Consider the following 913,233-nt stretch of genomic DNA (forward strand, 5'->3'; position numbering starts at 1 on the left):
GTCGCTGGAAGGCCAGCTGGGCAAATGGCCCCGGATGGACCGCGAGCTGATCGCCGAGCACTCGGCGGGCCTGATGGCGACCACCGGGTGCCCGTCCGGCGACGTGCAGACCAGGCTCCGGCTCGGCCAGTTCGACGAGGCTGTGGCCGCCGCCGGCGCCTGGAAAGAGATCTATGGCGAGGGCAACTTCTTCGTCGAGTTGATGGACCACGGCATCGAGATCGAGCGCCGGGTCCGCGACGGGCTGATCGCCGTCGCGAAGAAGGTCGACCTTCCGTTCGTGGTCACCAACGACTCGCACTACACGTATGCAGACGACCGCGACGCGCACGACGCGCTGCTGTGCGTGCAGACGGCCAGCACGCTGCAAGACCCGACGCGGTTCCGGTTCGACGGCACCGGCTACTACCTCAAGTCGCCCGACGAGATGCGCGCGATCGACTCCTCGGACCCGTGGCAGGAGGGGTGCCGCAACACGCTGGTGATCGCGGAGAAGGTCGACATCAGCGGGATGTTCGAGTTCCGCAACCTGATGCCGAAGTTCCCGATCCCCGAGGGCATGACCGAGGACGAGTTCTTCCGCCAGCAGGTGTGGGAGGGCATGCACAAGCGGTTCCCCGGCGGCGTCGACGAGGAACACCGCAGGCAGGTCGAGTTCGAGATCAACGTCATCACCCAGATGGGGTTCCCGGCGTACTTCCTCGTGGTCGCCGACCTCATCCAGTGGGCGAAGAACAACGGCATCCGGGTCGGCCCCGGCCGAGGGTCCGCCGCGGGCGCGCTGATCGCCTACGCGATGGGCATCACCGACCTCGACCCGCTGGCCCACGGGCTGATCTTCGAGCGGTTCCTCAACCCCGACCGGGTCAGCCCGCCCGATATCGACATCGACTTCGACGAACGTCGGCGCGGTGACGTCATCCGCTACACCACCGAGAAGTGGGGTGCGGACAAGGTCGCGCAGGTGATCACCTTCGGCACGATCAAGGCGAAGGCCGCGATCAAGGACTCCGCGCGGGTGCTGTTCGGCCAGCCCGGCTACGCCGTCGCGGACAAGATCTCCAAGGTCTACCCGCCCGCGGTCATGGCCAAGGACATCCCGCTCAACAACCTGTTCGACCCGCAGCACAAGCGCTACGCCGAGGCCACCGAGATCCGCGAGCTGTACAACAGCGACCCGCAGGTCAAGGAGATCATCGACACCGGGCGCGGCCTGGAAGGCCTGATCCGCAACGCCGGTGTGCACGCCTGCGCGGTCATCCTGAGCGCCGAGCCGCTGATGGAGACGATCCCGCTGTGGAAGCGCCCGCAGGACGGGTCGATCATCACGCAGTTCGACTACCCGACGTGCGAGTCGCTCGGCCTGCTGAAGATGGACTTCCTCGGCCTGCGCAACCTCACCGTCATCGACGACGCGCTGCGCAACATCGAGCGCAACGGCAAACCGGTGCCGGACCTGGAAACCCTTGGCCTGGACGACAAGCCGACCTATGAGCTGCTCTCGCGCGGGGACACGCTCGGCGTGTTCCAGCTCGACGGCGGGCCCATGCGCGACCTGCTGCGCCTCATGCGTCCCGACAACTTCGAGGACATCTCCGCGGTCGGCGCGCTCTACCGGCCGGGTCCGATGGGCGCGAAGTCGCACACGAACTACGCGCTGCGCAAGAACAAGCAGCAGGAGATCACCCCGATCCACCCCGCCCTGGCGGAGGCGCTGGAAGACATCCTCGGCACGACCTACGGCCTGATCGTGTATCAGGAGCAGGTCATGGCGATCGCGCAGAAACTCGCGGGATACACGCTCGGACAAGCGGATTTGCTCCGCCGGGCCATGGGTAAGAAGAAGAAAGAGGTCCTGGACGCGGAGTTCGTCAACTTCTCCGGCGGTATGGAGAAGAACGGCTACCCGAAGGACGCGATCAAGACCCTGTGGGACATCCTCGTCCCGTTCGCCGACTACGCGTTCAACAAGGCGCACTCCGCCGCGTACGGCCTGGTCTCCTACTGGACGGCCTACCTCAAGGCGAACTACCCGGCCGAGTACATGGCCGGGCTGCTGACCAGTGTGCGCGACGACAAGGACAAGGCGGCCGTCTACCTGGCCGAATGCCGCAAGATGGGCATCACCGTCCTGCCGCCCGACGTCAACGAGTCGGAGAAGGAGTTCGCCCCGGTCGGCAACGACATCCGGTTCGGCCTCGGCGCGATCCGCAACGTCGGCGCCAACGTCGTCGACTCGATCATCAAGTCGCGTACCGAGAAGGGGGAGTTCACCGACTTCTCCGACTACCTGCGCAAGGTCGAAGCGGTGGCCTGCAACAAGAAGGTCGTCGAATCGCTGATCAAGGCGGGTGCGTTCGACTCGCTCAAGCACCCGCGCAAGGGCCTGTTCCTGATCCACACCGACGCCATCGACGCGGTCATGGACACCAAGAAGGCCGAAGCGGTCGGGCAGTTCGACCTGTTCGGCGCGGCCGGTGGCGGGGACGAGGAAGTGGCCAGCGTCTTCGACGTGCGGGTGCCCGACGAGGTCTGGGAGTCCAAGCACCAGCTCGCGCTGGAGCGGGAGATGCTCGGCCTCTACGTCTCGGGCCACCCGCTCAACGGGGTGGAGCACGTGCTCACCTCACAGTCCGACACGTCCATCGCGGCGATCCTCGAAGGCGGCATCCCAGACGGGACGCAGGTGGTGATCGGCGGGATTCTCGCCTCGGTCAACCGGCGGGTGAACCGCAACGGCGAACCATGGGCGTCGGCGATGCTCGAGGACCTCGCAGGCGGCATCGAGGTGCTGTTCTTCCCGAAGACGTACGCGGTGATCGGCATGGGGGTGCTCGAGGACGCGATCGTCCTGGTGAAGGCCCGGGTCGCCAAGCGCGACGACCGGACCTCGCTGATCGCGAACGACCTGGCGGTCCCCGACCTGTCCAACGCGGCGGGCGCGCCGTTCCGGCTGATCATGGCGGCGACCAAGTGCACACCCCCGCTGGTCGCGCAGCTCAAGGACGTCCTCGGTTCCTACCCGGGAACCACCGAAGTCCATTTGAAACTGATCAACGGACCTCGCCAGACCCTGCTCAAACTCGACGACGCGCTGCGGGTCAGCCCGTCGCCGTCGCTGATGGGGGACCTGAAGGCGCTGCTGGGTCCCGGCTGCCTCTCCTAGGCCTGCGGATGGCTTGATCGCGGGAAACCTGCATGCTGCTGATGCGACAGGTCACGGTCCTTGGAAGTTGTGGCGCCTATCCGGAACCGGGCCGGGCCTGCAGCGGTTTCCTGGTGGAATGGGATGGCTTCCGCGTGGTGCTCGACCTCGGGTACGCCACACTGCCGCGGCTGCTGGCGCACTGCCCGGACGGCGCCGTGGACGCCGTTGTCATCACCCACGAACATCCCGACCATTGCATCGACTTGCACGGGCTGTTTCGGATGTACCTCTACGGCGAAAATCGTGGCCGCAAGCTGCCGCTGTACTGCACGCCGGGTGTGCTGGACCGGCTCGGCGCACTGGAACCCGAGGTCGACCTGCGTACCGTGTTCACCGTCCGCGAGTTGCCAGGGACGTATCGAGTCGGCCCGTTCGAGCTTGGCGCCCTCCTGCTGCCTCACTACGTGCCCAACGCCGGCATCCGACTGCAGACGGACGAGTTCGCGCTCGCCTACACCGGGGACACCGGCCCAGACCCGCTCCTCGCCGAACTCGGTCGAAACACCGACCTGTACATCGTCGAAGCCACCGACAGGGCAGGCGAGCGACAGCAGCAGCACCGCAACCTGCTCACCGCCGAGGAAGCGGGATACTGGGCCGCCCAGGCAGGCGCTCGCAGACTGATGCTCACGCACTTCTGGCCGGGCAACAACCGGGAAGCGGCCGCGGCCGCGGCGCGATCCACCTTCGACGGCGAGGTGCTCACCGCCGATGAAGACCTCGTTGTCCGGCTCGGCCCGAGCTGATCATCGGCTCAGCCCGCCGACATAGCCACGACAGGTAAGCGCGGTCAGCGGTACGGTGGAAACCAAGGGGCTTCAACCACACACCACTGGGGGGATGGTTTCCGTGCTGGACAACGACATCAAGCTCGGCACCCGATTCATCGAGGACCCGTACGGGGTCTACGCCGAACTGCGCTCGACCGGCCCGGTCCGCAAGGTCGAGCTGCCGACCGGGGTGCGCGTCTGGCTGGTCACCGACTACGCCGAGGCGCGTGCGGCGCTGGCGGACCCGACGCTGAGCAAGAACGTGCGCAAGTCGGCCGACATCATCGACCGCCACCTGGCGCCCGGCGCGAAGCGCGTCGACTTCAGCACCAGCCTGTCGTCGCACATGCTCAACACGGACCCGCCCAACCACACCAGGCTGCGCAAGCTCGTCAACAAGGCGTTCACCGCGGGCGGCGTCGACCATCTGCGGCCACGCATCGAGGCGATCACCGAAGAGCTGCTCGCCGGGATGGACGGCGCCCACGAGATCGACCTGTTGGAGGCCTTCGCCTTCCCGCTGCCGATCACCGTGATCTGCGAGATGCTCGGCGTCCCGATCGACGACCGAGACGACTTCCGGTCGTGGTCGAACCAGCTGCTGTCGAACGACCGCTCCGAGAAACTGCACAACGCGGCGGCGTCGATGCAGACCTACCTGATCGGCCTCATCGAGGCGAAGCGCGCCGAGCCTAGCGCCGACCTGCTCAGCGCCCTCATCGAGGCCAGCGAAGACGGCGACCGGCTCTCCGGCGAGGAACTGGTCTCCATGGCCTTCCTCCTGCTTGTCGCGGGTCACGAGACCACGGTCAACCTCATCGGCAACGCCATGCTCGGCCTGCTGACCCGCCCGGACCAGCTCGCGGCGCTCAAGGCCGACCCCACGTTGCTCTCGGGTGCCATCGAGGAGTTCCTCCGCTACGACGGCCCCGTGAATCTGGCGACCTTCCGGCTCACCACCCAGCCGCTCGTCCTGGGCGGCACCGAGATCCCCGCCGACGAATTCGTCGTCGTCGCCGTCACCGCCGCCAACCGTGACGAGGCCCGCTTCCCCGACGCCGACCAACTCGACGTCACCCGCAACGCGGGCGGCCACCTCGCCTTCGGCCACGGCATCCACTACTGCGTCGGCGCCCCGTTGGCACGGATGGAAGCGGAGATCGCCCTCGGCGGCCTGCTGTCCCGCTTCCCCAACATGACCCTGGCCCAGGACAAGGACGACCTGCGCTGGCGCAACAGCATGATTCGCGGCCTGGAGGAACTCCGCGTCCGCCCCCAAGGCTGACGCAAGGCCAGCGAGATCTTTGGCCGCCCTTGATGCCACCACCCGAGACTTAAACAATTGAGGCCGAGGGAGACCCCACGTAACGACGGGATGGAACGAGGGAGAGAGCACGCCACGCCTCAGTAATCCCAGGTTCCGGCCGCCGCATTGGGTACCGTGACCTGGTGCGGGGGCAACATGATCAGGACAGTGGTGGCGTGGTGGCCACCCGGCTGCGCCGGGTGCGACCGCAACTCGCCGCTGTGATCGCGCTTGGGCCGCTCCTGGGTGTCGCCGCCGTTCTGATGTTCGGTGGGTGGCTGCCGGGGTTGGCCGTGCCCGCCCTGATCCTCGCCGCCGGTGCGGGTTACTTCGCCCTCCACCGGTTCCGCCCGCGCCGCTGGCCGCATGCCGCCGCTGTGCTCGGTGCGGTGTCCGGGGCGTACCTCGGGCTCAGTGTCCCCGCCGTCGCTTGGATGACCGCCCCACTTGGCGCGGTCTTGTTGGGATTGCTGGGTTTCACCGTCGCCGATCGGGCGCGCAGGCGGGTTCTCCTGCCGTACACGGCCGAATTCGCCGATTCACCCGTCGAGGTCCCGTGGCCCGCCCGCGGCGCTCGCGGCCTGGAACTGCTGGTCGGCGCCGATCGGATCACCCTCATCGGCAGCCGGAGCAGGCTGCGCTCCGCTCGCCCCACCGTCGACTTCGGTGACGTCGGCACGATCGAACAGGTCATGGTCGCCCGCCGCGCCACGCTGCATGTCCCGGGTGTGGGGGAGCTGAACGTGACGGTCACCCCGGGCCCCGCGGTGCGCATCGCCGTGCCACCGGGTGAGTGGATCCTCCCGACCGACCAGGGCCGCGACATCGCCCGGCTCGTCGCCCGCCGCAAGGAACTCGCGGGCGAAGCGCTCCCCGCCCACCGCTGACGGCGCCGGCCACGCCCGCAGGCACGCGCATTCACGGCCGCCGCCCACGCGTGTCGACCTGTTGCCCGCGCTGACCCTTCGCGGCCCACGTGGACAGTGACGTTGCCCAGGTCCTTACCGGAGCACCGGATTCGGCGGTTAGCCTGCGACGGTGAGCCCTGACGACCTCATCGCCCTCGACCGCGCGCACGTGTGGCATCCCTACGGGCCCATGCCCGGCACCCACGACCCCCTGGTCGTCGAGTCGGCGCGGGGTGTGCGGCTTCGGTTGGCCGATGGGCGCGAACTCGTCGACGGGATGTCGTCGTGGTGGGCGGCCATCCATGGGTACGGCCACCCCGTCCTCGACGCCGCCCTGGCCGAGCAGGCCGGGAAGATGAGCCACGTCATGTTCGGCGGCCTCACCCACGAACCCGCCGTCCGGCTCGCCGCGAAGCTCGTCGAGATCACCCCGGCTCCGCTGCAACACGTCTTCCTCTGCGACTCCGGCTCGGTCGGCGTCGAGGTGGCCATCAAGATGTGTCTGCAGTACTGGCGGTCCCTGGGGCAGACCCGCAAGACCAAGCTGCTCACCTGGCGTGGCGGGTACCACGGCGACACGTTCAACCCGATGAGCGTCTGCGACCCCGACGGCGGCATGCACAGCCTCTGGCGCGGTGTCCTGCCCGTCCAGCTCTTCGCCGAGGCGCCGCCCGCCGAGTTCGAGCACGACTATGTCGCCCACCTGGCCGCGGTCATCGAGGAGCACGCCGACGACCTCGCCGCCGTCATCGTCGAGCCGGTGGTCCAGGGCGCGGGCGGGATGCGCTTCCACGACGCCCGCTACCTGCATGTCCTGCGGGAGCTGTGCCTCACGCACGACGTTCTGCTCGTCTTCGACGAGATCGCCACCGGCTTCGGCCGCACGGGCGAACTCTTCGCCGCCGACCACGCGGGCATCAGCCCGGACGTGATGTGCGTCGGCAAGGCCATGAGCGGTGGCTACCTGAGCATGGCCGCCACCCTCTGCACGTCCCGGGTCGCCGACGGCATCTCCCAAGGTGAGGTGCCGATCCTCGCCCATGGCCCCACCTTCATGGGCAACCCGCTGGCCTCGGCGGTCTCGCTGGCGTCCATCGACCTGCTCCTGAGCCAGGACTGGCGCAGCGCCGTCAAGCGGATCGAGTCCGAGCTGACCGCGGGCCTGGCCCCAGCCCGAGACCTGCCCCACGTCCGCGACGTTCGGGTCCTGGGCGCTATCGGTGTCGTGCAGCTCGACCACCCGGTCGACATGGCTGCCGCGACCAAGGCCGCCACCGACGCGGGTGTCTGGCTGCGACCGTTCCGGGACCTGATCTACACGATGCCGCCGTTCGTCAGCACGACCGACGACGTCGCGACCATCACCGAGGGCATCCTGGCGGCGGCGCTAGTCGCCTGAGTGACCCCAGATCCCGATCTCGGCCGCCTTGCCGTCGGCGAACAGCGTGACGTAGACGCCGCTCCAGCGCGGCGCGAGCTGGGGAAGCTCGCCTGCCTTTTCGAGACGCTCGAAGTCCGCGGCCGTCGGCTTGTCGGTGCCGAACGCCGCCGTCGCCTCCTGCGCCGTCAGCGGCCGAAGGCTGCCGAAGCTGTCGGGCTCGCCCGCGTCGATCAGGTGGGTGAGGTCCAGGATCGAATGGGTGCCCGACTCCTGGATGGCCTCGTAGGTCCAGAGCTTCCGGCGGCGCGTCGGGCGGGGAAGCGGCTCGCCGCCGAAGTGGCCGTCATAGGGCCAGTAGTAGTCGCCTTCGGCGAAGACCTTCTCCTTCAGCTTCCTGACCACGGTCCGCACCCGGCCCTTGAGAGGCGTGCGGTAGCTCCAGCCCGATGCGCCCATGGCTAGGCGACCGAAAGTCCCAGTGCGTTCGCCAGCTCCGCGTTCGTGGGTTCCACCAGGACATCCCCGCCCGGAAGCACCACGACCGGGATGTTCTTGCGCCCGCCCGCCAGCTCCACGGCGCGGTCACGTTCGGCGTCGTCGTGTTCGACGTCGATCTCGGTGAAGGGCACACCGTTGGCACGCATCCAGGACTTCGCTCGGCGGCAGTCGCCGCACCAGTCCGCGCTGTAGATGAGGACTTGATGATTCACCCGTCCGACATTAACCGAGGTTGACGGGTGACTTCGGCACTACCAATTGCCAGGTCTAACCTGTCACCCCGTGAGTGTCCTCGTGATCACCGGGACCGGCACGGGCGTCGGCAAGACCGTCGTCACGGCCGGGATCGCCGCGCTCGCACTGCGGTCGGGGCGTCGTGTCGCTGTTCTCAAGCCCGCGCAGACGGGTGTCTCCGCCGCCGAGCCGGGCGATCTTGACGACGTGCGCAGGCTCGCGGGCAGGCTGACCACCCGGGAGCTGCGCCGCTTCCCCGACCCACTCGCCCCCGACACGGCCGCGCGTCGGGTCGGGATGCCCGCGGTGCGCCCCTCGGAGATCGCGCAGGTCGCGGGGGAGTTGGCCGACACGCACGACCTCGTGCTGATCGAGGGCGCGGGCGGCCTGCTGGTCCGCTTCGACGACGCGGGCGGCACCCTGGCCGACGTCGCCTGGTCGCTGGGCGCCCCCGTGGTGATCGTCGCCGAGGCCGGGCTCGGCACCCTCAACCACACCGCGCTGACCGCCGAGGCACTGCGCGGCCGCGGCATCATCTGCGACGGCGTCGTCGTCGGCTCCTGGCCCGCCGAACCCGACCTGGCCTGTCTGCTCAACCTCGAAGACCTGCCCGTCGCCTCGGGCGCCCCGCTCATCGGGGTCATGCCCGCGGGCGCCGGAGCGCTCGACGCCGCCGACTTCGCCATGGTGGCCCGCGCGTCCCTCGCGCCCCGGCTGGGCGGGGACTTCGACGCGGACGAGTTCGCCAAAGAGCTCGCCGCCGACACCCCGCCCGAGGCGTGAGGAACATCGCTGACGAGTGCGTCCGTCATGAGGCAGACTGCTGCGGACCGGACTCACTAGGAGGAACAACGTGACGGCTACCGCCGAGCACACCAAGGACAGCCCGATCACGGGCGACATCCTGACTGTCGCGCGTGAACAGGTTCTCGACCGCGGCGTCGGTCTGTCCGAGGACCAGGTGCTGCAGGTCCTCCGGCTCGGTGACGACCGGCTCGACGACCTGCTCGCGCTCGCGCACGACGTGCGGATGAAGTGGTGCGGTCCCGAGGTCGAGGTCGAGGGCATCGTCAGCGTCAAGACCGGCGGCTGCCCCGAGGACTGCCACTTCTGCTCGCAGTCGGGCCGGTTCCCGACCCCGGTTCGCTCGGCGTGGCTCGACATCCCCGGCCTGGTCAAGGCCGCCCGGGAGACCGCGGACTCCGGCGCGACGGAGTTCTGCATCGTCGCCGCGGTGCGCGGCCCCGACGCCCGCCTCCTCGCCCAGGTCCGCGACGGCATCAAGGCCATCCGCGAGTCCGGCAACGACATCCAGATCGCCTGCTCGCTGGGCATGCTCACACAGGAGCAGGTCGACGAGCTCGTCGCGATGGGCGTGCACCGCTACAACCACAACCTCGAGACCGCGAAGTCGCACTTCCCGCAGGTGGTGACCACGCACTCCTGGGAGGAGCGCTGGGACACCCTGCGCATGGTGCGCGAGGCGGGCATGGAGGTCTGCTCCGGCGGCATCATCGGCATGGGCGAGACCGACGAGCAGCGCGCGGAGTTCGCCGTGCAGCTCGCGGACCTGGACCCGCACGAGGTCCCGATGAACTTCCTCATCCCGCAGCCCGGCACCCCGTACGAGAAGTACGAGCCGATCGAGGGCAAGGACGCCCTGCGCGTCGTCGCCGCGTTCCGGCTCGCGCTGCCCCGCACGATGCTGCGCTTCGCCGGCGGCCGTGAGCTCACCCTGGGCGACCTGGGCGCGGAGAAGGGCATGCTCGGCGGCGTCAACGCGATCATCGTCGGCAACTACCTGACGAACCTCGGCCGCCCGGCCCAGCAGGACATCGACATGCTGGCCGACCTGAAGATGCCGATCAAGGCGCTGAGCGACTCGCTATGACGTTCTGCGTGCACTGCGGCCGACCGCCCGCGGACGGGGACCACACCCCGTGCCGCGGCGGGCGCGCCGCCCTGGAACCGCCGCGTTTCTGCGGCGAGTGCGCCCGCCGGATGATCGTCCAGATCACCCCCGCGGGGTGGTCGGCGCGCTGCAGCCGACACGGCGAGTCGACCAGCGCGGGCACGCTTGCCCTGACCGACTAGGCTCGCGCGCAGCGTCAGACGTCGTGAGCGGAGGTTCGGGAGTGACGGAACAGCCCGTCGAAACAGGGCAGCACGTCGACTCCGACGGCTCTACCGTGCGCACCGAACCTTCGGTGCCCGGCCCAGAGTTCCCCATGTGGCACCGCCCCGCGCCCCGGGTGGTGGTCAAGGCCGACCTGCTCCCGGCGATCAGCATCCTGTCGTTCGTGTCGCTGTTCGGCATGGCGGTGGGCTGGCTGTGGTCGCGCCTGGCCCCGGCGCAGCTCGTCATCGTCGGCGAGGCGGGCAAGCTGTTCAACGTGCGTGGCGAGAGCCTGCACCGATTCCACGACCTGGTGTTGTTCGTACTCCTTGGGCTCGGCGCGGGCATCGTGACCGGCGCGGGCGTGTGGATGCTGCGCGAGCGGCGCGGTCCCGTGGTCATGCTGGCCGCCGTCATCGGCTCCGCCGTGGCCGCCTGGCTGGCCGCGCAGGTCGGCGTCTCGTGGGCCGAGGCCCGCTACGTGGTGACCGGCGCGCCGAAGATCGGCGACGTCGTCGCGGTGGCCCCGCGCCTGGAGTCCCTGTGGACCGTCATCGCGTGGCCGCTGGGCACGGCGATGGCCTACGGCCTGGCCGCCGCCTGGAACGGCCACGACGACCTGGGCCGCCGGCTCGGCTAGTTGAGGCTCGTCGGTGCGCTGAATTCTGTTGGGGGAGCGGGGACCGCGCGTAGGGCCGTGAGCAAGCCGGTCTCTCGGTTGAGAAGCCGGACCACCATGCGCAGCCGGTGCAGCGGCCTGGTTTCCTCCAGCAGCTTCTGCCGGTCTTCCAGGGTCAGCAGGCAGTCCGCGGCGAGGGCGTGCGCCAGTTCGCAGGTGTCGGTGTCGTCGGCGGGCTCGTCCCAGTCCTCGCTCTGCCACGCGGCGTCGCAGTAGCGCCGGTGGGCGGACCGGGCCGCCTCGGCGAGCAGCTTCACCGACTCGGCCGGAGCCGTCGGAGCGGGGATATCCGGGATCCACTCCACCTGCCCGATCAGGTACGGCGCGCTCGTCGCGTCCAGCTCCAGCAGCCGGAACCGCCGGTCGCCGGTGGAGACGATGTCGAACCTGCCGTCGGGCAGCCGCTTGGCCTGCCGCAGCGCCGCCGAGCACCCGATCTCCTGCAGCTGCGCGACGTCGGTGATCTCGTGGTGCGAGGATGGCCGCATCGCGATCACCCCGAACCGCCGGTCCGGCACGGTGCCGGTGACCAGGTCGACCGTCAGCTGCCGGTAGCGCGGCTCGAAAATGTGCAGCGGCATGTTCGCACCCGGCAGGAGAACGGCCTGCAGGGGAAACAGGGGAAGCGAATCAGCCACGCGGACCACGCTACGACGAAGCGCGCCGCTCCGCTGTCCGATGGGTCACGGTTAGTTCGTCCGGCCTAGCGCTCCGTCACCGGCTGGTGGTCGGAGCACCGCGAACGGGTCCGTCACCGCCATTCGGGTGTCGGCGAAGCGGAACTGTGCCGCGGGCCTGCCACCCGCGCGGCCCGGCTTGGCTGTCTCACCGGTCGGGACAAGGAGCCCGCGGCGGGCCAGGACCCGCTGCAGATTGGTCGCCGACACGCGGTAGCCCAGCGCGGCGGAGTACAGCTCGCGCAGCTCCGAGATCGTGAACGCGGGCGGCGCCAGGGCGAAGCCGATGTTCGTGTACGACAGCTTCGACCGCAGCCTGCTCTGCGCGCGTGAGGCGATCGTCTCGTGGTCGAAAGCGGTGGGGGGCAAGGCGTCGAGCGAATGCCACGCGGTGTCGGGCGGCAGCTCGGGGTCGAGGTGCGACGGCACGAGACAGAGGAACGCGGTGGCTACGACCCGCGGCCCCGGAACCCGGTCGGGGGCGCTGAAAACCGCCAGCTGTTCGACGTGGGAGACCTTTCGCACATCGACTTTCTCGGCCAGTTGCCGTCGAATCGAGGCCTCGACGTCCTCGTCCGCGCGCAGCCTGCCACCGGGCAGTGACCACCTGTGCGCGTGCGGCTCCATCGCGCGCTCCCACAGCACCACCTGCAGTGATCCCGCTCTCACCCGGAGCACCGCGGCCAGGACTTCGTGCGCGAGAGCCGCCGTGCCGGTGGTAGCATCTGTCATGTTTTCGATTCTAAGGCGAAAACCTCTGGATCGGAAATCTGACCAACGAGGAGGCCCGATGACCGCGGAACTGATCGACCTGACCCCTTATGGCGGGGTGGAGCCGAACAGCGCGTGGCGGGACGAAGTGCGCAGGCTGGCCAAGCAGCGCGACGCCGTGCTGCTGGCGCACAACTACCAGCTCCCGGAGATCCAGGACATCGCCGACCACACCGGCGACTCCCTGGCCCTGAGCCGGATCGCCGCGCAGAGCACCGCGTCCACGATCATCTTCTGCGGCGTGCACTTCATGGCCGAGACGGCCAAGATCCTGGCGCCCCAGAAGACCGTGCTCATCCCGGACGAGCGCGCGGGCTGCTCGCTGGCCGACTCGATCAACGCCGACGAGCTGCGGGCCTGGAAGGCCGAGCACCCGGGCGCTGTCGTCGTGTCGTACGTGAACACCACGGCCGAGGTGAAGGCCGAGACCGACATCTGCTGCACCTCCTCGAACGCCGTCGACGTCGTGCGCTCGATCCCGGAGGACCGCGAGGTCCTGTTCCTGCCCGACCAGTTCCTCGGCGCGCACGTCAAGCGCGAGACCGGCCGGGAGAACCTGCACATCTGGGCGGGGGAGTGCCACGTCCACGCGGGCATCAACGGCCCCGAGCTGGCCGAGCGCGCGGCGGCGAACCCCGAGGCCGACCTGTTCATCCACCCGGAGTGCGGCTGCGCCACCTCGGCGCTCTACCTCGCCGGTGAGGGCATCGTGCCGAGCGAGAAGGTCAAGATCCTCTCGACCGGCGACATGGTCACCCAGGCGCGCTCGACCAAGGCTAAGTCGGTCCTGGTCGCCACCGAGATCGGCATGCTGCACCAGCTGCGCAAGGCCGCCCCGGACATCGAGTTCAACGCGGTCAACGACCGCGCGTCCTGCCGCTACATGAAGATGATCACCCCGGCGGCGCTGCTGCGCTCGCTGCGGGAGAACCGCGACGAGGTCCACGTCGACCTCGAGATCGCGCTGCGGGCCAAGGGCGCGGTGCAGCGGATGATCGAGATCGGCCAACCCGGTGGTGGCGAGTGACCAGCCCGCGCTGGGAGGCGTCGGCCGACCTGGTCGTCGTCGGGACCGGTGTCGCGGGCCTCACCGCCGCGCTCCGGGCGCACTCGCTCGGCCTGCGGGTGCTGGTCGTGACCAAGGGCGCGGCCGACGAGGGCAACACGCGCTGGGCGCAGGGCGGCGTCGCCGTCGTCCTGCCCGGTGAGCACGAGGCGGGCGACTCGGTCGACAAGCATGTCGCCGACACCCTGGTCGCGGGCGCCGGCCTGTGCGACGACGACGCGGTCCGGGCGATCATCGCCGACGGGCCCGCCGCCGTCACCCGGCTGCGTGAGCTGGGCGCGGTCTTCGACCCGGGCGCGGACGGCAACCTCGCCCGCACCCGCGAAGGCGGCCACAGCGCGTTCCGCGTGGTCCACGCGGGCGGCGACGCGACCGGCGCGGAGATCGAGCGGGCCCTGCTCGCCGCGACCCGCGACGGCAGGCTGCCCATCCTGGAGCACCACGTCGCCGTGCAGGCGCTGCGCACGCCCGCGGGCGCCGTGACCGGGCTGACCGTCCTTGACGACTCCGGCGTGCCGGGTGTCATCACGGCCGCCGCGGTCCTGCTGGCCTCCGGCGGTCTCGGGCAGCTCTACCAGGCGACGTCGAACCCCGAGGTCGCCACCGGTGACGGCATCGCGCTCGCGCTGCGGGCCGGGGCGCCGGTCGCCGACATCGAGTTCGTCCAGTTCCACCCGACCGTGCTCTACACCGGCCAGGGCGCTCGTGGGCGCTGCCCGCTGGTCACCGAGGCGGTGCGTGGTGAGGGTGCGGTCTTGATCGACGCCACCGGCGCGTCGGTGATGCAGGGCGTGCACCCGCTGGCCGACCTGGCCCCGCGCGACGTCGTCGCCGCCGCGATCACCCGGCGGATGGCCGAGGGGCGCGGCGGGGTCGACGACCACGTCTTCCTCGACGCCACCCGGCTCGCCGACGTGGACTTCGCGACCCGCTTCCCCACGGTCTACGCGGCCTGCCTGGCGGCGGGCATCGACCCAGCCGTCAGCCCGATCCCGGTCGCGCCCGCCGCGCACTTCTCGTGCGGCGGCGTGATCGCCACGGTCGACGGTCGCACGGCGGTGCCCGGCCTGTACGCGGCGGGCGAGGTGGCCAGCACCGGCCTGCACGGCGCGAACCGGTTGGCGTCCAACAGCTTGTTGGAGGGCCTGGTCGTCGGCGCGCGGGCCGCGGAGACCATCGCCGCGGACCTCGCGGGCGGGCGGCTGGGCGATCCCCGGCTCGCCGTCGTCTCCGACATCCCGGTCGCGCCCGTGGCCGACCGCGACTCGCTGCAGCGGGTGATGAGCCGCTACGCCGCCATCGGCCGCGAGGCCGAGGGGCTGGCCGTCGTCGGTTCGGTGCTCGACGTGTCCGCCGTGGTCCGCCCGCTCGACACCCGAGAGGCGGTGGAGGACGCGGCGCTGACCCTGGTCGCGCGATCGCTCATCGCCTCCGCCGCGGCCCGCACGGAGTCGCGGGGCTGCCACGTGCGCACCGACTTCCCGGTCCGCGACGACGCGAACTGGCGGCGCAGCCTCGTCGTCCGGCTCAACCCGTCCGGCCAGCCGGTCCTGGCCGCCCCGACCGCTCTGCGAGGTGCCGCGTGATCGACCGCGACGACCTGGCCCGGGTCATCCGGACCGCGCTGGAGGAAGACCTCCGGTACGGCCCGGACGCGACCACCGAGGCCACCGTGCCCGCCGACGCCGTGGCCACCGCGGAGATCACTCCGCGTCAACCCGGCGTGCTGGCCGGCGTCCCGGCCGCGCTGGCCGTGTTCGAGCAGGTCGTGCCGGACCTGGTCGTGGAGTCGGTGGCGGAGGACGGCGGCCCGGCCGTCGCCGGTCAGCCCGCGTTGGTCCTGCGGGGCAACACCCGCGCGCTGTTGACCGCCGAGCGGACCGCGTTGAACCTGGTCTGCCACCTGTCCGGCATCGCCACCGCGACCGCCGAGTGGGTTCGGGAGATCGCGGGCACCAAGGCCGCCGTGCGGGACTCGCGCAAGACGCTGCCGGGTCTGCGGCTGCTGGAGAAGTACGCGGTCCGCTGCGGCGGCGGCGTCAACCACCGCCTCGGCCTCGGCGACGCGATCCTCATCAAGGACAACCACGTCGTGGCCGCGGGCTCGGTCAGCAAGGCCATCGCGGCCGCCCGCGCGCATGCACCGGACCTGTTCCTGGAGGTCGAGGTCGACGGCCTGGCGCAGTTGGACGAAGCGCTGTCCGAGGGCGTGGAACTGGTGCTGCTGGACAACTTCACCGCCAGCGACTGCGCGAAGGCCGTCCAGCGGGCGCAGGGGACGGGCACGCGCCTGGAGGCCTCCGGCGGCCTGACCTTGGCGGTCGCGCGGGAGTACGCCCAGACCGGGGTCGACTACCTCGCGGTCGGGGCGTTGACCCACTCGTCGCCGGTGCTGGACCTGGGCATGGATCTTCGGGGCTAACCTCGGCTGGCTGGGGCCCATCCGTGGCCCCAGCCGCCCTGGACCATGGTCTGGAACGCCCAGCCCTGCGTGGTCCGCACGAGCACATCGGCGTAGGTCAGCTCCTGCCGCTCACCCTCGACCGTGACAGCGGCCTCGGTGATGACGACGACGAGGTTCTCGCTCAGGAAGTGCGGCGTCCGCACGGACTCCATAGCCGCGCCGTCGCCGACCACCTCAGTCATGGTCCGGACGTACTCCTCGCGCGACCACTGCGCCACGGCCGCGTGTCCGCCTGGGACATCGGTGGCGAGGTTCAGCGGGAAGACCGCGAGATCCGCCATCTCCTCGACGGCTCCGCGCTCGGCCAGGGCGTCGTAGTCGACGAACCACTGGCGGACGCTTTCCAGTGCTTCATCAGTCGGCTGATACATCAGCACCTCACTCTCTCGTACGCTGTACCGTACAGTGTACTACATGAGTGTCGCGACCCATTCCCGCTGTTCCGGCGTGTCCGGCACCGGCCTCCCACGGGCGGCTTCGATGCGCCGCCAGGCGTCTTCGGGCTCGACGCCGGCCAAGACCAGCACAGACGCCGCGAGCAGCGACGCGCGCCCGATGCCGAATCGGCAGTGCGTGACGATGCTGGCTCCGGCCCGGAACTTCCCGGCGAGTTCATCAAGCGCCGGTCGGATCGAGTGGTGATCCGGGACCGTCAGATCCGGAATCGGGATCGCCATGAAGGTCAGCCCCGCTCCCCGGGCGGCCGCGGGCTCGCCGCGCAGCCCGACCTCGGCGCGTTCGGCAGCGGGCATCGCGCACACGAGGACATCAACACCCGCCTCGGCGAGCGCGGCCATCTCGTCGTCGAGCCAGTCGTCGCCTCGGGGCTTGGCCATGGTGGCGAGCAAGCCGGGCCCGGGCGTGTCGATGCGATACAGGGTCGAGCGCAAAGGATTCTCGCTCCTTGATCAAGAAGGGCTTCGGGTCAATCACCGCGGGTCGAGCAGGGTGATCCAGTTCCGTTGTTCGGCCGTCTCCGGGACGGGCCTGCCACGCGCCGACTCGACGCGGGCCCAGGCGTTCTCGGCGGTCACTCCCGTCAGGACCAGGATCGCGGCGGCGAGCAGTGAGGAGCGGCCGATTCCGCCCCAACAATGCACAGCGATGTTCGCCCCGGCACTCAGCCGGTCCGCGAGACCGACCAGCGCTGGGCGGACCTCGGCATGGTCGGGCACCGAGAAGTCCGTGATGGGGATGGCCACGAAGGTAAGCCCAGCCCCGACCGCCAATTCGGCTTCCCGGTCCAGTCCGGCCAACTCGCGCTCGTCCTCAGGCATCGCGCAAACGAGGATCTCGATTCCCGCGTCGACCAGGGAGTTGAGCTCGTCGGCCAGGCGGCCGCTGGGCTTGGCCATCGTGGAGAGGTGACCCGGACCGTCCACGGCGATCCGGTAGAGGGTCGGCATCCTCAGTCCTTCGAGCGTTCGATCATCTCCGCCAGTCCCGCCAGCAGGTCTTCCGCCTTCGGGGTGCGGCTCGGCGCGAGCATCCACTGCAAGGCGAACCCATCGCACACCGCGAGGACGAAGCTGGCCACCGCCAGGCAGCGGGGGTCGGCCGAGGTGACGTCATCCCCGTAGGAGGTGGCGACGATTTCGGCGATCCTGACCCGGGTTCGGTGCTGCAAAGCGGCCAGTTGTTCGCGCAGTGCCGGGTCGCGCTCAGCCTGGGCCAAAGCCTCGACGAAGCTGAGTAGCAGCGCCCGGTGGTCGGTGAGGTGGGTCAGGACCGTGGCCCACGTCAGGTGGGCTCGGGCGATGGGCGAGGCGTCCGGGTCGGCCAGTGCCACCTGGGTGAGGCGTTCGCTCCACTCCTCGAACATCGCGCCGAGGGCCTCGTTGAGCAGCCCGGCCTTCGAGCCGAAGTGGTAGCCGATCGAAGCCAGGTTGGTGCCCGACTCGGCGACCAGGTCGCGCGTGGTGATGTGCGCGTATCCCTTGTCCTGCAACAGTCTTCCGGCTGCCGCGAGGAGTTGTTCTCGATGTCCCACCGGCCAAGCCTAGTTGACCGGCGGATCTATACGGGTGTATGAATCGTGCAGCGGGTCACAATGCCGGAGGGTGCGCCATGAGTTCTGCCGAGGTCGCCATGCGTGAGTCGCTCCCGCCCGGATCCCGCCTGCCCCGGCCCATCCAGACGATCCTGTTCCTGCGTTCCCGCCACCGCTTCGCTCCGATCTGGCGCCGCAAGCACGGGGACACCTTCACCGTCCGACTCGCGGCCGACCGGACCGTCGTCGTGGTGAGCAGGCCCGAAGACATCCGTGAGATCTTCGCCGGACCGTCGTCGGTGTTCCACGCGGGCGAGGGCAACGCGATCCTCGAACCGGTGATGGGCAGCCAGTCCGTGCTGATCCTCGACGAGGACGCCCACCTGCGCTCCCGCAAGCGCCTGATGCCCGCGTTCAACGGCGCCGCCCTGCGCGGCTACGCCGGGATGATGACCGAACTGGCCGAGAAGTCCGCCGACCGCTGGCCGGTCGGCAAGCCGTTCGCCGTGCACCCGGTGATGAACGCGCTGACCCTGGAGATCATCCTGCGGGTCGTGTTCGGCATGGCCGAGGGCGACCGGCTGGCCCGGCTGCGGCCGCTGATCAACAAAGTCGTCGACATCGGCCCCATCGCGATCCTCGGCTGGACCTACCCCGCGCTGAGCCGGTTCTGGCCGTGGACGCGCAACGCCCGGAACCTCGCCGACGCCGACGCCCTGCTCCACGAGGAGATCGCCGAGCGCCGCACCCAGGACCTGGCCGACCGCGATGACGTCCTGTCCCGCCTGCTCGCCGCCGACCCCGACGCGCCCGCCGCCGAGTTGCGCGACCACATGATGACCCTGCTCCTCGCAGGCCACGAGACCACCGCGACCGCGCTCGCCTGGTCCCTGCACGAACTCGCGCGCAACCCGGAAACCCTGCGCGCCGCACAGGAAGCGGCCGACAACGGCGACGACGACTACCTCCAGGCCGTCACCAAGGAGGCCATGCGGCTGCGCCCGGTCATCTACAGCGTCGCCCGCAGGCTGACCGAGCCGACCGCCGTGCGGGGACACCTGCTGCCGAAGGGCACGATCGTCACACCCAGCATCGGTCTCGTGCAGCACGACCCCGACAACTTCGCCGAGCCCGAGGAGTTCCGCCCGGAGCGCTTCATCGGCGCCCAGCCAGAAGCGGGCACCTGGATCCCGTTCGGCGGCGGCGTCCGCCGCTGCCTCGGCGCCGGGTTCTCCTTGCAGGAGGCCGCCGCCGTCCTGCGCGCGGTGCTTGTCCGGTACGACATCGAGCCGGTGGGTCCGCCGGAGGCCACGATCACCCGCAACATCACCCTGGTCCCCGCGAAGGGCGCCCGGATCGTGGCCCGCCGCCGCTGATGGCGCCGGTCACAGCCGGGTCAGCATCGCGTCAACGAGCGCTCTGAGCCCGTAAAGATCGCGTAGCCGAAACCACAACCGGGTCGCTTCTCGGCGTTGTGTTGTCCATGGATGACACCCGAGTTACGCGGAGGACACGGTGACACTCGTCGACCACATACCCACGCTGCGGGGCTCGCTGAACCGGCGGCTCGAACCCGGCATCTGGCCCCGCGGCGCCCACCTGCGTACCGACAACGAACTGGAGATCGCCCGCGTCGAGACGACCCAGCTCGCCGCCCGCTTCGCCACCCCCGCCTACGTGCTCGACGAGGACGACATCCGGGCCCGCTGCCGGGCCTACCGCGCCGCGCTGCCGGACGTGGAGATCGCCTACGCGGGCAAGTCGCTGATGTGCCGCGGCGTGCTGCGGATCATCGCCGAGGAAGGCCTTTCGCTCGACGTCTGCTCGGCGGGCGAGCTGGCGGTGGCCCGCTCGATCGGCTTTCCGGCGGAGCGGATCCTGTTGCACGGCAACGTGAAGACCGCCGAAGACCTCAAGGCCGCCCTCGGCTACGGCGTGGGTCGCGTCGTGATCGACTCGCTCGACGAGATCCACCAGCTCGGCGCGCTGACCACCACCGCCCAGCCGGTCCTGATCCGCGTGACGCCGGGCGTCGACGGAAGCACCCACCACGCCATCACCACCGGCGTCGACGGCCAGAAGTTCGGGTTCTCCCTGGCCGACGGCGCCGCCGAACGCGCTGTCGCGCGGGTACTGGCCGAACCGGGACTCCGGCTGGTCGGCCTGCACTGCCACATCGGCTCGCAGATCACCCGGGTCGCCGCCTTCGAGGAAGCGGCCCGCCGGATGGTCGGACTGCTGGCGCTCATCCGAGACCTGCACGGCGTGGTGCTGCGCCAACTCGACGTCGGCGGCGGTCACGGGATCCCTTATCTCCCAGGGGAAACCGAGTTCGACCTGACCGGATTCGCCAACCGCCTGCGCTGCGCGGTGAACTACGAGTCCGGCAGGCGGCGGTTCCCCGTGCCCGCGCTCACCATCGAGCCCGGCCGGTCGATCGTCGGGCCCGCGGGCGTGACCCTCTACCGGGTCGCGGTCGTCAAGCGCGGCGCCACGACGTTCGTCGCCGTGGACGGCGGCATGAGCGACAACCCCCGGCCCGCCCTGTACGGCGCCCGGTACACGGTGCGGATGGTGGGCAGGCCATCCTCGGCCCCGCTGGTCCCCGTGACCGTCGTCGGCAGGCATTGCGAGGCGGGCGACGTCCTGGCCGAGGTCGACCTCCCGGCCGACATCGCCGCGGGCGACCTCCTGGCCGTGGCGGCCACCGGCGCCTACCACTACAGCCTGTCGTCCAACTACAACGCCGTGGGCAGACCGCCGCTGGTCGCCGTCCGCGACGGGGTGGCCAGGCTGCTGGTCCGCCGCGAGACCGAGGACGACCTGCTCGCCCGCGACCAGGGCTGACTCAGGCGGGCAGGGGCTTGCCGCGGTCGGTGGCGACGGTGATGGCGAAGAACGCCAGCAGCGCGCCGGTCACGTACCGCTGCACGCGCAGCCAGTCCGGCCGCCGGGCGAAGAACGTGCCGACCGCGCCCGCGGCCAGGACGAACGTGCCGTTGAACGTCAGCGCCACCGCGATCTGAGTCAGGCCGAGCAGCAGGCTCTGCATGGCCACCGAGCCGAGCGACGGATCGATGAACTGCGGCAGCAGCGACACATACAGGATGGCGATCTTCGGGTTGAGCAGGGCGGTCAGCAACCCCATGCCGAAGAGCTTGCGCGGCCGGTCGATCGAGAGCCCCTGCGGCGCGAACGGCGACGTGCCACCAGGCCGGACCGTCTGCCACGCCAGCCAGAGCAGATACGCCGCCCCGGCAAGTTTGAGCGCCAGATAGAGCTGCGGAACGTAAGTGAAGAGCGTGACCACCCCGGCGGTGGCGGCGATCAGGTACACGAACAGCCCTGTCCCCGCCCCGGCCAGCGAGACCAGCCCCGCGCGGCGACCCTGGGTCACCGACCGCGAGACCAGATAGATCATGTTCGGCCCGGGCGTCAACACCATGCCCAGGGAAACGAGTGCGACACCGACGAACGCGCTGAGTTCAACCCCCATGCGTCCATTGTCCCATTCAGAGCCGACGGTTCTCCAATACTGGGATCGCCGCCCGCGTGGTGTCCACAACATCGGTGTCGATGTCGACAACCAGCACGTCCGGCTTGCCCTCCAGCGCCGCCACGACCCGCCCGCGCGGATCGGCGACCAGGCTGTGCCCGATCCCCAGCGGCGCCGTGCCGGTGACCGGGCCCGGGTCGGCCTGCCCGCAGGCGAGCACCCAGGACGTGCAGTCGAGCGCCCGCGCGCGCACGAGCAACTCCCACTGCTCGAGCTTGCCCTCGCCCGCGCCCCACGACGCGCCCAGCAGGATCGCCTTGGCGCCGCGGTCGGCCAGCGCCCGGAACAGCTCGGGGAAGCGGACGTCGTAACAGGTGGCCACGCCGAGGGTGATCCCGTCGACCTCGATCGTCACCGGGGCATCGCCCGGCGCGACCGTGCGCGACTCGGCGAAACCGAAGGCGTCGAACAGGTGGATCTTGTCGTAGCCGAGGTGCTGCCCGCGGCCGGTGACCAGCAGCGTGTTGCGCACCCGCCCGTCCGGGTCGGGGGTGAACATCCCGGCGACGATGACCACGCCGTGCTCGTCGGCGATCTCCCGGACAGCGGTCGCCCACGGCCCGTCGAGCGGCTGCGCCACCGGCCCCAGGGGGACACCGAAGCGCGACATCGTCGCCTCCGGGAACAGCACCACCGACGCGCCGTCGGCCTGGCACACGCCGTCGCGGACCAGCGCGAGGTTCGCCTCCGGATCGGCGGTGGCGGAGATCTGGCAGAGGGCAACTCGCACAGTCGCTCCTTCGGATTCGTTCGACCACTACTGTTGGTGTCGTGCCGGTTCTGCGCGCGGTAGCCGCTGTCGTCCTGATGATTTCCCTGGCCGCCTGCACGGCCGAACCTACCCCGCCTGCCTCCGGTGACCCCGACGGTCGGTCCATGGTGATCGCCGCGGCGGTCGCGCCCGCGTCACTCGACCCGGCCGCGGGCTACGCCCCGCTCGGCGCGGCGAAGATTTACGACGGGCTCGTCGAGTACCAGCCGGGGGGCACGCTGCGGCCCGCGCTGGCCGCGGGGCTGCCCGTGCCCGCCGCCGACGGGCGCTCCTGGACGGTCACCCTGCGCGGCGACGTGAAGTTCCACGACGGCAGCGCGTTCGACGCCGACGACGTGGTGGCCACCTATCGCCGCGTCCTCGACGGACCGCTGCGCTCGAAGTTCTGGATGCTCTCCGACGTCCGCGCGCTCGACGCGGCGACCGTCCGCTTCGAGCTGTCCCAGCCCTACCCGGCGTTCACCGGTCTGCTGGTGCTGGGCGTCAAACCGGTCGCGGAGGGGACCAACGGCACCGGCCCGTACCAGGTCACCGCCTGGGAGCCCGGCCGCAAGCTCGTCCTCAAAGCCCACTCCGCCTACTACCTCGGCGCGCCGAAGCTGAGTGAGGTCACCGTCGAGTTCGTCCCCGACGACGAGACCCGCGCCCAACTCCTGCGCGACGGCAAACTCGATGGCGCCGCGCTGCCCGCGACCCTGGCTTCGGGATTCGCCACCACCTCCGGGCTCACCGTCGTCGACCACGCCGCCGGGGACGTGCGGATGGTCTCCCTGCCCGACGGCCCCGTCACCGGCGACCCCGCGATGCGGCGGGCGCTGAACCTCGTTGTCGACCGGCGCGAACTCGTCAAGGAGGCACTGGCGGGCAAGGGCGTGGCGACCTCGGTCCCGCTGCCCGCCGCGCTCGCCGAGTTCGCCGAACCGGGCGCGCGTTTCGACCTTGACGTGTCCCGCGCGAAGGCACTCCTCGAAGCCGCCGGGTGGTCGGCGGCCGCCGACGGGCAGCGCGCCAAAGCCGGTGTGCCCGCGGTCATTCCGGTCGGCTACCCCGTCGGTGATCTCGCCGCGCGTGACCTCATCGCCGGTTTCGCCCGCGCCGCCGCCACGGTCGGCGTGAAGGTCACCGCCGAGCCGGTCGCGCGCGACGCCCTCACCGGCGCCACCGCCGAACTGCGCTCGGTGGGCGACCCATTTGACCCCAGCCGGGCGCTGTCGTGGCTGGGCGACACGGAGGCGCGCGCCGTCACCGACCCGGCCCAGCGCGCCGTCGCGTACCGGGCGCTCACTCGCGCCTACCTCGCCGCGCCGTCCGCGGTGGTGCTCGCGGAGACCGGCCACAGCTACGTGATTCGCCAGAACTGGACCGGATACCGGCCCGTCGTCGACGGTCCGGGGACAGACCACACGTGGGGGGCATGGTGGAACTTGCAGACGTGGGCACCTCGATGATCGATCTGGACGCGGTGCGCGCGCTGACGCCCGGCGCGGCGAACGGCGTGTTCCTCGACAGCGCCGGAGCGTCCCTGAACCCGCGGCCGATCGTCGACGAGGTCGTCGCGCACCTGCGCCGTGAGGAGGAAGTCGGCGGCTACCGCGCGGCCGCCGAGCGGCTCGACGACCTCGAAGCGGGCTACGGCGTCTTCGCCGACCTGCTGGGCTGCGACCCCGACGAGATCGCCTTCACCGACAGCGCCACCCGCTCCTATCTCGCCGCCTTCGACGCGCTGCCGCTCGGGCCGGGTGACCGCCTGCTCGCCACCGAGGCCGAATACGGCGGCAACGCGATCCCGCTGCTGCGCCGGGCCCAACTCGCCGGGGCCACCGTCGAGCCGATCCCGTCCACGGCGGACGGCGAGGTCGACGTCGCCGCGCTGCGGGGGATGCTCGACGAGCGGGTCAAGTTCGTCTCGCTGGTGCATGTGCCGACCAACAACGGGCTGGTCAACCCGGTCGAGACGGTCGCGGCGGCGGCGCACGAGGTGGGTGCCCTGGTGGCCCTCGACGCCTGCCAGTCGATCGGCCAACTCCCACTGTCGCTGCGCGACATGGGCGTCGACTTCATCAGCGGCGCGGGCCGCAAGTGGCTGCGCGGCCCGCGCGGCACCGGGGTGCTGGCCGTGAGCCGGGCCGCCCGCGAGCGGCTGCGCCCCCGGCTGGTCGACCTGCACAGCGGCGAGTGGACGGGCACCGACGAGTTCGAGCTGCGCGACGACGCCAGGGTGTTCGAGCTGTGGGAATGCGGCGTCGCGGAGCGCCTGGGGTTTATCTCCGCCGCTCGCTACGCCCTCGACCTGGGCATCGACGCCATCGCCGCCGCGGTCGCCGACCGGGCGGGCAGGCTGCGCGCCGGACTGGCCGAAATCCCCGGTGTCCAGCTCCGTGACCAGGGCAAACACCAGTGTGGCTTGGTCACCTTCACGGTCGACGGGGTGGCCGCGGCCGAGGTTCGCGACAAGCTGCGCGGCCAAGACATCACCGTCACGGTCAGTGGGCTGCCGTCCACGCGCTACGACATGACCCGGCGCGGTCTCAGCGAGGTCGTCCGGGCCTCGCCGCACTACTTCATCTCCCCGGACCAGATCGATACAGCTGTCGAGGCGGTCGCCACCCTGCGGTGACGGACGCGACGGTCACGCCGGGAGGTCGACGCCTTACTCTTGAGGGGTCCCCGCACTGATGGAAGGACCCCATGCTCACCCGTACTGACCTGCGCTCCGCCGTCCCGTCGCCCGTCGAGCTGCGCCACGCGCTGCCCCGGGCCGAGGTCGACGTGGACGCGGTCATCCATCAGGTGCGGCCGATCGTCGACGGGGTCCGTGAGCGCGGGGTCGAGGCCGCCCTGGAGTTCACCGAGCGGTTCGACCGGGTGCGTCCCGAGTCGGTCCGGGTGCCCGCCGCGGAGTTGACGCGCGCGCTCGACGAGCTGGACCCGGCGGTGCGCGCGGCCCTCGAGGAGTCGATCGCGCGCGCCCGCGTGGTGCACGCCGAACAGCGCCGCACCGACGTGACCACCCAGGTCGTCCCCGGTGGCACGGTCACCGAGCGCTGGGTGCCGGTCGCCCGGGTCGGGCTCTACGCGCCGGGCGGGCTCGCGGTGTACCCGTCGAGCGTGGTCATGAACGTCGTCCCCGCGCAGGCCGCCGGGGTGGAGTCGCTGGTCGTCTGCTCGCCGCCGCAGGCCGAGTTCGGCGGCCGTCCGCACCCGACGATCCTGGCCGCCGCCGAGCTGCTCGGCGTCGAGGAGGTCTGGGCCGTGGGCGGCGCGCAGGCCGTGGCGCTGCTGGCCTACGGCGGCGTCGACACCGACGGCGCCGAGCTGGCCCCGGTCGACATGGTCACCGGGCCGGGCAACATCTACCTGACCGCCGCGAAGCGCCTGCTGCGCGGTCTCATCGGCATCGACTCCGAGGCCGGGCCGACCGAGATCGCCATCCTGGCCGACGCCACCGCCGACCCGGCGCACGTCGCCGCCGACCTGATCAGCCAGGCCGAGCACGACCCGCTCGCGGCGAGCGTGCTGGTCACCGACTCCGTCGAGCTGGCCGACGCCGTCGACGCCGAGCTGGAGATCCGGGCCAAGGCGACCAAGCACTCCGACCGGGTCACCACCGCGTTGCGCGGCAAGCAGTCCGGCTGCGTCCTGGTGTCCTCAGTGGACGACGGGCTGCGGGTGGTCGACGCCTACGCGGCCGAGCACCTGGAGATCCAGACCGCTGACGCGCGGGCCGTGGCGGCCCGTGTCCGCAGCGCGGGCGCGATCTTTGTCGGCGCGTACGCCCCGGTCTCGCTCGGTGACTACTGCGCCGGGTCCAACCACGTGCTGCCCACCGGCGGCTGCGCGCGGCACTCGTCGGGCCTGTCGGTGCAGACGTTCCTGCGCGGCATCCACGTCATCGACTACTCCGAGGACGCGCTGCGCGAGGTGGCGGGCCACGTCGTCGCGCTGGCCAACGCCGAGGACCTGCCCGCGCACGGCGAAGCCGTCACCGCGAGGTTCGAGTCATGAGCGCGCCCGGGCAGCGGGCGGCCCTGGCCGACCTGCCGCTGCGCGACGACCTGCGCGGCCGCTCGCCCTATGGCGCGCCGCAGCTCGACGTGCCGTTCCCGTTGAACACCAACGAGAACCCGTACCCGCCGCCGCCCGAGCTGGTCGCCGACATCACCGCGGCGGTCCAGGAGATCGCGGGCACGCTGCACCGCTACCCGGACCGCGACGCCATCGCGCTGCGCGACGACCTGGCGCGCTACCTCGCCGAGTCGACCGGCGTGCCGCTGACGGTGGCGAACCTGTGGGCGGCCAACGGGTCCAACGAGATCCTGCAGCAGATCCTGCAGGCCTTCGGCGGTCCCGGCCGGGTCGCGCTCGGGTTCGAGCCGTCGTATTCGATGCACCCGATCATCGCGGGCGGCACCCGCACCGAGTGGTCGCCGACGCCGCGCCGCGCCGACTTCTCCCTCGACGTCGAACAAGCGGTGAAGGTGCTGGCCGAGCGGTCGCCGGACGTGGTCTTCGTGACCAGCCCGAACAACCCGACCGGCCAGTCGATCCCGCTCGACGACCTGCGCGCGCTGGTCGAGGCCGCGCCGGGGATCGTGGTGGTCGACGAGGCGTACGCGGAGTTCTCCCCGCAGGAGAGCGCCGTCCACCTCATCGACGAGTTCCCCACGCAGGTCATCGTCAGCCGCACCATGAGCAAGGCGTTCGCCTTCGCAGGCGGGCGGCTCGGCTACCTGGCCGCCGCACCAGCGGTCGTCGACGCGCTTCTGTTGGTGCGCCTGCCGTATCACCTCTCCGCGCTCACCCAGGCCGCCGCCCGCGCGGCCCTGCGCCACGCCGACCAGACCCTGGCCTCGGTGCACGCGCTGGCCGCCGAACGCGACCGCGTGGCCGCCGCCCTGGCCGGGCTCGGCGCCGACGTGGTGCCCAGCGATGCCAATTTCGTCCTTTTCGGACAGTTCGACGACGCGCCCGCCGCCTGGAAGTCCTATTTGGACGAAGGCGTGCTCATCCGGGATGTCGGCATCCCCGGGTTCCTCCGGGTGACCGTGGGTACCCCAGTGGAGAACGACGCTTTCCTGGCCGCCAGTAAGGAGATCATCAAGTGAACCGTGTCGGCCGCGTGGAGCGGATCACCAAGGAGTCGTCCGTGTTGGTCGAGGTCGACCTCGACGGCTCGGGCAAGGTCGAGGTCTCGACCGGTGTGCCGTTCTTCGACCACATGCTCACCGCCTTCGGCGCGCACGCCTCGTTCGACCTGACCGTGCGCGCCACCGGCGACATCGAGATCGACGCCCACCACACGGTCGAGGACGTCTCCATCGTCCTGGGTCAAGCGCTGCGCGAGGCCCTGGGCGACAAGTCCGGCATCCGCCGCTTCGGCGACGCGTGGATCCCGATGGACGAGACCCTCGCGCACGCGGCGGTGGACGTGTCCGGGCGGCCGTACTGCGTGCACACCGGCGAGCCCGAGGTGATGACCGGTTTCGTCGTCGGCAACAACTACCCGACGGTCCTCAACCGCCACGTCTTCGAGTCGATCGCCTTCCACGCCCAGATCGCCCTGCACCTGCGCGTCATCCACGGCCGCGACCCGCACCACATCACCGAGGCCGAGTACAAGGCCTTCGCCCGGGCCCTGCGCGCGGCGACCGAATCGGACCCGAGGGTCGGCGGCGTCCCGTCGACCAAGGGCGTTCTCTGAGCAGTCGGGAGACTGAGTTGGTGTCGAAGGACCTCGTCGTCATCGGCCTGATCGCGTTGGCGGGAATCCTCATCGGAGGCGTCTACACGACCTGGAAGACGGCCAAGGGAATGGCGATCCTGCTGGCTTTGTTCGCCCTGATGGCGGGCGGCGGCGCCTTGGCCTGGCACCTGTCCTCATGAGACGCGCGGCCGTCTGGGTCCGCGACGACTTGTCAGACGTCCAGACTCGCCTGCTCGACCGATCGGGCAGGCGACGACTGCTCGTGCCCACGCTGAACGGGACGTTTGTCGTCGGGCCGAACCCGGTGACCGAGCGGACGATCAAGGACACCCGGGCGGTTCTGGGCGGCGGGATCGGTCTGGTGTGGACTGACACCGGGATCGTGGTCGAGCACGCGGACTACTTCGACGCGGACCCGGCACTGCCTGCCATCGAACTGTTCCAGCAGGAGGGCCTGCCCGCCGAGGCCGAACTCATCCGCTGGCTCGACCAAGGTGGGGCCGACGCCGCGGTGCCGACCCATCCCCGGCCGTGGTGGGAGAAGCTGTTCGGCGAGCGCTCCACCGACCGGCGCAGCTACAAGCGCTCCCGTGGCCTCGCGGGAGAGATGGTGCTACGTGTGGGCACGTCGGTCCTCTGCTTGTCCGCGTTGTGGCTGGCCTTTGATTTCGAGTCCTTGCCGCCGTTCCTCCAGTGGTGGTTCATCATATTGGTGCCGGTGGGAGTGATCGATGTTGTGGGCGCCCTGTTGGCTGCATCCAGGTGGCGACAGCAGTTCCCGGTGCTCGATCCTCTTGGGCTGCGAACGGACGTTCAGGTCCCTCGGTAGCGCACCGGCGTGTACGCGAGTTCGCCCGGCCCTGCCCAGCGGTACTCCTGGTGCGTGGCGTAGCTGACCGAGAGCCCCCAAGTCATCGAGACGAAGCCCGAGCAGTCGGTGCGGTAGTAGGGCTGGTGGCAGCTGTGACATGGCGCCGGCTCCGCCGGCGCGACCGAGCGGGCGGTCAGCGGCAGGGGGTGGTCACCTCAGATCCCGCCCTCGGTCGCCGCCTTCAACCGGGGCGCGCCGGGGCCGAACTTCGCCAACCCGTCGTCACTGTTGATCAGCCCACAGCTCTTGAGCGACAGGCAGCCGCAGCCGATGCAGGACGTCAGGTTGTCCCGCAGCCGCTGCAAGGCGTCGATGCGTGCCTCGATCTCGCCGTGCCAGGACTTGGACAGCTTGCACCAGTCCAGCTTCGTCGGCGTCCGCCGCTCCGGCAGCAGGTCGAGCGCGTCGTGGATTTCCTCCAGGGACAGCCCCACCCGCTGGGCGGTGCGGATGAAGGCCAACCGACGCAAGACCGCCCGCGCGTACCGCCGCTGGTTGCCCGCGGTGCGTTCGGAGGTGATCAACCCGCGCTCCTCGTAGAAGCGCAGGGCCGTGTGGGGAACACCGCTGCGATCGGCTACCTCGCCGATGGTCAGCATCTCAGGGAGCTTGGACACCCGAAGAGCCTACCGGGGACCTCCAGGTAGGTCGAAGTACGCGGGCCCGACGTGGTCGGTCAGCCAGACACCGTTGGCGCTGACGTGGAAGACGTGGCCGTCGGCCGCCATCCGGGCCGCGTCGATCACCAGGATCACCGGCTTCCCTCGCCGGGCCCCGACCGTCACGGCGGTCTCGCGGGTGGCCGACAGGTGCACGTGGTGCCGGTTCATCGGCCGCAGCCCGTCCGCCTCGATCGACGGCAGCGCCGCCGCGACCGTCCCGTGGTAGAGCACGTCCGGCGGTGTGGCGGGCAGCAGACCGAGGTCGACGGGGACGCTGTGCCCCTGGCTGGCCCGGATCCGCGTCCCGGTCTCGTCGTAGGCGAAGCGCTGCTTGTTGTTCTCGGCCACGACGGCGTCGAGGGTTTCGCGGTCGACGCGCAGGGCGGCGAGGACGGCGGAGACGTCGGTCCAGCCCGCGGCGTCGAGGGTGAGGCCCAGGTGGGCCGGGTCGTGCCGCAGCGCCTTCGACAGGCGCTTGGAGAGTTTGATGTCCATAACGCCGTGTAGTGGATCACAGCGCCCGCGCCGATCGCCAGGAAGTTCTTGACCTCCAGTGAACTGGAAGTTGCACGGTAGGGCCATGACATCCGACACCACGCACCTGGCGCCGCTGTTCGCCAGGATGACCGGCGACGAGAAGCACGAGTGGGCCGCGGCCTCGACGCTCGACGTGCTGTGGGTCCTCTACGACCGGGTGCTCGACGTCGCGCCCGACCGCGTCGACGACCCCGACCGTGACCGCTTCCTGCTCTCCAAAGGCCACGGCCCCATGGCTTTCTACGCCGTCCTCGCGGACAAGGGCTTCATCGACGCGTCGATCTTGGACACCTGGACCGACTTCGGCTCCATCCTCGGCCAGCACCCCGACCGCACGCTCGTCCCCGGTGTCGAGATCGGCTCCGGCTCGCTGGGCCACGGCCTGCCGATCGCCGTCGGGCAGGCGTTCGGGCTGCGGGCTCAAGGTCGCTCGGCGCGCGTGTTCGTCCTTATCGGCGACGGTGAACTGGACGAGGGAAGCAACCACGAGGCCATCGCCGTCGCGGGCCGCCACGGTCTCGACCACCTCACCGTGATCGTGATCGACAACGACAACGCCGACCACGGCTGGCCGGGCGGCATCGCGGCGCGCTTCGCCGTGGAGAACTGGGCGACCGCCACGGTCGACGGCCGCGACCACGACGCCATCCACGCCGCACTCACCGCCGACCACCCCGGCAGGCCACTCGTCGTGGTCGCCGACGTCCGGAAGGGCTGACCATGACCTCCGTCGACCTGCGCACCATGCGCGAGGCGTTCGCCGAGCACCTGACCGAGGCGCTCGACCAGGACCCGCGGGTGGCGCTGGTGCTCGCCGCGATCTCCCGAGGCCTGTTCGAGCGCCCGTCGCGCGACTACCCGGACCGGGTGGTCAACGTCGGCATCCGCGAACAGGCGATGATCGGCGTGGCGGGCGGCCTCGCCCTCACCGGGTTTCGCCCGGTCGTGCACACCTACGGCCCGTTCCTGGTCGAGCGCCCGTACGAGCAGCTCAAGCTCGACCTGGGCCACCAGGGCGTCGGCGCCGTGCTGGTCAGCGTCGGCGCGTCCTACGACAACCCGGCCATGGGCCGCACCCACCAGGCGCCCGCCGACGTCGCCCTGTTCGACACGCTGCCCGGCTGGACCGTGCACGTCCCCGGCCACCCGGACGAGGTCGGTCCGCTGCTCGCAGGCGCCATCGCCGGCGACGACCGGGTCTACCTGCGGCTATCGGCCCGATCCAACGCCCGGCCGCTGCCGGTGACCGGCGAGTTCGTCCCGCTCAAGCACGGCAGCCTCGGCACTGTCGTCGCGGTCGGTCCGACCCTGGACAACGTGCTGGCCGCGACCGAGGGCGTGGACGTCTCGGTGCTCTACACCCCGACGATCCGCCCGTTCGACAGCGCGGGGCTGCGGGCGGCGGTCGACTCGACCGCGCCGAATGTGCTGGTCGTGGAGCCGTACCTGCGGGGGACCTCCGCCGCGCAGGTCGCCGACGCGCTCGCCGACGTGCCGCACCGGCAGCGGTCGATCGGCGTGCGGCGGGACCTGGAAGTGCACGCCTATGGGACACCGGAGCAGCACGACGAGATCCACGGGCTGGACGCCGCCGGGATCGCCAAGACCCTGAGGGAACTCCTCGGGTACTGAGCGCTCAGACGTGCGCGGCGCGCGCGGGCACCGGCACGGGGTGCGGACTGGGAGCGTCGACGACCGGGGACGCGGGTCGCGCCGAGATGAGCGCACCCGCGATGCCGATCCAGAGGACGGCGAGTATGGCTGGCCACACCACCGACTCCGACATCGCCAGATAGGCGTCGACGATCGCGGCCAAGAACAGAATGACGGCCAAACCCCAGCGCACCCGGGTGTTGGTGGTCATTGTCGCCCTCCTCGGACTCCGGCCCCGACCTGGCCGTGACCTGCTAACTACCCACTTTCGAGTGAATTCACACGCCAGTTTGGTCACGGTTAGGTCACGCCCGTTCAGCGACTAGGCTGAACGGCGTGGCACGAGTCGTCGTACTTGATTACGGATCCGGAAACCTGCGCTCCGCTGAGCGAGCCCTGCGCCGCGTCGGCGCCGAGGTCGAGGTGACCGGTGACTTCCAGGCCGCCGTCGAGTGCGACGCGCTGGTCGTCCCCGGTGTCGGCGCCTACGCCGCCTGCATGGAGGGCCTGCGCGCCATCCGCGGCGAGCGGATCATCGGCCGCAGGCTCGCCGGTGGCAGGCCGGTGCTGGGGATCTGCGTCGGCATGCAGATCCTGTTCGACCGCGGCATCGAGCACGGCGTGGAGACCGAGGGCTGCGCCGAGTGGCCCGGGGTCGTCGACCGCCTCGACGCCCCGATCGTGCCGCACATGGGCTGGAACACCGTGCGCGCGCCGGAGAAGTCGGTCCTGTTCGGCGGGATGGACCCGGCGACCCGGTTCTATTTCGTGCACTCCTACGCGGCGCGCACCTGGGACCTGCACCCCGAGCCGCCGATGATCCCGCCGCTGGTCACCTGGGCGAACCACGGCGGCGACTTCGTCGCGGCGGCCGAGAACGGCCCGCTGTCGGCCACCCAGTTCCACCCGGAGAAGTCCGGCGACGCGGGCGCGCAGCTGCTGGAGAACTGGCTCAAGGACGTCACCTGATGACCGCCCCGCGCAAGCGGCGCACCACGCCCGCCAGCAGACGCCGATCGACCACGGCGCGCAGGCGCAGGCGGTCGACCGCCACGACCCTCGGCGGAGCGGTCGGCGCCGCCCTCGCCGGGGTGTTGACCGCGCTGGTCGGCACCCTGCCGCTGTGGGTGTGGGCACTGCTCCTGGTGGTCGGCCTCGGCGTGGGCTACCTCATGCACCGCCGTGCGCACCCGGCCACATAGGCTGCTCCGGTGAGCTTCTACTTGCTACCCGCCGTCGACGTGGCCTACGGCCAGGCCGTCCGACTCGTCCAGGGTGCCGCGGGCACCGAGACCGACTACGGCTCCCCGCTGGACGCCGCCCTCGCGTGGCAGACCGACGGCGCCGAGTGGGTCCATCTGGTCGACCTCGACGCCGCCTTCGGGCGGGGCAGCAACCGCGACCTCATCGCCGAGGTCGTCGGCACTCTCGACGTGAAGGTCGAGCTGTCGGGCGGCATCCGCGACGACGACTCCCTGGCCGCCGCCCTGGCGACCGGCTGCGCCCGGGTGAACCTGGGCACCGCGGCGCTGGAAGACCCCACCTGGTGCGCCAAGGCGATCGCCGAGCACGGCGAGAAGGTCGCGGTCGGCCTGGACGTGCGCATCACCGACGGCGTCCACCGGGTCGCGGCCCGCGGCTGGACCACCGACGGCGGCGAGCTGTGGGACGTCCTGGAGCGTCTGGACAAGGACGGCTGCTCGCGTTACGTGGTGACCGATGTGAGCAAGGACGGCACCCTCGAGGGCCCGAACCTGAAGCTGCTCAGCGACGTCTGCGCCCGCACCGACGCCCCGGTGATCGCCTCCGGCGGAGTGTCCAGTGTGGACGACCTGATCGCGCTCGCGGGCCTGGCGGGAATCGGCGTCGAAGGCGCCATCGTCGGAAAAGCCTTGTACAACGGCAACTTCACCCTGCCTGAGGCGATTTCCGCTCTTCGTTGACGAAGGCGAAATAGCCTCAGGCAGGCGCGTCCACGGTGATCTCGACGCCGATGGTGCCCTCGGAGCCGCGGCGCAGCCTGCTGCCGAGCATGGTGATCCGGCCGACCAGCCCGTACTTGCTCTGGATCAGCGACCGGGCCCGGTCGGACCCGTCGGCGTCGAGGATGCGGGCTTGGCCCTCGAAGGTGTCGCCGAGGGGTTTGCCGCCGAAGTCGCACTCGGCGAGTTGGACGCGGCCGTTGTTGCGGATGCGCTTGACCTTGCCCGAGTCGGTGACGGTCCAGAAGTAGAGGGCCTCACCGTCGCGCGCGATCCAGACCGGGGTGGGGACCGCGGTGCCGTCGCGCTTGAAGGTGGTGACGAGGAGGTATTTGCCGTCGCCGAGTCGGGTCAGCCCGTCCGATGCCATGGGGGGACAGTACTCGGATATCCGTGGTGACAACCCATTCGGGCACGGCGGCGGATGGGGCACGAACTTTCTCGCGGGCCATTCGTCGGCGTAAGTTACCGGCAAGTTCATCCGAATAGTGGGTGTGACACTTCATGTCGAGGTGTACCACTTGTAGGCGTGACTCCCACCACGTCCTTCGACCGTCGCGCCTTCCTCCGCACCTCCGCGGTGGCCGGTGGCGCCCTGCTCATCCCGGCCGCGTTGGCTTCCCCGGCCGACGCGGCGGCCGTGCCGCAGTTCGCGCACGGCGTCGCCTCCGGTGATCCCTTACCCGACGGTGTCCTGCTGTGGACCCGTGTCACGCCCACTCCCGACGCGACTCCGGGCTCCGGCTCCGGCCCGGACGTCGAGGTGCGCTGGGACGTGGCCACCGACCCGGCGTTCACCAACATCGTCCAGTCCGGCGCCGCCGCCACCGGACCCGCGCGCGATCACACGGTCAAGATCGAGGCCGGGGGACTGGCTTCGGCGACCGTGTACTACTACCGGTTCACCCTCGACGGCGTCGCCTCGGCCACCGGTCGCACTCGCACGGCCCCGGCTGTGGACGCCGACGTGAGCAAGCTCCGCCTCGGCCAGGTGTCCTGTTCGAACTGGCAGGCGGGCTACTTCTCCGCCTACCGCCACCTCGCGGCGCGCACCGACCTCGACGGCGTCCTGCACGTCGGTGACTACCTCTACGAGTACCAGGTGGGCGGTTTCGGGGCCGGTGGCGTGACCGTGCGCCCGCACGTGCCCGCCCACGAGATGCTCTCCCTCGCCGACTACCGCCGCCGCCACGCCCAGTACAAGACCGACCCCGATCTCCAGGCGCTGCATGCCGCCCAGCCCTGGTTCATCACCTGGGACGACCACGAGTACGCCAACGACACCTGGTCCGGCGGCGCGGGCAATCACCAGCCGAACGAAGGCGACTGGAACGCGCGCAAGGCCGCCGCGCGGCAGGCGTACTTCGAGTGGATGCCGGTGCGCCAGGGGCCGGGCGGCCAGATCTACCGCCGGTTCCGGTGGGGGCGGCTCGCCGAGCTGTCCCTGCTCGACCTGCGCAGCTACCGCTCGCTGCAGACCACGCCGTCCTCCGGCGACCCGCACGACCCGGCCCGCACGATCACCGGCGACCCGCAGATGGCGTGGCTCAAGTCCGGACTGTCGGGCACCGACGCGACGTGGAAGCTCGTCGGAAACTCGGTGATGATCACGCCTATCGCGGTGGGCAACGTCGAGGCGCGGTTCCTCGAAGCGCTCGGCAGCCTGCTCGGGCTGCCGATCGGCGGCGTCGCGGCCAACGCCGACGCCTGGGACGGCTACACCGCCGACCGCCAGGAACTGTTGGGGCACCTCAAGGACAACCGGGTCAAGAACACCGTCTTCCTCACCGGCGACATCCACTCGTCGTGGGGCGCGGACGTGCCGATCGACCGCTCCAGCTACTGGTGGAACGGCAACAGCGTGGCCACCGAGTTCGTCACGACCTCGGTGACCAGCGACAACATCGACGACATCCTCAAGATCCCCGCGCGAACCGGGTCCGTGGTCGCGGAAACCGCGCTGTACGCGGGGAACTGGCACCTCAAGTACATCGAGCTGGACTCGCACGGCTACTCGGTGGTCGACGTGAACCCACAGCGGGTCCAGATGGACTGGTACTACATCACCGACCGGCTCAGCCCGACCTCCGGCGCGCGGCACGCCAAGTCGCTGGCCACGCCGGTCGGCACGCAGAAGGTCAGGGCCGCGGGTTCGCCCGTCGCCTAGCGCTCACGGGGTGCGGCGGCGCAGGGTCGCCGCACCCAGGACCACGGCGAGCACCACGCAGGCCCCGACGACCACCAGGTTGCGCAGCAGCGTCAGATCCACTTCGGCGGACCTGGTGACCTGGGTCAGGGCGTCGACGGCGTAGGACAGCGGCATCACGTCGGACAGCGCGTTGAGCACCCAGCCCATGCTGTCGCGCGGCTGCAGCAGCCCGCACAGCAGGAACTGCGGCAGCACGAACAGCGGCATGAACTGGATCGCCTGGAACTCGCTCGTGGCGAACGCGCTGACCAGCAGTCCCAGCGCCATGCCCAGCAGCGCGTCGAGCACCGCGATCAGCAGCAATGTCCACACCGAACCGGCGACGTCGAGTCCCAGCCACAGCACGGAGACGCCGGTGGCGATGCCCACTTGGCACACCGCGATGCCGCCGAAAGCGATGGCGTAGCCCAGGATCAGGTCGAGTTTGGCCATCGGCATCGTCATCAGCCGCTCGAGCGTGGCCGTGGTGCGCTCGCGCAGGGTCGTGACCGAGGCGATCAGGAACATGATCACGAACGGGAACACGCCGAGCAGCGCGGGCGCGATCCGGCTGAACACCAGCTCGTCGTTGAACACGAACCGCAGCAGCGTCATCAGCAGGGTGGGAACAAGCAGCAGCATCGCGATGGTGCGCGGGTCGTGCCGCAACTGGGTCAGGATGCGTCGCGCTGTGGCCAGGGTGATCGTCGCGTTCACGCCGCCTCCCTCGATCGCACCAGGTGCAGGAACGCCTGCTCCAGGTCGTGTTTGCCGGTGTCGACGCGCAAACCTTCCGGGGTGTCGTCGGCGAGGATGATTCCCTCGCGCATCAGCAGCAGCCGCTCGCAGCGGGCGGCCTCGTCCATCACGTGGCTCGACACCAGCAGCGTGGTGCCCGCCAGGGCGAGCCTGCCGAACAGTGACCACAGGTCGTCGCGCAGGACCGGGTCCAGGCCGACGGTGGGCTCGTCGAGCACCAGCAGCTCCGGCTCGCCGAGCAGCGCGACCGCCAGGCTGGCCCGGCTGCGCTGGCCGCCGGAGAGCTTGCCGACGAGCTGGTTCTTCTGACCGCCGAGGTCGACGTCGGCGATCACCCGGTCCACATCGGACGCGGGCGCTTTCAGCACGGAAGCGAAGTAGCGCAAGCATTCCGCCACCGTCAGGTCGGCGTACACGGCCGGGTTCTGGGTCGCGTAGCCGACCCGGTCGCGCAGCTTGGGGTCGCCCGCGGGCAAGCCGAGCACGGTCACCTCGCCCGCCTCGACGATCTGCGCGCCGACGATCGCGCGCATCAACGTCGTCTTGCCACACCCGCTGGGGCCGAGCAGACCGGTGACCGATCCGCGGGGCACCTCGAACCCGACCTCGCGCAGCACCTCCAGACCGCCGCGGCGGACCCGCAAGCCGCGTACCAGCACCGCAGAATTAGTCATGCGTTTAATTCTGCGCCCGTGGAGTTCGCCCGTCAAGAGGTACGCACGGGACTGTTCGAGTCGTACGGTGATCACGCCAACGCACCACCCGGAGGTCCGATGCCCGCCGCCCAAGCCATGTCCGCGCTGTTGCTGGCCATGTCCGCCGACCGTCCCAGGTTGCGTGTGGACGTGATGCCGGAGCGGTTCCTCTCCACGGTGCGCGGAGGGATCGAGGCGTGGGAGGCGGCGGTGGCGTCCTTCGACGCCGGCGGCGAGGCGACGGCCGCGCTGCCCACCGTCGAGGCACTGTTCGAACCGGACACCGCGATCGCGCGAGCCGCGGCCGCCGCCGAGGACTCCGTGCGGTTCGGTGTCGGCAAGCCGATCGACAAACTGGTCGTCGGGCTGGTCAAGGTCCACCGCGAACTGGTCAAGGCCAACCGCAGGCCGGTCGCGATGGTCCGCAAGGCCGCCGTCATGGAACGCCGCGCGACGAGCCGCTGGCGCGGCGCCGAGGGGCGCAAGGGAGTCCTGGTCGACCGGGATCTGCAACTGGAGGAAACCCGGGTCGAGGTCCGCTCCCTGCTCGACGACGCGCGCGCCGTGGCCGACCTCATGCACCGCTGGCGCGCGCAGCCGGTGGCATAACTGACACCCTGGTCTCGATGGCACCACACCGCGAGGCCGCCGACGAGCGGGTCGAACAGGTCCGCGACGACGCCGCGGGCCGCTTCCGGCTCGCCCGGGAGTTCTACCGGACCCCGGGCCGCCGCGGTTTCGCGCGCGGCGAACTGAGCTTCCTGCGCTGGGAGTTCGAGCGCGGCGTGCTGTCGCCGGTGCGGGGGAGCCCGTGGTGGCGGGCGGTCAACGAGCGCCTGCTGCGCGACAAGATCGAAGCCGACCTGGCGCGCGGTGGCCAGGTGTCCTCGCGCGCGGTCGAACTCTGGACCGACTTCGTCCGCGGGCCGACGCCGGTCACCTGGTACCGGGCGCACAACGCCAGCGTCGTCGCCGGCTACCTCGAACACGAGGAACTCGCCCACGACGAGACCCCGCTCGAACGTTTCATGATCAACGTAACCTTGGTCCGCGCGCTCTACGCGCACGCGCTGGTCGCCGAGCCCCGGCTGGCCGCGGGCCGACTCGGCCGCGCGGCCAGACACCTCGGCGACCCTCGCTATGGGACGGTCGGCCTGTTCCTCAGCCTGCGCCGGGTCTTCCCGCAGCACTACCCGGTGGTGGGCGGCTCGCTGGCCCGGCTCCTCGCCGAGGAGGGAAGCCTGCCGCGGCTGCTCGACTTCGGCGTGATCCTCCCGCGGCTGGAGCAGCTCTACGGCTTCGCGGCGAAGTCGCTGGATGAGCCGCGGATCACGGAGCTGATCACCGACGGCATCCCGTCCTACGGCCAGGCGCCTGTGGAGCCCTCAGCGTGGACGGTCAACCGCCCCAGCCTCACCATGCGACTCGTGCGGCAGGCCACGAAACCGGTGGCGGACAGCCGTTGAGGTCGCGCTCATCCCCGCGCTGTCGCGGAACGGTCGCGGAGAACGGCCACGCCGTCGCCCTCGAGTTCCTCGCAATATCGGACGCGCCCGGTCATGGCCATGATCAAGGCCAGCGTGGGGCCGGACACCAACGGCCCGGAAACGGTGGTGAAGGGGCCGTCGGTGGCGACGAGTCGGAGGCCGCCGATGCGCCCTTTGGCGAGGACGACGAGGTCGGAACCGCCGTAGTACTCGGCCAGTGGAGTCAGCGTCGAGATCGGGTAGTCGCGTCGCAGACCCAGCGGCCTGCGGATGTCCTCGCCGTGCACGACCGCTTCGCCGAGCATCGCGACGACCGGTAGCGGTGGTTTGGTGGTGCTGGTGACCACCTGGCGAAAGCGTGCGAGCGTGTCGGCCGGAGTCGCGCCCAGGTGCTGGGCCAGCCGCATGGCGACCTGTTTGTCGAAGTCGAACCGGCAGCGGATCACCCCCGCCAGCCATCGCACGGGCGTGAGACTCGCCGCCGCGGTCAGGTGCGCGAGCACCTCGCGCACCGTGAGACCGGTGCTCAACGACGGTGTCGCCCACTGCCGGTCGGTCAGGTCGGCGAGGTCGGTCGCCAGCGCGGCGCGCTCGGCGTGCACCAGCGGCCAGAGGCCGGTCGTGCGCCGGAGGTCTGTCGGTGGTTCTGGTGTGGTCATCGCGACGGGGGCTCCTGGGGTCAGGCGAGTCGGTCGCTCGCTTCACAAGTGAGACCGTGTCGACGGCGTGGAATCGTCGCCTGTCCGATCACCGATCCGGAAGCTCGGTCAGCCGTCCAGGTAGTGCTGGATCACCGGGGCCACCACGGCGACGACCTCGTCATCGGTGGCCGAGGCCATCGGCTCGACCCGCACCACGTACCGGACCATCGCCAGTCCCACCAGTTGCGCGGCCATCGCCGTCATCCGCAGCCGGGGGACCCCCAGCGCCGTCGCGACCTTCGTCAGCACCGCGCGCTCCAGGAATTCGCGGAGCATCTTGGCGGCCTGTTCGTTGGTCGACACCGAGCGCAGCAGGGCCAGGAACGACTTGCCGGGTTCCGGGGCCGACCACAAGCCGAGCATCAGCCGCACCAGCCGCTCGCCCGCGTGGTCGCGGGGGCCGTTCAGCACGACCTCGGCCATGACCGTCGGGTTGACCGGCAGGCTCAGCGCCTCGACGAAGACCTGCTCCTTCGTGCCGAAGAAGTGGTGGATGAGCGCCGGGTTGACCTCCGCCTCCGCCGCGATCCCGCGGATCGTCGCCCCGCCGTAGCCGAGCGCGCCGAACTGGGTGCGCGCGGCGGACAGGATGTGCTCGCGTGTCTGGGTCTGTCCCGGTCTGCGGCCTGCCATCGCCTCCCCTTCATGGTCCTTCGGACCCCAGTATCGTCGCCACGTAGGCTCGGAGGCATGTCTGTAGCGGTGCGCGTGATCCCTTGTCTCGATGTCGACGCGGGCCGGGTGGTGAAGGGTGTCAACTTCGCCGACCTGGTCGACGCGGGCGACCCGGTGGCACTGGCCGCCGCCTACGACGCCGAAGGCGCCGACGAACTGACCTTCCTGGACGTCACCGCGTCCTCTTCGGACCGCGAGACCACGTTCGATGTCGTCCGCCGCACCGCCGAGCAGGTCTTCATCCCGCTGACGGTCGGCGGCGGCGTCCGCGAAGTCGGCGACGTCGACAAACTGCTCCGCGCAGGCGCGGACAAGGTCAGCATCAACACCGCCGCCATCGCCCGCCCAGAGTTCCTCCGCGAGGCGTCGCACCGCTACGGCGCCCAGTGCATCGTCCTGTCGGTCGACGCCCGCCGCGTCCCCGAGGGCTCCGCGCCGACGCCGTCCGGCTTCGAGGTCACCACCCACGGCGGCAGGCGCGGCACCGGCATCGACGCCGTCGAGTGGGCCGCGCGCGGCCAGGAGCTGGGTGTGGGCGAGATCCTGCTCAACTCGATGGACGCCGACGGCACCAAGGCGGGCTTCGACCTGGACCTGATCGACCTGGTCCGCGCCGTCGTGGACGTGCCGCTGATCGCCAGCGGGGGAGCGGGCGCACTGGAACACTTCCCACCCGCCGTCGCCCACGGCGCCGACGCGGTCCTCGCGGCCAGCGTGTTCCACTTCGGACAGCTACGCATCGGCGAGGTCAAGGACACCCTGCGGGCGGCCGGGGTCGAGGTGCGGTGAGACCGCTCGAGGTCCGACTGTCGGCAGCGATCGTCGGTGCCGCCGCAGTGGTCTTCCTCGGGCTGGCACTGCTGCGCGAAGAGCCTGGCGTGCTGCGGTTTCCAGTGGTGCTGGCGGTGATCGCGGCCGTGGCGATCGCGGCGATGTGGACCAGAATCCGCTTGGCCGCTCTCGTCGCCGTCGGCCTGCTTGCCTTGGCACACACGGTGATCGCGCTAGGCGCCCTCCCGTGGTGGGCCCGGGTGTCGTCGGGCCTCCTGGCCGCCGCACATGTGTACGTGGTGATCTTGTTGCTGACCGGCCCCGCACGGGCCCACTTCACGGGAGTGCCGAATGACTGAGCTGGACCCGGAAATCGCCGGCCTCCTCAAGCGCAACGCCGAAGGCCTGGTGTGTGCTGTCGCCCAACAGCGCGGCACCGGCGAGGTCCTCATGGTCGCCTGGATGAACGACGAAGCACTCCACCTGACCCTGACCACCAGGCGAGCCACCTACTTCTCCAGGAGCAGGGGCAAACTGTGGATCAAGGGCGAAACCTCAGGCCACACCCAGGAAGTCCACGACGTACGACTCGACTGCGACGGCGACACAATCCTGCTGACCGTCGACCAGCAAGGCGCGGCTTGCCACACCGGCGACCGCACCTGCTTCGACGCACGACAACTAATGAAGTCTTAACGCTGGAACGTGAGAGGCCAATCCTCACTGCCTGTTTGGGTGGTTCGCCTTGATTTGGGGTGAAATGGGCCTAAACTTTCGCGGCGCGGGGCAGTTTCCCTATCCTGCCCGCTTTACCCGCGCAGGCCCATTTCCGGGGTCCCCAAATCAAGGCGAACCACCCAAACAGGCCCCCTGCAAAGCCCGCAGCCCACGCGCAAAGCCCGCAGAGAGCCTCAGTCCAGGGCCCCAGTCAGATAACGCTGAACATTCGGCCCAATAGCCCGAACCAACGTCTCCACATCAGATTCAGCCAACGGATCGAACTTGGCCACATACCGAACAACCCCAAGCCCGATCATCTGCGAGGCAACAAGATTCGCCCGCAACTCCGGCCGATCGTCAGCAACAGTCCCAGCCAACTGAGCGAACACGTTCTTGAGAAAGAAGTCCCGCAAGGCGTGCGCCACCTGCTCATGCGCCGCCACACTCCGGATCAGCGCCGCGAACACCCCACCCCCCTGGACGTCCCAGTTCGTCAGGAACGTCCGGATGATCCGCGACCCCAAGTCGTCGACGCCACCTTCGAGCAGGTGGGCGATGATCTCCTTCGGGTTGAACGGCAGTTGCAGCACCGCCTCCCCGAACAGCGCGTCCTTCCCGCCGAACCAGTGGTTGACCATCGCCGCGTCCACCCCGGCGCGGGCCGCGATCGCCCGGACGGTGGCCCCGTCGTACCCCTGTTCGCTGAACACCTCGCGGGCCGCGGCGAGCAGCGCCGCGCGCGTGTCGGTGCCGCCGGGGCGACGCCCGCGCTTGGGGGTCTGCTGAACTTCGTCCGCCATAGCATCATCATGGAGCAGACGTGATAATAGTTCAACATATGTTGAATTACCCCACTCCCCACGGGCGTGCGTGCCACCCGGCAGAATGTGGCCATGGTCAGCGCCATCGGCATCGCGTCCCGGGTCCCATCGACCACCGGGATGGGTGAGATCAGCCCCACCCGCGAGGAGTTCCACACCCTCGCGGCGGACCGGCGCGTCATCCCGGTCGTGCGGCGGGTCCTCGCCGACGCCGAGACGCCCGTCGGGGTCTACCGCAAGCTCGCGGGCGACCGCTCGGGCACCTTCCTCTTCGAGTCCGCCGAGAACGGCCGCTCCTGGTCGCGCTGGTCGTTCGTCGGAGTGAACAGCCCCGCCGCGCTCACCGCGAACGGCGGCGAGGCGCACTGGCTCGGCACCCCGCCCGTCGGCCTGCCGACCGGCGGCGACCCGCTCGAGGCGCTCAACGAGACGGTCAAGGCGCTGCACACCGATCCGCTGCCGGGGCTGCCGCCGCTGACCGGTGGGATGGTCGGCTACGTCGGCTACGACGCGGTCCGCAGGCTGGAGCGGCTCCCCGAGCTGGCCGAGGATGACCTGAAGCTGCCCGAGCTGGTGATGCTGCTGGCCACCGACCTGGCCGCGCTTGACCACCACGAGGGCACGATCACCCTCATCGCCAACGCCGTGAACTGGGACAACTCGCCCGAACGGGTCGACGCGGCCTACGACGACGCCGTCGCCCGGCTCAACGCGATGACCCACGACCTGCAGACGCCCGCCGCGCCCACGGCCGCGGTGTTCGACCGGCCCAAGCCGGACTACACGCGCAGGCGCGAGCCGGCCGACTATCAGGCCGCCGTCGAGACCGCCAAGGAAGCGATCCGCGCCGGCGAGGCGTTCCAGGTCGTGGTGTCGCAGCGGTTCGAGATGCGCACCCAGGCCGACCCGCTCGACGTCTACCGGGTGCTGCGCACCACCAACCCGAGCCCGTACATGTACCTGCTGAAGCTCGACGGGTTCAGCATCGTCGGGTCCAGCCCCGAGGCCCTGGTTACCGTCCGGGACGGCCGCGCCACCACGCACCCCATCGCCGGGACGCGCTGGCGCGGGGTCGACCCCGAGGAAGACCAGATCCTGGAGAAGGACCTGCTCGCCGACGAGAAGGAGCGCGCCGAGCACGTCATGCTCGTCGACCTCGGCCGCAACGACCTCGGCCGGGTCTGCAAGCCCGGCACCGTGCACGTCGTCGACTTCTTCCGGGTCGAGCGCTACAGCCACGTCATGCACATCGTGTCCACGGTCACCGGCGAGCTGGCGGAGGGCAAGACCGCGTTCGACGCCGTCGCGGCCTGCTTCCCGGCGGGCACCCTCTCCGGCGCGCCCAAGCCGCGGGCGATGGAGCTGATCGAGGAGCTCGAGCCCACCCGGCGCGGCCTCTACGGCGGCGTCGTGGGCTACCTCGACTTCGCGGGCGACGGCGACACCGCCATCGCCATCCGCACCGCGCTCATCCGCGACGGGGTCGCGTACGTGCAGGCGGGCGCGGGCATCGTCGCCGACTCCAACCCCGCGGCCGAGGACACCGAGTGCGTCAACAAGGCGGGTGCGGTCCTGGCCGCCATCGCCACCGCGGAGACCATGCGTGAGGCCACCGGTGGCTGAGCTTTCCCTTGTGCGCGGCCATGAACGCTAAGCGTCCACTGTGGATTGTGTGTCTGCTGCTGGCGCTGTCGGCTCTGGCGCTGTGGGGCTCGTCGCGGCTGAGCTGGGGCACGGACTTCCGGTCGCAGTCGCCGGTGTTCGACATCGACGCCTACGAGCGGGTCCCGGTCGTGGGCGCCGACATGCTGCCCGCCCTGGTGCCACTGGCGCTGTTCTCGCTCGCCGCCATCGCCGCGGCCGTCGCGCTGGGCGGCTGGGTCCGGTTGGCTGTCGGCGGCCTGGTGGCGCTCCTGGGGCTGGTGCCGCTGATACTGCCGCTGGGCGACGATCCGCTGCTCTGGGGACGGGCACTCGCGGTGACCGGCGGTGCGCTGATGGTGGCCGCCGGAACGCTGCTGGTGGTCCGCGGGCGCGGCATGCCCCGGCTCGGTTCCAAATACCGGACTCCGAAGGCGGCCAACGAGTCTACCGCCTCCGAACCCGATCTCTGGCGGGCGCTGTCCGAGGGGGACGATCCCACCGCGCGGGAGAGCTGAAGCGCGGACCCGGTGCCAGACCGTCGGAAGGCTCGGAGTTAGCATCATTTAGGCGGAAGGGGCAATGCTTGTGAGGCACTACACGAGCCGAACATCGATCGAGGGTGGCCAGTGAGCATCCTCGAATCGATCGTCGACGGTGTCCGGGAGGACCTTGCCGTTCGCGAGGCGGCGATTCCGTTCGACGCCATCAAGGAGTTGGCAGCGAAGGCACCCGCGCCCAGGGACGCGATGAGCGCGTTGCGCGGTTCGGATGTGGGCGTGATCGCCGAAGTCAAGCGGCGCAGCCCCTCCAAGGGTGACCTGGCGGCCATCGCCGACCCCGCGGCACTGGCCAAGGACTACGCCGAGGCGGGCGCCCGGGTCATCAGCGTGCTCACCGAGCAGCGGCGCTTCGGCGGCTCGCTCGCCGACCTCGACGCCGTCCGCGCCGTCGTGGACATTCCCGTGCTGCGCAAGGACTTCATCGTCAGCCCGTACCAGGTGCACGAGGCCCGCGCGCACGGCGCCGACCTGGTGCTGCTGATCGTCGCGGCGCTCGAGCAGAACGCGCTGGCGTCGCTGCTCGACCGGGTCGAGTCGCTCGGCATGACCGCGCTGGTCGAGGTGCACACCGCCGAAGAGGCCGACCGCGCCCTGGAAGCGGGCGCCAAGGTGATCGGCGTCAACGCCCGTGACCTGCACACACTCGAAGTCGACCGCGATGTCTTCGGCAGGCTCGCGCCGGGGCTGCCCTCGGGCATCGTCAAGATCGCCGAGTCCGGCGTCCGCGGCCCGAGCGACCTGATGACCTACGCCGGTGCCGGTGCCGACGCGGTGCTGGTAGGCGAGGGCCTGGTCGCGTCCGACGACCCGCGTGCCGCGCTGATCCAGCTGGTCACCGCCGGATCGCACCCCGCTTGCCCGAGGCCGAGTCGATGAGTCCGACTGAGGCGCCCAGCAAGCACGATCCGGACGAGCGGGGCCACTTCGGTCCGTACGGTGGCCGGTTCATGCCGGAGGCGCTGATCGGGGCGCTCGACGAGCTGACCGCGGAGTACGACAAGGCGCGGCTCGACCCGGAGTTCACCGACGAGTTCGCCCGGCTGCTGCGGGACTACGCGGGCAGGCCGTCGCTGCTGACCGAGGCTCCCCGCTTCGCCGAGCACGCGGGCGGCGCCCGGGTGTTCCTCAAGCGCGAAGACCTGAACCACACCGGCTCGCACAAGATCAATAACGTGCTGGGCCAGGCGTTGCTGACCAAGCGCATGGGCAAGAAGCGGGTCATCGCCGAGACCGGCGCCGGCCAGCACGGCGTGGCCACGGCCACCGCGTGCGCGCTGATGGGCCTCGACTGCGTCGTCTACATGGGCGAGGTCGACACCGAGCGCCAGGCGCTCAACGTCGCCCGGATGAAGCTGCTCGGCGCCGAGGTCATCCCGGTCAAGTCCGGCTCACGCACCCTCAAGGACGCCATCAACGAGGCGCTGCGCGACTGGGTGACCAATGTGGACACCACGCACTACCTGCTGGGCACGGCGGCCGGTGGCCACCCGTTCCCGCTGATGGTGCGCAACTTCCACAAGGTCATCGGCATCGAGGCGCGCGCCCAGATCCTCGACCTCGCGGGCAGGCTGCCCGACGTGGTCACCGCGTGCGTCGGCGGCGGCTCCAACGCGATCGGCATCTTCCACGGCTTCATCGACGACGCCGACGTGCGGCTGGTCGGGATCGAGCCCGGCGGCCACGGCATCGAGTCCGGCGAGCACGGTGCGACGTTGTCCGAGGGCAGCCCCGGCATGCTCCACGGCGCGCTGTCGTACCTGCTGCAGGACGAGGACGGCCAGACGGTCGAGGCGTACTCGATCTCGGCGGGCCTGGACTACCCGGGCGTCGGCCCCGAGCACGCGTGGCTCAAGGACACCGCCCGCGCCGAGTACCGCTCGGTCACCGACGACGAGGCCATGGCCGCGTTCAAGCTGCTCTCGCGCACCGAGGGCATCATCCCGGCGATCGAGTCGGCGCACGCGCTGGCCGGGGCGCTGAAGCTTGGTCAGGAGCTTGGCCCGGAGGGTCTGATCCTGGTCAACCTGTCCGGTCGGGGCGACAAGGACATGGACACGGCCGCGAAGTACTTCGGCTTCTACGAGGAGTCCTGATGGGCCTGGCCACGCTGTTCGAGGGCACCCGGGCCGAGGGGCGCGCCGCCCTGGTGGGCTACCTGCCCGCGGGTTACCCGACCGTCGACGCCTCGATCGAGCTGCTCAAGGGCATGATCGACGCGGGCTGCGACCTGGTCGAGGTCGGCGTCCCGTACTCCGACCCGGTGATGGACGGCCCGGTCATCCAGGCCGCCGCCGTCGAGGCCCTCAGCAACGGCTTCCGCCTGCGCGACGTGTTCCGCGTGGTCGAGGCGGTGTCGTCGCACGGCGGCAAGGCCGTCGTGATGACGTACTGGAACCCCGTGCACAAGTACGGCGTCGACGCTTTCACCCGTGACCTCGCCGCGGCCGGTGGCCTGGGAATCATCACCCCGGACCTGATCCCGGACGAGGCCGCCGAGTGGATGGCCGCGTCCACCGAGCACGGCCTGGACCGGATCTTCCTAGTCGCGCCGTCGTCGTCGGACGAGCGGATCGCGAGCACGGTGAAGGCGTCGTCCGGTTTCGTCTACGCCACCGCGGTCATGGGCGTCACCGGCGCCCGCGACGCGGTCGGCTCGGCCGCGGAGGGCCTTGTCGCCCGCACCCGCGCGCACACCACGCTGCCGGTCGCCGTCGGCCTGGGTGTCCGCTCGGGGGCGCAGGCCGCTGAGGTAGCCGCGTTCGCGGACGCGGTGATCGTCGGCTCCGCCTTCGTCACCCGCGCCGCCTCGGGCGTCGACTCGGTCCGTGAGCTGGCCGCGGAACTGGCCGCGGGTGTGCGGAAGGCACCGACCCCCATCGGATGATGGTCTGAGTCAGTGCCCTCCGTGGCGCGGTTGGATCACACCTCCCGGTAAGCCCGGGTGATCTCGCGGATCTCCGTCGCCTGGCGTTTCTGGACGTGGGTGAAGAAGTCGCTGTTCTCGATCACCCGCGGCTTGCGGCGCAGCAGGCCGGGGGACTCGCGGCGGAACACCGAGAAGCAGTCGGTGTAGTCGACGCCGCCCCAGGGGATCAGTTCCTGGACCAGGCACCGCAGGCCCGCTTCGCGGCAGAACTGGCGGAACTTCTCGGCCGACATGCTGGTCGCGCGCCAGTGCTTGTTCTCGATGGTGAGTTCGCCGTCGGCGCCGCGGTAGGCGGCCATGTTCGAGTGGTGCAGGAAGCCCGTGCCGCCGGGGACCAGCTTCTTGGCGAGTTGGGCCAGGTAGCCGCGGATGACGTCTTCCTCGACGTGGATCAGCGAGTCCCAGCTGAACACGAAGTCGACCGAGTCGTCTTGGACCATGTCCAGCGACAGGCCGTCGTTGACGTGGTACTCGATGTGGTCGAGGTCGGCGAAGCGCTTCTTGCACGCGTCGATGCACCGCTGGGTCAGGTCCACGGCGGTCAGGCGGTTGCACGACGGCGCCAGGTACTGGGTGGCGCGCCCGAAGCCCGGGGCGATCTCAAGGATGTGGTCGGCGGGCAGGAACGGGCCGATGCGGGGGCGGATCGTCCACGTCCACATCGCCTCGGTGCCGCCATAGCCGACCGACCACTCGTCACCGCCCGAGGACCACTCGTGGTTCGACCACTGGTTGAGGTTCTCTTCGACGCTGGGCATCGTTTGCCTCCTGGCACTGCTGGGGTGCGCGCATTGTTGCGCGCCCGCGGCCTGGGTGCCACCTCTTCACGCCGAGAAGACGGCGAGCCGTTACCGTGTCCCCCGTGACAAGCGCTTCCAGCCTGATCCTGGCGAACATTCCCAGCCCCGACCGCGGTGTGTGGAAACTCGACCTCGGGTTCATCACGCTCCCGCTGCGGGCGTATGCCCTGTGCATCATCTTGGGCATCGTCATCGCGATCTGGTGGGGGGAGCGGCGGCTGATCGCCCGCGGCGGCGCCCCCGGCACGGTCATCGACGTGGCGGTGTGGGCCGTCCCGTTCGGCCTGGTCGGCGGCAGGCTCTACCACGTCGCGACCGACTACTACCGGTACTTCGGTGAGGGCAAGAACCCGCTCGACGCACTGCGCATCTGGGACGGTGGTCTCGGAATCTGGGGCGCCATCGCCCTCGGCGGTGTCGGTGCGTGGATCGGCTGCAGGCGCAAGGGCGTCCCACTGCCCGTCTTCGCCGACTCCGTCGCGCCCGGCATCGTGACCGCGCAGGCCATCGGCCGGATCGGCAACTACTTCAACCAGGAGCTCTACGGTGGTCCGACGGACCTGCCGTGGGGCCTGGAGATCTACAAGCGCATCAACGAGTTCGGCGTCGAGGACCCGCTCAACGGTGTCGCGGAGGCCAGCCACACGCTGGTCGACGGCAGCCCGGTGCACCCGACGTTCCTCTACGAACTGATCTGGAACCTCCTCGTCGCGCTGCTCGTCGTGTGGGCCGACCGCAAGTTCCGCCTTGGCCACGGCCGCGCGTTCGCCGTCTACGTCGCCGGCTACACCGTGGGCCGCGGGGTCATCGAGATGATGCGGACCGACCCGGCCACCCAGGTGCTGGGCCTGCGGATCAACGTCTTCACCTCAGCCGTGTTGTTTGTCGGCGCCATCGTCTACATCATCATCGCCCGCCGCCGCGGCCCCCGCGAGGAGCTGTCCACAGTGGACGCCATCGACGGCGAGCCGGTCACCGTCATCGACGAGGACACTGACCTGGACGCGGTGGAACCCATCGACTCCGAGCGCGCCGACGAGGCCACGGACACCACGGATGCCGACACCACGGACTCTGTCACGGAAGCGGACAAGGTCAGCCCGGACGAGAATGCGGAGACCGCCGAGCCCGCGACGTCCGGCAACGACGCCAAGCCGACCAGCTGACCGACCTGGACTCGACGCACCTGGAGTGCCGCCCTCACCCGCGCAGTCGGGTGGGGGCGGTCCTCGTTGTAAGTGCCGACCTCGACGTTGCTAGTGGGTTTGGGGTGTGCGGCATCCCCAATCGGGGATCAGGCCGTCCACCTCTACCCGCGTCTGGGACGGCAGCACCGAACCTTTGACGCAGCCCCCCGACGTCGAGATGCCGAAGACGACCGCCCGCTGGTCCGACGCCGCCGCCACGTCTTCGGCGAAGACCGAGTCGGCGGGGTAGCCGAGGGCGACCAGGGCCTCCTCGACCGCCGCCGCGCGTGGTAACTCGGGGGCGCGCAGGCGGTCGAGCGCTGTGTGGACCTCGACGGCCTTCGTCTCCAGCAGAGTGCGGGTTTCCGGCGTCAGTTCCCGTGGCTGCAGGTGACCGCGGTTGTCTTTCCAGTTCGGTGGGCCATCGCCCTGGTACGCCGTGCCGCCGACCGCCCGGCTCGCCACTGGATCAGTGGTGGTCGTCGGCACCGGCGCGGTCGATGAGAGTGGGCCGTCCGAGCCCGCTTGGGTCGGTGTCCCGCCCGCCCACGCCCACAGCCCCATGGCGGCCACCAAGACACCGATGATCACTGCGAGCGCGGCCCCCAGCCGCTTATTCCCCATGCGCCGAGTGTGTCACGGGACGTGCGGGCACGACTACGGGATGACCTTGGCCTGTGGATAACACTTCGACCGTGGCGTCGTAGTGCTGGGCGATCAGGTCCGCGCGCAAGACCTCGTGCGGTGTCCCCGCCGCGACCGGCGTGCCCGCGTCCAGCAGCAGGAGCCGGTCGGCGTACTGGGCGGCGAGGGTCAGGTCGTGCAGGGTGCTGACCACCGTGGTCCCGTCCTCCGCGCGCAGGCGGTCGACGAGTTCCAGCAGGGCCTGGGCGTGCCCGATGTCCAACCCGGTGGTCGGCTCGTCGAGCAGGAGCAGGCCCGCCTGCTGGGCCAGGACCCTGGCCAGCACCGCCCGCTGCCGCTCGCCGCCGGACAGGGTGCGCAGCCGCCGCCCGGCCAGCGAGGCCAGGTCGAGCCGGGCCAGCACCTGGGTGACCACGGCCAGGTCGCGCGGCCCCTCACGGGCCAGGGTCGCCAGATGCGGTGTCCGCCCCAGCAGGACGTAGTCGGTGACCGACAGGCCCTCCGGGATCAACGGCGTCTGCGGCGCGTACCCGATGGCGCGAGCCCGGTCGCGCGCGGCCATCGACGACGTGGTGAGCCCGTTCAGGGTGATCGCGCCCTGGCTGGGCACCAGCCCCGCGATGGACTTGAGCAGCGTCGACTTGCCCGCCCCGTTCGGTCCGATCACGGCCAGCCAGCTGCCCGCGGGCACCTCGACCGACACCCCCGACACCGCAGGCCGCCCGCCGTACCCGGCGGTGACGTCGCGAAGCTCCAGCGTCATCGCACGCGCTCCCGGTTCATCCGCAGCACCAGCAGGAAGAACGGCGCACCGGTGAACGCGGTGATCACCCCGATCGGCAGCTCGGCAGGCGCGACGATGGTCCGCGCCACCTGGTCGGCGACGATCAGGAACACCGCCCCGCCGACCAGTGACAGCGGCACCACCACCCGGTAGCTGGACCCGGCCAGCAGCCGCACGACATGCGGGACCACGATCCCCACGAACCCGATCAGCCCGCTCACCGCGACCGCCGCCGCGGTGGCCAGCGACGCCGCGAGCAGCACGATCACCCGCACCCGGCCGGGCCGGATGCCCAGGGAGGCCGCTTCCTCGTCCCCGACCGCGAGGACGTCGAGCAGCCGCCCGCACAGGCACAGCACGATGGCCGACACCGTGATGTAGGGCAGCGTCAGCAGCACCTCGTGCCATCCGCTGGTGTTCAGCCCGCCCAGCATCCACGTGTAGACCTGCTTGATCGTGTCCGTGTTGAGCTGCTGCGCGAACGTCTGGATCGAGGTCAGGAACGCCGCCACCGCGATCCCGGACAGCAACAGGATCGCCGTGCCGCCGCCCGCGGAGCGGCCCAGCACCCAGGTCAGCCCGACCCCGCCGAGCGCCCCCGCGAACGCCGCGAGCGGCAGCGGTCCGATGATCCAGCCCGCCGCCGACGGTGCCGTGACGACGACCAGCGTGGCCGCCATCCCCGCCCCCGCGGCCGCGCCCAGCAGATACGGATCGGCCAGCGGATTGCGGAAGACCCCCTGGTAGGCGGCGCCGGACACGGCCAGCGCCGCCCCCACCAGCCCGGCCAGCAGCACGCGCGGGAACCGGACCTGCCACACGATCGCCGCCTCCCGCTCGCTGAGCGGCGAGACACCCCCGGTGAGCTGGGCGACGATCTCGCGGATCACCCGCGTCCACCCCAGCCCGGCCGCGCCGAGCAGGGTGGACACGACGATCGAGGCCACCAGCACCAGCAGCGCCGTGGCCAGGACCGCCGGGGTGAGCCGCGCGCGGGTCACTTGAGCGCGTCGGCCACGGCGCGGACCAGGTCGACGATCCGCGGGCCCCAGCGCGACGCCAGGTCGTCGTCGAGCGCGACCACGCGGTTCTTCGTCACCGCGTCGATCGTGTTCCAGCCGGGCCGCAGCGCCACCGTCTCCGCGGTCTGGCCGCAGCACTTCGTGTCGCCGAGGAAGATCAGCGTGGGGTTGGCCTTGATCACGTACTCCGCCGACAGCTTCGGGTACCCGCTCGCGTCGGTGTCGGCCGCGTCGGCGATGTTGGTCATCCCGAAGAGGCCGTAGACCTTGCCGATGAACGTCTTGGACGTCACGGAGTACAGGTCGGTGTCGAGTTCGTGGTAGTAGCTGCGCGGCGTATCGGTCTTGGGCGTGTCGTGGACGATCTTCGCGATGTCCTCCTTGGTCCGCCGCGCCAGGTCCGCGCCCTGCGCCGCGTTGCCGGTGGCCTTTCCGACCAGTTCGAACTGCGCGTAGACGTCGTCGAGGTTCTTCGCCGCGGGCAGGATCAGCACGGGGATGCCCAGCTTGCCCAGGCCCGCGACCATGTCGCCCGCGTCGCCGGAGGCGATCACCAGGTTCGGCGTGTGGCCCGCGATGGCCTCGACGTTCGGCGTCAGGCCCGACAGCGTGGTCTTGGGCGCCTCGGGCGGGTAGTTCGACTGCTCGTCGACCGCGACGACCTGCTTGCCCGCGCCGATGGCGAACAGCGTCTCGGTGGCACTCGCCGAGAGCGACACGATCCGCTCGGGCTTGCGCTCCAGCGTCAGCGGCTTGCCGTCGGGCGCGGTCACCGTCACCGGGAAGGTGTCGGCGGCCGGGGCGGGCGCGGGCTCCGGGGCGCGGGTGGCGCAGCCTGCGATGGCGAGCGCGCCGACCAGGGCGAGTGCCAGACGTCGCGCGCGTCTGGGGGTCTGCGGGGTCATCTGAACCTCGAGTCGTGGGCCGGGCCGGGCACGGGCCGCCGCCGCTCGACGCGGTCGCGACGCCGCACCCCTGCGCCGGGGGCGGAAGGCGTCGGCGTGCGTCGGCAGGCGACCTGGCTCGGCTCCCGGAGGGGCCATCACAGTTGCGGGACAGCGCCGGATTCGCACCGGACTTCGCTTTCCGCGCACGCCGCCGAACGGCGTAACCGCCCGGCCCGCTGACGCTAGCAGCCGTTGGGCCGACCTACCCCGTGTGCCCAGGCTGACTCGTTTCAGGACTGTTAAACTCGGGTGACCCGCGGGCCGCTGCCGTCCCGCGCCAGAGTGGCTTCGTTCAGTCACCATCAACGAAGCTCCTGAGCGCGAATGAAGACAGTGGAAGGCCGGCGCAGCATGATCTTTTCCGCACTCCCGTCGCCTATGGGCCTCTATGACCCGGCAGCGGAGCGCGACGCCTGTGGCGTGGCGATGGTGGCCGACATCCACGGCCGCCGGTCCCACGCCATCGTCACCGACGCCCTCACCGCCCTGGCCAACCTCGAACACCGGGGCGCCGCGGGCGCGGAGCCGACGAGCGGTGACGGCGCGGGCATCCTCGTGCAACTGCCGGATGAGTTGCTGCGCGCCGAAGCGGGGTTCGAGCTGCCCGAGCCCGACGAACTCGGCAGGAACCGCTACGCCACGGGCCTGGCCTTCCTGCCCGCCGACGCCGACGACCGCGCGAAGGCCGTCGAGCTGGTCGAGCGCATCGCCGAGGAAGAGGGGCTGCGCGTGCTGGGCTGGCGCGACGTCCCGGTCGACCCGGTGGGTGCGGGCCTGGGGCCGACCGCGCTGTCGGTGATGCCCCACTTCGCCATGCCGTTCCTCGAGGCCGCCGAGTCCGATCTCGCCGGCATCGAGCTGGATCGCCACGTGTACTGCCTGCGCAAGCGGGTCGAGCACGCGGGCAGCGAGATCTACTTCCCGTCGCTGTCCTCACGCACCCTGGTCTATAAGGGAATGCTGACGACCGCGCAGGTCCCCGCGTTCTTCGCCGACCTGCGCGACGAGCGGCTCACCAGCGCCATCGCCCTGGTCCACAGCCGGTTCTCGACCAACACCTTCCCGTCGTGGCCGCTGGCGCACCCGTTCCGCTACGTCGCGCACAACGGTGAGATCAACACCGTCCGCGGCAACCGCAACCGCATGCGTGCCCGTGAGGCGCTGCTGGCGTCGGACCGCATCCCCGGCGACCTGACCAGGCTCTACCCGATCGTCGACCCCAACGGCTCGGACTCGGCGTCCTTCGACGAGGTGCTGGAGCTGCTGCACCTGGGCGGGCGCTCGCTGCCGCACGCGGTGCTGATGATGATCCCGGAGGCGTGGGAGAACCACGCCACCATGGATCCGAAGCGCCGTGCGTTCTACCGGTTCCACAACAGCCTGATGGAGCCGTGGGACGGCCCGGCCTGCGTCACGTTCACCGACGGCACGCTCGTGGGCGCGGTGCTCGACCGCAACGGCCTGCGGCCCGCGCGCTGGTGGCGCACCAAGGACGACCGGATCGTGCTGGCCAGCGAGACCGGCGTGCTCGACGTCCCGCCCAGCGAGGTCGTCGCCAAGGGACGGCTCAAGCCGGGCCGGATGTTCCTGGTCGACACCGAGGCGGGTCTGATCGTCGACGACGACCAGGTCAAGTCCGAGCTGGCCGACCAGCTCCCGTACGAGGAGTGGCTGCACGCGGGCCTGCTCAAGATCGCCGACCTGGCCGACCGCGAGCACGTCGTGCAGACGCACGAGTCGGTGCAGCGCCGTCAGGTCACCTTCGGCTACACCGAGGAGGAAGTGAAGATCCTCCTCACGCCCATGGCGATCACCGGCGCCGAGCCGATCGGCTCCATGGGCACCGACACCCCACCCGCCGCGCTGTCGCAGCGGTCGCGGCTGCTTTACGACTACTTCAAGCAGAACTTCGCCCAGGTGACCAACCCGCCGCTGGACGCGATCCGCGAGGAGATCGTCACCTCGGTGCGCCGCATCATGGGCCCGGAGCAGAACCTGCTGGAGCCCGGACCGGCCTCCTGCAGGCACATCCAGCTGCCGTACCCGGTCATCGACAACGACGAGCTGGCGAAGCTCATCCACGTCAACGACGACGGCGACCTCCCTGGCTACGCCAGCACTGTCCTGAGTGGACTGTACGAGGTGGACGGCGGCGGCGCGGCGCTCGCCTCGGCCATCGAACGCGTCCGCCGCGAGGCGTCGGCCGCGATCGAGGCGGGCGCGCGCATCCTGGTCCTGTCCGACCGCGACTCCGACCACCGGATGGCGCCGATCCCGTCGCTGCTGCTGGTCTCCGCGGTCCACCACCACCTCGTGCGCACCAAGGAGCGGCTGCGCGTCGCGCTGGTCGTGGAGAGCGGCGACGCCCGCGAGGTGCACCACATCGCGCTGCTGCTCGGCTATGGCGCGGCGGCGGTCAACCCGTACCTGGCGTTCGAGACGATCGAGGACCTGATCACCCACGGCGCCATCACCGGCGTCGAGCCGCGCACCGCGATCCGCCGGTACGTGCAGGCCCTCGTCAAGGGCGTCCTCAAGATCATGTCCAAGATGGGCATCTCGACCGTCGGCGCCTACACCGCCGCGCAGGTCTTCGAGTCGTTCGGCCTGGCCCAGGACGTGCTCGACGAGTATTTCACCGGCACCCTGTCCAAGCTCGGCGGCGTCGGCCTCGACGTGATCGCCCGCGAGTCCCAGAGCAGGCACCGCCGGGCGCACCCGGAGAACCCGACCGACCGGGTGTACCGGCGGCTGGAGGTGGGCGGGGAGTACGCCTACCGCCGCGAGGGCGAGCTGCACCTGTTCACCCCGGAGACGGTCTTCCTGTTGCAGCACGCGACGAAGACCGGCCGCGAGGACGTCTACCGCGAGTACTCCGCCGAGGTCGACCGCCTCAACCGCGAGGGCGGCGCGCTGCGCGGGATGTTCGCGATGAAGACCGAGGGCCGCACGCCGATCCCGATCGACGAGGTCGAGCCGGTCGAGTCGATCCTGCGCCGCTTCAACACCGGCGCCATGTCCTACGGGTCGATCTCCGCCGAGGCGCACGAGACGCTGGCCATCGCGATGAACAGCATCGGCGGCCGGTCCAACACCGGCGAGGGCGGCGAAGACCCGGACCGCCTGCACGACCCGCGCAGGCGCTCGGCGATCAAGCAGGTCGCGAGTGGACGGTTCGGCGTCACCAGCGAGTACCTCGTGCACGCCGACGACATCCAGATCAAGATGGCCCAAGGCGCGAAACCCGGCGAGGGCGGCCAGCTCCCGCCCAACAAGGTCTACCCGTGGATCGCGCGCACCCGGCACTCCACCGCGGGCGTCGGCCTGATCTCGCCGCCGCCGCACCACGACATCTACTCCATCGAAGACCTCGCCCAGCTGATCCACGACCTGAAGAACGCCAACGAGAACGCCCGCGTCCACGTGAAGCTGGTCAGCGAAGCAGGCGTCGGCACGGTCGCGGCCGGGGTCTCGAAGGCGCACGCCGACGTCGTGCTGATCTCGGGACACGACGGCGGCACCGGCGCCTCGCCGCTCAACTCGCTCAAGCACGCGGGCACACCGTGGGAGATCGGCCTCGCCGAGACCCAGCAGACGCTGATGCTCAACGGCCTGCGCGACCGGATCACCGTGCAGGTCGACGGCGCGCTCAAGAACGGCCGGGACGTGATCGTGGCCGCGCTGCTGGGCGCCGAGGAGTTCGGCTTCGCCACCGCGCCGCTGGTCGTGGCGGGCTGCGTGATGATGCGGGTCTGCCACCTCGACACCTGCCCGGTCGGCGTCGCCACGCAGAACCCCGTGCTGCGCAAGCGCTACACAGGCCAGGCCGAGCACGTCGTCAACTACTTCCGGTTCGTCGCCCAGGAAGTCCGCGAACACCTTGCCGCGTTGGGCTTCCGCACGATCGACGACGCAGTCGGCCACGCCGAACTGCTCGACGTCGACAAGGCCGTGTCGCACTGGAAGACCGAGGGCATGAACCTCGCCCCGGTCTTCGAGGTGGCGCCGGTCAGCGGCGCCCGCAGGCGGGTGCGGGCCCAGGACCACGGCCTGGCCGAGGCGCTGGACCGGACGATGATGCGGCTGGCCGAACCCGCCCTGGAGGACGCCCTCCCGGTGCGCCTGGAACTGCCGGTGCGCAACGTGAACCGCACGGTCGGAACCCTGCTCGGCGCGGAGGTCACCCGCCGCTACGGCGACACCCTGCCCGAGGACACCGTCCACGTGACACTGACCGGGTCGGCAGGCCAGTCGCTGGGCGCCTTCCTGCCCAAGGGAATCACCCTGGACCTGGTCGGTGACGCCAACGACTACGTCGGCAAGGGGCTGTCCGGTGGCCGGATCATCGTCCGCCCGCACCCGGAGGCGCCGTTCGCCGCCGAGCGCCAGGTGATCGCGGGCAACGTCATCGCCTACGGCGCCACGAGCGGTGAGGTCTTCCTGCGCGGATGCGTGGGCGAGCGGTTCGGGGTGCGCAACTCCGGCGCCGTGATCGTCGCCGAAGGTGTGGGCGACCACGCCTTCGAATACATGACCGGCGGACGTGCGGTGGTGCTCGGCAAGACCGGGCGCAACCTCGCCGCGGGAATGTCCGGCGGCATCGGCTACGTGCTCGCCCTGGACCCGGCGAAGGTCAACCCGGCGATGGTCGAGATCCAGCGACCCGGCTTCGACGACCTGCGCTGGCTGCGCGAGATCGTCGCCAAACACCACAAGGCCACCGGCTCCGCGGTCGCCGCCTCGCTGCTGGGCGACTGGACCCGCCGCGCCGCCGCGTTCGCCAAGGTCATGCCCCGCGACTACCAGCGCGTGCTGGAGGCGATGCGGATCGCCCGGGTCGAGGGCCGCGATGTCGACGAAGCCGTGATGGAGGCGTCCCGTGGCTGATCCGACCGGTTTCCTCAAGCAGCCACGCAAGGACGCGCCGAAGCGGCCGGTCGCCGACCGGCTCGGCGACTGGCGCGAGGTCTACGCCGACCTGGACCCGGCCGAGCGCGACAAGCAGGTCCGCGGGCAGGCGACCCGCTGCATGGACTGCGGCATCCCGTTCTGCCACTCGGTGAGCGCCGGCTGTCCACTCGGGAACCTCATCCCCGAGTGGAACGACCTGGTCCGCCAAGGGGACTGGGCACTCGCGGGCGAACGGCTGCACGCCACCAACAACTTCCCGGAGTTCACCGGCCGCCTGTGCCCCGCGCCGTGCGAGTCGGCGTGCGTCCTGGCGATCACCCCGGACGCCGGGGGAGCGGTGACGATCAAGCGGGTGGAGAACACCATCGCCGACGTCGCCTGGGAACGCGGCGACGTCAAGCCCCAGGTGTCCACTGTGTCCTCCGGCCGCTCGGTCGCGGTTGTGGGCTCAGGCCCGGCCGGTCTTGCCGCCGCCCAGCAGCTCACGCGGGCAGGCCACGACGTCACCGTGTACGAACGCGACGACCGCCTCGGCGGCCTGCTGCGCTACGGCATCCCCGAGTTCAAGATGGAGAAGCGCGTCCTCGACCGCAGGCTCGCCCAGCTGCGCGCCGAGGGCACGAGGTTCGTGACCGGCTGCGAGGTGGGCGTCGACCTGACCGTCGAGCAGCTGCGGGAGCGGCACGCGGCGGTCGTGCTGGCCGTCGGCGCGCTGCGCGGCCGCGACGCCCCCGAGGTCCCCGGCCGCGAGCTGCGCGGCGTGCACCTGGCCATGGACCACTTGGTGCCTGCCAACAAGGAGGTCGAGGGCGACGGCCCGACGCCGATCGACGCGCGCGGCAAGCACGTGGTCATCATCGGCGGCGGCGACACCGGCGCCGACTGCTACGGCACCGCCACCCGCCAGGGCGCGGCGTCGGTCACCCAGTTGGACCAGTACCCGCGCCCGCCCGAGACGCGCGACGACGAGGTCTCGCCGTGGCCGGTGTGGCCGTGGATCCTGCGGACCTACCCGGCGCACGAGGAGAGCGGCACCCGCCGGTTCGCCGTCGCCGTCGAGCGGTTCGTCGGCGACTCCGACGGCAACCTGACCTCCGTGCAGCTGCGCGAGGTCGAGGTCCGCCGCATCGACGGCATCCGGCAGGTCGTGCCGGTCACCGACGACGTGCACGTGCTGCCCGCCGACATGGTTCTGCTGGCCATCGGCTTCGAAGGGGTGGAGCACATGCCCCTGCTCGGCGGCCTCGGCCTGTCGCTGACCCCGCGCGGAACGCTGTCGTGCGGACAGGACTGGCAGGCCGCCCCGGGCGTGTTCGTCTGCGGCGACGCCCACCGCGGCGCGTCGCTCGTGGTGTGGGCGATCGCGGAGGGCCGGTCGGTGGCCCACTCAGTCGATACCTATCTCACCGGCGCGTCCGATTTGCCCTCTCCGGTCCACCCGACAGCGCTTCCACTCACCGTTCGATGAACGCTGAGTGACCGCATTTGTCATAAGATCGTGGTATTGCCAAGCAGGCACAGCGGTGCGTTATGGTCTTGAAACCAAATTGGCCATCGCGTACTCGGGGGACCATGTCCACGGTGATACCGCCCGTCCAGGACGGCGGCATGCCTGAGCCCGACGGATCGCCCCGCGCCCGCCACCGCAAGCCGGAGAAGCGGGACGGGGTGCTGATCAGTCTCAAGATCGGCGCGTTCGTCGTCGCCGTGGGAATCGTCGCCGGGATTGTTTCGGTGCTGTCGGACAGTCCGCGGCCGCAGCCCGCCGGTGCCGACACGCGCAGGCCGGTCGCCACGACCACTCCCACGACGACAGTCGAACCAGGCGACCCGCCCGCGCAGCCGTCGGTCTCCTCGCCGCCACCGCCGGTCGCCTCGACCGTCCTCGCGGGTCCGCCCGCGACTGTGGTTCCGACGACGACCACGACCACGACGCGTCCGACCAGGACGAAGAAGCCCGCACCTGGCTCGGTCACCGTCGGCGAAGAGTGCGACCCCCCAGGGGCGCTCGCGTTCGTGGGTTTCCGCGCGGTGGTCTGCCGCAGCGACAGTCCGGGTGAACCGCCACGCTGGCAACTGGTCTACTGACCGCGCGCGACGCTGAACATCGGGCGAACGTCGGGTGAAGCCGATCTTCGCGGCCCGCCGTGCTTTCTACGGTGTGCCAAGGAGGTGGCGCCTGCGATGTCCTGGGTGTCGAACAATCTGGAAGCGACGGTCGGGCTCGCGGGTCTCGCGGCCTCGGTGGTCGGCTATCTGGCCGCGTTGTGGCTCAAGCGAAAGCGCATCAGCTACCGGGTCCATTTGGACACTCCGGTCGGGGTGACGCCCGCGCACGGCGGCGAGATCGAGGTCGAGTGGCGCTACCAGGGCGAGGTCGTCAAGGACCCGAGCTTCGCGCTGGTGCGCATCATGAACACCGGCAGCCAGGAGATCCGCGAGGATGACTTCCGTGAGCCGCTGACGCTGGAGTTCGGCGGCAGGCGGGTGGTCGACGCGAAGGTGATCGAGGCCGACGACACGCTCATGCGGATCGTCGCCAGGGACAAGGCGTGGCCGCCGGTGGGGGACACCGAACTGGTGCTGCCCAAGGTTCCGCTCAACCGCAAGAACCGGATCAAGGTGCTGGTCCTGCTGACCGGCAAGGCGGAGAAGAAGTCGTCCGTCGCGTGTGTCGGGTTCCTCAGCGGCGGGAAGATCGTCCGGGACACGACGACCGGAAACGGCCCCAGCAAACGGAGTCTGGTACTCGGCGGCACCGCGATGCTGCTGGTGGGGGCGTCGCTGGCGCTGCTGATCAGCAGCCCGTGGAGCTCGCGCCCGACCAGTTGCGCGGCGGGCGAGGTCAAGATCACCGGCTCCAGCGCGTTCGACCCGGTGGCCAAGGACATTGTGGACACCTATCTCAAGCAGTGCGAGCCTGCGTCCGTCACCATGCAGGGCCGCGGCAGCCTCGACGGGCTGCGCGAACTCGACAACCTCGCCCGCAACGACCCGGCGCAGCGCGAGGCCCGCATCGTGATGTCCGACGGGCCCGCGTCGCGCAACTACCACAACCTGACCCCGCACCCGGTGGGCGTGGTGGCGTTCTCGATCGTGGTCAACAAGGCCACCGGGCGGCACGCATTGACCGCCGACCAGGTAAAGGCGATCTTCAGCGGCGGCGTGACGAACTGGAACCAGGTCGGCGGCCCGGACCTGCCGATCAGCGTCGTGAGCCGCGGCGGGGGATCGGGCACCCGGCTGGCGTTCGAGGAGAAAGTGTTGGGCAGGCCCGAACCCGGCTTGTCGTCCAACGACTGCGTCCGCCGCGACCGCGACCCGGCCGCGAAGGTCACCCGCTGCGAGTACGACTCGACCGCCGCGCAGCTCGACGAGGTCGACCGGCTGCCCGGCGCCATCGGCTACGCCGAGGTCAGCGCGACGACGAAGTACACCAACCTCAACCGGATCAAGCTCGACGACCGTGACCCGGACCTCGACTCGGTGATCAAGCGCGGCTACCCGTTCTGGGCGGTCGAGTACCTCTACACCTACGGCCCGCCGCAGAACGGCAGGCTCGTGGACTCGCTGCTGGAGTACATGAACTCCGACGCGGCGAAGAACATCCTCCGCCGCGCCGGATACGTCCCTTGTGTGGACGGCCCACAGGACCTCATGGGCACGCTCTGCCGTTAGAGGAAGGGCACCGCCCAGCAGTTCGACAGCGCGGGCAGTCCGGCGAAACGCGCCTCCAGCCAGGCGAACGCGCCCGGGTAGCTCGCGACCGCGCCGCCCACGTGGGTCGGGCCCAGGTTCGGGGCGAGCCGGACGTTGGCGTCCTTGTCGCACCAGTTCGACGCCAGGGTCTTGCCGACGCTGTACGGGATCACGTCGTCGAGTGCGCTGTGTGAGATCAGCACCGGGACGGTCGGCTTGATCCGGCCGATTCGCTGCTCATCGATCACGGTCTTGAACAGCGGGTTGGTTGCCAGCAGCTCGGTGATCGGCTTGCCGTCGGCGGTCAGCGTCGCGGACTTCTTGAACGCGGCCGCGGGCAGCGCCTCCAGCGTGCACTTGCCCGCCACGTCGGCGAAGACCTGCTTACCCGTGGCGTTGAGGTACGGGTCTATGTCGATGCCGTAACCGGCGGCCAAGCCGGAGGTCGCGTAGCCGAGGAATGCCATGTACAGGCTGCCGTCGAGGGTGCGGGCGACCGGGGACAGGTCGGCGGGCACCGCGCCCATCGACACGCCCTTGAGCTTCAGCTCCGGCGCGTAGGTCGGCGCCAACTCGGCCGCCGAGGCCGCCGCCCCACCGCCCTGGGAGTACCCGTGCACCGCGACCGGCCCGTTCGCCGGAAGACCTGCCGCGGGCAGCCGCTGGGCGGCGCGGATCGAGTCGAGGACGGCGTGGCCCTGTACGACCCGGTTCATGTAGGTGTGCATGCCCTCGGTGCCGAGGCCCTGGTAGTCGGTGAGGACCACGCCGTAGCCGCGGGTGATCAGGCCGAGCACGAACGGGCCCTCGTACTCGGTGCCCACCGTCAGCTGCCGCGACGGCGCGCAGTGGTCGGCGAGGCCCTGGGTGCCTGCCGCGTACCCGACGATCGGCCGCTCGCCGACACCGAACCACGCGGACTTAGGCGTGATCACCGTGCCGCTGATCGCGATCGCCTTGCCGGTGCGGTCCGTGGAGCGGTAGAGAATCCGCTGCACGTTGGCGTCGATCTTGATCAGGTTGATCGGGTCCAGGTAGAAGATCGAGGGCTCGCTGCGGATGACGTCGCCGTTGTTCGCGGGCAGGGTCGTCGGGGTCTCGTAGAACGGCTGGGCGCTCGCGCTCGGGATGGCCAACAGCCCGGCGGCGGCCACGCCCGCGGCGACGGCCAAGACCCCTAAGCGGCGGGAGAGTCGAAACGTCACAGTGATCTCCTGGAAACGGCAGGGACGGTTACCAGCGAGTAACCCGTGTGCCTGACTGTGAGCTGGGTCCCAGGAGGTGTCAACGTTCTTTGTTCGCGCGGACTGTCCGCGCTGTTCGCCGCGCTAAGGAAGTGGCCCGCGGGTGCCTCGAGATCGTTTACGGCAGGGGAACGTTCCGGCAATTCGACAGTGCCGGAACGCCGGCGAAGCGGGATTCGAGCCAGAGGTAGATCTTCGGCTGAGCCGCGACCGCGCCGCCGACGTGGGTCGGGCCGAGGTTGGCGGAGAACCGGACGTTCGCTCCCAGACCGCACCAGTCGGTGGAGAGCTTCTTGCCGACCTTGAAGGGGATCACGTCGTCGAGCCAACTGTGGTTGACCAGCACGGGCACGCTCGGCTTGAGCGTGCCGAGGGTCTGCTCGTCGGCGATCCGCTGCAGGTCCGGACGTTCGGACAGGTGGTCGGTGAACGGCCTGCCGTCCACGGTCAGGTCCGCCGAGCGGGTCAGGGCGAACCGGGCGACCGCCTCGATCGTGCAGTACTGCTCCACCTCGCTCAGCACCTGCTTGCCGCGATCGTTGAGCAGCGGCGACAGGTCGATGTCGTAGCCCGCCGCGAGCCCGGCCAGCGCGTAGCCGAGGAAGGCGACGTAGAGGCCGCCGTCGATGTTGACCCCGACCTTGACCAGGTCGGCGGGCACCGCGCCCGCCACGGCGCCCTTCACGTCGAGTTCCGGGGCGTACGCCGGGTGCAGCTCGGCCGCCGAAGCGGAGGCGCCGCCGCCTTGGGAGTAGCCGCTGATCGCGACCGGGCCGTCGTCGGGCAGGCCCGCCTCGGGCAGCCGCTGCGCCGCGCGGATCGAGTCCAGAACGGCGGTGCCCTGCACGACCCGGTTCATGTACGTGTGCACGCCCGCGGTGCCAAGACCTTGGTAATCGGTCATCGCGATGCCGTAGCCGCGCAGCACCAGCCCGGCGAGGAACAGGCCCTCGTACTCGGTGCCCATCGCCGCCTGACGGGTCGGCGCGCAGTGGTCGCCAAGGCCCTGGGTGCCGGGGGCGTAGCCGATGATCGGGCGCTCGCCCGCGCCGAGCCACGGGGTCCGCGGGGTGATGACCGTGCCGGTCACCGCGATCGGCGTGCCGTCGCGGTCGGAACTGCGGTACATGACCCGGTGGACGTCGGCCTCGATCCGCGTGACCTTGAGCGGGTCGAGGTAGAACGTCATCGCCTCGGCGCGGACGATGTCGCCGTTGTTCGGCGGGAGGGACGCCGGGGTGTCGTAGAACGACGGCGGGTCCTGCTGCGCCTGGGTTGCCGGTGCGACGAGCACGCCGCCTGTCACGAGGGCACCGAACGCGAGCGCGAGAGCGCCCCATCGGCGGGTCGGTCGGAGGGCCACGGGAGGATCGTGGCGTGAAATCAACGCTCACGCTCCTCGGAACGGCGATGTTCCTCCTGTCGGGTTGTGCCACTCCCGCCCCGGTCCCGTCGACGACCGCGCCACCCGCGACCACGACCACGACGACCACTTCCGCTGTCGCCCGGGACATCTCCGCTGTGGACCCGTGCGCGCTGCTCTCGGTCGAGGACGTCCGCCCGATCCTGGCCAACACGCCTCCCGCTCCCCGGCGCGAGGGCGCCGCGTGCGCATGGGGCGACGGGGAGTTCCGCGGTGTCTGGCTGTCGCTGACGAAAGCCGAGCCGGTCGAAGGCAAGCGGGCCATCGATATCGGTGGCCGTCAGGGCGTGGTCGTGGATGAGCTGGAGTACACCTGCGACGTCCGGGTCGACCTCGACGGCGTCGCGATCGACCTGCGCGCGGTCGCGTCGGACAAGACCGAGTGGTGTCCGGAAGCCGCGACCGCGCTGGCGGCCGCTGTGCGCAAGCTCGGCTGGTAGATCGAAGTTCACCCGGAAGCCAGATCTGTCGCGGCGGGAATCTGAGTAACTTTCAACTCGGTGACCCTGTTGATGATTCACGCCACGTGAGGGGCTGTTCATGAACCGACATCTGGTCCGGGCTGCTGTAGCCGCCGCCGCGCTCGTCTCTTCTGTCCTGTTCGCTCCCAGCGCGACCGCCGCTCCCGCGGTCAACCTCGCCGCCGACACCGCCGCGGAGGCGCGCGCGGTCGCCGCCCACTGGACGGCGAAGGCGATGCGCGAGGCCACGCCGCTCGACGCGCTCACCGTGGACGCCTCCCGACTGGTGTCCACAGTCGCCAAAGGTCTGCCGCGGGTGATCTCGCCGACCGCCTACCCCAACGGCGGCAGCGCGTGGACCGGGTCGGGGTCGGTGGTCAAGACCGTGGGCCGGGTGTTCTTCACCTACCAGGGCCGCAACGCCTCGTGCAGCGGCAATGCGGTGACCAGCGCCAACAAGAGCACGGTGATGACCGCCGGGCACTGCGTGAAGCTCGACGGCGCCTACCACGCGAACTTCGTGTTCGTTCCCGGCTACAACAACGGAAACGCGCCGTACGGCACGTGGACGGCGAAGGCGACGATGGCCACGCCGCAGTGGCACGCCAGTGAGGACATCAACTACGACGTCGGCGCCGCCGTCGTCAACCCGCTCAACGGCCAGAGCCTGACCGATGTCGTTGGGGCGCAGGGGATCGCGTTCAACCAGCCCAAGTCGCAGAACATGTACGCCTTCGGCTACCCGGCGGCGTCGCCGTATGACGGCAGCAAGCTGATCTACTGTTCGGGTGGGACGTTCTCGGCGTTCCTCAGCAACGGGATCGGCATGACCTGCAACATGACCGGCGGGTCCAGTGGCGGCCCGTGGTTCAAGTCGTTCGTCGAGGGAACCGGCGTCGGCGTGCAGAACTCGGTCAACAGCTACAAGATCAATTTCTTCCCGACCTGGATGTTCGGCCCGTACTTCGGGGCCGACGCGCAGAACCTCTACAACACCGCGCAGGCGCGCTGACGCGACACGGTCCCGCGGGGGTGGTCCGCGGGACCGTGTTCCTTGTCGGGCATGCGAGACTGCAGGCGATGAGCGCGCAAGATGATCTTCAGTCGATGGCCCTGGTGAACTACGGACACTTCACCTCGATGCGGGTCGACCGCGGCCGGGTCCGCGGCCTGGCCCGGCACCTCGAAAGACTCGACCGCGACGCCCGCGTGGTGTTCGGGCTCGGGATCGCCGAGGACCTGGTCCGCGCCGAGATCCGGCGGGCGATCGAGGGCAGCACGCAGCCGGTTTACGCGCGTGCCAACGTCTTCGGGCCCAAGTTCGACCCGCGGGTGCCGGAGGCCGAGGTGGAGCCGGACGTCGTGGTGACCATCGGCGACCTGCCGCCCGACGACGCCCCGCCGCTGCGCGTGCGCACCGCCGGCTACCAGCGCGACCTGCCGCAGGTCAAGCACGTCGGCACGTTCGGCCTGTTCTACCAGCGCCGCATCGCCCGCAAGGCGGGCTTTGACGACGCGCTGTTCGTCAATCCGGACGGCCAGGTGTGCGAGGGCTCCACCTGGAACATCTGCTTCCTCGACGGCGACAAGGTCGTCTGGCCCAGCGCGCCGGTGCTGCCGGGCATCGCGATGGGCCTGATTCAGAGCGGGATGAACCGCAGTGGGCTCGACTACGAGGTGCGGCCGGTCGCGATGTCGGAGCTGTCCGGCTTCCGCGCGGCGTTCGCCACCAACGCGCTGAGCCCGGTCCGGCCGATCTCGGTCATCGACGAGGTCGAGTACGAGGTCGACGAGAAGGCCGCGGCCCGGCTGCGTCGCAGCCACGACCTGACCCCCGAGGAACGGGTGTGAGGTTCGACGGGTTCGGCGAGTACGCGATCGACTTCTTCGACGGCCTGGTCGCCGACAACTCCAAGACGTACTGGGACGCCAACAAGTCGACCTACGAGGCCGACGTCCGCGCGCCGATGCAGGCGCTGCTGGGGGAGTTGGAGAAGGAGTTCGGCGGCGAGTTCGGGGCGCCCAAGGTGTTCCGGCCGTTCCGCGACGTGCGCTTCGCGAAGGACAAGACGCCGTACAAGACCAACTGCGGTGGCGTGATCGAGGCCGGTCGCGGCGGCGGCGCCTACTACGTCGAGGTCAGCCCGGCGGGTCTGCGCACTGGCGGCGGCTGCTTCCACCTGGAGTCCGACCAGCTCGCCCGGTACCGCGCCGCGGTCGCCGAGGAGATCCACGGCGAGCGGTTGCGGTCGATCCTGGCCACGCTGAAGCGGGCGGGCTGGGAGATCAAGGGCGACCAGCTGAAGTCCGCTCCGCGCGGGTACGACAAGGATCATGAGCGCATCGACCTGCTGCGCTACCGGTCGGTCTACGCCGTGCGTGTGTGGGAGCCGGACGACGTCCTGCATGAGCGCGCGTGCTTCGACCGCGTGCGCAAGGCGTGGCGTCAGCTGCGGCCATTCAACGAATGGGCCAGGGACCATGTTGGCGTCGCGGTGTCCAGTTGATCTCCGCAGGCTGAACAATCTGAATCGAAACTTAACTTACTGGTCGGTACATCATGATCGGTCAAGCTCGGCGGACTAAGCTGCTCCCGTGAGCCGACGCGCGAAGATCGTTTGTACGATGGGACCTGCCACCGCCACTCCGGAGAAGCTCCGTGAGCTCGTGGCGGCGGGCATGGACGTGGCCAGGATGAACTTCAGCCACGGCAGCCACAGCGACCACAAAGAGGTCTACGACCTCGTGCGCGCCGCATCCGACGAGGCCGGCCGCGCGGTGGGTGTGCTGGCCGACCTGCAGGGCCCGAAGATCCGACTCGGCACCTTCGCGGGCGGTCCCGTCCAGTGGAACACCGGCGACGTCGTGCGGATCACCGTCGAGGACGTCGCGGGCACCCACGACCGCGTCTCGACCACCTACAAGGGCCTCGCCAACGACGCGAAGCCCGGCGACCGCCTGCTCGTCGACGACGGCAAGGTCGGCCTGACCGTGCTCGAGGTCGACGGCCAGGACGTGGTCTGCGAGGTCACCGAGGGCGGCCCGGTCAGCAACAACAAGGGCCTGTCCCTGCCCGGCATGGATGTCTCGGTCCCGGCCATGTCCGAGAAGGACATCGAGGACCTCGAGTTCGCCCTGCACCTGGGCGTCGACTTCATCGCACTGTCCTTTGTGCGCTCGCCCGCGGACATCGACCTGGTGCACCAGGTGATGGACCGGGTCGGCAAGCGCAGGCTGCCGGTGATCGCCAAGCTGGAGAAGCCGGAGGCGGTCGACAACCTCGAGGCCGTGGTCCTGGCGTTCGACGGCATCATGGTCGCCCGCGGCGACCTGGGCGTCGAGCTGCCGCTGGAGTACGTGCCGATCGTGCAGAAGCGCGCGGTCCAGATCGCCCGCGAGAACGCCAAGCCGGTCATCGTCGCCACCCAGATGCTCGACTCGATGATCAACAACTCCCGCCCCACCCGCGCGGAGGCCTCGGACGTCGCCAACGCGGTCCTGGACGGCGCCGACGCCCTGATGCTGTCCGGCGAGACCAGCGTCGGCCGCTACGCCGTCGAGTCGGTGCAGACGATGGTCCGGATCATCGAGGCCGTCGAGACCGAGACCACCCCGGACGCCGTGCCGCCGCTGACCCACGTCCCCCGCACCAAGCGCGGCGTGATCTCGTACGCGGCCCGCGACATCGGCGAACGCCTCAACGCCAAGGCCCTGGTCGCCTTCACCCAGTCCGGCGACACCGTCAAGCGGCTCGCGCGACTCCACACGAAGCTGCCGCTGCTGGCCTTCACCCCGGAACCCCACGTCCGCAGCCAGCTGGCGCTGACCTGGGGCACGGAAACGTTCTTGGTGCCCCAGGTGGACTCCACCGACCAGATGGTCCGGCAGGTGGACCTCTCGATGCTCGCCATGGGCCGCTACCAGCCCGGCGACCTGGTCGTCATCGTCGCGGGCTCCCCGCCCGGCACCGTCGGCTCCACCAACCTCATCCGCGTCCACCGCCTGGGCGAGGAAGACCACGCCTAACCCGCTACCCGCGAGTTCAACGTTCAGAACAACGAGTTCAACGTTCAGAACATCATGCGCGGGTTCGCGGTCTCGGGAACGTTGGTCTCGATGTTCTGAACGTTGAACTCGTTGTTCTGAACGTTGAACTCGCGGGTAGGGTCGAGCGATGACTGAGGTTGCGCGGGCGGCGGCTGAGGCGTTGGACCAGGAGCCGCTGACGGCTGACGGTGTCCCTCGGGGGCAGGCCGTTCTCGACCGGCTTGTGGCCCTCCTGGATCTGGAGAAGATCGAGGAGAACATCTTCCGCGGGGTCAGCCCGAGCCATTCGCCGGTGCGGGTGTTCGGCGGGCAGGTCGCCGGTCAAGCCCTGGTCGCCGCCGGGCGGACGGTGCCGCCCGAGCGCGGGGTGCATTCGCTGCACGCCTACTTCATCCGCGGCGGCGACCCGAGTGTGCCGATCGTCTACGAGGTCGACCGGATCCGCGACGGGCGCTCCTTCACGACTCGGCGCGTTGTCGCTGTGCAGCACGGCAAGGCGATCTTCGCCCTCTCCGCGTCGTTCCAGAAGGCGGAACAGGGGGTCGAGCACGCCGAAAAGATGCCGGACGTGCCCGCTCCCGACGGCTTGCCGACCCACGGTGAGCTGATGACCCCGGAGCTGAAGGCCAAGTTCGGCCGCATCGCCGACCGGCCGCGGCCGATCGACATCCGCTACGTCTCCGAACCGCCGTGGCTTTCGCGCGACACCGGGCCGCGGGAGGCGAGCAATCAGGTGTGGATGCGGGCCGACGGCACGCTCCCCGACGACCCGCTGCTGCAGGTCTGCGTGCTCGCCTACGCCTCAGACATGACCCTGCTCGACGCGATTCTCGCCCGGCACGGCGTCTACTGGGGCACCGACAACGTCATGGGCGCCAGCCTCGATCACGCCATGTGGTTCCACCGGCCGTTCCGGGCCGACGAATGGGTCCTCTACGACTGCGTTTCCCCAAGCGCGTCGGGTGGACGTGGTCTCGCGACGGGCCGGTTCTTCACCCAGTCCGGCGAGCTCATCGCGACCGTCGTCCAAGAAGGACTGATCCGGATCGGCTGACCAAGCGCCTCGAGCGGCACTGCTCAAGCGCTGGTCTCTAACGGTAGAGCGGGGTTTCGCTCTCTTCGGTCATCAGCAGGCACAGGTGCGCCGTGAGGTAGGCGCGGCACGGTGACGGCGCCTTGGTGAACAGCCGGGTGCGGCAGGTCGGGCAGCGGCCCTGCGCGTCCGGGTGGTGCTCGTCCAACAGCGCCTGCAGCGCGGAGACGATGCGGGGGAGTTCGCCGCGGGCCAGTTCGGCGGCGGCGTGCTCACCGCTTTCCGTCGCCCGGGTGCTGAGCGTGGACAGATAATCCTGTAACGATGATTCCATGTGCCCGAAGATCGACTCGTTCACCCGGGTCCTTCCGGTCGGCGGCGCGGCGGGCCGCAAGAGAGTTCTTTCCTGAAGAGACTGCGTGGTCGCGGCGGCATTCTGCAAGTTGCAATACACGATCGGGTGACGTCACGGGCGCGTCCGGTGAGCCGCTCACAGACTGACCGCAAAACGCGGAGGAGAGTCCCTTGTGCCCGACAAGATCAGCATTGAGACTTGCCGTGCGCGGACCCAGTCGCACCCATCAGTGGGCGGGGTCGTTATGCCCGCAGTTGAAACGAGGTGAAACCAGGTGGCGCGAGACCTCAGCCCGACAGTGCGTCGCAGGCGGCTCGCGGGTGAACTGAGGAGATTCCGGGAGGCCGCGAACCTCACGATCGACGAGGTCGGCGACAAACTCGAATGCTCGGCGTCGAAGATCAGCCGCATCGAGACCGGCCATGTCGGCGTCACCCCGCGCGATGTGCGCGACATGCTCGAGCTCTACGGCATCGAGGAGGACCGGCGCGAAGCCCTGGTCCAGCTCGCCAGGGAGGCCCGGCAGAAGGGCTGGTGGCACGCCTACACCGAGGTCTTCACCGGCTCCTTCGTCGGGCTGGAGTCCGAGGCCGCGTTCCTGCACACCCACCAGGCCCTCCTCGTCCCCGGCCTGCTGCAGACCGAGGACTACACCCGCGCCGTCATCCGGGCCATCCGCCCCGACGTGGAGGACGACGAGATCGACAAGCGGGTCAAGGGCAGGCTGGCCAGGCAGCGGCTGCTCACCGACCCGCACCCGCCCGAGTACTGGGCGGTGATCGACGAAGCCGTGCTGCACCGCGTCGTCGGCGGACCCGAGGTGATGCGCGCCCAGCTCCACCGGCTCGCCGAGGCCGCCGCGATGCCGCACGTGACCCTGCAGGTCGTCCCGTTCGCCACCGGCGCGCATGCCGGAATGGAAACCCCGTTTCTTATCCTGGGATTCCCCGAACAGGCCGATCCTGATGTCGTCTACGTCGAGAACACCACTTCGGGTGTCTACTTGGAACAGCCGTCGGATGTCCGCCGGTATACGTTGATGTTCGACCATTTGCGCGCGGCGGCGTTGAAACCCGATGACACCGTCGACCTGGTCCAGCGGACAGCCGATCGGCTGGGTCGCGAATCCGGAAAGAATGAGAGGAGCGGGGCGTGACCGTTTCTGGGCTTGCCCGCGCGGAATGGCGCAAGAGCAGCCGCAGCGGCGCGGGCAACGACTGTGTCGAGCTCGCGGTCGGCACCAGCGCGACAGCGGTTCGTGACTCCAAGAACGCGGAGCACGGGCACCTGGCTTTCGCCGACATGGAATGGCGCGTGTTCGTCGGCGCCCTGAAGGGCGACGAGTTCGACGCTCGCTGAGTCACGACGGACCCCTTACCTGCCGCCGTGCGCCCCTGACCGGCGGCGGGTAAGGGGTCCGCGGCTCAGGACTGCGTGATCACCCGATGCCGGGCCCTCCGCCTCAGCGGCAATCTCCTCATCACTGGAGTTCGAAGCGATGAGGAGACAGACAATGTGGACCACCGAGGCCATCAACGCAGAGGTCAACTACCGGCGCAACGGCACGCGGGACCTCACCAGCCGGCTGCACCTGCACGAGGTCAAGCGCACCGGACCGTCCTGGCTGACCCGGGTGCTGCACCTAGGCGGCCCCCGAACAAGCGAGCGTTCGGCCAACTGATCCAGCGCGCCGGGGTTGTGCGACCATGCCAGCCATGCCGCGTCTGGGTTCTGGAATTCCGCTGGTGGCGCGCGGCCGCGAACTCCGCGGTCTGCGCGCCGCCTTCGACGCGGCCGCCTCCGGCCGGGCCGGTGCCGTCCTGCTCGCCGGGGACGCCGGAGTCGGCAAGACGAGAATGACCGAAGAAGTGACCGCCTTCGCCGTCGAGCAGGGCGCGCTGGTGCTGACCGGCCGCTGTCTCGACATCGGCGAGGCGGGCCTGCCTTATCTCCCGATCGCCGAGGCCCTGTCCGGGGTCCGAGACCGGGTGCGTGACTGGACCGCCCTGAGCAGGCTTTTCCCCGGTGCGGGCGCGCCCGCCGGACCCGACCCCGGCCAGTTCGCCGCGGGCATGGGCATGCCGTCGAGCGGCTCGCGCTCCGAGCAGGACATCGGCCAGCTGCAGCTCTTCGACGCCGTGCACGGCGTGCTCGACGACCTGGCCCGCGAGACGCCGGTCGTGGTCATCCTGGAGGACCTGCACTGGGCCGACGCGTCGACCCGCAGCCTGCTGTCCTTCCTCCTCTCCCGCTTGCGCGGGCAGAAGCTGTTCATCCTGTGCACTTACCGAAGCGACGACCTGCACCGACGCCACCCGCTGCGCCCCCTGCTCGCCGAACTTGTCCGGCTCCCGCAGGTCGAGCGCATCCAGCTCACCCCGTTCGGCAACGCCGACTCCCGCCTGTTCGTCGCCGCGCTCGCCGAGGAGCGGCTGAGCGAGCCGGTGCTGCGTGAGGTCGCGGGCCGGTCTGAGGGCAACGCCTTCTTCGCCGAGGAACTCCTCGCCGCGACTGCCGAGGGGGGCGGGGGCATCCCGACCACGCTGGTCGACGTCCTCATGTCCCGCGTCGAACGCCTCAGTCCCGCCGCCCAGAGCGCGGTAAGGGCCGCGTCCGTCGGCGGTCGCCGGGTGCCGGACGCCCGGCTGCGCGCGGTCAGCGACCTGGGGGACACCGAACTCGAGGAAGCGCTGCGCGAGGCCGTGCAGCACCACGTGCTCGTGCCCGGTGAAGGCGACGTCTACGCCTTCCGGCACGCGCTGATGCGCGAGACCGTCTACGGCGACCTCCTCCCGGGCGAGCGGGTCCGGCTGCACGCCGCGTACGCGCGTGAGCTGTCGAAGGAGTGCGGCACCTGCGGGACCGCCGCCGCCCTCGCCCACCACAGCATGGAGAGCCACGCCCTTGGCCCGGCCCTGATCGCGTCCGTGCAGGCCGCGGAGGAAGCCGAGGGGCAGGGCGCGCCCGCCGAGGCACTCGAACACCTGGAGCGGGCCCTGAAGCTGTGGGAGGCGGTCCCGGCCGCCGACCGGCCCGAGATCAGCGAACTGACGCTGCTGCGGCGGGCGTCGTGGGTGGCGGGCACGTCCGGCGACCCGGAGCGGGCCATCGCGTTCGCTCGGTCCGCCGTCAAGGCCGCCGACCGCGGCGAGGACCCGGAGCACCAGGCCACCCTGCGTCGCAGGCTGGCGCAGGCGCTCTATGTGCTCGACGGTCGTGAGCAGGAGGCGCTGGAGAACATCGAGAAGGCGTGGGCACTGGTCGCGGACCGGCCGCCCAGCCCGGACCAGGCGTGGGTCCTCGCGGCGTACGCGACCATCCTGCGCGCCCTGCGCCGCCGCGACGAGGCCGAGGGGCACGCGCGCCGGGCCATCGAAGTGGCGGAGGCGGTCGACGCGGGCGGTCCCGCGGCCGAGGGGTTGATCACCCTGGCCATCCTCGCCGAGTCCCGCGGTCTCGCCGAGGAGTCCCGCGACATGCTCGTGGAGGCCATGCGGCGCGCGGCGGCCGTCGAGGCGATCACCGTGGAACTGCGTGCCCGGTTCTACCTGGCGATCAACTTCTACGAGCACGGCCTGCTGACCGACGCGATCGCCGCCGTCGACGGCGGTGTCGACCGCGCTCGCGAAACCGGCCTCACGTGGAGCGCCTTCGGCTTGGAACTGCGCGTCGTGCAGGTCGTCATGCGGTACGCGGCGGGGGACTGGGACGGCAGCGAGGCGGCGGCGGAACCGCCCGGCCACCGCGTGTCCAGCACCGTCTCGGCGCGACTGGCCGCCGTCGGCGCGCACGTCGCCGTGGGCCGAGGCCGCTTCGCCGAGGCTGAGCGACTGGTCAACGAACTGCGGTCGGACTGGCACCGCGACATCCAGATCCCGCTGGTGGCGGGCGGTGTCGGCGCCGAACTGGCGACCTGGCGCGGCAGGCCCGACCGGGCTGTCGAGTGGGTCCGCGACGCCCTCGAATGGGTCGCGCAGGCGGGCGGGCCGACCCTGCTCGCCGCGATCCGAATGTCCGCGCTGGGCATCGCCGCCCACGCCGACCTCGCCGCCGCGGCCACCACCCGGCGCGACCCCGAGGCGGCTCAACTCGCGACCGTCGAAGCCCGGCGCCTGGCCGACCTCGCCCGCGACACCGCGCGGGATGGTCGTCCCCTCACCGGCACCCTGGGCCCTGAAGGCCGAGCGTGGTTGGCCCGCGCCGAGGCCGAACTGAGCCGGGTCGGCGGCCCAGGCGACCCCGAACTCTGGCGAGCCGCGGTCGACACCTTCGACTACGGCGCGGTGTACGAGCAGGCGGTATGCCGAAGGCGGTTGGCCGAGGCCCTACTCGCCGCCGACCGCCGCGACGAAGCAGCGGTTGAACTTCGTTTGGCCGACGCCGTGGCGGCCGACCTCGGCGCCCGACCGCTGCGTGAGGCCGTCCGCAAGGCAGCCCGGCGGGGGAGGGTGTCCCTCGACGAGAACGTCGAGACCCGCGACGAGGTGGACCTGTTCACCCCCCGCGAGCGGTCGGTGCTGGCGTTGGTGGCGTTGGGAAGGACAAACCGTCAGGTAGGCGACGAGTTGTTCATCAGCGAGAAGACGGTGAGCGTCCACTTGAGCCGGATCATGGCGAAGCTGGGCGCGAGCAGGCGCGCGGAAGCAGTGGCGGTCGCATACGAACGCGGCTTGCTCACCGAACAGTCACCCACAGCAGGCTGAGCCCGCCAGCAGATGCCTGTTAGGGCAGCCAGAGCGGCCATCAACATCCACCCGCAAACGCAAGGGGCCCAACAGAACGGCCTGTTTGGGTGGTTCGCCTTGATTCGGGGGGAGAAGGACCTAAACTTTCGCGGCGCGGGGCAGTTTCCCTATCCTGCCCGCTTTACCCGCGCAGGTCCTTCTCCGGGGTCCCCGAATCAAGGCGAACCACCCAAACAGGCACCCCGAGACCAAGACCGCCACGAACCACCCAACAGGCACCCGAACGCCACCCGCCGCGGCGAACCGGACGGGCTCAGAACTCCCAGACCCACCCGGTCCCATCGGCGGCGCCGTTCTTCAGCGCCGCGTTCCCCGATTTGTACTTGGTGTCGAACACAATCTTGCCGGTGGTCTTCTCGCCCGGCTTGTAATGGCGGGTGAGCTGCTCGGACTCCGGGAAGCACGCATTCGCGGCCGGCGTCGACACGAGGGTGTCGGCCCCGTCATCCCCAAGAATCTCGAACGACCCCGCATGCAGGTGCTTGAGCTCGTCCGAGTACTTCTCCATCGGCTCCACAGTCATCGTGAAGACCACGAAGTGGCCCTTCTCCGGCTCTTTGGCCTCGGGCGCGGTGCACTCGGGATCGACCTCGACCTTGTCCAGCCGAAACGTGACCAGCCGTGAGCCGTCCTCGGCCACCACGCCCGCATCCTCACCGACCCGCTTCGGGAGGACCGGCGCGCCGGTCGCGTTGATCTTCGTCCCGCCCGACGAGGTCTCGCCGGGCTCCTTCTTCGTGTCGGTCAGCTCAATGCCAGGCGGCCCTGACTGCGGTTTGCCGCCGATGGAATCCGAGCATCCCGCCACCAGCAGCGCACCAGCCAACAACACCGTGAGCTTTGACCGCACTGACTCCCCCTTGTCCGCCGATCAGCGTGGCAGGCGCTTGAGTGCCTTCAGGCCGATCGTCAGTGCCTTCGTCCACGCCTTCGACGGGACCCTCTTCCACCCACGCAACGGAACCACGCGCTGCGCGGCGATCGTTTGCGCCTCAGTGTATTTGGTGATGCCTTCCTCGCCGTTGCGCCTGCCCACCCCCGACTCGCCCATGCCGCCCATCGGCGCGTCCAGGCTGCCGAACGCGGCGCCGAAGCCGTCGTTGATGTTGACCGTGCCCGCGTGGATGCGCTTGGCCACCCGCTCGCCCGCGCGCCTGCTGCGGGTCCACACACTGGCGTTGAGGCCGTAGCGGGTGGCGTTGGCCTGGTCGATGGCCTCCTGCTCGTCGCTGTAGCCGTAGATCGACACGACCGGGCCGAAGGTCTCCTCGGCGAACAGGAGCATGCCTTCGCGGACGTCGGTCAGGATCGTCGGCTCGTAGAACAGCGGGCCGAGTTCCGGGCGCGGCTTGCCGCCCGCCAGCACGGTGGCGCCCTTGCCCCGGGCGTCCTCGACGTGGTGGTCGATCGTCTTGAGCTGCTCGGCGGAGGTCAGCGAGCCCAGATCCGGGCCGTAGGACAGCTCGGCGCCGATCTTGACGGACTTGGTCTTCGCCACGAACGCGCGGGTGAAGGAGTCGCGGATGCTTTCGTGGACGTAGATGCGTTCCACCGACACACACAGCTGGCCCGCGGAGGAGAAGCACGCGGTGACCGCGCCCGCGGCGGTCTTGTCGACGTCGGCGTCGGGCAGCACGACCATCGGGTTCTTGCCGCCGAGTTCCATCGAGTAGCTGGTCAGCAGCGCCGCCGCCTTCGCGGCCAGACCCTTGCCGGTCTCGGTGGAGCCGGTGAAGCCGAGGTAGTCGGCCTCCTCGATCAGGGCGGTGCCGATCTTCGAGCCGCGGCCGAGGACGATCTGCCAGACGTCCTTGGGCAGCCCGGCCTCTTCGGCGAGTTCCTGCAGCCACAGCGCGGAGAGCGCGGTCTGGTTGTCGGGCTTCTGCACGAGGGTGTTTCCCGCGATCAGCGCCGGGATGGCGTCCATGCCGGTGAGGGCGAGCGGGTAGTTCCACGGGGAGATCATCGACACGACACCCTTGGGGTGGCGCACCTGCGTGGTCCGGGTGAACACCGGCAGCGCGCCCGCGCGCCTGCGCGGGGCGAGAAACTTGGCGGCCTTGCGGCCGTAGTAGGACGCGGTCATCGCGGTGACCGCGACCTCGTCGTAGGCGTCGACGCGGGACTTGCCGGTCTCGACCTGCATGATGTCGAGGACCTCGTTCTGCCGCTCGAGCAACAGGTCGTGCAGGCGCAGGAAGATCCGCGACCGGTCGGCCACCGACGTGGCCGCCCAACTCGCCTGGGCCACCCGGGCCCGGGCGAACGCGCGGCGCACGTCGGCGTCGTCGATCTGCGGGAGCGTGATGATGGGCTCACCGGTGAAGGGCGCGGCCATCTGCACAGTGGACGGGTCGGTGCCGGTGACGGCGCGATCGACCAGTTCGGTCGCACGGACCACCGTGGGCGCGCCGGTTACTCCACCGATGGTCGCTGAGGTCGTGGCCGTGCTCATGGGGGCTCCTTCGCTCGACACTGAGCGCCCATGTTACTTCCGGGTAGCACCTTCCGTCGCAGTGGTGGCGGTCACGTCATCCGGCTGGAGGGATGGGTCCACCGTGATGGCTACGCGGAGCATGCTGTCCTCGTAGCGCACCGTCACCGGATGCACGGAGGACCGGGCGGCCCGTTCGAACCCGGTTTCCTGCGACAGGCACCAGGCGATCATCCGCCGGTGGCCCTCGGCGCGGGCGATGGCGCCGAGCCGGTCGATCATCGCGGTGCCCACGCCCTGGCGCTGCCAGCCGTCCTCGACCAGCAGCGAGATCTCCGCCTCGGCCGGGTCGTTGGTGCGGATGAGCTGGGCCATCCCGATGACCTCGGTGCCGCACAGCGCCAGCAGCGTCTTGCCCCGCGGCGGCTGCAGCAGGCGGTGCAGCCAGCGGCGGGGGAGGGTGCGCAGGCCCGAGTGGTACCGGGCGAAGAGGGTCTGGGCTGAGCAGCGGGCGTGCAGGTCGGCGACCGCGTCGCCGTCGGCGGGCGTGCCGGGGCGCAGGACGATGCCCGCGCCGTTGTTCGCGATGACCGCGCTCGGAGCGCCCGCGGCGATCACACCGGCGGTCAGGACCTCACCGAACGCGGCGACCCTGGCCAGCTCCACCTCGGTGAACGGCGCCCACCCGCGGCGGGCGACCAGGGTGGTGTCCGTGCCCAGGTGCAGGACCGCGAGGTGTCCGCTCTGGTCGGACTCGACGTCACCGGCTTCGGCGACGCGCACCGAGTCGGCGCCGAGCATCGTCCGCACAGCCTCGGCGGTCGCGGCCTGGTCGCGCAGGGCGGCCCCCGCGGCGCGCAGGGCGGCGGTGGTCCGGTCGACCATCTGCCGAACCTGGGCGCGCGTGATGCCGACGCAGCGGCCACCTTCGGCGCGGATGTCGTCGATCAGGGACGCGGGCTCGGTGCCTGCGGGGGTGCTCACGACGATCTCGTCGATGACGCCGCCGGGCACCGGGAGCACCGAGAGCCCCAGAACGTTGCAGTCCCGCGCGGCGAGGCGGGTGGTGACCCGGGCGAGCGTGCCTGGACGATCGTCCAGGCGGATTCGCAGCCGCCAGGTCGTGGGCTGGGTCGCGGTGGTCGTGTCCATGCTTCGAGGATGCATGGCGAAGATTGCCGGCTGGGGGCCTCGATGTTTCGGGCATGTGATGGGTTGCCGCCCCAACCGCTGCCCCTTCGGCCCTCGTAGCCGCGGGCGGACGGGGCCTACGGTCGGTTCCGGACCACACGCGGCGAGGCGGCGACATGGTGGGTACATCGGAATTCTCCCAGGCCCAGGCGTTTCGCTATACCCTGCCGGACACCCCGATAGCCGCCGCCGCAGTCGACATCGGACACGTCGCCGTCGCCGTCTCCCTCACCCTGCGCGGCGATTTGGACGTGACCACCACCACGCTCCCTGACGCTTCGGTTTCCCAGGTGCGCACCAGAAGCTTGGCCGTCGTGCGAGACGTGGCCACTGGTGTGATGGTCGGCGGCATCGGCTCCACGACGGCACGGGTGACCTCAGGTGCGGGACATGTGTTCACCCAGGCGGGCCGCACTTTCCGCCCACCGAACAGAATGGCGTTCACCGGCAAGTGTGCGGTGGGTTACATGCGGGGAGAGGTTCGGGTATCGGGGGAAGTCGGTTACGCGCTGGAGGTGTCGGCCCTGCCCCACCACGAGGACACACCACCTTGGGACGGCTCACCGGACGCCCGCACCTGGTTCGCCCGACACGACCACGAACTCTCGGCGGTCGGCATGATGGTGCTGGTGGCAGTCCCTTTCGCCCCCGGCCCACTGGTGAGCCGCTGACACGAGGGATAGCTCCCTACCCTGCCACTGGACGACCAGATCCTCCTAGCGATCGCTCCTCGTCCTGCACCTAGAACGTGGTCGGCCCCGGGATGATGCTCTTCGTCCTACAGTTCCGGACGTGGTCACCTTCAGGGACAGCTCTTGGCCCTTGACCTCCGAACGTGGTCACCTTCGGGGACGGCTCTTCGCCCCTGCATTTCCCCCTTGCCCCTCGTCCTGGCCGCTTTTAATTCTCGATCATCGCTGTCAAGGGTCGGCTTGCCGATCGCGCAGCGACGGCGCTTGCGCCGCCCTTGACAGCGATGATCGAGAATTAAACAATCGAGCCAGAGGGGCCCACCACGTTGATCCCCGAGTTCTTGTTTGCTCCCAAGGGAAATTCCCCCTCGGCTACAATTGTTTAACTCTCGATCATCGGCGTCAAGGGCGGCGCAAGCGCCGTCGCTGCGCGATCGCTGCGCGACCCTTGACACCGATGATCGAGAGTTAAAGATGGCCAGGACGAGGGGGCAGGGGGTAGAGCAGGGATTAAAAGCCAAAGACCGCAAGGGCAACCCCGTTGTAGTTGGGGGTGTGGAGTCGTGTTTGTGCCGCTTGTTTCGAGGCGGGGGAGGCGGGGACAGATGGGGTGGAGTGACTAGGGATTGTGGTGGGTGCAGCAGTCCGGCGGTGGGGGTCGTCAGCCGCCGATGATGACGGTGCCCGCCGCGATGATGGTGCCCTTTGGTAGCGGTGCCGGGTCGTTGCATGTGTTGACCTTGTCGCCGTTGCGGGCGGCCGGTTTGTTGTTGATCAGGACGCTGGAGCTTCCTTTGAGGACAGTGCCCTGGTTGGTCGGCGGCACCTGAAACGTCGACGGTGGCGGCACAATATGCGGTGGGGAGTTCGTCACCGTGCTCCCCGTGACCGCCGCCGGCGCTCCGCCGATCATCACGTTCGTACTGCAACCGCCGGTGATGGTGCCGGTGAACGGCAGTGGCGTGATCGTCGGTACCGGCCCGCCAGGGGACGGGACCATCACGATGTGATTATCCGTCCCCACGACCTTGTCGCCCTGTTTGGCCGCGAAGCTCATGTCGGGTCACCGACCGGTGTGCGCACCCATCGCTTGTTGCCCGCCGGCGCCAGGGGGGCGGGAACCTCTTGGTTGGAGCGCAACGTGATCCGCTCGGCGGGTGCCGCCAGGTCGGTCTCGACGGGCGGCAGGTAAGGCGCGCTCACCGAGATGATGAAAGCCGCCCGGGCGGGCATGCCGAGGCTGCTCCACAGTTCGCCAGGGTCATCCCTTGACACCGAAAGGAACACCGGGTCGCCGGTTTCTGCCAGGGTGCCGCTGAGGCAGTCGGCGGGGATTGAGTCGGCGAAGATCATGGTGCGCAAGGCCAAATCCAGCAGCCGGTGTTCGTCCCCTACGCCGGGGGCGCGGGCCGTGACCAAATAGGACAGTGCGCATCTGCGTGCGGGCTGCTGTCGGGACAGCACCGCTCCGCGTTCGTCTCGGGTTTCGCCCCAGCCGGACTCGCGGCCGCGGGGGTCGTCGTGCAGGCCGAAGAGGAACAGGTCGAGGACCTTCGACGGGCGCTCGGTCTGCCAGGTCGGCTTCGGCGGGTCGAGCCGCACCGCCGTCCCCTCCGGCAGGCAGCGGCCGAGCATCAGGCACAGGGCGTCGTCCACCTCGGTGATCACCCGAACAGTGTGGGCGCGGCCACCACCCGCCGCAGCGGTCCGCCGCCCGTCCCTTCGGTGCGCGGAGTCCGCCCGAAGGGGCGGTCCTGGCCGCCCCAGGCCCCGCCCCCGGACGACTGCGTTCGACCCGGCCCGCCCAGCAAGCTCGGGACACGAGTCCCGCGGTCTGGGACCCGGCCCACCCGACGGTGTAGGGAGATCCTTCGATGGCCAGCAGCTATCTAGCGCCAGGCGTGTACATGGAGGAGGTGTCCTCCGGCTCGCGGCCCATCGAGGCGGTCGGCACCGCTGTCGCCGCGTTCGTGGGGTTCGCCGAGCGCGGCCCCCTGCACGAGCCCGTCCTGGTGACCAACTGGACGCAGTTCAAGACCAACTTCGGCGACTTCGTCGACGGCTACTACCTCGCGCACGCCGTGTACGGGTACTTCCAGAACGGCGGCGGCGTGGCCTACGTGGTGCGCGTCGGCGGCGCGGGCGCGGAGGGCAACGGCCACACGAACGGCCAGATCACGTCCGTGCCGATGGCCGAGCTGCCCGGCACGAGCGGCGCGGGCCTCACCATCACCGCGCGCTCGGTCGACCCCGAGCTCACCGTGGAGGTGGCGCCCGCCTCGGAAGAGGGCGACGACACCTTCAAGCTGGTGGTCAAGCGCTCCGGCGAGCCGGTCGAGACCTTTGACAACGTCAGCACCAAACGCGGGCCGAACAACGTGGCCACGGTGGTGAAACAGCAGTCGAAGCTGATCAACGTCGAGGAGACGAAGGGCAAGGCGCTCGCCGTGCCCAAGGCGGGTGAGACCGCGCTGACCGCGCCGCCGCCCGTGCCGGAGAAGGTCGACGCCACCGAGTACGTCGGCAACTCCTCGGACCGCACCGGCTTCGGCGGCCTGGAGGCGATCGACGAGATCACCATGCTGTCCGTGCCAGACCTGATGGCGGCCTTCCAGCGCGGCGCGCTGACCATGGACGACGTCAAGGCCGTGCAGCTGGCCATGATCGCCCACTGCGAGCTGATGGCCGACCGCGTGGCGATCCTGGACACCCCGCCCGGGCTCAAGGCGCAGGAGGTCAAGGACTGGCGGATGGACTTCGCGGGTTACGACTCCAAGTACGCCGCCCTGTACTGGCCGTGGATCAAGGTCGCCGACCCGGTGGCGGGCAAGCAGGTCTTCGTCCCGCCGAGCGGTCACATGGCGGGCATCTGGGCCCGCAACGACTCCAGCCGCGGTGTCCACAAAGCACCCGCGAACGAGGTCATCCGCGGCGCGGTGACGTTGGAACTCAACATCACCAAGGGCGAGCACGACCTGCTCAACCCGATCGCGGTCAACTGCATCCGCTCCTTCCGCGGCCAGGGCATCCGGGTCTGGGGGGCGCGCACCCTGTCGAGCGACCCGGAATGGCGCTACCTCAACGTTCGCAGGCTGTTCAACTACGTCGAGAAGTCCATCCTGCAAGGCACCAACTGGGTCGTGTTCGAGCCGAACGACCCGAAGCTGTGGGACTCGGTGAAGCGCACGGTGACGATGTTCCTGCGCCGGGTCTGGCGCGACGGGGCGCTGTTCGGCCGCACCCCGGCGGAGGCGTTCTTCGTCAAGTGCGACGAGGAGAACAACCCGCCGGAGAACCGCGACGCGGGCATCCTCACCGTCGAGATCGGGATCGCGCCGGTCAAGCCCGCGGAGTTCGTCGTCTTCCGCATCTCGCAGTTCTCCGAAGGCGCCGGCCTCGAGGAATAGACCTCCACAGCTAGGAAGGACGCACCATGGCCGCAGGCCTCAACTCCAGCCAGCCGAACGACGCGCTGACCGCCGCCAGGTTCTCCATCACCATCGACGGCTACGAGATCGCCTCGTTCTCCGAACTGCAGGGCATCACCACCGAGGTCGAACCCGTCGAGCTGATGGAGTCGACCGACAAGGAGGTCGTGCTCAAGAAGCTGCCCGGCAAGACCAAGCCCGCCACGCTGGTCCTCAAGCGCGGCAAGAACGCCAGCATGGAACTGTGGGCGTGGCACGAGGCCGTGCTGATGGGCGACATCGTCGCGGCGCGCAAGAGCTGCTCGCTCATCATGTACGGCACCGACGGCAAGCCGGTCGCCCGCTACCACCTCGAGCACGCCTGGCCGTCCAAGCTGGAGATCGGCGCGCTCAAGGCCGGGTCCAGCGAGGTGCTCATGGAGACGGTCACGATCGTGTCCGAGCGCATCCAGCGCGTGTCCGTATGACCCTGACCCAGGAAGCGGGGCTGCGCACCGAGTATCCGTTCACGCTGCCCCGCGGGTTCGTCGACGAGCACGGCCGGGTGCACCGCGACGGCGTGATGCGGCTGGCGACCGCGCGCGACGAGATCACCACGCAGGCCGACCAGCGGTCCAAGCAGAACCCGGCGTACCTGACCGTGCTCCTGTTGGAGCGGACCATCACCACGCTCGGCGATCTAGCCTCTGTGGACACGTTCGTCGTGGAGAACCTGTTCGCCTCCGACATGGCCTTCCTGCAGGACCTCTACCGGCGCATCAACGCCGACGGGCACACCGAGGTCGCGGTGCACTGCCCGCAGTGCGGAACCGGGTTCGCGGTCGACGTGGCAGGTGATGCCCCGGGGGGATCGTGACGTACGCGCCCGACCGCCTGTGGGAGGAGGTCGCGTACGTCGCCTACTACCTGCACTGGACGTTCGACTCGATCCTCGACCTCGAGCACCCGGTGCGCGACCGGCTGATCACCGAGATCGGCCGCATCCACAGCAGACTCGACGAATGAGCAGGGGAGGGACCGGATGCGCTGGCCATTCCGACGGGCGTCACACACCACCGCACCGGCCCCGGCCCCCGCGCCGGAGCGGGCTCGCGGCGAGTGGGTCCTGGTGCCGCCCATGCCCACGACGTTCGCCGCGGACGCGCCCCTGGTGACCGGACCGGCGCCGGTGCAGCCGCCGCTGCCCGGCCGCACGGCCGTCGTCCGATCGCAGGTCCCGCCCGCGATCGGGCGGGTCGAGGGAATTGCGCGGGCACTGCCATTGCCCGCCGCCCGGCCCGCCGCCGAGCCGCTGCCGCAGCGGCCAAAGGTCCACAAAGGACGAGCGGTCGGACAGCTCACCGAGGCCACCGAAGCGTATGTCGGCGAGGCGCGGGAACCGGCGGAGCCGTACCGGGCCCCAGGCTGGATGCGCTACGTCCCGGAGTGGATGCAGCAGAGCACACCCGAGCCCGACCCGGCCCCGCCGACGCCGTCCTTCCCGTCCGTCGTGCCCGACCGGCCGCTGTCGATCCCGTCGAACATCCCAGCCAACCCGCGAATCCCCACCCCCGAGCCGGTGCTCCCGCCGCGGGTGGCGGAGGTCGTCCGGTCGGCCGAACCGCCGCCGCCCACCAGGCGTAGGCCGAGCCTCGGGCAGACCCGCAGGCTCGGCCTGGGCAGCCCGGTCTCGCGCCCGGCCGACGAACCGTTCGTCCCACCCGCCGAGCCACCGATGGTGGTCGAAGCGGCCCAGGAGGAACTTCCGCCACCCGCCCCAGTACCGCCACCCGCCCCGGCTCCACCACCGCCGGAGCCGCCTCCCGCCCCGCCACCCTTGGTGTACCGGGCGGGCGGTGAGCCGTTGCCGCGGGTGACCGGACAGATCGTGCGCGACGAGGTGCCTCCCGACCTGGCAGGCACCTTGAAGCGTGACCGGGGCGCGGACGTCTCCGCGGTGCCGGTGTTTCGCGGACCCACTGTGGATGCCGAAGCCCGGTCGCGGGGAGCGCGCGCGTTCGCCAAGGACGGCGCGGTGTTCCTGCCCGAGTCCGCCGGGCCGACCAGCGGGACCAAGGCGAAAGCCCTGCTGGCGCACGAACTCGTCCACGTCGTGCAGCAGCGCACCCTGGGCTCGCTGCCCGCACTGTCCACACCGGAAGGTCGCGGCCTCGAAGCCGAGGCTGTGGCCGCCGAACGCCAGTACGGCGGTCTCGCCGACACCCCGCTCATCCACCCGCCGCAGCCGCAGGCCGCCGAGCCCAGCATGTCCGGGCCAGCGCAGCTCGCGCCCACCGTCGTCACCCCGCCCGACCCAGTGCATTCGCACTTCGAGCGCGAGGCCCGCGAGGAGATCGATCAGATCGCCGAGAGCACCGCGCACCGCGTGCTGGAGGAGTGGACCCCTCCCACCCCCTCAGGCGGCCGCACACCCAGCGGTCCACGCCTGACCTCGGGCCTGCCCACCACCGTCGGCGGCGCGGTCGGCGACACGGTCGGCTTCACCGAGCGCCGTGGGGCCGACGCCACCTCGCCCACCACCTCCACCCGCTTCGCTGGAGGCGGTGGGTCCGGCACGTTCGACCGGGCCGCCCGCCGCCAGGAGATGGAAACCGAGCTGCTCGACGCGCTCAACGCCGAGCAGGCCGAGCAGGGCGGGTCCCTGATCAGCCACCTCGGCGACGCCGACCTGGAACGCATCGAGCGCGCCCTCGACCGCGAGGAGCAAGGCGGCGGCCGGGGCTCGACCACCACACCGCGCCCGATCAACCCGCAGGAGGGCGGCGCATTCGGCGACACGGTCAGCTTCACCACGCGCAGCGGCGCCGACCTGGTCGACCCGCGCGCCCGCCAGACCGCCCAGGGCGCGGCGAGCAGACTCAGCCTGGCCGCCGCCCTGTCCGCGTCGACCGACTCCACGAGCGCCACACGAAGCCGGACGGCTCCCGGCGCCACCGAGCGGCTCAGCGACGCGGGCGGGACCTTCGGCGACACGGTCAGCTTCAGCGAGCCCACGGGTGACGACACGTTCCGCGGCGGGCGCCGCCCCGACTCCGCCACGTCGAGCACGAGCCGCGCGGGCACCGGGGCCGCGGACATGCACGGCAGTGAGGAAGAACCCGTGGACCTCGACCGGGTGGACCTGGAGGACCTCACCGCCCGCCTCTACGACCGGGTGCGCAGCAGGCTGCGCCTGGAACTGCTGGTCGACCGGGAACGGTCCGGCTGGCTCACCGACTTCAGGTAGGAGGAAACCGTGGCTCTCAGCGACGCGAGCAAGATCGGCCTGTCCAACAGGTTCGTCGTCACGATGACCGGCATGAAGGACTACGACCTCGGCAGCTGGTTCAAGGCCGAGGGTCTCGACGTGAGCTGGGATGTGGCCGAGTACCGCACCGGAGACGGCGGCAACGACCGGTTCTACTTTCCTGGCAACACCAAGTACAGCAACATCAAACTCACCCGCGCCGTCTCCGAGGAGACAAAGAAGGTGCGCACGTGGCTGAGCAAGAACTCGTTCACCAGTGACGTCTTCGTTGGCAAGATCGAACTCTTTGGGTCCAAAAAGGACGATGGGGTGATCACCGAGTGGGAGCTGCGCGACGTCATGCCGGTGAAGTGGTCCATCAACGGTTTCGACGCGGGCGCGAGCCAGGTCTCCCTGGAGAGCTTGGAACTGGCGCATAAGGGATTCCTCGACGACGAGTTCAAACTCCGCCAGTAAGGGAGATGATCCGCCGTGGCGCTCAGCATGTCGGCGATGCTCGCACTCACCGTCCGATTCCACGTGTCCGTCGACGGCGTGGACCTCGGCGGGTGGGCGCGGTGCAAGGGCCTGGCCGTGAAGTTCAACCCCTACAAGGTGAAAGAAGGTGCGAACTACCTCTACGAGCCGATCCTGCCCGGGCACCTGGAGTACCCGGAGGTGACGCTGGAGCGCGCGATGGACAAGGCGGGCGCGGACAGCGTGCAGAAGTGGCTGCGGGACCGGGCGAACGGGTGGGTGCAGTCGATGATCGGCGCCCCCGGCGGCACCGCGCAGATCACGCTTTATGACGCGCACGCGAAGGAAGTGTCGTCGTGGCAGCTCCGCAACGTCTACCCGAGCAGCTGGAAGGGGCCCGACCTGGACGCGATGACCCTGGGTATCGCGATCGAGAGTTTGACGCTGGTGCACGAGGGTTTCCTGTAGGGAGCGCGAGATGACGATGAGCGTGGGCGTGGGGGCGAGCGTGGCGACCGCCGCCGGTGGGGGAGCGGTGGTCGGCGCGGCGAGCGCGGCCGTGGGCGCCGGGGTGAGCGCGGCCATGATCGCGGGCGCCCGGGTTCCGGCGATGCTCTACTGCGTCAACCCGCTGACGCCCGGTGTCGTGCCGTTCGACTTCAACCCGGAGAAGATCTCCATCAAGCGCAGCGCCAGCTATACCGCGAAGCCGAACATGCACGCCCTGCACGTGCCCGGCGGCGCGTCCGGCACGATCACGAAATCCGTGCAGGCGCCGATGATCTCGATCAGCAAGATCGTGTTCGAGGGTGTGACGGCGAAGCTGCGCTGCGACCAGCTGCTGCGGTGGATGAGCCCGTTCAGCGGCATCGGCAGCATGGGCATCGCGGGGGCGACCCTGGAGACCACGCTGCCGGAGATCACCTTCCAGTGGGGGCCGCCGATGGTGGCGTTCATGTACCAGGTCCGGCTGGTCAGCGTCGGGATCTCCTACGTGCGCTTCGACTTCACCGGCATCCCGATCCGCGCGGAGATCGACCTGTCGATGCGTGAGCAGCCCAGCGCGCTCGCGAGCCTGCCCACGAACCCGACGTCCGGCGGCCTTCCTGGGCGGCGCACGCACACCGTGTCCTCTGGCGACACCCTGCAATCCATTGCCATGGCGCATTACGGCAGGCCCGGCCTGTGGCGCCGGATCGCGGAGGTGAACCGGATCGGGAATCCGAGCAGGCTGCGACCCGGCCAGACCGTCTACTTGCCAAACCCGGATGAGCTGACCACCGGGAGCAGCCGATGATGCCGGGTGGGAGCAGCACGGGCATCGTGATGCCCGCGATCCTGGTCGGCCACCCGGTCGGGATCCCGATGATGCCCAACCACTCGCAGCTGTTGATCCGCGCGGTCGTCGACACCCACCTGCACCTGCCGGACATGTTCGAACTGACGTTCCTGGACAACGCGGGCACGTTCCTCGACGATTCCGGGCTGCGCATCGGCTCGGTCGTCGAGATCAAGGCGAACCGCGCCGGGTCGACGGACACGAAGTCGCTGATCACCGGCGAGGTCACCGCCGTCGAGGCGCTGTGCCAGGACTCGATGATCCTGACCGTCGTGCGCGGATACGAGAAGGCGCACCGGTTGCAGCGGGCCAGGCGGACCCGGACGTTCGTCAACATGAAGGACTCCGACATCGCGAGCCAGGTCGCCCGGGACGCGGGTCTGCGCATCGGCACGGTCGACGCGACGACCACCGCGCACGACCACATCGCGCAGGTGTCGCAGACGGACTGGGACTTCCTCACCGACCGGGCCCGCGAGATCGGCTACGAGACCGGCGTGGCGGGCGGGAAGTTCTTCTTCCGCAAGGCTTCCGGCAGCTCTGGTGGCGGTGGGCTGATGGACGCGGCGGCTTCGATGGTCGGGTTGGGCTCGACGCTGACGTTCAAGGACAACCTGCACACGTTCCTGCCGCGGCTGTCGGCGGCGAACCTGACCCCGGATGTCGAGGTCCGGGTCTGGGACTCGAAAGCGGCCCGGGTCGCGGTGGGCAAGGCCAACTCGGAGACCGGGTCGGTGAAGATCGACGGCCAGCTTCCGGCCACGCTGGCGAACTCGTTCACCGATGGGCTGTCGCTGCCGATCACCATGCCCGCGCCGCCCGCCCTGCCGGGTATGCCCGCGCTGGACATGGGGACCGCGCCGAGCAACACCGCTTATGTCGTGGTCAACCGGCCGATGGGGCGCGGTACGAGCGCGGAGAGCGTCGCGCAGGTGGCGGCGAAGAGTTTGGCGGAGCACGTGTCCAGCACGTTCGCCGAGGCGGAGGGTGACGCCTATGGCGATCCGTCGATCCAGGCGGGCGGCAGCGTGACGATCGCGGGGGTGCCGAAGCAGTTCGCGGGCAAATGGGTTGTGACCAACGCCCGGCACATCTTCGACCCGCTGGAAGGCGGGTACCACACCAAGTTCTTCGTCAGCGGCCGACAGGACCGGTCGCTGCTGCGCCTGGCGTCCTCGGGTGCGAGCCAGCGGGGTCCGTTCGACGGGCTGGTGTGCGCGGTGGTGACCAACGCGAAGGACCCCGACAAAGCCGGCCGGGTGAAGGTCGCGATGCCGTGGCTGTCGCCGAACTACGAGTCGGACTGGGCCCGGGTGGCCCAGGTCGGGGCGGGCAGGCGCAGCGGAGTGCTGTTCCTGCCGGAGGTCGGTGACGAGGTGTTGGTGGGCTTCGAGTTCGGCGACGCGCGGCGCCCGTATGTCCTGGGTGGACTGATCAACGACAACTCCGATTTCGGCCACCTCAAGTCCGCGGTCGACGGTTCCGGGGCGGTGGTCGAGCGTGGCCTCGCCTCGCCCGCGGGCAACCGGCTGCTGTTCACCGACGACCTTCCCCCTGGCCCGCCGGGGAAGGCGCCGCCGAACAAGTCCGAGATCGTGGTGGGCACCAAGGACGACAAGCTCTCGCTGCACATCGACCAGGCGGCCGGGACGGTGAAGCTCGTCTGCGACCCGGCCAAGCCGATCAGCAAGGGCAAGGGCGAGCTGGTCATCGAATGCGGCGCCATGGGTGCGATCACCATCAAGGCAGGCATGGGCGGGATCAACGTGGAGACGACCGGTGCGCTGTCGCTGAAGGGGAAGACGGTCAAGGTCGAGGCAGAAGGGATCACCGAGATCAAGGGCAAGACGGTGAAACTGAACTGATCAAGCTCAACTGTGACTTTAGGACAGGAGTGTGTGATGTCGCAGGACTTCGTCGGTGCCGGGTGGGCGTTCCCGCTCGGCGTCGGATCGCAGGGCGGGATCGCCCTGGTCCGGCGGGAGGTGGAGCTGGAGCAGGCGATGCGGCTGATCCTGGCCACCTACCCCGGCGAGCGGCCGATGCGGCCGGAGTTCGGCAGCCGCATCCGCGACTTCGTGTTCCGCCCGGCCAACATGGAGACCATCGCCGAGCTGTCCCACGAGGTCCGCCAAGCGCTGCTGCGCTGGGAACCCCGGGTCGACGTCGAGAAGGTCGACGTCACCCCGGACCCGTACGCGGCGGGCACGCTCTACATCGACATTCGCTACAAGATCAAGGACACCAACGACCGGCGCAACCTGGTCTTCCCGTTCTACTCCATCCCCGAGGACGGGAGTGACTACTGATGGCGCTGCCGACCCCCAACCTCGACGACCGCCGTTTCCAGGACCTGGTCGACGACGCGAAGCGCATGGTGATGCGCCGCTGTCCTGAGTGGACCGACCACAACGTCTCCGACCCCGGGGTGACCCTGATCGAGACGTTCGCGTTCATGACCGATCAGCTGCTGTTCCGGCTCAACCAGGTGCCCGACCGGCTCTACGTCAAGTTCCTCGACATGATCGGCCTGCGGCTGATCCCGGCCACCCCGGCCCAGGTTCCGGTGACGTTCTGGCTGTCCGCGCCCGCGATCACCACGGTGGGGATCCCGCTGGGCACCTCGGTCGCGACGATTCGCACCGAGGTCGACGAGTCAATCGTCTTCTCGACCACACGCGACTTGTCGATCATCCCGTGCTCGCTGCACGCCGTAGGGACCTGGCGCCACGGCGAGGACGAGCCGACGCTGCGCACCGAGGAACTCCGGATGGGGGAGCGGTTCCCGGCGTTCACCGATGTGCCCGTGCCCGGCGATGTGCTGCTCGTCGGCCTGACCGCGGCCGTCCCGAACTGCGTGGTGCGGCTGGATGTCGACGCGACCGTCGAGGGCTACGGCGTGCACCCCGACCACCCGCCGCTGGTGTGGGAGGCGTTCAACGGCACCGAGTGGGTCGAGTGCCTGGTCAGCCGCGACGCGACCGGCGCGCTCAACGTCGACGGCGAAGTGCTGGTGCACGTGCCGTCCGACCACGAGACCGCCGTGTTCGGCGACGAGCCAGGGGGCTGGCTGCGCGCCCGGGTGATCGAGGTCGACGAGGAGTACCCGAAGTACCGGACCGCGCCGATCATCGCCGGTCTCGCGGCGAGCACCGTCGGTGGAACCGTCGTGTCCGGGCACTGCGACGTCATCGAGGACGAGGTCCTCGGGCTGTCGGAAGGCGTGCCGGGACAGGAGTTCCTGGTCGAACACGGGCCGGTCGTCGGTGAGGCCATCCTGGAGGTGACTTCGGAGGACGGGTGGCAGCCCTGGACCCAGGTCCAGCACTTCGCGGCGAGCACCCCGGAGGACAGCCACTACCTGCTCGACGCCGTCACCGGAACCATCCACTTCGGACCCGCGATCCGCGAGCCGGACGGCGGGCTGCGGCAGTACGGGGCCGTTCCGCCGCATGGCGGCACGATCCGGCTGCGCCGCTACGCGGTCGGCGGTGGACGGGTCGGCAACGTCGGCGCGGGCGCGATCCGGACCCTCAAATCGTCCATCCCGTTCGTGTCGGGCGTGGAGAACCTGGAGAGCGCGTCCGGCGGTGTCGACGGGGAGACCGTCGAGCAGGCCAAGGCGCGCGGGCCGATCCTGCTGCGCACCCGAAGTCGTGCGGTCACCGCGGAGGACTACGAGGCGATCACCCAGGAAGCCGCGCCGGACATCGCCCGCGTCCGCTGCGTGACCGCGGGCGACGACGACGTCGACGCCGGATCCGTTCGGGTGCTGGTCGTCCCCGCGGCCGCCCAGGTGGACAACCGGATCACCTTCGCGGATCTGGTTCCCGGCGAGGACACGCTGACGCGCATCACCGACCGGCTCGACGAGGTGCGGCTCATCGGCACCAGAGTCCTGGTCTCGCCGCCGAAGTACCGCGGTGTCACCGTCGTGGCCAGGGTCATCGCCCGCCCGCGCGTCGACCGCGCCCGGGTCCGCGCGGATGCTTTGGCCGCGTTGTACGGGCACCTCAACCCGATCACCGGCGGACCGGACGGACGCGGCTGGCAGTTCGGCAGGCCCGTGCAGGCCGGAGACGTCTACGCGCTGCTGCAACGGGTTCGCGGCGTCGACATGGTCGAGGACGTGCGGCTCTTCGGCGCGAACCCGGTGACCGGCGAGCGCGGCGAGGAAACCCAGCGGCTCGACGTCGACCGGTACAGCCTGGTGTTCAGCTACGAGCACCACGTGAAGGTGGAGGAACACTGATGCGCGGGCTCGTGCCTGGCCTGGTGACCGCGGCGCCCATGCTGGAGATGCTGCCCGCGGTGTACCAGGAGGACCCGTTCACCGAGCGGTTCATGGCGGGCTTCGACGACGTCGTCGCGCCCGTGCTGGCCACCCTGGACTGCCTGGTGGAGTACTTCGACCCGCTGCTGGCGCCCGAGGACTTCCTGGAGTGGCTGTCAGGCTGGGTCGGCATCGAACTCGACGAGGGCTGGCCCATCGAACGGCGCCGGGCGGTCGTCGGGACCGCGGTGGAGATGTACCGCATGCGCGGCACGGTGGCGGGCCTGCGGGCGAACCTTGAGGTCCTGACCGGCGGAAACGTCGAGATCGCGGACAGCGGCGGCGTCGCCTGGTCGCGTGACCCGGCGGCGGGCCTGCCGGGGGAGGCGAGCCCCAGGCTGGCCGTCCGAGTGCGGGTGGAAGACCCGGAGGCGGCGCCGCTGGACCTGGTCGAGGCCGCCGTCGCGGCGGCCAAACCCGCCCACGTGGTGCACCGAGTGGAGGTGGGCTCCCGATGATCTCCTGCAAGAGCTGCGGCTACCACAACGCCGACGCGGACGCCTTCTGCGGAAAGTGCGGCGGCTTCCTGGAATGGACCGGCGTGAAGGTCGCGCCGCCGCCCGCGCCGGTGGTGGAGGAGGAAGAGGAGGAGCCACAGAAGCGCGGGTTCCTCGCGCGCCTTCAGTCGGCGTTGTATTTGGACGTGGGGGACCGGCCGCCGGTGCCGCCGACCACGCGCCCGGGGATGGCCGCCCCTCCGGGTGGGCCGCCCCGGCCAGGCGCCCCGGGAGCACCTGCCGCCCCGGCTCGCCCCGGCGCACCCGCACCGCCCGCCCGACCAGGTGCCCCAGCCGCACCTGGCGCACGGCCCGCCCCACCGGCGCCACCGGGAGCTCCCAAGCCCCCCGCCCCTCCGGGTGCTGCGAAGCCGCCCGCCCCTCCGGGCGCGGCCAAGCCGCCCGCTCCGCCTGGGGCTCCTAAGCCTCCGGCCCCTCCGGGCGCCGCGAAGCCACCGACTCCTCCGGGAGCGTTGGCACCGCCCGCGCCCCCGGGAGTCCCCAAGCCTCCGGCCCCTCCTGACGCCGCGAAGCCACCAACTCCTCCGGGAGCGTTGACACCGCCCCCGCCACCGGGCGCCCCCAAACCTCCGTCGGCATCCGGTGCTTCAGCTCCGCCCGCGTCCCCGGGTGCTCCGACACCGCCCGCTCCACCGAGCGCGCCCGCGCCACCTGCTCCTCCCGCTGCGCCGAAGGCGCAGGCACCGCTCGCACCTCCTGGCGCCCCGACGGCGCCCGCTTCGTCGGGTGCCGCCGCACCGACTGCGACCAGGCCGCCGGTTCACTCCGGTGCCTCCGCGCCTGTAGGCGCCGCGACACCGCCCACCTCGGCAGAGGCGGCGGAAGCGGGCCCGCCGGGGCTGTCGAAGCCGCAGACTCCTTCCGCTTCCGCGACTCCGCCAACCTCGCCCGCACCTGACCTTCCGGCCGCCCCAGGCGCCGCGGCACCCCCGGCGGCCACCGGTGGGGCCGCTCCGCCATCGGCGCCGAAGCTTCCGGCCGCAGCAGGGGCGGCGGTGCCTTCCCTGGCTGCCGGTGCGGCTAGCCCGCCCGCGTTGCCTGATGCGGCCAAGTCATCGGCGATGGCCCCATCCGGGCCGAAGCTCCCGGCCGCCCCAGGCGCCGCGACACCTTCCGCGGCCACGCCGCCCGCGCTGCCGACGGCAGCCAAACCGTCGGCGATCGCCCTGCCCGCGCCAAAAGCGCCAGCCGTCGCCACCGCCGCGCCGACTCTTCCGACAGCGGTCAAGGCCGCGCCCCCGGACCCCGTCAGCCTCGAACTGCCCAAACCCTCCACCAACGGCGACAGCGAGGCCGCGGGCAACCTCGTCGTCCCCGTCACCCCCGGCGGCCCCCAGCCCGACGCCGTCCTCCCGCAGGAAATCAAGAAAGCGCCGCCACCCAAGAAGCGGCCGCCCACCCGCAAGCTCAAGCCCGGCGACCTCATCTGCGGCGACTGCGGCGAGGGCAACGCCGAGACGCGCAAGTTCTGCAGCCGCTGCGGCACCTCCCTGGCCGAGGCTGAGGTCGTCAAGCGGCCGTGGTGGAAGCGGCTGATTCCCCGCACCGGCGCCAAGGTGCGCAAGTCCGGCGACCGTCCTAAAGGGAGCAGACGCGGGAAGTCCAAGGTTGGCGAGGCCTTCCTGGCGACCTTCCGGGCGGTGCGGCGGGTCGCGGCCGTTCTTCTGCTTGTCGCCGGGATCGTCTACGGGGTTTCCGGGCAGTTCAGGGGGTGGGTGAACGAGCGGGCGTTCGCGCTCAAACACCAGGCCGAGAAGATCATCTTCCAGCAGTACGTGCCGGTCTCGCCGGTCGAGGTCACGGCCAACTCGCAACTGCCCGACTACCCCGGCTTCGCGGCCACGGACGGCCTCAAGAACACCTACTGGGCTGCCCCCGGCACCGGCCCCGAGCCCACGCTGGTCCTCCGGTTCGACCGTGAGGTCTCCGTCTCGCGCGCCCTCGTCCGCAACGGATCCGCGGAGGGCTTCCAGAGCAGGCATCGGGCCGAGCGGCTGCACTTCGTCTTCAACACCGGGCGCACCGCGGACGTGACGCTCAAGGACCACCCCGACCCGCAGGAGATCGACATCGCCAACGGAGACGGCGCCACCAGCGTGGAGATCCACGTGGTCTCGCTGTTCCGCTCGGTCAAGGGGACAGACCTGGCGGTGAGCGAGATCGAACTCTTCCAGAAAGATTAGTCAAGCTACTTGACTACTTCGCGAGGAACGCCTACCTTGATCCGTATCCCCACGGAGAAGAGGTCTCTTGACGTTCGTCAGTCACACGATCGACACCGCGCCCGACAAGGCGCGGCCCATCATCGAAGCCACCACCCGCAAGTTCGGCTACGTGCCCGAGCCGGTCGCACGCATGGCCGAGTCACCCGAGTTGCTGAGCACGTTCCTCGCGGGCGTGGCGGTGTTCGACCGCTCGACGCTGACCGAGGTCGAGCGGGAGGTCGTCGTCATGACGATGGCCACCCGGGTCGAGTGCCACTACTGCGTCGCCATGCACACCCCGAAGCTGCCCGGTGACGTCGCCGAGCCGCTGCGCTCAGGCAAGCCGCTCGACGACGCCCGCCTGGAAGTGTTGCGGCAGTTCACCACCGCGGTCTTGGCGACCAGCGGTGGAGTGTCCGAAGAGGACTTGGCGGCTTTCCTGGCCTCCGGCTTCACCCACCGCAACGCGCTGGACGTCGTGCTCGGCGTCGGCACCTACACCTTGTCCACCTTCGCGAACCGCCTCACCGACGCGCCGCTCGACGCGGAGTTCGAGCCATACCGGTGGGATCCTCACCACACGGGGCGCAGCGCCACCGGCTGACCGGACTCCGCGACGATCGCCCGAAGATCCGCGCGCAGACGGTGGACCTGGTCGGCTCCGATCAGGTCCACCCAGCGCCGCTCGATCTCCGTCCACACCGCCACGACCCGCTCGACGCACGCCCATCCGCGCGGCGCGAGCACGACCATCCGGCTGCGCCCATCGGTCGGATGCGGTCTGCGCTCGACGTATCCGCGCTGCTCTAGCTCGTCCACGAGCTGCACCGCCGCCTGCTTCGTCACCCCGAGGTGCTGCCCCAGTTCGACGGCCGTCGCGCCCTCGCGGTGCGACAGGTACTGGAAGACGAACCCGTGCGCGGGCCGCACATCCCCGAATCCCTCGGCGGCCAGGTGCTCGTGCACCTCGTCCATGACCGATCGGAACGCCATCGCCAGCAGTGCGGGGATCTCGGCGGCCATGGACCCTCCTCTGGTCAACTCGCTTTACTTTAGGCGCACCCCACAGATACTGGGCGCATGGGCAAAACATACGAGCGGATCGACGGCAGGCTGCGGGACTTCATCGAGCGGCAGCCGCTCTTCTTCATCGCCACCGCACCGCTCAGCGAGGACGGCCACGTCAACCTCTCGCCCAAAGGCCGCGCTGGTACCTCCGCGCTCCTCGACGACCGCACGTTCGCCTACGTCGACTTCGGCGGCAGCGGCGCCGAGACCATCGCGCACCTGCGGGAGAACGGGCGCGTCACGGTGATGTGGTGCGCCTTCGAGGGCCCGCCCAACATCGTGCGCATCCACGGCCGCGGCGAGCCCGTCTTCCGCGACGACCCGCGCTGGCCGGAGCTCATCGCCAAGATCCCCGAGGGGAAGAAGCCCTCGGCGCGCGCGATCATCGTGGTCACCGCCGACCGGATCAGTGACACGTGCGGCTACGCCGTTCCCCTCATGGATTACCAGGGCGACCGCACGCTGCACGAGGAGTTCTTCGGCCGCAAGACCGATGCCGAGTTCGCCGCCTACTGCGAGTCCAAGGACTACGTCGGCACCAGCCTCGACGGGCTGCCCGCTCTCCCGCTGCCGCTGCCTCAGGCTCCGTAGGCGAACACGGGGTAGTGGTCGGAGTAGTCGTTGTAGCTGTAGGTCGTGAACCACGACGTCACCTTCCACGTCGGACTCTTGACCGCCCGCGTGTCGTTGATCAAGTCGCCGCCGGGGTGGCCGTTGATCGACAGCACGTAGTCGAGATGCTCGGGCGCCGCGTTGCCGTACTGGCCCTTGCAGACGCTGTTGGTCACGCAGTCCCACGAGTACCGGTGGCCGGTCAGCCGTGGCGCCCGGGCGTTCAGTGACGTGAGCATCTGGCCGTACTCGGCGCTTTCCCCGATGACGTTCAGGTCGCCCGCGACGTACACCGGTTCGGTCGCCGGGATGGCCTGCCGGTCGAGGAAGGCGCGGATCTCGGCGCGCTGCGAGGTGCGAACGGACCCCGGTGAGACCGAGCAGCTGCCGTCCTCGGCCTGTGCGTGCACGCCGACCACGTGGATCGGACCCGAAGGCGAGCTGAGCCGGACGTAGGCGAAGCCCTTGTTCGACATCGGCTCCGCGCCGCAGCGCTGGGTGAAGACGTGCTGCACCTTGCGGGTGATCGGCCACCGGCTGATCACCGCGGTCCCGCCGTCCTCCGGCGTGTAGTCCGAGTAGCCGCCGAGCGTGGCGTCCCAGCCGGACCGGGACCGGCCGACGACCGGCGTCTGGTGCGGGTAGGTGTCGGACAAGTTGCGCAGGAGCCGGTCGCCCGCCTCGTTGTCGAACACCTCGTTCAGCACGACGATGTCCTGCCCGGCCAGCACGTTCTGCTGGTCGATCAGGTCGGCCCTGGTCACCTGGCCCCAGTTCGGGTACAGGTTCCGCGAGAGCATGAAGACGTTGTAGCTCGCGATCTTCGGTGCCGTGGGCGCGGCCTGTGCGGGCGCGGCGGTGAGGCCGAGCCCAGCGACGAGCAGTGACGTGAATAACATTTGCGTTCGCATGGGAGGGATTGTGCGGCCTCTGCGTGCCCCGGGCAAGGAAAAACATTCACCTTTGTTCGGCGTTCACCCGGGCAGCACCGAGTTGTCGCCACCTGACCACCACACCGATCATGACGATGAGCGTCAGCCCGCCGATGAGGTACGGGTCCTTGGTCGCGCCGCCGAGATGCAGGTCCATCGCGTGGTTCAGCGTGTGGACGAGGTTGGCCGCGGCGAAGCCCGTCAGGACGACCAGGATCGAATCGCGCCAGATCAGCGCCGCCACCAGCCCGACCGCGATGCCGAAGTGGAACGCGCCGAGGTCGTGGAGGAAGTGCTCGTGGTTCGGGAAGCCCACGTAGTCGGCGAACGCCTGCGGCCACACCCACATCCACACCGCGAACCCCGCCGCGTAGAGGGCGCTCAGCGCCACGATCGCCTTGGTCACCACTGTGCTGGTGTTGCCGCTCATGAGTCCCACCCTGGTTCGTTCCGGCTTGTCTCGCCATCGGACGAGACAGCGCCTCAGGATGTGACATCACCCCCGGCCGACGAACTCCGCCGGACTCACCGTGTTGATCACCACGAGCAGCGGGCGCTCGGCCGAGATCGGGGTGCCGTCGACACTGGCGACGACCTGCCGCTGCCCGATGGCCGCCTTCGGGAACACCAGCAGCTGCACCGTGAACCGCCCGTTCACGTCCGGGGTGGCTTTCGCCTCGCCGACCGCGTTGGAGAAGCGCACTGTGACCGGTTTGCCTGGTGGGAACCCGATTCCCGTGGCCATCGCGACCCGACCCGGTGCCAGCACGGCCGGGTTCACGTCCAGGGCGGGCTGGATCGCGCTGCCGCGCACCGCGACCAGGTGCGGGCCGCCGGGGGCGGTCGAGGTGAACCGGAGCACCGCCGTGCGGACCTCCGGCGCGCCGGGCACGGCCGGGCCCCGCGGTGAGAACCGGACTTGGGCGACACAGGTGGCCGCAGGTGCCAGGGTGGCCCCGACGCAGCCGTCCACTGTGTAGTCACCGCTGACGGTCGGGGCGTCGATGGTCGCCGCTGTCACCGTCATGGGAGACCCACCGCCGTTGCGGATGGTCAGGGGGATCGGTGCGCCTTCGGAGAGCATCAGGCGGGCGCCGAAGTCGACCGGGTCGGGGGTGGCGGCGAACACCGCGTCCGAGGGGATCACGATTTCCGGTGTTCCGGTGCCGCGCAGGTCGACTGTGTATGTGCGGCCGCCGCGCACCTGGAGGACCAGTTTCGCCGTGTACGTACGGGCCTCGGTGGGGGAGAAGCGTACGGACACCAGGCAAGTCCCGGTCGTGTGCAGGACCTCGCAGGTGTTGGCGCCGATGGTGAAGGCGTCATCGCCGGTGATCGACGCCTCCTCCACCACAAGTGGGCCGAAGCCGACGTGGCGCAGTTCGGCGCTGCGGCTCAGGGTGGTGCCGATGGTGACCGTGCCGAAGGAGACCGGTTCGCCCGCCAAGGCTGGTTCGAAGGTGTGGACGTAGGAATCGATGTAGTCATCCGAGTCGTCGTCGGCGAGGTCGCTCGCGTAGGAGTCGAACGCGACCCGGCCGACGTCGGACACCGAGGGCGGGGCGGAGAAGTACGACGGGGTGCTGTCGCCAGGGCAGCGGGGGCCGCCGTCCGGGCAGTCGGTGTCGCGGGGCACCGACGCCAGCGCCGCGGGCAGCATGGGCAGGCCCGCGGCGGCGCGGTCACCGTCGACGACCAGGTCGCGAACGACCACGTGGCACCGGGTCCGGTCTTCGCGGTCGCCGTCGTCGATCGGGGGAGGAGCCATGGTGCCGACGTCGCCGGGGACGAGGCAGCTGTAGTCGGTGGGCTCGCCGATGTCGAGGTCGTCGTGCACCAGGAACGCGTCGGTCACGAACGCCAGGTACCGCCCGCTCGCCGACAACGCGGGCAGGGCGCCGTTCACCGGGTCGCCGAAGATGTTGCGGGAGACGATGCCGGACTGGTTGGTGCCAGGGCGAACCACGTACACGTTGGGCTGCCCGGTGGTGCGGGATGCGACGAACGCGACCACGGAGCCGTCCCCCGAGATCGAGGGCGCGCGCATCCGGATCCCGTCGTCGGGGTTGACCGGGGTGCCGTCGGCTTCGAAGTCGACCCGCTGGTTCGTGTCCTTCCCGACTTCGGTGCGGATCACCACGTAGGGGTCGGTTTCGTCGTTGTCGATCCGGGCGACAGAGACGATGAACCGGCCGTCGGCGGACACGCGGGCCTCGTCGAAGCTGCGCAGCGTCGCCTCGCCGAGGTCGTCGGACACCGTCTCGCGGGTGGCCGGGCTGCCGATGGTGCCCACGGCGTTGCGCAGCAGGGCCGTGGTGAGGCGCCAGGTCGACCCGGACGTGCCGGGGAACTCGCCCCACACGATCCGGCTCGCGTCGCCCGAGAGGTGTGGGTCGCGGTAGTTCTCCAGCCTGGTCGGCGGGGAGGGAGCGGTGATCAGGTGGTAGCGGTAGTTCATCGAGCCGTCGGGCCTGCGCTCGTCGAAGACCCCGTTCGGGGCCCGGTCGCACAGCACGATGTCCTTGTGGTCGTACAGGTCCTCCTTGACCAGGTTCGTCGCGTCGGTCATGAATGCGACGAAGCGGCCGTCCGCCGAGATCGTCGGTTCGTAGCTGTCGCCGTCGGTGGGGAACTCGACGGCCTGCTGGTTGAGGTTCAGCAGGCGAGCTCCGGTCAGCCCCGGCGGCGGGTCGGTCGTCGGCGGTGACGGCGGGCTGGACTGGCCTCGACTGATCAGCACGGTCCGGCCGCGGGCAAGGTCGCGGACGTAGACGTTCTCCGTCTGCGCCGTCGCGACTCCGTCGAGCACGGACCGGCTGACGAACGCGACCGCGGTCCCGTCCTGCGACATCTCCTGGTCGTATCCGCCGGTCGGCGAGACCGTTCCGTCGTTCTTGACCGACACCAGGGTCGTCGAGCCCGGCGCGACGTCGGCGGTCGCTGAGGGCAGCGGACCGCTGTGCACGAGCAGGGCGCCGAGGCTCGCGACCAGCACGATCGCCACGGCGCGTCGGGCGGCGGAGACGGGCACGGGTGGACCTCCGCTCAGGCGGACTTGTGCTGCTCAGCCTAGGAAAACGCGCCCCGCGCCCGGCCCCGGCGCACGGGTGGCCATCGGGTCGCCATGATCCGCCCGATGGGGCGGATCTCGCTGCCCGGGCAGGCTCCCGTTCGCAAGCTGCGACCCCGGTCCGCCGCCGGCCACACTTCGGGCCATGGGAGCTACGACCTCGCTTGCCGGGAAGGAACTGTCCGTGACCCCGGGGGCCACGGTCACCTCCACGGTGCAGATCCGCAACTCGGGAACACTCGTCGATCAGTTCACTGTGGACGTCGTCGGCGACGCCGTCGAGTGGACGACAGTGGAGCCGAGCATCATCAACCTGATGCCCGGCACCGAGGGGCAGGTCACCGTGACCTTCGCCCCGCCAAGGGATTCGACCGTGCTCGCGGGCATCGTCCCCTTCGGCATCCGGGTGCTCTCGCGCGAGGAACCCGCCGCCTCGATGGTCGAGGAAGGCGCGATCCAGGTCGAGCCGTTCACCGACCTGCAGATCGAGCTGATCCCCAAGACGTCCAAGGGCCGGCGCAAGGCCAAGCACGAGCTGATCGTCGACAACGCGGGCAACTGCCCGATGGCCGTCGAGCTGACCGCCATGGACCCCGACGACGAACTCAAGCTCGACATCGACCACCCGATCCTGACGATCCAGCCCGGAACCTCGGCGTTCCTGCGGCTGCGGGCCCGCCCACACGACACGTTCCTGCGCGGCGCGGAGAAGCGGCACCCGTTCCAGGTGACCGCGCTGACGGGCGAGGCCGCGCCGGTCACCGCCAACGGAACCGTGGTGCAGCAGCAGATCCTGCCCAAGTGGCTGCTGCCCGCGCTGCTGGCTCTGCTGGCGCTGGCGATCATCGCGGTGACGCTCTGGTTCACCGTGCTGAAGCCGACGCTGCAGTCGGCGGCCCGCGACACCGCCGAGCAGGTGGTGAAGGCCGAGCAGCAGAAGCTCACCGACAAGGCCGACAAGGCCGAGGAGAAGGCCGCGGCCGCGGAACAGAAAGCGGCCGCCGCGGAGAAGAAGGTCGCCGACGGCGTGCTCGCGGGCGCGGGCGGCGGACCACCGGCGGTCACCGCGCCGGGCGGGGCGGACGTGTCCAAGGGGCAGGCGTTCGACTTCCGCGTCGTCACCGACCCGGTGGCGACCGCGGACGGCACCGACTTCGCCACCTTCACCGCGCCCGCGCCGGTCCCCGACGGCAAGACCCTGGTCATCACCGACCTGGTGCTGCAGAACCCGCGCGGCGACTCGGGCACCCTGCGGATCCTGCGCGGCGACGAGGTCCTGCTCGAATTCGGCCTCAACAACTTCCGCGACGTCGACTACCACTACCTGGAACCCTTGACTTTCCCCCCAGGCAAGGAACTCCGCGTCGCGGTCAACTGCCAGCTCCCCGGCGCCCCCGAACCCCCCACCGGCCGCTGCCGCCCCTCCGTCTCCTTCTCCGGCCGCCTAGCCGGCTAACCCCCCACGCGAGTCGCCCCTTCCAGCAAATGAGTCGCCCCGTCCGGCGAATGAGTTCAACATTCAGGCAGCGTGTGCCGCACTTTGCGACTCACATGACTTTGGTTCGCTTGCCTGAATGTTGAACTCATTCGCCGGACGGGGCGACTCATTTGCTGGAAGGGGCGACTCGCGGGGTTAGATCAGGCCTTCGCGGAGGGCGTAGGCGACGGCGTGGGAGCGGTTGCGGAGTTGGAAGCGGTTGGTCACGTCGTGGAGGATGGACTTGACCGTGCGCTGCGAGTAGCACAGCTTGTCGGCGATTTCCTTTGTGGACATTCCCGAGGCGACCAGCCGCAGCACCTCGGTCTCCCGGTTGGTGATGCCTGCCAGGTGTAGGCCGCGAGGCTCCAACACGTGACGCTGCAAGCGGGACACGCGGTTCAGCAGCCGCCCCAGCAGATCCGGCGGCAGCGCGCCCTCACCCGCGGACGCCGCCTTCACCAGGCGCACCAGCACGTCCGGGGTGGTGTCGACTCTTCGCGCGACGGCGCACACCCCGCCCTCCACCGCGGTGAGGATCTCGCTGTCCTCCAGTTCCCCCGCGACCAGCACGACCCGGGCGAAACCCCGGACCTGCAACGTCTTGAGCAGGTGGTTGGCCCGGTCGTCGAACCGGTCGGTGACCACCAGGGCGACCGTCTCGGGCGAGGCGTCGTCCTCGTCGACGAGCCACACCTCGGGGCGGGTCCGCAACGCCATGTGGACACCGTTCTGCAGTATCGGATCCGTGGCCCGCACGATGACCTGCGTCCGACTTTGGTCCAACATGGCAACCCCACCTTCGCCTCAGAGCACTCCCGGACTGTCCACGGTGCCCGAACGGGCGTCCCGAGCGCATGGGACCGGTGTCCCGAAGTTGCCCGACAGGGCGCCTATCCACCGTCCCCCAGGCCGGCTTTGCGGGCCCGGACGATGGCCTGCGCCCGGTCGGCCACGTGCAGCTTGGTGAAGATGCTCGACACGTGGTTGCGCACGGTCTTCGGGCTCAGCGACAGCTTGCTCGCGATCCCCGGGTTGCTGACCCCGTTGGCGATCAGCGCCAACACCTCCCGCTCCCGCGCGGTCAGCTCCGGGAACACCGGGCCCGCCAGTTCGGGACCCGCGTTGAAGAAGCCGAGAACGCGGGTCGCGATGTCCGGCCCGAAGATCGCCTCACCCCGGCCGACGGCGTGCACCGCGCGCACGATCTCGTCCTGCCCGGACCCTTTGAGCAGGTAGCCGCGGGCACCCGCGCGCATCGCGGCGAACACGGATTCGCTGTCGTTGAACATGGTCAGCACCAACACGCCGGTGTCGATCCGTTCGCCGACGATGGCGCGCGCCGCGTCGATGCCGGTCATGTCGGGCAGGTGGACGTCCATGACGACGACGTCCGGGGTCAGCTCACGGGCCGTGGCGATGGCCTCGGCGCCGGTGGCGGCCTCACCCACCAGTTCGACGCTCGGTTCCGCCGCCAGCACCGTGCACAGCCCGAAGCGGAACAGCGGATGATCGTCGACGACCAGCACCCTCGGGCGCGCGTCACTCATGCGGTGGCGACCTCCTTCGGCAGCGGCAGCGTCGCCAGCACGCGTGTCCCGCCCTCGGCTTCGGCGGCGACGAGGCAGTCGCCGCCCAGTTCGGCCGCCCGTTCGCGCATCGACGCCAGCCCCACACCGCCGAAGGTGTGCCCGGGCAGGCCGATCCCGTCGTCGACGACCTCGATGTGAAGATCATCGTCGATCCACAGCCGCACCGCGCACGATCGGGCGTACGCGTGTCGGGTGACGTTCGTCAGCGCCTCACAGACGATTCGGTACGCCGCGACGTCGATCGACGAAGGCAGCCTTGGCATGACTGTCGGCACTTCGAGCATGATCGTGACGCCCTCGTCGGTCCCGTCGAGTTTCGCCGTGCGGCTGGCGAGGGTGCCCGCGTACTCGCGCAGCGCCGGGACCAGCCCGATCTGGTCGAGCACCGGCGGCCGCAGCCCGGCCGCGAGCCTGCGGATCTCGGTGATCGCGTCTTGCAGCTCGTCGCGCATCCGCCCGAGCAGCACACCCGAGGCCGAGGCCGGGTCGACGCCGCGGCGGCTCGCGTCGAGCCCGAGGGCGATCGCCGCGAGCGTGGGCCCGACCCCGTCGTGCAACTCGTGCAGGATGCGCCGCCGTTCCTCCTCGCGGGCCTGGACCAGGCGATCACGGCTGCGCCGCAGATCCTGGGTCAGCCGGGCGGTGTACACGGCGGTGCCCGCGTGCCGGGCCACGTCGGCCAGCGCGAGCCGGTCGCGCGAGCGCAGCACCGAGCGGCCGCCGACGACCAGCGTGCCCACGCGTTCGCCTTGGTGGGTAAGGGCCAGTTCGTGCCGGTCGGCCGACGGCGTGCCGGTGACCGCGGCGACCTCGGTGCGCCCGTTGTCCCGGATCTCGATCGCCACGTACGGCAGCCGCAGCGCCATCGCGAGGGACTCGACGATCCGCGGCAGCGCGGCGCCCGGGGTGTGCGTGTCGGCCAGCCGGGAGGCCAGCCGCGACACCACCCGGTACGGGTCGTCGGTGTAACCGAAGAGCCGTTTGTTGACCAGTCCCTGCAACCCGGTGCGCAACGGCTGGATGAGCACCGCCACCGTCGCGGCCGCCAGGCCCTGCTGCCACGCCTGGGTCAGCGGCGGGAAGAGCAGCGACAGCCCGGCGACCACCGCGACGTAGATGCCGATCACCCCGGCGCTGAGCGCGCCGTAGACCAGCGACCGGCTCAGCACGACCTCGATGTCGAGCGCCCGGTGCCGCAGCACGGCCAGCGCCACCGCGATCGGCACCGGGAGGAACGCGAGCGTGTGGAACCGTTCGGGAAGCAGCGGGGTGCCGGTGACCAGCGTCGGCAGCGCCCACACCGCGAGGTAGCAGACCGCGCCGAAGCCCAGTGCCGCCGCGAGCCACCGCAGCCTGCGCCGCGAGGTCTGGTCCGCCGACCGCACGTACTGCCGGGCCAACACCGCGAAGATCAGCAGCGGGAAGACGAAAAGCGCGGGCAGGGCGGGGGAGGCGAGGATGACCAGCCGGGCGAGACCGGAGTCGGTCGTGGCCGCCGCGACCGCGCACGCGACGCCGTAAAGAAGCGGACCACCCGCGTAGCCCAGCGTCACCCACAGCCGGAACCGCTTCGTGGTGACCGCGGGGAACGCCAGCGCGAAGTGCAGCATCGCCGACCACAGCAGGACGAATGACGCCTCGCCGATGAACCAGCGCCAGAACTGGTCGCCCGCCACGAGATCCAAGGCCTGCAACGGAAAGAACGTCGCGCCCGCCGTGGTCACCGCGGCCAGGCCCGCCGCCACGAGAGCCGCGCGCGCCGCGGCCTCCCCGGGACGCACCAGGTAGATGGTCAGCGAGATGACGGAGAGAAGTGCCACCACCAGCACGGTCGGCCAGCCGTCGAGCAGGCTCTGGAACAGCGGGAACGGCCCGGTGTCGACCTCGACCTCGATGACCTCGCCACCGCGCACGACCTGGTATGTCAGCGAATCGCCTGGCCGGACCGCGCCACCGCCGGGGACCTGGCCGGTGAGCAGGACGTGGTCGATGGCGAGGAGCTGATCGCCCACCCGCAGCGCGGAGCCCGGCTCGGCGCCGGTGACCAGCACCGCGCCGGAGCTGACGACCACGGCGGAGTCGCCCGCGTTGACGGTTGTCCCGTCGCTGGGCGCGAGCGCGCGCGACAGCAGGCACCACCCGGCTACCCCGAGGAGTGCGAGCGTGAGCAAGAGGTACGCGGCTGAGACCCGCCGCGCTCCCGCCGAGCCACCGGACACCTTCGGATCATCTCGCAGCGCTGGTGCCAAACACAGGCATGTCGCCTGGTCGCCCGCAGGGCAGTCACCTGGATGGTCTAGCTGGGGGCGAATTGACTCCGGAACGTGTCAGACCAGCCCTTTCGGGCAGGACATCGCGCCCGGGGGACTACCTGGGCACCGCTCGACCTCGCCGCGTCACCGGCGTCCACTGGTCGGATGGAGGCCGTCGTGGTGGGCGTGGCGATCGTGCGTGACTTCCGGTTGTTCGTCGCCCGCCGCTCCCAGCCAGGGTCGGTCGCGGGGTACTGGGAGTTGCCCGGCGCCGAGGTCGCGCCGGGGGAGGACGAGTCGAGCGCGCTGCAGCGGCGGTTCACCACCGAGTTCAGCATCTCCCTGCGCTGCGTCGACCGGATCCTCAGCGACCGGGCGCTGACGGCGTGGCCCACCGAAGACCTCGACTACGACGCCGCGCTGCTGCGGGTCTGGCGGTGTCAATTGCCCAGCGAGTCGACCCTCGACCTGGACCTGGGCGACCCGCGCCCCAACTTCTCCGTCTACGACGAGACGCGCTGGGTGCCCATCGACGACCTCGACGCCGTCGGCCCGTGGCGGGAGGCGGACCGCATCTGCGCGGGCGAGATCGCGGACCACTACAACGCCGATGACCTGTGGCAACGCGCTGATTGAGCAGGTTCCGAGAAAGTGTTCGCAAAAGCGAACGTCACTATTTCACTCGGCGGCCCTCTTCCTTATGTGAGCAGCGGCCGACCCGAGCGAGGGCCGGGTCGGCCGTTGCTACCAAGATCGTGAGGCCCCTGGGGGCACACGCGGAGACCGTTCCGACCCGAGCGAGGGCCGGGTCGGAACGGCTCTTCAATCGATCGGGATCGGTCCCGTCGCCACGAATGTCTTGCACACACCGTCGTCCAGGTCGGTGGTCAGTTCCAGCACGGTACGGCCGTCGCGGCTCGGCAGCAGACTCGGGCTGAAGTTGCGGCAGCCTTCGTTGTTCACGCCGGTGACCGGGATCGGTGCCGGGAACTCCTCCCACGGGTCGTCCGCCTCCGGGTCGTTGACCAGGATCGTCGCTCCGTTGCCCGCGGACAGGCTGCCGTCGGCCTCGACGAGCATCTCGCTGATCAGCAGGATCGCGCCGTCGGAGCCGGTGTTGGGACTCCACGCGATGGTCGGGGTGTGCCGGGGGTACCGGCCGGCTTCGGTGATGACCTGGGTGCCGAGGTCGATCGGGTCGCCCCAGTCCCAGCCGTCCTTCGAGGTGCGGAAGTAGATGCCGCAGTTGCGCTGGAAGTCGATGTTGCAGACCTCGTAGACCATGAAGTATGTGCCGTCCGGCAGTGCCCGTACCCCGACCATTCCCGGCCGCACCCCGTGCCGCTGGTGCTTCACGGTGTCGACGGGCGCGCTCCACGTCTTGCCGTCGGCCGACCGGACCCGCACGAGCTTCTGGTCGTGCCGGGTGGTGTCCGACTCGTCGGAGTAGAAGGCGACCAGCGAACCATCGGCGGCGACGGACAGTTCGGGCTCCCACCCCGGCTGCGCGTTCGGCGCGATGGCGATGTCCGAGAGGAACGTCCAGGTGCGGCCGATATCGGCACTGCGCCACACCCGCTGGCGCACCCGACGGTCGTTCCCGGTGTCGAGGCCCGCGGTGGTCGCCCACAACAGGGTGCCGGCGGGCATGTCACCGACCTTGCGCGGAAGCTCGAAGAGCGTGGCGCAACACATGCCGCGGGAAATCGTCAGGTCGGGATCGGAGATCACCGCCACCCGCTGGAAACTCCGGCCGCGGTCGACGCTTTCGTGGATCAAACCGACACTCTTGCCGTCGATCATGCTGCCGATACTGGTGATGATCCGCCCCGCGCCCGGACCATGTTCAAGCCGGATCACCCGCGGGTAGCTGCTGCCGACGTCTTCAAGCAACTGGCGCGGGGGAGCGGCCTCGGCGGGCACGGCGAAGGCAAGAAGGATCACCGCGATGAACGTGCCGAGCGTCCGGATCAGCATGATCACTCCCGCCCTGGTCAACGGCATTTCGACCGAGCGTCCAGGGAGATCGACTCACGCGCAAACGTTGGAACACCTTCGAGTGGACAACCGAGGCGGGGGACGCATGATCTTGCACGCACTGGTTGGCGGCGATACGCCGCTAGGATCCCGCTGGATCTGGAGGGTGTTTGTGGAGCGTGGGTCGCGGCCGATCGATTCGGCAGCTGACGTAATAGGCAGCATTCTTCGCGCGCGAACTCGGTCGACGGTGCCTGCCATCGTCGACCTGATCGAGGCCATCCGGACGTGGGAGACAATTCGGTTCGATGTCTCGATGGAGGGCGACTCGGATGGCTTCCTGTTCCAGTTCGGCAGCATCAACTGGACTTCAGTGCAGGTCTTCGCCGTTTCGTTTGTGCGCCAGTTCGAACTGCGGGACGCGGACGGGGAGCGCGAGGCGCTCTCCCAGGTTTCGCTGGAGTACCACTATCCCCTGGATGGGGAGCTCGATTCCATCACCTCCCACCACTCGTGGTGGTTTCGGAGTGATGCGAGCCCATTTTCCGCGTGGCTGACCTCAGTGGAACAGAATTCGCTGTGGAAGGTCCTTCGGTCCAAGCAGGCGGTCGGGTTCGAGGTGTCACAGGAGTGGGTGTGACCCTGCTCCTCGACTATTCGCCCAGATAGCGCTGAAGTGCGGCGGCTTTCCACTCCTCCAACAACCGAGCACGCCGCTTCGGATCCCCACCGATCATCGCGTCCAAAGCCAGTCCACGAACCAGGTTGATGGTCAGCAGCAACATCGTCTCCGCCTGCCCAGTCGACTCCGGAGACTCACCCTCGGCAGCCGCACGCAGCGCCTCGAGAGTGGCGTGCCCCAAAGCCCGGTCCACCGGCAGAAGAGCTTCACGCAATTCAGGGTCCGTCCGAGCGGCCACCCACAGCTCCACGGCGGCGGTCGACAGCGTGCCCGAATAGGCCGCCCACAGCATGTCGATGCCCTTGATCAACCGCTCCCGCCCCGGCGCCAACACAGCCGCCCCCGACACGACCTCGGCGATCAACCGGTCGAACAGGTGCTCCAAGGCCGCTGTCATCAGCTCGGTCTTGGTCGTGAAGTGGTGTTGCTGCGCACCTCGGGACACCCCGGCCCGCGCGCAGATCTCCTGCACCGTGGTCCGGGCATAACCCAGCTCCACCAGGCAGGTGATCGTCGCGTCCAGCAGGGCCTCGCGGGTCTGCTCGCGGCGTTCCTGCTGCGTGCGGTGGGTGCGTGTGGTCGACACCACATCTCCTCCTCGGACGGTCGGAGGCACTTTACGGGCAGTCCAACGTGCATGTACCTTCTGATCGTAACTTACATGCAAGCCGGATTGTTTCTCTTACCCTGGAGGTCGGAGCCATGGCTCCCACGCAGCGCTCGCCGTGGATGGACGAAGACCTGGACGCCTTCCGCGACATGGCTCGCTCGTTCTGCGAGAAGGAACTGACGCCCAACGTCGAACGCTGGATGGAGAACAAGCAGGTCGACCGCGAACTCTGGACCAAGGCGGGCGAGGTGGGCCTGCTGTGTCTGTCCATCCCGGAGGAGTACGGCGGCGGTGGCGGCACGTTCGCCCATGAGACCGTGCTCGTCGAGGAGCAGGCGCGCGCGGGGGACAGCGGCTGGGGTGTGCTGCTGCACAACGGCATCGTGGCGCACTACATCCTCGCCTACGGCACCGAGGAGCAGAAGCACGCCTGGCTGCCGAAGATGGCTTCCGGCGAATGGGTCAGCGCGATCGCCATGACCGAGCCGGGCACCGGTTCGGACCTGCAGAACATCAAGACCAAGGCGGTCCGCGACGGTGACGAGTACGTCATCAACGGCGCGAAGACCTTCATCACCAACGGCGGCCAGGCCGACGTCATCATCGTGGTCGCGAAGACCGACCCGGCCAAGGGCGCCGAGGGCACCTCGCTGATCATCGTCGAGGCCGACCGCCCCGGCTTCCGCCGCGGCCGCGTGCTCGACAAGATCGGCCTCAAGGCCCAGGACACCGCCGAGCTGTTCTTCGACGACGTCCGCGTCCCGGCCACCAACCTCCTGGGCAGCGCCGAGGGACAGGGCTTCGTCCAGCTCATGCAGCAGCTGCCGCAGGAGCGGCTGATCATCGGCGTGACGTCGGTGGTCGCGATGGAGCTGGCGCTGGAGACCACGCTGACCTACACCAAGGACCGCTCCGCGTTCGGCAGGCCGGTCTTCGGCTTCCAGAACACCAAGTTCAAGCTCGCCGAGATCGCCACCGAGGCGCGCATCGCCCGGGTGTTCCTCGACGACTGCATCGCCAAGCACCTCAAGGGTGAACTCGACATCCCGACCGTGGCGATGCTCAAGTGGTGGACCAGCGACCGCGCGATGGCGGCCATCGACGAGTGCCTGCAACTGCACGGCGGCTACGGCTACATGAGCGAGTACGCCATCGCTCGCATGTGGACCGACCAGCGCGTGCAGAAGATCTACGGCGGCACGAACGAGATCATGAAGGAAATCATCGCCCGCACGATCTGACCGATCCCGCCGCCCCGATCAGTCTGGAAAGGACAGTCAATGGGAACCGGACCCCTCGCTGGTCTGAAGGTCGTCGAACTCGCGGGCCTCGCGCCCGCGCCGTTCGCCTGCACCGTGCTCGCCGACCTGGGCGCCGACGTGATCCGGGTCGACCGGGCCAAGCCGGGCTTCGACGTGCTTTCGTTCCCGAACGACCCCCTCACCCGGGGGCGGCGCTGGATCGGCGTCGACGTCAAGTCCCCGGAGGGCCTCGATCTGGTGCTGAAGCTGGTCGACGAGGCCGACGTGCTGGTCGAGGGCTTCCGCCCGGGCGTCGCCGAGCGGATGGGCCTGGGCCCGGACGCGCTGCTCGCGCGCAACCCCGGCCTGGTCTATGGCCGGATCACCGGGTGGGGCCAGGACGGTCCGCTGGCCGAGGCGGCCGGACACGACATCAACTACATCGCCATCGCGGGCGCCCTGGAGCCGATCGGCCAGGCGGGCCACAAGCCCACCATGCCGCTCAACCTCGTCGCCGACTTCGGCGGTGGCGGCCTGATGCTGGCCATGGGTGTGCTCGCCGCGCTGGTCGAGCGGCAGTCGTCGGGCCGCGGCCAGGTGGTGGACGCGTCCATGGTGGACGGTGCGGCGCTGCTGACCACCAGCCTGCACGGCCTCCAGAACCTGGGCCTGTGGAGCAAGCCGCGCGGGGAGAACCTGCTCGACGGCGGCGCGCCGTTCTACGACACCTATGAGACCGCGGACGGCAAGTTCGTCGCCGTCGGCGCGATCGAGGGCCGGTTCTTCGCCGAACTGGTCAAGGTGCTGGGCCTGGAGGACGTGCCCGACCACATGAACCCCGAGAACTGGCCCGCGCTGCGCACTCTCCTGGAGGAGACGCTGCGCACCAGGACCCGGGACGAGTGGGCCAAGCTCGCCGAGGGCACCGACGCCTGCCTTTCGCCGGTGCTGACGCCGCAGGAGGCGCCGACGCACCCGCACAACATCGCCCGCGGCACGTTCGTCGAGATCGGCGGGACCACGCAGCCCGCGCCCGCCCCCAAGTTCAGCCGCACGGTCCCCGCGATCCCCACCCAGCCAAGCGATGCGCGGGCGGACACGGGAGCGGTGCTGGCCGAGTTGGGGGTCCCGGCCGAGGAGATCGAGCGGCTCCGGGCGGCGGGAACCATCGCCTGACCCTGTTCACTCCTCTATCGAGTTACAGCTTTCACCCGAAGGCACGGCGCGGCGGGCTGGCGGGACCTGGGCGAACAGGTTCCGTCAGCCCGTTCGCGGGTTTGGGCCGCGTTCGTGTCCGCGCGACTTGGGGTGTCTCGCGTTGGAGTGTCGTACTAGACCTCTAGAGTGATCGCCGGACAGCGATAGTGTCGGGTGAGGAGAATTTCTCACCCACCGTGCCGCCAAACGACGGAAAGTTGCCCGTCAACCCCCCAACTTGGGGGATCATGGGCAGATGGGGCCGCGTTGGGGCCCCGGCATGGACAGAGCGGATGGAGTGAACCGATGGATGCGAAGAAAGCCGCGATCCTCGTGGTGGTCGCCCTGAGCCTGTTCTACGTCATCACGCAGCCGACAGCCGCAGCCGAAGCCGTGCAGAACCTGTTCGGCTGGCTCCGTGACGGCGCCGAGGCGATCATCACCTTCCTGAAGAACTTGTTCGCCTAGCAACGAACGGGCTTCCCCGTGAACTCTGGGAGAAGTCTGTCCGCGGCGCGATCACCCTCTGTGATGATCTTGGTTTGGATAAGATCCAAATTGGACCGTAAGGGTGGATCTCACCGTTTCAGGGCCAGGTTGGGGAAGTTCTCCTGGTTTGGGTCTGGCGATCTGTCGGTGTAGCCCCCTACGGTTTGGGCCATCGAGTGATCATGAGACCTCCAGGAGGCAGAATGCTCGACGACCCCGGGGTCGACGCCTTGGTCCGCCAGTGGACCGCAGAGCGCTCGCATGACGCCGACGCGGTGGAAGCCCACCGCATCGCGTCGGAATGGATGGCGGACGCGCCCGTAGCCGCGCCGGGTATTCCCGGTCAGCGCGCTCGGGCGGGAGCGTCCCGCTGGTCCCAAGTGGAAAGCACCGACCCCCGCTACCTCGTCGCGATGCGCAAGCGTCTGCCCGGGGTCCCGGAGGAGCTGCTCTCCGCCGCGGCGGGCTGGTGGCAGATGGTCGGTGGCGTGGCGGAGGCCGAGGAGTGGTGGGACGCGGGCATGAGCCCGTTGGACCAGCGCGCCCTCGACTACCGTGCCGCGGGCCTGGCGCCCTCGGACCTGCGCAGGCGGCTCGGTCCCCTGACCGTGTTGGAACACCTGCGTCGCGGGAGCGCCCCCGCGTGGTGTGTGGCTAGGCTGCAGCGACAGCGTCGCGACGGCGCGGCCTGAGCTGTTCTTCGCGGGTGGCTCACGCCACTTCGCGTAACGCCGAAGTGCTCTGGTCGTTGATGCTGTCAGTGGCGGCATTGGCGACCCAGGCTGGAGCACGGTGGCGGACACGAATACCCCGGTGACCCGGCGCGGTGCGGGCATCCTGGTCAGGCTGCTCGTCGTGGTCCTGGTCATGGTGGTCGGCGTCGGTGTCGTCTGGTTGGTCCGCGTCGCGGCGACGCCGCAGGCCATGCCGGTCGAGATTCCCGCGCTGGAAGTCCAGGCGGCCCCGGTCGAGCCGGGGTCGGTGGTCCCGGCGGGCACGGACGCGGGTGTGGCTCAGCAGCCGCCACCGCGGCCACAGGCGGGCGCGAGCGGGGCTGACGTGCTGCGGACGTGGGCGGAGAAGCTGGCGGGTCCTACGGGCGTCCCCGCGCGGGCGCTGATGGCCTACGGCAATGCCGAGCTGGTCGTGCGGTCGACCACCCCGAAGTGTCGCCTGTCGTGGGCCACGCTCGCGGGGATTGGCCGCATCGAGTCCAACCATGGTCGCTACGGCGGTGCCACTCTCGGCGAGGACGGCCGTCCGTCCAAGCCGATCATCGGGGTGCCCCTCGACGGGTCCCCCGGTGTGAAGGCCATCTCCGACACCGACGGCGGCATGTTCGACGGCGACAACCAGGTCGACCGCGCGGTCGGCCCGATGCAGTTCATCCCGTCGACCTGGAAGCGCTGGGCCTCCGACGCGAACCTCGACGGCCGCGGCGACCCCCAGCAGATCGACGACGCCGCGCTGGCCGCGGGCCGCTACCTGTGCGCCAACGGCCGTGACATGGGCAGCGCCGCGGGCTGGTGGGCGGGCGTGTTCTCGTACAACAACTCGGTGCCGTACGGGCAGAAGGTCTTCGGCTTGGCCGATGGCTACGCCCGTACCGCCGCCTGATCATTCAGTCAGCGTGCTATTGGTAGTGCAGTCGGCGTGCTATTGGTAGCGTAACGACTGTGCTAATGGTAGTTTAGCCTGGTGAGAGACTATGTCTCCCGTGTCGTCGACACAGAGTTGGATGAGCTCTTCCCGGGCTTGCCCGCGATCACCCTGGAAGGCCCGAAGGGCGTCGGCAAAACCGCGACCGCGCAACGGCGGGCGGGCACCACCTTCGCCCTCGACGACCCCGCCGCCCGAGAGCTGTTGGCCGCCGATCCGGCAAGGCTCGACCGGGCCGACCATCCGGTGCTGCTCGACGAGTGGCAGCGGTATCCCGCCGTGTGGGACCTGGTGCGGCGGAGCGTCGACCGAGATCCGACTCCCGGCCGCTTCCTGCTCACCGGCAGCGCGACACCCGTGACCGCCCCGACCCACTCGGGCGCGGGCCGCATCGTGCGGGTCCGGATGCGCCCGATGACGCTCGTCGAACGTGGTGTCCAAGCGCCGTCCGTGGGACTGGGCGACCTGCTGTCGGGCAGGCGCGCACCCGTCGACGGTGACACCGCGGTCGGTTTGCCCCAGTACACCGACGAGATCCTGCGCTCCGGCTTCCCGGCGATCCGCGACGCGCCCGCACGGGCACGACGGGCCCAACTCGACGGCTATCTCGCGCGGATCGTCGAGCACGACTTCCCCGAGCAGGGGCATCTCGTGCGGCGCCCGGCGACACTGCTGGCGTGGTTGACGGCCTACGCGGCGGCCTCGTCCACCACCGCTTCCTACAACACGATCCTGGACGCGGCGACCCCCGGTGACAGCGAGAAGCCCGCCAAGACCACGACGATCGGCTACCGCGATGTCCTGACCCAGCTGTGGCTGCTCGACCCGGTGCCCGCGTGGCTGCCCAGCCGCAACCCGTTCAGCAGGCTCGCTCAGGGCCCCAAGCACCAACTGGCCGATCCCGCCTTGGCCGCTCGTCTCCTCGGCGCCACCGAGGACTCACTGCTCTCCGGTGCCGCCACCGGACCGCGGATCCCGCGCGACGGCACGCTGCTGGGCGCGCTGTTCGAATCCCTTGTCGCGCTGAACCTCCGCGTCCACGCCCAAGCCAATGAGGCGACACTGCACCACTTCCGCACCAGGGATGGCCGACACGAAGTCGATTTCGTCATCCAGCGCGGCGACCACAAAGTCGTCGCGGTGGAGGTGAAGCTCAGCGCCACTGTGGACGATCGAGATCTCGTCCACCTCCACTGGCTGCGTGACCACCTCGGCGAGGACCTGCTCGACGCGGCCGTCATCACGACCGGCCCCCATGCCTACCGCCGGGCCGATGGGATCGCCGTGATCCCGGCGGCCCTGCTCGGGCCGTGAGCGGACCGCCTTCCCCCAGGTGACGGCCCTCACTCAGGTACCGAGGTTTACCATCGGCACCGTGGGCGACACCTCCAACACCTCACGCCGACTCCTCGTCATCGGGGTCAGCGTGCTCTCACTCGTCGCCTGCCTGAGCCTGGCCTGGTGGCAGTGGCAGCGCTTCGAATCGGCCAACGGGACGTTCCAGAACCTCGGCTACGTCCTCCAGTGGCCGCTCTTCGGCCTCGCCCCCGCCTACATGTTCTGGCGGATGCGCAAGCTCCGGGACCGCGAAGCCGCCGAACCCGCGCCGACGCCCACCCCCCGGCCCAAGCTCATCCCCGATGACGACGGCGACGACGAACTCGTCGCCTACAACCGCTATCTCGCCGCACTGAACGACCAGGAGAACCGATGAGCATGACCGACGAGGAAAACCCGGCCCAGGCAGTCGCGGCCAAGGGGATCCGCGGGGCACTCGCCCGGTTCCGGGTGCTCGCCTACATCGTCGGTGTCGGGCTGCTCGCGCTGGTCGTGGCCATGCTGGTCAAGTACGTCGGCGACAACGCCGGGCCGATGGCGGTCGTCGGCCCCGCCCACGGTTTCCTCTACGCCGTCTACCTGCTCTTCGCCTTCGACCTCGCGCTCAAGGCCCGCTGGTCGGTCAAGGGCACCCTGATGGTCCTGGTCGCCGGGATGATCCCGTTCCTGTCCTTCGTCATCGAGCGCAAGGTGACGCACAAGGTCCGGGCGGGCGAGAAGCTCTGATTCACCCGAACGGCCGCTGTATCTGACGGCCGTTCGGCGCCTCCTATGGGTGTCACATTGAGCTAGTCACCAGGGAGGTGACGCTCATGTTCGCCATCGAAGAGGAACCGGCCGTGGCATGGGGACCCTGGGTTCTCGCGCTGGGCATCCTGGCCGTCGCCGGTTGGGTCTGGTGGCGGGCCGCCAGGAAGTCGCCCGCCGCCGCGACCCCGCAGTCTCTGCCGAAGTTCCGGGTGGTGACGCTGGGCCTGCAGGGCTCCGGCAAGACCCTCCTGCTCACCAGCATGTACCGCCGCCTGCAGGTCCCGGGCGGCCGCGGCTTCCACCTGCACGCGCCCTACGACCAGCTCATCGAGCTCAACCGCTGGTACCAGCAGGTCGCCAGCACCGCCGACGACTGGCCCGCGGGGACCCGGCGCGGCGAGATGCGCGAGTTCGAGTTCAGCGTGATGGCGCCGACCCACGAGGGCGTCGAGCCCGTGTTCACCCTGGGCTACCTCGAGTATCCGGGCGAACTCCTCACCGACCCCGATGCCCCCGGCTCGACCGCGCAGGCCCGGCTGCTCGAGTCCATCGCGAACGCCGACGCTCTCATCGGGATCATCGACGGCCTGCGGATTCTCCAGGCATACCAAGGGGATCAACGTGGCTCGCTGATCCTCCAAGCCTCCTTGGACGCGATGATCAACGCGATGCTGGGCGCCCGCACGCCCATCGCGTTCGTCATCACCAAGTGGGACCTGCTCGACGAGATCCACCCCGACGAGAACGTCCGCCTCGAGACCGTCCGCAACCTGCTCATGGGAATCCACGGCTTCCGGGACCTCGTCATGATGCACAGCGCGCGGCGGGTCGTGCGGCTGCTGCCGGTCAGTGCGGTCGGGCACGATTTCGCTGTGCTGCAAGGCAACGAGGTCCACAAGCGCCCACACGGACACTTCCAGCCGGACCGGGTGGAGCTGCCGCTGTGCGCGGTGGTCCCGGACGTCCTGCGCCAGGTCGAGCTGACCATCGACCGCACCACCCGCGAACAACTCCTCGGCCTGGCGGCGAAACAGTCCGCGGTGAGCCCGGCGGTGGCGCTGGAGGTTCTCGCGAAGTTCGTCGCGCAGCGGGCCGGGCGGGCGCTGATCTCCGCGGCCGGTGGTGGGCTGCTCGCCGAACTCGCCGTCTTCCCGCAACCCCGGGCGCGCGACGCGCACGTCCTCAGTGCCGCCGACCGGCGGGCCGAGGAGCTGGTGCAGGCCCGGCGGATGGTGGTGTCCCAGCTCCAGCACGAGGTCGCCGTGTTGGAGGCGCGGTTGCCCAGATGCAGGCTCGGAGGCGACTGACATGGGTGGCTGGCCGTTCCTGATCGCCCGCGGCAGGCGCCGGGGCTACCGGGTGCTGCTCGCCCCGGACGTCCTGCCCACGTACGGCTTCCTCGACGACGACGTCCTGTCGGTGCGGCCCGACGCCCGCTACCAGGCCGGGCGGGTCGGCGGGTACTTCCTGGTGTGGAACGAGTACCCGCTCGCCGAGGGCGAGGTCGAAGGTCCGGTGCGCGACGAGCACAGCAGGCCGCTGGTCCTGACCGTCGGTGTGCTCTACCCGGGCGACACGATCGCCGACGACACCGAGCTGCCGCGCGCGCACCGGGTCGCGCTGGACACCTACCGCAGGTTCCTGGCCGACGAGGAGGGCTTCCGGGTGGAGCGCTCCGCCCAGTTCGACCCACCGACACGAGCCGCCCCGCCCGCCGCGGAGCGGCCGACCGCCCACCCGGAGGAACTCGCCTACGCGGCGTCCCGGCCGCTGCCCCCGCCGCCGTCGCGCTCAGGCAACCGCACGCTGATCGCAGGCGCGGTCGGCGTCGCCGTGGTGGCGGCCATCGCCGTCGTGCTCGCGGTCACCGGCTCGACCCCGGACCCTCCACCGCTCCCACGATGCCCGGCCACCACGACCGCCACCCCGGGCACCACCACACCCTCGCCCCAACCACCCACGCCGCGATCCACGCCGCCGCCCACACCCACACCCACACCCACCCCGACGGTCACCCCGACGTGCGTCCCCTAACGCCGCGAGTCCCCACCTCCCGACGGTGAGTTCTCACTTCAACTGAGAACTCGTGGTCGGGAGGTGGGGACTCGCGGGGTGGGTCAGAGGGCCTTGCGGACCCGGTAGGGCGGGATCGTGCAGCCGCGCAGGGCGTCCGCGTCGATCGACTCCGGGCGGTACGGCAGGGTCTGCAGCCGCTCGATCATCCGCTCGGTGGTGTTCGCGTCGGTGTCGGTGATGCCGAACAGGAACGCCCACTCGTGCTCGTCGGACCCGTAGTACACCGTGGTGCCGAAGATGTCGCCGAAGCGCTTCATCGACCGGATCAGGGTCTCGTTGCGCCACATCGTCGGGCAGCCCGCCTGGCACACCACGACCCCGCCGTCGGCCAGCACGGCCCGGCAGCGGGTGAGGAACTCCTCCTCGTAGAGGCGGTTGTGCTGGGCGAACTCGGGGCGCTCATCGGGCAGGTCGACCAGCACGATGTCGTACTTCGCGCCCTCGGCCTCGGCCTGGGCCAGGAACTCCCAGCCATCGGCGTAGTGCACCCGCACCGGGCCCTCGCCCTTGACCGCCGCCGAGAGCTCCTCGGTGGTGTAGCCGTAGGGCAGGTGCTCGGCGCACAGTTCGACGGCCTGCCGGTCGATGTCGACGTGGTCGACGACCGACGCGCCCGCCGCCACCGAGATCTGGCTGACGACGCCCTCGCTGGACCCGACGACGAGCACGCGCTCGATCTTGCGGGCCAGCAGCAGCGCGGGCACCAGCAGCGCCTCGTGGTAGGTCAGCTGGCTGAACTCGGTGCTCTGCCGGTCGTTGTCGCAGAACAGGCTGACGCCCTGGTGGGTCTTGCCGATCACCAGGTGCTGGAAGTCGGTGTCGGTCTCGACCAGGACCTCGGGCATCTCCCAGACGCGGGTCATGCCTTCGGCGAGGGGTTCAATGATGGTGTTCATCGGGCGGGCTCCGCGGGAATCGGGTTTCCCCGGTGGATGGTGTTGATCCGGGCTTCGAGCGCGCCCAGGCGGTCGCGCAGCAGAGCCACGGCGAGCTCGGGGTCGGCGGTCTCCCCGCAGGTGAAGATGTCGACGAACATCGACCCGATCTCCGGGTAGGTGTGGATCGACGCGTGGGACTCCGACAGCAGCGCCAGGACGGTCACGCCCTGGGGCTCGAACTGCTTGGACACGACGTCGCAGATCGTCGCGCCCGCCTTGCTCAGCGAATCCTCGAGTGCCTGTTGCAGGAAGCTCAGATCGTCGAGCAACAACGGATCGACGCCATCGAACTCGGCGAGCACGTGTCGGCCTGCGAAATAGCCGACGCCCAGTTCGGGCGCAGGGTCGTACGACATCTGTCTAACCTCCTGCGGGGGTGATCAGCCGACGAACAGTGTCGGCAGAGGCGGAAATCCGTTGAATGACACCGACGAGTAGCTCGCCGTATAGGCACCCGCGTCGAGGATGTCGACGTGGTCTCCCGCTCGTAATGCCAGCGGGAGACTGTAACTGGTGTGCTGATAGATGACGTCATCGCCGTCACAGGTCGGCCCGGCGATGATCACCGGCCCGTCCGGTGTCGCCGGATGGGCTGTGAGCAGCCGATATGCGATGTACTCGTTCTCGGTTTCGGCCAGTCCGGAGTACCGCCCGATGTCGAGGTACACCCATCGATGGGTGTCTGTGTCGCACTTTCGTGAGACCAACACCACTTCGCTTCTGATCACACCGGCCGTCGCGACCACCGCGCGGCCCGGTTCGATCAGCAGTTCCGGGGCGGTGTCGAAGTGCTCGGCGACGGCGGCGCGGATCGCGGCGGCGTGCACCTCGAGCGGGGGAGCGGGCGTCGCGTAGCCGGTGGGGAAGCCGCCGCCGAGGTTGAGCGAGCGGGTCGGCACGCCGCACTCGCCGAGCGCGCGGGCGATCCGGGCGGCCTCGGCGATGCCGGAGACCCAGGCCGCCGGGTCGGTGTGCTGCGAGCCGACGTGGAAGCAGGCGCCGTCCGCCGAGAGCCCCAGATCCGCGGCCCTGGCCAGCAGCCGGATCGCCATATCCGGGTCACAGCCGAACTTTCGGCCGAACGGAGTACCCGACTGCGGGGCGTCGACGATGAACCGGCACGACACCCGGGAACCGGGGGCGAGCACGGCCAGGTTCTCCAGGTCGCCCTCGGAGTCGAAGGTGAACCGCCGCACGCCCAGGCCGTAGGCGTAGGCGATGTCGGCGGCCTTCTTGATCGGGTTGCCGTAGGACAGCGACTCCGGCGTCGCCCCCTGCGCCAGGCACAGGTCGATCTCACCGGTGCTCGCGACGTCGAAACTCGACCCCTCGACGACCAGCGCCCGGACCACTTCCGGGGCCGGATTCGCCTTCACCGCGTAGAAGACGGCCGCCTCGGGCAGCGCGGCGCGGATCGCCCGGTAGTTGGCGCGGACCACGTCCAGATCGATCAACAGGCACGGCGTCGTCGGCGCGTGATCATCGAGATACGCGCGTAGCCGGGTGGGGACGTCCGGCGCCGACAGGGGAACGTCAAGCACGGCGTGCACTGTAATACCCGGGCTACCTGCGAATCGATGACGTGGCCATCGCCGCGCCCGGCATGGTGGCCGTACCATCCGGGCGCGGCGGAGCCGCCGTGGAACGCGGGGTGACCGGGTGTTTACCGCCCGATGCCGGTCAGCGACCGGACCTCCATCTCCTTCTGCTTGGGCACGTTCGCCTGTTCCTTGCTGAGCACGGTGCCGAAGAAGCCGCAGAGGAACGACACGGGGATCGAGACGATGCCCGGGTTGGTGAGCGGGAACAGGTGGAAGTCGACGCCGGAGATGATCGACGTCGGCGCCCCGGAGACCACGGGGGAGAAGAACACCAGCACCAGGCACGAGCCCAGGCCGCCGTACATCGCCCACAGCGTCCCGTTGGTGTTGAACCGCTTCCAGAACAGCGAGTACAGCAGCGTCGAGAGGTTCGCCGACGCGGCGAACGCGAACGCGAGCGCGACCAGGAACGCGACGTTCTGCCCGTTGGCGAGGATGCCGCCGACGATGGCCAGCACGCCGATCACCACCGCGGTCAGCCGCGCGACCTTGACCTCTTCGACCGGGTCGGCCTTGCCCCTGCGGAAGATGTTGTTGAACACGTCATGGGCGAACGAGGCCGACGCCGTGATCGTGAGCCCGGCGACAACAGCGAGGATCGTCGCGAACGCCACCGCCGCGACGATGCCGAGCAGCACCGTGCCGCCGATCTCGAAGGCCAGCAGCGGCGCCGCCGCGTTCTCCCGGCCGGTGGCCGAGAGGATGCGCTCGGAGCCGACCAGCGCCGAGGCGCCGTAGCCGATGATCAGCGTGGCGCCGTAGAACACCGTCATCGCGCCGACCGCCCACACCACCGAGCGGCGGGCCTCCGTCGCGTTGGGCACGGTGTAGAACCGCATCAGCACGTGCGGCAGGCCCGCGGCGCCCAGGACCAGGGCCAGGGCCAGGGAGATGAAGTCGAGCGTGGCGGTCGACGTGCGGCCGTACTGGGCGCCGGGGTCGATCACCCGGGTGCCGTTGGCGTTGTTGGCGGCGGCCTGGTCGAGCAGCGCGGTGAGGCTGAAACCGAACTTGCCCAACAGGAACACCGTCATCAGCACGACGGTGAGGATCAGCAGCGTCGCCTTGATGATCTGCACCCAGGTGGTGCCCTTCATCCCGCCGACGAGCACGTAGAAGATCATGATCAGGCCGACCACCGCGATGACGATCGCCTGCCCGCCCTTGCCCTGCACGTTGAGCAGCAGCGCGACGACCGCGCCCGCGCCCGCCATCTGGGCGAGCATGTAGAACAGCGAGATCACCAGCGTCGACGTCGCGGCGGCGGCGCGCACCGGGCGCTGGCGCATCCGGAAGGCGAGCACGTCGCCCATGGTGAACCGGCCGGTGTTGCGGACCAGCTCGGCGATCAGCAGCAAGTTGACCAGCCACGCCACCAGGAAGCCGATGGAGTAGAGGAAGCCGTCGTAGCCGTTGATGGCGATGGCGCCCGCGATGCCCAGGAACGACGCGGCGGACAGGAAGTCGCCGGACAGGGCGATGCCGTTCTGCGGGCCGGTGAAGCGCCCGCCCGCGGCGTAGTAGTCCGCCGTGGAGCTGTTTCGGGTGCTGACTTTGTAGACGACGTAGAGGGTGATCAGGACGAAGGCGGCGAAGACGATCGTGTTGAGGACCGGGTCGCCGACCTGGCTCGCGGCGAGGTTCGTCATCGGGCGTCCACTCCCGCCTTCACGCGGATCCGCTCGACCTCGGGGTCGATCCGGGTGCGGGCCCACCGCACGTAGAAGGCGGTGATGGCGATCGTGGAGACGAACTGGAGCAGGCCGAACACCAGGGCGATGTTGACCGACCCGAACACGCGGATGCTCATGAAGTCCTTGGCGTAGGCGGCAAGCAGGACGTAGGCGAGGTACCAGACGAAGAACAGCGCGGCCATCGGGAAGACGAACCGGCGGAACCGGGAGCGCAGCGCGGTGAACTCCGGGCTCGCGTGGATCGCGGCGTAGTCGGGACCGGCGGGCGGTCGGGGCTGACCGGCCGGGGTGGTGATACCGCCGAATGTCGCGGCGCGCTGACCGCGTGCGCGCACAGGGGGCGGGACGACCTCGGTCATTGCATTCCTCCGTCACTGCTGTGCGGGCGAGTGGCAGGCGAGTGGCAAGCGTCGGGTGACTCGCGTGAGATGACTCGCGTGGGTGAATGGGTCGGGTCCTTCGGCGGCGCGGGAGATATCGCGCCGAATGGTCCCGCGCCCGTCGCCGCATTGCGGGACCGGGCCGCGCCATACTACCCACGACTAGCGGGATCGCCTAATGATCGGTGCTATTTCTCGGCGCGGATCACGGAACGATAGCGGCGGCAATTGGATACGGGCCGATCCAGGACTTCACACGACCCGGTGAACCAGATGATCACGCCCCGTGTTCATGGTGGCTCACGGCAGGGTGATGGTCACCGATCGTGGAGTGATCACGGCCCGCAGTGGAGGTCAGGACGCTCGTTGCGGGGGAGTAGTTGCAGGTAGAAGCAAAGAGAGGTGTGGCCGCGAAGATCGCTGGGCCGCCAGAGTGTCAATGTAACCCGATCGAGCGATTAAGCTTCCAAATGCCACTCGATGTGTGACTAAATGCTGTCGTGAGTGCCGCGCGTACCCGCCGCTAAACCCCTGTTTCGGTCGTTTATGCAGGTCAGTCCGGTCGCGCCGGAAAAGGTTGATGATCGCCTGAACGACGGTACGCTGTGCTCTCAAGTTCTCGCCGAAGTCGCCGATGTCCGGGGAGGGACGACGCGACGCCATTCGGCTGACGCAGACGTTGACGAAGCAGTTGACCCGGTAGTCGATGCGGTTTGGTGAGTTGTCCCCAGTGGATGTGGTGACCTGCATGTGGTTCCCCGTTGTGCCCTGTGCTGTCCGGGATTCGTGGTGGAAGGAGAACGGCGCGGTGAGGCTGTTATTCCCACGGCGACCAGAGTCCGTCGCGGAGGAGTGCGAGTGACCGAGATCGTGTCCAATCCCGACTCCCCACCCGGGGTGAGGCGGTCGCGCTCCGCCCCCGGCAGGTCGGTGCTCCGCCAGTGGCGTGACTGGAGAATCCCGGTCAAGCTCGCCGCGGTCACCCTGGTCCCCGCCCTGTTCGCGGTCGTGCTCGGCGCCCTGCAGATCGGTTCGCAGATCGACCGCGCCGACACCTACAAGCAGATCGACCGGCTCGTCACGGTCAACGACACCCTCCACAAGACCGTCACCTGGCTGCAGCGCGAGCGCACCAAGGCCTCGGTCCTGCTGACCTCGGAATCGCGGGAGATCGCCTTCGAGGTGCTCAGCGAGCAGCGGCAGGCCGACAGCGCCCGCGACGCGCTGATCAAGGCGGCCGCCGGCCTGACCTACGCCAACCAGACCACCGGCGCGCGCTACGCCGACGTCCTGACCCGCTTCGGCGAACTCGACGTCCTGCGCGGCCGGGTCGGCGCCCGCGAGATCGACGGCCCCACCGCGCTCGACGGCTACACCCTGGTGATCCGCTCGCTGATCGCCTTCGACCGCGCCGCCGCCGAGGAGGTCGCCGACCCGGCCCTGTCCGGCACGGCGGGCGCCCTGCACGACCTCGAGGCGGCGAAGGAAGAGGTTTACTACCAACAGGGTCTGGTCGGCATCGGCCTCGCCCGCGGCGGCCTCACCAGCCAGGAACTCGACGCCGTGCGCGCCTCCGAGGCCCGCCTCGGCGACCGCACCGCGGACTTCCGCGCCCTGGCCGACCCGGCGCAGCAGGCCGAGTACGACCGGACGCTGACCGAGGCCGACCTCACCTCCCGCGCCAACCTGGTCCAGCTCGTCCTGGGCGGCCCCCAGAACGCGGCGCCGCCGATCGGCGCGCAGGACTGGAACACCGCGAGCGAGCTGGTCTCCGGCAGGCTCAGCGACGTCAGCGCCACCCTCGGCGCGCAGATCAAGAACGGGTCCGCGGCGCTGCAGGACTCGGCGAGCGACGGCGCGGGCATCGCGTCGGTCGTCCTGATCCTGGCCCTGGTGCTCGCCGCCGCGATCATGTTCGTCATCGGCAGGCAGCTGCTGGGCTCGCTCAGCGCCCTGCGGCGCGGTGCCCTCGACATCGCCGAACGCGGCCTTCCCGCCGCGGTGGCCCGGATCCGCGACGGCAAGGACCTGGTTGTCCCGACCGTCGAGCCGGTGGCCGTGGCCACCGCGGACGAGGTCGGCCAGGTCGCCCGGGCGTTCGACGCCGTGCACCAGGAGGCGCTGCGGCTCGCGACCGAGCAGGCGGGCATGCGCGCCAACTACGCGGGCGTGTTCGTCAACCTCTCGCGCCGCAGCCAGGGGCTCGTGCAGCGCCAGCTCCAGCTCCTCGAACGGCTCGAACGCGACGAGGAGGACGCCGACCAGCTCGCGACGCTGTTCCAGCTCGACCACCTCGCCACCCGGATGCGGCGCAACAACGAGAACCTGATGGTCCTCTCCGGCAGTGTCGCCGGTGAGCACCAGGCGCGCCGGGCCCAGCAGCCGGTGAGCCTGTCCGACCTGCTGCGCGCGGCGGTCTCGGAAGTCGAGCAGTACCAGCGGGTCGTCATCACCGCGCCGCCGACCGTGCTGGTCGTGGGCTACGCCGTGGGCGACCTGGTCCGGCTCACCGCCGAGCTGCTCGACAACGCCGCCGCGTTCTCCGCGCCCGCCACCCAGGTCGTGATCTCCAGCCACCACACCGAAGGCGGCACCGTCCGCATCGAGGTGAGCGACCGCGGCATCGGCATGAAGCCCGACGAACTGGCCGAGGCCAACGGAAGGCTCGCCGAGGACGGCGTCGTCGACGCCACCACCTCCCGCCGGATGGGCCTGTTCGTGGTGGGGCGGCTCGCCGCCCGCCACGGCGTCAAGGTGCGGCTGCGGCCGGGCACGCCGACCGGCCTGCGGGCCACGGTGATCGTGCCCGCCGACCTGGTCACGTCCAATGTGGTCGAACTGCCGGGCAAGCCCGCCACCGAACTTCCTCCGGCCCTGGACAAGGGCCCCGACGGCGGAGCGCCCACGGGGAATCCGCCGCGGACCAACGGGTCCCACGTCAACGGGTCCACAGTCAATGGTTCGGCTGTCAACGGCACTGCTGGTTCCAAGGTCAACGGGACCAACGGCTCGAAGGTCAACGGCACCAACGGATCGAGCGGCGCGACCCCGAACGGGCTGCCGCGGCGGTCGATCCGCAGCGGGGTCGAGGCGCTCAGCGCGCTGACCCGCGGCGACGGCGCGCAGCTGCCCGAGCAGTTCCCCACACCGCGCGACGCGGTCGACACTCTTGCTGCTCCGCAGAATCCGCTGCCCGAGCCGCCCGCGGCCGACGCGACGTCCTGGCCAAGCCACCCGGTCCCCACCGGCCTGGCCGACGACGCCCCGGCGGAAGCCCTGTTCGACCCGGTGGTGCCGGTCGAGACCTCGGAAACGCCCGAGACTTCGGAGACTTCGGCGACTGCAGAGGCTTCGGGGGCTTCGGGGGCCCCGGCGGTGCCCACCCCGGTGGCACCGAGCCTGGCCGAACCCGCCGAGGACACCACCGGGTGGTGGGACACGACCATCATCTACGAGCGCGCCCCCGGCGCTCCGGTCGACCGCGGCATCCAGGAGACCACGCCGATCTTCGACGAGATGGTCTCGGCCTGGTTCCGCGCGGTCACCGACGACCCGAACTCCACCGCCGCCGACGTCGCCATGCCGCAGGCCTGGGACTTCGCCGCCGACCAGGGTTTCCAGGCGGCGCAAGCGGTTTCGCGGGCACAGCCCGAGGACTTCACCCGGTCCGGGCTGCCCCGCCGGACCCCTCGGCGCAACCTGGTGCCCGGCAGCGCCGAGCCCACGGCGACCCCCGCCCCGGCGGCCACCGACCGCGACGCCGAGGACCTGCGGACCCGGCTGTCGAACTACCAGCGCGGCGTCCACCGGGCCCGCGGCGCCCACCACACCGGGCCCGCGCACGGCCAGCCGGAGATCCAGCCGGGCCTGGACCTGCGCGGCGCGCAGTGGCGCTTCGCCGCGGACTCCGGCTGGGCCGCCGCCGAAAACCTCACGACGTCCACTTCGGACACCGCTGCCGACGGCAGCCTGCCGCGGCGCACGCCGCGCGAACGGCTGCTGCCCGGCAGTCTCGACCCGGCGCCCGGCCCGCGGGTGCGGGTCGAGCGCGACGCCGACGCGCTGCGCGACCGGCTTGGCAGCCTGCAGCGCGGTGTCGGCCGCGGTCGCGAAAGTCTTGCCCGCCAAGCAGGAGACCAGGATCACGGGTCCGATGTCTGACCCGGACCTTCCCATGAATGGAGCACGATGACGTCCACGCAGTCCAAGCCAAGCCAATTCGGCTGGTTGGTCAACGACTTCGCGGAACGAGTCACCGGGGTGGCGCACGCCGTGGTGGTCTCGGCCGACGGGTTGCTGCTGACCTCCTCCGCCCGGCTGCCGGTCGACCGCGCCGACCAGTTGGCCGCCGTGGCGTCCGGGCTGATCAGCCTCACCTCCGGTGCCGCACGGTGTTTCGACGCCGGTGAGGTCAAGGAAACCGTGGTCGAGATGGAGCGCGGCATCATGCTCCTGATGGCCATCGGCGACGGCTCTTGCCTGGCCGTGCTCGCCGCACCGACCTGCGATATCGGGCAGGTCGCCTACGAGATGACCCTTCTGGTCGACCGCGTCGGCCAGATCCTGACCCCGGAATTGCGTGCGGCGCTGCAAGGCGCCACCGGGAGGATGGTGGGGCAGCCCGCATGACAGACACATGAGCAGCCTGTGGGGCGAACCCGCCCCGGAAATGACCATCGCCGACCTGATGAACGGCCTCTCGCTCGGCGGGGGCCGCAAGAAGCACCGCAAGCCCGAACTGGAAGAACCGCCTCCACCCGCGGAATCGGTGGCGGACAACGGAGACGTGGAACCGGACTGGCCCGAGGGCGAATCCGGTGTGGCCGATCATGCCCCGGTCGAGCCGCTCCCCGTCGAAGACGCCGCCATGGTGCGCCCGTACGCCTGGACGCGCGGGCGCACCCGGTCCACGTTCGAACTGCGCGTGGAGACCATGGTGTCCACCAGCGACCGGGCCGCGGACGCCGACGCGTTCGCGGAATCCGAACACCGCGCCATCGGCGTGCTGTGCAAGGAACCGCGGTCGGTCGCCGAGGTGGCAACCCTGTTCGGCGCGCCGCTCGGCGTCGCGAAAGTCCTGTTGGGCGACATGGCCCAGCTCGGTTTGGTCACGGTGCACAAGACCGCAACCGGTGGTGCCAACAAGGCCCACCTGGTGTTGATGGAAAGGGTACTGAGTGGACTCCGTCGGCTATGAGGACACGGAGGCCCCCACGCTGACCTCGGTCAAGATCGTGGTGGCTGGTGGTTTCGGCGCGGGCAAGACGACGTTCGTCGGCTCCGTCTCGGAGATCATGCCCCTCACCACCGAAGCGGTGATGACCAGCGCGAGCGTGGGCATCGACGACCTCGCCGCGACCCCCAACAAGTCCACGACCACGGTCGCGATGGACTTCGGCCGCGTCTCCCTGGACTCGGACCTGATCCTGTACCTGTTCGGCACGCCCGGGCAGCAGCGGTTCTGGTTCATGTGGGACGACCTGGTCCGCGGCGCGATCGGTGCGGTCGTGCTGGCCGACACCCGTCGGCTGGCGGACTGCTTCTCGCCGATCGACTTCTTCGAGGAGCGCAACCTCCCGTACGTCATCGGCCTGAACTGCTTCGACGGCGTCCTCGGCCACGACCTGGAGGAGGTCCGCGACGCCCTGGCCATCGGCCCGGAAGTCCCGATCGTGACCTGCGACGCCCGCGACCGGCAGTCGACGAAGCAGACCTTGATCACGATGGTCGAATACTCGATGCGCCGATGGGTGGCATTGCATGGCGCCGGCGTCGGCTGAGGTCAGAAGTTCAGCCGGTAGACCTGACTGGCCTTGGTCGCGGTCATGAAGTCCATCGGCACGACCCCGACCAGCTGCCGGTTCAGCGCGCCCAGGTACCCGCTCACCCTGGGTGCGATCGCGTTGGCCGCGTCCCGGGGCCACAGACCCCAGCCCCAGGACGAGGTGAACGTGATGAACAGGTTGCCGTTCGAGACCCGCGCCGCGTCGAGGTGTCGCTGCACGCCGGGCCACTTGCGGGAGTAGAGGTCGAAGATGGTGGGGATGTCGTAGTCGTCGGCGATGTCGAGCCCACCCCAGCCGATGCCGGGCACTCCGCCGTTGTCGGAGATGACGACGACCTTGCCACGGCTCTGGCCGAGGGCGGGGATGTGCGCGTCGGTCTTCATCAGGGTGGGCCAGCGGCGCTGGTAGTCGGCGAACACGGCCCCGAACGCGGCGTTGGAGTCGTTTGAGTACTCCTGCTTGACGCGCATGAGGATGGTCTCGCTCGGGTGCGAGGAGAGGAAGGCGGCGCACTGGTTGAGGACGTCGCCGAACATCAGGTTTTGGTAGTACGCGCCGTGGTGCATGGCGAAGGACCCGTTGATCAGCCGACAGCGGGCGTCGAGGAACCGCACCCCGACGTTGAGCTGCTCGGCGACGGTGAGGTCTTGGTTCGCGACCGCGGGTCCGCCGACCCGGGTCGCCGAGCCGTGGGTGCCGGGCATGCTGATGCGGGAGAGAAGGGTGCTGTCGGGCAGCCCGCCCATCCAGTTGGATGAGGCGGCGGAGGCGGTGGCGGTGCTGAGACCGACGCCTGCGGCGACCAGCCCCGCCCCGGCGAGCGCCTGACCGAACGACCTGCGAGAGACCATGGTGCCCATACGCCACTCCATCCCAGTCGCGAATGGAGTTCACATTAGCGGTGGGTCTTGCGTTTCGGACCCCGTCAGGTGTCGTAGTCCGCTCGGCTTCGTGCTTGCGCCAACTCCTTCGTGAGTCGGTCCACCGCGATCCTGCATACGGTCGGGCCTGCCCAGTAGTGCTTGACCACGTTCTCGTGCGTGATTTCCGGGTCGTCCGGGTATCGGACGGGTGTCGGCACGGTCGACCCGTCTCGGAGCACGATGAGCACTTCCTCGCTGAAGTGAATCGGGTCGGTGCGATGGACCTTGAACCTGTGGATCGACTCCCAGGGGAAGGTTTGAGAAGTGGTGAGCTCCTGCGATCTCACCCCGAGTTCGCTGACATAGATACCGCGTTTGAACATCTGATAGCTGAACGTGGTCAACGACGCCAGGAATGCGATGACGCCGAGCAGGGCCAGAAGAGACGAACCGCCTTTGATCGCATCGCGAACCGCTATGTAGATCATTACGCCCGTGAAACCCGCGCCGAGCAGCGTGAACACGCCGGCCATCTCGTCGTTCGCCGATCGGGGCGAGACTCTCCGCCACTGAGGCATGTGTTCCCCCTTGTGTCCCACGCCGACGTCGGTCCGCCCTGATCAAATTATGGGAGCGATCACTTCGAAGTGGAAGCAACTGGGCAGGCTGAATTGCTCACCATCGTCGAGCAGTGATGGTCAGCGGTCGGTCAGTTGGGTCCGCATTGCGCTGAGGCCGTCGAGGAAAGCGTTCAAGGCCATCTCGAAGCTGTCCGCGTCGATCTCGTCCGCGTGGTCCCGCAACCGGTGCGCCTGGTCAAGATGCGGATACCGGTCGACATAGACCTGGACGTCGTCCTCGAACCCGCGGGAGAACGAGCTCATCGCCGCTCCCAATACCAGGTACTTCGTCGAAGCCCCGATCATCGTGGCGTAGCGAGGTGGCCAGCCTGCCCGGACAAGGCCGCCGTGAACCGCGTCCGCTCGGGCAAGGGAGGTTTCGCGGCGGGCGGGCCCGGTGGCCAACACTGGGACCATGTTCGGGTGGGCCGCCAGTGCCGCCCGGTAGGAACGCGCCCAGGTGCGTACGCCTGCCGCCCAATCGGTTCCGGCGAAGTCGCTGACGTCCACTGTGGACATGATGTCGTCGGCGATGTCGTGGAGGAGTTCGTCTTTCGTGCGGTAGTGGCTGTACAAGGACGGTGCCTGCACGCCGAGGTCGCCCGCCAGCTTGCGCATCGACAGGCCGGTCAGTCCCTCGGCGTCGACCATCGCCAAAGCGCGCTCGCGGATGCGGGCGCGGCTCAGGAGCGGGGTGCTCGGCCGTGGCACGTGTGTCTCCCAGGTCACTGCCGGCAGTGGTTGCCGGGACGGTTCAACGATCCTATCCTGACTAAACCTAACACCGTACGGTTTACCGTCCGAAACCTGGATTGGGAGTGTCATGGACCTCGCTCTCACCGACGAGCAGCAGGCCCTCTGGGACCTGGCGCGCGACTTCATCGATCGGGAGGTCGTGCCCAACGCGGCCGAGTGGGACCGCCGGGAGCAGGTCGACCGGGCGATCGTGGCCAAACTGGGCGCCATCGGGTTCCTGGGTATGACCATCCCCGAGGAGTACGGCGGCTCCGGCGGCGACCACCTGTCGTACTGCCTGATGATGGAGGAACTCGGCCGCGGCGACTCGGCGATCCGGGGGATCGTCTCCGTCTCGCTCGGCCTGGTCGGCAAGTCGATCGCGAGCTACGGCTCCGAGGAGCAGAAGCGGCACTGGCTGCCCCGGCTCAGCTCCGGGGAATCCCTGGCCTGCTTCGGCCTCACCGAGCCCGACACCGGATCGGACGCGGGCAGCCTCGCCACCAAAGCGGTCCGCGACGGCGACGACTACGTCATCACCGGCTCGAAGATGTTCATCACCAACGGAACCTGGGCCGACGTCTCCCTGATCTTCGCCCGCACCGGCGGACCCGGTCCCAAGGGCATCAGCGCGTTCCTGGTGCCGACCGACTCGGCGGGTTTCACCCACCGCGAGATCAAGGGCAAGCTCGGCCTGCGTGGTCAGTCCACAGGGGAACTGGTCCTCGACGCCGTGCGCGTGCCCGAGTCCGCGCGGCTCGGCGATGAGGGCGTCGGGTTCAAGATCGCCATGTCCGCGCTGGACAAGGGCCGCATGTCGGTCGCCGCGGGCTGCGTCGGCCTTGCCAAGGGGGCACTGGACGCGAGCGTCAAGTACTCGCTGGAGCGCACCCAGTTCGGCAAGCCGATCGCCGGATACCAACTGGTGCAAGAGATGCTGGCCGACATGGCGGTCGCCACCGACGCCGCCCGGCTGCTGGTCTGGCGGGTCGCCGACCTCATCGAGCGCGGCAAGCCGTTCGGCACCGAGGCGTCCATGGCGAAGCTGTTCGCCAGCGAGAACGCGGTGTCCGCGGCGAACCTCGCCATCCAGGTGTTCGGCGGTTACGGCTACCTCGACGAGTACCCGGTCGCCAAGTTCCTGCGCGACGCCCGCGTGATGACGCTTTACGAGGGCACCAGCCAGATCCAGAAGCTGCTGATCGGTCGTGCCTTGACCGGCGTCAACGCATTCGTCTGAGGAGAACCCTCATGGATTTCTCGCTGAGCGACGAGGAACGCGAAGTCCGCGAGTGGGTGCGCACGTTCGTCCGCAAGGAGATCATGCCCCTGGAGCCCGAGGTGCTGCGCCGCGAGCGGGCCAACCAGCCCGGGCTGCCCGCGGACGAGCTGAAAGCTTTGCAGCTCAAGGCGAAGGAGTCCGGCTTCTGGGGTGTGCAGACGCCCCAGGAGTACGGCGGAATGGGCTTGAGCGCGGTCATGATGGCGCTGATCGAGGCCGAGCTGGGCCGCTCGTTCGTCCAGTTCCGCTTCGGTGGCTACGCCGACAACATCCTGTTCCACGCCAACGACGAGCAGAAGCAGCGCTACCTGCTGCCGACGATCGCGGGCGACCGCAAGTCGTGCTTCGCGATCACCGAGCCGGGCGCGGGGTCCGACGCCAAGGCGATCCGCACGTCGGCCCGGCAGGACGGCACCGACTGGGTCATCAACGGCGAGAAGACCTTCATCACCGGCGGCAACGAAGCCGACTTCACCATGGTGTTCGCGGTGACAGACAAGGAAAAAGGCGCCAACGGCGGGGTCACCTGCTTCCTGGTGGACCGCGACGCCGGGTGGCGTTCCGAGCCGATCGACACGATGGGGGAGTGGGGTCCGGCCGCGCTCGTCTTCGAGGACGTTCGGGTGCCGCAGGAGAACATCCTCGGCGAGGTCGGCAAGGGCTTCGAGCTGGCCATGCAGTGGATCGGCCGCGGCCGCTACGCCCTCCCGGCCCGCGCGCTCGGCGCGTGTGAGCGACTCGTCGGGATGGCGATCGAGCAGGCGAACACCCGCGTCACCTTCGGTCAGCCGATCGCCGAGTACCAGGCCATCCAGTGGATGATCGCGGACTCGGCGATGGAGATCGAGGCGCTGCGCTGGCTGGTGCTGCACGCCGCGTGGGTCGTCGACCAGGGCCGCGATTCCCGTCAGGCGCAGTCGATCGCGAAGCTGTACGGCGGCGTCAAGGCCAACGAGATCGTCGACCGGGTCCTGCAGATCCACGGCGGCATGGGCTACACCCGGGAACTGCCGATCGAGCGGTGGTACCGGGAGCTGCGGCTGCTGCGCATCTACGAGGGCACAGACGAGATTCAGCGCCGCACCATCGCCCGTAACCTGCTCAAAGGACACGCCACCGTGTCCGGCACACTCGGTTAGATCCGATCCACCAACCTAGGAGCGTCATGGTCAGGGCTGCTGTTCTCACCGAACAGGGCAAGCCGATGCAGGTCACCGACATCACGCTGCCCGCCCCCGGTCCGGGGCGGGTCAAGGTGAAGGTCGTGGCCGCCGGTGTGTGCCACTCCGACCTGTCGCTGTCCAACGGCACGCTGCGTCAGCCGATCCCGGCGGTGCTGGGGCACGAGGGCGCCGGGATCGTGCTGGAAGTCGGCGAAGGCGTCACGAACGTCGCCCCCGGCGACCACGTGCTGCTGAACTGGGCGCCCCCGTGTCGCGAGTGCTGGTTCTGCGGGGAGGGCGAGCCGTGGCTGTGTGAGCGGGCCGCCGACGCCGCCGAGATCCCGCACGCCGAGTTGGCCGACGGCACCGCGCTGTACCCGGGGCTGGGGTGTGGCGCGTTCGCCGAGGAGACCATCGTCCCCGCGCGCGGCGCGGTGAAGATCCCCGACGACATCCCGCTGGAGCAGGCCGCCGTCCTCGGCTGCGCGGTCCTGACCGGCGCGGGCGCGGTGTTCAACACCGCAGCCGTGCGACCCGGGCAGTCCGTGGTTGTCGTCGGCGTCGGCGGCGTGGGGCTTTCGGTGCTGCAGGCCGCCAAGATCGCCGGCGCCGGGCCGATCATCGCGGTCGACACCTCCGAGGCCAAGCGCGACCTGGCGCTCGCGCAGGGAGCCACCGACTTCATCGTCTCCGACGACACCACGGCGAAAGCGGTCCGCAAGCTGACCGAGGGCCGCGGCGCCGACATCGCGTTCGAGTGCGTCGGCCACCCGGCGGCGATCCGCACGGCGTGGTCGTCGAGCAGGCGCGGCGGGCACCTGGTCGTCGTGGGTGTCGGCTCGGCCAAGGCGAAGGTCGAGTTCAGCGCGCTGGAGCTGTACTACTTCGGCCGCAAGGTCAGCGGCTGCGTCTTCGGCTCGATCGACCCGGACGTCGACGTCCCCCGCCTGCTGGACCTCGTCCGGTCCGGTCAGCTCGACGTGTCGAGTCTGGTCACCTCGACCACCGGCCTCGACGGCATCGAGGGCGCCTTCGAGGACATGCGCTCCGGCCGCGGCGCCCGGACCTTGGTGCGCCTGTAAATCCGTGGCGGGTCGGATGGTCGCGCGCTAGCTTCGGCTGATGCCCTTCACCATTCGGCCCGCCCATTCCGACGACGCCGAACCGGCCGCCGCGCTGCGGCGCACCGTCTTCCCGTACCAGCTGATGAGCGCCGCCGAGGTGCGCAGGAAGATCGCCGAGCCGACCCCCGCGCAGCGCGGCGCCATCTGGGTCGCGTGCTCGGACGGCACGGTCGTCGGGTGGGCCGCCTGCGGCCTGAACTCATGGACCAGTGAAGAGGGCGTCGGGTTCCTGACCCTGCACGTCCACCCCGATCACCGGCGGGCAGGCATCGGCACCGAGCTGGTTTCGCGCACCGACAGCCACTTGGCGGACATCGGGGCGCGTCGGGTGCAGGTGTTCGCCGCTGCCGAGTCCGTGGACTTCGCGGTGGCACAGGGATTCGCGCCCACCCGCGAGATGCACTTCGCGAGCCTGGATCCGCGTGTCCTGCCGCCGTGCCCGCCCACGCCCGCGGGCGTGGACCTGGTCCCGATCGCCGCGGTCGACCCAAGGCTGGTCTACGACGCGGACACCGCCGCCTCCCTGGACGAACCGAGCGCCGCACCCATCGACTCCTTCGACTACGACGAGTGGCTGACCGAGGTCTGGTCAGCGCCGATGCTCGACCACGACCTGAGCACCGCGGCCATGGTCGACGGCAAGGTCGCGTGCTTCACCGCGGTGCAGACCGACGGCGACCGCGCCTGGTCCGGGATGACCGGCACCGTGCGCGGCCACCGCGGCCGGGGCCTGGCCAAGCTGGTGAAGTCCACCGCGCTGGCCAGGGCCGCGTCCGCGGGCATCGTGCGGGCCTCAACCTCGATGGACGCCCGAAACGCGCCCATGCTCGCCATCAATGGTTGGCTCGGCTACCGCCGCGTCGCCACCCAAATCGGCCTGACGCGCTAGTCCGGTCACGCGATAGGCGGCGATCACGGCGGCCAGCACCGCGGCGGTCACCTGCGCGGCCAACACCAGGACGTAGACGACGACCTGCGACACGTCGTCGGCGCCGAAGCGGGTGCCGAGGGTGACCAGCGACCAACAGGCCCAGCCGAACATCGCGCCCGCGCCGACCCACGTCATCCCCAGCGGCACCATCACCGGACGATCCCGCGGCAGGCGGCGCACCAGCCAGGTCAGGCCGGCCGCGGTGAGCAGGGCGGCCAGGCCGTGGATGCCGATGGAAACGCTGTCGCCCGCGCCGGGCGCGGAGGTCAGACCGGGCGGCATCCCCAGTGTCGAGCCGACGGCCCACGACAGGTACGCCGCCGCGACACCGAGCGCCAGCACGGACGCGACCACCGCCAGACCCAACGCGAGGGGGTCACCTGCCCCGGTGTTTCGAGCCGCCCAGACCTGTGGCCACCGGGCCCGGGTGTAGAGGACGAACGCGGCCATCAGCAGCACGCCCTGCAACGCGAAACCGCCGTAGACCACGGCGTAAACCCAGGACCGCAGGAACGCGGCGTCACCGGCGGGCGCGTCGCCGAGCAGGGTGGGCAGCAGCGGGGCGAGGAGCACGATCGGCGCGAGCATGCCGGAGGCCAGCCACATCGGCACGATGACCACCGGCGCGGGCAGGCGCAGCCCCCACGGCCTGGTCAGCGCCAGGGCGGTGACCAGCACGATCAGGTCCATGAACACGGTGGCGATGTTCGCCACCAGCAGCTCGTCCATGTCGGCGCCGACGACGCCGACGGTGCCGCCGAAGATCCAGTTCAGCTTGAGCGCGAGATAGGGGAAGGTGGCGGCGACGGCGCCGAGACCCACCAGCTGTCGTGTGGTCGTCATAACCGTCAGCCTGGCGTTCGGGCCGCCGCCGCACCTGAGCCCCAGGAGGGAATCAGATCCCTCGCGAGAGGGAGATCAGATGTCGTCGACGCACCAGTCGCCGTCCTTCTTGCGAAGCTTGAAGGTGTTGGTGTCCTTCTCGCCGGCGACGGTGGCCTCGACCTTCACCTTCGCGGTGTCGCCGTCCTCCTGGACATCGACGATCTTGATGTCCGTCGGGATGAACTGCGACGACTCCTTGAAGGCCTCAGCCGGGAGATGGTCCTTGGCGTCGCACATGAGGGCGTTCGCGGCGGCGACGTCCTTGTCGATGAACGCGTCGATGAGCGCCTCGGTGGTGGCCTGGGGACCGCTGCCACCGGTGAGCACCAGGATCAGGGTCACGACGACGCCGACGACCACGAGGCCGATCGCGCCGAAGATCAACGGCTTGTTGTTCTTCTTCGGGGCGCCGTAGGGCTGGCCGTACTGCTGCGGGTATGCGCCCGGCTGGCCGTAGGGCTGCTGCTGCGGGTAGCCCTGCTGCTGGAACTCGCCGGACTGCGGGTATCCACCCGGCTGCGGCTGACCCGGCTGCGGCTGGCCCGGGTGGGGCTGGCCCTGCTGGGGGAATCCGCCTTGCTGGGGGAATCCGCCCTGCTGGGGGAACCCGCCCTGCTGGGGGAACCCGCCAGGCTGCTGCGGGTCACCGCCTGGCTGCGGAGGGAACGGGTAGCCGCCGGGCTGGGGCGGTTGCGACATGGGAGTACTCCTGGGATTGGGCTGGATCACACCCGCGCCTTTCTACACCCCGACGCCGGCTCGATCACTGTATTCGCGTCAAGTTCCGACGGTGAGAGCGGACACTTGGTTCCCTCCGTAATTGCCAACTACTGGCGGTTGCTCGCTATGGGCAACTAACGTGTGGACCGAGCACGGGAGGAACCAATGTCCACCTCGGTCGCCATGCACATGAGCGACGGCCTGTTGAACGCGACGACATCGATGTTGTTCATCGGTGTCGCGGTCCTCGGCCTGGCGGTCGCGGCCGCTCGGGCGCGCGCGACGCTCGACGACCGCACCGCGCCCATGGCCGGTCTGGTCGCGGCGTTCCTGTTCGCCACCCAGATGATCAACTTCCCGGTCCTGCCCGGCGTCAGCGGCCACCTGCTCGGCGGCGCGCTCGCGGCGATCCTGGTGGGGCCGTGGGTCGGCGCGCTCTGCGTGTCGATCGTGCTGGTCGTGCAGGCGCTCGTCTTCGCCGACGGTGGCATCACCGCGCTGGGCGCGAACATCACCAACATGGCCCTCATCGGCACCGCCGCGGGATTCCTCGTTGCGCTGGCGCTGCGGCGGCTCGCCCAGCACGGCCGGGCCGGGCTCGTCGCGGTCGCGTTCATCGCCGCGGTTTTCAACACCGTGCTGGCGTCGGTCGGGTTCGTCGTGGAGTTCGCGATGGGCGGTGAGACCTCGTTCCCGCTGGGCACGGTCGCCGCGACCGTGATCGGGGTGCACTGCCTGATCGGCATCGGTGAGGGCGTCATCACCGCGCTCACCGTCGGCGCCGTCGCCGCGGTCCGGCCCGACTTGGTCTACCTGCTGCGCGGCACCGAGCGGCCGCTGGAACTGCGCACCGCCGCGGGGGTGGCGGCATGAGGAAGCGCGGGTTCTTCATCGGCTTCCTGCTGGTCGCCCTGGTGATCGCGGGCGCCGTGTCCTACCTCGCCGACTCCGACCCGGACGGGCTCGACCACGCGACCATGGTGGGCTGCGAGGTCGTCGAGGTCGACGGCGCCGAGCGGCTCAAGGGCGACTGCATCGCGCAGCGGGCGCGGGAGCACCAGCTCTCGTCGAGCCCCCTGGCCGACTACGCGGTCGGCGGGGACGAGCGGTCGACCGGGATGGCGGGCGTCCTCGGCGTGCTGCTGACCCTGGGCCTGGCAGGCGGCCTCTTCTGGTTGCTGCGCAAGCGATCCACGACCTGAGTGCAGCCCTTCCACCGTCCCGGCGACACCCCGGTCCACCGCCTGCCCGCCCAGGTGAAGATCGTCACAGCACTCGTCTTCGTGCTGTGCGTGGTGGCGACCAGGCGCACCGAGTTCCTGGCCTTCGGGCTCTACTTCGCCGTCCTGGCAGGCGTTTGGGCCGTCGCGCGGATCCCGCCGGGGTGGCTGGCGAAGCGGGCGCTGATCGAGACGCCGTTCGTCATCCTGGCGTTCGCGCTGCCGTTCGTCGCGGGCGGGCCCACCGTGGACCTGTTGGGTGTCACCGTGTCCGAACAGGGCGCGCTCGCGGGCTGGAACATCCTGGCGAAAGGCACCCTCGGCGTCCTGGTGTCGCTCACCCTGGCGGCCACGACCTCGCCGCGTGACCTGATCGTCGGCCTGCAGCGGCTGCGGGTGCCCGCGATGGTGATCACCATCGCCACGCTCATGCTGCGGTACCTGGAGGTCATCGCGGCCGAGGCGCGGCGGATGCGCACCGCCCGGATCTGCCGGGGCCACGACCCCCGGTTCCTGTGGCAGGTCGGCGCGACCGCGCGGGGGATCGGCACACTGTTCGTCCGCAGCTATGAGAGAGGGGAACGGGTGCACCTCGCGATGGTGTCGCGCGGCTGGGCGGGCGCGATGCCCGACGACCCGCGCCCGGTGGGCCGCGGGGCCTGGCTGCTCGGGCTGGTCCCCGCCGTGATCGCCGCCGCCGTCCTGGGAGCCTCGTTATGACCGCGCTGCTCGTCGAGAGCCTCGCCTACGCCTACCCCGACGGCCACCAGGCGCTCTTCGGCGTCGACCTGCGGGTCGAGGAGGGGGAGCGGGTCGCGGTGCTCGGGCCGAACGGCGCGGGCAAGACCACGCTGGTCCTGCACCTCAACGGCGTGCTGACCGCGGGCGCGGGCCGCATCGAGGTCGCGGGCCTGCCGGTGGCCAAGGCCAACCTCAAGGAGATCCGCCGCCGGGTCGGCGTCGTGTTCCAGGACCCCGACGACCAGCTGTTCATGCCGACCGTGCGCGACGACGTGGCGTTCGGCCCGGCCAACTTCGGCCTGCGCGGCGCCGACCTCGACGCCCGGGTCAAGCAGGCCCTCGACGCGGTCGGGATGGCCGAGCACGCCGACCGCTCGCCGATGCACCTGTCCGGCGGGCAGCGCCGCCGGGTCGCCCTCGCCACCGTCCTCGCCTGCGAGCCGGAGATCCTCGTCCTGGACGAGCCGTCGGCGAACCTGGAGCCGGTGGCCCGCCGTGAGCTGGCCGAGGTCCTGCTCGGACTGGACCGCACGATGCTGATGGTCACCCACGACCTGCCCTACGCGCTGCAGGTGTGCCCGCGCAGCGTGCTGATCGACGGCGGTGTGATCGTGGCCGACGGACCCACCCGCGACCTGCTGGCCGACACCGCGCTGCTCGCCGCGCACCGGCTGGAACTTCCGTTCGGGTTCCGCCTCGACTAGGGTTCGCGCCATAACCGAATACCGGGCCGCATGAGTCGGAACGGGAGAGCCTCCACCCTCAGCCACAGGTCGGCACAGGTGGGGCACCGAAGGAGCAAACTCCCCGGAATCTCTCAGGTAAAGCTACCGTTCCAGGCCAGGCCACTCTGGAAAGCAGACGCGACATCCGGCGTCTCACCCACGGTGCAAGCCGCTCTCCGCGGTGAAGCTCTCAGGTGCCATGACAGAGGGGGAGTTCCCACAACGGGACAGGTGTGCCCTGTCGCGTCGTACCCAAGGAGCTCCATGACCCTCGTCCGCACCGTCCACGCCGCCCAACCGGCTGCGAACCCATCTTCGACACAATCACCTGCGCACTCCGCCGCGTCGCATCCGCACGCCGGTCGTGCCACGCTGCGGCGAGCACTGTCCACCCGCGCGCAAAAGGAGACCGAACTTCCATGAGCAACCCCTCCCCGCTGCACGCGGTGCACGAGGCCCTCGGCGCCTCGTTCACCGACTTCGCAGGCTGGGCGATGCCGCTGCGCTACGGCAGTGAACTGGCCGAGCACAAGGCGGTCCGCGAGGCGTCCGGCCTGTTCGACCTCAGCCACATGGGTGAGATCGAGCTGACCGGTCCCGAGGCGGCCCGTGCGCTCGACTACGCCCTGGTCGGGTACCTGTCCAAGGTCAAGCCGGGCCGCGCGCGGTACACGATGATCTGCGACGCCGACGGCGGCGTGCTCGACGACCTGGTCGTCTACCGGCTCGCCACCGACCACTACATGGTCGTGGCCAACGCCTCCAACGCCGCTGTCGTCGCCGAGGCGCTGCGCGAGCGGTCCACCGGCTTCGCCGTCGAGGTCAACGACCGCTCCGCCACCTGCGCGCTCATCGCGGTGCAGGGGCCGACTTCGGCGGAGATCGTGCGCAAGGTGACCGGCTCGGACCTGGACAAGCTGTCGTACTACGCGAGCGTCCCGGCCACCGCCGCGGGCCACGACGTGCTGCTCGCGCGCACCGGCTACACCGGCGAGGACGGCTTCGAGCTGTACTCCGAGGCCGAGCACGCCCAGGACATCTGGAACGCGATCACCGAGATCGGCCAGGACCACGGGCTGGTCCCGGCGGGTCTGGCCTGCCGCGACACCCTGCGCCTGGAGGCCGGGATGCCGCTGTACGGCAATGAGCTCGGCCCCGAGTTCACCCCGTTCGACGCCGGCCTCGGCCGGGTCGTGAAGTTCGAGAAGCCCGGTGACTTCGTCGGCCGCGAGGCCCTCGAGCGCCGCAAGGACAATATCGTGGGAACCGTGCGAGTCGGGCTCACCAGCACCGGCCGTCGCGCCCCCCGACACGGGTACCCCGTTCTCGACGGAGACGGAAACCCGGTAGGTACCGTGACCAGCGGCGCCCTCTCACCGACGCTCGGCCACCCGATCGCCATGGCGTACGTGCCGACCGCTCTCAGCGAGCCCGGCACGGCCCTGGCCGTCGACATCCGTGGCACGTCGACGCCGGTCGAGGTCGTCGAGCTGCCCTTCTACCAGCGTCCCGCCTGATCAGGAGAACAAGACAGAGATGAGCAATCCGGAGAACCTCGGCTACACCGAGGAACACGAGTGGGTCGACCTCGGCGACGCGGGCACCGCAACCGTCGGCATCACCGTTTACGCAGCTGAGGCGCTCGGCGACGTCGTCTTCGTCCAACTCCCCGAGGTCGGCGACAAGCTCGTCGCGGGCGACACCTGCGGCGAGATCGAGTCGACCAAGTCGGTCAGCGACCTCTACGCCCCCGTCAACGGCGAGGTCGTGGCGGTCAACGAGGCCGTCGTGGACGACCCCGGTGTGGTCAACACCGACCCGTTCGGCGAGGGCTGGCTCTTCAAGGTCGCCGTCGAGGGCGACACCGACCTGCTCGACGTCGCCGCGTACAACGCGCTGACCAAGGAAGACTGAGCCGGATGAGCACCTTCGGACAGTCCCTCGCCGAGGTCGACCCCGACGTCGCCGCGGCTGTCGACGCCGAGCTGCACCGCCAGCAGTCGACCCTGGAGATGATCGCCTCGGAGAACTTCGCCCCGGTGGGCGTGCTCGAGGCGCAGGGCTCGGTGCTGACGAACAAGTACGCCGAGGGCTACCCCGGCCGCCGCTACTACGGCGGCTGCGAGCACGTCGACGTCATCGAGCAGCTCGCGATCGACCGGGTCAAGGCCCTCTTCGGCGCCGAGCACGCCAACGTGCAGCCGCACTCGGGCGCGCAGGCCAACGCCGCGGCGATGGTCTCCGTGCTCAACCCCGGCGACACGATCCTCGGCCTCGATCTCGCGCACGGCGGTCACCTGACGCACGGCATGAAGATCAATTTCTCGGGCAAGCTCTACAACGTCGTGGCCTACCACGTCGACCAGGAGACCGGGATCGTCGACATGGCCGAGGTCGAGCGCCTCGCCGTGGAGGCGCAGCCGAAGCTGATCGTGGCGGGCTGGTCGGCCTACCCGCGCCAGCTCGACTTCGCCGAGTTCCGCCGCATCGCCGACTCGGTCGGCGCGCTGCTGATGGTCGACATGGCGCACTTCGCCGGTCTCGTCGCCGCGGGTCTGCACCCCAGCCCCGTGCCGCACGCCGACCTGGTGACCACCACGACCCACAAGACCCTCGGCGGCCCCCGCGGCGGAGTGATCCTCTGCCGCAAGGGACTGGCCAAGAAGGTCAACTCCGCGGTGTTCCCCGGCCAGCAGGGTGGCCCGCTGGAGCACGTCATCGCGGCCAAGGCCGTGGCGTTCAAGATCGCCGCCTCGGAGGAGTTCGCCGAGCGGCAGCGCCGCGTGCTCGAGGGCGCGAAGATCCTGGCCGACCGGCTCTCCCGGTCGGACTGCGCCGAGGCAGGCGTGAAGGTCCTCACCGGCGGCACCGACGTCCACCTGGTCCTGGTCGACCTGGTGAACTCGGCACTCGACGGCCAGCAGGCCGAGGACCGGCTGCACTCGGTCGGCATCACGGTCAACCGCAACGCCGTCCCGTTCGACCCGCGGCCGCCGATGATCACCTCCGGGCTGCGGATCGGCACCCCGGCGCTGGCCACCCGCGGCTTCGACGCCGAGGACTTCGCCGAGGTCTCCGACATCATCGCCGTCGCGCTGGGCCCGGACTTCGACGACACCACCCGGCAGGAGCTGCGCGACCGCGTGGACCTGCTGGTCAAGCGACGCCCGCTTTACCCCGACTTGGGCTGAACAACGCGGCGCTCGGGCCACACCACGACCTGGTGTGGCCCGAGTACGCTGAATTTTGGAAGTGGAAGGTTCGTCGTGGCTATCAGTGTGTTCGACTTGTTCAGCATCGGTATCGGCCCGTCCAGTTCGCACACGGTGGGCCCGATGCGCGCGGCGCTGATGTTCGTCGACGGCCTTTCCGAACGCGGCGACCTCGACCGGGTGGCCCGCGTGCGCGTGGAGCTGTTCGGCTCCCTCGGCGCGACCGGCCACGGCCACGGCAGCGACAAGGCCGTGCTGCTGGGCCTGGAGGGCGAACGCCCGGAAGACATCGATACGGCCTCCGTCGGCCCGCGGGTCGCCAAGATCCGCGAGGAGGGGCAGCTGCGGCTGCTCGGCAGGCACACGGTCAGGTTCACCGAGGACGACGATCTCGTCATGCACCGGCGCAAGTCGCTGCCGCTGCACCCCAACGGCATGACCTTCGCCGCCTGGGACGCCGCGGGCGGCCTGTTCGCCGAACGCACGTACTACTCGGTCGGCGGCGGCTTCGTGCTCGACGAGACCGCGGCCGACGGCCCGGTCATCTCCGCCGACACCACACCAGTCCCGTTCCCGTTCCGCACGGGCGCGGAGCTGATGGAGCACTGCGCGGCCAACGACCTGACCATCGCGCAGGTGATGCTGCGCAACGAACTGGTGTGGCGCACCGAGGCCGAGGTCCGCGAAGGGCTGCTGGCGATCTGGCAGGTCATGCAGGACTGTGTGACGCGCGGCTGCGAGCAGGACGGTGTCCTCCCCGGCGGCCTGAAGGTCCCCCGCCGCGCGAAGGCGCTGCACGACAAGCTGCTGTCCGAGGACGGCGCGGGCGACCCGCTCTACGTCATGGACTGGGTCACGCTGTTCGCGCTGGCCGTCAACGAGGAGAACGCCTCCGGCGGCCGGATCGTCACCGCCCCGACGAACGGCGCCGCGGGCATCATCCCCGCGGTCCTGCACTACTACACGCGGTTCCTGTCGGTGGCCACAGAGGACGGTGTGATCGACTTCCTGCTCACCGCCGCCGCGATCGGCGTGGTGCTCAAGGAAACCGGCTCGATCTCGGGCGCCGAGGTCGGCTGCCAGGGCGAGGTCGGCTCGGCGTGCGCGATGGCGGCGGCCGGCCTGACGGCGGTGCTGGGCGGCTCGGTCGCGCAGGTCGAGAACGCGGCGGAGATCGGCCTGGAACACCATTTGGGACTGACGTGCGACCCGGTGGGCGGCCTGGTGCAGATCCCGTGCATCGAACGCAACGCGGTCGGGTCCACAAAGGCCATCAACGCCTCCCGGATGGCCCTGCGCGGCGACGGCACCCACATCGTGCACCTGGACAAGGTCATCAAGACCATGCGTCAGACCGGCGCCGACATGCACACCAAGTACAAGGAAACCTCGCGCGGCGGCTTGGCCCTCAACGTCATCGAGTGCTGACGGGCACGCGCCCCCGCGCGACCACCAACGCGTGGCGCGCGGGGTCGAGGTCGACGCAGTCGGCGTCGGTGCATTCCACAGCCACCAGGTCGACGATCAGCGTGCCGTGGCAATGCGAGACGTGAGCGAGGCACTCGGAGCAGGTCATGAAGCCCTCCTCTTCTTCGCGCCCGTGCCCTTCGCCGATTTCACCGCCTCTTCCAGCTCATCGCGGGTCATCTTCGAACGTCCCTTGACGTCGAGGTCACGGGCCAGCTTGTCGAGCTCTGCCTTCGTCAGGCTAGACAGATCCTCAGCCGGTTCCGGGGATTCCTCGCGGCGTTTCTTGCGGCTTTCGACGCTCTTGCTCAACGCGTCGAACAGGTCCACGACCTTCGTCGGCTCGCTCGGCGCCTCCTCGGAGACGATCTCGCGGCCTTCCTTCTTGTCCTCGATGAGCTGCTCGACGCGCTGGGTGTACGTGTCGTGGAACTCCTCGGGCTTCCATTCCTCGCTCATCGAGTCGATGAGCGAGATGGCCATGTCGAGTTCCTTGCCCCGCGCCGGGGTGATCTCCGGCATGGACTTCAGTTCCTTGGCCGGGTCGCGCAGGTCCTCGGCGAACAGCATCGTGGTGAGAATCAGCAGGTCCTCGCCGGCGCGCACGACCGTCAGGTATTCCTTGCCGCGCATGACGAACGTGGCGACCCCGGCCTTGTTCGACTTGCGCATCGCCTGCAGCAGCAAGCTGTAGGCGCGGCCGTACTCCTCTTTGGCCGGCGCCAGCCAGTACGTCTTCTGGTAGTGGATCGGGTCGATCGAGTCGATGTCGACGAACGCGGAGATGTCGATCGTGCGGGAGCGGCCGGGCGCGATGGCGTCCAACTCGTCCGGCTCGATGATCACGTAGTCGCCGCCGCCGATCTCCGCGCCCTTGACGATGTCGGAGTAGGCGACCTCCTTGCCGGTGCGCTCGTTGACGCGCTTGTACCGGATGCGGTCGGAAGTGCCGCGCTCGAACTGCCGGAAGCTGATCGTGTGGTCCTCGGTGGCCCCGTAGAGCTCGACCGGGACCGTCACGAGCCCGAAGTTGATCGCGCCGTTCCAAATCGGCCGTGCCACGCTGCCTCCCCGGCAGTAGTTGTCCGTGCTACCCCAGTGTGGACCACATCGGGCCCATCGGTCCTGTTCAACGGTACTGACACCGCACGTTGAGAGAAGGCGTTTCGCCGATCCGACCCCTGGGTAACACCCCTGACAACAGCGGCGAGGGGAGCAGGGTCATGACGGAGATGTCGCGGCTGCCGGGTCCGGTCTCGGAAAGCTGGGACTGGCAGCGCCACGGGTCTTGCCGGGGACTCGACAGCGCGTGGTTCTTCCACCCCGACGCCGAGCGCGGCCAGGCGCGGGCGGAGCGGGTGCGCCACGCGAAGGAGATCTGCAAATCCTGCCCCGTCATCGTCGAGTGCAGGCACCACGCGCTGACCGTGATCGAGCCCTACGGCATCTGGGGCGGACTCGACGAGGGTGAACGCAGGCAGGCCTACGCCCGCCGCCGCATGACCGCCCAGCACGCGGGCGCCCGCCACTAGGTCGGGTCGGCGAGACCTTCCCGGAGCTTGCGCAATGTCCGCGTGAGCAGCCGGGACACATGCATCTGCGAAAGTCCGAGGTGTTCGGCGATCTGGGTCTGGGTGTCGTCGCGGAAGTAGCGCAGCGCGAGGATTCGCCGTTCACGCTCGGTGAGCCGCGCGATGAGCGGCCGGAGCGACTCCACGAAGTCGACGCCGTCGAGGGCGGTGTCGGGCACGCTGAGTGTCTGGTCGGTCTCGGTGGGTGCCTCGTCGAGTGGGACGGAGTGGTAGCTCTGGCCCGCCGCGAGGCCCTCGTAGACGGCGTCGACCGGCAGGTCCAGGTGGTTCGCCAACTCGCTGGGCGTCGGCGCGCGTCCCAGCCGCTGCGACAGCTCGTTGCCCGCGTCGCTCAGCGCGAGGTGCCGTTCCTGCAGTTTGCGCGGGACCCGCAGGGACCAGGCCGTGTCGCGGAAGTAGCGGCGGACCTCGCCCATGATGGTGGGCACCGCGAAGGTCAGGAAGTCGTAACCCCGGCTGGGGTCGAACCGGTCCACCGCGTGGATCAGGCCGACCAGCGCCACCTGCGTGAGGTCCTCGTGCGGAACCCCCCGATGGGTGAATCGCAGGGCGATGTGCTCGGCCAGTCCGGCGTGCCCGGTCACCAGCGCGGCCCGTAGTTCGGCGTGCCGGGGATCCTCCGGATCCAGCAGCGCCTTCTCCGCGAACAGGGGGGCGAAATGCTCGTATTCGTGCCCCGGCCTGGTCTCGGCGGGTCGGGTGGTGACGGTCAAGGCCACACCTCGGATGGCTCAGCGTCCAGGCGGGGTGGTCCGCCCGTCACCAACGGTAGGTATGCGCCCCACCTCCGACAACTCGAGAAGTCACAGGTCGGCTACCGCGTCGAGCAGTTCCCGACCGTCCAGCAGGACGCGGTCGTTGTGCCGTGCGCCCTCGACGATCACCGTCCGGGCATTCGCGGCGACGGCGACCTCGGCGCTTTGCTCTGGCGGCACGATCTCGTCCTCGGCGCCGTAGACGACGGTCGTCGGCACACCCAGCCCACGCGCGGTCTCGGCGACCGGGAAACGGTCGCGCAGCAGGGCGCGGACGGGCAGGAACGGGTAGTGCACGGCGGCGACCGAGGGCAGGTCCACGAAGGGGGAGCGGAGCAGGAGGCCACGCGGTGGATGCGCCCGGGCCAGGCGGGCCGCCACCGCCGCACCCAGACTCTCGCCGAAGTACACCAGCCGATCCTGGGTGACGCCTTGCCTGAGCAGGAAGTTGTGAGCCGCTTTCGCGTCCGCCGCCAGGCCGTCCTCGGTGGGATCGCCTGGGTTGCCGCCATAGCCGCGGTAGTCGACAAGCAGCACGCCGTGTCCCCGCGCGCGCAACGCCACCGCGAGCGGGATCCGCGCCGAGCGGTCGCCCGCGTTGCCCGGCAGCACCAGCACCGTGGTCCCCGGGCCGGGCGCGTACCAGCCGGTGAGGGTCAGGTTGTCCTCGGTTCGGTAGGTGACCTGGTGCCCGCCGGGTATGACGTTGGCAACATCAGGCACCTGGCCGGTCGACGGCAGGTAGATCAATCGGCGCTGAAACAGGTACGCCAAGCCCACGACCAGCACAACCACGACGACGACGCTGGTCAGCCCGAGCAAGAGTGGACGCGGCACTTCGCCAGTGTGCCGCCGGGGGTCATATCGTGGACATATGAGCACACATTTCGACGTGGTGGTCCTCGGGGCCGGCCCGGGTGGGTATGTCGCGGCGATCCGGGCCACGCAGCTCGGGTTGAAGACGGCGATCATCGAGGAGCGCTACTGGGGCGGCGTCTGTCTCAACGTCGGCTGCATCCCCTCGAAGGCGCTGCTGCGCAACGCCGAGCTGGCGCACCTGGTGCAGCACGAGGCGAAGACGTTCGGCATCCAGGTCGACGGCACCGTGAGCTTCGACTACGGCGCCGCCTACCAGCGCAGCCGCACGGTCGCCGAGGGGCGCGTCAAGGGCGTGCACTACCTGATGAAGAAGAACGGCATCACGCAGTTCCAGGGCAAGGGCACGTTCACCGACGCCAACACCATCGAGGTCGCGCTGAACGACGGCGGCACGGAGACGGTCACGTTCTCCAACGCCATCATCGCCGCGGGCGCCACGACCCGGCTGCTGCCCGGCACCTCGCTGTCCGAGCGCGTGGTGACCTACGAGGAGCAGATCCTCGCCTCGGAGCTGCCCGAGAGCATCATCATCGCGGGCGCGGGCGCGATCGGCGTCGAGTTCGCCTACGTGCTGCACAACTACGGCGTGAAGGTCACCATCGTCGAGTTCCTCGACCGGATGGTGCCGCTGGAGGACGAGGAGGTGTCCAAGGAACTCGCCCGCCGCTACAAGCGGCTCGGGGTCGAGGTCCTGACGGGCACCCGCGTCGAGTCGATCGACGACACCGGCGCCCGGGTGAAGGTCACGGTGTCCAAGGGCGGCAAGGAGCAGGTCCTGGAGGCCGACAAGGTCCTGCAGGCCATCGGCTTCCAGCCCCGGGTCGAGGGCTACGGCCTCGACCGCACCGGGGTGAAGCTGACCGAGCGCGGCGCCATCGACATCGACGGCCGCTGCCGCACCTCGGTCCCGCACATCTACGCGATCGGCGACGTCACCGCGAAGCTCATGCTCGCCCACGCCGCCGAGTCCATGGGTGTCATCGCCGCGGAGACCATCGCGAACGCGGAGACCATGGAACTCGACTACGTCATGATCCCGCGCGCGACGTACTGCCAGCCGCAGATCGCCAGCTTCGGCTACACCGAGGCCCAGGCCCGCGAGAAGGGCTACGACGTCGAGGTGGCGAAGTTCCCCTTCACCGCCAACGGCAAGGCCCACGGCCTCGCGGACCCGGTGGGCTTCGTGAAGCTCATCAGCGACAAGACGCACGGCGAGCTGCTCGGCGGGCACCTGATCGGGCCCGAGGTGACCGAACTGCTGCCGGAGCTGACCCTGGCCCAGCAGTGGGACCTGACGGTGCACGAGATGGCCCGCAACGTCCACGCCCACCCGACGCTGGGTGAAGCGGTCAAGGAGGCCATCCACGGCCTCGCGGGACACATGATCAATATGTGAGTGCCGCCCGCCGCGGCCCGGGCAACCGGGTCGCGGCGGGGTTCGGCTCGGCGTCGAGCCGTCAGTGTTTCGCCCGTCCCATTCGGACTGAGTTGTCATCGCACCCAGTCGGGGTAGGCCATTCGGCCGTCAGGGCCGCCGGATCCGGCATGTTGATCTCTGTCCGGTGTGGACAGCCCACTTCTGTTTTGTATCAACGACAATCGCCGTGTTACTGATCAAGTCCGGTGATGGTCGTCACCCGTTCAGACGCTTGCCGTGACCGCGTTTCGCGATGCAGGATTCCGCGCGTCTGGCTGTGCGAGCTGTCGCACTGAACTGGGGAGCTTTCCGAATGAGACGTCGCTTCTGGCTGCATGCTGCCCTTTTGCGCCCGGCCGCGCCGGAGTGCACGGCGGGACGGTTCCATCGGTGGCTCTCCGCGTTCCTCATCGCGGTGCTTGTCATCAGCCTCGAGGTCGGCGCTGTCTCGTCCGCCTCCGCTGAGCAGCCGAAGCCCGCCTCCGCACCGGCGCAGGTCGACGAAGCCGCCGACATCCCCTCGGCGCGCGCGACGGCCCGGTTGCGCGGTAAGCGCATAGAGGCGCTGTCGGAGCGCACGGAGTCGACCTCCACTTGGGTCAACCCGGACGGCACCCGGACCACCGAGCTCAACGCGGGCCCCGTGCGCGTGCGCAAGGGCGACACCTGGGTTCCGGTCGACCTCACCCTGGTCAAGAACGCCGACGGCACCATCCGCCCGACGGCCCACCCCCGTGACCTCGCGATCGCGGGCGGGGGCGCCGCCACCCAGCCGCGCGACCTCGCCTCGGTGACCGCCGCCGACGGCCAGGTCGCCCTGCAGTGGTCCGGCCCGCTGCCCGAGCCGGTCCTGGCAGGCGACACCGCCACCTACCCCGAGATCCAGCCCGGCATCGACCTGCAGGTCAAGGCCACTCGCACCGGCTTCCAGCAGTTCCTGATCCTCAAGCGCAAGCCCGGCAAGCCCGTCTCCTTCACCCTGCCGCTGCGCGCCGACGGCGTCTCTCTGCGCACCGACGCCGACGGCAACACCGACGTCGTCGACAAGGCGGGCACCACGGTCGGCTCCGTGCCCGCCGCGCAGATGTGGGACGCGCGGATCGACGGTCAGAGCGGCCTGCTCACCAAGCCCGCCAAGGTCAAGCAGCGCAAGAACGCCAAGCCCAAGGTCAAGACCGCCCAGGGCAAGGACCGCGAGACCGTCGACATCACCGTCGAGCCCGCCGACGGCTACCTCGACGACCCGAACGTGAAGTACCCGGTGACGATCGACCCGGGTGCGACGATCTGGGCCAACTTCGACACCTTCACCCAGTCGAACATCACCAGCTCCGACCAGTCGGGCATGGGCGAACTGCGCCTGGGCACCTACGACGGCGGCGGCACGAAGGCGCGGTCGTACCTGCACTTCGACATGAGCCAGTTCCGCGGCACCAAGATCATCGAGAGCAAGCTCTGGCTCTACGCCACGCACTCCTGGTCGTGCAGCCCGAACAACTGGGAGGTCTGGAGCACCCCGCTGGTCGGCACCGGCACCCGCTGGTCGAACCAGCCCGCGCCCTGGGCGCACTGGGCCACGCCGAACGTGACGACGGGCTACAGCGCGTCGTGCAACGACGCCTGGGTGAACGTCGGCATCACCAACCTGCAGCAGGCCTGGTCGGACCAGGGATTCACCAACGCGGGCGTGATGCTCAAGGCAGGCGACGAAGGCAACTCCTACGGCTGGAAGAAGTTCTCCTCCGCCGAAGGCGGCGCGGTGCCGCACATCGACGTCACCTACAACACCCAGCCCAGCTCGGCGACCGGTCTCAACGTCAGCGACCGCGGCGACCACGGTGGTGTCGTCTACACCCGGTCCCTCACTCCGACGCTGAGCTACCCGGTCCACGACCCGGACGGCGACGTCCTGCACCCGACGTTCTACGTCTACGAGGGCGACTCCCTCATCGCCACCCACTCGGTCGGCGCGGTCAACTCCGGCGGCGTGGCGACCTGGAAGCTGCCGGAAGGCTTGCTGCAGAACGGAAAGACGTACAAATACCGCGCGTCGGCGCACGACAACCGCATCTGGGCGGGCGACGGCTACGTCTCCATCCGCAACAAGCTGGGCGGCCGGGCGATCGACGTCCCCGGCTGCGGCACCGCCCCGGGGACTGTGCTGCACATCTGGGACTACTGGGGCGGCGGCTGCCAGCGCTGGAACATGACCCACCTGGGCGGCAACACCTTCGCCTTCGGCGGCCGCGACTCCGGTCACGCCATCGACGTGGCGAACTGCTCGGTGGACAACGGCGCGAGTGTGCAAATCTGGAACTACTCCTACGGAAACGTGTGCCAGCAGTTCATCTTGGAGAACGTCGGCAACGGCGAGTACAAGATCCGCGGCAAGCACTCGAACAAGCCGCTCGACCCGATCGGCTGCAACGGCAACAACGGCTCCCGCCTGGTGATCTGGGACGCCTACGCGGCGGACTGCCAGATCTGGCGGCTCGACGTTGCCCCCGACTCGGGCACTACCGTGCAGTGGCGTGACTTCACCGTCGACACCAACGCGCCAGGCGCGCCGTTCGTGTCCTCTTCGGACTACCCGAGCGACAACAACTGGCACAAGGCGGCCAACCAGGCGGGCACCTTCACCTTCACCCCGCCGACCGGCCTGACCGATGTGGCGGGCTACGTCTACGGCCTCGACGTCACCCCGGCCACCGAGGTCGCGGCGGGCGCCGACGGCAAGGCAACGCCGTCGATCACGCCGACGACCGACGGGCAGCACCTGCTCAACGTCCGCACGAAGGACAAGGCGGGCAACCTCTCCGCGATCGTCACCTACAAGTTCAACGTGGGCCGCGCGGGCCTGGTGCGACCTTCGGACGGCTCGCGGGTCGTGTCCCGTGTTCCCCTGCAGGTGCAAGGGGAATCCGTCTTCACCCACGTCAAGTTCGCGTGGCGCCGCGGCCCCGGTGCGGCCGTCGAGGCCGACATCCCGGCCGCGAACCTGACCAAGGCCGACGGATCGCCGCTGGGCACGGGCTTCGTGCCGCTGTCGAGCCTGGGCGGTTCGGCCACGTGGAACGCGGCCGACACCCTGGGCCTGGCCGCGGGTGTGGTGCAGGTCAAGGCGATCATGGCCACCGACGCCGCGGGAACCGGCGCCTACGCCACGGTGTGGCGCACGGTGACCGTCGACCCGAGTGCCGAGGGCGCGGAGTCCGAGGGCATCGCCGACGGCTCGCTGAACCTGCAGACCGGTGACTTCTCACTGTCCACAACGGACGCCCAGGAGTTCGGCCTCTCGGTCTCGCGAACGTCCTCCTCGCGTGACCCGCGGGCCGGTTTCCAGCTGCAGCACCAGCGGCTGAGCACCAACCAGCAGAAGGTGTCGACCGACACCAGCGGGTTCAACAGCTACACCGCGCTCGTGGCCAGGGCCACCGACCGGGGCCATGACAGCACCGACTCGGTCGTGCTGACCCCGCAGGCGAGCGGTCCGTGGGGCGGCGACACGTATGCCGCCGTCGGCGACGACATGAACGGCGGCTTCCGCCTCGGCATGCGCGCCGGGCGCACCTATCGGCTCTCCGGCTGGATCTACGTCCCCGCCGCCACGGGCCTGACCCCGGCCGACCCGCGCGGGCTGCGGATCGTCGGCTACGTCAAGAAGAGCGACGGCAACTACGTCCCGACGATGAGCGAGCAGCCGAAGCTGACCGACGGCTGGGTGCAGCTCAGCGTCGACATGGCGGTCCCGGCGGGCGCCACCGAGGCGTTCGTCCGGCTGTACAACGGAATGGCGATCGGCAGCGGCAAGCAGGTCTTCTTCGACGACCTGTCGGTCCGCGAGATCACCGCGCCGTTCGGCCCGCAGTGGGAGACCGGCACGTCCGCCGACTCCGCCGCCATCGACTACACGCGGCTGGACTTCCCCGAGGAGAACACCGTCCAGGTCGAGCTGGTCAGCGGCTCGAAGGTGTGGTTCACCAAGGCCGCGAGCGGCGCCTACTTCCCCGAGCCCGGCGCCGAGGACCTCACGCTGACGATGGAGGGCGCGAACTACCGGCTCACCGAGACCGACGGCACCGTCACCATCTTCAGCCAGGCCACCGCGGGCGGACCGTTCCTGGTCTCGAGCACCACCCCGCCCGCCCAGGCGGCGACGACCCGGTACGCCTACGAGTCGGTCGAGGACCAGGTGCGGATCAAGCGGGCGATCGCCCCGCTCGAACCCGGGGTGGGCGACTGCACGACGCCGACCCCGGCGCGGGGCTGCGAGGTCCTGGAATACGACTACGCGGCGACCACGACCGCGACGTCCACCGCGGTCGGCGACTTCACCGGCCAGGTGCGCGCCGTGTCGGCCTGGACGACGAACCCGGCCACCGGGGCGTCGGAGAAGGTCGAGGTCGTCCGCTACGCCTACGACGACGCGGGCAGGCTGCGCGAGGTCTGGGACCCCAGGCTCTCGCCACCGCTGAAGACGCTCTACAACTACGACGCCGCGGGCCGGGTGGTCCGGGTCGACGCGACCGGTGACCTGCCCTGGTTCTACGACTTCGGCAAGGTCGGCGCCGACACCAACGAGGGCAGGCTCCTCAAGGTCCGGCGACAGACCCTGCAGCAGGGCAGCGCCGACGTCGTCGACGGCGAGATCGCGACGACCGTCGTCTACAACGTGCCGCTGACCCGCGGCGCGGGCGGCCCGTACGACCTCGACGGCGCGGCGGTCGCGGCCTGGTCGCAGACCGACGTCGCCACCGACGCCACCGCGATCTTCGGCCCGGAGGACCCGGTGTCGACGCACAACGCGTCGGCCACCGCCCCCGGCCCGGACGGCTACCGCGCGGCGACGGTCCACTACCTCAACGCCTCCGGCAAGGAGGTCAACACCGCCACCCCCGGCGGCGACATCGACACCAACGAGTTCGACCGCTTCGGCAACACCGTGCGCGTGCTCGAAGCGTCGAACCGGGCCCTCGCCCTCGGCCTCACCCCGGGCGCGGACGCGAAGCTGGCGGAGCTGGGCCTGGCCCAGTACGACACCAGGACCCGCGCCGTCTGGCTCGACGGGCAGACGACCTACAGTGCCGACGGCCTCGACGAGCTCACCTCGCTGAGCCCGATCCAGCGCATCGCGCTCGACAACGACCCGAACCAGATCGTCAACGCACGGGCACGGGAAACCAACACCTACGACGAGGGCAAGCCCGACGGCACCGCCTACCACCTGGTGACCACCGAGCGGACCAGCGCGCAGGTCGTCGGCATGACCGAAGACCAGGACGTCAAGGTCACGAAATCCTTGTACGACGCCCAAATCGGCGGGGTGTCCGGGTGGAGCATCCGACACGCCACCCGCGTCATCCTCGACGCCGAGGCGCCTGCGAACTCCCTGGGCTCGGCCACCACCGCGGTCCGGTACGACGCCCAAGGCCGGGCCAGGGAATCGCGCAAGCTTGACTCGAACGGCACAGACGCGGGCACGACGCTGTCGGTGTTCTACACAGCGGGTGCGAACCCGGATGACGCGTCGTGCGGCAATCGGCCCGAATGGGCGGGGCAACCGTGCGTGACCCGGCTGGCAGGTGCGGTGACCGGGCACGACCCGTCCCGGATGGCCGGTGAGCTGTCGGTCAAGCGGGTGGAGTCCTACAACCGCTTCGGCGAACCCGACCGCATCGTCGAGACCGCCGCGGGGAAGACCCGTACGACGGTGACCACCTACGACGCCGCTGACCGGGTTCTGACCATGCAGATCACCGGCGACGTCGGCACGCCGGTGCAAACGATCAGCACGACGTACGACCCGAACACTGGTGACGCGCTGACCACGTCGTTCGCCGACGGCACCACGATCCGCCGGGCCTTCGACAAGCTGGGCCGCGTCACGAGGTACACCGATGCCGACGGCGGATGGACCGCGTCGGAGTTCGACCGCTTCGGCAAGCCGGTCAAGGTGAGTGACTCACTGGGCACCACTCAGACGTTCGTCTACGACCGCGCCGCCGAGCCGCGAGGCCTGTTGACCTCGATGACGGACAGCGTGGCGGGCACCATCTCGGAGAAGTACGGCCCCGACGGTCAGATCGTCGAACAGGGCCTGCCGGGCGGTGTGCGCCTGACGGTCACCTCCGACCCGACTGGAGCGCCGCGGGAGCGGACCTACACCCGGGCATCGGACTCCACGCTGATCGCCAACAGCACGGTAGTGGCCAACATCCGCGGCCAGGTCATCCAGCAGAACGGTCCGGCCTCGGCGAAGACGTTCAACTATGACCGCTGGGGCCGGTTGACCACGGCCAAGCAGGTGTCCTCGGCGACCGGAAACTGCACGGTCCGCTCGTACACCTATGACCGCCGAGCCAACCGCACCGGCAAGTCGACCCGCGGGGGTACCTCCACCACCTGCCCAGGTGACTCCGACCCCGCTCAAACGGAGTCACACACGTATGACTCCGCGGACCGCATCACTGACGCGGGCTACGTCTACGACGCTTTCGGCCGGATCACCTCGACGCCGTCCGGAGTGGTTAACAGCTACTACACGAACGACCTCGTGTCCGCGCAGGAGACGGCGGACTCCAGGATGTCCTGGACCCTCGACCCGGCCTTGCGCTTCCGCCAATTCACCGCCGAGAAGAAGGTCAACGGCACTTGGGCGAACGCTGTCACCAAGGTCAATCACTATGGCGCCGACGGTGATGACCCGCGGTGGATCGTCGAGGACGCCACCCAGGCGAACAACGTTACTCGCAACGTGGAAGGCCCGGACGGAGATCTCGCCGTCACCACCGCGTTGACCGGCGGAGCCGTCCTGCAGATGACGTCGCTGCATGGCGATGTCATGGCAACGGTCCCGGTGGACCCGGCAGCGGGCACGATGACCGGCGCGGTGACAGTCCTCGACACCGACGAATTCGGCATGCCGTCCGCGGAGACGCCTGCGGCGGCCACCGCCCGCTACGGCTGGCTCGGTGCCAAGCAGCGCTCGGCCGAGGCATTGGGCGACGTCATCTTGATGGGCGCCCGGCTCTACGACCCGGCTACCGGACGTTTCTGGCAGCAGGACCCCGAACCCGGTGGCAACGCCACTCCGTATGACTACTGCGGTGGCGATCCGGTCAACTGCACGGACCTGGATGGACGGTGGGGCTGGTTCAAGAAGGCGTTCACCGCGGTCGCGAACGTGGTGGCGAAGGTCGCCGAGGTCGCGTCGTACATTCCTGGACCGATCGGTTCGATCGCCGCGGGTGTCTCGGCGGTGGCGTACGCCTCAGTGGGCAACTGGTCCAAGGCCGGGGAGATGGCCCTCACGGCGGCGGCGAACCTGGTCGGTGCCGGGGCGATCGTCAAGGTCGGGGCCAGGGTCGTCAAGGCCGCCGCCAAGACAGCGCCCAAGGCGTCCGCACGCACGGCCAAGGCCAATCGGACGGCGGGTGCGAGCTGTCAGATCAACTCGTTCACCCCCGAGACGTTCGTCGTCATGGCCGATGGCTCGTCGCGAGCGATCGGTGAGATCGTCGAGGGCGATCTCGTCCTCGCGACCGATCCGATCACCGGGGCGAAGTCGGCGCAGCCGGTCCTCGAGCAGATCGTCGCCTACGGCGCCAAGCATCTGATCCGAATCGGCCTCGGTGACTCAGGCAGTGTCGTCGCGACCACGGGTCACCCGATCTGGGTGGTCGGCAGCGGATGGACCGACGCGAAGGATCTGCGGGCGGGCAGCACGCTGCTGAGTGTCGATGGCTCGCACATCCGCGTGCGGTCGGTCGACGACCTGGGCATGGTCGAGGACACCCTCGTCTTCAACCTCAACGTCGCCAATACCCACACCTTCTCGGTCGCCGATGGAGATGCGACCGCCCTCACGCACAACTGCAGACACGGAAAGCAGTACGGCGCGGGCAAGAAGTTCACCAAGGCCAGCAAGGCCAAGATGACCGCGGCGAACAAGAAGAAGAACGGCGGCGTCGAACGCTGCGACTACTGCGGCGTGGCCGTCACCCCGGCCAAGCGTTCCAGCCGCGGCAAGACCCCGCCGAGGAATGAGCGCCAGTACGACCACCGCAAAGCGAAGTCCAAGGGCGGGATCAACTGTCCGTCCTGCAACGGGGCCGTGGCCTGTCGGGTCTGCAACCGTGACAAGTCGGACAAGCCCCGTAGGCGTCGGGGATAGCATGGGAGCCATGAAATCCAAGCCGAAGCCATCCCGGAAGGTCTACACCACCAAGCCGGTGGTGGAGGGCGAGCGGGTGGTCTGGGTGTGTCACGACGAGGACGGTGACTGGCAGTTCTTCGGCGAGACGTACGTGTGCGAGGACGACGGGCGAATCATCCACCTCGGACACCTGCTCGACCAGGACGAGTCACTTCGCCAGGTGCTGCACATGCCGATCGGCTTCGCCGCGACCAGGAACGATGAGACTTCCGGCTGGGATATCGCTCCGTACGAGGAGGATGACGACGACGAGGAGGACTGACCTCGGTCGTCCACGGGACCCAGGGTCACGGCGGGTGGCATGTGTCCGAATTGCGATCATGCCCGCCTGACGATGGAGGAGAAATGTCATTCCTGGGTTCACACTCGGTCGCTGAGACAGCCGAGCCGTACTCTGCCGACACCGGCATGGTCAGTGGCATTTACCGGCCCGCCGGTGAGATCGAGGCTCTGGTACGCCCAACGACGACGTCCCGGTTCGTGGCGACCGGCTCGACGACCGACGGCAAGTTCGGAATGTTCCGCTGGGAGATGGCGCCACACGCCGGGGGTCCGGCCGCGCACTTCCACCGGACGTTCTCGGAGTCGTTCTACGTCCTGGATGGGACTGTTCGCCTGTTCAACGGGGAGACCTGGGTCGACGCCACCGCCGGTGACTTCCTCTTCGTTCCCGAGGGTGGCATCCACGCCTTCCGCAACGACTCCGACGAGCCCGCCGACATGCTGATCCTCTTCGCGCCCGGCCCGCCCCGGGAGCGGTACTTCCAGGAACTCGCCGAGGTCGCCGACAAGGGACTGCAACTCAGCCAGGAAGAGTGGGTCGACCTGTTCGCCCGGCACGACCAGTACATGGTGTGAGGGACCGCGGCGCCTTCGCCCGCGGTTCCCTACGCTGCAACCCATGAAGCACGTCGTGACGATCGAACTGCGGGAGATCAAGCCGAAGCAGCTCCGCAAGGCGCTGGCCGAGCACCTTCGGCGTCAGGGTGTCGACGCGCGGGACATCGACGCCATGGGAACGCGCGACCTGCTGGGTGAGGTCATGCACGAGCTGACCTCCCAGCTGGCCGCCATCGTCGAGGACACCGCCGAGCTCACCGTCCGCGGCTGAACAGTCCTATGTGGACGCGACCGGAGCGGGCGCCGGAACCGTCCACCCGATCTGGTTCGCCATCTTGGTCAGGGTCTGCACCATGTTGTCCCGCAACATCTGCGCCCGCGCCTCGACGATCGCGTCGGCGTGGTCCGGGTTCTGCGCCGCCAGGGTCACCAGGTGGCTGCCGCCGTGGCCGTGGACGAAGGTGTGCGTGATCAGGGTTCCGCCGTCGGGCAGGGGCGAAAGCTCGTAGCTCCAGGTGGACGAGGGCTGGTCGGTGTCCTGGTCGAGGCCCTTCACCATCCAGGTCACCATGTTCGGCTTGGCCACGGCGACGATCTTCCCGGTGACGTCCCAGGTCCAGTCGCCCATCTGGTTGGTGGCCGCGAATTCGGAACCGGGGCCCACCGGCGCATCGCCCAGCCAACCGGCCTGGACGCATTCCGGGCTCCAGGAAGCCATGCGGGGAATGTCCGAGAGGACTTCCCACACCTCGCTCGCCTCGGCCTGGACGGGAAACTCGACCGCGATCTTCATCTCGGTGATCTTCACAATCCGAGTATGCCTATGGGTGGCACGGCTGACTACGAATCATGTGAAGGTCGTGTGTCTTTCATAGCCGCCGGATAGAACCGGCCCTGCCCTGACACGCGGATCCGAACGTTGTCACCTTCGGCGATGCGCAGGGGAGCGGGGACACGGGACACAAGTTCGGTGTCGCCCGCGCGCAACGTCACCGTCGCGTCGTGGCCGTGGAAGCTGGTGCGCAGGACCTTGGCGGTGATTCCCTCGCCGTCGAGGTTCGGGCTCACCTGTTCCGGCCGCAGCAGGACGGTACCCGACCCGGTCGCCTCGGCGGTCAGGTCGATCACGCCCAGCGCGGACGTGGCCGAGCCGCCCGAGGCGACCGCGGGCAGCAGGACCGCCTCGCCGACGAAGGTGGCCACTCCCAGGTCCACGGGACGCGAGTACACGTCCTCCGGTGACCCCGCCTGCACCACGCCCCCGTCGCGCATCACCGCGACGACGTCGGCCATCGACAGGGCCTCGTCCTGGTCGTGGGTGACCAGCAGGGCGGTCGTCCCGGCCGCCCGCAGGACCCGGCGGACGTCGGCGCGCAGGTCGGCCCGCAGTCCCGCGTCCAAGGCGGAGAAGGGCTCGTCGAGCAGGACGAGGTCCGGGGCGGGAGCCAGGGCGCGGGCCAGGGCGACCCGCTGTTGCTGGCCGCCGGAGAGCTCGGCCGGTTTGCGCTTCTCGAAGCCCGCCAACCCGATCAGCTGGAGCATCTCCGCCACCCGCTCGGCCCGGCCCGGCCGCGGCAGGCCGTAGCCGACGTTCGCGCCGACGGTCAGGTGCGGGAACAGCGCGCCCTCCTGGGGCACCACCGTGGCCCGTCGGCGCTCGGGGGCCAGCGACGTCACGACCCGGCCGCCCAGCCGCACCTCACCCGCAGCCGGCCGCAGGAACCCCGCCACCACCCGCAGCAGCGTCGTCTTGCCACAGCCGGACGGGCCCAGGACCGCCGCGAGCGAACCGGAGGGCACCGTGAGGTCGACACCGCGCAGGACCCGCGTGGCGCCGTAGCCCGCGGTCAGACCGGTGATCGTCAGCTCGGTCAAGACTGTGCTCCTCGGGTAGCCGAATCCAGCACGGCGTCCTCCGGGCGACCCGAGCGGAACACCGACACCTCCAACAGGATCGCCGGCACCGCCGACACCGCGACCAGCAGCGCCGCGTACGGCGCGGCCTCGGCGAACGCGGACACCCCGGTCTTCGTCCACAGCGCCGTGGCGAGCGTGTCCGCGCCGGTCGGACGCAGCAGCAGGGTCGCGGGCAACTCCTTGGCGCAGGTGATGAACACCAGCGCCGCGCCCGCCGCGACACCCGGCGCGGCCAGCGGCAGCGTCACCGTGCCGAACACCCGTGCCCGGCCCCGGCCCAGCGACCGCGCCACATCCTCGACGCCGACCGGCGCCGACGCGACCGCGGTGCGCACCGAGCTGATCGCGATCGGCAGGAACAGCGCCGCGTAGCCCAGGACGAGCAGCGGGGTCTGCTGGTACCAGGGCTGCGCGAACCGCACCCCGAAGAAGACCAGCGCGAGCGCCACCGTGATCCCCGGCAGCGCGTGCCCCGCGTAGGCGGCCAACTCGACCGCCCGCACCGGCCGCGACGAGTGCCGCGCGGCGAGGAAACCCACCGGCACCGCGAGCACGATCGTGGCCAGCGCGCCGAAAGCGGCGAACTGCACGGTCGTCGCCGTGGTCGACACCAACGCGGTCACATCGATGCTCGTGCGCCCGACCCCGAGCCACTTGACCAGCGCCCCGAACGGCGCGCCCAGCGACACCACCACGATGGCGCCCAGTCCCAGCAGCACGGGCACGCTCGCCGCGCGCAGCCGAACGGGTTCGGCCTGCCGGGCCACGCCGGGGCCGAGCCGGGCGGACGTCGTGCCGCGCATCCGCGCCTCGGCCAGGGCGAGCAGGATCGCTAGAACGACCAGCACCACGCCGATCACCGCGGCGGGCGTGCGGTCGAAGCTGCCCGCGTACGCCGTCTGGATGCCCAGGGTGAAGGTCTCATAGCGCAGCAGCGACACCGCGCCGAAGTCGTGCAGGACGTAGAGCGCGACGAGCAGCCCGCCCGCCACCGCCGACGGCCAGATCCGGGGCAGCGTCACCTTGCGGAAGGTCCGCCACGGCCCGTGCCCGAGCGAGCGCGACACCTCTTCGAGTGCCGGGTCGGCCGAGCGCAGCGCCGCCGCGACCGGCAGCAGCACCAGCGGCACGTTCGTGGTCGTCAGCGCCAGCCAGGCGCCCGGGAAGCCGACGACGTCCATCGACAGCCAGGCGAACCCGGCCACATAAGACGGAACGGCCAGCGGGAGTACCAACAGGACTGTCCACAGACGACGCAAGGGGAGCGCGGTCCGGGTGACCGCCCAGGCCGCCGCGGTCCCCAGGGCGACCGCGCTGACCGCGACGGCGACGAGCAGGGTCACCGTGTTCACCGTCAGCTCGGCGGTGCGCGAGCGGACGGCGATGGACCAGAAGACGTCCCAGCCCTGGTCGGTGGCCCGCAGGACCAGGTAGACCAGCGGCAGGACCGCGACGACGACAGCGGGCAGCGCCGCGAGCAACCAGCCGGTCGCCCGCGGCCGCGCCGCCGACCGCTGTGTCACTGTGAACTCGCGACGATGGTCGGGAGTTCACAGTGGGAAGGAACCGGGAGCGGGAGGTCCGCCGAGGCCGGAGCGCGTCGTGGCTTGCCGGGCCTCAATGATGTCTCCGGGTTTTGTCGGTGGTGGTCGTTAGATTGATCGGCATGTCCCGGTTTCGTCTTCAGTCGACACCCGCTCAGGAGCGGGTGTTGTTGGAGCATTGTGGGCATGCCCGGTTCGTGTGGAATCTCGCCGTGGCGCAACACGCGCACTGGCAGCCGGGTCGTAAGGCCGCGCCGGGGTACACCGAGCAATGCCGTCAGTTGACCGAGGCGCGGGCGGCGAACTCGTGGCTGGCTGCCGGATCGGTGATCGTGCAGCAGCAGGCGTTGAAGGATCACGCCCAGGCGAACGCGAACTTCTTCCGCCGGACCCACCGACGCCCGACCTGGCGGCGACGCGGCCAACGCGAGGGTTTCCGGATCGTGGCGGTCGAACCGGGCGATGTGCGCCGGGTGTCCCGCAAGGTCGGTCAGGTGCGGGTGCCCAAGGTGGGGTGGGTGCGGTTCCGCTGGTCGCGTGCGGTTTCGGAGGGTGTGAAGTCGTACCGGGTTACCCGTGACCGGGCGGGGCGTTGGCATGTGGCGTTCCCGGTCGTGCCCGAGCCCATCGCCGCACCGCGCACGGATGCGGTGGTGGGTGTGGATCGCGGTGTCGTGGTGTCGGCGGCGTTGTCGACCGGGGAACTGTTGTCCGTGCCCGCTCTGCGCGACAGTGAGAAGGCGCGGCTGCTGCGGCTGCAGCGAAAGCTCGCCCGAGCCCAGCGTGGCTCCATCCGGCGCGGCAAGGTCAAGACCGCGATCGCGAAGCTCAAGGCCCGTGAAACCGACCGGCGCAAGGATTGGGTGGAGAAGACCAGCACTCGCCTGGCCCGGGAGTTCGACGTGGTCGCGGTCGAGGATCTCAAGATCACCAACATGACCCGATCGGCGAAAGGTACGCGGAACACCCCCGGGCGGGGTGTGCGGCAGAAGGCTGGCCTGAACCGGGGAATCCTGGCCAACGGGTGGGGCCGGCTCGTGACCCGCCTGGAGCACAAGGCCCCAGGCCGGGTGGTGAAGGTCGACCCGCGTTATACGAGTCAGCGTTGTTCGGCGTGCGGGGTCGTGGATCGGGGGGCGCGCGAGAGCCAAGCCGTCCTCCGGTGCCGGTCCTGCGGTTTCGCTTGCAACGCGGATGTGAACGCGGCCTTGAATATTCGATTCGCGGCAGGGCATGCCGTGACTGCACGGGGAGGCCCGCCGTTGGGCAGGCCCGCGAACCGTGAACCTCAACACGCCGACCACCTCCTCGTGCGGTAGTCGCTCTTGGAATCCCCGGCGTTCAGGCGGGGAGGATGTCAATTAGAGGAGCCCGACCTGGCGCAGCAGTTCCGCGGTCTTGGGCAGCGACTGCAGGTCGGCCAGCTTCAGGTCCGGCGGCTGCAGCTCGCTCAGCGGCACCAGCTTGTGCTCGGTCGAGGTGATGCCCGCGCGCACCGGGTACTCGGCGGTCTTGTCGGCGAAGTACTTCTGCGACTCGGGGGACATCAGGAACTCGGCGAACTTGTTGGCCAGCTCCTGGTTCTTGCTCGACTTGAGCACCCCCACACCCGCGGAGTTGATCAGCGCGCCCGGGTCGTTGCCCTTGATGAAGTGCAGCTTGGCGCTCATCTTGTCCACGCCGATCTGGTGGGCCTTCTCGTACCAGTAGTAGTGGTTCGTCAGGCCCAGGGCGAGCTTGCCGTCGTCGGCGGCGTCGCGGATCTTGATGTTGTTGTCGTACTTCTGCGGGTCGTTGGCCTTGAAGCCCTCGAGCCACTTCTTGGCGCCGTCCTCGCCGCGCAGCACGCGGATCGAGGTCACGAAGGCCTGCCAGGAGGCGTTGGAGGGCGCGAAGCCGATCTTGCCCTTCCACTTCGGGTCGAGCAGGTCGTCGATGCCCTTGGGCAGGTCGGCCTCGGCCACCTGCTTGGGGTCGTAGATCACCACGCGGGTCCGCAGCGACGTCGAGACCCAGGTGCCGTCGGCCCCGCGCCACTGCTCGGGGCTGGCGTCCAGCACGGGCTGCGGGAGCTTGTTCAGCCTGCCCGCGCTCGCCAGCGCGCCGAGCGCGCCCGCGTCCTGGGAGAAGAACACGTCGGCGGGGGAGCGCTCGCCCTCCTCGGCGAGCTGGCCCGCGAGCGCGGCGGTGTCGCCGTAGCGGACCTCCAACTTCGCGCCGATGGCCTTCTCCGCCTTGTCCAGCAGTGGTTTGACCAGGTTCTCGTTGCGCCCGGAGTAGACCGTCAGGACGGGACCGTCGCTGCCCGGCTCGGCGCCGCAGCCCGCGAGGGTCGCGCCGAGAAGGGTGGCCAGGATCGTCGCCGCCAACCGGGTGGATCGGAGTCCCATAGCTGCTCCCGTACCGAGTGAGGTGATGGTGAGGCGAGGCTAACCTTCCGCCGCTTCTTTTACCGCATCGGGTGATGGGTGCCGCACACCACATTTAGTTGTGCACAACTGAATTGCTCGCTACGTTTGTGTCATCGAACTTCACGAGGAGGCAACTGTGCAGGCTCTCTACGAAGCCAAGGCGACCGCGACCGGGTCCGGCCGAGGCGGCCGCGTGCTCTCGTCCGACGGTGCCCTGACCGCCGACCTGGCTGTCCCGACGAGCCTCGGCGGACCGGGTGGGGGCACCAACCCGGAGCAGCTCTTCGCCGCGGGCTACGCCGCCTGCTTCCACAGCGCGCTGCAGCTCGTCGCCCGCAAGGCGAAGGTGCGGGTGCAGGACTCGCAGGTCAGCGCGGTGGTGGGCCTGGGTGCCGTCGAGGGCGGCTACGGCCTGTCGGTCACCCTGGAGATCTCTGTCCCCGAGGTCGAGCGGTCCACGGTGGACGAACTGGTCGCCGCCGCACACCAGGTGTGCCCGTACTCCAACGCGACGCGTGGCAACATCGACGTCGACCTGGTTGTCGTCTAGGGAGCCTGATGGCGGAACGTGACCCACTGGCGTTGGAGCAGCAGCTCTGCTTCGCCCTCTACACCGCGTCGCGCGCGCTCACCGCGCGCTACCGGCCGCTGCTCGATGACTTGGGGCTCACGTACCCGCAGTACCTGGTCATGCTGGCCCTGTTCGACCGCGGGCCGCTGACCGTGAAGGACTTGGGGCAGGCGCTGCAGCTCGACTCCGGCACCCTCTCACCGCTGCTGAAGCGAATGGAAGCCGCCGAGCTGCTGCGCCGCACCCGGAACGCCGCCGACGAACGCAGCGTGGTCGTCGAACTGACGGACGCGGGGGAGGCGCTGCGTCCGCGCGTGCGGGAGATCCCGCGGACGGTATTCCGGGAACTCGACACTCCGCTTTCGGACCTGATCGACCTGCACTCGCGGTTGACGACGTTCCTCGGCAAGCTGGACTAGGACCGAGTAAGCGCACGGGCCCGCCCCTTCACGGCTCGGTGGCTGATGAACCCGCCACCCCGCCGCCCATCGGCCGTGAATCCCGCTACCCCGCAAACGTCAGGGGCGTGGTCCCAAGGGCGGTGAACTTGCTACCCGGCAAATGTCGGGGGCCTGGTTCCAGGGCGGGTGAGCTCGCTACCCGGCAAATGTCGGGGCTCGGTCACAACGGCGGTGAACCCGGCGAACCACCCAAACAGGCACCCGCCCAATCACGCCGGCGAACCACCCAGAGCCGCATCAGGCGAACTAGCGCAGGCCCCGGCGAATCCGCTCGATGCGAGCCTGCTCAACCGCCGGATCGCTCATGCCACGCCGCACCCGCCGAAGCAGGCGATTCTCCACGTGGTCGGCCAAGGCCTGGTCCGGCCACTTCTTCCACAGCGTCGAGACGCCTTTCGGCTGCGTCGCCTGCAGACGGCTCTCAGCTGCCTCGGCCGCCGCCTCGACCGCAGGCCCCAGAGCCGTCCCCAAGACCTGGCTTTCCCGCCGCCGATCAGCCCGGTTCGGCTGCCGTTTGCGCCGGCGGATGCCCTTGCGCGAAGCCTTGTTGTTCGCCCCATATGCGTCGCGGCGGTCCTTGGCGTAACTCAACGCCTTCTTCTCCTGCGGAGACTTCGCCATGATCACCTCGGCTCGGAACGGCGGCGGCCAGATTAGCCGCAGGCCTGCTGGGCTGGAAGCGATTTGCGCCCCTCAGCCCTCCGCCCGCTCCTTGGCGTCGTAGGCGAGGTCGCTGTAGTCGGGAGCGGGTTCGGTCTCGTTCAGTGCGACGAGTTCCTCCAGCTTCACCCGCTCCGGCAGCGAGCCGAACCTGGCGTATCGCAGGAAGGCGAATTCCTCGTCGGTGAACTTCTCGGCCATGGGGTCTCCCTCGGGTCCTCTCCAGTGTGCCCGCGTTCGGCCCGAATGCGCACGAAGCCCGCAGGGGGCAGGCTGGTCAGCGGAGATTGTCGGTGGGCGGGGCTAGCTTGGCGGCCTCGACTTTCTGGAGGACAACCATGAGCCATCTCAGTGCGAACCAGCCGCTCGGCACCCCGACCTGGATCGACCTCGGTATCCCCGACCTCGACCGGGCGATGGCGTTCTACCACGCGTTGTTCGGGTGGGAGTTCGACATCGGTCCCGCCGAGACCGGGCACTACACCACCTGTCTGCTCGACGGTAAGCGCGCCGCCGCGATCATGCCCAATCCGGATCCCGCCGCCACCGACTTCTGGTGGAACGTCTACCTCGCCACCGACGACTGCGACGCCACCGTCGAGCGGGTGCGTGCGGCCGGTGGCACGGTGCTCAGCGAGCCGATGGACGTCATGGAGCAGGGGCGGATGGCGATCATCAAGGACCCGGTGGGCGCCCAGTTCGGCCTGTGGCAGGGCAACAAGCACATCGGCGCCGAGGTGGTGAACGAGCCGAATTCCTTGCTGCGCAACGATTTGGTGACCCCGGACGCGGCATTGGCCCGGCCGTTCTACGCCGCCGTCTTCGACTTCACCCTCGACGCCAACCCCGACCTGCCCGACCTCGACTTCACCTTCCTGCGCAGGCCGGACGGCCATGAGATCGGTGGCATCGTGGGCGACCCGACCGCGACCAAGTCGAGTTGGGGCACGCTGTTCCAGGTCGACGACTGCCACGCCGCCGTCGAGCGGGTCGTCGCCGCCGGGGGAACGGCCGAGGCCGTGCAGGAGATGGTGTACGGCAACACCGCCGCCATCACCGACCCGTTCGGCGTTACCTTCGACATCGGATCGCCTCCGTCTGCGTAATTCGGTGTGGGCTGCTAAAACCGACTCCGCCCGCTATTCGAAATGAGGCACGTTCAGTAGCGAGATTTCGCAATGACCGATCAAGCGTTGTCTTAAGTCACTGCCTTCGCCAGTCTCAGGTTCCGAGCCCCATTCGGATACCTGAGCGCAACGGAGTGTCAACGTGCACGTCTCAGTCAAACGCGGACTCGCTGCGACGTCAGTGGTCGCCGCTGTCCTCGCGGTGGTCACCGTGGCGTCGTCGCCCGCTGTCGCCGCCGATTTCTATACCCCGCCGTCGCCATTGCCCGCGGGGCAAAATGGTGACGTCATCAAATCCCAGGCGTCCACTTATAACGGCGCGACGGCGACCCGGGTCATGTATTTGTCGCGGGACGCCAAGAACAAGGCGATCGCGGTGACGGGGACGGTTCTGGTCCCGACCAAGCCCTGGTCGGGACCAGGCCCGCGCCCGATCGTCGCCTATTCGCCGTTCACCTCCGGCATGGCCGATCACTGCGCCCCGTCGAAGACCCTGGCCGGTGAGGGCGGTGGTGACATCGCGTCGCAGACACACAGCCTGTTCATCAATCCGTTGCTGGAGCGGGGAATCGCGGTCGCCCAGACCGACTACCAAGGCCTCGGCACCCCCGGTGAGCACACCTACGTCGTGCGCGCGTCGGAAGCACACACGGTCCTCGACGTGATCCGGGCCGCGCAGCGGCTGCCCGGCACGGGCCTGGCACCCAACGGGCCGGTCGGCATCACCGGCTACTCCCAAGGTGGCGGCGGGTCGGCCGCCGCGGTCGAACTGGCCCCCGAGTACGCCCCGGAACTCGACGTGAAGGGCGCCTACGTCGGCGCGCCACCGGCGGACAAGGCGGTACTCGCCAAGAGCCTCGACGGCGCGTACGCGTTCGGGTTCCTCGGCTTCGCCCTGGTCGGCATCAACACCGCCTACCCCGAGACCCGGCTGGTCGCCCTGGCCAACGAAGCGGGCGCGGACCTGTTCGTGCAGGCCACGCAGGTGTGCACGATGGACGCGATCTTCAAGTTCGCGTTCAAGCAGTCGAGCAGCCTGACCAAGGACGGCAAACCCGTCTCCGCGTACCTGACCCAGGAACCATTCACCACCGTCATCAAGGACATGCGGATCGGCCTTCGCAAGCCCACCGCGCCCACGTTGGTCGAGCACGCCCCGCTCGACGACATCGTCCCCTACGGCCAGGGCAAGCAACTCGCCAAGGACTGGTGCGGCCTCGGCGCCAACGTCCAGTTCCGCGACCTCCTCGCCCTGCCCCTGCTTCCGCACGTGTTCGCCGCCCAACCCGCCGCCGGCAACTCCGCGGCATGGCTCGGAGACCGGTTCGCGGGCAAGACCGCGACACCGAACTGCGGAAAGTTCTAACTCCCACCGGGTAAAGGGAACGGCCCGCGAGTCCCGACGCTCGCGGGCCGTTCCCGCCGTCTCCCCTTCGCCCGATCGGGCGATCCGGTTGATCTATGGGCGAACGAGGTCGGCCGTGGCCACGACGTGGGACGCCCCGCCCTCGGAGTACTCCCACCGCAGCCCGTCGCCGTCGGGCCGCAGCGTGATCGAGCCGTCGACGACGCAGCGCGTCGTGCCCTGCTCCACGATGTGCTCGGTGACGACCAGGGTCGACGGGTCGGACCGGGAGAACCGCAGCACGCCCCGGCACCCTAGGCCGGGGTAGCGGGTCTCGCCGACGACGTCGCCGTCGGGCTCGGTGATGGTCATCTCGACGTGATAGGTCTTTTCGGACGTGGGCTGCACGACCGGCGCGGGCGACCGCCAACTGCCCCGGAACACCTCGGGCGCGGCCTTGTCCGGCCGGGCGCAGCCCTCGCCGCCGAGGGTCGATGTGTCGCGGCCGGGGTAGGGGCCGTGCGGGCCGTCCGAGCCGGGGGCGCCCGCCTGGTACCCCCAGCGGCCGCGGTAGCCCCACCAGGGTTCGTCCACAACCGAGCGGGGCCGCCCGGCCCAGCGGGTTCCCTTCGTGGCGACGTCGTTGATTTTGTCCGCGACAAACGCGTCGTAGGTCCCCATCCAGGGGTAGGACCCGTGGGAGCCGGACGCGGAATAGACGACCGGCCGGTCGCCGTCGACCTCGAGCTCGCCCCACCACGCGAAGCACTCGGGTTCGTTGTGCTTCCAGAACGTCACGCCCACCGGCTCGGGCCGCCCGTCGCGGAACTGCACGGCGACCCGCTCCCAGTCCCCTTCGTGGTCGTTGACGAAGTCGTTGTACGGGTAGAACAGCCAGTAGACGATCGCCGTGCGGTTCCCGTCGACGACGGCCTGCCAGTACAGCGGAGCGGTCCCCGGGTCCCCGGCGCGGGAGGAGTCGTCGAAGTCGAGGTAGAACCCGCGCCCGTCGCCTGCCGCCGTGTGCTTGTCGGACTGCAACCCGCCCACCACGGCGGAGCAGCTGGCCGCTGAGTACGCCTCTTCGCGGCCACCCAGCCGGGGCAGCTCGACCCGGTCGGCGATCTGGGTGTTGCTGGGCACCCCGTCGCACAGGTCATGCAGCCACAGAGAGGCCCCCTCGGCGGCGCGGGAGGCGTCTCCGGGGCCGTTCTTGTCGCCTTTGGCCAGCCAGACGACAGGGGCGTAGCGCTCCGCCAGGACCCGCAGGGCCGTCCCGGGCTCTGGCTCTCCCGCGTGCTCGGGCAGGACGTTGTCGTCGCAGGACAGCAGAGCGGACATCAGTGTCACGGCCATCAGGATCATGACCACCGGGTTCCTCATAGTTCCGGAACGTTACCCACCGGGGACGGTTCAGCCGGTCGAGTCGGTCGAAGTCCGGCGCGACGGCTTCATGAGGCTCTATTGTTCGCCACCTCAGTCCGGACGAAAGGGGAGATTGTTGAGGTCCGCGAAGTTGGTTGTGGGTGTGGTGTCGGCCGCGCTGCTCACGGCGTGTTCCAGCGACGGGGGTGGTCCCCAGGGGGACAACACACCGGGGAGCACCGATGAGGCGCCGGTGAGCGCGCCCTCGGCCAAGCCGCCCGCGTTCGAGGACTTCCCAGGTGAAGGTGTCGTGTTCACCGAGGCGGGTATGAAAGTCGGCGTGAAGACCAAGGCGATCGACGCCACCTGGAAGCCGGAGGTGCTGGACACCCCGGCGAAGCCGGGTCACCACTACCTGGTGGTGTGGGTCGCGGTCACCCCGGCACTGGCGGACCGAGGGGCCGACAAGGTCAGCATCAACCGGGAGTTCTACGTCCGCCACAAGGCGACCTCGGGCCCGTGCGGCGCGGAGTCCCCCATCTCCGGCTACTGCTACTTCTGGGGATGGCCGGGCAGCGAACTCGATGCCCTGGAAAACGACAAATGGCGTGAGCACCGGTGGGAATCGGGTGAGTACGCCCGCAACGACATCAAGCGCGGCGAGACCCTCATCGGCCAGGTCGGCTTCGAGGTCGCCGACACCGTTGAGCTCGGTGAACTCGAGCTGTGCGTGCCGACCAGGGAAGCGCTCTCCGACAAGTCGGAGTTTCCCTGCACCCCGGTAAAGGCCCCGGACGGTTCACGCTGAGGTTCCCCGGTCGGACGTTTGCGTAGGCTGCCAGGTCATGGGGTGGATCATGCGTTTGCTTGTCCTCACGCTGTCATTGGTGCTGGTGGCAGGCTGCGAGCCGGATCCACCGCCGCCGCCGAGATCCGTGGACACCAAGCCCGCGGAGACCGGCGCCCCTTTGTTCGCCTACGCCGAGAAGGGCAAGCTCCGGCTGATGCGGGCCGGTGCCGTGGTCGCCGAACTCGACGCCGACACCGGTGAACAAGCGGAATGGGCTCCGGACGGTTCGCGGTTCGTGGCGATCACGGGCGAGCAGCTGGTCTCGATCGATGCGCGGACCGGCGCGATCGCGAAGGCCGCTTGCACCTGCCACGACATCGCGATCGCGGCCGGGAAGGTGTACGCCTCGGCGGAATACGGCGCGACCGAGCTGACAGCGTTCGACCTCGCCACCCTCAAGCCCCAGGGGCCGCTGAAACTGGACAACGGCGCCTCGTCGATCGCCGGCGCCGGTGATCGGCTGGTGACGTTCCAGATCTCGCAAACCGGTGCCCGCGACGCGAGCGAACTGATCATCGTCGACCCGGCCACCGGCAAGACGACGAACGCGGGCAAGGTCGGCCAGGTGGCGGACACCGCGTTCACCCCGCGCGGCTGGTCGGGTGGGCCGCTGTTCGCCTACGCCACCACGGGATCCACAGGCGCGGCGACAGCGGTGGCCGAGGTGTTCTGGCTCGACCCCACCAGCTCGGCCGAGCAGACGAAGACGAGCGACCAGGAGTTGCGGCAGACGACACCGAACATCGCCGCCGACGACTGGAACAGCAGCCGCGACCACCTCTGGTGGGCGGCGGACGGAACCCTGCGCACAGCCGCGTGGACGTGGTCATGCACCTACGGCGGACTGAACGGACCGCAGTGCGGTGAGAAGTCCGCGCACAACCAATGGCGTTACGACGGCGCCCAATGGGCGCGGACCGACGAACGCGACCTCGACAGCGTGCTCGACATCGGCGCCGGGAGCGGTCTCGAACTCGGCAGGGGAGAGGAAGACAAGCCACTCACCTTGGTGGAAGGCCAAACCCGGACCGTGCTCAGCACCCACGCCCGTCAGGTGTGGATTCCCCCGCAGCACGGTCGCCCGACCGGCGACTCCTCGCCGGCTGCGCTGGCCAAGCAGTGGGCTCCTCTGGTTCGCCTGTCGCAGTTCGATCTCGCGGGCCCGGCTGACCCGAGCGACTTCATCGCCCGCTCCACGCTGAGGTGGAGTCACGACAACAACTGCCACGACCACCACATCGCGGGCGACCTCGACGAACGCGTCCTCGGTCAGGGCGGCTACCACCACCAAGCGGGAGGGAAGCCGCATTACCCGTTGAACCGCGAGTGCCCCCATGAAGGCGACCCGCTCCCGTCGAACCACACCGAGGACGTCGGCTCGGGGGAATTCCTTGGGCCCGAGGGCTTCTTCCTCGATGCCGACAATCTCGCGATCGCCGAAATCGACGATCCTCACCGCTCCGACGGAGTGAACACCGCCCCCGTCTACTGGCAGCACGCCGATCAGGACGGCAAGCCGGGCGGCCGAGTCGCGGTCATCTACTGGCTGTTCTACCCCATCAACCCGAACGCCAACCCGCACGAGGGCGACTGGGAACGGGTAGCGGTCGTGTTAGACGACGAAACGCCGGTCACGATGACCTTCTGGGGACACGGGCACGCCTGCGCCATGCCATGGACCGACGTCGAGAAGGCTGACGGCCATCCCGTCGCCTACTCGGCTGTCCTCTCGCATGCGTCATACCCGCGACCGGGACGAAACAAGCAGGACATCGCCAACCCCGGCGACCGCTGGACCACCTGGCAGAAGCTCGAACCTGTCACCGAGCAGCCTTGGTGGGGCTACACCGGAGCATGGGGTGAGGGCGGACCCAAGCACCTTCGTGGCCCATCAGGCCCCTCACCGGGGCGAGGCGTTGGCGAAACGTTCACCACCGACAAGTGCTAGCCCGACGGCTCGGCACCCGGAACCGGGAATGAAAAACGGCCCGCGAGCGCCATTGCTCGCGGGCCGTCGTCAGCACCCCATCAGACCAGCGGACGGTCCGTGGGCTCGATCGGCCGCGGCAGCACTGCCCGGCCGGTCAGGTAGGCGTCGACGCCTGCCGCGGCGCTGCGGCCCTCGGCGATCGCCCACACGATCAGGGACTGGCCGCGGCCCATGTCGCCCGCGGTGAAGACACCTTCGACGGAGGTCTGGAAGTCGGCGCCCCGGGCCACGTTGCCGCGCGGGTCGAGGTCGACGCCCAGGTCGGTCAGCAGGCCGTCCTTCTCCGGGCCGACGAAGCCCATCGCCAGGGTGACCAGGTCGGCCGGGAGCTCGCGCTCCGAGCCGGGGACCGGGACGAACTTGCCGCCCTCGTTGACCACCTCGGTGATCCGCAGCGCGCGCACGTTGCCGTCCGCGTCACCGACGAACTCCGTGGTGGACACCGAGTACACGCGCTCGCCGCCCTCCTCGTGGGCCGAGGTGACCCGGTAGAGCATCGGGTACGTCGGCCACGGGTTGACGTCGGCCCGCGACTCCGGCGGCTTGGGCATGATCTCCAGCTGGGTAACGGAAGCCGCCCCCTGCCGGTGCGCCGTGCCGACGCAGTCCGCGCCGGTGTCGCCGCCGCCGATGACGACGACGTGCTTGCCCTCGGCGTGGATCGGGGAGCGGTCCAGCGTCCCGGCCGCGACGCGGTTGGCCGGGGGCAGGTACTCCATCGCCTGGTACACGCCGGTCAGCGAGCGGCCCGGGATGGGCAGGTCGCGCCACGCGGTGGCGCCGCCCGCCAGGACCACGGCGTCGTAGTCGGAGCGCAGCTGCTCGACTGTGACGTCCACGCCGACGTTGACGTTGGTCCGGAACTCGGTGCCCTCCGCCGTCATCTGCTCAAGACGCTTGTTCAGCCGGGACTTCTCCATCTTGAACTCGGGAATCCCGTACCGCAGCAGACCACCGATCGCGTCCGCCCGCTCCAGCACCACGACGTCGTGGCCCGCGCGGGTCAGCTGCTGGGCGGCGGCCAGGCCCGCGGGGCCGGAGCCGACCACGGCGACCTTCTTGCCGGTGCGCACGGTCGGCACCTGAGGCTTGATCCAGCCCTCGTCCCACGCGCGGTCGACGATCGAGATCTCGACCCGCTTGATGGACACCGCGTCGTCGTTGATGCCGAGGACGCACGCGGACTCACACGGGGCCGGGCACAGCGTTCCCGTGAACTCCGGGAAGTTGTTCGTCGCGTGCAGCCGCTCGGCGGCGGTCTTCCAGTCGTCGCGCCAGACCAGGGTGTTCCACTCCGGCACCAGGTTGCCCAGCGGGCAGCCCTGGTGGCAGAACGGGATGCCGCAGTCCATGCAGCGACCGGCCTGCTTCTGCACGCGCTCGTTGCCGAACTCGTCGTAGACCTCGCGCCAGTCCTTCAGGCGCAGGAAAACCGGCCGGTGGGACGCGTTCTCCCGCGGCGTGGTCAGAAAGCCCTTGGGGTCAGCCATGTGCGGCCTCCATGATCGCCTTGTCGATGTCGCGGCCGTCGCGCTCGGCGGCGGCACGCGCGGCCAGCACGCGCTTGTAGTCCTTCGGCATCACCTTGGTGAAGCGCCGGACCTCGTTGTCCCAGTCGGCCAGCAATGCGCGGGCGACGGCGGATTCGGTCTCCGCCAAGTGCTTCGAGACGACCTCGCGAAGGAAGTCGTTGTCCTCCACGGAGATCGGGTCAAGGTCGACCATCTCCGGGTTGACTCGCTGCGCGGCCAGGTCGAGCACGTAGGCGATGCCGCCGGACATGCCCGCCGCGAAGTTGCGCCCGGTGGGCCCGAGCACAACCACGCGACCGCCCGTCATGTACTCGCAGCCGTGGTCGCCCACGCCCTCAACGACGGCCAGCGCGCCGGAGTTGCGGACGCAGAAGCGTTCGCCCACCTTGCCGCGCAGGAAGATCTCGCCGCCGGTGGCGCCGTAGGCGATGACGTTGCCCGCGATCACGTGGTGCTCGGCGGTGTACTGCGAACCCGGGTGCGGGCGCACGGTGATGCGGCCGCCGGACAGGCCCTTGCCGACGTAGTCGTTGCCGTCGCCGACGAGCCGCAGCGTGATCCCGCGCGGGATGAACGCGCCGAACGACTGGCCCGCCGTGCCGGTGAAGGTCACGTCGATCGTGTCGTCGGGCAGGCCCTCGCCGCCCCAGCGCTTGGTCAGCTCCGAGCCGAGCATGGTGCCCACGGTCCGGTTGACGTTGCGCACGGGCAGTTCCAGCCGCACGTGGTCGCCGGAGTTCAGCGCGCCCTCGGCGAGCTGGATCAGCGTGTTGTCGAGCGCCTTCTCCAAGCCGTGGTCCTGCTTGGTGACGCAGTGCCGCGCCGCGCGCGGCGCCAGCTCGGGCACGTGGAAGATCGGCGACAGGTCCAGACCCGAGGCCTTCCAGTGGTCGACCGCGTCGCGCATGTCGAGCAGCTCGGCGTGGCCCACGGCCTCCTCGATCGAGCGGAAGCCCAGCGCGGCAAGGTATTCGCGCACTTCCTGGGCGATGAACTCGAAGAAGTTGACGACGTACTCGGCCTTGCCGCTGAACTTGGCGCGCAGCACCGGGTTCTGGGTCGCGACACCCACCGGGCAGGTGTCCAGGTGGCACACCCGCATCATGACGCAGCCGGACACGACCAGGGGAGCGGTGGCGAAACCGAACTCCTCGGCGCCCAGCAGTGCCGCGATGATGACGTCGCGGCCGGTCTTGAGCTGCCCGTCGGTCTGCACGACGATCCGGTCGCGCAGCCGGTTGGCCAGCAGCGTCTGCTGCGTCTCGGCCAGGCCCAGCTCCCACGGACCGCCCGCGTGCTTGATCGACGACAGGGGAGAGGCACCCGTTCCGCCGTCGTGGCCGGAGATGAGCACCACGTCGGCGTGCGCCTTGGACACACCCGCCGCGACCGTGCCGACGCCGACCTCGGAGACCAGCTTCACGTGGATGCGGGCCGCCGGGTTGGCGTTCTTCAGGTCGTGGATGAGCTGCGCCAGGTCCTCGATGGAGTAGATGTCGTGGTGCGGCGGCGGGGAGATCAGGCCCACGCCCGGCGTCGAGTGCCGGGTCTTGGCGATCCACGGGTACACCTTCGTGCCCGGGAGCTGCCCGCCCTCGCCGGGCTTCGCGCCCTGCGCCATCTTGATCTGGATGTCGTCGGCGTTGACCAGGTACTCGCTGGTCACGCCGAACCGACCACTGGCGACCTGCTTGATCGCCGAACGGCGCTTCGGGTCGTAGAGCCGGTCGGAGTCCTCGCCGCCCTCACCGGTGTTGGACTTCGCGCCCAACTGGTTCATCGCGATGGCCAGCGTCTCGTGCATCTCCTGCGAGATCGACCCGTAGGAGATCGCGCCCGTGCCGAACCGCTTGACGATGGACGAGACCGGCTCGACCTCCTCGACCGGCACCGGCGGGCGCACGCCCTCCTTGAAGGCGAACAGGCCGCGCAGCGTCTTCAGCGACGCCGACTGGTCGTCGACCGCGCGGGTGTACTCCTTGAAGATCTCGTACTTGCCCGACCGGGTGGAGTGCTGCAGCTTGAACACCGTGGTCGGGTTGAACAGGTGCGGCTCACCCTCGCGGCGCCACTGGTAGTCGCCACCGGTGATCAGGTCGCGGTGGCTGGCCCGAACACCGTCGCGGGGGAAGGCCTGCGCGTGCCGCTGCGCCACTTCCTCGGCCAGCACGTCGAAGCCGACGCCGCCGAGCCGCGAGGTGGTGCCGGCGAAGCAGGCGTCGATGACCTCGGCGCCGAGGCCGAGGGCCTCGAAGATCTGCGCGCCGGTGTAGGAGGCCACAGTGGACACGCCCATCTTGGACATGGTCTTGCGGACACCCTTGCCCAGCGCCTTGATCAGGTTGCGGGTCGCCTTCTTGGCGTCCACACCGGCGATCAGGCCCTGCTCGGCCAGTTCCTCGACCGTGGCCATCGCCAGGTACGGGTTGACCGCCGCGGCGCCGTAGCCGATGAGCAGCGCGATGTGGTGCACCTCGCGGGCGTCACCGGACTCCACGACCAGGCTGACCTGGGTCCGGGTCTTCTCCCGCACCAGGTGCTGGTGCACCGCGCCGACCAGCAGCAGCGACGGGATCGGGGCCAGGTTCTCGTCGACACCGCGGTCGGACAGCACGATCACCCGGGCGCCGTGCTTGATCGCCCACGACACCTCGGCGCGGATCTCGTCGAGCTGCTCGCGCAGCGCGTCACCGCCGCCGCGCACGTCGTAGAGGCCGTGGATGGTGACGGCCTGGTACTCCGGGCGGTCGCCGTCGTCGTTGGCGTGCACGATCTTGGCGAGCTCGTCGTTGTCCAGCACCGGGAACGGCAGGGTGATCCGGCGGCAGGAGTTCTCGTCGACCTCGAGCAGGTTCGGCTCGGCGCCCAGCGCGGCGCCCAGCGAGGTCACCAGCTCCTCGCGGATCGCGTCCAGCGGCGGGTTGGTGACCTGGGCGAAGAGTTGGCTGAAGTAGTCGAACAGCGGCCGCTGGTTCGTCGACAGCGACGCCAGGGGAGCGTCGTTGCCCATCGAGCCGATCGGCTCCGCGCCGGTGCGGGCCATCGGCTGCAGCAGGATGGCGAGCTCTTCCTCGGTGTAGCCGAACGCCTGCTGCCTGCGCACCAGCGACGCGTGCGTGGGCACCTCGCGCTCGCGCTCCGGCAGCGACTCCAGCGTGGTGAGTCCATTCGCGACCCACTCGGCGTACGGGTGCTCGGCGGCGAGTGCGCCCTTGATCTCCTCGTCGTCGATGATGCGGCCGGCGGCCGTGTCGACCAGGAACATCTTGCCCGGCTCCAACCGTCCCTTGCGGACGATCGTGGTCGGGTCGATGTCGAGCACGCCGACCTCGGAGGCCAGCACGACCAGGCCGTCCTCGGTGACCCAGTAGCGGGCCGGGCGCAGGCCGTTGCGGTCGAGCACGGCGCCGATCTGGGTGCCGTCGGTGAACGAGACCAGCGCGGGACCGTCCCACGGCTCCATCAGCGTCGAGTGGAACTCGTAGAACGCCCGGCGGGCCGGGTCCATCTCGGTGTGGTTCTCCCACGCCTCGGGGATCATCATGAGCACCGCGTGCGGCAGTGAGCGACCACCGAGGTGCAGCAGTTCCAGCACCTCGTCGAAGGACGCGGAGTCGCTGGCGCCGCGGGTGATGACCGGGAAGATCCGCTTGAGGTCGCCCGGGATCAGGTCGCTGGCGAGCATGGACTCGCGCGCGTCCATCCACGCGCGGTTGCCGCGCAGCGTGTTGATCTCACCGTTGTGGGCGACGTACCGGTACGGGTGCGCCAGCGGCCACGACGGGAACGTGTTGGTGGAGAAGCGGGAGTGCACCAGGCCGATCGAGCTGGTGACCCGCTCGTCGCTCAGGTCGGGGAAGAACAGGCCCACCTGGGGCTCGGTGAGCATTCCCTTGTAGACGATCGTCCGCGAGGACAGCGAAGCGAAGTAGACGTCCGTGTCGTGCTCGGCGCGCTTGCGCACACAGAAGGCCAGGCGCTCCAGCGGAAGGCCGGACACACCGTCGGCGGCGGCGATGAACAGCTGGGAGAAGTACGGCATGACCGACGCGGCGGTCGCGCCCGCGTGCTCACGGTTGACCGGCAGCTCGCGCCAGCCCAGCACCACGGCGCCCTCTTCGGCGGCAACGCGCTCGATGACTGCCACGGCGGCGGCGCGCTCGGTCTCGTCGACGGGCAGGAAAGCCGTGCCCACGGCGTAGGCGTCGGGCAGGGGGAAGTCGACGACCTCGCGGTAGAACCCGTCCGGAACCTGGATCAGCAGGCCCGCGCCGTCGCCGGTGTCCGGCTCGGCACCGCGGGCGCCGCGGTGTTCCAGGTTGCGCAGGGCGACGAGCGCTTTGGCGACGATGCCGTGGTCTCTGCGACCGGCGAGGTCGGCCACGAACGCGACACCACAGTTGTCGTGTTCGTACTGCTCGTCATAAAGGCCCCCGTGCCGGGGGTCCTGGCGGGTCGTCATGTGAAGCGGCCCTCCCTCTGCTCTGACGCGCACACGGGCGCGCCGAGTAGTCAGGGGAAAGCCGCAATGGGCACTTTCACCGTCGACTCGGCCCGGTGTGCGTCGCGTGCTGTGCGGCGACGTGCGGAAATAGCCCGGGCTTGGGCGGTTGAGCGCACCTCATCGTGCGGAGTGGCAGCGCACCTCGTCGTGCGGCCTGCGTGCGGCGGTCGGGTCCGGTGTGGACGCCGTCGTCACGCGATATCGCCCCAGGATCGTCTGGGACTTTCCATGACAATAGTGTGAACTCGGCGTTATCGGGATACGCCGAACGGAGCTCGTGGCGAACACCACGTGCCCTTGACGCCGGGCCTTCGTCGCCATGATAGCTCTGACCAGGCGATTCTTTGTTTCGGGAGCGTTTCGGGCTCTTCGAACGTTGGGCAGATATCCGGCCGAATTCTTCCAGGGAAGGGACTCGCGGTGCCGATTCTGTTGGTGCTGTTCCTCGCCGTCGTAGCGGAAATCACCGTGATGGTCACTGTCGGCAACCTTGTCGGCATCCTGCCGACCATCTTGCTGCTTATCGCCGCGACCTTCGTGGGTGTTGCACTGCTGCGCCGAGAGGGCACCAAGACACTCGGGGCGCTGCAGGCCGCGATCACCGCCCGCCGCCCGCCCGAGCGCGAACTCGTCGACGGCGTGCTCGTCGCGGCCGCGGGCGTGCTGGTGGTCCTGCCCGGCTTCATCAGCGACGTCCTGGCGATCCTGCTGCTCCTCCCGCCGACCCGCGCCATCGTGCGCCGCAGGCTCATCCGCCGGGCCGAGGTCGCGGTCGCCAACCGGGAGCGTCGGACGATCATCGTGGACTCAATGGTCGTAGGCCCGGACACCGACGATCCCCACCCTTCCAGTGCAGATGCCAAGCCGACTATCTTCCTCCCGGAGAGCAGGCGCGAGACCGACTGAGCGGCCTTCTCCACCTGGTGAGCAGGCCGATGTCCCGCGTGCCTGTCGCCGCTTGTCCCGGAAGGATTGGCCGCATGCGTCGTTCCCTTGTCGCGATCCCCGCGGCGGCAGCACTGCTGCTCGCCGTGACGATCCCCGCGTCCGCCGCGGGCCCCACGTCGGGCACGTTCCAGACCTACAGCCCGGGTGCCACCGCGATCACGTACGCGCCCGACAAGGTGCCCGTCGGCGCCAAGGCCACGGTCGTCCCGATCTCCGAGGGCGAGAAGACGGTGGTTCTGTTGATCGTCAAGGATCTCCTGCCGCACCGCCAGTACGGCGCCCACGTGCACGTCAAGCCCTGCGGCGCGCTGCCCGCCGACGCGGGCCCGCACTTCCAGAACGTCAAGGACCCGGTGGTCCCGTCGGTCGACCCGGCCTACGCCAACCCGGACAACGAGATCTGGCTCGACTTCCACACCGACGCCCGCGGCCACGGGCAGGCCGTGGCGAAGGTCGGCTGGGAGTTCGGCGACCGCCCGGCCGACTCGGTCGTCATCCACGCCGAGCACACCCACACCGAGCCGGGCAACGCGGGCACGGCAGGCCCGCGCCTGGCCTGCCTCACCCTCGACGACTGAGCGACTCGTAGACCGAACTCGGCCACCCCGACGATCTCCTTCGTCCGGGTGGCCGAGTTTCGAGGTTTGTGAATCAAGTTCGCGCAAAGCGCGACGGGATGGCTGAACGCCCGACCGCCACGCCGCCCGGATGCGGCGGCGGCCGACGGCGGGGTCCTGTGCGCGGGCGAGGGCTCGCATGGTTCGGAGGGGTTCTTCGCCCGGCCCGTGAACTGGTGTGGGTGTGCTACCTCGCGGAGTCGAACCCGTTCTCCGAGATCGCAGTCGAGGGAGACCGGGTGACGGTGACGTCGACCTCGGGGGTGTCGATCACGGTGTCGGTCGAGACGCCCGAGCGGGCTGACCACTTGAGTGGAAGTACTCAGGGCAAGCCGCACAGAGGCGGCTAGCATGGTCCATGATCCTCTTCCGGGGCGATCCCAGTGGCGCTCGCGGTCATGGCCGTGGCGTCCTGCGCGTGGTCGGCGCGCCGTGATGGCCGAGGCGTTCGGCGCGGGTGAGCGCGTGGCTCTCGGTTTCGACGCGGGCGGGTCCGTCTCGCTCAGGCGAGCAGCGACAGCAACGTCCGCGGCCCGCTGACCTGCGCGCCCACCTTCTCGCAGCGGCGGAGCAGCTCCCGGTCGGCGGTGATCACCAGGCACGGCGCGTCGAGCCTGCCCCTGGCCATGTCGACGATGGTGTCGTCGCCGCTGCCGGGGGCGTCGACGACGGTGATGCCGTCCACCGAGCCGATCCCGCGGGCCGCGCCCTCGACGACGAAGAGGATCTCCGGGAACGCGACGTCGAACGGGGTGATCCCGGGGAAGGCCGCGACCTTCGCCAACTCGTCGCGCAGTCTGGCCGCGGCACCCGCCCGGTCCTTCCACCAGCCGTCGGCGCGGGCGCCCATGACGTTGGCGGCGTCGACGATCAGCACCGGCCGGACGAGGGCTGTGCGCAGGGTGGTCCAGGCCTTCGCGAACGGCGGGTAGAGGTTGAGCCGGTCGACCTCGTCCACCGGGATCCACGCGGCCGCACGGGTTTCCCGGGAGGCGCGCTCCACGGTCGGCATGCTGTCGATGGAGCCGATCACGGTCTCGTAGGACCAGTTCCCGTGGTCGACGCCGATCACGCCGAACGGCGTCACCAGCGAGGTGTCGAGGGTGCACTCCTCGCCGGTCTCACGCAGCGCGGCCTCGACGGCGCTCTCGTGGCTGTCACGCGCGCCGCCGAACAGGGCCCAGGTGCCGCCGCCGTGCGTCCAGCGGGAGCGGTGTTGCAGCAGGACGTGCCCGTCGTGCACCGGCAGCAGGCCCGCCGCGCCGAAACGTCCCCAGTGGACGTGTCCGCGCTCGCACCGGACCACCCAGTCACCGTCACCCCGTGCCATGCGCCTCCTCGAGTACGGCGGGAACGCCCTTCGCGAAACCCGTTCGCTCCAGTATCGGCGTGACCCCGAACGTCGCGCCGCCGAAGTGCGCGCCGTCGGCGAACCGGGCGTCCTCCAGGTGGAACGGCCCGGTGAACGTCGCGGGGTTGAACCGGGCGAGCGCACTGAAGCTCGCCTTGCGGAACCAGGCGGGCCCGCCGAACTTCGCGCGCTGGAACTCGGCGTCCCCGGCGAAGGCCACTTCGTCGAACGTGGTCCCGCGGGCGAAATTCACGCCGTAGAACGTGACCGCACCGTCGAAGGTCGCCCGGCTGAACCGGCACGCCGCGCTGAACTCGGCCAGGTGGAACCGTGCGGTCCCCTCGAAGCGCGCTTGCTCGAAGGAAGCCACGCTGTCGAAGGTCACCCGCTCGAACCCGCAATGCCGCCCGAAGCGCACCCCGTCGAATCCGGCGAAGTCGCCGAAGGTCGTGCCGATGAACTCGGCCTGCCCGGTGAAGCTCGCCTGGCGGAACTCGGTGTTCCCGCCGAAGCTCGCCAGCTCGAATCCGGCGTCCGCGGTGAAGACCGCCTCCCTGAATCGTGCCGATCCGGAGACCCGCAGGTCGCGGAACTGGGCGGGACCGTCGAACGTCGCCCGGCTGAAGCGCGCGGACCGGACGCGGCAGCCGACGAGGTCCACTTCGACGAGGATCGCGCCCGTCAGGTCGAGATCGATGTCCGGCCAGAACGCGGACTCGGCGTCCGGCCGCAGGTGGTGGAACAGGATGCGCTGCGTCGCCATCCTGACCTCGCGCTCCTGGTGGGCGACGTCGGCCTCGCCCAGCGGTGGGAAGGGCATCCGCAGGTAGGCGCACAGCAGGTTCACGATCGTCTGCCGCTGCTCCGGGTTGCCCTGGGCCAGCCGTTCCAACGCGTACAGACCCGCGAGGCGCACGGGTGCCTTGTCGGAGCCGAGTTGGTCGGCGGCCTTGGTGTACAACTCGGTGATCCGCCGCTCGGCCGCGTCCTTCTCCGACGCGTCCGCGGTCCGCTGCTGGTGGGCCACCGTGTCGGCGGCGACCTGTCGCTGCAGGGCCAGGGCGCGCTCGCGGTTGTCGAGGTCGTCCTCGGTGGACCGCTGCCGCCGCCACGCCAGGTACAGCGCGAACACCCCGCCGCCGCCGATCCCGATGCTCAGGCCGATCCGCAGCGCCTCGAAGCGCGCGGTCACCAGCTTGTCGTCGGTCAGGCCGCGCGTGCCCGCCCACCACAGCACGGTCACCACCACGGCGGTGAACATCGTCAGCCCGATGACGACCGCCGCCAGCGTGCCCTTGGACAACGGTTTGAGGGCAGCGCGCTCTTTGGATACGACCACGCCGCGATCATCGCGCATCCCGCCCACCGCGTGCGGGGGAATAGCTTCTCAGCCGTTGTTCGTGGGCTGTTCGTGTGACGTTCTTGCCCGGTGCTCCTGGCTGGTCCACCGTGCGCACGGTGAGAATCGCACTGAGCACGATCATCGCCGCCCTGCTGCTGGCCATCGGCTTACCCGCCGAGGCCGCCGCGGCCACCTTCACCCTCGACAAGGCCGAGTACACGGTCGGAACGCCGGTCACGGCCACCTACACGACCGACCGGCCCGACGACCAGAACTGGGTCGGCATCTACTCCGACCCGGGCAACGCGCCGGTAAACGGCACCTACGTCGGACCCAGCACCGCGTGGACCTACGCACCGGGCGCCTCGGGCACCGTCACCCTGCCGACGACCTCGCTGAGCCCCGGCGCCTATGTCGCCTACTTCCTCTACAACGACGGCTACACCTCCCTCGCCGCCCCGGTGCGCTTCACCGTGGTCGGCGCCGGGTCCCAGCCGCCCGCCTTCCTCGCCGACCCCACGCCGCTGCGCAACGCGCGGGTGGACGCGGCGTACCAGGCGAAGATCGTCGCGGTCGACCCGGACGGCACGAAACCGACCTACCACAAGGTTTCCGGCCCGTCGTGGGCGACTGTCGCCGCTGACGGCACAGTCTCCGGCACGCCTCGGGTCGCCGATGTCGGCGTCAGCCAGGTCGTCGTGTCGGCCACCGACGGCGAGGGCCTGACCGCGCGCGCCACCGCCACGATCACCGTTCGGCCGGTCGGCCAAAAGCTCGTCCCGGAGCCGGTGGTGACCGCGTTCAACGTGTGGCACTCGGGCTCGCAGGTGACCGACGGCGTCACCAAGCAGCTGCGCTTCCTGGTGTCGTCGGGCAGCGACGTCGTCGGCCTGTCGGAGAGCCGCGGCACGCACGCGAAGACGATGGCCGACGCCCTGGGCTGGTACTCCGTGCACAACGGCGGCGACCTGGCGATCATCAGCAAGTACCCGCTCGGCGCGACCTTCACCGCCGAGGCCGGGTTCGGCGCGCGGGTGGAGTTCGCCGCCGGTGAGCGCGCGGTGATCTGGGACGTGCACCTGAACTACACGCCCTACGGCCCGTACGACGCCTGCTTCGACAAGATGAGCGTCAACAAGATCATCGCCAGGGAGAGCCAGTCCGGGCGGGTCCGGGAGATCGAGTCCGTCCTGAACGCGCTGGCGCCGCACAAGGCCGAGGGCATCCCCGTGTTCCTCGTCGGCGACTTCAACGCCCCGTCGCACCGCGACTGGACGCCCGCCGCGGCGAGCCTGCACTGCGGGTACACGGTGAACTGGCCGGTCAGCCAGGCCGTCGAACGCGCGGGCCTGGTCGACTCCTACCGGGTGGTGAACCCGGACCCGGTCAAGATGCCGGGCAACACGTGGTCGCCGGTGTATCCCAAGCACAACGGGAGCACCGGTGTCGCCGAGCCGCAGGACCGGATCGACTTCGTCTACTCGGTCGGGCCGGCGCAGCCGCTGACCAGCAGCGCTGTCGTCCGGGGAACGCCTGCCGCAGTCCCGAACCACGCGGGCAACGAGTGGGCCTCCGACCACGCCGCCGTGGTCACCCGCTTCCGGCTCTGAGCTACGCGGCCCCCACTCCCTCTCCGGGGGTGGGGGCCGTCTCCTCGATGGCGGGCACCGGAGTCGCCGCCTCCCACATCCGCTCGGCCTCCGCGACGAAGTGGTGGAACCACGGCCCGTCCTGCGCGGTGAAGGTCATGATCGGGCCCGCTTCGCGGCGGGGCTGGAACTCGTAGTGCTGCACACAGATCAGCCCGCGCGGGCTGGTGACGTCGAGGCAGTTGAACCCGGCGGACGGGATGGTCGACAGCACCCTCACTTCGAGCCTGCCCTCGTTGCGGGCCTGGATCGTGGCCAGGTCCTCAAGGGTGGTGAGGATGCGCTGCTTCACCCGACCCGCGCCCATGCTGTGCGCCATCCGCCGGTCCGCGGTCTCCATGAGCGCTTCGTCGTGCGGGTCGGGCACCAGGACGCGGATGCGGCCCCCGGCGGCCAGGATGGCGGGGAAGTCGGTCGTGAGCCCCTGCACGGTCCTGGTCATGGTCAAGCCGATGACCAGCATGTCGAACGAGGCCGCGCGCCGGGAGATCAGATCGGCGGGAAACTCCGACTTGAGCAGCGTGGTCGGGTTGCCCCGCTGGGCTTTCCCGAGCTCATCGAGCTGGCGGCGCGACTTGATCTGCGACAGCGCCAGCCAGGCGAGCAGCGCGAGGACCACCGAGGAAAGGGTCTTCACGTCCGACAGGCCCGAGGCGCCCAACGCGGTGAACGCCACAGCCACCATGGCCAGGATGTAGAGATCCACGTTCTCGTCGTTGATCACACGCACCAATAACCGGCGCAGCCTGCCTGGCCTCTGAGACATATCCCGATCTTCTCAGAGTTCGCCGACCGCGGTCACGTAAACGACAGCGGTGCCCGCCTCATCGGAGGCGGCCAGGTCGATCTCGGCGGTGAAGCCCCAGTCGTGGTCGCCCGCCGGGTCCTCGAAGATCTGCCGGACCAGCCAGCGCTCGGCCTCGGCCTCGATGATCAGCAGCGCCGGGCCGCGGGCGTTGGGTCCGGTGCCGATCTGGCTGTGCAGCTCGAAGTACGGGTTGAGCGCGTCGGCCCAGGCCTCGGCGTCCCAGCCGCTGTCGCCGTCGAGTTCCCCGAGCGCCCAGTAGTCGCGGCGGGCCGCGAGCTGGACGCGGTGGAACAGGGCGTTGCGGACCAGGACGCGGAAGGCGCGGGTGTTCTTGGTGACCGCGGGCGGGGTGTCGTCGACCCGGTCCTCCAGCTCGCCGGTCTCCGGGTTGGTGAGCTTCTCCCACTCGTCGAGGAGGCTGGAGTCGACCTGGCGGACCAGCTCGCCGAGCCACTCGATCAGGTCGGTGAGGTCCTCGGTCTTGGCGTCATCCGGGACGGTCTGGCGGACCGCGCGGAACGCGTCGGCGAGGTAGCGCAGGACAAGGCCCTCGGAGCGGGTCAGGGCGTAGAAGGAGACGTACTCGGTGAAGGTCATCGCGCGCTCGTACATGTCGCGCACGACGGACTTGGGGGAGAGCTGGTAGTCGCCCACCCACGGGTGCCCGCGCCGGTAGGTGTCGAAGGCCGGGAGGAGCATCTCGGCCATCGGCTTCGGGTGCGTGACCTGCTCCAGCAGTTCCATCCGCTGGTCGTACTCGATGCCCTCGGCCTTCATCGCCTGCACGGCCTCACCGCGCGCTTTGTGTTGCTGCGCGGAGAGAACCTGACGCGGATCGTCCAAAGTGGACTCGACCACGGAGAGCACGTCGAGCGCGTAGCTCGGGGACTCGCGGTCCAGCAGTTCGATCGCGGCCAGCGCGAAGGGGGAGAGCGGCTGGTTGAGGGCGAAGTCAAACTGAAGGTCGACGGTGAGCCGGACGGAGCGGCCCTGGTCGTCGGGCTCGTCGAGCTTCTCCACCACGCCGGCGGCCAGCAGCGCCCGGTAGATCGCGATGGCCCGCAGGATGTGCCGGCGCTGGGCGGGGCGGTCCTCGTGGTTGTCGGTCAGCAGCTTGCGCATCGCGGTGAACGCGTCGCCGGGGCGGCCGATGACGTTGAGCAGCATGGAATGGCTGACGTGGAAGCTGGACGTCAGCGGCTCGGGCTCGGCCGCGACCAGGCGCTCGAAGGTGGGAAGGCCCCAGGACACCATGCCCTCGGGCGGCTTCTTGCGGACGAACTTGCGGCGCTTCTTCGGGTCGTCACCGATCTTGGTGAGCGACTTTTCGTTGTCGATCACATGCTCGGGCGCTTGGACCAGGACGGTGCCGAGCGTGTCGTAGCCCGCCCGGCCCGCGCGGCCGGCGATCTGGTGGAACTCGCGGGCCTTGAGGATGCGGGTCTTCACGCCGTCGTACTTGGAAAGGGAGGTGAACACGACCGTCCGGATGGGCACGTTGATGCCCACGCCGAGGGTGTCGGTGCCGCACACGATCTTCATCAATCCCGCCTGCGCCAACCGTTCCACCAGCCGCCGGTACTTCGGCAGCATCCCGGCGTGGTGCACCCCGATACCGTGGCGGACCAGGCGGGACAGGGTCTTGCCAAAGCCGGAGGAGAACCGGAAGTTCCCGATCAGCGCGGCGATCTTCTCCTTCTCCTCCTTCGTGCAGACGTTGATGCTCATCAGCGCCTGCGCACGTTCCAGGGCGGCGGCCTGGGTGAAGTGGACGACGTAGATCGGGGCCTGGTTGGTGCTGAGCAACTCGTCCAGCGCCTCGGTCAGCGGCGTCATCCCGAAGGAGTAGAAGAGCGGCACGGGTCGTTCGGCGGAGGTGACGACAGCGGTGTCGCGCCCGGTCCGGCGGGTGAGGTCGTCCTTGAACCGGGTGACGTCGCCCAGGGTCGCGGACATGAGGACGAACTGCACCTTCGGCAGTTCGAGGAGCGGAATCTGCCACGCCCACCCCCGGTCGGGCTCGGCGTAGAAGTGGAACTCGTCCATGACGACCTGCCCCACGTCGGCCTCGGCCCCGTCGCGCAGGGCGATGTTGGCCAGGATCTCCGCGGTACAGCAGATGATGGGCGCACTGCCGTTGACGCTCGAGTCGCCGGTCATCATGCCCACGTTCTCGGCCCCGAACATCTCGCACAACGCGAAGAACTTCTCCGACACCAACGCCTTGATGGGCGCGGTGTAGAAGCTTCGGGTTCCTTGCGCGAGGGCCGTGAAGTGCGCCCCGGCCGCGACCAGGCTCTTGCCGGAGCCGGTGGGGGTGTTGAGGATGACGTTGGCCCCGGAGACGATCTCCATCAGCGCCTCCTCCTGGGCGGGATACAGGGAAAGACCCTGATCGGAGGCCCAGGTGGCGAAGGCGTCGAAGAGCTCGTCGGGTTCGGGGGTAGCGGGCAGCCGCGAAGTGAGCGTCATGGTGTCCCGATCGTGCCTGGTCCACCTATGGGGACGCCAGGCGGGGCCACAGTAACCTGCACCGTCCGGGGCCTCGCGAGTAACGAGGTTCGTTCTTCGGGAGACAACCGATTATGTGGATATCGGTAGTTCTCGCTGGGATCACCTCACTCGCGGCGTTGGCCGGCGTGGCTTTAGGCGCATTCGTGGAGCCGATCAAGCAGCGGGCGGCGCAGCGAGTTCGAATTCATCAAGAACGCTTCGAGCGATGTGCTCAGCTGGTCGAAGCCGCAAATGAGGCCCGTGGTCTCGCCATCGCCGTCAACCGGGCACATCGTGGCGAGCGGCCGGCATTCGGACCTGATGGTGTGACCGACTGGTCGGTGCTGGACGAACGTTTCCATGCGGCGCGTGCCCGGGTCCGCACGTTGGCGGGTGTTCTGCGCATTTACGGACCAGACGAATTGGCCGAGAAGGCTGAAGCTGTCCGCAAAGCTGAGGGTGCACTCGCCTACGCGCGGTTCGCCCAAGACGGTGAGGCCGCCGGTGGTCGGCCTGTGTCAATCCCGATCGACATGCGCCGCGCCGCCGATGGTCTCGACCGTGCGGTTCTTGAATTCACCGATGCTGCTCGGCAATAGTCGAAAGTTGGAGATCCCAGGCTGGCCGTGGCGGGACAGTGCACCAGCCTGGGATGGTCTGTGTGGTTAGAACCGGTGCCCGTAAAGCACGCTGCGAACAGCACCAACGACGGAGCTGAACAGCGGCAGGGACGGGTGGACCGGGTCCGGGGCCGTGGCCCAGAAGGCGACCGTGCGGTCCGTGTGCCCAGTGGGCAGCAGGACTCGCGCGTTCACCGGCTCCACGCCAGGGGGCAGCGGCCTGCGGCGCTGTTCGTCGGTCATCGGCTGGGTGAGGAAGGTCCACTCGGTGCGCTTGCCGGGGGTGGCGAGCACGGGGCCCGCCAGCATCCGCAGCCGCAGCCACCATTGGACTTCCGCGCCCAGGCCCGCGCGCATCCGCAGGCCGCCTACGTGTTCGCCGAGGTCGAGGTACGCGCCGAGTGCGTCGCCGTCGACCGGCCAGCCCAGGGTGGTCCGGTAATCAGGCACTTCGAAGGTGTGCGCGAGCGGTTGTGCGCCACCTTCCAGTGCGTGCAAGTCGGAGAGTTCCGCCGCCGTCATGGCGAGCCACCTTTCGGCGTCGACGGGTCGGGTGCGCCTCCTGTGGCGTGGTTGGTCCGATCGTCGACTTCTGTTCATCAGGATGAGTGATGGTGGCCCCGGTCACCCATCTCAGTAAGGCATAACCTTTGCCTGATGACCTATAAATCCGCAGGTCACACGCGAACCGACGCAGGCAGGATGCGCCGAAGGATCCCGTGTGGGTGACCGTGCCGGCGCCACTCTCTGGGGTAGCCCAGTGACACTTCCTGGAACAGGACGCCGTCGTGGTGGGTGATGCGCGGGATGTGCAGGTGCCCGTAGACCATCGCCGCGGTGGGGTAGCGGGTGTGCCAGTCGGCGGTCAGTTCCGTTCCGCACCACTGGGCGAACTCGGGGTAGTGCAGGATCCGCGTGGGTTCGCGCACGAGCGGGTAGTGGTTCACCAGCACCAAAGGCAGGTCGCACGCGGCGAGGCGGGGCTCGGTCAGCGCCACCCGCGCTCGGCACCATTCGTCTCGGGTCGGGTACGGGTCGGGGTGCAGGTAGACCTCGTCGGTGCAGACGACGCCGGTCTCGTGGGCGTAGGCGAGCGACTCCTCCTTGGTCGAGCACCCCGGCGCGTGGAAGGTGTAGTCGTAGCCGATGAACAGCGGGGCCACCAGGACCGGACCGCCCTCGCCGTCCCACCGTTCGTACGGGTCTTCCGGGGTCACCACCCCAAGCCCCCTGCACATCTCGACCAGCGCCTCATACCGCTCGACGCCGCGGGCCTGAACGGGATCGGCGCCGACGGTCCACAGCTCGTGGTTGCCGGGCGCCCAGATCACCTTGGCGAACCGCTCGGCCAGCGTGCCGAGCGCCCACTCGATGTCGGGCACCTGGTCGGCGACGTCGCCCGCGACGATCAGCCAGTCGTCCGCGGACTCGGGCCGCAGCCCTTCCACGATCGCGCGGTTCTCCGCGTAGGTGATGTGCAGATCGCTGATAGCCAGGAGGGAACCCACACCCCGATACTCGCACGGGCGCCCGACACCGGTGATCTCACCCGCCCATCAGCTCCGCCGCCCGCTTGATCGCCTTGCGCACCCGGAAGTACGACCCGCACCGGCACACGTTCTCGATGGCGTCGATGTCGGCGTCGGTGGGCTTCTTGGTCCGCTTGAGCAGCGCCACCGCCGCCATGATCTGACCGGGCTGGCAGTAGCCGCACTGGGCGACGTCCTGCTCCAGCCACGCCTGCTGCACCGGGTGCAGCACGTCGCCGTCGGCCAGGCCCTCGATGGTCGTGACCTCCTTGCCCGCCGCGTCGGCCACCGGCACGACACACGGGTTCACGGCCTTGCCGTTGAGGTGGCTGGTGCACGCCTTGCAGACGTCGATGCCACAGCCGTACTTCGGCCCCTTGACGCCCAGCTTGTCGCGCAGCGCCCACAGCAGCGGCAGGTCGGCGGGCGCGTCGACGGTGACCGTCTTGCCGTTCACGGAGAAGGTGTAGTTCGGCAACGGGTTCTCCTTAACGCGGGAACGGTTCGAAGTCGACCGGGAAGTTGATCGGGAAGCTGCGCGGCGCGATGCCGGTCGCGCGCGCGTACGCGTTCGCGATAGCGCCGACCGCCGCGGGGACACCGAGTTCGCCCGCGCCACCCGGCTCGCCGTTCGGCGGCATGATGAAGATCTTGACGTCGGTCGGAGAGTCCTTCTGCCGGGCGTAGTGGAACTGCGAGTAGCTGCCCTCCAGCGGCAGCCCCCGGTCCAGGTGCAGACCGGCGCGCAGCGTCGTGGAGATCGCGTCGGTGAGCCCGCCTAGCAACTGCGACTCCAAGCCGCGCGGGTTGATCGGCCTGCCGTAGTCGCCCGCGATCACGGCCTTCACCACGCGCGGGTTCTTCTTGTCCCGGGCGTCGATCGTGACCAGGCACGCGGTGCACGACTTGTACTCCTCGTGGAACCCGACGCCCTGGGCGAACCCGGCGGGCAGGCTCATGCCCCACTTGCCTTCCGTGGCGACCTTGTTCAGCACGGCCCGCTGCTTGTCGGTCTTGAGGAACTCGCGGCGGAACGCGACCGGGTCCTTCCCGAGTTTGCGGGCCAGCTCGTCGACCATGATCTCCTCGGCGCCGCGGGTGTTGGCCGAGTAGACCGACCGCCAGCTGCCCGTGTGCATCCTCAGCGGGACCTCGTTGAGCAGCTGCGTGGTGACACCGAAGTTGTACGGCGACTTGATGGTCATGAGGAAGACCGTCTGCGCGAAGCTGAGGTTTCCGCCGACCGGCAGGTCCGCCGCCCGCGCGGTGAGGATCTCGCCGAGGCCGTGCCGGAAGTCGGTCTCCACGCTCGCGACGCGGTGCTCGAAGGTGAGCACGTTGCCCAACGCGTAGGTCGCGCGGATCTTGTGGTGGCTGGCGGCGCGGGCGCGGCCGTGGCGCATGTCGTCGACCCGGCTCCACATGAGCTTCACCGGACGCCCCATGGCCTTCGAGATGTGCGCGGCCTCCAAGGCGGAGTCGAAGAACAGCCTGCGGCCGAACGACCCGCCGCCCTGCACCACGTGGACTTTGACGCTGTCCTGCGGCAGTCCCAGCTCCTGGGCGATGGTCTGCTGGGCGACGATCGGGGACTTGAGACCGGCCCAGATCTCGGCGCGGTCGGCCCGCACGTCGGCGATCGCGGAGTTCGTCTCCAGCGGCGCGTGGCTGGTGAAGGCGAAGTCGAACTCGGCTTCGACGTACTGGGTCAGCAGCGGCGGCACCACGAGCGGCAGCGCGGCGGCCCGCAGCTTCTTCTTGATCGTCGCGTCGGACTCGGCGTCGACCGTGCCCGCGTTCCACGTGACCTTGAGCGCGCGGGTCGCGTCCTGCGCCTGCCCGAAGGTCTCGGCGGCGACGGCGACACCGGTCCGCACGACCGCGAGGTCGACGACACCGGGCATCGCGCGCACCGCGGCGGCGTTGTCCACGGACCTGACCGTGCCGTTGATCGACGGCGGCCTGCGCACCATCGTCGGCAGCGCGCCCGGCACGTCGAGGTCGAGGGTGTACTGCTGTTTGCCGGTGACCATCGCCCGCGCGTCGATGCGCGAGGTCGCCTTGCCGATGAGCGTGAACTCCGACTCCGGCTTGAGCGCGGGAGACCCGACCGACAGCGCCGTGTTGGCCGCTTCCACGGCCAGTTCACCGAAGCTGACATGCAGCCCGTCGAGCGAGACCACTTCACCCGCCTTCGTCCGCAGGCTCGACGCCTCCGTGCCCCACCGGGCCGCGGCGGCGGCGACCAGCCTGGTTCGCGCGGCCGCGGCGGCCCGCCGGACCGGCTCGTAGACCGCTCGGATGGTGTTGGAACCGCCCGTGAGCTGGTTGAACAGCAGCTCGGGCCGCGCGTCGTCGAGGCGGACCCGCACCTGCGACAGCGGCACGTCCATCTCCTCGGCGACCAGCATGGCGGTGGCCGTGGTGATGCCCTGCCCGACTTCCGCGCGCGGCAGTTGCAGCGTCACCATGCCGTCGGACTCGACGGTCAGGATCAGCATGTTCGAGGTGGGGGCCGCGGCGAGGATGAGGAGCTCGCCCAGGTCCATCAGGTCGGCGGGAGCGGGCGGCGTCGGCACGGCGGCGTCGGCCGTCGGCTCGTCACCGGTGAGATTCACCGCGATCGTCAGCGTGGGAGCGGCGACGAGGAACGCCAGCACCTGGCGCCTGGTTGGTGTGCCCATCGGAACCTTCCGTCTGGACCAATTGGGGGATTGATCTAGGCCGAACGGGGGTGTGACCTAAGGCACCTTAAGCAGAAGATGTGTGCACATTCAACAACCGACGGCGGCGACTTGTTGCCTGAGTGATAAGCGGTCGGGTGGGCGGGACGAACGGCACCAATCCGCGCGGACATGGTCACCGAACCAGCGTCTGACGTGGCGCCCGGTCAGTGCGCGACCCCCGAGAGGAAGACCGAGGTGTAGGCGACGGCGAGCCCGGCGGCCGCGCCGAGCATGAGCGAGAGAGCCTGGGCGCCAGTCAGCCGGGATTCGCGTAGTTCGCGCTGGTACTCCCGCTCTCGGTCGTCCATCACCCGCTGCGCGAGGCCCAGGTGGTTCGGGTTGAGCGGTGCGTTGACGGGCCGAGGTCGTTCGGGGGCCGGGGGAGTGGTGAGGAGTTCGCGCAGGCACTTGAGGAAGGCGGCGACCCCGAGCACGACGGCCGGGGCGAACGCGGCCGGAGCCACCCAGGAGGGGCCGGAGTCGAAGCTGCGGGCGACCAGCCACCCGCCGAGTTCCAGCACCAGGGCGGCGAGCCCGTAACGAACGCCGGTGCTGACGCCGGGTCCGATCGCGGTGGACCCCCGGCGGCCTTGGTTGACTTGGATGATCGCGGCGGTGGTCTGGATGAGCGCGGCGGCGAACGAGATCCACGCGGGCCAGAAATCCGTGGGCATGGCATCCCTCCACGGATGATCTTAGGTCCGGAGGAGAGGTGTCGGGACGAAGTTCCGTCGTTCGAGTGATCGTCCTGGCTGGAGGATCTTGACGTCGGGACAATCGGGCAGATGAGGAAACGCGGCGAATTGGTGGCCAGCCAGACCTACCAGACCGCGCCGGTGTGCGTGGGGTGCGGGAACACGCCGCTGCTGGCGAAGATGGCGGCCGAGCGGATGGCGCACGGGTTCAGGAATGTGGGTGGAGTCTTCGAGAAGTGCCGCTATCACAAGGGATGGCACGTTCTGATCGACCAGGCGGCCGACGAGCAGAGGATTGGCCGCACGGTCAAAGTGCCGATGCCGCCGTATCGGCCGTGATGGTGGCCAGCCGCTTCGGGTGCCATGAGGAGGAGGGGAGAGTCAGTGTGCCCGCCTCGGGGTTCTTGGAGTCACGCACCCGAGCCACCGCCGAGTAGGCGACCTCGACACAGTCGTATTGGTGCGTGCTGAAGCTGGATTTGCGCCACTCTGCGTGCATGGTGTTTCAGCCCCGTTCGTGATCAGCGGCCATTTTGGTCAGGAAGTTCACCGAATCGGCGCAGCCAAGGGATGCCTGGATCAGCGAAGCGGTGTGGGTGCGAAACGCTTGCGTGTCTTCGGGCTCGTGCAGGAAGCCCGATACCCGGCTGTGCTCCACGTAGACGATCGGCGGTGTCTTGGGGAACTCCAGCAGGGAGAAGTAGCCGGGGTTGTGGTAGCCGCCGTGGCGGAAGGGGATCACGTGGAGTGCGATGTTGGGCCGTTTCGCCATGTCGATGAGCCAGTTGATCTGCTCGACCATCGCCGCTGATCCACCGTGCGGCCGGCGCAAGGCCGCCTCATCCAAGATCGCCACGTACTGCGGCGCGACGATCCGGGCGAGGACCTTCTGTCGGTCCAGGCGCGCGGCGATCATGGCGTCGTGCAGATCCGTTGTGTGGCCCAATGAGGTGATCGCGCGTGCGTATGCGGGCGTTTGCAGCAGTCCCGGCACCGTGCACGGTGCGAAGTTGACGATGGCGACCGCTTCCGACTCGAAAATCGGCAACGTGGGACGGTCGGGATTGGCATCGATGCCGAGCCAGCGCGACGTGTTCAGCTCTTCGACCAAGGCCATGATCCGCTTGCGTTCGGAACCGACCACTCCGTAGATCGCGAGCATGGCGGACACCTCCGCCACCGTCGCGATCCGTTTGGCGTTCTCCGTGCGGTTCAACGTCGCGATCGATTGGTCCAGACGGATCGCGGCTTGGCGGGTGGTGAGTCCTGCCGCTTCGCGGAGCTTCGTCAGCTCCGTTGCGAGGACACGCATTCTGGCCGGTAGGCGTTCGCTCATGTGTTCATGAGATCAGAAGTTTCCCGCCCCGCGAATGCCACTAATGGCTGAGCGTTCTCGGGGTATGAAACGCCACCACCGCGGGCCACAGCGACTGCGCCGCCGCCAGCACCCGCTCCGATAAACCCACCCACCTCTCCGACCGCAGCGAAACACCGAACACCGCGAGCAAGGCCAACAAGATCAAGCCCGCTATCCGGGACCGCCGCGTGCCCGCCAGCAACAGCCACACCGACATCAATCCGAACGCGGCCGTCGCGACGGGGGCGTGGGTCTCAGATGGCTGCGGGAAGACCGCGACCAACGCTGTGGCCACTCCGCCCGCGGCGAGGGTGAACCGGGCGCTGGGTTGGACTGACGTCAGGCCGGTTGCCGTCACGACGTGGCAGGCGCCGGTGATGGCCAGGCCCGTCGTCATGATCCAGCGGTCCTGGGCGTTGATGGCCGCCAAGGCGCTGATGGTGTCGCGGACCGAGTCGAAATCCGACGTTCGGGCGGCGGCGATGGTCCAGCCGCCGATCAGCGCCACCGGGGCCAGCGCCGATGACACGCGGGCCCAGGGTGCCGTCACGCTTCGGCCAAGGTGTCGAGGATGCCTTGGCCGTACTTGGCGAGCTTGTTCTCACCGACACCGCTGATGGTGCCCAGTTGCTCAAGGGTGGACGGCGTTTGGGTGGCGATCTGGCGCAATGTGGCGTCGTGGAAGATCACGTAGGCGGGGACGCCCTGTTCCTTCGCGGTGGCTCCCCGCCAGGCGCGGAGGCGTTCGAAGATGGGGGTGGCCTCGGCGGGCATGTCGACGGCCGCTGCCGCGGGCTTGCGGGTTCGCGGTTGGCGGGTGCGCTCCGGCTCGCGGCGCAGCATGACCTCGCGGGTGCGGCCGAGGACTTCGGCGCTGGCCTCGGTCAACGCGAGAGTTCCGTAGTCGCCCTCGACGGCCAGCAGGCCCTGGGCCAGGAGTTGGCGGACTACGCCGCGCCATTCGCTGTCGTTGAGTTCCGTGCCGATGCCGAAGGTTTTGAGCTGGTCGTGGCGGAACTGGGTGATCTTCTCGGTTTGCTTGCCCAGCAGGATGTCGATCACCTGTCCGGCGCCGAACTTCTGGTTGCGTTCGCGGTCGAGCCGGAAGACCGTCGACAACAGCTTCTGCGCGGGCACCGTGCCGTCCCAGGACTCCGGGGGAGTCAGGCACGTGTCGCAGTTGCCGCAGGCCTGGCCCTCCTGGCTGAAGTAGTTGAGCAGCTGTACCCGCCTGCACTCGACGGTCTCGCACAGCGCCAGCATGGCGTCGAGGTGGGCGCTGAGCCTGCGGCGGTGCGCCAGGTCGCCTTCGGAGGTGTCGATCATCTTGCGTTGCTGCACGACGTCGGCGAGGCCGTACGCCAGCCACGCTGTCGACGGCAGGCCGTCGCGGCCCGCGCGGCCGGTCTCCTGGTAGTAGCCCTCGACCGACTTCGGCAGGTCCAGGTGCGCGACGAACCGCACGTCCGGCTTGTCGATGCCCATGCCGAACGCGATCGTCGCCACCACGATCAGACCGTCCTCGCGCAGAAAGCGGCTCTGGTTGCGCGCACGCACCCTCGAATCGAGACCGGCGTGGTACGGAACCGCCGGAATCCCGTTCTGCACAAGGAATTCCGCCGTCTTCTCCACCGACGCGCGGGACAGGCAGTAGACGATGCCGGCGTCGCCCGCGTGCTCGGTGCGCAGCAGGTCTAGCAGCTGCTTCTGCGCGCTGTTCTTCGGGACGATCCGGTACTGGATGTTCGGCCGGTCGAAGCTGGCCACGAAATGCTTGGCCTCGCCCAGGTTCAGCCGTTGCGCGATCTCCGCGTGGGTCGCCTTCGTCGCTGTGGCGGTCAGGGCGATGCGCGGGATGTCCGGCCAGCGTTCGTGCAGGTCCGACAGCGCCAGGTAGTCGGGGCGGAAGTCGTGGCCCCACTGCGACACACAGTGCGCCTCGTCGATCGCGAACAGCGAGACCTTGCCCCGGTCGAGGAGCCGGGTTGTCGACTCCAACCGCAGTCGCTCGGGCGCTAGGTAGAGCAAGTCGAGTTCGCCGTTGACGAAGGCGTCCTCGGTCTCGCGCCGCTCCTGCGAGTCCTGCGTCGAGTTGAGGAATCCCGCGCGCACACCGAGGTTTCGCAGCGCGTCGACCTGATCTTGCATGAGGGCGATGAGCGGCGAGATCACCACGCCCACACCCTCGCGGACCAGCGCGGGGATCTGGTAGCAAAGCGACTTGCCGCCGCCGGTCGGCATCAGGACCAGCGCGTCGCCGCCACCGACGACATGACTGATGATCGCTTCCTGGTCGCCGCGGAAGGCGTCGTAGCCGAAGATCCGGCGCAGGACGTCGAGCTCGGGAGTCAGGGTGTCGGCGGAAGTCACATGGGCGATCGTACGAGGTTTCCCCGGTCGCCGGTGCGATCGGCACGGCCCTGTGGACAACTGGACCGGCCGACGCCCGTTCTGTGGATGATTGGCTCAGCCCAGGTCGCGCGCCAAGGCCCGGCCCGCCGCGCGGCCGGAGAAAATGCAACCGCCGAGGAACGTCCCTTCGAGCGCGTTGTAGCCGTGGACGCCGCCACCACCGAAGCCCGCGACCTCGCCCGCCGCGTAAAGACCGTCGAACACCGTGTCGTCCGGTCGGATGACCTGAGAGTCCAGATTGGTCTCCAGGCCGCCCAAAGTCTTGCGGGTCAACAGGTTCAGCCGGACCGCGATCATCGGGCCGTGCGCCGGGTCCTGCAGCTTGTGCGGCTTCGCGATCCGCATGACCTTGTCCGACAGGTACGTGCGGCCGTTGCGGATCGCCATGATCTGCATGTCCTTGGAGAACGTGTTGTCGAGCTCGCGGTCGCGCGCGGCCACCTCACGCTCCACCTGGTCGAACTCCAGCGCCGGTCCCGCGCCGAGCGCGTTCATCCCGTCGACCAGGTCGCGCAGGTTGTCCCGGACGACGAAGTCCGCGCCCTTGTTCTTGAACGCCTCGACCGGCCCGGGGGCGCCCTTCTTGATCCGGCTCAGCAGCAGCCGCACGTCCTTGCCCGTGATGTCCGGATTCTGCTCCGAGCCGGAGAGCGCGAACTCCTTCTCGATGATCGACTGCGTGAGGATGAACCACGTGTGGTCGTAGCCGGTGCCGACGATGTGCTTGAGCGTGCCGAGGCTGTCGAACCCGGGGAACAGCGGCACCGGCAGTCGCTTGCCGGTCGCGTCGAGCCACAGCGACGACGGGCCGGGCAGGATGCGGATGCCGTGTGCGGGCCAGATCGGGTCCCAGTTCTGGATTCCCTCGGTGTAGTGCCACATCCGGTCGCGGTTGACGATGTTGCCGCCCGCCGCCTCGGTGATCTCCAGCATCCGGCCGTCGACGTGCGCGGGCACCCCGGAGATCATCTTTTCCGGCGCGCGGCCGAACCGCTCGACCGGCCAGTTCTTGCGCACCAGCTCGGGGTTGCCGCCGATGCCGCCGGAGGTCACCACGACCGCCTGCGCGCGCAGCTCGAAGTCGCCCACGCGCGTGCGGGACGACTTCACGCCGCGCGCGAGGTCGCTTTGCTCAAGGACCGTGCCGCGCACGCCGACCGCGGCGCCGCCCTCGATGATCAGGTCGTCGACCTGGTGGCGGTGCTTGAAGGTGACCAGTCCGCGTTCGGCGGCGGCGAGCACCGGCTCGGCGAACACCCGCACGACCTCGGGCCCGGTGCCCCAGGTCAGGTGGAAGCGGGGGACCGAGTTGCCGTGGCCCCAGGCGACACCGGAGCCGCGCTCGGCCCAGCCGACCGTCGCCATCACGCGCAGGCCGAGATCGCGCAGGTAGGAGCGCTTCTCCCCGGCGGCGAAGCCGACGTAGGCCTCCGCCCACTGGCGCGGCCAGTGGTCCTCGCGCTCGCGGTCGAAGCCCGCGCTGCCGAGCCAGTCCTGCATGGCCAGCTCGTAGGAGTCCTTGATCCGCAGCCTGCGCTGCTCCGGGCTGTCCACCAGGAACAGGCCGCCCAGCGACCAGAACGCCTGGCCACCGAGGTTCGCGGCGCTCTCCTGGTCGACCACGACCACCCGCCGACCCGCCTGGGCGAGTTCGTAGGTCGCCACCAGGCCCGCGAGACCCGCTCCGACGACGATGACATCCGCGTCCGTCATGTTGACCCTTCGCTGTATGCGCGTACGACATTGATGAACAACTGCTGACGCGCGGCCCACACGGCTTTGTCGTCGGGTTCCATCAGGCACTGCACGGTGGTCCCGTCGTGCACGGCGACGAGCGCCATCCCCAGGGCCCGCCGGTCGGTGATCCGCAGCCCGGCGGCGCTCAGCGCGGACTCGAGGATCGGCATGATCGTCGCCATGATCGCCTCCTCGCGGGCCGCCACCACCCGGCGCAGCGCGGGGTTGCGCAGGGCGTGCGCGGTGAACTCGGCGGTGACCCGGAACCAGGTGTCGTCCACGGGGATCACGGCCAACACCCGCTCGATCGCCGCGTCCAGCGACGACGACTCGGGGGCGTCGGTCAGCTCGTCGCGCAGGTCCGCCAGCATCCGCTCGGAACGCTGCTCCCACATGGCGAGGAACAGCTCGTCGAGCGAGACGAAGTTCGAGTAGAACGCGCCGCGGGTGTACCCGGCGCGGTCGCAGACCTGCTCCACGGTGGACGCGCCGAAACCCTGCTCGGCGAAGACCTCCAGGGCGGCGTCGAGCAGCCGCTGACGGGTCTCACCCCGGCGTTTGGTGACGCGCTTGGCATCGGGCACGGCGGCAGCGTACCCGAAATGGATACATTTCTGTATCCGATGCGAACTTGTATCTTCAGTGGAGCAGGTCGCGCACCTCGGCCAGGCGGGCGTCGTTGGCGGCGTACCAGACCCAGTTGCCGCGCCGCTCCCGGTCGAGGAGCCCGGCGTCGGTGAGGATCCGCAGGTGGTGGGACACGGTGGGCTGGCTCAAGTCCAACGCCTCGACAAGATCGCCCACGCATACCTCGCCCGCGGGCGCGGCGCGGATCAGCGAGAGCAGCCGCAGTCGGCCCGGGTCGGCCAGGGCCTTGAGCACGTTGGACAGCCGTTCGGCGTCGGTCTGGCCGAGGATCGCGTCACCGATCGGGGCGCAGCACAACGGATCGGTGGCGCACTCCGGGTCACTCGGCGCTTTGAGGCGGCGCACTCTGGGGGCGGATGTCACACGCTCGACACTACCCAGTCGATTGACACCGGTCGATCCTGCTGGTGGACTGCATCGACACTGATGAATCTGGTTTGGAGCGGCATGTGGTGACGGCGGTACGGGAGTCAGTGGCGATTCCACTCGCACGGCGGGTCGCGGCCGAGGCCGTCGGGACCGGTGTCCTGGTCGCGACGGTGGTCGGGTCCGGGATCATGGGCCAGGTGCTCGCACCCGACCAGGTGCTGCTGCAGCTGCTCTGCAACGCGGTCGCGACGGTCGCGGTCCTGGGTGTGCTGATCGCGCTGATGGGGTCGATCTCCGGGGCGCACTTCAACCCGGCGGTCACCCTCGCCGACGCGTTCGCGGGTCGGATCACCTGGTCGGCGGCCTCGGCCTACCTCGGGTCGCAGCTGGTCGGCGGGTGCCTCGGCACGATCCTGGCGCACGCGATGTTCGAGCAGCCGCTGGTCCAGTGGACCGGCAAGACGCGCGGGGGAGTCGGCCAGCTCATCGGCGAGGCGGTCGCCACGGCGGGCCTGCTGCTGGTGATCGCGATGCTGGTCCGCACCGGTCGCGGCGCGCTCGCGCCGGTCATGGTCCCGGCCTGGATCCTCGGCGCCTACTTCTTCACCTCGTCCACGTCCTTCGCGAACCCGGCGGTCACCGTGGGCCGCGCGCTGACCGGGTCGTTCGCCGGGATCGACCCGGCGTCGGTGCCCGCGTTCGTCGCCGCGCAGCTGGTCGGCGCCGCGGTCGGGGTCGGCCTGGCGGCGCTGTTGCTCGGCCGGGAATCCCGATGAACGGGCTGCCCGAGCCGTCCGCGGAGGAGGTCCGGCACGAACTCGGCCGGATCACCGACGAGCTGACCGAGCGCTACACCGGGACCTTCGACCGCGACACCGTGTCGCGGTTCGTGTGGGAGTCCTACGACCTGCTCGCCGCGCGCGCGACCGTGCGCAACCACCTCGTCGCCCTCACCTCGCACTTCGCCAAGGACCGGCTCGCCGCACACGCCGAGAGCATCGGGTCCGGTTCGGTGCCGCAGGTGCTGTTCCTGTGCGTGCACAACGCGGGCCGTTCGCAGATGGCCGCCGCGCTGCTGCGCAGGCACGCGCTCGGTCGGGTGTCGGTCCGCTCGGCCGGGTCGGCGCCGACCGGGGCCCTCGACCCGACCTGCGTCGCCGCGCTGGGTGAGATCGGCATCGAACTCCACGAGGCGTTCCCGAAGCCGCTGACCGACGAAGTCGTGAACTCCGCCGACGTCGTGGTGTCCATGGGCTGTGGCGACACCTGCCCGGTGTATCCAGGGAAGAGCTACCTGGAATGGGACGTGCCCGACCCGGCCGGGCAGCCCATCGCCGTCGTGCGCCAGATCCGCGACGACCTCGACAACCGTGTCCGACAACTCCTCGACGACCTCACCGGAGGCACTGACTCATGACCGCCATCCCCGAAGTGCTGTTCGTCTGCGTGCACAACGCGGGCCGCTCCCAGATGGCCTCCGCGCTGCTCACGCACTACGCGATGGGCCGCGTCGCGGTGCGCTCGGCGGGGTCCGAACCCGCCGAGAAGGTCAACCCGGCGGCGGCGGCCGCGGTGGCCGAGTGGGGCCTCGACATCACCGCCGAGATCCCGTCCAAGCTGTCCACTGAGGACGTCGAGGCGTCCGACGTGGTGATCACCATGGGCTGCGGCGACACGTGCCCGGTGTTCCCCGGAAAGCGTTACCTGGACTGGCAGTTGGACGACCCGGCGGGCCAGGGCATCGACGCCGTGCGCCCCATCCGCGACGACATCGACCGCCGCGTCCGCGCACTGCTCGCCGAACTGCTGGATCAGCCCAGCGCGTGACCTGTGGTGGCGTCGACATGGTCGGGGACCTCGTCATGGCGGTCCCCGACGGTCGACGTCCCGGTGGGCTCGAACATCAGGATCGACGCGCCGCCCGCGGACGACGGGCGGTGCTCGGTCCCGCGTGGCACGACGTACACCGATCCCTTCGGCAGGACGACTGACCGCTCGGCCGCGTCCTCCCGCAGGCTGATGGTCAGTTCGCCGTCGAGGACGAGGAAGAACTCGTCGGTGTCGTCGTGGGCGTGCCAGACGTGGTCGCCGCGCACCTTGGCGACGCGGACGTCGTAGTCGTTGACCTGGGTGACGATGCGTGGGCTCCACAGCGCGTCGAAGCGGGCCAGAGCGGCGTCGAGATCGATGGGTTGACTCACTTCACCAGCTCTACCAGATCCGGCCACCCTTTCGAGCGAACCTGGCTGCCCTTGTGGGCTGTGCCCGTCACGATCATCGGCGCGAATCCGACGGCGTGGTCAGGAGTGCCGAACGAAAGGGCGGAGCCATGGCCACCGAATTCAAGTTCGTCGTCGACGGGATCGACCTGAGCGAGGAGCAGCGCGGCGCCATCGCGCAGGCGGTCGCGGCGGCGGGGACGGTCGCGCTGACCGAGAGCATCGGCCGGAAGGTGCCGTACTTCGAGGTGGGCGGCGTCAACCTGCGCAAGTGGGAGCTTATCGGCAAGTACCTGCTGGCGGGCGACCTCGCGGAGAAGCTCGGCGGGCAGGTCCAGGGTCTGATCGACGGCCGCTGAGATGGCCTTCGAAGCGTCGGAAGACAAACCGACGTGCCCGAGTTCGCACGCCGGGCCGGGCTCGGTGCTGCTCGGGGTGTTCGGGCCGGACGGGCGAGCGGTCTTCACCCCGCACGGGCCGAAGCTCACCCCCGAGCTGCGCGACCAGCTCGCCGCGTCGACCGAGGGGCCGCTGGAGTCGCGGTTCCGGTTCGCCGCGCCCTGCGCGCAGTCGGCCTGCGTGTTCTGGGACGGCTCGTGCCGGGCGGTCGACGCGGCGCATGAGGACTACGACTCCGTGGCCGTTGAGACGCTTCCGGAATGCGGGATCCGCGACACATGCCGCTGGTGGAGCCAAGAGGGGCCGCGCGCCTGCGCGGTGTGTCCGCTGGTCCGCACGGCGGTCGCGTCCTGATCCCTGAACAGCGCGTCGGGTCCGGTCCACAGTGGACCGAACCCGACGCGGACGTCGCTGAGGTCAGCGCTTGGGCTTGCCACCCGGCTGGCGATCGTCGACGACGTCGAACTTCTCCTTGTGGATCTCGTCGGTGATCGTCCGTTCCTCGGTGACCTGTTCCTTGCTGATGCGCAGCTTCTCGACCGCGACCCGCTCCTTGCTGACCACCGGACGCTCCTCGTAGAGCGTCATCTCGATCTCGGAGTCCGCGAGGTCGCCGGTCTCGCCGGTGAGCCTGGCCGCGTCGGCCTCAGTGATCGGCTCGCGCTCGATCCGCACTTCCTCATGGCTCAGCGGCACGGTGACCTGCTGCTTCTCGGTCTCGACGTGCTTGCGCAGCCGCACATGCCCCGCCTCGACGTTCTCCTTGCCGACCTTGAGCCGCTCCTCCGAGCGGATCACGGTCTGCGTGTCGTCCCGGCCGGTCCTGGCGGTGTCCGCCCGGCCCTGCCGGTCGCCCGCGGTCCGGTCGGCCAGGCGCGGGTCGCTGCCCGCCAGGCGCGGGTCGGTCGCGGTCGGGTTCGACATGCTCCCCGGCGGCGCGGTTCCTGTCATGCCCATCGCGGACCTGTCAGTGCCGTGCTTGCCGGTGGGCCGTCCGGCCATACCGCCCTGGGCCATGGTCGGGTCGGTCATGCCGGTGCCGGTCACGGTCTGGCCGGGCTGCTGCCCGCCGGGCCGCGAGACCGGGCCTGTCGAGCCGCGCTGCATGGGCAGGCCGTAGTGGCGGCGCAGGTCCATGCCTTCCTGCTCGGTGAGGGTGCGCCCGGAATCGATGTGCGGGGCGTCCTTCACCAGGCTCTTCGTGACCCCGACGCGTAGGCCGTCGGTCTCTTCGTGGGCCCCACTCAGCGGAACGAAAGACTCACGCGTGCCGAATAGTCCGGTCCGCACGGTCACCCATTCCGGTTCGTGCGACTGCTCGCCGATATAAACGGATTCCACTTGTCCGATGCGTTCGCCTTCCGGGTCGAATACATCGTGTCCGATCAGATCCTGCGGTTTCATGGAGATTGTCATCAGGTACCACCTCCTGTGATTCACAGTTACCCGGTGACGGTGGTCCTGCAACCTCGCGGCGTGGCGCTGAAGTGCTTGAATAATGCACTACGACACAGAGGGTGGAATGATCTAGGAAAATGTTCGGTAGATCTGATGGAGTAAACTTTGGGTCTATCAGAACGGCCGCGAACGGACACTCGCAGTAGAATTCAGCCTCCCCCGATCGGGTAGCCCCCGCTGTGGCGCGGATATTCCCCAGACGGGTCGTGCGGATTCGTGCGGGTCAGCTGGAGCGGAATTCGGCGGCGAGTCGCTTGGGTGCCTGGGTCAGCCAGGCCTCGACGGTCAGCTCCTCGAGTTCCGCGACGGTGATCTTGTCGAGCCGGACGAGGACGGCGGCGTAGCCGTCGAAGTGGGGAGTGGTGAAGTAGACCTCGGGATCGTCCGCGATCAGGGCGGCCTTCACTCCGATGTCGGGAACGGACGCGCCCAACACCGGCCCGTCCGGCGCGGAATCCCCGAGCGCCGCCAGGTCGGCGCGGCGCAGGGGCCGCTCCCAGACGAAGCCCTTCCCCTTGACCCGCCACTGTGCCGTGTCTCGCGACACCTGCTCGGTGGTCTCGGGCAGTGCGAGCGCTATGCGGCGGACGTCCTCCCAGGTGGCCATCCGCCGACTCTAGCGATCGGACTGTGGATTCGGCAGCCGGTTGGGGGACGTGTCAGAGCAGTGCTCACGGCAGAGAACGCTGCGCCGAGTGGAGAGCGGTGCGCCGAGCCGAGAGCACTGCTCTCTGTTGTGAGCGGTGCTCTGGATGGGGGAGTGCTGGGCTGGGTGGGGAGCGGTGTGCCGAGTGGAGAGCGGTGCTCCGGGTGGAGAGCGGTGCGCCGAGTGGAGAGCGGTGCGCCGAGTGGAGAGCGGTGCGCCGAACCGGGAGCACTGCTCTCTGTTGTGAGCGGTGTTCTGGATGGGGGAATGCTGGGCTGGGTGGGGGGTGGTGCGCTGGGTCGGGAGCGGTGCGCCGAGCCGAGAGCACTGCTCTCTGTTGTGAGCGGTGCTCTGGATCGGGAGTGGTGCGCTGGGTCGGGAGCGGTGTGCCGAGTGGAGAGCGGTGCGCTGAACCGAGAGCACTGCTCTCTGTTGTGAGCGGTGCTCTGGATCGGGAGTGCTGGGCTGGGTAGGGGCGGTGCGCTGGGCCGAGAGCAGTGCGCCGAGTGGAGAGCAGTGCTCTCCTTTGTGGGCGGTGCGCTGAACCGGAGTGCTGCGCCAAGCCGAGAGCAGTGTGTCGAACCGAGAGCACTGCTCTCTGTTGTGAGCGGTGCGTCGAGACGGGAGTGGGGTGCTGGAGGGGGAGTGGTGTGCCGAGCCGAGAGCACTGCTCTCTGTTGTGAGCAGTGCTCTCGGGTGGCTGCGGCTACCGGCTGTTCCCGGCCTGGGCGGGCGCCCCGAGGTCGACGAGTCCGGTCAGGGACTGCGGCAACGGGCCCTGGTGCAGCACACCAAGGCGCTGGGTGGCGCGGGTCAACGCGACGTAGAGTTCCGCCGCGCCGCGGGGGCCGGTGGTGAGGATCTGTTCCGGGTCCACCACCAGCACCGCGTCGAACTCCAGGCCCTTGGTCTCCGATGCCGTCACCGTGCCCGGCACACCCGGAGGGCCGATCACCACGCTGGTGCCTTCCCTGCCCGCCTCCTCGCGGACGAAGTCCTCGATGGCCGCCGACAGTTCGCCCGAAGTGACCCGCCTGGACCACGGCTGGACGCCGCACGCGCGGACTGACTCCGGGGGCTGCACGCCGGGTGCGAACTCGGCGAGCACCGCCGCGGCGACCGTCATGATCTCCGCCGGGGTGCGGTAGTTCACCGTCAGCGACCGGTACACCCAGCGCCCCGGCACGTACGGCTCCAGCATCGCGCCCCACGACGTCGCCCCGGCGACCGACCGGCGTTGCGCCAGATCGCCGACCACCGTGAACGACCGCCCCGGGCAGCGCCGCATCAGCACCCGCCAGTCCATTTCGGACAGTTCCTGCGCCTCGTCGACCACTACGTGCCGGTACGTCCAGTCCCGGTCCGCGGCTGCACGTTCGACGAGGTCGCGGGTGTCGCGTTCGACGAAGCGGTCGGCCAGGTCCTCGCCGTAGAGCAGGTCCGTGGCGTACAGGTGGTCCTCGTCGTCCATCGAGTCCTGGCGGTCGACGAGGATGTCCATCACCCCGGCGGCGTACTCGGCTTCAGCCTTGCGCTCCCGTTCGGCGGCCAGCGCGACGGCCTTGTCCGCTGCCTTGTCGCGGCCCAGCAGGTCGACCAACTCGTCGAGCAGCGGGACGTCCGACACCGTCCAGGCCTCACCATCCGCTCTCAGCAGCGCCTGGTCGGCGCCGGCCGCGCGCAGCCGTTCCGGGGACGTGTACAGCGGCGCCAGCACGGTCTCCGGTGTCAGGATCGGCCAGAGCTCGTCGAGCGCCGCGGCGAACTGCTCGTCCTCCGCCAACTCCTTGAGCAGGTCCGCCCGCAACTCCTCCCACGCCTCGCGGTCCGACCGGGTCAGCCAGCCCCGGCCGATCCGCGCGATCGCCCGTTCCGTGAGCACATACGTGACGATCTCGGTGAACACCGCGCGCGCCTCGTTGTGCGGCAGCCCGCTCGCCCGTGCCTCATCCCTGGCCCACTCCGCGGTCGCGGCGTCGATCCGCACCGGGACGTCTTTGAGCTGGATCGGCAGCGGCTCCTCCGGCAGTCGCTGCCGGTCGGCGACCGCCGCCGCCAGCACGTCGAGGATCTTCAGGGAACCCTTGAGCCGCGCGGCTTCCGGGGTGTCCTCGGCGGTGACCCGCAGACCGGGCACGAGGTCGCCGGGCGTCATGAACACCACGTCGGACTCGCCCAGCGACGGCAGGACGCGGCCGATGTGGTTCAGGAACGCCGGGTTGGGCCCGACCACGAGCACACCGTGGCGTTCCATCCGCTCCCGCTGTGTGTAGAGCAGGTACGCGACGCGGTGCAGCGCCACCACGGTCTTTCCGGTGCCCGGGCCACCCTCGATCACCAGCACCCCCGGGTGGTCGAGCCGGATGATCTGGTCCTGCTCGGCCTGGATCGTGGCCACGATGTCGCGCAGGCCCTCGCCACGCGGCGCGTTGACCGCCGCGAGCAGCGCCGCGTCCCCCTGTGCCGCGCCATTGGGGCGGCCGAGCACCTCGTCGGTGAAATCGACCACGTGCCGCCCGCGGGTGTGGAACTGACGGCGCCGACGCATGTTCTCCGGGTTCGCGCCGGTGGCGACATAGAACGCCCGCGACGCCGGGGCCCGCCAATCCAGCAATACCGGCTCGTACTCGTTCTCCTCGTCGAAAAGGCCGATCCGGCCGATGTACGAACGTTCGCCGGAAAGGCTGTCCAACCGGCCGAAACACAGCCCGTTGTCGGCCACGTCCAGCCGCTTCCCCTCCTTGGCCAGCGCGCGCACCTCGGCGTCGCGTTCCATGGGTGTGCCGCCGGTTCCCTTCAACGCCGCGGTGTACGCACCCCTCACCCGTGCGCGCTCGGCGTCGAGCCGCGTGTAGAGCCCGGCCAGGTAGCCGCGCTCGGACCGCAATTCGTCTTCATACCCCTGAGTTGACACATGCCCCTCACTGCGGCTAATCTGGAAATTAGATATGGCGGGTTCTCCATTAGTTATGGAGGGCACGCCGATTTTTAATTGTCCACCTTTTGTCAAGTCCCCCCGTGAAACACAAGCATTCACGCGGGCACGGGCGGCCGTTCCCGGCTGATCACGTCAAGCAGCAACGTCGCCGCCACCGTCGCCCCATCGGTGCCGATCCAGCCGGCCACCGCGGCCGCCTGCGTGCGGGTCTCGGGGGCCAGCGCCGTCCTGAGCGCGGCCGACAGGGACTCGGCGGTGAAGGTCGGACCGTCGTGCGCCGCGCCGATGCCCAGGTCGGCCACCCGACTCGCCCAGTACGGCTGGTCGCCCATCTGCGGCACCACGACCTGCGGCGCCCCCGCCCGAGTGGCCGTCGTCGTCGTGCCCGCGCCGCCGTGGTGCACGACCGCGGCCACCCGGCTGAACAGCGCCTGGTGGTTGACCTCGCCGACGGCGAAGCAGTCGTCCTGGTCGTCGATCAGGCCCAGGTCGGCCCAGCCGCGCGAGACGAGCACCCGGCGGCCCTGCGCGCGGACAGCCTCGATGGCCGACAGGGCGACGTCGGAGCCGCGCATGGGCATGCTGCCGAAGCCCACGTACACCGGCGGCTCCCCGGCCTCCAGGAACGCCTCCAGGTCGGCCGGGAGTGGCCGCACGTCCGGCAGGATCCACGCCCCGGTCTGCACGACGTCGAGATCCGCGGGCGTCAGCCACGGGTCCAGGGCCGCGTCCGTCGCCAGCCACGGGCGGTCGCCGATGACGTAGTCGCGGACGTTGTCCACCGGCGCCAGGCCGTGCGCCGCCCGGTGGGTGTTGAGCGCCCCGCCGAACAGCGCTTGGATGCTCCGCGCGTCGTGGTCCCACAGCACCCGGTTGTCCGTCTCCCCCTCGGGGAACGGGTGGCCCGGGTACGCCAGCGGCGGGTGGTGCGGCGACGGCAGGGTGAGCTGCTGGAAGCTCGCGTACACGTAGTGGATGCCCAACTTCTCGGCCACCGACCGCGCCGCCGCCACCGCGGGCATCACCCCGGTCGCCACCAGCACGTCACATCCCCGCGCCGCCTCGGTGACCTTGTCGAACTGCGCGGCGACCACCGCCGCCGCACGGTCGGGCAGGCCGCCCGCCGTCGGCGGCGTCGGCGCGTTCACCATCGCGCGCAATGACTGGCCGACCGGCACCAGTGGCACGTCGACCGCGGCGAACCGGTCCGCGAAGTCCGGCGGCGCGCACACCCGCACCTCCGCGCCGAGTTCCCGCACCCGCACCGCGAGAGCCACCAGCGGCTCGATGCCCCCGCGCGAGTCGTACCCCGACAACAAAACACGCATTCAGTCCACACCCATTTCCTCAGGTCCCAGCTACGGCTGGGAATTCTGCGGCACGACCGGGGTCTTGCCGCAAGCCCCCCGATGCGTTATAAGTTGAGGTGGAAGGAAGTGGGTGCGCCTTCTTTCCGCTCTCAGCCCTTGGTGAGGACGGCCTCCAGCGCGGCGGCGAATTCGAGGGGCTTCTCCAGGTGGGGGCTGTGGCCGCAGTCCGCGATCACGACTTCCTCGTAGGTCCCGCCCTCGGCCGAGTACCGGTCCAACACCGCCCGGGTCTGGGCGACCATCGGCTGGGGCGGGTGCGTCTCCTCGCCCGGCCACCCCGGGATCGCCCCCAGCGCGCCCAGGTAGGCGAGATCGAACATCGACGTGTCCGACACGATCTGGTCGTCCGCGCCACGTACCCACAGCACCGGGGGTTTCGGGCTGACGCTGTGCAGGTCGTCGATCCGGAAGTGGTGCGGGGCCATCGCGTTCAGGACGCCGCGGGTACCCGGGCCCGCGCCCGGCCAGGACTCGCACGCGGTCGCGTCGCCGGGGTAGTGGTCGTCGCCGGTCCGGGTGGACAGCATCGACGCCACATAGATCTCGGTGTGCTCGGGTTCGAACATCGGCTTCACGTAGAAGTTGCGCAGGATCTGCCGCGGCGAGAAGGGGGAGTCCGCCGACGTGTCGCCCTCGGCCAGGCGTCGGACGAACTCCGGGTTCGCCCCGCCCGCGCCGGAGCCGACACCGCCCGCGTCCGTCAGTTCGCCGTCGACTCCCTTGGTCGCGCCGAAACCGAAGGGCGACACCGGGTTGACGAGCGTGAGCGTGCGCACCGCGGTCGGCCGGTCGCGCAGCACGCGCATCGCCACGCCGCCGCCCATGCTCCAGCCCACCAGGTGCGCCGCGTCGATGCCCAGGGCCGAGAACAGGGCCAGCACGTCGTCGGCGTAGTCGCTCAGGCCGCGGGTGGCGTCGACCGGCTCCGGGTCCGTGTCGCCGAAGCCGCGCAGGTCGACGGCGATCGGCCGAAGGTGTAGCGGCAGGTTCAGCATCGTGGTCTGCCAGAACAGACTCGATGAGACGTTGCCGTGCAGGAACACCACCGGGTCGCCGTCGCGGTCGGGCAGTTCGAGCACGTTCACGGTCAGCCGGTCGGTCGGCACCCGGCGCGCGGTGATTCCGTCGAGCAGCATGTCAGTCCTCTCAGGACAGCCAGGTCGCGACCTGGGACATCGTCGCCGACGCCCAGCCGAGCTGGAGGTGGTTGGCCGAACTCACAGTCGTTGTGGCGCCCACGGTCGTGACCCCCGTAGTGTCCAAGGCGCTGGCGATGAAGACCACGCCGTCGCTCGGGCCGCGCGTCTCGTTCCAGATGCCCGCGATGTTCGCCGCGCCGCCCGCCAGCAGGTACACCGGGACCGCGCTCGGGGTGGGCGACCCCTGGATGGCCGCGATCAGCGACCCCGCGTCGACCGCGGCCTGGATGCCCGGGCCCGCCGTGTAGACGCCCTGTCCGCCGTAGTACGTCGTGTACCAGTCCTGTGTGGACGTGTTCACCCCGTAGACCCCGTCCCACCGCTTGAGCATCTGCCGCTGCCCGGGGTAGGCGTCCCAGCCCGCGGTCGGCGTGATCGACAGCTCCGGGTGGTAGGTGTACTGCCCGTAGCAGGTCATCCGGGTGTGCGGGCTCGGCGCGTTGACCTTGCCGCCGCACTCGGGCCAGATGGAGAAGTCGTGTGCCCAGCCGTGGGCGAAGGGGTAGTCGTAGCCGCCGTTCGGGCCGCCGAGGGTGACCAGCCTGCGTACGTCCCCGGCGTAGACCCGGCCCCACGCCGGACGCACCGACGAGACGTACATGCGGGCCGACATCATGCCCTTGCTCCAGCCGACCACGTCGACCTTGGCCACCCCGAGCCGCGACTTGATCACCGCGATCGCGTCGCCGACCTGCTGCGCGTGCTGGCGGTTGTCGCCCTGCTTGTGCGCGAAGCCGATCGCGAACACCCGGTGTCCCTGCGCGCGCAGGTGCTGCATCATCCCGGTCGACGGGCACGTCATCGAGCCGCAGCCGAAGCCGCCGGACTCGTTGGGGTTGGCCCACGCCCGGTCCGGGTTGTCGTTGGCGCCGTGGACAAGCAGCACCGGAGTGGTCTTCGCCCCGGTCGACCAGCCCGGCGCGGAGTAGAGCAGGAACCGGCTCGACGAGGGCCGGGCGACGCCGCCGAAGAACGTCTTGCGCTGCCCGTCCTGGTCGCCGCGCCCGTCCGGCGGGTACTGCTCGTCGACGAAACCGGCGGTGCTGTCGCGGTAGCGGTCGACCTTCTCCCAGCCGTTGGCGACCGTGGTGAAGGTGGCTTCTTTGGTCAGGTACAAGGGATCGGCGGTCGCGGTGCTCACGGGGGTGAGCACCGCGACTAACGCCGCGACAGCGAGGATCGCGCGCATCGATGGTCTCCGGGGGTCAGGGGACGAGTTCGGCGGCGACGGCGTGGGCGCCGTCCGCGCCGAACAGGATCGTGTAGTGGTTGGTCCCGGCGATCGTCCGAACGCGCACGCGGTCGGCGAACTCCTCGGGGTTCGGGTAGAGCGGGACGGGCTCGTCGAGCAGGCCGCGCTCGGCCCGCAGGAACACGGTGCCCGCCGGGACGGCGTCGAACGCGGGGGATTTCGTGTGCAGGTCCCGGAAGTCGGCCCGCACGGCGTCGGCGTTCACCCGGCTGCGCAGGTTCGGGGGAGTGCCGGTCAGGTCGTAGTCCACATAGGACTCGATGGCGGGCGACCAGTCGGCGAAGGCCGGGTGCCCGCGCCAGAAGTCGCGGTACTCCTCCACCGACGCGAACCGCATGGACAGCCTGCGGATCGCCGGACCCAGCTGCGCCTCGATATCCATACCGATCTCAGGTAGGGGAGCGCCACCGTCGACAAGGATCAAGTCGTGCACCCGCGACGGGTGCCGGTGGGCGAGGGTGGCCGCGACGAACCCGCCCATCGAGTGACCGACAACCGTGGCTTGCTCGATGCCCAGCGCGTCCAGGACGGCGACGCAGTCCTCGGCGTGGGCGGCCATCCCGAACGGGCCGGGCAACCCGGAGCTGCCGCCCCGGCCGCGCAGGTCCGGCGCGATGATCCGCCCCTGGTGCAGCCGGGCGACCTCGGCCCACGCCAGGTGCGAGGCGGTGATGCCGTGGATCGCGAGCACCGGACGGCCGCCGTCGCCCCAGGTCGCGACGGTCAGGTCGCCGCCCGGCACGGGCACTCGGGACAGCTTCGGCATGCGACCTCCCGAGTTGGCGGGCCACCACTGCGTGGCCCGGTAGGCGAACACTGCCTCCGGTCGGCTCCGCGGTCAATGTGGCGGGTCGACATGATGATCACGTCGGTATGGCGGACTCTCACATGCCGTTGATGACCTTGGCCAAATCGCGGACCTCGGCGACCGTCCAGCTGCCGGAGATGACCATCGTGTCGGTGTTCATGGCCTCGTGGACGATCGGCGCGGTGAGGACCCGCCCACCGGCCAGGATCGCCAGCTGCTTGCCGACGTGGCGGCCCGTGAGGTCCGCCCAGCGCTGGGTGCCCGCTTCGGTGAACTTCACGGTGAGTTCCCCGCCGCCGGTCTCCGTGACGCCTGGTTCGACGGAGACGACGTCGTCGGAGGTCAGCTCGACCGGGCCCAGCGCGTACTTCTCCTTGCCGTCGACCGAGCAGGCGGTCAGCGGGAGCTTCGGGTCCGCAGGCCCGGGTTCGCTGGTGGGGCAGGCGAAGTCCGCCGCGTCCTGGCCTGCGTCGACCGCACGGATCTCGATTTTGGCCGGCTTCGGCGCGGACCACTGGGTGACGAGCACCATCGCGACGACGGTGGCGATCACCGCCGCCGCTGCGATCAGCCGCGTGGTCAGGGTGGATCGGCGGGTGAGCACCCGCGGCGCGGCCAGGGAACCCGCGACGACGGCTGCGGCGGCGACGGCCCACGGGGTGACCGTGAAACCGACGGCGAGCGTGCTGAACAGCCAGCCGCCCACGAACGCGACGCACAGTCCCGCGCCGTAGAGGAACCGGTCGAGGCGGGCGGCACCGGGATCTCGGCGGGCGCGTGCCATGCCGAGCACGTGCAGCCACAGGCACAGCACGGTCGCGCCCACCGCGTACGCCGCGAGAACCGTGGGGGACAAGGGGATCGCGGGCGTGGAGCCGAGCGGAGCCAATCGGCTGCCGATCACCAATCCGGTGAACAGGGCGGCGGCGAACGCGAGCGGGTTGGTCCGGTCGCCGGTGGAGACGGTGTGCCAGGCCGAGCGCCACACCACGAGCGCGCAGAACCAGGCGAGCGGGATGCCGACCGTCAGCCCGGCCAGTGCGGGATCGTCGACGGCGCGGTGCAGCGCCGCCAGCAGGACACCGGCGGTCGCGGCGCCCAGGAACAGCTGGCCGGGGCCACTCGCGAAGACGACCCCGGACTTCTCCAGGATCGCGACTCGCGCGCGCCCACCGGGGTGCCTGCGCAGCCATTGGCGCGCGGCGGGAACGTCGGAACCACCCGCGACGGCCGCGATCAGGACCGCGGTCCCGCTTTCGGCGGCGCGCAGGTCGGCGTGGTGTTCACGGACGCGCAGGAAGGTGCGTCCGATGAGTTCGGCGAGCAGGACCAGGCCGATCAACCGCATCAGCGAGTCGGCGACCTGGCCGCCGGTCGCCTGGTCGTACGCCAGGCTCAGGGTGACGGCGAAGACGGCCCACAGCGCGGAGAAGGCGTTGGTGAATCGCAGCGCGGTGGCGATGGTGTACCAGCGCAGGTCGCCCGCGCGTAGGTGGGCGAGTTCGTGCCGGATGACCGCCTCGAACACGGCGCGGCGCTGACCGCCCATGCCGCACAGCGACAGCAGCTCGGGGCCGAGGATGAGGTACGGGTTGTTCACGACGCCGAGGACGAATCCCCGCGCGCCCGCCTTGCGGTCGAGCCGAACCTGCGGCGGGTGGGTGAGGGCGGCTTGGTCGACGAGGTCGCCGATCACCTTGGCCGCGTCACGGAACGGGGTCTCCGCCAGCGGAACGGACCGGCGGGCCCGGGCCCGGCCGATCATCACGTGCAGGGCGAGACCCGGGCCCAGGAGCATGACCAGGTTGTTGAGCGGGCTGGTGCCCGGCCCGCCGTCGCCGCCCGGGTCGGCCAGGAAGGCGGCCATGGTCCAGGCGTTGACCAGGACGGTCGCGGCCAGCAGGGCCAGCAGCCAGCCGGTTTCCGAGGGCAGGACCCGTGGGTCCACCCGTCTCGGCGCGGTCACTTGTCGCGGCGGCGTAAGAGGGCGCCCACCAGGGCATCGGCCAGGGTCTCGGCTTTGGCCTTCTTCATCCCCAGGTCGAGCGCCCTGGCCAGGGCGACTTCGCGGATCTCGTCGAGCTGCTCAGGCGTCCACTCCTGGGCCGGGGGCAGTTCCTTCTTGCGGGTGAGCTTGCGGACCAGCTTGCCGCCGGCGTCGCGCACCGACGCGGCCACGCTGTCCGACAGGGCGGTGACCACGCTGCCGGACACCAGGGCGATCACCGGGGTGGCCATCGCGAGGGCGTCGCCGAGGCCGAAGCCCATCGGGTCGTCGTGGTCGCGCAGCTGCTTCTCGGCCCGCCGCGGGTCGGTGAGGTAGGGCTCCGCGACCAGGGCGAAGCTCGGAAGTTCCTCGGGGGCAAGGGTTTCGACCAGGTCGTGGGCGAGTTCGCGCGCGGAGGGGACCATCGGCTCTCCAGTCGGACACGGTGGACGTGGAGATCGAAGTTACCGCAGGCGACCGACTGAATACGGCGTTATCCGGCGACGTGCCTGATCACGGAGTCGACGAGCATGAACACCGCGACACCGAACAGCAGGACGGCGAACAGCCTGCGCAGGGTCGTCTCGGACACCTTGGCGGACAAGCGTTTGCCATCCCACGCGCCGAGGAGCGCGGCGCCGGCGAACGGGCCGAGGACGGCCCAGTCGAGGTCGGGGGCGGTGGTGCTCAGCCGGGTGGTCAGGGCGGCGGCGGAGTTGACGGCGATGACGAACAGGCTGGTGGCGACGGCCGCGCGCATCCGCAGCCGCATGACGGTGACCAGGGTGGGAACGGCGAGGAAGCCGCCGCCGACGCCGAGCAGGCCGGTGATCGCGCCGAGCCCACCGCCGGACACCATGGCCCGACCGGTTCCCGGCCGCTGTTCGACAACGGTGGCTGTGGTGGCGACCAGGTCGGCGGTGCCGCCTTCGGCCAGGTGGACCAATCGCGGGCCGGCCTTGCCCGCGCCGCCTGTGTCGGCGAGTTCGCTGCCGGCGATGTGCTGGGTGAGCTTCGGTTTGCCACTGCCCGCGCGGGTGTCGGCATCGCTACCCCCGAGGGTCGCCGTTCGGCTCATTCCGCCGAGCAGGGCGGGATTCTCGTCGTCGGGGACGGCGCGGACCAGGGCGAAGGCCGCGGCGGCGGCGATCATGGCGAAGATGCCGGTCAGGACCGACCGGGGGAGGTGCTCGGCCAGCGTCGCCGCCCCGACCGCCGGAAGCAGGCCCGCGGCGGCGAACACGGCCCCCGTCCGCCAGTGCACGTTGTGCGCGTGCCGAACCAGGGCCGTCACCGACGTGACGGAGACGACCAGCAGGCTCGCGGTGGCCGCACTGGCCGGGTCGAGGCCGAGCAGGTAGATCAGCACGGGCACGCCCAGCACCCCGCCGCCACTGCCCAGCGCGCCGAGTGCGATCCCGATGACCGCGCCCGCGGTCAACGCGAGCAGCACCGTGTTCACACCGTCTCCACCCGGGCGTCCCGCCAGGCGTTGTAGCCGCCCGCCAGGTCCGCCACGTCGGTGAAGCCGTTGGCCCGCAACACCGACGCGGCGACCGACGAGCGGAAACCGCCCGCGCAGTACACGACGGTGGGCTCGGCGGGGTCCAGTTCGTCCAGCCGCTTGAGCAGTTCGGTGAGCGGGACGTGCAGCGCGCCCGGGATGGTCCCGGCCGACTCGACCTCACCCGCCGCGCGCACGTCGACCAGGCGCGCGGTGGTGCTTTCGAGGTCCGACGGGCTCAGCCGGCGGGTGGTGACGTCGCCGGGCTTGTCCCATCGGCCCAGGACCCGGTCGAACCCGATGCGGGCCAGCCGGTTGCGGGCCTCCTCGGCGCGTCCCGGCTCGCAGACCAGCACGATCGGCGCGTCGAACCGCAGGACCTGGCCGGTCAAGTCGGCGAACCGGCCGTCGAGGCCGACGTTGATCGCGCCTGCGACGTGGCCGCGGGCGAAGTCGTCCGGGTCTCGGGTGTCGAGCACGGTGACGCCGTCGAGGCTGTCGACGATCGGCACCGGAAGGTCCTCGTGGAACGTGGGCCGGTTCTCGCGGTTGCGGTGCGACGCGAAGGCGAAGTACATCGGCGCGATGCTCTGCCCGTCGCACACGGCGTGGACGAACTCGTCCTCGCTCATCGGCGCCAGCGCGTAGTTCGCCGTGCGCTGCTCGCCGATGGTGCTGCTCGTCTCGGTGGACAGGCTCTTGCCGCACGCCGAGCCCGCGCCGTGCGCGGGGAACACCCTGGTCGCGTCGGGCAGCGTCAGCAGGCGCTCTCGGGTCGAGCGGTAGAGGGCGCGGGCCAGGTCCTCGGCCGACCAGCCGTTGGCGCCGAGCAGGTCGGGGCGGCCGACGTCGCCGATGAACAGCGTGTCGCCGGTGAGCACGCCATAAGGGGCCGCGTCGGGATGCTCGCGGACGACCACGCAGATCGACTCCGGCGTGTGGCCGGGGGTGTGCATGATCTCGAGGTCGACCCCGCCGAGCGAGACCCGCGTGCCGTCGTCGAGCGGGTCGATGGGGAAGTCGACCTGGGCGGCCGAGCCGTAGGAGATCCGCGCGCCCGTGGCCTCGGCGAGTTCCAGGTGCCCCGACAGGAAGTCGGCGTGCACGTGGGTCTCGATCACCCGCTCGATCAGCAGGCCCGCGTCCCGCGCCGCGTCGAGGTAGCCCCCGATGTCGCGTTGCGGGTCGACCACGACGGCCCGACCGGTGTGCCGGTCGCCCACGAGGTAGGACGCGTGGGAGAGGCAGTCGAGGTAGAACTGCTGGAAGACGAGTCTGGTCAACTCGCGCCCCCTTAAATGTCGGTACAAATGACACTAAGGGCTGGCTGGCGGCCGGGACAAGTCGCCCCGGCCGGGCGCGCAGGCTGGAAGAGCCGGTCAGGCGAGTTTGGTGAGCTTGCCCAGCTTGGTGAGGAGGTCGTTCGGAAGGGAGAGGCGGATGACCTTGGCCCAGGCCGAGGCGACCTGCTTGGGCAGGGAGCCGCTGACATAGGTCAGGCCGTAGCGCTCGAAGAGTTCCTGGACCTTCGGGGCGATCTCCTGGTACCGGTTGCTCGGCAGGTCCGGGAACAGGTGGTGCTCGATCTGGTACGACAGGTTGCCGGTCATCAGGTGCAGCAGCGGGCCGCCGGAGATGTTGGCCGAGCCGAGCATCTGGCGCAGGTACCACTCGCCGCGGGACTCGCCGTCGATGGACTTCTTCGAGAAGGTCTGGACGCCCTCGGGGAAGTGGCCGCACATGATCACCGAGTGGGTCCACAGGTTGCGGATCAGGTTCGCGGTGAGGTTCGCGGTCAGCGTGGTGACCGCCGACGGACCCGACAGCAGCGGGTGGATGACGTAGTCCTTGGTCATCTGGCCGCGGATCTTCTTCAGCGCCTGCTTCAGCCGGGCCTGGAACTCCGGGTTCTTGCGGCGCCGCTTGTGCAGGTTCTTGCCCAGCTCGAGGTCATAGGCCGCGATGCCGTACTCGAAGATGCACGCGTTGACGAAGTTCCACAGCGGCTGGCCCAGGTAGATCGGGTGCCACTTCTGGTCCTCGTCGACCCGCATGATGCCGTAGCCGAGGTCGTTGTCCTTGCCGATGACGTTGGTGTACGTGTGGTGCAGCTCGTTGTGCGAGTGCTTCCACTGCGCCGACGGGGAGGCGTTGTCCCACTCCCAGGTGGTCGAGTGGATCTTCGGGTCACGCATCCAGTCCCACTGGCCGTGCATGACGTTGTGGCCGATCTCCATGTTCTCCAGGATCTTCGCCAGCCCCAGACCGGCCGTGCCGACCAGCCACGCGGGCGGGAACAGGGAGAACAGCAGGATGCCGCGGCTGGTGAGCTCCAGCTTGCGCTGCGCGTCGATCACCTTGCGGATGTAGGCCGCGTCCCGCTCGCCGCGCGAGTCGAGGATCTGCTGGCGGATGGCGTCGAGTTCCTTGCCGAGCAGCTCGATGTCCTCGGCGCTCAGGTGGTCGATGGGGCCGCGGCTGGTGGCCGTGAGTGCGGTCATGACGTGTTCCTCTACAGCTCGATTGTGCAGTCGCCCGCGGCGGCCGTGACGCAGGTCTGGATGCGGACGCCGTCCCCGGGGGCGGCGGTGGTCAGCGCGCCGTTGCGCAGGTCGCGCACCGCGCCTTCGCGCAGCGGCACGACGCAGCCGAAACAGATGCCCATGCGGCAGCCGGACGGCATCAGGACGCCGGCGGCCTCGCCCGCGTCGAGCAGCGGGCCGGTGCCGTCTGTATCAACGACGGTGTTGGAGTTGGCGAAGGTGACCGTGCCGCCGTCGCCGGTGACGAGGACGGTCGGGCGGAAACGCTCGGTGCGCAGCGTCAGGTCCCGCTCGGTGTAGTGCTCCTGCAGTGCGTCCAGCAGGCCGGTGGGGCCGCACGCCCAGGTCTCGCGCTCGGCGAAGTCCGGGACGAGCTTGCCCAGGTCGGCGACGTCGAGCATGCCGTCGGTGTCGGTGTGCAGTTCGATCAGCGTGATCCGGCCGCGCAGTGCGCGCAGCTCGCTGGCGAAGATCACGTCTTCCGCCGTCGGCGCCGAGTGCAGCAGCACGACGTCGCGCAGGTCGTCCAGGGCGGAGCGGAGCATGCCCATCACCGGGGTGATGCCGCTGCCCGCGGTGACGAACAGGACCTTCTCGGGCCGCACGGTCGGCAGCACGAAGTCGCCGGTGGCCTGGTCGAGCTGGATGACCGTGCCGGGGCGCGCGCGGCGGACGAGGTGGTTGCTGACCACGCCGTCCGGGATGGCCTTCACCGTGACGGTGATGCGGCCGTCCGCGCGGTCGGCCGGGGAGGTCAGCGAGTAGGCCCGCCACTGGCGCACGCCGTCGACGTCGACGCCGATGCGCACGTACTGGCCGGGGGTGTGCGGCCGCCAGCCGCGGCCGGGGCGGATGACCAGGGTGACCGCGTCGCGCGTCTCGGGACGCAGCTCTTCGATGCGTCCGCGCAGGTCAGCACCCGCGCGCAGCGGGTTGAGGATGTCGAGGTAGTCGCTGGGCACCAGTGGGGTCGTCGCCAGTTCGGCGAGTCGCAGCAGCCGGTCGCGCAGTCGCGGCACGGTCGAGGTCATACTTCAATATTGCTGGTCCGTACGGCGTAAAGTCCTGACCAGTAGGTGTGAATCGGGCGCGGGAAACTATGCCCTGCGAACAAAGAGGTGCGCATGCCGCAAGGGCCACGTGAGGTGTCCGACCTCGAACTGTCCGCCGGGGCCGAAGCCGTCCTGCGCGCCCGGCTGCCGTCGATCGCCGAGCTGACCGTGGCGGCGATCATCGTCGAGGTGCCCAGCTACACCGGGGCGCTCAGCGGGAAGATGGGCGCGAACATCGAACGCGCCGTCCAGCTCGCGCTCGGCCGCTTCCTCGACCTGGCCTCCCGGACCAAAGGGGCCGACCCGAGCACCCCGATGGGTCCCGCGGTCGACGCGGCCCGCGACCTCGGACGCGGCGAGGCGCGCAGCGGCCGGTCCATGGAAGCCCTGCTCGCCGCGTACCGGGTCGGGGCTCGGGTGTCCTGGCGTGAGCTGGCCGCCGCCGCGCTGGAGGGCGGCCTCGACGCGGCGGCGCTGGCCCAGTTCGCCGAGCTGGTGTTCGCCTACATCGACGAGCTGTCCGCCGCCAGCGTCGCCGGGCACGCCGACGAACTGGCCACCACCGGCCGGGTCCGGCAGCGGCACCTGGAACGGCTCAGCCACGCCCTGCTGACCGGGGCGCCCGCCGACGCCGTCCTGGCCGCCGCCGAACGCGCCCACTGGCCGCCGCCGCGGACGTTGACCGCGGTGCTGGTGCCGGTCGATCAGCTGCGCAAGGCCCTGACCCCGCTCGACGCGCGGACGCTGCAGCCCGCCGAGGACGTCCCCGGGTTGGAGGACGAGGTCGGCGCCCTGCTGGTCCCCGACGCGCCGCGGGCCACGCTGCTGCGCGCGCTTCGGCGGACGGACGCTTTCGTCGGGCCGACCCGCGAGTGGCTTCAAGTGCGCACGTCGTACGACCGCGCTCTGCGCGCCTGGCGGCTCGGGTTGGCAGGCGACACCGACGCGCACCTGGCGGAGCTGGTGGTGCGGGCCGACGAAGGCGCGCTGGAGGACCTGCGGGCCCGCGTCCTCGCCCCGATCCGCGCGCTTCGGCCGACCACCGCGGAGAAGCTGACCGACACCCTGCGGTCGTGGCTGCTGCACCACGGCAGGCGTGAGGACATCGCGGCGGACCTGTTCGTCCACGCGCAGACCGTGCGCTACCGCATGGGCCAACTCCGCGAGCTGTATGGCGAGAAACTCGACGACCCGCGCACGGTGCTGGAACTGACCTTGGCCCTAGCCGCGCGGTGACTGGGTCCCATCCACGTACACCCAGTGCCCGTTTTCGCGAGTGAAAGTGCTGTTCTCGTGGAGGACGCCTGCGGTGCGGCCTTCGCGGTAGTGGGCGCGGAACTCGACGGTGCCCTCTTTGTCGAATGGGCCGCCGCGGCTCTTGCCGATGATCTCCAGGGCGGTCCAGCGCTGCCCGGGGTCGAGATCAAGTTCGGCCGGGCGGGTCGAGGAATGCCAGGAGGACAACAGGTATGCCTCGTCGCCCACGGCGAACGCGCTGAAGCGGGAGCGCATCAGTTGTTCGGCGGTCGCGGCTTTCGCCTCGCCGGAGTGCAGCCTGCCGCAGCACTCGTCGAGGGTTTCACCGGTTCCGCAAGGGCAGCGGTTCAAGGGGGTCACCGCGGCCGCCAGCGCTTCCACAGTGCGGTCGCGGCGGCACGGGTCTTGCCGTCCCAGTTCAGTTCGACCTCCACGGTCATCGCCGCCTCCGCCGCCTCGATCACCGTGGCGCGCAGCTCCACCGTGTCGTGCAGGGGAGCGGGACGCAGGTAGCGCACTGCCAGCCCGGCGGTCACATAGGACAGCGCGGCCCCCGGCAGCGGCGGCCAGCCCCGCCGATCCGCCTCCAACATCACCGCCGCCGCCGAGTGGCAGTCCAGCACGGTGCCGATGATGCCGCCGTTGAGGTAGCCGAGCCCGTTGTCGTGCTCGGGCCACGGCGTGAACTCGGCGGTCACGAACCCGTCCGCGGGGTAGCTGCGCAGCTTGAGGCCCTTGTCGTTGCCGTGCCCACAGCCGAAGCACGGCAGGTCGGGATACAGCCGCTCCTGAATGCTGATCCCTAAGTCGTCACGCTGCGTCATGGCCTTCTCCACTCGTCCCGGTGCGGCCCATTGTTTCTCACGGGCTCGGGACCGGTGCCGTCGACCGCTCCACTTCGGATCGGGTGAGGCGGTGTACGTAGGCGGCGCAGCCGATTCCGATCACGGTCAGGGCCAGCCAGGGCAGGGCGGGCAGCCCGGCGGAGCGGGCCAGGTCCAGTGCCGTGCCGGTGAACAGGTTGCCGAGCAGGATGCCGACACCGACGAAAGTGTTGTACAGGCCGTAATGGGTCGCGACGAGGTGGTCGCCGGACAGACGGACGATCGTGTCCATCTCGAACGGGAACACCACCGCCGTCCCCAGCGCCAGCAGGATCGCGCTCGCCAGCAGCGCGGCCACCGTGGGCGCGGCGCCCGCACCCGAGGTCAGGGCGGGCGGGAGGAAGGCGGTGCTCATCAGGGCCAGACCCGCGACGAGGCTGCCGTCTGGGCCGAACCTGCGCTTGAACACCGCCGTCACCCGAAGCTGACCCGCCACCGCCAGGCCCGCGGACACGGCGAACAACGCGGTCACCACGGCGGTTCCGGCCGGGCCGGGGCCCAGCACCCGTCGGGCTTCCAGCGGCAGCGCCAGATACACCTGGAACGACAGGACGTACGAGCCGACCATCGCCAGGGAGAACAGCAGGAACGGGCGGTTGGCCAGGATCGACCGCCACACCCGGGTCACCCGGACCTCCGAGCGCGCGGGCGCGTCCTGGCCGGGCAGCGACCGGAGCTGCAGGACGGTCAGCACCGCGAAGACCCCGGCCGCCACCAGGCACGTCAGCCGGAAATCCAACGCGGTGAGGCCGAGGCCGACGACCGGGCCGAGCAGGATTCCCGCCTGGTAGAAGACGTTGAACAACGCGAACGCCTCGACCCGGCGCGGCCCGGCGTCCTGGGCGACATAGGCGCGGACGGCCGGGTTGAACAGCGCCCCGGCGAAACCGGTGGCGGCGGAGGCGATGATCAGCGCCGGAACCGAGTCGACCACGCCCAGGAGGGCGAAACCCGCTGTGCGCAAGGCGCATCCGGCGACGATGAGCGGTTTGCAGCCGAACCGGTCGGCGAGCGTGCCGCCGATCAGGAACATCCCCTGCTGGGCGAAGTTGCGCACCCCGAGGATCAGGCCGACCAGCCACCCGGCGAGCGCGAGTTCGCCCGACAGGTGCATCGCCAGATACGGCATCAGCATGTAGAAGCCCAGATTGATGGTGAACTGGTTGAGCACCATCAGCCGGACCGGCCTGCCGAACGACCGGTATTCCCGCAGCACGCCGGTCATGCGCCCGCCGCCTCGGGGGCGTGCACGGTCGTGCAGCGGGTCCAGCGGGTGACGACCCGGTCGGACGGACTGGCGATCACGTCCGGTTCGTCGGGTGTGGGGGAGCCGAGTAGGCCGTGTGCGGCGCAGTAATCGTCGTTGTAGACGGTGTCGAAGTAGCGGTGCGGGCCGTCGGGGAACACCGCGACGATCCGCGTGTGCGGGTCCTGCGTGCGGGCCGCCCAGCCCGCCACCAGCGCGACCGCGCCGACGCTCCAACCCCCGCCCGCGTGGTGCGTCGACGCCAGGGCGCGGCACGACTTGACCGCCTCCGCGGGGGCGACCCAGTGCACCTCGTCGAACGCCGCGTAGTCGACGTTGCGTGGGTGGATGCTCGACCCCAGCCCACGCATGAGCCGGGTGCCCGCGGGCTGGCCGAAGATCGTCGACCCGACCGTGTCGACGCCGATCAGCCGCAGGTGCGGGAAGTACTCGCGCAGCACCTTCGCGATCCCTGCCGAGTGCCCGCCCGTCCCCACCGAGCACACCAGCACGTCGATGCGGCCGAGTTGGGCGAGCAGCTCCAAGGCGAGCGGCGCGTAGGCGGCGACGTTGTCGGGGTTGTTGTATTGGTCCGGGCAATAGCTGCCGGGGGCCGCGTCGAGGATCGCGCGCACCCGCTGCCTGCGCGCCTGCTGCCACCCGCCCTTCGGATGCGGCTCGGTCACCGTCTCCACCCGCGCGCCATACGCGCTGAGCAGCCGGTGCATCATCGGCTCCATCCCCGGATCGGACACGAGGGTGACCGGGTGCCCGTGCACGATCCCGGCCAGCGCCAAGCCGAGTCCGAGGGTGCCGCTGGTGGACTCGACGATCCTCGCGCCGGGCGCGAGATCGCCGCGCGCCCGCGCCTGAGTGACCATGTGCAGGGCGGGGCGATCTTTGATCCCACCGGGGTTGCAGCCTTCGAGCTTCGCCCAGAAACCCCGTCCCGCGGGGCAGAGCGGGCGGTCGATCCAGAGCACGGGCGTGTTGCCGACCGCGTTGGCCGCGGTGAGGCAGGTGGCGGCGGCGGGGTTGACGAGATGGGCGGTGTTCGCGCGGGTACGCAGGATGTCGGTCATCGGAGCTCGATTCGAGAGTGTCCACAAGGGACAAGACGTCAGGGCCGGAGCCGCGCTGCCGCGCGGCTGGCGACGTCAGGACCTGGCGACCGAGATCTCGACCAGTAACGCGCGTCCCGAGGGGCGGGGTAACGACGCGCGGGGGGTCTCGACGGGTGGCGCCGGGTCGGCGGGCAGTGCCGTGACCGGCCGCTCGCAGTGGTCGGACTCCGCCGTCGCGGTGGAGGTGGAGGTGGAGGTGGAGTCCGGCACGTGCGCCTGGTGCGCGCCCACGCCGCAGCCGTCGAGGTGGTGCTCGACGGCTGCCGGAGCCGCGCCCACACTGTCCTGGTGCGGCGGACACAATGCCGCCGCGAGCACCAACAGCGAGGAGATGAGCAGGGCGAGGCCCGACCACGCACCGCGCCGCCGCGCGGGAGTCGGCTGCTTCCCCATGATCTCGAAGCTAGCAGTGTCGGCCGCACGGGGTTCGGCGTGTGGCCCACATCTCGCGCGGCGGCGGGGTTGTGAATTTCCCAATCGGTCAGAAGTCCTCGTCGAAGCTCACCGAGCCGGTGACGGCGACCTGGTACGCCGACACCTTCCGCTCGAAGAAGTTCGACAGCTCCTGCACGTCCTGCAGCTCCATGAACGTGAACGGGTTGCCCGACCCGTACTCCGGTGCCAGCCCCAACGCCGCGAGCCTGCGGTCGGCGACGTGTTCCAGGTAGGCGCGCATGTCGCTCAGCGGCAGGCCCGCGACGCCCTGGCCGAGGAGGTCCTCGGCGAACCGGGTCTCGGCGTCGACCGCTTCGCGCAGCATCTGGCGGACCTGGTCGTGCAGCGCGTCGTCGAACAGGTCCGGTTCCTCGCGGCGGACGGTTTCCACCACGTCGAAGGCGAACGCCATGTGCATGGACTCGTCCCGGAAGACCCAGTTCGTGCCTGACGCCAAGCCGTTGAGCAGGCCCCTGGACCGCAGGAAGTACACGTAGGCGAAGGCGCCGTAGAAGAACAGGCCCTCGATGCACGCGGCGAAGCAGATCAGGTTCAGCAGGAACCCGCGTCGGTCCTCTTTGGACTCCAGACGGTGCAGGCCGTTGATCGAGTCGATCCAGCGGTAGCAGAACTCCGCCTTGTCCCGGATCGACGGGATGTTCTCCACCGCGGCGAACGCGGCGGCCCGCTCCTGCTCGTCGGGCAGGTAGGTGTCGAGCAGGGTCAGGTAGAACTGGACGTGCACGGCCTCCTCGAACAGCTGCCGCGACAGGTAGAGCCTGGCCTCGGGGGCGTTGATGTGCTGGTAGAGGTTCAGCACCAGGTTGTTGGCGACGATGGTGTCGCCGGTGGCGAAGAAGGCGACCAGCCGGTTGATCAGGTGCCGTTCGGCGCCGGTCAGCTTCTTCAGGTCGGCGAGGTCGGAGTGCAGGTCGACCTCCTCGACGCTCCACGTGTTCTTGATGGCGTCGCGGAAGCTCTCGTAGAACCGGGGGTACCGCATCGGCCGCAGGGTCAGGTCCATGCCAGGGTCGAGCAGGGACTTGGCCCGCCGGGTGTTGTCCAAAGTGGTCACTCGCACGCCTCGCAGGTCTCGGGGTTCTCCAAGGAGCAAGCGATTGCGTCAGGTGAAACCGTCGCCTGCTGGATGCGCGTCGCCGGGCGGGAGCGCAGGTAGTACGTGGTCTTGAGGCCGGTCTGCCAGGCGTAGCGGTACATCGACGACAGCTTCCCGATCGTCGGCGAGGCGACGAACAGGTTCAGCGACTGGCTCTGGTCGATGTACGGGCCGCGCGCGGCGGCGAGGTCGATCAAAGCGCGCTGCGGGAGTTCCCACGCGGTGCGGAACAGCGCCCGGCTCTCCTCGGGCAGGGACTCGATGCCCTGCACGGAACCCTCGTCGCGCTTGAGGGTCGAGCGCACCGACGGTGTCCACAGGCCGTGCTTCTTCAACTCCGCCACCAGGTACGAGTTCACCTGGAGGAACTCACCCGAGAGCGTCTCGCGCTTGAACAGGTTCGACACCTGCGGCTCGACGCACTCGAAGCAGCCCGCGATGGACGCGATCGTCGCCGTCGGCGCCACCGCGATCAGCAGCGAGTTGCGCAGGCCGTGCTCGGCGATCCGCTCCCGCACCGCCGCCCACCGCTCGGTCTGCGTCGGCGTCACTCCCCACAGGTCCGGCTGCAGGTCCCCGCGGGCCGCGCGGGTCTGCTGGTAGGCCGGGTGCGCGCCCGCGCTCGCCGCCTGCGCCGCCGAGGTCTCCAGCGCGGTCAGGTAGATCTCCTCGGCGATCCGGGTCGACAGCTCCTTCGCCTCCGCGCTGTCGAACGGCAGGCGCAGCGCGAAGAACACGTCCTGCAGGCCCATCACCCCGAGCCCGACCGGGCGCCAGCGCGGGTTGCTCCGGCCGGCCTGCTCGGTGGGGTAGTAGTTGATGTCGATCACCCGGTCGAGGAACGTGACGGCCGTGCGGACGGTCTCGCGCAGCCGCTCCCAGTCCATGCCCCCGGCGTGGTCGAGGTGCGCGCCGAGGTTGACCGAGCCGAGGTTGCACACCGCGGTCTCGTCGTCGCTGGTCACCTCCAGGATCTCGGTGCAGAGATTGGACAGGTGCACGACGTTGCCGGGCTCGGCGGTCTGGTTGCAGGTGCGGTTCGCGGTGTCCTTGAACGTCATCCACCCGTTGCCGGTCTGGGCGAGCGTGCGCATCATGCGGCCGTAGAGGTCCCGCGCCTTGACTGTGCGCACAGCCCGTCCGGCCTCCTCGGCGGCGCGGTAGGCGCGGTCGAACGCCTCGCCCCACAGGTCAGGCAGCTCGGGGATCTCGGCGGGGTCGAACAGCGACCAGTCGGCGTCGGCCTCGACCCGGCGCATGAACTCATCGGGGATCCAGTTGGCGATGTTCAGGTTGTGCGTCCGCCGCGCGTCCTCACCCGTGTTGTCGCGCAGTTCGAGGAATTCCTCGATGTCGGGGTGCCAGGTCTCCAGGTACACGCAGGCCGCGCCCTTGCGCCTGCCGCCCTGGTTGACCGCCGCCACCGACGCGTCCAGTGTCCGCAGCCACGGCACGATCCCGTTGGAGTGCCCGTTGGTGCCCCGGATCAGCGCGCCGCGCGAACGCACCCGCGACCACTGCACACCGATGCCGCCCGCGAACTTCGAGAGCCGCGCGATCTGGGAATACCGCTCGTAGATGGACTCCAGCTCGTCGCGCGGCGAGTCGAGCAGGTAGCACGACGACATCTGGGTGTGCCGGGTGCCGGAGTTGAACAGGGTCGGTGAACTGGGCAGGTAGGCCAGCGACGACATCAGCCGGTAGAACGCGATGGCCTCACTCGGCGTGTGCGACAGTCCACACGCGACTCGGAGCAGCCAGTGCTGCGGCCGCTCGACGACGGCCCGGTTGTCGGGGTGGCGCAGCAGGTAGCGGTCGTAGACCGTGCGCAGGCCGAAGTACTCGAACCGCAGGTCGGCGTCGTGGTCGACGGCGTCGTCGAGCTTGCGGGCGTGCGTGGCCACGAACGCCGCCGTGCCGTCGCCGATGAGGCCGTGGGCGTGGCCGAGCGCGACGCTCTGGCTGAACGAGTGCACGCCCTGCCCGCGGGTCTCCTTGTCGAGGTAGCCGGCGAGCAGGCGGGCGGCGAGCTTGGAGTACTGCGGCTCCTCGGACACCAGCTCGGCGGCGGTCTGGATGGACAGCCGGTCGAGTTCCTCGGTGCTCGCGCCGTCGTAGAGCCCGCTGATCGTCTTCGTGGCCACCCGGCGCGGGTCGACCTCGGCCAGGCCGTCGGCGCAGCGGGCGACGGCACGGATGATCTTGGCTGGGTCGACCGGCTCGGTGTCGCCGCTGCGCTTGCGGACGCGCATCGTTTGGGCGGCGGTCTGGGTGGTGGCTGTCACGGGCTCTCTCCTCGCGAGCTCGGGCTGACGTCCTGCCCCCGGAGCGCACGCGGAACCGACGGCGCCCACCGGCGCCGCGCAGCCCACGGCCCTCCCTCGGGACCAGGAACTCCCGCCCGCGACGCGGACGGGTGAGCGGGCAGGTCTTCGGACTCACGGGCAGGCCGACCGGCGCCGTCGCGCCTGTCGGCAGGTCTACTGGCCGTCGCTTCCCGGACTTCGTCCAGTGCTTGTTGACGGCGGTCGTTCCCGTTCACCGCTGCGGGGCAGTCCCGGACTCACACCGGGTTCCCTCTTGCGACGGCCGCCCTGGTTGGACGGCCGAACCAGCTCTCGGCACACAATACATGGGTGATCACCGGGCTCGTGCACCTACATGTTGTGTCGGAGTGTCGCGGCTGCCCGGGGATACGTACGTGCGAGTTAGGTACCGAAATACGTAACTTCACCAATTCACTGTCCGGGTGGGACAGTCGATGCTGGGACCTATGAACACCACTATCTCCGCTGGGTTGGCCGCGACGCTCGACGTGGAGGACCGCGCTGAGGGGCGCGGCACGTTGTCGCCGCACGACCGGATCACTTGTGGGCTGCACCGGCGGTGGGTTCACGAGTGTGTGGCGTCGCCGCAGCATGTCATCGCGGTGACTGGTCACCGCTGGTGTTGCGGGCGGGCGGTTTCGGTCGCGGTGGATGAGCTCGCTGGGACTGTGGCGCTGTTGTGTGGGACTTGTGGGGTGCCGGATTCTTTCGCGAATCGGCAGGTTGTTCGGGCTTGTCGGGGGAGTTTGCGGGCTTCTCGGCGTGCTGTGTTTCGGACTCGTTCGGTGGCTTGATGCGTTTCGGGCGTCTTTGGCGTGCTGGTGCCTATTTGGGTGGTTCGCCTTGATTTGGGGACCCCCAGAAATGGGCCTGCGCGGGCAAAGAGGGTGGGGAGGTGAAACCCACCCGCGCCGGAAGTTTAGGCCCATTTCACCCCAAATCAAGGCGAACCACCCAAATAGGCCGTTGGGTTCGGCCCCTTGCGTTCATTGGGTTCTGGGGCAGGGCTGACCTGCTCAAGTGGTGCAGGTTTAGTTGAGTGCCGTTCGGATTGCGGTGGTGAAGCGCTCCGGGCGGTAGCGTTCGGGATCTGTCAGGACTAGTCGGGCGGCCATCTCGAATAGGGTTACGACGGTGTGGGCGACGATCTCTGGGTCGAGGTCGGCCTTATGTTTCGGAAGTAGTTCGCTTGCCAGTTTCTCGGTGCGCTTGAGGACTCTTCCCCTGGCCTCTTCGCGAACGGCGTGGAATTGGGCCGGCATATCTGCCATGGGCATCACGATGCAGGTCCATCGGTCCGGGGCCTCGCGGACCGCTTTCAGGAATTCCGCCAGGATGTGGGCGAGTTGGTCGCCCGGGTCCGTTTTCGCCGGGTCGGGGTGGATCGCCGCCAGTTGGGCCAAGCCCTGTTCCTGTTCGCGGCGCAGGAGGGTGTCCAGTAGTTCCGCGCGGTTGCCGAAGACGCCGTAGACGACTGGTTTGGTGACCCCGGCCTGCTCCGCCACCGCGTCCATCGTGACGGCCGTGTGTCCTGCCGTCACCACCAGATGCAGGGCGGCGTCGAGGAGTTCGGAGCGGCGTTGTTCGACGGGGACGCGAGCCGCGTAGACGCGGCGCTTGCGCTTGGTCGGGGCTTCGCCTGGGGTCACCAGGCCAATGTTACGCGTTGGTAGTAATGGCGCGGCCCCAGGCGGCGAGGGTGAACTGGGGGATGTCGATGAACGTCGGGTCCGTGAGCAGCGTGTGGAACTCGTCCAGGTCGGCCTGGGTGACCTTGCCGCTCGCCAGCAGGCCGGGGGCGGCCTGGTCGATCAGCGGGCGCCAGCGGTCGCGCTCCAGGTTGCCCATGCAGGCGAGCCTGCCGGTGAAGTCGATCGACTCCAGGCCCGCACCCGCCAGCAGCGACGGCAGTCCGCGCGCCCAGGTGAGGTCGGCTCCATGACCCGCCATGACCTCGCGGTAGGCGTCCATGATCCGGGTCATCACCGGGAACGGGGACGTTTCCCCGGGCAGTTGGTAGGGGTCGGTGACGACCAGCCAGCCGCCGGGCTTGAGCCACGATGCCGCCCGCCGGACGACGTCGTCGCGTTCGGGCAGGTGGCACAGGGTGAATCGGGCGTGCACCAGGTCGAAGCGGCCGGGGGAGAAGTCCGCGTCGGTGATGTCCGCCTTGACCACCTCGTAGCGGTCCGGGGCGAGGTAGCGGGTGTCGATGTCGACCGCGACGACCCGGCCCTCGGGGCAGCGCTCCGCCAGCCAGTCGGCGATGGATCCCGCGCCCGCCCCCAGTTCGAGGCAGTCCCAGTCCTTGTCGACGCCCAGACTGTCGAGGATGCCGGTCGTGAATCCGTCCACAGAGGACTGGATGGAGCCGAGTCTGCCGCGTTCGCCGGGGGAGTCCTTGCTCAGCACACTGTCGCGGTAGCCGCCGCTCACGCGGATTCCTCCGCCGCCGACTTGGCCCCGGCGAACTCCAGCGCACCGGGCGAGCGCCAGGCCTGCGACAGCAGTTCGAGGAAGGCCAGCTCACCGGTCCACTGGTCGTCGCTGCTCTGCCGCTGTGACGCGGTGGCGTCGGCGTCCGGTCGGGGCTCGACGCCCCGCGCCTTGGCCTGCTGGGCCGCCGCCAGCCAGCGCGCGGTGGCCCGTGCCTCGATGGTGTCGGGGTTCGGGTCGGCGGCGAGCGCGTGGGCCTTCGCCGCGTCGACGGTGTCCTGGTCGACGTAGTCGCGCAGGATCAGCAGGGCGTCGCGGATCTCGATGACCCGGCGGTAGAGCCGCATGTCGATGGAGGCGAAGCGGGCCTTCGGGTCGGGCATCCGCACGTGCGGGACGGCTTCGACCAGGTCCTGCCACAGCGGTTCGAGCGCGCGCAGGACCCGCAGGTCGCGTGCGAGGCGCCAGACGTGGGCGACGACCGGCACGGTCACGCCGGCCACCATCAGCCAGGCGGTGATGCCGATGTTCAGCGAGAACGAGGAGCCCAGCCACGGGTTGTGCGTCAGCAGGTAGCCCAGGACCACGAACGACCAGAAGATCGTCGACGAGGCGAAACCCGCCGCGAGGAGCAGCAGGCCCGCGCGCAGGGCGCGGGTGCTCGCCTGGCGGGCGTAGCGGGCGCACAGCACGGCACAGGGCAGCACGGCGACGACGTGCGCGACGCACAGCAGCCACCAGAACGGGCTGTACCAGGGGACCGCGATGGAGGTGACGCAGCCCGCGGCGGGCACCGGGCCGGTGTTGAGCCAGATCAGCGCGACGCACACGGCCGCCGCCGACCCGTAGACGAGCAGGGGCCTGCGGCGCGAGATCGCCGCCAGCACGAAGTCGAGGATGAACGCGGAGCTGATGACGCCCCAGATGTTCATCGCGATGCCACAGCTTGTTCCGAGCACGTAGGTCTCGTTGAGCACCTTGGTGATCGGGTCGAGGTACACCGTGATCGAACCGGCGAGACCGGCGATGGCGATCAGCAGCCGCCGCTGCGGCCGGGAGCGCATGGCCCCGGCGAAACGCAGCGCGAGCGCGATCCACAGCGCGATGGCGCCGTACATGACCAGGGCGGTGCCGAACTGCTTGAGCAGGGCCGGTGTCATCTCAGCGGCTCCACAGGCCGAGCGCGGCCTCGAGTTCGCTCAGTGCCCCGGTGGACCCACCGGGTGCCTGTGCCTGCGCGGTGATCCGGATCAAGCTCGCCACCAGTTCCGCCTCCTGCTCCTCGTCGGTGCTGTAACTGGTGCGGGCCAGCAGGCGGCGCACCAGCGCGGGCGACAGGTCAGGGAGAAACCGCCCGAGGTCGGCGACGATATCGTCTGCCTTGCTCCGATGGTCACACAGCATGTGTCCGATTTCGTGCAGCACGATGTGGTCGCGGTGGTACGGGCTGGTCTTGGCCTCGACGAAGATCACATCCCGGTCGGCCAAGTGCAGCCACGCGCCGCAGGCGTTGACCGTGAGGCCCGCGGGCAGGGTGCCGATGTCGATGGGGCGCTGCCGCTGCTCGGCGAGCATCTCCACGAGCGCGGAGACGGAGAACGGCCTGGGCAGCGCGAGGCCGTCCACCAGGGTGCGGCACTTCTTGTAGCCGCGTCGTGTGATCATGTCGTCGCCGACACCTCCGCTCGGGCACCTCCGAAACCGCGGCCATGGTCCGGGAGTGCAGAGCATCACTCGTCCCGCTCGGACCGGGTCTCGCCCGAGTCCGTCGTGGGCTCCAGCCGCTCGATCCGCCGCGCTTCGGTGACCATGGCCAGCAGCGCGTCCAGCGTATCGTCAGACAATCCCTCGGCTCGCAGCGCGATCGAGCGAACCTTCTGGTTGCGCAGCGCGAGCGCCAGGTCGAGCTGCGCGTCGACCCGGGAGGCGACCACGTCGTCGAGGAAGTACTCGGCGGGGACGCCGAAGAACTCGGCCAGCGTGACCAGCGTGTCCTGGGTCAGGTTGCGCTTGCGGCCGCTGGCCAGCTCCCACAGGTAGGTCGCCGACATGGCCTTGCCGGTCTGCTCCCGGATCTGGCCCGCCAGCTTGGCGTAGCCGGGCCGGGACTCCTTTTCGGGGTACAGCCGCGACAGCAGGTGGTTGATCTTCTCGGCGAGAACACCCTCGGCAACCTCGCTTTTGCGCTGCTGGGAGTCCATCGCGCTGTCCTCACCCTCGACCTTCACGTCCGCTGCAGCGGACGCTTTCGTTCAGAGCCTAGTGTGGATCACCCTGGTGTGGTTGACAAACGGAGGCACTCCTAGCCTATGCTCACCACAGGGCATCCGCTAAAGCGGACGGTTGGTGAGAGGACCAGGGGGCTTCTCAGCACGGGGAACCGCTCACCGGGTGTCCAGGCCGAAGAAATTCGGCCACTAACGTCAGGGCGGGGCAGGCCCGCGCGGTGCTGAGGGCACGCGCGGGCCTAAGTCCCGTTCGCCTCCCGCGGTGTCTCGAAGCGGTAGCCCATGCCCGGCTCGGTGAGCAGGTAGCGCGGGTCGCTCGGCCGCGGTTCGAGCTTGCGGCGCAACTGGGCCATGTAGACGCGCAGATAGTGCTTCTCGTCGCCGTAGTTCGGGCCCCACACCTCGCGCAGCAGCTGCTTCTGGGCGATCAGCTTGCCCTTGTTGCGCACCAGGATCTCCAGCATCCCCCATTCGGTCGGGGTCAGGTGTACCTCCACGCCGTCGCGGTGGACCTTCTTCGCGGCGATGTCGATGGTGAACGCCTCGGTCTCCACCACCGGGTCGTCGTCGGCGGGCGCGGTCGCGGCCCGGCGGACGGCGGCGCGCAGGCGGGCCAGGAGCTCGTCCATGCCGAAGGGCTTGGTGACGTAGTCGTCGGCGCCCGCGTCGAGCGCGACGACCTTGTCGGTGGAGTCGACCCGGGCGGACAGCACGATGATCGGGACCGTGCTCCAGCCGCGCAGGCCGTGGATCACCTCGGTGCCGTCGATATCGGGCAGCCCAAGGTCGAGCACGACGGCGTCGGGTTTGGTCTCGGCGGCCGCGCGCAGGGCCGCGGCCCCGTCGGCGGCGGTGACGACCTCGTAGCCGCGCGCGGTCAGGTTGATCCGCAGCGCGCGCACGATCTGCGGCTCGTCGTCGACGACCAGGATCTTGGTCACTTTTCTCCGTTCCCGGCCGCGCGCAGCGCGATCACGATGGTCAGGCCGCCGCCCGGAGTGTCCTCCGCGCTGATCGTGCCACCCATGGCCTCGGTAAACCCCTTGGCGACCGCCAGCCCCAGGCCGACACCGGTGGTGGGATCCCGGTCGCCCAGCCGCTGGAACGGCTCGAACGCGGTGTCGGCGGCGCCCTTGGGCAGTCCCGGTCCGCGGTCGACGACCCGCAGCTCGACCTGGGCGGCGTGGCTGCTGGCCCGCACGGCCACCCCCGAACCGCCGTGCCGCAGGGCGTTGTCGACGACGTTGGCGATGACCCGTTCGAGCAGGCCCGCGTCGGCGAGCACGGCGGGCAGCCGTTCGTCGATGTCGACCGCCACCGCGTCCCGTCCGTCCATTCCGGACAGCGCGCGGTTCGCCACCTCGTCGTAGCCGACCTCGTCGAGGTGCGGCCGGACCGCCCCGGTGGCCAGCCGGGACGCGTCGAGCAGGTTGTCGACGAGACCGGCGAGGCGGTCGGCGGACTCCTCGACGGTGGCGAGCAGTTCGCCGGTGTCGTGCGGTGACAGCTCGATGGAGGTGTCGCGCAGGCTGCCGATGGCGGCCTTGATGGACGTGAGCGGGGTGCGCAGGTCGTGTCCGACCGCGGAGAGCAGGGCAGTGCGCAGTTTGGCGGTGTCGGCCATGGCCCGGCCGTGCGCGGCCTCCTCGGCCATCCGCTGCTGGCGCAGGGCGAGCAGCGCCTGGCCCGCTGCCGTCTCCAGGACCCGCCGGTCCGCCGCGGGCAGCGGCTTGCCGCGCAGGGCGAGCACGATGTCGTCGGTGACCGGGACTTCGGTGCCCGGCTCGCCGGACGGAGTTCCCGCGACCGCCGCCTCCCGCCACTCGCCGTCGCGTTTCTCCAGCAGCGCCACCGAGTCCTGGCCGAAGTTCTCCCGGATCTTGGCCAGCAGCCGGGGCAGCGGCTCCTTGTGCGTCAGCACCGTCCGCGCGTAGGAGCCCAGCAGCGCCGCCTCCGTACCCGCCCGCGCGGCCTCCGCGGCGCGTCTGCTCGCCCGGTCGACGACCAGCGCGACCAGCACACCGACAGCGACCATCCCGGCCAGGGTGACGACGTTCGAGCCGTCGGCGACCAGCAGCGTGTGGTACGGCTCGGTGAAGAAGTAGTTCAGCAGCGCGCCGCTGAGCAGCGCCGCCACCAGCGCCGGGCCGATCCCGCCGAGCATCGCGACTCCGACGAGCACCAGCATGTGCGCCACGACCAGCGAGGAGATGTCCAGGGTCGCCCGCAGCGGCAACCCGAGGGCGGTGACCAGGGCCGGTCCCAGGATCGCCGCGGTCAGGCCGAGGAGTCGATGCCGCCGGGTGAGCGCGCCGCGCGCGGCCGGGTTCGCCCGCCGGACGCCGGATTCCTTGTGGGTCACCATGTGCACGTCGATCGCGCCGGAGCCCTGAAGGACCGCCGAGCCGATCCCCGCGTCGAGCAGCCGGGCCAGCCGGGACCGCCGCGAGGTGCCCAGGACGAGCTGGGTCGCGTCGACACCGCGGGCGAAGTCGAGCAGCGCGGTCGGCACGTCGTCGCCGACCACGGTGTGGAAAGTGGCGCCGACGTCGTCGGCGAGGGTGCGCAGCCGGGCGAGGGCATGCGGGTCGGCGCCCGTGAGGCCGTCCCCGCGAAGGACGTGCACCACAAGGAAGTCCGCGCCCGCGCGGGAGGCGATGCGGCGGGCGCGGCGGACCATCGTCTCGCTCTCGGGGCCCCCGGTGACGGCTACGACCACGCGCTCGCGGGTCTCCCAGGTGTCGGTGATCGACTCGTCGGCGCGGTGGCGGCGCAGCGCGACGTCGACCTGGTCGGCGACCCAGAGCAGGGCCAGCTCGCGCAGTGCGATCAGGTTGCCGGGGCGGAAGTAGCTGCCGAGCGCGGCGTCGACCCGGTGCTCGGGGTACACGTTCCCGTGCGCCAGGCGGCGGCGCAGGGCCTCCGGGGTCAGGTCGACCAGCTCGACCTGCTCGGCTCGGCGCACCACCTCGTCGGGCACGGTCTCCTGCTGGCGCACACCGGTGATCCGCTCGACGACGTCGTTGAGCCCCTCCAGGTGCTGGATGTTCACCGTGGACAGCACGTCGATCCCGGCGTCGAGGAGTTCCTCGATGTCCTGCCACCGCTTGGCGTTGCGGCTGCCGGGGACATTCGTGTGGGCGAGTTCGTCGACCAGGGCCAGCCGCGGCTCGCGGGCCAGCACGGCGTCGACGTCCAGTTCGGTCAGCTCGACCCCGCGGTGCTCGGACCGGCGCCGGGGTATCACCTCCAGGCCGTCGAGCAGCGCGGCGGTCTTGGCCCGCCCGTGCGTCTCGACCAGCCCGACCACGACGTCGGTGCCGCGCTCGCGCCTGCGCCTGCCCTCGTCCAGCATGGCGAAGGTCTTGCCCACGCCAGGGGCGGCGCCGAGGTAGATGCGCAGCTCGCCCCGGCGTGGGCGGTGTCCTTCGGTCTCGCTCACGTGATCAGTTTGCTCCGCTCACGGCCGCGCGCACGGCGAGATTGAGCCGGAGCACGTCGACGGCGGAGAACCATCCGGTCGTGTGCTCCCGGATCAGCCCGCGGACCGTCTCGATCGGCACCCCGCTCTCCCGCGCCACCCGCGGGGCCTGCAGCTCGGCGTAGGCCGGGCTGATGTGCGGGTCGAGCCCGGACGCCGACGCGGTCACCGCGTCGGCGGGCACCTCGGCCGGGTCCACGCCCTCACGCCGGGCCACCGCGTCCCGGCGTTCGGCGACCGCGGCGAGCAGGCCCGCGTCGCCCGCGCCCTTGTTGGACGCCCCCGAGGTCGTGGTGTCGGCGATGGCCGTGGGCCGGGTGTGGAACCACGGGTCGTGCGCGGGGTCGCCCGCGACGAGGTCCACCCCGATCAGGTCGGAGCCGACCGCCCGGCCGTCGACGGACACCACCGAGCCCTCCGCGTGGTGGTGCAGGCCGGGCAGTCTGCTCACCAGCCACACGGACAGCGGATACAGCACCCCGGTGAGCACGGTCAGCACGAGCAGGACCCGCAGGCCCGCCGTGGTCTGGCGGAGAAACGAGGTCATCGGGTCATCCAATCCCGGGGAGGTGACGGACAAGCAGGTCGATCAGCCAGATGCCGAGGAACGGCGTCGCCACCCCGCCGAGCCCGTAGACCAGCAGGTTGCGCCGCAGCAGCGCCGACGCTCCGCCGGGCCGGTAGCGGACTCCCTTGAGTGCCAATGGGATCAGCGCGACGATGACCAGCGCGTTGAAGATCACCGCGGACAGGATCGCCGATTTCGGCGTGGCCAGGCCCATGACGTTCAGCTTGTCGAGCGCCGGATAGATCGCCGCGAACATCGCGGGCAGGATCGCGAAGTACTTGGCCAGGTCGTTGGCCAGGCTGAACGTCGTCAGCGCGCCGCGGGTGATCAGCAGCTGCTTGCCGATCGCCACGATCTCGATGAGCTTGGTCGGGTCGGAGTCCAGGTCGACCATGTTCCCGGCCTCTTTGGCCGCCGCCGTCCCGGTGTTCATCGCGACCCCGACGTCGGCCTGGGCGAGCGCGGGCGCGTCGTTGGTGCCGTCGCCGGTCATCGCGACGAGCCTGCCGCCCTCCTGCTCGGCCCGGATCAGCGCGAGCTTGTCCTCCGGCTTGGCCTCGGCGAGGTAGTCGTCGACCCCGGCGTCCATCGCGATCGCCTTGGCCGTCAAGGGATTGTCGCCGGTGATCATCACCGTCTTGATCCCCATGGCGCGCAGTTCGGCGAACCGTTCCCGCATCCCCGGCTTGACCACATCGGACAGTCGAATGACCCCGCGCACCACCGCGACACCGTTCGACAGCTCCGCGCAGACCAGGGGAGTGGCGCCCTCGGCCGCGATCCGGTCGGTGATCGCGCCGACCTCGTCGGGCACTTCGCCGCCGTGGGCGCGCACCCAGTCGGTGACCGCGCTCGCCGCGCCCTTGCGGATCGACACACCGTCGAAGTCGACGCCGCTCATCCGGGTCTGCGCGCTGAACGGGATGAACTCCGCGTTCGCGATGGCTGTGCCACCAGGGCACAGGTCGACGATGCTGCGGCCTTCGGGCGTCTCGTCGGCCACGCTGGACAGCCGGGCGGCCGCGGCCAGCTCGTCCACTGTGGACCCGCCGACCGCGATGAGTTCGGTCGCCCGGCGATTGCCGAAGGTGACGGTGCCGGTCTTGTCCAGCAGCAGCGTGCTCACATCGCCCGCCGCCTCGACCGCCCGGCCGGACGTGGCGAGCACGTTGCGCTGCACGAGCCGGTCCATCCCGGCGATGCCGATCGCCGAGAGCAGCGCGCCGATCGTCGTCGGGATCAGGCAGACAAGCAGCGCGACCAGCACCGCGACGGACTGCGGTGCCCCGGAGTGGATCGACATCGGCTGCAGCGCGGTGACCGCGAGCAGGAAGATGATCGTGAGCGTGGACAGCAGGATGGTCAGCGCGATCTCGTTGGGGGTCTTCTGCCGCTGGGCGCCTTCCACCAACGCGATCATACGATCCACAAAGGACTCGCCGGGCTTGGTGGTGATCCGCACGACGATGCGGTCCGAGAGCACGGTCGTGCCGCCGGTGACCGCCGTCAGGTCACCGCCCGATTCCCGGATGACCGGCGCGGACTCCCCGGTGATGGCCGACTCGTCGACGGTCGCGATGCCCTCGACGACGTCGCCGTCGCCCGGGATCACCTCGCCCGCCTCGACCACGACCAGGTCGCCGACCACGAGTTCGGCCCCGGGAACGGATTCCTCACGGCCGTCACGGAGTCGACGGGCCACGGTCTCCCGCTTGGCCCGGCGCAGCGTCTCCGCCTGCGCCCGGCCCCGCCCCTCGGCCACCGCCTCCGCGAGGTTGGCGAACAGCACGGTGAACCACAGCCAGCAGGCCAGGGCCACGGTGAACACGCTGGGCTCGGTGACCGCGAAGACCGTGACCAGCACCGATCCGACCCAGACGACGAACATGACCGGGTTGCGCGCCTGGTGCCTCGGGTCGAGCTTGCGCAGCGCGTCCGGGACCGACGTGAGGAGTTGCCGCGGACTGAACACACCCGCGGCGGTCCTGCGCGCGTGGTGGTGTTGCACCTCTACCGATTCTTCGATGAGGGTGCTCATGCCAGTGCCTCCGCGATGGGGCCCAGCGCCAGCGCCGGGACGAAAGAGAGCGCCGCGACCAGCACGACCGTGCCGCTGAGCAGGCCGACGAACAGCGGTCCCGTGGTGGGCAGTGTGCCCGCTGTCGACGGGGTCTTGCGTTGCGCGGCAAGGGAACCGGCGAGGCAGAGCACGGCGATGATCGGGATGAACCGGCCGAACAGCATGCACAGGCCCAAAGTCGACTGGAACCAGTCGCTGGTCACGGTGATCCCGGCGAACGCGCTGCCGTTGTTGTTCGACGCCGACGCGTAGGCGTAGAGGATCTCCGAGAGCCCGTGCGCGCCGGAGTTGTTCAGCGCGGCGGCCGTTCCCGGGTGCACGGCGGCGATCCCGGCCCCGACCAGCAGCACGGTCGGCATGGCCAGCAACACGATCGCGGCGGCCGTCACCTCGCGACGGCCGAGTTTCTTGCCCAGATACTCCGGCGTGCGGCCGACCATCAGCCCGGCGAGGAACACGGCGATGATCGCCATCACCAGGATGCTGTACATCCCGGTCCCCACACCGCCCGGCGTCACCTCGCCGAACAGCATGTTCACCATCGCCGCGCCGCCGCCCAGGCCGCTGAGGCTGTCGTGCGCCGCGTTCACCGCGCCGGTCGACGTCCCGGTGGTGCTGTTGGCGAACAGCGCCGACCCGGCGATGCCGAAGCGGACCTCCTTGCCCTCGGTGGACGCGCCCGCGAGCAGGGCGGCCGGGCCGTTCGGGTGTGTCTCGGCCCACCAGAGGACCGCGAGCATGCCCGACCAGATCGTCCCCATCACCGCGAGCAGCGCGGTGCCCTGGCGGCGGTCGCCGACGAGGGTGCCGAAGGTGCGGGTCAGCGACACGGGAATGACCAGCAGCAGGAAGATCTCCAGGAGGTTGGACCAGGCGTTGGGGTTCTCGAACGGGTGCGCGGAGTTCGCGTTGAAGATGCCGCCGCCGTTGGTGCCCAGCTCTTTGATCGCCTCCTGGCTCGCGGCCGGGGCGAGCGCGCTGGTGTGCGCGGTGCCGTCCAGGGCGGTGTAGTCCACACCGGACCGCAGGCTCATCACCACGCCCAGCGCGACCAGCACGATCGCGAACACGAACGACAGTGGCAGCAGGCCGCGGACGACGCCGCGAACCAGGTCGACCCAGAAGTTGCCCAGCCGGTCGGTGCGCGAGCGGGTGAACCCGCGGATCAGCGCGATCGCCACCGCCAGGCCGACCGCGGCGGAGACGAAGTTCTGCACGGTCAGTCCGACCAACTGCACGGAGTGGCCGAGGACGGTCTCCGGGACGTAGGACTGCCAGTTCGTGTTGGTCACGAAGCTGACCGCGGTGTTGAACGCCATCGACGGCTCCACCGCGCCGCGTCCGAAGTCGAACGGGAGCACCGGCTGGAGGCGTTGCAGCACATACACAAACACGATCGAGACGAAGGAGAATCCGAGGACGGCCCGGGCGTAGCCGCCCCAGTTCTGCTCGGAACCGGGATCGATCCGGGCGGCGGCGTAGATCCCGCGTTCCACCCGGAGGTGACGGTCGCTGGTGAACACGCGCGCCAGGTGGTCGCCGAGCGGTTTGTAGGCGGCGGCGAGTGCCAGGACCAGCACACCGATCTGCAAGAGGCCCGCGGTGGTGTCGGTCATCAGAACCGGTCCGGGTGGATCAGCGCGACGAACAGGTAGCCGATCAGCAGGAGGGCGAGCACGCCGCCGACGGCGTTCGCGAGGACGTCGCTCACCCGCGCTCCAGCCCGCGGAGAATGACCGTGAGGACCGCGAAACCGGCGATCAGCAGTAAGAGGTAGGCCGTATCGGCCATCGACGACTCTCTCCAGGCGGGGCCACCGCCTGTGGCGGCCCGGGCATCGCCATCCTGCGGCGGTGCTCCGCCTGCTTGAGTGCCGCTGACGACGTCCTGACGGGTCGCCCGCCAATCCTTACGCGTCCTTGATGGCCGAAGGCGCTGTCGCCAGCGCGAGCAGGGCACCCGCCAGGGTGATCGCGCCGAGGATCAGGAACGCCGTGGAGTAGCCGCCGACCGCCTCGGCGAGTGCCGCGCCCGCGAACGGGGCCAGGGCGGTGCTGACCGTCAGCGGCGCCGACAGCACCCCGCTGAGCCTGCCGTAGTGCGCCGAGCCCCACCGGTCGCTGACCGCGGTGGCCTTGATCAGGGTGAACACGCCGCGGGCGACACCGGCGAGCACCGCGGCGACGATCAGCGCGGTCACCGTGGTCAGGACACCGAGCACGGCTGTGGTGACCGCCATCGCCGCGAGGATCACCGCGGTGCGCGACCGCGGTGTGGTGTGCCGGGCGAGCACGCCGTAGCCGAGCCTGCCCGCCACCTGCCCGGCGCCGCCGAGCCCGAGGGCCATCGCCGCGGTGGCCGTGTCGATGCCGCGTTCGGCCAGCAGCGGGATCAGGTTGATCACGACCGCGGACGTCGCGAACGCGGCGACGCTGAACGCGATGGTCAGGACGACGAACTCGCGGCTGCGGCTGATCCGGCCGGGGTCGGAGTGCTGCGGTCGGGCCCGCGGTCGCGGGGGCCACGGCAGGCTCAGGCCGAACCAGTGACCGGGAATGGTGATCGCGCCGAGGATCGCGGCCAGCACCAGGTACGTCGCGCGCCAATCCAGGGACTCGGCCAGCAGGGCGGTCAGGGGCGCGAAGACCGTGCTGGCCAGGCCGCCGACCAGGGTCAGGATGGTGAGCGCCCGCACGCGGCCCGGCCCGTGCCAGCGGGTCACGGCGGAGAAGGCGGGCGCGTAGAGCGTCGCGCCCATCGCCACGCCCGCCACCGACCACGCCGCGATGAACCACCCGAGACCCGGCGCCGCCGACACCGCCACCAGCGAGACGACCGCGAGTACGGAACCCGCGGTCATCACCCCCCGTGGGCCGTGGTGGTCGAGCCAACGGCCGATCGGCACCCCCGCGCCCGCGGCCACCAGCTGGCTCGCCGAGAGCGCCGCGATGATCCCCGTGGTCGACCAGCCGGTGTCGGCGGCGATGTCGCCCGCCAGCACCGGCAGGGCGTAGAAGAGCACGCCCCAGCTGGTGATCACGGTGGCGCACAAGGTGACCAGCACCCGGCGGAGACCCGCTGGGGCCTCCGCCGGGGTGACCGCTGTCTTCACCTCAGCGCGCGGCGGGCGCGGCGAGGGTCAGCGACTCGACCGCGGGCGGGGCGCAACAGCCGCCACCCGAGGCCTCCGCCGGCGCGTCGTCGAACAGGCCCGCGCCACCGCACACCCCGGTCTCGGGCAGCACCAGCTCCACCCGCTCGGCCGCCTCGCGGTCGCCCGCGAGTTCGGCGGCGATCGAGCGGACCTGCTCGAAACCGGTCAGCGCGAGGAACGTCGGCGCCCGGCCGTAGGCCTTCATGCCCGCGAGGAACACGTTCGGCTCCGGGTGCGACAGCTCCTTGGCGCCGTGCGGGTACACGGTTCCGCAGGAGTGCGCGTTCGGGTCGATCAGCGGGGCCAGCGCGACCGGCGCCTGCAGCGTCGGGTCGAGGTCGAGGCGGACCTCCGAGAGCCAGGTCAGGTCCGGGCGGAATCCGGCCAGCACCACGACCTCGTCGACAGCCTCGACGGTCTCGCCTGCGGCGGACACGAGGGTCAGCTTGCCGTCCTCGGCCCGGTCGACCCGCTCGACGCGGAACCCGGTGACGACCGAGATGTGCCCGGACTCCACCGCCGCCTTCGCCCGCAGGCCCAGCGCGCCGCGGGCGGGGAGCTGGTCGGAGTCGCCGCCGCCGAACACCGTGCCCGTCGCGCCTCGGCGCAGCACCCAGGTGATCTTCGTCGACGGCTCCCGCTCGGCGAGACCGGCGAGGACGACCAGCGCGGTGAGCGCGGAGTGCCCGCTGCCCGCGACGGCGATGTGCTTGCCCGCCAGACGTTCGCTCTCCTCGGTCAGGTTCGGCACCCGGTAGCTGATGCGGTCGGCCGCGGCCGGCTCACCGATCGCGGGGAGGCCGTCGCCGCCCAGCGGGTTCGGCGTGCCCCAGGTGCCGGAGGCGTCGATCAGCGCCTGAGCGGTGACCCGCTCCTCGCGGCCCTCGGCCGTGCGGACGTGCACGGTCAGCGGCTCGCTGTCCCGCCCGGCGTCGACGACCCGGTCGCGTCCCCGGCGGGCCGCGCCGACGACCTCGGCGTTGAACCGGACACGGTCGCCCAGGGCCTCGGCCAGCGGGGCGAGGTACAGCGCGGCCCACTCGGCGCCGGTCGGGTACGCCTCGACGTCCGGGTGCGTCCAGCCGCGCGGCTCCAGGAGTCTGCGGGCGGCGGGGGCGACCAGTTCGGCCCAGCGGGAGAACAGGCGCACGTGGTTCCACTCGGCCACCGCGGCCCCGGCCCGGTCGCCGCGCTCGAGCACCAGCGGGGTCAGGCCGCGCTCCAGGAGTTCGGCTGCCGCCGCCAGGCCCACGGGTCCGGCCCCCACCACCACGACTGGAAGGTCAGTCATCGTCCAAACCTCTTTCATCGACGCTGTTCGATGTAACGAGGACGAATGTATCGACTCCTGTCGATTAACGCAACCATCGATATCCGTCGATACTATTTCGCGCCCGCGAGTCGCCCCGCCAGGCAACTGAGTCGCCCCGCCAGGCGAACGAGTTCGACATTCGCGACTCGCGAATGTCGAACTCACTTGCCGGAAGGGGCGACTCGTTTGCCTGGCGGGGCGACTCGCGGGTCAGCAGCAGTGGTTGCCGCGCCAGGCTTCGCGGCCTTCCTTGGCCGCGACGGCGGCGATGATCAGTGCGGCGAGCGGGTCCGCCCACCACCAGCCCAGCGTGCTGTTGAGGACCAGCCCCACGAGCAGGACCGCCGACAGGTACGTGCACAGCAAGGTCTGCTTGGAGTCGGCCACCGCCGTGGCGGAGCCGAGTTCGCGCCCGGCGCGGCGCTGGGCGTAGGACAGGCCGGGCATGATCACCAGCGACGCGGCGGCGAGGGCGATGCCGACGGGGGAGTGGTCGGCGGCCTCCGCGCCCAGCAGCGCCCGGATGGACTCGACGGTCACATAGGCGGCCAGGACGAAGAACGACACCGCGATGATCCGCAGCGTCGCGCGTTCGCGGGTCTTGTGGTCCTTCGCGGAGAACTGCCAGGCCAGCGCGGTCGCGGAGGCGACCTCGATGACCGAGTCCAGGCCGAACCCGATCAGCGCGGTCGAGGAGGCGATGGTGCCCGCGGTGATCGCGATGATCGCCTCGACGACGTTGTAGCTGATGGTCGCGGCGACCAGAAGTCGGACCCGGCGGGTCAAGACCTGTTGGCGCTGCACGGTTGTCGCCGGCGCGGCGCAGCAGGCGCACTCGCTCATGACTCGTCCGCGCAGGCCGCGGGGTCGATGGCGAGCACGACGTCGACCAACTCGCGCAGGGCTCGCGCCAGGTGGGCGTCGGCGAGTTCGTAGCGGACCTGCCTGCCCTCGTAGGCGGCGACCACCAGCCCGCAGCCGCGCAGGCACGACAGGTGGTTGGACACGTTGGACCGGGTGAGTGCGAGTTCCTCGGCCAGTCGTGCCGGGTAGCCCGGTCCGTCGAGCAGGGACAGCAGGATCCGGCAGCGGGTCGGGTCGGCCAGCGCCCGGCCCAGTCGGGCGAGCGCGGACTCCCGGGTCTCACAGGTCAGCATTCGCGAAACTATACAGCTACGGCTGAACCGTTCTGGTCTCGTACATCCGGACCGCCACCACCAGCCCGGACACGGCGGTGATCGCGGCGACGACCCAGATGGCCGTGCGCAGGCCCCACAGGTCGGCCACCACGCCCGCGAGGACGGCGCCGACCGCGAAGCCGCCGTCGCGCCAGAGCCGGTAGACGCCGACCGCCCGTGCCCGCCAGGCCGGGTGGGCCACGTCGCCGACGGTGGCGAGCAGCGTCGGATAGACCATCGCGGTGCCCGCGCCGAGCAGCGCCGCGGCCGCGACCCACAGGCCGAACGTGTCGACCAGCGCGACCATGGCCAGGGCGAGTGCCTGCAGCAGCATCCCGGCGGTGATGAGGTGTTTGCGCCCCCAGCGGTCCGACAGCGGGCCGGTGATCAACTGCCCCAGGCCCCAGACGGCGGGGTAGACGGCGGCGAGGATGCCGATGCGGGACACGGAGAGCCCGGCGGTGGCGAACAGGATCGGGAACAGGCCCCAGGCGAGGCCGTCGTTGAGGTTGTTGACCATCCCGGCCTGGCTGGCGGCGGAGAGCGCGGGCTCGCGGAAGCTGGTGTGGGCGAAGATCTCTTTGCTGGTCAGATCCGCGTGCAGGTGGTCGTGGCGGCCGTCCGCGCGGGCGGTGTGGTTGGCCCCTTCGAGTCGCGCGTGCCCGCGGGTCTCCTTCACGGCGAGGACGGTCAGCCCGAGCCCGAGCGCGGCGTAGGACAGGCCGAGCAGGAACGGCGCTGGCCGCAGTCCGTAGCGCGCGGCGAGGTAGCCGGTGGCCAGGGCGGTCGCGGCGACCGCCATATAGCCGGCGGCCTCGTTGAGTCCCATGGCCAGGCCGCGTCTGCTGGGGCCGGCCAGGTCGATCTTCATGATCACCGTGGTGGACCAGGTGAGGCCCTGGTTGACGCCGAGCAGCACGTTCGCGGCCACGACCCAGCCCCAGTTCGGGGCCCAGATCAGCATCAGGGGCACGGGAATCGCGATCAGCCAGCCCGCGACGAGCACCGGCTTGCGGCCGAACCGGTCCGACCAGGTGCCCGCGAAGTAGTTGGTGGCGGCCTTGGTCAAACCGAAGGCGAGCACGTAGGTCAGCAGGAAGGTGTAGCCGGTCAGGTGGAAGGTCTGCTCGGCGAGCAGCGGCAGGACCGTGCGTTCCTGGCCCAGCACGCCGCCGACCAGCGCGTTGACGGCGACGAGCAGGCTGAACTGGGCGAGATTGGCGCGTAGGCCGAGGCGAAGACCTGTTTCCGGTGTGTCCTTTGTGGAGGGTCGGTCGGCGGTCACGTGCCGCTGTCCAGCCTGCCGCCGGTGGCGCGGACCCAGTCGTCGGCGCCGCCGATCAACACCGCCACCTCGCGGTGTCCCGCCCGTTCCAGCAGGCTTGCCCCGCTCATCGCGCGTTCGCCGTGGCCGCACATCACCACCGTCGGCCCCGCGGGCACCTCGTCGACGCGGCCCGCCAGGTCGCCGAGTTCGAGGTGGAGCGCGCCCGGCAGGTGGCCACCGGTGAACTCGGCGGTCTGTCGGACGTCGAGCACGGTCCCGGACACTTCGTCGGCGCTGACCAGCTTTGTGCCGGTGGTCGGCAGGCGCGCGGCGGTCCAAGCGTCGAACGCGCACTCGCCCGCCAGGTTGGTGTACCCGATTTTGGCGGCCTGCCAAGCGGTTTCGGTGGGGTCCTGGTCGGGGCCGCGCATGATGACCAGCGGTCGGTCGTCGGGTGCCAGCCAGCCCAGCCAGGAGGCGAAGGCCGGTCGCGCGGGGTTGGACAGCGCGCCCGGCGCGTGGGCGGCCGCGAATTCCCGCACTGGCCGCACATCCACGATCAGCGCGCCGTCGTCGAGCAGGGCGCGGACTGCGTCGGCGTCCAGTTCGGGGAGCACCGGAGGGGCGGCCATGATCGGTGGGCCGAGTCGGTTGATCTCGCCCAGCCGCGCGAAGTACGGCGGATAGCTGCCCAGTGAGCCAAGCAGTCGGTCGACGAACTCGTCCTCGTCGGTCAGCCGCAGCAAGGGGTTCGTCGCCTTCTCGCGGCCGATCGTGCTGGTGCGTTCGGCGCCCGGGGGAGCGGAGCAGAACGACCCGGCGCCGTGGGTGGGCCACACCGCGACGTCGTCGGGCAGGTCGGCGAGGCGACGCAGCGAGCTGAACTGCTTGCGCGCCAACTCTTCCGTGCGCTCTGGCGCGACCAGGTCGGTACGCGCCGCCGCCCCGACGATCAGCGAGCCGCCGGTGAACACGCCGACCGGCCGGTCCCCGTCGAGCAGGAGGAACGACAGGTGTTCGTGGGTGTGGCCGGGGGTGCCCAGGGCGCGCAGCCGCAGGCCGCCGAGGGGGACCTCGTCGCCGTCGTGCATTCCGGTGTGGGTGAACTCCCGGTGCCCGGCGGCCGAGGCGAGCACCCGCGCGTCCTCGGTGGCGGAGAGCTGCCGCGCGCCCGAGAGGAAGTCGGCGTGCAGGTGGGTGTCGGCGGCGAAGGCGACCCGGAGGCCGCGCCTGCTTGCTTCCCGGTCGGGCGGGCGGAGGTCGAGGCTGACGTCGACCGCCAGCGCCCGGCCGTCGCCGAGGTCCACCAGGTAAGCGGAATTGCCCAGTCCCTCGTCCACGAGCGGCACAACATCGACTGCGGTCACAGTGTCCTACACTATTCCACAGAAGATTGGAGAACAATGGGTGACCGTGCCGCGAAGACTGCGCTGTTCGACCAGTTCGCCCGCGTGGGCAAGGCTCTGGCCAGCGGAAAGCGCCTTGAGCTGCTGGACCTGCTCGCCCAGGGCGAGCGGACCGTGGACGCCCTCGCGCGCGCGGCCGATCTGGGCCTGACCACGGCGTCCGCGCACTTGCAGACCCTGAAGCAGGCCAACCTCGTCGAGACCCGCCGAGCGGGCACCAAGATCTACTACCGGCTCGCGGACGGCGACGTCGCCGCCCTCTTCGCACTCGTCCGGACCGTCGCCCACGACCGACTCCCCGACGTAGACGCGGCCGCAGTCGCCTACCTGGGCCCGAAAACCGAGTCCGTCACCCGAGACGAACTGCTGCGCCGCGTCCAGTCCGGTCGAGCAACGGTGATCGACGTGCGGCCCGCGGAGGAGTTCGCCGCCGGCCACATCCCCGGCGCCCGGTCCGTCCCACTGGACGATTTGGCGGACCTGCTCGCCGACTTGCCCGCCGACCAGGAGATCGTCGCGTACTGCCGAGGCGCCTATTGCGTCCTGGCCCATGAAGCGGTCCGCCTTCTGCGCGCGCGGGGTCATCGGGCCGTCCGCCTCGCTGATGGCATGCTCGAATGGCGACTGGCCGCGCTCCCGGTCGAGGCCGCCGGCTAGCTCGGAGGTAGCGGTCGCCGCCGTACACTCGGCGCATGCCTGGCCTGCAGCACACCGCGATCATCACGGCTCCGCCCGAGCGGGTCTGGGCGGTGCTCGTCGACGTTGAGCGCTGGCCCGAGCGGATCCCTACGGTCGACGCCGTGGAGCGACTCGACGGTGGACCGTTGGCGGTCGGCTCCCGGACCCGGGTGCGGCAGCCCCGGCTGCCCGAGGGGGTGTGGACGGTCACCGAGATGGCCGACGGGTCTTCCTACACCTGGGAGTCGAAGTCGCCCGGCGTCACCGTCAACGCCGCGCACGTCGTCGAGCCGCACCCCGAGGGGAGTCGGCTCACCCTCACGGTGACCGTGTCCGGTCCGATGTCGGGGATCGGCTGGCTGTTCACGCGCTCCCTGACCAAGCGCTACGTCGAGACGGAGGCCGCTTCCATCAAGAAGGCAGCCGAAGAAACGAGCGGCACTAGCGGGTGAAGTCCCAGCGGGTGGCGCCATTCGGCTCCGCGCCCGCCACGCCGACGGCGGTGTGCAGGGTGAGGCGGTAGAGGTACCAAGGTGGTGGGCCCGCACTCGGCGCGCTGAACGGGGCGGTGAGTGCGTCGTCCTCCACTGTGGCGGGCCAGCCGCCCGTGCGGTAGACGGCCGCCACCCGCTCCAAAGTGTCGGTGTCGGTGACCCGGTGGGCCTCGCCCTCCAGCACCAAATCCATACCGCGCAAGCGCACCGCCACACTGCAGGCCGGGTTCGCCGCGAGGTTGCGGGACTTGCGCGTGCCCGGTCCGCTGGTGAAGTACAGCGCGTCTTCCACCCAGATGGCGCCGACGCCCGCCGAGTGCGGCCTGCCGTCGGGGCGGACGGTCGCCACGAAGAACGTCAGGTCTTCCCCGGGCGTGTCCTCGGCGAGGATGTCACGCGGACGGCTCCACGGCAGTTCCGCGGATCCGTACCGGTCGAGGTTCCTGGTCGAGCTCGGCTCGGTCATCGTGTCCCCTTGATTGCCGCGACCCGTTCCACCGTGCCCGCCTTGAGTCGCTCGCGCCGCTCGATGACGAATCCGGCCTGTGCCACCAGCGGCAGCGGCCGCCGGGTCTGGTAGTCGCCGATCATCCGCACGGTCACCAGTTCCAGCAACCGCTGGACCAGCCGGATCGGCTTGTGATGGCTGCCCACGTGGTCGAGCAGCAGCAGTCGCCCGCCCGGGCGCAGGACGCGGTGCATCTCGGCGATGGCGCCGCGTTCATCCGGGACACCGCAGAGGCCGAGGGTGCAGACCACGGTGTCGAACGACGAGTCGTCGAAGGGCAGGCGCTGGGCGTCGCCCTGGATCAACGCGACCTTGTGTGGGGTCTCCAGGACGCGGGCGCGGGCGATGTCCAGCATCGCGGCGCTGAAGTCGAGCCCGGTCAGCCGCACGCCCTCGGGGTAGAACGGCAGGTTGCGCCCGGTGCCCACGGCCACTTCCAGGACATCGCCCGAGGCCTGCGCGCACACCCACTCCCGACCGCCCTTGAACTGCACGCGCTCGAAGAAGCCGATGTCGCGGTCGTAGCGGTCGGCGTAGCGGTCCCACTGGCGATGGTGGTCGGTCACGGTGTCACCACGCTACTGGGAGTTCGACCACTCCGCCGGGTCGTCCACGGCGTATTGCAGGCCGCCAGGGCCCGTTAGTGGTGGTGGGCGAGTGTCTCGTGAGCCACTTGCGCGCAGGCGGCGGGTTCGGTGTGGACTGTCGCGGCGCTGAGCCGGGGAACAGCGTGCACCAGGCGGTGTTCGACGTCGTGGGCGATGCGGTGGGCCGCCTCGACGGTCAGTGAGGCGTCGACCGTGACCGACAGTTCCGCGCGGAGAGTGTGGCCGATCCAGCGCATCCTGACTTGGTCGACGGCCACCACGCCCGAGGTGCCCGTGACGGTGCGTTCGGCCAGGTCGACCACCGCCGGGTCGACCGCGTCCATCAGCCGGGCGAAGACCTCCTTCGCCGCGTCACGCAGGACGAACAGGATCGCCGCGGTGATCGCGAGGCCGATGATCGGGTCGGCCAACGGGAAACCGAGGCCGACGCCGAGCGCGCCGAGGACGACGGCCAGTGACGTGAAGCCGTCCGTGCGCGCGTGCAGGCCGTCGGCGACGAGAGCGGCCGAGCCGATCTCCCGGCCGACTCTGATGCGGTAGCGCGCGACGATCTCGTTGCCCGCGAACCCGATGACGCCCGCGCCCGCCACCACCCACAGGTGCCGCACTGGCTGCGGGTCGAGCAGCCGGTCGATCGCCTGCCAGCCCGCGAAAGCCGCCGACGCGGCGATGACCAGCACGACGACGACCCCGGCGAGATCCTCGGCCCGACCGAGCCCGTAGGTGTGCCGCCGCGTCGCCGCGCGGCGGCCGAGGAGGAACGCGACGCCGATCGGCACCGCGGTCAGGGCGTCGGCGAAGTTGTGCACGGTGTCGCCGAGCAGCGCGACGGAACCGCTCACCATCACCACCGCCGACTGCGCGAGCGCGGTGACCAGGAGCGCCGCGAACGACCAGGCCAGGGTGCGCATGCCCCGCTTGCTCGCCTCGAGTGCGCTGTCGACGCGGTCCGCGCTGTCGTGGCTGTGCGGCTTCAGCACGTGCCGAAGGCGGTGTCGACGTCCGTGTCCGTGACCGTGGCTCATGTGCCCTCCTGGTTGCAGGATGCCCTGATCAGAGGCAACATGCAACCATGCGCGCGCACAATGACATGGCAACTGCCAGGGTCTCGCAGGAAGAGCGGTTCCGGGTGGCGGCCGAGGTGCTCGGGATGCTGGCCGACCCGACCCGGCTCGCCCTGTTGCGGCTGCTCGCGGCGGGTGAGCAGGACGTCAACACCCTGGCCGGGCAGGTGAGCGCGTCGCGGTCGTCGGTGTCGCAGCATCTCGGCAGGCTCCGGCTGGCGGGCCTGGTCCACGTTCGCCGCGAAGGTCGGCGGATGGTTTACCGCGTGGTGAGCGGCCATCTGTCGGGGCTGGTCGACGAGGCGTTGGAGTTCGCCGACCACGCCGTGCGCGGCATCCCGCACCACGAGTGACGGTGTAGAGCGGCGCTTCCTTGGGTATGTCGTGGATTCCGGACGACGCAAGGAAGGAGTGATCTCGTTGAGCACGATCACCGAGAGCGTTGAGGTCGGAGTTCCGGTGACCGACGCCTACAACCAGTGGACTCAGTTCGAGACCTTCCCCCGCTTCATGGAAGGCGTCGAGCAGGTGCGCCAGCTTGACGACACGCACATGCACTGGGTGACCAAGGTCGGCGGGGTGACCCGCGAGTTCGACGCGACGATCGTCGAGCAGATCCCGGACCAGTGCGTCTCGTGGCGCTCCGACGCGGGACCCGACCACTCCGGGAAGGTCACCTTCGACAAGGTCGACGCCCGGACCACTCGGGTCACCGCGAAGATGAACATCGACCCCGAGGGTTTCGTCGAGAACGTCGCCGACAAGCTCGGTGTGCTGGACCGTCGGGTCAAGGGCGACCTGAAGCGGTTCAAGGAGTTCATCGAGGAGCGCGGCGGCCGGGAGACCGGGGCGTGGCGCGGCTCGGTGGAGAGCACGACCGAGCAGTCCACCGCCCAGGGCCCCAGCACGCGGGCGGGCAAGCCGGGCGCGGGCATCCGGCCCGGTGAGCCGGGCGTGAGCGGCCTGGTCCCGGACGACCCGGACAGTGGCGGTCTTTCGCCGAAGACCGATCCGCGGCCGCCGCTGTAACCGGCTACCGATAGACACCGTCCCCCATGGGTTCCCATGGGGGACGGCTGTGTCGGATCCCTTGCACCGCAAGTGATTTCGCCCCCGTGGGCCGGCCCGATGTGTAAGCACGCCCGCTCAGGGGAACCCGACAGATTCGTGTGCGACCCCGACCGACGACGAACCAGGAGAACCATGTCCCGCAAGAACATCATCGTCCTCGGTCTCGACGAAGTGAATCACGCCCTGCTGCACCAGGTTCCGGACGCGGACCGCTACCGGTTCCACGGCCTGCTCACGCTTGAGGAACTGCAGAAGGGTGAAATCCAGATAGTCGACTTACTGGACAAGGCCCGCAAGGCGCTGACCTCCTTCGACGGGACGATCGACGCGATCGTGGGCTACTGGGATTTCCCGGTGAGCACCATGCTTCCGTTGCTGTGCCGCGAGTTCGGTGTGCGTGGGGCGAGCCTTGAGTCGGTGCTGAAGTGCGAACACAAGTACTGGAGCAGGCTCGAACAGCAGAAGGTGATCTCCGAGCACCCCGCGTTCGCGCTCGTCGAACTCGACGATGACAAGGCACCGCTGCCCTTTCCCTTCTGGCTCAAGCCGGTCAAGTCGTTCTCCTCGGACCTGGCGTTCGAGGTGACCGGCGAAGCCGAGTTCCGATCGGCCGTGGCCGAGATCGCCGACGGGATCGGCCGGGTGGGCGAGCCGTTCGACTACCTGCTCGACCAAGCCGACCTGCCGCCCGAGATCGCGGACGCGGGCGGGCAGGTGGCACTCGCCGAACGCGCCCTGAGCGGCGCCCGGGCCGCGGTCGAGGGGTACAGCCGCGACGGCGAGGTGGAGATCTACGCCGTGCTCGATTCCCTGGTGTACCCGGAGGTGTCGAGCTTCCTGCGGCACCAGTATCCGTCGCAGCTGCCCGAGGAGATGCGGCGCAAGCTCGTCGACGTCTCCCAGCGGGTGATCAAGGGAATCGGGTTCGACCCCGGAACGTTCAGCATCGAGTACTTCTGCGACCCGGACACCGGCGAGATCAACCTGCTGGAGATCAACGCCCGGCACTCGCAGTCCCATGCCGAGATGTTCGCACTGGTCAACGGGTTCCCGAACCACCACTACATGCTCAAGGTGGCGCTCGGGGAGGACCCGCGGCACCCGCTCGGCGGCGGCCCGTACGCGCTGGCCGCGCGCTGGTACCTGCGTCGCTTCGACGACGGGCTGCTGACCAGCGGGCCGACCGACGAGGAGATCAAGTCCATTGAGGACGAGATCGGCGGGGTCAGCGTGTACCGCCGCGCTCCCGACGGCTCCCGGCTGTCCGAACTGCCCGGACAGGACAGTTACAGCTACGAGCTCGCCGAGATCGTGGTGGGCGCGGACGGACCCGAGCAGCTGCGCGACAAGTACGAGCGGTGCGTCGCCGCGCTGCGCTTCGACTTCGACGGGGAGTAGCACCTGATGCGAGCCGTGACCGACCTTCCGCACGCCGTCAAGGAGGACGAGCACTTCTGGATCCCGGTGCGCGACGGCACCCGGCTGGCCGCGCGGATGTGGCGGCCGCTGTCGTCCGACGACGAGCCCGTGCCCGCGATCCTGGAGTACATCCCGTACCGCAAACGGGATCTGACCTCGGTGCGCGACTCGATCGCGCACCCGTACCTGGCCGGGCACGGCTACGCGTGCGTGCGGGTCGACATCCGGGGGACGGGTGAGTCCGACGGGGTGCTGACCGACGAATACCTGGAGCAGGAACAGGCCGACGCCGAGGACGTGTTGGCGTGGCTGGCCGAACAGCCCTGGTGTGACGGGCGGACGGGGATGCTCGGCATCTCCTGGGGCGGGTTCGCCGCGCTGCAGGTGGCCGCGCGCAAGCCGCCGAGTCTGGGGGCGATCTGCATCGCGTCGTTCACCGACGACCGCTACGCCGACGACATGCACTACATGGGCGGCTGTCTGCTGTCGGACAGCCTGGCCGAGTCCGGCACCATGTTCGCCTACAGCACCTGCCCACCCGACCCCGCGCTGGTGGGGGAGCGGTGGCGGGAGATGTGGCTGCGGCGGTTGGAGTCCGCCGGGCCCTGGATCATCGAGTGGCTGCGCCACCAGCGCCGCGACGACTACTGGCGGCACGCGTCGGTGTGCCAGGACTACTCGGCCGTCGCCGTGCCCGTGTTCGCCGCGTGCGGCTGGGCCGACGGGTACTCCAACGCGGTGCTGCGGCTGATGGCGGAGCTGGACGTGCCGCGAATGGGGCTCATCGGGCCGTGGTCGCACAAGTACCCGCACCTAGGGGTGCCCGGCCCGGCGATCGGCTACCTGCAGGAGGTGGTCCGCTGGTTCGACCGCTGGCTGCGCGACGGGGACGACGAGTTCGACGAACCCGTGCTGCGCACCTGGATGCAGGAGAGCGTGCCGCCGTCGACCGCGTACGAGGAGCGGCCCGGCCGGTGGGTCGGTGAGCCGTCGTGGCCGTCCCCGCACGTGCGCCGCGAGTGTCGTCCCCTTGGGCCGCACCGGATCGGGGCCGAGGGGGAGGAGGTCGAGCCGACCGGCCTGACCATCGAGTCGCCGCTGAGCGTGGGGCAGTTCGCCGGGAAGTGGTGTTCCTACAACGCGCCGCCGGACCTGCCGTACGACCAGCGCGAGGAGGACGGCGGGTCGCTGGTGTTCGACTCGGACTTCCTCACCGAGCGGTGCGAGATCCTCGGCGCGCCGGTCGTCCGGCTCGACGTCTCGGCCACGGCGCCGGTCGCCATGGTGGCGGCCCGCCTCTCCGACGTCGCACCGGACGGCCGGGCGACCCGGGTGTCGTACGGGTTGCTCAATCTGACGCACCGGGAATCGCACGATGATCCCTCGCCGGTTGTCCCGGGCGAGCGCTACACCGTCGAGGTCCAGCTCAACGGTGTGGCGCAAGCGTTTCCGGCCGGGCACCGGATCCGGCTGTCACTGTCCACATCGTACTGGCCGCTCGCCTGGCCACCCCCGGAACCGGTGCGGCTGACCGTCCACACCGCGACCAGCACGCTCGAACTGCCGGTCCGCCCGGTCGGCGAGTCCGACGAGGTGTCGCTGCGCCCGTTCGACGAGCCCGAGGGCGCCCCGGCCAACACGGTCAGCGCGTTGCTGCCGGGGGAGCACCGGTGGATCGTCTCCCGTGACCTGGTGGATTACCGCAGCGCGCTGGAGGTGGTGAAGGACAACGGGGTCGTGCGGTTCGACGACACGGGGATGGAGGTCGGCAAGCGGGTCTTGGAGCACTACGGCTGGACGGCCGACGACTACACCTCGGTCGAAGGGCGCACCGACTGGACGATGACGTTCCGCCGCGGCGACTGGTCGGCGAGCACCCGGACCCAGCAGACCCTCACCTGCACGCCGACCGAGTTCCGGCTGCACGCGCGGATCGACGGCTTCGAGGGGGACCGGCGGGTGTTCTCCGAGAACTGGGACCGCACGTTCCCCCGTGACCAGGTGTGAGCTCAGAGCACCTTCGCGATACCGGTGAGCTGGGCGATCACCAGGCCGACGACGGCGATGGTCACCAGCACCACCAGGATGAAGGTGATCACCGCGGGCACGCGCGACGGGTAGCGCTCGCGCCGCGAGAGGCCCTCGGTCGTGCTGCCGGACTCCGGCGGGGTGTCACCGGGTCGGACGCCGCCACCCGGTTCCAGGCCGGGTGTGCGATCCGGGTCGGGGTCAGGGGGCAGGGCGGTCACCGGGATCTCCTCCTCCGAGGATTAGGTCCTGTCCTGTAAGTCCAGGACCTAGTCAGGTGGTTCCTGGACGTTCTTGTCCGGCTTCGGCGCTTCGTCCAGGTCGTCGGTCGCGCGGGCGGTGCGCCCCTCGATCCGCACGTCGCGGGTGCCGGATTCGGTGAAGTCGTCGAGCGGGTCGGCGGCCTCGGGCAGCGGATCCTCGGACTCATCCCTGGGCTGGCGGTCTTCGTTCATGGACAGCCGGGTACCCCGACGGAGTGGACTTCACACCCGCCGTTTCACCCACCGCCTGCTCGGGCATTCCCCCTGGTGAGAGGGGGTGATCGGCGATGCGGTTGCGACGCAGCGATCCCGACGGCCCGGGCGCGCGGCGGGTGCGCCACGGCCGTGGCTTCCGGTATGTCGACCACACCGGGGCGCCGGTCACCGACCCCGAGTACCTCGACCGCATCCGGGCGCTGGTGATCCCGCCGGCGTGGCGGGAAGTGTGGATCTGCCCGCACCCCAACGGCCACCTCCAGGCCGTCGGCCTCGACGACGCGGGCCGCAAGCAGTACCTCTACCACGAGCAGTGGCGCCGCGACCGCGACGACGAGAAGCACGAACGCGTCCTGCGACTGGCCGCGCGGCTGCCGAGAATTCGCAAACAGGTGCACGCGGATCTGGTGACCTCCGGCCTCGGTCGCGACCGGGTCCTGGCAGGCGCCCTACGTATCCTGGACCGCGGCGTATTCCGCACCGGAGGCGAGGAATACGCCGAGGAGAACGACTCCCACGGCGTGGCCACCCTGCTCCGCGAGCATGTCGAGGTGCGCCGGGGTGAGGTGCGATTCTGCTTTCCGGCCAAGAGCGGCGTCGAACGGGTGGCGGTGATCCGCGACCCGGACCTGGGCAAACTGGTGACCGCCCTACGCCGGGGCCGAGCCGATGACGACCGGCTTTTCGCCTATCGCAACGGCGGCGAACGCCACGAGGTCCGGGCCGCGGAGGTCAACGACCGCTTCCGGGAACTGGCCGGAGACGGCTTCACCGTCAAAGACATGCGCACCTGGACGGCGACGGTACTGGCCGCCGCCGAGTTCGCCGCCCAAGACCCGCCGAAGTCGAAGACCGCCACCAAGCGGACAGAAGCCCAAGTGATGCGCGCGGTGTCGGAACAGTTGGGCAACACCCCAGCGGTGGCCAGAAGGTCCTATGTGGACCCCAGGGTGCCCGAACTGTTCCAGGAGGGCAGGACCATTGAGGCGACCCTCCGCAAACTGGCAAGCCAAGACCTGGAAAACCCGGAAGTCCGGGAACGCCTCGAACATGCCGTACTGCGCCTGCTGCGATCAGCCTGACGAACGCGACAGGCCCTTATACGCCGGCGCCGCGCTTGTTCGCCCGCTTACCCAGCCCAGGCAACGAAGCGAACCCGACCACAACCACCAAAGCAAGCAACGCGAACGCCCATCCCGGCCGCTCGAGCAACTGCTCCACACCCACCGCGATCACCAACCCACCGGCATTCCCCAGCAGATAGATGAACGCCGCCCCCGTACTCCCGCCTGCGGCGCCCACCACCCGCTCAGTCGTGTCGAGCACGATCGGCAATGCCGCCAGCAGCGGAAACCCGACCACGATCACCACCACGGTCGCCACAACGACCCCAGGCGCCACGGCCAACGCCGCGCACCCCACCGCCGTGATCAGCAGGGTCGCACCGAGAACCGGCCGTTCCAACCCCCGGTGCACCACGGGAGCGGGAAGCACGACCGAGCCGACGATGCCGGAAAGCACCAGGACGGCCAGCAGCGTCCCAGCGGCCGCGGTCGACACCCCAGCGGGCTTCAGCAACGGCTCAAGCCACGTGGTCAGCGCGATGAACACCCCGAACCCGACGAACACCAGCCCCCCAAGCGAACGGGTCCTCCGGTCGGCGAACAGCGCTCGCAGGGCGCCCGCCGAGACCCGGGCCGGGGTGTCGATCTCCCGAGGTGCCCGCCCACGCAGCCCGAGCCACAGCGCGCCGCCCGCCACCAGGGCCGCGCCGAAGTCGATCAGGAGCAGCGAACGCAGGCCGTCCGCGCCCATCGCGGCGCCGAGGGTCAAGGCGGCCAGCATGCCGACCAGGTTGGCCGCGGCGGCGGCGGCGATTCCGGCGGGGCGCTGTCGCTCGGGGAGGTAGCCGTCGGCGAGTTTGCTGATCGCGTTGAGCACCAGCGGCTGGGCGACCGCGACCACGAGGTGCCCGGCCAGGACGAACGCGTAGTCGTCGAACAGGCGCAGGCCCGCGCCCACGGCCACGAGCGCCGCGCCAACGCCGAGCGTCGGCCGGAACCAGCGGTCGAGCACGATGCCCGCGGGCAGCGCGAGCACGACGTAGAGCAGCGGGAACACGTTCGCCAGCCACCCGATCGCGCCCTCGGACACGCCGTAGTGGCTCGCGGCCGCCGTGGTGATCGGCGCGTACGTCAGCCACACGAGTTGCAGCACCGCGCTGACCAGCCCGTAGGCGGACATGACGAGCCACCCGGAGGTCTGCCGACGACTATCTGACCGCACTGACATGGCTACCTCCGGCGCCACGACCGAACGTGACTCGGATTCATATTCGGTCATCGATGCCGCGAAGGCAAGGCTTCGGTCCACAGTGGTGCCGCGGTCGACCGTCCTCGGTGGACCGCTTGACGTGCTCGAATCAGTCCGCCGCGAACGCGGGCTCCACGAGCACGGTCCGCAGAACCGCCTCGAGCTGGTCGGCGGTGGGCGGCCGGTCGTGCAGGAGGCCCTGCAGCAGCAGGCCGTCCACGACGCCGACGAGAATCTGGATCCGCACGCTGTCATCGGTGTAGCGGCGGGCGAACTCGGCCACGGCGTCCATCCAGCGGTGCGTCGCCGGGCGCAGCTTCGGCTCGCGGGCGGCGAGCAGGTAGAGCTCGTACTCGGCGAGCAGGTGGTCGGGTTCGGCGACGACCTCGGCCATCCGCTCGGCCAGCTCGCGCAGCCCGTCGGCGCCGCCGCCGGTGTCGGCGGCGAAACGGCGCATTCGCGCCGCGTCGTCGTCCATCGAGCGGGTGAGCGCCGCGGCCAACAGGTCGTCGATCCCGTGGAAGTGGTAGGCCGCGGCGGTCGCGGGCAGGTCAGCCTCCCGCGCCACGGTGCGGTGGCTGACCCCGGCGACCCCCTCGCGGGCGACCACGCGCAGCGTCGCCTCGATCAGCTCCTGCTTGCGGCGCTCGCCTTTGACCCGGCGGCCGTCGGTGATCGGTTCCTCCACGCTGCACCTCCGGGCGCCGGTTGTCACTGCGCACAGTACCCACGGTCGATCATCCGACCCGGCAGGCCGTGAGGTCGTTTTCCCGCACCCGCGAGCCGAGCACCCGGTGGCCGCAGGCGGCGGCCAGCACGGCGAACGCGCCCGCGATGACCGCGACGGCGAACCCGCCGTCCGGCCCGAACCGGTCCACGGCCTCGCCCGAGACCGCCGCGCCCATCGCGACGCCGATGCTCAGTCCGGTGATCGCCCAGGTCATGCCCTCGGTGAGCTTCGCAGCCGGGACGATCTTCTCGACCAGACCCATGACGACGATCATCGTCGGCGCGAAGAACACCCCGGCGACGAACACCGCCACCGACAGGGTGGCGATGCTGTCGACGATCAGCAGCGGCAGTGTCGTCAGCGCGGTTCCGGCGGTGCCCATCAGCAGTAGTCGCGGCAGCGGGATCGCCTGCCTGAGCATCCCGAACAGCAGGCCGGCGGCGCCGGATCCCAAGGCGTAGGCGGAAACCACGATCCCCGCGGCGGCCGTGCCGCCCTGTACCTCGGCGAAGGCGACGCTCACCACATCGACGGTGCCGACGATGACGCCACCGGCCATCAGGGTGAGGACCAGCCCGATGATCGCGCCGTCGCTGATCACCGAGCGCCCGCCCGCCTCGCTCGGCGGGCGCACGGCCGGTTCGGTGTCGCGCTGGGCGACGAAAAGCGCCACCCCCGATGCCAGGAAGATCACCGCCAGCAGCGGGCCCGCCTCGGGAAAGACCGCGGTGCACAGGGCGACCGACAGTGCGGGGCCGACAACGAAGGTCAGCTCGTCGATGACCGATTCCAGCGAGAACGCCGTGTGCAGCCTGGGGGAGTCGCGGTAGAGCTCGGACCACCTCGCGCGCACCATCGCGGCCATGCTGGGCATGAACCCGGCGAGCACGGCGAAGACGAACAGCGTCCACGCCGGAGCGGAGTAGTGGGCGCACAGGAGCAGCGCGCCGAGCGCAGCCACGCTGATGCCGGTCGCGGGCAGCAGCACCTTGCCCTGGCCGCGGCGGTCGACCACTCGCGAGACCCGCGGTCCGATCAGGGCCATCGACAGGGTGAACGCCGCCGAGACCGCACCCGCCAGGCCGTAGTCGCCGCGCAGCTGCGACAGCATGGCGATGATGCCGATGCCGGTCATCGAGACCGGCATCCGGGCGATGAAGCCGGTGATGGAGAACGCGAGGGAGCCGGGTGCGGAGAACAGTTCGCGGTACGGGTTGGTCACGGTACCTCCGAAAATAAGTTGAACGCTCGCTTCAATTGAAACACTCGTTATAGTTTCTCCGTAAGGTGGGCCACTGACGACCTCCCGACCGGGTGACGCTCCGTCCCGCACGGGTGAGTTCCTGGCGTGGTGCCGGAGCAGGCCGAAGGGCCGTGCTTAGCCTGCGCGCCATGACGAGGATCGGATGGTGTGCCGCGGCGGTCGTGGCGTTGGCTCTGGTGACGGGATGCTCGGGCCCCGACGGCGGCACTCCGCCCGCCCCTGCCCCCGGCCGGTTCGTCGTCACCTACGAGCCCGTCACGAACGACGCCAACCGGGCCGAGGAGAAGCTGCTGCGGGACAACCGCGTCCTGGAGGACTTCGCCGAGTCGATGACCGAGTACGTGCGCATCCCCCGCGACGTGCGGGTGGTGGCGAAGGAATGCGGCGAGGCCAACGCCTTCTATCTCCCCGACGAGCACGCGATCCACTACTGCTACGAGCTTTCCGCCGCCGAGCGGCTGCTGTTCGCCAAGGACGGCACGACCGGGGACGCGCTGGACGGTGAGGTCTACAACAGCGCGGTCGGCACGCTCTACCACGAAGCGGGGCACGCACTGATCGGCGAGCTGGACCTCAAGATCACCGGGCGGGAGGAGGACGTCGCCGACCAACTCGCCGCCTATGTGCTCACCAGCGCGGACGAGTTCAAGGACATCCTGCTCACGGTCGCGAAGTCCTACCAGCTCAGCGCCGAGGAGGTCACCGACCTCGACGAGTTGCCGTTCTACGACACGCACTCACTGGACCCGCAGCGGTCGGTCAACTTCCTCTGCTACCTCTACGGCTCCGACGAGAAGCGGTTCGAGCAGTTGGTCACCGACGGCTCGCTGCCCGCCGCGCGGGCTGAGTCCTGCGGCGAGGAGTACACCCAGCTCGTCGGCGGCTGGGAATCCCTGCTCGCACCGCACGTCAGGTAGTCCATCCACTGTGGATGTCCCAATAGGACGGAGGCGGACGGTGGACCTTCAGCGACACCTGGCTGAGGAGTGGTTCCGGCGCCGCGGACTGCCCGCGGTGGTGCGCGGCAGGCCGACCCAGCTGCTCGTGCGGATTCTCCCGGTCCTGGCGTACTTCGGCTCGACCGAGCTGCTCACCGACGTGCTCTTCATGATCGACGGGGCCACCCAGGAGGAATGGGAAGTCCTCATGGAGAACCCCGCTTACGAGTTGGGGTACTACTCTCTGCTGCTCGGATTGCTTGTCCTGCCGCCATTGAGCGCCTGGCTGGCGATGACCTGGGTGCGCCGGGCCACGGCCGCGGGCACGTCGCGCGGGCGGGTGACCGCGATCGTCGCCATCGCCCTCTACGTGGTGGCGCTTCCGGTTTTCGGCTACCTGATCGACGCCACGTACTTCCTGCCCGGCGTGATCTGGGGTGGTCTCATCGTGCTGGCGGCGATCGGACTCGTGGCCATCGGCGCCGGTTCCGTGTTCGCTTGGGCGGTCCGCATGGCTGTCCGCCAGCTGCGCAAACTCGGCACGCTGACCAGTCGCGCGCTGCCGCTGTTGTTGCTGTTCACCACGTTCGGCTTCCTCACCGCCGAGGTCTGGCAGAGCATCACCGCGTTGCGCGGAAGCCGGATCTGGTGGGTCGTCGGCTTCTTCGCGGTGCTGGCGATGCTGTTCATGCTCGCGGTGCTGTCCGACGAACTGCGCGACATGGTCCGCTCGCGACCGCGCGGCGCGGACCCGGACACCCTGCGCGGCAGCCCGTTCGAGACCTACCTGGACGAGCACCCCGCCGACGCCCACCCACTTCGGCGGGTGGAGCGGCTGAACATGGTGCTCGTGCTGCTGCTGGCCCAGCTGATCCAGGCGGTGGCGTTCGGCCTGCTGATGTTCGCGATCTTCGTGACCTTCGGATCGCTCGCCGTGCGCCCGGAGGTGATGAAGGCGTGGAGCACGCACGACCTGACCAGCGGCACGATCTACGACATCTACCTGCCGTTCCCCAACGAGCTGCTCCAGGTGTCGATCTTCCTGGCCGCGTTCTCCGGCCTCTACTTCGCCACGTCCACGGCCACCGACGCCCGGATCCGGCAGAGCTTCTTCGACCCGCTGATCGAGCACATGGCGGTGAACCTGTCCGCCCGCCACCTCTACCTCGGCCGGTGGGTGGGTCAGCCCTCGGGCAGCACCACCCAGAGCACGATGTAGATCAGGAACTGCGGTCCGGGAAGGATGCAGGACAGCACGAACAGCCACCGGATGGTGCTCGGCTTACGTCCGACTCGCTCCGCGATCCCGCCACACACCCCGGCGATCATCCGATTCCTGCGGGACCTGACCAACTCGACCGCCATGACGCTCCTTTCGGATGGACTCACAGTGTCGCCCAGTGTGGGTCGGCCCGCATGTCCCGCCTGGACCCGTCAGGGTCATGGGTGGTAGTACTCCGCGATCTCGCTGATCTTCCCGTCACCGTCGACCGTGAGCCGCACGCGTACAGGCGCTCATGGGTGGTGGCGAGGAATTCGGCTCTGGTGCACGGATTGGCGCCCACACCGTCCTTCAGCTGCAGGCCCGCGGTGGCGGCACACCAGTCGCCGACCGCGGTGTAGATCGCCACCTGGTCGCCGAGCACGGCCGTGTGGTGGGTGCCGGGAATCGGCTCCGCGATCGAGGTGTTCTCCTCGGCCCTCACGAACCGGGCCTCGTCGTACTCCACCGTCCCATCGGGCCGGATCGCGGTGATGATGGCGGCCCCGCTCCACCCCGACTTCGGCCACACCAGGACCCCGACCACCGCGACCGCGACGACCACCGCCGCGACCGCCCCCCAGATCCACTTCGTCCGCACGCCACTCCTTCAGGCAGTTGTCCTCGACCACCAGGACGCACCACCGGAGCGCGGGTTGCCTGCCGCTACTTGTCGACCAGGATCACCTCGTACTGCGAAGCCGTCGGGGGCAGACCGGTGTCGAACTTGGCGTTCACCACCGCGAGCGTGTTGCCGTGCAGGGCCGCCGTCGTCGGGATCTGGAACAGCGGGCTGGTGATCGTCTTCACCAGGGTCCCGCTGCTCAGGTCCGGGCTCAGCCGCCACCGGGTGACCTTGTTGTCGAAGTTCTGCACCACCCACAGGTTCCGGCCGCTGAGCACGATCCCGTCGGCGTTCGGCACGTCGACTCCCGCCACGACCGCGCTGGCCCCGGTCTCCGGGTCCACGGTGTAGATCGCCGCGTTGGCGGAGTGGGCGACCAGGAGGGTGTCGCCGTTGGGCGTGGCCTCGATGCCGTTGAGGTTGAAGTCGCCGGTGATCTCGCCCGCCGGGCCGGACAGCACCAGGGTCTGGGCCGGGCCGGGCTCACCGGTCGGGCTGACCGGGATGAAGTAGAGGTGCGGCTGGAACGAATCGGTGAACCATGCCCCGCCTCGGACGACGACGACGTCGTTGACCGCGCCGCCGAGCTGGTAGGTGGCGACGTCGTCGCCCGTGGTGCCGTCGTAGAGGTGGGCCTGGCCGCTGAACCCGCCCGCCACGAACAGCAGGTCGGTGCGCTCGTCGTACTTCAATCCCAGCGCCATCCGGCCGTCGGGCACGTCCCTGAACAGGTCGGCGGTCCCGCGCTGGAGGTCGCCGCGATAGAGGTCGCCCGCGAAGAGGTCGCCCGCGAAGAACGTCGACCCGCGGCCCGTGGCCACGCCCTCCGCCGACGTCGCGCCGGTCAGCACGATGACCTCACTGGCGGGCGCCGCCGTCGCCGGGACGACCGCTGCCAGGATCAGCACCGCCGCCATGGGCAAGCTACGTCTGAGCACCTTCATGACGCCTCCTCACCGTGGGTGAACCGCCACCCATCATGGGCCGGGTTCCCGGCGAAAACGACGGGTCATCCGGCCCCAATCAGGCGGGCAGCGCGGCGGCCAACGCCCTGGTGACCGCGTCGACCCGTTCCTTGGCGCTCGCCATGGGCCTGCCGCGGTGGACGGAGAGCAGCGCGACCACGTACCGGTCGTGCAGGACGCCTGCGCTGTGCAGGTACGCCGAACTGGGCCGGTAGGTCATCCAGCCCTGCTTCGAATACGCGTCGACGCCCGGCGCGTGCAGCCCGAAGGCCTGGTCGAACCCGTCCGCGGCGCGCGCGGGGGCCGCGGAGAGCGCGGCGACGATGACGTCGCGGGCTGGGCAGCCCTGGATGTAGGCGTGCAATCGCGCGATGTCGTCGGCGGTCACCATCGTCTCGCCCCATTCCGCCGGGTCACGCGGCGGCGACGTGTTGGTCATCCCCGCGCGCTGAGCCACCCGCCGCACCGCGCCGACCCCGTCGTGCAGGCCCCAGAGCGCGTTCATCGCGTTGTCGTCGCTGGTCGACAGGGCCCGCCGCACCCGCTCGCTGTCGGCCGCCGAGACGTCGCGCGACAGCACGTCGACGGCCACGATCAGCTTGGCGATCGACGCCGAGTAGAACGGCCGGTCGCCCCCGCTGCTCGCCATCCGGCCGGTCGTCAGGTCGATGACCGCCATGCCGAGGGTCATCCGCTCGTCGGCCGCCGCGACCCCGGCGGCCACCGCTCCCGCGAGGTCCACCTCGAGCACCGGCTTGGCGGCGGGCGGCGACCGCACCTCGGCCACCACGGAGCTCGCCACCCCCGGTCGGACCAGGCACCCGGTCGCGGGCGGTATCGCCGTGGTGACCGCGAAGGCCACCGTCATCAGCGCCACGGCGAGGCCGGGGCGAACGAGCGAGCGCACCGGCCCAGACTTCCCCTTCGGGGCGCCGCGATCCAGCGATTCCCCGCGTTGTGACTCGGCTGTTGCGTGGCCGCCACGTCACGGCCGCGGATGGTCACCAGCCGCACGCGGGCGGTGATCAGGCGCCGTGCGCGTACTTCGGCAGCAGCCGGGCGACCTCAGCCGGGGCGGGCAGCCGGGCGATCTCCTCGGCGATCACCCGAGCCGCTTCGCGGTGGGTGTTGTCCCGCACCAGCTTTCGGGTTTGCTCCGCGATGGCGTCCGCGCTCAGTTCGCCCGCGTCCAGCCGCGACCCGGCGCCTGCGGCCGTGACCGCGTCGGCGTTGGCGAACTGGTCGGCGCCCTGGGGGAGGAACAGCTGCGGGACACCGGCCGCGAGCGCGCCGAGGGTCGTTCCGCTGCCGCCGTGGTGCACCACGACATCGGCGTGCGGCACCAGGTCCGCCTGCGCGACCCAGCTTTCCACGGTGACGTTGTCCGGGATCTCGCCGAGTTCCGCGACCCGCACGCGACCGGCGGCGACGACCACGCGCCCGCCTAGCGTCGCCAACCCCTTGATGGCGGTGGTGAGCAGTTCGGCGGTGCCGAACGCGGTGCCGAGCGTCAGATAGATCAGCGGGCGCGAAACCTGCCCCCAGTCCGAAGGCGCGGCAGGCGCGGAGTAGGGGACGGGCCGCAGCTCGATCCGGTCCGCGGTGGCGAGGAAGTCCTTGTCCTGCAACGAAGGCGGGCAGATGTCGAGGTGCGGCCTGCCCGGTGCCTCGGTGTTCCTGGTCGGCAGCTCGAGTCCGATGCCGTCGGGGTACATCCGGCCGAAACCGTGCCAGAGCCCCGGAATCCCCGCCCGGTACGTCGCCTCGGCGGCGCCGGGCACACCCCATTCATGGATGACCAGGTCGGGCCGTAGCCGCGCCAGTTCGGGCGCGAGGTCCTCGGCGTACATCTCGTAGAACGAGTCCGCGGGCCGAAACGGCCGCAACCCATGGGCGGCCAGCGGCGCGTGCACCTCCTCGCCCGCGGCGAAGTGCACCTCGTGCCCGGCCTCACGCGCGGCGATCGCGAGGGGGATCAGGGGATAGGTGTGACCAACCGACGCCAGACTGGCGAACAACACCCGCATCCCCCGAACCTACACCCGCCTTCGCCCACCCCTATCCGGTCGCGAGTCGCCCCTCCCAGCAACCGAGTCGCCCCTTCCGGCAAGTGAGTCGCCCCTCCAGGCCGATGAGTTCGACATTCGGGTGCACTCGAATGTCGAACTCACTTGCCGGAAGGGGCGACTCACTTGCCGGAAGGGGCGACTCGCGGGTTTAGGTTGGGTCGGGGGTGCGTAGGCGGTCGAGGACTCGGCGTTCGCGTTTGGTGGGGCGGCCGGTGCCGCGGTCGCGGCGGGCGACGGGGATGGCGGCTTCGGGGGTCGGCGCGGGGGTTCGGTCGATCAGGCAGGTGGCGGCGTCGGTCGCGCCGACTCGCTTCTGGATCACGCGCACCACCTCGACCACCCGGGTCACGCCGCCGACCCGGACCCGCACCTCATCGCCCGCCGACACCGTCGTCGCGGGCTTGGCGGGCCGGGCGTTGATCCGCACGTGCCCGCCCCGACAGGCCGCGGCGGCGTCCGTCCGGGTCTTGGTCAGCCGGACCGCCCACAGCCAGCGGTCCACGCGAGTGCTCTCCACAGCCGTCCATGATGGCCTATCGGGCCACGCTCCGGGGCTCCCACAGTCGGTCAGCGAGTCGCGAGGTTCGCCATCGCCCGAGTTCCGCCCTCGGTCGTACAGTGGGCGAAGTCGGTTTCGCTGGATCGGCAGGCCGTTGGGGACGGTGGTGGACGAGGCGGACATGCTGAGCCGGGCGCGGCAGGCACACGGCGCACAGGACTGGGCCACTGCCGCGGCGCACTTCGATGCCGTCACGACCGTCCGACTCACCGCCGACGACCTTGCCGCGTACGCCGACGCCGTGTGGTGGGTCGGCCGCACCGACGACACCCTGCGGCTCGAGGCCGCCGCGTGCGAGGCCTTCGTGGCGGAGTCCCGACCCGCCGAGGCCGCGTGGGCCGCCATCCTCATGGGCATCTTCCTGCTGGGCCGGGGCGACGAGCCGCAGGGCATGGGCTGGATCGGCAAAGCCGGGCGGCTGCTCGACGGTGTCCCCGAGTGCCGCGCGCACGGGTTCCTGCTGCACCTGACCGAACTGGAGCCGAGGCTGCGGGCGGGGCGGCCCGATGAGGCGGTCGGCGTCGCCCGCCGGATCCAGGACCTCGGCCGTCGGTTGGGGCAGCCCGAGATGGTGGCCATGGGAGTCAACGGCGAGGGCCGCGCCCTGATCGGATCCGGCCACGTGGTCGACGGGCTGAGACTGCTCGACGAGGCGATGGTCACCGTGCTGGATGGCGGGCTCTCCCCGTTCATGTCGGGCAGCCTCTACTGCCACACCATCGCCACCTGCCACGAGATCGCCGACCTCCGCCGGATGACCCGGTGGGTCGACCTGACCGAGCGGTGGCTGGCCACCTTCCCCGTGGCGGTGCTGTTCGGGGGCCTGTGCGCGGTGCACCGCGCGCAGCTGCACCTGGTCCGCGGCGAATGGCACGAGGCCGAACGGACGGCGCTTGGGGTGGTGGCCGCCCTTGACGCCAATCGGGTCGATTACGCCGCGGAGGCCTGGTACGTCGTCGCCGAAGCGCGCCGGTTGCGCGGCGACCCGGGCGCGACCGACGCCTACGACGAGGCGCACGCCCGCGGTCGTGACCCGCAGCCGGGACGGGCGCTGCTGCGGCTGCGGGCGGGTGACCCGGCGGGTGCAGCGGCGTCGGTGCGGGCGGCCGTGGCGGCGGCGGGCACCGACCCGCTGCGCCGGGCTCCGCTGTGCGCCGCCGCGGTGGAGATCTCGATCGCCGCGGGGCGCCTCGGTGACGCCGCTGTCGCCGCCGCCGAACTGGAGGCGACGGCGTCGACGTTCGCCACCTCGGGCCTGCAGGCGCTGGCAGCGGCCGCGCGTGGCGCGCTGCTGCTGGCCGAGAACCGCGCCGAGGAGGCCCTCCCGGTGCTCCGCGACGCCTGCGGGCGCTGGCGGGACTTCGGTGCGGAGTACGACGCCGCCCACGTCTGTGTCCTCCTCGCCGAGGCATACCGGGCACTGGGCGACGAGGCATCCGCGAGCGCGGAGACAGCCCAAGCGGAGGCGGCATACCGCAGGCTGGGCGCACACCGGCCGAGTTCGCCCGACGGCCTGACCCGGCGCGAGTGCGAGGTGTTGGCCCTGGTGGCCGACGGCTGCTCCAACCGGGAGATCGGCGAGACGCTCTTCATCAGCGACCGCACGGTGGCCCGGCACCTCACGAACATCTTCCACAAGATCGGGGTCACCTCCCGGACCCAGGCCGTGCGCTACGCCATCGACCGCGGGCTGACGGGAGGCGGGTGAGCGGGCTACGCACAACCGCGTAGTCAGGCCGCCGCGGAGTGGTCAATCGCGCCGATGCTCGAGTGGCGCACCGCTGCCTAGCGTCCCCGGTAGGCGCGCCGACCAGCGGCGCGGTGACCGGTCAGGAGAGATCACCATGACTGAGGAACGCATCCACCGAGCGGTGTCCGAGGACGGCACCGAGATCGTCGGACGAGTACGGGGACAGGGACCGCCACTGGTTCTGGTGCACGGCGGGATCGGGGACGGCGAGGTCGCCTGGGAGGCGTTGCTGCCCGAGCTCACCGACCGGTTCACCTGCTACCTGCCCAGCACCCGGGGCCGCGGGTTGTCGGCCGACAACCCGGACCACTCGCCGCCGCGGCTGGTGGCGGACGTGACGGCGTTCGTCGACAGCATCGGCGAGCCGGTCCACCTGGTCGGCTGGTCGGGCAGCGGTGCGTGGGTGCTCGGCGCGGCCGCGCGCAGTGACTCCGTCGCAGCGGTCGCCGTCTACGAGCCCGCGTTGATCCCGGTCATGGGAGAGGACGACCTCGCCCAGACCTTCGGCACCATGGAGCGCGTGGGTGCGGCGGCCGCCGCAGGCAGGCTCGTCGACGCGATGCGCGCGTTCACCCCGTGGATCTGCACCGACGAGGAGATCACCGCCCTGGAGCGGACGGACTTCGTCGAGCGGTGGGCGGGCGGAATACCGGCCATGCTCCGGTTCATCCAGCACGACGCCGAATACCAGGGCCCGCGATCCACGGATCCGGAGCAGTTGGCGCTGATTACCGCGCCGGTGGTGCTCCTGCGGGGTCGGCGGACCCGACTCGACACCTTCTTCACCGCTTCGGTGCAGTTCATCGCCCAGCACGTCGCCGACTCGCAGGTCTGGGAGCTGCCCGGCCTTGGACACTTCGCGCCGGTGCTCGCGCCGCGGTCCGTCGCCGAGGAGTTGATCACTTTCTTCGAATCGGCCCGGCAACCGGCCTGACCTCAGGTCCGGTTGTACGAGTAGCCGCTGGAGAAAGTGTCCACTTGGGGCAGGTCGTGGCCGAGCCGGTCGCGTTTCGCGGTCAGGTATCCGACGTTGTGGTCGGTCGCGGGCGCGAGGAGTGGCACCCGTTCCACGACCGCGATGCCGTTCGCCTCCAGGGCGCGGATCTTGTCGGGGTTGTTGGACATCAACCGGACCGACCGCACCCGCAGGTGCTTGAGGATCTTCGCGGCCGGGCGGTAGTCCCTGGTGTCGATCGGAAACCCGAGCGTCGTGGCCGAATCCAGGGTGTCGAGCCCCTGTTCGTCCTGCAAGACATGGGTTCGCACCTTCGCGAGCAGCCCGATCCCGCGCCCCTCGTGTCCGCGCAGGTACACGAACACGCCGCTGCCCTCGCTGACGATGCGGTCGAGGGCGGCATCGAGCTGATCGCCGCATTCGCAGCGCATCGCGCCGAAGATGTCGCCGGTCATGCATTCGGAGTGGACGCGGACGAGCACGTTGTCGTGCGCGGTCGGCGTCCCGTAGACGAGGGCCATGTGCTCGTGGCCGTCGCGGAACGCGACGGCCCGGAACTTCCCGCGCCGAGTCATGAGATCGGACTCCGCGACGTCCTCGCGACTGATTGCCTCGTCCACAGCGTCCCCTTCAGCAGGCTCCGGCCGGACGGTCATTACGCTCGGTCGAAGGTCGTACGGTATCCGGTGCACTTGTGGAGGTCACCCTGTTCAGCATCACTGTTCGTGATCACGTGATGATCGCCCACAGCTTCCGCGGCGAGGTTTTCGGCCCGGCGCAGCGCCTGCATGGGGCTACGTTCGTGGTGGACGCGAGGTTCACCCGCGCGGAGCTCGATTCGGACAACATCGTGGTCGACATCGGGCTCGCGACCGAGGAACTCGGCAAGGTGCTCGCCGACTTCAACTACCGCAACCTCGACGACGAACCCGCGTTCGCCGGTATCAACACGTCGACGGAGTTCCTGGCGAAGGTCATCGCCGACCGGCTCGCCGAACGGGTGCACGCGGGCGCGCTCGGCGAGGGCGCGCGCGGGCTCACCGGGATCGCGGTCACGCTCCACGAGTCGCACGTCGCCTGGGCGAGCTACGAACGGTCCCTGTGAACGCTGTCCATGTCGTCCTGCCCGGTGGCGTCGACGACCCGGCCACGCCCAGCGGGGGCAACGTCTACGACCGCCGCGTGTGCCGTGGCCTGGTGGCGCTGGGGGTGGCGGTCCACGAGGTCGCCGTCCCCGGTGCGTGGCCGAGCCCTGACACCGCTGCCCGCGCGGAGCTGGCCGGTGCGCTGGCCGCGATCGCCGACGGGTCGGTCGTGCTGCTCGACGGACTGGTGGCGTGCGGCGTCCCCGAGGTCGTCGTCCCGCACGCGGGCCGGTTGCGCCTGGTGGTCCTTGTGCACCTGCCGCTGGCGGACGAGACCGGGCTGTCTCCTGAGCTCGCGTCGGCGCTCGACGCCGCCGAGCGGCAGACCCTGCGCGCGGCCCGCGCCGTCGTGACCACCAGCCCCTGGGCGACGCGCAGGCTGGTCGAGCACCACGGACTGACCGCCGTGCACACCGTGACCCCGGGAACGGACCCGGCGCCGACCGCGCCCGGCACCGAAGCCGGAACCCGGCTGCTCTGCGTCGCGTCGGTGACCCCGCGCAAGGGCCACGACCTGCTCGTCGAAGCCCTCGCCGCGGTGGCTGACCTGCCGTGGACCTGCGTGTGCGTCGGTCCACTCGGCGATCCCGGGTACGTCGAGGACCTGCGTCTGCTGATCGAGCGACACCACCTCGCCGACCGTGTGACCCTCGACGGCCCGCGCAGCGGCGGGTCCCTGGACCGCGCCTACGCGTCGGCCGACCTGCTGGTGCTGGCGTCGCGGGCCGAGACGTACGGCATGGTCGTGGCCGAGGCCTTGGCCCGCGGCATCCCGGTGCTGGCGACCGCGGTGAGCGGTGTCCCGGACACCCTCGGGCAGGCTCCGGCCGGCGGCACACCCGGGCTGCTGGTGCCCCCAGGGGATACCGACGCGCTGGCGGCGGCTCTGCGGCGCTGGCTGGCCGACCCCGACCTGCGCCGCGACCTGCGGCGATCGGCGCGTGCGCGCGGGGAAGCACTGCGGAGCTGGGACGACTGCGCTCAGGACTTGGCCGGAGTGCTGGCTAGGCTCGGCGGATGAGCTTCGCCCCGGAGTGGCTGGCGTTGCGGGAAAAGGCTGACGCCGACGCCCGGGCCGAGGACCTGCTCGTCCCGTTGCGGGAAAGTCTTGTGAACCGAAACCCCCTCCTCGTGCGTGATATCGGGTGTGGCACAGGATCGATGGGCCGATGGCTCTCCAGGCGGTTGGACGGCGGGCAGCACTGGGTGCTGCACGACCGTGACCCGCGGCTGCTCGCCGTGGCCGGTGCGACGGTGACCGGCCCGGGCGTGACGGTCGAGACCCGCGAGGGCGACCTCACCGCACTGCGCGCCGAGGACCTCGAGGGCACGTCGCTGCTGACCGCGTCGGCGTTGCTGGACCTGCTGACCGCCGACGAGGTCGACACCCTGGCCGCCGCCTGCGTCGACGCGGGCTGTCCCGCGCTGCTGACCCTGTCGGTGGCGGGCCGGGTGGAACTGGACCCGCCGGAGCCACTGGACGCCGAGTTCGCCGAGGCCTTCAACGACCACCAGCGCCGCGAAGTCGACGGCCGCCGTCTCCTCGGCCCGGACGCGGTGGCCGCCACCGTCGAGTCGTTCGAACGCCGTGGCGCGGTGGTGTGGACCCGACCGAGCCCGTGGCGGTTGGGCCCGGATCAGGCCGCGCTGGCGGGGGAGTGGCTCCGCGGCTGGGTGGACGCCGCCTGCGAGCAGCGCCCGGCTCTGGCCGAGGAGGCGCCCGCGTACTTACGTCGGCGTCTCGCGGGTGGGGTGCGGGTTGTGGTTGGGCATGTCGACCTGTTGGCGTTGCCGAGGTCGGCATGAATCGAGGGTTCCCGCGGGGCACGTGTTTCTCTGGATCGGCAACGCGTGGGTGGGTTGGTCGTGCGCGCTGGTCTCTCGGCAGCGCCGAGGTCCGGGGCGGCACGGTGTGCGGGTTTTCGGGCGGAGAGGTGGTGGGGCAGCGGCGGTCCATCCTTGCCGGTGTCGGCGTGATCCGTCGGTTCTGGCCCTGGCTGCGGCTCCTCCTGGCCCTCGCCATCCTGACCGCGCTTCTTGTGCGGCTTGGGGCGGGTGCGTTCGTGGACGGGTTGCGCGCCATCGACTTCGGGTCGCTGGTCGCCGCCGTGGGGATTGGGGTGGTCACCACCGTGTGCGCCGCCGCCCGGTGGTGCGTCGTGGCTCGTCGGCTTGGGCTTCCGCTGTCCCTGGGCACGGCCGTGTCCGACTACTACCGGGCTTTGCTGCTCAACGCCGTGCTTCCCGCCGGGGTCCTGGGCGACGTGCACCGGGCGGTGAGCCACGGGCAGCGGGCGGGCGACCTCGGTCGAGGTGTCCGCGCCGTGGTCTTCGAGCGGTTCGCCGGGCAAGCGGTCCTGGTCGCCATAGCCATCGCCGTTCTCGTCGACCAGCCCATGAACCTGTCCCTCGACCGCGCGGCCGTGATCACCCTCCTGGCCGTCCTCATCGCGGTCGCCGGGGTCGTCGTGTTCTGGCGTAAGCGAGCCGCCACTGTCTGGGCTGACGCGCGCGCAGGGCTGCTCTCCCGACGCGCCTTTCCACCGGTGGTGGTCCTTTCGGCGACGGCCGTGGCCGGACACCTCGCCCTGCTGCTCGTCGCGGCCAGAGCCGCCGGGACCGACGCGCCGGTCGCCCGACTCCTGCCGCTGTTCGTGGTGGCCCTGCTGGTGATGGCATTGCCGATCAACGTCGGCGGCTGGGGCCCGAGGGAGGCATTCCTGGCCGCCGCGTTCGGCGCCGCCGGGCTGGGCGCCGCCCAGGGACTCACGACGGCCGTGGTCTACGGCGTGCTCGCGCTGGTGGCGAGCCTGCCCGGCGCCCTGTTCCTATTCCTGAAGAACCGTGAGGTAGTCCGCGAACGCGGCCACCAGCCCGGCGAGCAGGTCCTCGCCCTTGCGGGCTGAGGCCAGCGACGGCCGCCCGACCACACCGGACTCCGTGTACGCCGCCATGCCGAGGGTCAGCAGGTGCCGCCGGTCGTCGGCGAGCCAGTCGCTCGTGTCGTAGCCCGGTTTGACCATTGCCGGGTGGGCGTGGAGCAGGACCGAGGTCTCCAGTTCACCCGCGTGCATGTCGCTGCCCGCCGAGGTCTCGATCCCGGCCGCGGTCCGCGCGGCGGCCCAGTCCTGGGTGCCGGGGAACAAAGCCATGCCGCCCAAGGCTTCCTGCACGATGTTCGCCAGCACGTAGTTCCCGCCATGACCGTTGACGATCACCAGATGTGGCACCCCGGAGCGACGCAGCGAGTCGGCTATGTCGGTCACCACCGCGTGCAGGGTCCGCGCCGAGATGCTCACGGTGCCCGGCCAGGCGGCGTGCTCGTGCGAACAGGAGATCGTCACCGGTGGAAGCAGTTGAACCGGGTACGCCGCGGCGAGTTCCCGAGCGATGGTGCACGCGATGACCGTGTCGGTCACCAGTGGCAGGTACGGGCCGTGCTGCTCGAGGCTCCCCACCGGGAGCACGGCCACGGTCGCGGCGCGGTCCCGCACGTCGGCGGTGGTGGTCAGCGGAAGCAGGTCACTCATGTGCGCGACCGTAGTCAATCCGGTGGCACAGGGCCGCGAGCTCGCCGGACGCCAGCTTCGGCAGCACCTCGGGCAGCTCGTCGAAGTCGCTTTCGCCGGTGATGAGCGTGTCGAACACCGGGTCGGCGAGCAGGTCGAGTGCCAACGCCATCCGGTCGGCGTAGGTCCGATCGGCCCGGGCCACCGTCCCGACCTGGCTGCCGCGCACGGTGAGCCTGCGGGAGTGGAAGAACTCGCCCAGCGGCACGGAAACCCGCTTGTCGCCGTACCAGCTCAGCTCGATGAGCCTGCCCTCCGGCGCGAGCAGCTCCAGCGACCGCGCGAGACCGCCTTCGGTCGCACTGGCGTGCACCACGAGGTCCAAGCCCTCGTCGGCCGCCGAAGGCGACGCGAACCCGACCCCCAGCGCGGCCGCGACCGCCGCCCGACTCGGGTCGGTGTCGACCAGCTGGACCCGGACCCCGGGGAACCGGGCGAGCACCGCGGCGACCGCGCAGCCGACCATCCCGCCGCCGACGACCGCGATCCGGTCACCGATCAGCGGGGCCGCGTCCCACACCGCGTTCACCGCCGTCTCCACCGTCCCGGCCAGCACCGCCCGGGCCGCGGGCACGGCGTCCGGAACCGGGGTCACGGCGTCGGCCGGGACGACGTAGTGGGTCTGGTGGGGATACAGGCAGAACACCGTGCGGCCAAGCAGGGGCCCGTGTTCGACGATCCCGACGTTGAGATACCCGTACTTGACCGGCCACGGGAAGTCACCCTCCTGGAAAGGAGCCCGCATCACCCCGTGCTGGTTCTCGGGCACCGCTCCGGCCAGGACAAGCGACTCGGTTCCCCGGCTGACGCCCGAGAAAAGCGTGCGGACCAGGACATCCCCGGCCCCCGGTTCGGGAAGAGCGACCGGGCGGATCTCACACTTGCCGGATGAGGTGAACCAAAGGGCCCTTGCCGTGCGTGTCATCCCATATCCTCCGAAATCGGGGCCCAACTGCCGCAAGGGGCGCGATGGTCACACTCCAGCACACCACGGCCTGGCGCGAGCCCGCCGTGTGGGCGGGCGGTCAGCTCCTCCTGCTGGGCGTGCTCTGGGCGACCGTGGGACTCGGTCCGCTCGGCGCCGTCGCCGGGCTCGTGCACGCCTGCGCCACCGGGGTGCTGCTGACTCGGGCGATGCGCCGCTCCGCCACGGCGGCGCTCGGGCCCGCCGACCGCGTCACCCTGGCCCGGCAGCTGCTGATCGGCGGTGTCACCGCCCTGGTGGCCGACCGCGCCGACGGAACCGTCCCGGTCGTCGTGGCCCTCGCCGCCGTCGCGCTCGCCCTGGACTGCGTCGACGGCCTCGTCGCGCGGCGCACGGGCACGGAGTCGCCGCTGGGCGCCCGCTTCGACATGGAGGTCGACGCCTTCCTGATCCTGGTCCTGAGCGTCCACGTCGCGTGGTCGCTCGGCCCGTGGGTGCTCGCGATCGGCGCCGCCCGGTACCTGTTCGTCGCGGCGTCCTGGCGGCTGACCTGGCTGCGCGGGGACCTGCCGCCCAGCTTCGCCCGCAAAGCCGTCGCCGCCGCGCAGGGCATCACCCTCGTCGTGGCCGCGAGCGGGGTCGTCCCGTACTCGGCTGTCCTGGTCGGACTCGCGTTGGTCACGCTTGGGTGGTCGTTCGGCCGCGACATCGTCGGGCTCTGGCGTCGCGCCCGGTCGTGAGTGCGAGGATGCCGCCATGTCTGATCAAGCCAGTGCCACCCGAGTCGCGGGCAACGTCGCGCTGTGGGTCCTGCAGGTGGCTCTCGCCGCCTACTTCGTCTACAGCGCGACCACGCTGTTCGGTGACGGACTCGTGGCGAAGTTCGACGACATCGGCTTCGGCCAGTGGCTGCGCTACCTCACCGGCGCGCTGGAGATCGCCGGTGCGATCGGCCTGCTGATCCCGCGCCTGTGCGGTCTCGCCGCGCTCGGGCTGGCCGGGGTCATGGTCGGGGCCGTCGGCACGGAACTGTTCCTGGTGGACAAGCCAGGGCCGGTCCTGCCCGCGATCCTGCTGGTGCTGAGCCTGGTCGTGGCGTGGTTCCGCCGCGACACCATTCTCGCGCTGGTCGCCACACTTCGGAGCTGATCAGGCTTTGGGGAAGTAGCGCAGCACGGCGACGTCGCCGACCCGGGAGACGTCTTCGAGGTGCATGCGGCGCGCGGGTCCGCCTGGGTACTCGGCGGGGTTGAGGAAGCGCGGCGCGCCCGCATGGCCGATCAGCAGCGGGGCCACCGCCAGCTGGATCTCGTCGGCCAGGCCTGCCGACAGGAACGCGGTGTGGATCCGGCCGCCGCCCTCCACCATCAGCCTGCCCACGCCGCGGCCGCCGAGGTCGTCGAGGAGCCGGGCGAAGTCGAGCTCGGCGCCCAGCGACACGACCTCCGCCAGCTCCCCCAGGTTTGCCGAGGTCGCGCCGGAATCCGTTGTGTAGACCAGCTTTCGGCCACCGCAATGCCAGAACCGCAGGTCCGGGTCGAGGTCGCCCGAGCCGGTCACGGTGATCTTCAGCGGGTGCTCCGGGAGGCCGTCGGCCACTCGCGCCGCCCGCCGCTCGGCGCTGTTGACGAGCAGGCGGGGGTTGTCGCGGCGCACGGTCTCGGCGCCGATCAGAATGGCGTCGGACTCCGCCCGCACCTGGTCGACGCGGTCGAAGTCGAGCTCGTTGGACAGCGGGAACCCTTGGCCGTCGCGGTCGTCGATGTAGCCGTCCACGCTGACCGCGACGCTGAGGAGGACGTAGGGGCGGGTCACGGGTGCGTCCGTTCTGTTCCGCGAGTTGAACCGGAAGTGGTCCGTCGACCGTAGTACCGGTTGGCGGCACCACACTTTACGAGAGGACAGTCGATGGAGTTGTTCGCGCCGCTTCGGAGGTTCGGGCGCGGGCGGGTTCGTCGGATCGCGGCCGGCGGCGCCACCGCGCTCGCCTGCGTGTTCGTGCTGTTCGCCCTGCTCGCGCCGAGCGACCTCGATCGCCTGAGCCCCTTGGCTTTTCTCCGTGTCCCGGCGGAAGGGCTGCTCGGCGTCGTCCTCTTCCTGGTCCTGCCGACGCGGGCGCGTCGGGGTGTGGCCGTGCTCGTGGGCGTGGGTCTCGGTGTGCTGACTGTCGTGAAGATCATGGACATGGGTTTCGACGCGGTGCTGCACCGGCCGTTCGACCTGGTTCTCGACTGGCCGCTGCTCGGCCCCGCCGTGGGTTACCTCGACGCGACAGCCGGTCCCGGTGGCGCGATCGCCGCTGTGGTCGGCGCGGTCGTGCTCGCGCTCGCCCTGCTGGTCCTGACCACGCTGTCCGCGTTGCGCCTGACCAGGCTGGTCGCCCAGCACCGGCTCGGGTCGGCCCGGGCGGTCGCGGTCCTCTCGGTCGTCTGGATCACCGCCGCCATCCCCGGCGCGCGGATCGACCCCGACGCGCCCATCGCGTCGGGCAGCGCCGCCGCCTTCGCCCTGGACCACGCGCGCCAGGTGCGGGCGGGCCTGCTCGACCAGGACAAGTTCGCCGCGGAGGCCGTGGTCGACCGCTTCCGGGACACCCCGGGCGCGGAACTGCTCACCGCCTTGCGCGGCAAGGACGTCATCGTCGCCTTCGTCGAGAGCTACGGCCGCGACGCCGTCGAGGACCCGGAGCTGGCGCCCCAGGTCGGAGCGGTGCTCGACGAGGGCACCCGCAGGCTCGGCGTCGCCGGGTACGGCGCACGCAGCGCCTTCCTCACCTCGCCGACCACGGGCGGCGGCAGCTGGCTGGCGCAGGCCACGCTCCTGTCCGGCCTGTGGATCGACAACCAGCAGCGCTACCGCACCCTGGTCTCCGGCGACCGCCTGACCCTCGGCGCCGCCTTCGAGCGCGCGCGGTGGCGGTCGGTCGGCGTCGTCCCCGGTATCACCTACGCGTGGCCCGAGGGGGCGTTCTTCGGCTACCGGAGCATCCAGACCGCCGGGGATCTCGGGTACCACGGGCCGCGCTTCAGCTACTCCACCATGCCCGACCAGTTCACCCTCGAGGCGTTCGAGCGGTCGGAGCGCGCGAAAGCCGACCACGAGCCGGTGATGGCCGTGATCCCGCTGGTCTCCAGCCACGCCCCCTGGACACCGACCCCGTCGCTGATCGACTGGGCCGACGTCGGCGACGGTTCGATCTTCAAGACCATGCACACCGGCGACCGCCCCGCGGAGGCCATCTTCACCGGCGACCCCACCCGGACCCGCGCCGACTACCGGCGTTCCATCGAGTACTCGCTCAACACCCTGGTCTCCTACGTGGAGACCTACGGCGACGACGACCTGGTGCTCGTCTTCCTCGGCGACCACCAACCCGCCAAGATCGTCACCGGCGACAACGCCACCTGGGACGTCCCGATCACCATCGTCACCCGCGACCCGGCCGTGCTGGACCGTGTGTCGCCGTGGAAGTGGGACGCGGGCCTGAAACCCGGCCCGCGCGCCCCGGTCTGGCCGATGAACACCTTCCGCGATCGGTTCCTGACGGCGTTCGGGCCCTGATCAAGCGTCAGCTACGCGTCGCTCGGCGAGCCGTCGGCGCCTCGCCCACTGCGGGCGGGCCACGTCGACGTGCTCGACATCGTCACCGACGTCTACCGCGCGCCCATGCTCGCCCTGCTCGCGGTGTCGGGCATCGCGGAGGTGTTGCACAACGAGTGATGCCGCCGCTGTGGACGGTAGGGGCCCGCCGGACCGACTGGGGCGACTAGGGCGACCGGCGCCACCGGACCCGCAAGGCCCGCAGGGGCACCACTTACGGTGGCGACGGCCGCACGACCTTCGCGCTTCCGACCTGCGGGCCGCCGCACCCGACAACCTGACATACAGCGCAGGACTTCCCTCGGTCGCCTCAAGAGTTCGCGTAGGGTGGCGGGCGACCCTGGGGGCGTGATGGAGCGAGCGAGCGTGGCGAGCCGGACGCGGCACTGCCTGCTGTTGCTGCTCGCCCTCTTCGCGACCGTGCTCGTCTCCGTCGCGGCCCCTGGCGTGAGTGCGGCGCCGGTCGCGTTGGATCCCGCGGAGGCCGGTGCCACGGTCGGCGGGCCGCACGTCGACGCGATGGCGCCGTCCCGCTCGGCGGGGCGAGTCGCCAAAGAGGCCAAAGAGACAGGGCCCGCACAGGTCCAGCCCGCCGTGCCGCCCGCTGCGGCATCCTGGCCGCGTCCGGCCGGTTTCGTCCGCCTCGACGACTTCCTCCCCTCCGCGCCTCGGTGGGCGCACCGCGGCGCGATCGGCGATCGGGCACCGCCTTCCCGGCGAGTGGATCTGTAGGTCTCTCGCGCGCGGGTGTCGTCCCGCGTGTTCCGCCGGGTTGTTCCCTGAAGAAGGAAGTCGCCGTGCCGCGCTCACTCGCGTCGCGGGGCATGATCGGTCGGGCCGTGCTGTCCGCGATCGTCCTCGCCATTTCCGCGTACCTGCTGTTGACCACCACGCCCCGCCTGGGTCTCGACCTGCGGGGCGGCACTCAGATCGTCCTCGAAACCCACGACTCGCCCACCGCCGTCGCCGACGCCAAGGCCACCGACCGAACCCTGGAGGTGCTGCGCCGCCGGGTGGACGCGCTCGGCGTGGCCGAGCCGATGCTGGCCCGCTCCGGCGACAACCGGATCATCATCGAACTTCCGGGGTTGCAGGACCCGAAGGAGGCGGTCGAGGTGATCGGCCGGACCGCCCAGCTCACCTTCCACCCGGTGCTCGGTGACCAGGCGGCCGACGGCAGCCGGGCCCTGCCCGATGAGTCGGGGCAGACGCTTCGGTTGGGGCAGGCCGCGTTCAGCGGCGACGGCGTCGAGAAGGCGCAGAGCGGGAGCGACCCGCAGGCCGGGCCGGGCTGGTTCGTCGGCATCGAGTTCCGCGGCACCGCCGCCCAGGCATGGGAGCGTCTGACCGCGCAAGCGGCGTGCGCGTCGCCGGGGGACCCGGCGCGCCGGGTGGCCATCGTGCTCGACGACAAGGTCATCTCCTCCCCGCAGGTCGACCCCTCGGTGAAGTGCCAGGTCGGGATGATCGGCGATTCCACCCGGATCACCGGGCAGTTCTCCCAGGCCGAGGCCGCCGATCTGGCGTTGTTGATCAGCGCAGGCGCGCTGCCGGTCCCGGTCGAGATCATCGAGCAGCGCACCGTCGGCGCCACCCTCGGCGCCGAGGCGATCGACGCGAGCGCCCGCGCGGCGCTGATCGGTCTGGCGTTGACCGCGCTGTTCCTGCTCGCGGTGTACTGGCTGGCGGGGGCGGTCGCGGTCATCGCCTTGTGTTGCTACGCGGCGGTTTCCTACGCCGCGCTGCTCGCCGTCGGCGCCACGCTCACGCTGCCCGGCCTGGCGGGTTTCGTGCTGGCCATCGGCATGGCGGTCGACGCCACCGTGCTGGTCTTCGAACGCGCCCGGGAGGAGCCTGGCGGCGGGCTTCCGCACTCGATCGACCGGGGGTTCCGCGGCGCCCTCTCGGCGATCGTCGACTCCAACGTCACCACCCTGCTCGCCGCGGGGTTGCTGTTCTGGTTGGCTTCCGGGCCGGTCCGCGGGTTCGGCGTCACGCTCAGCATCGGTGTGCTGGCCTCGATGTTCACCTCCCTGGTGCTGACCAGGGTGCTGCTGCACCTCGCGGCCAAAGCGGGACTGGCCAAGGTTCCCCGGCTGAGCGGCCTGACGCATCAGGGCCGGGTCCGGCGCTGGGTCAACCAGCGCGACCCGGGATTCCTGGCCCGACCTCAGCGTTGGCTGACGGGGGCCGTGGTCGCCGTCGTCCTGGCCCTGGCCGGGCTTGTCGTGCTGGGCCCGAACCTGGGCGTGGAGTTCACCGGTGGCCGGGTGCTCGAGTACTCGGTGCCCACCGGCGTCGACGTCGACAAGGTGCGCGCCGCCGTCACCGACGCCGGCTACCCGCGCGCGGTCGTGCAGACCTCGGGCGAGGACACCATGTCGGTCCGCACCGAACCCGTGGAGCAAGCCGACACCGACCGCATCCGCGCCGCTGTCGCCGCCGTCGCCGGGGACGCCACCCAGGTGCGCGACGAGAAGATCGGCCCCAGCCTGGGCGCCGAACTGCGCACCAACGCGTTGATCGCCCTGGGTCTCGCCGTCCTCGCCCAACTCGCGTACCTCGCCATCCGCTTCGACTGGCGCCTCGGGGTGGCCACGGTGGTCGCGCTGGCGCAGGACGTGTTGCTGGTGCTTGGGATCTTCGCCTGGCTGGGCAAGACCTACGACGGCGTGTTCCTGGCGGCGCTGCTCACCGTCATCGGCTACTCGGTCAACGACTCCGTCGTCGTCTTCGACCGCGTCCGCGAACTGCGACAACGAGACCAGCGCGCCCCGTTCGCCCGCGTCATGGGCTCGGCCGTCCTGCAAACGTTGCCTCGCACGGTCAACACCGGCATCGGAGTCCTGTTCGTCCTCGGCGCCTTGCTGGTTCTCGGTGACGGCTCACTGGCCGACTTCGCCCTCGCGTTGCTGCTGGGCCTGATCACCGGCACCATTTCCACGGTGGCCACAGCGGGCCCGGTGGCCATCCTGCTCGACCGCCGCAGCCCCGGCGCCGGACGCACCCGCCCACCCGCACGAACCCGGACCCGGGAGAACGACGGAGCGGTCGTATGACGCCGGACCTGATCGCCACCGTCCGCGACGCTTTCGGCTGGCAAGTGGACATCGAGGTGTCGCCGGGCCCGAGAGGCGCCCTGGGCCAGATCTGGCGCCTCGACGTCGGGTCGGAGCGGTACGCGCTCAAGGAGATCTTTGCCGAACCGCCATCGGAGGCGTTGATCGAGGCGGAGTTGGCGTTCACGCACCGGGCGGCGGAAGCGGGTGTCCGCTTCCCCATGAGCCACCCCGACCGCACGGGCCACCACCTGCTGACGGCCCCCGGCGGTGGCTGGTTCCGTCTCTACGACTGGGTCGACCTGCGACCGCTCGACCTCACCGCGCAAGCCACCCCGCGAGACGTCGGGACCCTGCTCGCCCGCCTCCACAGCTGCGCTCCCGGCGCGGTGGCCGAACCCGGCGGGGGAGCGCCAGACCGTTGGTATGACACGGTTCCCGCCGCCCACCGCTGGACGGAAGCGGCCGAACCGGAGGCGTCCTGGGCCGCACGACTCGCGGATCGTCTCTCCACCCTGCCCGAACTCTGCGCGGCGGTCACGCCCGCCGACGAACTGATCGTCTGCCACCGCGACCTACACCCGGAGAACGTCCTGGCTGACCCGGCGGGCGCACTGGTGGTCGTCGACTGGGACAACCTAGGCCCCGCCAACCCAAGCCGAGAGCTGGCCCGCGCCCTGTTCGACTGGTTCAGCGACCCAACCCCCGACCTGCCCGCCATGCGTGCGATGTATGAGGCGTATGTGGAGGAGGGCGGCCCGGGTCGGGTCACCGAGCAGGCGGACTTCTCGATGCTGGTCGCTTCCAGGCTGAACTTCCTGCTGGCACAGGCAACAATCGCGCGAGACCCGGAAGCCCAACCCCGACACCGCGAGTGGGCAGAGCGGGAGTTAGAGGAGGCGTTGCGCATTCTGCCGACGCCAGGACAGCTGGCTGAGGTCCTGGCCGTGACCAGGACCGTCCGCTAGCCCAAGGCAGCGCCACCACTCACTCCACCCCATCAACACCCGCCCGCCTCCAAACAAGCGGCACAGACACGACTCCACCCCCAACAGCCCCACCTCGGATGAGGAAACCCGAAGGGATAGGGGGGTGCACTGGACGAGTGGGCATTGGGAATGCTTTTAATCCCTGCTCTACCCCCTGCCCCCTCGTCCTGGCCATCTTTAACTCTCGATCATCGGTGTCAAGGGTCGGCTTGCCGATCGCGCAGCGACGGCGCTTGCGCCGCCCTTGACGCCGATGATCGAGAGTTAAACAATTGTGGCCGAGGGGGACTGTTCTTGTTGGTACCAAAGAGAAGTGGGGTGGGCCCCTCTGGCTCGATTGTTTAATTCTCGATCATCGCTGTCAAGGGCGGCGCAAGCGCCGTCGCTGCGCGATCGGCAAGCCGACCCTTGACACCGATGATCGAGAATTAAAAGCGGCCAGGACGAGGGGCAAGGGGGAAGTGCAGGGGTGAGGAGCCGTCCCCGAAAGTGACCACGTCCGGAGATCAAGGACCAAGAGCTGTCCCTGAAGGTGACCCGCGTTCGGAGCTTAAGGACCAAGAGCTGTCCCTGAAGGTGACCGCGTTCGGAGGTGCAAGGGCGAGGGCATTCCCGAAGGTGACCCACATTCGGAGCTTAAGGACCAAAGCCGTCCCTGAAGGTTTGCACGTCCGGAGGTCAGGGAGAAGGGCTGTCCCTGGTGGTGGCCTGTTCGGGGTGTGGGGGTGAAGCGCTGTCCCTGAAGGCGGCCTCGGTTGGAGGTGTAGGGATGCAGCGCCGGCCGAGCCTCGTGCGTCTTCTGGCTCGCCCATGTGAAGCGCTTGATGGATAGGACGTCGACCGCGAAGGGACCGGGGTGGGCAAACCGTGTCCACCCCGGTCCCTCGCCAAATCAGCCGCGCCCGCCGGTGATCACTCGGCGCAGGTCTGCGCGGGACTGGTCGTCGCCCAGTGTTCGGGCGGTCTGGCCCGGGGTGGGCTGGGGGAGTGCGTCGCACTTGGTGTCGGGCTGGCGGCCGTCCTTGCGTGCGGGAAGCTTGCCCGTGGCCAGGTAGTCGGCGATCTGGTCATCGACACACGCGTTGCCGTTGAGCGTTCCGCTGTGGGTGGTGCCGCCGACGATCTCGATCAGCGCCGACTTCGGGAACCGGCTGCGCACCTCAAGGCTGCCCTCGAACGGTGTGGGAGCGTCCAAGGTCTCGCTGGTCAGCAGGATCGGCGGCGCCTTCGAGCCGTCGACCTTGACTGGCTTGCCCGCTTTCGCACCCCAGTACACACAGGGTGCGTTGTACCAGGCGTTGCCCCAGGTGGTGAACGGCGCCTTGAAGTGGGTGATCCAGTTGTCCAGCCGCCACCGGTTCCAGTCCGTCGGCCACTGGACGTCGGTGCACTGCACGCCCAGGTACACAGCGAAACCGTTGTCCGAACCCGGTTCCTGGCTGTTGATGTCGTCATAGCGCGCCTTGAGGCCCGCGAAGTCCCCGCCGTTGACCCAGGCCGCGTACGCGGCGGCGATGTCCGCCCAGCCGTAGGTCGAATAGGTCGCGCCGAGGAACACGTCGACCAGTTCGTCCGGGCCGATCACGCCGCCCGCCGGGGTCTTGCGCAGCTTCTGCTGCTGCGCGTAGAAGTTCCGTTCGATGGTGCGGCCGTCGGTGCCCAGGTGGTACACCGCGTCGTGCTTGGCGATCCAGTCGAAGTAGATCTTGATGTTTCGGTCGAACGCGAGGTCCTGGTTCAGATTGGCCTTATACCAGACATTGCGCGGGTCGACGTTGCCGTCGAGCACCATCCGGCGCACCCGTTCCGGGTAGAGCGTGCTGTAGACCTGACCGAGGTACGTGCCGTAGGAGAAGCCGTAGAAGTTGATTTTCTCCTGGCCCAGCGCCTTGCGCAGCACGTCCATGTCGGCGGTCGTGTCGGTCGTCTTCAAGTGGGACAACAGGTCCCCGCCCTTGGCCGCGCACGCCTGGGCGTAGGCCTTCGACCGGTCGAGCCAGGTCTGTTCCAACTGCCTGGTCACCGGAACGTAGTACGGCCGGTTGTACCCCATGACGCCGCTGTCGCACGACAGCGACGGCTCGCTGGAGCCGACGCCGCGCGGGTCGAAGCCGATCCAGTCGTAGGTCAGTCCCGCGCCCTTCGGCACGTACTCGCCGAGCACCGACAGGCCCAGTCCGGACCCGCCCGGCCCGCCCGGATTGACCAGCATGACGCCCTGGTACCGCTCGGCGGACGCCTTGGCCTTGATCCGGGAGACCGCCAGCTTGATCTTCGTGCCGGTCGGTTTCGTGTAGTCCAGCGGCACTTCGAGTAAGCCGCACTCGGCGCCGCGGGAGGCCAGTCCCGGCCGTTCGCACTTGCCCCACGCGATCGGCGCGGGCTCGTAGGCCACCTGCGCGGGAGCGGCCTGCGCCATGGGTGTCACGGACACCCCGGCCGCGACCGCGCCCGCCGCGGCGGCGATCGCCACGATCTTCTTCACTGATACCCCTTGTGTTCCGTAATCATCCGATGATGGGTTACCGCGGAATCGCCTGATACTGCACGGTTCGGCACCCCAGGAGAACCGTCCAGATGACTGTTTCGGTGCCACAGCGTGAAATTCGACCTGCTGTCGTGGACCGTTCGGACGCGCGAGGGAGGCGGACAGTGCGCTCCACTGTGGAGGCTTATACCCCGGGTGGGCGGCGGGCGCCGCCCACCCGGGGCCCGCCTCAGGACGTGGTGATCCCCACCGTGTCGATCAGGAAGTCGGTCCGCAGCGAGTAGTCCTCGACGCTGACGAACTTCAGCGTGACCGTCTTCCCCTGCCACTGGGAGAGACTGGCCGTGCGGTGCACATAGGAGCTGCCCGCGTTGGTGTTGGACCACGTGCCCAGGGTCGTGGTGGTCGAGCCGTCGACGACCTGGACCTTGAGCGTGTCGTAGACGGTCGAACCGGTCTCGGCGGTCACGACCCGCAGGTGGTAGCCGAGCGTGGACGTCCCGGCCGGGATGGTGACCTGCTGGGACAGCGTGTCGGTGTTGGCCTGGCCGTTGCCGCCCATCCACGCGTACCAGGAACCCTGCTGGGCCGGGTAGGTCGCCCAGTTGCCCACGACCCCGCCGGTGATCGTCCAGTTCGCGGTGCCACTCTCGAAGCCGCCGTTCGCCACGCCGCCGGTGGGCGGCGGGGTGGTGCCGCGGTAGTCGATCGTGTGCGTGTACACCACGTTCCGGGCGGTCGCGGAGACGTCCAGTCCGGTCAGCGGCCGGTCGTCGTTGAACCACTCGCGAAACGTGGTGGAGCCGTAGCGGCGCATGTTGTCGAACGTGCCCGCCGGGCCGCCGTCCACCTTGCGCCACAGGTCGATCAGCGCGCCCGCCACCCGCAGCTCGACCTGGTCGCCGTCCTCGGGGTTGGTCCGGCTCGCGGGCCTGCTCGGGTCGAACGGGGTGGTGTTCATCAGGTCGACGGACTCGCCCTCGGGGAAGACGAACAGGCCGTCGCCCTTGGCGTGCCCGGCGATCGCGTTGGCGAAGCCCTCGGTCCAGCCGCAGCTCGGTCCGCTGCGCTTGTGCAGGTAGTGCGGGTCCGGGCAGTCGAACACCGGCCACCAGCCGCCGTAGAGCAGGTCCATGAACGCGTGGCCCGCCTCGTGCAGCACCAGGTGCTCGGAGTTCGGGTCGCCGTCCATCAGCGCGACATACCGCTGCCCGTAAGGCTTGTCGTTATCGAAGTAGGTGCCGTCGGTGCTGCCCGGCTGCCAGTGCAGCGTGAGCTTGGTGCAGTTGGCGGTCTCCCGCGCGGTCCAGCAGCCGGTGCCGGACGACCGGATCGCCCACAGCAGGTTCAGCGTGTCGAAGGCGTGCCAGCCCCGCATGTGGGTGCTCGTCGGCGAGGTGGTGCCGAACGCCGGGTTGGTCCCCGACGGCACGTTGGTCTTCGCGGCGGTGGTGACTGTGTAGGTGCTCACGCCCCGGTTGTCGGTGACCTGCCAGACGCTGGACGCGGAGCTGAACCGGACCGACACCGAGTACATCGTGGTGACCGGCGAGGTGAAGCACACGGAATACCGGCCATCGGTGGCGCTGGTCAGACCGGTCGCGTAGGTCTGGGTGCTCGCCGACGACGTGGCCTTGCCGAGCACCGCCACCGGGACGTTGCGGCCGACGCGCCAAGTGCCGGTGTTGTCGGCGTAGGTGAACTGGCCGGTGGCGCAGATCTGCCCCGCCGCGGACACCGAGCCGGTCTGCGCCGGGGCGACCGCTGTGGCCGTCCCGTTGGCGGTCGGCTGCACAGCGGCGGCCTCGACGGCCGGGCTGTCGGTTCCCCCGACCCCGGCCCGGGAGCCGCCGGGGCGCTCGCCGACGGTGAACTCCGTCGAACCGTGCGCGGAGCGCGCCCGGCTGGGGTCGGCGGTGTCGACCACATCGGCCTGGATCTGCGCGGGGCCCGCGCCCAGTGCGGTGACCTTGAGGGTGATGGTGCGGCCCTCGGTGGTGAGGGCGAACCTCTCTTCGGCGACCTGGTCCAGCCCGACCGGACGCGGCGCGGAGATCGAGGTGCCCGCGGTGTCGAGCCGCAGGTGGCGCGGCAGCCGCACCTGCAGCCGGGCCGCGTCGATCGCCAACTGGCTCCGCAGGGTGATCGTCAGGGTCGCCGACTCGCCTTTCGCGGGCAGTCGGTCGAGGCGCACGGACGCGGTGACACAACCGGGCGCCCGCTTGCTGTCGGGATGGGCGTGGCCACCGTCCTCACAGGACGCGGGGAATTGGGCGGATGCGGGGGAGAAGGGACTGACTACGGCGACGAAAGCCGCGGCCGCTAAAGCCGCCACGGTATAACGCAGGGATTTGGCAGACATGGGGAACCTTCCCGTGGCATTTCGCCACCGGATGCAGGGGGGACCACCTGGTTGAGACGAACACCGATCCGGCCGCGGTGCAGGACGCGGTCGGACGGTCGAAGCCGAGGTGATCGGGCCCGCGGGCGACGTGATCGACATGCTGGGGGAATACGAGCTGAAATCGCGCGGGCGCATGCCGAATACCGGCCGCCTATGGCCGGATCAAACGACTATTCGATCGAGCGTGCACCTTTCTTTGGTGTGAGCAGTGCCATTGGGCGGGTATTCAAACACCCGGAATGCCGATTTGGTGGCCCATCGCGGCCAATGGCTCAGTCATGCCAAACCGGCCTGCCCTCCTGGTGGGAGGGCAGGCCGGTGGTGTCGCGAAAGGTCAGCCCGCGACGTACGCCGCGAGGTGCTCGCCGGTGATGGTGGACTTGGCGGCGACGAGATCGGCGGGCGGGCCCTGGAAGACGATCTTGCCGCCGTCGTGGCCCGCGCCGGGGCCCAGGTCGATGATCCAGTCGGCGTGCGCCATGACCGCCTGGTGGTGCTCGATGACGATGACGGACTTGCCGGAGTCGACCAGCCGGTCGAGCAGGCCGAGCAGGTTCTCGACGTCGGCGAGGTGCAGGCCGGTGGTCGGCTCGTCGAGGACGTAGACGCCGCCCTTCTCCGCCATCCGGGTGGCCAGCTTGATCCGCTGCCGCTCGCCGCCGGACAGCGTGGTGAGCGGCTGGCCGAGGCTGAGGTAGCCGAGCCCGACGTCGGCGAGCCGGTCGAGGATGGCGTGCGCGGCAGGGGTGCGCGCCTCACCTGCGCCGAAGAACTCCTCGGCCTCGGTCACCGACATCGCGAGCACCTCGGCGATGTTGCGCCCGCCCAGGTGGTACTCCAGCACGGAGGCCTGGAACCGCTTGCCCTCGCAGTCCTCACAGGTGGTGGCGACGCCCGCCATCATCGCCAGGTCGGTGTAGATGACACCGGCGCCGTTGCAGGTGGGGCAGGCGCCCTCGGAGTTGGCGCTGAACAGCGCCGGCTTCACCCCGTTGGCCTTGGCGAACGCCTTGCGGATCGGTTCGAGCAGGCCGGTGTACGTCGCCGGGTTGCTCCGCCGCGAGCCGCGGATCGCGCCTTGGTCGACCGACACCACGCCCTCTTGCCCCACGACGGAGCCCTGGATCAGCGAACTCTTGCCCGACCCGGCCACACCGGTCACCACGACCAGCACGCCCAGCGGGATGTCGACGTCGACGTCCTGGAGGTTGTTGGTGTCGGCACCACGGATCTCCAAGGCGCCCGACGGTGTCCGCACCGAGGACTTCAGGGCCGCCCGGTCGTCGAGGTGGCGCCCGGTGATGGTGTCGCTGGCCCGCAGCCCGTCGACCGTCCCCTCGAAACAGACGGCGCCGCCCGCCGTGCCCGCGCCGGGACCGAGGTCGACCACGTGGTCGGCGATCGCGATCGCCTCCGGCTTGTGCTCCACCATCAGCACCGTGTTGCCCTTGTCCCGCAGCTGAAGCAGCAGGTCGTTCATCCGCGCGATGTCATGCGGGTGCAGGCCGATGGTCGGCTCGTCGAAGACGTAGGTGACGTCGGTGAGCGAGGAGCCGAGGTGGCGGATCATCTTGGTCCGCTGCGCCTCGCCGCCCGACAGGGTGCCCGAGGGCCGGTTGAGCGACAGGTAGCCCAACCCGATCTCCGCGAACGAGTCCAGGGAGTGCTGCAGCGCCGCCAGCAGCGGCGCCACCGTCGGTTCCTTCAGGCCGCGGACCCAGTCGGCGAGGTCGCTGATCTGCATCGAGCAGGCGTCGGCGATGTTGATGCCGTCGATCTTCGACGACCGGGCCTCCGCGCTGAGCCGGGTGCCCTCGCACTCGGGGCAGACGGTGAAGGTGACGGCCCGGTCCACGAAGGCGCGGATGTGCGACTGCAGCGCGTCGACGTCCTTGGACAGGAACGACTTCTGGATCTTCGGGATCAGCCCCTCATACGTCAGGTTGATTCCCTCGACCTTGATCTTGGTCGGTTCCTTGTAGAGAAGGTCGTGCAGTTCGCGCTTGTTGTACTTGCGGATCGGCTTGTCCGGGTCGAAGAACCCGCAGCCGCGGAAGATGCGGCCGAACCAGCCGTCCATGCTGTAGCCCGGGATCGTCAGCGCGCCCTCGTTGAGCGACTTGCTGTCGTCATAGAGCTGCGACAGGTCGAAGTCGGTCACGTTGCCCATGCCCTCGCAGCGCGGGCACATGCCGCCGAGCCGGTTGAACGTCGCCTTCTCGGCCTTGGTCTTGCCACCGCGCTCGACGGTGATGGCGCCGCTCGCCCGCACCGAGGGGACGTTGAACGCGAACGCGCCGGGCGGGCCGATGTAGGGCTTCCCGAGCCTGCTGAACAGGATGCGCAGCATCGCGTTGGCGTCGGTGACCGTGCCGACCGTGGAGCGGGCGTTGGCGCCCATCCGCTCCTGGTCGATGATGATCGCGGTGGTCAGTCCTTCGAGGACGTCGACCTCCGGCCGGTTCAGCGTCGGCATGAAGCCCTGCACGAAGGCGCTGTAGGTCTCGTTGATCATCCGCTGCGACTCCGCGGCGATCGTGGCGAACACCAGCGAGCTCTTGCCGGAGCCGGAGACGCCGGTGAACACCGTCAGCCTGCGCTTCGGCAGTTCGACGCTGACGTCCTTGAGGTTGTTGACCCGCGCGCCCTGCACGCGGATCAGGTCGTGGCTGTCGGCGGCGTGCGGCGCGGGCGACTTGGTGTCCGACCTCGGGGCCATTGTTCTCGTGTCTCCATCTGTGAAGCGGGGTCGCCCGCCGCCGGTTTCAGCGCAGTTCTTGGATGCGGACCAGGTTGCCCGCGGGGTCGCGGAAGGCGCAGTCACGAACACCGTACGGCTGTTCGGTCGGCTCCTGCACGACTTCGGCGTCACCGGACTGCAGCTGCTCGAAGGTGCCGTCGAGGTCCTTGGTGGCCAGCAGGATCCACCCGTAGGTGCCCTTGGCCATCATCTCGGCGATGGTGCGGCGCTCGTCGTCGGTGATGCCCGGGTCGGCGGCGGGCGGCGCCAGCAGGATGGAGGTGCCGGGCTGGTCGGCGGGCCCGACCGTGATCCAGCGCATCTTGCCCTGGCCGACGTCGGTGCGGACCTCGAAGCCGAGCGTGTCGCGGTAGAAGGCCACGGAGGCCTCCGGGTCGTCGTGGGGGAGAACGGTGGTGTGAATGGTGATGTCCATGGCGGTAACGCTAGGTGAGGCTCGAAGCGGGCGCTTCTCGATTCCTGATCGGTCGGGTCACCTGTTTCGCCACGCATGACGGCAGCCCGGCCGTCGCCCGCGCCGCCTCGCGCTTGTACACGCTGGGCGGCATCCCGACCAGCTCGGCGAACCGGGTGCTGAAGGTGCCCAGCGACGAGCAGCCGACCGCGAAGCAGACCTCGGTGACGCTGAGTTCGCCCACCCGCAGCAAAGCCATCGCCCGCTCGATCCGCCGCGTCATGAGGTAGCCGTACGGCGACTCGCCGTAGGCCCGCCGGAACTCCCGGCTGAGGTGCCCGGCGGACATGTGCGCACCCCGGGCGAGCGCCTCGACGTCCAGCGGCCGCGCGTACTCCCGATCGATCCGGTCACGGACGCGCCGCAGCCGCACGAGATCACTGAGCCGCTGCGCCTCGTCGGGTCTGCTGGTCACCTTCGGATCGTGCCACAGAGGACGGCTCGCCTGCTGCCTGATCGGCTTGAACAGGGTTCGCACCCGTGGTCGCACCCAATGACCATGGCCCCGGCGTGAGTGCCGGGGCCATAGTCAGTCCACTATGGAGCGTTACAGGGTGAGGGTCCAGGTATCGATGGTGCCGACGTCCTGGCTGGCGGTGTCCTGCACGCGCAGGGTCCAGGTGCCGTTGCGGGTCTCGCTGGAGAGGTTGACGGTGTAGGTCTGGTCGATGTTGTCGGTGCCGCTGCCGGTCTTGTTGTGCAGGACGTAGGCGGTGCCGTCGGGCGCGACCAGGGAGACCACGAGGTCGCTGATGTAGGTGTGCTTGATGTGGACCTCCGCCTTGGACGTGGCCGAGGCGGTGCCGGTGCAGCCCGAGATCGCGATGGTCGAGTTCACCGTGGTGTTGTCGGGGATCGCGATGTCGTTGCCGTTGGTTCCGGCGCAGCCGGGAGGCGGCGTGGTGCCACCGAGGTTCAGCGTCCACGTGTCGATGGTGCCGATGTCGTTGGACGCCACGTCCTGGACCCGGAGCGTCCAGGTGCCGTTCGCGGTCTCGCTGGAGACGTTGACGGTGTAGGTCTTGTCGAGGTTGTCGGTGCCGCTGCCGGTCTTGTTGTGCAGGACGTAGGCGGTCCCGTCCGGCGCGACCAGGGAGACCACCAGGTCGCCGATGTAGGTGTGCCTGATGTGGACTTCCACCGTGGACGTCGCCGACGCGGTGCCGGTGCAGCCCGCGATGGTGATGGTGGAGTTCACGGTGGTGTTGTCGGGGATCGCGACGTCCGTGCCGTTGGTGCCGGAGCATCCGGGCGGGGGCGCGGTGCTGATCGTCCAGGTGAAGGTGGCGCTGCCGGTCTTGCCCGCCGAGTCGGTCGCCGTCGCGGTCACGTTGTAGGTGCCCACCGCGCTCGGCGTGCCCGAGATCAGCCCGGACGTGCTGACCGACAGTCCGGTGGGCAGGCCGGTCGCCGACCAGGTGTACGGCGCCGTGCCGCCGGAGGCCGACAGCTGCAGGCTCGCCGCGGTGCCGACGGTTCCGGTCTTGCTGCCGGGGTTGGCCACCGTCGGCGATCCCGGGACACCGGTTCCGACGGCCGTCCACACCGCGTGCGCGATGCCGTCGGCGCTGCGGTTCAGGTGGGTGGCGCTGATGTTGTTCGTGTTGTCGCACGAGGCGTGGTAGCAGGGGTCGTAGTCGGCGCCCGCGGTACCGCCCCACTTGGTGGCCTGCGCGGAGGTCTTGTTCGCGCTGGCACCGGTCGCGTAGCCCGAGGTCGGGATGCCGCCCTGCTGGAACGAGTAGTCGTCGGAGCGGCCCTGGCCCTCGACGTTCTCCTCCGGCGCCAGGTTCAGCGAATCCCAGTACGCCTTGAGCGGGGCCGCCGTGGTGGAGGTGATCCGGTTGATGAAGTAGCCGCCGTTGGTCGACGCGACCATGTCGAAGTTGTAGTACCCCTTGATCGCGGACTTCTGGGTCGCGGTCAGGTTGTTGACGTAGAACTCCGAGCCGTTGAGGCCCTGCTCCTCGTCGGTCCACCAGCCGAACCGGACGTGCTTGACCATCGTCGGGTTGGCCGCCGCCAGCGCCAGCGCGTTCTCCAGCAGCGCCGCCGAACCGGAGGCGTTGTCGTTGATGCCCGGTCCGGCCGAGACGCCGTCGAGGTGGGCGCCGAACATGATCACGTCGTCTGCGGGCCCACCCGGCCAGTCCGCGATCAGGTTGTTCGACCGGTAGGTGCAGGTCGTGCAGTCCTGCAGGGTGACGGTGTACCCGGCGGCCTCCAGCTTGCCCTTCACATAGTTGACCGACGCGGTGTAACCCGCGCTGCCCGCGCGCCGGTGTCCGCCGTTCTGCGTGGCGATCGTGTTGAACTGGGTCAGGTGCGCCTGCACGTTCGCCACGTTGATGTCGGGCGCGGCGGCCTGTGCGGCGACCGCGCTCGGCGCCGCGATGACGACGGCGACCGCGCCCGCGGCCAGGGCCAAGACGGCCCCGATCGAGAAGAGTCTGCGTTTCATGAGTCCTCCGGAGAGCAGCAGGGGAGAGGAATCGTTCGCGCGTACGGCAACCCGGGGCCGCCTCGGGACTGAAGCGGGCGGATCCGGGCAGGTCGGATCACGCCGGACGCGTGAGCACATTCGCATCCGACTATGTGTCGGTCAAGGATTGCGGGACCTGACGTTTTCCCAGTTCAGCGGCACTGGGCCGTTCGGCTCAGTGGGTTGTACGGTCAGGTGCCCAATGCCCGCGTCAGCAAGGTCCGGCGGTTGCGGGTCGACGTCTTCGTGAAGATCGACTTCAGGTGGTCCTGCACGGTGTGCTCGGAGAGGAACATCCGGCGCGCGAGTTCGCGGGTGTCGGTTCCGGTGGTCAGGTGGCCGAGCAACTCCCGCTCGCGCGCGCTGAGGCCGAACGCCCGGCCGAACAGCGTCACCCGCTCGGCGGCTGACGTCTCCTCGATGCTGACGGCGATGTCCCGCTTGTCGGCGGCTTCGGCACCGCCGAGCCGGGCCGCCCGCAACGTCACCCACAGCCCGTCCGCGAGGTGCACCCGCGCGGTCGGTGGGTTCTGATCGACACCGGCCTCGACGGCCAGCAGCTGCGCGCCCACGTTGTACGCGCTCGCCGGGATGGGTGCCCGTCCGTGCTCGGGCGGGATGAGCGTCCGCAGGTATCCCTCGGTTTCCGGTGTCTGGCCGAGCACCGCCAAATCGGGGGAGAGCAACAGCACCACCGGACCGAGCGGGTGCGCGGCGCGGGCGGGACGCTCGACGAAGGTGTCGGCCTGGCAGCGGCGCAGCGCCGCCGTCACCGGATCCACGATCGCGGCCAGGAACCTGGCCTCGGCCCGGCTGAACCGCGCGTCGGCGCCCATGCGCCACAGGTCGAGGAAACCCCAGCAGCCGTATCGGTCGACGAACACCAGCGACGCCACGTCGCTGACGTCGTAGTCGGCGAGCAGTTCCCGCCACAGCAGGCTCCGCGACAGGTCGCCGCCGGTCGCTTCGCGCAGCAGGGCGACCTCGCCGATCGTGGTCCAGCGATTCACGTCGGTGAGGTACTTGAGCCGGATCAGCCTGGGCAGCTCCGGCAGACACGGGACCTGGGCGACCGGCGCCGATCCCACCGACGTCTCGGGGTCGGTCAGCAGCCAGGCGTGGGCGTCGAACGGGACCACTCGGCGAAGCTCCTCGAGCAGCCGCGTCCGCAGCGCCTGCGCGTCGCCGACGGCGTCGCAGATCCGCCCGACGCGCGCCCGGGCCCGGTCCTGGGCCGGTGAGCTGCTCACCCGCGGAGTCTATGCCGCAAGACCCCAGGGATCTGGGATGGGCGCTGTTCGCCAGCGCTCCTAGCGTCAGGGCAAAGGCAAACCTGACAAGGAGTTCTCATGCCCACACTGCACATCGAACACGCCATCGCCGACTTCGCCCAGTGGACCGCCGCGTTCGACCGGTTCGCCGAGTTCCGCGCGCGGGCCGGAGTGCGCGCGCACCGCGTCCAGCGGCCGGTCGACGATCCCGCGTACGTCGTCATCGACCTCGACTTCGACACGACCGGTGAGGCCCAGAAGTTCCTCCGGTTCCTGCAGGAACAGGTCTGGCCCTCCCGCGAGAACGCCCCGGCGCTGATCGGGACACCGCAGACCAAGATCCTCGAACCCGCCGACCGGAGGACATCGTGATGAACCGCCGCCCACGCGCTCCCTCGAAGATCCTGGCGACCTGCGCCTGCTTCGCGCTGATCTTTGTCGGCGCCGGAGCGGCGAGCGCCGACACCTCCACCGAGAGTCGTCAGATCGTCTTCGCCTGCACCACCTTCGCCGCCGACGACACCGTCGACATCGCGGGCACCCTGCATCTGGTCGCTCGCCTCACTGGCTCCGACCAAACGGGCTGGACCCTGACCTGGCGCACCAACGTCGACCACACGACCGGCACCGGCCAGAGCGGCACCCACTACGTGGTCACCGGCGCGGACACCGGCACCGCGACGCTCCCACCGGGCCCGCCCACCCGCCCGGCGCCGTTGCCCGCGACGTTCAGCCTGCTGCCGCCCGGCCCGCCGACCCACCCGCCGTCCCCGATCCGGCTCGCCGTCCACCTGGCCTACGACGAGACCGGCTCACTGGTCGACGTCCAAGTCCACATCGAACAGACCTACGGCACCGTGGACTGACCGATGACCGCCACTCGCACGGCGAGGTCAGGTGCCGGAGTGGCTCGCGGTGCGGAAGTGCTCGATCAGGGCAACCGACCCCGGCACGGTGTGTCCCACGGACTCGGTGAACGCGAAGACGATTTCGTTCACCAGGTACGGATCCGTGGCGGCGAAGGTGAACGGCCCGGCGGCGGGGGTGCCGTCGGAGCACTTGGTTCGCACGGTTTCCGGGTAGTCGAATCCGTGGTGCGTGCTGTACGCGCTCAGCGTGAGAGCGGTCGGATCCACGCTGCTGTCGCTCTGGCAGAACGTGGTCGCGGTCGGCGTCACCTTCGCCATCACCCCCTGCCACCGTCCGTCGCCGCCGATGACGCCGCCCATCAGCTGCGCGGATCCGTCGGGGTGGTGCGAGATGCCCCATTCCCACCCGGTGTACCGCTGGTCGCCGAGGTCGAATGAGCCCCAGTCGTGGTCGTGGTAGCCGCGCCAGCCGTCGACCGAGATCGGCGCGGGCGCTCCTACCGGCCACGCCCAGCCCGACACCGTGCTGGTGGCGACGGGCACGGTCCAGAACATCTCCTGGTCGTCGTAGGCCAGCGGCTTCTTGGTGGTGATACCGGGTCGGATGGTGTCGAGCCAGAGGTCGGCGGTGACACCGTTGGCGGCGTAGACGAGATGGTAGGCACGCCGCATGGCGTCGTATGACAGGCACATCGCGTTGCTGCAGACCGAGGGCGCGCTGGTCGTGACCGGCTGCGTCGTGGACGAGGTCATATGCGCCTTGGCGCCCGACTCGGCGTAGAAGAAGCTGTTGGTCACCGGCAACGGGGCGGTGAACTGCTGCGCGATGAACGTCGCACCCGTCGCCGGGTCGATCACGCTCACGTACCACCACTCGGTCGCCGACCCCGGATGTGCGACGTTGTCCGACGCGGTGGCGACCGTGATCGCCGGGGGTTGCGGAGCGGCCGTCGCGGGTCGTACGCCGCTGAGGGCGCAACTGGCGACAACGCAGGACATCAACAGGTATCGACGCATGAGCCACCCCGATCATGGGTTAGTTGACACATGTCAAGTTTCACGGTCATAGTTGGCACGTGTCAACTATGTGAGGGAGCAGTAGTGATCAGCGCGCAGGACGAGGAACTCCACGTTCCAGGCTCAGCGGCCCATTGGCAGGAGAGTTACTACTTCAACTGGGCCGATCTCGACGGCGGTTCGTTCGGCTTGGCCCGCATCGGGTTCCACGACCGCGGCACCCGCGCCGACGGCGTGTTGATCACCATGCGCGACGGAAAGGTCGAGTACGTGTACCCGGCGATCGGCGTCAAGGCCGCCCCGGGCCAGAGCGCGCGGACCGGCCTGCGCGCGGGCGGACTCGCCTTCACCATGCGGGAGCCGCAACGCCGGTGGGACATCACCCTCGACGCCGGAGCCAAGGTCGACCTCGCCTGGGAGGCGACCACACCGGTCCATGACTTCCATCAGGGCGGGCAGCTCGGCGACGTCGCCGCGGAGCACTTCGAGCAGGCGGGCAAGGTCTCCGGCACGTTCTCCCACAACGGAGTGGACCGCGAGATCTCCGGGTTCGGCCACCGGGACAAGTCCTGGGGCGTGCGGAACTGGGCCGGAATCCGCGGCTGGGAATGGATTTCCGCCCAGTTCGGCGCCGGATTCGCCTTCAACGTCACCATCGGGGTCGTCGACGGCAAGCCCGTCCACAACGGCTTCGTCCACCGCGACGGCGTCAACCGCGCGCTCGTGCGCGCCACGGTCGACTACCAGTGGAGCCGCAGGAAACACGTGCCGGTGGGGGCTCGCATCGACTTCACCGACACCGAAGGGGAGACCTACCGGGTGACCGCCGCGGCCCTCGCGCAGGTGCCGCTGGTCAAGAAGGGCCTGTTCATCCAGGAAACGCACGCGTCGTTCGGCGTCGTCGTCGACGGGGCGCCGCTGCGCGGCATCGGCGTCATGGAACACGCCTGGCACGCGGGACTGGTCAGGTCGGTGGCGCGGCTTGGGCAGCTCGCCCCGGTCCTGGCCCTGGCCGTGCGCGGGAGGCGCGCGTGATCGAGAGACTCTCCGCATCGACCCCGATCGACCCCGCTCGGATCGGCGGCAAGGGCGCCGGACTCGTCCGGCTGCTGTGTGCGCGCCTCGACGTGCCCGAGGCGTGGGTCATCCCCGCGTCGGTCTCCCGCAACCCCGAGGCCCGCGCGGCGCTGTTCGACGGCCTGCTCGTCGACTGGTGGGAGGAGGCGAGCGAGGCGCACCCAGGATCGCGCTGGGCGGTGCGCAGCTCCGCTGTCGCCGAGGACTTGGCGGAGGCATCGTTCGCGGGCGTCTATCAGACCGTCCTCGGAGTCGACTCCTACGACGCGCTGAGCGCCGCGATCCGCGAGTGCTGGCAGGCGCTCGACGACGACCGGGCCAAGGTGTACCGCGACGGCAAGGGCATCGACGGCGGTGGCGGAATCGCTTTGGTCCTGCAGCGGCTGCTCGCGCCGACGACCGCGGGCGTGCTGCTGACCACCGACCCGCGCAAGCCGTTCGCGCCCGACATCGTGATCGACGCGTCGTGGGGTCTCGGCGAGTCGGTGGTGTCCGGCAAGGCCGACCCGGACCAGTTCGTGCTCGACCGCGCCACCGGCGCGATCCGCACCGTCCACATCGGAGCCAAGCAGGTGGAGCTCACCTGGGACGGCGAGCGGGAGGTCGACGCCGACCGACAGACAGCGCGTTGTCTCAGCGATGACGACGTGGCGGGGCTGTACGCCATGGCGACCCAGGTCGAGTCGGCCATCGGTTCGCGCCGCGACCTGGAGTGGGCCATCGAGGACGGCCGGGTCTACGCGCTGCAGGACCGGCCCATCACCGGCCTGCCGAGTGCGACCCCGGACAACGTCTGGAGCAGGCGCTTCGGCGACGAGTACCTCTCGGAGTACGCGCTGCCGCTGTCGATCGACCTGCTGGTGAAGTGGATCGAGGACGGTTTCGTCATCGAGATGGCGCGACTGCAGAAGCGACCCGATTTGCTGCGACGCAAAGCATTGCGCACCCACAACGGCTATGCGTACTTCAGTGGTGACTACCTGATGCGGATGCTGGCGGCGTTCCCTGTCTCGCTGCGCGCCAACGCCGCCAGCGAGTGGTACACCCCGTTGTGGCGGCAGAAGATCGACGCCCAGCCGTTCAAGCCGATGATGTTGGCCAACGCCATGCTCGCGCCTTACCGCGACCGGGGCCGCGGCTCGATGGGGAAGAATCCGGAGGCGTTGCGCACGCACTGCGAGACCATCGACACCACCATCGTCCCGTTGCTCGGCCAGGACTACACCGCGCTCACCGCGCGGGAGTGGCGGCGCCAGTACGACGAGGTCAACGAGTTGGGGCTCAACCACTTCCGGGTGGTGCGCTGGGGAATGGGCCAGTACAACCCGATGCTGCACGGCGTGCTGGAGACGCTGCTCCGCAAGTGGGCCGGCGACGAGCACGGAGAGCTTTACCAGGCGATCATCGGCGGCCTCTCGGACACCAGGACCGCGGAGCTCAACCGCGAGATCTGGGACCTGGCAAGACTTGCCTCCGGCGACGGACACCTCACCGAGGTCCTGCGCGGCGACACCACCTACCCCGCCTCCCGGGAGAAAACCGTTGGCGCGACCGAGTTCTGGTCCGCATTCGACGCCTTCCTCACCAGGCACGGGCACCGGTCGTCGAGCCGCGAGATCTCCGCGCTCCGATGGAACGAGTCGCCGGACCTGGTGCTCGGGTTCGTCCAGGCCCAGTTGCGCTGCGACCCGTTCCCGGAGGACCCGCGCCGGACCTCGGCGCGGGCCAAGCAGCGACAGGAGCAGGCGCTCGCCACGGCACAGCAGCGAGCCGGGCGTGCCTTGCGCAAGTCGTTGCTGCGCAAGGTGAGCGCGCGGACGCAGCTGTTCACCAGTTACCGGGAGAACCAGCGCTACCACCTCGACTACCTGACGTCGCACATCCGGCTGTTGGTGTTGGAACAGGGCCGCAGGCTCACCGAACGGGGCATCCTGACCGAGCCGTTCGACGTCTTCTACCTCACCGGTGAGGAGTTCTTCCGCCTCATTGACGAGACAGTGGACGAGATCGTCGAGGCCGCGGACGTCTCGGCGCTGCTCGCCGAGCGGCGGCGCCACCACCAGGTGCACAAGGACCGCCGCCCGGCGACGTTCCTGTTCGACGACGTCGAGACCGAGGGCGAGGTCGACCAGCCGACCGACGCCGGCGGCGACGGCCTGCGCGGGCTCGGCGCGTCACGCGGGGTCGCGAAGGGACCGGCCAGGGCGGTCACCAGCCTGGCCGACCTGGCCACCGTCAAGCCGGGCGACATCCTGGTCGCGAACAACATCGACCCCGGGTGGACCAGCGTGTTCCCGCTGATCGCCGGGCTCGTCACCGAGACCGGCGGGGTGCTCAGCCACGGCGCGATCCTCGCCAGGGAGTACGGCATCCCGACGGTGACCGGCGTCAAGGACGCGGTGGACAAGCTCGAATCCGGCAGCATCGTCGAAGTCGACGGCTCGGCAGGGGCAGTCCGAGTGCTGCCGTAGGGCGGTGGCGGCGCGGGGCACCCCGCGCCGCCCACCCGCGGCATCCCCAAGCCCCGAACAGTGTTGGATAACATCACCTCGATGCGACCACGCCTGGTAAGCGACGAAGTCCTCCTCGACGCCGCGCTGCTCGCCTTCGCCGAGCTCGGCTATGAAGGCGCGTCGGTGCGCGCCCTGTGCAGGCGCCTCGACATCAGCCACAACACGCTCAACCAGCGGTTCGGGTCCAAGGACCAGCTCTGGCACGCCGCGGTCGACCACGGCTTCAAACACTTGGTGGGCGAGCTGCTCAGCGCCGTCACCGAAGCGGGCACTGACCCGTTCGACCAATTGCGCGCCTCCGCGCTGCGCTTCCTGGCGACCACGCGGGCCAACCCCGGGCTGATCCAGATCATCAACCAGGAATCCGCCCGACCCGGCGGCTCGCGCTATGAGTACCTGTTCCACCGCTACATCGCGCCGATCAACGAACTCGGCCTGCGCCCCCTGCGCCAGTTGCAGGCCGAGGGGGTGGTCCGACCGGGCCCGGTGTCGACCATCTTCTTCTACCTCACCACCTACGGCCTCGGCCTGATGGGCAGCCACCCGGAGTCGTTCGCTTCCCTCGGTGACAAGGATGTCGACCAGGAACAGGCCGCGGCGCAGGCTGTCGAGATGGTGCTCGACAGCCTGCGCGCGCGTTGACGGATCAGAAACCGCCCGGTTCGTACTGCACCGGGTTGATCTCGGTGTAGCCCTTGCCGGTGACGGCCGAGCCGTTGATCGTGCCCGTCACGGTCGAGGCGCCCTCCCAGTAGTCGACGTCGGGAATCGACGAGCGCACTTCCTGGTCCTTGCGCTTGGGCAGGATCGTCAGCGCCCCACCGGGGACCGTGACAGTCCAGCCGCTGGAGTAGGTGCGGCCGCTGTGCGGGCTCGTCCAGAAGCCCAGTGGCGTCATCGTCAGTGCCGCGGGGTCGAGTTGGACGGTCTGGCCGTTGGGCTTGATCAGGGTGCCGACCTTCTGCACGTAGGCGCCGGACGCGCCCTTGATCAGGTAGATCATGTACTCGTTGCCGTTGTCGAGTTGCACGCTGTACCAGTCCCAGCCGCCGTAGGCCGAGTCGCCGCCGAACCACTGGTGGTCCGACCACGCCTTGCCGCCGGTGATGGTGACCGGCACGCCGTGGTCGTACAGGGTGCCGCCGACGTTGAGGTTGGTCCACGAGTAGTACGCCGAGTCCGCCCACGGGCCGTACTCGATGACGCCGTCGCCGCCGTGCCAGGCGACCGGCTTGTTCGTGGTGGTGGTCAGGTCGAAGACGTACTCGCCGTCCTCGAGGTTGCCCTTGATCGTGTGGTTGCCGTCCTTGCCGGTCAGCCGCCAGCTGTCGATCCCGACGTCGAACCCGCCGCCTGAGGGGTTGCTCGGGTAGCCGATCGTGTTCTTCGTCGAGAAGGTGAAGGTGTCCCTGGTCAGGTCGGTGACCGCCAGGTGGTGGGCGTAGCCGTCCGGCCAGCAGCACCACGAGCCGACGCCGTTCTTGAAGAACGTGGACTCGAAGCCGTACTCGTGGACACCGCCCGACGGGTCGACGCCGGTCAGGTGACCGGTCACGTACCACCACTCGTAGCGGATGTCGTGGGCGCCTTCGTTGGCGGGCATCGCGAAGCCGACCTGCGCCGCGGCGGCCGTGGGCGGCACGGCTGCCATGCCCGCGACCAGGGCCAGCGATGCGCACGCGGCGAACAACCGCCTGCGTGTGACTTGAATGACCTTCATCGGTCGTCCTTCCGTACCGGGAGATGGTGACACGAGGCCCCTTAATTGACAGTTGTCAAGCTAAGGTGAGCGAACGCTCGACTTCAAGTCGCGTTCTTAACCTCCAGGAGGTCTGATCGTCATGGACCCGCACCGTCGGCCCCACCAGCGCAAGCAGCCCCAGCAGCAACGATCACAAGCGATGGTGCGCCGCATCCTCGACGGAGGTGCTCGCGTTCTGGAGCGGCACGGGTACGCCGGGGCCTCCACGAACAAGATCGCCGCCGAGGCGGGGGTCAGCCCGGGGTCGCTCTACTACTACTTCCCGGACAAGGACGCTGTCGTCCGGTTGGTCCTCGAACGGTTCCTTGTCGAACTGACGACCATGCTCAACCGCCCGCTGGGTGCGCTGCGGCATGACAGCAGGTCGATGTTCGAGGACTACGCCAACGCCGCGATCGATGTGCTCGAGCAGAACCGGCGGCTGCTCGACGTGCTGGTCAACGAGGTGCCGCGGCTCGGTCCCGCGCATTCTCGGGAGGTGCTCGACCAGAAACTGCTCGATCGGCTCCGGCTCGCCTTCACCATGATCGGCAGCCCGTTTGACGGCGACGAGTTCGAGGCGCGCTGCTGGGCCGCGGCGCAGCTGTGCCTGACCCTTCCGGTCCGCTACGTCCTGGCCGGGCCGTCGTTCTCGCGCGGACGATTCGTCGCCACGCTCGGCGATCTGCTCGGCGCCCTGGCCGGAGTCGGGGACCTGTCGCCGAATGAGGGCGTTCCGCTGGGAACCATGTGACAGTGACGAACCGGCCGTGCGACCGACCGTCACCTAAGGGGACCGTGACGGCGGCCGACCACGGTAACCCGCAGCCCGCACCGTCACGCGCCAGGTGACCAGAACCTAGAAATTCCGGGGTGGCGGGCTAGTAGCATTGCAACATATCGCATTGCATTGTTACAGTCGTGGGGCCATCACGCGGAGGTAGGAACCATGGCCGACAGGCAACAGCAGGCGTACCAGGACGAAGCACTGGCCATTCGTGCCCGCGACGTGTCCTTCGACTGGACCGGCGTGCCGACCGAGTACATCCCCGGTCACCCGTACGCCACGCACTTCTGGAACGTCATGCACCTCGTCCTGCCCGAGGGCGAGCGCGCCATGGCCGACGTCCTGGGCCGGGCGCTGCCGCGGATCGAGGACCCGCGACTGCGGGAGGAGTTGCTCGGCTTCATCGGCCAGGAGGAGACCCACGCCAGTTCGCATGAGTCCTTCCGGGTCCACCTGGCCGACAACGGCGTCGACATCCCGAAGATCATGCGGCTGATGGAGTTCGTCATGGACAAGGTCTTCGGCGACCACGGCCTGACCGGTCGCGCCGGGGAGGCCTGGTTCCGCGAGCGGCTGGGCCTCTACGCCGCGGCCGAGCATTTCACCGCGACGGTCGGCGAGTGGCTGCTCGACAACCGCCGGTTCGACGAGCTCGGCGTGGACCCGACCATGCTCGACCTGCTCCGCTGGCACGGCGCGGAGGAGATGGAGCACCGCAATGTGGCCTACGACGTCTTCCAGTACGTCGACGGCAGCTATGCCCGCCGGGTGCGCACCGCGATCCTCGCCTCGGCGGGACTGCTGGTCCTCTGGCTCTACACGTCCGCCTGGATGTACGCCAACGACCCGACGGTGACCAAGCACCGGTGGACCTGGCCGCTGGCGTTCGTCAAGGACGTCCGTCGTGGCCTGATCCCGGGGCTCCGGTTCGTCTTCAAGGAGATCCCGCAGTACCTCCGCCCCAGTTTCCACCCCTCCCAGATGGGCCCGATCGACAAGGGCCTGCGCTACCTCGCGCAGTCTCCAGCGGCCCACGGCGCCAGGGCATGAGCGAGGCGAGCACAGGCGCGACCCATGCGCCGTCGCGAACGCTGCGGGCGCTGGCCCGGGGTGCGCGGGCGTACTCCAGGGTGTTCGCCGCGAGTGCCGCGGCGCCGTACCTCTCCAGGTCGAAACCCGTGCGCCGCAACGGATTCGACCTGGACCTGGTCGTCTCCTCGATCGCCGCCGAGGCCGAGGACGTCGTCAGCTTTACGCTGCGCCGCCCGGATGGCGGCGCCCTCCCGGCCTGGATTCCCGGCGCCCATCTCGACGTCTTCCTGCCCTCGGGGATTCAGCGGCAGTACTCCCTGTGCGGCGACCCCGCGGACCGCGGCTGCTATCGCATCGCGGTGCGCCGCATCGACGGTGGCGGCGGCGGGTCGGTGGCGATGCACAGCGAGGTCGGCGAGGGCGACGTCCTCACCGTCCGCGGTCCCCGCAACGCCTTCACCTTCATCGACGTGGAGTCCTACCTGTTCATCGCGGGCGGAATCGGGATCACGCCGATCCTGCCGATGGTGCGCGAGGCCGCCCGCCGAGGCGCGGACTGGACCCTGGTCTACGTCGGCCGCTCCCTGGCCACGATGCCCTTCGTCGCCGAGCTTGAGGCGATCGGCGGGGGACGGCTGGAGTTGCGCCCGGACGACGAGTGCGGCGTGCCCGACGCGGCCGACCTGGTTCGGCCCGCCAAGCCGGGCGCGGCGGTCTACGTCTGCGGTCCGCCGCCGCTCATCGAGGCCGCACGCGCCGTCCAGCCGTCGCTCAACCCGACCGGATCGCTGCACAGCGAACGATTCTCGGCCCCGCCGGTCGTCGGCGGCAGACCGTTCGACGTGCACCTCGCGCGCTCCGGCGTGACCCTCGCCGTCGGCGCGGACGAATCCGCGCTGGCCGCCATCCGCCGGGCGGTGCCCGCGGTCCGCTACTCCTGTCAGCAGGGTTTCTGCGGCAGTTGCAAGCACCGGGTGCTCGACGGGGGAGTGGAGCACCGCGACACCAAGCTGCGGCCCGCCGAGCGGGAGACCGACATGCTCATCTGCGTCTCCCGGGCCGCGGGCGACCGCCTCACCCTCGACCTGTGAGCCGGAGGACTTCCATGACCCAGCATGTCCGCGTGGCCATTGTCGGCGCCGGATTCGGCGGCCTGGGTGCGGCCATCCGCCTCAAACAGGAGGGTATCGACGACTTCGTCGTGCTCGAACGCGCGCAGGAGGTCGGCGGCACCTGGCAGATCAACAACTACCCGGGTGCGCAGTGCGACGTGCCGTCGCTGATCTACTCCTACTCCTTCGCGCCCAACCCGGACTGGAGTCGGCTCTACCCGCTGCAGGCGGAGCTCAAGGAGTACCTGCACCGCTGTGCCACCGACTTCGCTGTGCTGCCCCACGTTCGGTTCTCGACCGAGGTCACCGATGCCTCCTGGGACGACGACGCCTGCCGGTGGCGGATCTCGACCAGCACCGGGGACCTGACCGCCCAGGTGCTGATCGGCGCCATCGGACCCTTCAGCGCGCCATCGATCCCGGACCTGCCGGGGCTCGAACGGTTCCGCGGCAAGGTGTTCCACTCGCAGGCATGGGACCACGACCACGACCTCACCGGCGAACGAGTCGGTGTGATCGGCACCGGCGCGTCGGCCGTGCAGTTCATTCCGCGAGTGCAGCCGCTGGCAGGGCGGTTGAGTGTCTTCCAGCGCACGCCCATCTGGGTGCTGCCGCACCCCGACCGCCCGGTGGGTGCGTTGACCCGTCGCCTCTACCGGCACCTGCCGCGCGCCCAGGCCGCCGCCCGCAAAGCCTGGGCGCTCACCTTCGAGGCGCTCGTTCCGGGCTTCATCCACGAGCCGCGACTGCAGAAACCCCTGGAGTGGCTGGCCAGGGCGCTGCTCACCCGGCAGGTCAAGGACCCGGACCTGCGAGCCAGGCTCACGCCGTCCTACGCCGTCGGATGCAAGCGGCCCACGTTCTCCAACGCGTACTACCCGGCGCTCACCGCGCCGAACACTACGGTGGTCACCGACGGGATCGTCGAGGTGACCGAGCAGGGCATCGTCACCGCGGACGGCACCGAGCACCAGCTCGACACGATCATCTTTGGCACCGGGTTCCGGATGACCGACCACCCTGGCTTCGACCTGATCCACGGCCGCGACGGCACCAGCGTCGCCGACCAGTGGCGGGCAGGCGAGATGGCCGCTTACCTGGGCACCACCATCCACAACTTCCCGAACCTGTTCCTGCTCCTGGGCCCCAACTCCGGCGTCTACACCTCGGCGGTGATCACCATCGAAGACCAGGTGCGGTACATCGTCGACGCTCTGCGGGAGATGCGACGGTGCGACCTGGCCGGGATCGAGGTCACGGCCGAGGCGGAGCAGTCCTTTGTGGAGTGGGCGGACCGGGGTCTGAGGCGCTCGGTCTTCCTCACCGGTGGCTGCCACAGCTACTACCTGAGTCGGAGCGGGCGCAACTTCACCCACTACCCGGGTTTCTCGGCAGGCTTTCGGGCCCGCACCGCCAAGATCGACCTCGACGACTACACCGTACGCCGAGCGGAACCCTCCATTGAGGAGGTTCGGGCATGAGGCGGCCGACTTACGACGTGCGCGACAAGGTCGTGCTGATCACCGGCGCCGGGCAGGGCATCGGTCTGGCCCTGGCCAAGCGGCTGCACGCCCAGGGTGCGCGGGTGGCGCTCGTCGATGTCAACGAGGCGGCCCTCGCGCGGGCGTCCCTGGGTGAGGATCGGGTCTTCATCGCCACCGCGGATGTGACCGACCGGGCCGCGATGGCCGACGCGGTGAGCAGGGTGATCGACCATCACGGTCGCCTCGACGTGGTCGTCGCCAACGCGGGCGTGACCCCGTCGCCCGCGACGATCAGGACCATGGACCTCGCCGACTACGACCGGGTCGTCGCGATCAACCAGACCGGTGTCCTCAACACGGTGCGGCCCGCGCTGGAGGCGGTCATCGCCTCGGGCGGGCACGTCGTCGTCGTGGCCTCGTGCGCCGCGTTCTCGCCGGGCGTGGGCGGTGTCGCCTACATGTCCACCAAGGCGGCGGCCGAGCAGATCGGCCGCGCGCTGAAGCTGGAGTTGGCTCCCCACGGCGCCACCGCCGGTGTGGCGTACTTCGGTTTCGTGGACACGCCGCTGGCGACCGCGACCCTGGACGACGACCCGATCGGCCGCAGGCTCGACGAACTGCTCGGCTGGCCGCTGAACCATCGGATCACCGCCGACGCCGCGGCCGCCTCGATCGCCGAGGGTATCGCCGACCGGGCGGGCACGACGATCGCCCCGGCCCGGTGGCTGCCCTATTCGCTGTTTCGTGGCGTCATCAACGCCGCCGTGGACCGGGTCCTGGCCAAGGACCGACGCGTGCACCAGCTGATCCGCGACCTTGAGGCACGTCAGAAGTCCGCGCGGTGACGCGCCACCAAAGGCCGAGCCTGACCAGCGGGCTCGTGGCGGTGTGTGGCAGGCGCATCGTCCGACCGCGGATCGACACCGTCCGGCTCGAAGGCACCCAACTGCGCTATCTGCGCGCGGCCATCACCATCGCCGGGGTACTCGCCGGGTGGCCCGGCACCGCAAAGATCCAGCCACTGCGGACAGCGCGGTTCGCAGGCGAGTGGGTGCGGGCCCGCAACGCGCGGCCGATCGCCGCCGGAGTGGTCCTCTACCTCCACGGCGGCGGCTACGTCGCCTCGTCGCCACGCGCCTACCGGTGTGTCACCGGGCCGCTCTCCCGGCTGACCGCACTGCCGGTGCTCGCGGTCGCCTACCGCCGCGCGCCCGAACACCCGTATCCGGCGGCACTCGACGACGCCCTCGCGGCCTACGAATGGTTGCTGGGCCAAGGACATCGGCCGGAGCGCATCGCGGTCGCGGGCGATTCCGCCGGTGGCCACCTGGCGGTCGGGCTGCTGACGACCTTGGCCCAGCGGCGAAGCGCGCTGCCCGCCGCGGTGACGCTGTTCTCCCCGCTGCTCGACCCCACGCTCACCGACGCGATCCGCCGCGACGCGGTCCGACCCGACCCGGTGATGACCCCGACCTTCGCCGCCCGGTGCTCCGCGGCGTTTCACCCCGGTGGGGACTTCGCCGACCCGCGGCTATCGCCGTTGACCGCGACTCTCGCCGTGCTGCGCCGATTCCCGCCGATCCTGACCCAGGTCGGCGGCACCGAGTGTTTCGCCGGGGACTCCGAGCGCCTGCACGAGCGACTGGACCGGGCAGGCGTCGCCAACCGGCTGTTCGTGGTGCGCGGCCAGGTGCACTCCTACGTCACGCTCCAGCGGCTGGTGCCCGAGGCGCGCCTGGCACTGCTTCGAGCGGCGATCTTCGTCCGCTCCCACTTGGGCGACGCAAACGCCCGAACCTGCTGTCATCCGGCCGGGGAGTGCGCTCCGGTGACGATCGGCACGAGGTAGGTGCGGGCGAACTGCACCAAGTCGGCCTCGTTGTCGAGGGGGATGTGGCCTCGCGGGGTGACGATGAACGAGTGCGCGAGCCGCACCATGACTTCGGCCCGGGCGGGATAGTCGTCCGCGGGGGGCAGCAGCTTCTCCCGGACGGCCTGTTCGAGCATCTCCACGGTCCCCGCGACGGCGATCTGGATGAGCGCGGTCCCCTCGGTGGTCATTTTGGGCAGCGACGTCTCCGGTTCCAGTCGCCGCAGGCGGTTGATCAGGGTGTGGGTCCACAGGCGGTGCACCACGGTGGCGAAGGCGACCGCGATGCGATCGGCGGCGGTGGCCGACTTGCTCGCCGTGTCGAACACGGCCGCGAAGATCCGTCGCGCCTCCCGGGCGTTCACCGCTTCGACGACGTCGCTCTTGGAGCCGAGCCGCCGGTAGACGGTGACCCGGTCGACACCCGCGCGGCGGGCGATGTCCTCCAGCGTCGTACGCCGGATGCCCACGTCCTCGAACAGCGCGAGGGCGGCGTCGAGGATGCGTTCCGTGGAGTCAGTGGCACTGGTCGTCACCCGCACCACTCTACGGACCGGGCGCAACAATCCGCCAATTATGTTGCAATTCTGGATGCAACATTGCAACACATAAAGTTGCATCGTACTGTTCCGGATGTGGCAGTGCCGACTTCCGAGGAGCCTTCGATGACCGACCGGCCGAGCACCCTGTGTGAAGCTTTTCAGCGCACGGCTGCCGTCGCCCCCGACGCTGTCGCCCTGCGCACCCCCGGCGATGTCGAGACGCTGACCTGGCGCGAGTACGCCGAACAGGTGCGCCAGGTCGCCGCGGGCCTGGCCGCACTGGGAATCGGGCGAGGTGACGCCGTCGCGCTGATGATGTCCAACCGGGTCGAGTTCTACCCCCTGGAAGTCGGGGCGCAGCACGTCGGCGCGACGTCGTTCTCGGTCTACAACACCCTTGCCGCGGACCAGTTGAAGTACGTCTTCGGCAACGCGGGCAACCGGTTGGTGTTCTGCGAGGCCCAGTACGTCGAGCGGATCCGTTCCAGTGGCGCGGAAATCGACCACATCGTTGTTGTTGACGGAGCCGCCGAAGGCGCGATGACTGTCGCGGAACTGGTCGCGCGCGGCGCGGCCGACTACGACTTCGACGCGGGCTGGCAGGCCGTGCGGCCCGACGACATCGCCACCCTGATCTACACCTCGGGCACCACCGGCAACCCCAAGGGCGTGGAGTCCACCCACGCGAACCTGATGTACGAGGCGTACGCGTTCGCGGAGGTCCTCGACGTCGAGTTCGGCGACCGGATCACCTCCTTCATGCCGACCGCGCACATCGCCGACCGGTTCACCGCCCTGTACCTGCAGGAGGTGTTCGGCACCCAGGTCACCACCGTCGCCGACCCGCGCCAGATCGCCGCCGCGCTGCCCGACACGCGCCCGACGTTCTGGGGCGCGGTCCCGCGTGTGTGGGAGAAGCTGAAGCTGGCCATCGAGTTCGGTGTGGCCGCCGAGCAGGACGAAACCCGCAAGCAGGGCTTGCTGTGGGCGCTCTCGGTCGCGGCCAAGAAGGGCGCGGCCGACCTCGCGGGCGAGCAGCTGTCCGACGAGGTCGCCGCCGAGTGGGCCAAGGCCGACCAGCTGGTGCTTTCGCTGCTGCGCAAGAAGATCGGCCTGGACGAGGTGCGCTGGGCGATGTCCGGCGCCGCGCCGATCCCGCCGGAGACCCTCGGCTTCTTCGCCGGTCTCGGCATCCCGATCGCCGAGATCTGGGGCATGTCGGAGCTGACCTGTGTGGCCAGCGCCGCGCACCCACGCGACGCCAAGCTCGGCGCGGTCGGCAGGCTGCTGCCCGGCATGGAGGGCAAGATCGCCGAAGACGGCGAGTTCCTCATCCGCGGACCGCTGCTGATGAAGGGCTACCGCAAGGAGCCGGAGAAGACCGCCGAGGCGATCGACGCCGAGGGCTGGCTGCACACCGGCGACATCATCACGATGGACGACGCGGGCTTCCTGCGGGTGGTCGACCGCAAGAAGGAACTGATCATCAGCTCGTCGGGCAAGAACCTGTCGCCCGCGAACATCGAGAACACGATCAAGGCGGCGGCGCCGCTGGTGGGCGCGCTCACCGCGATCGGCGACAACCGGCCCTACATCACCGCGCTGATCGTGCTCGACCTCGACGGCGCCGCCGCCTACGCCGCGCAGCGCGGGCTCACCGACGCCACCGCCGAGGCCCTGGCCGTCGACGCCGACGTCATCGCCCGGATCAGCGCCGGTGTCGCGGCGGGCAACGAGAAGCTGTCGCGGGTCGAGCAGATCAAGCGATTCATGATCCTGCCGACGTTCTGGGAGCCGGGCGGCGACGAGCTGACCCTGACCATGAAGCTGCGCCGCAAGCCGATCTCCGCCAAGTACGGCCCGCAGATCGATGCCCTCTACGCCGACGAGCCAGGTGACGGCGTACACGAGGCCGTGGCCGCGGAGAGTCGGTAGCGGCGATGACCCGTTGGTACCCGCTGAAAGCTGCCGCCGGTGACGCCGTGGGGACCGCGGCGACTCGACACCTGCACGTCGTCGAGCTCGCCGCGCCGCCCGCCGCGGTCTGGTCGGCACTGACCGCGCCCGACACGCTCGTGTCGTGGTCGCCGCTGATCACCGGCGTCGAATGGCGCACCCCCCGCCCATTCGGCGTCGGCACCACCCGTGTGGTGACACTCGGGCCGGGTCTCGTCTCGTTGCGGGAACGGTTCTACCGCTGGGAAGAAGGCAAGCGGATGACGTTCTCCGTCGAGGCCGCGACCCGGCCCCTGTTCACCACGTTCGGCGAGGATCTGCGTCTTGACGAGACCCTCGCCGGAACCCGGCTCACGTGGACCTTCGCCTACTCCGGTGTCCCGGCGTTGCACCAGGCCTTGAAGCTGGGCGCTCCGCTGACCGGACGTCTTTTGGGCGGCATCGCGCAGGGCATCCGCAAAGTGGTCGAACCGAGTATGCGGAAGGGTGTTGCCCGATGACCAAAGCCCAGGTCCGCCTCCCCAAGGTCGCGACGCCGCCGATGTTCGAGGTGTGCGACCCGGCGACCGGCGAAGTCATCGCGAGCTACCCCGAGCACGGTGTCGCCGACGTCACGGCCGCTGTGGCCGCGGCGAGGGCGGCGGCGCCCGCGTGGGTCGCGCTGGGTTTCGCCGACCGCGGCAGGCTGCTCGACCGCTGGCGGGGCGAGATCGCCCGTGGCGCCGACACCCTCGCCCGACTGATGAACGCCGAGGTCGGCAAGCCGGTGTCGGACGCCAGGCTTGAGATCGTGATGGCGCTGCAGCACTTGGCATGGGCCAGCAAGAACGCGGGAGCCGTCCTCGGCCGCAGGCGGATGCCGAGTGACCTGATGACCATCAACCAGGCGGCGACGCTGGAGTACCCGCCGCTGGGCGTGGTCGGGGTCATCGGTCCGTGGAACTACCCGGTGTTCACGCCGCTCGGCTCGCTGTCGTTCGCGCTCGCCGCGGGCAACGCGGTCGTGTTCAAGCCCAGCGAGTTCTCCCCGGGGGTGGGGGAGTGGCTGGTCCGGGCGTTCGAGCGCGCCGTGCCGGAACACCCGGTGCTGCGCCTGGTCACCGGGTCGGGCGCGACCGGGGCGGCGCTGTGCGAGTCCGGTGTGGACAAGATCGGCTTCACCGGCTCGACCGCGACCGGCAAGAAAGTCATGGCGGCCTGCGCGCGATCCCTGACACCCGTGCTGATGGAGTGCGGCGGCAAGGACGCGCTCGTCGTCGATGTCGACGCCGACCTCGACGCCGCGGCGGACGCGGCGGTGTGGGGCGCGCTGTCGAACGCGGGCCAGACTTGCCTTGGCGTGGAACGGGTCTACGTGCACGAGTTGGTCTACGACCAGTTTCTCGACCGGGTCCTGGCGGCGGCCAAGGACGTGCGCGCGGGCTCGGATGCGGGCGCGAAGATCGGCCCGATCACCATGCCCAGCCAGGTCGCGGTCATCCGCGCGCACATCGAGGACGCCCTTGAGCGCGGTGGCCGCGCGGTGCTCGGCGGTCTCGACACCTTCGACAGCCAGTTCGTCCAGCCGACGATCCTGGTCGACGTGCCGGAGGACGCGCTCGCTGTCACCGAGGAGACCTTTGGGCCGACGATGACCATCGCCAAGGTCGACGACATGGACCAGGCCGTCGAGTTGGTCAACGCCAGCCGCTACCACCTCGGCGTCACGATCTTCGCGCGCAGGCGCGGCAGTGAGATCGCCGGCCGGATCCGTGCAGGCGGCGTCGCGGTCAACGCGTTCGTCGCGTACGCCACGATCCCGACCCTGCCGCTGGGCGGTGTCGGCGAGTCCGGCTTCGGCCGGGTGCACGGTCCGGACGGGCTGCGCGAGTTCACCTACCCGAAAGCCGTGACCAGGCAGCGGTTCCCGTCCCCGCTCGCGCTGACCACGTTCGCCCGCACCGAGTTCACCGATCGCATCGTCAGGGTGCTGACAACCCTGTTGCACGGGAGAATCCGGTGACGGCACCAGATCCATCGACTGGAAAGGCAGGCCCCGGCGTGTCACTGCGAAGTGTGCGGTCGCCCTGGATGGACGACGAGCTGACCGCCGTGCGCGAACTCGCACGCACCTACTTCACCAAGGAGGTGGCGCCGCACCAGGACCGATTCATCGAGCAGGGCCACCCGGACCGCGAGTTGTATGCGCGCGCGGGTGAGCTGGGCCTGAACTGCATGTCCATCCCCGAGGAGTACGGGGGCGGCGGCGGGACGTTCGCCAGCGAGATCGTGCTGATCGAGGAGCAGGTCCGCGCGGGCGATCAGGCGATGGGCTTCGTCGTGCACGCGGGCATCGTGGCGCACTACCTCAACGCCTACGCCTCGCATGAGCAGAAGCTGCGGTGGCTGCCGAAGCTCGCGAGTGGACAGTGGGTCGGGTCCATCGCGATGACCGAGCCCGGCACCGGGTCGGACCTGCAGGCCATCGCCACCCGCGCGGCCAAGGACGGCGACGACTACGTCATCAGCGGCGCCAAGACGTTCATCACCAACGGTGCCCTGTGCGACCTGGTGATCATCGCCTGCAAGACCGGCGACGCGGCGGGTGCGGCCGGGTTGAGTCTGATCGTAGCCGAGGTCGGCGACGACACCCCCGGTTTCCAGCGCGGCCGGATCCTGCACAAGATCGGCAACCAGGGCCAGGACACCGCCGAGCTGTTCTTCGACGGACTCCGCGTGCCCCAGGCGAACCTGCTCGGCCCGGCCGAGGGCAAGGGCTTCATCCAGCTCATGGAGCAGCTTCCGCAGGAGCGGCTGCTGACCGGCACGCTGGCCGTGGCGTCCATGGAGGTCGCCGTCGACCTGACCGTCGAGTACGCCAAGTCGCGCGAGATATTCGGCAAGCCGCTGTTCGTCATGCAGAACACCAGGTTCGAGCTCGCCGAGTGCGCCACCATCACCACGATCGGCCGCACCTTCCTCGACGACTGCATCGGCAAACACCTGCGCGGCGAACTCGACGTCACCACCGCCGCGATGGTCAAGTACTGGCTCACCGACCGGCAGGGCGAGGTCGCCGACCGCTGCCTGCAACTGTTCGGCGGCTACGGGTACATGGACGAGTACCCGATCGCCCGCATCTACACCGGCGCCCGCGTCATGCGCATCCTCGCCGGGGCCAACGAGGTCATGAAAGACCTGATCGCCCGCTCGCTGTGAGTCCAAGGAGTGCCATGACTTTCGAGGCCATCACGTACGCGGTGGAGGACGGGATCGCCACGATCACCCTCAACCGGCCCGCCGCCCGCAACGGATACACGATCCGGATGGCGAACGAACTCCCCGAGGCGTTCGCCGCCGCGGACGCCGATGACGACGTTCGCGTCGTGGTGATCAACGCCAACGGCAAGGACTTCTGCGTCGGCATGGACCTCACCGAGGGCGGCGACGACTTCACCGCCGCCGACTGGGTGGAACCCGCCTCCCGCGCGACCCGGCCGTTGTCGCGGATGAACAAGCCGGTAATCGCCGCCATCCACGGTGCCGCGGTCGGGGTCGGCTCCACCCTGACCTTGCCCGCCGACATCCGGATCGCGGCGTCCGACGCCCGCTTCGGTTTCGTCTTCGCCCGCCGGGGCTTGTTTCCCGAGGGTGGCTCGACCTGGTTCCTGCCAAGGATTGTCGGGCTCGCGCGGGCGCAGGAGTGGATGCTCACCGGTCGGCTGATCCCGGCGACCGAAGCGCTCGCGGCCGGGCTGGTGTCCCAGGTGGTCGAGCCGGAAGCGCTGCTGGACAAAGCCTATGAGATCGCACGCGACCTCATCGCCAACACCGCCCCAGTGGCCACGGCGGTCATTCGCCGGACGCTGCTGCACATGCAGGGCGAGGACTCCCCGGAAGCGGCCTTCCAGCTCGACTCGAAGCTGATCGCGCACGCGTTCGCGAGCCCGGACTCGCTGGAGGGCATCACGGCGTTCCTGCAGAAGCGGGCACCGAAGTTTCCCGGCACGGTGCCCGCCGACCTGCCTGCGTTCCTCCCGTGGCGGGCCCCAGTGTCCCAAGCAGACTGACCGCTAGGCGGGGCGGTAGTCGGTGGTTGTGGTGCCGGTCCACCGTTTGAACGCGCGGTAGAAGGCGCTGACCTCCGAGAAGCCGAGCAGGGCGGCGATGTCGCTCACCGGTTCGTCGCACGCGAGTCGGGTGATCGCGGCGTCGCGCAGGATCTGCTCGCGGATGCGTCCGGTGGAGGTGCCCAATTCTTGCAGTCGCCTGCGCAGCGTCGCCTGGCTGATGCCGAGGCGGTCGGCCAGTTCCCCCGGGGTGGGCAGGTCCGTCCCGACCCGCTGTTCGATCATGCGCCGCACCTGGTCGGCGGCGGTCAACGTCACCGACCGCCGGGTCAGCAGGTCGACAGCGGGTTCGCTCAGCAAGCCGTAAAGGCTTCGCTCGTCCCGGATGACCGGCCTGGCGAGTTCCTTCTCGTCGAACCACAGCACCGACTCCGCGGCGCCGAATGACGAAGCGCACCCGAAGGCGTGGTGGTAGAGGGCGGCGTACGCGGGCCTCGGATAGGTGAATGACGCCGAGGTCAGGTAGATCCGAGCCCCGACAAGCCATTCGGCGAAGCGGTGGATGGAGCACATGACCACCTCCGCGAGGAAGTGGTCTTCGTCGTCGGTGCCGCGCAGGTCGAACTCCAGGCCCGCGTGCCCGTCGGCCCGCACGAGGCGGACGTAGGGCCCGGTCGGGAACATCCGCAGGAAGCGCCGCATCCGTCGCAGCGCGTCGCCGAGGTCCTGCGCGGCAACCAGCGTCAGGCCCATGGTGGCGAAGGACCCGACCGGCCGGGGCAACGCGGCCCGGCCGAGCGACTCGTCGTCGAGCGTGCGCACGACCTCGCTGAACAGGCTCTGCCCCTGCTCTCTGGTCATGCGGGCGTGCGGCGAGGAGAGCAACGGCTGGGGAATCCCGGCCCGCTTGACCGCCAACGCCACATCGAGGTCGGCGCGACGCAACCCGTACAGCATGGAGTGCGCGTAGCGGATCGGGATCGTCGTGGCCATGGCGCGCTCCAATCGTCCTATGAGGTCGCTGTGTGTTCAACGAGCGGGCCGGTCCCAGGACGCGGTTGAGCGTGCTGGTCATAGAAAGCGCGCACGCGTGTCATGTCGTCACGGCGATCGGTCTCCTACTGTTCGACTGCACGCCACGGTGAACTCGATGACCTTGCCGTTGCCGGGATTCGGGAGGTACTGACGTGTTTCTCCGGAGTTCGCCATGAGCACCCACCAGAAGTCGTGGGTCGACTTCCCCGGGATCGGCGCCCTGCGCCAGACCGGCCGCTTGGCCCTGCTCGCCGTGGAAGTGCTCCGGCTGGTGCCGCGCCGGCCGTTCCAGACGCGCGAGTTCATCCAGCAGTGCTGGTTCTTCGCCAGTGTGACCGTGCTGCCGACCGCGCTGGTCGCCATCCCGTTCGGCGCGGTCATCTCCCTGCAACTGGGCGCGCTGACCTCGCAGATCGGCGCCCAGTCCTTCACCGGCGCCGCCGCCGGCCTGGCCATCGTCCAGCAGGCGGCTCCCTTGGTGACGGCGCTGCTCGTGGCGGGGGCGGGCGGGTCCGCGGTGACGGCCGACCTAGGCGCCCGGACCATCCGCGAGGAGATCGACGCGATGCAGGTGTTGGGGGTCAACCCGATCCAGCGTCTGGTCGTGCCGCGGGTGTTGGCCGCGGTCGTGATCGCCGTGCTGCTCAACGGGTTGGTCAGCGTGGTCGGCGTCGCGGGTGGCTACTTCTTCAACGTCGTCATGCAGGGCGGCACCCCGGGCGCCTATCTCGCCAGCTTCAACATGCTCACGCAGTTGCCGGACCTGTGGATCAGTGAGTTCAAAGCGGTGCTGTACGGGTTCGCCGCCGGGGTGGTCGCGGCCTACCGCGGCCTGAATCCGTCCGCGGGCCCGAAAGGCGTCGGTGACGCGGTCAACCAGGCCGTGGTGATCACCTTCCTGCTGCTGTTCCTGGTCAACGTCGTCATCACCGGGATCTACCTGCAGGTCGTCCCACCGAAGGGGATGTGAGTCGATGACCCAGCCGACCGTGTCCAAGGCCCGTGAATCGGTGGCCGCGGCGGTGGCCAAGCCGGCGAACCTGATGGAGGACTTCGGCCACCGGCTGTGGTTCTACCTCGGCGCACTCGCCTGGACGCCGAGAGTGCTTCGCCGCTACCGCAAGGAAACCGTGCGCCTGCTGACCGAGGTCAGCTTCGGCTCCGGCGCGCTGGCGATCATCGGCGGCACCCTCGGGGTGATGATCGGGATGACCCTGTTCACCGGGACGATCGTCGGCCTGCAGGGCTATTCGGCGCTGAACCAGCTGGGGACGGCGGCGCTCACCGGGTTCATCTCCGCGTACTTCAACACCCGCGAGGTCGCCCCGCTGGCCGCCGGGCTGGCGCTCTCGGCGACCGTCGGCTGCGGCTTCACCGCGCAGCTGGGCGCGATGCGCATCTCCGAGGAGGTCGACGCCCTGGAGGTCATGGGCATCCCCAGCGTGCCGTACCTGGTGACCACCCGGATCCTCGCCGGGCTCGCTGCGGTGATTCCACTGTACGTGGTCGGCCTGCTGTCGTCCTACCTGGCGTCGAGGACCATCACAGTCGTTGTGTACGGCCAGTCCGCGGGCACCTATGACCACTACTTCACGCTCTTCTTGCCCCCGGAGGACGTGCTGTGGTCCTTCCTCAAGGTCGTGGTCTTCAGTGTCCTGATCATCCTGGTGCACTGCTACTACGGCTACCACGCCTCAGGTGGGCCCGCCGGTGTCGGCGTCGCGGTCGGTCGCGCCGTGCGCACCGCGATCGTGACCCTCACCGTCACGGACTTCTTCCTCAGCCTGGCCATCTGGGGATCCACCACCACGGTCCGGATCGCCGGATGAGCAACCACCGCGGCCTCAGCGCCGCCCGCTACCGAGTGCTCGGCGTCCTGTTCGTCGCGGTCGTCGTCGCCCTCATCGGGCTGTCCGTGGCGGTCTACCGCAAGACTTTCACCCCGGCGATCCACGTGAACCTGGAAACCGACCGCGTCGGCAACCAACTGCGACCAGGGTCCGACGTCAAGGTGCGGGGAGTGGTGGTGGGCGAAGTCCGGTCCGTGCGGTCCACCGGCGACAAGGCCGTGCTCGACCTGGCGCTCGACCCCGACCGGGTGCACGCCATCCCCGACAACGTCGAGGCCCGGCTGCTGCCCAAGACGCTGTTCGGCGAACGCTATGTGTCGCTTCGGCTGTCCGAGCAGACCTCCTCTCGGAGCCTGGGCGATGGCGACGTCATCGGACAGGACCGCAGCAGTTCGGCCATCGAGATCGAGCGGGTGCTCAACGACCTCGTGCCCGTGCTGCAAGCCGTCCAGCCGCAGAAGCTGTCGACCACCCTGACCGCCATCGCCACGGCGCTGGAGGGTCGGGGGAGGAAACTGGGGGAGACCCTGGTGGCACTCGATGCCTACCTCGGTGAGTTCGAGCCTGCGCTGCCCGACCTGAAAGCCAACATCACGAGTCTGGCGGCGGTCGCCGACACCTACGCCGAAGCCGCCCCGGAGCTGCTCGACGCGCTGGCCGACCTGACCACCACGAGCCGGACGTTCGTCGAGCAGCGGGCAGGCCTGGACTCGCTGTACGGCAGCGTGACCACGTCCTCGGTCGACTTGCGACGGTTCATCGAGGCCAATCGCGCGAACATGATCGCCCTGGCCGCGGCGAGCAGGCCCACGCTCGAGGTGCTGGCGAAGTACGCGCCCGAGTACCCCTGCTTCATCAAGCAGTTCGCCGACGCCATCAAGGTCGGCAGTACCGCGCTGGGCAAGGGCACCGAGCACCCGAAGATCGCCAAGTTCACCGTCGAGGTCGCCGTGTCCAGAGGCAAGTACCTGCCGGGTGTCGACACCCCGCGCAATCTCGACACCCGCGGCCCCCGGTGCTACGACTCAGTGCCCGCGGGCAACTTCCCCCAGTACCCGGACGGCCCGGTCAAGGACGGCTCGACCAAACCGCCGCCACCACGCTCGGACGGTGGCCCGCAAGGCGTCACCGTCCCGCAATCGGCCGTACCCGACCAGATCGCCAACTCTCCCCAGGAGCGAGACCTGATCGCCGTGCTGCTCGCACCAGGTATGGAAGTCATGCCCGAGGACGTGCCGGATTGGGCCGCATTGCTTCTCGGACCGGCGTTCCGCGGCGCGGAGGTGACTGTCCGATGAGGAGTGTCACCGTCCCGCTGGTGAAGCTGGCCGTCTTCATCGGCGTCACCGTGACCCTGACCGCGGTGCTCGGCGTGACGATCGCCAACACGAGATTCGGGCCGTCGAGGGAGTACTCGGCGGATTTCGCCGATGTCACCGGGCTCAACGTCGGCGACGACATCCGGATGTCCGGGGTGCGGATCGGGCAGGTCAGCGGCATCGACGTGGTGGACCGGCGGGTGGCGCGGGTGCGCTTCGAGATCGACGCCGACCGGGCGCTGCCCGCGGGCGGCACCGCGTCGATCAAGTACCGGAACCTCATCGGGCAGCGGTACATCGCGCTCGGCCACGGTGTCGGGGGCGACCCGAACGCGGTGCTCGCGGTGGGCGGGACCATCCCACTCGACCGCACCAGGCCCGCGCTGAACCTCACCGCCCTGTTCAACGGGTTCAAACCGCTGTTCCAGGCGCTGTCCCCGGAAGACGTGAACAAGCTGTCCTACGAGATCATCCAGGTGATGCAGGGCGAGGGCGGCACGATCACCTCGCTGCTGGCGCACACCGAGTCGCTGACGACGGCGATCGCCGACAAGGACGCGGTCATCGGCAAGGTGATCGACAACCTGAACCTGGTGCTCGGCACCGTCAACGAACGCACCGACGAGGTGTCGCGGCTGATCACCCAGACGCAGGAGCTGGTGACCGGTCTCGCCGAGCAGCGCGAACCCATCGGCCAGGCGATCGAGGCGCTCGGCACCCTGACCGACGCCACGACCGGGCTGCTCACCGCGGCCCGCCCACCGCTCAAGGACAGCATCGCGGGCCTCGACGCGCTGGCGACGAACCTGGACCGCAACAGCGGCCTGGTCGAGCAGTTCGTCTCCGGCCTGCCCCACAAGCTGGAGACGATCACGAGAACCGCGTCCTACGGCAGCTGGTTCAACTTCTACCTGTGCAGGCTCAGCGGCAAGGTCACCGTGGCCGGCCTGAACCTCAGCGTGCCGATCACCCCGCTGCCCGCGACCGACATGCCCGAGAGGTGTGGACCGTGACCCGGATGCGCGACCGTGACCCCGCTGCGGCGGGGGTGGTCTCGATTGTCCTCATCGGACTTGTCGCCGCGGCAGCCCTGTTCTCCGAGGACCTGCCCCTCATCGGCGGCGGCACGGACTACCGTGCCGAGTTCACCGAGTCCGCGGGACTCAAGGACGGCAACGAGGTCCGGGTCGCGGGGGTCAAGGTCGGCCGGGTCGAGGACGTCTCGCTCGACGGTGACCACGTGCGCGTCGACTTCCGGGTCGACGACGTGTGGGTGGGCGACCGGTCGACGGCGTCGATCGAGATCAAGACGCTGCTGGGGGAGAAGTACCTCGCCCTCGACCCGCTCGGCGAGGCCGAGCAGAACCCGGATGAGGCCATCCCGCGCGCGCGGACCCGGGCGCCGTTCGACCTCAACACCGCGTTCAACCAGCTCGCCGAGACCGTGGACGAACTCGATGTCGACGCCCTGGCCAAGAGCATGGACACGATGTCGCAGGCGTTCGCCGACACCCCGCGGCACCTGCGGGGTGCGATGGACGGACTCTCCGCGCTGGCCAAGACGATCTCGTCGCGCGATCAGCAGCTGACCACCCTGCTGTCCAACACCAGGCAGGTCAGCGCCACCCTGGCCGAGCGGGACTCCGACATCGCCACCCTGATCGCCGACGGCAACCTGTTGCTCGCCGAACTCCAGGCGCGCAAGGACGTCATCCACAACCTCCTCGTCGGTGTCCGCGAACTCTCGACCCAGCTGAGCGGCCTGGTCGCCGACAACCGGGAGCACCTCAAGCCCGCGCTGACCAAACTGGACCGGATCGCGGGCATCCTGGCGCGCAACCAGGACAACCTCGCGCGCGGGGTCGCGGCGATGGCGCCGTTCGTGCGGGTCTTCAACAACACCGTCGGCAGTGGACGGTGGTTCGACAGCTACATGTGTGGTCTGGCACCGGCTTCAGTCGACGCGGGTCTGCTCGCGGTGAACCCGCACGGCTGCCTCCCGCCGAAGTCGGACACTACGACCCTGGGTGGCAGGTGATGACGGTGGCAAGCCGATTGGGCGCGCGGACGTTTCGGTACGCGGCAGTCTCCTGTGTGCTGGCGCTGGTGGTGGCGGCCGGTGTGTGGCCGGTGATCGCCGGATCGACCGGTGTGCGGCTGACGGCCTACTTCTCCCAGGCCGTCGGTGTCTACCCCGGGTCGGCGGTGCGCGTCCTCGGGATCGACGTCGGCACCATCGAGTCGGTGACACCCGAGGGCACCTTGGTCAAGGTCGAACTGGTCGTCGACGCCGACGTCCGCGTGCCCGAGCAGGTCCGTGCGATCGTGGTGGCGCCGAGCCTGGTCAGCGACCGCTATGTCCAACTCGCCCCCGTCTACACCGGCGGACCCGAGATCGCCGACGGTGCGAAGATCCCGCGGGAGCGGACGGCGACGCCGGTCGAGATCGACGACCTGTCCAAGACCCTCGACGAGCTCAACGTCGCGCTCGGTCCCGAGGGCGCGAACCGCGACGGTGCGCTGACCCGCTTGCTGGACACCTCCGCGGCGAACCTCGACGGAACCGGCAAGTCGCTCAACGAGACCCTGCGCGAACTCAACGCCGCCGCGGGCACGCTGGCGAACAGCAAGGGCGACCTGTTCGAGACCGTGGACAACCTCCAGCGGTTCACCAGCACCCTTGCCGCGAGCGACAGCCAGATCCACGAGTTCAACGGCAGGATGGCCGAGGTGACCGGCTTCCTCGCCGCCGACAGCGACGAGATCGGCGCCGCGCTCGGCTCGCTGGCCGACGCGCTGGAGGAGGTGCGGGCCTTCATCGAGGACAACCGCACGGCCTTGCAGTCCAATGTGGACAAACTGGCGGTGGTTACCAAGGTGCTCGTCGACCAGCGGGCCGCGCTGGCCGAGGTGCTCGACGTGTCCCCGGTCGCCGTGGCGAACCTGATCAACACCTACGACGCCGCGTCGGGAACCCAGCATTCCCGCAACAACCTCAACGAACTGACTTACCCGCCGGTGATGATGCTGTGCATGCTGATTCGGCAGTCCGCACCCGCCGAGATCCCGGCGGATGTGCGTGACGCCTGCCTTCAGCTGGCCCCCGTCATCGATGGCGCGGTCCCCCTGCCGTCGGTGGCCGAGGTCCTCGGGGGCGCGGCACAGGGCAAGCAGCCCGCGCTGCCGCTGCCCATGGTCGGTGTCGACGTGCCAGGACAAGGAGGCCGATGATGAACCGCTGGACCAGGGCTGCGGCCGTGGGTGCGGCGCTGACGCTCGTCGCCTCCTGCGGCGGCGAATTCCGTGGCGTCCACCAGGTTCCGCTGCCCGGCGGCGCGGACCTCGGGGAGCACCCGTATCGCGTCACGGCCCACTTCGCCGACGTGCTGGACCTCGTGCCGCAGGCGGGGGTGAAGGTCAGCGACGTCGCGGTGGGCCGGGTCGAGGACATCGCCCTCGCCGCCGACGGCCGCACGGCCGAGGTGACACTGCTGATCGCGGGCGAGGTCGTCCTGCCCGCCGACGCCTTCGCCGACCTGCGCCAGTCCAGCCTGCTCGGGGAGAAGTTCGTGCAGCTGCGCGCCCCGGCGGACTCGACCGGCGGCGCGGGACGCCTTTCGGCCGGCGGGGTGATTCCCGTGACCAGAACCAACCGAAACCCGGAGATCGAGGAGGCGCTCGGCGCGCTGTCGATGCTGCTCAACGGCGGCGGGATCGAGCAGGTGCGGACCATCGTCACCGAGTTCAACGCCGCGCTCGGCGGCAACGAGCCGCAGGTGCGGTCGCTGCTGGAGACCATGAACCGGATCGCGGGCGACCTCGACGGCCAGAAGGCGGACATCGCCAAGGCGATCGACGCGCTCGACCGGTTCGCCGCGGCGATTGCCGCCCGCCGCGGCGAGATCGCCACCGCCGTGCGGGACCTGCCCGCGGGCATGAAGGTCGTCACCGACCAGCGCGACCAACTGGTGACAATGCTCCGCGCGCTCGACGGGCTCTCCGAGGCCGCGGTCGACACGATCAACGCCTCACGCGAGGACTTCGTCGCCGACCTCAAGGCGCTGGCCCCGACGGTGACCAAGCTCGCCGAGGCGGGGGACAACTTCCCCAAGGCGCTGGAGGTGCTGGGGACGTTCCCGTTCGGCGACTACGCGCTCAACAACATCCACGGCGACTACTTCAACGCGGACATGACCTTCGACTTCGACCTGAGCGGCGTCCTCGACAACCTGAGTGCTTCACAACAGCCGGTCGCGCCCTCGCCCGGCACCGGCGCACCGGCGCCCCGTGCGCAGGCGCCGCAGCTGCCGTTGCCGTCGATCAGCACGGTGGGCACCGCCGCCGACGGATCCCCCTTGTCGCCCTTGCTGTCGATCATCGGCGGTGGCTGATGCTGACCCGCAAAACGAAGATCCAGTTCGTGCTGTTCCTGGTGATCGCCGTCGTCGGGGTGACCTACGCGGGTGCGCGGTACGCGGGCCTGGACCGGCTGTTCGGCTCGCGCGGCTATGTCGTCACGGTCCGGCTGGCCGACTCCGGCGGCATCTTCACCAACGCGGAAGTCGCCTACCGCGGCGTCACGATCGGCCGGGTCGGCGAGCTGCGCCTGAGCCGTGACGGGCTCGACGTCGACCTCGACATCGACCCGGCCGCCCCGCCGATCCCCGCCGACGTCACCGCCGTCGTGGCGAACCGTTCGGCGATCGGCGAGCAGTTCGTCGACCTGCGTCCCGACAGCGACGGCGGGCCACAGCTGGCCCAGGGATCGGTGATTCCGCGCGAGCGCACCCGCATCCCGCGCGCGCCCGAGGTGTTGCTGGAGAACCTGGACCGACTGGTCACCAGTGTGCCGATCGACTCGCTGCGGACCGTCGTCGACGAACTCGACCAGGCCTTCACCGGCGCGGGACCGCAACTGCAGGGGTTGCTGGACCACACGGCGTCGCTGACGGCGGCGTCCACCGAGCACCTTCCCCAGACCAAGGCGCTGCTCGCCGACGGACGCACCGTCCTGGCGACCCAGCAGCGCGACTCGGCGCAGATCTTGGCGCTCGCGCAGGGGTTCAACCAACTCGCCGCGCGCCTCAAGTCCTCCGACCCGGACCTGCGCAGGCTGATCACCGTCTCACCGCAGGTCGCCGACCTGGTCGACGGCATCCTGCGCGAGTCGGGCAGCGGCTTCGGCGTGGTGTTCGCCAACCTGCTCACCATCAGCGACATCACCACCAGCCGCAAGGCCGGCATCGAGCAGATCCTGGTGGCGTATCCGATCATCGGCGGCCAGATCAACACCCTGCTGCCCGGCGACGGGACGGCGCACATGGGCTTGGTGCTCAACACCGCCGACCCGGTGGTCTGCACGCGCGGCTACGAGGGCACTGTCCAGCGGGCCGGGTCGGACAACAGTCCCGCCGCGGTCAACAAGGACGCGTACTGCGCGGAGCCCCCGGGCAGCCCCATCAACGTCCGCGGTTCGAGCAACGCGCCGTTCCCCGGAATGCCGCCCGCACCCGCGCGGAGCCCACAACCCGACGCGGCGGGCGGACCAGGCTCGACGGCGGGCCTGCCCGGGATGCCCGGTCTCGCCGGACCGGCGGGAGCACCGACGATCACGCGCCTGTTCGGCCTGGCCACCTGATGAAGGAGGACGCGATGGTGACCGGCGACGGCTGGGCGCACCGTGCCGTGCTGCTGACGGCGGTCCTGGCCGTGGTGGCGGCGGCGTGGTGCGGGGTGTCCTGGTGGCGTGCGGCCCACGACGACGGGCGCGAACTCGGCGCGCTCCGCGACGAGGCCCGCGCGGCGGGCGCGCAGGCACTGGTGGATGTCAACACACTCGATCACCGCGAAGTCGAGGCCGCACTCGACCGCTGGCGGGACGCGGCGACCGGCGAACTGCGGGAACGGTTCGAGACCAACCGTGAGAGCGACGCCCGCGCGGCCACCGCGGCGAAGACCGCGACCACCGCGACCGTGGTCGACTCCGTCGTGACCAAAGTGGACGAACGCGCGGGCACCGCGGAACTCATGGCCGTGCTCGACCTTGCGCTGCGGACCGACAACGGCGAGCCACAGGCCAGACGCAGCCGCGTCATCGCCGAACTGACCCGCACCGCCGACGGCTGGAAGCTCAGTGCCGTCCAGGTTCTGGCGAAAGCGGGTTAGGCATGCTCCCGCGTGGTTCTGGCCGAGCCGCACCCGCGAGCCGGGTGGTGCAAGCGGTCGCCGCGGTCGCGCTGATCCTGGCGTCGTGGTTCGCGATCGAGGACATTCGGCTGCGTGAGAACGCGAATGCGGGCAACCGGGCCCTGGTCGACAGCGCAAGCACCGGCGAGGTCACCGCCCAGGTCTCGCAGGCCGTCCGGTCGGTCTTCAGCTATGACTACAACCGGCTGGAGCAGTCGCGTGCGGTGGCCCTGCAGGTGCTCTCCGGGCGCGCTGTCGAGCAGTACGAGCAGGTGATGGGTCGCGTGGCGGAGCAGGCGGCCACCTCGAAACTCGTGGTGTCCACGTCCGTCCGCTCGATCGGGCTGACCGACCTGCGGCCCGACTCGGCGCGAGCGTTGCTGTTCATCGACGCGCAGTCCATTCGGACCACGGACAATCACCGCACCTCGACCTCGGCGGGGCTGTTCGTCACGGCGCGGCGGGTGGATGGGCGCTGGAAGATCATCGACCTCACCCCGGCGTGACGGGCGCTCAGCCGAGTTCGGCTCGGCGGCGCCGCAGTTCGTCGATGGTCCCGTCGACCGTGTCCCGGTGCTCCTGGAGCCGCTCGAGAACCCGGTCGAGCTCGGCGCGAACGTCATCGGCGATGCCGCGCTCGATCTCCAGGTGATCGGGGTGGACCTCGTTGCGCTCGCCGAGCACCAGCGGCCGGTCCACGCGCGGCACCTGGGAGATCCTGTTGTTGATGAAGTCGTTCAGCCCGTCCATGCTGTCGTTGAGCCGCTCGGTCCAGGACAGGAGCCTGCGGGCTTCCTTCTCCGGATCCCGCTCGTTCCAGGACGCGTCGGCCATGGTCCGGGTCAGCGCCTCATCGGTGGCGCGGAAGTTCAGCAACAGCCCCGTGATGGCGCGCCGAACAGACTCCACATCGGACGGATCGGGTTCCTGCCGCCGCGAAGCGGGCCAGGACCGCTGTCCGCCGCGACGTTTGTAGTGCTGCTGCATCGCCTGCTTGGACCGTTCGCCGTAGAACGCGCCCAACTGCTCCCATGTCCACCCGCTGTCCATGACCGATTCGATCAGCACCCGTTCGGCCTGATCCACCGCTTCTCTGGCCCAGGGCATCATCCGCAGCGCACTCAAGGATTCAGTCACTCCGTCAACGTATCGGTTGACGCGGGGATCGTCAACCGATACGTTGACGTTGGCCGGGCGGGGGCTTACTCGGGTCGTTGCGGACCATAGCCGCGAGTTGAGTCCGGTTGTCGATGCCGAGTTTGGCGTACACGTGAGAGAGATGCGTTTTCACGGTCGCCCTGCTCATGAACAGGCGCACGCCGATCTCGGGGTTGGTGAGCCCGGCCGCCGCGTGTTCGACGACGTCCCGTTCGGTCGGGGTCAGGCTGGCCAGACCGCTGGGCGGCCGTGACCGGGCGCCTCGGGACCGGCGGGCGTAGGCGATCGCCTCGTCCAGGCTCATCGCGCGGCCACCGGGGTCGCCCTCGGGGAGTGGGCGGCGGCGCGGATAGCCGAGGTGCTCACGGGCCGAGTCGCAGGCTCCGATGATCCTGGCGGCCTCGACCGTCGCGCCGGACCGGTGGGCCACTGCGGCGATCGCCTCCAGACTGTCCACACACGACAGACGGAGGCCGTGGTCGGCCCGCAGCGTCAGCGCCTCGTGGTGCAGGTTCGCCGCCTCCCGCAGGTCGGTCTCGGCGGCGATTTCGGCGAGGACTGCCAAGGCGCCCGCGACAATCCGGGGCATTCCGAGTTCGCGGCTGAACGTCAACGCCGTCGTCGCGTGTGCGCGCGCCGCGTCCGCGTCGCCGATCTGGTGCTTGGCCTCGGCCAACGGGAGATGGCACAGCGGGGCCAGAGGCTGGTTGGAGTCCCCGAACACGGCCAGTTCCCGTTCGAACCAGGGCAGCGCGCGGTCTGGCTCGCCACTCCAGAGGTGCAGGTATCCGATGCAGTGGACGAAGTCGGGCACGAACGGTGGCGATTCGGTGCCCGCCACCAGCCGCAGCACCGGGTCCATGGCCCGCCACGCCTGGTCCATCCGGCCCGCGAGTCCTTCCACGTTGGCCAGCGCGGAGCATGCCGAGCCGAGCCGGATGTCATCGACGAGCGGCGTGGTGACGCTGATCGCCTCCTCGGCCAGTTCACGCGCCTTTGGCAGGTCGCCCGCGTAGGCGGCGCTGGTGGCCAGAAACGCCAGCGCCAGCGACGCGACACTGCGGTCGTTGCGCAGAACCAACCCGTCGGCGCCCAACCGCAGCAGCCGCATGGCCTGCTCGTGGTCGTCCCGCAGGTGACAGACGAGCCCTTTGAGCACGTAGGCGGCGTCGCGGGCGAACGGCGAGCCCGACATACGCGCGAGTTCGGCCGTCTCTTCGGCCAGGTCCCAGGTCGCCTGGGAGTCGTGGAACAGTGTGCGCGCACCGCACAGCGACGCCGCGAGGGATTCGGTTCGCCGGTCGCCGACCTCCGCGGCGATCGCCCGACCCGCGCCCGCGGCGTCGAAGTCCAGTTCGACTGGGGCGACCGTGTCGGCGACCAAGGCCAGGCCGGTCAACAGTCGTGCCTGAACCGCGTCGCGCCGGTCCACCCCGAGCGCGATGGCACGGCGCAGCAGGTCCATGCCTTCCCGTCCGCGGCGACCGTAGTGCCAGAGCCAGGCCAACTCGGCGGTCAGCGCGCGGGCGGGCCCGGGATCCTCGCGCGCCAAGCCCCAGGTGATCGCGGCTCGGTAGTTCTCGTAGTCGGCCGTGATCGCGGCCCGCCACGCGTCCATGTCGGTGTCCTGCAGGTGCCGGACCGATTCCGCGCGCGCCAGGTACACCGCCAGATGGCGGTCGCGGATGGCCGCCACGTCGTCGGCGTCGGCGAGCCGGGCGACCGCGTACTCCCGCACGGTCTCCAGCATCCGGTACCTGGTGACGCTGTCATGGGTGTCCGCGACCAGCAGCGACTTGTCGATCAACTTGCGCAGACCCACGACGACGGTCAGTTCGTCGAGGTGTGCGCAGGACGCGGCCACCGCGTCGGCGGTGAAGCCGCCGTGGAACACCCCGAGCCGGTCGAACAGGGCGCGGTCGGCGTCACCGAGCAGAGCGTGGCTCCAGTCCATCGACGCGGCGAGAGTCTGGTGTCGTTCCGCCACCCCGTGCGGCCCCCGGACCAGCAGCCGGAACCGGTCGTCCAACCCGCGCACGATGTCCTGGGGCGACAGGGCACCCGACCACGCCGCGGCCAGTTCGATCGCCAGCGGCATGCCCTCCAGCCGCACGCAGGCCGTTCGCACCGCGTCCGCGGCGTCCCCCTCCACCACGCCGATGCCCGCCCGCGTGCGGAACAGCGCCACCGAGTCCGCGGGGTTCAGCGGCGGGATCCGCCACACCGTTTCTCCGGGGACCCGCAGCGGCTCCCGGCTCGTGGTCAGCACGGTCACCTCCGGGCAGCGCCGCAGCAGCGCGCCGACGACATCGGCCGCGGACTCCACCACGTGTTCGCAGTTGTCGACACAGAGCAGGAACCGCCGGTCGCGGACCAGCGCGGTCAGCGCGTCGAGGTTGTTCGCCGCCGTACACAGGGTGCTCAGCGCCCGGGCGACGATCTCGAACACGGCGTCAGGATCAGCGGTCCTGGTCAGGTCGGCCCAATAGACCCCGTCGGGCCAGGTCGTGGCGGCCGCGGCGACGCGGGCGGCCAGCCGGGTCTTGCCGCTGCCGCCGGGGCCGGCGAGGGTTAGCAACCGAGCCGAGGTCAGCAGCTCGGTCACGGTCCGAGCCTCGGTCTCGCGACCGACGAAACTGGTCAGCTCCGCCGGCAGGTCACCATCCATCACAGCTGACCAGTCTGCCGGCAGGTCGGCCAGGGGGCAGTGTCGCCATCGGCCACCTGGCCGATGTTCCCACAGCCGTTCCGCCGCAGGATGTGACTCGTCTCGGCCTCACCTCGAGTGGCGGCCGTGCGGATCCCGGCGCCCCAGCATGGCGTGGACCGACTGGGGGTCGGTCCACGCCATGCCCGAGTGGTGTCCAGTGGCGGCAGGCGCACTCCAGCGAGCCCGGCGCCCGGGCGGGCAGCACCCTCAACCGATTTGTCGACCTCGGACACCGCATCGAGACCGTGCACGCCGACAACACCGGTTTCCGGGTGCGACTCGCCGACGGCGAACCCGAGCAGCGCCGAGGTCTGTCCACCACCCATCCCGGTCTCGGCTTCGTCGGGTCGGAATGGCAACGCAGATCTCCTCGGCCACCCTGCGAGGAGTGGGCCCCGACGCCCGCCAGGTCGTCCGACGCCTGCACCTGCACCAAGGCGCCTAGTAGCCGAGCAACGCCGACTGGTCGACCCCCCGCGCGGTGGCCGGCCCCGCGTCGCCGGGCCGGGTGACGATCATGATGCGCGCGGCCGCCTCCTCGCAGGTCCGCGCCGCCGCGGCGGCCGTCTCGCCGACCGCGATGACGTATCCCGGCCGGTCGTCGGACCACTCCGGCGGGTTCACCCGCCCACCCGCGGACACGGAGACCTGGACGGACTCGACCCCGGGCAGCGGCGGGTTCTCGGCCCCGCGCACCTCCACCACCTCGCCGGGTTCGGCGGACAGGAACCGGATCGCGGCACCCTGGATCGGCGTGGGCGACTCGGTGAGCGGCTCGACCAGGCCGAGCGCCCAGCCCACGGTCAGCGTCTCCATATCGATGCCGTACGCGGCCTCGACCAGCTCGTTGATCCGGTCGCCGCCGCGCCGGTTGTGCCCCTCGACCACCCGAGGCCCGGCCGGCGTCAGCTTGACCTCCACATGGGACGGTCCGTCGGCCAGTCCCACGGCGTCGAGGAAACGGTGCACCAGGTCCACCACCTGGTCGTGGACGACGGGATCGACAGCGGCGGGCACCTGGTGTCCCGCCTCGATGAAGTGTCCGCCGACCAGCTTGTCGGTGAGGGACAGCACGACGTGCTCGCCGCCGAAGCTGAAGCTCTCCACGCTGATCTCCGGCCCGACGAGGAATTCCTCCATCAGGAACCGGGTCGCGCCGCCCAGCCGTTCGTAGGCGCGCTCCACATCGCCCACACCCTCTACTTTGGACACACCGAAGCTGCCCGCGCCCGCGATGGGCTTGGCGATGAACGGATAGCCCGCGCTCTCACCGAAGGCGCGCAGGTCGTCGACGCCGGATCCGATGGCGGCCGCCACCGGGCTCACCCCGGCCTCGGCCAGCCTGCGCCGCATCGACCACTTGTCGGTCAGCAGCCGCACCGTGGCCGCCGACGGCCCGCGCAGGCCGAGCCGGTCGACCACCGCGGCCGCCGACAGCAGCGCGTCCTCGGCGATGGCGACGACGGCGTCGAACGGGCGGACTCGGTGCAGGTCGGCGACCAGGTCGACGAAGGTGTCCTGGTCGGTGTAGTCGCACAGCACAATCATGTCGCACACGTCGGCCACGTTCGGCTGATACAGGCACGCCCGCTGCGCGTACCAGACCTCCACGCCGAGCGCCTTCGCCTTGGCCGGCAGGGGCCGCTTCCAGCCCACGATCAGGACCCGCTTGCGTTGCATCAGCATTCCCCTCACGACGTCACGATCTTGACCAGGGCGATCGCCCGCTCGGCCGCCCGTGCCGCCGCCTCGGCGTCGGCCCCCGCGGCGATCACCACGCCCGCCTTCTTGTCGTTGCCCGACCGAAGCGGCGGGATGACGTCGCCGACCGCGCAGTCGAGTGCCGCGAAGACCTGGGCGGGGAGGTCGGGGACATCGATGTCGGTGATGACCCCCGGCGGCGGCAGCACCGCCCGGCTGGCCGCGCCCCCGATCGGCGCGGGCAGCGCCGTCGGCGGGTCGACCAGGCCCAGCGGCACGCCGACGGTCAGCCGGGGCAGGTCCACCCCGTAGGCCAGGCCGACCAGGTCGGCGATGCCTGCCCCGCCCACTCGGGTGTGCGACTCGATGATCCGGGGACCGGCCGGGGTCAGCATCAGCTCGGTATGGGTCGGCCCCTGCGTGACGCCGAGCGCGTCGAGGAAGTCGGTCACCGCCGCGACGACCTGATCGGGGTCGTCGACCGCCGCGGGCATGGTGTGGCCGGTCTCGATGAAACTGCCGTCGGCCAGGAAGGTCTTGTCGGTGAACCCGATCGGGTAGTGCCTGCCGTCCGCCGAGAACGCCTCGACGCTGATCTCCCGACCGGTCAACAGTTCTTCGGCGATCATCGGCCGCGTCACCGCGGCCATCGCCGCGCGCGCCGACTCGGCGTCCTCGATCCGGAAGACGTCCTGGCTGCCCGTGCCGCCCGCCGGTTTGAGGATCAGCGGGCCGACCTCGGCGTGGAAGTCCAGCAGGTCCGCGAGACCGGTGACCAGCCGGTGCCGCACCACGGGCAGGCCGCGGTCGGCCATGGCCTGACGCATCAGGTCCTTGTCCAGCAGGGCGCGGACCGTCGCGGGGCTGTTGGTGGGCAGCACGAGTTCGGTGTTGAGCCGGGCGGTGGCGAGCAGGCCCGCCTCGGTCAGGGAGAACACCCCCGCCACCCGGTCGGCGCCGAGCACGATCGACCGCAGTGCCGGGTAGTCGGCCAGGTCGCATTCGCGCACCTCGACGGCATCGGGCAACACCTGGGCGGTCGCGCCGGGCGGCCTGATCCACAGCGCCCGCACGCCGAGGTCCACCGCCGCACGGACGATGTTGAGCCTGCTGCCGAGAATGACGACGGTGGTCATGACGCGTCGTCGATTCCGGTCACGCCGAGCCCCGGCGCCGCGGGCAGGACGACCTGCCCGCGTTCGTAGGTCATGCCTCCACGCACGCCTTGGCGGCCGGTGAACACCGCGGCGTCGAGGTCGACGTAGGTGATCACGTCCGGCGCGCTCGCGGCGAGGTTGGCCGCCGCGGTGACGCCGAGGTGCGACTCCAGGACCGTGCTGACCATGCACCGCTTCCCGGCGCTGCCCGCGAGCGCCACCGCCCGCCGTGCCGCCCGCAGGCCGCCGAGCTTGCTGGGCTTGAGCATGAAGCCGTCGACCGCGTCGCGGCGGATCAGGTCGAGCACGTCGCCGACCGACGCCACCGACTCGTCGGCGATCACGGCCGCGTTCACCCGCTCGGTGACGAACCGCAGCCCCGCGACGTCGGCGGCGGGCACCGGCTGTTCGAGCACCTCGATGTCCACGCCCGCCCGGTCCAGCTCGGCCATGCACCGCACCGCGTGCTTGGCCGACCAGCCCTGGTTGGCGTCGAGCCGGATCACCGTGTCGGCGGGCAGCGCGGCGGCGATCTCGGTGACCACCTCGACGTCGGTCCGCCCCGGCTGACCCACCTTGATCTTGACCGCCCGGAACCCCTCGGCGCGGAACGCCACGGCCTGGGCGACCATCGCCTCCAGCGGCCCGAACGGGATGGACACATCGGTGTCCAGCCGATCGACCGTGCCGCCGAACAGCTGCCGCAGCGGGATGCCCAGTTGCCGGGCCCGCAGGTCGTGCACCGCGACGTCCACCGCGGAGCGCGCGCCCTGGTTGCCCGCGACGACGGCCTCCAGGTCGCGGCACACCTTGTCGAACGCCGCGGGGTCCGCGCCGATCACACGGTCGCGCAGCGGCCCGAGGATGACCGGTTCGAGCCCTTCCCAGGACTCCCCGGTGTCGCGCAGGTTGGGCACGACCTCGCCCCAGCCCGACCGGCCCTCGTCGTCGATCACCTCGACGAACACCGAGCGCAGCGTGGTCACCGTGCGCTTGGCGGTGACGAACGGCGTGGGTAGCGCCATGGTCCGGCGGTGGGTGCGCAGCTCGACGATCTTCATCGCGCGGTCACCGGGTAGCCCTCGCGGTACTTGGCGAACCCGTCGGGGAACACGCGCTGCTCGCGCGGGTTGATCGCCAGCCGCATCAGGTGCCTGCGCTGTTCGGCGCTGTCGGTGAACTCCGTGCGCGAGTGCAGCGCGACGTTGTTGTCGATCAGCATCAGGTCGCCCGCGCGCAGGTCGACGTCGAGCCGCAGCTCGGGACTGGCGGCGAACTCCTCGAACGCGTCCAGTGCGGCGCGCTCGGCGTCGCTGAGCCGGATCCCCGACACCTCCTGGGCCGATTCGACCCGGCCCCGGTTGTAGTAGCGGCAGGCCAGCTTCCCGTCGAAGTAGCCGAAGATCTGGTTGGCGTAGAACGGACTCTCGCCCTCGGCCTGCGCGCCGCGCTTGTCGTAGAGGTACTCCTTGTAGAGCAGGCCGAGCAGTTCCGGCCGCTCGCGCAGGACCCGGTTGTGCACGCTCACCGCGCTGGACACGCTGCTCCGCCCGCCCTCGACGGCCGGGGTCACGCACAGCAGCGCCAGCAGGTCGGTGCCGTCGGTGTGGAACGGCAGCCCGTACTTGCTGGTGTAGCCGCGTGCGGTGCTGTCGGCGCCGACATCGCGGACATGGTTGAGGATCTCGCCGCTCCTGGTCTGCGCGGTGATCTGTCCCAAGTGGACGCCCAGGCCGACGAACAGCCGCTCCAGTGCCGGTTCGGCCAGTCCCGCCACAGGTATCCCGCGCACGACCGCGAAGCCGCGGCCGAACTCCAGTTCCCGCACCAGGTCCGCCAGCAGCGAGCCGGTCAGCGGTAGTGGGAAGTCCGCGCGGTCGAGGTCGGTCAGCTCGCGGTCGGCGACAGCGGCGGTGGCCGCGTGCAGCTCGGCGGCCTGCTCCGCGGTCAGCTCGATCAGCCAGTCCCGCTCGCGAAGGCTCGCCGCGGTCCACGCGCTGGCGTCCTCGATGATCTCTCGGCAGATGGGCATCGGTGTTCCCCCGGTCATGCGTCGGTCCCGTCGAAAGGGACGGTCTCCAGCTCGAACTCGGCGGCGACCTTGGTGATCGACGCCTCCACCCCGGCCGTCGTGGCGCCCCGGAACCGGAACCGACCGCCGACGTGCTCGTAGTACGCCTCCGACCGGGGGATGACCCCGCCCGGGGTGAGCACCTTCTCCGCGTACGGCCCGCCCGGACCGAGCATCGACTTGGCCGCCACGACCCGGCACGGCCGCCGCGACGGCGCGGGCATCAGCAGATAACCCGCCACGTCCTCAGTGGACAGTTCCGGCGTCGGGAGGTCCGCGGGCTCGATGCCCAGCTGCAACTGGCATTCCACCGCCATGAGGTCGAAGCCGTGCACCTCCCGCCACAGGAAGGGGGTCTCCGCGCCGCCGACCCGCGAGCCGATCTCCAGGAACACGAAGCTCGGCACCTCGCCCGGCACCATGAACGCCTCAAGGTGGTAGACGTAGGGCTCCGCGCACAGGCCGGGAAGCAGCTTGTCGAGGAACTCGCCCATGGCCGCGTTGACCGCCGCGTCGTCGATCTCGACGAAACCCAGTGGCGTGCCGTGCCGGAAGGACAGGCAGTTCTCCAGGTACCGCGACATCCGCCACGGCCCGTGCCGATCGCCCAGCCACACACCGTCGACCACGATGATCGGGTGCGGCACGAACGCCTGCACCAGCATCGGCCGGTCGAAGACGACCGACTCGACGTCGGCGGGGGAGTGCAGCAGCCGCACGCCCTCGCTCGCGCTGCCCCGGGTCGGTTTGATCACCACCGGCCAGCCGTGCTCGGCGGCGAACGCGGTCAGGTCGCCGTGGTTCGCGACGTCGGCGGTCTCCGGGATCGGCACGCCGATCTCGCGCGCCTTGGCGATCATGGTGTCCTTGTAGAGGAAGTGGTGCAGATCCTCCGCGCGCCTGCCCGCCGCGCCGAACTCCGCCCGCAGGGCCGTCACCACCGGCAGGACGTTCTCCTTGAGCGCGACGATCCCGCGTGGCCTGCCGAACCGGTCGGCCAGGTCGGCGACGGTCTCGCGCATCACCGCGAGGTCGCTGGTCTTCTCCACGGTCACGACCCTGGCCGCGGTGCTCGGTACCGACCCGGAACCGACCGGGGTGACGATGTAGCTCACCGGACCGGCGCTGTGGTCGAAGTAGGACTCGTAGTCGGCGTAGTGGTCTTCCCACTGATGGACCACGATCACGTGTCGGTCGTCGTGCTCTGCTTGTGCGATACCCACGGGCGGACTCCTTTCTCAGTGCCCCACGGCGGCGGAGAACCGCTCGATGTCGGCTTTGACCGCGGCGACGAACCCCTCGTCACCGCGCGGCCCGGCGTCGCGGAGCAGCCGCTCGTTCCTGGCCTTGGTTTCGGTGGACAGCGCCAGCGACCCCGGCCGCGCTATCCGGATCGCGCCGGTGGGATCGCGCCGCGGCATCACCGCGGAGTGCGCGTGGATGCTGGCGCTGAACGGCACGTCGAGCCGTCCCGACCGGAACGCGGCGGCGATCGCGGTGGTCAGGTCACCCGACTGCAGGACCGGATCGACCAGGTCGGCGACCTCGCGTTCGATCCACTCCTGCTCCTCCCGGACGGCCGCCTGGTCGACGCCGAACCCGTCGAGCAGGTGCGAGAGCGCGACCCGGGTGGTGCGGATCCCGCGGATGTTGGCCGCGGCGTCGGGGATGCCGTACGCCTCCTGGTTGGTCTTGACCACGACCTTGGTCGCCGCGCCCCACTTGGCGACGAGCCCGCCGTAGAGGATCAGCGCGTCGGCCAGGGCCGGGTCGCCGGGGAAAGCGCCCATGAACTGGTGCAGCACCGGGTAGACCGTGACCGTGTCCGGCAGGTAGCGGGCGGCGAGCGTGCGGATGCTGGCCAGCGCCGCGACGTCCTGCACCGCGTTGCCGCCCTGCGGATAGGCCACCGAGATGCAGCGAACCCCTTGCGCGGCGGCGGCGACCGCCTCCAGCACGCATACCGCCAGGCACAGCGACGGCGGCATCAGGACGGCGGTCAGCGTGCCGAACAGCTCACGCTCGACGATGACGCCGTGCTCGGCGAGCACCCCGCAGGCCCGGTCGACCTCGGCCCACGCCCCCAAGGAGACCTCCAGTGGCACATCCTTGACGTAGGGCAGGTTGTAGCCGATCCCGCCGCCCTCGAACGACGTGATGCCCGAGGCGATGGCGGTGACGAAAAGGTCGCGCGGGTCCGGCGAGCCGTGTCGGACCTCCAGCGGCACGTCCACCGATTCGGCGAGCTCCCGTCCCCGCCGCCAGCCGTGGGTGACCAGCGGATACCCGTTGAGCCGGTAGGGATCCTCGCGCAGCGCGCGCTCCGCCTCGGCGAACCGCAGCAGCCGGGTGTGCGCGTCCACGGTCACCGAGAGGATGTCCGGGGCGGCGCCGTCGCGCAGGTCGCGCAGCAGGTCCAGCATCCGGCCGTGGTCGCCGACGCCACAGCGCGGCTGGATGAGCACCCGGCCATCGGCCTGGGCGGCGGCGAGCAGGTCGGCGGTGGTCGGGCGGTTCGCCGACCTGATGTAGTCCACACAGGACCGAAGGTCCGGCGGGTCCGTGCCCGGTCTGATCGGGATGCCCGCGAAGGTCATGCGAACACCGGCTGCGCCAGCCCGGCCAGCAGCGGCACCAGGTGGGCGACGTCGTCGAGCACGTGGTCGACCCCGAGCTGTTCGAGGCGCGCGCGGTCACGGTCGGACTTCGTGCTGCCCACGGAGATGTTGCCGCCCACCACGACCGGGCAGCCGAGCAAGCCTCGCGCCCGCAGCGCCGGGAGGTCGCGCAGGTCGTCGTAGGCGTGGCCGTTGAGGCTGCCGACCACGACCGCCACGGCCGTCGGATTGGCCTGGTACGCCTCGGCGAACTCGGGCAGCGGCGTGCACACCCCAAGGTTGACCACGAGGAATCCGGCCTCGCGCAGCGATTCGGCGATGAGGATGTTGGCGACGGCGTGGGCGTCGCTGGCCGCGACGCCGAGGATCACCGTGGCGCGGTTGAACTGGTTCATGGGATCTCCAGAACTGGTGGGGGACGGCGGTCAGTCGTCGAACGCGGCGAAGACCTGCCTGCGGTTGACGCCGTCGACGCGCTCGGGCCGGAAGACCGCCGGGTCGGCGGCCCGCAGTGAGTCGAAGACCCGGTCGATGGCCGCGCGCAACCCCCAGGCCGCGGTGTAGGGCGGCCAGCCGGGGTGGCCGCGCTCAAGGTCGCGCTGCCGGGCGAAGACGTAGTCGGGCCATTCCTTGGTCATCGGATAGCGGTGGTGGAAGTCGTGGCACACCGTGTCACCGGTCAGGACCAGGTACCGGCTGGGGAAGTGCACCGTCAGCGTCGTTGCCCACCAACGGATCCAGCCCGCCAGGCGCCGTGGCCCCGGTTCGTCGGCCGCGGGTGGGGGTGAGCTGAGGAAGATCGCGTTGGTGAGGCCGGCGAAGTACTCGCGGCCGGTTGTTGTGGTGCCCGGAGCGGGGAAGGTGTGCTTGACGCACAGCCGCAGGGTGTTGCTGATCTGGAACAGCACCGTGAGCGGGACGACCCAGGCGACCAGCAGCACCGGCAGCGTCCCGGTGAGCGCGGCGAGCGTGATCACGGCCGCGTAGGCGGCGGTCAGCGTGATCCGCTCGGCCCGCGAGACCCCGATCCAATAGGACCGCACGCGCGCGGTCAGGAACCGCGCGTGGAAGACCGGCGAGACGAGCTTGCCCAGCAGCGTGCCCCACATCGCGCGCCGCGACATTCCGGGCCGCAGGCCGAGTCCGAGCAGGATCGCCTGCACCGTGGGGTCGCGCAGGGTCATGTGGTGCGCGGCGTGGTGGTCGGTGACGTGCTCGGCGGCGTAGGCGTCGAAGTTCTGCACGACCAGCACCGCGGCGAGGATCCGGCCCAGGGTTCGGTCGGGCCGCCTGCGCCGCCACATGTTCCGGTGGGCGCTCTGGTGGAAGACCATCATCCGCAGGTTGCGCAGCCCGTGCAGGGCCATCGCCCAACCGACGAGCAGACCCACCGGCCACGCCACGAGCCCGAAGAGCATCGTGGTGGCGGTGATCGCGACGCCGACCACGGTGGATCCGACACCGGTGATCAAGTGCGCACTCGGTGTGAGCGGAAGACCTCGTTGTCCCACGAGGGGTTTGCCGATCAGGTAGGTGAGCGGCAATTGAAGCGGCCTGGGCAAGACGCCCAGGCGTTCACGTAAAGCAGTCTCGCCCAGGCATGGCTGAGCCACGTCGTGCATGGTTGAACGTTCCCCCCGTGCTGCAAACTTATGCGTGCAACCACCAAGTAACGTACACATTGGAGCATGGCTGCGCAACGAACGGAGTGGGAATGGAAAAGTACGTCCTGGTTGGTTTCAACAAGGCGGCCCTGGAGTTCCTCGCCGACCGGTTCCCCGCGGGGTCGGTCGTCGTCGTGGAAGAACCCGACGTGATCGCCGCGCGTCGGGTGGATGAACTGATCGCGGACAATCCGTGCGTCGGCGACCTTGTCGGTGCCCCGGTACAGGATGAGCACGATCCCGCCGCGGTCGTCGCCGCCGTCCCGCGCCCGGAGGGTGTGTGCGCGGTCGTCCCGGCCAACGAGTACGGAGTGGTCGCGGCCGCCGCGTTGGCGCAGGCGTGGGGTCTGCCCGGTGCGACCGTCGGCGCTGCCACCGTCCTGCGCGACAAGGTGCGCCTGCGCGAGTGCGCGCTGGCCGCCGGGATCCCGCAGCCCGCGTTCCGGGAGGTCGCCGACGACGCGGGGGTCAAGGAATTCCTTGCCACGCAAGCGGGTGAGGGCGTGCTCAAGCCCGCGAACCGGCAGGGCAGCCTGGGCGTACGGCTGCTCAGCCCTGGGGACGACGTGGCCGAAGCCTGGCGCCGCTGCGTCAGCGAGGACGCGCCGAACCGGCGGCCCAGCCGGGAACTGCCCACGCGCTACCTCGTCGAGCAGCGGCTGCGTGGTGCCGAGGTGAGCGTGGAAGCCCTGGTGTGCAACGGTTCGATGGTCTTCGTCAACGTCACCGCCAAGGACGTGCTGCCCGGCACCCGCCCGGTCGAGATGGGCCACACCGTCCCGGCGGCGCTGCCCCAGGACGTCGTGGTCGAGCTGCACGAGCTGATGCGGCGGCTGGTTACCGCGACCGGCTTCGCCACCGGGGTCCTGCACGCGGAATGGATGCTCGCGGCAGGGGAGTCGCCGAAGCTGATCGAGTGCGCGGGCCGGATGCCCGGCGACAGCATCGATCACCTGATCGACCTGGCCTACGGCGGCTCGCTGCTGCTGGACCTGATCACGGCACTGTCCGGCCGGTCGCCTGCCCGCCCCGCGCAACCGCTGATGGCGTCAGCCATCCGCTTTCTGGAGTGCGGGACGGGGGAGGTCGTCGCCATCGGCGACACGGGTTCGGTGTCGGCGATGGACGGGGTGCTGGAGGTCGAGGTGTCGGTGGGCGTGGGCGACGAGGTCGGCGCCGTCAACCACTCGTGGGACCGGCCGGGCTGGATCGTGGCCACCGGACCCGACTCGGCCACCGCCGCGGCTACCGCACTGGCCGCCGCGTCGAGCGTCAGGATCGAACTCCGCTGAGCTCGCCCGCAGCGACCGGCAGGTCACGGCGGGTCCGGATGGGGCCGAGGAACAGGATCAACACCGCTCCCGCCGTCCCCGCCGCGGAGATCCAGAGTGTCGCGGGCAAACCCAGCGACGTCCCCAGAACGCCGCCGAGCACCGCGCCGACGGGCAGCGTGCCGTAGTTGACGAAGCGGGTGCTCGCCACGATCCGACCCAGCAGGTGCCGGGGCACGTACGCGGCCCGGAAGGCACCGAAGATCACGTTGAACGCGATCACCCCCGCCGTGGTCATCACCCCGCCCGCGACCAGGAAAGCCAACCCCGCCCCAGGCCCCGTCAGCGGAATCAACAACGCGAACGGCGCCGTACACAGCTCACAGATGATCAACCCCCGCGCCGACCCGAACCTGCGCGACACCCAGGTCGCGGCCATGGCGCCGGCGATCCCGCCCAGGCTGACCAGTGACAGGAACGTGCCGACCGTCCACTCACTGATCCCGACCGACCGCACCAGGAACACGACGAGCACCGCCTGCAGCATGCCCCCCGCCAAGTTGGTCGCCGCGGAGAAGGCGGCGATAACCCGGAGGTAGGGATCGTGGACCAGGTAGCGCAGCCCTTCGCCGATCTCGCGCACGATCGACCGCTTGGCCACGGGTTCCGGGCGTGGCTGCACAGACCGAATCCGCAGCAGACACACACTGGACACCACGAACGTCACGGCGTCGGCCAACAACCCGGTCGCCGCCCCGAACGCGCCCGCGAGCAACCCGCCCAGGCTGGGCCCGGCCACCTGAGCGGCCGACTCACTGCCTTGCATCCGCGCGTTGGCGGCGGGCAGATCCGGTGTGTCCACCACGGCGGGCAAAAACCGTTGGTACGCGGTGGAAAAGAACACCGTGGCCACCGCTGCGAAAAACGCCACCCCAGTCAACTGCGTCATCGTCAGCGCGTCGAACAACACCGCCACCGGAACGCTGATCAACAAGGTCGCGGACACCGCGTTGCACAGCAACATCAGCGGCTTGCTCGGCCACCGGTCGACCAGTGCCCCGGCCGGCAGCCCCACCACGAGCCACGGCAGCCAGACCGCCGCCTCCAGCAGCGCCACCTGCAACGTCGTCGCGTTCAGATGGGTCACCGCGACCAAGGGCAGCGCCACGGTCGTGACCGCGCTGCCCAGCTTGCTCGACGTCTCCCCGACCCACAGCAACCGAAAGTCCCACCGCGCGAGACCGCCGCGTCCCCCCACCGTGCCCCCCTGCGCTTAACTGAGCGAAACCACCCTCATTCGAGCACAATACGGCAAGCGAATCCAGTGGCGGCGCCGCCGCCGAGCGGACCTCCGCGGGCACGGTCACCTCGCGCGGTGGCCACGGCTCGGGTCAGTTCGCCGGGGGAGGGGTGTGCCGAGTCAACGGGAACTTCTCAATACCGGTGATCTTCCAGGAGCCGTCCACCTTGGCGAGGCTGATGGATCGTCGTTGCAAATACGGTGTGTTCAAGGCGAGTTGTTGTCCTGTCAGGTAAGCGGGTTGCGCGGCGGTGAACTCGATGGTGGACTCCATTTGGACTTTCGCCGCGGTGCGTTCACGCAGGAGCGTGGACTCATACCAGGCGATGGCCACCTGACGCGTGCGCAGACCGTTGGACTCGAACATGCCGGTCACGCTGGAGGTGTAGCCATTGCCTTGCAGTTGGTCGACGAACCCCTTGTCGTAGAAGGAGAACTCGTCGCGAACGCTGGCGGCTACCGAACCCGGGTCGCGGTTGTCGACGACACCGGAATGCAGCACGACGGTTTTGCGAACGGCCGTCACGTCGGGGTCGTCGTCGGGCACCGTGGAGACGACCGCACCCGCGGCGTCCACCAGTTTCCACAGGCTCTGTCCCGGCGGAGGCGGCCCGCCTGCCGGTGCGGCGGCCGGGGCAGGTGTGGGGGAGCAGCCGGAGACCAGGCAGCACAGGGCGGCCACGGCGACGGTGATCGTGATTCGCATGGTGGTTCCGATCCGCGTGGTGCGGGCGGTGGGCCCGCCCGCACCACGCTGCTGGTCAGGACGCGGGTTCAGCGGTCCACTGGCTGGTCCAGTACGTGCTGGGCACGGTCCCGTGCTGGACGTTTCCGGTCAGCCCCTCGGTGTGCATGTATTTGCCGCGCCATCGGTCCTTGAACCGGAGGTACCCGCCGACGGTCTCCGCCGTCCACTGGCTGCTCCACGCGGTGGCGGCGAGATTTCCGTGGTGCACCACACCGTTGTCCGCTTCGACGTTGAGGTACTCGCCGGTCCACCGGTTGCGGAAGCGTTGGTAGCCCTCGCCGTTCGTTTCCCGCGTCCACTGCGAGCTCCACGCGGTGCTGGGCACGGATCCGTACTGCAGGTTCCCGGTCTTGTTCTCGATGTGCATGTACTGCCCGGTCTGGTGGTTCTTCATCCGCTCGTAGGACGTCGGGTACCCACCGTCCTTTTTGAACACCCGGATGTAGTCGACGCTCCAGCTCTTGGGCCACACCTCGTTGTGCTGGCCGGATCCCGCGTCGGTGTAGATGCCGAGGATCATGCCCATCGGCATGTTCGGCGCGTCGTTGATCGTCTTGTAGAGCTGGTTGTCGTAGTAGAAGTTGAGTCCGGTCGGAGTCCAGTCCATCCCGTAGACGTGGTACTCCTGCGTCGGCTGCCCGCTCGGAACCGGGTCCTCGTGTTTCACCCACGACGACAGGAAGTTCGGGTCGCCCCAGCCGTAGGCGGCGATGCGCCAGGTGTCCGGCTTGCTGAAGAAGGTCTCGATGAAGTCGATCTCGGCGTTGCGCGAGGCGCTGCTGGTGTCCTGCGTCCCGACCAGCCAGAACGCCTGGTGACCGCCGCCGCCCACGGCCGACTTCTTCGCCCGGATCTCGAAGTAGCCGTACATCGTGGTGTATCCGTTGAAGTCCGGCTCGTGCCGGTTGACCGCCGTCGAGTTGAACCGGTGCCAGTAGTCCTTGTTGTAGCTCTGGATGCTCGAGACCCGCACTGTCCCGTCATGCTCCGGGCTCCACGCGGGTGTGTCCGGGTCGATTCGCTCGGTGAGCACGCCGTTCGCCACGGTGTACCTGGCCTTGGCCTTCTCCCGGTCGGCCGTCCAATGTGGAAGGTAGTAGGGAAGCCAGCGGTTGGTGTCGAGCGAGGTTCCCGAGAACTCCTCCTGGAAGTCGAGTGTGTAGCCCGACTTCGTCGTGGGGTTGGGTGGGAAGTCCGCCGCCTGGGCGGTGGAACCGACCCCGGGGAGCGCGCAGCCGACCATCGCCACGATGACGGCCGCGCGGAGACGTAAACGCATGCTGCCTGCCTCTCTGCCGACGAGACGCGTCGCGTCACGTCGTGTGGGAAGGACCCGACGGGACTGCCCTCCCAAGAGGCGCGTCCGGTCAGTTACGTAAGAAACATTCGTTTGAAATGTGACCCACGGCATGCGGCGTTGTCAAGAGGCGGCGGAGTCGGCTTTCGCGACGAGCAGGTGTCGCACCTGGTCGCGCGCCGCTTCGAGCGCGCCGATCGCGACCGCGTCCTCACCGAGCGCCGACAACGCCAGTGGCGGCACGTCGTAGAGGATGGCCGTCAGGTGTCGGCGGATCGGGTCGACGATCACCGCGCCCGCTCGTGCCAGACCGCCGCCGACCACGATCAGCCGCGGGTCCATGGCCAGCACCATCGCGCCGATGCCGCCCGCCAGCGTCTTGGCGAAGGCGTCGACCGCGGCCACGGGCAGCGGGTCTCCCTGTCGCGCCTTGGAGAACACCCACTCGCTCGCGGCCTCGCTGCCCGGGTCGGCGAGCCCGGCGTCGGCGGCGAGCCTGCTCGGCGCTTCCTCCCAGCCGAACGCGGGATGCTTGCCCACCTCGCCCGCCGAACCCGATCGGCCGGTGAACGGCACGCCGTCGACCAGCAATCCGACCCCGAGCCGGTGTCCGACGTGGACGTACAGCGCGTCGGGCACGTTCTGCGCCGCGCCGACGCGGTGTTCGGCGAGTACGGCGAGGTTGGTGTCCTTCATCGCCGTGGTCGGGCAGCCGAGGCGGGATCCGATCTCCTCGGCCAGAGCGACACCGGTCCATTCGGGAATCGCGACGCACAGCCGGACGACGCCATGCTCATCGACGATGCCCGGCGTGCCTACCGTTGCCGCCCACAGTGGACCGCTTCCGGGGGGAACGGCGCTGGTCAGCACGTCGATCGCCAGGTCGACCCGGCTCGTGTGGCCCGCGTCGGTCGGGACCGCCCGGCGCACCGCCGCGACGAGCGTGCCGCCCAGGGTGGCGATGCGGACGGCGATGGTGTGCGCGCCGATGTCGATGCCCGCGACCAGTCCGGCGTCGCTGTTGAACCGGTACCGCTGGGCAGGCCTGCCGCCCCGCTTCGCCGCGTCGTGTCCGTCGAGGCGCAGCAGCTCGGAGTCGACGAGTGAGGTGAGGATCGCCTGCACGGTGGGCCGAGACAGCTCGGTCGCGTTCGCCACTGCGGTCACGGTCATCGCGGGTCCGCTGTAGAGCAGCTGAAGCACCCGTCGGGTGTTGAGATGGCGCAGCGCACTCTGGTCTCCACCGGGTAGTTCGTTCACCATTGTCAGTTCCCCCTTGACGCCTGCGCACTGGAGTCGCATCATATCAAACAAAACTTCCTTTCATAACTCGTGCGGGTGCTCCGTCGGCCCACGTCGGATCTGCGCCGCACACCGCTCAGGAGAGTCGTATGAAGCTCAACGTGACCATCGCGACCGGCATCGGCGCGTGCCTACTCGTGGCGGCCTGCGCCCCGCCCGGCGCCTCGAACGCGCAAGGTCCCGCCCAGCAGGGCCCGGTCGGGACCACCGCTCCCACGAGTGCGGTGACTCTGTCGCTGGTGTCCACTCCGGAATCCGGAGCGGCGATCAGGTCGATCATCACCCAGTTCGAGGGCAAGTACCCCACGGTGAAGATCAAGTACCAGGACACGAACTTCGACGACTACAACAAGAGCCTCAACCTGTCACTGGCCTCCGCGCAGTCGCCCGACATCGTGCTGCTCAACTCGGTCGGCACCACCGTGAAGGACAACCTGGTCCGCAGCCTTGCCGCGTACGAGAAGGCCTACTCGTGGGACCGGGTGTACCCGAGCACGCAGCTCGCGCAGTGGCGGGTCGGCGGCGACGGAAAGACCCTGGGATTCGGCGACCTCTACGCCGCGCCCGCCGGGTTCTCGATCGTCGGCGTCTACTACAACAAAGCCAAGGCCGCCAAGGCCGGGATCACCAGCCCGCCGACGACCCTCGCGGAATTCGACGTCGCACTGGCCAAAGCCAAGGCCGCCGGTGAACTGCCGGTGCAGCTGGGCAACGCCGAAGGGCACGCCTCGTTCGCGGTCCAGTTGATCGGCCAGTCCCATGACGGTGCCGAGAAGGCGGCCAACTGGGCTTTCGGCCACAAGGGGTCCACTTTCGACAGTCCGGGGAACAGGCAGGGCGCGGACAAGGTGCGCGAGTGGGCGGGCAAGGGCTACCTGCCCGCCGACGCCAACGGTGTCGACCTGCAGGGCGCGGTGGACAAGTTCACCAAGGGTGAGGGTGTGTTCTTCATCGACGGCAACTGGGACGCGGCCAAGATCGGCGAGCGGATGAACGGCGATGTCGGGTTCTTCGCCTTCCCCGGTGCGAAGGCGACCGCGATCGGCACCTCGGTCGCCTACGGCATCTCGACCAAGTGTGCCAACCCCGACGCCGCCGCGCTGTTCCTTGACTACCTGCACTCCGAGGCCGCGTCGGCCGCGGAATTCAAGGCGGGATTCATGCCCGCCGACGTCGCCGCGGCCAAGCCCGAGCCGGGCACGGTCATGTCCGACATCGTCGCGGCCTGGACGAAGGTCAACGCGGACAACGGGTTGGTCGGCTTCAACAACAACGCGACGGCGACGATGGGCGACACCCTGACCGCCGCGACGCAGGAGCTGATCGCGGGCAAGACCGACGGCGCGGGTTTCATCGGCGCGATCCAGACCGACTGGGCCAAGACCCATGGCTGAGACGGCCTACGCGCCGCGTCGCGTGGCGGTGCCCCGGGCGGGCACCGCCACCCGGCGGCGCGGGCGGCGGGCCCACCGGCTGGTGCCACTGCTCTACATCGCTCCCGGCTTCCTGTTCTACCTGACGTTCGTGATCGCGCCGTGGTTGCAGAGTGTGTGGATCTCGCTGTGGGAGTGGAACGGCGTCGGCGTGGCCACCTGGGTCGGGCTGGACAACTACGCCGAGATCCTCGCGGAGCCCGCCCTCCGCGCGGCGCTGCTCAACTCATTCGGCTTCATCATCTTCTACACGGTCATCCCGATCGCGCTGGGACTGGTGCTCGCGGCCGTGGTCGCGGCCACCCCCTGGCGGGCCATGCCGGTGATCCGCACAGTGCTGTTCCTGCCACAGATCCTGCCGCTGGTGGCGGTCGGCGTGGTGTGGAAATGGATCTACAGCGAGGATGGGCCGTTCAACCAGCTGCTGGTGGCGGTCGGCCTCGGGGACTTCGCCAGGGCCTGGCTCGGTGACTTCACCTGGGCGTTCCCCGCGGTCGGCCTGATCGGGTCGTGGGTTAGCACGGGCCTGTGCTTCCTGTTGTTGCTCTCGGGCATCGGCCGGATCGACCCGTCGCTCTACGAAGCGGCCAAAATGGACGGTTGCGGCCCGGTGCGCGAGTTCTGGCACGTCACGGTTCCCAGCCTGCGCCGCGAGATCGGCGTCGCCGCGACCGTGACGATCATCGCCGCGCTGGCGGGCTTCGACGTCGTGTATGTGATGACCGGCGGCGGCCCCGGCCACGCCACCACCGTGCCCGGCGTACAGGTCTACGAACTCGTCTTCACCGCGGGCCGGGTCGGCACCGCGTGTGCGCTGGCCACCGTGCTCAGCGTGCTCACCTGCGCCGTGATGTACGGCATCAACCGCCTGACCAAGGAGCGCTGATGACCCGGTTCCTCACGAGAGGCGCGCTGGTTCTCGCGGCCGCGACCGTGCTGTTCCCTTTCCTGGCAATACTCTCGGCCGCGCTGCAGCCGCCGTCGACGCTATCGCCGGGACTGGCCTGGCCGTCGTCGCCGCACTGGGAGAACTTCGCGACCGCGTGGACCACCGCCGGATTCGGGTCGCTGCTCAGTTCGAGCGCGATCGTCGCGTTCGGCGTCGTGCCCATCGCACTGGTGATGGCCACCCTCGCGGGCTACGGGCTGGCGATGTGCACGCTGCGGATCAAGGGGCCGCTGTTCGCGCTGCTCATGCTGGGGCTGGCGCTGCCGTTCGAGGCGATCGTCATCCCGCTGTACTACGACATGCGCTCCGCGGACCTGCTCAACAGCCACTGGGCGATGATCCTCCCGCTGATCGGCGCGTTCATGCCGTTCGGGGTGTTCTGGATGCGCGCGCACTTCGAGTCCCTGCCTCGGGAACTGGTTGAGGCAGCGGAGATGGACGGCGCCTCGCACTGGCGCACGCTCGTGTCGGTGCTGCTGCCGACAGCGCGACCGGCGCTGACCACGTTGGGGCTGCTGAACTTCATGTGGGCGTGGAACCACTTCCTGCTCGCCCTGATCCTCATCCAGGACCCGGCGAAGCGCACCGCGCCCGCGGGTCTCGGGAAGTTCGTTCAGCAGTTCGGCAAGAACATCCCCTTGCTGTCAGCCGGAACCATCATCGTGATCACCCCGATCGTGCTGCTCTACCTGTTCTTCCAACGCCACTTCATCAAGGGCATCCTCCAGGGTGCCGTGAAATAGGAGCATCACCCGTGACTGTCACGCTGGCCATCGTCGGCGCGGGCGCACGCGGCGCCGCATACGCCCGCATCGCCGTCGGCCTGGGGGCCGCGTCCGTCGTCGCCGTCGCCGATCCCGACACCACCCGCGCGACCGCGCTGGCCGCCGAGTTCGGCATCCCCGATTCGCACGTCTTCGCGGACTGGTCGGACCTCGTCGCCGTGCCGAGGCTCGCCGACGCCGCGATCGTCGCCACCCCCGACCGGCTGCACGCCGACCCGGCCTGCGCCCTGGCCGACCGCGGCTACGGCCTGCTGTTGGAGAAGCCGATGGCACCCACCCAGGCCGACGCGGAGCGGATCGTCCGCGCGGCCCAACGCAACGGTGTTCTCCTCGCCGTGTGCCATGTGCTGCGGTACACCGAATACTCGCGGCGCCTCAAGGAACTGGTGGACGCGGGCCGAGTCGGCGACATCGTGACCGTCGACCACCTGGAGCCCGTCGGCTGGTGGCACCACGCCCATTCCTACGTCCGCGGGCAATGGGCGGTGGAGGAGGCGTCGTCCTCGATGCTGCTTGCGAAGTCCTCACACGACATCGACTGGCTCATCCACATCATCGGCCGCCGGGTCGAGCGGGTCTCCTCCTTCGGCGGGCTGTTCCAGTTCCGCCCGGAGAACAAGCCCGCCGGGGCCGGTGACCGCTGCCTGAGCTGCCCGGTCGAACGCTCGTGCGCCTACTCGGCGGTGCGCATCTACGAACGCTTCCTCGGCGACCCGGTGTTCGAACGCTGGCCGCTGGGCGTGCTCACCGACGACGTGTCGCCCGAAGGCGTACGCAAGGCACTGGAGGAAGGCCCCTACGGCGCGTGTGTCTACTCCGGACGCAACGACGTGGTCGACCACCAGGTGGTGAACCTGGAATTCGCGGGCGGTGTCACCGCGTCGTTCACCATGACCGCCTTCAGCGCCCTGGACTTCCGCAAGACCCGCATATTCGGCACCCAGGGCAGCATCGAGGGCGACGGCCGCCGCATCGTCGTCCACGACTTCCTCACCGACACCCAGGAAACCATCACGTTCGACACGACGACCGGCAGCGCCTCCGCGGCCGACGGACATGGGGGAGCGGACACGGAACTGGTCAAGGCCTTCCTCACCGCACTGTCCACAGGCGAGCACCGGTACGTGACCAGCGGGCCGCGCGAAAGCCTCGAATCACACAAGATCGTGTGGGCCGCCGAGCGAGCCCGGCACACCGGAACCGTCGTGACTGTCCAGCCGCCCTTCCACCCCTCGGCGGCAGCGTCGTAAAACGCTCCGACCGCGCCGTCTCGCGAACTGGGTGTCAGCTGACGGCGAGCCGATCCACCAGCAGTTCCACCCGCTTCTGGGCGTCCCCGCGCGGCAGCCGTCCGGTCCGGGTCAGGGTGGCCAGCCCGTGCAGGGCCGCCCAGAACACCTCGGTGAACAGTCCGGGGTGGACGCCGTCCCCGGCGACCTCGCGGAGGCTTTCCAACAGGGCCTCGAAGGCGTCCTTCAGCGGCTCCGGGGTGTCCTCGCTCGCGAAGGTCAGGCCGCCGTCGAGCTGGAACATGGCGTCATAGACCGCCGGGTGGCGTTCGGCGAAGTCAAGGTAGGCGCGGGCAAGGGCGGTGACCCGGGTGCGTGGGTCGTCCATGGCCGACGTCGTTCGCAGCGCCGCGGCCATCTCGGCGGCACCGTCGAGGGCGACGGCGCCGATGATCTCGCGCTTGCCGCGGAAATGGCTGTAGAGGACGGGCTGGCTGTATTCGATGCGCTCGGCGAGCCTGCGGGTGGTGACCGCGTCCCAGCCCTGCTGCTCGGCGAGTTCGCGGGCCGTGGCCACGATGAGGCGCTCGCGTTCGGCCTGTTCGCGCTGCTTGCGTTCCTGTACCGACATGGGCCGAGTCTAGCACTGCTAGACAATCGAGCGACAGCAGTGCTAGCGTTGCTTCATCAGCTAGCAACACTAGATTTTGGAAGGTCGCCATGCTCAACGCACTTCAGGTCGGCACCATCGTGGTCGTCGGTCTGATGGTGGGGGTGGAGTTCTCCGTCGCCTTCGTCATCAACCGGATCCTCAACGCACTCCCCGACGACAGCGCCCAACTCGGCCGCGCCCACGGCGGACGGATGCTCGGCGCCTTGATGCCGTTCTGGTACATCGGCTCCCTCATCCTGAGCGCGGTGTGGGCCATCGCCGGCTGGCACCAGCCCGGCGCGGTCCTGGTCGTCATCGCCGCCGCGCTGCTGGTCGTGAGCGTGGTCATGTCGCTCCTGCTGCTCGTTCCGATCAACAACCGGGGCAAGACGTGGACTGTCGAGAACCGGCCCGAGGACTGGAAGGAGCAGATGAATCGCTGGGACCGCTACCACTACGTGCGCGTGGCCGTCATCATCGCTGCCTTCACCCTGCTGGCCGCCGCGCTCGCCTGACGAGTCACTGGATCGTCTGGACGGCGCCGCCTGCCAGGGTGTTGTGCCCGAGTGGTGTCAGCGTGTGCCGGACCGCGCGGCCCTCTCGCGAGGTGGTGATCAGGCGGGCCCGGCGCAGCACCGACGCGTGCTCCGACGCCGAGGCCAGGCTGATGGCGAGCCGTTCGGACAGTTCGCTGGTCGTGGCACCGCCGTTGATCGCGCGCAACGCCGCCGCCCGGGTTCGGCCGAGCAGGTCGGCCAGCGGGTCACCGCCCTGCGGTTCGGTCGAGCCGAGGCGGAGCGCGCCGCGCGCCGGGTAGGTGATGAAGCACGGCCCGTCCGGCTCGATCAGCACGTACGGCCGCCGCCACATGAACACCGAGGGGACCAGCCGGACCTGGCGGCCGCCAGGTGAGGCCTCGCGGTCCGGTCCGCCGTCGATCTCCAGGACCGGGCTGCGCCAGCGCATCGCCGGGTGCAGCGACTCCAGCAGGCCGCCGATGCCCTGCGTGGCCAGCACCGACGCGCGGTAGGCCAGATCGTCTGAGATCACCGCGTTCACCGACGGCAACTCGTCGGCGAACGCGTGGTGGTAGCGCCGCAGCGCGTCGCCGACCGTGGCCCGCGCCTCGCGGTCGCCGGAGGCCAGCAGCCGGGTGAACCGGGTCGGGCGGATGCCCGCCGCGACCAGGTCGGCGGCGATCTCGGTGGCGGGCAGCGCGGCGAGGCGCTCGATCACGTCGGCCGGGTCGTCGGTGCGGATGGTCAGGAAGTCGGGCGGCGTGGAGACGGGAGGCACCAGGTCGAGCAACGGCCGCATCCGGCCGTCCACCCGCGTCCGGAACCGGCGGCGCCACCCGTCGAACGCGGGCAGCGGGCCGGTGGTCAGCAGCGCGCCGCTGCAGACGGCCTCGATCGTGGCCGCGACACCCGACGTCGAGAGCGTGGTGCGGGCCAGTTCGTCGAGGTCGAACCGCAGCCGGAGCATTGCGCGAGATCCTCGCAGGTTTCGCCGGTGCCCGAAAGGATGGCGGCGGTGCCGGGGAGCGCCCCAGACTCGCCGCCATGCGCCGACTCTTCCTGCTGTTCGCCACCCTTCTCCTCGCCGTGGCCGGGCTGGCCGGTCCCGCCTCCGCCGCCTCCTCCCGCAGGATCGAGGGCACGATCGGGACCACGCCGTTCGTGATCGAGGTGCCGTCGAGGTGGAACGGCACGGTGCTGCTCTGGAGCCACGGCTACTTCGCCACGCCCGGCGCCCCGAAACCCGCGCCGGAGGTCGACAGCGACCACCCGGCTTTACGCGCGTGGCTCCTCGACAGGGGGTACGCGATGGCAGGCACGCAGTTCGCCATGACGCCGTACACCAGCTCCACGATCGTGCGCGAGCAGCTCGCGGTCCTGGACAGGTTCACAGCGGAAGTGGCGCGCCCGCGCCGCGTCATCGCGTGGGGCAAGTCGCTCGGCGGGCAGGTCACCACCGTGCTCGCCGAGCGGCACCCTTCCCGCATCTCCGGCGCTCTGCCGATGTGCGCGCCGATCGCCGGGTCGGTCTCGCACCACAATGGACTGTTCGACGTGGCGTTCGCGTTGAAGACCTTGCTCTGGGCCGAGCACCCGGTGAAGATCACCGGCATCACCGACCCGGTGGCCAACCAGGACCTGGCGAACCCCCTGATCCGGGCCGCCCTGAACAGCCCGGCGAGCCAGGCCCGGCTCGCGCTGGCCGCGTCGTTCGGCGACATCCCGGCGTGGGTCGACTCGCTCGCGCCGCGGCCCACCGACGACGCCGAATCCGCGACCCACCTCTACCTGCTCATGCGCTACCAGATCGGCAGCTCGATGTTCGGCCACGGCCGTGCGCACCTGGAGCGCGAACTCGGCGGCAACCCGAGCTGGAACACCGGCGTCGACTACCGCGCCCAACTCGCGAAGTCCAGCCAGCGCGCGCTGGTGGAGAGGCTGTACGCCGCCGCCGGGCTGGACCTGGCCACCGACCTGGCGACGCTGAACGCCGCGCCGAAGATCGCCGCCGACCCACGCGCCGTGGCGAAGCTGACCGCCGAGTCGGCGACCAGCGGACTGGTGTCCGTCCCGACGCTGACCCTGCACTCCACCGGCGACGGCACCGACGTCGTCGAGGCGCAGCGCTGGTACGCCGACAACGCGGCCCAGTTCGGCCGGTCCGCGAACCTACGCCAGGCCTACGTCGAGCGCGCAAACCACTGCTTCTTCACCGCCGCAGAGGAAATCGCCGCCCTCCTCGCCCTGGAACACCGCCTCGACACCGGCGCGTGGGCCGACACCACCGCCGCCGCCCTGACCACCACAGCAAACAACTACGGCGACGAATACCGCACCATGTGGAGCTACTACGCCGACGGCACCGCCACCGTACCCGCCGCGTTCGTCGACGTCCGGCCGGCGAAACTGCCGCGCCCATTCCCCTGGTGAAGTCGGTAGGGCGTCGACTACGAGGCTGCAATCGGCCCGTGAAGACAAGATCAGTAAACGGGCGTCGTTGACTCCCAACGCCACAAAGCACCGCGAACGGTCTTCCCGGATCTTGTTGTATCTGACTGCCGGGTAACCATCGATTTCGAACGGCTCCCACAGCTCCCACGCATCCGGATTCTTCGAGTTGCGGTAGTGCTCTTCGAGACTTCTACCAGCAGGAGACTTAATGCCGACATCAGCCTGCGCGTGATCCCCGTCGACAAGGTGACTGCACCCGATTGGGCGATCTGTCTCAAACGGTTCGCCTGGCTCTAACCGGAGTTTCGTGCGCTGCTGGGAAGTGAGGCTCGCACACGGATCGGAGGTGCCCCAAGCCCAGGTCGGCGAGCCGGGACAGCCCGGCCAGCAGATCCGCCGGCCGCAATGTCATCCGATGAGCGTAATCACCGGCCTACCATCGACGCCGTGATTGTTTTTCGCGGCTACGCCTTCGTGAGCGATCTGTCCTTCGCGGACATCGCCGCCGTGGTCGGACGCGGCCCGTGGACCTGGACGGAGCGCGACAGCGAGTCCCTGGGGGACTACCTGTGGACCCGCGTGAACGAGACGAATATTCGGGTCTTCGAGGACGAGGGCCACTACTGCCTCGATTTCAAGTTCACGGGCAACGACCCGGCACAGTTCGACGTCCTTGTTGACACCCTGCTGACGCGGGTACTGCCGACGATCGGGGCGCGCGATGTGCGGCCGGACAGGGACTACTACTCGTGAGCAACCCCACGACATCTACAGCGACCTGATCGACATCGGCAAGCAGGGCCGCCGGGATCTGGCCGACCAGGTCGTGCCCTACCTGACGTCCGACACCGACTTCCTGCGCGAAGCCGCCGTGCGCACCCTCGTGTTCCATCTCCGCCTTCCCGAGCACAAGCCCACGGCCATCCGGCTGCTCACCGAAGACCCCGACGAAGGCGTGCGGTCGGCCGCGGCCATGGGTCTTGGGCACTTCGCGGCGCAGGACCGTGACCTGCTCCAGCGCCTGCTCGGGGTCGCGCTTAACGTCGGGGAGGACGAAAGGGTGCGCGACGCCGCGTTCATCGCCGCGTTGGTGGCGACCGGTGTGGTGGCGCGCGGGGAGGTGCCGATGGGGAGCACGACCCCCGGGTTCGACGCGCGCGCGGACTGGGCGCTGCTCGACGGCAAGCTGCGGGAGGCCGGGATACCCGTGCCGCCGAGAATCGCGGCGCGGGCGGCACGCCCGCTGTCACGGTGGGCGCGGGGGCGGGAGTTCCCGTTCGGGGAGTCGATCGGGCAGTTCGTGATCATCGACCAGCTCGGCGGCACCCCGGACCGGGGCCGGTATCGCGCCGAGTCGCCCGAGCACCCGGTGCTGATCTCGCTCGGCACCAAACAGACCGAGACCACCCCGACGCTGCTCGACCGGCTCGCGTTCGACATCGAGGGGGTGGCGCCGTTGCTGCACATCGGCGACCTCGACGCGGGCAACGGCATGGTGTGCACCGGGCTGGTCGAACTCGAGCCCGAGGGCGCACCGGTCGGGGAACTCGACGTGGGGTCGGCGGCCCGGGTGGGGCTGCAGGTCGCCGCGATCCTGCGGCGCGCGCACGCCGAGGGCATCACCCTGGGAGGACTGCGGCCCGAGCTGATCTACGTCGACGGCGACCGGGTCACCGGGATCGTGCCGCGGTGCGAGCCGTTCCTCGCCACGGCGAGTTGGCCCTGCTACGGCGTTCCACCCGCTTTCGAACACTTCTTTGTCGCGCCGGAACAGCTCAACGGCGATCCCGCGGGCGCGGCTGCGGACGTGTTCGCGCTGACCGCCGTCCTCGCCGACCGGGTCGGCGGCCATCCCTTCACCGGCGCGGGCACGACCAACGCGATCGCGATCATGGTCGGCGAACGCATGCCGTGGACCGGGGAACCTGACCTGGGTGCGCTCATCGACGCCGGACTCGAACCCGACCCCAGCCGGCGGATCGGTCTTGACGAGTTGGTCGCCCGCCTCGAACCGCTGGCCGACCGGAACCCCGAGTCCGCGGTGATCGAGTGGAAGCGAACCGGCGACGGCGAGTTCCCGTACCGCGCCACGTGGCGCGGCAAGGACTTCGTCATCCGGGTCAACGACTTCCCGGCCGAACCGCTCTACACGCTCCTTGTCGGCGACGAGGAACTCATCGACCTTGAGGACTGGCCGCGGCGTTGGGTCAGGCCGGGTACCCAGTGATGACGCTGTGGCCGGATCGTGGCGCCGACGTTGACCGCTTCCAGGTGGAGGCGCAGTGAGTCGATCAGGCGGAGCGGGCTTCCTCTTCCACGGTGGAACGCTGGAGCCTGCCTTCCGCAGGGCAGGCACTGGCTGACCCTTGGGCTTCACGACGGCCGGGCGGATTCGACGGTGAGCGCCGATACTTCGTTGTTGTGGAATTGCTGGAGCGTGGAGCGGTCCTCGACGCGCTGGCCGAGCACCTGGTGGAGGTCGCGCGAGGCTCTGGCCGGCTGGTGCTGCTGCGTGGCGAGGCAGGCATTGGCAAAACCGCGGTGATCGCCGCGTTCGCCCGTGAGAGTGCGGACACCGCCTGTGTCCTGGTGGGTCGCTGCGATCCGTTGAGCACTCCTCGGCCGCTGGGTCCGCTGGCGGATGTCGCTGGTGATCTCGGTCCGGAGGTGGAGGTCGCGCTCAGGGATGGGGCGGGTTCGGCCGGGGTGTTCCGGTCGGTCCTGGGTGAGCTGCGTTCCAGCGCGCGACCGGTCGTGCTGGTGTTCGAGGACGTCCATTGGGCTGACGGCGCCACCTTGGACTTCATCCGCTATCTCGCCCGTCGGATCGATACCGCGCGAGTGCTGATGCTCGTCACATATCGGGACGACGAGGTCGGGCCGACGCATCCGCTGACGGTGGTGCTGGGCGACTTGGCGGGCTGCGCGGCGGTGCACCGGCACGACCTGGAACCACTCAGCAAGGTCGGCGTCGGGCGGCTGGCGGCAGGCGGACGGCACGACCCTGAAGTGCTGTACCAGGCGACCGGGGGCAACCCGTTCTTCGTCACCGAGGTGTTGTCCGCGGGCGCGTCCGGGGTTCCGGCCACTGTTCGCGAGGCGGTGCTTGGCAGGCTCGCGAGGTTGCCCGCCGCCGTGAAACAGGTGGTGGAGGCGGTCGCGGTGATCGGGTCGCCCGCGCCGCTTGACCTGCTCGCGCAGGTGATCTCCCAGCCCGACGGCCCGGTCGAGACGGCGCTCTCGGCCGGGATGCTGCAGCAGGAGGGCCGGTCGCCCGCCTTTCGCCATGAGCTGGCGCGGATGGTGGTGTTGGCGACGATCCCGGAGTTTCGGCGCGTCAGGTTGCACGCCGACGTGTTGGCGGCGCTGCGTTCCGGCCCGGTCGGCGCCGACGAGTTGCCGCGGCTGGCGTTTCACGCGGAGGAGGCGGGCGACCGCGGGGCGGTCCTCGACTACGCGCCCAGGGCTGCCCGGCACGCGTCCAGCCTTGGCGCGCACCGGGAAGCGGCGGCTCAGTACGCACGGGCGCTGCGGCACGCGGCGACATCGCCGGTCGTGCGGCGCGCGGAACTGTTGGAGGGGCGCGCGTTCTCCTGTTACATGACCGGGCTCATCCCCGAGGCGGTCGACGCCTGGGGCCAGGCCCGGGAGCTGCGGCACCAGATCGGTGACCGGTTGCGTGAGGGCGACGCGCTGCGATGGACCTCTTACATGCTCTGGCTGCTCAGTCGCAATCGCGAGGCGCGTGAGTGCGGGCTGCGGGCGGTGCGGCTGCTGCGGGAGGGCGAACCGAGCCTGGAACTGGCGAGGGCGTATGTGAACGTCGCCGAGCAGGCCAGCTTCGACTGCGACCTCGCGGCGACCGAGGCGAATGCCCGACGGGCGGTCGAAGTCGGTCGGCGCATCGGCGACGCGGGCGTCGTCGTGCGGGCTCAGTTCCACGCGGCGATCGCGCAAGTCCTGTGCCACGACCGTGGCTGGGATGAACTCGAACGGGTGTGGTGTGCCGCGCGGGAGCAGAATCTGGTCGAACACGCGGGCATGTTCGGCCCGGTGATCTCGGCTGTGGCGATGGTGCACCGCGACTTCGAGCGGGCCCAGGTCTACGACGACCGGGCCGTCGCCCACTGCCGTGACTTCGATCTGGACATGTTCCTCGACTACCTGCGCGGTGCCCGGTCCTTCGGCCGCGTGCACCGCGGGCAATGGGACCAAGCCGCTGAGGAAGCCGCGGCTGTGCTGCGGCTGCGTTCGCTGCCACCGGTGAGCCGGATCTTCCCGCTGCTCGCGCTGGCCCTCGTGCGGGCCCGCCGAGGCGACCCGGAGGTCTGGCCGCTGCTCGATGAGGCGGCAGGCCTGGGTGAGCCGAGCGACCTGGTCCGGATGGGCCCGGTCTGGGAGGTTCGCGCGGAGGCGGCCTGGTTGTGCGGAGACGACGTCGCCGCCGTCGCCGAATCGCGCCGTGGACTGGCCGCGGTCACGGCGGACAGTGATCCGTGGGCCGTGGGGGGCGTCGCCCGATGGGTTCGACTCGCCGGCGACGTCGTGCCGGGTGCGAGGGCGACCGGCCCGTTCGCCCTCGAACTGGCGGGGGAGTGGCTGGCCGCGGCCCAATCGTGGGAGGCACTGGGCTGCCACTATGACGCGGCACTCGCCCGGCTCGCGGGCGACGCCGACGCGGTGATCGGCGCGGTGGCCACCTTCGAGTCGCTCGGGGCCCGGCCCGCCGCGGCGCGGGGGCGAGCGCGGCTGCGGGAACTCGGAGTCCGGTACGGCACCCGCGGCCCGCGGCCCGCCACCAGGGCCGACCGCCATGGGCTGACCAGCCGCGAGCGCGAAGTCCTCGACCTGCTGCGACAAGGGCTCTCCGGCGCCGAGATCGCCACGCGGCTGTTCATCTCACCGAAAACCACAAGCCACCACATCGCCGCGATTTTGGCCAAGCTCGGCGTGCACAGCCAGGCCGAAGCCATCCGCAAGTTCGAACGATGACCATCCGGGCGCACTCGGCATCTGGCCAAACGCATCTGGCCAAACGGGGTGCCGAGCCCGATCCGTCGACTTGGCGGTCGCGCCTGGCGTGACTCACCTGGTGCCTGCCCCAGCCTCGACCGCACCCGGTCGTGGTCTGACACCCTGCGCGGCCGTGTCTCCGCGTTGGTTCGATCGGGTGAAAACGGTGTTGGCGCGTATTCGCGGATGATCAAGATCCTCTACAAGGAGGACGCGAACAGAGAGGAACGCTGTGAAAATTCGACGGCTCCTTCCCGTGCTCACAGCGATGGCCTCGGTGGCTGGGTGCGGTAGTGGCGCGTTCGGACCAGAGCAGGTCCCGTCCACCGCGACCACCACCACGGCGGCATCGAATTCCACGGTGTCAACGACGGTCGTGACCACCACCGGGCGCCAGTTCGGCTGGAACCTGCCGACTGGGCCGAAAACGACCTCGACGAATGAGGACATCCTGTATCGCACTTTGTTGCGCGGGCAGTGCGCGCAGGCAAAGGCCGACCTTGACCGGCTCTGGTGGACGTTGTTGAGTCCGCGCAACGTCCTGCTATACCAGGCCGCAGTCGATCTCTGCGCGGGCCGCCAGAGCGCTGCTCGCGTGATGTACGACAAGGCCGCCCGGATCGGGTTCATGGTCTCGGACCCGGACTTCAAGACGGTCGACTGTTTGACCTACAAGGCAGTTCGCAGTGTCGTGAAGCAGGAGCCGCAGGACCGGATCGACTGCGTCGTGGGCCAAGTTCCCGGTTGGCCCCCGGGTCTCTACAACCGCGAAGGCAAGGACGATCCGCGCACACCGCGCAACGAAGCCACCGATAGCCCGACGGAAACCACAACACCTTCGACGACGGCCACCACCACGGTCGAACCGAGCACCACGACCAGCACGACATGAGGCCTGCGCCGAAGAAGAACACCGACGACGAGCCTGCCAGTGAGGCCTTGCGCAGGGTGGGCGAGATCCTGGCGAACGTCGCCGTGCTCACCGGCCTGCTGGTGGCGTTCGGTTGGCGGCGAAGCGACGTGCAGGCCCGCGAGTTGGGCCTGCCCAGCAGCGCACTGGGCATGACGGTCACCGACTACCTCCTGCGCAGTATCGGCCCGGTGTTCCAACTGCTGGCTGTTGTCGTGCTGGGTTGGCTCGCCTTCCTCCTGTTGGACCCGTTGCTTCAGACCGCCCGGCGCGGACGGGCCTGGCGCGTCAGCACCTGGGTGCTGGCGTTCGCCTGGCTGCTGTTGCCTGCCTTGGTCGTGGTGTCGGGCTACGTGTGGCCCGCATCGAGCTTCGCCCTGTTTCCGCTCTCGATCGGTGCCGGGCTGCTGCTCACGCTGTACGCCCTGAAGCTGCGCGCACGCACCCGGCGATGGAATTGGCCCAGGCTTCGGCTCGCCGGTCTCGCCGTCACGGTGTTGAGCCTGTTCTGGGGCGCGATGAACGCCGCCGAACTGGAAGGTCTGGAATTGGCCGACCGGTTCGCCGCCGACGTGCGGACGGCGCAGGCGGTCGCCATCTACAGCGGGGAACGATTGCATCTGACAGCGCCAGGCGTGACCGAGCAACAGTTGCCGGACGGGAAGTACCGATTCAAATACACCGGCCTGCGCTTCGTCGAGAACAGCGGCGGCAAGTTCTTCTTCGCCTCCGACGGATGGACGCGCACATCGGGGGTCGTGCTTGTTCTTCGCGATGAAGCGCACCTGCGGTTCGAGTTCATCCGCGGGGGGTGAATGTGCGCAACCCGCTCTTCGTTCAGGTCTGCGGAACCCGGATGACGTCGCCGGGATGGATGAGGTCGGGATTGGTGATCGTGCCCGGGTTGGCCGCCACGAGCCGGTGGTGGAGGTTGCCCGCCCCGTAATGGTGCGTCGCGATGCCCCACAGCGTCTCACCGGGCTGCACGACGTGTTCGAGGTAGACGCGGTAGCCGGGGACGATCCTCGGCCCGTGCACCACGGGCACGATCACCTTGTCGAGTTCGGCGCCGTCATTGGGCGAGGTGTGGAACACCTCGACGAAGAGCCGGTCGAGCTGGAACGACGCCCCCGACACGTCGACGGTGATCTGGAACTGCCCATGCCCGCCCGTGCCGTCGCCTGCCATGAAGGACCCGACGACCTCGTCGTGGCCCTCGTGGACGCGGTAGTTGAAGTTCGCTTCGAAGGCCCCGCCCGCGACCCCGGCGATCTGGATGCTGTTGCTCACGATGTCGTGCTGCCTGGGCTGCTGGAGGTCGATCGACATGGCAGTGCCTCCTGTCATCGGTCCAGCAGCGTAACCGCCGAGCGGCCCCCGGCTGCCTTGAACGCGGGGGCGTCACCCGCACGGATTACGGCCGAACGGTGAGGTTGGAGCGAGATCCGGGACTGGCGACCGTGGCCGATCTGCCCGGAGTTCCGGCACCCCGCGAGATGCAGCTGTAACCGATCCATCACCGGCGGTATCTGGATGACCGCCCGCCCAATCTGGGGTGCGCCGACCGATTCGCCCCGTCCTCTCCGCACCTAGCGTCACCTCGCGAGCGGAAGAGGTGTGTGCGGATGCCGAGGTACCTGGTTGAGCGTTCCCTGATCGACGGCCTGGACGAGTTCCTCGCGGGGAAGAACGAGGAAGCCACTGTGGAGGCCGACGGCGATGTCGGTGCGGTGTGGCTGCACAGCTACGTCACCGATGACGGTCGGCGGGCCTTCTGCGTGTACGCGGCGGCCAGCCCGGAGGCGGTGCGCAAGTCCGCCCGGCGGGCAGGCGTGCCCGCCGAGGTGATCCACCGGATCACGGTGCTCGATCCGCACGCCTTTCCCCGGCAGCGACAGCCGAACGTGTCCGACAGCGCGACCACGCGGAGGCCATCATGACCAAGACAATCACCGCGGCGATCATCATCGTCGGTGGAGCGGTGGCGGCGATGGTGGTGGGCCCGAACGGCCCCTTGGGCGGATTCTGGCGGCCCATCGAGCTGGATCCGGAGCCGGCGGGAGCCCAACTGGCGGGCCTCATCGGGGCAGGCGTCGTCGAAGCCATCGGGTTCGGTGCGGCCATCGCGGTCCTGGTCCTCGGCCGCCCCGTGTTCGCCAGGCTCACCACCACGCCCGGCAGAGCCCTCGCCGCGCAGGTGACGTCGGCCTGGCTGCTCGGCTCGTGGTGGCCGCACACCGCGCTGCACATGCACCACGGCACCGACCCCGCCGCGCTCGTCGCCCTCGAGGTCGGATTCCACGCGGGCTCGATCGTCGCGTTCGCGATCCTGCTGTGGGCGCTGATCCCGCGCGCCACGAGCACCCAGCGCGGGGCCTCGCCCGCGGATGCCCGCAATTCCCAGCTCTCCGGGTGAACGTCATGAGACCACGACTCGCGAACCGCGTGCTCACCATCGGCGCACTCGTCGCAGGAATGACCGTGCCGGTCGCGGCCATAGGCGCCGCGGCCACTTACGACACGACCATCGTCAGCCGGGCGAGCGGAGCGGCCGGGGCCGCGGCCACCGGGGACGCCGGCGCCCCGTCCATCTCCGCCGACGGGCGGTTCGTCGCGTTCAGCTCCACCGCCGACAACCTCAGCGATCAGGACAGCGACGCCCACTCCAACGTCTATGTGCGCGACCTCCAGGCGGGCACGACGACCTTGGTGAGCAGAGCTGCCGAGGTCGCGGCCGACGGCGACTCCTCCGATCCCTCGATCTCAGCCGACGGGCGCTACGTCGCGTTCGTCTCGGTGGCCACCAACCTCGACGCGCAGGCCCAGGACATCTGTCCGGAGTACTGGTACGGGGAACCCGTGCCGTGCGCGAACATCTTCGTGCGCGACCTCCAGGCAGGTACGACGACCTTGGTGAGCCGGGCGGACGGCGCGACCGGGGTTGGTGCCAACGGCGGCTCCTACACCCCCGCGATCTCGCCGGACGGCGGGCGGGTGCTGTTCCAGTCGGTCGCCGAGAACCTGAGTGGGCAGGACGTGAACGACTGCGTCGGCTACACCGAAACCGGCGAGTTCCCGGTGCCGTGCCTCAACATCTTCATCCGGGACGTGCGAACGGGCGCCACGACCTACCTGGCGCCGGGCGACCACGAGACCCGATCGGTCTACTGTGGACCCGCGGTCTCCCCCGACGGGCGTTACGCGGCCATCGAAACGGAACGGGTCGTCCGGATGGTCGACCTGGGCACGGGCGCGATGACCCTGGTCAGCAGGGCGAATGGCCGGGACGGTGTCGCGGCGGGCGGGACCTGCCCGTCGATCTCCGCTGACGGCCGCAGGGTCGCTTTCGAGGCGAGTTCGAGCCTCGACGAGAACGGCTGTTGCGGCGGGTGGGGTTGGCCGGAGGTATACGTCCGCGATCTGAGCGCGGGCACGACGACCCTGGTCAGCCGCACGTACTTTCACGCGCCCACGCTGGGCAAACCCTCCGGGCACCCGTCCATCTCCGCCGACGGTCGCCATGTCGCCTTCGCCTCGTCCAACCCTGACCTGAGTCCGAACGGGGTCGGCGTCTACCTGCGTGACTTGCAAACCGGCGAGCTGACCTATGTGAGCAGGCGCAGCGGTGCGGGCGGCGCCCCCATGGGCGGTGGCGACCCGTCGCTGGCGGCCGATGGTCGAGTCGTCGCGTTCGCGGCGCGGGCCGAGGGGCTCGATCCTGCCGCGGACCAGTACAACCACGTCTTCGCACGTGAACTGGCGACCACGCCCACGCCGCCGCGGGCTGATCTGGCGCTGTCCATGACCGCCTCGACAACCGTCCCCGCTGTCGGGTCGGACGTGACGTTCACCGTGACGGTGACCAACGCGGGCCCCGACAGCGCGAGTGGGATCGTGGTGGCCGCCGGGCTGCCGCCGAGCCTGACCTTTGTCTCGGCGACTCCGTCGCAGGGCGCCTACACGGCAGCATCGGGCGCGTGGACGGTCGGAAGTCTCGTTTCCGGCGCGGGTGCGACCCTGCGAATCGTCGCCAACGCGGGCACGGCCACCACCTCGGTCACCAAGGCAGAGGTGACAGCCGTCGACCAGACCGACCCGGACTCGGCGCCGGGCAACGGCAATCCCGCCGAGGACGACCAGTCGTCGGTGACGGTGACGCCCACGCAGCAGCCAAGTTGCGCGCCGGCCACCGCCATCGCCGCGGCGGACAGCTGGATCGGCCAGAACGGCCCGAGCGTCAACCACGGCATGGAGGCCACGCTCAAGGTTCGCAGCAAGCGGTACGCAAACGCGCGGGCACTGGCGCGCTTCACGTTGCCCGCGATCCCTGCCGGGTGCCAGGTCTCCAGTGCGAAACTGCGCCTCTTCGCGACGTCGGCCACGCCCGGCCGCACGCTGCGCGTGCAGGCCCTCACCGCGCCGTGGAACGAAACCACGGTCACCTGGCGCGACCAACCCGGAACCACCGCGTACGCGGCGACGGCGACCTCCGGGCCCGGCTGGGTGGAGTGGACTGTCACCACCCAGGTGAACGCCATGTACTCCGGCGCCAACAACGGCTTGCGCGTCCGCGACGCAGCCGAGGACTCGACCGGCGCGGAGCAGAACTTCGCCGGCCGCGACAGCGGCACCAATAAACCCCAACTCACGGTGACCTTCGCGCCGCGCTAAGAGCACCGACTGCGACTCACCACAGGAGAAACGATGAAGCGCCGAAACGTTGTGACGACGGCTGCCGCCATCGGGATTCTCGTCATCGGCGGAGGGATCGCGGTGGCGGAAATCCCCGGCCCCGACGGGGTGATCAAGTCGTGCTACACCAAGTCCACCGGCACCATCAAGGTCATCGATTCCGCGGCGTCGTGCAGATCCGGGGAGACAACCCTTACCTGGAACCAGAAGGGCGCCAAGGGAGACATTGGTCCGGCGGGCCCGAAGGGCGATCCAGGCGAGCCAGGTCCCGCGGGCCCGCAAGGGCCTTCCGGACCCGCGGGACCTGCTGGTGCCCCCGGCCCCACCGGACCTGCAGGCGGGCTCTCCGGGTACGAAATCGTGTACTCCGACGGCCTTGATGCCAACGGCAGCGTCGGGACGGCCCAATGCCCTGAGGGAAAGAAGGTTCTCGGCGGCGGGGTTCTCAGCGCGGGCACCGGACCTATCACCTACTCGTACCCCGATCGCTTCTCCGAATCAGCCTGGCATGGACGAACGCAGGGCCCGGACACCGGTTTCAGAACCTATGCGATCTGTGCTGAGGCCTCATGACGGGACCGCGGCTCGGGAATGGCCCTGCATACCTGTCCAAGGGAAACCGAGACGAAGTCCCAGCGCGGTGATCACCGGACCGGAGCACCTGCCGCACGTGGTGCTGTTTCCGCTGAGCGGGCGGGACTCGCGGCCCGCGAGAGAAGCGATCATCTCCGCGGTGGGGCCGCTCCCGGCCTCGGTCAAGCGGTCCTGGCCTAGGAACAGGCTGGTGCGCTCGACCAGAGTCGGTACGGCGGTCTTGCCGAGGATCGCAACCCGCTTGGGTCGTGGTGGCGTAGATCTTCTGCGGCATGCCGATGTGTGCGCCGAGGCAGCCACCTTGGCGCCACCGTACGCGGCGACACCGGTGAAGCGGTCCTCGGATACCGAGGACCGCTTCACCTGACGTCGGTTCAGACCTTGGTCATGACAAGTACACCGGTCTTAGCGTCGAAATTCCGGGGAGGCGGAACAGTTTCCGGGGTGGCCCATGTCTGCGGCAGTGCGTTTGACTTCGAAGATTCGTCGTCCTTCGCGGTTGATCCAGGTCGCGGTCAGGGTTGCGGGGGAGACCGTGGTGTCGGCTTCGAGTTTGAGGAACACGTGTGGTTCGACCGCGCTGTGCACCAGGTGGGGGCTGGGCACGTTCAGGCTCGGGATCGTTCGGTCGTGCAGTGGGCTGACGATGAACTGCCAGAGGTCGTAGCCGACCCGCGGTCCGTAGTTCAGGGCGCGGGAGACGTGGATGTCGCCGCCGATCAGGAACACGCCGGGGATGCGTTCGGCCTTGACGTAGTCGAAGATCGCGTCGCGTTCGTGGGCGTAGAAGCCCCAGTCGTCGCTTTCGGGGTTCTGCTTGTCGTCCCAGATCATTCCGGTGGCGAGCGCTTTGAAGGTGGCGGTGCTGCGGGTGAGCCGGTCTTTGAGCCATTCCCATTGGGCGGCGCCGACGCAGGTGGGTTTGGCCGGGTCGGCCCAGCTGGGTTCGGTGGTGCTGAACCAGCGGGGGTCGATGAGGAAGACTTCGAGGGGGCCGCGGCGGAACGAGGTGTAGATGCCTTCGCCGTCGACTCGGGTGGTCAGCTGCTCACCCGCCGGGTTGTGGCCGAAGGTGGCGTTGGCGCGGTAGTCGACGAACGCGGTGCGGGTGTTGCGCTTGGCGGGGAAGTCGCCGTGGTTGCCGTTGAGGCCGAAGTCGTGGTCGTCCCAGGTGCCCCAGACCGGCATGCGGCGGATCAGTTGGGCCAGTTCGGGCACCGCGAGGAACTGCCGGTGCTTGGTCCGGGCGACGCGCAGGTCGCCGGAGTCGATGTACGGGGTGTCGCCGAGCATGACGAAGCCGTCGCAGCCCTCGTCGACGATCCGGGTCCACACTGTGTTCGGTGTGGACGGTGCGCAGGACCCCAGGCCCATGACGACCTTGGTCGGGAGGCCGGGGGCGGGCGCGGTGGTGAACGACCCGGTCAGCGGTGCGAATCCGGGGGCCGCGGTGTCGGGGGTGAGCTCGAAGTCGTACCGGGTGCCGGGGCGCAACTGGTTCGCGTCGACGACCAGGGTGTTGTCGTTGGCCGCGGACACGGTGGTGCGCACGGTTTTCGCCTCGCCTTGCGGTGGACGCAGGGTGCAGGTCCACGTCGCGTGTGTGGTGGGGTCGAGACCGGGGCGGGCCCAGATGCGGGCACTGCCCGCGTCGACGTGGCCGACCATGGGGCCGACGGGGGCCTGCGGCGGCATCGGGGTGGGGACCACGGCCGGGGCGGTGCCCGCGCGGACCGTGTCGGTGTAGGCGGCGACGGCGGCGAAGAACGCGGCGCTGTCCTCGAGGGCGACGGCGGGCTGCAGGGCGACGCCCGCGGCGTCGAAGCACTTGTCGACCGAGAGGCTGCTGATCAGGAAGCGGCCGCGGCCGTAGGCGCCTTCGACCAGGCACGGCGGGTACCCGGTGCCCGCGCACGCCATCAGCACGCGCATCGCCCGCCACGATTCGAGGGTCTCCCAGCTGACCCGCATGGCGGTGTTGCGTCCGGTGAACAGCAGGCCCTGGTTCAGGCGCAGGCCCTTGACCAGGGGGTGCTCGGGGTCCGCCGGGTAGATCGTGTCGTGGTCCGGGTCGGCCCGCACGGCGCTGAGCTCCGCGGGCAGGTAGGCGGTCTCGGCCCCGAACTGGTCGGACTGGGCGAGGTCGAGCACCACGCCGCCCGCCGCGACGAACTCGCGCAGGGACTCCTTGTGGACGGCGGTGTAGTCGAGGTAGCGGGCCTCGTTGTTGGTGAAGCTGCCGAACGCGATCAGGTCGACCTGCTGCGCGGTGGGGGCCGCGGACACGTCGAGCGGAACCACGGTGACACCCGCACGGCCGAGCAGTTCGGCCAGCCCGGTCGCCCGCGTCCATGGGTCGCGGAACTCCAGCACGGCCGCGCGCAGGGCCGTCGCGCCGCCGGTCTGGGCGGCCGCGGGCCGCGCCACCGTGAGCGCGGTGGCGGTGGCGGCGCCGCCGACGAGGAATGTCCTCCGTGTGGTCATTGCATACTCCCGTGACGAGGTGAGGTGCGTGCGAGCACCGCGGTCCTGAGTGGTCGGAGCGGTGCCGTTCGGTGGCGGGTTGGTCGCAGTGACTTTCGCCAAACGCTCCGCGTGCGGTAACCCTCGATCCGGCTATCGGAGCTATTCAGTCGTGGCGTCGAGGGCGGGCCGACCCCCTGGCCGGCGTCGTCCGTGCCGGTCAGGGGGTCGGAAGGTGGGCGGTGGTTACCTGGTGATCAGTTCGACCGTGTCGAGCAGGAAGTCGGTCTGGGCGCCCGCGTCCTCGGTGCTCACGAACTTCAGCTCGACCTGGCTTCCCGCGTAAGTGGTCAGGTCGACGGTCCGCATCGTGTAGTTCGGGGTCGTCTCGGCGCTGGTCCACGTGGCCAGGGTCGAGGTCTGCCCGTTCGCGGTCACCTGCACGGTGAACTTGTCGTCCGGCGTGCCTGGCGCTTCCCGGCTGACCACGCGGAGGTAGAACGTCAGGCTCGCCGACCGCACACCAGCCGGGATGGTCACCTGCTGCGTGGTCGTGTCGGTGTTGACCACGCCGTTGCCGCCCATCCAGGAGAACCAGGTGCCTTCGTGCGGCCGGTAGGAGGTCCAGGTGCCGACCGAGCCGCCGGTGACCGCCCAAGCGGCGGTGCCTTTCTCGAAGTCGCCGTTGGCCATCAGCGACGGCTTGGCGTACGAGCCGTACTCGATGGTGTTGAAGTGCAGGCAGCTCAGCATGTTCGGGCCGACGTCGTAGCCGTCCTGCGCGCGGTGCTGCCAGAACTCGGCGAACGTGTTCGACCTGTGGTTGAGGAACGTCGTCCACAGTGGACCGCGCGGGTCCTCGTAGCAGGTGTCGGCCTTCTCGTTGGTGGCGTTGTCGCTGAGGTCGAGCAGCGCCCCGGCGACTCGTCCCTCGACCCGGTCCCCGTCCTGCCAGACCCGTCCCGGCATTACGGTTCCCCAGCTGTGGTTCTCGATGTCGAGCCTGCGGCCGTCGGGCCAACGGTAGAACTGGTCGCCGGAGACCATGATGCCCCAGTAGGTCGGCCAGGCCTCGGTCCAGGCACAGGTGAGCGAGCTGCCCGCGGCCAAGCTGTGCGGGTTGCAGTTGGTCACCGGCGGGAACGCGTCGTCGTAGATGTCGTCCATCAGCCCGTGGCCGTGCTCGTGCAGCACCATGATGGGGGTGTCCGGACCGGAGCCGTCGATGTAGGCGGCGTCTTCCTGCAGGTTGTAGAAGCAGCACGTCTTGGAGTCGGGCGCCCAGTTGATCTTGCCTTGGCGGCACTGGGTGTCGTTGTCGTCCCAGCAGTCGCCGGGGGTGAAGTTCCAGCCGGAGTTGAGCGTGTCGAAGGCCTCGACACCGCGCATCATCTCGATCGCGCCGGGCTGGAGCGCGCCGAAGTCGGCGGTGGTGCCGTTCTTGACGTTGGCCTTGGTGGCGGTGACGAAGTCGAAGGGCTTCTTGGTCTTCTCGTGCTGGATGATCCAGTGCTGGTTCACGGTGCTGAGCCGCACGGACACGTCCTGGCCGCCGTTGCCGGTGTCGCCGGTGTCCTTGTTGTCGAAGCAGAGCCGGAAGCGGCCGTCGCCGTCGGTCAGGCCGGTGGCCAGGACCGTCGTGGTGCCGCCCGCGTCGGTGTCGAGCGCGGTGACCGAGGCGTTGGGGGTCACCCGGGTGTAGCCGGTGTGCTCGACATAGTTCCAGGTGCCGGTGACGCAGGCGGTCTTCGGCGTCGGTGTCGTCGATCCCGCGGCGGGCCCGGCGGACTTGTGCGGCCAGAGCAGGTTCGAGCGGGTCGCGGGCGCGGTGATCGGTGCGACGGTGTTGGCCGAACTCACCGTGATGCCCGAGGTGGACTGGGTCGCGTCGACCGTGAGGAAGGTGCTGCCCTGGGCCTGGTCGGAGGCCGACGCCGCGACCGCCTTGATCTCGGCCGGTCCGGCGAGCATGGCCTTGACGGTGCCGGTGAGGCGCCACGGCACGTCCTGGCTCACGGACTTGGCACCCCGAGCCTGGTGGCGCTTGCCGCGGTCCATCGGCACCGTGGACGGCGCGGTCGTCACCGACAGGTCACCGGGGGCGTCGGTCCATTCCAGGCCCGCGGGGAGTTCGACCTGAAGGTCGACGTCCTGGTTGTGCGAGCGGGTCACGACGTCGATGGTCACCGCCGACTCGGCGCCCAGCGCGGGCGGCTGGGCCAAGGTGACCGTCACCGTGAGGCAGTTCGCGTCGTCGACGTTGCCGTCGGCGAGGCCCGCCGAGTCGCACGGGTCGGTCGCGGCGGCCGGTTGCGGTTCCTCGGCGAACACCAGGCCAGGCAGCGGTGTCGCGAGTACGGCCGCGACGGCTAAGCCGCACGCGATCTGGGCTCGGGATAACCGGAGTTTCACGGGTGGTCCTCTCGGGGACACGCCGGTGGGGACGGCGCGAGGGAGTGGTGTGGGGGAGTGTGGCCAACCATGTCAATTGATGTCAATGGTTGGATTAATTAGGCGCAAGCCGTGCCGTCCCGATCGGCACGATCCGCGGAGGGGACCCGGGCCCTTCGTCGGCTCAGGCCAGGGCGGGTTCGTAGCGCGCCGGGTGGCGCAGATAGTCATCGAGCACAAGGGAAACCGACGCGCGGTCCCACACGTCCGCACCTGCCTCCCGGTGCAGGACCGAGGTCGGTCGGGCGCCCAGCGTGGTCGAACACCGCGAGCGCGCCACGGCGAACATGTGGTCGATGTCGTCCTGGGTGCCGAGGTGGCCCGCGATCACGGTGGTGTCCGGGTTGAGCAGCTCGATGAGCGTGCCCGCGGCCTCGCCGAGCCACCCGGCGCGGCGGCGGCGCAGCGCGGCCATGACGGGGTTGTCCTGGTACTTGTAGACCGGCGTGTGCCATTGCGTGTCCGGCGGGGCGGCGCCCACCGCCAATGCCTGGTCGTAGAGCGCCGGATTGCTCACCACCGCGGACAGACAGTTCCGGCGTCCGCAGGAGCAGACGGTTCCGGGGCCGTCGTGGACCGGGAAATGCAGGATGTTGCCCGCGGAGGCGCCCGGGCCGCGCCGCAACCTGCGGTCGACGATGATCGCGGCGCCCACGATCTCGCTGACGAACAGGGTCAGCGACGTGTCACCGACTTGGCTGCCGCGCCGCCAGAGCTGGTCGAGTGCCAGGCAGCGCACCGAGCTGTCGACGTGGACCGCGAGCCCCAGCGGGTCGAACGCCGCGCCGAGGTCGACCTCGCGCCAGCCCAGCATCGGGCTCTCCACCGACACACGGCGATCGTGGTCGACCAGGCCGCCGATGCTCACCCCGATACCGAGCGTCCTGCTGATGTCCACAGTGGACAGGACGTCGGCGGTCATGGCCACACCCGCGGCAAGGAGCTCACCCGGGCTCGCGCCCGCGGGGTGGACGTACTCGGCGTGGCTCAGTTCGGCGGCGGTGAGGTCGAACACCGTGCAGGTGGTCGACCACGGCCGGATGTGTACTCCGACCAGCAGCCTGCCGCCCGCCGCGAAGTCGAGCGGGATCTCCGGGCGGCCGGCCCGCCCGGGGCCGGTCCTCTCCGACGGTCGTGGTTCGAGTTCGGCGAGCACGCCGATCTCGATGAGGGACGCGCACATCCGGGTCACCGTGGTGAAGCTCAGCCCCGTGGTCCGGCACAACTGCTTGCGCGCCAGCGGTCCGAGGCGCTGCAGGTCCGTGAGCAGTGCCGCCGCGCTGTTCGCGCCCGCGGATGCCGTCGAGCGCGCCGTGACGGAGTCGGTTGGGGAGGCCACACCGGGAACGGTAGCGGTCATCCGGAGAGCTGCCGACTTCAGTGCGTGCCTGCCAGGTGCGGCACCAGGCTCTGCTTGGACCACGGTGGGCCGGGTACGGGCATGGTTGCGACTCCGTATCGAATGGGTGGCGGGGATTGAAGTCCGGACTCTGACGGTAATTAGTATCACCGCTATGACTAATAGAGGGGTCAACCTCAACTCCATGTCCGTCCGCCGCCGCGCCTTGGCGTCGTTGTGCGGGATGTCGCTGGTTCTGGCCGTGTCGGCGTGTTCTTCGGGCAAGGAGACCGCCTCGGCGCCCGCCGGGCAGCAGCAGAACACCGGCAAGATCACGATCGTCTACGCGCAGAAGCAGGGCGACCAGGAGTACTTCATCGGCGAGGCCGAGGGAGCCAAGGCCAAGGCCGCCGAACTGGGCGTCGACCTGAAGGTCGTGAACCTGGGCAACGACGCCAACAAGGCCGTCACCGAGGTGCAGAACGCGATCAACCAGAAGGTCTCCGGCGTCATCGTCGTCGTGCCGGACCCGTCGGTCGGGCCGCAGCTGGTGCAGCTGGCCAAGACCGCGGGCGTCAAGCTGCTGACCTCCGACGACCAGGTCTGCGCCACCGGCCCCGACCCGACCGCGTGCCCGAAGGAGCAACTCGTCCCGCGGATCGGCTTCAGCGGACAGCAGATGGGCGAGCAGGTCGGCAAGCGCGCCGGTGAGGACTTCAAGAAGGCGGGCTGGAAGCCGGAGGAGACCGCGATCATCGAGGCCTGGAAGCAGGACGTGACGGTCTGCACCGACCGGGTCAAGGCCAACCAGGAGGCGTTCAAGGCCGCCGCCGGAGCCGACGTGAAGATCATCGAGGTCGGCACCGACAACACCCCGTCCGACGCCCAGAGCAAGATCTCGGCGACGGTGTCGGGCAACCGCTCGGTGAAGAACTGGATCGTCATGGGCTGCAACGACGAGAACGTCGCAGGCGGTGTCACCGCGATCCAGAACTCGGGCTACGCGGCCGACAACATCATCGGCGTCGGCCTGGGCGCGTACCTGGCGTGCAAGGAATGGCGCGGCGGCAAGGCGACCGGCTTCAAGGCGGCGCTGTTCATCAACGGCAGTGACGTCGGCGCGCTGGCCGTGCAGACGCTGCACGACCACATCAAGAACGGCACGCCGATGCCCGCCGAGGCGTTCGCGCCCACGACGATGGTGGACGCGGCCAACTGGGAAGCAGCGGGCGTCAAGTGCGCGTAGTGGGCGTCTCGAAGAACTTCGCCGGCGTGCCCGCGCTGCGGGAGGTGAGTGTGGACTTCCCGGCGGGCCAGGTGACCGCCCTGATGGGCGAGAATGGCGCCGGGAAGTCCACCCTCATCAAGATCCTCGGCGGCGACCACCAACCAGACGGCGGCGGGCTTGAGCTCGACGGCCAGTCGTTCAAGCCCGCCACTCCAGCCGACGCCCGGGCCGCGGGGATCCGGGTCATCGCCCAGGAGCCGGAGATCGTGCCGCACGTCTCCGTCGCGGAGAACGTCTACCTCGGCTCCCTGCCGCGCACCGCCGGGCGTCGGCTCGACCGCCCCGCGCTGCGCGAGCGCATGCGGTCGGATCTGGCGCGGCTGGGTTTCGCGGCCGATCTCGACCCCGACACCCTGGGGTCGAAGCTGACCGCCGCCCAGCGCCAGCTGGTGGAGATCATGCGGGCGCTGACCACCGAGGCGAAGGTGATCGCCTTCGACGAACCGACGTCGTCGCTGTCCGAGCACGAGGCCGAGGCGCTGTTCGCGCTGATCGGGCGGCTGCGCGAGCAAGGCCTGTCGGTGATCTACGTGTCCCACCGGATGCGGGAGATCTTCCGGCTGGCCGACCGGATCGCGGTCCTGCGCGACGGCGCGTTCGTCGGCGTGCGCGCGGTGGGCGAGACCACCGAGGAGGAGATCGTCCACCTGATGGTGGGCCGCGATCTGTCCACGATGTTCACCCGCGAGCACGGCACGCCCGGCGAAGTCGTGCTGGACGTGCGCAAGGTGACCACCGACGACGTGCTGGACGTGTCCCTGCAGGTCCGTTCGGGCGAGGTCGTCGCACTGGCCGGGCTGGTCGGGGCCGGTCGCTCCGAACTGGCCGCCGCCCTCATCGGCGACGTGCCGATCCACTCGGGTGAAGTCCGGGTGGACGGCGTGACGCTGCGGCTGCGCCAGCCGCGCGACGCCGTACGCGCCGGGTTCGGCTACGCGCCGGAGGAGCGCAAAGCCCAAGCCCTGCTGCTGCAACGCGGCGTGCGGGACAACATCACGCTGGCCATGCTCGACCGGCTGAGCCGGTTCCGCGTCGTGCGGCGCGGCGAGGAGAACCGGCTGGCCCGCGAGTACGTCGCGGCGCTGCGGGTGCGCACCCCCTCCATCGAGCAGGAGGTGCGCAAGCTCTCCGGCGGCAACCAGCAGAAGGTCGTCCTGGCCCGCTGGCTGGCCCGCAAACCCAAGGTGCTCGTCCTCGACGAGCCCACCCGCGGCGTCGACGTCGGCGCCAAGGCCGAGATCTACCGGATCATCGACGAACTCGCCGCCTCCGGCGTCGCGGTGCTGGTGATCTCCTCCGAGCTGCCCGAGGTGCTCGGACTGGCCGACCGGATCGTCGTCATGCAGAGCGGCCGCGTCACCGGCGAACTCGGCCGCGGCGCCACCGAGGCGCAGATCCTTTCCCTCGCGATGGCCGAGGACCTGACCAACGAGGAAGTTCGATGACCAAGACGGACATCCACCCCCCGGCCGCCGCGAAGCCCGTCGAGCGGACCCGTCGCCCGCTGCTGACGGTCATCGGCCCGGGCAACCTGAGCCTGATCGGCGCCCTGGTGATCGTTGTCGCGGTGTTCGGCGCGCTCAACCCCGGCTTCCTCGATCCGGCCAACCTCGCGGGCATCGGTGAGGCGGTGACCGTCTTCGGGCTGCTCGCGGTCGTCCAGACGGTCGTCATCATCTGCGGCGGCCTGGACATCTCGGTCGGTTCCCAGGCCGGGATCGCGTCCGTCGTCAGCGCGATGGCGTTCACCGCCACCGGCGGCAACGCACTGCTCGGCTTCCTCGCCGCCCTCGCGGTGGGTGTGGCCGCGGGCGCGGTCAACGGGCTGATCATCGTCTACGGGCGGGTCAACCCCGTGATCGCCACGCTGGCCACGCTCGCGGCGTACAAGGGTGTCGCGCAGCTGATCTCCGGCGGCAAAGCCCAGGGTTTCGTGCTGGACAACGACTTCTTCATCTTCCTGGCCCGCGGCAAGGTCCTCGGGCTGCCCGTCCCCATGGTGATCCTGATCCTTGTGTCGCTGGGCCTGCACTTCCTGCTCAAGTACACCGACATCGGCCGCAACATCTATGCGATCGGCGGCAACGACACCGCCGCCCGGCTGGCCGGCATCAACATCAACAAGTACCTGGTCGCCGTGTTCGTGCTCGCCGGTGTGGTGGCCGCGATCGCGGGCATCATCCTCACCGCGCGCACCGGGTCCGGGCAGCCGGTCTCCGGCAGTGAGGGCCTCGAACTCAAGGCGATCACCGCCGCCGCGTTGGGCGGGTGCGCGCTCAAGGGCGGCAAGGGAACCATCGGCGGCACCCTGCTCGCCGTGGTTCTCCTTGGCGCGCTGGACAACGGGCTGAACGTGGTCGGTGTCAACACGTTCTGGCAGAACGTCGCCCAGGGCTTCCTGCTCGCGGCTGCCGTGGTCATCCAGCAGCGCCGCAGTGGCGAACGCGCCGTCGGCTTGCCGACCTAGTCCTTCCCATTGGTCCCTCCAAGAAAGGAACACCCAAAGATGCGTGTCCGAGCGAAAATCGCGGGCGCCCTGTCGCTCGCGGTGGCGGCCTCCGGCCTGCTGGTGTTGACCGACACCAGCGTGCCGATGGCGTCAGCCACCGCGAACGTGCCCGCGAACACCCTGGCCAAGAAGCCGCAAATGGGGTGGAACAGCTGGAACGTCTTCAAGTGCAACATCGATGAGAACAAGATCAAGGCCGCCGCGGACGCCATGGTGTCCTCCGGCATGAAGGCCGCGGGGTACGAGTACGTCAACATCGACGACTGCTGGGCCGAGCAGTTCCGCGACGCCAACGGCAACCTGGTGCCGCACAAGGGAAGGTTCCCCGGCGGCATCAAGGCCATCGCCGACTACGTCCATGCCAAGGGCCTCAAGCTCGGGATCTACTCCAGCGCGGGTCGGCACACCTGCACCGCGTCGCCGGAGGGCTTCTGGCAGCCGGGTTCCATCGGTTTCGAGCAGCAGGACGCCAACCTGTGGGCGTCCTGGGGTGTTGACTACGTCAAGTACGACAACTGCGGCGACCGGCTCGGGCAGAGCAACGAGCAGCGCTACACCGCTATGGGCAAGGCGATCCGCAACACCGGCCGCGACATGCTCTACGCGGTGTGCAACTGGGGCGAGGATGAGCCGTGGGAGTTCGTCCCGCGGGTCGGCGGCAACTCGTGGCGCAACACCCTCGACATCTCCGACAACTGGGGTGTCGTCATGGCCCTGCTGGACCTGCAGAAAGGCCTTGAGCCCTTCGCCAAGCCGGGCGCGTGGAACGACCCGGACATGCTGGAGGTCGGCAACGGGCGGCAGACCGCCACCGAGTACCGGTCCCACTTCAGCCTCTGGGCCATGCTCAACGCGCCGCTGATCACCGGCAACAACCTCGCCACGATGACCCCGGAGATCCGCGGCATCCTGACCAACCCGGACATCATCGCGGTCAACCAGGACTGGGGCGGCTCGCAGGGCCGCCTGCTGCGCGACCTCGGCAACGGCCTCGAGGTGTGGGGCAAGCCGAACTCCGACGGCTCGGTCGCGGTCGCGCTGTTCAACCGCGGCACCGCGACCGCCACGATCACCACCTCGGCCGCGGAGATCGGCCTGGGCGGGTCGAGCTCGTACCGGCTGCGGGATCTGTGGTCCAAGGCGGAGTCGACGACAGCGGGAACCATCAGCGCCTCGGTTCCCAGCCATGGCACCGTGGTGTACCGCGTGTGGCGGCAGGGCACCCTGGCCGCGGCCCCGGCCGCGGGCACGCACCAGGTCAGCGCCATGAGCTGGCTGGCATCGTCCAACGGCTGGGGACCGGTCGAGCGCGACAAGAGCAACGGCCAGTCCGCCGCGGGTGACGGCGGTTCGCTCCGCATCGGCACCACCACCTACGCCACCGGCCTCGGCGCCCACGCGGACTCGGCGGTGCACGTGTACCTCGGCAAGGCGTGCGCACGCTTCGAGGCCAAGGTCGGCGTCGACGCCGTCGGCGGCGGGACGGCAGGCACCGTTCGCTTCCAGGTCTACGGTGACGGTCAGCTGCTCGCCTACACCGACGTTCTTCGCGCCGGTGCCCCGGCGGTGCCGCTTTCGGTTCCCACCAAGGGTTTCCACACCTTGGAGCTGCGGGCCACCGACGCCAGGGACGGCAAGAACTACGACCACGCCGACTGGGCGGACGCGCGCGTCACCTGCTTCGGTGGATCGAACGGCTCCAACGTCAGCGACCGCCAGTGGACCTCGTCGACCAACGCCTGGGGTCCGGTCGAGCGCGACATGAGCAACGGCGAGAACCCGCTGCGCGACGGGACGGTGCTGACGCTGGCAGGCGCCCGGTACACCAAGGGCCTGGGTGTCCACGCCGCGAGCTCGGTCGTCGTCCCGCTGGCGGGCAGGTGCCACGGCTTCGACGCCACTGTCGGCCTCGACGCCGAAGTGGGCACGAACGGCTCGGTGACCTTCGAGGTGCTGGCCGACGGCGTGAGCGTGCACACCAGCCCGGTGCTGCGCGGGGGCCAGACGGCGAACGTCGCCATCGGCCTCAACCGTCCCGCGGCGCTGACCCTCAAGGTCAACGCCACGGCCGACGGCAACGCCTACGACCACGCCGACTGGGCGGGGGCACGCCTGTCGTGTGACTGATAGGCACGAGGCCCGGCCCCATTCCGGGGCCGGGCCTCTTCGCGCTTGCGGTAAGCAGCACCCGATTACGAACGGTGCCGGTCCGCGCGGACCGGCGCCAAAGACCGGGCAACCACTGTCCATCTGAGCCGTCGCCGACTTCTCCGCCGCGCTCCGCGCCGCGTTGAGGCATCGCGGTTCTCGCGTCTCGCTGCACGGCATCTCGTGGGAGTGGCCGGACTAGGCCGCGGGATTTTCGACACCCGCGTCTGATCGGGCCTCGGGTTTCCGCTGGTCAGAGTCCTTTGTGGTCCCGACTGGCGGTGTGGGGTCAGGGGTTCGAGCGCCGCCGAACGAGCCGCGATGACCTCGGTCCTCACAGGACGATCAGGTGCCGGTGACGGTCACCTGGGCCGCGGACGTCCACGGGCCGCGCCCACCGGCTTCGGTGATCGCGCGCAGGCGTACGTACCGCCCGTTGACGGCGGCGAAGGTGACGGTCTTCAGGGCGGCCGAGTCGGCGAATGTCCCGGTCGCGACGGGGGAGCCCCAGGACGTGGCGGAGGCGCTGACGTAGACCTCGTACCGGCCGATCCGCCCGTTCGCGGCGCCGTCCTGCCGGGGCAGGTACTGCAACCCGGTGACGGAGCGGGTGGTGCCGAGGTCCAGGTCGATTCGGTGGGGGAGCGGGTCGGAGTACCGGGTGTGCCACCTGGTGCTGTTGTCGCCGTCGACGGCGTTGACGGCGTGTCCGCGTTCGGCGGACAGTTCCTGGCTGTCGGTTCCGATCACGACGGCGGGCAGGGGACCGGTAGTGGTCCGGCGGCCGATGGTGGGGTCGCTCGTGCTGGCCGCCCCGGTTTCCATGTGCCCGGCGAAGCGGCGCAGGAAGCCGTCGCCCGTGTTGGCGGTGGCGGTCAGGTCGTACCAGTGGTTGGAGCTGGTGACGGTGAAGTAGTCCTCGACCGTGGCTCCCGGCGCGACGGTGTGGGGCCAGGGGCCGTCGGTGCGGTAGCGGTTGGCGTCGATGGTCACCACGCAGGACGCGGTGCCCGAGTTGACCATCTTCAGGTACACCCGGTTCTCCGTCGGCGCGTACCGCAAGGTGACCTCGGGATTCGCCCGGCCCGCCGACGTGGCGGTGACGCGGTTGCCCGCGAACTGGCGCAGGAAGCCGTTGGGTCCGTAGATCGTGTAGTCGTAGGCGCCGGTCGGGGTGCCTGCGCTGAAGTAGTCCGAGACAGTCGAGTTCGGCGCCACGGTGTAGCGCCAGGCCTGCGGGGAGCGGAAGCGGTTGGCGACGGTGTAGAAGTGCGCGCCGACGCCGCTGCCGCTGGTGAAGTCGAACCAGACCTGGCTCGCGGTGACCCGGGCGGAGACGGTCAGGCGGTACGGCAGCGGCCGAGCCGGGCGGATGCCCGGCTCCTGCTGCGGCAGGGCCTGGGTGGCGGGGACGACCGGGCGGGGGAACGCGCCGGTCTGGTACTGCGCCGTCTCCACGAAGCGCGAGGTGTCCGGCAGCGCGGGCCACGCGGTGGTGCCGGTCCCGGCGAAGTCGAACATCGAGGTCAGGTCGCCGCACACGGCGCGCCGCCACGGGCTGATGTTCGGTTCGGCCACCCGGAAGCGCTTCTCCAGGAACCGGATCACCGACGTGTGGTCGAACACCTCCGAGCACACGAACCCGCCCCGGCTCCACGGCGACACCACGATGATCGGCACCCGCAGGCCCAGGCCGATCGGCTTGCCGTCGGTGTGCAACTCCTTGTCCCACGGCACGTTGCTCGCCCCGTCGCTGCCGTCGCCCACGACCGGCGGGACCGGCGGCGGGACGTGGTCGAAGAAGCCGCCGCCCTCGTCGTAGTTGAGGATGAACACGGTCTTGGCCCAGACCGCGGGGTGGGCCGCGAGCTTGGCCAGCAGTCGGGCGGTCAGGTCCTCGCCCGCCGGTGGGTGCGCGTCGGCGTGCTCCGACAGCGCCTGGGGTGCGACGATCCACGACACCTGGGGCAGCCTGCCCGCCGCGATGTCGTCGCCGAACGCGGTGGCCAGGTCCGGCACCGTCGCCTTGCCCCGGTCGTGCAGCGGGTTTCCGGGTCGGGCGTCGATGAAGGTCTGGAAGTACTCCAGCAGGTTGTCGTCGAAGTCGTCCTCCTCCTGGTACACCTTCCAGCTCACCCCCGCCGCCTGCAGGCGCTCGGCGTAGGTGGTCCAGGTGAACCCGGTCCCGCTGTTGCCCACCTGCGACGGCCCGTTCACCGACCGGCCCTGCGATCCGGACACCAGCACCAGCCGGTTCGGGTTGGTGGAGGTGAACGTCGACTGGAAGTAGTGGTCGCCGATGGTGAACGAGTCGGCCATGGCGTGGTAGAACGCCAGGTCCGGCCGGGTGAAATGGCCCATGCCGAGATCGGGGTTGCGGGCCGAGCAGTACTTGTCGTGCAGGCCGTTGTTCCACATCGTCTGGTCGCCACCCCAGCCCCACCCGCCCGGGGCCGAGATGTCCACCGCGTAGGTGCTGGTGGTGTCCAGCCGGAACGGCAGCATGTGGCCGTCAGGGTGCAGCGTGGTCGGCTGGTGGAACACCGAGCGACCGCTCTGCCAGCGCAACGCGGTCGGGTCCGCGAAGCCCCGGACCCCGCGCAGTGTGCCGAAGTAGTGGTCGAACGTCCGGTTCTCCTGCGTGAAGATCACGACGTGCTCGACATCGTCGATCGTCGCCCCCGGTGCCACCTTGACCGACAGCAGATCCTGCAACACCTTGGGCAACGTCCCGGTCGCCGCGACCGCCGCCGCCGTACCCGTCAGCCGCAGCATCCCGCGCCTGCTGATTCCGCCGCGACCATCCGAGTCGACCATCGTGAACTCCGTTCAACAAGCCCAACCACGTGGCCGACAAGGGATCGACCGATTGGTCTGGCGGGGTGGCCCCAGGGTTCGAGTGACACACAGTACAAAGACCCGGCCGCCAGTTGTCAATACATGTCTGGGCTCAGCCGTGAGGTGTGTTCGACGGGAGAGTCGCCTGATCAAGGTGCCGTGCGGTCGATGAGAGGGACTGCTTGTCATAACAAGTTTGACGGTTTTACTATCGAATCGATCGTTGCGCCGGATGTCCGGCGTCCCGCTGACCTTGCGCAGTCAGGCGACCGGGCGGTGATGCGATCCTCCCAAACCTGTTGACGGAGATCGCGACCACCAGCTTCTCGCCCAAGCCGTGCAGTGCGAACTGGGACGCCGGCCGTGGCGCCAAGCTTCTACCAAAAGTGTCTTACTTGCTGTCCGTAAGTGCCCCAAGATGTGCTGCGTGGGAAGAACTTTTGATTGACTTTCGGTAAAAGCCCTCCTACGGTCGGCTCTGTTCGGAGCCCCGCGGTCCCTGCCGGCACAGATCGGCCGCACCCCCGTCTGCTTATGAGGGAGAAGTTATGCGCGGACTGCTGCGCGCACTCTCGGCCATAGGGGCCGCGTTGTTGATCTCAGGGCTCGCCGTGGCACCGGCGGCGTCGGCCCATCCGGAAGGCCTGCATGTGTTGCTGTTCAGCAAGACGGCGGCGGGTGCCTACCGGCACGACTCGATCCCCGCGGGGATCACGATGTTCGAGCAACTCGCCGCGGAGAAGTCGTGGGAGTTGACCAAGAGCGAGGACTCCGCCGTCTTCAACGACGCCGGCCTTGCCAACTACGACGTGATCGTCATGCTGCAGACCTCCGGGATGGTGTGGGACACCGCCGCCCAGCGCACCGCGCTGCAGACCTACGTCCGCAACGGCGGCGGCGTGGTGGCGATCCACAACGCGACCGACATGAACATCGAGTCGCAGTTCCCGTGGTGGGACCAATTCCTCGGCATGACCATGACCGCCCACTCGGCGATCGTCACCGGCACCGCGAAGGTCGCCGACCGCTTGCACCCGTCCGGCGCCCCGCTGCCGGACCGGTGGGTCAAGAGTGAGGAGTGGTACAACTTCAACCGCTCCGGCCGAGGTGATGTGCACGTCCTCGTCACCGCCGACGAGACCACCTACAACGCGGGCAGCGCCGCGATGGGTCACGACCACCCGATCTCGTGGTGCCGCAACTACGAGGGCGGCAGGCTGTGGGCCACCGGCATGGGTCACCAGAGCGCCGACTACTCCAACGCGCTGTTCAAGGGGCACGTCTCCGGCGGTGTCGAGTCCGCGGGCGGCAAGGTCGCCGCCGACTGCGGGCCGACCGTGTGGGGCAGCTACGAGAAAGTCTCGCTCGACGAGACGACCATCGCGCCCGGCGCCCTGGACATTGCGCCTGACGGCCGGGTGTTCTTCACCGAGTACGGCGGCAAGCTGCGGATTTTCAAGCCGGACACCCGCACCACGGTCACCGCGGCCACGCTGAACGTCTACGGCGGCGGCGAGATCTCCGAGGACGGCCTGACCGGCGTCGCGCTGGACCCGGACTTCGCCACGAACAAGTGGATCTACCTGATGTACTCCCCGGGAGGCACGACCGCCGAGGTCGCCCGGGTCTCCCGGTTCACCATGAACGGCGACGTGCTCGACACCGCCACCGAGAAGGTCCTGCTGACTGTGCCCATGTGGCGGACGAACGAGCCTGGGCACACCGGCGGCTATCTGACCTTCGGCCCGAACAAGAACCTGTACATCGGTGTCGGCGACGACGTGAACCCGTTCGCCTCCGACGGTTACACCCCGATCGATGAGCGCGCGGGCAGGCAGTGGTGGGACGCGCAGGGCACGTCGGCCAACACCAACGACCTGCGCGGCAAGATCCTGCGCATCCACCCCGAGATCGACGGCACCTACACCGTCCCGTCGGGCAACATGTTCGCGCCGGGGACGGCGAAGACGAAGCCCGAGATCTACGCCATGGGCTTCCGCAACCCGTTCCGCTTCAGCGTGCACCCGACCACCGGCGCGATCTACGTCGCCGACTACGGGCCGGACGCGGGCGCCGACAACGCCGGCCGCGGCCCGGGCGGCCTGGTCGAATGGAACATCGTGAAGTCGCCGGGCAACTACGGCTGGCCGTACTGCATCGGCAACAACACCCCCTTCAACGACTACAACTTCGCCACCGGCACCTCGGGCGCCAAGTTCAACTGCGCGTCACCGACGAACACCTCGCCCAACAACACCGGCCTGACCACGCTGCCCGCGGCGAAGGCCGCGGACATCTGGTACGGCAACAGCGCGACCGAGGGCAACAAGTTCCCCGAGTTCGGCAGCGGCGGCGAGGCGCCGATGGCGTTCCCGATCTACAAGTACGACCCCGCCAACACCTCGCCGACGAAGTTCCCCGCGTACTTCGACGGCACACCGTTCTTCGGTGAGTGGGCGCGCAACAGCATGTTCGAGCTCCGGCCGGACTCGAATGGGAACCTGTTGAAGGCCAACAGGTTCCTGTCGAACATGACCTTCGACTCGCCGATGGACATGAAGTTCGGCCGCGACGGCTCGATGTATCTGCTGACGTGGGGCCAGGGTTGGGACGACAACGTCCACCTGCCCGGTTCGGGCCTGTTCCGCATCGACTACAACGGCGGTGAACGCAGCCCGGTCGCCGTCGCGGCGGCGACCCCGACCTCGGGTGGTGTCCCGCTGACGGTGCAGTTCTCCAGTGCGGGATCCAAGGACCCCGAGGGCGGTGCGCTGACCTACAAGTGGACGTTCGGCGATGGCACGTCCTCGACCGCGGCGAACCCGTCGAAGGTCTACAACACCCGCGGCGTCTTCGCGGTGCAGCTGACCGTCACCGACCCGACCGGCAAGACCGGCACGGCGAACCTGACTGTCACCGCGGGCAACACCGCGCCCACCGTCCGGTTCACCGGGCCCGCCGACGGCGGCATGTTCGAGTGGGGTGACACCGTGCCGTACACGGTGTCGGTCACCGATCCCGAGGACGGCACCGTCAACTGCTCGCGTGTGGTCACCCAGGCCAACATCGGGCACGACTCGCACAAGCACCCACTGGGCAGCCCGATGAACGGCTGCTCCGGTTCGATGGTGGCCACGGCCGACGTCGAGCACCAGAACGGCAACGCGCACATCATCGGCTCGACGGAGTACACCGACAACGGCGCCACCGGGGTGCCCGCACTGACCGGCAGCGCGTCGGTTGTGCTGCAGCCCAAGCGCAAGCAGGCGGAGTTCTTCAACGGCTCCTCGGGCGTGCGCGTGGTGTCGCAGTCCGGTGCCGAGTCCGGCGCCCGGATCGGCGACATCAGCAACAACGACTGGATCTCGTTCAAGCCGGTCAACTTCACCGGGATCAACCAGGTGTCGCTGCGGGTGTCGTCGCCGTCGGGCGGCGGTTCGGTCGAGCTCCGCGCGGGATCGGTGACCGGTCCGCTGGTCGCCTCGGTGCCGGTGCCGAGCACGGGTGGGTGGGACAACTACGTCAGCCTCCCCGCGGTGAACATCACCAGACCTGCGGGCTCGACCGAGCTGTTCGTGGTGTTCAAGACACCGTCGAACCACAACTACGACCTCGACTCGATCAGGTACATCGGGCCGGGCGTGGGGACGGCCGGTCCGCCACCGGCGAAGCAGATCATCGGTGTGGGCGGCAAGTGCGTCGACGTCAACAACAACGGCTCGGTCGACGGCAGCAAGATCCAGCTGTGGACGTGCAACGGCGGCAACAACCAGAAGTGGACCCAGACCGGCACGACGCTGCAATCGCTGGGCAAGTGCATGACGGCGGTCGGCAACAGCCAGACCGACGGCACGCTCATCCAACTGTTCGGTTGCAATGGCGCCACCGGCCAGAACTGGTCGGTGCAGTCCGACGGCACCATCCGCAACGGCACCAAGTGCCTTGACGCCACCGGCGGCGCGAGCGCGGACGGGACGCAACTGATCATCTGGACCTGCAACGGCGGGACCAACCAGAAGTGGTCGTTGTCCTAGTGGTGTGAGCTGTGGTGGTCCCGGTGTGCCGGGACCACCACAGCTCCGCGTTCGTCGAGGGAGCATCATGGCCAAGCCACGGCCCACCAGGCCCGTCTCGCGGCCCGCCGCGTCGATGCCGCGCCGTGTCGGCCTGGCCGCCGCGTTCCTGCTCGGTTTCGTCCTGGCCTTCCTGATCGGCTCGTGGTCGACCGGGCCCGACACGACGGAGCGCAGGGTCGAGGAACTGCGCCAGGAGGAGGTCCGCCGCGACGCCGAGCAGATCGCCGCGCTCAACGACCTCACCAGCGGCACCAGGGACCACCTGGTGCCGGTGCTGGAGGCGATGACCGCGGCCGCGCCGACGGCGGAGGTTGTCCAGCTGTGGCGGGAGGTCATCACCGCCGAGATGGAGCGTTATCAGAGCTCGCCGTCGGTCGGCAACGGCGTCAACGTCGCCCGCACGGGCTTCCGTGACTCGGTGGGACAGCTCGCTTTGGCGGTGCGCACGCACGAGATCGCGCTGACCGCGGCCGAGCCGCTGAAGGCGGACCTGCTCGCCCTGGCCGCCGAGCAGCGGACCGCGGCGGTGAGCACGTGGTCGGTCGCGGCGCTGCAACTCGACGTCGTCAACGTCGCCGCGGGCAACGGCCACCGGCACGTGCAGTTCTCCGGGGCACCGGACAACGAGCCCGAGGGAAGCGGCACCCGGTGAACGGGGCGCTTCCGCAGGCCCCTGCATGACGTCGTCCAGAGCCCCGAGGGGCCGCCGACCTGATATGGCTCTGCCGCGGCAACGACGCGCCGTAGTTCGGCGCGTCGCCGGGTGTGGTTCGGTCAGCCGGTGAGCTGGTGGTCGATGACCGCCGGTGAGAGCGCGTGCTGCACGACCATCGTCGCGGCGCCCAGGACGCCGGCGTCGATGCCTGCTTGGGACGGGACGATGGCGAGGTTCTCCGTGGCCAAGGGCAGCGAGCGGCGGTAGATCGCCTCGCGGACGCCGGCCAAGAGCATCTCGCCTGCCAGGGCGACCGATCCTCCGACGACGATCAGCGATGGGTTGAACATGCTGACGCAGGCCGCGAGCACGTCCCCGATGTCGCGTCCCGCCTGGCGAACGGCTTGTCCTGCTTCGAGGTTGCCCGCGCGGACCAAGGCGACGACGTCGGCGCTGGTCTGGGCGTCCAGACCGCTTGCGTGGAGTTTCGCCGCGATGGCGGGGCCGCTGGCGACCGCCTCGAGGCAGCCGGTGTTGCCGCAGCGGCAGTGGGCGTCGCCGCCGTTGGGGGCGAGGATGTGGCCGAGGTCGCCCGCCGCGCCGACCGCGCCGCGGTGTAGGGCGCCGTTGCTGATGAAGCCCGAGCCGATGCCGGTGGCGACTTTGACGACGATCATGTCCTGGGCGTGTGGGAAGCACGTCGCGTGCTCGCCCAAGGCCATCAGGTTGACCTCGTTGTCCACCAGCACCGGAACACCGAGGTCGGCCGCGACGCGGGCTGGGACGTCGTAGCCGTCCCAGCCGGGCATGATCGGTGGATTGTTCGGCTTGCCGGTGGAGTGCTCGACCGGGCCGGGCAGGCCGATGCCGACGCCCGCGAGCGGGAGCTGGTCCAGACCGGAGGCGCGGAGCAGCTCGCGCCACGCGGTGATCAGCAGCGGCAGGACGGACTCGGGGCCCTCGGCGATGTCGAGGTCGAGTTTGTCGGTGGCCAGCAGCGCGCCGGTCAGGTCCGCCGCGGCGATGGTGGCGTGGGTGGCGCCGACTTCCGCGGCGAGGGCGATCTTGGCGCGCGCGTTGAAGACCAGGCGGCTCGCGGGGCGACCGCCGGTGGACGCGCCGTTGCCGCCGTCGGTGATGAGTCCCGCGTCGAGCAGCGAGTCCAGGCGGGCGCGCACGGTCGACCGGGCGAGGCCGGTCTCGACGACGAGTTCGGCGCGGGTGCGCGGCCTGCCGTCTCTGAGCAGGCGCAGCAGCTCGCCTGGCGAGCCCGTGTTGGTGGTGATGACGTCGGCTTCCACCCCTCCAGTGAACCAGAAACGACCGAAGTCGGGCACAAGAGGTGTGTGGAGTGTCGTAACTCAGAGGAAGATCGGGCCGACTTTTGATTGACTTTCGCCAATAGTCCCCCTACGGTTCGCCACATGACTGTGACCCACCTAACTTTGCCAGCCGGGGACGGCGTGGCCGAGGCCAAGATTCTGCGCTCCGCGGTGGTGGGTGCGGGGTTCATGGGCCGCGTCCACGCCGAGGCCGCGCGGCGGGCAGGCGTCCGGGTCGTGGCGGCGCTGGCAGGCACCCCGGGGGGTGCCGCCCAGGCCGCGGAGACGCTCGGCGCCGAACGCGGATACCCGACGCTCGAGGCGCTGCTCTCCGACGCCGACGTCGACGTCGTGCACGTCTGCACCCCGAACTTCCGCCACGCCGAGGTCGCCGAGGCCGCGCTCGCCGCGGGTCTGCACGTGATCTGTGAGAAGCCGCTGGCGACCAGCGTCGACGACGCCACCCGGCTCGTCGACTCGGCCAAGGGGCGGGTGGCCACGGTGCCGTTCGTCTACCGGTTCCACCCGATGGTCCGCGAACTGCGTTCGCGGCTCACGGGCGGTGAGGCGGGAGTCGTCTCCACGGTCATCGGCGGGTACCTGCAGGACTGGCTGTCGCGCTCGACCGACGACGACTGGCGCGTGGACTCCGCGATCGGCGGCCCGTCGCGGGCGTTCGCCGACATCGGCTCGCACTGGTGCGACCTGTTCGAGTTCGTCACCGGCGACCGCATCACCCGGCTCTGTGCGCAGACCGCGGTCGTCCAGGACCGCCCGGGAGCGTCGAACGCCTCGACCGAGGACACGGCGGCCGTCCAGTTCCAGACCGCGTCGGGTGTCCTCGGCACCCTGGTCGTCTCCCAGGTCGCCGCGGGCCGAAAGAACCGGCTGCACCTGGAGATCTCCGGCACCGAGGCCAGCTTCGGCTTCGACCAGGAGGACCCGGAGCGGCTGTGGGTCGGCAGGCGCGAGGGCAGCCAGGTGCTGCTGCGCGACCCGGACACGCTCTCGGCGGCCGCCGCCCGGTACTCCCTGCTGCCCGCGGGGCACGCCCAGGGCTACCAGGACTGCTTCGACGCGTTCGTCGCCGACACCTACCGCGCCGTGCGCGGCGAGGTCCGCGACGGGCTGCCGAGTTTCGCCGACGGCCTGCGGGCCGTGCGGATCACCGATGCCGTGCTGGCCTCGGCGGCCACGGGCGGCGCCTGGATCGAGGTGGCGTCATGACCGCGCCCGCTGTCCGATTGACGGGCATCACCAAGGGATTCCTCGGCGTCCCCGTGCTGCGCGGGGTCGACTTGGAGCTGCGCGCGGGCGAGGTGCACGCGTTGATGGGGGAGAACGGCGCCGGGAAGTCGACGCTGCTCAAGGTCCTCGCCGGCGTGCACCGCCCGGACTCCGGCCGCATCGAGGTCGGCGGGCAGGTCAGGTCCTTCTCCGCGCCGCACGAGGCGCAGGCCGCGGGGATCGCGATCATCCACCAGGAATTCACCCTGCTGGAGCACCGGACCGTGGCCGAGAACGTCTACTTGGGACGCGAGCCGGTGCGCCGGGGGCAGGTCGACCGCCGCAGGATGGTCGCCGACACCCGCGACCTGCTGGAGTGGCTCGGTGAGGACGGCATCGACCCGACCACACTGGTCACCCGGCTCTCGGTCGCCCAGCGCCAGGTCGTGGAGATCGTCAAGGCGCTCTCGACCGACGCGACCGTGCTGGCCATGGACGAGCCGACCGCCGCGCTGGCCGACCACGAGGTCGAACTGCTCTACGACCTCATTGCCCGGCTGCGCGAGCGCGGCATCGCCATTCTCTATGTGTCCCACCGGATGCGTGAGGTGTTCGACCTCAGCCAGCGGATCACCGTCCTCAAGGACGGCGCGTTCGTGCACTGCGCGCCGACCGCCGAACTGACCTCCGACCAGCTCGTGCGGCACATGGTGGGCCGCGCGCTCGACGGGCTGTACCCGGCCCGCGCCGACCGGGACGCTCTCGGAGACGTCCGACTCGCCTTGCGCGGCGCGGGGAACGAGCGGGTTCGCGACGTCACGCTCGACGTGCGCGCGGGGGAGATCGTCGGCATCGCGGGATTGCAGGGGTCCGGCCGGTCCGCCATCGCGCGGGCGATCTGGGGAGTCGAGCCGTTCACCACCGGGGTGGTCGAACTCGACGGTGTGCCGCAGCGGATCCGCGGTCCCCGGTCGGCGGTGCGCAAGGGGATCGCGTTCGTCACCGAGGACCGCAAGAGCGAAGGGCTCGCCCTGCGCCAGTCCGTTCGGGACAACGCGCTGCTGGTGCGCCGGGCCGCGCTGCGCGGGGCCAGGGCGCGCAAGCACACCGACCTGACGGACCTGCTCAAGTCGGTCACCGTCGTCGCCCGCGGCGAGCACCAGGAGGTGCGCTACCTGTCCGGCGGCAACCAGCAGAAGGTCGTCCTGGCCAAGTGGCTCGCGGTGGCGCCCAAGGTGCTGATCGTCGACGAGCCGACGCGCGGCGTGGACGTCGGCGCGAAGCAGACCGTGCACAAGCTGTTGCGCGACTTGGCCGACAGCGGCGTCGCCATCCTGATGATCTCCTCGGAGCTGCCCGAGCTGATCGGCATGAGCGACCGAATCCTGGTCATGCACGAGGGCGCGATCGCGGGCGAGCTGCCCGCGGGCGCCAGTGAGGAAGCCGTCATGGGACTGGCCACCGGTCACGAGGTGTTCGCATGACAATCGCCCAGGCCAAGGCGCCGCTCAAGCGCAAACTGCCCGCCCCGCGGAAGGTGAGCTTCACGCCCACCGTCACCGTCTACCTCGCCCTGCTGGCACTGCTGGTCGTCGGCAGCATCCTCGTCGGCCTCAAGGGCGGGGTGCTGCTCGACCAGGGCGGCATCCTGAACATCCTGACCCGCAGCACCGTCCTGGGGCTGGTCGCGATCGGCCAGACGATGGTGATCGTCACCGGATCGCTGGACCTGTCGGTGGCCTACCTGATCGGGCTGTGCTCGCTCGTCGCCGCGGAGACCATGGCGGGCAGCGAATCGATGATGATCCCGGGCGTCCTGCTCGCCCTCGGCGTGGCCGCCGCGGTCGGGTTGGTCAACGGCCTGGTCATCACAGTGCTGAAAGCCAACGCCTTCATCGCCACCCTCGGCGTCGCGCTGATCCTGCGCGGCTACCTGGAGGACAACTACACCGGACCCGCGGGCAGTGTGCCGCGCGTGTTCCAGCACCTTGGGTTCGACCGGGTCGGCCCGGTGCCGATCGCGTCCATGCTCATGGTGCTGATCGCCGCGGCGGCCTGGTGGTATCTGCGGCGGACCCGCACGGGCTACCACATGTACGCCGTCGGCGGCGACATCGACGTGGCCCGCCTGTCCGGCGTGCGGACCGGTAAGACCATCGTGCTCGCCCACGTGCTCTGCGCTGTCGCCGCCGGTCTGGCCGGGGTGTTCCTGGCCAGCCGACTGGGATCGGGCGCGCCGTACGTCGGCACGGACGCGGGCTACGACCTGGAGTCGATCGCGGCCGTCGTGCTCGGCGGCGCGGCGCTCGCGGGCGGCCGGGGCGGGGTCGTGGGCACCCTCGGTGGCGTGCTGATCCTGTCCACATTGGACACAGTGTTCGACGACCTCGCGGTCGACCCGTTCTTCAAGGACGTCGTGCGCGGCATCGTCCTCATCCTCGCGGTGGCGCTCTACGCCCGCCGCCGGCTCTCCGGGAGGTCGGCGTGAGCGCGCTGACGACATGGCGGCCGCGGCTGGCCGAGGGCACCGCCCCGGTGCTGGTCGTGCTCGTGGCCCTGCTGATCGGCCTGGCGCTGGCCGGACCGGCCTACGCCGACCCCAGCGGCTACCTCGCGCTGCTCAAGCGGGCCGCGCCGCTCATGATCCTCGCCATCGGCCAGTACTTCGTCATCGTGTCCGGCGGGTTCGACCTCTCGGTGGGCTCGCTCGTCACCGCTGAGGTGGTCATCGCCGCCCGACTGATCGACGGACAGGACTCGGCCACCGGCTGGGTCATCCCGCTGCTGCTCGGCGTCGGCGTCCTCATCGGACTGGTCAACGGCCTCATCACCACCAGGCTCCTCGTGCCGTCGTTCATCGTCACGCTGGGCATGCTGCTGGTGCTCGACGGCGCGGTGTTCCTGTGGACCGGCGGCGCCCCGCGCGGCGCGCTGTCGCCGTCGTTCCGGGTGTTCGGCCGGGGCGGGGTGGACGTCCCGGTGCTCGGCCTGGTGCCGTGGTCGGTGGTGATCCTGCTGGTCGTGCTCGTGACCGCCGTGCTGTTCATGCGCGGCGGGATCGGCCGCACCCTGGTCGCCGTGGGCGACAACGAGGACGCGGTCCGGCTCGCGGGCGGCAAGGTCGAGCACCTCAAGATCCTGGCGTTCGTGCTGTCGGGCCTGCTCGCCGCGCTGGCCGCGATCCTGCTCGGCGGGTTCGCGGGCGTCTCGGCTCAAGTCGGGCAGGGCCTGGAGTTCCGCGCCATCACCGCGGTCGTCCTCGGCGGGGTGCTGCTCGGCGGCGGGCGCGGCTCGGTCGTCGCGGCCGCGGCGGGCGCGCTCTCGCTCGAAGCGCTCTTCTCCCTGTTGAACCTGCTCGGTGTCTCCGGTGCGCTGGAGTCCGCGGTGCAGGGCGTGATCATCATCGCCGCGGTCGCCTACGCCTCGCTCGGCTCGGGACTTCGGCACCGGCTCTTCCCACGCAAGCCGAATCTCGAACCAGCTCCCCGCTAATCCCAGTAGTACCAAGGAGAACAGATGAACCGGAAATTGTCTGTCGTGGCCGTCGCGGGCGCGCTCACGCTGGCGGGTTGCTCAAGCGACCTGCCCGCGCAGGGCGGGGGGAGCAGCGCGGCCGACAAGCCGACCCAGGCCGCGGCGAAGTCGAAGTTCTTCGACCAGGCCGAGTACGACCGCCAGCTGAAGTTCCGCTCGGTGAGCCCCGAAGGCCCGGACGGCAAGCCATGGGAGCAGATGCTCTCCCCTGAGCTGGTCGACACCGCGAAGTTCGCCAAGCCTGGTGGGAACTACCACCTGTGCTTCTCCAACGCCTCCGTCGACAACCCGTGGCGCCAGGTCGGGTTCAAGACGATGAAGGAGGAGGTGAAGCTGCACAAGGAGATCACCAAGTTCACCGTGCTCGACGCGGAAGCCAAGGACGACAAGCAGATCAGCGACATCCAGTCCTTCGCCTCCCAGGGCTGCAGCGCGCTCATCGTCTCCCCCAACACGACCGCGACGCTGACCCCGGCCGTCGAGGCCGCCTGCAAGACGAACGTGCCGGTGATCGTGTTCGACCGCGGGGTCACCACGAACTGCCCGGTCACCTTCATCCACCCGATCGGCGGGTTCGCCTTCGGCGCGGACGGCGCCGAGTTCCTCAAGGAGAAGGTCAAGCCGGGCGGCAAGATCCTGGCGCTGCGCATCCTGCCGGGTGTCGACGTGCTGGAGCAGCGCTGGGCCGCGGCGAACGAGATCTTCGCGGGCAGCGAGCTGAAGGTCGTCGGCGTCGAGTTCACCGACGGCGACGCCGCCAAGACCAAGAGCATCGTCAGCGACTACATCCAGCGTGAGGGCACGATCGACGGCCTGTGGATGGACGCGGGCGCGACGTCGGTCGCCGCGATCGAGGCCTTCCAGGACGCGGGCGTGCCGATCCCGGCCGTCGTGGGCGAGGACCAGCAGGACTTCCTCCGCATGTGGAAGACGGAGAAGCTGACCGCCATCGCGCCGACCTACCCGACCTACCAGTGGCGCACCCCGGTCATCGCCGCGCTGAACATCCTCGGCGGCAAGCAGGTGCCCAAGGAGTGGGTGCTGCCGCAGCCTCGGATCACCCAGGACAACGTCGAGGGCTTCGTCAAGCAGGACATGCCGCCGCTGCACTACGCGATGTGCGGCTGCGAGTCGATGTCGGGCTACCCGGCACCCTGGAAGTAGCGGCCACATGCGCGCGATCGGCGTGAACACCTGGGTGTGGACGTCCCCGCTGACCGACGAGTCGATCACCCAGCTCGCGGCGAAGGTCGCGGGCTGGGGGTTCGACGTGCTCGAACTCCCGGTCGAGAACCTCGGCGACTGGAGTCCCGCGCACGCGGCGAAAGTGTTGGGCGAGCACGGTCTCGGGGCGAGCGTGTGCCTGGTGATGCCACCGGGCCGCGAGCTGGTCTCGGCCGACGCGGCCACCGTGGCGTCCACACAGGACTACCTGCGGTCGGTGGTGGACATCGCCGCCGAGGTCGGGTCGCCGGTCATCGCCGGGCCCGCGTACACCTCGGTCGGCCGCACCTGGCGGCTGTCCCCGGCGGAGCGCGCCATCGCCTACGCCGAACTGCGCGACCACCTCGCCCCCGTCGTCGAGCACGCGCGCTCGGCGGCGGTGCGGGTGGCCGTGGAACCGCTCAACCGCTACGAGACCAGCCTGCTCAACACCGTCGGCCAGACCCTGGAAGCGCTCGACGGCCTGCCGGTCGACGGCTGTGGGGTGGCGCTGGACATCTACCACCAGAACATCGAGGAACAGGACATCGCCGCCGCGGTCCGGGCCGCGCGCGGGCGGATCGCCCACGTGCAGGTGTGCGCCAACGACCGCGGCGCCCCCGGCGCCGACCACCTCGACTGGCCCGGCTTCCTGGCCGCGCTGGCCGAGGCGGACTACTCGGGGCCGCTGTGCGTCGAGTCGTTCACCGCCGAAAACGCGAGCATCGCCACCGCCGCGTCGATCTGGCGGCCGTTGGCGGCGAGCCAGGACGCGCTCGCCGTCGACGGGCTCCGCTTCCTCCGGGAGGTAGTCGGGAAGTCAGCCTGAGCAGACAGGTCTCACCGCCACCGGCAGCCGGTGGCCGAGGGGCGCTGCGCGGGAGCCAGCTGTCGCGGGGCGTGGTTGCCGGACCGCGCCCCGGACGACAGGCGTCGGGCGGGTCATCCGCCCGGCGCCTGTCCGGGGTCAGGACATCGTCAGGAAGGAGCCGACATGACACGCACGGGCCTGTGGCTGATCGGGGCACGGGGATCGGTGGCGACGACGGCGATCAGCGGTCTGCTCGCGCTCAGAGCCGGGCTCGCGCCGCCGACCGGGTGTGTCACCTTTCGGCCCGAGTTCGCCGACGTCGCGCTGCCGGGCTGGGAGGACTTCGTCGTCGGCGGGCACGACGTGGTGTCGACACCGTTGGCGAAGACCGCCGAGCACCTCGCCCAGGCCGGGGTGCTCCCGCCGCACCTGCTCGGCCTCATCGCTTCGGGCCTGTGCGAGATCGACGCCGAGATCCGCGACGGCTATCACCCCGTGACCCATCAGGGCGACCAGGCCGAGGCCGCGCGACGGATCGCCGCCGACATCACGGCTTTCCGGGACCGGCACAACCTAGCGCGGGTGGTGGTGGTCAACGTGGCCTCGACCGAACCGCCCGCGCCGTTCGACCCTTCGCACGGCGAACTCACGGCACTGGAGGCGGTGCTGACCGAACCAGGCCGGGCGGTGCTGCCGCCGAGTTCGCTGGCGGCCTACGCGGCTTTGCGGGCGGGGTGCCCGTTCGTCGACTTCACCCCGTCGACCGGGATCGCGCTGCCTGCACTGGACCAACTCGCCCGTGAACTGGGGCTGCCCTACGCGGGCCGGGACGGCAAGACCGGGGAGACGCTGCTGCGCACGGTGCTCGCACCCATGTTCACCGCGCGGGCGCTGCGGGTGCGGTCCTGGGCGGGCACCAACCTGCTCGGCGGCGGCGACGGCGCGACTCTGCGGGATCCCCAGCACGCGGAAAGCAAACTCGAGTCCAAGGCCCGGGGCCTCGCCGCGCTGCTCGACCACGACGTCGTCGCGCCCCTGCACATCGACAACGTGCCCGACCTCGGCGAGCAGAAGACCGCCTGGGACCACGTCTCGTTCGAGGGATTCCTCGGGGCGCGGATGACGCTGCAGTTCACCTGGACCGGCCTGGATTCCTCGCTGGCCGCTCCGCTGGTGCTGGACCTGGCCCGCCTGGTCGCCGCGGCGCACGCCGACGGGCAGGCGGGGCCGCTCGGGTCGCTCGCGGTGTTCTTCAAGGACCCGCTCGGCTCCGACGAGCACCGCTTCGCCGAGCAGACCCGTGAGCTGTACCGCTGGGCGGGGGAGCTGCGCGGATGAACCCGTTTCTCGAATTGGTCCGGGCGCCCGCCGCGCTGACCGTTCTCGGCGACACCGTCGCGGGGGCCGCCGCGAGTGGCCGCCCGCTGTCGGGGAAGCGGCTGCTGCTGCCGTTGTCATCGGTGGCGCTGTACTGGTCTGGGATGGCCCTCAACGACTGGTCCGACCGCCGGTTGGACGCGGTCGAGCGCCCCGAGCGGCCCATCCCGTCCGGTCGGATCAGCCCCGGCGCGGCGCTGGCCACGGCCACGGCGTTGAGCGCGGCCGGGCTCGGCATCGCCGCGTGGGCGGGCGGCCGCGACGCGTTCCGTGTCGCCGGTGTCCTGGCGGCGGCGGTGTGGTCCTACGACACCGTCCTCAAGTCCACGCCCGCGGGGCCTGCCGCGATGGCCGCCTGCCGCGGGCTCGACGTGCTGCTGGGCGGTTCCGGCGCCGCGTCCGCGCTGCCCGCCGCCGCGGCCGTGTCGTGCCACACCTACGCCGTGACCGCGCTGTCGCGGGGAGAGGTCCACGGCGGTTCGGCCTCGACGGCGAAGGCGGCCCTCGGCGGAACCGTCCTGTCGACGCTGGCCGCCGTGGTCGGCCCGGCCCGCTCGTGGCGACACCGCCTCGGCGCCGCTGTCGCAGCCGCCGGCTACGCCGCGACGGTCGGCCAGGCCCAGTTCGCCGCCGCGCGCGACCCCCGCGCGGACACCGTGCGGCGGGCGACGAAGGCGGGGATCCACGGGATGGTCCCGCTGCAGTCGGCCCTGACCGCCCGGGCCGGGTCCGCGGCGGGCGCCGTCGCGATCGCGCTGGCGTTGCCGGTGGCGCGGCGGCTGAGCCGGAAGGTGAGTCCGACATGACCTTCGACCTTGGCTACGGCACCAACGGGTTCGCCAACCACCGGCTGGACGACGCCCTGGCCGTCATCGCCGACCTCGGCTACACGGGGGTCGCGTTGACGCTCGACCACCACCATCTCGACCCGTTCGCCGGCAACATCGGCGGCCAGATCGACCGGCTGGCCGCGCGGCTGGACCAGCTCGGGCTGCGGGTGGTCGTGGAAACCGGGGCACGGTACCTGCTCGACCCGCGGCACAAGCATCATCCGACCCTGGTGAGCGACGCGCAGGAGGTCCGGGTCGACTTCCTGCTGAGGGCGGTGCGGATCGCCGCGGCGCTCGGGGCGGACTGTGTGTCGTTCTGGTCCGGGATTCGACCGTCCACTGTGGAACCCGAGGACGCGTGGGCACGCCTGCGATCCGGTGTGGACGCGGTGCTTCACGGCGCGGCCGAGCATGGCGTGCGGCTGGGCCTCGAACCGGAGCCCGGCATGCTGGTCGAACGACTCGCCGACGCGTTGCGGCTGCGGGACGAACTCGGGTCGCCCGAGCTCCTCGGGATCACCCTGGACGTCGGGCACTGCGTCGCGGTCGAGCCGGTGGACGCCGCCGCGTGCGTGCGGGAGGCCGGGGACCTGCTCGTCAACGTCCAGCTCGACGACATGCTGCCGGGGGTGCACGAGCACCTGGAGTTCGGCGACGGCGAACTCGACCTGACCGCGACCCTCGCCGCGCTCGCCGAGGTCGGCTACCGCGGGCTCGCCGCCGTCGAGCTGCCCCGGCACAGCCACGCCGCCCCCGAGGTGGCGCGCCGGGCGATCGACGCGCTCCGGGCGGCGCTTCCCGCGCCGGACCACCCCTGGCTGGTCGCGGCCGAGCGGTCGGTGCGCTCGGCCCCGGACTCGATCCGGGTCCTGTTCCCGGCGGCGGGAAGGCACGTCGGGCGCGCGGTCGACGACGTGGCGCGCACCCGGTTGCTGGTCGCCTACGCGGCGGCGGTCGAAGCCGAGGAACTCGGCCGGGAGCTGACGGCGCTGTACCGGCACGGCGACGACGCCGAACGCCGTGGGGTGCTGCACGCGCTGTCCGAGGTCGGCGGGCTGGCGCCGGTCGCGGGCGTGGAGATCGTCAAGGACGCCTTGCGCGCCAACGACACCAGTCTGGTCGCCGCCGCGCTGGGCCCGTTCGCCGCCGACCACCTCGACCAGCACTCGTGGCGCCACGGCGTCCTCAAATGCCTGTTCACCTCGATCCCGCTGGCCGCCGTCGCCGGGCTCGACCGGCGCGTGGACGGCGAGCTGCTGCGCATGGTCGACGCGTTCGCCGAGGAGCGCCGTGCCGCGGGCCGTGCCGTGCCGGACGACGCCGTCGACCTGTTGAGGAGCCAGAGCTGATGCGCATCTTCGATCCCCACATCCACATGACCTCCCGCACGACCGACGACTACGAGGCGATGTACGCCGCCGGGGTTCGCGCCTTGGTCGAACCGGCGTTCTGGCTGGGGCAGCCCCGCACCTCCGTCGGCTCGTTCACCGACTACTTCGACGCGCTCATCGGCTGGGAGCGGTTCCGCGCCGCCCAGTTCGGCATCCGGCACCACTGCGCGATCGCGCTGAACCCCAAGGAGGCCAACGATCCGCGCTGTGTGGAAGTGCTCGACGTGCTGCCGCGCTACCTGGCGAAGGATGGTGTGGTCGCGGTCGGGGAGATCGGCTACGACTCGATGACCCCGGAGGAGGACCACGCGTTCGCCCGGCAGCTGGAACTCGCCGTCGAACACGGCCTGACCGCGCTGGTGCACACCCCGCACCGGGACAAGGCTGCGGGGACCAGCCGCACGCTCGATGTCGTGCGCGAGTCGGGCATCCCCGCCGAACACGTCGTCGTCGACCACCTCAACGAGGTGACCGTCCGGGAGGGGCCGACTCCGGCTGCTGGATGGGGTTCTCCGTCTACCCGGACACCAAGATGGACGAGCACCGGATGGTCGCGATCCTCCAGGAGTACGGCACGGAACGGGTCCTGGTGAACTCCGCCGCGGACTGGGGCCGGTCCGACCCGCTCAAGACCCACAAGACCGGCTTGGCGATGCTGGCGGCCGGATTCACCGAGTCCGATGTGGACACGGTGCTCTGGCACAACCCGGTCGAGTTCTACGGCCAGAGCGGGCGGCTGGTCCTCGATGACGTGGCCGAGGCGGGGGAGACCTTCGCAGGCAACTCGGTGCTGCGCGGTGAGCGGGCGTGATCCCCGCCTACTGCACCAATGTCCACCCGGCCGAGGACCTGCCCGGGATCGTCGCCCAACTCGACCGCCACGCCGTGCCCGTGCGCGAGGAGCTCGGCGCCGACACCCTCGCCCTCGGCTTGTGGCTCTCCGCGCCCGTCGCCCGCGCCCTGGCCTCGGACGCCATCGCCCGGCGAGGGTTCCGCGCCGAACTCGACGCGCGCGGGCTCACGGTCAGCACCCTCAACGCCTTCCCCTACGGCGGGTTCCACGACGACGTCGTCAAGCACGCCGTCTACCTGCCGACCTGGACCGACCCGGCCCGGCTGTCCTACACCGCCGACTGCGCGACCGTGCTCGCCGACCTGCTCCCGGACTCCGCGGACTACGGCAGCATCTCGACGCTGCCCCTGGCCTGGCGCGAACCGTGGACCACCGCGGACGACGCCGACGCCCGCGCCGCGTTCGCCGAGATCACCGATGTCCTGCGGATGGCGTCGGCCCGGCCGATCCGGCTGGCCGTCGAACCCGAGCCCGGCTGCGTGCTCGACACCGTCGCGGACGCCATCGGCTGGCTTGCCGGGCACGTCGACCCGGACCACGTCGGGATCTGCCTGGACACCTGCCACCTCGCGGTGTCCTTCGCCGACCCGGCGGAGACCGTCGCGTCGATCCACCGGGCCGGGCTGTCGGTGGTCAAAGTGCAGGCCTCGGCCGCACTGCACGTCGGCGAACCAGGCACCGACGAGGCCAGGACAGCCCTCGCGGCATTCGCCGAACCCCGCTACCTGCACCAGGTCCGTGAGAACACGCCCGCCGGCGTGCTCGCCGCCGACGACCTGCCCGACGCACTCGACACCCTGCCCGCCGCGCACCCGTGGCGGGTCCACTTCCACCTGCCGCTGCACGCGGCCCCGCCTGAACCGCTGACCGCCACCACCGGCGTCCTCCTTGCCGCCATGGCCGCCCTGCGGTCCACTGTGGAGGTGATGCCGCACGTCGAGGTCGAGACGTACACCTGGTCGGTCCTGCCCGGATTCGACCAGACGTCACTGTCCTCCGGCATCGCCGCGGAACTGCGCTGGGCGGCATCGAACCTCGGAGTCGCCGTATGAAGCCACTCGTCGTGATCGACGTCGTCGGGATGACGCCCCGGCTGCTGGCGCACATGCCAAACCTGGCCCGGGTCGGTTCCCGCGGCTGGCAGGCGGAACTGGGCACGGTGCTGCCCGCCGTCACCTGCAGCGTGCAGTCGACGCTGCTCACCGGGCGCACCCCCGCCGAAACCGGGATCGTCGGCAACGGCTGGTACTTCCGCGACCTCGGCGAGATCCACCTCTGGCGCCAGCACAACGCCTTGGTGGCGGGGGAGAAGGTGTGGGAGACCGCCCGACGCGCCCACCCGGGCTACACCGCCGCGAACGTCTGCTGGTGGTACGCCATGGGCGCCACCACCGACCTCACCGTCACCCCACGCCCGATCTACCACGCCGACGGCCGCAAATCGCCTGACTGCTACACCCGCCCACCCGAGCTGCACGACCGGCTCACCGGGTCGCTCGGCGCCTTCCCGCTGTTCCAGTACTGGGGACCGACCGCGTCGATCGGGTCGAGCCGCTGGATCGTCGGCGCGGCCCGGACGATCCTCGCCGAGGACCGGCCCGACCTGCTGCTCGTCTACGTCCCGCACCTCGACTACGACCTGCAGCGGTTCGGCCCGGACTCCCCACAGGCGATCACGGCCGCGCGCGACGTCGACGCGGCGATCGCCCCGCTGCTCGCCGACGCCGAAGCCGCGGGTGCCACGGTCGTCGCCCTGTCCGAGTACGGGATCACCGCCGCCCGCAAGCCGGTGGACATCAACCGTGCGCTGCGGGCCCAGGGTCTGCTGGAGGTGTACACGCAGGCGGGCATGGAGTACCTCGACCCGTGGACGTCACGGGCGTTCGCGGTCGCCGACCACCAGCTCGCGCACGTGTACGTGGCCGACCCGGCCGACGTCCCCCGGGTGCGGGCGATCCTGGGCGAACTGCCCGGCGTCGACACCCTGCTCGACCGCGCGGCCCAGGCGACTGTCGGGCTCGACCACCCGCGCTCCGGCGAACTCGTCGCCATCGCCGAGCCGGACGCCTGGTTCACCTACTACTACTGGAACGACGACAGCCGGGCACCGGACTTCGCCCGCGGCGTCGACATCCACCGCAAACCCGGCTACGACCCGGCCGAACTGTTCTTCGACCCCGCCGATCCCCTCGTCAAGGCCAAAGCCGGGCTGACGCTGGCGCGCAAGAAGGTCGGTTTGCGGTACACGATGAAGGCCGTGCCACTGGACCCGTCGTGCGTGCGCGGCACCCACGGCAGGCTTCCCGACCGGGCGGCGGACGGCCCGGTGCTGCTGTGCTCCGACCCGGCCGCGCCCGCCGCCGTCGAACGCGACGGCCGCATCGCCGCCACCGACGTCCGAGACCTGCTGCTGACCCTGCAGGGGCTACCCGTGAAGGAGTTCGTCCGATGAGCCGCCCGATCACCCTGTTCACCGGCCAGTGGGCCGACCTGCCCTTCGACGAGGTGTGCGCGCTCGCGGCGAAGTGGGGGTACGACGGCGTCGAGATCGCCTGCTCCGGCGATCACTTCGAGGTCGACCGCGCGGTCGGCGAGGACGGCTACGTCGAGGCGAAACTCGCCCAACTCGACCGCCACGGGCTCAAGGTGTTCGCCATCTCAAACCACCTCGTCGGCCAGGCGATCTGCGACGACCCGATCGACTTCCGCCACCAGGCCATCCTCCCCACCCGCATCTGGGGCGACGGCGAACCCGAGGGCGTCCGACAGCGCGCCGCCGCCGACATGGCCGACGCCGCGCGGGCCGCCGCGAAGCTCGGCGTGGACACCGTCGTCGGGTTCACCGGGTCGAAGATCTGGAAGTACGTCGCCATGTTCCCGCCGGTGCCCGAATCCGTGATCGAGGACGGCTACGCCGACTTCGCCCGCCGCTGGAACCCGATCCTGGACGTGTTCGACGAGGTGGGCGTCCGCTTCGCCCACGAGGTCCACCCCTCGGAGATCGCCTACGACTACTGGACCACCAAGCGCGCCATGGCCGCGGTCGGCAACCGCCCGGCGTTCGGCCTCAACTGGGACCCGTCGCACTTCGTCTGGCAGGACCTGGACCCGGTCGGCTTCATCCTCGACTTCGCCGACCGCATCTACCACGTCGACTGCAAGGACACCCGCAAGCGTTTCGACGGCCGCAACGGCAGGCTGGGCTCCCACCTGCCGTGGGGAAACCCCCGCCGAGGCTGGGACTTCGTCTCGACCGGGCACGGGGATGTGCCCTGGGAGGACTGCTTCCGGGCGCTCAACGCCATCGGCTACCGCGGCCCGATCTCGGTGGAGTGGGAGGACGCGGGCATGGACCGACTGCGGGGCGCCCAAGAGGCGGTCACGTTCGTGCGGAACCTGGTCTTCGACCCACCGACCGCGTCGTTTGACGCGGCGTTCAGCACCCAGACCGACGATTCGGACCGCTGAGCCACAGCCAGGCAACGGTGGCGCGGATGGCTTCAATGGTGTCGGAGCTGGTGGAGGCGTGCGGGGAGAGTCGTGGAGTTGTTCGCGCGAGTCGAACTGACACTGGACGCATTTTGAGTCGGCAACGCAGTCGAGCAGTGGGCGACGACGTGTGACAACGCACGACCAGAGACACCAAAATGGCCGTTTGGAGGCGGTGGCCAACAGCACTTCGCACCCAGATGCGCACCCGGCGGTGTCCAAGATGGACGGTTGGCCGTGCGCGCGAAGCAGCGCCAGAGTGACGCGATCAGCTAGATTCCTGACCCTTTGAAAGCTCCGAAAGTGACACAAAATATCGAGAATGAGTCTGCATCAAGTCTTCACGAGAGCGTGCGCCGAGTACCACAATTTCTATATTGCCGGTGCTGTCGCTATTCGCCTGTTCAGCTTCGAAACGCGCGGCCATGGCATCGCTTCGACGGGCGAAAGTGCTTTCTTTAACGAGTCGCCCCTCGGCTCGATTGTAGACGACAAGAGTATATTCCATGCGCACTAGTGTACCCCCGGCAGTTCGTTCTCGTTATGCAACTTTTCGACTATTTCGTCAATCTTACCATCGACGTAGTTGTTGATGTATTGCTGCACCTCTTCTGGCATTGGCAAACCATGCTGCGCTTCCAATTGGGCGGTTAATAGCCTCGCGACTTCAAGGACACGCTCACTGCGAACCGTTTCCCATACTTTTGTAAATAGCGGTTCATACTTGGCGCGGAGATCGGTAAGTGTGGTCACTGATCTGTTGATCTCAGCAATCGATCGCTCGATCATTTGCACATTTTCATCAATTTGTATCTCGGTTGGAAGACTCTCGTAAATCATCGGCAGTGTCTCGGCAAAACTAGGATTCTTGGCTAACGTCGATGCAAACTCGTGCGCAGCGATCTCGTCGGCCTGTCGCTGCACCACGTTGATGATGCTGGGAATCAGCTCAAGTGATGCCTCCGAGTCGCTCGTGACGTCCTGACCACCCCGCGTCTTTGCCAAAGTATCGATGATTGTCGTCCATCTCTCAGGTCGTTCGCCATATCTGATGCCGCGACCAACGATATCTGCAAGTTTTTCATAGAGATTTGCCCATTGATGCTGCAGCTTCGTCCTGATTTGTATTTCTACGGGAAGGTTGTTGTGGAATACGACCAGGTGAACGGCGCGATACCCTTGTAATGGCGTCACCCTGCGGTCGTATTCTTTGGGCTTCTTGTTTTCAGATGTAGTAAAGAGTTCGCGTAGATCGGCAACGATTCTGTCTTGTTCTATCCAGTCGATATCGAGTACGATCCGCATTCCTGCGAGGTCTTGGATGTTTGGTAGCGAGCCGCCGCCGGATCGTTTTAATTTCTCGAGAATCGTGCCGGTATTCTTCACGCGTGGCGTTGCATTGATTGATAGTGTACTTTGTACTAGCTCTACTGCTTCGCTCAAGGATTCGTCATAAATACTTAGCAAATCATGAAGTTGCTCGATATGCTGCGGATCGGACGGATTCGACTTGGTCAGATTCTTTCCGAGCCTTGCGATTTGTGACTTCGTCCATTTCGCTTCGGAGGGCATGCGTCATTCTTGCATAGTTGGAGCTGTGCCGCTCCCGCTGACTGCGCAGGCTCGTCGACAGTTGCTGCTCGGTCGCGCCTCACTTCTCCGTCGAAGGTCATCAATGCCGTCAACACGATTGCTACTATGCTAATCGCGTGACGGAGTACCCGGAGGCACTTAAGTGGAATCCCAGGGGCACCGCCGACGGTGTAGCCCGTTGCTTGTCGACGCGGACGACAAGCTCATTGAGCGTCTTCCGCGCTTTCGTCCACGCGGCCTCGTCAGTGCCTTTGATGGTCTCTCGGAGATAGACCCTTTTCCCTGTGACGGGGTCCTGTCCCGCGTACACCTTGACCCGGAGCGTGCCCGCTCGCTCCTCGATCTGGCCCCGCTGCCGACCTCATCTGCGCGTGAACGACCCATAGTCCCAGGTTGCTCGCACCCCGGCCGCGCTCAATGATCAACATGTTCGATTGTTCGTGCTGGTCAAGAGTGGTGCCCCCGGTCAGAGTCGAACTGACACTGGACGGATTTTGAGTCCGCTGCCTCTGCCGGTTGGGCTACGGGGGCGTCGGGGGAGGACTCTACGCGATCACCTCGAACACGCGCGCGAGGGTTGCCGCTACCGGGTGATGTCAGCGCCGTCACGTCCGGCCTGGGGTTCACGGGGGATACGCGACGGTAGGCTTCAGGCTTCCCGTTTCCGGTAGCAAGGAGGACCCCGGTGACCGATGTGGCTACCGAGGCCCAAGGTCCCGCTCCCCGTCGGGTGCTGGTGGCCGAGGATGAGGCGTTGATCCGGCTCGACCTGGTCGAGATGCTCCGGGAAGAGGGGTACGAGGTCGCCGGTGAGGCCGGTGACGGTGAAGAGGCTGTGCGGCTGGCCGGTGAGCTCAAGCCCGACTTGGTGATCCTCGACGTCAAGATGCCCAAGATGGACGGTATCGAGGCCGCCACCATGATCGCCGGTGAGCGGATCGCTCCCGTGGTCATGTTGACCGCGTTCAGCCAGCGCGACCTGGTCGAGCGGGCCCGCGACGCCGGTGCCATGGCTTATCTCGTCAAGCCCTTCGCCAAGCACGACCTGGTGCCCGCGATCGAGCTGGCAGTCAGCCGCTTCTCCGAGCTGCAGGCCCTCGAGACCGAGGTCGCCGGGCTGACCGAACGCCTGGAGACCCGCAAGGTCATCGAGCGCGCCAAGGGGCTGCTGATGAGCAAGCAGGGCCTCTCCGAGCCGGAGGCGTTCCGCTGGATCCAGCGCACCGCGATGGACCGCCGCACCACCATGAAGGCGGTCGCCGAGGCCGTAGTGGAGAACATCAACTAGACGACGGTGAAGCTCTCCAGCACCGACGTCCGGTCCCCATCCACCCCGATCACCCGCGCCTCCAGCACGTGTCTGCCCGACGTGAACCCGTTGAGCGACAACGGGATCGAGTAGGTCCCACCCGGTGACGGCCCGCCGATCGACGTCGGCAGGCTCGCGACCATCCGCCCGTCGGCCCACAGCTGGAACCCCTGCACGCCCGCCACCGCCCCGGTGTCCCATTGGGACCGTTCCCCGGCGAGCCGCACCGTGACCACGAGCCTTCCCTGCGGGGTCACCGTCGGCGCCGGCATCGGGACTCCGCCCGAGTCGCCCAGTTCGATCGACAACGTGGGCAGGGCGTCGCGGGAAGCGCGGTCCGCTCCCCTCGACGAGTCAGGCGGTGGGGGAGTGGCCACCGACAGCTCCAGGTAACTTTCCTGGACCACCACCCCAGGTTCCGCCCCCGGCGCGCGCACCACGAACGGGCTCAACGCCTCCCCATCAGCTCCGAGCAACGCCTGCGGGACCTCGGCGATCACCGTCACCGTCGACCCCGCCGACCGCGGCGGACCCGGCACCGCGGGCGGTGCGGGCAGCACATCGGTGCCCAACTGGATCGTCGCCGCGGACGTGTCCACCGCGCCGGACACCGTCATCGTCACCACGATCCGCGCCGACAGCGCGTCCGCCAGCAGCCGCCGCGAGATCCCCAGGGCGGGGGCGGGCGCGTCCGGCGCCAGCACCTGCCGGGTGGCCAGGTTGACCGACCTCTCCACCACCGACGGCGCGACTGCGGGCGGCCCGCTGAACCCGGCCGCCGCGACATGCACGCGCGACCGCCTGCCCTGCGGCCCGCGCATCCCGATCAGCGCCGACGCCTCCGACCAGCGCGGCACCGCCCCGGACACCCCGACCGTGCGCCCGTCCTGCAGCACGAACACCCCGGACGTCGTCACCCGAACCTCGAACAGATGCAGCACGCCGCCCCCACGCGCGGGCACCGCGGGCGGTACCTGCGCGGTCACGGTCCGCTGGTCCAGCCCCGCACCCGTGTTGACCCGCACGCCCCCGTCGTCCACCAGCACCCGGATGGCCCCCGCGGGCAGCGTCGGGTCCTCGCCCGCGTGCGGCGTGCTGCGGACCGCGCCGATCCGGTCGGCCGGACCCGGCACCAGGTCGAGCGTCAGCCGACCACCCGGGCCCGCCGCGTCGGTGAGGACCACGAAACGCCCGAGCAGGCCGCCGTCGGACTCGGTCAGCCGCAGCGGCTGCCGGGCCCGCAGCACCGCCTCGTCGGCGCCGCACCCGAGGTCGATCGGCAGCCCCACCTCGCCGGGCGCCCGCGCCCCCAGGTCCACGCAGCCCCGGTAGCCGGACAGGTGCCACAGCGACCCAGGCACGTCGGACCGCACGGACGCGTCGTCGCGGAACTCGTCGAGCAGCCCGGTCAGCCCTTCACGCCACCCGGCGTCGCCGCGGCCGGGCCTGCCGCCCACGACAGTGGGCTCGGACCGCTGCCCGAAGCTGTCGACGGCCCGCACCTCGATCTTGTAGTCGGCGTCGTCGACGAGCCCGTCGAGCTGGGTGTCCGGCGTCGCGACGAGCTTCGTCCGGGCCGGTGCGCCGCCGCCTTCCCAGCGGACCTCGTACCCCGCGGCGTCGCTGCCGGCCCACCACACTCGCAGCCTTCCGGGAGCGGGGTCCGAGGCCACGTCACGTGGCGCCGCGGGTGGCTTCCCGGGCTCTGGGAGCAGCACCCGGTCGTCGGCGAATCGGCTCACCCGTTCAGGGGTTGCGGTGATGGTCGAAGGTCGCTCCGGGGGCGGTGATTCGTCACTCGGCGTACGCAACGTCAGGACGGCCCCCACGAGCACGGCGACCGCTCCCACCCAGATGAGCACTCGTTTTCCGCTGACCACGACCGCAGCGTATTGGCACGTCTCGCTAATGCGTAGCCCATCAGCGCCCAGTGTCCGACCCTCGAACACCAGCGCTCACTTTCGTTGCAGTCTGGTCACGAGCAGCCTAGGCACGTGACTACTCCTCGTCAGGTCACTACTTTCCGCCCCAACCCTCAAATAGGTATGAGGGCGAGGTTCGGCATGCTGTACGGCATTGTCGGACGAAGCGGAGAAGGGACGTCACGTGCGTAACCAGACGGTGAAGGCCGCGGTGCTGGTCGCTGGCGCGTTGTTGCTCGCAGCCTGTGGCACCAACAAGGAAGAGACCGGTGCGGGCGGGGGCAACCAGGCCTGTGACCAGAGCAAGGGCACCCTGGTCATCGGCGTCATCGCGCCGCAGTCCGGTGGTCTGTCCGCGCTTGGCCTCGGCATCAAGAACTCCGCACAGCTCGCGGCCGACCAGGCCAACGAGAAGTGCGCTGTCAAGGGCTACAAGCTCGCTGTGCAGACCGAAGACGACCAGGCGACCGCCCAGGTCGGCGCGCAGGCAGCCACCAGGCTTTCCTCTAACGCGAATGTTGTCGGCGTCGTCGGCACGCTGAACTCCTCGGTCGCGCAGAGCGTGCAGCCGATCCTCAAGGGCAAGAACATCGTGATGGTGTCGCCCGCCAACACGAACCCGTCGCTGACGCGTGGCGCCGAGTACGGCACCGCCCCCAAGCGCGGCTTCGAGAACTACTTCCGCGTCTGCGCCACCGACGACCTGCAGGGCCCGTTCGCGGCCAAGTACCTGGTCGGCAAGGCGGGCAAGAAGAACATCGCCATCATCACCGACGGCAAGACCTACGGTAAGGGTCTCGCGGCGGAGTTCCAGAAGCAGGCCGAGAAGGACGGCGCCAAGATCGCCGCCCAGGGCACGGTCGGCGAGAAGGACACCGACTTCGCCGGCGTCATCGGCACCATCAAGGGCTCCAACCCGGACGCGGTCTACTACGGCGGCGAGTACCCGCAGGCGGGTCCGCTCTCGAAGCAGATGAAGGACGCCGGTCTGAACATCCCGGTCATGGGTGGCGACGGCATCTACGACGACAAGTTCATCGACCTCGGCGGCAAGGAAGGTGACCTGGCCACCTCGGTCGGCGCGCCGACCGACACCCTGCCGAGCGCGAAGGCGTTCGTCGACGCGTACAACGCGAAGAACTACAAGGACAAGTTCAGCGCCTACGGTGCGTTCTCCTACGACGCCACCAACGCCATCATCGCCTCGCTCGGCAAGACCCTTGGCGACGCGGGCACGTGGGGCGACGACAAGCGCGCTGACCTGATCAAGAACGTCGGCGAGTACTCCGCCCAGGGTGCCACCGGCGAGATCAAGTTCGACCAGTACGGCGACAGCACCAACAAGCTGCTGACCGTCTACAAGGTGACCGCGGGCAAGTGGGCGGCTGACGAGACCGGCACGTTCGGCGGCTGATCCAGCTAGCTCTTTGTCCAAATAGACGGTTGTGGCGGGGGCAGGCAATGACGCCTGCCCCCGCCACTCTTGGAGGTAGACGTGGCCACGCTGCTACAGCAGCTTGTTAACGGCCTCGTGTTGGGCGGCTTGATCGCGCTCATCGCGTTGGGCTACACGATGGTGTACGGCATCATCCAGTTGATCAACTTCGCCCACGGCGAGGTCTTCATGGTGGGCGGGTTCGCCTCGCTCGCGACTTACTCTTATGTCCTGCCCGATAGCTGGAAGAGCGACTGGTGGGTCGCGCTTCCGCTGATGGCTATCGGTGGTGCGCTTGTCGCCGTCATCCTCTCGGTGATCGTCGAACGGTTCGCCTACCGTCCGCTGCGCAACGCGCCGCGACTGGCGCCGTTGATCACCGCATTGGGTGTCTCGGTTGTTCTCAAGGAAGCTGTCCGCCTGTGGTACCCGGGCGCGACCGCTCCGGTCCCCTTCCCGCGTGTCTTCGTCGACAAGCAGTTCACCCTCGAGGTTTTCGGCGGCACTGTGACGATCGGCTCCACCGCGCTCCTGATGATCGCGGTCTCGATCATCGGCGCGATCGCCCTGCAGACCTACATCACCAAGTCACGGATGGGTCGCGCGATGCGCGCCACCGCGCAGGACCCGGACACCGCCCGGCTCATGGGCGTGAACCCGAACCGCACCATCGTGCTGACGTTCGTCATCGGTGCCGCCCTTGCGGGCATCGCCGGCGTGCTCTACGGAATCCAGATCACCAACGTCGACACCGAGGTCGGCTTCCTCTACGGCATCTTCGCGTTCACCGCGGCGGTCCTCGGCGGAGTCGGCAGCATCAAGGGTGCGGTGATCGGCGGTTTCGCGATCGGCATCGTCAAGACCCTGTCGGGTCAGTACATGTGGGGCGGAACCCAGTACGACCTGGTGTGGATCTTCGTCATCCTGATCGCGGTGTTGGTCTTCCGGCCGCAGGGTCTGTTCGGTGAGCCGGAAAGGGTGCGCGCATGAGTGTCAAGGAAGTTCTGTCGCCTGCCCAGGCGCGCATCCTGGTCATCGCCGGTGGTGTGCTGGCGATCATCGCGGCACTGATGCCGTGGGCCACTTTCACCCTCAATGAGGGTCCGTACCCGGACAAGTCGACGCTGCAGTTCTTCGACGCGCCGTTCCTGGTCAGCGGGTTCCGCATGCACACCCTGCTCATCGGTGTAGCGGTGCTGGTCGTGGTGTTCTCACCGTTCAACGTCCGCAACCGGGTGCACCGCGCGCTCGGCTGGGGCCTGACCGGTATCGCTGTTGTGAACACCGGCTTCATCCTGGCCAACGGCGGCGGACTCGGCGCCATCACGGCCGCCGACGGCAACTTCGCCTTCGGTGGCATCATCGGCATCGCGGCGGGCGTGCTGATCATCGTCGCGTCCAAGGCGGGCGAGCTTGAGCCCATCCCGCACTGGAACACCAAGGTTCCGCGCCTGGTCGCCTATGCGGCGCTGATCATCGCCTACGTCGCGCTGCTGCTCGCCGTCGCGATGATGCTCAACGCCGGTGGCCAGGGTGGTGTCGGCAACCCGTACGCGGGCCCGATCTTCCTGTCGCTGCTGGCATTCCTGGCCGGTGTGCTGGGCGCCCTGCACGGGATCGGCCTCACCGGCTGGATTTCCCGGCTGTCGGACGAACACAAGTGGTTCAGCGTCATCGTGCTGCTCGTGGTCGCCCTGGCGCTGCCGTTCACCGAGGCGGGCACCGACTACTGGATGACCACCGCGGCCAACATCGGCGTCTACGCCGCGACCGCGATCGGTCTGAACATCGTCGTCGGCCTCGCGGGCCTGCTCGACCTCGGATATGTCGCGTTCCTCGGTATCGGCGCGTTCGTCGCGGCGAACTTCTCCGGCGCGGTCACGTCGAAGCTCGGCATCGAGGGTGAGCTGCCGTTCCTGGTGGCGGCCATCATCGCCGCGATCGTCGCGGGCATCTTCGGCGGAATCGTCGGCTCGCCGACGCTGCGGGTGCGCGGTGACTACCTCGCGATCGTGACGCTGGCCTTCGGTGAGATCTTCAAGAAGTCCGCGCAGAACGACATCGGTGGACTCACCGGCGGCGCGAACGCGATCCCGGGCGTGCCCGCGATCAACTGGTTCGGCAAGCCGTTCGACGAGTCGCTCACCATCGGGTCGATCAAGCTGCCCTCCGGCGTCCTGTACTACGTCCTGATCATCGTGCTCGTCGCGCTGGTGATGGTGGTGTTCGCGAACCTCAAGAACTCGCGCATCGGCCGTTCCTGGATCGCGATCCGCGAGGACGAGGACGCGGCGCGCGCCATGGGCATCAAGACCGGCAAGGCGAAGATCCTCGCCTTCGTCATCGGCGCCACGCTGGCCGGTTTGGCCGGTGCGGTGTTCGCGCACAAGACCTCGACGGTCGCCTACGACAGCTTCCAGTTCATCGAGTCGGTGACCCTGCTCGCGGCGGTCATTCTCGGCGGCATGGGGTCCATCCCGGGCGCCGTGCTCGGTGCGGCACTGCTGTTGGTGCTGCCGGAGAAGCTGCGTGAGTTCTCCGACTACCGGCTCCTGCTGTTCGGCCTCGCGCTGGTGCTGATCATGCGCTTCCGGCCGCAGGGCCTCGTGCCGGACAAGCACCGACGTGCCGAGTTGGCCAATGAAGGCGCCGAAGGGGTGCCGATCGAGGAGCTCAACTTGCCTGACGACACCCCCGGCGGCGCGAAGGCGCAGGTGGCCCGATGACCGCGACCAGCAATGCGCCGGTGTTGTCGGCCTCCAATGTCACCATGGTCTTCGGCGGTCTGACCGCGCTCAAGGACGTCAACATCGAACTGCACGAGGGCCAGATCCTCGGGCTGATCGGTCCCAACGGCGCGGGCAAGACCACGTTCTTCAACTGCCTCACGGGTCTCTACACCCCGACCCGCGGCTCGGTCCGGCTCAAGGGGCGCACGCTGCCCAGCGACCCGGCCAAGGTCACGGTCGCCGGTGTGGCGCGCACGTTCCAGAACATCCGGTTGTTCCCCAGCATGACCGCGCTGGAGAACGTCCTGGTGGGACGGCACTCGCGGATGAAGCAGGGCCCGATCGCGTCGCTGTTCCACGGCCCGGCCTTCAAGAAGGGCGAGGCTGACGCGAAGACTCGGTGCCTGGAGCTGCTCGACTTCGTCGGACTGTCCGGTTTGGACGACGAACTCGCGCGGAACCTGCCCTACGGTGACCAGCGCCGCCTGGAGATCGCCCGAGCACTGGCCACCGATCCGGCGGTCCTGCTGCTCGACGAGCCCACGGCGGGCATGAACCCGCAGGAGACCGAGGCGGCCCGGCAGCTGATCTTCGCGATCCGCGAGCTGGGTATCGCCGTGGTGGTCATCGAGCACGACACGAAGTTCATCTTCTCGCTGTGCGACCACGTCTCGGTGCTCGTGCAGGGCGAAATGCTGGTGGAGGGCTCGCCCGAGGTCGTCCGAGGTGACCCGCGGGTCATCGAGGCCTACCTGGGCAAGCCCCCGGAGGAGGTCCAGGCGGAGGTGGACGCGTACGCGGCGGAGTCGTCGGCGGAGCGCACTTCCATCATGGAGCCCATCCGCGATCCACGCCCCAACGAGGGAGGCCAGCAGTGACCGCACTGCTCGAGGTTGAGAACCTCAGCGTCGCCTACGGCGCGATCGAAGCCGTCCGGGACGTCTCGTTCTCCGTCGAAGAGGGCCAGATCGTCAGCCTCATCGGCAGCAACGGCGCGGGCAAGACCACCACGCTGCGCACCATTTCCGGGTTGCTGCGGCCGAAGTCGGGCGACATCCGGTTCGATGGGAAGTCGATCGCCAACGCCGACGCGCACGAGATCCTGGAGAAGGGTGTCGCGCACTGTCCCGAGGGCCGCAGGCTTTTCGGCCGGATGACGGTCGAGGAGAACCTGCAGCTGGGCGCCTATGTCCGCAAGGACGCGGGTGTCGCGAAGGACATGGAGCGGGTCTACGAGCTGTTCCCCGTGCTCGGTCAGCGCCGCCAGCAGAAGGCGGGCTTGTTCTCCGGTGGTGAGCAGCAGATGCTCGCCATCGGCCGGGCGATGATGGCGAAGCCGCGGTTGCTGATGCTCGACGAGCCCTCGATGGGTCTGTCGCCGATCATGACGCAGCGCATCTTCGACACCATCAAGGAACTGCAGTCGCAGGGCACCACGATCCTGCTGGTCGAGCAGAACGCTCTGGCCGCCCTCGCCCAGTCCGACCGCGGTTACGTGGTCGACCTGGGACGCACGACGCTGGAAGGCCCGGGTCACGACCTGCTGGCTGATTCCCGTGTTCGCGCGGCCTACCTCGGCGAGGACTGACAGTTCGAAAGCTCTGAGTCGTGAGGGGGGCCGCTCCCGGGTTCGGGTGCGGCCCCTCACCCTTTCCCGCCTCGGCGCACGGCGGTGCCGAGGATCTCGGTGATCGGCTGCGCGACTCGGTCGAGCAGGTCGGCTCCGTACACGCACAGGGTGCTTTCCCACGGGTGGCCGAAGGTGCCATGACGCAGGTCGTCGGACGTGTAGAGGAAGTAGTCGCCGTCGGGGAAGCAACCGCCTGGCCACGAGGGTTGTCCGACTCCGCCGACCCGGTGCGGGTCGAAGCGGAAGCCCTCGTGCTGCCAGTCGAGCCAGTACAGGTCCTCGCCGGGCGGGGTGCAGGTGCGCAATCCGGATTCCACGAGCGCCTGGAGCCGGTCGATGCCGGATTCGGTGTCGGGCAGGCGCCAGGTGATGGAGTCGGAGGGTTCGGCGATGCCCGGGAAGGCGGCGGTGTGGGGCCGGAAGTGGAAGTCGCGGTGGATGCGGTTCCAGAGTTCGCGGTGGTCGGGTTCATCCGATAACCGGGTCACCGATGTTTCCATGACGTGGACCGTAGTGGCATCGGTGTTTCGGGCAGCGAGATCACTCAGCCGAACGGTCGCGTTGCGGAGCGTGAGAAGTACCGGTCTGATTGCCGCATGATCACCAATCGGCAGCCCGCCCGGATGCGGGCGTTGGGAATGGAACTGGCGGCGGCCCGGGCCCGGATGGGCTTGAACACCCGCGACGCCGCACAGGGGATCGGCTCATCACCCGCGACTGTAAATCGCAGCGAGAAGGCCAAGCGGGTATCTCCGATCACGGATGTGGCCGGCCTATTGGCGCTATACGGCGTGACTGGTTCCGATCGGGGACGGATCCTCGAATTGGCCCAAAACCTGGATGCCCTGGAATGGTTCGAAACTGGTGACCGGCTCCCTTGGCTGCTGCCCTTCCTTGCCGCATTCGAAGCCGAGGCGCGATCGCTGATGGAGTTCGCGCCCGCTGTCGTGCCTGGCCTTCTGCAAACGCCTGCTTACGTGCGAGCGCAGCACGTCGCTGTGGGCGTGACAGGGGCGGATCTAGACGGGATGGTCGAGGCGCGCCTCAATCGGCAGAAGGTTCTGGCCAAGCTGGTGAGCCCGCAATACACCGCAGTCATCGATGAGGCCGTCCTGCGGCGGCCGTGCGGTGGATCAGAGGTGATGGTGCAGCAGATCAATTGGCTGATCGGCCGGGCGAAGATCCCGCACATCAACATCCATGTGATCCCCAACCGGCACGGCGCTTATCCGAATCCCGGCATGTACATCATGATGGGATTCGCCGATGCCCCGCCGATCGCCTATGTCGAACATTTTGGCGTGGCCGGGTTCATCGACGCCCCCGCTGGCGTCAGCCGGTTTCAAGATCGCACTGATACGCTGATGAAGTTCGCGCTGGGGTCCGCCGATACGGTGAACTTCCTGACCAGGATGGCGGCCGACTACGAACGGAGCTGAAACACGGTGCACGCGGAGTGGCGGAAGTCGACGTTCAGCAACCCCACCGAAGCCGCGTGTGTCGAGGTTTCCTACGCCACCGATCTCCGTGTCCGTGATTCCAAGAATCCTGATGGCGGCACGCTGAGGTTCCCGGAGTCCTCCTGGTCGCCTCAGCGCCTCGCCGACCTCTAGCCCTTATCGCCCGGCGCGCGGTCCAGGGCCACGCACGTCAGTCGCGCCGTGCACGTCCGCTTGCCGCTGTCCTCGGTCATCACGATCTCGAACGTCGACGTCGACCGCCCCACGTGCAGCGGCGTGCACACCGCCGTCACCAAACCCTCGCGGGCCGCACGGTGATGGGTGCACGACAGCTCCAGCCCGACGACCAGCTTCCCCTCGGGCGCGTTCAACGCCGCCGCGATCGAGCCCAGCGTCTCCGCCAGCACCGCGCTCGCGCCACCGTGCAGCAAGCCGTACGGCTGCAGGTTCCCCTTGACCGGCATGGTCGCCACCAGCCGGCTCTTGTCCCACTCCGTCACCTCGATGCCGAGCTTGTCGGCGAGCAGCTGGTCGGCCACTTCCGGGCGCAGACCAGGGATCTTCGACGGGTCGATGGTGCTCATGGGGACCTCCGATGGGTGACGCTGGGTCGATCGACCCCGACTCTCGGCAAAGCTGTCAGTGCCCCAGCCTAGACTCGCGGCGTGCCAGCGCAGACCGAAACCCGACCGCTCCCCGTCACCACCACCGAAGGCCGGCGATTGCTCTTGATCGACGGACACTCGATGGCCTACCGGGCGTTCTTCGCGCTGCCCAAGGAGAACTTCTCCACGGGCACGGGCCAGCACACCAACGCCGTCTACGGCTTCACCTCCATGCTGATCAACCTCCTGCGTGACGAAGCCCCCACCCACCTCGCGGTGTGCTTCGACGTCTCCCGCAAGACGTTCCGCAGTGAGTCGTACCCCGAGTACAAAGCCAACCGCAGCGCCAGCCCGGACGAGTTCAAGGGCCAGGTCAGCCTCATCGAGGAAGTTCTCAACGCCCTCTGCATCCCGAAGCTGGCCAAGGAGAACTTCGAGGCCGACGACCTCATCGCAACCCTGACCACCCAGGCCGTGGCCGACGGGTTCGACGTCTCCATCTGTACCGGCGACCGAGACGCGTTGCAGCTGGTCAACGAGCACGTCACCGTCCTCTACCCGGTCAAGGGCGTCTCCGAGCTGGCCCGCTACACGCCCGATGCCGTGCTGGCGAAGTACGGCGTCACGCCCGCCCAGTACCCGGATTTCGCGGCCCTGCGTGGCGACCCGAGCGACAACCTGCCCAAGGTCCCCGGGGTCGGCGAGAAGACGATCACCAAGTGGATCCAGCAGTTCGGCTCGCTCAACGACCTGATCGACCGGGTCGACGAGGTCAAGGGCAAGGTCGGCGACTCGCTGCGGGAGAACCTCTCCAGCGTGATGATGAACCGCCAGCTCACCGAGCTGGTCCGCGACGTCCCCCTGGAGCTCACCCCGGGTGAGCTCGCGGTGCGCGCGTGGGACCGCGACGCCGTGCACCGGCTGTTCGACGAGCTGGAGTTCCGCGTCCTGCGCGACCGGCTCTTCGCCACCCTCACCAGCGCCGAGCCCGAGGCCGACGAGGGCTTCGAGGTCAGCGGCGGCGCCCTGGAGGCAGGCGAGCTGCCCGGCTGGCTGGCGAAGCACGCGCCGAAGGGCACGCGCATCGGCCTGTCGTTCAAGGACGACCAGGTCGGCGTGTCCGGTCAGGCCGTCGAACTGCGAGCGGTCGCGCTGTCCACCGCGGGCGGTGAGGGCGTGTACGTCGACGTCACCGCGCTGACCGAGGACGACGAGCGCGCCTTCCGCGACTGGCTGGCCGACCCGGACATCCCCAAGCTCGCCCACGACGTCAAGCGCTCGCTGCACGCTCTGCGCAACCGCGGCTGGTCCCTCGAAGGCCTCGCCACCGACACCGCGCTGGCCGCGTACCTGGTCCGCCCGGGTCAGCGCACCTTCACCCTCGACGACCTGGTCCTGCGCTACCTCAAGCGCGAACTGCGGGTCGAGGACACGGCGGGGGAGCAGCAGCTATCCCTGCTCGACGAGGAAGGCGACGACGACCGCAAGATCGCCGCAGGCGAGATCCTGCGCGCCCGCGCGATCGCCGAGTTGGCCGACGCTCTGGACACCGCTCTGCGCGACGCGGGCCAGTACACCCTGCTCGGCGACATGGAGCTGCCACTGCTGCGTGTCCTCGCCGAGCTGGAGGCGGCGGGCATCGCCGTCGACACCGAGAAGCTCAGCGAACTGGAATCCCACTTCGCCGCCCGCGTGCGCGACGCCGAGCAGAAGGCGTTCGCGGTCATCGGCAAGGAGATCAACCTCGGCTCGCCGAAGCAGCTGCAGGTCGTCATCTTCGACGAACTCGAAATGCCGAAGACGAAGAAGACCAAGACCGGCTACACCACCGACGCCGAAGCGCTCACCACGCTCTACGCGCAGACCGGGCACGAGTTCCTGGAACATCTCCTCGAACACCGCGACGCGATGCGGCTCAAGGTCACCGTCGAGGGCCTGCTGAAGTCGGTCGCCGACGACGGCCGCATCCACACCACGTTCAACCAGACCATCGCGGCCACCGGTCGGCTGTCCTCCACCGAGCCGAACCTGCAGAACATCCCGATCCGCACCGAAGCCGGCCGCACCATCCGCGACGCCTTCATCGTCGGCGACGGCTACGCCGAACTGCTCACCGCCGACTACAGCCAGATCGAGATGCGGATCATGGCGCACCTGTCCGGCGATGAGGCGCTGATCGAGGCGTTCAACTCCGGCTTCGACTTCCACGCCGCCACCGCCGCCAAGGTCTTCTCCGTCTCGCCGACGGAGGTCACCGGCGAACAGCGCGCCAAGATCAAGGCGATGAACTATGGGCTGGCGTATGGCCTTTCGGCGTACGGACTCTCGCAGCAGCTGCGCATCTCCACCGAGGAGGCGCGCGGGCTGATGGACGACTACTTCGCAGGCTTCGGCGGCGTGCGTGACTACCTGCAGGAACTTGTCGGCCTGGCCCGCAAGGACGGCTACACCGAAACCATCTTCGGCCGCCGCCGCTACCTGCCGGACCTCACCAGCGACAACCGCCAGCGCCGCGAGATGGCCGAGCGGATGGCGCTCAACGCCCCCATCCAGGGCAGCGCCGCCGACATCATCAAGGTCGCCATGCTCCACGTCCAACGCGAACTGGTGGCGACGGGCCTGCGCAGCCGAATGCTGCTCCAGGTCCACGACGAACTGGTGCTCGACGTCGCCCCCGGCGAACACGAAGCCGTGGAAGCCCTGGTACGCAAGGAAATGGGCGGCGCCTACGAACTCCGCGTCCCGCTCGACGTCTCCGTCGGCTTCGGACGCTCCTGGAACGAGGCCGCGCACTAGCGTCGCATGTCACAGCATGGCCAGGCCCGGGCAGTCACCTAACTAGGCTGCCCGGGTGGATGTCTACGAGGTCATTGGCAAGCGGCGCGACGTGCGCGCTGAGTTCACCGGCGCGCCCATCGACGACGAGGTCCTGCGCCGAGTCCTGGGTGCCGCACACGCCGCGCCGAGCGTGGGCATGAGCCAGCCGTGGGACTTCGTCCTCGTCCGCGACCCGGACACGCGCGCCCAGTTCCACCAGCACGTCCACGGCGAGCGAGCCGAGTACGCGGCGACCTTGACGGGGGAGCGGGCCGCCACCTTCGAGCGCATCAAGATCGACGGCATCCTGGAATCCACTCTTTCGGTTGTGGTCACCTACGACCCGCACCGAGGTTCCCCGTCGGTCCTCGGCAGGCACGCCATCGCCGACGCCGGCCTGTACTCGGTGTGCCTCGCCATCCAGAACCTGTGGCTCGCCGCCACAGCCGAGGGCCTGGGCGTCGGCTGGGTCAGCTTCTACCGCGAGGAGTACCTGCAGGGGTTGCTGGGTATCCCGGCCACGGTGCGGCCGGTGGCCTGGCTGTGCCTCGGTCCCGTGGACCGGTTGCAGGAGGTGCCCGACCTGGAACGGCACGGCTGGCGCAGCCGGATGCCACTCGACCAGGTGGTCCATCACGAGCGTTACAGCACACACACGGGTTGACGCCCCGGTAACCTCGGGGATTCCCCGGAGGGAGACAGCGATGGCGGTACGGCGAGCGTTGGTCTTGGGCGGCACCGGAATGCTCACACGAGTAACCACGGGCCTCATCGCGGACGGCTGGCACGTCGTCCTCCCCAGCCGCCGCTACGCCCCACTGGCCGCCGAGGGCACCGGCCGAGCCCTGTGGGTGGAAGCCGACTGGTCCTACCCCGAGCGCCTGGCCGACCGAGCCGCCCGCGCCCTGGGCGGCCCGGCAAACCTCCTGGTCGCCTGGATCGAGAGCCGATCACGCGTGCCGGTCCTCAAGGCAGTGGCCCGCCTGCTCGCCCCCGACGCCCCGGTCGTGGAGGTCCACGGCAGCTCGTCGGCCGACCCGATCGCAGGCTGCCCGGACCCGGTGATCACCGACCACCCGACACAGCAGGTCGTGCTGCGCCCGGTCACGGACCGAGGTACCTCCCGCTGGCTCACCCACGCGGAAATCGCCGCCAGTGTCACCGACGCCATCCACCGAGGCCTGGATGGACGCCCCTCCGGCATCCACCAGGTCGGCGGCGTCCACGTCAGCTGACGCAAGGGATGGGCACCGCGTGGGACCGCAGCCGCGAGTTGGCGGCACCGCGGCCCGATCCGACTCCCGCCACTTTGGACGACGGCGGGCACACCTATCACCTGGTCCCGGACACCGGGTATTCAATGCTGATCGCCTGGCACGCGGGTGCCGAGAACCTGCTTCGCGTGCCTGACCACGCTCACCACACCGTGCTGGTCACAACCATCGACGCCACCGGCACCCGCTCCGAGTGCGTGCCCCGCACCGCCGCGGACCAAGACGTGATCGACGAAGGCATCGAGACGTACCTCGCCGACGCGAACGTTCCAGCACCACCGCGCGGCTACCGCTGGTACCAACGGCTCCCCGACGGGCGCGCCGACCGCACCGATTTCGACCGCGCCATCCACACCGCGCTCATCGAACGCGTCCCCGACGGCGTAGCCGTCCATCCCCGCGACCTGGCGCCGCTGATCGGGCAGATCGTCACCACCCTCTATCGCTGAAGCCGCGTGTCCGGCAGCCACCAGGCCGGCAGTCTCCGCGCCCGCTGACCCCCGCGAGTCCAACGCTCACGACAACGAGTTCAACGCTCACGACAACGAGTCCAACCCTCGCAACGTCGAGTCCGACGCCCAGCACGAGCGCACCGTCAACCCGCGGTGCCCCGCAGCCCTCGGACCAGCATCAACACCGAGTCCCGCACCTCTTCCCGGCTCCGCTCCGGCGCGAACACCTGCCAGTCCAACGCCACCACCAGCACCGTCCCGAACAACGCCGCCGAAGCCGTAGGTACCGCCACCCCCGCAGGCAGCTCCCCACCATCCGCCAACCGCTGCAACTGCGCCCGAATGATCGAAGTCACCTGCTCCCGCAACAACGACAACGTCTGCTGCCACTGCCCAGGCGTCCGCCACAGCTCGCTCACCAACAGCTGCGCGAACGTCGGATACTCCGCGAAGAACGCCAGCATCCCGTCGATCAACCGCGACAACGTGTCCGAGGCATCCCCGTCCACCGAGCTCAACCGGGCCGCCAGCAGGTCAACCCCATACCGCAGCAGGGCGTCGATCAGCCCGTCCTTGCTGCCGAAGTTGTAGTACACCGTGCCCTTCGCGACCCCGGCCCCGGCGGCGATCTCGTCCACCGTCAGCCCGACCATCCCGCGCGTCCCCGCCAGCCGCAGGGTCGCGTCGAACAGCTTCCGTTTGGTGACGTCGGTCCGTCCCGGCCGGGGGCTCACAGCACTAGCTCCGGCCGCAACCGCTTGGCCGTCCACACCCGCTGCTTGCGGGCGGCAAGAGTCGACACCGCCAGCCCTCCGATCAGGTACGCCCCCAACACCGCCACGTCGACGACCACCCCGCTCAACGGACCGCCGTACATCAGGTGCCGCAGCCCGTCGACCACGTACCCCATCGGCAGCGCCTTGTGCAGCGGGTAGAGCGCCTCGGGCAGAGTCTGCCAGGGGAAGGTCCCACCGGCGCTGATCAGCTGCAGGATCAGCACGACCAGCGCGACGAACTTGCCCGAGGGGCCGAAGAACGCGTTGAGCGCGTGCACGATCGCGATGAACGCCAGCGACGTCAACGCCAGGAACCCGAGCGTCGCCAGCGGTCGCGCCGGGTGGATGCCGATGAGCGTGGTGACCGCGGTGAACATCAGCACCACCTGGGCGAGCCCGAGCAGCGCCGCGGGCAGCCAGCCCGCCAGAGCAGTGCGCACAGCCGGATACCCGGCGGCGAGCGCCCGAGATGACAGCGGTCGCAGGACCAGGAACAGCACGAACGCCCCGATCCACGTCGCCAGCCCGAGGAAGAACGGCGCCAGACCCGCGCCATACGACCCCGCCGAGTTCTCACCGACAGTCCGCACCGCCACCGGGTCGCCGATGGTGCGCGCGGTGGCGTCGCGGGTCGCGTCGTCGGGGTGCGGGATCGTGCCCAGCCCCGCCGTGAGACCGTCCCGCAGCTGCGTCGAGCCATCGGCCAGTGCCCTAGCGCCCGCGGCCAGCCGATCCGTGCCGTCGACCGCGGTCTGCTCGCCATCGCGCAGCGCGGCGGCGCCGTCGCGGAGCTGGGACGTGCCGTCGGCCAGCCGCTTGCCGCCGTCCGCCGCCTTCGAGATCCCCTCGGTCAGCGCGGGAGTCGCCGCGGCCAGGGTGTCCGCACCATCGGCCACCTGGTCGGCGCCATTGGCCAACGTCCGCAGCTGTGTCGCCGCCGTCTGCACCTTCCCGTTCGCCTGGTCGACCGGCGCGCGCAAACCCCGAACACGCGCCACCACCTCGGAGATCCGGTCTTCAGGCACACCTATCGCCCGCAATTGCCCGGCGATGTCGCTCTCCACACCGTCGAGCTTGTCCACGACACCCTGCGCGGCACCCGCGACCTCCTCGCCCGCGACCGCGACCCGCTCATTGCCGTCCGCGACCTGACGCGCACCCGAAGCAAGCCGAGCGGTCTGCGCGGGCAAGTCCTTTGTCTTGTCCCGCAACATGTTCAGCCCAGTCGACAGCTCACCCGCGCCGGACGCCGCAGTCGCGGTCCCGTCCGCCAGCTTCCGCGAACCGTCGAGCAGCGCCCGCTGGCCGTCGGCGAGTTTCGTGGCGCCCGCACTGGCCTGCCCGGCGCCGTCAGTCAGCTTCGACGCACCCGCCGCCGCTTCCTGGGTGCGCTGGTAGACCGTGCCGAACCCGACGAGGAACTTCTCCGCCGCCTCCTGGCCGACCTCCGAGGCCACCGACCGCCGCACCTCGCTCACCACCCGGTCGGCGATCGTGCCGACCAGGTAGTTGTTGGCGTCGTTGGTGGTGACCGAGATCAGCCCCTGCCGCGGCGCGAAGTCCGCGGTCGACGTCAGCGCCGAGGAGAAGTCCGCGGGCAGCGTCAGCGAGAAGGTGAACCGACCGTCGCGCACCCCCGCCTCGGCATCGGCGGCCGACACCTCGTGCCACTCGAACGCACCCGACTCCTTCAGCTTGTCGGCGACCTTGCGGCCCGCGTCGAACCGGGTGCCATCCGCCTTGGTCACGCCCTCGTCGGCCACGACCAGCGCCGCCGGGATGTGGTCGAGCCGGTCATACGGGTCCGCATTCGCGTAGAGGTACAGCGATCCGTAGAGCAACGGCACGAGAATCAGCGCCAGGATCGCCAGCCGGGGGAGTCGGCCGGTGGTGACGCGGCGCAGTTCGCTGCGGGCCAGGCGGAGGGTGTTCACGAGAGGGTCTCCAGGGGTGCGGGCTGGAAGTGTTCGCCCAGCCGGGCGGGAGTCAGCGGGAGCCGGTCGGCGGCGGCGGTGCCGCACAGGACGACGACCGCGCGGCCCGACTGGGCCTGCGCCAGCGCGGTGGGCCACCAGTCGCCCACATCGGCCGTGTGCCGGTCCGGGGTGTCGAGGACGAGCAAATCCACGCCGGGCCGCGCCAGGTCGGTGAGCAGCGCGATCCGGGCCGCCGCGGGCACCGCCTCGAACCGGGTCCGCGCGGTGAGCCCGTGCTTGTCCAACAGTTCGGTACGTGACCGGCGGACGCGAGTAAGCGCCAGTTCCTCGGCGATGACGTCGACGACCTTCAGACCGGGTTCAGGCTCGGTCACCCCGGGCGCGTCGACCAGCACCGCGCGCTCGCGCAGTTCGGCCGCGCCCGGCTCGACCGACCCGGCTGACGGGGTGATCCGGCCGGTCAGCGCCAGGCCGAACGCCGTGTGCCCCTGGCCGGGGTCGCCCGCGACCACCGCGAGCTCACCGGGCCGCACGCGCAAGGAGGTGGCCCGCAGCAGCGGCCCGTGGGCTCCGGTGACCGCGACGCGATCCGCTCGGACGTCCATACGGTGTCCCTCCAGTTGAACTGACCAGTCAGTACAAATAGTGTCCCATGACGGTTGGCTAGCGCAACTTGTTTGGGGGGAGACCTAGGTCGTAGTGCGGTGTCGGAGACTCAGCGCAGGGCGGTCGCGGGGCGGACTTCCCACACCGTCCACAGAGGACGGTACCCCTGTCGGGCCCAGAACACCGGGGACAGCGGGTTCGGCGGGTTGTAATACAGGAACGAGCCGACCGTGCGCGGGCTCAGTTCGGCGTGCGCGACAGCCATCAGCGCCCGCCCGACGCCCGCGTGCCGCGCGTCCGGCAGCACGGACAGGCAGTTCACATATCCCCAGCGGCCGTGCCGCACCCGCGTCTCGGCCCAGGAGCCCGGCACGGAGTCGGTGTGCCAGCCTTCGGCGTGCCCGACCGCGACCCCGTCGCGCTCGGCCAGCCAGATGGGGTCGCCCTGGGTCAGGTGCGCCCGCAGTGCGGCCCGCTTGACCGCGCTCGCGTCCGGCCGCGGTATCGCGCCGCCTACCTGCGCCGAGTAGGCCACCTCCGCCAAGGCGGACTCGACCAGCACGTCCAAATCCGCGCGGGTCGCCCGGCGGACCGTCACACCCGGTGTCGAATCGCTCGCCGGTGTCGTCGCCGTCCGCACGGCCAAGACCGAGAGCGGGACGAACCCGTGCGCCAACAGCGCATTCGCCGCCGCCGCGTCCCGGCTCGGCCAGGTCACCACGCACGCGGTGTCCGCGCTGGTCACCGTCAGTGCGCTCGGCAGGGCGCGCAGCAGCGGGTCGAGCGCGTCGCCCTCGGCGGCGCCGAGCAGCGGGTGCAGTTCGAAGACCTCCGAGGCCGACCACAGCGACTGCGGCGTGCCCGGCTGGATGAGGGTGCGGGTCAGCACCGCCGAGACACGCTCGCCGTCAGGGAGGGCCGCGGTGAGCAGGTCGCCAGGCGGCGGTTGCACCGCGGCTGGGAGCAGGGGGTCCAGACCGGCGAACCGGGTGGACTGGGCGCGCAGGAGCGCCGCCGTCACCGGCGGCACCTGAAGATCGCCGTGCCGGGGAACAGCTCGCCGCGCAGCGGGCTCCACTGGCCCCACTCCTGGGTGTGGCCCTCGGGCCACTCCGGCTCGACCAGGTCGAAGATCGTCAGCCCGGCGCCGGTCAGCGCGCGGACGTAGTCACCGAGCGTGCGGTGGTGCTCGACGTAGGTGGGCGTGCCCTGCTCGTCGACCTCGACGTACGGCGTCCGGTCGAAGTACGAGCCGGTGACCCGCAGGCCGTCCGGGCCCGGGTCGTCCGGGAAGATCCAGCGCATCGGGTGGGTGACCGCGAACGTCCACGTGCCACCCGGGCGCAGGACGCGCGCGACCTCGCTGAACACCGCGCCCACGTCGGCGACGAACGGCACCGCGCCGAACGCCGAGCACGCGATATCGAACGTCCCGTCGGCGAACGGCAGCTTCTCGGCGTTTCCCCTGATCAGCGGCACGTCGATCCCCGTGGCCAGGTTGGCGGCCGAGGCGTAGCGCAGCATCCCGGCCGACAGGTCCAGCCCGACCACCCGCGCGCCCCGCGCGGAGAGCCACCGCGCGCACGGCGCCGACCCGCAGCCCACTTCCAGCACGTCACGGCCGGAGACGTCACCCAACAGGTTGGCGTCCTCTTCGCGAAGCGATTCCGGGCACCAGACGAAGTCGGCGACACCGAGAAATTCACCGTGCTCGGCGTGATAATCGTCGGCGTCGGCGTCCCACCAGGCGATGTTGGCGGCGACGGACTCGGCCGAGCCCACATTCACCCTGGCGACGGCGGTCGTGCCGAGGGCCTTCTCGGCGCTTGGGTTGGACACCGTGACATCCTGTCACCAGCGGCCGGACCAGCAATCTCGGAGGTACCCCGGGTTTGCCCGGTCATCACGCAGCCGCGTAGGATACCGCCGCGCAGTGGTTTCGCGCTGACTTGGGTTTCTGACCGCTGGGAATCATTCACGGGTCGCGCGGCGTTGTCGGTGTGGTCCTGTTCGTTCGGGTGTGCCGTCGGCGAAAAATTCCGCCGCGCCCCGGATATCGAATGCCTTGAAAACCGTAAGCCCGACCCAAACCAATCCGTACCGGAGCCACCTACCCTATGTCCACCGACACCACCATTGTCCCGGCTGTCACCGCGCCGAAGCAGCAGGTCGCCGTCAACGACTTCGCATCCGAAGAGGAGTTCCTCGCTGCCATCGACGCGACGATCAAGTACTTCAACGATGGCGACATCGTTGAGGGCACGATCGTCAAGGTCGACCGGGACGAGGTCCTGCTCGACATCGGCTACAAGACCGAGGGCGTCATCCCCTCGCGCGAGTTGTCGATCAAGCACGATGTCGATCCCGCCGACGTGGTCAAGGTCGGCGACGAGGTCGAGGCCCTCGTTCTCCAGAAGGAGGACAAGGAGGGCCGTCTGATCCTGTCCAAGAAGCGCGCTCAGTACGAGCGTGCGTGGGGCACGATCGAGGCTCTCAAGGAGTCGGACGAGCCGGTCAAGGGCACGGTCATCGAGGTCGTCAAGGGTGGCCTCATCCTGGACATCGGTCTGCGTGGCTTCCTCCCGGCGTCGCTGGTCGAGATGCGCCGCGTGCGCGACCTGCAGCCGTACGTCGGCCGCGAGCTCGAAGCCAAGATCATCGAGCTCGACAAGAACCGCAACAACGTGGTCCTGTCGCGTCGCGCGTGGCTCGAGCAGACCCAGTCCGAGGTCCGCAGCGAGTTCCTCAACCAGCTGCAGAAGGGCCAGGTCCGCAAGGGCGTCGTGTCCTCGATCGTCAACTTCGGTGCCTTCGTGGACCTTGGTGGCGTCGACGGCCTGGTGCACGTCTCGGAGCTGTCCTGGAAGCACATCGACCACCCGTCCGAGGTTGTCGAGGTCGGCCAGGAAGTCACCGTCGAGGTCCTCGACGTCGACATGGAGCGCGAGCGCGTGTCGCTTTCGCTCAAGGCGACGCAGGAAGACCCGTGGCGTCAGTTCGCCCGCACCCACGCGATCGGCCAGATCGTGCCGGGCAAGGTCACCAAGCTGGTTCCGTTCGGTGCGTTCGTCCGCGTGGACGAGGGCATCGAGGGCCTGGTCCACATCTCCGAGCTGGCCGAGCGCCACGTGGAGATCCCGGAGCAGGTCGTGCAGGTCGGCAACGACGTCATGGTCAAGGTCATCGACATCGACCTCGAGCGTCGCCGCATCTCGCTGTCGCTGAAGCAGGCCAACGAGGGCTTCACCGCCGACACCGAGTTCGACCCCACGCAGTACGGCATGGCTGCCGAGTACGACGCCGAGGGCAACTACATCTACCCCGAAGGCTTCGACCCGGACACCCAGGAGTGGCAGGAAGGCTTCGACAAGCAGCGCGAGGAGTGGGAGCGTCAGTACGCTGAGGCTCACGTTCGCTACGAGCAGCACATGAAGCAGATCGTCAAGGCCGCCGAGGCCGACGCCGAGGCTGAGGCCGCTGGCGAAGGCGCGGCTCCGGCTGGCGGCGGTTCCGGTGGCGAGCAGAACTACTCGTCCGGCGCCGGTACCGAGAAGGCGGCCCAGTCGGGCGGCACTCTTGCCAGCGACGAGCAGCTCGCCGCTCTGCGCGAGAAGCTGTCGGGCGGCGTCTGATCTAGCCGCTTGATCTAGATCCACCGAGAGCCCCGCACCCACCCGGTGCGGGGCTCTCGTTTACCCGCGGCTCGCGGATCGTCAACCAATGGTTGACGATTGGGGTGGCGTCAACCTAAGGTTGACGGCATGACCACTCCACGTCTCGATGACCTCATCGGCGCCATCCGCGCCACCTACTCCGACGAGAACCCCCTGGGTCAGCTGTCCGCGGCCGTCATCGCCGCGGAGTACCTCGGCGAGATCTCCGACCACCTCATCGGCCACTTCGTCGACCAGGCCCGCCGCTCCGGCGCGTCCTGGACGGACATCGGCAAGAGCATGGGCGTCACCAAGCAGGCCGCGCAGAAGCGCTTCGTCAGCAAGGACGACCCGAACATGTTCGCCCGCTTCACCGAGAAGGCCCGCCAGGCCGTCGTCGCCTCGCAGACGGAGGCGCAGCAGTCGAAGCGGTCCAGGATCTACCCGGAGCACCTGCTGCTCGGCCTGCTGTCCGCACCGGACAGTTTGGCCATGAAAGCGTTGGGGGAGCAGGGAATCGACGCGGACAAGATTCGCGCCGGGGTCGTGCTGCCCGAGGCTGGTGACGCCGAGCCGGGCCCGCTGGTCGAGTTCTCACCCGCGTGCAAGAAGGCCCTCGAGCTGTCCGTGCGGGAGTCGCTGCGGCTCAGCCACAACTACGTCGGCACCGAGCACCTGCTGCTGGCGCTGTTCGAGATCGACGAGTCGCCGCTGCCCGCGCTCGGCGCGGACCGGGCGAAGGCGGAGGAGTTCATCACCAAGGCACTGGCGAAGCTGCTCGAAGCCCGGGGGTGATCAGCCGATGGCGGGTGCCCAGGCGCGTTCCATGGCCGCGGCCACAGCGCGCCTGCGCAACCCGGCGAGGCTGTGCCGGGCGGGGAGGAGGACTGTCGTGAGCCACGAACGGCGGTACTCGTCCAAGGCTTCGGCCACGGACGCGTGGGCGACACAGTGGACCAAACCAGGGGTCCCGAGCCGGTGCCGTCCAGACCGCCGCGCGCTCCGCATCGAAGTTCCTCCGTGTGGGTGACGGTGTTGCGCGCAACCGTACGACCCACCGTGGGTAAACGGTGGAATTTCGCCGGTGTGTCGTCCTAATCGGGTACCGGCCGCCGCTCCCGGCGTCTGCGGAAGGCCCGGACCTTGCGGAAGGTCCACACGGCCATGAACCCGAGCGCGATCAGGAACGCGATCACCAGGACCGGCAGGAAGATCGCCACGAAGCTCAGGCCGATCGACCCGGCGTCCTCGATCGTGCTCACCACCGGCGCGCCCACCCCGGCGGTGCTCGCGTTGATCACCGGCCGGGCGGCGGCCTTGGTGAGGTGCACGATCAGGGCGGTGACGATGCCCAGCAGCCATCCCACCCACGGGTGATCGCTCATCCAGGTCGAGTTGTCGAAGTCCGACGCGGCCTGGGTCGCGCTGAACACGATGCCGCCGGACGCGGGTCGGATGGCGGTCTGGATGGTGTCGTTGATGCTGTCCACAACCGGGACTTTGTCCAGGACGAACTCGGCGGCCAGCAGCACGGCCACGATGCCCAGCACCCAGCCGTTGCCGAGCCAGGTGAACTCCTTGGGCAGGGTCACCGAGTCGGTGAAGTTCGCCAGGAGCCCGACCACGAGGATCGGGATGTAGGCGTTGAGTCCCGCCGCAGCGGAGAGGCCCATACCGGTCAGTGCCGCGAGCATGGGAGTGATGTTAGGACCGGGCCGTGATCGCCGCGCGCCGGCTGGGAGACTGGCCCGCATGTTGTATGTCGGCCTCAGCGGCGGAATCGGGTCCGGGAAGTCCACTGTGGCCGGCAGGCTGGCCGAGCACGGGGCCTACGTCGTCGACTCGGACAAGGTCGCCCGTGAGGTCGTCGAGCCGGGCACCGAGGGGCTCGCCGAGTTGGTCGCCGCGTTCGGTGACGGCATCCTCGCCGAGGACGGTTCACTGGATCGGGCGGCTCTGGCGTCGATCGCGTTCACCGATGACGAGTCCCGGCAGCGGCTCAACGCGATCATGCATCCCCGGGTGGGCGCGCGGACGGCTGAGCTGATCGCGGAGGCGCCCGCGGACGCGGTTGTCGTGCAGGACATCCCGTTGCTCGTCGAGATCGGCGTGGCTCCGGTGTACCACCTGGTGGTGATCGTGGACGCTCCCGTGGAGGTCCGCGTGCACCGGCTCGTGCACTCGCGGGGACTCCAGGAGGCCGACGCGCGCGCCAGGATCGCCGCGCAGGCCACGGAGGAGGCCCGGCGCGCGGTCGCCGACGTCTGGCTCGACAACAGCGGACCCGCCGACCAGGTGCTCGCGGCCGTCGACGAACTGTGGGCCGACCGGCTGGTCCGCTATGAGGCCAACGTCCGCCTGCACCGCCACACCCCGCGCGGCGCGCCGCGATTGGTCGAGCCCGACCCGACCTGGCCCGCGCAGGCTCAGCGCGTGATCTCGCGGCTGCGGTTGGCGGCGGGGGAGAAGGCCCTGCGCATCGACCACATCGGGTCGACTTCGGTGCCCGGTCTGGCGGCGAAGGACGTCCTGGACGTCCAGCTCGCCGTGGCCGCACTCGACGACTCGCTCGACGAACCCCTCGCTCGGGCCGGGTTTCCGCTGCTGCCCGGCTTCGACCAGGACACCCCGCACGACGGTTCGACCCCCTGGCCCAAGCGCACCCACGTCGGCGCCGACCCGCTGCGCTGGGTCAACGTCCACCTCCGCGAGCAGGGCTCGCCCGGCTGGCGCTTCGCCCTGCTGATCCCCGCCTGGCTCCGCGCCGACGACGCGGCCCGTCAGGAATACGAGCAGCTCAAGCGCGACCTCGCCGACAAGTTCGACTCCATCCCGGAGTACGGCGAAGCCAAGGACGCCTGGTTCGTCCAGGCCCACGTCCGCGCCGAGAAGTGGGCCGCCGAGACCGGCTGGACACCCTGAAATGGGACTTTCGCGGTAGTCGGCTCTCGCCAGGCTTGACGTATGCCCATATGGGTATACGATTGCGGCATGGCACGAGCAGCGACGACAGTGGACGCGTTCAACGCGGTGGCCGAGCCCCGGCGGCGGGACATCCTCGATGTCCTGGCCCACGGGGAGCTGCCGGTGAACGACCTCGTCGCCCGGCTCGGGCTGGCGCAGCCGCTGGTGTCCAAGCATCTGCGGGTGCTCAGGGAGGTGGGCCTCGTGGAGGTGCGCGACGAGGGGCGGCAGCGGATCTACCGGCTCAACGGCCACCCGCTCAAACCCATTCACGACTGGGTGCGCGCCTACGAACGCACCTGGACCGAACGCTTCGACCGCCTCGACGCGGTGCTGGAAGAACTCAAGGACATGGAGGAAGACAATGGCAGCGACGACTAGCGGGACGGCGGTAGTGACCCTCCCGTCGGACACGCAGATCCTGATCACCCGGGAGTTCGCGGCGCCCAAGCACCTGGTCTACAAGGCGTGGACCACCCCCGACCTGATCAAGCGCTGGTGGGCGGGCGACCGCGGCGAGGTCACCAGCATCGACGTCGACCTCCGCGTCGGCGGCACCTGGCGCTACGTGATGGTCGCGCACGGCGGGTTCGAGGTGGCCTTCCACGGCGAATACCTGGAGATCGAACCGAACGAGCGCCTGGTGAGCACGGAGATCTACGAAGGTATGCCCGACGGTCAGGCCGTGAACACGCTTACCCTCACCGAACACGACGGCCGCACCACGCTGACGGTCTTGGTGCAGCACCAAACCAAGGAACACCGCGACGCCCACGTCGACTCGGGCATGGAGGGCGGCCTGCAGGAGGCGCTCGACCACCTGGAGCAGGTAGCCGTCTCCCTAACCTGACCCCAATTCGCCGCCGCAGCAGCCCCGAGCTAAACCCCCGCCCACCCAGGGACTGCCCTTGGCCAGTCTATCGGCTGGTCAGGGCGGGTGGGAGGGGGTGCGCTTGGGCTGTGGACAACCTGGCGCGGGTGTGGAGAAGTCTGGTCAGTACGGCGGCCACACCTCGAAGATGTGCTTGTATGCCAGCCACGACGAAAGGTCGTGGCGGAAGCGGCTCAGTTCTTCGAGGGTCTTGTGCACCGTGCACAACGCCAAATCCGCGTCGCCGACTCGGAGGACCAGGCCCGCGACCGCGGCCGCGAACTCTTCCGAGCGCACGATCCGCGCTGTCGAGCCGCTGCCGGGGGCGGCGAGCCCCAGGAGCAGGTCCGTGGTCCGCCAATAGCGCCCATCCCGCAGCACCCGGACGGCGGTCAGGACGCTTGGTCCGCCGCGTGCGTGGCGCGAGCGGGGCTTCTGCTGGGTCAGCCGGAGATTGAGATCGGGGAGCAGCCAGGTGACTTCGGTGTCCGAGAACGGGTCCTCGGGGGTCGGGCACTCCATGCGGAGACCCCAGCGCTCGATCTGGCACGTCCGGAGGTTGCGTGACATCCCGGACGAGTAGCTGCGTGTTGCGCTCACCGTGTCGACTATGTCGACCAGTTGCGGCGTGATGGCCGTGCCCACGCGGCCTGAGGGTAGTCGGCAGTATCCGTTCTGTGATCATCGGGACCGATTCGTTATGTCACGACTCGTGTTCACACGGATATCTATCGAGCGAAATATTCACCCGATCCGCTAATGGTCTATTGACCGCTTCCGGGGCCGCGCGCTAGCGCTTTTGCCACTTTGTCGCGATACCCAGACCGTTGAGCCAGCCGTCGACGTCGTAGCCGTGCCGGGAGATCCCGTCGACGCTGCGGTGGGTGCGTTCCAGCGCCCGCTGCGCCGCCGACTGGTCGATCAGTTTGATCCGCAGCGCCGCGAGCAGTTCGTCGGTGTCCTCCACGCGGAGGTCGTGGCCGGTGCGGACGAGGATGTCCAAGTACAGGTCCTTGGTCCGCCAGATCGGCCCGTCGGTGATGTCGACGATGTCGATGTAGAAGTCGTGACCGAGGTCGAAACCCGGGTTGGCCTGCCATTTCGACACCCGCAGCCCGAGTTCGGGCAGCAGCAGCGACTCGAAGTAGGCGATGCGTCGGTGGCCGTCGACCGGGCGCGCCATGTAGAGCCCGTGCTCGGTGTGGCGGTATTCGTCGACCGTCCGGACGAAGCCCTTGGGGTCGATATTGGTCATCGCCTCGACATCGAAGAGCTCCACCTTGGGTGGGTGCACCTCGTGGTGGCGGTCGTCGCGGCGGGCGATCGGGACAGGCACCGGGAAGTTCGCGGCCATGCGCCCATCGTGCCTACTCCACCCGGCCCTGGCACAGCCTTTTCTGTGGGTTTCCGACGTCCGATCGGGTGAATCCCGCTAGGCTCCCGCGAACTCGCCGTGGTGATCTCGAAAGGACACTCGCGCTCATATGTTCGGAATCCTGCGGCCCTGTCGCCACCGCCTGCCCGGCGATCTCGCCAAGACGTGGCTGGCCCATCTCTGCGGCCTCTGCTTGGCCCTTCGTGACGACCACGGCCAGCTCGCGCGCACCGTCACCAACTACGACGGCCTGGTGATCTCCGCTCTGGTCGAGGCGCAGACAGCCACCGCCCGGCGCCGGATGGCCGGACCGTGCGCGCTGCGGGCGATGAAGCCCGCGTCCGTCGCCGAGGGCTCCGGCGCCCGGCTCGCGGCCGCGGTCTCGCTGGTGCTCGCCTCGGCGAAGATCAACGACCACGTCGAGGACCGCGACGGCGTCTTCGGCCGCCGCCCGGTCGCGGGCGCCGCGCGCCGGGTGGCGACCCGCTGGGCCCGTCAGGGCGACAAGACAGGGGCCGATATCGGCTTCTCCACCGCGGTCCTGCTCGACGCCGTCGGGCGCCAAGGCGAGGTGGAATCCGCGCTGGGCCTCGGTTCCTCCGTGCTGACGGCGACCGAGCCGACCGAGGCCGCGACCTCCAAGGCCTTCGCCCACACCGCGCTGCTCGCCGAGCGGCCGGAGAACCTCGAGCCGCTGTCGGAGGCGGGCAGGCTCTTCGGCCGCGTCGCCCACCTCATCGACGCCGTGGAAGACCTCGAAGCCGACAAGGCATCGGGCGCGTGGAACCCGCTGACCGCGACCGGCACCAGCATCGAAGAGGCGCGGCGGCTGTGCGACGACGCCGTCATGGGTGTCCGGCTGGCCCTGTCCGAGGCGACCTTCAGCGACTCGAAGCTGGTGCACGCCCTGCTGGTGCACGAACTCGGCGCCGCGGTCGGCCGCACCTTCCGCGCCCACTACCCGCAAGGTCCGCAGGGGCCCTACGGACCGCCGGGGCCCAACGGTCCGTACGGCCCGCCCCAGCAGCCGTACGGCGCGCCTGGCCCGCACCAGGGGCATGGGCACCAGCCCTACGGGCAGCAGGGATGGCAGCGTCCCGGTCCGCCGCTGCCCCCGATGAGCGCCGGGCCGCCGCCTCCCGGGGCGACCGGCCCGGAGGGTCCGCCGCCTCCGCCCAAGAAGGGCCGCAAGGGGCGCGACATCTACGAGCCGTCTCGCTGCCTGTGCTGGAAGTGGCCCAAGCTCAAGCCCGTGCCGCAGAGCCGCGGGATGATCCTTGGCTGCGCGGCCTGCCTCTACGAGTGCGGGACCTGCCAGCAGTGCTGCCGCGACCCGTTCCCCGGGCCGTGGAGCGGCAAGCCGCACGACGCGTGCGGCGACTGCGACTGCGGCAGTTGTGACAACTGCTGCTGCGACTGTTGTGACTGCAGCTGCTGAACCGCCCTTGACCGTTGCCTACTCGTCAGTAATTATGACAGCTGTCATAGTCGCGGCGTGGAGGTGTGCTCGTGGACGAGTCCAGGTGGCAGAAGAGCGCATGCATCCTCTGTGAGTGCAACTGCGGTATCGAGGTCCAGGTACAAGACCGAAGCCTGGCCAAGATCCGCGGCGACAAGACGCACCCCGGCTCGGAGGGCTACACCTGCGAGAAGGCGCTGCGGCTCGACCATTACCAAAGCCGGACCGTGCGCCTGACCAGCCCGCTGCGCAGGCGCGCGGACGGCACGTACGAGGAGATCGACTGGGACACCGCGATCACCGAGATCGCGGCCCGGCTCAAGGCGGTCCGTGACACCCACGGCGGCGACAAGATCTTCTTCTATGGCGGCGGCGGCCAGGGCAACCACCTCGGCGCGACCTACAACAAGGCGCTGCAGGGCGCGGTGGGGGCCAAGTACCAGTCGAACGCGCTCGCCCAGGAGAAGACCGGCGAGATGTACGTCGACGGCAGGCTCTACGGCGGTCACACCAAGGGCGACTTCGAGCACGCCGAGGTCGTCGTCTTCGTCGGCAAGAACCCGTGGCAGTCACACAGCTTCCCCCGTGCGCGGCCGGTCTTGAAGCAACTCGCCGCCGACCCCGAGCGCACGATGGTGGTCATCGACCCGCGGCGCAGTGAGTCCGCCGCCATGGCCGACATCCACCTGCAGGTCCGCCCCGGCACCGACGCGTGGTGCCTGGCCGCGCTCGGCGCGATCCTCGTCCAGGAGGACCTGGTCGACCACGCGTTCATCGACGACCACACCAGCGGCGCCGAGTCGCTCCTCGCCGCCTACCGCGAGATCGACGTGACCGACTACGCGGACCGCTGCGGCGTCCCCGAGGACTTGCTTCGCGAGACCGCGCGCCGCATCGGTACCGCGAAGAGCGTCTGCACTTATGAGGACCTCGGCATCCAGCAGGCCCCGCACAGCACGTTGTCGTCCTACCTCAACAAGATGCTGTGGATCCTGACCGGCAACTTCGCCAAGCCGGGTGCGATGTTCCTGCACTCGTCGTTCGCGCCGATCGCGGGCGCGGCGCCGGGCGGAGGCGGGTCGCGGCGCCCTAAGAGCGCGATGCAGCGGGCTCTGGGCACCGCGACGGACCTCGCCGCCGCGGCCGCCGTGCGGCTGCCCGCGGTGCTGCCGGACTTCCTCGCCACCCGCCTGGGCGCACTGCTCCAGCCGCCGGTCGCGAAGGTCGCAGGCGGCGGCTCCGGCGCCAAACCCACTGGTGGCGGCAGGCGCACGCCGGTGACGAACGCGCGCATCATCGCCGGGCTCGTCCCGTGCAACTCGATCGCCGAGGAGATCCTCACCGACCACCCGGACCGGTTCCGGGCGATGTGGATCGACAGCGTCAACCCGGCGCACTCGCTCGCCGACTCCGAGAGCTTCCGCGAGGCGATGCGGGCGCTCGACCTGACCGTGGTCATCGACATCGCGATGACCGAGACCGCGCGGCTGGCCGACTACGTGCTGCCCGCGTCGACCCAGTTCGAGAAGTGGGAGTGCACGTTCTTCAACGTGGACTTCCCGCGCAACGTCTTCCACCTCCGCGCGCCGGTCATGTCGCCGCTGCCCGGCACGCTCGCGGAACCGGAGATCTACACGCGACTGATTCGCGAACTCGACGTCGTCGGCGACAGCGTCCTAGAGCCGTTGCGTCGCGCCGCTCGCCGTGGCCGCAAGCAGTTCGCGCTGGCGTTCTTCACCGCCGTGGGCTCCAACCCGAAGCTGATGCCGCTGGCTCCGTACCTGCTGCGCGAGACGATCGGTGAGACGCTGCCCGAGGGTGCGGCGGGCACGGCGTCGCTGTGGGGTGCCGCGCAGCTCTGCGCGATGGCCAACCCCAAGTCGGTGCGCCGCGCGGGCTTCGACGGCACCGGGTTCGAACCGGGCGACAAGCTGTTCGACACCGTGCTCCGCGGCGAGGGCGTCGTGTTCACCCTCGACGACTACGAGCACGCCTGGGACTACGTCCGCAGGCCCGACCGCCGGTTCACCCTGGAGATCCCCGAACTGCTCGACCGGGTGCGCGCGCTGGCCGATGAACCGAGTTCCTGGGTCACCGAAGAGTTCCCGTACGTGCTATCGGCGGGGGAGCGGCGGTCATTCACCGCGAACACGATCATCCGCGACCCGTCCTGGCGCCGCCGCGACCACGACGGCGCGTTGCGGATCAACGCCGCCGACGCGGCCGGGCTCGGTGTCGGAACCGGCGACCGGCTCCGGGTGGTCACCGAACGAGGTCAAGCCGACGCCGTTGTCGAGGTCTCGGACATGATGCAGGCGGGCCACATCTCGCTGCCCAACGGCATGGGGCTCGACAACGGAAGCGCGAAGGTCACCGGTGTCGCGCCCAACGAGCTGACCTCGCTGCACCACCGCGATTTCCTGGCGGGCACGCCGTGGCACAAGTACGTCCCCGCCCGCCTGGAGCGCATCGATGCCTAGGTCGCCCCGCGACTCGATGATCGATAGCGCTGTCGTGCTGTTCCGACAGCGCGGGGTCGCCGACACCTCGCTGCGCGACGTCGTCGAACACAGCGGGGTCTCGCGGGGGTCGATCTACCACCACTTCCCAGGCGGCAAGGAGGAACTCGCCCTCGCGGCCACCGAGCGTGGCGGCGACTTCATCGGGAACCTGCTGGAGCGGCTGCTGGCCGACGTCGACGGCGATCGCGCGATCGCCGCGTTCGTCGACTACTGGACCTCGGCCCTGACCAAGGCCGACTTCGTCGACGGCTGCCCGATCGGCGCGGCCGCTCTCTCCTCCGACGAGACGGCGTCGGCCCGCGACGCGGCGGGTCGCGCGTTCGCGCGATGGGAGACGCTCCTGGCCGACGCGATAGCCCGCCGCGGCGTCCCGACCGCCCGCGCGGCGTCGCTGGCCACGTTGGCGATCGCGAGCATCGAGGGGGCGCTGCTGATGTGCCGGGCGCGACGCGACACGGAGCCCCTGACCAGGGTGGGCACCGAGCTGAGGGCCCTGCTCAGTCCGTCCGACTGAGATTGTCGGTGGGGCCGCGTACTGTCGGGTTGTGGCTTTTCCGACCGAGCACCCAGTCCTCGCGCACTCCGAACACCGACCCGTCGGCGACATCCCCCGTGCCGACGGGAAGTTCCGCATGGTCGCGGATTACCAGCCCGCGGGCGACCAGCCCGCCGCCATCGAGGAGCTGGAGAAGCGGATCAAGGCGGGCGAGCAGGACATCGTGCTGCTCGGCGCCACCGGCACCGGCAAGTCGGCGACGGCCGCCTGGCTCATCGAGCGGGTGCAGCGGCCGACGCTGGTGATGGCGCCGAACAAGACACTCGCCGCCCAGTTGGCCAACGAGCTGCGCGAGTTCTTCCCGGACAACGCGGTCGAGTACTTCGTCAGCTACTACGACTACTACCAGCCCGAGGCGTACATCCCGCAGACGGACACCTACATCGAGAAGGACTCGTCGGTCAACGACGACGTCGAGCGGCTGCGCCACTCCGCGACGATGAGCCTGCTCTCGCGGCGCGACGTCATCGTGGTCGCCTCGGTGTCCTGCATCTACGGCCTCGGCACTCCGCAGTCCTACCTCGACCGCTCGGTCGGGCTCAACGTCGGCGGCGAGGTCGAGCGCGATGTGCTGCTCCGCGCGCTGGTCGACATCCAGTACGCCCGCAACGACATCGCCTTCGCCCGCGGCACGTTCCGCGTGCGCGGCGACACGGTGGAGATCATCCCGGCGTACGAGGAGCTGGCGATCCGCGTCGAGTTCTTCGGCGACGAGATCGACAAGCTCTACTATCTGCACCCGCTGACCGGCGACATCGTCCGCGAGGTCGACGAACTGCGGATCTTCCCCGCCACCCACTACGTCGCGGGCCCCGAGCGCATGGAACGCGCGATCGGCGCCATCGAGGCGGAGCTGGAGGAGCGCCTCGCGACCCTGGAGCGCCAGGGCAAGCTGCTGGAGGCGCAGCGGCTGCGGATGCGCACGGCGTACGACGTCGAGATGATGCGCCAGGTCGGGTTCTGCTCCGGCATCGAGAACTACTCCCGGCACATCGACGGCCGCGGCGCGGGCACCGCCCCCGCGACCCTGATCGACTACTTCCCCGACGACTTCCTGCTGGTCATCGACGAGTCCCATGTGACCGTGCCGCAGATCGGCGGCATGTACGAGGGCGACATGTCCCGCAAGCGCAACCTGGTCGAGCACGGCTTCCGGCTGCCCAGCGCCGTCGACAACCGGCCGCTGACCTGGGAGGAGTTCGCCGAGCGGATCGGGCAGACGGTGTATCTCTCGGCCACCCCCGGCCCGTACGAGATGGGCCAGGCGGGCGGCGAGTTCGTCGAGCAGGTCATCCGCCCGACCGGCCTGATCGACCCCGAGGTCATCATCAAGCCGACCGAGGGGCAGATCGACGACCTGGTCCACGAGATCCGCGAACGCGCCGAGCGCGACGAGCGGGTGCTGGTGACCACGCTGACCAAGAAGATGTCCGAGGACCTCACGGACTACCTGCTGGAACTGGGCATCCGGGTGCGCTACCTGCACTCCGAGGTCGACACCCTGCGCCGCATCGAGCTGCTCCGGCAGCTCAGGCTCGGCGACTACGACGTCCTGGTCGGCATCAACCTGCTGCGTGAGGGCCTCGACCTCCCGGAGGTCTCGCTGGTCGCGATCCTCGACGCGGACAAGGAAGGCTTCCTCCGCAGCGGAACCTCGCTGATCCAGACCATCGGCCGCGCCGCCCGAAACGTCTCCGGCCAGGTCCACATGTATGCCGACCGGATCACCGACTCGATGCAGCACGCCATCGACGAGACGAACCGCAGGCGCGCCAAGCAGATCGCGTACAACACCGAGCGCGGCCTCGACCCGCAGCCGCTCCGCAAGAAGATCAACGACATCCTCGACCGCGTCCTCAACGAGGCCACCGACGACGACTCGGTTCCCGTGGGCGGCTCGGGCCGCAACACCTCTCGCGGCAAGCGGGCGGCGGGGGAGCCCGGCAACGCCCGAAGCGCCGGGATCGTCGGCGGTAAGGACGTCAAGTCCATGCCGCGCGCGGAACTGGCGGACTTGGTGCAGCAGCTGACAGACCAGATGATGAACGCGGCCCGCGACCTCCAGTTCGAACTGGCGGCCCGCCTGCGCGACGAGATCCACGACCTGAAGCGCGAACTGCGGGGGATGGACGCGGCCGGGATCAAGTAGCCAACGGTCCGCCCGGCGAGATGGCGTCGGGATCGCGGTGACCTGGCCGCCGGCATCAGTGCGGGAATAGGTCTGCCCCACCTCTTGTTTGAGAGTTCAACTACTAACAGGGGAGTGGGGCAATGGGTCACGAGATCCTGGGCACGCGGCAGGAGCCGACGTTCGGGCTGGACACCTTCGGCGACCTGGAGATCGGCGCCGACGGTGAGCTGGTGAGCCAGGCGGAGGCGATCCGACAGGTGGTGGCCGAGGGAGTGCTGGCCGACCAGGTCGGTGTGAACTATTTCGGCGTCGGCGAGCACCACCGGGCCGAGATGGCGGTGTCCTCACCCGACGTCGTGCTGGCCGCGATCGCGGGCCAGACCGAACGCATCCGGCTCGGCACCGGCGTGACCGTGCTGAGCTCGGACGACCCGGTCCGGGTCTACGAGCGGTTCGCCACGCTGGACGCCGTGTCCCGTGGCCGCGCGGAGGTCACGTTGGGCCGCGGGTCGTTCACCGAGTCGTTCCCGCTGTTCGGGCACTCGCTGGCCGACTACGACGTCCTGTTCGCCGAGAAGCTCGACCTGTTCACCCACCTGCAGGACGAGAAGCCGGTCACCTGGAGCGGGACGGTACGGCCGCCGCTGGAGCAGGCGCAGGCCTACCCGGTCACCGAGTCGGGCAGGCTGCCCGCGTGGGTCGGTGTCGGCGGCACGCCGCAGTCGGTGGTCCGGGCCGCCGCGTACGGGCTGCCGCTGGTGATGGCGGTGATCGGCGGGTCGCCGCAGCAGTTCGTCCCGCTGGCCGAGCTCTACCGGCGGGCACTGGCCGAGGCGGGCCACCCGGAGTTGCCGGTCGCCATGCACAGTCCGGGGCACGTCGCCGAGACCGACGAACTCGCGCGGGCCCAACACTTCCCGCACCACCACGCGGCGTTCGCCAAGATCGGCGCCGAGCGGGGGTGGGCCCCGATGACCCGCGCCGACTACGACGCGATGGCAGGCCCGCGCGGCGCGCTGTTCGTCGGGTCGCCGGAGACCGTCGCGCAGAAGATCGCCTGGGCCGTGCGCACCCTCGGCCTGTCCCGTTTCCAGCTCAAGTACGGCGTCGGCGCACTGCCGCATGAGCAGCGGCTCGAGTCGATTCGGCTCTACGGCGAGCAGGTCGTGCCCCGGGTGAGGGAGCTTCTCGGCACCCAGGATCTCGCCACCTGGGCGTCCTGACCACACTTCGGCCGCCACCGAACCGTCCACAGGGCATCCTGGAGCCATGTCCGCCCACGACCTGGCCAAGCTCGCCGCCCTCCTCGCCGACGAGACGAGGGCGGGCTTCTGCCTGGCCCTCCTGGACGGCCGAGCGTGGACGGCGACCGAGCTTGGCAACGCAGCCGGTGTCGCCAAGTCCACCGCGTCGGAGCACCTGAGCAAACTCGTCGAAGGCGGTTTGCTCGCCGAGGAACGCCAGGGCAGACACCGCTACGTCCGCCTGGCCGACCCCGGCACCGCCGAGCTCATCGAGCTGATGATGACCAGGTTCTCGCCCGCCCCCACGAAGACGCTCAAAGCCGCCACCACGAACAAGGCAATGGCCGCCGCCCGCACCTGCTACGACCACCTCGCGGGCACGCTCGGCGTCGGCATCGCCGATGCCATGCGGGCCAACGGATTGCTGGACAACAACCTCAGCGTCACCGAGAAGGGCGCGGCGTGGTTCGGCGACCTGGAGGTCGACCTGAGGTCAGGCACCCGGCCCGTCGCCCGGGCCTGTCTCGACTGGACTGTGCGCAGGCCGCACCTCGCCGGTGCCGCCGGGGCGGCCCTGTGCGCCACGCTGATGGCCCGGCGGTGGGTAGTCCGCGTCGGTACTTCGCGGGCTGTCCGACTGACCGACGCGGGCGGTGACGCGCTCTTTGGCCTGCTCGGCGTCCGGCTTGCGCCGCAGTGAGCCGACGGCGGGCACGAAGCACACCGCCAGGACGGCGGCCGCGACCAGGATCGCGGCGCCGGTGAGCGTGGCGGACACGCCGAAGTGCTTCGCCAGTGGACCCACGGCGATCTCGCCCAACGGGATGGCGATGAACGAGCCGAGGGCATCGTAGGAGTACACCCGGGCAAGGCGGTCCTGCGGGACGTTCTCCTGCAGCGCCAAGTCCCACGCGATGCCGAACTGCTCGACCGCGATGCCGCCCACGAACATCACCATCAGCAACGGGATCATCATCGGCGCGTGCGCCAACACCACCAGCACCACCGACTGCGACCCGAGCAGCGCGGTGCCGAACAGCAGCGCCCGCGACGGCAGCCACCGGCTGGCCACGATGCCGCCGAGCAGCGACCCCACGGTCTGCGCGCCGAGGACCAGGCCCCAGGCGAACCGGCCGATGGTCGAGTCCGCGATGGACGGGCCGAGCACGAACACACCGGCCACCACGGCCGCGTTGATCACCATCAGCCCCGCCACGACCGACCACACCCAGGAGCGCGCGGTGAACTCGCGCCACCCCGCGCGGATGTCGGCGAGCGGGCGGGTCGGGGCGGTCTCGTCGATCTCGGGGGCGTCGACCCGGGCGTAGCAGACCGCCGCGACCGCGAAGACGAGCGCGGTCGCCGAGATCGCCCAGCCGGGCCCGGCGAACGCGGCGACCATCCCGCCCAGCGACGCCCCGGCGATCATGGCGGTGTTGACGCCCATCCGGACCACGGCGTTGGCCTGCCGCAGCAGGTGTGTCGGGACGGTCTGCGGGGTCAGCGCCGAGGCCGCGGGCAGCGACACCGCGGAGACCGCACCGTTGACCACGCTCAGCACGACAAGCAGCGGCACGGTCGCGAATCCCATGAGGACCGCGGCGCCGGTCAGCGCCTGTGACACCGCGGCGGCGATGCTGGCGCCCTGCAGGATCACCCCGCGCGGCAGCCGGTCGGCCAGCACGCCGCCCATGAGCAGCAGCGTCACGTTGGCGATCGAGCGGGCGCCGACGACCAGGCCCAGCGCGATGACCGAGCCGGTCAGGTCCAGCACGGCGAACGCGAGCGCGATGGGCGCGATGGAGTTGGCCAGGTACGTCGCCACCCGGCCGGTCGCGAGCCTGCGGAACATGCTGTGCCGCAAGGGTTCGAACATGCCGGTCGTCGAGGTCATGGGCGTCCGTCGCGGGTCGGGGATTCGGCCGCTTGGAGTATGCCGCTCCCGCGTTCCACGTGCGGGTGGTTCAGCGGAATTCGATCAGGAGATGGTCTCCAGGAAGCCGGTGATGTGGCCGGTCAGCCGCTCGGGCCGGAAACGCAGTTCGAAGGGACTCTCCGCCTCGACGAACAGGGAGTTGGGCAGTTCGTTGGCGAGCATGTCCGCGTCGCCGAAGGGGTGGATCGGGTCGCGGCGGTGTCCGATCACCAAGGCGGGGGCGGTGATCGCCATGCGCAGCGCCTTTGGCGGGGCGATGCGGCCGAAGAAGATCCCGTGCACGGCCGCGGCCATGGCGGCGGGCTCCTGGCGCAGGGTGTCGGTGACGACGTCGACCCACTGGTCGCCGCTGGGCACCTTGTCCGCCAGCCACGCCACGCCCCGGACCACCGCGGGCAGGAAGCGGGCGGTGAACAGCAGCGGGGCGAACGCCATCAGGCCCGCGACGATGGCGTTGTCCAGGACCGGCATCTCGATGACCAGGCCGAGGACACGCTCCGGGGCCGCGACGGCGACCTCCAGGGAGACGTTGGCGCCTAGCGACGTGCCGCCGATGACGGCCTGGTCGACGCCGAGGTGGTCGAGCAGGGCCACGACCTGGGTGGCCCAGATGGACATCGAGTACTCCCAGGACCGCGTCGGCCGGTCTGACTCGCCGTGGCCGAGCAGGTCGAGGGTGATCACCCGGTAGCCCGCGTCGGCCAGCGACCTGGCCAGCGGCGCGTGCATGCGCCGGGTCATCAGCTGGCCGTGGGTGAGCACGACGAGCGTGTCGCCCGTGCCGAACTCGGTGTAGCGCAGGGTGTGGCCGCCGGTGGTGAAGGACCGCGCGAGTTCCATGCCGAGAGGTTACTCGGCGGTACGGCTTATTCGGGCCGCCTGCGCCTGCCCGCGCTCGCGCCTGCCTTGGCCTCCGCCTGTTCGGCCGCGTCCTGCTTCGGCTGTTCCGGCTTGGCCGAGTTCGCCGCCATCTCCCGCAGCAGTTCGTCGAAGATCGGCGTCGACATAGCGGTCTGGCCTGCCATGCGGGTCTCCCATCGCTCCCGTTCCGGACTCGGAATTTACCCCGCGCCCGGGTACAGCCTGGCAAACCAGGCCTTGCACGATCGGGGGAACCCGGCAGCGTGGCTTGACATACCCCGAGTAGAACCCCCGTCCCAGACGCAGGCAGACAACTGGTTACTCGTGGGTAATAATAGCCGCATGACAGAAAACCTGGTGTCCCTCAAAGTCGACGTCGCCGATCATGTGGCCGAGGTGACCCTGCTCGGCCCGGGCAAGGGCAACGCGATGGGACCGGACTTCTGGCGCGAGCTGCCGGTGGTCTTCAACGCCCTCGACGCCGACCCCGAGGTCCGCGCGGTCGTCATCACCGGCAGCGGCGCGCACTTCTCCTACGGGCTCGACCTGCCCGCGATGATGGGCTCCTGGGCCGACATGCTCGGCCCCGACAGCCTGGCGGGCGCGCGCACCCGGTTCTTGGACACGATCCGCGACCTGCAGAACGCGGTCACCTCGGTCGCCGCGTGCCGCAAGCCGGTCATCGCCGCGGTCAGCGGCTGGTGCATCGGCGGCGGTGTGGACGTCATCGCGGCCGCCGACATCCGCCTGGCCAGCGCCGACGCGAAGTTCAGCGTCCGCGAGGTGAAGGTCGCGATCGTCGCCGACCTGGGCAGCCTGCAGCGCCTCTCCGGCATCATCGGCGAGGGCCACCTGCGCGAACTCGCCTTCACCGGCAAGGACATCGACGCCGAGCGCGCCCGCGCGATCAACCTCGTCAACGACGTCCACCCTGACCAGGCCACCCTGCTCGACGCCGCCCGCGCGCTGGCCGCCGAGATCGCGCAGAACCCGCCGCTGGTCGTGCAGGGCACCAAGGACGTGCTCGGCCAGGACCGCGACCGCCGCGTCGCCGACGGCCTGCGCTACGTCGCCGCCTGGAACTCCGCCTTCCTCCCCAGCAAGGACCTAGGCGAAGCCGTCCAATCCTTCCTGGAACGCCGCCCCCCCAACTTCACCGGCGAATAACCGCGAGTCGCCCCTCCCGGCAAACGAGTCGCCCCTTCCGGCGAATGAGTTCGACCTTCGCGACTCCCGAATGTCGAACTCACTTGCCTGGCGGGGCGACTCGCTTGCCTGGCGGGGCGACTCGCGGGGTTAGGACGCCGGGGTTGAGGAGGCTGGTGGGGTCGAAGGCGTGCTTGATGGCGGTGTAGAGGGCGCGTTCGGCGGGGGAGCGGGTTAGGTGCAGCCAGGGGGATTTGGCCACGCCTATGCCGTGTTCGGCTGAGATGGTGCCGCCGTGGGCGGCGGCGGCGCGCAGGACGGCCTCGGTGATCCGGTCCTCGTCGGTGCCCGCGCCGACCACGTTGACATGGAAGTTGCCCTCGGCCAAGTGTCCAAAGAGGACCAACGTGCCGGTGGTGACGATCGAGCGCACCTCGCGCTCGAACTCCGCGGCGGCCGCCGGTGGCACGCCGACGTCGAGTTTCAACGGCGTGCCAAGGGAATTGACCGCGTCGGCGTGCCCCTCCCGCAGCGTCCACAGCGCCCGGCGGGAGGGCTCGTCGACCGCCAGGGCCGAGTCGAGCACCCCGGACAGGCCCTCGACGGCGGCACCGAGCGCCTCCGTGGGATCGGTGTCGTCGGCGCACTCCACGAGCAGGTACACCGGGTGCGCCACCGCGAACGGCGGTGGCACCTTCCGATGGGCGCACACCAGCCGCGCGCCGTCGTCGTAGAACACCTCCGCCGAGGTCAACGACGGCAGCGCCCGCAACGCCGCCACCGCGGCGACCGCGTCGGACGTGCTCGCGAACGCCAGCGTCGCCGTCGCCCTGCAAGCGAATGCCGGGATCAGCCGCAGCCGGACCGCGGTGATCACCGCGAGGGTGCCCTCGCTGCCGGTGAGCAGGCCCGCGAGGTCGTAGCCGGTGCTGTCCTTGTCCAGCCCCGAAAGCGTCCCCACGACCCGCCCGTCGGCCAGGACCGCCTCCACTCCGGCGACCTGCTCGCGCATCGACCCCCACCGCAGCACCCGCAGCCCGCCCGCGTTGGTCGCCACCATCCCGCCGACAGTCGCGCTGTCGCGCGAGGCGATGTCGACCGCGAAGTCCAGCCCGGAACCCGCCGCGTGCGCCCGAAGCGCGGCCAACGTGACGCCCGCGCCCGCTGTCACCTGCCTGCTTGCTCCATCAACCTCGCCGAGAGCGTCGAGCCGGGTCAGGCTGAGCAGAACCTCGCCGTGGTGGGCGATCCCGCCACCGACCAGACCGGTGTTTCCGCCCTGCGGGACCACGCCGACGCCTTCGTCGCGGCACAGCCGCAGCACCTCGGCGACCTGCTCGCGGTCGGCGGGCCGGACGACGAATCGGGCGTGGCCGCGGTATCTGCCGGTCCAATCCGTCGTGAAACCCATGCACAGGGCCGCATCCGTGAGGACATGGTCGTCACCCACCGTCGAGACGAGCCGCCGGACGAGGCTCACAGGACCCCTTTCAGGGTGCGCAATGTCGCTCTGTGTGGGCCAGGAAGTGGAACAACTCCACCAGTCAGGCGTCCACTAGGTGAACAGGCTAACGAAGCCGATCCCGTGATCGACACTTCTGACGGAGGTGGGCGAGATGAGCGAGGCGATCTCGGAGTTCGAACCCGAGTCGGGTCAGCCCGCGCTGACCCAGACGCACCCGCGTAGACTGCCCACCTTGCCCTGCAGCGTCGTGTGGAGCCGCGGGCGCGCCTACGTCCTGGAAGCTGTGGACGGTAACGCGTTCTGGGTCGGTTTCGACCGCTATGGCCGATTGCGTTCGCTGAGCAGATCCGCGCTCGAGCGGCAGGGTTGGACCCACCATCGTGCTGAACGGAAGACAGCGTGAACGACATCGCGGCCAGACCCGTGATCCGCAAGCCCCGCCCCCTCCCGACCGTTCCCTGCAGCGTCGTCTGGAGCAAAGGCCACCCTTTCGTCCTTGAGCGGTTCGCGGGCACGGCCCGCTGGGTCGGCATGGACACCTATGGCAGGCCCTGCGCCCTGACCCCGACCGCGCTCGACACCCAAGGCTGGTCGCACCGCCGAGCCTGAAACGGGCCGATTACGCTCCCGCTCATGGCCGCACGCGACGGGGAACCGTCTGACCGGGGATCCGACCGGGTCCTCACCATCCCCAACGCGCTCAGCGCGCTGCGCCTGGCCGGTGTGCCGGTGTTCCTGTACCTGCTGCTGGTGCCGCACGCCGACGGGTGGGCGATCGCCATCCTGATGTTCAGCGGGTTCACCGACTGGCTCGACGGCAAGATCGCCCGCTGGCTCGACCAGGCCAGCAGGCTCGGCGCGCTGCTCGACCCGCTGGCGGACCGGCTCTACACCCTCGCCACGATCGTCGCGTTCGTCCTGCGCGACATCGTGCCGTGGTGGGTGGCGGCCGTCCTGATCGCGCGCGACGTGGTCGTGGCGGGGTGCATCGCGCTGCTGAGGCGTCGCGGTTTCGGCCCGCCGGAGGTCACCTACATCGGCAAGGCGGCGACGTTCAACCTGATGTACGCCTTCCCGCTGCTGCTCCTCGCCGAGGGCACCTCGACGCTGGCAACCGTCGTCCGGCCGGTCTCGTACGCCCTGGCCATCTGGGGCGGCGCGCTGTTCCTGTGGTCGGGTGCGCTCTACCTCGTGCAGACGCGGGCCGCGCTGCGGTCGAAGACCCCGGTCGCGTAGCGGACCGAACCCGCCGCGTGAGACGATCTTCGTTCGATCGTTCGGGCTGGAGGGGAGCCACCGGCCCGGCTGCTGATCGCGCACGGTACGTTGGCAGTGTTCAACGTAATAGGACAGCAGGAGGAGCTCAGGTGAGCACGAACGACGGGCCCGGCGTCCCGCCGGAGCAGTCTCCGGAGCGGACTTCCGTATTCCGGGCCGACTTCCTCTCCGATGTCGAGGGCACCCAGGCCCCGGCTCCAGAACCCGCGGTCGCGGGTGTCGACGCCCTGCCTGCCGGGTCGGCCCTGCTCGTGGTCAAGCGTGGCCCCAACGCGGGCTCCCGATTCCTGCTCGACCGCGACACCACCAGTGCGGGACGGCACCCGGACAGCGACATCTTCCTCGACGACGTCACCGTGTCCCGTCGCCACGCGGAGTTCCGCCGCGAGGGCGGGGAGTTCGTGGTGATCGACGTCGGCAGCCTCAACGGCACCTACGTCAACCGCGAGCCGGTCGACCAGGCCGTGCTCGCCGGTGGCGACGAGGTCCAGATCGGCAAGTTCCGCCTGGTGTTCCTCACCGGACCCGGCGCGGGCGCCTAGTGGTTTGACTTATGGGCATTCGACCGTGACGGCGGCGCGGCCCGCCAGTGACGGGTGGAACATCGGGGCGGTGCTGCAACGGCTCCGCCCCGAGTTCCCGGACGTGACGATCTCCAAGATCCGGTTCCTGGAAGCGGAAGGCCTCATCCGGCCGGACCGCTCGCCCGCCGGATACCGGCGCTTCACCGGCGACGACGTGGAGCGGCTGCGCTTCGTGCTGGCCGCGCAGCGTGATCACTACCTGCCGCTGCGCGTGATCAAAGACCAGTTGGAGCAGGCCGACCGCGGCGGTGCCGCCCGGCCGCTCACGGTCGCCGTGGAACGGATCGATCCCGACGAGTTCGCCGCGGGTTCGGACTCGCGGCTGACCAGGGACGATGTGTTGCGCCAGGCAGGCGTGGCGGGGGTGCTGCTCGACGATCTCGAGCAGTACGGACTCGTCGCGGCGGGCTCGGACGGTTTCTACGACGGCGACGCGGTCCAGATCGCCCGGCTCGCGTCGGGCCTGGCCGACTACGGGATCGAGCCCCGGCACCTGCGCGCGTTCCGCGCGGCGGCCGACCGGGAGGTCGGTCTCATGGAGCAGGTGGTCGCCCCGATGTACCGGCAGCGCGACCCCGCGGCGCGCGACCGCGCCGACAGCATCGCCCGCGAACTCGGGGCGTTGTCGGTCGGATTGCACTCATTGCTGGTCAAAGCAGGTCTGCGACGTATCACGGGCCGGTAAATGTGGCCTTGTGCAGGTAATCATTGTGATCTGATCACGATGAGATAGTCAGGCGTCCGAGCCGGATGGCGGGTAGCGTCGAAGTAGGCGATAAGCGATCCTCAGATGACGGGACGCCGGACGCCCCAGCGAGCGGAGGGAGGCGAGCCCGATGAGCGAGATGCGCGTCGTGGGAGTGCGGGTGGAGTTGCCCGCGAACCAGCCGATCTTGTTGCTGCGCGAGACCGAAGGTGAGAGGTATCTCCCCATCTGGATCGGCTCCGTGGAGGCGACCGCGATCGCCCTTGAGCAGCAGGGGGTGCGGCCCGCGCGGCCGTTGACCCACGACTTGCTCAAGGACGTCATCGGGGCGCTGGGCCGGGAGCTGGAACAGGTCCGGATCACCGATCTGCGCGAGGGCACGTTCTTCGCCGAACTCGTCTTCGACGGCGACGTCCGGGTCTCGGCCCGGCCGAGCGACTCCGTCGCACTGGCGTTGCGGGTCGGTGTCCCGATCCACGCCGAGGACTCCGTGCTGCAGGAAGCCGGGCTCATCATTCCGGACGAGCAGGAGGACGAGGTCGAGAAGTTCCGAGAGTTCCTCGACTCCGTCTCGCCGGAAGATTTCCGCGGCGCCGACACCTGAGCAACCGGCGCGTCGCGTTCCCGCGCGTCGCGTTGACCAGTCCCCACGCCAGTCTTACCGTCAGGGATGAGCGAATCGCCGATGCGGCCGTGACCCACAGCCCGCACCGGCCGATACGCATGGCCGGCGGTTCCCAAGAGCGGAACGGGCGGTCTCGTTCGCCGGCCACATCGGTGGTCGGACGAGGGGAGGCAGGCGTGTTCGAGGAAGGTCCCGTCGGGGCTGATACCGGAGAGCAGGGCGAACTGTTCCCGGATGCCTCACTGCCCGACGATCTCGTCGGCTACCGGGGTCCTGCCGCGTGCCAGATCGCAGGCATCACGTACCGGCAGCTCGACTACTGGGCACGCACTGACCTGGTGGTTCCCACGGTGCGCGGCGCGCACGGCTCCGGCTCGCAGCGGCTGTACTCGTTCAAGGACGTCCTGGTCCTCAAGGTCGTCAAGCGCCTGCTCGACACCGGCGTCTCCCTGCAGAACATCCGCGTCGCGGTCGACCACCTGCGGCGGCATGGCGTGCGCGACCTCGCCCGCATCACGCTGTTCAGCGACGGGACCACCGTCTACGAGTGCACGTCCCCCGAAGAGGTGGTCGACCTCCTGCAGGGCGGACAGGGCGTCTTCGGCATCGCGGTCAGCGGCGCCATCCGAGAGATCACCGGTACGATTCACGAGTTCCCCGCCGAGCGCGCGGACGGCATCGAGATGCCGCACCAGTCGCAGGACGAGCTCACCCAGCGCCGGAAGGCGCGCAACGCCGGTTAGGTAACCGACAGACCATGGGCTATCCCAACCCACCGTTTCAGCAGCCGTTCCCGGCTGGCCCGCCGATGGGGCCGCAGGGCTGGGGTGGTGGTCCGGTCGGGCCGCCCAGCCGGGTCATGGCCTACGTGTCCGCCAGCCTCTTCGTGCTGTGTTCGGCTCTGTGCATCGTCATCGGGACCCTGACCGGCCAGGCCGCGTCCCGGGGCGGTTTCGACTACCCGGAGATCGCGGTGTCGTCCATCGGCATCGCGTTCGGCAACGGAGACGCGTCCGCGGATTCCCGACAGGCTCTCCTGTGGATCACCGCTGGGATCGGCGCGGCCGTGTTGCTGCTGGCGATCGCGATGTTCTTCCGGCTCGGCTTCGCGCGGTGGACGCTGGCCGGGCTGGGTGTGGTCGTGTCGCTGTACTACGTGTACGCGGTGATCAGGGTCGTCAGCCTCGGCGGTGCGAGCCGGATGGCGTTCCTGGTGATCGTGCTGCTGGTGTGGCTGGCCGCCACCGTCATCGTCATGCTGCCTCCGGTCGGCCAGGGAATGCGTGGCTACAAGCCGCCCGCGTTCGCCCAGCAGGCGCCGGGCTACGGCTACCCCCAGCAGCCCGGCTACCCGCAACCTGGCTACCCACCGCAACCCGGCTACCTGCCACAGCAGCCTGGCTATCCGCCGCAGCAGCCCGGCTACCCACCCACCCGCACCTAAGGGGACCGTGACGGCGCTCGACCACGGTTACCCACCATCCGCACCATGACCCGGCCGGTGACCAACACTATGAATTCCGGGGAGGCGGCGCAGTGAAGGGCCTGGTTGAGGTCAGGCGGGTGAAGCCGATGCGGCTCAGGATCGGCTCGCTGGTCGGAAGCGCGTCCACCTGCAGATAACGCACTCCCCGGGCCTGGGCTCGGCGGGCGCGGTGACTGACCAGGGCCTTGTAGATGCCCTTGCCGCGCCACGCCTCCAACGTCCCGCCACCCCAGAGTCCGGCGAACTCGGTGCCCGGGTAGTAGTCGGTTCGCGCGGCGCTCACCGGTGTGTCGCCGGCGACCGCGAGCACCACGTCCAGGGTCTCCGGGGCCTCGGCCAGGACGGCCAAGAGCCGCTCACGCAATACGTGGTGGTCCTGCCCGAAGACGACGTCGTGCACGTCGGTGGCCGCGATGATGCCTTCCTCGTCTGTCACGTCGACCAGTTCGACGCCAGCGGGCGGGGCGAAATCGGGGACCTCGGCTGCCTCGGCGACCATCACCGCCTCCAGTTCCCCCTGGTGCAGGCCCGCCGCCCGCAGCCGGTGGGGCAGGTCCACGGGGAGGTCATGGGTGTAGTACTTCCACTCGTATCCGCCGCGGAAGAACGGGGCCTCGGCGGCGATCGCGGCGTCGGCGGTGTCGTCGTCCAGGTCGGTCCACACGACCCCGGTCCAGCTGTGCGCCTGGTCGCTGACGTGCCGGACGAGTCGGGCGGTCCGCTCCACTCTGGTGGCCGAATCACCCGGCGGAACGTCACGCCTGAGTTGCCGGTCGAACGCGGAGAGTGCCGATGAGGTGTCCATTGCGACAGTGGACCCCGCATTGAGCATCTGGGCAAACGACTTTGGATACCCACCGTCTAGACTTCACGGTGTCGTCGCTGATCCCACGCGGGAGAGCTCGAGCGGTCAACCGGCCGTGTCGACGCCGAAGGAGCAAATCCTCCCCGGAACCTCTCAGGCACAAGGACCGCGTGGGCGAGACGCCTCTGGAAAGCGGGCGACCCAGGTACCCCTGGGAAGCCCCGCCGAAGGTGCAAGTCCGGCAGTTCGGACGAAGCTCTCAGGCGCTCGGGTTCTCGGGCACGGACAGAGGGGGAGGGCCAAGCGGGCAACCAACCCGCTCAGGCCCGACCCCTTGTATCGCCGGAGGAGCTGCACCATGACACGGATCCCCCTCGCCGCGCTCGAGCACGGCACCCTGTTCGCCGACCGGCACGTCGGTCCACGCCCCGCTGAGCTGGCGAAGATCCTCGACGTCATCGGGGTCGGGTCGCTTGAGGAACTCGCCCAGCGCGCCGTGCCGGAGTCGATCCGCGAGAGCGACATGGGCCTTCAGCTCCCGCCGCCCGCGACCGAGTTCGGCTCGCTCGCCGAACTGCGTGAGCTGGCCTCCCGCAACCGCACCCTCACCCAGATGATCGGTCTGGGCTACTACGGCACCGTGACGCCGCCGGTGATCCGCCGCAACGTGCTGGAAAGCCCTGCCTGGTACACCGCGTACACGCCGTACCAGCCGGAGATCTCCCAGGGCAGGCTCGAAGCCCTCCTCAACTTCCAGACCATGGTCGCCGACCTGTCCGGCCTGCCCACGGCGAACGCGTCGATGCTCGACGAGTCCACCGCGGCCGCTGAGGCGATGACCCTGGTGCGCCGCGCGGGCCGGTCGAAGTCGGCCCGGTTCGTCGTCGACGCCGACACCTTCCCGCAGACCATCGCCGTCATCGAGACCCGCGCGGAGCCCCTCGGCATCGAGGTCGTCGTCGCCGACCTGGCCGACGGTCTCCCCGAGGGCGACTTCTTCGGTGTCCTGCTGTCCTACCCGGGTGCCAGCGGCGCGGTTCGTGACCACGAGGCCCTGATCGCCGATGCCCACGAGCGCGGCGCGAAGGTCGCGGTCACCGCCGACCTGCTCTCGCTGACCGTGCTCCGCGCGCCCGGCGAGATCGGCGCCGACGTCGTCGTCGGCACCACCCAGCGCTTTGGTGTCCCCATGGGCTTCGGCGGACCGCACGCCGGTTACATGGCCGTCCACGCCGGACTGGAGCGCCAGCTGCCGGGTCGGCTCGTCGGCGTGTCCACCGACGCCGATGGCAACCTCGCCTACCGGCTCGCGCTGCAGACCCGTGAGCAGCACATCCGCCGCGAGAAGGCCACGTCGAACATCTGCACCGCGCAGGTGCTGCTCGCCGTCGTCGCCTCGATGTACGCCGTCTACCACGGCCCCGACGGCCTCAAGGCCATCGCGACCCGCGCGCACCGCATGGCCGCCGTGCTGGCCGCGGGCCTGCGCGCCGGTGGCGTGGACGTCGTGACCGACTCGTTCTTCGACACCGTGCAGGTCCGAGTGCCCGGCAAGGCCGCGGACGTCGTCTCGGCGGCCCGCGACCTGGGCGTCAACCTGCGCCTGGTCGACGCCGACCACGTGGGCGTCGCGTGCGACGAGACCACCTCCCGCGACACGCTCGCCCTGGTGTGGCAGGCGTTCGGCGTGAGCGCCGACGCCGACGCGCTCGACCTCGACACCGACGACGCCATCCCGGCCGAGCTGGTGCGGACCTCGGCGTACCTGACGCACCCGGTGTTCAGCACCCACCGCTCCGAGACCGCGCTGCTGCGCTACCTGCGCTCGCTTTCGGACAAGGACGTCGCGCTGGACCGCAGCATGATCCCGCTGGGCTCCTGCACGATGAAGCTCAACGCGACCGCGGAGATGGAGCCGATCACCTGGCCCGCCTTCGCCGACCTGCACCCGTTCGCCCCGGCCGAGGACGCCGCGGGCATCCTCCAGGTGATCAAGGACCTGGAGACCTGGCTCGCCCAGCTCACCGGGTACGACGCGGTCAGCCTCCAGCCCAACGCGGGCAGCCAGGGCGAGTTCGCCGGCCTGCTGGCGATCCGCGCGTACCACCGCTCCCAGGGCCACGGTGAGCGCGACGTCTGCCTGATCCCGTCGAGCGCGCACGGCACCAACGCGGCCAGCGCGGTCATGGCGGGCATGCGCGTCGCCGTCGTCAAGTGCGACGACTCGGGCAACATCGACATGGACCACCTGCGGGCCAGCGTCGCCGAGCACGCCGACGACCTCGCCGCGATCATGATCACCTACCCGTCCACCCACGGGGTCTACGAGGACACCGTGCGCGAGGTCTGCGCCCTGGTGCACGACGCCGGTGGTCAGGTCTATGTGGACGGTGCGAACCTCAACGCGCTGATCGGTCTCGCGCGGTACGGCAAGTTCGGCTCGGACGTGTCGCACCTGAACCTGCACAAGACCTTCTGCATCCCGCACGGCGGCGGCGGCCCCGGCGTCGGCCCGATCGGCGTGCGCTCGCACCTCGCGCCGTTCCTGCCGAACCACCCGCTGCAGCCGCTGGCGGGCCCGGCCACCGGCGTCGGCCCGATCAGCGCGGCCCCGTGGGGCAGCGCGTCGATCCTGCCGATCTCGTGGGCCTACGTCCGGATGATGGGCGCCGACGGCCTGCGCCGCGCCACCCTGACCGCGGTCGCGGCGGCCAACTACGTCGCGCGTCGGCTCGACGAGCACTTCCCGGTCCTCTACACCGGTGAGGGCGGCTTCGTGGCCCACGAGTGCATCCTCGACCTGCGCCCGATGACCAAGGCCACCGGCATCACCGTCGACGACGTGGCCAAGCGGCTCGCCGACTACGGCCTGCACGCCCCGACCATGTCGTTCCCGGTCGCGGGCACGTTGATGGTGGAGCCGACGGAGTCCGAGGACCTGGCCGAGATCGACCGCTTCTGCGACGCCATGATCGCCATCAAGGGCGAGGTCGACCGGGTCGCGGCGGGGGACTGGCCGCTGGAGGACAACCCGCTGCGCAACGCCCCGCACACGGCCGCGTCGATCGCGGGCAAGTGGGACCACCCGTACACGCGGGAGGAAGCGGTCTACCCGGCGGGCGTCAGCGCCACCAAGATCTGGCCCCCGGTGCGCCGCATCGATGGCGCCAAGGGCGACCGCAACCTGGTCTGCTCCTGCCCGCCGCTGGACGCCTACCAGAGCTGATCGCCTGCTGACGGGCCCCGCCGATAACCTTCGGCGGGGCCCGTTTCAGCTCGGGTGAGAAATTTCGAAAATTGTCCGCGTGGGATGTCGAGAACCCGGGCGCGGCTCCGTCTCCCGAGTGAAACGGCCACAATGGCTGTACCGCGAAGGAGAACATCATGGCCAAGTACCTGCTTCTCAAGCACTACCGTGGCGCGCCCGCACCGGTCAACAACGTGCCGATGGACCAGTGGACGCCGGACGAGGTTTCCGCACACATGCAGTACATGCATGACTTCGCCGCCAAGCTCAAGGGCACCGGTGAGTACGTCGACGGTCAGGCGCTTGCCCCGGAGGGCACGTTCGTCCGTTACGACGGCGAGGGTCGCCCGCCGGTGACCGATGGCCCGTTCGCGGAGACGAAGGACTTGATCGCCGGGTGGATGGTGATCGACGTCGAGACCTACGAGCGGGCGATCGAGCTGGCGGGTGAGCTGTCCGCGGCTCCGGGTGCCGGTGGCAAGCCGATCCATGAGTGGTTGGAGCTGCGCCCGTTCTACGGCGTGTCCCCGACCATCACCGAGTGACCGCGGTGGGCAGGGTGGACGAGGTCCTGCTGCGGACCCTCACCCCGAGCGTGATCGGCATCCTCGTCCGCCGCGGTGCGGACTTCGCGGCGGCCGAGGATGCCGTGCAAGACGCGCTGGTCGAGGCGTTGCGAGTGTGGCCGGACGACCCGCCGCGCGATCCCAAGGGGTGGCTGGTCACCGTCGCCTGGCGCAAGTTCCTCGACGCCGTCCGCGCCGACACCTCCCGGCGGATCCGCGAGGTGCGCGTCGAGGAAGAGCCCGAGCCCGGTGCGGTCGAGGCGGTGGACGACACGCTGCAGCTGTACTTCCTGTGCGCGCACCCGTCGTTGACCCCGGCGTCGGCTGTCGCGCTCACGCTGCGCGCGGTCGGCGGCCTCACGACGCGGCAGATCGCGCAGGCCTACCTGGTGCCGGAGGCGACCATGGCCCAGCGGATCAGCCGGGCCAAGCGGACCGTCTCGGATGTGCGGTTCACCCAGCCCGGTGATGTCGCCACGGTGCTGCGCGTGCTCTACCTGGTCTTCAACGAGGGCTACTCCGGCGACGTCGACCTGTCCGCCGAGGCGATCCGGCTCACCCGCCTGCTGGCGGCGAAGATCCACCATGAGGAGATCGCGGGCCTGCTCGCGCTCATGCTGCTCCACCACGCCCGGCGCCCGGCCCGCACCGGACCGGACGGCGCGCTCGTGCCGCTCGCCGAGCAGGACCGCGGGCTCTGGGACACCCGCTTGATCACCGAGGGCGTGGAGGTGCTCCAGGCCGCGCTCGCCCGTGACCGCCTGGGCGAGTTCCAGGCCCAGGCCGCCATCGCCGCGCTGCACGCCGACGCCCGCACGGCCGAGGAGACCGACTGGGTGCAGATCGTCGAGTGGTACGACGAACTGGTGCGCCTCACCGACAGCCCGGTGGCCCGGCTCAACCGGGCGGTCGCGGTCGGCGAGGCCGACGGGCCGCGGACAGGGCTGGCCGCCCTGGCCGAGCTCGACCCCGGCCTGCCCCGCCACACCGCCGTCGCGGCGTACCTGCACGAGCGTGACGGTGACCCGGTCACCGCTGCGCGGCTTTACGCCGAGGCCGCCCGGTCGGCGTCCAGCCTGCCCGAACGCGACCACCTCACCCGCCAGGCCGCACGGCTCAACGATCGGCTGCGCGGCTGACCGTGGGCGGGTTCTCAGCCGCGCTTGCGGCTGACGGGGAGTTCCAGTCCCGCTTCCAGCAAGGCGTCGTGCAGGCCCGCCAACGCCAGGCGGTCGGCGCGTTCGTTGTCGGGGTGGCCTGCGTGGCCCTTGACCCAGTGCCACTCGATGTCGTGGCGGGCGGCGGCCAGGTCGAGGCGGCGCCAGAGGTCTTCGTTGGCCACGGGCTTCTTGGCGCTCGTCATCCAGCCGTTGGACTTCCAGGTGGTGACCCACTTGGTGATGCCGTTGCGGACGTAGGTGCTGTCGGTGAACAGGTCCACCTTGGCCGGCCTGGTCAGCGTCTCCAAAGCCTGGATGGGCGCCATCAGCTCCATCCGGTTGTTGGTCGTCTCACCCGCGTCGCCGCCGCGCAGTTCGCGTTCGTGGCCGCCGTAGCGCAGGACCGCGCCCCAGCCGCCCGGGCCGGGATTGGGGATGCAGGCGCCATCGGTGTAGATCTCGACCACGGTCATTGGCGCGATCCTAGCGGCGGGAATATGTCGGCCCGCCGGGAGTTGGCACCTGGTGGAGAACATCCACACAGGAGGAAACCGCCGCATGTCGCCCAACCCTGACATCTCGCTGAACGACGGCACCACCATCCCGCAGCTCGGCTTCGGGGTGTTCCAGGTGCCCGACGACGAGGTCCGCGCGGTCGTGGCCACCGCCATCGATGCCGGGTACCGCAGCTTCGACACCGCCGCGTACTACCGCAACGAGGTGGGCACCGGCCAGGCCCTTGCCGAATCCGGGGTGCCGCGTGAGGACCTCTACGTCACGACCAAGGTCTGGAACGACCGGCAGGGCTACGACGAGGCGCTGCGGGCGTTTGACGAGAGTCTGACGAAGCTCGGCCTCGACTACCTCGACCTGTTCCTGATCCACTGGCCCGCACCCGGCGCCGACAAGTACGTCGACACCTGGCGGGCGCTGGAGAAGCTCAAGGAAGATGGCCGCGTCCGCTCGATCGGCGTGTCCAACTTCCATGTCCCGCACCTGGAGCGCCTCTTCGCCGAGACCGGCACGGTGCCCGCGGTCAACCAGATCGAGCTGCACCCGAACCTGCCCCAGGCCGAACTGCGCGCCTTCCACGCCAAGCACGGCATCGCCACCGAGGCCTGGAGCCCCCTGGGCCAGGGCGTGGTGCTGGAGGACCCGACCGTGGTCGGGATCGCCGACCGCCTCGGCCGCACCGCCGCGCAGGTGGTGCTGCGCTGGCACCTCGACCTGGGCGTCGTCGTCATCCCCAAGTCGGTCACGCCCGAGCGCATCCGGGCCAACATCGACGTGTTCGACTTCGAGCTGACCGCCGAGGACCACAAAGCCCTTGCCACGCTGGACAACGGCGAGCGCACCGGGCCCGACCCGGAGCAGTTCTGGGCGTGATCACTTCCCGGTGATGGCGCGCTCCAGTTCCCGGATCTCCTTCTGCGTGAACGAGCCGGCGATCTGGAGCGCGCCACCGGTGATCGCCGACGCGATCTCCGGCGCCGAGACCAGTTCACCGTCCACCACGATGGCGAGCTGCTTGCCCACGTTCTCAGCCGTCCACGTCGCGAAGATCGCGGCGGTGTCGTCGGGCAGCTCGATGTTGAGCACCCATCGCCCGTCCACCTGCTCGACCCCGACGTTCTCGAACCGGCCGAAGTCGCCGATGGAGGGACCGACGCGGTAGGTCGAACCGTCCTTGCCGGTCAGCACGTCAGGCGCGGCCGGGGCAGGCGTCTGGGCGGGCGGGTCGACCGAGAGCACCGGCCGCATCTCGACCGGGACGTTGACGTCGACCGGACCGCTGCCCGCTTGGGTGGTCTGGGAGGCGGGCGGCGGTGTCGGTGTGGATTCCTTGCCGCACGCGGTAAGGGCCAGCAGCAGCCCGGCGACGACGATCAGCTTCGGCATGATCGGATCCTATGGTGACCTTGCCCGCTTCGCGGTGCTTTCCGTTGGGACACACCACCACCAGCTACGCCGGCTCAGTCTCGCCTGGCAGCGAGCTGCCCCAAAGCCGCCTGGAGGCCGCGAGCGCTGGAAAGCGTCGACACTGTCCCACCAGTGAGTCTGGCTATGTCGCGCAGCGCGGTGCGGTTCTGGTCGGGGCCGAAAGTGATCACGCTGATCACCACCGGCTTCTTCGTGCTGCGCGCCGCTTTGATCGCGGTGGTGAGTTCGGCCAGGGTCATGTCGCCGTCGCTGCCGCCATCGGTGATCACGACGATCTCATTGCGCTTGCCCGCCACATATCCGTTGATCGCCGCCCGGTAAGCCGCCGCGATGCTCTCGTGCAGGTGGGTCGCCCCAGTCGGAGCCAGCTTGTCGACAGCCTGGTGCAGAGGGGCCCGGGTGTCGCCGATCGGGCCGGTCGCCACGAGTTGCTGGTACGGCTTCGCGCGGTCAAGTCCTTGGGAGAACTGCCAAAGCCCCAACGAACCCGACACCGTGTAGTTCGCGTACCCGTGCAACGCCTCCTGCACCCACTGCATCCGCGTGCGCCCGTCTCCGTTGTCGCCGCCCATCGACTTCGACACGTCGACCAGCATGGTCACGATGCGACCGCCCTCAGCGGCCGCCGCCCACGTGGCGGCGAGTTGCTGGGTGGTCCGGGGGTTCGCCGGGGCGGTGGCGGGCGGCAGGTCCGGCCAGCCGATGCCCAGCGTGCGCGGTGGGCGCTCGTTCGACGCCGTGCGCAGGCCCGCGCGGCCCAGTGAGCGCTGTTGGTCCGGCTCGAGGAGGAACTGGCGGAACCGGTCGGCGGCGTTGGCCAAGGCGGCGTCGATGCCCGCGAGCCGGACGAACGGGAAGTCGGCGGTCGGGATAGGGCCGTCGGGCATGACCTCGAACAAGGGGTGCTTCGCCGCGGGCCTGCCGTCGATGGCGAGGTTGCGCCGGTGCAGGTCGACCTCCAGCACCGGCACCGCGCTGAACGGCGCGGTCGTCATCGTCTCCGCCTCGCCGAGGCTGATCAGGGCCTCGCGGGTGGTTTCCGGGACGCCGGTCGGCTGGCCCGCCGTGAGCTTGCTGATCGCGTCGGCGACCTCCGGGCGGTCGAGGACCTCGTGCGTCAGCGGGCTTTGCTTGCCGATACCGGACAGCACCGCCTGCACCGCCAGCCCCGTGGCGGGATTCGCCGCGGGCTGCGGCAGCGCGACGATCAGCCTGCCCCAGCCGGACTGGCCGAACCGCGACCAGCCACTCGGGTCGGGGATGAGGGTGGCGACGTCGGACCAGGTGAACGTCACCGTGTCGGTGAGCGCTTTGGCCGCCGGTTCCGGTGTCGCCAGCACGATCGGGCTGCTCGCCACCGTGTCGGGCGCCGAGCCGAGCAGGGCGTCGTCCACGGCGCTGAGCCGGTCGGTCCAGAACGACGACTCCGGCAGCCAGGCGTGCGGCCGGTCGCCGAGTTCGCGGACGTTCCACTCGCCGGTGAGGCCCGCGAGCATCGCACCGGACTCCGTCGCCGCGACCGTGACCTTGACGCAGGAGTCGTCGACCACCGCGCCGGAGGCGTTCCACCGGCCCGCGATCTCACGCAGCGGCTCCTCGACGGTGGGCGCCACGGTGACTTTGAGCGTCACCGGGCCGCGCGAGCACTCGCGGCCTCGCTCGGCGGCGCGCTCGTCGGCGACATAGCGCAGCCAGTTCGCGCCCAGCCACAAGGCGATCATGAGCACGACGAGGCCCAGGACGAGAACCGACCGCCGCAGCGCACCGCGACGGCCGCCCGCACGTTGTCGAGGCATTGCCAACCCTTTCGTGCGCTCGCGGACAGAGATGCTGTCCGTAGTGGGCGCCCGGCAGAGGCACTCTATTAGGTGAAGTGCGTGCGTCAAGGGTCTAACTGTGAGTAGAACTCTCCAGTAGGAGGTCGCACAGCGCGATCAGCTTGAACCGCAAGGGCTCGGCGCGCCGGACGAACTCCGCCTGCCTGCGCGCGTACTCGGCGCGGCCACGCTCGGTTTCGATCCGCACCGGCTCGTAGCCCAGCGGGGACAGGTCGTACGGGCTCGCCCGCATGTCCAGCTCACGCACGTCCGAAGCCAGGTCGAAACAGTCGGCCAGCAGGTCCGACGGGGTGTACGGATCGAGCTTGTACGCCCACTTGAACAAATCCATCGTCGCGTGTAGACAGCCCGGCTGCTCCATCGCGATCTGCCGGTCCCGGCTCGGCTCCAGGGTGTTGAGCGGCCGCGCGGGCTCGGTGAAGAACCGGAACGCGTCGAAGTGGCTGCACTTGATCGTCTGCGTCTCGACGACCTCGTCGGTGCCCGCCGCCCCGAGCCGCAGCGGCCAGTCGACGTGCCGGATCTCCGACTCCGGCTGCCGGTAGACCATCGCCCACTCGTGCAGCCCGAAGCAGCCCAGCCGAGGCGGCCGCGACACCGTGGCCGCGAGCAGGTCCCGGATGAACCGGGCACTGCGCCGCCGGGACTCCGGCAGCGCGGCGAGGTTGACCGTCACGCCCGAGTCGGTGGCGGTGTAGGCGGGCCAGCGCAGGTACGCCCGCGCCGACTCGCCCGCCAGCACCACACCAGCACCCGGGTGCCACCGCTCCAGGTGCGCGGGCCGGTGCGAGTAGTAGGTGAACAGGAAGTCCAGCACCGGGTGCTTCTCGCCGCGCGCCCGCCGCGCCTGGTGCGGCTCGGTCCACGCGCGCATCCGCTCGACATGCGCGTCGCGTCGCGCGTGCCATTCCGTCTCGTCGAGCACGATCATCTCAGCCACCGTTGGCGATGTGCGTCCCGTCGCGCACGGTGCCCACGTACTCCTCGACAAGGTCCTCCAGCGCGACCACGCCGAGCACCGTGCGGTCCGCGGCCACCGCCGTGGCCAGGTGGCTGTGCGCCCGCCGCAGCGCGCTGAGCGCCTCGTCGACCCGCGAGTCCGCGGGCACCTGCGGCAGCCCGCGCACCCGCGACGCGGGCAGCCGGGTGGCCGGGTCGGCGTCGACCTGGTCGAGCACATCCTTGACGTGCACGTAACCGGAGATGGAGCCATCGGACATGCGCACGGGGAACCGCGAGTAGCCGGTCTCGGCGACCGCGCGCTCGATGTCGCCGAGGGTCGGCGGCGACGGCACGGTCTTGAGCTGGTCCAACGGCACCATCACGTCGGCGACGGTCCGCTCGGCTGAGGACAGCGTCTGGGTGAGCCGCCGGTGTTCGGAGTCGTCGAGCAGACCCTCGCGCCGCGACTCCGAGATCAGGTTCGCCAGCTCGTCGCGGGTGTAGGCGGTCTCCATCTCGTCGCGCGGCTCCACCTTGAACAGCTTGAGCACGAAGGTCGACGCCCGCGTGAACAGCGCCAGCACCGGCCGCACCAGCTTGCAGAACGCGTAGTGCACCGGGACCAACGCCATCGCCACACCCTCCGGGCCCGCGATGGCCAGGTTCTTCGGCACCATCTCGCCGATCACCGTGTGCAGCGTGACCACGATGCCCAGGGCGATCGCGAACGCGACGCCGTGCAGCACCGCGGGCGGGATGTCGAGGGAATGGAACGGGCTCTCCAACAGGCCGGCGATCACCGGCTCGGACAGGGCGCCCAGCCCCAGCGAGCACACCGTGATCCCCAATTGCGCGCCCGCGATGAGCAGCGGCAGCTGCTGGCCCGCCTCGATCGCCACGGCCGCGCGGTGCTTGCCCTCGTGGGCCAGCGCCTCGAGCCGGTCGCGCCGGGCGGTGATGATCGCGAACTCGGCGCCGACGAAGAAACCGTTGCCCAGCAACAGAAGGATGGTCGCGAACAACGCGAGGACGTCGGTCATGCGGTCACCTCGCGCACCTTGGCGACCCGCAGCTCGGCGATGCGGTGGCGGTCCATCCGCATCACCGTGATGAGCCAGTCGTCATAGCGCAGCTCGTCGTTCACCGACGGGATCCTTCCAAGGCGGTTGAGGATGAACCCCGCCACCGTTTCGTAGTCGCCCGTGGGCATCCGGAAACCGGTCGCCTCGGCCAGTTCGTCGTCGCGCAGCAGGCCGGACACCATCCAGCTGTCCTTGCCCAGCGGGCGAACCGGGTTGACCTCGCCGCGGTCGTGCTCGTCGCGCACATCGCCGACGATCTCCTCGATCAGGTCTTCCAAGGTGACCAGCCCGGCGGTGCCGCCGTACTCGTCGACCACGACCGCGACCTGCAGACCGGAACCGCGCAGCCGGTCGAGCAGGACGTCGCCGTCGAGCGTCTCCGGCACCGTGGGCACCGGGCGGGCCAGCGACGCGGCCTTCGTCGTCGCGCGCATCGCGTGCGGGACACCGAAGACCTGCTTGACGTGCACCACGCCGCGGATCTCGTCGAGGTCGCCGCCGTGCACCGGGAACCGCGAGAACCCGGTCGCGCGCGCGAGCGCAATCAAATCGAGCACCGTCGCGTCCGCGCGCAGCGCCTGCACCTGCACGCGCGGGGTCATCAGCTCGTCGGCCGTGCGGTCGCCGAAGCGCAGCGATCGGCTCAGCAGCGCCGCGGTGCCGGTGTCGAGCGTCCCCTTGGCCTCGCTGGAGCGGACCAGGCCGCCCAGCTCATCGGGGGAGCGGGCCGACCGCAGCTCCTCCTGGGGCTCGACGCCGAGCCTGCGCACCACCCAGTTCGCCGAGCCGTTGAGGGCGTTGATCAGCCACCGCAGTCCCGAGGAGAACACGGCCTGCGGACCGGCGACGGCGCGCGCGGTCGGCAGCGGGCGGGCGATGGCGAGGTTCTTCGGGACCAGCTCGCCGAACACCATCGACAGCGACGTCGCCACGATCAGGGCAATGGTGATCGCCACCACGTCGGCCGCGCCCTTGGGCAGGCCGATCAGCGCGAGCAGCGGCTCGATGAGCTGCGCGAGCGCGGGCTCGGCGATGTAACCGGTGATCAGCGTGGTGATCGTGATGCCCAACTGCGCGCCGGAAAGCTGGAACGACAGGGTCCGGTGGGCCTTCTGAATGGCCAGCGCGCGCCGGTCGCCGACTTCCTCGGCGTGGTGGTCGACCTGGCTGCGTTCCAGGGTCGTGAGGGAGAACTCGGCGGCGACGAAGAGCGCCGTCCCGAGAGTGAGCGCGAAAACGGCCAGCAGGCCGAGGACGCTGATCAGGGGACCGGTCACCGGGCATCACACCCGGATACCGGGCCGGTATGGTCGCCGGGACTCTCTCCCGGCCCGCTACTGCGGCCCGGTGATTGTGCTTTACGCACGGGAAACGGTCACTCCTTGAGACATAGAAGCTGCTGGTAGCCCATTCTAGGGAATCCAGACGGGTTTGCGCTCGACAGGCGTCAGGTGGTCCGGCGGTGTCGGCGGACGGTCTCCTCGACGAGGTCGAGGACCGGGTCGAGGTCGTCGGCGGGCAGGCCCATCGCCAGGTGCGAGACTAGACCCTCGAGGACGAGTTCGAGGAACGCGGTCAGCACGCCGATGTCGATGTCGTCGCGCAGATTGCCCGCCTCACGCTTGCGCAGCAGGCGCTCGCGGGTGGCGATGGTCAGCGGCTCGGAGCGCTCGGCCCAGCGGGCGCGGAACTCCGGATCGGTCCGCAGCCTGCGCGAGACCTCCAGTCGGGTGGCCAGCCAGTCGGCCGGGCTGTCGCCGCTGCCCGCGGGGGTCGACAGCAGGTCACGCATCACCTGGACGAGACCCTGCTCGGCGACCACCTCGGTCATCCGCAGCACGTCGTCCTCGGCCAGCGCGAGGAAAAGCGACTCCTTGTCGCGGAAGTGGTGGAAGATCGCGCCGCGCGACAAACCGGTAGCCTCTTCTAGGCGGCGCACGGTCGCGCCCTCGTATCCGTGGCGCGCGAAGCAGGACCGCGCCCCGTCGAGGATCTGACGGCGGCGCGCGTCGAGGTGGTCTTGGCTCACGCGGGGCACGCGACGATCGTGTCAGCCGAGCCCCCAGGAAGCAATCCGTACGTACGTATTGGGTATCACGTCCACCGCATTCTCGGATCATGCGGCTGTCGGTGCCCGCGTGTAGCGTCGATTTCACGGCACGGACGAAGGGGTGAGTCCTCTGACCGCTGTATGCGATCCGGAGACCACCGGGCCCGATGGACGACGCTTACGGGCCCGCGTGGAAGCCGAGGCGTACGTCGCCTCGGTGTGTTTCAAACATGGCCCACCGAACCTGGTGGGAGTCGAGCTGGAGTGGACGGTCCATCACCGTGACGATCCCCGGCGGCGTCTCGACTCCGACCATCTCGCCGCCGCTCTCGGCCCACATACCCCGACGACGTTAAGACCCGACAGTCCCCACCTCGCACTTCCGGCGGGTTCGCCGCTCTCCTTGGAGCCTGGCGGCCAAGTCGAGATCTCCTCCCTTCCGGCCTCCGATTTCGGGCAGTTGCTCGACGCGGTCATCGCCGACCACCACTATCTCGCCGACCGGCTCGATCAAGCGGGCCTGGTCCTGGGTGCCTGGGGCGCCGATCCCTTCCGGACTCCACGTCGAGTCCTCGACACTCCCCGCTACGCGGCCATGGAGCGCGCGTTCGCGCCCATCGGGCCCGACGGGATCGCCATGATGTGCGCGACCGCGGGCCTGCAGGTCTGCGTCGACGTGGGCGAGGCCGCCGACACCCCGGCCCGCTGGGCGGCGATCACGTCGCTGGGGCCGGTGATGCTCGCGCTGTTCGCGAACTCGCCGCACCTCGCGGGCGAGCTCACCGGCTGGGCCTCGACCAGGGCCCGCAGCGTGTTCGGCACCGACCCGTCGCGCAGCCGCCCGCTCCCGCTGACCGACGACCCGGTGGGCACGTGGGTCCAGCATGTCCTCGACACCCCGCTGCTCTGCGTGCGAAGACCAGGCCAGAGCTGGGACGCACCCCCGGGAGTCACCTTCGCCGACTGGATCGCCGGGGCCCTGCCCGAACCGCCCACCACCGCCGATCTCGACTACCACATCTCGACGCTGTTCCCGCCGGTCCGCCCGCAGGGCTACTTCGAGGTGCGCTACCTCGACGCCCAGGACGGCGCGGGCTGGATCACCCCGGCGGCCCTGGTGGCCGCGCTGACCGCCGACCCGGCCACGGTCGACGCGGTCGCGGCGGCCTGCGCGCCGGTCGCCGACCGCTGGGTCGTCGCGGCCCGGCACGGACTGGCCGACCGGCGGCTCGCCGCCGCCGCCCGGGCGGTAATCGACATCGGGCTGCGCGCGGTGGCGGACCTGGGCTTGGTGCCCGAGTACGCCCGGCTGGTCACCGGGGAACTGGAACGGCTGACCGACACGACCACTGGGAGGACCTCGTGACCAGCACGGAGGACCTGCGCGGCAAGGTCGCCGACGCGCTGCGGCGATCACGTGAGCGCAGCACCACGCTGACAGAGTCCGTCGACGACGACGAGTTGGTCCGCCAGCACTCGAAGCTGATGTCGCCGCTGGTCTGGGACCTCGCGCACATAGGCAACCAGGAGGAGCTCTGGCTGGTGCGCGACGTAGGCGGCCGCGAACCGGTGCGCGAGGACATCGACCACCTCTACGACGCCTTCCAGCACGCCAGGGCCGACCGGCCCGCGCTGCCGCTGCTCTCGCCCGCCGAGACCCGCGGGTATGTGCGCGAGGTGCGCGAGAAGGTGCTCGACGTGCTCGAGCGCGTTCCTTTGGAAGGCGCGCGGCTCGTCGACCAGGGCTTCGCCTTCGGGATGATCGTTCAGCACGAGCAGCAGCACGACGAGACCATGCTGGCCACCCACCAACTCCGCGTCGGCGCGCCGGTCCTGCACGCGCCGGACCCGGCCCCCGCGACCAGGCCCGCGCGCCGGGAGGTGCTGGTGCCGGCGGGCGAGTTCACCATGGGCACCTCGACGGAGCCGTGGGCGCTGGACAACGAGCGGCCCGCGTTCCGCCGCCAGGTCGACGCGTTCTTCATCGACACGGTCCCGGTCAGCAACGGCGACTACCTGGCGTTCATCGACGCGGGCGGCTACGACGACGAGCGCTGGTGGAGTGCCGAGGGCTGGACGTTCCGCAAGCAGGCCAACCTGGTCGCGCCCCGGTTCTGGAAGCGCGACGGCGACGGCTGGGTGCGCACGCGGTTCGGTGTGGTGGAACGGATTCCGGTCGACGAGCCGGTGGTGCACGTCAGCTTCCACGAGGCCGCCGCGTACGCGAAGTGGGCGGGCAGGCGGCTGCCGACCGAGGCGGAGTGGGAGAAGGCCGCCCGGTTCGACCCGGCCACCGGCCGGTCGCGCCGGTACCCGTGGGGCGACGAGGATCCAGGCCCGGAGCACGCGAACCTGGGTCAGCGGCACCTGCGGCCCGCGCCGGTCGGGTCGTACCCGGCGGGTGAGTCGGCGCTGGGTGTGCGTCAGCTCATCGGCGACGTCTGGGAGTGGTGCGACTCCGGTTTCGAGGCCTATCCGGGGTTCGCGGCGTTCCCGTATCGGGAGTACTCCGAGGTGTTCTTCGGCGGCGACTACAAGATGCTGCGCGGCGGGTCGTTCGGCACGGACAAGGCGGCCGTGCGCGGGACGTTCCGCAACTGGGACCACCCGATCCGTCGGCAGATCTTCGCCGGCTTCAGATGCGCCCGCGACGTGCTCCCGGATGAGGCGCGGTAGTCGCGGTGTGCCGCCATCTGGGTTACCTGGGCCCCGCCGTGTCCTTGTCCTCCCTGCTGTTCGACCCGCCGCAGGGGTTGTTGAGGCAGACGTTCGCGCCGAAGGACATGCGGCAGGGCGGCACGGTCAACGTCGACGGGTTCGGCGTCGGCTGGCGCACCGACGGCGAGACCGTTCGCTACCGCCGCGCCGTTCCGATGTGGATCGACCACGGCTTCGCCGCCGTCGCCGCGAGCACCCGCAGCGACGTGGTGCTGGCGGCTGTCCGATCGGCCACGATCGGCATGCCGATCTGCGACGACGCTTGTGCCCCGTTCACTGAAGGCCCCTGGCTGTTCAGCCACAACGGGCGGGTCGGCGGGTGGCCGGAGAGCGTGGCCGGGCTCGCCGCCGAACTGCCCACAGTGGACCTGATGACGCTCGACGCGCCCACCGACAGCGCCCTGATCTGGGCGCTGGTGCGGCACAGGCTGCGGGCGGGCGTCGACCCGGCCGACGCGGTGGCTGAGGTGGCGCGCGCGATCGGCGCGGTGGCGCCGGACTCGCGGCTGAACTTCCTGCTTACCGACGGCCGGATGCTCGTCGCCACCACCTGGTGGCACTCGCTTTCCGTGCTGAAGACCGAAGACAGCGTCGTCCTGGCCTCCGAGCCGTGGGACGACGATCCACAGTGGACGACTTTGGGTGACCACCTGCTGGTCACCGCCACGCTTGACCCGGCCCCGGATGTGCGCGTCACCGAACTGGGGCCGATCGCCGAATCACCGGAGGGGAACGCAGTGACCACGACCGACATCGTCGTCGAAGTACACCTGCCAGAAGACCACGCCGCCCGCGCACTCGCCGCCGACGTCCGCGCGGGATTGACCGCCACGCCGAAATCCTTGCCTCCCAAGTGGTTTTACGACACCCGGGGCAGCGAACTGTTCGAACAGATCACCACGCTGCCGGAGTACTACCCGACCCGCGCGGAACGCGAGATCCTCGCCGCCCGCGCGGGCGAGATCGCCTCGGTGACCGGCGCGCACACGTTGGTGGAGCTGGGCTCGGGCTCCTCGGAGAAGACCCGACTGCTCCTCGACGCCCTGCGTGACGGAGGGAGTTTGTCGCAGATCGTCGTCCTGGACGTCTCGGAGTCGGCGCTGCGCGAGGCTTCGGCGGCCCTGGGGGAGGAGTACCCGGAGGTTGGGGTGAACGGGGTGGTCGGCGACTTCACCGAACACCTGGGTCTGCTTCCCGGCGAGCCCGCGCGGCTGGTCGTGTTCCTCGGCGGCACGATCGGCAACCTGCTGCCCGAGGAACGCAAGGTGTTCCTGGCGTCGATCCGCGAGGTCCTCAAGCCGGGGGAGTGGCTGCTGCTGGGCACCGACCTGGTCAAGGACGAAGCCACCGTGGTCGCCGCCTACGACGACGCGGCGGGTGTCACGGCGGAGTTCAACAAGAACGTCCTGCACGTCCTCAACCGCGAACTGACCGCCGACTTCGACGTCGAGGCGTTCGAACACGTGGCGCTCTGGGACGCGAAGAACGAGTGGATCGAGATGCGCCTGCGCTCGACCAAGGCACAGCGCGCCCGCATCGCCGCTTTGGACATGGACGTCGACTTCGCCGAGGGCGAGGAACTCCGCACGGAGATCTCCGCCAAGTTCCGCCGCGAAGGCGTGGCGAAGGAACTCGCGGCCGCCGGCTTCGCCCTGACCCAGTGGTGGACCGACGAACAAGGCCGCTTCGCCCTGTCGTTGGCCAGGGCGGACTAGCCACGGGTGCGTCGCGCCCGGGGAATTGGGCGCGACGCACCCGCTACCGAAATGTCTGAATCGCCGTGAGGATGAAGCCGCCAAGCGCGGCGGCGCCGAGTAGCTTGGGATTGACGAGGAACGCCGTGCGATCCCGCTTCGGCGGCACCGGCACAGTTTCCGCACGCGACTTCTGGTCGGTAGGCGCCGGTGTCGGCCCGGACCGTTCGGCGGACGCCTCGATTGCAATTGTCGCGATGAACACCAACACGCCCGCGGTGAACAAGACGATCAGGAGGACCCATGGCACCTGCGGGACGGTTGGGCAAACGCGAGTGACGTTGCCGAGAAATGGGGGCCCATCAGGGTCACGCTCGACGACGAGCCGACAAGGATTGAAGCGCTCGTACAGGAATCGGCCCCACAAAAGGTTCCACGTGGCGCCGAACATGGCCGCGCCGATCGCGACAGACGCGACAGATCTCAGCATCTCCGCCGGATCTCCGCGTTGATCAGGCATTGTCGAACGGTACGACCGGCCGGTTCATGGCCACCAGGGTCCTTTGCCCCTCGGCTGGACTAGGCGAACTAAAAGACGCTCTTCCCGATCAGCAGCAGCGCGCTCAGCGCCGCGACCACGAGGACGCCGACTCGCAGTCGAGGTCCCTCGACGTGCTTGCGGAGCGGGTTGGAGATCAGGGCGCCGCAGGCCAGGAACGGGATCAGGAAAGCGGCGGCCACCAGGTGTCGCTGTTCGACATGGCCCGCCACCGCGAGCATCGCCAGGGAAGAGATCGAGGCGACCAGGAAGAAGGCGCTCAGGGTCGAGCGGATCGTCGGGCCTGACTGGTTCTGGTACACCAGCGCGATCGGTGGGCCGCCGATCGACGCCATGGTGCCGAAAGCGCCCGACGCGGTGCCCGCGACGAGCAGGGTGGGGACGGTCGGCCGCGGTTTCCACGTGATCACCGACAGGCCCACGCACACCAGCACGCTCACCCCGATCAGCGCGGTGAAGCCCGCCACCGGCAGCGTCGCCAAGGCGATCAGGCCGAGCCCGTTGCCGGGCAGCCGCCCCACCATCGCCCAGCCGACGTTCTTCCACTCGACCGAACCGTGCTCACGGAAGATCAGCATCGCCGACAGCGCGGTCCCGGCGAACAGCACCGGCACCGGGACGAGCATCGGGTCGATCAGCGCCAGGATCGGTCCGGCGATCAGGTTCAGGCCGAAGCCGATCGTGCCCTGCACGGCCGCGCCGACCAACAAGACCAGGCCCGCGATCAGCAGTCCGAGTGTCAAGGTGGATCCCCCCAAAATGCGAGCGGGGGACGTCCAGGGTTGCCGGACGTCCCCCGCTCGCTCGCGTTCCTAGCTGTTGACCATCTTGCGCAGCACGTACTGCATGATGCCGCCGTTGCGGTAGTAGTCCGCCTCACCGGGGGTGTCGATGCGCACGAGGCCGTCGAACTCCACAGTGGAGCCATCCGCCTTCGTGGCCGAAACCTTGACGGTGCGCGGGGTCTCGCCGTCGTTGAGCGCGGTGACGCCCGTGATCGCGAACGTCTCGGTGCCGTCGAGGCCCAGTGACGCGGCGGTCTCGCCCTGCGGGAACTGCAGCGGCAGCACGCCCATGCCGATCAGGTTCGACCGGTGGATGCGCTCGAAGGACTCCGCGATGACCGCGCGGACACCGAGCAGCGAGGTGCCCTTGGCCGCCCAGTCGCGCGACGAACCCGAGCCGTACTCCTTGCCCGCCAGGATGACCAGGCCGATCCCCGCCGCCGCGTAGTTCTCCGCCGCGTCGTAGATGAAGGCCTGCTCGCCGTTCTTGGTGAAGTCGCGGGTGTAGCCACCCTGGACATCATCGAGCAGCATGTTGCGCAGGCGGATGTTCGCGAAGGTGCCGCGGATCATCACCTCGTGGTTGCCGCGCCGCGAACCGTAGGAGTTGAAGTCCCTGCGCTCCACGCCGTGCTCGGTGAGGTACTTGCCCGCGGGTGTGTCCGCCTTGATGGCACCGGCCGGAGAGATGTGGTCGGTGGTGACCGAGTCGCCCAGCACCGCGAGGACGCGCGCGCCCTCGATGTCGGTGACGGGGGTGGTCTCCATCGTCATGCCCTCGAAGTAAGGGGGCTTGCGGACGTAGGTGGACTGCGGGTCCCACTCGAAGGTCTTGCCGGTCGGCGTCGGCAGCGACTGCCAGCGCTCGTCGCCTGCGAAGACATCCTTGTAGCTGCTGGCGAAGCTCTCCGCCGACATCGCCGAGGCGATGGTGTCGGAGATCTCCTGCGGCGTCGGCCAGATGTCGGCGAGGTGCACCGGCTGACCGTCGGACCCGATGCCGAGCGGCTCGGTGGTGATGTCGATGTCCATCGACCCGGCCAGCGCGTACGCCACCACCAGCGGCGGGGACGCGAGGTAGTTCATCTTGATGTCCGGGTTGATCCGGCCCTCGAAGTTGCGGTTGCCCGAGAGCACCGACACGACGGCGAGATCGGATTCCTGCACACCCGCGGAGATCTCGTCCTGCAGCGGGCCGGAGTTGCCGATGCAGGTGGTGCAGCCGTAGCCGACCAGGTTGAAGCCGAGCTTGTCCAGGTACGGGGTGAGGCCCGCGCGGTCGTAGTAGTCCATGACGACCTTGGACCCCGGCGCCAGCGTGGTCTTGACCCACGGCTTGCGGTTGAGGCCACGCTCGACGGCCTTCTTCGCCAGCAGCGCCGCGCCGATCATGACCGACGGGTTCGAAGTGTTGGTGCACGAGGTGATCGCGGCGATCGCGACGGCGCCGTGGTCGAGCTCGAAGGTCTGGCCGTCGAGGGTGACCGTGGTCGGCTTGGAGACCCGGCCCTCGGCGGTCGCGGCGGCCGAGTGCGAGTCGAACGGCTTGCCCGACGACCCGTTGCCGCTCGCGGCGAACGCGGGGGAGTCGCTGGCCGGGAAGGACTCCTCCGACGCCTCGTCCACAGTGGACGTGGTGTCCGTGGCCGGGGCGTAGGTGCCCAGCGCGGCGCGGAAGGCGGCCTTCGCGTCGGTGAGCTGGATGCGGTCCTGCGGGCGCTTCGGGCCTGCGATCGAGGGGACGATCGTGGCCAGGTCCAGTTCGAGGGTCTCGGAGAAGACCGGCTCGATGGACGGGTCATGCCAGAGGCCCTGCTCCTTGGCGTACGCCTCGACCAGTGCGACCTGGTCGGCGGAGCGGCCGGTGAAGCGCAGGTACTCGATGGTCTCCGCGTCGATCGGGAACATCGCCGCGGTGGAGCCGAACTCCGGGCTCATGTTGCCGATGGTGGCGCGGTTGGCCAGCGGGACGGCCGAGACGCCGGAGCCGTAGAACTCGACGAACTTGCCGACGACGCCCTGCTTGCGCAGCATCTCGGTGATCGTGAGGACCAGGTCGGTGGCGGTGGCGCCCGCGGGCAGCTCGCCGTGGAGCTTGAAGCCGACCACGCGCGGGATCAGCATGGAGACCGGCTGGCCGAGCATCGCGGCCTCGGCCTCGATGCCGCCGACGCCCCAGCCCAGCACGCCCAGGCCGTTGACCATGGTGGTGTGCGAGTCGGTGCCGACGAGGGTGTCGGGGTAGGCCTGACCGTTGCGGGTCATCACGACGCGCGCGAGGTGCTCGATGTTGACCTGGTGGACGATGCCGGTGCCCGGGGGGACGACCTTGAACTCGTCGAACGCGGTCTGGCCCCAGCGCAGGAACTGGTAGCGCTCCTTGTTGCGCTGGTACTCCAGGTCGACGTTGGTCTCGAAGGCGTCCGGGCGGCCGAAGATGTCGGCGATCACCGAGTGGTCGATGACCAGCTCGGCCGGGGCCAGCGGGTTGACCTTGCTCGGGTCGCCGCCCAGCGTGGTGACGGCCTCGCGCATGGTGGCGAGGTCGACGACGCAGGGGACGCCGGTGAAGTCCTGCATGACCACGCGGCCCGGCGTGAACTGGATCTCCGTCGACGGCTCGGCCGCCGGGTCCCAGTTCGCCAGGGCGCGCACGTGGTCGGCGGTGATGTTCGCGCCGTCCTCGGTGCGGAGCAGGTTCTCCAGCAGGATCTTGAGGCTGTAGGGCAGGCGCTCGGAACCCTCCACCGCGTCCAGCCGGAATACCTCATATGAGGCATCACCGACGTTCAGCGTGGCACGGGCGCCGAAGCTGTCCTTGCTAGCAGTAGTCACGTCCAACTCCAGTGGCGGCGCAAGTCAGTTCAGGTAGTCGAGCCCTGAGTCTCGCGCACCTGGTTGAGGCGCGCATCGACAGGCTCACCCTGCAAACAGTACGCTTGTCCTGTAAGCGACTTCAAGGGGGGTTGGATGTGATCCATCACGTGCAGATCGCGTGCCCGGCCGGCGCGGAGGATCGGATGCGGGCGTTCTACACCGGCGTCCTTGGATGGTCTGAGCTGCCGAAACCACCGCTGCTGGCCGCCCGCGGCGGGTGCTGGTTCGCCGTGCCAGGGGGCGGGGAATTGCATGTCGGGGTGGAGGCCGATTTTCGGCCGGCGCGCAAGGCGCATCCGGCGTTCGTGGTGGATGTCGACGCGGTAGCCGCCGCGGTCGCGGGATCGGGCGCCGTTGTTCGCTGGGCGGACCCCTCGGAGATTCCCGGCAGGCGGCGTTTTCATACCGACGATCCGGTGGGCAACCGCATCGAGTTCCTGGAGTCATGACTTGTGCGGAGTAGGGCAGGGCGGACGGTTTGCGGGCCGCCGCCCTGTCCTTATGTCACCGACTACCGACTCAGACGAGCCAGCCCGCGAGGTGGGCCAGGTTTGCGAGCAAATTCGTAAGCATGTGGCTTCTCCTTTGAATCACAGCGGAATAAAGAAATGCTTCGCATTTGGCTCACGAAGTGCCGACAGCCTCTCGGTGGGAATTCCTGTTGTCAACGATGGATTTTATTTCAGTAGTTTTTCGCTAATGTGTCATCCGGAAAATCTCCTGGGGCGCGAGCTGGGGTTCATGTTTGTTGCTGGATGAGCCTGACCTGCGAGAATCGGCCGGAGCGCAAATTTGTCTCGGGTGGACATAGTGGGGCGAAACTATTTGTCGGTCGGGCCCACGTTCGCGCGGGTGGGCGAAGTCGGTGACCTTGTAGGAGGGTGTCCATATGGACGCTGTGGTGGTAGGGGCGGGGCCCAACGGGCTCGCGGCTGCGCTGGTGTTGGCCAAAGCCGGGTTGGCCGTCGAGGTGCACGAGGCGGCCCCCACGATCGGCGGTGGCTCCAGGACGGCCGAGTCGACCCTGCCCGGTTTGCGGCACGACGTGTGCGCCCACGCCCATCCGATGGGCCTGGCCTCGCCGTTCTTCCGCGCTTTCGGTCTCGCCGAGCACGGCGTCGACCTGCTCGTCCCCGAGGTGTCTTATGCCCACCCGCTCGACGGTGGCCGCGCCGGTGTGGCCTGGCGTGATCTGGACCGGACGGCTGAGGGTCTGGGCCGCGACGGCCAGGCCTGGCGGCGTTTGCTGGGTCCGCTGGTGCGGGACTGGCCGGGCCTGGTCGACCTCGCCATGTCCGACTTCCGGTCGGTGCCCCGAGCCCTCCGGTTCCCGCTGCGTGTCCTGGAACAGGCTTCCCCGCTGTGGGGCGCGCGATTTCGGGAGGCGGTCGCCCCGGCTCTCCTGACCGGAGTGAGCGCGCACGCCGTGACACCCCCGCGAGCCCTCGCGCCCGCCGGAGCGGGACTGCTGCTCGCCACCCTCGCTCACGCTGTCGGCTGGCCCATCGCCCGCGGCGGCAGTCAGTCCATTGTGGACGCCCTGGCGGCGGAGTTGGTCAGGCTGGGTGGGAAGATCGTGACCGACAGCCGGATCGACTCGCTTTCACAGGTCCACGCGCACGCTGTTCTGCTGGACGTCACCCCGGCCGCGCTGGCGGGAATGGCTGAGCTGCCCGACCGATACGTGCGACGGCTGCGCGCGTTCCGCTATGGCGGGGGAGTGTGCAAGGTCGACTTCGCACTCTCGGGACCAGTGCCCTGGACAGCCCCGGACCTCGCCCGTGCCGGAACGCTGCACGTCATCGGCGACCGGGCGGAGGCCGTCGCGGCGGAGGAGGAGGTCGCCGCCGGTCGGCACCCGTCGCGGCCGTATGTGCTGGTGGGGCAGCCTGAGGTGGTGGACCCCGGTCGGGCGCCCGAGGGATTCCACACGCTGTGGTCATACGCCCATGTGCCGAACGGGTCCACTGTGGACGTCGCTGAACGGGTGACGGCGCAGATCGAACGGTTCGCACCTGGCTTTCGGGACCTGGTGGTGGAGCGGTCCGTGGTGACGGCCGTGGAGATGGGCCGGTACAACGCGAACTACGTCGGCGGGGACATCGGCGCTGGTGCGCTTTCGGTGCGGCAGACGGTATTCCGGCCCGTGCCGCAATGGGACCCCTACCGGACGCCTATACCTGGCGTGTATCTGTGCTCGGCTTCGACGCCGCCAGGGCCTGGGGTGCATGGGATGTGCGGCGTACACGCGGCTGGACGCGTTTTGCGGCAGCGGTTTGGCATCAAGACAGACCCACTGGACTTGATCCGAAGCTGACCACCCACCCCCTGTGTGAGCGGCCAAAGAGCATGCTCCAATCCCGACAGCCCCCAATGGCCGCACCGCCCACAGTCCCACGACAACGGGGTTGCCTTTGCGGTCTTTGGCTTTTAATCCCTGCTCTACCCCCTGCCCCCTCGTCCTGGCCATCTTTAACTCTCGATCATCGGTGTCAAGGGTCGCGCAGCGATCGCGCAGCGACGGCCGTTTACGGCCGCCCTTGACGCCGATGATCGAGAGTTAAACAATTGTGGCCGAGGGGGACTTTCCCTTGGGAGCCAACAAGAACTCGGGGATCAATGTGGTGGGCCCCTCTGGCTCGATTGTTTAATTCTCGATCATCGCTGTCAAGGGCGGCGCAAGCGCCGTCGCTGCGCGATCGGCAAGCCGACCCTTGACAGCGATGATCGAGAATTAAAAGCGGCCAGGACGAGGGGCAAGGGGGAAGTGCAGGGGCGAAGAGCCGTCCCTGAAAGGTGACCACGTCCGGAGCTTAAGGACCAAAGGGCCGTCCCTGAAGGTGACCACGTCCGGAGGTGCAAGGGCAAGGGCCGTCCCTGAAGGTGACCACGTCCGGAGGTGCAAGGGCAAGGGCCGTCCCTGAAGGTGACCACGTTCGGAGCTTCGGGATCAAGGGCCGTCCCTGAAGGTGACCGCGTTCGGAGGTTAAGGACCAAGACCTGTCCCCGAAGGTGGCCTTGGTCGGGGTGCGGGGATGAGGAGGGGTGCGGGTGGGGGTGCGGGGAAGGGGAACTGTCCCCGGAGGGCTGCGTCTTCAGGGTGGCGGGGGTGAAGCGTTGTTTCTTGTCCCGATGCTGGGCGTGTGGGGTGGTCGGGTGGCGGAAATGGAAGAGGCCCCGCCGGGTGGCGGGGCCTCTTCACGTTCTCGCTCTTAGTCCTACTGCTGTCTTACTTGAGCATCTTGATGAGGGCCTTGACGTCCGCAGGCTCAAGGCTCTTCAGGGCGGTGACCTGGATGTCGGTCAGCGACCGGATGGGGCTGACGTACCACTTGCCGTCCACCTGGGTGGTGACGACGCCGGTGTTGGCGATCATGCCCTTGACCAGGTTGGTCAGCGCCTTCTTGGCGTCCGGCTTCATTCGCTTGCCGCCGATCTCGGCTGCCGCGTCGTCGGCGCAGAACTTCTGCTTTTCGCCCTGGGCCTCGGCCGAGTAGCACTCGCCGTCCTTGGTGACGCTGACCTTCTCGCCTTCCATCTCCGCCTCGAACTCCTTGAGGAGGACCTTGGTGGCGCCCTCGACCTCGGTGGTCTCGGTCTCCAGCTTGGTGATCTTGACCCCGGTCGCCTCAGCGCCGTCCTTCTTGGCCATCTCGACCAGCATCGGGCCCAGGTCGTGGATCACGGCCATCTCGTCCGGCGGGAGGAGTTCGATGACTCGCTCCAGGTTCGCGTCCAGGCCCGCTTCGGCCATCTCGCGGACGGCCTGGTTGGGGGAGTCCGCGCCCTTGGCGGCGATGGGGGTCTTCGGCCAGGAGTTGTCGGACTCCTGCAGGGCGTAGTCCGCGATCGTGTAGAAGAGGCTCGGGTACCACTCGCCGTCGACGTTCACGGTGGCGATGCGGATGGCCTTGCCGTCGTTCTCCTTGACGATGTCGGCGATGTCGACCGTCTCGGTCTGCGGCTTCGCGTCCAGGCCGCGCGGGAAGGCGGCCTCGATGAACTCCTCGGTCAGCGGGAGCTTGCTCGCGTCCGAGCTGATGGTGACCTTGCCCGCGACCAGCTTGGTGATGGTCAGGCGGTCGTTGACCTTCTCCGCGCCCTGCTCGTCGAACTGCAGGCCCTCGGTCTTGAGTTCGAAGCCCTGCAGCTTGTTCGGGTCGGCGTCGGCCTTGTAGACCTCGAGCCGCTGCAGTTCCTTGGTGGTCTCGGAGTTCAGCGTGGTCATCAGGTCGCGCTCGGCGGGCGCCAGGCCCGTGAGCAGACCCGCGACGTCACCCTGACCCAGCGCGTTGACCAGGCTGGTCGCCGCCGCCGTGGGGCTCTGCGCACCCGCGGGGGCGCTGCCCCGGTTGAGGGCCCACACCGTGACACCGGCACCGGCCGCGACCGCGATGACCGCGGCCACGACACCGATGACCAGGCCCTTGCGCTTCTTGGGCTGCTCCGGCGCCGGGTAGCCGTACGCGCCGAACTGCTGCTGGCCGTACGGGTCGCCCTGCGGCTGGCCGTACTGCTGCGTCGGCTGCGGCCCGGTCTGCGGGTAGCCCTGGGCCTGCTGCGGCCCGGTCTGCGGGTAGCCCTGCTGCGGGTAGCCCCCCGGCTGCGGGTATCCGGGCTGGCCGCCCTGCTGGGGGTAACCGCCCTGCTGCGGGTACCCAGGCTGGCCGCCCGGCTGCTGATATGGGTCGTTCGGCTGCCCCTGGCCGCCTGAACCTGGATAGGTCACGGTTCCCCTCCTGCGATCCTGCTTGCGCTCTTGCGCCGGCTTACGAAGATGCCCACGGCCCCGATGAGAGCCACCAACGAGCCGATCAACGTGACTGTCGGTCCGGTGCTCGCAATGCCGAGCGAGCTTTCCTCGCCACCGCTTTCGACGGTGGCGACACCCGAAATGGTTCCAGTGAATATCGTCAGAATCACGCAGATCGTTGCGCTCGTCCGGTACAAGCCGAACGTGTAAGCGACAACGCTGAGCGTCACCACTGGGACCAGGCCGAACCAGATGTAAAGCAGCAGCTCCAGCACGTCGCCGCGCAGGAAGCCGAGGGTCTGGATCACGCCGATGAGCTGGAAGCTGTCACGCAGCACCGCGCCGGACCGGAACCAGGGAAGGAACATGCCCGCGACGACCGCCACGAGTCCCGCGGCGGCGATCACGGCGGTCGCCGCCCCCCGAGCGCGAGTTGATCCCTGAGTCACGGCGATATCGTCGCAGCACCGGGCACAGGCAGTCACATCGGGCTCGGCTCCGGTTCACTCGCTGTGGCTAGTGTCGATCACCCAGGTGGACCAGCGGGGACGCACCCTGCGTGTCACAAGAGGCCCAAGGTGTCCAGGGTGATGAAGTTTCCCCTGTTACGACTGGTGCAATTGTGGTCCTAATGGCACAGTCGTCTTGGGTCGGTCCGTTTTCCGCTGAGGTTGGCGGTCACGGCAGCCGATCCGTCCGAAGTGGACGGGGGGAGCCGTCCGCACTGGGAGGTGGGAAACCATGGGGAAACGACGCGGTAGCAGAGCGTTCATGATCGCGACGTCTCTCTCGTTGGTGATCAGTATGGCGGTCCCGGCGACAGCGGTCGCGGTGCCCCCACCTCCACCGAATCCGAGCGATTCGGAGCTCTCCGCGGGCCGCACCGAGGCCAAGGCCAAAGCGGGCAAGGTCGGCGAGCTGACGAACCAGCTCGCCAAGGCCGAGGCCCGGCTGATGGAGCTGCAGGCCGAGGTCGAGGCCAAGATGGAGGACGCCAACAAGGCCCTCGTCGACCTCGAGACCGCCGAAGAGCTCGCCGCCAAGGCCAAGGCCGACGCCGAGGCCGCCAAGCGCGAGTCCGACAGCGCGGGTCAGTCGATCGAGAACGCCCGTAAGCAGCTAGACGAGTTCGCCGCGGGCAGCTACAAGCAGGGCACGACCGTCGGCTCGATGTCGGCGTACATGGGGGCCAAGAGCCCGGAAGACCTGCTCGCCCGCGCGCAGCTGCTCAACGCCGTCAGCGGCAGCGAGCTGGACGCGCTGGAATCGATGGAGCGGGCCCGCACGGTCAAGGCCAACAAGGACTCACTGGCCCGCGCCGCCCTCGACGAGGCCACCAAGCGCCAGGCCGAGGCCGAGCAGGCCAAGCGCAACGCTGACGCCGCCACCGCCACGGCCCAGCAGGCCCAGCGTGACCAGGCAGGCAAGTCCCAGGAGCTCGAAGCCGCCCGCGCGGACTACGAACGCCAGCTCAACGAGGCCCAGGCCAAGGTCGGCGGCCTGGAGAACCAGCGCAAGCGCTACCAGGACTGGCTCGCCGCCAAGCAGCGCGAGGACGCCGCCAACGCGGCCGCCGCGCAGGCGTCGGCCCCGGCGGGGCCGCGTCCCGCCGTCAACCGCCCGCCGACGGGCAACGCCGTGCGGATCGTGATCGACCGGGCCCTGTCGCAGCTCGGCGTGCAGTACGCCTGGGGCGGCGGCAACGGCAAGGGCCCCACCCGCGGCATCCGCGACGGCGGCGTCGCCGACTCCTTCGGCGACTACAACAAGGTCGGGTTCGACTGCTCCGGCCTGATGATCTACGCCTTCGCCGGCGTCGGCATCCGGCTGCCGCACTACAGCGGCTACCAGGCCGCCGCGGGCCGCCGCGTCCCGCTGAACCAGATGGCCCCCGGCGACATGCTCTTCTGGGCCACCCGCGGCCGCATCCACCACGTGGCGATGTACATCGGCAACGGCCAGATGGTCGAGGCGCCGTACTCGGGCTCCAGGGTCCGCATCGCCCCGGTCCGCTACGGCGGCATCGTCCCCTACGCGACCCGGCTTCTCTGACTCTCCACTGTGGTGAGATGAGCGGGTGCGTGTCCTGTCGTGTCCCGAAGTGGAGACGCCGCCCGAGTTTCGTGACCAGGTCCTGCGGATGCAGCACCAGGCATGGCCGGGCGGGCGGACTTCGCTGACGCACGACCCGGTGCTGCGTCCGGTGTCGATGCTGCTGGTGGACGCCGACGTGGTGGTCGCCGCGTTGGACGTCCTGGCCAAGGAAATCGTCCACGCGGGACAGGTCTACTCCGCCGCCGGACTGAGCACTGTCGTCACCCGGCAGGACATTCGCGGTCGCGGGCACGGTCGCGTGCTCGTGTCGGCGGCGCGCGACGCCATCGCGGAGCGCGGCTTCGATATCGGGCTCTTCACGTGCGACAGACCACTTCAGGGTTTCTACGAGAGCGCCGGATGGCGACCGCTGCCAGGCACAGTGCTCGTCGGCGGAACGGTCGAGGCGCCGTTCGCCAGTGACCAGCCCGGGTTCGACAAGGTGACGATGGCGGACTTCTTCTCCGAAGCGGCCAAGCGGAACCAGTCGGCATTCCACGGTGCGCGCGTGGGCCTGTACTCCGGGGAGATCGACAAACTGTGGTGACGGCCCCTGGCGTCCAGTGTGGACACCAGGGGCCGATACCGGCTAGAACACCGAGACGCCGTACCTGCTCAGGGCTTCGGTGACCGGCTGGTAGAACGTGGTCCCGCCGGTGCGGCAGTTGCCGCTGCCACCGGAGGTGAGACCCAGCGCGATCGAGCGGTCGTAGAGCGGGCCGCCGCTGTCGCCCGGTTCGGCGCACACGTTGGTCTGGATCATGCCCTTGACCGTGCCTCCGCCCGAGTAGTGCACGGTGGCGTTCAGACCGGTCACCGTGCCGCTCCTGGTGCCCGTGGTGCTGCCGCGGCGGCTGACCGACTCGCCGATGTAGGCGTTGCCCGCCGAGGCGATGTCTTGTCCACCAACGGAACCGGAGATCGTGACGGACGTGTTGGTGTACTTCACGATGCCGTAGTCGTTGCCCGGGAAGCTGGAACCGGTGCGGTCACCCAGTTTGGTCGTCTGGCTGGAGTTCGAGTACCACGCCGACGCCGAGTTCGTGCAGTGCCCGGCGGTGAGGAAGTAGTACGTGCTGCCGCTGCGGACGTTGAACCCGAGCGAGCAGCGGTACCCGCCGCCGTAGATGGCGTCGCCGCCGGTGGTGAGCGGGGCGAACGTGCCCGCCGTCCGCTCGACCCTGGCCGCGCCGCCGGACCCGGCCGCCATGGCCACTAATCGGCCGAAGTCCGCCGCGCGCACGGAACTGTCGGCGGTGATCACGACCTGGTTGGTCGCCGGGTCCACCGCCCACGCCGTGCCGGGCGTGCCGTTGTCGAGCCGGGTCTTGAGTTCTTCGAGCTGCTGCACACTGCGCGACGCGGCCAGGTCGGTGGCCGCGGCCGTGCCGGGGACGACGCCCGCGACCGCGAGCGCCGCCGCCGTGACGACGAGGGTGTGTCGGATGGTGGTTCTCATTGTTCCGCCCTTCAGCAGGGGACCGGGAGCGCGGTTCAGGCACGCTCCCGGGCGGTTTTAGAGAGGTATTTCCCACCTAACGAGACAGTCCGGGTCGTCACAAGCGAGCGTTGGAGTGATCTTCACGCGGGTAGGGGCTCGGCGAAACCCGTCCGCCGAGCCCCACGCACTACCGCTTCATCAAGGCGAACAGACCCCAGCCGAGGTATTCGCGCAGGTAACGGGTGTAGCGGATTTGCGACTCGCTCAGATCCGCGCGCAGCTCCGGCGCCAACTCGTCATAGGGGTTGTCGTCGAGCCAGCGGCGGACATTGAGCCACTGGGCGGCGACGTAGCGGTCCCAGCTGTCGCCGTCGGCGAGGACCATCTCGACGACGTCCCAGCCGAGGCCGTTGAAGTGCGCGACCAGTTCGGCCAGCGACCGCCACTCGTCGTCCTGGGTGGCGTAGCAGGCTTCGACGGTCGCCTGGTCCGGTGGGGCCAGCCGCCAGTACGGCTCACCGACCAGCATCAGGCCGCCCGGCCGCAGGCTGCGGTCGAGCAACTCGATCGTGCCGGTCACGCCGCCGCCGATCCAGGTCGCGCCGACGCAGGCCACCAGATCGACCGGTTCGTCGGACACGAAACCCGCCGCGTCGTCATGCCTGAAGGCGACCCGGTCGGCCACCCCCAGTTCGACGGCGCGCTCGCGGGCGGCGTCGAGGAACACGGTGCTGATGTCGACGCCGACACCGCTGACGCCGTGGTCGCGGGCCCAGGTGCAGAGCAGTTCGCCCTTGCCGCAGCACAGGTCGAGCGCGGTCGTCCCTGCGGGCAGGCGCAGCGCCCGGCCCATGGTGGCGAGCTTCTCGCCGGTGATCGGGTTGATGACCCGGTGGCTGCTCTCGCGGATGGTGAAACTACGTGGAAGATCCACTTCGGTCGGTCCTTACGGGTGAGGTGTGCGTGACAGGGAAGCGTCGAATCGTCCGAACAGTCACCAAAACACCTCATCGCGTCGCAAGGATTGACCCGCCCACGCTAGGACACGGCCGCGGGCGCCGTCCAAGCGTTTTCCGGCTCAGAACGGGACTTCCACTGCCAGCAGCCCTTCCCCGGGCGCTCTGCCGGACAGGAACCGGCAGAACTCCACCGCGTCGAGCCGCAGTTCCGGTCCGCCGTGTGACCACTCGCCGCCCGCCGGGCCGGAGAGCACCAGGGTGAACGGCTGCCCGTGTCGGCCCGCCCACTCCTCGACGACGTCGGCCACGAGCGCGCCGTCGTGCTCGGCGGTGAGCACCGGTGTGCTGCCCACCGCGCGGTGGATGTCCATCCGGTGCATCCACGGGTCACGGGTCAGGATCACGTCCATCATGTAGGCCACCGTCCACTTCTCGGCGTGCTCGGTGCCGCTGGACACGGCCGCGCGGCGGAGCAGGCCGGGGACGCGACGCCGAGCGCGCGCCGCTTTCGGTGCCACAGCGGCGAACCGTGCGACGACCTCGGCCGTGCTCAGGTGAGCGTGCTCCTCGACTTGGAGGGCCGTCAGCGCGTCGATGAGGACGCCGTCGCGCTTGCGGGCCGCGCGCTGCTGGCGGGCGCTCTCGAGCGGGGAGGCCGCCATCTCGGCCATCCCCAAGGCGTGTCCGGCCATCGCGCGCACGTCCCACCCGGGACATTCGGTCGGTGTCGCCCACTCGTCGGGGGTGAGGGTTCGCAGCACATCGACGAAGCGCTGGTACTCGGTCTCGGCGAGCCGTGCGGCCGTCCGGCGTTCCAGGCCCGGTCTGCGGGGCGCGGTATTGGTCATGGTGGTCATCAAGTGCTCCTCTGTGTGCTCCTCAGTGGCGGGCCGGGCAGGCCCAGGTGGTCGGCGAACATGTCCATCGCGCGGGGGAGCAACCGTCGCCACCGGTCGCCCCCGGGATCGTTGGCCAGCTGGGAATCGACCAGGCCGCCGACCAGCGACACATACAGATCCACGGCCTCGGGTTGGTCCACGCCGAGCCGGTCGAGCACCTCGCGCAGTCGCTCCAGGGTGGCGACCGACGGCGCGTAGGACTCCGGGCTGGGCTGGAAGTCCGGGATCACCCGCTGGTTCATCAGCTGGAACCGGGCGAGGTCGGCCACGGCGAAGTCGAAGAAGGTCTCGGACATGGCCAGCAGTGCCACCCTCGGCGCTTTCGGCAGGCTCGCCGTCCGCTCCAGGGTGACCTGCAGGAACTCCGACCAGGCCTCGCCGAACATCGCGTCGTAGATCGCGTTCTTGGACGCGAAATGGGTGTAGAGCGACGGTGAGCGCATCCCGACTCGCGCGGCGACCTCGCGCAAGGTCACCGACGACAGGCCTTCCGCGCGCGCGATCTCCCACGCGGCCTCGACGATCTCCCGCCGAGTCGCCTCACGCCGTTCGGCTTGCCTATCGCGATTAGGTAGAACGCTCATAGTTAGGCAGGGTCCGCCTGAAGGCTGGCATTGTCAAGGGCGGTTCAGGCGCTCGGTGAGCTCGTCGAGCGTCGGCACGAACCACAGGTGCGTCCCGCGGTTCGACTCGCGGACGAAGGACGCCATGGCCTCGCTGCGGGCGAGGTGCTCGGCCATGTCGCCCAGGACGGTCACCCGCATCCGGTAGTTGACGAATTTCTGGATGATCTCGCCCGCGACCCGGGTGCTCAGGACGAAGAAGTCGTCGGCGAGCCGGGTCGTCGGGATGACGATCATGTCGACGTCCTGGCCCCAGAGCTCCCCGAGGAGGTCCGTGGCGTCGCTGTCGCGGGCCAGCGCGGGGCCGTCGCTCGCGCACACGGCCAGGGAGACGTCGTTGACGGTCATCATGGTGATCACCCTCGGACGGTAGCCACGGCGGATTAGGGTGGTCGAATGGATTCCTGGGCCGCGGTCATCCTCGCGGGCGGTCGCGCGTCGCGGATGGACGGCCGGGACAAGGTCGCCATCGAGGTCGACGGTGTCACCCTGCTCGCGCGGGCCGTGGACGCCGCGGCGGGCGCCGACCCGATCGTCGTGGTCGGCAAGCGCAGGCCGGTTCCGCGCCCGGTCGTCTGGACCGTCGAGGACGAGCCCGGCTCCGGACCGGTCGCCGCCATCGCCGCGGGCATCGCGCCGCTGCCCGACGACCCGGACCTGCCCGTCGTCCTGCTCGCCGCCGACCTGCCCCGACTCACCCCGGCCACCCTGGCGCGGCTGACCGGCTCCCTGGGAAGCACCGGCGTCCTGCTAGTCGACGCCGACGGGCGCGACCAGTGGCTGCTCAGCGCGTGGCGGCTCGGGGTGCTGCGGGCGGCCCTGCCCGAGCGGCCGGAGGGGATGGCGCTGCGCAAGGTGCTCGGTGGACTCGACCCGCTGCGGGTTCCGGCCGTCGCCGACGAAGCCGCCGATGTGGACACTCCGGAAGACCTTTCCCGCTTCACCAGTTGAGTTCACAGCGCTCACACCGCTCATGCGGTTGGCTGTAACCCGCTGGAATGACCGTGCGCTGAGGAGGACAGCTGGTGACCGAGCCTGGGCAGGTCGAGCAAGAGGGCAGCACGCCCGCGCGTGACGCGCAACTGCTCGAACGGACCGTGTTCGAGGTCAAGCGGGTGATCGTCGGGCAGGACCGGCTGGTCGAGCGGATGCTCGTCGGCCTGCTCGCCAAGGGCCACCTGTTGATCGAGGGCGTGCCCGGTGTCGCCAAGACGCTCGCCGTGGAGACCTTCGCGCGCGTCGTCGGAGGATCGTTCTCCCGGGTGCAGTTCACCCCGGACCTGGTGCCCGCCGACATCCTCGGCACCCGCATCTACCGGCAGTCCAGCGAGCGCTTCGACGTCGAGCTCGGCCCGGTCGTGGCCAACTTCGTCCTCGCCGACGAGATCAACCGCGCGCCCGCCAAGGTGCAGTCGGCGATGCTGGAGATCATGGCCGAGCGGCACGTGTCCATCGGCGGTCAGACCTTCCCGATGCCCGACCCGTTCCTGGTGTTGGCCACGCAGAACCCGATCGAGAACGAGGGCGTCTACCCGCTGCCCGAGGCGCAGCGCGACCGGTTCCTCTTCAAGATCATCGTCGAGTACCCGACGGCCGAGGAAGAGCGCGAGATCGTCTACCGGATGGGCGTCACGCCGCCGGAGGCCAACCAGGTCCTCAGCCCCGAGGAGCTGCGCCGCCTGCAGGACGTCGCCTCCAGGGTCTTCGTCCACCACGCGCTCGTCGACTACACCGTCCGGCTCGTGCTGGCCACCCGCACACCCGCCGAGCACGGCCTGGCCGACGTCGCGGGCTGGATCGCCTACGGCGCGTCCCCGCGCGCCAGCCTCGGCATCGTCGCCGCCGCCCGCGCCCTGGCGCTGGTCCGCGGCCGCGACTACGTGCTGCCCCAGGACGTCGTCGACGTCGTGCCCGACGTGCTGCGCCACCGGCTCGTGCTGTCCTACGACGCGCTCGCCGACGGCGTCCCGATCGACCACATGATCTCCCGGGTCATGCAGACCGTCCCGCTGCCGCAGGTCTCGGCGCGGCCGCAGGCGCCCAGCGGGCACCCGGCGCCGGCCGGGGTGGCCGGCAGGCCGTGAGCAGGCACAAGGCCGCCGAGGGCGAGCGTCCCAACTGGGCCCCGCCCGTGCTGCAGGGCGACAGGATGGAAGCTGGCCTGCGACTGCTGGAGATCGACGTCCGGCGCAGGCTCGACGGGCTGCTGCAGGGCAACCACCTCGGTCTCGTGCCCGGTCCCGGGTCCGAGCCGGGGGAGGCCCGGCCGTACCAGCCGGGCGACGACGTGCGCCGGATGGACTGGGCGGTCACCGCTCGGACGACCGTCCCGCACATCCGGGAGACGGTCGCCGACCGTGAGCTGGAGACCTGGCTGGTCGTCGACCTGTCCGCGAGCCTCGACTTCGGCACGGCCGCGTGCGAGAAGCGCGACCTCGCCGTCGCCGCCGTCGCCGCGATCGCCCACCTGACCCGCGGCGGCGGGAACCGGGTCGGCGCGCTGATCTCCACCGGCGAGAAGATGATCCGCATCCCCGCGCGCGGGGGTCTCGCCCACGCGCGGAGCCTGGTCCGCAAGGTCGCCGAGACCCCGCGCGCGAGCGACGGCGTCCGCGGCGACCTGGCCAACGCCATCGAGCAGCTCCGCAGGCCACCGCGCAGGCGCGGGCTCGCCGTGGTCATCTCCGACTTCCTCGGCTCGACCGACTGGCAGCGCCCACTGCGCGCGCTGTCGCTGCGCCACGAGCTGATCGGCGTCGAGGTCGTCGACCCGCGCGACATCGAACTGCCCGACGTCGGCACCGTCGTGCTGGCCGACCCGGAGACCGGGCGCCAGCGCGAGATCACCGCGTCGCCGTTGCTGCGCAAGGAGTTCGGCGCCGCCGCGGCCGAGCACCGCGAGGCGGTCGCCAAGGGGATCCGGCAGGCCGGTGGCGGACATCTGGTGCTGCGCACGGACTCCGACTGGATCGCCGACACCGTCCGCTTCGTCGTGGCCCGCAAGCGCCGCTGGTCGGGAGGCGTCGCATGAGTTTCCGCAACTTCGCCACCCCGTGGTGGTTCCTCCTGCTGATCGCGGTCGCCGCTCTCGTCGTCGGCTACCTGTATGTGCAACGCCTGCTGCGCAAGCGGACGTTGCGCTTCGCGAACCTGGAGCTGCTGGAACGGGTCGCGCCGAACCAGCAGGGCTGGATCCGGCACGTGCCCGCGATCGTGCTGATCATCGGCCTGGTGCTGCTGACCACGGCGATGGCGGGTCCGACCGCGCAGCAGAAGGTGCCGCGCAACCGGGCCACGGTGATGCTGGTGATCGATGTGTCGCTGTCGATGGAGGCCACGGATGTGGCGCCCACCAGGCTCAAAGCGGCCCAGGTCGCGGCCAAGTCCTTCGCCGAGGGGCTCACGCCCGGGGTCAACCTGGGGCTGATCACCTTCGCGGGCACCGCGACGGTCCTGGTGGCGCCGACGACCGACCGGGTCGGCGTGGCCAAGGCGATCGACAATCTGAAGCTGGCCCAGTCCACCGCCACCGGTGAGGCGATTTTCGCGGCGCTGCAGGCGATCGAGGGCTTCTCCCAGGTCGTCGGCGGCCCCGAGGGCCCGCCGCCCGCGCGCATCGTGCTGATGTCGGACGGCAAGCAGACGATCCCGACGGAGAACGAGGAAGACCCGCGCGGGTCGTACACCGCGGCCAAGGCGGCGGCCGACAAGAAGATCCCGATCACCACGATCTCCTTCGGCACCAAGGAAGGCACCGTCGACATCGAGGGTCGCGTGCAGTCCGTGGCGGTCGACGACACGGCCATGAAGGAGATCGCCGACCTCTCCGGCGGCGACTTCTACCGGGCGGCGACGGCCGAGCAGCTGCGCAAGGTCTACGACACCCTGGGTGAGCAGATCGGCTACGAGATCAAGGAAGCCGACGCCAGCAAACCGTGGCTGGTGTTGGGCACCCTCGCGGCCCTGATCGCCGCGGGCAGCGCACTGCTGATCGGTCAGCGGCTACCCTGATTCAGCGTTTCCCGATATTTCCGGAATCGTTGTTTGTCTTTATTCACAAGGATTTCGACTGACCATTCCCGGCGAACGGCCGGATCAATACGCTGCGGCGAATGCCCACTCTTTCGAGAAAACTCGCCGTGGCGGCCGCCGCCGCGGCCCTGGTGTTCGTCGCCGTCGAGGCCTCGGCGGCAGGCAATCCCCACCAGCGCGGCCCGAATCCGACGGTCGCGGCGCTCGAAGCCGCGGCGGGCCCGTTCGCCGTGGCCAAGGTGTCCGTCCCCGGCGGCAACGGTTTCGGTGGCGGCACGATCACCTACCCGACCGACACCAGCCAGGGGACCTTCGGCGCGGTGGCCGTGTCACCAGGCTTCGTCGAGAGCGAAGGCGCGATCGCCTGGTTCGGCCCACGATTGGCGTCGCACGGGTTCGTGGTGATCACCATCTCGACGAACGGCCTGTTCGACCAGCCCGACGCGCGTGGCGCGCAGCTCCTGGCCGCCCTCGACTACGTGGCCAAGTCCAGCACCGTCCGCGACCGCGTCGACCCCGCGCGGCTGGCGGTCATGGGCCACTCGATGGGCGGCGGCGGAGCCCTTTACGCAACGGCCCAGCGACCCGCGCTGAAGGCGTCGATCCCGCTGCTGGCGTGGAGCAACACGAAGTCCTGGGGCTCGGTCCGCGTCCCGACGATGGTGATCGGCGCGGAAAACGACTTCATCGCCTCGGTCGGCTCGCATTCGGAGCCCTTCTATCAGTCCCTGGGTGGCGAGAAGGCCTACCTGGAAATGAATGACGCGGACCATTTCGTCACCAATTCGCCCACCCCGACGGTCGGAAAGCTGACCGTGTCATGGCTGAAGCGGTTCGTGGACAACGACACCCGGTACGACCAGTTCCTGTGCCCGGCGCCGCCGGTGGGTGGCCCGATCTCGGAGTACCGCGACACCTGCCCGTACATCTGACCCCGGTGGGCGGCCGGGAGTTTCCCGGCCGCCCGCTTTCCGGTCACCTTGCGCTGCCAATCTGGCCGCATGCCCCCCGCTTTGACCGCACATGGTTTCCATGCCGCCATGGAGTCGGTGACCCGCCGCCTGCCGTTCGGCCTCGCCGACGTCGTCCCGCCCAGTCTGCTGGGATTCGGGGTCATCAACGGGTTCACGTTCCTGGTGGATTTGGCCCTGCTGACGGCCCTCCACAGTGGCCTCGGGCAGCCGCTCTGGCTCAGCATCACCCTGGCGTACGCGGCGGCGTTCGGCTTGAGCTTCGTCCTCAACCGGGCGCTCAACTTCCGCTCCCACGCCCCGGTCGGCCCACAGGCTGTGACTTACGTGGTCGTCGTGGTCGTCAACTACCTACTGTGGATCCTCGGCGTCGGTAGTGGACTGGCCGCCCTGGGCGTGGAATACCACCTGGCCCGCCTGATCGCCGGCGCCTGCGAAGCGGTGTACATGTACTGTGCCATGCGCTGGATAGTCTTTCGGGACGTCTAGCCACTGGGGCGTCTGTCCGTGATGGTTGAGGAAGTCGCACGCGCTCGAATTCAAGTCCGGCTGGCGTTGGGTCGTCCTCGCGGCCGGACTCCTCTTCGTCCTCATCGGGTTGTCGTTCGTCGCCGAACCCTTCAGCGCCTCCGGACTCGTCGTGGCGCTGGCCTGCGGCATCTTCGGTGCGGCGGGCTGTGTGGCCTCGGTGCTGTCGGGAGTTCGCGCGACTCACGGCGGCATCCTGGAGCGAGGCCTCATGGGCAAGCGCCTTGCGGTGAAGTGGTCGGACATCGTCGGGTTCACGATCGGGCAGGGCGGGTCGAAGTGGCCGTCCTCTGCGCCCGTTCTGCTGTTGGCCGACGGCCGTGCTGGAAACCCTCGTCAAGCACATGATCGAGAAGCGCGGCGATGAACCACCGGCCGACAGACAGTGACCTTCAATTCCTCAAGACACGTCGTTGTCGACGCGGTAGAGGTTCCCGTCGACTACTGCGACGATTGCCGGGTTGGCTGAGTCGGGACGGGCCACCGCGCGCCAGCCCGCCTCCCAGGGAACGCCCGGGTGCGCGAGTCCGGCGATCCCGCCGCCGACAAGAGCTCCCGCGTCGTCGACTACCAGGACGCACTCCGCCGCATGACCCTCGACCGCGGTCCAGCCCGACTGCACCCGGTCCTCGCCCATCTTCGTGTCCACGACTCCGGCCCCGGCAGGCAGTTCCCGGATCGACCTGAGGTCCACCCGGTCCCCGAGCGTGAAGCCGCAGCCGAGTGCGAAGTCGCCGGTGAAGGGCTCCATGCCCAGCGCTTTCGCGGCCGGGATGACTCCCGAGTTGATCCGCAGCTCCGCGAGCGCCCCAGGGGCCTCGACTCGCAGGGCAGTGTCGGCGACCTCGAGGGGAGCATAGGCGCGACGCACGTCCGCGGCCTTCGGTGCGCCGATGGCGTGGGTGATGAGCCCGATGGCGAGCACTCCCGCCGCCAAGTGCCGGACCCGCACCGTTTCCCGCATCGCCACCAACCCGATCACCGCGCACGTGGCGAGCGCCGCGACGATCGAATACCGGCTGACCAGCCCGATGTTCTCGCCCGCCGTGGTACGGCCAAGCCCGATCAGGCACGCGACCGCGACCGCGTACCCGGCGAGCCCGACCCACCCGGCCTCTCGCGGTCGTAGCCTGCCCAGAGTCAGCAAGGCGACGGCCACGAGCAACCCGCCGCCCGCGATCACCGCGAGGTCGGGTCCCTTGGACGTCCACAGGCTGCCCAAGGCCGCCGACACGACCGCCAGTCGCCCACTCGGGTCGAATGCCGAGGTCGCGAGGGAGTTCTGCCCAGTCGGCTTCGAAGCCAGCCACAGCACGATGACAACGACCCCGACTGCAGCGGGAACGGCGACCCTACGCCTGGACTCACCCCGAATCCACGCGACAAGGGCGAGCGCGAACCACACCGGCAACGCCGTCCCGAACGACAGCGTCCCCAGACCCGCGGCTACATAGGACGGCCAGATTCGCCCGTGGTGCGCACAGGCGATGGCCAGAACACTGAGGAAGACCGCGGGCGCCCAACTGATCCCGTTGGTCGCCTGTGCCCACAACTCGATCGCGTGCGGCGTGAACACCAACAGACTGAACCCGGCGACCAGCAGCGGCCGTGGCAAGGACCTTGGCAGCATCGACCCCAGCGCGGCGACGACGCCGACCAGCAGAAGCAGCGTGAGCACCCCGAGCACCCGGTTGTCCCCACCGAGAACCCGCGCATCGAGCCAGAAGATCAACGAGGGCAGCACGAATGGCTGCTCCAGGTGATAGGTCGCCGCCATCGCGGGCTGCAGAGAGCCGTCGTCGGCGGTGACTTTGGCGAGCACATGCCAGTAGTCGAGCAACACATGCTGTCGCGTTCCCCGGATCACCTGCCACAACGCGAGCATTGGCGGAACCGCGGCCGATAGGTAGAGCATCCAGCCGAGCCGTGGGCGCGAGTCGGCTGGCTCCCGCTGGTCGACGACAGCCTCGGTCGAGGTGACGATCATGGTCACTCCCCAGTTCGCGTTGCAGCGCGCAGCCTACTTCCATGCCGGGCGAACGCCTGGTGTGCCCGTCGGCGGCCGACTCGGCGCGGCCTTCAAATCTGAAGCGGTTGAGTTCGTGGTGTCCTTGCACACAACTGCCGAGTACATCGGTGCTGACCTGGAGATAAGGTCTGCAGCGAAGGTCTCTTCGCCCATTCGGCCGCTTGTACAAGTCGTCCGCGTCAACCACTGTTCTCGCGTCATGTCGCGCGGATGTCGGGGTCCGCACCTGCACTGGGGGTTAGGTGTCTGGTCGCCATTTCGGCGCGCCTTCTGGCGTGCGCAGAGTATCTGTCAGGTCCACGGTCGTCGGGCTCGCGCTAGCGTTGATGGGGTCGACGATCACTGCGGTGATCCCGGTGCCGGCGGCTGCTGATCCGGCGCCGTCGTCGCGAGTCGATCCGCGGACGCTTCCGCTGTTGCGGAGTGAGAATGCCAAGCCTGAGCCGATCGCGGGCGCGGACCCGAAAGCGGACTTCACGCCGTTATCAGGCAACTCCGCCAGCCATTTCGACCCGAAGCGGTCGAAGGCCGTGTCGCGGTCGATGTTCGCCGAGGAATACGAGAACCCGGACGGAACGCGGTCGCACCGGCAATCGTCGGAGCCGCTCAACGTCAAGGACGCCAATGGGCATTGGGTGCCGGTCGACCTGACCATGGAGTCGGACGGGTCGCGGCGCACCAAGCCGAAGCACCACCCGCTGCGCCCGACGATGGCCGAGAGCGCCGAGGACGCCAACCTCGTCAGTGTCGAGATCGACGGCAAGCGCGCGTCGTTGGCCCTGGAGAACGGGCCGAAGAACACGAAGGCCAAGGTCAACGGCCGCAAGGTCGAATACGCCGATATCGAGGCTGAGACCAACCTCGAGTACGAGGTGACCGCTGGCGCGGTCAAGGAAACGATCAAGCTCAAGCGGATGCCCGCCCCAGGCAAAGCGTCGTGGCGATTCCGCCTTGACACCGCGGATCTCACGCCTCGGTTGAGCGCGGACGGCGGTGTCGAACTCGTCGACTCGACAGGCGCGGTGCGGCTGATCATGCCGCCGATCGAGACCTGGGACTCGTCCGGCTCGAAGGACGCGCCACCGGCGTTGACCGGGGGCACGTATGCGCTGGACAAGGTCGCGAACGGCAAGGGCTGGGTCTTGACCGTCTCAGTCGACGAGGCGTGGCTGCGCGACCCGAAGCGGGTCTACCCAGTCAGTGTCGACCCCACGGTCGCGCTGCCCGTCGTGGACTGGCAGTCGTACAAGTCCGACGGCACCGTGCTCTACAAGGACGGCGGCCTGCGGATCGGCAGCCCGATGAACAACAACACGGTCTGGCGCACGGCGTACAAGGTCGACTACACGTCGCTGTTCGGGAAAAACGTCGTCGGCGCGAAGTTCGATGTGGCGAACATCCGGGACGGGACATCGGTCGACAAGACCTGGGTCTCGAACATGTACCACGCGAAGTCCCTGGACTTTAATGGTCTTGGTGGCCACCTCGCCCAGACGATGGTCGGACAGGTTGGAACGTTCAACGACCCGAGACTGACGGGCTTCCTGCAGCACGTGGTCGGCAACCGTGATCCTTACGCCTGGTTCATGCTCACCGGGCACGAGGACCCGGCGATCTGGACGTACAAGAAGCTCAGCGCCACGCTGACGGTGGACACCGGCACCGCGCCGTCCGCCCCCACCTTGGCCGAAGCGAGTCAGGACCACGACAGTGTCAGCGTGTCCACGACTCCGCTTCTTGCGGTGAACCCCGTATCCGACACCGATGGTGACCCGGTTTCGTACTGTTTCCGGGTGGCCACGGGTGCTGACGCGAACTCTGGTGTCGTGGTGGACTCCGGCTGCCAGGCCAGTCCTCAGTGGACGGTGCCGTCCGGTGTGTTGCATGACGGTGTCACCTACAGCTGGCAGGTGATGGCCTCCAGCGGGGTCACACTCAGCCCGAGTTCGGTGTGGAAGTTCAAGGTCGACCAGCGCATCGGTGACCGAGGACCGGCACCGGTGGACACCGTCGGTCCGCTTTCGGTCAACCTTGCGAACGGCAACGTGACTACCTCGGTCTCGAGCCCCACGTTCACCACGGTGGGCGGGACCGCGGGCATCACGATGACCTACAACTCCCAGCAGCAGCAGGAAAAGGGACTCCGCGCTTCCTACTTCAACGACCTGTCGCAGAACGGGAACATCAACGCCGGTCAGGAACCGGTGCTGGTGCGAAACGAACCTCAGGTCAACGCGGACTGGGGGACGGGGTCACCATTCGCCCCTGCCCTGCCCGCCGACTACTTCGTGGCTCGCTGGGAGGGCTACTTCCAGGCGCCGGTCGCGGGTAGCTACCAGTTCGCGGGCGTACACGACGACACGCTCAAGATCTGGGTCGACAACGCGATCGTCTACGACCAGCCCTGCTGCAGCGGTGCGAACTACGGAATGTCGACGGCGAAGACGCTGACGGCAGGCCAGCGCGTGCCGATCAAGGTCGAACTGGCCGAGCGTCAGGGCCTGGCCTACATGAAGCTGTTCGTCAAGACGGCTGATGACAGCGTGCCGTCGCAGATCGTGCCCGCCGACTGGCTGCACACGGTTGACTCCCCGGCTCTGCCGAAGGGGTGGACGCTTTCCGCTGACCTGGACGGCAGCGGGTCGACCTACACCCAGGCCAAGGTCACTGACCAGAACATCGTCCTGACGGACGCGACTGGTGCGAAGCACAGCTATACGAAGCTGAGCGCAGGCGGCTACAAGGCGCCCGAGGGGGAGGACGGCGTCCTCGCTCTCGACTCGAGTGGTCGTGTGACCCTCACCGAGGGCGGCGATGTCTATGTGTTCCGTGCCGATGGCAAGCTTGAGACGCAGTCCAATGTGCAGGACAGCCGCAAGCCGGCGGCACTGCAGAACATCTACGACGGGTGGCCTTCACGTCTGAAGGAGATCAAGGACCCGATCTCGCAGCGATCGCACCGCCTGTTCTACAACCGTCCGGGCGACGACTGCTATGGCGGGGTTGCGCCGCCTCCGGGTGCCGACGCTCTGCCGCCCGCCCAGATGCTGTGCCGCATTCAGTACTGGGACGACACTCAGCTGCCCGGTGAACCGCGGTCGGTGACGCACCTTTGGTACTACCAGGGCAGGCTGTTCCGGGTCGAAGATCCGGGTTCCGAAATCACGGACTTCAGCTACGCGCCAGGCGGTCCGATCGACGGTATGCGTGACGGTTTGGCGTCGGACTGGGTCTCTGTGGACCCGGTGAACCGGAACCGGCCGGAATCGAACTATGTGGTTCTCTACTACGACCACACTGCTGTCAAGCCGGTCGTGAGCCAGATCCAATCGCCGATCCCCACCCAGGGGGCGAGCAGGCCAACCCGCACCTACCGGCCTGACCCGCCGAACAGTCGAACTTTCGTCGACATCGGTGGTATCAGCCCGCCCATCGGGTTCTCCACGTTGGTGACCTACGACGATGCTTATCGTCTGCTGTCCACAACGGACGCAACGGGCAAGGTCACGTCACAGACGTGGAGCGGCAAGGACCAGCTCCTCACCTCTACTGACTCGGCGGGACGAGTTTCGACCAAGACCTACGACGCTCAGGACCGACCGGTGGACGACTACGGCCCCGCGCCCGCGTCATGTTTCACCGGCCAGGTGCCGACTGCGGCCTGCGCCGCTACGGTCCCGCATTCACGGACGAACTACGACGAAGGCATCAACGGTTTGGCCGTCGCCTGGTACGCCAACGGAACTCTGTCCGGCGCGCCCAAGGTCTACACGACCGGCATGGGTCTCGCCGACGGTCGGATGGAAGGCACGTGGGCCTCGGGAGTCTCGCCGACGCCGGGCATTCCCGGTGGGGCGTACTCCTTCAGGCTCACAGGTGAGATCACGTTCCCGAACACGGGCACCTACACGCTGGAGGTCCACGCCGACGACGGTGCACGTCTGTGGATCGACGACAACTTGGTTGCCGATGACTGGGCATTGGGTGCCAGCCGTCCGATTCGGGGCACCTATAACAACACCGTCGCCGGGTCGGCGCACAGGATCCGCGTCGATTACCACAATGCTGGTGCGGGCATGGGCGAGATGCACCTCAACTGGGTGCCCGTGGGCGGCGTCTATCAGCGGATTCCCGGCCAGTACCTCAAGCCGCGCCATGGGCTCACAACCTCGACGGTGACCTCGGAGTCCAACGGCTTGGCCGACAAGGTCTCGTCGAGCAAGTACGGCGAGAACGGTCTTGACCCCACCTATGGCTTGGCCACCAGCACCACTTCGGCGGGGCTGACCGCACGGTCGGGCTACGAGGCGCCTGGCACGGGCTACCTGCGCAAGACATCGAAGACGATGCCGACCGGCGCGCAGACCAGCTACGTGTACTACGCAGACAACGACACCCGGATCAACCCGTGCACCCCCGGCGCACCGGCGGTTCACCAGGGCGGCATGGCCAAACTCACTACTATGACCACCCCGGCCACCGGCGCCGCCCGGACTGACGAGCAGGTCTACGACATGTCTGGCCGGGTCGTGGCTCGTGCCACCTCGGGAAAGTGGACCTGCACGACCTACGACGCGCGGAATCGCGTGATTACCCAGAAGCTGCCGGATAGCGTCTCAGCCGGTGAGCGAGAGATTACGACCAACTACGCCGTCAACGGTGATCCGCTGACGACGTCAGTCACCGACTACAACGGCACGGTCACCACGCGGGTCGACCTCCTCGGCCGCGTCGTCGCCTACACGGACGCCAACGGGCTTCGGACCGAAACCAGCTACGACCAGGCCGGTCGGGTGACCCTGGAGAAGGTCATTCCGCCGAACGTGTCCGACGCGCCCCAGGAGATGACCAACACCTACGACGACGCTGGTCGCGTACTGACCACGAAGCTTGGGTCCACGGTGTTGTCCACCTCCACCTACGACGCGGCTGGTGAACTTGCGACGGTCACTTACTCCAACGGGAGTTCGCTCGCGGCGATTGGTAAGAACACGGCCGGTGAGGTGACGTCGCAAACGTGGAAGACCAGCGACAATGTGTCGGTGGTGTCCACTGTGATGCGGACCAGGGCAGGCACGGTCATCGACGAATCCCTCGGAGGCGTCGACGCCCGCCCGAGCGCGCCGAACTACGTCTACGACGCGGCAGGCAGGCTGACTGAGGCATGGGTGCCCGATCACCATTTCACCTATGACTTCACGTCATCGGCTCCGGCTGCGTGCCCGACCGGTACGCAGGCGAACGCGGGACTGAACACCAACCGCGTCCGTGTGATCGATGCGGCAACGTCCGGAACGGCGGAAACAGGGTACTGCTACGACGCCGCGGATCGGATCCTCGCGACCACTGGGGCTGCGCCGATCACGGGGATCAAGTACGACGATCGCGGCAACACCACCGAATACACCCAGGGAGCGGCGACTACGTTCTTCTCCTGGGATGGGGCGGACCGCAACATCGCCATCCGCACCACTGGGACCGACCCGGCCGACGTCGCTTACACACGCGACGCCACCGACCGGATCGTCCGCCGGCAAGCCACCCAGGGCGACACGGTCGCTGACCTCCGTTACGGCTACACCGGTGGCGGCGACTCGGCCGAGTACGCGATGAACGGCGCCGACAAGAAGGTGCTCACCCGCAGCATCGGACTCGCAGGTGGGGTGAACTACACCTGGAAGCCGGTTGCCGCCGAGCAGACCTGGGACCACGCGTCGGTGCGTGGTGACCTGTGTCTGACGACGCTGCCGGATGGCAAGCAGGCCGGCCCGCTACGCGTCTACGGACCATACGGCGAAGCCGTCACCGGGCAGAGCAGCACCGAAGGCATGCCCGACAACCAGCCCGGCAATATGGACTTCGGCTGGCTCGGTCAACATCAACGGCCCCACGAGCACGCAGGCGCCTTGTCGATCATTCAAATGGGTGCGCGCCCATACAGCCCAGCTCTCGGTCGCTTCCTTTCCGTAGATCCCGTGGAAGGAGGCAGCGCCAATGACTACGATTATGTGGCCGCTGATCCGATCAACTCAACAGATCTTGACGGAAAAGCGCGACAGAAGGCTAAGAAACAAAGCATCTTCGGATACTGCAAGAGGAAGATGTGTGGAACCTGGCACATGGTTCGGTTCTATGGTCGGAATGTCATGGTTGTAACGTCGGTGTGGGGCCGAGGGTATTCTGTTCGTACGTACATTCGACACCCCGTGTTCAGGAAATTCGTGTACGCGCGCGGTCACGGCTGTAGCACTAATCCGAAGCGATGCTGGACAAAGGGTAAGACAAGCATGCATCCTACTGGCAAGAAAGCCTTAGGCAAATGCGGGTTCAATGCCGTCGTTGGGGGCCTGGCAACCATGGCCGGCGGTCCTTGGGCGGTCGCGTGGGGCGCTTCGGTTGGATGTCTAGGAGGGGCGCTGGACACGTTCATATGGCCGAACTAGCCGACTTGACAGACTAATGTGAGCAGATACGCCAAAGGTAGGCACAACGTGTCATTCTGGTCGATTGATCGGCGCTCGGTAAGAGTTTCTCTCCCGATCTGTATGGTCTTGTTGGTTATTGGTGGACGCTTGGTTGATTCCGTCCTCGGCTACGTGATTCTCGGTTTAGTGTCTGTGGTCGTGTCCAATCTGGCTGGTCTTTCCTATGCGTGGCATCTTCGCCGAAGGGAGCGTCGAAGCTCTCAGGTCTGATACCTACGAGTTCGCGAAGTAGGACTCTCCTGTTGGCTCTGTGATTCGGTATTGATAAGAAAATTACGCAGTCTCGGCCTCCGGGTTATGGCGGCCGGGACTGCGTTTTTAGCAGATGAGATGAACTCAGACAGGCGTTGGAAGTCCGAATGAATTCAAGAACTCGAGAATTGTTTTAGTTTGAAAGAAGCCGTTGCCGTTGGCGAGCTGTGACGAACGGCGCGTCGGCCCGACAGAGGTTACGTTCCAGTAGCCCGATAGCCTCCCCACCGGACGTGTTCGCGGGCCTGGATGGGGAGCGGAATGGGACGGTCGGTACTGGTCACCGGCGGGAACCGAGGCATCGGTCTCGCGATCGCGCAGGCGTTTCTGGCGCAGGGCGACAAGGTGGCGATCACGCACCGGGGGTCCGGGGCCCCTGAAGGGATGCTCGGCGTCCAGTGCGACGTGACCGATGCCGAGGCCATCGACAAGGCGTTCGCCGAGGTCGAGGCCGCCAACGGGCCGGTGGAGATCCTCATCGCCAACGCCGGCATCACCGATGACACCCTCCTCATGCGCATGGACGAGGAGCAGTTCACCCGGGTCATCGACGCCAACCTCACCGGAGCGTGGCGGGTGACCAAGCGGGCCACCCGGGCCATGCTCAAGGCGCGGTTCGGGCGGGTCGTCTACATCTCCTCCGTCGTCGGCATGCTCGGCGCGCCGGGGCAGGTCAACTACGCGGCCAGCAAGGCGGGCCTCATCGGCATGGCGCGGTCCATCGCCCGTGAGCTGGGGTCGCGCAACATCACCGCCAACGTCGTGGCGCCCGGGTTCATCGAGACCGACATGACCGCCGCGATGACCGAGGACCGCAAGAAGCAGATCCTCGGCAACGTCCCCGCGGGCCGCTACGGGCAGGTCGAGGAGATCGCCGCCGCGGTCACGTTCCTCGCGTCCGACCAGGCGGGCTACATCAACGGCGCCGTGCTGCCGGTCGACGGTGGCGTCGGCATGGGCCACTGACCACACTTTCCCAGGAGGACACCCAGCGATGACCGGACTGCTCGAAGGCAAGCGACTGCTGATCACCGGCGTGATCACCGACTCGTCCATCGCGTTCCACGTGGCCAAGGCCGCCCAGGAGCAAGGCGCGACCGTGATCCTCACCGGGTTCGGTCGGATGAGCCTGGTCGAGCGGATCGCCAAGCGGCTGCCGCAGCCCGCCCCGGTGATCGAGCTGGACGTGCAGAACGACGAGCAGCTCGCGTCGCTGGCCGACCGGGTGCGTGAGCACGTCGACGGGCTCGACGGCATCGTGCACGCCATCGGGTTCGCCCCGCAGAGCTGCCTCGGCGCGCCCTTCATGGACGCTCCCTGGGAGGACGTGAGCGTCGCCCTGCAGGTGTCGGCGTACTCGCTCAAGTCGCTGACCCAGGCGGCGCTGCCGCTGCTGGGCCGCGGTTCCTCGGTCGTCGGCCTGGACTTCGACGCGCGCGTCGCGTGGCCCGCCTACAACTGGATGGGCGTCGCCAAGGCCGCGTTCGAGTCGATCAACCGGTACATGGCCCGCGAGCTGGGCCCGGAGGGCATCCGGGTCAACCTGGTCGCCGCCGGTCCGGTTCGGACGATGGCCGCCAAGTCCATCCCCGGCTTCGCCGAGCTCGAGGCGGGCTGGGCCGACCGCGCGCCGCTGGGCTGGGACGTCGACGACGCCACCCCGGTCGCCAAGTCGGTCTGCGCGCTGCTGTCGGACTGGCTGCCCGCGACCACCGGCTCGATGGTGTGGGTGGACGGCGGCGTCCACGCCCTCGGCATGTGATGGCCGACGCGCTGCTCTGGTTGTCCTTCGGCGGCCCCGAGTCCCCGGCCGACGTTCGTCCGTTCTTGGAGAACGTCACCCGGGGCCGGGGCGTGCCGCCGGAGCGGCTCGACGAGGTCGAGGCGCACTACCAGCACTTCGGCGGCGTCTCGCCGATCAACCGGCTCAACCGCGAGGCGATCGAGGCCGTCCGCGAGGAGCTGGAACGCCAGGGCGTCGACCTGCCGATCTACTTCGGCAACCGCAACTGGCACCCGATGGTCGAGGACACCGTCGCCCAGATGCAGGCCGACGGTGTCCGCTCCGCGCTGGTGTTCCCGACCAGCGCGTACGGCGGCTATTCCGCCTGCCGCCAGTACGACGAGGACATCCTCCGGGCTCGGGCCGCCGTGCCCGACGCGCCGGACTTCCTCAAGCTGCGCCACTACTTCGACCACCCGCTGTTCGTCGCCGCGGCCGCCGACGCGGTGCGCGAGGCGGCGATCCCCGGCAGCCGCCTGGTCTTCACCGCGCACTCCGTGCCCGACTCGGCGGACTTCGCCGCCGGCCCGCCAGAAGAGGGCGGCCGCCGGTACTCCCGCCAGGTCGCCGAGGCGGCTCGGCTGGTCGCCGCCGAGGTGGGCGCGGCGGAGTACGACGTGGTGTGGCAGTCGCGGTCGGGTCCGCCGCGAATCCCGTGGCTGGAACCGGACATTGTGGACCACCTGGAAGCGTTGCACGACAACGGAGTCCGCGCGGTCGTCGTCTGTCCTATCGGGTTCGTCAGCGATCACCTCGAAGTGGTGTGGGATCTCGACACCGAGGCGGCGGACAAGGCGAAGGAACTGGGCATGGACTTCGCCCGCGCCGCCACGCCGGGCACCGATCCGCGCTTCGCTGAACTGGTAGTGGAACTGGTCCGTGAGCACCTCGCGGACGCGCCTGCGCGCAAGCTGTCGGAATTCACTTTGGCCGGCTGCACGCGCAACGGAGATCCCTGCGCTGTCGGTTGTTGTGAACCTGCGAAACGACCGGGTGCCTGAACGTCGCGAACTGCGAACTCACTGACCTGAACGGCGAACTCGTTGTCCTGAAGTGAGAACTCACTGTCGGGAGCGTTGGACTCGCGAGGAAATAGGGTGGCGGGACGGTGCAGGGATCCGTCCCGCCACCCTCTGGCGGCTAGGCGCGCAGTCGGACCCTGTGCCGAAGGTCTGACGCTGCAGCCTGTGCGGGGAAAACAGCCGCGACGTACGCGATCGCGCACTCCGGGCACATCAGAGGTTCGCCTGGACGCTCCGAGAAGCGTGCGTCCACCGGCATGCCGCACAGGCCCACCGTGCGGCTTACCGGAACCAGATGTGCCCGTCCACGATACGTCGCGCTGGTTCCCCAGCACACATCGCCGCGCGGGTCGGGGATGCGATTCATGATCATCACCCGTTCGCTTGGGACATGTCGAGCTTGGTGTGGAGCATCCGGCCGGTCTCGCTGAGCGTGACCAGTCGGCAGTCTCGGAGGCGGGCCGAGCCGATCACCACATGGCCCGCGTTGATCAGTTCGCGCAGCCGGGCGGTGAGCCGTCCGCCGATGGGCTCACCTCGGTCGGTGATCTCATTCGTCTCGGTCATGCCGAGTTCGCCGCGCTGCGCGCACCGCAGCAGGACGTACCAGTCGCGCGAGCGGGCGGCGTCGGACGGGGAGCGGCGGCCGCGGCGCAGCCAGATGTCGAGGAGGCGTTCGCCCGCCGAGGTCAACTCGGCGACGACCCAGCCGTCACGCGGGTCGGCCGCGTCGGCGAAACCGATGAAACCGTCGCGGCGCAAGGTGAACAGCGCGCTGACCATGAGGGCGCTCAAGTCGTCGCAGCGGTGGCGCAGGGCCGACGTCGTGCCGTACGCGCCCACTTCGCCGCGCGCGACCATCTGCAGCGCGTGGAGGTGGGTTGTATCGAGCGCGAGCGGACGGGTTCCCGGCTTCCGTTCGACGAGATGTGCGGTCATGGTGTGACTCCGGTAACAGCGGTTGGTTCAATGTGCTCATATTGGGCGAGTCGAACCACGATCGCTCATCTCAACATCCCATAGCATCGTCTTATGGACGGCCCGTTTGCTCTGCCACGACAGCATTTCGCGAGGTCGGAGGCGCTATGGGGTGGAAGATCTGTTAATTCGAACGGGAATGTCCCGTCGGCGATCATGGGTTTCGCGGCGATCATGGCGACGAAACCCGCCATCACATGACCCACCGTAGGTGCATGATCCACGGTGCGTGCGCGGTCAGGTTGCCTTAAGGGCGTTGTCGACCGCGTTTTCCGCGTTCTCCAGGTTCCGTTTGAGCAGCCCGAGTTCCTCGACCAGCCCGGAGATCCGGGCGGGCGAGGTGCCGTCGACCCGCTTGGCGAGGACAGCCATTCGGGTCGCGCAGTGGTTCAGCGTCGCCAGGGCGGCTGACGACCTCGTCTGCGCGAGCCGCACGTCGTTGCGCGCCACGAGCGCCGCGAGCCGGTACGCGGCGTCGACCACCCGGGCCGTCGGTGCCATCACCGGGTCGGCGTCATGCACGGTCGTGGCCCGCAGCCGCACGTCGACCGCGGTCAGGCAGATCCGCCGGAGCAGGTCGCGCGCCCGCGCGGGCACCGTCGCGGTGTCCTTGGTCAGGGCCGCCTTGACGAGGAGCACCAGCCCGGCGACACCGACGCCCACCGGCAGGGCCAGCCACCCCGAGTTCGCGCGCGCGGCGGTCACGGCCGCGGCGAGCGCACCGAGGAGGACGGCGGCGGCGAGCCCGGTGGGTTCGCGCAGGTTCTGTCGTAAGCCCATCGGTGGAGCAGCCTCTCAGAAGTTGTGAAAGACGCTGACGAACACCTCGTCGATGTTCTTCGGGTCCTTGACGGCGTCGTAGGACAGCGCCTTGCTCGTCGCCGCGATCATCCCCATGGTCTCCAGGTCCGACTTCTGCCCGTAGGAGATCGTGAAGATCGGCATCTTGGTCTCGGTGAGCTCCGGATTGATCTTCGCCAGGAGCGCCTCCCGGGCGCCCGCGACCTTCGTGCTGTCCGCGCCGTCGGAGAGCACGACGATGGCGTTGATCCGCTCCGGGTCGGGCTGCGCGGCCATCTTGGTGTAGGCCGCGCCGACCGTGGCGTAGAGATCGGTGGCACCCGTCGCCGTGAGTCCGTCGATCGCGGCCCCCAGCGCGGCCTTGTTGTCGCCGAGCCGCCCCACCGGAACGTGCTCGGTGTACCCGGGGGAGGAGAACGTCCACAGCCCGACTTCGTCATCGGCGGACAACAGGTCGAGCGCCCGTTTCGCCGCCGGTTTGACCAGGTCGAGTTTGCTGCCACGCACCTGGGGGTCGTTCTCCGCGGCGGGTTCGTTCATCGAGCCGGAGACGTCGAGCACCAGCAGCACCCGGGCGTCGCGCCGGGTTCCGTTCCACGCCTTGACGATCGCCTCGACCAGGTCCGGCGCGGGCGCGGGAATGGCCGAGACGAGCTGACCGTTCGGGATGGACAGTGTGGTGCGGAGCTGCTCGGTGGGCGCGCTGGGATTGGCCCAGTCGCGGAAACCCGCCTCACGGAACCCCAGCTGCCGGTCGCCTTCGCTGAGGTAGGCGTAGAAGTCGTCCGCCGCGGCCCGCTGGTCGGGGGTGGCCGAGGCCAGCACGACAAACGGGTGGTCGAACTGCAGGGTGCCGTCCGTCGGCGTGATCGTCTTGAACTTGCGGTTCGGTCCACCCCGGTTGTAGGTGTACGCGAGCTGCTCCTGCATGACGATCGCGCTGACGAACGGGACCGGCAGGTTCTTCTTGTCCTCGGCCAGCAGTGTGTCGACGAACTCGGCGGCGTCCTTGCTGTACCGCTCGACCGACGATTCGACGCCGTGGACGAACTTCACCACCTCGCCGTCGGCAAGGCTTTTCGGCGTGATCCCCGGATAGTTGTTCGCGATCGAGCCCGCGTGGAACGTCGCGATCGACGCCCCCAGGCCGGAAGACGACAGCTCCGGGTGGTCACGGCCCAGCGAGAACTTGCCCCACTCCGGCTTGCCGAGCGACGCCCAGCCGCCCGGCGCGGTCGCCAGGGCCAACAGGTCGTCCCAGCCCGGATCGGGGTGCTTGGCCAGGAACACCGCGGCCATCTCCTCGGGCATGGCCACCACGAGCGGGCTGGACATGATCGACCGGTGGGTCCCGGTGGCCACGACTTCGAGCCTGCGCGTCGCGGGGATCCGGCTCAGCCATAAGGACGTGCTCGGGCTCCACACCTGCGGTTCCGGCAGCCCGGTCTCGGCGCCCGCCCAGCCGGTGCGCAGCGCCGCCATGGCCGTGCCCGACGTCAGGCCGTGCACCGTGACCCTGGCGCACTTTCCGCCGCCGAACTCGCGACCCGCCGCGTTGTAGCGCTCCGCCATCCGGCCGATCAGCTCGTCCTTCTCGGTGGACGTGCTCATCTCCAGCGGCACGCAGTCCTTTCGCGCCGCCGCGGGTTTGTCGTCCCCGGTGAGCAGGTAGATCCCGCCGATGGCCAGCAACCCGGCGACGACCGCGATGATCAGCGGTGTGTTGACGCGTGTGCGCGGGTTCGACACGTGCGGTCCTCCCAGAGATCGTTAAGGCGGCGGAGCTGCCAGTGTGACAGAGAGATCACTCTCCGATGATGTGATCGTCGGAGTCGACCATGTCGTAAGTCTCGAAGCTGAACCGGGTCACGGTCCCCGCCCACGCGCGATAGGTGCCCGTGTCGCCATGGACCGGGGCAGCCGCCCGCATGGCGTCGAGAACGGCATTGGTCTGCCGCCAGCCCGCGTCCTTGGCCTCCAGTTCCGCCAGGACCGCCCACACGTCCGCCTCCTGGGTCGTGCGCAGCGCGGTCACCAGGTCGCGGGCCCGATCCGGTGCGGTCAGGACGATCGCCAGCAGGATCAACACCGCCTGGTACGGCCCGCCGTCCTGCCCGACGAACCGGTCGAGATTCGCCCCGGACACCCCGATGCGGACCAGCCGGTACAGGTTGATCAGCTTCTTGACCGTGCGCGGCGTGTCGAGCAGCGGGCGGAGCCGCTTGATGAAGTCGCGCTCCGTCTCCCGCAGCAGGAGGCGGTCCGGGCGCAGCGTCGGGTCGGCCACCGGCGAGCGCCGCGGCGCGGGCATGGTCTTCTCGCCGGTGACGCGCGTCGGCGCCGCGGCGGTTGTCGGCTGGGCGGGCCGTGGCGTGCTCTCCGGGCGCCGGGGCAATTCGGGTTCGGCCTGGGGGAGGAGTGTGTCGATCAGCCGGTCGGCGCCCGATCCCATGGGGCGCAACGCGAAGGTGATCTGGAAGATCTTGTCCAGGTAGTCCAGCGGACGGGCGGCGACGCCGTTGTCCGGGCCGAACAGCTCGCTGTGGTGCTGTTCCAGCGACCGGCGCAGCCACCGCGGGTCCACCGCCACCACGACCACGAACAGCGGCAGCGCCAGCAGCAGGTGCACCGCGGCGAGCACGTCGACGACCTTGCGCGGCGGGCAGCGGTCGAGGTCGTCCACGTAGAGCACGATCCGCTCGAGCGGCGGTGGCCCCTGCGGCACGGCCCGCCATTGGTCCAGGGAGGCGCGGACGTTGTCGCTGAGGGTCCGCAGGTGTTCGTAGGCGCGGCCGAGGACCCCGCGGTACTGCTCGTAGTGGCCCGCCCGCACCTCTGCGATCAGCGCGGACAGGCGCGCGGTCGGGTCGGTGCGGGCCAGTTCCGCGTCCTTGGCGGCGATTTGGGCGTCGAGGAGTTTCTTGCGCGCCCGCACTTTCTCCCGCAGCGACCCGGAGTATCCGGCGAACTTGTTCCAGCCGGTGACCAAGCCCTCGACGACCGGGATCACCGCCGCGCCGATCGCGATCACGGTGGCGCCCACCACCGCCAGCGTGGAGCCCCACAGGGCCCAGCTGACGCCCGCGGCGGCGAGCGCGACGGGGATCAGGGCGAGCGCCCACCGCGAGCGCAGCACTGTCCGCTCGCGCCACAGCAGCCGCAGCAGCGCGGGCGCGCGCAGGTCCGCCGCGGCACCACCGGTCCGCTCGGCCCGCTCGAGCTCGGCGCCGAGATCACGGCTGCGTGCCCGCAGTTCGTCCAGCTCGGCCTCGGTGGACTGGCTTGCGCCGTCCTGTTGTTCGCGCGGGGTCAGGCTGTCGAAGAGGTGTTCGATCAAGCCGACCCAGAGGTGGTCGTCGCTGTACTGCCAGGCGTTGAACCGGATCTGACGCACGTTCGCGGCGAACGCACTCTGCTCCGGGTTGCCGTGCGACCGCCTGGCGAGTTCCTCGACCCGGTGTTCCAACTGACGCAGGAAACTCGACTTGCCCGCGCCCCAGGCCCCGAGCAGCGCCACCGACAGCGGGGGCCCGATCGACCGGTCGGCGATGAGGGCGGCGAGGGTGGACACGTCGCGGGAGAACCCGAGGAAGTCGGCTTCGCTCTCGGCGTCGTTGCTGACATCGGAGCGTTCCTGGCCGGGCTGCCCCGGGGTCAGGTCGGTGCCCGCGAGCTGGAAGCCGGTGATCGGGTCCCATACCCGGATCGTGCCGTCCTCGCCGCCGCTGATCAGCCTGCCGTCGTCGTCGACGACCAGGGACTGCACCCGGCCGACGTGCCCGTCGAGCACCATCGGGTTGTCAGGTCGGCTGAGCTGCCAGACGAGGATCGTGCCGTCGTCGGCGCCCGCGACGAGCCTGCCCCGGGCGAAGGCCAGGCAGCGCACGGCGGAGGTGTGGCCGGTATAGAAGGTCTGCTGGTCGGACACGTGCAGCCGGACGGAGCCACTGGCCATGCCGACCGCGATCGACTTGTCCGGCAGGAACGCGAGAGCGTGCACCGCGGTGCCGGTGGGTGCCTGGGCCTCGCCGGGTTCGTCGCCCCAGGTGCGGACGGCACCGTCGTCGCCACCGGAGGCGATACCCGCGTCGGGGGAGAAGGCGACGGCACGCACCCAGTCGTGGTGCTGGCCGATGACCGTGCTGGACCCGCTGGGAGACCACAGGCGGACGGTGCCGTCGAGGCTGCCGGTGAGGACATCCTCGGTGGTGAAGGTCGCGGCGTGCACGGTGGACCCACTGCCCGGTTCGGCGAGTCGGGTGCCGACGCCGGTCGTCAGATCCCACTGCCAGGCTTCACCGCTCTCGCAGAACGCCACCACATCCTTGAAGGAGGTGCGTACAGCCCGGATGCCGGAGGTCGGCCCGGTCATCGTTCTGTAGTGGACTCCGGTGGTCCTGTTCCACGCCCGAACGGCGAGATCGTCGCCGCCGGTCACCAGGATGTCGCGTGCCACGGCCATCGCCCGGATGCCTCCGCCATGCCCCGCGAGGGTGACCGGGGACGACCCGGTGATCCGGACGGTCCGGTCGCCGCAGGCGGCGGCGACCCGGCCGTCGTGAGTGGCCAGCGCGTGGATCGCGTGTCCGTGATCGGCGTGTTCGGTGACCGCGTCGGTGCGCCGGTCCCACTGCCACACCCGCCCACCCGCTCCGCCGAAGGTGACCACCTGACCGTCGGCGGAGATGGCCACCGCGTGCAGCGGCGCGCCGTCGCCGGTGAAGGTGTGGGTGATCCCGTCCCTGCCTGCTTGCCACACCTTGACCAGTCCGTCGCGTCCCGCGGAAACGACCGTGCGGGAACCTCTGGCGGAGGCGATGGCGGTGACCCCGCCCTCGTGCTGGGCGATCGTTCGGGTGGCCCCGGCGGACGGGGTGAAGGCCTCAACGTGGCCTGCCGGGCCGCCGTAATACAGGTGACCATTCCCGGACGCCACCGCGTGCACGGCACCGGAGTAGGTGGCGACGGCTTGCTTCGCGGCCGGGATGGTGATCGAACCGTTGAGTCCACCCAACCAGACAGTGGTCTCCCCCATGGTCATCGCGCCGACAGGGACGGTCCCCAGGGGGAGCGGGACCGGCGAGTCGAGGGTGAAGGATTTCGAGCCCGCCGGTCCGCCGCAGTACACCTTGGAGCCGTCTAGGGCGACGGAGCGCACGCCGCCGGGCAGTGCATGGACCGCGGTCTGCTCTTCCCCGTCGATCGCGTCCCAGAGCCGGACGGTGCCGTCATCGCCGCCGGTGATGACTTGTGAGCCATCGGCGGTGAACGCGATGGCGCGGACGAGGCCTGGGTGGCCGGCGAGGGGAGCGGTGATCACCCGTGGCAGTCTGCCCGGTCACGGGCACCGACGGCTACGAAACGAGTGCGTTGGGTCAGTGCTTTTCGGCGTGGTCGGAGAACACCCGGACCGCTTCCTCGACCGCCGCCAGCCGCGCGACGCGGACCGCGTCGAACAGTGGGCGCAGGGCCTCGGCGCGCCTGCGGGCGGCCGAGGACGACACGGCGTTGCCGGGAGCGTCCTCGGAGGCCAGCTCCAGGATCGCGGACACCTCGTTCGCGCGCTGCAACACCCGCAGCGCGCGCGGGGGAGTGCCCTCCGGCCACGGCGCGGCCGAGCGGTGGGCGACGCGGGCGGTGATCTCCTCGCGGACACCCGCGCGGTGCTTGGCCACGCCGAGCTCGGTCAGCACGCCCGCCGCGACGCGCATGGCGCCGGTCAGCTCGTGCTCGGCCTCGCCGAGGGGCAGGTGTTCGGCGGGCGGGGCGTCGCCGATGTCGAAGACGGTCCACCGCAGGACGCCGTCGGCGACCGGTTCGGGGACCAAGCCCAGCGGGGCGCCATGGAGGACGACGGCCTCACCGGCGTGCAGGGCGGTGCCTGCGAACTCGCTGCGACCACCCAGGCCGCGCACATCGCCCGCGACCGGCAGGGCGAGCCTGCCGCCGGTGACGTCGGCGCGGCGCACGGCCGCGAGCAGGGCGGCGACCTGGCCGCCCGCCTGACCCCGGACCGGGACGTCGAGCGCGGCCCCCGTGCTCTCGTCCACGGCCACCACGTCGTGCAGTTCGGCCCAGTGGAGCAGGGCGTCCAGGACGTCGTCGGCGGCGGCGGATCCGTTGAGCCAGGCGGAAACCCACACCGCGAAGGTCGCACTCGGAGTTGACACGAGAGGCAAGGTTACGCCACGTGTGCGACGGCCACTGTGCCAGCTCCCCGGCTCAGGTCCGGTCCGCCGGGCCCACCGTCTGAACCAGCAGGTCACGGAACCGGTCGAGATCCTCGACACTGTCGAACGCGCGCCCCGGCAGCGGGTGGAAACCGCCGGATCCGGTGTGCAGGACGAAGTTCCGCTCCGTCTCGGCCCAGCCCTCGAGGTCGGCCAGCACGATGTCGCTGTAGGCGGTGCCGTCGAGGGTCATCATGCGGATCGCGTGGCCGTCCACATCGGCGGTGACGGTCCGTCCCGCGATCGGGTTCCGGCGAAACGCGAGCCGGGTTCCGATCGTCGGCATCGCGGCGATGACGAGGGCGCAGACCAGCCCGAACACGCCCGGGATCGGTTGCCCGAGCACCAGCAGCACGATCGAGAACACCCCGAACGCGGCGGCGAACCAGACACTCCGGCGGACGAACGGCACCGTCGCCTTGATCCCGTCGGACCAATCCCCGGGCGAAGGCTCCCAACGCAGTCGTATCAACACGCCGAACAACCTACTGTCACCGTCGTGAGCAAGAGCAAGCCCGCGGGCGCCAGGATGCGCCGGATGGCCGAGAGTTCGACGGCCACCACCCTCGAACTGTTCTTCGACCTGGTCTTCGTCTTCGCGTTGACCCAGGTCACCGCCCTGATGGCGGACAAAGCGACCTGGCACGACCTGGGCCGGGGCGCGCTGATCCTGGCCGTCGTGTGGTGGTGCTGGGTCGGCTATTCGTGGCTGTCCAACCTGGTCCAGGCCGACGAGGGGCTGGCCCGCACGGCGATGCTGGTCGCGATGGCCGCCATGTTCGGCGTCGCCATCGCCATCCCCGAGGCGTTCGACGACCTGCCGGGCGGTGTGCACGGGCCGACCGTGTTCGCCCTGTGCTACCTGCTGGTGCGCTCGGTGCACCTGTGGCTGTTCTGGATAGTCGCGCGCGGGGACGCGGCGCTGCGGGCGCAGCTCCTCCGCTTCGGCCTGACCATGGCGGGCGGCACGACCCTGCTGCTCGCCGCCGCACAGACCTCGGGCACGGCGCAGACGCTGCTCTGGGTCGCCGCGGTCGTCGCCGACTACGGCGGCACGGCGGTGATCGGCGTGCGTGGCTGGCGGATCGAGTCGGCCAAGCACTTCGCCGAGCGGCACGGCCTGATCCTGCTGATCGCGCTCGGCGAGTCGATCGTGGCCATCGGCGTGGGCATCAACGAGCTGGCGATCTCGCTGCCGATCCTCATCGCCGCGGCGCTCGGGCTGACCATCGCCGCGTGCCTGTGGTGGGGCTACTTCGACACGCACGCCCTGATGGCCGAACACGCACTGGCGAAGGTCCGCGGCGACCACCGCGCCAGCATGGCGCGGACCGCGTTCACCTACCTGCACCTGCCGATGGTCATCGGGATCGTGATGCTCGCCCTCGGCTTGAAGAAGGTCCTCAACTACGTCGCGGGCGCCGACGGGCACACGCTCACCGACCCTCTCTACGGCCCGCCGCTGTGGGCGATGTTCGGCGGCACCGCGCTGTACCTGCTGGCCCAGGCGGCGATCTCGTGGCGGTGCAACCGGGCCTTCAAGACGCAGCGGATCGCCCTCGGTCTGCTGCTGATCGCGGTGGTGCCGCTGATGGCCCTGCTGCCCGCCCTGGCGTCGCTGGGTGTGCTCGCCGCGATGATGATCGCGCTGATCGCCTACGAGTGGGTCCACTACGCCGCGTACCGCGACGGAATCCGCCACGCCGAAGCGCACTAGCTGGAGTGCGCTCCACGTCGACCAAGGCGCCGAACCTGCGTAACGTCGAAGCGTGACCGCCAAGAACACCGCACCCGACTCGCTGCCGCGCACCGCCGGGGACCTCCGCGCCCAGGGACACCTGCCCAAGGGCGTCAAGACCGAGATCCGCGACAACCTGCTCGCCGCGCTGCGGGCGGGCCGCGACCCGTGGCCGGGGATCGTCGGGTTCGAGCAGACCGTGCTGCCGCACCTGGAGCGGGCGCTGCTGGCCGGGCACGACATCGTCCTGCTCGGCGAGCGCGGGCAGGGCAAGACGCGGCTGCTGCGCACCCTGGCAGGCCTGCTCGACGAGTGGACGCCCGTGATCGAGGGCTCCGAGCTGGGCGAGCACCCGCTGGTGCCGATCACCCCGGCGTCGATCCGCCGGGCCGCCGAACTCGGCGACGACCTCCCCGTCGCCTGGCGCCACCGCGATGAGCGCTACACCGAGAAGCTCGCCACCCCCGACACCTCCGTCGGCGACCTGATCGGCGACGTCGACCCGGTGAAGGTCGCCCAAGGCCGCACCCTGGGCGACCCGGAGACCATCCACTTCGGACTCGTCCCGCGCGCCCACCGCGGCATCGTCGCGGTCAACGAGCTGCCCGACCTGGCCGAGCGGATCCAGGTCGCGCTGCTCAACGTCATGGAGGAACGCGACATCCAGGTTCGCGGCTACACCCTGCGGCTGCCGCTCGACGTGCTGGTCGTGGCCACCGCGAACCCCGAGGACTACACCAACCGCGGCCGGATCATCACCCCGCTCAAAGACCGGTTCGGCGCGGAGATCCGCACCCACTACCCGACCACGGTCGCCGCCGAGGTGGCGATGGTGCGCCAGGAGGCCCACCTGGTCGCCGAGGTCGGCGACCCGCTGCTGGAGGTCTTGGCCCGCTTCGTCCGCAACCTGCGCGAGTCCAGCGCGATCGACCAGCGCTCCGGGGTGTCGGCGCGGTTCGCGGTGGCCGCGGCCGAGACGGTGGCCGCCGCCGCGCTGCGCCGGTCCGCGCTGATCGGCGAGGAGCCCGCGGTGGCCCGCCCGATCGACCTCGAATCGGTGCCCGAAGTGTTGCGCGGCAAGCTGGAGTTCGAGTCCGGTGAGGACGGCCGGGAGACCGAGCACCTGACCCACCTGCTGCGTCGGGCCGTCGCGGAGACCGCGCGCGACCGGTTCGCGGGGCTCGACCTGCGGCCGCTCATCGACGTGATCGCCGACGGGAACCTGGTGGCCACCGGGGAACGCGTGCCCGGCCGGGAAGTGCTCGCCGCGCTGCCGGAACTGCCGGTGCTGCACGAGGTCGCCGCCCGCGTCGGGGTGAACGCCGATGCCGACCCGGGCCGGATCGCCGCCGCGGTGGAACTGGCCCTGGAGTACCTGTTCCTGACCCGCAAGGTCGCCAAGGACGCCACCACGGGCGCGGCGGTGTACGGGCCATGACCGGCCGGTTCGCCTATGGGCCGTTCCACGAGGGGCCGGACCCGCTGGCCCCGCCGGTGGACCTGCGGGCGGCCCTGGAGCAACTCGGCCGCGACATCATGGACGGCTCCTCGCCGCGCTCGGCCCTGGAGGAACTCCTGCGGCGCGGCACCACCGGGACCACAGGTCTCGACGAGCTGACCAGGCGGCTGTGGGAGCGCCGGGCCCGCATCCAGCGCAGGCACAACCTAGAGGGCACGCTCAACGAAGTCCGTGCCCTGCTTGACGAAGCACTCGAGGCCGAGCGGTCCGCGCTGTTCCCGGACCCGTCCGACGACGCCCGCTTCCGCGAGGCCCAGCTCGACGCGCTGCCGCCGAGCACGGCCGCCGCGGTCCGCGATCTCGCCGAGTACGATTGGCGGTCCGAGCAGGCCCGCCAGGCCTACCAGCGCATCCGCGACAAGCTCGGCCAGGAGCTGATGGAGTCCCGGTTCCAGGGCATGAAACAGGCCCTGAGCGAGGTCAGCCCCGAGGACGCCGAACGCATCCGGGCGATGATGGCCGACCTGAACGCCCTGCTGCTGGCCCACCTGCGCGGCGACGACACCGCCGAGCAGTTCCAGCGGTTCATGGCCCAGCACGGCGACTTCTTCCCCGAGAACCCGCGCACCGTCGAGGAACTCATCGACGCGCTCGCCGCCCGCGCCGCCGCCGCGCAGCGCATGATGAACTCGATGAGCGAGCAGCAGCGCGAAGAGCTGTCCAACCTCATGGCCGCCGCCTTCGGCGATCCCCGCCTGGCCGAGCAGATCTCCACCCTGGACGCGAACCTGCGGGCGCTGCGGCCGGGGGAGGACTGGACCTCGGCCACCAGGTTCCGCGGCCAGGACCCGCTGGGCATGGGCGAGGGCGCGCAGGCGATGGCCGACCTGGCCGAGCTGGACGCCCTCGCCGAGCAGCTGGCCCAGTCCTACCCCGGCGCCCGGCTGGAGGACATCGACCTCGAAGCCCTGTCACGCCAACTGGGCGACGACGCGGGCGTGGACGCCCGCCGACTGTCCGAACTGGAGCGTGAACTGCGCGAGCAGGGCCTGCTGGAGCGCTCATCCGACGGCACGCTGCACCTCTCACCGAAAGCCTTGCGCCGCTTGGGCGAGACCGCCCTCGCCGACGTCGCGACCACGATGCGCCACGGCGAGCGAGACACCGCCCGCGCAGGCGCCGCAGGCGAACCCACTGGAGCGTCCCGACCCTGGCGGTTCGGCGACTCCGAACCCTGGGAAGTCTCCCGCACGGTCCGCAACGCGGTGCTGCGGACGGCATCGACGAACGAGGGCGAAGTCCGGATCGATGTGGCGGACGTCGAGGTCATCGAGACCGAACAGCGCGCCCGCGCCGCCATCGCGCTGTGCGTGGACACATCGTGGTCCATGGTCCAGGACGGCCGCTGGGTTCCGATGAAGCGGACGGCGCTGGCCCTGCACCACTTGGTGAGCACCAGGTACCGCTCCGACGAGCTGCAGCTCATCACCTTCGGCAGGCATGCGTCCACAGTGGACATCGGACAGCTAACCGCGCTGGAAGGCGTGTGGGAACAGGGAACGAACCTGCACCACGCCCTGCTCCTGGCGGGCAGGCACCTGCGCCGCAACCCGGACGCCCACCCGGTGGTCCTGGTCGTGACCGACGGCGAACCCACGGCGCACCTGGAGCCGGACGGCAACGCCGAGTTCAACTACCCCACGACGCCTCGCACGATCTCCAAGACCCTCGCGGAAGTGGATGCCCTGGCCAAACTGGGCGCCTCGGTCTCGGTGTTCATGCTCGGCGAGGACGAACGCCTGGCCGCTTTCGTCGACACCATCGCCAAACGCAGCGGTGGACGGGTGGTCAACCCGGACCTGGACGGCCTGGGCGCGGCCGTGGTGAGCGACTACCTGCGGACCAGGCGGACCTAGATCCGTGCCGCCCGCCTGCGCAGGTACCGCTGCTCCGGCACGTTGAGCGTCCGGGCGGCCGCTGACTCGAACTCCCGCCGGGCGCCGTCGAAGTCCCCGGTCAGCTCCAACAGGTGTGCCCGAACGACGCCGACCCGGTAGTGCCCACCCAGCGAGTCCTCAGCTGTCGCGAGTTCCGCCAGACCTTCGCGCGGCCCGTGCGCCATCGCCAGGGCCACGATCCGGTTCAGCGTGACCATCGGCCCAGGCGCGCAAGCGTTCAACAACTCATACAGGCCAAGGATCTGCGTCCAGTCCGTGTCCTCAGCCGACGCGGCTTCGTCGTGCACCGCCGCGATCGCCGCCTGCAGCTGGTACGGGCCGATGGGCGCCCTCGCCAGCGTCGCGCTGATCAACTCCGTGCCCTCGGCGATCGCCTCCTTGTCCCACAGCGACCGGTCCTGCTCCGCCAGCGGGACCAGTTCGCCATCGCCGGTGCGGGCCGCCCGGCGGGCGTCGGTCAGCAGCATCAGCGCCAGCAGCCCGGCGACCTCGCCGTCGTCGGGCAGGCGTTCGCGCACCTGGCGAGTCAGGCGGATCGCCTCCGAGCTGAGCTCCACCCGTTGCAGCAACGCGCCCGAACTGGCCGTGTAGCCCTCGTTGAAGACCAGGTAGAGGACCTCCAACACCGGCTCCATGCGCTCCGCCAGCTCGGATTCGGGCGGTAGCCGGAACTCCGCGCCCGCCGCCTTGATCCGCGCCTTGGCCCGGCTGATCCGCTGCCCGACCGTCGACTCCGGCACGAGCAGCGCCCGCGCGATCTCCGCGGTCGTGAGCCCGGCGACCGCGCGCAGCGTCAACGCCACCTGCGACACCCGGGTCAGCGCCGGATGGCAGCACAGCAGCAGCAACGTCAGCGTGTCGTCCACACCGGACACCTCGGTCGGGACGTCCAGCGTGGCGACGGTGTCCTCGCGCCGCCGCCGGGCCGAGTCCGCGCGCAGCGACTCGATGCGCCGCCGGGCCGCCGCGGTGATCAGCCACGCCTTCGGGTTGTCCGGCACCCCGTCGCGTGGCCACTGCACGGCGGCGGCCAGCAGCGCCTCCTGCACCGCGTCCTCGCAGGAGTCGAACCCGCCGTAGCGCCGCACCACGGCGCCGAGGACCTGCGGCGCCAGCTCGCGCAGCAGGCCCTCGACCCCGGTGGTCACCAGGACATCCCGAGGACGCTCCTGCGTTCATGCCGGGGACAGATCGGGGGCAGGAGACCCGGCAGGTCTTGAGCGCGCTCTGGCTTACTCGGAATCAACGGCTTTCCCGATTTTTTTCGGTGGTGGTCGCTAGCTTGATCAGCATGTCCCGATTTCGTCTCCAGCCGACGCCTGAGCAGGAGCGGGTGTTGTTGGAGCATTGTCGTCATGCCCGGTTCGTGTGGAATCTCGCTGTGGAGCAGCACGCCCATTGGAAACCGGGTCGCAAGGCGGCGGGGTACACCGAGCAGTGTCGGCAGTTGACCGAGGCGCGGGCGGACAACCCGTGGTTGGCTGCCGGTTCGGTGATCGTGCAGCAACAGGCGTTGAAGGATCACGCTCAGGCGATGGCGAACTTCTTCGGCCGAACCCACCGACGGCCGACCTGGCGCAGCCGCGGGCGGGGCGAGGGGTTCCGGATCGTGGCGGTCAAACCGGGTGACGTGCGCCGAGTCTCGCGCAAGGTTGGTGAGGTGCGGGTGCCGAAGGTCGGCTGGGTGCGATTCCGGTGGTCGCGTGCGGTTGCCGAGGGTGTGAAGTCGTTTCGGGTCACGCGTGATCGTGCTGGGCGTTGGCATGTGGCGTTCGCCGTGGTGCCCGAGCCCATTGCCGCGCCCGGCACGGGTGCGACGGTAGGCGTGGATCGAGGTGTCGTGGTGTCGGCGGCTCTGTCCACTGGGGAACTGTTGTCCGTACCAACTCTGAAGGGAACAGAGAAGGCCCGCCTGCTGCGGCTGCAGCGCAAGCTCGCCCGGGCACAACGCGGCTCCACCCGGCGCGGCAAGCTCAAGGCGGCGATCGCGAGGCTCAAGGCCCGCGAAACCGATCGTCGTAAGGATTGGGTCGAGAAAACCAGCACCCGCCTGGCCCTGGAGTTCGACGTGATCGTGGTCGAAGATCTCAAGATCACCAACATGACACGGTCGGCGAAGGGTACCCGTGAAGCGCCTGGTCGGGGTGTGCGGCAGAAGGCGGGTCTGAATCGGGGCATCCTTGCCAGCGGGTGGGGTCAGTTGGTGACCCGCCTGGAGCACAAGGCTCCGGGCGGGGTAGTCAAGGTCGATCCGCGGTTCACCAGTCAGCGTTGTTCGGCGTGTGGGGTCGTGGATCGGGAGGCGCGCGAGAGCCAAGCCGCCTTCCGGTGCCGGTCTTGCGGTTTCGCCTGCAACGCCGATGTGAACGCGGCACGCAATATTCGAACCGCGGCAGGGCATGTCGTGTCTGCACGGGGAGGCCCGCCGTTGGGCGGGCCCGCGAACCGTGACCCTCAACGTGACCTCCTCCTTATGAGGTAGTCGCTGTTTGGAATCCCCAGCCTCTGGCGGGGAGGATGTCAATGCTCGAGCCAGCTCAGGTCCAGCACCGGCCGCACCTCGACCTCGGTCAGCGCGGCGTCGGGCACCCGCGCGGCGATCTCGGTGGCTTTCTCCATGGACTCGCACTCGACGAGCAGGAAGCCCGCCAGGTGTTCCTTGACCTCGGCGAACGGGCCGTCGGTGACCAGGGTCCGCCCGTCGCGGACCGAGACCCGCTTGCCCATGGCGGGCTCACCGAGTCCCTCGGAGACGATCAGCTCACCGGACTCCGCCAGCTCGTTCGACAGCGTCATGTGGCCGCGGCCGAACTCCATGCGCTGCTCATCGGTGAGCGTCTCCCACACCGCCAGCGAGCGCGGGTTGCTGTGGATCAGGATCAGGTACTTCACGGCAAGTCCTCCCAAAGTTTTCTCGACTCAGTCTCACCCGGATGTCGAAGCCGCCGCCACGGCTTCGACGTCCCAGACGAAACACAGTCCGACGACTTTCGAGGAGCACACCGTGAACGAGCAGATCCGGCACCTGATGGCCGAGCAGGAAACCGCCATGCGCAAGGGTGACGTCGACGCGATCGCCGCCGCCTACGCCCCCGACGCGGTCCGGTACGACCTCGCGCCGCCGCTGCGGAGCACCGGTTTCGACCCCGAGGGGCTGCGCGCCTGGTTCGCCACGTTCGACGGTCCCGTCGACTTCGAGATCCGCGACCTGGTGGTGACCGCGAACGCGGACATCGCCTTCTGTCACAGCCTCAACCGGCTCTCAGCGGTCCCGCGCGGCACGGACCACAAGTTCGACCTCTGGTACCGCTCGACGGTCTGCCTGCGCGAGATCGACGGGAAGTGGCTGGTGGTCCACGAGCACACATCCACGCCATTCCACATGGACGGCTCGTTCAGGGCCGCGGTCGAGCTGCGGCCGTGACCGTCATTGGGCGCAGACGCGCCACTCGCCGGACTCTTTGACCAGCGGGTACGTCCGGCGGTCGACGCCGCCGGAGCCCAGGTCGGTGGCCAGCACGGTGAAGTTCGGCGGGTCGGCGTCCGGGTCGACGCTCTCCAGCGTCAGCCGGAAGCCGCCCGCCAGGAACAGCTGGTCGCTGCGGTCGTGGTCGCGTTCGCACGTGACCCCGGCCAGGGCGTTGTTGTCCTGGACGTTGATCGCGTCGACGAACACCCGGGCGGTGGTGATCGGCGGGTTCGTGGGTTCCGGGTCGATCAGGAAGTAGGCGGCCGCCGCGACGCCCGCCACGGCCACACCGCCCGCGGCGATCAGGCGCAGCCGCCGGTCGCGGCGCGGCGCCGCGCTCGGGGCGGCCGCCGCCTTGTCCGACCACGTCGCCTCCGGGGGCGGCACCCGGCGCTCGTTGAACTCCCGGCCGTCGTGGCGCACCAGCGTGGTCCAGGCCTGACCGTCCCAGTAGCGCCGTTCGACCCGGCCCTCCGGGTCCGGCCGCCAGCCCGGCGCGAGCAGCTTCTCCAGTTCCTCCGCGACCCCGGGGGCCACGTCGGGGCGCGCCCGCAGCCGCACCAGCAGGCTCCACACGGCGGTGCGGTCGACTTCGTCGCGCAGGCGCCTGCGGAGTTCGCCGAGCATCTCGTGCTGCGCGGTGCGGTCGAGCTTGGGCTGCTCGAGCTGGGCCCGGTAGCCGTCGAAGTAGGGGATCAGCGGGCGCGGGGCCAGTGACAGCGGCGGCGGCGCGGCCGCGGGCAGGGTGAGCATCGCGGCCCGCAGCAGGCGCACCCGGTCGGCGCCCGCGATGGCCGGGTCGTAGAGGCCGGTGCCCGCGAGGTCGGCGGGCACCGGCATCGACTGGGTCCGCACGGTGAGGATCGGCCTGCGCAGCTGCTTGGCGTAGCGCAGCTCCGCCATGCAGCCCGGCGAGCGCAGCGACGTGGGGGACAGGACGAACAGGAATGCCTCGCACCGCTCGATCCGCGCCAGCACGCCGTCCCACCAGCGTGGTCCGTTGGGTTCGCCGCCGTCGATGGTGACCTGCCTGCCCATGGCGGCCAGATCGGCGCGCAACCTGGTGGCGACGGCACGATCCGGGGCCGCATGGCTGATGAACACCTGCATGTCCACTCCGCCCGAAGCTCCGTCAGCGCCCGGAGAGCGCCTTGTCGATGTCACATACCCGCCATTCACCGTTCTGGTCGGCCAGCGGGATGCTCAATGTTACCGACGAGTTGCCAACGGTACGAGCAGCGAGAATAGTGAATCTGGGCTCATCTCCGTGGGCGTCGACACTCTCCAGGGTGACATTGGCGGTGTCGAAGAATGCGCCATACAGGTGACGGTTCTTCTCCAGGTCTGCCGTGCACACGTACTGCTGCATGGCTTGATCATCGCGTGTGTTGACCGCGTCGACGAATTTGCGCGCCACGTGCACCGCCGAACCGGGGTCCGGCCCGGTGCCGCCGAGCAGCAGCAGTCCACCCGCGATTCCGCCGGCCACCAGGACGACACCGGCGCCGACCAGCCACGGGAACGTCTTCTTGCGCCTGGGACTGCCCGTCGGCGTGTCCGGACCGCGTGCGATGACCGCGCGGGGAATGAGCTCGGTGACGTCGGCGGGCCTGCGCGGCTCCACGTCCACCCGGGGCGGCCTGCCGCGGTCGTCGAACTCCTGGCCGTTCTGCACGACCAGCGTCGTCCACGCCTGGCCGTCCCAGTAGCGGGCTTCGAAGCGGCCCTGCGGGTCGGGCTGCCAGCCGGGTGAGAGCAGGTCCTCGATCGCGTCGGCGACCGGCCGGGTCAGGCCCGGCCTGCCGCGCAGCCGCACCAGCAGGTTCCACACCTCCGGCCGCTCATCGGTCTCGGTGAGCCGCGTCCGCAGCTGGTCGAGCAGCTCGACCTGGTCCTCCTCGCCCAGCTCGTCGGCGTCGATGCGATCGAGGTAGGCGTGCAGGTACGTCGCGGGGATCTCGGGCTCCAGGGGCAGGCGGGAGGACAGGGGTTTGGCCATGGGCAGCGCGTTGAACGCTTTGAGCAGGGAGATCGCGGTCTCCGCGGACCGCTCGGTGTAGTCGACGGCGCCCGCGCCGAGTCCCTCGGGGATGTCGGAGCGCGGCACCCGGCTCACGATCACCGGCAGGATCGGCCTGCGCAGCGCCGCGGCGTAGCGCAGCTCGGCGAGGCAGGCCGTGGAGCGGATGGAGTCGGGGGACAGAGCGAAGACGAACACGACACAGCTGCGGACGTGGTGCAGGACCTCGTCCCACCACTGCTGTCCGCCGTGGCTCTCCCGGTCGAACCACACCTGGTGGCCGAGTCGTTCGAAATCCGCTCGCAGTTGGGTGATCGAAGCCTGGTCTCGTCTTGAGTAGCTGATGAATACGTGCATCGCGGGCGTCTCACGTTCACTGGCTGTGATGCGGAAGTGTCCGCACGGTATGTGCCGGATGAACTCCAGGACAGGGACCTATGGCCCTACTGCAAACGCCTCTGTGTCTCTCTGTCATGGGCGGGTAGCAGGTTGGAGGCGGTTGTGACAACTGTCCGTGAGTTTCCGCGAGCACGTGACACAAAAGCCGTCCGAAACTGTGATGTAGCTCTAAGTAACGTCGGAGCGGTGCCACCGCGGGCGACGGGCGATGACTTAACGTGGAGCCGGATGGACGGGAGGTTTCGCGTGACGGAACAGGGTGACGGGGTGGTGGCGGAGCTGCGCGCGCAGTTCCGCTCGGAGCTGCCCGCCAGGGTCGAGGCGCTCGACGCGGAGGCGTTGGGCGATCTCACCGCCGCCCTGCGCGACGCGCGCAGGCGCCAGCGCGAGAGCCTGGCCAAGGCGGCCGACGAGTCGCTCAAGCAGGTGCCCCGGCTGGTTCGGCCCCTGGTGCGCAAGGTGATCGGCCTGTGAGCGCCAAGATCCGCGCGGAGATCGTCAAGCTGGCCAGGCTCCTCGGTGACGAACCCGAGCGGTTCTCCTACCTGGCCGACCTCCCACTCGAAGACCTGCGCGTCATCCGTGAACGCGCCACCGACGTCCTCTTCAGCGCCAACCGCGGCATGTTCGAACGCATCGCCGCGGCCAGCAAACTCGTGCCGGTGGCGGTGACCACCACCGTCGCGCAGAAGTCGTTCGGCCCACTGCTGTGCGCGCGGATCGCCGGTGTACTGGAACCTGAGCGAGCCGTGGAGATGGCGGGCAGGCTCCCGGTCGAGTTCCTCGCCGACGTGGCCGCCGAACTCGACCCGCGCCGGGCGGCGGGCGTGCTCGCGGCGCTGCCCGCGGCGAAGGTCGTCGAGGTCGGCACGGAACTGACCGATCGCGGCGACTACGTCAGCATGGGCCGGTTCATCGGCGAACTGCCGGACGCGACCCTCCGCGTGGTCGTCCAGGAACTCGACGCCGACGCGATCCTCCGCACGGCGGTGTACAGCGAGAACGACGACCGGTTCGCGGCGATCTTCGCGATGGTCCCGGACTCACGAATCCCGGACGTGCTGGACGTGGTGATCAACGCGGACGCGTCGACGGTGGACGACCTCGCCGATGACGTCCTGCCGGTGCTGGCGGCGTTGGACGAAGCCGGCCTGACCCGGCTCGCGACCGCGGTGGACGCGTTGACACCGGACCAGCGCGCCCGGCTGGTTGACCTGGCGGCGAAGGCGGGCGTGACCGATCAGCTGGGGCCGCTGGGCCTCGCGCTAAGCGCTTAAGCGGCCGGTGATCTGGAGGCTGCTGTCCAGCTTGGCCTCCAGTTCGCCTGCCGTGTCGGGGGAAAGCGCCTGCGCCCACCGGCCCACCGCGCTGAGGAAGCCGAACAGGTTTAGGTGCGCCCGGTCGAGCGCGGTGCTGAGGGCATCGAGCGGTACGGCGATCTGCTCACGGGGTTGAGCGTCGTCGTCGTCGCCCAATCCGCCGCCGGACCAGATCCGCACACCATCGTCGACGTGCTCGACCCACGGTGCGGGTGAGTGTCCGAGCCACGGCTGCCCGCCATCCAGCACGGAAACCCAGTCGCGCCAGGTCTCCAGTCCGCAGCAGCAACTCGGCGCGATGCTCACCCCGGTGCCTGCATCGCGTGCCCGCAGGCCGCCGGGGGCGATCAGATCTTGCGCGCCGATGATTCCGCGGAGCAGCTTGACGGGGTCTTGAGGAAGATCATCGGCGACCTCGTGCGGCACCAACGCGGCCACTGCGACACCGATTTCCGCGGCGGTCATCTCCGCCGAGAGACGTACAAAGCCGTCCGAGGGATCAGCCACCGGCCAGCAGCTGAAATGCCGCGTGCCGAACGTTTCGATGACCGGTTCCAGGATGAGCACGGCTCAGTGTCCCGGGAGGACACCCGCCACACAACGCCATTACTAAGCCGAGGCGGACGCCGCATCCGGTTCCCGCACCACGCGGGCGCGGACCTTGCGCAGGATTCGCTGGTCCACCAAAGCGCAGTCGACCGACAGCCAGTCGCCGATGTCCTGGACGAACTGGTCCGGAACCATGGCCGACACACCCAGCCCCGGTGCGTCGTCGGCCGTCAGGGCGCCGCGGCGGTTGGGGTACAGCAGCAGGACGCCGCGGACGTCGACGTCCGGCAGGTGGTCCTGGAAGGCCGCCACCGCGTCGAACAGGTTGGTGGTGCCGCCGCGGAAGGCGTGGCCGTTGCGCCACAGGGAGCCGTCGTCGTCGATCTCGTAGTGGCCGGGCAGCCACAGTTTCGACTCGACCAGCACCAGTCGGTGTCCACAGAGGACGGCGTGCTCGATGTCGGCGAACACCGACCCCGGCCGAGACAATCCGTGGAACACGCGGGCTCCGGGCAGCCTGGCCAGGTAGTTGACCAGCATCTCACTGGTCAGCCGCTCACCGACCGGCTCGTCGTCGGCCACCCCGAACACCGTGCGCTCGCCGAACTCCGCCAGCGCCGACCGGTTGGCCCTGGCCGCGGACAGGTAGGACCGGAGCAGCCGGATCATCGCCCCCAGCGCGGTCACGATCAGCGCGAGCCAGCACACCAGCACGACGGTGGGCAGGTCGCCCGGCAGCAGCAGCGGAACCGTCAGCAGCGCCGTGCCGATCAGCGCGGCGGCGGCGGGGGCGTGCCCGGGTGTGCGCACGTAGCCGATGCGCGGCTGGTGCTTGGTCAGGTGCCACCACGACAGCGACGCGGGCGGAAGGTCGCAGCCCCGCGGCGTGTACACCGGCTCGTCCCGGTACATCCGCCTCCGCGCCCGAGGCTTGGGCACCTCCGGTGTCGGCCGCTCCCGGTCGCCCCGGTCGTACTCCGCGCGCTTGCGGGAGTCGGCCAGCGTCTCGTACGCGGTCTTCAGCAGACGAAACGTCCCAGCCGTCCCACCGGCGTCGGGGTGCATGACCTTCGCCAGCGCCCGATACGCCGACTTGATCTCACCTGCCGACGCGTCCCTGCGAACGCCGAGTAGCTCGTAGTAGTCGACTTCCGCCACAGCGCGATCATTTCAGACTCTCCCCGCGCCGTCGCCCGCACACCCCACCGCGAGTCGCCCCGCCACGCGAACGAGTCGCCCCGCCAGGCAAGTGAGTTCGACATTCGCGGGTGGTGGAGCTGAACCACCGGGGTGCGAATGTCGAACTCACTTGCCGGACGGGGCGACTCGTTCGCTGGACGGGGCGACTCGCGGGTCAGCTGGTGATGTCCTTGGTGCGGAAGCGGCGGGAGGCCAGGAAGAAGAACACCGCCGCGTAGGTGATCGCGGAGAAGGCGCCCTTCGTCATGTTCGACCAGTCGATGTCGGTGGCGATCAGATCGGACCAGGCGAACGACCAGTGGGTCGGCAGGTAGTCCCGCAGATCCCCGAGCGCGGTGATCTGGTCGAGGATCTGCGACAGGATGGACACCAGCACCGTGCCGCCGACCGCGCCCAGGGGTGCGTCCGTGGTGACCGACAGGAACAGGGCCAGCGCCGCCACCCACAGCAGGTTGACCGAGATGTACGCGATCGAGAACACCAGCGCCAGCATCGAGTCCTCGAACGACACCGCGTCGCCGGTCGGGCTGACCGCCTCGCCGGTGCCGTAGAAGACGATCCCTACCGCCAGCGCCACCGCGGGCAGCAGCACCAGGCACAGCAGCGACAGCAGGCCCGACGAGATCGCCTTCTGCCGCAGCAGCCGCTGCCGGGGGACCGGCATCGACAGCAGGTACTTCAGGCTCGACCACGACGCCTCCGAGGCGATGGTGTCGCCGAAGAACAGGGCGACGATCATCGGCAGCAGGAAGCTCCCCGTGGCGAACAGGATGAACACCACGAAGTTCGGCGCGCTGGCCGTGGCCAGGTCGACGAAACCACCGGAGCGCCGGGCGTTGTCCGATGAGCCGAACTCGAACGCCGCCCACAGCAGGAACGGCAGCACCACCAGGAACGACAGGAGGAACTGCGTGCGCCGCCGCCGCAGCTGGCGGACCAGCTCCACCCGCAGCGGCAGCGTGCGGCTCTGCCGGAACCCCTCGACCGACCCGTCCGGACCGAACCCGGTGGACTCCTTGCCCGCCGCGACCGCCATCTCGTCGATCGCGGCCGGGTCGGTGTGCACAGTCGACACGTTCGTGTGAACCACCACCGGAACGTCCTTGTGGCCGTTGTCGCTCATGATCCCTCTCCGACCAGCTCGAGGAAGACGTCCTCAAGGCGCCTGCGCGGCCCCGCCTGCTCGACCGCCACCCCCGCCTTGACCAGCACGCTGAGCGCCGCGGAGCGCGGCAGCCCGTCGAGGTCCGCGTGCACCAGGGACCCTTCCACCGTCACCGCGTTGATCCCGGTGACCCCGCGCAGCGCCTCGGCCGCCGACTCCGGGTCGTCGACCCGGAACGTCGCCTCGCCGCCACCGGCCACGATCTCGTCGACCGAGCCCGCCGCGACCAGCTTGCCGCGGTGCATCACCACGACGTGGTCGCAGGTCTGCTCCACCTCGGCGAGCAGGTGGCTCGACACCAGCACCGTGCGGCCGGTGGCCGCGTAGCGCCGCAGCACGTCGCGCATCTGGTGGATCTGCGGCGGGTCGAGCCCGTTGGTCGGCTCGTCCAGCACCATCAGGTCCGGGAACCCGAGCATCGCCTGGGCGATCGCCAGTCGCTGCCGCATGCCCTGGCTGTACGTGCGGACCTTGCGCTCGACCGCGTTGCCCAGCCCCGCGATCTCCAGCGCCTCCGCGAAGTGCGCCCGCTCGACGGGACGCCCGGTGGCCGCCCAGTACAGCTCCAGGTTCGCCCGGCCGGACAGGTGCGGCAGGAAGCCCGCTCCCTCGACGAACGAACCGATCCGCGACAGCACCGGCGCACCGGAGTGGATCTTGTGGCCGAACACCCGGATCTGCCCGTCGCTGGGCGAGATCAGGCCCATGAGCATCCGCAGCGTCGTCGTCTTGCCCGCCCCGTTGGGCCCCAGCAGGCCGAGGACCTGCCCGCGGTCGACCCGGAACGACAGCGAGTCGACCGCCCGGAGCCCGCCCGGGTAGGACTTCGACAGGTTCTCGATCACCAGCGGCACCTCGGTCAGCGCCGGATCGACGTCGTCCTCGCGGCGCCTGCGGATCATCCCGACGATCCCGGCGATCAGCCCCAGGCCGAGGACGACCCCGATGCCGATCAGCGGACCCGCCGGGGGAGCCGAGCTGGACCGCGCGCCCGCGACCACCGGCACCTGCAGCGCGCTGTCCGGCGCCAGCTCGACCTTGTACGCCGCGGCCCGGGCGGGCGTCGCGTACGCCTGGTCGGTCGTGGTCACGACCAGCTCGACCCGGTGGTCGGTCTCGATCGGCCGCACGATCCCCGGCAGCGCCACCGTCACCTCGACCGGCGTGCCATCGGTGGGCAGCCCCGGAACGCGGAAGGCGGACACGGCCGAGCCGGGCAGCGTCCGCACGCCGTCCGGACCGACGTCGTAGAGCTTGGCGAACAGCACCGCCCCATCCGGCGCGGGCAGGTTCGGCACCGTCGAGACCCGCAGCCGGACCGTCGACGCCCCCGCGATCAGGAGCTGCTGCTCGAGCGGCAGGCCCGTGAACCGCGCGGACTGGCCGGGCAGGTCGATCGCCACCCGGCCGGCGAGCCGGGCCGAGCCGCTGATGACCGAGCCGAGCCCGGGCATGCTGCTGATCGACGCCGGATTGCCGCCGGGCGGGTTCACGATCGTCTGCGCCACCCCGTCGACCCGCACGGACCTGCGCTCGGTGGCCGCGCCCCCGGTCAGACCGGGGTAGCCGCTCGCGGTGACCGTGCGCACCGACGGCGCGCCCTGCGCCCGCAGCGCGCCCTGCACCGCGTACTCGAAGGGGGTGCCGGGGTCGTCGCCGAGGCCGCGCAGGTGGAAGTCGAACCAGTCCGCGATCTCGCCGCGCAGGCCGGGGCCGGGCTTGCCGCCGTCGTGGCCGCCGGTGTACCAGACGACCTTGACCTTGCCGCCCGCCGCGCTGATCTGCCGCGCGGTGGCGTCGGCCTGGTCGAGGCCGAACAGGGTGTCCTGCTCGCCCTGCACCAGCATCGTCGGCTGGGTGATGTTCTTGGTGACCGAACTCGGCGAGACCGACCGCATCAGATCGATCGTGGCCTGGTCGGCCCGCCCGGTGGTGGCGACCTGCGCGTACGCGCGGCACACCGACTCCACGAACCGGCCGCACGGGTTGCCGTCGTCGGGCGTCGGCATCCGCTCCGGCCTGCCGGTGTCGATCGGGGCCGCCGCCCCGCCCGAGTCCCGGGCCTCCTCGTCGCCCGCCTCGGTCGCTTCCGAGGAGGGGTTCGCCAGGCCCGCGGCGCCCATGCCGGAGGCGAAGAAGATGCCCGCCCATGACCGCTTGAACACGCCGTCGTCGGCGAAGGCGTTGGCCGACGGCGACCCGGCGACCTCGCCGAGGGTGGCCGAGTTGGGCACCAGCGCCTGGCTCAGGTCGTTGTAGGTGATCACCGGGGCGAGCGCGTCGACCCGCTTGTCGGTCCCGGCGAGCAGCAGCGACAGCGCGCCGCCGTACGACCCGCCGGTGACTCCCACTTTCGGGTCATTTTCGCCGTCGCGGACCACCTCGGGCTGCTTGGCCAGCCAGTCGACGAGTCCGCGGGCGTCGGCGACCTCGTGGTCGGGGGAGTTCAGCGCGATCCGGCCGCCGCTGCGGCCGAAGCCACGGGCCGACCAGGTCAGCACGACGAAGCCGCGCTGGGCGAGTTCGCGCGCGTCGGCGTCGACGCTCAGCTTGCTCCCGCCGAACCCGTGGGCGACCAGCACAGCGGGCGCCGGTGTGCGTTCGGGCAGGTAGAGGGTGGTGTCGAGGGACACCGGCGCGGTCTCCCCGGGCCCGCCGGGCAGCGGCAGGAGGGCTTCGCGGGTCTGCACCGGGGGCGGCTCGTCACCCCGGTTCAGCCAGACGATGCCTGCGGCGGCGACGGCGGCCACGAGCAGGGCGGTGGCCACCTGTCTCGGGCGGATTCGGGGAAAGCGGGGCACGCTGACGAAGGTATTCCAGACTTGCTGAGAGCGTTCCCAGCAGGGGCGCTGTGACCAATCCCAACGTGCGGAACAGCCACCCCGGCTGGTGTGTTCGGATCTGACAGGGAACAATCGACAGCAGTTATGTGCTCGGAGGGGAGTATTCCTTCGCGCCGGTGTCGTCAACACGGACCCTTCGGGGACCCGGCGCCGGCGGTCGGACGAGTTGTCCGGCGGAAGAGACCTCCGGTGCTCGGCGCTTGCCCGTACACCGGAGGTTAAATCAATGGCAGTTCCTGCCTGGGCCTGGTTCGCCACGATCGGCGGCCTGCTCGTCCTGTTCGCGATCGACCTGCTGATCGTCGACCGCAAACCCCACGAGGTCACCATCGGCGAGGCGGGCCGATGGGTCGCCTTCTACATCGGCTGCGCGGTCGCCTTCGGCGGCGCGATCTGGGCCTTCTCGGGCGCGACGTACGCGGGCGAGTTCTTCGCCGGCTACATCACCGAGTACTCGCTCTCGGTCGACAACCTGTTCATCTTCCTGATCATCATGTCGGCCTTCGCCGTGCCGAAGATCCACCAGCACAAGGTGCTGCTCGTCGGCATCGTGATCGCCCTGGTCATGCGCGGCATCTTCATCGCCGTCGGCGCGGTGGCGATCGCCAAGTTCAGCTGGGTGTTCTACCTGTTCGGCCTGTTCCTCATCTACACCGCCTGGAAGCTGTCGCGGCAGGGTCTCGGCGAGGACGAGGAATACGAAGAGAACGCGATGACGAGGTTCGTCCGCAGGCTCTTCCCCGTCACCGACCAGTACCACGGCGCCAAGTCGTTCACGCGGATCGACGGCAAGCGGTTCGTGACCCCGATGTTCATCGTCATGATCGCCATCGGCACCGCCGACCTGCTGTTCGCGGTCGACTCGATCCCGGCCATCTTCGGTCTCACCAAGGAACCGTTCCTGGTCTTCACCGCCAACGCCTTCGCGCTGATGGGGTTGCGCCAGCTGTACTTCCTGCTGGGCGGCCTGCTGCGCAAGCTGGTCTACCTGTCAGTCGGTCTCGCGGTCATCCTCGGCTTCATCGGCGTCAAGCTGGTGCTCGAGGCGCTGCACACCAACACGCTGCCGTTCATCAACGGCGGCGAGCCGCTGAATGTCCCGACCATCGGCATTCAGGTCTCGCTGTCGGTCATCGTGGGTGTCCTGGTCATCACGACCGTCGCGAGCCTCATCAAATCGCGCAAGACCGAGGCGAATGAATCCGAGGACGATTCGGACCTGACTGAGCCCGCCGCACAGAAGCACTGAGAACGGGCTCAATAGCTGCTCCCATATTTCTGTGGCGGGTATGGGAATAATCCATCGTCCGTCCGCCAGGTGACTGTCCGGTACGGTCGGCTGGTGCGTCCAGAAGACATTGACCTGCTCGCGGCGCCAGGTGCGCCCGCGATGCGTGGCGACTTGCTGCTGGTAGGAGTCTCGACCCCGGATCTCGAGGTGAACTCCTACCTCGGCGGGCTGCGCCGGATTCCGATCGACGGCGGGGAATCCCGGGAATTCACCCAGGGCTTCCGCGATGTCGCCCCGGCGATCTCGCCGGACGGCAGTCAGGTCGCGTTTCTGCGCACCACGGGGCTGGGTGTCAAGCCACAGGTCTATGTGATTCCGGTCGACGGCGGCGAGGCGCGGCAGATCACCGATCTGCCGCTGGGCGCGGGCACCCCGGTGTGGGCGCCCGACTCCCGGCGGATCGCGTTCACCGCGCGCATCCCCGCCCCCAGCCGCTACGGGGCCGAGGGGCCGGACGGCACGCCGGAGCCGGCGTCCGAGGCGCCCCGGTGGATCGACCGGTTGGACTACCGGTTCGACGACAGCGGCTACCTGGCCGACCGTCCGGTCCAGCTGTTCGTCGTGGACAGTGCCGACCCGGACGCCAAGCCGGTCGTGCTGACCGAGGGGACCGCCGAGCCTGCGGAGCCCGCGTGGACGCCGTCCGGTGAGCACCTCGTCGTCGGCGCCAAGCGGGACTGGGGCGTCGAGGACACCATCAACGTCGACCTGTGGGCGGTGCCCGCCGAGGGTGGCGGCCCGATCCTGATCGCCCGCAGCGCGGGTTCGGCGAACCACCCGGTGGTCACCGACGACGGCATGGTCGTCTACCTCGGCGAGGCGTTCGCCGGGACGGCGGCGGTCGCCAACAACACCGGCCTGTGGGCGGTGCCGCTGCGCCTGGACGGAGTGCCGGGGGAGCCGCGCAGGCTCACCGACCCGGAGACCGTGGACTGCGAGGTCGCCGCGGGCAAGCCGCTGGTGACCGCGGACGGCGTGCTGGTCGGCGTGCGCAACCAGGGCGCGGTGGAACTGCGCCGGGTCGCCACCGGTGCGGCCGAGGCGACGCTCTCGGAACTGACCCTGGTCGCCGGGCACGAAGCGATCGTCAAGGGATTCACCGCGGACGGCGACCGGGTCGTCGTCTCACTGTCCACTTGGGACTCCGCAGGCGAGGTCGTGCTGGTGACCGGCGACGAGACCTGCGCCCTCACCGACTTCTCCGGCCCGCTCCGCGCTGCGGGCGTGCGCCCGCTCATCGAGGTCAAGGGATCGGCGCCCGACGGGTACGCCACCCACGGCTGGCTGGTGCTGCCGGAGGGCGAAGGCCCCCACCCGGTTCTCCTCGCGGTGCACGGCGGCCCGTTCATGTACCACGGCTGGGGTTTGTACGACGAGGCCCAGGTTTACGCCGCCGCGGGATACGCGGTGGTCCTGCCCAACCCGCGCGGCTCGGCCGGTTATGGCCAGGCCCACGGCCGCGCCATCGTCGGCGCGATGGGAACAGTCGACGTCGACGACGTCCTGTCAATCCTCGACGCAGTCCTGGAACGCCCGGACCTCGACGCCGGTCGCGTCGGCGTGATGGGCGGCTCCTACGGCGGCTGGATGACCAGCTGGCTCGCCGCGCACCACGGGTCGCGCTTCAAGGCGGCGTGGAGTGAGCGGGCGCTGAACTCGTGGGAGTCCTTCGAGGGCACGTCGGACATCGGCTGGTGGTTCGCCGAGGCCTACTGCGGCACGGATCCGGACGCACTCAAGGCGATGAGCCCGCTCACGCACGCGGCCAAGATCGACCTGCCGATCGTCCTGGTCCACTCCGAACACGACTACCGGTGCCCGCTGGAGCAGGCGCAGCGGATGTTCGTCCGGTTGCGCCGCAACGGAGTCCCGGCGGAGATGCTGATTTTCCCGGGAGAGGGCCACGAACTGACCCGCTCGGGACAACCACGCCACCGCAAGCAACGCTTCGACGCAGTGTTGGAATGGTTCGGCAGGCACTTGTGACATCGCGCCGGCTCCGCCGGCGCGACCGAGCGACACCAGCACCCCTCCCGAATCGAAACGGGCCCAACGCAACGGCCTGTTTGGGTGGAGTGGTTTCTTTGGGGGAGAAGAAAGACCCCTAAACTCGCCGTGGTCGTGGGGCCGAAGGCTTCCCACCCGCTTTCCCACGACAGGGGTCTTTCTTCGTAGGGGCCCCAAAGAAACCACTCCACCCAAACAGGCGCCCCACACTTACGCGCGGCCCGGAGCACCATACAACCCAGGCCCAGACACCGTCAGCCCATGCAAGAAAGCACTACTGACCACATAGGACTCACCGATCAACTCCGGCGTGTGAGTGAAGTCCAACGGCGTCACCCGAATCAACGGCGGCCCCGGCAAATACACAACCGGCACCTCAGCAGCCGCCAAAGGCGCTTCGAGCACGGCCTGCTGCCGCATCGACACCATCGCCATATACAACACGATCTCCGCCATCCCCCGCGGCACCTCAGGCAGCCGCCCGGGAAACGCGCAATCCAGCACCACCAACGACTTCGCCCCCATAGCGATGGCCTGGCGCATCGGCACGTTGGCCACCACCCCGCCGTCGTAGAGCACCCGCCCCTCGTGTTCCACCGGCGGGAAGATGCCCGGGATCGCCGCACTGGCCAGCACCGCGGGCGCGACCGGCCCTGAACGGATCAGCACCGGTGCGGCGGTCGCGACATCCATCGCCACGACGCCCAATGGCAGCCGCAGGTCCGAGAACGTGACGCCGCCGCCCAGGTGTTCGTCGACCACCGCCGCCAACCCGTCGCTGGGGAACAGGTGGGTCTTCGTCCGCTGGAACGTCCGCACCTGCCCGATCAGGCTTCCGGGGAACACCGACTGCCGGGTCATCCGGGACCAGATATCAGTCAGCCGCTCGATAGGCGGCTCACCCGCCTGCGCGATCAGCGCGCCGTTGAGTGAGCCGACCGACGTGCCGGTGACCAGGTCCGGGGTGATGTCACGCTCGGCGAGGGCGCGCAGCATGCCCACCTGGATCGCGCCCAGGCTGCCTCCGCCGCCGAGGACGAAACCGATCGGGCGCGGCAGGTCCATGACGTTCCCTTCCTTACAAAAGCGTGTAGTTCAGCTCCTCGCAGATGCGGGCCAGCGGCAGGTCCAAGCCTGGGTAGTCCAACGGCAGCAGCAGGTCCGGTGACGTCGGCAGGCTGCCGCGCGCCGGTGGATCCCACAGGCAGATCGCGGGTTCGCCACTGTCCATGGACGATCTGTACCAGACCCCGTCCAGTTCCGGGTGCGCCGAGCGGATCGCGCGCGCCCACGCCTGGGTGACGGTTTTGTTGCCGCTGCTGATCTCCTGGGACGCGCCCGCCCGGGTCGGCCACAGCCCGCACAGGTCGAGCAGCCGCAGCGTGCGCTGCGGCCGGAAGACCACCAGGTGCGGGCGGCGGGTCGAGCGGTCGACGACCGAGGTCTGCTGGAACACCTCCGCGACGCTGGTGCGCACGGTCAGTCCGAAGTAGAGCGCGCCGTGGCCGGACTCGGTGGTGGGGCCGCCGTCCCGGTTGACCGGGTGCGGGTCGAACCGGGCGTGCGGCAGGGGTCCGGTGTAGCGGAAGGAGTTCCAGCGCTGCCGGTGTGCGCCGCCCGCCGCGAAGACGCGGACCAGGTGCGTTCCACTGTGGACGGCGACGACGTCCTCATCGATACGCAGCAAGGTTTTGAGGGCAGCAGGAACCGGCGGCTGGGGGAGCCGTGACATCGTGCGTTGGTCCAGTCTTCGCAGGGTCAGGCCGGTGTGCCGAGCATCGAGGCCAGCGCCGCGACCGGGGTGGGGTCGCCGCCGGCGAGCAGCCACTGTCTGGGCGTCGCGGGCTCGTCGTTGATCCGCAGGTCGGCCTGCGGGGTGGTCATGAACGCGGCCACCACCAGCGGTGGCTGGTCGGACGGGACCGCGCGCAGCACCACGTCGAGGCCCGGCAGCACGCCGGACGCCGCGAACTGCCACGCGGGCAGCCGCCAGCCGCCCCGGTCCTTCCAGCCGGCGAGCCTGCCAGCCGAGAGCCGGTGGCGGATGCGGCTGGTGTCGACGCCCACGGCCTGGGCGGCGTCGCCGACGGTCAGCGCGGAATCGCGCAGCACCGTCTGCGCGGCCACCGCGCGTGCCCGCGAGTCGACCTCGTCGGGGCGGCGTGGGGTCAGGTCGAGCCCGACCTCGGTCAGCGTGTCCCGCTGCTCGGCGGAGAAGTAGTCGGCTGGGTCCGGTGTGGCCGGGGAGAGCCGGCGGGTGGCTTCCTCGATCATCTCGGCGAACTGCACCGGGCTGATCCGCAGGCCTGCCTTGGCGAGTACGGTCTCCAACGCGACAGTCATGCGCCTAGAGTATCCCGAATGTGCGGGTTCGTGCGCATTTGTGGGGGAGTTCACCGGATTCCGGGAAAAAGTAACGTAGATCGCCACTTTCCGCTCAGGGTCAAACACTGACAGTTGTCCGGCTTCCGTGCAACCTCGTGGCCCCGCACCTTCGTCCTTGGCACATGAGCAGCGACTTACGGAGACTTCCCCGGATCGGCGTGGCCACGGTCGCCATCGCCGTGGCGGGCGCGGGCGTCATCGGTGCCGCGTACTGGGTGGGCGGCGACAAGGCCGCCAAGAACGTCGAACGGCCGGGCGTCGTCGAGGCCTCGGCCGTGCGCCTGGTCGCGTTCGACTCGTGCGACAAGGCACTGGCCGAGCTGAAGGCCGCCGCGGTGAAGAAGGTCGGGCCCTACGGCTTCGAGTCGCCGATGCTGATGGAGCGCGGCGCCGCGCCAGCGGAAGGGTCGACACAGAAGGATTCGGCGGCGCCGGGGGAGTACTCGGGCACCAACAACCACGAGTCCGCCGCCGACGAGCCGGACCTGGTCAAGACCGACGGCAAGCGGATCGTCAGCATCGTCGACGGCACGCTGCGCGTGGTCGACGTGGCCACGAAAGCCGTGACTGCGACGCTGAAGATCCCCGAGGGGCAGCCGTCGTCGATGCTCCTCGACGGTGACCGGGCGCTGATCACGGCCTACCCCAACGACAGCATCGCCTACGACAGCCCGCACCCGCACATGTACGCCGGGCGGGTCACCTTCGTGCAGGTCGACCTCGTGGGCGGCGCGCGGGTCTCCGGATCGCTGACCGTGGACGGCTCCTACATCGACGCGCGCCAGGTCGGCTCGGTCGCTCGCGTCGTCGTGCGGTCCCAGCCCCGGCTGCCGTTCGTCATGCCCACGCAGGGAATCGACGAGCAGGAAGCGACCCGGCGCAACAAGGAGGTCATCGAGAAGTCCAAGATCGGTGACTGGATCCCGCGCCACAGCCCCGGAACTCCCGCCGAAGGTCAACTCTATGACTGCACCGCGCTGAGCAGGCCCGCCGACTACACCGGCACGTCGACGCTCTCGGTGCTCAGCTTCGACCTGCGAAACGCCCTCGGCACCGGCGACGGCGTGGGCCTCGCCGCCGACGGCGACACCGTCTACGGCACCGCGAACAGCCTCTACGTCGCCGACGACCGCCAGTCGCACGTCGGCATCCTGCCCGCCGACGGCCGCGGCAAGCCCATGCCGGGGCTCCCGCAGGCGTCCACGACCACCGTGCACCAATTCGACATCGCGAAGCCCGGCAAGCCGCTCTACCAGGCGTCCGGCATGGTTCGCGGAACCCTGCTGAACCAGTACTCGCTCTCCGAGCACCGCGGCAACCTGCGGATCGCCACGACCATGGACGACCCCGGCTGCTGCGACCCGGGCAACGAGTCCTCCAGCTCCGTCGCCGTGCTGACCAGGCGCGGCGCCGAACTCGCCGAGATCGGTAGGCTCGACGGGCTGGGCAAGACCGAGCGCATCCACTCGGTGCGGTTCATCGGTGACACCGGCTACGTGGTGACCTTCCGCCGCACGGACCCGCTCTACACCGTCGACCTGTCGGACCCGGCCAAGCCGAAGGTCACCGGCGAGCTGAAGATCACCGGATACTCGGCGTACCTCCATCCGGTCGGCGACGGTCGGCTGCTCGGTGTAGGCCAAGAGGCCACCGAACAGGGCCGTGCCACCGGAACCCAGGTCTCATTGTTCGACACGAAGTCCGTCCAGGCGCGCAAAGTCACCGGCTTCCACGTCGCCGGGGCGTCGTCCGAGGTCGAGTTCGAGCCGCACGCCTTCCTCTATTGGGCGGCTAAAGGACTCGTCGTGCTGCCGCTGAACGAAGCCGGACCCACCAACCGGTCGACGGCCGTCGTCCTGCGCCTGCAAGGAGACTCGCTGACCGAGGCGGCGCGGCTGACTCACCCGCTCGGGAACCAGTACGGCGACGTGCAGATCCGCAGGTCGCTGGTGGTCGGCGACACGCTGTGGACCGTGTCCGGCGGCGGGATGCTCGCCAGCGACCTCGACACCCTCGCTCAGAGCGCCTGGGTGCCGTTCACCTGATGTTCGCGCCGCGGGAGCGGGGTGTGCGGGTAAGACCACCGGATCGGCCCATCGGTCGGCTCGGGGAACACCGGCGGCACCCCGCTCAACGCGGTCCGCGTGGCTGACTCGTCGGCCACGAACTCCGGTCGCAGCGCCTCGGTGTCGTAGTAGCGGTGGAAGACCGGGGTGATGCCGCCGGACATCGGCGGCACGATCCAGCTCCAGTCGGCCGGGCAGGTGCGCCCGGCCTTCTCCTCACGCTCCACGTGGGTGAGGAACCGCGCGGACTCCGTGTGGTGGTCGGTGATCGCCACGCCTGCCTCGGCGAACGAGTGCAGCACCGCGACGTTGACCTCGACGAGCGCGCGGTCGCGCCACAGGGAGGTCTCCCGGCCGGTGTCCAGCCCGAGCCGCTGGGCGACCGTGGGCAGCAGGTCGAAGCGGTCGTGGTCGGCGAGGTTGCGCGCGCCGATCTCGGTGCTCATGTACCAGCCGTTGAACGGGGCCGCCGGGTAGTCGATGCCGCCGATCGATAGCCGCATCGAGCTGATCGCGGGCACCGCGTGCCAGCGCAGGCCCAGCTCGGCGAACCACGGGTGATCCGGGTGCCGCAGCTCGACCTCGTGGACCGCGTCGCGCGGCAGTGGGTGCACGACCGTGCCGTCGTCGCGTCCGGAGACGACCAGCGGCAGGACGTCGAACGCCCCCGGCGCTCCGTCCGGCGCCCAGCCCAGGTCGCGCACGGCGTCGGTGAACTCGACGTAGCGCGGGTCGCCCAGGACGGTTCCGTCCGGCAGGCGGTGACCGGCGTAGCGGATCAGCTGCTCGTTCCAGATCCTCGGCGCGGCCGCGTCCGGGGCGTCCGGGGCGAAGATCGTGATGAGCGGCCGGACCTTGCCGCCGTTGGTGGCGATCCGCAGATGCTCGACGCACTGCTCGGCGACCTCCGCGGGTGCGCGCACCGCTCTGAGATCGCGCACGCGCATGCTTCGCCAGTAGAGCCTGCCGATGCAGCGGGCGCTGTTGCGCCACGCGACCCGGGCGCCGAACTCCAGCTCCGCGCTCGTGTGCCGGTAGGTGCCGGTCAGTTCGAACTCCGCCCGCACCCAGCGGACCCGTTCGGACAGCGGGCCGGCGGCGGGGTTCTCCGCGTGGAAGAGCTCCAGGAACTCCTCGGCCTGGTCGAGATCGGCGACGCCGCCACGTGGCTCAGGTGGCTCAGCGCTGTTGTTCCCGCGAGGTAACGCCCAGATCTCACCAGTCACCCGCGAGAAACTACCCCGTGCCCGGCGCCCTGACTTCACCTCTCACTCGTTTGGAGGTCACCCGTAGGTGGCACGGCCAGTCGGGTGAAATCTCTGCCGTTTGTTCGGTTGAACAACGTTCGTCGTCGCTCGCATGCGGATATATGCACCCGGATTCCCTGTCGGTGTCACCCAGACGCAAGTTGATCCGTCAACCAGTGGTCGAAATACGGGCTCGGACGTGGCGTTGATCACGTCAGTTTTTAGGCCACAATCAGTAACGCGATTCTCTGCATTCGTTCGATCCGGTGGTACCAATGCGGTGAATGGGTGACTGCGTGTCAACGGAGTAACGATGTTGCCCACCCCTGAACGCAAACAGACCGGCGGGCGTAGCCCACCGGTCTGTCACCATCCGATCGGGCACGGCACAGCCCGGTCGGAACGATCTCCGCGAGTCAGACCGCGAACACCGGCCCGGTCATCACGGCGAACTGGCACGGGTTGCCGTAGCTCGTGGCGAAGTCGACCTTCTTGCCCTTCCAGTGCCCGGTGGCCGTGACGTAGACCGGGTCGTACTGCAGCGTGCAGGCCCGATCCCGGTCGATGTTGAGCTTGTCGAAGTCGCCGTCCACCAGCGACAACTCGTGGCACGCCGCCGCTGGCTTGCGGTGCTTGCCACCCGCCGGGCGGCACTGCAGCGTGCCGGTCATGGTCGGCGATTCCGACCCCGTCACGGTCAGGACGAGTGCGGCGGACTCGGGGATCATGTGGTGCGCGCTCGCCGCGGGTGCGCAGACCACCGCGACGGAGATGCCGAATGCGCCGATGAGCGTCTTACGGAACATGAATGAACACTCCTTCTCCGACGGAGCGGTTTCCGCTCGAATGGGTGCGCCGGAAACCGTGTCCGGACCGTGCTCGACGACCGGACGAATCCGAGCTTAGGCCGATCCGAATTTGCTTTTCCAGCCGGGGGGTATCGCGCCGGCGGGTCGATCAGTGCTATTCATGGCGCCGCAATCTCCGACACATGAGGTCGGATAGGGTACTTCCTTAGACGTACATCGGGTGAAAGGTCCTATAAGTGGGTGGGATAACACGCGCGTCCAAAGCCTCGCGCGACCGTTTGTCCGACCGCATCGCCATCGGGATGCTGATCAAGGCGTTTCCCCCGGACGAGGTCGACGCCGCGATCGATGCGGCCGGGGTACGCGAGCAACGCTCCAGAGCCCTGCCCGCGCGCACCATGGTCTATTTCAGCCTCGCCATGTGGCTCTTCGGCGGCTCCGGGTACGACGCCGTCCTCACCCGGCTCACCACGGGCATGCGGTGGGCCGGGGTCACGACGGGCAAGCGCGCGGAGCCGAGCACCGGGTCGATCACCAAGGCGCGCAAGCGATTGGGTTCGGAAGTGATGCGCAGGCTGTTCCTGCGCCGGGCCGTGGCCGACCTCGACACACCGGCCGTGTGGCGCGGTCTGCGGGTCTGCACGCTCGACGGCGGCACGATCGACGTGCCGGACACGGCGGCCAACCTCGCCGCGTTCGACACCGCCGAGGTGCGGATGGCGGCGCTCGCCGCACACGGCGACGGCGCGCTGCTCGACGTCGCCGTCGGCAGTTCGGACGCCGACCTCGACGCCCGGCTCATCAGCACGATCTCGCCGGACACGCTCGTCGTCGCGCACCGCGCGGAGCCCGAGTACGACGTGTGGCGGGTGGCGGGGGAGCAGGGCGCGCACCTGCTGTGGCGGGCGGGCGAGTCGGTCGACCTGCCCCGGTTACGGGTGCTGTCGGACCACTCGTACCTCTCGCGGCTGCTGCCGGAGCGTGACCCCATGGCGCGCTCGATCGCGGTGCGGGTGGTCCAGTCGAGCGACGCGGAGCTGGTCACCACGCTGCTCGACCCGGAGCGCGCGCCCGCGGCGGAACTGACCGCGCTGCACCGGGACCGCTGGCGGTTCGCGGAGGTGTTCGACGCGCTGCAGACCGAGTCGGTGGCGTTGCGGTCGCAGGACCCGCACGGCGTCGCGCAGGAGCTCTGGGCGATGTTATGCGTCTACCAGGCGGTCCAGTCGTGGCGGTGGGACGGTAAGGAAGCGATGGCTGAAAGAATGTGAGCGTGGACGACCTCCGAGTAGCGATCATCGGGTACGGCCTCGCGGGCCGCGCCTTCCATGCCCCTTTCGTCGAGGCGGCCGACGGCCTTCGGGTCGGTGCCGTGGTGACCGGTTCGGCTGAGCGGGCCGCCGAAGTGGGTCAGCGACCGTGCTGTCCACTGTGGACGAGCTGTGGCGGCGGTCGGACATCGATGTCGTGGTGGTGGCCTCGCCCAACCGGTTCCACGTCGAGCAGGCGGGCGCCGCGCTGGACGCGGGGATGGCGGTGGTCGTCGACAAGCCGGTGGCCGCGACCGGTGCGGAGATCCGCGACCTGGTGCAGCGTTCCGAGCGGGCGGGCCGGATGCTCACGGTGTTCCAGAACCGGCGCTGGGACGGCGATTTCCGCACCGTCCGGCGGTTGGTCGCCGACGGAGACCTCGGCGAGATCGGCCGCTTCGAGTCCCGCTTCGAGCGCGCGTCCCGCAAGACGCGCACGTCGTGGAAGGTCAGCGCCGACCCGGCCGACCTCGCCGACATCCTCTACGACCTGGGCAGCCACCTGGTCGACCAGGCGATCGTGCTGTTCGGCAGGCCGGTGTCGGTGTTCGCCGAGACCCGGTCGCCGAACCCGGCGGTCCCCGTCTCCCAGGACGCCACGGTCCTGCTGACCCACGCGAACGGCGTGCGCTCGTACCTGCGAATGAGCAGCGTGACCATGCCGGTCGCGCCGCGGTTCGTCGTCGTGGGCGCGGACGCGGGATACCGGAGCTGGGGTCTCGACCCGCAGGAGAAGGCGTCGGTCGAGGGCAGGCTGCCCACCGATGAGGGGTTCGGCGAGTACCCGGAGTCGCAGTGGGGTGAAGTCCTTACCGACGACGGCCTGCGGAAGGTGCCCACGGAGAGGGGCGACTACCTGGCGTTCTACCAGGCGGTCGCCGCGTGCGTCCGGGGCGACGGCCCGCCGCCGGTGCCCCCGGCGGAGTCGGTGATGGTGGTGGACACCCTTGAGGCGGCGCTGCGGTCGGCGGCCACCGGGGTCCCGGTTGAGCTCTGAGGGTCTGGTCGACGACACGACGCTCGCGCGGTCGTCGGTGGTGGCCAACAACGCGATGAACCGCGGGCGTGGCCTGGAGTCGTACCGACGTGAACTCGGCGTGGACCCGGTGCGGGCGGGTGGCCTCGTTCCGACTGGAACACCGACGGCCGGTTCGACCTGATCACCCGCGTCCACGGATTGCATTACGTCGGCGACCGGCTCGGCCTGCCGGCACCGGCGTAAGGCTCGGTTGGTGTCGGATCGGCCCGGCCGTGCGCAACCGGCACCTAAGGGGACCGTGACGGTAGCCGACCACGGTCACCTCCAATCCGCATGTTTCAGACGCAGGTGACCAACCCTAAAAATTTCGGGGAGGCGGTCCAGTACCCCTGACTTCTGACGAACGGTCGGGAAACATCCGTTCGTCCTAGCCTCGGCCGCGGCTCGCCCGGTTACGCTCGGTCTCGCTAGCCGCGCCACCGGACGTTCCCCTGTCGTCCCCACCGCGTCCGTTGGGGCACAAGCGTTCCCGCCGCTGCCGCACACCCTCCGACACCCGGAGCGCCCCGGGTCGGTGAGGGCTGCCCACCGAAAGGACACTCCCATGCGCACCACCCCGATCAAGGCCGCGATCGTCGCCGCGGTCGCCATCGTCGGTTCCTTATTCGCCACCGGGCAGGCTTCGGCCGCCGTGGAGGAACGGGACCGGGTGTTCACCCCGTCGGCGGCCACGCCGATGAGCGTGCTGGTCACCAAGCTCTCCCACAGCGAGGCCGCCGCCCGGTTCCGCGCCGCCGGGATCACCTGGTCGTCCAGCGGCAACTGCAGCAACCGCTACAACTCGACCTGCACGTCCTTCGAGCAGATCAACCTGGCCACGGTCCAAGGCGCGGAGACCCTCAAGCGGGCCTCCGGGTGCGCGCTCAACATCACCGGCGGCACCGAGACCGGCCACGCCAGCGGCACCTACAGCCACTGGAACGGCTACAAGCTCGACTACTCGCTCTACACCTGCGTGGGCAACTACATCCGCAACAACTTCAGCTACATCGGCGGCAACAAGTGGCGCTCCGGCTCGGGCAACATCTACTACCTCGAGAGCAACCACTGGGACGTCACGTACTACAACTGCGGCGGCTGCTGACCTGACCCGGTGGCCACGGCCGTCACCACGCGGTCGTGGCCACCGGCAGGCTCTTGATCCCGTTCTGGAAGTTCGACCGCAGCCGCACCGGCTCGCCCGCGAGGGTAAGGCGGCAAGACAAATCCAGGACCGCGCGGAACATGGCCCGCATCTGCACCCGCGCGAGGTGCGCGCCGAGGCAGAAGTGCGGGCCGTGGCCGAAGCTGAGGTGCTCGCCCGCGGGCCGGGTGAGGTCGAACCGGTCGGGGTCGGCGAATACCCGCTCATCCCGGTTCGCCGAGGAGAACCACACGACGACTTTCGTGCCCGCGGCGATCGGTGTCCCGGCGAGTTCGGTGTCCACTGTGGCCGTCCGGCGGAAATGCATCACCGGGGTCCACCACCGCAGCATTTCCTCGACGGCGTTCGGGAGAAGATCGGGTTCGGCTTTGAGTCGGCGATAAGAGTCCACATGGGACAACAACGCGATCATCCCGCCTGGAATGCCGTTGCGGAGTGTCTCATTGCCCGCCACCGAGAACAGCCAGAACAGATTCTCGAATTCCTCGATCGAGACCCGGCCGCCCTCGTCGTCCACATGGGACATCAGGGTGCTCATGACGTCCTCGCCCGGATGCAAGCGCTTGATCTCGCCGAGACCGTTCGCGTAGGCGTAGAGATCGGGCATTCCCTCCCGGGTTCGCGGGTCGGGCATGCGCCCGTCGGCTCCCGGCTCGGGCCGCAGCCGCAGCGCCTGCCGGGCCAGGTCGGTCGACCCCGCGCCCTCGGTGTCGCTCACCGCGTACTCGGGGTCCTGGAAGCCGATCACCCGGTTGCTCCAGTCGAACATCAGCCACCGGTCCTCGGCGGGCACGCCGAACACCTCGGCCAGGGTGAGCAGCGGCAGGTCGGCGGCGACGTCCTTGGCGAAGTCGAACTCGCCGCGCTCCACCGCCCTGGCGACGAGGTCACGCGCCCAGCCGTCGATCCGGTCGGCCAGCCGGGCCAGCGCCCGCGGGGTGAACGCCCTGGTCAGCAGGCCGCGCAGGCGCGAGTGGTCCGGCGGGTCCTGGTTGAGCATCATCCGGCGCACGTAGGCCAGCGCTTCCGGCGCCGGGTCGCGGATCTGGGTCGCCCCGAGCCGCGACGAGTAGACCTCCGGCGTGCGCAGGACGTGGCGCACCTCGGCGTGCCGCAGGACCGCCCAGAACCCGGGGCCGTCGGACTCGTCGACCCAGCGGACGGCGCCTTCCTCGCGTAGGCCCGCCAGGAGGGCGTGCGGCACGGCGGTCACATAGGTGTCCGGGTCGAGAATCGGCGCGGCGTCCATGCCCGCATTCTGTACCGCCCGGCGCCGCGTGCGGCAAGATCAGCGCGTGGACAACTTGTACGTCACGCGAGGCGGCACCGACGGGCCGACCTTGCTGCTGCTGCACGGGCTGGGCGCGACCGCCGAGGTATGGGAGGGCGTGACACCGCTGTGGCCCGGACGCTGGGTGGCCCCCGACCTGCCGGGCCATGGCCACTCGCCTGCGCTTGCCGGCTACTCCTTCGGCGGGCTCGCCGCGGAGGTGGCCGGGTCGGTCGACGGGCCGGTCGCCGTGCTCGGCCACTCGCTCGGCGGCGTGGTCGGATTGGCGCTGGCCAGCGGGTGGTTCGGGGTTCCGGTGGCGGCGGTGTGCGGGATCGGCATCAAGGTCAGCTGGACGTCGGAGGACCTCGCGAAGGCCGCGCAGCTCGCGGCCAAGCCGTCGCGGCTGTTCGCCTCACCCGAGGAAGCCCTCGACCGCGCGGCCAAGGTGGCCGGACTGCCGTCGGCGTCGATCGACAGCAGGCTCGTGGTGGAGGAGGAAGACGGCTGGCGGCTGAGCCTCGATCCCCGCGCCTTCGCTGTCGGCCGCCCGGACCTGCCGGGCCTGCTCGGCGCGGCCCGGGCGCGAGTGCGGCTGGCGGCGGGGGAGACCGACCCGATGAGCCCGGCGGACCACCTGCGGACGCTGGTGCCGGACCCGGTGATCCTGCCCGGCCTCGGCCACAGCGCCCACGTCGAAGACCCGGAAGCGTTGCGGCCGCTGATCGAGGAACTCCTCAGCGCGGTCACATGATCTTCCTGGCCCGACACGGGGAGACTCGGTGGAATCGTCTCGGCCGCAAACAAGGACAGCTCGACTCGCCGCTGACCGAGTCCGGGCTCGCGCAGGCCCGGAACCTGGCCGCCGCGGTCGGACGACTGCGGGTAGACGGGGTCTTCAGCAGTCCACTGGGCCGGGCGGCGACCACAGCCGCGCTCTGCGGGGTTGCATTCGGGATGCCCGTGGTCGTGGCAGCGGTTCCCCGGTGAGCTCGCCCGCTGCGTGGCGGACAAATCGAGTGCACGGCGCTCAACGGCCGTTGATCATCTCGCACGAGATGATCGGCAGGATGCTCCTGCGCACCTTGCTCGCGGCGGACCCTATGACCGTGTTGGGGACGAGCCAGCCCCACGACCTGGTTTATCAGGTCGACCCGCGGCTGGGGGAGTGGACCAGGCTCGTGGTCGCGCCTGCCGACGACGAGTCCGTGTCGGCGGCTTGTCCGGTGACCCCCACCGATATGGGCCGCGGTGATGCCGACCCGATGTGACGCTTTGCCTGGAGCGGTGACCGGTCCGCTCCCCAAGGGCAGAGGCCGCCGTCCCTGGGCTCCCGGCGGACCGGGAGCCCAGGGGTCGTGCGAACTAGTTCACGCCGACCAGGTCGACCACGAAGATCAGGGTCTCGCCCGGCTTGATGGCGCCACCGGCGCCCCGGTCGCCGTAGCCCAGGTGCGGCGGGATGACCAGCTTGCGCCTGCCGCCGACCTTCATGCCCGCCACGCCGCGGTCCCAGCCCGCGATGACGCGGCCGCCGCCCAGCGGGAAGCTGAACGTGTCGTTGCGGTTCCAGGAGGCGTCGAACTCCTCGCCGGTCGAGTGGGCGACGCCGACGTAGTGCACCGTGACGAGCTGGCCGGGCTTGGCCTCCTCGCCGTCGCCGACGGTGATGTCCTCCACCACCAGGTCCGCGGGCGGGGCGCCCTCGATCGGGTCGACCTCGGGCTTCTGCAAAGCCATGCTCACTCCTTGCGATTTTCGGATCAGTCCCGGCCATCTTCCCCCGACCCGGACCGTCCACGCTCGACGACCCACCCGGGCGTAACACCTCAGGCCCCGCCGGCGACTTCACCATCGCGGCCCTGTCACCCCCCGACGGCAGGGTCGCGCCCCCTTTCCGGGCGCTTCCCGCCCCTTGTAGTCGTTGATACGACTCGGTTCGAGCGGGTCCGCGGACAACGCGAAGCCAAGACCTCCCTTGACATCCTCGCGTCGGCGTGAATACTTAAGCATGTGCTTAACCAACGCGGCGATCTCGACAAGGTCTTCCACGCCCTGGCCGACCCGAGCAGGCGGACCATGGTCGAGCGGTTGGGCAGGGGACCGGCCTCGGTGAGCGAACTGGCGAAACCGCTGGCGATGTCCCTGCCCGCGGTGGTGCAGCACCTGGCGGTCCTCGAAGCGAGTGGGCTGGTGAAGTCCGAAAAGGTCGGACGGGTCCGCACCTGCCGCATCGAGCCGAAGGTGCTCAACATGGCCGAACAGTGGATCACCGAGCGCAAGGCGACCTGGGAGAGCAGGCTCGACCGGCTCGGGGACTTCCTCGCCGAAACCGAATCAGCGGAGAAAAGGACAGACACATGAGCGTCACCCACGCGACCTTCGTCGTCGAGCGCGTCTACCCGGCCACCCCCGAGCGCGTCTTCAACGCCTGGGCCGACCCGGAGTTCAAGGCCCGCTGGTTCGCCGGCCCGGACGACTGGGAGAACAGCCCGCTGAGCCTCGACTTCCGCGTCGGCGGCGAGGAGTCCAGCAGCGGCGGCCCCAAGGGCGGCCCGGTCCACACCATGCGCGGCCGGTACCAGGACATCGTGCCCAACGAGCGCATCGTGTCGTCCTACGAGATGTACATGGACGACCAGCGCATCTCGGTGTCGCTGGCGACCGTCGAACTCACCCCCAAGGGCGACGGCACCCTGCTCACCTACACCGAACAGGGCGCCTTCCTCGACGGCCTCGACCAGCCCAAGTACCGCGAAGAGGGCACCGCCGAACTCCTCGACGCCTTGGGCGCCGCGCTCAGCAGCGAGAACGCCACCGCATGACTCCGGGGGCTGGGCCGCGTTCGCGCGGCCCAGCCCGGTCGCTAGGCCATCGACACCAGCCGCGGGTGGCGCTGCGCCAGGTAGGCGCCCTTGACGATGGCTTCCTTGTAGAACGCGGCCAATCGTCCAGTGAGGACTTTCTCGATCGGGCTGTCGTCGGCCCGCACGAACTGGATCAGGCCGTCGCGGCGGCCGAGGCTCACGCACTGGTTGAAGTAGCGAAACTTCAGTGGGCGGGCCTGCTTCCCGGCCATCCGGTCACCGATCGCCCGCACCGCGTACACCGCGCACGGAATGCCGGTGGCGCAAGCCATCCGCAACTCCTGCCCGGTCGACATGTGGGCCGCCGCGGCGTCGCCGATGCCGTAGACGTCCGGGTGCGACACCGAGCGCAGGGTGTCGTCCACGACCATCCGGCCGTGCCCGTCCACCTCGAACCCGGCCTCGCGGGCCAGCGGCGACACCCGGAAACCGGTCGTCCACACCACGGTGTCGGCGCTGAGGTGCTCGCCGTCGGCCAACACCACGCCGTCGGCGCGGACCTCCGCGACCCGCACCTCGTCCCGGACGTCGATGCGCAGCCGGTCGAACACCCGCCGCACGTGCTTGCGGCCGCGTTCCGAGAACGCTCCACCCAGGACACCGCCGGTGACGAGGCGGACCTTGAGGTCCGGGCAGGTCTCGGCCAGCTCGGTGGCGGCCTCGATCCCGGTCAGCCCACCGCCGACCACCGCCACCGTGCCGTATGCCCGAACCGCGGAAGCCTGCTCGAACCCGGCCACCGTCATCGCGTGCTCGCGAACTCCGGGGACGGAGTCCACGTCGGCCTGGCTGCCCAAGGCGTAGATCAGCGTGTCGTAGGACAGCGGCTCGGCGCGGTTCGCGAGCCGGACTGCCTTGGCGTCGGCGTCGATCCCGGTGACCAAGTCGACGATGAGGCTGACGCCCGTGCCGTCGAGGAGGTCGGCCAGCCGCCGGTCCCGCAACTCCTGCCCGGCGGCGAGCTGGTGCATCCGCACCCGCTCGACGAACCGGTCACGGGCGTTGACCAGGGTGACCGCCGTGTCGGCGTGCCCGGCCGCCAACTTGGCGGCGATGAGGCCGGAGTACCCGGCACCGAGGACCACGATGTGCTTCGTCATGTGCATCTCCGTTCGTCACCACATGGACACCGTGGCCCGCCGAGATGTGACAGCGAATCGTGGGAGGTGGGTCACATCAGCCCGAGGAATAGGTGAACCAATACACGCCGTGTCCACCGCTGACCACGAGACGCCTGTTCGTCAGCCAGACACAATCCGCGAGCTCGCCGTCGAGACGCAACTCTGTGAGGCGGGTCCAGTCGTGGCCGTCGTGGATTCGCAGGGTCCGGTTGTCAGACACGGTCGCCAGCAGTGAGGTGTCCGGTGACCAAGCCACCGCGGTAGCGGAGTCCGCGTCACTGATCGCGGTCAGTTCAGTGGAGAGGGTCCACGAATCCGTAGTCCAGTATCGAACGGTTTGGCCGACCTTGACGACGAGCCAGCGCCCATCAGGTGTCCACGTAGCGCCGTCCGCCTCCTCGTCGAACGACAGGACCTTGATCGGCTCCCAGGTGCCCGCGCTCAGGATGTGAACAGCCTTGCCTGCCACAACTGCCAACATCCGGCCGTCGGGCGCGACATCGGTGCTGACGTACCTGGCGAATTCAGTGCGCCGCTTGAACCGCCGCAACAGGCGGTCGATGACGGAATCCGACTTGACCAACGGTTCTTTACGTACGCGGACGCCAGTCTCATCCGCCTCGAGGACGACGGGAGGACCCCAGGTCGTGGTATCCCAGAGCAGGATCCGGCCCTCGCCGTCGACCGCGCACACCAGGTGTCCACCGGAGCACAACTCGGTCGCGCGTTCCCTGGTGGGATGCCGCAGGGTTCGAGTCGACTTCCAGTTGCCCGCTTCGGAAATCGAGATCTCATCGTAGAGGTCGACAGCCAGGTGCTCGTCGCCGATCGCGAGCAACTTGACCACATAGCCGGGTTTCGGGAACTCGTCGATGACCTCCCCGCTGACCGGGTCGTAAATGACGATCGATTCCGCCTTCGCGACCGCGACCCAGGAGCCGGATGGAGCGATCGCGTATCCGGTGCCGCTCGTCGCCTCGCGGGGCATCTGGATGCGGGCTTTGCCGGGGTCCCACAGCCGCACGGTTCCGTCGTCACCCGCCGACGCCAGTACCGAGCCGTCGAGTGTGAACGCCAGTTCTTCGATCCTGGACCCGTGGGCGGCGATCTGACCGATCGGACGCCACTTTTCCGTGCACCACAGCACAAGCAATCCGTCGTCGCTTCCGGTGGCGAGCGTGCGACCGTCCGATGAGAAAGCTGCTGCGGTCAGGTCGGTGTGGTGGCGCAATGTACGCGGGGACTGACCGATCTTCGTCAGATTATGGACCGTGACACCCAGGGTGCCGGGTAACGCGACCCAGTTCCGGTCATGGCTGACCGCGAACGCCCGATTGACAGCGTATTTCTCCGCGGGCAGATCGCGATGGCTGCCGGTGGTGAGATCCCACTGCTTCAAACCCGAATCATCGAGACTCACCAGTGTTTGGCCTGGGCCGTAAGCGCAGGCGTCGAACGGCTGCCGGATCTTGAACGAGCGAACCTGTTTGCCGGTCTCGACATCCCACATCCGGATCGTGCGGTCATCGCCTGTGCTTACGATGGTCCGGCCGTCTGCGGAGAAACAGAAACGGTCGACCGTGTCCTGGTGTCCCCGAAGAACCGTGTCGTGCTGCCAGGTGGCGGTATTCCAAAGCTGGATCGTGTTGTCGGCACCCTCCGAGGCCAGGAGGCGACCGTCGGGCGACAGAGCGATGTACCTGGTGTAGACACCGTCGTCTGGGTTCTCCAGCAGCCGGATGAGCTGGCCGCTCTCAGGATCCCAGATCCGGATGCTGTCGCGGGCCGACGTCATTAACCAGCTGTTGTCCGGTGCGAAAACGCAGCTCCTGACCCGGCCCTCGTGGCCCTCAAGGACACGGACGAGAGCCGGATCCGGAAGATCCGGCATCAGTCGCTGACAAACGAGTCGAGGCATGCCCATCACCGCCGACTCCGCGGTTCGGCGGATGCGGCGTAGATACGGAGAGTATGGGAGGCGCTGGACGAGGGCGTTCACCACGGCATGGTCTGGCGTGCTGGGGACCAGCAAGTGACCCGACTGGTCGAGGAACCGGCGCAATTCCCGGGATTCGCCGGTGTCGACAAGCGCGAGGTCCTCGGCGACGGCGACAGGGCCGAACCGCCGCAGCTTTCCGATGACCCAATACGGCGCCGTCACCAGCTCGACGAGTTCCGTGGAACGCCCGGCGCCGTCGAGGTGGTAAGCCAAGGTGCGCCACAGGTACTCGGCGGAAACGGGCAAAGTCCACCACTGGACCGCGGGCCCAGGCAACGTCGAGGCCACCGCTTCGAGGAGGTCGCTGTGCAACTCGGCCAGCCGCGCCTGGCCGCACTCGTGCCGGAGGTATGTGCGGATGACGTCGTGCAGTCGCAGAGAGGACCGATTGCCGCGCCAGGTGATCAGCGACAGCTCGGCCAGTTCGTGGCACAGCCTGCCCGCGTCCTCCGCGGACAGGCCGGCGGTCTTCTTCCAGAACAGGATGACGAGGTCAACCGGAACCTCGGTGTCTTCGGGGAATATGGCCAGTTCCACGAAGCGATCCCGATGATCGCCCAGGATTCCCAACGACGACTCGAGCGTCGCTGCCACCGCGCGGTCGCGTCGAGCCGCGTCGGTGACATCCAAGGCCGCGGGTCCAAGGTCCCTCAGCCGCCGCAGCAGGCGGTCAGCCGTCTCGGCCACGTCGGCTCCGTCGCGGGCGGCGCGGCGCAGTGTCGCATTCGCTAAGCCGAGAGCGAGCGGCCACCTTCCGGTGATGTCAAGGAGCTGTTCGCCCACCGTCTCCGGGAGACCTGTGAGGCCGCCCGTGACGAGCAGACGGGCTTGCGGGTGACTCATCTGGTCGACCTCGACGGTCTCCGCGTCGTCGGGCAGCAGATCGGGGATCCGGGTGGTGACGAGGAGCGTGCAGCCGCGCCCCGCGCTGAGGAACGGGCGCAGTTGCTCCACCGACCAGACGTCGTCGACGACGAGGAGCGACCGGCCTTTCCCCTGCAGTGCCTCACCGAGCCGGATGCCCGCTTGCTCGGGGCTGGTCAGCCCCGGTCGCTGTCCGTCGATTCGCTCGGTGATGTCGTTGATCGTGTCCGCGAGCGCCGCGCCGCGGACCTCCTGGCCGACCGTGACCCAGTCGATCCAGCTGAACTCCTCCCGAATCTCCTGTCGTGCGCAGACTTCAGCGGCCAACGTGGTCTTGCCGAAGCCACCCGCTCCGGCCAGACCCGTTGTGATGCCGACCTTGCGTGTCTTGCTTCCGAGCAGCGAGCGCACGATTTGATTGGTGAGTTCCGGCCGAGGCACGAAGGCGCCGGGGGTGGCGGGTAGTGGTGGGGCGGAGGAGATGGCACTTGCCCGTCTCGGCGTGGCCCGGCGGGCCTCGAGCGCGACCCAGGTCGACGAAAGGACGGCCAGGATCACGAAGATCAGCCAGCTCCAGCTCGACGTCAACAAGTTCACCGAGATCGCGACCGCGATGTTCACCAACGTGATGGCCGCGGCAGTCGCGGCTTGCTTGCGCGTCGACGTCAAGCTGACTCCCCAGAGGTGATCTTCCGGGGAGCCTAGCGTGCCGTCACATCAACCCGGACAGCTTGTAGAGAGCCAAAGAACCCGCGACCGCGACGTTGAGACTGGCGCCGATGCCGATCATCGGGATCTCCACGCACGAGTCGAGCAGGTCCAAAGCCTCCGGCGGGATGCCGTGCTGTTCGTGTCCCAGCACCAGCACGGTCTTGCCGCGGACCGCACCGACGTCGGCCAACCGCACGGCCTCGTCGGCGAGTTCGACGCCGACGATCCGCGCGCCGCGCTCGCGTTGGCGGGCGAGCCAGCCGAGCGGGTCGCCGGTCCAGTGCACACACAGCGGTTTGCGCAGCGTGTTGCCGCGGGCGAGCGCCTCGGGAACCCACGGAAAGCGCGGCAGCGCCAGGCATGCGCCGACCGCGTCGCAGGTGCGGGCGAGCGTGCCCAGGTTGGCGCCGTGCAGCGGCCACAGCGGGGCGGCGTAGAGGTGGTCCCAGCAGGAGTGCTTGCGGGACCGGCGGGAGTTGCGGATCTCGGACGGGGTGCGCACCCGGATGGCGGGCCCGTTCATCGCCTGGCGGAGGAACGCCTCCAACTCGGTACAGCGACCATATGCAGGGCGATTCGCGGCTCGCCGGGGCCATCGTCGACTCACGCCGCGATCAGCGGCGACCGGATCGTACCCGCGAAGAGTGCAGGACAGGTCCCCATCAAGCCGGTTGCTCCACACGGCCCAAACGTGTGAGCGAAGATGCATGTTCCCGTTGACTCATGAGCTAGAGCAATCAAGGATGTGCATGTTCAATCACCGCCGCGCGGCGATTGAACACCTCAGCGAGCAGTACACCGATTGCCGACCGAGTCGGTGTCTTGGCGCACGGCACCTGCGAGCGCATACGCGCGACCGAGCGACTTCGACACCTCCGTCGATGGTCATGGCCTGCCGCGAGGTACCCCTGCCGCCCTGCGTTTTCGAAGGAGCCTTGATGGCTGAAATCTCGCGTCGGTCCCTGTTCGGTGGCGCGCTCGCCACCGGTGCTTTGGCTGTGGGGGTGGGTTCCACGGCCGCCTCCGCCGCGGTGCCGCCGCCGCCGCGGCAGACCGGCCAGACCTCGATGATCGACGTCGCCTTCCCCGCCCACTCCACCGTCCGGATCGGCCTGATCGGCGTGGGCAACCGCGGCGGGAGCATGTCCGGCGAATGGGCCAGGGTGCCCGGATGCGTGGTCACCGCCGTGTGCGACATCCGCCGCGACCGTGCCCAGGGGATCGCCGATCAGCTGGTCGCCGCGGGCAGGCCCCGCCCGGCGGTCCACGGCGGTTCGGCGGTGTCGTACCAGGCGCTGCTTGCGCAGGCCGATGTCGATCTCGTCTACATCGCCACGCCGTGGGAGTTCCACTACGCGCAGGCCCGCGACGCGATGCTGGCGGGCAAGCACGTGTCGGTGGAGCTGCCGATCGCCACCTCCATGACCGAGCTGTGGAGCCTGGTCGACACCTCGGAGCGCACCCGCAAGCACCTGATGCTGGCCGAGAACGTCTGCTACGGCAGCCACGAGCTGGCCATGGTGAAGATGGCCCAGGCAGGCGTCTTCGGCGAGATCACCAACGGCCACGGCGGCTACCTGCACGACTTGCGGGCGCTGCTGTTCAACGACGGCTACTACACCGACGACTGGCGGCGGCTCTGGCACACCCGCAGCACGGCGAGCTTCTACCACATGCACGGACTCGCCCCGGTCGCCGCGGCGATGGACATCAACCGCGGTGACCGCTTCACCACCGTCAACGCCACCGCCACCGCCGCGCGTGGCCTGGCCGACTACCGGCAGCGCTTCGTGCCCGCCGGACACCGGTCGTGGAACGAGACCTACGTCAACGGCGACCTGGTCACCTGCCACCTCAAGACGGCCAAGGGCTACGACATCCGCACCGCGCACGACGTCAGCACGCCCCGCCCGTACAGCCGGATCAACAGCGTCGCGGGCACCCGCGGCCTGTTCGAGGGCTACGCGGGCACCGCGTCGGGCTCCCGGGTCTACTTCGAGCCGTCCCACACCGACCACGGGTGGCGGGACTTCGGCACCTACGGCGAGCAGTACAAGCACTGGCTGGTGGCCAAGCTCGCCGGTTCCGGCGGTGGCCACGGGGGCATGGACTTCATCATGACCTGGCGCACGGTCCAGCTCATGCGCTCGGGTCTCGTCCCGGACATCGACGTCTACGACTCCGCGGCCTGGTGCGCCCCGATCCCGCTCAGCGTCGACTCCCTGGCACTGGGCGGCGCCGCGGTCGAGGTCCCCGACTTCACCCGCGGCGACTGGAGCCGGTCGCGTCCCGGCCTGGACTCGCCGGTGTCCGACATGCCCACCGGCGGCGGCACGCTCGCGCCGCTGCCGAACCTGGCCGCCGCGTTCGACTGCGTCGGTTCCACCAGCGAGACAAACACCGTCCCCGGTGACTTCGACGGCTTCGGCAACAGCTTCTCGGCCGAGAAGCTCACCGCCGCGGGTCTCGCGCCCGGCGCCACCTTCACCGCGCTCGGCGCGAGCATCCAGTGGCCCACCGGCGTCGGCAAGATCAACAACGCTCGGGGTCGCGGCCAGGTGGTCAAGCAGACCGGCCGGGGTAGCAAGCTGGTGCTGGTCGGATCCGGCATCGGCACCCTCCCCAGCGGCGCGGTCACCGTCAAATACACCGACGGCACCACCACCCAAGGCACGATCGCCTTCCCGAACTGGGTGACCCCGGCCGCGGGCGGAGCGACCGCGATCGCGACGACCACCGGCCGCAACCGCCCCACCGGCTACGGCGACACCGCGTACAAGTACACGGTCTTCGCCCACTCGGTCGCGCTCGACCCGGCCAAGACCGTCGACACGGTCACGCTTCCCGTCAACAGCAACCTGCACTTCTTCGGCATGGGCGTGGCCCCGTAACCCACACGCGAAAGACGCCGCCGGGGGCACTCCCCGGCGGCGTCTTGCTGTGTATCAGTCGAAACGTCCCCGGTTCACCAGCCGCGTTCGCGCCATTCGGCGAGCTTCGGGCGCTCGGCGCCGAGGGTGGAGTCGTCGCCGTGGCCTGGGTAGAACCAGGTGTCGTCGGGGAGGACGTCGAAGACGCGGGAGGAGACGTCGTCGATCAGGGACTCGAAGTCCTTGGGCTTCGTCGTCTTCCCGACTCCACCCGGGAACAGGGAATCGCCCGTGAACAGGTGGGGGTGGCCGTCCGGGTCGCGGTAGAGCAGGGCGATGGAGCCCGGCGTGTGGCCGCGCAGGTGGATGACCTCCAGTTCCACCTGTCCGACCGCCACCGTGTCGCCCTGGGTCACGAAGCGGTCCGGGGGGACCGGCAGCGGGCCCGCGTCCAGCGCGTGGGCGATCGTGTTGGCGCCGTTGGCTCCGGCGACCGCGCCCAGGGCCTGCCAGTGGTCGCCATGCTGGTGCGTGGTGACGATGGTCTTCAGGCTGGGGCGGTCCTGGTCGTAGCCGATGACGTCCGACAGGCGGGCCGGGTCGGCCGCGGCGTCGATCAGGAGCGCCTCATGGGTGGCGCGGCAGGTGAGCAGGTAGGCGTTGTTGTCGTACGGGCCGACGGACACCTTGGTGATCGTCAGCGCGTTCAGTGTGCGGCGGGCAGCGGGGCCACCGGGCTCGACATGGCCGGTGTAGTCATCGACGAGGTCCACGGTCGCCGACGGTAGTCTGTCTGCCACCGTTGGTTCCACCCGCGAAGGCAGCGCACCGGGTCAGGCAGTACCCTGTTACCTGAGCGTGACCTGAAACTGAGCTGCAACTGACCACTGTCGCCGATCACCTGCGAGCCCGTGAACTCAGAGACAGAGATCCGAACACGGTCCCCACGCAAGCTGAGCTGGGACGTCATCAGGGTGCTGGCCGTCTACTCGGTCGTCGTCCAGCACGTCACCCACCAGTCGCCGATCAACCACGCCGAACTGGGGCCGTACCCGTTCGTGCTGCCCTTGCAGTTCGGCGCGAGCACGCTGCTGGTGATCTCCGCGTTCTTCATCTGCGTGACCATCCGACGTGGTGAGACGGGCAAGTGGCTGCGCAACCGGCTCGCCCGGCTGCTGCCCGCGTACCTGCTCGCGGTGGTGATCACCTACGGCGTCTCCCGGGCCGTCGCGCCCGCGTTCGGGTGGTATGTGCCCAATGTCACGGACCTGGCCGCGAACCTGTTGCTCGTGCAGGCGTGGTCGCCGACCTTCCACTGGATCGACGCCTCCTACTGGACGCTGCCCGTGCAGGTGATGGCCTTCTTCGCCGCCGCCCTGCTGTGGCCGCGCCGGTGGACGCGGGGCGGTGCGCTGCCCTGGCTGCTGTGGTCGCTGGTGGTGGTGCCGCTGGTGATCCGCTTCGTCTGGCGCGACGACGTCGACGCGGCGCAGTGGATCCGGTCGGTCTTCGACGGGCTGGCGCTGCACCGGGTGGCGCTGTTCGGCGTGGGCATCGCGATCTGGCTGTGGACCCGCGACCGGTTCTCCGGCAAGCACCTCGCCGCCTACCTCGTCGCCGTCCTTGTCGCGCAGGACGCCCACTCCCGCTTCGCCGACACGTGGTCGACCGTGGCGTTCGGGGTCATCCTCGCGGGCATCGTCGCGGCCGCGGGCGGCCCGGACTGGGACATCCCGGGCCTGCGGCAGCTCGCCACGCCCATCCGCTGGCTCGGCGGGATCTCGTTCGGCGTCTACCTGGTCCACCAGGAACTCGGCTTCGTGCTCGCGCGCTTCCTGCTCGACGTGGGCGTCGGAGCGTGGGGCCGCCTGGTCGCCTGCGTGGCGATGGCCGTCGTGCTGGGCTGGGCGATGACCCGACTCGTCGAGCAGCCGTGTCACCGCTGGCTCACCGGCGACATGTTGCTTCGCGCGCGCGTCGCGGGCAACGCCGTGGTGGAGGCGATCCGCGACCTGCCGCAGGTGCCTGCCACGCCCGACGACCTGCCGAGGCAGACCCGCCGGGTCAACCCAGCCGCCGCCGACCCGCTCACCCCGCTCCCGCAGTGGGCCATGGCCACCTCCCAACTGCGCTGACCTTCGCGAGTCGCCCCTCCCGGCAAACGAGTCGCCCCTCCAGGCAAGTGAGTTCGACGCTCAGATAGCGCGAATGTCGAACTCGGTTGCCGGAAGGGGCGACTCACTTGCTGGGAGGGGCGACTCGCGGGGTCAGCCCCAGGCACCTAGGTCGGGGAGGGGGCCGGACAGGCTCGCGGGCCTGCCGCGGCCGGTCAGCCAGGTCAGTGCTGCCGCCGCGGATCCGCTCACCTCGCTGTCGGCGTCCTGGGCGATCGCCAACTCCCAGCTGCGCTGGCTTCCGTCGGGCAGCGAGACGGTCAGCCGCAGCGGGTGGCCGTCCGTGCGGCTGCGGTGGGGGAGCAGCGCGCGGTCGAGGAGCAGGTCGAGGTGGCCGGTCGGGACCGCGTCGAAGCCCACCTCGAAATCGAGGTCGACCAGGTGCGTCCACACCTCGAACAGCCGCATCTGCGGAATCTGCGCGGCGGCGACCGGGGTGCCCGAGGAGTTCTGCACCCGCGCCGCCCAGTCCTCGTGACCGAGTCGCGTAGCCTCGACCATGAAGCGGCCGCAGGCGGCGACCAGGTCCTCGCGCTGGATCTGGCCGAGCCTGCTCGCGCCGTCGGCGATGTCGGCGTTGCGGTCCGCCCAGCTCGGGTAGGCCGCGTGCTCGATGCCGGTGCGCGCCCAGGTCAGCAGGTTGACCAGGGCGTCGGCGTTGCGGGCGAGGTGGGTGACCACGTGCCCGCGGGTCCACCCCGGCAGCAGGCTGGGCCGGGTGAAGTCGGTCTCGGCGAATCTCTCGACCACCCCGGTCAGGACGGCCGTGGCCTCGCGCACGGCGGCCAGCGTGGCCGCGGTGGTCGTGCCGTTCATGGTGCTCGCGGACGTGTTCGACCCAGTCATGAGGACCCCGACATGCTTGGCGTGAACGGAGCGAAAGGTGCTCCCGTGGACCAGCCTAGGCGAGTGACGTTACCCGTGGGTACCGCTCCGCGGGTGCATCGCCGCGACCGGTCCGCGAGAATTGTCGGTGCCCGGCTTTAGCATGGGTGCCGGCCACCAGTGGCCACTCAACCCGCAGCGTGCGATCCCATCCCCGGATGCCGCGCTGCCCGAGTTCTGCCCAGTTCAGAGCACTACCGAAGGGATCTCAGTGGCCGACCGCCTCGTCGTTCGCGGCGCCCGGGAGCACAACCTGCGCGGCGTCGACATCGACCTGCCCAGGGACAGCCTGATCGTGTTCACCGGACTGTCGGGCTCCGGCAAGTCCAGCCTCGCGTTCGACACGATCTTCGCCGAGGGGCAGCGCCGGTACGTCGAGTCGCTGTCGGCCTACGCGCGGCAGTTCCTCGGGCAGATGGACAAGCCGGACGTCGACTTCATCGAGGGACTCTCGCCCGCGGTCTCGATCGACCAGAAGTCGACCAGCCGCAACCCGCGTTCCACGGTCGGCACGATCACCGAGGTCTACGACTACCTGCGTCTGCTCTACGCGCGCGCGGGCAAGCCGCACTGCCCCACCTGCGGCGAGGCGATCAGCAGGCAGACCCCGCAGCAGATCGTCGACCAGGTCCTGGCGATGGAGTCCGGCCTGAAGTTCCAGGTGCTCGCGCCCGTCATCCGCGGCCGCAAGGGCGAGTACATAGACCTGTTCTCCCAGCTGCAGACGCAGGGCTACTCGCGCGCGCTGGTCGACGGCAAGGTCTACCCGCTCACCGAGCCGCCGAAGCTCAAGAAGCAGGAGAAGCACGACATCGCGGTGATCGTCGACCGCCTCTCGGTGAAAGCCTCGTCCAAGCAGCGCCTCACCGACTCGGTGGAGACCGCGCTGCGGCTGGCCGACGGGCTCGTCGAGCTGGAGTTCGTCGATCTTCCCGAGCATGACCCGGGCCGCATCCGGGGTTTCTCCGAGCACTTGGCCTGCCCGAACGGCCACCCGCTCGGCGTCGAGGACCTGGAACCGCGCTCGTTCTCCTTCAACTCGCCGTACGGCGCGTGCCCGGTGTGCACGGGCATCGGCATCAAGAAGGAGGTCGACCCGGAGCTGGTCGTCCCCGACGACGAGCTCTCCCTCGGCGACGGCGCGATCGCGCCCTGGGCGGGCGGTCAGACCGCGGAGTACTTCATCCGGCTGCTCACCGCTCTGGGTGACTCGATCGGGTTCCGAATGGACACCCCGTGGCGGCGGCTGCCGGCGAAGGCGCAGAAGGCGGTCCTGCACGGCACCGACGACCAGGTGCACGTCCGCTACAAGAACCGGTACGGACGCGAGCGGTCGTACTACGCCGCGTACGAGGGCGTGATCCCGTTCCTCGAGCGGCGCCAGGAGCAGACCGACTCGGAGTACATGCGGGAGAAGTACGAGGGCTACATGCGGGAGGTGCCCTGCCCGTCGTGTCAGGGTTCCCGGCTCAAGCCCGAGATCCTCGCGGTGACGCTGCACCACGGCGAGTACGGCGACCGTTCGATCGCCGACATCTCGGCGATGTCGATCAATGAATGCTCGGCGTTCCTCGACGGCCTCAAGCTCGGCAAGCGCGAGACGATGATCGCGGGCGCGGTGCTCAAGGAAATCCAGGCGCGCCTGCGGTTCCTGCTCGACGTCGGCCTCGACTACCTCTCCCTTGACCGCGCGTCCGGCACCTTGTCCGGCGGCGAGGCGCAGCGCATCCGCCTGGCCACGCAGATCGGGTCCGGGCTCGTCGGTGTGCTCTACGTGCTCGACGAGCCGTCGATCGGCCTGCACCAGCGCGACAACCACCGGCTCATGACAACCCTGATCCGCCTTCGCGACCTGGGCAACACGCTGATCGTCGTCGAGCACGACGAGGACACCATCCGCCAGTCCGACTGGATCGTCGACATCGGCCCGGGCGCGGGGGAGCACGGCGGCCGCGTCGTGCACAGCGGCACGTTCAAGGACCTGTTGAAGAACAAGGAATCCCTCACCGGCGCCTACCTCGCAGGCCGCAGCGCCATCCCGATGCCGTTGGTGCGCCGGACCGTCGACAAGAAGCGCCAGCTGACGGTCGTCGGCGCGCGCGAGCACAACCTCCGTGGCATCGACGTGTCGTTCCCGCTGGGCTGCCTGGTCTCGGTCACGGGCGTGTCCGGTTCGGGCAAGTCCACTTTGGTCAACGACATCCTCGCGACCGTGCTGGCCAACAAGCTCAACGGCGCGCGCCAGGTCCCCGGGCGGCACACGCGGGTGCGCGGGCTCGACCAGGTCGACAAGCTCGTGCAGGTCGACCAGTCGCCGATCGGCCGCACCCCGCGGTCCAACGCCGCGACCTACACCGGCGTGTTCGACCACGTCCGCAAGCTGTTCGCCTCCACCACGGAGGCGAAGGTCCGCGGCTACCAGCCGGGACGATTCTCGTTCAACGTCAAGGGCGGCCGCTGCGAGGCGTGCGCGGGCGACGGCACGATCAAGATCGAGATGAACTTCCTGCCGGACGTCTACGTGCCGTGCGAGGTCTGCAAGGGCGCGCGCTACAACCGCGAGACCCTTGAAGTCCACTACAAGGGCAAGACGATCGCCGAAGTCCTCGACATGCCGATCGAGGAGGCCGCGGCGTTCTTCGAGCCGATCAAGGCGATCCACCGGCACCTGGCCACCCTGGTCGACGTCGGCCTCGGCTACGTCCGGCTCGGCCAGCCCGCGCCGACCCTGTCCGGGGGTGAGGCGCAGCGCGTCAAGCTCGCCAGCGAACTGCAGAAGCGGTCCACCGGCAAGACCGTCTACATCCTCGACGAGCCCACCACCGGCCTGCACTTCGAGGACATCCGCAAGCTGCTCGGGGTGATCAACGGCTTGGTGGACAAGGGAAACACCGTGATCGTCATCGAGCACAACCTCGACGTGATCAAGACCTCGGACTGGATCGTCGACATGGGTCCGGAGGGCGGCTCGGGCGGCGGCACGGTCGTCGCGGAGGGCACACCGGAGGACGTGGTCAAGGTCGAGGGCAGTTACACCGGGGAGTTCCTTGCGCACGTGATGTGACCTGCAAAGATCCCGGGTGGATGATGTATTTCTCGACCGGTTGCGGACTCCTACCTCATGACCGAGGTACGCAACCAGGAGGCAGCCATGCAAGACACCCGGGAACTCGTCGCGAGGGTGGCCACACCGTCGCGAGCCACCGCCGCGCCCCAGGCGCTGCGCGGGGGCGGCGACGAGGAACTGCGGTTCTGGGAGGTCCTCAAGGGGATCACCGCGCCCGCCGAGTTCACCCTGGTGACCCATGGCCGCCCTCGACACGCCTTGGACTTGGGGGCGGTGCGTGCGGGCTGACCAGGCCACCAGCCGCGAGACCACCACGCTGACCCGGGTGCGACATGCACTCGGGTCAGCGGTCGTGGTCTACGACGGCCCTGGCTGCGTGCCGCCGCCGACGGCGACGCTCGCGATCCACGTGGCCGCGGCCGCCGACGACCTGACCCCGTTCGGCCGGTGGGCCCGATCCGCCCGGCTTCCCGCGGTCACGCTGACGTTCGACGGTGAGCGGATCTTGGTGGGTCCGCTGTCCGTTCCCGGCCGCCCCGGCTGCGCGGAGTGCGCGCGCAGGCGCATGCTCGCCGCCAAGGCGGCGTCCTTCGGGGCGGTCGCCCCACAGGTCGCGCATCTGGCCGTCGCCGACTCGCCGATGGGCGTCGCTCTACGTCGCCCCGCCGCAAAGGCTCGGACCTCCGCTGTGCCGGGAGCGAGCGCCGACGACCCGGACCGCACCTCCGCCGTGGCACGATCGGTCGTCCTCGGGGCGGATGACGACCCGGAGCGCACGACCGATGTGGCGAACTCACTCATCGTCGCGGCGGATGACGACGTGGAACGCACCACGGCGGTGCCGCGGTCGGTCGTCGTCGGCGTGGACGATGACGTGGAGCGCACCACGGCCGTGGCGCGATCACTCATCACCGCGGCCGACGATGATGACGTGGAGCGCACCGCCGCTGTGTCGGGCCTCCTGTACGGCCGCATCACGCCGCCCGTAGACCCGGACAAGACCACCGTCGTCCCCGACGACCTCACCGAACGGTCCGGCAGCCACGGCAGCTACGCGGGCAGCCTCGAACTCCCCGACCCGCAAGCCGACCGAGTCGTCGCCCTCCTACGCAGCGGCGCCCGCGACCTCGTCGACCACGTCGCCGAGGTGGTCGACGGCGAAGTCGTGTGGCACCGCGTGATCCCCCTGCCATCCTGCGACGTCTGCGGCGGCGCCGAGGGGATCGGCGCCGTGGGCCTTCCCGAGGGCGACGACCCCGCCGCGCTGCTGGAGGCACTGGCGGGCTGGGTGGACCCGCTGACCGGGGTCATCCCGTGGATCTCCCTCAAACAACCGCTCGGCACCGGACCCGACCTTCCCTTCGTCGCCACGGCGGCACCACCGCACCACGTGGACACCGAGGGGCGGGCGCGGGCGCTGCCGATCGGCTGGGGCAAGGGCGCCACCCAGGCCGAGGCGATCCTGTCGGCGGTGGGGGAGGCGATCGAGCGGTACGCGCCGTCGCTGCCCGAGGCCGAGAAGCTGGTGTGGGCCCGGCCCGCCGACCTGGCAGGCGACATCCTCGACCCTCGCGAATTCCCTTTGTACGAACCGGAAAGCTACGCCCGCCCCGGGTTCGCGTTCGCCGCGTTCGACCGCCGGACCGACCACCCGTGGGTCCGCGGCACCTGGCTGGGCACCGACCGGCCCGTCTGGGTCCCCGCCGTGTTCACCTACCTGGCGATGACGCTGCTGCCCGAGCACCTGATCTGCCAGGGCACGTCCAACGGCCTCGCCGCGGGCACCGACGCCGAGTCGGCCACCGTCCGGGCCGTCCTCGAACTCATCGAGCGCGACGCGATGATGGCCGCGTGGCTGACCGGAGCCAAAGGCCGGTACGTCGAACTCGACGACACCCTCGACCCGGACCTGGCCGCCATCGTCGAGGCGCTGCGCACGCAGGGCGTCACCGTCGAGGTGTACCTGCTGCCCACCAGCATGTACGGCGTCACCGCCGCCGCGCTCGCCCTCGGCGACGGCAAGCGCAGGCCCGGGGCGACGCTGGGGCTCGGGGCCGACAGGTCGCCCCGCGCGGCGATCCGGGCGGCGGTCCTCGAACTCGCGCAGACCGCGTCGCACCTGGCGGGTCTCATGCGGGAGCGCCCGGTGCCGAAGGGGCCGGAGGAGGTCCGCGAGATGCTCGACCACGCCGCCTACTACTTCCCGCTCGACCGGGTCGCCGCCTTCGACCGGCTCCGCTGCGGCGGCACCTCCCGGCTGCGCGACCTGCGTGAACCGGTGGCCGAGTCGTCGGTCACCGACCTAGCCCACGTCCTGGGCTCGGCGAAGGTCCGGGTGGCGGTGGTCGACGTGACGAGCGCCGATGTCGCGACGGGGCCGTTCCGGGTGGTCCGCGCGGTGAGCCCCGACCTGCAGCCGATCAGCTACGGGTATGGCAACGACCGCTCGGTTGTGGCCCGCCTCCGCGGACGCACCTTGTCGGCGAACCGCACGAACATCCACCCCATCTGGTAGCTGGGCCGGCAGAAAAACGACGGCACCCCCGCCGTCGACCGTGGTGTCGTTTTCCCGCCAGCCGGTGTCGGTGGCCTGGGGAAGACTGGTCGCATGTACACCGAGGTGGAGCGTTGCGTGCGAGCCGTGCAGTCGAAGGACGCGCGGTTCGACGGCTGGTTCTTCACCGCCGTCCTGACCACCCGGATCTACTGCCGCCCCAGCTGCCCCGTGGTCCCGCCCAAGGTCCGCAACATGCGCTTCTACCCGAGCGCGGCGGCGGCCCAGCAGGCCGGTTTCCGCGCCTGCAAGCGATGCAGGCCCGACGCCAGCCCCGGCTCTCCACAGTGGAACGAGCGGGCCGACCTGGTGGCCAGGGCGATGCGGCTGATCGCCGACGGCGTCGTCGACGCCGAGGGCGTGCCCGGGCTGGCGCGCAGGCTGGGCTACAGCGTGCGGCAGATCGAGCGGCAGCTCCAAGCCGAGCTCGGCGCCGGCCCGCTGGCCATCGCCCGGGCCCAGCGCGCCCAGACGGCCCGGCTGCTGATCGAGACCACGGCCCTGCCGATGGCCGTGGTGGCGCCCGCCGCCGGGTTCGCCAGCGTGCGCACGTTCAACGACACGGTCCGCGAGGTGTTCGCCCAGTCACCCACGGAGCTGCGACAGCGGGTGCGTCCGGCGGGGAGGCCGGACGGGACACCGTCGACCACGCTGACCTTGCGACTCCCGTTTCGCGCGCCGCTGTGCCCGGACAACCTGTTCGGCCACCTCGTGGCGACCGGCGTGCCCGGTGTCGAGGAGTGGCGCGACGGCGCGTACCGGCGCACGATCCGGCTGCCGCACGGCCCGGCGATCGTCGAGCTGCGCCCGCAGCCGGAGCACATCGGCTGCAAGCTGATGCTCTCCGACCTGCGCGACCTCGCGCTGGCGATCAGCCGCTGCCGGTGGCTGCTCGACCTCGACGCCGACCCGGTGGCCGTCGACGAACTGCTCGCCGCCGACCCGCTCCTGGCCCCACTGGTGGCGAAAGACCCAGGCAGGCGAGTGCCGCGCACGGTCTGCTCCGCCGAGTTCGCCGTCCGCGCCGTCCTCGGCCAGCAGGTGTCGACCGCCGCCGCCCGCACCCACGCGGCCCGACTCGTCACCGCCCACGGCGACCCGATCGACGACCCGGCGGGCGGCCTCACCCACCTGTTCCCCACCCCGGAGGCCCTCGCCGGGATCGACCCGGAGACGCTGGCCATGCCCCAGTCCCGCAGGCGGACGCTCACCACCCTGGTCGCCGCCCTCGCCGCGGGCGACCTCGACCTCGGCGTCGGCAGCGACTGGCACGCCGCCCGCCAAGCCCTCTCCGACCTGCCCGGATTCGGTCCGTGGACCGTCGAGATGATCGCCATGCGCGCCCTCGGCGACCCGGACGCCTTCGTCCCCGGCGACCTCGGGGTCAAGCTGGCCGCCGCCGCCCTTGGCCTGCCCACCGACCCGAAAGCGCTCATCGCGCACGCCCAGGCCTGGCGGCCCTGGCGCGCCTACGCCACGCAGTACCTGTGGGGTACGAGCGAGCACGTCATCAACCGAATGCCCACGACCCAGGAGAACTCATGACCGCGACCATCACTCGCTCCCACACGGTCGTCGACAGCCCCGTCGGCGTGCTGACCCTCGTCGCCACCGACGGTGTCCTCTCCGGCCTGTACATGGAACAGCAGCGCCACCGCCCACCCGAGGAGACGTTCGGCGAGCGCGACGACGAGCCGTTCGGTGAGGTGATCACCCAGCTCGGCGAGTACTTCGCGGGCGATCGCAAGCGCTTTGACCTGCCCATGGCGTTCGCGGGCACCGACTTCCAGCGGCGGGTGTGGACGCAGCTCTGCGAGATCCCGTACGGCGAGACCGTTTCCTACGGTGAGCTGGCGGCCCGGCTGGGCAAGCCGTCCGCGTCGCGCGCGGTCGGGCTGGCCAACGGCAAGAACCCGATCGGCCTGATCGTGCCGTGCCACCGGGTGGTCGGGTCGACCGGCGACCTCACCGGTTACGGCGGCGGCCTGCCCCGCAAGCGCTACCTGCTGGACTTCGAACGGGGTCTGAGCACCGGGTGAGTGATCCACTCGCGATTTCTTGTGTGGTTGTGACAAAGAAACGGTGCTGGACAAAACGTGACTTCACTTCTCGGCCGAATGGAGTAATTTCCTCGGCGGTGTCGGGCCCACCGGCCGGACACCGCCGAGGGGTCAAGGCCAACGTTCGTCCAGTCACCTCAAGGAAGTCACCATGAGATCGCGTTCCACCCGTGTATCCCTGATCGCCGCAGCCGTCGCACTCGTCGCGGGCGCCGGGATCGCCACGATCGGGCCCGCTTCGGCCGCCGACGCTCCCACGAACTTCCAGAGTGCCTACGAGTACTCGGTGGCGAACCCGAACGCGACCCCACCGGGTGCGAACAACTTCGGGTGTCCACTGAGCTTCCTGCACCCGCGGCCGGTCGTGCTGGTGCACGGCACGTTCGAGAACATGTACGACAACTGGGGCACCATGTCGCCCACGCTGCAGGCCGCGGGATTCTGCGTCTTCGCCTTGAACTACGGCAGCGTCGATCCGACCCGGACGATCAACGGCACCGGTGACATCCCGACCTCGGCGAAGGAACTTTCCGCCTTCATCGATCAGGTGCTGGCCAAGACTGGCGCGTCCAAGGTGGACATTGTCGGGCACTCGCAGGGCGGCATGATGCCGCGCTACTACATCAAGAACCTCGGTGGCGCGAGCAAGGTCAACAAGCTGATCGGGCTGGCACCGTCCAACCACGGCACGACGGTCGCGGGCCTGTCGAACCTGCTGACCTCGATCCCGCTGGCGAAGTCGTTCATCGACACCCAGTGCCCCGCGTGCAGCCAGCAGTTCGCCGGTTCGGAGTTCCTCACGCAGCTCAACGCGGGCGGGGAGACGGACCCGGCGGTGAAGTACACGGTGATCCAGACCCGCTACGACGAGGTGGTCACCCCGTACACCTCGGCGTGGCTGGCTCCGGCGTCCAACGTCAAGAACAAGCTGGTGCAGGACATGTGCCCGCTCGACCCGGTCGAGCACATCGGCATTGCCTGGGATCCGCTGGTGATCCAGCAGACGATGCACGAGCTCGACTCTCGCCTTCCGGCCGTCGTCGCCTGCCTCTGAGCATTCGTTACCGGAAAGCCGCACCTGATCCAGGTGCGGCTTTCCGGTGTACTGGCAACGGTGAACGGGATGTGATGACCCGGTGGCCCGGTGGCGAGCTTGATCGAGTTCTGGTCCCATGGAGGGCGTGTCCCCGCCAACCCGCGCCCAGCTCGCCGCCGCCCGTGACCGCACCATTCCCGATGTCCTCGCGCCAGGTCTCGCCGTGATGTTCTGCGGCATCAACCCGAGCCTGTACTCCGCGGCCACCGGGCACCACTTCGCCCGGCCGGGCAACCGGTTCTGGCCCGCCCTGCACCTGTCCGGTTTCACCCCGCGCCTGCTGCGCCCCGCCGAGCAGCACCTGCTGCCCCAGTTCGGCTTGGGCGTGACCAACCTGGTCGCCCGTGCGACCGCCCGCGCCGACGAGTTGTCCACCGAGGAACTGGCCGCCGGGGGCGAACGCCTGGTCGCGGTGGTCGACGAGTACCGCCCGCACACCGTCGCCATCGTGGGGGTTACCGCGTACCGGGTCGCCTTCGGTGCGCCGCACGCGGTGATCGGCCCGCAGGACGAGCGGATCGGCGAGGCCAAGCTGTGGGTGCTGCCGAACCCGAGCGGCCTCAACGCCCATTTTCAGCTCAACGATGTCGCCGCGGAGTTCCGGGCACTTCGCGAGCACGGCTGAAGACCGTGAAGAGCAGGCGCAGCCCGATGAGAGCGCTGATCAGCAGCAGGTTGTAGCCGATGCCTTGATACAGCGTGGTTTCCCCCAGCAGCCGCGGTCCACCGGCACTGCCGAGCAGCAGCACGCCCATGATGCCCGCGGTGGCCCCGATGAAGGCCAGGATGACCTGGTTGAGCAGTCCGGTCACCAGCGCGCGGTCGCGTTCGTCGGCGAAGAGCCGGACGTTGACCGAGAGCCGCCCCTCTTCCAGCGCGCCGCTGATCCGGTCGATCCGCCGGGGCAGCCGCCGCAGGACCGGAAGCATGGCCATCAGCTCCCCGGTGACCAGGTCGCGGGCGCCCGCCACCGCGGTGGGTCCCGCCACGCGCGCGGCCATGTACGAACGGGACTCCAGCACGATGTCGAACCCGGGGGACAGCCGCGCCAGGGTGCCCTCCATCGTGGTCAGGGCCCGGAACACGGCGGCGATCGCGGGCGGCACGGCCAGGCCGAACGACGTCACCAGCCGGAACAGGTCGGTGAACATGGTGATGTCCGGTTCGGACCCGTGCTGCAGGTGCGTGGCCATGAAGCCGCCGAGTGCCCGCTCCAGTTTGCGCTCGTCGATCTCGGCGGGACGCTCGACCACCGACAGCAGACCGTCGCGCAGGGCCGCCGCGTCACCGCGGTCGATGGCGAGCAGCAGGTCCTGCAGGCCGGTCCGCAGCGAGGTGTCGAGCCTGCCGACGGAGCCGAAGTCGAGCATCCCGAGTCGACCGTCGGACAGCAGCAGGATGTTGCCCGGGTGCGGGTCGGCGTGGAACACACCGTGCTGGATCACCTGACGCAGCAGGCAGTGGAGCAGTTCACGGGCCGCGCCCGCCGGGTCCGGCACAGCCGCCGCCTTGCGCAGCGGGACACCGTCGAGCCGCTCCATGACCAGCACCCGCTCGGTGCTCTCGTGCGGCAGCGGCAGCCGCACCGCCGCATCGGGCAGGTGCCCGCCGGACGCCGCGGCGACCGTGGTCAGGTTGCGGGCCTCGACCCGGAAGTCCAGTTCCTCCAACAAAGCCCTGGCGAACCCGTCGGCCAGGTCGACCACGCCCAGGGAACGCGCCCAGGATGTGCGGGACTCCAGCGTCCGGGCGAGCCGGTGCACGATGTCAAGGTCGAGTTCGACCTGCGCGCGCACGCCCGGCCGCTGGACCTTGACCACCGCGTCCGCGCCGGAGCGCAGCGTCGCCCGGTGCACCTGGGCGATCGACGCCGATGCCAGCGGTGTGGTGTCGAACTCGGCGAACACGTCCTCGGGCGCCGCGCCGAACTCCGCGCGCAGCACCGCGTCGATCGCGTCGGCCGACACCGGGGCGACCCGGTCCTGCAGCAGGGTCAGCTCGTCGATGAACTCCGGCGGCAGCAGGTCGGCGCGGGTGGAGAGCACCTGGCCGAGCTTGACGAACGTGACCCCGCCTTCCTCCAGCGCCTTCCGCAGTGAGCGGGCGAGCCGGGCCTGGCCGCTGTCCTCCCGTTTGCCCGCCAGGTACGGGCCGAGCCCGTGGCGCACGGCGATCGCGGTGATCCGGGTGTAGCGGCGGGCGCGTGACCACCGGCCGCGGATCGCGCGCAGCGAGCCGAGCGGACCGAGTCCGGTGCCCGCGGGCCAGACGACTTCCCAGACGAACAGGACCGCGACCGCCACCAGCAGCGTCCCGCCGAAGAACGGGATGATGAACAGCAGAACGGCCGCTTCGTCCCCGGGCCGCACCTCCTGCATCCCCTGGCCGACCACCCCCGCGAGACTCCAGGCGACCAGGCTGGACACCGCGGCCCGCAAGGTTCCGACATGCACCCCGAGTGTCCGCCGGGCGCCGACGATCATGATCTTGACGCTGATCGCGAACGCCACAACGCCGGAGACGCTGAGCAGGACGTAGTTCATTACTTCCCTTCCCCCTTTGACACGCCGAATGATCGCGCGGCGCTCGCGGCGTGAGCCTCCCACGGGCGGGTGACCGTCCTCCCTCCTACGGGGGAGCGCCGCGGACCGGGCGGGGGAGGGGCGGCCCGCGGGCGGTCTGCCAGGATCGGTCGTGTGGGAGTGCGGGCGGTGCTGGGACCGGTGGGTCGGGAGTCGACCTACCGGCGCTGGGTGTACCTGATCATCGGCGGTGCGCTGCTGGTCCCGTACGTGTTCCTGGCCTCCACCCTGGTCTCGGTGGCGAGCGACCGGATACCGGTCTGGCTGATCGTGGCGCTGATCCTGGTGGTGATGGTCGCGGCGATCGTGGTGATGTCGTTCATCCCGGCCGTGCGGGTGATCGAGGGGACGGCGGCGCGGGAACTGCTCGGCGACGCGGTGCCCGAGCACGCCACGCGCCGGGTGACGTCCTGGCCCGCGCGGTGGCGCACGGCGGTGTGGGCGGTGTCGCACCTGCTGATCGGCGGGGTCGTCAGCGGGGTCACGCTGGCGCTGCCACCCGCGGTGGTGTCGTCATTCGCGGTGCCGTTCACCGGGTCGTTCTACCTCGGCGAGGTCTCGGCGCCGATGCCGAAGGGCTGGGCGGCCGCGTGGATCCCGGCGCTCGGCGTGCTGAGCCTGCTGCTGCTGGTCCACGTCGTGTCCTGGTGCGGAGCGCTGTTCATCCGGCTGGCCCCGGCGCTGCTCGGCCCGACCCCGGACGACGAACTCGTCGCCCTGCGCAGGCGCGCCGAACAGCTCGCCGAACGCAACCGGCTGGCCCGTGAACTGCACGACTCGGTCGGGCACGCGCTCAGCATCGTCACCGTCCAGGCCGCCGCCGCCCGCCGGGTGCTCGCGGCCGACCCCGCGTTCGTCGACAAGGCGCTCGGTGCCATCGAGGAGTCGGCTCGGTCCGCGCTGGAGGACCTCGACCACGTCCTCGGCCTGCTGCGCGAAGACCGCGCGCCCACGGCGCCGCAGTGGACACTCGACGACCTGCCCGGTCTGCTCGACCGGACCAGGATCGCCGGGGTGCGCGTGGAGTCCACTGTGGAGGGCGAGGTGTCGAGGCTGCCCGCCGCGGTGTCGCGCGAGGCGTACCGGATCGTCCAGGAGTGCCTGACCAACGTCCTGCGGCACGCCGGAAAGGTTCCCGTCGCCGTGCGGCTGGCGGTGGGGCAGGAGGAACTGGTGTTGGACATAGACAATCCGCTCGACGGCGTCGGCGCGCCGCGACCGGGTGGTGGCCGGGGGCTCGCGGGGATGCGCGAGCGCGTGACCGTCCTTCGTGGACAGATGACGGCGGGTGTCGATGACGGCCGCTGGGTGGTGGCCGTGCGCATTCCGCTGCGTTCGGGTGTGCGGGACGAGGAATTGGTGGGGGAATGATCACGGTACTGCTGGTCGACGACGAGGAACTGATCCGCGCGGGGTTGCGCGCGATCATCGATTCGGAGCCCGACCTGTCGGTGGTCGGCGAGGCGGGCGACGGCGCCGAGGTGGCCCCGCTGGTGGTGCGGCTGCGGCCCGACGTGGTGTTGATGGACGTGCGGATGCCCGCGGTGGACGGCATCGCGGCCACCCGGCACCTGCTGGAGACCTTCGCGGAACCGCCGAAGATCCTCGTCGTCACCACGTTCGAGAACGACGACTACGTCTACGACGCCCTGCGCGTCGGCGCGAACGGGTTCCTGCTCAAGCGGACCCGGCCCGACGACATCGTCAAGGCGATCCGCCTGGTCGCGACCGGCGACTCCCTGCTGTTCCCGTCGGCGATCCGCGCGCTGGCCGCCGCGCACGGCTCGGACAGGGGCACCCGCGGCCTGGCCGCCGCGGGCCTGACCGAGCGGGAGGCGGAGGTCCTGCGGCTGATGGCCACCGGCCTGTCCAACGGCGAGATCGGCGAGAAGCTGTTCGTGAGCCTGCAGACGGTCAAGACCCACGTCGGCAACGTCCTGGCCAAGCTCGGCGCCCGCGACCGCACCCAGGCCGTCATCACCGCCTACGAATCCGGCTTCATCACCCCCGCCTAACCCGCGAGTCGCCCCTCCCGGCAAACGAGTCGCCCCGTCCGGCGACTGAGTTCGACATTCGGGTGACGCGAATGTCGAACTCAGCTGCCGGGGAGGGCGACTCGTTTGCCGGAAGGGGCGACTCGCGGCTGGGCGTGGGGGTTTCTGCCCGAAATCGGGCAGGGAAGTTGCCTAAAGGGGGCATTCGATGCCAGTGTCGGGTGTCGTGACCGAGTCACCGCCGCCGGACCTCGTCCGGCACGTCGCCGAGAGCACCGGGCTCACGCCCGGGGTCGCGGCGCGGGTCGTCGCCGATGTGATCGGGTATTTCGGCGAGACGACCGAGGACTATGTCCGCCGCAGGCACGCCGAGCTGCGGGGCAAGCAGTACCGCAACGCGCAGATCTGGACCGCCCTGGCGGCTGAGCTGGCCGCCCGGCCGGTGGCGCCGCCGCGGCTGACCGAGCGCCAGTTGCGCCGCATCGTCTACGGATAGGGAGCATGTATGTGCGGAATCGTCGGATACGTCGGGGACCGCGACGCCACCCCGGTGCTGGTCGAGGGCCTGCACCGGCTGGAGTACCGCGGCTACGACTCCGCCGGCGTGGCCGTGCTGCGCAAGGGAAAGCTGGTGGTCACCAAGGCCGCCGGCCGCGTCCAGGAGCTGCGTGACCGGCTCGCCGAGTCCGCCCCGGTGGCCTCGACGATCGGCATCGCGCACACCCGCTGGGCCACCCACGGCGAGCCGTCGGACCGCAACGCCCACCCGCACCTCGACGCCGCGGGCCGGATCGCGGTGGTGCACAACGGCATCATCGAGAACGCCGAGCCGCTGCGCGCCCGGCTGACCGCCGAGGGTGTCGAACTCGCCTCCGACACCGACACCGAGGTCTTCGCGCACCTCATCGCCGCCGAACTCGGCACCGGCTCCCTCGAGGACGCCGTCCGCGCGGCCGTGCGGCAGGTCGAGGGGACCTACGGGCTGGTCGTGCTCGACCGGACCCGCCCCGACGAACTGGTCGTCGCCCGCAACGGCAGCCCGATCGTGCTCGGCATCGGCGACGGCGAGATGTACGTCGCCTCCGACGTTGCCGCTCTGGTGCACCACACCCAGCGCGTGGTGTTCCTCGACGACGGCGAGTTGGCCACCGTCAAGGCGAACGAGTACCGCACCTCCACGCTGGAGGCCCGGCGCACCAGCAAGCAGCCGACCACCGTCGACGTCCTCGCCGACGACTACGAGCTGGGCGGCTTCCCCGACTTCATGCGCAAGGAGATGGCCGAGCAGCCCGAGGCGGTCGAGCGCGCCCTGCGCGGGCGGCTCGACGAGCGCTTCGCCACCGCCCACCTCGGCGGGCTCGGCCTCGACGCGATGGCGCTGCGCGCGGTCCGCCGGGTCAAGTTCCTCGGCTGCGGCTCGGCGTACTACGCGGGCCAGATGGGCGCGACCCTCGTCGAGGAGCTGGCCCGCATCCCCGCCGACGCCGAACCCGCGTCCGAGTTCCGCTACCGCAACCCGGTGGTCGACCCGGACACGCTCTACGTCGCGATCAGCCAGTCCGGCGAGACCCTCGACACCCTGGCCGCCGTGCAGGAGCTGCGGCGCAAGGGCGGCCGGGTGATCGGCGCGGTCAACGTCGTCGGCAGCGCCGTGGCCCGCGAGTGCGGCAGCGGCGTGTTCCTGCACGCCGGGCCCGAGGTGTCGGTCGCCTCGACCAAGGCGATGACGAACATGACCGTCTCGTTCGCGATGCTCGCGCTGCTGCTGGGCCGCGTGCGCGACCTGTCGGCCTCGTCCGGCGCCCGGATCGTCAACGGGCTGCGCGCGCTGCCCGAGCACATCGAGCAGGTGCTCGGCACCGACGACGCGGTGCGGGAGGTCGCGCGGCACTACTCGAAGGCCACGCACATGTTCTTCCTCGGCCGGGTGCGCGGCTGGCCCGTCGCCCGCGAGGGCGCGCAGAAGCTCAAGGAGATCTCCTACGTCCACGCCGAGGCGTACCAGTCCGCGGAGCTCAAGCACGGCCCGCTCGCGCTGATCGACCCGGACATGCCCAGCGTGGTGGTCGTGCCGGACGACGAGCTGCTGTCGAAGAACCTCAGCACCATGGAGCAGATCAAGGCGCGCGGCGGCCCGGTCATCGCGGTCACCAACGCCGACCTGCCCGACGGGCTGGCCGACCACGTGATCCGCGTGCCGCGCGGCGAGCCGGAGCTGGACCCGATCGTGTTCACGATCGCCCTGCAGATGCTCGCCTACCACCTGGCCGTGGAGCTGGGCCGCGACGTCGACAAGCCGCGCAACCTCGCCAAGAGCGTGACGGTCGAGTAGGTCAGACCGCCTGGTGGGCGGCGAGGTAGCGGGTGTCGGCTCTCGGGTCGACCCGCAGCGCGTGCTGGCCTCGCCGCTCACCGGGACGGCCGCGCAGCACCTCGACGCGGTCCGCGCCCGGCCGGGTGAGCACCCAGCTCGACCCGGCCACCGCCTTGGCCTGCTTCTTCAGCGGGGCCAGCAGCCGCGAGGCCTCCCGGTAGGACGCGACCGTCCGCACGCCGCAGACCAGCGAGGCCAGCGACACGGTCACCGTCATGCCCTCGGTCACCCAGGTCTGGTCGACCACCCGGCCCGCGAGCGTGGCGATCTCGTCGAGCTCGGTGACGATCAGGAAGTCGTCGCCGCCGACGTGGCTGACCCGGGTGCCCGGCAGGTCCGCCTCGGCGTCGGCCAGGGCGCGGCCGATCGAGCGGATCAGGTCGTCGCCCGCGGCGAACCCGACGGTGTCGTTGACCGCCTTGAACGAGTCGACGTCGAGCCAGGCCACGACGAACATCTCGTTGTTGTGGATGCGGCGGTCGATCTCGCGGTCGACGATCTCCGCGCCGGGCAGCCTGGTCACCGGGTTCAGCGCGGCGGCCTGCTCGATCTTGGACTCGGCGACGCCGCGCACCACCTCGGTCAGCCGGACCACGCCCAGGCACACCCGGTGGTTGTCCACCACCACGATGTCGTCGCCCGCGCGCTCCCAGTCGGCGTCGCCGACCATCTCCAGCAGTTGCAGCCCGGTCGCGTCGGCGCGGATCACCCGCGGCGCGTCGGCGTGCCTGCTCGCGGGCTTCTTCGCGTTGAGGGCGTGGCCGTAGGGGCCGGTCACCGCGATCAGGAAGCGGCTGCGCTCCACCGAGTACGTCGGCCTGCCGTAGTTGTCGACCAGGATGACGCCGTTGATCGTCGGCGCCGCGGCGAGGGCGTCGCGGACCTCCTCGGCGGTCACCGTCTCCGGCAGGGTCGTCGCGGGGCGCAGGAAGTCGACGACCATCGGCACGCCGGGGGCCTCGTTGGTGGTCCGGGTGGTCGCGTTGAGCTCGATGATGTCGGCGACCTGGCGCGGCAGCGGCACCAGCGTCGTCGCGTCCGCCGTCTCACCCGCCAGCAGCGCGCCCTGGGCCAGGCGCACGCCGAGCCGGTTGAGGCAGAGCAGTTGGTCCTCGCTGTCGACGCCGACCGCGGCGAGTCGGATGCCGGTGCGTGAGCAGAAGTGGGCGAGGCTCTCCACGATCGCCAGGCTGGCGGGCTCGTCGGGCAGACCGCCGATCAGGTGCGCGTCGAGCTTGACCAGGTCGGGCGCGACGTCGGCGAGCAGGGAGAGCGGCAGGTCGCCGTCGCCGACCGAGTCGAACGCGATGCGGTAGCCGAGCTCGCGCAGCTGGTCGAGCCCGCGCAGCAGTTCGGCGCGGTGCACCTGGCTGAACGGCGGGCTGATCTCCAGGACCACCTCGGTCTGGTGCCGCCCGGTCTCCTTGAGCGCCGGACGCAACGCGGCGATCAGCTCCTCGGCCTTGGTCGCGGTCGCGGCGAGGATGTTCACGTGCAGCGGCACGGCGACATCGTGGCGCGCGGCGGCCAACACGGCACGGCTCGCGAGGGTGATGTCGGTTTCGACCAGGCGACCGGATTTCCCGGCTTTTCGGAGCAAGTCATAGATTCCGCCGGATTTGGGCCGCGCGAGTGCCTCCACCGCGACGGGCTCCCCGGTACGGGTGCTGAGCAACGGCTGGAACGCGAAACTGACGTCCTGAACCATGGTCACGGGCGTCATAGTGCCTGTTCCAGGCCCTTTTGTGAGCAGAGGTCACCAGCTGTTCACTTAGCTGTGGTCCACCTCACGACAGTTGGGGGAGCGGTGGACACACACGCAACCCGAAAGGGTGAATTATGCAAATGCGGCATTGGGAATGACTACCGCAGTATGGCCATGGTTCTGCGAATTCTCCACGGAACGTCCCGGAACAAGGCCGCCATCGCCGCGGTCGTCCCACGCACGTCGTCGCGGCCGGTGAGGTAGGCGTCGCGAAGGTCGGCGGGCAGGGCGAAGAAAGTGTCGAAGAAGGCCGGGAAGCGCTCGGCGGGCAGCGCGGTCAGGGTGCGCAGCCCGCGCAGGCGCAGCCCGTGGACGACTCGGGCGGCGGGGGACCAGACGGCCGCGCGGGCGGCGGCCCTGGCCTTCGCCGGTCCGTCGGGCAGGGCCGCGGCGATCGCCCCGGCGACCTGGGGGGCGACGGCGAGGGCGTCGCCCAGGCTGTACCCGGTGGCGGGATGGATCATCCCGCCTGCCGCCCCGAACGCGACCACGTCCCCACCCCACGGCGGCGCGATATCGAGGGCGAACCGCACCCACTCGGTCTCGTCGGTCAGGCTGATTCCCCGCGAGCGGAGCCGAGAGACCAGCACGTCGCGGGCCACCCCGGGACGGGCGGCCAGGCTCGTCTCCTCCAGCAGGACCCGGTTCCCGGGCAGTGGCACGGCGTAGAGGAAGGTGGCGAGGCCGTTGGCGGTGATCCAGTCGTCCATGAACACGGCCTCGCCGGGCGCCACGAAGGCGGAGGCGGCTTTCGCGGAAACGATCACCCCGAACGCCGTCTGCTCGGTCCGCGGCGGCCGGGGCGACCCTCCGGTCAGGACGCGTCGAGCCCCGGAGGCGTCGACGGTCACCGCGCAGGCGATGCGCCTGCCGTCGTCCAGGGTGATCGTGGATCCCCGCGGTCCGTGCTCGGCCCCGCGCACCCGCCCGGCGAACACGGTGACGTCGGACCGGGCGAACCCGGCGAGCACGGATTCGTTGTGCAGCACGCGATACCCACGCTCAAGCCGCCGCCCAGCCGCCCGCACGGCGGTGGCCCTGGTGACCTGCGCCTCCGGCGGGAGGAAAGCGCACTGGTCATCCCACACCCCGTACGTCGCCGCCCAGGGCCCATACGGATCAGGGTCCACCAGCCCGGTCCGCAACCCCAGCCCCGCGCAGTGATACGCCACCGCCCACCCCGCGGGCCCCGCCCCCACCACCACAACATCCACCCCCCGATCCCACCACGCCCACCCGCGAGTCGCCCCGCCAGGCAACCGAGTCGCCCCGTCCGGCAAGCGAGTTCGACATTGGCGAATCGCGAATGTCGAACTCGCTGACCTGGAGGGGCGACTCGGTTGCCTGGCGGGGCGACTCGCGGGTGGGTCAGGTGGGGAGGTGGGCGAAGTGGACGGTTTTGGCGGTGAGGAGGAAGAGGTCGGGGCGGAGGGCTACGCCTGCTGGGTCGGTGGGGTCGAGCAGGCGGTCGAGGGTGGCGAGGTCCTCGGCGTCCAGCGTCCCGTCGAGCATCGTGCGGCGGTGCCCCAGGTACCGGGTGACCGAAGCCCGCGGGCCCTCGGCCAACGGAGCCGGGTGGTCCACCAGGAAACTCTTCGAACGCACCGAGACCAGCCCCGCCGCCCGCAGCATCGAAGGCCAGTCCTCGACCACCGCCACCGACCCGGGAAGCTCCGCCCGCATCTGGCTGAACCGCTCCTCGCGGGCCGCGTCCAGCCGCGCCTGCAGCCCCGGCCTGCCGAAACCCAGGTCGCGGGGCAGCGAACGTGCGGGCAGTTCGCCCTCGACGACGGCCAGGACGCCGCCCGGTTCGAGGAGTCCGGCCAGCCGGTTCAGGGCGTCCTGCTGGTCGCCGACGTGGTGCACGACCTGCCCGGACCACACAAGATCCGCCCGCCCGAGGTCGGACAGTCCCTCCGGGAACGAAGCCACCCGCGTCCGCAGGCTCACGCCGAGCCGGGCGGCCCGCTTCTCCGCGCGTTCCAACAGTTCCGGCGATCCGTCCACCGCGGTCACCTCCGCGTCCGGGAACACCTCCGCCATGCGGCAGGCGGCCACGCCCGGTCCGCTGCCGATGTCCAGGACCCGACGCGGTCGCAGGTCGCGAAGCTCGTCGAGTGCCTGGCGCACATAGGGGCTGTGCGTCTCGCCTTCGAGTTCCAACATGTCGGCCATCGCGGCCCAGTCCAGGTGTGTCATAGCGCGCCCTCCAGCATTTCTTCCTCGATCAGGTCCAGGTTCACCGCGGCCGCCGCCGTCGCACCGGCCGCGGCGGCCGTCACTACCTGCGCCCTCGGGTCGACCACATTGCCCACCGCCCACACGCCCGCGACGCTGGTCCGTCCACTCGGGTCCACCGCGACCCAGCCGTCCACCCGGGCGCAGCCCAGCCCGGTCAGCAACACGTCATTGGGGACGAACGTCGGCGCTACGAACAGGGCTGACCGTTCCACCACCGACCCGTCCGCCAGCCGCACCCCGCGCAGCCGGTCGTCCTCGACGACCAACCCGTCGACCCGGCCGTCGACGATCCGCACCCCGCGCGCGGTCAGCTTGGCCCGACCAGGTTCGTCGAGCGTCCCGGCGAAGAACACGACATCGTCGGACCATTGCCGCACCAGCAGCGCCTGGTGCACCGACTCCGGTCGAGTGCCGAGCACACCGACCGGCTCGCCGCGCACCTCCCAGCCGTGGCAATACGGGCAGTGCAGCACGTCCTTGCCCCACCGCTCCCGGATTCCGGGCAACTCGGGCAGCTCGTCGCGTAGCCCCGTCGCCACGATCACCCGTCGTGCGCGGATCGTCCACTCGGCCAGTTCGACCTCGAAGCCGTCGCCCGCGACCCGCAGGGCGCGAACATCGCTCGGCACCACCCGTCCGCCGTACCGCTCGACCTCCGCCCGACCCGCCGCGACCAGCTCCGCGGGCGGCATCCCGTCGCGCGACAGGAACCCGTGGACCCCCTGCGCCGGCGCATTCCGCGGGGCGCCCGAATCGACGACCATGACCTGCCTGCGGGCCCTGGCCAGCACGAGCGCCGCGTTGAGCCCGCCCGCGCCCCCGCCGATGACCACTACTTCCTCCATGTGACACCTCCTGCGTACGACAGTGCGCCACAGCGGGCCGACTTGACAAACCTTGTTGCTGTTTCTGCAATAGAGGGATGGAAGAAGTACTGGCCGCGGTCGGACCCCGGCTCAAGCACATCCGCCACCAGCGCGACTGCACCCTGGCGGCGCTGTCGGAGAAGACCGGGATCTCGGTCAGCACCCTGTCCCGGTTGGAGTCCGGGCAGCGCAAGCCGAGCCTGGAGCTGTTGCTGCCGATCGCGCACGCCCACCAGGTGCCGCTGGACGAACTGGTCGGCGCGCCGCCGGTCGGCGACCCCCGGGTGCGGCTCAAGCCGGTCAGACACGGCGAGTTGACCGTGGTGCCGCTGACCCAGCAGCCCGGCGGTCTGCAGGCGTACAAAATGGTCATCCCGCCCCGCCGCGCCGAGCCGGACCCGCGAACCCATGAGGGCTACGAGTGGCTCTACGTGCTCAACGGCAAGCTGCGCCTCGTCCTCGCCGAGCACGACATAGTGCTCAAGGCGGGCGAGGTCGCGGAGTTCGACACCCGGCTGCCGCACTGGTTCGGCAGCACCGGCGACGAACCGGTCGAGATCCTCAGCCTGTTCGGCCCGCAAGGCGAACGCATGCACGTCCGCGCGAGTCCCCGCGGCAAGTAACCCGCAGCGGCTCTTGAGAAACCCGGCCCCCACCAGCTGGACCTAAGGGGACCGGGACGAGAGCCGACCACGGTGCCCACCGGACCGCACCTATGAGACTCGAGGCGACCAACCATGAAATTTCCGGGGAGGCGGACTAGCACTAGCCTCGGCGCTATGCCAGATCACCTCCGTCACCGTGAGTCCCGTCGCGACGCCGGGCCGGGTCCGGTCGACCTAGCCGCGACACCGTTCCGCGGGGACCGCGACCGGATCGTCGCCTCGCCGTTCTTCGCCCGGCTGGGCGGGGTGACGCAGGTGGTCAGCGCCAGCGGGTCCGGGCTGCTGCACAACCGGCTCACCCACAGCCTCAAGGTCGCCCAGATCGCGCGCGCGATCGCGGAGCGGCTGATCTCCAACCCGGAACTCGCGCCGCTGCTCGAGGACCTCGGTGGCTGCGACCCGGATGTGGTCGAGGCGGCGTCCCTCGCCCACGATCTCGGGCACCCGCCGTTTGGCCACCTCGGCGAGCAGGTCCTCGACCGCCTCGCCCGGCACCGGTTCGGCCTGCCCGACGGGTTCGAGGGCAACGCGCAGAGCTTCCGGATCATCACCACCACCGACACCCGCGGCCCGCGTGCCGCCGGTCTCGACCTCACCGCCGCCGTCCGTGCGGCGACGCTCAAGTACCCGTGGACGCGCCTGACGCACCCGTCTCCGCACCCGCGGGAGATGGCCGACCCGCCGCGCGGCGCCGCCGAGCCGAAGGACGCGCCGGGGACCGGGTCGAGCAAGTTTTCCGCCTACGTCACCGAACTCGACGACCTGACCCAGTGCCGCACGTCCTTCGACAAGCGGGTCGAGACCTGGCAGCAGACCGTCGAGTCCTCGGTCATGGACAACGCCGACGACATCGCCTACGCGATCCACGACCTTGAGGACTTCCACCGCATCGGCGTGCTGCAGCACGCGCCGGTGTCGGCGGAACTGGGGCAGTGGGAGTCCGACCGCGCCGAGTTCGCCGCCTTCGACGACGAGGAACTGGCCAAGCACCAGCGCAGGCCAGGCCAGTCCCTGGAGGCCCTGCGCCGCCGCCTGCACGCGCGCGACTCCTGGATGGTCGACGACGAGGTCTTCGCCGCGGCTGTGTCGCGCGTGCGCGACGAACTGGTCGACGACCTGCTGTCGGTCCCGTTCGACGGCTCGGTCGCCGCCGAACAGGCCTTCGGCCGCTTCGCGTCGGGCTGGACCGCCCGGCTCGTCGGCGGCGTGCACGTGCTGGCCGACCCGCCGACCCGGTCCGGGCACGTGCTGCTGGGCCGCGAGCAGTGGCACGAGGTGCAGGTCCTCAAGTTCGTCCACCGCCGGTTCGTCCTGCTGCGCCCGGATCTGGCCCTCTACCAGCGCGGACAGGCGCGGCTGCTGACGTCGCTGGTCGAGGCGCTGGAGCAGTGGATGAGCGACCGGTACGAAGCCGACCGACTCCCACGCAGGCTGCACGACCTGGTCGAACTCGCCCACAGCGAGTACCTGATGCTGGCCGCCGACCACCCGAGGACCCTCATCGGCGCGGCGGGCGAGCAGCCCTCGGGCCCGGCCGCCATCCTGTCGCTGGCCCGGGGCCGCGCGGTGATCGACTTCGTCGCGTCCCTCACCGACGGTCAGGCGGCGGACCTCCTGGAGGCGCTCTCAGGGCGCACCGGCCAGTTCTGGTCCGACTCCTTCGTACTCTGAGCCCATGAGCAAAGCGCGAACTGTCGCCGGCGGTGGTCGGGCGGTGGAGATCACCGCCGACCGGATCGCGGGCTGGTACGACCGGTTCGCCGACCGTCACGGCGGGATCAGCCGCACGGTGGCGACCGCGGAGTCGATCGTCGTCGAGGCGGTGGACGGCGCCACCGCGACCGTCGCGGTCCCCTTCGCGCCGCTCGACACCGAACCGGGGGAGTGGGCGGGACTGCGCGTCGACCTCCTGATCGCGCACCTGGAACGTCCACGCAAGGTCGGCTTGCTGCTGGTCCGGCTGGGCGGCCACAGCCTCGGGGTCGCCGAAGCCGGGAAGGTGACGGTGTCGCGCACCGACCGCAGACAGGTTCACGGCCGCAACGCCGCGGGCGGCTGGTCACAACACCGCTTCGCGCGCCGCCGGGAGGGTCAGGTCAGGCAGGCGATGGAAGCCGCCGCCCGCGACGTCGCCGACGTGCTCGGCACCCGAGTGTCCGAATTGGACGCGGTAGTTCTGGGCGGCGACAAGAGCGCTCTGGACATCTTGCGCGGACAGCGTTCGCTGGCCCCGGTGTTCGCATTGGCCGAACCGAGGGTCCTCGACGTCCCCGACCCCCGCCGCACCGTGTTGGACGATGCGGCCGAACGCGCCTTCTCAGTGGAGATCGTCGTGCGCGACAGCTGACTCCCAGCTGACACACAGCCAGGACACAGAATCGGTGCGCACAGTGGACGTATGACCGACACACCCAGGCCGAACCCGGACGACCGCGCCGCAGGCAAGGCAGCAGACGCGGCAGGCACACCGTCGGACCCAGGCGCTCAACCGACGGCACCCCTGCCGGACCCGAACCAGCCCCCAGCCGCTCATCCCGCTGCCGCCCAGCCCGGTCAGGCTCCCGCCCAACCCACGGCCGCACTCCCGGACCCGTCCGCCGGTCACTCCGCTGCCGCTCAACCCGCAGCTGCCCAACCTGCTGCCGCCCAATCCGCTGCCGGCGCTCATCCAGCCGCTGCCGCTCAACCCACGACCGCCCTGCCAGCCGAACCCGTCGCCGGTCAGCCGGTCGCCGCCCCACCGGTGGCCGCCGCGAAACCGAAGCGAACGGTGAGTCTCCTGGTCGCGGGACTTGTCGGCGCGGGATTGCTGGCCGCGGGCGGCATCGGCGGCTACTTCATCGGCGAAGCAGACGACCGCCGAGGCGGCCCGGGCTTCGCCCGCGAAGAGCGCATGGGCCCAGGCCCAGGACGAGGCCCACGCGGACACCACGGACCTTGGGAAGAGAGGGGCGAACGCCGAGGCGGCATGCGCGCCCCCGGCGATTTCCGCCCGCCAGGTGACCCGGCAACTCCACCAACCCGGCCAACTCCGCCACCGGCCCCCACCTCAGCCGCACCCGCCCCCACCACGACCACAGGCTGAGGGGCATCGGGCGACCAACCACCCACCACAATCCCCCGACAACATCCAAACAACCAAGGCCGACCACCCACAGCCCCACCCCGAACGAGGAAACCCGAAGGGATAGCCGGGTGCACTGGGCGAGTGGGCAATGAGCATGCTTTTAATCCCTGCTCTACCCCCTGCCCCCTCGTCCTGGCCATCTTTAACTCTCGATCATCGGTGTCAAGGGTCGGCTTGCCGATCGCGCAGCGACGGCGCTTGCGCCGCCCTTGACGCCGATGATCGAGAGTTAAACAATTGTGGCCGAGGGAGACTGATTTCCCTTGGGAGCCAACAAGAACTCGGGGATCAACGTGGTGGGCCCCTCTGGCGCGATTGTTTAATTCTCGATCATCGCTGTCAAGGGCGGCCGTAAACGGCCGTCGCTGCGCGATCGCTGCGCGACCCTTGACAGCGATGATCGAGAATTAAAAGCGGCCAGGACGAGGGGCAAGGGGGAAGTGCAGGGGCGAAGTGCCGTCCCTGGACGTGACCACGTCCGGAGGTGCAAGGGCAAGGGCATCCCTGAAAGTGATCAGGCCCGGAGGTGCAGGGACAAGGGCATCCCCGAAGGTGACCACGTTCGGAGGTTCAGGGCGAAGCGCCGTCCCTGAGGGGGTGCTCGTCCAGGGTGTGGTGATGAAGAGCTGTCTGGCTCAGAAGTAGCCCTTTGTGCCGTCTACGAGTTCCCGAATCGCGTCCATGTGGCCGGCATGGCGGGCGGTTTCCTCGATCATGTGGAACAGGACCCACCGCAGTGATGCCGACCCCGATTTGTAATCGCGGTTCTTTCCGATGTCGTCAAGAGCGAACGCGGCCATGGTTTCGTTAGACGACTCGCATTCGCGTTCGTACTCTTCCAGCAGCTGTGCCAACGGGATGCCCTCCACCCGCATGTCGGCATCTTCCGGAAGGGCTTCGTCGAACTGGGGGTTTTTCGCCGGGGATTCGTTGTTCAGCAAGATCTGGAACCAGCAGTGCTCGACCCACCGCAGGTGCGACACGATGCCTGCCAGCGTCATCAAAGGTGAGCCGGGAAGGACCGGGCGGTGGGCGTCATCCTCGGACACTCCCTGGCACTTCCATCGAATGATGTCGCGCTGCATGTCGAGCCAGCCGACGAGTTGGGTGCGTTCGTCGGCGTCGTATGCGGGGCGGGTGGGGGTGATCGTCATGGCGCGGACGCTACTTCAGGCCCGCCGAGCCCCGCGACGGTGTTTCGGCGGGCCTGAAACGCGGTCTATCCGAGTGTCCCTGTGGCCAGCAGACCTCCGTCGACACGGATGGTTTCGCCGGTGATCCACGCCGACCTGTCCGACGCCAGGAACGCCACCAGGCCGGCCACGTCGTCGGGCACCCCGAGCCGCTTCATCGGGTATGCCTCGGCCGTCTTCTCCTCGCCTTCGGCGTACAGCGCTTCCGCGAAGCGGGTCTTCACGACGCCCGGTGCGACCGCGTTCACCCGGATCTTCGGGCCCAGTTGCCACGCCAGTTCCTCGGTCAGCCGGATCAGCGCCGCCTTGCTCGCCCCGTAGGCCGCGATCACGCCGGTCGAGCGCAGGCCTGCCACGGACGCGATGTTGACCACCGAACCGCCGTGTTCGCCCATCCAGGACTTCACCGCGAGCTGGATGAACCCCAGCGCGCCCACCACGTTGGTGTCGAAGATCTTCCGCACGGCGTCGAGGTCGGCGTCCACCAGGGCCCCGTACACCGGGTTGATCCCCGTGTTGTTGACCAGGATGTCCAGCCCGCCCAACTCCGCGATCGTCCGCGCGACCACCGCCGCCCGGTCGTCAGCCGAACTCGTGTTGGCCGCGACCGCCAGCACTGAAGCCCCGGGGACCGTCGCGCGGATCTCCTCAGCGGCGGCGTCGAGTGCCTCCTGCTTGCGGGCCGAGATCGCCACGGCGGCGCCGCCGCGGGCGAGTTCGATGGCGATGGCCAGTCCGATGCCTCGGCTGGCCCCGGTCACCAGGGCGGTCTTACCCGCGAATTCACCGTCAGTCATGGCTGCACGATAGCTAAGCGAGCGCTTAGGTTCGAGTGCGGCCGGAAACCGGTCGACGTCGTCTCGTAGACTGGACCCGTGCTCTTCATCGACTGATGTGCGGGAGGGCTCGTCCGCCGCGGCGGATGGGCGGATGACCCCTGCCACGAAACCAATGCGATCGATGGAGCTTTGACGTGATCACCGCTACTGACTTGGAACTGCGCGCGGGTTCGCGCATCCTGCTCTCCGACGCCACCCTGCGCATCCAGCCGGGCGACCGGATCGGCCTGGTCGGCCGCAACGGAGCGGGCAAGACCACCACGCTGCGTGTCCTCGCCGGCGAAGGCGAGCCCTACGGCGGCGACGTCCGGCGCACCGGCGAGATCGGCTACCTTCCCCAGGACCCCCGCGAAGGCGACCTGTCGGTCATCGCCCGCGACCGCGTTCTCTCCGCCCGCGGGCTCGACGAGCTGCTGCGTGAGATGGAGAAGGCGCAGACCTCGATGGCCGAACTGGTCGACGAGGGCAAGCGCGACGCCGCGGTCCGCAAGTACGGCAGGCTCGAGGAGCGCTTCTCCAGCCTCGGCGGGTACGCCGCCGAGAGCGAGGCCGCCCGGATCTGCTCCAACCTGGGCCTGGCCGACCGTGTGCTGGCCCAGCCCCTGTCCACGCTCTCCGGTGGCCAGCGCCGCCGGGTCGAGCTGGCCCGCATCCTGTTCGCCGCGTCCGAGTCCGGCGCGGGCGGTGGCTCCGGCACGATCCTGCTGATCGACGAGCCCACCAACCACCTCGACGCCGACTCGATCGCGTGGCTGCGCGGGTTCCTCAAGGGCCACAGCGGTGGCCTCGTGGTCATCAGCCACGACGTCGACCTGCTCGCCGACGTGGTCAACAAGGTCTGGTTCCTCGACGCCGTGCGCGGCGAGGTCGACCTCTACAACATGGGTTGGCAGCGCTACCTCGACGCGCGCGCCGCCGACGAGAAGCGCCGCAGGCGTGAGCGGGCCAACGCCGAGAAGAAGGCGGGCGCCCTCATGGCGCAGGCCGACAAGATGCGCGCCAAGGCCACCAAGGCCGTCGCCGCGCAGAACATGATGAAGCGCGCCGAGAAGCTCGTCGCGGGCCTCGACGAGGTCCGCCAGGGCGACAAGGTCGCCAAGATCCGCTTCCCGGAGCCTGCCCCCTGCGGCAAGACGCCGCTGATGGCCGAGGGGCTGAGCAAGTCCTACGGTTCGCTCGAGATCTTCACCGGCGTCGACCTCGCCATCGACAAGGGATCACGCGTCGTCGTGCTCGGCCTCAACGGCGCGGGCAAGACCACCCTGCTGCGCCTGCTCGGCGGCATGGAGAAGGCCGATTCCGGCGGCGTCATCGCGGGCCATGGCATGCGCCTGGGCTACTACGCCCAGGAACACGAGACGCTCGACCACGACGCCAGCGTGTGGTCCAACATCCGCCACGCCGCACCCGACACCCAGGAACAGCAGCTCCGGTCACTGCTCGGCACGTTCCTGTTCAGCGGCGAACAGCTCGACCAGCCCGCCGGGACGCTCTCCGGCGGTGAGAAGACACGCCTCGCGCTGGCCGGTCTGGTCTCCAGCCGGGCGAACGTGCTGCTGCTCGACGAGCCCACCAACAACCTCGACCCGGCCAGCCGCGAACAGGTCCTCGACGCCCTGCGGCGGTACTCCGGCGCCGTCGTCCTGGTCACCCACGACCCCGGAGCGGTCGAGGCGTTGGAACCCGAGAGGGTGATCCTTCTCCCTGACGGGACCGAGGATCACTGGTCTCCGGACTATCTCGAACTCGTTCAGCTCGCCTGAAATATGGCATTACGCAGGGATCTTGTATTCGAAGATCACCCTGTGTCCCGAAGCGGGTATCTGCAGTGATCAGCGCTGTCGCACACCTTTTTGTCATCTCGTCTGGCAATCCGCGCTTCAGTGTTCGATCATTGCGGCGGTAGGGGTCTTCAAGGCCCCGACCACTCGCGACGGAAGGCGGACAACGTGGCTGACCTCAAGAAAGGCGCGCGGATCACTGGTGCCACGCGCGACAAACTTGCCGGAGACTTGAAGAAGAAGTACGAGAAGGGCGCCAGCATCCGAGCGCTCGCGGAAAGCACCGGACGTTCCTATGGATTCGTGCACCGAGTCCTCTCGGAGTCCGGCGTGACCCTCCGCGGGCGCGGCGGAGCGACGCGAACGAAGAAGAAGTAGCGAGCGCCGCGCGTCCGTCCGGCTGAGACTGTTTATCCGAGGCTGGATGGTTGCGGTGTTGTGCCGACACCGGGACCGGTCGACAGACCGGCCTCGACGTCGGGCCCGGTGTCCGCGGTATCCCCGGTGGACTCCAGGCCCGGGTCGGCCGGACGGGCGAAGGCGAGCGCGGCACCCAGCAAGACCACGGGGTACACCAGGTAACCCCACCTCGTGGCGGGTGCCAACACGATCGCCGCACCGAGCCCCACCGCGACGCGCGTCATCGCGTCCGCCATCGACAGCGGCGGACGCGCCACCAGCCAGCCCGTGATCAGCACGGCGGCCAGTCCCAACAGGACGAGGGCCACCGTGTGGCCGATCGGGCCGAGTCCGGCGATCAGGTGGCCGGGCAGCGGGCTGGACGCCGGTGACGACGCCTGCCCAAGGCCGATCGGGAACTTGACCACGTGCTCGACGAAGGACGCCGGGTCGGCGGCCAGGACGGGCACGGTGATCAACACGCCCACACCCGCCAGCGTGCCGAGGAACCGGGCCAGTGCCCGACCGCCGCACACGGCGAGCACGCCGATGCCGATCACGGCGGTGGCGGGCAGGGCGGTCAACTTCATGGCGACCATCACCGCGCACACGGCGCCGCTCCACACCGGGCGCACGCGGTAGGCGAGCGCGCCCGCGAGCACGATCAGCGCGATCACCGCCACGTCGTCGCCCGCGACGCAAAGCGTCAGCGCGGTGAGCGGGTTCGCCACCAGATGCATGGCCCGCACGGGGATGGGCGGGCGGTGCAGCACCCGCCACGCGCCCCATAGGGCCGCGGCGCTGCCCAGCAGGAACATCACCCGCGCGTCGGTCAGCGGGTGGTCGCCGAACAACGCCCGCGGCATGCCGAACAGCGACATCGCGGGACCGTAGGGCGTGTAGTCGTCGGGGTGCGCGGCCCGGCCCAGCGTGGCCAGGTCCGTGTACGGCGTGCCGTGCGCGAAGAGGTTCCGCGCGGCGCGTTCGACCACCCACACCTCGGGCTGCGCCGGGAACGACCACGGCCACGGCCCCCAGGTGAACGACGGCGCGCGCTTGAACACGAGGAACAGCAGCGGCAGCAGGATCGCGCCTATGGCCGCGACGACGACCGGGAGCTTGCGGCGGGTCGGCAGCAGCAGCGTGAGCGCCGCGGCGGCCAGGTAGCCGCCTGTCGCGAAATTGCCCCAGACGCGATACCCATAGAACTCCGACGCGACCGCGGTGACCCCTGCGGCGACGGCGCAGCCTGCGTAGATCAGCAGGTCGAGCCGCAGCGCAGCACGCACCGAGCCCCCCATCGCCCACATTTCTGTCACCGTCGCAGGGCAGGCTACCGACGTGATCGAGACCACCACCGACGTGGGCGGGAAGTTCCAGGCCGGTCCGCGTGTTGTACGAGAGCTGTATCAAGAGAGGGGGTGCGCGTGGACAACTCGATGATGAGGGGCATGGCGCGCTCGATGCGTTCGACCGACCTGCCCAAGGGGCTGCGCAAGGGCACCGTCCGGCGCGTCTTCACGTTCAGCCGCAGGCACCGCCCGCGGCTGATCATCTTTCTGCTCCTGACCGTCGTCTCGGCGGTGCTGGGGGTGACCTCCCCGCTGCTCGCGGGCAAGGTCGTCGACGCGATCGTCGGCCGCGACGACGTGTCCGTCGTGGTCTGGCTGGCCGTCGGCATCGCCGCGCTGGCCATCATGGGCGCCGTCCTGGGAGTCGCCGAGCGGTGGCAGTCCGCCCGCATCGGCGAAGGCCTGATCTACGACCTGCGGCGCGCCGTTTTCGAACACGTGCAGCGCATGCCGGTCGCGTTCTTCACCCGCACCCGCACGGGCGCGCTGGTCAGCAGGCTCAACAACGATGTGATGGGCGCCCAGCGGGCGTTCACCTCGACCCTGTCCGGGCTGGTCAGCAACGTGATCGGCCTCGTGCTCTCACTCGGCGTGATGATGACCCTGTCCTGGCAGGTCACCCTGCTGGCGCTGATCCTGCTGCCGGTGTTCGTCCTCCCCGCCCGCCGCGTCGGCAGGCACATGGCCGACCTCCAGCGCGAGTCCTCCACCCTGAACGCGTCGATGACCACCCAGATGACCGAGCGGTTCTCCGCACCCGGCGCCACCCTGGTCAAACTGTTCGGCCGCCCCGACGTCGAGGCCGTCGAGTTCGGCGAGCGCGCAGGCCGGGTCCGCGACATCGGCGTGCGCACCGCGATGGCGGCGCGCTGGTTCATGACCAGCCTGCAGCTGGTGTCGGCACTCGCTCAGGCGCTGGTCTACGGCCTCGGCGGCTACCTGGCACTCAAGGGCGACCTTGCCCCCGGCACGGTTGTCGCCTTGGCCCTGCTGCTCACCCGCCTCTACGGCCCGCTGACCGCCCTGGCGAACGTCCGCGTCGACGTGATGACGGCGCTGGTGTCGTTCGAACGAGTCTTCGAGGTCCTCGACCTGCCCCCGATGATCTCCGAGAAGCCCAACCCCCGCACTGTGCCTCCGGGCGCGGTCTCAGTCGAATTCGACTCGGTGCGCTTCGCGTATCCGGCGGCGGACAAGGTCTCGCTGGCGTCGCTGGAGGAGGTCGCGGTCCTGGACCAACGCGGCGGAGAGGAAGTCCTGCACGGCGTGTCATTCGTCGCCGAGCCCGGGGCGATGATCGCCCTGGTCGGATCATCGGGCGCAGGCAAGTCGACGATCGCGTCGCTGGTGCCTCGGCTCTATGACATCGACTCCGGCGCGGTCCGGCTGTCCGGCGTGGACGTCCGCGACCTGTCCTTCGACGCACTGCGCGACACCGTCGGTGTGGTCACCCAGGACGGCCACCTGTTCCACGACACAATCCGCGCGAACCTGGCCTACGCGGCTCCCGACGCGAGCGACGCGGAGATCATGTCCGCGCTGCGACAGGCCCGACTGGGCAAGCTGATCGACTCATTGCCGGACGGGCTGGAGACGGTCGTGGGGGAGCGCGGGTACCGACTCTCCGGCGGGGAACGGCAGCGGTTGACGATCGCGCGGCTGCTGCTCGCGCAACCTCGGGTGGTCATTCTCGATGAAGCGACCGCGCATCTGGACTCGGAGTCGGAGGTAGCGGTCCAGGAAGCGCTGGCCACCGCACTGGAGGGAAGGACGGCCATCGTGATCGCCCACCGGTTGTCGACGATCCGCGCTGCTGATCAGATCCTCGTGGTCGAGGCCGGCCAAATCGTCGAGCGTGGTTCGCATGATGAGCTGCTGGCAAGGGACGGCCGCTACGCAGACCTATATCGAACCCAGTTCGCCGAACAAGACGCCGTGGCATAGCCGAACAACCACCGGCCCCCCAACACCCCAACACTCCCGAATCGCAACGGCCCAACGCAACGGCCTGTTTGGGTGGAGTGGTTTCTTTGGGGGAGAAGAAAGACCCCTAAACTTGCCGTGGTCGTGGGGCCGAAGGCTCCCACCTCGCTTTCCCACGACAGGGGTCTTTCTTCGTAGGGGCCCCAAAGAAACCACTCCACCCAAACAGGCACCCCACAGCCAGACCCGGCAAGGCAGCGATCAAGCGAGCGTAGGAATCCGATCCGCGTACCGCTGCATCAGCGCCTCGTTCGCCTCATCCCCACCCTCCACATTGGAGCTCCGCCACAACGGCAACTCCATCCCCTCCCGAGCAGCCCGATCGTTGAGCCGAATCAACACCTGGTTCCACAAGTACGCCACAGTCACCGACGACAACGGCGCCGTCACCGCCTTCGACTCCGGATAGCCCACATCCCCGGGCGCGGTAAGCGTGTCCAACACAATCGTCGCGTTCGCCGCCAACGTCGTCCCCGCCCGTCGAGGTGCGGCAGCGGTCGCGGCAAGGGACGTGACAGCGATGACCGGGCACCCCGCGTCAAGAGCGCACAGGGCCAGCTCGACCGGATAGTGGTTCACGCCCGAATTCGAGAACACGAACAGCACCTCGTGCCCGGACAGGTGCAGATTCCGGAACACCGACCGAGCCAGGCCAGGAGTCCGCTCGGCCTGCAGCGCGCGCCGGACCCCAGCGAACACCTGAAGATCCTCATGGAACAGCGGCCGCACGCAGGCCAGGCCGCCCGCCCGGAAGAACGTCTCCGCGACCGCCGCCAGGGAGTGCCCCGCGCCGCCCGTGAGCACCAGGCCGTCCGCGCGGATGCAGGCCAGGACCAGGTCGGCGACGTCGTCGAGGGCGTCGGCGTTGTGGGTCGCGACCTCGGTCAGGTGCGCGAGCATCAGGTCACTGGTCATGGGGCCTCCCTGGCAGGTCTTCCGGCCGGTCGGCGTCGGCGCCGTCGGCGATGTCAGCGCACGGCACGTCGGTGACGCGGTGGCGGGCGAGGTAGGGGCGGGCTCCGGTGTCGCCGTCGGCGGCCTCGGCGACACCGCGCCAGTGGTCGCGGCCGAGCAGGACCGGGTGGCCGGGAACGCCGTCGTAGGTGGCTCGGGCCAAGGCGTCGGGCGCTGCGATGGCGACGAGCCTGCGGATCGCGTCCGCGGTGATGCCCGGGGTGTCGACAGTCAGCACGATCACTGCGTCGGAGTCGCCGAGGGCGCCCAAGCCGACCCGCAGCGACGAGCCCATGCCGTCGGCCCAGTCGGGATTGTCGATCACGACTCCGGGCAGTTTCGACCGGGCGCGGACCTCGTCGGCGGCGGCGCCCAGGACGGTGATCACCGGGTCGCAGCCCGCGTCGGCCAGGGTGGTGGCGGCGTGTTCGACGAGCAGGCCGGGGCCCCACGGGACGAGCGCCTTCGGCATCCCGAACCGCCTGCCCCCGCCCGCGGCCAGGAGCAGTCCCGCCACCGCGCAGGCCGCCATGCAGCGAGCTTAGGGGTATCCGGGAAGATCGAGAAGGACCGCGCCCCACCACGTCCGGTGGATGTCGCAGACCGTCCGGTGGGCTAGCGCAAGTGGTCTAGGAGCAGCGCCGTCAGCGCGTCCGGCGCTTCCTCCGGAATCCAGTGGGAGGCGTCCTCCAACATCTCGAACCGGTAGGCGCCCGTGACCCACTTCCCGCAGGCCAGGGCCGCCGTGGAACCGAACGCGACGTCCTCGGTGCCCCACACGTACATCGTCGGCACCGACACCGCCTCAGGCGCGACGTTCCACCGCGTCGCGCGGTACCAATTCAGGGCCGCGGTCATCGCCCCCGGCTCGGACAGCCGGGTCACGTAGTCCTCGATGTGCGACGGCGGCACGCGGTACTCGAACATCTGGCGCAGCGCGGCCGCGTTGTCGGCGAGCAGCCGCTTCTCCGCCGAGCGCTCCTTGAACACCGAGATGTACTGCGACCGCAGGTGCTGGTCTTCGTCCTCGCGGTACGCGGCAGCGATCGCCGCCGGGTGCGGCGCGGACACCGCGGTGAGGGTGCGGATCCGGTCGGGGTGCTCGGCGGCGGTGTGCCAGCCGACCGCGGCGCCCCAGTCGTGCCCGACCAGGTCGAACCGGGACCAGCCCAGCTCGTCGGCGATCGCCAGCACGTCGGCGACCAGGTCGTCCATCCGGTAGTCGCCGACCTCCTCGGGCCGGACGCCGGGGGAGTAGCCGCGCTGGTCCGGTGCGACGGCGTGGAATCCCGCGCGCCCGAGTTCGCCGACCACATGGCCCCACTCGGTGGAGGCCTGGGGGAAGCCGTGCAGCAGCAGGACGGGCTGCCCGCCCGCGGAGCCTCCGCACAGCGCGTCGAAGGCGCCCGCGGCGGTGGTGATCTGAAGGTGGTCGCTCACCCGCCGGAATGTACTCACTCACACTGACCGAACCGGACTGGCGCCGGTTGCGAAGATTGTCCTGTGAATGACAGCGTGAACGACAGGGCGCGGCCCGCCATCCGGGTCTTCGGCCCGACCGAGAACGTCCGCGGCGTGGCGCTCCTGCTCCACGGGGGCCGCGAGCGCAGCCATGAGCGGGTGCACCGGTACCGCTCGGCCTACCTGCGGATGCTCCCGTTCGCCCGCGACATCCGGCACGAGGGCGGCAGTGAAGGCGTGGCCGCCTGGGTCCTGCGCTACCGCTATCGGGGCTGGAACGCCCCCGAGCTCGACCCCGTCCTCGACGCCGCGTGGGCGCTCGACGAGATCCGCCGCGCCCACGGCGACGTGCCGGTCGCGCTCGTGGGCCACTCGATGGGCGGTCGTACCGCGCTGCGGGTCGCGGGGGCGGACTCCGTGGTCGCGGTCTGCGCGCTGGCGCCGTGGACGAAGCCGAACGAGCCGGTCGAGCAGCTGGCGGGCCGCACGGTCCTCATCGCGCACGGGCTGCTCGACAAGATGACCGACCCCGAGCTGTCCTTCCGCTACGCGGAGCGCGCCAAGGCCGTCACCGACCGGGTCGCGCACTTCGACGTGCACGACGAAGGGCACGCCATGCTGCGGAAATCCGCCGCGTGGACCCGGCTGGTCACCGGTTTCACACTCGGTGCCCTCGGGACCCAACCTTTCGACCCCGTCATAACGAATGCCCTGGGACAGCCCTCACCGGAAGGGTTGCGCATTCCTCTCTAGGGAGGCCCCAGTGGTGGATCGGCGGCGGGTCGCGGTCATCGGCGGCGGCGTGTCCGGACTGACGGCGGCGTACCTGCTGCGACGTCGGTACGACGTGACGCTCTTCGAGGCGGACGACCGCATCGGCGGCCATGCCCACACCCACGACCTGCCCACCTCGGCGGGCACGATCGCCCAGGTGGACAGCGGTTTCATCGTCCACAACGAACGGACCTACCCGAACCTGATCCGACTCTTCGGCGAACTGGGTGTGGCGACCCGCGAGTCCGAGATGTCGATGAGCGTGCGCTGTGAGGGCTGCGGCCTGGAGTACGCGGGCGCGCGCGGCGCGCGGGGCCTGTTCGCCCAGCCCACGAACCTGCGTTCGCCGAAGTTCCTGCGGATGCTCGGCGAGGTCAATCGCTTCCACCGGCACGCCCGGCGGGTCCTGCGTGAGGACCCTGGAGACATCACGCTGCGCGGGTTCGTCGTGGTCGGCGGCTATTCGCGCTACTTCGTCGACCATTTCCTGATCCCGCTGGTCTCCGCCGTCTGGTCGGCGGGTGCCGAGCTGAGCATGCGGTACCCGGCCCGGTACCTGTTCGAGTTCCTGCACCACCACGGGATGCTCTCGGTCACCGGCTCGCCGACCTGGCGGACCGTCGTGGGCGGCTCCCGGACCTATGTCGAGCGGGCCGCCAAAGGTCTGACCGCGGTGGAGGTCTCCACCCCGGTGCGCGCGTTGGTCCGCCACGCCGACCACCTGGAGGTCCGCGACGACGCCGACGTGGTCCGCCGGTTCGACCACGCTGTCGTGGCCACCCACCCGGACCAGGCGCTGCGGCTGCTGGCCGAGCCGACGCCCGCAGAGCGGGCCGTGCTGGGCGCGTTCAGCTACTCGGTCAACGAGACCGTGCTGCACAGCGACACGTCGATCCTGCCGCGCGCGGAGGGCGCCCGGGCATCGTGGAACTACCTCAAACCCGCGTGCGACTCGGTGAGCGGCCCGGTGCGGGTGAGCTACCACATGAACCGGCTGATGGGACTGTCCGAAGAGGACCAGTACGTGGTCAGCCTCAACGCGCGCGACCGGGTCGACGAAGCGAGCGTGCTGCGCTCGATGGTGTACGAGCACCCGGTCTACACCCCGGAAAGCGTTGCCGCCCAGCGGGAACTGCCCGCCCTCAACGACCGTTCGGTCGCCTACGCGGGTGCCTACCACGGCTGGGGCTTCCATGAGGACGGCTGCGCGTCCGGGGTCCGCGCCGCCGCGGCGTTCGGCGCCGGCTGGTCGTCGTGACCGCCGCGATCTACGACGCGATCGTCACCCACACCCGCACCGAGCGGCTGAACCGGACCTTCCAGCACCGGATCTACCTGTGGCTCGTCGACCTCGACGACCCGCCGCGGCTGCCCGCGCCGCTGCGGCCGTTCGCCCGGTTCGACGCGCGCGACCACCTCGGCGACCCTGCCATGTCCATCAAGGACAACCTCGCGGACTGGCTGGTGCCACAGGGGATCGAGGTCAGCGGTCGGGTCCTCATGCTGGCGAGCGCGCGGGTCCTCGGCTACGTGTTCAACCCGATCACCGTGTACTGGGTGCACGACAGCGCCGACCGGGTGGTGTGCGTGGTCGCCGAGGTGCACAACACCTACGGCGGGCGGCACCGCTACCTGCTGCACACCGACGACCGCGGCCGGGCACGCGCCGACAAGGAGTTCTACGTCTCGCCGTTCCTCGAGCTGGGCGGCACGTACCGGATGCGCCTGCCCCGGCCCGGCGCGGTCCTGTCCCTGACCGTGGCCCTGAGCCAGGGCGGGAAGACCCCGTTCACCGCGACCCTCGTCGGCGACCGGCGCCGCGCGACCACCGCCGAGGTCCTCCGCACCGTCGTCCGGCGACCGCTGATGCCGCAGCGGGTCTCCGCGCTGATCCGCCGACACGGCATCGCGCTGTGGCTGCGCCGCGTGCCCGTCATCCCCCGCCCCGCCGCCCCTTCACCCGTCGCCCAGGAACGAGTCCGATGACTGACACCACTCTCCGCTCCGCGCAGCCCTGGGGAACCCTGTACTCCCCGCCGCGCGGCCCCGCGCGGGCTCGGATCGCGCGCATCGTCTTCGCCAACGCCGTCCGCACGCTGCCGATCCGGGTGCTGTTCCCCGACGGCACCCGGATGGGCGCGGGTGGCCCGGACGCGCCGGTCATGCGGGTGCACCGGCCGAACGCGTTCTTCCACCGCCTCGGCGTCGACGCCAAGATCGGCTTCGGCGAGGGCTACATGGTCGGCGACTGGACCAGCCCGGACCTGGTGGCGGTGCTGACCGAGTTCGCCGCCCGGATCAGCACGCTGATCCCGCCCGCGTTGCAGACCTTGCGCCGCTGGGTCGACCGGCGCCAACCCGCGGGCGCCGACAACACCGTCGCCGCGGCCCGGGCCAACATCCACCGGCACTACGACCTGTCCAACGATCTGTTCGCCGCGTTCCTCGACGAGACGATGACGTACTCGTCGGCGCTGTTCGCTCCGGGCGACACCGACCTCCACAAAGGACAGGTTCGCAAGATCGACGGCATGCTCGACTACGCGGGCGTGCGCGCGGGCTCCCACGTGCTGGAGATCGGCACCGGCTGGGGCGCGCTGGCGATCCAGGCGGCCCGCCGCGGCGCGCGGGTGACCACGCTGACCATCTCCGGCGAACAGAAGGTCCTCGCCGAGCGGCGGATCGCCGAAGCGGGGCTGTCGGAGCGGGTGCAGGTCCTGCTGCGCGACTACCGCGAGGCGCAGGGCGGCTACGACGCCATCGTCAGCGTGGAGATGATCGAAGCGGTCGGGCAGCGCTACTGGCCGACGTACTTCGCCACCGTCGACCGGCTGCTCAAACCCGGCGGCCGGTTCGGCCTGCAGTCGATCACCATGCCGAACGACCGGATGCTCGCCTCGCGCGACTCCTACACGTGGGTCCAGAAGTACATCTTCCCCGGCGGGCTCATCCCGTCGACCGAGGCGATCGACGAGAGCGTGGCCGCCCACACGGGCCTGCGCGTGCTCGCCCACCGTGACTTCGGCCTCGACTACGCCGAGACGCTGCGGCAGTGGCGGGCGCGGTTCACCGAACGCTGGTCCGACATCGCCGACCTGGGCTTCGACGACACTTTCCGCCGGATGTGGGAGTTCTACCTGGCGTACTCCGAGGCCGGTTTCCGGTCGGGCTACCTGGGGGTGCGCCAACTGTCCATCGGTCACTGAACGCAACCCCGGGTAGGGGTCCCGCGTCCTTGGTAAGGGGAGTGGGAGACTCCCCGCACTGCCGTGGACAGGTAAGGGGAACGGTCTCAGTGAATCGTCTGGCTGGAGAACTCTCGTGAGCTATGGGCATGGGCAGGATCAGCACGGCCGACCGAGATACGCCCCGACCAGAGCGATGCCGCAGGGCGGGCAGGGATACGACCGCAGGCAGCCGCCGCCCCCGCCGCGCGGACCGCGGGGCCAGCACCAGCCTTACGGGTCGCCGCCGCCCCCGCCGCGCCGCAAGAAGCGGGGAAAACGGATCGCGCTGACCGTGCTGCTGGTCATCGTGGGACTCGTCGCCGGGCTGTGGATCTACCTGGAGTCCTCGCTGACGCGCATCGACGCGCTGGAGGACTACGAGGGCAGGCCCGCGGCGGGCGCGGGCACCAACTGGCTGATCGTCGGGTCCGACAGCCGCGAGGGCCTCACCGCCGAGGACGAGGAACGCCTCGCCACCGGTGACGCCAAGGGGCAGCGGACCGACACGATCATGCTGCTGCACGTGCCGGACAACGACACCCGCCCGACGCTGGTGTCGCTGCTGCGCGACTCCCTTGTGGACATCCCGGGCAAGGGCAAGAACAAGCTCAACGCGGCCTACGCGTTCGGCGGGCCGAAGCTGCTCGCGAAGACCGTGGAGACCGAGACCGGCCTGCGGCTCGACCACTACATGGAGATCGGCTTCGGCGGCTTCGCCGATGTCGTCGACGCGGTCGGCGGGGTCGAGATGTGCCTCGAAGCCCCGATCAACGACCCGCTGGCCGGGATCAACCTGCCCGCGGGCTGCCAGGAACTCGACGGCGCCAACGCGCTCGGGTACGTCCGCACCCGCAAGGGGCCGCGGGCCGACCTCGACCGTGTCATCCGGCAGCGGGCGTTCATCGGCGCGCTGACGAAGAAGGCGACGAGCGCGGGCACGCTGGCCAACCCGTTCAAGCTGTTCCCGCTGCTGGGAAGCGCGCCCGACGCCATCTCGGTGGACGACGACACGCACCTGCACAACCTGCCCTCGGTCGCGTTCGCGATGGGTGGGGCCGGTGACGGCGGGCTGATCACCACGACCGTCCCGATGGGCGGCAGCAAGAACGTCAAGGGTGTCGGATCGGCGATCCTGTGGGACGCGGTGAAGGCGCCCAAGCTGTTCGAGGCGCTGCGGACCGACTCCGAGGTGGCCGACGAGCTGATCGTCGGGGCGCCCTGAGCTTTACCGCCGCGCGCCTTTGTTCGGGCGCGCGGCGGTTGGCTGCCCCCTGATCGGCCCTGTCGGGTTCTCGCGCGTGCGCCCTACACTCGCTCGCTGCTATGACCCCGACCGAAGGAGCAGCTGTGCAGCTCACAAGGCTGTTGTGTGCCACCGTGTTCGTCGCGGGCGCGGTGATGGTCCCGACCGGCGTCGCCGCGGCGGAGGACCAGCCGGGCGTGACCAAGGGCCCGTGCCAGTACACGGAGACCCCGGATGACCCGGCGGCCCGGCCGATCCGGCTGCCGCGCGATCCCGCGCACACGCCGTCGCACGGGACGGTCAAGGTCAAGCTGCGGACGTCACAGGGCCCGATCGGGCTGACCCTGGACCGGGCGAAGGCGCCCTGCACGGTCCAGAGCTTCCTGCACCTGGCCCGGCACGGGTTCTACGACGTGACCACCTGCCACCGGCTGACCGCGTACCCGACGCTCAAGGTGCTGCAGTGCGGCGACCCGAGCGGGACGGGGGAGAAGGGGCCGGGCTACCGGTACAAGGACGAACTGCCCACGGACCTGCCCGACTGGCCCGGCGACACGACCGGCACCCGCAAGGTCTACGCGCGTGGCGTGCTGGCCATGGCGAACGCCGGCCCGGACACCAACGGCAGCCAGTTCTTCCTGGTATACGGCGACTCCCGCCTGCGGCCGAACTACACCGTCTTCGGCACGGTGGACCTCCCCGGCCTGTCCACACTGGACACCGTCGCCGCGGGCGGAATCGAGCCGACCCCCGAGGACCCGGCCCCCGTCGACGGCACCCCCACCCTCACCACCACCATCCTCCACGCCCGCTGACCACCGCGAGTCGCCCCCTCCGGCAAACGAGTCGCCCCTCCGGGCGAGTGAGTTCGACATTCGCGAATCCCGAATGTCGAACTCACTTGCCGGACGGGGCGACTCGTTTGCTGGGAGGGGCGACTCGCGGGGGTCAGGGCTTGCGGGCGCGGAGGGCTTCTAGGGCTTTGTCGGCGTGTACGGACATGCGGAGCTCGCTCTTGATCGCCTCAAGGACCTTGCTGTCAGTGTCGATTACGAAGGTCATGCGCTTGGTGAGCAGCGGGCCGAACTTGCGGCGGACGCCGAAGAGGGTGGCGACCTCGCCATCCGGGTCGGACAGCAGCGGGTAGTCGAACGAGTGGATCGAGGAGAATTTCGCCTGCCGGTCCACCGAGTCCGGGCTGATGCCGATGCGGTGGGCGCCGACCTCGGCGAACTCGGCGGCGAGGTCGCGGAAGTGGCAGCTCTCCGCGGTGCACCCCGACGTCATCGCGGCCGGGTAGAAGAACAGGACGACCGGTCCCGTCTCAAGGAATTCGGACAGGGCGCGCTCGGCGCCCGTCTCGTCTTCGAGCTTGAAGTCAGGAACGAGATCTCCGGGCCGCATCAGATGGACTCCTCGGTGTCTTCTTGGGTGGCAGCGGCAGGAATCCGCTGGTGCGTGCGACGTAGTCGGCGTAGCCAGGGCGGGTGCTTGCCAGGTGTTTCTCGGTCAGGGGTTTGCCGGTGCCTTTGGCGAGCAGGAACGTCATGAGCAGCGGCGCGGGAAGGGTGGCCGCGCCGACCCACGAGTGGCAGGCGATCAGGTACAGACCCCACCATACGCAGGCGTCGCCGAAGTAGTTGGGGTGTCGGGTGTAGCGCCACAGGCCCGTGTCGAGGACCCGGCCCTTGTTCGACGGGTCGGCGGTGAACCGGCTCAGCTGCCGGTCGCCGACCGCCTCGAAGGTGAACCCGACCAGCCAGAGCGCCACGCCCAGGTAGGCGAGTGGACCGAAGACGTGCTGGCCGTACTGGGCGACCTGCACCGGCAGCGACACGATCCACATGACCGCGCCCTGAGTGAGGAACACCACCCGGAACATGTGCGCCTTCGGGTTGCCGTTGGCCTTGGCCAGGATCTCCGCGTAGCGGCGGTCCTCGGGTTTGCCGTGGTTGCGCAGGTGCAGGTGGACCGCCAGGCGCAGTCCCCAGATCGCGGTCAGCGCTGTCGCGGTGAGCCGGAACGCCAGGGATCCGTCGGCCAGTCCGAACGAGACGACGGCGATCACGACGAAGCCCAGGCCCCACACGGTATCGATCGTGTCGTACCGGCCGCGCCACAGGCTGATCCCGAACGCGGCCACGATCACCAGCGCCGTCACGGCCGCGGTGACCGCCAGGTTGAGGATCACCGGAAGACCTCCCGGGTCGCGGGGAAGCCGCTGGCGCCGTCCGCGGCGGGCCGCACGGCCAGGATCTGGTCGACGCCCATCCGGTTCTCTTCGAACGCGAGCGCGCCGCCCGCCAGGTAGAGCCGCCACACCCGGGCCTGCTGCTCGCCGACCAGGTCGACCAACTCGTCCCACTTCTCCTCGAGGGTCCGCGCCCAGGCGCGCACGGTCCACACGTAGTGCTCGCGCAGCGCGTGGACGTCGCGGACCTCGAGGCCTGCCTGTTCGAGCAGGTCGACGGTCTGCCCGACCGGCCGCATGTTCATGTCCGGGGCCACATAGGACTCGATGAACGCCCCGCCGCCCTGTGCGCGGGCGCCGCGCGACATCTGCTGCAGCAGCAGCCTGCCCTGCGGCTTGAGCATGCGGAACAGGGTAGCGGCGTAGGTCGGGTAGTTCGCGGCGCCGACGTGCTCGCCCATCTCCAGCGTGCCGATGGCGTCGAACGGCTCGTCGTCGAGGTCGCGGTAGTCCTGCAGCCGCACCTCGACCCGGTCGGCCAATCCGTACTCGTCCAGTCTGGCCAGGATGAACGCGCGCTGCTCGGCGGACAGCGTGATCCCGGTGACGTGCGCGCCGTAGTGCCGGGCGGCGTGGATGGCCAGCGCCCCCCACCCGCAGCCGACGTCGAGCAGCCGGTCGCCCGGGCGCAGGTCGAGCTTGGCGCACACCAGGTCCAGCTTGGCCCGCTGCGCGTCCTCGATGGGGTCGTCCGGTTTGGTGAAGTAGGCGCAGGAGTACGCCATCTGCGGGTCGAGGACGCGGCTGTAGAACTCGTTGGACAGGTCGTAGTGGTGGGCGATGGCGGCCCGGTCGCGGTCCTTGCTGTGCTCGTCGCCGGACAGCCTGGCCTCGGCGGCGGGAGCGGGCGGCCGCCTGCCGAAGACGCCCAGCTTGAGGCCGGTTGCCACGATCCTGGCTTTGTCCTTGAGAGTCAGCTTCGGCTTGGTGGCGGCGGCGAGCGCCCAGAACCGGGACAGGGCTTCGGCCAGGTCCCCTTCGACGTCGAGCTCCCCACTCACGTAGGCGCGCGCGAGGCCGAGTTCGTTCGGATCCCAGAGAAGCCTGCGCAGGGCCCGCCGGGACCGCACGATGGCGACGGGCCCGTCGGCGGCCCCGGCCTCGCTGTCGTCCCAGGCGCGGAGCCGCACGGGGAGGGGTGCGCCGATGGCTTGTTCGGCGGTCTGCGCCAGCGTGGAGGCGATGGCCACGACTCTCCGTTCGTCGATGATGACGAGTATTCGGAGGCGGGCTCGATCGGGATTGCCCTTGGTGGGTCATTGTTCGGTCTTGGGACGCCGGAAGGGTGCATAGAATTCGCGTGGATGATTGGGCGGCAACTCGCGGGTGAGGCCGACGAACACTTCGCCGTATGCCGTGTCGACGATCCAGTGGTCGAACTGGTCGAGTTCGAACTCGCAGTAGCGTTCCAGGAGCTGAGCGAAGAGTTCGGCCTCGCTGTCGGACAGATGTCCACCCTTACCGTTCATGTGATCAGCGTAGGCGCGGCATTTAGGCAGCGGCTTCCTCCGGCAGTAGGGCTAGGAGTTGGGCCGTGTGGCCGGGAAGCTCGACGTCCGCGAGCCCGCTGATGATGTCGCGAAGCGCGAGGGGCTGGTCGACCAGGATCGCGTTCTTAGATACCAATCGGGCCGGTACCAAAGTGTCCGCTTCGGTCTCGCTCAGAATCGGGCCCGCGAGTGCGCAGAGGACTTCGCCCTGGGTGTGGATGCGTTCGCGGAGACCCTCGTTGCCGCCTGCCACCTCGATCACGTGGCTGAGCGTCCAGGTGTCCTGGGAGACACGGTTGTCGTAGGTGGTCGGTGTGCCCGAGGCGACGGCGGAAAGGGTGGCGATGGTGGCGGCGTTGACGATGGCGACGTGCGCCAGGATCTGGTCGGCGTTCCATTCGCCTATCGGTGCGATGGGCGCCGAGTCGGCCTTCGCGACGGTGTCCGCTGCTTCCAGCAGTGCGCGGAAGGCGTCGCGGAGCGGGGTCGTGTTCATAGGTTTCCCTTGCGTGTCTTGAGGGTTGATCAGGCGTCCACTTTGGACATGTCCCACGGCGCCTGGGGGAGCACCTCGCCGGTCTCCATCAGCGACTTGAGGTTCGCCAGTACGGCGGGCCACCCATGGGAGATGCCGCCGAGCATCTCGCGGTTGGGCAGGTTCTCGTGGGTCACCGTCAGGCGGACGATCTCCTGGTGCGCCTCGATGAGGAACGTGACGACCGACGGTTCCCTTGCGGCGTCGGGGGTGTCTTCGAAGGTGATGACAAGGCGGGTGGGCGGCTCGGACTCGATCACCTTGCCGACGACGTCGACGGCGCCGGACCCGTCGACGCGGCGGTGTTCCCAGGTCGAGCCGGGCTGCCAGTCCGAGACATTGGCGTGGTTCCAGTACTTCGCGGTCAGGTCGGCGTCGGTCAGCGCCTGCCAGACCTGCTCCGCGGACGCGCGGATGTAGGTGGCGTAGACGTAGGTCGGAATGGACGTGGCGGTCACGGCTATCTCCTCGGCTTGATTTCTGATGGCGTTGAGGGTGCGCAGTCGGGGCTTGTCGAACCCGGAGATCCAGCGTTCCTCGATGTCGTGGATCGGCGCCGGATTCAGGTAGTGCAGGCGCTCCCGCCCCCGCCGCACGACGATCACCAGGTCGGCCCGTCGCAGGACGTCGAGGTGCTGGGTCGCGGACTGGCGCGCCATGTCCAGGTGTTCGCACAGCTCGCGCAGCGTCTGGCCGTTGTGTTCGCGCAGCCGGTCGAGCAGCAGCCGTCGGGTGGGGTCGGCGAGCGCCTTGAACACCGAGTCCACCGCGTTCGCTTCGAGGGTCACCCGACCATTATGCAGGTAAATGCCTGCCTATTGTCAACCGGCTGTCTTCGTCCCGATTGCCAGGAGGTGCGCACTGGCGTTGATCAGCAGCGGATCCCGCTCCACCAGGCGCGCGCAGCGCAGGGCGGCGTCCACCCGAGCCGCGAACTCGCCCACGCCCGCGACATCCAGGGCGGGCCAAGCAGGTCCTTCGATCCCGTAGACCTCAACCTCGTCGAGGCCGCCGCCTTGGACTTCGGCTCGGAGTTCGTCAGCGGTGTGCCAGTGCGTCGAGACGAACCCGACGTGACCGTCGTATCGACCCGTCGCGATGACCGCCTCGATCGAGGGCGTCAGGTCCGCGTCGAGCGTGCCGTCGGCGCCCGTTTCCAGGGTCGAGCCGTAGCGGCTGATTCCCGCCGCGGCGAGCACACCGCCGGGCCGCAGCACCCGCACTCCTTCAGCCAACGCCTTCGCGCGGTCGGCGGCGTCGACGAGCTGCTAGAGCGGGCCGAGCATCAGCACGACGTCCACGCTGTTGTCGGCCACGGGAAGACCGCGGGCGTCACCGACCACCGCGGTGACGCCGGGGAGGGTCGCGGCGGCAGTCGCGTGCGCGGCGACCACGTCGATCAGGTGCACCGAATGCCCGTCGCGGGCGAGCCACTCGGCGTGCACGCCGGTCCCGCCGCCCACGTCGAGCACCTTCGCTCGCGTCGTGAGGACTCGACGGAGCAGTTCCTGGGTGCGCAGGAACTCGAGCCTGCCGTGCGGTGTCCTCGCCAGTCGGGAGGTTTCCGCGTTGGTGGAGTAGTGCCGATCCACGTCCGTGCCCATGAGTCATGCTGGCCGCCGCGATGACGAGCGGGCAACGGCATTTCGAACCACACCCTGGGTGTGGGAGGGGCGTTGCTCGCCGGGTGTCAGGTATTCGGTTGGATGGGGTCGTTGATTCGGGATGTGCCGTTCTTATGGGGTGTTTGTGGGCGTGGGTTTCCAGGTCGATGGCGGTCGTCAGTGACCGCGGCGCGGCTGGCGAAGGTGGCGACTGAGGTGTTGTCGCCCGCGGTGGTGGTGCTCCTGCTGCCCTTGGCGGTCGCCTGGCGGGCGACGGGGTACCGGGTGGGGCCGACGCTCCTGTGGGGGATCGTCGTGGCGCTCTTCTCGAGCATCCTGCCGATGGTCTTCATCATTCGCGGGGCCCGCCAGGGCCGGTGGGACGGGCATCATGTGCGGGACCGCGAGCACCGGGCCGTTCCGCTGCTGGTCGGGCTCGCGTCCACCGGCGTCGGGTTGGTGATCCTGCTGGTCGGTGCCGCCCCTCGGGCCGTGGTCGCGTTGACGGTGGCCATGGCGGTGACGCTGGCCGCGTGTATCGCGGTGACGGTGTGGTGGAAGGTGTCCTTGCACGCCGCCGTGGCCGGGGGAGCGGTGGTGCTGGTGGCACTGCTCTACGGCCCGTGGGCGTTCTTGCTGGTGGTGCCGCTCGTCATCGTGTGCTGGTCTCGGGTGGTTTTGCGCGATCACACCGTCGCCCAGGTGGTCGTGGGCGCCCTGTTGGGCCCGGTGGTCGGCGGCGCGGTGTTCCTCGCGATCACATGACCGAGCCACGCGGCATGTGGTTCGCGCGGGAAGTGCGGTTCGCGCTGTATCCGAACGTCGTGCCTGTCGTGTTGGCCGTCACGGTGGCGACGCATGTCGTGGACGGCTTCTGGCTGGGCCTGCTGTGGGGCGTGCTGGCGTCGGTCTGCGCGGTGCACCTGCCGCAGGCGTTCGTCGTGCGCGACTCCGCGCCCGGGATGCCGAAGGCGCTGATCGGGTACGCCGCCCCACTGGTGGGGGTGGCGATCATGCTGGTCGCGGAGGTGCCGCGTGATGTGGTCGCGCTGACCTTGGCCATGGGGCCACGCTGGCCATGACCTCGCTGGTGAACGGCTCGGCCCAGGTGGCGGTGTGGGGCGGCTTGGTCGCCTTGGCCGTCGTCTTCGACCTCTCCACGCGGATCCCGATCGCGGTGGCGTTGCTGGTCCTGACCGGCTGGGCGCTGGTCAAGATCGGTGAGCACAGCCTGCCGCGGGTGGTGATGAGCGCGGTCGTGGGGCCCGCCGCGGGCTTGGCCGTGTTCCTGGTGGCCAGGTGAAGGCGCCGCTCGCCGTGCGGTTCGCGGAGCACAGTCAGCCTGCGCACTCTCGTACTCAACGATGTCGCGTTGATAATGACTGACTGGTCAGTCATTATCAAAGTATGGTGAAGTCAGTTGATCGGATTCGGCGGCGGGAAGACATCCTGGGCGCGGCGGTGCGGGTGTTCGCGCGCAAGGGGTTCGCGGCCTCGCGCGTGGAGGACGTCGCGGCCGAGGCGGGCATCGCCAAGGGCAGCGTCTACCTCTACTTCGGCAGCCGCGACGCCCTGCTGGCGGGCGTGTTCGAAAGCTACCGGGCCCGCTCGGACGCGGTGCTGGCGACGGTGGGAGACGGGCAGGCGTTGGAACGTCTGGCGCGACTGGTGGGCGGGGTGGTCGACATGCTCGCCGCGCACCGCGATCATGCCCGTGTCTTGCTGGATGTGTGGGCGTCGGCGCCATCGCTGGACATGGCCTCGGTCTACCGCCAGTACCGGGAGGCGATCTCGGAGTTGCTGCGCCAGGCGCGGGCCGAGGGCGAGTTGCGGCCCGACGTCAGCGAACACCACGCCACGCTGGTCGTCGCCGCGATCGAGGGCTGCCTGCTGCAGTGGCTGGCCGACGATCGGGTGCCCCTCACCGAACTGGCGGCACCGATCATCGAGCTGACCGTTGAGGGGATCCGCGCGTGAATCTCGTTGACCGTGCCATCGCCCCCGGCGCGACCCGGCAGGAAGTCCTGGCCGGGTTCGGTGCCGCCCTCGCCGGCGCAGTGCTCGCCCTGTCGCTCGCGCTGGACGCGCACCTGCCTGCGCTGTCCGTGGCCGTCGTGGCGGTGGTGGCCTTCGACCTGTTCGGCGGGGCGGTCGTCAACGCCACGGACGCGGCGAAGCGGTGGTACCACGGGCCGGGGCGCACCGCCCGCCACCACCTGACCTTCGTCGCCTTGCACATCCAGCCCTACCTGCTGGCCTGGACGGTGCCCGGGGTCGCCTGGACCGCCGCCGCCGCGATCCATGGTTCAGCCCTGGTGGGAGCCGTACTGGTGACCGTCGCTCCGGCACCAGTGCGGAGGCCGGTCGCCTTCGCCGTCACAGCGTTCGCCCTGACGTTGACCACCAGCGTGGTCACCCTCCCACCCGAACTTGGCTGGTTCGCCCCGCTGCTGCTCATCAAACTCCTGCTGGCTCACCTGCTTCCGGAAGTGGCCTCCCGGTGACCCAACACCTCCACGGCGGGCTGCGATCCAGACTGCACAACCAACGCACCGAGAGCCGCTTGACCACCCCGGCGAACGTTCCCGGTCACCAGCACTAGTAGTCCACCCGGTCGGGGCGGGCCTCCCACGCGGCGAACGGGGTCTGTTCGGTGCCGGTGCGGATGTTGTCGACGGCGATCGGCCACGTCCGCCGCGGCTGGGCGAACACGTCATAGAAGCGGCGGTCGTCGAAGCCCGCCTTGGCCGCGTCGTCGCGGTCGGCGGCGTAGACGACCCGGTCCACGCGGGCCCACAGGGCTGCCGCCAGGCACAGCGGACACGGCTCGCAAGACGACACCAGCACGCAGCCCGTCAGGCGGAAATCGCCGAGCACCTGGCAGGCCCGGCGGATCGCGACGACCTCGGCGTGCGCGGTCGGGTCAAGGTCCGTCGTCACCTGGTTGGTCCCGCGCGAAAGGACCTTCCCGTCCCGCACCACCAGGGCGCCGAACGGGCCGCCACCCGCGGCGACGTTGTCCTCCGCCAGCCGGACCACCTCGGTCAGCCAGGACAGCATGACGCCTCCCTACCTCAGGGTTCGGCTCCGGCCGCGGAACTCGGCCACGACCTCGTCGCCCCTGGTCACTGTGACGTCGTAGATGCCGCTGCGGCCGTAACGGGTGCGCTCCAGTGCGGTGGCCACCAACTCGTCGCCGAGCTTGACCGACGCGACGAAGGTGATGTCCGCGCCCGCCGCCACGGTGACCGGGCCGTGGCTGTTGCACGCGCAGGCGAAAGCGGTGTCGGCCAGCAGGAACACGTACCCGCCGTGGCCGATGGCGTGCCCGTTCACCATGGTCTCGGTGACCGTCATCCGCATGGTGGCCCGCCCGGGCCCGGCCTCCAGCAGTTCGATGCCCAGCGACGCCGAGGCAAGGTCGTCGGAGAGCATGCGGGCGACGGACTCAGGAGTCGGTACGGTCGTCACGAAGTCATCGTAAGCGGAGACGTGCACAACAGCGTGGTTGCGCTTCCGATAGTAGGAAGACAAACTATTTAGGTACGGCGACCCACGGAGGCTCGAGCATGTCCGCACCGCAGTTGTACCGACCCGCGCACCCCGTCCGCTTCGTGACGGCGGCGAGCCTGTTCGACGGGCATGACGCGGCGATCAACATCATGCGGCGGATCCTGCAGTCGCAGGGCGCCGAGGTCATCCACCTGGGCCACAACCGCTCGGTCCGCGAGGTCGTCGCCGCGGCCATCCAGGAAGACGCCCAGGGCGTGGCCATCAGCGCCTACCAGGGCGGGCACGTCGAATACTTCACCTACCTCGTCGAGTTGCTCGCCGAGCAGGGCGCCGGGCACATCAAGGTCTTCGGCGGCGGTGGCGGCGTCATCGTCCCCGACGAGATCAAGCTGCTCCACTCGCGCGGCGTCGAGCGCATCTTCTCCCCGGAGGACGGGCAGACGCTCGGCCTGGCCAAGATGATCAACTCGATGATCGAGGCCTGCGACCACGACCCGTCCCAGGTTGCCACCGCCGACGCGCAGGCGCTGCTCGCGGGCGACCAGCGGGCGCTGGCCAGGGCCATCACCCAGATCGAGGCGGGCAACCTCGCCGACGACGCCCGCGCCGCCATCGCCGAGGCGTCCGCCGCCCGGCGCGTGCCGGTCCTGGGCATCACCGGCACCGGTGGCTCCGGCAAGTCCTCGCTCACCGACGAGCTGGTCCGCCGCCTGCGTCTCGACCAGCAGGACAAGCTCCGCGTCGCCGTCATCGCCGTCGACCCGACGCGGCGCCGCGGTGGCGGCGCGCTGCTCGGTGACCGGATCCGGATGAACTCCCTCGACGGGGAGCAGACCTTCTTCCGCAGCCTGGCCACCCGCGGCGCGGCCTCCGAGGTTCCCGACGGGCTCTCCGACGTCATCGCCGCCTGCAAGGCCGCGGGCAACGACCTGGTCATCGTCGAGACCCCCGGCATCGGCCAGGGCGACGCCGCGATCGTCCCGTTCGTCGACACCTCCCTGTACGTGATGACGCCCGAGTTCGGCGCCGCGTCGCAGCTGGAGAAGATCGACATGCTCGACTTCGCCGACGTCGTGGCGATCAACAAGTTCGAGCGCCGCGGCGCCGAGGACGCGCGCCGCGACGTGGCGCGCCAGATCGTGCGCAACCGTGAAGCGTTCGGCAAGTCCTGGGAGGACATGCCGGTCTTCGGCACCAGCGCCGCCACCTTCAACGACGACGGCGTCACCGCGCTCTACCAGGAGTTGCGCGCCCTGCTTGCCGACAAGGGCGTCCCGTTCGCCGAGGGCGTCCTGCCGCACGTCGACACGAAGGTCTCGACGTCCGCGGCCACGATCGTCCCCGCCGCGCGGGCTCGGTACCTCTCCGACATCGCCGAGACGGTGCGCGGCTACCACCGGGCCACCGACGCCCAGGTCGACGCCGTCCGCAGGCACTCCGCGCTCACCGAGGCGCTGACCGCGCTCGCCGAGGCCGAAGCGTCGAGCACCGACCTCGACCGGATCGCCGCCGAGGCCGCGCGCCGGGTCGACCGCGACACCGAGGACCTGCTGGCCCAGTGGAAGGTCACCGCCGAGCAGTACCGGGCCGAGGAACTCGTCGTGAAGGTCCGCGACAAGGAGCTGCACACCCAGCTGTGGCGGGAAACCCTGTCGGGCAACAAGGTCCCGCGGGTCGCGCTGCCGCGGTTCGACGACGAGCCGACGCTGCTTCGCTTCCTGCGCAAGGAGAACCTCCCCGGCAGCTACCCCTTCACCGCGGGCGTGTTCCCGTTCAAGCGGGAAGGCGAGGACCCGGCCCGCATGTTCGCCGGTGAGGGCGACGCGAACCGCACGAACCGCCGGTTCAAGATGCTCTCCCACGGCAACCCGGCCACCCGCCTGTCGACCGCGTTCGACTCGGTGACCCTCTACGGCCGCGACCCCGACACCCCGCCGGACGTCTACGGCAAGATCGGCACCTCCGGGGTGTCCATCGCCTCGCTCGACGACATGAAGGCGCTCTACGACGGCTTCGACCTGACCGCGCCCACCACGTCGGTCTCCATGACGATCAACGGCCCCGCGCCGACGATCCTGGCGTACTTCCTCAACACCGCGATCGACCAGCGCGTCGACGCGTTCGTGATGGAGCACAACCGCCAGCCGAATCCTGAGGAATACCAGGAGCTTTCGGCCTGGGCGCTGGCCAACGTGCGCGGCACGGTGCAGGCCGACATCCTCAAGGAGGACCAGGGGCAGAACACCTGCATCTTCTCCACCGAGTTCTCGCTGCGGATGATGGCCGACATCCAGGAGTGGTTCATCCAGCACAAGGTGCGGAACTTCTACTCGGTGTCGATCTCCGGCTACCACATCGCCGAGGCCGGGGCGAACCCAATCAGCCAGCTCGCCTTCACGCTGGCCAACGGCTTCACCTACGTCGAGTCGTACCTCGCGCGCGGCATGGACATCGACGACTTCGCGCCGAACCTGTCGTTCTTCTTCTCCAACGGCATGGACGCCGAGTACTCGGTCATCGGCCGGGTCGCACGGCGGATCTGGGCGGTGGCGATGAAGGAGCGCTACGGCGCGGGGGAGCGGTCGCAGAAGCTCAAGTACCACGTGCAGACCTCCGGCCGGTCGCTGCACGCGCAGGAGATGAACTTCAACGACATCCGCACCACCCTGCAGGCCCTCTGCGCGCTCTACGATAACGCGAACTCGTTGCACACCAACGCTTATGATGAGGCGATCACCACGCCCACCGAGTCCTCGGTGCGTCGGGCGATGGCGATCCAGCTCATCATCAACAAGGAGTGGGGCCTGTCGATGAACGAGAACCCGCTGCAGGGTTCCTTCGTCATCGACGAGCTGACCGACCTGGTGGAAGAGGCGGTGCTGACCGAGTTCGACCGCATCTCCGACCGCGGCGGCGTCCTCGGCGCCATGGAGACCGGGTACCAGCGCGGCCGCATCCAGGACGAGTCGATGCTCTACGAGCACCGCAAGCACGACGGCTCGCTGCCCCTGGTCGGCGTCAACACGTTCCTGCCGGAGAAGGGCAGCGAGGACGAGGTCTTCGAGATCGAACTCGCCCGCGCCACCGAGGAGGAGAAGCGCTCCCAGGTCGACCGCACCCGCGCCTACCAGGAAGCCCACCGCGCCGAGGCGCAGGAGGCACTGGCCAAGCTGCGCGAGGTCGCCGCGTCGGATGGCAACGTCTTCGCGGTCCTGATGGACGCGGCCCGGGTGTGCACCCTGGGTCAGATCACCGAGGCGTTCTTCGAGGTAGGCGGCCAGTACCGCCGCAACGTCTAGTTCTTGCGGTAAACAGTGTTGGTAAGCAGTGACGGCAGTGTTGTCGACAACGGCGTCGAATCAGGGGAGTGAAGCAGTGAGCGAGACCAGTCGCGTCGGCGTGATCGGATCGGGCCTCATGGGCTCGGGCATCGCGGAGGTCTGCGCCCGCGCGGGCCTGGACGTCATCGTCGCCGAGGTGAACGCCACGGCCCTCGACTCGGGCCGCGCCCGGATCGAGAAGTCGCTGGCGCGCGGCGTGAAGAGCGGCAAGCTGGCCGAGGAAGACCGCGACGCGGCGCTGTCGCGCATCCGGTTCACCACGGACCTGGCCGACTTCGCCGACCGTCAGGTCGCCATCGAGGCCGTCGCCGAGGACGAGGCGATCAAGACCGAGATCTTCGCGACCCTCGACAAGGTCGTCGAGGCCGACGACGCCATCTTCGCGTCCAACACCTCGTCCATCCCGATCATGAAGCTGGGCATGGCCACCGCCCGCCCGGAACACGTCATCGGCGTCCACTTCTTCAACCCGGTGCCGGTGCTGAAGCTGGTCGAGCTGGTCCCGTCGCTGCTCACGGCGGAGGAGACCAAGACCCGCGCGCAGTCGTTCGTCGAGACCGCGCTGGGCAAGCAGGTGATCCTGTCGCAGGACCGCGCGGGCTTCGTCGTCAACGCGCTCCTAGTCCCGTACCTGCTCTCGGCCATCCGCATGATGGAGTCCGGCTTCGCCTCCGCCGAGGACATCGACAACGGCATGGTCCTGGGCTGCGCCCACCCGATGGGCCCGCTGCGGCTCACCGACCTGATCGGCCTCGACACCACCAAGGCCATCGCCGACTCCCTGTACTCGGAGTTCAAGGAACAGCTCTACTCCGCGCCCCCGCTGCTGCTGCGCATGGTCGACGCGGGTCTGCTGGGCAAGAAGTCGGGCCGCGGCTTCTACCAGTACTGACCGGGTCCTTCGGTCCTAGTCGGGCTCACCCGAACGGCGCAGTATTCACGGTTGGCGGGCTGGGGGCCGCCGTGCCTCAGCAGCCGGACGGGTGGCGCCCGGCTGGCAACCGTGGGAGTCGCCATGGCAGACCTGATGATCAGTGGAGTGGATCGGACCGGTGAGGTCCGCAAGTTCCGGGACCACGGCAAGATGGTGTTGGGCACCGCGGGCGGGATGACCATCGGCAAGGGCACGTTCGAGCCCGGCTGGCGCTGGTCGGAGGACGTCAAACCGCTGGCGGGCACCGACTCCTGTCAGGTCCACCACCTGGGCTACGTCCAGTCGGGCGCCATGGGCATCCGGCTCAACGACGGCCGGGAGTTCGAGATCCACGCCGACGACCTGGTCGACATCCCGCCAGGGCACGACGCCTGGGTGATCGGCGACGAGCCCTGCGTGATGCTCGACGCCTCACCGGAGGCGACCGGGTACGCGACCGGTCCGGCCCAGCGGGTAGCGCCCTACGCCGACGACAACGTGGCCGCCGTGCGGAAGGGCTATGCCGCGTTCAACAGCGGCGACCTTGAGACCTTGATGTCGATCCTCGCCAAGGACTGCGTGCAGCACGTGCCGGGCAAGAGCCAACTCGCCGGTGAGTACAAGGGAATCGAAGCCGTGCTGGGGTACTACGGCAAGCTCGGCGAGCTGACCGACGGCACCTTCCGGGTCGACCTGACCGAGGTCCACAGCGACGGCAAGAGCCATGTCTGCGCCATCCACCAGGTCACCGCGACCCGCAACGGCGTCACCAGGGTCAGCCGCGGGTCGCTCCTGTTCACCTTCTACGGCGGCCACGCCACCGACCTGCTGGAACTGCACAGCGACCAGGCAGGCGACGACGCCTTCATGGCCTGAGGAGGCCGGTCACCCGACGCAGGTCGGGCAGCTCTCCGCTGGCCAGGTGCGGGTGTGGATTTCGGTCAGCCACACCTGGGGGAGCCCGAGGCGCGGCCCGACAGCCGGGCCGCTCGGCGCGCACACGAACACGCTCGCGAGAGCGACCGGGTGCGCGCCCGCCTCGGTCAGCGCCTGAACGGTCGCCTCGGTGGCCGACCCGAGGTTGATCGCGTCGTCCACGACCACCACGCGCGCGCCACGCAAGTCGATCGAGGCGGGCAGGGCGTACCGCGGTGCGCCATCGACCAGTTCTCGAGTCGCGTATCCGAACCGGAGGCCTAGTGCGGCCGCGACCCATTGGGCGAGGAACGCCCCGCCGTCGAGCGGGCCGACCACCGCGTCGGCGGGGTGGTAGCGCAGGATCGCCGCCAGTCGGTCCGCTTCGGCGCGGGCCTGGCGTGGGTCGCTGATCAGCAGGTCGAGGTCCAGCCAGGTGTCGCCATGGTGGCCGGACTCGAAGACAAAGTGGCCGCGGCGCAGCAGGTCGGTGCTCACCCGGCCATCCTGCCGTAGTCGCCCCATAAACGACGATTACATTACCGACGGGTGTTACTGGCGGGTCACTTTAAGAACGTGAAGAGAATGCCGGAATGAATGGCGAAATCACCGTTTAGTGTGAGAATTCGGTCACAAGTGCGGCGTTACTCTTCGGTAGTTGTCCAAAGTGACGAAGTGGCAGTTATCGCCTTGCGCGACCAGGATCGAACGACCGGAGCCCGCCTCATCGGCGTGGGCTCATATCGCCCCACCGCGGCGGTTCCCAGTGACGCCATCGCGGCCCGCTTCGGCCGCACCGGCGAGTGGATCCGCGAGCGCACCGGGATCATGTCCCGCCGCTTCGCGGGCGACGAGGAGACCGTCGAGAGCATGGCCGTCGAGGCAGGCCGCGAGGCGCTGACCGCCTCCGGGTTAACCGCCGCCGACATCGACCTGGTGATCGTGGCGACCTGCAGCCACCCCGCGCCCATCCCGAGCATCGCCTCCGGTGTCGCCGTCCGCCTCGGCGCGCTCACCGCGGCCGCGTTCGACCTCAACGCCGCCTGCTCCGGGTTCTGCTACTCCCTCGCCGTGGCCGCCGACGCGGTGCGTTCCGGGTCGGCCCGGCACGTCCTGGTCATCGGCACCGAGAAGATGACCTCCCTGGTCGATCAGACCGACCTGGGCACCTCCATCATCTTCGGCGATGGCGCGGGCGCCGTCGTGGTCGGCGCGTCCGTCGACCCGGGGATCGGCCCGATCGTGTGGGGCAGCGACGGCTCGGCCGCCGACCTGATCCACATCCCCGCGGGCGGCCTGATGCACATGGAGGGCCAAGCGGTCTTCCGCTGGGCCACCACGGAGATCCACCCCATCGCCGTGCAGGCCTGCGACCGCGCGGGCGTGCGACCCGAGGACCTGGCCGCGATCGTCCCGCACCAGGCGAACCTGCGCATCGTCGAGGCGCTCGCCCGCAAGATCGGCGCCCCGAACGCCGTGGTCGCGCGCGACGTCGTCGACCACGGCAACACCTCCGCCGCGTCGATCCCGATGGCGATGGAGCGGCTGCTGCGCGAGGGCCAGGTCGACCCCGAAGGGCTGGCGCTGCTCGTCGGATTCGGTGCCGGACTCACCTACGCGGCCCAGGTCGTGCGTTTTCCGAAGGTTTTGGAAAACGTGCCGGTGAATGCCTGACCGGAATTATCCGGCCTGCTTGCCGACCAGCTCCTGGAACCAGTAGTAGGAATCTTTCGGCGTTCGCTTCAGCGTGGCGTAGTCGATGTGGACCAGGCCGAACCGCTCCGCGTACCCGGCCGCCCATTCGAAGTTGTCGGTGATCGACCACGCGAAATAGCCGCGGACGTCGATCCCGTCGGCGATCGATTCGGCCAAGGCGCGCAGATGCGCGTCGTGGTAGGCGATGCGGGCCTGGTCCGGAACGTGCCCGTCGACGGGGTCGGGGTCGTGGTACGAGCAGCCGCTCTCGGTGATGTAGAGCGGTGGCAGGTCTTCGCGGTACCGGTCGGCGAACATCGACACGGTCTCGCGTAGGCCCTCGGGCGCGACCGGCCAGCCGAAGTCGGTCGTCTGGTAGCCGACGACCGGGCGCGGCTCGAACGGCAGACCCGGTGGCAGCAAAGCACCTTCGACCACCGGGGCCTGCCCGTCGGTCGCCGACGCGGCGCCGACCACAGTCGGCTGGTAGTAGTTGATGCCGAAGAAGTCCAGCGGCGTGGAGATCACCTTGAGGTCCTCAACGACCGGCCCGGGCATCGCCTCGGCCAGCTCGTCGACCGGATAACGCCCGCGCAGCAACGGATCGGAGAACAGCCAGTTGACCAGGGTCGTGTAGGTCTCCGCGGCGGTCACGTCCGCGTCGGCGTCCGACGCTGGCCACACCGGCCCGTGGTTGCTCGCGATGCCGATGTTGGAACACCCGGCCGCACGCAGCGCCTGGGTGGCCAGCCCGTGGCCGAGAAGCTGGTGGTGCACGGCGGGAAGCGCTTCGAAGCCCAGCGCCCGGCCGGGCGCGTGGTTGCCCAGCGCGTAGCCGAACATGGTGACGACCACGGGTTCGTTGAGCGGCATCCACATCCGCACCCGGTCGCCGAGCCGCTCGCCGACCGCGGTGGCGTAGTCGGCGAAGTGACCGACGATGTCGCGGCCGATCCAGCCGCCGTCGTCCTCCAGTGCCTGCGGGGTGTCCCAGTGGAACAGCGTCGCCGCGGGGGCGATGCCCGCCGCGCACAGCTCGTCGACCAGCCGGTCGTAGAAGTCGAGCCCCTTGGCGTTGACCGCGCCCTTGCCGTCGGGCACGATCCGCGGCCACGCGATGGAGAACCGGTACGCGCCGACACCGAGGTCACGCAGCAGGGCGACGTCCTCGCGGTAGCGGTGGTAGTGGTCGGTCGCGACGGATCCGGTGTCACCATTGACCACCCGGCCCGGCTGGGCGGTGAACGTGTCCCAGACCGAACGGCCGCGGCCGTCCTCGTCGACCGCCCCTTCCACCTGGTAGGCGGCCGACGCGGCGCCCCAGAGGAAACCGGTGGGGAAGTCCGGGAACGGCTGCGGCATGCGGGTTTCCTCTCAGCGAACGGTTTTGATCCGGTAGACCAGTGCGGCGCCGAGCAGGCCCACGCCCGCGGACGCCGTGTAGAGCGCGGGATATCCGCCCAGACCGCTGACGATCGGCGCGGCGACGACCGGGGCGAGCACCTGGGGGAGCGTGTTGGCGATGTTGATGACGCCGAGGTCCTTGCCACGGTCGGCGGCGGCGGGCAGCACCTGGGTGATCAGCGCGAAGTCCACGGAGGTGTAGATGCCGAACGACACGCCAAGGACGGTCGCGGCGACCAGGGCGCCCAGCCAGGTCGGCCACACGGCGAGCAGCGTCGCGGCCACCGACATCACGATTCCCGAGCCTGCCACGAAGACCCGCCGCCTGCCGACTCGGTCCGACCAGTACCCGCCGATGAGCACCGTGCCCAGCAGCGCCAGCGCGTACACACCGGTGAGGACCACGACCCCGCCCTCGGGGTCGCTGATCCGGACCTGGTCCTTGAGGTAGTACAGCAGGTACAGCAGCGCGATCGCGTTGCCGAGGTTGATCAGGAACCGGGTCAGCCACGCCCAGGCGAAGTCGGGATGCGCGCGGGGACTGATCCAGAAGCCGCGCAGGAACGCTTTGGTGTCCCACGCGGGCACCTCGGCGACTGTCCGGTCGCGACGAAGCAGCACGAACGGCAGCGAGCCGAGGACGACGAACGCCGCGCAGGCCGCGTATCCACTGAGGACGCTCCCGCCCGCGTAGGCGAGCCCGGTGCCGCCGAGCACGCCGACGGTCTGGGCCACGCCGAAATACCCGCCGGCAACACCGCGTTTGGCCAGTGGGACTTGGTCGGGGATCGCGGCGCTGAGCGCGGCGAAGGGGGCGTTGAGGGCGATCTGGGTGAGCGACCAGCCTGCGATCATGCCCGCTGTCGACTCGGCGCTTGCGAGCACCATGAGACCTGCCGCGCCGGCGATCGCGCCGCCCGCGACCCAGGGGATGCGTTGGCCGAGTCTTGAGGTGGTGCGGTCGGAGAGGGCGCCCCAGAGGGGGTTGGCGATCATCGAGAAGACGGCGCCGATGCCCGCTACCAGGGCGAGGATGCTCTCTTTGTTGGCTGGGTCGATCAGGTCGGCTTGGGTGCCCAGGAGGATTTGGAGGGGGCCGTACCAGCCGACGAAGGTGGCCGTGGTGGCCAGGCAGAAGGCGAGGATCCAGCGGGTGGGGACGCTGGTGCTCGGCTCGATCGCGACCATGCCCCGCCTCCTCTGTGATGAACATGAGAGAGAATCACGTAAGGATTGTGGGTGGGGGCGGTGGCGTCAAGAGCGCAGTGGGGTGGGTGGGTGCCTGTTTGGGTGGTTCGCCTTGATTCGGGGACCCCGGAGAAGGACCTGCGCGGGTAAAGCGGGCAGGATAGGGAAACTGCCCCGCGCTGCGAAAGTTTAGGCCTTCTCCCCCCGAATCAAGGCGAACCACCCAAACAGGCCGTTGGGTTTGGCCCGTTGCGTTCCGGGGTGGTTGGGGATGGCGGCACCACCCGAAGCAGGCCGTTCGGTTCTGCCCCTTGCATTTAGGGGATGGGAGGGGCAGAACCGGAGGGTCGGCGCCATGTCACAGCGCCCCGCTAGATCTCTGGGGCGAATTCGCGTGGCCTGTCGCGTAGGCCGAGGAGCCATTCCACTGCCTGCTCGCAGCGCATGGCCGCGAAGCCGTCTCCGAACGGGTTGTTCGCCGGTGACACCGCGAGCCGTTCCACTTGGCTGAGTACCAGCTTCTCCGTAATGCCGGCCACCAGTGCGCGATCCGGCGCGGCGGTCCACGGGTATCCGGGTCGTTCCGGTTCGGCCCAGATGCCAACGCCGCCGACCAGCACGAGTGCAGGCACACCGAAGCTGGGGGCCTGTTCGGCGAGCAGGTCTGAGTCGGTGACCACGGCCGCCGCGATCGACAGCAGCCGCACCTGGTCCGGTGGGTCCACCGGGTCGGTGATCGTCACCCGCACCAGCCTGCCGAGCACGTCGTCGGCGACGAGGCGCAGTTCGCTTTCGTATGCGGCTGGCAGCACCACTTCCAGGTCCGGCGTCGCCAGCACGAGGTCGGCGATGCCGTGCAGCACTGCCGCCAGGTCGTCCTGCGCCCAACGCGCCGGGTCGAGTGCCACGAGGACCATGCGGCAGCCGCCGTGCACGACTGCCTCCTCCACGGCGCGGACACGGTCGTCGGGGTGTTCGTGGTGGCGTTCGATGGCGCCGAAGCCCGCGTCCACCGCCGTGCTGCCCACCGTGACGACCTTCGGACCGCCGTGGGCCTCGCAGGCCAGGTTCGCGGCGGCGTCGGCGGTGGCGGCGAGGTGCAGGGAGCTGATCTGGGCGATCAGCCGCCGGTGGCCTTCCTGGGGGAAGGGCGCCGTCAAGTCGTGTGAGCGCACGCCCGCGTCGAGGTGGACCACCGGGATCCGGCGCCAGAAGGCTGCCATCGCCGCGCTGAACGCTATGCCGTTGTCGCCCTGGACGAAGACCGCGTCAGGGGCCAGGTCGGCGTAGACGCGGTCAAGGGCGTCGAGCAGCCAAGCCGCTCCCTGTGTGGTGTGGCCGTCCAGAGTGGACTCGACGACCAGGCTGGGAACGACGTCGAAGGCCGCCAGCGCCTCGCCGACCTCCACGGTCTGGTCGCCGCAGGAGATCACGATGGGGCGGACCCGGGCGCTTCGGCGCATCGCCGCCGCCACCGGGGCGATCTTGACCGCGGCGGGGCCGTCGCCCGCGACCAGGCAGACGTGGGGCATGCGACCCGGTTCGGGTGCGGGGAGCGGGACAAGCGTGTTCGGCATGACCGTCACCCCTTCCGCCTGAATTCCGGGTGACCGGAATTCGTTGCGCGGTAAGACTTGGACGGCTCCGACGCTACCTGCGGTAGTTCCACGAACGGATTCGACACGCCGACCTCGGCGTTTACCACCCGGGTCGGTGACTATGCGCGATTGTCACTCGCGGGGCGCGGGGGTCCGGGTGTTCTGCAGCCGGGTCGCGTAGACGGCGGCCTCGGTGCGGCGGTCGAACCCGAGCTTGTGCAGCAAGGTCGAGACGTAGTTCTTCACGGTCTTCTCGGCGAGGTAGAGCTGCCCCGCGATCTGCCGGTTGGTCATGCCCAGGGCGATCAGGTCGAGGATCTTGCGCTCCTGCGGGCTCAGCGTGCTGTAGCGCGCGTCCTCGCCGCGGCCGCTGCGCAGCCGGTCGAGCACGGTCGCGGTGACCCCGGCGTCGAGCAGCGAACCGCCGCCCGCCAGGGTGCGGACCGCGGCGACGAGGTCGTTGCCGCTGACCTGCTTGAGCATGTACCCGGCCGCGCCCGCCATGATCGCGCCGAACAGGGCCTCGTCGTCGGAGAACGACGTCAGCATCAGGCACGCGGGTGGCGGCACGACCGACGACCGCAGGTCCCGGCACACGCTCACGCCTTCGCCGTCGGGCAGCCGCACGTCGAGGATCGCGACCTGCGGCCGCAACGCGGGCACCCGGGCCAAGGCCTGGGCGGCGCTGGCCGCCTCGCCCACCACGGTGATGTCCGGTTCGGCGTCGAGGAGTTGCCGCAGGCCCCGACGGACGACTTCGTGGTCGTCGAGCACGAACACCGAGATGGTCATGGATCAGGTCTCCTCGTCATCCGGGTCGGCCGCGGCATGCCTGGGCAGGGGCACGGTCCAGCACACGCGGGTGCCGCCCCGCGCCGGGATCTCGAAGTCGCACTGGCCGCCCCAGTGGTGCGCCCGCTGGACCATGTTGGCCAGGCCGCTGCGATACGGCAGGTCCGCGGGCAGCCCGAGGCCGTCGTCCTGGACCAGCAGTTCCAGCCGGGTGGCCCGCCGGTCGACGGCCACCGTGACCTGCACACCGCCCGCGTGCGCGTGGCGCACCACGTTGGACAGCGACTCGCGCAGGGTCGCGATCAGGTCGCCGTGGGCGTCGGGCGGCACCACGGAGTCGAGCGGGCCCTCAAGCCGGACGGTGGGTTCGTAGCCCAATGAGACTGTCGCGTCGGAGATGGTCCGGAGGATCTCCCCACGCAGGCTGTACGGGCCGTTCGCGGGCTCCTGCAGCGAGAAGATGCTGCGCCGGATCTCCCGGATCGTCTGGTCGACGTCGGCGACATAGGTGTTGAGCCGGTCGACGACGGGCTCGTCGTCGAGCCCCCGGCACAGGCCCTGGATGCCGATGCCGACGGCGAAGAGCCGCTGGATCACCAGGTCGTGCAGGTCGCGCGCGATGCGGTCGCGCTCCTCGAACAGCGCCAGCCGCTGCCGGTCCTGCTGCGCCTCGGCGAACTCCATCGCCTGGGCGGCGTGCCCGGCGTAGTTCTCGAACATGGCCAGGTCGTCCTCGTCGAACGGCGTGGCGCCCAGGTACTTCGCGACGATCAGCACCCCCATCGGGTGCGGGCCGGTGCGCAGCGGGACGAACATCGCGGGCCCCAGGTCGGCGATCGGCCCGGGAAGCCGCTGGAAGGTGTGGGCGGACCGGGCGAACGCGGCCTTGCCGAGCTGTTCGATCATCCGGCCGCGCCCGGTGCTGAAGACGTCGCCGGTGATGCTGTCGACGATCGGGATGCGCAGACCGTGGAACACCGGCGCCAACGCCCCGTCGCCCGCGCGGACCGTCAGGTTCTCGGGTCCGTCGGGCACACAGACGGCGGCGATGGCGGCGTCGGGCACCGCCCTGGCCCGGGCCGCCACCAGACGCAGCCCCTCAGCGGTCTCCGGTCCGGTGCGCAGCACCGAGGTGACCTCGTTGGTGGCCCGCAGCCATTGCTCACGCCGGTGGCTGGCCTGGTACATCCGGGCGTTCTCGATCGCCAGGCCCGCCGCCGCGGCCAGCGCGCCGAGGACCTCGTCGTCCTCCTCGTCGAATCCCTCGTCGCCCGCCTTGTCGGCCAGGTACAGCGCGCCCAGGGTCACGCCCCTGGCCCGGATGGGAACGCCGATGAAGGAGCCCATCGCGGGGTGGTGTTCCGGGAAGCCCACGGCGGCCGGGTGCGTGGCGACGTGCTCGAGGCGGACCGGCCCTTGCGCGTCGATCACCAGGCCGAGGACGCCCTCACCCGAGGGCAGCGCGCCGATGGCGGCCTCGGTCTCGGCATCGACACCCGTATGGGTGAACTCGACGACCTCACCGCTCGGGCCGAGGGCGGCCAGCGCGCCGTAGCGGGCGCCGACCAGCTCGCAACCCGCCGCGACGATGCGCCGCATGACGTTGCGCAGGGACAGGTCGCTGCCGACCGAGAGCACGGCGTCGAGGAGGTGGCGGACCCGGTCCTGCGACACCTTCGCGGCGGCGGCCAGGTAGATCAGGTCGTGCAGGATCGGGTCGGCGGGTCTGGCGGGTTGGCTGAGCGGCGCCTCCGTGCGGCTGCCCTCCTGGCCACGCCCGCTCTCCGCCCCTGTCTTCAACACCGCCCACCGCTTTCGCCCGTGCGTCCCTTGACGCCTGCACCCTCGGAGGGATCGTGTCCGCTCGCGCGGGTGATACATCGATTCGTCGAATTGCACGCGATCGAGTCATTCGTCGGTACTACCGTGGCCCCATTCGGCGCTGTGCGCAAGAGCGGAAGTCACGCGGAGCTATCGGTTAATCGCCGCCATGGATGTCGTTCAGCTCGTGATCTCCTCACGAATCGTGACCGTCCGCGTCCGTTCGGGCGCGATTCGATACCTTCGGTAGGCCGGGTGGCGCAGTCCCTTGATTCTGCTGAGCGTTTCGCGCCGTATTCGACAAACTTCGCGAATCATTCCGCCAATTCGCTCGCGGAAATCCAGCGCAAATTCCAGCGGTGCGGACCGCCGCGGAAAACGGTGCGTGACAATGGCGCGACGTCGATTCGCCAGAAGGCGGGCGGATCTGCGCCGAGGGCGGTCACGATCATCGCCTTGACCACCGCCGGGTGCGTGACGGCGACGATCCGGCGGCCCGGCTGAAGCTCGTCGAGCCAGTCCGCGACCCGGCTCAGCAGGTCCACAATGGACTCACCGCCGTGCGGCGCGGCCTTCGGGTCGGTGAGCCAGCGGGCGACCTCCTCGGGTTCGGCGCCCGCGACGTCGTCGAGCGTGCGGCCCCGCCAGCGCCCGTAGTCGCAGTCGCGCAGCCGGTCGTCGATCTCGGCGGTCACCCCGAGCGCCGCGGCGGTCTGCGCGCAGCGCGTCTCCGGCCCGCGTGAAGCGCTGTCCACCCGACCCGGACCGGCTACGTCGAGCGACCGCTCGACCGGTTCGTCGCGGGGAAACGCGGCCATTCGGGTGGCCGCGGTCGCGGCGTGGCTGACCACGGTCAACGTCGCGCTCATGAGATATCCCACCGTCCGAACGGCCGCGTTGACAGTGCCAGCCCGGCTCCAATACTTTTCAGAGTCGACCCTGATGGTAGAAGGAAGCCGGTGAGAATCCGGCACGGCCGCGCCACTGTGATCGGTCCCGGAGCACCCGGAGCCGAAGTCAGACCCTCCACCATCGTCCCGCTCCACTGACTGGGCCGCGTGAAGCCCCGAGGAGGATCTCATGACGCATGCCGTCGCGAACCCCACCCCGATCCCGCTGAGCATCCCGATTCGGCAGACCCTGCCGTACGCGATCTTCGTGGGTGTTCTGTCCCTGCTCGCCATGTACTTCGTCGGAGCCGAGCAGGGAGCGCTGGCGATCTTCGAGGGCACCTCTGTCCACGAACTCGTCCACGACGCGCGTCACCTGCTGGGCTTCCCGTGCCACTGACCGACTCCGTGAACTCTGAGACACGGCCGGAGAGTGCGTCGGCCGCGCTCACTGTCCGATCGGTGTTGATCTGGGGTCTGCTGGCCGGTTTGGTCGGCGGACTCCTGGCCTTCGGGTTCGCCGCCGCTTTCGGTGAACCCTCGGTCGACCGCGCCATCGCCATCGAGGAGGCGGGCGCGCCCGCGCACTCTGATGGGCACAGCCACGCCGAACCGGCCGCTGAGGAGGAAGAGGGCTTCACGCGGGCCTTCCAGTCCACGGTCGGCCTGGGCATCGGCGCGGTCGTGTTCGGACTTGGCCTGGGCGGGCTGTTCGGCTTGGCCTTCGCGTTCGCCTACGGCCGGATCGGCACCCGCACCCCGGGTTCCACCGCGCTGGCGGTGGCGGGCATCGGTTACGTCGCGGTGGTGCTCGTGCCATTCCTGACGTACCCGGCGAACCCGCCCGCCGTCGGCAGCGCCGACACCATCGGCGACCGCACCGCCCTGTTCTTCGCGATGATCGGCATCTCCGTGGTGCTGGTGATCGCCGGGACGGTGCTCGCCCGATCGCTGACCCCGAGGCTCGGCGGCTTCACCGCCACCGCGGTGTCCGTGCTCGGCTACGTGGTCGTGGTGACGGCGGTCGCGAAGCTGCTGCCGTCGTTCCAGGAGGTTCCCGCGGGCTTCCCCGGTGACCTGATCTGGGACTTCCGAGTCGCCTCCCTAGGCACCTCGGCCGTCCTCTGGGCCACCATCGGCATCACCTTCGCCACCCTCATGACCCGCTCCCTCCGCCGCACCACCTGACCGCGAGTCGCCCCTTCCAGCAAACGAGTCGCCCCTTCCAGCAGATGAGTTCGACATTCGAGTTGTCTCGATGTCGAACTCACTTGCCGGGAGGGGCGACTCGTTTGCCTGGCGGGGCGACTCGCGGTCAGGTGGCGGTGACGAAGGTGGTGATGGCGGTGGGGTCGCCGGCGGGGTGGGTGTGCAGGTAGGAGGCGTGGACGTTGCCCTGGATGAAGCCTTCGCGGCGGGTGACGCCCTCGTGGTCTCGCCAGGCCCAGGCCGGGGTGGTGCCGTGGACCGGGGTGGTGACCGTGCGGTGGAACTCGTGCCCGGTCACCCGCCTGCCCTCCGGCCGCAGCGGCGACGGCGCCATCGAGACAGCGTCGCGATAGCCCAGGGTCAGGCGAGGGTTCATGGCGGCGGTCGCGGGCAGGACACCGCACATGGGCTTGCCGTCCAATTCGGACACCAGGTAGAGCAGCCCGCCGCACTCGGCGTGGATCGGCGCGCCCGACTCCGCCAACGCGCGGACGTCCATTCGCAGCTTCTCGTTGGCCGACAGCGCTTCGGCGTGCTGTTCGGGGAAGCCACCGGGCAGTACCAGCCCGGCCGTGCCCGCGGGCAGGCACTCGTCGCGCAGCGGGTCGACCACAGCGATCTCCGCGCCGGCCGCCCGCAGCAGTTCCACGTGCTCGGCGTAGCCGAAGGTGAAGGCCGAACCACCGGCCACCGCGATCACCGGGCGGCCCGGCACGACCTCGACCTCCTCGGCCGGATCCCAGACCGGGCCCGGGAAGTCCGGGGCCGAACGGGCGAGCCGCACGACCGCGTCGAGGTCCACTGAGGCGTCGATCAGGTCGGCCATGGCCTCGACCGCGCGCATCGCGGCCGCGCCGTGCTCGACCGCCGGGATCAGGCCCAGGTGCCGAGACGGGACGTCCACCTCGACCGCGCGCCGCACCGATCCCAGCACCGGCAACCCGACGTCGGCGCACGCCTCGCGCAGCACCTGGTCGTGGCGGTCGGAGCCGACCTGGTTGAGCACCACGCCCGCCATCCGAACACCCGCGCGGTACGACCGGAAACCGTGCAGCAGCGCGGCCAGGCTCGTGCTCTGGCCGCGGGTGTCCACGACCAGCACCACAGGAGCGTCGATCAGTTCGGCCACATGCGCGGTCGACCCGAACCCGCCCGCTTCGACCTGGTGGCCGATGCGCCCGTCGAACAGACCCATCACACCCTCGACCACCGCGATGTCCGCGCCCAGCGCGCCATGGCGGAACATCGGCCCGACGCGGTGTTCGCCGACGAGCACGGGGTCGAGGTTGCGTCCCGGCCTGCCGCCCGCCAGCGTGTGGTAGCCGGGGTCGATGTAGTCGGGGCCGACCTTGAACGGCGCCACCGTGTGCCCACGCCTGCGCAGCGCGGCCATGAGGCCGGTGGCGATCGTGGTCTTGCCACTGCCCGAACCGGGCGCGGCGATGACCAGTCTGGCTACCACTCGATGCCCTTCTGGCCCTTCTGTCCCGCGTCCATCGGGTGCTTGACCTTGGTCATGTGCGTCACCAGGTCGGCGGCGTCCACAAGGGACTGCGGCGCGTCGCGGCCGGTGATCACCACGTGCTGGTGGCCCGGCCGGCTCGCCAGCGTCTCGACGACGTCGTCGACGTCGATCCAGCCCCACTTGAGCGGGTAGGTGAACTCGTCGAGCACGTAGAGCCCATGGGTCTCCTCGGCGAGCCTGCGCTTGATCTCCGCCCAGCCCTCACGCGCGGCCTCGGCGTGGTCATCCTCGCTGCCCGGCTTGCGCGACCATGACCAGCCCGAGCCCATCTTGTGCCACTCGACTGGACCGCCCTCGCCGGTCTCCTCGTGCACCTTGCCCAGCGCCAGGAACGCGGACTCCTCGCCGACACGCCACTTCGCGGACTTCACGAACTGGAACACGCCGATCGACCAACCCTGGTTCCAGCCGCGCAGCGCGAGGCCGAACGCGGCGGTCGACTTGCCCTTCATCTCGCCGGTGTGGACCACGACCAGCGGCCGGTTGCGGCGCTGCCGAGTGGTCCGGCCATCGTCGGGGACGACTTCGGGTTTGCCTTGTGGCATCGGTGTTTCTCTCCCTCTACGCGGCGCGGGCGGCGCGAACCACGCCCGCCACCGAGTCCGCCGACAGTTCTTCCAGACGAAGGCCGGTGCCGCCGAGCGCGGCGGTCAGCTTGCCCGCCAGGCCGAGCCGGACCGGGCCGCTCTCACAGTCCACGACGACGCTCGCCGTGCCCTCGGCGGCGATCATCGCCGCCGCTCGCATCGCGTCACCCACGGCGTCACGCGACACCGCGACGGTGGCCCGCCCATCGGTCACGACGACCAGGAGCGCACGCCTGCGCGGGTCACGAAGGCGTTCCACGGCAAGGGTTTTGCGGGCGCGGAGCAGTCCGTCGGCGAGTGGGGTGCGGCCGCCGGTGCGCAGGTCGCGCAGCCGGGCCACGGCCGCCTCCACAGACGACGTCGGGGGCAGCGCCAGCTCCGCGGACGACCCGCGGAAGGTGACCAGCCCGACCTTGTCGCGCCGCTGGTACGCGTCGCGCAGCAGCGACACCACGGCACCGGTCACCGCGGACATCCGCTTGCGGGCGGCCATGGAACCGGACGCGTCGACCAGGAACAGGACGAGGTTGCTCTCCCGCCCCTCGCGGACGGCTTTGCGCACGTCTCCGGCCCGCACGATCAGCCCGGCGCCCGTGCGCCCACGGTCGCGCTGGTACGGCGCGGCGGCGGTCAGGGTGCCGACAAGGTGGATGCCGGAGCCTTGTGAGGTCGAAGCCCGAAGCGCTCGCCCGGAGCCCGCTCGGGAGCGGGATCGGCGGCCCGGCGCGCCTTCGCCGACACCGGCGATCTCCAGCTGCCGGGCCCGGAACGCCGGGTCCGGGGTGGCCGGGGCCTGCCCGCCGGACGGCGTTGGTGGCGCTTCGGCGTTCTGCGGCCCTTGCGCGGGCCCGGTCGGTCCGTCACCGGGCTCGGGAGCACCACCCCCAGGACCATCGGGTCCGGGATCCGGGTCGGGCTCGCGGTCCGCTTCCTCGGCCGCGTCCTTCATCGCTTGATCCAGCTGGTCCTGCTCGATGCCGGGCTCGTCGAACGGGTCGCGCCTGCGTCGGTGCGGCAGCGCCAGCCGAGCGGCGACCTCCACATCGGACTCCTCGACCCGCTCCGCGCCCCGCCAGGCGGCGTGCGCGACGGCGGTGCGAGCCAGCACCAGGTCGGCGCGCATGCCGTCGACGTCGAACGCGGCGCAGACAGCGGCGATGCGGCGCAGCTCCGAGTCAGGCAGCGACACCTCGGGCAGCGCCTTGCGGGCCGCGACGATCCTGGTCGCCAGCTCGGCGTCCGCGTCGGACCAGCGCTCGGCGAACCCGGCCGGGTCGGCCTCGAACGCGAGCCTGCGGCGGATGACCTCGGTGCGCGTCGGCACGTCCCGGGAGGCACGCACCTCGACGGTGAGCCCGAACCGGTCGAGCAGCTGCGGGCGCAGCTCGCCTTCCTCCGGGTTCATGGTCCCGACCAGCAGGAACGACGCCGCGTGTGAGACCGACACGCCCTCGCGTTCGACGTGGGCGCGGCCCATGGCGGCGGCGTCGAGCAGCAGGTCGACCAGGTGGTCGTGCAGCAGGTTGACCTCGTCGACGTAGAGGACCCCGCGGTGGGCGGCGGCGAGCAGACCGGGCTGGTAGGCGCGGACGCCCTCGGTCAGCGCGCGCTCCAGGTCAAGGGAGCCGATCAGCCGGTCCTCGGTGGCGCCGACCGGCAGCTCGACGAGTCGGGCGGGCCGAGTGTCATCGTCGAAGTCGGTGTGGGGACCGTCGGGGCAGTGCGGGTCGGGCCGCTCGGGGTCGCAGCTGAACCGGCAGCCCGCGACGACCGACGCCTCCGGCAGCAGAGCCGCCAGCGCGCGCACGATCGTCGACTTCGCGGTGCCCTTCTCGCCCCGGACCAGCACGCCGCCGATCCCGGGGTGCACCGAGTTGAGCAGCAGGGAGAGGCGGAGATCGTCGTGGCCGACGACGGCGGAGAACGGGTAGCCGCTCATCGGCTCACGGGAAAGACAGAGATGGCTGGCAGCACGCCATGATCCTCACTCCGGGTCCGCGCCCGGGTCGGTCTTGGCAGGGGTGGAGTGTCCTGGCTCCCGGATCGCCGCGCCGCTCCGGCCTTCCCAGGGCGGGTGCCCCGGTGGCGCGCGGGGGAGTGGCGCTCCCCGGTGACAGTGGCGGGACCGCACCGGATTCGCACCGGTTTCCTCGCTCACCCTGCTTGGTCGGTCACATCGTCGCAGATGGGGATGCGCCGGCCAAGCCACGTGGCGTGGATCTCGACTACCCGTCGGTTAACGTCTTCGGTTGTGGTGACAGTGGTGGGCATCGGTGCGGACGGCTGGGCGGGATTGACCGACCCGGCCCGCGACGCGTTGGCCAGGGCCGACGTGGTCGTCGGCGGCGCGCGCCAGCTGGGACTGCTGCCCGACGAGGTCAAGGCGGAGCGGGTCGAGTGGCCGTCGCCGCTGCTGCCCGCGATCCCCGACTTCCTCGACACCCACCGCGGCCGTGAGATGTGCGTGCTGGCCAGCGGCGACCCGGTGTTCTACGGCATCGGGACCACCTTGAGCCGGTTCACCGAGGTCCGCGTCCTGCCGCACCCGTCGTCGGCGTCGCTGGCGTGCGCGCGGCTGGGTTGGGCGCTGGAGGACGTGGAGATCGTCAGCGCGGTGGCCCGCCCGGTCGCCCGGCTGCATGCGGTGATCCACCCTGGCGTCCGGGTGCTGGTGCTCAGCGAGAACGCCTCGACCCCGGCCGCCGTCGCCTCCCTGCTGACCGCGCGCGGGTTCGGCGACAGCGTCATGACCGTGCTGACCGACGTGGGCGGGCCGGGGGAGCGGGTCGACACCGGCATCGCCGACGGCTGGTCGGCCGAGGTGGGCGCGCTGAACCTCGTCGCCGTCGAGTGCGTGGCCAGTGCCGACGCCCGGCGGCTGCCGCGCAGCCCGGGCCTGCCGGACGACGTCTACGAGCACGACGGCCAGATCACCAAACGGGAGATCCGCGCGGTCACCATCGCGGCGCTGGGCCCGGAGCCCGGGCAGCTGCTGTGGGACATCGGCGGCGGGTCCGGCAGCATCGGCATCGAGTGGATGCGCAGCCACCCGTCTTGCCGGGCCATCGCGGTCGAGCCGGAAACGGACCGGGCAGCGCGGATCACCCGCAACGCGGCCAGGCTCGGTGTCCCCGCGCTGCGGGTCGTGTCCGGCTTCGCGCCGGACGCGCTGGCCGACCTGCCTGAGCCGGACGCGGTGTTCGTCGGCGGCGGGGTGACGGTCGAAGGCGTGATCGCGGCGGGCTGGGCGGCGCTGCGGCCGGGCGGGCGGCTGGTGGTCAACGCCGTGACGTTGGAGTCCGAGGCGCTCGTCACCCGGTGGCGGGCCGATCTCGGCGGTGAGCTGATCCGGCTGGCGGTCAGCCGGGCCGCGCCGCTGGGCGGGTTCACCGCCTGGCGGCCGATGTTGCCGGTCACGCAGTGGACCGTGCAGAAGGAGGACACATGACCGTGCACTTCATCGGGGCCGGCCCGGGTGCGGCGGACCTGATCACCGTGCGCGGGCAGCGGATCATCGCCGAGTCGCCGGTCTGCCTGTACGCGGGCGCGCTGGTGCCTGAGGAGTTGCTGGCCCTGTGCCCGCCGGGAGCGCGCAAGGTCGACACGGCGAACCTGACCCTCGACGAGATCATCGGCGAGCTCACCGCCGCACACGCGCAGGGCCACGACGTCGCCCGGCTGCACTCCGGCGACCCGTCGGTGTTCAGCGCGATGGCCGAACAGGTCCGCAGGCTCGACGCGGCCGGAATCCCGTATGACATCACCCCCGGCGTGCCCGCCTTCGCCGCGGCGGCCGCTTCCCTGCGCACCGAACTGACCGTCCCGGGCGTCGGCCAGACCGTCGTGTTGACCCGCACCTCGGCCCGCGCCACCCCGATGCCCGACGGCGAGGACCTCGACACCCTCGGCCGCAGCCGGGCGACGATGGTGCTGCACCTTGCCGTGCAACGGATCGACGAGGTCGTGGCGGAGCTGCTGCCGAACTACGGTCCACTGTGTCCGGTCGCGGTGGTGGCCTACGCGTCGCGTGAGGACGAGGTGATCCTGCGCGGAACGCTGTCGGACATCGCCGATCGCGTCCGGGAAGCGGGGATCAAGCGGACTGCGGTGATCATCGTCGGCCGGGTCCTGGCGCCGGAAGGTTTCTGCGACAGCCACCTGTACTCGGCCGCCCGCGAGCGTTCGTGAGCGCGGCCCACGGTGGCTGCGCGCGGGTGTCAGTGAGTGCGGCCGACGATCGTGCCCGCCCGGTCGATCGCCACCACGTCCACCGCCACCTCGGCACCCCGCAGGACTTCCAGGGCGGTGCGTTTGGCGCCCTCGGCGACGGCGTCACCCAGCGGGATTCCCTTGGCCTGCGACAAAGTAAGGGCTTCCAAGGCCGTGTTGGCGCCGAGGATGCGTTCGGCCAGTTCGCTGTCCCCGCCCGCCTCCACCGCCGTGCGTGCCAGGGCGGCGAGGTTGACCTGGGAGCGGGCGGAGTGCAGGTCGAGGTGGCCGTCCGCGAGCTTCGACAGCTTCGCGAAACCGCCCGCGATGGTCAGCTTGGGCACCGGATGGCGGCGCAGGTACTTGAGCACCGCGCCGGCGAAGTCGCCCATGTCGAGCAAGGCGTCCTCGGGCAGGCCGTAGAGATCCATGACCGTGCGCTCCGACGTCGAACCGGTGCACCCGGCCACATGTTGGTACCCGGCCGCGCGGGCGACGTCGATGCCGCGGCGGATGCTGTCGATCCACGCCGAGCAGGAGTACGGGACGACGACGCCCGTGGTACCCAGAATGGAAAGCCCGCCAAGGATTCCCAGCCGCGGGTTCCACGTCTTGCGGGCCAGTTCCTCGCCGCGGTCGACCGAGATCTCGACCACCACGTCACCGGTCCCGCCGTGCAGTGCCGCCACCACAGCGACGTGGTCGCGCATGAGCGTGCGGGGCACCGGGTTGATAGCCGGTTCGCCGACGGCCAGCGGCAGCCCGGCTTTCGTGACCGTCCCAACGCCCGGCCCCGCGACGAACGTCACGCCACTCCCCGGCGGCCCGTGCCGCACGGTCGAGCGGATCAGCGCGCCGTGGGTGACGTCCGGGTCATCGCCCGCGTCCTTGACCACCCCAGCCATGGCGCTGCCCGGATCGAGGTCCTCCACGGCGAGGGCGAAGGCAGGCGTCTGTCCTTTGGGGAGGGTGATGGTGACCGGGTCGGGGAACTCGCCGGTCAGCAGCGCGGTATAGGCGGCAGTCGTCGCCGCCGTGGCGCACGCGCCCGTCGTCCAGCCGTAGCGCAGCCCTTCCGGCGTGCGCCGTTCCTCGGTCATGCCACCAGGGTGCCTGGTCGGCTCGGCCCGATGTCACCGGGGGTGGCGTGGTGAAGGTGTTGATCCTGGGCGGCACGGGGGAGGCCCGGGCTCTGGCCGCCGCACTGGTGGAGCGCCCGGACACCGAGGTCGTGTCGTCGCTGGCGGGTCGGGTCCGCGACCCGAAGCTGCCGGTCGGCGACGTGCGGGTGGGCGGTTTCGGTGGGCCGGAGGGTCTCGCGGACTGGCTGGCGGCCGAGCGAATCGACGCCGTGGTCGACGCCACGCACCCCTTCGCCCAGCGCATCAGTGCCTCCGCCGCGCAAGCCGCGACTCGCTCCGGTGTTCCGCTGCTCATGCTGCGCCGTCCCGGCTGGTCCGCCCGCCCCGGCGACGACTGGCACTGGGTCGACGACCTCCCCGCCGCCGCGCGCCTGCTCCCGACCGTGGGGGAGCGGGTGTTCCTCACCACCGGCCGCCAGGGCCTCGCCGAGTTCGCCGACTGCCCGGGCTGGTTCCTGGTCCGCTGCGTGGACGCGCCGGAACCGCCCACACCGGCGCAGATGCGCCTGCTGCTCGACCGCGGCCCCTACACGGTCGATGGCGAACGGGCCCTGATGACCGAACACCGGATCGACGTCCTCGTCACCAAGGACAGCGGCGGCTCCCTCACCGTCGCCAAGCTCGACGCCGCCCGCGACCTCGGCCTCCCCGTCGTGATCGTGCGCCGACCACCTACCCCCGACGTCGAGAAGGTCGCGACGGTCGACGCCGCCGTGGCGTGGCTGGACCGCTCAGGTCGTGGACTGGATCAGTAACTCGATCCCGTCGAGCGTGCGGGCCAGCCCGAACTCGAACCCGTCGGTGTCGAACGCGCCCGCCGCGGCGACCTTGGTCATCGCCGGGAACTTCGCCGCGGTGACGTAGGCGTTGAGCACCGGCTCGCGCTCGGCCCACCACTCCACCTCGGTCAGCCCGCTGCGGGCCGACGCCTTCTGCGCGTCGACGGAGATGAACGCCAGTCCGCGCACATAGCTGTCCAGCAGCAGGTACACCCCGAGCATGTCGTTCGGCCCGAGCCCCGCCGACTCGGCCACCGCGAGCAGCGCGTCCATCCGAGCCGTCTCGTTGGGCCCCGGCAACTCGTGCGCGAGCGGCGCCATCAGCAGCCACGGATGACGGTGGTAGGCCGCCCACAGTTCCCGCGCGTACCCCTCCAACGCCGGGCGCCACCCCGCTGCGGGATCGGGCACCGGCAGCTCACCCGACACCTGGTCCCGCATCGCGGCGACGAGGTCGGCCTTGCCGGGGACATAGGTGTAAAGGGACATGGTCCCGACGCCGAGCTTCTCCGCGACCCGGCGCATCGACAGGTCGGCCAGCCCGTCGCGGTCGGCCAACTCGATGCCCGCGGCCACCACCGCGTCCACCGTCAGGTCGGGTCTGCGCCCCCGGCCGGTGTCCCCGGGCGCGCGCCAGAGCAGCGCCATCGTCCTCGCGGGTTCTCTGCGCTCAACTTTGTCCGCCACGCGTGTAACGCCTTCCGTATGCTGTACGATACGGTGTACGAAAGCAGATCGTACGCTGTACCGCCAGTCTAGGAGAGCGCATGCGAATCAACCGTTTCACCGTGGCCGTCACCGTCGACGACGTGGTCGCGGGGGCGGAGTTCTACGTCCGGCACTTTGGGTTCCGGACAATCGTGGCCGAGGACTTCCTCGCGAAGCTCCTGCACGACGACCCGGCCTACGAGCTGTGCCTGATCAAGACCGGCACCTTCGGCGAGGGCCCGCACGCCGCGGGCGTGGTCCTGGCGCTGGAGGTCGAGGACATCGAGGCCGAGGTCGCCCGGCTCGAAGCCGAGGGCGTGTCGATCACCGTCCCGATCCAGGACGAGGAGTGGGGCGAGCGGCTGTGCCAGGTCACCGACCCCAACGGGCTCACCGTGCAGCTCGTGCAATGGGTGGGCGAACGCCCGGCGTAGTGCGCGACCAACCACCGACGAAGGGACAATCACGACTTATGGGGATGATCGCGGCCGACGCCGCAACCCGCCTCGCCCGGTGCGCGGCGGTGTTCGAGCCGGGCGAGCCCGCGCGGACCGGGTCCGTGGCCTTCCACGGCGACCTGCCCGACGGGGTCGGCGCGTCCGGCGAACTGGAGATCGCCGAGCCACACGGCGAGACGGTGACGGTGCCCGTCGTGCGGCTTTCCGTCGCCGACGCCGTGCCGGTGCTCACCCGCGCCCGGCGCGGATCCGACGCCCACCCGGCTGCCGCGTTCTGGGGCGCGGCCGTCCTGGTGGGCCTGCAGCTGGTGGCGCGCGGGCGGATCATGCCCGGCGTCACCGAGAACGGCTTCGACGCCTGGCGGGCGGGCCCGCTCGACCCCGCCGACGCCGAGCGCCTCCGCGAACTGGCCGCCGCCATGCCCGCGGCGGCCCGGGCGATCCCCGTACCTGGGCGCACCCCGCTGGAACTGCCCGACGCGCACACCCTGGTCCGTGGGTTCGTCGACGCGGTGGCCGATGGCATGCCGCGCACCGCCGCGGCGCCGCTGGTGGCGGGCGGCCCGCTGTTCGCCGCCCGGACGCCGACCAAGGCGCCCAAGCTGAGGGCGTGGTCCGACGAGCTGTCGGCAGGCCTCGACGCGGGTGTCCGGGTGTCGCTGCGGCTGGAAGTGCCCGGCGACGACTACACCTCAGGCGCCTTCCACGCAGTCGTCCAAGTCCACTCGCTCGCCGACCCGGCCGTCGTGGTGGACGTGGCGAAACTGTGGTCGGACGGCGGACTCGGCCCCTCGGCCCGCATCGAGGTCACCCTCGCGCTGCGCCGCGCGGCGCGGGTGTGGCCGCCGCTGGAACCGTTGCTGTCCCGGGGCGTCCCCGACCGGCTCACCCTCGACGACGCCGACGTCACCGACCTGTTCCTCCAGGCCCCGCGCCTGGCCGCGGCCGGGATCGATGTGCACTGGCCCAAGGAACTGCTGACGTCGATCTCGGCGAAGGCGGTCATCGGCCAGACCGACCAGCCGCCGTCGAACCTGCGCTCCCTGCTCGGCGGCGACGGTGTGCTGTCGTTCGACTGGCAGCTCGCCCTCGGCGACCAGCCGCTGACCAAGACCGAACTCGACCAGCTCGCCGAGACGCACCGCCCGGTGGTGCGGCTGCGCGACCAGTGGGTCCTGGTCGACCCGGAGATCGCCCGCAAGGCGCGTGATCGCGAGCTGAAGCCGGTCAGCGCGGTGGAGGCTCTCGGTGTCGCGCTCGCGGGCACCGCTGAGATCGACGGCGAACGGGTCGAGGTCGTCAGCAGCAAGTGGCTCGACGACCTGCGGGCGCGCATCGCCGATCCCGACAGCGGCGCCGACGCCGTGGCCCAGCCCGCCGCGCTCACCGCGACGCTGCGCGATTACCAGCTGCGCGGCCTGCGGTGGCTGGCCCGGATGACCTCGCTCGGCCTTGGCGGCTGTCTCGCCGATGACATGGGGCTGGGCAAGACGATCACGCTGATCGCCCTGCACCTGCACCGGCAGTCCGAAAAGGACACGCAGGGGCCGACGCTGGTCGTGTGCCCGGCATCGCTGCTGGGCAACTGGGAGCGTGAGATCACCAGGTTCGCGCCGGGGACGCCGGTCCGCCGCTACCACGGCAATGCCCGCACTCTGGCCGACGACGGATTCGTCCTGACCACCTACGGCACCATGCGGATGGACGCCGAACAGTTGGGCGCGCACCGCTGGGGCCTGCTGGTCGCCGACGAAGCCCAGCACGTGAAGAACCCGTCGTCCAGCACGGCCAAGGCATTGCGGACGATCCCCGCCAACGCGCGGGTCGCGTTGACCGGCACGCCCGTGGAGAACAACCTGTCCGAGCTGTGGGCGGTCCTCGACTGGACCACACCCGGGCTGCTCGGCACCCTCGGCGCGTTCCGCGCCCGCTGGGCCAAGCCGATCGAAGCCGACCGCGACGAGGAACTCGCGCGGCGGCTGTCCCGCCTGGTGCGGCCGTTCCTGTTGCGGCGGCGCAAGTCCGACCCGGGCATCGCACCCGAGTTGCCGCCCAAGACTGAGACCGACCAACCGGTGTCGCTCAGCCACGAACAGGCCGCGCTCTACACCGCCGTGGTGCGCGAGACGATGGAGAGCATCCGGCAAGCCGACGGGATGGCCCGGCGCGGGCTGGTGATGAAGCTGATCACCGGGCTCAAGCAGGTCTGCAACCATCCCGCGCAGTACCTCAAGGAACCGTCGGCGAAGTTGACCGGCCGGTCCGGCAAGCTCGAGCTGCTCGACGAACTGTTCGACACCATCCTCGCCGAGGACGGCTCGGTCCTGGTCTTCACCCAGTACGTGACCATGGCCCGGCTGATCGAGCGGCACCTGCGCGAACGCGGCATCGGCGCCGCGCTGCTGCACGGCGGCACCCCGATCCCGCGCCGTGAACAACTGGTCGCCGAGTTCACCGAGGGCAGGTTCCCGGTGTTCCTGCTGTCGCTGAAGGCGGCGGGCACCGGACTCAACCTGACCCGCGCCGACCACGTCGTGCACTACGACCGCTGGTGGAACCCGGCGGTCGAGGACCAGGCGACGGACCGGGCATACCGGATCGGGCAGACCCGGCCGGTGCAGGTGCACCGGCTCATCGCCGAGGGAACACTGGAGGACCGCATCGCCGAAATGCTCGGCACCAAGCGAGACCTGGCCGACTCGATCCTCGCCTCCGGCGAGTCCGCGCTGACCGAGCTGTCCGATGTGGACCTGGCGGCGCTGGTGGAACTGCGGGGTGGCCAGTGATAGCCCGCGGCTTTCCCGCCTTCCCGCCCGCCAAGCGGCGTCCGGGCCACTTCGCGCGCACCTGGTGGGGGCGGGCGTGGATCAAGGCCATGGAGGACTCGGCGCTCGACGAGCAGCAGCTGCGGCAGGGGCGCAAGTACGCGTACACGGGGTACGTCGGGTCGATCACGGTGAGCCCTGGTCGGCTGGCGGCGACTGTGCGCGACTATGAGGACGACACGTCGTATCAGACCGTGATGCGGCTGGAACCGTTGTCTGATGCGGAATGGCGGCGCTTTCTTGATCAGATCGCGGTGAAGGCTGGGCATATCGCTGCTCTGCTTGATCGGGACATGCCTGCCGAACTGGTGGACGCTGCCGGCGATGCGGGGGTGCGGTTGCTGCCGGATATCGGTGACCTTGATCCGGAGTGTTCGTGTCCCGGCTGGGAGATGCCGTGCCGTCATGCGGCAGCCTTGGCGTATCAGGTGTCTTGGCTGTTGGACGCAGATCCGTTTGTGCTGCTCCTGTTGCGCGGCAAGGATGAAGCGGAACTCCTGGGCGACCTGCATGGTCGCTCCGCCCCTCCCGCAACGGAACTGGCGGTGGACGTCTTCGCCCGCAGGCAGCAGGCGTTGCCGGAACCGCCACCGATTCCCGACGGCAAGCCGACCGTGTTGTCGGTTCCGCCTGCCGAGGGCGTTGATCCGGAAGCCCTGGAACTACTCGCCACGGACGCGGCCACCCGCGCCCGCGAGATGCTGACCGGCGACGTCCCCGACCTCGCGCGCAGACCGGACGCGATCCGCTACGCGGCAACCTATCCGGCCGCGGAAGCTCGGCTGCGGTCTGTTGAGGGGCTTGATAGGGCGGTCGCTGCTTGGCGCAATGGTGGGGAGCAGGGGTTGCGGGTGTTGGAGACTTCCTGGCAGCCGCCTGCGGCTTCCCGTGCTCGGGCGGATGATGCTTTGGCCGCTGTCGCGGAAGGTTCCGTTATTGCGTCCCGCAACCACTGGACTGTGGGGGAGGTGCAGCTTCGGCTGGGGCGGGATGAGCGGTGGTATCCGTATCGGGATCAGGGTGGCGAGTGGTGGCCTGTGGCTCCGCCGCAGGCTGATGTCGCTGCTGCCTTGATCGCCGTGCTGGCCTGATTTGGTGGGGTGCCTGTTTGGGTGGAGTGGTTTCTTTGGGGCCCCTACGAAGAAAGGCCCCTGTCGTGGAAGAGCGGGTGGGGAGCCTTCGGCCCCACGACCACGGCAAGTTTAGGGGCCTTTCTTCTCCCCCAAAGAAACCACTCCACCCAAACAGGCCGTTGCGTTGGCCCCTTGCGTTTCGGCTAGCCGGGGTAGGTGCGCGGGGTGAAGACGGCCTGGGTCCCGTTGCCTCGGGTGACCACTCGTGTTTGTGATGAGCCGATCAGGAGGAGGCAGCGCATGTCCACCGTGGTGGGGTCCAGGTCTTCCAGTCGGACAATGCGGATTGTTTCCTCTGGGCCGCCCACGTCCCTGCCGATCACTACTGGGGTGTCGGGCTTGCGGTGCTTGAGTAGTAGATCCCTTGCTTCGCCGAGTTGCCAGGTGCGGGATTTTGATGCCGGGTTGTAAATGGCGATCACCAGGTCTGCCGCCGCCACCGCGTCGAGGCGTTTGGTGATGACTTCCCAGGGCTTGAGGCGGTCAGAAAGGGAGATGGTGCAGAAGTCGTGTCCCAATGGTGCGCCTACCCGGCTGGCGACCGCCTGTGCGGCGGTGAGGCCGGGGAGGATGCGCACCGGCACATCGGTCCACTGTGGATCGCTTGCCACCTCCAGGACCGCCGCTGCCATGGCGAACACGCCTGGGTCGCCCGAGGAGACGACCGCCACGCGCCTGCCGCGCTTGGCCAGGTCCAGGGCGAACGCGGCGCGCTCCGCCTCGACCTGGTTGTCGGAGGCGTGCCTGCGTTGGCGGGGGTTGGGTGGGACACGGTCGAGGTAGGTGACGTAGCCGACCAGGTCGTCAGCCGTTGCCAAGGCGTCTTGGGCCTCGGGGGTGAGCCACGGGCGTCCGGCGGGGCCGGTGCCCACGACGACGACCTCGCCGACCGACTCCGACGTCACAGGTGCGGCTGCCTGGCCGGCAACCCCGTCGTTGATCGGGCTGGGGAGCAGCGCCAGCGAGAAGTACGGCACCGTTGTCGGGTCCACTTCGGACAGGGGCATGCTGCGGCCCTGGTCCCAGGTCGCCCGCTCCACATACAGTGCGCGGTCGAGTTTGCCTGCCGCCTCGAAAGCGGCGCGGACCTTGCCGAAGGTGCGGCCCAGCTTCATCACCGCTGCCGAGTCCGTGGCCGCGAGGTGTCGGGCTAGATCCTCCTCGGGCAGGGTTCCGGGCAGTACGGTCAGGACTTCTTCGCCCTCGACCAGCGGCCGACCCAGCACCGCCGCCGCCGCGCTTACCGACGTGACGCCGGGGACTACCTCGGTCTTGTAGCGGTCGCACAGGCGCTTGTGCATGTGCATGTACGAGCCGTAGAACAGCGGGTCGCCCTCCGCCAGCACCACGACATTCCGGCCCGCGTCCAGGTGGACCGCCAGTCGGGCGGCGCTCTGTTCGTAGAACTCGGCCATGGCGCCGGCGTAGCCACCCGGATGGTCCGTGGTCTCGACGGTGAGCGGATAGACGAGCTGTTCCTCGATCTGCCCTTCCCGCAGGTACTGCGCGGCCACGCCACGCGCGATGGACTTGCCGTGGCGGGCGCTGTGGTAGGCGATCACGTCGGCTTCGCCGATCAGGCGCGCGGCCTTGACCGTCATCAATTCCGGGTCGCCGGGGCCGAGGCCGACGCCGTATAGGGTGCCCGTCATTCTTGCTCACTCGCGATCGCGTTGATCGCGGCCACGGCCATGGCGCTGCCGCCCCGCCGCCCGCGAACCACCAGGTACGGCACGCTTCCGTGCGCCGCCAAAGCTTCCTTCGATTCCGCCGCCCCGATGAAGCCCACCGGCAGGCCGAGCACGGCTGCCGGCTTGCCCGCGCCCTCGTCGATCATCTCCAGCAGGCGGAACAGCGCGGTCGGGGCGTTGCCGATCGCCACCACCGAGCCCTCGAGCTTGTCGCGCCACAGTTCCATCGCCGCCGCGCTGCGCGTGTTGTCCAAAGTGGACGCCAGGTCGGGGACGGTCGGGTCCGACAGGGTGCAGATGATCTCGTTGTCCGCGGGCAACCGCTTGCGCGTGACACCGGAGGCGACCATGTGCGCGTCGCACAGGACCGGGGCGCCGTCGAGCAGGGCTTTACGGGCCGCGCGGACGACGTCGGGGGAGTAGGCGATGTCGCTCACCAAGTCGACCATGCCGCAGGCGTGGATCATGCGGACCGCGACGCGGGCCACGTCCTCGGGCAGCCCGGCGAGATCCGCCTCGGCCCGGATCGTGGCGAACGAGCGGCGGTAGATCTCCGCGCCGTCCCGGATGTAGTCGATCAAGGTTCCTGCCTTCCAGACACCTGGTAGCCGCTCTCGGTGGCCACCACGTCGATCACCTCGCCCGCGGGTCGTCCGCAGCGCCGTGCGCAGCCGGACCAGTGCGCGGGTCGGTCAAGGGGCCGTGCGTCCGCGCGGACGTCGGCCAGGGATTTGGCGCAGCCGGGTTGCCCGGTGCACGCGGTGACCCCGACCCACGGCGAAGCCGGGTCGGTGATCAAGCCGGGCACGACGGGTTCCGGTCCCGCGACCACCAGACCGCGCCACGGAGTCACCACGACGTCACGGCCCAGCGCCAGAGCCTGCTCGGAGGTCAGCCTGCCCAACGGGACCGCGACCCCGAAGCCGGCGGTTCCGTCGACGAACTCCACCGGACCCACCGGGCCGACGGCGCCGGGCACGCCAGGCTCGACCCGTTCGGCGGTCGTCGGGAACCGGGCGGCGATCATGCTCGCGTCCAGTTCGGCGATCCGCCACTGCTCATCGCGCAGTTCCAGGAACGCGGCGGCGCAAGCCAGCATCGTCGACACCACGTCCGTCCGCGGCACCCGGACACCGTGGTCCGCGCCGCCGAGCAGGATCGCGACCGACGCGCCCACCGGCAGGGCGGCGACGTCCGCGCCCAGCCACGCCACGTCGCCGCGGCCGTCGTCGAAGACGAACAGGAACCGGCCGGGCAGCGCCGCCAACTCCGGCGTCGCACACAGCTCGGCGTCCAGTTCGGCGGCCAAGCCGGGATCGCCCAGCGGCGAAGACATGATGTTGCGCACTTTCTCGTGCGTCAGCGACGGCAGCAGGCCCGCTTCGGCCAGTCGCGCACCTAGCTCGACCTCGGCGCCCTCGGCCAGCCCACGCACCTGAAGGTTCGCCCGGGAGGTCAGCTCCAACACCCCGTCGCCCAGGTCAGCGGACGCTTCCGCGACGGCCCTGAGCTGCGCGAACGTCAGCCTGCCGCCCGGAATCCGCACCCGCGCCAGGCCGCCGTCGGCGGCCCGGTGGACGTCGAGCGCACCCGGGCAGGCGTCGGCACCCGAGCGGCGGTGGGAGATAGGCACCGCCCGAATATAGGGTGAGCCCGACACTGCGATGGCAAGTGGAGGAAGCCGGTGTGAATCCGGCGCGGTCCCGCCACTGTCACCGGGGAATCGCTTCCCCGGAAAGCCAGGAACTCCCGTCATCGCGACCACGACCCGGGGCGCGGACCCCAGGAAGGGCCTCATGATCCTGCTCTTGTCGACCTCCGACACCGACCTGCTCTCGGCGCGTGCCAGCGGCGCCGACTACCGGCTCGGCAACCCCGCCCGCCTCGGCGTGGACGACCTGCCCGCCCTGCTCGACGGCGTCGACGTGGTCATCGTCCGCCTCCTCGGCGGCCGCCGGGCCTGGGAGGAAGGCCTCGACGCCCTGCTCGCCGGAACCCGCCCGGTCGTCGTCCTCGGCGGCGAGGCGGCACCGGACGCGGAGCTGATGGAGTGCTCGACCGCGCCCGTCGGCGTGGTCGCGGAGGCGCACAGCTACCTCGCGCACGGCGGCGGCGACAACCTTCGCGAACTCTTCCATTTCCTGTCCGATACCCTGCTGCTCACCGGCAACGGCTTCGCCAAGCCGGTCGAGCTGGCCACCTGGGGTCCGCTGGAACGTGAGCCGCGCCGAACCGAGGGGCCGAAGATCGGCATCCTCTACTACCGCGCCCACCACATCGCCGGGAACACCGCGTTCGTCGAGGCCCTCTCGTGCGCCGTCGAGGACGCGGGCGGCCAGGCCGTCCCGGTGTACTGCGCCTCGCTGCGCACCGCCTCCGAAGAGCTTCTCGAAGTGCTGGGGACGGTCGACGCCCTCGTGGTCACCGTGCTCGCCGCGGGCGGCACCCGCCCCGCCGACGCCGGTGCGGGCGGCGACGACGGCGCCTGGGACGTCGGCGCGCTGGCCGCGCTCGACATCCCGATCCTGCAGGGCCTGTGCCTGACGTCGAGCCGGTCCACCTGGGAGGAGAGCGACGACGGCCTGTCCCCGCTCGACACCGCGACCCAGGTCGCGGTGCCCGAGTTCGACGGCCGGATCATCACCGTCCCGTTCTCCTTCAAGGAGCAGGACAAGGACGGCCTGTCGGTCTACGTCGCTGACCCCGAGCGCGCCGCCCGCGTGGCGGGTATCGCGGTCAAGCACGCGACCCTGCGCCACGTCCCGGCGGCCGAGCGCAAGATCGCGCTGATGCTGTCGGCGTACCCGACCAAGCACGCCCGCATCGGCAACGCCGTCGGCCTCGACACCCCGGCCAGCGCGATCGCCCTGCTCAACGCCATGAAGGACGCCGGCTACGACGTCGGCGACCTGCCCGGTGTCTCGGCGGGCGACGGCGACGCGCTGATCCACGCGCTCATCGAGGCGGGCGGCCAGGACCCGAACTGGCTCACCGAGAAGCAGCTCTCCGGCAACCCGGTCCGCATCTCCGCCGCCGAGTACGGCACCTGGTACGAGACGCTGCCCGAGGACCTGCGCGCGTCGATGGAGGAGCACTGGGGCCCGGCACCGGGCACGCTGTTCGTCGACCACTCGAACGACCCCGAGGGGGAGATCGTCCTCGCGGCGCTGCAGGCGAACAACGTCGTGCTGATCGTGCAGCCGCCGCGCGGCTTCGGCGAGAACCCGGTCGCGATCTACCACGACCCGGACCTGCCGCCGAGCCACCACTACCTGGCCGCGTACCGCTGGGTCGCGGGCAGCTTCGGCGCCCACGCGATGATCCACCTCGGCAAGCACGGCAACCTGGAATGGCTGCCCGGCAAGAACCTCGGCATGTCCGCGTCCTGCGGGACTGACGCCGCGTTGGGCGACATGCCGCTGATCTACCCGTTCCTGGTCAACGACCCGGGCGAGGGCACCCAGGCCAAGCGCCGCGCCCACGCCACCCTGGTCGACCACCTGGTCCCGCCGATGGCCCGCGCCGAGAGCTATGGCGACACCGCCCGCCTGGAGCAGCTGCTCGACGAGCACTCCAACATCGCCGCGATGGACCCGGCGAAGCTGCCCGCGATCCGCGCCCAGATCTGGACGCTGATCCAGGCCGCCAAACTCGACCACGACCTCGGCCTGGAAGACCGCCCGCACGACGCCGAGTTCGACGACTTCCTGCTGCACGTCGACGGCTGGCTGTGCGAGATCAAGGACGTCCAGATCCGCGACGGCCTGCACACCCTCGGCCTCGCCCCGACCGGTGCGGCCCGAGTCAACCTGGTCAACTCGATGCTGCGTGCCCGCCAGATGTGGGGCGGCAAGGCGTCGGCGCTCCCCGGCCTGCGTGAGGCGCTCGGGCTCTCGGAGGACGGTTCGGAGACCCGCACCAAGACCGACGAGATCGACGCCCGGGCACTCGCCCTCGTCGAGGCGATGGAGACCCACGACTGGTCGATCGACGCGGCCGCCCAGGTCACCCGCGAGGTGCTCGGGACTGAGAACGAAGCTGTCACCGAGGTCCTGACCTTCGCCGCGCTGGAAGTCGTTCCCCGCTTGGCGAAGACCACCGACGAGATCGACCACGTCCTGCACGCCCTCGACGGCGGCTACGTCCCGGCGGGCCCGAGCGGCTCACCGCTGCGCGGTTTGATCAACGTGCTGCCGACTGGCCGCAACTTCTACTCCGTCGACCCGAAGGCGATCCCGAGCAGGCTCGCCTGGGAGACCGGCTCGGCCATGGCGGAGTCCCTTGTGGACCGCTACAAGACCGACACCGGCGAATTCCCGCGCTCGGTCGGCCTGTCGGTGTGGGGCACGTCGGCCATGCGCACGGCGGGTGACGACATCGCCGAAGTGTTGGCGCTGATGGGTGTCCGCCCGGTCTGGGACGAGGCGTCGCGGCGGGTCAGCGGCCTGGAAGTCATCTCCCTGGAGGAGCTGGGCCGCCCGCGCATCGACGTCACGGTCCGAATCTCCGGCTTCTTCCGCGACGCTTTCCCCCACGTCGTCTACCTCCTCGACGACGCCGTGCGGCTGGTGGCGGCCCTGGAAGAGTCCGAAGAGGACAACTACGTCCGCGCGCACGTGCTGGCGGACAACGCAAAAGACGAACGTCGCGCGACCACCCGCATCTTCGGCTCCAAGCCCGGCGCCTACGGCGCGGGCCTGCTTCCCCTGATCGACAGCCACAACTGGCGCGACGACTCGGACCTGGCCGAGGTCTACGCGGTCTGGGGTGGTTTCGCCTACGGCCGCGACCTCGACGGCGCCCCCGCCCGCGAGGACATGGAATCGGCCTACAAGCGCATCGCCGTGGCGGCCAAGAACGTCGACAGCCGCGAACACGACATCGCCGACTCCGACGATTACTACCAGTACCACGGCGGCATGATCGCCACCGTCCGCGCGCTCACCGGCAAGGCCCCCGCCGCCTACATCGGCGACAGCACCAGGCCGGAGTCGGTCCGCACCCGCTCCCTGGAGGAGGAGACCAACCGGGTCTTCCGCTCCAGGGTGGTCAACCCCCGCTGGATCGAAGCAATGCGCCGCCACGGCTACAAGGGCGCTTTCGAACTGGCGGCGACTGTCGACTACCTCTTCGGCTACGACGCGACGACGGGCGTGGTCGCGGACTGGATGTACGACAAACTGGCCCAGACCTACGCCCTGGACCCGGAGAACCGCAAGTTCCTCACCGAGTCGAACCCGTGGGCCCTGCACGGCATCGCGGAACGACTGCTGGAAGCAGCGGAACGCAAGATGTGGGCTGACCCCGACCCGGCCACCCTGCAGCAGCTCCAAGAGCTATACCTGCAGGTGGAGGGCGACATCGAAGCAGGCTCCGAGTAGCAGGCGGACTTCGCCGAATCGACGCCGCGCCGCGGCTGTGAGTGCCATGATCCCCCTCAGCGAACCAGGGGGATGCGATGTCGGTACGAACATGGCGCTCAGCCGCGGCGCTCGCGATCGTGGCGCTGTTCTTCGCGTCAGGAACGGTGATCGCCGCGGAGCGGCCCGGGCGGGGCTCGCTCACGAGCTACCTGGTTGCCCACCTTGGGTGCCTTTCGGTCAGCCCGCCAGAGGGTTACACCGACCCCGGTGGATGGCGGCGGGTCATCGCGTTGTCCCCCGCCGCCGACCACATCGTGCTCGTTCTGGTCAGCCGGTCGTCGGACCTGCGCCTGTGTTCGTCCAGACCCGGCGAGTCCTCGCGGGGCTACTGCCCGGCGAGCGGCTCCGACATGGTCGACAAGCGGTTCCTCGGCTGCTTGTCGACCATGTCGGAGCCGGGCATGGTGGTGGTCGCCGGGGGAGTGGCTCCTGAGGTCGGTGCGCTCGTCCTGCTGCTGCCCGACGGGACCACCCTCGACGCCGAGGTCGCGGGCGGTGCGTTCGTGGTCGCCGGACCTGCGGCCGTGGACGACCATCCCGATTCACTGCGGGTGCGCGTCAGCGACCACGATGGCGCGCCGCTGTACGAGGGCCCGCTATTTCGTCCACCGGGCGTGCGCTAACGAGTCTGTGTAGCAACGTGAACTGGTGCCCGGTCCTACTGGGCACCAGGGTCGTAGCCATGGAACTCGCCGGAATCCTCGTCCCGCTCATCACGCCCTTCACCGCCGACGACCAGGTCGACCGAGACGCCCTGGCCTGCCTGGCCCACGAAGTGATCACCGACGGAGCCACCGGCATCGTCGCCCTGGGCACCACAGCCGAGGTCGCGGCCCTTGATCCCGACGAACGCGCCACCGTCATCGACATTGTCGCGTCGGTTGCCCGGGAACGTCATGTTCCCCTGATCGTCGGCGCGGGCGGCAGCGCCACCGCCGCCTCGGTCCGCGCCCTCAACGAACTCACCCCCGACATCAGCGCCGCCCTCACCCTCGTCCCACCCTTCACCCGCCCCACCGAACAAGGCGTCATCGAACATTTCCGCGTCCTGGCGAAGGCCAGCCCAGTCCCACTCGTCATCTACAACGTCCCCTACCGGACAGCCCTCACCCTCTCCGCCGAAACAGTCCTCCGCATAGCCGAGATCCCCGGCGTCATCGGCACCAAGCACAGCGTCGGCGCGATCGACGCCACCACAATCGCGATCATGAACCACCGCCCGGACGGCTTCGCCGTGCTCGCGGGCGACGACGTCCTGGCCGGACCGCTGCTGGCCCTCGGCGCCGAAGGCGGCATCCTCGCCTCCGCCCACGTCCGCACCGCCGCCTACGCCGACCTGGTCGACGCCTGGGCCAAGGGCGACCTCGACCGGGCCCGCGCCCTTGGCCACCGATTGGCTGATCTCTCCGCCGCCCTGTTCGCCGAACCCAACCCCGCCGTGATCAAGGCCGTCCTGCACGACCAGGGCCGAATCGCCACCCCCGCGGTGCGTCTGCCACACCTTCCGGCCTCACAGACCGCGCTCGAGTCGGCGAGCGGACGACTGGCCTTCGCCATACCGTGACTGACGGTTGACCCGCACCCACCGCGGGTACCCCGGCATCGAGACGGCGAAGGGATTTGAGATGACCGACGACGTGATCGAACTGATCCTCGCTGACCACCGGCTCTTCGAGGACCTGTTCCGGGACCTGCGGGACGACACGAATGACCGGGCGAAGGTGCTGGCCGAGCTGTCCACGCGACTGGTCGCGCACGCCGAGGCCGAGGAAGCTGAGGTCTACCCGGCGCTGCGGAAGTTCAAGAAGGTCGACGCCGAAGAGGTCGAGCACGGCGCGGAGGAACACGCCGAGGGCCACCAGGCGCTGCTGGCCCTGATGGAGATCGAGGACACCTCGTCGGAGGACTGGGAAGACCACCTGCAGAAGCTGGTCGAGGCGGTCAACCACCACCTCGACGAGGAGGAGCGGACGATCCTCAACGACGCCCGCGAGACCGTGCCCGACGAGCGGCGCGCCGAACTGGGGACGAAGTTCGTGGAGGCGCGCGAGGAGCGCATCGCCGCGGGGTGCGGGGACCTGGACTACGTCCGCGAACTGGCGGAGCGCACCGAGGACCGGATCGACGAGTGAGAGGACGAGAACGATGATCTTGCGCAGGCTGGCCCGACCGATGCTCGCCGCGATCTTCATCTCCGGCGGGATCGACGCGTTGCGCAACCCGGCGGCGCACGCGGAGGCGGCGAAGCCGTTGCTGGACACGATGATCGGCACGGCGGGCGACCGGCTGCCCGCCCAGGTGCCGACCGACCCGCAGACCCTCGTCAAGATCGACGGCGCGGTCAAGATCGGCGCCGGGGTGGCGCTCGCGCTGAACAAGTTCCCGCGGGTCGCGTCGCTGCTGCTCGCCGGGAGCCTGGTGCCGACCACGCTGGCCACCCACCGGTTCTGGGACGAGAAGGACAGCGCGGTCGCCACGAACCAGCGGATCCACTTCATGAAGAACGTCGGGCTGCTCGGCGGCCTGCTGCTGGCCGTGGGCGACACCGAGGGCAAGCCGTCGCTGGGCTGGCGGGCCCGGCGGGCCACCCGCGAGGTCAACAAGCGGGCCCACGAACTCGGCGAGTGGGCGCACGACACGGGTGAATCGGTGACCGAGACGGTCGCCGAGGCGCCGCGCAAGGCCCGCAAGGCGCTGGCAGGCGTGCTGCCCGGCTGAGCCACTGAGGCGCGGGTCACGTCCGACTGCTCCGCGGGACGCGGGTTTTGTCCTGACCTCCTATTAGGTTGGGACAAAGCCCCGTGGAGGTGTCCGTGATCCGTGTGCCCGCCGAGTCCGCCCTGCGTCGTGCCCTGCGCCGAGCGCGCGACGGTGTCACGCTCGACCAGGTCGAAGCCGAGGTGCTGCTGCACGCTCGCGGCGAGCACCTCGAAGACCTGTTCGACACCGCCTCCCGCATCCGCGACGCGGGGTTGGAGGCGGCTGGGCGCCCCGGGGTCATCACGTACTCGCGCAAGGTCTTCATCCCGCTGACCAGGCTGTGCCGCGACCGCTGCCACTACTGCACGTTCGCCACGGTCCCGCACCGCCTGCCCGCGCCGTTCCTGAGCCCCGACGAGGTCCTTGAAATCGCCCGTGCGGGTGCCGCGATGGGCTGCAAGGAAGCGCTGTTCACCCTCGGCGACCGGCCGGAGGACCGCTGGGACGCCGCCGCGGACTGGCTGGAGGCCGCGGGCTACCCCGACACGCTGTCCTACGTCCGCGCGATGGCCATCCGGGTGCTGGAGGAGACCGGCCTGCTGCCGCACCTCAACCCGGGCGTGCTCAGCTGGACCGACCTGCAGCGGCTCAAGCCGGTCGCGCCGTCGATGGGCATGATGCTGGAGACCACGTCGGAGAAGCTGTGGGCCGAGCCCGGTGGGCCGCACTACGGCTCGCCGGACAAGGAACCGGCGGTCCGGCTGCGGGTCCTGGAGGACGCGGGCCGCTCGGCGGTCCCGTTCACCACCGGCGTGCTCATCGGCATCGGCGAGACCCTGGCCGACCGGGTCGAGTCGCTGTTCGCGATCCGCGGGGTGTCGCGGCGCTACGGCGGCATCCAGGAAGTCATCGTGCAGAACTTCCGCGCGAAGCCGGATACGGCCATGCGCGGCATGCCCGACGCGGAGGCCGAGGAACTGGCCGCGACCGTGGCCGTCGCCCGGGTCATCCTCGGGCCGAAGGCGCGCATTCAGGCCCCGCCGAACCTCATCGGCGGCGAGTTCGAGTTGCTGGTGCGCGCGGGCATCGACGACTGGGGCGGCGTCTCACCGCTCACCCCCGACCACGTCAACCCCGAGCGTCCCTGGCCGCACATCGACGAGTTGGCGTCACGGACGGCGGCGGCTGGGTTCCGGCTGGCCGAGCGGCTGACGATCTACCCCGAGTACCTCCGCCGCGGCGAGCCGTGGCTCGACCCCCGGCTGTCCGCGCACGTGGCGGCCCTGGCCGACCCGGAGACCGGGCTGGCCGTCGAGTCGGCGCCGCTGGTCGGCAGGCCCTGGCAGGAGCCGGAGGTCTCGCTCGCCGAGTCCGGCCGGACCGACCTGCACACGTCGATCGACACCGAGGGTCGCACCAGCGACCGCCGCGACGACTTCGACTCCGTCTACGGCGACTGGGACGAGCTGCGCGGCCAGGTCACGCAGCGGCCCGCCGCCGTCTTATCCGACGGAGTCGTGCGCCCGGAGTTCCTGCGGGCGCTGCGGCACGCGGAGAAAGACCCGAGTGGACTGTCCGACGCGGACTCGCTGACCCTGCTGTCGGCGGGCGCGGGCGCGGAGATCGAGGCCCTGGCCGAGCTGGCCGACGGGCTGCGCCGCGACGCCGTGGGCGACGTGGTGACCTACGTGGTCACGCGCAACATCAACTTCACCAACGTCTGCTACACCGGCTGCCGGTTCTGTGCGTTCGCCCAGCGCCGCACCGACGCCGACGCCTACACGCTGTCGCTGGACCAGGTCGGGCAGCGCGCCGAGCAGGCGTGGTCGGTGGGCGCCACCGAGGTCTGCATGCAGGGCGGCATCCACCCCGACCTGCCCGGTACCGCGTACTTCGACATCGCCGCCGAGGTCAAGCGCCGCGCGCCGGGCCTGCACGTGCACGCGTTCTCGCCGATGGAGGTCGTCAACGGCGCCAGCCGCACCGACCTGTCCATCCGCGACTGGCTGACCGCGGCCCGGGAGGCCGGTGTGGACTCGCTGCCCGGCACGGCGGCGGAAATCCTCGATGACGAGGTTCGGTGGGTGCTCACCAAGGGCAAACTGCCGACCGCCACCTGGCTCGAGGTGGTGACGACCGCGCACGACCTGGGCATCCCCACGACGTCGACGATGATGTACGGCCACGTCGACAAGCCCGAGCACTGGGTCGCGCACCTGAAGCTGCTCGCCCGCACCCAGGAGCGCACCGGCGGCTTCAGCGAGTTCGTTCTGCTCCCATTCGTCCACACCAACGCGCCGCTGTACCTGGCGGGCATCGCCCGGCCGGGCCCCACGCACCTGGAGAACCGCGCGGTGCACGCGCTGGCGCGGATCCTGCTGCACGGTCGGATCGCCAACATCCAGACCAGCTGGGTCAAGCTCGGCGACAGCGGCGTCGTCGACGTGCTGCGCGGCGGGGTGAACGACCTGGGCGGCACCCTGATGGAGGAGACCATCAGCCGCATGGCGGGCAGTGACAACGGCAGCTACAAGACGATCGCCGACCTGGAGGCCCTCGCCAGCGCCGCGGGCCGCCCGTCCCGGCAGCGGACCACCACGTACGGCACCGTGCCCGCTGAACGCCTCGCGACCGGCCGCGCGCACGACGGCGTGTGGAAACCCACCCTGCTGCCTCTGCTGGGGTCCTGACCTGCGAAGTTCGGAGTTGTCGGTAAACGACAGAATCCCTGCGTGTTTCCGCACGCGAGTTGCGGTGTTTTGGTCGTTGAATACCGCTCCACAAGGCGATACCTTGCGACACCGGGCATGATCGAAGACGCGTGACGGATCGCGGAGGTTTGTGGTGGATCGATACGAACGCTTGAGCGCTTTGCTCGACCTGCTCGGCCAGAGCGGCAAGGTGGACGTCGAAGACCTGGCCCGGGACCTCGACGTCTCCGCGGCCACCATCCGCCGCGACCTCGACCACTTGGCCGAGCAGCAGCTCCTGACCCGCACGCGCGGGGGAGCGGTAGCGAACAACGTGGCCTACGACCTGCCGCTGCGCTACAAGACGGCTCGTCATGCCTCGGAGAAGGAGCGGATCGGCAAGGCCGCGGCTGCCTTGGTGTCCCGTGGGGCGGTTATCGGGCTCAACGGTGGGACCACGACCACGGAGATCGGGCGCGCGCTGGCGATTCGGCCGGACTTCGCCCAGTCGGATGAGCCGGGCGTGACCGTGGTGACCAACGCTTTGAACATCGCGAACGAACTGGCGGTTCGGCCGCATGTGAAGATCGTCGTGACCGGGGGAGTGGCTCGGCCTCAGTCGTTCGAACTGAGTGGGCCGCTTGCGACCCGCATCCTGGATGAGATCACTTTGGACATCATCTTCTTGGGTGTTGACGCCGTTGATCCTCTTCGTGGTGCTTATGCGCATCATGAGGGGGAGGCGAGCATCAACCGGTTGATGACGCAGCGGGCTCGGCAGGTTGTGTGTATCGCGGACAGTTCGAAGCTGGGGAAGCATGCTTTCGCTCAGATTTGTCCGACTTCGGCGATCAGCATTCTGATTACTGATTCTGAGGCTTCTGCGGAGACTGTTGCGGCCTTTGAGGCTGAGGGCGTGGACGTTCGTATCGTGTGAAAGCTCTCCTGCTCGGTTCTCCGCCCGGCTCTCGCTGTGGGTGCCTGGGGTTGGCTGTGGGGTGCCTGTTTGGGTGGAGTGGTTTCTTTGGGGCCCCTACGAAGAAAGACCCCTGTCGTGGGAAAGCGGGGTGGGAGCCTTCGGCCCCACGACCACGGCGAGTTTAGGGGTCTTTCTTCTCCCCCAAAGAAACCAGTCCACCCAAACAGGCCGTCGCGTTGGCCCGTTAGGTTCTGCTGGTGGCTCTGTCTGTCTTAGCGCGAACCCGCGCCCAGCATCGCCAATACCAGTGTCGCGTAGCGCTTGCCGAGTTCTGCCGGGCCCGGTGTGCTTGCCGCCGTGTACCACCTTGCGATATCCACGCACAGGGACAGGGTTGCCCTGGCCGCTGAGCGGACGTCGCACGCGAAGACGCCTGTGGTGACGCCTTCCTCGATCAGTGCTCGCACCACCCGTTCCGTGCGTCTCCGCAGGTCGGCGACCGTGGTGTAGTCCGCCTTCGGTAGCGCCGTGATCTCGTACTGGACTATCCGGGCGATGCGGTGGTGGGTGGCGTGCCAGGAGGCCATCTCCGCTACCAGGACCCGCATCCGGTCTGCTGGGGTGCCCGGGCCGGCGGCGGCGGCTTCGACGATTGCCAGGGCGCGTTCGTGGCCGCTGAGGCTGATCGCTGACAGCACCGCCGCCTTCGACGGGAAATGTACGTACAGTGCCGCCGGGCTCATCCCTGCCGCGGTGGAGATGTCGCGGGTGGTGGTGGCGTGGTAGCCGTTGTCGGCGAACGATTCCACCGCGGCGGCCATCAGTCTGCGGGCCGCCGCGGCTGTCACGTCCGGGAACGCCCCGGCTACCAACTCGCTCATCCCGGCAGGTTAACCAATGACGCCAGTGCGGCGCGGTGCCTGCCGGGGGTGCCGAGCGCAAGCTCGTCGGCCTTGGCGCGCTTCAGGTACAGGTGTGCGGGGTGTTCCCAGGTCATCCCGATCCCGCCGTGCAGCTGGACGCACTCCTCCGCCGCGCGCACCGCTACCGTCGAGCACAGGGACTGCGCCACCGCTACCGCCACCCGCACGTCGTCGTTGGACGTCGCCAGGGCGTCGGCGGCGTTGAGGGCTGCCGCGCGGGCCAGGACGATCGACTGCCACAGGTCCGCCAAGCGGTGCTTCAGCGCCTGGAACGAGCCGACGGGCCTGCCGAACTGGTAGCGCTGCTTGAGGTAGGCCACCGTCGTCGTCAGGCACCACTCGGCGATGCCCACCTGCTCGGCCGCCAGCAGCGCCGACCCGGCCAGCAGCGCACTGTCCACAGCGGACTCGCCGGAACCGGTCAGCCGCACACCAGGATCGTCGAACGTCACGTCCCACACGGGTCGCGTCAGGTCCAGTGACACCACCGGCTGCACGGAAGCCGCTTCCACCAGGTGCAAGCCACCGTCCGCGGGCACCAGGAACTGGTCGGCCACACCGGCGTCCGCAACCGAGCGGACTGTCCGGGCGAGCGGACCGTCCACCGGGCCGGACAACGGGATCGCCAGCACCACAACGGATTCGCCGGACGCCATCCGCTTCAACGCGTCCTGCGCGTGCGGGTCGTCCGACAGCGTCAGCAGCGCGGCCGTGGCCAGCATGGTGCCCAGGAACGGGACGGGCGCCACCGCGCGGCCCAGTTCCTCGGCGACCACCGCGGCCTCGCGCCAGCTCACGCCCTGGCCGCCGAGTGACTCCGGGATCGGCAGTGACGTCGCGCCCAGGTCCACCAGGGTTCGCCACAGGTCCAGGTCCGACGGCGTGGACGACTCGACGCGGCCCAGGACCGTCGCCGCGTCGGCCTTGTCCGCCAACAGTTCCCGAACGCCCGCGCGCAGCGCTTCCTCGACGTCGGAGGTCAGCAGGTTGGGGTCGCTCATTTCGGCAGGTCCTTCCACGCGACGTCCTTGTCGACCCGGGGTTCGCTCGGCAGGCCCAGCACCCGCTCGGCGATGATGTTGCGCAGGATCTCCGACGTGCCGCCCTCGATCGAGTTGCCCTTGGCGCGCAGGTAGCGGTAACCCGCGTCGCGGCCGGTGAAGTCGACCATGTCGGGCCTGCGCAGCGTCCAGTCGTCGTAGCGCAGGCCGTCGTCGGTGATCTCCAGCTCCAGCCCGGACAGCTCCTGGGCGAGCCGGGCGAAGGCCAGCTTCATCGCCGACCCCTCCGGGCCGGGAGCGCCGTTGGCCAGCTGCTGGCGCAGCCGGATTCCGGCCAGCCGCAGCGCCTCGGCCTCGACCCACAGCTTCAGCAGCCGGTCGTGCGCCTCCGGTGTGCGCCGGTCCGGGTTGGCCCGCCAGGTGTCGGAGACGACCCCGATCATGCCGCCCTCACGCGGAATGGACCGGCCGCCGATGGCGACGCGCTCGTTCATCAGCGTTGTCTGCGCGACCCGCCAGCCGTCGCCGACCTCGCCGAGGCGGTGCGCGTCCGGGATGCGCACGTCGGTCAGGAAGACCTCGTTGAACTCGGCCTCACCGGTGATCTGGCGCAGCGGCCGCACCTCGACGCCCGGGTCGGTCATGTCGCACACGAAGTACGTCATGCCCGCGTGCTTGGGCACGTCCGGGTCGGTGCGGGTCACCAGGATCGCCCACCGCGCGGTGTGCGCGCTCGACGTCCACACCTTCTGCCCGGTCACCAGCCAGTCGTCGCCGTCGCGGCGGGCCCGGGTGCCCAGGGCAGCCAGGTCCGATCCGGCGCCCGGCTCGGAGAACAGCTGGCACCATACCTCTTCGCCGGTCCACAGTGGACGCAGCAGCCGCTGTTTCAGCTCGTCGGACCCGAAGGCGAGGATCGTCGGCGCCGCCATGCCCAGCCCGATGCCAATCCGGCGCGGGTCGTTGTCGGGAGCGCCCGCGGCGGCCAGCTCGGCCTCCACGAGCTCCTGCTGCGCCCGCGGCAAACCCAACCCGCCCAGGCCTTCGGGGAAGTGCACCCACGCGAGGCCGGCGTCGAACCGGGCGCGCAGGAAGTCGAGCCGGTCGGTCGTCGCCGGGTCGCGCTCGGCGAGGAACGCCTTGACCCGCCCGCGGACGTCGGTCACGTCGTGTCCTTTCCTGGGACGAGCAGCACGACGGCCTCGGCGACGCAGCCTGGCTTGTCCTCGCCCTCGATCTCCACGGTATAGGCGAAGACCGCCTGGACACCGAGCGCCACCGGCGTCACCGACTTCAGTTCCGCGCCCGCCCGCACCCGCGAACCGACCCGGACCGCGCTGGGGAACCGAACCTTGTTGAGCCCGTAGTTGACGCCCATCGAGAAGCCGCGGAAGTCGTAGATCTCCCGGCCCAGCATGGGAAGCAGCGACAGGGTGAGGTAGCCGTGCGCCACCGTGCCGCCGAAGGGGCCCTTCGCGGCGCGCTCGGTGTCGAGATGGATCCACTGGTGGTCGCCGGTTGCGTCGGCGAACTGCTGGACCTGCTCCTGGGTGATCTCATGCCAGCCGCCATAGCCCAGGTGCTGACCCTGCGCGGCGGTAAGGGAGTCCAAGCCGGTGAATGTGTGCACGCTCAGTCCTTCGGTCCGCCGGCGACGTAGATGACCTGGCCGGAGACGAACCCGGCTTCCTCGCTGCACAGGAACGACGCGGTGGCGGCGATGTCGTCGGGGTTGCCGATGCGGCCGACCGGGATCATCGACGCCGCGCCCTTCTTGAAGTCCTCGAACGACACGCCCATCCGCTCGGCGGTGGCGGCGGTCATCTCGGTCTCGATGAACCCGGGGGCGATCGCGTTGGCGGTGACGCCGAACTTGCCCAGCTCGATGGCCAGGGTCTTGGTGAAGCCCTGCAGCCCGGCCTTCGCGGTGGCGTAGTTGGCCTGGCCGCGGTTGCCCAGCGCCGAGGTGCTCGACAGGTTCACGATCCGGCCGTATTTCTGCTCGGTCTGGTGCTTCTGGACCGCGCGGGTCATCAGGAACGAGCCCCGCAGGTGCACGTTCATGACCAGGTCCCAGTCGTCATCGGTCATCTTGAAGATCAGGTTGTCGCGCAGGATGCCCGCGTTGTTGACCAGCACGGTCGGCGCGCCCAGTTCCTCGGCGACCTTGGTGACCGCGGCCTCGACCTGCGCGGAGTCGCTGACGTCGGCACCGACGGCCAGGGCCTTGCCGCCCTCGGCCTCGATCGCCGCGACGGTGTCCGCGCAGCTCGCCTCGTTCAGGTCGATCACGGCGACGGCGAACCCGTCACGGGCGAGGCGCTTGGCGACAGCGGCGCCGATACCTCGAGCTGCGCCGGTGACGATGGCGGTGCGGGGCTGGGACACGGACTCCTCCGAACGGTCGAGTTGCTAAGCGATCGCTTAGCGAACCTACTCCCGAGTGTTTGTCGGTGTCCAGCCTCAGAACTCGAAGCCGCCGGGCTTGCCGTTGCGGTCGGCGATGAGGCCCGCGAGCGTCGCGATAGCGATCTCGGCGGGGGTGCGCGAACCGATGTTGAGCCCGATCGGCCGGTGCACTGCGGCGATCCGCTCCTCGTCGACGCCGAGGTCGCGCAGCGCGGGCACGTGCGGCGCTGGGTGGCGCGGATTGCCCATCACGCCGACCCACCGCGGGTTCGCCGCGAGGACGTCCCGCAGGACCTCGCCGAGTTCGGCGCGGTGGTGGTCGGTGACGATGACGTCGGCGTCCGGGCCGAGGTCGGCGGGCACCTCGCTGAGCGCCCCCGTCGAGTCCTCGGGGTCGACCAGCACGACGCGATAGCCGAGGTCGGCACCGTAGCGGAGCAGGTGCTCGGCCACCTTCGTGGCGAACACTGCCACCAGCGTGCGGGTGCCGGTGTCGGGAACGACGGCCCCGTGGGCGATGTCGCAGGAGTCCGGTGAGGTCATCCCAGCAGTCTCGTCCACCGGACGCAGTCAAGCCACGTATGGACCTGATTCGGCATGATCGCGTTGTGGCATGATGACATCAGCCAAACAATGGGGTTTGCATGGATGAGATTGACCGGACTCTCTTAGCCCGGCTGCAGCAGGACGCGACGACACCTTACGCCGCGCTGGGGCAGGAGGTGGGGCTTTCCGGGGCGGCGGCGCACGAGCGGGTGCGCAAGCTGCGCGAGCGCGGCGTCATCCGGCGCACGACCATCGACGTCGACCCGGCCGCCGTAGGCAAGGGCGTCCTCGCCTACGTCATGATCGAGGCCGACGCGTGGATGGGCGGGCCGGACACCGGCGAGGCCCTGCGCGCGCTGCCGTGGGTCGAGGAGGCGCACATCGTCGCGGGCAGCCCGTCGCTGCTGGCGAAGGTGCGTGCCAAGACCACCAGCGAGTTGCAGCAGGCGCTCAAGGGGATCTTCGACATCGACGGCGTCACCGGGACGCAGACGATCGTGGTGCTCGAGACGTTCTTCGAGAAGTCCGTCGATGTCTGAGCTCGCCTACACCGGACTGACCCTCGACCGCGCGGGCGCCCGGCGCTCGGACGACCAGTGGTTGGCGGGCCTGCGCAAGAACGCCAAGGCCGTCGCCCTGTGGCGCGACCACTGTCTGGTCCGCGCCGAGCAGCCGGTCTGGACGGACGTCCCGTCAGACGCCTTCTTCCTCGGACTCGACGGCGACACCGGCGTGTTCGCCGTCGACCTGTCGGACCTGGAGGAGGCGGCCGCCGCCGAGTCCGTCGGCGCCGACGCGGCCGTCGACCTCCGGCGGCTGGTGGCCGGCCTGGACGCGCAGGGCGCGACCCGGCTCGCCTACGCGCGGGGTCTGCTGCACTGGAACCGGAACCAGCGGTTCTGCGGCGCCTGCGGTTCGCCCGCCCGCGCCGCCCACGGTGGACACCTGCGGATCTGCACCGGATGCGGCAAGCTGCTGTTCCCACGCATCGAGCCGGCCGTGATCACCCTGGTCGAGCACGGCGACCGCTGCCTCCTGGGCCGACACCGGGGGGCTGCGGCGAACGCCTTCTCCACCCTCGCCGGGTTCGTCGAGATCGGCGAGAGCCTGGAGGACGCCGTCCGGCGCGAGGTCGCCGAGGAGGCGGGCGTGGCGGTGGGCGCGGTCGAGTACCGCGCGTCGCAGGCGTGGCCGTTCCCGTCAGGGCTGATGCTCGGTTTCCGGGCGGTCGCCGAGAGCCCGGAGATCGACGTCGACCGCGACGAACTCCTCGAAGCCCGCTGGTTCACCCGCGACGAAGTGCTTGCGCTGCAAGAGGAACACCGCGTCGCGGGCACCGGGCGGACCGACTCGATCGAGCACTTCCTGGTGACCTCGTGGCTGTCTGGATCTTGATCCCCTAGGGGATCTACCGGGGGACAAGATCGGGGACCGCACCTGATTCGCTGAGGTGTTCCCCCTGCCAGTCTTCGTTCGACCTGAACGGAACCTGTGTGGGGGGAACCCAAGTTGTCAGCAAAACCGATGGTGACGGTGCGCATCGCCAGATGGAGCGCGTTACACCCGTGGCGCGCGATCGGCGCCTGGGTCGTGTTCGTCGCCCTGTGCATCGGGACCGGCGCGGTCCTCGGCACCAGGACCGCCGACTTCGACGACAACCCGAAGGGCGAGCAGGCGGTCTACCAGCGCATCGTCGACGACGCGGCGCTCAACCGGCCCGCGTCGGAGAACGTCCTGATCACCGCCCGCGACGGCGCGCTCGACCAGGACAAGGCGCTCGCCGTCGCGGGCGAGGTCCGCACCCGGATGGACGCGCTGACCGAGGTCGACAAGGTCGGCGAGCCCGCGCCGTCGCCGAAGCGGGACGCGATCCTGGTCAGCGTCGACATCGCGGGCGACCGCGAGACCGCCGACGAGCGGCTGCAGCCCCTGCTCGACGTCACCGCGTCCGTGCAGGCCGCGCACCCGGACCTGCGGGTGGAGCAGGTCGGCGGGAAGTCGCTGAACAAAGCCCTTTCGGAGACCTTGGGGAAGGACTTCCAGAAGGCCGAGTTCATCAGCATCCCGGTGACGCTGATCATCATGCTGCTCGCCTTCGGCGCCGTGATCGCCGCGGGTGTCCCGGTCCTGCTCGCCATGTCCGCGGTCGGCAGCGCGCTCGGCCTCTCGGCGCTGGTGTCGCAGCTCGTGCCCTCCACTGAGAACACCTCCAGCATGATCCTGCTGATCGGCATGGCGGTCGGAGTCGACTACTCGCTGTTCTACATCCGCCGAGAACGGGAGGAACGGGCGCGCGGGGCAAGCCACATCGACGCGGTCGAGATCGCCGCCGCCACCTCGGGCCACGCGATCGTCGTCTCCGGTATCGCCGTGGTTGTCGCCATGGCGGGCATGTTCGTCGCCGACGACGTCACCTTCTCCTCGATGGCCATCGGCGCGATCCTCGTCGTCGTGGCTGCGGTCATCGGCTCGATCACCGTGCTGCCCGCGATGCTCGCCAAGCTGGGCCGCTGGATCGACCGCCCCCGCGTTCCGCTGGTGTGGCGCCTTTCCGCCCGCTCCAACGGCGAGCCGAGGTTCTGGAAGGCGATCCTGAAGCCCTCCCTGCGGCGTCCGGGCGTGGCCCTCGTCGTGGCCGGTGGCGCCTTGGTCGCCCTGGCGATCCCCGCCGCGGGGATGACCCTCAACTCGCCATCGGACGCCGACCTCCCGCGCAGCATCCCGATCATGCAGAGCTATGACCGGATGACCGCCGCGTTCCCGAGCAAGGGCGCCGTCCACGCCATCGCGGTCCGCGCGCCCGCCGACTCGGTCGCCAAGACCGAGTCCGCCGTCACCGAACTGACCCGCCGAATCCAGGCCGACTCCGGCTTCGCGAACGACAGCGCCCCCAGGGTGACCCGCTCGGGCGACGGCCGGATCTTCGTGATCGCCGCGGCCATCCCGCATCGGGGGAGCAGCGCCGAAGCCGACCAGTCCCTGAACTGGTTGCGCACCAACGCCCTTCCCGCCACAGTCGGCGCTGTCGCGGGCGCGGAGTTCGCCGTCAGCGGCGAGACCGCGGGCAACAACGACTTCGTCGACAACATGACGTCGTCGCTTCCGTGGGTCGTGACGATCGTGCTGCTGCTGACCTTCCTGGTCATGCTGTGGACGTTCCGCTCACCGGTCATCGCCGCGTCGGCGATCTTCCTTAACCTGCTCTCGGCTGGTGCGGCGTACGGCGTGCTTGTCCTGGTGTTCCAGAACACCTGGGCCGAGGGCCTGCTGAGCTTCACGTCGACCGGCGGCATCGTGGCCTGGCTGCCGCTGATCCTGTTCGTCGTCCTCTTCGGACTCTCGATGGACTACCACGTCTTCGTGGTCAGCCGCATCCGTGAAGCCCGCGAGAAGGGCATGGACACCCGATCCGCGGTGTCCCACGGCATCACCACCTCAGCCGGTGTGGTGACCAGCGCGGCCGCGGTCATGATCGGCGTGTTCTCCATCTTCGCCACCCTGAGCACCATCGACATGAAGCAGATGGGCGTCGGCCTGGCCACCGCGATCCTCATCGACGCGACCCTGATCCGCGCGGTGATCCTGCCGTCCCTGATGGCGGTCCTGGGCGAGGCGAACTGGTGGGCGCCGAAGTTCCTGCGCCCCCGCGCGGAGCCCGTGGCGGCGCCCGCTCCGGTCCGGGAACTGGACCGGGTCGGCTGAGCGACCGTGCCCCTGCCCCCGGATCGAGCCGATCCGGGGGCAGGAGCCTGTTCAGCCTCGGAGCGCCGCGGCCGTCGCCGCGTCGGCGGGAAAGAACGACTCGATCGCGAGTTCGGCCACCGTGACATCCATGGGCGTCCCGAACGTCGTCACCGTGCTGATCAACGCCAGTTCCACCCCGCCGTGTCGAAGCCGCAGCGGCACAACGACATCCGCCGAGTCCACCACCGGTTCCGCTTCGGCACACGGGTATCCCGCCAACTCGTCATGGAGTTCGGCGAGCGACTCGTCCGCGGTGATGACGATCTGCCTGCGCAATCGGCTCAGCAGGTGCGCCCGCCACTCACCGAGGTTGACGATGCGCGAGGCCATGCCCCGCGGATGCAGGCTGACCCGCAGCACGTTCACCGGCGGCTCCAGCAGGTCGGCGGCGACACCGTCGAGCTGCGCGAGGAGGCTTTCGTTGGCCTCCACCAGGTTCCAGCTCCGGTCGACCGCCACGGCGGGCAACGGGTTGTGCCCGGTGAGGACCTGGCGCACCGCCGTGCGCACCGCCGCCAGCCGCGGCGAGTCGAGCGCGTCCTGGGAGTACACCGGGGCGTAGCCCGCCGCGAGAAGCAGCTGGTTGCGGTCCCGCAGCGGCAGTTCCAGGGTGTCGGCGAGGAGCAGCACCATGTCCCGGCTGGGCACCGAGCGCCCGGTCTCGACGAAGCTGAGGTGCCGGGTGGAGATGTCGGCGCGCAGCGACAGCTCCATCTGGCTGAGTCGGCGGTGCTCACGCCACTGGCGCAGCAGCGCCCCAGCGGACCGGTCGAGTGCGGCGGTGGTCATGCGCCCACCGTACGACGGCTGTCGATTACCTCCGAGGTCAGCTCTGGCGCACACTGGGACCATGCGCTTCGCCGACCGGGCGGACGCCGGCCGCGTCCTCGCGGGCCGGCTGACTCACCTGCGCGCGGAGAACCCGCTGGTCCTGGGCCTGCCGCGGGGCGGTGTGCCGGTCGCCGCGGAGGTCGCGACCCGACTTGGCGCCGAGGTGGACGTCGTCCTGGTGCGCAAGGTCGGCGCACCCGGACACCCCGAACTCGCCGTCGGCGCGGTGGGGGAGGGCGACGTCACCGTCCACGCCGACGACGTCCTGCGCGACCTCGACCTCGCCTGGTCCGATGTGGCCGCCACCGCGGCGGGCGAGCGCGCCGAGCTCCGCCGCCGGGCCGAGCTGCTGCGCGCGGGCGCCGCGCCGCGCGATCTCGCGGGCCGCACGGTGATCCTGGTCGACGACGGCGTGGCGACCGGGTCGACGATGGCGGCCGCCGTCCGGGTGGTGCGGGGCATGGGCGCGGCGCGGGTGGTCGTCGCGGTGCCCGTGGCGCCGCCGGATGTGTTGGTGCGCTTGGGAAAGGTCGCCGACGAAGTCGTGTGCCCGCTGACCCCGCAGCGGTTCGTGGCCGTCGGGTACTGGTACGAGGACTTCAACCAGGTGCAGGATTCCGAGGTCCGCGCGATCTTGGGCCGCTAGGAGACGTCCTCTTCGATCCGCACACTCCGCGCGACCGCGGCCGGACCCAGCAGCTCGAGGATCCGGCGCATCGATGGGGGTGGGTTGTGCAGCACCAGGAAACGCCCCTCGTCGAGTGAGCCCGCGGCCCGGACCACCGTGATCACACCGGAGATGTCGATGAAGTCCAACTCGGCGAAGTCCAGGTGCACGTCACCCTCGGCCTGCCTGCACAGGGCGAGCAGGAACTCCTCGAAATCGGGGCGGGTGCTGAGATCGGCGTGCCCGGAAACGCGCGTGCCGTGTGCGCCGTCAGCGTCGCTGTCGTGGCCGTCGGGGTTCGGCTCAGACAACGGAAAGAGATCAGTGATCGCCGCCACCGCCTCGCGGAGGTGCCATGGGCCCGCCAGTCGTGCTCATGCCCTCACCCCTCCCGGGCGCAGCGGATCTAGTGAACGCTGAGCCTACGCGCGAGTACGGCACGTGTCCCAGGTCCAAAGTCCTCAGCCGGGCCCGGCGGGCAACAAGACCGTCAAGCACGTCCTTCCGGGCTCGCTGTCCACCGTGACCGACCCGCCATGAGCGTGCAGGACGGCCGCCACGATCGCCAGTCCCAAGCCGGTGCCGCCCGCCGCGCGCGAGCGGGAGCCGTCGCCGCGCACGAAGCGTTCGAAGACGTCGCCGCGCAGGTCGGCGGGGATGCCCGGGCCGTCGTCGGTGACGGTCAGGACCACGTGATCCCTGGTGCGCGACAGCCCGGTCGTGACCGTCGTGCCCGGCGGCGTGTGGGTCCGGCCGTTGGCCAGCAGGTTCGCCACCACCTGGTGCAGCCGGGCCTCGTCGCCGGTCACCACCACGGGGTCGGCGGGCAGGTCGAGCCGCCAGTGGTGGCCCGGTCCGGCCACCTGGGCGTCACTCACCGCGTCGACGACCAGCCGGGACAGGTCGACCGGCTCGGCGAACAGCGGGCGGCCCGAGTCGAGCCGGGCCAGCAGCAGCAGATCCTCGACCAACGTCGTCATCCGGGCCGCCTCGGACTCCACCCGGGACAGCGCGTGCGCGATTGGCGCGGGCACCTCGTCGTCCTGCCTGCGGGCCAGCTCGGCGTAGCCGCTGATCGCGGCCAGGGGAGTGCGCAGCTCATGGCTGGCGTCCGCGACGAACTGGCGGACCCTTGTCTCGCTGGCGTGCCGGGCGGCGAGCGCGCCCGCGACGTGGCCCAGCATCTTGTTGAGCGCGGAACCGACCTGGCCGACCTCGGTGCGTGGATCGGTGTCGGCCGCCTCCACCCGGTCCGGCAGCGCCACCTCGCCCCGGTCGAGCGGCAGCTCGGCCACCCGGCGCGCGGTCTCGGCCATCCGGTCGAGCGGGCGCAGCGTGCGGCGGACGATGACCACGCCCGCGACACCGGCCACGGTGAGGCCGAGGAGGGAGACCGCGCCCAGGACGAAGCCGACGGTCCACAGGGTCTCGTCGACGGAGTCCATCGGCAGGCCGGTGACCACGGTGGCGGGCCCGGCCCGGGTCGCGATGAGCCGGTAGGGCCCGAGGCCGCGCAGGTCGCGTTCGCGGACGGTGCCGTCGACCGGGAGCGCGGCCAGGGTCGGCAGCAGGGCCGTAGGGAGGTCGTCGCGGCTACCGGTGGTGCGCTGCAGCTTGGCGTCGAGCACCCGGCCGTCGTACACCAGCACGTTGAGGGTGCCGGGCCCCTGTCCGGGGGCGTCGATCGGCGGCCTGCCGCGGGGCGGGCCCTGGTCGCGGCCGACGTAGTCGCTGGCCCGCATACCGGCGTCGGTGAGCTGTCGGTCGAGCTGGGCGACCAGGAAGGCGCGCAGGACGACGAGGGTGACCACCCCGATGACCAGGCAGACCATGGCGAGGAGGACCACCTGCTCGGTGATCAGCCGCGCCCGCAGCGTCCTAGCGCGCCGGTTTGAGGACATATCCGGCGCCGCGCATCGTGTGGATCATCGGCTCGCGACCCGCGTCGACCTTCTTGCGCAGGTAGGAGATGTAGAGCTCGACGATGTTGGCCTGCCCGCCGAAGTCGTAGTTCCAGACCCGGTCGAGGATCTGGGTCTTGCTCAGCACCCGGCGCGGGTTGCGCATGAGGAAGCGTAAGAGTTCGAACTCGGTCGCGGTGAGGGTGATCTCGGTGCCGCCGCGGAACACCTCGCGGGTGTCCTCGTCGAGGGTGAGGTCCCCGACGACCAGGTTCGCCCCGGCCGAGGCCTCGGTGATGCCGGTGCGGCGCAGCAGGGCGCGCAGCCGCAGGACGACCTCCTCGATGCTGAAGGGCTTGGTCACGTAGTCGTCGCCGCCGGCGGTGAGCCCGGCGATGCGGTCCTCCACGGAGTCCTTCGCGGTGAGGAACAGGACGGGCAGCGACCCGGCCTCGGAACGCAGCCTGCGCAGGACTTCCAGCCCGTCGAAGTCGGGCAGCATGACGTCCAGCACCACCACGTCCGGCCGAAACTCCCGCGCGACCCGGACAGCGCTGCCACCATCGAGCGCGCTGCGCACCTCCCAGCCCTCATACCGCAGGGCGAGCGTGACCAACTCGGCCAGCGTCGGCTCGTCATCGACGACAAGTACCCGAACGGGCGACCCATCGGATCGCCGCAACTCCGGCCGGTGTGCGGACATGGCTTGAATCATCCGCCACCCGGATGCGGCGGGCCTGTGCTGAACCTGTGAGCCTGCTGTGTAACCGGAGGTCGGCGCCGAGGTGGGAGATCGCTCGGTTGACACCCGAGCGGTCGCAGGTTCGAATCCTGCTGCGCCGGGGTCCTGCTGCCGGGTTTGAGGGGCAGGCTGGGTGCCGGTTCGGCAGGCATGCCGGTGGTCGGCCGCGTGGTGACGTTCGGCTGCCAGGCGGGCCTGCCGCGGTGGTGCTTGCTGTTTGGCGGGTGCGCCGGGGTTGTGCTTGCTCTGTGAGGGGACTGCCGGGGTGGTGCTGGGTCGGCAGGCGTGCTGGTGGTCAAGTCCGCTTGGTGAAGTCCGGCCGCCGGGCGGGCGTCCGGGGGTGGTGCCCAGCTGCCTGGCGCGGCTGCCGGAGAGTGGTGCCCAGCTGCCTGGCGGGCCTGGCGGGGTGCCGGCAGTTGCCTGGCGGGCTCAGCCTGCGGAGCTCAGCCCTCAGCCTGCGTACTGGTGTCAGGCCGCGTGGTGGCAGGTCGGGCAGGTGCAGTCGGCGCAGGTGCAGTTGTTGCAGCTGTCGGCACAGCCTTCGCACTGGCAGGTGGCGTGGTTGCAGGTGGGGCAGGTGCAGTCGGTGCAGCCACAGGTGGCGCACGAGTCGTCGCAGCTGTCGCACTGGCAGTGGTCGCACTCGTCGTAGTGGACCGTCCCGTTCTCACGGTGCTCGCGATGCAGGTGGCCGTCGTGGACGTAGTCGACGTGGTCGCCGTGCACGATGGCCGCGTGCCCACACTCGGGGCCGTGCGTGTGCCGGTGCTGTTCCGCGGGCTGGTGCTCGATCGTCGTCATACCCTCATGCTTATGCGCATGGGTGCATCCGGCGAGTCGATCACTTGTCGACGGGGTCCACGACCTTCGACGCGGCGACGATGATCGACCACAGTGGACTGCGCGTGCGCTCGTAGTAGACCCGGCGGTTCGCGGGTTCCCGGTGCTCCACCAACATCCCAAGATCGACCATCCGACTCAGCTCGATCCCACAGGCACTCTGCGCGATCACCGTCTTGGGCGGCTCGGACTGGAAGAAGCGAGGCCCCGCATGCTGATGAATCCACAGCGCCAGCCGCAGCCTGCTCGGCCTGCCGAACATGAGCCGACCGACATCGCCTGCGTCCATTGGGGGCTCCTGGGTAAGCGGTAGCAGTTATCCGATATCAAGATAGCGGGGTTGAGGGGTGGTGTCGAGGTAGTGGAGCTCCAGACGCATCCCGGCCGGCCCGGCGCCTCTCGGCCCGGGTTCGTTCACCTCAGTCGGTTCGTCCACCTCAGTCGGTTCGTTCACCTCAGTCGGTTCGTCCACCTCAGTCGGTTCGTTCACCTCGGCCGGTTCGCCCGCCCCAACCGGTTCGCCCGCCCCATCCGGTTCGTTCACCTCGGCCGGTTCGCCCGCCCCAGTCGGTTCGTTCACCTCGGCCGGTTCGCCCGCCCCAACCGGTTCGCCCGCCCCATCCGGTTCGTTCACCTCGGCCGGTTCGCCCGCCCCAGTCGGTTCGTTCACCTCGGCCGGTTCGCCCGCCCCAGTCGGTTCGTTCACCTCAGTCGGTTCGCCCGCCCCAACCGGTTCGTCCGCCCACTCGGTTCGGGCCTCCCTGCCCGGTCGCCGGGCCCGACGCGGCTTTGCCGATTCGGCTAGCCAACTCGACTCCGCCGCACCATCCGAACCGTGAGTCGGTCCAGCCGAAATCCCGCTTGTGTTCCATCCGACTCGACGGGCAGGCTCGGTTCGCCCGTTCGGCTTGTCCACCAGCCGTAGCCCGCCCGGCTTCGCCGACCGGTGCGAGCCCCGCCTTGCGGGAGCCTGCCCACCTCGTCGCCGACTCCAGTCCCCCTCGGCGGAGGCATGGCTGCCGCTCAGAGCACCCCGCGGGGTCGGAACTGGATGCTGATTCGGGGCCCGACCGGTTTGCTGGTCTTGGGGACCGCGTGTTCCCACGTCCGCTGGCAAGACCCGCCCATCACCAGCAGATCCCCGTGCCCCACCTCATGGCGCAGCGTTCGGCCTCCACCCCTGGGGCGCAGCATCAGCGCCCGCGGGGAACCCACCGACACGATGGCGACCATCGTGTCCTCCGTGGCGCCCCGGCCGATTCGGTCGCCATGCCAGGCGACGGAGTCGTGGCCGTCGCGGTAGAAGCACAGGCCCGCGGTCGCGAAGTGTTCCGGGTGGTAGTGCTGGTTGAGCGCGTCCCTCGCCTCCGTGAGGGCCGGGTCGGGCAGCGTCACGCCCTCCCGGTAGTGGCACAGGAGCCTGGGGACGTCGACCACCGAGTCGTACATCTTTCGGCGTTCGGCTTTCCAGGGCACGGTGTCGACCAGGCGGTCGAACAAGTCGTCGGCTCCGGGCAGCCAGCCGGGGAACAAGTCGAGCCATGCGCCGTCGGACAGCGTGGTGCGGCGCAGGCCGGACAGCGGCGGGAGCCCGGCCGTCTCCGGGGCGTCCCACAGTGATCCCTGCAGCGCCACGCTCACCCCTCGATGATACACAAATCATCGAACAGGTGTTCAGTGCGCGTGCTGCTCCTCCGCGAGGGATACTGGAACCACACCGCTGTGCCATCCCGAGAGGAACCATCATGCTTGCCGTTGCGAGTCGGACGACTCCGGTGGTCGAGGTGGGCGTGCGGCTGCGGGCCGCCGCCGAGAAGGTGGTCCGCGACGCCTCGCGTCCCGGGGCGGTCGACGACTTGGTCGCCGGGCTGGCCTGGACCGCCGCCTGCGGGCAGACCTGCCAGCTCACGGGCCCGGTCGCCGGTGTCCGCCGGGCCATCGCCGCACTGCGGGCCGGTGACGCGGCCGCGGCGGAGTCGGCGTTGCGGTCGGTGCTCGCCGCGATGCGGTGACCAGGGCCACCCCGCGCGGGGAACCATGCCACCGCAATTCGCGTTATTGAGGTGTCGCTTCCTGAATCGGGGCTGACGGACGTTTCCCGGCGGTGTCCCCCACACTGTCGGACGCACGCCGTCGGCGCGCGGGCGACCATGCCGCCGACCGGACAACCCCCCAAGAGTCCGGTCGGCGGCGTATAAATCCACTCCGAATGTGCGTTGATTCGCGTCGTGAATTCGTCATGTCCCTCGCGTGCGGAAATTAGCCGGGAGTCGTGAAAGGTGCCCGGGTGGTCGGTGCCGAGCACACTGGCCGTGTATTCACGCATTCTTCAGACTAAAGGGGCGCGACTTATGCGCTTACCGCAGGCGGAGGGAGCGAAATATGGCTTCGGTGACGAATGCGCTGCGTTCCGGTGTTTTCGGACAGGATTACGTGGCACTGGCCGACCAGGTCGCCGTCGCGTTGGGCGGGCTCCCGCTCGACGGCAGACGCGCGGCGACGCGCAGGCTGACCGAGATGCTTGCCAAGCAGGACGGGAACGGTGACCGGTCCCAGGTCGACCACTTCGTCGAGAGCCTGCTGATGACCGCCCGGATGTCGCGCCTCCGGGACTACCGGATCGCGATGGCGACGACGGAGAGCCCGGCTGAGCCGCGCGACGTCGACGATGTGATCGCCCTGCTGGAGGTCGGGACCGATGAGTCGGGAACGTATGCGGCTTAAGCTCAACCTGGGGCTCGCCCGGCTCGAGAAGTGGGCGGGCTCCGCGGGCCAGGTCGAGAAGAACGCGCTCTACAAGGCGCTGTTCGCGGTCGCCGACGGCACGGTCTACAACACGTACAAGGTGCTCGACGACGTCGCCCGCGACGGCGAGTTCTTCGTCGTGGTCCGGGAGAACCTGATCGTCAAGATCTGTTTCCGCGAGCCGGACGTCTTCGGTGTGCTCTATATCGGAGCGCCTGAGGAGGCCGCCGAAACCGAGGTCGAAATCACCTGAATCCGCGTCAAGCCGCCAGTGGAACGCGCTGTGGGGGCCGATTGGCCTAATCGCCGATCGTTTCATTGAGCTTGTCTGGATCTTGTGTCAGCCTGTGGCGGAGATCCCGCGTCCACGTTTGCCGTAACCTCGATCTTGTCGAATGCTTCAAGGAGGCATGGTGTCGGAATTAGACATTCCCGGGTTGGACGTGTCCAGTAGGGTGCGCGCTCGCGATATCCAGATGGCCGCGGTCGCCGATGTGCGCAGGCGCGTCCTGATGATCTCGGGGGCGGTGGACGCGCTCGACCACGACGTGGCGATGAGTCTCTACCTGCCCGAGCCCGGGCGCTGGCAGGTGATCAAGTCCGAGACCAACCTCACCGACCAGACCTGGGTCGCCATGCAGGTCACCTGCGACGACGACACTCACTTCATCGACGGCGAGGACGGCATGATCATGTCCCGCCAGTTCGCCCGCACCTTCCTGACGCCCGACCAGCGTCGGCTCACCTTCCACGACGGCGAGGTGCGCCCCGGCGAGTCGATGCTCAAGGTCTTCGATCTCGAATGCACCACCCGCAGGCCCACGTACGCGCACGCCCGCTACAGCGCCTCGCCGACCGACAGCCCCGAGCAGACCGCTGAGGCGGTGCGCAGGCTCGTCGCCGACGGGATCGCGCAGCGACCGGTCATCGAGATGATCGTCCCGGTCACCGTCATCGGCTGATCTCGCGACGTTTCGACACAGGCGGAGCCGGGTCACCCGGCTTCGCTTTCGCGTCCATCCCAGGCGAGGCCCAGATGATGAAGTTCATGCCCGAGCCGCACCTGCTGGAGTCGCCGAGAGGTCGGGAGTGGCCGCACCCCTTGGTATCGCGGTCGGCAGCCACGGGTCCGCTGCCCGTCCGCGCCGACGTGGTCATCGTGGGCGCGGGCCCGGCCGGACTGGCGGTGGCGTCCGCGCTGTGGCACCTCGGTGTGTCCGATGTGGTCCTGCTCGACCGCGACGGCAGGCCGTGTCAGCGGTTCTTCGACCGGATCGACACCCTCGGGCAGCGTGTCCTGCGTTCGCCTTACGAGCATCACCCCGGTGTCGAGGGCTACCGCGACTGTGAACTGCTCGACTTCGCCCGGCTGCACTGGTCCCGGCTCACTCCCGTGGAGCGCAGGGAGATCCGCATGGCGCAGGCCGGGCACCGATCCGTTGTCCCGGTGGACGTCTTCGAGGCGTACAGCCGCCACATCGCCGCCGTGCACGGAGTGACCGCGCGGACCTGGTGCGCCGACGTGCACGAGGTACGGCCCGGTCGGACAGGTCTGGCCGTGCACACCGACCATGGCCGTGTCAACGCGCGCTTCACCGTGCTGTGCCTCGGCGAGGAACGCCGCGCCGCACCCGCCGCCTGGTCGGGCGGAGTGGGCTACTGGGACGAGCCCGTGCCCGCCTCCGCCCGGTCGGTCGTCGTGGTCGGTGCCGGGCTGAGTGCCGCGCACGTCATCGCGAACTCCTTGGCCCGCGGCCTGACTGTGCGCTGGGTGCTCCGCGAGAACGAGGAGCGCTACCAGTGCGCTGACGTCAACGCCTCCTTCTTCCGCCCGGAAGGCCGTGCCCGTTTCGACCACTCGTCCTGGTCGGACCGGCTCACCCTCATGGGCCGCCACCGTCGTGCTTCGGTCATGTTCGAGTTCCAGCCCCTCCTGCGCGCCGCGGAAGCCGACGGCAGGCTGACCGTGCACCGCGGGCACGCCGTGGTGGACGCCCGCCCGGGCGCTGTGCGACTCGCCGACGGCAACACCGTGCACGGGGACCACGTTGTCCTCGCCATCGGCACCACGCCGTCCACCGGCGAGGGCCTGCTGCCCGCCGACATCGTGCGCGCCCGCGACGGTTGGCCTGACCTGGACGAACGCACCCTCGCCTACCGCGCGGACCCCCGCGTGCTCGCCGTCGGCGCCGCCGCCTGCATGGTGCTCGGACCCGCCGCCCGCAACATCGACGGCCACCGGGTCGCCACCGCCCGGGTCGCCGCCACCATCGCCGCCCGAATCGGCGTGACCGTGCCGACCGCGATGGAGGTCGCAGCCCTTGTCTGACACCAGCTTCGACCTGCCCGCCCTCGACGACCCGGCGTCCACCGAAACCGGGATCATGCTGCTCGGGCTCGACCCGGACCGGCTGCTGGCCTGCTTGGCCGTGGTCACCCTCGCCGACGACGCCGGTCAGGTCGCCATGCTCGTCGACCACGTCCGCCACGGCGGTGCCGAGCTGACCATGCCCGACCTGGTCGCCGCGGGCGCCCGCCGGTGGCGTTCGATCCGCCCGGAACTCGCCGACGCCGACCCCAGCCCGTCGACGTCCGCGTCGCTCCGCCAGGCATGGGAGCGCAGCCACCGCACTCTCACCACCGTCTTCAGCACGGTCGGCCCGGCCGGGGTGGTCTACCTGACGGCCTGCTGGCTGCGCCGCGCCGACATCGACAACCTGGTCGCCACTCTGGGAGGAACCCCGTGACCTTCTTGCCGTCGCTGCCCGAGAACGCCGTCCTGTTCGACGTGTTCAAGGCCTACCCCGACACCGCCCGCCCGATCATCGAGTACCACGAGACGGTGATGCGCGGCCCGTCCCCGTTCAGCCTGGCCGAACGTGAGCTGATCGCCGCTTACGTCTCGGGGGTCAACAACTGCGCGTACTGCCACGGCGTGCACACAGCCACCGCCGAGGCTCACGGTGTCGAACCGGGATTGCTGGGAGCCGCGCTCGCCGACCTCGACAGCGCCCGGGTGGACCCGCGACTGCTGCCCGTGCTGCGGTACGTCGGCAAACTCACCCAGACCCCGTCCGCGATGACCCCGGCCGACGCCGAGGCCGTCTACGCCGCGGGCTGGGATGAGTCCGCACTGCACAGCGCCGTCCTCGTGTGCGCGTTGTTCAACTTCATGAACCGCATGGTCGAGGGCTTGGGCGTGAGCGCGGACGCGAGCTACTTCTCCGTGTCGGCGAAGCGTCTGCATGACATCGGATATGTGGGGCTGGCCAAATTGATCCCACCGGCGGCCGCCTGATCGGCCATTTGGACCGCGACACTCGATGTATTCAACGAAACGAGTACCAGGCTTGTGGCTGAGTGCTCGTTAACGTCGCAAACCGCCGCATCGAATCCCATGGTCCGGGAATCCGACTGACAGTAGCCGAGGGGTCACGCGATTCGATGCCGGTGGAAATACGAAACCCGTGAACCGGAACGCGCCATCCCGGCCCTGATCGCAAGTCGCTGACGTCACCTCGTCCGACGTGCGTTTGCCGGCTATCTGGGCGCCTGCGGGGTTTCTTGGACGGTCTCGGGCTCGGCGGCCGACTCCTTCTCGAGGTCGACGCCGAACTCGCGTACCAGCATGGTGTAGATGGGGTTCGGATCGGTCTGCAGCATCGTTTCTTCCTGCCCTTTCGCGGGGTGTCCGGATCGGAGTTACCCGCTCTGTTCGTATTCACACCCCTTCTCGTTCCGAGCGGACGTTACGTAATGGTCTAGGGGCAGTCGATTGCTTTGACGAGATCGAGATATCCCTCACTCGCGTGCCAGAGGGCGTCGGCGACCGGTTCGAGCTTGCCGGGCTTCCAGCGGCGGTCGGCGTAGTGGGCGGTCCGGGAGCTCAAGGCGCGCAGGCTGACAGCGAGGTCGTCGGCCAGTCGCTGAGCCATGGCGTCGGTGGACGGCTCGTCGACACGGACGTCGGCGGTGTCCCCGTCCCCGATCGCGTCGAGGGTCGACTCGGCGATCCCGTTGTCGAGATCCCAGATGAGCGCGGGCCGGCGAAGCACGTGGTTCCACACGGGAGCCCGCGCCGAACGCCACCGAACGGTGACCGGTGCGGTCTGCAGCTTCGCCGCGTTGGCCCAGTGCTGCGACCCGGACGGCTCGGTAAGCCACGCGACGTCATCGACCGGAAGGTCGACCACCAGCGCGACCGTCACGGCGTCGAGTTCGTCGACCGGCTCGAGGATCTCACCGGCCGCCCATAATTCGCGCACTCGGAGCGGGAAGATCGACTCCGGCCGGGTGGCCATGTCGGCGCACGTGTCGGCCACGGTCCTCAGATGGTGCAGCGCGCGGATCCGCTTCACTTTGCTCCCCTCGTGAAGTGCTGTGGGGAAGACGTTACGGGACGGCGCGGGGGCGGCACATCGGACTTCGGTCTGATGTGGACTAGTCCAATAGTCCTAGGACCTCGAAGGTCTGAAGTGGACTCAGCTGAAGATCGTGTTCGATGGGGCGTGTTCCTGGATCTCGTTATCCGTTATTAACTATCAAGATATCTGGTAGAGCGATGGGTTTGGGGGGTGGTGTGGAGGGGGCGCGAAGGGTGGCTGGGGTTTGAGGGGAAAGGGGAGTTAGACGGGAGTGGGGCAGGGCGCAGGGAGGCAGGAGGGTGCGGAGGTGGTGGACGCGGGAGGGAACGGGCGCGGGAGGAAGTGCGCGGGAGGGGGAGCGCCGGAGGGAGAGCGCGGGAGGAAGTGCGCGGGAGGGAGTGCGCGGGAGGGAGTGCGCGGGAGGGGGAGCGCCGGAGGGAGAGCGCGGGAGGAGGGGCGTGGGAGGAAGGGCAACGGAGGGAGCGCGTGGGGGAAGGGCGCCGGAGGAAGGGCGCGGGAGGAAGGACACGGGAGGGAGAGCGTGGGAGGAAGCGCATGGGGGAAGGGCGTGGGAGGAACGGCGTGGGGTGCGCGGGAGGGAGAGCGCGGGAGGGAGAGCGCCGGAGGAACGGCGCGGGAGGGAGAGCGCGGGAGAAATCGCGCGGGAGGAAGGTACGGGGCGGGGAGTGTGAGGGACTTGGGGGCGAAGTGGGTTCGAGGGCGGGTACGGCACGGGAGGGAGATGGGGGCCGGGCACAGGATGCGGTGAGGAACAAGGGGTGGCAAGAGACCTGGCGCGCGCTGTCGGAGGGAGGGGAGGGCTAGAGGCGGAGGAATCGGCGTAGGTGTTCGTTGGTTATGGCTGCCCTCAACTCCCCTGACGGGAGGGTTGTCGTGCGGTCGCCGAGAAGGGTGCGCAGGATCAGGGACGCCAACTCCGGGCCATATCGGTCCCAGTCGACGCGTAGGTCGATGTCGCCGAGTAGTTCGGTGATCAGTTCGGGGACGGAGCCGGTACCTGCCGCGTCGGCCGTTGGGGTTCTTGCGTCGAGGGTTTTGGTCAGGAGGGCTTGGGCGTCGATGATGCCCGCGCCCATTTCGTTGGTGTTCCAGCCTGGTGGGCGTCGGGCGGTGTCTCGGATGAGGCGCTGGAACAGGGCTTGTACGGTCTCGCCCCGGCCTCTTGCGCTGGCGATCACCCGGTCTCGCCCGTGGTGGGCCAGCCATAGGGCCGCGACGGCCGCGGTGAGGGCCACCGCGAGGCTCGTTCCCTGTCCTTGTCCCGAATCCCCGTCACCCGGGAACTGGGGGATGCGCGCCCGGTAGACGTTCTCGCCGGGGGCGGAGATGTCGACCGCCTTTCCCTTGCACGTCCCACGCCATGGGGTGTCGTCCGGGGTGGTGCCCGCCACGGCCACGCAGTTGTCGTAGCGGGCGGGCCATACGACTGTGCCCACACAGTTTCCCGCCGCCGCCATGACGATCACGTTTGCCGCCACCGCGCGGTTGATCGCCCGGTCCAAGGCGAACGACGGCAGACCGCCGAGGCTCATCGTGATCACGTGGGCTCCGTGGTCCGTCGCCCACACGACGGCTTTCGCGACCGACACCTGCGTCACCCGCACGACGCTCTCGATCGCACGGATCGCCATGTGTCGCACCCGAGGCGCCGCGCCGGTGACGACGTGGGTGTTGGGGGAGACGATGACGCTGGCCGTGGCGGTGCCGTGACCGGGGTTTCCGTCCGCCAGCGGATCGGTCGGGTCGTTGTCGTTGTCGACGAAGTCGTAGCCCTGGACGGCCAGGACACCGTCCAGCTCGCGGTGGCGGATGACGCCGGTGTCGGGTTGGCCGACGACGATTCCCTCGCCGCGCTCGGGCTTTCCCTGACTCCGCGAGTACTCCCATGCCTGCGGTGCCCGGATCGTCCACAGGGCCCACTCCGCGGCCAGGTTGGGATGCTCCGGGGACCAGCAGCCGGGCGGGAAATCCGCGCCGCGCACCGGGTCGGGTTCGGGGAACAAGGCGGTGGGCAGGTCGGGTTCGACGGCGAGGGCCCCGTAGTCGTCGGCCAGGGTGTAGGCGTCGCTGAAGGCGTCGGCGTCGGTGGCGAAGACGCGGTCGGGGAGGTCGATGATCAAGATGTCCGGGTCGTCGGCTGATAGGGGCTCGACTTGGGCGCCGCGTTCGGCGACGAGCCGCGCCGTGGTGACCGCGGGGTCCTGGTCAGGTCGCAACCGCATCGCGAAACGAGCCATGGTGCCTCCCAAGGACGACCCGCTCATCGTAGTCGATCAGTCACGCCAAGTGGCTGACGAGAAACGCCGTGGTGAAGCCGAAAGTGGCCACCACGCCGGTCGCGCTGCCGCCGTTCTCGAACGCCTCCGGCATCATCGTGTCGGCCAGCATGGTCAGGATGGCGCCCGCGGCGAACGCCTGGACGACCGCGACTGTCTCCGGTGACGCGCCGCCGAGGGTGGCAAAGCCGAGTCCGGCGGCCAGGGCGGAAACGGCGGCCACGCCCGCCCAGAGGCCGAGGATCCACCGGGCGGAGTGGCCCGCCTTGCGCAGCCCGGACGCGGCGGCCATCGACTCGGGGACGTTGGACAGGAACACCGCCGCCACCACGGCGGTGCCGACCGCGCCGCCGTCGAGGAGGGACACGCCGATCGCGGCGGACTCGGGGATGCCGTCGAGCAGCGAGCCGAGCACGATCGCGAGTGGGGCGCCGGAGCGCTGGCGGCCGTCCGACCGTTTGCGGTGTTCACCGCCGCGCCGGTCGATGACCAGGTCGCCGAGGAAGAACGCCGCCGAGCCCGCGGCCAGACCGGCCGCGAGGGCGAGCGCACCGCCGCCGCTGAACGCCTCCGCCGCCAGTTCGAAGGCCAGGGCACTGATCAGCACGCCGGAGCCGAAGGCCATGACCAGGGCGATGACCTTCGGCCGGGGATTGCCCACCAGGCCGACGATCGCGCCGACCACCAGCGCGAGGCCGCCCACCAGTCCCCACCACATGGCTTCCCACATGCGGCCCAGCCTGGCGGCAATCGACCTTGTTCGCACGCGCGGGGGATCGTCGCCGGGTACCCCTGACCGGTATTCTGGCTCTTCAACGACGACAAACGGGGAGTGCACGTGGCCGTCGACAGCAGTAACCGCGAGGCCTATCTGAAGCGACTGCGCCGGGTGGAGGGGCAGATCCGGGGCCTGCAGCGGATGGTCGAGGAAGACAAGTACTGCATCGACATCCTCACCCAGGTGTCCGCGGCGACCAAAGCCTTACAGGCGTTCTCCCTCGAACTGCTCGACGAGCACCTCGCCACCTGCGTGGTCGAGGCCGCGGCCGCGGGCGGCGACGAGGCCGCGGTGAAGGTCAAGGAGGCGTCGGACGCCATCGCCAGGCTGGTCCGATCCTAGGGGTACCCCGGTAGGGTATAGTCGTCGGTGTCCACGAAGGAGACACCGATGCACGGCTACAGCGGCGACAAAGACGACTACCTGAAGCGACTGCGCCGGATCGAAGGGCAGATCCGCGGCTTGCAGCGGATGGTCGAGGAAGACAAGTACTGCATCGACATCCTCACCCAGGTGTCGGCCGCGACCAAGGCGCTGCAGGCGGTCTCGCTCGGGCTGGTCGACCAGCACCTGCACCACTGCGTCGCCGAGGCGGTCGCCGAGGGCGGGCAGATCGCCGACGACAAGGTCCGCGAGGCCAGCGCCGCGATCGCGCGTCTCGTCCGGTCGTAGGGGCCGGTGTGAAGACCGCCCGCATTCTCGCCGCCTTCGCCGCCGCGTTGGTCCTGGTCGGCGGCGCGGCCTATGCGCTCGGTGTCGCGGTGGGGCCGGTGGACGTCGAGCAGCCCGGCCCGGAGGCGCCGCACGGCGACTCGGGTGGCCACGGGACCGCCGGTGACCATGCTGTCGCTTCGGCGCCGGTCGGGCTGTCCGCGTGGAGCGGCGGCTACGCCCTCGTGCCGACCACGACGACGCTCCCGGCGGGCGCCGCGCAGCCGTTCTCGTTCCGCGTCACCGGCCCCGGCGGCAGGACGGTCACCGACTTCGAGGTCGCGCACGAGAAGGAACTGCACCTCATCGTCGTGCGCCGCGACACCGCCGGCTACCAGCACGTCCACCCGGTACGCGCTGCCGACGGCATCTGGTCGGTCCCGCTCGAGCTGACCCAGCCCGGCAGCTACCGGGTCTTCGCCGATTTCGTCCCGCGTGGCGGATCCCCGCTGACCCTGGGCGTCGACGTGATGGTGCCGGGCGAGTTCCAGCCGATCGCACCGAAGGAGTCGTGGCTGGCCAAGGTCGACGGCTACGAGGTGCGCATCGGCGGCGACCTGATCGCCGGACACGCCTCGAAGCTGACCGCCACCGTCACCAAGGACGGTCGGCCGGTCGCTGATCTGCAGCCCTACCTGGGCGCCTACGGGCACATGGTGGCCCTGCGCGGTGGCGACCTCGCCTACCTGCATGTGCACGCCGAGACGGGCGCGCCCGGCCCGGAGGTGGCGTTTGTCGCGGAAGTCCCGTCCGAAGGCACCTACCGGGTGTTCCTGGACTTCAAGCACGGTGAGGTCGTGCGCACCGCCGAGTTCACGCTGACCACGTCGCCGGAGCACGGCGCCGACGGTCACACACACGGCTGAGAGGGCCCGACGTGACCACGAACCTGACCAGGACGGCCGAGATCGAACTCTCGATCGGCGGCATGACCTGCGCGTCGTGTGCGAACCGGATCGAGCGCAAGCTCAACAAGCTCGACGGTGTGACCGCGACGGTCAACTACGCGACCGAGAAGGCGAACGTCACCTACGCCGAGGGCATCGACCCGGGCACGCTCGTGGCCCAGGTCGAAGCCGCCGGGTACACGGCGAAACTTCCCACCAAGGAGGAGCCCGAGGTCGAGGAGCGCGACCCGCTGCGGGACCGGCTGGTCGGCTCGGCCGTCCTCGCGGTGCCGGTGGTCGCGATGGCCATGGCGCCCGCGCTGCAGTTCACCTACTGGCAGTGGGTGTCGCTGGCCCTGGCGTCCCCGGTGATCGTGTGGGGCGCGTGGCCGTTCCACCGCGCGGCCTGGATGAACCTGCGCCACGGCGCCGCGACCATGGACACCCTGGTGTCGATCGGCACGCTGGCCGCGTACCTGTGGTCGCTCTACGCGTTGCTGCTCGGCTCGGCGGGCGTGCCCGGCATGACGCACCCGTTCGAGCTGACCATCGCGCGCGGGTCCGGTGAGGCCATCTACCTGGAGGTGGCCGCGGGCGTCACCACGTTCATCCTGGCCGGCCGGTACTTCGAGTCCCGCGCCAAGCGACGGGCCGGTGCCGCGCTGCGGGCGCTCCTCGACCTGGGCGCGAAAGACGTCGCCGTGCTGCGTGACGGTGTCGAGACGCGGGTGCCGGTCGGGCAGCTGACCGTCGGCGACCGGTTTGTTGTACGGCCAGGGGAGAAGGTCGCGACCGACGGCGTGGTCGACGAAGGCACGTCGGCGATCGACGCGAGCATGATGACCGGCGAATCGGTGCCGGTGGAGGTCGGTCCGGGCGCGGCCGTTGTCGGCGGGACAGTGAACGTCGGCGGCAGGGTGGTCGTCGTGGCCAAGAACGTAGGCGAGCAGACGCAGCTGGCCCGGATGGCGCGGATGGTCGAGCAGGCGCAGACCGGGAAGGCCGAGGTCCAGCGGCTCGCCGACCGGGTCTCGGCGGTGTTCGTCCCGGTCGTGATCGCGCTGGCCGTCGGCACGCTGATGTTCTGGCTGGGCGCCGGGGCATCGACGTCCGCGGCGTTCACCGCGGCGGTGGCCGTGCTCATCATCGCCTGCCCGTGCGCGCTTGGGCTGGCCACGCCGACGGCGCTGCTCGTCGGCACCGGACGTGGCGCGCAGCTGGGCATTCTGATCAAGGGGCCGGAGGTGCTGGAGTCGACCCGGCGGGTGGACACGGTGGTGCTGGACAAGACCGGCACGGTGACCACCGGTCAGATGTCCCTTGTGGACGTTCAGCTCGCCGAGGGCGAGGACGTCGAGACCGTGCTGCGGCTGGCGGGCGCGGTGGAGGACGGGTCGGAGCATCCCATCGCCCGGGCGATCGTGAAGGCCGCGCGCGACAAGGTCGGCGATTTGCCCGCGGTCACGGGCTTCTCGGCCATCGAAGGTCGGGGTGTGCGTGCCAAGGTGTCCGGCGAGGTGGTGACTGTTGGCCGGATGCTTGACCAGGGCTTGCCCAGCGAGCTGGTGACGGCCAAGGCGGAGGCCGAGGAGCGTGGCCACACGGCGGCCGTCGTGGCTTGGGGAGGCCGGGCGCGTGCGTTGCTTGTCGTGGCCGACACGGTGAAGCCGACTTCGGCTGAAGCGGTGAAGCTGTTGCGGGCGTTGGGATTGTCGCCGGTGCTGCTGACCGGGGACAACTCGGCTGTCGCGCGGTCTGTGGCTGCTGAGGTGGGGATCAGCGAGGTGATCGCTGAGGTGTTGCCTGAGGAGAAGGTCGAGGTCATCGCTCGGTTGCAGCGGTCTGGCAAGGTTGTGGCGATGGTGGGTGATGGGGTCAACGATGCCGCTGCGCTTGCTACGGCGGATCTTGGGTTGGCTATGGGGACTGGGACGGATGTGGCGATCGAGGCTGGGGATCTGACGCTGGTTCGTGGGGATCTGCGGGCTGCTGCGGATGCGATTCGGTTGTCTCGGCGGACTTTGCGGACTATCAAGGGGAATCTGTTTTGGGCGTTCGCTTATAACGTGGCTGCGTTGCCGTTGGCCGCTGCTGGGTTGTTGAATCCGATGTTGGCTGGTGCGGCGATGGCTGCTAGTTCGGTGTTCGTTGTGACCAATAGCTTGCGGTTGCGGGGGTTTCGCTGATTGTCGTTGTTGGTGCCTGTTTGGGTGGAGTGGTTTCTTTGGGGCCCCTACGAAGAAAGGCCCCGTCGTGGAAGAGCGGGTGGGAAGCCTTCGGCCCCACGACCACGCAAGTTTTGGGGGCCTTTCTTCTCCCCCAAAGAAACCACTCCACCCAAACAGGCCGTTGCGTTGGGCCGTTGCGTTCGCGGGGCGTTCAATTTTCCGGCTGCTCGGGGACGATCAGGACCGGGCGGTGGGCGGTGCGGCTCAGGCCTGCGCCCACCGAGCCGCGGGTGACCCGTACGGGGGTCCAGTGTTTGTGGTGGCCTACCACGATCATCAATGCGTCGTGCTCGTCTGCCGCTGTCTTGAGTGTCGGGACTGGTTCGCCCACCTGGACCGCGTAGGTCCACCGTCCTATATGGGTTTCCAGGGCCCGCTCGATGTTTCCGCGTAGTTCGGTGAGGGCGGCTTCGGCGTGTTGTTCCCAGTCCGCCGAGTCCGGGTCGACCGGGTAGTCGCGCAGGTCGATCGCGTGCACCACATGCAGGTCCGTGCCCAGTTTCGTGGCGAGGTCGGCGGCGACCGCCAGGACTTTGAAGCTCAGGTCCCGGTGGTCGACGCCGACCACGAGTGCGGTCATGGTTTTCGGGCGATCACGATGTCGCGGATGATTGCCTGGTCGACTCGGTGTTCGAAGGCGCGGTACGGGCCGTCGTCGAGGGGGTCCAAGCCCGCGTGGGCGAGGATTTCGAGGGTGTCGGCCCTGGGGGCGACGTTGGTGTTCACCGCGATCCCGATGGACCCGCCCGGCCTCAGCAGCTTGGCCCAGGCGGGGGTGGCCTCGCGGAGCAGTTCCAGTGGGGTGCGCTGGAGCGTCTGGCCCGCGCGGCTGCCGTGCTGCACACCATAAGGGGCGTCGGTGACGATCAGGTCGACGCTCTCGGGGCGGTGGAAGTCGCGGGCTCGGGTGGTGTCGGCGTTGACGTAGGTCAGCGACAGCGCGTCGCCCGCCTTGTAGCTTTCCTTGCTCAGGCCGATGGACGCCTGCAGTTTGCGGCCCAGGTGCTGCTTGTCCCGCCGCACCTTGACGACCTCGGCGTGGTGCTTGATCCGCTTGCGCTTGAGCCAGGTCTGCAGGAACGCCGCGTACGCCTCGAAGTCCTTCTGGTCGAGGTCGATGCCCGCGGCGTCGTAGCCGTACATGATCGCCTGGTTGAGCGTGGTGCCGCGCCCGCACATCGGGTCCAGCACGGTCAGCCGGTGCTCGAGCATGTCGCGGGCCCGCGCCGACGACATGAGGGTGACGTTGAGCAGCAGCTTGGTGAACAGCTCGTTCGTCTTGCCCTGGTACTTCAGGATGGTGATCAGGTCACTGTCGAACGCGTCGAGGCGGTGCAGGTGCACCGGCTCGAGCAGCTTGCCGTCGAGTCGGAACAGCGCGTACATCGACGACAGGTTCGCGAGGTAGGCGATGTCCGTCTCGTCGAGCGCGTCGGCGCTGAAGGTGACGTAGGGGACTCCGGCGAGTTCGGTGCGGGCGATGTCGCCGATGCGACCGTCCACGACGGACTGGTTGAACACCTCGAGTTCGGCCACGGTGAGCGCGACCGACGAATCGGCGTACACACGGTTCGTCGAGGGCAGGATGAGGAGTGCGTAGTCGGCCATGTCTCCCGCACGGTCACTAGGATTGTCAACCCACTGATCCTAGAGCTTCCCGCATAGGTCAGCCGACCGATGTCTCGCGATCATGTTCGGGAGACCGTTGAGGGGCAGTCGCCACTTCGACGTTGGAGCCCGCCATGACCCTGCACCCGCTGCCCACCTCGAAAGACTCTGCCGATACCCACGACGAGTGGAACCTGCGGGCGCGGGGCGAGACACCGACGCAGCGGCTGGACCGCAACTACGGGGAGCTGCTGCAGGAAGTCCGGGTCGCGCAGACCGGTGTGCAGTTCCTGCTGGCGTTCCTGCTCGCGCTGGCGTTCACGCCGAGGTTCGCCGACATCACCGAGTTCCAGCGGTGGACCTATGTGGTCAGCCTGATCATGGGCGCGGCCGCGACCGCGCTGCTGATCGCGCCCGCGCCCTTCCACCGGCTGGTCTTCCAGCGCAGGCTCAAGCGCAAGCTGGTCCGCGCGACGAGCTGGTTCACCCTGTCCGGGCTGTGCTTCCTGATGCTGGCGCTCGGCTCGTCGATGATGCTGATTCTCGACGTGGTGCTCGGCACCGGACCGGCGCTGTGGATCTCCGGCGGAATCATGGCCTGGTTCATGACCTGGTGGATCGCGGTGCCACTGTGGAACCGGCACCGCTTCGGACACCGGCTGGTGCTGTCCCGTCAGCCCGACTCGCGGTAGCGGCCCGCGGCCTCGCGGGCGATGTCGATCCGCGAGGCCACGCCCAGCTTGGCCAGGATGTGCGAGACGTGGGTGCCGACCGTCCGCTTGGAGAGCACGAGACGAGCGGCGATGCGCGGGTTGCTGAGGCCTTCCGCGACCAGGCCCGCGATGCGGGACTCGGTGGGCGTGAGACTGTCCCACCCGGACGTGGCCTGCCGGTGCTTGACCCGTGGGCCACGGCGGATGCCATGGGCGTGCAACTCCGAACGCAGCCGCCCCGCGTCCCAACGGGCGCCCAGGGTCTCGTAGAGATCGTCGGCGCGGGTGAAGGCGGCCCGCGCGGAGCCGACGTCGCCGCGTTCGGCGAACTCCACCGCGGCGGCGTGCATCGCCTGCGCGCGGGGGAGCGGTCGGCCCGCCTCGGCGAAGTGTTCGGCGGCGAGCAGCAGCGTGGCGGGATCGTGGTCGAGGAGCCCGCGACAGAGCAGGGCGCCGCCGACGCGGTGTGGGATGTCGCTGTGCTCGGCGAGCTTCTCGGCGAGCCCGGTGACGTAGCAGGCGACCCCGCGGTCGCCCGCCCGCACGGCGAGACGAACCGCCTCGGGAAGCAGTTCCTCCATCTCCTCGAGTTCCTCGGCGCCGTCGCCCAGGCAGGTGAGCAGCCCGGCGAGGGCGTCGTCGGGGGCATCGCGGTGCTCGGCGTCGAGCGCGCGGGCCAGAGCCAGGGAGCCGACGACGCGGTTGCCGATGCGCGCGGCGTTGGGTTCGGCGGCGCGCAGGTGGTCGCGGGCGGCGTCCGGGTCGCCGCGGTGCAGGGCGATGACGGCGGCGATGCCGTGGTCGCAGCACGCGACCCCGGGGTCCTTGACCTCCTCGGCGACAGCGGCGACCTCGGCGAGCGCGTCGCCCCAGCGGCCGACGTCGAAGAGCAGTTCGCTCAGCGCGCTCTGCGCCTGGGCGAGGCGGACCAGGCTGCCGGTGTCGTCGGCGAGGCGGCGGACCTGGTCGGCGGCGGCGAGGGCCTCGTCGTAGCGGTCCAGGTCGCCGAGCGCCACGGCGCGGTTGATCTGCAGCAGCAGCCGCAGGTCGGTCAGCGCGGGGTCGGCGCCGGTCACGGCGAGGGCGCGGTCGAACAGCGGCAGCGCGGCGGTGACATCGCCGCGCATCATCGTGACGATGATCAGCACGTGCAGCGCCCAGCCGGTGGACCAGCGGTCGTCGGCCTCGGTCGCGGCGGCGAGGGCTTCGGCCGCGACCGCACCCGCGACGTCGACTTCGCCGAGGTCGCGATGGGCGCGCGCGGTCAGCACGAGCAGCCGTGCGCGGTGCCGGGCGGACAGGTCCGGGCTGGTGAGCGCGACGCCGAGCGCGGCGAGCGACTCGGCTGACCGGCCCGCCATGGCCCGGCACTGCGCGAGCGTCCAATGCAGATCGGAGACCAGGTCCGGGTCGGTGGTGGCGTCGAGCGCGCGGGTGGCGACCTGTTCGGCGCGGACGGTGTCACCGGTGCGGCAGAGGGCTTCGGCCAGTCGGCACGCCAAGGCGCCGGTGTGGCTTTCGGCGCGGTCGAGCAGGTCGATCGCGACCGCGGGAGCCTGGGCGATGAGCTCCGGCGCGGCGTCGGCGAGCCAGGTGGTGGCCCAGTCGTCGAGCCGTGCGCCGCCCGCGCGGAGAAACTGCTTCGCGACGCGGTGCACGGGCGCGCCTGCCGCGGCCAGGGCCCGCGCGGCGTCGCGGTGCCACGCGGCGCGGACCGGGGCGGGCAGTTCGTCGTAGAGGGCACCGCGGATCAGCGGGTGGCGGAAGGCCAGGTTGGTGCCGGACTCCCGGAGCACCCCGGCCGCGCGGGCCTCCTCGAGGTCGTCGACCAGCGCGGTGAAACGCTCACCGAGGACGGTCGCGACGTCGGCGAGGTCGAATTCGACGCCGAGCAGCGCCGCCGCGCGCAGCACGGTGCGGACCCGCTCAGGCAGGAAGTCGAGCCGGTGGGCGATGGCGGCCGCGAGGGTCGCCGGGGTGTGGTCGGTGGTCACGTCGGCGTGCCCGTCGACCCGGGTCAGCGCTTCCCCGCGACTGAGGGCGTCGACGAGTTCGGTGACGTACAAGGGATTTCCGGCCGCGCCGTCGGCCAGGGCGCGGAGCGCGACCCCGGGGGCGGCGCCCGCGAGCGAGTGCACGAGGTCGGTCACCGCGCTGTCGGACAGCTTTCCCACCCGCAGCACGCCGCTCGCGCCGACCGCGCGGCGCAGGGCGAGCAGTTCGGCTCGACGCGGGACTTGGCGGGTGATCCCGATCAGCAGCAGCGGCAGCTCGTGGGTCGAGCGGGCGAGCCTGCACCACAGGGCGACGGTGGCCCGGTCGGCCCACTGCAGGTCGTCGACGACAAGGACGACCGGTTCGGCCGCACAGGCGTCGTCGACGAGCGCGAGGAGCTGTTCGGTGGCGGCGGTGACCGGGTCGCCCGTCCCGGTCTCACCACGCAACAGCCGCGCGATGGCGGCGCGGCGCGGGCTGTCGCCTTCGCGGACCCGCAGCGCGTCGAGCAAGGGCAGCAGTGGGAGGGCCTGGCCCAGTTCGTCGCCCGCGCCCCAGAACACCTGGCACCCCGCGCGCGCCGCCCGCGCCGTGGCGACGCGCAGCAGGGTGGTCTTGCCGATGCCGGGTTCGCCCTCGATGAGCACGGCCCGGCCGTCGCCTCGGCGCACGCCGTCGACCCAGCCGTCGAGACGGCTCAGTTCGGCGTCGCGACCGACGAACGGGTCCATCCGACAACGATAGGGACGTGAACTATCAGTGAACAACCGTGTACGCACCGGTTAAGCCGGATGGACCAGGGGAGCGTCCATCCGACGCCCGCTCGGCATTGGCCGTCGATTCACTCTGCGTTGTCCGGGTCGTAGATCACCACTGTCAGGCTCGTCGCCGATCAACCTTTCGCGCACAGCGTTCACGTCCGACGAAATGCCCGGAATCCTGGCTTCTGACGGAGGAATCATGCGGATCAGGCGATCGGTCGCCGCGTTCATGCTGCTGGCGGCGAGCGCCCTGGGGGCGCTTGTCGTCGCGGGTACGGCCAACGCGGACGACCCGGAGATGACCCACAACCAGATCGAGATGACTCATAACGGCACGGACATGACGCACAACTAGTCCGGCACAACAAAAGCGCCCCCGTGCCCGGGGGCGCTTTTCGTTGTCTCAGTCCTCTTGGTCCGCGACGAGCTTTCCGCCCTCCAGGAACGTCTTCAGGGCGGAGAGGATCATGATCCAGCCGCCGCTGGTGCCTTCCAACATCTTGCTGTCCGGGGTGTCGAAGCCGTCGTGGGTGATGGTGAGCTTCATGCCCATCATCGGGATCTCGGCGGGCTCGATGTCGAAGCTGACCTTCGAGCGCTCCTTGACCGCCTCCGCGAACTCTTCGTCGGAGTCGAACAGGTCCCGGTGCATCGGCTGCAGCGTGTGCCAGGTGTAGGCGAGCCGCTTGCCGGGGACGGCTTCGAGGACCTGCTGGTCCATGTCCTCGTACTCGCCGTCCGGCGCGGACTTCCACAGGACCGGCGAGCCGACCTTCCAGTCCGACTTCGGCCCGGTGCCGCCCATGTAGATCTTGATGAACGCCGGGTCGGTGAGCGCGCGGTACAGCTTGTCCGCGGTGGTCTGGATGTAGGTGACGTAGACGAACTCGGGTTTGCTCATCGGTGGTCCTTCCAGGACGTGCTTGAGGTGGGACAGCGCGGCCATGCGGTCGCGTTCGTACTTCCCGATCCACCGGTCGGCGATCTCGTGGATGGGCACGGGATTGAGGTAGTGCAGCTTTTCGCGGCCGTGCTTGACGGTGCTGACGAGCGAGGCGGCCTCGAGCACCGCGAGGTGCTTGCTCACCGCCTGCCTGCTCATCCCCAGGCCCTCGCTCAGCTCGCGCAGGCTCAGCCCGTTGTCGGCGTTGAGCCGGTCGAGCAGCTGTCTGCGGTTCGCGTCGGCGAGGGCTTTGAACACTGCGTCCATGACCGCCCCCTTCGCGGCCATGATAGGCAACCAAACGGTTGCCTGTCTACTGGGCGACGACCGCCAGGAGCCTGCCGGTCGTGGTGGTCTGGGAGGCGAAGTCCGCGCTGGTCAGATGGTCGACGAGGGCGTCGCGCATGGCATCGATCCGGGCCGGGTCCGGTGGTTCGAAGAACAGGTGAAGCCGCCCGCCAGGGGAGAGGAGCCGCCGGATGACGGCCAGTTCGACCGCTGCGGGACGCACCCAGAAGACGTTGACGTCGACTGCGAACACGGTGTCGAACGGGTCGAACTCGGCGGGGTCGAGCTCGCCGAGCGCGGCGGTGACGAAGCGCGCTGTGCCCGCCGCCACCGACTCGACGTTGCGCGTGGTCGCGGCCGTGATCGCGGTCGCGGACCGGTCGACGCCGACGTAGCGGCCGGTGCCCAGCCGCTCGCACACCATCGTCGCCGCGACCCCGCGGCCGCAGCCGATCTCCAGGATCCGGTCGGTGGGCCGCACGTCGATGGCGGCCACGGCGGACCGCAGGCGCTGCGGCGGTCTGGTGCTCACGGCGACTCCCTCGGCCGGGAACTGGCGGGTCCTCCTGAACGACCACTCGGGTATACGCGACACCGGCAGGCGGTGCTTGACGATCACCCGCGCTTCTCGGAAGGCTCCACCCATGGCACACCGCACCAGCCGCGTCGTCGGCGTCCTGTTCAGCGTGATCGCCGCGACGCTGGTGGCCACCGCGACACCCGCGCTGGCACACAACTCGCTCAAGTCGAGCGACCCCAAAGCCGACTCGGTTCTCGACGCCGCGCCCGCGGCGGTCACGCTGACCTTCACCGAGGAACTCACGCCCGGGCAGACGACGCTCACCGTCACCGGTCCGGACGGTGCGCCCGCCTCCGGTGACGCCGCGGTGGCGGGTGCGACGGTCAGCGTGCCGTTCAAGCCGACCGTGCCCGGCGCCTACAAGGTCGCGTACAAGGTCACCGGACACGACGGCGACGCCACGTCCAACAGCCTCACTTTCACCCTCAGCGCCGCCGCCGTCCCCACCACGACCACCGCGGCGCCGACCACCACCACCGAGGCGCCGACGTCCACCGCGCCGATGACCACCGCTGCCCGACCTGAATCCGACGTGGTCGACTCCGACACGCAGTGGTGGCCGGTCGCCGCCGGGGTACTGGCCCTGGTCGCGCTCGGCGTCCTCCTGGCTTTCCGACGCAAGCGCACCGAGTAGCGCACGATGCGCGATGCGCGGGTCGTGGCGGGCGGGCAGGGTTGACGGTGTGGAGCCCTCCATCTCGCGCAGCACGCCCGTCGCCGCCAGTGCGGAAGACGTCTGGTCCCTGGTCAGCGACCTGCCACGGATGGGGGAGTTCAGCCCCGAGAACATCGGCGGCTACTGGGTCGACTGCTCCGGCCCGGCGGTGGGCGCCAAGTTCCGCGGCACCAACCGCAACGGTGCCAAGCAGTGGTCGACCAAGGCCACGGTCGTCGAGTGTGTGCCCGGCAGGCTGCTGACCTTCGACGTGCACTCGCCCATCGGCGTCCGGGTGTCGCGATGGTCCTACGTGATCGAGCCGACCGACACCGGCTGTGTGCTGACCGAGAACTGGTACCGGGTGGGCAACTGGTTCGTCCGGCGCTTCCTCGGGCCCAAGGTCACCGGGCGGCAGGACCGGCCCGGCTTCAACGTCGAGTCGATCGAGCACACGCTCGCCGCCGTGAAGGCGTACGCGGAGCGTTGATCAGGCCTGCGGCAGATATTCGGGGCTGCGGCCGCCGCCGAGGCGGTATCCACAGTGGACGAGTACCAGCTCGCAGAACATCGAATTGGCCCAGGAGAACCACTCGCGGGTGAACCTCGTCGGGTCGTCGACGTGGAAACTCTCGTGCATCATCCCGGTGCCGCCGGTGGTGTCGAGCAGCAGTGCGATGATCTCCGCTTGTTCTTCGGCGGTGGCGGCCGTCAAACCCTGCACGGCCAACGCGATCGGCCACACATGGTTGCGCGGCGTGTGCGGGCTGCCGATGCCTTTCGCCGCGGTGCCTTGGAAGTAGTACTGGTTGCGCGGGCTGAGCAGGAACTTCCGCGTCGCCTGGTAGACCGGGTCGTCCACGTCGACACAGCCCAGGTAGGGCAGCGACAACAGGCTCGGCACGTTGGCGTCGTCGAGCAGGGCGCTGCCGCCGAAGCCGTCGACCTCGTAGGCGAAGATCTCTGTGCCGCCCGGTCCCTCGACGGAGGCGTGGTCGGCCAGGCCGTCGCTCATCTCCCGGTGCAGGCGGTCGGCGTCGGCGGCGAGGGTGTCGTCGTGGAGCAATTCGCGGGCGATCTCCGCGAGTTGCCGCATCGCCTGCGCGGCGTAGAAGTTGCCGGGCACGTTGAACCCGGCCTCGCACGCGTCGTCGCTGGGCCGGAACGCGCTCCACACCATGCCGGTGGGCCGGGTCAGCCTGCCCTTCCCGTGCCGGTTCAGCGTGTTGCGGCCGCTCGCGAACCGCCCGCCGCGGCGGAACGTGTAGCTCGACCGGTGTTCGTGGTCCTGCTCGGTCGTGAAGGTTTGCACGATCCGCGCGGCCGCGACCCGGAACGTCGCCTCGCACCAGTCGGTGCTGCCCGCGGACTTCCACAGGGTGTAGGCGAAATCGATGCCGTAGGTCAGCGAGTCGATCTCCCACTTGCGCTCCCACACGATGGGGTCCATCGGGGTGCGGTCGGAGTGGTGGCCATGGCCGTTGGGTTCGAGGTTGAACGCGTTGGCGTACGGGTCGATCGAGATGTAGCGCCAGTGCCGCAACAACAGCCCGTTGAGGAGGCCGAGCAGCTCCGGGGCGTCGTCGAGCAGGTACAGCAGCGGCTTGAGCTGGGCGGCGGAGTCGCGCAGCCACATGGCGGGGATGTCGCCGGTGATGACGAACGTGGTCCCGTCGGGCTGCTCGGACACCGTCGTCTCCGCGGTGTTGCGCAGGAACCGCGTGACCGCGTCGGCGATCTCCGCCCGGCCCGTGACCTCGGTGATCCGGGCGGAGACCTTGCCGAGCAGTTCAGCCCTCAGCTGCGCCACGGCGGCCTCCCGGTGATCGGATCCATCACCCGATCTTGCCACCGAACCGGCCGGGGCCACCCGATGATCAAGACTTGGCGGTCTCCCACAGGCCCATGACGTTGCCTTCGGGGTCGGTGAAGTACGCCGCGAAGCCCATGTCGGCGACCGGCTGCTTCTCGACCGCGGTCTTGCCGCCCAGCTCGCCGATCTTCTTCAGGGCGTCGTCGATGCTCTCGACGTCGATGACGATGACCGGCGCCTTGAACGCCCGCTCGGCGTCGCGCGGGGCCATGCCCCCGTTGATGTATCCCGATTCGGTCGGACCCTGGTCGGAGGTGGGGCCCGAGGAGACGATCGTGTAGTCCATCCCAGGGAACTCCTCGACCTTCCAGCCGAAGGCCTCCTGGTAGAACGCCTTGGCCCGGTCCGCGTCGTCGAACGGGACCTCGAAGTGCACTACTCGGCCGGTCATATCCGTCCCTCCTCACGAAGTTTCGTACCGGTCGACGCTAGTAGGGGACGCGAAAGGGGGCGAGCCGAACGGCCCGCCCCCTTTTCGTCGGTCATCGGATCAGGAAGTCGCCCACTTGCTCTGGCACGCCTTCAGGTCGGCTTTGACCTGCTGGCCGCGGTCCACGATCACCGGCACGGTCTCCAGGACCTTGCCGTTCTTCTCGCAGGTCAGCGTCCAGTTCTCGATCAGGCCGCCCGCCGTGTGCTCCTCGCCGTCGAACAGCGACGCCGTGAGCGTCCACGTCGGCGTGATCGACGCGAAGTTGACCACGCGCAGGACGTAGGTGCCCTGAACCGGGTTGGTCAGCAGCACGCGCTCCTTGACGCCGACGGAACCCTCGGACTTGCCGACCTGGCTGAGCGAGCCGTCCGCTCCGCGCAGGAAGACCTGCAGGTCGAGGTCGTCCGGGGTGGGCCAGTCGAGCTTCACCTCGAAGGCGTCGGCCGGGCGGTCGACCACGAACGTCTTGTCGGTCTGCGCGAGCGGAAGGGTCGTGCCGGTGAAGACCTCCCGCTTGAGTGGCGTCGAGTTGAGCAGGCGGTACTGCTTGGCCTGCACGACCGGGCGGGTCGACGGGTTGACATGCCAGGTGTAGCGGCCGTCCGGGCCGACCACCATCGACGTGTTCAACCGGTCCGGGATATGGCCCGACCAGGTGGGCGTCGCGAACTCCTTGCGCAGGCGAAGCGTGGCCCCCGCGGGCGCCTTACCGGCGATGACGGAGTGGGTCGCGGTGTCGACGGCGTTGGTGAGCGCGATCAGGTAGGCCTCACGGTTGCCTTTGCCCGCGTAGGCGCCCGCGCCCAGGTACTCGTCGATGACCTTGGGGAACGGCGGGTGGAACTCGTCCGGGCCGATCTCGAAGGTGTAGCCGAAGCCGCCGGTGGCGTTGTACGACCAGTCCTCCGTGGTGCCCGTGGTGTCGTAGAGCTCCCAGCCGTGCTGGTTCTTGTACCCGTTCTGCGCGGCCATGTTCGCGCCGAGTGCCTTCAGCGCCGCCTCGTCCGGAGCGTCGCCGACCGGGATGCCGCCGGGTCCGATGGTGTCGGGGTGCACGCCGTTGGGCCGCAGGACCAGGTTGGAGAACGTGTGGTTGGTGATCAGCGTCGTGACCTGGCGGCCGCTCACCAGTTCCCGGATGTTCTGCGTCTCCGGCTCGCTGAACGGGCCCGCGCCGCGGTAGGTCGGGTCGGCGAACAGGTCGGAGGCGCCCGGTCCGCCCCAGAAGCCGCCGTAGTTGCGGTTCGGGTCGACGCCGATGCCGAAGCCGCCGGGGCTCGTGGCGCCCGCGAGGGCGCACGTGCCGTCCGGGGTGTCCACGCCGTCGATCACGCGGCAGTTCTTGCGCTTGTAGGCGTTGCCCGGGGTGCCGAGGATGGCGGCGGTGCCGCCGTTGTCGGCTTCGCGCAGGTCGATGAGGGCGCCGTCGGTGCGGGAGCGGTCGAACCCGTCGACGTTGACGACGGGCACGACGAGCACCCGCGCCTTGTCGAGCAGCGCGGTGACGCGCGCGTCCTGGCCGTAGTTCTTCACCAGGTCGTAGGCGAACTCGATCGTGTGCTCACCCGACGGCCACTCACGGGCGTGGTGCACGCCCATGATCGCGAACACCGGCCTGCCGTCCTCGGCTGCGCGCACGTCGCGGCCGATCTCGATGCCCCGCACGGTGTTCCCGTCGAGGGACTTGTGCGGCAGGTCGAAGGGCTTGACCAGGTCGGGGCGCAGGCCGGCCAGGGCGGCCATGTCGCTGTTGTACTCGGCGAGCGTGCGGTAGTTGTCCCGGCCGCTGGGCAGCGGGGACACGGCGGTGGCGTCGGCGTAGGCCTTGTTCGCCGCGTTGACCTGGGCCTCGCGGGCGACCATGTCGGGGATGCGCACCTGCCAGGTCAGCCCGGCCCGCCGCAGGGCGTCGGCGTCGGCGGCGGTGTGCAGGACGACCTCGACGTAGTCGTGGCCCGCGTGTTCGGTGAGGTCGAGGCCAAGCCGGGTGAGCAGGGTCTTGTGGGCCCGGGTCGGGGTGTCCACAGTGACCAGTTGGGTGGGGAAGACGCTGATGTCCGCACCCGCGGGCGCGACGGTGAACGCGATGGCGCTCGCCGCGACGGCCAATACGGACATCCGTTGGAACCTGGACGAGCGATGCACAGGGAGCTCCTCCGCAAGCGGGTCGGACGACGCCGCGGACCCTCGATCGCGGCACGGACCTGCGTGTTTCGCCGCCCGTGCGGGGTTCAACGACAACCGGCGGGTCGCGTTACGGCCATCCGGCCCAGGACAGTCGGCGGCCCGACTGTTCGGGGCAGTGCACCGCCGCGGCCCTCCCGCTCCTGCGGGCGGGAGGGCCGGGCAGCCCCCTATTCGGCGGACGCGGTGTTGAGGCCCGAGGAGATCAAGGCCATCACCGACGAATCCGCGAGCGTGGTGGTGTCGCCGACCGCGCGGTTTTCGGCGATGTCGCGCAGGAGGCGGCGCATGATCTTGCCGGAGCGGGTCTTGGGGAGTTCCGGGACGACCAGGACCTGGCGGGGCTTGGCGATCGGGCCGATCTCCTTCGCCACATGGTCCCGGAGCACGCCGACAACCGAGGCGTCCTGGCCGCCGCGCAGGATGACGAAAGCGACGATCCCCTGTCCGGTGGTGGGGTCGGCCGCCCCGACCACGGCGGCCTCGGCGACGCTGGGATGCGACACCAGCGCCGACTCCACCTCCGTGGTGGAGATCCGGTGGCCGGACACGTTCATCACGTCGTCGACCCGCCCCAGCAGCCAGATGTCGCCGTCGGCGTCGTACTTGGCGCCGTCGCCCGCGAAGTAGAAGCCCTCATCGGCGAAGCGCGACCAGTAGGTCTCGCGGAAGCGCTCCTCGTCGCCCCAGATGCCACGCAGCATCGACGGCCACGGCTTGTCCAGCACCAGGTAGCCGCCCCCGCCGGGGCCGACCTCGACGCCCGCGTCGTCGACCACCCGGGCCCCGATGCCCGGCAGCGGCCGCTGCGCGCTGCCCGGCTTGGTGCTGGTCACCCCCGGCAGCGGGCTGATCATGATCGCCCCGGTCTCGGTCTGCCACCAGGTGTCCACGATCGGGCACCGGTCGCCGCCGATGTGCTTGCGGTACCAGATCCACGCCTCCGGGTTGATCGGCTCGCCGACCGATCCCAGCAGCCGCAGCGACGACAGGTCGTAGCCCGCGGGGATCTCGTCGCCCCACTTCATGAACGTGCGGATCAGCGTGGGCGCCGTGTAGTAGATGGTCACCCCGTACTTCTGGATGATCTCGAAGTGCCTGCCCTGGTGCGGACTGTCCGGTGTGCCTTCATAGACGACCTGCGTCGCGCCGTTGGCCAGCGGGCCGTAGACGATGTAGGAGTGGCCGGTCACCCAGCCGATGTCGGCGGTGCACCAGTACACGTCCGACTCCGGCTTGAGGTCGAAGACCGCGTGATGGGTGTAGGCGACCTGGGTCAGGTAGCCGCCGCTGGTGTGCAGGATGCCCTTGGGGTTACCGGTGGTGCCCGAGGTGTAGAGGATGAACAGCGGGTGCTCGGCGTCGAACGCCTCCGGCTCGTGGGTGTCGGACTGGCCGTCGACCAGGTCATGCCACCACAGGTCCCGGCCCTCGGTCCACTCCACAGTGGACCCTGTGCGCCGGACCACGAGGACGTGCTCGATCGACGCGCAGTCCGCGACCGCCTCGTCGGTGTTGGCCTTCATCGGGGCGGCTTTGCCGCGGCGGAACTGGCCGTCGGAGGTGATCAGCAGCCGGGCCTGGGCGTCGTCGACGCGTGAGCGCAGGGCGGTGGGGGAGAAGCCGCCGAACACCACGCTGTGCACCAGGCCGAGGCGGGCGCAGGCGAGCATGGCGAAGATCGCCTCGGGGATCATCGGCAGCTGGATCGCCACCCGGTCGCCCGCGCGCAAACCCAGTGACGCCAGCGCGTTCGCCGTCTTCGACACCTCGCGCCGCAGGTCGGCGTAGGTGATGGCGCGGGCGTCGCCCGACTCGCCCTCCCACTGGATCGCCACCCGGTCGCCGTGTCCGGCCTCGACGTGGCGGTCGACGCAGTTGTAGGCGACGTTGAGTTTCCCGCCGACGAACCACTTGGCGACCGGCGCGTCCGACCAGTCCAGCACGTTCGACCATTCGGACGCCCACGACAGCCTGCGCGCCTGGGCTGCCCAGAAGCCCTCCCGGTCGGCGTCGGCCGCGGCGTACCAGCCCGCGTCGACGTTCGCGGCGGCGGCGAAGCCGCTCTCCGGCGCGAACGTGCGTCGCTCGTCCATCAGGTTCGACAAACTGTCCGTGGTCATCGCGTTCTCCCGCCGTCCTGGTGCGCAGGCCCGCAGGTTAGGACGACGTGGGCGCGGCCGGAGATGATCAGCGACGGACGGTGTCGGCTCGGGGACGAACGGTCGACGAGTGGACCGCAGGCAGGCACCGCCCCCTAATATCAAGCCATGTCAGTGCCCGCACAGCCGCAGGTACGGCCGCCGCGGCGGCCGTGGCCGCCGTGGGTGCGCTCGGACGCGGCCTCGGTGCTCGGCACCGCGCGCCGGATCGCCGACGACCTCGCCGACGGGCTGTCGGGTCCGCGGGTGCGGGCCGTGGCGCGCGGGGTGCGGGCGCTGCTCGATGTGGACGGTGTGGCGCTGGCCGACCTGTCGGGCCGACCGGTGTGGGCGGGCACCGCGGCCCCGGAGGACCGGGTGACCGCGCTCGTCCAGGAAGTCCTGCACACCGACACCCGTGCGGGCCGCGCGCCGCTGGTGGCGCTGCCGCTGCACGTGCACGACGAACTCGCCGGTGTGCTGGTCGTGTCCGGCCAGATCCGCGCCAGTGCGGTGCGCGAGGTGGCCGACTGGATCGTCGCCGCCCTGGAACGGTCCCGCCTGGAGGTGTCCGCCGAGTACGCCGCGCAGGCGGAACTGCGGGCGCTGCGCGCGGAGATGTCGCCGCATTTCGTCTACAACGCGCTGACCGTCATCGCCTCGCTCGTGCACTCCGACCCCGAGCGCTCCCGCGAGCTGATGCTCGACTTCGCCGACTACAACCGCTACAGCCTGGCCAGCCACGGCGAGTTCACCACGGTCGCCGACGAGTTCCACGCCATCGAGACCTACCTGGCGCTGCAGCGGGCCGTGCTCGGCGACCGCCTGCGCGTGCAGATCCGGGTGGCGCCCGAGGTCCTCGCGGTCACCATCCCGTACCTGGTGTTGCAGCCATTGGTGGAGAACGCGGTCCGGCACGGGATCGAGCCCCGCGCGGGCGACGGGATCGTGCAGGTCCGCGGCGAGTCGGAGGGCAACGACTGCGTGATCAGCGTGGAGGACGACGGGGTCGGCATGGACCCGTCGGTCGCCGAGGCGATCCTGGCCGGGCACGGGACCGCGGGCAGCATCGGGCTGGCCAATGTGGACAGACGGCTGCGCAACGTCTACGGCGCCTGGTACGGGCTGGTCGTCGAGACCGCGCCCGAGGCCGGGACCAGGGTCGTCGTGCGGGTGCCGGTGTTCCAGCCCGGGGTGGCGACATGACCGGCATGCGGGTGCTCGCCGTCGACGACGTCAAGGCGGCGCTGGACGAGCTGTGCAGGCTGCTGCGGGCCGCGCCCGAGGTGGCCGGGGTGGGCGCCGCGGGCGACGCGCTGACCGCGCTGCGGATGATCGAGGGCGGCGAGTTCGACGCGGTGTTCCTCGACATCTCCATGCCCGGCATGAACGGCCTCGAGCTGGCGTCGCTGCTGTCCAAGCTCAGCAAGCCGCCGGTGATCGTGTTCGTCACCGCCTACGACGGGCACGCGGTGTCCGCCTATGGCATCGGCGCGGTCGACTACCTGCTCAAACCGGTCCGGGCGGAACGGCTCGCCACCACGCTGAGCCGGGTCGCGCGGATGGTCGCGCCGGTCGAGATCCCCGAGCCCGTCACCGCGCCGGACGACACCGTGTCGGCCAAGCCCGACGCGATGCCGGTGCTGCCGGTGGAGAGCGAGGGCCGCATCCGGTACGTGCGCCGCGGCGACGTCGAGTTCGTCGAGGCGCAGGGCGACTACGTGCGGCTGCACACCCGCGGCGGCGTGCACCTGGTGCGGATGCCGATCTCCCGGCTGTTGGAGTACTGGGAGGGCGCCGGGTTCGCCCGCGTCCACAGAGGATTCCTGGTGGCCATCGACGCGGTCCGGGAACTGCGCAGCGACGCCGTGGGCGGGATGCTCGCGCACACCGACCTCGGCGACGTCCCGGTCAGCAGGCGCCACGCCCGGGAGCTGCGGGAACGGCTGCTGCACGCGGCTCAGCGCGGCGAACTGGGCGGGCGGGGCTGATGCCGTCGCGGCGGGTCGCGGTGACCAGTCCGCAGACGCGGATCGCACACGCCCGCCGTCGGGTGCACACCGCGTGGCGCCCGCCCGCGCTCGACCCGGACGACGTCCAGCGGGCCATGCGGGTCTACGCCGTCCAGCGCAGGCGCGCGCTGCTTCCGTTGGTGCTGCTGGTGTCGCTGCTGCTGGGCATCCCGGCGGTCCTCGCCGCGTGGCCCGCGCTCGACGACGTCCGGCTGCTCGGCATCCCCGTGTCCTGGCTGGCGATGGGCGCGCTGCCGTACCCGCTGATGGTGGGGATCGCGGCCTGGCAGCTGCGCCGGGCCGAGCGGGCCGAGTCCGCCGACGAAACCGCATGATCGCCTTCCTCTCCGTCGCCCCGGTCGTGCTGATCACGCTGCTGATCGGGCTGCGCGGCATCGCGGCCATGCGCACCACATCGGACTTCCTGGTCGCCTCGCGCAGGGTCTCGCCGCTGCTGAACTCCGCCGCGGTGTCGGGTGAGTACCTCTCGGCGGCGTCGTTCCTCGGGGTCGCCGGGCTCGTCGTCAAGGACGGCATGGGGGCGCTCTGGTACCCCGTCGGGTTCACCGCGGGCTACGTCGCGATGCTGGTCTTGGTCGCCGCGCCGATGCGCCGATCAGGCGCGCTGACGGTGCCCGACTTCGCGGTCGCGCGGCTCGCTTCCCATACGCTGCGCAAGTTGTCGGCCATCGTCGTGCTGGTGATCGGCGGGCTCTACCTGGTGCCGCAGTTCCGCACTGCCGGGCTCGTGCTGTCGGCGGTGAGCGGCAGCCAGTACTGGGTGGGTGTGGTGATCGCGGCCGCCGCGGTGAGCATCACCCTCGCGCTCGGCGGGATGCGCGCGGCGACCTACGTCCAGGCGTTCCAGTTCTACCTGAAGATGCTCCTGTTCATCGTGCCCGCCGCCTGGCTGCTCATCCAGGTGGGCCCGGAAGTGCGGCATGAGGCCGTCCACCCGGTGGAGTTCACCCACTTCGCCAAGGACACCCCGGTCGACTTCCAACTCGACGTCACCCTGGAACTGCGCGAGCCCACGACCGTGCTGCGGCCTGACGGCAGCCGCGAGACCCTCCCGCCGGGCGAGCTGCGGGCGGTGTCGGGGAGCACGCTGGTCTTTGCCGAGGGCACGGCCGTCCCGCAGGCCCGCGGCGGCGCCGCGCCGGGCGGGCCGGGCTGGCAGCGGCCGCTGCTCGACCTGCGCCACGCCGGCTACCCGCTGCTGGGCACCTGGGCGATCCTGATCGCCACCATGCTGGGCACGATGGGCCTGCCGCACGTGCTCGTCCGCTTCCACACGAGCCCCGACGGCCGCGCGGCCAGGCGAACCGCCGCGATCACCGTGGGACTGCTCAGCATCTTCTACTTGTTCCCCGGCATCTACGGCACGCTGGCGAAGGTGCTGGTGCCGCAGCTCTACCTCGCGGGCACCACCGACACCGCCGTGGTCGCCCTGCCGTCCCAAGTGGAATCCGGTGGTTGGGCGGACGTGTTCACCGGCCTGCTCACCGCGGGCGCGTTCGCCGCGTTCCTGGCGACGTCGCTGGGCCTGCTGCTGGTGGTCTCCGGCGCCATCGCCCACGATTTGCTGCCGGGTGGCCTGAACCGGTTGCGGGGCACCGTGTTCGCCGCCGCGGCGGTCGTGGTGATGCTCGCGCTGCCGTCCGCGCGGTTGGACGCGGGTGTGCTGGTCACGTGGGGGTTCACCGTCGCCGCGTCGACGTTCTGTCCGCTGCTCGTGCTGGGCATCTGGTGGTCGAGGCTGACCAAGGCGGGAGCCCTGGCGGGGGTGGCGGTCGGCTTGCTGGCCTCAGCGGGAGCAATCGCCGTTACTCTGTTCGGCGGAGAACTCAGTGGCTGGCAAGCGATTCTGGTCGCCCAGCCCGCGCCATGGTCGGTGCCGCTGGCGTTCGCCACCATGATCGGGGTCTCGCTGTTCGGCCGTCCGCCGTCGTGGGCCGCGGCCGCGATGCTGCGCCTGCACCTGGGCGAGGAGCAGCACGCCCGACCGGGACCAGGACGTGACCTGGGCCACTTGTCCTGGCAGGCGCGCCGTTCGTCCGCCGTTCGTCGCATCACTCGACGTCTGGGCCGCTGAACGGATCTCGCGGGTTCTGATCTTCCTACGGTCACGGGTAACCCGAATCCCCGTTGACGGAGGCCCGCAATGACCCTCACAGATCCCGCGGTCGGTCCACCGCAGCATCCGGCCTGGACGGAGATCCAGCAAAGTCCCGAGTTCGGGTCGCTGCGCAAGCGGCTGCGCGGGTTCGTCTTCCCGATGACCGCGCTGTTCTTCCTCTGGTACATGGCCTACGTGCTGCTCGCCGACTACGCGCACGGCTTCATGTCCATCAAGCTGTTCGGCAACATCAACGTCGGATTGGTGTTGGGCCTGCTGCAGTTCGTCTCGACGTTCGTGATCACGATGCTGTATGTCCGGCACGCCACCAAGAACCTCGACCCGGCCGCGGAGAAGCTCCGCAAGGAGATCGAAGGTGAGGACGCATGAGCACCCCTTTGGCCGCTGAGGTTTCCGGCAACCCGATCCTCAACATCGGCATCTTCGGTGTCTTCGTCGCGATCACCATGGTCATCGTCTTCCGGGCCAGCCGCACGACGAAGACGGCGGCTGACTACTACGCGGGCGGGCGTTCGTTCACCGGCCCGCAGAACGGTGTCGCCATCGCGGGCGACTACCTGTCGGCGGCGTCGTTCCTCGGCATCGCGGGCGCGATCGCGCTCAACGGATACGACGGCTTCCTTTACTCCATCGGCTTTCTGGTGGCGTGGCTGGTCGCCCTGCTGCTGGTCGCGGAACTGCTGCGCAACACCGGCAAGTACACGATGGGCGACGTGCTGGCGTTCCGCATGAGGCAGCGCCCGGTGCGCGCGGCGGCGGCGACGTCCACTTTGGTCGTCTCGTTCTTCTACCTGTTGGCCCAGATGGCGGGCGCAGGCGGGCTTGTCGCGCTGCTGCTGGGAATCAGCGGCAAGACCGGACAGGCGGTGGTCATCACCCTCGTCGGTGTCATCATGATCATCTATGTCCTGGTCGGCGGGATGAAGGGCACGACCTGGGTGCAGATCATCAAGGCGGCGCTGCTGATCACCGGCGGGCTCGCCATGACGATCTGGGTCCTGGCCAAGTTCGGCTTCAACCTGTCCAGTGTGCTCGGTGCCGCCGTCGACGCCGGTGGCGCGAACGGCGAGGCGCTGCTCAACCCGGGCAACCAGTACGGCAAGTCGGAGACCAGCAAGCTCGACTTCATCTCGCTGGGTCTGGCGCTGGTGCTGGGAACCGCGGGCCTGCCGCACATCCTGATGCGCTTCTACACCGTGCCCACGGCCAAGGAAGCGCGCCGCTCGGTCGTGTGGGCCATCTGGCTCATCGGCATCTTCTACCTGTTCACCCTGGTGCTGGGCTACGGCGCGGGCGCCCTGGTCGGGCCCGAGGCCATCAAGAACGCCCCCGGCAAGGCCAACTCGGCCGCACCGCTGCTGGCGCAGGCACTCGGTGGGCCGGTCCTGCTCGGCCTGATCGCCGCGGTCGCGTTCGCCACGATCCTGGCCGTGGTGGCGGGTCTGACCATCACCGCGTCGGCGTCGTTCGCGCACGACATCTACGCCAACATCATCAAGAAGGGCAAGGTCGACGACAAGGCCCAGGAGGTCCGCGTCGCCCGGATCACGGCGGTGGTGATCGGCCTGGTCGCCATCGGCGGCGGGATCGTCGCGAATGGACAGAATATCGCGTTCCTGGTGGCTCTGGCCTTCGCGGTGGCGGCGTCGGCGAACCTGCCGACCATCGTGTACTCCCTGTTCTGGAAGCGCTTCAACACCAGCGGCGCGCTGTGGAGCATCTACGGCGGCCTGGTGTCCAGCATCGTCCTGATCATCTTCTCGCCCGCGGTGTCCGGCAAGCCCGCCACGGCGGCGACTCCGTCGATGATCAAGGGTGTCGACTTCCACTGGTTCCCCCTGGAGAACCCGGGCCTGGTGTCCATTCCGCTGGCCTTCTTCCTCGGCTGGCTCGGCACCGTCCTGTCGAAGGGCGGCACGGACGCGGAGAAGTACGCGGAGATGGAGGTCCGCGCCCTGACTGGTGCACACGCCGAGAAGGCGACCGCGCACTAGTAGGCCCGAGACCCGGGGGCGCGTCGTCCGAGGAGGACGGCGCGCCCCCGCCCATGCCCTGCAGCCATAAGACCCAGTCGGGTGCTGGTCGGGATGGCTGACACCGGCCAAGCACTGCCACTATTGCGCCGTGCATATCCCAGCGCTGCTCGACGCCATCCACGCCGAGGTCTCCGAAGCCGTGCCCCACGGCCTTCCGGCCGACTACATCCCCGCGCTCGCCGGTGTCGACGCGACGAAGTTCGGGATCGCCGTGGCCGACATCGACGGCACGGTCACCGGGGTGGGGGACTGGGAGACCCCGTTCTCCCTGCAGAGCATCTCCAAGGTGTTCACCCTGGCCATGGTCCTGGCCCGCGACGAGGAATCCCTCTGGGACCGGGTCGGCAAGGAACCGTCCGGCAACCCGTTCAACTCGCTGGTGCAGCTGGAGAACGAAGCGGGCATCCCGCGCAACCCGTTCATCAACGCGGGCGCCATGGTCACCACCGACCACCTCGCCTCCATCGTCGGTGACGCCGCCGCCGAGCTGCTCACCTTCCTGCGCGCCGAGAGTGGCAACCTCGCCGTTCGCGTGGACACCGAGGTACGCGATTCCGAGATCACCCAGAGCGACCGGAACCTGGCCCTGGCGCACTTCATGGCGTCCTACGGCAACATGCGCAACCCGGTCGCCACGGTCGCCGACCAGTACGTGCGGCAGTGCGCGATCATGATGAGCTGTCGCGACATCGCCCTGTCCGGCCTGTTCCTGGCCCGCCACGGCATGCGGACCGATGGCAGCAGGCTGCTCACCCGCAGCCAGGCCAAGCGGCTGAACGCGATCATGCTCACCTGTGGCACCTACGACGCGGCGGGCGAGTTCGCCTACCGGGTCGGGGTTCCGGCCAAGAGCGGCGTCGGCGGCGGCATCCTGGCGGTGATCCCAGGCCGGTGCACCATCTGTGTCTGGAGCCCCGGCCTGGACACCCACGGCAACTCGGTCCGGGGCGTCGCCGCCCTCGACCGGTTCACCACACTGACCGGCTGGTCCGTCTTCTAGCCGAGGTATCCGCCCATGCTGCGGAAGTACTCGGTCGCGGGGAGTTCACGGTCGTCCTCGGTGCGGACGCGTTCGATGACCAGGCCGGGGCTTTGGCCGCGGCGGGCTTCGGGGCCCGCGACGATGACCACGCCGTCACCCTCGCGGATGAAGATCCGGCCGGGGGTGCCGCCGTAGCGGGCCCGCGACACCGACGCCTGGACGATCCGCAGTCGCTTTCCGTTGTGGAAGGTGAAAGCGCTCGGGTACGGGTCGGACTGGGCGCGCACCAGGCGGTCGAGTTCCTCCGCCGACCAGGTCCAGTCGATGCGGCTGTCCTCGATGGCCCGCTTGTGGAAGAACGTGGCCTTCGACCGGTCCTGCGGGGTCAGCACCGCCGTCCCGGAGGCGATCAGGTCGATGGCCTCGGTGACGACCGGCGCGATCAGGTCGACGGTCTTGTGGAACAGGTCGGTCGTGGTGTCGCGGGGACCGACCGGGATGGACCGCTGCAGGACGATCGCGCCCGCGTCGAGGTCGTCGTCCATCATGTGGGCGGTCAGGCCCACTTCCTTCTCGCCGTTGATGAGGGCCCAGATCAACGGGGAGAAACCGGCGTACGCGGGCAGCAGCGAGTCGTGCACGTTCAGGGTGCCGTGCCGGGGGAGGGTGAAGATCTTCGGCGGGATCCACGTGCGCCAGTTGTTCGCCACGATCAGGTCCGGCTCGAGTTCCTGCAGCCTGGACATCACGTCCTCGTCGGGCCGCGTCTTCAGCATGACCTCGACGCCGTGCGAGGTGGCCAGGTCGGCCACCGAATCCGACCAGATCTTCTCGTAGGCGTGATCGGACTGCGGGTGCGTCACCACCAGCACGACCTCGTGCTCCGACTGGAGCAACGCCTGCAGAGTCCGGTGACCCCACGTCTGGTACCCGAACATGACCACCCGCATGGGCGTTTCCTCCTCGTGGTGCACGTCACCCGGTCGGGTGAAGCTGAGCCTAACTTAACTTAGGTTAGGGTGACCTTCGTTCGGGTACCGCCACTAGGGGATGGGTAGGTCACAGATGCGGGTCGATACACCGGTCTACGACGTCGTGGGCGTGGGCTTCGGCCCGTCGAACCTGAGTCTCGCGATCGCTCTCGCCGAGCACAACGCGACGGCGGCCACGCCGCTCACGGCGCGGTTCCTCGAGCGGCAGCCCCGGTTCGGCTGGCATCGGGGGATGCTCCTCGACGACGCGACGATGCAGGTGTCGTTCCTGAAAGACCTGGTCACCCTGCGGAACCCGACCAGCGAGTTCAGCTTCGTGGCGTACCTGCACAGCCGCGGCAGGCTCGTCGACTTTGTCAACCACAAGAGCCTTTTCCCGCTGCGCGTGGAGTTCCACGACTACTTCGAGTGGTGCGCGGCGAAGATGGCCGAGCAGGTGCTCTACGGCCAGGAGGTCGCGGCGGTCAACCCGGTCGTGGTCGACGGGGCGGTGGCGTACTTCGACGTCGTGTCCCGGCCGACCGACGGCGGCGAACCGAAGACCGTCCGCGCCCGCAACCTGGTCCTGGCCACCGGTTTACGGCCCAACCTGCCCGACGGCGTGAGCGCGGGCGAGCGGATCTGGCACAACAGCACGCTTCTGCGCGACATCGATAACGTCCCCGAGGCCGCGAAACGCTTCGTCGTGGTCGGCGCGGGCCAGAGCGCCGCCGAGGCGACCGCGTTCCTGCACACCCGCTTCGGCGACGCCGAGGTGTGCTCGGTGTTCTCCCGCTTCGGCTACAGCCCGGCCGACGACAGCGCGTTCGCCAACCGGGTGTTCGACCCGGCCGCGGTCGACGAGTACTACCTCGCGCCCGAAGAGGCCAAGCGCAAGATCATGGGCTACCACGCCAACACGAACTACTCCGTCGTCGACATCGACCTCATCGACGACCTCTACAAGCGGATGTACCAGGAGAAGGTCCTGGGCAAGCAGCGGCTGCGGATGTTCAACGTGTCCCGCCCGGTCGACGTCGCCGACCTCGGCGACCGCGTGCGGGTCACTGTCGAGTCGATGACCTCCGGTGAGCGCACCGTGCTCGAGGCCGACGTCGTCGTCTACGCCACCGGCTACCGCGGTGACGATTCCCTTGCCCTGCTTGGCGACCTGGCGGGCGAGTGCGCCCGTGACGACCAGGGCAGGCTCCAGGTCTCCCGCGACTACCGCGTGCACACCTCCGCGGACATCGCCGCCGGAATCTACGTGCAGGGCGGCGCCACCGAGCACTCGCACGGCATCACCTCGTCGCTGCTGTCCAACAACGCCGTGCGGTCCGGGGAGATCCTCGACGCGATCCTGCGCGGCGACCGGACTCCGGTCCCTGCCGCGGAACTCGCCCTGAGCACGCTCGGCTGATCCGTTCGGCCCACCGGGCGGGCGCGTCTTTGGTTGTATGGGCTCATGCCCGACGACGTGCTGGTCCTCCCGCTCGACGATCCCACCGCCGACCTCGCCACGGTCGGCGGCAAGGGCGCCTCGCTGGCGCGCCTGGTCCGCGCGGGCTTGCCGGTGCCGCCCGGATTCCACGTCACGACCAGCGCCTACCGCGCTTTCGTGGCGGCGGGCGGCGAGCTGCCGCCCGAGGTCGCCTCGGCGATCCTGACCGCGTACCAGGGAGGTCCGGTCGCCGTGCGGTCCTCGGCGACCGCGGAGGACCTGCCCGACCTGTCGTTCGCCGGACAGCACGACACGTTCCTCAACGTCACCGGCCCGGACGCGCTGCTCGACGCGGTCACCCGCTGCTGGGCGTCGCTGTGGACCGAGCGGGCCGTCGCCTACCGGGCGCACAACGGCGTCGAGTCCGATGGTGTCGCCCTGGCGGTCGTGGTGCAGGAACTCGTGCCCGCCGACGCCGCGGGCGTGCTGTTCACCGCCAACCCACTCACCGGCGCGCGCGACGAGCAGGTGATCAACGCCGCCTGGGGTCTGGGTGAGGCCGTGGTGGGCGGCGTGGTCACCCCCGACACCCACCTCGTCGCCGCCGGCCGCGTGGCCGGGCGCGAGATCGCCGAGAAGACGGTGATGACCGTGCGCACCGTCGACGGCACCCGCGAGGAGCCGGTGCCCGAGGACCGTCGCCGCGCCCCCGTCCTCACCGACGCGCAGGCCGTCGAGCTGGCGGCCCTGGGAACGCGGATAGAAAACCTCTATGGCACACCGATGGACGTCGAGTGGGCGCTCCACAATGGACGGTTCAGCATCCTGCAGGCGCGCCCGATCACCACGCTGCGGGTCGAGCCCGAGGTGTGGAACGACAGCCTCGGCGGCGACTACCTCTGGACCTGCGTGAACCTCGGCGAGGCCGTGCCGAGCGTGATGACCCCGGCGACCTGGTCGGTGGTGAAGATCCTGTCCTCGGCCAAGGTCGGCGACTACCGGATCACCGGCAACCTCGGCGGCCGGTTCTACCTCAACCTCAGTGTCTCCACCGCCGCCGCGAGCGCTGTCGGTCTCGGCAAGCTCGCCCGCCGGGCCAGTGAGCAGACACTCGGCCGGATTCCCGAGGGCGTCGAGATCCCGCCGCTGCCGATGTCGCGGCTCGCCGTGCTGCGCGCCGCCGTGCCCTTCGTCCGCGAAGCCATCGCCTACCGCAAGCGCCTGCCGCGGCTCCTCGCCGAGACGCGCGAGCGCTGCGCCTCCCTGCACAAGCGGATCAAGGCCGCTCAGGGGCCGGGCGAACTGGACGCCCTGTGGCGGTCCGACATCGACACCCTGCTCCGCGAGACCTGCCGGGTCCTGGACGCGGGCGCCCGCGGCGCCGGACCCGACAAGCTCCAGGCGCGGCTGACGAAGCTGGTCGGCGCCGACGACACGACCGCGCTGCTCACGGGCCTGCAGGGGGCGGGCGGCGAGTTGGCCAGCCTCGGCCCACTGCTCGGCCTGGCCCAGCTGCGGCGCGGCGAGATCGACCGCGACACCTACGCCGCCACCTGGGGTCATCGCGGCCCCGACGAGTTCGAGCTGTCCGAACCGCGCCCGGCCGAGGACCCGGCCTGGATCGACCGGCTCCTCGACCGCGTCGGCGACCTCGACCCGGAGACCCTGCTCAAGCGGCAGGCCGCGACCCGCGACGACGCCTGGGAACGGCTCGTCGAGCGGCACCCCGGCAAGGCGCCGGCGATCCGCAAAGCCCTCGACAAGGCCGCCGACGTGGCCCGCGCGCGCGAGCGGGCCCGCTCGGAGATGGTGCGCGCGTTCTGGGTGCTCCGCGCGTTCGTCCTGCGCGCGGGGGAACTGACCGGGCACGGTGACGACCTGTTCTTCCTGCCGATCGAGGACATCGTCGCAGTCCTGGACGGTGAGGAGCGCCCGCTGGCGAGAGTTCCGGCCGCTCGTGCCGCCTACGACCGCTACCGCGCGCTGCCCGCGTACCCGACGCTGATCCGCGGCCGGTTCGACCCGGTCGCGTGGGCCGCCGACCCGAACCGCAGGCCCGACCTCTACGACGAGACCGCCGAGCACCAGCCGATGGGCGAGGAGATCACCGGCTTCCCCGGCGCGGCGGGCATCGTCACCGGAACCGCGCGCGTGGTGTCCACTGTGGACGAGGCGGAAGCGTTGCGGGAGGGTGAGATCCTGGTGACCGCGGTGACGAACGTCGGATGGACACCGCTGTTCCCGCGGGCCGCGGCGATCGTCACCGACGTCGGCGCCCCGCTCTCGCACGCGGCGATCGTCGCCCGCGAACTCGGCATCCCCGCGGTGGTGGGCTGCGGCAACGCGACCGCCCGACTGTCCACCGGCGACCACGTCCGTGTCGACGGCGGAAAGGGAACAGTCACACTGGTGGGCGAACCCGACCAGTAGGAGAGCAGTGCCCGACCCCGCCCGATTGCGCGCCGACTGTGCGAACTGCTTCGCGCTGTGCTGTGTCGCGCCCGCCTTCGCCAAGTCGGCGGACTTCGCGATCGACAAGCCCGCGGGCACGCCGTGCCGCAACCTGCTCGACGACTTCCGCTGCGGCATCCACACCAGGCTGCGGACGTCCGGCTTCACCGGGTGCACCGTGTTCGACTGCTTCGGCGCGGGCCAGCAGGTCTCCCAGGTGACCTTCGGCGGCCAGGACTGGCGGTCGGCGCCGAAGCGGGCGAAGCCGATGTTCGAGGTGTTCGCCGTGATGCGGCACCTGCACGAGCTGCTCTACTACCTCGCCGAGGCCGAGTCCCTGGCCCCGAGCATGCGCGACGAGCTCAAGCGAGCCCGCGAGGGCATCGAGGTGCTCACCCAGGGCGACCCGGACAGCCTGCGCGGCCTCGACGTGTCGGTTCACCAGGGCGAGGTGAACGCGCTGCTGCTGCGGGCGAGCGAACTCGTGCGGGCGGGCGTGCCCAGGAAGAAGGAGCGCCGGGGAGCGGACCTGATCGGGGCCAAGCTGCGCGGCGCCGACCTGCGGGGCGCGAACCTGCGCGGGGCCTACCTGATCGGAGCGGACCTGCGGGCCGCCGACCTGCGGCTGGCCGACGTCATCGGCACCGACTTCCGCGACGCCGACCTGCGCGGGGCGGATCTGCGCGAGAGCCTGTTCCTGATCCAGTCCCAGCTCGACGCCGCCAAGGGGAACGCCGAGACGAAGCTGCCGCCCGCGCTCGCGGCGCCATCGCACTGGTGATTCGGTCCTGACTGTCGATCCGGCCGCCTCCCGTTCGTATAGGGGGTAGGAACGACGGAAGGACTCGGACATGTGCAGGATCGTGGTTGTCAACAGCGTGACCCTCGACGGCGTCACGCAAGCCCCAGGGCACCCGGACGAGGACCGCCGCGACGGCTTCGCCCACGGCGGCTGGGCGGCGCCCTACGGGGACTCGGTGTTCGCCGAGGCGATGGCCAAGAGCATGAGCACCACCGGCGCGCTGCTGTTCGGCCGCCGGACCTACGAGCACTTCCACGCGGTCTGGCCGAACCAGCCGGAGCCGAACCCGTTCACCGACGTGCTCAACCGCACCCGCAAGTACGTCGCCTCGCGGACGCTGACCGAACCGCTCCCGTGGCAGAACTCCACCCTGCTCGCGGGCGAGGCCGCGGACGCGGTGCGCGCGCTCAAGCAGCAGCCCGGCAAGGATGTGGTGATACTCGGAAGCGGAGCACTGGTCCGGTCGCTGATGGCCCACGGGCTCATCGACGAGTTCCTGCTCGCGATCCACCCGGTGGTGCTCGGGTCGGGGCAGCGGCTCTTCGACGGGTCCATGGCGTCGCTGCGGCTGACCGAGAGCGTCACGACAACCACGGGCGTGGTCGTGGCGACCTACCGGTCCGAGGAGGGCACTCGATGAAGCAGTACCTGCTCAGCGTCTACCAGCCCGACGGGGACCTGCCGCCCGCGGAGATCCTGGAGCCGATCATGCAGGACCTGGTGGCCTGGAACCAGGAACTGCGCGACGCGGGCGCCTGGGTGTTCGGCGCCGGGCTGCTCCCGCCGAGCACGGCCACCGTGGTCCGGGTGAAGGACTCGGAGCTGCTCCTGACCGACGGCCCGTTCGTCGAGGGCAAGGAACACCTCGGCGGGTTCACCGTGATCGCGGCGCCCGACCTGGACGCGGCGGTGGCGTGGGGCCGCAGGCTCTCCGAGATCACTACCCTGCCGATCGAGGTCCGGCCGCTGCAGGGCACCTGATGGACATCGCCCGCGTCTTCCGCGAGGAGTACGGGCGTGCGGTGTCCGTGCTGGTCCGGGCGTTCGGCGATATCGACCTCGCGGAGGAAGCCGTGCAGGACGCCTTCGCCGAGGCGGTCCGGCGCTGGCCGTCGAGCGGGCCACCGCCGAGCCCGGCCGGGTGGATCATCACCACCGCCCGCAACCGCGCCATCGACCGGGTGCGCCGCGAGTCCACCCGCGACGACCGGCAGGCCGCGGCGGTGCTCGCGGCCGAGGACGAAGGGGAGACCGAGGTGGTGGGCGACGACCGGCTGCGGCTGATCTTCACCTGCTGCCACCCGGCGCTGGCCCCGGCCGCGCAGGTGGCGTTGACCCTGCGGCTGCTCGGCGGGCTGACCACCGCGGAGATCGCCCGCGCGTTCCTCGTCCCCGAGCCGACGATGGCGCAGCGGCTCGTGCGGGCCAAGGGCAAGATCCGCGACGCCGGGATTCCCTACCGGGTGCCGGAGGACCTGGCGGCTCGGCTGCGGCCGGTGCTCGCGGTGGTCTACCTGGTGTTCAACGAGGGTTACGTGGCCAGTTCGGGCCGGGAGCTGGTGCGCGACGACCTGTGCGCCGAGGCGATCCGACTCGGCAGGCTGCTGGTGGAGTTGATGCCGGAGGAGCCCGAGGTGGTCGGACTGCTCGCGCTGATGCTGCTCACCGCCGCCCGCTCGGCCGCCCGCACCGACGCCGACGGCGCCGTGGTGCTGCTGCGCGACCAGGACCGGACCCGCTGGGACCGCGACTTGATCACCGAGGGGCAGGCGCTCGTCCGGTGGTGTCTGAAGCGCGGCGAGCCGGGGCCGTACCAGCTCCAGGCGGCGATCAACGCCGTGCACAGCGACGCCGCGACCGCCGCGGCGACGGACTGGCCGCAGATCGTCGCCCTCTACGACCAGCTCCTCGCCATGACTCCGACCCCGATCGTGGCTTTGAACCGCGCGGTCGCGGTCGCCGAGATCACCGGGCCCAGGGCAGCCCTGGCCATTGTCGATGACCTGAACCTCGACTCGTACTACCTGTTCCACGCGATCCGGGCCGACCTGCTCCGGCGTCTCGGGTGGGTCGAACAGGCGGCCGACGCCTACGACGCCGCGATCGCCCGCGCGGACAACGCCGTGGAGCGCGAACACCTGTGCAGGCGGCGGGAGGCGCTGACCAGTTGAGGGTGTCCGCCGAGTCGGCAGCGGGGTGCCACGGCATGATGCTGGTGTGTCCATTCCGAACCCGCGCACCGTGGTCGCCACCCGGTACGTCACCCCGCTGCGCGAAGGCGGGTCGCTGCCCGGGCTGGTCGAGGCCGACGACCTCGGCATGTACGTCCTGAAGTTCCGGGGCGCGGGCCAGGGGATCAAGGTGCTCGTCGCGGAGCTGATCGTCGGGGAGCTGGCGCGGGCGCTGGGATTCCGGGTGCCGGAGATCGTCCTGGCGGACCTGGACCCCGAACTGGCGCGTGCGGAACCGGACCAGGAGGTCCAGGACCTCCTGCGGGCCAGCGGCGGCCTGAACCTGGGGTTCGACTACCTGCCCGGGTCGTTCGACTTCAACCCGCTTGTGCGCGATCCCGGCCCCGAACTGGCCGCGCGCCTGCTGTGGTTCGACGCGCTGGTGCTCAACGTCGACCGGAGCTGGCGCAACCCGAACCTGCTGCTGTGGCACCGCGACGTCTGGCTGATCGACCACGGCGCCGCCCTCTACTTCCACCACGGCTGGTCGGCGGGCTGGAAGCCGTCGGCGGAGTACCGGTGGGACGGCGGCGACCACGTGATGATGCCGGTCGCCGGTTCGGTCGCCGACGCGGACGCGGAGCTCAAGCCCTTGGTCACCCGTGACTTGCTCGGCGACGTCCTCGCCGTCGTTCCGGACGCGTGGCTTGTGCAGGACGGCATGACTCCCGCCGACATCCGCGCCGCGTACGTCGCCTATTTCGAATCACGGCTGGCGTCCTCGCCGCGCTGGGTCGAGACCCTGGAGGCCGCTCGTGCCGCACGTGTTTGAGTACGCCCTGCTGCGCGCCGTTCCCCGCCAGGATCGGGGCGAGTCGATCAACATCGGAATCCTGCTCTACTGCGCGCCGCTGGATTACCTGCGGTGCCGGACCCACGTGGACGCGGACCGGCTGCGGGCGCTGGACCCCGGCATCGACCTGGAAGTGCTGGCCGACAGCCTCGATCACCTCTGCGGCAGCTGCGAGTCCGACAAAGCCGGCCCGGTCACCGAGATCACGCCGGGTCGGCGTTTCCGGTGGTTGACCGCCCCGCGCAGCACTCTCGTGCAGACCTCGCCCACCCACACCGGCTTGACTAGCGATCCGGATGCTGATCTTGATCGGCTCTTTCGGCGGCTGGTGCTCCCGCCGGAGGCCTGACCGGGGCCGTCCGCGCCGCGGGCCTGCCCGCCGTCCGGATCCGGGCGACCGCCGCCGCCATCGACACGATCGCGATGCCCAGACACAGGAACAGTCCGGGTCCCGCGTTGGTCTCGACGTCCTCCGGTTTGAGGTTGAGCAGCGCGAGCCGGGCCGGGTCGAGGTCCGGCAGGGTCACCCACCGGATGATGACCAGCACCACCGCCGTGACCGCGAGCAGCAGCCACACCACCGACCCACCGGGCAGCCGAACGCCGAACGCCCGCGCCAGCAGCAGTGCCGCGGCGAGGAAGAGGGCGAGGACGGCCAGCCAGGCGACCGGGCCGCTGCTCCACGCGGTCGACGTCGTCCGGAATCCGATCTGCTCCACCATGTCGGCGAACTGGCCGGTGACCCGCTGCCAGGGGAAGAAACTGATGACGAGGGCGCCGAGCCCGGCGAGGATGCCGACCCATTCCAGTGGGCTGAACCGCCCGGTCCGGTCTACCGAAGCCACTCGCGGCCACCTTTCGTGTGTCCGTTTCGAACAGCCAGTATGCGCCCGCACAGGTGACCTCGGCAGCGCGAACCCCGCCCCCAAGATCGACTCAGTAGGCTGGGACGCGACCGATCGCGGGGGGCTGCAGTGGTGCGACTCGACATCGACGCCGACCACGTCCGGTTGACCGGCGCGGGAATCGAGGTCCGGCAGCCGCATCCAGGGGTGGACGAGCGGATCAGGGACCTGGCGTGGCGGGTCGGTCACCGGCCGATTCCCGAGGTGATCCACGACCTCGGAACGGCACTGGGCCAACGGTTTCTCGCCGGTCCGGTGGGAGCCGCGCTCGCCGAGGTGATCAGTCGGGAAGGCCGGACCAGGCTCGCCGTCGCGTGCTCGGCCCCCGACCTCGCCGACCTGCCATGGGAAGCCACGGTCGTGCCGGGCAGGCTGCGGCCACTGGCGCTCGACTCCGTCGACGTCTGGCGGGTCGTGGCATCCCCGGCCCAGGTCGAGCGGCCCGAGGGTCCGCTGCGGATCGTCGCCGCGATCGGCGCGCCGGAGGTGGGTGGTGGCGAGTTGCTCGACTACGAGGACGAGCTGAGCCACATCCTTGACGCCGTCGACCCCAGCCGCGAGCGGCACGCGCTCGTGCGGGTGCTCGAATGGGGCAGCCTCAACGCCATCGCGGCCGCGCTCGCCGACGAACCCTGCGACGTCCTGCACGTCTCCTGCCACGGTCAGCCGGGTGAGCTGGTCCTCGAGACTGACACCGGCGAGGCGGACCGGGTGGACGCCACCCGGTTCATGGGGGCGCTGCCGTCGCATCCCACGCTGGTCGTCCTGGCGGGCTGCTCGACCGCCGTGGCGGCGCGGTCGGACCTGACCGGCCTGGCTCGCGGCCTGGTCGCGGGCGGAACCCCGGCGGTGCTCGCGATGAGCGGGACCGTCAGCGACGACTACGCGACAGCGTTGTGCGCGAAGCTCTACGACACGTTGGCGCGGCCGGGCGGCGTCGACCTGGTCGCCGCGCTGTCGGACGCGCGCCGGGCACTCGCCCGTGACGGGCTCGTCCCGCAGTGGGTGAACCCGGTGCTCTTCCTCGCCGAGGGGGTCACCCCGGTCCTGTCCTGCGGGCCCGGCATGAAGACCGCACGGCCGCCGGTCATCCGAGGCGGGGCGGTCCGCCGGGTCGGCGGCTTCGTCGGCAGGCGGGCGGCGCTGCGCAGGCTGACCGCGGCGGCCGGAGGCATTCTGCTGCACGGCATCGGCGGCGTGGGGAAGACCAGCCTGGCGGCGGAACTGGCCGCCCGGTCGGACATTCCGGTCGTCGCGCTGTCGGGCAAGGTCTATGTGGACACCGTGCTCGACGCCGTCCGCGCGGAGCTGAGCCGCCACTGTGCCGATGATCACCCGCTGCGCGAGGCCCTCACCCTGCTGGCCGACCCGAGGCCGCCGTGGACCGAGCGCCTGGCCCTGCTCGACGGCGTCGCCCCGCCGATCCTGTTGGTGCTGGACAACGCCGAGGACAATCTCGACACCGAACACCGGATCGCGGACCCCGACCTCGCCGGGCTCCTCGACCGCTGGCAGGCATACGGAAAGCTGCTGATCACCAGCAGGCACCCGTTCCCGGTGCACGGCGTCACCGCCCACCACGTCGGGCCGCTGTCCTGGCCGGAGACCCGCAAGCTGATGTGGCGGCTGCCCGCCGTCGACGCGTTGCCGCCCGATGACCGATGGCTGGCCTGGACCCAGCTCGGCGGCCACCCGCGCGCCTTGGAGTACCTCGATGCGGTGCTGCGCGGCGGCGAGGCGCGTTTCGCCGACGTCACCGCCCGGCTCGCGGCTGCCCGCGCGGGCAGGCACGCGGACACCGGCACCGGGCTCGACGGCGCGGTCGCCGAGGTGGGCTCTCTCATCGCCGACGACGTGCTGCTGCCCGACCTGCTCGACCGCGTCGACGCGGTGCCGCTCGCCCGGGCGCTGCTGGTCGGCGCGTCGGTCTACCGCAGGCCCGTCATCAGGACCGGGCTTGACTGGCAGGTCGCCGAGGTAACCGACACAGCCGAGGACGCCGAAGCCGACCTCGACCACCCGCCGCTGACCGTCCCGGCAGGCGTCGAGGAGGCCATCGAACTGCTCGGCAGGCTGGGCCTCTTGGTGCCCACCGAGGATGGATACCTCGTGCACCGGTGGACCGCGGGCGCACTGCACGACCTGACCGCGCGTGACGTGCTCGTCGCCGCGCACGACCGCGCGCAGGCGTTCCGGTGGTGGTTCGTGCGCGCGACCGCCCGCCAGAAGCTCGCCGACATCGAACAAATGCTTGAGTCCCGCCACCACTGCTACGCGGCCGGTGACGTCTCGAACGCGATCGAGGTGACCAGGGTGGTGTCCGGCGAGCTGCTGACCCGCGGGCACTGGGCCTGGGCCGAGCAGCTGTGCACCGACGCCCTCGGCTGGATCGAGGCAACCGAACGGCAGATCGCCGGACTCACGTTGCAACTCGCCAAGATCCGACACGCCCGAGGCGACACCGACCACGCGCATCATCTGCTGACCGAGTCACTGGAGGTCTTCGTCGGCTGCGGCGACCACAGCAATGCCGCCGCGACCCGGCACCAGCTCGCCCTGATCGCCGAGCACCGCGCGGACCTGTTCACCGCCAAGCAGCTGTACCTCGAAACGCTGGCCACGTACGAAGAACTGGGCGACCGCCGGGCCATGGGGGTCGCGCACCACCAGCTCGCGGGTCTCGCGAAGACCGAGCGCGACACGGCGGCCGCGGAGGAGCACTACGAGCGCGCGCTGGCGCTCGCGGAGGACGTCGACGATCTGGAAGGCATCGCCGCCGCCACCCACCAGCTGGGCATCATCGCCCAGAACCGGCACGACCTGGACAAGGCGGCCACGTGTTTCCGGTTCTCCCGCGAGCGGTTCGCCGCGCTCGGTGACCGGGTCAACACCGGGGTGGCTGACATCGCCCTGAGCGACGTCGCGCGCCTGCGCCGGGATCTGCCCGCCGCGGAGGCCCACACCCGCGCCGCCTTGCGCGAGTTCGAGAGCCTGGGCGACCGGGCCCACATCGCCGAGGGCCTGCTGCAGCTGGGATACATCGCCCGCGACCGCGGCGACTACGAGTGGGCCGAGTCCTGCATGAGCTCCGCGGCCGTCCACTTCGAACAGGTGGGGTCGCTCGGACTCGCCGTCTGGGCCTATCGGCTCACCGGCACGCTGCGCACGATGCTCGGCCGCAACCAGGACGCCGTCCACGCCACGCTGCGCTCGAAGCAGCTCAGGGAGCACGCGGGCATGCCTCCTGGTGACGAGGGGGAGTGGCTCGCGCTGCAATGCCGGGAACTGGGGAGGGACGTTTTCCTTGCCACCGCACGGGAATCGGTTGACGCGGCCCAGGCGGCGAACGTGCTCGACCACGCGCTGTGGATCAACGTGCGGATGGACGCCTACGAGAACCAGGGCGGATCGGCGGGCGACTTCCACCGGTTCGGCATGAAGGCAGCGGAACGCCGCGACTTCGGCGAGGCCCTGCCCTTCCTCAAGCAAGCCCTGGCGCGCTATAACGAGATCGGCCACCTCCCGGGCGTCGCGCACACCAGCGAACTCCTCGGCAACGCGTTGGGGGAGCTGGGGGAACCCTCGACCGCCAAGGCGCACTTCCGGACGGCGCTGGAGATCAACCAGCGGCGGAACGTGTCCGAGAACATCGCGGTGAACTACCACCAGCTCGGTCAGATGAGCCAGCGCGAAGGGGCGCACGAGGAAGCAGCGGACTACTTCCGCGCGTCGATCGATATCAAGCAGCGCACCGGGAATCTGCCCGGAGTGGTGAACAGCCTGTTCCACCTCGGGCGGGTCGCGGAGGACCTGGGCGACTGGGCCGAGGCCCGGCGGTGCTACGAGGAATGCCTCACCCTCGATGACCGCCTCGGCGACCGCGGCGGCATGGCCGTCACCCAGGCGCAAATCGGCATCCTGCTCCGCCTCCAGGAACGCCCGGCGGAGGCCGTGCCGTGGCTGGTGACCGCGCTGAAGACCAATCTCGGCCTGCGGTCGGACAACGCGTCACGCAACCTCACCGAACTGCGTCGCAACCGGACAACACTCGGGGAGGACGCTTTCGTCGCCGTCCTCCGCGAACACCTGCCCGCCGACTGGGTGACGCGCGTGCTGTCACTCACCGACATGGTGCCGCGCGCGCAGAACTGAAGGGGTGACTCCGGCCGGAGTCACCCCTTCAGATTCAGCTTCGGGTCAGCGCAGCGTGCCCGGGCGGTTCGGGTCCTGGCCCGGCGGCAGCGGCGGGACACTGGTCTCCGGCGGCGCACCCGGCCCGGCCAGAGTCGGTCCGTCACCCTGCTGCGGCGAACGCTGGACGTCCCCACGCCACGCGCCGGTCTCGTGGCCCTGGCTTTCGATGAACTCCTTGAACCGGTGCAGGTCGCCGTCGATGCGGTGCCCGATCACCCCGAGCGCGGCGCCCGCCTTCTCGGTCAGCGTCTCCGGCTCGTACTCCATCTGGAGGTTGACCCGCGTGGTCCTGTCGTCGAGCCGGTGGAACGTCACCACACCGGACTGCTCCTGGCCCGCCACCGACTTCCACGCGATCCGCTCATCCGGGTGCTGTTCGGTGATCTCGGTGTCGAACTCGCGGTGCACGCCGCCGATCGTGGTCTCCCAGTGGTTGCGCGTGGGCGTGACCTGGATGATCCGGTCCACGCCGTCCATGAACGCCGGGAACGACTCGAACTGGGTCCACTGGTTGTAGACCGTGGACACCGGCGCGGTCACGTCGACAGATTTCTCGATCGTGGTCATTCGCACTCCTAAGGTCGTGGGCTACCTCCGTGACCTACCCCTGATGGCTGAGACCTACACGTGCGGCGGTTGAACCGGTTCCCCCTGGGTAGCCAGAGGCGAGGGAAAGGAGCGACATGATCACTGCCAGGGAACTGATGACAGCGGATGTCACCTGCGTGCGCGCGTCCGACACCGTGATGGACGCGGCTCGCGCCATGGCTCGACTGGGCGTCGGGTCGCTGCCGATCCGGGGCGAGGACGACACGCTCAAGGGGATGCTGACCGACCGCGACATCGTGGTGAAGGTGCTGGCCGAGGGCAAGGACCCAGTGGCCATGCACGCCGGTGAGCTGGCCCAGGGTGACGCGGTGACGGTCGGCGTCGACGACGACGTGGAGGCCGTGCTGAGTGCCATGGCCGAGCACAACGTTCGCCGGGTGCCGGTCCTCGACGGGGACGACCTTGTGGGCATCATCGCGCAGGCCGATGTGGCCCGCGCGCTGCCCGACCGGCCGGTCGGCGACCTGCTGAAGGCCATCTCGACCGACTAGCCGGAGAACGCCGAAACGAGAACCCCCACCGCGCGTCGGGCGCGGTGGGGGTTCTCTGCCACTCGGGATTACCGCCTGCGGCGGTTCGGCGGCTCGTCGACGTCGATGGGCTGCGGCACATCGCGCTGTGGGACACCGCGCTGCGTCACGTTGGGCTGGGCCACGGTGGGCTGTGCTGGGTTGGGCTGTGCCGCGTGGGGCTGTGCCGCGTGGGGCTGCAGCACGTCCCGCTGCGGCACATCGCGCGGCTGCGGCACGTCGTGGGTGCGCGGGTCGATCGGGCTCCTGGGCTCGACCGGCTGGGTTTCGACCGGCTGGGGTTCGCCCCACCGGGTCTCGTCGAGCCGCGCCCGGGCCGGATCCTCGTCCACCTGGGCCTCGTCGGCCGCGGTGTACGTCTCATAGGTCCGCTCGCGGATGGTGAAGCGGCCCAGGGCCACCGCCGCAAGGAACACGATGAGCGCGCCGAGCCCCGTGTGGAACGCCAGTTCGGCCCCCACCTGGGTGGCCGTGGAGCCCACCGGCTCACCGGTGGCGGGCGTGCCGTTGTTCCACAGCTTGCTGACTGCGGGTCCGAGGATGAACCAGGCACCGCCGAGTGCGGCGAGCCAGCCCCAGAACACGCCGCCGCCACGCCGGTTGGTGGCCATCAAGCCAAGACCGCCGAGGAGCACGGCCAGACCGGGCAGGATGTTGAGCACCAGGCGGTTGCTGGTGAACGTCCACGCCGTGTCCGGGGTGTACGCGAGCGAGAGATACGGCCCGATCAGGGGAATCACCGCACCCCACGCCCCGAGCAGAACCAGCAGCAGGCCGTTGATGGCACCACGCCGCCGGGGTACGTCAGAGCTCGTCGTGAGCTCTCTGGATGCGCTGACATCCGGGTCATAGCTGGTCATCAGGTACTCCTTCCGACACCAGCCAGGTACCCAGGGTGGCGCCGGTTCATACCTGAATGGCGCTCACGGCTGGGTGATTCCCTCGCGCAGCGTCTCCAGGGTCTTGCTGAGCAGGCGCGATACGTGCATCTGGGACAGGCCGACCCGGTTGGCGATCTCGGTCTGGGTGAGATTGCCGTAGAAGCGCAGCACCAGGATCCGGCGTTCCCGCGCGGGCAGGCGGTCCAGCAGCGGCCGCAGCGTCTCGTTGTTCTCCACCTCGTGGAACGCCTCGTCCTCGACGCCGATCCGGTCGGCGACGGGCGCGGAGTCCTCGTCGGGGCCGAGCATCTCGTCGAGCGACCGGGAGCGGTAGACCGCGCCCGCTTCGAGGCCCTCGTACACCTCTTCGGTGGAGATCCCCAGGTGGGCGGCGATTTCGCTGGGCGTCGGCGCGCGACCGAGGGTCTGGGAAAGCTTCGAGCCCGCCGCGCTCACCGCGAGGTGGCGTTCCTGCAGCCTGCGCGGCACCCGGATGGCCCACCCCGAGTCGCGGAAGTACCTGCGCACCTCGCCCATCACGGTGGGGATGGCGAAGGACAGGAAGTCCGTGCCCCGGTCGGGGTCGAAGCGGTCGATCGCGTTGAGCAGGCCCACGGTCGCCACTTGCAGCAGGTCGTCGTGCGACTCGCCGCGGTGGCTGAACCGCTGCGCGATGTGTTCGGCGATGGGGAGATGCCCGGTCACGAGCTCCTCCCGGAGGACGGCGCGCTCCGGGGAGTCGGGGGGCAGCTCCGCCATCGCCTCGAACAGTGGCCGCAGGTGTCCGTACCCCTCCGACGAGTCTCGGTAGGCGGCGCTGGTCAACTGCGGTTGGGTCATGCCCGCTCCCGTTCCAGGCTGGGGTGTCCACGTGGTTCGTCGTAGATTGGTGGACTACCACCGATCAATGAACCTCAAGCGCCCACGACCGGGTACGGTCGGATAATGCCTGGTCAGAGCCGTGTCAGCGCGGGTGGAGCTCGGCGGCGACCACGCGCGCGATGTCGGCGACGATGCGATTTTGTCCAGGAATGGTCGGATCGGTCCGGGTCGTGTAGACGGCGATGACCAGCGGCGCCCCGCCGGGCGGCCAGGTGACCGCGATGTCGTTGAGGGCGCCGTAGTCGCCGCCGCCGGTCTTGTCGCCGGTCGTCCAGTCCTTCGGCAGCCCCGCCCGGATCCGCTCGTCGCCGGTCTTGTTGCCGATCAGCCAGCCGGTGAGCTCGGCCCGGTCACTGGGGTGCAGTGCGTCGCCGAGGACAAGTTTCCGCAGGTCCCGCGCGATGGCGTCGGGCGTGCTGGTGTCGCGCGGGTCGCCGGGGAGGTTGGTGTTGAGGTCGGTCTCGTAGCGGTCGAGGCGGGTCCAGCGGTCACCCAGGGTGCGGGCGAACTCCCCGATGCTTGAGGGGCCGCCGAGCAGGCGCAGCAGGAGATTGGCCGCGGTGTTGTCACTGGTGGTCATGGTGGCCGCGCACAGGGCGCGCACGGTCATGCCGGTGTCGACGTGCAGTTCGGTGACGGGAGAGTGGGTCACGAGGTCGGCGTGGGTGTAGTGGATCACCCGCTCCATCAGGCCAGGGTCGGCGGTGCGCGCTTCTTGCAGGATCGCGGCCGAGGCGAGGCACTTGAAGGTCGAGCAGAGCGCGAACCGTTCGTGCGCTCGGTAGCGGATGGTTTTGCCGGTACCGGTGTTGATCGCGGTGACGCCGATGCGGCCGGGGTATTCGGCTTCGAGTTCTCGCAGGGTGCGCTGGGCGCTGGTCGCGGCGGCTTGGCCTGCGGTCGCGACGAGGAGGGGGGCGGCGAGAGCGGCGGTGAGGAGGGTGCGGCGTTTGTGATCAAGTCCCATGGTTGGAAAGGTACAGACCATGGGTGTAGAAGGTGTGGAGATCAGGTGATGGCGAGGTGGCCCGCATCCGGTGTGTCCCACCATCGCGGCGACTCGAGCTCCCCGTTCTCCGGGTCGGCGAAGAAGAACGGAACCCCCAGCCGTTCGGCCACGGCCTGGCCCTTTGACGCCGCTTCCTCACCCTGATCGTCGCCGCGGAACACGGCGAGGCAGACCTCGTCGAACGCATCGTGGTGGCGACTCGGCCCTCGCACGATCACGCTCAGGCAGATCATCCAGCCCCACGAATCGCCGTCCCGATAAGCCTCGACCACGACCGGTGGCTCGCCGAGTGTCGTGGCCTCGGCGAGCATCTCCTCGACTGTGGTCTCCGGTGGCACCGTGACGCGGCCCTGCTCGATCAAGACGCCGTACCGGTAAGCCACCAGCTCTTTGCCAAGCGGGATGCTTGGTTTGGGCTTGATGCCGGACTTGTCGCGAAGGGCGACGATCGCGAGGACCACCCGCCGCTGGCAGACGAGTTCATCGATCTCGTCGCGGACCGACGCGGGCGTCATCGCCCAAGCGGTCCGTGCCTCACCGTGATGGCAGGGCCGGCCTTCGGCAATGGGGCCGCATAGGTCGCAGTCGTCTTCCACCGCACCATTGTGACCCCCGGGTCGGCAGTCTTTGTCACCCAGCCTTGCCGCGTAGGAGTTGTTCGAACGGGATGGGGTCGTCGAATCCGTTCGTCTTGGCCCTGGATGGTTTGCCGCTGACCAGGTCGGCGAGTTCGGTGCCCGCGCGGGCCACTCGATCCGCCAGGCCCTGGTCGTGGCCGCCCCAGTCCTCCGTCGCCGCGAACACCGCTGTCGGGGTCACGATTGCGCGTAGGTAGGCGAACATCGGGCGTAGGGCGTGTTCCAACGCGAGTGAGTGGCGGGCGGTTCCGCCGGTTGCTCCGAGTAGGACTGGTTTGCCCGCCAGGGAATCCGGTTCCAGCACATCGAAGAAGGACTTGAACAGGCCGCTGTAAGAAGCGTTGAAGATCGGGGTGACGGCGATCAGGCCGTCCGCTTCGGCGACCGTGTCGATCGCCGTTCGCAAGGCGGGTGGTGGGAAGCCGGTCAGGAGGTTGTCGGCGATGTCGTGGGCGTGTTCGCGCAGGTTGACCACCCGCACCTGCGCGGGCACCGTCCGCTGGACCGCCGCCGCGAGGCGGTCGGCCAGCAGGCGGGTGGACGACGGTTCGCTGAGACCCGCGGACACCACGGCGATGGTCGTCATCGGGTGGCCTCCACGGTCGACGCGGCGAGCAGGGTCTGGTGGGTCGGCGCCTCGGGGACGTGGGCCGGGCGGAGCGCGGCGAATTCCTTGCGCAGTACCGGGATCACTTCCTCGCCGAGCAGGTCGAGCTGTTCCAGCACCGTCTTGAGCGGCAGGCCCGCGTGGTCCACAAGGAACAGTTGCCGCTGGTAGTCGCCGAAGGAGTCGCGGAAGGACAGAGTCTTGTCGATGACCTCCTGCGGGCTGCCGACGGTCAGCGGCGTCTGGTCGGTGAAGTCCTCAAGGGACGGTCCGTGGCCGTAGACCGGCGCGTTGTCGAAGTACGGGCGGAACTCGCGGACCGCGTCCTGGGAGTTCTTCCGCATGAACACGTGCCCGCCGAGGCCGACGATCGCCTGCTCCGCCTTGCCGTGCCCGTAGTGCTCGAAGCGGCTCCGGTAGAGGTTGACCAACCGGATGAAGTGTTCCTTTGGCCAGAAGATGTTGTTCGCGAAGAACCCGTCGCCGTAGTACGCGGCCTGCTCGGCGATCTCCGGGCTGCGGATCGAACCGTGCCAGACGAACGGCGGCACACCGTCGAGCGGGCGCGGGGTCGAGGTGAACGAGCGCAGTGGCGTGCGGAACCTGCCCTCCCAGCCGACGACGTCCTCGCGCCACAGCCTGCGCAGCAGGGCGTAGTTCTCGATCGCCAGGTCGATGCCGTCGCGGATGTCCTTGCCGAACCACGGGTAGACGGGTCCGGTGTTGCCGCGGCCCATCATCAGGTCGACCCGGCCGCCCGCGAGGTGCTGCAGCATCGCGAAGTCCTCGGCGATCTTGACCGGGTCGTTCGTGGTGATCAGCGTGGTCGAGGTGGACAGGATCAGCCGCTCGGTGCGCGCGGCGATGTAGCCCAGCATCGTGGTGGGGGAGGACGGCACGAACGGCGGGTTGTGGTGCTCGCCGGTCGCGAACACGTCCAGTCCGACCTCCTCGGCCTTGAGCGCGATCGTGACCATCGCCTGGATGCGCTCGGCCTCCGTGACGGTCGTCCCGGTGGTCGGGTCGGTCGTCACATCGCCGACGGTGAAGATCCCGAACTGCATGTCCACGCCTCTTCCCAGTAGGTAGTTCAGCTCTCAACTATACCGAACAAGACCTGATCACCCGGTATTCCCCAACCGGCGCCGACGGATGCCTCCTCTTACGATCCGACCGTGAGCGAATCGGAGGGCGGGAGCACGCTGACGGTCGTCCTGGCCGGGGCGATGAACCTCGCCATCGCCGTCATGAAGCTCATCGCGGGCGTGATCACCGGCTCGGCGGCGATGCTGGCCGAGGCCGCGCACTCGGTCGCCGACACGTTCACCGAGTTGCTGCTCCTCACCGCGCTCAAGGTGTCCGACCGGCCGGCCGACCGCCGCCATCCGTTCGGCTACGGCAAGGCGCGGTACTTCTGGTCGCTGCTGGCGGCGGTGTCGATCTTCGTCTCGGGCGCGGTGTTCGCGCTCTACGAAGGCTTCTCCACTATCTTCGGCGAGCCGGAGGAGTCGACTTCGGCGCACGTGGCGTACATCGTCCTGATCATCGCCTTCGCGCTGGAGACCGTCTCCTGGACCCAGGCGCAGCGCCAGGTGCGCCGCGAGGCCGCCGAGCGGGGCCGCACCCTCCTCGGGCACCTGCGCCACGGCGACGACCCGACGTCGAAAACCGTGCTGTACGAGGACTCGGCCGCGCTGCTCGGGCTGCTGATCGCGTTCTCCGGCATCGGGCTGCACCAAATCACGGGATCCTCGGTGTGGGACGGCATCGCCTCGGTGGCCATCGGCTTGCTGCTCGCGTTCGTCGCCTACCTCCTCGGGCGGACCAACGCGGGCCTGCTCATCGGCCGCCAGGCCTCGGCCGACCTCGTCTACGCGATCCGCGACACCCTCGCCGCCGCCCGCGAGATCGAAGCCGTGGTCGACCTGCAGACCATGCTCATCGGCACCGACCGCGTCCTGGTCTGCGCGCGGGTGGACTTCGACGACGCGCTCACCGCCGCCGACCTGGAACGCGCCTGCGTGCGGCTGGCGACCGACCTGGCCGCGGCCTACCCCGTCATCGCGGAGGTGTTCATCGAACCGGTTCCGCGGTCCGACGTGGCCCTTCGGTCGGCTGTCCTGGCCCGCTACGGCAAGCGGTAAAGCCGGCCGGCCCCCTGCGATCGTATGAACGAATGGTTAACGTAGGTTTGCGTCGTTCCGGTCGTCGGGGGAGGGGTTTTCGGTGGATGTGTCTGTGCTGGTCACCATCGTGGTGGTGACCGCGCTGATCTTCGACTTCACGAACGGCTTCCACGACACGGCCAACGCGATGGCCACGTCGATCGCCACGGGCGCGCTGCGCCCGAAGGTGGCCGTGGCGCTGTCGGCGGTGTTGAACCTGGTGGGCGCGTTTCTGTCGGTCGAGGTCGCGAAGACGATCTCGGGCGGCCTGGTCGACGACGCGGCGATCACCCCCGCGGTGGTGTTCGGCGGGTTGGTCGGGGCCATCGTCTGGAACCTGCTGACCTGGTACGTCGGCCTGCCGTCGAGTTCCTCGCACGCGCTGTTCGGCGGACTCATCGGCGCGACCTGGGTGGCCGCGGGCAGCGACGCCGTGCGGTTCGCCAAGCTGGCGGAGAAGGTGCTGGTCCCGGCCCTCGCCGCGCCGCTCATCGCGGGTCTGGCGGGCATGGTCGCCACCTACCTGGCCTTCCGTATCACCCGCCGGGCCACCGCGAGCCGCACACCGCGCGGCTTCCGCATCGGCCAGATCGCCTCGGCGTCGATGCTGTCGTTGGCGCACGGCACGAACGACGCGCAGAAGACGATGGGCATCATCACCCTCACCATGATCAGCGCGGGCACCCTGCCCAAGGACTCCGGCCCGCCGGTGTGGGTCATCGTGAGCGCGGGCGTCGCCATCGCCCTGGGCACCTACCTCGGCGGCTGGCGGATCATCCGCACCCTGGGCCGGGGCATCACCGACATCGGCGCCCCGCAGGGCTTTGCCGCCCAGGCCAGCGCCACCGCCGTCATCCTGACCTCGTCGCACCTGGGCATCGCGCTCTCGACCACGCACGTCTGCTCCGGCGGCATCCTCGGCGCGGGCCTCGGCACGCCGCAGGCGAAGGTGCAGTGGGGAACCGCGGGCCGAATGATCCTGGCCTGGGTGATCACGCTGCCCGCCGCGGGCCTGGCAGGCGCCCTCGCCGGTGTCGTCGCCGAGTCCGGGACGTTCGGCACCATCGTGGTCGCCGTGGTCGGACTGGCGTTCGGCCTGGGCATCTACATCCGCTCGCGGCGCGACGTCGTCGGCGCGCACAACGTCAACGACATCCCGGTCGAACCCATCCCCGGTGAGACGGTCGAGACCTCGGGGGGCAGCCGATGAACATCAACTGGTCGCTGCTGGTCGAGGTTCTCGTCGTCGCCTTCGGCACGGCGCTGGGGACCGTGGTCCTGTTCTCGCTGGGGGTGCGCGGCTGGTCCGACCACGCCGACGCCCGCGAGAAAGGCGGGTCCAGTGTCGTCGGTATCGCCATGGCGGCGGTGAGTTTCGCGCTGTGCGCGGCGATCGTGGCCTTCGGCCTCTGGATCATCGTCGCAGGCTGACCCGCCCGGCCGGTCGGTAGGTCTGCAGGAGCACGTTGGGGCCGACGTTGCGCGACTCCACCAGCTCCAGGTCCGAGGTGCCCGCGCCGCCGTTGAACAGGCGCCATCAGCTCGTCGAACTTGAACTGCTCGCCGTCCGGGGCGGGGGACTTGAAGCTCCAGCCGCCATGCTCGAAGCCCTCGGCGCCGCCCGGGTCCTCGATGACGCCGCTCACTCACCCGACGAGCGCTCCACCGCGGAATCGACAGACCGCGACAAAGTAGTTTCGAGAAACTTCCAACCGAGACCGGAGGACCGCCCATGCGCGCCGTCGTGATCACCGAGTTCGGCGTGAAACCGCTGGTCGAAGAGGTGACCGAACCCAAGCCGAGCCGCGACGGGGTCGTCGTGCGAGTCGAGGCGACCGGCGTCTGCCGCAGCGACTGGCACGCGTGGCAGGGACACGACCCGAGCGTCGCGCTGCCGCACGTGGCCGGGCACGAACTCGCGGGCCGCATCGTGGAAGTCGGGCCCGAGGTCCACGGGTGGCGGCTGGGGGAGCGGGTGACAGTGCCGTTCGTCTGCGCGTGCGGCGCCTGCCCCCAGTGCGCGAGCGGCAACCAGCAGGTGTGCGACCGGCAATTCCAGCCCGGCTCCACCCATTGGGGCTCCTTCGCGGAGTTCGTGGCGCTCGACCACGCCCAGGCGAACCTGGTCCGGCTCCCCGAGTCGATCGACTCGGCCGCCGCGGCGGTTCTCGGCTGCCGCTTCGGCACCGCGTACCGGGCGGTCCTGCGCCAAGGCGCGGTGCGGGCCGGGCAGTGGGTCGCGGTGCACGGGTGCGGCGGCGCGGGCATCTCCGCCGTGCTCCTCGCCGTCGCGGCGGGCGCCCGGGTCGTGGCCGTGGACCTGTCCCGCGCGGCGCTCGACCTGGCGTCGTCGCTGGGGGCGGAGGCGGTGATCGACGCCGGGGAGACCGACGTCGCGGCGGCCGTCCGTGACGTCACCGGCGGCGGCGCCCACGTGTCGCTCGACTGCGTCGGTCACCCGGCGACGTGCGCTGCTTCGGTTGCGTGCCTGCGCAAACGCGGCAGGCACGTGCAGGTCGGGCTGATGCCGCCGTCCCTCGGTGTCGCGCCGATCCCGATGCACCAGGTGATCGCCGACGAACTCGTCCTGTTGGGAAGCCACGGTGTCCAAGCGCACGAATACCCGGCGATGCTGAGCATGGTCGAGCAGTCCGGTATGGACCTCTCGCGACTGGTGGGGCCCCGGATCGGCCTTCTCGGCGTGCCGGACGCGCTGGCCGCGATGAACGACGCCGTGCCCGGTCGGGCCGGGGTCACGGTCGTCGAACTCTGAGCACGCTCAGATCGCGTCGTCGAGCAGGACTTCCTCGGGCTCCTCGGCGTCCTCGGTCGGGTTGCCCTCGGCGATGATCCGCCGGTAGCGCAAGGCGATCTCCAAGGACAGGCGCTCCTCCGGATCGGCCAGGCGGTCGCCGAGCAGCTGCTCGAGCTGGTGCATGCGGTAGCGCACGGTCTGGGGGTGCACGTCTAGTCGCGTGGCGATCTCGTTGATGCCGCCGCGGGTCTCCAGCCAGGCGAGCAGGGTGCTCTCCAGCCGCTCCCGCTGCTTGGCGGTCAGGTTCTCGAACGGGACCAGAACCCGGCCGGTCAGGTGCGAGACCAGGAACTCGTCCGACATCAGGGCCAGCGTCGAGAGGTGCTCGGCGCACAGCGTGATGTTCTTGTCCGGCAGCACACCGCGGTGCACGAGGGTCATCGCCTTGCGCGCGCAGCGCAGCGACAGGATGGCGTCTCCCAGTGCCACCGTCGGGCCGACCGCGGCCCGCCTGCCGCGCAGTTCCTTCTCCAGCCGGGCGAGGTGGCGGTCCGGATCGGCCACGACCAGGCACGGCTCGGTGCTCTCCATGTCGACCAAGACCTCGGGGCCCAACGCGGTGGCGGGCAGCCGGTGCTGGTCCTCGCGGTATTCCAGGGAGATGACCGCGACCCGCTGGGGCAGTTCCCAGTCGGTCACGCCCGCCAGGTCGGCGAGCGACTGCCGGGCCACGGGCGGGTCGGACAGGATCATCTTGAGCAGCTGCCTGCGTCGACGCTCCAGCGCGCCGGTCGAGCGGGCCTGGGCCGCGGTGTACCCGGCGATGGCCGCGGTGCACAGCTCGTCGACCCAGGCGAAGATCGCGTCGGCCAGCGCGAAAAGCACATCGTGGGGGATGCCGACGGACCGCCCGGCCGCGCTGAGCTGCCGCCAGACGACGCGGGCACCGACCCGGACCGCCGTCTGCAGCGAGTCCATCGTGCGGCCTTCGAGGAATTCGACCCGACCCGCGTAGCGGAACGCCGCCTCCCAGTCCGCCTGCTGGGCGTTGGGGTCGAGGATGTTGTCGAAGCACTTGACCACGGCCATGTCGACCGCGCCGACCAGGACCTCCCGGAACTTGCCGTCGAGCGGCTGGGCGTAAGCGGGAACCGCGCGCTGGATCTCCAGGACCGCGGCCTTCACCAGGTGCGGCGCCATGGGCCGGAGCTTGTGTGCCAACTCCGGCGGGATCATCCGCCACATCTTCAGCGCGGCGTCGGTCCGATGCCGGGAACGCAATCGGGCCGGGTCATCACCATTGACCGGTTCGACTTTCCGCAGCGCCGTCGCCGTCAGATCGGCACGCGGGCTTCGCCCGTTCAGTTCGGTCATTAACCCACCTCGTAGGGGAGAATGTGGTGGAACCACCGGGGCGCCGCGGCGGTGTTTGCTCGAATGACGATAAATTCAGCGGATTCAAGTGTCAAATAGCGGACCGCGGCCCGCGTGTCCATGCCAACGATCGGGCGGTTGGCGTAGCGGAGTTTGTGTGAGACGGATAGTGCGAACGTCAGGGGCTGTTCGAACGTGACAAAGCTACCCAGGGTGCCGTTATCCCAAGTTTGCCTGAGGTTTCGGCTACGCTTCGTGACTGTTCGTCTCGCCCTGCGACCTCCGGGCGGTCCTTGTCACCACCGGGCAAAACGGTTGATCGGAATTGCTTTCCACTGACAATTGTGTCGGTTTACCTGCGGAATCCGGTATTGCGAGCCGATCTACCGGCGGGTACGTTGCCTCCATATACCGGAGCCGTTTCGATGTAATTGTCGGCGTGGCTTTGTAGTACGCCCCTCCAGTAATTGCCGGTCCCCGTTTTTGCGCGGTTGGAGAACAAATGACTCAGCGGAAGTTAAAACCGAGGCGTCTCGCCGCCGTGCTGGCGGGTCTCACCGTCACCGGCCTGGTGACGACCAGCCTGTTCGTCTCAGCGGGTGGTGCCGCCGCGGCCGAACTCGACCTCAACTACGGCTGCACCTTCCCCTTGATCGACGTGCAGCCGGTCAAGGTGCACATCAACGCCAGCATCCCCGACACGATCACCGTGGGCGTGCCGACTGGCGAGTTCACCATCGAGGCGCTGTCCACCCTCAATGAGGACACCACGACCGGCCTGAAGCTGGTCAAGGTCGCCACGATCGAGGGTTCGGCCATCTCGACCGCGCACATCACCGCGCCGGGCTTCGACACCGACCTCGACGTTCCGGTCACCGTGGAGAAGACCGCGGTCCCCGCGAGCGGCGGCTTCACCGTGCGCGCGACCGGCAAGACGCCGTCGCTGAAGTTCCCCCAGGCGGGCCCGATCAAGATCACGGTCCACGACCTGATGCTGAACATCACCGCACGGAAGGCCGACGGCACCCTGGCCAGCATTCCGCCGTCGAACCCGTTCGAGGCGCCGTGTGTCCAGGACCCGGGTCAGAACAACGTGCTGAAGGAAGGCCAGATCCTTCCGAAGCCGACCACTGAGCCCACGACGCCAACGACGACTGAGCCCACGACGACTCAGCCCACGACGACTGAGCCGACCACGACTGAGCCGACGACGACCGAGCCCACGACGACTGAGCCGACCACGACTGAGCCGACGACCACTGAGCCGACGACGACTGAGCCCACGACGACTCAGCCCACGACGACTGAGCCGACGACCACTGAGCCGACGACGACCGAGCCCACGACGACTCAGCCCACGACGACTGAGCCGACGACCACTGAGCCGACGACGACCGAGCCCACGACGACTCAGCCCACGACGACTGAGCCGACGACCACTGAGCCGACGACCACTGAGCCGACCACGACTGAGCCCACGACGACTCAGCCGACGACCACTGAGCCGACCACGACTCAGCCGACGACGACTCAGCCGACCACGACTGAGCCCACGACGACTCAGCCCACCACGACCAAGCCGCCCACAGACGTCATCGAGATCTCGTACACCGTCAAGGGCAAGACCTACATCAAGAAGCTCAACGCCTCCGCGGTGATCGGACCGGGCAGGCTCGACGCCAAGGTCAAGCTGGCCGAGGGCACCTTCGCCGGTGACCTGAGCCTGCCCAGCACGAAGATCAATTTCGCCCTGTTCGGGTTCCTGCCCGCGCAGGCCTCGGTGAAGATCGTCCCCGCGGGACAGGTCACCGGCACCATCGCCGCCGACGGCTCGGTCAAGTCGAACGTCGCCGTCGATCTGCTGCTGGTCGATGTCAAGGTGTTCGGGCTCCCCATCGTGGGCGGCTCGTCCTGCAAGTCCTCGACGTCGGTTGCGCTCGCCTCGAACCCGGGCTTCAACCCGGCCACGGGCGGCACTCTCAGCGGCACCTACGACATCCGGCCGTTCGCCAACTGCGGCATGTTCACCTCGGTGATCAACAGCCTCACGGCGGGCCCGGGCAACAAGATCGAGATCGCGCTGACGAAGAAGTGATTCCGCCGCGCGACGTGTGACCCCCGCTCGCTCCGGTGCGGTTCATCCGCACCGGAGCGGGCGGTCGGCGCGACCGCGCCACAACACCCCGCGCGCCGCGCCAGGCGAAGTCAGCAGACACGGAAGAGGACCGATGAGGATTGGTATGAAATCGACGAAGTTGGCCGCGGGGCTGTCCGGCGTCCTCGCCGCCGGGATGGTCGCCGCGGGACTCCTTGTCGGCGCCGGGACCGGTGCGGCGGCCCAGCAGGTCGATGTCGACAAGACGCTGGACTTCTCCTGCCCCTTCCCGCTGCTGGGCATGCAGACGCTCAAGACCAGGATCCAGGCCACCTTCACCCTGCCCGCCGCTCCCGGCGACCCGGTGAAGACCTCGAACTTCAAGACGACCGCCACCGTGCCCGCGACCTCGACGGTCGGCCTGCGTGAGGTGGCCGCGGCTACCCTCGAGGGCACCGCGGACGCGGCGGTCAACGTCGCCACCGGCGGCGCGAACCTGAACATCAGGCTCCCCGGCCTGGCCGTCGCGAAGACCACGATCCCCGAGAGCGGGCCATTCGCCATGGCCGTCACCGGGTCCGTCCCGGAGTTCGCGCCCGAGCCCGGCCCGGTGTCGGTGACGATGAAGGGCTACACCGCCTTCGTCTCGCCGAAGAAGGCCGACGGCAGCTACACCGGTATCGGCGACATCGTCTCGCCGTGCACCCTCGTTCCCGGCCAGAACCCGGAGCTGCTCAGCTTCGTCGCGGGCGGCGGTGGGAGCACCACCGTCACCACGTCGCCGCCGCCGAACGGGGTGAAGTACGGCTACGCCATCAAAGGCAAGTCGAACCTCAAGAACCTCACCGGTGACGTCCCGATCTTCGGGACCATCGACGCCGAGCTGGTCCTGGCGACCAAGCAGTTCACCGCCGCGCTGGCGCTGAACCCCACGACCGCGAATCTGACCATCATGGGCTTCCTGCCCGTGGTGTCCAAAGTGGAATTCGAGAACGTCGGACAGACGTCCGGGAACATCGATGCCACCGGCGTGCTGAGATCGGCTTCCAAGGTCACGATCAAGCTCCCGCAGGTCTCCCTGTTCGGCTTCCCGATCAGCCAGAGCGCGGACTGTAAAACCGTTGCCCCGTCGGACATCGCGCTGCAGTCGGCCGCGGACTTCGACGTCATCGCAGGCGGCAGGCTCACCGGCACGTACGCCATCGCTGCGCTCAAGGGCTGCGGCGGCTTCAACGACTACATCAGCGGCTTCGTCGCCGCGGACGGCAACAAGCTCGACCTGACACTGACCGCTAAGTAGCACCAAGGGTGCGCACGTGAAAGAGGACCTATGAGGACACGGATGAACGGGAAGATGGCCGCCGGAGTGGCCGCCACGGCAACGGTCGCGGTGGTGGCCGGGTTGTTCGCGAGCAGTGGGACCGCGTCCGCGGCCGCGAGCCTGGACCTGAACTACTCCTGCACCTTTCCGCTGATCGATGTGCAGCCGGTCAAGGTGCACATCAACGCGGCCATCCCCGACACCATCACCGTGGGCGTGCCGACCGGCGAGTTCACCATCGAGGCCTTGTCCACGCTGAACGAGGACACCACGACCGGTCTGAAGCTGGTCAAGGTCGCGACGATCGAGGGCAAGGCCATCTCGACCGCGCACATCACCGCGCCCGGTTTCGACACCGATCTCGAAGTTCCGGTCACCGTGGAGAAGACGTCGATCCCCGCGTCGGGCGGGTTCACCGTCAAGGCCACCGGCAAGACGCCGTCGCTGAAGTTCCCGCAGGCGGGCCCGATCAAGATCACGGTCCACGACCTGATGCTGAACATCACCGCGAGGAAGGCCGACGGGTCGCTGGCGAGCATTCCGCCGTCGAACCCGTTCGACGCGCCGTGTGCTCAGGACCCGGGTCAGAACAACGTGTTGAAGGAAGGCCAGATCCTTCCGGGCGGTGGCGGCGGCACCACCACGCCGACCACGCCGTCGTCCACGACGACTCAGCCGACCAGCTCGACCCAGCCGACGACGACTGAGCCGACCAGTTCGACTCAGCCCACGACTGAGCCCACGACGACTGAGCCCACGAGTTCGACTCAGCCCACGACCGAGCCGACGACGACTGAGCCGACCAGCTCGACTCAGCCCACGACCGAGCCGACGACGACTGAGCCGACCAGTTCGACTCAGCCGACCACTGAGCCCACGACGACTGAGCCCACGAGTTCGACTCAGCCCACGACTGAGCCGACGACCACTGAGCCGACCAGCTCGACCCAGCCGACGACCGAGCCCACGACGACTGAGCCGACCAGCTCGACCCAGCCGACCAGCTCCACGCAGCCCACGAGCTCCACGCAGCCGACCAGTTCGACGCAGCCGACGAGCTCGACCCAGCCGACCACCGAGCCGACGACGACCGAGCCGACCACCACCGAGCCGACGACCACCACGGTCACGACGCTGCCGGTGGTCAACACCTCGATCCCGTCCGGTGGTGGTGGCGGCTACGTCCCCACGAACACCAGCTCGAACGGCGAACTCGCCAACACCGGTTCGTCGGTGGCGTGGCCGCTCGGCATCGGCCTGCTGCTGATCGGGTTGGGCGCCAACATGATCCTGGTGATGCGCTTGCGCGCCCGCCGTCGCTGACAGTCCACAGGGGACGCCCGGTGCGCGTCTGACCCGCACCGGGCGTCCCCATCCACCTACTTCCACTACTGACTCGGAGGTCGAGCGGTGCGCTCTCTCTTCACTCACTCCTCGCAAAAGGCGGCGCGGCGCAAATCCCGGCTCTCCGCTCTCGCCACGGTTCTGATGGTCGCGGCTTCGGCCGTGGCGCTCGCCGCCACCCCGTCCGCGGCCGCCGGCCCGGCTCCCGCCGACCCCGGCCCGAACGACGACTCGTTCTACACCCCACCGTCGCCCCTGCCCGCGGGCGCGCCCGGTGACGTCATCCGCTGGCGGCCGAGCCCGGCGCCGCAGTTCACCGGCACGGTGAACTCCTGGCAGGTCATGTACCTGTCCGCCGACGAGGACGGCGCCCCGAACGCGGTCACCGGGACGATCCTGGTGCCCAAGACCGCGAACCCGGCCACCGCCCCCATCGTCAGCTTCGCCTCCGGCACCCACGGCGGCGCTTTCCGCTGCGCGCCGTCGTCGATGCTGGCCGTCGGCGCGGGCTACGAGCGCCCGGCGATCGCCGACATGCTCAAGGCCGGTTACGCGGTCGTCATGACCGACTACGCGGGCTACCACGTCAAGCCGAAGACCACCTACATCACCGGCCTGTCCGAGGGCCGCGCGGTGATCGACATGGTCCGGGCGGGCCAGAAACTGCCCGCGGCCAAGCTTTCCACGACCGCCCCGGTGTTCTTCCGCGGCTACTCCCAGGGCGGCGGCGCGGCCCTGTGGGCGGGCCAGCTGCAGCCCGAGTACGGCCAGGACGTCAAGCTCGCGGGCGTCGTCGCCGGCGGTGTCCCGGGTGACTTGGTCCAGGTCACCCTCAAGCTCGACGGCAGCCGCGGCTTCGGCTTCCTGCTGTACGCCTTGGTGGGCCTCAACAACGCCTACCCGGAGATCAACCTGGCCTCTTACTTGAACGACGCCGGCCGCGCCGCGGTCGCCGACGTCGAGAACGAGGCGTGCACCTTGGAACTGGTGGTGAAGTACAAGAACAAGGCCCTGTCCGAGTTCACCACCGACACCCCGGTCCAGGAGGCCCTCCTGGCCGCTGTCGCGAAGAACAAGCTCGGCACGATGCCGGTGAAGGTCCCGGTTCTCCAGTACCACGGGTCGAATGACGACATCGTCGCTTTCGGACAGGCGGACACGTTGCACAAGACGTACTGCCGTGCGGGTGTGAACCTGACCTGGAAGACCTACCCGACTGACCACATCACCGGGATCTTCGACGGGAACGCTGACGCTATGACGTTCCTCAAGGACCGGGTGGCGGGAACTCCGGCCACTCCCAACTGCCCGTAGCCAGACCACAACGAAGGAGGCCGGGAGCGAACATCGCTCCCGGCCTCCTTCGTTGTGCTGTGGGGTCCAAGGCCACCACCCCCCACCACGGTTGAGCGGCCGCAGGGACAGTTCACCCCTGCAGTTCCCCCTTGCCCCTCGTCCTGGCAATCTTTAATTCCCGATCATCGGTGTCAAGGGTCAGCTTGCTGATCGCGAAGCGACGGCGCTTGCGCCGCCCTTGACGCCGATGATCGGGAATTAAACAATCGAGCCAGAGGGGCTCACTCCGGGTGCACGCCGCACGAGCGCGCAGATGCGTGGAGCCACAAGGGGAAGAGTCTCCCTCGGCCTCAAGTGTTTAACTCTCGATCATCGCTGTCAAGGGCGGCCGTAAACGGCCGTCGCTGCGCGATCGCTGCGCGACCCTTGACAGCGATGATCGAGAGTTAAAGATGGCCAGGACGAGGGTGCAGGGGGAAGTGCAGGGATGAAGAGCCGTCCCTCAGGGTAACCACGTCCGGGGGTGAAGGGATCAAGGACCCGTCCCTGGGGGTTCGGTCGTCCTGAGGTCAGGGGACAGGAGCCGTCTTTGAGGGTTCGGTCGTCCTGGGGTGCAGGGACAAGAGCCATCCCCGAAGGGCCGCTCGTCCGTGCCCAGCCTGTGTCTGATTCTCGGGCCCCATGACAAACACAAAAGGAGGGCCCCGCCGCATGATCGCGGCGGGGCCCTCCGGCGGGGAGCGGTATTACTTCCCTGTGGAGCTGTACTGCTTACTTACTTCGAGGTCAGGTTGACCGCGATGGTGTTGCCGGCCGAAGCGGCGAAACCACTGATGTAGTCGTTGAACGAGCCACAGCCCTTGAGCGGGGCGATGGTGTAGGTGCCGGTCAGCTGACCACCGGCGATGACATCGAAGTCCGCAGCCGACTGCAGGTTGATGTCGGACGGGGTGACGGTCTTGCAGTCCGCGCTCTGGCTGATCGGGAAGCCGAACAGGCTGACCTGCGGCAGCTTGATGGTCAGCAGCGAGTTGGACTTGAGCGCTCCATCAGCCTCGATGGAACCGGTGGTCTGGCGCTCGTTGACGAACTCGACCTTGGACACGACGGGCAGGAAGCCCATGATGCTGAGGTTGGCCGTGGCCGGGTTCAGCACCAGGTCCGCGGTGAACTTCTTGGTCGCGAGCGTCAGGTTGGCGTCGATGGTGCCCTTCAGCGGGACATCACCGGACATGTTCTTCAGGTTCGACTTGCCCGCCAGGGTGTAGCCGTACTTGACCGTGCCGCCACCGCCGGGGGTCGTGGTGACCGGCGGCTTCGTGGTGGTGGTGGTGACCGGCGGCTGGGTCGTCGTGGTCGGGTTCGTGGTGCTGGGCGGAGTGGTCGGGGTGGTGGTGCCACCGCCGCCGCCCGGAAGGATCTGGCCTTCCTTCAGCACGTTGTTCTGGCCCGGGTCCTGAACACAGGGAGCCTCGAAGGGGTTGGACGGCGGGATGCTCGCGAGCGTGCCGTCAGCCTTCTTGGCGGTGATGTTCAGAACGATGTCGTGGACCGTGATCTTGATCGGTCCGGCCTGCGGGAACTTCAGCGACGGGGTCTTGCCGGTCGCCTTGACGGTGAAGCCGCCGGACGCCGGGATCGCGGTCTTCTCCACGGTCACCGGAACGTCGAGGTCGGTGTCGAAGCCAGGCGCGGTGATGTGCGCGGTGGACATCGCGGTGCCCTCGATCGTGGCGACCTTGACCAGCTTGAGGCCGGTCGTGGTGTCCTCGTTCAGCGTGGAGATCGCCTCGATCTGGAACTCGCCGGTCGGCACACCCGCGGTGATCGTGTCGGGGATGCTGGCGTTGATCTGGATCTTGACCGGCTGAACGTCGATCAGGGGGAAGGTGCAGCCGTAGTTCAGATCAAGGGAGGCGGCCGCGCTCGTGCCCGCACCGATGAAAAGGCCGGCGCCCACCAGCCCGGCAGTGGTGACCGAGGCCAATACCGCGGTCAATTTCTTTGAACCTCTGCGATGATTCACAATCATCCTTTCGTGGTATCAACGGTGATACGAATACCGCGGGCTCCGGTGCGCAGTCGTCAGCGGAGACCGAACTGGCAAGAGTGGCCGGGAAGGTTGCGAGGGGTTCTGTAACAGGCTCGCTACCTTTAAGGAAACTAGCTTTGCGACTTTGGCCACGCAAGCTTTCCCCGAGCCCATCGTGAAATCGGTTCAACCTTTGTCATGGGCGAATATTTTCGACCGACCGGTTGGACTGTGTGGGACAACTCTCACCGGGATGGAGCATCGCCTAAGGACACGAAGACGAACAGCCCGTGACGGTCGGCGTAGATCGTCTCGAATGGGGCGCCGCCGTGTCGCTGCGAGATCCAGCGCAGCGGGTCCTGCGGCGGGACCGGCGCGCCGCTGTGTTTCTGGTCGAAGACGACGTACTGCGGGACCGGGTTGTTCGCATGTCCGATCCAGTAGGTGTCGGTGCGCCCCGACAGCGGCGCGAGCAGGTTCAACGTGGTCTCCACGGTCGCCCCGTCCGGGACCAGGGCCATCGCCGTCCAGGCCGCCTCGACGCGTTCCTCCGGGGAGAACATGGTCTTCGGGTCCCAGTACTGCGACAGCGGGAACTTGTCCGTCAGCGCGATCGCGATGGCCAGCATGGCGATCGCGCCGTGCGTCGCCCACGCCTTCCGTGCCCGGTCCCGAAGGCCCTGACCTGCGGATTCGGTCGCGCGAAGCCGGATCAAGGCATCGATGGCGGCGACGAACAAGATCGGCATGAGCGGTGCGCTGTAGTGGAAGGTGGTGCCCCAGTAGAACTCGTTGGGCGAGATGAACCGCAGCCCGAGCGGGACGACCGCGATCAGGGTGATCGGTGACCGCACCGCGAGGAAGGCGGTCGCGAGCAACAACAGGAACAAGGTGTGGACCTTGACGTCGCCCGAGGTCCACAGCTGCTCGCCCAAGGCGGAAATCATGCCGAACGGACCCTGTTCCGTGGTCGGGTCGGCACCGCCCGCCTGCTTCCAGAACGGGTATTTGCCCTCAGGGTTTATCGCGGGGATGAGTATTCCGATCGCGATCAGCGTCGCCGCGATCCCGAACACGCCCAGGACGGCGCCCGCGAGCCGCTTGCCGCGAATGGCGATGACCAAGCCGATTCCCGCGACGATGAACCCGAGGTCCTCCTTGACGAGCACCAGCGGCAGCGCCCACATGATCGCGTGGGGGAACCGCTGCTCCACGACCGCCACCAGCGAGAACGCGATGAGCGGGACGGCGAACGCGATCTCGTGGAAGTCGAAGTCGACCGCGGCCTGCAGCCCCCAGGACAGCCCGTACGCGGCGCCCACGGCGTAGCCGGAGCCGGTGCCGAGCCGCTCGACGGCCAGCCGGGTGATCGGCGCGACCGACACGGCGATGAGCAGCGCCTGCGCCACCAGCAGGGTCATCGGGCTCGGCCACAGCCGGTACAGCGGCCCGAGCAGGGCAAGGATGGGGTGGAAGTGCTCTCCGAGCACGTTGTACCCGTGTTCCCGCACGTTCGAGATGGGCGGCTCGAACTTGGCGTACCCGGCCACGGCCTGGGTGAACAACGCCAGGTCGAACGAACCGTGCGCGATGCGCTGGAACCGCGCCAGGGACATCACCGCGTAACCGATGAAGATCGCCGCCGCCAGTAACCACGGCCCCTTGGTCACGCTCGGTGACGTTTCGCTCTTCTGCACAGTTTTAGCGCCCATCTTGCTCACGATGAAATAAGAATGATGGCGGAGCCGAGTGTTTCCCGAAAGACCGGAAGTCGTCAATGTAATTCCGGTCCCGCCCGGCGGGCAAACATCGGCGGGGTCGAGTGCCTGGTCCGAGCGGTGTCACTCACATTCGAACAAGGTTTGCGAGACCCTTGTTGTGTGGTGCACGAGGTTGCCTCGGCCGGCTTGACGCCCCTCACACGCGCCTTCTAACTTCGCTCAACAGCGCCGGATGGGTGTCACTCGTTTGGTCGGGTGTCCATACGGTCCGGTCTGGCCGGTGAGGAGCCTCGTGGAAATTCAGGATAAATCACTGGTTATCACCGGTGCGGGCCGTGGAATCGGTGCCGCGATGGCGCTGCGTTTCGCGCACGAGCGGCCCCGCGGCGTTCTTGTCACCGATATCGATGAACTCGGCGCCCAGCGGGTCGCGGCCCAGGTGCGTTCTCTCGGCGTTCCGTCGATCGGCGTGCGCGTCGACGTCGGCGACCGCGACCAGATCACCGGTTTGGTCAAGCTCGCCGAGAAGGAATTCGACGGCGTCGACATCGTCTGCTCCAACGCCGGTATCGCCACCGGAATGGGCATCCACGCGGGCGACGCCGACTGGGCCCGCTCCTGGTCGATCAACGTGCTCGCGCACGTGCACCTGGCCCAGGCCGTGCTGCCCGCGATGGCCCGCACGCGCGGCGGCCACTTCATGATCACGGCGAGCGCCGTCGGACTGCTCGGCCTGCCCGGCGACGCGCCGTACTCGGTGACCAAGCACGCCGCGGTCGGCCTCGCGGAGTGGCTGGCGTTCACCTACGGCGGCCTCGGTGTCACGGTCAGCGCGCTGTGCCCGATGGGTGTGCGCACCGAACTGCTCATGGCGGGCCTGGAAGCGGGCCACCCCGCCGCGCGCGCGGTCGCCGACGTCGCGCCGATCATCACCGCGGAAGAGGTCGCCGAAGCCGCGGCCCAAGGCGTGATCGACGACCGGTTCCTCATCCTTCCCCACCCGGAGATCGCGGACCTCTACGCGAGCAAGGCCGCCGACCCCCAGGCGTGGGTGACCAACCAGCAGTCCGCCGCACGCCCGCGGATCAAGGCGTGACCTGGGCCCGCGCCCGATCGCGGAACACGAACAGCGGAGGCGACATGCCAGCGAGAGTCGAACGGCCCGATCTCGTCATCGGGATCACCGCGTCCGGTGCGGCCGACGCCGCCCTGTGCGCGGCGGTCAGCGGCGCGGGCGGGCTGGGAGTCCTCGACCTGGGCAGCGGCGACCGGGCCGCCCGGGAGGCGCTGGCCTCGGTCGTCCGGGTGGCCGAGGACGCGCCGATCGGCGTCCGGGTGCCGCACTCCTGCGCGCTGACGGTCGAGGATTTCCTTGCCCTGCTGGGAGACCGCTCGACCCGGATCGCCGCCGTCGTACTCGGCTGGGACTCCCCGTGGTCGCTCGCCGAGATCCCGGACCACTTCTTCGTGCTGGTGGAGGCCACCTCGGCCGCCGAAGCGCTGCGGGCGGCCGAGAACGGCGCCGACGGCGTCATCCTGCGGGGGAGTGAGGCGGGTGGGCGGGTCGGGTCGCTCGGCTCGTTCGTGCTGCTGCAGCAGGTGCTCAACGACCCGGACCTCACGGTGCCGGTGTGGGTGTGCGGCGGAATCGGCCCGAACACCGCCGCGGGCGCCGTCGTGGCGGGCGCCGCGGGTGTCGTCCTGGAGACCCAGCTGTCGCTGCTTCCCGAGGCCGAGCTGCCCGCACACGCCCGTGCGGCGCTGGCCACCGGCGACGCGTCGGCCACCGTCCTCGTCGGCGGGCACCGGGTGCTGCCCGACCGCACCGCCGAACCGCTGGCCGCCGACCTCGACGAGTCGACAGTGGCCACCCGGGTGGCGGCGGGCGAGCTGGTCGCCGCGGGCCAGGATGTCTTTCTGGCGCAGCGGTTCGCGCGTTCCCATGGGAGCGTCGCCCGCGCCGTTCGAGCCGTGCTCACCGCGGTCCGTTCCGCGCTGGCGCCGGGTGTCGCGGGGCTGGCCGAGGGCTCGGCTCTAGCGCGTGCGCTGGGCACCGCGCTGCCGGTCGCGCAGGGGCCGATGACCCGGGTCAGCGACCAGGCCGCGTTCGCCGCCGCCGTCGCCGGACACGGGGCGCTTCCGTTCGTCGCGCTCGCCTTGTCCACAGAGGACCAGACGCGTGCGCTGCTCACCGAGACCCGGGAAACCCTGGGGGAACGGCCCTGGGGCGTCGGCGTCCTCGGGTTCGCACCCGAGGGCATCCGCGCCGCGCAGCTCGCGGTCATCAAGGAGATGCGTCCGGCCACCGCGCTCATCGCGGGTGGCAGGCCCGATCAGGCCCGTGCGCTGGAAGACGAGGGCATCGCCACCTTCCTGCACGTGCCGTCGACCGGTCTGCTGAGCCAGTTCCTCGCCGCGGGTGCGCGCCGGTTCGTCTTCGAGGGCGCCGAATGCGGCGGCCATGTCGGCCCGCTGTCGAGCTTCGCGCTCTGGGAGGCGCAGGTCGCCGTCCTGATCGAGGCCGTCGACGCGGGTCTGCGCGCCGACGAGCTGCACCTGCTCTTCGCCGGCGGAATCCACGACGCGCGCTCCGCCGCGACCGTCGCCGCCGTGGCCGATCCGCTGGTGCGCAAGGGCGCCGGTGTCGGCGTCCTGATGGGCACCGGCTACCTGTTCACTGAAGAAGCCGTCACCTGCGGCGCCGTTCAGCCGGTGTTCCAGCGCCAGGTCCTGGCCGCAACGCACACCGAGCTGCTGCGCACCGCCCCCGGCCACGCGACCCGCTGCGTGAGCAGCCCGTTCACCGAGTCCTTCCACTCCCTGGGCCGGGAACTGCTCGACCAGGGTGTGCCCGAGCGCGAGGTGTGGGAGCGGCTGGAGTCGCTCAACACCGGCAGGCTGCGCATCGCCAGCAAGGGCGTGCGCCGCGAGGGCGACGAACTCGTCGCCGTCGACGAGGACGACCAGCTTGACCAGGGCCTGTTCATGGCCGGCGACGTCGCCGTCCTGCGGTCCCAGCCGACCACCATCGCCGCCCTGCACGCCGAGGTCACCTCCGGCGCGGTCGCGTTGTGGAACAAGCGGTCCACCGTGCTGCGGTCCTACATGGACATGCCCGCCGAAACTCCGGAGCTGCCGCCGCTCGACATCGCCATCGTCGGCATGTCGGCGATGTTCCCCGGCGCCGACACCCTCGCCGCCTTCTGGTCCACTGTGGTCGGTGGCGCGGACCAGGTGACCGAAGTGCCGCAGGGCCGCTGGGACGTCGACACCTACTACGCCGCGGGCGGCGGCCCCGGCCGCACCCCGTCGAAGTGGGGCGGCTTCCTGCCCGAGATCCCGTTCGACCCGCTGAGCTACGGCATCCCGCCGTCGACCCTGGCCGCCATCGAGCCGGTGCAGCTGCTGGCCCTCGAAGCGGCCCGCCGCGCGCTGGCCGACGCGGGCTACCCCGACGGCGGACCGGGCCGCGACCGCACGAGCGTCGTGTTCGGCGCGGAGGCGGGCAGCGACCTGGCCACCGCGCAGACCCTGCGCATGGCCCTGCCCGAGTACCTCGGCGCGGTCCCGGAGCAGCTGGCCGACCAGCTGCCGGAGCTGAGCGAGGACACGTTCCCCGGCAGGCTGGCCAACGTCATCTCCGGGCGCATCGCCAACCGGCTCGACCTGGGCGGCGCCAACTACACCGTCGACGCCGCCTGCGCGTCGTCGCTGGCCGCGGTCGACATCGGCTGCAAGGAACTCGTCGGCGGCACCAGCGACATGGTTCTGTGCGGCGGCGCCGACCTGCACAACGCGGTCGATGACTACCTCTTGTTCTCCTCGGTCGGCGCGTTGTCCAAGACGGGTCGCTGCGCGACCTTCGACTCCTCAGCCGACGGCATCGCCCTCGGTGAAGGCGTGGCCGTCGTGGTCCTCAAGCGCCTGGCCGACGCCGAGCGCGACGGCGACCGGGTGTACGCGGTGATCCGCGGTGTCGGCAGCGGCAGTGACGGCAAGGCGCTGGGCCTGACCGCTCCCCGTCCCGATGGCCAGCGCCGCGCGATCGAGCGCGCCTACCGCACCGCGCGGGTGTCGCCGACCGAGATCGGCCTGGTCGAGGCGCACGGCACCGGCACGGTCGTCGGCGACCGCACCGAGCTGTCCACTTTGGACGCCGTGTTCACCGAGGCGGGCGCCGAGCCGGGCAGCTGCGTCATCGGATCGGTGAAGTCGCAGATCGGGCACACCAAGTGCGCGGCCGGGCTCGCCGGGCTGATCAAGGCCGCGCTGGCGGTGCACACCGGAGTCAAGCCGCCGACGCTGCACGTCAGCGAGCCCAACCCGGCGTGGGACCCGCGCACCAGCCCGTTCGTCTTCCACGGCCAGGCCGCTCCCTGGACCGAGCGCCCCGACCACCGGGTCGCCGGGGTCAGCGCGTTCGGCTTCGGCGGCACCAACTTCCACGTCGTGCTGCGCGGACACCAGCGCTCCGACGCGCTCCGCCACGGCCTGCGCGAGTGGCCCGCCGAGCTGCTCGTGTTCCGCGGCGCCGACGCCGCGACCGCGCGCAGACAGGCCGAACGCCTGCTGACCCTCGTCACCACCAACGACGCCCACGGCAGGCCGTGGACGCTGCGCGACCTCGCGCGGACGGCCGCCGAGCGCGCCGACCGCGACCGCTCACCGGTCCGCATCGCCGTGGTGGCCAAGGATCTGGACGAGCTGGCCACCCAGTTGCGGGCGGCCATCGCCGGTCAGTCGGCGCCCGGACTGCACGTCGAGGGTGGCCCCTCCGGCAAGCTCGGGGTGCTGTTCCCCGGCCAGGGCAGCCAGCGCCCGGGAATGCTCGCCGACCTGTTCGTCGCGTTCCCCGAACTGGGCAGGCTGGCCCGCGCGGTCGGCATGGACACCGGCGTGATCTTCCCGCCGTCCGCGTTCGACGCGGACAGCACGGCCGCGCAGGCCGACGCCCTGCGCGACACCAGGGTCGCGCAGCCCGCCCTGGGCCTGACCGGGCTCGCCGTGCACCACCTGCTGACCCGGCTCGGCGTCACCGCCGACGCCTTCGGCGGGCACAGCTACGGCGAACTCGTCGCGCTCGCCGCGGCGGGCGCGCTCGACGCGGGCACCCTGATGGGCCTGAGCACGGCTCGCGCCGAGGCCATCCTCGGTGCGGCGGGCGACGACCCCGGCACGATGGCCGCGGTCTCCGCGAGCCGCGCCGACACCGCGGCCGTGCTCGACAAGCTGTCCGGAACCGTGGTCATCGCCAACGACAACGGCCCGCGGCAGGTCGTGGTGTCCGGGCCGACAGCGGAGGTCGAGGAGGCACTGGAAGCCTTGCGGGCGGCCGGTTTGTCCGCCCAGCGCATCCCCGTGGCGTGCGCTTTCCACAGTCCGCTGGTGGCGGGCGCGGGGGAGACGTTCGCCGAGGTGCTGGCCGGTGTTCCGGTCAGCACGCCCGAGGTGACCGTGTGGTCCAACCGCACGGCGAGCGCGTACCCGACCGACCCGGACGGTGTCCGCGCCGAACTGGCCGCCCAGATCGGCTCCCCGGTGCGCTTCGCCGACCAGATCGAGGCGATGTACGCCGACGGCGTGCGGATCTTCCTCGAGGCGGGCGCCGGCCGAGTCCTCAGTGGACTCGTCGGCCGCATCCTCGGCGACCGCCCGCACACCGTGATCACCTGCGACGGCGGCGGCCTCCCCGGCCTGCTCGACGCGGTTGCTCGGCTGGCGGTTGCCGGGAGCGACGTCCGCACCGGCTGGCTGTTCAGCGGCCGCGACGCCAAGGACGTCAGCACGTTGACGCCGCCCGCGCGTCCGGGCTGGACGATCGATGGCAGCTTCGTGCGGACCGTGGACGGCAGCTACGTGGGCTTGGCGCCTGCGCGCAAGGTCACGTTGGCGGGCCCCGCGGTGGCCGTGCCCGCCGCGTCGGACCGCGACGAGATGGTGAGCGACTTCCTGCGCACCAGCCGGGAACTCATCGCGGCGCAGCGGGATGTCCTGCTGGGCTACCTGGGTTCGGCGCCCGTGGCGCAGCCGGTCACGCAGCAGACCGTGCGGCCCGTCGCACGGCCCGCCGTGGCGCCGGTAGCCGCACCTGTGGCCGCCCGGCCCGCGGTCGTCGCGCCGGACGCGCTGTCGGTGGTGGTCGAGGTGATCGCCGCCCGCACCGGGTATCCCGTGGAGATGATCGACCCGGCGGTGGATCTGGAAGCGGATCTGAGCGTCGACTCGATCAAGCGGACCGAGATCGCCGGTGAGGTGGCGTCGCGGTTGGGTCTGACCGGCCAGAACGCGATCGACGCCTTGGTGAAGACCCGCACGGCCGCCGCGATGGCCCAGGCCGCCGGCGGACCGGAGAACGTCGCCGCCTCGATGCCCCAGGCGGTCGACGCGCTCACGGTGGTGATCGAGGTGATCGCGGGTCGGACGGGGTACCCGGTCGAGATGATCGACCCCGCGGTGGACTTGGAAGCGGATCTGAGTGTGGATTCGATCAAGCGGACGGAGATCGCCGGTGAGGTGGCGGCTCGGCTTGGGTTGGGTCAGGACCAGGTCGACGTGCTGGTGAAGGCCCGGACGGCCGGGACGATGGCTCAGGCCGCCGGTGGGTCGGCGCCCGCCACCGTGCCGGTGCCTCAGGCGGTTGACGCGCTTGCCGTGGTGGTCGAGGTGATCGCGGCTCGTACCGGGTATCCGGTGGAGATGATCAGTCCGACGGTGGATCTGGAAGCGGATCTGAGTGTGGATTCGATCAAGCGGACGGAGATCGCCGGTGAGGTGGCGGCTCGGCTTGGGTTGGGTCAGGACCAGGTCGATGTGCTGGTGAAGACCCGCACGGCCGCCGCGATGGCGGAGGCCGCCGGCGGAACGAAGCCCGTCGTCGCCTCGGTGCCCCAGGCGGTCGACGCGCTCGCCGTCGTGGTTGAGGTGATTGCGGCTCGTACCGGGTATCCGGTGGAGATGATCAGTCCGACGGTGGATCTGGAAGCGGATCTGAGTGTGGATTCGATCAAGCGCACGGAGATCGCCGGTGAGGTGGCCGCTCGGCTCGGGCTGGGGCAGGACCAGGTCGACGTGCTGGTCAAGGCCCGCACCGCGGCCGCGATGGCGCAGGCGACGGGGACGGAATCCGCGCTCGTGGCACCGGTGACCGAGACCGAACCTGGTGTGATGGCAAAGGATTCCGCGGCCGGTCCACTCGCTGTCGTGATCGACGTGATCGCCGCCCGCACCGGCTACCCGCCCGAGATGATCAGCCCGACGATCGACCTGGAAGCCGACCTGAGCATCGACTCGATCAAGCGGACCGAGATCGCCGGTGAGGTCGCCGCCCGACTCGGGCTCGGCCAGGACCAGGTCGAGGTGCTGGTCAAGGCCCGCACCGCGGCCGCCATGGCGGGTTCCGTGGCGGACAAGGCGTCGCCACTGGGTGTCGCGGGTTCGCCCGCACAGCGCTACGTGCTGGAGCTGGTGGCGGCCGCCGCCGAACCGACCGACGACATGCTGGCACTGGCGGGCAAGCACATCCTGATCGCCGGCGGCGACCCGGCGCTGGCCACCGAACTGGCCGACCAGCTCTCCGCCCGCGGTGCGCTGGCCATCCCCTTCCAGGGCAGGCCGGAACTGGCCGCCGACGTCGATCGGGTCGACGGCCTCATCTCGCTGCACGCCCTGCACGACGAGGACGCCGTGCTCCCCGGCACGTTCGGGCTGCTGAAGTCCGCGCTCGCCCGCGGGCCGAAGTGGGTGATCGCGGCCTCGGCCGCGACGCCGGTGGCCGCCGGGCTGCGGGGACTTTTCCGGTCCCTGCACCGCGAATACCCCGAGCTGGTGGCCAGGCACGTCGAACTCGACGCGGCCATGAGCCACGAGCAGACCGCCGAGCTCATCGTCACCGAGGTACTCACCGGCCGCGACGAGCCTGCCGTGATCGTCACCGCCGAGGGCAGGCGGGCGTACCGCATGGTGCCCAAGGCGCTCGGTTCCCTCGCCACCTCCGGCGCGGGACCGGCGGGCACCGGCGCGGCCGAGGCGCAGGCCGTGGGCTTGGGCCGCGACTCCGTGGTGCTGCTCATCGGCGGGGCGCGCGGGATCACCGCCCAGGTGGCCGTCGCGATCGGCGAGGCCGCGGGCTGCCACATCGAACTCGCGGGCCGCACCGTGCTCGACGCCGAGCCGGAGCCCCCGGCCGTCCTGGTCGCCCGCGACCTGGCGGGGCTGCGGTCGGCGCTGGCCGGGCTCGGTGGGCGTGACCTGGCGCAGATCGAGCGGGAAGCCCGCGAGATCCTCGCGCGCAGAGAGGTCATCGCGACCCTGCGGGAGATCAGAGGCACCGGCGCGACCGCCGAGTACCACACCCTCGACGTGCGCGACGGCGACGCGGTCCGGCAGCTGATCAAGCAGGTGCACACCGAGCACGGCAGGCTCGACGGCGTCGTCTACGCCGCGGGTGTCATCGAGGACCGGCTGGTGGCGGACAAGGACCCGAAGTCGTTCGAGCGGGTCTACGGCACCAAGGTCGGCGGTGCGAGCGCGGTGCTCGGCGAGCTGAGCGACCTGGCCGTGGCCACCAAGTTCGTCGTCTTCTTCGGCAGCATCGCCGCCGCCCTGGGCAACCGGGGCCAGGCCGACTACGCCGCAGCCAACGACGCCCTCGAGAGCATGGCCGCCGAATGGTCGCTGCGTACCGGAAACCGTGCGCTCACTGTCCACTGGGGACCGTGGGCCCCGGTCGGCGCGCACAGTGGCATGGTCAGCGCGGAGCTGGGCCGCTCCTACGCCGAGCGCGGCATCAAGCTGCTCGACCCGAACGACGGCGTGGCCAGCCTGCTGCGCGAACTGGCCTGGGGCGACCCGGACCAGAACGCGGTCGTGTACTCGGCTTCGGAGTGGTGAGGCGATGACGGCCATCGACATCCTCGGACCCCGGACGGTCACCGAGCCGGAGCGGGTGCTGCTGCTGGCCGCCGCCAGCCCGGCCGAGCTGTCCGCGCTGCTCGACCGGTCCGACGCCGACGTCCTCGCCCTGCCGCCCGGCACGGCGACCGGCGCCCGCCTCGGCATCGTCGACCCGACACCGCGCAGGCTCGCCCTGGCCCGCAAGGTGGTCGCCAGGGGTCGGGCTCTGCGTGGCCGCGACGACGTGTGGTTCAGCCCCGACCAGCTGCTGCGCGGCGGTCGGACCGCGTTCGTGTTCCCTGGTCTGGAAGCCGACTTCACCCCGCGGGTCGACGACCTCGCCGAGCTGCTCGGCGTGCCGGTGCCGGACCTGGGCACCCAGACCGTCGGCAGGCACGGCGGCGCGGTCCTCGCCGTGGGCAGGCTGCTGGACGCGGCGCTGCGCCGGATGGCGATCGTGCCGGACGCCGTCGCCGGGCACAGCGTCGGCGAGTGGACGGCGATGATCGCGGGTGGCGTCGTCTCCGGCGCCGACTTCGACGCCATGCTCGCCCGCACCGACCTCGACGCGCTGCGCGTGCCCGGTGTCGAGTTCGCGGTGCTCGGCTGCCCCGCCGCCCGCGCCGCCGAAGCCATCGCGCACAGCCCGGATCTCGTGATCTCACACGAGAACTCGACCAACCAGACCGTCGTGTGCGGTCCCGCCGACCACATCGCCGAGCTGGTCGAGCGGATGCGCGCGGCGGCGGTGATCTGCCAGGTGCTGCCGTTCCGCTCCGGCTTCCACACCCCGATGCTGGCGCCGTTCCTCGGCGAGTTCGAGCAAGGCGTGCCCAGCCTGCGGATGCACCCGGCCGCCATCCCGGTCTGGTCGGCGACCACCGCGAGCCCGTTCCCGGACGACCCGGCGCTGGCCCGTGAGCTGTGTGTGCGCCACCTGATCGAGCCGGTCCGGTTCCGCGACACCGTCCAAGCCCTCTACGACTCCGGTGTCCGCGTCTTCATCCAGGCGGGCCCCGGCCAGCTCGGGTCGCTGATCGACGACACGCTCCGCGACGCCGCCCACCTCACCGTCGCGGCCAACTCCGGGCAGCGCTCCGGTGTCGACCAGCTTCGCCGGGTCGCGGCCGCACTGTGGGCCGAGGGCGGCAATCCCGACTTCACCGCGCTCGTCCCGCGCAAGACCGAGGAGCCGGTCGAGCCGAGTCTGTCCCGGCTGAGCGAGCTGGCCGTGCGGTTCCCGGCGTTGCGCGAGCTGACCGCGCTCATCGACGAGACCGCCGACGCGGTCGCCGCCGTCCTCACCGCGGCGGGCCGACCCACCTTGACGCCGCGCGAGTTCAGCCTGACCGTGTCCACCTCGGACATGCCGTACCTCGCCGACCACTGCTTCGCCCGGCAGCGCGATGGCTGGCCCGACGAGACCGACCTGCGGCCCGTCGTCCCCGCGACGACCGTCGTGCAGCACCTGATCGACGCCGCCCGCTCGGCCGCGCCCGGCCGGGTCGTCGTCGGCGTCGACAACCTGCGCTTCCGCCGCTGGCTGGTCGCCGCGCCCGCGACCGAGGTCGCCGTCTCGGTGCGGCCCTTGGACAGCGACCGGGTCGAGGTCCGCCTCGGGGACTACGCCGACGGCACGGTCGTGCTGGGCGACAGCTACCCGCGGGCCCCTCGGCCGTGGTCGCCCAAGCTGGGGGAGCGGACGCCAAGCCTGTCGGCCGCGGACCTCTACGCCCAGCGCTGGCTCTTCCACGGCCCGTCCTACCAGGGCATCACCCGCACCCTCGCGGTGTCCGACGACGACGCGCGCGCGGAGATCACCGTGCCTGAAGCGCCGGGCGCCCTGCTCGACAACGTCGGCCAGGTCATCGGCCACTGGCTGGTGGAGAACCACCCGCAGCGCTGGATCGCGTTCCCCATCGCGATCAGCCGGATCCGGTTCCACCGCCCGGTTCCCGGCATCGGGTCCACTGTGGACTGCTCGATGCGGGTCACCGGGATCGACCTGGCCACCGTGCGCGCCGACGCCCAGGTCACCGCGGGCGGGGAGGTGGCGGTGTCGATCGAGGGCTGGACCGACACCCGCTTCGACAGCGACGCCGCGATCGGCTCGGTGCACCGGTTCCCCGAGACCAGCACCCTGTCGTGGCGAGCGGAGGGCGGCTGGTGGGCCGCGGCGGAACGCTGGCCGAGTCTGGCTTCCCGCGAGTTCTACCTGCGCAAATACCTTGGCTCCGCGGAGATCGCGGAGTACGAGGCGTGCGCCCCGACCGAGCGGCGGCGGTGGCTGCTGCGCCGGATCGTGGTCAAGGACGCCGTGCGCGGCAGGCTCTGGGACGACGGCTACGGCCCGCTGTTCCCCGCCGAGCTGCGCGTGCGCGAGGACGCGTCCGGCCGGTGCACCATTACCGGCGTGGGCGGGCTGGAGATCCCCGACCTGACCGTCAACGTCGACAGCAGCCACGAGTTCGGGGTGGCGATGGTCGACGGCCAGATCGCGATCGCCGAGCTCGAATGGCCGCCCACCCGCAACCGCGATCCACGGCTGGTGGCGGCCGCGTCGGCGGCCTCCGAGCTGATCGTCAACGCGGGCGGCGCCCGCATCGAACTGGTGGCCAATCCCGATGGCCTGCCTGTTCGCCAGTACGTCGTGGCCTGGGTCCCGGGCCAGTCCACAACGCAGAAGGAGGAAACACCGTGACGACCACACCGATCACCGAGGTGCCGTCCCAGCAGGCAGTGCTCGAGGAGATCAGCTCGATGCTCCTCAGGGTCCTGGACCAGTACGGTCTCGACGACGTGGACATCACCATGGAGACGACGTTCCATGACGAGCTGGGCCTGGAGAGCATCGACCTGGTCACCGTCGGGTCGATGCTGACCGACCGCTACGGCGAGCAGGTCAACCTCGCGGCGTTCCTCGCCGACCTCGACATCGACGACGTGATCGGCATGCGGGTCGGCCTGCTCGTGGACTTCGTGCGCACGGCGCTGAGCCGTCTGCGCCTGGCGGGGAGCTGACACCCGTGGGAATGATCCAGGCGAACGGCATCCGCACGCACTACCAGCTGATGCCCGCGAAGAACCCGACGACACCGCGGCCGCCGACGGTGGTGTTCGTGCACGGCCTCGGCTACGACAGCCTCGCCAGCTTCTACCTGACCCTGGCCGCGCCGGTGTCGCAGGCGGGGATCAACGTGATCACCTACGACCTGCGCGCCCACGGCCGCAGCGACCGCCCGGTGAGCGGCTACCGGGTCGACGACTTCGTCGAGGACCTGCGCGCGCTGCTGGACGAGACCGGCGTCGAGGGCCCGGTTTACCTGGTGGGCAACAGCTTCGGCGGCACCATCGCGTTCAGCTTCGCCGAGCGCTACCCCTCGCGGGTGCGCAGCATCGTCGCCATCGAAGCGGAACCCGCCACCCACGAGTGGTCCCGCAAGATCGGCGGCACGCTGACGAACGTGGTCGACTGGATGGAGGACCCGCAGGTCCTCGCGTGGCTGGAGGAGACCTACGGCGCCCACCACGCGCGCCTGTCGAAGGTCGCCAGCGCGGTCATCCGGGCGACGACGATCGTCGAGGAGGTGCCGCAGGGCCCACTGCTCGACGCCGAGGCACTGCGCGGCATCCGCTGCCCGGTGCTGTCCATTGTGGGCAGTGAGGGCTTCCAGAGCGACAACCTGCTGGCCGTGCAGTCCTCGCTGCCGGACTGCCGCACGGAGGTGATCGACGGCCAGAACCACTCGGTGCTCGTCGAGCGCCACCGCACCGTGCGCACCCTGCTGCTCGACTGGATCGAGGAGATCGAGGCGATTCCCGCGGAGGTGGAGGTCGGCGCGGCGTGAGCCGATTCTTGATAGTCGTGCCGCCTTTCGTGGGCCACGTCAACCCGGTCGTCGGGGTCGCGGCCGAGTTGGCGGAGCGCGGGCACGAGGTGGCGTGGGCGGGGGACCGGGACCTGCTGGACCGGTTGCTCCCAGCCGACTCCACAGTCTTTCCCGTGGCGTGTCCGCTGCCCGACCGGCCCGCCGACGTGCGCGGGTTCGCCGCCTGGAAGTTCCTCTGGGAGGCCATGCTCGTCCCGCTCGCCCACACGATGCTCCCCGGCGTGCACGCGGCGGTCGAGCAGTGGCGGCCGGACGCGCTGCTGGTCGATCAGCAGGCCATTGCCGGGGCGCTCGTCGCCGGTAGGACCGGGCTGCCTTGGGCGACCTCGGCCACCACCTCCTCCGAGATCACCGACCCGCTGGCGACGATGCCCGCGATCGGTGGCTGGGTCCGCGGGATGCTCACCGACCTCCGGCTGCGCTTCGGCGACCCACTCCACGACCACGACCTGCGGTTCTCCCCGCACCTGGTGCTCGCCTTCACCACCCCCGCCCTCGCGGGCGACCCCGCGGTGGCCGCACCCGTGCGGTTCGTCGGACCCTCGCGAAGGCCGACGAGGCCCATCGACTTCCCTTGGGACTGGCTCGACGACCGGCCGCTCGTGCTGGTCACCCTCGGCACCGCCAACGACGACGCGGGCGCCAAATTCCTCGCCGACAGCGTCGCTGCCCTCCGTGCCCGGCCGGGCTTGCAAGCCGTCGTCGTCGACCCCGCGGGCACGCTCGCGGACGTCCCGGCGAATGTCCTGTGCCGCGCCGAGGTGCCGCAACCCGAACTGCTCGACCGGGCCGCGCTCGTGGTCTGCCACGCCGGGCACAACACCGTCTGCGAGGCGCTCGACCGGGCCGTCCCGCTCGTCGTCGCTCCGATCCGGGACGACCAGCCGGTGATCGCCGAGCAGGTCGTGCGCGCCGGGGCGGGAGTCCGGCTGCGGTTCGTGCACGCGGGGGCCGAGCGGATCGGCAAAGCGATCGACGCCGTCCTGACCGAGCCCGGCTACCGCGATGCCGCGAAGCGGGTGCAGGAGTCGTTCGCCGCCGCGGGCGGCGCCGCCGACGCCGCGACCGGACTTGAATTTCTTGCGCGTTCTGCCTGATCAGCCTGTGGCGAACTGACAGAAGATGAGCGAGAACTTGTGGGGCGAAGCGATATTTCGCCGCTCGACAAAATAGCCTTGACCAGCGCGGATTGGCGCTGCGATCCTTGTTTGTAGAGCTGTGACACCTACCAGAGAGGGTGCGCTCCACAAAATTCGGGGGTTGTTTTAAGCAAAGACAGGATCGTGTGCCATGTCAGCCGATTGTGTTGTCTTCGACATCAACATCGATCATCCACGTGAGCGTGTGTGGAGCGTGATCGGCGACCTTCCGCGGTATTCACGATTCTTCCGCGGAATCACCTCATTCGAGCAGATAGCCGCTCGGGGATATGGCACCCCCGCCCGCTTCCTGCTGCGCGCCTCCCTGGGGCCGGGGGCGCTGCTGCACCACGAGATCGAGACCAGGATCGCCCGGCCGGACGAGCAGCTGGTCCTGGCGGGCAAGCCGGACAACGGCAGCTGGGTCTCGATCCGGCTCGAGGACGGCGGACCTGGCCGGACGATCCTCAAGTTCGTCTTCTTCCAGCCCATGCTGCGTCACCCGCAGGGCATCGACTGGACCGAGTCCGACATCAAGAACTGGGTCCGCGACGCCGTGCGCCGCATCGACGGGCACCTCGCGGGCATCTCCGACCCGCGCGCGGTGCTCAAGCGCAAGGACGTCAGCTCGTCCCCGATGCGGATGGTCTCGACCCTGGCCAAGGCCGGGATCCTGGCCCCCGCGCGGCCGGACAAGATGTTCAAGCAGCTCAAGGCCGTCGCCAGCTGGGGCGGGACCATGGTCGCCGGGTACACCGCGGCCGCGGCTCGCGAACCGGGCAAGACCGCGGTCATCGACCCGACCGGCAGACGCACCTTCGGTGAGATCGCCGACCGGTCCGCCCGGCTCGCGGCGGGACTGCGCGACCTCGGGGTTCGCCCGGGCAGCAAGGTCGGCATCCTCGCCCGCAACCACGCCACCTTCATCGAGTCGCTGGTCGCGTTCGGCAAACTCGGCGCCGACGTCGTCATGCTCAACACCGCGCTGTCCGCGGAGCAGGTCGTCGAGGTCGTGCGCCGCCACCGGGTCAAGGTGCTCGTCGTCGACGACGAGTTCGCGGGCAAGGTCGACTACCTGCCGGTGACCATCACCCGGCTGTGGACCGGCTCGAAGTCGCCCACGGTCGAGAGCGTGATCGCCGACAACGAGCCGGGCACGTTCACCCCGCCGAAGGAGCCGGGCAGGCTCATCGTGATGACCTCGGGCACCTCCGGCACGCCGAAAGGCGCGCGCAGACCCACGCCGCCCGGCCTGGGCAGCGCGGCGATGGTGCTCTCCCGGATTCCGCTGAAGGTCGGCGACAGCGTGCTCATCGCCGCCCCGATCTTCCACAGCTGGGGCCTGGTCGGCGTCCAGATCGGCATGGTCCTGCGGGCCACCCTCTCGCTGCAGCGCACCTTCGACGCCGAGGCCACGCTGGCGGCGATCGAGAAGCACCGGATCACCACGCTGTTCGTGGTGCCGATCATGCTGCAGCGCATGCTCGCCCTGCCCGACCACGTGCGCGAGCGCTACGACACCTCCAGCCTGCGCATCGTCGCCAGCAGCGGCTCGGCGATCCCCGGCACCGTGGTCACCGGCTTCATGGATGTCTTCGGCGACATCCTCTACAACTTCTACGGCTCCACCGAGGTCTCCGCGGGCGCCATCGCCACCCCCGCGGACCTGCGGGCCGCGCCCACCACCGCGGGACGCTCGCCGTTGGGGTCCACTTTGGGCATCCTCGGGCCCGACGGCGAGCAGGTGCCGCCGGGGTCGGTCGGCCGGATCTTCGTCGGCAACGACATGCTCTTCGACGGCTACACCGACGGCGTCGCCCGCGAGATCAGACACCAGCTGATGGACACCGGCGACCGCGGCTACTTCGACGCCGACGGGCGGCTGTTCGTCTCCGGCCGCGACGACGAGATGATCGTCTCCGGCGGCGAGAACGTCTTCCCGCGGCCGGTCGAGGAAGTGCTCTCCGCGCTGCCGCAGGTCGACGACGTCGCCGTGGTCGGCGTGCCCGACGACGAGTACGGCCAGCGCCTGGCCGCCTATCTCGTGCTGCGCGCGGGCGCCCGGCTCGACGCCGAACTCGTGCGTTCCTACGTCCATCAGCGGCTGGCCCGGTTCTCCGTGCCCCGCGATGTCCTCTTCGTCGACGAGCTGCCGCGCAACCCCACCGGAAAGGTCCTCAAGCGCCTGCTGACCGATGAGCACCCGCTCGTGCAGCAGCTCGACTGAACCCTTGCTGTCCGTTCCACAAAGTCCGTGGGCGAACTCTGTCCACGGTGATAATTCCGCCCGCATTCCGAGCCATTATGGAAGCCATTTCGGGCACATGTTGTCAGCCGTGTGACACGTCGGTAATGTACCGCTGAGTAGCCGATTCGCGACCATTGCGTGAATTTGGTCCCGCTATTAGTGGCCGGGTCGGAAAGAAATGGCCGACGCCTGGATTGTGTTTGTTCTTCGGCGAAGACGAAATCATTGGGAGATGCGATGGGTGTCGAGGTCGCCGTCGAAGGACTGAGCAAGTCCTTCGGCCGCCAGTCCATCTGGCGCGACGTCACCCTCACCCTGCCCCAGGGTGAGGTGTCGGCGCTGCTCGGGCCTTCGGGCACGGGCAAGTCCGTCTTCCTGAAGTGCCTGATCGGGCTGCTCAAGCCCGAGCGCGGCAGCGTGATCATCAACGGGGTCGACCTGTGCACGTGCAGCGAGCGGGAGATGTACGAGATCCGCAAGCTCTTCGGGGTGCTGTTCCAGGACGGCGCCCTGTTCGGCTCGATGAACCTCTTCGACAACGTGGCGTTCCCGCTGCGTGAGCACACGAGGAAGTCCGAGACCGAGATCAAGCGGATCGTCTTCGAGAAGCTGGAGCTGACCGGCCTGCAGGGCGCGGAGACCAAGCTGCCCGGCGAGATCTCCGGCGGTATGCGCAAGCGCGCCGGGCTGGCCCGGGCGCTGGTGCTCGACCCCGAGATCATCCTGTGCGACGAGCCGGACTCCGGTCTCGACCCGGTCCGCACCGCGTACCTCTCGCAGCTGCTGATCGACCTCAACGCGCAGATCGACGCGACGATCCTCATCGTCACCCACAACATCAACCTCGCCCGGACGGTCCCGGACAACATCGGCATGCTCTTCCGCAAGGAACTGATCATGTTCGGTCCGCGCGAAGTCCTGCTGACGAGCGACGAGCCGGTCGTGGAGCAGTTCCTCAACGGCAGGCGGTTCGGTCCGATCGGCATGTCCGAGGAGAAGGACCAGGCGACCATGGCCGCCGAGGCGGCACACCAGGAAGCAGGCCACTCCGACGGGTCCAATGAGGACGTCCGCGGTGTCGTGCCGCAGATCGAGCCGACGCCGGGGATGCCCGCCCGCGACGCGGTGCGCAGGCGCCGCAACCGGGTGCTGAAGATCCTCGACACGCTGCCCGAGAGCGCCCAGCACGGCGTGCTCGCCTCGCTCAGCGCCGAGGACCTCGGCCGCTACGACGACTGGGCCCGCCGCTCCGCGCAGGGCCGGATGAACACCAGGCACGCGGGTCCGGTCGCGACGATCCCCGGTGTGTCCACACTGGATCCGGACGCGACCGGCAGGCTCCACCCGCCGCCGCCCCCGCTTCCGCACCGGGGCGCACGTCCCGGTGACGAGCACCGCCAGCGCCCCCGACCGGAGGCGCGCCCGTGACCACCCTGATGGACAAGTCCCGGTCCGCGGTCGTCAGCGCGCTCAACGAGTTCGGCAGCCTGTTCTCCCTCGGCCTCGACGTCGTCGTGAACATGTTCCGCAGGCCCTTCCAGGCCCGTGAGTTCATCCAGCAGTTCTGGTTCATCGCGAGCGTGTCGATCCTCCCCGCCGCGTTCGTCGCGATCCCGTTCGGCGCGGTCATCACCCTGCAGCTCGGGTCGCTGACCAGCCAGATCGGCGCGGAGTCGTTCAACGGCGCGGCCAGCGTCCTGGCGGTGATCCAGCAGGCGAGTCCGATCGTGACCACGCTGATCATCGCGGGCGCGGGCGGCTCCGCCATCTGCGCCGACCTCGGCTCCCGCACCATCCGCGAAGAGATCGACGCGATGAAGGTCCTCGGCGTCTCGCCGGTGCAGCGCCTGGTCGTGCCGCGGGTGCTCGCCTCGATGCTGGCGAGTGTGCTGCTCAACGGCATAGTCAGCGTCGTCGGCGTCGCGGGCGGCTACTTCTTCAACGTGATCATGCAGGACGGCACGCCCGGCGCCTTCCTCGCCAGCTTCTCCGCCCTGGCCCAGCTGCCCGACCTCTGGGTCAGCGAGCTCAAGGCCCTGATCTTCGGCTTCCTCGCCGGGTTGGTCGCCGCCTACCGCGGCCTCAACCCCAAGGGCGGCCCGAAGGGCGTCGGCGACGTGGTGAACCAGTCCGTGGTCATCACGTTCCTGCTGCTCTTCTTCGTCAACTTCGTGATCAGCGTGATCTACCTGCAAATCGTCCCCGCGAAGGGAGCGTGAGTCGGTGATCAACATCAATGAGCGACGCCGCCGCGCGGTGCTGCGTTCGACGAACGGCCTGGAACGCCTCGGCGACCAGCTGTGGTTCTACTTCCGGGCCCTGGCCTGGATTCCGCTCACGGTCACCCGGTACTCCCGGGAGGTCGTCCGGCTGCTCGCCGAGGTCAGCTTCGGCAGCGGCGCGCTCGCCGTCATCGGCGGCACCATCGGCGTGATGGTCGGCCTGAGCGTGTTCACCGGCACGGTCGTCGGTCTGCAGGGCTTCTCCGCGCTCAACCAGATCGGCACCTCGGCGTTCGCCGGCTTCCTTTCGGCCTACCTCAACACCCGTGAGATCGCGCCGCTCGTCGCCGGTCTCGCGCTGTCGTCGACGGTCGGATCCGGCTTCACCGCCCAACTCGGCGCGATGCGGATCTCCGAGGAGATCGATGCGCTGGAGGTCATGGCGGTGCGCAGCCTCCCGTACCTGGTGACGACCCGGATCATCGCCGGGTTCTGCGCGATCATCCCGCTGTACGTGATCGGGCTGCTCACCTCCTACATCGCCGCGCGCACCATCACGGTGGAGGTCTACGGGCAGTCGGCGGGCACCTACGACCACTACTTCAGCCTGTTCCTCCCACCGGAGGACGTGCTCTGGTCGTTCGTCAAGGTGCTGATCTTCAGCGTGGCGATCATCCTGACGCACTGCTTCTACGGCTACCGCGCCACCGGTGGCCCGGCCGGTGTCGGTGTCGCGGTCGGACGCTCCGTGCGGACCTCGATCGTGCTGGTCAGCATCCTGGACTTCTTCCTCAGCCTGGCGATCTGGGGCGCGACGACGACCGTGCGAGTGGCGGGATGAGCATGGACATGCGCAAGGCGCGGCTGCGCAACCAGGGCCTGGGTCTGGTCTTCATCATCCTGATCCTCGCCTCGGGTTGGCTGACCGTGGCGATCTACCAGCACCAATTCAGCTCCGACGTGCCGGTGCGGCTGCGCGCCGACCGGGTCGGCAACCAGCTCAAGGTCAACGCCGACGTCAAGGTCCGCGGCATGACCGTGGGCACGGTCCGCACCATCGAGGTCGTCAACGGCGGCGTCGACGTCGGCCTGTCGATGGACCCGGACAAGCTCAAGCAGCTGCCGCGCAACGTGACCGCGCGGCTGCTGCCCAAGACCCTGTTCGGCCAGCGCTACGTCAGCCTGATCATCCCGGAGTCGGCGGACTCGACCCGGCTCGCCGAGGGCGACACGATCGACCAGGACACCAGCGGCAAGGCGATCGAGGTCGAGAAGGCGCTGCGCGACCTGATGCCGGTGCTGCAGGCGGTGCAGCCGCAGAAGCTGGCGAGCACCCTCGGCGCGATCTCGCAGGCCTTGGACGGCCGAGGGAAACCGCTGGGGGAGACCATGGTCAAGCTCAACGGCTACCTGGCCGCCATCAACCCGCAGATGCCGCAGATCGAGACCGACCTGGTCAAACTCGCCGAAACCCTTGAGACATACCAGGACGCGGGTCCTGCGATCGTCGACGCGCTCTCGGAGATGAGCGCCACGGCCAAGACCATTGCCGACAACCGGCAGAACATCACCGACATGGTGACCACGGTGACCGACGCCTCCGGTCACCTCGCCGGGTTCCTCAAGTCCAACGGGGACAACCTGATCGGCCTCTCCGCCGCCAGCAGGCCCTCGCTGGAGCTGCTCGCCCGGTACTCGCCCTCGTTCCCGTGCCTGTTCCAGGCGGTGAACGCGCTCAAGCCCGACGTGGACAAGGCGCTCGGCGTCGGCACCAACCAGCCAGGACTGCACGTGACGATCACCGTGAAACCCTCCCGGGGCCCGTACCTGCCCGGCCGCGACACCCCGCGCTACACCGCGGGTGGCGGCCCGCGCTGCTACCAGTCCGGTGGGGCGCAAGGCATGACGGTGCCGTCCTCGGTCGGCCCCAACTCGCCCGCGGAGAGCCGGTTCGTCGGCGAACTGCTCGGGGCGGCGTGGGGCGTGGCGCCGGAGGAGGTCCCCGACTGGAGCGGCCTGCTCGTCGGGCCCCTGCTGCGCGGAGCCGAGGTGACCCTGCGATGAGGAGCCTGACCGGCCCGCTGCTCAAGGGCCTGATCTTCACTCTCGTCACGTTGCTCGCGACCACGATCCTGGCCATCACCATCGCCAACCGCGGCAGCGGCGACACGGCGACCTACAAGGCGCGGTTCACCGATGTCACCTCGCTCAACCCCGGCGACGACGTGCGCATGTCCGGGGTGCGGGTCGGCCAGGTCGACCACATCGAGATCGTGGACAACGCCGTCGCCGAGGTCGAGTTCTCCGTGGACCGGCGCTGGCGGCTCACCCTTGAGGCGACCGCGGCGATCAAGTTCCGCAACCTGATCGGCCAGCGCTACATCTCGCTGGACCAGGGGATGGGCGACGCCACGGTGACGATGGCCGAGGGCCAGCTGATCCCGCTGGAGCGCACCCGGCCCGCGCTCGACCTGACCGCGATGTTCAATGGGTTCAAGCCGCTGTTCCAGGCGCTGACCCCGCAGGACGTCAACCAGCTCTCCTTCGAGATCGTGCAGGTGCTGCAGGGCGAGGGCGGCACCGTGCAGAGCCTGATCCAGCACACCGCGTCGCTGACGAACACGCTGGCGGACAAGGACGAGGTCATCGGCAAGGTCATCAGCAACCTCAACAACGTCCTCGAGCAGATCAACGGCCGCGGCGACAAGCTGGGCACCCTGATCACCACGACGCAGCAGCTGGTGACGGGGCTGGCGTCGGACGCCAAGCCGATCGGCGAAGCACTCGACAGCCTGTCCTCCCTGGCGACCAGCACCTCCAGCCTCCTGCAGGGTGGCCGTGAACCGCTGCGCCGCGACATCGAGGCCCTCGGCGCGCTGTCGAAGACCCTGGCGGACAACTCGCCCGCGTTCGACAAGTTCATCGCGATGCTGCCGACGAAGTACGAGACGATCGGCCGCACGGTGTCCTACGGCTCGTGGATGAACCTTTACCTCTGCGGGGCCACGACGAACGTCAAGCCCGCACCCCAGCTGCCCGGAACCCAGCCGCTCCCGGTCGGGATCCCCGTCACGGACGCGAGGTGCGGACGGTGAAGCTGAAGAACCTGAAGTCATGGGAGATGAAGCCGTTCAGCGAACGCAACCAGGCCAAGGTCGGCGTCGTCGGCGGCCTGATCATGTTCCTGGTCACCGCGCTGATCTACTTCGGACCGGAGCTGCCGCTGATCGGCGGCGGCACCACCTACACCGCGCAGTTCCGTGAGGCCGCCGGGCTCAAGCCCGACGACGAGGTGCGCGTGGCGGGCGTGAAGGTCGGCAAGATCACCAAGGTCGAGCTCAAGGGCCAGGTGGTGCTGATCAGCTTCCGGATCAAGGGCGTGTGGGTCGGCGACCAGACCGTCGCCCACATCAAGATCAAGACCTTGCTGGGCCAGAAGAACCTGAACCTCGAACCGAAGGGCACCGAGGAACAGGACCCGGGCACCCACATCCCGGTGAACCGCACGGTCACGCCGTACGACGTGACCGACGCCTTCGCCGACCTGGCCGAGACGACCGGGCAGATCGACACCACGCTGCTCGCGAAGAGCTTCACCACCCTCGCGGAGACGTTCACCGCCGCGACGCCGGAAGAGGTCCGCTCGGCCCTGACCGGCCTGTCGGCGCTGTCGCAGAGCATCTCCACCCGCGACCAGGAACTCAAGAAGCTCCTCGAACACAGCGCGACGTTCACCAAGACCATCGCCGACCGCAACGCCCAGTTCGAGCTGCTGCTCAAGGACGGCGCGACCCTGCTGCAGGAGTTCAACAAGCGCAAGGACGCGATCACCGCGCTGCTCAAGGGAACCCAGGACCTCGGCCGCGAACTCGCCGGGCTGGTCAAGGACAACCAGGCCCAGATCGGGCCCGCGCTCGACCAGCTCAACCGGGTCTCCGACGTGCTGCAGCGCAACCAGCAGCACCTGGAGCGGTCGCTGCGCCTGGCCGGACCGTTCTACCGCCTCGTCGGCAACGCGGTCGGCAACGGCCGGTGGATCGACACCTACATCTGCGGGCTGGTGCCCGCGAGCGGTGGCGGCTGCATGCCGTCGAAGGGAGGGGGTCGCTGATGGCGGCCACCAGGAAGTGGGCGGTGGTGCGGGGACTCCTCGCGACCGTCACCGTCATCGCGATCGTCGCCGCGGCCGTGCTCTGGATTCTGCCGAAGCTGGAGTCGGGCAACAAGGTCACGGCGTACTTCACCGCCGCCGTCGGCGTCTACCCCGAGTCCGACGTCCGGGTGCTCGGGGTCAAGGTGGGCACCGTCGACACCGTCGAGCCGCAGGGCGCCACGGTCAAGGTCAGCATGACCCTTGAACCCGGTATCCCGATCCCGGCCGGGGCGGTCGCCGTGGTGATCGCGCCCAGCCTGGTCAGCGACCGGTACGTGCAGCTCGCGCCCGCCTACTCCAGCGGCCCGGAACTCGCGGAGAACGCGATCATCCCGGTGAGCAGCACACTGGTGCCGGTGGAGCTCGACGAGCTGTTCACCAGCCTCGACAAGCTCAACACGGCCCTCGGCCCGGACGGGGCGAACAAGGCGGGCGCGCTGTCGGACTTCATCACCAGCAGCTCGAAGTTCCTTGACGGCAACGGCAAGGAGATCAACAACATGCTCAAGGCGCTCGGCCAGTCCGCGCGCACCCTCAGCGGCTCCCAGGACCACCTGTTCACCAGCATCGACAACATCCAGAAGATCACCACGATGCTGGCGACGAACGACGAGATGGTCGACAAGTTCAACGGCCAGCTCGCCCAGGTGTCCCAGTTCCTCGCCGAGGAGCGCGAGACCTTCGGCGGCGCGATGCACGAACTCGCGGGTGCGCTTGCGGTGGTGGAGACGTTCATCAAGGACAATCGCGGCAAGATCAAGGTCAGCCTGGACAAGCTGCAGGGCACCGCGCAGCTGCTCGCCGACCAGCGGGCCGCGCTCGCGGAGGCGTTCGACACCGCGCCGCTCGCGCTGACCAACGTCATGAACGCCTACGACCCGGCCACCGGCACCATCGACGGCCGCGGCAACCTCACCGAGTTCTCCAGCGCCAACCCGATCCTGCCTTTGGTGGGACAGTGAGGACCCGGCTGCGGCTGGCCGCCGCCCTCCTCGTCGTTGCCCCTATCGCCGCCGGGTGCGGCTCGGTGGGCGGGCTCTACGACATGCCGCTGCCCGGCGGCGCCGACCTCGGTGACCACCCGTTCCGGGTGACCGCGCAGTTCCGCGACGTCCTCGACCTGGTGCCCCAGTCCGGCGTGAAGGTCGGCGACGTCTCGGTCGGCCGGGTCGAGACGATCGAACTGGCGCCCGACGGGCGCACGGCGCTGGTCACCGTCGTGGTCAACGGGTCGGTCTCGCTGCCCGCGAACTCCGTCGCCCGGCTGCGGATGTCCAGTGTCCTCGGCGAGAAGTTCATCGAACTCGACGCGCCGCCCGACGATAGTCCGGACGGCAAGCTCAGCGAGGGCGACCAGATCCCGTTGGAGCGCACCGACCGCAACCCGCAGATCGAAGAGGTCTTCGGCGCGCTCTCGCTGTTGCTCAACGGCGGCGGCGTCGGCCAGCTCCAGCAGATCACCAAGGAACTCAACGCGGCGTACGGCGGCAACGAGGAAGCCATCCGCTCCCTGCTGAAGAACATGAACACGTTCGTCAGCGGCCTCGACGCTCGCAAGAACGAGATCACCCGGGCCCTGGACGGCATGGGCAAGCTGGCGGAATCCCTTGGGTCGCGCAAGGAACAGATCGCCAACATGATCGACAACCTGACCCCCGGTATCGAGACGCTCAGCCAGCAGCGGGAGAAGCTCGTCGGCATGCTCGGCGCGCTCGACATGCTCTCCGACGTCGCGGTCGACACCATCCAAAAGAGCAAGGACGACATGATCGCCGACCTGCGCGCGCTCGAACCGACGCTGCGCAAGCTCAATGAGGCCGGGGCGGAGATCCCCAGGGCGATGGAGATGCTCCTGACGTTCCCGTTCCCCGACTCCGCGCTCGACGCGATCAAGGGTGACTACCTCAACACCTACCTGAAGCTCGACGCGAAGGTCGCGCCGCCGCCGACGATCGCGGGCGCGCCCAACCTTCCGCTGCCCTCCAACGAGCAGGGAGGTCGCTGATGCTGACCAGGAAAGTCCGGGTCCAGGTGGTGGCCTTCGTGCTCATCGCGCTGGTCGGCGTGAGCTATGTGGGCGCGCGGTACGCCGGTCTCGGCGGCATGTTCGGCAACTCCGGCTACACCGTCACCGTCCGGCTCGCCGACTCCGGCGGCATCTTCACCCACGCCGAGGTCACCTACCGCGGCGTCGGCATCGGCCGGGTGGGCAAGCTGCAGCTGACCGACGCGGGCGTCGAGGTCGAGCTGCTGATCAGGCCGGATGCGCCCTCGGTGCCAGAAGAGGTCGACGCCGTGGTGGCCAACCGGTCGGCGGTCGGCGAGCAGTACGTCGACCTGCGCCCGCGCCGCGACGGGTCGCCCTTCCTGGCCGACGGGTCGGTCATCCAACAGCGCAACACGGCGCTGCCGCTGCCCACCGAGACGCTGCTGCTCAACCTGGACAAGCTGGTCACCTCGGTGCCCACCGACGAGCTGCGCAACGTGGTCGACGAGCTCTACGACGCGACCCTCGAGACCGGCCCGCACCTGCAGGCCCTGCTCGACTCCGCCGCGAGCTTCACCGACAAGGCCGTCACGCACCTGCCGCAGACCACCACGCTGATCACCGACGCCGGGGTCATGCTGGCCAGGCAGGTGGAGAACGGGGAGTCGATCAAATCCTTCAGCGTCAACATGAAGCTGATCGCCGAGCAGCTCAAGGCCTCCGACGGCGACATCCGGACCCTGCTGGGCTCCGCGCCCGCCGTCGCGCTCCAGGTCAGTGAGCTGATCAAGGAGATCGGCGGGGCGACGGGGATCCTGCTGGCGAACCTGCTGACGACGTCGAACGTGCTGCAGACCCGGCAGGGCAACCTCGAGCAGCTGCTGGTGATCACCCCGCAGGCGGTCGCCGCGGGCCGCCAGGTCATCCGGTCGGACGGCGCCCACTTCGGGCTGGCGTCGACGTTCTTCGCGCCGCTGCCCTGCGTCACCGGCTACAACACCAAGTACCGCAACGGGTTGGACACCGGGCCCGGCCAGTTCAACACCCAGGCCCGCTGCGCTCTCGCGCCCAGCACGGGTGTCGGCGTGCGCGGCTCGCAGAACGCCCCCGGCTCGGGTGCCGTGCCGCCCGCGTCCAAGCCCGGCCGCTGACAAGTCCTTTTCGGATAGTCCGGATGAGAGTGAGGCGAGATGGCGTCGACCACGATCCTTCGCCGCGTCGGCATCGCCGCGGTGGTAGTCGCCACGGCATTCGCCGCGTGGGGCGGCTTCTCCTACTGGCAGGCGACGACGTCGGACACGATCGCCGCCACCGCGGCCCGTGACGATGTCCTGACCGCGGGCCGCACCGCCGTGGCCACCATGACGTCACTGGACTACCGCAGCGTCGACGCCGGCTTGGCCCGCTGGCTCGACACGTCGACCGGCGCACTCCACGACGAACTGAAGGCGTCGCTCGAGGGCAGCAAGCAGCAGATCCAGCAGGCCAAGGCGACGACCACCGGGACCGTGCTCGACGTGGCCGTGACCGAACTCGACGAGCCACGTGGCACGGCGAAGCTCATCGCCGCGGTGGAGATCGTCGTCCAGCCGGAGACCGGGGAGCCCGCGACCAAGCGGAACCGCTTCCAGGCCGAGCTGGTCCGGACACCCGCCGGGTGGAAGGTGGGCGGTCTCGCCCAGGTCCCGTACATCCCGGTGTGAGAGGACTTTCCATGCGTACCGACCGCAAGACCCACCCGAACCGCCGCAGGCCGGTGGTCGCGGGCACCCGCAGGCGCAGCGGCACGGCGCTCGCCACCCCGGACCTCGGGATCGATGAGGACGTGGTGGACTCGGCTACCGAGTCCGATGTGGACACGGACACCGATACCACTTCCGCTGAGTCGGTTGTCGACGAGTCGGTCTCCGAATCCCCGGAGCCAAGCAGGCGCCTGTCGGTGGTGCTGATCGTGGTTGCCCTGGTGGTCGCCGCCGCGGGAACCTGGCTGACCATCGCCGCCGCGTCCCAGCGGGCGCGGGTCGAGGCCAACACCGCTGTCGTGGACAACTCGACCACCGCCCAGGTGATCGGACAGGTCACCGAGGCGCTGGAGCAGATCTTCTCCTACAAGTTCGACGACACCGCGAAGACAGAGAAGGCGGCGGCGGATGTCCTTGTGGGAGCGGCGAAAGACCAGTACGCGAAGCTGTTCGAGCAGGTTCGGCAGCAGGCCCCGGAGCAGAAGCTGGAGCTGCGGTCGAAGGTCGCACTGTCGGGCGTGACGATGCTGTCGGGCGACAACGCGACCCTGCTGGTGTTCGTCGACCAGAGCGCCACCCGCGGCGACACCAACGCGGGCTCGTCCGGCGCGGCGCAACTGCGGGTGTCGGCCCAGCTAAGCGACGGCCGGTGGCGCATCACCGAGCTGCACACCGTGTGAGCCGTACGCCGTCGACGAGATTTTCTTTGGCCTGTCGGCATTTCGACATGACATGGGGACCAAAGCAAGTCTCGTCGAAGGCTGGTCTGTCGACCAGGTCGTCTTCGTTACTCGTCGTCGTCATCAGTCGTCTGGAGCGTGGCACGCCTGGAGCGCAGGGCCACCTCAAGGGCGAAGCGCGAGTCGGGGTTGGCCAGGCGGTCGCCGAAGAGGCGTTCGAGTTGGCGTAGGCGGTATCGCACCGTCTGCGGGTGGATGTCGAGCATGGCGGCGATCTCCGGGGCGCTTCCCTTTGTCTCCAGCCAGATCAGCAGCGTCTCGCTCAGCTTGCTGCGCTGCTTGACCGTCAGCCCGGTCATCGGGGCCAGCGCCCGCTCGGAGATCTCGCCGACCAGGAACGGGTCGTTGAGCAGCCACAGTGCCGACATGTGGTGTTCGAACCAGGTGACGGGGGAGTCCGGGAGTTCACCGCTGTCGATGAGGGTCAGCATGCGGCGGGCCCAACGCAGGGAGTTGCCCGCTTCGGCGGGTGTCACAGCCGGGCCGACGGCGATTCGCCAGCCCGGCAGGTCATCCGCCAATTGCTTGAGGTGGGACTGGTCTTCCTCGCCGGTGAGCAGACACGGCTCGGGGCTGTCGAGGTCGATGAGGAAACGCGGGTCCACCGACGGGTTGGGGAAGTCGGTGAGGTCCTCCGCGGGCTTGAGTGCCACGGCGACGACCTGATGGGGCACCGGCCAGCGCGCGGACTCGGCCAGCCGGGGGAGAGGAAGCCGCTTCGGGTCGCCGTCGGCGGAGAGGAGACCGTCGAGCAGTTGCCTGCGTCTGCGTTCCAGGGTGCCCAGGGCGTTCGCGCGGGCGGACGCGTGGCCCTCCACGGACAGCGCGGACAGCTCGTCGATGTAGGCGAAGATCGCCTCGGCCAGCAGGCAGAGGGTCGCGGTGGAGACACCGGCGCGTTCGCCGATCTTGGCCATGTGCCGCCAGGCCACCCGGGCGCCGACGCGGTACGCGGTCTGCAGGACGTCGAGGATCGGGTCCTCGTAGATCTCGTGCAGGCCCAGGTCGCGGAACAGCTGCGCGTGGTGATCCTGTGGGGTCGACGGGTCGGCCAGGCGGTCGAGGAACTGCAGGATCGCGCGGTGGATGCCTTCGAGGATCGACTTGCCGATGACGCTCTCGGCGGGCTTGGCCAGCGCCGGGATGGTCGTGTTGATCTCGGACAGGATCTCGCGGACCAGGTCGGGCACGCCGGGCCGGAACAGTGGGGCCAAGCCGCGGGGCAACTGCGACCACAGGTCGACCAGGGCGGTCCCGCCACCACTGGGCTGGGTGGCCGCCAACAGGGAATCGAAGGCGATCCGTACCGGCCGACCCGACTGGACACCATTCGAGCCGGATCGCGTATTCGCCACCCTCGACCTCCATCACCTATGTTTCGCCGCACACGGCGGCCAGGAAAGAATCGATCACACTGGACACAACATTCGCGAGTGCTGTTCGAACATACCGGCGGCGTGGCCACCGGGGAATACCGAGCGTGATGATCCATCCGGTTTTCGTGAATAGTGCCGAGAACATTGTCATTCCGACACAGATCGCCGACCGGACTTTCGCCCCGCTTGGTCAGCGCAGCACCCTCAATTGTTTGTCCTGCTTCGAGCGCAGCAGCCTGCCCGCGCGCAGTGCGATCTCCAGGTCCAGTCGGGAGGTCGAGTCGTCCAACTGGTCGCCGAACAGTTTCTCCACCAGTTTCATGCGGTAACGCACGGTTTGCGGGTGGATGTTGAGCTTGTCGGCCATTTCCGGGGCGCTGCCGCGGGTCTCCAGCCAGGCCAGCATCGTCTCCGATGCCCGCGTGCGCTGCTTGTCGGTCAACCCGGTCAGCGGCGCCAGGGCCCGCTCGTAGAGCTGTTCGATCAGGAACTCGTCGCCGAGCAGCCACAGCGTGGACAGGTGGTCGCGGCACCAGAGGACCTCGCGGTCGGGAAGCACCCCGCGGTCGACGAGGTCCATCGCCCGCCGCGCCCACCGCAGCGAGGACGGCGCCGTGGCCAGCGGGACGACCGGGCCGACGCACAGCCGCCTGCCGCGCAGCCGCTCGGTGAGCAGGGGCAGGTGCGCGTCGGGATCGGCGCTGATCACGCAGGGGACATCGCCGTCGAGGTCCATCAGCACCTCGGGCGGCGTCGGCCTGCCCCAGTCGCCATCCGGCAGGTCAGCGTGCTCGACGACGATCACCGAGACCTCGTCGGGAACCTGCCAGCCCACCTGTCCCGCCAGTGCGGCGACGGCCTTCGGCGACGCGGGCTCGTCGGCAAGCAGCAGGTCCAGCAGCCGCTGCCGGCGACGCTCGACCACCCCGGCGGACTCCGCCTGGGCGGCGGTGTACCCCTCGATCGACAGGGCGGAGATCTCATCGACGTAGGCGAAGATCGCCTCCGCGGCGACGGTGAACATCGCCGTCGGCAGCCGCTGCTGCTGACCCCACGCCGCGACATGGCGCCAGGCCACCCGGCCACCCACCCGGTAGGCGGTCTGCAGGCAGTCCAGGCTGCGGCCCTCGGCGAACTCGACCCGCCCGAGCTGGCGGAACATGGCCGCCCACTTCTCGTTCTGCGACCCGCCGACGCCGACCGTGTCGAGGATGCGCAGTACGGCCTGCTCCACTCCGGCGGTCATGATCGCGCCGAAATGCCCCTTGAGCGGCCGCGCGTATTCGGGCACCGCGTGCTGGATCTCGCGAATCATGTCCTGGGTCAGCCTGCCGACCATCGGATGGAACTTCACCACCAAGTCGCGCGGTAGCGAGGCCCACAACGCGGTGGCCCGGTCCTGGGTCCGCGTAACCCGATCAGCGGCCATCATCGCCCCCTGGGAGTGTATTAACGAAACATATCCGTCGGCCGAATGGCCGGAAGTCTGCTTGTGTACGACGGTAGGTTCGGCGGCCGGTTTGTGTCAAACTACGATGGCCCTTTTCTGGCGCTGCCTCCTATCGGGTGACGCCACTCCGCGCTTTCTTGAGCGATAGTGATGCAGGTGTCGCCGGAGTCGTGCGATCCGAACAACAACGATTGTTGTCGAAGTCGAACGGGGTCCTTCCGGCCGGGTAGCCGTGACGGACAAGCCAGGGGTGCCTTTCTGTTGGTTGTTGATAAATCCCGCTGAGCCCGCGGTGTGATGCTTGCCGCCGCTCGCAACCCGCCAGTAACGTCCGTTTCCCCCGGCAACGGCGCGATCGGCGGAATTCTTTCCGGCCGGGCGGCGCCCGTTTCCGATCTTGCCGACGTCCCCTAAGGAAGCCGACCATGATTCGACGTTTTGTCGCCGCTGTCGCGGTGACCGCGTCCGCCTGTACCGCGCTCGCCGGGTGCGGCTCGGATGATGACAAGGCCAACGATCCCGCGATCGCCTGGTCCGAGAGCGTCTGCAAGACGATCGAGGCAGGCGCGGGCAAGCTGCAGCAGCTGCCCGCGGTCGACCCGAGCAACCCGCAGGCCGCGAAGGACAGCCTCGTCGTCTACCTGGGCCACCTGTCGGAGGCGCTGGTCGGAGTCTCCGACGGGCTCAAGACCGCGGGCTCGCCGCCGGTCAAGGACGGACAGGCCACGCTGGACAAGGCGATGACGACGTTGACGACCACGAAGTCGACGATCGACACGGCGAAGACGAAGCTGCAGGCGGCGGCGGTGACGGACCAGGCGACGTTCCAGGCGGCGATCTCCGACATCTCCAAGGTGATGGCGACACTGACGAACGCTGAGGGTCCCGCCAAGGACTTCAAGGAGAACCCCGAGCTGGCGGCCGCTTTCAAGGCCGCTCCGACCTGTCAGAAGGTTGAGGGGGCGCAGGCGCCGGCATAGCTCTGGCTGTGTTCGGCCGCGGTCGGTGAGCCACGACGCCCGGTGGCTCACCGGCCGCGTTTCTTTTCCGCTCTCTTCCGCGAGTCCCACGTTCCCATCCCGCGAGTCCCACGTTCCCGACGGTGAGTTCCACGTTCCCGACGGTGAGTTCGCGTTGGGGCTCCACGGGTTTTCGTTGTGGCGGCTTTGGGGTGATCTTGGCGATTCGGCTTGATCTGGGGACCCCTTGAAATGGGCCGATCGGTCACCGGGGCAGGAGAGGAATCCTGCCCGATCGCGGGGCAGCTTAGGCCCATTTCAACCCCAGATAAAGCCGAATCGCCAAGATCACCCCAAAGCCTTGCTTGTGTTGGTATGTAAGGGTTCGGGGGGCTTGGGGTCTCGGGAAGTCTCATTGAGTCTGGCGCGTGGGCGCGTGGGTGCGTGGGGCGTTGGGTCAGCGGGTGCGGCGGAAGTTGCGGGCGGCGATGACGGCGCCCGCCGTGGCCGTGGCCGCTACCAGTCCGATCGCCGCCGCCAGTGCCCAGCCGACCGGCTTTCCCAGGCACAGGGCCCTGATCGCGTCGATCGCGTAGGTCACCGGGTTTACGGTGGAGACCACCTTGATCCACCCGGGCATCGCTTCCACCGGCATGTAAGCGCTGGAGGCGAACATCAGCGGGAACATCACGATGAACGAGATGGCCTGCATGGTCTCCGGCTTTCCCTGCCACGTCGCCAAAGCGACGAAGACCCAGCCCATGCCCCAGCCGAAGACGATCGTCAGCGCCACCGCCGCGACCACACCACCCGTGCCCGCCGGGGTGAAGTCCAGGACCACCACCGCGACCGCGATCGCCACCACCACCTGGACGGCCAACCGCACCGCGTCGGACAGGGTTCTGGCCACCAGGACCGAGAAAAGGCTGATCGGCATGGTTCTGAGCCTGCCGATGAAGCCGGTGTAGATCTCCGTCAGCATTCCGACACCCGAGCTCATCGCGGTGGTCATCGCGATGTTCACCAGGGTGGCGGGCATCAGGTAGTTGATGTAGCCCTGGTACTCCACGACGCCGGGCAGGTTGCCGATGCCGCTGAACACCTGGCTGAACAACAGCAGCATGACGACCGGTTGCAGCAGTCCGAAGAACACCAGCCGGTAGTCGCCGAAGGCGGTGCGCAGGGAGCGCAGGGTCAGGACGCGGATCTGGGTGGACACGGTGCTTCCCGCCCAGCCGACTCGCCTGCCGAGGTAGAGCTGGACGGTGTCGTCGTCGCGGCCCCTGGTGCGAAGAGCGTGGCGGCTCATACCGCGCTCTTTGCCGCGCGGTGCAGCGCTATGTAGACGTCGTCCAGGGTGGGTTCGGTGACGGTCAGGTCGAGGGGGATGACCGACCAGGTGTCCAAGGCCCGCACCAGTGCCGAGATCTCACGGCCGGTGGCGACGGGGACCGTGATGGCGCACAGCGGTTCATCGGCCAGCGGCGCCATGCCCGCGAACATCAGGGCGTCAGCGGCGCGGCGGGTGGTGAAGGGGTCGGCGAAGGTGACCTTTGCCGACCGGGTGCCGACCCTGGCCTTGAGTTCCGCGGGCGTACCCCGGGCGACGATGTGCCCGCCCGCCAGAACGATGATGTCGCGGGCCAGTCGGTCGGCCTCGTCGAGGTACTGCGTGGTCAGCACGACCGACGTGCCGTTGGCGGCGAGCTGCTCGACGAACCCCCACAGTTCGCTGCGGCTGATCGGGTCCAGACCCGTCGTGGGTTCGTCGAGGAACAGCACGTCCGGCTTGCCCAGCAGGCTCGCCGCCAGGTCCAGTCTTCGCTTCATGCCACCGGAATACGTGGCGGCCTTGCGCTTCGCGGCCTGGACGAGGTCGAACATCTCGATCAGCTCATCGGCCCGCGCCGCGGCCCGGCGGGCGCCCGCGCCCAGGAGGCGGGCGATGAGGATCAGGTTCGCGCGGCCGCTCAGGGTCTCGTCCACGGCCACGAACTGGCCGGACATGCCGATGCACTTGCGCACCAGGTGGCCCGCCTCGACGACGTCGAACCCGCACACCGTGGCCGTTCCCGAGGTGGGGAGGGTGCGGGTGGCCAGGATGTCGACCAAGGTCGTCTTCCCCGCGCCGTTGTGGCCGAGGATGCCGAGGATGGTGCCGGGGCCGACCGCGAGATTGACGTCGACCAGCGCGGTCACCGGGCCGTAGGACTTGCCCAGGCCGACGACACTGATGCGCGGTCGTTGCATCCCTGATTCCCGTCGCCTCGACACCCCATTCCCAACGGCCAACATACCTAGTGAATCCGCTGCTCAGGCCACATGAAGCAAGCTGGGAATCGATCACCTCGCGGTTACTGCGGGCCGGGTGGACTGCCGGGCGCAGACTTGTCCGGAAGTGACAACTCACGCCGAACGGGGTTCCGGCAGCGGTGCGTAGTACTCGCGGGATCGGCCATCGGCGTCGAACGCGCCCATGATCCGCTGGGCCGGGACCTCGATCATCCAGTAGCTCAGGTACGCCACCGGAACCGACGCCCCGAGCAGCACGGCGGCGGTCACCAGGAACGCTCCCGCGCCGCCCGCCGGGGTCGGCAGCAGACCGGCGCTGTCGAGCGCGCGCAGCAGCGGCTCATGCCAGATGTAGAGGCTGTAGCTGACCATGCTGAGCGACAGCATCGGCGGCCAGCGCAGCCAGTACGGGCCACGTCCCGTGCTCAGCGCGGTCGCCGCGATGACCAGCATGATGCCCGTGCCGAAGAACGTGTGGGTGAACGTGTCCGGCAGGTGCGCGTAGCGCAGCCACACGCCCAGGGCGACGACCGCGCCGCCGGTGAGCCCCACCAGGGTGCGCACGGCGGCGTTGGGCCACCGCACCCCCGCCGCGGCCGCCACCGCCAGCAGCATGCCGACCGCGAAGATGTCGAGCTTGGCCGCCGGGTTGAACCAGATCGACCAGCCTTCGACCGGGAACCCGCGCACGTACACCGCCCAGAACTTGTACCCGAGGCTGATCGCGATCAGGCCGAACAGGACCGCCACCATCACGACGATCCGCTTCCGCCGCGACTCCATCGGCGGCAGGTAGCGCTGCCCGATCGCGCCCAGCGCGGCGAGTAGCAGGTAGAAGTGCGCTTCGACGCCGAGCGTCCACGCGGGCCCGTTGGTGTAGAAGATCTTGTCGTCGCTCCACACATGCGTGAAAGTCAGGTGCAGCAGCAGGTCGCGCCAGTCGCCCGGCAGCACCGGGTTGCTGATCGCCCACACGATCAGCACCGCGATCATGTACAGCGGGATCAGCCGCACGGCCCGCCGCAGGAGGAACGCGCGCGCGGGCCGCGGTTTGCGGTCACCCAGCGCGGCCTTCGCGTAGGGCAGCCCGAGGAGGAACCCGGACAGGATGAAGAACATGTCCACCAACATGTCCGTGTTCATCAGCACGTCGTGCCACAGCGAGCCCTCTAGCGGCCAGGTCCACCACGTGCCGTACCGGTTGTGCTGGTAGGCGTGGAAGATGATCACGACCAGCGCGGCGACCGCCCGGTAGCCCTCCAGGTCGAACTTGCGCTGCGGTGGCGCCGTCATGTCGACCGCTCGCGGGGCGTGACGATCCACTGGCGTTCACCCATCAGCTCCTTGAGGTGGGCGACGCGGCTGATCAGGTTCTTCAGCTCCGTGTAGAACAGCGTCGACACCACCAGGTACGCGACGAACCAGCGCCGTCTGCGCCGGATCTCGGGGGCGGCCAGCCGGTACGCGAACATCACCATCACCGGCCCGGCCGTGAGCGTGTACAGCGAGGTCAGCACGAACGTCGGGATGGCCCAGTCGAGGTTGTCCAGCCCGCCCGCGCGCCAGGCCAGGAACGCGATGACCGGCACCATCTGCAGCGACAGCCACGGGTAGACCTCGCGCCAGCCGAGCAGGAACGACGTGCCGAACTTGTTGCGCCCGCTGAGCCGCTCCGACCGCAGCGCCACGGTGAGATGCCTGCGGGAGACCTGGCTCCAGCCCTGGGCCCAGCGCATCCGCTGGTTCCACAGCGCCCGCAGCGTGACCGGCGCTAGTTCGCGGCTGAGCAGCAGCGGGTCGTACACCAGCCGGTAGCCGTCGAGCAGCGCGCGGAACGACGAGTCGATGTCCTCGGTGAGCATGTGCCCGTGCATCCGCAGGTCCCGCAGCACCGCGGTCGACCAGAAACCGTTGGAGCCGCCGAACAAGCCGAACTGGTGCAGCTGCGCCCGGCCGGAATGGCTTACCGCGTAGATGGATTCGAACTCGACCGCCACCGTGCGCGCTACCCACGAGGCGTCGCCGTTGCGGATCACGCAGTGGCCCTGGACGACGTCCGCGCCCGCCTCGAGCCAGTGCCAGGCCCGGCGGTAGGCGTCGGTGTCGGGCTGGTGGTCGGCGTCGAAGACCCCGGTGAACACGCCGTCGACGACCTGCAGCGCCGCGTTGACGTTCTGCGCCTTGGAGGTCGACCCGTCCACCCGCAGCAGGACCAGCCTGCAGTTGCGGGCCGCCAGCTCCCGCAGCTCGTCCTCGACCGGCAGATCGTGCGGGGTGTTGTAGGCCAGGACGATCTGCAGCTTGCCCGGGTAGTCCTGGGCGAGGAACGCGCGCAGTGTCTCCACGATCGTCTCCGCCTCGTTGGGCAGGTACGCCGCGATCACCGCAGAGGCGGGCGGGTAGCGCCGTGGCGCGGGCGGCAGCTTGGGCGGGTCCAGCGCGTGCAGCCCCTCCGCCCAGATCAGCGCCGAGGTGACCACCAGCGCGGCGGTGACGATCAGGTACGCGGGCGTCGCCAGGTCGATCCCCAGCTGGTAGAGCCCGAGCAGCGCCAGGAACGGCGCGGCGATGCCGAGCACGAGAGTCAGCGCCACCTGCAGCGTCGTGCGCAACGACCTCGGCAGCCACGCCGACGCCGCCCGGGGCGCGTCCGCCCGCCAGCGGCGGGGGATGAGGTCGAGGTGGGTGCCCGCCACATCACCGGCGTCCTGGGCCTGGCGCAACAGGGCGGGCACACCGGTGTCGGGGCGCGCGCTGGTCCAGCCGCAGATGGGCGTGACCTGCACGCTGTCGCGGCCGAGCCGGATCTCCGTGCGGCTGATCCGGGCCGCCATGGCGCCGAGTCTGCGTCCGACCTGCCGGTCCGCGGTCCCGCGCAGCAGCACGACGATCCCGTCGTCGCCGTCGAGCCCGATCAGCTCGTGCCGGGACAGGTCCGCGCTCAGCATGGCCGCGATCTGGTCGTGGACGTGGGCGAGCCCCTGTCCGCCGAACCGGGAGACGATCCGGTCGCGCTCGGCGAGGCGGATCACCGCCACGACCGGCGCCCGGCGAGAGCGCTCGCCCGCGGCGAGGACGTCGGAGACCTCAGCCGACCAGGTCTCGCGGTCGGCCCACCGGTGTCGCTGGGGGTACCACTGCCCGGCGCCGGCGTGCCGGGGCAGCCGCAGCGTCCGCGGCTCGGCACTGCCGCCGGAGGGGTCCAGCTTGACCGGCCCGTTGGTCAGCATCGCCAATCCCAAATTCCTGAAAGTGTCTGATAAGTAAACTTTTGATTTACACGGAAGAATGTGATGGGAGTCATTAAATATTCACCCGATCAAGCTAGCCGAGCGATTTGTCTGACACAGAGAGCTATCTCAGTGGGCTGTACGTGTCAATGTGGCCTGACTATATGGAGTGAATCTCTTAACTATGCGCACGCATCCGTTACGATCATTGTTCATCTGCGACAACTGCTCCATCCGGCCTAGCGGACGGCCGGGTGATCAAGCAGAGGGCGGCTGGTCCTTGTACGGTCGATCCGTCGTCCGGTCGGTGCCGCCCCCGCACCGACCGGCCAGTCCGACATGAGTGGCCCGACAGTGAGTGACCCGACGGTGAGGAGCGGAGCATGCGGCGCTTCCTGCGCGACAACGGGCTGACGCTCGGGTTCGGCACCCTGTTCTTGGGCGCCCTGATCGGGCAGGCGTTCGCCGGCCACGCGGACATGAACAACAAGCGGCTGAGCAACGACCTCGACGCGGTCGGGCTCGGCGACTACCTCACCTCCTCCGATTTCGCCGTCGACGTGTCGGAGAACTGGCAGTCCGAATATCTGCAGTTCTTCCTGTTCGTGATGGCCACGATCTGGCTCATTCAGCGCGGATCGCCGGAATCGAAGCGGCCGTCGGAGGTGGGCCTGGAAAGTGACGAGAAGCAGCGGGTCGGTAAACACACCAGGCCCGACTCACCCGCGTGGGCGAGGGCGGGCGGATGGCGCACCGCGCTGTTCTCCACGTCACTCGGCCTCACCATGGGCGGGCTGTTCCTGCTGTGCTGGCTGGCGCAGTTCGTCGCGGGCCGGGCCGCCCACAACGGCGAGCAGCTCTCGTCGTTCCAGGACCCGCTCGGCGCGGGGGAGTACCTGATCTCGGCGGACTTCTGGAACCGTTCGCTGCAGAACTGGCAGTCGGAGTTCCTGGCCATCGCCTCGATGGCCATCCTCAGCGTGTACCTGCGCCAGCGCGGCTCGCCGGAGTCCAAGCCGGTCGGGGCCGCGCACACGGTCACGGAGGAATCCGGCTGACCCCTCACGCCCAGTTCGCGTTAAGCGGAGCAGAATGTCAACTGCGTGTAGCGTCGTTCGCCAACCGCGTGGAAGGTGGCGTCGGGCGCCCACGCGCCGAGCGGACGAGCGAACGGACGGGACATGGGTGACACGACTGCCGAGTCCGCGACACGCGCGCGGGCGGGCCGAGGCATCGGCAAGGTCGGCGAGTCGGAACTGCGCCAGCTGCTGGCGGGACTGACCGCCGTCCGCGACGGCGACTTCGGCACCCGCCTGCCCGATCACGCCGACGGCCTGCTCGGCGAGATCGCCGCCGTCTTCAACGGCATGGTCGACCAGCTCTCCCTGTTCACCTCCGAGGTCACCCGCGTCTCCCGCGAGGTCGGCACGGAGGGCCAGCTCGGCGGGCAGGCCGAGGTGCCCGGCGTGTCCGGCACCTGGAAAGACCTCACCGACTCCGTGAACGCGATGGCGGGCAACCTGACCCGCCAGGTCCGCGACATCGCCCAGGTGGCGACCGCCGTCGCGGGCGGCGACCTGTCGCAGAAGATCGACGTCGACGCCCGGGGCGAGATCCTGGAGCTCAAGGACACCGTCAACACGATGGTCGACCAGCTCTCGTCGTTCGCCGACGAGGTCACCCGTGTGGCCCGCGAGGTGGGCAGCGAGGGCCGACTGGGTGGTCAGGCCGACGTCAAGGGTGTCTCGGGCACCTGGCGTGACCTGACGGACTCGGTGAACTTCATGGCGGGCAACCTGACCGCCCAGGTCCGCAACATCGCCCAGGTCACGACCGCTGTGGCGAAGGGCGACCTGTCGCAGAAGATCGACGTCGACGCCCGGGGCGAGATCCTCGAGCTGAAGAACACGATCAACACAATGGTCGACCAGCTCTCGTCGTTCGCCGACGAGGTCACCCGCATGGCCCGCGAGGTCGGCACCGAAGGCCTGCTCGGCGGCCAGGCCGACGTCAAGGGTGTGTCCGGCACCTGGCGTGACCTGACGGACTCGGTGAACTTCATGGCGGGCAACCTGACCGCCCAGGTCCGCAACATCGCCCAGGTCACGACGGCTGTGGCGAAGGGCGACCTGTCGCAGAAGATCGAGGTCGACGCGCGCGGCGAGATCCTCGAGCTGAAGGAGACCATCAACACGATGGTCGAGCAGCTCTCCGCGTTCGCCGACGAGGTCACCCGCGTCGCCCGCGAGGTCGGCACCGAGGGCAGGCTGGGCGGCCAGGCCCGGGTGCCGAACGTGGCGGGCACCTGGAAGGACCTCACCGAGTCGGTGAACGTCATGGGCGACAACCTGACCGCCCAGGTGCGCTCGATCGCCGAGGTCGCCACCGCGGTCGCCCGAGGCGACCTGACGCAGAAGATCCGGGTCGACGCGCGCGGGGAGATCCTCGAACTCAAGGAGACCATCAACACGATGGTCGACCAGCTCTCCGCGTTCGCCGACGAGGTCACGCGCGTGTCCCGTGAGGTCGGCACCGAGGGCAACCTCGGCGGCCAGGCGACGGTGCGCGGGGTGTCGGGCACCTGGAAGGACCTGACCGACAACGTCAACGTGATGGCGTCGAACCTGACCGGCCAGGTGCGCTCGATCGCCACGGTCGCCACCGCGGTGGCCAGGGGCGACCTGTCGCAGAAGATCATCGTCGAGGCCAAGGGCGAGGTCGCCGCGCTCGCCGAGGTGATCAACACGATGGTCGACACGCTGTCCGCGTTCGCCGACGAGGTCACCCGCGTGGCCCGCGAGGTCGGCACCGAGGGCCAGCTGGGCGGGCAGGCCCGGGTGCCGAACGTGGCGGGCACCTGGAAGGACCTGACCGACAACGTCAACTTCATGGCGAACAACCTGACCAACCAGGTCCGCAACATCGCCCAGGTCACCACCGCCGTCGCGCAGGGCGACCTGACCCGCAAGATCGACGTCGACGCCCGCGGCGAGATCCTCGAACTGAAGACCACGATCAACACGATGGTCGACCAGCTCTCCGGCTTCTCCGCTGAGGTCACCCGTGTGGCCCGCGAGGTGGGCAGCGAGGGCCGCCTCGGCGGTCAGGCCGAGGTCGAGGGCGTGTCCGGCACCTGGAAGCGGCTCACCGAGAACGTCAACGAGCTGGCCGGGAACCTCACCCGCCAGGTGCGGGCCATCGCGGAGGTCACCAGCGCGGTCGCCGAGGGCGACCTGACCCGGTCGATCACCGTCGAGGCCTCCGGTGAGGTCGCGGAGCTCAAGGACAACATCAACTCGATGGTCGGCTCGCTGCGCGAGACCACCCGGGCTAACCAGGACCAGGACTGGCTCAAATCCAACCTGGCCCGCATGTCCGGGCTGATGCAGGGCCGCCGCGACATCGCGCTGGTCGCCGAACTCATCGTCGACGAGTTGGCCCCGCTGGTCTCGGCCCAGTACGGCGCGTTCTACCTCGCCGAGGACGGCGCCGACGGCCAGGAGCTGCGGCTCATCGGCTCGTACGGGCACCCCGGGACGGGCGGCAACGGCAACGAGCCGGTGCGGTTCCGGTTCGGCCAGTCCCTGGTCGGGCAGGCCGCCCGCAGCAGGCGCACGATCGCCGTGGAGGACGTCCCACCCGGCTACGTCACCATCTCGTCCGGCCTGGGCCAGGCGGCGCCGACCAGCCTGATCGTGCTGCCGATGGTGGTCGAGGAGCAGGTCCTCGGCGTGATCGAGCTGGCCTCGGTGCGCAGCTTCACCCAGATCCAGCGCGACTTCCTCGAGCAGCTGATGGAGACCGTCGGCGTCAACGTCAACACCCTCGTCGCCAACGCCCGCACCGACGAGCTGCTCGGCGAGTCCCAGCGGCTCGCCGCCGAGCTGCAGGCCCGTTCCAGCGAGCTGCAGATCCGGCAGGAGGAGCTGCAGCTGTCGAACGCGGAGCTGGAGGAGAAGGCCGCGCTGCTGGCCAGCCAGAACCGCGACATCGAGACGAAGAACCTCGAGATCGAGCAGGCCCGCCAGGAACTCGAGGCCCGCGCCCACCAGCTGGCGCTGACGTCGAAGTACAAGTCGGAGTTCCTGGCCAACATGAGCCACGAGCTGCGCACCCCGCTCAACAGCCTGCTCATCCTGGCCCAGCTGCTCGCCCAGAACCCCACCCGCAACCTCACCGCCAAGCAGGTCGAGTACGCGGGCATCATCCACTCGGCGGGCTCGGACCTGCTGCAGCTGATCAACGACATCCTCGACCTGTCCAAGGTCGAGGCGGGCAAGATGGACGTCAGCCCGGAGCGGATCGAGCTCACCGGCCTGCTTGACTACGTCGAGGCGACGTTCCGGCCGCTCACCACGCAGAAGAACCTCGACTTCCGGATCAACACCGGCTCCGACGTCCCCGCCGAGGTGCTGACCGACGACGCCCGGCTGCGCCAGGTCCTGCGCAACCTGCTGTCCAACGCGGTGAAGTTCACCGAGCGCGGCGGCGTCGAACTTAAGATCGAGTCCGCCTCGCCCACCGAGTTGCCCGCGTCGGTCAGCATCCACGGTCCGGCCATCGCCTTCCGCGTGATCGACACCGGCATCGGCATCGCCGAGCAGCAGCTCGAATCCATCTTCGGCGCGTTCCAGCAGGCCGACGGCACGACCAGCCGCAAGTACGGCGGCACCGGCCTCGGCCTGTCGATCAGCCGCGAGATCGCCTACCTGATCGGCGGCGCGCTCACCGCCACCAGCTCGCCGGGCATGGGCAGCACGTTCACCCTGTTCCTGCCGGTCGCGCACCCCGACTTCCAGGAGATCCCGGCCGACGCGCTGACCCAGCCCGCCGCGGGCGTCGAGGAGGACGACTCCCAGGACGCCGCCGCCCGCCAGCGCAGGCTGCTGGTCATCGAGGAACACCGGCCGGGGCTGCTGTCGCTGGTCGCCGAGAGCGCGGTCGCCGACCTCGGTGCCAGCCACGACCTCAACGATCCGCGTGGGCCTATCACCGTGCTCAGCGCGGTCAGTGCCGCCGAGGCCGCCGACGCGCTCGCGGGCGGGCCCTGCCACTGCGTCGTGCTCGAACTCGACCTGGCCGACGCGATCCGGTTCCTCGAGGTCATGGACACCTACCCCGAGCTGCGCGGCATCCCCGTGCTCGCGCACAACAGCAGGCGGCTCGACATCGAACAGGAGCGCGGCCTGCAGGCGCGCGCGGGCAGCAGGCCGCTGGAGTTCCTCTCCAGCCTCGACGAGCTGCGGGAGCGGATCGCGCTGCACCTCAACGCCGACCAGGCCGGTGACGTGCTGCCGCTGGCCCGACCCGACCGGATCGGGGAAAGCCCGTCGCCGCAGGTGATCCCGGGCGACCTGGCCGGGCGCACGGTCCTCGTCATCGACGACGACGCCCGCAACGTCTTCGCCCTCACCGGCATCCTGGAGACCCACGGCATGCGCGTGCTGCACGCCGAGAACGGCCGCAAGGGCATCGAGACCCTCGCCCACCACTCCGACATCGACCTGATCCTGATGGACATCATGATGCCGGAGATGGACGGCTTCGCGGCCACCACGGCGATCCGCGACATGGCCGAGTACGCCGACCTGCCGATCATCGCCGTCACCGCCAAAGCCATGCCGGGCGACCGGGAGAAGACGATCGCCTCGGGCGCCAACGACTACGTCACCAAGCCGGTCGACGCACACGACCTGATCACTCGCATCCAGGACAGCCTGCGGGGCTGACGACCATCAAAGGGGAGCCGACTTCGTGCACACGCCCACTGAGCCGCAGCAGCCGCTCGACGTGGAGGGGCGGGTGGGCGGGAACGGCGACATCTCCGCTGCCGGACTGGAGAGACTGGCTGAGACTGTGCGCAGCCTGCGGGCGCAGGTCGACCGGGCACGGATCGGCGCGGACACCCGCGGGCTGATCGAGCTGGCCAAGGGGGTGCTGGTCGAGCGTCTGCACATCGGGCCCGCCGAGGCGGCCCGGCAAGTGAGCAGCCTGGCCGAGCAAGCAGGACTGTCCCAGGCCGAACTGGCCGCCGACATCGTCAACCGCACCGCGCGCGACGGCTTCGCCCAGCTCCTGCTCGACGAGATCGCCGACCCGCCACCCGAGGTCGGTGCCCGGCTGCGCACCGCCGAGAGCGGGGTGCTGGCCGCGGGCGACGTCCAGGCCGTCACCGAGGCGATACTCGAACACGCCCTCGCGCCGCTGGGCGCCACCGCCGCCGCGGTGTGGACCGTCGACCTCGACGCCTCACTGACGCTGGCGGGCGCGGTCGGGTTCAACCCCGACGAGATCGAACGCTGGCACTACGTCCCGCCCGGGGTCACGACCGCGGCGAGCAGCGCCCTCACCAGCAGGCGCACGATCTGGATCCGCGGCGGCGACTCCGGTGTCCTGCCATCCATCGGCGGCGCGCAGTTCCGCGACGGCGGCCGGGCGGCGACGCTGGCCACCTCGGGCGGCCGCATCCGCGGCGTCCTGGAGATCTGCTGGCCGACGGCGATGCCCACGCAGCCACCGCAGGTGATCCGCCAGATCGACGCGCTGGCCGAGCTGTGCGGGCACGCCATCGAGACCCGGCCGGACTCCACGGCCGACGCGCCGCGCGCCGACCTGACCGCGCTCGCCGACGCCATGCTCGACCCCGCGATGGTCCTGGTGCCCGAGCTGGACGAGGGGGGCGCCGTCACCGACTTCCGCGTCCACCACGCCAACGCCCGGTTCGTCGATCCCGACGGCAGGCCGCGTGCCTCGGTGGTCGGCGCGACCCTGCTGGAGGCCTACCCGACCGCGGCGGGGGAGACGGGCCTGTTCGACACCGTTGCCGAGGTCCACGCCACCGGTGCGCCGTTCCGCGCCGAGCGGCTCGCGCTGAGCGTGTCGATCGACCAGCCACCGCTTACCGAGCTGGAGGCACTGAGCGTCAGCCGCATCGGTGGCGGAGTGCTGATCACCTGGCGGCCGCAGGACGAGTCGGCGAAGTCGACGATCCTGCTCAGCCATGCCCAGCGGCTCAGCCAGGTCGGCGGCTTCGACGAGGACAAGATCACCGGCGAGATCACCTGGACCAGCGAGCTGTACGCGCTCTACGGGCTGCCCGAGACCGAGGGCCCGATCCCGCTGGCCGACCTGGCCGAGCACGCCCACCCGGACGACTCGGCGGCCATCACACGGTTCCTGCGCACGCTGCTGCACCACGGCCGCCCAGCGTCCACGGTGTTCCGGATGCGCAGGCCCGACGGCGCCTACCGGCACAGCCGGGTCATCGCCGAGCCGCTGCTCGACCCCAGCTCCGGCCTGGTCGCCGTGCGCGGCGCCTACCAGGACATCTCCGCGCAGCACTGGACCGAGGTCGCGCTCGCGGCGACCCGCGACCAACTCGTCCTCACCGAGCAGGAGTCCGCCGAGCGCAACCGGCTGGCCCTGCAGCTGCAGCGGGCCATCATGCCCTCGACGCACGACCCGATCGAGCTGCCCGACCTGCGTATCGCCGTGCGGTACCGGCCCGCGGAGAAGGACCACCTGGTCGGCGGCGACTGGTACGACGCGGTGATCCTGCCGTCGGGCCAGCTGCTGATCTCCGTCGGCGACATCGCCGGCCACGGCATCGACGCGGCCACCGGCATGGTCGTGCTCCGCAACGCCCTGCGCGGCCTCGCCGCCACGGGCGCGCCGCCGAACCAGCTGCTGACCTGGCTCAACAACGTCGCGGGCAACCTCGCCGACCACGTGCTGGCCACCGCGCTGTGCGGGCTCTACGACCCGGAGACGCGCGTGCTGCGCTGGGCCAGGGCCGGGCATCTGCCGCCGGTGCTGGTCCGCGACGGCCACGCGAACACGCTGCCGATGCTCAAGGGGCTGCTGCTGGGCGTCAAGGCCGATGCCGAGTACGAACTCGGCGAGGTGCGGCTGCGCGAGGACGACGTCCTGGTGATGTACACCGATGGGCTGATCGAGCGGCGCACCGCGTCCCTCGACGAGTCCCTCGACCACCTGCTCGACATCGTCAGCACGTCGGCGATCGACCTCGACCAGCGCCTGGACCGGCTCCTGCTGCACTGCGACGCCGACACCGACGACGACGCCTGCATCGTCGGCATCCAGGTGCGGTGATCGCCCGCTGGAAGGGCGGACAGGGGCGGAACCTATACGCTTTGCCGGGATCGTGTGTCCCGAACACCGGCACGACTGCTGGTTCCAGCGCGCTGGAGGCATCCCCGATGACCAAGGCTCCGATGAACACGACCACCGAACGCGCGGGCGACTCGGTCCTCGTGCGGGTCGCAGGTGAAGTCGACCTCGCCACGGCCGCGGAACTCAGGGGCGTGCTCGCCGCGGCGGCCGATCTGGGCGATGCCCGCGTGCTCGTCGCCGACCTCAGCGACGTGACGTTCTTCGGCTCCGCGGGTCTGACCGTCCTGCTCACCGCGCATGAGCGCGGCTGTGAGACCGGTGTGCCGTTCGTCGTCGTCCCGGGTGTGGAGAGCTCCGCCCGGCGAATCCTGGAGATCACCGAGATGCTCGAGGTGCTGACCACGGCCGACTCGGTGGACTCGGCCATCAGCTGACCCGGACATACACCGGGCCCCGACGACCATGACGGTCAGTCGGGGCCCGGGGTGCCCGGAGGCGGGCCGAATAAGTTCGGTTGGGACCAAGTCCAGCGGGTAGTTACCCCGCCTTACCGGATCTCACACGTGGTTGGGGAAAAAATCTCCACCGGTTTCGAACCCCTTCGGGTGTCGATCCGGTTTTCGGCTGGTGACCTGCGGCGATGCCCGGTTGATTAGGGGCAGCCAAGCCGGGAAGAGGGAACCATGACTCGCAAATCCGTGATCACGACCGTGCTCGTCCTCCTCGGGGTGGCGGTGCTGGGCGTCGGTGTCGTGCTCGCCTACGACGCGTTCCGGACGCGCAAGATCGACTCCTACGCGATCACCTACGAGGTGACGGTCGAGGGGGCGGGCGGCATCCGCAAGGTCGAGTACACGGCGGTGCCCGACGGGCAGCACCGGACCGCCGACCCGACCACCCGCACCGACGAGGCCCCGACGGCGCAACCGTGGAGCCGCGACGTGATCATCCCGGCGGGCCGCCAGGCCAGGCTCACCGTCACTCCGGCGGAGGGCGCGGTCGTCGGGTGCAAGATCGTCCTGGACAAGGACCTGGGCAGCCCGAAGACGAAGACCCTCACCGAGAACAAGGCGCCCGCGGCCGGGCAGCCCATCACCTGCTCGACAACACTCGACGACGACCAGAGGTTTCGTCGGTAAAGGGTTCGGCGCCACGTACGATCAGACCGTACGCAGGCCGAACGATGAGCAGGGTGAACGATGACGGAGCCGCAGCCGCTGGTCCCCGGGACGGTGGGCGACCACACGAGTTGCCTGCTGGTGAAGCTGGGCCAGGTCATGTTCCGGCTGGCCGAGGAGGAACTGCCCGGCCTGCGGGTGCGGCACTACAGCATCCTGCAGGCCCTCGCCGACAACGGCCCCACGCCCCAGCTCGCCCTCGGCGCGTACCTGCGGATCGACCCAGCCACCATGGTGAGCAGCCTCGACGACCTGGAGAACGCGGGCCATGCCGCCCGGGTGCGCGACCCGGGCGACCGCAGGCGGTACCTGGTGGAGATCACCGAGAGCGGCCGGACGGCGCTCGCGGGTGCCAACGAGCGCTTGGGCGAGTTGGACGACCAGGCCTTCGCGGAGCTGTCGTCGGCCGACCGCAAGGCGCTGCACCGGATCCTGTCGAAGCTGTCCTCCGGCACCACACTGCCCGCCGCCTTCGACGCGATCCGGGACCAGCCCGGGTCAAGGAAGCCGCCGGGTTCGCAGCGGGCGTCCGCGTAGCCGCTCCGCGCGCTGGAACGCGGGGGCTTGGATCAGAACGCGTCGAGGAAGATGTCGAGGGCGAGGTCACCGGTGGCGCCGGCGGCGCGGTAGGGCGACAGGTCGGTGATGCCCTCCTCGGCGAGCACCTCGTCGTCGACGAAGTGGTTGCCGGTGCACTCGCGGGAATCGCGGACCAGGATGGCGTGCGCGGCGTCGGCGACGATCTGGGGGCTGCGGGACTGGTCGGCGCCGCCCAGGAGGTTGCGCACGGCCGCGGTGTCGATCAGGGTGCGCGGCCACAGCGAGTTGGCGGCGATGCCGTCGTCCTTGAACTCCTCGGCCAGGCCGATCGTGCACAGGCTCATGCCGTACTTGGCGAGCGTGTAGCCAAGGTGCGCGCCCACCCAGTGCGGGGCCAGGTTCAGCGGCGGCGACAGCGTCAGGATGTGCGGGTTCGCCGCGGCGCGCAGGTGCGGGATGGCGGCCCGGCTCAGGACGAACGTGCCGCGGGTGTTGATGTCCTGCATGAGGTCGTAGCGCTTCAGGTCGAGCTTCTCGGTGCCCGAGAGGTCGATCGCGCTGGCGTTGTTGATCACGATGTCGATGCCGCCGAAACGGTCCACGGCCTGCTCGACCGCGCCGGTGACGTCAGCGTCCTCGCGCACGTCACCGACCACGGCGAGCGCCTGGCCACCCGCCTTCTCGATCTCCTCGGCCGCGGTGAAGACGGTGCCTTCCAGCTTCGGGTGCGGGGTCGCGGTCTTGGCGAGCAGAACCACATTGGCGCCGTCCTGGGCCGCGCGCAGGGCGATGGCCAGTCCGATGCCGCGGCTGCCGCCGGACATGACGATCGTCTTGCCCGCAAGGGTCCTGACCACGGCCGACCTCCAGATGTGTGCGTGCCAAATCGTACGTATTACAAATGATATGTCTCGCTATGTCAATTTGCGCTAGTCTGCGGTTCTCGACGAGGAGGCGACGGTGTCGGAGACGGCGGAGGCGGTACGGGTCACCCGGGACGCCGCGGTGACCACGATCAGCATCAACCGGCCCCACGTGCGCAACGCCGTGGACCGCCCGACCGCCGAGGCGCTCGCCGAAGCCTTCCGCGCCTTCGACGCGGACCCGTCTGCCTCTGTCGCCGTCCTCTACGGAGAGGGTGGGACGTTCTGCGCGGGCGCCGACCTCAAGGCGATCAGTACCGGACAGGGAAACCGGGCCGCGCCCGACGGCGACGGCCCGATGGGGATCTCCCGGATGCGGCTGTCCAAACCGGTCATCGCGGCGATCAACGGGCACGCGGTGGCGGGCGGGTTGGAGCTGGCGGTGTGGGCTGACCTGCGGGTGGCTGGGGAATCGGCCGTGCTCGGGGTGTTCTGCCGTCGGTGGGGAGTGCCGCTGATCGACGGCGGGACAGTGCGGTTGCCGCGGCTGATCGGCACCAGCGTCGCGATGGACCTGATCCTGACCGGTCGCCCGGTCGACGCGGCGGAAGCCCTACGGATCGGCTTGGTGAACCGGGTCGTCCCGGATGACCGGGTGCTGGCCGAGGCGCGGGAGTTGGCGGCGCGGATCGCCGCGTTCCCACAGACCTGCATGCGGCAGGACCGGCTGTCGGTGTTGGAACAGGAGGGACTCGACGAGCGGGTCGCCCTCACCAACGAGTTCAGCCACGGCTTGGTGTCCCTGGCCGCCGACACCCTCGCGGGCGCGACTCGTTTCGCCGAGGGCGCCGGACGGCATGGCGCTTTCGACGGCCCGGAAAGTCCACTGTAGACACGGGGGAAGCGACGGCGGAATGGGCGCTTTACCAGGCCGCCGCAGGTCCGTTGACACCAGTGCTGTTCCATGTCGGTATGGACTCGAGCGTTTTAGTGCTGATGACGGATCACAGCTCGAGAGAGGGCAGCCGCAAGGTTCTGTCCCGCGCCGCCGAGAGGCTCACCGGAAATCCTCCGGTTTCGATCGACGCACGACACTTCTTCCCAGGTGGGAGCGGCAAGGTGACCGCCGTCGACGGCGGACTCCAGCTTGAGGTTCCCGCCGAGAACCTGGTGGTCAGACCTTCGGCCCTGGTCATCTACGAGATACCACCGGAGAAACGCCGAGGGTTCGAGGCTGCCCAGCGGCAGCTGCACGCGTTCGGGGCCGCTTCCTTGGGCACCGACGTCGAGGCCTGGCGGGTGGCCACCGAGAAGGACCTCAGTGTCGAGCGGTTCACCCGCGACGGCATCGCGCAGATGGAGACCATCAGTGTGACCGCGGACGCGAACCCCGCCGCGGTCTTCGAGCGGCTGGGCCGCGACGTCTGGGCCCGCCCGGTCGTCGGCATGGGCGGCAACGACGTCTTCCACGTCACCACCGACGAGCAGCTGCACGCCGCCACCCGCTACTACGGCGAATCCGGCCTCGGCTGGCTGATGGCCCGCGACGCGAACAATTTCACCCCCGACGGCGTGCGCCAGCAGTTCCGCGTCGTCGTGCTCGACGGACGCGTGGTCTACGCCTGCGAGCACGTCCAGGCCCAGCCCGACGCGCCGTGCAACGAGACCCGGGGCGCGGTCTCGACCAGGCTGTCACTCGATGAGCTACCGCCCGAGCTTCACCAGTTGGCGGTCTCGGCCACCAAGTCGTTGGGGCTCAACCTCGGCGGGGTGGACCTCGCGCTGGTGAACGGCGGCGTGGTGTTCGAGGTCAATGTGCATCCCGCCTTCAACACCTCGATCCCCATCGAGGAGTCGTTCGCCACGCCGTACATCGAGGCGCACCTGGCGCTGCGGTAGCGCCGGGACCCCGCGGTGGGATCCCGGCGCGGACTCGGTCAGCCGCGGCCGAACGAGTTGTTCCCCAGCGGCAGCGGTGCACCCGCGGCGTCGAAGGCGGCTAGGTTCGACGGCTCCTTGGTGGAGTAGTCGAACCACCACACCTTCACCGCGGGGTCCTCGCTCCAGGCGGCCTGGTGCGCCTGGACCGTCTTGCCGCCGATGGTGGCGGTGATCTTCGTGGCCGGGCCCGCGTAGTAGCCGAACGCGGGGATTCGGCCGTTGTCCGAGGCGATGCTCGCGCCGTGGAAGCCGGGGGCCGTGTCGGAGCCCTCGGTCTCGTTGGTCGCGTAGTGGCCGGTGAAGACCCCCTTCGCGTCCGTTCGGCCCGCCAGCAGACCGAAGTGGACATCGGGCAGGTACTCCGGCTCGTCGATCTTCACGAAGCGGAAGACCAATTCGCCGCCGGGGCCGTTGGACCCGGTGGCCACCGGCTGCCCGAGGAAGACGTGCTCGGGCGCGGCGCTGTCCGGCGCCGGTGCCTCAGCCTTGGCGACCGGCTGCACGGCGACGGCGGGCGCCGGTGCGGTGCTGGGCGCCGCGGTGGCCATGGCGACCCCGGTGGTGGCGGCCGCTGCCGCGATGGTGATCGCGACAGCGACCAGCGTGCGGCGGTGCACACGTGACATGTGGTGTTCCCCTGTTCTGCCTGGTTGTCCTACACCGGGAAAGACGGGTGGGGTGGTCGGAAAAGTTCTGCCGTCGGCGCGCAACTTTTCCGTTCGCCCACTCGTCTCGATGGGTATGGGGGATACGCATGGGCCGTGGTGACGCGGATTTCGTCGAGTTCGTTCAAGCCGCTTCCGGGCGGCTGCTGCATGCCGCCTACCTGCTGACCAGCGACCGGCACCACGCGGAGGACGTGGTGCAGACGGCGCTGGCCCGCTGCTACGCGGCCTGGTCGCGCATCCGCGACGACGACGCGTACGGCTATGCCCGACGCACCATGGTCAACCACGTGATCGACCGGTGGCGCAGGCCGGTGCGCGAGGACTCCACCGAAGAGGTGCCGGAGCGGTCGGTGGCGGGCGGTGAGACGGCGGTGGTCGAACGGGAGTGGCTGATGGACATGCTCGACGGGCTCACCGCGCGGGAGCGGGCGGTGGTCGTGCTGCGGCACTACTTCGACTTGCCCGAGGCCGCGGTGGCCGCCGAACTCCGCGTGTCCCTCGGCACGGTGAAGAGCACCAACGCCCGCGCGTTGGGCAAACTGCGCACAACTGCGGCCGCGCCGAACGGAGGACCGCGATGACCGACCTCGACCGCCTGCGCGCGGCAATGCGGGAACCGGTCGAGTTCGCACCGGTCGACGTCGAGCGGGTCATGGCGGCGGGCACCCGCATCCGCAGGCGCCGCCGGCTGCGCAACGGCATGGCGGCGGTCGCCGGGGTGGCTGCGGTCATGGTGATCATCGTCGGAAGCGCCGACTGGCTGCGCACGGCGGCCGTGCAACCCGCGGGCACCCCTTCACTGACCATCACCTCCCCGGCCAGGCCGACCAGCCAGTCGGGGAAGCCGATCATGGGCGACATCATCCGCGCCGGCGACCTGCACGAGTCGGGCGAACTCGCGTTCTACCTGTTCCCGATCGACGAGCCGGGCCTGGAGGAGACCCGCTTCGGCCTGGTCGCGGGCCGGATGTCACCGGAGGGACGAATCTCGGACCACTACACGACCAACGAGACCGAGGGCCCCGACACGGCCCCGGGCTTCCACGGCGCGAGCATCGCCTCGGACAACGGCCGAATCCCCGCGTTCGGCTACTACGTGGGCCCGGCCACGAAGATCACCGCCACCATCGGGGGAAAGACAGTGCAGGCACATCAGGCCGAGTGGAGCGAGAACCGCTCGGTGAAGGTGTGGTGGTTCGACTACTCCACCAAGGAGCCGTCGAACCTCGCCGCCTTCGACGCCTCGGGAACGCCGCTACCGTTGGGCAACAACGGATTCGGGCGGGGCTGACCCTCTGCTCGGCGTTCACGTGCGCAGAACCGCAAGAGCCGCAACAAGACTGCCTGTTTCGATGCCGCCGCCACCACCACCGCCACCACCGAACAGAAGCCGCCGCCACCACCACCACCACCACCACCACCGAACAGAACGGGCCAATCCCAACGGCCTGTTTGGGTGGTTCGCCTTGATTTGGGGCAAATGGGGCTAAACTCGCGGTGCGGGTGGGCTTTCCCTTGCCCCGCCTTTTGACCCGCACAGCCCCATTTGGAGGGGCCCCAAATCAAGGCGAACCACCCAAACAGGCGCCCACCGCATCAAGCCAGGTTGGGCGGTGAGGGCGATCAGAGCCGACTCATGGTCGCCCCCACCGAGCTGGATTCCGCTGCGACCGAAGTCCTTCGCGGTCCGGCCACAGTCAGAGTGCCGCCGCAGCCTTCGCCGCCGCCTCAATGGCAGACCAATCACCATCGACGATCGCGTTCGTCGGCGCGATCCATGAGCCGCCGACGCAGCCCACGTTCGGCAATGCCAGGTAGTCGGGAGCGGTTGCCTCGGTGATTCCGCCAGTCGGGCACAGACGCACCTGCGGCAGCGGCCCCGCGACCGCGCGCAGGTAGTCCGGCCCGCCCGCGGCTGAGGCGGGGAAGAACTTCATCTCGGTGATCCCGCGGTCGAGCATCGTCATCATCTCCGACACCGTGGCCACTCCCGGCAGGTACGGCAACCCGGTGTCGGCCATCGCGTCGAGCAGTCGTGGGGTGCCGCCGGGGCTGATCAGGAACTTCGCACCGGCCTTCGTGGCCGCTTCGACCTGGTCGGGGGTGGTGAGGGTGCCGACACCGACCACCATCTCGGGGACCTCGGTCGCGATGAGCTCGATGGCGGCCAGTGCCGCCTTGGACCGCAGGGTGACCTCGATGACCGGCACACCGCCCGCCAACAGCGCCCGCGCGAGCGGCACGGCGTCATCGGCGTCGCGGATGACGACGACCGGGATGACGGGGGACAGGTCGAGGACCGAACTCATGACGCGGTCTCCATTCCGAAGACGGTGGCACCCTGGTCGGCGGGGCCGATGGCGGCGCGGAAGGCGGCGAACAGTTCGCGGCCGGTTCCGGTGGGGGAGTTGGGTTCGCGGGGCTCGGGCGTCCGCGCGTCCAGGTCGGCGAGGACGTCGAGGGCGCCGGTCTCGGCGTCGACGGTGACGAGGTCTCCGTCGCGCAGCCGCGACAATGGCCCGCCGTCGGCGGCTTCGGGCGTGACGTGGATGGCGGCGGGGATCTTGCCGGAGGCGCCGGACATCCGCCCGTCGGTGACGAGCGCGACCGCGTGCCCACGGTCCTGCAGCACCCCGAGCGCGGGCGTCAGCTTGTGCAGCTCGGGCATCCCGTTGGCCTTGGGTCCTTGGTAGCGCACGACGGCGACGAGGTCGTGGAACAACTCACCGGCCTGGAACGCGTCGAGGAACTCCTGTTGGTCGTCGAAGACGCGCGCGGGGGCGGTGACGACCCGGTGCTCGGCCTTGACCGCCGACACCTTCATGACCGCCCGGCCGAGCCTGCCCGAGAGCATCCGCAGGCCGCCGTCGGGGGCGAACGGGTCGGCCACGCCGCGCAGGACGGTCTTGTCGAGGCTGTCGGCGACGCCGTCCTGCCAGACGACACCGCCGTCGCGCAAAGCGGGCTCGGTGCGGTAGGCGGACATCTCGCCCGCGACGGTCCGGGCGTCCGCGTGCATGAGGCCGGCGTCGAGCAGTTCGCTGATCAGGTACGTGGTGCCGCCCGCGGCGTGGAAGTGGTTCACGTCGGCGGTGCCGTTGGGGTAGATCCGGGTCAGCGACGGCACGACGGCCGACAGCTCGGCGAAGTCGTCCCAGCGCAGGGTGATCCCGGCGGCGGCGGCGATCGCGACCAGGTGCATGGTGTGGTTGGTGGAGCCGCCCGTGGCCAGCAGCGCGACCACGCCGTTGACGACGGCGCGTTCGTCGATCACCTCGCCGATGGGCGTGTAGTTCTCGCCCAGCCGGGTCAGGTCGAGGACCCGGCGGCCCGCTTCCTCGGTGAGCGCGGTGCGCAGCGGCGTGCCCGGGTTGACGAAGGCGGCGGCGGGCAGGTGCAGGCCCATGGCCTCCATCAGGAGCTGGTTGGAGTTCGCGGTTCCGTAGAACGTGCACGTGCCGGGGCCGTGGTAGGACGCCGACTCGGCCTCCAGCAGCTCGTCGCGGCCGACCTTGCCCTCGGCGTGCAGCTGCCGGACGCGGCTCTTCTCCGCGTTGGACAGGCCGGACGTCATCGGGCCCGCCGGAACCAGGATCGTCGGCAGGTGACCGAAGGCCAGCGCGCCGATGACGAGCCCGGGAACGATCTTGTCGCACACGCCGAGCAGCAGCGCGCCGTCGAACATGTCGTGGGACAGGGCGAGCGCGGTGGACATGGCGATCACGTCGCGGCTGAACAGCGACAGCTCCATGCCCGCGCGGCCCTGGGTGATGCCGTCGCACATCGCGGGCACGCCGCCCGCGAACTGGGCGACACCACCGGCGTCGGCGATGGCGCGCTTGAGGATCGCGGGGTAGGCCTCGAACGGCTGGTGCGCGGAGAGCATGTCGTTGTACGCGGACACGATCGCGATGTTCGGCTTCACCGCCGCGCGTAGCGTCAGCTTCTCGGCGGGCCCGCAGGCGGCGACCCCATGGGCGAGGTTGGCGCAGCCGAGGGACCCCCGCGCGGGTCCTTGTGCCGAGGCGGCGCGGATCCGGTCGAGGTAGGCGGCGCGGCCCACGGCGCTGCGCTCGGCGATTCGGGCGGTCACGGCGGCGACGGTGGGGTGGCTCACGGCGTCCAGACTAGCCAGACTTCTGTATCGATACAAGCAACCTTAGGTATTAAAAGTACTTTAGTGTTCAGTGGACCTTCGATGGACGGGAAGTGATGGGATGGCGGCAGGACCGGTCATGGCTCCCGGCGCGTCCGCCGGTGAGGTGTTCGGCCTCATCCGGGGCGGCCTCGCCGAAACCCGCGCCGACCTGGGCAGACTCACCGGCCTGTCGCGCACCGCGGTCACGCTGCGGGTCGACCAGCTGGTCGACCGGGGCCTGGTGGTGGAGACCGCGGCGGGCGGGTCGACCGGCGGGCGGCCCCCGACGCGGCTGGTGTTCAACGCCGATGGCGGGGTTGTCCTGGCCGCCGCTCTTGGTGCGAGCCGCAGTCAGCTGGCCGTGTGCGACCTGTCCGGCCGCGCCCTGGCGACGGCGACCGTCGAGTGGGCTGACGACCCGGCGGTCATGCTGGCGGCGGTGGCCGACTCGTTCGACCGGCTGCTGGCGGGCCGCAGGCCGCTGCGCGGCATCGGGGTCAGCGTGCCCGGCACCGTCGAGGCGGGCACCACCCGCAGCGTCAGCCCGTCCGCTTGGGTCGATGTCGACATCCCCGCCTTCTTCGCCGAGCGATACGGCGTCCCCGTGCGGGTCGACAACGACGTCAACGCCCTCGCGCTCGCCGAGCACCGCGCGCACCCCGACATCGATGACCTGCTTGTGATCAAGGTGTCCACCGGCATCGGCGCCGGGATCATCTCCGGCGGCGGCCTGCGCCGCGGCGCCATGGGCGCGGCGGGGGAGATCGGGCACACGAAGGTCGTGGACGGCGGCGGCGCGGTGTGCCGGTGCGGCGGCGTCGACTGCCTGGAGGCGGTCGCGGGCGGCTGGGCGCTGGTCCGTGAGTTGACCGCGCTTGGCCGGAAGGTCGGGACCGCGCTCGACGTGGCCGAACTGGCGCGCGCCGACGACCCGGACGCGCTCCGGCTGGTCCGTGCGGCTGGGCGGCACCTCGGCGGGGTGGTCGCGGCCGCGGTGAACTTGCTCAACCCGGCGATGATCATCGTCGGTGGTGACCTCGCGCGCGCGTACGAGCCGTTGGTCGCGGGAATGCGCGAGCTGATCTACCAGTCCGCGGCCGCCACGGCGACCCGCGACCTGCGGATCGAGCCGGGCACCCTGACCGACGGCGGCACCCGGACCGGCTGCGCGGTCATGGTCCTCGACGACGTGCTGTCCGCCGCGTCGGTGAACGCGGCCGTCGCGGGCAGGCCCGTCGCTGTCGGGTAATCAGTTGTCCGAGCGGTGCGTGGTGCGATGGAATCGGCGGCGTGCATCAGCTGAAGACTCCGGCGGACGTTGCCGCCGTCACGACCGAGCCTGTGATCAACTGGGGTGCCCAGGCATTGGTGCCCGGATACCTTCATGAGGGCGGGCAGGCATGGGAGCACGACGGCGCGGTCCTGGTCTACGCGCCGGGGCTCTATCGGCGTGACCGTGTGATCCTGGCGGGCCCGGCCGAGCAGGCGCTCAAGCTGGTGACCTCGGTGAGTCTGCCGACCCCGGGCGATCCGATCGCGCGCACCGAACTGGCCGAGGAGATGTGCCAGTTGGAACCCGGCTGGTCCGCGTTCGCCGAGTTCGGCTGGATGACCACCACGGGCGAGCCGGGCCCGCGCCCCGACGGCGTCCGCTGGCTCACCGAGTCCGACCTCGACGCCGCGGACCACTTGGTGCGCACCGCGAACCCGGAAGGCTGGCTCGTCCCACGCGAGACCGGAACCCGCCGCTGGGCGGGCATGTTCGACGGCGACACCCTCGTCTCGATGGCGGGCGACGCTTGGCCCGCGCCGAACATGGGGTTCATCGCCGGCGTCGCCACCCACGAGGACCACCGCGGCAAAGGCGCGTCCAGTGCGGTTTGCACGTTCGTGCGGGACACCCTGTTGGCCGAGCACGGTTCCTGCGGGCTGATGGTCTACGCGGACAACGCCACCGCGATCCGGCTCTACGAGCGCTTGGGATTCACCTACCAGAGCATGTCCGCGTTCGGTCCTGAGTAGATCCGAAAATGTCGGCTTGCTTCGCTACGGTGCGGGTGTGACGGAGCCTGCATTCCGAAAATCGGGCGACAGCGACCCCTCGAACCACAACCCGCTCGGCCATCGGTCCACCCGGACGGGGTTGCCTTTGCGGTCTTTGGCTTTAGACCTGGTCTCAAAACTTAAGGGTGTGTCACTGCGTAACCTGCCGGTCCTGGTCGTCGATCGTGGGCAGTCATGGCGAAGACGACGCAGCAGCGGCGGGTCGAAGACCGGCTCTGGGAGCTGATCGAACCCCTGATCCCGTCCCGACCAGCGCCGCGCGGTCCGGGTGGGCGGCCCCGGAACGATGACCGTGCGTGTGGGACCGGCTGCACCAGCTCGTGCTCTACGAGCTGTCCAACATCGACGAGCTCGACTGGACCAGAGGCTGCATCGACGCGGTGTCGGTGCGGTCGAAAAGGGGGGCGAGCTGACCGGCCGCAGCCCCACTGACCGGGGTAAAGCCGGCTCCAAGTACCACGTTCTGTGCGACGCGAACGGGCTACCGCTGCACATCATGTTGTCGGCGGCAAACACCCACGACAGCATGCTGTTCGAGCCGCTGCTGGACACGAACCCGACCGTGCGCGGCCACCACGGCCGGGCGGGCCGGCCACGATGCCGACCGGACAAGCTGCACGCCGACAAGGGCTACGACTACCGCCGCTGCCGCCGCTACCTGACCCGCCGCGGTATCAAGGTCCGTATCGCCCGGCGCGGGATTGAGGGCAAGTCCCGCCTCGGCCGGGTCCTCTGGGTCGTCGAACGCACCATCTCCTGGCTGCTGCGGTTCAAACGCCTCGGGCTGCGTTACGACCGGACCGAACGCACCACACTGGCGCTACTCACGCTGGCCTGCACCGTGATCAACGTCCGCCGGCTCATAAAGATCGAGCTCTGCGACCAGGTCTAACGCATCCATTCACTCGTTTGGGATACATCGGTAGCTCTGTGTCGTTGGGTGGGGTGACTGGTGAGCTTCTGAGCGCGGAGCAGGTCCTCGGGTCGGCACGGGGTCCCGTCACCACGAGGGAGATCGATCTCCTGGAGGAGGCTGCAGCCGGGTTGCTGACGGCACCATCGATGGGGATGAACGAGCACTCTCGTCGGGAAGTGATCAGCCATCGGTGGGGCCGCCTCTTCAGAGGCGTTCGATGCGGTCGGCCTGCGGGCCCCGGTCGCTCTGACGCACCGCGTACCGGACCCGGTCACCCTTCTGCAGCGGCTCCGACCCCATGATCACGGACACGTGGGCGAAGAGATCGTCGCCGCCTGCGTCCGGGGTGATGAAGCCGAAGCCGCGGTCGCCGTCGTAGCGTGCGACGACGCCCTCGCCGCCTCGTACGGGCACGTCCCGCGCGGCCGGCCCTGCGGCCGCAGCAGGTGCAGACCGCTGCGGCGCCGTCTGGGGCTCGGCGCCCCGGACCAGGTGCACGTCGCGGGCCTGCGGGCCCTTGTCTCCACTAACCACCTCGTAGGCGACGCGGTCGCCCTCCGCGAGCCACGTCAGCCCCTCGGCCAGGGCCCGGGCGTGAACGAAGATGTCCCCGGCGCCGGAGTCGGGGTTGATGAAGCCGAAGCCCTTGTCCTCGTCGTACCAGGCCACCGTGCCGTCGGCACCGTCTGCGATACCAGCCGCAGCGGGTGAGCCTGCCCCTGCTCCCAGCGGGATCACGTGCCCGGCCTGCGGGCCGCGCTCGCCTTCGACGATCAGGAAGGCCACCCGCTGCCCCTCGGTGACCACGCCGCCGGTCACGATGGCGGAGCTGTGCACGAAGATGTCGGCGCCGCCGCCGTCCGGCGACGCGAAGCCGTACCCCTTGCCCGGCTCGTACCAGTTGACGGTGCCGAGCAGGCCCACGGCGCTGCCGGTGGCCGCATCGGCGGTGACGCGAACGCGCAGCGCCTGGGGCCCGCGGTCGTTCTCGCCGACCTCGAACACGACGGCCTGACCCTCGCGGAGCATTTTCGCGCCGCCGTCCTCGACGATCTCGGAGGCGTGCACGAACACGTCCGGCGAGCCGTCCTCGGGCGCGAGGAAGCCGAAACCCCGTTCGGCGTCGAACCAACGGACGGTCCCTTGCGGCATCAAAGGCTCCAGGTCGAGAGGCGGGCACTGGCCCCCAGTCTCTCTGACGGACTTCCGGTCCGTCGGGCCGGGCCCACAGGCGGGCGGTGCGGAGCCAGGGGCGGGCCGTTGGTTCACCTAGCGACACGCCAAGTTTTGAGACCAGGTCTTAATCCCTGCTCTACGGCCGAGGGGGACTGTTTTTGTTGGTACCAAAGAGAAGTGGATGGGCCCCTCTGGCGCGATTGTTTAATTCTCGATCATCGCTGTCAAGGGCGGCCGTAAACGGCCGTCGCTGCGCGATCGCTGCGCGACCCTTGACAGCGATGATCGAGAATTAACAGCGGCCAGGACGAGGGGCAAGGGGGAAGTGCAGGGGTGAAGAGCCGTCCCCGAAGGTGACCACGCCCGGAGGTGCGGGGCGAAGCGCTGTCCCTTGAGGCTTGCTCGTCTCTGGGTTCAGGACCAAGGGCTGTCCCTGAAGGTGGCCTTGGTCGGAGGTTCAGGGACTAATGGCTGTCCCTGTCGGAGCAGCCCGTCGGGGCTGCACCATCACGTAGTTCGCGTCGGGCGGGTAGGCGGTGACCTCCGGCAACTCGGCCAGCAGCGCCGCCAACTTGTCGCGGTCGCACCGCACCCGCTCGCAGCTGGCGGCGAAGTTGCGCTGGCAGCGGGGGAGCAGCTTAAGGACCAAGAGCTGTCCCTGCAGGTGACCGCCTTTTGGACATGGGCGAAGAGCGTGTATAAGGGGCTGTTCGCCTCGGTGTATCCAGCCTGGTCTCAGGCCGATTCCCGCTCCACCAACCGGGTCGGCAGGACCACCGGGGAACTTGGTGGGTCGCCGCCGATTTGGGTCAGGAGTAGTTCGGCCATGATCCGGGCCTGGTCGACTACCGGCTGGTGGATGGTCGTCAGCGGTGGTTCGGTGTGTTGGGCCATCTCGATGTCGTCGTAGCCGACCACCGCGACGTCCTCAGGCACCCGTCGCCCGGCGGTCCGTAGGGCTCGTAGGGCGCCGATGGCCATCAGGTCGCTGGCGACGAAGACGGCGTCGGTGTCCGGGGTTCGGCTCAGGATTTCGGTCATGGCCTGTTCGCCGGATTCTCGGGTGAAGGCGCCGCGGGCGATGTGGTGGGGTTTCAAGCCCGCCGCGCGGAGGGTGTCCTGGAAGCCGGTCAAGCGGTCGACGCCCGCGGTCATGTCCTGGGGGCCGGTGACGGTCGCGATGCGGGTTCGGCCTGCCGCTATCAGGTGTTCCGTGGCCAATACCGCGCCGCCGAGGTTGTCGACGTCGACATAGGTCAGGCCTGGCAGCGGGTGCTGGGGGCGACCGCCGACGACGGTCGGGATTCCCGCGCTGAGCAGGAGTTCCGGCAGTGGGTCATCGCCGTGCATGGACACCAGCAGGACACCGTCGACGTGCCCGCCGCGCACGTAGTCGGCGAGGCGGGCGTGTTCGGCGTCGTTCTGGGCGTTCATCAGGACCAGTTGGACGCCGGTGCCCATCAGGGTCTGGCTGGTCGCGATGATCATGTTGCCGAGGTACGGGTCGGCGAGCACCTTGGCGTCCGGTTCGCGCATGACCAGGGCTATCGAGTCGGTGCGGCGGGTCGCCAGGCTGCGGGCGGCGCGGTTGGGGACGTAGCCGAGGCGGACAATGGCGGCGTCGACCGTGGCCTTGACCTCCGGGGACACCTTGGGCGAGCCGTTGATCACCCTGGACACGGTGGCGCGTGAGACGCCCGCTTCGGCGGCGACCGTGTCGAGGGTCGGCTGCCGCCGTGTTGCCGTCCCGTCCGCGCTCATACCGTCCCGTTGGTCCCATGGTTTTTGATCACTTCGCGATACCAGTATGCGCTGTCCCTCCAGACCCGGCGCTGCGTGGCGTAGTCGACGTGGACGATGCCGAACCGTTTCGCGTAGCCGTAGGCCCACTCGAAGTTGTCCAGCAGCGACCACACGAAGTATCCCCGCACGTCCACGCCCGCCTGGAGCGCCGCGTGCACCGCGGCGAGGTGGTCGTGCAGGTAGTTGACGCGGTCGGTGTCGTGCACCTCGTCGTCGAAGGCGGCGCCGTTCTCGGTGATCATGATCGGGATCGCCGGGTACTCGTCGCGCAGTCGAGTGAGGATCGAGGTGAGGCCGTCCGCGTCGATCGGCCAGTCCATGGCCGTCAGCGGGCCGCTGACGACTGGCCTGATATCGCCGCACCCGGGCCACGGCCCGTCGGGCCCCTCAGCGCCGAGTTCGACGACGGTGGGGCTGTAGTAGTTGACGCCCAACAGGTCCATCGGGGTGGCGATCACCGCCTCGTCACCGTCGTGGACAAACGCCCAGTCGGTGAGCCGAGCGGTGTCGGCACGGACGTCGGCGGGGTAGCCGCGGCCGAAGAGCGGGTCCAGGAAGATCCGGTTGGCCAGCCCATCGATACGCCGCGCCGCGTCACTGTCGGCGGGGGACGCGGGTGTCACCGCCGCCAGGTTCAGCACGATGGACGTCCGCGCCGTGGCGGGCAGGGCGGCGCGGAGAGCCTGGGTGCCCAACCCGTGGGCGAGCAGCAGGTGGTGCGCGGCGGCCAGGGAGACGCCGGGGTCGGTGCGCCCGGGCGCGTGGTCGCCGGAGGAGTAGCCGAGGAACGCCGAGCACCACGGTTCGTTGAGCGTGGTCCACAGCGGCACCCGGTCGCCGAGCCGCAGCGCCACCAGATCGGCGTACTCGGCGAACCGCGCGGCGGTGTCGCGCGCGGCCCAGCCGCCCGCGTCTTCCAGCTCCTGCGGCAGGTCCCAGTGATACAGCGTGAGCATGGGGGTGATGTCATGGCTAGCCAGCTCGTCGACGAGCCGGTCGTAGAAGTCCAGCCCGGCGACGTTGGCGGGTCCGCGCCCGGTCGGCTGCACCCGCGGCCACGCCACGGAGAACCGGTAGGCGTCGAGCCCCAGGTCCCGCATCAGCGCGACGTCGGAGCGGTACCGGTGGTAGTGGTCGGCCGCGACGTCGCCCGTGTCGCCGCCCGCGACCTTCCCCGGGGTGTGCGCGAAGGTGTCCCAGATGGACCGGCCGCGTCCGCCCTCGTCGACCGCGCCCTCGATCTGGTACGACGCCGTCGCCGCACCCCACATGAAGCCTTCCGGGAACTTCATCCCTTCACCGCGCCCTGCATGATTCCTCCGATTATCTGCCTGCCGAGGATGAGAAACACGATGAGAATCGGGAACGTCGCGATCACCGTCCCGGCCAGCACCAGCGAGTAGTCCACCTCGATGCCGCTCGCCGTGTTGGCGATGGCGACCTGCACGGTCGGGTTCTGCGTGTTGAGCAGGATGAGCGGCCAGAACAGGTCGTTCCAGTAGGTGATGAAGATGAGCAGGCCCAGCACCGCCGCTCCCGGCCGGGCGATCGGCAACACCAGGCTCCAGTAGATGCGCAACGTGGAGGCGCCGTCGACCCGACCGGCCTCGATCAGCTCGTCGGGCATGGCGGAGGTGAGGTACTGGCGCATGAAGAACACCCCGAACGCGCTCACCAGGGCGGGGACGATCACTCCGCGCAGGTCGTTGGACCAGCCGAACCACTGGGTGACCATGATGTAGAGCGGGATGATCGCCAACTGGGTGGGCACCAGCATCGTCGCCACCACCATGGTGAAGAGCGCGTTGCGGCCCCGGAAGCGCAGCTTGGCGAAGGCGAACCCGGCGAGGGTGGAGGTGAGGACCACCGACAGCGTGATGGACCCGGCCACCAGCGTCGAGTTGAGCAGCGCCAGGCCGAATTTCCCCTGCACGAACGCGGTGGACAGGTTGTCCCACAGGTTGCCGCCGGGCACCAGCGGCGGCGGATAGCGCCCCACCGACGACTTGTCGCGCGAGGACACGACCACCGACCAGTACAGCGGGAACGCCGACACCAGCACGATGGTTATCAACAGCCCGTAGGTTATCCACAGGCCGCCGTCTTTCGCCCGTTTCCGTCGCCCCCTCCCGATAGACTGGCCAAGGGCCGTCCCCCCGGGAAAGGGCGGGGGCGTCGAGTCTGGGGGAAGAGGTTGGACTGCCCACCGTTTCGGGCGGGGGGAGACCTTGCCGAGAACCCTCACTTCATGCCTCCCTAGTCGCTCGACCGGATGCGGCGGGTCAGGACGAAGTTGATGGCGGCGATGATCACGGTGATCAGGAACAGGGTCCACGCGATCGCCGCTCCATAGCCGTACCGCCCGTTGGTCCAGAACTGTTGGTACAGATACAAGACAATCGTCTGGAACTGCCGTTCCGAGCCGCCGTTGTTGTTGCGGGTGGTGTCGAACAGGAACGGTTCGGCGAACAGTTGCAGCGCTCCGATGGTCGAGACGATGACGGTGAAGATGATCGTCGGCCGCAGGCTCGGAACCGTGATGTGCCAGAACTGCTGCCACTTGCTCGCCCCGTCGATCGACGCCGACTCGTACAGGTCGTACGGGATTGTCTGCATCGCCGCCAGATAGATCAGGGCGTTGTAGCCCGTCCAGTGCCACATGACCATCACCGACACCGCGATCCACGACGACCAGCTGTCCGCCCGCCAGTCGACCGGACTGTCCACAAAGGGCTGTAGCAGCCAGTTCAACAGGCCGAAGTCGCGGGCGAACATCTGGTTGAAGATCAGCGCCACGGCCGCGACCGACGTCACGTACGGGACCAGGACTCCCATCCGCAGCACCAGCCGCCCCCGCAGGCGGTAGTTCAGCAGGTGCGCGATGCCCAGTGCCAGCAGCAGCTGTGGAACCGTCGACACCAGCCCGATGCCCAAGGTGTTGATCAGCGCGTTGTGGAAGTTCTCGTCGGTGAGCAGGGTTCGGTAGTTGTCCAGGCCCACCGACACGTCCGCGCTGCCGGGCTTGCGCGGGCTCCACGCCGTGGTCGAGATGATCGCCGTGTAGGCCAGGGGGAACAGGCCGAACACGGCGAACAGCAGGAAGAACGGCGATATGTACAGGTACGGCGAGACCGTCAGGTCGAGCCGGTGGAGTCGGGACCGCCACGGCAGGCGGTCCCGACTCCGCTGGACCCCCCGTGTCATCCCGCGGCGGCCTTGATGTCGCCCAGCGTCTTGCGCCAGGCCTCGTTCGGGTCGGTGCCCTGTTCGACGCTGTTCAGGGCGGCGGCGAAGATGTTGCCGATGACGCCGCTCTCCGGGCCCGTCACCTGCGCGGGCGCCTTCTCCAGCGACTCCGGGAAAATGGTCCCGGCGGGTGCGTTGCTGAAGAACGGCGAGGTGAACCCCGCGACCTCCTTGTCCTTCCAGGTGCTCTGCTGACTCGGGAAGTTGCCGATCGCCTTGAACAGCTTGACGGCCTGTTCGGGCGCGGTCAGCCACTTCGCCAGCTCGACGGCGGCCTTGGTGTTCTTGCCCTGGCTGGGAACCGTGACGTAGGAGCCGCCCCAGTTGCCGGAGCCGCCAGGAATCTTCGCGATGTCCCACTTGCCGCTGGTCTCCGCGGCGTTGCCCTGGATGTAGCCCATCATCCAGGCGGGGCAGGTGATCGTGGCGAACTGGCCACGCTGGAACCCGGTGTTCCACTCGGGGGAGAACTCCGGCAGCGCCGCGGACTGGCCCGCCTGGATCGCCTTGACCGTCAGGTCCCAAGCCTTGCGCACGGCGGGATTGTTCTCGGCGATGAGCTTGCCTTCGGCGTCGTAGAAGGTTTCCTTCTCGTTGCCCAGGATGCCGGTGAAGACATGCCCGCCCGCGTCGAACCACTTCACGCCTTGCGGCGCCTTCGAGCCGAAGCGGGTCCCGGTGGCGATGTAGTCCTCCCACGTCGGCCACAGCGCCGACACGGCCGCACGGTCGGTCGGCAGGCCCGCCGCGGCGAACAGGTCGGTCCGGTAGCACATGGCAAGGCCGCCGATGTCGGTCGGCAGCCCGATCAACGCCTTGCCGTCCGCTGTGGACGCCCGGGCGATGACCGCGTCCGTCCACTGTGAACTGTCGACGCCGTGGTCGCGGAAGTTGACGAACTTGTCCGGCTGGCCGATGTACCCGGCGACCTGCCCGACCTCGATGACCTCGATGTCGGCGGCGCCGCTGCCCGCGGTGAGGCGGGCCTGGATGTTCTGGTGGTGGGTGCCGAAGTCGCCGCGGTTCTCCACGATCGTGACGCCGGGATGGGTCCGCTCGTACTCGTCGTAGATGGACCTGTCGTTCGGTAAGGAGAAGTTGTCACCGAAGACGTTGACCGTGAGGGTGACGGGACCGGACTGGGCGGGCTCGCCACTGTCGCCGCACGCCGTGAGCGCCAGAGCGCCCACGGCGAGCGTCGCGACAACGGCCAGGCTCGGCCGCCGTGCGTTGTGCATGGTGTCTCCTGTTACTGCTGGATGGGGATTCCGTCGGTGCCGCACACATAGCCGGCCTTGATGCAGTTGTCGACCCGGCGCTGCAGCTCGCCGGGATCCCAGGCGTTGAGGAAGTCGCCGTGGAAGGTGTAGCCCGGCGCGGTGGTGACGTTGACGCCGTTCCGCGTCCCCGCAAGGGAAAGCCCGCCGCCGCTGACCGGGTAGGTGATCAGGAACTCCAGCCTGGGCACCACCACGGGGTGGCTGCCCGGGCAGACTCCCGCTACCGCGAACGCCATGTGGTCACGGTGGTTGGGGGAGTCCAGCCGGGACCCGTCCCAGCAGGTCGGGAAGTCGAGGTAGTTCTCCAACTTCGACCCGGCAGGGCAGGACCGGAAGTCCCGGCTGGACTCCGGGTACCCGACGCACGACCAGCGCGCGGCGGGGTTCTGATCCGGACTGGTCGCCAGTGCGTTGCCGATCACGTAGCGCAGCCCCTGCGGGTGGGCGACCGCGCGGGTGTGGTCGGTGATGCCCTGGTAGTAGATCGTCACGCGCTCCGGCGCGATCGGTGTCCCGTTCTGGTAGAGGGTCGGCACCCAGTAGGCGGACTTGTCCGACACCGGGTCGCAGTTCGTACCGCCCAGCCGGAGCGATTGCAGCGTCGAATGGGCGTCGGTCGTGGTGTTCCCGAAGAACTCGTGGATATGGGAGACACCGGTCCGGCCGGGGAAGACGATCGGGTCGTTCCCGGCCCGGTGGCTGCTGCGGCACTCGGCGCGGAACTCCGAGCCGCGCACCGGAGCGGCCTGCTGGGCGACCATCGCGGCCGCTTGGTCGGCGTTCGGAGCGCCGCCGTGTCCACTGTGGTCAATCGTCTCGGCGTTGCCGATCACCGCGGTGGTAAGGCATGCGGCGAGCGCGAGGCCGACGGTGACCTTGAGCAGTCGGGTGGCCATGGCTCACTTCCCGAAGGTGAACCAGTTCAGGTTGACGAAGTCAGCGGGCTGGCCGCTGGCGAACGTCACGTACACGTCGTGGACGCCGGTGACACCGCTGATGTTGGCCGGTATCGTCCGCCAGCTCTGCCAGCCGCCGGTGTTGGCGATGGCGAAGCTGCCGATGGGCGGGTTGGTCCGGCTGTCCAACCGGACTTCCACCAGCCCGCTCACCCCACCCGCGGCACCGGACGCGGCCCGCGCCACGAACTGTGTCGCCGGTGAGCCGGAGCCGAAGTCGATGCCCCGGTACAGGGCCCAGTCGCCGTTGCCGATCGCGCCGAGGTGACCGCCGCCGCCGGTGTCCTGCGCGGTGTAGACGCTCATGCCGGACTGCTGCTGGAACGCCTCCGCCTGGATCGTGCCGTAGGCGTTGCCCCCGCCGGGCGGTGGAGTCGTGGTCGGCGGAGTGGTGGTCGGCGGGGGAGTGGTGGTCGTGGGCGGCGCGCCGCCGCTGGTCCACACGGCGACGTAGTCGACGACCATCGGGTGTCCGGGAACCGTCGCCCCGGTCGGGGTGGCGTGTCCCGCGACGCCGTCCGGGAAGGCGCCGCCGATCGCGACGTTGAGCAGGATGAAGTAGCCCGCGTGCGTGGTCATGTTCCGCCACGCGTCGGCGGGCATCTGGTTCTGGCTCACCGAATGGAACTGCTGCCCGTCGACGTACCAGCGCAGCTGGTTCGGCGAGACGCTCTGGTCCCACTCGAAACGGTAGGTGTGGAACGCCGACTGGCAGGACGCGCCAGGACACACCCGGCTCGCGCCGAGGCCGTTCGTCTCGTTGCACGGGCCGCCCGGGTTGACTCCACAGTGGAGCACGCCCCACACGGAGTTGATCCCGTTGACGTTCTCCATGATGTCGAACTCGCCGATACCGGGCCAGTTCCAGTAGTTCCCGCGATACGGCGACCCCAGCGCCCAGAACGCGGGCCAGTACCCGAGGGCGGCCTGACCGGTGACGTTGGGCATCTGGACCCGGCCCTCGATGCGCAGGATGCCGCCCGCCGGGGCCTTGAAGTCGCCGCGGTGGGTCTCCAGCCGGGCCGACGTCCAGTTCCCGGCGGCGTCCCGCCGGGGCGTGATCCGCAGGTTCCCGGCGCCGTCGAGGCTGACGTTGTTGGGGTTGTTGGTGTGCGCTGCGATCTCGCCGGTGCCCCAGTTGCCTGGGCCGCCCGGGTAGCCGTGACCGAGATCGAAGATCCAGTTCGCCGAGGACGGCAGTTGTCCGGCGGCGCCGTTGAAGTCGTCGCTCCACTGCAGCGTCCACCCGGCAGGGGTCGGGGGGACGGCGGCTTGAGCGGAGACGGTCAGGGGGACTACGACGGCCAGGGCCGCGACGGCGGCGCCGAGCGCGAAGCGGCCGCGGCGGGGTGGGGAGAGGGAGAAGACGGGCATGGGCGGTGACCTCCAAGTCACGGGCAGGGAAACCCATGTTGCGGTGCACAACAAATCTTGCCGAGCTGATGAAAGCGCTCTCACGACCGATTGTCAACGGCTCGATACGCATCGGTAAAAAGTGATCGGGAGCGCGCCTGCCCCTTGTGAAACAAAGCGACAAATTTGTATCATCGCCACATGGATGCCACCGAACTGCCGGGACCGGGCTCGCTGCATTGGCGCTACGGGGGTGACCGGCGCGGCTACTTGCTGCTGGTCAGGGCCGGTTTGCTGCAGCTGATGCACCCGGGACTCGGGGCCGGGGTCGAGCAGCACTCGGACTTCTTCAGCGAACCCTGGCAGCGCGTGCTGCGTTCGGTGCCGCAGATCCAGGGCACCACGTTCGACTGGCCCGAAGGCGGTGCCACGGCACGCAAGATCCGGGACTACCACACCGAGATCAAGGGGATCGATCAGCAGGGCAGGCGCTATCACGCGCTCGATCCCGAGGTGTACTTCTGGGCGCACGCGACGATCTTCGACGCGCTGTTCCAGTCGATCGACATGTTCGGCAAGCCGCTGAGCGAGGCGGACAAGGACCGGCTCTACGCCGAGGGGTGCGACATCTACCGGGCGTACGGCGTCAGCGACCGGGTCATGCCGCCGGACTGGCCGTCGTTCCAGGAGTACTTCGACCGGATGTGCCGGGAACGGCTGGAGATCACTCCGGCGGCCCAGGCGCTGATCGACTTCAGCAAGAACCCGCCGAAGGAGTTCCCGCTGGTGCCCGCGCCGATCTACCGGGCCGTGCGCAAGCCCAGCGGGAAGCTGCTGTGGTGGCTGGCGGTGGGCACCCTGCCCGTCTCCGTCCGCGACCACATCGGCGAGCCCTGGAGCGAGGCCGACCAACGCAGGTTCGACCGCGTGCGCCGGGTGATCAGCTCCGGCTGGCCGGTCCTGCCCTCGCCGCTGCGGCACACGGTGCGGGCGCGGGAGGGGTATCGGCGGACCGGGTCGGGCCCGGTGACCGCCAGTAGGCTCACGGTGTGACCTCGCCGGATTCCGCCAGCCTGCTCGACCTCGTCACCGCCGCGACCGACACCGACGCGGTGGGCGAGACGATCCTCGACGCCGCCCTGGCCGAGATGCTCGACTTCGGCCTGCGCCGCACCAACGTCGAGGTCGTCGCGAAGCGGGCCGGGGTGTCGCGGGCGACGGTGTACCGGCGGTTCGAGACGAAAGACGCGCTCGTCCAAGCGGTGCTCGTGCGGGAGAGCCGGCGGTTCTACACCGAGATCGCGGAGGCGGTCGCGGCCCTGCCGACCGTGGCCGAACGGCTCGTCGAGGGTTTCGTCGTCGGCGTGCGCCACGCCCGCACCGAGCCGCTGATGAACCGGCTGCTGGCCACCGACCCGGAGGCGCTGCTGCCGTACCTCACCACCCACGGGTACGCGGTCGTCGCGGCGTCCCGGGATTTCCTTGTGTGGCAGGGAGAACAGGTGGCGGGGAAGCTGCAGCCGGTGGAGAACCGCGACCCGGCGGGAGTCGCGGAGATCTTCGTGCGGCTCGCGATCTCGTTCACCCTGACCCCGCAAACCTGCATCCCGTTCGACACCGACGACGACATCCGGCGGTTCGCGACCAGCTACCTCGCGGTCCTCATGCGGGAGTTCGACGCCTGAGCGGTGGCGCTGACGGCCGTGGCGAACCGCGCGACCTGACCGGTCAGGGTGCCGTTGTGCACCAGTTCGATCCGGTGGACCGCTCGGGGCACGGAGATCGGGACCGCGGCCGTGGTGATCGCGCTCGCGGGAAGCACCGCGAGCCCGAGGCCGGCGGCGACCAAGGCGAGCAAACCGGTCACGTCACAACCCTCGTAGCGCAGGCACGCACGGAAACCGTCGGTGGTGGCGGAGACCCGCAACCGGGCGAGCGGGATGGCCGCGTCGGGCGCGTCGATCCACCTCGCGTCGGCGAGGTCGGTCAGCCGCAGCGCACTGCGCCCGGCGAGGGGGTGGTCCGTGGGCAGCGCGACCGCCAGCGGCTGCTCGACCACCGCCCGGGTGGTCAGGGGGCTGATGTCGGTGAGGTGCAGTGGATCGCTGGGTGCGGCCATTCCGTCGACCAACGCGACGTCCGCGGTTCCCCTGGCGACCGAGGCGATCGCCTCCTCCCGGCCGACGACCCGCACGGTCAGCCCGCGGAGGGCGTGAGCGGCGGCGGCGAGGCTCGGCGGCGCCGCCAGCGGTGACATCGCGACGGTGACCTCATCCGCGGCCACGGAGGAGAGTCGGGCGAGGTCCGCCCGGGCGGCCTCCAGCCGCAGGAGCAGCGGTTCGGCGTGGTCGAGCAGTCGTAGGCCGACCGTCGTTGGGGCGACCGGTCGCCGGGTGAAGAGCTTGGCGCCGAGATCGCCTTCGAGCACGGAGATCTGCTGCGACACCGCGGACTGTGTGTAGCCGAGCTCGTGCGCCGCCGCGGAAAACGAGCCCAGCCGGGCGACCGTGACGAAGGTGCGGAGAAGATGGGGGTCCACGAGATCAGTATTGCTTATGGACGGACCATTAATCATCGTTGGTGCTGAAGCCTGCCGTCCGCCACGATCGACGCATGGCAGCAACCTCGACAACGACCCGCCTCGCCCTGGTGGGCGACCGGTCGCCCGCGGTGCGGGCGCACGTGCGCCTTCCCGGCCTGATCGGCGCGTTGGCCGAGCATGATGGGCTGGTCGTCGACGCCTACTGGATCCCTACGGAGGACGCGGCGCACGCGGGTGCCCTCGATGGCTTCGACGCGATCTGGCTCGTTCCCGGAAGCCCGTACCAGGATGAGGCGGGGGCGATCGCCGCGGTCCGGGCGGCTCGCGAGGGTGGGATCCCGTTTCTCGGCACGTGCGGGGGATTCCAGCTCGCGATGCTCGAGTTCGCCCGCACGGTCTGCGGCTTGGTCGACGCGGAACACGCCGAGGAACACCCGGAGGCCGAACAGGCGGTCATCGTGCCGCTCGCCTGCTCGCTGGTCGGACACGACAGCGTGGTCCAGGTGGAACGCGGCTCGCTGGCGGAGCGCGCTCTCGGCGCGCGGCGCACGATCGAGCGCTACTTCTGTTCCTACGGACTCGATCCCGCATATGTCGACACCCTGCGGGCCGCGGGTCTGCGGTTCAGCGGAGCGGACGAGACCGGCGACGTCCGCATCGCCGAACTGCCCGGCCACCCGTTCTTCCTCGCCACGCTCTTCCAGCCCGAACTCGCCGACGGTCCGCGCGCCCACCCGGTGGTCCGAGCGTTCGCGACGGCCGCCGTGGACCGCCTGGGCGGGCGTTGACCACCGCCGGTTCCGGCGCACTGGGGGTGTGTCGGAACCGGCGGTCCACTCTCGGGTGCGTGTGGTTGGCTACGAAGCCATGTCCGGGGCAAGAGTCGCACCGCGGATCCGGAAGTCCCGGGCGACCGCGGTGATCGCCGCACCCACCTCTTCGCTATCCCGGCCGCGGAACCGGAACCGACCACCCACGTGCTCGTAGTAGGCGTCCGCAGCGGGAAGGATCTCGCCCTCCCGCAGAACTACCTCGGCGTACAGGCCGGGGACCGTGCCGAGCATCGGTGTGGCCAGGTGGATCCGACAGGGCCGCTCAGCGGGCGCGGGCACGATCAGCCACCCGCCCACTTCCTCGCCGAGCGGCGGCCCAGCCGCAGGCGACTCGCCAAGCGCGATACGGAAGGCGGCCTCGTTCAAGTCGTAGCCGTGGACTTCCCGCCACAGGAAGGGAATCTCCGCACCACCCGCCCGCGCCCCGACTTCCAGGAATCGGAGTTCGTCGCCATCGACGAACACCTCCAAGTGGAAGACCACCGGCTTGGTGGTGAGCGCGCCCAGCACACGTTGGGCGAACTTGCCTATGCCGCAGTGGTCCTCGACCTCCACCGACCCGAGGGGCGTGCCGGTGCGAAACTCGAGACACGTCCGCAGATAGCGTGACACCCGCACAGCGGTGATCTCGCGTCCGTCGAACACACCGTCCACATGGTGCACGTCGCCCGAACTGAACGCCTGCACCAACATCCCGCCCACCTCCGCGGGCAGGTCCGCGGGCTCGGCCACCACGACCACGCCCTCGCTCGAACTGCTCGCACGCGGTTTGAGCACCACCGGCCAGCCGTGCGACGCGGCGAAAGCGTGCACGTCGGCGGGTTCGGAGACCGCGGCGAAGGCGGGCACCTCGACGCCCGCCTCCGCCACCGCCTGGGACATGACGAGCTTGTCGCGGAACAGGTTCGTCTCGGCGACCGTCGGACCGGGGCATCCCCACTCGGCGCGCAACTGTGCGGCGACAAGCAGATCGTCCTCTTTCAGCGCCACAATGCCCACGGGAGCGCCGAAGCGGGCAGCGAGGCCGCGGACCTCGGCCCGCACCGCGGGGAGGTCGTCGGTCTCGGGCACGACGACGACCTCCCTGGCGGTCGGTGGCACGGCGTCGATCCCCACGTCGGTGGTGACATAGGTGACGTCGTACCGGTCGTGGTCGAGATAGCGGGCGTAGTCCGCGTACCGGTCCCGCCACCTGTGCAGCACCACGACATGTTGTGTCATGGCTGGGCGACCCGGTAGAAGCCGTGCCCGTCGAGGTAGTTCACCGCGCGGAAGTCGTCGGCGACGACCTGGGCGACCGGGTGCGCGAGGCCGATCATCATCGGCTCCGTGCAGTCGTCCACCGTCTTCGCCAACGGCTGCCCTGGCTGCACACCCATGTGCACCTTGTGGAAACTGGGCAGCTGCCGCACCTGGTCCAGCAGCGGGTACGACTCCAGGACGCCCTCGACCGGCGAGGTCAGAAACGCCATCACCACGTGCTGGTCGACCCGGTGCGGCCGCTGGTACTCCGCGACGAACCGCTCCGGCTCCAGGTAGGCGTCGACCGCCCACTCCAGCTGCGACTCGCCGCCCGCGATCTTCGCGTAGTGGGCGGCACCCGCGCCGCACAGCCGGATCCCGGCCTCGACCAGGCACGGGCCGTCCTGGGTCATCATGATCTCGAGGTGCGCGGGCCCGTAGTCGACACCGAGTGCGGCGAGCACGGCAAATGCGTACTCGACAACCTCTGGCTGCTCGTCCACAGGAGCCGAGAACACACCGCTGTGCCGGTCCACCACGCCGTTGACCGTCATCTTCGCGTAGCGCCAGATGTCGGTGACCCGGTGCTTGCCCGCGCAGCTCACCGTGTTGACGGCGAATTCGGTGCCGGTCAGGTACTCCTGCGCGACCACGCCCTCGTTGCGCACGGCGAAGATGTTCGTGCGGCCCGAGATCGCCCGGAACGCGTCGACGGACTCGCCCGGGGTGTCGCAGAACGTGACGCCGTCATTGCCCGCGCTGCGAATCGGCTTGACGACCACCCGACCGCCGAACGAGGAGTGCCACGCGCGCAGCTGTTCCTCGTCGCTGACAAGGAGTTGCCGCGTGCTGCGCAGGCCCGCCGCCCGCAACGTCTCGTTCTGGGCGAACTTGTTGCGCCGGGCCTCGCTGTGCCGGGTCCCGTTGGTCACCAGGCCCAGCGCCGCGCTGAGCTGGTCGGCGAGTTCGACCCCGGTCTCGCCGCCGGTGATCACGATGTCCGGCCGGTGCTTGGCCACCGCGTCCCTGGTCGCGTCGAAGTCGCCCTCGTGGACGATGTTGTCGGCGAACTGGGCCAGGTCCGGGTGGCTGCCGTAGACCGGCGGCGCGTCGACGGTGCTCTGCACTCGCACGACCGTCGCGCCCGCGGCGATGAACGCCTCGGCCAAGGCGAGCGTCGGCGCGTAGACGTCAACCATGGCAATGGTCTTGCTCACGTTCAGATCCCTTCGCAGCGGCGCAGGACCGCAAGGAGTCGGTCGATCTCGTCGGGTGTGTTGTAGGCGTGCAGGCTCACCCGGACCGCGCGGTCGGTGTTGTCGCGGCCCGCCTGGCAGTGGCTGTCCGCGCGGACCATGATCCCTTCGTCGGCCAGCACGAATCCGAGGTCGTCCGACCGGACCTTGCGGTGCCGGAACGTCACGATCCCTTCCCGGCGCTGCACTTCGGACTCGGCGGTCAGGCTCTGCTGGCAGCCGAGGACCGACACGTCGGCCATCCGGCTCAGGCCGTCGGTGAGGCGGACCCCGAGGGCCGTCGTCCACTCGCGGATGTTGGCGGGCCCTACGGTGTCGAGCCAGTCGAACGCGGCCTGCAGGCTGACGATGCCCGCGGTGTTCGGCGTTCCCGCCCAGCCACCGAGTTCGAACCGCGGACCACGCTTGTTGCGCGCCCACACCGCGCCGACTCCGGTCAGCGCGAGCATCTTGTGTCCGGAGAACACGACGAAGTCGACGTCGAGGTCGGCGACGGACACCGGCCCGTGGCCCACGCTCTGCGCCGCGTCCAGGCAGATCGGGACGTCCGGCCCGACGACGGCACGGATCCGGTGCACGTTCATGTTCGCGCCGTACACGTGGTGGACATGGGTCGCGGCCACGAACTTGGTGCGCTCGTTGACGATGGCGGGCAGGGCGCGGTGGTCGTAGTCCCCGGACAGGGGATCCACCGGCATCGCCCGCACGGCGATCCGCACTCCCTGCTTGGCCAGGGCGTCCCGAACCTCGAGCCATGGCGTCAGGTTCGCCTGGTGGTCGCCGAAGGGGACGATGATCTCGTCGCCGTCGGTCAGCAGCCCCGGCAGCCAGTCCATCGCCACCGACCGCAGCCCGTGGCTGGTCCCGCTGACGAACTCCACGGACGACTCGAGGTCGTCATCGCCCAACGCCCGCTTGATCCGCTCCCGGACGGCGGCGACCCTGGCCCCGGTGCTGTTCGCCCACGGGTAGGACCCCCGCCCGACGTTCGCGTTCGTCGTGGAGAGGAACTCGGTGACAGCGTCGAGCACGGCCCTCGGCTTCTGCGCGGTGGCCGCACTGTCCAGATAGGCCAGTCCCGGATTCGCTGTCAGGATGGGAAAGTCCTCGCGCACCGCGAGCTGCCAGTCGCGCAGGCGGTCCAGCGGTGAGCTGTGAGTCAAGGTCGACATGGTTCGTCCCCCTCAGTCCCGCACCAGGGGCGCGCTCGCGTCGCGCCAAGCGACCACGCCGCCGCGCAGGCTGCGCACATCCTTGTGGCCCATGCGGGTCAGCAGGGCGGCGTACCGCGCGGACTTCTCACCGACCGGGCACACCAGCAGCACCGGCTTGCTCGCGCCGAACGGGAGGCCGCCGTGCACCAGCTCGTCGAAGAGCTCGTCGACGATGTTCACCGAGTCCTCGATGTGCAGCGCCGCATAGGCGAACGACCCACGCAGGTCCACGATGAGCGGGCGGGACTCGGCGATCCACTGCCGCGCCTGCGCGACGTCGACCGTCTTGGCCGCGGCGACCTCGGTCTCGGTCAGCGAGGCGACGGAATTGGCGCGGGCGGGCTGGTTGAGCAGCTCGGGTCGGCGCTGGCGGACGTAGCTCATGTAGCTCTCGACGCGGTCGCACACGATGAAGACCGCGGTCTTGCGCTCGGTGAGCGACTCGTCGATCGTCTTGAGGTAGCGGACGGCGCCGAAGTAGGCGGCGCCGCCGGTGGGTCCGCCGAGCATGCCGCACCGGCGGTTCAGCGTGAGCATCCCGTCGATGGCCTCCTGCGCGGTGACCGACTCGATGGTGTCGTAGGTGTTCGGGTCGAACAGGCCGACCTCGTTGACCTCATCGATGTTGCGGATACCGGGGATGAAGTCGGACTTGTTCGCGACCAGGCCGACGATGTCCACCCCGGGGTTGTTCTCCCGCAAGGCCGCCGCCACACCCGAGGACGAGCCCGCCGTGCCGACGCAGGCGATGAAGTGGTCCGGGCCGCGCCCGTCCAGGTCCTTGATGATCTCCGGCCCGGTGCCGCCGTGGTGCGCGTCCATGTTCAGCGGGTTGAAGTACTGGTCGGTGTGCAGGTAGCCGCTGCCCTCCTCGGAGAGCATCCGGTACATCCGGGTGAGCGGGTCCTCGGTGTCGGTGGGGTCCAGGCACTCCGTCTGGCCGGGCAGTTCCTCGATCTGGGCGCCCAGCAGCAGTAAGAGGTCCTTGATCTCCGGCACCTTCATGCGGTTCGTGACGCTCTTGAACGGCAGGCCGTTCATGGCGGCGATGACCGCGAGCGCCTTCGCGGTGTTGCCGCTGGAGAGCTCCACGATCGAGTCGCCCCGCTCGACGGCCGCGGCCAGACCCGCCCGCGCCATATTCCAGGCGGGCCGGTCCTTGACCGAACCGAACGGATTCAGCATCTCCATCTTGGCGTAGAGGTCGATGTTGCGTAGACCGTGTACCTCGGGCGCCACGCGCACCAATGGCGTGTCACCGATGACCTCGGTAATGCTGTCGTATTTCATGCTCGGCTGCCCTTCGTCGGCCAGTACTCTTCGTCGAGACACCATTGCCACGTTCCCTGGTCCCGGAACATCGCGACCTTGCGGGCGATCGGCTGCATCAGCGCGTGGTCGGCCGCGAAATCCATGAAGTATCCGGCGGTGTTCGGGAATACGAGCAGATCGCCTGGTGCGGGCGAATGGGGCAGGAATACTTTCCTGCGGGTGATCAAATCGTCTTCCAGGCATAGGTTGCCGGACAGATAGACACCGGTGGGCTGATCAGTCCCGGCCGTTCCGGCGGCCTTGATCAGGATTGGGTCCATCATGACCGCGTGCTCTTCCATGCTGATGTCGCGCGAATTCGCGCCGATCCGAACCAGCACGTCGCCGGACAATGTCCGGCGCACCTCCTCGACCTTCGCCAGGGTCATGCCGCACTGGTCGACCAGGGCACGGCCCGGTTCGACGTGCAGGTCGTAGAGGTTCTCCAGCAGCAGCGTCGCCAGCGGCCTGCGCAGCGACGGCGCCTCCCGGGACAGCAGTTCGTCGAGGTAGCGCTCGCCGGCCACCGGCCGGTGACTCGGGTACAGCCCCAGGGCGCCGCGCAGCGTCCCCGCCTCGGCTCGCAGTCCGTAGCCGTGGTTCTGCCAGGTCAGCGCAGGGCGGGTACCGAGCACGGCGTTGCTCAGCTCGGTGGTGTAGCGCTCCCAGTCGGCCTGCTCGGCTAGGTAGTTCGCGCCGTAGCCGCCACCGATGTCCACCGCGGTCGGAGTGAAGCCGCGCTGGACGCACTCCCGCATCGCGTGCAGGCAGCCCTCCAGCGCGAGCGCCTTCTCCGGCAGCCCGTTGGTGTCGAGGTGGTAGGCCACCCCGACCAGGTCGAAGGTGTCGCGGTGCTTCTCCACGACGTCGAGCAGGTCGCCGATCTGCCGCACGTGCGAGCCGAACCGGCTCGGCCTGCTGAGCACGGTCACCCCGGTGGACTCGAACGCCGACAGCCGCAGCATGACGCGCACCCGAGGCAGCGGGTGCCGGGCCGTCAGCTCGCCGAGTTGGACGAGCTCCTCCCGGGAATCGACGTTGACCAGCGCGCCACAGCGCGCGGCCAGCCACAGGAACTCCGTGTTCTTCGGCCCGGTCGCCATGATCCGGTCACCGGAGAAGCCCGCGGCGAGCACGTGCCGCAGCTCCTCCAGCGAGGCGACGTCGACGCCGGTCTCGCTCGCCGCGAGCTCCCGGATCAGCGCGGTCGACCGGTTCGCCTTGTGTGCGAAATACACCTCCCCGGTCAGGTGGTGTTTCCGGTATACCTCCCGGTATTTCTCGGAGTTGTCGACGATCTGGTGTGGCACCAGCACGTTGAGTGGTGAACCGAGCGCGTCGACCATGCGGGACAGCATCTCGGTTTCGCCGATGATTTCCCGCACGGATTCGCCCAAGCGCGCCCGCAAGTACAAGTCCGTAGACAAACAAAGCCCCCTGTTCGAACACCACGTGATCAGACCTCGGCGGCTGCCGCGCATCGCGCAGGCGGTCTATTCGGCCCCCCGAAAACAACCGTCTCGCCAAGTCATCCGAAATCTAGCACGACTCGACCAGGCGGGGAGCGGATTACGCCGAATGTCCCGTCATTCGCGACCGGGACTGGTCCGGTCAGTCGAATCGATTCCATATCCTGATAGGCGCACATATGCATTTGTTTATATGTCGTGTGCCGTGCCTTGGGTAAACGTTATTCGTCCGGCCGAAGAATGCGCGATGGACCGGACTTTCGCTGCCGGGAGGCAGGGAAGGCCGGTCCACCGCCCGCTCGCGTCAGCCCACGTGCTCGGTCTCCGGGGTGACCTGCTCCTTCGACGGCATCTCACGCAGTCGCGGGATGCGCGAGAGCAGCACCGGCACCGCGGCGAGCAGGAAGGCGAAGGCCGCCACCCAGAGACCCGCGCGCAGTCCGAGCGCGCCGCCGATCACGCCGCCCGCGATGGCGCCGGTCGTGCCGATGCCCCACATCAGGGTGCGCATGCCCGCGGTCATCCGGCCCATCAGCTCCTGCGGCGTGACCGCCTGCCGCAGGCTGACACCGGCCACATTGGACACCGCCAGGCCCGCGCGCATCAGGAAGAACCCGGTTGTCACGGTGATGACGACCAGCAGGTCCGGGCCCGTCACCGCGGGGATGAGCAAGGGCCCGCCGTAGCCGATGACCACCGCGACCAGGTAGACCCGGCCGAACGGGTACCGCTTCACCAGGGTGGCGGCGAACGAGGCGCCGAGCAGGCCGCCGACGGCGCTCATGGCGACGATCAGGCCGATCAGCCCGGGGCCGAAGTGCAGGTCGCGGACGGCGTAGATGACGAACAGCGTCTCGACGAACATGTAGCAGAAGTTGAACGCGGCCCCGGTGACCGCGAGCACGCGCAGGTACTTCTGCCGCACGATGAAGCTGATGCCCTCGGCGATCTCCTTGCCGATGTGCCGCTTCGCCGACGGCCGCACGTCCTCGGGCACCCGGATGGACCACAGGCAGGCGACCGAGACGAGGTAGGAGAAGGCGTTGGCGACCAGCGCGAACGGCGCGGTGAACACCTGCACGAGCAGGCCGCCGAGGCCGGGGCCCGCGAACTCGGCGGCGGACGAACTGGCCGCCACCCGGCCGTTCGCCGAGACCAGGTGCTCCTGGCTGACGATGACGGGCACGTAGGACAGCCAGCACACCTCGAAGAGCACCGTGCACACGCCGATGCCGAGCACGATGGCCGCCAGGAGCGGCAGGGTCAGCGCGTCCATGACGGCCAGGAGTGGGACCAGGCCGACGAGTGCCGCCCGGATGGCGTTCGCGTAGATCATCAGCGGCCGCTTCGGCCTGCGGTCGGCGAGCACGCCGAACGGCAGCGCCAGGAACAGGAACGGCAGGAAGGCGAACGAGCGCAGCACCCCGAGTTCCTCGGGGGAGACCTGCAGAGCGAGGACGGCCGTGAGCGGCAGGGCCAGGTTGGTCACCTGGACGCCGAACAGCGAGACCGTCTCGCCTAACCAGAACCTGGTGAAGTTCTTGTTGTGCCGTAAGGAAGTAGCTGCTGTCGTCATCCCAACCTCACTCACCGGAGCCCCCGCGGGGCGAGCTTGTCGACGGAGGCTAACACGGACAATGACAACCATTGTCGCGTTTGCGAGAATCAATGGATCATCATGGGGGTGCTTATTGAAAACGGTTACCCTTAGCGCTAAGGTCACCGCCGCGATGACGGGATCGATGCCGGCGGGTGCCGGAGGGTGGGGAGTCAACATGCGTTTCAGGGGTGCGGCGACCGCGTTGGGTGGCGCCTTCGTCGCCGCCACGGTGGCCTTATCGGGCTGCGCGACGGGCGGACCGGCCACCGCGCAAGGCGAGCGGGCGGGCGGCGATCGGCCGCAGGTGAACGCCCAGCCGCGGTCCGCGCTGCGCGACGGGGGTGACCTGCGCGTCCCGATCGACGCGCTGCCCACCAACTACAACCCCAAGCAGGTCAACGGCGCCCGGGTGGTGAACTACCAGATCGCCGAGGCGATCCTGCCGACCGCGTTCGTCGACGGTGCCGACGGGGTGCCGGTGCTGAACCGGAACTTCTTCGACAAGGCCGAGATCGTCGCCACCGCGCCGCAGGTCGTCCGCTACACCATCGCCGCCGACGCGGTGTGGAGCAACGGAAGGCCGCTCAGCTGGGAGGATCTGCGGGGGCACTGGCGCGCGCTCAAGGGCGAGGACACCCGCTACGAGGTCAACAACCACGTCGGGTACCAGGACGTGGCGAGCGTGGAGCGCGGCGCATCCGACAAGGAGGCGGTCCTCACCTTCACCCGCCCGTACGCCGACTGGCCGGGCCTGTTCCGGCCGCTGGTGCCCAAGGAGCTGACCGAGAGCCCCGAGGTGTTCAACAAGGGCTGGCTCACCGGACCGACGGTGACCTCGGGCCCGTTCGAGCTCGCGGCCATCGACGCCACCGCCAAGACGATCACCTTGCGGCGCAACGCCAAGTGGTGGCGTGAGCAGCCGCCGCTGGACCGGGTGATCTTCCGGGTGCTCGCCCCGGCCGCGCGGGCCGACGAACTGGCCAACCGCGGCATCGACATCTACCCGATCGGCGCGGACCTCGACCTGTTCACCCGGGCGTCGAACATTCCCGGTGTGGAGATCCGCCAGGCCACGGAGCGGCGGGCGGGCCAGCTGACGTTCAACGGCGGTGAAGGCGCGCTGCTGAGCGACGAGGCGCTGCGCACGACCATCGCCAGGGGCATCGATCCCCAGGCGGTCACCACGGTGCTCGTCGGCCCGATGGTGCGCGGGGCGAAGGCCGTGGGCAACCACGTCCTCCCGCCCGGATACGCGGGCTACAAGGACAATTCGAGTGTCGCCCCGTTCGACGCGAACGCGGCCAAGGCCAAGCTCGACGAGCTCGGCTGGAAGCTGGAAGGCAAGTTCCGGGCCAAGGGCGGCAAACCGTTGAGCCTGCGGTTCGTGGTCGCGGCCACGCCCACCGGGCGCACGGTATCCGGCTTGATCGCCGAGCAGCTCGCGGCCATCGGCGTCGAGGCGAAGGTCGAGAGCGTGCCCGCCGAGCGCTTCCACGACACGTACCTGCTGCCGGGCAACTTCGACCTCATCGCCTTCGACTGGACCAAGTCGCCGTACCCGATCTCGCATGACCGTCCGGTGTTCCAGCAGCCGGTCGGCACGAAGTACGGCAACAACTTCGGCCGAGTCCACATCCCGGGGATCGAGGCGCTCTACGACCGGGCCATCGCCGAACTGGACCCGGCCAAGCGCGACGCGCTGGCCAACGAGATCGACGTGTTGGCCTGGCGGCACGCCCACCACCTGCCCCTCTACCCGGAGTCCGGCGCGTACGCGGTGCGCAAGGACCTCGCCAACTACGGCGCTCGCGGTCTGGGCGCCTATGGATTCGCCACGGCCGGATTCCTTAAGTGACCGTCGTCGACGACGACCAGGACACTCGCGCTCGCGCGCCTGCCGTGGTCGCGGCGCGCAAGCGCGAGTGGCCGCAGGGCCGGATGGGCGGGCGACTGGTCATCCGCCTGTCCGGCTGGCTCGCGCTGTGCGTGGCGGCGACCTTCCTGACCTACGCCGTCGCCTCGTTGAGCTTCGACCCGCTCGCCGAACTGCGCTCGACGCAGCCTCCGACGCCCCAGGCCGTCCTTGACGCGCGGGCGTCGGCGCTGGGGCTCGATCAGCCGATCCCGCTGCGCTTCCTTGGGTGGCTGTCCGGGGCGGTCACCGGCGACTTCGGGGTGACCGTGGCGGGCAACGACATCGCCGACGAGGTGTGGCGGCGGGCGGGCACCAGCCTGCGCCTGTTCGTCCCCGGCAGCGTGCTGGCCGTTGTCTTCGGTATCGCGTTCGGCATTTGGGGCGCGGTGCGCGCGGGGCGGATCTCGGACCGGGTCTCGATGGTCACGTCACTGGTCCTGCTGGCCATCCCGGTGTTCGTGCTCGGCACCGTCCTCAAACTGTTGTGGCTGCCCGTCAACGACGCCGCGGGCACCGACCTGCTCCCGTTCTCCGGGGAGACCACGCCCGGTGCCGACCTGTCCGGCTGGGCCGCTTTCGGCGACCGGGTGCGGCACCTGGTGCTGCCCACGATCACCATCGCGTTGCCGCAGATCGCCTTCTACAGCCGCTACCAGCGCGCGGCCATGCTGGAGGTGCTGCACAGCGACTTCCTCCGCGCGGCGCGGGCCAAGGGGCTTCGCCGCGGCCAGGCCGTGCTGTGGCACGGCCTGCGCATGGCGCTGATCCCGATGACCGCGCTGGTCGCGTTCAGCTTCGGGCTGCACCTGGCGGGTGGTGTCTTCACCGAGCGGATCTTCGGCTGGCACGGCCTTGGCGACTGGATGCTGGCGAGCATCCACGACCAGGACGCCATGGTGGTGGCCACGACGACCCTGCTGATGGCGGTGCTCGTGGTCGTCGTCGGCTGGATCGCCGACCTGGCCTTGGTGCTGCTCGACCCACGCGTGCGCGGGGGACGCTCATGACGCTGGTACCTGTGGACCGCGGCCCCCTTCGGACCGCGGCACTCGGCGCGGGTGTGCTCGTCCTGCTCGCGGCCGCGGCGGTCATCGGCCCTGCCTTGTCCCCTTATGGCTATGCGCAACAGGATTTGACCGCGTTGTTCGCGCCGCCGTCGGCTGACCATCCACTTGGGACGGCTCGGCTCGGCGAGGACGTCCTCACGCAGTGCCTGCGGGGGCTGCAGAAGTCCCTGGTGATCGGGCTGTTGGCGGCGCTCGTGACCACCGTGCTCTCAGCGGTCGTCGGCACCCTGGCGGGCTACCTCGGCGGGCGGGTCGACCGAGTGCTGATGGCCGCGGTCGACATCCTGCTCGTGCTGCCCCCGATCCTCATCGTCGCGGTGATCTCCCCGGCCCTGCGCGGACAGTCCTGGCTCTTGCTCGTCGTGCTCATCGCGGGGTTCCAGTGGATGCTGACCGCGCGGGTGGTCCGTGCCCGCGCGCGCAGCCTGCGGTCGGCGGACTTCGTCGCCGCCGCGGAGTACATGGGTGCTTCCGTCGGGCGCGTGGTGTTCCGGCACCTGCTGCCGCAGATGGCGCCGCTGCTGATCATCGACTGCACGATGAACGTCGCCACGGCGGTCCTGGCCGAGGCGGGCCTGAGCTACTTCGGTTTCGGCGTCCAGGCACCCGACATCTCGCTGGGCACGCTGGTGTCCGTCGGCAGTGGATCGGCGCTCACCTTCCCCTGGGTGTTCCTCGCCCCGGTCGGTTTCCTCGCGGCGACCGTGATCGGTGTCGGCCTGCTCGGCGAAGGACTGCGCGGCGGCCACGACGAGAAGAGGAACCCATGAGTGCCCTGCTGGAGATCAGCGGCCTCACCGTCACGTTCCGACACCGCGCGGGGGAGACGGTCGCGGTGGACGACCTGAGCCTGACCGTGGACCGGGGGGAGACCGTCGCGATCGTCGGCGAGTCCGGGTCCGGCAAGTCGGCCACCGCCAACGCGATCATGGGTCTGCTTCCGGGCGCCGCGGCGGTCCGCGGCTCGGTCCTGCTGTCCGGGAACGAGCTACTCGGCCTGCGTGATCGCGAAATGTCGGCGATCCGCGGCAACCGGGTCGCCTTGGTCGCCCAGGACCCGCTCGCCGCGCTGACCCCGGTCGTCAGCGTCGGCGCCCAGATCGCCGAGGCCATCACGATCCACCAGCCGAACGTCGGCAGGCGGGCCGCGTTCACCCGAGCGGTCGAGCTGTTGGAGCTGGTCGGCATCGCCGAACCGCACCGGCAGGCCACCGCGCTGCCCCACGAGTTCTCCGGCGGCATGCGCCAACGCGCCGCCATCGCCATGGCGATGGCCAACGAACCCGATCTCATCATCGCCGACGAGCCGACCAGCGCGCTCGACGTGACCATCCAAGCCCAGATCCTCGACCTGCTCGAGGACGTCCGGACCATCACCGGAACGGCATTGCTGCTGATCACCCACGATCTGGGCGTGGTCGCACGGGCCTGCGACCGGGTGGCCGTGATGCACCACGGCAAGCTCGTCGAGCACGGCGAGGTGGCCACCGTCTTCGACCACCCGCGCAGCGATCAGCTGCGCGCGATGCTCACCACCGACCTCACGCCCCGGCCCACCCAGGAAGTATCCGACCGACGCGAGCTGGTCCTGCGGATCGATGGCCTGCGCAGGCACTTCCCGATGCGCACTGGCCTGACCCGGCGCGGAACCCGGACGCTGCGTGCCGTCGACGGGGTGACCCTCGACCTGGCCGCCGGTGAAGCCATGGCCCTGCTTGGTGAATCGGGCTGCGGCAAGACGACCGTCCTGCGCGAGGTCCTTCGGCTGCGCAAGCCGATGGCGGGCACTGTCGAACTCCTCGGCCACGACCTGGCCACCCTGCGCTCCCGTCCGCGCGACGCGCTGCGCAGGGAGGTGCAAGTGGTGCTGCAGGACCCGACGGCGTCACTGAACCCGCGGATGACCGTGGCCGACCTGATCGCCGAACCGTTACGAATCCAGGGCGTCGCGAGACGCGAGTGCCGCGAGCGGGTCTCCGAGCTGATCGGTTTGGTCGACCTGCCAGGAGACAGTGCGGGGCGCGTTCCCGGGCAGCTGTCCGGCGGGCAGCGGCAACGGGTGGCGATCGCCAGGGCGTTGGCGCCTGGGCCTCGGCTGGTGTTGCTCGACGAGCCGGTGTCGGCGCTGGACACGGTCCTGCGGGCGGGGATCATGGACCTGTTGAACCAGTTGCGTGACCGGCTCGAGCTGGCCTTTCTGATGGTGTCCCATGACATCGCGCTGACCCGGCGGTCCGTGGAACGGGTGGCGGTGATGTATCTCGGGCGGATCGTGGACACGGGGCCTGCCGGTGCGGTGCTTGACGATCCGGTGCATCCGTACACGCGGGCGCTGGTGGCCGCCACGCCGTTGCTCGACGTTCGGGCCGAACGGGCTCGTGAGCGGTTGACCCTGGCGGGGGAGCTGCCCAGTGCGGTGGAGGCACTCGGCGGTTGCGCGTTTCGCGGTCGGTGCCCGGTGTTCGTGTCGCTATCGTCGTCCGATCGCGCTTTGTGCACGGAGGTGGAACCCGTGCTGGTGCCGGTCGGTGCGCAACAGGTCGCGTGCCACCACGTCGATCAGCTCTGAGGGGCCCGGCCGAAGCGCATGCGGAAGTCAAGCAGGGCGAAGGAGGCGAAGGGGCGCCTGCCGTCGAGGTAGCCCAGTGGACCGTTCGGGTCGATCTTCCAGGACGAACGGGCCGCCGCCAGCCGGCCGGTGACCTTGACCGGGCTCTTCTTCGGGCCTTCCTGGATGACCGAGAAGGCCGTGGGCAACCGGAACGGCAGCCTGCCAAGGACTTGGTAGTCCGCTTCCGCGATCGGGCCGTCGGCGGACCGGGCGCTCGCGGTGAAGCGCGGCCGGTGGGCCAGCTCGAATTCGGCGAGGTCCTTCGGGATGTTCCACAGCTCGCGCCCACCCGCGAGCGACACTGGGCTGTCGACCCAGATGTGGGTGATCGACGCCGCGAGGCCCGCGCGGACCGGCACCGTCGCCATGAGTTCGCGGTAGCTCAGCACCCCGCCCTCCTGGTAGTCCACCCAGGCCGTCACCACGAAGCCGCTGCCGCCCACCACGATCGGGCGCACCCCGGCGGGCAGGGCGGGCAACGCGGCGACAGGCAAACGCCAAGCCGAGATGTACGCCTGGCCGACCATCTCCCACGGCTGCGGCGGATAACTCTCCACAATGGACTCCTAAACCAGTCGCAGGGCGCCGGGGGCGGTGGCGGGGACGGTGGGGCGGACCGGGACGACCGGGTCGATCCGCCGGTATCCGGACCCGAGTTCGGGCCGTGGGTCCGGTTCGCCTTTGTTGGGCCAGAACGACATGGCCCGCTCGGCCTGCGCGGTGATCGTGAGCGACGGGTTGACGCCCAGGTTGGCCGTCACCGCCGAACCGTCCGCCACGTGCAGGCCCGGGTGACCGTAGACCCGCTGGTACGGGTCGACGACGCCGGTTGTCGCCGAGTCGCCGATCACGCAGCCGCCGATGTAGTGGGCGGTGGACGGAATGTTGACCACGTCCATGTACGTCCCGAGCGCGTCGCCGCCGATCTTGTCCGCGTAATGGCGGGCGGCCTCATGGCCGATCGGGAGCCAGGTCGGATTCGGATCGCCGCCGCCTTGCCGGGTCGAGAGGTGTTTGCCGAACAGGCCGCGCTTGCGGAACGACGTCAGCGAGTTGTCCAGTGACTGCATGACCAGCAGGATCACCGACCGCTCCGAAGCCTTGTGGAAACGCAGGGAGCGCAGGAACCGCAACGGGTGCAGCAGCACCATCAGCACGAAGCGGAGCAGCCGCATCCGGCCGCCGTCGACCATGGGTGCGGCGAGGGCGAACATGGCGTTCTGGCCGACGCCGTAATGGCAGACCTCGATGTGGGTGTCCGGCCGCGGGTGGATCGACGACGTGATCGCGATGCCCTGGGCGAAGTCGTCGCGGGTGCGGCTGGTCGCGGTGAGGATGGCCTCGGAGTTGGTGCGGGTCAGCTCGCCCAGGCGGTCGGAGATCCGGGGGAGGGTGCCGCTGTCCTTCATGGCGTGCAACAGCTTCTGCGTGCCCAACGCGGCGGCGGAGAACACCACCTGCTCGGCGGTGAACGTCCGGCGCTGCTTGCGCAGCAGCCTGCCCGAGCGGACGGCGGTGATCTCATAGCCACCGTCGACCGGCTTGACCTCGGTCACCGTGGTCATCGGGTGGACCTCCGCACCGCCCTGTTCGGCGAGGTAGAGGTAGTTCGTCGTCGTGGTGTTCTTCGCGCCGACCGGGCAGCCGGTGAAGCACCGGGCGCAGTGCGTGCAGCCGGTGCGTTCCGGTCCGACACCGCCGAAGTACGGGTCGGCCACCCGCTTGCCCTCCTCGCCGAAGAACACGCCGACCTGCGTCGGGTGGAACGTGTCCAGGACGTCCAGCTCCACCGCCACCTGCCGCAGCACGTCGTCGGCAGGCGTCATCCGCGGGTTGGTCGCCACGCCCAGCATCCGCTTGGCCTGGTCGTAGTACGGCGCGAGTTCGCTCTTCCAGTCGGTGATGTGCGACCACGACCGGTCGGTGTAGAAGTTCTCCAGCGGCTCGTAAAGCGTGTTGCCGTAGATCAGCGAGCCGCCGCCCACCCCGGAGGCGCTGAAGATCGCGCACTTGCCGACCACACTGACCCGCTGCGGACCGGTCAGTCCCAGCTTCGGCGCCCAGATGGAGTCGCGCAGGTGCCAGTTGGACTTCGGGAAATCCTTCGGCTCCCACCGCCTGCCCGACTCCAGGACCGCGACCCGGTATCCCTTCTCGGTCAGCCGCAACGCGCTGACACTGCCGCCGAAACCGGAACCGACGACCACCACGTCGTAGTCGAACGAGGGCATCCGTACCTGCTTTCCTCGGCTCACGCCGATTCCCACGCCGTGTGGTGGTAGTCCTCCGGGTCCAGTGTGCGCGTGGCCAGCCGGTACGCGCTCACCGTGCCCGGCCAGTTGTTGGTGATCCGCCCGGCCGCGGTGCGGTACCAGCTCGAACAGGTCGTCCACACGGACCGGGCGAGCCGGGCCTGGATCCTGCGGTCGTACCCCTCGGCGACGTCCGCCCGAACCTCCAAAGAGGACCGCCCGTCGAGCCGGAGCACCGCTTGGCGGATATAGCGTGCCTGCGACTCCAGCATGTAGACGATCGAGCCGACCCCGAGGTTCGTGTTCGGCCCGTACATCATGAACAGGTTGGGGAATCCCGGCACCGCCATGCCGAGGTAGGCGTGCGCGCCCTCGCTCCAGGTGTCGGCCAGCTTCTGCCCGTCGACGCCGTGGATGGCCATGGGCGCCAGGAACTCCGTCGCCTTGAAGCCCGTGCCGTAGACGATCACATCGGCCTCATGGACGACCCCGTCCGCGGTGCGGAGCCCTTCGGGGACGATCTCGGTGATCGCCGCGGTCTCCACGGACACGTTCGGCCTGCCCAGGGCGGGCAGGTAATCGCCGGAGAACAGGCCGCGCTTGCAGCCGGGTTCGTGGTCCGGGGCGAGCTTGGCGCGCAGCACCGGATCCGGCACCTGCCTGCGGAGCTGGAACCGGGACAGCGCCGCGACCGCCCGCCCCATCGGCTTGATGTCGACCAGCGCCAGCGAGAGCACCTCGCAGAGCAGCCAGAACGCGAACCGTTCCGCCTTCTGGGTGACGGGAAGCGCGCGGAACATCGCGCGCTGCCACGGCCGGTACTCGACCTGGGGGCGCGGCAGGATCCACGGCGCCGAACGCTGGAAGACCGTCAGCCGGGCCGCCTTGGGCTGGATCTCGGGGACGAACTGCACGGCGCTGGCACCGGTGCCGATCACGGCGACGCGCTTGCCGGTGAGGTCCACCGAGTGGTCCCAGGTCGCCGAGTGGAACGCGGGTCCGGCGAACGACTCGACGCCCGGGATGTTCGGCATGGCGGGCCGGGAGAGCTGGCCGGTGGCGGGCACGAGGACATCGGCGGTGATCCGCTCCCCGGCGGCGGTGTCGAGCTGCCAGCGGCCCTGGTCGAAGGTGGCGGCGGTGACCTCGACGCCGAAGCGGAGGTGCGGACCGAGGCCGTACTTGTCCACCACCCGCTTGAGGTAGTCCTGGATGTCGGGCTGCCGGGAGAACCGCGAGGGCCACGTGGGGTTCGGCTCGTAGGAGAACGAGTAGTAGGGCGAGGGGATGTCGCAGGCCGCGCCGGGGTAGGTGTTCTCCCGCCAGACGCCGCCGACCTCGGTGCCCTTCTCCAGGATGGTGAACGAGTCGATGCCCGCCCGCTTGAGCTCGATCGCCATGCCGATCCCGCCGAACCCGGTGCCGATGATCACGACCTGTGGCGTCTGCGTCATGTCCTCACGTTAGGGCTGGTCGCGGCCATCGGCTAAGAGAACCGCGGCCGAGAAATCGAGATTTTCGGCCATTCGGGGACGTTCTGATCCATACTTTCGGCCATGGTGGAGCTTGGGCGGCCCGTCGTCGCCGAATGGACCTTCCCGCGGGCGGCGGGCAGCGTGCTGCTGATGATCCGGTTCGCCGAGGACCATGGCGTCGCGGCGGCCGACGTGCTGCGCGGCAGCGCCCTCACCGAATCGGCCCTGGCCAGGCCGGACGCGCAGCTCGACGCCCACCAGGAACTCGCCGTCGTCCGCAACCTCGTCCGCCTGCTCGGGAAACGGCCCGCGCTCGGTGTGGAGGTCGGGTTCCGCTACCGGGTCACCACGTTCGGGATCTTCGGCTTCGCCTGTGTCAGCAGCCCCACCGTCCGGGACATGATCGCGTTCGCGCTGCGCTACTGGGACCTCAGCTTCGCCTTCTGCATCCCGGTCGTGCACGTCGACGGCGACGAGATCCGCTGGGAGCTGCACGACGACCGGGTCCCCGCCGACGTGCGCGCCTTCCTGGTCCAACGGGACATGTCGGCGATGTACAAGGTGATGAGCGACCTGCTGTCCGAACCGATCCGGCTGCGCTGGCTGGAGCTGGCGTTCCCCGAGCCGCCGGGCTGGCCCGACGAGGCGTTCGGCGTGCACCCGACGTTCGACGCGCCCGCCAACCTCGCCGCCGTCGACCTCAACCTCGACCAACCCCTCCCGCAGGGCGACGAGCACACCGTGGCGCTGTGCGAGGCGCAGTGCCGCGACCTCGTCGCCCGCAACCGGGCCCGAACCGGCGTCGCACGCGAGGTCCGGGACCGTCTCATCAAGGTGGGCGGCGCCGCCACCATGGACGAGGTCGCCCGCGCGCTCGCCCTGAGCCCACGCACCCTGCGCCGCAAGCTCGACGACGCGGGCACGAGCTACCGCGCGCTGCTCGACGAGGTCCGCGAGACGCTGGCCGAGGAGATGCTCGCGACCGGCGCCCTGTCGGTCCACGACGTGGCGCTGCGCCTCGGGTACGCCGAGGCGTCGAGCTTCATCTACGCGTTCAAGCGGTGGAAGGGCACGACTCCCGCGGCGTTTCTCCGTCGGTGAACCTGCGACTGGGTGTGATCGGCGTCATACTCCGGGTGGGAGGTGGCCCATGACCACGGACGCGCAGGTCCCACTGGAGCGCTCCATCGAGGCGACGGCCGAGTTCCTCGGTGTCGAGCCCGGCGAACTGGACTACATCACGCCTGACCTCTTGGCGGAGCCCACGGTCGAGTTGGACCCCGAGTCGGCGGAGGACTTGGCGGAGGACGATGAGGTCGCTGAGACGGAGATCGAGGCGCTGGTGACTCCGCCGAACCGGATCTCCTACCTGAGCCACTGGGCCTTCGAGGGGTTCACCGGAGACCGAACCCGCTGGAGCGCCTACGCGAACTGCCAGTACCACACCCGCTACCACCTCTGGGGCGACCAGATCAACCGGTACGTGGTCGACGGAAGCTGCCGCACGCCCATGGGGACTTACGTGCATCGGTACAAGGTCTGGTGGCACACCGCGTGACGGCGGGCTGACTGGCTCGTTATCCGTGCGGCATCGTCGCCGCACGGAACGGAGTCGTCATGGGGTCTCAGCTCGCGCGCGTCCTGGTCGCGGTGTTGGCCGCCGCGGTGGCCACGGTGGTGGCGGCGCCGGTTTCGCAGGCCGCGCCGACGGTCGTGAACGGCTGCGTCGCGGGCGTGCCTGATCCGGGGACGACCGTGCCGGTCCAGATTTGCTACACGATCTTCCGCCCCGAGAGCGCCTCCAGCGCGAACCGGGTGCCGGTGGTCTTCCACAGCCACGGGTGGGGCGGCAGCCGCGCCACCGCGCCCGAGGGCTTCGCCGACTTCCTGGGCGCCGGCTTCGGGGTGCTGAGCTTCGACCAGCGCGGATTCGGGGAGAGCGGGGGTGTCGCCCAACTGGAGAACCCGGACCTCGAGGGCCAGGACGTGCAGCGGCTCGTCGACGTGGTCGCCGGGCTCGACTGGGTCAAGACCCAGCGACCGGGCGACCCGGTGATCGGCGCCATCGGCGGCTCCTACGGCGGCGGCTACCAGTTCGTCGGCGCGTTCAGCGAACTCCGCGACCGCGGCGCCACCCGGTTCGACGCGCTCGCCCCCGAGATCACCTGGCATGACCTCGGTGAAAGCCTTGCGCCGCAAGGGGTTCCGCGAACCCTGTGGGCTCTGCTGCTCTACGCGGCAGGCACGCCGTCCGCCGCGAACCCGCAAGCGGCGACCGTGGGCCTCGTCGAAGCGGCGGCGACGGGCAACTGGCCGCCGAACCTGGCGGCGTTCATCGCGAAAAACGGTCCCGCCTGGCACGTCTCGCAGGGGCGCAAGCTGAACATCCCGGTCCTGTTCGGACAGGGCGAGACCGACAACCTGTTCCCCCTGGATCAAGGTTTGAAGAACTTCCAGCGGGCACTGACTCCCGGCGCCCGCGCACGTAGCATCCTGGTCGGCTACAACGGCGGGCACACGCTGCCCAGTGTGCTTCCCATGGGCGCGCCTGACGCCGCCGCGTTCCTGGCCGCGACGGCCGAAGGCGGTCTGCCCACCGACGACCCGTGCTCGAAGAAGCTGAACGACAGCGGCTTCCGGGCGTTGTCGCTGCGGTTCTTCCAAGAGGAACTGCAAGGCAAGTCGACCGGACTCGGCGGGCGCGGGCACTACCACCTGGCCACCCTGGGCGGCCGCTGCGTCACGCTGACCGACACCGCCGCCACCCAGTCCGTGCGGCTGGGCTCGGTCGTGAGCACGGTCGGCGTCGGGCTGCCGCTGCACTACCCGATCGCCTCGGGCCCGATCACCATCGCCGGGACACCGACGCTCGACGCGAAAGTCACCTCGCTCTCGCTCGACAGCAGGCTGATGCTCGCCCTGTCCGTCGGCACCTCGCCGCTGGACGCCCAGATCGTGCAGAACAACATGCTGCCGCTGCGTGAACCCGGCATCGTCCTGGGCAAGACGCGCACGGGTGTCGAGTTGCCGTCGGTCGCGGTGGATGTGCCCGCGGGCAAACACCTCTACCTGACCGTGTCGCCGCTCTCGGACATGTCCTTCGGGCATGGCAGCCGCCTGCCCGGGGCGATGGCGCTCAACGACGTGGTGGTCAACCTGCCCGTGCGGTGACCGGCCCGAAGTTCGGGAAATACGGCGGTGCGGGCGGTTTCGCGACCAGCGCCAGCGCCGCGACCTCGACGCCGATGCCGGTCAGGGCGAGGGTGAGCCCGGTCAGCGACATTTCGCCCTGGTACGGCGTCTTGATGGTGAACTGGCACCGCTGCGCCGCGGGCGTGGTCTCGGTGTCGACGACGCAGGTCGACTGGCCGACGTTGTTCTGCCAGCCCTGGGACTGATCCTCCGCGGTGACCAGCGCGATGATCGACAGCGCCACCCCGGCGGCGATCACCACCAGGCCCAGCACGATCAGGAACTTGCGCATGGACGGGTCGCTCGCCTTCGCTGAAGGGGGCGCTCTCCCGCGGCGTGCCTTGCCGACCCCCAGGCGGCAAGACACGGCGCGGGCAAGGTCACCCCGTGCCGCCTGGGCCGAGACGGTGCGCACTTCCCCTTGCAGCGCCGTCCCCGCCCATCTCCGGCAGGTCCCCTCGACCTGCCTGCGCGACGGTAAGCGGCGGCGGTGGCCATTTTGTTGCCACGCACAAGTGCGCCGGCGACCATGCCCGCGACGGCCTCGCGTCGCCGAGTTCGATCAGGAAGCCGACTTCTTCTGCTCAGTGGCCGGGCGCAAGCTGCGCACCAGCGCCGGCTGGGCGGCTTGGAGGGAGTTCTCGATGGTGAAACTGATCATGTCCGGGCGGTACCGGTCGTCGGAGTACTCGATCTCCTCGCCGCCGGACCCCCGCGCGAGACGGCGTTCGCGGAGCAGGGGAGCGCCCAGCGCGACGCCGAGCAGGTCACTGTCGGTCTCGTCGGCGGCGACCGCGTCGATCAGGTGGTGGGCGACGGTGATGTCGACGCCTCGGCCCGCCAGGTAGGCGTAGATCGAGCCGGAGTCGCAGTCGAAGTCGAACAGCAGCCGTCCGGCCGACTCGACGAACGTGGAGCGCTCGACCATGGTCGGCTTGTCGTCGATCAGGCGCAGCCGCACCAGTTGCACGACCGGTGTGCCTTCGTCGATGTGCAGCGGGTCGGCCACCTCGGCGGGGGCGGGGCGCAGCGCGACCTCAAGGGTTCGCTGGCCCGCTGAGCGGCCGAGGCCGTCGACCCACCGCGAGAACGACAGGAACGTGTCGAACGGCTGGCTCAGCGCCTGCCTGCGCACGACCGGCGGTTTGCCCCGGCCGCCGCCGATCAGTCCTTCGGCGCGCAGCGTCGCCAGCGCCTGGCGCACTGGTCCGCGCGAGGCGTCCCAGAGCGCGCAGAGCTGCGATTCCGATGGCACCTGGGCGCCGACAGCCAGCTCGCCGGTGGCGATCTGCCTGCGCACCTCGGCCGCGATCTGTTCGTGCAGCGGAGTCCCCATGACTTGACCATACAGGTCTTCGCGCGCGGGTCAAACCGGTGTCGGGAGATATTTCCGCTGGTCAAGCGCGTGCTAAACGGAAGATGAACAGCAAATGCGTATGCGTACTCGGGCATTGACACGGCGGCCGCACTCTTCCAAGGTCCTTGTCATGACAAGTGAGATCGGCCGGGCGGACCTTGTGGTCGTCGGCGCCGGGATCGTCGGCCTGGCGCACGCTTACGCGGCGCTGGAACGCGGTCTGTCGGTCGCCGTCGTCGAGCGTGACGACCGGGCGACCGGGGCGTCGGTGCGCAACTTCGGCCACGGCTGCGTCACCGCGCAGGACGGTCCGGCACTCGACTACGCCCTCGCCGCGCGGGCCTCGTGGCTGCGGCTGGCCAAGGACTCCGGCATGTGGGTGCGGGAGGCGGGCGCGGTCGTCGTCGCCCGTGACGACGACGAATACGCGGTCCTCGAAGAGTTCCACGCGATCCGCGACGACCAGGTCGTCCTCCTCGACGCCGCCGGGGTGCTCGCCCGGGTGCCGGTCGGCCCGGACGTGGTGGGCGGTGCGCTGCTGCCGCTGGACATCCGGGTGGACCCGCGCGAAGCGGTCCACGCCATCGCCGCTCGGCTGGCCGAGCGCGGGGTGACCTTCCACTGGGGCACCACCGTGCACGCGATCGAGCCGGGCGCTGTCGCAACCAGCAAGGGCACTGTCCGGGCGGACAAGATCGTGGTCGCGGTCGGCCACGATGTCGACCGGCACTTCCCCGGTCTCGCCGAGGAAGCCGCAGTCCGGCGGTGCTCGCTTCGGATGCTGCGGGTGGCCGACCCGCACGGCCGGGCGATCGATCCGGCGGTGCTCACCGCCCTCTCGATGCTGCGCTACGACGCCTTCGCCGCGTGCCCGACCCTGCCCGCGCTGCGCGACCGCCTGGGTGGGCAGCGGCCGGACCTGGTCGCGATGGGCATGAACCTGATGTTCACCCAAGCCCCCGACGGTGACCTGATCATCGGCGACACCCACCACTACGCCCGCACTCTCGACCCGTTCGACACCGAGGACCTCGACAACGCGGTCCTCGCCGAGACAGCCCACCTCCTTGGCGTGCCGCACCTGACCGTGCGGCAGCGGTGGCGCGGCGTCTACGCCTCCGCACCCGAGCCGTTCCTGATCGCCACCCCCGCCGAAGGGGTCCGAGTCGTCTCGGTCACCTCCGGCATCGGCATGACCACCGCCCTGGGCCTCGCCCCGGGCGTGCTCGACGACCTGCTCTGAACCCTGTTCCCCCGCAAGGAGTTTCGTGATGCGCGTACGTACTCGACTGACCGCCGCCGCGGCAGGCGCGTTGATGTGTCTGACTGTCGCCGCCTGTGGCTCGGCTGAGCCCGCCGGCGCGGGCGCCTGCCCCAACGGCAAGGTCCGATTCGGCGTGGAGCCCTATGAGGACCCGGCGAAGCTGACCCCGGCGTATGAGGTGTTGGCCAAGGCGTTGGAGAGCAAGCTCGGCTGCCCGGTGGAGCTCAAGGTCGTCGACGACTACTCCGCTGAGGTCCTCGCCATGCGCAACGGGCAGTTGGAGCTGGCCCAGTTCGGCCCGCTCGGCTATGTCTTCGCCAGCACCAAGGCCAACGCGCAGGCCGTGGCGTCGTTCGCCGACTCGACCGGGAAGCTGACGACCTACACCGGCGGCATCTGGGTCGCCGCGGACTCGCCGGTCAAGTCGATCAACGACCTCACCGGCAAGACACTCGCGTTGTCCAGCCCTGGCTCCACCTCCGGTGACGCGCTGCCGCGCTACGCGCTGAAGAAGGCGGGCATCGCCGACGACGCGGTGAAGATCGACTACGCCGGTGGTCACCCAGAAGCGTTGCTGGCACTGAAGAACGCCAAGGTCGACGCGGCCGAGATCAACAGTCAGCAGTTGGCCACCGCGACCGCCGCAGGCACCTTCGACAAGTCCAAGTTCCGTCAGATCTGGACCTCGGAGCCCATCCCGAACGACCCGATCACGATGCGCGGCGACCTCGACAAGGCCTTCCAGGACAAGGTCCGCGAGGCGCTGCTCGGACTGAGCCCCTCGGATGTAGCCAAGGTCAGCGCCTTCCTTGACGTCGACCCGCCGGGACCGCTTGTCGCGGTCACGAAGGAGACGTACCAGCCGCTGTTCGACCTCGCGAGTGCGCTGGGGCTGTCCGAAGATGACGTCTGAACCCAGGCTGGCGATCCGGGGGCTGCACAAGTCGTTCAACGGCAGGCCCGTGCTGTCCGGGGTCGACCTCGACGTGCGCGGCGGCGAGTTCGTCGCCGTGCTGGGGGCCAACGGTTCCGGCAAGTCCACCGCGCTGCGCTGCGTCGTGGGCCTGCAGACGCCCGACTCCGGCGAGATCCGCCTCGGCGGGCGGGACGTGATCGGCCTGACCGGCAAGGAGTTGGCCCAAAGCCGGGCGCAGGCGGCGATGGTGTTCCAGCAGATCCACTTGGTGCGCAGGCGAAGCGCGCTGGACAACGTGTGTTCGGGCGCGCTGGGCAGGCTCCCGGCGGCCCGGTCGCTCACCCCGGCGTTGTTCCCGCGGGAGCTGCGTGAGGAAGCCATGTCGTGCCTGGAGCGAGTCGGCCTGGCTGACCGGGCGGCGGAACCGGCGGGCAAGCTCTCGGGCGGCCAACAGCAACGGGTGGCCATCGCCCGCGCCTTGTGTCAGCGGGCGAACGTGGTGCTGGCCGACGAGCCGGTGTCGGCACTCGACCCGAGCGCGGCGGAGCAGGTCGTGGCGCTGCTCGCGGAGTTGGCGGGGGAGGGCCTGGCGGTGGCGACCGTGCTGCACCAGCCAGACCTCGCCCGCGCACACGCCGACCGGATTGTCGGACTGCTGAAGGGAACGGTCGTGCTGAACGCCCCACCCGACCACCTCAGTCAGTCCGAGATAGACGCCTTATATGAACCGGAAAGAGAACGACGATGAGTACCGCAACCGGTACGGGCGCAGTTACCAACGCAACGGACGCAACCACCGTAACCGGCCCAACTACCAACGCAACGGATGCAACAGAGCGGCCTGATTTGGTGGTTCGCCTTGATTCGGGGGAAATGGGGCTAAACTCGCGGTGCGGGTGGGGTTCCTTCGCCCCGCCTTTTGACCCGCACAGCCCCATTTCGAGGGGTCCCCGAATCAAGGCGAACCACCCAAACAGGCACCCAACAACCCTGACCGGGCCGACGCCAAGAAGCCGTCACACTTCACAGCGCCCGCCGAAGTCCCTGGGCCTACCCGTCAGCACGGGCGACCCAAACCCACTCGAACACCCCGAGATCGCCCCCACAGAGCGACACCACCAAACACGCACCGGCGCAATCGGAGCCACCGCAGCCCCCACCCTTCCCGGGGGGACTGCCCTTGGCCAGTCTATCGGGGGTGGGCGACAGGGACGGCCGCCGCGGGGTGGGCTGTGGACAACTTGTGTCGCCCACACAGGTGAAGTCGCATGAGCGTCAAGACCGCCCCACCACGACGCACCAGGCCCTCGATGCTCGTCGCGGCGATCGTGGTCGGTGTCGTCGCGGTGCATGTGCTTGCCTGGCGGGACACCGAGTTCTCGCCTGCCGCCCTCGTCCAGGGGTGGCGCGGGATGGCGGACTTTCTCAGTGAGGCCCTGCCGCCCGACTTCACCTGGGACAAGGTGCTGCGCCCCAGCATCGAGGCCGCGCTGGTCACCCTCTACATCGGACTGCTCGGCACCACCTTCTCCATCCCGTTCGCGCTTGTGCTGGCGTTCCTTGGTTCCCGGGCGACCACGTCCAACACGGCCATCTACCAGGCCGCCCGTTCCATCCTGTCGTTCCTGCGCTCGGTTCCCGACGTCGTGTTCGCCCTGATCTTCGTCACCGCCGTCGGTCTCGGCCCGTTCGCGGGGGTCCTCGCACTGGTGTTCCACAACACCGGGGTCATGGGCAAACTCTGGGCCGAGGCCATGGAGGAGACCGATCTCGGCCCCCGCGACGCGCTGCGCATCAACGGGGCGTCGGGGGTTCAGGTCGCCGCCAACGCGGTGTTGCCCACCGTGTTGCCCCAGTTCGTCGGGCTGCTGCTCTACCGGTTCGACGTGAACGTCCGGTCCTCGCTCGTCCTCGGCCTGGTCGGCGCGGGAGGGATCGGATTCCTGATCAACCAGTCCATCAAGTTGTTCAGGTTCGACCAGATGGTCACGCACATCCTCGTGGTGCTTGTCCTCGTGGTCGCAGTGGATCAGTTATCCGCCGTCATCCGGCGCCGCATCGGCGCCTAAGTTCGGAAGGGCTAACTCATGAGTCGTGTCCCCACCCTGTTAGGCGCCGTCGCGCTCGCCGCGACGTTCGCCATCGTCGTGCCCACCGCGGATTCCGCGGCGGCATTGCGCCCCAAGAAGGTCGTCGTGTTCGGCATCGACGGCCTGCTGTTCGACAAGATCGCCCCCGTCAACGCCCCCACCCTCGACTCCCTGATCGCCTCCGGCCGCTCGAGCAAGACCTCGCTGTACGCCAACCCGATGGCGCCGACCCTGTCCGGCCCCGGCTGGGCCACCCTCGCCACCGGCGTCTGGCCCGACAAGCACAAGGTGACCAGCAACAACTGGGGCACCTCGACGAACCTCGCGCAGTACCCCGACTTCCTGACCAGGCTGGAGAGCGCCAACAGCGCGCTGTCCACCTACGCCATCGCCGACTGGTCCCCGCTGACGAGCGACAGCGTGGGCAAGGCGATCTTCACCAGCGCCATCGACAAGCGTGAGACCGTCAGCGACGCGCCGGGCTACGCCGCGGCCGACGCGACGATCGCGACCAAGGCCGCGACGCACCTGCGCGACACCGGCCCGGACGCGTCCTTCGTGTACTTCGGCGAGGTGGACATCGCCGGTCACAGCTGCGGCGCCACCGGCTCCTGCTACACCAAGGCGATCGAGAACACCGACAAGCACATGGGCACGGTCATCAACGCGATCAAGGCCCGCCCGACCTACGCCGACGAGGACTGGACGTTCCTCGTCTCCACCGACCACGGCCACACCAACTCCGGCGGCCACGGCGGCAGCAGCGTCGCCGAGCGGTCGTCGTTCATCATCCAGACCGGACCGGGCGTTCCCGCCGGAACTTTCGCGGTGAAGCCGAAGAACGTCGACGTCGCCACCACCGTCCTCGGCATCCACGGCGTCACCGCCGCACTCGACGGACAGGTCCTCGGCACCCCGTCGACCGACCCGTTCGAGGGCGTCACCCTGAAGCCGAGGGTCGACGAGACCGGCATCCCAACCGACGTGCTGGGCTGGACGAAAACCGTTCCCAGCGGCTGGGGCATCGACAACACCGGGATGGGCACCGGCGGCATGGCCGAGTGGCGCGGCTGGTCGCTGACCAACGACGACTTCTGGACCAGGACCCAGGCCGACCAGCAGCGCGAGTCCAACGTCCGGGCCCGAGGCGTGTTCGCCGTCGCCGACTCCGACGAGTGGGCCGACAAGACCACCAGCGGTACGTTCAACTCCACCCTGGTCTCCGCGCCCTACGCGGTGACCGCGGGTCGGACCGCGACCATCGGCTTCGGTTCGCACTACCTCAAGGAAGGGGCGGAGACGGCCACCGTCTCGGTCTCCTTCAATGGCGGCGCCGAAACCCAGCTCCTTAAGTACACGGCCGACGCCGTGGCCAAGCTGGAGAGGCTCACCGTGCCGGTCCCGTCCGGCGCGACCTCCATGGTCGTCAAGTGGCGCCTCACGAACGGGGCGAACAACTGGTACTGGGCGGTCGACAACCCGTCCGTGTCAGTCAGCTGACCTGAGACACCTCTGTGCCCCGCGGTCACGGCCGCGGGGCACAGGCTATTCGGGCGGCGTCGTCAACAGCTTCGCCAGCGTCGTGGTGAACCGCTCCGGATCCACGCCGCCGGGGGTCGACCCGAAGTACTCCACGGACAGGAAATACCCGATCATCGCCGACATCATCACGATCGCCCCCGCCGCCGGGTCCTCGGTGACCGGGGCGGCCGGAGTCTGCAGGAACAGATCGGCGATGCCCAGTTCCACGCCGCGGTCGACCATCAGCTGCTGAACCCGCGCGGCCATGTCCGGCGCCCGGTCGCGCTCCCAGATCAAGATCGCGATCAGCGGCTTGAGCTCGCGCAGGAAGTCGAGGTCCGCGTAGAGCTGGCGGGCCAGCGTCTCGCTGATCGGACCGTCCACCTGCGACACCTGCACGGCGGGATTCTTCTGCACCCGCGCGATTTCACGCTCGACGACAGCGAGCAGGAGCTCGTTCTTGTCCTTGAAGTGCCGGTAGAAACTGCCGCTTCCCGCGGACAGGCCCGCGCCTGCCTCGATCGCGGTGATCGCCGTCCCCACGGTGCCGTTCTGTTCGAACAGCTTCAAGGCGACGTCCATGATCCGATCCCGGGTTCCGGTGGCCATGTCGGTAAGAGTACTCTTGCGTAAAGTAAGAGAGCTCTTGCATACTCGGCGCCAGTTCCGAACACCTCTGAGCAGCCGATGTCAGGAGCGCACCATGGGGAGACTCGCCGTCCGTCTCGGTTCGGCCGTCTCCGCGGTGGTGTGCGCCGTGGCGGGCGTGGCCGCTGTCGCGCAGGGGGCGACGGCGGCCACGGCCGCACCGGTGACCATCCCGGCGCTGCAGCGGTGGACACCCGGGATCGGCTCTTACACCTTCGGCATGGACACCAGGATCGTCGCCCGCACGGGGGAGTTGCGGCAGGCCGCGGCCGTGTTCGCCGCCGATCTCCGCGCGCTCACCGGCGTCCCGGTCTCGTACGTTGTGGGCGCCCAGACCCGGCCCGGTGACATCGAGCTGCGGACCGGCCCGGCGGAAGGCGGTCCCGAGGGGTACCGCGTTCTGGTCGGCGCCTCCCTCGCGGTGCAGGGCGCCGGCCGGGCTGGGGTGTTCAACGGGACCAGGACGGTCCTGCAGTGGCTGCGCCAGGGGTGGACCGTCCCGGCGGGCACCGCGGCCGACTGGCCCGCCTACCCCGAGCGCGGCCTGCTCGTCGACGTCGGCCGCCAGTTCTTCTCCGTCGAGTGGCTGCGCGCCCGGGTCCGCGAGCTGAGCTACCTCAAGCTCAACCTGCTGCACCTGCACCTGTCGGACCGCTTCGGCTTCCGGCTGGCCAGCGAGACCCACCCGGAGATCGTCTCGCCCCAGCACTACACCAAGCGGGAGATCGCCGACCTGGTCGCCTACGCCGCGAGCTACAACGTGCGGATCATGCCGGAGATCGACTTCCCGGGCCACGCCGACGCGATCCTGGCCAGTCACCCGGAGCTGAAACTGGTCAGCCGCACCGGGGTGGTCGACCACGGCGCGATCGACCTGTCCAAGCCCGCGGCCTACGACCTCATCGAAGACGTGATGGGGGAGTTCCTGCCGCTGTTCCCGGACCCGCAGTGGCATGTCGGCGCCGACGAGTACGTCACGAACTACGACGACTACCCGCAACTCGCCGAGTACGCCAAGGTCCACTATGGACCGAACGCGACCGGCAAGGACACCTACTACGGATTCATCAACTGGGCCAACGGAATCGTCCGCGCGGCGGGCAAGACCGCCCGGATCGCCAACGACGGACTCAAACCGGGTGGCGCGACGATCACCGTGGACTCGGACATCATCGTGGATCACTGGTCGCAGAACGGGTTCGCGGGCTTCCCGTGGTCCGGTGACGCCTACACCGGCAAGCAGCTGATCGCGGCGGGACACCGGGTGATGAACGCGTCGTTCACCCCGACCTACTACACCACCGGCGGACCGGCCGCGGTGTTCAACGCGCCCCCGTCGGCCATGTACGACCTGTGGCACCCCGACGTCTTCGTCGACGGCTCCCGGCTCAGTTCAGCCGAACGCGCCGCGAACCTCGGGTCCAAGGTCAGCCTGTGGTGTGACGACCCGAACGCGGCGACCGAGGCCGAACTCGCGACCGTGTTGCATCCCCGACTCCGGGTGCTCGCCCAACTCACCTGGGGTTCCCCGAAACCCTTGCTGTACCTGACTTTTCTGCCTGTGATGCACACGGTCGGCGCCGCCCCGGCCTGACCGTCCGGAAGTCCGTTGTGAGGAGTCCGATGCGTAGCCGACACCCGATCCGCCGCTCCGTGATCGCCGCGACCGTCCTGATGCTCACCGCGGGCGTCGCGAGCGCGGAAGCGACACCGACTTACCGCGAGTACGTCGCCCTCGGCGATTCGTTCGCCGCCATCGCCTCGGTGTTCACCGTGCAGGGAACCCCGGGCTGTTTCCGGTCGACTGACAACTACGCGGGCAACGTCGCCAAGGCGTTAGGCGCCCGGTTGGACGACCGCAGCTGCAGCTCCGCCACGACCGCGCACATGACCACACCGCAGTCGACGCAGCTGTTCGGCACCAACCCGCCCCAGTTCGACGGCCTCACCACGACCACCGACCTGGTCACCGTGACGATCGGCGGCAACGACTTCGGGTTCGAGAGCTCGATCGGCACCTGCGGGGTGCTGGCGGTGACCGACCCGTTCGGCAATCCGTGTGAGCGCCACAACAACTCGACCGGCACGGACAAGCTGGTGGCCAAGGTCGACGAGATCGCGCCGAAGATCGCGGCGGTGCTCGACGGCATCCACGCGCGAGCCCCTCGGGCCAAGATCGTGGTGGTCGGCTACCTGCCACTGCTGCCACCCACGACCGGGTGCTTCCCGCTGACCCCGATGGCAGTCGGTGATGTCGCGTACCTGCACGGGATCCAGCTCAAGCTCAACGCCATGCTGGCGGGTCAGGCCGCGAGGCACCACGCCACGGCCGTCGATCTGACCGGCGTCCGGGGCCACGATGTGTGTCAGCTGCCGTGGAACCGGTGGGTGGAGCCGGTGCTGCCCGCGGCGCCCACCACGCCGTTTCACCCGAACTCGGCGGGCCAGCGCGGTGCCGCGGATTTGATCTTGGCCACCCTAGGGCACTAGGGAGGACATGACTAAGCGGTTCCCGGTGGTCGGGGGGCGTGCCACCGGGAACCGCTCGCTAGCCCTATCGGAGTAGGAGGGTGTGGCGTTAGCAGTAACCGGAAATTAATTTCTCGGCGCCGTCCACCCGCTGTCCAACCGCTGGTCAGGCATCGTGGACGGCTTCGTCCACGGTGCCGTGGAGATCGAGTTCGGTGTTCAGCCCGGTCAGCTCCAGCGGCCGCAGAACGGCCGTCGCCGAGGCCACGATGGGCAGCCGGACCCCGCGCGCGGCGGCGTTGGCGGTGTGCTGCACGAGGATGGTGATGCCCGCGGAGGACAGGAACGTCACCCCTGACAGGTCGACGACGACCCGGCGGTGCCCACCATCGGCGGTCTCGGCGAGACTGCGGTCCAGCGAGGGCGCGGTCAGCATGTCGATTTCGCCGGTCACCAGCAGGATCACGGTGTCGACCGATGCCTGCCGGGCGGTCACCTCAAGGCCGGGCACGACCATGGCCGGTTCGGTCACGGCGGTGGTGGGCTCGTCGGGCTCGGTCATCGTGGTACTCCCTCGGGTCGCAGCGCCAACAGTACCGTCGGGAGGCCGATCGACCCACCCGGCGGACCGTCCCCTCAGGAGTCGGTGATCCCGGCGCGAAGCCCTTTCAGGGTTTTCGCGAGAAGCCGGGACACGTGCATCTGCGAGAGGCCCACGCGGTGGGCGATCTCGGTCTGGGTCATGTTGCCGTAGAACCGAAGGATCAGGATTCGGCGTTCCCGGGCAGGCAGCCGGTCGAGCAGCGGCCGCAGGGTCTCGTGGTACTCGACCCCGTCGAGGGCCTCGTCGTCGACACCGAGCCGGTCGGCCATGGCGGTGTTGTCCTCGCCGGGGCTGAGGATCTCGTCGAGGGACTGCGACCGGTAGACGTTCCCGGCCTCGATTCCCTCGTAGACCTCCTCTTTGGACAGACCGAGGTGCGCGGCGATCTCGCTGGGCGTCGCCGCCCGGCCCAGTCGCTGCGCCAGCTCCGAACTCGCCGTGCTGACCGCGAGATGGCGTTCCTGCAGGCGCCTGGGCACCCGGACCGACCAGCCGGTGTCGCGGAAGTGCCGCCGGACCTCGCCCATGATCGTCGGGATGGCGAAGGACAGGAACTCCGTGCCCCGGTCGGGGTCGAAGCGGTCGACCGCGTTGATCAGGCCCACGGTGGCGACTTGGAGGAGATCGTCGTGCGATTCGCCGCGGTGGCTGAACCGCTGCGCGATGTGCTCGGCGACGGGCAGGTGCCCGGTGACGAGTTCGTCACGCAGCGCGGCCCGCTCGGGCCCGGGCTCCAGGTGTGCCAGCTTCTCGAACAGCGGCCGCAGGTGCGCGTATCCCCCGGAGGAGTCCCGCCACGCGGCGTTGACCAGGTGTGGCTGGGTCATGGCCTGCTCCCGCCCTTGCGCACGCGCACGTCGATGCGCAGCACCGGAAGCGGGCGGGAGGTGTCGACGCCGTGGGTGATGTCGTCCACCAGGGAGACCAGCAGCGCCCAGCCCAGGGTCGTGTCGTCGATCGGCCGCGCGTCGAAGCCCTCGACCGCGGCGGCGAACCGGATGGTGCCCGGCTCGATCTCGAACCGGCAGACCAGCGGGGTGCCCGCCACCGCCCGGTCCACCAGCAGGGAACAGGCCTCGTCGACGATCAGCTTCACATCGGCGATCGCCTCGATGTCGTAGTCCTCGCGCATCGCGATCGCGGCGGCCACCGTGCGCACCAGCGGCATCTCGGCCATGCCGACGGTGAGCTCCACCAACCGCGACGTCGCCGTCGCGGGGTGTTCGCCGGTGGGCCCGAGCAGGGCACGGCCAAGGTGGTCGGTCACATAGGGGGACTACCCACGTTCGGGTAATGCCAACCGGTCACGCGTCCGCCGAGGTGAATCGGTCGAGGTGTCGAAAACCGGGGAACGGGTAGTCATCCCGTAAGCGATCAACGACAGTTGGCCGAAGGGGCATCATGGACAGCTTCGCCTTGTTCCTCGTACTCGGTATCGTTCTGGTGGCCGTGGACGGGCAGATCATCTACCGCGCCGGATCGAGATACCTCGAAAACTCTTACACAGACGACAGTTCCGCGGGTTCTATGGCCCGCCTGGTGTCGGTTCTGTTCCACTTGGCGGTGCTCGGTGTGCTGGCGCTGCTCTCGACCATCGACTTCTCCGCGGACAGCCCGACCGAGTCCGTCGTCATCCGCCTGGGCGTGTTGCTGCTGGTTCTCGCGATCGGCCACGCGATCGCCATCAAGGTCCTGACCCGGATGCGCGACCGGCTCGACGCCGAGGGGATGTCGGCGCGACGGTTCGAGCACACCGATCCCGCCGAGCCCACCGACCAGGTCGCGTCCTCCGAGGCCGAGATCATGGTCCCCCCGCACGACGACCGGACCGCGCCCACCGTTCGCGGGCCGCGCCGGGTCGACCCGAGTCCGCCCCGCTGACGCTCCACGTTCGGAGCCATCGGGGCCGTCCGACAGGAGTCCGCCATGAGAATCGCGATGGTGTCGGAGTGCGCGGACCCTCCCGCGGCACCACGTGGGCCGGAGCCAGGCGGGCACAACGCGCGGGTCTCCGACCTGGCGGCGGCGCTCGTGCGCCACGGCCACCACGTGACGGTCTACACCCGGCGGGCCGACCCGGACCAGCAGGAGACCGTCCGGGTCGACGACGGCTACGACGTGGTGCATGTCCCCGCGGGCCCACAGCGGCCGATCGCCCGCGACGACCTGCTGCCCACGATGGGCGAGTTCACCCGGTTCCTCCTCGCGCGCTGGCGCGAGGACCCGCCGGACGTGGCGCACGCGCACTTCTGGGTGTGCGGGCTCGCCACGGTGCTGGCGGGCCGCAGGCTGGGCATCCCCACCGTGCAGACCTTCTCGTCGCTTGGCTCGACGGGCCAGCGGCGCGGAAAGGACACCGGCGCGGCTGACCGGATCGAGACCGAGCGGCTGATCGCCCGGCGGGCCGACCGGATCGTGGCGGGCTGTTCCGACGAGATCTTCGAGCTGATCCGGATGGGGGTGCCCCGCTCGAAGATCTCGATGATCCCCGCCGGTGTCGACGTCCACCGGTTCGGCCCGGCGGGACCGACCGCGCCGCGCGAACTCGGCCATCGTCTGGTGACGGTAGGGAAGTTGTTGCCCCGCAACGGCTTTCAGTCCCTCGTGCAGGCCATGCCGATGCTGCCCGACACCGAACTGGTCATCGCGGGCGGCCCGACCGGGGCGGCGTTGGCCGCGCACCCGTACGCCGCGGCGCTGCTCGACGAGGCGGCGCTGCTCGGGGTCGGGGACCGGGTCTGGCTGGCGGGACACGTGAGCGCGGCGGACATGCCCACCCTGCTGCGCTCGGCCGATGTGGCCGCCTGCGTGCCCTGGTACGAGGCCTCCGGTGTCGCGCCGCTGGAGGCCATGGCGTGCGGTCTGCCGGTCGTGGCCACCGCGGTCGGAGCGCTCACCGACACCGTGGTCGACGGTGTGACCGGCCTGCACGTGCCGCCGCGCGACCCGGGGGCCCTCGCCTCGGCCGTGCTCGCCCTGCACGCCGACGACGCGGGCCGGGCCGCCCTGGGCTTGGCGGGCCGTGACCGGGCGCGGGCGCGGTACAAGTGGGACCGGGTCGCGCTCGACGCGGTCCGCGTGTACGCCCGCGCGCGTTCGGTCACCGGTCACTCGACCGGGGGAAATGCGCTGCTCGTCGACGCATGACCGGGCAGCGGTGGGGTACCACGGTCGCAGAGGAGGCGAGACCACATGCCTGACCCGATGCCGTATCCGAGACCCGACGGCCAGGTGGCCGACCCGGCCGACCCCGCCGGGGGCGTTTCCATCCCGAGTCCGCGTGACGAGGAAGAGCTCGAACCGACGATCGTCCTCGGCCGGGAGTAAACCGAGGCGAACCACCGCGCGAACAGTCTCGTCACGCTTTGTCGCCGCGCCCGGCGCCTGACATGATTCGGGCCCCGAGCGGGTCGCTCCCGCCCCCAGGCGGAAGGCGTGGTGCGATGGCCGACGACGCGGTGCCCTGGGAGCTGATCGGGCGCGCGTTCGACACCGCGCCCGCCCAGGTGCTGATCGTCACCGGGCCGGACCACGTTCTGCGCTACGCCAACGCGGCCGCGACACGGGTCTGGGGCCTCGGTGGGCTCGGCGTGCCCGGTCGGACCGCCTTCGCCGACGTCGACCGGGTCGACAGCCTGATCGAGCAGCTGGACCGGGTCCTCGACACCGGCGAGCCGGTGGACGTGCGTGAGTCGCGGCTGGGGTTCGTCGTCGACGGCGAGCCGCGTGAGGCGGTGCTCCACTACAGCCTGTCGCCGCTGGTCGGCGCCACCGCGGACCGGGTCGGCGTGCTGATGATCGCCGCCGACGTCACCGACGAGGTCACGGCCCGCGACGAGCTGCACGCGCTGGCCGAGCGCAGGCGGATCGCCTTCGACCGGGTCGCGCTGCTGGCCAGGGTCACCGAGGCGGTCAGCGTGGCCGACGACCCGCGCGCCGAACTCGCCGCTCTGGCCGACATCGCGGTCCCACAGCTCGCCGACAGCTGTCTCGTGTTCACCATCGACGACACGGTGCCCCCCGGACCGGAGGGGATGGTCCTGACCACCGTCGCGCGCACCCAGGTCCAGTCGCTCTCGGTGCCGCCGCCCACGGGGGTGCGGTCGGTGGATCCCGCGAGCTCCTGCCCGGTGGCGACCGCGATCCGCACCGGCGTGGTCGCGCACTGGCAGGGCTCGCCGGAGCGGCCGCCGTGGTCGCCCGAACTGCGTCTCGACGACTGGCACCGAGGCAACCGCGTGCACGCCGCCGTGGCCCTGCCGCTGCACACCGAGTCGCACACGGTCGGCGTGGCGCTGTTCGGCGTGTGCGCGCCGCGCGGCCCGATCGGCGACGACGACGCCGAGTTCCTGGCGCTGCTCGGGGCGTGGCTGAGCAAGCCGCTGGCCCGCGGCAGGCGCCAGCAGCGCACCCGCGACGTCGCGACCACCCTGCAGGGCGCGATGATCACCGAGCCGCCCACGGTGCCGGGAGTCTCCCTCGCCGTGCGCTACCAGCCCGCCCAGTCCGGTGTCGCCGTCGGCGGCGACTGGTACGACGCGTTCGAACTGCCCAACACCGACCTGGTGCTCGCCGTCGGCGACGTCGCGGGCCACGACATCAGCGCCGCGGCGACCATGGGCCAGCTGCGGGCGGCGCTGCGCGCCATCGCCTTCGACGACGCCCTGCGCCCCGGCGGTGTCCTGTCCCGGCTCGACACCGTGGTCGACGGCCTGGACATCGCGCCGTTCACCAGCCTCGTCCTGGCCACCCTCGAACGCCGCCCCGGCCTGCCCGCCCGGCTGCGCTGGAGCAACGCGGGCCACCCGCCGCCGCTGCTGATCACCCCGACCGGCCCGCCCGAATACCTCACGCGGGCCGCGGGCCGGGTCATCATGGGTGGACTGCCACGGCCCGCCCACCGCACGACGGCGAGCATGGTCGTCACCCCCGGCACCACGGTCGTGATGTTCAGCGACGGGCTGGTGGAGAACCGGACCCGGTCCATCGACGAGGGGCTGGCCGAACTGGCCGTCCTGGCCGACCGCGCCCGCGGCCTGTCCGTCGACGAGCTCAGTGAATACCTGCTCGAACACTCGAGCGGAAACACCGACGACGACGTCGCCCTCCTCGTCGCCCGACTCGACGAGCAGTAGCCGTGGTCTGGCAAACAAACCCGGCCACGAACCCACCGCTACCTAAGGGGACCGGGACGAGAATCAACCACGGTCACCCTCCACTCCGTACCATGACTTCGCAAGGTGACCCAAACCCAAATTCCGGGGAGGCGGCACAGTGCCCGATCCGGCCCCGCCCGCCCATAGCGTGGCGTTCTACCGCGACGGACCGACCTATGTGGCGGCGGTGCTCCCGTTCGTCCTCGGCGGCCTGGACGCGGCTGAGGCGGTGGCCGTGGCGGTGCCCCAGCCGAACATCGACAGCCTGCGCGCCGCGCTGGGCCCGGTGGCGTCGAGCTCGGTCGAGTGGATCGACATGTCCGTCGCCGGACGCAACCCGGGGCGGATCATGACCGGTGTCCTCGGGGCGGTCGCCGACAAACACCCCGACGAGGCCGTGCGCATCGTGGGTGAGCCGGTGTGGCCGGGCCGCAGCCCCGAGGAATACCCCGCGTGCGTGCAGCACGAGGCGCTCATCGACGCCGCGTTCGAGGGTCGGCGGCTCGCCATCCTGTGCCCCTACGACCTGGCGGTCGGGCCCGCCGCCCTCGCCGACGCCATGGCCACGCACCCGGCGATCCTGGAGGGCGCGGTGGGCACGCCCAACCCGTATTACGACCGTGAGCGCGCGCTCGCGGCGCACAACGTCCCCCTTCCCCTCCCGGACCACGCCCGGACGTGGTCGGTCACCCCGTTCGACATCGCCGCGCTCCGCGTCGCCGTCGCCGACCTCGCCGCGACCGCCGGGCTCACCGCGGAGCGGATCCAGGACGTCGTGCTGACCGTCGTGGAGTTGGCGACCAACAGCATCGAACACGGCTCCGGCACGGCGACACTGTCGCTGTGGGAACGCGCCGACGCGCTCATCGTGCGGAACTGGGACGCCGGGATCATCAGCGACCCGCTCGCGGGCCGTCGCACAGTGGCGCCGACCCGTGGCCGCGGCCGGGGCCTGCTGCTGGTCAACGCGGGCGCCGACCTGGTGCGCACGCACATCGACGAGGCGGGCACCACGATCCAGGCCTGGTTCCGGCGGAACTGACCGGAAGTTTCGCGTTCGCGGTTTGGGGAACCACTCAGGAATGAGTGCCCAGGGAGACCTACTTCGCACCGTGACGAAGGTGTCCGCCGCCCTGCACACCGCGGGTATCCGCTTCGCCCTGACCGGCGGCTGCGCGGTGTACGCCCGAGGCGGACCCGAGACCGAACACGACGTGGACGTCCTGGTGAAGCTGTCCGACGTCGACGACGCCGTGCGCGCGTTGGTCGCGCAGGGCATGCGGGCCGCGCCGCCGCCGGAGGACTGGCTCACCAAGGTCTACGACGGCGACCGGCTCGTCGACCTGCTGTTCCGGCCCAACGAGCGGCCGGTCACCGACGAGGTCCTCGACCGTTCGGAGGTGATGCGGGTCGGACCCGCCACCATGCCCGTCCAGAGCGCCACCGACGTCATGATCGGCAAGCTGCTGGCGCTGGGAACCCACCGCGGCGACCTGAACGAGCCCATGCAGTCCGCGCGGGCGCTGCGCGAGCAGATCGACTGGTCGAGGGTGGCCGTGGAGACCGCCGAATCGCCATACGCCGAGGCGTTCCTGCTGCTCGCGGGCAGGCTCGGCGTCTCACCGAGGCTCATCCGCATCCCCGACGACCGACCGCGCGACACCGAAGACATCGAGGACACCGAAGACCGGGAGGAACTCGCATGACCGGCGACCACAGCACGGGCGCACCCCAGTACCAGGTCGCGGCCGTGCGCCGGGCTTTGGCCGAGGACGACCGCACCGCGGAACAAGGCATCAAGGTCACCGTTCGGGGTGACACCATCCTGCTGTCCGGCGACGTCGAATGCGAGCGCAGGCGCGACGAGATCGCCGCGGTGGTCCACGAGGTGGTGCCCGCGATGCGCATCTACAACGACATCAAGGTCACCGAGGCGGGCGAGCCCACGGGCCGGGAGGAGTTCCGATGATCCGCATCGCCGCCATCGGGGACGTCCACCTGAGCGAGGACACCGGCGGCCGATTCCGCCCAGCCTTGCAGACCTTGGACGAACACGCCGACGCGCTGCTGTTGGCGGGCGACCTGACCCGACACGGAACCGTCGAGGAGGCGGCGGTCGTGGCCGCCGAATTCGGCTCCTTGTCGGTACCGGTCGTGGCGGTCCTGGGCAACCACGACTACCACAGCAACCGGTCGGCCGAGGTCACCGAGGTGTTGGCCGAGGCGGGAATCTCGGTGCTGGAAGGGCAAAGCGCGATAGTCCCGATCGACGGCCGCAAGGTCGGAATCGCGGGCGTGAAGGGATTCGGTGGGGGCTTCGCGGGCAAGTGCGCCAGCGCCTTCGGCGAACCGGAGATCAAGGCGTTCGTCGAGCACACCGAGGTGGCGGCGGCGAAGCTGCGCGGCGCCCTGGAGGCGATGGACTGCGACGTCCGGATCGCGCTGACCCACTACTCGCCGGTCTCGGATACGTTGCGGGGGGAGCCGCCGGAGATCTACCCGTTCCTGGGCTGCTACCAGCTGGGCGAGGCGATCGACTCCTGTGAGACGGCCCTGGCGATCCACGGACACGCCCATTACGGGACTGAGCAAGGATTCACGCCGGGCGGGGTTCGGGTGCGCAACGTCGCCCACCCGATCATCCGAGCCGCTTACGCGATCTACTGCATCGATTGATCAGGCGGGGGCGGCCGATCGCAGAGCGGGAAGCAGTTCCTTCTCCGCCACGTCGAAGAACGCGTCTTGGTGCTCCCCGCCGATCTGCACCAGAGCGACGTCGGTGAACCCCGCCTTCCAGAACTTCGACACCGCCTCGATGATCGGCTCGAGCTCCGGTCCACAAGGGATGGCCCCGGCCACATCCTCCGGCCGGACGAACTTCGAAGCGCCCTCGAACCCCGCCGTGGTGGGCAGATCCGTGTTCACCTTCCACCCGCCGCCGAACCACCGGAACTGGTCGTGCGCCCGCGCGACGGCGGCGTCACGGTCGCGGTCCCAGCAGATCGGGATCTGGCCGATCTTGCGGCCCTCCGGGTCGGCGATCTCGTCCCATCCCTGACACAGCTCGGGTTTCGGGTCGGTCGCGACCATGTGGTCCGACAGCGGCGCGAAGTGCTCGATCGACTCGCGGCCGGACACGGCGGTGGCGATGGGGACACGCACGTTCGGGCAGTCCCACAGTCTCGCGGAGTCGACCCGGAAGTGGTTTCCCGAATAGTCGACGAGCCCGCCGTCGAAGAGCGCGGCGATGATCTGGATCGCCTCGGCCAGCATCTCGTGTCGCGTGCCGACCGGTGGCCAGCCCTGGCCGACGACGTGCTCGTTGAGGTTCTCGCCCGAGCCCAGGCCCAGGGTGAAGCGGTTGTCCGACAGCAGCTGCGCGGTGGCGGCCTGCTGCGCCACGATCGCCGGGTGGTACCGCAGGATCGGGCAGGTCACGTAGGTCATCAGGCCCACGGTCTCGGTGGCGTGCGCGACCGCGCCCATCGTCGTCCACGCGTTGGGGGCGTGGCCCTGGGAGGCGAGCCAAGGGGAGTAGTGGTCGCTCATCACCTCGAAGTCGAATCCGGCGCCCTCGGCGGCCACCGCGTGGCGGACCAGGTCGGCGGGGCCTGCCTGCTCGGTCATCAGGGTGTAGCCGAAGGCAACCATCGCGCGTGCTCCTCTTCCTCGGTTTACCTGGACTTACCCGCCGTGGACCGGCGCAAACGGGCTGTGCTTGAACCCCACCGGACCGGGGTACCCGCTCGCATGACGACCACGACCTCCGAGCAGTCCCTGTGGCTGCGAACCGCGCCGTCGACCGCCTATCCCTCGCTCGCCCAGGGCATCCACGTCGACGTCGCCGTGGTGGGCGGCGGGATCACCGGGCTCACCACCGCCCTGCTGCTCAAGCGCGCCGGGCTGCGGGTGGCGGTGCTGGAGGCGGACCGGATCGGCAAGGGCGCCACCGGCAACAACACCGCGAAGGTCAGCGCGCTGCAGGCCACCACGTACTCGCGGATCACCCGCAAACACGGAGCCGACGCGGCCGCCCAGTACGCGGCGGCGAGCACGGCCGGGGTGGACCTGGTGGCGGCCCTCGCCGCGGAGGAAGGGATCGACTGCGACCTGCGGCGCCGCCCGGCGTACACCTACGCCATCGCCGAGGCCGAGCGCGACGCCGTCCGCGCGGAAGCGGAGGCGGCCGAGCGCGCGGGCCTGCTCAGCGAGTACCAGGCCGAGAGCGACCTCGACGTGCCGTTCCCGGTGTTCGGCGCGGTCCGCTTGGCCGACCAGCTCGCTCTGCACCCCCGCAAGTACGCCATCGGGCTGGCCGCCGCGGTCGACGGCGACGGCTGCGTGGTGCACGAGAACAGCCAGGTGGTCGACGTCGAGGGCGGCGAGCCGCCCCTGGTGCGGACCGCGGGCGGGGTGGTCCGCGCCGACCACGTCGTCATCGCCAGCCACTACCCGATGCTCGACCGGGGGCTGTTCTTCGCCCGCATCGAGGCCGTGCGCGCGTACTGCGTCGCGGTGCGACTGCGCAGCGGCACCCCACCGCGGGGTCTCGCGATCAGCGCGGGCAGCCCGGCCTGGTCGATCGCGCACTCGGGCGACTCGCTGATCCTGGCCGGGCAGAGCCACCGCACCGGTGCGAGCGACACCGCCGGCCGCTACGCCGCTCTCGAGGCGTTCGCGCACGAGCACTGGGACGTCGCCGAGGTGACCCACCGCTGGTCGGCGCAGGACGGCAGCCCCTACGACGGGCTGCCGATGATCGGCACCTACCTGCCCGGGTCCGACTGGCTCACCGTCGCCACCGGCTACCAGAAGTGGGGCCTGTCCACCGGCTCCTTCGCCGCGCTGCTGCTCGCGGGCCACATCACCGGCCAGGAACAGCCATGGGCGCGGCGCTTCAGCCCGCACCGGGTCTCGCTCAGCGGCCTGGGAAACCTGGCGAAGATGAACGCGACCGTGGCCCGAGACCTCGTCGGCGACCGCCTGGCCCCGATGCTCGACAGCTCCGACGAGATCCCTGTCGGCGGCGCGGGCATGGTTCGCGACGGAGCGGGCCGCAAGGCCGTCTACCGCGACGAGACCGGCCAACTCCACGCCGTGTCGGCGCGCTGCACCCACCTGGGCTGCCTGGTGCGCTTCAACGACCAGGAACGCAGCTGGGACTGCCCGTGCCACGGCTCCCGGTTCGATGTCGACGGCACCGTGCTGGAGGGGCCGGCAGGCAAGCCGCTGGAGCCGCGGACGCCGTGAGCGTCAGGGCAGGCTGGGCAGGTCGGCGCGCGGGACCTCGCTGACCGAGCGCAGGGCGGTGAGCGTCGCGTGGCCCTCGGCGAGCAGGGCGGCGTCGGTCCCCGGCTCAAGCTCGGTGTCCACCGCGACCGTGGTGACGTCGATGAACCCGTCGCGCAGCCGCTCGACTCGGCTCTGCACCACACCGAAGTCGGCCAGGGCCGCCCACTGCACCGGTTTCACCTGGTCGGGCGCGACATTCGGCACGTTGAGGTTGAGCACCGACCCCGCGGGCAGGTCGGCGAGCAGCTTGAGGGTGTCGCCGACCAGGGCCGCCGCGGTGTCCCAGTGGTGGTCCTCGGCGGGGTCCAAGCCCACGTCCAGCGACACGGCCAGTGCGGACACACCGTTGATGGCCGCGGTGAGCGCGGCCCCGACCGTGCCGGAGTGCAGGATCGCGCGACCCACGTTCGCGCCCCGGTTGATCCCGGAGAGCACCAGCTCCGGCGTCTCCCCGAATCCGCCACGGCAGGCGGTGAACGCGATCAGACCCGGGTGCGCCGCGACCGCGTGCGTGACCGCGGCGCGGGCCAAGCCCGGCAACTCCCGGTTCTCGACCCCGACCCGCCGCCCTTCGACCGCCGCGGTGAGTCCCGCGCTGGTACCACTGGACTCGGTGGCGGGCGCGGCGATGGTGACCTCGAAGCCCGCGGCCAGCGCGGCGTTCGCCAGGCCCAGCAGGCCGGGAGAATCGATGCCGTCGTCGTTGGTCACCAGGATCATCGGTCCTCCTCCTTCACGCACGGCGTCAGCCGCACTCGTTCGCTCAGTTCGCGCACCGCGTGGCCGGAACCGGTGCCCAGCCCGTGCCGGGTCACGTTGATCGCACCCGCCGCCCCGGCCAGCCGCAGCGCCGCGTCCCACGGCAGGTCGGCGGCCAGGCCGTAGGCGAGCGCCGCCGTCATCGAGTCGCCGCCGCCCCACGTGTCCACCGGCACCAGACCCGGCGACTCCACCAGGTACGCCTGGCCGTCGAAGTAGGCCAGGGACGGGTGTTCGGCGCGCGAGATCACCACGATCTCCGCGCCGCTGTCGGCGAGCCGGGCTGCGGCCTTGCCCAGCGGTTCGTCCTTCGGCACCTCTTCGTCGCTGACCTTGATCACGGTCGGCCCGCCCTCACACGCCGCGTCCAGCCGCGACCCCGACAGGTCGACGACGACCTTGCACCCGTTGCTCGTGAGGTCCGCCGTGAGCCGCTCGTAGAGGGAGTCGGGGACCACGCCGTCGTCCAACGGTCCGCCGAGCACCGCCACCCCGGCCCGCAGGCCCGCGAGGAGGATGGCCTCGTAGAGGTCGTCGAGTTCGTGTCTGGTCAGCGGGTCGGCGGCCATCCGCACCACCTCGGTGCGGCTGCCGTCGCGCCGATCGTGCACATAGGACCCGTTGCGGGCCGAGACGTCGATGGCCTGGACCCGCAATTCGGGCTCGATGAGGTGGCGCAGCGCCTGCCCGGTCTCACCGCCGAAGGTCGCGCACACGGTGACCTCGGCACCCAGGGCGGCGGCCATTCTGGCCTGCCAGATCCCCTGGCCACCGGCGTGCAGATGGATGTCGGGGCGCCCGTCCAACTCCTCGACGGTCACCGTCAGGTCGGGTGCGGGTGCCAAGACCGCGATCGAGATGTCGCCGATGATCCCACCGCCTTTCTGATCGGGAGGTACCCAAACTTCTCCGGGTGGAACCCCCGCGGGCGACGCGGCATCGGGGTTGGTCAGACGCGCAGGCGGCCGAACCTCATCGCGCCGTCGGCGATGGGGGAGTGGCGCAGCGTGAACACGTCGCGGAGGTAGTTCATCCGCAGCCGCCACGGTGCTTTCTCGCCCTGCTTGGGGAAGTTGCCGATGGAGCGCTGGACGTATCCGGCGGAGAAGTCCATGAACGGCTCCTCGGCCACCGCCGGGTCGCGTTCGGGAACGCACGAGTCGTAGCCGTTGTCGACCATGTGCTTGAGCAGCCTGCAGATGTACTCGCAGGCGATGTCGGCCTTGAGCGTCCACGAGGCGTTGGTGTAGCCCACGATGTAGCCGAAGTTCGGCACCCCGGAGAGCATCATCCCCTTGTACGCCATGGTTTCCGGCAGCTTAACCGAGTTGCCGTCGACGACGAGTTCCATGCCGCCGAAGGCCAGCAGGTTCAGGCCGGTGGCGGTGATGATGATGTCGGCGTCGAGCGTCGCGCCGGAGGCGAGCCGCAGGCCGGTCTCGGTGAAGGTCTCGATCCGGTCGGTGACGATCGAGACCTGACCCCGGCGGATCGACCGGAACAGGTCGCCGTTGGGCACCAGGCAAACGCGTTGGTCCCAAGGGTTGTACGACGGCTTGAAGTGCGTGTCGATGTCGTAGTCGGCGGGCAGCTGCCGCTGCAGCGCCTTGCGGAGCAGCTTCTTCACCAAACCCGGCCTGCGCCTGCTGAGCTGGTAGAAGCCGGTCGCGATGAGCACGTTCTTCCACCGCGTGATCGCATACGCGAGCTTGCCCGGCAGCACCTTGCGCAGGGCGTTGCCGATGGCGTCCTTCGCCGGGATGGTCACGATGTAGCTCGGTGAACGCTGCAGCATCGTCACGTGCGCCGCGTCTGGGGCCATCGACGGCACCAGCGTCACCGCGGTCGCCCCACTGCCGATCACCACGACCCGCTTGTCGGCGTAGTCCAGGTCTTCCGGCCAGTGCTGGGGGTGCACGATCGTCCCGCCGAACCGCTCGGTGCCCGCGAACTCCGGCAGGTAGCCCTCGTCGTAGCGGTAGTAGCCGGTCGCGCTGAGCAGGAAGTCGCAGGTCAGTTCCATCGCATCGCCGGTGTCGCCACGCAAGGCCCGCACCGTCCAGCGGGCGTGCGTGCTCGACCACTCAGCCGAGACGACCCGGTAGCCGAACCGGATGTGCCGCTCGACGCCGTACTCGCGGGCGGTTTCCTTGACATAGCTCAGGATGTGGTGGCCGTCGGCGATGGCCTTCTGCTCGGTCCACGGCTTGAACCGGTAGCCGAGGGTGAACATGTCCGAGTCGGACCGGATGCCGGGGTAGCGGAACAGGTCCCAGGTGCCGCCGATGCTGTCGCGGGCCTCGAGGATCGTGTAGGTCTTGGCGGGCAGTTCGGCCTGGAGGTGACAGGCCGCACCGATCCCGGACAGGCCCGCCCCGACGATCACCACGTTCACATGCTGCGGCTGGTCCGTCATCGGGCACTCACTCCTGTCCACCGGCTCGTCAGACATCGCCGAGTCTGCCACGAGGCGTGTTGTCCGGCCTTGGTAAACGAGTCAGTCGCGCACGCGGTACGAGCTCGGCGAGGTGCCGGTCCAGCGGGTGAAGGCGTGGGTGAAGCTGGTCGGGTCGGAGTAGCCGAGCCGCTGCGCGACCTGGGCGACGCTGAGCCCGACGGTGCCGAGCATCTCGACGGCCAGGGTGTGGTGGATCTCGGCTTTGAGCGCCCGGAAGGACGTCCCCTCGTCGGCCAGCCTCCTGCGCAGGGTGCGCACGTCGTGGTGCAGCCGGGCGGCGACCTCGTCCATGCCGACGTTGTGCTCGGGGTGGGCGAGCAGGGCGGAGCGGACCCGGGCGGCCATCCCGGTGCGTTCGGCGGTGGTGTCGAGCAGGGCCTGGCACTGGCGCTTACAGGCGTCCCACGTGTGCTCGTCGGCCTGCGGGAGCGGGGTGGCGAGCAACTCGTCGGGCAGCGTGATCAGGTTGCGCGGGCGTCCACTGAGGACCTGCAGACCGGGGAGGACCGCCGCCAGCGCCTTCGCTCGCGGCGCGGACAGGGTCACCTCCATCCGGACCTCCGGGACCTCGGGAATCAGCAGCCTGACCAAGGCGGCGACGGCGGCGAGGTCGCGTTCGACGAGGAGGTCGCGGACGTCGGCGGGGAGTTCGTCGTCGAGCAGGGCCAACACGGTCTGGTCGTCGTCGCGCCGCAGCACCGGGTGGACGAACGCCGTGGTGAGGCGGAAGAAGCGGACCCCGACCTCGATCGCGTCGCGCCACGTCGGGCTGGTCAGCAGCGCGAAACCCCACACGCCGACCGCGCCCAGGGTGTAGCCGCGGCCTGCCTGCACGCCGAGTCCGGGCAGGTCGCCGAGCCTGCGGACCAGGTTGCGGCCCACCCGAAGCTCCTGGGTGGCGTCGATCCGGTCGAGTTCGTCGAGGTCGTGCTCGGCCAGCCCGGTCCCGACGAGGCACTGCCGCGCGCTCAGCCCGTGGTCGAGGCCGGTTTTCAGCAGCAACCGGGCGCCCACGGGGCCGCGGGGGAAGTCCCAGGTCGGCATCGGCGGCCTCCGGCTGTCCGAAAAATACAGGTTGCTGACCGATTGAATCATGGCCCGGCGTGGTCCGGGTTCCTACGGTGATGGGATGGCAGCAGGGCAGCCGCGGGTGGCGATCGTCGGGGCAGGCATGTCCGGGCTGTGCATGGCCGCGAAGCTGCGCCAGGCCGGGTTCGACGACCTGGTGGTGCACGAGAGCGCGGGCGAGGTCGGCGGCACCTGGCGGGACAACACGTACCCGGGCCTGAGCTGCGACGTTCCCGCGCGGTTCTACTCGTACTCCTTCGCCCCGCACGCCGGGTGGAGCCGCAACTTCGCGCCGGGCGCGGAGATCCAGCGCTACTTCGTCGGCGCGTCCGCCGATCTCGGGCTGCGTCGGCACATCCGGTTCGACTCGGAGATCGCGCGCGCCGACTGGGACGGCCGCCGCTACCGGCTGCGGACCACCGACGGGCACACCGACCACGCCGACGTGCTGATCGCCGCCACCGGCATCCTGCGGGAGCCGCGGCTGCCCGACATCGAGGGACTGTCGTCGTTCGCCGGGGCCGCCTTCCACTCCGCTCGCTGGGACCACTCGGTGCCGTTGCGCGGCAAGCGGATCGCGGTCATCGGGACCGGGTCGACGGGGGTGCAGATCACCTCGGCGCTCGCGGGTGTGGCGAAGCCGCTGACGTTGTTCCAGCGGACCGCGCAGTGGATCCTGCCGCTGCCGCAACTGCCGTACAGCCCGGTTTCCCGCGCCGCTCTCCGTGTGGTGCCTGGGCTGAACCGGCTGAGCTACAGGTCGTATCAGCACATCATGGAGTTGGTGTTCGGCCACGCCGCCGTCGAGCCGGGCTGGCAGCGGTCGGCGGTCGCGGAGGTCTGCCGGTCGTACCTGCGGCTCGCGATTCGCGACCCCCGGCTGCGCGCCAAGCTGACGCCGCCGGACGACCCGATGTGCAAGCGCCTCATCATGTCCGCCTCGTTCTACCCGGCGCTGCGTCGTCGGGACGTGCACCTCGTCACCGACTCGATCACGCGGGTCGAGCCCGCGGGCATTCGGACGTCGGATGGGCGGTTGCACGAGGTCGACGTCATCGTGCTCGCGACGGGGTTCGACGCGCACGCGTTCCTGCGGCCGATGGAGCTCGTCGGCGAACACGGGCAGACCCTCTCCGACGCCTGGCGTGATGGACCGCGCGGCTATCGGACCGTTGCGGTGCCGGGGTTTCCGAATTTCTTCACGCTGATCGGGCCGCACAGCCCGATCGGCAACCACTCGCTGATCGCGATCGCCGAGACGCAGGCCGACTATGTGCTGGGGTGGCTGGAGCGGATCCGGTCGGGCTCGGTGTCGACGGTCGTGCCGACCGCGGAGGCGACGGAGGAGTTCAACACGGCTCTGCGGTCCGCGATGCCTTCCACTGTGTGGACGACCGGCTGCGACAGCTGGTACCTCGGCGCGGACGGGGTGCCCGAACTGTGGCCTTGGACGCCCGCCGTCCATCGGCGGATGCTTGCTTCGCCTGTGCTGCCGCACTTTCAGGTCACCTAGTTTTGGAGGGCTTTATGGGGCGTAGGTCGCTCAGTGGCAAGGTCGTGGTGATCACTGGTGGGGCTCGGGGGATCGGGGCTGCTACGGCGCATGCTCTGGCTGCCCGTGGTGCCGTAGTCGTGATCGGTGATCTGGACGGGGATAAGGCTCGGGAGACGGCGGCTGCTGTCGGTGGGTCTGGGCATGCGCTTGATGTGACCGATCATGCTGCGTTCTCGGCGTTTCTTGGGTCTCTTGGGCCGATTGACGTTTTGATCAACAATGCTGGGATCATGCCGTTGGCTGCTGTTACCGAAGAGGCGCCTTCGACTACCGTGCGGCAGTTGGAGCTCAATCTGCATGCGGTGATTCATGGGACTCGTGCTGCTGTCGCCCTCATGCTGCCGCAGGGGTCTGGGCACATTGTGAATGTGGCTTCGGCGGCGGGGAAGTTCGGGTTTCCCAACGCATCGACTTATTGTGCGACGAAGTTCGGTGTCGTGGGGTTCTCTGAGGCGGTGCGTGCTGAGTTGCGGGGGACTGGGGTTGAGGTGACGTGTGTGATGCCGGGGATGGTTCGGACTGAGTTGATCTCTGGGTTGGCGGAGATCGGGGTTCTTCGGCCGGTTACCGCTGAGGCGGTGGCTTTGGGGATTGTTCGGGCTTTGGAGCGGCCTCGGTTTGAGGTGTTTGTGCCTCGGCGGTTGAACGCTCTCACTCGGGCTCAGCGGTTCTTTCCTCGGACTGTGTCCGACTGGGCTATGCGGGTTATTGGTGCGGATACCGCTCTTGTCGGCCCTTCTGCGTCGCGGGCTGCTTACGAGGCGCGGGTGCAGGGGTAGGCCAGTGGGGTGCACGGCTGGGTGGTGTTCGCCGATTCGGCTTGATCTGGGGACCCCTTGAAATGGGCCGATCGGTCACCGGGGCAGGAAAGGAATCCTGCCCGATCGCGGGGCAGCTTAGGCCCATTTCAACCCCAGATAAAGCCGAATCGGCGAACACCACCCACCCGTGCGTTTGCGTTGACCGTGCGGCAACGGAGTTGTTGTTGGTTACAGGCGGCGCCAAGCCATTCGAGCGACAGCTGCTGCCATCGCTGGCAGGCCCGCGCGGTCTTGGGGTCGATCCGGCATTCCCTCGTAACCGACGATGTGGCCGAGCGCTCGTGTGGTGCGTGGCGCGATCATCGAGGCCAGTTCCGCGTGTCTACCGAATGGGAGCCACACAGATAGCGTCTCAGGCCTGCTGACAATCGCCTTGCGTACCAACGAAGAGGCCCGTTCGACCGTCATCATCGGTAAGGTGCCGAAGGCGTTGAAGCGTTCCGAGGGCGCGGTCATGTCCGTGCTCACCAGGGGCAGTTTCACTGACGTCACAGTGATTCCGTGCGACAGCAGCTCCCGGCCGGTCACGATGCCGAACTCCTCCAAGGCCGCCTTCGACGCCAGGTAGGCGGAGAACCGTGGGGTGTGGTTCTGCAACCCCTGGGTCGTGACGTTGACGATGTGGCCGCTTCGGCGGTCCCGCATCGACGGTAGGAGTCCCAAGGTCAGTCGAACGGCCGCGAAGTAGTTGAGGGCCATGGTTCGTTCGTAGTCGTGGATGCGGTCGGTCGCGTCGATCACCGACCGGCGGATGGAGCGGCCGGCGTTGTTGACCAGGACGTCTATGGCGCCGTGGTCGGCCAAGACCTGCTTGACCAAAGCGTCGACGGCGTCGTTGTCGGTGAGGTCGCAGGGGTAGGACAGGGCCGTGCCGCCTTGTCCGGCTATCTCCGCCTGGAGTTTCGCCAGGTCGTCGGCGCGGCGGGCGACCAGGAGGACGTGGGCGCCCTCGCGGGCGATGCGGACGGCGGTGTGTTTGCCGATGCCCGATGAAGCGCCGGTGATCAGGACTGTGCGGCCCTGCAGTGGGGGGCGGCGGGAGGCTCTGTCGGGGTCGATGTTCGCGGACCAGTGGTGGTGGATGGTGCGGGCGTAGTCGCTCAGCGGCGGGACCGACAGGCCGCTTCCCGCGAGCGCTCTGCGTGTCACAGCGTCGTTGGCGGTGGCGTTCGTCGACAGGCGGGCCAGTGTGTCCCGGGACAGGCCCAACTCCGCGAGCACCGCCCGGCGGGTCGCGCGGAGGAGGCGGCTTCGGTCGAGGAAGCCGAGGGCCGCCGTGGAGACCGCCGTGATGCCTCGGGTGAGCGCGGCGGGGACGGTCGTGGTGATTCGGGGGGCGCCTGCCGCGTCGGCGAAGGCGTTGTAGATCTCGTGTACCGGGACGGACTCCGGTGCCGTGATCGGGTACGTCAGGTGCGAGCCGCCGTGGTGGTGGATCAGGTGGTCGATCACGGCGGCGGCGTAGTCGACCGGGATCACGTTGGTCTGCCCCAGGTCCGGGCACGCGAGAGGCAGTGCCTTCGGCAGGCGGGCGAGGCGGGAGACGAGGCTCAGCAGGTCGCCCTCGCCGAACGGCTCGCCGGTTCGTGAGTCGCCGAGCATCAGGGACGGGCGGTAGATGCGCACGTCCATCCCACGCTGTCCGCGCAGCAAGGTGCGGTCGTCGGGGCCGGGGGAGAGCTGGTGGAACGCGACGGCGCCCGCGGTGCGGGCGTAGGTGACCACGGCGGCCACGGCCTTGGTCGACAGGTGGATGACGTGGTCGACCGAGTCGGGCAGGGAAGCGCCCAAGTCCGGTTGGTCGAGGTCGCAGGCCATCGCCACCACCCGCGGGTCGTCGGCCCAGCGCCGCTTGAGGCGGTCGACGGCCGAAGGTCGCGCCAGTGCGTAGACGGTGGTGCAGGTGGGGCGGTTGAGCAGGTTGTCGACCAGGTCGCGGCCGAGCAAGGTCGCGGCGCCGGTCACGAGGTAGGTGGTCATGGCCCCAGCTCAAGTAAGTGAGACATCGTGTCGCACCCACTGTCGCACGCCCTCAGGCCCGCGGCAAGGTCAATCGACGAGCAGTCGCCTGATCGGCTGGTCCGGGTCGAAATCGACCCCGAGGGCCTTGAGGTTGCCGTCGAGGATCGCCCAGATCGAGCAGGTCAGGAAGTCGGCGAGTTGCGCGGTGGTGAGGGTGCGGCGCTTGTCGGCGAGCCAGCGGTTGACCGAGGCGTCGACGAAGCCGATGATGCCGGACGCGATCTGCGGAGCGAGGGTGGTTTCCTTGCCGGACGTCTTCAGCGCCATGGCGAACAGTTGCGCGGCCTGCGACGCGATCGCCGCCTTGGTGCCCGCGACGATGCGAGACCCGGCGGTGGGTGCGTCGGCTCGGACGGCCGCACCGAGGAACTCGTGCAGGCGCGGGTGCTGCTCGATCCAGTCGAGATAGGCCAGGACCGCCCGTCGGATCGCCTGGACCGGGGTGCCGTCGGGGCGCAGCGTCGGGCTGAGTTCGGCCATCAGTGAATCGATGATCCGCTGCCGGATCTGCTCGTCGAGGTCGGCGCGGTCCTTGAAGTGCCGGTAGACGACCGGGCGCGGCACGCCGACCCGGTCGGCGATCTGCTTGACGCCGACGCCGGGACCGTCCTGCTCGATCGCGGCGACGGCGGCGTCGAGCACCTCCAGGCGGCGCTGCGCCTTGTGCGCGTCCCAGCGTGTCGACCGTCCGTCGACGTCGGGCTGATCCTTCTCGGCTTCGAGCATCTCTGGAGGATACTTCCAAACAATCTGTGTGCGACACCTTGTCACGGACAACTAAGTGAGACACACTGTTTCGGCAAGGGTATGACAAGTGAGGGAGGCCCGGTGGGCGGCAAGGCGTACGTGATCGGCGTCGGGATGACGAAATTCGAGAAGCCCGGCAGTCGCGACTGGGACTACCCGGACATGGCGCGGGAAGCGGGCACGAACGCCCTGGCCGACGCGGGTATCGACTACTCCCAGGTTCAGCAGGCGTACGTGGGCTACGTCTACGGCGAGTCCACCTCCGGCCAGCGCGCGGTCTACGAACTGGGCATGACCGGCATCCCCGTGGTCAACGTCAACAACAACTGCTCCACCGGCTCCACGGCGCTGTTCCTCGCGACCCAGGCGGTCAAGAGCGGCCAGGCCGACGTCACCCTCGCGCTGGGTTTCGAGAAGATGCAGCCGGGCTCGCTCGGCGCCACCTTCGAAGACCGCGAGCAGCCGATGATGCGGCACCTGCTCGCGCTCGCCGAGCTGCAGGAGTTCGCGATGCCGCCCGCGCCGTACATGTTCGGCGCCGCGGGCCGCGAGCACATGCAGCGCTACGGCACCACGGCCGAGCAGTTCGCCAAGATCGGCGTCAAGAACCACAAGCACTCGGTCAACAACCCGTACGCCCAGTTCCAGGTCGAGTACTCGCTCGAAGACGTGCTGGCCGCCAAGACGGTCTACGACCCGCTGACCAAGCTGCAGTGCTCGCCGACGTCGGACGGCTCCGGCGCGGTCATCGTCGCGAGCGAGGCGTTCGTCGAGAAGCACGGCCTCGCCGCCCAGGCGGTGGAGATCGTCGGCCAGGCGATGGTGACCGACCTGCGCAGCACCTTCGAGGACAAGAGCGCGATCACCCTCGTCGGCGCGGACATGACCAGGACGGCCGTCCGCCAGGTGTACGAGCAGGCGGGCATCGGGCCGTCCGATGTGGACGTCATCGAGCTGCACGACTGCTTCTCCACCAACGAGCTGCTCACCTACGAAGCGCTCGGCCTCTGCCCGGAGGGCGAGGGCGGCAAGCTCATCGACGCGGGCGAGACCACCTACGGCGGCAAGTGGGTCGTGAACCCCTCCGGCGGCCTGATCTCCAAGGGCCACCCGCTCGGCGCGACCGGCCTGGCCCAGTGCTCCGAGCTCACCTGGCAGCTGCGCGGCACCGCCGACAAGCGCCAGGTCGACGGCGCGAAGGTCGCCCTGCAGCACAACATCGGGCTCGGCGGCGCCGTCGTCATCACCGCGTACCGCCCCGCCGACCGCTGATCACACTTCGAACAACCAAGGAGAGACCGATATGACCACCGTGAACGTCGCCGTCGACCTGCCCTGCACCCCGGAGAAGGCCTGGGCGACCGTGTCCGACCTGAGCCGCTTCGAGGAGTGGCTGACCATCCACCAGGGCTGGCGCGGCGACCTCCCGGCCACGATCGGCGTCGGCTCCAAGATCACCGAGGTCGTCTCGGTCATGGGCATGGCGAACAAGATCGAGTGGACTGTCGAGGAGCACGACGAGCCGCGCTCGCTGAAAATCAGCGGCACCGGCATGGCCGGGGTCAAAGTCTCGTTCACCCTGTCCGTCGAACCCAAGGGCGACGCGACCAGCGCGAACATCGACGCCGAGTTCACCGGCCAGATGATCGTCGGCCCGATCGGCATGGCGGTCGGCAAGAGCACCCGCGCTGAGCTGGAGAAGTCGGTGGCCAAGCTCGCCGAGCTGGTGGGCTGATGCCCGAGTTCGACACGGCCGGACTCGGCCAGTGGACCGACCCGGATGTCTTCGAGGTCACCGCGGAACGGATCGGCCAGTACGCCGCGGCCACCAACGACCCGATCCAGCGCCACCTCGACGGTGAGGTCGCGCCGCCGGTGTTCGGCATCGTCCCGGTGTTCAACTCGCTGGTGCCCGCCGCTCTGTCGGTGGCGCCGCCGGAGTTGCTCGCCCGGCTGGTGCACGGTGAGCAGGACTTCCGGTTCCACCGGCCGATCCGCCCGGGCGACCGGCTGACCTCGCGGGCCAAGCCGGTCGGCGTGCACGGCAAGCCGAACGGCACGGCGGTGCTCGTCTACACCGAGACCGTCGACGCCGACGGCGGCCTGGTCAACGAGCAGTGGATGACGGCGTTCTTCCGCAAGATCGATGCTGGCGTCACCACGGGCGACCTGGCTCCCGGCCACACCTTCGACGAGTCGTTGCGCGCAGTGGACCCGGCCGCGGAGGTCAAGGCACACGTCGACGAGGACCAGACGTTCCGCTACTCACCGGCCTCCGGCGACCCGATGCCGATCCACCTCGACGACGAGCTGGCGAAGATGGCCGGTCTGCCGGGGATCATCGCGCATGGCTTGTGCACCATGGCATTCACGTCGTGGGCGGTGCTGACGGAGTTCGCCGACAGCCGGGTGGAGCGCTTGGGTCGGCTGGCCGTGCGGTTCGCCAAGCCGGTGCTTCCCGGCCAAGACCTCACCACCCGCATCTGGCCCACCGGGTCCGGGGCGGTCGCCTACGAGACCACTGTGGACGGTGAACTGGTCGTCAAGGACGGCCTCGCCGAACTGACTTCCTGAATGGAGACCTGAACGTGGGAGCACTGGATGGCAGGGTTGCCATCGTCACCGGAGCGGGCCGAGGGATCGGGCGTGAGCACGCACTGCTGTTCGCCGCCGAGGGCGCCTCTGTCGTGGTGAACGACCTTGGCGGAGCCAATGACGGCAGTGGATCGGACGCGGGTCCGGCGCAGCAGGTGGTCGACGAGATCATCGCGGCGGGCGGCAAAGCGGTCGCCAACACCGACAACGTCGCGGACTGGGCGGGTGCGAAGGCGCTCGTCGACCAGGCCGTGTCGGAGTTCGGCGGGCTCGATGTGCTGGTCAACAACGCGGGCATCCTGCGCGACGCGTTCATCGCGGGCATGTCGGAGGCCGAGTGGGACGCGGTCATCGCGGTCCACCTCAAAGGCCACTTCGCCCCGCTGCGCCACGCCGCCGAGTACTGGAAGACGCGCTCCAAGGCGGGGGAACCGGTCGCCGCTTCGGTGATCAACACCGCCTCCGCGTCGGGCACCTTCATGCCCAACGCGGGCCAGGCGAACTATGGCGCGGCCAAGGCGGGCATCGCCGCCATGACGCTGGTCGCGGCCCAGGAACTGGAGCGCTACGGGGTGCGGGTCAACGCGATCGCCCCCATCGCGCGGACCCGGCTGACCCTGGCCACGCCCGGCATGGGCGCGCTGTTCGCCCAAGAGGTGCCCGAGGGCGAGTTCGACGCGTTCAGCCCGGCGAACATCGCGCCGCTGGTCGCCTACCTCGGCACCGAGAAGTGCCCGTTCAACGGCAAGGTCTTCGCCGTGCAGGGCGGCGCGATCTTCGAACTCGACGGCTGGCGCGGCGGGCGCACGGTGGAGACCGACGGCCCGTGGACCCTGGACAACCTCGACGAGCACCTGGCCGACTGGGCCTGAGAAGGAGAACCGTCATGGCCCCCACCGGCTACGAGCTCGGCCTCGGCCTGTCCGAGGAGCACTTGGCGCTCGCCGATTCCGTGCGCGGATTCGCCGACCGCCACCTCACCGCCGACGTGCTGCGTGCCGCGGTGGACGCCAAAGCCGAGAGCCTGCCCCCGTTCTGGGGCGAGCTGGCAGGCCAAGGGCTGCTCGGCCTGCACGTTCCCGAGGAACACGGGGGTCAGGGCGCGGGCCTGCTGGAGCTGGCGGTCGCCCTGGAGGCGCTCGGCCGGGCCGCGCAGCCCGGCCCGCTGCTGCCGACCGTCCTCGCCTCGGCGTTGATGGTCGCCGCGGACGCCAAGGTCGGCGCCGAGTTGCTGCCCGGCTTGGCGGACGGGTCGCGCACCGCCGGTGTGGGGTTGGCCGATCCCCTCGATGGCCGCGAGACCGGCGACGGTCTCGTCGTGTCGGGCTCGACGGTAGGAGTGCTCGGCGGAGCGGTCGCCGACGTGCTCGTGCTGCCCGTGCGGCTCAGCTCTGGGGTGCGGTGGGTCGTGCTCGACAAGACCGACCTCAAGGTCCGTGAGCAGGACAGCATGGACGTGATCCGCCGCTGCGCACTCGTCGAGGCGACAGGCGTGGCGGTGCCCGCCGAGCGGGTGCTCGACGGCCTCACCGCCGAACGCGTCCGCTCGATCGCGGCGGTGCTGCTCGGCGCCGAAGCGGTGGGCATCGCCTCATGGTGCGTCTCGACCGCCGCCGAGTACGCCAAGGTGCGGGTCCAGTTCGGCAGGCCGATCGGCCAGTTCCAAGGCGTGAAACACAAGTGCGCGGCCATGGGCATCGAGCTGGAGCGCGCGCGGGCCGTCGTCTGGGACGCCGCGCGGGCGCTGGACTCCCAGGTTGAGCCCGCCGCCGCTGATTTCGCCGCCGCGGTGGCGGCCGTGGTCGCCCCCGACGCGGCCGTGCGCTGCGGCGCCGACTGCATCCAGGTCCTCGGCGGCATCGGCTTCACCTGGGAGCACGACGCCCACCTGTACTACCGCCGCGCGCTGTCCCTGCGTGGACTCCTCGGCCGCAGCACGGAATGGGCCGACAGCGTCGCCCGGTCCGCGCTGAGCGGAGTCACCCGACCCGTCGCCATCGACCTGCCCGAGGGCAGCGAGGCGATCCGCGAATCGGTGCGCGCCGAACTGGCCGAGGTCGCCGTGCTCAGCGCTGAGGACCAACTCGTCGCACTGGGCGACGGCGGTTGGGTGCAGCCGCACCTGCCCCGGCCCTACGGCCGCGCCGCCGGCCCGCTGGAACAGGTCGTCATCGGCGAGGAGATCAAGCGGGCGGGCATTCAGCTGCCTGAGCTGCTCATGGGCGGCTGGGCCGTCCCACCGATCGTCGCCTACGGCACCGAAGAGCAGAAGCAGCGGGTCGTCGTGCCCACCCTGCGCGGCGAGATCGTGTGGTGCCAGCTGTTCTCCGAGCCCGGCGCGGGATCGGACCTGGCCTCGCTGACGACGAAGGCCGAGCGGGTCGACGGCGGCTGGAAGATCAACGGCCAGAAGATCTGGACCACGGTGGCCCAGTTCTCCGACTGGGCGATGCTGATCGCCCGCACCGACCCGGCCGCGCCCAAGCACGAGGGCATCACGTACTTCATCCTCGACATGACCACCCCGGGTGTGACCGTGCGCCCGCTGCGCGAGGCCACCGGCTCGGCCCTGTTCAACGAGGTGTTCCTCGACGACGTGTTCGTGCCGGACGACTGCGTGGTCGGGGAGATCAACGACGGCTGGACGGTCGCCCGCGCAACCCTGTCCAGCGAACGGGTCGCCCTCGGCCGGGGCAACGCCTCCTACCCGACGCTCGCCGACCTCCTGCGGTTCGCCGCAGGCCGCGACCTCGACGCCACCGCGATCCATCGGATTGGGGAGTTCGTCTGCGAGAACCAGGTTCTTGATCTGCTCGGGGCTCGAACCGTGCTCAAGCAGCTTTCCGGTGCTGATGTGAGTACTACGTCCAGCGTGGGGAAGTTCCTGAGTATGCGGTTTGGGCAGCAGATTGCTGAGTTCTGCCTTGCTGAGCTTGGGGTTGCTGGGGTGGTGGCGGTGAAGGGGGAGCCGAGCGATAAGTGGATGGATCAGGTGATCGCTTGTCGGGCGATGACGATTTATGGTGGGACTACTGAGGTGCAGCTCAATGTGATTGGGGAGCGGATGCTTTCTTTGCCTCGGGATGCTGATCGCTGAGCTGCTGCCTGGGTGCCTGTTTGGGGTTGCCTGCTGGCTGGTGAGTAAGTGGGTGCCTGTTTGGGTGGAGTGGTTTCTTTGGGGCCCCTACGAAGAAAGGCCCCTGTCGTGGGAAAGCGGGTGGGAAGCCTTCGGCCCCACGACCACGCGAGTTTAGGGGCCTTTCTTCTCCCCCAAAGAAACCACTCCACCCAAACAGGCCGTTGGGTTGGCCCCTTGCGTTCGTGGGGCATGGGCATGGGCATGGGGCAACGGCCATGGGGCAACGGCATGGGCAACGGGCCTGGGGGATGGGCCGTATTCACTGTGGACGGTTGGGGTGTCCTCGGCCTGTTCGGCGGAGGGGTGTTCGGGCTGGTTCAGGCGGTCTTGCGGGGTGCTCGTGGGCGGCGGGCTGAGGCGACCAGGTAGTCGGTGACCTGGTCGAGCACGGCGCGCGCTTTCTCGGTGTCGCGGTCGACGATCCAGTTCAGGGTGATGCCGTCGAGGGTGTTGTGCAGGAAGCGGGCGAGTATGGGGAGTGGGACGGTCCACTCCATCTTTGTCGCGGCGGCGATCGTCTCCAGGACGCTAGTCGCCACCAGTGCGTAGTTCTCGTACTGCTTGCGGGCGACCGTGGCCAGCGCGGGTTCGCGCAGCACGTACTGGGTCAGTTCGTAGGTGACCTGGTGTTCGCCGGGGTTGCTCTCCACGTGTGCCCAATACGCATCGACACTCGCTTTGACTGTGTCGCGCAGGTTTTTTCCCGCCTCGACGTGCTCGGTCGCAACGCGGGCGTTGCGTTGGTTGATCGCGTCGAGTACCTGCAGGAGCAGCGCTTCCTTGGAGTCGAAGCAGTAGTGGAAGAACCCGAGCCGCATGTCGGCCTCGGCGACGATCGCCCTGGTGGTCGCCTTCGCGACCCCGTCGCGCGCCATGACTCTGATGGCGGCCTCGACCAGCGCCGTGCGGCGTTCGTCGGCCGACATCCGAGTCATGGCGCGTGTGCTCCTTCTCCAGCGGTACCCGCCAAAGTTACCCGCGGAGCTTCCCGAGCACCGTCTGCGCCTGCGCCCGTGCGCCCGCCGAGTTCGGGTGGAACGGCACCGCGAGCGCGACCCCGTTGAGCGACAACGGGATCAGGCCCTCCACATACCGGGTGAACGGGCCCTGGCACACGTCCCGGCCGATGGTCGGGGTGTAGGTGTCCACCAGCTCGGCGCCGGTTACGGCCGCCGCGTCGCGCAGGGCGGCGTTCAGTTCGCGGAGCTTGGCGGAGAGCCACTCCATGTCCTGGGTGAGCACCGGCACCACGGGCCAGCAGCCGCCGGTCTCCGGTAGGCCCGCCAGGTAGTTGACCACCAGGACACGCGCCTTGGGGGAGCGGTGCTTGATCTGGCGCAGCGACGTGATCACCTTCTGCTTCGCGACGCGGATGTTCTCCGACATCCGGTCGACGCCGCCGACGACCCAGCTCTGCTTGCAGTAGCTGCCCAGCGGTGCGGGCAGCGGCAGGAGTGGTGGCAGCAGATTGAGACAGCCAACCGCCGCCCCCGCCAGGCCCGCGTCGTTGCCGCCGATCCCCACCGTCACCAGGTCCGTCGACGCGGTGAGCCGGTCGAACTGGGGCGGGTTCGTGCCGCCGAGCGGCAGGCCGGTCTGTGGGTTCGCGAAGTGCTCCGTGGTCGCCGAGCCGCAGCTCGCGTCCCGGAAGGTCGCGACCCCGATGGCCGTCGCGACGAGTTTCGGGTAGTTCACGGCCGACTGGGCGCAGTCGATGGGGGCGTGTTCGGCCGTGGGCGGTCCGATCAGGACGACGTCCGCCGTCCACGAGTCGCCGAGGGCCACGTATTCCCGGTAAGTCGGAGCCGCCGCCGCGTTCGGCGCGAGGGTGGCGAGGACGGCCGTGGCGGTGGCGACGGCGGCGAGCGTTCGGCGACTCGTCAAGGGGCACCTCATCGGATCATGGATTTGGTCGGGCGACCAAGTCGACGGTCGGTCAAGTGTCATCGAGCGTTCGCCGACGCACAATGACCCATTCGGACTAATGTGAGGCTGTTTCAGATATTGCGTCGGCGGCTCTGAAGTGCGGGTGTGGCGACGGCGTCCGGTTAATCTGGCTGGGCGCAGGTGGACCGTTCCGTCCGCGGCGGACCAGGGAGGCGTTGTGGGGCGAGAGAGTGCCGGGGCGGTGCTGGGCGCGAACATCCGCGCGTTGCGGACGGAGATGGGCCTGTCGCTGTCGGAACTGGCGCGGCGCTCGGAGATCGCGAAGGGCACGCTCTCGCAGCTGGAGAACGGCGCGGGCAACCCGACCATCGACACGGTGTTCAGTCTTTCGAACGCGCTGCGGGTTCCGGTCTCGTCTCTGCTGACCGAGCAGTCCAAGCCCGGGGTCGTGCTGGTCCGCTCGGCCGGGCTCGACGTGCTCAGCAGCAACGCGGTCGACCTGCGGCTGCTGCGCAGGCTGGACCTGGTCGAGACGGTGATGGAGGTCTACGACCAGCGGGTGCGCCCCGGCGAGGTGCAGCAGTCCGCCGGACACCCCGGTTACGAGCACGTCGTGGTCACCTCAGGCGTGCTCCGGGTCGGTCCGGTCGCCGAGCCGTACGTGCTCGAACCCGGGGACTACGTGTGTTTCCCGGGCCATCTCCCGCACCTGTACGAGACGGTCGAGGGGCCGGTGACCTCCGTGCTGATGCTGCAGTACCCGGTGGACGCCGGGACCACCCCGATGGCCGGTTCCTGCGCGGTGTCGAACGCCGCCCGACCTCAGGGTTGACGTTCAGCGCTTTGAGCCCTAACGTCCCCGGTGTTCACTTTAATGAACGCTGGAGGCTTGGAGGCGGTGAGCGTGTACCCGGACGTGGTGGTGGTGGGCGCCGGTGTCATCGGCGCCGCCTGCGCGCACGCGCTGACCGTCGCCGGTGTCCGGGTGACGGTGCTCGACCGCGGCGCACCGGCCTCGGCCACGACCGCGTCCGGTGAGGGCAACGTCCTGGTGTCGGACAAGGCACCTGGCCCGGAACTCGACCTCGCTGTGGCGTCTCGACTGCGCTGGCCGTCGCTGATCGAGTCGCTGCGCGAGGATCTGGGTGCGGGTGCGGAGATCGAGTGGGAGGCCAAGGGCGGTCTCGTCGTCGCCACCACCGAGGCCGCCGCCCGGCCCCTGCTGGACTTCGCCGCCGCCCAGCGGTCCGTCGGGGTGGACGCCCGGGAGATACCGGCCGAGCGGGCCCGCGACTTCGAACCCCACCTGACCCGCGCGGTCACCGCCGCCGTGCACTATCCGCAGGACGCGCAACTGCAACCGGTCCTGGCCGCGTGCGCGCTGCTCGCGGCCGTCCGCGAGCGCGGCGGCACGGTGCGTTCGGGGGTTACGGTGTCCGGAGTGGACACCGACGCCACCGGCCGCGTCCGCGCCGTGCGCACCTCCGACGGCGAGGTCGCGTGCGGTGCCGTCATCAACGCCTGCGGCCCGTGGTCCGGTGCCTTCTCCGCCGCCGCGGGCGCCCCCATCGCCATCCTGCCCAGGCGCGGGATAGTCCTGGTCACCGCCGCGCTGCCACCCACCATCCGGCACAAGGTGTACGACGCCGACTACGTCGGCGCGGTCGCCAGCGGCGACGCCGACCTGCAGACCTCCAGCGTGGTCGAGTCGACCCCCGCGGGCCCGGTCCTGATCGGCTCAAGCAGGCAGCGGGTGGGTTTCACCGACCACCTGGAGGTCAAGGTCCTGCGCGAACTCGCCCGCAAGGCGGTGGCGCTGTTCCCGATCCTCGCCGACGTGCCGGTGATGCGCGCCTACGGCGGTTTCCGTCCCTACGCTCCCGACCACCTCCCGGTGATCGGCCCGGACCCGCGGGTCCCCGGCCTCTGGCACGCCACCGGCCACGAGGGCGCGGGCATCGGTCTGGCCGCCGCGACGGGCCGGTTGCTGGCCGAGCTGCTGACCGGTGCCGAGCCACACCTCGACCCGACACCGTTCCGAGTGGACCGCCCGGCGCTCATGGAGGCGGCGTGAACGTCACCGTCGACGGCGTGGCCCAGCCCGCCCGCCCCGGCCAGACCGTGGCCGCGCTCCTCATCGCCGCGGGGCAGGTGTCCTGGCGGGACACCAGAACCGGTGGCAAACCGCGCGGCCTGTTCTGCGGCATCGGTGTGTGCTTCGACTGCCTGGTCGTGGTCAACGGCATCCCCGACGTCCGTGCCTGCCAGCGCGTCGTCGCTGACGGGGATGAGATCCGCACCCAGCACGGTGCCGAGTTGCCGGAGGCACGGTCATGACCAGACGTGTCGTGGTCGTCGGCGCCGGGCCCGCGGGCATCAATGCCGCGCTCGCCGCCGCCGACGCGGGCGCCGAGGTCACCCTGGTGGACTCCGCGCCCACTGTCGGCGGGCAGTTCCACCGCCAGCCCGCGGGCGCGGGACCGGACAAGGTTCCCGGCGGCACCAGGCTTGTCGAGCACCCGAACGTCCGCCTGCTCGCCGACACCGTCGTCTGGGCTATCGAGCCGCTCAGCGACGGACATCGAGTCCACGTGCGCACGGGCCAAGCCGACGGACCCGGACGCCGCGGCGAGACCCTGACCGCCGACGCCCTCGTCCTGGCCACCGGCGCCTACGACCGTGCCCTGCCGTTCCCCGGCTGGGACCTTCCCGGCGTCGTCACCGCGGGCGCCGCCCAAGCCCTCGCGAAGGGACAAGGGGTCGCGATCGGCAAGCGGGTGGTCGTCGCGGGCACCGGCCCCTTCCTGCTGCCGGTCGCGCAATCCCTGACCGCTGTCGGCGCCCAAGTCGTGGAAGTCCTGGAGGCGAACGGCGGCCTCCGCGGCTGGACGCCGTCCGCTCTCTTCGCGGGCCGCGGCAAGCTCGCGGAACTGGCCGGATACGCCCGACTGCTCGCCACGCACCGCATTCCCTACCGGACCAGGCGCACGGTGATCGCCGCCCACGGTGAGGACCGGGTCACCGAGGTGACCACCGCCGCCCTCGACCGCGAGTGGGGGATCCGGCCGGGGACCGAGCGCCGCGTTCCCGTCGACGCGGTCTGCGTGGGGTTCGGCTTCACACCGCAACTCGAACTCGCGGTCTCCGCGCGCTGCCGCCTTATCGACGGGTTCGTCGAGGTGACGCCCAGCCAGGAGACCTCCGTTCCCGGCGTGTTCGCCGCGGGCGAGCTGACCGGCATCGGCGGCGCCGACCTCGCCGCGGCCGAAGGCGCCATCGCGGGCGCGGCGGCGGCGGGCAGACCGATTCCCGAAGCGGCACTGCGGAAAGCGCGCCGAGGCCGGACGTTCGCCGCCGGGCTGGCCGACGCCTACCCGGTCCCTCCGGGCTGGCGGACCTGGCCCGCCGACGACACCTTGGTCTGCCGGTGCGAGGAGGTCACCCTCGCCGCGCTGCGCACGGCCGCACGGGAGCGCGCCGCGCTCGGTGTGCGGTCGCTCAAGCTGACCAGCCGCGTGGGCCTTGGCCTGTGCCAGGGCCGCGTCTGCGGACGCAACGCCGCCGAACTCGCCGCCGGGTTCACTGGCGGCCACTACGACCCCGCCGACACGGCCAGACGGCCGATCGCGGCACCACTGCGCCTCGGCGAACTCGCCGAGGACCCCGATAAGGAGAAGACGTGACCCAGGAACGGCTCGACGGCGTGATCGTCGCCACCGCGCTGCCCTACGCCGAAGACCCGAAGGCGCCCGCGGGCCTGCGCCCGGACCTCGACCGCTACGCCGAGCACTGCCAGTGGCTGGTGGCCAACGGCTGCCGCGGCGTCGGGCCGAACGGCTCCCTCGGCGAGTACTCCTCGCTGACCGACGACGAGCGCAGGCAGGTCGCCCGCACCGCGATCGAGGCGGTCAAGGGCACGGGCATCGTCGTGGTCGGCGTGCACGGCGCGGGCGCCCACCAGGCGCGGCAATGGGCCGAGTTGGCCGCCGAGGACGGCGCCGACGGCGTGCTCTGCCTGCCGCCCACCATGTACCGGGCCAACCACGGCGAGGTGATCCACCACTTCACGGAGGTGGCCAAGGCCGGGCTGCCGATCATGGTCTACAACAACCCGATCGACACCAAGGTCGACCTCACCCCCGAGCTGGTCGCCGAGATCGCCCAGATCGACAACGTGGTCGCGGTCAAGGAGTTCTCCGGCGACGTGCGCCGGGTGCTGGAGATCCGCGAGGCCGCCGACATCGCGGTGATCGCCGGGGCCGACGACGTCGTCCTGGAGAGCCTGCTGATGGGCGCGACCGGCTGGTTCGCCGGGTTCCCGAACGTCTTCCCCGCCGAGTCCGCCCGCCTCTACTCCCTTGCCATGGAAGGCAAACTGGCCGAGGCGCGGGCGCTCTACGAGCCGCTCGTGGCCGCGTTCCGGTGGGACTCGCGCACCGAGTTCGTCCAGTCGATCAAGTTCGGCATGGACGTCGTCGGCCGGTTCGGCGGACCGTGCCGCCCGCCGCGCGGCCCGCTGGCCGACGAGCAGCGCGCCCAGTTGGAGCGGGACATGCGCAAGGCCGTCGACTACCTCCGCGCGAACCCCGTGGCGGCGTGACATGAGGTCCGCCCGGTACTTCAGCGCCGTCGACTCGCACACCGAGGGCATGCCGACCCGGGTGATCACCGGCGGTGTCGGTGTCATCCCCGGAGCCACCATGGCGGCCCGCCGCGAGCACTTCATGGCGAACCTGGACCACCTGCGCGAGCTGCTCATGAACGAGCCGCGCGGGCACTCCGCCATGAGCGGCGCGATCCTGCAGCCGCCGACCCGGCCGGACGCCGACTGGGGTGTGCTCTACATCGAGGTGTCCGGCTGCCTGCCGATGTGCGGGCACGGAACCATCGGTGTGGCAACAGTCCTGGTGGAGACCGGCATGGTCGAGGTGACCGAGCCGGTGACCACGGTCCGGCTCGACACCCCCGCCGGTCTGGTGCTCGCGGAGGTCGCCGTGCGCGATGGGCGGGCGGAGCACGTGACCGTGCGCAACGTCCCTGCGTACGCCCACGAACTCGACGCCACCATTCAGGTCCCCGGTTACGGTGAGGTGCGCTACGACCTCGCCTACGGCGGCAACTTCTACGCGATCATCCCGCTGGAGACGCTGGGACTGCCGTTCGACCGCGCCGCCAAGGACCCGATCCTCGCCGCCGGACTGTCCATCATGGACGCCATCAACGCCCAGCGCAGGCCTGTGCACGTCGCCGATCCGAGCATCAGCGGGTGCAAGCACGTCCAGTTCACCGCGCCGGGCCAGGAAGGCAGCCACTCGCGCAACGCGATGGCCATTCACCCCGGCTGGTTCGACCGCTCACCCTGCGGCACCGGGACCTGCGCCCGGATGGCCCAGCTGCACGCCCGGGGTGAGCTGAAGCTGGGGGAGGACTTCGTCAACGAGTCCTTCATCGGCACCCGCTTCACCGGCAGGCTGCTCGAGGAGGTCCCGATCGGCGACCGGCTCGGTGTCCTGCCCACGGTGACCGGCCGCGCCTGGATCACCGGCATGGGCCAGTACCTGCTCGATCCCGAAGACCCGTTCCCCAGGGGGTTCCAGCTGTGACCCGAGTCCTGTCCACGTCGCCGCAGCGACCGTCCGACGTGGTCGTCGATGTGCCGGCGACCGAGCCCGGCGCCGTTCTCGCCGCCGCGGCGCAAGCCCGTGTCGCGCAACGGGAGTGGGCTTGCGCCGCCCCCGGCGTCCGGTCGGCGGCGCTGGCCGCGATCGCTCAGGCGGTCGCCGACAACGCCGCCGAGTTGGCCGCGCTGGCGGTGCGGGAGGTCGGCAAACCCGCCGCGGAGGCGGCCGGTGAGGTGGCCAGGACCATCGCGCTGCTGCGGTACTACGCCCAGCAGGCGTTCGACCCGATCGGCGAGACCTACCCGACCGGCGGCGGTCTCGGGTTCACCGCGCGCAGGCCGCGCGGGGTGGCCGGGTTGATCACCCCGTGGAACTTCCCGCTGGCGATCCCGGTGTGGAAGTCCGCCCCTGCCCTGGCTTTCGGCAACGCCGTGCTGATCAAGCCGTCGCCGGACGCCACCGCGTGCGCCCTGCGATTGGCCGAACTCTTCACCGCCCACCTCCCCGCCGGTTTGTTCTCGGTGCTGCCCGGGGCGGCGGAGACCGGTGCGGCGCTGGTGTCCTGTGTGGATGCCGTGTCGTTCACCGGGTCCGGTGCGGTCGGCCGCGGCGTCGCGGTCGACGCCGCGCGACGCGGTATCCCGGCCCAGTGCGAGATGGGTGGGCTCTCGGCGACGATCGTGCTGCCCGACGCCGACCTCGACCGCGCCGCGACCGACATCGCGTACGCGGCAATGGGGTTCGCCGGACAGAAGTGCACCGCGACGAAGCGCGTGGTCGTCGTGGGCGACAGCGGGCCGCTCGGCGAGGCGCTCGCGAGCAAGATCGGCGCACTCGGCTTCGGTGATCCGGCCGAACCCAAGACCGCGGTCGGACCGGTGATCAGCGAACAAGCCCGCGACCGGGTGGCGGACGCGGTGACACACGCCCGCGCTGAGGGCGGCCAGGTGGTGGCGTCAGGCACGCGAGCGGGTGACGAGGGCTGGTTCGTGGGCCCGACGGTGATCGGCGGACTCGCGCCGGAAGCCGCGCTGAACCGCGAAGAGGTCTTCGGCCCGATCACCACCCTCACTTCCGTCCCGGACCTCGATGCCGCGCTGAGCATGGCGAACGGCACCGACTATGGGCTGGTCACGGCCGTCTACACCGCGGACCTCGATGTCGCCCTGGCCGCGGCGGACCGCTGCGAGTCGGGAATGGTGAAGGTGAACGCCCCGACCGCGGGCGTCGACTTCCACCTGCCCTTCGGCGGTGAGAAGGACTCGGGCTACGGCGGCCGCGAACAGGGCAAGGCCGCGGCGGCCTTCTACACCTCTTCCCGCACAGTGCAGATCGGAGCGAACCGCTGACCCGCGCCGAGCGGCTTTCAGCGGGTCGCTAGCTGAGCCTGGGGTGGACTTCCGGGTGCGCGAGCCACCACGGGCGGAACACCGGGCTCTCCAGCGCATGGTGGGTGTAGGCGGCGGCGGAGGCTTCGTGGATCCGGTTGATCTGGCTCTCCGTAAGCCTTTCCCGCCGCCACGCCAGCACCAGGCGCATCCGCAGTGGTTCGCCGGCGAGCGGGCGGACGACCAAGCCGGGGCACCCTATCGAGGTCGGCTCGACCAGTTGCACCGCCTGGCCGGACCTGATCAGCTGGCGGCCGCCGCCGCTGGGGACCTCGAAGCGGATCCGGGGGACGAACCCCGCCCCGCGACAGGCTGAGCGCAACGTCGCCAGCGAGCCGTCGTCGGCTCCGGGCGGGCAGATCCAGGAGTCTTCGGCCAAGTCCGACAAGGGAATCTCGGGCAGGCGGGCGGAGGGATGCGTGTCCGCGACCGCGACGAAGACGGGTACGCGCGGCACCAGGGTCCGGTACATCACCTGCGCGCCAAGGGGTACGTCTTTGTCGTCGGACATGCCGATCAGGGCAGCATCGAGTCGGCCATGGGTCAGGGAGTGGGCGAGCATCGTGCTCGACGGCTCCACCTGAAGCCTGATCTCGGCCTCCGGCAACGTTTCATCGAGCCGGGAGACCAACGTCGCGACGCACTCCATGTGCGCCGAACCCATGCGCAGCACGGATTGGGTGTTCGGGCGCACCAGGTCGGCGCTGAACGCGTCGAGTTCGACCAGCAGCACCCGCGCGCGGCCCAGCACCCGCTCACCCAGGGCGGTGGGCGCGGTTCCGGTGCGGCTGCGCAGGAACAGCTGCCCGCCCACCGACCGCTCGACGCGCTGCAGCAGCAAGGTGAGCGACGGCTGGGACACCCCGAGGGCGGACGCGGCCTGCGAGAGGCTGCCCGTCTCCGCGATAGTGCAAATGGCCCTCAGGTGTCGGAACTCCAGGTCCATAAGCAAAGACTATAGAGCCAAATCATTACCAGTGGATCCCTCTCGGTGTGACTCTCCCTCAATGCGCGATGACCTTGATACCAAAGGAGGATCTCCCTCGCGCGCCCTACCCTGCATGCCGCCCGACGCGGCAAATCCCCCTGCACCGGAGACACCGTGATGAGATTTCGTCCGCGACCCGGGTTGGTCCTGCTGACCCTGCTCGCCGCCACCTTGGGCTTACCGGCCCCGGCCGCCGTCGCCGCACCTGAACGCCCGTCCGCCGCGACCACGCCACCGCCGGTCGCCCAGTCCCACGGCACCGCCCGTGAGTCCAGGACGACGACGCCGCTGAAGGACCGCGGCCCGATTCCGGCCACCACACCGCGAACGAGTGGGGTGGCGGCCACACAGTCCGCCGCGGCCTGCGACCCGGCGGAGTTCGCCGGCCGCACCGGGGCCGCGCTGGTCCAGCACATCCGCTCGTCGACCCTGGACTGCGTCAACTCGCTGTTCACGCTCACCGGGAGCACGGCCACCGGAGCCTTCCGCGAGGCGCAGATGGTGAGCGTCGCGTACGGACTGCGGGACAACGCCGTCGCTTACCCCGGCGACAACTCCACCGCCACCGGCCAACTCGTCCTCTACTTGCGCGCCGGGTATTTCGTCCAGTGGTACAACCCCGATGTCGTCGGCGGTTACGGTCCCACGCTGCGCACGGCGATCCAGGCCGCGCTGGACACCTTCTACGGCAACCCGCGGGCGTTCACCGTCAGCGAGGCCAACGGTGCCACGCTGTCCGAGGCGGTGACCCTGATCGACAGCGCGCAGGAGAACGCCCGGTACCTCGGAATCGTCCGTCGCCTGCTTTCCAGCTACACCAGCGCCTATGACGCCTACCCTTCGATGGTGTCGGCGGTCAACGGTGTCTACACAGTACTGTTCCGCGGCCACTACCTGCCCGCGTTCGTCTCCGCCGTGCAGAGCGACCCGGCGGTCATCGACTCGCTGAACGGTTTCGCGCTGGCACACCTGAACCTCCTGGGCACCAGCCGCGCGTACCTGACCACCAACGCGGGCCGTGAGCTGGGCAGGTTCCTGCAGTACGAGGCGCTGCGCGCCAAGGTGCGCCCACTCGCGAAGGGCTTGCTCGACCGCAGCTCGATCACCGGACCGACCGGCGGGCTCTGGATCGGCGTCGCCGAGATGGCCGACTCCTACGACAAAGCCAACTGCGCGTACTACGACGTCTGCGACCTGCCCGCCCGGCTGAACGCCGCGATCCTGCCGATCACGCACACCTGCTCGGGCGCGCTCCGGATCCGCGCCCAGGCCATGACGGCCGCCGAACTGTCGGCCTCCTGCACGAGCCTGGCCAACCAGGACGCCTTCTTCCACGGCGTGGTCCGAGACCCCGGCCCGGTGGCGAACGACCTCAACACGACGCTGGAGGTGGTGGTCTACGACTCCAGCGCCGACTACAAGACCTACGCGGGCACGATGTTCGACATCGACACCAACAACGGTGGCATGTACCTCGAGGGCAACCCCGCTACGGCGGGCAATGTGCCGCGCTTCATCGCCTATGAGGCGGAATGGCTGCGGCCGACGTTCGAGGTGTGGAACCTCAACCACGAGTACACCCACTACCTCGACGGCCGCTACAACATGTACGGCGACTTCCCGACCACCGTCAGCACCCCGACCGTCTGGTGGATCGAGGGCGTCGCCGAGTACGTGTCCTGGTCCTACCGGAACTTGACGAACACGGCGGCCATCGCGGAGGCGGCCAAGAAGACCTACACCCTGAGCACCCTGTTCGACACCACCTACGACCACGACGCGACCCGGGTGTACCGCTGGGGCTACCTCGCGGTGCGCTACATGATGCAGTCGCACCCCGCCGACATGACGACGGTCCTGGGGCACTACCGCGCGGGCAACTACACCGCGGCCCGCACCCACCTGAAGACGACGATCGGCACCCGTTACGACGCCGACTGGAACACCTGGCTCACCGCATGCGCGGCAGGCGACTGCGGAACAGGGAACCGACCGCCCACAGCGGACTTCACCCACACGGTGACCGGCCTGACCGCCGCGTTCACCGACCGCTCCACCGACCCCGACGGCACGGTCACCACCCGCCGCTGGGACTTCGGCGACGGCGGCACCTCCACCGCCACGTCCCCCACCCACACCTACGCGACAGCGGGCACCTACACCGTCCGCCTCACCGCAACCGACAACAAAGGCGCGACGGCGACCACCACCCGCACGGTCACCGTCACGGCCGCGCTCCCCGAGTGCGGGGGCGCCGACACCCGCGCACTGGGCAAGAACTGCCAGCGCACCAACCGCTCCGCGGCGAACTCCGGGTATGACTACCTGTACCTGTTCGTCCCGTCCGGAACCACCCAGCTGCGCATCACCGCGAGCGGCGGGTCGGGCAACTGCGATCTCTACTACAGCCCCACCAACTGGGCCACCACGGCCACGGCCACCCACCGGTCGGTCACGGGCAACAACAACGAGTCCGTCGTGGTGGCAAACCCACCCAGCGGATACGTGTACATCAGCCTGAAGGGCTCCACCGCCTGCTCGGGCGTCACTGTCGCCACCAGGTACTAGGCACAGGGGAGGGAAGCGGGCCCGCCCGATGCATCTCACCGACGGGCCCGCCACCCACCACCATCACCACCTACCCGACACCACCCACCACCACCACCACCCAGCCGACACCACCCACCCAGCCGACACCACCCACCCGACGCAACGTGCCTATCCCAACTGCCTGTTTGGGTGGAGTGGTTTCTTTGGGGGAGAAGAAAGACCCCTAAACTCGCCGTGGTCGTGGGCCGAAGGCTCCCCACCCGCTTTTCCACGACAGGGGTCTTTCTTCGTAGGGGCCCCAAAGAAACCACTCCACCCAAACAGGCACCCGACAGGTCCGGCTACCGCACAGTGAACCGATCAACCACCGCATACTGCCCAGACTTCTTGACCAATGTCACCGTATGCACCCCCGCCCTCAACCCATCGATCCCGAACACCTTCTGCTGCACTTGCCGAGTCGAGGCGAACGTGCTCACCGTCGCCCGGAACTGACCGTCCACATAGACATCCAAATCACCCTGGTCAAAATTGCGCTCGGTGACCACGTCAACCCCCGTCCCGACCCACGTCGCCGTGACGGAGTCCCCGTTGGCGAGGGAGTACTGCACATCGTTCTGGTAGTCACCGAACCCGCGCCCGGAGTGGTAACCCCACGTCCCCGAGTACTCCACCGTCGGGTCGTTGTTGTTCACACTGCGGTCCAGCAGGTACCCGTCGATGGTCGCGTAGGTCCCGCTCTGCTTGGTGAGCGTCACAGTGTGCTGCCCATACGGCAACCCACCCACCTGATAGATCACCTGCTGCACCTTCCGCGTCGCGGAATAGGTGTCGACGGTCCCGACCACAGTGCCGTCCATACTCACAGCCAGCGCGCCCTGGTCGGGAGAGCGTTCGCCCAGCACTCGGATTCCGGTGCCGGTGAAGGTGAACGCCGCCTGGGCCCCATTGGCTGAGGTCACGTGCAGGTCCTGGTTCAGGTCACCGGTCTGTCGTCCACTTGAGACCGACCATGCGCCGGTGTAGCCGATGGTGGCGGGGGAGAGCAGCGAACCCAGCTCACCGTCGTTGCCGAGATAGGGATCGACCGGCATCAGCTTGCGGTACGCGGGCCGTAAACCGGCGTTGGTGGCGATCTCCTTGGCCCGGGCGGGCCAGTTCCCGTCGGTGACGAACGTGGTGTTCGTGATCGTCACGTTCGTCCCGTTGTTGGTCTGCCGGGTGACGTCGGAGAAGTTGTCGCGGATCGTGATGTCGTGGATGGTGTTGATCCACTCCATCGTCCAGTTCTGCGCGGTCTGGGACACGACGTTGCTGTGCGCGTCCCACCACGAGCTTCCCTCATCGAGGTACACGCCTTGAGCGTTGGCGTGGTGCGCGGTGGCCTTGCTCAGCGCGTTGCCGGAGAACACCGACCGCACGCTGCCGTCGCCCTGCCCGCCGAGGGTGTAGATCAGCCCGCCGTCGGACAGGACGCGCATCACGTCGTGGACGTAGTTGTCGGTGATGTTGTTCGCCTGCGCGTAGTTCGTCCCGTGCCGTGCGACCCCGGGGGAGGCCCAACCCCAACCCCAGCCCAGCGAGATGCCTGAGTACGGGGTGTGCGCGATCTCGTTGTGCGACAACGTCACCGCCCGGGTGAAGCCGACCAGGATGCCCACGGCGTCCTCGTATTCCTGCCCGACATAGGTGATCGCGTTGTCGGACACGGTGTTGCCCGAGGTCATCCGCGCCGGGTCGGTCAGCCAGAAGTCGTCGAACTCGCCGACGCTGATACCGCTGCCGGACACATCGTGGACGCGGTTGCCGATGACCGTGCTGTCCTGGGTGCCGAAGGCGAGGTCGACGCCGACTCCGCCCAGGTGGGCGAGTTCGCCACCCGACACCTCGATCCGCTGTCCCCGCTCGACGCGGACGGCACCCGGGGTGCGCGCGGTGCGGGCGGGGGAGCCGACCCAGATCACGCCCGCCTGGTTGTCGGCGTAGCCTTCCGGCCCCGACGGCTGCGACCACGCGCTGTGGGCGAAGGTGATGCCGCGCAGCGCGATGTCGTGCACCGGCGCGATCGGCGCGGTGACCGGCACGAATCCGTCGATGACCAGGTAGCTGCCGGATTTCTTCACCAGCCGCACGGTGTGGCTGCCCTGGGTGAGTCCGGTCTTGGAGTAGATCACCTGCTGGGCGAGCCGGTCCGTGCCGCGATAAGCGGAGACAGTCCGGTCGAACACGCCGTCGACGAAGACGTCGATGTCGCCCAGGTCGCTGTAGCGCTCGCTGAGCACGTCGATCCCGGTGCCGGTGAAGGTGATGGTCGACGAATCGCCGTTGGTCTGCGTGTACCGCAGGTCGTCGCGCAGGTCGCCGAACGTCCGGCCGCCGCTGACGCCCCACGTGCCCTGGTAGCTGATGCGCGAGTCGTCGTTGTTGTACGGGACCAACTGGCCCGGCGTGCCCGCGAGCCGCACGAGGGTCTCGGTCACCGGCAGCTCCACGGTGGCGGTCGACAGGTTCTCACCCGCCCGCGGGATGTAGTAGACGTACCCGGCGGCGGAGTCCAGGAAGAACTCGCCCGCGGTGTCGAGCAGCTCGTAGGCGTTCTCCAGCCACGTGACCGTGTCCAGGCCGACTCGGCCGGAGCCGTTGTACGGGAAGTAGTAGTCGGGGTTCGGCGCGGTGCCCGCGTTGCCCCAGCACGGTTGCGCCGCGTTCAGGCTCGACCCGGTGCCGTTCGCGGTGATCGACGCCAGCGGGCAGCGCAGGTGCTTCCACTTGTTGCGCGCGACCAGTTCGACGCCGGTCGGGTCGGCCCAGCCGAGGTACTTCGGATCGGCGGTGGCGAAGCCGCCCGCGGTCTTGGTGAACCCGGCGGGGTTGAGTGGCGTCCGCGCCCGGTCCGCCCGCACTCCGTTGACGAACAGCTGGCGGGCACGCGTCCCCGCGGCCACCGGCGCCCGGTGGATGCCGCGGCCGGCGTCGCTGACCTGCCAGCCGGTGACCTGGCGGCCGCCGGAGAGGATGGGCCGCTCACCGGGGTACGCCTGCCAGACCGCGGGCCTGCCCGCGACCCCGGAGTCGGCGGCGGTGAGGTCGAACGTGCTGGTCAGCCGGTAGGTCCCGCCCCGGAGCTGGACGACGACGTCGCCGCCGGGGAGCAGCGCCCGGGCCTTGTCCCGGGCTCCGGTGAGAGAACAGGGCGCGGCCACGGTGCAGGCGGTTCCCGACCCGGTCGGCGCCGCGTAGAGCGTGGTCGCCGCGGCCTGTGCCGAGCCGGGTGCCGCGAGGGTGGTGGCGATCGCCGCCACCACGGCTAACCGGCTGATCCGCCATCTGGTCCGTGTGTCCACGCCGCACCACCTGTCCGATCACTGTCGCTGGCTGAGGTGTCGGCAAGTGTGAAATGGATCGGATGTTTCCGCAAGGTCGCTGGCCGGAATCACGGCAGGTTGGCGCTATTGAGACCCAGGTAGACCAGCACATCCGATCTATCTGTCATCAATCTGGCTGAAGGTCTTGCAACTTGACGGACCTACCAGCTATACATCTCGGCAATACATCAGATGTTTGCGGAGAGGGTGTCGCGTGAAGCTGCTTCGAGTGGGACCGGCCGGGGAGGAGGTGCCCGCTGTCCTCGACGAGTCGGGCGGGCTGCTCGACCTGTCCGGGATCGTCTCCGACATCGACGGCGCGTTCCTGGCGGCAGGCGGCGTCGACCAGGTCCGCGCCGCCGTCGAGGCCGGGGGACTGCCGGAGCTGCCCGCGGGCCTGCGGATCGGTGCGCCGGTCGCCCGGCCCGGCAAGATCGTCTGCGTCGGGCTGAACTACTCCGACCACGCCGAGGAGACCGGCGCGGAGAAGCCGACCGAGCCGGTGCTGTTCATGAAGGCGCCCAACACGGTGATCGGCCCGGACGACCAGGTCCTGGTCCCGCGCGGCAGCCTCAAGACGGACTGGGAAGTCGAACTCGCGGTCGTCATCGGCTCGACCGCCCGCTATCTGACCGGCCACGCGGATGCCCTGGCCCGCGTGGCCGGTTACGCCATCTCCAACGACGTCTCCGAGCGGGAGTTCCAGCTCGAGCGCGGCGGCCAGTGGGACAAGGGGAAGTCCTGCGAGACGTTCAACCCGCTGGGCCCGTGGCTGGTCACCGCCGACGAGGTCGCCGACCCGCAGTCGCTGGGCATGCGCCTGTGGGTCAACGGGACGCTCCGGCAGGACGGCAACAGCAAGAACATGATCTTCGCCGTCGCCGAGATCGTCCGGTACGTGTCCCAGTTCATGGTCCTCGAACCCGGCGACGTGATCAACACGGGCACGCCCGCGGGTGTCGCGCTCGGCCTGCCCGACCCGAAGCCGTACCTGCGGGCGGGCGACGTGGTCGAGGTCGAGATCGACGGACTTGGGCGCCAGCGCCAGGAAGTGGGCCAGGCATGAGCGAGTTCGCGAGCGAATCATCGGCACGGCCCGCGCGAATCGTGAGCCTGCGCACCCACGACATCCGGTTCCCGACGTCGCTGGAGCTCGACGGCTCGGACGCGATGAACCCGGACCCGGACTACTCGGCCGCCTACGTCGTCCTCGGCACCGATTCGCCGGACGGCCTGGAGGGCCATGGGTTCGCGTTCACCATCGGCCGCGGCAACGACATCCAGAGCACCGCCATCCGCGCACTGGAGTCCTATGTGGTCGGGCGGCGGCTCGACGACACGCTCGAGGACCTCGGCGGCATCTGGAAGGCGATGGTCCACGACTCGCAGCTGCGCTGGCTGGGCCCGGAGAAGGGCGTCATGCACATGGCGGTCTCCGCGGTGATCAACGCGCTGTGGGACCTCAAGGCCAAGCGGGCAGGCAAGCCGGTCTGGGAGGTGCTGGCGGGCCTGACCCCCGAGCAGCTCGTGGACCTCGTCGACTTCCGCTACCTCACCGACGCGCTCACCCGCGATGAGGCGCTGGCGATCCTGCGCGCCGCCGAGCCCGGCCGCGCCGAGCGAAAGGCGAAGCTGCTGGCCGAGGGGTATCCCGCGTACACGACCTCGCCCGGCTGGCTCGGCTACGACGACGCCAAGCTGCGCAGGCTCTGCGCCGAGGCGGTCGCCGAGGGGTTCACCCAGATCAAGCTGAAGGTCGGCGCCGACCTGGCCGACGACATCCGCCGCATGCGCATCGCCCGTGAGACCGTGGGCCCCGGCATCCGCATCGCGATCGACGCGAACCAGCGCTGGGACGTCGGCGCCGCGATCACCTGGGTCGAGGCGCTCGCCGAGTTCGACCCGTGGTGGGTCGAGGAGCCGACCAGCCCCGACGACGTGCTCGGCCACGCGACCATCGCCCGCGCGATCGCGCCGATCAAGGTCGCCACCGGCGAGCACGTGCAGAACCGGGTGGTCTTCAAACAGCTGCTGCAGTCCGGGGCGATCTCGTTCCTGCAGCTCGACGCGGCCCGGGTGGCCGGGGTGAACGAGAACGTCGGCATCCTGCTGCTCGCCGCCAAGTTCAGCGTGCCGGTGTGCCCACACGCGGGCGGGGTCGGGCTGTGCGAGCTGGTCCAGCACCTGTCGATGTTCGACTTCGTCGCGGTGTCCGGCTCGCTCGACGACCGGGTGATCGAGTACGTCGACCACCTGCACGAGCACTTCGTGGACCCCGTGCGGATCGAGAACGGGAACTACGTCACGCCGACCGCGCCGGGATTCGGGGCGACCATGCACCCCCGGACGCTGCTCCAGTTCGCCTACCCTGACGGTCCCGTGTGGACCGCGGCGAAGCAGAGGAACGCGTCATGACGGACTTCACCGGCCTTCGCGCCATCGTCACCGGCGGCGGATCGGGCATCGGCCTGGCGACGGCCACCCACCTGGCAGCGCTCGGCGCGCAGGTCGCCTGCCTGGATCTCGACCCCGCGGGCGTCCCCGTGCCGCTGCTCGGCCTCACCGCCGACGTCAGCGACGAGGACTCGGTGACCAGAGCGGTGAACCAGGCCGCCGAGGCGTTCGGCGGGCTGGACATCGTGGTCAACAACGCCGGAATCGGCGCGCAGGGAACCGTCGAGGACGGCACCTACGACGAGTGGCGCAAGGTGTTCGAGGTCAACGTGCTCGGCATCGTCCGCACCAGCCGGGCCGCCCTGCCCCACCTGCGGGAATCGTCCGCGGCGGCGATCGTCAACACCTGCTCGATCGCCGCGACCGCCGGACTGCCCCAGCGCGCGCTCTACAGCGCGAGCAAAGGCGCCGTTCAGTCGCTGACCCTGGCCATGGCCGCCGACCACGTGGCCGACGGCGTGCGGGTCAACTGCGTCAACCCGGGCACCGCGGACACCCCGTGGGTGCGCAGGCTGCTGGACTCCGCCGAGGACCCGGCCGCCGAGTTGGCCGCGCTCAACGCGCGCCAGCCCATGGGACGGCTGGTGACCGCCGACGAGGTCGCCGCCGCCATCGCCTATCTCGCCGGACCCCACGCCGCGTCGACCACCGGAACCGTGCTCGCGGTCGACGGTGGCATGCAGGGCCTACGCCTGCGCCCCCGAACCAGCTGAACGACCCCCGCAGATTTCCCGTTGTCGAATCGAGGACAGTCAATGAAGATCACCTCCCGCTCCCGGGCCGCGTTCGCCATCATCGCGGCGACGACCCTGGCCGTGTCGCTGTCGGCGTGCAGCAAGGACTCCGACACCCCCGCCGCGCCGGGCTCGAACGCGGGCGGCGGCGTCGGCGTCGACCTGCCCCGCGCGGACTCCGACTTCTGGAACGCCTACGCCAAGTACGTGCCCGCCAAGGCCAAGGACCTGGGCGTCACCGTCACGTCGACCACGAACTCGCAGAACGACGTGCAGAAGCTGCTGACCAACGTCGACAGCCTGGTCGCCCAGGGCGCCAAGGCCCTCGTCATGGCCCCGCAGGACACCGGTGCGATCGCCTCGAAGCTCGACGAGCTCGCGGGCAAGAAGATTCCCGTGGTCAGCGTCGACACCCGCCCCGACTCGGGCAGCGTCTACATGGTCGTCCGCGCCGACAACCGCGCGTACGGCACCAAGGCCTGCGAGTTCCTCGGCGAGAAGCTGGGCGGCAAGGGCAAGGTCATCGAGTTCCAGGGCTCGCTGTCCTCGATCAACGGCCGTGACCGCTCCGAGGCGTTCAAGGAGTGCATGACCAAGAAGTTCCCGGACATCAAGGTGTTCGAGGAGCCGACCGAGTGGGAGGGCGCCAAGGCCCAGGCAGCGCTGGAGACCCGCCTGACCACCGACCCCGACATCAAGGGCGTCTACATGCAGGCCGGTGGCGTGTTCCTCGACCCGACCCTGCAGGTGCTCAAGCAGCGTGGCCTGCTGGTCCCGCCGAGCGACCCCAAGCACATCTTCATCATCTCCAACGACGGCATCCCGCAGGAGTTCGACGCCATCCGCAAGGGTGAGATCGACGCGACCGTCTCCCAGCCCGCCGACACCTACGCGGGCATCGGCCTCTACTGGGCCAAGCAGGCCCTCGCGGGCGTCACCCCCAAGGAAGGCCCGACCGACCACGGCAGCATCGTCATCAAGCTGCCCAACGGTTTCGAGGACCAGCTCCCCGCACCGCTGGTGACCAAGGACAACGTGGACGACGCTTCCCTCTGGGGCAACGCCAAGTCCTGACCTGACCGGCACCCAGAAGAGGTAATCCACGATGGACACCCAGCATCCGCTGGTCGCGGCGACCGGGATCGTCAAGCGCTTCGGGCCGACCGTCGCGCTCGCCGACGGGAACCTGACGGTGCACGCCGGTGAGACCCACGCGCTGGTCGGACGCAACGGCGCCGGGAAGTCGACCATGGTCGGCGTGCTCACCGGGCTGCTCAAGCCGGACGCGGGCGAGGTCCGCTTCGCCGGCGTGCGGGCGCCCGCGCTCGGTGACCGGGCCGCATGGCGCGAGCGGGTGGCGTGTGTCTACCAGTACCCGTCGGTGGTCAAGGAGCTGACCGTCGCGGAGAACCTCTTCCTGCACCGGCAGCCGCGCGGGCGGTTCGGCCTGATCTCGCCGAGCCGTCAGCGCAGGCAGGCCGCGGACCTGCTCGACGCGTGGTCGGTCGCGGTGTCGCCCGACCTGCCCGCGGCCGAGTTGAGCGTCGAGCAGCGCCAGCTCGTCGAGATCGCGAGCGCCCTGTCGCTGGGCGCCCGCTTCGTCATCCTCGACGAGCCGACCGCGCAGCTGGAGGGCCGGGCGATCACCCGGCTGTTCGACAAGCTGCGCGCGCTGCAGGACGCCGGGGTGACTTTCCTGTTCATCTCCCACCACCTGCCCGAGATCTACGAGATCTGCCAGCGGGTCACCGTCTTCCGCGACGCCCGGCACATCGTCACCGACACGGTGGCCAACCTGGACCGGGACAAGCTGGTGGCCGCGATGATCGGCGAGGCACGCGGGCTCGTGCAGGTCGGCGCCGACCGACCGGCCGTGCCCGACACCGCCGAGCCGGTGCTCGAACTCGCGGGCGTGACCGTGCCAGGTCACGTCAGCGACGTGGATCTGACCGTGCGCCGAGGCGAGATCGTCGGCGTGGCGGGTTCAGCGGTCAGCGGCAAGCGTCAGCTCGCCGAGGCCCTGGCCGGACTGCGCGGGCGCGCCGGGGCGGTGTTCGTGGCGGGGCGAAGGGTCCGCCCGGGCACGGTGCGCGCCGCGCTGGACGGCGGGATCGGGTACCTGCCGGGTGACCGCAACATCGACGGGTTCGTGGGGGGCCTGTCGGTGGCGGAGAACGCGACCATGACGATCGCCAAGAAGCTCGGCCCCGCGGGCATGGTGCTGCCGGGCAAGCGGGACGCCGCCGCCCGGACCATGATCGCCGACCTGGACATCCACACCTCCGGCCCGGACCAGCCGGTCGGCGAGCTGTCCGGCGGCAACGCCCAGAAGGTCGTGATGGCCCGCGCGCTGGCCGGCGACCCGGAAGTCATCGTGCTGGTGCAGCCGACCGCGGGCGTCGACGTGCGCTCGAAGGAGTCGCTGCTGGGCGCGGTGGACGAGAAGACCCGTGAGCAGCGGGGCGCCCTGCTCATCTCAGACGAACTGGACGACCTGCGGGTGTGCGACCGCGTCGTGGTGATGCTCGGCGGGCGGATCGTCGCCGAGCACGCGCGCGGCTGGGACGAGACTCAGCTTGTCGCCGAAATCGAGGGAATCAATGAGCACCGTGCCTGAAATCCTGGACACCGAGCCCGCGGCGGTGGAGCCGAGCGACAGTGGCGAACCGGCCAAGTCGGGCAGGCCGAGCAACCGTCTGCGGCTGGCCAAACTGCGTGACCTGGCCCTGATCCCGCCGATCATCGTCGTGCTCATCATCGGCTACTCGATCAACCCCGACGTCTTCCTGACGAAGTCGTACCTGGTCGACAACGTGCTGAAGTACCAGGCCGTGCTGGCGCTGCTTGTGCTCGCCGAGGCCCTGGTGCTCATCGTGGGCAAAATGGACCTGTCGCTGGAGTCGACCGTCGGGTTCGCCCCCGCCATCGCGGTGTTCTTCGTGGTCGGCAGCACCGACTTCCTCGGCGCGCCGTGGCCCGCGTGGACGGTGCTGCCGGTGACGCTGTTCTTCGGCGTCCTGGTCGGCCTGTTCAACGCGTTCATGATCGTCAAGGTCCGGCTCTCGGCGTTCATGGTCACCCTGGCCATGTTGATCCTGCTGCGCGGCCTGCAGCTGGCCATCGTCGGCGGTGCCACGATGTCCAACCTGGCCAAGAAGATCCCCGTGATCGACGACCTGGGCAGCATCCGCGTCGTCGGCCTGCCGGTCTCGATCTGGATCGTGGTCGTGTCCTTCGGGGTGGGCATCGTGGTGCTCGGCTACACCCGGGCGGGCCGGTCGATCTACGCGGTGGGCGGCAACGCCGCCGCGGCGCGGGCGGCGGGCATCCGGGTCGAGCGGGTCGTGTTCACCACCCTCATCATCGCCAGCGTGCTGGCCGCGTTCGCGGGCCTGATGCTGGCGGGGCAGCTGGGCGCGGTGTCGGCCACCATGGGCGACGGCATGATCTTCAAGGTGTTCGCGGCCGCGGTCATCGGCGGCATCATGCTCGACGGCGGCAAGGGGTCGCTGTTCGGCGCGCTGACCGGCGTGCTCCTGCTCGGCCTGCTGGAGAGCGTGCTGGTGCTGGCCCAGGTCGACCCGCTGCAGATCCAGGCGGTGTACGGCCTGGTCATCCTGGTAGCGCTCATCATCGCCCGGGTGACCAGCGGAAAAGCGCAGGACTAGCGGTGGAGCGAATCGCGTTGCACACCCGGCTCAAGCCCGGTGCCGAAGCGGAGTACGAGCGGGTCCACGCGGTGATCCCGGTCGAACTCGACGCCGCCCTGCGCGAGGCGGGTGTGCACACTTGGCGGATCTGGCGCGACGGGCTCGACCTGTTCCACGTCGTGGAGGTCGATGACTACCACGCCATGCGCCGGGCGCTGGCCGACCACCCGGCGAACGTCCCGTGGCAGGCGCGGATGGCCGCGCTGCTCGACGTCCCGGACGACTACTCCGGCGACGACCGCGGGGTTCCGCTGGTCTGGGAGCTGCCGTGAAGTCGGTGCGGCTGGGGGGTTCCAAGGCCGAGGTGACCGGCCTCGGGTTCGGCGGGGCGGGGATCGGCAACCTGTTCACCGCGGTGTCCGAAGTGGACGCTCGGGGTGCGGTGGACGCGGCGTGGGCGGCGGGGGTGCGGTACTTCGACACCGCGCCGCACTACGGCCTCGGGTTGTCCGAGCGGCGGCTGGGGGCCGCTCTGGCCGACCGCCCGCGATCGGAGTACGTCGTCTCGACGAAGGTCGGCCGCATCCTGGAGCCCGGGGCCGGAGGACGCGACGACGAGGGGTTCGACGTGCCCGCCGACTACCGCAGGCGCTGGGACTTCAGCGCCGACGGCGTGCGTCGGTCTATTGAGGACAGTCTGGTTCGCCTGGGGATGGACCGGATCGACGTCGTGTTACTGCATGATCCGGACGACCATTGGGCGGAGGCGGTCGGGTCGGCCTATCCGGCGTTGCACGACCTGCGGTCGCAGGGGGTCGTGGGCGCGATCGGGGTGGGCATGAATCAGTGGGAGATGCCCGCACGGTTCGTCGCCGAGACCGACATCGACGTGGTGATGCTCGCGGGCCGGTACACGCTGCTCGACCGGTCGGCGGCCCCGAAACTGTTGCCGTTGTGCCTGAGCCGGGGCGTCTCGGTGATCGCGGCGGGCGTGTTCAACAGCGGAGTGCTGGCCACCGACACCCCGGGTGCGACTTACGACTACGCCCCGGTTCCCGAGCCGGTGCGCGCCCGGGTGGTCCGGATGGCGGAGATCTGCCGTGCGCACCGCGTGTCCTTGCCGCAGGCCGCGATCGCGTTCGCCGCCCGACACCCGGCCGTCGCCTCGGTCGTCGTCGGCGCCCAGTCAGCGGACCAGTTCTCCCGCAACGCCTCGCTGTACGCCACCGCGGTGCCCGACAAGCTGTGGGACGACCTGCCGTGACCGTTGATCCGCGCGCGGGGCGGTTTCCGCACCCTGCCCGGCCGGAAAGCTCACTCCTGTTCGAGAGCGGATTCCGCGGACCCGAGAGTGTTGCGGAGCCACTGCTCCACCCCGGCCACGTGCACCGTCGCCCACGCCCGGGCGACCTCCGGCTGTCGCGACTCGATGGCCTCGCAGATGGCGTCGTGCTGCTCGCGGGTGCGGCGGACCGCGCCCTCCTGCGTCATGCCGCGCCAGATTCGGGCGCGGGCCGTGGGGCCGGACAGGCCGTCGAGCAGGGAGCACAGGACCGTGTTGCCCGAGCCGGCGGCGATGCGGCTGTGGAACTTCAGGTCGTTGGCCACCAGGGCCTCGACCGTCGGGTCGTCGTCGAGTTCGTCGAGGATGGCGCGGAGTTCGGCGATGTCGGCGTCGGTCATGGCCTTGGCGGCCATGGCGGTCGCGGCGGGCTCCAGGATGCGGCGGACTTCGAGGAACTGCAGGACGGTGTCGTCCTGGTGGAAGTCGACCATGAACCCCATGGATTCGAGCAGCAGGTCCGGCTCGAGGCTGGTGACGTACGTGCCGTCGCCCTGGCGCACGTGCAGGACCCTGATCAGCGACAACGCCTTGACCGCCTCCCGCAGGGAGCTGCGGGACAGGCCGAGGCGCTCGGCGAGGTCGGCTTCCTTCGGCAGGCGGGAGCCGGGGCCGAGTTCGCCGTCGACGATCATCGCCTTGATTTTCTCGATGGCTTCGTCGGTGACTGGCACAGCAACTCCTCCTACGGACATCCGATGTTTCGTAGGATAGCCGGGCGTGGCCCGAAATGTGGGAAGGTTCGCCGATGAGGGTCGCCCTCTTCATCACCTGCTTCAACGACACGCTGTTCCCCGCGACCGGCCAAGCCGTGGTCCGCGTGCTGGAGCGGCTGGGGCACGAGGTGGTGTTCCCGCCGGACCAGACGTGTTGCGGGCAGATGCACTTCAACACCGGCTACCAACGTGAGTGCGTGCCGCTGGTCCGGTCCTTCGTCGACACCTTCGCCGACGCCGACGTCGTCGTGGCGCCGTCCGCGTCGTGCGTGGGGATGGTCCGGGACTTCCACAGCCGGGTCGCCGAGGTCTCGGGGGACCGGGGGCTGGCCGCCGCGGTGGCCGGGACGGTGCCGCGGGTGCACGAGTTCACCGAGTTCCTGGTCGACATCGCGGGGGTGACCGACGTCGGCGCGTACTTCCCGCACCGGGTGACCTACCACCCCACCTGCCACGGTCTGCGGCTGCTCAAGCTCGGTGACCGGCCGCGGGCCCTGCTGCGCGCGGTGGAGGGGATCGAGCTCGTGGACCTGCCGGGCGCGACCGAGTGCTGCGGGTTCGGCGGGACGTTCGCGGTGAAGAATTCCGACGTCTCGGTCGCCATGGGCACCGACAAGGTCGCCCGGGTGCTCTCCACCGGCGCCGAGGTGCTGACCGCGGCCGACAACTCCTGCCTGATGCACGTCGGTGGGTTGCTCTCTCGGTCGAAGTCCAAGGTGCGCGTGATGCACCTTGCCGAGATCCTGGCCGGTGAGCGCGCATGACCGGAACCTGGCTCGGCATGCCGCCGTTCCCGGTGGCGGCTCGGGAAGCGCTTGGCAATGAGCAGCTCCGAACCAACCTGCGCAAGGCGACCGGCACCATCCGCGGCAAGCGCGCGGCTGTCGTCGACGAGCGCGCCGACTGGGAAGCGCTGCGGGTGGCGGGCAAGGAGATCAAAGACCGCACCCTGCACAACTTGGACACCTACCTCGAACAGTTGGAGCGCAAGGTCACCGAATCGGGCGGCGTCGTCCACTGGGCGCGCGACGCCGCGGAGGCCAACCGGATCGTGATCGACCTGGTGCGGGCGGCGGAGGCCGACGAGGTGGTCAAGGTGAAGTCCATGGCCACCCAGGAGATCGAACTCAACGAGGCGCTGGCCGAAGCCGGGATCGCCGCCTACGAGACCGACCTCGCCGAGCTGATCGTCCAATTGGGACACGACCGGCCGTCGCACATCCTGGTGCCCGCCATCCACCGCAACCGCTCGGAGATCAGGGACATCTTCCTGCGCGAGATGCCCGGCGTGACCGCGGCGCTCACCGACGACCCGGCCGAGCTGGCCGCGGCCGCCCGGGCCCACCTGCGCCGCAAGTTCCTCACCGCCAAGGTCGCCGTGTCCGGCGCCAACTTCGCCGTCGCCGACTCCGGCACGCTCGTCGTGGTCGAGTCCGAGGGCAACGGCCGGATGTGCCTGACCCTGCCCGAGGTGCTGATCAGCGTGGTCGGCATCGAGAAGCTGGTGCCCACCTGGCAGGACCTCGAAGTCATGCTGCAACTGCTGCCGCGCTCGTCCACCGGGGAGCGGATGAACCCGTACACCTCGACCTGGACAGGGGTGACTCCGGGCGACGGCCCACAGGAGTTCCACCTGATCCTGCTCGACAACGGCCGCACCGGCGCCCTTGCCGACGACATCGGGCGCCAGGCGCTGCGGTGCATCCGCTGCTCGGCGTGCCTCAACGTCTGCCCGGTCTACGAACGGACCGGCGGCCACGCCTACGGTTCGGTCTACCCGGGCCCCATCGGCGCCATCCTCACCCCGCAGCTGCGCGGCGTCACCGCCGACGAGGTCTCGCCGACCCTCCCGTTCGCGTCCACCCTGTGCGGCGCCTGCTACGAGGTCTGTCCGGTGCTCATCGACATCCCCCAGGCCCTCGTCCACCTCCGCGCGAAAGCCGTCGACGCCAAGCGCGGCAAGCCTTCCGCCGAGCGGACGGCCATGCGGGTGGCGCAGTGGGTCTTCGGCAGCTCCCGCCGCCTGCGCCTGGCCCAGCGCCTGGTCTCGATCGGCGGCCGGGTGCTGGGGCGCCGAGGCCGCATCGGCCGGTTGCCCGGCCCGTTCAAGGGCTGGAGTGGCGCCCGCGACACCGCGACACCGCCCCGGCAGACGTTCCGAACCTGGTGGGAGTCCCGATGACCGCGCGTGAAGAGATCCTCGGCCGGATCCGGTCCGCCCTGTCCACAGTGGACAAGGCGGAGATCGTCGTGTCCCGGGACTACCAGCAGGCCATCGAAGGCGACCTGGTCGGGCTGTTCGCCGAACGGGTCGCCGACTACCGGGCCGCCGTCGTCCGCACGACGGCCGACACCGTGCCCGAAGCCATCGCCGAACAATTGGCGCACTTCGGCATCGGCTCCGTCGTCACCCCGGCCGACCTGCCCGCGGACTGGGTACCCCAGGCCGTGACCGACGCCCCGCCCCTGGACGTCCCCGCCCTCGACGCCGCCGACGGCGTGGTCACCGCCTGCGCGGTGGGTATCGCCGAGACCGGAACGATAGTGCTTGACGCCGGTCCGGGGCAGAGCAGGCGAGCGCTGACCCTGGTCCCCGACTTCCACCTGTGCGTCGTGCGGACCGACCAGATCGTCGGCACCGTCCCGGAGGCGATCGCCCGACTCGACGGCACCCGCCCGCTCACCTGGATCAGCGGCCCCTCAGCCACCAGCGACATCGAACTCAACCGGGTCGAGGGCGTCCACGGCCCCCGGACTCTGGTTGTCCTCATCGTCGGCTGATTCGGCGCGCGTGATCGGCCAGACCTCAGCGTCTCGCTTTAACCAGCTATCGGCTATTCACTATCAAGATATCCAATGGAACGGGTGAAGCGACAATGCGGGACTCGTCGGGTGGACTACAAAAGCGCAGGGAGGCGGGACCCAGCCGCTTGAGGCCGACCCAATAGTCACCGCACGCGCCCGCCACGAACTCCTCCACCTGCCGGGGGCCACTGCGGCGATCGGGTCAGCTGGTGAGGAGGGTGTTGGCCAGCGTCAGAAGGGCGGCTTCGAGTTCCTCGGCCGACGTTCGCTGGTGCAGGGACCAGTCGTAGACCACGGAGTTCAACGCGCCGATGAGGGCGAGGCCCGCGAAGCGGAAGTCCCGAGGTGGGATCTCGCCGCGGGCGACGGCGGCCTCGCCTTCATGGGTGACCGTGGCGATGATGGCCTCGCGGTACTCCAAGCGGGCCTGTTCCACCTTCGGGCTGGCGCCGACGACCTCCACGAAGCTGACCCGGACCCGGCGGGGGTCGGAGATAATCGTGCGCAGATACGCGCTGAGCGCCGCGACCAGGCGGGCCTCGATCGGGGTCGGTGGGGCCTCGGCGAGCGCGGTCGCTGTGGCGGTGAGGGCGTCCTCGGTGATCTGCGAGTGCAGCGCGATCAGGACCGCTTCCTTGTTGGTGAACTCGTGGTAGAAGTGCCGCGTCGACACCTTCGCCGCTGAGCAGAGCCGGTCGATGGGGGTTGCCTGGTACCCCTCGGTGCCGAACAGGTCGAGCGCGGCTTCCAGCAGGCGCTCCCGGCGGGCGGCGCTGCGTTCTCCCGCGTCTCGGCCGGAGTAGCGGCGCGTCGCAGCCTCTGTCGCAGCCTCTGTCGCAGCCTCGGTCATCGGCTCGGTCATGTCTCCAGCTCTTGTCATCGGTGTCGTGTGCGCCTACGGTAGCCGCCAAGCCCAAAGCGAAAAGGTAGATTTTCGATTATGGAGGGTCGGCCCATGAAACGCACGGCACGTCTGGCATTGCTGGTGTTGGCGGCGGGATCGCTGGTCGGTGGTGCCGTGGTCGCCGTCCCGGCCGCGACGGCGGCGCCGGACGCGGTCGTGGAGCCCGACCTCGACCCGTTCTACCGGCCCGCCCCCGGCTTCGAGGCCGCGCGTCCGGGCACCGTGCTCAAGAAGCGCGACGTCACCGCCGCCGGGCTGCCCGCCCTGCAGTTGCAGGTGCGCAGCAGCGACGCGAAGGACCGGCCGGTCACCGTGGTCTCGACGCTGATCGTGCCGCCCACCCCGTACCCCGGACAGCGGCCGCTGCTGTCCTACCAGCCCGCCACCGACAGCCTCGGCGACCAGTGCAACCCCTCGTACACGCTGCGGACCGGCACCGAGAAGGAAGCCCCGCTGCTGGGCATGGGGCTGGCCAAGGGCTGGGCGGTCGTCGTCACCGACTACCAAGGTCCGCGCGACGCCTACGGAGCCGGGCGGATGGAGGGGCACGCGGTGCTCGACGGCATCCGGGGCGCGATCTCCGTGCCGGAAGCCGGCCTGGCGAAAGCCAAGATTGGCGTCTGGGGCTACTCGGGTGGCGCGCTCGCCTCGGGCTGGGCCGCCGAGTTGCAGCCCACCTACGCGCCGGAACTGCGCATCGCGGGAGTCGCCGCGGGTGGCACGCCCGCCGACCTCGCCTTGGCCGCGAAGACGATGGACGGTGGCCCCTTCTCGGGACTGGGCCTCGGCGCGGTCAACGGCCTGATGCGCGAGTACCCGGAACTGGAGACCCTGCTCAACGACGCGGGCCGCGCGCTGCGGGCCGACATGGACGACATGTGCGTCGGGGAACTGGCCACGAGCTACCCGTTCCGCAAGCTGACCGAGTTCACCACCTCGGCCGACCCGCTGAACGAGCCGGTCGGCCGCGAGGTGTTGGCGCTCAACCGAATGGGCGCGCAGGCACCCACCGCGCCGGTCTACCTCTACCACTCCAAGTTCGACGAGCTGATCCCCTGGACCGCGGGCGACACCGTCCGTCGCGAGTGGTGCGCGAAGGGCACGAAGGTCACGTTCCACACCGACTACCTCAGCGAGCACAACGTCCTCGCGGTCACCGGCGCCCCCGCCGCCGTCGCCTACCTCAGCGCCCGCTTCTTCGGCCTCCCCATCACCGGCGCCTGCTGACCGGACATGGGCTGTGGGTCGAGGGGGCCCACAGCCCACCCCGCGAGTCGCCCCTCCCGGCAAGTGAGTCGCCCCTTCCGGCGACTGAGTTCGACCTTCGCGATGCACGAATGTCGAACTCGCTTGCCGGAGGGGGCGACTCGCTTGCCGGGAGGGGCGACTCGCGGGTGTTTGGGGTGTGGGGAGTGGGGGTGGGGGATACGGTGATCGGGGAGGGTGGCCGACAGGCGGGAGCGCGGGATGCAGGTGGTCCTGTACGTCATGGTCACGCTGCTGGGCCTGGCTGTCGGCTCCTTCCTCAACGTGGTGATCCACCGGGTGCCGCGCGGCGAGTCGGTGGTGAGTCCGGCCTCGCGCTGTCCGAGCTGCGGGAAGCCGGTACGGGCCAGGCACAACGTCCCGGTGCTCGGCTGGGTGGTCCTCAGAGGACGGTGTGCCGACTGCGCCGCGCCGATCGGGGTGCGCTACCCGTTGGTGGAGCTGGGAACGGCGATCGTCTTCCTGGTGGTGGCTGTGCGGATGTGGCAGCTCGGGCTGGTGTCCGCGCTGCCCGCGTACCTGTACTTCGCGGCCGTCGGCATCGCGCTCGCCCTGATCGACCTGGACGTGCGCAGGCTGCCGTCGGCGATCATCCTGCCGTCCTACCCGGTGCTCGCCATCCTCTTGGCGGTGTCCTCAGCGGTGCGCGACGACTGGTGGTCCCTCGGCCGGGCCGGGATCGGCGCCGCCGCCCTGTTCGCGTTCTACTTCCTGCTCGCGCTGGTGTACCCCGCCGGGATGGGGTTCGGCGACGTGCGGCTCTCGGGCCTGCTCGGCGGCGTCCTGGCCTACCTGTCGTGGTCGACGCTGGTCGTCGGCGCGTTCGGCGGGTTCGTGCTGGGCGCGGTGGTCGGCGTCGTGGTCCTCGCGGCCGGACGCGGCGACCGCAAGACCGCGCTTCCGTTCGGGCCGTTCATGATCCTGGGCGCCCTGCTGGCCCTGTTCGTCGCCGAGCCCGTCGCGAACTGGTACCTGGTCACCGTGGGCTGGACCAGCTGAGCACGCTGACTTGTCGTCGACCTGGCAGCGGGCTGACCGGGTCGGCGTCGACGAACGCCACTTTCGCCCGCAGGCTCGGTGTCCCCGTGGTCGGACATTCCCCGGGGGACGGGCAAAGGTAGACGCTGAGGTACACGCTGAAGACGAACCCCGGTGAGTCGTCGGGGACCTCGATGACGGGTCCGCCGTAGGAGAAGCTGCCGGTCAGCTTCACCCACAGGGAGCGGGCGATGACACCGAAGCGGAAGACCTGCTCGGACGCGTTGTTCAGGGTGATGTCGAGAACGGCGTGCGGCGCGTACGTGGTGCCCTGCACGTAGAACTGGTTGTTGGGACTGCCATCCGAGGTCACCATCGCGCACCGGGACGCGTTGCCGAGCCCGGTGTAGGGGGCTGTGGTGACGCAGCCACCGCCGGCGCGGAAAGCCGGTGCCACATAGGTGAGGTCGAGCTGGACGGCGTCGAGGTCCTCGATGGCGTCCTTGTTGTCCAGCGAGACCTTGAGGTCGATCGTGGCGCCGGTGAAGGTGCCTTTGTAGATGGATTCGGCGAGCGAGCCGTCGCGGGCGGCGTCGATGGGGATGGTCGTGGTCTGGAAGAGCGGCGAGCCGAAGCGGCCGACAGCGGAGCCGGTCAGCGCGGCGCCGCCGTTGGGTCGGAAGGTCACCTCCAGGTCGTCCTGGTTGACCAGGTCGGTGTGCCGGTGGGTGACCTTGATGGCCGCCGACTTGAGGACCGACCCGGCCGGGATGGGGGCGGGCGGTGCGAAGCCGCTGACGGAGACGGTCGTGTCGGCGTTCTTCTTCGGCGCCTTCCAGGTCGCGTAGGTGAGGAGGTCCGCGTCACGGAGGGCGGCGGAGGTGGCGGTCGGGTTGAAGCCGCCTTGGGTGGGGACCGCGGTGAGCTTGAGGTCGGTGAGCGCGGTGTCGGTCTCGGCCCCGGACTTCAGCCCATAGATGGCGACCGGTGGTCTGGTGGCGCTGTAGGTGCCGCAGATCTCCGCCTGCCCCGCCTTGACCGCGAGCTGGCTGTCGCCGCCGAAGATGAACTGCACGCCGACCGCGTTGGCGTCCTTGATCGGGTTGTTGCAGGAGCCGGGAATCGTGGGGTTGAGCGGTGGCTGGGCGATCACCTGACCCGCGCCGTTGACCGGGGTGCCCGCGACGAGTTTGCCGGTGTCGATCGTCCAGATGTTGCCGCCCGCCGAGTCGAGCAGGGGATTGGCGTTGGTGCCGGTGTTGTGGAAGTCGAAGTAGTACGCGCCGGGCTTGAACCACCAGACGCTGCCCTTGCAGGGGCTGCCGTTCGCCATCATGTCGGTCAGGGCGTGCGCGTCGTCGTAGTAGCCGGGCTCGAAGGTGATCAGACCCGTCTTCGTGCACGCGGGCAACGCGCGGTGCGCGGGCGCGGCCCCGACAGCGGGCAGGTAGTTCGGGTCCTCACCGAGGGGATTCGCGGGCGCGTAGGGGCACGACGGTGGCGACGGGTCGCTGATGATCGTGCCGGTGCAGCCGGTCCGCCCATAGACGCGGGTGTTCGTGGCCAGGGTTCCATTGACCACATTGATATTGGAGTTCGAGAACACGACGCCGCGCACCCGGAACATCGAGCCGTTCGGCTGCTGGATGTTGACGCCGTCCTCGCCGCCGTGCTTCCCGAGGGTGAGGATCGCGCTGCCCGGCCGGTTGCACATCGACAGCGACGGGCACTGGATCAGGACCCTGGACGGGTCGGCGTCGCAGTCGACCGTCGCCGCCTCCGCTCCCGCGATCCCGTCGAGGTGGAGGTGGTCGCCGTGGTCGAAACAGGTCTGGCCAGGGGAGTTGTTGTAGGTGCTGTTGCGGATGGTGTTGATCGCCGCGGCCATCGCACCGTCCGAGGTGGACGCTGTGGCGCCTTGGTCGCGCAGGGCGATGGTGGTGCGGAAGCTGGTGCCCGAGAAGGAGAGCAGCGAGAGGAGCCCCAGGCTGATCACCACGACCAGGACCAGCACCAGGATCAGCGCGGCACCGCTTTCGTCGTCACGGCGTCTCATGTCTGCCTCCGCTGCCCGTTCAGGCTGATCACATAGGGGTCCGCGTTCGCCGTGGCGACGGTGAAGGACATCGTCACCCGCTGCGGCACGGCCGCGGTGTCACACGCTCCGCCGCAGTCGACGGCGAGCGTCGCCGGGTCGACGTAGTGCGCGACGATGACGTCGGCGACGGTGCCGCCCGAGCACTTGATCCGGTGCAGTTCGCTGACCGGGCCCACCGGCACGAGGTAGTACGCGACCACGTCCACGCTCGACGCGGGCGCGGCGGCGGAGTTGTCCCAGCGCTCCGACAGCAGGCGGATCTTGGCGGTGGGCGTGGCGGCGGTGCCGCACACGTGGCCGCCCGCGTCGAAGGCCGCGTCGAGCTGGATGGACGGCTTGAACGCGACGCCGGTCAGCCCGTGCGCGGCGGCGTAGTCGCGGATACCGACGGTGGACACGTCCTGGCCGAAGTAGGTGGCGCTGATCTGCGAGTCGTGCGACAGCTGCAGGCGGGCCGACGCGCTCGCCGACTGGCGCAGTCCGGCGATGATCAACCCGGCCAGCGGCACGCTGATCACGCCGAGGATCACGATAGCCATAAGGAGCTCGACCAGGGTGAACCCGGCATCATCACGATCGCGGCGAGTCAGGTGCATATCGGCTCCCCAAGGCCGCAGGGCTTGCGGATCACGATGACCCCGCGTTCGGTGGCCCGGCCGTCGTTGCCCGCCACCTGCAGGGTGAGCTGCTGCAACCCGGTGTCGGTCCCGCAGGAGACCTGCCAGGCCGTGCCGTTCCAGTACTTCATCGTGGTGACCGTGGCGGTGTACCCGGTGGGGACGGCGAATCCGGCGGGGGCGGCGTAGGCGCCGGGACCGGCGCACGCGACATATCCGCCGTTGGCGACACTCGTGCGGATGGCCTCGCCGAAGTCGCGGACCATCGTGCCCGCGGTGGACTGCTTGCGGTGCGTGTCGGAGGCGAGCACGCTGGTGGTCAGGCCCGCACCGATCGAGACCGCGCCGATGCCGAGGATCACCACGGCGATCAGCAGTTCGAGGAGGGTCTCACCCCGGTCGTCGGCCGCCATGTCAGGACACCTGGTTGAAGATGCCGTACATCGCCGAGACCAGTGCCACGGCGACGAACCCGACGACCACGCCCATCACCACGATCACCGCGGGTTCGAACAGCGCCGTGAGCTTCTTGAGCTTGTAATCCAGTTCGCCCTCGTAGTACTGGGCGGTGACCTCGAGTTGCGCGTCGAGGGTGCCGGTCTCCTCGCCGACCCGGATCATCTGCCCCGCGGTCGTCGGGAACAGGCCGGTCGCGGCGATGGGCTTGGCCAGCCCCTCGCCTTCCAGGAGGGCCTCGCCGACCCGGGACAGGGCGCCGATGAACACCCGGTTGCGCAGCGACTCGGTGGCGACCCGCAGCGCCTCCGGCAGCGGGACACCCGCGCTGACCATGGAGGACAGGATGCGGCTGAACCGTTCGACCAGGGCGTACTGGATGGTGGAGCCGAGGACGGGCAGGGAGAGGAACAGCTTGTCCCGCGCGTAGCGGCCCCGGGTCGTGCGCACCACGCCGAAGATGATCAGCGCCAGGAGGACGAACCCCGCGCCCAGTGCCCACCACCATTCGGTGAGGAAGTCGGTGACGGCCAGCAGCATCCGGGTGGGCAGCGGCAGGGTGGCGTCGAGGCTGTCGAAGAAGACCTTGAACCGGGGAAGCACGAAGCTGGCCAGCACGATGACGGTGATCAGCGACATGCCCGCGATCATCGCGGGGTAGATCAGCGCGGCCTTGATCTTGCGCTTGGCTTCCAGGTCGCGTTCGAGGTACCGGGCGAGGCGGTCGAGGACGCTGTCGAGCTTGCCGCTGAGCTCCGCCGAGCGCAGGATGCCGCGGTAGAACTCGGGGAAGATCTTGGGGTGGCGGTCGAAGCAGTCCGAGAGCTTCTCGCCGCGGCGCAGCCCGTCCTCCACCTCGCGCATCATCTTGCGCACGGAGGAGTTGTCGGCTTCCTCGCCGAGGGTGCGCACGGCGTCGATCAGCGGCAGACCCGCCTTGATGAACGCGCCGAGCTGCCGCGACAGGTGCATGACCTCTTCGCGCTTGACCCGCGGCGCGGTCAGCTCCCTCTTGAGCACACTGGTCTTCTCGACGACCTGGATGTCGCGCAGTTCCTGTTCGTAGAGGGCGAGTTCGGCGGCTTCGCGCGTGTCGGCCTTGTGGGTCCCGGTGGTCGGACTCCCGTCGGGACGCGTCGCGCTGTAAGCGAATTTGGCCATGTCAGCTCCCGATCACGTAAACGGAACGCAGGACCTCGGCGACCGTGGTCACACCGGCCTCGACGAGGTGCGCCGCGGCCTCGGACAGCGTGCGCATGCCCTCGTAGCGGGCCAGCTTGCGGAACTCCTCGTGCGACGCGCGGGAGAGGATCAGGTCCCGGATCGGTTCGCTGACCGGCATCATCTCGTAGACGCCGATGCGCTCCAGGTAGCCGGTGTTCGCGCAGAAGTTGCACCCGGCGCCGCGCACGAATCCGTCCTTCGGCGGCGCCCCGCCGACCGAGTCGAGGAACACCAGTTCCTCTTTGGACGGTTGGTAGTACTCGGTGCAGTAGGTGCACACCCGGCGCACCAGGCGCTGGGAGAGCACCGCGGTGACCGAGGAGGCGATGAGGAAGTTCTCGATCCCCATGTCCAGCAGGCGGTGCAGCGCCGCGGCGGCGTCGGTGGCGTGCAGCGAGGAGAGCACGAAGTGGCCGGTGAGCGCGGACTGCACGGCGATGCGGGCGGTCTCCACGTCGCGCACCTCGCCGACCAGGATGATGTCCGGGTCCTGCCGCAGGATCGACTTGAGGCCACCGGCGAAAGTGATGCCCGCCTGCTCGTTGATCTGGATCTGGTTGATCGACGGGAAGGTGTACTCGACCGGGTCCTCGATGGTCATGATGTTGCGGTCCGGGCTGTTGATCTCGCCGAGGGACCCGTAGAGGGTGGTGGTCTTGCCGCTTCCCGTCGGGCCCGCGCAAATCACCATGCCGTACGGCGAACGCAGCAGCGCGGCGTAGCGCTTGGCCATCTCGGCGGGCATGCCGAGCTGTTCGAGGCGGAACAGCGGGCGACTCTTGTCCAGCAGCCGCAGCACGACCTTCTCGCCGCCGACGACGGCGGTCGTCGACACCCGGATGTCGACCGCGCGGCCCTCGACGTCCATGCTGATCTGCCCGTCCTGCGGGCGGCGGCGCTCGACGATGTTCATCCCGCCGATGATCTTGATTCGGCTGACGATCGCCGGGCCCATCGACTCGGGCAGGTCGAGCACGTCGTGCAGGGCGCCGTCGATGCGGAAGCGAATCCTGATCCGCTCCGGCTGCGGTTCGATGTGGACATCCGACGCCCGGTCCCGCAGGGCCTGGGTGATGATGAGCTGCACGACCTGCACGACCGGCGCCTCGTCGTTGGCCGAGACCGCCGCGACCGTCCGGGCCGCGGTCTTGCGCAGCACGTCGCGGGCCTCGAAGTCCTTGACCCGCGAGTCGATGCCGGTCAGCGCCCGGTAGGTGGCGCCGATGACGTGCAGGATGTCCTCGCGCCGGGCCACCTTGACGGTGAACGGCATCCCGGCGGCGGCGCGCAGTCCATTGAGGACCGCGTCGGACGGGTCGGCGACCGCGAAGGCCACCCCGTTGCCGGTCTTGAGCTGCACCGCGACCAACTCGCGCGCGGTCGCTTCCTTGATCAGGGCGGTCGCCGCGGGCTCGGGGGTGACCGAGCGCAGGTCGACCTCCTGCAGCGGGCGCTGCCCCCGCGCCTTGGCGTGTTCGGCCGCGGCGTCGGCCAGGCTGCCCGTCATCGGCTGGTCCACGGGTTCCGGGACGGGAGTGTCGGTGCGCTTGCCCAGTCTCATGACGCCACTCCTGCGCGCAGTCGGGGGACTTCGACGTCCTTGGGGTAGAGGCTGCGGGCGACGGCCTCGTCGTAGCTGATCTCGCCGGACGCCACCAGGTCGTTGAGCGACTGCTCGAAGGTGAACATGCCCTCGCGCCTGCCGGTGATCAGCGAGTTGCGCAGCTGGTTGGTCTTGCCTTCCTTGATCAGGTTCCGGATCGCGGAGTTGGCGACCAGCATCTCGAAGGCGGCGATGATGCCGCCGTCGACGCGGGGGATCAGCCGCTGGTAGACGACGCCGGTGAGGGCGGCGGCGAGCTGCACGCGGACCTGGTCCTGTTGGCCCGCGGGGAAGACGTCGATGATGCGGGCCAGCGCCTGTGAGGTGTCGTTGGTGTGCAGTGTGGAGAAGACGAGGTGACCGGTCTCGGCGATGGTCAGGGCGAAGCGGATCGAGTCCAGGTCGCGCATCTCGCCGACCAGCACCACATCGGGGTCCTCACGCAGCGCGCTGCGCAGGGCGTCGGGGAAGGACGCGGTGTCGCTGCCCACCTCACGCTGGTTGACCGCGGACCGCTTGTGCTGGTGCACGTACTCGATCGGGTCCTCGATGGTGATGATGTGGCAGGCCCGGTCGCTGTTGATCCGGTCGATCACCGAGGCGAGCGTGGTGGACTTGCCGGAACCGGTCGGCCCGGTGACCAGGACCAGACCCTGGTGCGCCCGGGCGAAGTCGCCGAGGACGGGCGGCAGTCCGAGTTCCTCCATGGACGGGATCTCGCGGGGGATCATCCGCAGCGCGATGGTGGTGTCGCCGCGCTGGGTGAACGCGTTGCCGCGGACCCGGCTTTCATTGCGCCAGCTGAAGGAAAAGTCGTATTCGCGGGTCTGCGCCCACTGCCGCCACTGCTCCGCGGTCAGCAGCTCGGCCAGCAGCGTGTCCGTGTCGGCCGGGGTGAGCACGGGCTCCTCGGGGGCGGCGTGCAGTGAACCCTGGATCCGCAACTGGGGTGCCATGCCCGCGGTGAGCAGCAGGTCGGTGCCACCGGCCTGCCAGACGGCGTCGAGCAGCAGGTCGACATGGCTGCCGAGAGCGGGACCGTGCATGACAACCTCCGGATTCCGGTTCGGGTTGGGGGTGGGAGGGCCGCCGCCCCTGCGCAGCGGCCCTCCCAGGCGGACCTACGGCGCGGTGCAGGCGCCGATGGCGGTCACGACTCCCGTGTTGGCGAAGGTGATGGTGTAGTCAGGGCTGGACGGCTGGCTGTGGAGGAAGCGGTTGACGCCAGTGGTCAGTGCGTTCCAGTCGTTGGCCGCCGGGTACGCGGACAGCTTCGCGTAGTGGGCCTCCAGGGCGACCTCGACGGTCTTCACGTCGGCCTTGCAGGCCGACTCCTTGCCTCTGTCCTGGATGCCGTTGACGGCGAAGACGACGATTCCCGCGAGGACGCCGAGGATCACGATGACCATCAGCAGTTCGATGAGGGTGAAGCCCTTGTCGTTCTTGCGAGCCTGCTGGAGTCTGTCGAGCATTGCGTTCATGGTGTTCTCCCTGATGTGTGTGGTGGCTATGTCTTGCTAGGAAACGTTTTCGGACACCTCCTCGCCGCGAATCCGCGTGTCGGCGAACCGACGGACCGCGGTGCTGAAGGGGTGCTTGGGGGAGGACTCGGTGAGCGGCACGCCCCGGTTGATCGAGGCGGCGAGCTCCCAAGTGGACGGAAGGTAGGCGGCGATCGGGTTGCGCAGGATCGCGTCGATGTCCGCCGCCGTCAGGCCGGTCTCGGCGTCGGCGCGGTTCACCACGATGGCCCGGGTGTGCTGCCGGATCGAGAGCAGGTCGAGCATGTCGAGGGTGACCCGCAGGTGCGTCAGCGCGGGCCGCTCCGGCGTGGTCAGCAGGACCCGGTGGGTGGACAGGTCGAGCGCGGTCAGCACGTGCGCCGAGAGCCGGGGCGGGGTGTCGACGACGATGTAGTCGTAGCGGGTCGACAGCAGGATCAGCAGGTCGCGCACCAGCGTGGCGGGCATCCGCTCGGCGTCGCCGGGCCGGGCGGGGGCGGGCACGCAGTCCAGTCCGGGGCGGTAGGCGGCCAGGGGCATGGTCACCCAGACCGTGTCGCCGACCGACAGCGTGCCGCGGGGCCGCAGCGACAGGGTGGTGGCGATGTCGCCGTAGGCGAGGTCGAGGTCGACGAGGCAGACCCGGTGGGCCGCGGCGTGCAGCGCGACGGCCAGGTTGGTGGCGAACGTCGTCTTGCCGCAGCCGCCCTTGGGGGCGAACACCGTGATGATCTGGCCGTGTCCCGTCATGTCGTCTCACCTCCTCGCCGGATGACGAGAAGCGTGGGCCGGACGGGGGTGTCGGCGGCATCGGGCGATCGGCCGGACGGTGGCTGCCCGACGGGCCGACGGTGACGGCCCACCGGTCGACACTTGTCGGCCGATCGACCGACAACGGGGCCGGATGATCACCCTCAGTAGGGACTTTGGGCCTGGTTAGGGCCGAATGTGTAACTCCGGGGGCCGCCTGGCCGAAAGGTAGTTGAATCCTTAAACAGCCTGTTCGGATCGGGGTCGGAACCGGCAGACCGGGAGGAACGATGTCGATCCGCCTTGCCGTCGTCGACGGACATCCCCTGACCCGCTACGGGCTGGCCGGACTGGTCGCCGACCACGCCGACATCGAGATCGTCGCCGAGTGGGACTCCGTGGCCGCCGCCCGCGCGATAGTCGACGTCCGGCCGACCGTGGTGACGATCGATGTGGACCTTCCCGACGGCGACGGACTCCAGCTGGCCCGCGAGTTCCGCGACCGCGACCCGGACCTCGGCATCGTGGTGCTCACCTCCAGCGCCCGCGACGACATCCTGTTCCGCGCCCTGGACTCCGGGGTCTCGGCCTTCGTGGGGAAGACGGCGCCCATGCCGGAGGTGCTGGGCGCCATCCGCCACGCCGCCGTGGCGGCGACGTCGTTCACCGCCACCGGCCTGATCCACGCCCTGGCCCGCAAGCGCGAGACGGAGACCCGGTTCGCCCTGAGCCCCCGCGAGCGCGAGGTGCTCCTGCTGCTGCGCGACGGCCTGTCGGTGCCCGCGATCGCGCGGTCCACCTACGTGAGCCCGTCGACGGCCAAGACGTACGTGGCGCGCCTCTACGAGAAGCTCGGCGCCAACAACCGCGCCCAAGCCCTCATGACCGCCCTACGCCACGGCCTGATCCACAACGACGAACTCCCCGCGGTCATCTGACACACGCGAGTCCCCACCCCACGACGATGAGTTCTCATCTCGGGCACACCTGAGATGAGAACTCATCGTCGGGACGTGGGGACTCGCGGTCAGCAGTCCCAGGCGGTCTGCGCGGTGCGGGTGCCCGTCGACAGGTCGAGGCCGCCCCAGGCGCGGGTGCAGACGCCGGTGGTCGCGACCGGGACGGAGACGATCTCCCGGGTGGGTCGGGCGGCGCTGCGGAAGCCGAGGGCCTGGCCGCCGGAGTTCGCGGTGATGATGCCCGCCTTGACGTGGTACGACTTGCCGGTGTCGAAGAAGCTCTGCCACACGTACACGTACGACCAGTTCTTCGGGGTGCCGTCGCACACGCCGTAGTACTGCTTGACGCTGGCGATGTTCGCGCCCGCGCCGTTGGTCACGTAGGCGGTGGAGCCGAGCTGGCGGGCACCGGTGCAGCCCGCCGGGATCTTGTCGGCGGCTTGGGCGGTGCCTGCGAGGCCGAGGACGCTCAGGCTCGCGAGACCGGCGGCGAGCAGCAGCGAACGTAACTTCATGTGGGAGTTCCCCTCTGGTGAAGCGGCCACGGGCGACCCGCCCGCGGTCGGTACGCGGGGACGATCGCAGCCCGCTGCGGCGATGTCAACGGTCTGTCTGGGCAGGTAGGACCAGGTCGGCCGACTCGGGGGACGGTTTTCGAGTCCGCGGCCAAGCCCGTCATCAGGTCAGGCGAGGAACCCCTATTCCGCCATCGTTCCGCGGTCCTTCACCCGCCGGTGGGCATCGCGGCGCCCGCTTCCGTGATGCTGTCTTCGCCCAACTTGTATATACAGGACGGAGACCGGACATGACCCCCACCGACGACGTATCCCGCAGGCGCTTCCTCGGCTTAGGCGCCGCGGCGGGCGGGCTCGCCGCGGTGAGTTCGCTGCTGCCGCCCTCGCTGCTGCGGGCCATGGCCGAGACCCCGGTTCGCGCGGGCGGCCTGGCCGCCGTCGAGCACGTGATCGTGCTGACGCAGGAGAACCGGTCGTTCGACCACTACTTCGGCTCACCAACGCCGCCTATTCCTACGACCACCAGGGATACGACTGGACCACCTACCCCGAGCGGCTGCAGGCGGCCGGGGTGTCGTGGCAGGTGTACCAGGAGTGGGACAACTTCAACGACAACGCGGTCGAGTACTTCGCCGTGTTCAAGCGGATCGGCACGAAAGCCCTGTCGAAGGTGAAGGGCAAGTTCGGCACCACCGAGGAGTTCTACTACGCGCTGTTCGACAAGTCGCCCTCGGCGCGGAAGAAGATGCTCGACCAGTTCGCCGCCGGCCTGGCCACCCTGACCCCGGCCGAGCGCGTGCTGTTCGACCGCGGGATGTACCGCAGCGAGCCGGACACGCTGGTTCCCCGGCTGCGCGCCGACATCGCCGCGGGCACCCTGCCCGCGGTGAGCTACCTCGTGCCGACCGCGGCCCTGTCCGAGCACCCCGGCTCGTCGACGCCGGTGGGCAGCGCGAACCTGATCTACCAGGTCCTCGACGCGATCGCGTCCAACCCGGACACCTGGTCCAAGACCGTGCTGCTGATCAACTTCGACGAGAACGACGGCTACTTCGACCATGTGCCCGCGCCGGTCCAGCAGCGCCCGGGGTCCGGCGCGTCCGACGACTGGTACCAGGGCCGGGCGATCGGACTCGGCCCGCGCGTGCCGATGACCGTCGTCTCGCCCTGGACCATCGGCGGCCATGTCGACTCCGAGATCGCCGACCACACGTCGGTCATCCGCTTCCTCGAGCGGGTCACCGGTGTCGTCGAGCCCAACATCAGCCCGTGGCGCAGGCAGCTCTGCGGCGACCTCACCGCGGCGTTCGACTTCGCCGTCGCGGGCACCCGCCCGGCGCTCGACCAGCCGGGCCCGATCCCGCCCGCGATCACCCGCTGGCGCCCCACGCCACCGGCCCAGGGCGTGCTGCCCGCACAGGAGCCCGGTCGCCGACCCGCCCGCGCCTTGCCCTACCAGCCAAGGGTTTCCGCAGTCGTCGAGGCGGGGACGCTGCGGCTGGCCCTGGCCGACACCGGGACCGGCGCGAGCCACTTCGCGATCTATCCGTACTCCGGTGAGTTCGCCCACCCGGAGCACCGCGATGTCGCGACCGAGCACGTCGAGCCGATCACCGTCCCGGCAGCCGGCTACCGGTTGGCCGTCCAGGGGCCGAACCGGTTCTGGTACGAGCTGGCGGGAACCGCGACCGGCGCGGCGGCGGGCGTGGCCGTGCGATCCCCGCACCTGCCCGCCGGTGGCGGAGCCGCCATCGAACTGTCCAACACGGGCGCCTCGGAGGTCACGCTGACGCTGACGGCGGCGCGCTACGGCACGTCGAGCCGGACCGTCACGCTGGCCGCGGGCGCGAGCACCTCCGTGGTGTGGCCGACCGACGGCGGCTGGTACGACGTCGAGGTGACCGCGGCGCAGGACCCGACCTTCCGCAGGCGCCTGACCGGCCGGGTCGAGGACGGCGCTCCGGGCGTCACCGCCTGATCGGCTCGGGGCGGGCGGGCACACCGTCCGCTCGCCCCGTTCGGCCATTTGGGTGGAGCGCCCCAGCAAACGGGGGACGATGATCGTTTCCGATGTTCGATGCTGCGCCCACTGGTAGCTTCCCGGCCAAGACCGCTCACCGGGGCGGGTGATCATCGGGAGTTGACGTGCCAGGCGATCGGCGGCACCGCGGTGGATCCGGCTGAGCTGGCCGGGCAGTGGGCGGGGGCACTGAGCCGGTTACCGGCCACTGGGGACAGTGTCGGGCGGGAGTTGACGGGACCGGTCGACCGGCTGGTCCAGGCGCTGGGCGCCGACCCGTTCGACGCCGACGCCGCCACCGAGGTCGGGGTCCGGCTGGTCGAGACGGTCACCGCGGCCCTGGCAGGCGGAGCCCGGCTGGCCGCCGTCGAGCGGACCCTGGCCACCAGTGAGGCACGCTCCGGCGCGCTGTTCCGCTCGGCCGCGGTCGGCCTGCTGGTCAGCGCCCGCGAGGGCGTGGTGACCGAGGTGAACGCCGCCGCCTCGCGCATTCTCGGACGCCGAGAGGACGAACTGGTCGGCGTCCCGCTCGCCGAGCTGGTGCATCCGCGGGAACGCGACGCCGTCCTGGCCTGCTACACCGAACTGCTCGACAACGGCGAGGAATCCAGGCGGCTGCGGGAAAGAACCCGGCTCCTGCGCGCCGACGGCGACCCGGTCTGGGTGCACCTGGCGGTCTCGGTCCTGCGTGACACCGCCGGGCGACCGGACTCGCTGGTCACCCTCGTGCAGGACGTGTCCCATGTGCACCTGCTCGAACAGCAGCTCAGCTACCAGGGGACGCATGACCCGCTCACCGGGCTGGCCAACCGGCACGCGTTCATCGGCAAGCTGGAGGAGTCGCTAGGCGGCACGACACCGGCTTCGGTGCTGCACCTCAACCTCGACGCGTTCTCGGTGATCAACCACGGCCTCGGCTGGAAAGTCGGCGACGAGCTGCTGCGGGCGGTGGCGGCCAAGCTGACCGAGGTCCTGGGTGACGACCCCGCCTGCGTGGCCCGGTTCGGCGCCGACGAGTTCGCGGTGCTGCTGCGACCCGGCCCGGACGTCGCCGCGCTGGCCCAGCGGATCAACGCCGCCCTGGCCGAGCCGACCTATGTGGACAGTCACGGGGTCGCGGCGTCGGCCACCATCGCCGTGGCCCGCGACATCGCGCCCGGCACCGACCCGGTGGAACTGTTGTGCGCCACCGCGATCGTGCTGCGCACCCTGAAGTCACGCGGGCGCGGGCAGTGGGGCCTGGTGGACCCGGCGGTCGACCGTACCCGCCGCGCCCAACTCCGACTCGCCGCCTCCGTACCCGGCGCGTGGGAGGGCGGCCAGATCCAGGTGTGCCACCGCCCGATCGTCGCGCTCGCCGACCGCCGGGTCGCCTCGGTGCAGGCGTCGCTGCGGTGGCTGCACCCGGAACTGGGCCTGCTCGACCACCGGGCGTGCCTGCGGGCGATCGCCGAAACCGGCTTCGGCCTGCGCATCGGCCGCTGGCTGCTCGGCGAAGCGGCCCGACAGGTGGCGGCGGCCGGCCCGGACGCGCCCCGGCTGTACCTGGAACTGACCAAAGAGGAGGCGGTCGACCCAGACTTGGTCGCCTGGGTGCGCACCGCCCTTGCCGACGCGGGCCTGGCCCCTGGTCGGCTTGACCTCGGGTTCCCGGTGCTCGCTTTGCACGCGCCCGACAATCCGGCTGAGGACAACCTGGAAGTGTTGGCAGAATTGGGGATCGGGATCGTCCTGTATGGATATGGGGCGGCCAGCCGTGACCTGACCTATTTGGACTCGCTGCCGCTGCGGGCCGTCCGGCTGGTGAGTTCGGTGGCTTCCTGGGTTTCGGCGAACTCGGAGTCGGGGTTGCCTGCTGTGATGGCGGCTCGGGGGCTTGTTCCGTTGGTGCGGGCTTCTGGGCTGTCGATGATTGTGGGGAGTTTGCGGACGGCCCAGGAGGTCGCGTGGTGGGCTGAGGTTGGGGTGGATTTGGGGGAGGGGGCGGTGTTCGGTGAGCCTGGGGGGTTGGCTGAGGTGATCCGGCTCTGACGCGTGCTGGCTGCGCATGTGGTTTGCCGGCTGGCTTTTGCCTGGGGGCCTGTTTGGGTGGTTCGCCTTGATTTGGGGACCCCGGAAATGGGCCTGCGCGGGTAAAGCGGGCAGGATAGGGAAACTGCCCCGCGCCGCGAAAGTTTAGGCCCATTTCACCCCAAATCAAGGCGAACCACCCAAACAGGCAGTTGGGATCGGCCCCTAGCGTTTCGGGGGGTGGGGGTGGGTGGCCCGTTGCGAAGCTGGGGCGTGGGTGGGGCATTGCGAACGGGGGCGTGGGCGGGGCATTGCGAACGGGGGCGTGGGCGGGGCATTGCGAACGGGGGCGTGGGCGGGGGCATTGCGAATCAGGGGGCTGGAGGGTCGTTGCTCGCCCGCATGTCGTGGCGCTGATGTGGAACCGATCGTGGGTGGGCGGTGTAGACCTACTGACAGGACGCACCGACTAGGAGTGGCGATCAGCGACGCGGAGGCCGTGGCCAGGGTGCGCGCCGGGGATTCCGGCGCGTATGGCGAGCTTGTGCGCGCCCATGCCGGTGTCGCGCTGCGCGTCGCGGTGTTTCTTGGGGCCGGGGCGGACGCGGAGGATGTGGTGCAGGAGTCGCTGGTGAAGGCGTATCGGGCGCTTGGCGGCTTTCGTGCGGACGCGCCGTTTCGGCCGTGGCTGCTGCGGATCGTCGCCAACGAGACCCGTAACGCGCAGCGGTCCGCGAAGCGGCGGGGTGTCACTGAGGCCGCCGCCGTGCTGCCCGAGCCGGTGGCGGACCCTGAGCTGTCGGCCGAGGCCCGGGCCCGGCGCGCCGAGTTGCTGGCCGCGCTTGAGGTGTTGCCCGAGCCCTACCGGCTGGTGGTGACCTGCCGATACCTGCTCGACCTCGACGAGCGGGAGACCGCGACCGTGCTCGGCTGGCCGCGCGGCACGGTGAAGTCGCGGCTGTCGCGGGCGCTGCGCAAGCTGCGTGTGTCGCTGGAAACGGACCTCGCCCATGACTGAGCCCATGACTGACCGGCTGATCCGCGAACTCCGCGCCCTCGGGGACGACCTCCCGTCGCCCGACCCCACCGACGCGCTCACCGCCGCCGTCCTGGCCCGGGTGGCGACCGAGCCGGTCCCCGCGCGGGCCACGTTGGTGCGCCGGGTCGCGTGGTGGCTGCGGGCCCGGTGGCGGGCCCTCGTGTCGCTGCTGACCGGGCTGGTCCTGGTCGCCGCGCTCACCCCGCCGGTGCGCGCGGCCGTGGCGCAGTGGCTCGGGATCGGGGCCGTCGAGGTCCGCACGTCGAGCGGTGCGCCCCCGTCGACCGCCCCGCCGCCGCCGACCGCGGCCCGCGGGATCAGCGTCGAGCAAGCGCGGGACCTGGTGGCGTTCGATGTCGTCGTGCCCGCCGAACTGGGGACGCCGACCGGGGTGGAGGTGTCCGCCGACCGGGCCGTGGTGTCGATGAGCTGGCCGGGCGTTCGCCTCGACCAGATCGGCGCGCGGCTGGCCCCGTACTTCATCAAAACCGTCTACGACGAGGTCGAGTTCACCACCGTGCGCGGGTCGGACGCGTTCTGGCTGCCGAGTGCGCACGAGGTGGTCGTGCAGTCCGCCGACGGCTCCCAGCGCCGCGAACCAGCCCGCCTCGCGGGCCGCACCCTGCTGTGGCAGTCCGGCGGTGTGACGCTGCGGCTCGAAGGCGACCTCGACCGGGAACGCGCGGTCGCGATCGCCGAATCGGCGCGCTGAAACGGGAACCGCGCGGCGGTGGCCGGTGTATCCCCACCAGTCACATCCTGAGGAGGCACCGCCATGCGCGCGACTGTTCTGACTCTGCTCACCGTGATCGGCTTGCTGGTTCTCAACGCCGGTCCCGCGGCCGCGGGCGGCCCGACGAGCGTGCTGCTGACCATGCCCGAGAACCAGCGGGCGGCGGCGCTCTACCACTCCGACTCCGCCTACACCCGCCTCGACGGCGCGCTCAGCGGCGGTGCCACCGCGTCCCCGCAGGAGTCCAATTCGTACATCACCGCCACCTGGCTGATCCACGACGTGGACGTCTGGCGGACCGACCGGATCTACCTGACGCCGTCCGGCCCGGTGATCGAGACCAGGACCACAAGGGGAACCGAGCAGGGCATCTGGGACGTGCCCGCGACCTGGCACACCAGTTCCTCGCCCAAGGAACTCATGGCCTTGTTCGCCTCGTTGGGACTCACCTCGGGCAGCTCGACAGCCCGGATAGCGGAGGCCGCCGCGCAGCCCCCGGCCGCGCCGACGCCGGTCGAGCCGGTCGCGGATGTCAAGTGGGAGTGGGGGATCGGCGGACTCATCGCGGGCGCGCTGCTCACCGTGGGCGCAGTCCTGGTGCGTCCGCGCCTGCGGGGACTGCCCCAGCTCAGCAGGCCGCGGCCCGCTCCGCCGCTCCCGTGATGTTGCGGGCCATCCCGCCGAATACGACACCGTGGAACGGCGCGATGCCCTTCCAGTACGCCTGACCCGCCAGCCCGTGCGGCTCGAACACCGCGCGCTGGCGGTAAAGGGCGCCACCGTCCGCCGTCGGCTCGACGCACAGCTCGAGCCACGCGCGGCCGGGAACCTTCATCTCCGCGCGCAGGCGCAGCATCCGCGGCCGCTCCAGGCGTTCCACCGCCACCAGTCCAGCGCCTCGCCCACGTGCAGCCGCCTCGGGTCGCGCCTGCCGCGGCGCAGGCCCACGCCGCCGGTGAGCCGGTCGATCAGGCCGCGGACCGACCACGCCAGCGGGAACGAGTACCAGCCCCGCTCGCCGCCGATCGACTCGATGACGTCCCAGAGCGCCTGCGGGCTCGCCGATGTCGGGTGTTCCCGGATGTCCTCGTACACCGAACCGCCGGACCACTCCGGGTCTGACGGCAGCGGATCGGAGGGGGCGGTGGGCCAGGCCGCGTCCGACCAGCGGGTGGGCACGTCGGCGTTGCGGATGCGGGCCAAGGCCAGTTCGACGGCCCGCTCGTAGTGCAGCAGGCCGGGTTCCGGGTCGGGGATGTACTTCTCGATGTCGTGGTCGCGGCACACCACCTCGTGCACGACCGACTCGATCAACGGGATGGCGATGCCGCGCGGCACCGGCGTCACCAGGTTGACCCACTGCGCCGACAGCCACGGCGTGAGGACGGGGACGGGCAGCACCACCCGTCGCACCAACCCGGCGACGACCGCGTAGCGGCGCATCATCTGCAGGTAGGTGAGCACATCCGGCCCACCGATATCGAACGCCCGCGACACGCTCTCGGGCAGCTCGGCCGCGGCGACGAGATAGTGCAGCACGTCGCGCACGGCGATCGGCTGGATCCGGTTGCGCACCCAGCGCGGCGTGATCATCGCGGGCAGCCGCTCGGTCAGGTAGCGCAGCATCTCGAAGCTGGCCGACCCCGACCCGATGATCACCGCCGCCTGCAGCACGGCGGTCGGCACGCCGCTGGCGAGCAGAATGTCGCCGACCTCCGCGCGGGATCCCAAGTGGTCGGACAGGTCACCGGACTCGGGCAGAATCCCGCCGAGATAGACGATCCGCGCCACACCCGTCTCCCGGGCGCAGTCGGCGACCACCTTCGCCGCCCGCCGGTCGATCTCGACGAAGTTCGCCCGGTTGAGTGAGTGGACGAGGTAGTACACGACCTCCTGGCCCGCCATCGCGGCCCGCACCTGAGCACGGTCGGTGACATCACCTTGGACAACCTCGATGGCGTCGCGCCAGGGCACTTCGGCGAGTTTGTCGGGTGTCCGGGCCACCGCCCGGACCTGGTGGCCCGCCTCAAGCAACGCGGGCAGCAGCCGCCCACCGATGTAGCCGGTCGCGCCGAACACCACACATCGCATCAGCCGATTCTGGGTGCGGCGCTCATGGGCCGCACAGTGAACTCACCCAGCGAACACACCGCCGTCTACCTCCGAATAGGCGTCCAGCCGCTAGCCGCGCAGGGGCCAAGGCGGGATCGGGGGTTCCTCCGGGGTCGCCTCGTGACCGGGCTCCCCAGGAGTGCGCCGGTCGCGTTTCAGCGCGGCCTCATGAAGATGTCGCCGCCCGCCCGTCAGCTTCCGCGTCTCGCGTTCCAGCTCCCGGAACGGCTGGTAATACGTGTCGTCGTATTCCTCGACAACCTGAAAAGTCCACCGTCCATACAGAACGTTGCGCCCCAACAGTTCCCGCCGCAGCCGCTCCGCCACGTCCCGATGCCCGGCGCATGCCAGCAGGTCTATCGCCTTCTCCACCTTGAAGTCGGCTGACCCCGTGAGCTGATGGAAGGCGTACAGGTGGCCGCGCGCGATCTCGGTGGTCTCCAGTGCCTCGGTCAGCTTCCCGACCGCCTCCACCGTGGCCGCGTCTACTGATTCTTCTGTGTCCGCCATGCCGGGAGTACTACCCCGAAACCCGCCCGGCCCCACATCCGCGCTCGGTGACACACCCCGGCCCCGGTTTTGCCGGATACGGACAACATTCGCCGGGCGGGACACACCGACCGTTGCTCACCGTGTCCGGCCGGTGCGACAGTCGACCAGTGAACAGTCGTACTCCGAGTTCGAGTGAGACCCAGCCCGCGTCCGAGTACCGCCCTGGCGGGCAGAGCTTCCGGGCGGCCGTGATCCGGTGGCTGTGCCGGATCTTCGTGCGGCCGACGCTCGCGTGGTGGCCGTTGCGGGGGCCGCTCTCGAAGATGATGCCGCTGGTCAATCTCGCACTGCGGGTCGTGCCCCGGCTGCGGGAGACCGAATGCGAGCACGTCGACGGTGGCACCTGGCGGGCCGAGTTCGTCCGCCCGCGTGGGGCCGCCGACTCGGTCGCCGCCATTCTCTACCTGCACGGGGGAGCCTTCCTGTTCTGTGGCCTGGCGACCCACCGGCGGATCGTGGAGCGGCTGGCGCTGCGCACCGGGCTGCCGGTGCTGTCCGTGGCCTACCGGCACCTGCCCAAGGGCCGCCTCGACGAGTCCCTCGCCGACGCCGCCGAAGCGGTGCGCTGGCTGCAGACCCGCGGTATCGCCCCGGACAAGGTCGTCTGCGTCGGTGACTCCGCGGGCGGCCACCTGGCCTTCGCGCTCGCGCTGAACGCCCCGGCCGCGGGCCTGCCCCGGCCCGCGGGGGTCGTCGGCCTCTCCCCATGGCTGGACTTCGACAGTGTCACCAAGCTCGGGCACCGCAACGCCCGCTCGGACGTCTTCATCCCGGCCCGCAGGCTCTCGCGGGTCGGGATGCTGTGCGCGGGGAACGGCACCGAGATCGACCCAGTCCGCTCGCCGGTCAACGGCGACCTGTCGTGCCTGCCACCCGTCCTCATCCAGTGCGCGGAGGACGAAGTCCTGCGCTGCGACGCGGAACTCATGGCCGAACGCCTGAGCGCGGCCGGGGTCGAGCACCGGCTGCAGATCTGGCAGGGCCAGGTGCACGCTTTCCCTGTGCTGGGCCATGTCCTGCCCGAAAGCAGCGCCGCCCTCGACGAGATCGCGACCTTCACCACCGTGGTCCTGGCGGGCTCGGCGAACGCCGCCTGAGGCGCGCGGGCGGGCGCGCGATTGAATGTGCCACCCAGGCTCCCGCCCGAGGGAGACCCGACATCGGAGGCCACGTGTCCGACGCGACCCGAGACATCGAACGCATCTACTCCACCCCGGACGTCGTCGCGAAGCTGCGCCGGCTCGCCGACGCCCTGGAGTCCGAGACGTCGTTCCGGATCCAGATCGCGGGTGAGCGCATCCGCGTCCCGGCGCGCGCCCAGTTCTCCATCGAGCACGAGCGCGGCGACGGGGAAGAGGAGATCGAGTTCCAGCTCAAGTGGACGCACGAAGAGGCCGACGACGACGCCGACGACGAGTCGGTGGTCTAGGAACATCGCGTGGCGGGCGGCGATCCGTCGCCCCCCACGCGGTATCTCCATCAGTGGGTTGACACAACCTCCACTCGGAGCTATAAGAATAGGGAAGACAGCTTCAGGAACCTGGCGGTCCCGCAGGAGTGTTTTCCGATGGCTGAGCAAAGGGAACGACCCGATCGCGTGGGCGAGGCATTCGCCGAGTTGGTGCTCGCCGACCGGACATTCCTGCGGGCGGAGTTCGACGCCATCGTGGCCGCCAACTTCGATCCGTCCGCCTTCCCGAGCCCGACCAGGCCGAGCGTTCCCGCTCCACGGCCCCCGCACGCGAATCCAGTCCATCTCACCCCAGTTCGCAAGGTCGCCGGGAGTGTCGTCGAGCGTGGCGCGCGGTGGGTTCGCCAGCGTTCCCCTCCGGTCGGGTGAGGATGACCGTCGACCCCGGCTGCCACGTCACCGCGGCCGGGGTCGACGGCGCTCAGCCCCCGCAGGTCCCATCCCGTGACGTCCGGAGGCCATGATGGCCCGCATCCGCCGACCCCGGCAGGCAGGCGCCCCGAGGGCGATCGCCCCAGCGGCGAGCGCCGCGATGGCAGGCGCCGCCGACGGCATCGCCGCGGCTGTGCGCGAGCGCCGCGCGGCCGACCACGACGAACTGCGCGAGAGCGGCTGGCAGCTCACCCGGCTCACCGGTGGCCTGGCCGACGTGGTCGCCCTCCTCGCCACGGAGCTGGCCGACCACGACCGGCACCGGCTGCTGCGCGGACACGACGGCGGCGACCCGGCGCCCGCGCTGGCTACCGCCTCCCGCGAGCTGACGGAACTGCGCCAAGCGCTCGAGGCTGCCGAGCGTGCCGCCCGCGAGTACTACACCGCGCTGAGCGGGCTCACCGTCGACGTGGACCTCACCGGGTGAGCCATGCACCGCCGGACCCAGGACCCGTACGCGGTGCTCGGCGTCGACCGCGACGCCGCTCCCGCCGAGATCGCCGCCGCCTACCGGGCGCTCGTGCGGGAACTGCACCCGGACAACCAGCACCCCAGCGACCCGGAGCGCCTCGCCCAGGTCGTCACCGCCTACCAGGCGCTGCGGGCCCGCCGACGAGCCGACGACAGCCCGGGCACCCGCGTCGAGGTCCACGTCCGCCGCGGCCCGCCGAGCCCGGAGCCCGCGCTGCGGGCCGGGCCCGTGCGGCGCCACGGGCGGTGACCGCTCAGCGCGCCTCGTCGCCCTGATCGTCGAACGGGACGGCGCGGTGCTGGTCGGCGACATCGGCCGGGTCCGCCTCCTGCCAGATCTCACCGACCGGCTCGAGGTCGCTCTCCTCGTCCGGGTCGACCGGTGTCTTCTGGGCGACTACGTCCCCCTCCGGCACCTCCACAGTTCCGGGCGGGGCCAGTCGAGGGTCGTTCTCCTCCGACGGCAGCCTCATGGGCGGGCACTCCCTCCAACTCGGGTCGTCGAACACCTTCGGGCCCAGTGTTCCCCGACTCGGCCGGGTCAGCACGACTGGCGACCTCGGTTGCCCGGCGGTGGCACTGTCGAATAGCCTGGTGGCACGGTTGAACCCAAGCCGCCCAGGATCATCACGCCCTCGTCCGCTCCGGTGGGACGAGTCAGGCCCGGTGGCTGTGTGGTTCCCGTCGGGCCGGTCTGGAGACAACCATGGTTGACATCGTCGACCCTCGCGGCACTCTGCGCTCAAACACCGACGGGGCAGGACCACTGACCGTCACGGTCACCCTCCGCCGCGCCGGCCTGGTTGTGCTGACCAGCCACGGCGAGATCGACCTCTACACCGCGCCCATCCTGCGCGAGGCCATGGCCGCGCAGGAGAAGGTGGCCCGGATGGTGCTGGACCTGGCCGCGATCGAGTTCTGCGGGGTCGCGGGTGCCCGGGTGCTGGACGAGGGCGCGGACAGGGCACGGGACCATGGCGGGCGGCTGAGCCTGGTCGTGGCCACCGTCGGCGTGCGCAGGCTGCTGCAGCTCACCGGGCTCGACCGGCGCGTCCCCACGTACCCGGACCTGTCGACGGCGCTGTTCGTCGAGGGGCTGGGTTTGGCACCGACCGGGTCCGAAGAGGATGCTGGAGAGTCCCCAGTTCCGCCGTGATACCTGTTCGGCCCGGAAACCCCCGACCCCACTCCATGCTCTGCGTCTGGCGCTGGAATGGCGAAAACCCCCTAGGTGACAAGTTGACCATCCAGCAGCCGTCCGACCTCGACGACGACAGCAACGCCTTCGACGAGCGGATCTGGGCCCAGGACAAGGCGCAGTTCGTCTCGCTGGCCGACCAGCCCGCCGAGGTGATCCTCGACGCGGACCTCGGCCCGCTCTCGCGCGAGTTCGCCCGCCTGACGAAGACCCTGCTCGCCGCGTCCACCGTCGCCGAGGTGCTCGAACAGGTGGTGTGGGCGGCGCGCCGGGTCATTCCCGGTGCCGACCTGGTGTCGGTCACGCTGCGCGGGCCGGACGGCTCATTCCACACCCCGGTCGAGACCGACCCGATCGCCGCCAACCTCGACCAGCTGCAGTACGACACCGGTGAGGGGCCCTGCGTGACGGCCGCGAGCGCGTCGGCTCCCGGCTACGTGCGCAGCGACGACCTCGCGGGGGAGCCGGAGTGGCCCACGTTCGGGCCGGCCGCCGCCGCGTGCGGGTACAGCGCCATGCTCGCCACGGCGCTGGTGCCCGACTGCCTGCCGCCGCAGCTTTCCGGCGCGCTGAACATCTACGCCCGCGAACCGGGCACGCTCGACGCCCAGGCGCAGGAGACCGCGCTGCTCCTGGCCATCCACGCGTCCCTGGCGCTGGCGACCACGAAGGCCGTCACCCAGGCGGAGCTGCGCGAGGCGCACTTCCGGCGGGCGATCGAGAGCCGCGACGTGATCGGCCAGGCCAAGGGAATCCTGATGCACCGCAGGGGAATCAGCGCCGACGAGGCCTTCGACCTGCTGCGCCGCACGTCCCAGGAACTCAACGTCAAACTCGCCGACCTCGCCCGCACCCTGACCGCCCGGCACAGCGAACTCGACATCGCGGACGAGACCGCGGGCTGACTTACGTCACCTCGATGACGCGGGCCTCGAGCAGCGTCCCGTTCTCGATGCGCAGCGTTCCCATGGTGCCGTGCGGCTGACGCCTGCGGTCGGTGGGCGAGCCGGGGTTGAAGATCCGCAGGCCCGCGCCCACCACGTCCATCGGGATGTGCGAGTGGCCGAAGACCACCAGGTCGGCGTCCGGGAACCGGCGGCGCAGCCGCGCGGGGCGGCCGTCGGCCTTGCCGCTGTCGTGGATCATCGCCACCCGCAGCCCGTCGAGGTCGAGTTCCAGGGTCTCCGGCGCACCCCAGGCGGCGACGTCGGGGCCGTCGTTGTTGCCGAGCACGGCGTGGACCGGGGCGAACTCGGCAAGCTCGTCGAGCACTCCCGCGGTGCACACGTCGCCCGCGTGCAGGATCAGGTCGGCGTCGCGCAGGTGCGTGGCGACCCGCGTGGGGCACCCCTTCCAGTGGCGGGGTGCGTGGGTGTCGGACAGGACGGCGACGAGCACGCCACCATCCTGCCCGCCCACGCTCGGGGGCGCTCCGAGAGTCAGGCGCTACGCGAGCCCGTGGTGACCGCGCCGCGTCCCAATGCGGCCAATCGGCCGACCAGGTCGTCGTCGGTGTCCGCCCGACGCAGGCGTACCGGGCGGATCGACCCCACCGGGTCGCCGCTGCGTAGCCGGGTCACCCAGTTCGCGACGAGCGTCGGCGGCGGCAGCACGTCGTGCCCCAGATAGGCGACCACGATCAGGTCTTCGCCGCTGTGCGTCTCGGCCGCCGCCGCCCAGCCGCGCTCCTCGTCCCAGAGCAGCGCCACGTCCCGGTCGGGGAACCGCGGGAGTCGGCCGTCGAGGGCGAGATAGACGCTCGCGGGGCGGTCCATCTGCAGGTAGGAGGAGTGTCCGCTGAGCCCCAGTGCCTCGGTCACGCGTCTCACATACTCACGCAAACCACGTGCCAACGCTTCGTCGAGGTCCGCTTCCATCGTCACCATCCGGGTCCGTCGGGTCTGTCACCGCCTGCTGTTCGACGTGGCCGGGGAATACCCCGGACGGGTGCCGGGAAACCATTCGGGTGGTGTGATCAGGAAATGCGTTCGGTGAGCCACGCCAGCGCCAGCGGGTACCGGTACTCGATCGCGCCGTGCTTGCCGGGGAACAGTTCCAGCCGCACCACGTCGTCGGCGACGCCCGCCGCGGCCAGGGCGCGACGGAACGCGACCGCGCCGAAGTCGAGGTAGTACTCGTCCTGGTCGCCCGCGTCGATCCAGATCGCCTTGAGGGAACGCAGTGCCTCGGCGAACTCCGGCTGGGCGGCCATCCGGACCGGATCCCGCCGCAGCCAGCGGTCCCACACCTCGGGGACGGTCACTCCGAGGTCGTCGAACGGGAGTCGGACTGTGCCGTCCTCGTCGGCGGAGTAGCAGGCGGCGTAGCCGTATACCTCGATGAGGTCGAAGTCGGTGTCCTTCGTTCCCACGATCCGGCCGCTGCGGAAATCGGCGATGAAGTTCTCGTAGGAGCCGTCGTAGTTGTCGCGGAGCAGGCGGGCGACCTTGGGGAAATCGGTCTGGTAGGCGGCTTCGAACAACGCGTCCCCGGCGTGCGTGGCGAGTGCGCCGAAGACGTCGGGACGCAGCATCGGGGTGATCATCGCGCCGTAGCCGCCGCTGGACTTGCCGGTGATCGCCCGGTGGCCCGCGCTCGGCATCGTCCGGTAGTGCTCGTCGACCCACGGCACGATCTCGTCGCAGAGGTACGAGTGGTACCGGCCGGTGGCGGGGGAGTCGAGGTACTGGCTGCCGCCGAGCGACGTCCACGCGTCGACGTAGACCACGATCGCGGGCGGTGCCTCCTCGCGGGCGAAGATGCCGTCGGCCAACTCGATGAACGGCTGCCGCCACGGGGTGCGGTTGCGCCACATCGCGACGTGCCCGGTGTAGCCCTGGATCACGTAGACGGTGGGATAGCGCCGCTCGCCCTCGTCATAGCCGGGCGGCACGTAGACCCACAGCGGTCGCTCATGCGGGTCGCCGAGCGGGTTGCCGCGCAGCAGGTCGCTGGCGAACACGTGCTCATCGATCCGTCCGGCGAAGTCGGCCGTCCACGGCAGCATCCAGGATCTCCTTTGATCGGGCGTCCGGTCGAATTCTTCCGTGCGGCGCAAGCGGATTAGCGCGGCGACGGCTCACCGGGAACCACGACACCACGGTCGAAGGCGTAGACGATCGCGGCGGCCCGGTCGCGCAGGCCGAGCTTGCCGAAGATGTGCCCGATGTGGCTCTTCACCGTGACCTCGGAGATGCCGAGCCGCTGGGCGATCTCCGTGTTGGACCAGCCCCGGCCCAGTTGGCTCAGGACGTCGAACTCGCGCGCGGTCAGCCGCTCGCGCACCGCGGAGCCGTCGCCCGGCCCGGTCGGGACGGTGCGGTACGCGCTCAGGACGCGCCCGGTCACCGCGGGGTCGAGGCAGGCCCCGCCCGCGGCGACCGCCCGCACAGCGCTGATGAGGTCCTCGGCGGGGGAGTCCTTCAGGATGAACCCGGCCGCACCCGCCCGCAGCGCGCCGGAGAGCAGTTCGTCGTCGTCGAAGGTGGTCAGCACCAGGACCGGCGGGGCCTGCGCGCGCTCGCGCAGCCGCCGGGTGGCCTCGATGCCGTCCACCCGCTTCATCCTCAGGTCCATGACCACCACATCGGGGCTGGTCGCGGCCAGGGCGGCGGGCACCTCGTCGCCGTCGGCGCACTCGCCGACGATCACGAAGCCGTCCTTGCGCCGCAGGATCCGCCGCAGGCCCGAGCGCACCAGTTCCTGGTCGTCGACCAGCAGCACGCGGACGTCCCCGACAGTCACGGCGCCTCCTGGACGCGGCGGCGCAGCGCGCAGGACCACCCGGTGCTGTCGGTGTCCAGCGGGACCTCCGCGTGGACCAGCCATCCCCGCGGCCCGGGCCCGGCGCGCAGGCTCCCGCCGAGCAGGTCGGCCCGTCTCCGCATGCCGTCCACCCCGGAGCCCGGCCCGGTCGCGGTTGTGGGTGTGGCAGGCGTGTCGTTGCGCACCGACAGAGTGACCTGGGCCGAGCCGATGTCGAGGTCGACCTCGGCGGTCGCGGCCGGGGTGTGCTTGGCGACGTTGGCCAGGGATTCCTGGGTGATCCGGTACAGGCCGAGTCCCACCGACGGCGGCACGTCCGCCGGGTCCCCACGCACCTGGTATTCGACTCGCAAGCCGGCCCGGCGGAAGTCGTCGACCAGGTCGCCGAGGTCGCCGACGCCCGGTTCGGGCCGGGTGCCCGACGGGCCGGCCGCCAGCAGGCCGACGGTGCGCCGGATGTCGGCCATGGCCTGCCTGCCCTGGCGTTCGGCGTCGGTCAGCGCGGCCACCGCCTCATCGAGGTCCTCGTCCTGCTGCAGCGCGCGCCGGGCGGCGGTCAGGTGCAGCAGCGTGACGCTCAACGAGTGCGCGATGACGTCGTGGACTTCCCGGGCGATGCGCTGCCGCTCACCGGTGGCGGCCTGCTCGGCCAGGCTCGCCCGGGCGGCGCGTTCCTGTTGCAGCAGCCGCAACTGGGTGAGGACCACGAAGCCGACCGTCCAGCCGATCACGACCGCGGTGGCGTACAGCGGCGCGCCTTCCAGCCGCCCCGCCGTCGCGGGTACCACGAGCGCGACCAGCATGCAGACCGCCGCGGCCACGCTGACCGGCAGCGTCGCCGTCGCCGCCACCTCGGCGGCCAGGATGACCAGGATGAAGGGCGCGAAGTCGGACTCGACCGGCTCCACGAGCAGCACCGACGTGCCCGCGATGGCGAGAACCGCCATCAGCGGCCGCGGCATCTTGCCGCCGGTGGCCAGGTCGAAGAGCACCGGGGACACCGCGATCAGCGCCCACAGCAGCGCCCACCGCGGCGGGACGACGGCGTCGCGCTGCACGAGGGCCGCGGCGGCGGCCGCCAGCGCGCCGATCGACACGGTCAGCGCCATCCAGAGCGGGTAGCCGTACCCGCTCCTGGCCACCCGTGCCCGCATCCGGTCGACAAGCGTCACGGCCTCAGATTACGGCGGAGAACCCTCCGCCACATCGTTCCCCGGGCGGGGTGGATCTCCGCCCACGGGTGGAGGCGAAGTCCCACCCCCGGCACGGCGACGGCGGGCCGCCCGAGCTCTTAGTGTCGAGAAGTCAGCCGGATTCCGTGGAGGTGGACGATGTCGTGGGCAGAGACGCACGCACGCAAGGCCGTTCTCGACGCCGTGCTGCGGCGGGCGCGGCAGGATCCGACCGCCCCACCGGCGCTCGACGACATCCCCGACGCCCGGCGCCTGTTCGGCACCGCCGACGGGGTGCTGCTGGCGTTGCAGCAGCGCTGGACCACCACGCTCGCCGCCAGACTCGACCAGGCGATCGAGTCCGACACCGACCCGCACGAGGCCCGGTCCCGGCTCGCCGCCGAACAGCCCGTCCTGCGGGCGGTCCTGGACGCGGGCGCTGCCCGGTCGGCCGCCCTGCGCGAGACCCAACGCGGGGAGCGGCGGATGGTCGTCTCCAGCACGAACTTCGCGAGCCACCGCACGACGGTCGGTGCTGAGCGTCGCTAGCCGCGCGGGGACCGCTGTCGGATGAGCCATTCCCGCACGGTGGCCGCCGACGGCAGGATCTCCAGGGTCGGCGCCGTCTCGAGCGCGACGTCCTCGGTGCGCAGCCACCGCCACATGTGGGTGAGGTCCGGGTCGACGAAGCGGTCGAAGAGCCACACCGGCATCGGGAACCGCGCCGGTGGCCTGCCCGTCACCTCACGCCAGATCTCGCGGCATTCCGCCATCGACCGGACGTCGGCGGCCAGCGGGATGTCGGCGCCGAGGAACCGGTCCGGGTCGGCGAAGACCCGGGCGGCGACGGCGCCGAGGTCGTCGACGCTGATCCACACCACCGGGCGGTGGGCGCCCATCAGCTTCGGCATCAGGTGCCACGCCGACACCGGCGGGAAGTAGCTCTTGTCGGTCATCAGCTCCATGAACGCCATCGGCCGCAACTCGGTCACGGGAAGGCCGAGGACGCGCATGTGCGCCCGCACGGCGAGTTTCGAGTCCCACGACCCGACTCCGGTTTTGTAGCCGGTCCCGGCGGAGCCGTGCACCAGGTGCTGAACACCTGCCGCCTTCGCCGCGTCCGCGACGTTCTTTCCCTGCCGCACCTCGGCTTCCAGCCCGCTGATCATGAAGTTCTGCACGCTGTAGACCCCGTAGGCGCCCGCGAAGGCGGGGGAGAGGGTGTCGCGGTGGTCCATGTCGGCTTGGACCACTTCGGCGCCCGCCACCGCGAGCGCGCGGGCCTTCGCGCCGCGGGGGTAGCGCGTGATCGCCCGGACCCGCCAGCCGTCGGCCAGCAGGTGCCGCGCGACCGCGCCGCCTTGACGGCCGGTCGCTCCGGTCACGACGACGACGCGATCGCTGGTCATCGGCTTTCCCCTGACCTGGTGAGCGTCCGTCCAATGTAGCCACCGGTGGACCCGCCGAACAGGGACTACGTGCCCCGATCGGATCTTGCGGCGACGCCCCGGATATCGCCAGGGTGAGAAGAACTTTCCGGTCCGACAAGGAGGTCGGTACATGTCGACACAGCTGCCCCGCCGCACAGTGATCACCGCCGCCGCGCTGAGCCCCGCGCTCGCGGTCGGCGCGCCCGCCGCCGCGCAGGCCGCGCCCGGGGGTTCGGTGATCCGCGACGTCGTGCTGGCCGTGCACGGCGGCGCGGGCTCGCTGCCCCGGGGCAGCATCACCCCGGCCCAGGAGAAGGCCTACCGCGACGCCCTCGAAAAGGCGCTGCGGACCGGGGCCGGGCTGCTCTCCGGTGGCGCCCCCGCGCTCGACGCGGTGGAGGCGGCTGTCCGGGTCCTGGAGGACGACCCGAACTTCAACGCGGGCAAGGGCGCGGTGTTCAACACCGACGCCGAGCACGAACTCGACGCCTCGATCATGAACGGCAAGGACCTGCGGTCCGGGGCGGTCGCCGGCGTGCACAACACCCGCAACCCGATCTCGCTGGCGCGCATGGTGATGGAGCGCTCCCGGCACGTGCTCATGGCGGGCAAGGGCGCCGACATCTTCGCGCTGCAGAACGGTCTCGCGTACACGACCCAGGACTACTTCTTCACCCAGCGGCGGTGGGACGCGCTGCTCAACGCGAAGAACCCGCCGCCGGTGCCGCCGAGCGTCACCGAGGGGCAGACCGTCGGCGCGGTCGCCGTCGACCAGGGCCGTGACGTCGCCGCGGCCACCTCCACCGGGGGCCTGACCAACAAGCTGGTGGGCCGCGTCGGCGACTCCCCGGTCATCGGCGCGGGGACCTACGCCAACAGCCGCACGGTCGCGGTGTCGTGCACCGGGACCGGTGAGGTGTTCATCCGCGGCGTCGCGGCCTACGACATCTCGGCCCTGATGGAGTACACCGGCGCCGCCGTGCAGGACGCCGCCGCGAAGGTCATCACCCAGAAGATCCCCGCACTCGGCGCGACCGGCGGCGCGATCGCCCTCGACCCCCGAGGGCGTCTCGCCACCCCGCACAGCACCTTGGGGATCATCAACGGCTACATCACCCGCGACGGCACCGTCGTCACCCGCCTCTACAACGACGAGACCCCGCCGCACTGACCTTTCCTGGAACCCGCCGAGGGTTCGGCCGCCACCATCGACGAGACTGACGCGGTGGAACGGAACGTGGCCGACCAGGTGTCCGCCGTGGTGATCGGCGCAGGTCAGGCCGGTCTCGCGGCGGGTTTCCACCTGCGCCGCGCCGGCGTCGACTTCGTCATCCTCGACGCCCAGACCGAACCCGGCGGCGCCTGGACCCGCGGGTGGGACTCGCTGCGGCTGTTCTCACCGGCGCGGCACAGCTCGCTGCCCGGCAGGCCGATGCCACCGTTTCGCGCGGACGACGGCTATCCCACGGCCGGGCATGTCGTGGACTACCTCGCCGACTACGAGAAGCGCTACGACCTGCCGATCATCCGCCCCGCGCGGGTGCGCGAGGTTCGCCCCGACGGCGAGCGCCTGCGCGTGGTCTCCGACGCGGGCGAGTGGTCCGCGCGGTTCGTCCTCAGCGCCACCGGCACGTGGTGGCGCCCGTTCATTCCGGCGGTGCCAGGCACCTTCGGCGGACGGCAGTCGCACACCGCCGGCTACCGCGGGCCCGCCGAGTTCGCCGGGGCCCGGGTGGTCGTCGTGGGTGGCGGCAACTCCGGCGCTCAGATCGCGGCCGACCTGGCCGCCTCCGCCGAGGTGCTCTGGGCGACCCGCCGCGCACCGCGCTACCTGCCCGACCACATCGACGGCCGCGCCCTGTTCGACGTGGCGACCCGCCGCAAACAGGCCTTGGACAAAGGCGAGGCTGACGACGCGGGGGTGGCAGGCCTAGGCGACATCGTGGCCGTGCCACCCGTACGTCAGGCCCGCGACCGCGGCCTGCTCGTCGCACGGCCCATGTTCGCCCGGCTCGACGACACGGGGCCGGTATGGGCGGACGGAACGCGGGAAGCGGTGGACGCCATCATCTGGTGCACCGGCTTCCGCCCCGCGCTGAGCCACCTCACGCCGCTGCGGCTGCGCACCGAGAACGGGCACATCGCCACCGTCGGCACCCGCGCGGTCGACGAACCGCGCCTGCACCTGCTCGGCTACGGCGACTGGACCGGCCCCGCGTCGGCCACCCTCATCGGCGTCGGCCCCACGGCGCGCGCCGCCGCACGAGAGGTCGCCGACTCACTCGGTTCCTGATCACCACTCCGCGAGGGAGCCGTCATCGCGGCGCCAGAGTGGATTGCGCCAGCGGTGGCCGGTCTCGGCCGCCTTCTCCACCGCCTTCTCATTGACCTCGATTCCCAGCCCCGGGGCGGTAAGCAGGGCGACATGGCCGTCGGCGTAGTCGAAGACCCCCGGGTCGGCCAGGTAGTCGAGCAGGTCGGAGCCCTCGTTGTAGTGGATGCCGAGGCTCTGCTCCTGGATGAGCAGGTTCGGGGTGGCGAACCCGACCTGCAGGCACGCGGCGAGGGCGATCGGCCCGAGTGGGCAGTGTGGG

Annotated in this window: 843 protein-coding genes, 2 tRNA genes, 7 pseudogenes and 6 riboswitches (2 of these 858 cut by a window edge); of the genes and pseudogenes, 476 read left to right on the forward strand and 376 right to left on the reverse strand. The window is 69.8% G+C overall.

The genetic code is table 11. The features are described 5' to 3' along the window. The 5 genes from dnaE to C8E96_RS19760 all read left to right on the forward strand — a co-directional run. On the forward strand, positions 1-3,166 hold the 3' portion of the coding sequence (gene dnaE / locus C8E96_RS19740) for a DNA polymerase III subunit alpha (RefSeq protein WP_091374464.1). The gene continues 368 nt to the left of window position 1, outside the view; only the last 3,166 of its 3,534 coding nucleotides appear in the window; its start codon lies beyond the left edge, outside the window; its stop codon occupies positions 3,164-3,166. Between the two features lie 32 nt (positions 3,167-3,198). Continuing rightward, positions 3,199-3,954 (forward strand): MBL fold metallo-hydrolase, encoded by a 756-nt coding sequence (locus tag C8E96_RS19745; RefSeq protein WP_324187060.1) that lies wholly within the window; start codon positions 3,199-3,201, stop codon positions 3,952-3,954. A gap of 94 nt (positions 3,955-4,048) precedes the next feature. Then, positions 4,049-5,263, forward strand: coding sequence for a cytochrome P450 family protein (locus C8E96_RS19750; protein ID WP_091374467.1), 1,215 nt, complete (start codon positions 4,049-4,051; stop codon positions 5,261-5,263). Positions 5,264-5,427: 164 nt separating this feature from the next. After that, the gene (locus C8E96_RS19755; protein ID WP_133794590.1) at positions 5,428-6,171 is read left to right on the forward strand and encodes a hypothetical protein; all 744 of its coding nucleotides are present in this window, start codon (positions 5,428-5,430) and stop codon (positions 6,169-6,171) included. A gap of 151 nt (positions 6,172-6,322) precedes the next feature. Next, positions 6,323-7,591 (forward strand): adenosylmethionine--8-amino-7-oxononanoate transaminase, encoded by a 1,269-nt coding sequence (locus tag C8E96_RS19760; RefSeq protein WP_091374473.1) that lies wholly within the window; start codon positions 6,323-6,325, stop codon positions 7,589-7,591. Here C8E96_RS19760 and C8E96_RS19765 read toward each other — a convergent pair. Next, positions 7,580-7,975 (reverse strand): hypothetical protein, encoded by a 396-nt coding sequence (locus C8E96_RS19765; protein ID WP_133794591.1) that lies wholly within the window; start codon positions 7,973-7,975, stop codon positions 7,580-7,582. The two genes, C8E96_RS19760 and C8E96_RS19765, sit on opposite strands and share 12 nt — an antisense overlap. A gap of 56 nt (positions 7,976-8,031) precedes the next feature. Then, the gene (locus C8E96_RS19770; protein WP_091374478.1) at positions 8,032-8,283 is read right to left on the reverse strand and encodes a glutaredoxin family protein; all 252 of its coding nucleotides are present in this window, start codon (positions 8,281-8,283) and stop codon (positions 8,032-8,034) included. Positions 8,284-8,353: 70 nt separating this feature from the next. On the opposite strand from C8E96_RS19770, the gene bioD reads away from it, so the two are divergent. From bioD to C8E96_RS19790, 4 genes are all read left to right on the forward strand, one after another. Beyond that, complete coding sequence (bioD, locus tag C8E96_RS19775) at positions 8,354-9,088, forward strand: dethiobiotin synthase (protein WP_091374482.1); 735 nt, start codon at positions 8,354-8,356, stop codon at positions 9,086-9,088. A gap of 70 nt (positions 9,089-9,158) precedes the next feature. Further along, entirely contained in the window at positions 9,159-10,196 is a 1,038-nt protein-coding gene (gene bioB / locus C8E96_RS19780) for a biotin synthase BioB (RefSeq protein ID WP_091374486.1), read from the forward strand. After that, positions 10,193-10,399 (forward strand): biotin synthase auxiliary protein BsaP, encoded by a 207-nt coding sequence (gene bsaP / locus C8E96_RS19785; protein WP_091374488.1) that lies wholly within the window; start codon positions 10,193-10,195, stop codon positions 10,397-10,399. The genes bioB and bsaP overlap by 4 nt, the downstream gene beginning before the upstream one ends. Positions 10,400-10,440: 41 nt before the next feature. Continuing rightward, positions 10,441-11,061, forward strand: coding sequence for a DUF2567 domain-containing protein (locus tag C8E96_RS19790; RefSeq protein ID WP_228769872.1), 621 nt, complete (start codon positions 10,441-10,443; stop codon positions 11,059-11,061). Here C8E96_RS19790 and C8E96_RS19795 read toward each other — a convergent pair. Further along, the gene (locus tag C8E96_RS19795) at positions 11,058-11,738 is read right to left on the reverse strand and encodes an LON peptidase substrate-binding domain-containing protein (protein ID WP_091375550.1); all 681 of its coding nucleotides are present in this window, start codon (positions 11,736-11,738) and stop codon (positions 11,058-11,060) included. The two genes, C8E96_RS19790 and C8E96_RS19795, sit on opposite strands and share 4 nt — an antisense overlap. Before the next feature lie 51 nt (positions 11,739-11,789). After that, positions 11,790-12,509, reverse strand: a complete 720-nt coding sequence (locus C8E96_RS19800; protein ID WP_091374495.1) for an NUDIX hydrolase — start codon at positions 12,507-12,509, stop codon at positions 11,790-11,792. Positions 12,510-12,567: 58 nt separating this feature from the next. Between C8E96_RS19800 and nadA the strand changes: the two genes are divergently transcribed. Genes nadA through nadC form a run of 3 tightly spaced genes read left to right on the forward strand, consistent with a single transcriptional unit; the run spans position 12,568 to position 16,036 of the window. Beyond that, positions 12,568-13,575 carry a quinolinate synthase NadA gene (gene nadA / locus C8E96_RS19805; RefSeq protein WP_091374498.1) on the forward strand — a complete coding sequence of 336 codons (1,008 nt, stop codon included), beginning with the start codon at positions 12,568-12,570 and terminating at the stop codon, positions 13,573-13,575. Next, the gene (locus C8E96_RS19810; RefSeq protein WP_091374502.1) at positions 13,572-15,200 is read left to right on the forward strand and encodes an L-aspartate oxidase; all 1,629 of its coding nucleotides are present in this window, start codon (positions 13,572-13,574) and stop codon (positions 15,198-15,200) included. Before nadA ends, C8E96_RS19810 begins: the two co-directional genes overlap by 4 nt. Continuing rightward, complete coding sequence (gene nadC / locus C8E96_RS19815) at positions 15,197-16,036, forward strand: carboxylating nicotinate-nucleotide diphosphorylase (RefSeq protein WP_091374505.1); 840 nt, start codon at positions 15,197-15,199, stop codon at positions 16,034-16,036. Before C8E96_RS19810 ends, nadC begins: the two co-directional genes overlap by 4 nt. On the opposite strand, the gene C8E96_RS19820 is transcribed toward nadC, so the two are convergent. From C8E96_RS19820 to C8E96_RS19835, 4 genes are read right to left on the reverse strand one after another with little or no spacing between them, the layout of a single operon-like run. Beyond that, on the reverse strand, positions 16,033-16,449 hold the full coding sequence (locus C8E96_RS19820; protein WP_091375554.1) for a hypothetical protein: 417 nt from the start codon (positions 16,447-16,449) through the stop codon (positions 16,033-16,035). The genes nadC and C8E96_RS19820 overlap by 4 nt on opposite strands. A gap of 39 nt (positions 16,450-16,488) precedes the next feature. Then, complete coding sequence (locus tag C8E96_RS19825) at positions 16,489-16,968, reverse strand: protein-tyrosine phosphatase family protein (protein ID WP_091374507.1); 480 nt, start codon at positions 16,966-16,968, stop codon at positions 16,489-16,491. Between the two features lie 39 nt (positions 16,969-17,007). Further along, positions 17,008-17,484 (reverse strand): protein-tyrosine phosphatase family protein, encoded by a 477-nt coding sequence (locus C8E96_RS19830; RefSeq protein WP_091374510.1) that lies wholly within the window; start codon positions 17,482-17,484, stop codon positions 17,008-17,010. 2 nt (positions 17,485-17,486) lie between these two features. Continuing rightward, on the reverse strand, positions 17,487-18,068 hold the full coding sequence (locus C8E96_RS19835) for a TetR/AcrR family transcriptional regulator (protein ID WP_091374513.1): 582 nt from the start codon (positions 18,066-18,068) through the stop codon (positions 17,487-17,489). A gap of 77 nt (positions 18,069-18,145) precedes the next feature. Here C8E96_RS19835 and C8E96_RS19840 point away from each other — a divergent pair, with 77 nt between their 5' ends. Beyond that, entirely contained in the window at positions 18,146-19,444 is a 1,299-nt protein-coding gene (locus C8E96_RS19840) for a cytochrome P450 (RefSeq protein WP_091374516.1), read from the forward strand. Between the two features lie 139 nt (positions 19,445-19,583). Further along, positions 19,584-20,915 carry a diaminopimelate decarboxylase gene (gene lysA / locus C8E96_RS19845; RefSeq protein WP_091374519.1) on the forward strand — a complete coding sequence of 444 codons (1,332 nt, stop codon included), beginning with the start codon at positions 19,584-19,586 and terminating at the stop codon, positions 20,913-20,915. Position 20,916: 1 nt separating this feature from the next. Here lysA and C8E96_RS19850 read toward each other — a convergent pair whose 3' ends face one another. Continuing rightward, positions 20,917-21,564, reverse strand: coding sequence for a LysE family translocator (locus tag C8E96_RS19850; RefSeq protein WP_091374522.1), 648 nt, complete (start codon positions 21,562-21,564; stop codon positions 20,917-20,919). Between the two features lie 16 nt (positions 21,565-21,580). After that, positions 21,581-22,354 (reverse strand): carbon-nitrogen hydrolase family protein, encoded by a 774-nt coding sequence (locus tag C8E96_RS19855; RefSeq protein ID WP_091374524.1) that lies wholly within the window; start codon positions 22,352-22,354, stop codon positions 21,581-21,583. A gap of 41 nt (positions 22,355-22,395) precedes the next feature. Here C8E96_RS19855 and C8E96_RS19860 point away from each other — a divergent pair, with 41 nt between their 5' ends. The 7 genes from C8E96_RS19860 to C8E96_RS19885 all read left to right on the forward strand — a co-directional run bounded on the left by C8E96_RS19860 (position 22,396) and on the right by C8E96_RS19885 (position 28,929). Then, entirely contained in the window at positions 22,396-23,844 is a 1,449-nt protein-coding gene (locus tag C8E96_RS19860) for an ABC transporter substrate-binding protein (protein WP_091374527.1), read from the forward strand. After that, positions 23,811-25,013 carry an aminotransferase class V-fold PLP-dependent enzyme gene (locus C8E96_RS19865; protein ID WP_091374529.1) on the forward strand — a complete coding sequence of 401 codons (1,203 nt, stop codon included), beginning with the start codon at positions 23,811-23,813 and terminating at the stop codon, positions 25,011-25,013. Before C8E96_RS19860 ends, C8E96_RS19865 begins: the two co-directional genes overlap by 34 nt. A 71-nt stretch (positions 25,014-25,084) precedes the next feature. Continuing rightward, the gene (gene hisD / locus C8E96_RS19870; RefSeq protein ID WP_091374532.1) at positions 25,085-26,401 is read left to right on the forward strand and encodes a histidinol dehydrogenase; all 1,317 of its coding nucleotides are present in this window, start codon (positions 25,085-25,087) and stop codon (positions 26,399-26,401) included. Next, complete coding sequence (locus C8E96_RS19875; protein ID WP_091374536.1) at positions 26,398-27,501, forward strand: histidinol-phosphate transaminase; 1,104 nt, start codon at positions 26,398-26,400, stop codon at positions 27,499-27,501. Before hisD ends, C8E96_RS19875 begins: the two co-directional genes overlap by 4 nt. Further along, entirely contained in the window at positions 27,498-28,097 is a 600-nt protein-coding gene (gene hisB, locus C8E96_RS19880; RefSeq protein WP_091374540.1) for an imidazoleglycerol-phosphate dehydratase HisB, read from the forward strand. The genes C8E96_RS19875 and hisB overlap by 4 nt, the downstream gene beginning before the upstream one ends. A 20-nt stretch (positions 28,098-28,117) precedes the next feature. After that, a complete protein-coding gene (locus C8E96_RS33400; RefSeq protein WP_166658055.1) occupies positions 28,118-28,279 on the forward strand; it encodes a hypothetical protein in 162 nt (53 codons plus the stop codon). Then, positions 28,276-28,929: a hypothetical protein gene (locus C8E96_RS19885; protein WP_091374543.1), complete on the forward strand. Its 654-nt coding sequence runs from the start codon at positions 28,276-28,278 to the stop codon at positions 28,927-28,929. Before C8E96_RS33400 ends, C8E96_RS19885 begins: the two co-directional genes overlap by 4 nt. Before the next feature lie 197 nt (positions 28,930-29,126). Here C8E96_RS19885 and soxR read toward each other — a convergent pair whose 3' ends face one another. Next, on the reverse strand, positions 29,127-29,570 hold the full coding sequence (soxR, locus tag C8E96_RS19890) for a redox-sensitive transcriptional activator SoxR (RefSeq protein WP_176926767.1): 444 nt from the start codon (positions 29,568-29,570) through the stop codon (positions 29,127-29,129). A gap of 27 nt (positions 29,571-29,597) precedes the next feature. Beyond that, on the reverse strand, positions 29,598-30,128 hold the full coding sequence (locus C8E96_RS19895) for an RNA 2'-phosphotransferase (RefSeq protein WP_091374549.1): 531 nt from the start codon (positions 30,126-30,128) through the stop codon (positions 29,598-29,600). An 85-nt stretch (positions 30,129-30,213) separates the two neighbouring features. Between C8E96_RS19895 and C8E96_RS19900 the strand changes: the two genes are divergently transcribed. Continuing rightward, on the forward strand, positions 30,214-30,888 hold the full coding sequence (locus tag C8E96_RS19900) for a thiamine pyrophosphate-dependent enzyme (RefSeq protein ID WP_228769873.1): 675 nt from the start codon (positions 30,214-30,216) through the stop codon (positions 30,886-30,888). A gap of 2 nt (positions 30,889-30,890) precedes the next feature. Continuing rightward, a complete protein-coding gene (locus C8E96_RS19905) occupies positions 30,891-31,802 on the forward strand; it encodes a transketolase family protein (RefSeq protein WP_091374552.1) in 912 nt (303 codons plus the stop codon). Positions 31,803-31,806: 4 nt separating this feature from the next. On the opposite strand, the gene C8E96_RS19910 is transcribed toward C8E96_RS19905, so the two are convergent. After that, a complete protein-coding gene (locus tag C8E96_RS19910; RefSeq protein ID WP_091374554.1) occupies positions 31,807-32,034 on the reverse strand; it encodes a hypothetical protein in 228 nt (75 codons plus the stop codon). 125 nt (positions 32,035-32,159) lie between these two features. Between C8E96_RS19910 and hisH the strand changes: the two genes are divergently transcribed. The 3 genes from hisH to priA are packed head-to-tail and all read left to right on the forward strand — an operon-like array spanning position 32,160 to position 33,766. Beyond that, positions 32,160-32,792, forward strand: a complete 633-nt coding sequence (gene hisH / locus C8E96_RS19915) for an imidazole glycerol phosphate synthase subunit HisH (RefSeq protein ID WP_091374556.1) — start codon at positions 32,160-32,162, stop codon at positions 32,790-32,792. Next, positions 32,792-33,025, forward strand: a complete 234-nt coding sequence (locus C8E96_RS33405; RefSeq protein ID WP_091374559.1) for a hypothetical protein — start codon at positions 32,792-32,794, stop codon at positions 33,023-33,025. The genes hisH and C8E96_RS33405 overlap by 1 nt, the downstream gene beginning before the upstream one ends. A 9-nt stretch (positions 33,026-33,034) precedes the next feature. Further along, the gene (gene priA / locus C8E96_RS19920) at positions 33,035-33,766 is read left to right on the forward strand and encodes a bifunctional 1-(5-phosphoribosyl)-5-((5-phosphoribosylamino)methylideneamino)imidazole-4-carboxamide isomerase/phosphoribosylanthranilate isomerase PriA (protein WP_091374562.1); all 732 of its coding nucleotides are present in this window, start codon (positions 33,035-33,037) and stop codon (positions 33,764-33,766) included. 16 nt (positions 33,767-33,782) lie between these two features. Here the strand turns inward: priA and C8E96_RS19925 are convergent, their stop codons facing one another. Continuing rightward, on the reverse strand, positions 33,783-34,175 hold the full coding sequence (locus tag C8E96_RS19925) for a PPOX class F420-dependent oxidoreductase (RefSeq protein ID WP_091374564.1): 393 nt from the start codon (positions 34,173-34,175) through the stop codon (positions 33,783-33,785). A gap of 159 nt (positions 34,176-34,334) precedes the next feature. Here C8E96_RS19925 and C8E96_RS19930 point away from each other — a divergent pair, with 159 nt between their 5' ends. Then, complete coding sequence (locus C8E96_RS19930; RefSeq protein ID WP_091374566.1) at positions 34,335-35,972, forward strand: alkaline phosphatase D family protein; 1,638 nt, start codon at positions 34,335-34,337, stop codon at positions 35,970-35,972. 3 nt (positions 35,973-35,975) lie between these two features. Here C8E96_RS19930 and C8E96_RS19935 read toward each other — a convergent pair whose 3' ends face one another. Next, positions 35,976-36,710, reverse strand: coding sequence for an ABC transporter permease (locus C8E96_RS19935; RefSeq protein WP_091374569.1), 735 nt, complete (start codon positions 36,708-36,710; stop codon positions 35,976-35,978). Next, positions 36,707-37,426: an ABC transporter ATP-binding protein gene (locus C8E96_RS19940; protein ID WP_091374573.1), complete on the reverse strand. Its 720-nt coding sequence runs from the start codon at positions 37,424-37,426 to the stop codon at positions 36,707-36,709. The genes C8E96_RS19935 and C8E96_RS19940 overlap by 4 nt, the downstream gene beginning before the upstream one ends. Before the next feature lie 99 nt (positions 37,427-37,525). Here C8E96_RS19940 and C8E96_RS19945 point away from each other — a divergent pair, with 99 nt between their 5' ends. Together C8E96_RS19945 and C8E96_RS19950 are read left to right on the forward strand one after the other, a co-directional pair. Further along, the gene (locus tag C8E96_RS19945; protein WP_091374576.1) at positions 37,526-38,056 is read left to right on the forward strand and encodes a hypothetical protein; all 531 of its coding nucleotides are present in this window, start codon (positions 37,526-37,528) and stop codon (positions 38,054-38,056) included. 17 nt (positions 38,057-38,073) lie between these two features. Next, entirely contained in the window at positions 38,074-38,913 is an 840-nt protein-coding gene (locus C8E96_RS19950; protein WP_091374579.1) for a hypothetical protein, read from the forward strand. Between the two features lie 8 nt (positions 38,914-38,921). On the opposite strand, the gene C8E96_RS19955 is transcribed toward C8E96_RS19950, so the two are convergent. Both C8E96_RS19955 and C8E96_RS19960 read right to left on the reverse strand, forming a co-directional pair. Further along, positions 38,922-39,593, reverse strand: coding sequence for a maleylpyruvate isomerase family mycothiol-dependent enzyme (locus tag C8E96_RS19955; RefSeq protein ID WP_091374582.1), 672 nt, complete (start codon positions 39,591-39,593; stop codon positions 38,922-38,924). 108 nt (positions 39,594-39,701) lie between these two features. Continuing rightward, positions 39,702-40,268: a TetR/AcrR family transcriptional regulator gene (locus tag C8E96_RS19960; RefSeq protein ID WP_091374583.1), complete on the reverse strand. Its 567-nt coding sequence runs from the start codon at positions 40,266-40,268 to the stop codon at positions 39,702-39,704. Between the two features lie 57 nt (positions 40,269-40,325). Here C8E96_RS19960 and hisF point away from each other — a divergent pair, with 57 nt between their 5' ends. Genes hisF through hisI form a run of 3 tightly spaced genes read left to right on the forward strand, consistent with a single transcriptional unit; the run spans position 40,326 to position 41,777 of the window. After that, positions 40,326-41,099 carry an imidazole glycerol phosphate synthase subunit HisF gene (hisF, locus tag C8E96_RS19965; protein ID WP_091374586.1) on the forward strand — a complete coding sequence of 258 codons (774 nt, stop codon included), beginning with the start codon at positions 40,326-40,328 and terminating at the stop codon, positions 41,097-41,099. Continuing rightward, positions 41,096-41,440 (forward strand): hypothetical protein, encoded by a 345-nt coding sequence (locus C8E96_RS19970; RefSeq protein WP_091374589.1) that lies wholly within the window; start codon positions 41,096-41,098, stop codon positions 41,438-41,440. The genes hisF and C8E96_RS19970 overlap by 4 nt, the downstream gene beginning before the upstream one ends. Beyond that, positions 41,433-41,777, forward strand: a complete 345-nt coding sequence (gene hisI / locus C8E96_RS19975) for a phosphoribosyl-AMP cyclohydrolase (protein WP_091374592.1) — start codon at positions 41,433-41,435, stop codon at positions 41,775-41,777. Before C8E96_RS19970 ends, hisI begins: the two co-directional genes overlap by 8 nt. 215 nt (positions 41,778-41,992) lie before the next feature. Here the strand turns inward: hisI and C8E96_RS19980 are convergent, their stop codons facing one another. After that, a complete protein-coding gene (locus C8E96_RS19980) occupies positions 41,993-42,601 on the reverse strand; it encodes a TetR/AcrR family transcriptional regulator (RefSeq protein ID WP_091374594.1) in 609 nt (202 codons plus the stop codon). A 93-nt stretch (positions 42,602-42,694) separates the two neighbouring features. Between C8E96_RS19980 and C8E96_RS19985 the strand changes: the two genes are divergently transcribed. From C8E96_RS19985 to trpA, 5 genes are all read left to right on the forward strand, one after another. Then, complete coding sequence (locus tag C8E96_RS19985; RefSeq protein WP_091375559.1) at positions 42,695-44,245, forward strand: anthranilate synthase component I; 1,551 nt, start codon at positions 42,695-42,697, stop codon at positions 44,243-44,245. 20 nt (positions 44,246-44,265) lie between these two features. Further along, entirely contained in the window at positions 44,266-44,781 is a 516-nt protein-coding gene (locus C8E96_RS19990) for a Trp biosynthesis-associated membrane protein (protein WP_091374597.1), read from the forward strand. Positions 44,782-44,892: 111 nt separating this feature from the next. After that, the gene (gene trpC / locus C8E96_RS19995) at positions 44,893-45,702 is read left to right on the forward strand and encodes an indole-3-glycerol phosphate synthase TrpC (RefSeq protein ID WP_091374600.1); all 810 of its coding nucleotides are present in this window, start codon (positions 44,893-44,895) and stop codon (positions 45,700-45,702) included. Further along, positions 45,699-46,919: a tryptophan synthase subunit beta gene (gene trpB, locus C8E96_RS20000; RefSeq protein WP_407642639.1), complete on the forward strand. Its 1,221-nt coding sequence runs from the start codon at positions 45,699-45,701 to the stop codon at positions 46,917-46,919. Before trpC ends, trpB begins: the two co-directional genes overlap by 4 nt. After that, positions 46,919-47,710 (forward strand): tryptophan synthase subunit alpha, encoded by a 792-nt coding sequence (gene trpA / locus C8E96_RS20005; RefSeq protein ID WP_407642640.1) that lies wholly within the window; start codon positions 46,919-46,921, stop codon positions 47,708-47,710. Before trpB ends, trpA begins: the two co-directional genes overlap by 1 nt. Before the next feature lie 35 nt (positions 47,711-47,745). Here the strand turns inward: trpA and C8E96_RS20010 are convergent, their stop codons facing one another. Next, positions 47,746-48,510: a class I SAM-dependent methyltransferase gene (locus C8E96_RS20010; RefSeq protein WP_091374607.1), complete on the reverse strand. Its 765-nt coding sequence runs from the start codon at positions 48,508-48,510 to the stop codon at positions 47,746-47,748. Between the two features lie 104 nt (positions 48,511-48,614). On the opposite strand from C8E96_RS20010, the gene lgt reads away from it, so the two are divergent. After that, positions 48,615-49,718: a prolipoprotein diacylglyceryl transferase gene (gene lgt / locus C8E96_RS20015; RefSeq protein ID WP_091374610.1), complete on the forward strand. Its 1,104-nt coding sequence runs from the start codon at positions 48,615-48,617 to the stop codon at positions 49,716-49,718. A 90-nt stretch (positions 49,719-49,808) separates the two neighbouring features. Here lgt and C8E96_RS20020 read toward each other — a convergent pair whose 3' ends face one another. Genes C8E96_RS20020 through C8E96_RS20035 form a run of 4 tightly spaced genes read right to left on the reverse strand, consistent with a single transcriptional unit; the run spans position 49,809 to position 53,095 of the window. Next, positions 49,809-50,363 carry a hypothetical protein gene (locus C8E96_RS20020; protein ID WP_133794593.1) on the reverse strand — a complete coding sequence of 185 codons (555 nt, stop codon included), beginning with the start codon at positions 50,361-50,363 and terminating at the stop codon, positions 49,809-49,811. Beyond that, positions 50,353-51,147 (reverse strand): ABC transporter ATP-binding protein, encoded by a 795-nt coding sequence (locus C8E96_RS20025; RefSeq protein ID WP_091374616.1) that lies wholly within the window; start codon positions 51,145-51,147, stop codon positions 50,353-50,355. The genes C8E96_RS20020 and C8E96_RS20025 overlap by 11 nt, the downstream gene beginning before the upstream one ends. Beyond that, positions 51,144-52,169, reverse strand: a complete 1,026-nt coding sequence (locus C8E96_RS20030; protein ID WP_228769874.1) for a FecCD family ABC transporter permease — start codon at positions 52,167-52,169, stop codon at positions 51,144-51,146. Before C8E96_RS20030 ends, C8E96_RS20025 begins: the two co-directional genes overlap by 4 nt. Beyond that, on the reverse strand, positions 52,166-53,095 hold the full coding sequence (locus C8E96_RS20035; protein ID WP_091374620.1) for an ABC transporter substrate-binding protein: 930 nt from the start codon (positions 53,093-53,095) through the stop codon (positions 52,166-52,168). The genes C8E96_RS20030 and C8E96_RS20035 overlap by 4 nt, the downstream gene beginning before the upstream one ends. A gap of 86 nt (positions 53,096-53,181) precedes the next feature. Next, positions 53,182-53,305: riboswitch (cobalamin riboswitch) on the reverse strand. Between the two features lie 183 nt (positions 53,306-53,488). On the opposite strand from C8E96_RS20035, the gene gltB (C8E96_RS20040) reads away from it, so the two are divergent. The 4 genes from gltB (C8E96_RS20040) to C8E96_RS20055 all read left to right on the forward strand — a co-directional run bounded on the left by gltB (C8E96_RS20040) (position 53,489) and on the right by C8E96_RS20055 (position 61,726). Further along, the gene (gene gltB / locus C8E96_RS20040; protein WP_091375568.1) at positions 53,489-58,024 is read left to right on the forward strand and encodes a glutamate synthase large subunit; all 4,536 of its coding nucleotides are present in this window, start codon (positions 53,489-53,491) and stop codon (positions 58,022-58,024) included. After that, on the forward strand, positions 58,017-59,516 hold the full coding sequence (locus tag C8E96_RS20045) for a glutamate synthase subunit beta (RefSeq protein WP_091374622.1): 1,500 nt from the start codon (positions 58,017-58,019) through the stop codon (positions 59,514-59,516). The genes gltB (C8E96_RS20040) and C8E96_RS20045 overlap by 8 nt, the downstream gene beginning before the upstream one ends. A gap of 140 nt (positions 59,517-59,656) precedes the next feature. Further along, positions 59,657-60,136, forward strand: a complete 480-nt coding sequence (locus C8E96_RS20050) for a hypothetical protein (RefSeq protein ID WP_133794595.1) — start codon at positions 59,657-59,659, stop codon at positions 60,134-60,136. Positions 60,137-60,232: 96 nt separating this feature from the next. Then, a complete protein-coding gene (locus tag C8E96_RS20055; RefSeq protein WP_091374628.1) occupies positions 60,233-61,726 on the forward strand; it encodes a PstS family phosphate ABC transporter substrate-binding protein in 1,494 nt (497 codons plus the stop codon). Here the strand turns inward: C8E96_RS20055 and C8E96_RS20060 are convergent. Both C8E96_RS20060 and C8E96_RS20065 read right to left on the reverse strand, forming a co-directional pair. Continuing rightward, on the reverse strand, positions 61,723-62,952 hold the full coding sequence (locus tag C8E96_RS20060; protein ID WP_091374631.1) for a lipase family protein: 1,230 nt from the start codon (positions 62,950-62,952) through the stop codon (positions 61,723-61,725). The genes C8E96_RS20055 and C8E96_RS20060 overlap by 4 nt on opposite strands. 157 nt (positions 62,953-63,109) lie before the next feature. Then, positions 63,110-64,354 carry a lipase family protein gene (locus tag C8E96_RS20065; protein ID WP_228769875.1) on the reverse strand — a complete coding sequence of 415 codons (1,245 nt, stop codon included), beginning with the start codon at positions 64,352-64,354 and terminating at the stop codon, positions 63,110-63,112. Between the two features lie 14 nt (positions 64,355-64,368). On the opposite strand from C8E96_RS20065, the gene C8E96_RS20070 reads away from it, so the two are divergent. The 6 genes from C8E96_RS20070 (at position 64,369) to tesB (ending at position 69,976) form a co-directional block, all read left to right on the forward strand. After that, positions 64,369-64,854 (forward strand): DUF3558 family protein, encoded by a 486-nt coding sequence (locus C8E96_RS20070; protein WP_091574654.1) that lies wholly within the window; start codon positions 64,369-64,371, stop codon positions 64,852-64,854. 100 nt (positions 64,855-64,954) lie between these two features. Then, positions 64,955-65,887 (forward strand): trypsin-like serine peptidase, encoded by a 933-nt coding sequence (locus C8E96_RS20075; RefSeq protein WP_091374636.1) that lies wholly within the window; start codon positions 64,955-64,957, stop codon positions 65,885-65,887. A 68-nt stretch (positions 65,888-65,955) separates the two neighbouring features. Continuing rightward, positions 65,956-66,726 carry an aminotransferase class IV gene (locus C8E96_RS20080; RefSeq protein WP_091374639.1) on the forward strand — a complete coding sequence of 257 codons (771 nt, stop codon included), beginning with the start codon at positions 65,956-65,958 and terminating at the stop codon, positions 66,724-66,726. Beyond that, positions 66,723-67,382 carry a DUF2461 domain-containing protein gene (locus tag C8E96_RS20085; RefSeq protein WP_091374642.1) on the forward strand — a complete coding sequence of 220 codons (660 nt, stop codon included), beginning with the start codon at positions 66,723-66,725 and terminating at the stop codon, positions 67,380-67,382. Before C8E96_RS20080 ends, C8E96_RS20085 begins: the two co-directional genes overlap by 4 nt. An 88-nt stretch (positions 67,383-67,470) precedes the next feature. After that, complete coding sequence (gene pyk, locus C8E96_RS20090; RefSeq protein ID WP_091374645.1) at positions 67,471-68,901, forward strand: pyruvate kinase; 1,431 nt, start codon at positions 67,471-67,473, stop codon at positions 68,899-68,901. 148 nt (positions 68,902-69,049) lie between these two features. Further along, positions 69,050-69,976, forward strand: a complete 927-nt coding sequence (tesB, locus tag C8E96_RS20095; RefSeq protein ID WP_091374648.1) for an acyl-CoA thioesterase II — start codon at positions 69,050-69,052, stop codon at positions 69,974-69,976. A 37-nt stretch (positions 69,977-70,013) separates the two neighbouring features. Here tesB and C8E96_RS20100 read toward each other — a convergent pair whose 3' ends face one another. Next, the gene (locus tag C8E96_RS20100; protein ID WP_133794597.1) at positions 70,014-70,289 is read right to left on the reverse strand and encodes a hypothetical protein; all 276 of its coding nucleotides are present in this window, start codon (positions 70,287-70,289) and stop codon (positions 70,014-70,016) included. A gap of 295 nt (positions 70,290-70,584) precedes the next feature. Between C8E96_RS20100 and C8E96_RS20105 the strand changes: the two genes are divergently transcribed. The 4 genes from C8E96_RS20105 to C8E96_RS20115 all read left to right on the forward strand — a co-directional run bounded on the left by C8E96_RS20105 (position 70,585) and on the right by C8E96_RS20115 (position 75,013). Then, positions 70,585-71,466, forward strand: a complete 882-nt coding sequence (locus C8E96_RS20105) for a helix-turn-helix domain-containing protein (protein ID WP_091374654.1) — start codon at positions 70,585-70,587, stop codon at positions 71,464-71,466. Continuing rightward, complete coding sequence (locus C8E96_RS20110) at positions 71,463-71,669, forward strand: DUF397 domain-containing protein (RefSeq protein WP_091374657.1); 207 nt, start codon at positions 71,463-71,465, stop codon at positions 71,667-71,669. Before C8E96_RS20105 ends, C8E96_RS20110 begins: the two co-directional genes overlap by 4 nt. Positions 71,670-71,823: 154 nt before the next feature. After that, a complete protein-coding gene (locus tag C8E96_RS33410; RefSeq protein WP_166658056.1) occupies positions 71,824-71,991 on the forward strand; it encodes a hypothetical protein in 168 nt (55 codons plus the stop codon). A 34-nt stretch (positions 71,992-72,025) separates the two neighbouring features. Continuing rightward, the gene (locus C8E96_RS20115) at positions 72,026-75,013 is read left to right on the forward strand and encodes a helix-turn-helix transcriptional regulator (protein WP_407642641.1); all 2,988 of its coding nucleotides are present in this window, start codon (positions 72,026-72,028) and stop codon (positions 75,011-75,013) included. A gap of 295 nt (positions 75,014-75,308) precedes the next feature. On the opposite strand, the gene C8E96_RS20120 is transcribed toward C8E96_RS20115, so the two are convergent. From C8E96_RS20120 to C8E96_RS20130, 3 genes are read right to left on the reverse strand one after another with little or no spacing between them, the layout of a single operon-like run. Further along, the gene (locus tag C8E96_RS20120; protein ID WP_091574659.1) at positions 75,309-75,905 is read right to left on the reverse strand and encodes a hypothetical protein; all 597 of its coding nucleotides are present in this window, start codon (positions 75,903-75,905) and stop codon (positions 75,309-75,311) included. 21 nt (positions 75,906-75,926) lie between these two features. After that, positions 75,927-77,510: a succinic semialdehyde dehydrogenase gene (locus tag C8E96_RS20125; RefSeq protein WP_091374665.1), complete on the reverse strand. Its 1,584-nt coding sequence runs from the start codon at positions 77,508-77,510 to the stop codon at positions 75,927-75,929. Positions 77,511-77,543: 33 nt separating this feature from the next. Next, the gene (locus C8E96_RS20130; RefSeq protein ID WP_091374668.1) at positions 77,544-78,641 is read right to left on the reverse strand and encodes a GNAT family N-acetyltransferase; all 1,098 of its coding nucleotides are present in this window, start codon (positions 78,639-78,641) and stop codon (positions 77,544-77,546) included. Between the two features lie 158 nt (positions 78,642-78,799). Here C8E96_RS20130 and C8E96_RS20135 point away from each other — a divergent pair, with 158 nt between their 5' ends. Beyond that, positions 78,800-79,351, forward strand: a complete 552-nt coding sequence (locus tag C8E96_RS20135) for a hypothetical protein (RefSeq protein WP_133794599.1) — start codon at positions 78,800-78,802, stop codon at positions 79,349-79,351. A gap of 682 nt (positions 79,352-80,033) precedes the next feature. On the opposite strand, the gene C8E96_RS20140 is transcribed toward C8E96_RS20135, so the two are convergent. Beyond that, positions 80,034-80,429: a PAAR domain-containing protein gene (locus C8E96_RS20140; RefSeq protein ID WP_091374672.1), complete on the reverse strand. Its 396-nt coding sequence runs from the start codon at positions 80,427-80,429 to the stop codon at positions 80,034-80,036. After that, positions 80,426-81,040, reverse strand: coding sequence for a Pvc16 family protein (locus tag C8E96_RS20145; RefSeq protein WP_091374674.1), 615 nt, complete (start codon positions 81,038-81,040; stop codon positions 80,426-80,428). The genes C8E96_RS20140 and C8E96_RS20145 overlap by 4 nt, the downstream gene beginning before the upstream one ends. A gap of 206 nt (positions 81,041-81,246) precedes the next feature. Here C8E96_RS20145 and C8E96_RS20150 point away from each other — a divergent pair, with 206 nt between their 5' ends. The 14 genes from C8E96_RS20150 (at position 81,247) to C8E96_RS20210 (ending at position 95,501) form a co-directional block, all read left to right on the forward strand. Continuing rightward, on the forward strand, positions 81,247-82,779 hold the full coding sequence (locus C8E96_RS20150) for a phage tail sheath family protein (protein WP_091374677.1): 1,533 nt from the start codon (positions 81,247-81,249) through the stop codon (positions 82,777-82,779). Between the two features lie 26 nt (positions 82,780-82,805). Beyond that, positions 82,806-83,267: a phage tail protein gene (locus tag C8E96_RS20155; RefSeq protein WP_091374679.1), complete on the forward strand. Its 462-nt coding sequence runs from the start codon at positions 82,806-82,808 to the stop codon at positions 83,265-83,267. After that, the gene (locus C8E96_RS20160; RefSeq protein ID WP_091374682.1) at positions 83,264-83,656 is read left to right on the forward strand and encodes a hypothetical protein; all 393 of its coding nucleotides are present in this window, start codon (positions 83,264-83,266) and stop codon (positions 83,654-83,656) included. The genes C8E96_RS20155 and C8E96_RS20160 overlap by 4 nt, the downstream gene beginning before the upstream one ends. Beyond that, a complete protein-coding gene (locus tag C8E96_RS33415; protein WP_091374686.1) occupies positions 83,653-83,805 on the forward strand; it encodes a DUF6760 family protein in 153 nt (50 codons plus the stop codon). Before C8E96_RS20160 ends, C8E96_RS33415 begins: the two co-directional genes overlap by 4 nt. A gap of 16 nt (positions 83,806-83,821) precedes the next feature. Further along, the gene (locus tag C8E96_RS20165) at positions 83,822-86,026 is read left to right on the forward strand and encodes an eCIS core domain-containing protein (RefSeq protein ID WP_133794601.1); all 2,205 of its coding nucleotides are present in this window, start codon (positions 83,822-83,824) and stop codon (positions 86,024-86,026) included. A gap of 9 nt (positions 86,027-86,035) precedes the next feature. Continuing rightward, entirely contained in the window at positions 86,036-86,503 is a 468-nt protein-coding gene (locus C8E96_RS20170) for a phage tail protein (protein ID WP_091374692.1), read from the forward strand. A gap of 15 nt (positions 86,504-86,518) precedes the next feature. Next, positions 86,519-86,971 carry a phage tail protein gene (locus tag C8E96_RS20175; RefSeq protein ID WP_091374693.1) on the forward strand — a complete coding sequence of 151 codons (453 nt, stop codon included), beginning with the start codon at positions 86,519-86,521 and terminating at the stop codon, positions 86,969-86,971. A gap of 10 nt (positions 86,972-86,981) precedes the next feature. Further along, the gene (locus C8E96_RS20180; protein ID WP_091574662.1) at positions 86,982-87,800 is read left to right on the forward strand and encodes a LysM peptidoglycan-binding domain-containing protein; all 819 of its coding nucleotides are present in this window, start codon (positions 86,982-86,984) and stop codon (positions 87,798-87,800) included. Then, positions 87,800-89,707: a phage baseplate assembly protein V gene (locus C8E96_RS20185; protein WP_091374697.1), complete on the forward strand. Its 1,908-nt coding sequence runs from the start codon at positions 87,800-87,802 to the stop codon at positions 89,705-89,707. The genes C8E96_RS20180 and C8E96_RS20185 overlap by 1 nt, the downstream gene beginning before the upstream one ends. Before the next feature lie 36 nt (positions 89,708-89,743). Continuing rightward, positions 89,744-90,151, forward strand: coding sequence for a GPW/gp25 family protein (locus C8E96_RS20190; RefSeq protein WP_091374700.1), 408 nt, complete (start codon positions 89,744-89,746; stop codon positions 90,149-90,151). Continuing rightward, entirely contained in the window at positions 90,151-92,094 is a 1,944-nt protein-coding gene (locus C8E96_RS20195; RefSeq protein WP_091374701.1) for a putative baseplate assembly protein, read from the forward strand. Before C8E96_RS20190 ends, C8E96_RS20195 begins: the two co-directional genes overlap by 1 nt. Beyond that, a complete protein-coding gene (locus tag C8E96_RS20200; protein ID WP_091374704.1) occupies positions 92,094-92,633 on the forward strand; it encodes a phage tail protein in 540 nt (179 codons plus the stop codon). The genes C8E96_RS20195 and C8E96_RS20200 overlap by 1 nt, the downstream gene beginning before the upstream one ends. Before the next feature lie 1,055 nt (positions 92,634-93,688). Further along, positions 93,689-94,876 (forward strand): discoidin domain-containing protein, encoded by a 1,188-nt coding sequence (locus C8E96_RS20205; protein WP_133794604.1) that lies wholly within the window; start codon positions 93,689-93,691, stop codon positions 94,874-94,876. Between the two features lie 67 nt (positions 94,877-94,943). Further along, on the forward strand, positions 94,944-95,501 hold the full coding sequence (locus tag C8E96_RS20210) for a carboxymuconolactone decarboxylase family protein (RefSeq protein ID WP_091374711.1): 558 nt from the start codon (positions 94,944-94,946) through the stop codon (positions 95,499-95,501). Here the strand turns inward: C8E96_RS20210 and C8E96_RS20215 are convergent. Beyond that, positions 95,471-95,920 (reverse strand): MarR family winged helix-turn-helix transcriptional regulator, encoded by a 450-nt coding sequence (locus C8E96_RS20215; protein ID WP_091374714.1) that lies wholly within the window; start codon positions 95,918-95,920, stop codon positions 95,471-95,473. The two genes, C8E96_RS20210 and C8E96_RS20215, sit on opposite strands and share 31 nt — an antisense overlap. 57 nt (positions 95,921-95,977) lie before the next feature. Here C8E96_RS20215 and C8E96_RS20220 point away from each other — a divergent pair, with 57 nt between their 5' ends. Further along, positions 95,978-96,556 (forward strand): pyridoxamine 5'-phosphate oxidase family protein, encoded by a 579-nt coding sequence (locus tag C8E96_RS20220; protein ID WP_091374717.1) that lies wholly within the window; start codon positions 95,978-95,980, stop codon positions 96,554-96,556. On the opposite strand, the gene sph is transcribed toward C8E96_RS20220, so the two are convergent. The 3 genes from sph to C8E96_RS20235 all read right to left on the reverse strand — a co-directional run bounded on the left by sph (position 96,544) and on the right by C8E96_RS20235 (position 100,540). Continuing rightward, entirely contained in the window at positions 96,544-97,488 is a 945-nt protein-coding gene (gene sph / locus C8E96_RS20225) for a sphingomyelin phosphodiesterase (protein ID WP_091374720.1), read from the reverse strand. The two genes, C8E96_RS20220 and sph, sit on opposite strands and share 13 nt — an antisense overlap. Positions 97,489-97,534: 46 nt before the next feature. Continuing rightward, positions 97,535-97,939: a hypothetical protein gene (locus C8E96_RS20230; RefSeq protein WP_091374723.1), complete on the reverse strand. Its 405-nt coding sequence runs from the start codon at positions 97,937-97,939 to the stop codon at positions 97,535-97,537. 66 nt (positions 97,940-98,005) lie between these two features. Then, positions 98,006-100,540, reverse strand: coding sequence for a choice-of-anchor D domain-containing protein (locus tag C8E96_RS20235; protein WP_091374726.1), 2,535 nt, complete (start codon positions 100,538-100,540; stop codon positions 98,006-98,008). Positions 100,541-100,724: 184 nt separating this feature from the next. On the opposite strand from C8E96_RS20235, the gene C8E96_RS20240 reads away from it, so the two are divergent. Continuing rightward, positions 100,725-102,035, forward strand: coding sequence for a COG1470 family protein (locus C8E96_RS20240; protein WP_091374729.1), 1,311 nt, complete (start codon positions 100,725-100,727; stop codon positions 102,033-102,035). Positions 102,036-102,212: 177 nt separating this feature from the next. On the opposite strand, the gene C8E96_RS20245 is transcribed toward C8E96_RS20240, so the two are convergent. From C8E96_RS20245 to C8E96_RS20255, 3 genes are all read right to left on the reverse strand, one after another. Continuing rightward, on the reverse strand, positions 102,213-102,845 hold the full coding sequence (locus C8E96_RS20245) for a helix-turn-helix transcriptional regulator (protein WP_091374732.1): 633 nt from the start codon (positions 102,843-102,845) through the stop codon (positions 102,213-102,215). Between the two features lie 104 nt (positions 102,846-102,949). Further along, on the reverse strand, positions 102,950-103,606 hold the full coding sequence (locus C8E96_RS20250; RefSeq protein WP_091374735.1) for a response regulator transcription factor: 657 nt from the start codon (positions 103,604-103,606) through the stop codon (positions 102,950-102,952). Next, the gene (locus C8E96_RS20255; protein WP_091374738.1) at positions 103,603-105,867 is read right to left on the reverse strand and encodes a histidine kinase; all 2,265 of its coding nucleotides are present in this window, start codon (positions 105,865-105,867) and stop codon (positions 103,603-103,605) included. The genes C8E96_RS20250 and C8E96_RS20255 overlap by 4 nt, the downstream gene beginning before the upstream one ends. Before the next feature lie 198 nt (positions 105,868-106,065). On the opposite strand from C8E96_RS20255, the gene C8E96_RS20260 reads away from it, so the two are divergent. After that, positions 106,066-106,536 carry an NUDIX domain-containing protein gene (locus C8E96_RS20260; protein ID WP_091374741.1) on the forward strand — a complete coding sequence of 157 codons (471 nt, stop codon included), beginning with the start codon at positions 106,066-106,068 and terminating at the stop codon, positions 106,534-106,536. Positions 106,537-106,722: 186 nt separating this feature from the next. Here C8E96_RS20260 and C8E96_RS20265 read toward each other — a convergent pair whose 3' ends face one another. Then, complete coding sequence (locus C8E96_RS20265) at positions 106,723-107,877, reverse strand: sialidase family protein (RefSeq protein WP_133794606.1); 1,155 nt, start codon at positions 107,875-107,877, stop codon at positions 106,723-106,725. On the opposite strand from C8E96_RS20265, the gene C8E96_RS20270 reads away from it, so the two are divergent. Continuing rightward, positions 107,849-108,517, forward strand: coding sequence for a hypothetical protein (locus C8E96_RS20270; protein WP_133794608.1), 669 nt, complete (start codon positions 107,849-107,851; stop codon positions 108,515-108,517). The two genes, C8E96_RS20265 and C8E96_RS20270, sit on opposite strands and share 29 nt — an antisense overlap. 13 nt (positions 108,518-108,530) lie before the next feature. Here C8E96_RS20270 and C8E96_RS20275 read toward each other — a convergent pair whose 3' ends face one another. Then, on the reverse strand, positions 108,531-109,148 hold the full coding sequence (locus tag C8E96_RS20275; protein WP_091374748.1) for a TetR/AcrR family transcriptional regulator: 618 nt from the start codon (positions 109,146-109,148) through the stop codon (positions 108,531-108,533). A gap of 113 nt (positions 109,149-109,261) precedes the next feature. Between C8E96_RS20275 and C8E96_RS20280 the strand changes: the two genes are divergently transcribed. From C8E96_RS20280 to C8E96_RS20320, 10 genes are all read left to right on the forward strand, one after another. Further along, positions 109,262-110,410 carry an acyl-CoA dehydrogenase family protein gene (locus tag C8E96_RS20280; RefSeq protein WP_091374751.1) on the forward strand — a complete coding sequence of 383 codons (1,149 nt, stop codon included), beginning with the start codon at positions 109,262-109,264 and terminating at the stop codon, positions 110,408-110,410. A 39-nt stretch (positions 110,411-110,449) separates the two neighbouring features. Next, positions 110,450-111,586 carry a CaiB/BaiF CoA transferase family protein gene (locus tag C8E96_RS20285; protein WP_091374755.1) on the forward strand — a complete coding sequence of 379 codons (1,137 nt, stop codon included), beginning with the start codon at positions 110,450-110,452 and terminating at the stop codon, positions 111,584-111,586. A gap of 327 nt (positions 111,587-111,913) precedes the next feature. After that, on the forward strand, positions 111,914-112,075 hold the full coding sequence (locus C8E96_RS33420; RefSeq protein ID WP_166658057.1) for a hypothetical protein: 162 nt from the start codon (positions 111,914-111,916) through the stop codon (positions 112,073-112,075). Positions 112,076-112,299: 224 nt separating this feature from the next. After that, positions 112,300-112,788: a transcriptional regulator gene (locus tag C8E96_RS20290; RefSeq protein WP_091374757.1), complete on the forward strand. Its 489-nt coding sequence runs from the start codon at positions 112,300-112,302 to the stop codon at positions 112,786-112,788. Positions 112,789-112,888: 100 nt separating this feature from the next. After that, entirely contained in the window at positions 112,889-113,713 is an 825-nt protein-coding gene (locus C8E96_RS20295; RefSeq protein WP_228769877.1) for a lytic transglycosylase domain-containing protein, read from the forward strand. Between the two features lie 81 nt (positions 113,714-113,794). Further along, positions 113,795-115,069, forward strand: coding sequence for an ATP-binding protein (locus C8E96_RS20300; protein ID WP_228769878.1), 1,275 nt, complete (start codon positions 113,795-113,797; stop codon positions 115,067-115,069). Positions 115,070-115,130: 61 nt separating this feature from the next. Continuing rightward, entirely contained in the window at positions 115,131-115,469 is a 339-nt protein-coding gene (locus tag C8E96_RS20305) for a hypothetical protein (protein WP_091374763.1), read from the forward strand. After that, positions 115,466-115,819 (forward strand): DUF3817 domain-containing protein, encoded by a 354-nt coding sequence (locus tag C8E96_RS20310; protein WP_091374767.1) that lies wholly within the window; start codon positions 115,466-115,468, stop codon positions 115,817-115,819. Before C8E96_RS20305 ends, C8E96_RS20310 begins: the two co-directional genes overlap by 4 nt. Positions 115,820-115,905: 86 nt before the next feature. Next, entirely contained in the window at positions 115,906-117,150 is a 1,245-nt protein-coding gene (locus tag C8E96_RS20315; RefSeq protein ID WP_091374771.1) for a hypothetical protein, read from the forward strand. A gap of 1 nt (position 117,151) precedes the next feature. Continuing rightward, a complete protein-coding gene (locus C8E96_RS20320; protein ID WP_133794610.1) occupies positions 117,152-117,877 on the forward strand; it encodes a hypothetical protein in 726 nt (241 codons plus the stop codon). 83 nt (positions 117,878-117,960) lie between these two features. Here the strand turns inward: C8E96_RS20320 and C8E96_RS20325 are convergent, their stop codons facing one another. From C8E96_RS20325 to C8E96_RS20340, 5 genes are all read right to left on the reverse strand, one after another. Beyond that, the gene (locus C8E96_RS20325; RefSeq protein WP_091374777.1) at positions 117,961-118,815 is read right to left on the reverse strand and encodes a spermidine synthase; all 855 of its coding nucleotides are present in this window, start codon (positions 118,813-118,815) and stop codon (positions 117,961-117,963) included. Next, entirely contained in the window at positions 118,812-119,213 is a 402-nt protein-coding gene (gene speD, locus C8E96_RS33750) for an adenosylmethionine decarboxylase (protein ID WP_176926761.1), read from the reverse strand. The genes C8E96_RS20325 and speD overlap by 4 nt, the downstream gene beginning before the upstream one ends. Positions 119,214-119,237: 24 nt before the next feature. After that, positions 119,238-120,407: a type III PLP-dependent enzyme gene (locus tag C8E96_RS20330; RefSeq protein WP_228769879.1), complete on the reverse strand. Its 1,170-nt coding sequence runs from the start codon at positions 120,405-120,407 to the stop codon at positions 119,238-119,240. Positions 120,408-120,520: 113 nt separating this feature from the next. Then, a complete protein-coding gene (locus C8E96_RS20335) occupies positions 120,521-122,107 on the reverse strand; it encodes a solute symporter family protein (RefSeq protein ID WP_091374780.1) in 1,587 nt (528 codons plus the stop codon). After that, positions 122,104-122,511 (reverse strand): DUF485 domain-containing protein, encoded by a 408-nt coding sequence (locus tag C8E96_RS20340; protein ID WP_091374783.1) that lies wholly within the window; start codon positions 122,509-122,511, stop codon positions 122,104-122,106. Before C8E96_RS20340 ends, C8E96_RS20335 begins: the two co-directional genes overlap by 4 nt. A gap of 879 nt (positions 122,512-123,390) precedes the next feature. Here C8E96_RS20340 and C8E96_RS20345 point away from each other — a divergent pair. The 4 genes from C8E96_RS20345 to C8E96_RS20360 are packed head-to-tail and all read left to right on the forward strand — an operon-like array spanning position 123,391 to position 128,312. After that, positions 123,391-126,693, forward strand: a complete 3,303-nt coding sequence (locus C8E96_RS20345) for a sensor histidine kinase (protein ID WP_133794612.1) — start codon at positions 123,391-123,393, stop codon at positions 126,691-126,693. A 27-nt stretch (positions 126,694-126,720) separates the two neighbouring features. Further along, entirely contained in the window at positions 126,721-127,161 is a 441-nt protein-coding gene (locus tag C8E96_RS20350; protein ID WP_091374789.1) for a roadblock/LC7 domain-containing protein, read from the forward strand. Between the two features lie 7 nt (positions 127,162-127,168). Further along, positions 127,169-127,729: a DUF742 domain-containing protein gene (locus C8E96_RS20355; RefSeq protein WP_228769880.1), complete on the forward strand. Its 561-nt coding sequence runs from the start codon at positions 127,169-127,171 to the stop codon at positions 127,727-127,729. Then, a complete protein-coding gene (locus tag C8E96_RS20360) occupies positions 127,710-128,312 on the forward strand; it encodes a GTP-binding protein (protein ID WP_166658058.1) in 603 nt (200 codons plus the stop codon). Before C8E96_RS20355 ends, C8E96_RS20360 begins: the two co-directional genes overlap by 20 nt. A gap of 2 nt (positions 128,313-128,314) precedes the next feature. Here C8E96_RS20360 and C8E96_RS20365 read toward each other — a convergent pair whose 3' ends face one another. The 3 genes from C8E96_RS20365 to C8E96_RS20375 all read right to left on the reverse strand — a co-directional run bounded on the left by C8E96_RS20365 (position 128,315) and on the right by C8E96_RS20375 (position 130,512). Then, complete coding sequence (locus C8E96_RS20365; RefSeq protein ID WP_228769881.1) at positions 128,315-129,178, reverse strand: phosphatidylinositol-specific phospholipase C; 864 nt, start codon at positions 129,176-129,178, stop codon at positions 128,315-128,317. 65 nt (positions 129,179-129,243) lie between these two features. Continuing rightward, complete coding sequence (locus tag C8E96_RS20370) at positions 129,244-129,705, reverse strand: hypothetical protein (protein WP_133794614.1); 462 nt, start codon at positions 129,703-129,705, stop codon at positions 129,244-129,246. A gap of 174 nt (positions 129,706-129,879) precedes the next feature. Next, positions 129,880-130,512: a TetR/AcrR family transcriptional regulator gene (locus C8E96_RS20375; protein ID WP_091375586.1), complete on the reverse strand. Its 633-nt coding sequence runs from the start codon at positions 130,510-130,512 to the stop codon at positions 129,880-129,882. 112 nt (positions 130,513-130,624) lie between these two features. On the opposite strand from C8E96_RS20375, the gene C8E96_RS20380 reads away from it, so the two are divergent. From C8E96_RS20380 to C8E96_RS20395, 4 genes are read left to right on the forward strand one after another with little or no spacing between them, the layout of a single operon-like run. Then, positions 130,625-131,776 carry an acyl-CoA dehydrogenase family protein gene (locus C8E96_RS20380; RefSeq protein ID WP_091374795.1) on the forward strand — a complete coding sequence of 384 codons (1,152 nt, stop codon included), beginning with the start codon at positions 130,625-130,627 and terminating at the stop codon, positions 131,774-131,776. Positions 131,777-131,787: 11 nt separating this feature from the next. After that, complete coding sequence (locus C8E96_RS20385; RefSeq protein ID WP_091374798.1) at positions 131,788-132,957, forward strand: acyl-CoA dehydrogenase family protein; 1,170 nt, start codon at positions 131,788-131,790, stop codon at positions 132,955-132,957. A 26-nt stretch (positions 132,958-132,983) separates the two neighbouring features. Beyond that, complete coding sequence (locus tag C8E96_RS20390) at positions 132,984-134,063, forward strand: zinc-binding dehydrogenase (protein ID WP_091374802.1); 1,080 nt, start codon at positions 132,984-132,986, stop codon at positions 134,061-134,063. Positions 134,064-134,103: 40 nt separating this feature from the next. Beyond that, positions 134,104-134,994 carry a GNAT family N-acetyltransferase gene (locus C8E96_RS20395; protein WP_091374805.1) on the forward strand — a complete coding sequence of 297 codons (891 nt, stop codon included), beginning with the start codon at positions 134,104-134,106 and terminating at the stop codon, positions 134,992-134,994. On the opposite strand, the gene C8E96_RS20400 is transcribed toward C8E96_RS20395, so the two are convergent. Together C8E96_RS20400 and C8E96_RS20405 are read right to left on the reverse strand one after the other, a co-directional pair. After that, entirely contained in the window at positions 134,899-135,879 is a 981-nt protein-coding gene (locus C8E96_RS20400; RefSeq protein ID WP_091374809.1) for a hypothetical protein, read from the reverse strand. The two genes, C8E96_RS20395 and C8E96_RS20400, sit on opposite strands and share 96 nt — an antisense overlap. Before the next feature lie 75 nt (positions 135,880-135,954). After that, positions 135,955-136,620 carry an Rv0361 family membrane protein gene (locus tag C8E96_RS20405; RefSeq protein WP_091374813.1) on the reverse strand — a complete coding sequence of 222 codons (666 nt, stop codon included), beginning with the start codon at positions 136,618-136,620 and terminating at the stop codon, positions 135,955-135,957. A 186-nt stretch (positions 136,621-136,806) separates the two neighbouring features. On the opposite strand from C8E96_RS20405, the gene C8E96_RS20410 reads away from it, so the two are divergent. From C8E96_RS20410 to C8E96_RS20445, 8 genes are all read left to right on the forward strand, one after another. Then, the gene (locus C8E96_RS20410) at positions 136,807-137,514 is read left to right on the forward strand and encodes an energy-coupling factor ABC transporter permease (RefSeq protein WP_091374816.1); all 708 of its coding nucleotides are present in this window, start codon (positions 136,807-136,809) and stop codon (positions 137,512-137,514) included. After that, the gene (locus tag C8E96_RS20415; RefSeq protein WP_091374820.1) at positions 137,511-137,843 is read left to right on the forward strand and encodes a PDGLE domain-containing protein; all 333 of its coding nucleotides are present in this window, start codon (positions 137,511-137,513) and stop codon (positions 137,841-137,843) included. The genes C8E96_RS20410 and C8E96_RS20415 overlap by 4 nt, the downstream gene beginning before the upstream one ends. Next, entirely contained in the window at positions 137,844-138,581 is a 738-nt protein-coding gene (gene cbiQ / locus C8E96_RS20420) for a cobalt ECF transporter T component CbiQ (protein ID WP_091374824.1), read from the forward strand. Continuing rightward, on the forward strand, positions 138,578-139,306 hold the full coding sequence (locus C8E96_RS20425; RefSeq protein ID WP_091374829.1) for an energy-coupling factor ABC transporter ATP-binding protein: 729 nt from the start codon (positions 138,578-138,580) through the stop codon (positions 139,304-139,306). The genes cbiQ and C8E96_RS20425 overlap by 4 nt, the downstream gene beginning before the upstream one ends. 31 nt (positions 139,307-139,337) lie before the next feature. Next, a riboswitch (glycine riboswitch) is annotated at positions 139,338-139,445 on the forward strand. A 301-nt stretch (positions 139,446-139,746) separates the two neighbouring features. Next, on the forward strand, positions 139,747-140,844 hold the full coding sequence (gcvT, locus tag C8E96_RS20430) for a glycine cleavage system aminomethyltransferase GcvT (protein ID WP_091374831.1): 1,098 nt from the start codon (positions 139,747-139,749) through the stop codon (positions 140,842-140,844). Positions 140,845-140,863: 19 nt separating this feature from the next. After that, positions 140,864-141,241, forward strand: a complete 378-nt coding sequence (gcvH, locus tag C8E96_RS20435; protein ID WP_091374834.1) for a glycine cleavage system protein GcvH — start codon at positions 140,864-140,866, stop codon at positions 141,239-141,241. 5 nt (positions 141,242-141,246) lie between these two features. After that, positions 141,247-142,518: a serine hydroxymethyltransferase gene (gene glyA / locus C8E96_RS20440; protein WP_091374838.1), complete on the forward strand. Its 1,272-nt coding sequence runs from the start codon at positions 141,247-141,249 to the stop codon at positions 142,516-142,518. Between the two features lie 75 nt (positions 142,519-142,593). Beyond that, positions 142,594-143,967 carry an L-serine ammonia-lyase gene (locus C8E96_RS20445; RefSeq protein WP_091374841.1) on the forward strand — a complete coding sequence of 458 codons (1,374 nt, stop codon included), beginning with the start codon at positions 142,594-142,596 and terminating at the stop codon, positions 143,965-143,967. On the opposite strand, the gene C8E96_RS33425 is transcribed toward C8E96_RS20445, so the two are convergent. Both C8E96_RS33425 and ku read right to left on the reverse strand, forming a co-directional pair. Continuing rightward, the gene (locus C8E96_RS33425) at positions 143,954-144,115 is read right to left on the reverse strand and encodes a hypothetical protein (RefSeq protein WP_166658059.1); all 162 of its coding nucleotides are present in this window, start codon (positions 144,113-144,115) and stop codon (positions 143,954-143,956) included. The two genes, C8E96_RS20445 and C8E96_RS33425, sit on opposite strands and share 14 nt — an antisense overlap. After that, a complete protein-coding gene (gene ku / locus C8E96_RS20450) occupies positions 144,112-145,068 on the reverse strand; it encodes a non-homologous end joining protein Ku (protein ID WP_091374844.1) in 957 nt (318 codons plus the stop codon). The genes C8E96_RS33425 and ku overlap by 4 nt, the downstream gene beginning before the upstream one ends. 161 nt (positions 145,069-145,229) lie before the next feature. On the opposite strand from ku, the gene C8E96_RS20455 reads away from it, so the two are divergent. Beyond that, positions 145,230-145,538, forward strand: a complete 309-nt coding sequence (locus C8E96_RS20455) for a WhiB family transcriptional regulator (protein ID WP_091374847.1) — start codon at positions 145,230-145,232, stop codon at positions 145,536-145,538. On the opposite strand, the gene C8E96_RS20460 is transcribed toward C8E96_RS20455, so the two are convergent. Together C8E96_RS20460 and C8E96_RS20465 are read right to left on the reverse strand one after the other, a co-directional pair. After that, positions 145,535-146,311 carry a SigB/SigF/SigG family RNA polymerase sigma factor gene (locus C8E96_RS20460; RefSeq protein ID WP_091375590.1) on the reverse strand — a complete coding sequence of 259 codons (777 nt, stop codon included), beginning with the start codon at positions 146,309-146,311 and terminating at the stop codon, positions 145,535-145,537. The genes C8E96_RS20455 and C8E96_RS20460 overlap by 4 nt on opposite strands. A gap of 90 nt (positions 146,312-146,401) precedes the next feature. After that, on the reverse strand, positions 146,402-147,190 hold the full coding sequence (locus C8E96_RS20465) for an alpha/beta hydrolase (RefSeq protein ID WP_228769882.1): 789 nt from the start codon (positions 147,188-147,190) through the stop codon (positions 146,402-146,404). A gap of 37 nt (positions 147,191-147,227) precedes the next feature. Here C8E96_RS20465 and lpdA point away from each other — a divergent pair, with 37 nt between their 5' ends. The 5 genes from lpdA (at position 147,228) to C8E96_RS20490 (ending at position 157,975) form a co-directional block, all read left to right on the forward strand. After that, positions 147,228-148,628, forward strand: a complete 1,401-nt coding sequence (gene lpdA / locus C8E96_RS20470; RefSeq protein WP_091375593.1) for a dihydrolipoyl dehydrogenase — start codon at positions 147,228-147,230, stop codon at positions 148,626-148,628. Between the two features lie 334 nt (positions 148,629-148,962). Further along, entirely contained in the window at positions 148,963-156,822 is a 7,860-nt protein-coding gene (locus C8E96_RS20475; RefSeq protein ID WP_166658060.1) for an RICIN domain-containing protein, read from the forward strand. Positions 156,823-156,832: 10 nt separating this feature from the next. Then, positions 156,833-157,126 (forward strand): hypothetical protein, encoded by a 294-nt coding sequence (locus C8E96_RS20480; RefSeq protein ID WP_133794616.1) that lies wholly within the window; start codon positions 156,833-156,835, stop codon positions 157,124-157,126. Between the two features lie 146 nt (positions 157,127-157,272). Further along, a complete protein-coding gene (locus C8E96_RS20485) occupies positions 157,273-157,722 on the forward strand; it encodes a cupin domain-containing protein (RefSeq protein ID WP_091375596.1) in 450 nt (149 codons plus the stop codon). Positions 157,723-157,765: 43 nt separating this feature from the next. Further along, positions 157,766-157,975, forward strand: coding sequence for a hypothetical protein (locus C8E96_RS20490; RefSeq protein WP_091374859.1), 210 nt, complete (start codon positions 157,766-157,768; stop codon positions 157,973-157,975). Between the two features lie 6 nt (positions 157,976-157,981). On the opposite strand, the gene C8E96_RS20495 is transcribed toward C8E96_RS20490, so the two are convergent. The 3 genes from C8E96_RS20495 to C8E96_RS20505 are packed head-to-tail and all read right to left on the reverse strand — an operon-like array spanning position 157,982 to position 161,144. Continuing rightward, the gene (locus C8E96_RS20495) at positions 157,982-158,512 is read right to left on the reverse strand and encodes an SRPBCC family protein (protein ID WP_091374862.1); all 531 of its coding nucleotides are present in this window, start codon (positions 158,510-158,512) and stop codon (positions 157,982-157,984) included. 32 nt (positions 158,513-158,544) lie between these two features. After that, a complete protein-coding gene (locus C8E96_RS20500) occupies positions 158,545-159,579 on the reverse strand; it encodes an ABC transporter ATP-binding protein (RefSeq protein WP_091374865.1) in 1,035 nt (344 codons plus the stop codon). Then, on the reverse strand, positions 159,576-161,144 hold the full coding sequence (locus C8E96_RS20505) for an ABC transporter permease (protein WP_228769883.1): 1,569 nt from the start codon (positions 161,142-161,144) through the stop codon (positions 159,576-159,578). The genes C8E96_RS20500 and C8E96_RS20505 overlap by 4 nt, the downstream gene beginning before the upstream one ends. A 143-nt stretch (positions 161,145-161,287) precedes the next feature. On the opposite strand from C8E96_RS20505, the gene C8E96_RS20510 reads away from it, so the two are divergent. Further along, a complete protein-coding gene (locus tag C8E96_RS20510; RefSeq protein ID WP_091375600.1) occupies positions 161,288-162,484 on the forward strand; it encodes an RNA-guided endonuclease InsQ/TnpB family protein in 1,197 nt (398 codons plus the stop codon). 42 nt (positions 162,485-162,526) lie between these two features. Here C8E96_RS20510 and C8E96_RS20515 read toward each other — a convergent pair whose 3' ends face one another. Next, positions 162,527-163,555, reverse strand: a complete 1,029-nt coding sequence (locus tag C8E96_RS20515; protein WP_133794618.1) for an extracellular solute-binding protein — start codon at positions 163,553-163,555, stop codon at positions 162,527-162,529. 157 nt (positions 163,556-163,712) lie between these two features. Between C8E96_RS20515 and C8E96_RS20520 the strand changes: the two genes are divergently transcribed. Continuing rightward, positions 163,713-164,126: an organic hydroperoxide resistance protein gene (locus tag C8E96_RS20520; protein WP_091374868.1), complete on the forward strand. Its 414-nt coding sequence runs from the start codon at positions 163,713-163,715 to the stop codon at positions 164,124-164,126. 8 nt (positions 164,127-164,134) lie between these two features. Then, complete coding sequence (locus C8E96_RS20525) at positions 164,135-164,566, forward strand: MarR family winged helix-turn-helix transcriptional regulator (protein ID WP_091374871.1); 432 nt, start codon at positions 164,135-164,137, stop codon at positions 164,564-164,566. A 288-nt stretch (positions 164,567-164,854) separates the two neighbouring features. On the opposite strand, the gene C8E96_RS20530 is transcribed toward C8E96_RS20525, so the two are convergent. Together C8E96_RS20530 and C8E96_RS33430 are read right to left on the reverse strand one after the other, a co-directional pair. Beyond that, positions 164,855-165,235, reverse strand: a complete 381-nt coding sequence (locus C8E96_RS20530) for a hypothetical protein (protein ID WP_091574674.1) — start codon at positions 165,233-165,235, stop codon at positions 164,855-164,857. A 66-nt stretch (positions 165,236-165,301) separates the two neighbouring features. Further along, positions 165,302-165,469: a hypothetical protein gene (locus C8E96_RS33430; protein ID WP_166658061.1), complete on the reverse strand. Its 168-nt coding sequence runs from the start codon at positions 165,467-165,469 to the stop codon at positions 165,302-165,304. A 137-nt stretch (positions 165,470-165,606) separates the two neighbouring features. On the opposite strand from C8E96_RS33430, the gene C8E96_RS20535 reads away from it, so the two are divergent. Then, positions 165,607-166,374, forward strand: coding sequence for a VOC family protein (locus C8E96_RS20535; protein WP_091374877.1), 768 nt, complete (start codon positions 165,607-165,609; stop codon positions 166,372-166,374). A gap of 163 nt (positions 166,375-166,537) precedes the next feature. Continuing rightward, complete coding sequence (locus C8E96_RS20540; protein WP_228769884.1) at positions 166,538-167,761, forward strand: lipase family protein; 1,224 nt, start codon at positions 166,538-166,540, stop codon at positions 167,759-167,761. A gap of 93 nt (positions 167,762-167,854) precedes the next feature. Here C8E96_RS20540 and C8E96_RS20545 read toward each other — a convergent pair whose 3' ends face one another. Continuing rightward, the gene (locus C8E96_RS20545) at positions 167,855-169,123 is read right to left on the reverse strand and encodes a hypothetical protein (protein WP_091374883.1); all 1,269 of its coding nucleotides are present in this window, start codon (positions 169,121-169,123) and stop codon (positions 167,855-167,857) included. Positions 169,124-169,358: 235 nt separating this feature from the next. Between C8E96_RS20545 and C8E96_RS20550 the strand changes: the two genes are divergently transcribed. Both C8E96_RS20550 and C8E96_RS20555 read left to right on the forward strand, forming a co-directional pair. Continuing rightward, positions 169,359-169,913, forward strand: a complete 555-nt coding sequence (locus C8E96_RS20550; protein ID WP_133794620.1) for a hypothetical protein — start codon at positions 169,359-169,361, stop codon at positions 169,911-169,913. A 49-nt stretch (positions 169,914-169,962) separates the two neighbouring features. Beyond that, positions 169,963-171,903, forward strand: a complete 1,941-nt coding sequence (locus C8E96_RS20555; RefSeq protein WP_133794622.1) for a YncE family protein — start codon at positions 169,963-169,965, stop codon at positions 171,901-171,903. An 80-nt stretch (positions 171,904-171,983) separates the two neighbouring features. Here the strand turns inward: C8E96_RS20555 and C8E96_RS20560 are convergent, their stop codons facing one another. Together C8E96_RS20560 and gltB (C8E96_RS20565) are read right to left on the reverse strand one after the other, a co-directional pair. After that, the gene (locus tag C8E96_RS20560; protein ID WP_091374892.1) at positions 171,984-173,435 is read right to left on the reverse strand and encodes a glutamate synthase subunit beta; all 1,452 of its coding nucleotides are present in this window, start codon (positions 173,433-173,435) and stop codon (positions 171,984-171,986) included. Then, a complete protein-coding gene (gltB, locus tag C8E96_RS20565; protein ID WP_091374895.1) occupies positions 173,428-177,939 on the reverse strand; it encodes a glutamate synthase large subunit in 4,512 nt (1,503 codons plus the stop codon). Before gltB (C8E96_RS20565) ends, C8E96_RS20560 begins: the two co-directional genes overlap by 8 nt. A 462-nt stretch (positions 177,940-178,401) precedes the next feature. Between gltB (C8E96_RS20565) and C8E96_RS20570 the strand changes: the two genes are divergently transcribed. The 3 genes from C8E96_RS20570 to C8E96_RS33435 all read left to right on the forward strand — a co-directional run bounded on the left by C8E96_RS20570 (position 178,402) and on the right by C8E96_RS33435 (position 179,896). Then, a complete protein-coding gene (locus tag C8E96_RS20570) occupies positions 178,402-178,887 on the forward strand; it encodes an FxsA family protein (RefSeq protein WP_228769885.1) in 486 nt (161 codons plus the stop codon). 74 nt (positions 178,888-178,961) lie between these two features. Then, the gene (locus tag C8E96_RS20575; RefSeq protein ID WP_091374898.1) at positions 178,962-179,507 is read left to right on the forward strand and encodes a superoxide dismutase; all 546 of its coding nucleotides are present in this window, start codon (positions 178,962-178,964) and stop codon (positions 179,505-179,507) included. Positions 179,508-179,728: 221 nt separating this feature from the next. Continuing rightward, the gene (locus tag C8E96_RS33435) at positions 179,729-179,896 is read left to right on the forward strand and encodes a hypothetical protein (protein WP_166658062.1); all 168 of its coding nucleotides are present in this window, start codon (positions 179,729-179,731) and stop codon (positions 179,894-179,896) included. Positions 179,897-180,048: 152 nt separating this feature from the next. On the opposite strand, the gene C8E96_RS20580 is transcribed toward C8E96_RS33435, so the two are convergent. Both C8E96_RS20580 and C8E96_RS20585 read right to left on the reverse strand, forming a co-directional pair. Then, the gene (locus tag C8E96_RS20580; RefSeq protein WP_091374901.1) at positions 180,049-180,876 is read right to left on the reverse strand and encodes an NUDIX hydrolase; all 828 of its coding nucleotides are present in this window, start codon (positions 180,874-180,876) and stop codon (positions 180,049-180,051) included. Next, positions 180,863-182,236: a pentapeptide repeat-containing protein gene (locus C8E96_RS20585; protein WP_228769886.1), complete on the reverse strand. Its 1,374-nt coding sequence runs from the start codon at positions 182,234-182,236 to the stop codon at positions 180,863-180,865. The genes C8E96_RS20580 and C8E96_RS20585 overlap by 14 nt, the downstream gene beginning before the upstream one ends. Positions 182,237-182,355: 119 nt before the next feature. On the opposite strand from C8E96_RS20585, the gene C8E96_RS20590 reads away from it, so the two are divergent. After that, positions 182,356-183,849, forward strand: coding sequence for an endonuclease/exonuclease/phosphatase family protein (locus C8E96_RS20590; RefSeq protein ID WP_133794625.1), 1,494 nt, complete (start codon positions 182,356-182,358; stop codon positions 183,847-183,849). Between the two features lies 1 nt (position 183,850). Here C8E96_RS20590 and C8E96_RS20595 read toward each other — a convergent pair whose 3' ends face one another. Further along, on the reverse strand, positions 183,851-184,654 hold the full coding sequence (locus C8E96_RS20595) for a hypothetical protein (protein ID WP_091374908.1): 804 nt from the start codon (positions 184,652-184,654) through the stop codon (positions 183,851-183,853). A gap of 12 nt (positions 184,655-184,666) precedes the next feature. Next, complete coding sequence (locus tag C8E96_RS20600; RefSeq protein ID WP_091374911.1) at positions 184,667-187,168, reverse strand: DEAD/DEAH box helicase; 2,502 nt, start codon at positions 187,166-187,168, stop codon at positions 184,667-184,669. Positions 187,169-187,353: 185 nt separating this feature from the next. On the opposite strand from C8E96_RS20600, the gene C8E96_RS20605 reads away from it, so the two are divergent. Continuing rightward, positions 187,354-187,788 carry a hypothetical protein gene (locus C8E96_RS20605; RefSeq protein ID WP_133794627.1) on the forward strand — a complete coding sequence of 145 codons (435 nt, stop codon included), beginning with the start codon at positions 187,354-187,356 and terminating at the stop codon, positions 187,786-187,788. Between the two features lie 66 nt (positions 187,789-187,854). Here C8E96_RS20605 and C8E96_RS20610 read toward each other — a convergent pair whose 3' ends face one another. From C8E96_RS20610 to C8E96_RS20630, 5 genes are all read right to left on the reverse strand, one after another. Continuing rightward, a complete protein-coding gene (locus tag C8E96_RS20610) occupies positions 187,855-188,331 on the reverse strand; it encodes a hypothetical protein (RefSeq protein ID WP_091374916.1) in 477 nt (158 codons plus the stop codon). 155 nt (positions 188,332-188,486) lie between these two features. Continuing rightward, positions 188,487-189,317, reverse strand: a complete 831-nt coding sequence (locus C8E96_RS20615) for a metallophosphoesterase family protein (protein WP_228769887.1) — start codon at positions 189,315-189,317, stop codon at positions 188,487-188,489. Positions 189,318-189,354: 37 nt separating this feature from the next. Beyond that, positions 189,355-189,816 carry a (2Fe-2S)-binding protein gene (locus tag C8E96_RS20620; protein ID WP_091374921.1) on the reverse strand — a complete coding sequence of 154 codons (462 nt, stop codon included), beginning with the start codon at positions 189,814-189,816 and terminating at the stop codon, positions 189,355-189,357. 10 nt (positions 189,817-189,826) lie between these two features. Further along, positions 189,827-192,022, reverse strand: a complete 2,196-nt coding sequence (locus C8E96_RS20625) for a xanthine dehydrogenase family protein molybdopterin-binding subunit (protein ID WP_091374924.1) — start codon at positions 192,020-192,022, stop codon at positions 189,827-189,829. 206 nt (positions 192,023-192,228) lie between these two features. Continuing rightward, a complete protein-coding gene (locus C8E96_RS20630; RefSeq protein WP_091374927.1) occupies positions 192,229-192,738 on the reverse strand; it encodes a hypothetical protein in 510 nt (169 codons plus the stop codon). Between the two features lie 111 nt (positions 192,739-192,849). Here C8E96_RS20630 and C8E96_RS20635 point away from each other — a divergent pair, with 111 nt between their 5' ends. Beyond that, positions 192,850-193,098, forward strand: coding sequence for a hypothetical protein (locus C8E96_RS20635; protein ID WP_091374929.1), 249 nt, complete (start codon positions 192,850-192,852; stop codon positions 193,096-193,098). On the opposite strand, the gene C8E96_RS20640 is transcribed toward C8E96_RS20635, so the two are convergent. From C8E96_RS20640 to C8E96_RS20670, 7 genes are all read right to left on the reverse strand, one after another. Then, positions 193,067-193,258, reverse strand: coding sequence for a DUF397 domain-containing protein (locus C8E96_RS20640; protein ID WP_091374931.1), 192 nt, complete (start codon positions 193,256-193,258; stop codon positions 193,067-193,069). The genes C8E96_RS20635 and C8E96_RS20640 overlap by 32 nt on opposite strands. A 6-nt stretch (positions 193,259-193,264) precedes the next feature. Then, a complete protein-coding gene (locus tag C8E96_RS20645; RefSeq protein ID WP_091374934.1) occupies positions 193,265-194,095 on the reverse strand; it encodes a helix-turn-helix domain-containing protein in 831 nt (276 codons plus the stop codon). 40 nt (positions 194,096-194,135) lie between these two features. Continuing rightward, on the reverse strand, positions 194,136-194,645 hold the full coding sequence (locus C8E96_RS20650; RefSeq protein ID WP_166658063.1) for a DUF998 domain-containing protein: 510 nt from the start codon (positions 194,643-194,645) through the stop codon (positions 194,136-194,138). Positions 194,646-194,662: 17 nt separating this feature from the next. Further along, positions 194,663-196,486 carry a DNA helicase RecQ gene (gene recQ / locus C8E96_RS20655; RefSeq protein WP_091374941.1) on the reverse strand — a complete coding sequence of 608 codons (1,824 nt, stop codon included), beginning with the start codon at positions 196,484-196,486 and terminating at the stop codon, positions 194,663-194,665. Between the two features lie 96 nt (positions 196,487-196,582). Beyond that, the gene (locus C8E96_RS20660) at positions 196,583-198,241 is read right to left on the reverse strand and encodes an FAD-binding dehydrogenase (RefSeq protein ID WP_091374944.1); all 1,659 of its coding nucleotides are present in this window, start codon (positions 198,239-198,241) and stop codon (positions 196,583-196,585) included. Then, entirely contained in the window at positions 198,238-198,849 is a 612-nt protein-coding gene (locus tag C8E96_RS20665) for a TetR/AcrR family transcriptional regulator (RefSeq protein WP_091374947.1), read from the reverse strand. Before C8E96_RS20665 ends, C8E96_RS20660 begins: the two co-directional genes overlap by 4 nt. A gap of 55 nt (positions 198,850-198,904) precedes the next feature. Then, positions 198,905-199,276 (reverse strand): ArsR/SmtB family transcription factor, encoded by a 372-nt coding sequence (locus C8E96_RS20670; RefSeq protein ID WP_228769888.1) that lies wholly within the window; start codon positions 199,274-199,276, stop codon positions 198,905-198,907. Positions 199,277-199,386: 110 nt separating this feature from the next. Between C8E96_RS20670 and C8E96_RS20675 the strand changes: the two genes are divergently transcribed. From C8E96_RS20675 to C8E96_RS20685, 3 genes are read left to right on the forward strand one after another with little or no spacing between them, the layout of a single operon-like run. Continuing rightward, on the forward strand, positions 199,387-200,058 hold the full coding sequence (locus tag C8E96_RS20675) for an aquaporin (RefSeq protein ID WP_228769889.1): 672 nt from the start codon (positions 199,387-199,389) through the stop codon (positions 200,056-200,058). Next, positions 200,055-200,699 (forward strand): arsenate-mycothiol transferase ArsC, encoded by a 645-nt coding sequence (locus tag C8E96_RS20680; RefSeq protein ID WP_091374951.1) that lies wholly within the window; start codon positions 200,055-200,057, stop codon positions 200,697-200,699. Before C8E96_RS20675 ends, C8E96_RS20680 begins: the two co-directional genes overlap by 4 nt. Then, positions 200,696-201,109, forward strand: a complete 414-nt coding sequence (locus tag C8E96_RS20685) for an arsenate reductase ArsC (RefSeq protein WP_091374954.1) — start codon at positions 200,696-200,698, stop codon at positions 201,107-201,109. Before C8E96_RS20680 ends, C8E96_RS20685 begins: the two co-directional genes overlap by 4 nt. On the opposite strand, the gene C8E96_RS20690 is transcribed toward C8E96_RS20685, so the two are convergent. Beyond that, on the reverse strand, positions 201,094-201,483 hold the full coding sequence (locus C8E96_RS20690; protein ID WP_091374957.1) for a cupin domain-containing protein: 390 nt from the start codon (positions 201,481-201,483) through the stop codon (positions 201,094-201,096). The two genes, C8E96_RS20685 and C8E96_RS20690, sit on opposite strands and share 16 nt — an antisense overlap. Positions 201,484-201,611: 128 nt before the next feature. Between C8E96_RS20690 and C8E96_RS20695 the strand changes: the two genes are divergently transcribed. Both C8E96_RS20695 and C8E96_RS20700 read left to right on the forward strand, forming a co-directional pair. Continuing rightward, on the forward strand, positions 201,612-201,860 hold the full coding sequence (locus C8E96_RS20695; RefSeq protein ID WP_091374960.1) for a hypothetical protein: 249 nt from the start codon (positions 201,612-201,614) through the stop codon (positions 201,858-201,860). Between the two features lies 1 nt (position 201,861). Then, complete coding sequence (locus C8E96_RS20700) at positions 201,862-202,254, forward strand: hypothetical protein (RefSeq protein WP_091374963.1); 393 nt, start codon at positions 201,862-201,864, stop codon at positions 202,252-202,254. Positions 202,255-202,317: 63 nt separating this feature from the next. Here C8E96_RS20700 and C8E96_RS20705 read toward each other — a convergent pair whose 3' ends face one another. The 13 genes from C8E96_RS20705 to C8E96_RS20765 all read right to left on the reverse strand — a co-directional run bounded on the left by C8E96_RS20705 (position 202,318) and on the right by C8E96_RS20765 (position 218,636). Next, complete coding sequence (locus C8E96_RS20705) at positions 202,318-203,316, reverse strand: DUF2382 domain-containing protein (protein WP_091374966.1); 999 nt, start codon at positions 203,314-203,316, stop codon at positions 202,318-202,320. Positions 203,317-203,581: 265 nt separating this feature from the next. Further along, positions 203,582-203,965: an MmcQ/YjbR family DNA-binding protein gene (locus C8E96_RS20710; protein ID WP_091374969.1), complete on the reverse strand. Its 384-nt coding sequence runs from the start codon at positions 203,963-203,965 to the stop codon at positions 203,582-203,584. A gap of 745 nt (positions 203,966-204,710) precedes the next feature. Continuing rightward, positions 204,711-206,918, reverse strand: a complete 2,208-nt coding sequence (helR, locus tag C8E96_RS20715; RefSeq protein WP_176926763.1) for an RNA polymerase recycling motor ATPase HelR — start codon at positions 206,916-206,918, stop codon at positions 204,711-204,713. Positions 206,919-207,037: 119 nt separating this feature from the next. Further along, positions 207,038-208,270, reverse strand: coding sequence for a glycosyltransferase (locus C8E96_RS20720; RefSeq protein WP_091374975.1), 1,233 nt, complete (start codon positions 208,268-208,270; stop codon positions 207,038-207,040). A gap of 131 nt (positions 208,271-208,401) precedes the next feature. Next, positions 208,402-209,448, reverse strand: coding sequence for an alpha/beta fold hydrolase (locus C8E96_RS20725; protein ID WP_091374978.1), 1,047 nt, complete (start codon positions 209,446-209,448; stop codon positions 208,402-208,404). 10 nt (positions 209,449-209,458) lie between these two features. Beyond that, positions 209,459-210,700, reverse strand: a complete 1,242-nt coding sequence (locus tag C8E96_RS20730) for an esterase/lipase family protein (protein WP_091374981.1) — start codon at positions 210,698-210,700, stop codon at positions 209,459-209,461. A gap of 16 nt (positions 210,701-210,716) precedes the next feature. Beyond that, positions 210,717-211,529, reverse strand: coding sequence for an alpha/beta fold hydrolase (locus C8E96_RS20735; protein WP_091375614.1), 813 nt, complete (start codon positions 211,527-211,529; stop codon positions 210,717-210,719). A 118-nt stretch (positions 211,530-211,647) separates the two neighbouring features. Further along, on the reverse strand, positions 211,648-213,537 hold the full coding sequence (locus C8E96_RS20740; RefSeq protein WP_133794629.1) for a SecDF P1 head subdomain-containing protein: 1,890 nt from the start codon (positions 213,535-213,537) through the stop codon (positions 211,648-211,650). After that, positions 213,534-213,983, reverse strand: coding sequence for a hypothetical protein (locus C8E96_RS20745; RefSeq protein ID WP_091374987.1), 450 nt, complete (start codon positions 213,981-213,983; stop codon positions 213,534-213,536). The genes C8E96_RS20740 and C8E96_RS20745 overlap by 4 nt, the downstream gene beginning before the upstream one ends. Before the next feature lie 68 nt (positions 213,984-214,051). Beyond that, complete coding sequence (locus tag C8E96_RS20750; RefSeq protein WP_091374991.1) at positions 214,052-215,020, reverse strand: sulfite exporter TauE/SafE family protein; 969 nt, start codon at positions 215,018-215,020, stop codon at positions 214,052-214,054. After that, positions 215,017-216,345: an MBL fold metallo-hydrolase gene (locus C8E96_RS20755; protein WP_091374994.1), complete on the reverse strand. Its 1,329-nt coding sequence runs from the start codon at positions 216,343-216,345 to the stop codon at positions 215,017-215,019. Before C8E96_RS20755 ends, C8E96_RS20750 begins: the two co-directional genes overlap by 4 nt. A gap of 96 nt (positions 216,346-216,441) precedes the next feature. Next, entirely contained in the window at positions 216,442-217,563 is a 1,122-nt protein-coding gene (locus C8E96_RS20760; RefSeq protein ID WP_091374997.1) for a fatty acid desaturase family protein, read from the reverse strand. Between the two features lie 11 nt (positions 217,564-217,574). After that, positions 217,575-218,636: a ferredoxin reductase gene (locus C8E96_RS20765; RefSeq protein ID WP_091375001.1), complete on the reverse strand. Its 1,062-nt coding sequence runs from the start codon at positions 218,634-218,636 to the stop codon at positions 217,575-217,577. 93 nt (positions 218,637-218,729) lie between these two features. Here C8E96_RS20765 and C8E96_RS20770 point away from each other — a divergent pair, with 93 nt between their 5' ends. Next, positions 218,730-219,893, forward strand: a complete 1,164-nt coding sequence (locus C8E96_RS20770; protein WP_091375617.1) for a PucR family transcriptional regulator — start codon at positions 218,730-218,732, stop codon at positions 219,891-219,893. Here C8E96_RS20770 and C8E96_RS20775 read toward each other — a convergent pair. The 24 genes from C8E96_RS20775 to C8E96_RS20895 all read right to left on the reverse strand — a co-directional run bounded on the left by C8E96_RS20775 (position 219,879) and on the right by C8E96_RS20895 (position 246,118). Continuing rightward, on the reverse strand, positions 219,879-220,274 hold the full coding sequence (locus C8E96_RS20775) for a YchJ family protein (RefSeq protein WP_091375622.1): 396 nt from the start codon (positions 220,272-220,274) through the stop codon (positions 219,879-219,881). The genes C8E96_RS20770 and C8E96_RS20775 overlap by 15 nt on opposite strands. Further along, entirely contained in the window at positions 220,271-220,738 is a 468-nt protein-coding gene (locus tag C8E96_RS20780; RefSeq protein WP_091375619.1) for a PaaI family thioesterase, read from the reverse strand. Before C8E96_RS20780 ends, C8E96_RS20775 begins: the two co-directional genes overlap by 4 nt. Before the next feature lie 37 nt (positions 220,739-220,775). Further along, complete coding sequence (locus C8E96_RS20785; protein ID WP_091375004.1) at positions 220,776-222,023, reverse strand: MDR family MFS transporter; 1,248 nt, start codon at positions 222,021-222,023, stop codon at positions 220,776-220,778. Beyond that, positions 222,020-223,126, reverse strand: coding sequence for a PLP-dependent cysteine synthase family protein (locus tag C8E96_RS20790; RefSeq protein ID WP_091375007.1), 1,107 nt, complete (start codon positions 223,124-223,126; stop codon positions 222,020-222,022). Before C8E96_RS20790 ends, C8E96_RS20785 begins: the two co-directional genes overlap by 4 nt. Positions 223,127-223,201: 75 nt before the next feature. Next, complete coding sequence (locus C8E96_RS20795; RefSeq protein ID WP_091375010.1) at positions 223,202-223,561, reverse strand: hypothetical protein; 360 nt, start codon at positions 223,559-223,561, stop codon at positions 223,202-223,204. 88 nt (positions 223,562-223,649) lie between these two features. Beyond that, a complete protein-coding gene (locus C8E96_RS20800; protein WP_228769891.1) occupies positions 223,650-224,678 on the reverse strand; it encodes a ribonucleotide-diphosphate reductase subunit beta in 1,029 nt (342 codons plus the stop codon). After that, positions 224,675-227,005 (reverse strand): ribonucleoside-diphosphate reductase subunit alpha, encoded by a 2,331-nt coding sequence (locus C8E96_RS20805; RefSeq protein WP_228769892.1) that lies wholly within the window; start codon positions 227,003-227,005, stop codon positions 224,675-224,677. Before C8E96_RS20805 ends, C8E96_RS20800 begins: the two co-directional genes overlap by 4 nt. Before the next feature lie 121 nt (positions 227,006-227,126). Further along, positions 227,127-227,351, reverse strand: a riboswitch (cobalamin riboswitch). Positions 227,352-228,078: 727 nt separating this feature from the next. Beyond that, on the reverse strand, positions 228,079-228,696 hold the full coding sequence (locus C8E96_RS20810; RefSeq protein ID WP_091375014.1) for a TetR/AcrR family transcriptional regulator: 618 nt from the start codon (positions 228,694-228,696) through the stop codon (positions 228,079-228,081). Positions 228,697-228,706: 10 nt separating this feature from the next. Then, positions 228,707-229,483 carry a class I SAM-dependent methyltransferase gene (locus C8E96_RS20815; RefSeq protein WP_228769893.1) on the reverse strand — a complete coding sequence of 259 codons (777 nt, stop codon included), beginning with the start codon at positions 229,481-229,483 and terminating at the stop codon, positions 228,707-228,709. Continuing rightward, positions 229,480-230,643 (reverse strand): MAB_1171c family putative transporter, encoded by a 1,164-nt coding sequence (locus tag C8E96_RS20820; protein WP_176926764.1) that lies wholly within the window; start codon positions 230,641-230,643, stop codon positions 229,480-229,482. Before C8E96_RS20820 ends, C8E96_RS20815 begins: the two co-directional genes overlap by 4 nt. Before the next feature lies 1 nt (position 230,644). Beyond that, positions 230,645-231,148, reverse strand: coding sequence for a hypothetical protein (locus tag C8E96_RS20825; protein WP_091375018.1), 504 nt, complete (start codon positions 231,146-231,148; stop codon positions 230,645-230,647). 65 nt (positions 231,149-231,213) lie between these two features. Beyond that, complete coding sequence (locus C8E96_RS20830; RefSeq protein WP_228769894.1) at positions 231,214-231,711, reverse strand: hypothetical protein; 498 nt, start codon at positions 231,709-231,711, stop codon at positions 231,214-231,216. Between the two features lie 239 nt (positions 231,712-231,950). Continuing rightward, positions 231,951-232,652: a response regulator gene (locus tag C8E96_RS20835; protein ID WP_091375021.1), complete on the reverse strand. Its 702-nt coding sequence runs from the start codon at positions 232,650-232,652 to the stop codon at positions 231,951-231,953. Then, positions 232,649-235,153, reverse strand: a complete 2,505-nt coding sequence (locus C8E96_RS20840; protein ID WP_166658064.1) for a DUF4118 domain-containing protein — start codon at positions 235,151-235,153, stop codon at positions 232,649-232,651. Before C8E96_RS20840 ends, C8E96_RS20835 begins: the two co-directional genes overlap by 4 nt. A gap of 4 nt (positions 235,154-235,157) precedes the next feature. Further along, entirely contained in the window at positions 235,158-235,739 is a 582-nt protein-coding gene (locus tag C8E96_RS20845; protein ID WP_091375024.1) for a potassium-transporting ATPase subunit C, read from the reverse strand. A 4-nt stretch (positions 235,740-235,743) separates the two neighbouring features. Further along, on the reverse strand, positions 235,744-237,798 hold the full coding sequence (kdpB, locus tag C8E96_RS20850) for a potassium-transporting ATPase subunit KdpB (protein WP_091375027.1): 2,055 nt from the start codon (positions 237,796-237,798) through the stop codon (positions 235,744-235,746). After that, positions 237,795-239,456 carry a potassium-transporting ATPase subunit KdpA gene (gene kdpA / locus C8E96_RS20855; RefSeq protein WP_091375030.1) on the reverse strand — a complete coding sequence of 554 codons (1,662 nt, stop codon included), beginning with the start codon at positions 239,454-239,456 and terminating at the stop codon, positions 237,795-237,797. The genes kdpB and kdpA overlap by 4 nt, the downstream gene beginning before the upstream one ends. Continuing rightward, positions 239,456-239,551, reverse strand: a complete 96-nt coding sequence (gene kdpF / locus C8E96_RS20860; protein ID WP_133794632.1) for a K(+)-transporting ATPase subunit F — start codon at positions 239,549-239,551, stop codon at positions 239,456-239,458. The genes kdpA and kdpF overlap by 1 nt, the downstream gene beginning before the upstream one ends. 198 nt (positions 239,552-239,749) lie before the next feature. Further along, positions 239,750-240,952 (reverse strand): MFS transporter, encoded by a 1,203-nt coding sequence (locus C8E96_RS20870; protein WP_228769895.1) that lies wholly within the window; start codon positions 240,950-240,952, stop codon positions 239,750-239,752. Between the two features lies 1 nt (position 240,953). Then, entirely contained in the window at positions 240,954-242,285 is a 1,332-nt protein-coding gene (locus C8E96_RS20875) for an FAD-dependent oxidoreductase (protein WP_091375035.1), read from the reverse strand. Between the two features lie 231 nt (positions 242,286-242,516). Further along, positions 242,517-243,149 carry a cation transporter gene (locus C8E96_RS20880; RefSeq protein WP_091375037.1) on the reverse strand — a complete coding sequence of 211 codons (633 nt, stop codon included), beginning with the start codon at positions 243,147-243,149 and terminating at the stop codon, positions 242,517-242,519. Then, the gene (gene cmtR, locus C8E96_RS20885; protein ID WP_091375040.1) at positions 243,146-243,463 is read right to left on the reverse strand and encodes a Cd(II)/Pb(II)-sensing metalloregulatory transcriptional regulator CmtR; all 318 of its coding nucleotides are present in this window, start codon (positions 243,461-243,463) and stop codon (positions 243,146-243,148) included. The genes C8E96_RS20880 and cmtR overlap by 4 nt, the downstream gene beginning before the upstream one ends. Before the next feature lie 16 nt (positions 243,464-243,479). Beyond that, positions 243,480-244,769: an MFS transporter gene (locus C8E96_RS20890; protein ID WP_091375043.1), complete on the reverse strand. Its 1,290-nt coding sequence runs from the start codon at positions 244,767-244,769 to the stop codon at positions 243,480-243,482. Continuing rightward, positions 244,766-246,118, reverse strand: a complete 1,353-nt coding sequence (locus C8E96_RS20895; protein ID WP_091375046.1) for an MBL fold metallo-hydrolase — start codon at positions 246,116-246,118, stop codon at positions 244,766-244,768. Before C8E96_RS20895 ends, C8E96_RS20890 begins: the two co-directional genes overlap by 4 nt. Positions 246,119-246,154: 36 nt before the next feature. Here C8E96_RS20895 and C8E96_RS20900 point away from each other — a divergent pair, with 36 nt between their 5' ends. After that, positions 246,155-246,814 carry an ArsR/SmtB family transcription factor gene (locus tag C8E96_RS20900; protein WP_091375048.1) on the forward strand — a complete coding sequence of 220 codons (660 nt, stop codon included), beginning with the start codon at positions 246,155-246,157 and terminating at the stop codon, positions 246,812-246,814. A gap of 35 nt (positions 246,815-246,849) precedes the next feature. Then, positions 246,850-247,287, forward strand: coding sequence for an SRPBCC family protein (locus tag C8E96_RS20905; protein ID WP_091375050.1), 438 nt, complete (start codon positions 246,850-246,852; stop codon positions 247,285-247,287). On the opposite strand, the gene C8E96_RS20910 is transcribed toward C8E96_RS20905, so the two are convergent. From C8E96_RS20910 to C8E96_RS20920, 3 genes are all read right to left on the reverse strand, one after another. Next, positions 247,277-247,795: a pyridoxamine 5'-phosphate oxidase family protein gene (locus tag C8E96_RS20910; RefSeq protein WP_091375052.1), complete on the reverse strand. Its 519-nt coding sequence runs from the start codon at positions 247,793-247,795 to the stop codon at positions 247,277-247,279. The two genes, C8E96_RS20905 and C8E96_RS20910, sit on opposite strands and share 11 nt — an antisense overlap. Then, positions 247,792-248,403 (reverse strand): class I SAM-dependent methyltransferase, encoded by a 612-nt coding sequence (locus C8E96_RS20915; RefSeq protein WP_091375055.1) that lies wholly within the window; start codon positions 248,401-248,403, stop codon positions 247,792-247,794. The genes C8E96_RS20910 and C8E96_RS20915 overlap by 4 nt, the downstream gene beginning before the upstream one ends. Positions 248,404-248,477: 74 nt before the next feature. Continuing rightward, positions 248,478-249,470: a cation diffusion facilitator family transporter gene (locus C8E96_RS20920; protein ID WP_091375058.1), complete on the reverse strand. Its 993-nt coding sequence runs from the start codon at positions 249,468-249,470 to the stop codon at positions 248,478-248,480. Between the two features lie 47 nt (positions 249,471-249,517). On the opposite strand from C8E96_RS20920, the gene C8E96_RS20925 reads away from it, so the two are divergent. The 4 genes and pseudogenes from C8E96_RS20925 (at position 249,518) to C8E96_RS20940 (ending at position 254,006) form a co-directional block, all read left to right on the forward strand. Then, the gene (locus C8E96_RS20925; protein WP_091375061.1) at positions 249,518-249,862 is read left to right on the forward strand and encodes an ArsR/SmtB family transcription factor; all 345 of its coding nucleotides are present in this window, start codon (positions 249,518-249,520) and stop codon (positions 249,860-249,862) included. 67 nt (positions 249,863-249,929) lie between these two features. Beyond that, positions 249,930-250,379, forward strand: a pseudogene (locus C8E96_RS20930) (SRPBCC family protein); the annotation flags it as partial. Between the two features lie 333 nt (positions 250,380-250,712). Continuing rightward, entirely contained in the window at positions 250,713-251,978 is a 1,266-nt protein-coding gene (locus C8E96_RS20935) for an ATP-grasp domain-containing protein (protein ID WP_091375064.1), read from the forward strand. A gap of 6 nt (positions 251,979-251,984) precedes the next feature. Then, the gene (locus C8E96_RS20940) at positions 251,985-254,006 is read left to right on the forward strand and encodes a CocE/NonD family hydrolase (RefSeq protein WP_091375067.1); all 2,022 of its coding nucleotides are present in this window, start codon (positions 251,985-251,987) and stop codon (positions 254,004-254,006) included. 2 nt (positions 254,007-254,008) lie between these two features. Here C8E96_RS20940 and C8E96_RS20945 read toward each other — a convergent pair whose 3' ends face one another. Together C8E96_RS20945 and C8E96_RS20950 are read right to left on the reverse strand one after the other, a co-directional pair. Then, a complete protein-coding gene (locus C8E96_RS20945) occupies positions 254,009-254,248 on the reverse strand; it encodes a DUF6480 family protein (protein WP_091375070.1) in 240 nt (79 codons plus the stop codon). 48 nt (positions 254,249-254,296) lie between these two features. Beyond that, positions 254,297-254,482 carry a hypothetical protein gene (locus C8E96_RS20950; protein ID WP_091375073.1) on the reverse strand — a complete coding sequence of 62 codons (186 nt, stop codon included), beginning with the start codon at positions 254,480-254,482 and terminating at the stop codon, positions 254,297-254,299. 95 nt (positions 254,483-254,577) lie between these two features. On the opposite strand from C8E96_RS20950, the gene C8E96_RS20955 reads away from it, so the two are divergent. Next, positions 254,578-255,588, forward strand: a complete 1,011-nt coding sequence (locus tag C8E96_RS20955; protein WP_091375076.1) for a DNA topoisomerase IB — start codon at positions 254,578-254,580, stop codon at positions 255,586-255,588. 16 nt (positions 255,589-255,604) lie between these two features. On the opposite strand, the gene C8E96_RS20960 is transcribed toward C8E96_RS20955, so the two are convergent. The 3 genes from C8E96_RS20960 to C8E96_RS20970 all read right to left on the reverse strand — a co-directional run bounded on the left by C8E96_RS20960 (position 255,605) and on the right by C8E96_RS20970 (position 258,771). Next, positions 255,605-256,750 (reverse strand): MFS transporter, encoded by a 1,146-nt coding sequence (locus C8E96_RS20960; RefSeq protein WP_228769896.1) that lies wholly within the window; start codon positions 256,748-256,750, stop codon positions 255,605-255,607. A 178-nt stretch (positions 256,751-256,928) separates the two neighbouring features. Continuing rightward, positions 256,929-257,507, reverse strand: coding sequence for a TetR/AcrR family transcriptional regulator (locus C8E96_RS20965; protein ID WP_091375078.1), 579 nt, complete (start codon positions 257,505-257,507; stop codon positions 256,929-256,931). A 49-nt stretch (positions 257,508-257,556) separates the two neighbouring features. Next, positions 257,557-258,771 carry an MFS transporter gene (locus C8E96_RS20970; protein WP_091375081.1) on the reverse strand — a complete coding sequence of 405 codons (1,215 nt, stop codon included), beginning with the start codon at positions 258,769-258,771 and terminating at the stop codon, positions 257,557-257,559. 170 nt (positions 258,772-258,941) lie between these two features. On the opposite strand from C8E96_RS20970, the gene C8E96_RS20975 reads away from it, so the two are divergent. Both C8E96_RS20975 and C8E96_RS20980 read left to right on the forward strand, forming a co-directional pair. Next, a complete protein-coding gene (locus C8E96_RS20975; protein WP_091375084.1) occupies positions 258,942-259,730 on the forward strand; it encodes a DUF4344 domain-containing metallopeptidase in 789 nt (262 codons plus the stop codon). A gap of 40 nt (positions 259,731-259,770) precedes the next feature. Then, complete coding sequence (locus C8E96_RS20980; protein WP_091375086.1) at positions 259,771-260,970, forward strand: hypothetical protein; 1,200 nt, start codon at positions 259,771-259,773, stop codon at positions 260,968-260,970. Here C8E96_RS20980 and C8E96_RS20985 read toward each other — a convergent pair. The 6 genes from C8E96_RS20985 to C8E96_RS21010 all read right to left on the reverse strand — a co-directional run bounded on the left by C8E96_RS20985 (position 260,934) and on the right by C8E96_RS21010 (position 265,188). Beyond that, positions 260,934-261,116, reverse strand: coding sequence for a PspC domain-containing protein (locus tag C8E96_RS20985; RefSeq protein ID WP_091375087.1), 183 nt, complete (start codon positions 261,114-261,116; stop codon positions 260,934-260,936). The genes C8E96_RS20980 and C8E96_RS20985 overlap by 37 nt on opposite strands. Positions 261,117-261,136: 20 nt before the next feature. After that, positions 261,137-261,613, reverse strand: a complete 477-nt coding sequence (locus C8E96_RS20990; RefSeq protein ID WP_091375090.1) for a hypothetical protein — start codon at positions 261,611-261,613, stop codon at positions 261,137-261,139. 65 nt (positions 261,614-261,678) lie between these two features. Then, positions 261,679-262,575, reverse strand: coding sequence for an SMP-30/gluconolactonase/LRE family protein (locus C8E96_RS20995; protein ID WP_228769897.1), 897 nt, complete (start codon positions 262,573-262,575; stop codon positions 261,679-261,681). Positions 262,576-262,660: 85 nt separating this feature from the next. Beyond that, a complete protein-coding gene (locus C8E96_RS21000) occupies positions 262,661-263,509 on the reverse strand; it encodes a serine hydrolase (RefSeq protein WP_091375095.1) in 849 nt (282 codons plus the stop codon). Between the two features lie 118 nt (positions 263,510-263,627). After that, positions 263,628-264,629, reverse strand: a complete 1,002-nt coding sequence (locus C8E96_RS21005) for a glycosyltransferase (protein WP_091375098.1) — start codon at positions 264,627-264,629, stop codon at positions 263,628-263,630. A gap of 190 nt (positions 264,630-264,819) precedes the next feature. After that, positions 264,820-265,188, reverse strand: a complete 369-nt coding sequence (locus C8E96_RS21010; protein WP_091375102.1) for an RNA-binding S4 domain-containing protein — start codon at positions 265,186-265,188, stop codon at positions 264,820-264,822. A gap of 148 nt (positions 265,189-265,336) precedes the next feature. On the opposite strand from C8E96_RS21010, the gene C8E96_RS34490 reads away from it, so the two are divergent. Together C8E96_RS34490 and C8E96_RS21020 are read left to right on the forward strand one after the other, a co-directional pair. Continuing rightward, the gene (locus C8E96_RS34490) at positions 265,337-266,938 is read left to right on the forward strand and encodes a LuxR C-terminal-related transcriptional regulator (RefSeq protein WP_091375104.1); all 1,602 of its coding nucleotides are present in this window, start codon (positions 265,337-265,339) and stop codon (positions 266,936-266,938) included. A gap of 136 nt (positions 266,939-267,074) precedes the next feature. Next, complete coding sequence (locus C8E96_RS21020) at positions 267,075-267,914, forward strand: alpha/beta fold hydrolase (protein WP_091375106.1); 840 nt, start codon at positions 267,075-267,077, stop codon at positions 267,912-267,914. 2 nt (positions 267,915-267,916) lie between these two features. On the opposite strand, the gene ribA is transcribed toward C8E96_RS21020, so the two are convergent. Continuing rightward, entirely contained in the window at positions 267,917-268,555 is a 639-nt protein-coding gene (gene ribA / locus C8E96_RS21025; protein WP_267463809.1) for a GTP cyclohydrolase II, read from the reverse strand. 86 nt (positions 268,556-268,641) lie between these two features. Here ribA and C8E96_RS21030 point away from each other — a divergent pair, with 86 nt between their 5' ends. From C8E96_RS21030 to C8E96_RS21045, 4 genes are all read left to right on the forward strand, one after another. After that, a complete protein-coding gene (locus C8E96_RS21030; RefSeq protein WP_091375646.1) occupies positions 268,642-269,040 on the forward strand; it encodes a 6-pyruvoyl trahydropterin synthase family protein in 399 nt (132 codons plus the stop codon). Beyond that, a complete protein-coding gene (locus C8E96_RS21035; RefSeq protein ID WP_228769898.1) occupies positions 269,037-270,101 on the forward strand; it encodes a glycosyltransferase family 4 protein in 1,065 nt (354 codons plus the stop codon). Before C8E96_RS21030 ends, C8E96_RS21035 begins: the two co-directional genes overlap by 4 nt. After that, entirely contained in the window at positions 270,098-270,886 is a 789-nt protein-coding gene (locus C8E96_RS21040; protein ID WP_091375115.1) for a class I SAM-dependent methyltransferase, read from the forward strand. Before C8E96_RS21035 ends, C8E96_RS21040 begins: the two co-directional genes overlap by 4 nt. 131 nt (positions 270,887-271,017) lie before the next feature. Next, positions 271,018-271,986: a lysylphosphatidylglycerol synthase transmembrane domain-containing protein gene (locus C8E96_RS21045; protein WP_228769899.1), complete on the forward strand. Its 969-nt coding sequence runs from the start codon at positions 271,018-271,020 to the stop codon at positions 271,984-271,986. Here the strand turns inward: C8E96_RS21045 and C8E96_RS21050 are convergent. Both C8E96_RS21050 and C8E96_RS21055 read right to left on the reverse strand, forming a co-directional pair. Continuing rightward, on the reverse strand, positions 271,909-272,610 hold the full coding sequence (locus C8E96_RS21050) for a creatininase family protein (RefSeq protein ID WP_091375117.1): 702 nt from the start codon (positions 272,608-272,610) through the stop codon (positions 271,909-271,911). The two genes, C8E96_RS21045 and C8E96_RS21050, sit on opposite strands and share 78 nt — an antisense overlap. Beyond that, the gene (locus C8E96_RS21055) at positions 272,603-273,574 is read right to left on the reverse strand and encodes a zinc-dependent alcohol dehydrogenase (RefSeq protein ID WP_091375120.1); all 972 of its coding nucleotides are present in this window, start codon (positions 273,572-273,574) and stop codon (positions 272,603-272,605) included. Before C8E96_RS21055 ends, C8E96_RS21050 begins: the two co-directional genes overlap by 8 nt. A 44-nt stretch (positions 273,575-273,618) precedes the next feature. Between C8E96_RS21055 and C8E96_RS21060 the strand changes: the two genes are divergently transcribed. Together C8E96_RS21060 and C8E96_RS21065 are read left to right on the forward strand one after the other, a co-directional pair. Further along, entirely contained in the window at positions 273,619-274,314 is a 696-nt protein-coding gene (locus C8E96_RS21060) for a CDP-alcohol phosphatidyltransferase family protein (protein WP_091375123.1), read from the forward strand. Positions 274,315-274,330: 16 nt separating this feature from the next. Then, positions 274,331-274,723: a DoxX family protein gene (locus C8E96_RS21065; protein ID WP_091375126.1), complete on the forward strand. Its 393-nt coding sequence runs from the start codon at positions 274,331-274,333 to the stop codon at positions 274,721-274,723. On the opposite strand, the gene C8E96_RS21070 is transcribed toward C8E96_RS21065, so the two are convergent. Then, on the reverse strand, positions 274,724-275,389 hold the full coding sequence (locus C8E96_RS21070; RefSeq protein WP_091375131.1) for a RibD family protein: 666 nt from the start codon (positions 275,387-275,389) through the stop codon (positions 274,724-274,726). It lies immediately after the preceding gene. Positions 275,390-275,482: 93 nt separating this feature from the next. On the opposite strand from C8E96_RS21070, the gene C8E96_RS21075 reads away from it, so the two are divergent. From C8E96_RS21075 to C8E96_RS21095, 4 genes are all read left to right on the forward strand, one after another. Beyond that, positions 275,483-277,135 (forward strand): alkaline phosphatase family protein, encoded by a 1,653-nt coding sequence (locus C8E96_RS21075; protein ID WP_091375134.1) that lies wholly within the window; start codon positions 275,483-275,485, stop codon positions 277,133-277,135. 405 nt (positions 277,136-277,540) lie between these two features. After that, entirely contained in the window at positions 277,541-277,906 is a 366-nt protein-coding gene (locus tag C8E96_RS21085) for a hypothetical protein (protein ID WP_133794636.1), read from the forward strand. 65 nt (positions 277,907-277,971) lie between these two features. After that, entirely contained in the window at positions 277,972-280,233 is a 2,262-nt protein-coding gene (gene secD, locus C8E96_RS21090; protein ID WP_228769900.1) for a protein translocase subunit SecD, read from the forward strand. Next, a complete protein-coding gene (locus C8E96_RS21095; protein ID WP_091375142.1) occupies positions 280,230-281,201 on the forward strand; it encodes a phosphotransferase enzyme family protein in 972 nt (323 codons plus the stop codon). Before secD ends, C8E96_RS21095 begins: the two co-directional genes overlap by 4 nt. A gap of 913 nt (positions 281,202-282,114) precedes the next feature. Here C8E96_RS21095 and C8E96_RS21100 read toward each other — a convergent pair. The 7 genes from C8E96_RS21100 to C8E96_RS21130 form a co-directional block, all read right to left on the reverse strand. Then, positions 282,115-283,707, reverse strand: a complete 1,593-nt coding sequence (locus C8E96_RS21100) for an alpha/beta hydrolase (protein ID WP_166658067.1) — start codon at positions 283,705-283,707, stop codon at positions 282,115-282,117. 232 nt (positions 283,708-283,939) lie between these two features. Beyond that, positions 283,940-286,072 (reverse strand): immune inhibitor A, encoded by a 2,133-nt coding sequence (locus C8E96_RS21105; protein ID WP_228769901.1) that lies wholly within the window; start codon positions 286,070-286,072, stop codon positions 283,940-283,942. Between the two features lie 376 nt (positions 286,073-286,448). Further along, positions 286,449-288,833: an ATP-binding cassette domain-containing protein gene (locus tag C8E96_RS21110; RefSeq protein WP_091375144.1), complete on the reverse strand. Its 2,385-nt coding sequence runs from the start codon at positions 288,831-288,833 to the stop codon at positions 286,449-286,451. 46 nt (positions 288,834-288,879) lie between these two features. Next, entirely contained in the window at positions 288,880-289,290 is a 411-nt protein-coding gene (locus C8E96_RS21115) for a VOC family protein (RefSeq protein WP_091375146.1), read from the reverse strand. A 10-nt stretch (positions 289,291-289,300) separates the two neighbouring features. Continuing rightward, on the reverse strand, positions 289,301-289,744 hold the full coding sequence (locus tag C8E96_RS21120; RefSeq protein ID WP_091375664.1) for a helix-turn-helix transcriptional regulator: 444 nt from the start codon (positions 289,742-289,744) through the stop codon (positions 289,301-289,303). Positions 289,745-289,876: 132 nt separating this feature from the next. Continuing rightward, the gene (locus C8E96_RS21125) at positions 289,877-291,790 is read right to left on the reverse strand and encodes a proprotein convertase P-domain-containing protein (RefSeq protein ID WP_091375149.1); all 1,914 of its coding nucleotides are present in this window, start codon (positions 291,788-291,790) and stop codon (positions 289,877-289,879) included. Positions 291,791-292,002: 212 nt separating this feature from the next. Further along, positions 292,003-293,061 (reverse strand): helix-turn-helix transcriptional regulator, encoded by a 1,059-nt coding sequence (locus tag C8E96_RS21130; protein WP_228769902.1) that lies wholly within the window; start codon positions 293,059-293,061, stop codon positions 292,003-292,005. Between the two features lie 99 nt (positions 293,062-293,160). On the opposite strand from C8E96_RS21130, the gene C8E96_RS21135 reads away from it, so the two are divergent. Both C8E96_RS21135 and C8E96_RS21140 read left to right on the forward strand, forming a co-directional pair. After that, on the forward strand, positions 293,161-293,454 hold the full coding sequence (locus C8E96_RS21135) for a hypothetical protein (RefSeq protein ID WP_091375151.1): 294 nt from the start codon (positions 293,161-293,163) through the stop codon (positions 293,452-293,454). Further along, positions 293,454-293,948 carry a hypothetical protein gene (locus tag C8E96_RS21140; RefSeq protein WP_091375154.1) on the forward strand — a complete coding sequence of 165 codons (495 nt, stop codon included), beginning with the start codon at positions 293,454-293,456 and terminating at the stop codon, positions 293,946-293,948. Before C8E96_RS21135 ends, C8E96_RS21140 begins: the two co-directional genes overlap by 1 nt. A 27-nt stretch (positions 293,949-293,975) precedes the next feature. Here C8E96_RS21140 and C8E96_RS21145 read toward each other — a convergent pair whose 3' ends face one another. Next, positions 293,976-294,968, reverse strand: a complete 993-nt coding sequence (locus tag C8E96_RS21145; RefSeq protein ID WP_091375157.1) for a hypothetical protein — start codon at positions 294,966-294,968, stop codon at positions 293,976-293,978. Between the two features lie 84 nt (positions 294,969-295,052). Here C8E96_RS21145 and C8E96_RS21150 point away from each other — a divergent pair, with 84 nt between their 5' ends. The 3 genes from C8E96_RS21150 (at position 295,053) to C8E96_RS21160 (ending at position 299,200) form a co-directional block, all read left to right on the forward strand. Next, positions 295,053-296,003 (forward strand): DUF7064 domain-containing protein, encoded by a 951-nt coding sequence (locus C8E96_RS21150; protein ID WP_091375160.1) that lies wholly within the window; start codon positions 295,053-295,055, stop codon positions 296,001-296,003. Beyond that, positions 296,000-298,516 carry a PEP/pyruvate-binding domain-containing protein gene (locus C8E96_RS21155; RefSeq protein ID WP_091375163.1) on the forward strand — a complete coding sequence of 839 codons (2,517 nt, stop codon included), beginning with the start codon at positions 296,000-296,002 and terminating at the stop codon, positions 298,514-298,516. The genes C8E96_RS21150 and C8E96_RS21155 overlap by 4 nt, the downstream gene beginning before the upstream one ends. Before the next feature lie 81 nt (positions 298,517-298,597). Continuing rightward, entirely contained in the window at positions 298,598-299,200 is a 603-nt protein-coding gene (locus C8E96_RS21160) for a TetR/AcrR family transcriptional regulator (protein WP_091375164.1), read from the forward strand. A gap of 4 nt (positions 299,201-299,204) precedes the next feature. Here C8E96_RS21160 and C8E96_RS21165 read toward each other — a convergent pair whose 3' ends face one another. Further along, on the reverse strand, positions 299,205-300,278 hold the full coding sequence (locus C8E96_RS21165) for a lipocalin family protein (RefSeq protein WP_091375167.1): 1,074 nt from the start codon (positions 300,276-300,278) through the stop codon (positions 299,205-299,207). A gap of 121 nt (positions 300,279-300,399) precedes the next feature. Between C8E96_RS21165 and C8E96_RS21170 the strand changes: the two genes are divergently transcribed. The 6 genes from C8E96_RS21170 (at position 300,400) to C8E96_RS21195 (ending at position 306,563) form a co-directional block, all read left to right on the forward strand. Next, on the forward strand, positions 300,400-301,053 hold the full coding sequence (locus C8E96_RS21170) for a TetR/AcrR family transcriptional regulator (RefSeq protein ID WP_228769903.1): 654 nt from the start codon (positions 300,400-300,402) through the stop codon (positions 301,051-301,053). Positions 301,054-301,248: 195 nt separating this feature from the next. Beyond that, positions 301,249-302,136: a metal-dependent hydrolase gene (locus C8E96_RS21175; protein ID WP_091375172.1), complete on the forward strand. Its 888-nt coding sequence runs from the start codon at positions 301,249-301,251 to the stop codon at positions 302,134-302,136. Continuing rightward, positions 302,133-303,209 (forward strand): PDR/VanB family oxidoreductase, encoded by a 1,077-nt coding sequence (locus C8E96_RS21180; RefSeq protein ID WP_091375175.1) that lies wholly within the window; start codon positions 302,133-302,135, stop codon positions 303,207-303,209. The genes C8E96_RS21175 and C8E96_RS21180 overlap by 4 nt, the downstream gene beginning before the upstream one ends. Before the next feature lie 14 nt (positions 303,210-303,223). Beyond that, the gene (locus C8E96_RS21185; RefSeq protein WP_091375178.1) at positions 303,224-304,711 is read left to right on the forward strand and encodes a flavin-containing monooxygenase; all 1,488 of its coding nucleotides are present in this window, start codon (positions 303,224-303,226) and stop codon (positions 304,709-304,711) included. Next, on the forward strand, positions 304,708-305,559 hold the full coding sequence (locus C8E96_RS21190) for a short-chain dehydrogenase/reductase (RefSeq protein WP_091375181.1): 852 nt from the start codon (positions 304,708-304,710) through the stop codon (positions 305,557-305,559). Before C8E96_RS21185 ends, C8E96_RS21190 begins: the two co-directional genes overlap by 4 nt. Further along, positions 305,556-306,563, forward strand: coding sequence for an alpha/beta hydrolase fold domain-containing protein (locus C8E96_RS21195; protein ID WP_091375182.1), 1,008 nt, complete (start codon positions 305,556-305,558; stop codon positions 306,561-306,563). Before C8E96_RS21190 ends, C8E96_RS21195 begins: the two co-directional genes overlap by 4 nt. Here the strand turns inward: C8E96_RS21195 and C8E96_RS21200 are convergent. Continuing rightward, positions 306,518-307,120: a TetR/AcrR family transcriptional regulator gene (locus C8E96_RS21200; protein ID WP_091375671.1), complete on the reverse strand. Its 603-nt coding sequence runs from the start codon at positions 307,118-307,120 to the stop codon at positions 306,518-306,520. The genes C8E96_RS21195 and C8E96_RS21200 overlap by 46 nt on opposite strands. A 129-nt stretch (positions 307,121-307,249) precedes the next feature. On the opposite strand from C8E96_RS21200, the gene fadD11 reads away from it, so the two are divergent. The 5 genes from fadD11 to C8E96_RS21225 all read left to right on the forward strand — a co-directional run bounded on the left by fadD11 (position 307,250) and on the right by C8E96_RS21225 (position 313,131). Then, on the forward strand, positions 307,250-309,061 hold the full coding sequence (gene fadD11 / locus C8E96_RS21205) for a fatty acid--CoA ligase FadD11 (RefSeq protein WP_091375185.1): 1,812 nt from the start codon (positions 307,250-307,252) through the stop codon (positions 309,059-309,061). Between the two features lie 5 nt (positions 309,062-309,066). After that, complete coding sequence (locus C8E96_RS21210) at positions 309,067-309,582, forward strand: SRPBCC family protein (protein WP_091375187.1); 516 nt, start codon at positions 309,067-309,069, stop codon at positions 309,580-309,582. After that, positions 309,579-311,084, forward strand: a complete 1,506-nt coding sequence (locus tag C8E96_RS21215; RefSeq protein ID WP_407642644.1) for an aldehyde dehydrogenase family protein — start codon at positions 309,579-309,581, stop codon at positions 311,082-311,084. The genes C8E96_RS21210 and C8E96_RS21215 overlap by 4 nt, the downstream gene beginning before the upstream one ends. Before the next feature lie 68 nt (positions 311,085-311,152). After that, positions 311,153-312,280 (forward strand): acyl-CoA dehydrogenase family protein, encoded by a 1,128-nt coding sequence (locus tag C8E96_RS21220; RefSeq protein WP_091375190.1) that lies wholly within the window; start codon positions 311,153-311,155, stop codon positions 312,278-312,280. A gap of 14 nt (positions 312,281-312,294) precedes the next feature. Beyond that, a complete protein-coding gene (locus tag C8E96_RS21225; RefSeq protein ID WP_091375193.1) occupies positions 312,295-313,131 on the forward strand; it encodes an enoyl-CoA hydratase-related protein in 837 nt (278 codons plus the stop codon). Positions 313,132-313,134: 3 nt separating this feature from the next. On the opposite strand, the gene C8E96_RS21230 is transcribed toward C8E96_RS21225, so the two are convergent. Next, entirely contained in the window at positions 313,135-314,124 is a 990-nt protein-coding gene (locus C8E96_RS21230; protein WP_091375195.1) for an AraC family transcriptional regulator, read from the reverse strand. Between the two features lie 214 nt (positions 314,125-314,338). Here C8E96_RS21230 and C8E96_RS21235 point away from each other — a divergent pair, with 214 nt between their 5' ends. The 10 genes from C8E96_RS21235 (at position 314,339) to C8E96_RS21280 (ending at position 324,027) form a co-directional block, all read left to right on the forward strand. Further along, a complete protein-coding gene (locus C8E96_RS21235; RefSeq protein ID WP_091375198.1) occupies positions 314,339-315,136 on the forward strand; it encodes an MlaE family ABC transporter permease in 798 nt (265 codons plus the stop codon). A gap of 73 nt (positions 315,137-315,209) precedes the next feature. Then, complete coding sequence (locus C8E96_RS21240; RefSeq protein ID WP_407642681.1) at positions 315,210-315,995, forward strand: MlaE family ABC transporter permease; 786 nt, start codon at positions 315,210-315,212, stop codon at positions 315,993-315,995. After that, positions 315,992-317,314 carry an MCE family protein gene (locus C8E96_RS21245; RefSeq protein ID WP_091375202.1) on the forward strand — a complete coding sequence of 441 codons (1,323 nt, stop codon included), beginning with the start codon at positions 315,992-315,994 and terminating at the stop codon, positions 317,312-317,314. The genes C8E96_RS21240 and C8E96_RS21245 overlap by 4 nt, the downstream gene beginning before the upstream one ends. Beyond that, complete coding sequence (locus C8E96_RS21250) at positions 317,311-318,348, forward strand: MCE family protein (RefSeq protein WP_091375205.1); 1,038 nt, start codon at positions 317,311-317,313, stop codon at positions 318,346-318,348. The genes C8E96_RS21245 and C8E96_RS21250 overlap by 4 nt, the downstream gene beginning before the upstream one ends. Next, entirely contained in the window at positions 318,345-319,373 is a 1,029-nt protein-coding gene (locus tag C8E96_RS21255; protein WP_407642645.1) for an MCE family protein, read from the forward strand. The genes C8E96_RS21250 and C8E96_RS21255 overlap by 4 nt, the downstream gene beginning before the upstream one ends. Continuing rightward, positions 319,373-320,566, forward strand: a complete 1,194-nt coding sequence (locus C8E96_RS21260) for an MCE family protein (protein WP_091375207.1) — start codon at positions 319,373-319,375, stop codon at positions 320,564-320,566. Before C8E96_RS21255 ends, C8E96_RS21260 begins: the two co-directional genes overlap by 1 nt. Continuing rightward, the gene (locus C8E96_RS21265; RefSeq protein WP_091375210.1) at positions 320,566-321,726 is read left to right on the forward strand and encodes an MCE family protein; all 1,161 of its coding nucleotides are present in this window, start codon (positions 320,566-320,568) and stop codon (positions 321,724-321,726) included. The genes C8E96_RS21260 and C8E96_RS21265 overlap by 1 nt, the downstream gene beginning before the upstream one ends. Beyond that, positions 321,726-322,973, forward strand: coding sequence for an MCE family protein (locus C8E96_RS21270; protein ID WP_091375212.1), 1,248 nt, complete (start codon positions 321,726-321,728; stop codon positions 322,971-322,973). The genes C8E96_RS21265 and C8E96_RS21270 overlap by 1 nt, the downstream gene beginning before the upstream one ends. Before the next feature lie 14 nt (positions 322,974-322,987). Next, the gene (locus tag C8E96_RS21275; RefSeq protein WP_133794638.1) at positions 322,988-323,500 is read left to right on the forward strand and encodes a hypothetical protein; all 513 of its coding nucleotides are present in this window, start codon (positions 322,988-322,990) and stop codon (positions 323,498-323,500) included. A gap of 44 nt (positions 323,501-323,544) precedes the next feature. After that, on the forward strand, positions 323,545-324,027 hold the full coding sequence (locus C8E96_RS21280) for a hypothetical protein (protein ID WP_091375217.1): 483 nt from the start codon (positions 323,545-323,547) through the stop codon (positions 324,025-324,027). Positions 324,028-324,034: 7 nt separating this feature from the next. Here C8E96_RS21280 and C8E96_RS21285 read toward each other — a convergent pair whose 3' ends face one another. From C8E96_RS21285 to C8E96_RS21330, 10 genes are all read right to left on the reverse strand, one after another. Beyond that, a complete protein-coding gene (locus C8E96_RS21285; protein ID WP_133794640.1) occupies positions 324,035-324,658 on the reverse strand; it encodes a hypothetical protein in 624 nt (207 codons plus the stop codon). A 31-nt stretch (positions 324,659-324,689) separates the two neighbouring features. Next, entirely contained in the window at positions 324,690-327,347 is a 2,658-nt protein-coding gene (locus C8E96_RS21290; RefSeq protein ID WP_091375223.1) for a helix-turn-helix transcriptional regulator, read from the reverse strand. 483 nt (positions 327,348-327,830) lie between these two features. After that, the gene (locus tag C8E96_RS21295; RefSeq protein WP_091375226.1) at positions 327,831-329,075 is read right to left on the reverse strand and encodes an ATP-grasp domain-containing protein; all 1,245 of its coding nucleotides are present in this window, start codon (positions 329,073-329,075) and stop codon (positions 327,831-327,833) included. 5 nt (positions 329,076-329,080) lie between these two features. Next, positions 329,081-330,226 (reverse strand): ATP-grasp domain-containing protein, encoded by a 1,146-nt coding sequence (locus C8E96_RS21300; RefSeq protein WP_091375228.1) that lies wholly within the window; start codon positions 330,224-330,226, stop codon positions 329,081-329,083. Further along, positions 330,223-331,308: a mandelate racemase/muconate lactonizing enzyme family protein gene (locus C8E96_RS21305; protein WP_091375230.1), complete on the reverse strand. Its 1,086-nt coding sequence runs from the start codon at positions 331,306-331,308 to the stop codon at positions 330,223-330,225. Before C8E96_RS21305 ends, C8E96_RS21300 begins: the two co-directional genes overlap by 4 nt. Continuing rightward, complete coding sequence (locus tag C8E96_RS21310; protein WP_166658068.1) at positions 331,305-332,279, reverse strand: TauD/TfdA family dioxygenase; 975 nt, start codon at positions 332,277-332,279, stop codon at positions 331,305-331,307. The genes C8E96_RS21305 and C8E96_RS21310 overlap by 4 nt, the downstream gene beginning before the upstream one ends. A gap of 14 nt (positions 332,280-332,293) precedes the next feature. After that, a complete protein-coding gene (locus tag C8E96_RS21315; RefSeq protein ID WP_133794644.1) occupies positions 332,294-333,541 on the reverse strand; it encodes an ATP-grasp domain-containing protein in 1,248 nt (415 codons plus the stop codon). A gap of 15 nt (positions 333,542-333,556) precedes the next feature. Continuing rightward, on the reverse strand, positions 333,557-334,915 hold the full coding sequence (locus tag C8E96_RS21320; protein WP_091375238.1) for a methylaspartate mutase: 1,359 nt from the start codon (positions 334,913-334,915) through the stop codon (positions 333,557-333,559). Continuing rightward, entirely contained in the window at positions 334,912-335,331 is a 420-nt protein-coding gene (locus C8E96_RS21325; protein ID WP_091375241.1) for a cobalamin-dependent protein, read from the reverse strand. Before C8E96_RS21325 ends, C8E96_RS21320 begins: the two co-directional genes overlap by 4 nt. A 30-nt stretch (positions 335,332-335,361) precedes the next feature. Continuing rightward, positions 335,362-336,408, reverse strand: a complete 1,047-nt coding sequence (locus C8E96_RS21330) for a fatty acid desaturase (protein WP_228769904.1) — start codon at positions 336,406-336,408, stop codon at positions 335,362-335,364. Positions 336,409-336,650: 242 nt separating this feature from the next. Here C8E96_RS21330 and C8E96_RS21335 point away from each other — a divergent pair, with 242 nt between their 5' ends. After that, positions 336,651-337,892 (forward strand): ATP-grasp domain-containing protein, encoded by a 1,242-nt coding sequence (locus C8E96_RS21335; RefSeq protein ID WP_091375247.1) that lies wholly within the window; start codon positions 336,651-336,653, stop codon positions 337,890-337,892. On the opposite strand, the gene C8E96_RS21340 is transcribed toward C8E96_RS21335, so the two are convergent. The 4 genes from C8E96_RS21340 to C8E96_RS21355 all read right to left on the reverse strand — a co-directional run bounded on the left by C8E96_RS21340 (position 337,873) and on the right by C8E96_RS21355 (position 342,479). Next, positions 337,873-339,129: an MFS transporter gene (locus C8E96_RS21340; RefSeq protein WP_228769905.1), complete on the reverse strand. Its 1,257-nt coding sequence runs from the start codon at positions 339,127-339,129 to the stop codon at positions 337,873-337,875. The two genes, C8E96_RS21335 and C8E96_RS21340, sit on opposite strands and share 20 nt — an antisense overlap. A 133-nt stretch (positions 339,130-339,262) precedes the next feature. Continuing rightward, on the reverse strand, positions 339,263-339,877 hold the full coding sequence (locus C8E96_RS21345; protein ID WP_133794646.1) for a hypothetical protein: 615 nt from the start codon (positions 339,875-339,877) through the stop codon (positions 339,263-339,265). A gap of 55 nt (positions 339,878-339,932) precedes the next feature. Next, positions 339,933-341,198 (reverse strand): glycoside hydrolase family 16 protein, encoded by a 1,266-nt coding sequence (locus C8E96_RS21350; protein ID WP_228769906.1) that lies wholly within the window; start codon positions 341,196-341,198, stop codon positions 339,933-339,935. A 141-nt stretch (positions 341,199-341,339) separates the two neighbouring features. Beyond that, a complete protein-coding gene (locus tag C8E96_RS21355; protein WP_166658069.1) occupies positions 341,340-342,479 on the reverse strand; it encodes an ROK family transcriptional regulator in 1,140 nt (379 codons plus the stop codon). A 128-nt stretch (positions 342,480-342,607) separates the two neighbouring features. Here C8E96_RS21355 and C8E96_RS21360 point away from each other — a divergent pair, with 128 nt between their 5' ends. The 4 genes from C8E96_RS21360 to C8E96_RS21375 are packed head-to-tail and all read left to right on the forward strand — an operon-like array spanning position 342,608 to position 346,935. Beyond that, complete coding sequence (locus tag C8E96_RS21360) at positions 342,608-343,912, forward strand: ABC transporter substrate-binding protein (protein WP_091375263.1); 1,305 nt, start codon at positions 342,608-342,610, stop codon at positions 343,910-343,912. Further along, positions 343,905-344,837 (forward strand): carbohydrate ABC transporter permease, encoded by a 933-nt coding sequence (locus C8E96_RS21365; protein ID WP_091375267.1) that lies wholly within the window; start codon positions 343,905-343,907, stop codon positions 344,835-344,837. The genes C8E96_RS21360 and C8E96_RS21365 overlap by 8 nt, the downstream gene beginning before the upstream one ends. Next, a complete protein-coding gene (locus C8E96_RS21370; RefSeq protein ID WP_091375271.1) occupies positions 344,837-345,643 on the forward strand; it encodes a carbohydrate ABC transporter permease in 807 nt (268 codons plus the stop codon). Before C8E96_RS21365 ends, C8E96_RS21370 begins: the two co-directional genes overlap by 1 nt. Positions 345,644-345,654: 11 nt before the next feature. Further along, positions 345,655-346,935 (forward strand): Gfo/Idh/MocA family protein, encoded by a 1,281-nt coding sequence (locus C8E96_RS21375; protein ID WP_091375274.1) that lies wholly within the window; start codon positions 345,655-345,657, stop codon positions 346,933-346,935. Between the two features lie 34 nt (positions 346,936-346,969). Here C8E96_RS21375 and C8E96_RS21380 read toward each other — a convergent pair whose 3' ends face one another. Beyond that, on the reverse strand, positions 346,970-347,545 hold the full coding sequence (locus tag C8E96_RS21380) for a TetR/AcrR family transcriptional regulator (RefSeq protein ID WP_091375278.1): 576 nt from the start codon (positions 347,543-347,545) through the stop codon (positions 346,970-346,972). An 89-nt stretch (positions 347,546-347,634) separates the two neighbouring features. On the opposite strand from C8E96_RS21380, the gene C8E96_RS21385 reads away from it, so the two are divergent. Then, entirely contained in the window at positions 347,635-348,081 is a 447-nt protein-coding gene (locus C8E96_RS21385) for a DUF1772 domain-containing protein (protein ID WP_091375281.1), read from the forward strand. 4 nt (positions 348,082-348,085) lie between these two features. On the opposite strand, the gene C8E96_RS21390 is transcribed toward C8E96_RS21385, so the two are convergent. Next, positions 348,086-349,051: an ArsR/SmtB family transcription factor gene (locus C8E96_RS21390; protein ID WP_091375284.1), complete on the reverse strand. Its 966-nt coding sequence runs from the start codon at positions 349,049-349,051 to the stop codon at positions 348,086-348,088. 77 nt (positions 349,052-349,128) lie between these two features. On the opposite strand from C8E96_RS21390, the gene C8E96_RS34145 reads away from it, so the two are divergent. Continuing rightward, positions 349,129-350,514, forward strand: a complete 1,386-nt coding sequence (locus C8E96_RS34145) for an alpha/beta hydrolase family protein (protein WP_228769907.1) — start codon at positions 349,129-349,131, stop codon at positions 350,512-350,514. Positions 350,515-350,565: 51 nt separating this feature from the next. Here the strand turns inward: C8E96_RS34145 and C8E96_RS34665 are convergent. Then, a pseudogene (locus C8E96_RS34665) lies at positions 350,566-350,928 on the reverse strand (DUF3558 family protein); the annotation flags it as partial. 54 nt (positions 350,929-350,982) lie between these two features. Between C8E96_RS34665 and C8E96_RS21400 the strand changes: the two are divergent. From C8E96_RS21400 to C8E96_RS21420, 5 genes are all read left to right on the forward strand, one after another. After that, the gene (locus C8E96_RS21400) at positions 350,983-351,288 is read left to right on the forward strand and encodes a hypothetical protein (protein WP_091375286.1); all 306 of its coding nucleotides are present in this window, start codon (positions 350,983-350,985) and stop codon (positions 351,286-351,288) included. Continuing rightward, positions 351,257-352,762, forward strand: coding sequence for a HEAT repeat domain-containing protein (locus C8E96_RS21405; protein WP_091375289.1), 1,506 nt, complete (start codon positions 351,257-351,259; stop codon positions 352,760-352,762). Before C8E96_RS21400 ends, C8E96_RS21405 begins: the two co-directional genes overlap by 32 nt. 194 nt (positions 352,763-352,956) lie before the next feature. After that, positions 352,957-355,527: a helix-turn-helix transcriptional regulator gene (locus C8E96_RS21410; protein WP_166658070.1), complete on the forward strand. Its 2,571-nt coding sequence runs from the start codon at positions 352,957-352,959 to the stop codon at positions 355,525-355,527. 397 nt (positions 355,528-355,924) lie between these two features. Then, complete coding sequence (locus C8E96_RS21415; RefSeq protein WP_091375293.1) at positions 355,925-356,440, forward strand: hypothetical protein; 516 nt, start codon at positions 355,925-355,927, stop codon at positions 356,438-356,440. 56 nt (positions 356,441-356,496) lie between these two features. Beyond that, positions 356,497-357,273 (forward strand): hypothetical protein, encoded by a 777-nt coding sequence (locus C8E96_RS21420; protein WP_133794650.1) that lies wholly within the window; start codon positions 356,497-356,499, stop codon positions 357,271-357,273. A gap of 22 nt (positions 357,274-357,295) precedes the next feature. Here C8E96_RS21420 and C8E96_RS21425 read toward each other — a convergent pair whose 3' ends face one another. After that, positions 357,296-357,787 carry a Gmad2 immunoglobulin-like domain-containing protein gene (locus C8E96_RS21425; RefSeq protein ID WP_091375299.1) on the reverse strand — a complete coding sequence of 164 codons (492 nt, stop codon included), beginning with the start codon at positions 357,785-357,787 and terminating at the stop codon, positions 357,296-357,298. Between the two features lie 296 nt (positions 357,788-358,083). Here C8E96_RS21425 and C8E96_RS21430 point away from each other — a divergent pair, with 296 nt between their 5' ends. Genes C8E96_RS21430 through C8E96_RS21445 form a run of 4 tightly spaced genes read left to right on the forward strand, consistent with a single transcriptional unit; the run spans position 358,084 to position 361,723 of the window. Then, the gene (locus tag C8E96_RS21430) at positions 358,084-358,398 is read left to right on the forward strand and encodes a DUF4242 domain-containing protein (protein ID WP_091375302.1); all 315 of its coding nucleotides are present in this window, start codon (positions 358,084-358,086) and stop codon (positions 358,396-358,398) included. After that, positions 358,395-358,874 (forward strand): hypothetical protein, encoded by a 480-nt coding sequence (locus C8E96_RS21435; RefSeq protein WP_091375306.1) that lies wholly within the window; start codon positions 358,395-358,397, stop codon positions 358,872-358,874. Before C8E96_RS21430 ends, C8E96_RS21435 begins: the two co-directional genes overlap by 4 nt. 5 nt (positions 358,875-358,879) lie before the next feature. After that, positions 358,880-361,129, forward strand: coding sequence for a DNRLRE domain-containing protein (locus C8E96_RS21440; protein WP_091375309.1), 2,250 nt, complete (start codon positions 358,880-358,882; stop codon positions 361,127-361,129). 33 nt (positions 361,130-361,162) lie between these two features. Continuing rightward, positions 361,163-361,723, forward strand: coding sequence for a hypothetical protein (locus C8E96_RS21445; protein WP_133794652.1), 561 nt, complete (start codon positions 361,163-361,165; stop codon positions 361,721-361,723). Between the two features lie 426 nt (positions 361,724-362,149). Here the strand turns inward: C8E96_RS21445 and C8E96_RS21450 are convergent, their stop codons facing one another. From C8E96_RS21450 to C8E96_RS21460, 3 genes are all read right to left on the reverse strand, one after another. Continuing rightward, positions 362,150-364,228 (reverse strand): alkaline phosphatase D family protein, encoded by a 2,079-nt coding sequence (locus C8E96_RS21450; RefSeq protein WP_091375312.1) that lies wholly within the window; start codon positions 364,226-364,228, stop codon positions 362,150-362,152. 225 nt (positions 364,229-364,453) lie between these two features. Beyond that, entirely contained in the window at positions 364,454-366,619 is a 2,166-nt protein-coding gene (locus C8E96_RS21455) for a hypothetical protein (protein ID WP_133794653.1), read from the reverse strand. 163 nt (positions 366,620-366,782) lie between these two features. Beyond that, complete coding sequence (locus C8E96_RS21460; protein ID WP_166658071.1) at positions 366,783-367,997, reverse strand: ROK family protein; 1,215 nt, start codon at positions 367,995-367,997, stop codon at positions 366,783-366,785. Between the two features lie 175 nt (positions 367,998-368,172). On the opposite strand from C8E96_RS21460, the gene C8E96_RS21465 reads away from it, so the two are divergent. From C8E96_RS21465 to C8E96_RS21480, 4 genes are read left to right on the forward strand one after another with little or no spacing between them, the layout of a single operon-like run. Further along, a complete protein-coding gene (locus tag C8E96_RS21465) occupies positions 368,173-369,243 on the forward strand; it encodes a substrate-binding domain-containing protein (RefSeq protein WP_228769908.1) in 1,071 nt (356 codons plus the stop codon). Beyond that, positions 369,243-370,730 carry a sugar ABC transporter ATP-binding protein gene (locus C8E96_RS21470; protein WP_228769909.1) on the forward strand — a complete coding sequence of 496 codons (1,488 nt, stop codon included), beginning with the start codon at positions 369,243-369,245 and terminating at the stop codon, positions 370,728-370,730. Before C8E96_RS21465 ends, C8E96_RS21470 begins: the two co-directional genes overlap by 1 nt. Further along, a complete protein-coding gene (locus C8E96_RS21475; protein WP_091375331.1) occupies positions 370,727-371,752 on the forward strand; it encodes an ABC transporter permease in 1,026 nt (341 codons plus the stop codon). Before C8E96_RS21470 ends, C8E96_RS21475 begins: the two co-directional genes overlap by 4 nt. 39 nt (positions 371,753-371,791) lie before the next feature. After that, the gene (locus tag C8E96_RS21480; RefSeq protein ID WP_166658072.1) at positions 371,792-373,921 is read left to right on the forward strand and encodes an NPCBM/NEW2 domain-containing protein; all 2,130 of its coding nucleotides are present in this window, start codon (positions 371,792-371,794) and stop codon (positions 373,919-373,921) included. A gap of 366 nt (positions 373,922-374,287) precedes the next feature. Here C8E96_RS21480 and C8E96_RS21485 read toward each other — a convergent pair whose 3' ends face one another. Next, entirely contained in the window at positions 374,288-376,759 is a 2,472-nt protein-coding gene (locus C8E96_RS21485) for a phosphocholine-specific phospholipase C (protein WP_228769910.1), read from the reverse strand. 569 nt (positions 376,760-377,328) lie between these two features. Between C8E96_RS21485 and C8E96_RS21490 the strand changes: the two genes are divergently transcribed. Further along, the gene (locus C8E96_RS21490; protein WP_091375334.1) at positions 377,329-380,814 is read left to right on the forward strand and encodes a ThuA domain-containing protein; all 3,486 of its coding nucleotides are present in this window, start codon (positions 377,329-377,331) and stop codon (positions 380,812-380,814) included. 67 nt (positions 380,815-380,881) lie between these two features. Continuing rightward, positions 380,882-381,508 carry a hypothetical protein gene (locus C8E96_RS21495; protein ID WP_091375337.1) on the forward strand — a complete coding sequence of 209 codons (627 nt, stop codon included), beginning with the start codon at positions 380,882-380,884 and terminating at the stop codon, positions 381,506-381,508. A 122-nt stretch (positions 381,509-381,630) separates the two neighbouring features. Here the strand turns inward: C8E96_RS21495 and C8E96_RS21500 are convergent, their stop codons facing one another. Further along, positions 381,631-382,812 (reverse strand): ROK family transcriptional regulator, encoded by a 1,182-nt coding sequence (locus C8E96_RS21500; RefSeq protein ID WP_176926765.1) that lies wholly within the window; start codon positions 382,810-382,812, stop codon positions 381,631-381,633. A 123-nt stretch (positions 382,813-382,935) separates the two neighbouring features. Here C8E96_RS21500 and C8E96_RS21505 point away from each other — a divergent pair, with 123 nt between their 5' ends. The 13 genes and pseudogenes from C8E96_RS21505 to C8E96_RS21565 all read left to right on the forward strand — a co-directional run bounded on the left by C8E96_RS21505 (position 382,936) and on the right by C8E96_RS21565 (position 397,527). Then, positions 382,936-384,060, forward strand: a complete 1,125-nt coding sequence (locus C8E96_RS21505; protein ID WP_091375340.1) for a Gfo/Idh/MocA family protein — start codon at positions 382,936-382,938, stop codon at positions 384,058-384,060. After that, positions 384,057-385,544, forward strand: coding sequence for a sugar ABC transporter ATP-binding protein (locus C8E96_RS21510; protein ID WP_091375343.1), 1,488 nt, complete (start codon positions 384,057-384,059; stop codon positions 385,542-385,544). Before C8E96_RS21505 ends, C8E96_RS21510 begins: the two co-directional genes overlap by 4 nt. Beyond that, on the forward strand, positions 385,541-386,548 hold the full coding sequence (locus C8E96_RS21515) for an ABC transporter permease (RefSeq protein WP_091375346.1): 1,008 nt from the start codon (positions 385,541-385,543) through the stop codon (positions 386,546-386,548). The genes C8E96_RS21510 and C8E96_RS21515 overlap by 4 nt, the downstream gene beginning before the upstream one ends. Next, the gene (locus C8E96_RS21520) at positions 386,545-387,552 is read left to right on the forward strand and encodes an ABC transporter permease (RefSeq protein ID WP_091375349.1); all 1,008 of its coding nucleotides are present in this window, start codon (positions 386,545-386,547) and stop codon (positions 387,550-387,552) included. The genes C8E96_RS21515 and C8E96_RS21520 overlap by 4 nt, the downstream gene beginning before the upstream one ends. A 24-nt stretch (positions 387,553-387,576) precedes the next feature. Further along, complete coding sequence (locus tag C8E96_RS21525; protein WP_091375351.1) at positions 387,577-388,758, forward strand: ABC transporter substrate-binding protein; 1,182 nt, start codon at positions 387,577-387,579, stop codon at positions 388,756-388,758. Between the two features lie 7 nt (positions 388,759-388,765). Next, positions 388,766-389,626, forward strand: a complete 861-nt coding sequence (locus tag C8E96_RS21530) for a sugar phosphate isomerase/epimerase family protein (RefSeq protein ID WP_091375354.1) — start codon at positions 388,766-388,768, stop codon at positions 389,624-389,626. A 165-nt stretch (positions 389,627-389,791) separates the two neighbouring features. Further along, positions 389,792-390,946, forward strand: a complete 1,155-nt coding sequence (locus C8E96_RS21535; protein WP_091375357.1) for an inositol-3-phosphate synthase — start codon at positions 389,792-389,794, stop codon at positions 390,944-390,946. Then, on the forward strand, positions 390,943-391,791 hold the full coding sequence (locus C8E96_RS21540; RefSeq protein WP_091375361.1) for an SCO3242 family prenyltransferase: 849 nt from the start codon (positions 390,943-390,945) through the stop codon (positions 391,789-391,791). Before C8E96_RS21535 ends, C8E96_RS21540 begins: the two co-directional genes overlap by 4 nt. Continuing rightward, positions 391,788-393,164, forward strand: a complete 1,377-nt coding sequence (locus tag C8E96_RS21545) for an EboA domain-containing protein (protein WP_091375364.1) — start codon at positions 391,788-391,790, stop codon at positions 393,162-393,164. Before C8E96_RS21540 ends, C8E96_RS21545 begins: the two co-directional genes overlap by 4 nt. Beyond that, a pseudogene (locus C8E96_RS21550) lies at positions 393,164-394,017 on the forward strand (TatD family hydrolase). Before C8E96_RS21545 ends, C8E96_RS21550 begins: the two are co-directional and overlap by 1 nt. Then, entirely contained in the window at positions 394,017-395,111 is a 1,095-nt protein-coding gene (gene eboE / locus C8E96_RS21555; protein WP_091375700.1) for a metabolite traffic protein EboE, read from the forward strand. Before C8E96_RS21550 ends, eboE begins: the two are co-directional and overlap by 1 nt. Then, positions 395,108-396,511 carry an alkaline phosphatase family protein gene (locus C8E96_RS21560; protein WP_091375367.1) on the forward strand — a complete coding sequence of 468 codons (1,404 nt, stop codon included), beginning with the start codon at positions 395,108-395,110 and terminating at the stop codon, positions 396,509-396,511. The genes eboE and C8E96_RS21560 overlap by 4 nt, the downstream gene beginning before the upstream one ends. Beyond that, positions 396,508-397,527, forward strand: coding sequence for a sugar phosphate isomerase/epimerase family protein (locus C8E96_RS21565; protein WP_091375370.1), 1,020 nt, complete (start codon positions 396,508-396,510; stop codon positions 397,525-397,527). The genes C8E96_RS21560 and C8E96_RS21565 overlap by 4 nt, the downstream gene beginning before the upstream one ends. Positions 397,528-397,816: 289 nt before the next feature. On the opposite strand, the gene C8E96_RS21570 is transcribed toward C8E96_RS21565, so the two are convergent. The 3 genes from C8E96_RS21570 to C8E96_RS21580 form a co-directional block, all read right to left on the reverse strand. After that, entirely contained in the window at positions 397,817-398,056 is a 240-nt protein-coding gene (locus tag C8E96_RS21570; protein ID WP_133794657.1) for a hypothetical protein, read from the reverse strand. A gap of 5 nt (positions 398,057-398,061) precedes the next feature. After that, a complete protein-coding gene (locus tag C8E96_RS21575) occupies positions 398,062-399,120 on the reverse strand; it encodes a nucleotidyltransferase family protein (RefSeq protein WP_091375374.1) in 1,059 nt (352 codons plus the stop codon). A 475-nt stretch (positions 399,121-399,595) separates the two neighbouring features. Continuing rightward, positions 399,596-399,672 (reverse strand) — tRNA-Leu (locus C8E96_RS21580). Between the two features lie 154 nt (positions 399,673-399,826). On the opposite strand from C8E96_RS21580, the gene C8E96_RS21585 reads away from it, so the two are divergent. Then, positions 399,827-400,429 carry an ANTAR domain-containing response regulator gene (locus C8E96_RS21585; protein ID WP_091375380.1) on the forward strand — a complete coding sequence of 201 codons (603 nt, stop codon included), beginning with the start codon at positions 399,827-399,829 and terminating at the stop codon, positions 400,427-400,429. On the opposite strand, the gene C8E96_RS21590 is transcribed toward C8E96_RS21585, so the two are convergent. Continuing rightward, on the reverse strand, positions 400,426-402,192 hold the full coding sequence (locus tag C8E96_RS21590) for a fibronectin type III domain-containing protein (RefSeq protein WP_133794659.1): 1,767 nt from the start codon (positions 402,190-402,192) through the stop codon (positions 400,426-400,428). The two genes, C8E96_RS21585 and C8E96_RS21590, sit on opposite strands and share 4 nt — an antisense overlap. A 364-nt stretch (positions 402,193-402,556) precedes the next feature. Between C8E96_RS21590 and C8E96_RS21595 the strand changes: the two genes are divergently transcribed. The 5 genes from C8E96_RS21595 (at position 402,557) to C8E96_RS21615 (ending at position 408,124) form a co-directional block, all read left to right on the forward strand. Next, positions 402,557-403,786: a branched-chain amino acid ABC transporter substrate-binding protein gene (locus C8E96_RS21595; protein ID WP_091375386.1), complete on the forward strand. Its 1,230-nt coding sequence runs from the start codon at positions 402,557-402,559 to the stop codon at positions 403,784-403,786. 81 nt (positions 403,787-403,867) lie between these two features. Beyond that, on the forward strand, positions 403,868-404,797 hold the full coding sequence (locus C8E96_RS21600) for a branched-chain amino acid ABC transporter permease (protein ID WP_091375389.1): 930 nt from the start codon (positions 403,868-403,870) through the stop codon (positions 404,795-404,797). Continuing rightward, on the forward strand, positions 404,794-406,533 hold the full coding sequence (locus C8E96_RS21605) for a branched-chain amino acid ABC transporter permease (protein WP_091375393.1): 1,740 nt from the start codon (positions 404,794-404,796) through the stop codon (positions 406,531-406,533). The genes C8E96_RS21600 and C8E96_RS21605 overlap by 4 nt, the downstream gene beginning before the upstream one ends. Next, positions 406,530-407,414 carry an ABC transporter ATP-binding protein gene (locus C8E96_RS21610; RefSeq protein WP_091375396.1) on the forward strand — a complete coding sequence of 295 codons (885 nt, stop codon included), beginning with the start codon at positions 406,530-406,532 and terminating at the stop codon, positions 407,412-407,414. The genes C8E96_RS21605 and C8E96_RS21610 overlap by 4 nt, the downstream gene beginning before the upstream one ends. Next, entirely contained in the window at positions 407,411-408,124 is a 714-nt protein-coding gene (locus C8E96_RS21615; RefSeq protein WP_091375398.1) for an ABC transporter ATP-binding protein, read from the forward strand. The genes C8E96_RS21610 and C8E96_RS21615 overlap by 4 nt, the downstream gene beginning before the upstream one ends. A gap of 56 nt (positions 408,125-408,180) precedes the next feature. Here the strand turns inward: C8E96_RS21615 and C8E96_RS21620 are convergent, their stop codons facing one another. Next, positions 408,181-408,666: a DUF2716 domain-containing protein gene (locus C8E96_RS21620; RefSeq protein ID WP_091375401.1), complete on the reverse strand. Its 486-nt coding sequence runs from the start codon at positions 408,664-408,666 to the stop codon at positions 408,181-408,183. 96 nt (positions 408,667-408,762) lie between these two features. Between C8E96_RS21620 and C8E96_RS21625 the strand changes: the two genes are divergently transcribed. After that, positions 408,763-409,605: a helix-turn-helix domain-containing protein gene (locus tag C8E96_RS21625; RefSeq protein WP_091375404.1), complete on the forward strand. Its 843-nt coding sequence runs from the start codon at positions 408,763-408,765 to the stop codon at positions 409,603-409,605. A 6-nt stretch (positions 409,606-409,611) separates the two neighbouring features. After that, positions 409,612-409,779, forward strand: a complete 168-nt coding sequence (locus C8E96_RS21630) for a DUF397 domain-containing protein (protein WP_091375407.1) — start codon at positions 409,612-409,614, stop codon at positions 409,777-409,779. On the opposite strand, the gene C8E96_RS21635 is transcribed toward C8E96_RS21630, so the two are convergent. After that, complete coding sequence (locus C8E96_RS21635; RefSeq protein WP_091375410.1) at positions 409,776-410,210, reverse strand: hotdog fold thioesterase; 435 nt, start codon at positions 410,208-410,210, stop codon at positions 409,776-409,778. The two genes, C8E96_RS21630 and C8E96_RS21635, sit on opposite strands and share 4 nt — an antisense overlap. 162 nt (positions 410,211-410,372) lie before the next feature. On the opposite strand from C8E96_RS21635, the gene polA reads away from it, so the two are divergent. Genes polA through C8E96_RS21655 form a run of 4 tightly spaced genes read left to right on the forward strand, consistent with a single transcriptional unit; the run spans position 410,373 to position 414,771 of the window. Further along, complete coding sequence (polA, locus tag C8E96_RS21640; protein WP_228769919.1) at positions 410,373-413,027, forward strand: DNA polymerase I; 2,655 nt, start codon at positions 410,373-410,375, stop codon at positions 413,025-413,027. A 55-nt stretch (positions 413,028-413,082) separates the two neighbouring features. Continuing rightward, the gene (bluB, locus tag C8E96_RS21645) at positions 413,083-413,712 is read left to right on the forward strand and encodes a 5,6-dimethylbenzimidazole synthase (protein ID WP_091375417.1); all 630 of its coding nucleotides are present in this window, start codon (positions 413,083-413,085) and stop codon (positions 413,710-413,712) included. 40 nt (positions 413,713-413,752) lie between these two features. Then, the gene (locus C8E96_RS21650) at positions 413,753-414,283 is read left to right on the forward strand and encodes a Rossmann-fold NAD(P)-binding domain-containing protein (RefSeq protein WP_091375420.1); all 531 of its coding nucleotides are present in this window, start codon (positions 413,753-413,755) and stop codon (positions 414,281-414,283) included. 8 nt (positions 414,284-414,291) lie between these two features. Beyond that, on the forward strand, positions 414,292-414,771 hold the full coding sequence (locus C8E96_RS21655) for a DUF5956 family protein (protein WP_091375423.1): 480 nt from the start codon (positions 414,292-414,294) through the stop codon (positions 414,769-414,771). Between the two features lie 146 nt (positions 414,772-414,917). Here C8E96_RS21655 and C8E96_RS21660 read toward each other — a convergent pair whose 3' ends face one another. The 5 genes from C8E96_RS21660 to C8E96_RS21680 form a co-directional block, all read right to left on the reverse strand. Further along, positions 414,918-415,508 carry a TetR/AcrR family transcriptional regulator gene (locus C8E96_RS21660; RefSeq protein WP_091375427.1) on the reverse strand — a complete coding sequence of 197 codons (591 nt, stop codon included), beginning with the start codon at positions 415,506-415,508 and terminating at the stop codon, positions 414,918-414,920. Then, positions 415,505-417,484: a YhgE/Pip family protein gene (locus C8E96_RS21665; RefSeq protein ID WP_091375430.1), complete on the reverse strand. Its 1,980-nt coding sequence runs from the start codon at positions 417,482-417,484 to the stop codon at positions 415,505-415,507. Before C8E96_RS21665 ends, C8E96_RS21660 begins: the two co-directional genes overlap by 4 nt. Beyond that, the gene (locus tag C8E96_RS21670) at positions 417,481-418,092 is read right to left on the reverse strand and encodes a P-loop NTPase family protein (RefSeq protein WP_091375437.1); all 612 of its coding nucleotides are present in this window, start codon (positions 418,090-418,092) and stop codon (positions 417,481-417,483) included. Before C8E96_RS21670 ends, C8E96_RS21665 begins: the two co-directional genes overlap by 4 nt. A gap of 110 nt (positions 418,093-418,202) precedes the next feature. Next, positions 418,203-419,114 (reverse strand): GNAT family N-acetyltransferase, encoded by a 912-nt coding sequence (locus C8E96_RS21675; protein WP_091375703.1) that lies wholly within the window; start codon positions 419,112-419,114, stop codon positions 418,203-418,205. Beyond that, positions 419,111-419,932 (reverse strand): class I SAM-dependent methyltransferase, encoded by an 822-nt coding sequence (locus C8E96_RS21680; RefSeq protein WP_091375440.1) that lies wholly within the window; start codon positions 419,930-419,932, stop codon positions 419,111-419,113. Before C8E96_RS21680 ends, C8E96_RS21675 begins: the two co-directional genes overlap by 4 nt. Positions 419,933-420,210: 278 nt before the next feature. Between C8E96_RS21680 and rpsA the strand changes: the two genes are divergently transcribed. Beyond that, positions 420,211-421,725, forward strand: a complete 1,515-nt coding sequence (gene rpsA / locus C8E96_RS21685; RefSeq protein WP_091375444.1) for a 30S ribosomal protein S1 — start codon at positions 420,211-420,213, stop codon at positions 421,723-421,725. A gap of 129 nt (positions 421,726-421,854) precedes the next feature. Next, positions 421,855-422,541, forward strand: coding sequence for a Clp protease N-terminal domain-containing protein (locus C8E96_RS21690; RefSeq protein WP_091375447.1), 687 nt, complete (start codon positions 421,855-421,857; stop codon positions 422,539-422,541). Here C8E96_RS21690 and C8E96_RS21695 read toward each other — a convergent pair whose 3' ends face one another. Together C8E96_RS21695 and C8E96_RS21700 are read right to left on the reverse strand one after the other, a co-directional pair. Next, a complete protein-coding gene (locus tag C8E96_RS21695; protein ID WP_091375452.1) occupies positions 422,542-422,754 on the reverse strand; it encodes a hypothetical protein in 213 nt (70 codons plus the stop codon). An 86-nt stretch (positions 422,755-422,840) separates the two neighbouring features. Further along, positions 422,841-423,440, reverse strand: coding sequence for a DUF4126 domain-containing protein (locus tag C8E96_RS21700; RefSeq protein WP_091375456.1), 600 nt, complete (start codon positions 423,438-423,440; stop codon positions 422,841-422,843). Between the two features lie 58 nt (positions 423,441-423,498). Here C8E96_RS21700 and coaE point away from each other — a divergent pair, with 58 nt between their 5' ends. The 3 genes from coaE to C8E96_RS21715 all read left to right on the forward strand — a co-directional run bounded on the left by coaE (position 423,499) and on the right by C8E96_RS21715 (position 425,560). Next, positions 423,499-424,668, forward strand: a complete 1,170-nt coding sequence (coaE, locus tag C8E96_RS21705) for a dephospho-CoA kinase (protein ID WP_091375458.1) — start codon at positions 423,499-423,501, stop codon at positions 424,666-424,668. A 69-nt stretch (positions 424,669-424,737) separates the two neighbouring features. Next, a complete protein-coding gene (locus C8E96_RS21710; RefSeq protein ID WP_091375461.1) occupies positions 424,738-425,091 on the forward strand; it encodes an ArsR/SmtB family transcription factor in 354 nt (117 codons plus the stop codon). Then, entirely contained in the window at positions 425,075-425,560 is a 486-nt protein-coding gene (locus C8E96_RS21715) for an SRPBCC family protein (protein WP_091375464.1), read from the forward strand. The genes C8E96_RS21710 and C8E96_RS21715 overlap by 17 nt, the downstream gene beginning before the upstream one ends. Before the next feature lie 144 nt (positions 425,561-425,704). On the opposite strand, the gene C8E96_RS21720 is transcribed toward C8E96_RS21715, so the two are convergent. Continuing rightward, on the reverse strand, positions 425,705-426,226 hold the full coding sequence (locus C8E96_RS21720) for a DUF402 domain-containing protein (RefSeq protein ID WP_091375467.1): 522 nt from the start codon (positions 426,224-426,226) through the stop codon (positions 425,705-425,707). A gap of 145 nt (positions 426,227-426,371) precedes the next feature. Continuing rightward, positions 426,372-426,935, reverse strand: coding sequence for a DUF402 domain-containing protein (locus C8E96_RS21725; RefSeq protein WP_091375471.1), 564 nt, complete (start codon positions 426,933-426,935; stop codon positions 426,372-426,374). 130 nt (positions 426,936-427,065) lie between these two features. Here C8E96_RS21725 and C8E96_RS33445 point away from each other — a divergent pair, with 130 nt between their 5' ends. The 6 genes from C8E96_RS33445 to C8E96_RS21755 all read left to right on the forward strand — a co-directional run bounded on the left by C8E96_RS33445 (position 427,066) and on the right by C8E96_RS21755 (position 435,568). Beyond that, positions 427,066-428,394 (forward strand): DUF5685 family protein, encoded by a 1,329-nt coding sequence (locus C8E96_RS33445; RefSeq protein ID WP_091375474.1) that lies wholly within the window; start codon positions 427,066-427,068, stop codon positions 428,392-428,394. Positions 428,395-428,465: 71 nt separating this feature from the next. Continuing rightward, positions 428,466-430,895 carry a molybdopterin-dependent oxidoreductase gene (locus tag C8E96_RS21735; RefSeq protein WP_228769911.1) on the forward strand — a complete coding sequence of 810 codons (2,430 nt, stop codon included), beginning with the start codon at positions 428,466-428,468 and terminating at the stop codon, positions 430,893-430,895. Further along, positions 430,888-431,451: a TetR/AcrR family transcriptional regulator gene (locus C8E96_RS21740; RefSeq protein ID WP_091375482.1), complete on the forward strand. Its 564-nt coding sequence runs from the start codon at positions 430,888-430,890 to the stop codon at positions 431,449-431,451. Before C8E96_RS21735 ends, C8E96_RS21740 begins: the two co-directional genes overlap by 8 nt. Before the next feature lie 31 nt (positions 431,452-431,482). Further along, positions 431,483-433,642 carry an excinuclease ABC subunit UvrB gene (gene uvrB / locus C8E96_RS21745; RefSeq protein ID WP_091375485.1) on the forward strand — a complete coding sequence of 720 codons (2,160 nt, stop codon included), beginning with the start codon at positions 431,483-431,485 and terminating at the stop codon, positions 433,640-433,642. A 122-nt stretch (positions 433,643-433,764) separates the two neighbouring features. Beyond that, the gene (locus C8E96_RS21750) at positions 433,765-434,847 is read left to right on the forward strand and encodes an LLM class flavin-dependent oxidoreductase (protein WP_091375488.1); all 1,083 of its coding nucleotides are present in this window, start codon (positions 433,765-433,767) and stop codon (positions 434,845-434,847) included. Positions 434,848-434,893: 46 nt separating this feature from the next. Continuing rightward, a complete protein-coding gene (locus tag C8E96_RS21755) occupies positions 434,894-435,568 on the forward strand; it encodes an ArsR/SmtB family transcription factor (RefSeq protein ID WP_091375491.1) in 675 nt (224 codons plus the stop codon). Between the two features lie 3 nt (positions 435,569-435,571). On the opposite strand, the pseudogene C8E96_RS21760 reads toward C8E96_RS21755, so the two are convergent. From C8E96_RS21760 to C8E96_RS33450, 3 genes and pseudogenes are all read right to left on the reverse strand, one after another. Next, positions 435,572-436,762: pseudogene (locus C8E96_RS21760) on the reverse strand (MFS transporter); the annotation flags it as partial. Positions 436,763-436,846: 84 nt separating this feature from the next. Beyond that, positions 436,847-437,644: an alpha/beta fold hydrolase gene (locus C8E96_RS21765; protein ID WP_091375497.1), complete on the reverse strand. Its 798-nt coding sequence runs from the start codon at positions 437,642-437,644 to the stop codon at positions 436,847-436,849. A 26-nt stretch (positions 437,645-437,670) separates the two neighbouring features. Next, positions 437,671-437,829, reverse strand: a complete 159-nt coding sequence (locus C8E96_RS33450) for a hypothetical protein (RefSeq protein ID WP_166658073.1) — start codon at positions 437,827-437,829, stop codon at positions 437,671-437,673. A gap of 178 nt (positions 437,830-438,007) precedes the next feature. Here C8E96_RS33450 and C8E96_RS21770 point away from each other — a divergent pair, with 178 nt between their 5' ends. Further along, positions 438,008-438,832, forward strand: coding sequence for a crotonase/enoyl-CoA hydratase family protein (locus tag C8E96_RS21770; protein ID WP_091375501.1), 825 nt, complete (start codon positions 438,008-438,010; stop codon positions 438,830-438,832). Positions 438,833-438,911: 79 nt separating this feature from the next. Here the strand turns inward: C8E96_RS21770 and C8E96_RS21775 are convergent, their stop codons facing one another. Further along, complete coding sequence (locus tag C8E96_RS21775; RefSeq protein WP_228769912.1) at positions 438,912-440,291, reverse strand: FAD-binding oxidoreductase; 1,380 nt, start codon at positions 440,289-440,291, stop codon at positions 438,912-438,914. A gap of 136 nt (positions 440,292-440,427) precedes the next feature. Here C8E96_RS21775 and C8E96_RS21780 point away from each other — a divergent pair, with 136 nt between their 5' ends. From C8E96_RS21780 to C8E96_RS33755, 8 genes are all read left to right on the forward strand, one after another. After that, on the forward strand, positions 440,428-440,679 hold the full coding sequence (locus C8E96_RS21780; RefSeq protein ID WP_228769913.1) for a hypothetical protein: 252 nt from the start codon (positions 440,428-440,430) through the stop codon (positions 440,677-440,679). After that, positions 440,676-440,885 carry a hypothetical protein gene (locus tag C8E96_RS21785; protein WP_228769914.1) on the forward strand — a complete coding sequence of 70 codons (210 nt, stop codon included), beginning with the start codon at positions 440,676-440,678 and terminating at the stop codon, positions 440,883-440,885. The genes C8E96_RS21780 and C8E96_RS21785 overlap by 4 nt, the downstream gene beginning before the upstream one ends. Positions 440,886-440,909: 24 nt before the next feature. Further along, positions 440,910-441,512, forward strand: coding sequence for a CDP-alcohol phosphatidyltransferase family protein (locus C8E96_RS21790; RefSeq protein ID WP_091375505.1), 603 nt, complete (start codon positions 440,910-440,912; stop codon positions 441,510-441,512). 131 nt (positions 441,513-441,643) lie between these two features. Further along, positions 441,644-442,096, forward strand: a complete 453-nt coding sequence (garA, locus tag C8E96_RS21795) for a glycogen accumulation regulator GarA (protein WP_091375509.1) — start codon at positions 441,644-441,646, stop codon at positions 442,094-442,096. A 70-nt stretch (positions 442,097-442,166) separates the two neighbouring features. Continuing rightward, positions 442,167-442,823 carry a transcriptional regulator FtsR gene (gene ftsR / locus C8E96_RS21800; protein ID WP_091375512.1) on the forward strand — a complete coding sequence of 219 codons (657 nt, stop codon included), beginning with the start codon at positions 442,167-442,169 and terminating at the stop codon, positions 442,821-442,823. Positions 442,824-442,974: 151 nt separating this feature from the next. Beyond that, the gene (locus C8E96_RS21805) at positions 442,975-443,448 is read left to right on the forward strand and encodes a bifunctional nuclease family protein (RefSeq protein WP_054046144.1); all 474 of its coding nucleotides are present in this window, start codon (positions 442,975-442,977) and stop codon (positions 443,446-443,448) included. 197 nt (positions 443,449-443,645) lie between these two features. After that, entirely contained in the window at positions 443,646-444,212 is a 567-nt protein-coding gene (locus C8E96_RS21810) for a MerR family transcriptional regulator (RefSeq protein ID WP_091375515.1), read from the forward strand. A gap of 14 nt (positions 444,213-444,226) precedes the next feature. Further along, on the forward strand, positions 444,227-444,913 hold the full coding sequence (locus C8E96_RS33755) for a hypothetical protein (RefSeq protein WP_176926766.1): 687 nt from the start codon (positions 444,227-444,229) through the stop codon (positions 444,911-444,913). Positions 444,914-444,980: 67 nt separating this feature from the next. On the opposite strand, the gene C8E96_RS21820 is transcribed toward C8E96_RS33755, so the two are convergent. Further along, a complete protein-coding gene (locus C8E96_RS21820; protein WP_091375518.1) occupies positions 444,981-445,760 on the reverse strand; it encodes a GNAT family N-acetyltransferase in 780 nt (259 codons plus the stop codon). Between the two features lie 78 nt (positions 445,761-445,838). After that, a riboswitch (glycine riboswitch) is annotated at positions 445,839-445,939 on the forward strand. A 179-nt stretch (positions 445,940-446,118) separates the two neighbouring features. On the opposite strand from C8E96_RS21820, the gene gcvP reads away from it, so the two are divergent. The 3 genes from gcvP to C8E96_RS21835 all read left to right on the forward strand — a co-directional run bounded on the left by gcvP (position 446,119) and on the right by C8E96_RS21835 (position 450,712). Then, entirely contained in the window at positions 446,119-448,986 is a 2,868-nt protein-coding gene (gcvP, locus tag C8E96_RS21825; protein ID WP_091375521.1) for an aminomethyl-transferring glycine dehydrogenase, read from the forward strand. 158 nt (positions 448,987-449,144) lie between these two features. Next, on the forward strand, positions 449,145-449,552 hold the full coding sequence (locus tag C8E96_RS21830) for a YciI family protein (RefSeq protein WP_091574692.1): 408 nt from the start codon (positions 449,145-449,147) through the stop codon (positions 449,550-449,552). A gap of 14 nt (positions 449,553-449,566) precedes the next feature. After that, complete coding sequence (locus C8E96_RS21835) at positions 449,567-450,712, forward strand: RNA polymerase sigma factor (protein WP_091384473.1); 1,146 nt, start codon at positions 449,567-449,569, stop codon at positions 450,710-450,712. A gap of 14 nt (positions 450,713-450,726) precedes the next feature. On the opposite strand, the gene rnhA is transcribed toward C8E96_RS21835, so the two are convergent. Next, positions 450,727-451,206 carry a ribonuclease HI gene (gene rnhA, locus C8E96_RS21840; RefSeq protein WP_091384436.1) on the reverse strand — a complete coding sequence of 160 codons (480 nt, stop codon included), beginning with the start codon at positions 451,204-451,206 and terminating at the stop codon, positions 450,727-450,729. An 85-nt stretch (positions 451,207-451,291) separates the two neighbouring features. Between rnhA and C8E96_RS21845 the strand changes: the two genes are divergently transcribed. Beyond that, a complete protein-coding gene (locus C8E96_RS21845; RefSeq protein ID WP_091384438.1) occupies positions 451,292-452,119 on the forward strand; it encodes an aldo/keto reductase in 828 nt (275 codons plus the stop codon). On the opposite strand, the gene C8E96_RS21850 is transcribed toward C8E96_RS21845, so the two are convergent. The 6 genes from C8E96_RS21850 to C8E96_RS21875 form a co-directional block, all read right to left on the reverse strand. Further along, on the reverse strand, positions 452,120-452,632 hold the full coding sequence (locus C8E96_RS21850; RefSeq protein ID WP_091384439.1) for a SecDF P1 head subdomain-containing protein: 513 nt from the start codon (positions 452,630-452,632) through the stop codon (positions 452,120-452,122). It lies immediately after the preceding gene. Positions 452,633-452,706: 74 nt separating this feature from the next. Next, the gene (locus C8E96_RS21855; protein WP_091384443.1) at positions 452,707-454,470 is read right to left on the reverse strand and encodes a substrate-binding domain-containing protein; all 1,764 of its coding nucleotides are present in this window, start codon (positions 454,468-454,470) and stop codon (positions 452,707-452,709) included. 94 nt (positions 454,471-454,564) lie between these two features. Next, positions 454,565-455,443, reverse strand: coding sequence for a 3-methyladenine DNA glycosylase (locus tag C8E96_RS21860; RefSeq protein WP_407642682.1), 879 nt, complete (start codon positions 455,441-455,443; stop codon positions 454,565-454,567). Position 455,444: 1 nt separating this feature from the next. After that, complete coding sequence (locus C8E96_RS21865; RefSeq protein ID WP_091384446.1) at positions 455,445-456,494, reverse strand: hemolysin family protein; 1,050 nt, start codon at positions 456,492-456,494, stop codon at positions 455,445-455,447. Beyond that, a complete protein-coding gene (locus tag C8E96_RS21870) occupies positions 456,491-457,813 on the reverse strand; it encodes a hemolysin family protein (RefSeq protein ID WP_091384447.1) in 1,323 nt (440 codons plus the stop codon). The genes C8E96_RS21865 and C8E96_RS21870 overlap by 4 nt, the downstream gene beginning before the upstream one ends. Before the next feature lie 170 nt (positions 457,814-457,983). Beyond that, the gene (locus C8E96_RS21875) at positions 457,984-458,574 is read right to left on the reverse strand and encodes a TetR/AcrR family transcriptional regulator (RefSeq protein WP_091384450.1); all 591 of its coding nucleotides are present in this window, start codon (positions 458,572-458,574) and stop codon (positions 457,984-457,986) included. Positions 458,575-458,803: 229 nt separating this feature from the next. Here C8E96_RS21875 and egtA point away from each other — a divergent pair, with 229 nt between their 5' ends. From egtA to egtD, 4 genes and pseudogenes are all read left to right on the forward strand, one after another. Next, positions 458,804-459,952, forward strand: coding sequence for an ergothioneine biosynthesis glutamate--cysteine ligase EgtA (egtA, locus tag C8E96_RS21880; RefSeq protein ID WP_267463840.1), 1,149 nt, complete (start codon positions 458,804-458,806; stop codon positions 459,950-459,952). After that, positions 459,949-461,262, forward strand: coding sequence for an ergothioneine biosynthesis protein EgtB (gene egtB, locus C8E96_RS21885; RefSeq protein WP_091384455.1), 1,314 nt, complete (start codon positions 459,949-459,951; stop codon positions 461,260-461,262). Before egtA ends, egtB begins: the two co-directional genes overlap by 4 nt. Positions 461,263-461,300: 38 nt before the next feature. Continuing rightward, a pseudogene (gene egtC / locus C8E96_RS34150) lies at positions 461,301-461,939 on the forward strand (ergothioneine biosynthesis protein EgtC); the annotation flags it as partial. 117 nt (positions 461,940-462,056) lie between these two features. Further along, complete coding sequence (egtD, locus tag C8E96_RS21890; protein ID WP_228770381.1) at positions 462,057-463,019, forward strand: L-histidine N(alpha)-methyltransferase; 963 nt, start codon at positions 462,057-462,059, stop codon at positions 463,017-463,019. Positions 463,020-463,062: 43 nt separating this feature from the next. Here the strand turns inward: egtD and C8E96_RS21895 are convergent, their stop codons facing one another. The 3 genes from C8E96_RS21895 to C8E96_RS21905 all read right to left on the reverse strand — a co-directional run bounded on the left by C8E96_RS21895 (position 463,063) and on the right by C8E96_RS21905 (position 467,177). Then, positions 463,063-463,518 (reverse strand): hypothetical protein, encoded by a 456-nt coding sequence (locus C8E96_RS21895; RefSeq protein ID WP_133794661.1) that lies wholly within the window; start codon positions 463,516-463,518, stop codon positions 463,063-463,065. A 68-nt stretch (positions 463,519-463,586) separates the two neighbouring features. Further along, positions 463,587-464,300: a sulfite exporter TauE/SafE family protein gene (locus C8E96_RS21900; RefSeq protein ID WP_091384463.1), complete on the reverse strand. Its 714-nt coding sequence runs from the start codon at positions 464,298-464,300 to the stop codon at positions 463,587-463,589. Between the two features lie 69 nt (positions 464,301-464,369). Next, positions 464,370-467,177 carry an aconitate hydratase gene (locus C8E96_RS21905; protein ID WP_133794663.1) on the reverse strand — a complete coding sequence of 936 codons (2,808 nt, stop codon included), beginning with the start codon at positions 467,175-467,177 and terminating at the stop codon, positions 464,370-464,372. Between the two features lie 137 nt (positions 467,178-467,314). Here C8E96_RS21905 and C8E96_RS21910 point away from each other — a divergent pair, with 137 nt between their 5' ends. Together C8E96_RS21910 and C8E96_RS21915 are read left to right on the forward strand one after the other, a co-directional pair. Continuing rightward, positions 467,315-467,668 carry a VOC family protein gene (locus tag C8E96_RS21910; protein WP_091384468.1) on the forward strand — a complete coding sequence of 118 codons (354 nt, stop codon included), beginning with the start codon at positions 467,315-467,317 and terminating at the stop codon, positions 467,666-467,668. Between the two features lie 440 nt (positions 467,669-468,108). Next, complete coding sequence (locus C8E96_RS21915) at positions 468,109-469,536, forward strand: phytoene desaturase family protein (RefSeq protein WP_091384470.1); 1,428 nt, start codon at positions 468,109-468,111, stop codon at positions 469,534-469,536. Between the two features lie 912 nt (positions 469,537-470,448). Here the strand turns inward: C8E96_RS21915 and C8E96_RS33760 are convergent. Beyond that, the gene (locus C8E96_RS33760) at positions 470,449-471,948 is read right to left on the reverse strand and encodes a hypothetical protein (protein WP_091383728.1); all 1,500 of its coding nucleotides are present in this window, start codon (positions 471,946-471,948) and stop codon (positions 470,449-470,451) included. After that, positions 471,945-472,379 (reverse strand): hypothetical protein, encoded by a 435-nt coding sequence (locus tag C8E96_RS21925; protein ID WP_091383729.1) that lies wholly within the window; start codon positions 472,377-472,379, stop codon positions 471,945-471,947. Before C8E96_RS21925 ends, C8E96_RS33760 begins: the two co-directional genes overlap by 4 nt. Before the next feature lie 364 nt (positions 472,380-472,743). On the opposite strand from C8E96_RS21925, the gene C8E96_RS21930 reads away from it, so the two are divergent. Then, positions 472,744-474,024: an NlpC/P60 family protein gene (locus tag C8E96_RS21930; protein ID WP_228770333.1), complete on the forward strand. Its 1,281-nt coding sequence runs from the start codon at positions 472,744-472,746 to the stop codon at positions 474,022-474,024. A 25-nt stretch (positions 474,025-474,049) separates the two neighbouring features. After that, the gene (locus tag C8E96_RS21935) at positions 474,050-474,613 is read left to right on the forward strand and encodes a GNAT family N-acetyltransferase (RefSeq protein WP_091383731.1); all 564 of its coding nucleotides are present in this window, start codon (positions 474,050-474,052) and stop codon (positions 474,611-474,613) included. A gap of 42 nt (positions 474,614-474,655) precedes the next feature. On the opposite strand, the gene C8E96_RS21940 is transcribed toward C8E96_RS21935, so the two are convergent. From C8E96_RS21940 to C8E96_RS21960, 5 genes are all read right to left on the reverse strand, one after another. Then, on the reverse strand, positions 474,656-475,525 hold the full coding sequence (locus C8E96_RS21940) for a S1 family peptidase (protein ID WP_091383732.1): 870 nt from the start codon (positions 475,523-475,525) through the stop codon (positions 474,656-474,658). 169 nt (positions 475,526-475,694) lie between these two features. Next, positions 475,695-476,441: an SAM-dependent methyltransferase gene (locus tag C8E96_RS21945; RefSeq protein WP_091383734.1), complete on the reverse strand. Its 747-nt coding sequence runs from the start codon at positions 476,439-476,441 to the stop codon at positions 475,695-475,697. 144 nt (positions 476,442-476,585) lie between these two features. Further along, a complete protein-coding gene (locus tag C8E96_RS21950) occupies positions 476,586-477,323 on the reverse strand; it encodes a maleylpyruvate isomerase family mycothiol-dependent enzyme (protein ID WP_228770334.1) in 738 nt (245 codons plus the stop codon). Further along, complete coding sequence (locus C8E96_RS21955) at positions 477,323-477,949, reverse strand: TetR/AcrR family transcriptional regulator (protein ID WP_091383735.1); 627 nt, start codon at positions 477,947-477,949, stop codon at positions 477,323-477,325. The genes C8E96_RS21950 and C8E96_RS21955 overlap by 1 nt, the downstream gene beginning before the upstream one ends. A 33-nt stretch (positions 477,950-477,982) precedes the next feature. Next, positions 477,983-478,339, reverse strand: coding sequence for a DUF4180 domain-containing protein (locus tag C8E96_RS21960; protein ID WP_091383892.1), 357 nt, complete (start codon positions 478,337-478,339; stop codon positions 477,983-477,985). Between the two features lie 45 nt (positions 478,340-478,384). On the opposite strand from C8E96_RS21960, the gene mobA reads away from it, so the two are divergent. The 7 genes from mobA (at position 478,385) to C8E96_RS21995 (ending at position 483,886) form a co-directional block, all read left to right on the forward strand. Then, positions 478,385-478,939 carry a molybdenum cofactor guanylyltransferase gene (gene mobA / locus C8E96_RS21965; protein WP_091383737.1) on the forward strand — a complete coding sequence of 185 codons (555 nt, stop codon included), beginning with the start codon at positions 478,385-478,387 and terminating at the stop codon, positions 478,937-478,939. Between the two features lie 74 nt (positions 478,940-479,013). Further along, a complete protein-coding gene (locus tag C8E96_RS21970; RefSeq protein WP_091383739.1) occupies positions 479,014-480,072 on the forward strand; it encodes an AAA family ATPase in 1,059 nt (352 codons plus the stop codon). Between the two features lie 65 nt (positions 480,073-480,137). Then, a complete protein-coding gene (locus C8E96_RS21975; protein ID WP_176926860.1) occupies positions 480,138-481,019 on the forward strand; it encodes a DUF58 domain-containing protein in 882 nt (293 codons plus the stop codon). Continuing rightward, entirely contained in the window at positions 481,016-481,999 is a 984-nt protein-coding gene (locus C8E96_RS21980) for a VWA domain-containing protein (RefSeq protein ID WP_091383758.1), read from the forward strand. The genes C8E96_RS21975 and C8E96_RS21980 overlap by 4 nt, the downstream gene beginning before the upstream one ends. Positions 482,000-482,100: 101 nt before the next feature. Continuing rightward, a complete protein-coding gene (locus C8E96_RS21985; RefSeq protein WP_091383760.1) occupies positions 482,101-482,952 on the forward strand; it encodes an alpha/beta hydrolase family protein in 852 nt (283 codons plus the stop codon). A gap of 69 nt (positions 482,953-483,021) precedes the next feature. Next, the gene (locus tag C8E96_RS21990) at positions 483,022-483,480 is read left to right on the forward strand and encodes a GtrA family protein (protein WP_091383762.1); all 459 of its coding nucleotides are present in this window, start codon (positions 483,022-483,024) and stop codon (positions 483,478-483,480) included. Between the two features lie 25 nt (positions 483,481-483,505). After that, on the forward strand, positions 483,506-483,886 hold the full coding sequence (locus tag C8E96_RS21995; protein WP_091383765.1) for a hypothetical protein: 381 nt from the start codon (positions 483,506-483,508) through the stop codon (positions 483,884-483,886). A gap of 33 nt (positions 483,887-483,919) precedes the next feature. Here C8E96_RS21995 and C8E96_RS22000 read toward each other — a convergent pair whose 3' ends face one another. Further along, complete coding sequence (locus C8E96_RS22000; protein WP_228770336.1) at positions 483,920-485,506, reverse strand: DUF2079 domain-containing protein; 1,587 nt, start codon at positions 485,504-485,506, stop codon at positions 483,920-483,922. Positions 485,507-485,895: 389 nt separating this feature from the next. On the opposite strand from C8E96_RS22000, the gene C8E96_RS22005 reads away from it, so the two are divergent. The 4 genes from C8E96_RS22005 (at position 485,896) to C8E96_RS22020 (ending at position 495,069) form a co-directional block, all read left to right on the forward strand. After that, the gene (locus tag C8E96_RS22005; protein ID WP_176926858.1) at positions 485,896-491,991 is read left to right on the forward strand and encodes a PA14 domain-containing protein; all 6,096 of its coding nucleotides are present in this window, start codon (positions 485,896-485,898) and stop codon (positions 491,989-491,991) included. Between the two features lie 555 nt (positions 491,992-492,546). After that, a complete protein-coding gene (gene fabG, locus C8E96_RS22010) occupies positions 492,547-493,251 on the forward strand; it encodes a 3-oxoacyl-[acyl-carrier-protein] reductase (protein WP_091383770.1) in 705 nt (234 codons plus the stop codon). Between the two features lie 28 nt (positions 493,252-493,279). After that, positions 493,280-494,047: an enoyl-ACP reductase FabI gene (gene fabI / locus C8E96_RS22015; protein WP_091383772.1), complete on the forward strand. Its 768-nt coding sequence runs from the start codon at positions 493,280-493,282 to the stop codon at positions 494,045-494,047. Continuing rightward, positions 494,047-495,069, forward strand: coding sequence for a ferrochelatase (locus C8E96_RS22020; protein WP_407642647.1), 1,023 nt, complete (start codon positions 494,047-494,049; stop codon positions 495,067-495,069). Before fabI ends, C8E96_RS22020 begins: the two co-directional genes overlap by 1 nt. 393 nt (positions 495,070-495,462) lie before the next feature. On the opposite strand, the gene C8E96_RS22025 is transcribed toward C8E96_RS22020, so the two are convergent. The 6 genes from C8E96_RS22025 to C8E96_RS22050 all read right to left on the reverse strand — a co-directional run bounded on the left by C8E96_RS22025 (position 495,463) and on the right by C8E96_RS22050 (position 503,574). Continuing rightward, positions 495,463-496,029: a hypothetical protein gene (locus C8E96_RS22025; protein ID WP_091383777.1), complete on the reverse strand. Its 567-nt coding sequence runs from the start codon at positions 496,027-496,029 to the stop codon at positions 495,463-495,465. 276 nt (positions 496,030-496,305) lie between these two features. Next, positions 496,306-496,848: a hypothetical protein gene (locus C8E96_RS22030; protein ID WP_091383779.1), complete on the reverse strand. Its 543-nt coding sequence runs from the start codon at positions 496,846-496,848 to the stop codon at positions 496,306-496,308. 15 nt (positions 496,849-496,863) lie between these two features. After that, the gene (locus C8E96_RS22035; protein ID WP_091383781.1) at positions 496,864-498,618 is read right to left on the reverse strand and encodes a VWA domain-containing protein; all 1,755 of its coding nucleotides are present in this window, start codon (positions 498,616-498,618) and stop codon (positions 496,864-496,866) included. Between the two features lie 55 nt (positions 498,619-498,673). After that, positions 498,674-502,189, reverse strand: a complete 3,516-nt coding sequence (locus tag C8E96_RS22040) for a P-loop NTPase fold protein (RefSeq protein WP_091383784.1) — start codon at positions 502,187-502,189, stop codon at positions 498,674-498,676. Positions 502,190-502,244: 55 nt separating this feature from the next. Beyond that, entirely contained in the window at positions 502,245-503,039 is a 795-nt protein-coding gene (locus C8E96_RS22045; protein ID WP_091383786.1) for a hypothetical protein, read from the reverse strand. A gap of 52 nt (positions 503,040-503,091) precedes the next feature. Then, positions 503,092-503,574, reverse strand: coding sequence for a YcxB family protein (locus C8E96_RS22050; protein WP_133794665.1), 483 nt, complete (start codon positions 503,572-503,574; stop codon positions 503,092-503,094). Between the two features lie 24 nt (positions 503,575-503,598). Between C8E96_RS22050 and C8E96_RS22055 the strand changes: the two genes are divergently transcribed. The 3 genes from C8E96_RS22055 to C8E96_RS22065 are packed head-to-tail and all read left to right on the forward strand — an operon-like array spanning position 503,599 to position 508,212. Then, positions 503,599-504,816 (forward strand): low temperature requirement protein A, encoded by a 1,218-nt coding sequence (locus C8E96_RS22055; protein WP_228770337.1) that lies wholly within the window; start codon positions 503,599-503,601, stop codon positions 504,814-504,816. A gap of 52 nt (positions 504,817-504,868) precedes the next feature. After that, a complete protein-coding gene (locus C8E96_RS22060) occupies positions 504,869-506,275 on the forward strand; it encodes an AAA family ATPase (protein WP_091383791.1) in 1,407 nt (468 codons plus the stop codon). Continuing rightward, positions 506,272-508,212, forward strand: a complete 1,941-nt coding sequence (locus tag C8E96_RS22065; RefSeq protein WP_091383793.1) for a vWA domain-containing protein — start codon at positions 506,272-506,274, stop codon at positions 508,210-508,212. The genes C8E96_RS22060 and C8E96_RS22065 overlap by 4 nt, the downstream gene beginning before the upstream one ends. Here the strand turns inward: C8E96_RS22065 and C8E96_RS22070 are convergent. Continuing rightward, complete coding sequence (locus C8E96_RS22070) at positions 508,209-509,402, reverse strand: RNA polymerase sigma factor (RefSeq protein WP_091383795.1); 1,194 nt, start codon at positions 509,400-509,402, stop codon at positions 508,209-508,211. The two genes, C8E96_RS22065 and C8E96_RS22070, sit on opposite strands and share 4 nt — an antisense overlap. Before the next feature lie 143 nt (positions 509,403-509,545). Here C8E96_RS22070 and C8E96_RS22075 point away from each other — a divergent pair, with 143 nt between their 5' ends. Beyond that, complete coding sequence (locus C8E96_RS22075; RefSeq protein WP_091383898.1) at positions 509,546-510,736, forward strand: RNA-guided endonuclease InsQ/TnpB family protein; 1,191 nt, start codon at positions 509,546-509,548, stop codon at positions 510,734-510,736. Positions 510,737-510,774: 38 nt separating this feature from the next. Here C8E96_RS22075 and C8E96_RS22080 read toward each other — a convergent pair whose 3' ends face one another. Continuing rightward, complete coding sequence (locus C8E96_RS22080; RefSeq protein WP_091383797.1) at positions 510,775-511,146, reverse strand: YciI family protein; 372 nt, start codon at positions 511,144-511,146, stop codon at positions 510,775-510,777. A gap of 112 nt (positions 511,147-511,258) precedes the next feature. Between C8E96_RS22080 and C8E96_RS22085 the strand changes: the two genes are divergently transcribed. Continuing rightward, a complete protein-coding gene (locus C8E96_RS22085; RefSeq protein WP_228770338.1) occupies positions 511,259-511,678 on the forward strand; it encodes a YybH family protein in 420 nt (139 codons plus the stop codon). Positions 511,679-511,681: 3 nt separating this feature from the next. On the opposite strand, the gene C8E96_RS34155 is transcribed toward C8E96_RS22085, so the two are convergent. Together C8E96_RS34155 and C8E96_RS22100 are read right to left on the reverse strand one after the other, a co-directional pair. After that, positions 511,682-512,833 carry a TIR domain-containing protein gene (locus C8E96_RS34155; protein WP_091383799.1) on the reverse strand — a complete coding sequence of 384 codons (1,152 nt, stop codon included), beginning with the start codon at positions 512,831-512,833 and terminating at the stop codon, positions 511,682-511,684. 22 nt (positions 512,834-512,855) lie between these two features. Then, positions 512,856-514,100 carry an Rv0361 family membrane protein gene (locus C8E96_RS22100; RefSeq protein WP_091383801.1) on the reverse strand — a complete coding sequence of 415 codons (1,245 nt, stop codon included), beginning with the start codon at positions 514,098-514,100 and terminating at the stop codon, positions 512,856-512,858. A gap of 288 nt (positions 514,101-514,388) precedes the next feature. Between C8E96_RS22100 and C8E96_RS22105 the strand changes: the two genes are divergently transcribed. Next, positions 514,389-514,616, forward strand: a complete 228-nt coding sequence (locus C8E96_RS22105) for a hypothetical protein (protein ID WP_228770339.1) — start codon at positions 514,389-514,391, stop codon at positions 514,614-514,616. After that, positions 514,613-515,419, forward strand: coding sequence for a magnesium and cobalt transport protein CorA (locus tag C8E96_RS22110; RefSeq protein ID WP_091383804.1), 807 nt, complete (start codon positions 514,613-514,615; stop codon positions 515,417-515,419). The genes C8E96_RS22105 and C8E96_RS22110 overlap by 4 nt, the downstream gene beginning before the upstream one ends. On the opposite strand, the gene C8E96_RS22115 is transcribed toward C8E96_RS22110, so the two are convergent. From C8E96_RS22115 to C8E96_RS22130, 4 genes are all read right to left on the reverse strand, one after another. After that, the gene (locus tag C8E96_RS22115) at positions 515,408-516,028 is read right to left on the reverse strand and encodes a hypothetical protein (RefSeq protein WP_091383806.1); all 621 of its coding nucleotides are present in this window, start codon (positions 516,026-516,028) and stop codon (positions 515,408-515,410) included. The genes C8E96_RS22110 and C8E96_RS22115 overlap by 12 nt on opposite strands. Positions 516,029-516,070: 42 nt before the next feature. Further along, a complete protein-coding gene (locus C8E96_RS22120; protein WP_091383808.1) occupies positions 516,071-517,168 on the reverse strand; it encodes a J domain-containing protein in 1,098 nt (365 codons plus the stop codon). A gap of 196 nt (positions 517,169-517,364) precedes the next feature. Next, on the reverse strand, positions 517,365-518,333 hold the full coding sequence (locus C8E96_RS22125; protein ID WP_091383810.1) for an ABC transporter permease: 969 nt from the start codon (positions 518,331-518,333) through the stop codon (positions 517,365-517,367). After that, positions 518,330-521,176, reverse strand: coding sequence for an alpha/beta fold hydrolase (locus C8E96_RS22130; protein WP_228770340.1), 2,847 nt, complete (start codon positions 521,174-521,176; stop codon positions 518,330-518,332). Before C8E96_RS22130 ends, C8E96_RS22125 begins: the two co-directional genes overlap by 4 nt. A gap of 268 nt (positions 521,177-521,444) precedes the next feature. Here C8E96_RS22130 and C8E96_RS22135 point away from each other — a divergent pair, with 268 nt between their 5' ends. Both C8E96_RS22135 and C8E96_RS22140 read left to right on the forward strand, forming a co-directional pair. Further along, the gene (locus tag C8E96_RS22135) at positions 521,445-522,467 is read left to right on the forward strand and encodes a TerC family protein (RefSeq protein ID WP_091383904.1); all 1,023 of its coding nucleotides are present in this window, start codon (positions 521,445-521,447) and stop codon (positions 522,465-522,467) included. Between the two features lie 93 nt (positions 522,468-522,560). Then, positions 522,561-524,495, forward strand: coding sequence for a S9 family peptidase (locus tag C8E96_RS22140; protein WP_091383907.1), 1,935 nt, complete (start codon positions 522,561-522,563; stop codon positions 524,493-524,495). A gap of 231 nt (positions 524,496-524,726) precedes the next feature. Here C8E96_RS22140 and C8E96_RS22145 read toward each other — a convergent pair whose 3' ends face one another. The 3 genes from C8E96_RS22145 to C8E96_RS22155 are packed head-to-tail and all read right to left on the reverse strand — an operon-like array spanning position 524,727 to position 526,859. Beyond that, on the reverse strand, positions 524,727-525,581 hold the full coding sequence (locus C8E96_RS22145; RefSeq protein WP_091383814.1) for a patatin-like phospholipase family protein: 855 nt from the start codon (positions 525,579-525,581) through the stop codon (positions 524,727-524,729). A 13-nt stretch (positions 525,582-525,594) separates the two neighbouring features. Further along, positions 525,595-526,248: an RES family NAD+ phosphorylase gene (locus tag C8E96_RS22150; protein ID WP_091383816.1), complete on the reverse strand. Its 654-nt coding sequence runs from the start codon at positions 526,246-526,248 to the stop codon at positions 525,595-525,597. A gap of 26 nt (positions 526,249-526,274) precedes the next feature. Then, positions 526,275-526,859 carry a DNA-binding protein gene (locus C8E96_RS22155; RefSeq protein ID WP_091383818.1) on the reverse strand — a complete coding sequence of 195 codons (585 nt, stop codon included), beginning with the start codon at positions 526,857-526,859 and terminating at the stop codon, positions 526,275-526,277. Positions 526,860-527,023: 164 nt separating this feature from the next. Between C8E96_RS22155 and C8E96_RS22160 the strand changes: the two genes are divergently transcribed. After that, the gene (locus C8E96_RS22160) at positions 527,024-528,946 is read left to right on the forward strand and encodes a beta-propeller domain-containing protein (RefSeq protein ID WP_091383821.1); all 1,923 of its coding nucleotides are present in this window, start codon (positions 527,024-527,026) and stop codon (positions 528,944-528,946) included. Here the strand turns inward: C8E96_RS22160 and C8E96_RS22165 are convergent. Further along, a complete protein-coding gene (locus C8E96_RS22165; RefSeq protein WP_091383823.1) occupies positions 528,919-530,193 on the reverse strand; it encodes a nitric oxide synthase oxygenase in 1,275 nt (424 codons plus the stop codon). The genes C8E96_RS22160 and C8E96_RS22165 overlap by 28 nt on opposite strands. Before the next feature lie 437 nt (positions 530,194-530,630). Beyond that, on the reverse strand, positions 530,631-531,020 hold the full coding sequence (locus C8E96_RS22170) for an SSI family serine proteinase inhibitor (protein WP_091383825.1): 390 nt from the start codon (positions 531,018-531,020) through the stop codon (positions 530,631-530,633). A gap of 281 nt (positions 531,021-531,301) precedes the next feature. Between C8E96_RS22170 and C8E96_RS22175 the strand changes: the two genes are divergently transcribed. The 4 genes from C8E96_RS22175 (at position 531,302) to C8E96_RS22185 (ending at position 534,456) form a co-directional block, all read left to right on the forward strand. Continuing rightward, a complete protein-coding gene (locus C8E96_RS22175) occupies positions 531,302-532,294 on the forward strand; it encodes a transposase domain-containing protein (protein ID WP_091383827.1) in 993 nt (330 codons plus the stop codon). Positions 532,295-532,442: 148 nt separating this feature from the next. Further along, the gene (locus C8E96_RS22180) at positions 532,443-533,330 is read left to right on the forward strand and encodes a Gfo/Idh/MocA family oxidoreductase (protein ID WP_228770341.1); all 888 of its coding nucleotides are present in this window, start codon (positions 532,443-532,445) and stop codon (positions 533,328-533,330) included. Beyond that, a complete protein-coding gene (locus C8E96_RS33460) occupies positions 533,320-533,493 on the forward strand; it encodes a hypothetical protein (protein ID WP_166658074.1) in 174 nt (57 codons plus the stop codon). The genes C8E96_RS22180 and C8E96_RS33460 overlap by 11 nt, the downstream gene beginning before the upstream one ends. A 423-nt stretch (positions 533,494-533,916) precedes the next feature. Continuing rightward, complete coding sequence (locus C8E96_RS22185) at positions 533,917-534,456, forward strand: hypothetical protein (protein WP_091383829.1); 540 nt, start codon at positions 533,917-533,919, stop codon at positions 534,454-534,456. 22 nt (positions 534,457-534,478) lie between these two features. Here the strand turns inward: C8E96_RS22185 and C8E96_RS22190 are convergent, their stop codons facing one another. Continuing rightward, positions 534,479-535,765: a cytochrome P450 gene (locus C8E96_RS22190; protein ID WP_091383831.1), complete on the reverse strand. Its 1,287-nt coding sequence runs from the start codon at positions 535,763-535,765 to the stop codon at positions 534,479-534,481. A 46-nt stretch (positions 535,766-535,811) separates the two neighbouring features. Here C8E96_RS22190 and C8E96_RS22195 point away from each other — a divergent pair, with 46 nt between their 5' ends. The 3 genes from C8E96_RS22195 to C8E96_RS22205 all read left to right on the forward strand — a co-directional run bounded on the left by C8E96_RS22195 (position 535,812) and on the right by C8E96_RS22205 (position 537,057). Beyond that, positions 535,812-536,540, forward strand: a complete 729-nt coding sequence (locus C8E96_RS22195; protein WP_407642648.1) for an alpha/beta fold hydrolase — start codon at positions 535,812-535,814, stop codon at positions 536,538-536,540. Further along, complete coding sequence (locus C8E96_RS22200) at positions 536,537-536,776, forward strand: histidine phosphatase family protein (RefSeq protein WP_091383835.1); 240 nt, start codon at positions 536,537-536,539, stop codon at positions 536,774-536,776. The genes C8E96_RS22195 and C8E96_RS22200 overlap by 4 nt, the downstream gene beginning before the upstream one ends. A gap of 80 nt (positions 536,777-536,856) precedes the next feature. Then, positions 536,857-537,057, forward strand: coding sequence for a hypothetical protein (locus C8E96_RS22205; protein ID WP_133794667.1), 201 nt, complete (start codon positions 536,857-536,859; stop codon positions 537,055-537,057). A 94-nt stretch (positions 537,058-537,151) separates the two neighbouring features. Here the strand turns inward: C8E96_RS22205 and C8E96_RS22210 are convergent, their stop codons facing one another. Beyond that, complete coding sequence (locus C8E96_RS22210) at positions 537,152-537,526, reverse strand: FKBP-type peptidyl-prolyl cis-trans isomerase (RefSeq protein WP_176926859.1); 375 nt, start codon at positions 537,524-537,526, stop codon at positions 537,152-537,154. Positions 537,527-537,799: 273 nt separating this feature from the next. On the opposite strand from C8E96_RS22210, the gene C8E96_RS22215 reads away from it, so the two are divergent. Both C8E96_RS22215 and C8E96_RS22220 read left to right on the forward strand, forming a co-directional pair. Further along, positions 537,800-538,150, forward strand: coding sequence for an ArsR/SmtB family transcription factor (locus C8E96_RS22215; protein WP_091383839.1), 351 nt, complete (start codon positions 537,800-537,802; stop codon positions 538,148-538,150). After that, positions 538,147-538,611: an SRPBCC family protein gene (locus C8E96_RS22220; protein ID WP_091383841.1), complete on the forward strand. Its 465-nt coding sequence runs from the start codon at positions 538,147-538,149 to the stop codon at positions 538,609-538,611. Before C8E96_RS22215 ends, C8E96_RS22220 begins: the two co-directional genes overlap by 4 nt. Positions 538,612-538,652: 41 nt before the next feature. On the opposite strand, the gene C8E96_RS22225 is transcribed toward C8E96_RS22220, so the two are convergent. Both C8E96_RS22225 and C8E96_RS22230 read right to left on the reverse strand, forming a co-directional pair. Further along, positions 538,653-539,753 carry an NAD(P)/FAD-dependent oxidoreductase gene (locus C8E96_RS22225; protein WP_091383911.1) on the reverse strand — a complete coding sequence of 367 codons (1,101 nt, stop codon included), beginning with the start codon at positions 539,751-539,753 and terminating at the stop codon, positions 538,653-538,655. 76 nt (positions 539,754-539,829) lie between these two features. Further along, positions 539,830-543,048, reverse strand: a complete 3,219-nt coding sequence (locus C8E96_RS22230) for an NB-ARC domain-containing protein (RefSeq protein ID WP_166658075.1) — start codon at positions 543,046-543,048, stop codon at positions 539,830-539,832. Positions 543,049-543,058: 10 nt separating this feature from the next. Here C8E96_RS22230 and C8E96_RS33465 point away from each other — a divergent pair, with 10 nt between their 5' ends. After that, a complete protein-coding gene (locus tag C8E96_RS33465) occupies positions 543,059-543,325 on the forward strand; it encodes a hypothetical protein (RefSeq protein WP_166658076.1) in 267 nt (88 codons plus the stop codon). 24 nt (positions 543,326-543,349) lie between these two features. Here the strand turns inward: C8E96_RS33465 and C8E96_RS22235 are convergent, their stop codons facing one another. Next, positions 543,350-543,895: a TrmH family RNA methyltransferase gene (locus C8E96_RS22235; protein ID WP_228770342.1), complete on the reverse strand. Its 546-nt coding sequence runs from the start codon at positions 543,893-543,895 to the stop codon at positions 543,350-543,352. A 391-nt stretch (positions 543,896-544,286) separates the two neighbouring features. On the opposite strand from C8E96_RS22235, the gene C8E96_RS22240 reads away from it, so the two are divergent. Then, positions 544,287-546,239, forward strand: coding sequence for a Gfo/Idh/MocA family protein (locus C8E96_RS22240; protein WP_091383845.1), 1,953 nt, complete (start codon positions 544,287-544,289; stop codon positions 546,237-546,239). Positions 546,240-546,313: 74 nt separating this feature from the next. Here C8E96_RS22240 and C8E96_RS22245 read toward each other — a convergent pair whose 3' ends face one another. Continuing rightward, positions 546,314-546,991, reverse strand: coding sequence for an MBL fold metallo-hydrolase (locus C8E96_RS22245; RefSeq protein ID WP_091383847.1), 678 nt, complete (start codon positions 546,989-546,991; stop codon positions 546,314-546,316). A 138-nt stretch (positions 546,992-547,129) separates the two neighbouring features. Here C8E96_RS22245 and C8E96_RS22250 point away from each other — a divergent pair, with 138 nt between their 5' ends. After that, the gene (locus C8E96_RS22250; RefSeq protein ID WP_228770343.1) at positions 547,130-548,353 is read left to right on the forward strand and encodes an acyltransferase family protein; all 1,224 of its coding nucleotides are present in this window, start codon (positions 547,130-547,132) and stop codon (positions 548,351-548,353) included. A 132-nt stretch (positions 548,354-548,485) separates the two neighbouring features. Here the strand turns inward: C8E96_RS22250 and C8E96_RS22255 are convergent, their stop codons facing one another. Continuing rightward, the gene (locus C8E96_RS22255) at positions 548,486-549,238 is read right to left on the reverse strand and encodes a maleylpyruvate isomerase family mycothiol-dependent enzyme (protein WP_091383851.1); all 753 of its coding nucleotides are present in this window, start codon (positions 549,236-549,238) and stop codon (positions 548,486-548,488) included. Between the two features lie 250 nt (positions 549,239-549,488). On the opposite strand from C8E96_RS22255, the gene uvrA reads away from it, so the two are divergent. From uvrA to mug, 7 genes are all read left to right on the forward strand, one after another. Next, entirely contained in the window at positions 549,489-552,341 is a 2,853-nt protein-coding gene (uvrA, locus tag C8E96_RS22260) for an excinuclease ABC subunit UvrA (protein ID WP_091383853.1), read from the forward strand. An 87-nt stretch (positions 552,342-552,428) separates the two neighbouring features. After that, positions 552,429-552,632: a hypothetical protein gene (locus C8E96_RS22265; RefSeq protein ID WP_133794669.1), complete on the forward strand. Its 204-nt coding sequence runs from the start codon at positions 552,429-552,431 to the stop codon at positions 552,630-552,632. A 37-nt stretch (positions 552,633-552,669) separates the two neighbouring features. Further along, complete coding sequence (locus tag C8E96_RS22270) at positions 552,670-554,859, forward strand: YcaO-like family protein (protein ID WP_133794671.1); 2,190 nt, start codon at positions 552,670-552,672, stop codon at positions 554,857-554,859. A gap of 93 nt (positions 554,860-554,952) precedes the next feature. Then, positions 554,953-556,443, forward strand: a complete 1,491-nt coding sequence (locus tag C8E96_RS22275; protein ID WP_091383859.1) for an AlkA N-terminal domain-containing protein — start codon at positions 554,953-554,955, stop codon at positions 556,441-556,443. Continuing rightward, positions 556,440-556,937: a methylated-DNA--[protein]-cysteine S-methyltransferase gene (locus C8E96_RS22280; RefSeq protein WP_091383861.1), complete on the forward strand. Its 498-nt coding sequence runs from the start codon at positions 556,440-556,442 to the stop codon at positions 556,935-556,937. The genes C8E96_RS22275 and C8E96_RS22280 overlap by 4 nt, the downstream gene beginning before the upstream one ends. A gap of 172 nt (positions 556,938-557,109) precedes the next feature. Next, a complete protein-coding gene (locus tag C8E96_RS22285) occupies positions 557,110-558,012 on the forward strand; it encodes an esterase/lipase family protein (protein ID WP_091383863.1) in 903 nt (300 codons plus the stop codon). A gap of 127 nt (positions 558,013-558,139) precedes the next feature. Further along, positions 558,140-558,679, forward strand: coding sequence for a G/U mismatch-specific DNA glycosylase (mug, locus tag C8E96_RS22290; RefSeq protein ID WP_228770344.1), 540 nt, complete (start codon positions 558,140-558,142; stop codon positions 558,677-558,679). Here the strand turns inward: mug and C8E96_RS22295 are convergent. After that, positions 558,633-560,597, reverse strand: a complete 1,965-nt coding sequence (locus C8E96_RS22295) for an ABC1 kinase family protein (RefSeq protein ID WP_091383867.1) — start codon at positions 560,595-560,597, stop codon at positions 558,633-558,635. The two genes, mug and C8E96_RS22295, sit on opposite strands and share 47 nt — an antisense overlap. 168 nt (positions 560,598-560,765) lie before the next feature. Between C8E96_RS22295 and C8E96_RS22300 the strand changes: the two genes are divergently transcribed. From C8E96_RS22300 to glmS, 4 genes are all read left to right on the forward strand, one after another. Beyond that, complete coding sequence (locus C8E96_RS22300; RefSeq protein WP_228770345.1) at positions 560,766-562,007, forward strand: sensor histidine kinase; 1,242 nt, start codon at positions 560,766-560,768, stop codon at positions 562,005-562,007. Continuing rightward, positions 562,004-562,651, forward strand: coding sequence for a response regulator (locus C8E96_RS22305; RefSeq protein ID WP_091383871.1), 648 nt, complete (start codon positions 562,004-562,006; stop codon positions 562,649-562,651). The genes C8E96_RS22300 and C8E96_RS22305 overlap by 4 nt, the downstream gene beginning before the upstream one ends. A 187-nt stretch (positions 562,652-562,838) precedes the next feature. Continuing rightward, the gene (locus C8E96_RS22310; protein WP_091383873.1) at positions 562,839-563,126 is read left to right on the forward strand and encodes a hypothetical protein; all 288 of its coding nucleotides are present in this window, start codon (positions 562,839-562,841) and stop codon (positions 563,124-563,126) included. A gap of 9 nt (positions 563,127-563,135) precedes the next feature. Next, positions 563,136-564,962, forward strand: coding sequence for a glutamine--fructose-6-phosphate transaminase (isomerizing) (glmS, locus tag C8E96_RS22315; protein ID WP_091383874.1), 1,827 nt, complete (start codon positions 563,136-563,138; stop codon positions 564,960-564,962). 1 nt (position 564,963) lies between these two features. Here the strand turns inward: glmS and C8E96_RS22320 are convergent, their stop codons facing one another. The 4 genes from C8E96_RS22320 to C8E96_RS22335 all read right to left on the reverse strand — a co-directional run bounded on the left by C8E96_RS22320 (position 564,964) and on the right by C8E96_RS22335 (position 569,855). Beyond that, positions 564,964-566,712, reverse strand: coding sequence for a GGDEF domain-containing protein (locus C8E96_RS22320; protein WP_324187081.1), 1,749 nt, complete (start codon positions 566,710-566,712; stop codon positions 564,964-564,966). A gap of 155 nt (positions 566,713-566,867) precedes the next feature. Beyond that, the gene (locus C8E96_RS22325; RefSeq protein ID WP_091383877.1) at positions 566,868-567,983 is read right to left on the reverse strand and encodes a lycopene cyclase family protein; all 1,116 of its coding nucleotides are present in this window, start codon (positions 567,981-567,983) and stop codon (positions 566,868-566,870) included. A 154-nt stretch (positions 567,984-568,137) separates the two neighbouring features. Then, positions 568,138-568,968, reverse strand: coding sequence for a class I SAM-dependent methyltransferase (locus C8E96_RS22330; RefSeq protein ID WP_091383879.1), 831 nt, complete (start codon positions 568,966-568,968; stop codon positions 568,138-568,140). Next, positions 568,965-569,855 carry an NAD(P)/FAD-dependent oxidoreductase gene (locus tag C8E96_RS22335; RefSeq protein WP_091383881.1) on the reverse strand — a complete coding sequence of 297 codons (891 nt, stop codon included), beginning with the start codon at positions 569,853-569,855 and terminating at the stop codon, positions 568,965-568,967. Before C8E96_RS22335 ends, C8E96_RS22330 begins: the two co-directional genes overlap by 4 nt. 77 nt (positions 569,856-569,932) lie before the next feature. Between C8E96_RS22335 and C8E96_RS22340 the strand changes: the two genes are divergently transcribed. The 3 genes from C8E96_RS22340 (at position 569,933) to C8E96_RS22350 (ending at position 572,888) form a co-directional block, all read left to right on the forward strand. Further along, the gene (locus C8E96_RS22340) at positions 569,933-570,499 is read left to right on the forward strand and encodes a helix-turn-helix domain-containing protein (protein WP_091383884.1); all 567 of its coding nucleotides are present in this window, start codon (positions 569,933-569,935) and stop codon (positions 570,497-570,499) included. A gap of 156 nt (positions 570,500-570,655) precedes the next feature. Further along, complete coding sequence (locus tag C8E96_RS22345) at positions 570,656-572,212, forward strand: deoxyguanosinetriphosphate triphosphohydrolase family protein (protein ID WP_091383886.1); 1,557 nt, start codon at positions 570,656-570,658, stop codon at positions 572,210-572,212. A gap of 4 nt (positions 572,213-572,216) precedes the next feature. After that, entirely contained in the window at positions 572,217-572,888 is a 672-nt protein-coding gene (locus C8E96_RS22350; RefSeq protein WP_091383888.1) for an acVLRF1 family peptidyl-tRNA hydrolase, read from the forward strand. A 1,415-nt stretch (positions 572,889-574,303) separates the two neighbouring features. Here C8E96_RS22350 and C8E96_RS22355 read toward each other — a convergent pair. Further along, positions 574,304-574,822 carry a DinB family protein gene (locus C8E96_RS22355; protein WP_091382466.1) on the reverse strand — a complete coding sequence of 173 codons (519 nt, stop codon included), beginning with the start codon at positions 574,820-574,822 and terminating at the stop codon, positions 574,304-574,306. Positions 574,823-574,887: 65 nt separating this feature from the next. Continuing rightward, positions 574,888-575,658, reverse strand: a complete 771-nt coding sequence (locus C8E96_RS22360; protein ID WP_091382464.1) for an SDR family oxidoreductase — start codon at positions 575,656-575,658, stop codon at positions 574,888-574,890. 176 nt (positions 575,659-575,834) lie between these two features. Between C8E96_RS22360 and C8E96_RS22365 the strand changes: the two genes are divergently transcribed. Both C8E96_RS22365 and C8E96_RS22370 read left to right on the forward strand, forming a co-directional pair. Beyond that, positions 575,835-577,463 carry an ABC-F family ATP-binding cassette domain-containing protein gene (locus tag C8E96_RS22365; protein ID WP_091382463.1) on the forward strand — a complete coding sequence of 543 codons (1,629 nt, stop codon included), beginning with the start codon at positions 575,835-575,837 and terminating at the stop codon, positions 577,461-577,463. Positions 577,464-577,649: 186 nt separating this feature from the next. Next, on the forward strand, positions 577,650-577,859 hold the full coding sequence (locus C8E96_RS22370; protein ID WP_091382460.1) for a helix-turn-helix domain-containing protein: 210 nt from the start codon (positions 577,650-577,652) through the stop codon (positions 577,857-577,859). 32 nt (positions 577,860-577,891) lie between these two features. Here C8E96_RS22370 and C8E96_RS22375 read toward each other — a convergent pair whose 3' ends face one another. Beyond that, a complete protein-coding gene (locus C8E96_RS22375) occupies positions 577,892-579,169 on the reverse strand; it encodes a glycosyltransferase family 87 protein (RefSeq protein WP_228770207.1) in 1,278 nt (425 codons plus the stop codon). Between the two features lie 174 nt (positions 579,170-579,343). Between C8E96_RS22375 and C8E96_RS22380 the strand changes: the two genes are divergently transcribed. Next, positions 579,344-581,176, forward strand: a complete 1,833-nt coding sequence (locus C8E96_RS22380; protein WP_407642649.1) for an ABC transporter ATP-binding protein — start codon at positions 579,344-579,346, stop codon at positions 581,174-581,176. A gap of 240 nt (positions 581,177-581,416) precedes the next feature. On the opposite strand, the gene C8E96_RS22385 is transcribed toward C8E96_RS22380, so the two are convergent. From C8E96_RS22385 to C8E96_RS22395, 3 genes are all read right to left on the reverse strand, one after another. Then, on the reverse strand, positions 581,417-582,130 hold the full coding sequence (locus tag C8E96_RS22385; RefSeq protein ID WP_091382456.1) for a sugar isomerase domain-containing protein: 714 nt from the start codon (positions 582,128-582,130) through the stop codon (positions 581,417-581,419). Next, on the reverse strand, positions 582,120-582,701 hold the full coding sequence (locus C8E96_RS22390; RefSeq protein WP_091382454.1) for a nucleotidyltransferase family protein: 582 nt from the start codon (positions 582,699-582,701) through the stop codon (positions 582,120-582,122). The genes C8E96_RS22385 and C8E96_RS22390 overlap by 11 nt, the downstream gene beginning before the upstream one ends. 83 nt (positions 582,702-582,784) lie before the next feature. Continuing rightward, complete coding sequence (locus C8E96_RS22395) at positions 582,785-583,609, reverse strand: alpha/beta fold hydrolase (RefSeq protein ID WP_091382452.1); 825 nt, start codon at positions 583,607-583,609, stop codon at positions 582,785-582,787. Positions 583,610-583,672: 63 nt separating this feature from the next. Here C8E96_RS22395 and C8E96_RS22400 point away from each other — a divergent pair, with 63 nt between their 5' ends. The 6 genes from C8E96_RS22400 (at position 583,673) to C8E96_RS22425 (ending at position 589,689) form a co-directional block, all read left to right on the forward strand. Next, complete coding sequence (locus C8E96_RS22400) at positions 583,673-584,383, forward strand: alpha/beta hydrolase (protein WP_228770206.1); 711 nt, start codon at positions 583,673-583,675, stop codon at positions 584,381-584,383. 10 nt (positions 584,384-584,393) lie between these two features. Continuing rightward, positions 584,394-585,662, forward strand: a complete 1,269-nt coding sequence (locus C8E96_RS22405) for an NAD(P)/FAD-dependent oxidoreductase (protein WP_407642650.1) — start codon at positions 584,394-584,396, stop codon at positions 585,660-585,662. Continuing rightward, on the forward strand, positions 585,650-586,390 hold the full coding sequence (locus C8E96_RS22410) for a DUF1365 domain-containing protein (RefSeq protein WP_228770214.1): 741 nt from the start codon (positions 585,650-585,652) through the stop codon (positions 586,388-586,390). Before C8E96_RS22405 ends, C8E96_RS22410 begins: the two co-directional genes overlap by 13 nt. Continuing rightward, positions 586,387-587,610 carry an SAM-dependent methyltransferase gene (locus tag C8E96_RS22415; RefSeq protein ID WP_091382448.1) on the forward strand — a complete coding sequence of 408 codons (1,224 nt, stop codon included), beginning with the start codon at positions 586,387-586,389 and terminating at the stop codon, positions 587,608-587,610. Before C8E96_RS22410 ends, C8E96_RS22415 begins: the two co-directional genes overlap by 4 nt. A gap of 115 nt (positions 587,611-587,725) precedes the next feature. After that, positions 587,726-588,853, forward strand: a complete 1,128-nt coding sequence (locus C8E96_RS22420; RefSeq protein WP_228770205.1) for an LCP family protein — start codon at positions 587,726-587,728, stop codon at positions 588,851-588,853. A gap of 176 nt (positions 588,854-589,029) precedes the next feature. After that, a complete protein-coding gene (locus tag C8E96_RS22425; protein WP_228770213.1) occupies positions 589,030-589,689 on the forward strand; it encodes a peptidylprolyl isomerase in 660 nt (219 codons plus the stop codon). 133 nt (positions 589,690-589,822) lie between these two features. Here C8E96_RS22425 and C8E96_RS22430 read toward each other — a convergent pair whose 3' ends face one another. The 8 genes from C8E96_RS22430 to C8E96_RS34165 all read right to left on the reverse strand — a co-directional run bounded on the left by C8E96_RS22430 (position 589,823) and on the right by C8E96_RS34165 (position 594,754). Further along, positions 589,823-590,278, reverse strand: coding sequence for a peroxiredoxin (locus tag C8E96_RS22430; RefSeq protein WP_091382440.1), 456 nt, complete (start codon positions 590,276-590,278; stop codon positions 589,823-589,825). Further along, on the reverse strand, positions 590,253-591,065 hold the full coding sequence (locus tag C8E96_RS22435) for a DUF1295 domain-containing protein (RefSeq protein ID WP_091382438.1): 813 nt from the start codon (positions 591,063-591,065) through the stop codon (positions 590,253-590,255). Before C8E96_RS22435 ends, C8E96_RS22430 begins: the two co-directional genes overlap by 26 nt. Then, on the reverse strand, positions 591,062-592,315 hold the full coding sequence (locus C8E96_RS22440; RefSeq protein WP_228770204.1) for an SAM-dependent methyltransferase: 1,254 nt from the start codon (positions 592,313-592,315) through the stop codon (positions 591,062-591,064). Before C8E96_RS22440 ends, C8E96_RS22435 begins: the two co-directional genes overlap by 4 nt. Before the next feature lie 66 nt (positions 592,316-592,381). After that, the gene (locus C8E96_RS22445) at positions 592,382-592,594 is read right to left on the reverse strand and encodes a hypothetical protein (RefSeq protein WP_091382433.1); all 213 of its coding nucleotides are present in this window, start codon (positions 592,592-592,594) and stop codon (positions 592,382-592,384) included. 22 nt (positions 592,595-592,616) lie between these two features. Beyond that, a complete protein-coding gene (locus C8E96_RS22450) occupies positions 592,617-593,111 on the reverse strand; it encodes a hypothetical protein (RefSeq protein ID WP_091382430.1) in 495 nt (164 codons plus the stop codon). Between the two features lie 29 nt (positions 593,112-593,140). After that, the gene (locus C8E96_RS22455) at positions 593,141-593,938 is read right to left on the reverse strand and encodes an ArsR/SmtB family transcription factor (RefSeq protein WP_228770203.1); all 798 of its coding nucleotides are present in this window, start codon (positions 593,936-593,938) and stop codon (positions 593,141-593,143) included. 33 nt (positions 593,939-593,971) lie between these two features. Next, positions 593,972-594,367 (reverse strand): hypothetical protein, encoded by a 396-nt coding sequence (locus C8E96_RS34160; protein WP_228770202.1) that lies wholly within the window; start codon positions 594,365-594,367, stop codon positions 593,972-593,974. Positions 594,368-594,418: 51 nt separating this feature from the next. Next, positions 594,419-594,754 carry a class I SAM-dependent methyltransferase gene (locus C8E96_RS34165; protein ID WP_228770201.1) on the reverse strand — a complete coding sequence of 112 codons (336 nt, stop codon included), beginning with the start codon at positions 594,752-594,754 and terminating at the stop codon, positions 594,419-594,421. 180 nt (positions 594,755-594,934) lie between these two features. On the opposite strand from C8E96_RS34165, the gene C8E96_RS22465 reads away from it, so the two are divergent. The 5 genes from C8E96_RS22465 (at position 594,935) to C8E96_RS22485 (ending at position 597,258) form a co-directional block, all read left to right on the forward strand. Then, on the forward strand, positions 594,935-595,519 hold the full coding sequence (locus C8E96_RS22465) for a phosphatase PAP2 family protein (protein ID WP_091382428.1): 585 nt from the start codon (positions 594,935-594,937) through the stop codon (positions 595,517-595,519). Continuing rightward, positions 595,516-595,836 carry a hypothetical protein gene (locus C8E96_RS22470; RefSeq protein ID WP_091382426.1) on the forward strand — a complete coding sequence of 107 codons (321 nt, stop codon included), beginning with the start codon at positions 595,516-595,518 and terminating at the stop codon, positions 595,834-595,836. Before C8E96_RS22465 ends, C8E96_RS22470 begins: the two co-directional genes overlap by 4 nt. Then, positions 595,833-596,057 (forward strand): hypothetical protein, encoded by a 225-nt coding sequence (locus C8E96_RS22475; protein ID WP_091382423.1) that lies wholly within the window; start codon positions 595,833-595,835, stop codon positions 596,055-596,057. The genes C8E96_RS22470 and C8E96_RS22475 overlap by 4 nt, the downstream gene beginning before the upstream one ends. A gap of 107 nt (positions 596,058-596,164) precedes the next feature. Continuing rightward, on the forward strand, positions 596,165-596,731 hold the full coding sequence (locus tag C8E96_RS22480; protein WP_228770200.1) for a TetR/AcrR family transcriptional regulator: 567 nt from the start codon (positions 596,165-596,167) through the stop codon (positions 596,729-596,731). After that, positions 596,728-597,258 (forward strand): hypothetical protein, encoded by a 531-nt coding sequence (locus C8E96_RS22485; RefSeq protein WP_091382418.1) that lies wholly within the window; start codon positions 596,728-596,730, stop codon positions 597,256-597,258. Before C8E96_RS22480 ends, C8E96_RS22485 begins: the two co-directional genes overlap by 4 nt. A 94-nt stretch (positions 597,259-597,352) precedes the next feature. Here C8E96_RS22485 and C8E96_RS22490 read toward each other — a convergent pair whose 3' ends face one another. Together C8E96_RS22490 and paaI are read right to left on the reverse strand one after the other, a co-directional pair. Beyond that, a complete protein-coding gene (locus tag C8E96_RS22490; RefSeq protein WP_091382415.1) occupies positions 597,353-597,814 on the reverse strand; it encodes a nucleoside deaminase in 462 nt (153 codons plus the stop codon). A gap of 9 nt (positions 597,815-597,823) precedes the next feature. Next, positions 597,824-598,189, reverse strand: coding sequence for a hydroxyphenylacetyl-CoA thioesterase PaaI (gene paaI, locus C8E96_RS22495; protein ID WP_091382411.1), 366 nt, complete (start codon positions 598,187-598,189; stop codon positions 597,824-597,826). A 134-nt stretch (positions 598,190-598,323) separates the two neighbouring features. Between paaI and icmF the strand changes: the two genes are divergently transcribed. The 3 genes from icmF to C8E96_RS33470 all read left to right on the forward strand — a co-directional run bounded on the left by icmF (position 598,324) and on the right by C8E96_RS33470 (position 603,397). Then, positions 598,324-601,566: a fused isobutyryl-CoA mutase/GTPase IcmF gene (gene icmF / locus C8E96_RS22500; protein ID WP_091382408.1), complete on the forward strand. Its 3,243-nt coding sequence runs from the start codon at positions 598,324-598,326 to the stop codon at positions 601,564-601,566. Positions 601,567-601,642: 76 nt separating this feature from the next. Then, positions 601,643-602,500 carry a 3-hydroxybutyryl-CoA dehydrogenase gene (locus C8E96_RS22505; protein ID WP_091382405.1) on the forward strand — a complete coding sequence of 286 codons (858 nt, stop codon included), beginning with the start codon at positions 601,643-601,645 and terminating at the stop codon, positions 602,498-602,500. Positions 602,501-602,623: 123 nt separating this feature from the next. Next, positions 602,624-603,397, forward strand: a complete 774-nt coding sequence (locus C8E96_RS33470) for a nuclear transport factor 2 family protein (RefSeq protein WP_091382402.1) — start codon at positions 602,624-602,626, stop codon at positions 603,395-603,397. A 9-nt stretch (positions 603,398-603,406) separates the two neighbouring features. Here C8E96_RS33470 and C8E96_RS22515 read toward each other — a convergent pair whose 3' ends face one another. Next, complete coding sequence (locus C8E96_RS22515) at positions 603,407-603,934, reverse strand: orotate phosphoribosyltransferase (RefSeq protein ID WP_166658077.1); 528 nt, start codon at positions 603,932-603,934, stop codon at positions 603,407-603,409. Positions 603,935-604,111: 177 nt separating this feature from the next. On the opposite strand from C8E96_RS22515, the gene C8E96_RS22520 reads away from it, so the two are divergent. Further along, positions 604,112-605,110, forward strand: coding sequence for a beta-ketoacyl-ACP synthase III (locus C8E96_RS22520; RefSeq protein WP_228772122.1), 999 nt, complete (start codon positions 604,112-604,114; stop codon positions 605,108-605,110). Positions 605,111-605,116: 6 nt separating this feature from the next. On the opposite strand, the gene C8E96_RS22525 is transcribed toward C8E96_RS22520, so the two are convergent. The 6 genes from C8E96_RS22525 to C8E96_RS22550 all read right to left on the reverse strand — a co-directional run bounded on the left by C8E96_RS22525 (position 605,117) and on the right by C8E96_RS22550 (position 612,803). Next, the gene (locus C8E96_RS22525; protein ID WP_091382394.1) at positions 605,117-606,493 is read right to left on the reverse strand and encodes a GH1 family beta-glucosidase; all 1,377 of its coding nucleotides are present in this window, start codon (positions 606,491-606,493) and stop codon (positions 605,117-605,119) included. Positions 606,494-606,505: 12 nt separating this feature from the next. Next, positions 606,506-607,723: an MFS transporter gene (locus C8E96_RS22530; RefSeq protein WP_091382391.1), complete on the reverse strand. Its 1,218-nt coding sequence runs from the start codon at positions 607,721-607,723 to the stop codon at positions 606,506-606,508. 371 nt (positions 607,724-608,094) lie between these two features. Then, the gene (locus tag C8E96_RS22535) at positions 608,095-609,300 is read right to left on the reverse strand and encodes a UDP-N-acetylglucosamine 2-epimerase (protein WP_133794673.1); all 1,206 of its coding nucleotides are present in this window, start codon (positions 609,298-609,300) and stop codon (positions 608,095-608,097) included. Positions 609,301-609,453: 153 nt separating this feature from the next. Continuing rightward, entirely contained in the window at positions 609,454-610,113 is a 660-nt protein-coding gene (locus tag C8E96_RS22540; RefSeq protein ID WP_091382385.1) for a response regulator, read from the reverse strand. Between the two features lie 3 nt (positions 610,114-610,116). After that, positions 610,117-611,916 carry a GAF domain-containing sensor histidine kinase gene (locus C8E96_RS22545; RefSeq protein ID WP_166658078.1) on the reverse strand — a complete coding sequence of 600 codons (1,800 nt, stop codon included), beginning with the start codon at positions 611,914-611,916 and terminating at the stop codon, positions 610,117-610,119. Positions 611,917-612,248: 332 nt separating this feature from the next. After that, positions 612,249-612,803 carry a histidine phosphatase family protein gene (locus tag C8E96_RS22550; protein WP_091382379.1) on the reverse strand — a complete coding sequence of 185 codons (555 nt, stop codon included), beginning with the start codon at positions 612,801-612,803 and terminating at the stop codon, positions 612,249-612,251. A 211-nt stretch (positions 612,804-613,014) separates the two neighbouring features. Here C8E96_RS22550 and C8E96_RS22555 point away from each other — a divergent pair, with 211 nt between their 5' ends. Continuing rightward, entirely contained in the window at positions 613,015-613,224 is a 210-nt protein-coding gene (locus tag C8E96_RS22555) for a CbtB domain-containing protein (protein ID WP_091382376.1), read from the forward strand. 62 nt (positions 613,225-613,286) lie between these two features. Beyond that, positions 613,287-614,012 carry a CbtA family protein gene (locus tag C8E96_RS22560; RefSeq protein WP_228770198.1) on the forward strand — a complete coding sequence of 242 codons (726 nt, stop codon included), beginning with the start codon at positions 613,287-613,289 and terminating at the stop codon, positions 614,010-614,012. A gap of 127 nt (positions 614,013-614,139) precedes the next feature. Here C8E96_RS22560 and C8E96_RS22565 read toward each other — a convergent pair whose 3' ends face one another. Genes C8E96_RS22565 through C8E96_RS22575 form a run of 3 tightly spaced genes read right to left on the reverse strand, consistent with a single transcriptional unit; the run spans position 614,140 to position 618,084 of the window. Continuing rightward, positions 614,140-615,495: a cobyrinate a,c-diamide synthase gene (locus C8E96_RS22565; protein ID WP_091382369.1), complete on the reverse strand. Its 1,356-nt coding sequence runs from the start codon at positions 615,493-615,495 to the stop codon at positions 614,140-614,142. Beyond that, entirely contained in the window at positions 615,489-616,103 is a 615-nt protein-coding gene (gene cobO, locus C8E96_RS22570) for a cob(I)yrinic acid a,c-diamide adenosyltransferase (protein ID WP_091382366.1), read from the reverse strand. The genes C8E96_RS22565 and cobO overlap by 7 nt, the downstream gene beginning before the upstream one ends. Positions 616,104-616,119: 16 nt before the next feature. Continuing rightward, positions 616,120-618,084 (reverse strand): putative cobaltochelatase, encoded by a 1,965-nt coding sequence (locus C8E96_RS22575; protein WP_091382364.1) that lies wholly within the window; start codon positions 618,082-618,084, stop codon positions 616,120-616,122. Between the two features lie 86 nt (positions 618,085-618,170). Continuing rightward, positions 618,171-618,296: riboswitch (cobalamin riboswitch) on the reverse strand. Positions 618,297-618,396: 100 nt separating this feature from the next. Here C8E96_RS22575 and cbiE point away from each other — a divergent pair. Next, complete coding sequence (cbiE, locus tag C8E96_RS22580) at positions 618,397-619,593, forward strand: precorrin-6y C5,15-methyltransferase (decarboxylating) subunit CbiE (RefSeq protein WP_228770197.1); 1,197 nt, start codon at positions 618,397-618,399, stop codon at positions 619,591-619,593. Beyond that, positions 619,590-620,333 (forward strand): precorrin-4 C(11)-methyltransferase, encoded by a 744-nt coding sequence (gene cobM, locus C8E96_RS22585; RefSeq protein WP_091382362.1) that lies wholly within the window; start codon positions 619,590-619,592, stop codon positions 620,331-620,333. The genes cbiE and cobM overlap by 4 nt, the downstream gene beginning before the upstream one ends. Positions 620,334-620,362: 29 nt before the next feature. Here the strand turns inward: cobM and C8E96_RS22590 are convergent, their stop codons facing one another. After that, complete coding sequence (locus tag C8E96_RS22590; RefSeq protein ID WP_091382359.1) at positions 620,363-621,454, reverse strand: cobalt-precorrin-5B (C(1))-methyltransferase; 1,092 nt, start codon at positions 621,452-621,454, stop codon at positions 620,363-620,365. Between the two features lie 47 nt (positions 621,455-621,501). Between C8E96_RS22590 and C8E96_RS22595 the strand changes: the two genes are divergently transcribed. Next, the gene (locus tag C8E96_RS22595) at positions 621,502-622,251 is read left to right on the forward strand and encodes a cobalt-precorrin-6A reductase (RefSeq protein ID WP_176926832.1); all 750 of its coding nucleotides are present in this window, start codon (positions 621,502-621,504) and stop codon (positions 622,249-622,251) included. On the opposite strand, the gene C8E96_RS22600 is transcribed toward C8E96_RS22595, so the two are convergent. Continuing rightward, the gene (locus C8E96_RS22600; protein WP_133794675.1) at positions 622,228-622,962 is read right to left on the reverse strand and encodes a TetR/AcrR family transcriptional regulator; all 735 of its coding nucleotides are present in this window, start codon (positions 622,960-622,962) and stop codon (positions 622,228-622,230) included. The genes C8E96_RS22595 and C8E96_RS22600 overlap by 24 nt on opposite strands. An 80-nt stretch (positions 622,963-623,042) precedes the next feature. Here C8E96_RS22600 and C8E96_RS22605 point away from each other — a divergent pair, with 80 nt between their 5' ends. From C8E96_RS22605 to C8E96_RS22615, 3 genes are all read left to right on the forward strand, one after another. After that, positions 623,043-623,417 (forward strand): VOC family protein, encoded by a 375-nt coding sequence (locus C8E96_RS22605; RefSeq protein ID WP_091382354.1) that lies wholly within the window; start codon positions 623,043-623,045, stop codon positions 623,415-623,417. A 38-nt stretch (positions 623,418-623,455) separates the two neighbouring features. Further along, on the forward strand, positions 623,456-626,227 hold the full coding sequence (locus C8E96_RS22610) for a DEAD/DEAH box helicase (protein ID WP_228770195.1): 2,772 nt from the start codon (positions 623,456-623,458) through the stop codon (positions 626,225-626,227). Between the two features lie 89 nt (positions 626,228-626,316). Next, positions 626,317-627,357, forward strand: coding sequence for an SWIM zinc finger family protein (locus tag C8E96_RS22615; RefSeq protein WP_228770194.1), 1,041 nt, complete (start codon positions 626,317-626,319; stop codon positions 627,355-627,357). 185 nt (positions 627,358-627,542) lie between these two features. On the opposite strand, the gene cobJ is transcribed toward C8E96_RS22615, so the two are convergent. From cobJ to C8E96_RS22630, 3 genes are read right to left on the reverse strand one after another with little or no spacing between them, the layout of a single operon-like run. Then, complete coding sequence (gene cobJ, locus C8E96_RS22620) at positions 627,543-629,051, reverse strand: precorrin-3B C(17)-methyltransferase (protein ID WP_091382351.1); 1,509 nt, start codon at positions 629,049-629,051, stop codon at positions 627,543-627,545. Further along, a complete protein-coding gene (locus C8E96_RS22625) occupies positions 629,048-629,671 on the reverse strand; it encodes a precorrin-8X methylmutase (RefSeq protein ID WP_091382349.1) in 624 nt (207 codons plus the stop codon). The genes cobJ and C8E96_RS22625 overlap by 4 nt, the downstream gene beginning before the upstream one ends. Next, positions 629,668-630,723 (reverse strand): hypothetical protein, encoded by a 1,056-nt coding sequence (locus C8E96_RS22630; RefSeq protein WP_091382347.1) that lies wholly within the window; start codon positions 630,721-630,723, stop codon positions 629,668-629,670. The genes C8E96_RS22625 and C8E96_RS22630 overlap by 4 nt, the downstream gene beginning before the upstream one ends. A gap of 15 nt (positions 630,724-630,738) precedes the next feature. Beyond that, a riboswitch (cobalamin riboswitch) is annotated at positions 630,739-630,858 on the forward strand. A gap of 28 nt (positions 630,859-630,886) precedes the next feature. Here C8E96_RS22630 and cobN point away from each other — a divergent pair. The 7 genes from cobN to C8E96_RS22665 all read left to right on the forward strand — a co-directional run bounded on the left by cobN (position 630,887) and on the right by C8E96_RS22665 (position 640,840). Further along, the gene (gene cobN, locus C8E96_RS22635; protein WP_091382508.1) at positions 630,887-634,471 is read left to right on the forward strand and encodes a cobaltochelatase subunit CobN; all 3,585 of its coding nucleotides are present in this window, start codon (positions 630,887-630,889) and stop codon (positions 634,469-634,471) included. A gap of 77 nt (positions 634,472-634,548) precedes the next feature. Then, positions 634,549-635,136: a hypothetical protein gene (locus C8E96_RS22640; protein ID WP_091574935.1), complete on the forward strand. Its 588-nt coding sequence runs from the start codon at positions 634,549-634,551 to the stop codon at positions 635,134-635,136. Between the two features lie 59 nt (positions 635,137-635,195). Next, positions 635,196-636,077, forward strand: a complete 882-nt coding sequence (gene dapA / locus C8E96_RS22645; protein WP_091382343.1) for a 4-hydroxy-tetrahydrodipicolinate synthase — start codon at positions 635,196-635,198, stop codon at positions 636,075-636,077. A 61-nt stretch (positions 636,078-636,138) separates the two neighbouring features. After that, a complete protein-coding gene (locus C8E96_RS22650) occupies positions 636,139-636,645 on the forward strand; it encodes a hemerythrin domain-containing protein (protein WP_091382507.1) in 507 nt (168 codons plus the stop codon). A 13-nt stretch (positions 636,646-636,658) separates the two neighbouring features. Next, positions 636,659-637,231: a DoxX family protein gene (locus C8E96_RS22655; RefSeq protein WP_091382341.1), complete on the forward strand. Its 573-nt coding sequence runs from the start codon at positions 636,659-636,661 to the stop codon at positions 637,229-637,231. Between the two features lie 122 nt (positions 637,232-637,353). Further along, entirely contained in the window at positions 637,354-639,903 is a 2,550-nt protein-coding gene (locus tag C8E96_RS22660) for a bifunctional FO biosynthesis protein CofGH (RefSeq protein WP_228770211.1), read from the forward strand. 154 nt (positions 639,904-640,057) lie between these two features. Further along, complete coding sequence (locus tag C8E96_RS22665; RefSeq protein ID WP_091382504.1) at positions 640,058-640,840, forward strand: DeoR/GlpR family DNA-binding transcription regulator; 783 nt, start codon at positions 640,058-640,060, stop codon at positions 640,838-640,840. A gap of 254 nt (positions 640,841-641,094) precedes the next feature. On the opposite strand, the gene C8E96_RS22670 is transcribed toward C8E96_RS22665, so the two are convergent. From C8E96_RS22670 to C8E96_RS22695, 6 genes are all read right to left on the reverse strand, one after another. Further along, positions 641,095-641,703: a TetR/AcrR family transcriptional regulator gene (locus tag C8E96_RS22670; RefSeq protein WP_091382340.1), complete on the reverse strand. Its 609-nt coding sequence runs from the start codon at positions 641,701-641,703 to the stop codon at positions 641,095-641,097. Beyond that, positions 641,700-642,746 (reverse strand): acyl-CoA dehydrogenase family protein, encoded by a 1,047-nt coding sequence (locus tag C8E96_RS22675; protein ID WP_091382337.1) that lies wholly within the window; start codon positions 642,744-642,746, stop codon positions 641,700-641,702. Before C8E96_RS22675 ends, C8E96_RS22670 begins: the two co-directional genes overlap by 4 nt. Next, positions 642,743-643,912, reverse strand: a complete 1,170-nt coding sequence (locus C8E96_RS22680) for an acyl-CoA dehydrogenase family protein (protein ID WP_091382335.1) — start codon at positions 643,910-643,912, stop codon at positions 642,743-642,745. The genes C8E96_RS22675 and C8E96_RS22680 overlap by 4 nt, the downstream gene beginning before the upstream one ends. Further along, the gene (locus tag C8E96_RS22685; protein ID WP_091382332.1) at positions 643,909-644,376 is read right to left on the reverse strand and encodes a MaoC family dehydratase; all 468 of its coding nucleotides are present in this window, start codon (positions 644,374-644,376) and stop codon (positions 643,909-643,911) included. The genes C8E96_RS22680 and C8E96_RS22685 overlap by 4 nt, the downstream gene beginning before the upstream one ends. Before the next feature lie 2 nt (positions 644,377-644,378). After that, on the reverse strand, positions 644,379-645,134 hold the full coding sequence (gene fabG / locus C8E96_RS22690; protein WP_091382329.1) for a 3-oxoacyl-ACP reductase FabG: 756 nt from the start codon (positions 645,132-645,134) through the stop codon (positions 644,379-644,381). A 75-nt stretch (positions 645,135-645,209) separates the two neighbouring features. After that, complete coding sequence (locus C8E96_RS22695) at positions 645,210-645,698, reverse strand: XdhC family protein (RefSeq protein WP_091382326.1); 489 nt, start codon at positions 645,696-645,698, stop codon at positions 645,210-645,212. 101 nt (positions 645,699-645,799) lie between these two features. Here C8E96_RS22695 and C8E96_RS22700 point away from each other — a divergent pair, with 101 nt between their 5' ends. From C8E96_RS22700 to C8E96_RS22710, 3 genes are all read left to right on the forward strand, one after another. Further along, a complete protein-coding gene (locus C8E96_RS22700) occupies positions 645,800-646,240 on the forward strand; it encodes an Lrp/AsnC family transcriptional regulator (protein ID WP_091382324.1) in 441 nt (146 codons plus the stop codon). Then, positions 646,233-647,096 carry an NAD(+) diphosphatase gene (gene nudC, locus C8E96_RS22705; protein ID WP_091382321.1) on the forward strand — a complete coding sequence of 288 codons (864 nt, stop codon included), beginning with the start codon at positions 646,233-646,235 and terminating at the stop codon, positions 647,094-647,096. Before C8E96_RS22700 ends, nudC begins: the two co-directional genes overlap by 8 nt. A 129-nt stretch (positions 647,097-647,225) precedes the next feature. Further along, positions 647,226-649,403 (forward strand): MMPL family transporter, encoded by a 2,178-nt coding sequence (locus C8E96_RS22710; protein ID WP_176926836.1) that lies wholly within the window; start codon positions 647,226-647,228, stop codon positions 649,401-649,403. Between the two features lie 51 nt (positions 649,404-649,454). On the opposite strand, the gene C8E96_RS22715 is transcribed toward C8E96_RS22710, so the two are convergent. Then, positions 649,455-650,234 carry a helix-turn-helix domain-containing protein gene (locus tag C8E96_RS22715; protein WP_091382319.1) on the reverse strand — a complete coding sequence of 260 codons (780 nt, stop codon included), beginning with the start codon at positions 650,232-650,234 and terminating at the stop codon, positions 649,455-649,457. Between the two features lie 61 nt (positions 650,235-650,295). Between C8E96_RS22715 and C8E96_RS22720 the strand changes: the two genes are divergently transcribed. Next, a complete protein-coding gene (locus tag C8E96_RS22720; RefSeq protein ID WP_091382317.1) occupies positions 650,296-650,922 on the forward strand; it encodes a phosphoribosyltransferase in 627 nt (208 codons plus the stop codon). Here C8E96_RS22720 and C8E96_RS22725 read toward each other — a convergent pair. The 3 genes from C8E96_RS22725 to C8E96_RS22735 form a co-directional block, all read right to left on the reverse strand. Next, positions 650,919-651,254 (reverse strand): STAS domain-containing protein, encoded by a 336-nt coding sequence (locus C8E96_RS22725; RefSeq protein WP_228770193.1) that lies wholly within the window; start codon positions 651,252-651,254, stop codon positions 650,919-650,921. The two genes, C8E96_RS22720 and C8E96_RS22725, sit on opposite strands and share 4 nt — an antisense overlap. A gap of 150 nt (positions 651,255-651,404) precedes the next feature. Further along, positions 651,405-652,844, reverse strand: a complete 1,440-nt coding sequence (locus tag C8E96_RS22730) for a sensor histidine kinase (protein WP_091382313.1) — start codon at positions 652,842-652,844, stop codon at positions 651,405-651,407. Beyond that, positions 652,822-653,547, reverse strand: coding sequence for a response regulator transcription factor (locus tag C8E96_RS22735; protein WP_166658079.1), 726 nt, complete (start codon positions 653,545-653,547; stop codon positions 652,822-652,824). Before C8E96_RS22735 ends, C8E96_RS22730 begins: the two co-directional genes overlap by 23 nt. Positions 653,548-653,619: 72 nt before the next feature. Here C8E96_RS22735 and C8E96_RS22740 point away from each other — a divergent pair. Then, positions 653,620-653,687: transfer RNA gene (locus C8E96_RS22740), tRNA-Val, on the forward strand. A 367-nt stretch (positions 653,688-654,054) separates the two neighbouring features. On the opposite strand, the gene C8E96_RS22745 is transcribed toward C8E96_RS22740, so the two are convergent. The 4 genes from C8E96_RS22745 to C8E96_RS22760 form a co-directional block, all read right to left on the reverse strand. Further along, complete coding sequence (locus C8E96_RS22745; RefSeq protein ID WP_091382307.1) at positions 654,055-654,387, reverse strand: hypothetical protein; 333 nt, start codon at positions 654,385-654,387, stop codon at positions 654,055-654,057. Between the two features lie 40 nt (positions 654,388-654,427). Next, positions 654,428-654,715 carry a hypothetical protein gene (locus C8E96_RS22750; protein WP_091382305.1) on the reverse strand — a complete coding sequence of 96 codons (288 nt, stop codon included), beginning with the start codon at positions 654,713-654,715 and terminating at the stop codon, positions 654,428-654,430. A 27-nt stretch (positions 654,716-654,742) separates the two neighbouring features. Continuing rightward, entirely contained in the window at positions 654,743-655,096 is a 354-nt protein-coding gene (locus tag C8E96_RS22755; protein ID WP_133794678.1) for a hypothetical protein, read from the reverse strand. Positions 655,097-655,449: 353 nt separating this feature from the next. After that, positions 655,450-656,067 carry an alpha-ketoglutarate-dependent dioxygenase AlkB gene (locus C8E96_RS22760; RefSeq protein ID WP_091382300.1) on the reverse strand — a complete coding sequence of 206 codons (618 nt, stop codon included), beginning with the start codon at positions 656,065-656,067 and terminating at the stop codon, positions 655,450-655,452. A 104-nt stretch (positions 656,068-656,171) separates the two neighbouring features. Between C8E96_RS22760 and C8E96_RS22765 the strand changes: the two genes are divergently transcribed. The 7 genes from C8E96_RS22765 to C8E96_RS22795 all read left to right on the forward strand — a co-directional run bounded on the left by C8E96_RS22765 (position 656,172) and on the right by C8E96_RS22795 (position 660,469). Beyond that, positions 656,172-656,438, forward strand: a complete 267-nt coding sequence (locus C8E96_RS22765) for a hypothetical protein (RefSeq protein ID WP_133794679.1) — start codon at positions 656,172-656,174, stop codon at positions 656,436-656,438. 370 nt (positions 656,439-656,808) lie between these two features. Continuing rightward, positions 656,809-657,150 (forward strand): hypothetical protein, encoded by a 342-nt coding sequence (locus tag C8E96_RS22770; protein ID WP_091382294.1) that lies wholly within the window; start codon positions 656,809-656,811, stop codon positions 657,148-657,150. Beyond that, entirely contained in the window at positions 657,125-657,424 is a 300-nt protein-coding gene (locus tag C8E96_RS22775) for a DUF6235 family protein (RefSeq protein ID WP_133794681.1), read from the forward strand. Before C8E96_RS22770 ends, C8E96_RS22775 begins: the two co-directional genes overlap by 26 nt. Before the next feature lie 157 nt (positions 657,425-657,581). Continuing rightward, entirely contained in the window at positions 657,582-658,133 is a 552-nt protein-coding gene (locus tag C8E96_RS22780) for a DUF6423 family protein (RefSeq protein WP_228770192.1), read from the forward strand. Between the two features lie 74 nt (positions 658,134-658,207). Then, on the forward strand, positions 658,208-659,500 hold the full coding sequence (locus C8E96_RS22785) for an FAD-dependent monooxygenase (protein ID WP_091382287.1): 1,293 nt from the start codon (positions 658,208-658,210) through the stop codon (positions 659,498-659,500). Continuing rightward, positions 659,493-659,918 (forward strand): DUF6187 family protein, encoded by a 426-nt coding sequence (locus C8E96_RS22790; RefSeq protein ID WP_091382284.1) that lies wholly within the window; start codon positions 659,493-659,495, stop codon positions 659,916-659,918. Before C8E96_RS22785 ends, C8E96_RS22790 begins: the two co-directional genes overlap by 8 nt. Continuing rightward, positions 659,915-660,469, forward strand: a complete 555-nt coding sequence (locus tag C8E96_RS22795) for a carboxymuconolactone decarboxylase family protein (protein ID WP_091382280.1) — start codon at positions 659,915-659,917, stop codon at positions 660,467-660,469. The genes C8E96_RS22790 and C8E96_RS22795 overlap by 4 nt, the downstream gene beginning before the upstream one ends. 242 nt (positions 660,470-660,711) lie before the next feature. Here C8E96_RS22795 and C8E96_RS34415 read toward each other — a convergent pair whose 3' ends face one another. The 4 genes from C8E96_RS34415 to C8E96_RS22810 form a co-directional block, all read right to left on the reverse strand. Then, positions 660,712-660,834 (reverse strand): hypothetical protein, encoded by a 123-nt coding sequence (locus C8E96_RS34415; protein WP_267463835.1) that lies wholly within the window; start codon positions 660,832-660,834, stop codon positions 660,712-660,714. 98 nt (positions 660,835-660,932) lie between these two features. Continuing rightward, complete coding sequence (locus C8E96_RS22800; protein ID WP_091382277.1) at positions 660,933-661,529, reverse strand: DUF7711 family protein; 597 nt, start codon at positions 661,527-661,529, stop codon at positions 660,933-660,935. A gap of 827 nt (positions 661,530-662,356) precedes the next feature. Then, positions 662,357-663,793: a S8 family serine peptidase gene (locus C8E96_RS22805; RefSeq protein WP_166658080.1), complete on the reverse strand. Its 1,437-nt coding sequence runs from the start codon at positions 663,791-663,793 to the stop codon at positions 662,357-662,359. A 40-nt stretch (positions 663,794-663,833) separates the two neighbouring features. Continuing rightward, the gene (locus tag C8E96_RS22810) at positions 663,834-664,562 is read right to left on the reverse strand and encodes a ZIP family metal transporter (RefSeq protein ID WP_091382269.1); all 729 of its coding nucleotides are present in this window, start codon (positions 664,560-664,562) and stop codon (positions 663,834-663,836) included. 108 nt (positions 664,563-664,670) lie between these two features. Here C8E96_RS22810 and C8E96_RS22815 point away from each other — a divergent pair, with 108 nt between their 5' ends. From C8E96_RS22815 to C8E96_RS22830, 4 genes are read left to right on the forward strand one after another with little or no spacing between them, the layout of a single operon-like run. After that, complete coding sequence (locus C8E96_RS22815) at positions 664,671-664,952, forward strand: metal-sensitive transcriptional regulator (RefSeq protein ID WP_091382500.1); 282 nt, start codon at positions 664,671-664,673, stop codon at positions 664,950-664,952. Positions 664,953-665,000: 48 nt separating this feature from the next. Beyond that, positions 665,001-665,282, forward strand: a complete 282-nt coding sequence (locus tag C8E96_RS22820; protein WP_091382265.1) for a metal-sensitive transcriptional regulator — start codon at positions 665,001-665,003, stop codon at positions 665,280-665,282. 8 nt (positions 665,283-665,290) lie between these two features. Further along, positions 665,291-666,187: a hypothetical protein gene (locus C8E96_RS22825; RefSeq protein WP_091382260.1), complete on the forward strand. Its 897-nt coding sequence runs from the start codon at positions 665,291-665,293 to the stop codon at positions 666,185-666,187. An 11-nt stretch (positions 666,188-666,198) separates the two neighbouring features. After that, on the forward strand, positions 666,199-668,394 hold the full coding sequence (locus C8E96_RS22830) for a heavy metal translocating P-type ATPase (RefSeq protein WP_267463836.1): 2,196 nt from the start codon (positions 666,199-666,201) through the stop codon (positions 668,392-668,394). A gap of 193 nt (positions 668,395-668,587) precedes the next feature. Here the strand turns inward: C8E96_RS22830 and C8E96_RS22835 are convergent, their stop codons facing one another. Together C8E96_RS22835 and C8E96_RS22840 are read right to left on the reverse strand one after the other, a co-directional pair. After that, positions 668,588-669,016 carry a universal stress protein gene (locus C8E96_RS22835; protein WP_091382256.1) on the reverse strand — a complete coding sequence of 143 codons (429 nt, stop codon included), beginning with the start codon at positions 669,014-669,016 and terminating at the stop codon, positions 668,588-668,590. Continuing rightward, positions 669,013-670,044, reverse strand: coding sequence for a TRM11 family SAM-dependent methyltransferase (locus C8E96_RS22840; protein ID WP_091382253.1), 1,032 nt, complete (start codon positions 670,042-670,044; stop codon positions 669,013-669,015). The genes C8E96_RS22835 and C8E96_RS22840 overlap by 4 nt, the downstream gene beginning before the upstream one ends. 134 nt (positions 670,045-670,178) lie before the next feature. Between C8E96_RS22840 and C8E96_RS22845 the strand changes: the two genes are divergently transcribed. Beyond that, positions 670,179-670,736, forward strand: a complete 558-nt coding sequence (locus C8E96_RS22845; protein WP_091382250.1) for a DUF6328 family protein — start codon at positions 670,179-670,181, stop codon at positions 670,734-670,736. Here C8E96_RS22845 and C8E96_RS22850 read toward each other — a convergent pair. Next, positions 670,718-673,483, reverse strand: coding sequence for a helix-turn-helix transcriptional regulator (locus C8E96_RS22850; RefSeq protein WP_091382247.1), 2,766 nt, complete (start codon positions 673,481-673,483; stop codon positions 670,718-670,720). The two genes, C8E96_RS22845 and C8E96_RS22850, sit on opposite strands and share 19 nt — an antisense overlap. 229 nt (positions 673,484-673,712) lie before the next feature. On the opposite strand from C8E96_RS22850, the gene C8E96_RS33475 reads away from it, so the two are divergent. Further along, positions 673,713-673,868, forward strand: coding sequence for a hypothetical protein (locus C8E96_RS33475; protein WP_166658081.1), 156 nt, complete (start codon positions 673,713-673,715; stop codon positions 673,866-673,868). A 48-nt stretch (positions 673,869-673,916) separates the two neighbouring features. Here the strand turns inward: C8E96_RS33475 and C8E96_RS22855 are convergent, their stop codons facing one another. Together C8E96_RS22855 and C8E96_RS22860 are read right to left on the reverse strand one after the other, a co-directional pair. Next, positions 673,917-674,723, reverse strand: coding sequence for an ArsR/SmtB family transcription factor (locus C8E96_RS22855; RefSeq protein WP_091382495.1), 807 nt, complete (start codon positions 674,721-674,723; stop codon positions 673,917-673,919). 46 nt (positions 674,724-674,769) lie between these two features. Beyond that, complete coding sequence (locus tag C8E96_RS22860; protein ID WP_166658082.1) at positions 674,770-675,276, reverse strand: class I SAM-dependent methyltransferase; 507 nt, start codon at positions 675,274-675,276, stop codon at positions 674,770-674,772. 112 nt (positions 675,277-675,388) lie between these two features. Between C8E96_RS22860 and C8E96_RS22865 the strand changes: the two genes are divergently transcribed. Both C8E96_RS22865 and C8E96_RS22870 read left to right on the forward strand, forming a co-directional pair. Further along, positions 675,389-675,958: a copper resistance CopC family protein gene (locus tag C8E96_RS22865; protein ID WP_166658083.1), complete on the forward strand. Its 570-nt coding sequence runs from the start codon at positions 675,389-675,391 to the stop codon at positions 675,956-675,958. 49 nt (positions 675,959-676,007) lie between these two features. Further along, positions 676,008-676,469 carry an SRPBCC family protein gene (locus C8E96_RS22870; RefSeq protein ID WP_166658084.1) on the forward strand — a complete coding sequence of 154 codons (462 nt, stop codon included), beginning with the start codon at positions 676,008-676,010 and terminating at the stop codon, positions 676,467-676,469. On the opposite strand, the gene C8E96_RS22875 is transcribed toward C8E96_RS22870, so the two are convergent. The 4 genes from C8E96_RS22875 to acs all read right to left on the reverse strand — a co-directional run bounded on the left by C8E96_RS22875 (position 676,470) and on the right by acs (position 682,592). Further along, positions 676,470-677,789 carry a glycoside hydrolase family 125 protein gene (locus C8E96_RS22875; RefSeq protein WP_228770191.1) on the reverse strand — a complete coding sequence of 440 codons (1,320 nt, stop codon included), beginning with the start codon at positions 677,787-677,789 and terminating at the stop codon, positions 676,470-676,472. Between the two features lie 67 nt (positions 677,790-677,856). Continuing rightward, positions 677,857-678,243, reverse strand: coding sequence for a VOC family protein (locus C8E96_RS22880; RefSeq protein ID WP_091382235.1), 387 nt, complete (start codon positions 678,241-678,243; stop codon positions 677,857-677,859). 99 nt (positions 678,244-678,342) lie between these two features. Continuing rightward, a complete protein-coding gene (locus C8E96_RS22885) occupies positions 678,343-680,403 on the reverse strand; it encodes a M14 family zinc carboxypeptidase (RefSeq protein WP_091382231.1) in 2,061 nt (686 codons plus the stop codon). A gap of 236 nt (positions 680,404-680,639) precedes the next feature. Then, entirely contained in the window at positions 680,640-682,592 is a 1,953-nt protein-coding gene (gene acs, locus C8E96_RS22890) for an acetate--CoA ligase (RefSeq protein ID WP_091382228.1), read from the reverse strand. 147 nt (positions 682,593-682,739) lie between these two features. Here acs and C8E96_RS22895 point away from each other — a divergent pair, with 147 nt between their 5' ends. The 7 genes from C8E96_RS22895 (at position 682,740) to C8E96_RS22925 (ending at position 689,798) form a co-directional block, all read left to right on the forward strand. Continuing rightward, positions 682,740-683,816, forward strand: coding sequence for a sensor histidine kinase (locus C8E96_RS22895; RefSeq protein WP_091382224.1), 1,077 nt, complete (start codon positions 682,740-682,742; stop codon positions 683,814-683,816). Further along, complete coding sequence (locus C8E96_RS22900; protein WP_091382220.1) at positions 683,813-684,601, forward strand: LytR/AlgR family response regulator transcription factor; 789 nt, start codon at positions 683,813-683,815, stop codon at positions 684,599-684,601. The genes C8E96_RS22895 and C8E96_RS22900 overlap by 4 nt, the downstream gene beginning before the upstream one ends. Beyond that, positions 684,601-684,957 (forward strand): hypothetical protein, encoded by a 357-nt coding sequence (locus C8E96_RS22905; RefSeq protein WP_091382217.1) that lies wholly within the window; start codon positions 684,601-684,603, stop codon positions 684,955-684,957. The genes C8E96_RS22900 and C8E96_RS22905 overlap by 1 nt, the downstream gene beginning before the upstream one ends. Further along, positions 684,954-686,717 (forward strand): sodium/solute symporter, encoded by a 1,764-nt coding sequence (locus C8E96_RS22910; protein ID WP_091382214.1) that lies wholly within the window; start codon positions 684,954-684,956, stop codon positions 686,715-686,717. The genes C8E96_RS22905 and C8E96_RS22910 overlap by 4 nt, the downstream gene beginning before the upstream one ends. Before the next feature lie 69 nt (positions 686,718-686,786). Continuing rightward, on the forward strand, positions 686,787-687,131 hold the full coding sequence (locus C8E96_RS22915) for a DUF485 domain-containing protein (protein WP_091382211.1): 345 nt from the start codon (positions 686,787-686,789) through the stop codon (positions 687,129-687,131). Further along, positions 687,128-688,756 carry a solute symporter family protein gene (locus C8E96_RS22920; RefSeq protein ID WP_091382208.1) on the forward strand — a complete coding sequence of 543 codons (1,629 nt, stop codon included), beginning with the start codon at positions 687,128-687,130 and terminating at the stop codon, positions 688,754-688,756. The genes C8E96_RS22915 and C8E96_RS22920 overlap by 4 nt, the downstream gene beginning before the upstream one ends. 130 nt (positions 688,757-688,886) lie before the next feature. After that, positions 688,887-689,798 carry a glutaminase gene (locus tag C8E96_RS22925; RefSeq protein ID WP_091382205.1) on the forward strand — a complete coding sequence of 304 codons (912 nt, stop codon included), beginning with the start codon at positions 688,887-688,889 and terminating at the stop codon, positions 689,796-689,798. Here the strand turns inward: C8E96_RS22925 and C8E96_RS22930 are convergent. Beyond that, positions 689,795-690,730, reverse strand: a complete 936-nt coding sequence (locus C8E96_RS22930) for a methionyl-tRNA formyltransferase (protein ID WP_091382202.1) — start codon at positions 690,728-690,730, stop codon at positions 689,795-689,797. The two genes, C8E96_RS22925 and C8E96_RS22930, sit on opposite strands and share 4 nt — an antisense overlap. A gap of 115 nt (positions 690,731-690,845) precedes the next feature. Between C8E96_RS22930 and C8E96_RS22935 the strand changes: the two genes are divergently transcribed. From C8E96_RS22935 to C8E96_RS22970, 8 genes are all read left to right on the forward strand, one after another. Continuing rightward, the gene (locus tag C8E96_RS22935; protein ID WP_091382199.1) at positions 690,846-692,171 is read left to right on the forward strand and encodes a lysine N(6)-hydroxylase/L-ornithine N(5)-oxygenase family protein; all 1,326 of its coding nucleotides are present in this window, start codon (positions 690,846-690,848) and stop codon (positions 692,169-692,171) included. A 45-nt stretch (positions 692,172-692,216) separates the two neighbouring features. Then, the gene (locus C8E96_RS22940; RefSeq protein ID WP_091382196.1) at positions 692,217-694,622 is read left to right on the forward strand and encodes a PEP/pyruvate-binding domain-containing protein; all 2,406 of its coding nucleotides are present in this window, start codon (positions 692,217-692,219) and stop codon (positions 694,620-694,622) included. Positions 694,623-694,629: 7 nt separating this feature from the next. Next, entirely contained in the window at positions 694,630-695,424 is a 795-nt protein-coding gene (locus C8E96_RS22945) for a pentapeptide repeat-containing protein (RefSeq protein WP_091382193.1), read from the forward strand. Positions 695,425-695,494: 70 nt separating this feature from the next. Beyond that, positions 695,495-696,085 carry a dihydrofolate reductase family protein gene (locus C8E96_RS22950; RefSeq protein WP_091382189.1) on the forward strand — a complete coding sequence of 197 codons (591 nt, stop codon included), beginning with the start codon at positions 695,495-695,497 and terminating at the stop codon, positions 696,083-696,085. Continuing rightward, positions 696,082-696,426, forward strand: a complete 345-nt coding sequence (locus tag C8E96_RS22955) for a YciI family protein (RefSeq protein WP_091382187.1) — start codon at positions 696,082-696,084, stop codon at positions 696,424-696,426. The genes C8E96_RS22950 and C8E96_RS22955 overlap by 4 nt, the downstream gene beginning before the upstream one ends. Next, on the forward strand, positions 696,426-697,616 hold the full coding sequence (locus tag C8E96_RS22960) for an RNA polymerase sigma factor (RefSeq protein WP_091382184.1): 1,191 nt from the start codon (positions 696,426-696,428) through the stop codon (positions 697,614-697,616). The genes C8E96_RS22955 and C8E96_RS22960 overlap by 1 nt, the downstream gene beginning before the upstream one ends. 46 nt (positions 697,617-697,662) lie before the next feature. Continuing rightward, positions 697,663-698,448: a HipA family kinase gene (locus C8E96_RS22965; RefSeq protein ID WP_228770190.1), complete on the forward strand. Its 786-nt coding sequence runs from the start codon at positions 697,663-697,665 to the stop codon at positions 698,446-698,448. Beyond that, positions 698,432-698,818 carry a DUF3037 domain-containing protein gene (locus C8E96_RS22970; RefSeq protein WP_091382181.1) on the forward strand — a complete coding sequence of 129 codons (387 nt, stop codon included), beginning with the start codon at positions 698,432-698,434 and terminating at the stop codon, positions 698,816-698,818. Before C8E96_RS22965 ends, C8E96_RS22970 begins: the two co-directional genes overlap by 17 nt. On the opposite strand, the gene C8E96_RS22975 is transcribed toward C8E96_RS22970, so the two are convergent. Further along, positions 698,754-699,314 carry a hypothetical protein gene (locus tag C8E96_RS22975; protein WP_091382178.1) on the reverse strand — a complete coding sequence of 187 codons (561 nt, stop codon included), beginning with the start codon at positions 699,312-699,314 and terminating at the stop codon, positions 698,754-698,756. The genes C8E96_RS22970 and C8E96_RS22975 overlap by 65 nt on opposite strands. A gap of 129 nt (positions 699,315-699,443) precedes the next feature. Here C8E96_RS22975 and C8E96_RS22980 point away from each other — a divergent pair, with 129 nt between their 5' ends. After that, positions 699,444-703,526: a tetratricopeptide repeat protein gene (locus C8E96_RS22980; RefSeq protein ID WP_091382175.1), complete on the forward strand. Its 4,083-nt coding sequence runs from the start codon at positions 699,444-699,446 to the stop codon at positions 703,524-703,526. Between the two features lie 45 nt (positions 703,527-703,571). On the opposite strand, the gene C8E96_RS22985 is transcribed toward C8E96_RS22980, so the two are convergent. Then, on the reverse strand, positions 703,572-704,135 hold the full coding sequence (locus tag C8E96_RS22985) for an SRPBCC family protein (RefSeq protein WP_091382173.1): 564 nt from the start codon (positions 704,133-704,135) through the stop codon (positions 703,572-703,574). A gap of 116 nt (positions 704,136-704,251) precedes the next feature. Between C8E96_RS22985 and C8E96_RS22990 the strand changes: the two genes are divergently transcribed. Further along, the gene (locus C8E96_RS22990; RefSeq protein ID WP_091382172.1) at positions 704,252-704,668 is read left to right on the forward strand and encodes a CBS domain-containing protein; all 417 of its coding nucleotides are present in this window, start codon (positions 704,252-704,254) and stop codon (positions 704,666-704,668) included. A gap of 68 nt (positions 704,669-704,736) precedes the next feature. Here the strand turns inward: C8E96_RS22990 and C8E96_RS22995 are convergent, their stop codons facing one another. The 6 genes from C8E96_RS22995 to C8E96_RS23020 all read right to left on the reverse strand — a co-directional run bounded on the left by C8E96_RS22995 (position 704,737) and on the right by C8E96_RS23020 (position 709,788). Next, positions 704,737-705,567 (reverse strand): hypothetical protein, encoded by an 831-nt coding sequence (locus tag C8E96_RS22995; protein ID WP_091382170.1) that lies wholly within the window; start codon positions 705,565-705,567, stop codon positions 704,737-704,739. 63 nt (positions 705,568-705,630) lie between these two features. Continuing rightward, positions 705,631-706,428, reverse strand: a complete 798-nt coding sequence (locus C8E96_RS23000) for a SigB/SigF/SigG family RNA polymerase sigma factor (RefSeq protein ID WP_091382168.1) — start codon at positions 706,426-706,428, stop codon at positions 705,631-705,633. 124 nt (positions 706,429-706,552) lie between these two features. Further along, positions 706,553-707,437, reverse strand: coding sequence for a class A beta-lactamase (bla, locus tag C8E96_RS23005; RefSeq protein ID WP_091382166.1), 885 nt, complete (start codon positions 707,435-707,437; stop codon positions 706,553-706,555). Between the two features lie 41 nt (positions 707,438-707,478). Continuing rightward, on the reverse strand, positions 707,479-707,994 hold the full coding sequence (locus C8E96_RS23010; RefSeq protein WP_091382164.1) for a hypothetical protein: 516 nt from the start codon (positions 707,992-707,994) through the stop codon (positions 707,479-707,481). A gap of 115 nt (positions 707,995-708,109) precedes the next feature. Beyond that, on the reverse strand, positions 708,110-708,703 hold the full coding sequence (locus tag C8E96_RS23015; RefSeq protein ID WP_091382162.1) for an FMN reductase: 594 nt from the start codon (positions 708,701-708,703) through the stop codon (positions 708,110-708,112). Beyond that, positions 708,700-709,788 carry an LLM class flavin-dependent oxidoreductase gene (locus C8E96_RS23020; protein ID WP_091382159.1) on the reverse strand — a complete coding sequence of 363 codons (1,089 nt, stop codon included), beginning with the start codon at positions 709,786-709,788 and terminating at the stop codon, positions 708,700-708,702. The genes C8E96_RS23015 and C8E96_RS23020 overlap by 4 nt, the downstream gene beginning before the upstream one ends. Before the next feature lie 111 nt (positions 709,789-709,899). Here C8E96_RS23020 and C8E96_RS23025 point away from each other — a divergent pair, with 111 nt between their 5' ends. The 4 genes from C8E96_RS23025 to C8E96_RS23040 all read left to right on the forward strand — a co-directional run bounded on the left by C8E96_RS23025 (position 709,900) and on the right by C8E96_RS23040 (position 713,662). After that, on the forward strand, positions 709,900-710,868 hold the full coding sequence (locus C8E96_RS23025) for a cation diffusion facilitator family transporter (RefSeq protein WP_091382157.1): 969 nt from the start codon (positions 709,900-709,902) through the stop codon (positions 710,866-710,868). 82 nt (positions 710,869-710,950) lie between these two features. Next, on the forward strand, positions 710,951-712,099 hold the full coding sequence (locus C8E96_RS23030; protein WP_091382154.1) for an inorganic phosphate transporter: 1,149 nt from the start codon (positions 710,951-710,953) through the stop codon (positions 712,097-712,099). Then, positions 712,096-712,320 carry a hypothetical protein gene (locus C8E96_RS23035; RefSeq protein ID WP_091382152.1) on the forward strand — a complete coding sequence of 75 codons (225 nt, stop codon included), beginning with the start codon at positions 712,096-712,098 and terminating at the stop codon, positions 712,318-712,320. The genes C8E96_RS23030 and C8E96_RS23035 overlap by 4 nt, the downstream gene beginning before the upstream one ends. Before the next feature lie 301 nt (positions 712,321-712,621). Next, a complete protein-coding gene (locus tag C8E96_RS23040) occupies positions 712,622-713,662 on the forward strand; it encodes a zinc-binding dehydrogenase (protein WP_091382149.1) in 1,041 nt (346 codons plus the stop codon). A gap of 6 nt (positions 713,663-713,668) precedes the next feature. Here C8E96_RS23040 and C8E96_RS23045 read toward each other — a convergent pair whose 3' ends face one another. Then, positions 713,669-715,018 carry a PucR family transcriptional regulator gene (locus C8E96_RS23045; RefSeq protein WP_091382147.1) on the reverse strand — a complete coding sequence of 450 codons (1,350 nt, stop codon included), beginning with the start codon at positions 715,016-715,018 and terminating at the stop codon, positions 713,669-713,671. A gap of 502 nt (positions 715,019-715,520) precedes the next feature. Between C8E96_RS23045 and C8E96_RS34170 the strand changes: the two genes are divergently transcribed. The 4 genes from C8E96_RS34170 to C8E96_RS23080 all read left to right on the forward strand — a co-directional run bounded on the left by C8E96_RS34170 (position 715,521) and on the right by C8E96_RS23080 (position 721,092). After that, positions 715,521-717,113 (forward strand): DUF6801 domain-containing protein, encoded by a 1,593-nt coding sequence (locus C8E96_RS34170; protein WP_228770189.1) that lies wholly within the window; start codon positions 715,521-715,523, stop codon positions 717,111-717,113. A 145-nt stretch (positions 717,114-717,258) separates the two neighbouring features. After that, on the forward strand, positions 717,259-718,413 hold the full coding sequence (locus C8E96_RS23060; protein WP_091382144.1) for a DUF6801 domain-containing protein: 1,155 nt from the start codon (positions 717,259-717,261) through the stop codon (positions 718,411-718,413). Positions 718,414-718,443: 30 nt separating this feature from the next. After that, complete coding sequence (locus C8E96_RS33765; protein WP_176926830.1) at positions 718,444-719,757, forward strand: DUF6801 domain-containing protein; 1,314 nt, start codon at positions 718,444-718,446, stop codon at positions 719,755-719,757. Between the two features lie 165 nt (positions 719,758-719,922). After that, the gene (locus tag C8E96_RS23080) at positions 719,923-721,092 is read left to right on the forward strand and encodes a lipase family protein (protein ID WP_091382485.1); all 1,170 of its coding nucleotides are present in this window, start codon (positions 719,923-719,925) and stop codon (positions 721,090-721,092) included. 757 nt (positions 721,093-721,849) lie between these two features. On the opposite strand, the gene C8E96_RS23085 is transcribed toward C8E96_RS23080, so the two are convergent. Continuing rightward, positions 721,850-723,073, reverse strand: a complete 1,224-nt coding sequence (locus C8E96_RS23085) for a DUF6801 domain-containing protein (protein WP_133794691.1) — start codon at positions 723,071-723,073, stop codon at positions 721,850-721,852. Positions 723,074-723,351: 278 nt separating this feature from the next. Beyond that, positions 723,352-724,818 (reverse strand): DUF2079 domain-containing protein, encoded by a 1,467-nt coding sequence (locus C8E96_RS23090; RefSeq protein WP_133794693.1) that lies wholly within the window; start codon positions 724,816-724,818, stop codon positions 723,352-723,354. Between the two features lie 241 nt (positions 724,819-725,059). Between C8E96_RS23090 and C8E96_RS23095 the strand changes: the two genes are divergently transcribed. From C8E96_RS23095 to C8E96_RS23180, 18 genes are all read left to right on the forward strand, one after another. Further along, positions 725,060-725,923, forward strand: a complete 864-nt coding sequence (locus tag C8E96_RS23095; protein ID WP_267463837.1) for an SDR family NAD(P)-dependent oxidoreductase — start codon at positions 725,060-725,062, stop codon at positions 725,921-725,923. Positions 725,924-725,967: 44 nt separating this feature from the next. Next, positions 725,968-733,716 (forward strand): type I polyketide synthase, encoded by a 7,749-nt coding sequence (locus tag C8E96_RS23100; protein WP_091382483.1) that lies wholly within the window; start codon positions 725,968-725,970, stop codon positions 733,714-733,716. A 4-nt stretch (positions 733,717-733,720) separates the two neighbouring features. Further along, positions 733,721-736,420 (forward strand): acyltransferase domain-containing protein, encoded by a 2,700-nt coding sequence (locus C8E96_RS23105; protein ID WP_091382129.1) that lies wholly within the window; start codon positions 733,721-733,723, stop codon positions 736,418-736,420. Next, positions 736,417-736,740, forward strand: coding sequence for an acyl carrier protein (locus C8E96_RS23110; protein ID WP_228770187.1), 324 nt, complete (start codon positions 736,417-736,419; stop codon positions 736,738-736,740). The genes C8E96_RS23105 and C8E96_RS23110 overlap by 4 nt, the downstream gene beginning before the upstream one ends. A gap of 11 nt (positions 736,741-736,751) precedes the next feature. Next, the gene (locus tag C8E96_RS23115; RefSeq protein WP_091382126.1) at positions 736,752-737,567 is read left to right on the forward strand and encodes an alpha/beta fold hydrolase; all 816 of its coding nucleotides are present in this window, start codon (positions 736,752-736,754) and stop codon (positions 737,565-737,567) included. Continuing rightward, entirely contained in the window at positions 737,564-738,706 is a 1,143-nt protein-coding gene (locus C8E96_RS23120; protein ID WP_091382124.1) for a glycosyltransferase, read from the forward strand. Before C8E96_RS23115 ends, C8E96_RS23120 begins: the two co-directional genes overlap by 4 nt. A gap of 193 nt (positions 738,707-738,899) precedes the next feature. Next, positions 738,900-740,975, forward strand: a complete 2,076-nt coding sequence (locus C8E96_RS23125) for an AMP-binding protein (RefSeq protein WP_091382120.1) — start codon at positions 738,900-738,902, stop codon at positions 740,973-740,975. A 258-nt stretch (positions 740,976-741,233) separates the two neighbouring features. Continuing rightward, positions 741,234-742,424: an ABC transporter ATP-binding protein gene (locus C8E96_RS23130; protein ID WP_091382117.1), complete on the forward strand. Its 1,191-nt coding sequence runs from the start codon at positions 741,234-741,236 to the stop codon at positions 742,422-742,424. Between the two features lie 8 nt (positions 742,425-742,432). After that, positions 742,433-743,215, forward strand: coding sequence for an MlaE family ABC transporter permease (locus C8E96_RS23135; protein WP_091382479.1), 783 nt, complete (start codon positions 742,433-742,435; stop codon positions 743,213-743,215). 4 nt (positions 743,216-743,219) lie between these two features. Then, positions 743,220-744,059 carry an MlaE family ABC transporter permease gene (locus C8E96_RS23140; RefSeq protein ID WP_091382114.1) on the forward strand — a complete coding sequence of 280 codons (840 nt, stop codon included), beginning with the start codon at positions 743,220-743,222 and terminating at the stop codon, positions 744,057-744,059. After that, complete coding sequence (locus C8E96_RS23145; protein ID WP_228770186.1) at positions 744,056-745,282, forward strand: MCE family protein; 1,227 nt, start codon at positions 744,056-744,058, stop codon at positions 745,280-745,282. The genes C8E96_RS23140 and C8E96_RS23145 overlap by 4 nt, the downstream gene beginning before the upstream one ends. Continuing rightward, positions 745,279-746,313 (forward strand): MCE family protein, encoded by a 1,035-nt coding sequence (locus C8E96_RS23150; protein ID WP_091382112.1) that lies wholly within the window; start codon positions 745,279-745,281, stop codon positions 746,311-746,313. Before C8E96_RS23145 ends, C8E96_RS23150 begins: the two co-directional genes overlap by 4 nt. 26 nt (positions 746,314-746,339) lie before the next feature. Further along, entirely contained in the window at positions 746,340-747,329 is a 990-nt protein-coding gene (locus tag C8E96_RS23155) for an MCE family protein (protein ID WP_091382475.1), read from the forward strand. After that, positions 747,329-748,333 (forward strand): MCE family protein, encoded by a 1,005-nt coding sequence (locus C8E96_RS23160; RefSeq protein WP_091382110.1) that lies wholly within the window; start codon positions 747,329-747,331, stop codon positions 748,331-748,333. The genes C8E96_RS23155 and C8E96_RS23160 overlap by 1 nt, the downstream gene beginning before the upstream one ends. Continuing rightward, entirely contained in the window at positions 748,330-749,376 is a 1,047-nt protein-coding gene (locus C8E96_RS23165; protein WP_091382109.1) for an MCE family protein, read from the forward strand. Before C8E96_RS23160 ends, C8E96_RS23165 begins: the two co-directional genes overlap by 4 nt. Next, positions 749,376-750,509, forward strand: a complete 1,134-nt coding sequence (locus C8E96_RS23170; protein WP_091382107.1) for an MlaD family protein — start codon at positions 749,376-749,378, stop codon at positions 750,507-750,509. Before C8E96_RS23165 ends, C8E96_RS23170 begins: the two co-directional genes overlap by 1 nt. A gap of 39 nt (positions 750,510-750,548) precedes the next feature. Then, positions 750,549-751,061 (forward strand): hypothetical protein, encoded by a 513-nt coding sequence (locus C8E96_RS23175; protein ID WP_091382105.1) that lies wholly within the window; start codon positions 750,549-750,551, stop codon positions 751,059-751,061. Between the two features lie 11 nt (positions 751,062-751,072). Next, the gene (locus C8E96_RS23180; RefSeq protein WP_091382103.1) at positions 751,073-751,780 is read left to right on the forward strand and encodes a hypothetical protein; all 708 of its coding nucleotides are present in this window, start codon (positions 751,073-751,075) and stop codon (positions 751,778-751,780) included. A 107-nt stretch (positions 751,781-751,887) separates the two neighbouring features. Here C8E96_RS23180 and C8E96_RS23185 read toward each other — a convergent pair whose 3' ends face one another. Next, positions 751,888-753,195, reverse strand: coding sequence for a helix-turn-helix domain-containing protein (locus tag C8E96_RS23185; protein ID WP_166658085.1), 1,308 nt, complete (start codon positions 753,193-753,195; stop codon positions 751,888-751,890). 211 nt (positions 753,196-753,406) lie between these two features. Then, entirely contained in the window at positions 753,407-754,645 is a 1,239-nt protein-coding gene (locus C8E96_RS23190) for a helix-turn-helix domain-containing protein (RefSeq protein WP_091382470.1), read from the reverse strand. 446 nt (positions 754,646-755,091) lie between these two features. Here C8E96_RS23190 and C8E96_RS23195 point away from each other — a divergent pair, with 446 nt between their 5' ends. Continuing rightward, on the forward strand, positions 755,092-755,646 hold the full coding sequence (locus C8E96_RS23195; RefSeq protein WP_133794695.1) for a hypothetical protein: 555 nt from the start codon (positions 755,092-755,094) through the stop codon (positions 755,644-755,646). A gap of 436 nt (positions 755,647-756,082) precedes the next feature. Here C8E96_RS23195 and C8E96_RS23200 read toward each other — a convergent pair whose 3' ends face one another. The 4 genes from C8E96_RS23200 to C8E96_RS23215 form a co-directional block, all read right to left on the reverse strand. Next, positions 756,083-756,934, reverse strand: coding sequence for an ABC transporter permease (locus C8E96_RS23200; protein WP_091382097.1), 852 nt, complete (start codon positions 756,932-756,934; stop codon positions 756,083-756,085). Next, positions 756,931-757,875 (reverse strand): ABC transporter ATP-binding protein, encoded by a 945-nt coding sequence (locus tag C8E96_RS23205; RefSeq protein WP_091382094.1) that lies wholly within the window; start codon positions 757,873-757,875, stop codon positions 756,931-756,933. Before C8E96_RS23205 ends, C8E96_RS23200 begins: the two co-directional genes overlap by 4 nt. 156 nt (positions 757,876-758,031) lie before the next feature. Beyond that, on the reverse strand, positions 758,032-759,210 hold the full coding sequence (locus C8E96_RS23210; RefSeq protein WP_091382091.1) for an acyltransferase family protein: 1,179 nt from the start codon (positions 759,208-759,210) through the stop codon (positions 758,032-758,034). Next, positions 759,207-761,147, reverse strand: coding sequence for a glycosyltransferase family 2 protein (locus C8E96_RS23215; RefSeq protein WP_091382088.1), 1,941 nt, complete (start codon positions 761,145-761,147; stop codon positions 759,207-759,209). The genes C8E96_RS23210 and C8E96_RS23215 overlap by 4 nt, the downstream gene beginning before the upstream one ends. A 383-nt stretch (positions 761,148-761,530) precedes the next feature. On the opposite strand from C8E96_RS23215, the gene C8E96_RS23220 reads away from it, so the two are divergent. From C8E96_RS23220 to C8E96_RS23245, 6 genes are all read left to right on the forward strand, one after another. Continuing rightward, complete coding sequence (locus C8E96_RS23220; RefSeq protein ID WP_091382086.1) at positions 761,531-762,205, forward strand: DUF6766 family protein; 675 nt, start codon at positions 761,531-761,533, stop codon at positions 762,203-762,205. Between the two features lie 123 nt (positions 762,206-762,328). After that, positions 762,329-766,876 carry a HAMP domain-containing protein gene (locus tag C8E96_RS23225; RefSeq protein WP_091382084.1) on the forward strand — a complete coding sequence of 1,516 codons (4,548 nt, stop codon included), beginning with the start codon at positions 762,329-762,331 and terminating at the stop codon, positions 766,874-766,876. 25 nt (positions 766,877-766,901) lie between these two features. Continuing rightward, on the forward strand, positions 766,902-769,259 hold the full coding sequence (locus C8E96_RS23230) for a SpoIIE family protein phosphatase (RefSeq protein ID WP_091382082.1): 2,358 nt from the start codon (positions 766,902-766,904) through the stop codon (positions 769,257-769,259). 107 nt (positions 769,260-769,366) lie between these two features. After that, positions 769,367-769,714: an STAS domain-containing protein gene (locus tag C8E96_RS23235; RefSeq protein ID WP_091382080.1), complete on the forward strand. Its 348-nt coding sequence runs from the start codon at positions 769,367-769,369 to the stop codon at positions 769,712-769,714. Positions 769,715-769,963: 249 nt separating this feature from the next. Further along, the gene (locus C8E96_RS23240; RefSeq protein ID WP_091382078.1) at positions 769,964-770,419 is read left to right on the forward strand and encodes a hypothetical protein; all 456 of its coding nucleotides are present in this window, start codon (positions 769,964-769,966) and stop codon (positions 770,417-770,419) included. Positions 770,420-770,479: 60 nt separating this feature from the next. Then, positions 770,480-770,995, forward strand: coding sequence for a MarR family winged helix-turn-helix transcriptional regulator (locus C8E96_RS23245; protein ID WP_091382076.1), 516 nt, complete (start codon positions 770,480-770,482; stop codon positions 770,993-770,995). A 32-nt stretch (positions 770,996-771,027) separates the two neighbouring features. On the opposite strand, the gene C8E96_RS23250 is transcribed toward C8E96_RS23245, so the two are convergent. Beyond that, positions 771,028-771,855 carry an SDR family oxidoreductase gene (locus tag C8E96_RS23250; protein ID WP_267463838.1) on the reverse strand — a complete coding sequence of 276 codons (828 nt, stop codon included), beginning with the start codon at positions 771,853-771,855 and terminating at the stop codon, positions 771,028-771,030. A gap of 103 nt (positions 771,856-771,958) precedes the next feature. Here C8E96_RS23250 and C8E96_RS23255 point away from each other — a divergent pair, with 103 nt between their 5' ends. Both C8E96_RS23255 and C8E96_RS23260 read left to right on the forward strand, forming a co-directional pair. Beyond that, a complete protein-coding gene (locus C8E96_RS23255) occupies positions 771,959-772,753 on the forward strand; it encodes a crotonase/enoyl-CoA hydratase family protein (protein ID WP_091382074.1) in 795 nt (264 codons plus the stop codon). A 227-nt stretch (positions 772,754-772,980) separates the two neighbouring features. Then, on the forward strand, positions 772,981-773,760 hold the full coding sequence (locus C8E96_RS23260) for an ATP-grasp domain-containing protein (RefSeq protein WP_166658086.1): 780 nt from the start codon (positions 772,981-772,983) through the stop codon (positions 773,758-773,760). 38 nt (positions 773,761-773,798) lie between these two features. Here the strand turns inward: C8E96_RS23260 and C8E96_RS33770 are convergent, their stop codons facing one another. Next, on the reverse strand, positions 773,799-774,428 hold the full coding sequence (locus C8E96_RS33770; protein ID WP_091574945.1) for a hypothetical protein: 630 nt from the start codon (positions 774,426-774,428) through the stop codon (positions 773,799-773,801). 128 nt (positions 774,429-774,556) lie between these two features. Here C8E96_RS33770 and C8E96_RS23270 point away from each other — a divergent pair, with 128 nt between their 5' ends. Together C8E96_RS23270 and C8E96_RS23275 are read left to right on the forward strand one after the other, a co-directional pair. Beyond that, on the forward strand, positions 774,557-775,051 hold the full coding sequence (locus tag C8E96_RS23270; RefSeq protein WP_091382067.1) for a SigE family RNA polymerase sigma factor: 495 nt from the start codon (positions 774,557-774,559) through the stop codon (positions 775,049-775,051). Next, entirely contained in the window at positions 775,048-775,761 is a 714-nt protein-coding gene (locus C8E96_RS23275) for a hypothetical protein (RefSeq protein WP_091382065.1), read from the forward strand. Before C8E96_RS23270 ends, C8E96_RS23275 begins: the two co-directional genes overlap by 4 nt. Before the next feature lie 406 nt (positions 775,762-776,167). Here C8E96_RS23275 and eda read toward each other — a convergent pair whose 3' ends face one another. Then, on the reverse strand, positions 776,168-776,779 hold the full coding sequence (gene eda / locus C8E96_RS23280; protein WP_091382063.1) for a bifunctional 4-hydroxy-2-oxoglutarate aldolase/2-dehydro-3-deoxy-phosphogluconate aldolase: 612 nt from the start codon (positions 776,777-776,779) through the stop codon (positions 776,168-776,170). After that, positions 776,776-778,587 (reverse strand): phosphogluconate dehydratase, encoded by a 1,812-nt coding sequence (gene edd / locus C8E96_RS23285; RefSeq protein ID WP_091382061.1) that lies wholly within the window; start codon positions 778,585-778,587, stop codon positions 776,776-776,778. The genes eda and edd overlap by 4 nt, the downstream gene beginning before the upstream one ends. 100 nt (positions 778,588-778,687) lie before the next feature. On the opposite strand from edd, the gene C8E96_RS23290 reads away from it, so the two are divergent. The 3 genes and pseudogenes from C8E96_RS23290 (at position 778,688) to C8E96_RS23300 (ending at position 781,564) form a co-directional block, all read left to right on the forward strand. Beyond that, the gene (locus C8E96_RS23290; RefSeq protein ID WP_091382059.1) at positions 778,688-779,857 is read left to right on the forward strand and encodes an ROK family protein; all 1,170 of its coding nucleotides are present in this window, start codon (positions 778,688-778,690) and stop codon (positions 779,855-779,857) included. Between the two features lie 41 nt (positions 779,858-779,898). After that, positions 779,899-780,630, forward strand: a complete 732-nt coding sequence (locus tag C8E96_RS23295) for a GNAT family N-acetyltransferase (RefSeq protein WP_091382057.1) — start codon at positions 779,899-779,901, stop codon at positions 780,628-780,630. A gap of 216 nt (positions 780,631-780,846) precedes the next feature. Beyond that, a pseudogene (locus C8E96_RS23300) lies at positions 780,847-781,564 on the forward strand (IS5 family transposase). 228 nt (positions 781,565-781,792) lie between these two features. Here C8E96_RS23300 and C8E96_RS34495 read toward each other — a convergent pair. From C8E96_RS34495 to C8E96_RS23345, 9 genes are all read right to left on the reverse strand, one after another. Then, positions 781,793-782,740 carry a cold-shock protein gene (locus C8E96_RS34495; RefSeq protein ID WP_133794700.1) on the reverse strand — a complete coding sequence of 316 codons (948 nt, stop codon included), beginning with the start codon at positions 782,738-782,740 and terminating at the stop codon, positions 781,793-781,795. A 481-nt stretch (positions 782,741-783,221) separates the two neighbouring features. Continuing rightward, positions 783,222-783,413: a hypothetical protein gene (locus C8E96_RS23310; RefSeq protein ID WP_091367956.1), complete on the reverse strand. Its 192-nt coding sequence runs from the start codon at positions 783,411-783,413 to the stop codon at positions 783,222-783,224. Between the two features lie 86 nt (positions 783,414-783,499). Beyond that, complete coding sequence (locus C8E96_RS23315) at positions 783,500-784,525, reverse strand: LacI family DNA-binding transcriptional regulator (protein ID WP_091367959.1); 1,026 nt, start codon at positions 784,523-784,525, stop codon at positions 783,500-783,502. Continuing rightward, complete coding sequence (locus C8E96_RS23320) at positions 784,522-785,859, reverse strand: GH1 family beta-glucosidase (protein WP_091367963.1); 1,338 nt, start codon at positions 785,857-785,859, stop codon at positions 784,522-784,524. Before C8E96_RS23320 ends, C8E96_RS23315 begins: the two co-directional genes overlap by 4 nt. After that, positions 785,856-786,701, reverse strand: a complete 846-nt coding sequence (locus tag C8E96_RS23325; RefSeq protein ID WP_091370062.1) for a carbohydrate ABC transporter permease — start codon at positions 786,699-786,701, stop codon at positions 785,856-785,858. The genes C8E96_RS23320 and C8E96_RS23325 overlap by 4 nt, the downstream gene beginning before the upstream one ends. 122 nt (positions 786,702-786,823) lie before the next feature. Further along, complete coding sequence (locus tag C8E96_RS23330) at positions 786,824-787,771, reverse strand: carbohydrate ABC transporter permease (protein ID WP_091367966.1); 948 nt, start codon at positions 787,769-787,771, stop codon at positions 786,824-786,826. Next, entirely contained in the window at positions 787,768-789,051 is a 1,284-nt protein-coding gene (locus C8E96_RS23335) for an ABC transporter substrate-binding protein (RefSeq protein WP_091367970.1), read from the reverse strand. Before C8E96_RS23335 ends, C8E96_RS23330 begins: the two co-directional genes overlap by 4 nt. An 11-nt stretch (positions 789,052-789,062) precedes the next feature. Further along, positions 789,063-789,989: a DUF1996 domain-containing protein gene (locus C8E96_RS23340; RefSeq protein ID WP_091367974.1), complete on the reverse strand. Its 927-nt coding sequence runs from the start codon at positions 789,987-789,989 to the stop codon at positions 789,063-789,065. 3 nt (positions 789,990-789,992) lie between these two features. After that, positions 789,993-791,423 carry a carbohydrate-binding protein gene (locus tag C8E96_RS23345; RefSeq protein WP_091367978.1) on the reverse strand — a complete coding sequence of 477 codons (1,431 nt, stop codon included), beginning with the start codon at positions 791,421-791,423 and terminating at the stop codon, positions 789,993-789,995. 180 nt (positions 791,424-791,603) lie between these two features. On the opposite strand from C8E96_RS23345, the gene C8E96_RS23350 reads away from it, so the two are divergent. Then, positions 791,604-792,455 carry an oxygenase MpaB family protein gene (locus tag C8E96_RS23350; protein WP_091367982.1) on the forward strand — a complete coding sequence of 284 codons (852 nt, stop codon included), beginning with the start codon at positions 791,604-791,606 and terminating at the stop codon, positions 792,453-792,455. Continuing rightward, entirely contained in the window at positions 792,452-793,087 is a 636-nt protein-coding gene (locus C8E96_RS23355; protein ID WP_228769556.1) for a TetR/AcrR family transcriptional regulator, read from the forward strand. Before C8E96_RS23350 ends, C8E96_RS23355 begins: the two co-directional genes overlap by 4 nt. On the opposite strand, the gene C8E96_RS23360 is transcribed toward C8E96_RS23355, so the two are convergent. After that, the gene (locus C8E96_RS23360; protein ID WP_228769557.1) at positions 793,051-793,941 is read right to left on the reverse strand and encodes a LysR family transcriptional regulator; all 891 of its coding nucleotides are present in this window, start codon (positions 793,939-793,941) and stop codon (positions 793,051-793,053) included. The two genes, C8E96_RS23355 and C8E96_RS23360, sit on opposite strands and share 37 nt — an antisense overlap. A gap of 74 nt (positions 793,942-794,015) precedes the next feature. Here C8E96_RS23360 and C8E96_RS23365 point away from each other — a divergent pair, with 74 nt between their 5' ends. Continuing rightward, positions 794,016-794,732 (forward strand): CTP synthase C-terminal region-related (seleno)protein, encoded by a 717-nt coding sequence (locus C8E96_RS23365; protein ID WP_091367990.1) that lies wholly within the window; start codon positions 794,016-794,018, stop codon positions 794,730-794,732. Positions 794,733-794,801: 69 nt separating this feature from the next. Here C8E96_RS23365 and C8E96_RS23370 read toward each other — a convergent pair whose 3' ends face one another. From C8E96_RS23370 to C8E96_RS23395, 6 genes are all read right to left on the reverse strand, one after another. Beyond that, positions 794,802-795,998 (reverse strand): ATP-grasp domain-containing protein, encoded by a 1,197-nt coding sequence (locus tag C8E96_RS23370; RefSeq protein ID WP_091367993.1) that lies wholly within the window; start codon positions 795,996-795,998, stop codon positions 794,802-794,804. After that, positions 795,995-797,236: an ATP-grasp domain-containing protein gene (locus C8E96_RS23375; RefSeq protein WP_228769558.1), complete on the reverse strand. Its 1,242-nt coding sequence runs from the start codon at positions 797,234-797,236 to the stop codon at positions 795,995-795,997. Before C8E96_RS23375 ends, C8E96_RS23370 begins: the two co-directional genes overlap by 4 nt. Positions 797,237-797,238: 2 nt before the next feature. Continuing rightward, the gene (locus C8E96_RS23380; RefSeq protein WP_091367996.1) at positions 797,239-798,447 is read right to left on the reverse strand and encodes an aminotransferase class V-fold PLP-dependent enzyme; all 1,209 of its coding nucleotides are present in this window, start codon (positions 798,445-798,447) and stop codon (positions 797,239-797,241) included. Between the two features lie 12 nt (positions 798,448-798,459). After that, entirely contained in the window at positions 798,460-799,779 is a 1,320-nt protein-coding gene (locus C8E96_RS23385; RefSeq protein WP_091368000.1) for a pyridoxal-phosphate dependent enzyme, read from the reverse strand. Next, on the reverse strand, positions 799,776-801,185 hold the full coding sequence (locus C8E96_RS23390; RefSeq protein ID WP_228769559.1) for a Y4yA family PLP-dependent enzyme: 1,410 nt from the start codon (positions 801,183-801,185) through the stop codon (positions 799,776-799,778). The genes C8E96_RS23385 and C8E96_RS23390 overlap by 4 nt, the downstream gene beginning before the upstream one ends. 388 nt (positions 801,186-801,573) lie before the next feature. After that, positions 801,574-802,845, reverse strand: a complete 1,272-nt coding sequence (locus C8E96_RS23395; RefSeq protein WP_166658087.1) for an MFS transporter — start codon at positions 802,843-802,845, stop codon at positions 801,574-801,576. 199 nt (positions 802,846-803,044) lie between these two features. On the opposite strand from C8E96_RS23395, the gene C8E96_RS23400 reads away from it, so the two are divergent. The 4 genes from C8E96_RS23400 to C8E96_RS23415 are packed head-to-tail and all read left to right on the forward strand — an operon-like array spanning position 803,045 to position 808,420. Beyond that, complete coding sequence (locus C8E96_RS23400) at positions 803,045-804,724, forward strand: ABC transporter family substrate-binding protein (RefSeq protein ID WP_091368011.1); 1,680 nt, start codon at positions 803,045-803,047, stop codon at positions 804,722-804,724. Next, positions 804,721-805,791, forward strand: coding sequence for an ABC transporter permease (locus C8E96_RS23405; RefSeq protein WP_228769560.1), 1,071 nt, complete (start codon positions 804,721-804,723; stop codon positions 805,789-805,791). Before C8E96_RS23400 ends, C8E96_RS23405 begins: the two co-directional genes overlap by 4 nt. Further along, on the forward strand, positions 805,788-806,621 hold the full coding sequence (locus C8E96_RS23410; protein WP_091368014.1) for an ABC transporter permease: 834 nt from the start codon (positions 805,788-805,790) through the stop codon (positions 806,619-806,621). Before C8E96_RS23405 ends, C8E96_RS23410 begins: the two co-directional genes overlap by 4 nt. Then, positions 806,618-808,420: a dipeptide ABC transporter ATP-binding protein gene (locus C8E96_RS23415; RefSeq protein WP_091368016.1), complete on the forward strand. Its 1,803-nt coding sequence runs from the start codon at positions 806,618-806,620 to the stop codon at positions 808,418-808,420. The genes C8E96_RS23410 and C8E96_RS23415 overlap by 4 nt, the downstream gene beginning before the upstream one ends. Here C8E96_RS23415 and C8E96_RS23420 read toward each other — a convergent pair. The 3 genes from C8E96_RS23420 to C8E96_RS23430 are packed head-to-tail and all read right to left on the reverse strand — an operon-like array spanning position 808,411 to position 812,168. Continuing rightward, complete coding sequence (locus tag C8E96_RS23420) at positions 808,411-809,019, reverse strand: acetoacetate decarboxylase family protein (RefSeq protein WP_228769561.1); 609 nt, start codon at positions 809,017-809,019, stop codon at positions 808,411-808,413. The two genes, C8E96_RS23415 and C8E96_RS23420, sit on opposite strands and share 10 nt — an antisense overlap. Before the next feature lie 9 nt (positions 809,020-809,028). Then, positions 809,029-810,693: a GMC oxidoreductase gene (locus C8E96_RS23425; RefSeq protein WP_091368022.1), complete on the reverse strand. Its 1,665-nt coding sequence runs from the start codon at positions 810,691-810,693 to the stop codon at positions 809,029-809,031. Positions 810,694-810,713: 20 nt separating this feature from the next. Next, the gene (locus tag C8E96_RS23430; RefSeq protein ID WP_091368026.1) at positions 810,714-812,168 is read right to left on the reverse strand and encodes a flavin-containing monooxygenase; all 1,455 of its coding nucleotides are present in this window, start codon (positions 812,166-812,168) and stop codon (positions 810,714-810,716) included. Positions 812,169-812,270: 102 nt separating this feature from the next. Here C8E96_RS23430 and C8E96_RS23435 point away from each other — a divergent pair, with 102 nt between their 5' ends. From C8E96_RS23435 to C8E96_RS23445, 3 genes are read left to right on the forward strand one after another with little or no spacing between them, the layout of a single operon-like run. Continuing rightward, the gene (locus C8E96_RS23435) at positions 812,271-813,290 is read left to right on the forward strand and encodes an AraC family transcriptional regulator (protein WP_091368029.1); all 1,020 of its coding nucleotides are present in this window, start codon (positions 812,271-812,273) and stop codon (positions 813,288-813,290) included. A gap of 49 nt (positions 813,291-813,339) precedes the next feature. Next, complete coding sequence (locus C8E96_RS23440; RefSeq protein ID WP_091368034.1) at positions 813,340-813,747, forward strand: hypothetical protein; 408 nt, start codon at positions 813,340-813,342, stop codon at positions 813,745-813,747. A gap of 59 nt (positions 813,748-813,806) precedes the next feature. Further along, positions 813,807-815,360 (forward strand): alpha/beta hydrolase family protein, encoded by a 1,554-nt coding sequence (locus C8E96_RS23445; RefSeq protein WP_091368039.1) that lies wholly within the window; start codon positions 813,807-813,809, stop codon positions 815,358-815,360. Here the strand turns inward: C8E96_RS23445 and C8E96_RS23450 are convergent. Continuing rightward, a complete protein-coding gene (locus C8E96_RS23450) occupies positions 815,341-815,673 on the reverse strand; it encodes a hypothetical protein (protein ID WP_091368044.1) in 333 nt (110 codons plus the stop codon). The genes C8E96_RS23445 and C8E96_RS23450 overlap by 20 nt on opposite strands. Before the next feature lie 270 nt (positions 815,674-815,943). Further along, complete coding sequence (locus tag C8E96_RS23455) at positions 815,944-816,717, reverse strand: GntR family transcriptional regulator (RefSeq protein ID WP_091368049.1); 774 nt, start codon at positions 816,715-816,717, stop codon at positions 815,944-815,946. Positions 816,718-816,868: 151 nt separating this feature from the next. Here C8E96_RS23455 and C8E96_RS23460 point away from each other — a divergent pair, with 151 nt between their 5' ends. The 5 genes from C8E96_RS23460 to C8E96_RS23480 all read left to right on the forward strand — a co-directional run bounded on the left by C8E96_RS23460 (position 816,869) and on the right by C8E96_RS23480 (position 822,508). After that, a complete protein-coding gene (locus C8E96_RS23460) occupies positions 816,869-817,981 on the forward strand; it encodes a TIGR03364 family FAD-dependent oxidoreductase (RefSeq protein WP_176926697.1) in 1,113 nt (370 codons plus the stop codon). A gap of 28 nt (positions 817,982-818,009) precedes the next feature. Next, positions 818,010-818,915 carry a phosphate/phosphite/phosphonate ABC transporter substrate-binding protein gene (locus C8E96_RS23465; protein WP_091368053.1) on the forward strand — a complete coding sequence of 302 codons (906 nt, stop codon included), beginning with the start codon at positions 818,010-818,012 and terminating at the stop codon, positions 818,913-818,915. Continuing rightward, the gene (locus C8E96_RS23470; protein WP_091368058.1) at positions 818,905-819,666 is read left to right on the forward strand and encodes a phosphonate ABC transporter ATP-binding protein; all 762 of its coding nucleotides are present in this window, start codon (positions 818,905-818,907) and stop codon (positions 819,664-819,666) included. Before C8E96_RS23465 ends, C8E96_RS23470 begins: the two co-directional genes overlap by 11 nt. Positions 819,667-820,186: 520 nt before the next feature. Continuing rightward, positions 820,187-820,987 (forward strand): phosphonate ABC transporter, permease protein PhnE, encoded by an 801-nt coding sequence (gene phnE / locus C8E96_RS23475; protein ID WP_091368062.1) that lies wholly within the window; start codon positions 820,187-820,189, stop codon positions 820,985-820,987. An 18-nt stretch (positions 820,988-821,005) separates the two neighbouring features. After that, the gene (locus C8E96_RS23480) at positions 821,006-822,508 is read left to right on the forward strand and encodes an alkaline phosphatase family protein (RefSeq protein ID WP_091368067.1); all 1,503 of its coding nucleotides are present in this window, start codon (positions 821,006-821,008) and stop codon (positions 822,506-822,508) included. A 45-nt stretch (positions 822,509-822,553) separates the two neighbouring features. Here C8E96_RS23480 and C8E96_RS23485 read toward each other — a convergent pair whose 3' ends face one another. Continuing rightward, the gene (locus tag C8E96_RS23485) at positions 822,554-823,138 is read right to left on the reverse strand and encodes a TetR/AcrR family transcriptional regulator (protein ID WP_091368070.1); all 585 of its coding nucleotides are present in this window, start codon (positions 823,136-823,138) and stop codon (positions 822,554-822,556) included. A gap of 94 nt (positions 823,139-823,232) precedes the next feature. Here C8E96_RS23485 and C8E96_RS23490 point away from each other — a divergent pair, with 94 nt between their 5' ends. Both C8E96_RS23490 and C8E96_RS23495 read left to right on the forward strand, forming a co-directional pair. Then, on the forward strand, positions 823,233-824,771 hold the full coding sequence (locus C8E96_RS23490) for a beta-N-acetylhexosaminidase (protein WP_133794701.1): 1,539 nt from the start codon (positions 823,233-823,235) through the stop codon (positions 824,769-824,771). 29 nt (positions 824,772-824,800) lie between these two features. Further along, on the forward strand, positions 824,801-825,667 hold the full coding sequence (locus C8E96_RS23495; RefSeq protein ID WP_091368077.1) for an SGNH/GDSL hydrolase family protein: 867 nt from the start codon (positions 824,801-824,803) through the stop codon (positions 825,665-825,667). A 145-nt stretch (positions 825,668-825,812) separates the two neighbouring features. Here C8E96_RS23495 and C8E96_RS23500 read toward each other — a convergent pair whose 3' ends face one another. From C8E96_RS23500 to C8E96_RS23510, 3 genes are all read right to left on the reverse strand, one after another. Beyond that, complete coding sequence (locus C8E96_RS23500) at positions 825,813-826,208, reverse strand: STAS domain-containing protein (protein WP_091368081.1); 396 nt, start codon at positions 826,206-826,208, stop codon at positions 825,813-825,815. A 74-nt stretch (positions 826,209-826,282) separates the two neighbouring features. Further along, a complete protein-coding gene (locus tag C8E96_RS23505; protein ID WP_091368084.1) occupies positions 826,283-827,077 on the reverse strand; it encodes an RNA polymerase sigma factor SigF in 795 nt (264 codons plus the stop codon). Next, positions 827,074-827,517 carry an ATP-binding protein gene (locus tag C8E96_RS23510; RefSeq protein ID WP_091368087.1) on the reverse strand — a complete coding sequence of 148 codons (444 nt, stop codon included), beginning with the start codon at positions 827,515-827,517 and terminating at the stop codon, positions 827,074-827,076. Before C8E96_RS23510 ends, C8E96_RS23505 begins: the two co-directional genes overlap by 4 nt. A gap of 134 nt (positions 827,518-827,651) precedes the next feature. Between C8E96_RS23510 and C8E96_RS23515 the strand changes: the two genes are divergently transcribed. The 8 genes from C8E96_RS23515 (at position 827,652) to C8E96_RS23545 (ending at position 834,082) form a co-directional block, all read left to right on the forward strand. Continuing rightward, positions 827,652-828,131 (forward strand): hypothetical protein, encoded by a 480-nt coding sequence (locus tag C8E96_RS23515; protein WP_091368090.1) that lies wholly within the window; start codon positions 827,652-827,654, stop codon positions 828,129-828,131. Between the two features lie 45 nt (positions 828,132-828,176). Then, a complete protein-coding gene (locus tag C8E96_RS23520; protein ID WP_091368093.1) occupies positions 828,177-829,397 on the forward strand; it encodes a glycosyltransferase in 1,221 nt (406 codons plus the stop codon). 45 nt (positions 829,398-829,442) lie between these two features. Further along, positions 829,443-829,577 (forward strand): hypothetical protein, encoded by a 135-nt coding sequence (locus tag C8E96_RS34420; protein WP_267463820.1) that lies wholly within the window; start codon positions 829,443-829,445, stop codon positions 829,575-829,577. A gap of 116 nt (positions 829,578-829,693) precedes the next feature. Further along, positions 829,694-831,385, forward strand: coding sequence for a SpoIIE family protein phosphatase (locus C8E96_RS23525; protein WP_166658088.1), 1,692 nt, complete (start codon positions 829,694-829,696; stop codon positions 831,383-831,385). 139 nt (positions 831,386-831,524) lie between these two features. Further along, a complete protein-coding gene (locus C8E96_RS23530) occupies positions 831,525-832,448 on the forward strand; it encodes a sensor histidine kinase (protein WP_091368103.1) in 924 nt (307 codons plus the stop codon). A gap of 70 nt (positions 832,449-832,518) precedes the next feature. Then, on the forward strand, positions 832,519-833,112 hold the full coding sequence (locus tag C8E96_RS33490) for a nucleotidyltransferase family protein (protein ID WP_228769562.1): 594 nt from the start codon (positions 832,519-832,521) through the stop codon (positions 833,110-833,112). Next, positions 833,109-833,375 carry a BON domain-containing protein gene (locus C8E96_RS34190; protein WP_133794703.1) on the forward strand — a complete coding sequence of 89 codons (267 nt, stop codon included), beginning with the start codon at positions 833,109-833,111 and terminating at the stop codon, positions 833,373-833,375. Before C8E96_RS33490 ends, C8E96_RS34190 begins: the two co-directional genes overlap by 4 nt. Beyond that, a complete protein-coding gene (locus C8E96_RS23545) occupies positions 833,372-834,082 on the forward strand; it encodes a metallophosphoesterase family protein (protein ID WP_091368105.1) in 711 nt (236 codons plus the stop codon). Before C8E96_RS34190 ends, C8E96_RS23545 begins: the two co-directional genes overlap by 4 nt. Here the strand turns inward: C8E96_RS23545 and C8E96_RS23550 are convergent, their stop codons facing one another. Beyond that, a complete protein-coding gene (locus C8E96_RS23550) occupies positions 834,083-835,057 on the reverse strand; it encodes a TIGR03557 family F420-dependent LLM class oxidoreductase (RefSeq protein WP_091368108.1) in 975 nt (324 codons plus the stop codon). It lies immediately after the preceding gene. Positions 835,058-835,156: 99 nt separating this feature from the next. Between C8E96_RS23550 and C8E96_RS23555 the strand changes: the two genes are divergently transcribed. Then, complete coding sequence (locus tag C8E96_RS23555) at positions 835,157-836,656, forward strand: FAD-dependent oxidoreductase (protein ID WP_091368111.1); 1,500 nt, start codon at positions 835,157-835,159, stop codon at positions 836,654-836,656. A gap of 3 nt (positions 836,657-836,659) precedes the next feature. Here the strand turns inward: C8E96_RS23555 and surE are convergent, their stop codons facing one another. The 4 genes from surE to C8E96_RS23575 all read right to left on the reverse strand — a co-directional run bounded on the left by surE (position 836,660) and on the right by C8E96_RS23575 (position 840,959). Continuing rightward, entirely contained in the window at positions 836,660-837,418 is a 759-nt protein-coding gene (gene surE / locus C8E96_RS23560; RefSeq protein ID WP_091368114.1) for a 5'/3'-nucleotidase SurE, read from the reverse strand. After that, the gene (locus tag C8E96_RS23565) at positions 837,415-838,329 is read right to left on the reverse strand and encodes a 1-phosphofructokinase family hexose kinase (RefSeq protein ID WP_324187114.1); all 915 of its coding nucleotides are present in this window, start codon (positions 838,327-838,329) and stop codon (positions 837,415-837,417) included. The genes surE and C8E96_RS23565 overlap by 4 nt, the downstream gene beginning before the upstream one ends. A 77-nt stretch (positions 838,330-838,406) precedes the next feature. After that, positions 838,407-839,873 (reverse strand): flavin-containing monooxygenase, encoded by a 1,467-nt coding sequence (locus C8E96_RS23570; RefSeq protein ID WP_091368117.1) that lies wholly within the window; start codon positions 839,871-839,873, stop codon positions 838,407-838,409. Between the two features lie 81 nt (positions 839,874-839,954). After that, a complete protein-coding gene (locus tag C8E96_RS23575) occupies positions 839,955-840,959 on the reverse strand; it encodes an AraC family transcriptional regulator (RefSeq protein ID WP_091368120.1) in 1,005 nt (334 codons plus the stop codon). A gap of 85 nt (positions 840,960-841,044) precedes the next feature. Between C8E96_RS23575 and C8E96_RS23580 the strand changes: the two genes are divergently transcribed. Together C8E96_RS23580 and C8E96_RS23585 are read left to right on the forward strand one after the other, a co-directional pair. Further along, positions 841,045-842,496 (forward strand): flavin-containing monooxygenase, encoded by a 1,452-nt coding sequence (locus tag C8E96_RS23580; RefSeq protein ID WP_091368125.1) that lies wholly within the window; start codon positions 841,045-841,047, stop codon positions 842,494-842,496. A 14-nt stretch (positions 842,497-842,510) separates the two neighbouring features. After that, entirely contained in the window at positions 842,511-843,317 is an 807-nt protein-coding gene (locus tag C8E96_RS23585; RefSeq protein WP_091370068.1) for an SDR family oxidoreductase, read from the forward strand. 210 nt (positions 843,318-843,527) lie between these two features. Here the strand turns inward: C8E96_RS23585 and C8E96_RS23590 are convergent, their stop codons facing one another. Together C8E96_RS23590 and C8E96_RS23595 are read right to left on the reverse strand one after the other, a co-directional pair. Next, the gene (locus C8E96_RS23590; protein ID WP_091368129.1) at positions 843,528-845,339 is read right to left on the reverse strand and encodes an SDR family NAD(P)-dependent oxidoreductase; all 1,812 of its coding nucleotides are present in this window, start codon (positions 845,337-845,339) and stop codon (positions 843,528-843,530) included. A 69-nt stretch (positions 845,340-845,408) separates the two neighbouring features. Beyond that, on the reverse strand, positions 845,409-846,107 hold the full coding sequence (locus tag C8E96_RS23595) for a TetR/AcrR family transcriptional regulator (protein ID WP_091368133.1): 699 nt from the start codon (positions 846,105-846,107) through the stop codon (positions 845,409-845,411). An 81-nt stretch (positions 846,108-846,188) separates the two neighbouring features. Between C8E96_RS23595 and C8E96_RS23600 the strand changes: the two genes are divergently transcribed. The 5 genes from C8E96_RS23600 to C8E96_RS23620 are packed head-to-tail and all read left to right on the forward strand — an operon-like array spanning position 846,189 to position 851,820. Further along, a complete protein-coding gene (locus C8E96_RS23600) occupies positions 846,189-847,400 on the forward strand; it encodes a lipid-transfer protein (RefSeq protein ID WP_324187113.1) in 1,212 nt (403 codons plus the stop codon). A 31-nt stretch (positions 847,401-847,431) separates the two neighbouring features. Continuing rightward, entirely contained in the window at positions 847,432-847,863 is a 432-nt protein-coding gene (locus C8E96_RS23605) for a type II toxin-antitoxin system Rv0910 family toxin (protein WP_091368140.1), read from the forward strand. Next, entirely contained in the window at positions 847,863-848,702 is an 840-nt protein-coding gene (locus tag C8E96_RS23610; protein ID WP_091368141.1) for a MaoC/PaaZ C-terminal domain-containing protein, read from the forward strand. Before C8E96_RS23605 ends, C8E96_RS23610 begins: the two co-directional genes overlap by 1 nt. A 14-nt stretch (positions 848,703-848,716) precedes the next feature. Continuing rightward, positions 848,717-849,595: an SDR family oxidoreductase gene (locus C8E96_RS23615; RefSeq protein ID WP_091368144.1), complete on the forward strand. Its 879-nt coding sequence runs from the start codon at positions 848,717-848,719 to the stop codon at positions 849,593-849,595. 14 nt (positions 849,596-849,609) lie between these two features. Next, positions 849,610-851,820, forward strand: coding sequence for an acyl-CoA dehydrogenase (locus C8E96_RS23620; RefSeq protein WP_091368147.1), 2,211 nt, complete (start codon positions 849,610-849,612; stop codon positions 851,818-851,820). A 359-nt stretch (positions 851,821-852,179) separates the two neighbouring features. Here C8E96_RS23620 and C8E96_RS23630 read toward each other — a convergent pair whose 3' ends face one another. After that, complete coding sequence (locus tag C8E96_RS23630; protein ID WP_091368150.1) at positions 852,180-852,797, reverse strand: TetR/AcrR family transcriptional regulator; 618 nt, start codon at positions 852,795-852,797, stop codon at positions 852,180-852,182. 37 nt (positions 852,798-852,834) lie between these two features. Next, positions 852,835-853,746, reverse strand: a complete 912-nt coding sequence (locus C8E96_RS23635; protein WP_166658089.1) for an SGNH/GDSL hydrolase family protein — start codon at positions 853,744-853,746, stop codon at positions 852,835-852,837. A 220-nt stretch (positions 853,747-853,966) separates the two neighbouring features. Here C8E96_RS23635 and C8E96_RS23640 point away from each other — a divergent pair, with 220 nt between their 5' ends. The 7 genes from C8E96_RS23640 to C8E96_RS23670 all read left to right on the forward strand — a co-directional run bounded on the left by C8E96_RS23640 (position 853,967) and on the right by C8E96_RS23670 (position 860,719). Further along, on the forward strand, positions 853,967-854,581 hold the full coding sequence (locus C8E96_RS23640; protein ID WP_091368155.1) for a helix-turn-helix domain-containing protein: 615 nt from the start codon (positions 853,967-853,969) through the stop codon (positions 854,579-854,581). A 66-nt stretch (positions 854,582-854,647) separates the two neighbouring features. Then, positions 854,648-855,823, forward strand: a complete 1,176-nt coding sequence (locus tag C8E96_RS23645; RefSeq protein ID WP_228769564.1) for an NAD(P)/FAD-dependent oxidoreductase — start codon at positions 854,648-854,650, stop codon at positions 855,821-855,823. Further along, positions 855,820-856,086, forward strand: a complete 267-nt coding sequence (locus C8E96_RS23650; RefSeq protein ID WP_091368158.1) for a (2Fe-2S)-binding protein — start codon at positions 855,820-855,822, stop codon at positions 856,084-856,086. Before C8E96_RS23645 ends, C8E96_RS23650 begins: the two co-directional genes overlap by 4 nt. Continuing rightward, positions 856,083-857,432, forward strand: coding sequence for an FAD-dependent oxidoreductase (locus tag C8E96_RS23655; protein ID WP_091368161.1), 1,350 nt, complete (start codon positions 856,083-856,085; stop codon positions 857,430-857,432). The genes C8E96_RS23650 and C8E96_RS23655 overlap by 4 nt, the downstream gene beginning before the upstream one ends. After that, positions 857,429-858,349 (forward strand): dihydrodipicolinate synthase family protein, encoded by a 921-nt coding sequence (locus C8E96_RS23660; protein WP_091368165.1) that lies wholly within the window; start codon positions 857,429-857,431, stop codon positions 858,347-858,349. The genes C8E96_RS23655 and C8E96_RS23660 overlap by 4 nt, the downstream gene beginning before the upstream one ends. A 1-nt stretch (position 858,350) precedes the next feature. Further along, positions 858,351-859,352 (forward strand): proline racemase family protein, encoded by a 1,002-nt coding sequence (locus C8E96_RS23665; protein ID WP_091368167.1) that lies wholly within the window; start codon positions 858,351-858,353, stop codon positions 859,350-859,352. Next, positions 859,349-860,719 (forward strand): aldehyde dehydrogenase family protein, encoded by a 1,371-nt coding sequence (locus tag C8E96_RS23670; RefSeq protein WP_091368170.1) that lies wholly within the window; start codon positions 859,349-859,351, stop codon positions 860,717-860,719. The genes C8E96_RS23665 and C8E96_RS23670 overlap by 4 nt, the downstream gene beginning before the upstream one ends. A 28-nt stretch (positions 860,720-860,747) precedes the next feature. Here the strand turns inward: C8E96_RS23670 and C8E96_RS23675 are convergent, their stop codons facing one another. Continuing rightward, positions 860,748-861,704 carry a LysR family transcriptional regulator gene (locus C8E96_RS23675; protein WP_091368173.1) on the reverse strand — a complete coding sequence of 319 codons (957 nt, stop codon included), beginning with the start codon at positions 861,702-861,704 and terminating at the stop codon, positions 860,748-860,750. Between the two features lie 159 nt (positions 861,705-861,863). Between C8E96_RS23675 and C8E96_RS23680 the strand changes: the two genes are divergently transcribed. After that, positions 861,864-864,314, forward strand: coding sequence for a collagenase (locus C8E96_RS23680; protein ID WP_091368175.1), 2,451 nt, complete (start codon positions 861,864-861,866; stop codon positions 864,312-864,314). 323 nt (positions 864,315-864,637) lie between these two features. On the opposite strand, the gene C8E96_RS23685 is transcribed toward C8E96_RS23680, so the two are convergent. After that, complete coding sequence (locus C8E96_RS23685; protein ID WP_133794707.1) at positions 864,638-867,640, reverse strand: right-handed parallel beta-helix repeat-containing protein; 3,003 nt, start codon at positions 867,638-867,640, stop codon at positions 864,638-864,640. Positions 867,641-867,875: 235 nt separating this feature from the next. On the opposite strand from C8E96_RS23685, the gene C8E96_RS23690 reads away from it, so the two are divergent. Genes C8E96_RS23690 through C8E96_RS23725 form a run of 8 tightly spaced genes read left to right on the forward strand, consistent with a single transcriptional unit; the run spans position 867,876 to position 875,763 of the window. Continuing rightward, complete coding sequence (locus C8E96_RS23690) at positions 867,876-868,727, forward strand: fumarylacetoacetate hydrolase family protein (protein ID WP_091368184.1); 852 nt, start codon at positions 867,876-867,878, stop codon at positions 868,725-868,727. Continuing rightward, positions 868,724-870,076 (forward strand): L-fuconate dehydratase, encoded by a 1,353-nt coding sequence (locus C8E96_RS23695; protein WP_091368189.1) that lies wholly within the window; start codon positions 868,724-868,726, stop codon positions 870,074-870,076. Before C8E96_RS23690 ends, C8E96_RS23695 begins: the two co-directional genes overlap by 4 nt. After that, complete coding sequence (locus tag C8E96_RS23700; RefSeq protein WP_091368192.1) at positions 870,073-870,828, forward strand: SDR family NAD(P)-dependent oxidoreductase; 756 nt, start codon at positions 870,073-870,075, stop codon at positions 870,826-870,828. The genes C8E96_RS23695 and C8E96_RS23700 overlap by 4 nt, the downstream gene beginning before the upstream one ends. Before the next feature lie 42 nt (positions 870,829-870,870). Then, entirely contained in the window at positions 870,871-871,923 is a 1,053-nt protein-coding gene (locus tag C8E96_RS23705; RefSeq protein WP_091368194.1) for a sugar ABC transporter substrate-binding protein, read from the forward strand. 31 nt (positions 871,924-871,954) lie between these two features. After that, the gene (locus C8E96_RS23710; RefSeq protein WP_091368196.1) at positions 871,955-873,466 is read left to right on the forward strand and encodes a sugar ABC transporter ATP-binding protein; all 1,512 of its coding nucleotides are present in this window, start codon (positions 871,955-871,957) and stop codon (positions 873,464-873,466) included. Then, entirely contained in the window at positions 873,450-874,517 is a 1,068-nt protein-coding gene (locus C8E96_RS23715) for an ABC transporter permease (protein ID WP_091368199.1), read from the forward strand. The genes C8E96_RS23710 and C8E96_RS23715 overlap by 17 nt, the downstream gene beginning before the upstream one ends. Before the next feature lie 11 nt (positions 874,518-874,528). Continuing rightward, positions 874,529-874,831 (forward strand): L-rhamnose mutarotase, encoded by a 303-nt coding sequence (locus C8E96_RS23720; protein WP_407642683.1) that lies wholly within the window; start codon positions 874,529-874,531, stop codon positions 874,829-874,831. Then, positions 874,828-875,763 carry an aldo/keto reductase gene (locus tag C8E96_RS23725; RefSeq protein ID WP_091368203.1) on the forward strand — a complete coding sequence of 312 codons (936 nt, stop codon included), beginning with the start codon at positions 874,828-874,830 and terminating at the stop codon, positions 875,761-875,763. The genes C8E96_RS23720 and C8E96_RS23725 overlap by 4 nt, the downstream gene beginning before the upstream one ends. 50 nt (positions 875,764-875,813) lie before the next feature. Here C8E96_RS23725 and C8E96_RS23730 read toward each other — a convergent pair whose 3' ends face one another. Beyond that, positions 875,814-876,515, reverse strand: a complete 702-nt coding sequence (locus C8E96_RS23730; RefSeq protein WP_091368205.1) for a FadR/GntR family transcriptional regulator — start codon at positions 876,513-876,515, stop codon at positions 875,814-875,816. Positions 876,516-876,589: 74 nt separating this feature from the next. Between C8E96_RS23730 and C8E96_RS23735 the strand changes: the two genes are divergently transcribed. The 3 genes from C8E96_RS23735 to C8E96_RS23745 are packed head-to-tail and all read left to right on the forward strand — an operon-like array spanning position 876,590 to position 879,338. Further along, a complete protein-coding gene (locus C8E96_RS23735) occupies positions 876,590-877,321 on the forward strand; it encodes a (Fe-S)-binding protein (protein WP_091368208.1) in 732 nt (243 codons plus the stop codon). Then, positions 877,318-878,739 (forward strand): LutB/LldF family L-lactate oxidation iron-sulfur protein, encoded by a 1,422-nt coding sequence (locus tag C8E96_RS23740; RefSeq protein WP_091368211.1) that lies wholly within the window; start codon positions 877,318-877,320, stop codon positions 878,737-878,739. The genes C8E96_RS23735 and C8E96_RS23740 overlap by 4 nt, the downstream gene beginning before the upstream one ends. Continuing rightward, complete coding sequence (locus tag C8E96_RS23745; RefSeq protein ID WP_091368213.1) at positions 878,736-879,338, forward strand: LutC/YkgG family protein; 603 nt, start codon at positions 878,736-878,738, stop codon at positions 879,336-879,338. Before C8E96_RS23740 ends, C8E96_RS23745 begins: the two co-directional genes overlap by 4 nt. A 226-nt stretch (positions 879,339-879,564) precedes the next feature. Here the strand turns inward: C8E96_RS23745 and C8E96_RS23750 are convergent, their stop codons facing one another. Next, complete coding sequence (locus C8E96_RS23750; protein ID WP_228769565.1) at positions 879,565-880,224, reverse strand: TetR/AcrR family transcriptional regulator; 660 nt, start codon at positions 880,222-880,224, stop codon at positions 879,565-879,567. Positions 880,225-880,317: 93 nt separating this feature from the next. Here C8E96_RS23750 and C8E96_RS23755 point away from each other — a divergent pair, with 93 nt between their 5' ends. Then, complete coding sequence (locus C8E96_RS23755; RefSeq protein ID WP_133794710.1) at positions 880,318-881,493, forward strand: lipase family protein; 1,176 nt, start codon at positions 880,318-880,320, stop codon at positions 881,491-881,493. A gap of 240 nt (positions 881,494-881,733) precedes the next feature. After that, a complete protein-coding gene (locus C8E96_RS23760; protein WP_091368218.1) occupies positions 881,734-882,531 on the forward strand; it encodes a prepilin peptidase in 798 nt (265 codons plus the stop codon). Here C8E96_RS23760 and C8E96_RS23765 read toward each other — a convergent pair. The 8 genes from C8E96_RS23765 to C8E96_RS23800 all read right to left on the reverse strand — a co-directional run bounded on the left by C8E96_RS23765 (position 882,509) and on the right by C8E96_RS23800 (position 890,760). Next, the gene (locus tag C8E96_RS23765; protein WP_091368220.1) at positions 882,509-884,566 is read right to left on the reverse strand and encodes a hypothetical protein; all 2,058 of its coding nucleotides are present in this window, start codon (positions 884,564-884,566) and stop codon (positions 882,509-882,511) included. The genes C8E96_RS23760 and C8E96_RS23765 overlap by 23 nt on opposite strands. Further along, positions 884,563-885,204, reverse strand: coding sequence for a prepilin-type N-terminal cleavage/methylation domain-containing protein (locus C8E96_RS23770; protein ID WP_091368222.1), 642 nt, complete (start codon positions 885,202-885,204; stop codon positions 884,563-884,565). Before C8E96_RS23770 ends, C8E96_RS23765 begins: the two co-directional genes overlap by 4 nt. After that, the gene (locus C8E96_RS23775; RefSeq protein WP_091368224.1) at positions 885,195-885,638 is read right to left on the reverse strand and encodes a type IV pilus modification PilV family protein; all 444 of its coding nucleotides are present in this window, start codon (positions 885,636-885,638) and stop codon (positions 885,195-885,197) included. The genes C8E96_RS23770 and C8E96_RS23775 overlap by 10 nt, the downstream gene beginning before the upstream one ends. A 1-nt stretch (position 885,639) precedes the next feature. Next, positions 885,640-886,842 (reverse strand): type II secretion system F family protein, encoded by a 1,203-nt coding sequence (locus C8E96_RS23780; RefSeq protein ID WP_091368226.1) that lies wholly within the window; start codon positions 886,840-886,842, stop codon positions 885,640-885,642. A 1-nt stretch (position 886,843) separates the two neighbouring features. Continuing rightward, positions 886,844-888,466 (reverse strand): GspE/PulE family protein, encoded by a 1,623-nt coding sequence (locus C8E96_RS23785; protein ID WP_228769566.1) that lies wholly within the window; start codon positions 888,464-888,466, stop codon positions 886,844-886,846. Continuing rightward, entirely contained in the window at positions 888,463-889,554 is a 1,092-nt protein-coding gene (locus C8E96_RS23790; RefSeq protein WP_091368229.1) for a type IV pilus twitching motility protein PilT, read from the reverse strand. Before C8E96_RS23790 ends, C8E96_RS23785 begins: the two co-directional genes overlap by 4 nt. 75 nt (positions 889,555-889,629) lie before the next feature. Next, entirely contained in the window at positions 889,630-889,980 is a 351-nt protein-coding gene (locus C8E96_RS23795) for a type II secretion system protein (RefSeq protein WP_091368231.1), read from the reverse strand. 45 nt (positions 889,981-890,025) lie between these two features. After that, positions 890,026-890,760 carry an AAA family ATPase gene (locus tag C8E96_RS23800; protein WP_091368235.1) on the reverse strand — a complete coding sequence of 245 codons (735 nt, stop codon included), beginning with the start codon at positions 890,758-890,760 and terminating at the stop codon, positions 890,026-890,028. A gap of 290 nt (positions 890,761-891,050) precedes the next feature. Between C8E96_RS23800 and C8E96_RS23805 the strand changes: the two genes are divergently transcribed. After that, entirely contained in the window at positions 891,051-891,698 is a 648-nt protein-coding gene (locus tag C8E96_RS23805; RefSeq protein WP_091368237.1) for a response regulator transcription factor, read from the forward strand. Positions 891,699-891,787: 89 nt separating this feature from the next. Here C8E96_RS23805 and C8E96_RS23810 read toward each other — a convergent pair whose 3' ends face one another. Then, positions 891,788-892,234: a hypothetical protein gene (locus C8E96_RS23810; RefSeq protein ID WP_091368240.1), complete on the reverse strand. Its 447-nt coding sequence runs from the start codon at positions 892,232-892,234 to the stop codon at positions 891,788-891,790. 290 nt (positions 892,235-892,524) lie between these two features. On the opposite strand from C8E96_RS23810, the gene C8E96_RS34195 reads away from it, so the two are divergent. The 6 genes from C8E96_RS34195 (at position 892,525) to C8E96_RS23835 (ending at position 898,699) form a co-directional block, all read left to right on the forward strand. Beyond that, positions 892,525-892,908, forward strand: a complete 384-nt coding sequence (locus C8E96_RS34195; RefSeq protein WP_228769567.1) for an alkaline phosphatase family protein — start codon at positions 892,525-892,527, stop codon at positions 892,906-892,908. Further along, positions 892,806-894,212, forward strand: a complete 1,407-nt coding sequence (locus tag C8E96_RS23815; RefSeq protein WP_228769568.1) for an alkaline phosphatase family protein — start codon at positions 892,806-892,808, stop codon at positions 894,210-894,212. The genes C8E96_RS34195 and C8E96_RS23815 overlap by 103 nt, the downstream gene beginning before the upstream one ends. Before the next feature lie 162 nt (positions 894,213-894,374). After that, complete coding sequence (locus C8E96_RS23820) at positions 894,375-896,285, forward strand: EAL domain-containing protein (protein WP_166658090.1); 1,911 nt, start codon at positions 894,375-894,377, stop codon at positions 896,283-896,285. A gap of 454 nt (positions 896,286-896,739) precedes the next feature. Further along, positions 896,740-897,282: an RNA polymerase sigma factor gene (locus C8E96_RS23825; protein WP_228769569.1), complete on the forward strand. Its 543-nt coding sequence runs from the start codon at positions 896,740-896,742 to the stop codon at positions 897,280-897,282. Continuing rightward, positions 897,275-898,015 carry a hypothetical protein gene (locus C8E96_RS23830; RefSeq protein ID WP_091368244.1) on the forward strand — a complete coding sequence of 247 codons (741 nt, stop codon included), beginning with the start codon at positions 897,275-897,277 and terminating at the stop codon, positions 898,013-898,015. Before C8E96_RS23825 ends, C8E96_RS23830 begins: the two co-directional genes overlap by 8 nt. 63 nt (positions 898,016-898,078) lie before the next feature. After that, positions 898,079-898,699: a hypothetical protein gene (locus C8E96_RS23835; protein WP_091368246.1), complete on the forward strand. Its 621-nt coding sequence runs from the start codon at positions 898,079-898,081 to the stop codon at positions 898,697-898,699. Here C8E96_RS23835 and C8E96_RS23840 read toward each other — a convergent pair. Together C8E96_RS23840 and C8E96_RS23845 are read right to left on the reverse strand one after the other, a co-directional pair. After that, a pseudogene (locus C8E96_RS23840) lies at positions 898,665-900,127 on the reverse strand (SDR family oxidoreductase). The gene C8E96_RS23835 and the pseudogene C8E96_RS23840 sit on opposite strands and share 35 nt — an antisense overlap. Positions 900,128-900,217: 90 nt before the next feature. Next, complete coding sequence (locus C8E96_RS23845; RefSeq protein WP_091368249.1) at positions 900,218-900,658, reverse strand: hypothetical protein; 441 nt, start codon at positions 900,656-900,658, stop codon at positions 900,218-900,220. Between the two features lie 149 nt (positions 900,659-900,807). Here C8E96_RS23845 and C8E96_RS23850 point away from each other — a divergent pair, with 149 nt between their 5' ends. The 5 genes from C8E96_RS23850 (at position 900,808) to C8E96_RS23870 (ending at position 903,324) form a co-directional block, all read left to right on the forward strand. Further along, the gene (locus C8E96_RS23850) at positions 900,808-901,797 is read left to right on the forward strand and encodes an alpha/beta hydrolase (protein WP_133794711.1); all 990 of its coding nucleotides are present in this window, start codon (positions 900,808-900,810) and stop codon (positions 901,795-901,797) included. A 74-nt stretch (positions 901,798-901,871) separates the two neighbouring features. Beyond that, positions 901,872-902,129, forward strand: coding sequence for an amphi-Trp domain-containing protein (locus C8E96_RS23855; RefSeq protein WP_091368253.1), 258 nt, complete (start codon positions 901,872-901,874; stop codon positions 902,127-902,129). 138 nt (positions 902,130-902,267) lie between these two features. Continuing rightward, complete coding sequence (locus C8E96_RS23860) at positions 902,268-902,540, forward strand: hypothetical protein (protein WP_133794713.1); 273 nt, start codon at positions 902,268-902,270, stop codon at positions 902,538-902,540. A gap of 94 nt (positions 902,541-902,634) precedes the next feature. After that, the gene (locus tag C8E96_RS23865; protein ID WP_133794715.1) at positions 902,635-903,030 is read left to right on the forward strand and encodes a hypothetical protein; all 396 of its coding nucleotides are present in this window, start codon (positions 902,635-902,637) and stop codon (positions 903,028-903,030) included. Positions 903,031-903,033: 3 nt separating this feature from the next. Then, positions 903,034-903,324 carry a J domain-containing protein gene (locus tag C8E96_RS23870; protein WP_091368259.1) on the forward strand — a complete coding sequence of 97 codons (291 nt, stop codon included), beginning with the start codon at positions 903,034-903,036 and terminating at the stop codon, positions 903,322-903,324. Between the two features lie 4 nt (positions 903,325-903,328). Here the strand turns inward: C8E96_RS23870 and C8E96_RS23875 are convergent, their stop codons facing one another. Next, on the reverse strand, positions 903,329-903,547 hold the full coding sequence (locus C8E96_RS23875) for a hypothetical protein (RefSeq protein WP_091574807.1): 219 nt from the start codon (positions 903,545-903,547) through the stop codon (positions 903,329-903,331). Between the two features lie 233 nt (positions 903,548-903,780). Here C8E96_RS23875 and C8E96_RS23880 point away from each other — a divergent pair, with 233 nt between their 5' ends. Both C8E96_RS23880 and C8E96_RS23885 read left to right on the forward strand, forming a co-directional pair. Further along, on the forward strand, positions 903,781-904,230 hold the full coding sequence (locus C8E96_RS23880; RefSeq protein WP_091368261.1) for an STAS domain-containing protein: 450 nt from the start codon (positions 903,781-903,783) through the stop codon (positions 904,228-904,230). 83 nt (positions 904,231-904,313) lie between these two features. Then, positions 904,314-905,177, forward strand: coding sequence for a GAF and ANTAR domain-containing protein (locus C8E96_RS23885; protein ID WP_228769572.1), 864 nt, complete (start codon positions 904,314-904,316; stop codon positions 905,175-905,177). 1 nt (position 905,178) lies between these two features. On the opposite strand, the gene C8E96_RS23890 is transcribed toward C8E96_RS23885, so the two are convergent. The 5 genes from C8E96_RS23890 to C8E96_RS23910 all read right to left on the reverse strand — a co-directional run bounded on the left by C8E96_RS23890 (position 905,179) and on the right by C8E96_RS23910 (position 909,209). Beyond that, positions 905,179-905,670, reverse strand: a complete 492-nt coding sequence (locus C8E96_RS23890) for a metallophosphoesterase family protein (protein ID WP_091368265.1) — start codon at positions 905,668-905,670, stop codon at positions 905,179-905,181. A 41-nt stretch (positions 905,671-905,711) separates the two neighbouring features. Beyond that, entirely contained in the window at positions 905,712-906,092 is a 381-nt protein-coding gene (locus tag C8E96_RS23895) for a DUF6292 family protein (RefSeq protein ID WP_133794717.1), read from the reverse strand. 155 nt (positions 906,093-906,247) lie between these two features. Beyond that, positions 906,248-907,279, reverse strand: coding sequence for an alpha/beta hydrolase (locus C8E96_RS23900; protein WP_091368272.1), 1,032 nt, complete (start codon positions 907,277-907,279; stop codon positions 906,248-906,250). A 56-nt stretch (positions 907,280-907,335) separates the two neighbouring features. Continuing rightward, on the reverse strand, positions 907,336-908,016 hold the full coding sequence (locus tag C8E96_RS23905; protein WP_228769574.1) for a response regulator transcription factor: 681 nt from the start codon (positions 908,014-908,016) through the stop codon (positions 907,336-907,338). Continuing rightward, on the reverse strand, positions 908,013-909,209 hold the full coding sequence (locus C8E96_RS23910; protein ID WP_228769575.1) for a sensor histidine kinase: 1,197 nt from the start codon (positions 909,207-909,209) through the stop codon (positions 908,013-908,015). Before C8E96_RS23910 ends, C8E96_RS23905 begins: the two co-directional genes overlap by 4 nt. 159 nt (positions 909,210-909,368) lie before the next feature. On the opposite strand from C8E96_RS23910, the gene C8E96_RS23915 reads away from it, so the two are divergent. Further along, entirely contained in the window at positions 909,369-909,758 is a 390-nt protein-coding gene (locus C8E96_RS23915; protein ID WP_091368274.1) for a hypothetical protein, read from the forward strand. On the opposite strand, the gene C8E96_RS23920 is transcribed toward C8E96_RS23915, so the two are convergent. Further along, a complete protein-coding gene (locus tag C8E96_RS23920) occupies positions 909,755-910,618 on the reverse strand; it encodes an NmrA/HSCARG family protein (protein WP_166658091.1) in 864 nt (287 codons plus the stop codon). The genes C8E96_RS23915 and C8E96_RS23920 overlap by 4 nt on opposite strands. A gap of 151 nt (positions 910,619-910,769) precedes the next feature. Here C8E96_RS23920 and C8E96_RS23925 point away from each other — a divergent pair, with 151 nt between their 5' ends. Beyond that, positions 910,770-911,810 carry an isoaspartyl peptidase/L-asparaginase family protein gene (locus C8E96_RS23925; protein ID WP_091368281.1) on the forward strand — a complete coding sequence of 347 codons (1,041 nt, stop codon included), beginning with the start codon at positions 910,770-910,772 and terminating at the stop codon, positions 911,808-911,810. Between the two features lie 54 nt (positions 911,811-911,864). Beyond that, on the forward strand, positions 911,865-912,932 hold the full coding sequence (locus C8E96_RS23930; protein WP_228769576.1) for an ArsO family NAD(P)H-dependent flavin-containing monooxygenase: 1,068 nt from the start codon (positions 911,865-911,867) through the stop codon (positions 912,930-912,932). Here C8E96_RS23930 and dgoD read toward each other — a convergent pair whose 3' ends face one another. Further along, on the reverse strand, positions 912,933-913,233 hold the 3' end of the coding sequence (gene dgoD, locus C8E96_RS23935; RefSeq protein WP_091368284.1) for a galactonate dehydratase. 845 nt of this gene lie beyond the right edge of the window; only the last 301 of its 1,146 coding nucleotides appear in the window; the start codon falls outside the window, past its right edge; it ends in the stop codon at positions 912,933-912,935.

This window comes from Actinokineospora alba (assembly GCF_004362515.1).
GTDB lineage: Bacteria > Actinomycetota > Actinomycetes > Mycobacteriales > Pseudonocardiaceae > Actinokineospora > Actinokineospora alba.

Excerpts from the sequence above, each read along its gene's own strand:
- C8E96_RS19745 (WP_324187060.1), top strand. The coding sequence starts at position 3,199 with ATGCTGCTGATGCGACAGGTCACGGTCCTTGGAAGTTGTGGCGCCTAT.
- C8E96_RS19750 (WP_091374467.1), top strand. The coding sequence starts at position 4,049 with ATGGTTTCCGTGCTGGACAACGACATCAAGCTCGGCACCCGATTCATC.
- bsaP (WP_091374488.1), top strand. The coding sequence starts at position 10,193 with ATGACGTTCTGCGTGCACTGCGGCCGACCGCCCGCGGACGGGGACCAC.
- C8E96_RS19800 (WP_091374495.1), bottom strand. The coding sequence starts at position 12,509 with ATGACAGATGCTACCACCGGCACGGCGGCTCTCGCGCACGAAGTCCTG.
- nadA (WP_091374498.1), top strand. The coding sequence starts at position 12,568 with ATGACCGCGGAACTGATCGACCTGACCCCTTATGGCGGGGTGGAGCCG.
- C8E96_RS19820 (WP_091375554.1), bottom strand. The coding sequence starts at position 16,449 with ATGTATCAGCCGACTGATGAAGCACTGGAAAGCGTCCGCCAGTGGTTC.
- C8E96_RS19830 (WP_091374510.1), bottom strand. The coding sequence starts at position 17,484 with ATGCCGACCCTCTACCGGATCGCCGTGGACGGTCCGGGTCACCTCTCC.
- C8E96_RS19840 (WP_091374516.1), top strand. The coding sequence starts at position 18,146 with ATGAGTTCTGCCGAGGTCGCCATGCGTGAGTCGCTCCCGCCCGGATCC.
- C8E96_RS19850 (WP_091374522.1), bottom strand. The coding sequence starts at position 21,564 with ATGGGGGTTGAACTCAGCGCGTTCGTCGGTGTCGCACTCGTTTCCCTG.
- C8E96_RS19865 (WP_091374529.1), top strand. The coding sequence starts at position 23,811 with ATGGTGGAACTTGCAGACGTGGGCACCTCGATGATCGATCTGGACGCG.
- hisD (WP_091374532.1), top strand. The coding sequence starts at position 25,085 with ATGCTCACCCGTACTGACCTGCGCTCCGCCGTCCCGTCGCCCGTCGAG.
- C8E96_RS19875 (WP_091374536.1), top strand. The coding sequence starts at position 26,398 with ATGAGCGCGCCCGGGCAGCGGGCGGCCCTGGCCGACCTGCCGCTGCGC.
- C8E96_RS19885 (WP_091374543.1), top strand. The coding sequence starts at position 28,276 with ATGAGACGCGCGGCCGTCTGGGTCCGCGACGACTTGTCAGACGTCCAG.
- soxR (WP_176926767.1), bottom strand. The coding sequence starts at position 29,570 with ATGCTGACCATCGGCGAGGTAGCCGATCGCAGCGGTGTTCCCCACACG.
- C8E96_RS19895 (WP_091374549.1), bottom strand. The coding sequence starts at position 30,128 with ATGGACATCAAACTCTCCAAGCGCCTGTCGAAGGCGCTGCGGCACGAC.
- C8E96_RS19900 (WP_228769873.1), top strand. The coding sequence starts at position 30,214 with ATGACATCCGACACCACGCACCTGGCGCCGCTGTTCGCCAGGATGACC.
- C8E96_RS19905 (WP_091374552.1), top strand. The coding sequence starts at position 30,891 with ATGACCTCCGTCGACCTGCGCACCATGCGCGAGGCGTTCGCCGAGCAC.
- C8E96_RS19910 (WP_091374554.1), bottom strand. The coding sequence starts at position 32,034 with ATGACCACCAACACCCGGGTGCGCTGGGGTTTGGCCGTCATTCTGTTC.
- C8E96_RS33405 (WP_091374559.1), top strand. The coding sequence starts at position 32,792 with ATGACCGCCCCGCGCAAGCGGCGCACCACGCCCGCCAGCAGACGCCGA.
- C8E96_RS19925 (WP_091374564.1), bottom strand. The coding sequence starts at position 34,175 with ATGGCATCGGACGGGCTGACCCGACTCGGCGACGGCAAATACCTCCTC.
- C8E96_RS19940 (WP_091374573.1), bottom strand. The coding sequence starts at position 37,426 with ATGACTAATTCTGCGGTGCTGGTACGCGGCTTGCGGGTCCGCCGCGGC.
- C8E96_RS19945 (WP_091374576.1), top strand. The coding sequence starts at position 37,526 with ATGCCCGCCGCCCAAGCCATGTCCGCGCTGTTGCTGGCCATGTCCGCC.
- C8E96_RS19950 (WP_091374579.1), top strand. The coding sequence starts at position 38,074 with ATGGCACCACACCGCGAGGCCGCCGACGAGCGGGTCGAACAGGTCCGC.
- C8E96_RS19955 (WP_091374582.1), bottom strand. The coding sequence starts at position 39,593 with ATGACCACACCAGAACCACCGACAGACCTCCGGCGCACGACCGGCCTC.
- C8E96_RS19960 (WP_091374583.1), bottom strand. The coding sequence starts at position 40,268 with ATGGCAGGCCGCAGACCGGGACAGACCCAGACACGCGAGCACATCCTG.
- hisF (WP_091374586.1), top strand. The coding sequence starts at position 40,326 with ATGTCTGTAGCGGTGCGCGTGATCCCTTGTCTCGATGTCGACGCGGGC.
- hisI (WP_091374592.1), top strand. The coding sequence starts at position 41,433 with ATGACTGAGCTGGACCCGGAAATCGCCGGCCTCCTCAAGCGCAACGCC.
- C8E96_RS19980 (WP_091374594.1), bottom strand. The coding sequence starts at position 42,601 with ATGGCGGACGAAGTTCAGCAGACCCCCAAGCGCGGGCGTCGCCCCGGC.
- C8E96_RS19985 (WP_091375559.1), top strand. The coding sequence starts at position 42,695 with ATGGTCAGCGCCATCGGCATCGCGTCCCGGGTCCCATCGACCACCGGG.
- C8E96_RS19990 (WP_091374597.1), top strand. The coding sequence starts at position 44,266 with ATGAACGCTAAGCGTCCACTGTGGATTGTGTGTCTGCTGCTGGCGCTG.
- trpB (WP_407642639.1), top strand. The coding sequence starts at position 45,699 with ATGAGTCCGACTGAGGCGCCCAGCAAGCACGATCCGGACGAGCGGGGC.
- trpA (WP_407642640.1), top strand. The coding sequence starts at position 46,919 with ATGGGCCTGGCCACGCTGTTCGAGGGCACCCGGGCCGAGGGGCGCGCC.
- C8E96_RS20010 (WP_091374607.1), bottom strand. The coding sequence starts at position 48,510 with ATGCCCAGCGTCGAAGAGAACCTCAACCAGTGGTCGAACCACGAGTGG.
- C8E96_RS20020 (WP_133794593.1), bottom strand. The coding sequence starts at position 50,363 with ATGGGGAATAAGCGGCTGGGGGCCGCGCTCGCAGTGATCATCGGTGTC.
- C8E96_RS20025 (WP_091374616.1), bottom strand. The coding sequence starts at position 51,147 with ATGACGCTGGAGCTTCGCGACGTCACCGCCGGGTACGGCGGGCGGCCT.
- C8E96_RS20035 (WP_091374620.1), bottom strand. The coding sequence starts at position 53,095 with ATGACCCCGCAGACCCCCAGACGCGCGCGACGTCTGGCACTCGCCCTG.
- gltB (WP_091375568.1), top strand. The coding sequence starts at position 53,489 with ATGATCTTTTCCGCACTCCCGTCGCCTATGGGCCTCTATGACCCGGCA.
- C8E96_RS20050 (WP_133794595.1), top strand. The coding sequence starts at position 59,657 with ATGCCTGAGCCCGACGGATCGCCCCGCGCCCGCCACCGCAAGCCGGAG.
- C8E96_RS20055 (WP_091374628.1), top strand. The coding sequence starts at position 60,233 with ATGTCCTGGGTGTCGAACAATCTGGAAGCGACGGTCGGGCTCGCGGGT.
- C8E96_RS20075 (WP_091374636.1), top strand. The coding sequence starts at position 64,955 with ATGAACCGACATCTGGTCCGGGCTGCTGTAGCCGCCGCCGCGCTCGTC.
- C8E96_RS20080 (WP_091374639.1), top strand. The coding sequence starts at position 65,956 with ATGAGCGCGCAAGATGATCTTCAGTCGATGGCCCTGGTGAACTACGGA.
- tesB (WP_091374648.1), top strand. The coding sequence starts at position 69,050 with ATGACTGAGGTTGCGCGGGCGGCGGCTGAGGCGTTGGACCAGGAGCCG.
- C8E96_RS20100 (WP_133794597.1), bottom strand. The coding sequence starts at position 70,289 with ATGGAATCATCGTTACAGGATTATCTGTCCACGCTCAGCACCCGGGCG.
- C8E96_RS33410 (WP_166658056.1), top strand. The coding sequence starts at position 71,824 with ATGTGGACCACCGAGGCCATCAACGCAGAGGTCAACTACCGGCGCAAC.
- C8E96_RS20115 (WP_407642641.1), top strand. The coding sequence starts at position 72,026 with ATGCCGCGTCTGGGTTCTGGAATTCCGCTGGTGGCGCGCGGCCGCGAA.
- C8E96_RS20125 (WP_091374665.1), bottom strand. The coding sequence starts at position 77,510 with ATGAGCACGGCCACGACCTCAGCGACCATCGGTGGAGTAACCGGCGCG.
- C8E96_RS20130 (WP_091374668.1), bottom strand. The coding sequence starts at position 78,641 with ATGGACACGACCACCGCGACCCAGCCCACGACCTGGCGGCTGCGAATC.
- C8E96_RS20140 (WP_091374672.1), bottom strand. The coding sequence starts at position 80,429 with ATGAGCTTCGCGGCCAAACAGGGCGACAAGGTCGTGGGGACGGATAAT.
- C8E96_RS20150 (WP_091374677.1), top strand. The coding sequence starts at position 81,247 with ATGGCCAGCAGCTATCTAGCGCCAGGCGTGTACATGGAGGAGGTGTCC.
- C8E96_RS20155 (WP_091374679.1), top strand. The coding sequence starts at position 82,806 with ATGGCCGCAGGCCTCAACTCCAGCCAGCCGAACGACGCGCTGACCGCC.
- C8E96_RS20160 (WP_091374682.1), top strand. The coding sequence starts at position 83,264 with ATGACCCTGACCCAGGAAGCGGGGCTGCGCACCGAGTATCCGTTCACG.
- C8E96_RS20165 (WP_133794601.1), top strand. The coding sequence starts at position 83,822 with ATGCGCTGGCCATTCCGACGGGCGTCACACACCACCGCACCGGCCCCG.
- C8E96_RS20180 (WP_091574662.1), top strand. The coding sequence starts at position 86,982 with ATGACGATGAGCGTGGGCGTGGGGGCGAGCGTGGCGACCGCCGCCGGT.
- C8E96_RS20185 (WP_091374697.1), top strand. The coding sequence starts at position 87,800 with ATGCCGGGTGGGAGCAGCACGGGCATCGTGATGCCCGCGATCCTGGTC.
- C8E96_RS20190 (WP_091374700.1), top strand. The coding sequence starts at position 89,744 with ATGTCGCAGGACTTCGTCGGTGCCGGGTGGGCGTTCCCGCTCGGCGTC.
- C8E96_RS20195 (WP_091374701.1), top strand. The coding sequence starts at position 90,151 with ATGGCGCTGCCGACCCCCAACCTCGACGACCGCCGTTTCCAGGACCTG.
- C8E96_RS20200 (WP_091374704.1), top strand. The coding sequence starts at position 92,094 with ATGCGCGGGCTCGTGCCTGGCCTGGTGACCGCGGCGCCCATGCTGGAG.
- C8E96_RS20215 (WP_091374714.1), bottom strand. The coding sequence starts at position 95,920 with ATGGCCGCCGAGATCCCCGCACTGCTGGCGATGGCGTTCCGATCGGTC.
- C8E96_RS20220 (WP_091374717.1), top strand. The coding sequence starts at position 95,978 with ATGGGCAAAACATACGAGCGGATCGACGGCAGGCTGCGGGACTTCATC.
- sph (WP_091374720.1), bottom strand. The coding sequence starts at position 97,488 with ATGCGAACGCAAATGTTATTCACGTCACTGCTCGTCGCTGGGCTCGGC.
- C8E96_RS20230 (WP_091374723.1), bottom strand. The coding sequence starts at position 97,939 with ATGAGCGGCAACACCAGCACAGTGGTGACCAAGGCGATCGTGGCGCTG.
- C8E96_RS20240 (WP_091374729.1), top strand. The coding sequence starts at position 100,725 with ATGGGAGCTACGACCTCGCTTGCCGGGAAGGAACTGTCCGTGACCCCG.
- C8E96_RS20245 (WP_091374732.1), bottom strand. The coding sequence starts at position 102,845 with ATGTTGGACCAAAGTCGGACGCAGGTCATCGTGCGGGCCACGGATCCG.
- C8E96_RS20250 (WP_091374735.1), bottom strand. The coding sequence starts at position 103,606 with ATGAGTGACGCGCGCCCGAGGGTGCTGGTCGTCGACGATCATCCGCTG.
- C8E96_RS20260 (WP_091374741.1), top strand. The coding sequence starts at position 106,066 with ATGGAGGCCGTCGTGGTGGGCGTGGCGATCGTGCGTGACTTCCGGTTG.
- C8E96_RS20270 (WP_133794608.1), top strand. The coding sequence starts at position 107,849 with ATGAACGTGCCGAGCGTCCGGATCAGCATGATCACTCCCGCCCTGGTC.
- C8E96_RS20265 (WP_133794606.1), bottom strand. The coding sequence starts at position 107,877 with ATGCTGATCCGGACGCTCGGCACGTTCATCGCGGTGATCCTTCTTGCC.
- C8E96_RS20280 (WP_091374751.1), top strand. The coding sequence starts at position 109,262 with ATGGCTCCCACGCAGCGCTCGCCGTGGATGGACGAAGACCTGGACGCC.
- C8E96_RS20285 (WP_091374755.1), top strand. The coding sequence starts at position 110,450 with ATGGGAACCGGACCCCTCGCTGGTCTGAAGGTCGTCGAACTCGCGGGC.
- C8E96_RS33420 (WP_166658057.1), top strand. The coding sequence starts at position 111,914 with ATGGATGCGAAGAAAGCCGCGATCCTCGTGGTGGTCGCCCTGAGCCTG.
- C8E96_RS20290 (WP_091374757.1), top strand. The coding sequence starts at position 112,300 with ATGCTCGACGACCCCGGGGTCGACGCCTTGGTCCGCCAGTGGACCGCA.
- C8E96_RS20310 (WP_091374767.1), top strand. The coding sequence starts at position 115,466 with ATGAGCATGACCGACGAGGAAAACCCGGCCCAGGCAGTCGCGGCCAAG.
- C8E96_RS20315 (WP_091374771.1), top strand. The coding sequence starts at position 115,906 with ATGTTCGCCATCGAAGAGGAACCGGCCGTGGCATGGGGACCCTGGGTT.
- C8E96_RS20320 (WP_133794610.1), top strand. The coding sequence starts at position 117,152 with ATGGGTGGCTGGCCGTTCCTGATCGCCCGCGGCAGGCGCCGGGGCTAC.
- C8E96_RS20325 (WP_091374777.1), bottom strand. The coding sequence starts at position 118,815 with ATGAACACCATCATTGAACCCCTCGCCGAAGGCATGACCCGCGTCTGG.
- speD (WP_176926761.1), bottom strand. The coding sequence starts at position 119,213 with ATGTCGTACGACCCTGCGCCCGAACTGGGCGTCGGCTATTTCGCAGGC.
- C8E96_RS20335 (WP_091374780.1), bottom strand. The coding sequence starts at position 122,107 with ATGACGAACCTCGCCGCGAGCCAGGTCGGCGACCCGGTCCTCAACACG.
- C8E96_RS20340 (WP_091374783.1), bottom strand. The coding sequence starts at position 122,511 with ATGACCGAGGTCGTCCCGCCCCCTGTGCGCGCACGCGGTCAGCGCGCC.
- C8E96_RS20350 (WP_091374789.1), top strand. The coding sequence starts at position 126,721 with ATGACGTCCACGCAGTCCAAGCCAAGCCAATTCGGCTGGTTGGTCAAC.
- C8E96_RS20355 (WP_228769880.1), top strand. The coding sequence starts at position 127,169 with ATGAGCAGCCTGTGGGGCGAACCCGCCCCGGAAATGACCATCGCCGAC.
- C8E96_RS20365 (WP_228769881.1), bottom strand. The coding sequence starts at position 129,178 with ATGGGCACCATGGTCTCTCGCAGGTCGTTCGGTCAGGCGCTCGCCGGG.
- C8E96_RS20380 (WP_091374795.1), top strand. The coding sequence starts at position 130,625 with ATGGACCTCGCTCTCACCGACGAGCAGCAGGCCCTCTGGGACCTGGCG.
- C8E96_RS20385 (WP_091374798.1), top strand. The coding sequence starts at position 131,788 with ATGGATTTCTCGCTGAGCGACGAGGAACGCGAAGTCCGCGAGTGGGTG.
- C8E96_RS20390 (WP_091374802.1), top strand. The coding sequence starts at position 132,984 with ATGGTCAGGGCTGCTGTTCTCACCGAACAGGGCAAGCCGATGCAGGTC.
- C8E96_RS20395 (WP_091374805.1), top strand. The coding sequence starts at position 134,104 with ATGCCCTTCACCATTCGGCCCGCCCATTCCGACGACGCCGAACCGGCC.
- C8E96_RS20400 (WP_091374809.1), bottom strand. The coding sequence starts at position 135,879 with ATGACGACCACACGACAGCTGGTGGGTCTCGGCGCCGTCGCCGCCACC.
- C8E96_RS20405 (WP_091374813.1), bottom strand. The coding sequence starts at position 136,620 with ATGTCGCAACCGCCCCAGCCCGGCGGCTACCCGTTCCCTCCGCAGCCA.
- C8E96_RS20410 (WP_091374816.1), top strand. The coding sequence starts at position 136,807 with ATGTCCACCTCGGTCGCCATGCACATGAGCGACGGCCTGTTGAACGCG.
- C8E96_RS20415 (WP_091374820.1), top strand. The coding sequence starts at position 137,511 with ATGAGGAAGCGCGGGTTCTTCATCGGCTTCCTGCTGGTCGCCCTGGTG.
- C8E96_RS20425 (WP_091374829.1), top strand. The coding sequence starts at position 138,578 with ATGACCGCGCTGCTCGTCGAGAGCCTCGCCTACGCCTACCCCGACGGC.
- gcvT (WP_091374831.1), top strand. The coding sequence starts at position 139,747 with ATGAGCAACCCCTCCCCGCTGCACGCGGTGCACGAGGCCCTCGGCGCC.
- gcvH (WP_091374834.1), top strand. The coding sequence starts at position 140,864 with ATGAGCAATCCGGAGAACCTCGGCTACACCGAGGAACACGAGTGGGTC.
- glyA (WP_091374838.1), top strand. The coding sequence starts at position 141,247 with ATGAGCACCTTCGGACAGTCCCTCGCCGAGGTCGACCCCGACGTCGCC.
- C8E96_RS33425 (WP_166658059.1), bottom strand. The coding sequence starts at position 144,115 with ATGACCTGCTCCGAGTGCCTCGCTCACGTCTCGCATTGCCACGGCACG.
- C8E96_RS20455 (WP_091374847.1), top strand. The coding sequence starts at position 145,230 with ATGACGGAGATGTCGCGGCTGCCGGGTCCGGTCTCGGAAAGCTGGGAC.
- lpdA (WP_091375593.1), top strand. The coding sequence starts at position 147,228 with ATGAGCACACATTTCGACGTGGTGGTCCTCGGGGCCGGCCCGGGTGGG.
- C8E96_RS20475 (WP_166658060.1), top strand. The coding sequence starts at position 148,963 with ATGAGACGTCGCTTCTGGCTGCATGCTGCCCTTTTGCGCCCGGCCGCG.
- C8E96_RS20480 (WP_133794616.1), top strand. The coding sequence starts at position 156,833 with ATGAAATCCAAGCCGAAGCCATCCCGGAAGGTCTACACCACCAAGCCG.
- C8E96_RS20485 (WP_091375596.1), top strand. The coding sequence starts at position 157,273 with ATGGTCAGTGGCATTTACCGGCCCGCCGGTGAGATCGAGGCTCTGGTA.
- C8E96_RS20490 (WP_091374859.1), top strand. The coding sequence starts at position 157,766 with ATGAAGCACGTCGTGACGATCGAACTGCGGGAGATCAAGCCGAAGCAG.
- C8E96_RS20510 (WP_091375600.1), top strand. The coding sequence starts at position 161,288 with ATGTCCCGGTTTCGTCTTCAGTCGACACCCGCTCAGGAGCGGGTGTTG.
- C8E96_RS20515 (WP_133794618.1), bottom strand. The coding sequence starts at position 163,555 with ATGGGACTCCGATCCACCCGGTTGGCGGCGACGATCCTGGCCACCCTT.
- C8E96_RS20525 (WP_091374871.1), top strand. The coding sequence starts at position 164,135 with ATGGCGGAACGTGACCCACTGGCGTTGGAGCAGCAGCTCTGCTTCGCC.
- C8E96_RS33430 (WP_166658061.1), bottom strand. The coding sequence starts at position 165,469 with ATGGCCGAGAAGTTCACCGACGAGGAATTCGCCTTCCTGCGATACGCC.
- C8E96_RS20535 (WP_091374877.1), top strand. The coding sequence starts at position 165,607 with ATGAGCCATCTCAGTGCGAACCAGCCGCTCGGCACCCCGACCTGGATC.
- C8E96_RS20545 (WP_091374883.1), bottom strand. The coding sequence starts at position 169,123 with ATGAGGAACCCGGTGGTCATGATCCTGATGGCCGTGACACTGATGTCC.
- C8E96_RS20555 (WP_133794622.1), top strand. The coding sequence starts at position 169,963 with ATGCGTTTGCTTGTCCTCACGCTGTCATTGGTGCTGGTGGCAGGCTGC.
- C8E96_RS20560 (WP_091374892.1), bottom strand. The coding sequence starts at position 173,435 with ATGGCTGACCCCAAGGGCTTTCTGACCACGCCGCGGGAGAACGCGTCC.
- gltB (WP_091374895.1), bottom strand. The coding sequence starts at position 177,939 with ATGACGACCCGCCAGGACCCCCGGCACGGGGGCCTTTATGACGAGCAG.
- C8E96_RS20575 (WP_091374898.1), top strand. The coding sequence starts at position 178,962 with ATGCGTCGTTCCCTTGTCGCGATCCCCGCGGCGGCAGCACTGCTGCTC.
- C8E96_RS20580 (WP_091374901.1), bottom strand. The coding sequence starts at position 180,876 with ATGGCACGGGGTGACGGTGACTGGGTGGTCCGGTGCGAGCGCGGACAC.
- C8E96_RS20595 (WP_091374908.1), bottom strand. The coding sequence starts at position 184,654 with ATGTCTCAGAGGCCAGGCAGGCTGCGCCGGTTATTGGTGCGTGTGATC.
- C8E96_RS20600 (WP_091374911.1), bottom strand. The coding sequence starts at position 187,168 with ATGACGCTCACTTCGCGGCTGCCCGCTACCCCCGAACCCGACGAGCTC.
- C8E96_RS20610 (WP_091374916.1), bottom strand. The coding sequence starts at position 188,331 with ATGACGGCGGCGGAACTCTCCGACTTGCACGCACTGGAAGGTGGCGCA.
- C8E96_RS20625 (WP_091374924.1), bottom strand. The coding sequence starts at position 192,022 with ATGGGCACACCAACCAGGCGCCAGGTGCTGGCGTTCCTCGTCGCCGCT.
- C8E96_RS20630 (WP_091374927.1), bottom strand. The coding sequence starts at position 192,738 with ATGCCCACGGATTTCTGGCCCGCGTGGATCTCGTTCGCCGCCGCGCTC.
- C8E96_RS20635 (WP_091374929.1), top strand. The coding sequence starts at position 192,850 with ATGAGGAAACGCGGCGAATTGGTGGCCAGCCAGACCTACCAGACCGCG.
- C8E96_RS20640 (WP_091374931.1), bottom strand. The coding sequence starts at position 193,258 with ATGCACGCAGAGTGGCGCAAATCCAGCTTCAGCACGCACCAATACGAC.
- C8E96_RS20645 (WP_091374934.1), bottom strand. The coding sequence starts at position 194,095 with ATGAGCGAACGCCTACCGGCCAGAATGCGTGTCCTCGCAACGGAGCTG.
- C8E96_RS20660 (WP_091374944.1), bottom strand. The coding sequence starts at position 198,241 with ATGACGGACGCGGATGTCATCGTCGTCGGAGCGGGTCTCGCGGGCCTG.
- C8E96_RS20680 (WP_091374951.1), top strand. The coding sequence starts at position 200,055 with ATGAACGGGCTGCCCGAGCCGTCCGCGGAGGAGGTCCGGCACGAACTC.
- C8E96_RS20685 (WP_091374954.1), top strand. The coding sequence starts at position 200,696 with ATGACCGCCATCCCCGAAGTGCTGTTCGTCTGCGTGCACAACGCGGGC.
- C8E96_RS20695 (WP_091374960.1), top strand. The coding sequence starts at position 201,612 with ATGGCCACCGAATTCAAGTTCGTCGTCGACGGGATCGACCTGAGCGAG.
- C8E96_RS20700 (WP_091374963.1), top strand. The coding sequence starts at position 201,862 with ATGGCCTTCGAAGCGTCGGAAGACAAACCGACGTGCCCGAGTTCGCAC.
- C8E96_RS20705 (WP_091374966.1), bottom strand. The coding sequence starts at position 203,316 with ATGACAATCTCCATGAAACCGCAGGATCTGATCGGACACGATGTATTC.
- C8E96_RS20710 (WP_091374969.1), bottom strand. The coding sequence starts at position 203,965 with ATGGCCACCTGGGAGGACGTCCGCCGCATAGCGCTCGCACTGCCCGAG.
- C8E96_RS20720 (WP_091374975.1), bottom strand. The coding sequence starts at position 208,270 with ATGCGTGTTTTGTTGTCGGGGTACGACTCGCGCGGGGGCATCGAGCCG.
- C8E96_RS20725 (WP_091374978.1), bottom strand. The coding sequence starts at position 209,448 with ATGCTGCTCGACGGAATCACCGCGCGCCGGGTGCCGACCGACCGGCTG.
- C8E96_RS20730 (WP_091374981.1), bottom strand. The coding sequence starts at position 210,700 with ATGCGCGCGATCCTCGCTGTCGCGGCGTTAGTCGCGGTGCTCACCCCC.
- C8E96_RS20735 (WP_091375614.1), bottom strand. The coding sequence starts at position 211,529 with ATGCCGAAGCTGTCCCGAGTGCCCGTGCCGGGCGGCGACCTGACCGTC.
- C8E96_RS20745 (WP_091374987.1), bottom strand. The coding sequence starts at position 213,983 with ATGGTCCCCTCCGCGCGCGAACTCGCCCACGACCTGGTCGAAACCCTT.
- C8E96_RS20760 (WP_091374997.1), bottom strand. The coding sequence starts at position 217,563 with ATGACCGCACTCACGGCCACCAGCCGCGGCCCCATCGACCACCTGAGC.
- C8E96_RS20765 (WP_091375001.1), bottom strand. The coding sequence starts at position 218,636 with ATGACCTCGACCGTGCCGCGACTGCGCGACCGGCTGCTGCGACTCGCC.
- C8E96_RS20770 (WP_091375617.1), top strand. The coding sequence starts at position 218,730 with ATGCCGCAAGGGCCACGTGAGGTGTCCGACCTCGAACTGTCCGCCGGG.
- C8E96_RS20780 (WP_091375619.1), bottom strand. The coding sequence starts at position 220,738 with ATGACGCAGCGTGACGACTTAGGGATCAGCATTCAGGAGCGGCTGTAT.
- C8E96_RS20785 (WP_091375004.1), bottom strand. The coding sequence starts at position 222,023 with ATGACCGGCGTGCTGCGGGAATACCGGTCGTTCGGCAGGCCGGTCCGG.
- C8E96_RS20790 (WP_091375007.1), bottom strand. The coding sequence starts at position 223,126 with ATGACCGACATCCTGCGTACCCGCGCGAACACCGCCCATCTCGTCAAC.
- C8E96_RS20795 (WP_091375010.1), bottom strand. The coding sequence starts at position 223,561 with ATGGGGAAGCAGCCGACTCCCGCGCGGCGGCGCGGTGCGTGGTCGGGC.
- C8E96_RS20820 (WP_176926764.1), bottom strand. The coding sequence starts at position 230,643 with ATGACACCGGCCCTGCTCAAGCAGTTCGGCACCGCCCTGGTCATGTAC.
- C8E96_RS20825 (WP_091375018.1), bottom strand. The coding sequence starts at position 231,148 with ATGATCACACGACGCGGCTACAAGAAGTGCCGCACCCTGGTGGACGGC.
- C8E96_RS20845 (WP_091375024.1), bottom strand. The coding sequence starts at position 235,739 with ATGACCTCGTTTCTCCGCCAGACCACGGCGGGCCTGCGGGTCCTGCTC.
- kdpB (WP_091375027.1), bottom strand. The coding sequence starts at position 237,798 with ATGAGCACCCTCATCGAAGAATCGGTAGAGGTGCAACACCACCACGCG.
- kdpA (WP_091375030.1), bottom strand. The coding sequence starts at position 239,456 with ATGACCGACACCACCGCGGGCCTCTTGCAGATCGGTGTGCTGGTCCTG.
- C8E96_RS20875 (WP_091375035.1), bottom strand. The coding sequence starts at position 242,285 with ATGACTGACCTTCCAGTCGTGGTGGTGGGGGCCGGACCCGTGGGCCTG.
- C8E96_RS20880 (WP_091375037.1), bottom strand. The coding sequence starts at position 243,149 with ATGAGCGAGTGCGCCTGCTGCGCCGCGCCGGCGACAACCGTGCAGCGC.
- cmtR (WP_091375040.1), bottom strand. The coding sequence starts at position 243,463 with ATGCTGACCTGTGAGACCCGGGAGTCCGCGCTCGCCCGACTGGGCCGG.
- C8E96_RS20900 (WP_091375048.1), top strand. The coding sequence starts at position 246,155 with ATGGGTGACCGTGCCGCGAAGACTGCGCTGTTCGACCAGTTCGCCCGC.
- C8E96_RS20905 (WP_091375050.1), top strand. The coding sequence starts at position 246,850 with ATGCCTGGCCTGCAGCACACCGCGATCATCACGGCTCCGCCCGAGCGG.
- C8E96_RS20910 (WP_091375052.1), bottom strand. The coding sequence starts at position 247,795 with ATGACCGAGCCGAGCTCGACCAGGAACCTCGACCGGTACGGATCCGCG.
- C8E96_RS20920 (WP_091375058.1), bottom strand. The coding sequence starts at position 249,470 with ATGAGCCACGGTCACGGACACGGACGTCGACACCGCCTTCGGCACGTG.
- C8E96_RS20925 (WP_091375061.1), top strand. The coding sequence starts at position 249,518 with ATGCGCGCGCACAATGACATGGCAACTGCCAGGGTCTCGCAGGAAGAG.
- C8E96_RS20935 (WP_091375064.1), top strand. The coding sequence starts at position 250,713 with ATGTCCCGCAAGAACATCATCGTCCTCGGTCTCGACGAAGTGAATCAC.
- C8E96_RS20940 (WP_091375067.1), top strand. The coding sequence starts at position 251,985 with ATGCGAGCCGTGACCGACCTTCCGCACGCCGTCAAGGAGGACGAGCAC.
- C8E96_RS20950 (WP_091375073.1), bottom strand. The coding sequence starts at position 254,482 with ATGAACGAAGACCGCCAGCCCAGGGATGAGTCCGAGGATCCGCTGCCC.
- C8E96_RS20955 (WP_091375076.1), top strand. The coding sequence starts at position 254,578 with ATGCGGTTGCGACGCAGCGATCCCGACGGCCCGGGCGCGCGGCGGGTG.
- C8E96_RS20960 (WP_228769896.1), bottom strand. The coding sequence starts at position 256,750 with ATGTCCGCCTACGGGCTGGTCAGCGCGGTGCTGCAACTCGTGTGGCTG.
- C8E96_RS20975 (WP_091375084.1), top strand. The coding sequence starts at position 258,942 with ATGACGAGGATCGGATGGTGTGCCGCGGCGGTCGTGGCGTTGGCTCTG.
- C8E96_RS20985 (WP_091375087.1), bottom strand. The coding sequence starts at position 261,116 with ATGGCGGTCGAGTTGGTCAGGTCCCGCAGGAATCGGATGATCGCCGGG.
- C8E96_RS21005 (WP_091375098.1), bottom strand. The coding sequence starts at position 264,629 with ATGCGGGTGTTGTTCGCCAGTCTGGCGTCGGTTGGTCACACCTATCCC.
- C8E96_RS21020 (WP_091375106.1), top strand. The coding sequence starts at position 267,075 with ATGACTGAGGAACGCATCCACCGAGCGGTGTCCGAGGACGGCACCGAG.
- C8E96_RS21040 (WP_091375115.1), top strand. The coding sequence starts at position 270,098 with ATGAGCTTCGCCCCGGAGTGGCTGGCGTTGCGGGAAAAGGCTGACGCC.
- C8E96_RS21050 (WP_091375117.1), bottom strand. The coding sequence starts at position 272,610 with ATGAGTGACCTGCTTCCGCTGACCACCACCGCCGACGTGCGGGACCGC.
- C8E96_RS21055 (WP_091375120.1), bottom strand. The coding sequence starts at position 273,574 with ATGACACGCACGGCAAGGGCCCTTTGGTTCACCTCATCCGGCAAGTGT.
- C8E96_RS21060 (WP_091375123.1), top strand. The coding sequence starts at position 273,619 with ATGGTCACACTCCAGCACACCACGGCCTGGCGCGAGCCCGCCGTGTGG.
- C8E96_RS21065 (WP_091375126.1), top strand. The coding sequence starts at position 274,331 with ATGTCTGATCAAGCCAGTGCCACCCGAGTCGCGGGCAACGTCGCGCTG.
- C8E96_RS21075 (WP_091375134.1), top strand. The coding sequence starts at position 275,483 with ATGGAGTTGTTCGCGCCGCTTCGGAGGTTCGGGCGCGGGCGGGTTCGT.
- C8E96_RS21095 (WP_091375142.1), top strand. The coding sequence starts at position 280,230 with ATGACGCCGGACCTGATCGCCACCGTCCGCGACGCTTTCGGCTGGCAA.
- C8E96_RS21105 (WP_228769901.1), bottom strand. The coding sequence starts at position 286,072 with ATGTCTGCCAAATCCCTGCGTTATACCGTGGCGGCTTTAGCGGCCGCG.
- C8E96_RS21110 (WP_091375144.1), bottom strand. The coding sequence starts at position 288,833 with ATGGCCCCGAGGTCGGACACCAAGTCGCCCGCGCCGCACGCCGCCGAC.
- C8E96_RS21115 (WP_091375146.1), bottom strand. The coding sequence starts at position 289,290 with ATGGACATCACCATTCACACCACCGTTCTCCCCCACGACGACCCGGAG.
- C8E96_RS21125 (WP_091375149.1), bottom strand. The coding sequence starts at position 291,790 with ATGAAACGCAGACTCTTCTCGATCGGGGCCGTCTTGGCCCTGGCCGCG.
- C8E96_RS21135 (WP_091375151.1), top strand. The coding sequence starts at position 293,161 with ATGCCCACACTGCACATCGAACACGCCATCGCCGACTTCGCCCAGTGG.
- C8E96_RS21140 (WP_091375154.1), top strand. The coding sequence starts at position 293,454 with ATGAACCGCCGCCCACGCGCTCCCTCGAAGATCCTGGCGACCTGCGCC.
- C8E96_RS21145 (WP_091375157.1), bottom strand. The coding sequence starts at position 294,968 with ATGCGTCGATACCTGTTGATGTCCTGCGTTGTCGCCAGTTGCGCCCTC.
- C8E96_RS21160 (WP_091375164.1), top strand. The coding sequence starts at position 298,598 with ATGCGACCACGCCTGGTAAGCGACGAAGTCCTCCTCGACGCCGCGCTG.
- C8E96_RS21165 (WP_091375167.1), bottom strand. The coding sequence starts at position 300,278 with ATGAAGGTCATTCAAGTCACACGCAGGCGGTTGTTCGCCGCGTGCGCA.
- C8E96_RS21170 (WP_228769903.1), top strand. The coding sequence starts at position 300,400 with ATGGACCCGCACCGTCGGCCCCACCAGCGCAAGCAGCCCCAGCAGCAA.
- C8E96_RS21175 (WP_091375172.1), top strand. The coding sequence starts at position 301,249 with ATGGCCGACAGGCAACAGCAGGCGTACCAGGACGAAGCACTGGCCATT.
- C8E96_RS21180 (WP_091375175.1), top strand. The coding sequence starts at position 302,133 with ATGAGCGAGGCGAGCACAGGCGCGACCCATGCGCCGTCGCGAACGCTG.
- C8E96_RS21185 (WP_091375178.1), top strand. The coding sequence starts at position 303,224 with ATGACCCAGCATGTCCGCGTGGCCATTGTCGGCGCCGGATTCGGCGGC.
- C8E96_RS21190 (WP_091375181.1), top strand. The coding sequence starts at position 304,708 with ATGAGGCGGCCGACTTACGACGTGCGCGACAAGGTCGTGCTGATCACC.
- fadD11 (WP_091375185.1), top strand. The coding sequence starts at position 307,250 with ATGACCGACCGGCCGAGCACCCTGTGTGAAGCTTTTCAGCGCACGGCT.
- C8E96_RS21210 (WP_091375187.1), top strand. The coding sequence starts at position 309,067 with ATGACCCGTTGGTACCCGCTGAAAGCTGCCGCCGGTGACGCCGTGGGG.
- C8E96_RS21215 (WP_407642644.1), top strand. The coding sequence starts at position 309,579 with ATGACCAAAGCCCAGGTCCGCCTCCCCAAGGTCGCGACGCCGCCGATG.
- C8E96_RS21220 (WP_091375190.1), top strand. The coding sequence starts at position 311,153 with ATGGACGACGAGCTGACCGCCGTGCGCGAACTCGCACGCACCTACTTC.
- C8E96_RS21225 (WP_091375193.1), top strand. The coding sequence starts at position 312,295 with ATGACTTTCGAGGCCATCACGTACGCGGTGGAGGACGGGATCGCCACG.
- C8E96_RS21230 (WP_091375195.1), bottom strand. The coding sequence starts at position 314,124 with ATGGCCACGACGATCCCGATCCGCTACGCGCACTCCATGCTGTACGGG.
- C8E96_RS21235 (WP_091375198.1), top strand. The coding sequence starts at position 314,339 with ATGAGCACCCACCAGAAGTCGTGGGTCGACTTCCCCGGGATCGGCGCC.
- C8E96_RS21240 (WP_407642681.1), top strand. The coding sequence starts at position 315,210 with ATGGAGGACTTCGGCCACCGGCTGTGGTTCTACCTCGGCGCACTCGCC.
- C8E96_RS21245 (WP_091375202.1), top strand. The coding sequence starts at position 315,992 with ATGAGCAACCACCGCGGCCTCAGCGCCGCCCGCTACCGAGTGCTCGGC.
- C8E96_RS21250 (WP_091375205.1), top strand. The coding sequence starts at position 317,311 with ATGAGGAGTGTCACCGTCCCGCTGGTGAAGCTGGCCGTCTTCATCGGC.
- C8E96_RS21260 (WP_091375207.1), top strand. The coding sequence starts at position 319,373 with ATGACGGTGGCAAGCCGATTGGGCGCGCGGACGTTTCGGTACGCGGCA.
- C8E96_RS21265 (WP_091375210.1), top strand. The coding sequence starts at position 320,566 with ATGAACCGCTGGACCAGGGCTGCGGCCGTGGGTGCGGCGCTGACGCTC.
- C8E96_RS21270 (WP_091375212.1), top strand. The coding sequence starts at position 321,726 with ATGCTGACCCGCAAAACGAAGATCCAGTTCGTGCTGTTCCTGGTGATC.
- C8E96_RS21275 (WP_133794638.1), top strand. The coding sequence starts at position 322,988 with ATGGTGACCGGCGACGGCTGGGCGCACCGTGCCGTGCTGCTGACGGCG.
- C8E96_RS21290 (WP_091375223.1), bottom strand. The coding sequence starts at position 327,347 with ATGGATGGTGACCTGCCGGCGGAGCTGACCAGTTTCGTCGGTCGCGAG.
- C8E96_RS21295 (WP_091375226.1), bottom strand. The coding sequence starts at position 329,075 with ATGCTGATGCAACGCAAGCGGGTCCTGATCGTGGGCTGGAAGCGGCCC.
- C8E96_RS21300 (WP_091375228.1), bottom strand. The coding sequence starts at position 330,226 with ATGACCACCGTCGTCATTCTCGGCAGCAGGCTCAACATCGTCCGTGCG.
- C8E96_RS21305 (WP_091375230.1), bottom strand. The coding sequence starts at position 331,308 with ATGAAGATCGTCGAGCTGCGCACCCACCGCCGGACCATGGCGCTACCC.
- C8E96_RS21310 (WP_166658068.1), bottom strand. The coding sequence starts at position 332,279 with ATGCCCATCTGCCGAGAGATCATCGAGGACGCCAGCGCGTGGACCGCG.
- C8E96_RS21320 (WP_091375238.1), bottom strand. The coding sequence starts at position 334,915 with ATGACCTTCGCGGGCATCCCGATCAGACCGGGCACGGACCCGCCGGAC.
- C8E96_RS21325 (WP_091375241.1), bottom strand. The coding sequence starts at position 335,331 with ATGAACCAGTTCAACCGCGCCACGGTGATCCTCGGCGTCGCGGCCAGC.
- C8E96_RS21335 (WP_091375247.1), top strand. The coding sequence starts at position 336,651 with ATGGAAAAGTACGTCCTGGTTGGTTTCAACAAGGCGGCCCTGGAGTTC.
- C8E96_RS21345 (WP_133794646.1), bottom strand. The coding sequence starts at position 339,877 with ATGCGAATCACGATCACCGTCGCCGTGGCCGCCCTGTGCTGCCTGGTC.
- C8E96_RS21350 (WP_228769906.1), bottom strand. The coding sequence starts at position 341,198 with ATGCGTTTACGTCTCCGCGCGGCCGTCATCGTGGCGATGGTCGGCTGC.
- C8E96_RS21355 (WP_166658069.1), bottom strand. The coding sequence starts at position 342,479 with ATGGTGAACGAACTACCCGGTGGAGACCAGAGTGCGCTGCGCCATCTC.
- C8E96_RS21360 (WP_091375263.1), top strand. The coding sequence starts at position 342,608 with ATGAAGCTCAACGTGACCATCGCGACCGGCATCGGCGCGTGCCTACTC.
- C8E96_RS21365 (WP_091375267.1), top strand. The coding sequence starts at position 343,905 with ATGGCTGAGACGGCCTACGCGCCGCGTCGCGTGGCGGTGCCCCGGGCG.
- C8E96_RS21370 (WP_091375271.1), top strand. The coding sequence starts at position 344,837 with ATGACCCGGTTCCTCACGAGAGGCGCGCTGGTTCTCGCGGCCGCGACC.
- C8E96_RS21380 (WP_091375278.1), bottom strand. The coding sequence starts at position 347,545 with ATGTCGGTACAGGAACGCAAGCAGCGCGAACAGGCCGAACGCGAGCGC.
- C8E96_RS21385 (WP_091375281.1), top strand. The coding sequence starts at position 347,635 with ATGCTCAACGCACTTCAGGTCGGCACCATCGTGGTCGTCGGTCTGATG.
- C8E96_RS21390 (WP_091375284.1), bottom strand. The coding sequence starts at position 349,051 with ATGCTCCGGCTGCGGTTCGACCTCGACGAACTGGCCCGCACCACGCTC.
- C8E96_RS34145 (WP_228769907.1), top strand. The coding sequence starts at position 349,129 with ATGCGCCGACTCTTCCTGCTGTTCGCCACCCTTCTCCTCGCCGTGGCC.
- C8E96_RS21405 (WP_091375289.1), top strand. The coding sequence starts at position 351,257 with ATGTGCGGCCGGACAGGGACTACTACTCGTGAGCAACCCCACGACATC.
- C8E96_RS21425 (WP_091375299.1), bottom strand. The coding sequence starts at position 357,787 with ATGTCGATCGACCTCCAGCAGCCCAGGCAGCACGACATCGTGAGCAAC.
- C8E96_RS21430 (WP_091375302.1), top strand. The coding sequence starts at position 358,084 with ATGCCGAGGTACCTGGTTGAGCGTTCCCTGATCGACGGCCTGGACGAG.
- C8E96_RS21435 (WP_091375306.1), top strand. The coding sequence starts at position 358,395 with ATGACCAAGACAATCACCGCGGCGATCATCATCGTCGGTGGAGCGGTG.
- C8E96_RS21440 (WP_091375309.1), top strand. The coding sequence starts at position 358,880 with ATGAGACCACGACTCGCGAACCGCGTGCTCACCATCGGCGCACTCGTC.
- C8E96_RS21445 (WP_133794652.1), top strand. The coding sequence starts at position 361,163 with ATGAAGCGCCGAAACGTTGTGACGACGGCTGCCGCCATCGGGATTCTC.
- C8E96_RS21450 (WP_091375312.1), bottom strand. The coding sequence starts at position 364,228 with ATGACCACACGGAGGACATTCCTCGTCGGCGGCGCCGCCACCGCCACC.
- C8E96_RS21465 (WP_228769908.1), top strand. The coding sequence starts at position 368,173 with ATGACTAATAGAGGGGTCAACCTCAACTCCATGTCCGTCCGCCGCCGC.
- C8E96_RS21475 (WP_091375331.1), top strand. The coding sequence starts at position 370,727 with ATGACCAAGACGGACATCCACCCCCCGGCCGCCGCGAAGCCCGTCGAG.
- C8E96_RS21480 (WP_166658072.1), top strand. The coding sequence starts at position 371,792 with ATGCGTGTCCGAGCGAAAATCGCGGGCGCCCTGTCGCTCGCGGTGGCG.
- C8E96_RS21485 (WP_228769910.1), bottom strand. The coding sequence starts at position 376,759 with ATGGTCGACTCGGATGGTCGCGGCGGAATCAGCAGGCGCGGGATGCTG.
- C8E96_RS21490 (WP_091375334.1), top strand. The coding sequence starts at position 377,329 with ATGCGCGGACTGCTGCGCGCACTCTCGGCCATAGGGGCCGCGTTGTTG.
- C8E96_RS21495 (WP_091375337.1), top strand. The coding sequence starts at position 380,882 with ATGGCCAAGCCACGGCCCACCAGGCCCGTCTCGCGGCCCGCCGCGTCG.
- C8E96_RS21505 (WP_091375340.1), top strand. The coding sequence starts at position 382,936 with ATGACTGTGACCCACCTAACTTTGCCAGCCGGGGACGGCGTGGCCGAG.
- C8E96_RS21510 (WP_091375343.1), top strand. The coding sequence starts at position 384,057 with ATGACCGCGCCCGCTGTCCGATTGACGGGCATCACCAAGGGATTCCTC.
- C8E96_RS21515 (WP_091375346.1), top strand. The coding sequence starts at position 385,541 with ATGACAATCGCCCAGGCCAAGGCGCCGCTCAAGCGCAAACTGCCCGCC.
- C8E96_RS21525 (WP_091375351.1), top strand. The coding sequence starts at position 387,577 with ATGAACCGGAAATTGTCTGTCGTGGCCGTCGCGGGCGCGCTCACGCTG.
- C8E96_RS21530 (WP_091375354.1), top strand. The coding sequence starts at position 388,766 with ATGCGCGCGATCGGCGTGAACACCTGGGTGTGGACGTCCCCGCTGACC.
- C8E96_RS21535 (WP_091375357.1), top strand. The coding sequence starts at position 389,792 with ATGACACGCACGGGCCTGTGGCTGATCGGGGCACGGGGATCGGTGGCG.
- C8E96_RS21540 (WP_091375361.1), top strand. The coding sequence starts at position 390,943 with ATGAACCCGTTTCTCGAATTGGTCCGGGCGCCCGCCGCGCTGACCGTT.
- C8E96_RS21545 (WP_091375364.1), top strand. The coding sequence starts at position 391,788 with ATGACCTTCGACCTTGGCTACGGCACCAACGGGTTCGCCAACCACCGG.
- C8E96_RS21560 (WP_091375367.1), top strand. The coding sequence starts at position 395,108 with ATGAAGCCACTCGTCGTGATCGACGTCGTCGGGATGACGCCCCGGCTG.
- C8E96_RS21565 (WP_091375370.1), top strand. The coding sequence starts at position 396,508 with ATGAGCCGCCCGATCACCCTGTTCACCGGCCAGTGGGCCGACCTGCCC.
- C8E96_RS21570 (WP_133794657.1), bottom strand. The coding sequence starts at position 398,056 with ATGGAATATACTCTTGTCGTCTACAATCGAGCCGAGGGGCGACTCGTT.
- C8E96_RS21575 (WP_091375374.1), bottom strand. The coding sequence starts at position 399,120 with ATGCCCTCCGAAGCGAAATGGACGAAGTCACAAATCGCAAGGCTCGGA.
- C8E96_RS21605 (WP_091375393.1), top strand. The coding sequence starts at position 404,794 with ATGAGTGTCAAGGAAGTTCTGTCGCCTGCCCAGGCGCGCATCCTGGTC.
- C8E96_RS21610 (WP_091375396.1), top strand. The coding sequence starts at position 406,530 with ATGACCGCGACCAGCAATGCGCCGGTGTTGTCGGCCTCCAATGTCACC.
- C8E96_RS21620 (WP_091375401.1), bottom strand. The coding sequence starts at position 408,666 with ATGGAAACATCGGTGACCCGGTTATCGGATGAACCCGACCACCGCGAA.
- C8E96_RS21625 (WP_091375404.1), top strand. The coding sequence starts at position 408,763 with ATGATCACCAATCGGCAGCCCGCCCGGATGCGGGCGTTGGGAATGGAA.
- C8E96_RS21635 (WP_091375410.1), bottom strand. The coding sequence starts at position 410,210 with ATGAGCACCATCGACCCGTCGAAGATCCCTGGTCTGCGCCCGGAAGTG.
- polA (WP_228769919.1), top strand. The coding sequence starts at position 410,373 with ATGGCCTACCGGGCGTTCTTCGCGCTGCCCAAGGAGAACTTCTCCACG.
- C8E96_RS21650 (WP_091375420.1), top strand. The coding sequence starts at position 413,753 with ATGGCGGTACGGCGAGCGTTGGTCTTGGGCGGCACCGGAATGCTCACA.
- C8E96_RS21655 (WP_091375423.1), top strand. The coding sequence starts at position 414,292 with ATGGGCACCGCGTGGGACCGCAGCCGCGAGTTGGCGGCACCGCGGCCC.
- C8E96_RS21670 (WP_091375437.1), bottom strand. The coding sequence starts at position 418,092 with ATGGACGTCCGAGCGGATCGCGTCGCGGTCACCGGAGCCCACGGGCCG.
- rpsA (WP_091375444.1), top strand. The coding sequence starts at position 420,211 with ATGTCCACCGACACCACCATTGTCCCGGCTGTCACCGCGCCGAAGCAG.
- C8E96_RS21690 (WP_091375447.1), top strand. The coding sequence starts at position 421,855 with ATGACCACTCCACGTCTCGATGACCTCATCGGCGCCATCCGCGCCACC.
- C8E96_RS21695 (WP_091375452.1), bottom strand. The coding sequence starts at position 422,754 with ATGCGGAGCGCGCGGCGGTCTGGACGGCACCGGCTCGGGACCCCTGGT.
- C8E96_RS21700 (WP_091375456.1), bottom strand. The coding sequence starts at position 423,440 with ATGCTCGCGGCACTGACCGGTATGGGCCTCTCCGCTGCGGCGGGACTC.
- coaE (WP_091375458.1), top strand. The coding sequence starts at position 423,499 with ATGTTGTATGTCGGCCTCAGCGGCGGAATCGGGTCCGGGAAGTCCACT.
- C8E96_RS21710 (WP_091375461.1), top strand. The coding sequence starts at position 424,738 with ATGGCACGAGCAGCGACGACAGTGGACGCGTTCAACGCGGTGGCCGAG.
- C8E96_RS21715 (WP_091375464.1), top strand. The coding sequence starts at position 425,075 with ATGGCAGCGACGACTAGCGGGACGGCGGTAGTGACCCTCCCGTCGGAC.
- C8E96_RS21725 (WP_091375471.1), bottom strand. The coding sequence starts at position 426,935 with ATGGCCGCGAACTTCCCGGTGCCTGTCCCGATCGCCCGCCGCGACGAC.
- C8E96_RS33445 (WP_091375474.1), top strand. The coding sequence starts at position 427,066 with ATGTTCGGAATCCTGCGGCCCTGTCGCCACCGCCTGCCCGGCGATCTC.
- C8E96_RS21740 (WP_091375482.1), top strand. The coding sequence starts at position 430,888 with ATGCCTAGGTCGCCCCGCGACTCGATGATCGATAGCGCTGTCGTGCTG.
- C8E96_RS21750 (WP_091375488.1), top strand. The coding sequence starts at position 433,765 with ATGGGTCACGAGATCCTGGGCACGCGGCAGGAGCCGACGTTCGGGCTG.
- C8E96_RS21755 (WP_091375491.1), top strand. The coding sequence starts at position 434,894 with ATGTCCGCCCACGACCTGGCCAAGCTCGCCGCCCTCCTCGCCGACGAG.
- C8E96_RS21765 (WP_091375497.1), bottom strand. The coding sequence starts at position 437,644 with ATGGAACTCGCGCGGTCCTTCACCACCGGCGGCCACACCCTGCGCTAC.
- C8E96_RS33450 (WP_166658073.1), bottom strand. The coding sequence starts at position 437,829 with ATGGCAGGCCAGACCGCTATGTCGACGCCGATCTTCGACGAACTGCTG.
- C8E96_RS21770 (WP_091375501.1), top strand. The coding sequence starts at position 438,008 with ATGACAGAAAACCTGGTGTCCCTCAAAGTCGACGTCGCCGATCATGTG.
- C8E96_RS21780 (WP_228769913.1), top strand. The coding sequence starts at position 440,428 with ATGAGCGAGGCGATCTCGGAGTTCGAACCCGAGTCGGGTCAGCCCGCG.
- C8E96_RS21790 (WP_091375505.1), top strand. The coding sequence starts at position 440,910 with ATGGCCGCACGCGACGGGGAACCGTCTGACCGGGGATCCGACCGGGTC.
- C8E96_RS21805 (WP_054046144.1), top strand. The coding sequence starts at position 442,975 with ATGAGCGAGATGCGCGTCGTGGGAGTGCGGGTGGAGTTGCCCGCGAAC.
- C8E96_RS33755 (WP_176926766.1), top strand. The coding sequence starts at position 444,227 with ATGGGCTATCCCAACCCACCGTTTCAGCAGCCGTTCCCGGCTGGCCCG.
- C8E96_RS21820 (WP_091375518.1), bottom strand. The coding sequence starts at position 445,760 with ATGGACACCTCATCGGCACTCTCCGCGTTCGACCGGCAACTCAGGCGT.
- gcvP (WP_091375521.1), top strand. The coding sequence starts at position 446,119 with ATGACACGGATCCCCCTCGCCGCGCTCGAGCACGGCACCCTGTTCGCC.
- C8E96_RS21830 (WP_091574692.1), top strand. The coding sequence starts at position 449,145 with ATGGCCAAGTACCTGCTTCTCAAGCACTACCGTGGCGCGCCCGCACCG.
- rnhA (WP_091384436.1), bottom strand. The coding sequence starts at position 451,206 with ATGACCGTGGTCGAGATCTACACCGATGGCGCCTGCATCCCCAATCCC.
- C8E96_RS21845 (WP_091384438.1), top strand. The coding sequence starts at position 451,292 with ATGTCGCCCAACCCTGACATCTCGCTGAACGACGGCACCACCATCCCG.
- C8E96_RS21850 (WP_091384439.1), bottom strand. The coding sequence starts at position 452,632 with ATGCCGAAGCTGATCGTCGTCGCCGGGCTGCTGCTGGCCCTTACCGCG.
- C8E96_RS21855 (WP_091384443.1), bottom strand. The coding sequence starts at position 454,470 with ATGCCTCGACAACGTGCGGGCGGCCGTCGCGGTGCGCTGCGGCGGTCG.
- C8E96_RS21860 (WP_407642682.1), bottom strand. The coding sequence starts at position 455,443 with ATGATCGTGCTCGACGAGACGGAATGGCACGCGCGACGCGACGCGCAT.
- C8E96_RS21865 (WP_091384446.1), bottom strand. The coding sequence starts at position 456,494 with ATGACCGACGTCCTCGCGTTGTTCGCGACCATCCTTCTGTTGCTGGGC.
- C8E96_RS21895 (WP_133794661.1), bottom strand. The coding sequence starts at position 463,518 with ATGCCTGATCAACGCGGAGATCCGGCGGAGATGCTGAGATCTGTCGCG.
- C8E96_RS21915 (WP_091384470.1), top strand. The coding sequence starts at position 468,109 with ATGGACGCTGTGGTGGTAGGGGCGGGGCCCAACGGGCTCGCGGCTGCG.
- C8E96_RS21930 (WP_228770333.1), top strand. The coding sequence starts at position 472,744 with ATGATCGCGACGTCTCTCTCGTTGGTGATCAGTATGGCGGTCCCGGCG.
- C8E96_RS21940 (WP_091383732.1), bottom strand. The coding sequence starts at position 475,525 with ATGAGAACCACCATCCGACACACCCTCGTCGTCACGGCGGCGGCGCTC.
- C8E96_RS21950 (WP_228770334.1), bottom strand. The coding sequence starts at position 477,323 with ATGACCACCATGACCAATACCGCGCCCCGCAGACCGGGCCTGGAACGC.
- C8E96_RS21955 (WP_091383735.1), bottom strand. The coding sequence starts at position 477,949 with ATGAGCGTTCTACCTAATCGCGATAGGCAAGCCGAACGGCGTGAGGCG.
- C8E96_RS21960 (WP_091383892.1), bottom strand. The coding sequence starts at position 478,339 with ATGATGACCGTCAACGACGTCTCCCTGGCCGTGTGCGCGAGCGACGGC.
- mobA (WP_091383737.1), top strand. The coding sequence starts at position 478,385 with ATGGATTCCTGGGCCGCGGTCATCCTCGCGGGCGGTCGCGCGTCGCGG.
- C8E96_RS21975 (WP_176926860.1), top strand. The coding sequence starts at position 480,138 with ATGGAAGCTGGCCTGCGACTGCTGGAGATCGACGTCCGGCGCAGGCTC.
- C8E96_RS21980 (WP_091383758.1), top strand. The coding sequence starts at position 481,016 with ATGAGTTTCCGCAACTTCGCCACCCCGTGGTGGTTCCTCCTGCTGATC.
- C8E96_RS21985 (WP_091383760.1), top strand. The coding sequence starts at position 482,101 with ATGCCCACTCTTTCGAGAAAACTCGCCGTGGCGGCCGCCGCCGCGGCC.
- C8E96_RS21990 (WP_091383762.1), top strand. The coding sequence starts at position 483,022 with ATGCCCCCCGCTTTGACCGCACATGGTTTCCATGCCGCCATGGAGTCG.
- C8E96_RS22000 (WP_228770336.1), bottom strand. The coding sequence starts at position 485,506 with ATGATCGTCACCTCGACCGAGGCTGTCGTCGACCAGCGGGAGCCAGCC.
- fabG (WP_091383770.1), top strand. The coding sequence starts at position 492,547 with ATGGGACGGTCGGTACTGGTCACCGGCGGGAACCGAGGCATCGGTCTC.
- fabI (WP_091383772.1), top strand. The coding sequence starts at position 493,280 with ATGACCGGACTGCTCGAAGGCAAGCGACTGCTGATCACCGGCGTGATC.
- C8E96_RS22020 (WP_407642647.1), top strand. The coding sequence starts at position 494,047 with ATGGCCGACGCGCTGCTCTGGTTGTCCTTCGGCGGCCCCGAGTCCCCG.
- C8E96_RS22025 (WP_091383777.1), bottom strand. The coding sequence starts at position 496,029 with ATGACCGCACATCTCGTCGAACGGAAGCCGGGAACCCGTCCGCTCGCG.
- C8E96_RS22030 (WP_091383779.1), bottom strand. The coding sequence starts at position 496,848 with ATGGGCTTACGACAGAACCTGCGCGAACCCACCGGGCTCGCCGCCGCC.
- C8E96_RS22065 (WP_091383793.1), top strand. The coding sequence starts at position 506,272 with ATGACCGGCCGGTTCGCCTATGGGCCGTTCCACGAGGGGCCGGACCCG.
- C8E96_RS22075 (WP_091383898.1), top strand. The coding sequence starts at position 509,546 with ATGTCCCGATTTCGTCTCCAGCCGACGCCTGAGCAGGAGCGGGTGTTG.
- C8E96_RS34155 (WP_091383799.1), bottom strand. The coding sequence starts at position 512,833 with ATGCAGGTGTTCATCAGCCATGCGGCCCCGGATCGTGCCGTCGCCACC.
- C8E96_RS22100 (WP_091383801.1), bottom strand. The coding sequence starts at position 514,100 with ATGCACGTATTCATCAGCTACTCAAGACGAGACCAGGCTTCGATCACC.
- C8E96_RS22125 (WP_091383810.1), bottom strand. The coding sequence starts at position 518,333 with ATGAGCGACAACGGCCACAAGGACGTTCCGGTGGTGGTTCACACGAAC.
- C8E96_RS22135 (WP_091383904.1), top strand. The coding sequence starts at position 521,445 with ATGGCAGTTCCTGCCTGGGCCTGGTTCGCCACGATCGGCGGCCTGCTC.
- C8E96_RS22145 (WP_091383814.1), bottom strand. The coding sequence starts at position 525,581 with ATGGACCTGCCGCGCCCGATCGGTTTCGTCCTCGGCGGCGGAGGCAGC.
- C8E96_RS22150 (WP_091383816.1), bottom strand. The coding sequence starts at position 526,248 with ATGTCACGGCTCCCCCAGCCGCCGGTTCCTGCTGCCCTCAAAACCTTG.
- C8E96_RS22155 (WP_091383818.1), bottom strand. The coding sequence starts at position 526,859 with ATGACTGTCGCGTTGGAGACCGTACTCGCCAAGGCAGGCCTGCGGATC.
- C8E96_RS22160 (WP_091383821.1), top strand. The coding sequence starts at position 527,024 with ATGAGCAGCGACTTACGGAGACTTCCCCGGATCGGCGTGGCCACGGTC.
- C8E96_RS22170 (WP_091383825.1), bottom strand. The coding sequence starts at position 531,020 with ATGTTCCGTAAGACGCTCATCGGCGCATTCGGCATCTCCGTCGCGGTG.
- C8E96_RS22185 (WP_091383829.1), top strand. The coding sequence starts at position 533,917 with ATGCGCACCACCCCGATCAAGGCCGCGATCGTCGCCGCGGTCGCCATC.
- C8E96_RS22190 (WP_091383831.1), bottom strand. The coding sequence starts at position 535,765 with ATGGACGCCGCGCCGATTCTCGACCCGGACACCTATGTGACCGCCGTG.
- C8E96_RS22200 (WP_091383835.1), top strand. The coding sequence starts at position 536,537 with ATGATCTTCCTGGCCCGACACGGGGAGACTCGGTGGAATCGTCTCGGC.
- C8E96_RS22205 (WP_133794667.1), top strand. The coding sequence starts at position 536,857 with ATGCTCCTGCGCACCTTGCTCGCGGCGGACCCTATGACCGTGTTGGGG.
- C8E96_RS22210 (WP_176926859.1), bottom strand. The coding sequence starts at position 537,526 with ATGGCTTTGCAGAAGCCCGAGGTCGACCCGATCGAGGGCGCCCCGCCC.
- C8E96_RS22220 (WP_091383841.1), top strand. The coding sequence starts at position 538,147 with ATGAGCGTCACCCACGCGACCTTCGTCGTCGAGCGCGTCTACCCGGCC.
- C8E96_RS22225 (WP_091383911.1), bottom strand. The coding sequence starts at position 539,753 with ATGACGAAGCACATCGTGGTCCTCGGTGCCGGGTACTCCGGCCTCATC.
- C8E96_RS22240 (WP_091383845.1), top strand. The coding sequence starts at position 544,287 with ATGGCTGAAATCTCGCGTCGGTCCCTGTTCGGTGGCGCGCTCGCCACC.
- C8E96_RS22255 (WP_091383851.1), bottom strand. The coding sequence starts at position 549,238 with ATGACTGGGTCGAACACGTCCGCGAGCACCATGAACGGCACGACCACC.
- C8E96_RS22265 (WP_133794669.1), top strand. The coding sequence starts at position 552,429 with ATGCAAGACACCCGGGAACTCGTCGCGAGGGTGGCCACACCGTCGCGA.
- C8E96_RS22275 (WP_091383859.1), top strand. The coding sequence starts at position 554,953 with ATGTACACCGAGGTGGAGCGTTGCGTGCGAGCCGTGCAGTCGAAGGAC.
- C8E96_RS22280 (WP_091383861.1), top strand. The coding sequence starts at position 556,440 with ATGACCGCGACCATCACTCGCTCCCACACGGTCGTCGACAGCCCCGTC.
- C8E96_RS22285 (WP_091383863.1), top strand. The coding sequence starts at position 557,110 with ATGAGATCGCGTTCCACCCGTGTATCCCTGATCGCCGCAGCCGTCGCA.
- C8E96_RS22295 (WP_091383867.1), bottom strand. The coding sequence starts at position 560,597 with ATGAACTACGTCCTGCTCAGCGTCTCCGGCGTTGTGGCGTTCGCGATC.
- C8E96_RS22305 (WP_091383871.1), top strand. The coding sequence starts at position 562,004 with ATGATCACGGTACTGCTGGTCGACGACGAGGAACTGATCCGCGCGGGG.
- C8E96_RS22310 (WP_091383873.1), top strand. The coding sequence starts at position 562,839 with ATGCCAGTGTCGGGTGTCGTGACCGAGTCACCGCCGCCGGACCTCGTC.
- glmS (WP_091383874.1), top strand. The coding sequence starts at position 563,136 with ATGTGCGGAATCGTCGGATACGTCGGGGACCGCGACGCCACCCCGGTG.
- C8E96_RS22320 (WP_324187081.1), bottom strand. The coding sequence starts at position 566,712 with ATGGTTCAGGACGTCAGTTTCGCGTTCCAGCCGTTGCTCAGCACCCGT.
- C8E96_RS22330 (WP_091383879.1), bottom strand. The coding sequence starts at position 568,968 with ATGACACACCTGGACTGGGCCGCGATGGCCGACATGTTGGAACTCGAA.
- C8E96_RS22335 (WP_091383881.1), bottom strand. The coding sequence starts at position 569,855 with ATGGAGGAAGTAGTGGTCATCGGCGGGGGCGCGGGCGGGCTCAACGCG.
- C8E96_RS22340 (WP_091383884.1), top strand. The coding sequence starts at position 569,933 with ATGGAAGAAGTACTGGCCGCGGTCGGACCCCGGCTCAAGCACATCCGC.
- C8E96_RS22345 (WP_091383886.1), top strand. The coding sequence starts at position 570,656 with ATGCCAGATCACCTCCGTCACCGTGAGTCCCGTCGCGACGCCGGGCCG.
- C8E96_RS22350 (WP_091383888.1), top strand. The coding sequence starts at position 572,217 with ATGAGCAAAGCGCGAACTGTCGCCGGCGGTGGTCGGGCGGTGGAGATC.
- C8E96_RS22355 (WP_091382466.1), bottom strand. The coding sequence starts at position 574,822 with ATGACGATCACCCCCACCCGCCCCGCATACGACGCCGACGAACGCACC.
- C8E96_RS22360 (WP_091382464.1), bottom strand. The coding sequence starts at position 575,658 with ATGACTGACGGTGAATTCGCGGGTAAGACCGCCCTGGTGACCGGGGCC.
- C8E96_RS22380 (WP_407642649.1), top strand. The coding sequence starts at position 579,344 with ATGCGTTCGACCGACCTGCCCAAGGGGCTGCGCAAGGGCACCGTCCGG.
- C8E96_RS22385 (WP_091382456.1), bottom strand. The coding sequence starts at position 582,130 with ATGACCAGTGACCTGATGCTCGCGCACCTGACCGAGGTCGCGACCCAC.
- C8E96_RS22390 (WP_091382454.1), bottom strand. The coding sequence starts at position 582,701 with ATGGCGGCCTGCGCGGTGGCGGGACTGCTCCTGGCCGCGGGCGGGGGC.
- C8E96_RS22415 (WP_091382448.1), top strand. The coding sequence starts at position 586,387 with ATGACTGACACCACTCTCCGCTCCGCGCAGCCCTGGGGAACCCTGTAC.
- C8E96_RS22425 (WP_228770213.1), top strand. The coding sequence starts at position 589,030 with ATGGTCCCGACCGGCGTCGCCGCGGCGGAGGACCAGCCGGGCGTGACC.
- C8E96_RS22430 (WP_091382440.1), bottom strand. The coding sequence starts at position 590,278 with ATGCGGCCCGGAGATCTCGTTCCTGACTTCAAGCTCGAAGACGAGACG.
- C8E96_RS22445 (WP_091382433.1), bottom strand. The coding sequence starts at position 592,594 with ATGAACGGTAAGGGTGGACATCTGTCCGACAGCGAGGCCGAACTCTTC.
- C8E96_RS22450 (WP_091382430.1), bottom strand. The coding sequence starts at position 593,111 with ATGAACACGACCCCGCTCCGCGACGCCTTCCGCGCACTGCTGGAAGCA.
- C8E96_RS34165 (WP_228770201.1), bottom strand. The coding sequence starts at position 594,754 with ATGGGCACGGACGTGGATCGGCACTACTCCACCAACGCGGAAACCTCC.
- C8E96_RS22470 (WP_091382426.1), top strand. The coding sequence starts at position 595,516 with ATGACCGAGCCACGCGGCATGTGGTTCGCGCGGGAAGTGCGGTTCGCG.
- C8E96_RS22475 (WP_091382423.1), top strand. The coding sequence starts at position 595,833 with ATGACCTCGCTGGTGAACGGCTCGGCCCAGGTGGCGGTGTGGGGCGGC.
- C8E96_RS22490 (WP_091382415.1), bottom strand. The coding sequence starts at position 597,814 with ATGCTGTCCTGGCTGACCGAGGTGGTCCGGCTGGCGGAGGACAACGTC.
- paaI (WP_091382411.1), bottom strand. The coding sequence starts at position 598,189 with ATGCTCTCCGACGACCTTGCCTCGGCGTCGCTGGGCATCGAACTGCTG.
- icmF (WP_091382408.1), top strand. The coding sequence starts at position 598,324 with ATGTCCGCACCGCAGTTGTACCGACCCGCGCACCCCGTCCGCTTCGTG.
- C8E96_RS33470 (WP_091382402.1), top strand. The coding sequence starts at position 602,624 with ATGGCAGACCTGATGATCAGTGGAGTGGATCGGACCGGTGAGGTCCGC.
- C8E96_RS22525 (WP_091382394.1), bottom strand. The coding sequence starts at position 606,493 with ATGCCGCAGCCGTTCCCGGACTTCCCCACCGGTTTCCTCTGGGGCGCC.
- C8E96_RS22530 (WP_091382391.1), bottom strand. The coding sequence starts at position 607,723 with ATGGTCGCGATCGAGCCGAGCACCAGCGTCCCCACCCGCTGGATCCTC.
- C8E96_RS22535 (WP_133794673.1), bottom strand. The coding sequence starts at position 609,300 with ATGCCGAACACGCTTGTCCCGCTCCCCGCACCCGAACCGGGTCGCATG.
- C8E96_RS22540 (WP_091382385.1), bottom strand. The coding sequence starts at position 610,113 with ATGACCATCTCGGTGTTCGTGCTCGACGACCACGAAGTCGTCCGTCGG.
- C8E96_RS22550 (WP_091382379.1), bottom strand. The coding sequence starts at position 612,803 with ATGAGCGCGACGTTGACCGTGGTCAGCCACGCCGCGACCGCGGCCACC.
- C8E96_RS22555 (WP_091382376.1), top strand. The coding sequence starts at position 613,015 with ATGACGCATGCCGTCGCGAACCCCACCCCGATCCCGCTGAGCATCCCG.
- cobO (WP_091382366.1), bottom strand. The coding sequence starts at position 616,103 with ATGCCACAAGGCAAACCCGAAGTCGTCCCCGACGATGGCCGGACCACT.
- C8E96_RS22575 (WP_091382364.1), bottom strand. The coding sequence starts at position 618,084 with ATGAGCGGCTACCCGTTCTCCGCCGTCGTCGGCCACGACGATCTCCGC.
- cobM (WP_091382362.1), top strand. The coding sequence starts at position 619,590 with ATGACCGTGCACTTCATCGGGGCCGGCCCGGGTGCGGCGGACCTGATC.
- C8E96_RS22590 (WP_091382359.1), bottom strand. The coding sequence starts at position 621,454 with ATGACCGAGGAACGGCGCACGCCGGAAGGGCTGCGCTACGGCTGGACG.
- C8E96_RS22605 (WP_091382354.1), top strand. The coding sequence starts at position 623,043 with ATGCGAATCAACCGTTTCACCGTGGCCGTCACCGTCGACGACGTGGTC.
- C8E96_RS22610 (WP_228770195.1), top strand. The coding sequence starts at position 623,456 with ATGGGGATGATCGCGGCCGACGCCGCAACCCGCCTCGCCCGGTGCGCG.
- C8E96_RS22615 (WP_228770194.1), top strand. The coding sequence starts at position 626,317 with ATGGAGGACTCGGCGCTCGACGAGCAGCAGCTGCGGCAGGGGCGCAAG.
- cobJ (WP_091382351.1), bottom strand. The coding sequence starts at position 629,051 with ATGACGGGCACCCTATACGGCGTCGGCCTCGGCCCCGGCGACCCGGAA.
- cobN (WP_091382508.1), top strand. The coding sequence starts at position 630,887 with ATGATCCTGCTCTTGTCGACCTCCGACACCGACCTGCTCTCGGCGCGT.
- C8E96_RS22640 (WP_091574935.1), top strand. The coding sequence starts at position 634,549 with ATGTCGGTACGAACATGGCGCTCAGCCGCGGCGCTCGCGATCGTGGCG.
- dapA (WP_091382343.1), top strand. The coding sequence starts at position 635,196 with ATGGAACTCGCCGGAATCCTCGTCCCGCTCATCACGCCCTTCACCGCC.
- C8E96_RS22650 (WP_091382507.1), top strand. The coding sequence starts at position 636,139 with ATGACCGACGACGTGATCGAACTGATCCTCGCTGACCACCGGCTCTTC.
- C8E96_RS22655 (WP_091382341.1), top strand. The coding sequence starts at position 636,659 with ATGATCTTGCGCAGGCTGGCCCGACCGATGCTCGCCGCGATCTTCATC.
- C8E96_RS22670 (WP_091382340.1), bottom strand. The coding sequence starts at position 641,703 with ATGAGCGAGTTGGTAGCCGGGGCGTTCCCGGACGTGACAGCCGCGGCG.
- C8E96_RS22675 (WP_091382337.1), bottom strand. The coding sequence starts at position 642,746 with ATGAGCGACCCCAACCTGCTGACCTCCGACGTCGAGGAAGCGCTGCGC.
- C8E96_RS22695 (WP_091382326.1), bottom strand. The coding sequence starts at position 645,698 with ATGACCTCACCGGACTCCTGCGACATCGCCCACGGGGCCGTCGTTCCC.
- C8E96_RS22700 (WP_091382324.1), top strand. The coding sequence starts at position 645,800 with ATGGATGAGATTGACCGGACTCTCTTAGCCCGGCTGCAGCAGGACGCG.
- nudC (WP_091382321.1), top strand. The coding sequence starts at position 646,233 with ATGTCTGAGCTCGCCTACACCGGACTGACCCTCGACCGCGCGGGCGCC.
- C8E96_RS22710 (WP_176926836.1), top strand. The coding sequence starts at position 647,226 with ATGGTGACGGTGCGCATCGCCAGATGGAGCGCGTTACACCCGTGGCGC.
- C8E96_RS22715 (WP_091382319.1), bottom strand. The coding sequence starts at position 650,234 with ATGACCACCGCCGCACTCGACCGGTCCGCTGGGGCGCTGCTGCGCCAG.
- C8E96_RS22720 (WP_091382317.1), top strand. The coding sequence starts at position 650,296 with ATGCGCTTCGCCGACCGGGCGGACGCCGGCCGCGTCCTCGCGGGCCGG.
- C8E96_RS22730 (WP_091382313.1), bottom strand. The coding sequence starts at position 652,844 with ATGTCCTCAAACCGGCGCGCTAGGACGCTGCGGGCGCGGCTGATCACC.
- C8E96_RS22735 (WP_166658079.1), bottom strand. The coding sequence starts at position 653,547 with ATGTCCGCACACCGGCCGGAGTTGCGGCGATCCGATGGGTCGCCCGTT.
- C8E96_RS22745 (WP_091382307.1), bottom strand. The coding sequence starts at position 654,387 with ATGACGACGATCGAGCACCAGCCCGCGGAACAGCACCGGCACACGCAC.
- C8E96_RS22750 (WP_091382305.1), bottom strand. The coding sequence starts at position 654,715 with ATGGACGCAGGCGATGTCGGTCGGCTCATGTTCGGCAGGCCGAGCAGG.
- C8E96_RS22765 (WP_133794679.1), top strand. The coding sequence starts at position 656,172 with ATGCTTGCCGTTGCGAGTCGGACGACTCCGGTGGTCGAGGTGGGCGTG.
- C8E96_RS22770 (WP_091382294.1), top strand. The coding sequence starts at position 656,809 with ATGGCTTCGGTGACGAATGCGCTGCGTTCCGGTGTTTTCGGACAGGAT.
- C8E96_RS22775 (WP_133794681.1), top strand. The coding sequence starts at position 657,125 with ATGAGTCGGGAACGTATGCGGCTTAAGCTCAACCTGGGGCTCGCCCGG.
- C8E96_RS22780 (WP_228770192.1), top strand. The coding sequence starts at position 657,582 with ATGGTGTCGGAATTAGACATTCCCGGGTTGGACGTGTCCAGTAGGGTG.
- C8E96_RS22785 (WP_091382287.1), top strand. The coding sequence starts at position 658,208 with ATGATGAAGTTCATGCCCGAGCCGCACCTGCTGGAGTCGCCGAGAGGT.
- C8E96_RS34415 (WP_267463835.1), bottom strand. The coding sequence starts at position 660,834 with ATGCTGCAGACCGATCCGAACCCCATCTACACCATGCTGGTACGCGAG.
- C8E96_RS22805 (WP_166658080.1), bottom strand. The coding sequence starts at position 663,793 with ATGGCTCGTTTCGCGATGCGGTTGCGACCTGACCAGGACCCCGCGGTC.
- C8E96_RS22810 (WP_091382269.1), bottom strand. The coding sequence starts at position 664,562 with ATGTGGGAAGCCATGTGGTGGGGACTGGTGGGCGGCCTCGCGCTGGTG.
- C8E96_RS22820 (WP_091382265.1), top strand. The coding sequence starts at position 665,001 with ATGCACGGCTACAGCGGCGACAAAGACGACTACCTGAAGCGACTGCGC.
- C8E96_RS22835 (WP_091382256.1), bottom strand. The coding sequence starts at position 669,016 with ATGACCGCACTCGTGGTCGGCGTCGACCACCGGGACCTGAGCTTCAAA.
- C8E96_RS22840 (WP_091382253.1), bottom strand. The coding sequence starts at position 670,044 with ATGGCCGACTACGCACTCCTCATCCTGCCCTCGACGAACCGTGTGTAC.
- C8E96_RS22845 (WP_091382250.1), top strand. The coding sequence starts at position 670,179 with ATGACCCTGCACCCGCTGCCCACCTCGAAAGACTCTGCCGATACCCAC.
- C8E96_RS22850 (WP_091382247.1), bottom strand. The coding sequence starts at position 673,483 with ATGGACCCGTTCGTCGGTCGCGACGCCGAACTGAGCCGTCTCGACGGC.
- C8E96_RS33475 (WP_166658081.1), top strand. The coding sequence starts at position 673,713 with ATGCGGATCAGGCGATCGGTCGCCGCGTTCATGCTGCTGGCGGCGAGC.
- C8E96_RS22855 (WP_091382495.1), bottom strand. The coding sequence starts at position 674,723 with ATGGACGCAGTGTTCAAAGCCCTCGCCGACGCGAACCGCAGACAGCTG.
- C8E96_RS22865 (WP_166658083.1), top strand. The coding sequence starts at position 675,389 with ATGGCACACCGCACCAGCCGCGTCGTCGGCGTCCTGTTCAGCGTGATC.
- C8E96_RS22880 (WP_091382235.1), bottom strand. The coding sequence starts at position 678,243 with ATGACCGGCCGAGTAGTGCACTTCGAGGTCCCGTTCGACGACGCGGAC.
- C8E96_RS22885 (WP_091382231.1), bottom strand. The coding sequence starts at position 680,403 with ATGTCCGTATTGGCCGTCGCGGCGAGCGCCATCGCGTTCACCGTCGCG.
- acs (WP_091382228.1), bottom strand. The coding sequence starts at position 682,592 with ATGACCACGGACAGTTTGTCGAACCTGATGGACGAGCGACGCACGTTC.
- C8E96_RS22895 (WP_091382224.1), top strand. The coding sequence starts at position 682,740 with ATGTCAGTGCCCGCACAGCCGCAGGTACGGCCGCCGCGGCGGCCGTGG.
- C8E96_RS22900 (WP_091382220.1), top strand. The coding sequence starts at position 683,813 with ATGACCGGCATGCGGGTGCTCGCCGTCGACGACGTCAAGGCGGCGCTG.
- C8E96_RS22905 (WP_091382217.1), top strand. The coding sequence starts at position 684,601 with ATGCCGTCGCGGCGGGTCGCGGTGACCAGTCCGCAGACGCGGATCGCA.
- C8E96_RS22910 (WP_091382214.1), top strand. The coding sequence starts at position 684,954 with ATGATCGCCTTCCTCTCCGTCGCCCCGGTCGTGCTGATCACGCTGCTG.
- C8E96_RS22915 (WP_091382211.1), top strand. The coding sequence starts at position 686,787 with ATGACCCTCACAGATCCCGCGGTCGGTCCACCGCAGCATCCGGCCTGG.
- C8E96_RS22920 (WP_091382208.1), top strand. The coding sequence starts at position 687,128 with ATGAGCACCCCTTTGGCCGCTGAGGTTTCCGGCAACCCGATCCTCAAC.
- C8E96_RS22930 (WP_091382202.1), bottom strand. The coding sequence starts at position 690,730 with ATGCGGGTGGTCATGTTCGGGTACCAGACGTGGGGTCACCGGACTCTG.
- C8E96_RS22935 (WP_091382199.1), top strand. The coding sequence starts at position 690,846 with ATGCGGGTCGATACACCGGTCTACGACGTCGTGGGCGTGGGCTTCGGC.
- C8E96_RS22940 (WP_091382196.1), top strand. The coding sequence starts at position 692,217 with ATGCCCGACGACGTGCTGGTCCTCCCGCTCGACGATCCCACCGCCGAC.
- C8E96_RS22950 (WP_091382189.1), top strand. The coding sequence starts at position 695,495 with ATGTGCAGGATCGTGGTTGTCAACAGCGTGACCCTCGACGGCGTCACG.
- C8E96_RS22955 (WP_091382187.1), top strand. The coding sequence starts at position 696,082 with ATGAAGCAGTACCTGCTCAGCGTCTACCAGCCCGACGGGGACCTGCCG.
- C8E96_RS22960 (WP_091382184.1), top strand. The coding sequence starts at position 696,426 with ATGGACATCGCCCGCGTCTTCCGCGAGGAGTACGGGCGTGCGGTGTCC.
- C8E96_RS22985 (WP_091382173.1), bottom strand. The coding sequence starts at position 704,135 with ATGACCACGATCGAGAAATCTGTCGACGTGACCGCGCCGGTGTCCACG.
- C8E96_RS22990 (WP_091382172.1), top strand. The coding sequence starts at position 704,252 with ATGATCACTGCCAGGGAACTGATGACAGCGGATGTCACCTGCGTGCGC.
- C8E96_RS22995 (WP_091382170.1), bottom strand. The coding sequence starts at position 705,567 with ATGACCAGCTATGACCCGGATGTCAGCGCATCCAGAGAGCTCACGACG.
- C8E96_RS23000 (WP_091382168.1), bottom strand. The coding sequence starts at position 706,428 with ATGACCCAACCGCAGTTGACCAGCGCCGCCTACCGAGACTCGTCGGAG.
- bla (WP_091382166.1), bottom strand. The coding sequence starts at position 707,437 with ATGGGACTTGATCACAAACGCCGCACCCTCCTCACCGCCGCTCTCGCC.
- C8E96_RS23010 (WP_091382164.1), bottom strand. The coding sequence starts at position 707,994 with ATGACGCCCGCGTCGGTCCGCGACGAGATCGATGAACTCGTCTGCCAG.
- C8E96_RS23015 (WP_091382162.1), bottom strand. The coding sequence starts at position 708,703 with ATGACGACCATCGCCGTGGTGTCCGCGGGTCTCAGCGAACCGTCGTCC.
- C8E96_RS23020 (WP_091382159.1), bottom strand. The coding sequence starts at position 709,788 with ATGCAGTTCGGGATCTTCACCGTCGGCGATGTGACGACCGACCCGACC.
- C8E96_RS23035 (WP_091382152.1), top strand. The coding sequence starts at position 712,096 with ATGAACATCAACTGGTCGCTGCTGGTCGAGGTTCTCGTCGTCGCCTTC.
- C8E96_RS23040 (WP_091382149.1), top strand. The coding sequence starts at position 712,622 with ATGCGCGCCGTCGTGATCACCGAGTTCGGCGTGAAACCGCTGGTCGAA.
- C8E96_RS23045 (WP_091382147.1), bottom strand. The coding sequence starts at position 715,018 with ATGACCGAACTGAACGGGCGAAGCCCGCGTGCCGATCTGACGGCGACG.
- C8E96_RS34170 (WP_228770189.1), top strand. The coding sequence starts at position 715,521 with ATGACTCAGCGGAAGTTAAAACCGAGGCGTCTCGCCGCCGTGCTGGCG.
- C8E96_RS23060 (WP_091382144.1), top strand. The coding sequence starts at position 717,259 with ATGAAATCGACGAAGTTGGCCGCGGGGCTGTCCGGCGTCCTCGCCGCC.
- C8E96_RS33765 (WP_176926830.1), top strand. The coding sequence starts at position 718,444 with ATGAGGACACGGATGAACGGGAAGATGGCCGCCGGAGTGGCCGCCACG.
- C8E96_RS23080 (WP_091382485.1), top strand. The coding sequence starts at position 719,923 with ATGGTCGCGGCTTCGGCCGTGGCGCTCGCCGCCACCCCGTCCGCGGCC.
- C8E96_RS23090 (WP_133794693.1), bottom strand. The coding sequence starts at position 724,818 with ATGGGCGCTAAAACTGTGCAGAAGAGCGAAACGTCACCGAGCGTGACC.
- C8E96_RS23095 (WP_267463837.1), top strand. The coding sequence starts at position 725,060 with ATGGGTGTCACTCGTTTGGTCGGGTGTCCATACGGTCCGGTCTGGCCG.
- C8E96_RS23100 (WP_091382483.1), top strand. The coding sequence starts at position 725,968 with ATGCCAGCGAGAGTCGAACGGCCCGATCTCGTCATCGGGATCACCGCG.
- C8E96_RS23105 (WP_091382129.1), top strand. The coding sequence starts at position 733,721 with ATGACGGCCATCGACATCCTCGGACCCCGGACGGTCACCGAGCCGGAG.
- C8E96_RS23115 (WP_091382126.1), top strand. The coding sequence starts at position 736,752 with ATGATCCAGGCGAACGGCATCCGCACGCACTACCAGCTGATGCCCGCG.
- C8E96_RS23125 (WP_091382120.1), top strand. The coding sequence starts at position 738,900 with ATGTCAGCCGATTGTGTTGTCTTCGACATCAACATCGATCATCCACGT.
- C8E96_RS23130 (WP_091382117.1), top strand. The coding sequence starts at position 741,234 with ATGGGTGTCGAGGTCGCCGTCGAAGGACTGAGCAAGTCCTTCGGCCGC.
- C8E96_RS23135 (WP_091382479.1), top strand. The coding sequence starts at position 742,433 with ATGGACAAGTCCCGGTCCGCGGTCGTCAGCGCGCTCAACGAGTTCGGC.
- C8E96_RS23145 (WP_228770186.1), top strand. The coding sequence starts at position 744,056 with ATGAGCATGGACATGCGCAAGGCGCGGCTGCGCAACCAGGGCCTGGGT.
- C8E96_RS23150 (WP_091382112.1), top strand. The coding sequence starts at position 745,279 with ATGAGGAGCCTGACCGGCCCGCTGCTCAAGGGCCTGATCTTCACTCTC.
- C8E96_RS23155 (WP_091382475.1), top strand. The coding sequence starts at position 746,340 with ATGAAGCCGTTCAGCGAACGCAACCAGGCCAAGGTCGGCGTCGTCGGC.
- C8E96_RS23160 (WP_091382110.1), top strand. The coding sequence starts at position 747,329 with ATGGCGGCCACCAGGAAGTGGGCGGTGGTGCGGGGACTCCTCGCGACC.
- C8E96_RS23170 (WP_091382107.1), top strand. The coding sequence starts at position 749,376 with ATGCTGACCAGGAAAGTCCGGGTCCAGGTGGTGGCCTTCGTGCTCATC.
- C8E96_RS23175 (WP_091382105.1), top strand. The coding sequence starts at position 750,549 with ATGGCGTCGACCACGATCCTTCGCCGCGTCGGCATCGCCGCGGTGGTA.
- C8E96_RS23180 (WP_091382103.1), top strand. The coding sequence starts at position 751,073 with ATGCGTACCGACCGCAAGACCCACCCGAACCGCCGCAGGCCGGTGGTC.
- C8E96_RS23190 (WP_091382470.1), bottom strand. The coding sequence starts at position 754,645 with ATGGCCGCTGATCGGGTTACGCGGACCCAGGACCGGGCCACCGCGTTG.
- C8E96_RS23195 (WP_133794695.1), top strand. The coding sequence starts at position 755,092 with ATGATTCGACGTTTTGTCGCCGCTGTCGCGGTGACCGCGTCCGCCTGT.
- C8E96_RS23200 (WP_091382097.1), bottom strand. The coding sequence starts at position 756,934 with ATGAGCCGCCACGCTCTTCGCACCAGGGGCCGCGACGACGACACCGTC.
- C8E96_RS23205 (WP_091382094.1), bottom strand. The coding sequence starts at position 757,875 with ATGCAACGACCGCGCATCAGTGTCGTCGGCCTGGGCAAGTCCTACGGC.
- C8E96_RS23210 (WP_091382091.1), bottom strand. The coding sequence starts at position 759,210 with ATGACGGCGCCACCGCAGCGCAAGTTCGACCTGGAGGGCTACCGGGCG.
- C8E96_RS23215 (WP_091382088.1), bottom strand. The coding sequence starts at position 761,147 with ATGCTGACCAACGGGCCGGTCAAGCTGGACCCCTCCGGCGGCAGTGCC.
- C8E96_RS23220 (WP_091382086.1), top strand. The coding sequence starts at position 761,531 with ATGCGGCGCTTCCTGCGCGACAACGGGCTGACGCTCGGGTTCGGCACC.
- C8E96_RS23225 (WP_091382084.1), top strand. The coding sequence starts at position 762,329 with ATGGGTGACACGACTGCCGAGTCCGCGACACGCGCGCGGGCGGGCCGA.
- C8E96_RS23235 (WP_091382080.1), top strand. The coding sequence starts at position 769,367 with ATGACCAAGGCTCCGATGAACACGACCACCGAACGCGCGGGCGACTCG.
- C8E96_RS23240 (WP_091382078.1), top strand. The coding sequence starts at position 769,964 with ATGACTCGCAAATCCGTGATCACGACCGTGCTCGTCCTCCTCGGGGTG.
- C8E96_RS23245 (WP_091382076.1), top strand. The coding sequence starts at position 770,480 with ATGACGGAGCCGCAGCCGCTGGTCCCCGGGACGGTGGGCGACCACACG.
- C8E96_RS33770 (WP_091574945.1), bottom strand. The coding sequence starts at position 774,428 with ATGTCACGTGTGCACCGCCGCACGCTGGTCGCTGTCGCGATCACCATC.
- C8E96_RS23270 (WP_091382067.1), top strand. The coding sequence starts at position 774,557 with ATGGGCCGTGGTGACGCGGATTTCGTCGAGTTCGTTCAAGCCGCTTCC.
- C8E96_RS23275 (WP_091382065.1), top strand. The coding sequence starts at position 775,048 with ATGACCGACCTCGACCGCCTGCGCGCGGCAATGCGGGAACCGGTCGAG.
- eda (WP_091382063.1), bottom strand. The coding sequence starts at position 776,779 with ATGAGTTCGGTCCTCGACCTGTCCCCCGTCATCCCGGTCGTCGTCATC.
- C8E96_RS23290 (WP_091382059.1), top strand. The coding sequence starts at position 778,688 with ATGGCGGCAGGACCGGTCATGGCTCCCGGCGCGTCCGCCGGTGAGGTG.
- C8E96_RS34495 (WP_133794700.1), bottom strand. The coding sequence starts at position 782,740 with ATGCCGCAAGGGACCGTCCGTTGGTTCGACGCCGAACGGGGTTTCGGC.
- C8E96_RS23315 (WP_091367959.1), bottom strand. The coding sequence starts at position 784,525 with ATGAGCGCGGACGGGACGGCAACACGGCGGCAGCCGACCCTCGACACG.
- C8E96_RS23320 (WP_091367963.1), bottom strand. The coding sequence starts at position 785,859 with ATGAAGTTCCCGGAAGGCTTCATGTGGGGTGCGGCGACGGCGTCGTAC.
- C8E96_RS23330 (WP_091367966.1), bottom strand. The coding sequence starts at position 787,771 with ATGACACGGGGGGTCCAGCGGAGTCGGGACCGCCTGCCGTGGCGGTCC.
- C8E96_RS23335 (WP_091367970.1), bottom strand. The coding sequence starts at position 789,051 with ATGCACAACGCACGGCGGCCGAGCCTGGCCGTTGTCGCGACGCTCGCC.
- C8E96_RS23340 (WP_091367974.1), bottom strand. The coding sequence starts at position 789,989 with ATGGCCACCCGACTGCTCAAGGTCACCGTCGGCCTCGCGCTCGCCGCA.
- C8E96_RS23345 (WP_091367978.1), bottom strand. The coding sequence starts at position 791,423 with ATGCCCGTCTTCTCCCTCTCCCCACCCCGCCGCGGCCGCTTCGCGCTC.
- C8E96_RS23350 (WP_091367982.1), top strand. The coding sequence starts at position 791,604 with ATGGATGCCACCGAACTGCCGGGACCGGGCTCGCTGCATTGGCGCTAC.
- C8E96_RS23365 (WP_091367990.1), top strand. The coding sequence starts at position 794,016 with ATGGCAGCAACCTCGACAACGACCCGCCTCGCCCTGGTGGGCGACCGG.
- C8E96_RS23370 (WP_091367993.1), bottom strand. The coding sequence starts at position 795,998 with ATGACACAACATGTCGTGGTGCTGCACAGGTGGCGGGACCGGTACGCG.
- C8E96_RS23380 (WP_091367996.1), bottom strand. The coding sequence starts at position 798,447 with ATGTCGACCTTGACTCACAGCTCACCGCTGGACCGCCTGCGCGACTGG.
- C8E96_RS23385 (WP_091368000.1), bottom strand. The coding sequence starts at position 799,779 with ATGAAATACGACAGCATTACCGAGGTCATCGGTGACACGCCATTGGTG.
- C8E96_RS23395 (WP_166658087.1), bottom strand. The coding sequence starts at position 802,845 with ATGACGACAGCAGCTACTTCCTTACGGCACAACAAGAACTTCACCAGG.
- C8E96_RS23400 (WP_091368011.1), top strand. The coding sequence starts at position 803,045 with ATGCGTTTCAGGGGTGCGGCGACCGCGTTGGGTGGCGCCTTCGTCGCC.
- C8E96_RS23410 (WP_091368014.1), top strand. The coding sequence starts at position 805,788 with ATGACGCTGGTACCTGTGGACCGCGGCCCCCTTCGGACCGCGGCACTC.
- C8E96_RS23415 (WP_091368016.1), top strand. The coding sequence starts at position 806,618 with ATGAGTGCCCTGCTGGAGATCAGCGGCCTCACCGTCACGTTCCGACAC.
- C8E96_RS23425 (WP_091368022.1), bottom strand. The coding sequence starts at position 810,693 with ATGCCCTCGTTCGACTACGACGTGGTGGTCGTCGGTTCCGGTTTCGGC.
- C8E96_RS23430 (WP_091368026.1), bottom strand. The coding sequence starts at position 812,168 with ATGACGCAGACGCCACAGGTCGTGATCATCGGCACCGGGTTCGGCGGG.
- C8E96_RS23435 (WP_091368029.1), top strand. The coding sequence starts at position 812,271 with ATGGTGGAGCTTGGGCGGCCCGTCGTCGCCGAATGGACCTTCCCGCGG.
- C8E96_RS23440 (WP_091368034.1), top strand. The coding sequence starts at position 813,340 with ATGACCACGGACGCGCAGGTCCCACTGGAGCGCTCCATCGAGGCGACG.
- C8E96_RS23445 (WP_091368039.1), top strand. The coding sequence starts at position 813,807 with ATGGGGTCTCAGCTCGCGCGCGTCCTGGTCGCGGTGTTGGCCGCCGCG.
- C8E96_RS23450 (WP_091368044.1), bottom strand. The coding sequence starts at position 815,673 with ATGCGCAAGTTCCTGATCGTGCTGGGCCTGGTGGTGATCGCCGCCGGG.
- C8E96_RS23455 (WP_091368049.1), bottom strand. The coding sequence starts at position 816,717 with ATGGGGACTCCGCTGCACGAACAGATCGCGGCCGAGGTGCGCAGGCAG.
- C8E96_RS23460 (WP_176926697.1), top strand. The coding sequence starts at position 816,869 with ATGACAAGTGAGATCGGCCGGGCGGACCTTGTGGTCGTCGGCGCCGGG.
- C8E96_RS23465 (WP_091368053.1), top strand. The coding sequence starts at position 818,010 with ATGCGCGTACGTACTCGACTGACCGCCGCCGCGGCAGGCGCGTTGATG.
- C8E96_RS23470 (WP_091368058.1), top strand. The coding sequence starts at position 818,905 with ATGACGTCTGAACCCAGGCTGGCGATCCGGGGGCTGCACAAGTCGTTC.
- phnE (WP_091368062.1), top strand. The coding sequence starts at position 820,187 with ATGAGCGTCAAGACCGCCCCACCACGACGCACCAGGCCCTCGATGCTC.
- C8E96_RS23480 (WP_091368067.1), top strand. The coding sequence starts at position 821,006 with ATGAGTCGTGTCCCCACCCTGTTAGGCGCCGTCGCGCTCGCCGCGACG.
- C8E96_RS23485 (WP_091368070.1), bottom strand. The coding sequence starts at position 823,138 with ATGGCCACCGGAACCCGGGATCGGATCATGGACGTCGCCTTGAAGCTG.
- C8E96_RS23490 (WP_133794701.1), top strand. The coding sequence starts at position 823,233 with ATGGGGAGACTCGCCGTCCGTCTCGGTTCGGCCGTCTCCGCGGTGGTG.
- C8E96_RS23495 (WP_091368077.1), top strand. The coding sequence starts at position 824,801 with ATGCGTAGCCGACACCCGATCCGCCGCTCCGTGATCGCCGCGACCGTC.
- C8E96_RS23500 (WP_091368081.1), bottom strand. The coding sequence starts at position 826,208 with ATGACCGAGCCCGACGAGCCCACCACCGCCGTGACCGAACCGGCCATG.
- C8E96_RS23505 (WP_091368084.1), bottom strand. The coding sequence starts at position 827,077 with ATGACCCAGCCACACCTGGTCAACGCCGCGTGGCGGGACTCCTCCGGG.
- C8E96_RS23515 (WP_091368090.1), top strand. The coding sequence starts at position 827,652 with ATGGACAGCTTCGCCTTGTTCCTCGTACTCGGTATCGTTCTGGTGGCC.
- C8E96_RS23520 (WP_091368093.1), top strand. The coding sequence starts at position 828,177 with ATGAGAATCGCGATGGTGTCGGAGTGCGCGGACCCTCCCGCGGCACCA.
- C8E96_RS34420 (WP_267463820.1), top strand. The coding sequence starts at position 829,443 with ATGCCTGACCCGATGCCGTATCCGAGACCCGACGGCCAGGTGGCCGAC.
- C8E96_RS23525 (WP_166658088.1), top strand. The coding sequence starts at position 829,694 with ATGGCCGACGACGCGGTGCCCTGGGAGCTGATCGGGCGCGCGTTCGAC.
- C8E96_RS34190 (WP_133794703.1), top strand. The coding sequence starts at position 833,109 with ATGACCGGCGACCACAGCACGGGCGCACCCCAGTACCAGGTCGCGGCC.
- C8E96_RS23545 (WP_091368105.1), top strand. The coding sequence starts at position 833,372 with ATGATCCGCATCGCCGCCATCGGGGACGTCCACCTGAGCGAGGACACC.
- C8E96_RS23550 (WP_091368108.1), bottom strand. The coding sequence starts at position 835,057 with ATGGTTGCCTTCGGCTACACCCTGATGACCGAGCAGGCAGGCCCCGCC.
- C8E96_RS23555 (WP_091368111.1), top strand. The coding sequence starts at position 835,157 with ATGACGACCACGACCTCCGAGCAGTCCCTGTGGCTGCGAACCGCGCCG.
- surE (WP_091368114.1), bottom strand. The coding sequence starts at position 837,418 with ATGATCCTGGTGACCAACGACGACGGCATCGATTCTCCCGGCCTGCTG.
- C8E96_RS23570 (WP_091368117.1), bottom strand. The coding sequence starts at position 839,873 with ATGACGGACCAGCCGCAGCATGTGAACGTGGTGATCGTCGGGGCGGGC.
- C8E96_RS23575 (WP_091368120.1), bottom strand. The coding sequence starts at position 840,959 with ATGCCGACCTGGGACTTCCCCCGCGGCCCCGTGGGCGCCCGGTTGCTG.
- C8E96_RS23580 (WP_091368125.1), top strand. The coding sequence starts at position 841,045 with ATGGCAGCAGGGCAGCCGCGGGTGGCGATCGTCGGGGCAGGCATGTCC.
- C8E96_RS23585 (WP_091370068.1), top strand. The coding sequence starts at position 842,511 with ATGGGGCGTAGGTCGCTCAGTGGCAAGGTCGTGGTGATCACTGGTGGG.
- C8E96_RS23590 (WP_091368129.1), bottom strand. The coding sequence starts at position 845,339 with ATGACCACCTACCTCGTGACCGGCGCCGCGACCTTGCTCGGCCGCGAC.
- C8E96_RS23595 (WP_091368133.1), bottom strand. The coding sequence starts at position 846,107 with ATGCTCGAAGCCGAGAAGGATCAGCCCGACGTCGACGGACGGTCGACA.
- C8E96_RS23600 (WP_324187113.1), top strand. The coding sequence starts at position 846,189 with ATGACAAGTGAGGGAGGCCCGGTGGGCGGCAAGGCGTACGTGATCGGC.
- C8E96_RS23605 (WP_091368140.1), top strand. The coding sequence starts at position 847,432 with ATGACCACCGTGAACGTCGCCGTCGACCTGCCCTGCACCCCGGAGAAG.
- C8E96_RS23610 (WP_091368141.1), top strand. The coding sequence starts at position 847,863 with ATGCCCGAGTTCGACACGGCCGGACTCGGCCAGTGGACCGACCCGGAT.
- C8E96_RS23620 (WP_091368147.1), top strand. The coding sequence starts at position 849,610 with ATGGCCCCCACCGGCTACGAGCTCGGCCTCGGCCTGTCCGAGGAGCAC.
- C8E96_RS23630 (WP_091368150.1), bottom strand. The coding sequence starts at position 852,797 with ATGACTCGGATGTCGGCCGACGAACGCCGCACGGCGCTGGTCGAGGCC.
- C8E96_RS23655 (WP_091368161.1), top strand. The coding sequence starts at position 856,083 with ATGACCAGACGTGTCGTGGTCGTCGGCGCCGGGCCCGCGGGCATCAAT.
- C8E96_RS23665 (WP_091368167.1), top strand. The coding sequence starts at position 858,351 with ATGAGGTCCGCCCGGTACTTCAGCGCCGTCGACTCGCACACCGAGGGC.
- C8E96_RS23675 (WP_091368173.1), bottom strand. The coding sequence starts at position 861,704 with ATGGACCTGGAGTTCCGACACCTGAGGGCCATTTGCACTATCGCGGAG.
- C8E96_RS23680 (WP_091368175.1), top strand. The coding sequence starts at position 861,864 with ATGAGATTTCGTCCGCGACCCGGGTTGGTCCTGCTGACCCTGCTCGCC.
- C8E96_RS23695 (WP_091368189.1), top strand. The coding sequence starts at position 868,724 with ATGAGCGAGTTCGCGAGCGAATCATCGGCACGGCCCGCGCGAATCGTG.
- C8E96_RS23700 (WP_091368192.1), top strand. The coding sequence starts at position 870,073 with ATGACGGACTTCACCGGCCTTCGCGCCATCGTCACCGGCGGCGGATCG.
- C8E96_RS23705 (WP_091368194.1), top strand. The coding sequence starts at position 870,871 with ATGAAGATCACCTCCCGCTCCCGGGCCGCGTTCGCCATCATCGCGGCG.
- C8E96_RS23710 (WP_091368196.1), top strand. The coding sequence starts at position 871,955 with ATGGACACCCAGCATCCGCTGGTCGCGGCGACCGGGATCGTCAAGCGC.
- C8E96_RS23715 (WP_091368199.1), top strand. The coding sequence starts at position 873,450 with ATGAGCACCGTGCCTGAAATCCTGGACACCGAGCCCGCGGCGGTGGAG.
- C8E96_RS23735 (WP_091368208.1), top strand. The coding sequence starts at position 876,590 with ATGAGGGTCGCCCTCTTCATCACCTGCTTCAACGACACGCTGTTCCCC.
- C8E96_RS23740 (WP_091368211.1), top strand. The coding sequence starts at position 877,318 with ATGACCGGAACCTGGCTCGGCATGCCGCCGTTCCCGGTGGCGGCTCGG.
- C8E96_RS23745 (WP_091368213.1), top strand. The coding sequence starts at position 878,736 with ATGACCGCGCGTGAAGAGATCCTCGGCCGGATCCGGTCCGCCCTGTCC.
- C8E96_RS23750 (WP_228769565.1), bottom strand. The coding sequence starts at position 880,224 with ATGACCGAGCCGATGACCGAGGCTGCGACAGAGGCTGCGACAGAGGCT.
- C8E96_RS23755 (WP_133794710.1), top strand. The coding sequence starts at position 880,318 with ATGAAACGCACGGCACGTCTGGCATTGCTGGTGTTGGCGGCGGGATCG.
- C8E96_RS23760 (WP_091368218.1), top strand. The coding sequence starts at position 881,734 with ATGCAGGTGGTCCTGTACGTCATGGTCACGCTGCTGGGCCTGGCTGTC.
- C8E96_RS23765 (WP_091368220.1), bottom strand. The coding sequence starts at position 884,566 with ATGAGACGCCGTGACGACGAAAGCGGTGCCGCGCTGATCCTGGTGCTG.
- C8E96_RS23770 (WP_091368222.1), bottom strand. The coding sequence starts at position 885,204 with ATGCACCTGACTCGCCGCGATCGTGATGATGCCGGGTTCACCCTGGTC.
- C8E96_RS23775 (WP_091368224.1), bottom strand. The coding sequence starts at position 885,638 with ATGGCGGCCGACGACCGGGGTGAGACCCTCCTCGAACTGCTGATCGCC.
- C8E96_RS23780 (WP_091368226.1), bottom strand. The coding sequence starts at position 886,842 with ATGGCCAAATTCGCTTACAGCGCGACGCGTCCCGACGGGAGTCCGACC.
- C8E96_RS23785 (WP_228769566.1), bottom strand. The coding sequence starts at position 888,466 with ATGAGACTGGGCAAGCGCACCGACACTCCCGTCCCGGAACCCGTGGAC.
- C8E96_RS23790 (WP_091368229.1), bottom strand. The coding sequence starts at position 889,554 with ATGCACGGTCCCGCTCTCGGCAGCCATGTCGACCTGCTGCTCGACGCC.
- C8E96_RS23795 (WP_091368231.1), bottom strand. The coding sequence starts at position 889,980 with ATGCTCGACAGACTCCAGCAGGCTCGCAAGAACGACAAGGGCTTCACC.
- C8E96_RS23800 (WP_091368235.1), bottom strand. The coding sequence starts at position 890,760 with ATGACGGGACACGGCCAGATCATCACGGTGTTCGCCCCCAAGGGCGGC.
- C8E96_RS23805 (WP_091368237.1), top strand. The coding sequence starts at position 891,051 with ATGTCGATCCGCCTTGCCGTCGTCGACGGACATCCCCTGACCCGCTAC.
- C8E96_RS23810 (WP_091368240.1), bottom strand. The coding sequence starts at position 892,234 with ATGAAGTTACGTTCGCTGCTGCTCGCCGCCGGTCTCGCGAGCCTGAGC.
- C8E96_RS34195 (WP_228769567.1), top strand. The coding sequence starts at position 892,525 with ATGACCCCCACCGACGACGTATCCCGCAGGCGCTTCCTCGGCTTAGGC.
- C8E96_RS23830 (WP_091368244.1), top strand. The coding sequence starts at position 897,275 with ATGACTGAGCCCATGACTGACCGGCTGATCCGCGAACTCCGCGCCCTC.
- C8E96_RS23835 (WP_091368246.1), top strand. The coding sequence starts at position 898,079 with ATGCGCGCGACTGTTCTGACTCTGCTCACCGTGATCGGCTTGCTGGTT.
- C8E96_RS23845 (WP_091368249.1), bottom strand. The coding sequence starts at position 900,658 with ATGGCGGACACAGAAGAATCAGTAGACGCGGCCACGGTGGAGGCGGTC.
- C8E96_RS23860 (WP_133794713.1), top strand. The coding sequence starts at position 902,268 with ATGGCTGAGCAAAGGGAACGACCCGATCGCGTGGGCGAGGCATTCGCC.
- C8E96_RS23865 (WP_133794715.1), top strand. The coding sequence starts at position 902,635 with ATGGCCCGCATCCGCCGACCCCGGCAGGCAGGCGCCCCGAGGGCGATC.
- C8E96_RS23870 (WP_091368259.1), top strand. The coding sequence starts at position 903,034 with ATGCACCGCCGGACCCAGGACCCGTACGCGGTGCTCGGCGTCGACCGC.
- C8E96_RS23875 (WP_091574807.1), bottom strand. The coding sequence starts at position 903,547 with ATGAGGCTGCCGTCGGAGGAGAACGACCCTCGACTGGCCCCGCCCGGA.
- C8E96_RS23880 (WP_091368261.1), top strand. The coding sequence starts at position 903,781 with ATGGTTGACATCGTCGACCCTCGCGGCACTCTGCGCTCAAACACCGAC.
- C8E96_RS23900 (WP_091368272.1), bottom strand. The coding sequence starts at position 907,279 with ATGCTGCCGTGGACGGCCGACTTCGCCGGACGGATCGATGAGCACGTG.
- C8E96_RS23915 (WP_091368274.1), top strand. The coding sequence starts at position 909,369 with ATGTCGTGGGCAGAGACGCACGCACGCAAGGCCGTTCTCGACGCCGTG.
- C8E96_RS23920 (WP_166658091.1), bottom strand. The coding sequence starts at position 910,618 with ATGACCAGCGATCGCGTCGTCGTCGTGACCGGAGCGACCGGCCGTCAA.
- C8E96_RS23925 (WP_091368281.1), top strand. The coding sequence starts at position 910,770 with ATGTCGACACAGCTGCCCCGCCGCACAGTGATCACCGCCGCCGCGCTG.